Here is an 894,457-nt window from a genome sequence, read left to right as displayed (position 1 = left end):
CAGCATGAAGGTCGACTGCGCGTTGGCCAGGTCGTCCGCCGCGCCGATGCGGGTGTGGATGGCATCGATGGGCCCCAGGCGGCAGGCGCTGGCCGGCACATAGCTGCCCATGCTGGCCAGCAGCACGATGAGCGCCACCTGGCGCATGTAGGTCGACTTGCCGCCCATGTTGGGGCCGGTGATGACCTGCATGCGCGTGTTCGCGTTCAGCCGCGTGTGGTTGGCAATGAAGCTGCCGGCCGAGACCTCGGCGAGCCGCGCCTCCACCACCGGGTGGCGGCCGTCCTCGATCTCGATGCAGGGCTCGGCCACGAACTGCGGGGCGCACCAGTTCAGCGTGAGCGAGCGCTCGGCCAGCGCGCACAGCACGTCGAGCGCGGCCAGCGCCTGGGCGAGGCGGGTGAGGGCGGGCACGTGGGGCTGCAACTGGTCCAGCACCTGCTCGTAGAGCCATTTCTCGCGCGCCAGCGCACGCTCGTTGGCCGACAGCGCCTTGTCCTCGAAGGTCTTGAGCTCGGGCGTGATGAAACGCTCGGCGTTCTTCAGCGTCTGGCGGCGGCGGTAGTCATCGGGCACCTTGTCCAGGTTGCTGCTGGTCACCTCGATGTAGAAGCCGTGTACCTTGTTGAACTGCACGCGCAGGTTGGTGATGCCGGTGCGGGCCTTCTCGCGCGTCTCCAGGTCGAGCAAAAAGTCGTCGCAGTTGGTCTGGATGGCGCGCAGCTCGTCGAGCTCGCTGTCGAAGCCCGTGGCCATCACCCCCCCGTCGCGCACCAGGGCGGCGGGTTCTTCGGTGATGGCGCGCTGCAGCAGTTCGGGGCAGTCCAGCGGCGGGTGCAACTGCTCGAAGATCTCCGCCAGGTAGGGCTCGGCCGCCTGGCCGGCACGCGCCAGCAGGGCTGCCTTGTGCAGGGTCTTGCACAGGCCCACCAGCTCCCGCGGGCGCACCTGGCGCAGGGCGATGCGCGCGGTGATGCGCTCCACGTCGCTCACGCCCTTGAGTTCGCCGCGCAGCGTGGCCCAGGGGCCGGCGCCGCCACCGGCCCCACCCGCGCCACGCAGTGCGGTGGTGGCGGCCAGGCGCTGTCGCGCGGCCGTGCGGTCGCGTGGAGGCTCCAGCAGCCAGGTCTTGAGCAGGCGGCTGCCCATGCCGGTCATGCAGGTGTCGAGCAGAGAGAACAGGGTGGGCGCATCCTCACCGCGCAGCGTGCGCGTGATCTCCAGGTTGCGGCGCGTGCTCGCCGGCAGGTCAATCAGGTCGTCGCCGCGCTGCACCTGCACGCTGTGCACGTGGGTCAGGGTGCGGCCCTGGGTGTGCTCGGCATAGGCCAGCAGGCCTGCGGCGGCGGCGTGGGCCTGGGTCAGTTCCTGCGCGCCCCAGGCCTGCAGGCTGGCCGCGCCCAGGTGCTCAAGCAGCTTGCGCTCGCCCAGCGTGGCGTCGAACTGCCAGTCCGGCCGGGGGCCCATCGGGCAGGTGAAGGCGCCGCCCTGGCGCAGCACCTGCAGCTGCTGCTCAAAGCGCTCGGTCACGCCGGCGCTGTAGATCACCTCGCTGGGCGTCACGCGCGCCAGCCAGGCGCCCACCTCGTCCTGCGCGCATTCGGCCAGGTACACCCGGCCCTGGGTCACGCTCAGCCAGGCCAGGCCGGCGCGCCCGCGCGGGCCCTGGTGCAGTGCCAGCAGCATGGACTCGGCCTTGTCCGAGAGCAGCTCGGTATCGGTCAGCGTGCCGGGGGTGACCACGCGCACCACCTTGCGCTCCACCGGCCCCTTGGCGGTGGCCACGTCGCCCACCTGCTCGCAGATGGCGACCGACTCGCCCATCTTGATCAGCCGGCCCAGGTAGTTCTCCAGCGCATGGAAGGGCACGCCGGCCATGATGACGGGCTGGCCCCCGGACTGGCCGCGCTGGGTCAGCGTGATGTCCAGCAGGCGGGCGGCCTTTTCCGCGTCGGCATAGAACAGCTCGTAGAAGTCGCCCATGCGGTAGAAGACGAGCGTGTCCGGGTGCGCAGCCTTCAACGAGAAGTACTGCTGCATCATCGGGGTGTGCGCGGAGAGATCGGTGTTTGTCATCTGAATCCAAGACGGGGTGCGCCCCGGGTTCTCCGGGGGGCTCCGAGTCTATCGCGCAGACCGGCCCGCCAAGATGGCGGTGCCGGGCAGGCCCTCCATCAGGCCGGGATGAAGGTGCCGTGAAACCCCAGGGGCACCGCCCGGTCCATGCTGCCCTGGGCCAGCGGGCCCTGCGCCAGCCGGCGGGCGTCGAACACCGAGAGCAGCGTGCGACGGCGGAGCAGGTCCAGCGCCGTGCCCACCAGCCAGCCATCGCCCTCCCTGGCGCCGGCCGTGCTCGCGGGGATGAACACATGCTCCTCGACCATCACGTCGGTGCCGTAGCGGTAGCGGTCCACCTTGCCGGTGTCTACATTCAGCCGCGCGACGCAGTCGAAGCCTGGGCGATTCGACACGGCGACCCGCTCGGCCATGAAAAGCTCTCTGTGCCGGCGGCCGACGAAGCGCGGATCGATGCGCGGGAACTCGGCGTGGTGCGCCTGCAGCGTCTGGCGCGCGCGGCCGGTGCGCGTGTCGAGTTCGACCAGGGCCACGGCAAGCGATGGTTCGCCCTGGAAGTCGCCGCGCATCAGCCCACGAAACCCCCGGTTGATGGCCGAGTCGTCGTCCGAACGGATGTAGTCCAGGTGGATGACTCCCTTGCCGTCCTCCCAGGCGTTGCCGGTGTGGAACAGGAAGCCGGTGGGCAACTCCATCCATTGCGGCTGGTCGAGCCGGTCCTTGTGCAGCACCAGCGCCCGCATGCCCAGCTGTGGCTTCCAGACATGGCTGTCCAGGAAGGTGCTGCCGGCGTGGGCCCTGTCCAGGTCGAAGACGAGCGGGGGCAGCAGGAACACCAGGTGCTGCTCGGTCACCGCGAAGTCGTGCACCATGGCCATGTCCGGCACCTGGAGCGTGGCGGTGCGCACCTGCCCCTGGGCCGATACCTGGTAGATCGAGAGCAGGCCATGGGCACTGCTCACGCCAAAATTCCACAGCGTGCCGTCGGCACCGATCTTGGGGTGCGCCGAGAAGGGCATGCCCGCGTGTTCCGGCGTCCAGGTCTTGAGGGCCCCGGTTTCCAGGGTGTCGGCATCGAACCGCGTGGCCGAGCCGCCCTCCCACAGGGCGAGGGTTTCGCCCGCGTGGTGCACCACGCTGGTGTTGGCCACGTTGCCCGCATCGGCCGACACCATGGGGCTGCCCCCGGCCACCTGGGTGCCGAAGCTGTGGTACAGGCGCCGGCCGGCCGCATTCTCCGCCAGAAACTTCTGCGTGCGCAAAAAGCGCGCCTGGTGCCGCACGCCCTGGTCGCTGAAGCGGTATTGCTGGATCATCCCGTCGCCGTCGAACCAGTGCTGGTAGCGCACATCGCCCAGGCTGTGTTGCGCAGGGCCGTTGCGCAGCAGGGTGCCGCGCAGGTCCTTGGGCAGCTTGCCGCGCAGCTGCATGGGCTGGGGCGCGAGGTCGGCCTGCAGGCCCTCGAAGCCCAGGGTCCAGGGCGCGCCGCTGCGCCGCTCGTTGAAGGCGCTCAGCGTGGCGCCGGACTCGGGCCCGCCAGCAGCGTGTGCGGCAGAAAAGGGCAGGGCGCCCAGCGCGCTGCCAGCGGTTCCCAGGGCCAGTGACTGGCAAAAGAGGCGTCGGTCCATGGTGCGTGCTCCTGGTGTGCCGTTCACCGCAGCTGGATGGTGATGGTGGTGTCCTGCTGCAGCTCGATGGCTGCGTCCTGGAAGCGAGGCGGGCCCATGTTGCCCTGGGCGTCTCGGCTGAAGCCGGTGCGCTCCTGGGGCATGCCGACCAGGTTGGTATCGAGCTTGCCGTTGCCGTTCTCGTCCTGGTACAGCGACAGCGCATAGCTGCCGGCGGGCAGGTCGCGCAGCACCAGCACGGTCTTGGCGCCCGACGCCGGGGCCATGCCGCTCTGCACCGCCTTGCTGAACTTCAGCCAGCCGTCGGCGGAGCCGTAGACCGCAGCCAGCACCGGCCCCTTGTCCGCCTTGGTGTTGTTCACCTCCACGGTCAGGTCCAGCGCGTATGCGTTGCCCAGCGCCAGGCATGCGCCGGCCAGTGCCAGGGCGCGCGCAGCGGGTAGAAGGTTGAGGGCGGTCAAAGGGGGTGAAGCCATCGTCATGTGCAGTTCTCCAGGGTGGATGGAGACACCGTGCCTCCACTGCCCGCACTGTAGGAATGGCCTAGCCCTACTGCCACTGGCGTGCGACGAAGTGGCGCAGGCACGGCGCGAAAGGGGGTGGCAGAGCGCCGGTGGCGGTGCCGCCGCTGCCCGGTGCCGGTGATTGCGCGCGCGACCTGCACAGAAATAAGCGTGCCCCGGCGACAGAACGTGGGAACATGTGTCCGGGCGCCACCGGGTATTACCCTGACAAAATATGCGACCTGTGGTTGTTACGTTTTGACATACTTTGCGGTGTACATTGGTGGCTGCCGCCGCCATGACCATGTGCGGCCCACCGTTTGTGAGAGGTTTCAGAGCGACTGTGATTTCTGCCGAACTCCTGACCGATCTGTTTGCGGGTGCCAGTGAAGACTTCGTGGAGTCTTCGGCGCAGGCGCGCCTGCAAGCCCTGCTCGATGCCGTGCCCGTGGCGCTGATGGAATTCCGTCCGCAGGATGGAAGGCTGCTGCTGCGCGCGGCCAATGCCGCCGCACGGCGCATGCCGGGCATGGGGGGCGTGCGCGCCAGCGGCGCCGATGCGGTCGATGTCTTCGACCTGCTGGCCAGCACCAACCTGGTGGACCAACTGCAGACCGTGGCGCGCACCGGCATGCTGCTGGAATGCCGCCAGGTGGCGCGCGAGCCGGGGCGGCTGCTGGTGGCCTGGGACGTGTCGGCGCGCCGGCTCGACAACGGCTCCATCGTCGTCACGGTGCGCGATGCGAGCGAGGCCGAGAGCCTGCGCGCTGCGCTGGCGGCTTCCGAGCACGCGCTGCAGGATGTGCGGCGTGAGCTGCGCGAGCAGACCGATGTGTTCAACACCATGGAAAGCCTGGCCCAGACCGGGCACTGGCGGCGCATCGAGGACCCGGGCGAGACGGTGCTGCTGTGGTCCCCCGGCCTGTGCGACATTGCGGGCGTGGAGCGGCAGGAATGGGTGAGCCCCGAGCGTGCCGTCAGCGGCATCCTGGCCGAAGACCGCCATGTGTTCGAGACCGCGCGCGAGCGCGGCACCGGTGCCGATGTCGAGTACCGCTGGAAGCGCCCCGATGGCGAGGTCCGCTGGATGCGCTCGCGCGTGCGACGGCTCATTGCCAAGGACGGCATGCGGGTGGACATGGGCGTGGTGCAGGACGTGACCGACGAGCGCCGTGCCGCCGAGCAACTGCGCGAGCAACTGCTGTTCATCCAGCGCATTGCCAGCCGCATCCCGGGCTTCATCTACCAGTACCGTCTGCACCTGGATGGCGTCACCAGCGTGCAGTACATCAGCGATGCGGTGCGCGACTTCATGGGGGTGGAGCCACACGAGGTGACAGCCGACCATGGCGTGCTCTCCAACTGGGTGCTGGCCGAGGACCTGCAGGCCCTGCAGCGCTCGGCCCTGCAGTCGGTGCGCAAGCTCGTGCCCTGGCAGTGCGAGTACCGGGTCCGCATGCCCGACGGCAGCATCCGCTGGCACATGACGAACGCCATCCCGCACCGCGAGGCCGATGGTTCGGTGATCTCCCATGGCTTCACCATGGACATCACCGACCGCAAGCGCGCAGAGCAGGAGATCGAGCGCCTGGCGTTCTACGACGCCCTCACCGGCCTGCCCAACCGGCGCCTGCTGCTGGACCGCCTGCAACGCTCCCTGGCCGCCTGCCAGCGCAGCAAGAACCTCGGCGCCCTGCTGTTCATCGACCTCGATAACTTCAAGGACTTGAACGACACCCTGGGCCACGACATGGGCGACCAGCTCCTGTCCCAGGTCGCCACCCGCCTGGTGGGCAGCGTGCGCGAAGCCGACACCGTGGCGCGCTTCGGCGGTGACGAATTCGTCGTCATGCTGGACAACCTGAACCCCGAACTGGCCGAAGCCGCCGCCCAGGCCGAAACCGTCGCCGAAAAACTCCTGGCCAGCCTGAACCAGCCCTTCGCCCTGGGCGGCCAGCAGCACTACAGCACCCCCAGCATCGGCATCACCCTGTTTGGCGACGAACGCCTGTCGGTGGACGAACTCCTCAAAAGGGCGGACCTGGCCATGTACCAGGCCAAGGCCGCAGGGCGCAACACCCAGCGCTTCTTCGACCCCGACATGCAGGCCGCCGTCAACGCCCGCTCCAACCTGGAAGCCGACCTGCGCCAGGGCCTGGCCCGCAACGAACTGCTCGTGCACTACCAGCCCGTCGTCGACCACCAGGCCCGCCTGGTCGGAGCCGAAGCCCTGGTGCGCTGGCGCCACCCCCAGCGCGGCATGATCAGCCCCGGCGACTTCATCCCCCTGGCAGAGCAGACCGGACTCATCCTCCCCCTGGGCCAATACGTGCTGGAGACCGCCTGCAGGCAACTGCACCGCTGGAGCCAATCGCCCACCACCGCCCACCTGAGCATCTCCGTGAACGTCAGCGCCCGCCAGTTCCGGCAACCGGGCTTCGTCGCCGAAGTCCTCGGTACCCTGAAGGACTGCCAGGCCAACCCCCGGCTGCTCAAGCTCGAACTCACCGAAAGCCTGCTGCTGGGGGACATCGAAGACACCATCGTGCGCATGGAACAGCTCAAGAGCGAAGGGGTCGGGTTCGCGCTGGACGACTTCGGCACCGGCTACTCCTCATTGAGCTACCTCAAGCGGCTGCCGCTGGACCAGATCAAGATCGACCAGAGCTTTGTGCGCGATGTGCTGAGCGACCCCAACGACGCGGCCATCGTGCGCACCATACTGGCGCTGGCCAAGAGCCTGGACTTGCAGGTGGTGGCCGAGGGGGTGGAGACGACGGGGCAACTGGGGTTCCTCAGGCTGCATGGTTGCGAGGGGTTCCAGGGCTATCTGTTTGGCAGGCCTGTGCCGGTGGAGGAAATCGATGCAATGCTGGACCCGACGCGCTGACGCAGGTGATCCGTGGACGGGCCTTGCGCCCACCGGGGGCTGTGCATGGCACAGGTGAAGAGGAACGACAAAGAGGGCAGATTTCTGGATCGCGTGCTCGAACGCGATCCCGCCTGGACGCGGGGCATGGCACTGGTGGTGGTGCTGTCGCTGCTGGGGGCCTGGCTGGTCGTGCAGGCAGTGGTGTACTGGCGCGGCCAGGAGCGGGCGGTGGAGCGCACGCGCATCGTGCAGCAGGCGGCCGATGCGCTGATCACGCAGACCACCGGGGGCGGCCTGATCGGCGCCGTCTCGCTCATGGGCCTGAGCGAGCCCCAGCTCAAGGACATGGCGCGCGGCTACACACCGCCGGATGACCCGGGATCGCTGGCGCGGCTGGCGGTGGCGCGCGGGCGCTTTCTGATCAGCGGTGTGTATGTGATGTCGGCCGATGGCACCGTGGTTGCGCACGAGACGGCAGGCGAGAAGGCGACCGGCTCCAACCTGGCGTTTCGCCCCTATTTTCGGCAGGCCATGAAGGGGGCCATCAGCGTCTATGCAGCCATTGGCGTGAACAGCCAGGAGCGCGGCCTGTACTACGCGGCGCCCCTGTACGAGACGGACTCTCCCTCCAGCTCCATCATCGGCGTGGTGATGTTCAAGGTGGGCTTTGAGGTGGTCGATGCGCTGGTGGCAAGCACCGGCATCCCCGCGCTGCTCATGTCCCCGCAGGGCGTGGCGTTCTCGTCCACCCGGCCCGAATGGCAGTTTGCCGTGGCGCCGCCGCTCACGCAGGCCCGCATCGATGCGATCCGTGCGTCGCGCCAGTTCGGGCGCCACTTCGAGAACGGCGTGGCCTCCGCGCTGCCGTTTGCGCCCGATGCCGGCGAGGTGCTGCTCAATGGCGTGACCTATGCGGTGACGAGCCGGGGCATCGAATGGAACGACCCTGGAGGCCAGTGGCAACTGGTGGTGCTCGACGATGTGAGCGCCCTGGTCCCCGCCCTGCTGCGCTGGCAGGTGGGGGCAGCAGCCTTTGTGTTGCTGGCCTTGCTGGGGCTGCTGCTGCTGGACCTGCTGCGCAGCCGCGCACGCATGGCGGCCGCGCTGGAGCGTTTCCGGGTGCTCGGCGCGGCGCTGGAGAGCAGCCCCGTGGCCGTGGTCATCACCGATGGCGAGGGCCGCATCGACTGGGTGAACCCCCAGTACGAGCGCAACACCGGCTATGCCCTGGACGAGGTGCGCGGCAAGAAGCCGTCCATCGTTTCCACCGACCAGACGCCGCCGCAGACCTACAAGGACATGTGGGCCACCCTGCTGTCGGGGCGGTCCTGGCGCGGCACCTTTGTGAACCGGCGCCGCGACGCCAGCATCTACCACGACGAGGCCACGCTGTCGCCCGTGTTTGACGGGCGCGGCAAGCGCATTGCCATCGTCGGGCTGCACGAGGATGTCTCGGAGCGCATGCGCGCGCAGTCCGAGCTGGAGCGGCGCGAGCGCCTGCTCAACGAGCTGCTGGAGCAGCAGACCGCCATCTTCGACAATGCGCCACCCATCCTGCTGGTCTGCGAAGGGCAGTTCCGCCAGTTCAACCCGGCCTTCGTGGAGCTCATGCGGGGCACGGCCTCGCAGTTGCTGGGCGGCGAGGTGACGGCGCTGTTCGGCGACAAGGTGCAATCGGACAGCTTTGCGGCCCTCATCGCGCAACGGCTCGCCTCGGGCCAGGCCTTGCGCGAGCGTGCCACGCTGCGCCGGCTGGATGGCAGCAGCTTCGAGGCCCGACTGGCCGGGCGCAGCATCAACATGGAGGGCTACCGCTCTGCCTCCATCTGGGTCATCGAGGACGTGACCGAGGCCCGCAAGGGCGAGATCGCCATCCAGCAGGCCAATGAGCGGCTGGAGATCGCCCAGGAAGCCGGCAAGGTGGGCGTGTTCGACATCGATCTGGTGGCCGATACGGTGGTCTGGTCCGACAAGCTCGTGTCCATGCTAGGCCTGCCTGCGGGCACGCAGCCTGCGGGCCTTGGCTACTGGCTTGACCGCCTGCACCCGGATGACCGCGAGGAAGCGAGTGCGAATTTCAGGGCCAGCCTGGATGGGGTCGATACCGACCTGCGCAATTCCTGGCGCATCGTGCGCCCGGACGGCGAGGTGCGCTGGTTCCTGATGGCCGCGCGCATCCTGCGCGACGGCGCGGGCCGTGCGGTGCGCGTGGTGGGCGTGAGCGTGGACATCCACGACCAGAAGCAGCTGGAGGAGCAGGTGGAGGAGCAACTGGGCTTCCAGCAGGCGCTGATCGACGCGATTCCGGTGCCCCTGTTCTACAAGGGGGCCGACGGGCGCTACATCGGCTTCAACCGCGCCTACGAGCAGGCCTTCGGCGTGCGCCGAGACCAGTTGGTGGGCAAGACCGTGCTCGACCTCGATTTCCTGCCGCCCGAGCAGCGCATGCGCTTCCAGGGCGACAACCTGCAGGCGATGAATGGCCTGCATTCGGTGCACAAGGAGGTGGACCTGTCGTACGCCGACGGGCAGGTGCACCACACCCTGTTCTGGCTGCACGCCTTCGCACGGGCCGACGGCTCGCCCGGCGGCGCCATCGGCACTTTCGTGGACATCACCGACCGCCAGCGCGCCGAAGAGGACCTGCGCCGCGCCAAGGAGCTGGCCGAGGAGTCCACCGCGCTCAAGTCCAATTTCCTGGCCAACATGAGCCACGAGATCCGCACGCCGATGAACGCCATCATCGGCATGTCGCACCTGGCGCTCAAGTCGGGGCTGAACGCGCGCCAGCACGACTACGTGAGCAAGATCCAGCAGGCCGGGCAGCACCTTTTGGGCGTGATCAACGACATCCTGGATTTCTCCAAGATCGAGGCGGGCAAGCTCACGGTCGAAAAGCAGCCCTTCGTGCTGGACCGCATGCTTGAGAGCGTGACCGACGTGGTGGGCTACAAGGCCGGCGCCAAGGGGCTGGAGCTGGTCTGCGATGTCGCCGCCAACGTGCCGCCCAACCTGCTGGGCGATTCGCTGCGCCTGGGACAGATCCTGATCAACTTTGCCAACAACGCCATCAAGTTCACCGACCAGGGTGAGATCAGCATTGCCGTGCGGCTGCTCGAAGAGAGCGAAACGCGGGTGAGCCTGCGCTTCGAGGTGCGCGACACGGGCATCGGCCTCACGCCCGAGCAGATGGGGCGGCTGTTCGCCAGTTTCCAGCAGGCCGATACCTCGACCACGCGCCGCTATGGCGGCACCGGCCTGGGCCTGGCCATCTGCAAGAGCCTGGCCGAGCTGATGGGCGGCGAAGTCGGGGTGATCAGCGAGTTCGGCCAGGGCTCGACCTTCTGGGTCAGCCTGCCGCTGGAGCGTGGTGCCCCGGCCCGGGTGCTGTTGCCGCCGCCGGACCTGGTGGGCCGCCGGGTGCTGGTGGTGGACGACAACCACACGGCGGCCACCGTGCTGTCGGACATGCTGCAGGCCATGGGCTTCGAGGTGGAGCAGGCCTACTCCGGCTTGCAGGCGCTCGATATCCTGCGCGAGTCCATGGCGAAGAACCGCTTCTTCGGCCTGCTGCTGCTCGACTGGCACATGCCGGGCATGGACGGTGTCGAGCTGGCGGGCCACATCCGCAGTCTGGGCATGCCCCAGGTGCCGCAGATGCTGATGGTCACGGCCTACGGGCGCGAGGACGTGATGCGCGCTGCGCGCGCGCAGGGCATCGAGACGGTGCTGATCAAGCCCGTGAATGCCTCGCTGCTGCTGGAGACGCTGATGCAGCCCCTGGAGCATGCCCTGCCGGCGCTGCAGCGCCAGTACGTGCCACCGCCCGTGTCCGAGGAGCTGCCCCTGGCCATCCGCGGCGCGCGGGTGCTGCTGGTGGAGGACAACGAACTCAACCAGATGGTGGCCGTGGAACTGCTGCGCGACGCGGGTTTCGACGTGGACGTGGCGGGCAACGGGCAGGTGGCCATCCACCGGCTGCACGAGGACAGTTACGACCTGGTGCTGATGGACATGCAGATGCCGGTGATGGATGGGGAGACCGCCACGCGCCACCTGCGCGCGGACCCGCGCTTTGCGCGCCTGCCCATCGTGGCCATGACGGCCAATGCCATGGACGCCGACCGCCAGCGCTGCTTTGATGCCGGCATGAACGACCACGTGGCCAAGCCCATCGACCCTGCGGCCCTATGGAAGGCCCTGGCGCGCTGGATACAGCCGCGCCCCGGGCTGGGCGTGCCCCAGGGCCTGCCCCCGCAGCCGCACCACGCTGGCGCCATGCCACCCAGGCCCCCACAGCCTGTGGACTGGCCCCTGGTGGCCGGGCTGGATACGGCGCTGGGGCTGCAGCGTGCCCTGGGCAAACCCGCCCTTTATGGCGACATGCTGCGCCGGTTTGTCGAGGGGCAGGCTGGCGCCGTGCCGGAGATGGAGGTTGCGCTCGCCAACGGGGACCTGGGTCTTGCCGAGCGCCTGGCGCACACGCTGCGCTCGGTGGCCGCCAACATAGGTGCGCAGCCCGTGGCAGACCGCGCCTACCAGCTCGAAGACCTGCTGCGCAAGGGCCCGCCGCCACCAGAGGCCACCGCACCCCTGCTCGCGGCGCTGGGTGGGGTGCTCCTGCCCCTGATCGATGCGCTCAAGCGGTGGGCCGCAGGCGCGCCGGCACTGGCCGATGCAGCCGGCCTGGTGCCGACCATGCCGCCGGCCGAACTGCTGCACCAGCTGCGCACGCTGCTGTTACAGGACGACCCGGCAGCCGCCGAGTTTTTGCAACACAATGCAATGGTGTTGGAGGGATTCCTGGACCCGGTGTTCAAGGCGGTGGATGTGCACATTCGGAACTTTGATTTCGAACAGGCGCTGGATACCATCGCCTCTGTGGTGCCCGAGCCGCCACCCCCTGATTCCGCCATAGCCCCCTGAACGGTCCCAATTCGCAGGAAAGCCCATGGACAACGCGCCCTTCGCTTCGCACCAGCCGACCCTTGTGGACAAGCCGATCGCCACAGTACTGGTGGTGGACGATACGCCCGACAATCTCACGCTGATGGGCAGCCTGCTGCGCGAGCACTACCTGGTGAAGGTGGCTAACCATGGGGAAAAGGCACTCAAGATCGCCCAGTCGGACACCAAGCCCGACCTCATCCTGCTGGACATCATGATGCCCGAGGTGGACGGCTACGAGGTCTGCCGGCGCTTGAAGGCCTCGCCCGCTACGCGCGACATCCCGGTGATCTTCCTTACCGCCCGCTCCGACCCGGATGACGAGCGCATGGGCCTGGCCCTGGGCGCGGTGGACTACATCACCAAGCCCATCAGCCCGCCCATTTTGCTGGCGCGCGTGAACACGCACCTGGCGCTCAAGGCCACGGCCGACTTCCTGCGTGACAAGAGCTCCTACCTGGAGCGCGAGGTGGCCCTGCGCACGCTGGAGGTACAGGCCATCCAGGACGTGACCATCATGGCCATGACCTCGCTGGCCGAGACCCGCGACAACGAGACCGGCAACCACATCCGCCGTACCCAGCTGTACGTGAAGGCGCTGGCCGAACGGCTGCGCCACCACCCGCGTTTCGAGCACGCGCTCAATGACCGCATGATCGACCTGTTGTACAAGTCGGCGCCGCTGCACGACATCGGCAAGATCGGTATCCCGGACAGCATCCTGCTCAAGCCCGGCAAGCTCACGGTGGAAGAGTTCGAAGTCATGAAGACCCACACCACGCTGGGCCGTGCCGCCATCGAGGACGCCGAGAAGCGCCTGGGCATGCGCGTGGCGTTCCTCAGCGTGTCCAAGGAAATCGCCTACAGCCACCAGGAAAAGTGGGACGGCTCGGGCTACCCCGAGGGGTTGGCGGGCGACGCCATCCCCGTGTCGGCCCGGCTCATGGCGGTGGCCGACGTGTACGACGCGCTGATCAGCAAGCGCGTCTACAAGCCTGCGTTCTCGCACGACCAGGCCTGCAGCACCATCGTGCGTGGCCGGGGGACGCATTTCGACCCCGACATGGTGGATGCGTTCGTGGACATCGCCGAGGATTTTCGCGTCATCGCGCAGAAGTACCCCGACCCGGGTTGATGGGGTGGGGGAGGGTGGCGATGGACCACCCTGCAGGCTATCAGAGCGGGGCGCTCTCGTCCTTGGCTGCGCCGTCTTGTGCGTCGGGAGCGGCGTCCGCCGCTGGGGCCGCATCCGGCTCACCGGCATCGGCCGCCTGGCGCACGGCAGCCTTGTCGCCGGCACTGGCGAACTTGCTGTACTTGCCCAGGATGGGCACCAACTGGCCGTAGATGCGGGGGGTGCCGGCCAGGCATTCGCGCTGCTCCAGGAACTCGGCCTCGCCCGTGAAGTTGCCCACCAGGCCGCCGGCCTCGGTCACCAGCAGCGAGCCGGCGGCGATGTCCCAGATGGACAGGCCGGTTTCGAAGAAGCCATCGGTGAAGCCGGCGGCCACGTACGCCAGGTCGAGTGCTGCGGAGCCGGGGCGGCGCAGGCCGGCCGTGCGCTGCATCACGTCGGCCATCATGTTCATGTAGCTCTTGAAGTTGTCGCCCGGGCGGAAGGGGAAGCCCGTGGAGATCAGGCATTCCTTGAGCTGGGTGCGCTTGCTCACGCGGATGCGGCGGTCGTTCATGTACGCGCCACGGCCCTTGGTTGCGGTGAACAGGTCGTTGCGCGAGGGGTCGTAGATGACGGCCTGCTCGATCTTGCCCTTGACGGACAAGGCGATGCTCACGCAGTACACGGGAAAGCCGTGGATGAAGTTGGTGGTGCCGTCCAGCGGGTCGATGATCCAGACGAATTCCGAATCCTTGGCGCCGTATTCCGAACCCGACTCTTCGGCCAGGATGCCGTGGCCGGGGTAGGCCGTCAGCAGGGTTTCGATGATGATCTTCTCGGCCGCGTGGTCCACCTCGGTCACAAAGTCGTTCACCTGCTTTTGCGAAATGCGCACGGCCTCCACGTCAAGGGCCGCGCGGTTGATGATGGCGCCGGCGGCGCGTGCGGCCTTGATGGCCACGTTGAGCATGGGGTGCAGGTTGGACGACATAAATTGTGGTTTCTGGCAGGGCGCCGGCAGGGGGCGCGCCTTGCGAAAGAGGAGCGTGGAACGCAGCCAGGCGATGCGGGCGGCGACAATAGGGGCTGGATTTTACCTGTTTTGCCGTTTCCGTCCCAATGCAAGGGCCTATCCAGGTCCGCACAGAGCCCTTTCGACCCCATGAAAACCCGTTTCGTCCTGATCAACACCAGCCATGCCGGCAACGTCGGTGCCGCCGCGCGGGCCCTGAAGACGATGGGGTTCGACGACCTCGTGCTGGTCGAGCCACGCTGGGCCAACGTGCTGCGGCGTGAAGAAACCATCCAGCGCGCCAGCGGCGCCCTCGACGTGCTGCAGAACGCGCGCATCGTCGCCACGCTGGACGAGGCGCTCGACGGCATGAGCCACCTGTGCGCCACGGCCATGACGCCCAGGGACTTCGGGCCGCCGACCCGCTCGCCGCGCGAGCATTTTGCGCAGTTGGTCGCCCCTAGGGCGGCAGACGCCGCTGTGGAGTCGGGTGTGGCCTTCCTGTTCGGCTCCGAGCGCTTCGGCATGGCCAACGAGGACGTGTACCGCTGCCATGTGGCGCTGTCGATTCCCACCAATCCCGGCTTCGGCTCGCTCAACCTGGGCGCGGCCATCCAGGTGATCGCCTACGAATGGCGCATGGCCCTGGGTGGCTTTGGCGCGCCGGCTGCTGTTGCGCCCGCGCCGGACCGCGAGGTGGCCGATGCCGCGCAGGAGCGTGAGCTGGCCGATGCCGTCCCGGCACGTGAGCTGGCCGATGCGGCCCAGGTGGCCGGCATGCTCGCGCACTGGGAGCGCGCCCTGGTGGACATCGGCTTCCTGGACCCCGATGCGCCCAAGAAGCTCATGCCGCGCCTGAACCAGCTTTTCAACCGCGCGCAACTGGGGTCCGAGGAAATCCACATCCTGCGTGGTGTTGCAAAAGCCATGATCGAGACGGCGCAGGCAAAGCGCTAGACTGCATTTCCATATTCCAAAAACAACCATAGCCATGTTTGCACGCCTGCGTTCCGACATTCAGTGCATCCTCGACCGCGACCCCGCTGCGCGCAGCACCTGGGAGGTGATCACCTGCTACCCCGGTCTGCACGCCATCTGGCTGCACCGGCCCGCGCACTGGTGCTGGGGCCATGGCTTCAAGTGGCTGGGGCGCTTCATTTCGCACATTGCGCGCTGGCTCACGGGCATCGAGATCCATCCGGGCGCCAAGATCGGCGAGCGCGTGTTCTTCGACCACGCCATGGGCGTGGTGGTCGGCGAGACCGCCGAGATCGGCGACGGCTGCACCATCTACCAGGGTGTGACCTTGGGCGGAACCTCGCTCTACAAGGGCGCCAAGCGCCACCCCACTCTGGGCAAGGATGTGGTGGTGAGTGCGGGTGCCAAGGTGCTCGGTGGCTTCGAGGTCGGCGATGGCGCCAAGATCGGCAGCAACGCCGTCGTCATCAAGCCCGTGCCCGCAGGGGCCACGGCCGTGGGCATCCCGGCGCGCATCATCCCCTCCAAGGCCGGCCAGAGCGCCGACGTGACCGAGCCACAGCCGCGCAAGTTCACGGCCTACGGCATCACGCAGGAGGACGACCCGCTGTCGCAGGCCATGCGCGGCCTGATCGACAACGCCTCCTCGCAGGAGCACCAGATCATGCTGCTGTGGCAGGCCATCGAGAAACTCTCGACGGCGGCCCCCGCCACCCGGGACTGTGTGCCCTGCGATGCGGCCACTACCGAGCAGTTCGAGGCGGGCAAGCTCAACGAACTGGTGGGCAAGTAGAACCCTTTCCAGGGTTCTCTCCCACCCGGCAGGTCATTTCTTGAGGAACCGGCTGTAGACAGCCCGTGTCTCGGCCTCGAAGTAGCGCCCGGCAGTCTGCCTGGACAGTTCCGAGGTCTCCTGCCAGCCAAAGAAGATGATCGCGTCATAGCTGTCCGAGATCTGCAGCTCGGTCTGCATGAACTCGCGGAAAACCTGCTTGTCCCACGCGGGCTCGCGGAAGGCCTGGGCGATGTACCAGGTTTCCACCTTGGGCTGGGCGGCCCGTGCGAGGCCCGGCAGGGCGCGCGACCAGTCGTGCAGCGCGCTGGTGGTGGTCTTGTCGCCCAGCCAGTAGGTGGTCGTGCCCACCCAGTCCACCTGCGCGATGGCCGGCGCTATGAAAGGCATCACCTTGGGGTGGCCAAAGGTGGCGTGCGGGCTGAACGACAGCCCCAGCTTCACCTGCGGCAGGCGCTGGCGCACCAGCGCGGCGGCACGCTTGAGGTCGTCGAGCTGCGCCTGGTATTCCGCCGGGTCGTCCTCCACCAGCGACGCCTTGAGGTACATCTCATCCAGCAGGTACACGTAGACGCCGGGCTGCAGCAGGTCGGCGTTCTTCGCGATGTAGGCCTCCAGCACGGCGGGGGCGTCGCTCACCAGGCGGGCGGCGCCTTTGTCGGAGATGTTGAACAGGAACAGAAAGTCCAGCATGTTGGTCTTGCCGGCCTTCTGTATCGCACGTGAGGTCTCCAGTGCGCCGCCATAGCCGCCGTAGCCGGCATTGGTCACCAGGTCCGAGGTAGCCACCTGTTCGGGCGTGCCGAAGATCTCGCCCACCAGGCGCTGGGGCGTTGGCGTGGGCCCATCGCTGCTGCCGCCGCCACCGCCGCAGGCAGCGAGCAGGCCAACCAGGGTGAGCTGCAGAAGAAGTCTTTTCTTCATCATGTGTCGGTGAAAGTGAATGTAGCGACCAGTCTAGGGGCTGCACAACGCACTTTCGTGTGACCCGGCGCACCCATGTGGGTCACGAGCCGCATCACTGGTTACAAAATGCAAGCCCGGCGCACCTCGCCAGGCCTGCATTCAGCGGCTGCGCACCGCGCTCTTGGGCCGAAAGGCCTTGCAGACCTCGTCGCGGGTTTCAAGGTAGGGCCCGCCGATCAGGTCGATGCAATAGGGCACTGCTGCGAAGATGCCGGGCACGATCTGGCTGCCATCGGCCGCGCGCAGGCCTTCCAGCGTCTCGGCAATCGCCTTGGGCTGGCCGGGCAGGTTGATGATCAGGCTCTGCCCGCGCACCACCGCCACCTGGCGCGAGAGGATGGCCGTGGGCACGAACTTCAGGCTGATCTGGCGCATCTGCTCGCCAAAGCCCGGCATTTCCTTGTGCGCCACGGCCAGCGTGGCCTCGGGCGTCACGTCGCGCAGCGCGGGGCCCGTGCCGCCGGTGGTCAGCACCAGGCTGCAGCCCGCGTCCACCAAAGCAATCAGCGCGGCGCTGATGCCCGCCTGCTCGTCGGGGATCAGGCGCGCGTCGAAGGTGATGGGGTTGTGCAGCGCGCGGGTGAGCCAGTCCTGCAGCGCCGGCAGGCCCTTGTCTTCATAGACGCCGCTGCTGGCGCGGTCGCTGATGGAGACAATGCCTACCCGGACAGGGTCGTGGACGGCGCCGTGCGCAGCTTCAGGCATGGTCCCCGTCCTCGTCGCCGTCTTCGTCGTTCTCAGGCACGTCGCCCATGTGCTCGCGCACCAGCCGGAACAGGTCGCGGTAAGCGCGGCCCTTGCGCGGCGCCAGGCCCTGCGACACTGCGGCCTTGTCGGCGGGCGGCGCATCCTTGCGCGCCTGGCGGATCAGGGCGCGCAATTGCTGCGTGTCGGTGTCGGGGTGCTCGGCCATCCACGGGGCCAGGGCCTCGTCGTCGGCGATGAGGCGGTCGCGCCACTGCTCGGCCAGGTGCAGCGTGAGTTTCACGTCGGCCGAGCCCTTGTGCTGCTCTTCGAGCGCCTGGCGCGCAGCCTGTACCAGCTCGGGGTCGAGCTTGCGCATGATCTTGCCCACGTACTGCATCTGGCGGCGCTTGCCTTCGAAATTGGTGATGCGCTTGGCCTCGGCCAGCGCATCCACCAGCTTCTCGGGCAGGCCCACCTTCTCGAACAGGTCGGCGCGCAGGGTCAGAAGCTCCTTGCCCAGGTCCTGCAGGGCATCGCTTTCGCGCTTGAGATCGGTTCGGCTGGCATCGGGCGTGCCTTTGAGTTCGGCTTTGAGCTGAATGTCCATTTCGCTGCCTTCGGCAACGAACTGGCCCTTCACAAAGTAGCCTTTTTTGGGTTTGCGTGACATGGGTGGGGGCAAATGGGGAGGTGGCGCAGCGCGCGCCACAGCGGCAAGTATCATAGCTGCCGCTATGAATAAACCCTCCATCCGCACGCCGCGCGCCTCCAGCGCCCCGGCCGCCACCGCATCCGGCACCCCCGACAACGGCTTCAGCTACAGCCGTCCGTTCTTCGAAGAACTGGTGGACCGCGCCCTCGCGCATGCCAAAAAGCTCGGCGCCACCGACGCCGGCGCCGAGGCCTCCGAGGGCTGCGGCCTGTCGGTCAGCGTGCGCAAGGGCGAGCTCGAAACGGTGGAGCGCAACCGCGACAAGTCGCTGGGCATCACCGTCTACATCGGCAACCGCCGGGGCAATGCCAGCACCTCCGATTTTTCCAGCAAGGCCATCGAGCAGACGGCGCAGGCCGCCTACGACATCGCCCGCTTCACGGCCGAAGACCCCATGGCCGGCCTGCCCGATGCCGACGACATCGCGCCCATCGACACGCACCGCGACCTGGACCTGTTCCACCCCTGGTCCATCGACAGCGAGCAGGCCGCGAAGATGGCCATGGAATGCGAGGCCGCCGCCCTGAAGGCCAGCCGTCGCATCACCAACAGCGAAGGCGCAGGCGTGTCGGCCCAGCAGAGCCACTTCTTCAGCGCCCACACGCGCGGCTTTCGCGGTGGCTATGCGTCGTCGCGCCACAGCTTCTCGGTGGCGCCGATTGCCTCGCTGCCCGGCCGCAATGCCGAGATGCAGCGCGACGCCTGGTACAGCTCCATGCGCGATGCGGCCGAGCTGGCCTCGCCACAGGCCGTGGGCCGCTATGCCGCCGAGCGCGCGCTGTCGCGCCTGGGCAGCCGCAAGATTCCCACCACGCAGTGCCCCGTGCTGTTCGAGTCCACCCTGGCCGCCGGCCTGCTGGGCGGCCTGGTGCAGGCCGTGAGCGGTGGCGCGCTGTACCGCAAGAGCAGCTTTTTGCTCGACTCGCTGGGCAAGCGCGTGCTGCCCAAGCACATCGACGTGCGCGAAGACCCCTTCGTGCTGCGCGGCAAGGGCAGTTCGCCGTTCGACGATGAAGGCGTGCGCGTGGCGCCGCGCCAGGTCGTCAAGGGCGGGCGCCTGGAAGGCTATTTCCTGTCCACTTACTCGGCACGCAAGCTGGGCATGAAGACCACCGGCAACGCCGGCGGCTCGCACAACCTGACCATGACTTCACGCCTGACCCAGCCCGGCGACGACCTCGACGCCATGCTGCAAAAGCTGGGCACCGGCCTGTTCGTGATCGAACTCATGGGCCAGGGCGTGAACTACGTGACGGGCGATTATTCGCGCGGCGCCAGCGGCTTCTGGGTCGAGAATGGCCGCATCGCCTACCCGGTGCATGAGATCACCATCGCCGGCAACTTGAAGGACATGCTGCAGGGCATCGAGGCCGTGGGTGCGGACACCTACAACTACGGTGCCAAGACCGTGGGTTCGATTCTCGTGAACAAGATGAAGGTGGCGGGCAGCTGAGCCATCAGGCCGTGGCGCGGGACTGCGCCGCCCAGGTGTCCTTCCTGCCCCTCATGCCCACTGGCAGCGCCATCCCCACGCGGTTGCGCGACAGGGTGCCGGCAGGCTCCAGGTGGGCCAGCATCAGGGCTACGGCGTCGGCATATGTGATGATTATCTCGGGCACCTTGGAGGCGAACAGCAGCAGGAGCAGTGGGGCAGGCAGCGCGTTGGCGAAGCCCGCAATGCGCACCGGCAACTGCTCCGTGGCCACCCGCATCCGGGCCATGCCGAGCGCGGCCTTCTCCACCATGGGGCCGGGGCACAGCATGCGCCAGTCCAGGGGCGACGCGCAGATGCGTTCGTAGTTTTTCAGGTGCGGCCAGTAGGTGTCGCGCACCTTGGGCAGGGTGGCACCCTTGCGGCCCGTCTGGCCGATGTCCAGCGCCGCAGCGCCCCCAAAAAACCAGCAGATAGGCCGCTCGGAGGCGGGCAGCGATTCGACGCTTCGACGATGCGCGCCACCAGGTCCACGAAGGCCTGACCCTCGGTGACCATGCTGGCGCAGTTGATGAGTGCATCGTGTCCCCGGACGATTGCCGCCAGGTCCTCCGTGGCGATCTGGCCGAGGTCGGCCTGGTGCAAGGTGACCAGTGCACGTGTCTCGGTGGGTAGCTTGGCCGGGTTGCGTACGAGCACGCAGACTTGGTGGCCGGCGGTGATCGCCTGTTCGAGCACGTGGCGGCCACGGGAGCCGGTGGCTCCGAGGATGAGGCGGCGCTTCATGGGGATTAGCGTGGTGGGTTGGTGGCGGTGGTTTCTGGAACCTGGGCGCGATCATTCCACGCAGTCCGATTGAAGCCAGGGCCCTGCGCTGCACTGGGGGGGCGGGGTGGTGAAATTGTTCACGGCTTGGGGTGCCTTTGTGGCAGCGGTTGCTGGCGTGTGTTGTCGAGACATGGCGTGCGCTGCGACGGATTTCACGGATCGTGTGCTGTGGTTGCTGCATGCCTGTTTTAAAGGCTGAGGCCGGGGTGTGCGCCCGGCGGCGCACCCACCTTCTTTTGCGTCGCCAAAAGAAGGTGGGCCAAGAAAAGGCGACCCCCAGTCTGCGTCCCCCGTTCGCCCTGTCGGGCGAACGGGGGCAACCTGCGATGCTCGGGCCTGGGGTGGTGCCGATGAACTCGCTGCGTTCTTCGAACTCCGCTCAAACAGCATCGGCAAGCTAGAGCACGAAGTGCGTGTGTCCTTCGGCACACGCACCCACCCCAGGCCCTGCGCTTCTCGGCGCAGCCAGCAGGGGTGGGGAGCGGGGACAAAGACGGCTGCTGCTTCGCAGCTGCGCCTTGGGTCGGTGACGTGCGCGATGCGCGCTGCCGACAGGTTGGGCGCGCTCGCTCTGGCTAGCCGAGCGCAGCGAAGGACCACAGGCCGAGCGAAGCAATGGCCCGAGTGGAGCCCGTTCCCACCCCCTTCTGACCGTGCCGAGAAGCGCAGGGCCTGGGGTGAGCGCGTGCCGAAGGACACGCGCATCGTTGTCTGGCTCGCCGCAGCTGTTTGAGCAGAGTTCGAAGAACGCAGCGAGTTCTGCGGCACACCCCAGGACCGAGCATCGCAGGCTGCCCCCTCGTACGCAGTGCGAGGGGGACACGGGCAGCGGGGTCGCCTTTCTTTTGGGTACTTTTCTTTGGCGAAGCAAAGAACAAGTACCTCGGCCGCCGGGCCGAGACCCGGCCTCCGCCCTCAACACGGGCAGGAAGCCGCCATCGTCCCATGAGGTCAATAGGCCGCGCTCGCCTTGTCAGGCACATCGGCAACCGCGCCCCGCCCCCCAAACTGCCCCCGCAACTTGCGCGCCGTATTCACAAACATCAGCACATCCACGCCCACGGCGACAAAGGTGCATCCCAGATCCAGATAGCGCTGCGCCAACACCGGGTCCGAAGTGAGCGTCCCCGCCGCCTTGCCACTGGCGATGATGGTCCTCATCGCCCCCTCGATGGCCGCCTGCACCTCCGGGTGGCCAGGGTTGCCGCGGTGGCCCATGGATGCCGCCAGGTCGGCTGGGCCGATGAACACGCCATGCACGCCGTCCACCGCGCAGATGGCCGCGAGGTTGTTCAGGGCCGCCACCGTCTCGGCCTGCACCAGCAGGCAGACCTCGTCATCGGCCACGTTCAGGTAGTCGCTGCGCGCACTCCACTCGGAGGCACGCCCCACGGCGCTGCCCACACCGCGGATTCCCAGGGGCGGGTAGCGCGTGGCCGAGACGATGGCGCGCGCCTGCTCGGCCGTATCCACCATGGGCACGAGCAGGGTGCGGGCACCGATGTCCAGCATCTGCTTGATGAGGGCCGTGCTGCCCTCGACCACGCGCACCACGGGTTGGGCGCTGTGGGGCGCCACCGACTGCAGCGCCGCCAGGGTGCTGCGCACGTCGTTGGGGGCGTGCTCGCCGTCGACCAGCAGCCAGTCGTAGCCACAGGTGGCGGCCGCTTCGGCGAGGTAGGGGTCGGCCATGGAGAGCCACAGGCCGACCTGGGGGCGGCGCTGGGCAAGGGCGGTCTTGAAGGGGTTGTGGGCGGGCATGGGTGGGGTCTTTCAGTCGAGTTGTCCCTGGCAGAGGTACTTGGTGTGCAGGTAGTCGTCCAGGCCGTGGGTCGATCCCTCGCGCCCGTAACCCGACTCCTTGACACCACCAAACGGAGCCGCCTCGGCCGCGATCACGCCTTCGTTGATGCCCACGATGCCGGTCTCCAGCGCGTCCGCCACGCGCCAGATGCGCCGCACGTCGTTGCTGTAGAAATACGCCGCCAGGCCAAAGGGTGTGTCGTTGGCTGCGGCGATCACCTCGGCCTCGGTGGCGAAGCGCGTGAGCGGTGCCACGGGGCCGAAGGTTTCCTCGCAGGAGCAGGCCATGGAGGCATCGGCGCCCACCAGCACCGTGGGCGCGTAGTAGGTGGGGCCCAGCCCGGGCAGGCGCTGGCCACCGGTCAGCACTTTCGCCCCCCGCGCCACTGCGTCCTGCACGTGGCGCGCTATCTTTTCCACGGCCCGGTCATTGATCATGGGGCCGATCTGCGAGGCCAGGTCGCTGGCAGGACCCACCTTGAGCGCGGCCACGCGGGCGCTGAGCTTGCTGGCGAATTCGTCGTGGACGCGGTCGTGCACGAACACCCGGTTCGGGCAGACACAGGTCTGGCCGCCGTTTCGGAACTTGGCGGCCATGAATCCGTCCACGGCCGCATCCACATCGGCATCCTCGAAGACGATGAAGGGCGCGTTGCCGCCCAACTCCAGCGACAGCTTCTTGAGCGTGTCGGCGCTGCGCCGCGCCAGGTGCTTGCCCACGGGCGTCGATCCGGTGAAGGTGATCTTGCGCACGCGGGCGTCATCGAGCCACAGGTCCACCACCTCGGGCGTCTTCTCGCGTGAAGCGGTGACGATGTTGAGCACGCCAGCGGGCACACCCGCCTCGTGGGCCAGCAGCACCAGGGCCAGCGAGGTCAGCGGTGTGTCCTCGGCCGGCTTGCAGACCACCGTGCAGCCGGCAGCCAGGGCCGGGGCGATCTTGCGCGCGATCATCGCCGCCGGAAAGTTCCAGGGCGTGATGGCCGCCACCACGCCCACAGGTTCCTTCAGCGCAAACATGCGCCGGCCCGGCACCGGCGCGGGGATCACTTCGCCGTTCATGCGCGTGGCCTCCTCTGCAAACCATTCGATGTAGCTGGCCGCATAGGCCACCTCGCCCTTGCCCTCGGCCAGGGGCTTGCCCTGCTCGCGCGAGATGAGCCTGCCCAGGTCGTCCTGGTGGGCCAGCACCAGATCGTTCCAGCGCTTTATGGTCTGGGCGCGCTGCCTGGCGGGCAGCTTCTTCCAGGCCGGGAAGGCGGCATGCGCGGCATTGAGCGCGGCGAGGGCTTCGGCTGCGCCGCTGTCGGGCACCTGGGTGATGGTGGCGCCGGTGGCCGGGTCGGTCACGGCCAGCAGGGCGCCGGGGCCGGGCGTCCACTGGCCGGCGATGAAGTTGGCGCTGCGCAGCAGGTCAGCGCGGGTGAGTGTCAGGGGCATGGGAGTGTGAGGTTCGGTGGGGGTGTGTTCAACTGACTATTCCGAGATGCCAGGGCACAAACTCATGGTCGCCCAGGCCCAGGGCCTCGCTCTTGGTGGCTTCGCCGCTGGCGTGGCGCAGGATCTGCTCGAAGATCTGCCGCCCCATCTCGGGCACAGAGATGCCCTCATCGATCACCACGCCGCAGTTGATGTCCATGTCCTCTTCGAGCCGCGTGAACATGGGCGTGTTGCTCGCCAGCTTGATGGTGGGCGCCGGCTTGCTGCCGAACATGGAGCCGCGCCCGGTGGTAAAGCAGATCAGCTGTGCGCCGCTGGCGATCTGCCCGGTGCAGGCCACGGGGTCGTAGCCGGGCGAGTCCATGAAGACGAAGCCGCTCTGGGTGATGGGCTCTGCGTATTCGTACACCGCCTGGAGCGGTGTGGTGCCGCCCTTCATGGCCGAGCCCAGCGATTTTTCGAAGATGTTGGCCAGGCCACCGGCCTGGTTGCCATGGCCCACCACGCCATTGAACTGGGCGTTCTGGCCGGCGGCATAACGCTCCCACCAGGCCAGTCGGTCCAGAAGCTTCTGGCCCACCTCGGGGCTCACCGCACGTCGCGTGAGCATGAATTCCACGCCGTGGATCTCGGGCGTCTCCGACAGGATGGCCGTGCCTCCGTGGCGCACCAGGATGTCCATGGCCGCACCCAGCGCGGGGTTGGCCGTGATGCCCGAGAAGCCGTCCGACCCGCCGCACTCCAGCCCGATCTTGAGGTGGCTGGCGCTCACCGCCTGGCGCCGTGCGGCGTTGGCCTCCGGCAGCATGGCCTCGATCGCGGCGATGCCGGCTTCGATGGTGGCGCGCGTGCCGCCCACCTCCTGCATCACCAGCGTGCGCATGAGTCGGCCGGCCTTCAGGCCCTGCGAATCCACCAGCGCATCCACCTGGTTGCGCTCGCAGCCCAGGCCCACGATGAGCACGCCCGCCAGGTTGGGGTGGCGCGCATAGCCCGCCAGCGTGCGGCGCAGCACGTCGAAGTGCTCGCTGGGCGAGGACATGCCGCAGCCGCTGGTCTGGGCGAAGGCGGCCACGCCGTCGATGTGGGGAAACGCCGCCATCCGCTCGGGCGTGAAGTGCGCAGCAATGCGCTTGATGACCGTGGCCGAGCAGTTCACCGACGACAGGATGCCGATGAAGTTGCGCGTGCCCACGCTGCCGTCGGCCCGCACGAAGCCCTGGAAGGTAGCGCGCCCGGCCTCGGGCACATAGTCCACGGGCCGCACGTCGGCGCCGAAGGCCGGGTCGCGGTAGTAGTCCACGATCTGCAGGTTGTGGCTGTGCACGTAGTCGCCGGGCTCCAGGTCCCGCGTGGCCACGCCGATCACGGTGTCGTACTTGCGCACCTGCTCGCCCTCGGCAATGCGGCGTGCTGCGATCTTGTGGCCGGCGGGCACCTGGGCGCGCGTGCGCACACCGAGTTCGGGGATGGCCTGGCCCAGCGCCAGGGCCGTCTTGGCCACCAGCACGTTGTCGTTGGGATGCAGGTGCAGCAGGGGGCTGGACAGGGCGGTGGGGGCCGCAGGGGTAGTCATCGGGACCTTTTGCTTCTGGGGATGCAGGGACTCAGCTGCGCATCAGTTCGCGCAATTTGAGCCTGTCGATGAGCACGGTCTCTTTCAGGTAGACCGTGTTCACGTACTTTTCGTAGTCGGGGCCGTCCAGGTACAACAGCGGCGCATCGAGCTTGTCGGCCACCGCCTTGAACTCGGGGCTGGCTACGGCCTGGCGGAAGGCGTCGCGCAGCTTGGCGGCCACGGCCGGGTCCAGGCCCTTGGGCGCGCCGATACCGTTGGGGGCATCCACCACCACGTCGTACCCGAGCTCGCGCAGGGTGGGCGTGTCCTTGAAGCGCGCGGTGCGCTGTTCGCCCCAGGTGGCCAAAAGGCGCAGCTTGCCGGCCTCCACATGCGGCGCCCAGGAGCTCGAATCGGCCAGCGCATCCACATGGCCGCCCAACACGCCCTGCAGGGCCTCGGCGCCACCCTTGTAGGGCACGTGGTTGAGCTGAATGCCGGCCACTGCCGCGAACTCCTCCATGCCCACATGCGTGGCGCCGCCCACGCCGGCGTGGGCGTAGGTCACCTTGCCAGGGTTGGCCTTGGCATGGTCGACGAAGTCCTTCAGGGTCTTGAAGCGCGAGTCCGCCGGCACGGCGATGCCGAAGGTCTGGCCCGAGGTGCGTGCCAGGTAGGTGAAATCCTTGCGCGGGTCGGCCTGCAAGGTGCCCAACTGCGCAAAGCGCGTGACGGAGATTGGGATCTGGCCGATGGTGTAGCCGTCGGCCTTGGCCGCGGCCAGGGCCTTGGAGCCGATCATGCCCGAGGCGCCGGCGCGGTTCTCCACCGCGATGGCCTGGCCCAGGATGCGGCCGGCGACGGTGCACAGGGTGCGCATCGACTGGTCGGCCGTGCCGCCTGCGGGCCAGGGGCAGATGAAGGTGATGGGGCGTTCGGGGTAGGCCTGCGCGAACAGCTTGCCATGCGTGGCTGCGAGCGCAGTGGCCCCGAGGGCGCCAAGGATGAGCTGCCGCCGGTCCTGGCGTGGGGTGTCGTTCATGTCTGTCTCCATTTTTTTGATCGGGAGCCGCGATTGTTCTCAGGCGATGCATAACAATCCAATGAAACTATGGACTCTCTTCATAGCCTGCAAGACATGAATCAGGAGAAACCCCATGACCCGCATCGACCGCGTCTTGCGCTCCAACCTCAAGCTGCGCCACCTGCAGATGCTGGTGGCGCTGGACCAGTTCCGCCACCTGGGCCGTGCGGCCGAGTTCCTGTCGGTCACGCAGCCTGCTGTCTCCAAGACGCTGGCCGAGATCGAGCGCATGTTCGGCCTGCCGCTGTTCGACCGCTCCACGCGCGGCACCGAGCCCACGGCCGCAGGCCTGAGTGTGGTGCGTTTTGCGCGCTCGGTGCTGGCGGGCTACGACCGCACACGCGCCGAGATCGCCGCCGAGGCCAGCGGTGCCAGCGGCCGCACCAGTGTGGGCGCCATGGTGGTGGCCACGCCGGTGCTGCTGGCACAGGCCGTGGAGCGGCTCAAGGCGCGCTCCATCCACACCAGCGTGCTGATCGAGGAGGGCGACCTCACACGATTGCTACCCAAGCTGCGGCTCGGTGAGCTCGACCTGTTCGTGGGCCGGCTGGAGCCGGGCTACGCCTCGCCCGACCTCGAAACCGAAGCGCTGTATGCCGAGCCCATGGCCGTGGTCGTGCAGCCTGGCCATGTGCTGGCGCGCAAGCGCAAACCACATTGGACCGACCTGGCCGCGCTGCCCTGCGTGATGCCGCCGCCCTGGGCCTCGCTGCGCGTCAAGCTCGACCAGATGTTCTTTGCGCACGACCTGCACCCGCCGGCCGACATCGTGGAGTCAGCCTCCTTCCTCACGCAGCTGAGCTTCGTCCACCAGCGCGGCGCGGTGGCCTTCATGGCGCGCTCGGTGGCGCAGCATTTTGCGGCGCAGGGCATGCTGGCGGTGCTGCCGCTGGCCGTGCCCATCGACCTGCCGCCCGTGGGCCTGATCACCCTGCGCGGCCAGAAGCCCACGCCCGTGACGGAGCAATTGATCGACTGTATCCGCCAGGTGGCCGGCAGCCGCAAGAAGCCGCGCGCCAGGCCCTGACCCCTCAGCTCCAGGTGCGCGCGAGCACCGCAGCAGCAGTCTGCAGCCTTGGCAACTTCTCCAGCGCCTGCGCCAGCGACATGCGCGCCACCGGGGCCTGCAGCGCCACGGCGCAGCGGATGCTCTTGCCATCGGCTCCGCGCACCGGCACGGCCACGCAGACCAGGCCTTCGACGAACTCCTCGGCATCCACCGCGTAGTCCTCCTTGCGGATGCGCTTGAACTCGGCATCGAGCGCGGCGCGTGTGGTCAGCGTGGTCGCAGTGTGGCGCGTGAGCGTGAGGCCCTCCAGCAGTTGGTTGCGCTGGCCCGCGGCCATGTGCGCCAGCAACAGCTTGCCGCTGGCCGAGCAATGCACCGGCACGCGCGTGCCGGGCCGCAGGTTCATCTGCAGCGGAAAGGCCGACTCGATGCGGTCCAGGTACACCACCTCCACACCCGACAGGGCGGTGAAGTTGCAGCTCTCGCCCACCTCGGCCACCAGCTGGCGCAGCACGGCGTGGCGCACGCCCTGCTGCGTGCTGCCAGCCAGCGTGGCCTCGGCCAGGCGCAGCAGGCGCGGCGCGGGGGCGTAGCGCCGGCCATCGGGTTCGCGCGCCAGCAGGCCGCCGGCCTCCAGCTGCACCAGCAGCCGGTGCACGCTGGGCTTGGGCCAGCCGCTGGCAGCAACGGCCTCGGCCAGTGTGAGCGGGCGGGCCTCGCGCACCAGCAGCTCCAGCAGGTCGAACAGGCGCAGGCCGGGCGATGCAGCAGTGTTTTCTGTCATGAATCTCTGATTTCGAGACGAAATAGGAAAATATTTCGGGATTTGTAAGGCCTGGCCTACAGTGGGGCGCATCGTAGACATCCGCCTGCGTTCTGTAAACAACCCCTTCCTCCCATGCCTGTGAGCCCCCGTCCCTTTCGCAATGCCGTCGTCACAGGTGCCTGTGGCGGCCTGGGCCAGGCCCTGGTGCGTGAGTTGCTGGCCCAGGGCACACAGGTGGCGCTGGTGGGCCTGCAGCGCCCGGTGCTCGAAACGCTGGCCGCCACCGCGCCCGAGCGCTGTGCGGTGTACACGCCCGACGTGGCCGATGCCGCCGCCATGGCGCAGGTGGCCGCCGACTGGATGGCGCGTGCCGGCCTGCCCGACCTGGTGATCGCCAACGCGGGTGTGGCGGGCGGCTTCGACACCGCAGAGACCGGTGACCTGGCCGTGATGCGCCGCATGTTGGAAATCAACCTGCTCGGCCCTGCCACCACCTTCCAGCCCTTTGTGCAGGCACTGCGCGTGCATGCCGTACAGGGGCCGCGCTGCGCCCTGGTCGGCGTGGCCAGCATCGCGGGCTGGCGCGGCATGCCCGGCAATGGCGCCTATTGCGCGAGCAAGGGCGGGCTGATCCGCTACCTCGAAAGCCTGCGCGCCGAGTGCCGGGGCACGCGGCTGTCCGTGCACACGGTGAGCCCGGGCTACCTGCGCACGGCACTCACCGCCGGCAACCGCTTTGCCATGCCCGGCCTGATGGAGCCCGATGCCGCCGCGCGCGCACTGCTGGCCGGCGTGGCGCGCGGGCGCGAGCACATCGTGCTGCCACGGCACATCGGCTGGCTCTCGCGCCTGCTGGCCTGCCTGCCCGCCGCCACCTACGACCGCCTGCTGCGCGGCCAGCCGCGCAAGCCGCGCGTGGGCGAGGCGGGGGCCACCGCCATCCCCGGGCTGCCCGGCGCCAGCGATGGCGCGCCTGCCGAACCCCGCTGAATTTCACCTGCGAGCCAAGCCCCTCATGCAAGACGACCTTCGCAACGCATCTGCCGACCTGCAGGCCTGCGTAGACACCACCACCCCTGCCACGCGCGGCTCGATTGCACTCATCGGTGCCGGCCCTTCAGGCCTGGCCGGTGCGCGCAATCTGCAAAAGCTCGGCATCCCGTTCCAGGGCTTCGAGGCGTATACCGACGTGGGCGGGCTGTGGAACATCGCCAACCCGCGCTCCACGGTGTATGCCTCGGCGCACCTGATCTCGAGCAAGCGCACCACCGAGTTCAGCGAATTCCCCATGGCCGACAGCGTGGCCGACTACCCCAGCCACCGCGAGCTGTGCCGCTACTTCAGCGACTTTGCCGAGCATTTCGACCTGCGCCGGCACTTTCGTTTCGGCGTGCGCGTGCTCAAGGTGGAGCCGGTCAGCGACAGGGAGGACACGCTGTGGCGCGTGACCATCGCCACGGCGGACGGGGGCACCGAAGCGGCGGAGTACAAGGGCGTGGTGATCGCCAACGGCACGCTGGCCGAGCCCAGCATGCCGCGCTTCGAAGGCCATTTCAGCGGCGAGCTGCTGCACACCTCGGCCTACAAGCATGCCGAGCAGTTCAAGGGCAAGCGCGTGCTCATCGTGGGCGCGGGCAACTCGGGCTGCGACATCGCGGTGGACGCCGTGCACTACGCGCACAGCGTGGACATCTCGGTGCGGCGCGGCTATTACTTCGTGCCCAAGTACGTGTTCGGCAAGCCCGCCGACACGCTGGGCGGCAAGCGCCCGCTGCCGCCCTGGCTCAAGCAGAAGGTGGACAGCACGGTGCTGCAGTGGTTCACGGGCGACCCCACACGCTTCGGCTTCCCCAAGCCCACCTACAAGATGTACGAGTCGCATCCCATCGTGAATTCGCTGATCCTGCACCACCTGGGCCATGGCGACATCCACGTCAAGGCCGACATCGCGCGCTTCGATGGCGCCACGGTGCACTTCAAGGACGGAACCCAGCAGGACTACGACATGGTGCTCGCCGCCACCGGCTACACGCTGCACTACCCCTTCATCGCGCGCGAGTTGCTCAACTGGCAGGGCATGGCGCCGCGCCTGCACCTGAACATCTTCGCACCCGGTCGGCGCCGCCTGGCCGTGCTGGGCATGATCGAGGCCAGCGGCATCGGCTGGCAGGGCCGCTACGAGCAGGCCGAGCTGGTGGCGCGCTACTTCAAGGCGCTCGATGCCGACACGCCCGCCGCCCGCGCCTTCGAGGCCGCCGTGCAGGGCCCGCCGCCAGACCTGTCGGGCGGCTTCAAGTACCTGCAGCTCGAACGCATGGCGTACTACGTGCACAAGGACACCTACCGCGCCGCCGTGCGCAACGCCTCTGCCGCCCTGGGCTGACCGCACCACAAGAAAAGGGCCGCCGAGCCCACAGAGGAGACAAATACCATGCTGCCCGTCGACGAGATCCGCCTGAACTTCAACCCCGCGTCGCTGATGCTGCTCAATGCGGTGCTGGCCTTTTTGATGTTCGGCATCGCGCTCGACACGCGGGCGGACGACTTCCGTCGCGTGGCCAAGATGCCCTGGGCCATGGCCGTGGGCATTGCCGCGCAGTTCATCGTGCTGCCGGCCGTGACCTATGTGCTCACGCTGCTGCTCGGCGTGGGGCCGAGCATCGCGCTGGGCATGATCCTGGTGGCCTGCTGCCCGCCGGGCAACGTGTCCAATATCCTTACGCACCGCGCACGCGGCAACGTCGCGCTGTCGGTGTCCATGACGGCGATTTCCAACGCCATCGCCATCGTGGTCATGCCACTGAACTTCGCGTTCTGGGGCGGAATGCACCCCACGGCCGCGCCGCTGCTGAAAACGATCGCGCTCGACCCGCTGGAGATGGTGGGCCACATCGTCGCCATCATCGGCGTGCCCTTCGTGCTCGGCCTCTTGTGCGCGCACCAACTGCCGCGCCTCACGCTGCGCGTGAAGAAGCCCGTGCGCATCATCAGCTTCCTGGCGCTCATCGGCTTCATTCTGGGCGCCATCGCCGGCAACTGGCGCTTCTTCCTCGACTATGTGGGCATGGTGCTGCTGGCCGTGGCCCTGCACGATGCGCTGGCCTTCGGCACCGGCTACCTGTGCGCTCGGTTCACGGGCCTGCAGGACTATGACCGGCGCGCCGTCGCCATCGAGGTCGGCATCCGCAATGCGGGCCTGGGCCTGGTGGTGATCTTCAGCTTCTTCGGTGGCCTGGGCGGCATGGCCGTGGTGGCGGGTGTCTGGGGCTTCTGGGACATCATCGCCGGCCTGGCGCTGGCCAGCTGGTGGGGCCGCAAGGACCCCGTGGGCGCGCCTGCGGCCTTGCAAGGGGAGGGCGCATGAGCGCGCCGGCCCCGCGCGCCCGCAATGTCCTCGTCACCGGGGCTGATGGCTTCCTGGGCCGGGGCGTGGTGGCGGCGCTGGCCCGGCGGCCGGACACCGGCAGCGTGGTGGCCCTGGACGTGCGCGAGGTGCCGCCCGAGCGCCGCCAGCCGGGCGTCACCTACCAGGCCCAGGACGTGCGCGACCCGGCCCTGGCCGCCACGCTGCAGCGCCATGCCATCGACACCGTGGTGCACCTGGCCTCCATCGTCACGCCGGGCCGCGGCTCGAACCGGGCATTCGAATACGACGTGGACGTGAACGGCACACGCAACGTGCTCGAAGCCTGCGCGGCCCAGGGCGTGCGGCATGTGCTCGTGTCCTCCAGCGGCGCGGCCTATGGCTACCACGCCGATAACGCGCCCTGGCTCACCGAGTCGCACCCGCTGCGCGGCAACGAAAGCTTTGCCTATGCGCACCACAAGCGCCTGGTCGAAGAGATGCTGGCCGCATGGCGCCAGAGGCATCCAGGGCTGGCGCAGACGGTGCTGCGCATCGGCACCATCCTGGGTGAGCGCGTGGACAACCAGATCACCGCGCTGTTCGAAAAGCCCCGCCTGTTGGCCATCCGCGGCAGCGACAGCCCTTTCGTCTTCATCTGGGACGAGGACGTGACCGGCGCGCTGCTGCATGCGCTCGATGGTGCGCCCCCGGGCTGCTACAACCTGGCGGGCGACGGGGCGCTGACCATCCACCAGATCGCGGCGCGCCTGGGCAAGCGCACGCTCGACCTGCCGGCCTGGCTGCTGCAGTCGGCGCTGTTCGTGGGTTCGCGCCTGGGCGTGGGCCGCTATGGCCCCGAGCAGCTCGACTTTCTGCGCTATCGGCCGGTGCTGCTCAACACCGCGCTCAAGGAGCAACTGGGCTACGTGCCGCGCAAGACCAGTGCACATGCCTTCGATGCCTTCGTGGCGGCGCGCCAGCAGCAGGGGCGGCCCGTGGCCGTGGCCGGTGCGCTGGCAGGCAGCCGCGCATGAACACCGCAGCATTGGGGGCAGTACCGGCCCGCGCGCTGTCGCAGGGTGACCTGGCCTGCGCACTGGTCGTCATCGTCATCTGGGGCTCGAACTTCGTGGTCATGAAAATGGGCCTGCAGACGCTCAGCCCCATGCTGCTGGGCACGCTGCGCTTCATCGCGGCCTCGCTGCCCTTTTTGCTCTTCGTGCGCCGGCCGGCGCTGCCCTGGCGCTTCATCGTGGCCTATGGCCTGGCGCAGGGCCTGGGGCAGTTCGGCCTGTTGTTCCTGGGCCTGCGCCTGGGCATGACGGCGGGCATGGCCTCGGTGGTCATGCAGACCCAGGCCTTCTTCACGCTGATCCTCGCGGTCACGCTGCTGCACGAGCGTGCGCGGCCAGCGCAGTGGCTGGGCCTGGCGGTGGCGTTCGGGGGTCTGCTGGTGATCGCCAGCGCCCATGGCGAGGGTGCGCTGCAGATGAGCCTGGCGGGCTTCGTGCTCACGCTGGGCGCGGCCTTCATGTGGGCCACCTCGAACCTGGTGGTGCGCTTCGCGGCGCGCGTGGGTGGCGACTACGCGCCGTTCCCGTTCATCGTCTGGAGCAGCACCGTGCCCATCGTGCCGTTCTTCGCGCTGGCGCTGTGGCTCGACGGGCCGGCCTCGGTGGCCGCGCAGCTCGGGGGCCTGAACGGCCGCGCACTGTTCGCCGTGCTTTACCTGGCGCTGCTGGCCACCTTGCTGGCCTACAGCCTCTGGACGCGGCTGCTGCAGCGCCACCCGGCCGGGCGCGTGTCGCCGTTCTCGCTGCTGATCCCGGTGGTGGGCCTGCTGGCCGCCATGCTGGTGCTGGGCGAGCAGCCGGCGCCCGCGCAGTGGGCGGGCACCGGCGCGGTGCTCTGCGGCATGCTCATCAACCAGTTCGGCCATCTATGGTGGAAGCGGGGCTGAAGCCCCGCACACGCTTCAGGCGGCCGCGATGCGCGCCGCGATGGCCTGGCCCAGCTCCGTGGTGCTGGCCTTGCCGCCCAGGTCGGGAGTGAGCGGGCCTTCCTTCAAGGCGGCCTCGATGGCCGCCACGATGGCATCGTGCGCCGCGCGCCCGGCGCCCTGGCCGTTGGTCAAAAAGTCCAGCATCAGCGCGCCCGACCAGATCATGGCGATGGGGTTGGCGATGTTCTTGCCGTAGATGTCGGGCGCCGAGCCATGCACGGGCTCGAACAGCGAGGGGAACGTGCGCTCGGGGTTCAGGTTGGCCGAAGGGGCCAGGCCGATGGTGCCGGTGGTCGCGGGGCCCAGGTCCGAGAGGATGTCGCCGAACAGGTTGGTGGCGGCCACTACGTCAAAGCGGCCGGGCTGCAGCACGAAGCGCGCAGTCAGGATGTCGATGTGCTGCTTGTCCAGCGTGATCTCGGGGTAGTCCTTGGCCACCTCGTCGGCACGCTTGTCCCACCAGGGCATGCTGATGGCGATGCCGTTGCTCTTGGTGGCCAGCGTCACGTGCTTGCGCGGGCGGCTCTGGGCGAGGTCGAAGGCGAAGCGCAGCAGGCGGTCGGTGCCCTTGCGCGAATAGACCGACTCCTGGATGACGATCTCGCGGTCCGTGCCCTCGTACATGATGCCGCCGAGCGAGGTGTACTCGCCCTCGGTGTTCTCGCGCACCACGAAGTAGTCGATGTCGCCGGGCTTCCTGCCCGCCAGCGGGCAGGGCACGCCCTCGAACAGGCGCACGGGGCGCAGGTTGATGTACTGGTCGAACTCGCGGCGGAACTTGAGCAGCGAACCCCACAGCGAGACATGGTCGGGCACGGTGGCGGGCCAGCCCACGGCGCCGAAGAAGATCGCGTCCACATCCGCGAGCTGCGCCTTCCAGTCGTCGGGCATCATCTTCCCGTGCTCGGCGTAGTAGTCGCAGCTGGCCCAGTCGATGGTGCGGCAGGTGAGGGCGATGCCGAAGCGCTCGGCCGCGGCCTTCACGGCGCGCAGGCCTTCGGGCATGACTTCCTTGCCGATGCCGTCGCCGGGGATCACGGCGATCGTGTACTGGGTGCTGTTGCTGCTCATCAGATGTCTTCCTTGGAGGGTGGAGGGTGCGTGGCCTGCATTGTTGGACAGGGCTGCACAAAATACAATCGGCCGCCTGTGCATCCATTCTTCACACATCGTGCATAAAAGCCCATCGACCGAGGACCTGCGCGTCTTCACCGTGGTCGTGCGCAAATCGAGTTTTGCCGACGCCGCCACCGAACTGGGTGCCTCGCCTGCCTACGTGAGCAAGCGCATCCGCCTGCTGGAAGAAGACCTGGCCGTAAAGCTCTTGCACCGCACCACGCGGCGCGTGGCTGTCACGGAGGAGGGCGAGCGCGTGTTCCACTGGGCGCAGCGCATCCTCGATGACGTGGACCAACTGCTGCAGGAGGTGGCCGTCACGCGCCGCGAGCCGCGCGGCCTGCTGCGCGTGAGCAGCAGCTTCGGCTTTGGCCGGCGCATCGTGGCGCCGGCACTGTCGCGCCTGGTGGAGCGGCACCCGGGCCTGCAGGTGCGGCTGGAGGTGTTCGACCGGCTGGTGGACGTGGCAGGCGAGGGTTTTGACCTCGATGTGCGCGTGGGCGACGAGATCGCCCCGCACCTGATCGCGCGGCGCCTGGCCGACAACCACCGCGTGCTGTGCGCTGCCCCGGCCTACCTGGCACGCCACGGCACCCCGCGCACGCTCTCGGAGCTGTCCAGCCACGACTGCCTGGTGATCAAGGAGCGCGACCATCCCTTTGGCGTGTGGCGCCTGCGCAGCGGCGCTGTGGAGGACATGGTCAAGGTGCGTGGCCCGCTGTCGGCCAACAACGGCGAGATGGTGGTGCAGTGGGCCGTGGACGGGCGCGGCATTGCGCTGCGCTCGCTGTGGGACGTGCAGCCCCACCTGAAGGCCGGGCACCTGGTGCAGGTGCTGCCCGAATGGCGCCAGGACGCCAACGTCTGGGCCGTCTACCCCACGCGGCTGCACCTGTCGGCCAAGGTGCGCGTGTGCGTGGAGTTTCTGCAGGACCACTTCAAAAGGGAGTGGTCCGGGGTGGACTGAGGATGCAGGGGCTCAGCCGCCTGCCAGCGCGGTCTTCACTGCGGCGGAGACCTGGCCCATGTCGGCCTTGCCAGCCAGGCGGGTCTTGACCGCGCCCATCACCTTGCCCATGTCACCAGGGCCCGAGGCGCCGAGTTCGGCCACGATGGCCTTGACGGCGGCCAGGGTCTCCTCTGCCGACATACGCGCGGGCAGGTAGGCCTGCAGCACCACCAGCTCGGACTTTTCCTTGTCGGCCAGGTCCTGGCGCGCAGCCTGCTCGAACGCGGCGATGGAGTCCTTGCGCTGCTTGATCAGCTTGTCCACGATGGCGATGACGGCCACATCGTCGAGCTCGATGCGCTCGTCAACTTCCTTTTGCTTCAGCGCCGCCAGCAGCAGGCGGATGGTGCCCAGGCGCTCACTGTCCTTGGCGCGCATGGCGGTCTTCATGTCTTCGGTGATCTGGTCCTTGAGGGACATGGCATTTCTCCTGAGGTCTTGTCGTTGAATCTGCAAAAAAAGGGAGCGCAAAAAGCAAAAAACCCGCGCCTGGCGTCCCGAGCGCGGGTTGATGCGGCCTGTGAGGGCCAGCGATCAGTACAGCTTCTTGGGCAGCTGCATGCTGCGCACGCGCTTGTAGTGGCGCTTCACGGCGGCAGCCTTCTTGCGCTTGCGCTCGGCCGTTGGCTTTTCGTAGAACTCGCGGGCGCGCAGGTCGGTCAGCAGGCCGAGCTTTTCAATGGTGCGCTTGAAGCGGCGCAGTGCAACGTCAAAGGGTTCGTTTTCTTTTACGCGAATCGTAGTCATTAGCTAATGTGTTCCAAATTTTTTTGCCGCGCAGAGGGTCTTGGGGAGATCGAGCCTCAAGACCATGCGTGGCGGTTGCCCCCGTCTGTAACTAGTATTTGGCCGACGGGGCATGCCAGCGAAGCCGAGCATTATAGCAGTCGGATGCGGGAAATGTGCAAGTGCGTTCCGTGCGCCCCAAGGTGGTGCGTGTGGCGCGGAAATTGCATGTGTACTTACAGAGTGTTTCCATTGCGCCTGGCTTGGGCGCGCTGGAGCACGATCTCATCGTCCGGCACCGAACCGCCGGGCGCATCTTGCAGGAACGGGAAACTGGGCACCCATGGCAATCATGCACCGCGTATCAGGTTGGCTAGGCCGGCTCAGTGTGGGCCGCAAGCTCATGCTCATCTATCTGCTGGACCTCACGGCGGTGATCTACGTCTCCAGCATCCTGATCCACGAGAAGAACCAGGCCATCGACTTCACGCGCAAGGAGATCGTCGGCACCAGCTACGCGACCGTGGTGCGCGACGGCCTGCTCGGCCGCTTCTTGCAGCCCGGCCAGCCAGCCTTGTCGGTGGCCGACACGCTGGCGCGCCTGGACACGGTGCGCGCCGAGCACGACGAGGCCTTGCACACCCAGGAGGCCGGCCAGCGCTTCAAGGATGCACTGGAACGCCTGGGCACCGATGCCGCCGCGCAGGCCGACCCGCAGGCCCTCACGCGCCTGCGCAGCCAGTTGCTGCGCGATGGGCGCGAGCTGCTCACCACCGTGGGCAACCAGTCCAACCTGATCCTGGACCCGGACCTGGACAGCTACTACGAGATGTCGCTGTCGGTGTTGCGCTTTCCCGAGCTGCTGCAGGCGGTCCACGACACGGTGAGCTTTTTGAACTCCCCGCGCACCGCACGCGGGCCGCAATGGTCGTCCGAGCTGCTCACGCTGGTGGGCCGGCTGGAGGCCGTCACCCTGGGCATCGAGTCGGACTACAACCAGGCCTTCATCGCCGGCACGCCCGAACTGAGAACCGCGCTGGTGCACGACCGCGAGGCGCTCAACGCCACGCTGCTCGAATTCCAGTCGCACCTGCAGGCCATCGCCAGCGGCGAATCGCGCCTGACCATGGCGCAGCTGACCGAGCAAGAGGCCAAGGTGCTGGGCGCCTTGCAGGCCGCCTGGGGTTCGGGCATCAACGACCTTGATCGCCTGCTGCACCAGCGGGTGGACAGCCTGTACTCGCGCATGTGGCTGCACCTGGGCACGGCACTGGTGCTGCTGGGCTGCATCCTGTCTTTGGTGACGCTGGTGGCGCGCCAGATCGCCAAGCCACTGCAGCAACTGGCCCGCGTGGCCGACGAGGTGAGAAAGAGCGGCGACCACACGCTGCGCGCCCACTGGAGCAGCAGCGACGAGATCGGCCGCCTGGTCACCGCCTTCAACGGCATGCTGGCCCAGCTCGACCGCGAGCGCCTGCTGCAGCAGGAGCTGGCCGCCAGCGCCCGTGCGGCCGAGGCCCAGCGCGAGCTGGTGGAGGCCTTCCCCATCCCGCTGATGGTGACCTCCATCCCCGAGCACGAGGTGCTGCACTCCAACGCGCCGGCCGGGCAGTGGCTCAATGGCCGCACCGTGGACCCCTGGGTGGCAGGGCTGGAGCCGGGCGTGCGCGCGCGCTTCTTCCAGCGCCTGGCCGACCAGGGCTCGGTGGACGAGTTCGAGGTGCGCTGGAAGGGCGGGCCCGAGCCCTCCTGGGCCGTGCTGTCGGCGCGGCGCCTGGTGTTCCAGGGGCGCGACGCGGTGCTCACGGCCTTCACGCCGATCAATGTGCTCAAGGTCATGGAGCAGCGCCTGGAGCTGTGGGCCAAGGTGTTCGAGGCCTCGTCCGAGGGCATCATCATCATGAACGCCGACCAGCAGATCATCAGCGTGAACAAGGCCTTCTGCCGCAGCACGCACTACGACTTCTACGAGGTCATCGGCGAGGGCCTGGGGTTCCTGCAGGAGGACACCGCAGGGCAGGAGCCGCTGTCGGCCCAGATCGCGCGCGCCATGCAGGACAAGGAGTCCTGGCAGGGCGAGGTGCGCTTTCGCCGCCGCTCGGGCGAGACCTACCCGGCCTGGCTCATGGTCTCGGCCGTGCGCGAGGGCAAGGCGGGCGCGGTGGTCAACCACATCGGCATCGCCATCGACATCACCGACCGCAAGCTCAACGAGGAGCGCATCCAGTTCCTGGCCCACCACGACGTGCTTACCGAGCTGCCCAACCGCTCGCTGTGCGTGCAGCGCCTGCAGCTGGCGCTGGCGCACGCCCAGGCCTGCAACGAGCGCGTGGCCGTGCTGTTCATCGACCTGGACCGCTTCAAGGCCATCAACGACACGCTGGGCCACCACATCGGCGATGGCCTGCTGCGCTCGGTGGCGCAGCGCCTCACGCAGGCCGTGCGCAGCCGCGACACCGTGAGCCGGCTGGGTGGTGACGAGTTTGTGGTCATCATGCGCGACGTGGCAGGGCCCGAGGACGTGCAGCAACTGGTCGAGAACCGGCTGATCCCGCTGATCCGCCAGCCGCACCCCGTGGAGGGTCATGAGCTCAATGTGAGCTGCAGCGTGGGCATCGCCGTCTACCCCGAGGACGGCGGCGACATCGACGAGCTGATGCGCCGGGCCGATGCCGCCATGTACGAGGCCAAGACCACCGGCCGCGACATGGCCCTGTTCTACTCGGCCGAGACCGACCAGCGCGCGCTGGCCCGCCAGTCCATGGAGCAGCACCTGCGCCGGGCCCTGGGGCGCGGCGAGTTCAGCCTGCACTACCAGCCGCGGCTGAGCGCCCGGGGAGGGCGCCTGCAGGGTGTGGAGGCGCTGCTGCGCTGGAACAACCCGGTGCTGGGCATGGTGCCGCCCAGCGAGTTCATCCCCATCGCAGAAGAGACCGGCATGATCCGCCCCATCGGCGCCTGGGTGCTGCAGCAGGCCAGCGCGCAGTGGCTGGCCTGGCAGTCGCTGGAGTACGAGGGCCCGCTGGGCCGGGCGCCGCATCCGCTGTCCCAGGTATCGGTCTCGGTCAACCTGTCGGCGGCACAGCTGGCCGATCCGCAACTCGTGCCCGACATCGAGGCGCTGCTGGCCAAGAGCGGCATGCCGGCCCACCGGCTGGAGCTGGAGATCACCGAGTCGCAGCTCATGGACCATGCCAACTCGGCCGAGCGGCAACTGGCAGCGCTCAAGGCGCTGGGCGTGCAGCTGTCCATCGACGACTTCGGCACCGGCTATTCGAGCCTGGCCTACCTCAAGCGCTTCGACATCGACCGGCTCAAGGTGGACAAGTCCTTCATCCACGACATGCTCACCAACCCGGCCGACATGGCCATCACCCGCGCCATCATCGCGCTGGGGCACACGCTGGGCCTGAAGATCGTCGCCGAAGGGGTGGAGGACCTGGCCACCGCCCAGGTGCTGGATGCGCTCGACTGCGAGGAGCTGCAGGGCTTTCACTTCACCCGGCCGCTGCCCGTGGCGCAATTGCAGGAGTGGGTGCTGCAGCACGCCAGCCGCCCCGCGCTGGGTGATTCGCGCTTTGGCGAACTGGTCAGCATTCCCTGAGCCATTCACGGGGGCAGGCTCACTTCGTCGGCGTGCGAAGTGTTCCAGCCCTCGCGCGGTGCACACTGTTGGCATGAACACCAACCAGATCGCCCACATCGCCGCGCTCGTCGGCGAGCCCGCGCGCACGGCCATGCTGGTGGCGCTGATGGATGGGCGCGCGCTCACGGCGCGCGAGCTGGCCGATGCCGGCCACATCACCGCCCAGACGGCGAGCCGCCACCTTGCCTTGCTTGTCGAGGCCGGGCTGCTGCGCCTGGAGCGCCAGGGTCGCCACCGCTACCACCGCCTTGCCTCGGCCGACGTGGCGCGCGTGCTCGAAGGCCTGATGCAGCTGGCCGTGCAGCAACCCGCACCCGCCGCCCCCCGGCCGGTGGTGGTCGGCCCGCGCGATGCGGCCCTGCGCACCGCGCGCACCTGCTACGACCACATTGCCGGCCGCCTGGGCGTGGCCATCACCGAGCACCTGCTGGACGAGGGGGCCATGGCCTTCGACGGCGATGCGGGCGGCCATGTCACGGCGCAGGCCGCACCGGTGTTGCAGCGCCTGGGCCTGGATGGAGAGGCCAGCCAGGGCGCGGCGGGCAGCGGCAAGCGCCCGCACTGCCGCCCCTGCCTGGACTGGAGCGAGCGGCGCATGCATGTGGCCGGCCGCCTGGGCGCCGTGATCTGCAGCCATTGCCTGGGCCAGGGCTGGCTGCTGCGCCGTGCCGACAGCCGGGCGCTGGAGATCACGCCTGGCGGTGCCATCGCACTGCGCAACTGGCTAGGCCATGCGCGGTGGAATGCGATGGTCGATCACTGAGCTGTGCTGGCGGGGAGCGCCCCTGCACAGGCATGGGCGCTGGCCCAGGCCCACTGGAAGTTGTAGCCACCCAGCCAGCCGGTCACGTCCACCACCTCGCCGATGAAGTACAGGCCGGGCTGGGTCTTGCATTCCATGGTCTGCTGCGAGAGCACGCGTGTGTCCACGCCGCCCAGCGTCACTTCGGCCTTCTTGTAGCCCTCGGTGCCGGTGGGGGTGAGTTCCCAGCGCGCCAGTTGTTCTGCCAGGCGCGCCAGTGCCTTGTCCGAGGCTTCGGCGACGGGGCGCTGCCAGTCCGCCTCGCGCTGGGCCCAGGCATCGGCCAGGCGGCTCGGCACCAAGGTGGCCAGCTCATTGGCGATGAGCTTGCGCGAGCGCAGCTTGGCCTGCGCCAGTGCAGCGGGCAGGTCCACCGTGGGCGCGAGGTTGATGGCCAGGGGCGTGCCCTCCTGCCAGTAGCTCGATATCTGCAGCACCGCCGGGCCCGACAGGCCCCGGTGCGTGAACAGCAGGTCTTCGTCGAACACCATGCGCGCCTTCTTGGCGCCGGTGCTGATCTGCACCGGCAGCGCCAGGCCCGAGAGCTGCGCATAGGGCGCCCAGGCGTCCCCGTCGAAGGTCATGGGCACCAGGCCTGGGCGTTGTTCGATGAGCGGAACGTTGAACTGCCGCGCCAGCCGGTAGCCGAAATCGGTGGCGCCGATCTTGGGGATGGACAGCCCGCCAGTGGCCACCACCAGGCTGCGCGCCTGCACCGGGCCCCGGTCGGTATCCACCAGGTAGCTGCCGCCCTGGCCGTCGGTGCCGGTCTGGAAATCGATCTTCTTCACACCGCAGGGCTGCCAGTGCGTGACGCCGCCTGCGGCGCATTCGGCCAGCAGCATGGCGATGATGTCCTCGGCCGAGCGGTCGGCAAACAGCTGGCCCTTGTGCTTTTCGTGGTGGGGAATGCCGTGCTTTTGCACCAGCGCAATGAAGTCCTGTGGCGTGTAGCGCGACAGTGCCGAGCGGCAGAACTGCGGGTTCTGCCCCACGAAGTGCTTGTGCGGCGCAGCCGGGTCCAGGTCGCGGTTGGTGAAGTTGCAGCGCCCGCCGCCCGAGATGCGGATCTTCTCGGCCACCTTCTCGGCGTGGTCGATGAGCAGCACCTTGAGACCGCGCTGGCCCGCCTGGCCCGCGCAGAACAGGCCGGCTGCGCCGGCGCCGATGATGATGGCGTCAAAGAAAGGGATGGTCATGGATGCCGCGGATTGTAGGGGGGCGAGTCCACTGAAACCGGGAAATCGGCTGTGCGCCGGGGTGGCAGCGGGTGCAGCGCAAGGCGCGGGCTGCGGCCAAGGCTGGCCGCCTTGGCAAATCCCGCAACGCCGCGATGCGCCCGCTGCCACCCCGGCCCGAAGGGTGAGGGTCTGACAGGGCCGCACTCGTCGTTGCCGTGCTCGCCGGGTGTGCAACCCGGCTGCGCCCGGCGCCTAGATTGCGGCCCTGCCAGACCCTCACGCACAGCCGATTTCCCGGTTTCAGTGGACTAACATGTGCCATCCATCCCGCAAGGACTGCCCCCATGACCATGATCCGCTACGCCGCCTGCACCCTGGCGCTGGGCTTTCTGGCCCCGGCCTGGGCCATCAACAAGTGCACGGATGCCGATGGCAAGGTGTCCTTCCAGGACGCATCCTGCCCGGGCCAGGGCGAGAAGATCGAGGTGCGCCCCGCCCTGGAGGGTGCCACGCCGATCCCGTCCCCGCCCTCCACCTCCAGGGAGGGGGCGTTCGGTCCCACCTGGCAGCGCAAGAACCACCTGCAGAACCAGGGCGTTCCCCAGGCACGCATGGCCCTGGAGCGCAACCAGAAGGAATGTGGAGCGCAACCCCTGGAGGCCTCAGCCAGCGCGGGTCCGCTGCGCAGCACCCTGGCATCGGGCACCCAGTTCGCGCAGGAGCGGGCGGCCGCAGCCGGCCAGGGCAAAGCCGCGTGCGAGGCCCGCAGCGAGGAGCTGCGCAAGCAATTGAAAACGCTGGAAGAACAGCTTGGCGCCCCGTAGTCCTGCGCCTGAGCGACAGTGGCGCGCTCCTGGAACACCTGTTCGGACCTCTGTCGCAAGCGGGCTTGCAAGCTTGGCCGTGCAAAAAGACGCCAGGGCGCGCAGGTGCTTCAGAACTCCGTGCTGACCGAGAACAGCGCAGTTCTGGGCGTGCTGCGCGTCAGGAAGCCGGTACGCACTGCGAGCCAATGGGAGGAGTCCGCCACGTTTTCCACGGTCAGGCGAAACACCGTGGGACGCCCGGCAAGGCGGGTGCTGTAGCGCAGGCCCAGGTCGTAGCTGTCAAAGCCCGGGATGCTCTGCGCGTTGTTGGCGCTGGCGACCTGGCTCGACACCTTGGTGAGGCGGCCGGTCGCGGTGAGGCCCGGCAGGGCGGCGATATCCCACTCGCCCTGCACCACCAGCGTGTGGTCGGGGATGCCGATGGCCTTCTTGCCGTCGTTGGCGCCATTCAGGGTTTTCGACTGCACGGCGTCGGACAGGGCCAGGCCGGCGTTCAGGCGCAGGTTCTTGGCCACCTCGCCGTAGAGCGACAGCTCCAGGCCGCGGTTGCGCTGCTCGCCGTCGACCACGAGGAAGTTCGCCCCGTTGACGAAGGACACCGGCTGCCGGATCTGGAACAGCGCCGCGCTGGCACCGAAGGAGCCGCCGTCGTACTTAACGCCGGCCTCGATCTGCTTGCCTTTGAACGGGGGGAACACCTTGCCCGCATTGGCGGTGCTGCCGCCCGCCACGGGCCCTTGCGACAGGCCTTCGGCATAGTTGGCATACACCGAGAAGGTCGGCGCCAGCTTGTAGCTGGCGGCCAGCGACGGGGCGGTGGCCGTCTGCTCGTAGCGGCGCTGCTCCACGCCGCCCGCGAATTCGCCGATGTCCAGCTTCTGGTAGCGCACGCCGGCGATCAGGTGCAGGCGGTCGTCCAGCAAGTGCATGGAGTCCACCACGGCCAGGCTGTCGGAGGCGGTGTCCTGAAAGCGCGCCAGGCGGCCGCCGGTGGGCAACGCGGGCTGGGCGATGAAGACCGGGTTGTACAGGTTGCTGGTGAATGCACTGCCCATGGTCTGGCTCAGGCTCGCGCCGTCTCCCGTGAAGCGCGAATAGCCGACTACCACCCGGTGCTTGACCGGGCCGGTGGCAAAGCGCACGCGCCAGCCCAGCTCACCTGAGCGCAGGGCCGAGTTGGTCTGGAAGATGCTGGGCTGGGCGGTGAAGTTGCCGCTGGCCGTGGTAATGCGGGTGCTGCCCGCGTTGACGTTCGATTCCTCGTAGTCCACGCCGCCGAGCACGCCGAACACGGTGGAGTCTGGCGTGATGTCGTACTCCACCCGCGAGACCACCGAAGAGCTCTTGGTGTCGCTGCGGTCCCAGGGCTGGCTGATGGCCTGCGCCGTCGATGGCGGGGCGGGCAGGGCAAAGCCTTCGTTGAAGCGGTGGAACTGGGGAAACCCGTCGAACTGGCGCTGGTTCTGTGCCACGTCCAGGCTGGCGCGCAGCTTCTCGCCCGCGAAATCCAGCGCGGCCGACAGGTGGTCGATGCCCACCTTTTCATTCGGCACGCCGGTGGAGCCGCCGCCGCGCGTGGCGGCGTTGACGCGCACGCCCCACTGGTTGTCAGCGCCGAAGCGGCGCCCTGCGTCCAGGTGTGCGCCGGCCTGGCCGTGGGATGAGGCGGACAGGGTCAGCCGGGTCAGCGGCACATCGGTGCCGCGCTTGGGCACGAGGTTGATGGTGCCGCCCGTGGTGGTGCTGTTCGGGCCGATGCCGTTGAGCAGCGCGCTCGGGCCCTTGAGCACTTCGATGCGCTCGAACTGCTCCACCGCGATGCGCCGCGTGTCCACCACCGCAAAGGTCTCGTTGAACGAGATGTCCTGGCTCAGCATGGGCAGGCCGCGCAGGAAGAAAACGTCCACGGCATTGCTCTCGGAGTTGGTGGTGCGCACGGCCGGGTCCGCGGCCAGCACGTCGATCAGCCGCCGGGCCTGCGCGTCGCGCGCGGCCTGCTCGGTGTAGCCGCTGATGGCGAAGGGCGCATCGAGCAGGGCGGTGTTGCCCAGGGCCCCCAGGCGTGCGCCCTTGGCGACCTGGCCGCCCGCGAAGGGCTGGTACAGCTGGTTCGGGTCGCGCGAGCCTTCGACCGTCACGGCCGCCAGGCTGCGCTCCGCCGTGCCAGAGGCGGCGACTGGTGCTGCAGCGGGGGCTGCAGTGGGCGTGGGGGCCGCAGGGCGCACGGTCAGCGTGTCGTTGCCCAGGCGCACCAGCGCCAGGCCCGAGCCTGCGAGCGCACGCTGCACCGCTTCTTCCACCGCAAAGCTGCCGCGCACGGCGGGGGCGGTCTTGCCGCGCAGCAACGCGGGGTCGGCGGTGAGGATCTTTGCGCCCTGGCGGGCCATGCGGGCCAGGGTGTCGTCCAGGGGGCCGGCAGGCAGGTTCCAGTTCTGTACGGCACCGGCCTGGGCCACCAGCGTGTCGCCGGGGGCGTGAAGGGTTTGCGCAAAGCTGGCGCCGCAGAAGGCGGCGGTCAAGGCCGCCACGAGCAGGCGGGGGCTAAAGGAGGGGCTGGGCATGAAATCGGTTCCTGTGCTGAAGGTGGAAAGAGGGTGCTTCCCTCCTTGTCCAGCGAGCCGCGCCAAACCCCTCACGCAACAACAAAAAAAGTCGGTGAGCCGCTTTTTCAGGTGGCAGCCAGGTCAATCAGGCTCAGCAGCGGGCCGTAGCGGGTGACGGTGATCGGCTGGGTGTCCACCAGGGCCTGCAGCGCCTGCCCGGTGTCGTTCAGGCGGAAAACGCCGAAGACCCTGAGCTGGGCGGCCGCCGGGCTGATGCGTACCAACCCCTTGCGCCAGGCGCCCAGTGCGGCGACCACATCGCCCAGCGGTTCGTCGCGCACATCCAGCACGCCTTCGGTCCAGCTGGCCTGGTGTGCCATGGGCTGCTCCGCCATCTCGATGCGCTGGCCATCCATCCAGGCAGCCTGGCCTTCGCGCAGGATGCGCTGTGCGCCATCGCCGGTCTGCAGGGCCACGCTGTGCTCCAGCACCACCACCAGGCTGCGATCCGCTTCCTGGCGCACGAGGTAGCGGGTGCCCATGGCCTGGGCGGTGCCATGCCGGGTCTGAACGACGAAGGGGCGCGCAGGCAGGCCCGATGACCGATCGGCCAGGGCATCGCGGGCCACCTGCACCAGCAACTCGCCTGCGCGTAGCCGTACCAGACGGCGCCCGTGGTCAAAGTGCACATCGGCTGCGCTGCGGGCGTTCAGGTCCAGCCCGCTGCCATCGGGCAGCAGGGTGTGGCGTGTCTCGCCGGTACCGGTGTGCAGGTCGGCCAGCAGCCCGCCCAGCGGCTGGCTGCGGTGGGCGAGGGTCCCGGCGCCCACGCTGGCGAGCAGCATCAGGGCCGATCCGCCCACAATGCCCCTGCGCTGGCGCGAGACCGGCGCTGCCGCTGCGGTCAGGCTGCGGCGCACGGCCGGCAACTGGCCTGGGTGGCGCTGGTCGATGTGGTGGATCTGCCCCACGGGCTCTGCGAGCACGCCCTGCACACGCTGCCATGCGGCCTGGTGGCGCGCATCGGCCGACAGCCAGCGCGCAAAATCTGCGTGCTCGCCTGCGCTGGCGCTGCCGGAGGTCAGCCGAACCTGCCAGTCCACGGCGGTGGCCAGTGCATCTTGCGCCAACCCGCAAGGGCCGCTGCTCATGGCTGGCCCACGCCGGTATCCTGCCTGCAGCAGTGCAGGTAGGCCTGCTTCATGTAGCGCTCCACACTGGCCACCGAGATCCCCATCTCGCAGGCGATCTGCACATGCGTCAGCCCATCGAGCCGGTGCAGCAAAAAGGCCTGTTTGACCTTGGCAGGCAGGCCGTTCAGGCGCTGGTCGATGGCCTGCAGCGCCTCGTGCAGCACGGCCAGATCTTCCGGCGACGGTGCCGTGGCCTGCGGCGACTCGGCCAGCGCTTGCAGGTAGGCCTGCTCCAGCTCGCGCCGGCGCCAGTGGCTGAACAGCACCCGCTTGGCCAGCGTGGTCAGAAAGGCGCGGGGCTCGACCACCTGCTCGATCTCCCGCGCGGCGAGCACGCGCACGAAGGTGTCCTGCGCCAGATCGGCGGCACCGTGCGGGCACCCCATCTTGCGCTGCAGCCAGACCACCAGCCACGCATGGTGGCTGGCATACCAGCGGCCGGCGGGGTGGGCGGAAGGTGGGTTCATCGCAGTGCAGCCATCAAGCAACGGGATGCCGCAGTCGGTCTGGACTGCCGCATCTTGCGGCGGTATGGCTCAGTTTCCCGCGGCCCGTTGAGAGCGCGCTGCCTAAAAGCCAGGACCGCCGCGCAAGGGCCGCCCCGCCGCGCTGGAGGTGTCCCCCTTCCCGAGTGGCGCAGCCATTCGAGAGAAGGGGTGAAGGCGCGCAGCGCCTCAGGGGGATGTACCGAATCAAAATGCAGCGCGCATCGTCAGGCTGACGTTGCGCGGGTCGCTGTAGTTGCCATAGTCCAGGTTGGCCCAGTACTTCTTGTTCGTCACATTGTTGACGGCCAGGGTGGCGCTGAGCTTGGGGTTGAACTGCCACGAGGCACGCAGGCCCAGGACTGCCGTGGGCGACTGCTTGACCGTCACCGTACCGGTGGGGTGCGGGATGTTGAAGCCTTCAACCGAGCTTTGCCACACCAGGTTGCCGCCCACCGACAGGGGGGCGAGCGCACCCGACAGCTGGTAGTCCGTGCCCAGCTGCAGCAGGTAGTCGGGCAGGTTGGCGTAGATCAGGTCCGTGGGGGCGCGCGTGACCCTGGCGCGCGTCAGGCCTGCGCTCACGCGCCATTGCCTGGTAACCATGCCCGCGAACTCCAGCTCGAAGCCGGTCGACTTGGTGCCGTTGACCGCCACATAGGGCAGCGTGCCATCGGGCAGCGGCGTGGTGATGGCGCCATCGCGCACACCGTAGTTGTCCTGCTTGGTCTGGAACACCGCGAAGTGCGCCTGGATGCGGCGATCCAGCAGCTCGGCCTTGAGGCCGGCCTCGGCATTGCTGCCGATCACGGGCGAGAGCGGGTTGTTGTTGCGGTCCTTGTAGTTCTGCGGGTTGAAGATGCGCGTGTAGCTGGCGTAGGCCGACAGCGTGGGCGTGATGTCGTACACCGCGCCGATGTAGGGGGTGAGCTTGCGGTTCTCGTCCTGGATGGCGCTCTTGCCGGCATAGGTGCCGGTGGTACCGTAGCTGTCGCTATGGCGGTGCCAGTCGGTCAGGCGCACGCCGGTGAGCAGCGACAGCGGGTCGGCCACGCGCCAGCGCGCCGAGGCGAACAACCCCGTCTGCTGCGTGATCTGCGTGCGCCAGGCGCCGGTCTTGGAGTACACGGGCGCGGGCGCACTGCCGTCCCAGGTGTAGATGTTGGGGACCACGTAGCTCCAGCTGGCCACCGAGCTGTAGCCATCTGTGCGCGTGGCGATGCGCGTGGAGCTCATGCCCACCATCAGGTCGTGCTTGCGGCCGCCGAGCTCGAACTTGCCCGACAGGTAGGCATCCACCGTGTCCTGCTTTTCGCTGCCGCCGCCCACGGCGGCGTACAGCGTGGTGCCGGCGCCCGTGGCGGGGTTGATGAAGGGTGCCAGCGAGGTGGTCCTGCCATAGCCGTAGGTGCGCAGGCTGAAGGTATCGCCCTCGGTGTGGTTCAGCGCCGCCTTGAGGTTCCAGTCATCGTTGATCTGGTGCTCCAGCGTCGCGTACAACGTGCCCGAGGTGCGCTCCCAGCGCGTCCAGGGCGGCGAGAAGCTCACGGACGTGGGCAGGTCGATGGGCGAGCCATCGATGGCAAAGCGCGGAATGGTGCCCCAGATCGGCGCCTTGGGGTCGTTGGACTGCCGCTGGTAGCCCAGGGCCACCACGGTGGATCGGCCCAGGTCGGCTTCGACGGCGGCGAGCAGGGCAGTCTTGTCCTCGGAGTAGCGGTCGCGGAAGCTGTCCTTTTTCTGCGGGGCGACCACCAGGCGGCTGCGCACGCTGCCGTCGCTGTTCAGCGGGGCGTTGATGTCGAGTTCGCCACGGTACAGGTTCCAGGAGCCCGCGGTGAGCGCGACCGAGGCCGCGAACTCGCGCTGCGGGCGCTTGCGGATCATGTTGATCGTGGCCGAGGGCACGCCCACGCCGGTCAGGATGCCGTTGGCGCCGCGCACGACCTCGATGCGCTCGTACAGCGCGGTATCGAACTCCTGGTTGGTGCTGCTGCTGTACGAGGGCAGGCCGTCGATCTGGAAGTCGGTGACCTGGAAACCGCGCGCGTAGTACAGCGGGCGCTGCGTGTCGTAGAAGCTCACGGCGATGCCGTTCACGTTGCGCAGCACCGAATCGATGCTGGTCAGCGACTGGCGCTCGATCTGCTCGCGGGTCACCGTGGTGGTCGATTGGGGCGTTTCGCGTGCAGTCAGCTGCAGGCGGGTGGATGCGCTCTCGCGCGAGCCTGACACGGTGACGCTGTTCAGCGCTTTCGGGGCCGTGACCTGGTCGGGGGAGGCCGCAGGGGCGGCGTCCTGCGCATGGGCGGCAGCGGCCAGGACCGTGGCGATGGTGGCCAGCGCCAACGGATGCAGGCGGCAGACAGGCTGCCTGTGGAAAACGGACATGGAGCACTCCTCGAGTTTGAAAGCAGGCAACTGGCTGGCAGCGCTGCAACAACAAAAGGGCGCACGGCGTGGCTGGTTTATGGCTCCAATTGTAACTTTTAAATGACAATCATTCTTGATTGTGGCGGCTGAAAACTGGAGTTTCCAAGGCAGACGCGTTGCGTTTGCGCCTCATTTGTAACGCCAGAGGGCGTTTGCGCGGCTCGCTCAGCCCTTCCAGGTGAACGGAAACTTGAACTGCTTCACAAAGCCGTTGGGCACGTAGTCACCCAGCACGCCGTAGTGCTCGGGCCACAGCTTGGTGCTCTTCACGGCGGTGCCGAACAGGTGGTCGAGGAAGGCGAAGTGGGCCGCATAGTTCTTGTCCAGGGCCTCCTGGTCCTGGCTGTGGTGCCAGTGGTGGAAGTTGGGCGTGACCAGCACGTAGCGCAGCGGCCCCAGGCGCACGCTCACGTTGGCGTGGTTGAACACGGCCTGGAAGCCCACCACGACGATGTAGGCGTCGATCACTTCCTTGGAAAAACCGAACACGTAGATCGGGGCCAGCACCAGCGTGCGTGTGATCAACAGCTCCAGGATGTGCTGGCGCGAGCCGGCCATCCAGTCCATGCTTTTGACGCTGTGGTGCACGGCGTGCAGGCGCCACAGCACGGGCACCTCATGGTAGGCGCGGTGGGTCCAGTACTGCACCAGGTCGGCCACCAGCACGATGAGGAACAGCGCCACCCAGAAGTTCAGGCCCTGCACCCAGCCGCGGATGCCGTCGCTGGCGGCCCAGCCGAAGAACTTGTGCACGACCAGGTTGGTGGCCAGCAGCACGAAGCCCACCACCATGTGGTTCACGATGAAGTGGTGGAAGTCGGTCTGCCACTCGGCGCGGAAGATGGGCTGGTCCTTGCGCAGCGCGAACAGCTTTTCGATGAAGATGAAGATCAGCGAGCTGCCCAAGAGGTCCAGGATGAACCAGTCCAGGCCGATGTAGGGCGTGTTGTCGGGGAAGTTCGGGTTCACCTCCACCTTGTGGCCGCCCAGGATGGCCGCCAGCGCCACGGTGGCAAACGCGAACGTGGCCAGCCAGCGCGAGCGGTTGAACAAAATATTGACCAGCGAGATGCCGCCCGCGATGGCCATGGCGGCCAGCATGATGTAGCGGATCACCGTCACGTCGTAGCTCTTGCGCAACTGGGGCGTGGTCAGGTACTCGGGGAAGTGGAAGGCCAGCACGCCCAGGAAGCACAGGATGGCCAACGTGAGTGCAATCACCCCCGACACCAGTCCGCGACCGCGCCGCAGCGCACCGTGGCTTTCGGTAAATTCATTGAGTTTGTCGATTTCCAGCATGGTCTTCCCCTCTGTGCACGGATCGTGGATCGTCGTCCGTGGCTCGTGTTGGCTTTATGTGCCGCGAGTGTAGCGGGCGCTCGCGGCGCAGGTTGTAACCGTAAAATCACGGTCCATGAACATCCCCTCGCACCAGTTGAGCATGACCGTGCTCATGTCCCCGGACATGGCCAACTTTTCCGGCAACGTCCATGGCGGCGCTGTCCTCAAGCTGCTCGACCAGGTGGCCTACTCCTGCGCCAGCCGCTACTCGGCCTGCTACGTGGTCACGCTCAGCGTGGACCAGGTGATGTTCCTGCAGCCCATCCACGTGGGCGAGCTCGTGACCTTTCTGGCCAGCGTCAACTACACCGGCTCCTCGTCGATGGAGATCGGCATCAAGGTGGTGGCCGAGGACATCCGCTCGCAGGTGGTGCGGCATGTGAACAGCTGCTTTTTCACCATGGTGGCGGTGGACGAGGCGCGCAAGCCCGTGCCGGTGCCCCCGCTGTCGCCTTCCACTGCCGAGGAGCGCCGCCGCTGGGATGCCGCGGTGATGCGCAAGACCTTGCGCAAGGAACTGGCCGCACGCTTCGAGCAGGCCCGCTCGGCACCCGTGCCCGCGCCCCTGGCCGCCTGACCGTGGACTGGCAGGGCTGCGGCGCCGCGTTCAGCGGTTGCGCCCCGCCAGCGACACGGCCTGCAGCGAGAGCCCGTCGATCTCGTTGGTGATGCCCGAGAGCACGTTGGCCACCACCGCGAATTCACGGCCATGCTGGCCCGCGCGCGCGGCCATCACCTGGGCGTTGAAGCTCACCACCTTGGCCTCGCGCGCCACGGTCTGGATGGACGCCACGATGCCCGCCAGCTCCTTCATCAGCGTCTCGGACCTGGCCTTGCCCAACTGGTCGAAGGCGGTGGTGGCCGTGTTCAGCGCATCCAGCGCGCCGTCGGTGATCTCCACCAGGCGCGCCAGGGCTTCTTCCACGCGCGGGCTTTGCCGCTCGGCCAGCTCCAGCGTGCGCTCCACCTGCTGCATGAAGGCGTCGATGGTGGGGCCCACACCGACAGGGCCCTGGTAGGTCGTGCGGATGCGCTCGCCCATGGCCGCATCGAGGTGGCGCGGCGTGTCCACCAGCCTGGCGTGGCTTTCGCTGAACAGCGCCAGCGAGCTGCGGGCCGCCTTCAGGTGCAGATCACTGCCGCGCGTGGCCAGCACGGTCTGCAGCACCATGCGCTGCGACAGCATGCGCTGGCGCGCGGCGAGGTTGACCAGCGACATCTCGCCATCGCGCGGCGCTGGGGTGGTGGGGGCGGGCAGATTGCCGTGGCTGCTGCGGGCGGAGAGGGGGTAGGCTGCCATGGTGTGATCCTGTGTGGTGTGCCATCGGGTTGTCGGTACACAACTAGCAATACCCGGGCCAATGCATGCCTGTGGACCTGCCCCTGGAGCGTGCACACCACTGCCTGCGCGCAGGCAAAAAAACAGGCCCGGCGATGGGATCGCAGGGCCTGCTGAGCGGGTGAAAGGGGCGGGCGAAAAGGTGCGGCGCGATCAGGCGAAGCGCAGCTTGTTCGCCGGCTGCGGCACGGCCGCTGCGGCAATGCCCTGCACCACGTCGCCCACCACGATCACCGAGGGGCTGGCCAGTCCCTCGCGGGCAATGGTGGCATGCAGCTCGCCCAGTGTGGTCACGGCGTGGCGCTGCTGCGGCAGGCTGGCATGCTGGATGATGGCCACGGGCGTGGCGGCGGGCAGGCCTGTGAGCAGCTCCTGCTCGATGGTGGCGGCACCGCTCACGCCCATGTAGATCACCAGCGTCAGCTTGGCGTCGCGTGCGGTGGCGGCCAGTTGGCGCCAGTCGGTGCCGGCGTCGCCGGGCTTGGCATGGCCCGTGACGAAGACCACGCCGTGCGCGTGCTCCCGGTGCGTGAGGGGCGCGCCCAGCGAGGTCAGCCCCGCCAGGCCGGCGGTGATGCCGTTGACCACCGTGACCGGCACGCCCGCGGCGCGCAGGTGCTCCACCTCCTCGCCGCCGCGGCCGAAGATGAACGGGTCGCCACCTTTCAGGCGCACCACGTTCTCACCCTCGTTCACGGCCATGAGCATCAGCTTTTCGATGAAGGCCTGCGGCGTGCTCTTGCAGCCGCCGCGCTTGCCCACATGCACGATGCGCGCGGTGGGCGAGGCATAGGCCACGATGGCATCGCTGACCAGGTCGTCCACCAGCAGTACGGTGGCCGCCTGGATGGCCTTGAGCGCCTTGATCGTGAGCAGCTCTGGATCACCGGGGCCGGCACCCACCAGGGTGCAGGAGCCGCCGGTGCCCAGGTGCGGGCGGTCGTGCTGGGACGCGGGGGCGGATGGATTCGTGGGGCGGTTCATGGCTGTGTCTCCGGCATTGCGGCGGTGGCTGTTTGACCGGTGATGTGCAAGATATGTTCCACCTGCCGCGTCAGGGCGGCTGGTGTCGGCAATTCGCCCGCGAGCACGCGGCGCGTGTAGTCGGCCGTGGTGGCCACGTCGATCTCGGTGGGCAGGCCGGGCACCTCGCTCGCGGTGCCGGGCTCCTGCTCCTGCAGCACATGGTGCACCCCGGCCACGAAGGCGTCGTAACGGGGTGTGCGGCGCGGGTCGGCCGCCACTTCGCCCTCGAGCCCGCGCGAGAGCAGGGCGTTCATGCCCATGGCGCTGAAGGTGTTTTGCAGCATCTCGAAGTATTCGGGGTGCGTGTAGCTCGTGACCACCACGGCCGCACCGGCGCAGGGGTTCATGAGCTTGACGGCGCTGTGCCCCGCATTGCGCAGGCCCACGGTCTGGCGCACGGCCAGCAGGCGGGCCAGCCCCGGGTGCAGCAGGCCGGTGGCGATGTGGGCCACCGCGCCATCGGCCACCTTGCGCGGTGCGGTGAGTGTCGGCACGTGGAGTGCTTCGAGCACGTCGGAGGCAAGGATGCGCCGCGCCTCGGTGCGCATGCCGTGCAGCAGCACGGGCAGGCCCTCGCGCGCCAGCAGCAGGGCCAGCAGCGGGGTGAGCACGGGCAGCTTGCGTGCACCGTTGTAGCTGGGCAGCACCACCAGCGGGCGGTCGCTGGCGGGCAGCAGGGCCATGCGGGCATGCGTGGCGTCCAGAAATCCGCACATCTCCTCGGCCGTCTCGCCCTTGATGCGCATGGCCAGGCAGAAGGCGCCGATCTCCAGGTCGGTCACCGTGCCGTCCAGCACCTGGCCGAACAGGTCCGTGGCCTGCTCGCGCGTGAGCGGCTTGGCCCCGCGCGGGCCGCGGCCGATTTCCTTGATGTACTGGCTGATGCCCATGGTGGGTGAATGGCTCTTTGAAGTGGGGCTGGGTATTTTCTCGCAACCCAGCGAACTTTTGGTTATATGGCGGCGATTGCGATGGCCGCTTTGGCGAGCGGCCCGGTGGCGCGCACCATGCGCTTGAGCTCGGGCAGGCAGGAGCCGCAGTTGGTGCCGCAGCGCAGCGTGCCCTGCAGCTGGGCCAGGCGCTCGTCGTCGGTGCCGTGGCAGTGCGCCAGTTGGCCGGTGATGGCCACGTCGGTCACGTTGAAGCAGGTGCACACCGTCTTGCCGCGCGACTGCACCGCCACCGGGGCCTTGGCACTGGGCACGAGCAGCAGGCGGCCGTAGCTCTGCGCGGGCAGTTCTTCCTGCAGCAGGGTCTTGATCCAGCCCTGGGCGCTGGTGTCGCCGGCCAGCACGATGGCTTCGAGCGTGCTGCTGCCGTCGTCCCGCCGGGCCAGGCGCGCGGCGCGGCGCTGGCCGCGTTTCCTGTCGGCATAGCGCAGGGTGTCTGCGGTGGCCAGGCCCAGCAGGGCCTCGATGCGCTCGATCAGGGCGTCGGGTGGCGCCTCGTGGCCTGCGGCGCGCAGCAGTACGCCGGTGCGCTCGCGGCCTGGTTCCGACAGCGGGGTGTTGTTGCTGAAGGGAACGCAGCTGGCAAACGGGAAGGCATCCATCAAGGCCGACAGCGATTCACGTGCGGCCAGGGCCTTGTCGCCCGGCAGCCAGGCCATGGCCAGCAGGGTCCACGGCATCTCGGCCTTGAGGATCTTCACGGCCGCGTGCTTGAGCTCGGGCTGCTTGGAGGTGGGGCAGTAGGCGGAGGTGGTCAGTGCGTTCACGCCCGACAGCCGCTCGCCGGTGGACGACTGGCCGCTGAGGTACTCGCTGCCCCAATGCATGGCCATGAAGGCCTGCGACAGGCCCAGGTTGGCATCGGCCAGCACCGGCACCACGATGGAGCCGCGCTTGCTGGTGACATGCACCAGGTCGCCGCTGTGCAGCTTGCGCTGCGCCATGTCGTCCGGGTGCATCTGCACCGAGGGCTCGGCCACATGGCCGAACAGCCGGCCCAGCGTGCCGGTGCGGCTCATGCCGTGCCACTGGTCGCGCAGGCGGCCGGTGGTCAGGCCGAAGGGGTAGCGTGACTCGCGCGGCTCGGCCACGGGCTGCCAGGCATGGGCTGCAAAGCGCGCACGGCCGTCGGGCGTGGGGTAGATGCCGTCTTCGTACAGGCGCACCTTGCCGCTGGCAGCACCCTCGGGCAGCGGCCACTGCTGCGGGCCTTGCGCTTCGAGCAGGGGCCAGGAGAGGCCGGTGATGTCCAGGTCGCGGCCGCGCGTGGTTTCGCGGTGTTCGTTCCACACCGCCTCGGCCCCGGCATCGGCGTCGCTGGTGGTGTAGGGGAACAGGCTGGGTGCGCTGGGGCGCAGCCGCGCCTCCAGCTGGTGCGCGAAATGCACCGCGATGGCCCAGTCGTGGCGCGTCTGGCCGGGTGCCGGCACCGCAGTGCGCACGCGCGAGATGCGGCGTTCGCTGTTGGTCACGGTGCCGGTCTTCTCGCCCCAGGTGGTGGCGGGCAGCAGCAGGTCGGCGTACTGCGCGGTGGCGGTGGTGGCAAAGGCCTCCTGCACCACGACGAACTCGGCGCGCTCCAGCGCACGGCGCACGGTGGCCTGGTCGGGCATGCTCTGGGCGGGGTTGGTGCAAGCGATCCACAGCGCGCGGATCTCTCCGTCGGCAGCAGCCTGGAACATCTCCACGGCCGTCTTGCCGGGGCGCGAAGGCACATCGGCCACGCCCCACATCGCCGCCACCTCGGCGCGGTGCGCGGGTTTGGCCAGGTCGCGGTGCGCGCTCAGCAGGTTGGCCAGGCCGCCCACCTCACGCCCGCCCATCGCATTGGGCTGCCCGGTCAGCGAGAACGGGCCCGCGCCCGGCTTGCCGATCTGCGCCGTGGCCAGGTGCAGATTGATCAGCGCGGCATTCTTGGCCGTGCCGCTGGTGCTCTGGTTCAGGCCCTGGCAGTACAGGCTGAGGGTGGCCTTGGAGGTGGCGAACCACTGCGCGGCCGTGGCCAGGTCGGCCTCGGGAATGCCGCACACCGCGCTCACGCGCTCGGGCGTGCAATCGGCCACCAGCGCCTGGAGCGCCTCGAAGCCCGTGGTGTGCGCGCCGATGTAGGCAGCATCCACCCAGCCCTCGCGCAGCATGAGGTGCAGCATGCCGTTGAACAGCATCACATCGCTGCCCGGCTGTATCGGCAGGAACAGGTCGGCCATGCCGGCGGTATCTGTGCGGCGCGGGTCGGCCACGATGACCTTCATGCCCGGATTGGCCGCGCGCGCGTCCTCGATGCGGCGGAACAGGATGGGGTGCGCCCAGGCCGCGTTGCTGCCCACGAAGAACAGGCACTGCGCATGTTTCACATCGTCGTAGCAGGCGGGCGGCGCATCCGCCCCCAGCGTGGCCTTGTAGCCGGCCACGGCGCTGCTCATGCACAGGCGCGAGTTGGTGTCGATGTTGTTGGTGCCGATGAGGCCCTTGGCGAGCTTGTTGAAGACGTAGTAGTCCTCGGTGAGCAACTGGCCGCTGACGTAGAAGCCGACGGCATCGGGGCCGTGCTGTGCGATGGTGTCGGCGAATTTTTGGCTCGCCATGTCCAGCGCGGCATCCCAGGTGATGGGCAGTGCTTGTTGGCCGCGCTGGGTGCGGTGCAGGGGGTGCAGCAGGCGGGTTTGCAGGGTGACGGGGCTGGCTGCGGTGAGGTGCAACGTGGAACCCTTGGTGCACAGGCGGCCGAAGTTGGCGGGGTGGGTGGGGTCGCCGCGCACGCCGGTGATCTGCGGGCCTTCGGATTCGATGATCACGCCGCAGCCTACGCCGCAGTAGGGGCAGGTGGATTTGGTTTCTGTCATGTTCTTGTCGTGGTTGCGGCGTGCTTGTTGTTGGGGCGGGGGCCGGGGTGTGCGCCCGGCGGCGCAGTAACTTTCTTTTGCTTCGCCAAAAGAAAGTCACCAAAGAAAAGGCGACCCCCAGTCTGCGTCCCCCGTTCGCCCTGTCGGGCGAACGGGGGCAACCTGCGATGCTCGGATCTGGGGTGGTGCCGCAGAACTCGCTGCGTTCTTCGAACTCCGCTCAAACAGCTGCGGCAAGCCAGAGGACGAAGTGCGTGTGTCCTTCGGCACACGCACCCACCCCAGCTCCTGCGCTTCTCGGCGCAGCCAGCAGGGGTGGGGAACGGGGACAAATACGGCTGCTGCTGCGCAGCTGCGCCTGGGGTCGGTTACGCGCTGCGCGCTGCCGACGAAACTGGCGCGATCGCCCTGGCGAGCCGAGCGCAGCGAAGGACCACCAGGCCGAGCGAAGCAATGGCCCGTGTGGAGCCCGCTCCCACCCCCTTCTGACCGTGCCGAGAAGCGCAGGGCCTGGGGTGAGCGCGTGCCGAAGGACACGCGCATCGTTGTCTGGCTTGCCGCAGCTGTTTGAGCGGAGTTCGCAGAACGCAGCGAGTTCTGCGGCACACCCCAGGCACGAGCATCGCAGGTTGCCCCGGAGCGCAGCGCAGGGGACACGGGCAGCGGGGCCGCCTTTCTTTTGGGTACTTTTCTTTGGCGAAGCAAAGAACAAGTACCTCGGCCGCCGGGCCGAGACCCGGCTCCCGGCCTCTGCAAAGGCATGCAGTAGCCCAGGCGCTCCGAATCCCAGCTTTCGCCCTCAACACAAAAAGAGGAGCCACCACAGACCACGATATCACCCAGCCAGAGCAGCATAAAGCCCCGTCACCCGATCCATGCTCGACAACAAATTCTCACTCGCCACAAACACCTCCGACACCTGCCGCGCCGTACTCCCCGCCACCCCACCCGCCTGCATCCGCTGCAAGGCCGCATCAAAGAAAACCCACTGCCCATCCGCCAGCAGCAACTCCTGCCGAATCCGGTCGTTGGCCTCAGGCGCCTTGCGCAGCACCTCGGTCGCCGCAACGAACTCCGTGCGCGCCTTGGCAATCTCTGCCGCAGCCACAGCCGCATCCACCGGCAACTGCGCAGCCAGGTAGAACTTGGCCATGCGCTGGCTCAGCATGCGCTGGCGGCCGGCCACGTTGACCAGGTGGCCCACCGGCTTGCCCGAGGCCGACTCGTACTGCACCGTGCCCTGGTGCGCCAGGGCCAGCACCTTGGCATCGGCTTGCAGCATCGCGGTGGCGCCGGCCAGTGCGGGCGTGCCGGTCAGCAGCGTGGCCTTGTGAGAAACCCAGGCCGCATCGAGCTGGCCGTAGGTGTTGCGGATGGTGGGGTTGGGGGCGTAGGACTTGAGCTCGGCGAGCTGGCGCTCGAACAGTGCAACGGACTGCTCCAGCACCTGGCGCGCCGCAGGCTCCTGCACCTTGTGGGCCAGGGCCAGCCAGGCCTTGCCCATGCGCTGGCTGAGCATGCGCTGGCGACCGGCCTTGTTGATGGCGTCGTTGAGGTTGGCGACCTGGGCATGCGCAGGCCGAGAGGCGAGTGCCAGGCCCAGACCCAGGGCACCGGCCATGGTGGCGGCGCCTGCGGCAGCTCCTGCCTTCAAGAGTGCCCTGCGCTGCAGGGCATGCTGTGCTGTGATAGTGGTTGTGGAGTGGGTCATGGGTTCAATCACCTTCGTTGGCCTGTTCGTTGTGAAGGGGAGATGCTCAGTCCGTGCCCGCTGGTCCGAACATCAACTGGTCGCGGATCTCGTCCACCGTGCGGCCTTCGCGCAGCAGGTCGAAGTACCAGCTGCCGTCCACCGTGTCGCCATACAGGCAGGCGCCCACGAGCTTGTCGTCCTTGATCACCAGCTTCTTGTACGAGCCGGTCACGGGGTCGCTCATGACGATCTCCTCGGTGCCTTCGCCGCCCTGGAAATCCCCGGCGCTGAACAGGTCGATGCCGGTCACCTTGAGCTTGGTGGAGGTGAGCGAGCCCTGGTAGCGGTCGATGCCCAGCTCCGCCAGGTGGTTGGCCAGCACCTTGCCCTGCTCGAACAGCGGCGCCACCAGGCCGTAGGCGATGCCCCGGTGGGCGGCGCACTCGCCCACGGCGTAGATGCGTGCGTCGGTGATGGTCTGCAGCGTGTCGCTGACCACGATGCCCCGGTTCACATGCAGGCGCATCTTCTCGGCCAGCGCCGTGTTGGGGCGTATGCCCACGGCCATCACCACCAGGTCGGCGGGTACCTGGCTGCCGTCCTTGAACTTCACGGCGGTCACGCGGCCCTCGGGGCCGCCCACCAGTTCCGCGGTCTGGGCGTTGAGCAAAAACTGCATGCCGCGCTCCTGCAGCGATTGCTGCAGCATGCGGCCCGCCACGCCGTCGAGCTGGCGCTCCATGAGCGTGTTGCCCACATGCACAACGCTCACCTGCATGCCGCGCTTGACGAGGCCGTTGGCCACCTCCAGCCCCAGCAGGCCGCCGCCGATGACCACGGCATGCCGGTAGGCGGCGGCGGCAGCGATCATGGCCTCGGTGTCGGCGATGTCGCGGTAGGCGAGCACGCCGGGGAGGTCGTTGCCCGGGATGGGCAGGATGAAGGGGTTGGAACCGGTGGCCAGGATCAGGCGGTCGTACTCGGCGCTGATGGCCTCGCCCGCCGCATTGGTGGCGTGCACCACGCGGCGCACGCGGTCCACCTCGGTCACGGTGAAGCCGGTGTGCAGCGTGATCTGGTTCTCTTCGTACCAGGACCAGTCGTTGAGGATGATTTCGTCGATCGTCTGCTCGCCCGCGAGCACGGGCGACAGCAGGATGCGGTTGTAGTTGGGGTGCGGCTCGGCGCCGAACACCGTGATGTCGTAGAGGTCCGGGGCGATCTTGAGCAGCTCTTCCAGGGTGCGCACACCGGCCATGCCATTGCCCACCATCACCAGCCTGGATTTTTTCATCGCAGCCCCCACGCCCATCGGAAACACAAAACAAAAAAGGCGCCCACACGATGCTGCTTCGATGTCTCGAAACCGCATGTGGGGACGCCTTCGTCCTTGCCAGCCCGGGTGCGCCATTGCACCGTGGACCCGCGTGGCCCTTGCGGGCCGTGCCTTCGAACAAGCAATGCGTGTGCCAACCTGCCGCCCCGATCCGGGGCACCCCGTCTTTTCTGGTGGTCCGTGAGCGCAACCCCAGGGTGGCGCCACGCGCACCATGTTGCATTGCACCATGATGGGGATGAAAATCGCGCATGGCCTTGCTGGGGTGCGTTGGCGGGCGCACTTTGCACCAGCTTGGGCATGAAAGATGCTTGCCTGTGGTGCATGAGTTTTGAACTGGATTTCGGCTGTGTCTCGCAGGCCGGGCGCAAGGACGGCAACGAGGACTTTGCGGCCCTGGTCGAGGGCCGCGGGCGCGACCTGCCCCGTGGCGCCATTGCCGCCCTGGCCGATGGCGTGAGTGCGGGTGGCAATGGGCGCGAGGCGGCCCAGACCACGGTGCGCACGCTGCTGTCCGACTACTTCGCCACCCCCGAGACCTGGGACACCACGGTGGCCCTGGACCGCATCCTCAGCGCCCACAACGGCTGGCTGGCCGCCATGAACCGGCGGCGCCAGCCCGCCGTGGGGCTGACCACGCTCACGGCCCTTGTGCTGCGCGGCCAGTCCTTCACCGTGGCGCACGTGGGCGATACGCGCGCCTACCTGCTGCGCGACGGGCGGCTGCAGCAGCTCACGGCCGACCATGTGATCGCGCAGCGCGACCTGGCGCACCAGCTCACGCGCGCCCTGGGGCTCGACGACCATGTGGTGGTGGACTACAGCCAGGGGGAGCTGCAGAGCGGCGACCTGTTCCTGCTGGTGTCCGACGGTGTGCATGGCAGCCTGCCCGAGCGCGAGCTGCGCAGCCTGATGCGACAGGGCCAGGCGCCGCAAACGCTGTGCGAGGAACTGGTGCGCACAGCCCTGCGCCGGGGCAGCAGCGACAATGTGACCGCCATGGCTGTGCAGGTGCGCGGCGTGCTCGAAGCCACCCTGCAGGACGAATCGCGGCGCGCCCAGGAGCTGCCGGTGCTGCCCCTGCTCAAGGTGGGCGATGCGGTCGACGGCCTGGTGGTCACCGCGCTGGTGGCCGACAGCGGCATCCACCGCATCTACCAGGTGCGCGACCCTGCCAGCCAGCGCCTGTATGCGCTCAAGACCTTGAACCCCCAGCGCGCGCACGATGGCGAAGAGCGCGCCACGCTGGCGCACGAGGCCTGGGTGGCGAGGCGCATGCAGTCGGGCAGTGCGGCGGCCCATCTGGCCTGCCTGAACGACTGGCCTGCCGCCGCATCAGGCGCCAGCAGCAGTTTTTTCTACCTGCTCTATGACTGGCACCGGGGCGAGACCCTGGGGCAGCAACTGCGCCGGCGCCAGCCCTTTGGCGTGGCGCGCACCGTTGGCGTGCTCACCCAGGCCGTGCGCGTGCTGGGCCTGTTGCACCGCCAGGGTGTGGTGCACCGTGATATCAAGCCCGACAACCTGCACCTGGGCGACGACGGCGTGCTGCGCGTGCTCGACCTGGGGGTGGCGCTCAGCGGCCGCGAGCCCGAGGCCACGCGCCTGCTGCATGCCGGCACGCCGAGCTACATGAACCCCGAGCAATGGCCTGGCTATGACCGCAGTGCTGATGGCGAGACCGGGCAGATGCCCGACGCCGGCAGCGACCTGTTTGCGCTGGGCGTGACGCTGTACCAGTTGCTCAGCCATGGGCGCTTGCCCTACGGCGACGTGGTGCCCTACCAGATCGGGCGCTACCACCGCGACCCGGTGGCCCCGAGCCGCCACAACCCCGAGGTACCCATCTGGCTGGACCAGATCGCCTTGAAGGCCGTGGCGCGCCAGCGCGCCCAGCGCTTCGAGACGGCAGAGGAGCTGCTGCTGGCGCTGGAGCGTGGCGCCTCGCGGCCCCTGCACGCGCATGCACCGCTGGCGCCGCTGATGCAGCGCGACGCCACGGCGATCTGGAAGATTGCGCTGGCGGTGAGCGTGCTGGTGAACCTGCTGCTGGTGTATTGGGTGTTGTTTCTGCCGAGGTGAGGTTGGGCGCACGTCCTCCCTTCTAGCTGACGTGAGGGCAACGCTGCGCGTTGGCTGGCTCGCGCCAGCTCAGGCGCTGCGCGCCACCCTCTCTTTCGCTGGAAATGGGGCAAGCGCTGACGCGCTTACCGGCTGGCGCCGGTCACGCGCTGCGCGCGCGGCCCCCCTTCTCTGCCCACGTGCGCGTCCAGCGGATCTGCATCACGCGCAGCAGCACCAGCATGGCCGCGGCGCACACGGCGATGGAGACGAAGCCCCACAGGTAGGTGCCGCTGTACTGGCGCGACAGGCCCATGGCGTTGGGGATCAGGCCGCCACCCAGGGCGCCGATCTCGCCGATCATGGAGCCGGCCACGGCCGTGGACAGGGGCCAGCGCAGCGGCACCAACTGGAACAGTGCGCCGTTGCCCGCGCCCAGTGCAGCAAAGCACACCAGGAACAGCAGCATCGTGACCGGCAGCGAGTTCTCGGCCAGCCCGCACAGCACCAGGCTCACCGTGGTGATGGCGAGCACGCCCGTGAGGGTGTTCACCCCGCCCCACAGGTCCGACAGCCAGCCGCCCAGCACGCGCAGCGCCGCACCCAGAAAGGCGGCCATCATGGTCAACTGGCCGGCCTGCACCTTGCTCACGCCGAACTGGTCGTAGAAGTAGGTGGGCATGAAGGCGATGAGGCCGATGAAGCCACCGAACGTCACGGCGTAGATCAGGCTGAAGGCCCAGCCGTCCTTCTCGAACAGGCAGGCGATGTGTTCGCGGAACGAGGCGTGGGGCGCCCGGTCCGGTGGCTCCTTGGCGTAGACGGCCATCACGAGGGCGGGGATGGCCACGCCCACGGCGGCAAAGCCGTAGACCGACTGCCAGCCGAACTTCTGCGCCAGCACGGGGGCCAGCAGTGCGGACACGGCCGTGCCCACGTTGCCCGCGCCCACGATGCCCATGGCCAGGCCCTTGTAGCGGGGCGGGAACGAGCCCGAACCCAGCGACAGCGCCACGCCGAAGCTCGCCCCCGCCACGCCCAGCAGCACGCCCATGGCCAGCAGGTCGTTGTAGTCGTTGACGAACAGGTAGCCGTAGCCCATGGCGATGAAGATGCCGGCCATCTCCACCAGCGTGGCGTTCTTGCGCCCGATGTACTGCGCCAGGATTCCCAGCGGAAAGCGCATCAGCGCGCCGGCGAAGATCGGGATGGACAGCATGATCCCCATCTGCGTGGGGGTGAGTTTCAGGCTCTCGGTGATGAAGGGTGCCATCGCACCGTTGATGACCCACACCGCGCACGAAAAGGCGAAGTAGAGAAACGCAGACCACAGCGTGGGGGAGTGGCCGGATTTGAAGAAGTCCCGAAATTGAAGCATGGATGTCTCGCGTGGAAAGGGCGTCTGCCTGCATGGCGGTAGGACCTGCCTGCAGCGCTGCTCTGTGCCGTGGCTTGCAACGGAAAGGAAAACAGAAAAACAAAAAGGCGTCCGCACGGAGCACGCTGGCCAGTGGCCAACGACTCTCCATGGGGACGCCTGCGTCCTGTGCCTGCCGGATGCGCCTTTGCACCGGGCAACACAAACGGCCAACTTTGGCCGTGCTGCATTCCAAGCAAGGCGTGTGCCAATGTTGGTGCGCTCGGTGGTACGGGCCGAAACTGCCGGCAAAGTGCCGTGCTCAGTCAGTCGACTGCTATTGATTTTGATTGTTTGCCTGGCACCAGTGACCCGGCGTGGTGCGCAGTGGAGGCGGTGCGTGTCGGCGTGCACCATGCCCCGCACCAGGCTGGGGATGCCTGCCTTGCGCAAATGTTGTTTGCGCGATGGGGGCATTGCTTCTAGGATGTTTTTACCGCTGCAGGGTCGGATGGCCACAGACAGCGGGGACGAGATGGCATCCGTGGAGGGAATCCAATGCGCGTGAATCTGCCGGTCAGTACCCAAGAGTACGTTTTTCCCAAAGGCGAAACCCTGGTCTCCACGACCGATCTCAAGGGCCGCATCCTCTACTGCAATCCGATGTTCATCGAGGTCAGCGGTTATGAGAAGGAAGAACTCCTGGGCCAGCCCCACAACATGATCCGCCACCCGGAGATGCCCGAGGAGGCCTTCCGCGACATGTGGGAGACCATCGGCAACGGCCAGCCGTGGTCGGCAGCGGTGAAGAACCGGCGCAAGGACGGTAGCTTCTACTGGGTTATGGCCAACGTCACGCCGCTGATGCAGGGCGAGCACCCTACCGGCTACATGTCGGTGCGTACCGAGGCCACGCGCGATCAGATCCAGGCCGCCGACCGGCTCTACGCCACCATGCGTGCCGAGAAGGAGCGCGGCAGCCTGGTGCATGTGCTGCGCAACGGGCGCCTGGTCAAAAACACCGCCTGGGGCACCCTGGCGGCACGGCTTCAGTTCGGCCCCATGGGCAAAATGTGCCTGTGCCTGTTCGTCCTGGTGCTGGCGGCCTGGGGGGCTGCCGAGGTAGGCGGGCACAGTTTCTCGTTCGGTTCGGGCCTGGCGTGGGTGGGCGTGTTGGCGCTGGCGCTCGCCATGGCCTGGTACCTGCACCAGGCCACGGTGGCGCCGCTGTCGCAGATGCTGGGCTGGGCCAACCGCATGGCAGCGGGTGACCTCACGCAGAAGATCGAGGTCACGCGCGACGACACCGTGGGCAGCCTGCAGAAGGCGCTGTCGCAGCTCAACGTGAACCTGTTGTCCATCGTGCGCGACGCTCGCCAGGAGAGCGAGCGCATGCAGGTCTCCACGCGCGAGATCGCGCAGGGCAACCAGGACCTGTCGTCCCGCACCGAGACGCAGGCCAGCAACCTGCAACAGACGGCGGCGTCGATGGAGGAGATCACCGGTACCGTCAAGCACACGGCCGAATCGGCGCGCCAGGCCACGGTGCTGGCCACGCAGGCGACCTCGGTAGCCGAGCGCAGCAAGGAAGCGGTCGATGGCGTGGCAGAGACCATGAAGCAGATCCAGACCGCCTCGGGCCGCATCGGCGAGATCACCCAGCTCATCGACAGCATCGCCTTCCAGACCAACATCCTGGCGCTCAATGCCGCCGTGGAGGCCGCGCGTGCGGGCGACCAGGGGCGGGGCTTCGCGGTCGTGGCGTCCGAGGTGCGCAGCCTCTCGCACCGCACGCTGTCGGCCGCCAAGGAGATCCGCCAGCTCATCGACGACTCGGCCACCAAGGTGCAGGAGGGCCACCAGAAGACCGACACGGCGCAAAAGACCATGGGCGAATCGCTGGAGCTGGTGCGCCGCGTGAACACGCTGATCGGCGAGATCCACAACGCCTCCAACGAGCAGCTCACCGGCATCTCACAGGTCAATGCCGCCGTGGCCCAGCTGGACACCATCACGCAGCAGAACGCTGCATTGGTGGAGGAGAACGCCGCCTCGGCCATGGAGCTGCAGGGCCAGGCCCAATCGGTGACCGAGACGGTGGCGGTGTTCCGCCTGGATGCGTCGGCGCCCACGCAGGCCCACGACGCCGTGGCCTTGCGCAAGGCCATGAAGTCGACGTCGTCACAGCGCGCACTGGTATCCGCGTAGTCGTCAACCTTCGCCCAGCCCTCCGAAGCTGGCGCGGCCAAAGGCCAGTGCCCCCGCGCAAGGGCCGCCCCGCCGCGAAGGCGGCGTAACCAGCGCTTGCGTTGGGGGCGTCCCCCTCCCGACCCGCGCAGCGGGTCGGGAGGGGGGGTGAAGGCGCGCAGCGCCAGGGGGGGCCTCTTTACGTGCTGGCGCGTACCTCGGCGTGACAATCCTTTGAAACTGGCGCGGCCGAGCCCAGTGCCCCCGCGCAAGGGCCGCCCCGCCGCGCTGGGGGCGTCCCCCTCCCAGATTGCGAAGCAATATGAGAGAGGGGGAAGGCGCGAAGCGACTCAGGGGGTGCCTCTTTACGTACTTTCGCGCACCGTGAGCTCGAACCCCAGGTTCACCGAGTTGTGCTCCACGGGCTCGCCGCGCATCAGCGCCAGCAGCATGCGCGCGCTGGCCTCGCCGATCGAGGAGCGCGGTGTGCGCACCGTGGTCAGCGTGGGCAGCATCTGGTCGCTGCCGGCCAGGTCGTTGAAACCCGCCACGGCCACCTGGCCGGGCACGGCGATGCCCAGGCGCTGCGCGGCCAGCAGGCCGCCCTGGGCCAGGTCGTCGTTGTTGAAGAAGATCGCGTCCACGTCGGGCTGGGTGCGCAGCATCTGCTCGAACAGCTCGGCCCCCAGGCGGATGGACGAGGGCTGCGCGCTCAGCAGTTCCAGCCGCGGGTCGTGCAGGCCGGCGTCCCTCAGGCAGCGGCGGTAGCCCTCGGCGCGCTGCATGGTGCGCGGGTCCAGCTGTGCCGCCACGAAGGCCACGCGGCGGCGGCCGCGCTCCAGCAGGTGGGCGGTGATGCGGTGGCCCGCGTCCTGCTGTGAAAAGCCCACGCAGTACACGCCGGGCGCCGGGGTCATCTCCATCAGGTGCACGCAGGGCACGCCGCTGGCGGCAATCATCTGGCGTGCGGACTCGGTGCGGTCAAAGCCCGTCACCAGCAGGCCTGCCGGCCGGTGCGCGAGGTAGGTGCGCAGCAGTTGCTCCTCCTCCTCGGGGTCGTAGTGGGTCACGCCGATCAGCGCCTGGTAGCCGTGCGGGAACAGGGTGCGGTGCACGGCGTCGAGCACGTCCACGAACAGTGCGTTGGACAGCAGCGGCACCAGCACCGGCACCTGCACGCTGCGCTGCGATGCCAGGGCGCGCGCGGCAGGGTCGGGCACGTAGCCCATCTGGGCGGCCGCGGCCTTCACGCGCTGCACCAGTTCGTCGGCCACGCCGCGCTCGCCGCGCAGCGCACGCGAGGCGGTGATGGGGCTCACGCCGGCGGCCTCGGCCACCTGGCTGAGCGTGACGCGGCCGCTCGAGCGCCGCCGGGGTTCGGGTCTGATCAAGGGTTTTCCCTCGCTTGGTTATGGCCTGATGGATTTAGGATAGCGCTGTCCAAAGGCAAGAGCAAGGCCAGCACGCGCCGTAGTGTGGCATTTTCCCCTGTGGAACCCGAATTTTCCCCTCATCCCGCCGGGATGTTTTTTTGAAGCTTGTTGGATAGCGCTACCAATATGAACAGTCCGCCGTCACCGGTATTCCTCGTGGTCATGGGCGTGGCCGGCTGCGGCAAGTCCAGCCTGGGCGCTGCCGTCGCCCAGGCCCAGGGCCTGCCCCTGATCGAAGGGGACGACCACCACAGCCCCGCCAGCCGCGAGAAGATGCGCCAGGGCATTGCCCTGACCGACGCCGACCGCGAGGGCTGGCTGGCCACGCTGGGCCAGTTGCTGCAGAACCACCCGCAGGGTGCCGTGCTGACCTGTTCGGCCCTCAAGAAGGCCTACCGCGACCGCCTGCGCGCCGCCTGTCCCGGCGTGCGCTTCGCGTTCCTGGAGATCGACCGGGCCCATGCCGGCGAGCGTGTGGCCGCCCGGGTGAACACCCACTTCTTTTCCACCACCCTGGTGGACAGCCAGTTCGCCACGCTGCAGTCGCCCGTGGGCGAACCCGGCGTGCTGCGCCTGGATGCCTTGCTTTCCATCCCCGCATTGCAGGCCCAGGTGTCCGCCTGGCTTGCCGTCAAGGAACCCACGCCATGAGCGCCGATACCTCCCTCCCCGATCCCGTGCCAGCCCACCGGGCCCCGAGCCGCTTTGAAAAGGGGGCCCAGGTGCTGATGGCCAGCTGCCTGGGCGTGATGGCCGTGGCGGTCTTCGTCAACGTGGTGCTGCGCTATGGCTTTGGCAGCGGCATCGCCGCCAGCGAGGAGTTGTCGCGCCTGCTGTTCGTCTGGATGGTATTCATCGGCGCTGCTGCCGCCTACCCGGCGGGCGAGCACATGGCCTTCACCAGCCTGGCCGGGCTGCTGGTCCGCAAGCCGCTGGCCTTCGGCCTGCTCACCGCGCTCATCCGGCTGCTGGTGATCGCCGCCTGCGCCATGCTGGCCTGGGGCGCCTGGCAGCAGGTGGTCGTGGGCCTGGGCAGCCACTCGGTGGTGCTGGGCTATTCGGCGGCGCTGCTGCCGCTGCCCGCCTTGCTGTGCTCGGCGGCCATCGCGGTGATGGCATTCATCGAATTGATTCAACGCGTGCCACTGGACCTCGGTCACGGCGCGGAAGTGGAGTGACGGCCATGGGTCCCGAAGCACAGGCATTCATTGTTTTTTCGCTGGGCATGCTGGTGTTCATGGGCACGGGCATGAACATGGGCCTGGCCCTGGTGCTCACCGGTGCCGGCATGGCCTGGGTGCTCGATTTCTTCGACACGCAGTTGCTGGCCCAGAACCTGGTGGCCGGGGTGGACAGCTTTCCGCTGCTGGCCGTGCCCTTCTTCATCCTGGCCGGCGAGCTGATGAACTCCGGGGGCATCAGCCGGCGCATCATCGAGATGGCGCAGGCCTGGGTCGGCCACATCCGCGGCGGGCTGGGCTACGTGGCCATCGGCGCTGCCGTGCTCATGGCCAGCATGAGCGGCTCGGCCCTTGCCGATACGGCGGCGCTGGCCACCATCCTCTTGCCCATGATGCGCCAGCAGGGCTACCCGATGAACACCTCGGCCGGGCTGATCGCCTCGGGTGGGATCATTGCGCCCATCATCCCGCCGTCGATGCCCTTCGTGATCTATGGCGTGACGACCAACACCTCCATCTCGGCGCTGTTCGTCTCGGGCATCGTGCCGGGGCTGATGATGGGGGTGGGCCTGATCTTCGCGTGGCGCTGGGTGCTGCGCGGCATGGACCTGCCGCCAAGCCGCGCGCCGCTGCCCCTGCGCGAGCGCCTGCGCGCCACGGTCAAGGCGTTCTGGGCCATGCTCATGCCGCTGATCATCATCGGTGGCATGAAGTCGGGCGTGTTCACGCCCACCGAAGCTGCCGTGGTCGCTGCCTTCTATGCCCTGGCCGTGGCCCTGTTCGTGCACCGCGAGATGCGCGTGCCCGAGATCTACGGCGTGCTGGTGCGCGCCGCCAAGACCACGGCCATCGTGATGTTCCTGTGCGCCGGCGCCCAGGTGGCCAGCTACATGATCACCCTGGCCGACCTGCCCACGGTGCTGACCGGCTGGCTCGGCCCGCTGGTGGAGAATCCGCGCCTCTTGATGGCCGTGATGATGATCGTGCTGGTGCTCATCGGCACGGCGCTGGACCTCACGCCCACCATCCTGATCTTTGCTCCGGTGATGCTTCCCATCGCCGTCAAGGCGGGGATCGACCCGGTGTACTTCGGCCTGATGTTCGTGCTCAACGGCGCCATCGGCCTGATCACCCCGCCCGTGGGCACGGTGCTCAACGTGGTGGCCGGCGTGGGCCGCATCTCGATGCACAGCGTCATCAAGGGCGTCAACCCCTTCCTGCTCACCTACGTGCTGATCCTGTCGCTGCTGGTGGTTTTCCCTCAGCTGGTGACGGCCCCCGTGCACTGGATGCGCTGATGGCGCCGCGCCCCTCTTTTTCCCTGCCTTTCTTTCCCTTGCCAATGGAGACAACCATGAAGACTTTCCGCCGTACCCTGCTGGCCGCCCTGTCGGTCGCCGCTGTCGCCGCCTCGTTCCAGGCAGCTGCCCAGGATTTCAAGCCGCGCATCATCCGTTTCGGCTACGGCCTGAACGAAGTGTCCAACCAGGGCCGCGCCACCAAGCTGTTCGCGCAAGAGGTCGAAAAAGCCTCGGGCGGCAAGATGAAGGTGCGCGCCATCGGCGCCGCCGCCCTGGGCTCTGACGTGCAGATGCAGCAGGCGCTGGTCGGCGGCGCGCAGGAGATGATGGTCGGCTCCACCGCCACGCTGGTGGGCATCACCAAGGAAATGGCGATCTGGGACACGCCCTTCCTGTTCAACAACGCCAAGGAGGCCGACGTCGTGCTCGACGGCCCCGTGGGCCAGAAGGTCATGGACAAGCTGCAGGAAAAAGGCCTGGTGGGCCTGGTGTACTGGGAGAACGGCTTTCGCAACCTGACCAACAGCAAGCGCCCCGTGACCAAGCTCGAGGACATGAACGGCATCAAGCTGCGCGTGATGCAGAACAACGTGTTCCTCGACAGCTTCAAGACCCTGGGCGCCAATGCCGTGCCGCTGCCGTTCTCGGAGCTGTTCACGGCCCTGGAGACCAACACCGTGGACGGCCAGGAGAACCCCTACAACACCATCCTGTCGAGCAAGTTCTACGAGGTGCAGAAGTACCTCACGGTCACCAACCACGTCTACAGCCCCTGGATCGTGCTGGTCAGCAAGAAATACTGGGATGGTCTCTCAAAGGCCGAGCAGAAGGTGCTGCTCGATGCTGCCAAGAAGAGCCGCGAGTTCGAGCGCCAGGACACCCGCGACGAAGCCAACAAGGCGCTGGCCGACTTGAAGGGCAAGGGCATGCAGGTCAACGAACTGTCGTCTGCCGAAGCCAGCCGCATGCGCGAAAGGCTCGGCGCCGTGAACGCCAGCATTGCGGCCAACGTGGGTGAAGACCTGTGGAAGGAAGTGCAGGGCGCGGTGGCTGCGGCGCGCAAATAAGCCGTATTCGCCCAGATGGCAAAAGGCCGGAGCCCCTTGCGGGGCCCCGGCCTTTTTTGCAGGAGGCTGCCGTGCGGTCGGCAGACCCGCTGCCTGGCAGATTACATCGAGCCGAGTTCGCCCGAAGAGATCTTGCCCATGCGCACGGCGTCGGCAGCCTGGGCCTGCACGGCAGCGCGGTCGGCGGTCGATTGGTAAGACACCACGCGCGAGCCAGCGGGTTCGGTGCTGCGGGTCTTGGCCACGGTGGCGGCGTCGGCCATCACTTCGACACGGGTGCGGCTGGTCTCGAACTTCGTGGCGAACTGCGAAGCGTCGGCTTCGTCAGCCTGGGCACCGAAAGAAGCGAAAGCGGCAACAGCGGCGATGGAGAGGAAACGTGCGGTGGTGTTCATGGTGAAACTCCTGTGAAATTCAAAAAATAGGGACGAGGTACTGGGGAATACGGGGCAATACGCCAACTGGATGCGAATTACAGTGCGCCGATTTCGCCAGCAGAGATCTGGCCGGTGCGAACAGCGTCGGCAGCCTGGGCACGCACGGCAGCGCGGTCGGCCGTGGACTTGTAGGTCACCACACGCGAACCAGCGGGTTCGATGCTGCGGGTCTGTGCCACGGTAGCGGCTTCAGCGGCCACTTCGGCGCGGGTGCGGCTGGTGTCGAACTTGGTGGCGAATTGCGAAGCATCGGCCTCGTCGGCCTGGGCACCGAAAGAAGCGAAAGCGGCAACAGCGGCGATGGAGAGGAAGCGTGCGGTCGTGTTCATGATGAAAGTCCTTGAAGGTAAAAGCGTCTCAAAAAAACCGGAACGGCTGCGAAACAAATGAAGCTGCTGAACCGGGTTCGGTGAGTCGCCTTGCGGGTTCGGCTCATCGATGGGTTGAACTGTACGCCTGCGGTGTTCAGAGAAAAACCACTGAGTCGCAAACTAACTGTTCCGGTATCAGAAACAATCCACAGAGTTCCTGCGGTGCTCAGCTTGCTTGTTCCCGAGAGAGCCAGCGCGTTGAACATGGGTGTATCGTGCCGGGTTAACCCGTACCGGGGGTCTCGACGCGGTTTCGTTTCTTTTCGGTTTGTTTCGACCGCAGCGCAGTGCAACAGCGCAGAAACATCGGCGTGGAGTGCTTCGGCTTGCGCTCGTGGAGCAGATGGGCTGAAATGAGCCTGTGCCCCGTTCCACGTCTTTCAGAGGGAGGTTTCCATGACCGTCGTAGCCAAGATTCTTCAGTCCAAGCCTGACTCCACCGTGCACACCATCCGGCCCACCGATTCCGTGCTCTCTGCCCTGCAGCTCATGGCCGACAAGGGCATCGGCGCCCTGGTGGTCACCGAAGGGGACGCCATCGTGGGCATCTTCACCGAGCGTGACTACGCGCGAAAGATCGCGCTCCTGGGCCGCACCTCTGCCGCCACGCTGGCGCGCGACGTGATGACCAGCGCCGTGCGCTTCGTGCGGCCCGACCAGACCAGCGAGCAGTGCATGCAGATCATGAGCACCGGACGCCTGCGCCACCTGCCCGTGGTGGACGGCGGCAAGCTCGTGGGCATGATCTCCATCGGTGACCTGGTCAAGGACATCATTTCCGAGCAGAAATTCATCATCGAGCAGCTGGAGCAGTACATCTCCGGCGCGCACTGAGCATGAAAAAAGGCGTTGGCCACACAGGTCCAACGCCTTTGCGCAGGTGCCGCACCGGCGAGCCGGTGCAAGGCCTTCAAGCCGCTTTCTCGACGTGCCCCTGGCGCGTGTAGAGGAAATCGATCACCGCCTTGCGGTAGTGCACGTACTGCGGGTCTTCGGCCAGTTCCACGCGCTTGCGCGGGCGGGCCAGGTCGACCTGCAGCACCTCGCCGATGGTGGCGGCCGGGCCATTGGTCATCATCACGATCTTGTCGGACAGCAGCACGGCTTCGTCCACGTCGTGCGTGACCATCACCACGGTGCTTTGCGTGCGCGCCACGATCTCCAGCAGTTCGTCCTGCAGTTTGGCGCGGGTCAGGGCATCCAGGGCGCCGAAGGGCTCGTCCATCAGCAGCACCTGGGGTTCCATCGACAAGGCGCGGGCGATGCCCACGCGCTGCTTCATGCCGCCGGAGATCTCGCCGGGGCGCTTCTGGCCGGCGTGCGTGAGGCCCACCAGGGCCAGCGCCGCATCGGTGCGCGCCTTGAGTTCGGCCTTGCTTTCGCGGCCGCTGAATACGCGCTCCACCGCCAGGTAGACGTTGTCGAAGCAGGTCAGCCAGGGCAGCAGCGAATGGTTCTGGAACACCACGGCGCGCTCGGGGCCGGGGCCCTTGATCTCCTTGTTGGCGCACAGCAGGACGCCGGCCGTGGGCGTGGTCAGGCCGGCGATCAGGTTCAGCAGCGTGGACTTGCCGCAGCCCGAGTGGCCGATCAGCGCCACGAACTCGCCCTTGGCGATGGTCAGGTCGATCCCCTTGAGCGCGGGGAACAGGCCCTTGGCGGTCTTGAAGGTCTGCTCGACCCCTTGCACCTGGATGAACTTGGCCGATTGCGATGCGGTAGCGGTAGTCATGCCTTCACCTCTTCGAATGTGAATGCGGTGGCCAGCTTGATGAGCGCGAACTCCAGCGCCAGCCCCACGATGCCGATCACGAAGATCGCGATGATGATGTTCTTGACGTTCAGGTTGTTCCACTCGTCCCACACCCAGAAGCCGATGCCCACGCCGCCGGTCAGCATCTCGGCGGCCACGATCACCAGCCAGGCCGTACCCACGGCCAGGCGCACGCCGGTCAGCATGTAGGGCAGCACGGCGGGGAACAGGATCTTGGTGGCGATCTTCCACTCCGAGAGGTTGAGCACGCGGGCTACGTTCATGTAGTCCTGCGGTACGCGCTGCACGCCCACGGCGGTGTTGATGATCATGGGCCAGATGGAGCAGATGAAGATGGTCCAGATGGCGGCGGGGTTGGCGCCCTTGAACACCAGCAGGCCGATGGGCAGCCAGGCCAGCGGCGACACCGGGCGCAGCAGGCTGATCAGCGGGTTGAACATGCGCGACAGGAAGTTGAAGCGCCCGATCACGAAGCCCGCGGGGATGCCGACAATTGCCGCCAGGCCGAAGCCCACCGCCACGCGCTCCAGCGACATCAGCACGTTCCAGCCCACGCCCTGGTCATTGGGGCCATTGCGGTAGAAGGGGTTGCTGAAGATCTCCAGGGCCTGCGCCCAGGTTTCCAGCGGGCCGGGGATGCTCTTGCCGGTGGTGGTAGATACCACGGCCCACACGCCGATCAGCAGGCCCAGGCCGCACAGCGGTGGCAGCACGGCCATCCAGAAGGCGCGTGAAAGTGCCGCCCAGTCGCGGGGCGCGCGCTGGGCAGGAAGGGGCCTGGCATCCGCTTCCTTGCGGGCCTCGTTGTGGCTGGCTGCAATGCGCGCAGGGGCCGCAGCGGGGGTATCGGCCGGCAAAGCGGCGGGAGGGGAGTGGAAGACGGCACTGACCATGGTGGATCTCCTGTGCAGGTGGCAATGGGGGGGCGGTTTGGGTGGCTCTGCGGCCTCAGGCCTTGATCTTGAAGCCGTCGGCGTACTTGGCGGGGTCCTTGCCGTCCCAGACGACACCGTCCATGAGCTTGCTGGTCCGCATGGCGTCCTTGGGCACATTGATCTTCATGGCGCTGGCCACCGATTTGTACAGATCCACCTGGTTGATCTGTTTGGCCACGGCCAGGTAGTCCGGGTGGCTCTTGAGCAGGCCCCAGCGCTTGTGCTGGGTGAGGAACCACATGCCGTCGGACAGGTAGGGGAAGTTCACCGCACCATCGTTGAAGAACTTCATGTGGTTGGGATCGTCCCAGGTCTTGCCCATGCCGTTCTGGTAGCGGCCCAGGATGCGCTGGTTGATCGCGTCCACGCTGGTGTTGATGTAGGCCTTCTGGGCCACGGTCTCGGCCATCTTCATCTTGTTGGACAGGCTGGCGTCGATCCACTGGCTGGCTTCCAGAATCGCCATCATCACGGCGCGCGTGGTGTTGGGGTTCTTCTTCACGAACTCGGCGGTGGTACCGAGCACCTTCTCGGGGTGGTCCTTCCAGATGTCCTGTGTGGTGTTCGCCGTGATGCCAATGCCATCCATGATGGCGCGGTGGTTCCAGGGTTCGCCCACGCAGAAGCCGTCCATGTTGCCCACGCGCATGTTGGCCACCATCTGCGGTGGCGGCACGGTGATCAGCTTGGCGCCCGACAGCGGGTTGATGCCTGCGGCGGCCAGCCAATAGTGCATCCACATCGCGTGCGTGCCCGTGGGGAAGGTGCCTGCAAAGGTGTACTCGCGCTTTTCCTTTTCCATGAGCTTGGCCAGGGAGGGGCCGTCCACGGCGCCCTTGTCCGCAATCGCCTTGGACAGCGAGATGGCCTGCCCGTTGTTGTTCAGGCTCATCAGCACGGCCATGTCCTTCTTGGGGCCGGCCGTGCCCAGGTGCACGCCGTAGACCAGGCCATACAGCACGTGAGCGAAGTCGAGTTCACCGTTGACCAGCTTGTCGCGCACGCCGGCCCAGCTGGCTTCCTTGGTGGGGATGATGGTCACGCCGTACTTCTTGTCGAAGCCCAGCACCGAGGCCATCACCACGCTGGCGCAGTCGGTCAGCGGGATGAAGCCGATCTTCACTTCCTTCTTCTCGGGCGCATCGGAGCCCTGTGCGTGAACAAGAGCGCGCAGGGCTGGGCTCACGCCCACGGCGCCCACGGTGGCTGCCTGCAGCACGGTGCGGCGGTTGAGGCTGGTTTTGAGCAGATCGGTCATGGGGCTCCCCTGGTGGCGTGAAAAACAAAAAAGGCGTCCCCCCGGCGCTCGGGCTGCTGCAACTTCACAAAGAAAGTCACGCAGCGCCGAGCGCGGGTGGGACGCCTGTGTCCGGTGGCGAGAGGTACCTGCCCGCCATTGGGTAGGAGCCTCTCATCGAAGACCGTCGTTGGTCTTGATCAGTTCATGCAAGCCCTGTGCCAGCTTTCCTGCGCACCAACCTGCTATTCATTCAATAGCATTCTAGTGAATGCGGTAGAGGGGCTTTGCAAGCTTGCACCACAAGATGGCAGGCCGGTGGCAGTGGTGCAGGCTGCACGCATCTTGTGCGGTGCACCATTCCGGCTCCGAAAATAGGTGGCGTGCTGCGCGGCGGGGCGTCGGCGCAGGATGCGCCGCAGGCGGTCAGCCCAGCAGATCGGCCACGTCGAGCATGCGCTGGGCCACGTCGGCCAGCTTGAGGCCCTTGTCCATGGCCGTCTTGCGCAGCTTTTCATAGGCGGCCTGCTCGCTCAGGCCCTGGCGCTCCATCAGCAGGCCCTTGGCGCGGTCGATGGTCTTGCGGTCCTTGAGCTCGGTCTTGGCGTCGGCCAGTTCGGCGCGTAATGCCTGCTCGTGCTGAAAGCGTGCCATTGCCACATCCAGGATGGGGCGGATGCGCTGGGGCGCCAGGCCCGCCACGATGTAGGCCGAGACGCCGGCGGCCACGGCCGCCTTCACGTGCGAGGTGTCCTCGTCATTGGTGAACATGACGATGGGGCGGCGCTCGTCGCGCGTGGCCATCACCACATGCTCCAGCGCATCGCGCGCCTCGCTCTCGGCGTCCACGATGATGAGGTCCGGCTGCAATTGCGCCAGGCGTTCGCTCAAAAACACGTCGGCCGGCAGCGTGGCCACCAGGTTGAAGTTGTTTTCCAGCAGGCCGATGCGCAGCGCCCGCGAGCGCTCTGCCTGCAGCAGGGCATGCTCGTCGTCGGGGTCGGCGACCGCCAGATCGGGGGCAACCACCACTATGCGCAAGGCCTCATTCATGCCTTCAGCATAGCAAGATTTACGCCACAAATTGGTGCGCTGGGCTGGTGCGCGGAGGGTGTCTACCCTTGCTTGCGCGGCTGCACCCCTTTCAGGGCCTGAAACTTGCTAATAGAGTGTGTATTGGGAGGGCATACCCGATAGCGCCTCTTGGCGGCGTCGCATATACATCCGGTCACATTGACATACAGATATGGAGTTTCCTGCATGAACCAGCCCATCGACCGGCGCCGATTTTCGGCCAGCCTGGCCCTCACCGCCGTGGCCGCCACCGCCTTGTTGGCGGGCTGCGGCAAAGTGCCCGACACCATCAAGATCGGGGTCGCACAGCCCCTGAGCGGGCCCCTGGCCGCCCTGGGGCAGGACTTGCTCAACGGGGTGAACCTGGCCGTGGCCGAGCTCAACAAGGGCGGCTACACCGTGGACGGCAAGCGCGTGACGCTGGAGGTGGTGTCCGTGGACGACAAGGCCGATGCCGCCACCGGCAAGATCGTGGCGCAGCAACTGGTGGACGCTGGCGTGGTGGCAGTCATCGGCCACCTGAATTCGGGCGTGAGCATCGAGACCGCGCCCATCTACGCGGCCAAGGACATCCCGCAGATCGCCATCTCCACCAACCCCAAGTTCACGCAGCTGGGCTTTCCCACCACCTTCCGCATGGTGGCCAACGACACCCTGCAGGCGCGCGCCATCGGCTCGTTCGCCGCCACGCAGCTGGGCGCCAGCCGCTATGCAGCGCTGGACGACGGCACCCCCTACGGCAAGGGCCTGGCCGACGGCGCTGCCGAGCAGCTCAAGGCCGAGAAGAAGGAGGTCGTGGTGCGCAAGTCCTTCGACGACAAGACCACGGCCTTCGACGCCCTTGCTGGCGAACTCAAGGCGGCCAAGGTCGAGGTGATCGTCTCCACCCTGAATGACTTCCAGGCCATTGCCCTGCTGGAGGCGCTCAAGAAGGTCGACCACACCAAGGTGCGCCTCCTGGGCGGCGACACCATCAAGACCACCGACATGGCCAAGGGCGCCGGCATCGTGGAGGGGATCTACGCCACCTCGCCCGTGCTGGAGGCCAAGGAGTTCACCACCGGCAAGCCCTTCCTCGAAAAGTACGTGGCCGAGTTCAAGAAGGCACCGGCCTATGGCGGCCACTACAGCTACGACAGCACCTACGTGCTGTCCGCCGCGATCCAGAAAGCCAAGTCCGCCGCCCCCAAGGACATCACCAAGGCCATGCACAGCATCAACGGCTACGCACCGGTGATCGGCACCATGACCTGGGACGACAAGGGCGAGCAGCGCTACGGCGCCGTGGGCGTGTACGAGCTGCGCGGCGGCGGGTGGGAACTGCGCATGCGCTCGGACCGCTGGTAAGAACGAAGGCCAGGGAGACTCCTGCTCTTTTTTGGGTGCTGGACGGAGCCGTGGCTGGCATAGTAGGAGGTGGATCATTTCCCGACCTACCCAGCCCGGAGCCCTGTTTGAACCCCCTCGTCTACTGGATCACCGGCCTGCCCGCCGCAGGCAAGACCACCCTGGCCACCGCGCTGGCCCAGGCCATCAACCAGGCCGGCGGCCGGGCCTGCGTGCTCGATGGCGACGAGCTGCGCAAGGGCCTGTGCTCCGACCTGGGGCTGTCTGCCGCCGACCGGGCCGAGAACATCCGGCGCGCAGGCGAGGTGGCGCGGCTGATGGCCCACAACGGCATGACCGTGGTGTGCGCCTTTGTTTCCCCCTTCGAGACCGACCGACAGCGGGTGCGCGCCCTGTTTGCTCCCGGTGAGTTCCATGAGATCCACCTGAGCACTTCGGTGGATGAGTGCGCCCGGCGCGACCCCAAGGGCCTGTATGCGCGCGCCAGGGCGGGGCTGATCACCGGCCTGACCGGCCTGGATGGTGCCTATGAGGCGCCGCTCGCCCCCGAGTCGCAATACGACACCCAGACCACCCCGGTGGTGGCCATGGTGCAGCAACTGCTGAACTCGCGCGCGGCGCTGCGCTGACCCACCGGGGGGAGCCGCTTGCCCGGCCCGGGCACTGCCTGCGGTACGAATCTTTACAGGAACTTCGCTGCGCAATGCCCCTCTGAGCCTCGCCACGTGCGTATGGCGGGACAGGGCCGCGTCTTCGTGTGCGGCATGTCCTACAGGGCGTAGTGGTTGAAGGTTATTGTTTATAACTGAATGGGTGCGCGCCCGCTGGGCGCTTTTTGCTGGCTGTCTGGTTTTGTCTGGAGTGGTGTCGATGCGGTTTCTGGTTGTCTTGTGTCTTTCTGCGGTGGTGTCTCTGGCACACGCTGCCAATTTCGTTTCGCTTCACCAGTCGCCGCTGCGCATCGCGCTGCCCCCTGCCGCCGGCACCTACGACTACACCTTCAATACCAAGATCGGCTTCAAGCAGCAGTACGCGCCTGAAGGCGTCACGGGCTGCGCCATCGGTTACTCCACCGGGGGCTGTGCCTTCCCGGGCGGCGGATCGCTGGCGTTGCCCGAGTTCACCGGCTACCAGCTGCAGTACAAGGAATTCAAGATCTACATCCCTGCGGGCAGCCGCTCGTTCATGTTCTCGGGTTATGCGCCGCAGGCCACCGAGTCCGCCTTCGCCCTGCGCTACGGCTCGGCGCCAGTCCGTGAAGCCGCCCTGGGCGCAGCGGAATACCAGACCGTCAAGAGCACCGAACAGATCGACACCACGTTCTCGCGGCTGGTCAACGAGCCTGCCGCTGACCACCTGGTGGTGCACGATGGCGGTGGCACGGTGCGCTTCGTGGGCGGGCAGCTCGATGCCAGCAAGGGCAGCACCAGCCAGGGCAACTGGCTGTATGTGCGCCAACTGAGCGGCACCCCGCTGTACGACATCCAGGGCGCGATCGACGTGGACTTGGCAAAGTACGCGGCTGGTTACGCGGCGATTGTCTGGACCACCTCGGCCTACCCCGACCCGGTGGATGCGCCCAGCCCCGCCACGGGCACCGTCAGCACCACCGACCAGCAGACAACTGCGGCAACCACGACCACTGCATCGGCCTCTGTAGCAACGCTTGCAACGGCGGTGCTGTCCACCGCAGGCCAGCCCCTGCAACTGGGCATCACCCTGGGGCAAACGGCGGCGGATGTGGCGGCCAACCCCAAGATCAGCGCCTGGGTGGCGGCACGCATCCCCGCCAATGGCCAAAGCTTCCTGTCCGACCTGTGGTTCTTCCGCAAGGGCGACGGCACCTGGGCCAGCCAGGTGCCGGCCGATGCGGAGGCCGTTGCCTTCGCAAGCCAGGTGGCGAACGCCACCACGCTCCGGTTTACGCCATCGCTCGACTTCACGAAAGCGGAAATGCGCGCGGTCAATGCCGAGGTCCATTTCGGCTACAAGACCAGCACGGGCGCGTTCGTGAGCAAGGGCAAGATCTGGCCGCAATAAGCCTTTCAACGGGTTGAGGGGGGTGGTTCGAAGGCGCGGTCCACGCGCTCGAACTCCTCGCGCTTGCGCCCCGGCGGCCAGTCGATGCGGGCCAGGTGCTCTACATGCAAGGGCAGGTCGGCCAGGCCATTGGCGGCGAACACCGCACGCACGGCGGCCTGCTCGGCTGCCGTGAGCGCGCGGGGCGCCTCGATCTGCAGCTGCAGCGTGCCGTCCGCGTACTGGCGCATGCGGAAGGCGCGTATGGGCTCGATGTGGCCCAGCTCGTCGCCCAGAAAGGGCATGGGCAGCAGGCCCTTGTCGGTCTGTACCTGGTGCCGGGTGCGACCCCCCATGCGCGCGATCACGGGCAGCACCATGCCGCAGCTGCACGGCGCACCCCACTCGGCGATGTCGCCCAGCTCGTAGCGCAGGATGGGCATGGCAAAGCTGTGCAGGCTGGTCACGAGTACGCGGCCTGGTACGTCCACGGGGCAGGGCTTGCCCTCTCCATCCACGATCTCCATGAGGGTCGTTGCGCCCAGCAGGTGCAGGTGGTCGTGCACCGGGCACTGCAGCGCGATCCAGCCGGTCTCCTCGCACGAATAGCGGTCGATGATCCTCGCGCCAAAGGCCTGCAGGCACAGCGCCCGCTGGCCGGGCGTGACCCGTTCGGATTGCGAGATCACCTGCCGGATGGGCAAGTGCACGCCCCACGCCAGCGCCAGCCGCGCCAGCTCTGCCGCAGCCATCGAGCTGCACTTGAGGTAGTCGGGCCGGTGCGCGAGCAGCCAGTCCAGGTGCGACTCCATGCCATGCTGGGTGATGTTGCGCACCACGCAGGGGCCGCGCAGGCCCAGTGCGGCGTACATGTCGCCCCAGCTGTCGCGCGTGCCGTCGGTGAGGCCGGCGCCCAGCACGGCAATCTTGCGCGCCGCATCGCGCTGGTGCCATTGGGCCTCCATCCAGGAGATGGCGGCATACAGGGGCGAATACATGGCGCTGGCCTTTTCCACACGCACGGGCTCGCCGGTGGAGCCCGAGGTGGTCGATGTGGCGATGCCCGCCTCCTCCAGGCCGGGCCAGCGCGCGCGTGCCTGGGCAAAGTGCGTCTGCAGATCGGCGCGGGTGAGCAGCGGCAGGCGTGCCAGCACTGCGCCGGGTGAGGCCTCAGCGGGCCACCCGGCCGCCTCCAGGCGCTCGCGCCAGAAGGGCGAGTGCTGGTGGGCATGGCGCATCAGCGTGTGCAGCTGGCGCTGCTGCAGGGCCTGGTACTCCGCAGGTGCCACGCGCTCCCAGGCCCGCACCTGCTGGGCCAGGAGCAGCATCTGCGCTGCCTGGGGGGAATGGAAGTGGAGGACGTCGGCCATGGGGGTGAGGCTTGCAATGCGTGGGGTTGTCCGATTGTGGCGCCTTGCCACCATGGCCGGCGCTCTACACTCGGGGCCATGACGTTGTTGATATTGGGCATTGAGTCTTCCTGCGATGAAACCGGCGTGGCCCTGGTGGAAACGCGCGTGGAGGGCCAGGTGCCCGCACTGCTTTCCCACGCGCTGCACAGCCAGATCGAAATGCACCAGGCCTATGGCGGCGTGGTGCCCGAGCTGGCCAGCCGCGACCACATCCGCCGCGTGCTGCCGCTGGCCAGCCAGGTGCTGGCCGAGTCCGGCAAGAGCCTGGCCGACGTGGACGTGGTGGCCTACACCCGTGGCCCGGGCCTGGCCGGTGCGCTGCTGGTGGGTGCGGGTGTGGCATGTGCCCTGGGCGCCGCGCTGGGCAAACCCGTGCTGGGCGTACACCACCTGGAGGGGCATCTGCTCTCGCCCTTTTTGAGCGCCGATCCACCCGAGTTCCCCTTCGTCGCGCTGCTGGTGTCCGGCGGCCACACGCAGCTCATGCGCGTGGATGGCGTGGGCCGCTACGAAATGCTGGGCGAGACCATCGACGACGCCGCTGGCGAAGCATTCGACAAATCGGCCAAGCTCATGGGCCTGGGCTACCCGGGCGGCCCCGCGCTGTCGAAGCTGGCCGAGCAGGGCGACGCCACGGCCTTCAAGCTGCCACGGCCGTTGCTGCACAGTGGCAACCTGGACTTTTCGTTCGCCGGCCTCAAGACCGCCGTGCTCACGCAGGCGAAAAAGCTCGGCGACGAGCTCGAACCGCGCAAGGCCGACCTGGCCGCGAGCACCGAGGCAGCCATCGTCGAGGTGCTGGTGAAGAAGACCCTCGCTGCCTTGAAGCAGACGGGCATGAAGCGCGTGGTCGTGGCCGGCGGCGTGGGTGCCAACCGCCACCTGCGCAACCAGCTCAACGAAGCCTGTGCCAAAAACAAGGTGCGCGTGCACTACCCCGAGCTGCACCTGTGCACCGACAACGGCGCCATGATCGCCATGGCGGCCGCCATGCGCCTGCAGGCCGGCCAGCAGCAGGCCAGCACCGAGTACGCCTTTGACGTGAAGCCGCGCTGGCCGCTGGATTTGATTGCGCCGACGGTAGCCTGAGAGGGCAGTTCCTCGTTCCTCCAGTTTTGGGCGTGTGGGCACGCGCAGGTTTCAAAATGTTTGTTTGTGACGGCTGACACACCGGTTGCTCAGGCCTGCACCTACGCTTCGCGCATCCTTGTTGCCACGGAGTTCGCGATGCCCAAGACCATCTGGCCTTTTTACGAGCCTGTCCTCATGTTGAACCGTGCGTTCAACAACCAAGTTCCGTCGAACGCGTCATTTAATAGCCAACTGGTCGCTGCTGGCACGACCCCTGAAAGCAACGCAGCCTTTGCATTCCAGTTCGGTGCCAGCTTTGCCAACCTGACGGAGGAAGAACTCTCCACCAAGATCTTGGGCAATCTGGGCGTGCTGCCGAATGCAGGCCTGCAAACCGCAGTCAAGAATTATTTGGTTGAAGTGGGTAAGGCCAATGTGGGCATCGTCGCACTGCAGCTGGGGACGATCCTGTCGGGCCTTGAGAATGCCACGGGCGATCAGGCAGCCTACAGTGGGGCTGCCATTGCATGGAACATCGAGCTGGCGGCCTCGTACAACTACTCTGCCAACCCCGCCAACATCTGGCCCTCGCCCATCGGCCCCATCGGCCCAAGCTTGCCAGGTGTGACGGTTTTGCTGACCTCGGGCGATGATGCGATGTCGCCTGCAGCCGCAGAAGCCAAATTCAAGACCACGGCCTTCAGCGACACCATCCTTGCGCGCACCGCGGGCTTTCTTTCGACGGCGGATGTGATCGATGGTGCTGCGGGTATCGACACCCTGAGAGCGACGCTGGATGCCGCAGCGGTGGTGTCTCCCACGCTGACAAGCGTCGAAAACGTCTTCATCAAGGCGGGTGCGGGGGCGCAATTCAGCGCCTCGGGCGCGAACGGCCTGATGGACCTGCGGATTGAGGCCGCTGCAGGCCCCGCCACGTTCTCGGGCGTGAACCTGGCCACCACCGTCGGCATCCAGAACTCTGGCGCAGGGGGCACCCTGACCGTGAAGTTCGCCGGCGCTTCGGGCCCCACCGACTCGGCGAACCTGCTGTTTGCCGACGCCGCGGGCCACGACGAAATCATCGTTGCGGACATCGAAACCCTGAATGTGTACAGCGCTGCGGGTCTGGTGGCGGAGACCACCACGAACCAGGCCCGGATCACCGCTACCCATGCGGAAAAGATCACCCTCTCTGGCAGCCAGGCGCTGACCACCACAGTGGTAGCCGCCAAGCTGTCCGTCATCGACGCGTCGGGGCTCACGGCTGCCCTGGACTTGGCGCTTGCCGGTACTTCAGGGGTCTCCATTTCGCTCAATGCCCTGGCAGCACACACCGTTGCCCTGGGGGATGGTGCCGACAAGGTGCTCATCGCCGGACTGGCAGGCGTTGCGGCACGGGACCTGGACATCCGTACCGCCACCTCGCTGGAAGCATCGGCCATCGAGGTCGTTGGCTTCGTGAGCGGTACGGATGCGATCCAGCTGAGCAGCGCCAACCCGGCGGCCAAGGCCGCACCCGGCAGCAGCGAGCTGGCCAGCATCGCCGCATCCTCCTCGCTGCTGGCCGCTGCAACACTGGCCGCCACCACGGCAGGCGCCAACAAGGCCATTGCCTTCCGGTATGGAGCAGATACCTACATCCTCGTGAACGATGGCGCCACCGCGCTGGGTGAGAACGACAGCCTGGTCAAGTTGACCGGCGTGGCGGCGCTGGCCGACGCATCGTGGGCGGTGGGCTGAAATACTTTGTATTGCGAGTTTTGCGGTCTCGCTGCTGGAGGTAGCTTCGGCCGCCCAGATCTCTCCTCGTGTCAGTTGCAACCTCACTATCCTGCGCCAAGTGTTCAACGGCGCGCCCCATCGTATGCCCCACCGATGGGCGCACGGTGCTAGCAGGCAATTCCGCGCTGTCCTGCGCGCGCAGGCGTACAGCGGGTTTCAAAATGTTTTCTTGTGACGGCTGGCACATGGGTTGGCCGGGTAGCCCAGATACGCTCAATGCACCTTTATTGTTGTGGAGTTGGTGATGCCAAAAGTCGTCGGAACGTATCCTCTGTACGAAGTCGTAGACATGCTGAACCGCGCTTTCTTCGATTCGTCTCCGTCCAACGCGTCGTACAACAACCAGGTAATGGAGCACACCTCGATTGGAACGAAGGCGTTTGCGCTGCAGTTCGGCGCCAGCTTCGCCAGTCTGACAGAGGATGAGCTGTCCACCAAGATCCTGGGCAACCTGGGGGTGCTGCCCAATGCAGGCCTGCAAGCCGCGTTGAAGGACTACCTGGTGTCAGTGGGCAAAGCCAATGTCGGCATCGTGGCAGTGCAACTGGGCGAGATACTGTCGGGCCTTGAGAACGCCACGGGCGACATGGCCGTGTACAAGGCCGCGGCGGTGGCGTGGAATGCCGAGTTGAACGCTTCATTCCTGTATTCAGCCAATCCCGCCAACACCGTTCCTTCACCCGCTGGCCCCCTCGGCGATTTTGGCCTGACCTTGCCGCTGACGGCGGGTGATGACGCCATATCTTCCGCGCAAACCAGCAACTGGGGTGACACGATCCTGGCCCCCGTCAGCGGCATGCTGTCCAGTGCCGACGCCATCGACGGAGGTTTGGGCATCGACACCCTCAAGGCGACTCTGGTGGCAGGTGCGGCGGTGGCGCCCACGCTCAAGAGCGTCGAAAAGGTGCTCATCACCGCAGGTTCGGGGGCCGAGTTCAGCGCGGCCGGCGCGACCGGCCTGGCGGACTTGCGGGTCGATGCAGCGGCAGGTCCCGCCACATTCTCCGGGGTGGGTTTGGCCACCACCGTCGGTATCCAGAACTCCGTCGCAGGGGGCGCCCTGACCGTGAAGTTTGCCGGTGCCGGCGGGCCCGCCGACTCCGCCAACCTGGTGTTCTCGGACGCCGCTGGCGATGACGAAATCATCGTCGCAGGTGTCGAAACCCTGGTCGTGCAGAGCGCGCCGGGCACCGTGGCTGCCACCACGGTCAACCATGCCCGCATCACCGCTGCCCAGGCCGAGAAGATCGTCATTAGCGGCGTTCAGGCCCTGACCACCACAGTGACGGGCAACAAGCTGTCCGTGATCGACGCATCGGCCATCTTCAGTGCGAAACTGGACCTGGCGCTTGCAGGTACGCAGGGTGTTTCCATCGCCCTGAACGCCCAGGCCGCACACAAAGTCACCCTGGGCGCCGGCGCCGATACGGTGTCCATCGCCGGCCTGGCGGGCATGGCGGCCCAGAACATGGACATCAGCACGGCGGCCACGCTGGCCGCTTCGGCCATCGAAGTGGCCGGCTTCGTGAGCGGTACGGATGCGATCCAGCTGAGCAGCGCCAACCCGGCGGCCAAGGCCGCACCCGGCAGCGGTGAGCTGGCCAGCATCGCCGCATCCTCCTCGCTGCTGGCCGCTGCAACCCTGGCCGCCACTACGGCTGGCGCCAACAAGGCCATTGCCTTCCGGTATGGAGCAGATACCTACATCCTCGTGAACGATGGCGCCGCCGCGCTGGGTGAGAACGACAGCCTGGTCAAGCTGACTGGCGTGACTGCCTTGGCCGATGCCTCGTGGACCTCGGCCTGATCGTCTTTTACGGAGTTTTTGATGGCACAGAATTTTCTCGATGAGCCCTACGTCGTCACGACGATCCTGAACCGGGTGTTCAATGACCAATCGCCTTCCTACACGGTGTACAACAACCAGTTGGCCTGGGTTGCTGCGAACGGTGTTCAGGCTTTCGCGTTGTCGTTCGGAGCGGCCCTTGCCGGTATGACAGAAGATGCCCTGTCCACCAAGCTTCTGGGCAACCTGGGCGTGCTGCCCAATGCAGGCCTGCAGACTGCCTTGCGGGACTACCTCGAAGTGGTGGGCAAGGACAATGTCGGCATCGTCGCCCTGCAATTGGGCAAGATCCTCTCTGGGCTGGAACATGCCACGGGCGACCAGGCCGTGTTCAATGCGGCAGCGGTAGCTTGGAACAAGGAACTGGTGGACTCCTACCATTACTCCAGCAATCCTGCCAACACCGGCTATACCGGGGGGGAGCCTGAGATGCCTGTCACGGGCGTCACCATTGTGCTGACGTCCGGCGACGATGCGGTATCGCCGGCAGCGGCTGAGGCCAAATTCAAGAGCACTGCCAACAACGACACCTTCCTTGCGCGCACCGCAGGGCTCCTTTCAACCGCCGATGTGATCGATGGCGCTGCGGGCGTCGACACGATGATCGCGACCCTGGCCGCTGGCAGCACGGTGGCTCCACAGCTGCGCAACATCGAGAAAATATTCATCACCGCAGGATCGGGGGCCGCATTTGATGCCCGCAGTGCCTCCGGCCTGCAGGAACTCCGGATCGATGCTGCCGAGGGCCCGGCCACGTTCTCGGGTGTCCAACTGGACGCCGTCGTAGGCATCCAGAACTCCCTGGCCGGCGGTGCCTTGACAGTGAACTTCACCGGCGCTTCAGGTCCGGCGGATTCCGCCCATATCGTGCTGGCCGATGCCACGGGCCATGACGAGATCATCGTGGCGAATATCGAGTTCCTGACTGTGAGAAGCACTGCCGGCACGGTGGCCGCAACCACGGCCAACCAGGCCAAGATCAGTGCGGCCCAGGCGCAAGGCATCGTCATCCTCGGCGACCAGGCCTTGACCACCACGGTGACCGGCACCCAGGTGGCCGGGGTCGATGCAACCGCACTGACCAAGGCCCTGGGGCTGACGCTCGCCGGCACGAATGGCGTTGTCGTGTCGCTCAACGCCCAGGCCGCGCACAAGATTAACCTGGGTGCCGGTGCCGACACCGTGAAAATCATGGGCCTGGCGGGCGCCGAGGCCAAGGACATCAATCTCAGCACATCGGCCACACTGGCGGCTTCGGCCATCGAAGTGGCCGGCTTTGCCAGCGGCATCGACTCGATCCAGCTGGATGCTGCCAAGGGAACGGCGAAGGCGGTACCCGGCACAACGGACCTCGCCAGCATCGCTGCATCGGCGTCACTGCTGGACGCAACAGCCCTGGCCGCTACCACGGCAGGTGCCAACAAGGCCATCGCCTTTCGCTTTGGTGCAGACACCTACATCCTCGTCAATGACGCCACGGCGGCGCTGGGCGCCAACGACAGCCTAGTCAAGCTGACCGGTGTGATGGCACTGGCAAATGCCTCCTGGACCTCGGCCTGATTGGTCTCTGTCGGAGTTTTTGATGGCACAGAATTTTTTCGATGAGCCCTACGTCGTCATGACGATCCTGAACCGGGCGCTCACTGACAAATCGCCTAACTATGGGTCGTTCAACCACCAAGTGGCGCTTGCCGCTGAGAAGGGGGTGAACACAACTGCCCTGGAGTTTGGCGCCCTCTATGCAGGCGCGACGGACGACCAGTTGTCCACCCTGTTGCTGGGCAACCTGGGGCTGTTGCCCAACCCGGGCCTGCAGGCCTCCTTGGGGGAGTACCTGGTGTCAGTAGGCAAGGCCAACGTGGGCATAGTAGCCCTTCAATTGGGGCAGATCCTCTCGGGGCTGGAACATGCGACCGGCGACCTGGCCGTGTTCAATGCAGCTGCGGTGGCGTGGAACAAGGAACTGGTGGCTTCATACGCCTATTCTCTCGATCCAAACTGGGGAATGTCAGCCCCCGACACCGGCAACGAGCGCACTGGTGTCACCTTGTTTTTGACATCCGGAGACGATTTGCTATCGCCCACGGCACCCGAGGCCAAATTCAAGACCACGGATCTCAACGACACCATCCTGGCGACGACCGCAGGTTGGCTCTCGGTGTCCGATGCGATCGATGGTGGTGCGGGCATGGATACCCTGACGGCAACTCTGGGCGCAGGCACCAGCCTGGCGCCCTTGCTGCGCAATATCGAGAAGGTTGTCATTGCGGCGGGAGCGGGAGCAGAGTTTGGCGTTGCTGGAATCCCCTCGCTGCAGCAAGTTTGGCTCGGACCGTCTTCCGGCGACGCCACTTTCTTCGAGGTGGATCTGGCCACAACCGTGGGTGTTCAAAACAGCTCCACCGGCAGCACTCTGACGGTGAAATTTGCTGGCGCATCTGGACCATCGGACACGGGCAACATCGCCATTGCCAATTCCAGGGGCCAAAGTGAAATCGTCGTTGCCGCCATTGAAACCTTGAGAGTGACGAGCACGGGCGGCAATTCTTTTCAGCCCAACCATGCCAGGATCACTGCCCCTGATGCGGAGAAGATCATCATCGGCGGCGACGGCGCCCTGACCGCGACCGTGACGGGTTCCAATGTGTCCGTGATCGACGCATCGGCCCTCATCCAGGGGCTCGACCTGAAGCTCTCGACAACCAGTGGTGTCGCCGTCGCCATCAACACCCTTGCAGCCCGCAAGATCACTTTGGGCGCAGGGGGCGACACGCTGGCCATCACCGGCTTGGCGAGCCCTGCGGCCAAGGACATCGATCTCGGCACCTCCGCCGCACTGGCCGCGTCGACCATCGAAGTGTCCGAATTCGTGAGCGGCACCGACGTGGTCCGGCTGAGCAGCTACGTGGCGACGTCCAAGGCGGCACCCGGCGCAAAGGAGCTAGCCAGCATTGCTTCAGCGGCTTCGCTGCTGGACGCAACAGCCCTGGCCGCTACCACTGCGGGTGCCAACAAGGCAATCGCCTTCCGCTTTGGCGCCGACACCTACATCCTGGTCAACGACAGTGTGGCCGCATTGGGCGCCAATGACAGCCTCATCAAGTTGACCGGCGTTGCGGCGATGGCCGATGCCTCCTGGACCTCGGCGTGAAGGCGCGCCCAAGGCACCTTGGCCGCGCGGTGCCGCCATGCGCTGGCCTGAATTCTGAACCGCAGGGCTTCACCCCGTACTGCTCACCTGTTTGATTTTTTTGGAAGCTCTTGATGGCACAGACCTTTCTCGATGAACCCTATGTCGTCACGACGATCTTGAACCGGGTCTTCAACGACCAATCGCCTGCCCACGCGGTATACAACAACCAGGTGGCAAGGGCCACGTCGGTGGGCATCAACACTTTTGCCCTCTCTTTTGGCGCCAGCTTTACCAGCCTGACCGAGGACCAGTTGTCTACCAAGCTGCTTGGCAACCTGGGCTTGTTGCCGAATGCCGGCCTGCAGACTGCTTTGCGGGACTACCTGGTGTCCGTGGGCAAGGCCAGCGTGGGCATCGTCGCCATGCAGCTCGGGCAGATCCTGTCGGGGCTGGAGCGCGCCACGGGTGATCAGGCAGCATTCAATGCCGCTGCAATGGCATGGAACAAGGAACTGGTGGATTCCTACAAAGTCTCCAGCAACCCTGCCAATACCGGTCCCGCTGTGGGGACGGGTGAGCCGGACCCCGCCACGTTGAGCGTCACCCTTTCCTTGACCTCCGGTGACGATTCGATATCGCCTGCGGCTACCGAGGCCAAATTCAAGACAACGTCCAACAACGACACCCTGCTCGCAAGCACTGCAGGCTTTCTCTCGACGGCCGATTCCGTCGATGGCGCAGCCGGTACCGACACCCTGCGGGCCACCCTGGCGGCGGGCAGCACGGTGGCCCCCACGCTGAGCAACATCGAGAAGGTCTACATCACCGCAGGGGCGGGCGCTGAATTCAGCGCGGCTGGCACCACGGGCTTGGCCGAGCTGTGGATCAATGGCGCAAGTGCCTCCGCCGCGTTCTCTGGCGTGACCCTTGGGACCACGGTCGGGATCCAGAACTCCGTCGCGGGCGGCGCCTTGACCGTGAACTTCGCGAACGCCAACGGCCCGGTGGATGCGGCCACCTTCGCGCTGGCCGATGCCACGGGCAAGGACGAAGTCATCATGGCGAACATCGAAACCCTGAGCGTGAGAAGCACAGCCGGTACGATTGCGGGCACCACGGTCAACAGCGCCCGAATCACCGCCGCCCAGGCTGAAAAAATTGTCATCTGGGGCGACCAGGCCCTGACCACCACGGTGGCTGGCGCTCGGGTGGGCGTGGTCGATGCCACGGCGCTGACAAAGGCCCTGGGCCTGACGCTCGCTGGCACCAGCGGCGTTGCCGTGGCGGTCAATGCGCAGGCCGCCCACAAGATCACCTTGGGTGACGGCGCTGACACACTGAAAATCACGGGCCTGGCAGGCGATGCGGCCAAGGACATCAACCTCGGCACATCGACCACGCTGGCTGCTTCGGCCATCGAAGTCACCGGCTTTGCCAGCGGCATCGACTCGATCCAGTTGGATGCTGCCAAGGTAACGGCGAAGGCGGTACTCGGCGCCACGGACCTCGCCAGCATCGCAGCATCGGCCTCGCTGCTGGACGCAACGGCCCTGGCCGCCACCACGGCGGGCACCAACAAGGCCATTGCCTTTCGCTACGGTGCGGACACCTACATCCTGGTCAACGACGGCGTGGCTGCACTGAATGCCAATGACAGCCTCATCAAGCTCAGCGGGTTGAGCACATTGGCGGATTCTTCCTGGGGTGTCGCCTGACCAACCCATCAACCATTGCTGCTGCGTTGGCGTCGGCGTAGCGGACCTTTCCTCTGAGCGCGCCTGCGGTAGACCTCGTGATTTTATTGCCCCTCAAGGGGGCTGGAGCTTGAGATGGCCTTGCAACTTTCCAACAACCAGGCGGGTGTCCTGGCGCTGAACCGTGGGCTCAGCGACTGGTCGCCAAACTACGACGCCTACAACAACATGCTTGCTGCTGCGCAAGAGAATGGGCTAGATGGATTTGCATTGCAGTGGGGCAGCGGGTACAGCGGTCGGTCGGAAGATCTGATGTCCACCGTGTTGCTGACCAATCTTGGACTGCTGCCAAATGCTGGCCTGCAGTCCGCGTTGAGGGACTACCTGGTCGTGGTGGGCAAGACCAACGTGGGCATTGTCGCCGTGCAGTTGGGGAGCATCCTTTCGGGGCTGGAAGGCGCCACAGGCGACCAAGCCATCTATGCGGCCGCAGCGGCGCGATGGAACAGCGAACTGGCTGCTTCGCATGCCTATTCCAGCAACCCCGCAAACGGAATGGGACCTATAGGAAATCCCTACTTCAATGTGGGTACAGGGACCACGCTGACAGTGACCAACGGCGTGGATGTCCTGAGCGGCACCTTGTATGACGACGTTTTTCTGGCTCCTGCACCTGGGCTGCTGGGCTCTCCGGACATTCTCAACGGTGGGGGGGATGGCGGACGCGGGGACATGCTCATGGCCACGCTGGGTGGGGGTGAATCCGTGGCGCCCAAGCTGTATGGCATTGAAACGGTCATCATCACCGCAGGAGAATCCGCTAAGTTCAGTTCTGCCAATGCAACTGACATCAAGATGTTGTGGGGGGATGGGGCCACGCGCCCGGCCACGTTTGCAGACGTCAGCCTGAAGACCACCGTGGGCGTGCAGAACTCCCTGTCCGGCGGACCGCTCACCGTGAAGTTCGCGGGCACCTCCGGCACCCTGGACTCCGCCAACATCGTGCTGGCCGATGCGACGGGACTCGACGAGGTGATCGTGCCGGGCATCGAGCTGCTGTCGGTCTACAGCTCTGCCGGCAATGTGGCAACCACCACCACCAACACCGCCAGGATCACGGCCGATGCTGCCGAGGAAATACGGATCTGGGGTGACCAGGCACTGACCACCACCGTGATCGGCTCCCATGTGGAGGTCATCAATGCAACCGGGCTGACAGGGGCCCTGGACCTGGCGTTCACCACCACTGGAAGCACGCCGGTGGGCATCATCGGTGGCACGGCGGGCGACCGGATCAACGTCAACGAGGCTTCCGGTGGCAGAGTGGCCATTGACGCGGGTGCTGGTGACGATACCGTCATCGTCGGAGCCGCCAATGCCCACGAGGTCACCCTGGGCCGTGGAAGCGACACGTTGACGATCGTGGGTTTGGCGGGCGCCACCGCCCGCGATCTGGACACCAGTTCGGACGCTGCGCTGGGCCGGTCGTTCATTCGCGTGACGGATTTCGAAAGCGGGGCCGATGTGATCCGTCTGTTCGGTTCTGACTCGACGGCCAAGGCAGCCCCTGCCTCTGCGCAATTGGCCAGCATTGCGGCGGCGTCCTCGCTGCTGGACGCAACGGCCCTGGCAGCCGCCACGGCAGGTGCCAACAAGGTCATCGCTTTCCGCTACGGTGCCGACACTTACATCCTGGTGAACGATGGCGTCGCTGCGCTGGGTGCCAATGACAGCCTGGTCAAGCTCACAGGCGTGGCCGCGTTGGCCGATGCTTCATGGACCTTGGCCTGATCGGGTGCCAAAGGGCTTCGGCTGCGCAATGCGATCCTTTGTGTCTGGGTTGCCGCCTTTTCTAGCAGTTCCAGCCTTGACCCGTGTGAGCTGAGGCAGCTTTGGTTTCAAAAAGTTTCTTTGTGACCGCCGCCACACCTTGCTGGCGGGGCGCACCTTAGGCTCACAGAGTTCACTAAAACATCAAGGGAGGAATGGATGCCTGTCCAAGTTTCCGGCACGTATGCCGACGTCACCATGCTGAACAGGGTGTTCAACGACCAGTCTCCCGTGAACGCTGTCTATGTCAACCAGGTGGCGGCGGTCGAGCCCATCGGCATCACGGCCTTTGCCCAGCGGTTCGGCGCCGGCTTTACTGCGCTGACCGAGGATGCGCTGTCCACCAAGCTGTTGATGAACCTGGGCGTGCTTCCCAATGCGGGCTTGCAGACCGCCTTACGGGACTATCTTGTGTCTGTCGGCAAGGCCAATGTGGGCATTGTTGCCCTGCAACTGGGGCAGATCCTTTCGGGGCTTGAAAACGCCACCGGTGATCTGTCCGTCTATGCAGCAGCGGCGGTGCAGTGGAACAGTGAAGTCACTGCATCCCATGCCTATTCCATCAACCCGAACAACACGGGAATACCAATCACTGATGGATGGGGCCCCGGCGTTGGCGTCACTCTGTTACTGACAGCCGGTGACGACGCCGTATCGCCTTCGGCTGCACAGGCCAAGTTCAAGACAACTGCCTACCAGGACACCATTTTAGCTACCACTGCCGGTCTGCTGTCCACCGCTGACGCCATTGATGGCGCTGGAGGGGTGGATACGCTCAGGGCCACGCTGGCCGCGAATGCGACGGTTGCACCCACACTGCAGAGTGTCGAAAAGGTGTTCATTCAGGCCGGGGCTCACTCGACGTTCATGGCGTCCAGTGCGACTGGCCTCACGGAGCTGTGGCGAGAGTCCGCGGCAGGTCCGGCCGAGTTTCGTGGAGTGGATCTTGCTACCACTGTCGGTATCCGCGATTCCGGCAGTGGTGGCGCACTGACGATGGTTTTTGCGGGAACCAGCGGTGGCGCAGACGCTGCGAATCTGGTGCTATTCAGGGCTGCTGGCGATGATGAGGTGGTCGTGGACTCGGTTGAGCACCTGAACGTCAGGAGCCAGAGGTTCAGTTCGATGGCCGGAGTCGCCAATACCGCCAGGATCACCGCCAACGCGGCCGAAAAGATCGTGCTCACCGGCGAACAGGCCTTGAAGACTACAGTGGTGGGCGCCCAGGTCTCGGTGATCGATGCCTCTGCGCTGACCGGCGCGCTGTCGCTGGCGTTTGCCACCCACAGGCCGGTGACCATCACCGGCGGCGGAGGGGCAGATACCTTCGTCATCAACGACGCTTCTGGTGCCCAGGTGATCGTTGCGGCGGGCGAGGGTAATGACACGATCACCATGGGTGCCGGCAACGCCCACAGGATCACCCTGGGCGGCGGCGCCGATACGCTGAACCTCACCGGCTTCGCGGGTGCCGCCGCCAAGGATCTGGACACCAGTTTCTCCGCCGGGCTTGGCGGGTCTGCCATCGTAGTGACCGACTTCGTGAGCGGGACCGACAGGCTGGTGTTGGCGGCCGCAGCGGCGACCGCCAAGGCTGTGCCCACCGGCCTGCAACTGGCTGGCATTTTCGATGCATCGTCCCTGCTGGACGCCGCCTCGTTGGCTGCCACCACCGCTGGTGCTAACAAGGCCATTGCATTCCGTTATGGTTCCGATACCTACATTCTGGTGAATGACAACGTGTCTGCACTGGGTGCGAACGACAGCCTGGTCAAGCTCAGCGGTGTGTCCACGCTGGGGGATGCGTCCTGGGCTGTGGCGTAGTTGGTCTGCTGGGCTCACCACATAGCGCTGGGTGCTGTTCCTGTGGGTTGTAGTTGCTTCTGTTCGTTGTTGGAGGGCGGAGGCCGGGGTGTGCGCCCGGCGGCGCAGTAACTTTCTCTTGCGTCGTCAAGAGAAAGTCACCAAAGAGAAGACGACCCCCAGTCTGCGTCCCCCGTTCGCCCTGTCGGGCGAGTGGGGGCAACCTGCGATGCTCGGACCTGGGGTGGTGCCGCAGAACTCGCTGCGTTCTGCGAACTCCGCTCAAACAGCTGCGGCAAGCCAGATCACGAAGTGCGTGTGTCCTTCGGCACACGCACCCACCCCAGGCCCTGCGCTTCTCGGCGCAGCCAGCAGGGGTGGGGAGCGGGTACCGCACGGCTGCTGCTGCGCAGCTGCGCCGGGTGTCGGTTGCGCGCTGCGCGCTGCCGACGGGCGGCGCAGCCGCCCTGGCGAGCCGAGCGCAGCGAAGGACCGCAGGCCGAGCGAAGCAATGGCCCGAGTGGAGCCCGCTCCCACCCCCTTCTGACCGTGCCGAGAAGCGCAGGGCCTGGGGTGAGCGCGTGCCGAAGGACACGCGCATCGTCATCTGGCTCGCCGAAGCTGTTTGACCGGAGCTGCCTCGCAGAGGCAGCGCAGGGAGTTCTTCGGCGTCACCCCAGGACCGAGCATCGCAGGCTGCCCCACTCGCCCACCGGGCGAGTGGGGACACGGGCAGCGGGGTCGTCTTTTCTTGGCCTACCTTCTTTTGACGAAGCAAAAGAAGGTAGGTGCGCCGCCGGGCGCACACCCCGGCCTCCGCCTTTCACGCAGACACGCAGTAACCACAACCACAGGCAACGAGCCCCAGCACGGGGGGCGGGCCGAGACCCGGCCTCCGCCCTCCACACAGTCACCGCAGCAACCATGCAAAGAAGGCTCAGAACGGATAGTGCCGCGCAGTAGTTTGCACCGTAATCCAGCGCAGCTCCGTGAACTCCCGCACCCCCGCCATCCCTCCAAACCGCCCCCACCCCGAATTCTTCACCCCGCCAAACGGCATCTGCCCTTCGTCGTGCACGGTAGGCCCGTTGACATGGCAGATCCCCGATTCGATGCGCGCAGCCACGTTCCAGGCACGAGCGATGTCGCGGCCGAAGACGGCGGCTGACAGGCCGAACTCGTTGTCGTTGGCGCAGGCAATCGCTTCCTCTACGCCGTTCACGCGCACGATGGGCTTGAGCGGGCCGAAGGACTCCTCGCGGTAGATGTCCATCTCGGGCGTCACATGGTCGATGATGGTGGCGGCCATCAGCGTGTTCTCGCTCTTGCCGCCGCACACCAGCTTGGCGCCCTTGGCAAGGGCGTCGTCGATCAGGGCGTTGCAGCGCTGCACGGTGGCCATGTCCACTACCGAGCCGAGCACCACCGGGCCCTTGCGCGGGTCGCCCAGCGGCAGGGCCTGGGCGCGCGCCGCGAAGCGGGCCACGAAGTCGTTGGCGATGGAGGCGTCCACCACGATGCGTTCGGTGGACATGCAGATCTGGCCGGAGTTGGCGAACGAGCCGAACACGGCGGCGTCCACCGCAGCGTCCACGTCCGCATCGTCCAGCACCACCAGAGGGGCCTTGCCGCCGAGCTCCAGCACCGTGGGCTTGAGGTACTTGGCGCAGGTCTGCGCGACGATGCGGCCGACCTTGGTGGAGCCGGTGAAGTTCACGCGGCGCACGGCCGGGTGGGCCACGATGGCCTCGACGACCGCACCCGCGTCGGCCGGTGCATTGGTCACGAAGTTCACCACGCCCGGGGGCAGGCCGGCCTCTTGCAGCGCTTCGATGATCAGGCCGTGCGTGGCGGGGCTCAGCTCCGAGCCCTTCAAGATCACCGTGTTGCCGCAGGCCAGCGGCGTGGCGATGGCGCGCACGCCGAGGATGATGGGTGCATTCCACGGCGCGATGCCCAGCACCACGCCTGCGGCCTGGCGCACGCCCATGGCCAGGCTGCCGGGCACGTCCGACGGGATCACCTCGCCCGCGATCTGCGTGGTCAGGGCCGCCGCCTCCTGCAGCAGGCCGGCGGCCAGGTGCACGTTGAAGCCGGCCCACAGGCCCGAGGCACCGGTCTCGGTGGCCATGGCGGCGGCAAAGGCATCGCCCTTGGCTTCGAGCGCATGCGCGGCCTTGAGCAGCAGCGCACGGCGCGCATTGGGGCCCAGGGCCGACCAGGCGGGGAAGGCCTTGGCGGCGGCGTCGGCGGCGGCCTTGGCATCGGCCACGGTGGCGGCGGGCGCGGTGGTGGCCACGGAGCCGTCGAGTGGGTTGCGGCGCTCGAAGGTGGCGCCGCCGGCGGCCTGCACGCGCTCGCCGTTGATCAGCATGGAAATGGCAGTCATGGATATCTCCTGAACGACAAGAAAAGAAAGTCGGATAAGAAAGAGTGGAAAAGATTCAGGCCACGCCGAGATAGGCTTGGCGCACCGCGTCCGATTGCAACAAGGTGGATGCCTCGCCGGATGCCACGATGCGCCCGCGCTCCAGCACATAGCCGCGCTGCGCCACCTGCAGCGCCTTGCGCACGTTCTGCTCCACCATGAGCACGGTGACGCCCTGCGCCGCGATGCGCTGCACGATGGCCAGCAGTTCGTCGACCATGCGCGGTGCCAGGCCTAGCGAGGGCTCGTCCAGCATCAAGAGGCGCGGGCCGCTCATCATGGCGCGGGCCACGGCCACCATCTGCTGTTCGCCGCCGCTCATGGTGCCGGCCAGTTGCTGCGCGCGCTCCTTGAGGCGTGGAAAGTCCTCGAAGGCCTGGGCCAGGCGCACGGCGCGCATGCGCGAAGGCACCAGCCAGCCGCCGAGTTCCAGGTTCTCGGTCACCGTCATCTGCGGGAACAGCTGGCGGCCCTCGGCCACCAGGGCCAGGCCGCGCTGCACGCAGGCCGTGGCATTCATCGCGGGCACCGGCTGGCCGTCGAGCAGCACCGTGCCCTGGCGTGGCAGCAGGCCGGCCAGCGCCTTGAGCAGCGTGGTCTTGCCCGCGCCGTTGGGGCCGACGATCACCGTGATGCCGGGCTGGGCCTCCAGCGACAGGTCCTGCAGCACCTGAAAGCCGTTGTATCCCGTGGTCAGGCCCTGTACCGTGAGGTATGCGCCGCTCATGCCGTGGCTCCTTCAGGCGTTGCCGGTGTGGCCATTTCATCGCCCAGATAGGCTTCGATCACCTCCGGGTTGCGCACCACCTCGGCGGGGGTGCCGTCAGCGATCTTGCGGCCCTGGTGCAGCACCAGCACACGCTCCACGTACTTGAGCAGCGTGGTCACCGCATGCTCGATCCACACCACCGTCAGGCCCCAGTCGTCGCGCAGGCGGCGGATGCGCTGGGCCATGGCGTCCACCTCGGCCTCGGTCAGGCCGGCGGCCACCTCGTCGAGCAGCAGCAGGCGCGGGCGCGTGCCCAGTGCCATGCCGATCTCCAGCAGGCGCTGCTGCGAAGGCGTCACGTCGGCGGCGGGCCTGTCGGCCAGGGCCGACAGGCCCAGCATGGCCAGGATCTCGTCCTCATTGCGCAAGCCCACGAGGCCCTGGCGGTGGCGGCCCGCGAACTGCATGCCGAAGCGCACGTTGTCGCGCACCGTCATGTCGGCAAACACGCGTGGCGTCTGGAAGGTGCGTGCGATGCCATGCGCCGCATAGTGGTGCGGCCCCTTGCCCGTGAGGTCGTCGCCCCCGCAGTGCAATGTGCCCGATGTCGGTGGCTGCACCCCCGAGATGGCGTTGAAAAAGGTGGTCTTGCCCGCGCCGTTGGGGCCGATGATGCCGATGAGCTCGCCCGCATGCAGCGTGGCGCTCACGCCGTCCACGGCGGTCAGGCCGCCAAAGCGCACGGTCACGCTGTCGATGGTCAACAGTGCCTCAGACATGGCCGGCCTCCGCTGCAGGCGTGGCCGCCCGCTTGCGCTGCCACAGCGTGGCCAGGCCGTTGGGCAGGTACATCACGCACAGGATGAGCAGCAGGCCCAGCACCATCATGTAGCCATAGGGCAGCTGCAGGCGCAGCGTCTCGGCCAGCAGGCTGAAGACGATGGCCGCGAGCACCGGGCCGCCGATACTGGCCGCGCCGCCGATCAGCGCGATCAGCACCGTCTGGAAGCCGATGAAGGGGCTGAACACGGCGGCTGGCTCGATGTAGGTCCAGCGCACCGCCATGGCCGCGCCCACGGCGCCCGCAAAGGCCGCAGTGATGCCGAAGCCCGCGATCTTGGCCAGCCGCGTGTCCACGCCCAGGGTCTGTGCGCGCTGCTCGTCCGCGCCAATGCCCGAGAGCGCCAGGCCAAAGCGGCTGCGCTTTACCGCAATCGACGTGGCAATCGCCGCCGCCGCGATCAGCAGCACCGTGAGGTACACCGTCTCGTTGCTGGGCACCACGGTGAGCACGCGGCCCACCGTGCCCGAGACCTGCTTTTCGACAAAGGTCACGGCGTGGCGGATCAGCTCCGTCATGCCGAAGGTGAGCACCGCGAAATAGGTGCCCCTGAGGTGCAGCACGGCCGCACCCATCACGATGGCCACCACCGCCGCGATGAGCGCACCGGCCAGTATCACCAGCGGCCAGGGCAGCACATTCAGCAGCGTGGCGCTGGCATAGGCCCCGATGCCGAAGAAGGCCGACGTCGCCAGCGACAGGTAGCGTGTGGCGCCGCAGAACAGCGACCAGCTGGTGGCCAGCGCGATGTACATCAGGCAGCTGAGCAGCACCGAGGCCATGAACTCGGACACCAGCCAGGGCAGGGTGCCGACCACGGCCGTGCCCGCGGCGAGCGCGAGCCAGGGCTTGTTGGAATGGAACGTCATTTTTTGCTAAAGAGCCCGTTAGGCCGCCAGATGAGGACACCGATGAACACCGCATAGCTCAGCAGCATCTTGAGAGACGGGCTGCTGAAATGCATGCCCAGGGCTTCGACCACACCGAGCAGCAGGCCTCCGGCCAGGCTGCCTGCCAGGCTGCCGAAGCCGCCCAGCGTGATTACGATCAGCGCCGTCACGGTGTAGGGCTCGCCCATCGATGGCGAGATCTCGTAGGTCATCGACAGCAGCGCTCCTGCCACGCCCGACAGGCCCAGGCCGATGCCGAACATCATCGGGTGCAGTCGCCGGGTGTTGATGCCCACCAGCTGCGCCCCCGTGGGCGACTGCATCAGCGCCCGCACGGCCTTGCCCAGCAAGGTGAGCTTGAGCAGCGCGATCAGCGCGGCCGACAGCGCCAGCGCCACGCCGAACAGCACCAGCTTGTTCTCGGTGAAGCGCATGCCCGCGATCTGCACCGGGTCGGCCAGGTATTCATAGCCGCGCAGGTCGCCGCCCCAGATGAGGAGGGCGGTGTTCTGTACCAGGAACATCAGGCCAAAGCCCACCATCAGGCTGCGTGCCTCGAACACGTCCACGTTCGGCGCGCGCGCCGCCAGGCGCTTGAAGCACAGCGCATGCACCGCCACGCCCAGCACGAACAGCGCGATGAAGGCCAGCGGCATCAGCGCCAGCGGCGACCAGCCCCAGGCGGTGTGCGCCCACCATGTCAGAAAGGCGCCGAGCATCAGGAACTCGCCATGCGAGATGTTCATGATGCGCATCAGCCCGTACTGCAGATTCAGGCCCATGGCCACCAGCGCATAGATGCCGCCGGTAATCAGGCCACTGGCGACCAGTTCGGCCCAGGAAGTCAGAGACACTTTGTTATTTCCAAACAGGTTTCGCGGTATTGAGCTGCGCCGTGGCGCGGTCCTTGGGCCACACCACCTCGAAGTCGCTGCCCTGCCACTGGCTCACCGTGCCGGGGATGGAGGCGTTCTCGCTGCCCGCAAAGCGGATGCCGCCCAGAATGGTCTTGAACTCGTTCTTGGCGATGTGCTCGCGCAGCGCCTTGCGGTCCAGGCCCGCCTTTTCCACGGCCTGCTGCAGGATCTGCAGGCCCGCCCAGGCATGGCCGCTAGCCCAGCGGTCGGGCTCCTTGTTGAACTTCTTCACATGCGCGTCGAAATAGGCCTTGGCCTCGGGGCTGGTCTTCACGCTCCACGAGCCCATGCCGATCACGCCCTCGGTGTTGGCCTGCATCACGTTCTTGTACAACTGGAAGGCCGTGCCCACCGAGGCGTAGAAGAACTTGGGATTCAGCCCCACCTCGCGCGCCTGGCGGCTGGCCAGGATGGTGTCTGGCGGGTAGGTGATGCCGATGAAGGCGTCGGGGTTCAGGTCCTTGATGCCGCGCAGCACGGGTGCCAGGTCTTTCACGCCCAGGGGGTAGCTCTTGCGCTCCACCACCTGGATGCTGGTCTTCTTGAGCGCGCTGTTCAGCGCGGCGAAGTTTTCCAGGCCGAACAGGTCGTCCATGTAGACGATGGCCACCGATTTCACGCCGTTGGCCACCAGCATGTCCACCAGCGCACCCATCATCTTGTCGGGCTGCTGCAGCAGCGAGAAGAAGTAGGGCAGGTTCATGTCGATCAGCTTGCGCGACAGCGCCGTGGGCGCCAGCAGCGGGTAGCCGAAGCGGTTGGCCAGCGGCGCGATGGCGAAGTTGGCGCCCGAGCCCCAGGGTGGCAGGATCAGGTCCACCTTGTCGCTGCCCATGAGCTTTTCGAAGGTGCGCACGCAGGTTTCGGTCTCGCTGCGGTCGTCGTAGCCGATGAGCTCGATGGGGCGCTTGGCGCCATTGATGCTCAGGCCGCCTGCGGCGTTCACCTGCTCGGCCCACAGCAGGTAGTTGGGCTCCTGGCTGACCTGTGCGCCTGCCGCCCAGGGGCCTGTGCGGGCGATGGCGTAGCCCACGCGCACGGGGCCGGACTGGGCCAGCAGGTGCGGGGCGACCGACATGGCGCCCACCGTGGCGGCCACGCCCTTGATCCATTGGCGTTTGGATTGTTGAACCATTTTGTGTCTCCTGGAATGGGCGGCGCGCGTGGTGCGGGCCGTTGACCGATCCTAGGCAGGAGGGCTCTGGGGCGCTGCGCTGAGCGTGCACAAAACGCTGGTCCCAGCGTGCACGGCGCAGCGGGTTTACCCGGATTTCCGTGCTGCGCCGGGGAATAGGCCTGCGCCGGATAATCCGGGCATACCGGCGGCGCCAGCCGCTGCACTGGAGACACCATGGCCCACCCCCTGACCGAGGTATCCACCGATACCGTGGCACCGCGCGACCGCCTGCACCTGTGGGGCGATGCGGTGTGGCGGCTCATTGGCGGGCTGGAGTCGGATGCCTTCGGCGACGAGGCCTTTGCCGGCCACATCACCTCGGGCCAGGCCGGCTATGTCAACCTGTGCCAGCTCGACGTGAGCCGCCACCGCGTGGTGCGCACCCCCAGCCTGATCCGCGGTAGCGACCGGGCCTACATCAAGGTGGTGGCTCAGCTCGAAGGGCGCGCCTGCTTCGAGCAGAACGGCCGCCAGGTGTGGCTGTCGCCCGGCGAGTGGAGCGTGTACGACACCACCCGCGCCTACGCGGTGAGCAACCCCGAGGCCGTGCGCCAGATGGTGCTGATGATCCCCAAGGAGCAGATGCCCGAGCGCAAGCTCAAGCTCGACGACCTCATGGTGCAGCGCTTTTCGGGTACCAGCGGTGTCTCGCGCCTGGCCTGGGACACCATGCGCGCTGCCTTCACCGAGCTGCCCAGTATGTCCGACGCGGCAGCCGATGGCGTGGCCGATGTGATCACGCACCTGGTGCAGCTGTCGCTGCTCGAGCGCAACGGCCAGCACAGTGCCGTGTCGCAGCGCGAGGCCCTGCGCGACCGCATCGGCCAGTACATCGACCGCCACCTGGCCGACCCCGAACTCACCATTGACCGCATCGCCCAGGCGCTCAACTGCAGCCGGCGCCACCTGTACAACGCCATGGCCGACGATGGCGACACCCTGGCCGCCACCATCCAGCAGCGCCGGCTCGAAGCCTGCCTGCGCGAGCTGCGCCACCCGGCGCACGCCCACCGCTCGGTGACGGACATCGCCATCTCCTGGGGCTTTCGCAACAGCGGCCACTTCAGCCGCGTGTTCAAGGCCCACACGGGCTACAGCCCGAGCGAATACCGCGGGCGGGCATCGCTGTCAGCGCCCGCGCTGCACACGCACTGAGCACGTGAACTCGGTCTGAGTGCGCGGCGCAACGCCGTGCGCCGTTGGTGCGCCTGGCCTTCCCGGGCCTTCCCAGGCCTTGCCGGCGACCTTGCCGGGCTGCTCTCTCGTACCGCGCTGCATTGCTGGCCCGGGACCCCGCGCGCAGCGCCTCCCATCCCCGGCACTTCGTCTTCTTTCGTCAAAACCTTTTTCGCAAGGCGCCGTCCACAGTGCGGGTCGCATGGCGCATGGCGCAATGCCTTTCATTGCTTGTACCTTTGGCATAAAATTGTCTGGAGACAATTGAATGGTGTTTTGTACAAACTATGGAGTGATCGCCATGACCGATGCGCAGGCAGTACCGGGTGGAGCGCCCCCGTCCCCGGAGGAGGGTGGTTGGAAGGTGCGATCCTTGGCGGGTTTCGCCGGCACGGCAGGGCCGCTGTGGACCCGGCGAGAAGGGGACGGATGGGCCTATGGCTTCCAGATGGCACCGGCGCACCTCAATCCTGCCGGGGTGGTGCATGGCGGCGCGCTGCTCACCCTGGTGGACCATGCGATCAGCACCGTGGCGTGGGAGGCCTGCGGCCGGGTGCCGTGTGTCACGCTGCAGCTCGATTCGCAGTTTCTGACCGCCGTGCGGCAGGGGCAGTTTGCACAGGCGCGGGCGCAGATCACGCACCGCACCCACCAGATGCTCTTCATGCAGGGCAGTGTCGCGGTGGACGGCCAGATGGTCCTGCGCGCGCAGGCGATCGTGAAAGTGCTGCCCGTGGAGCGCCTCGCATGAGGGCCGGCCTCCCGGCACCGGGGCCGGCGCGGGGTTCCAGGGGCTTGCCCCAGCAGCCCTGCACTATCATGCAAATTTGGCCCTCGTCCCTTGTCATGCCTCCAAAGCGCACACCGACGTCCGAGCCGGCGCCGCCGACCCCCCAAAAGCCCGCCGTGCGCGTGCGGCCCGTGCCAGCCGTCAGCCGGTCCATTGCCATCCTTCGCTTCCTCGGAAACGCCAAGCAGGGCCTGGGTGTCAAGGCCATCGCCGATGAGCTGGGCCTGGTGCCCAGCACCTGCCTGCACATCCTGCGCGTGCTGGTCAGCGAGGAACTGGTCAGCGTGGACCCGGCCACCAAGCGCTACTTGCTGGGCAGCGGCATGATCAGCCTGGCCCGCAGCGTGCTGGAGAGCAGCGGCTTCGCGCAGCTCGTGCAGCCTGCGCTCGACCGACTCGCCTCCACCCGGGGGGTCACCGCCATGGGCGTGGAGATCACACCCAAGCAATCCGTCGTGGTGCTGGCCCTGTCGCGCTCGAACCAGCCGTTTCGCCTGCACACCGACGTGGGCAGCCAGTTCTCCCACCTGGCCAGTGCCACCGGCCGGCTGATCGCCGCCTACAGCGGAGAGAACTGGACCCAGCTGCGCCAGAAGTTCAATGCCACGCAATGGGACAAGAAGCCCGCCTTCGACACCTGGAAGCGCGAGGTGGAGCTGGCCCGCGCGCAGGGCTGGAGCCTGGACCGCGACAATTTCATGAGTGGCCTCACCGTGGTCGCCGTGCCCATCTGCTCGCCCGGCGGAAGCCTCACGCACACCCTGGTGGCGGCCGGTATGTCCAGCCAGCTCAATGCCACCGAAACCACCGAACTGGCCGCGATGATGCTGCGCGAAGCCCAGGCCATCGGCAACCTGCTGGTGGCGCGGAGCTAGCGCATGGCGTTCGATAGCTCCCCCATTGCCGGCGAAGGTCTCCAGACGGTTCTTCGCACCATTCCCATGCCTGCAGACCTGGGGATCGGTGGGCAGATCCCCATCGGCTGGGTGCTGGGGCAACTCGACCAGGCGGGCGCGGTGCTGCCGGGCGGCCATTTCAGGCGCAACGTGGCGCTGGTGCAGCTCGATGCCATCGAGGTCGAAGCGATGCCCATCGCTGGGGGATTTCGTCACCTTTCGCGCCCGCCTGCTGGACGCAGGTGCCGAGCGCGCGAGGGTGGAGGTGCAGGCCCTGAGAACCTCGCGCGGCGCTCAAGGCCCGGAGCAGGAGCAGGTCCTGCGCACCTGCCTGGTGTATGTGCCGCTGCCCGCCGAGGGCAGCATGCCCGACTAGCTTTTGCAGGCGCCTGGCACGAGAGCCTGCGCCGGGCTGTCGGGCTCAATCGACCTTCATGTCGGCCGCTTGGATAACCGGCTGCCACTTCTTGCGCTCGGACAGGGCGAACTCCCGGAGCTGGACGGCGGTGCCGCCCGCCGGCTCGAAGCCCAGCTCCAGCAGCTTGTGCCGTGCCTCGGGGCGCTGCAGCACCTTGTTCATGGCGGCGTTGAGCGTGGCGATCACGGTTGCAGGGGTGTTCCTGGGCGCGTACAAGGCGTTCCAGGCGATCACCTCGAAGCCGGCGTAGCCCTGCTCGTCCATGGTCTTGACGCCCGGCACCAGGCTGCTGGGCTTGCTCGACGTGACGGCAATGGCGCGGATCTTTCCCGAGGCCAGGTGGGGCCTGAGGCTGGTGGGGGTGTCCACGATCACCGGCAACTGCCCGCCCAGCACGTCGGTCATGGCATTGCCCGAGCCCTTGTAGGGCACGCCAAACACCGGTGCCCCCGAGCGCTGCTTGAGCAGCTCAACCACCAGGCGGGCACTGGTGCTGGGCATGGCGATGTCGGCAGACCGCGTGCTGCGGGCGGCGGTGTCCACCAGTTCCTTGGGGGTGTGGAAGGGCGACTGGCTGTTGACGGCCACGACCATGGGAAAGGTGCCCACCAGGACGATGGGCTCGAAGTCCCGCTCCGCATCGAAGGGCACCCGCGCATACAGGTACTGGTTGAGCGCATGGGTTGCATTCGTCCCCATGGTCAGGGTGTAGCCGTCGGGCGCGGCCTGGGCCGCGATCTCCGTGCCCAGGTTGCCCCCGGCGCCGGGCCGGTTGTCGATCACGATGGCCTGCCCCAGGTCCCTGGACATCTGCTCGGCCAGGTACCGGGTGGCGATGTCCGTGCCCTGCCCGGCGGGGTAGGCCACGATGATCTTGATCGGCTTGGCGGGATAGGTCTGTGCGCCCGCCGGACCCGGGCTCGCCATGGCACAGGCGGCCGCCATCACTGCAGCAATCAGTCGCATTGTTGTCTCCTTGTGTATTCTTGATCGAAACGCTATCGCCGTGTTGCGGGGGCTGCGCCGCTGCCCTGCAGTTGGTCTCGCTCCTCTGGGCTGAAACCCAGGCTTTCCAATATCTGAGCCGCGTCCTGCGCAAATCGGGGTGGGCTCGCCCCGGCCACGCCCGGCGTGCCCATCAGCCGCATGGGAGAGCGCACGCCGGTGTAGCCGTCCCGCTGCACCAGCATCTGCCGGTGCTCGCAGTGCGCATGGGCCAAGGCCCGCGGGATCGAGTTCACCGCACCGGCCGGCACGCCAGCGCGCATCAGCGACTCGCACAGCGGCTCGCAGGCCATGGACGCAATGGCCGTCTCGATGGCTTGCTTGAGCGCGTCCCGGTGCACCAGCCGCTGTGCGTTGGAGGTGAAACGCTCGTCCGCGATCAGGCCCTGCAGGCCGACGTGGCTGCAAAAGCGCTGGAACTGGACGTCGGTCATGATCCCGATGAACAGCTCCCCGTCACGGGCCCTGAACTTGTCGTAGGGCGCGATGTTGGGGTGCGCGCTGCCCAGCAGCTCAGGGTCCTTCTGCGACGCCAGCCAGTTCGAGGCGTGCGGCAGCAGCAGGCTCAGCGCGGTGTCGTACAGCGCCGCCTCCACGCGCTGGCCGCGCCCTTGCGTGCCACGCGCATACAGCGCCATCAGGATGCCCGAGAGCGCCACGTAGCCGGTCAGGTGGTCCACCACGGGAATCCCGATGCGGGTGGCCCCGCAGGATTCGTCGCCGTTGACGCTCATCAGCCCGCACAGGGCCTGCAGCACCGCGTCGTACCCGGGCAGCCCGCCGAGCGGGCCGTCCGCCCCGAAGCCCGTGATGTTGCAGTAGACCAGGCGCGGGTACCTGTCGGCCAGGGCCTGTTCGTAGCCCAGGCCCCAGCGCTCCATGGTGCCCGGCAGGAAGTTCTCCACCAGCACGTCGGCGTCGCCGAGCAGCCGGTGCAGCACGTCCTGCGCCTGCGGCATCGACAGGTCCAGGCTAATGGCCCGCTTGCCCCGGTTGAGTGCGGAAAAGTAGGCCGCACTGCCCGCGCTGTCGAAGGGTGGCCCGAGCCTGCGTGTCTCATCGCCCGCGGGCGGCTCGATCTTCACCACGTCCGCCCCCTGGTCCGCGAGGACCTGGGTGCACAGCGGCCCGGCGAGCACACGCGTCAGGTCGATGACCTTCAGCCCCCGCAGTGCGCCGCTACTGGTCGTGCGCATCGGGTGTCATCCCCGCGATGGCAGCGCCACCACGCCGCTTCCGACCACCGAGAGCTCGCCGTCCTGGTTGTGCGCTTCCTGCTCGATCTCGACCAGGTGCTGGCCATTCTCGATGTACTTGCGCTTGACCTTGCCCTTGATGAACAGCAGGTCGCCTTCGGGGTTGTGGCGGCGGATCTTGCAGCTCGCCTTTTGCAGAAAGCCGGTATCGCCCATCCAGTTGGTCAGCTGGTGGGTGAGCCAGGAGGTGCGCTCCGGGCCGTAGTCGTAGGCGCCCGGTGCGCCCACTTCCAGGGCGAAGTCCTCTTCCCAGTGCACGCGCTCTGGCACGTCAGGGATGCCGAAGCGGTTCTTGATGCCCACGCCGGGGTGCGAGTCGATGAGCTTCCAGGCGAGCTTGTTGGCGCGGATGTACAGGCCGCCCCAGCCCTGGGCGTAGGCGATGAAGCCGGTCACGGTCATCGGGCCCTTGAAGAGCACGGGCAGGTCTTCGCCTTCCTTCACGTCCTCCCAGTAGCGGGGCGTGGCACCGCGGATCTCTTCGTTGCGGTAGAGCTTGAAGGCCTCGGCCAGTTCCTCGTCGGTGTAGCGGCGCGGCTCGCGTGCGCGCACCTCCTTGTACTTGGTGCCCTGCTCGCGTGCATGGTCGCGCTCGGTGCGAAAGCACCAGCTGTCCGCCTCGGCCACCTTGTCGCCCTGCTGGTTGAAGAAATCGACGTGGTAGATCTGCTGCACGGCGCGGCCGGCAAAGCGCGTCTGGTGCTCCACCAGGTCCTTGAGGTAGGCCTCGGTGCGGATCTCGTCGTTGCGGTGCAGGGGCTTGTGCCAGGTCCAGTCCGAACCCGACCACATGGCATGCACGCCAGGCAGCCCGCCAACATAGCCCGAGACGATGCGGCTGGTGGAGAACAGGAAGCTGGGCAGGGCCACGATGCCGCCGTAGTGGGACTTTGCCGCGTACTCGGGGTCGCACCACAGCGGGTTGTCGTCGCCGATGCCATGGGCATAGTGGCGGATGTTGTCGCGCGTGGCCTCGAAGCACCAGGGTTCGGCCATCTGGCCGATCTTCACGCCGATGCGCTGGCGCAGGTCGTCAAGGCCGCTTTCCGTGATCTTGGGAAAGCTGCGGGGGGTGGAACTGCTCATGGGTTGTCTCCTTGGGGTGGTAAAAAATCAATGGGCTGTGGAAAGGGATGCCGCAGAGGCAAGGGCAGTGGCCGCGGCTACCGCCTCGCGCTCGCGCAGCACCTTGCGGTGCACCTTGCCGGCGGGGGTCTTGGGTAGCTCGGGGGAGAACTCGACGTGGCGCGGGTACTCGTGCTGGCTCAGCTTGGTCTTCACGAGTTCCTGGATTTCCTGGGCAAAGGCCTCGCTGGCCGGCCGCCCGCTGACCACGAAGGCCTTGACCACCTGGCCGCGCACGGCGTCGGGCACACCGATCGCGGCGGCCTCCAGCACGTCGCCGTGCATGAGGATCACGTTCTCGATCTCCACCGCGCTCATGGTCCAGCCGGCCGAGATGATCACGTCGTCCGCACGCCCGCCGTGGTGGAAGTAGCCGTCGCTGTCGATGCGGCCGAGGTCCTTGGTGGGCACCCATTCACCGCGGCGCAGCACCATCAGCTGGCCGGTCACGTCCACGGGGCACACCTGGCCCTGTGCGTCGTGCACCTCGACCCGGGTGCCGGGCACGGCCTTGCCCAGCGCGCCACGCTTGACCGGGAAGTCCGCAGCGCCGGGGTAGCTGGCCAGCACGACCCCGATCTCGGTGGTGCCGTACATGCTGCACACCGGCAGGCCGAACTTCTGGTGCACGTAGTCCGCCGTGTCGTCGTCGATGGGCTCGCCAGTGAATGAAAGCTTCTCGAAATGGAAGGCGTACTCGTCCGCCTTGCCGCAGTTCTTGAGCATGCGGTAGTGCGTGGCGGCGGCCGACATGTTGGTGAAGCGGTGCTGCGACAGGGCCTGCAGCAGCCGCTCGGGGTGAAAGCGCCCGCTGTAGGCCCCCACCGTGAGGCCCAGCGCCAGCGGGGCGAGCGTGCCATGCCACAGGCCATGGCCCCAGGCCGGTGACGAGGGGCAGAAGAAGCGGTCCCCGGGCCGAAGGCCGGTGCCATAGAGGGCCGCGACCATCAGCGTCACGAGCGCCTTGTGCGTGTGCCTGACGGCCTCGGGCAGCTCCCGTGTCGTGCCCGAGGTGTACTGGAACACGGCCAGATCGTCCGCCCGGGAGGTGGCCTGGTACGCCGTGGGGAATTCGGCCAGGCGTTCGACGAAGCCGGCATCGAAGACCAGCACCTGCAGGCCGTCGATGGAGCGGGCGACCTCTTCCTTGAGTGCGTTGGTGACGAGCAGGGCCGGCTTGCAGTCGTTGACGCGCAGGCGCACACCGTCGGGGCCGAACAGCGTGAACAGCGGCACTGCGATGGCGCCGCGCTTGATCACCCCGAACATGGCCGTGTAGAAGGCGCGCGAGGGCTCCAGCATGATGGCCACGCGGTCCCCGGCCTGTATGCCCCTCGACTCCAGGTAATGGGCGAACGCCGAGGAGTCCGCCGCGAGCTCCGCGTACGTGATGACCTCGTCCTCCCCGCCCGCATGCACCACCACTAGGGCATCGCGGCCGGTGGCCGCATGCCGGTCCACGCACTCGTGGGCGATGTTGAAGCGCTCGCGATTGCCATCGAAAAGCTCCCACAGCCGGTCGGGCGAGAAATGGGCCTGGGCATCCGCGTAAAGCGTGTAGTCGGTGAGTCGCTGCATGGGCTTCAGAGGTCGTTCATTGAGGTGATTCAGTTTCTTGATTTCACCGGTTTTTGTCAAATGAGTGCATTGATTGTCTATGTACAAAAACTGTGGGTGCGCCGCTGTGTGCAAAAAGCACGCTTCTACGGGATGGTTGACAGGGGGTGGAAGGTCAGGGCGCGCAGGCATGCGCGGCCGGTTTGTGTCGATTCTTTACCTGGGATTCACACGTTGGCAGTCATTGCGAGGGATCGGTTTTGCACAATGGCTTCAACAGCGAGAGCGCACCCTGAGCATCCATGAACCTTCTGTCCTCCCTCTCCCCCGCAACCGCCGGCCGGGCCCCGTCGCGGCCTCTGGCCGGGGTTATTCCGCTTGCCCTGCTGGCGCTGGCTGCAGCCCTGTCCGGCTGCGCCGGCATGGCCCCGCGGGACGCCGCTCTGCCAGACACCCCCGTGCCCACGGCATGGGCCGCAGGCACCACCGCTGCGCCCGGCAGCGCCGCCACCTCGCTGGCCCAGTGGTGGCAGCGCCTGGGTGACCCGCAGCTGACCGCGCTGGTCGAGCAGTCCCTCACGGCCAACACCAGCGTGCGCACGGCCCAGGCCGCGTTGCGGCAGGCGCGCGCCCAGGTGGATGTGCAGGCCGCCGGGCTGGCGCCCCAGGTGGGCGCTTCGGCCTCGGCACAGCGCAGTCGCTCGGGCAACAGCGGCGCGGGCAACAACTTCCAGCTGGGCTTCGATGCGAGCTGGGAGCCCGACGTGTTTGGCCGCGTGCGCGCCGGGGTCAACGCCAGCGAGGCGGATGCCCGCGCCGCCGAGGCCAGCCTGGCCGACGTGCAGGTGTCGCTGGCGGCCGAGGTGGCCGTGAACTACATCGAGCTGCGCGGCCTGCAGCAGCGCCTGGTGATCGCGCGCAGCAACCTGGCCAGCCAGAGCGAGACCTTGCAGATCACGCAGTGGCGCCTGCAGGCGGGCCTGACCACCTCGCTCGTAGCCGAGCAGGCGCGTGCGGCGTCGGAGCAGACTGCCGCCCAGATCCCCGCGCTCGAAGCCAGCCTGGCCCAGTCGCGCCACAGCCTGGCCGTGCTGACGGGCCAGGCGCCGGCCGCGCTCGATGCGCAACTGGCCGCCAGCGTGGCCGTGCCCCAGCCCGGCGATGAACTGGCCATGGCCATCCCCGCCGAAACCCTGCGCCAGCGGCCCGACGTGCGCGCCGCCGAGCAGCGCATCACCGCCGCCCTGGCCCGAGTCTCGCAGGCCGATGCGGCGCGCTACCCCGACTTCGGCATCAGCGGCTCGGTAGGCCTGCGCGCCCTCACGCTGGGTGCCCTGAGTGGCGGCAGTGCTGTGGCCGCGTCGCTGCTGGGCAGCATTTCGGTGCCGCTGCTCGACGGCGGTGCCGCGCGCGCCCAGGTGCGGGCGCAGGAGGCCAGCCTGGAGCAGGCGCGCATCGCCTACCAGGCGGCTGTGCTCACCGCACTCAAGGATGTGGAGGACGCGCTGGTGTCCCTGCGCGGCAACCGCGAGCGCCTGGTGCGCCTGCGCTCTGCCGCCGATGCCGCCGGCAATGCCGAACTGCTGGCGCGCCAGCGCTACAGCAGCGGGCTGATCGACTTCCAGTCGGTGCTGGAGACCCAGCGCACGCTGCTGTCCACGCAGGAGGGCGTGGCCACCACGGTGGCCAGCCTGTCCGCCGACCATGTGCGCCTGTACAAGGCGCTCGGCGGCGGCTGGCAGCCGCAGTAGCCGCCGAGCGCACGCACTGCACGCAGTTTCTTCTCTCTTCGCAGCCACCTGGAGGTCCCGCGCACACGGCGCACGGACACCTGGCAGCCAAAGGCCACTGAACCCGCGCACGGCCCGTGCGCGGGCCGTTCAGCCCCTCTCTTTTTGTCTATTCCGAGTCCATCGCCATGACCGACAACACCAAGCCATCGCAGCCCAGTGCTGCCGCCCCCGGGGCCAGCGCCCCGGCCGACCTGCAGGCCCTGCTGGGCGGCGAGCCGCCGCGCCGCTGGTACCGGCGCACCTCGCTGTGGCTGGGCGTGGCAGCCCTGGCGTTGGCAGGCGGCGGCATCTACGCCTGGCAGCTGCAAAAGCAGGCCAGTGCCGCGCCGGTCTACGTGACCGAAGAGGTGAAGACAGGTGACCTCACGCTCTCCGTGTCGGCCAACGGCACGCTGCAGCCCACGCGGCTGGTGACCATTGGCAGCGAGCTGTCGGGCACGGTGCGCCAGGTGATGGTGGACGTGAACGAGAAGGTCAAGAAGGGCCAGGTGCTGGTGGAGCTCGACACCGCCAAGCTCGACGCGCAGGTGCTGCGCTCACGCGCCTCGCTGGCCTCCGCGCAGGCGCGGCAGGCACAGGCCGCGGCCACCACCAAGGAGGCGCTTGCGGGCCTGGGCCGCCTGGAGGAAGTGGCGCGCCTGTCGGGCGGCAAGGTGCCCTCGGCCGCCGAGTTGGACACCGGCCGCGCCACGCTGGACCGTGCGCGCGCCGACGAGGCCAGCGCCCGCGCCACGGTGGACGACGCGCGTGCGGCCCTGTCCACCGACGAGACCAGCCTGTCCAAGGCCTCCATCCGTTCGCCCATCGACGGCGTGGTGCTCACCCGCACGGTGGAGCCGGGCAACGCCGTGGCCGCATCGCTGCAGGCCGTGACCCTGTTCACCGTGGCCGAGGACCTCACGCGGCTGCGCCTGGACGTGAGCGTGGACGAGGCCGACGTAGGCTCGCTGCAGGTGGGGCAGAAGGCCAGCTTCACGGTCAGCGCCTTCCCCTCGCGGCGCTACCCGGCCGCGGTCACGCGCGTCTCCTTCGGCTCCACCAAGACCGACAACGTCGTCACCTACGTCACCTGGCTGGAGGTGGACAACAGCGACATGAGCCTGCGCCCCGGCATGACGGCGGCGTCCACCATCACCTCCACCGAGCGCAAGGACGTGCTGCTGGTGCCCAACACGGCGCTGCGCTTCACGCCGGCGCAGGCTGCGGGCGCGGCCGGTGCGTCGGGCGCTGCCGGTGGCAAACCCCCGGCGGCGCAGCAAGGTGGGGGCATCATGGGGCAGCTCATGCCGCGCATGCCCCGTCCGGGTGGTGCGGGTGGCCAGGGCGGGCGCCGCCCTGGCGCCGACGGTGCGCCGGGTGAGGACGCTGCGTCGAAGATGAAGCAGGTCTGGGTGCTCAAGGACGGCACGCCGCAGGCCCTGAAGGTGCGCGCGGGCATCAGCGACGGCCGCATGACCGAGGTGACGGGCGAGGGCATCGCCGCCGGCATGGCGGTGATCACCGACCAGCGCAGCAACGGGGCCGCGCGATGACGGGCGCGCTGCAGGATGGCGGCGTGCCGCTGATACGACTGCGCTCGGTGACCAAGGTGTACGGCGAAGGCGCGCTCGCCTTCCAGGCGCTCAAGGGCGTGGACCTGGACATCGCCCAGGGCGACTTCGTGGCCATCATGGGGCCGAGCGGTTCGGGCAAATCCACGGCCATGAACACCCTCGGGTGCCTGGACCGGCCCACCACGGGCGACTACCTGTTCAAGGGCGTGCACGTGGAGGCGCTGCAGCGCGACGAGCGCGCGCGCCTGCGCCGGCGCTTCTTCGGCTTCGTCTTCCAGGGCTTCAACCTGCTGGCGCGTACCTCGGCGCAGGAGAACGTGGAGTTGCCCCTGCTGTACCGCGGCGAGCCCGCAGCGGCGCGCCATGCGGCGGCGGCCAAGGCGCTGGCCGCCGTGGGCCTCAAGGGCTGGGAGCACCACACGCCGGCCGAGCTGTCGGGCGGGCAGCAGCAGCGCGTGGCGATTGCGCGCGCCATCGTCACCGAGCCCGCCGTGCTGCTGGCCGACGAGCCCACCGGCAACCTGGATACGCAGCGCAGCCACGAGATCATGGAGCTGCTGTGGCGCCTGAACGCGGACCAGGGCATCACCGTGCTCATGGTCACGCACGAGAGCGACATGGCCGAGTACGCGCGGCGCATCGTGCGCTTCGTCGATGGCGTGGTGGACAGTGATGTCCCCAACCCGCACCCGCGCGGCCTGCTGCGTGAGCAGGCCGGGCAGGGGGAGGCCGCCGAGCCCGGCGTGGCGCAGCCGCTGGTGGAGGTGCGCTGATGTTTCTGAGCACCATTCTTCTGGCGCTGCGCTCCATACGGCGCAACCTCATGCGCTCGTTCCTGACCATCCTGGGCATCGTGATCGGCGTGAGCGCGGTGATCACCATGGTCACGCTGGGCAATGGCGCCACGGTGTCCATCCAGAACCAGATCTCGGGCCTGGGCACCAACCTGCTGCAGGTGCGCCCCGGCCAGCGCATGGGGCCGGGCGGCGGCGTGGGCGGGGCGGCTTTCAAGGACACCGATGCCGATGCCATTGCGCAGCAGATCGGCGGCATCCTGGCCGTGGCGCCCGAGTCGCGTGCGTCCGCCACCGTGGTGGCGGGCGGGCGCAACTGGTCCACCAGCATCATCGGCAGCACCAATGCCTGGCTGCAGACGGGCAACTGGACGCTGCGCATCGGCCGCGAATTCACCGACGACGAGTTGCGCGCCGGCGCTGCGGTCTGCGTGATCGGCGAGACCGTGCGGCGTGAGCTGTATGGCACGCGCGACGCGGTGGGCGAGCAGCTGCGCGTGAAGGCGTTCTCGTGCGAGGTGGTGGGCGTGCTGGCCTCCAAGGGGCAGGGCGCCTTCGGCAACGACCAGGACGACACCGTGCTGGTGCCCCTGCGCACCTTGCAGCGCCGGGTGACGGGCAACACCCGCGTGAACACCCTCTTGGTGTCGATGAAGGACGGCAGCGAACCCGAGCGCGTGAAGGCCAGCCTGACGCAGCTGCTGCGTGAGTTGCGCAAGCTCTCGGACTCGGACGAGGACAACTTCAACGTGCTCGACACCAAGCAGCTGGGCGAGGCGCTCTCGGGCACCACCAGGGTACTGACCACGCTGCTCGGTGCGGTGGCTGCCGTGAGCCTGCTGGTGGGCGGCATCGGCATCATGAACATCATGCTGGTCAGCGTGACCGAGCGCACCCGCGAGATCGGGCTGCGCCTGGCCATCGGCGCGCTCGAGCGCGAGGTGCTGCTGCAGTTCCTGATCGAGGCCGTGGTGCTGGCGGCGCTGGGCGGGCTCATCGGCATCGTGCTGGCCACGGCGGCCTCGCTGGGGCTGTCGGTGCTGATGGGCGTGCCCTACCTGTTCAACCCGGGCGTGAACCTGCTGTCCTTCGTGTTCTCGGCCGGCATCGGCGTGGTGTTCGGCTACTTCCCCGCACGACGTGCTGCGCGCATGGACCCCATAGACGCCCTGCGCCACGAGTGATGTGCCTCCCCGGTGCCGTGGCACCGGGGCAGGGCGGGTAGTCGCTCCATTTTCGCCCCAAGTTGGTGACATGCTGCACTGCAGCGAGGCGCCCGGCGGCGCCGCCCTAGCGCTGCGGCAGTGTTGCACCCGCAAAAAGAGCCGGCACGCTTATTGCTGAGAACAGGCTGTACGCCGGTAAAGCTGCCCGCGCACTGATAACAACCCCTCCGCTAATGATGGCGGAACACCCGAGCGAGCTGCGGCTTTCGTAGCCGGCTGCTTGGTAGTTCCAACCCACGCCCGTGGTTCCGCGGAGGTTGCGTTGTGCCGCAAGGCATGGCACATCCTGTACCCCTCGATACGGATCCCCGGGTTCTTGCAGGATGCGCAAGCATGATGAAAATCGTTCTCATTGGCCACGGCATGGTCGGCCACAAGTTCCTCGAAAGCCTGGCCGAGACCGGCATCACCGGCGTCGAAGTCACCGTGCTGTGCGAGGAGCCGCGCGCCGCCTACGACCGCGTGCATCTGTCGGCCTTCTTCAGCGGCACCTCGGCCGATGAGCTCTCCCTGGTCGAGCCCGGTTTTTTCGAGCGCACCGGTTTCACGCTGCGCCTGGCCGCGCGGGCCGCAGCGGTGGATCGCCGCACCCGCACCGTGACCACGGCCGATGGCGAGGTGCTGCCCTACGACAAGCTGGTGCTGGCCACGGGCTCCAACCCCTTTGTGCCCCAGGTGCCGGGGCGCGACCGCGACCACTGCTTCGTCTACCGCACCATCGAAGACCTGGAGGCCATGCAGGCCTCGGGCGCCAAGTCGAAGACCGGCGTGGTCGTGGGCGGTGGCTTGCTGGGCCTGGAATGCGCCAAGGCCTTGAGCGACATGGGTCTTGAAACCCACGTGGTCGAGTTCGCCCCGCGGCTCATGGCCGTGCAGGTCGACGAAGGCGGTGGCCGTGTGCTGCGCGCCAAGATCGAGGAACTGGGCGTGCAGGTGCACACCGGCCGCAACACCCAGGAGATCACCGATGGCGCCCGCGCGCGCCACCGCATGGTGTTCGCCGACGGCACCTGGCTGGAGACCGACATGATCGTCTTCTCCGCCGGCATCCGCCCCCGCGACGACCTGGCGCGCCAGTCCCTGCTGGCCGTCGGCCCGCGCGGCGGCGTGGCCATCGACAGCGCCTGCCGCACCAGCGACCACGACGTGTATGCCATCGGCGAATGCGCGTCGTGGAACGAGCAGACCTTCGGCCTGGTGGCGCCCGGCTACGACATGGCCCGTGTGGCCGCCCGCCACATCGCAGGCGATGCCGACGCCGCCTTCGTCGGCGCGGACATGAGCACCAAGCTCAAGCTCATGGGCGTGGACGTGGCCAGCATCGGCGACGCGCATGCGAAAACGCCGCACAGCCGCACCTGCCAGTACGTGGACGAGCGCCGCCAGATCTACAAGAAGATCGTCATCAGCGAAGACGGCAAGCAGTTGCTGGGCGCCGTGCTGATCGGCGACGCCACCGAGTACGGCACGCTGCTGCAGATGGCCCTGAACGGCATCGCGCTGCCGGAGGACCCCGAGTTCCTGATCTTCCCGTCCAGCGACGGCAAGGCCAAGCCCGGCCTGGGCGTGGACGCGCTGCCCGACACGGCGCAGATCTGCTCGTGCAACAACGTCACCAAGGGCGGCATCTGCGAAGCCGTGGGCAATGGCGCCTGCACCATCGCCGAGATGAAGGCCTGCACCAAGGCCGGCGCCACCTGCGGCGGCTGCGTGCCCCTGGTCACCCAGGTCATGAAGGCCGAGATGGCGCGCCGCGGCATGGCCGTGAACAACCACATCTGCGAGCACTTCGCGTACTCGCGCCAGGAGATATACCACTTGGTGCGCGTGGGCAACATCAAGAACTTTGAGGACCTGATGGCAAAGCACGGCAAGGGCATGGGCTGCGATATCTGCAAGCCCGTGGCGGCCAGCGTGTTCGCCTCGTGCTGGAACGAGTTCGTGCTCAAGAAGGAGTTGGCCGGGCTGCAGGACAGCAACGACTACTACCTGGGCAACATCCAGAAAGACGGCACCTACTCGGTGGTGCCGCGGATGCCCGGCGGCGAGGTCACGCCCGACGGACTGATCGCCGTGGGCCAGGTGGCCAAGAAGTACGGCCTGTACACCAAGGTCACGGGCGGCCAGCGCGTGGACCTGTTCGGCGCGCGCGTGGAGCAACTGCCCACCATCTGGGAAGAGCTGATCGCCGCCGGTTTCGAGTCGGGCCATGCTTACGGCAAATCGCTGCGCACGGTCAAGAGCTGCGTGGGTTCGACCTGGTGCCGCTATGGCGTGGGCGACAGCGTGGGCCTGGCCGTGGAGCTGGAGCACCGCTACAAGGGCCTGCGCTCGCCGCACAAGATCAAGTTCGGCGTGTCGGGCTGCACGCGCGAATGCGCCGAGGCGCAGGGCAAGGACATCGGCATCATCGCCACCGAAAAGGGCTGGAACCTCTACATCTGCGGCAACGGCGGCATGAAGCCGCGCCACGCCGAGCTGTTCGCGTCCGACCTGTCCAAGGAAGACCTGGTGCGCATGATCGACCGGGTGCTGATGTTCTACGTGCGCACGGCCGACCGGCTGCAGCGCACCAGCACCTGGCGCGAGAACCTCGAAGGCGGCCTCGGCTACCTCACGGACGTGCTGATCAAGGACAGCCTCGGGCTGTGCGCCGAGCTCGAAGCCCAGATGCAGCACGTGGCGGACACCTACCAGTGCGAGTGGAAGACGGCCGTGACCGACCCCGAGACGCGCAAGCGCTTTCGCTCGTTCGTGAACAGCGACAAGGCCGACGAGAACGTGCTCTTCGTCGAGGAACGCGGCCAGATCCGCCCGGCGCGCGCCGACGAACGCAGCCCCGCCAAGATCATCCCTATCCGCCAGGCCGCTTGAAGAAGAAGGACGAGAACACCATGAGCGCACTTCCCATGAACAGCCGCACCGACTCCCTTGCCTGGACCGACATCTGCGCGGTCGACGACATCCTGCCCAGCACCGGCGTCTGCGCGCTGGTGGCCGACCGCCATGTGGCGGTGTTCCGTACCGGCAGCGACCAGTTCTTCGCCATCGACAACGTGGACCCCAAGTCGGGTGCCAGCGTGCTCTCGCGCGGGCTCATCGGCAACCTGGGCGAGCGCGTCGTGGTCGCCTCGCCGCTGTACAAGAACCATTTCGACCTGCGCACCGGCGAATGCCTGGAGGCGCCAGAGCATTCGGTGCAGGCGCATGGCGTGCGCAGCGAAGGCGGCCGCATCAGCGTCGCAGTGGCCTGAGGATTGGCCGTGCGGGCATGCTGGCGGGGTTAGCATCTGCGTATCCTGAACCCTGGAGATACCGCATGCCCGACCTGGCCGCAGCGCCCCTGTCCGTTTCCAGCCTCGTGCTGCGCTCGCGCCAGCTTGAGATCGATGCGGTGCACCACCTGGCCAGCCGGGCCGCGCTGGTGGACGTGGTCGGCCAGCTGATCGAGGGCCTGCAGCGCGAGCGCGGTGCATCGGGCGTGTACCTGGCCTCCAAGGCACAGCGCTTTGCCGACCTGCGTGGCCGCATCGTGCAGGAGGTGGTGTTGCTCGAAGCCAAGCTGCGCGCGGAGTTTGCCCAGCATGTCGAGCCCGCCCAGGGCGCCACGGCCAAGGCCTTGTCGCTGATGGCGTGGGCGCTGCTGGGGCTCGATTCGCTGCCCGCGCTGCGCAGCCAGATCGACAAGCAGGCGATGGCGGCGCACGACTCGATTGCCGCGTTCAGCCACCTGATCGCCGGGCTGATCGAACTGGTCTTCCACGTGGCCGACGCGGCCGCTTTGCCCAGCGTCTCGCGCCAGCTCGTGGCCCTGTTGCACCTGGTGCAGGCGCAGGAAGAAGCAGGCCAGGAGCGGGCCATGGGCGCATTGCTCTTCGCGTCCGGCCAGGGCAGCGATGCGCACCAGCAGCGGGTGCTGCACCTGATCGATGCGCAGGAGCGCAGCCTGCGCGTGTTTTCCGAGTTTGCCGACCCGGCCCTGCGCACGCGCTGGGAGCAGCAGCAACTGGCCCCGGGCATGGCCCAACTGGAACGCCTGCGGCGCACGCTGTGCGTGGCCCGCCCCGGCGCCGCGCTGGACAGCAACCTCAGCGACGCCTGGTTCGACGTGTCCACCGAACGCATCAACGCGCTGTGGCAGCTGCAGGTCGAGCTGGTGCAGCGCCTGCGCGAAGATTGCGCGGCCCGCATCCTCGAAGCCCAGCAGGACCTGCAGGATTCCAGGGGCCTGCTGCGCGGCCTGCGCGACAACCCGCCGCAGCGCACGCACGCGGTGGACCGCTTCTTCGACATTGCCATCGCACCCGAGGCCGTGCCCGAGCAGGCCGCCAGCGCGCATGCCGGTGAATCGGCATCGCTGCTGGAGCTGCTGCAGGCCCAGTCGGCGCGCATGGCCAGCATGGAGGCCGAGCTTGAAGCGGCGCGCCGCACGCTCAACGAGCGCAAGGTGATCGAGCGCGCCAAGGGCGTGCTGATGGCCCGCCTGGGCATGAACGAGGAAGTCGCCTTCCGCGTGCTGCAAAAGACCTCGATGGACCAGAACCGCCGCCTGCTCGACGTGGCCGAGGCCACGCTGTCCCTGCCGGACCTGGCGTTCGCCCACCCCGACCGCAAGGGCGACAAGCCCGTTTGATCCATGCTGGTGCCTTGACTGCACCGGCTTGATGCCATCCGCTGGTCGCGGCGGCAGGTGTGCACAGAATGCGGGACACAAGGCGGCCATGGATTGCCCCAATGAGGGTACGGAACTTGCATGGAATAGCCTGGATGGCGGGCTAACGGCGGCCTGCCATCCACCGCCTGCGGTTGCCCGCAGGCCCAGGAATCGCGCATCCGAGGATAACGGCGTCCATTGCGTTCCCCATCTGCATGGGGGCGCAGCGGACGCCGTTTTCTTTTTTCCCCTCATCCTCTTCTTCTTGCGCGCTTCCCCGGGTGGACCCCTTGGGGAAGCATGCCAGTCTCCCCGTCCCAAAGGAAGTGCAATGGCCTACCTCGCCCCCGCCGAGTTCGTGACCAAGATGGTCGATTCCGGTGAATCCAAGCTCCTGATGTCCACCCGCGACACGCTGATCCGCTCCTTCATGGCCGGTGCCATGCTGGCACTGGGCGCCGCCTTCGCCGTCACCGTCACGGTGAACACCGGCAACGCGCTGCTGGGCGCAATGCTCTTTCCAGGCTGCTTCATCCTGCTGTACCTGCTGGGCTATGACCTGCTGACCGGTGTGTTCACGCTGGCCCCGCTGGCCGTGCTCGACAAGCGTCCTGGCGCCACCTGGCGTGGCGTCTTTCGCAACTGGACGCTGGTGTTCTGCGGCAACTTCGCAGGGGCCTTCATGGTGGCGGTGTTCATGGCCATCATCTTCACCTTCGGATTCAGCGAGGCGCCCAACGCAGTCGGCATAAAAATCGGCCACATTGGCGAGGGCCGCACAGTGGGTTACTCCGCGCACGGCGCCGCCGGCATGCTGACCCTGTTCATCCGTGGCGTGATGTGCAACTGGATGGTGTCCACCGGCGTGGTGGCGGCCATGATGTCCACCTCGGTGTCGGGCAAGGCCATCGGCATGTGGATCCCCATCGCCCTGTTCTTCTACATGGGTTTCGAGCACAGCATCGTCAACATGTTCCTGTTCCCCTCGGGCCTGCTGCTGGGTGGCAACTTCACGGTCATGGACTACCTGGTCTGGAATGAAATCCCCACCGTGATCGGCAACCTGGTGGGCGGCCTGACCTTTGTGGGCGCCATGCTGTACTCCACGCACTACAAGACCGCGCCCAAGCGCAAGATTGCCTGAGCGTTGGCCATGCACGCCTTGCGCGTCACGCTCGGCCAGCATTCCGAGGCCGGGCACAAGGGAGTCAACCAGGACTTCCACGGTGCCATGCTGCCCGTGGGACCGCAGCGCGGCACCAAGGGCATCGCGCTCGCGCTGGCCGACGGCATAGGCTCCAGCGCCGTGAGCCAGGAGGCCAGCGCGGCGGCGGTGCGCGGCTTTCTCGACGATTACTACGCCACGTCCGAGGCCTGGTCGGTGCGCCGCTCGGCCCAGCGCGTGCTGGGCGCCACCAATGCCTGGCTGCATGCGCAGACCCTGCGCAGCCATGCGCGCTTCGACAAGGACCGGGGCTATGTCACCACCTTCAGCGCCCTCATCCTCAAGGGCCGCGAGGTGCACCTGCTGCACGTCGGCGATGCGCGCATCTACCGCGTGCACGCCACGGCCCTGGAGCAACTGACCGAGGACCACCGCGTGCACCTGTCCTCGGTCGAATCCTTCCTCGGCCGGGCCCTGGGCATGGGGCCCAACGTGGAGATCGACTACCGCAGCCTGCCGGCCGAGGTGGGTGATGTCTACCTGCTGGCGACCGATGGGGCGTACATGCACCTGGATGCGACCGCTGTGCACGCGGCCATTGCGCAGTGCGCGGATGACTTCGATGCGGCGGCGCGGGTGCTGGTCGCCGCTGCCCAGGCGCGCGGGGCCACCGACGACCTGACGGTGCAGTTGCTGCGCATCGACGCGCTGCCCGAGGACCGGGCATTGGCACACCTGCCGCCGCAGCGCGAGGGGCTGTCCCTGCCGCCGCCGCTCTCGCCGCGCATGGGCTTCGAGGGCTACACCATCGTGCGCGAACTGCATGCGAGCTCGCGCAGCCACGTGCACCTGGCCGTGGACGACACCACGGGCGAGCAGGTGGTGATCAAGACCCCTTCCGTGGACCTGGCTGCGGAGAAGGACTACCTGGACCGCTTTCTGCTGGAGGAGTGGGTGGCGCGGCGCATCCACAGCCCGCACGTGCTGCGGGTGGCCGGCAGCGAGAGACCACGCCAGCATGTCCATGTGGCCATGGAGTTCGTGGACGGGCAGACCCTTGCCCAGTGGATGACCGACCACCCCTTGCCGGACCTGGATGCCGTGCGCAGCCTCGTCGCCCAGATCGGCAAGGGCCTGCAGGCCTTCCATGCGCGCGAAATGCTGCACCAGGACCTCCGGCCCGAGAACCTGCTGATCGACCGCAGCGGCACGGTGAAGCTCATCGATTTTGGGTCGGTGCATGTGGCAGGCCTTGCCGAGGGGACGCGCGCTGCACGCGCGGATGCCATTGCCGGCACGCTGCAGTACACCGCGCCCGAGTACTTCGTGGGCGGCGAGGGCGATGCCCGCTCGGACCTGTTCTCGCTGGCGGTGCTGACCTACCAGATGCTCACCGGCCAGTTGCCCTATGGCCTGCAGGTGGTGCGCCTGCGCTCACCGGCAGAGCTCAGGCAATTGCGCTATGTGCCCGTGCGCCATCTGCGACCCGAACTGCCGGCCTGGCTCGATGGCGTGCTGCAAAAAGCCCTGCAACCCGAGGTATCCAAACGCCAGGAGGCGGTGTCCGAGTTCCTGTACGACCTGCAATCGCCCGGCGCGCAGTTCCAGCGCCTGCGCGCGCCACCCCTGGTGGAGCGCAATCCGGTGCTGTTCTGGCAGGCGGTGTCGTGCCTTTTGGGGCTGGCGGTGCTGCTGCTGTTGGGAATGCGCGCTTACGGAAACTGAATGAACCCTTGCGGTTCGGCGCGCGAGAAAGAAGAGGAGCGATGCAGCCCTGTGGCCGTGAAGGCCTTTGCCGCGTGGGGACAACCGGCACGGGCAGGCAGAGCGCGGCATTCAGGCCGCGCTCCCTGCGCCGTGTACTTATTGGATGCTCAGCGTGGTGGCCTTGCTGACGGGTTCCACACGCACCAGGGTGAGTGTGAGCACGCCGTTTTCGAGCTTGGCGCTGCTGGCCGCGGCATCGATGTCGGTGGCCAGCTCCCAGGCGCGCTGCACCTGGCGGGGGGCACCTTCCACGCTGGAAAGGCGCACCACATTGCCTTCGATGGCGATCTGCAGTTGCTCACGGGTCACACCGGGCACATCCAGCTGCAAGGTGGTGGCCTTGTCGTCCTGCGTGACGGTCACGCCGGCAGAGCGGGCAGGGGCTGCATTGGCAAAGCTGCCGAGCAAGAAGCGCTGCAGCGCGAGGTCGGCGGAACGGGGGGCGTTGTTGAAGGCGGAACGGCGGGCGACGGGGGCGAAGATCATGAAAAGGACTCCTATACACTGCGCGGCTCTCGACGTGGTCGCCGCATGGACAGAACTTGTGTACGGCCGCGCGGGTTTTCAAGGGGAAAAAGAGCATGAATAAATTGCGGTTCGCGGGCTTGAAATCAGGCGCTGCGGCATTACGTCATTCCGTTTTGGCCGTTGCGGCCACGCTGGCCTGCACGCTGGCACCCGCCTTCAGCAGCTGGGCGCAGGGCACAGCACCCGCTGCTGCAACGGCACTCGCCAAGCCCGTGAAGATGGCGCTGATCGAAAGCCTCTCGGGCTCCTTTGCCAACACCGGCGAAGCCGTCTACCGCAACATCTACTGGGCCATGGAGCGCGTCAACGCGCGCGGCGGCGTGGCACTGCCGGCCAGTGCCGGCGGCCCGCGCCTGCTGGCGCTGGAGCGCTATGACAGCAAGGGCCAGAACGAGGAAGCCCTGTCGGCCCTGCGCGCGGCCATCGATGACGGCGCGCAGGTCATCCTGCAGGGCAACTCCTCGGCCACTGCGGCCGTGCTGATCGAGGCCATCAACAAGCACAACGAGCGCGAACCGAACAAGCGCGTGATCTTCCTCAACTACTCGGCGGTGGACCCCATCCTCACCAACGAGAAATGCAGCTTCTGGCACTTTCGTTTCGATGCCCATGCCGACATGCGCATGGCGGCGCTCATGGAGGTGATGCGCGACGATAAGGCCCTCAAAAGCGTCTACCTGATCGGCCAGGACTACAGCTTCGGCCAGGCCGTGCTGCGCGAGGCGAAAAAGCAGCTCGCAGCCCAGCGGCTCGATGTGGCCGTGGTGGGCGAAGAGCTGCACGCCGTAGGCCGCGTGAAGGACTTCGCACCCTACGCCGTGAAGATCAAGACCAGCGGCGCGCAGGCCGTGGTCACCGGCAACTGGGGCAACGACCTCACGCTGCTGGTGAAGGCCGCGCGCGAGGTGGGCTACGAGGGCAGCTTCTACACCTTCTACGGCAATGCCCTGGGCGCGCCGGCCGCCATCGGCGACGCCGGCATCGGCAAGGTAGTGGCCGTGGCCGACTGGCTGCCCAACGTGCCGGGCGCGCCCAGCGAGGCCTTCTACCAGTCCTTTCGCGAGCGCTTTCCCAAGCCCCAGGACGACTACGTGCACATGCGCATGCAGCTCATGGTGGAGGCGCTGGCGCAGTCCATCGAACGCGCGGGCAGCACCGATCCAGTGGCCGTGGCGCGGCAGATGGAAAAGGCCAGCGTGCAGCTCTCGGGCCAGGGCGGCAGCATGCGCGCGGCGGACCACCAGTTCCAGCAGGCATTGGTGGTGGGCGTGATGGACAAGAAGGGCGCGCCCGGCGTCAAGTTCGACGTCGAAGGCTCGGGCTACGGCTTTCGCGTGGTGCGCCAGATCGCACCTGCCAAGGCCCAGCAGCCGCACAGCTGCGCGATGCAAAGACCGTGAGCTGAGAGGCTGAGAATCTTTCGTCCATGCCCGCCTGGCACGCCAAAACTCCCCTCGGGCACGGTCAAAAAACTCTCAGCCTCTGAGTCCCCTGCCTTGCGCCATCCTTGCGTGCAGCCCTCCTGGTCTGCTGGAGCGTGGCAGTGGCAGGGCCGGCGGCCTCAGGGCCTCCTGGTTTCGCCGCTGGCGGGCGCCACTGTGGTTTCGGCACGCGCCATGGCCGCCAGCAGTTCGGGGAAGATCTCGATGCGGATCGTCTGCTGCAGGCGGGCGCTCAAGGCGTCGCTGGCGGCCAAAGCCCTGGCGCGCTGCGCCTTGCGTGCAAGGCTGCGTTCGCTGCCCAGCAGCACGCGCAGTTCCTCGGGCGCCAGGTGCGCACGCAGGGCCTGCACGATCAGGGGCAGCACGGTATCGAAGCGGATCTCTGCGCGCATGCGCTGCGAGATGTTGGCAAACCACTGCTTCTGCTGCTTGCTGGGGGCTTCGGATTGCACCAGCCCGGTTTGCGCACGCATGGCGGATTCCAGGCGCTGCATGCGCGCGTTGAACTCGTCCTGCATCAGCAGCCGGGTCAGGTCGGCCGCCAGGGCATCGTGGGCGTCGGCGGCAACCCAGGCCGCCGGCCTGCGCTGGCGGGGGCCCTTGGCGCGGCCCTGGTCGTCGCTGGACTCGAAAAGGGCGTCCACCCGCTCGTCCATGAATTTGGCAAGTGCGAGGGTGGCTTCGATCATGGCAGGCTGCAACTTGTTCAGGTGCAGCTGGCCCGGCGCCGTGCCATAGAAGGCCAGCAGGGCCTGCGCTTCGGCCTCGGTGTACTGGGTCTGGTACACCTCGGTGACCAGGGGGCGCAGCTTGTGCCAGGCGAAGTGCTGCTGCAGCACCGGCTGCGCCGTGGCATACGCCTTGAGCTTGCGCTCCCGCTCCGCCGGGTCGGCAATGCCCTCGATGGCATCGAGCTGCGCCTGGTCCACGGCCTGCATGATCTGGCGCATGCGTTCGGGCATCTGCTCGGCGTCGAAGAGGGCGTGCAGCGTGGCTTCGCTCACTGCGGCCACCGGGATAGTGGCCTGGGGCGCAGCATGGGCGGTGCCCGCACCGCCTGCAGGCGGCACCAGGGTGGTCAGGGTGATGAGCAGCGCCGCGGCCAGATGGGGCGTGCGTGCGGTTCGGGGGTGAGGCGGCGGGGCAATGGCGTGCATCGGGTGGGGTCCGTTGGCGAAGCCGCCATGGTAAGGGCCTTCCTACCGCGCCGCCGCCACCTCGCGGCCCAACTCGATCACGGCCATCGCGTAGTAGCTCGACCAGTTGTAGCGCGTGATGGCGTAGAAGTTTTCCGTGCCCGCCACATAGGTCGGTGTGTCGCCGCCGTTCTGCAGCTCCACCAGCGCAAGGGGACCTGTGTGCTGGGCCCCTGCGGCATCGAGCACCACGCCCTTGGCCTGCATGCTGGCGGCGCTGAAGGTGGGCAGGATGTCGGGGGCCAGCAGGGTGTCGAGCTGCAGCCGCGCCGTGTCGAACTGCACCGCATAGTGCGTGGGCATGCCGGTGGTCCAGTTGTGGCCCTTGAAGTAGTTGGCCACCGAGCCTATGGCGTCGACAGGGCTCCTGAACAGGTCGATCCGGCCGTCGCCGTCGAAATCGACGGCGTAGCGCACCCAGCTCGACGGCATGAACTGCCCCAGCCCCATGGCGCCCGCGTAGCTGCCGCGCGGCTCGAAGGGGTCGATGTTGCTGCGGTTGGTGAGGCTCAGGAACTGTTCGAGCTCGCGCTGGAAGAACTCGCGGCGCTCCTTGGCGCGCGGGTGGGCATTGGGAAAGTCGAAGGCCAGCGTGGCCAGCGCGTCCATCACGCGAAAGTTGCCCATCTGCTGGCCGTAGATGGTCTCCACGCCGATGATGCCGACGATGATCTCCACCGGCACGCCGTACTCGGCCTCGGCGCGTTCCAGTGCTTCGCGGTGCTCCTGCCAGAAACGCACGCCCGCGCGGATGCGCACCGGGTCGATGAAGCGGCTGCGGTACACGCGCCAGTTCTTGGGCGTGCCCACGGGCGGGGGCAGCATGAGGCGCGGCACCTGGGACAGCAGGCGTGCCTGGCCGATGGCCTGGCGTACCCATTCGCGGTCCAGCCCACGCCGGGTGGCCAGGTCGTCGGCAAAGGCCATGGCATCGGGCCGGTTGGCGTAGGGCACGCCGCCCTGCACGGTGGAATTCGCCGCGGTTTTTTTGGCGGCAGCCTGCTTGGTGGGCTTGGAGGGGCTGGCGAGGGCGGGCAGGGCACAGGCCACCGCCACACAGGCGATGGCAACGGATTTCAGGAGGCGCATGTCGTTCGGGTCATCGGCCCCGTGCGGAGGGGGGCCAGGGCAGGGTGTTGTATTCGCGGCGCAGGGCGCCAAACTGCTGGGCAGGCTCGGGGGCATAGCGTACCTGCTCCAGCCGCAGCAGCCAGGCGGCCAGACCGCTGGCGCTGTCACCGAAGTGGGCAGTCACCTGCTGGGCCATGGAGCGGGGCGGCAAGGTGTCGGGCAGCACCAGGCCCGCCTTGGCCAGGCGCTGGCGCACGCGCGCCAGCAGGCGCAGCCAGGGGTCATGCTGGCTGCGTTCCCACAGGGTCCACAGCCCGCCGCCGCTGGCGGCGATCACGATGAGGGCGCCGAGCACGGTGGTCAGGTCCTGCCAGCTCGGGGATTCGAAGCCCAGGGCCTTGAGCAGGTCGAACTGGCTGCTCTGGCTGTAGTTCAGCACCCACTGGCTCCAGCTATTGTTCACGGCCTCCCACACGGCGCGCAAGGATTGCACCATTCCGGGGCTAATGGTTCCCATCGCGCTGGCAAATGCGCCCTCGGGCGCCCTGAGGCGCTGGAACTGCCCCACCCGGCCTGGCGACACTGCGCCCGTGGGGTCCACGCGCACCCAGCCACGGCTTTCCATCCAGACTTCGGCCCAGGCGTGGGCGTCGGCATTGCGCACGGTCCAGTAGCCGTCCACCGGGTTGCGCTCGCCACCTTGGTAACCGGTGACGATGCGCGCGGGTATGTCCATCGCGCGCATCAGGATCACGAAGGCCGAGGAAATGTGCTCGCAAAAGCCTTCCTTGCGGTCGAACCAGAACTCGTCGGCCGTGTGCTCGCCGAAGACGCCGGGCTCCAGCGAGTAGTTGTAGCCGCCCGTGCGCAGGCGCTGGAGCACGGCATTGACCAGCACCTGGGTGCTGGCCCCGGCCAGCGCGGGGTCGGCACGCATCTCAGCCGCCAGGGCCAGGGTGCGTGGGTTGAAGCCGGGCGGCAGCTCGGTGTACACACGCAACTGGCGTACCGACTCCTGAGGGCCGTGGCGGAATTCGGGGTAGCTCACGGCCTGGTAGCGCAGCACGTCGGTGATGGGGCGCGTGGTCATCCATTGCAGGTCCTGCGTCATGTAGGCCTGCATGCCGGGCACCTGGGGTGCCTCGGGCGTGGCTTCCAGCACCATCAGCCAGGGCTGGCGCTGGGGTTCCAGCGTCACTTCGTAGCGCACGGCAGGGCCGCTGGTCTGCAGATTGGCCCGTACCGCCACACGGGCGGCCCACTCGCTGTCTTCCCGGAACGGCTCGGCCACCCATTGCCTGCCGTCGAAGGCGGACATGACGGGGCCGCGGAAATACAGCATGGACTGCTGCGGAACATCGGTGGGCGCACCTTCGAAGCGCAGGCGGATCGCCACCCGTTCATCGAGCGCAATCTCGGCCATGTCGCCGATCTTCATGGTGCCCGACAGGCCGCTGCGCCCGGTGAGGTTGTCGCTGGGCATGCCCCACAGCGGCGACATGCGCGGAAACAGCATGAACAGCGCCACCATGATGGGCGCGCCCAGCAGGGCCATGGTGCCGGCCGTGCGGAAGGTCTGCAGCAGGGGCGGACGCCCCACCGGCATGTGGGCGTTGACCAGCGCCGTGAGCAGGCCCAGCAGGGCGATCAACATGGCCGCCGCGGTGAGCAGCGATTGCGAGAAGAAGAAGTTGCTGAGCATCGTGAAGAAGCCCAGGAAGAAGATCACCATCGCGTCCCGCCGCGCACGCAGCTCCAGGGTCTTGAAGGCCAGCATCATCACCATGAGCGTGACGCCCGCATCGCGCCCGAGGATGGTGCGGTGCGTGAGCAGCGTGCCCCCCACGGCCACGATGACCAGCACCGTGAGCAGCCAGCGCCCGGGCAGCGGCCGGCCCTTCCAGGCCATCCAGCCGCGCCACAGCAGCATGCCGAAGGCCATGGCACTGGCCCAGGCGGGCAGGTTGGCCACCTGGGGCGCGATCACCCAGGCCGTGGCGAACAGCAGGAACAGGGTGTCCCGCGTGTCGCGTGGCAGGGTGGCGAGGGTCTGGCGCAGGCTCATGGAGCGTCGGGCTTCCGGGGAAAAAGGGGCAAAGGGCAATGCGTTTGGATGGCTGGTCACCGGCAGAAGTTCAGCACAGCGCCAGCGCTTCCAGGCAGCGGCGGCGGTGGGCGGTGCCCGTGTCGGGCGCTATCTCCACGCCGGGCAGGCGCAGGCCATAGTCCAGGCCCAGGCGGTCGGCCTGCAGCACCCAGGCGGCCAAGCGCGAGATGCGGGCCTCGGGGTCAGGCACGGCGGCCAGGGCCGGGTCGAGCCACAGCTCGTGGCGCTGGGCCTGCTGCGAATCGCGGCTCACCAGGTCGTCGGTGCCGGTGCCCAGCGTCTTGGCCGCCTTCTTCCAGACCACCAGCTTGAGCGGGTCGCCACGCCGGTAGGAGCGCACGCCATCGAACTCGCCGATGCCCTGCGAGGGCGCGCTGCCCGTTCCCGCGCCCCGCGGCTCGCCGGGTGGCAGCGGCGGGGGGGGCAGCTCGGGCGCCGGGTACACCAGCACCTGGGCGGCCGGGCGCCAGTAGGTCCATACGCGGAAGGTGCCCAGCGGAAACCGAGTTTCGGCCGTGAGCGTGGGCACGCGGTGCAGGCCCCGGCGCGGGGGGGCAAAGGCCACGTGCACGGTGGAGCTTCCCTGTGCGGGCACATCGGTCCAGGCCCAGTGGTGCGCTTCACCACCGCCGCCATGCACGGCCAGGCCGATGCCGTAGCGCATCGTCTTGCGTTCGCTGGACACCTGGACCTCGATGGTGGCGCTGGTCCCCATGAAGTGCGGCTCGGGCGCCTTGAGGTGCAGCGTGATGCCGCGCAGCGTGGCGTGGCAGATGTGCATGCCGACCACCGCGCTGCCCGCCAGCAGAAAGGTCAGCAGATAGCCCAGGTTGAGCTGGTAGTTGATGGAGGCCACCAGCAGGATCAGCAGCGTCAGCGCCAGCATCCACCCTGCACCCGTGGGCAGGATGTAGACATTGCGCTGGGTCAGCGTGAGCGTGTCGCTCAGCGGCCGGCGCACCATCCACCAGTTCTCGAAACGCTTGCGCACGGGCGTGAGCGGGTTGAGCGCTGCCAGGGCGGCGCGCAGCCGGCCGGGGGCCGTGGCAGGAGCGGCGTGCGCTGCGGGTGGCTGGGCAGTGGTGGGCATGGGGATCTCAGTTCTTCATTGTGCGGGGTATGACCCACAAGGATTGAAACTGGCGCGGCCTAAGCCAGTGCCCCCGTGCAAGGGCCGCCCCGCCGCACCGGGGGCGTCCCCCTCCCGCATAGCGCAGCTATGCGAGAGAGGGGTGAAGGCGCGAAGCGACTCAGGGGGTGTTTCATCACGGCAAGGGCACGGACTCGGCCATGGCGCGCACCTGCTCCACAGCACCCCGGCCCGCATCGCCCACGGGCACCAGGCGGTGGGCAATGGTCTGGGGCAGCACGGCCTGCACGTCATCGGGCGCCACATAGTCGCGCCCGCTGATCAGCGCCTGCGCCTTGGCCGCGCGCACCAGGGCAATGCCGGCGCGCGGCGATAGCCCCTGCAGGAACCAGCGGCCCGAGCGCGTGGCCGCGATCAGGTCCTGCACGTAGTTGAGCAGCGGATCGGCCGTGTGCACCGCCAGCACCTGGCGCTGCAGCTCGGCCAGTTCTTCATCCGACAGCTGGGGCAGCATGGAGTCCACCATGTCGCGCCGGTCTGCACCGGCCAGCAGCACGCGCTCGGCCGCCCGGTCGGGGTAGCCGATGGAGATGCGCATCAGAAAGCGGTCGAGCTGCGACTCGGGCAGTGCAAAGGTGCCGAGCTGGTCGTGCGGGTTCTGCGTGGCGATCACGAAGAAGGGATGGGGCAGGGCGCGCGTCTCGCCTTCCACCGACACCTGCTTTTCCTCCATGGCCTCGAGCAGGGCGCTCTGCGTCTTGGGGCTGGCGCGGTTGATTTCGTCGGCCAGCAGCACCTGCGCGAACACCGGGCCGGGGTGGAACACAAAGGCTTCCTTGCCGCGCTCGTACACCGAGACGCCCGTGAGGTCGCTGGGCATCAGGTCGGCCGTGAACTGCACGCGCGAGAACTGCAGCCCGAAGGTGCGCGACAGGGCGTGGGCCAGGGTGGTCTTGCCCACGCCCGGAACATCCTCGATCAGCAGGTGGCCGCCGGCCAGCAGGCAGGCCACGCAGTCCTGTACCTGGGCCTGTTTGCCCACGATCACCGTGTTAAGCTGGTCCAGAAGCGATTTGATTTTGTGCTGGGCATTCATAGTCATAGCGCGACGTTATCCTAAAAGTACGAGACACGGGGATTGACTGTGAGCAAGACGGGCTATTTCACCCACCGCGACTGCTGGAAGCACGAAATGGGCCCCGGGCACCCCGAATGCCCCGAGCGGCTCGATGCCATCGAAGACCGGCTGCTGATCACCGGCGTGGGCGATGCGCTGGACCGCCGCGAGGCGCCCGAGGCGTCCCTGGCCGACATCGAGCTGGCCCACGACCGCCTGCACGTGGCCGCCATGCGCGGCCTGTCCGACCGACTCAACGAGGAGATCCTGGCCGGCGGCCCGAGCTACTCGCAGCTCGATCCTGATACCTCCATCAACGCCCACACCTGGAACGCCTCGCTGCGCGCCGCCGGGGCCGCCCTGGCCGCCACCGATGCGGTGATGGCGGGCGAGATGGAGAACGCCTTCTGCGCCGTGCGCCCGCCAGGCCACCATGCCACGCGCAGCAAGGCCATGGGCTTCTGCTTCTTCAACAACGTGGCCGTGGCCGCCAAGTACGCATTGCAGCGCCACAACCTGCAGCGCGTGGCGGTGGTCGATTTCGACGTGCACCACGGCAACGGCACCGAGGACATCCTCGCCAACGATCCGCGCGCGCTGATGGTCAGCATTTTTCAGCACCCCTTCTACCCCTACAGCGGCGACCACGATCCTGCGCCCAACATGGTCAACGTGCCGGTGCCAGCCTACACCCGCGGCATGGACATCCGCGAGATCATCGAGATGATGTGGATCCCCCGGCTCGAGGCCTTCAAGCCCGAGATGGTCTTCGTGAGCGCTGGCTTCGACGGCCACCGCGAGGATGACATGGGGCAACTGGGCCTGACCGAATCGGACTATGCCTGGATCACCCGGCGCGTGAAGGACATCGCGCAGCGCTATTCCAAGGGGCGCATCGTGTCCTGCCTGGAGGGCGGCTATGTAATGGGGCCATTGGCCCGCAGTGTGGAAGCGCACTTGCGCGTGCTGGCCGACCTGTGATTTTGGGACTGCAATGACATGACGGAATCCGAACAACATCCCCTCCTGCGTGTCGTGCACGATGCGCGTGGCGTGGTGACCCTCACGCTCAACGACCCGGCGCGCTTCAATGCCCTGGGGTCGGAGATGCTCACCGCCCTGCAGCAGGCGCTCGATGCCGTGGCGCGCGACGACACTGCGCGTGTCGTGGTGCTGGCGGCCGAGGGCAAGGCCTTCTGCGCCGGCCACAACCTCAAGGACATGGCGGCCCACCCGGACCTGGCCTGGTACCAGCAGCTGTTTGCGCAGTGCAGCCGCATGATGCTGGCCATCCACAAGCTGCCTGTGCCGGTGATCGCGCGGGTGCAGGGCATGGCTACGGCGGCGGGCTGCCAGCTGGTCGCGCAGTGCGATCTGGCGGTGGCGGCCGACAGCGCGACGTTTGCGACCAGCGGGATCAATTACGGCCTGTTCTGCGCTACGCCCAGTGTGCCGCTGGTGCGCAATGTGCCTGCCAAGCGGGCGATGGAGATGCTGCTGACTGGGGATTTCATTGATGCTGCCACCGCCTTGGAGCAGGGGCTGGTGAATCGGGTTGTGTCTGTGGATGGGCTCGATGCTGAGGTGGAGAAGTTCGTGGCGTCAATCCTGCAAAAGCCGCGTGTTGCTGTGGCCATGGGCAAGGCGCTGGTGTACCAGCAGCGGGAACTGGGAGTGGATGCGGCTTACCAGTTGGCTGGGCAGGTGATGGCGGTGAACATGGTGGATGGGGCTGCTCAAGAAGGGGCTCGGGCGTTTGTTGAGAAGCGTGCTCCGTCTTGGAGATGATTTTTTAGCGATATGGGTGGTGGTTGCTTCTTTTCTTTTGCTGAGGGCGGAGGCCGGGATGTGCGCCCGGCGGCGCACCCACCTTCTTTTGCGTCGCCAAAAGAAGGTGGGCCAAGAAAAGGCGACCCCCAGTCTGCGTCCCCCTTTCGCCCTGTCGGGCGAAAGGGGGCAGCCTGCGATGCTCGGACCTGGGGTGGTGCCGCAGAACTCGCTACGTTCTTCGAACTCCGCTCAGACAGCTGCGGCAAGCCAGAGCACGAAGCGTGTGTGTCCTTCGGCACACACGCCCACCCCAGCTCCTGCGCTTCTCGGCGCAGCCAGCAGGGGTGGGGAGCGGGGACAAAGACGGCTGCTGCTGCGCAGCTGCGCCTGGTGTCGGTTCGCGCTTTGCGCTGCCGACGTGTGGGGCGATCACTCTGGCGAGCCGAGCGCAGCGAAGGACCACAGGCCGAGCGAAGCAATGGCCCGTGTGGAGCCCGCTCCCACCCCCTTCTGACCGTGCCGAGAAGCGCAGGGCCTGGGGTGAGCGCGTGCCGAAGGACACGCGCATCGTTGTCTGACTCACCGCGGTTGTTTGAGCGGAGTTCACCCGCAGGGGGAACGCAGCGAGTTCCGCGGTGCACCCCAGGCCCGAGCATCGCAGGCTGCCCCCTCGCCCCCGGGCGAGGGGGACGCGGGCAGCGGGGTCGCCTTTCTTTTGGGTACTTTTCTTTGGCGAAGCAAAGAACAAGTACCTCGGCCGCCGGGCCGAGACCCGGCCTCCGCCTCTAGATCAAGCAAACAGTCACCACCAGCACCGCGTGGAACGGACCCAACTGCATGGAAATCCTCGACAAACTACTGACAGACTTCAACCACTCCAGCGTCTGGCTGGAACTCGGCGTCCTGGCCGCCGCCATCGCCATCGCCCTGTTCGCCGCCAGACTGATAGGCCGCAACCAACCCCCCGATTCGGTCTGGATCGGCCGCAACACCATCGACGGCCTGCTCTTCCCCCTGATCGCCCTGGTCCTGACGTTTGCAGGCCGCCTCGCGGTGGAGCACTACCATCCGGTCTTCGTGCTGCGCATCGCAGTCCCCATGCTGGTCTCGCTCGCGCTGATCCGCTTCATCGCCCGCGTGCTGCGCGTCGCCTTCCCGGCATCGGCCCTGGTGCGCCTGCTCGAAGGGCTGTTCTCCTGGGTCATCTGGGGCGCGGCCGTGCTGTGGATCGTGGGCCTGCTGCCCGCCGTGCGCAGTGAGCTCGACAGCATCACGCTCAACTTCGGCAAGTCCACCGTCAGTGTCGCCACGCTGATCGAGGGCGCGCTGTCCGCCAGCCTGGTGATGGTGGCCGCGCTGTGGATCTCAGCCACCTTCGAGCGGAGGGTGCTCGCTACGGCCGTCACCGATCTGTCCATGCGCAAGGTCGCCGGCAACGCCGTGCGCGCCGTGCTGCTGCTCGTGGGCATGCTGTTCGCGCTGTCGGCCGTCGGGGTGGACCTCACGGCGCTGTCGGTGCTGGGCGGGGCAGTGGGCGTGGGCCTGGGCTTTGGCCTGCAAAAACTCGCTTCCAACTACGTGAGCGGCTTCGTGATCCTGCTGGAGCGCTCTCTGCGTATCGGCGACAACGTGCGCGTCGATGGCTTCGAGGGCCGTATCACCGACATCAAGACCCGCTACACGTTGATCCGTGCGGGCAACGGGCGCGAGTCCATCGTGCCCAACGAGACGCTGATCACCCAGCGCGTGGAGAACCTGTCGGACGCCGACCGCAAGTTCAACGTCACCACCAACATCATCGTCGGCTACGACAGCGACGTGGGCCAGGTGCAGGCCATCCTGTGCGCGGCCGCCGCAGCGCAGGCGCGCGTGCTCAAGGAGCCCGAGCCTGTGGCCTTTCTCATCAATTTCGCGCCAGACGGGCTCGAATTCAGCCTCAACTTCTGGATCAGCGATCCCTCGGCCGGCTCGCTCAACCTGCGCTCGGCCATCAACATCGCCATCCTCGATGGCCTGCGCGCCGCGAACATCGACATCCCTTACCCGCAGCGCGTGGTGCAGTTCAAGGACGGTGCCGTCCCTGCCGGCCTGTCTCCGGGTGCTGCCGTGACCGGTGCCTCCGGCGAGACATCGGGCGGCTCGCCGAGTGCCCTATAATCACTAAAAAGCACGATCGTTCTTTTTTATGCCCCTGCGGTCGGTGGTCCCGGCCCGCGCCCTTTGGGGTGCACTGCGGCATAGAATGTTCTAGTTTACGTAAACGTCAATTCAACCAACTCTAGGAGCCGCAGCAATGAAGGTCTTGGTCCCTGTCAAGCGCGTGGTCGACTACAACGTCAAAGTCCGAGTCAAGTCGGACCAAACGGGTGTGGACATCGCCAACGTGAAGATGAGCATGAACCCCTTTGACGAAATCGCCGTCGAAGAGGCCGTGCGCCTGAAAGAAAAAGGCCTGGTGACCGAAGTCATCGCCGTCTCCTGCGGCGTGGCCCAGTGCCAGGAAACTCTGCGCACCGCCATGGCCATCGGCGCCGACCGCGCCATCCTGGTCGAGACCGACGTCGAACTGCAACCCCTGGCCGTGGCCAAGATCCTCAAAGCCCTGGTCGACAAAGAGCAGCCCGGCCTCGTGATCCTGGGCAAGCAGGCCATCGACGACGATGCCAACCAGACAGGCCAGATGCTGGCGGCCCTGGCCGACCTGCCCCAGGCCACCTTCGCCAGCAAGGTCGAACTTGCCGCCGACAAGGTCAGCGTGACCCGCGAAGTCGACGGCGGCCTGGAAACCCTGGCCCTCACCCTGCCTGCAGTCATCACCACCGACCTGCGCCTGAACGAGCCCCGCTACGTCACCTTGCCCAACATCATGAAGGCCAAGAAGAAGCAGCTCGATACCGTCAAGCCCGAAGACCTGGGTGTGGATGTCACCCCCCGCCTCAAGATCCTCAAGGTGACCGAGCCCGCCAAGCGCGGCGCCGGCGTCAAGGTGGCCGACGTGGCCGCCCTTGTCGACAAGCTCAAGAACGAAGCCAAAGTCATCTGAACAATAAGGAGAACAAGCAAATGACCGTACTCGTTATTGCCGAACACGACAACGCCACCGTCAAGGGTGCGACCCTGAACACCGTGACCGCCGCCATTGCCTGCGGCGGTGACGTGCATGTGCTGATCGCCGGCCACAATGCCGGTGCTGCAGCCCAATCCGCCGCACAAATCGCGGGTGTGGCCAAGGTGATCCATGCGGATGCCCCCGGCCTGGAACACGGCCTGGCCGAGAACGTGGCCGCGCAAGTCCTGGCCATTGCTGCCAACTACAGCCACATCCTGTTCCCCGCCACCGCCAGCGGCAAGAACGTGGCGCCCCGCGTGGCCGCCAAGCTCGATGTGGCCCAGATCAGCGACATCACCAAGGTGATCTCCCCCGACACCTTCGAGCGCCCCATCTACGCGGGCAACGCGATTGCCACTGTGCAGAGCAGTGACGCCACCAAGGTCATCACCGTGCGCACCACGGGCTTCGACCCTGCAGCGGCCAGCGGCGGCAGCGCAGCCACAGAAACCTCCGCCGCAACAGCGGATACCGGCAAAAGCGTCTTCGTGGGCAGCGAGATCGCCAAGAGCGACCGGCCCGAGCTGACCGCCGCCAAGATCATCGTCTCCGGTGGCCGGGCTTTGGGCAGCAAGGAAAAGTTCGACGAAGTGATGACCCCGCTGGCCGACAAGCTGGGCGCCGCCCTGGGCGCCAGCCGCGCTGCGGTGGATGCCGGCTATGCACCGAACGACTGGCAAGTGGGCCAGACCGGCAAGATCGTGGCGCCGCAGCTGTACATCGCTGCGGGTATCTCGGGGGCCATCCAGCATCTGGCCGGGATGAAGGACTCCAAGGTGATCGTGGCGATCAACAAGGATGCGGAGGCGCCGATCTTCAGTGTGGCGGACTATGGGCTGGAGGCGGATCTGTTTACCGCTGTGCCGGAGCTGGTCAAGGCCTTGTAAACACGTGTTCTGAGGCTGCGTTCCCTGTGGCCCAGGCACTGAAAGGCATCGTTCGCGGTGCCTTTTTTTTGAGAATTTTTCCCGGAGACATCCATGAGTTACACCGCCCCCGTCAAGGACATGCTGTTCGATATCGAGCACCTGGCCAACATTGAACAGATCGCACAGATTCCCGGCTTCGAAGACGCGGGCCTCGACACCGCCCAGGCCGTGCTCGAAGAGTGCGCCAAGTTCAACGAGGGCGTGCTGGCTCCGCTGAACTTCGAGGGTGACAAGAACCCGTCGAGCTGGAAGGACGGCGTGGTCACCACCACCCCCGGCTTCAAGGACGCCTTTCGCCAGTATGGCGAGGGCGGCTGGCAGGGCCTGCAGCACCCGGCCGACTTTGGTGGCCAGGGCCTGCCCAAGACCATCGGCGCCGCCTGCATCGAGATGTGCAACAGCGCCAACATGAGCTTCGCGCTGTGCCCGCTGCTGACCGACGGCGCCATCGAGGCGCTGCTCACGGCCGGCAGCGATGAGCTCAAGGCCACCTACCTTGAAAAGCTGGTGACCGGCGAGTGGACCGGCACCATGAACCTCACCGAGCCCCAGGCCGGCTCCGACCTGGCCCTGGTGCGCACGCGTGCCGAACCCCAGCCGGACGGCAGCTACAAGGTCTTCGGCACCAAGATCTTCATCACCTATGGCGAGCACGACATGGCCGCCAACATCGTGCACTTGGTGCTGGCCCGTGTGCAGGGCGCGCCCGAGGGCGTCAAGGGCATCAGCCTGTTCGTCGTGCCCAAGTTCATGGTCAACGCCGACGGCAGCCTGGGCGCGCGCAACGACGCGCACTGCGTGAGCATCGAGCACAAGCTCGGTATAAAGGCCAGCCCCACGGCCGTGCTGCAGTTCGGCGACCATGGCGGTGCCGTGGGCTACCTCGTGGGCCAGGAGAACCGGGGCCTCGAATACATGTTCATCATGATGAACGCCGCACGCTACGCCGTGGGCGTGCAGGGCATCGCGATTGCCGAGCGTGCCTACCAGAAGGCCGTGGGCTATGCGAAAGACCGTGTGCAAAGCCGCCCCGTGGACGGCTCCATTGCCGCCAGCGCGCCCATCATCCACCACCCCGATGTGCGCCGCATGCTCATGACCATGCGCGCCTACACCGAGGGCTGCCGCGCCATGGCCACCGTGGCTGCCGCTGCCTACGACGCCGCGCACCACCACCCCGATGCCGATGCGCGCAAGCAGAATGCCGCGTTCTACGAATTCATGGTGCCGCTGGTCAAGGGTTACAGCACCGAGATGAGCCTGGAAGTCACCAGCCTCGGGGTGCAGGTGCATGGCGGCATGGGCTTCATCGAGGAAACGGGCGCCGCCCAGTACTACCGCGACGCCAAGATCCTCACCATCTACGAAGGCACCACCGCCATCCAGGCCAATGACCTCGTGGGCCGCAAGACCGCGCGCGACGGCGGCCAGACCGCCAAGGGCATTGCCGCACAGATCGAGAAGACCGAAGCCGAACTGCTGGCCAACGGCACCCCTGCCGCCAAGGCCGTGGCGCGCCGCCTCACGGCCGCACGCCAGGCCTTCCTTGACGTGGTGGACTTCGTTGCCGGCGGCACCAAGACCTCGCCCAACGCCGTGTTCGCCGGCAGCGTGCCCTACCTCATGCTGGCGGGCAACTTGGTGGCCGGCTGGCAACTGGCGCGCAGCCTGCTGGTGGCGCAGGCGCTGTTGCACAAGGGACAGGACAGCGCCTTCATGCAGGCAAAAATCACCACGGCGCAGTTCTACGCCGAGCACATCCTGGTCAAGGCGCCGGGCCTGCGCGACAGCATCGTCGAAGGCGCCGACAGCGTGACGGAGCTGGCGCTCGATTCCTTCTGAGCGCACGGGGGAGACAAGCAGGGCCGGCGCGCTGTGCGCGAGGGCCTGCGCCCCTCAAGAATCTGATCCATTCATCCATCCTTCAACCTGGAACGAACCCGCCATGTCCAAGCTGCCCCCCGCATTGCAGAACCTCTCGCTGCCCGTCATCGGCTCGCCGCTGTTCATCATCAGCAACCCCAAGCTCGTGATCGAGCAGTGCAAGGCCGGCGTGGTGGGTTCCATGCCGTCGCTCAACGCGCGCCCCGCCGAGCTGCTCGACGAATGGCTGGCCGAGATCACCGAGACGCTGGCGGCCTACAACAAGGCCAACCCCGACAGGCCGGCCGCGCCCTTCGCCATCAACCAGATCGTGCACAAGAGCAATGACCGGCTGGAGCACGACATGCAGGTCTGCGCCAAGTACAAGGTGCCGATCATCATCACCAGCCTGGGCGCGCGCGAGGACGTGAACCAGGCGGTGCATGCCTGGGGCGGCATCGTGCTGCACGACATCATCAACAACAAGTTCGCGCACAAGGCCATCGAGAAGGGCGCCGACGGCCTGATCGCCGTGGCCGCCGGTGCCGGCGGCCATGCGGGCGTGAAGAGCCCGTTCGCCCTGATTCAGGAAATCCGCCAGTGGTTCGACGGCCCCATCGCGCTCAGCGGCGCCATCGCCAGCGGCGATGCGGTGCTGGCCGCACAGGCCATGGGCGCCGACTTCGGCTACATCGGTTCGGCCTTCATCGCCACGCACGAAGCGCGCGCCAGCGACGAATACAAGCAGGCCATCGTGGCCGGCACGTCCGACGACATCGTCTACAGCAACCTCTTCACCGGCGTGCACGGCAACTACCTGGCGCCCTCGATCCGCGCCGCCGGCATGGACCCGGACAACCTGCCCGAATCCGACCCGAGCAAGATGAACTTCGGCGGCGACGCCAAGAAGGCCTGGAAGGACATCTGGGGCTGCGGCCAGGGCATCGGCGCCATCGACGCCGTGACCAGCACCGCCGAGCTCGTGGCTCGCCTGCGCAGCGAATACCAGGCCGCCCGCGCTCGCCTGGCCCTCTGATCCCGAGGTGCGTAGCCAGAGCCAGCCCTGGCTGCCCGCCTCCAGGACAGGGCTAACCCCTACGGCCCGGCACCAGGGCCTGCAGATAATGATGATCAATAACCAAATGGACCGCAGGGCACTGGGCCTGGTCGATCATCATTGGCAAGCTGGGGGACGACATGCTTCGGATACTTGTGTTGCTGGCCGCGCTGGGGGCGGCCGGGCTGTGCCATGCCCGCAATGAGGGCGTGACGCCGGACGAGATACGGCTCGGCGCCTCGGCTGTGCTCTCGGGCCCGCTCGGCCCCCAGACCGCGCAGTATGGCGAGGGTTCGCGCCTGCTGTTCGATGCCGTCAATGCCCAGGGCGGCGTGCACGGCCGCATGATCCGCTACACCACGCTCGACGATGCCTTCGACGCGCAAAAGGCGGTGGAGAACACGCGCAAGCTGCTCGAGACCGACAAGGTCTTCATGGTCTACAACAGCACCGGCACCGCGCAGACGGCCGCCATCCTGCCGCTGATCCAGGAGCACCGCACCCTGCTGTTCGGGCCCGTCACCGGTGCCTCGGTGTTCCGCGAGAACTTCAACCCCCATGTGTTCCACGTGCGCGCAGGCTATGCCAGCGAGGCGCAGAAGATCGTCTCGCAACTGCGCCAGCAGGGCATGGACCGGGTGGCCGTGTTCTACCAGGACGACGGACTGGGCAAGACCTTGCTGGCCGAACTCAAGAAGGCCTCCGCGCAGGAAAAGCTCCCCTTCGTCGCCGAGATCAAGGTCGATCCGAAGCAACCCGATTTTGCCGCTGCCGGCCAGGCCACCGAAAAGGCCCAGCCGCAGGCCGTGATCGTGGCCACGGCGGGCACCACCTTCACCTACTACATCAAGGGCGTGCAAGCCACCTCGGCGCGGCCCACGTACTACGGCTTTTCGGTGGCCAGCATGGACGTGATCCAGCGCGAGCTCAAGGAGAAGGCGCGCGGCATCATCCTCGCGCAGATCATGCCCTCGCTGCGCAGCACCACCGTGCCGGTGGTCGCCGAGTACCTGGCGCTGCTGCGCGCCAAGTCGCCGGGCGCGCAACCCTCGGCCTCGCAATTTGAGGGCTTCGTGCATGCGCGCCTGCTGGTCGAGGGCTTGCGCCGCGCCGGGCGCAACCTGAGCACCGAATCCTTCACCCGCGCCATGGAAGAGGCCGGCGAAATCTCGTTCGGGCGCTTCAACGTGAAATATTCGCCCAAGAACCACAACGGCTCGACCTATGTGGAGCTGGCTATCGTGGATGCCGAGGGCAGCCTCAGGTATTGAGGCGTGAACCGGCGCTCACAGCCCGTACGTCAGCTCCCGCGCCTTGCCCCAGAACACCCGGTACATGAAGACCGTGTAGACGATGATCACCGGCAGCGTGATCGCCACACCGATCCCGATCACCACCAGCGACTCAGTGGCGCTGGCCGCCTCCCACACCGTGAGGCGGTCGATCACGATGAACGGGTAGATGCTGTAGGCCAGCCCAAAGAAGGCCAGCACGAACACCACCACCGTGGCCACGAACACGATCCAGCCGTAGCCGGCCTGCACCACGCGCGGCGTGTGCAGCACATGGCGGATGGCGAAGAACGCGCCCACGCAGGCCAGCGGTATGGGCAGCAGCGCAAACAGCTCGGGCAGCACGAACCATTTGGCAAACACCGTGTGGCTCACCAGCGGCGTGGCCAGCGAGATGCCGGCCAGCGCCGCGCCCATGGGCCACAGCACCTTGCGGCCCCAGGCCAGGGCCTTGTGCTGCAGGTCACCCTCGGTCTTCATGATGAGCCAGCCCACGCCCAGCATGGCGTAGGCCGCCGGCAGCGTGAGCGCGATGCCCGCCGAGAACAGCAGGCCCCAGGTGTCGTTCTGCAAGCCGGTGATGTAGGCGCCCAGCATCCAGCCCTGGGCCAGCGTGGTGACCAGCGAGCCGGCTGCGAACAGGCGGTTCCAGGTGGCCTTGTGCGAGTCGCGCGCCTTCACGCGGAAGTCGAAGGCCACGCCGCGCAGGATCAGCCCCACCAGCATCACCGCCACCGGCAGGTACAGGGCCGACAGCACCATGCCGTGGGCCTTGGGAAAGCAGATCAGCAGCACGCCCACGCCCAGCACCAGCCAGGTCTCGTTGGCGTCCCAGAAGGGGCCGATGCTGGCGACCATCACGTCCTTTTCGGCATCGGAGGCAAAGGGCAGCAGAATGCCCACGCCCAGGTCGTAGCCGTCCAGCACCACGTAGGCCAGCAGTGCCAGCCCCATGACGGCCATGAAGATCAGCGGAAGGGCCGTGGCCCAGGTCATGTCCATGGTGTTGCTCCTCAGATGGCTTGCGGTGCTGGGGGCGCCACGGCCGCGGTGGGCATGGTCGAGTGCTCGGCCATGTACTTGATCACGCCGATGTAGGCCACCAGCAGCAGCACATACACAGTGAGGTAGGCCACCAGCGTGCCGGCCACCATCCCGGGCGGGTGCTGGGCCACGGCGTCCGCCGTGCGGAACAGGCCATAGACCAGAAAGGGCTGGCGGCCGATCTCCGTCACGTACCAGCCGGCCAGCGTGGCCACCCAGCCCGAGAACGTCATGCCCACCAGGGTACCCAGCAGCAGGCGGGGCAGGGTGCTCAGGTCCTGCCCGCGGCGGCGCCACAGCATGAACGCGCCCCACCAGGCCACGGCCAGCATCAGCATGCCCATGCCCACCATCACGCGAAAGCCCCAGAACACCGGCGCCACGGGCGGGTGCGCACCTGGAAAATCGTTGAGCCCCTTGAGCTCGGCATCGATGTCGTGCGCCAGGATCAGGCTGGCGGCCTTGGGGATCTGGATGGCGTAGTCCGTGCGGCCTTCCTTCTCGTTGGGCAGGCCGAACAGCGTGAGCGCAGCGCCCTTCTCGGTGTGCCAGATGCCTTCGATGGCGGCGATCTTGGCGGGCTGGTGTTCCAGCGTGTTCAGACCATGCAGGTCGCCCATGAAGATTTGCAGCGGGATCACGATGGCCACCGCCGTGATGGCCGTGCGCAGTGCCTTGCGTGTGCCATCGGTGGCCGTGCCCTTGAGCAGTTGCCAGGCACTCACCCCCGCGATCAGGAAGCCCGCCGTGAGGGCCGACGCCAGCAGCTTGTGGCCCAGCCGGTAGGGGAAGGAGGGGTTGAACACGATGGCCAGCCAGTCCACCGCATGGAACTTGCCATCGATGATCTCGTAGCCCGCAGGTGTCTGCATCCATGAGTTCAGGCTCAGGATCCAGAAGGCCGAGAGCGTGGTGCCAAAGGCCACCATCAGCGTGGCCGCCAGGTGCACTCGGTCGGACACGCGGCCCCGGCCGAACAGCATGATGCCCAGGAACGACGCCTCCAGAAAGAAGGCCGTGAGCACCTCATAACCCAGCAGCGGCCCGGCGATATTGCCCACCTGCTCCATGAAGCCCGGCCAGTTGGTGCCGAACTGAAAACTCATGGTGATGCCCGAGACCACGCCCAGCGCAAAGCTCAGCGCGAACACCTTGGTCCAGAAGTAGTAGGCCTGCTCCCAGCCCAGCGCGGCGGGCGTGCCGCGCGTGGCCCCGTGGCGTAGCCGAAAGAACACCAGGAACCAGCACAGCGCGATGGTGATGGTGGGAAACAGGATGTGAAAGCTGATGTTCGCCGCGAACTGGATGCGCGACAGGGTGAAAGCGTCCATGGTCAAACCCCCTTGTCCTTGCCCGTGCTGCCGCCCTTGCCGGTCAGGCGGTCCTTGAATTCGAGCACCCGGGTGACGGCCGTGCCCATGCCCATCAACTGCATCGCCGTCTCGGGCGCCAGCCGCTGCACATCGTCGAACCAGGTCATCAGCCTGTCAATCAGCTCGTGCATCTCGCGCATGCGCTGCTGGGCATGGCGCTCCTCCTCGGAGCCGGGTTCTTCGAGCAGCGCCATGCGCAGCATGGACAGCGTGGGTTCGATCTCGCGGCGGCGGCGTTCCTCGGCCAGCACACGGAAGATCTCCCACACATCCTTGGGTGCCTCGAAGTATTCACGCCGGTCGCCCGGCTGGTGGCTCAGCTTCACCAGGCGCCAGGCCTGCAGCTCCTTGAGCCCCATGCTGACGTTGGAGCGCGAGAACTCCAGCGTTTCGGCGATCTCGTCCGCATTGAGCGGGCGCGGCGACAGGAAGATCAGGGCATACATCTGCCCCACGGTGCGGTTGATGCCCCAGCGGCTGCCCATTTCACCGAAGTGGGCCACGAACTGGCGGTTCAGAGGAGGGAGGTGTTTGACATAGGTCATGGGCCCAATTGTGCGCTTGATTTATTGAATTTTCAGTAAATACTGAAAATTCAGAATGAAGTGACATTTGCAGCGTCTGCCATGCCGATTGCACGCGCGACAGCGCAAATTTCTGTAACAGGCGACAATAGGCAGGTTTTGCCCGCAATGGCGGGAGTGTCATTCAGCCGACCGTTCCATCCACCCATGCCTTCCGCCACCTCCCGCACTCCCCTGATCGACATGGTCAAGGGGCTGGCGTGCGCCGCCATCGTCTGCCACCACCTGGCCTTCTACGGCCCGATGTCCGACATCGCCGCGCCGCTGGCGCCGTGGCTGATGGCCTGGCTGTACGACTATGGGCGCATGGCGGTGCAGGTGTTCCTGGTGCTGGGTGGCTACCTAGCGGCCGCCAGCCTGGCCCCGCAGGGCGTGGCCCGCTTCGACAGTGCCGGGGCGGTGATCACCAAGCGCTTCGTGCGGCTCGTGGTGCCTTACGCGGTGGCACTGCTGCTGGCGGTGCTGGTGTCGGCGCTGGTGCGGTCGTGGATGGACCACCACTCCGTGCCCGACGAGCCCACGCTCGCGCAATTGCTGGCCAATGCGCTTCTGCTGCAGGACATCGTGGGCGAGGATGCCCTCTCGGCCGGCGTCTGGTACGTGGCCATCGACTTCCAGCTGTTCGTGCTCAGCGTGCTCGTCTGGGCCGCCGTTCGGGCGCTACCCGGTGACTGGGCGCGCCGCAACGGGCCCGTGATCGGCAAAAGCCTGCTGGTGGCGCTCACGGCCACCTCGCTGTGGGTGTTCAATCTTGACAGTTCGCTCGACATGTGGGGCTGGTACTTCTTCGGCTCGTACGGGCTGGGCATGATGGCCTATTGGGCCGTGAAGTCCCCGCGCGCCACGGGCTGGCTGGCGCTCATGGTGCTGCTGGGCGGCAGCGCCCTGGCCATGGAACACCGCGGCCGCATCGCCCTGGCGCTGGTGGCTTCCGTGTTGCTGGTGGCGGCCTTGCGCTCGGCGCGGCTGCGCCAGTGGCAGGGCGTGGCGCCGCTGGTCCGGCTGGGCCAGATGTCGTACTCGGTCTTCCTCGTGCACTTCGCCGTGTGCCTGCTGGTTAACGCGGTCGTGGGCCACCTGTTCCCCGAGTCTCCCGTGGTCAACGCACTGGGCATGGCCCTGGCCTTCACCCTGTCGCTGATGGCGGGGCGGCAGCTCTACCAGCGGGTGGAGCGCCACGTGCCCACCTGGTCCATGGCATTGCGCTGGCAGGCCGGGCTGGTGGGGGCGGGCATGCTGGTGGCGATCAGCAGCCACTGGGCTTGAGCTGGGCGGTCCTTGCACTGCTGCCCTGGCCGGGGCAGCTGTTGTGCCCGGTTCGCTTGTCTAAAGAAGCCGGAGGGGCCAGAGAAGGCCCACATACATGGCTCAAACCGGTGGCAGTCCCTCACGCCGCTTGCGCTGCTTGTCCAGGAACCAGGCCATGAAGGGCAGCAGCAGCATCGAGCCGGGAATCACCCAGATGAACAGGTAGGGGCTGACCGACGAGGCCGAGCGCATCACGTCGCGCAGTTGATCACGCTCCTCGGCAGTCCAGTTGCCCTGGCGGCGCTGCTTCATCAGCCAGGCCACCGATCCCTTCATGGTTGCCATCTCGCGCTTCAGGCGGCTCTTCTCGCGGATGTTGCCGGCCAGGAAGGAGCAGAACCATTCGGGGGCCCGCTCCATGCGCTGCTGGAAGGCGGTGGTGGAGTCTGGGTCGAACCCAGGGGGCGCAGCCGCCAGCGCCGTTGCCGGGGCGTTCGGTTCGTCGGGCGGGTGCGGGGGCGCTGTCATGGGCCCCGATTGTCGCAGCAGGGCATGACAACGCAACACCTGTTGCAATTTGCAGCGGGTGCGCAACGGCCCCTGGCGTGGGGGCTACCTGTGCAGTTCGCCCGCCGCTTCAGGTTGGTACAGGATCGCCTTCACCCGCACCGTCATCGGCTTGCCGCCGGGGCCGGGCCACACCAGCGCATCGCCCACCGCCAGGCCCAGCAGGGCGCTGCCCACGGGCGCGAAGATCGACAGGCGGTCCGCGCTGCCGTCCATGTCGCGCGGGTAGACCAGCGTCAGGCAGAACTCCTTGCCCGTCTCCTCGATGGCGAACTGCACCGTGGAGTTCATCGTCACCACATGCGGCGGGATGTCCTCGGGCGTCACCACGTCGGCGCGGTCGATCTCGGCCTGCAGATCGGCCTTGCCGGGGAAGACGCTGGCCGGAATGGCGGCCAGCAGGGCTTCGATGCGGTCGACGTCCAGGGACGACAGGATGATCTGGGGCTTGCGCGCCATGGGGTACCTCGCAGGGTGTGGTTGCAAAGGGCGGGACTATAGGCCGGCAGGCCCGGTTTGCCGACAATCTCGCACTGCACCGTGCGGGCATTGGCCGGGGCGGTGCGTGGCCGCGCCACCACCGCACCACCACCGCGCAAGATCAGTCTCCGGTGATGTTGCGCGCCTTGATCAGGGCACCGAAGCGCTTGCTGTCGCTCATGGCCCGGTCGTGGAACTCCTTGGGCGCCATGGGCGCGGGTTCGCCGCCCAGTGCGGCGATGCGCTCCTGCACGGGGGCCGTGGCCAGGATCTTATTGATCTCGCGGTTCAGCCGGGTCACCACCTCGGCGGGCGTGCCCGCAGGCGCATAGAAGCCGAACAGGGTGTCGGCGTCGAAGCCCTTCAACCCCACCTCGTCCAGCGTGGGCACATCGGGGAACAGTGGCGAGCGCTTGGCGCTGCCCACGGCCAGCAGGCGCAGCTTGTTGGCCTTCACGTGCTGCAGGCCGATGCCGGGGTCGAACATGAAATCCACCTGCCCGCCCAGCAGGTCCTGCATGGCAGGCGCCGCGCCGCGGTACGGCACGTGCACCGCGAACACGTTGGCCTGGGACTTGAGCATCTCGGCCGCCAGGTGGGGCGAACTGCCGTTGCCCGGCGTGCCGAAGCTCACCTTGCCCGGGTTGGCCTTGAGGTAGGCCAGAAACTCCTGGATGGTGTTCACTGGCAGCGTGGGCCGCACCTCCAGGAACACCAGCACGCGCGCTGCGGCGGCCACGGGCACCAAGTCCTTGACCGGGTCGAACGGCATCTTGGGGTAGATGTGGGGGTTCACCGAGACCATGCCGCCCGAGCTCATGAGCAGTGTGTAGCCGTCGGCCGGCGACTTGGCCACGGCCTCGCCGCCGATGTTGCCGCCCGCGCCGCCCCGGTTTTCCACCACCACGGGCTGGCCCAGCGCCGCCTGCAGCGGCACCGTCACGGCGCGCGCGATCTGGTCGGCCGCACCGCCCGCCGGGAAGTTCACCACCACCTTGATGGGCTTGGCGGGATAGGCCTGGGCCCGTGCGCCCGCGGGCAGCAGGGCGGCGCCTGCAAGCGCCGCCAGGGCGAGGGCGCCAGCCAGGCGTCGGCGAAGGAAGGGATGCTGGGATGCGTTCTGGTGCGTCATGGTCATGTCTCCTGAAACGGGGGTGCCCGGTCGTCCGGGTCTGTAGGGTTGGCTTGCAGCGATAACGGAAGGGGGCTTGTTCAGGCCACATCCACCTCCACCAGCATGGCCCGGGGGTGCGCCAGCGCATCGCGCAGCACCTGGTGCAGCTGCGCTGCGTCGCTCACCTGCACGGCATCGCAGCCCTGGCCGCGTGCCAGCGCCAGAAAGTCGAGATCCGGCAGCTCCGTGCCTTCGAGCTTGTCGTCCGGCCCAAAGCCGAAGGTCGGCGCAAACTCCTGCAGCGCCGCATAGCGCCGATTCTTCAGGATGATGAAGGTGATGGGCAGGCGCAGCTGCGCCGCGCTCCACAGTGCCTGGATGGAGTACATCGCCGAGCCATCGCCCAGCAGGCCGATGACCTTGCTGCCCGGCTTGGCCAGCGCCACGCCCACGGCGGCCGGCATGGCATAGCCCAGCCCACCGCTGCACATGGTGTAGAAGGTTTCGCTGTGCAGGATGGGCAGGTAGGCATGCATGGCAGCGCGCGAGCTGGGCGCCTCTTCCACCACGATGGAATGCGCGTCGCGCACCTCGGCCAGCGTCTGCATCACGTACTGCACGCTCATCAGCTCCGAGGGTTCGGCACGCGGGCGCGCTGCCCGCAGCGGTGGCGCGGTGCGCGAGGACAGTGTGGGTGGAGCAGGGCGTGCCAGCAGGTCCTGCACGCCCAGGCGCACGCCGCCCACGGCCGAGGTGCCCTCGGGCGTCCAGGCCGCCGTGCCGGGGTCTTCGATCAGCTGCACCAACTGCGCACCAGGCGGCACATGCGGGCCGTGGCCCTCCACGTGGTAGGTGAAGGCGGCGGCACCGAGTGCAAACACCAGGTCGTGCCCTCCCAGCAGCGCCACGATCTTCTCGCGCATGGCCGGCAGCACGCCGGCAAACAGCCGGTGGTCCTGCGGAAAGCCGCAGCGCCCCGACATCGGCGCGATCCACACCGCAGCGTTGTGCCGCTCGGCCAGCGCCAGCACATCGTCCCATGCGCCATCGCGGTCCACCGCCGCGCCGACCACGAAGACCGGGCGCTGCGCTGCATCGAGCGCGTCGCCGATGGCGCCCAGGACGCGCGGCTCGGGCCGCGTCTCGGTGCTCACGGTGCGCGCCGCCAGCGGCTCGCAGGGCTTGTCCCAATCGTCCGCGGGGATGGACACCAGCACCGGCCCGCGCGGCTGCTGCATGGCGATGTAGTAGGCGCGGGCAATGGCCAGCGGCACGTCCTCGGCGCGCGCGGGCTCGATGCTCCACTTCACATAGGGCTTGGGCAGCTCCGTGGCCTGGCCCGAGAACAGAAACGGGTCGAACGGCAGTATGGAGCGCGCCTGCTGCCCGGCCGTGATCACCATGGGCGTGCGGTTCTTGTGCGCCGTGAAGATATTGCCCATGGCATGGCCCACGCCCGCCGCCGAGTGCAGGTTCACGAAGGCCGCGTTGTGCGTGGCCTGGGCATAGCCGTCGGCCATGCCCACCACCACCGCCTCCTGCAGGCCCAGGATGTAGCGAAAGTCCTTTGGGAAGTCGAGGAACAGCGGCAGCTCGGTCGAGCCCGGGTTGCCGAAGATGGTGTCGATCTGAAAGCCGCGCAGCAGGTCGAGCACCACCTCGCGCACGGTAGGGCGCAGGTCGGTGGTGGCGGCAGTGGCGGTGCCGACAGGGCGGGAGTCAAGGGCCTGGAGCATGGGCGTGGGAATGCAGGTGGAAAGGTCTGATCTTCGGCCCCCGCCACACATCCATCAATACAATGAAGTGACTAAGCAGTATTAGCCCAATGCATATCAAGGACATCGACCTCAACCTGCTGCGCCTGTTCGATGCGGTCTACCGCACGCGCAGCGTGAGCCGCGCGGCCGAGCTCATGGATCTGACCCAGCCCGCAGCCAGCCAGGCCCTCACGCGGCTGCGCCTGCTGATCAAGGACCCGCTCTTCGTGCGCGCCGGCGGCGGCGTGCAGCCCACCCCCAAGGCCGACCGCCTGGCCGACGCCGTGCGCAGCGCCCTGGGCACGCTGGAGCAGGCGCTCAACGAATCCGCGCTGTTCGACCCGCTGCAGTCACGCAAGGTGTTCCGCATCCACATGAGCGACATCGGCGAGGGCCGCTTTTTGCCCGACCTCATGCTTGCCCTGCGCCAGCAGGCCCCCGGCGTGCGGCTCGAAACCCTGCCCGTGCCGGGCGAGCAAATCGCGCCCCTGCTCGACAGCGGCCGCATCGACTTCGCCTTCGGCTTTTTGCCCGCCGTGAAGGACACGCAGCGCGTGCAGTTGCTGGGTGACCGCTACATCGTGCTGCTGCGCGAAGGCCACCCCTTTGCCAAACGCCGGCGCAGCGGCGCGGCCCTGCTCGACGACCTGCGCCAGCTCGAATTCGTGGCCGTGCGCTCGCACTCAGACACGCTGCGCATCCTGGCCCTGCTGCAGCTCGAAGACCGCCTGCGCCTGACCACCGAACACTTCATGGTGCTGCCCTCCATCGTGCGCGGCACGGATCTCGCCGTGGTCATGCCGCGCAACATCGCCCGCGGCTTTGCGGCAGCGGGCGGCTACACCGTCATCGAGCCCGCGCTGCCGCTGCGCGACTTCACCGTGGCGCTGCACTGGAGCAAGCGCTTCGAGGCCGACCCGGGCAACCAGTGGCTGCGCGCGGTGATCGAGGGGCTGTTCAAGGAGTAGTGCCCACAAGGCGGGCGTTAGACTGGCATGCGAATTCGGAGTACATGGTGACGACAACACTTCCCCCACGAACCTTCGGCCTGGCCGCACACCGCCTGCACCGCTCGACCGCCGACGGCGGCCTGGCCCAATGGGCCGCAACGTCGCGGCCGGCCCTGGCCGAACTCCAGCTCGGCATCGCCGCCGTCGGCGGCTGCGCCGACGCCATCGAACAGCATGCCCTGGCAGATCACTTTCCACACCTCATCCGCTTGCCCTACGGGCGCGAGGGCGGGGTCATGCGCGTGGTCTCGCGCATTGCGGGCGGCGTGCACGCCGAGCAGGAACTGGCCGGCGCCATCTACCTGCTGGACCCGCTCGATCCTTCGTCCCTGTACCCCGAGGCGCAGGCCCTCAAGCGCCAGTGCATCTCGCATGGCAAGCCCTTGCTGCTCACCGTGGCCGCTGCCGTCGAATGGGTGGCGGTGGAGGCCGCGCTGCAGGCCGGTGTCTCGCTGCGCGAGCGCCCGCCGGTGATGGTGCCCTCCATCGACAAGCAATCCGTTGCACTGATCGCCCACGACGCCTTGAAGTCCGCCATGGTGGACTTCGCCTTTCGCCATTTCGATCTGCTCTCGCAGACGCAGGAGCGCTTTGCCACCGGCACCACGGGCGGCAGGCTCAACGAGATGGCCTGGTCCCGCGGCTGGCCGCGCGACCTGCCGTGGGTGCAGCCCCTGCGCAGCGGCCCGCTGGGCGGCGATGCGCAGATCGCCGAGCTGGTGCTGGACCAGCGCTGCGACAAGGTGCTCTTCTTCGAAGATGTGCATGTGGCGCGCCAGCACGAGGCAGACATCCAGCTGCTCGAGCGTGCCGTATGCACCAAGAGCTTCGAGGCTGCCTGCTACCACACGCCCGCCATGGCCGACGCCTGGGCAAGGGCCTGGGCGTAGATAAACGCTACCAGCCCAGCGTCGCAAAAAGGTCCCCCACCCCGCGCAGATCGCCCACGGTGGCATCGGGCTGGTAGTCGGGCAGCAGGCGCCGCCCGGAGCCCCGGTCCACCCAGATGCAGCGAAAGCCGATCTCGCGCGCTGCCGCGTGGTCCAGGTGCGGGCTCGCGCAGATGTGCACCACCTCGGCCGGCTGCACGCCCAGTTGCGCATGGGCATGATCGAACAGCCGGCGGTCGGGCTTGTAGGCGCTGGCCTGCTGGGCGGTGATCACCCGGTCGATCAGCCCGCCGAGTTGCGCCACGTTGCCGGCAATGATGTCGTCGTCGGTGTTGGACACGATGGCCAGGCGGTGCCCGGCCGCCTTGAGCGTGCGCAGCACGCCCACCACCTCGGGAAACGGCGGCATGGCCCCGATGCGCCCGGCGAGCAGCCCGGCATCGCCAGGCGATTCGGGCAGCCCCAGCTCCGCCAGGGTGCGCTGCAGCCCTTCACCCGACACCTCGCGAAAACTGCGGTGCGGCGGCGTCTGCTCCAGCGCGTGCTCGTGCCGGTCGTAGACCGCGATGAGTTCTTCCGGCGGGGTGCCCGCTGCGCCCTTGCGCGCCAGCAGCTCGCGCACGGCCTCTTGCAGGCCTTCATCCCACTGGATGAGGGTACCGTAGCAGTCGAAGGTCAGCCACAAAGGGCGGGGGGTGTTTTTCAAAGGCATGGTTCAGTCCGCATCGTTTCAAGGAGGTGCGTAGCATGCGCAAGGCTGGTGATATTGAGAAATTAAATGTTCAAATAGAACCCAGTTGAATCTCGGATATGAACCATGTTGGACCTGGAACTCCTGAAAACCCTGGTGTGCGTCGTTGAAGAGGGCAGCTTCACCCGCGGCGCCGAGCGCGTGCACCGCACGCAGTCCACCGTCAGCCAGCAGATCTTCAAGCTCGAAGAGCGGGTTGGCCACCCTCTGCTGCAGCGCGACCGCAGCGGCAAGCAGGCCCTGCCCACGCAGCAGGGCGAGTTGCTGGCCCAGTACGCACGGCGCCTGCTGGCCATGGCCCAGGAGGCGGAAGACGCGCTGGCCACCACCGGTAGCCAGCCCGCATTGCGCCTGGGCGTGCCGGAGGATTTCGACGCGCGCCGCATGGCCGCCATCCTGGCGGGCTTCAGCGCCGAACACCCCGCGCTGCGCCTGGAAACTGTGAGTGGCATGAGCACCGACCTGCAGCGCAGGCTGGGCGCCGGGGAGATCGATCTGGCGCTGATGAAGCGCGAGCCCGGCAGTGGCGACTGCATTGCCGCCTGGCCCGAATCCCTGGTGTGGGCTGCGGGTGCCGGCTTTGCGCCAGATGCAGGCCCCGTGCCCCTGGTGCTGTTCCCCGCAGGCTGCATCTACCGGCTGCGCGCCGTGAGAACGCTGGACAAGGCCGGCCGCCCATGGCGCCAGGCTTTCGGCAGCCAGAGCCTCACGGGTATCCAGGCCGCCGTGGCCGCAGGCCTGGGCATCAGCGTGCTGCCCCGCACCGCCCTGCTCAAGGAGCACCGCGTCCTGGGCCGCGCGGCAGGCTTCGAGGCCCTGCCACCCAGCGAACTGGCCCTGGTGGCCGGCGGGCAGCCCCTGGGCCGTGCCCTGCAGCACCTGGCGGACTACCTGGTGGCGCAACTGGGGCCGCGGCGCAGGGCGGCGCGCCAGGCGACCTGACGCAGCACGAAACTTCCCCCATGCATGCCAAATAACTGTATATTTGTACAGTTATGACGCGCTATTCCGTCGACACCTCCGACGTCCCCCCGCCACCCGAAGAGATTCGCATTCCCCTGGCGGCCATCCGCGGCCGGGGCGCGGCCACGGCCCTGGCGCACCGCTTCGTGCGCGACACGCGCGAGGTGGTGGACGATGGCTGGGAGGCGTATGTGGAAGAGGGCGACGAACAACCCGCCCCGCTCGCCACCCGCGTGCACCTCGAGACGGCCAAGAGCGCCATCTGCGCGAACGACTCGCCGGACATTTTCTTCGAGCTCTCGGTCAACCCCTACCGGGGCTGTGAGCATGGCTGCGTGTACTGCTATGCGCGGCCCACGCACAGTTATCTCAACCTGTCGCCGGGGCTTGATTTCGAAACGCAGATCATCGCCAAGCACAACATCGCCGCACTGCTGCGCGATGAGCTGGGCCGGGCCAGCCATGTGCCGCGCCTCATCAACATCGGCTCGGCCACCGACTGCTACCAGCCCGTGGAGCGCGAGCTGAAACTCACGCGCGGCCTGATCGAGGTGATGCGCGACATGCGCCACCCGTTCTCGCTGATCACCAAGTCCGCCGGGGTGGAGCGCGACCTCGACCTGCTCGCCCCGCTGGCCGCGCAGCGCCTGACCGCCGTGTACGTCACCATCACCACCCTCGACGCCGCCTTGGCGCGCCGCATGGAGCCGCGCGCCGCCGCGCCCCACCGCCGCCTGCGCACCATCCGCACACTGGCCGAGGCGGGCATCCCCGTGGGCGTCAGCGTGGCGCCGCAGATCCCCTTCATCACTGAAGACATGGAGCAGGTGCTGCAGGCCGCGCACGAGGCCGGGGCCACCAGCGCTTTCTACACGGTGCTCCGCCTGCCGTGGGAGCTGGACCCCCTGTTTCGCGAGTGGCTGGAGCTGCACTACCCGCAGCGCGCGGCGCGGGTGATGGCACGGGTGCAGGACCTGCATGCCCTGGACCCCGCGCAGCGCGCTGCGGGCAAGGTCTACACCAGCGACTTTGCCACGCGGATGAAGGGGACGGGCTTGTGGGCCGATATGCTGCGACAGCGCTTTGCGGCCACTTGCCGCAAGTTGGGGCTTAACCGGGCGCGGACGGAGTTGGATTTGACGCAGTACCGGGCCGGGTTTGCGAAGAATCAGGGGTGTCTGTTTTGAGCATTTTGTTTTGTTGGTGAAGGGTTTTTGTTGGTGGTTGCTGCATGCCTTGATGAAGGGCGGAGGCCGGGGTGTGCGCCCGGCGGCGCAGTAACTTTCTCTTGCGTCGCCAAGAGAAAGTCACCAAAGAGAAGGCGACCCCCAGTCTGCGTCCCCCGTTCGCCCTGTCGGGCGAACGGGGGCAACCTGCGATGCTCGGACCTGGGGTGGTGCCGCAGAACTCGCTGCGTTCTTCGAACTCCGCTCAAACAGCTGCGGCAAGCCAGATCACGAAGCGTGTGTGTCCTTCGGCACACACGCCCACCCCAGCTCCTGCGCTTCTCGGCGCAGCCAGCAGGGGTGGGGAGCGGGGTCACGGACGGCTGCTGCTTCGCAGCTGCGCCGGGTGTCGGATCGCGCTGCGCGCTGCCGACGGGCGGCGCAGCCGCCATGGCTAGCCGAGCGCAGCGAAGGACCACAGGCCGAGCGGAGCAATGGCCCGTATGGAGCCCCTTCCCACCCCCTTCTGACCGTGCCGAGAAGCGCAGAAGCTGGGGTGGCGCGTGTGCCGAAGGACACACGCGCTTCGTCATCTGGCTCGCCGCAGATGTTTGAGCGGAGTTCGAAGAACGCAGCGAGTTCCGAGGCGCACCCCAGCTTCGAGCATCGCAGGCTGCCCCACTCGCCCACCGGGCGGGTGGGGACACGGGCAGCGGGGTCGTCTTTTCTTGGCCTACCTTCTTTTGACGAACCAAAAGAAGGTAGGTGCGCCGCCGGGCGCACACCCCGGCTCCCGACCTCTGCAAAGGCATGCAGTCACTAACAAAGCAAGGACCACAGCAACCCCGGTCCAGCTCTTGCTTGCAGCTTCCCTTTTCAGAACCCTGCACCCTCCATGAACATCACCATCCTCCCCCAGACCGCCACCCTCCAAGGTCTGGAGAGCCAGGGCCCCGCCGCCCGCCCCCTGACCCAACCCCCCGCCCAGTTCAGCGGCATCGACATAGACCTCGTGGGCGCCGGCGGCAACGCCACCGGCATCTGGGAATCCACCCCCGGCCGCTTCGCACGCCACCTGCCCAATGCCGAAGTCATGCACATCCTGGCCGGGTCGTGCACCTTCACCCCCACCGATGGCTCGCCGCAGGAATTCCACGCGGGCGACACCGTCTTCTTCCCGGCCCACACCACGGGCGAATGGCATGTGCACGAAACCCTGCGCAAGGTCTACGTACTCATGGCGGTGCCAGCGGTTGCAGCCTGACGAGGCACCTGCAAACGGGCGCGCCAGCGTGTTGTCCCGGGGTGAGGGCTGTCAGGATTTGCGTGTGGGGGCTACCACCGCCAGGGGCGGTGTGGCGCCACCAGGCCCATCGGCCCGCGCCTGCGCGGCCCCGGCATCGCGGCAGGGCGTGAACATGTCCTGCTCGGGCTGGTAGGCACCGGTCTGCACGTCCATCAGGCCCAGCACCGAGTGGAAGTAATGGTCGTGCGTGATGCGCCGCTCGCGCAGGTCCTTCTGCAGGCAACCCGTGCTGGCGCCGATGCGCGATTGCATGGCGGGCGAGAGCCAGGTGATCCAGGGCACGTGCTTTTGCACATCGGGCGCAATCGAATAGGGCAGGCCATGCAGGTAAATGTTGTTCTCGCCCAGCGATTCGCCATGGTCGGCTACATACACCATCGCCGTCTGTGCGGAGCTGTTCTGGGTGGACAGCCATTGCAACACGCCATCGAGAAACCGGTCCGTCTCCACCACGCTGTTGTCATAGGCGTTCACCACCTGCTGGCGGTCACACTCCTGCAGCGAGGTCGAGGCGCATTCGGGCAAGAACTTCTTGGCATCGGGCGCAGAGCGTTTGTAGTACGCCGGCCCATGGCTGCCCAGCTGGTGCATCACCACCACCGTGCCGCGCTGGCGCTGCTCGGCCGGCAGGGCGGCGATGCGTGCGTCCAGGTCTTTCAGCATGATGCGGTCCAGGCACTCGCCCTTGTGGGCGCACAGCTCGGGGTCTTTCAGGTTGGCGGTGTTGGTGTCGCCCAGGCGGTCGCACACGCCCTTGCAGCCCGATTGGTTGTCCAGCCACAGCACGGCCAGGCCGGCATGGTGCAGCACGTCGATCAGGCTCTCGAAGTTGGCCGAGCGCCCCTCGTAGCCGCTCTTGCCCAGGTGCGAGAACATGCACGGCACCGATGCCGCCGTACTGGTGCCGCACGACCAGGCATTGCCCGCACTCACCAGCTCCTTGCTGCGCGCCGACAGCAGGGGCGTGGTGTCACGCGCATAGCCGTTGATGCCGAAATTGCCGCTGCGCCCGGTCTCACCCAGCACCAGCACCAGCAGCGGCGGCTTGGCCTGGCCGGCGTAGCTGGCACCCAGGTGGGCATCGCGGCCCACAGGCACCAGCGTGTGGTTGTCCATGCGCAGCGGCCGGGTTGCCACGTTGCCCAGCGCGTACACGCTGTTGAGCGGGTTGATCAGATAGCGCAGCTTGGTGTGATTGCGCATGGTGGACGAAAAGTCCTGAAACACCAGCAGCAGGCTGGCCACGATGACCACGACGGAGCCCGCCAGCAGCAAGCCGTTGTGCCCCGCCTGCTTGATCGGCGACAGCCGCCGCACCGGCGTGCGCGCCAGCCACAGCAGCGGCGGTGCGGCCAGTGCAGCCACCGTGAGCAGCATGCGCAGGCTCAGCAGGTCGCCGGCCTCGTGCACGTCGGTCTGCAGCACGTTGGTGAGCATGCTTGCGTCGATGGCAATGCCGAAGGACAGCATGAAGTACGCGCCAAAGGCCGCCATCACCAGCAGCAGGGCGGCGGCGGGCTTGAGCGTCCAGCGCCAGGCCAGCAGGGCCAGCAGCCCGGCGTTGCCCGCCGTGACGATGGCCCCAAAGGCCAGCGCAAAGCCCCAGCCGCGCAGGCTGCCCTGGCCGGGCAGCGTGGCCACCTCGCGCCACAGCGGCACGTTGCACACGGTGGCCAGCCACAGGCTGATCAACAGCACCACCCAGGCCGGGTGCAGTTCCTCCCGCGGCGGTGCCGTGGGGTCGGGGCTGGTGGCATGCGGGGTGGAAGAGGGCGGAAGGGGCCTCAGCAGCGGCAGGGTCTGGTGCATGGCGGGAGTCTCCCGCCCCAGGCTTAAGTGGCCATTAATGCCGGCTTAGCGTTTGCTTAGCGTCGGCCGGGCTGGCTTGTTGGCGCCAGCCGGACTTCACACCCTGGGTTGGACGCCCAACTGCCCCGCATGGTGCGCCAGGTGGTCCGCCATGAAGCTCTGGATGAAGTAGTACCCGTGGTCATACCCCTCGTGCCGGCGCAGCGCCAGCGGCTGGCCAATGGCCTGGCACGCCGCCTCGAACAGCTCCGGGTGCAGCTGCGTGGGCAAGAACTTGTCGGCCTGCCCCTGGTCGATCAGGATGCCCGCCGGGTAGGGCGCGATGGGGTGGTTCTGCATCAGCACCGTGGCATCGTGCTCGCCCCAGCCCGTGCGGTCCGCACCCAGGTAGCCGGTGAAGGCCTTCTCGCCCCAGGGGCACTGCGTGGGCGCGCATATGGGCGCAAACGCCGACACACTCTTGAACCGCCCCGGGTGGCGCAGCGCCAGTGTCAGCGCACCATGCCCGCCCATCGAGTGGCCGAAGATGCCCAGCCGCTCGCCATCCACAGGCAACTGCGCCAGCACCTGCGGCAGCAGCTCCTTCACCAGGTAGCTCTCCATGCGCCAGTGCCGCGCCCAGGGCTCGGCCGTGGCGTCGAGGTAAAAGCCCGCACCCACGCCAAAGTCCCAACTCTCGGCCTCGCCAGGCACATTGGCGCCGCGCGGGCTGGTGTCGGGCGCAATCAGCGCCAGCCCCAGCTCCGCCGCCAGCCGCTGGGCCCCGGCCTTGACCATGAAGGTCTCTTCGGTGCAGGTCAGCCCCGCCAGGTACAGCAGGGCCGGCACGGGCCCTTGCTGCGCCGCTGGCGGCAGAAAGACCGAGAACTTCATCGGCAGCCCGATCTCGGTGGATGCGTGCTGATAGAAGCGCTGCACGCCGCCAAAGCAGGCGTGCTCGCTGAGCAGTTCGAAAGGTGTGGATGTGTTCGACATGGTTCGGTTTTCGTGATCGACGCTTGTGCCGTGTCCAACGGATTTGGATTCAGCCGGATAACTAGGCGGGGAGCCGCAGACAGTGCTTTTGCACGGCAAGGCTCCCCAACGACGTTAGCCGGTTGAAGGCAAATTCGTTCAGGCGGCGTACTTGACGACGGAGCGGATCGACTTGCCCTCGTGCATCAGGTCAAACGCCTCGTTGATGTCCTTCAGCCCCATGGTGTGCGTCACAAACGGCTCCAGCTGGATCTTGCCGGCCATGGCGTCTTCCACCATGCCGGGCAGCTCGCTGCGGCCCTTCACGCCGCCAAAGGCCGTGCCCATCCACTTGCGGCCCGTGACCAGCTGGAAGGGGCGGGTCGAGATCTCCTGCCCCGCGCCCGCCACGCCGATGATCACCGATTGGCCCCAGCCGCGGTGCGCGCATTCCAGCGCCGCACGCATCACGTTCACGTTGCCGATGCACTCGAAGCTGTGGTCCACGCCCCAGGTCGTCATCTCCACAATCACCTGCTGGATCGGCTTGTCATGGTCCTTGGGGTTCACGCAGTCGGTCGCGCCAAAGGTGCGGGCCAGGTCGAACTTGGAAGGGTTGGTATCCACGGCGATGATGCGCCCGGCCTTGGCCAGCTTGGCGCCCTGGATCACCGCCAGGCCAATGCCGCCCAGGCCGAACACCGCCACCGTGTCGCCCTCCTGCACCTTGGCCGTGTTCTTCACCGCGCCCAGGCCCGTGGTCACTCCGCAGCCCAGCAGGCACACCTGCTCGGGGTTGGCCTGGGGGTTGATCTTGGCCAGCGACACCTCGGCCACCACCGTGTACTCGCTGAAGGTCGAGCAGCCCATGTAGTGGTAGATCGGCTGGCCGTTGTACGAAAAGCGCGTCGTGCCATCGGGCATCACGCCCTTGCCCTGCGTGGCGCGCACCGCCACGCACAGGTTGGTCTTGCCGCTCTTGCAGAACAGGCACTCGCCGCACTCTGCGGTGTACAGCGGGATCACGTGGTCGCCCGGCTTCACGCTGGTCACGCCTTCGCCCACCTCCACCACAATGCCCGCGCCCTCATGGCCCAGCACCACGGGGAACAGGCCTTCGGGGTCATCACCGCTCAGGGTGAAGGCATCCGTGTGGCACACGCCCGTGTCGGTGATGCGGATCAGCACCTCGCCCTTCTTGGGCGGCGCCACGTCGATCTCGACGATCTGCAGGGGTTCTCCGGCCTTGAAGGCCACGGCGGCTTTGGATTTGATGGTCATGGTGTTGGGGAAATGAATTGGTAAAAGGGGAGGGCGAGGGGGGCTCTGCGGCCCGCATCGCGTGCGTTGACTTCGTGACTGTAGGCCATGTGCGGCGCATACAGAAACCCATGGCCGCAGACCTTGGGGGTATGGCCGAATTCAACGGTACATGCCCTTGGCGGACATTGCCTCCCGTATAGTCCATCGCCTTCTTTCCACCCATTAGTTCAATGGATCACCACCACCACCCCGCCAGCCAGCCCCACCGCATCGACCTCGTCGTCTACCCCGGCTTCAAGGCGCTGGAGGCCGTGGGCCCCATGTCCGTGTTCGATTACGCCAACGTCCACCTGCGCCAGCACGGCCGGCCCGACGGCTACGCCGTGCGCGTGGTCGCAGCCCAGGCCGGGGCCGTGCAGTCCGACACCCTGATGGCCCTGACCGCCACGCACACCCTGACCGAGCTGGAACAACAGGAGGGCGGCGGCACAGGCTGCACCGTGGTGCTGGTCGGCTCGCGCAACATCGAGCAGGTGCTGGCCGCCTCGCCAGACCTCGTCGCCTGGGCCGCCCGCGTGGCCCCGCGCGTGGACCGCATGATCGCCCTGTGCTCCGGCAGCTTCTTCCTCGCCGCCGCCGGCTTGCTCGACGGCCGCCGCGCCGCCACCCACTGGAGCGTGGCCGCCCTGCTGCGCCAGCGCTACCCCGCCATCGACGTGGACCCCGACGCCATCTACGTGCGCGATGGCCCGCTGTGGACATCGGCCGGCGTCACCGCCGGCATCGATCTGGCCCTGGCCCTGGTGGAAGAAGATTTTGGCCACGCCCTCGCTTTGGAGGTGGCGCGAGATTTGGTCATGTACCTCAAGCGCCCCGGCGGCCAATCGCAGTTCAGTGTGCAACTGGCCAGCCAGGGCACCGCCCACCGCGACATCCAGGCCGTGCAGACCTGGGTGCTCGACCACCTGGCCGAACCCATGCCTCTGGCCGTGTTGGCCGCCCGTGCGGCCATGAGCGAGCGGCATTTTCGCCGGGTGTTCGTGCAGGAGACGGGGCAGACGCCTTCGGCGTTTGTGGATGCGGCACGGCTGGAGGGGGCGCGGCGGTTGCTTGAATCCACCGCTCAGCCGCAGGCATCACTGCCCCTCAAGACCGTGGCCGCGCGCGTTGGCATGGGGTCGGAGCAGGCGCTGAGGCAGCTGTTTGTGCGGCATCTGGGGATTACGCCGCAGGCGTATCGGGAGAGGTTTGGGGGGCCGGGGAGGCGGTGAGCCGAAATGGCTTGCTACCGACGCTTTCGACCTATCAATGACGTGAACTCGTGGCCCCAGAGCGGCTGGTTGTGTCCGGACCAGTATCCCCTTGGAGCCCGAACTGTGGTGTTGCCGACCTCAAGGTCATTGCGGTTAGCATTTTGGCACCAAAGGAATCACAAGAGGATTTACGGCAAGGGCTGGAGGCCCAGTTCTTTCAGGAAGCTGTTGTGCCTTTGTTTTGAATCTGCAATGGCCCGTTCTACTCCGACCAACTCGGCATGCACCACATCTAGGTCGGTCTCCGCCTCACCCACGGTCGTGCTGACGTACCGTGAGATGTTCAGATTGAAGTCGTTCGTCTCAATCTCTTCCATCTCCACCCGGCGGGCATACCTCGGTTCTTCCTTTCGGAACTGGTAAGTGTCGATGATTTTGGCAATGTGCGCCTCTGTCAGCTTGTTCTGGCGCTTGTCCTTTACGAAGTGCTCCGCCGCATTGATGAACAACACATCATCCGGCTTTTTGCACTTTTTCAGCACCAGAATGCACACCGGAATACCGGTGGAATAGAACAGGTTGGACGGCAGTCCGATCACCGTATCGACGTGCCCGTCCTTGAGCAGCTTGGTGCGGATGCGCTCTTCCGCCCCGCCCCTGAACAGCACGCCGTGCGGCAGGATGATGGCCATCACCCCTTCGTCTTTCAGGAAGTGGAAGCCGTGTAGCAAGAAGGCAAAATCTGCCGCCGATTTGGGGGCAAGACCGTGGTTCTTGAAGCGCACGTCGTCAGCCAGTGCGTTGCTGTTCTCCCAGCGGTAACTGAATGGCGGGTTGGCCACGATGGCGTCGAACGCCGGCTTCTTGGCCGGGTTCAGCTCGCGTAGCATCTCCCAGTCATTTGTCAGCGTGTCGCCGTGGAAGATTTCGAACTCGGTGTCCTTAACTCCGTGAAGCAGCATGTTCATGCGCGCTAGGTTATAGGTGGTGATGTTCTTTTCTTGCCCGTAGATCTTGCCGATGCCGTGAGGCCCCATGCGCTTACGTACGTTTAGCAGCAGCGAGCCCGAGCCACAAGCAAAGTCCATCACGCTTTCCAGGCGCTCCTTCTTGCCCATCGCCGGCTCCTGGCTGTCTAGCGTGACGATGGTGGAGAGGATGTCGGAGATCTGCTGCGGCGTGTAGAACTCGCCCGCCTTCTTGCCCGAGCCCGCAGCAAACTGGCCGATCAGATATTCGTAAGCATCCCCCAGTGCATCAATGTCGGTAGAGAACTCCGTCAGGCCCTCTGCGATCTTTTGAATGATGGCGCACAGCTTGACATTGCGCTCGGGCAGAGACTTGCCCAGCTTTGGTGAGGCCAAGTCAATCTCTGAGAACAAGCCTTGAAACACGCTCTCAAAGGACTCTGTCTCTATGTACTTGAATCCTTTCTGCAGCGTATCCAGCAAGTCACCGTTCTGAGTGCGGGCCATGTTGGCTATGCTGCTCCACAGGTGCTCTGGTCGAATCACGTAGTGCACCTTGCGGCGCATTTGCTTTTCGAACGCGGAGATGTCGTCCGGGTACTTTGTGTACCAGAGCGCCAGCGGCACGCGGCGGTCTTCACCATTGATCTTGGGATAGTCGCTGCCGAGTTCCTTTTTGGCTGCCGTCTCGTAGTTGTCCGACAGGTAGCGCAGGAACAAGAACGACAGCATGTAGTCGCGGAAGTCGTCCGCGTCCATTGCCCCGCGCAACTGGTCGGCAATGGCCCATAGGGTCTTGCCCAGTTGTTTCTGTTTTTCTTCGGTCATTTTTTGGAGCGGTTCTTGAGTGCGTTCACCAGCGCATTGGCTTGCAGCTTGATCTGGCTACGGCCGTCTTCGGTGGTGTAAAGGATCAGTTCGGTCATGGCGCTGGCGCAGCCGCCTTGGCAGCCGCAGGCTGAGCAAAGATGTCTGGCAATTCAAACTGGTATCGCTGCAGGAATGCGTCCAGGATTTGCTTGAACAGTCGCTTGTTGTCTTCGACAAGCTCGACGGGTTGATAAACGCTGTAAGTTTCGTGGCTCATCAGGTTGAGCGCGCGGGCGTACAACTCGTCGTCGTCGAGTCCATGGACACAGACACCGAAGTCATCGTTACCGAAGAACGTGGCGGTTTTTTCGAGAATGCCACGCAGCACGTTGAAGTGGTAGGCGTAGAGCCTGCCACTGTCTGAGGCCTCTTTCACCTCAGCTAGCATTGCCACATGATGAAAGAAGGGCGTGTCGTTGGTGGTGCGCAGGGTGTAGGCATCGCCCCGCTCTGGGCGATGCAAAAAGTACTTCTTGTGCGTACTCTTCTTCAATTCGTTGCACACCACATTGAAGAATAGGGCGTGGTGCGATGAGATCACCGCCTTGATCGGGACGGGGACTATTCGCGGTGCTTCTTCAATACCGGCGGGGTCATCGGCCATTGCGGGAGCTGGCTGTTTCCGATCCTTGGCCTTGCGCAGCAGCTTGGCCAGATCGCTGGCCACGGCAATCGCGTTGTTGTCGTCCAGAGAGGTGATGGGGTCGTCGATGTAGAGGTACTTCACCCATTGATACGACTCGACACCGTCGATCACGCGCTCACAAATGGCCATGAACACGCACCAGATGAAGATGTTCTCTTCGCCACGCGACACCTTGATATGGCGGACCTCGCCCTTGCGGAAGCTGACCGTCCATTTGTCGTAGTCGATGTCGAACAGAAACTCCGCGTAGCGGGCAAGGTAGTGGCCAATGCGCTCTTCCAGGGCCAGTTCCTTCAAGCCTTTGAAAAATGTTGAGTCAGTATTGATATGCAGCCGCCGCTCGCTGTTCTTCTCCAGGTCGTTGTCCCAGGAGAACAGATCTTCGGTGTAGGCGTTGAAGTACAACGTGTCGGGCCGGCTCTTGTTCTTGCGCTTGCCCACGTCTTTGAATTCCATCGACAGGCGGGTCTTGCCGGTGCCGTTGTAGGCGTAGAGAAGCACAAAATCCTGGCCTCCGCCGCTCAAGTCATCCCTCAGCCGGGTAACCAGCCGGCGCATGTCTGTGAAGCGGTGAATCTTCGGCTTGTCGCTCATGCTTCAATTGCCTTCGCCGATGGGAACAGTTGCTGCACAAGGCCTTTCTTGTGAATCTGGAGAGCATCAAGCTCCTTCGATTGGGCGGCGATGCATGCATCAAGAGAATGCAAAAAGTCTGCGATGTGTTTTTGCTCCTTTACGCTCGGGCACCGAAATGTTATGCGGGCGAAGTCGTCGAAATACAGCCGCAAACGATCCTTGGTCAGCCCCCTTGAATGCGATGTCAGTAGCTCCAGCGACGCAGGGAGTTTGAGCATGTATTGAAAGAAGTGCGGCACAGCGTCTTTCTTTGGCGCGAGCACGACATATGCGGGGCTTACCAAACAGTCTTCCGGTGCAACCCCCATGGCACCCTGCCACATTCGCATCATGTTGTAAGAGATATCGTTCCTGAGAGCTTTCTTGTTACCTGCAGCGTCTTCGATATTGTCGACCTTCCTCTCCAATGAATCACGCTTGACCATTCCGTCGTGCATCGTGACCGAGTAGATTGGAAGGCCTTTTTCACCCTTTGCAGTGCGATTGGTGAACAATGAGCCTGCTTTTCTTTCTGCCCATTCCTCGGCATTATGGAACTCTGGAAACCGAAGGCGCGGTTGGGTTTCGCCTTCCCGGGGGAAAAGCCGCTGCATCAGACCTTTCTTATGGGCCTTGAGCGCATCTACTTTGCGGGCTTGCGCGGCGATCAGCTCGTCCAACGAACTTAGGCAGTCGGCAATTTTCTGCTGCTCATCCTTTGAACTAGGAAAAGGCAGTTGGATCTTTGCGAGACGACTTGCCGCAAGCCCAAGCACCTTGGCACCCTGCGATTCCTTTTGAATCTGCGAACGAACTCGCTTGGATTTGAAGAGGTGACCGCCGAATCCAATAACAAAACTAGCCTTGGTTTGACGTGCCAAGATTGTGTGCAGGCCTGACACGACTTGCTCGCCGTCGAGGCCGATGATCTCAATGGCCTTTCCGATGTCATCAATGTCCTCGGAGGCGTCGGCGAAGACCACGTCACCCTCGATGCAGAAGTTGTCTGCCTTTAGGACTTCAGGCAAGTCGACTTCATTGATATAGGGAACTTCCTCTCTTGCGATATTAAAGTGCGTTGAGAACTTCGAGTGGATATCACCGTAGTGGATGTTCTTGATCGTGCCGTACTCGTAGTTCAGTTTGTCGCGGGAGAACGAGTTATTGCCTTTAAAGCAATAAACTTTGCTCATCAGTTCCTCATCCCATGGCTTGTCAGTCCGAAATTCCGGAAACCGCAGCATCGGCACCAGTGGCGCGTTCTTCTTATTGATCATACGCACTCAATCCCGAAATCTCTCGTCCTTGCACTCGCTTCCTCATCAGCGGAATCAAATCGCTCATCAGCGCTGTCTCGGCCTGCGCCCGTGCCTTCCAGGCCAGATCGAGCGGCGCCAGGAGGTCGCTCAGAGCATCACCATCTAAGATCAGGCGTTGAAGGACGCCGTTCACAAAGGCCAGCAGGGTACTGGCAGCAAGGCCGTGCTTCGCGGCGATATTTACCAGTTCCGCACCGTCTTTTTCCTTCTTGAAACGGGTATAGCCCTCGCGGATCGCCTCCTCGCTCAGGCCTTCACCTGCCTTGAGGGTGCTGATGTAAGCGGCGATATCGTCGCGCTCGTCCATGAACTTGGCGTCTGCCTGGATGAGGCCGACAAGTTCGTCCTTTGTCATCTTCTGCTTGGTGCCTGCCCCCTGCTGTGAGTAGCGCGTCATCAGAGCCATGATGTAGTCGTAGTCAATCACGGCTGAGGCGAAGAGCACGAACTCGAAGTCGAGCTGGTCCAACTCGCCCGCGGTTGTGCCATTGCCCTCCGTGCTGGCCTTGCCTGGCTGCTCTTTAAGGCGCTTGGCCGTGTCCAGGTACACACCGCGAAAGGCTTGCAGGTCTTCGAGCGGCAAGATAGCTTCGATGGCGACGGCGTTGTCAGGCGTTAGGTCGGTGTACTGGTCGAGTTGGGTTTTCAGGCGCTGCACCTCCTTGAAGGCGTTGATGAAGGCGGCGCGAGCATCGTCGCCCTTGAGCTGGGGCACAGCCTCGGGTGCGCAGGTCAGGCCTTGGGACTGCATGAAGTCGGCCAGCTTCTGCATGGCGGTGTCCAACTTTTCGATGACCACCGGCGCCTTGTCCACCAACCAGATCTCGCGGGCTGTTGGGTCAGACTTTTCGCCGGAGAAGAGGGCGATGGCTGCGTCCACGCTGTCTTGCTGCTGGCGAAAGTCGAGGATGTTGCCGTAGGGCTTGCTGCCGTTGAGTACACGGTTGGTGCGCGAGAAGGCCTGAATCAGCCCGTGGTATCTGAGGTTTTTGTCTACGTACAGCGTGTTCAGATACTTGCTGTCAAAGCCGGTGAGCAACATGTCTACCACGATGGTGATATCGATCTTCTTGACCGCAGGGTAGTCGGCGTTGGGCCACTGCTGGTCTTTAATGCGCTTTTGCACATCCTGGTAGTACAGGTCGAACTCGCTGACCGTGTGGTTGCTGCTGTAGCGGGCGTTGTAACCTGCCAGGATGGCTTTGAGTGCCTCCTTCTTCTTGTCGGGCTCTTCTTCGTTATCGGCCTTTTCCTGCGGGAGGTCTTGCTGCAACTGCTTCACATCCGCGTTGCCTTCAGCTGGGGGCGAGAATACACAGGCGATGTTCAGCGGCTGGAAGCCGGGGGCAGCGGCCTTCCTGGCGTTCTGAAGTTCATCGAATAGACTGTAGTAGTCGATAGCGTCGTTGATGCTGGCTGTGGCCAGTACGGCGTTGAAGCGGCGCCCGGCTGTGGCGATGTCGTGCTTGGCCAGGATGGCTTCGATCACGGCCTTTTTAGCCAGGGCTTCGCCGGGTTTGGGAGGATTCTTTCCCTCGGGCTTGTAGTAATCCACGTGGAATCGCAGCACGTTGGCGTCTTCAATCGCGTGGGTGATCGTGTAGGCGTGGAGCTGTTTCTGGAACAGGTCCTCTGTGGTCTTGAACTGCCCTTCGTCACCCTCGAACTGCTTGGCGGTGGCGTTCTTCTCGAAGATGGGCGTGCCGGTGAAGCCGAAGAGTTGGGCCCTGGGGAAGAAGGTCTTGATGGCTTCGTGGTTGTCGCCAAACTGCGAGCGGTGGCATTCGTCGAAGATGAAGACGATGCGCTTGTCGCTCAGCAGTTCAAGCTGTTCCTTGTAGGTCTTGAGGTCGTTCTTCTTGCGTTGCTTGTTTCGCTTGCTGTCTTCGTCCAGTGCCAGGCCCAGCTTCTGGATGGTGGTGACGATGACTTTGTCCGCATAGTCGTCTGACAGCAGGCGGCGCACCAGTGCACCGGTGTTGGTGTTCTCCTCGACGCAGCCTTCCTGGAATCGGTTGAATTCCTCGCGGGTCTGGCGGTCGAGGTCTTTGCGGTCCACCACAAAGAGGCATTTCTCGATGTCGGGATTGTCCTTCAGCAGCGTGGACGCCTTAAAGGACGTGAGTGTTTTGCCGCTGCCGGTGGTGTGCCAGATGTAGCCGTTGCCACAGTTCTGGTGGATGCAGTCGACGATGGCCTTAACTGCATACACTTGGTATGGACGCATCATCAACAGCTTTTGTTCACTCGCCACTAGCACCATGTAACGGCTGATAGCCTCGCCCAGCGTGCACTTAGCCAGGAAGGTTTCCGCAAAGTGGTCAAGGTGGGTGATCTTCTTGTTTGTTTCGTCGGCGAACTGGTAGATGGGCAGGAAGCGCTCGTCGGCGTTGAAGGCGAAGTGCCGAGCGTTGTTGTTTGCGAAGTACCAAGTGTCGGTGCGGTTGCTGACGATAAACAGTTGCAGGAAGCAAAGCAACGTTCTGCTGTAGCCGTTGCCTGGATCGTTCTTGTACTCAACGATCTGCTCCATGGCCCGGCGCGGGCTGATGCCTAGGGTCTTCAACTCAATCTGCACGCACGGCACACCGTTGATGAGGATAAGAACGTCGTATCGGTGGTGGCTGTAGTCGGTATTGATGCGCAGCTGGTTAACAACCTCGAAGCTGTTCTTGCACCAGTCTTTGATGTTGACCAGTGTGTAGTTCAGTGGGGTGCCATCGTCACGGGTAAAAGCGCTGCGCTCGCGCATGGTGCGGGCGGCGGTGTAGACGTCAGGGGTGACGACCTCGTCCAACAGGCGGGCGAACTCACCATCAGACAGATGGACACGATTCAGTGCTTCGAATTTCTCGCGGAAGTTTTGCTCCAGGGATGCTCGGTCGCGGATGTCCGGCCGGTACGCGTACTTCAAGCTTTGAAGCTTGCCGATGAAGCCGTACTCGAGCTGTTCCTCCTTGATGCCAAGGTTTGGCAATGCGGGAAGCGAATCGTAGGTTTGCTTGGGTGAAGGCATAGGACAGCGTATGAACGCAATCGACGAAGTAGGGGCGATCAAGCAGTCGGTTGGCGAGAAGTGTTGCGATTCTGACGCGGGATCCGGTAGCCGGAGAGTCTGGCTACGCTGTATATGCGGCCTATGGTACCGGACTGTAGGCTGTCAGAAATTTTGTGTTCAGGGCATAGCATTGCGATGGGAGCGCGTACGCCAAGTAAGTTGAACAAGCCCAAGAAGGTCGCGCTAGGGGCGGAGCGAGGCCTACAGCGGCGCAAGGGCTTTCGCAATGAAAAAGCCCGCCGAAGCGGGCTTTTCGTATCCCTCGAAGACCGAAGTCTTCAGAGGGCTCAGCGCTTGTCCAGCGCAGGCACATCACGGCGCACAGAGCCCGTGAACAGCTGGCGTGGGCGGCCGATCTTGTACTCGGGGTCGCCGATCATTTCGTTCAGCTGGGCGATCCAGCCCACGGTACGGGCCAGGCTGAAGATGCCGGTGAACAAATTCACGGGGATGCCGATGGCGCGCTGCACGATGCCGGAGTAGAAGTCCACGTTCGGGTAGAGCTTGCGCTGCACGAAGTAGTCGTCTTCCAGGGCGATCTTTTCCAGTTCCTTGGCCAGCTTGAACAGGGGGTCGTTTTCCAGGCCCAGTTCGGCCAGCACTTCGTTGCAGGTTTCCTGCATGAGCTTGGCGCGAGGGTCGTAGTTCTTGTACACGCGGTGGCCAAAGCCCATGAGCTTGACGCCGGAGTTCTTGTCCTTGACCTGCTTGATGAACTCGCCGATCTTTTCCACGCCGCCCTGGGCCTGGATGTCGTACAGCATGTTCAGGGCTGCTTCGTTGGCGCCGCCGTGGGCAGGGCCCCAGAGGCAGGCCACGCCAGCGGCGATGGCTGCAAACGGGTTGGTGCCCGACGAGCCGCACAGGCGCACGGTGGAGGTCGATGCGTTCTGCTCGTGGTCTGCGTGCAGGATGAAGATGCGGTCCAGCGCGCGTTCCAGCACGGGGTTGACCTTGTACTCTTCGCAGGGCGTGCCGAACATCATGCGCAGGAAGTTGCCTGCGTAGCTCAGGTTGTTCTGCGGGTACATGTAGGGCTGGCCCACACCGTACTTGTACGCCATGGCCACCAGGGTGGGCATCTTGGCGATCAGGCGGATGGCAGCGATCTCGCGGTGCTGCGGGTTGTTGATGTCCGTGCTGTCATGGTAGAAGGCCGACAGGGCCCCCACCAGGCCGGTCAGCACCGCCATGGGGTGCGCGTCACGGCGAAAGCCACGCAGGAAGAACTGCATCTGCTCGTTGACCATGGTGTGGTTGGTCACGCGGCTGGTGAAGTCGGTCTTCTGCGCTTCGTTGGGCAGGTCACCGTACAGCAGCAGGTGGCAGGTTTCCAGGAAGTCGCAGTTCTGGGCCAACTGCTCAATGGGGTAGCCGCGGTACAGCAGTTCGCCCTTGTCGCCATCAATGTACGTGATGGCCGACTGGGTTGCTGCCGTCGACAGGAAGCCCGGGTCATAGGTGAACATGCCCGTTTGCGCGTACAGCTTGCGGATGTCGATGACATCCGGGCCAATGCTGCCCTGGTAGACCGGCAGGTCCACGCTGGGGCTGCCGTTACTGAACGACAGGGTGGCTTTGTTGTCAGCTAGCTTCATTGTTACTTTCCTTGGGTAGGTGGTTTGCCGGAATTCCGGTGGTAGGGGGCCCTGTCTCCAGGTCAGGCCCGGGGCCGCGCTGCGCCACCACTGAGCCGCAGCATGCCGAGTACTTCACGCACTTCTTCTGTATCGAGGGGACCTTCGGGCTCGCGGCGGGCGAGCACCAGGTCCAAAAGGTCGTTGTCCGCCAGGTCCATCAGCGTGGTCATGCCCTGGGCCTGGCGCCAGTTGATGCTCGCCCCGTGCAGCGCGAAGAAGTTCTCGATGTAGAGATCGTTCTCCAGCAGGCCGCGGCGCGAGCGCCAGTGCAGCTTGGCGCGCTCGCGGTCGTCCAGCAGGTCAGTGGGCTCCGGCAGGACGGGGGTCGAGGTGTCTTCGGACATGGTGTCGAGGGTGCTCTGTACAGGGTCAGACAGTGCGGCGCACCATCAGTTCCTTGATCTTGCCGATGGCCATCGTGGGGTTCAGGCCCTTGGGGCACACGTCCACGCAGTTCATGATGGTGTGGCAGCGGAACAGGCGGTACGGGTCTTCCAGGTTGTCCAGGCGCTCCGCCGTGGCTTCGTCGCGGCTGTCGGCGATGAAGCGGTAGGCCTGCAGCAGGCCGGCGGGGCCCACGAACTTGTCGGGGTTCCACCAGAAGCTGGGGCAGCTCGTGGAGCAGCTGGCGCACAGAATGCACTCGTACAGGCCGTTGAGCTCTTCGCGCTCTTCGGGGCTCTGCAGGCGTTCCTTCTCGGGGGCCAGGTCCTCGGTGATGAGGTAGGGCTTGATCGAGTTGTACTGCTTGAAGAACTGCGTCATGTCCACGATCAGGTCGCGGATCACTGGCAGGCCGGGCAGGGGCTTCAGAACAATGGTGCCCTTGAGGGTGTTCATGTTCGTCAGGCACGCCAGGCCGTTCTTGCCGTTGATGTTCATCGCGTCCGAGCCGCACACGCCTTCGCGGCACGAACGGCGGAACGACAGGCTAGGGTCCTGCTCCTTGAGCTTGACCAGGGCGTCCAGCAGCATGCGCTCATGGCCGTCGAGTTCGATCTCGATGGTCTGCATGTAGGGCTTGGCGTCTTTGTCCGGGTCGTAGCGGTAGATTTGAAAGGTGCGCTTCATGTTGTTCTTTCGTGAGGCTGCTGGATCTTCAGAACGTACGGACCTTGGGAGGCACGCTGTCCACCGTCAGGGGCTTGAGGTTCACAGGCTTGTAGGTCAGGCTGTTGTTCGCGCTGTGCCACAGGGTGTGCTTCATCCACTCCTTGTCGTTGCGGCCCAGCGGGAACTCGGCGTGGTCGGCAGGGTGCTCGTAGTCGTACACCGTGTGCGCGCCACGGCATTCGCGGCGGGCTGCGGCCGAGGTCATCGTGGCCTGGGCCACTTCGATCAGGTTGTCGACTTCCAGCGCTTCCATGCGGGCGGTGTTCCAGACCTTGGACTTGTCCTTGAGCGTCACCTGGCCCACGCGTTCGCGGATGGCGTTGATCTTTTCCACGCCTTCATCCATGCTCACCTGCGTGCGGAACACGCCGGCATGCAGTTGCATGGACGAGCGGATGTCGTTGGCCACATCTTGCGCGTAGGTGCCTTCGTTGGACTCCTGCAGCTGGTTCAGGCGCGCCAGGGTGCGTTCTGCACCGTCAGCGGGCACGGCCAGGTTGTCGCCAAAGCCCTTCACGTAGCCCACGATGTGCTTGCCGGCCGACTTGCCGAAGACCAGCAGGTCGAGCAGCGAGTTGGTGCCCAGGCGGTTGGCGCCGTGCACAGACACGCACGAGCATTCGCCCACGGCGTAGAGGCCATTGACCACGTTGTTCTGCTGGCCGTCGTGCACCACGACCTGGCCATTGATGTTGGTGGGGATGCCACCCATCTGGTAGTGGATGGTGGGCACCACAGGGATCGGTTCCTTGGTGATGTCCACGTTGGCGAAGTTGTGGCCGATTTCTTCCACCGATGGCAGGCGCTTGCGGATGGTGTCCGCGCCCAGGTGGTCCAGCTTCATCAGGATGTAGTCCTTGTTCGGACCACAGCCACGGCCTTCCTTGATTTCCTGGTCCATCGAGCGCGACACGAAGTCACGCGGCGCCAGATCCTTCAAGGTGGGCGCATAGCGCTCCATGAAGCGTTCGCCATTGCTGTTGAGCAGAATGGCGCCTTCGCCGCGGCAGCCTTCGGTCAGCAGAACGCCCGCGCCGGCCACGCCGGTGGGGTGGAACTGCCAGAACTCCATGTCCTGCAGCGGGATGCCGGCACGCGCCGCCATGCCCAGGCCGTCGCCGGTGTTGATGAAGGCGTTGGTCGATGCCGCGAAGATGCGGCCCGCGCCACCGGTGGCCAGCAGCACGGCCTTGGCGTGCAGCTCGTACAGGTCGCCGGTTTCCAGCTCCAGCGCGGTCACGCCGACCACGTCGCCCTGGGTGTTGCGGATCAGGTCCAGCGCCATCCACTCCACGAAGAAGTTGGTCTTGGACTTCACGTTCTGCTGGTACAGCGTGTGCAGCATGGCGTGGCCAGTGCGGTCGGCCGCGGCGCAGGCGCGCTGCACGGGCTTTTCACCGTAGTTGGCGGTGTGGCCGCCGAAGGGACGCTGGTAGATGGTGCCATCGGGGTTGCGGTCGAACGGCATGCCGAAGTGTTCGAGCTCGATCACCACGTTGGGTGCTTCGCGGCACATGAACTCGATGGCGTCCTGGTCGCCCAGCCAGTCAGAGCCCTTGATGGTGTCGTAGAAGTGGTAGTGCCAGTTGTCTTCGCTCATGTTGCCCAGCGATGCGGACACGCCGCCCTGCGCTGCAACCGTGTGCGAGCGGGTGGGGAACACCTTGGACAGGCAGGCCACGTTCAGGCCGGCGCGGGACAGTTCCAGCGAGGCGCGCATGCCGGAGCCGCCGGCACCGACAATGACGACGTCAAACTTGCGCTTGGTGATGTTAGCTTTGGAGTAGCTCATTTGTTGTTTGCCTTCAGTCGCGGGGGATCGGTATCAGAGACGCCACAGAACCTGGATGCCCCAGCCGGCGCAGCCGACGAGCCAGACGATGGTGAAAACCTGCAGTGCCAGGCGCAGAACCACGGGCTTGACGTAGTCCATCAGGACTTCGCGCACCCCGACCCAGACGTGCCAGGCCAACGCAATGATCACGGTGAAGGTCAGCACCTTCATCCACTGGGCCGAGAAGATGCCGGCCCACTTGTCGTAGCCCATGGGGCCCTTGTTGAAGATCACCTGGGCCAGCAGGGCCACGGTGAACAGCGCCATCAGGATGGCGGTGACGCGCTGGCTCAGCCAGTCGCGCAGGCCGTAGTGGGCACCGACGACGATGCGCTTGGAACCGTAATTGACGGACATGGGTACTTTCCTCTTGTGCGGCGGTGTTTGCTGCGGAATGGCAGCGGTCACCGCTTTTTTTATGGGGTGGTTATCGATCGATCAGTACAGGCCGAACAGCTTGGCGCCCAGCACCACGGCCAGCGTGATGCTGACCACGAAGACCACGATGGACGAGGTCTTGCCGAACTGCTTGTTCACGGCGCTGTGGCTCACGTCCATCCACAGGTGGCGCAGGCCGGCGGTGAAGTGGTGCAGGTACGACCAGATCAGCGCCAGGGCCACCAGCTTGATGAACCAGCCGGGCACGAAGCCGATGCCGATGCTGAAGGCCGCGGTGAACTTGGCGAACGAGATTTCGGACGACACCGAGGTGTCGAACATCCAGATGATGAAAGGCAGCAACAGGAACATGATCAGCCCGCTGCCGCGGTGCAGGATCGACACCCACGCTGCAGGGGTCATGCGGTAGGTGGTCAGGTCCTTGAAGGCATTGATGTTGCGGAATTCAGGCCGTTTTTTGGCGAGTTCGGTCATGTTTTGTGCTTTCGTGGATGTAACTGCTTTGTAATTTGGACATGCAAAGAACGCAAAATTCTATTGCAACGCAACACACACGGTTTCAAGTCGCCCCTAATGCCGACATTTCCGCTCGGTTGCCAGGGTAGTGTCAGCTCAGTTCATTACGGTAGTGGTGGGTGTCCGTGAGGTACAGCCCGCGCCGTAACTCCATGGGAACGTCGTTGTAGGTGTACGCAATGCGCTCCACGCTGAGCAACGGCGTGCCCGGTGCCACCATCAGCACCGCAGCCTGTTCGGCATCAGGCAGCACGGCGCGTATTTTCTCCTCGGCGCGCACCATGCGCACGCCGAAGTCGATTTCGAACATGGCGTAAGTAGGGCCTTCGTAGCTGGCCAGTTGGTCGGCCGTCAGCCCTTTGAAAGCCTGGCCCGGCAGCCAGATGTCTTCGAGGATGGTGGGCACCCCCGCAAACGACAGCACGCGCCGCGCCTGCATCACCGGGTCGGCGCTGCGCAGGGCCAGGGCGCGTGCCACGTCGGCACTGGCGCGCACGCGCTTGCAGTCGATCACCTGGCGCTGGGCGCGGCCCTCCACCCGGGCGTCGCCGGTGTCGGGCATGAGCTTCAAAAAGCGGTACTGCACATGCTGCTCGGCATGCGTGGCCACAAAGGTGCCCTTGCCCTGGCGGCGCATCACCAGGTTTTCGGCGGCCAGCTCGTCGATGGCCTTGCGCACCGTGCCCTGGCTCACGCGAAAGCGCGCGGCCAGGTCCATCTCGCTAGGGATGGCCTCGCCGGGCTTCCATTCGCCTTGTTGCAGGCTCTGCAGGATGAGCCCCTTGATCTGCTGGTACAGCGGGCTGAACGCCGGCGTGGCAGAGCCCGCGCCAGTCGTTGGCTGCGCAGGGGTGTCGGCGTTGAGCGGTAGCGAGGACATGGCAGTCGAAAAATGGGGCTGTGTCTGGGGGCGTGTGGTGCGCTGCGAACGGGCAGGCGCACACCTTCCCCAGGTTGCTTTTTCAGTGTCCTGATCATATCTTATATAAGACATAAGACAAATTGACCGGGGTATTGAATCGGCAGTACACTCCAAGGCTGTTTTGCGGGGCACGGGCTGCTGGTAACAGGCGCTGGTGCTTGCGTTGCACACACCCCCTGATTTCCTCACTTCCCTGGAGTTCTCACCATGAGCAAGAAGCCCGTTCGCGTAGCCGTCACCGGCGCCGCTGGTCAAATCGGTTACGCACTGCTGTTCCGTATCGCCTCCGGCGAAATGCTGGGCAAGGACCAGCCGGTCATTCTGCAACTGCTCGAAGTCCCTGTCGAAGGCCCCCAGAAGGCGCTCAAGGGCGTGATGATGGAGCTGGACGACTGCGCATTCCCCCTGCTGGTCGGCATGGAAGCCCACGGCGACCCGATGACCGCCTTCAAGGACGCCGACTACGCGCTGCTCGTCGGTTCGCGCCCACGTGGCCCCGGCATGGAACGTGCCGAGCTGCTGGCCGTCAACGGCGCCATCTTCACGGCACAGGGCAAGGCCCTGAACGCCGTGGCTTCGCGCAACGTGAAGGTGCTGGTTGTCGGCAACCCTGCCAACACCAACGCCTACATCGCCATGAAGTCGGCACCTGACCTGCCACGCAAGAACTTCACCGCCATGCTGCGCCTGGACCACAACCGCGCTGCCAGCCAGATCGCTGCCAAGACCGGCAAGGCCGTGGCCGACATCGAAAAGCTGACCGTCTGGGGCAACCACTCGCCCACGATGTACGCCGACTACCGTTTCGCCACCATCAACGGCGAAAGCGTCGCCAAGATGATCAACGACCAGGAATGGAACGCCAACACCTTCCTGCCCACCGTGGGGAAGCGCGGCGCGGCCATCATCGAAGCACGCGGCCTGTCGTCGGCTGCCTCGGCTGCCAACGCCGCCATCGACCACATGCGCGACTGGGCCCTGGGCACCAACGGCAAGTGGGTCACCATGGGCATCCCATCGGACGGCCAGTACGGCATCCCCAAGGACACCATGTTCGGCTTCCCCGTCACCTGCGAAAACGGCGAGTACAAGCTGGTTGAAGGCCTGGAGATCGACGCCTTCTCGCAAGAGCGCATCGACAAGACCCTGGCCGAGCTGCAAGGCGAGCAAGACGGCGTCAAGCACCTGCTGTAATCATCCACAGGCAGGCTGTCGTACATGCTCGACTGGAACCCCGCGCTCTACCGCCGCTTCGAGGACGAGCGCACGCGCCCGGCCCAGGAGCTGCTGGCGCGGGTGTCCCTGGCCGACCTCTCCAGTGCCGCCCATGTGGTGGACCTGGGCTGTGGGCCAGGCAACTCCACCGAGCTGCTGGTGCAGCGCTTTCCAAAGGCGCAGGTCACCGGCATCGACACCTCCAAAGCCATGCTGGCCAGCGCGCGCGAGCGCCTGCCCGGCACGGCCTTTGAACAAGGCGACATCGCCACCTGGGTGCCCGACGTGGCACCCGACCTGATTTACGCCAACGCTGCCCTGCAATGGGTGGCGGGGCACGAAACCCTGGTTCCCCGGTTGTTCAGCCTGCTCGCCCCCGGCGGCGTGCTGGCCATCCAGATGCCCGACAACCGGCAGGAACCCTCGCACCGCCTGATGCGCGAGATCGCCGGGCAGTCTCCCTGGCGCGAGCCCATCGGTGACGCCGATGCCGTGCGCACCGAGCTGGCCACCATAGCCGGCTACTACGACATGCTGGCCAAGGAGGCTGCTTTGGTGGACGTGTGGCACACCGTCTACCAGCACGTCATGCCCACGGCCGGCGCCATTGTCGACTGGCTGCGCAGCACCGGGCTGCGGCCGTTCCTCGATCCTTTGGGCGACGAGCTTCGCGCCAGCTTTCTGGCCGAGTACGAGGGCCGCATCAGCGACGCCTACCCCCTGCGCAGCGATGGCAACCGCCTGCTGTCCTTTCCGCGCATGTTCATCGTTGCACAGCGCCCCGCACCATGAGCACTGTTGCCTCTCCCGCCCACCCCGCCAGCGTGCTGCTGGGCGCCCAGGCCGGCGCCAGCCGCCTGCCGGTGTGCGACCACTACAGCGGTGTGGAAGCGCGCATGAAAAAGAGCCTGCAACTGCAGGCCGAGATGACCGCCGAGTTCGGCCATTGCGTGTTCGACGTCACCCTGGACTGTGAAGACGGTGCCCCCGTGGGCCAGGAGCGCGAGCACGCCGCCCTGGTCGCATCGCTGGCGCTTAACACCGCCGAAGGCGCCCGCGTGGCCGCCCGCGTGCACACCGTGGACCACGCCGCCTTTGCCAACGACATCGCCACCATTGCCGGCGAGGCCGGCCACCGCCTGTCGCACATCATGGTGCCCAAGGTCGAGTCGGTGGACGACGTGCTGCACGCCGAAAAGGCGCTGCTCGCCGCATCGGCCGGCCACCTGCCGCTGCACGTGCTGATCGAGTCGCCCGCCGCCGTGCACCGCGCCTTCGAGATCGCTGCGCACCCGCGCGTGCAGAGCATCAGCTTCGGGCTCATGGATTTTGTCTCTGCGCATGGCGGCGCCATCCCCTCGTCGGCCATGGGCTCGCGCGGCCAGTTCGAGCACCCGCTGGTGGTGCGCGCCAAGCTCGAGATCGCCGCCGCCTGCCATGCCCACGGCAAGGTGCCGTCGCACTGCGTGGTGACCGAATTCAATGACACCGCTGCCATGCAGGCCGCCGCTACCCGCGCATCGCAGGAGCTGGGCTACACCCGCATGTGGAGCATTCACCCTGGCCAGATCCGCCCCATCCTGCAGGCGTTTGCGCCCCGGCAGGACGAGATCGAGCTGTCCGCCCGCATCATTGCCGCTGCCGCGCAGGCCGACTGGGCGCCCATCAGCCACGATGGCACCCTGCACGACCGCGCCAGCTACCGCTACTACTGGCAGGTGCTTGAACGCGCCCACCAGACCGGGCGCGCGCTGCCGCCCGAAGTGGCCCACTGGTTTGCTGCTTCCCCCGCTCCCCACCACGACGCCTGAACCTTTTTTCCAGGACTTCCCCCATGAAATCACTGATCCTCACCTCCGCCCTGATGCTGGTGGCCCCTGGCCTTGCCCTGGCGCAGGCCGCAGCCGAGCCCGCCAAGAAGAGCGCGCCCGCCGCCAAGAAGGAAGCCGCACCCAAGAAAGAGGCCGCCGCCAAGCCGGCCGCAAAGCCCGCAGCCAAGTCGGCTGAAGCCAAGGACAAGGCCCCCGCCAAGAAGACCGCCAAGGCCGAGCCCACCAGCAGCCGCCAGCAGCTCAACACGGCGGCCAACCAGGTCGCCACCGGCCTCATCGCCGCCGATGCCGCCCTGAGCCCTGAAGAACAGGCCATCGCCATGCGCGTGCACACCGGCCGCATCGCCTGCGAGCTGGGCGCGTTCGTCAACGTGACGGCCGACGCCGCCACGCCCGGCCGCTTCACTATCGAGGGCAAGGGCTTCAAGTACCACATGACCCCCGTGGTCACCAGCACCGGCGCCGTGCGCCTGGAAGATGCCAAGGGCGGCGCCGTGTGGCTGCAGATCGCCAACAAGTCCATGCTGATGAACCAGAAGCTCGGCCAGCGCCTGGCCGACGAGTGCATGAGCGCCGAGCAGACCCTGGTGGCCGAGGCCGCCAAGAAGGCCCCGCCCCAGAGCGTGTTCGACCCCGCGCCTGCTGCCACGGCCACCGCCACCACCAAATAACCAGAACCCGACGAGACACGGCACCCCCGCGCCGCATGGCCCTTGCAGCCCCGGCGCCACCACCCCACTTTAGAACGCAACCGGAGAAAAATGATGTTGAAAGCCTACCGTGACCATGTGGCCGAGCGCGCCGCGCTGGGCATCCCACCGCTGCCCCTGACGGCCAAGCAGACCGGCGAGCTGGTCGAGCTGCTCAAGAACCCACCCCAAGGCGAAGAAGCCACGCTGGTGGACCTGATCACGCACCGCGTGCCTGCCGGTGTGGACGACGCCGCCAAGGTCAAGGCCAGCTACCTGGCCGCCGTGGCCCACGGTACCGAGGTGTGCACGCTGATCGGCCGCGAAAAGGCCACGCAGCTCTTGGGCACCATGCTGGGTGGCTACAACCTCACTCCCCTGATCGACCTGCTGGACGACGCGGCCGTGGCCTCCGTCGCCGCCGAAGCGCTCAAGAAGACGCTGCTGATGTTCGACCAGTTCCATGACGTCAAGGAAAAGGCCGACAAGGGCAACACCTTCGCCAAGTCCGTGCTGCAAAGCTGGGCCGACGCCGAGTGGTTCACCAGCCGCCCCGAAGTGCCCCAGAGCATCAAGCTCACCGTGCTCAAGGTCACCGGCGAAACCAACACCGACGACCTGTCGCCCGCGCCCGACGCCTGGAGCCGCCCCGACATCCCGCTGCATGCCCTGGCCATGCTCAAGAACAAGCGCGACGGCATCACGCCCGAAGAAGACGGCAAGCGCGGCCCCATCAAGTTCCTGGAAGACCTGCGCGCCAAGGGCAACCTGGTCGCCTACGTGGGCGACGTGGTCGGCACCGGCTCCAGCCGCAAGTCGGCCACCAACAGCGTGCTGTGGTTCACGGGTGAAGACATCCCGTTCGTGCCCAACAAGCGCTTCGGCGGTGTGTGCCTGGGCAGCAAGATCGCTCCCATCTTCTACAACACCATGGAAGACGCGGGCGCACTGCCCATCGAGCTCGATGTGAGCCAGATGAACATGGGCGACGAGATCGAGCTGCTGCCCTACGCCGGCAAGGCGCTGAAGGACGGCCAGGTCGTCGCCGAGTTCACCGTCAAGAGCGACGTGCTGTTCGACGAAGTGCGCGCCGGTGGCCGCATTCCGCTGATCATCGGCCGTGGCCTCACCGCCAAGGCCCGCGAGGCCCTGGGCCTGGCGCCTTCCACGCTGTTCCGCCTGCCGCAAGTGCCTGCCGCCACCGGCAAGGGCTTCACGCTGGCGCAAAAGATGGTCGGCCGCGCCTGCGGCCTGCCCGAAGGCCTGGGCGTGGTGCCCGGCACGTACTGCGAACCCCGCATGACCTCGGTCGGCTCGCAGGACACCACCGGCCCCATGACCCGCGACGAACTGAAGGACCTGGCCTGCCTGGGCTTCAGCTCCGACCTGGTGATGCAGTCCTTCTGCCACACGGCTGCCTACCCCAAGCCCGTGGACGTGAAGATGCACCACGAGCTGCCCGACTTCATCAGCACGCGCGGCGGCATCTCGCTCAAGCCCGGCGACGGCATCATCCACAGCTGGCTCAACCGCATGCTGCTGCCCGACACCGTGGGCACCGGCGGCGACTCGCACACGCGCTTCCCCATCGGCATCAGCTTCCCCGCCGGCTCCGGCCTGGTGGCGTTTGCTGCCGCCACGGGCGTGATGCCCCTGGATATGCCTGAATCGGTGCTGGTGCGCTTCAAGGGCAAGATGCAGCCCGGCGTCACGCTGCGCGACCTGGTGCACGCGATTCCGCTGTACGCCATCAAGGAAGGCCACCTCACCGTGGCCAAGCAGGGCAAGAAGAACATCTTCTCGGGCCGCATCCTTGAAATCGAAGGCCTGCCGGACATGAAGGTCGAGCAGGCGTTCGAGCTGTCCGACGCATCGGCCGAGCGCTCTGCCGCCGGCTGCACCGTGCGCCTGAACAAGGAGCCTGTGATCGAGTACATCAACTCGAACATCGTGCTGCTCAAGAACATGATCGCCCAGGGCTACGCCGACGCACGCACCATCGGCCGCCGCATCAAGGCCATGGAAGCCTGGCTGGCCAACCCCCAGCTGCTGGCCCCCGATGAGAACGCCGACTACGCCGCCATCATCGAGATCGACCTGGCCGAGATCACCGAACCCATCGTCTGCTGCCCCAACGACCCCGATGACGCCAAGACGCTGTCGGATGTGGCCGGCGCCGCGATCGACGAAGTCTTCATCGGCTCGTGCATGACCAACATCGGCCACTTCCGCGCAGCCTCCAAGCTGCTCGAAGGCAAGCGCGACATCCCCGTCAAGCTGTGGATGGCACCGCCCACGAAGATGGACGCGCACCAGCTCACCGAAGAAGGCCACTACGGCGTGTTCGGCGCGGCCGGCGCCCGCATGGAAATGCCCGGCTGCTCGCTGTGCATGGGCAACCAGGCGCAGGTGAAGGAGGGCGCCACCGTGATGTCCACCAGCACCCGCAACTTCCCCAACCGCCTGGGCAAGAACACCAACGTCTACCTGGGCTCGGCCGAACTCTCGGCCATCTGCTCCAAGCTGGGCCGCATTCCTTCCAAGGAAGAGTACCTGGCCGACATGGGTGTGCTCAACCAGAACGGCGACAAGATCTACAAGTACCTGAACTTCGACCAGATCGCCGAGTTCAAGGACGTGGCAGACGGCGTGGCCGCCTGATAGGTCAGCGGATCGCCCAGCCCCTTGCTGGGCTGGACATGGTCCCCAAAGAAAAACGGGCTCCCAGATGGGAGCCCGTTTTGCTTGGGGAGTGGGGAAACACTTCCACATGGTGGCGGCACCCACGACCGTGAGATACCACCACCATGGGAAGGCCCGCATTCTTTACATGGCGCTGATTTCGCCCGAAGGGATCTGGCCCAGGCGCACAGCTTCTGCGGCTGCTGCACGCACAGCAGCACGGTCAGCCGTCGACTTGTAGGTCACCACACGCGAACCAGCGGGTTCGGTGCTGCGGGTCTGTGCCACGGTGGCGGCTTCAGCAGCTACTTCGGCACGGGTGCGTTGGGTTTCGAACTTGGTGGCGAACTGCGAAGCATCGGCTTCGTCAGCCTGTGCGCCGAAGGAAACGAAAGCGGCAACAGCGGCCAGGGAGAGGAAACGTGCGGTCTTGTTCATGGTGATCTCGATTCTTGATTTGATTGGGGGTAGGGGGTCAGTTCAATCCGGGGCGGCTTACAGAGCGCCGATTTCGCCGGAAGAGATCTGGCCGGTGCGCACGGCATCGGCAGCCTGGGCACGCACGGCAGCGCGGTCGGCGGTGGATTGGTAGGTCACGACACGCGAACCAGCGGGTTCGATGCTGCGGGTCTGTGCCACGGTAGCGGCTTCAGCGGCCACTTCGGCGCGGGTGCGGTTGGTTTCGAACTTGGTGGCGAATTGCGAAGCATCGGCTTCGTCGGCGTAAGCGCCGAAAGAAGCGAAAGCGGCAACAGCGGCGAGGGAGAGGAAGCGTGCGGTCGTGTTCATGATGAAATCCTTGGAAGAAAAAAGTGACTCAAAAAAACCGGAGCAAAAACACTCTGAACCGGGTTCGGTGAGTCGCCTTGCGGGTTCGGCTCATCGATGGGTTGAACTGTACGCCGCAGGTGATCAAAGAAAAACCACCCAGTCGCGAACTGACTGTTCCAGTTTTGGAAATAGTCGAGGCTGCGGGTACGAGGTGTGCGGCAACAGGAGGGTCATGTTGTAGACATGCCGTTGCCTTGTTTCTGTCATGCAAATGTCATGATGGGGACGCATCCTCATCGCATAACAACAACAAAAAAGAAATGGAGGGACATCCATGGCAAGAGAGAACAACCCCGAAAACATAGACACCCTGGCCAAGCGCCTGGGAATGCTGCTGTTTAGCGGGCTCTTCGCAGCGGCCTTTGGCTTGGGCGGCTACTTCGCGGGGCTCCAGCCCCTGGCGCAGACGCTCCGGGCGGCGCTGGAGGTGCGCAGCTGGCATCCGGTGGCGGCCCAGGTGCTGGGCACCGAGCTCAAGCGCCACACGTCCAGCGATGGCACCACGTACCGGGTGCACGCCCGCTACCGCTACGAATTCGCGGGCCGGCAGTACGAGGGCACCCGGGTGGGGCTGGACCCCGAGGCCGGTGCCGACAACATCGGCGACTGGCACCAGCACTGGCACGGTCTGCTGCAAAGCGCCCAGTCCCGTGGGCAGCCCATCACCATCATGGTCAACCCGCAGGCGCCCTCGCAGGCCCTCATCGACCCTTCCATCCGCTGGGCGCTGCAGATGTTCCGCGTACCCTTTGCCCTGGTCTTCACCGGCGTTGGGCTGGTGGCGGGCTGGTTCTTCGTGCACATCCTGCTGGGCGGGGGCGGCAGGAAGCCGGAGGCCGAGCTGGGCGCTGCGCCCGAGCCGCCGCAAAAGGGCGCTGCCAGCAAGTCGGCGGGCGCCACCTGGTTCTTCACCGTCTTCTGGTGCGGCATCGCCTTCCCCATGGCAGCCATGCTGTGGACCAGCGGCAGCGCGCCCTGGTTCGCCAAGGCCTTCATTTCGATCTTCGCCATGGTGGGGCTGGTGCTGATCGGCTTGGCATTGCACCAGACGCGCAAGGCCTGGCGCTATGCGGGCGCGGCGCTCACGGCGCTGCCGGCCCAACCGCGCGCCGGCCACCCGGTGGAGCTGACGCTGCTGCTGCCCGAGCGCGCCGCTGCCCACCAGAGCGAGAACCGCCCGCAGCTGCGCCTGGCCCAGTACCGGGTGGACGAATCGGGCTCGGGCTCGCCCGAGCGCTGCGTGGAGTCATTCACCGAGGCGGCGCGCATGCAGCGCACGGCCGATGGCGGGCTGCGGCTGGCCGCGCGCTTCGATCTGCCGGCCGATGCGCCCCCGCACGGCAGCCAGCGCTCCGGCGAGCGCGTGGACTGGCGGCTGGAGCTGCTGCACGGCCCGGACGGCTCGGTGGAGCTGACCTACGACCTGCCCGTGCAGGCCGCGCCGCGCGGCTTCGAGGGTGGCGGCGATGAACTGCCCGACCGCTTCGACCGGCGCGCCGCCTGGAAGCAAGTGGTGCCCATTGCGCCCCTGAGCGAAGCCGAGGTCGCGAACGAAGGCCCCCTGCCTTTGCCCCCGGCAGTCACGCTGCAGGAGACCCGAGAGGCATGGACCTACGAATTCAGCCAGAGCGGCTGGCGCTGGGCCGCCGGCCTGGTGCTGGCCTGCCTGGCGCTGGAGGCGGCGATCAACGGCCGCCTGAGCGCGCAGGGCCTGGTGCTGCCCCACGGGTTCTTCGCGGCGGGCGCCTGGATCGGCCTGGCCGCCTTTGCGCTGCACGCCGCCACCCGCCGTTGGAGCCTGACCGTGCAGGACGGCGGCATCACCGCGCGCCGCCACTCCTGGCTCTGGTCGCGTGCCGACACCGTGCCCGGCGATGCCAGCCGCACCCTGGCGCACAAGCTGCTGTACGCCACGGGCAGCGGTGCCAGCGAGCACCGCTACCACGCCGTGTATGCGCGTGGGGCAGGGGACACGCTGGTACGGCTCACCCCCGGCCTGGGTGGCGAGGCGGCGGCCACGGCCCTGGGCCAATCGCTGGCCCAGGCCTGGGCGCACCGGCGCGGGCGCTTTGCCGCCGGCATGCAGCGGCCCGCGCGGGCTCAGTATTCCCGCCCGGCCTGGGGCGCGCTGCTGGTGCTGGCCCTGGTGGTCTGGTGGGTTGTGGGGCCCAAGGTGGCTGGCATGGCGCGCCGCACGCCAGCGGCTGAGTCGGCTGCGCCCGCCGTGTCGTACTCCGCCGTAGACGGCCGCCTGCTCGACGCCCAGAACGCCGGCGACGCCACCGCCCTGCGCGCCGCGCTGGCGGCCGGTGCCAACCCCAACCTGCTGGCGCCCAACGGCTCCAGCGTGCTCATGCTGGCCGCGCACCGGGGACAGCTGGAGCACATCGAGGCACTGCTCGCCGCCGGCGCAAAGCCCGACCTGCGCCAGACGCAAAAGGACAGCGAGCTGGGCGACACCGCGCTGCTGCGCGCCTTCTACGGCGGTAACCTGGCGGCGGCCCAGCGCCTGGTGCTGGCCGGGGCCGGCCTGTCGGCCCGCAACCGCTGGGACTGGGGCCCCGTGCACATGGCCGCGCAAAGCGGCTGCATCGCTTGCCTGGAGTGGCTGGCTGCGCAAGGCCAGCCGCTGGATGAACCCGCAATGGCCAGCCGGGGGGAGACCCCCACCATGCTGGCCGCAGGGCGGGGCCGGGTGGAGGCGCTGCAGTGGTTCGAGGCCCGGGGCATCGACCTGGCGCGCAAGGACCCCCATGGCAAGACCGCGCTGGACTGGGCGCGCTTCAAGAAACAGGCTGAAGCGGAGCAGTGGCTCTTGGAGCGAACGCGCTGAGCGTGGCTCCTATGCCTTGCGCTGCACCTGCGCACGCAGGTACGCCAGCAGCCGGTCGACCCGCTGCACCATTTCTTTCTTCATGGCGGGGGGCGCCGTGCGCTCTTCATTCGCTCGCTTCTGTTGGGCCACCTCCTGGAACTGGTCGCCGCCATACAGCCAGGCGCTGACCAGCGCGGCGTAGCCGAAGTTCTTCTGCGCGTGCTCCGCCAGCGTCTTGTGGCCCAGAGGATTGCCAGGAAGCGGGAAAACGGTGGTGCCCGACATGATGGCGTGCATGCCCTGCGGCGTGCGGGTCATCTCCAGAATGGGCCCCACCGGGTCTTGCACCTCTTTCACCATGCGCTGCAGGTCTGCCGAACCCTTGATGGGGAAATAGGCATAGGTGTCCTGAAAAATCCCGACATAGAAATTCAGCTGGCGCCGGAAATACATCTCGTCATGCTCGGGAAAGACGGCCCTGAGGATGTTGGCGATTTCTTCACTGAACACATTCACGTCGATGGTCAGGCACGGCAGGTGGTTAGTGTTCGACGTCAGCAGCGTGACGCCCTGCCCACCCGCCGGGGTGGGCCGAAAATACGTCGCCTCCGCCTGGGCGTGGTAGTACGGCACCTCGATCGCCTGCCGGGGTGATATGAATCCGTGCTGGGGCAGCATCGACGAGAGCACCGAGCGCATCTCGTCGCGCGCCGACGCAAGCGCCATGGACAGGGGCGCACGCGCGGGTGCGGCGGCGGGCGTGGAGGCCGGTGCGGGCGTGGGCGTGGCCGAGTCCAGGGGCGCGTTCTCCAGCACCCGCATCGCCTGTGTCCAGAAGTCGGTGCGCTCCGGCGGCAGCACGCGATTGGGCGCCACCAGCGCCAGGCCCACTTGGTCGTCCAACACCGTCAGGCCCAGCGCGTTGGCCCGCTTCACCACGGCGCCCAGCAGCTTCATGCGGTTCTCGGCGGGCAGGGAAAACGTCCACACGGCCTTGCGGCAGTTTTTCGCATCGTTGACCGGATCGCCGTCCCAGGGCGCCTCGCCGCAGTCCTTGTAGGCTGCCATCTGCGCGGCCAAGGCCGCGAACTTCGGGTTGGGCCCGGGCTCCAGCAGCTCCAGCCCGAACCAGTTGCGCAGGGCTTCCTCGTACGAGGTCGGCGGGGCCTGGCCGGCCGGGGGTTCCCAAACACGAAGGTCGTAGCTCATGGTGCGGGTGTGAAAGAGGGTGGGGCGGTCTCAAGACGGGGGCTTTGCAGCAGCATGGCACCCATCTTCTCAGAGTTGGGCAACGGGCAGCAAATGGTGCACCAACTGCTGCGCATGCTGTGGCAAATCTTCCAGCTTGCGCAGGCACAGCACCAATTGCCGGTCGGCCCAGGCATCGGTCAGGCGCACGGCCTTCACGCGCTGCGCGCGGGCGTGGCGCATCGCCGCCGCGCGGGGCAGTATGCCCACGCCCACCCCCAGGCCGACCAGTTGGCACACCGCCTCGAACTGGCGCAGCCGCACCCGGTAGCGCAGCCGCTGGCCCTGGCGCTGGGCGTGGCGCACCACCAGGGCCTGCAGCGCGCTGCCTTCGGCCAGGCCGATGAAGTCCAGGTGCGCCACCTCGGCCAGCGCCACGCTGCGGCGCGCGGCCAGTTCGTGCCCCTGCGGCACCACCAGCACCAGCGGGTCGGGCCGCAGCACCTGCGTGGCCAGGCCTTCCAGGTCCACCGCGTCGGACACCAGCCCCATGTCGCACAGGCCCGCGCGCACCGCATCGGCCACCTCCTGGCTGGAGCGCTCGTCCACATCCACCGAAATGCGCGGGTGCCGCGCCAGAAAGCCCGCTATCGCCTGCGGCAGGTATTCGCTGAGCGCCGAGCTGTTGCACAGCACGCGCACATGGCCCGCCAGGCCCGCGCCGTACTCGCCCAGGTCGCCGCGCAGCTGCTCCATCTGCTGCAGCACCAGCCGTGCGTGGTGCAGCAGAGTGTGGCCCGCGGGCGTGGGCTGCACGCCGCGCTGCTCGCGCAGCAGCAGGGGCACACCCAGCGCGTCTTCCATGCCGCGTATGCGCTCGCTGGCCGAGGCCAGCGCCATGTGGCTGCGCTCTGCACCGCCGGTGATGGTGCCGGCCTCGTGCACGTTCAGAAACAGCCGCAGGTCGGTCAGGTCAAAGCGCATGGGCCACAACGTACCACAACGGCCTTCGGCCCAGCCTGAGGCTGGGTGCGCCGCATTCCGCATTTTCAGGCGCGCCCGCCTTGCCAAGAATGGCGGCCATGGCCTGCTGCACCGTGCGGGCCGCCGAGGGAATGTCCGCGATGAATCCAGCACAATTTCAAAATTGTCCTACATGCCAGGGCCTGCGGGCGGGGCGGCAGCCATGACGGCCGGCCTGTTCGGTGGGGGCTCCTGGGCCTGGCTGGCGGGCGCGGTCATCGTCTTTCTGGTGGCCGGCGGTGTCAAGGGCATCGTCGGCCTGGGGCTGCCCACCGTGTCGATGGCCCTGCTGGCGATGCTGATGGCACCGGCCGAAGCTGCGGCGCTGCTGGTCATGCCATCGCTGATCACCAACCTGTGGCAACTGCGCCCCTGGGCCGCACTGGGGCCGCTGCTGCGCCGCCTGGGCGGCATGCAGCTGGGCATCTGCGCGGGCACCTGGCTCGGGGCCTGGGTGCTGGGGGCGCCGGCCGGTGCCTGGTCGCGCGCGCTGTTGGGCGTGGCGCTCATTGCCTATGGTTGCTGGGGCCTGGTGGGCGCGCGCCTGGCGGTGCCGCCCCGGGCCGAGCGCTGGCTGTCGCCCCTGGTGGGCTTTGCCACCGGCTGGGTCACTGCCGCCACCGGCGTCTTCGTGGTGCCTGCGGTTCCTTACCTCCAGGCACTCGGCCTCCAAAGGGACGCACTGGTGCAGGCCATGGGCATCTGCTTCACCGTGTCCACCATCGCGCTGGCGGGCGGCCTGGCGCTCAACGCCAGCTACCCGGCATCCGCCCTCGTGCTCTCGGCCTGGATGCTGCTGCCCGCGCTACTGGGCATGGCCCTGGGCACCCGCATCCGCCAGCGCCTGTCGGCGGTGTGGTTTCGGCGCTGCCTGATGGTGGGGTTGCTGGCGCTGGGCACCTACATGGTGGCGGACGCGCTGGCGTGGCACGGCTTCGCCTCGCATGATGGCGAAGGCGCACTGCGAATGGGCCGCGACGGCTCGGCCTAAACCGGCCCTGGAAATACCGGCTTGGCCGCGCTTTCCAGCACCCACAGCGCCGCCCGCGCGCGCGTGGTGGCCACGTAGAGCATGTTGCGCTCGCGGTAGGCCTCCTGGTGCGATGCGGGGCCTGGGAAGCGCCCGCGCTCCACGAAGGGCACGGCCACGAAGGTGAACTCGCGCCCCTTGCAGGCGTCCACGCTCAAGAGGCGCAGGCTGATGGGCTCTTGGCTTTGGTGCATGGCGATGCTCGTCGTCACCAGCAAGGTGAGGCGACCCAGCAACTCCGCCACCGGCAGGCCATGCGCCAGGTGGGTCAGGCTTTGCAGGCTGGCCAGGCAGGCGCTGCGCTCCGTGCCGTTGATGGGCGCATCGGCAAAGATGCGCCGCACCAGCGGGTGCTGGCAGAACGTGCCGGCATCGGCCAGCACGGCGGCCCGCGCCGCAGCGGGCAGGGCCATGATCTCGGCGCAGGCATCGTTGAGTTCGGGCGCATTCGGGTTCAGCGTGCCGTGCGCGATGTAGCGGCGCATGCGCGCGGCGCCGCTGTGCAGCGTGGCGGCCAGCTTGCTGCCCTCGTCGGCGCCGGGCAGGTCGGTCCAGCCCGCGTTGTCGAACTGGCCCTGGGCCAGCAGGTCCACGTCGGCCGCGCCGCTGCGCGCCGTGCGGCGGCCATAGTGCAGCAGGCCCTCCACGGCGGCGCCCACGATGCCCGGGGTCAGGTAGCGCTCGTGGCCATCATCGCCCTGCAGCGCCCACATCAACGCCAGCGCCAGCGCCACCTCGCGGCGCAGGTAGAAGGGGCTCATGCCCTGGCAGCCATAGTGCACGCCCTCGTGGCCAAACACCCATTCGAGCAGGATGCTGTCCTGCGGGTTGCGCAGCACCACATTCAGCGAACTGTTGTGCTGTGCGCCCTTGTCGCCCTTGCTCTCCTGCAGAGCGCCCCAGCCGTTGACGATCTGCCCATGCAGCTCCACCAGCTGCGCGGCGCAGTGCTCGTCGCTGTCGTAGGTGAGGTGGGCAAACGCGTCCGAGCTGCCCGCCACCGGCGCAAATTCCACGCCGAACAGCGGGTTCAGCGCCGCGCAGATATCGGCACCGAAGCGGCGCGTGGTGTTGATGCTCAGCACCTGCGTGTCGGCCGGCAGGCATTCGCGCACGCGCTCCATGCCACCGCCGAACACCGAGAACGAGCCCTCGTGGATGTGCTGGTTGAAATCCCCCGCGCCCACGAAGAAGCCATTGTTGCCCTGCACCAGCTTGCGCAGCACCATCAGCGCGCCCTCGTCCAGGTCGTGCAGCTCGTCGAACAGCACGGCGCTGTAGCGCTCTTGCAGCCATTCAAAAGGCTGGTCCCAGTCCAGTGCGCCCAGCTGGCGGCACAGCTCGAAGGTGCAGTCACCCTCGGCATAGAAGCGCGGCTCGTGGTTCATGCCCACGCGCATGCGCTCGTACTGCCCGTACAGGCGGCACAGGCCATAGTCCAGGTCGCGGTCTTCGCAAAAAGCACGCAGGTCCAGGCCCGAGTCTTCCACCTCGCGCGCCAGCAGCCGCTTCTTGGCCAGCGCCTCGAACGCCAGAAAGGCATCGATGTCCACGTTCTGCCCCAGCAGGGCATCGTCGATGCCATCGCTGCCGCCACCACTGTCACTGTTGCGCTCCAGCTCCAGCCACAAGGCCTCTTGCGCCTGCAATATGAGAAAGCGCCGCCGCACCGGGTCGTCGAGCTTCTCCACCGGGTCGCCCTGTTCCTTGAGCACCTGCTCGCACAGCTGCTCCATGGTCAGCACCTCCATGCTGCGCGGCACGGCGCCGTGCAGCTGCAGCATGCGGTCACGTATCGCCGTGACCCCTGCGCGCGAGTACGCCAGCACCAAGATGCGCGGTGGCGCCGCCTCGCGCTGGCCCTGCAGGCTGGCCAGCAGGTTGCAGGCCTTCATGCACAGCGTGGTCGTCTTGCCCGTGCCCGCCAGCGCGCTGATGATGATGGCCGGCGCCGTCGAATCCAGCACGCGCCGCTGCTCGGCGGTGGCCGTGATCCGGGCGTGGGCCCAGCTGCGCGCAGGCGGCTTTGGCGGGGTGGGCGAATTGTGCACAGGCATGTCCGGGAGAAAGGGGTGCCATTGTCACTGACCTGGGCCGTACAGGCGTTTGCTGCACCCATCACCTCAGCGGGCAACACCCACCGCACATGCCACGCGCCGGCTTGGCCTTACTGACGCAGGGCCGAATCCCAGTGCTCCACGATCTTCCCGTTCTCGATGCGGAACATGTCGAACCAGGTGGTCGTGTACTTCTTCGATGCATCCTTCGGATCGGGGTACTCGCGCACGAAGTTGAGCGTCACCAGATCACGCTCGGCCGTGATCGAAACCAGGGGAGCCTTGATCCGGTCCTCCACCGGCTTGGGGCTTGCATGCCGGCTTGAAATGAAGCCAACCAGCGCGGCCCGGCCGTTGGGCACGTTGGGGTTGTGCTGGACGTAGCCCTCGGCCACGTATTTCTCTACCGAACTCACCTGGCCCGACTCAAAGACCTCACGCCAGAAGTCATACACCAGGCGCTTGTTGGCAGCGATCTTGGGGTCGCTGCTGGCGAGCTGCGCCGCCTGGTCCGTGGTCGGGCTGACGGGCGTCTGGGCGAATGCCGGCAGCCCGAGGGTGATGGCCAGCGCGGCGATGGCGAGCAGTTTTGAATGGTGCATGGTGATGTGAATGGTTGCGATGGTGGTGCCTGCATGGGCCTGCCGTGGCAGCCGCATGCAGGTGGTGGACTTGGCCAGACCGGCAAAGTTTCTTACGGCGCGTTGCCCATTGCCTGGCGCACCAGCAGCGTGTCGGTGAATTGCTCGAAGGCCACGATCTGGCCGTTCTGCACCTTCCACACATGGGCCACCCGCGCCTGCATTGCCTTGCCCGTGGCGCGAAAGCTGCCGTGGTAGGTGCCCACCCCGATGACCTGGTCGCCCGCATCGATCAGGGTTTGCAGCTCGAACCGGTAGCCGATCCAGTCCCGGCCCAGCACGGCAAACACGTTCTCGGCCACCGCCTGCGGCCCCACCCAGGTGCCCGCGCACGGAAACCCGGCCATCTCGGTCCAGCGCACCTGGGGCGACACGTTGGCCATCATCTCCTGCACATTGCCCTGGGCCGACGCGGCGTAGTGCGCGCGCACGATGTCGATAGGTTGTGTCGTCATGGCTTCAGCCCCACTTCATTTCGCCGGTGGCCACCTTGGCACCGATCTGCAGCGCCACGCCCATGCCGGCGTCCGGGTACCGCTGCGTCATGGCGGCGATCAGGGCGGCGCTGTCGGCCGCCTTGGCCAGCTCTTGCTCAAAGGCCAGCAGGTAGTCGCGGGTGTAGGCAAGTGCCGATGCATCGGCCGCGGCAGTGACCGCCATGTGCCCTGGCACCACCACCGCCGGCTGGCGTGCGGCCATGGCGTCGAGGTTGCTGATCCACGCGGCGCGCGCATCGGCGCCCTGCGTGTCTGCCGTCCACACATGCACGCCAGAGAACACCAGCACCCCGCCAAAGACGGCGTTGAGCGACGGCACCCAGATATAGCGGCGATTGGCCAGGCCGTCGGCGTTGGCGATGTCGATGGCGTTGCCTTCCAGGCTGAGGCTTGGCCCGTCAAAGGCCTCTGGCATCACGATGTCTGCCAGCGCCTGCGGGCCGTTGTCCTTGAGCTGCGGGCCCCAGGTGGCCAGCTTCTTTTCCACATTGGCCTTGATGGCGGCAATGGTGGCCGACGCAGCGATCACCCTGGCATCCGGGAAGGCCGCCTTGATGGGCCCCAGACTGAAGTAATAGTCCGGATCGCTCTGGCTGATGTAGATGGTCGTGAGCTTCTTGCCGCTGGCCTTGATGGCCTCGGCCAGCGCCTTGCCATCGGGCAGCGTGAAGCCGCCGTCGATCAGCACGGCATCGCTCGCGCCAGAGATGAGCACCGGCGCGCGGAAGAATCCGTGCTCGCCAGCGGGGAAATGTTTCCACGTCAATTGGGTCGTATCGGCCATGGCGTTTCACTCCTGAAAATCAACCATCGCGACGCCCGCGGCGGTTGCATTGTGGATCACTGATTGCAGCTTGGCGCGGTTCCTTTTTCAGGCCGTGGCGGGCCCGGTGGATATGCGCTGGGCCCATGGTAGGCACTAATGATTGACTCTGAAATACATACATGCTAAACACAATGTATGCTAACAACATACAATAAGGCCGACAACAGCCTGGGCGGGCTGGGCAACCTGCGGCGGCTGGCCTACTTCGTGGCGGTGGTGGAGACGGGTTCTTTCACCGCCGCGGCCGAGCGGCTGGGCATCACCAAGGCCGTGGTCAGCCAGCAGGTGGCCCGGCTGGAGAGCGAGTTTCGCACCTCGCTGCTGGTGCGCACCACGCGCAAGGTGCAGCCCACCGAGGCCGGGCAGGCCTTCTACCTGCGCTGCGCATCCATCCTGCACGAGGCCGAAGACGCCTTTGGCGAACTGGCCGAGTCATCGGCAGAGCCATCGGGCACGCTGCGGCTCACCGCGCCGTTCGACTATGGCGTGGGCATCGTCGTTCCGGCCATCGTGGCCTTCATGCAGCGCTATCCCGCCTGCAAGGTCGACGCCATCATGAGCGACCAGATGCTGAACCTCATGACCGGCAACATCGAGCTGGCCATACGCGTCGGCTGGCTGGCCGAGACAGGCCTGCAGGCCCGCAAGATCGGCGCATTCAGGCAACTGCTGGTGGCGCCGCCTGCCATGGCACGGCAGGTTGCAACGCTCACGCAGCCGGGCGAGCTGGCGGGGCTGCCCTTCGTGGCCAACACCGCCTTGCGCGACAACCTGCGGTGGGATTTCGCGCGCGACGGGGCCGAACGCCAGGCGGTGACCATGCAGGCATCCATCTTTCTCGATGCCACCCTGGCCGTGCGCGAAGCCGTGTGCCAGGGCGCAGGGCTCTCCGTACTGCCTGACTATGCGATTGCAGACCACCTTGCCACCGGCCGCCTCATCCAGGTGCTGCCGCAGTGGGAGCTGCCCTCGGGCGGCATCCACGCGGTGTTCCCCGCAGCGCGGTTTCGCCCTGCCAAGGTGCGCGCGTTTGTGGACCTGCTGGCTGGCAGGGAGGCGGTGCGGCAAGGCGCCAGTTCAGGCCAATAGCAGCGGTGCACGGTCGATGCTCACCGGCACCCCGCCGCCCGCATGTCCTCCGACCCCACCCGCACCGCGCTGCCTGGCTTGGTGATCGCACAGCGCGATGCAAAGTAGAACGACAGCCGGTCGCGCACCGGTGTGCCGCCCACCAGGTAGGGCCGGTTGCCCTTCAGCACCGAATCCCCTGCCGCCGCCTTGTCGTACAGCCCCTGGCTGATGTTGTGTCGGTCGGCCGAGTCGTCGAAGGTTGGCGTCGTGAGCCGCCGGAACGCATCGGCTGCCAGCGCCGGGTCGTGCGCGCCCTTCAGGTAGCGGTCGAACCAGGCCAGTGTGTAGTAGTTGATCACCGACTCGCCATAGCGGCTGGCCGGCCCGCCGAAGAGCGAAAAGTCCAGGTGCGTGCCCGCGCGCAGCACCACCAGCATGGTGTCCACCCCGGCACCCTTGAGCTCCTGGTAGCCCAGGTCCTTGGGGTGGGGCTCGGCGCCGCGCCCCCGGCCGCCCTGGGTGTTGGTCTTGGCGGGCTCGGGTGCTTCCGCCGTGGGCGTCACCTTGAAGTAGTAGTCCGCCCCAATGCCCAGAGCCGGCGTGCGGATGGCAACCTCCGCCGGTGGGTCCATGCCGATCTTGTCGACCCAGCCGGTCTTCAGCGCGGTGAGGTTGTCCCATGCCACGATGGCGCTGATGCGCTTGTCCGCCTGGCCGATCAGGCTGGCCGTGCTGCCGCCTTGCGAGTGGCCCGCAATACCCACCATGCGCGCGTCCAGCTCCTTCCCGTGCGGGAAGGCACCGCCAGCCAGCGGGGCGGATGGCGTGGCCAAAACCCAGTCCACCACGCTCTGCGCATCGGGGCCGTGCGTGCCCATGGGGGCAGTGGTTTCCAAAGCAATCGTCATGTATCCCGCCTCGGCCAGCATCTGCGCGGCCGAGCGGTGCAGCCGTTTGGAGCTGTAGCCCCCGTGCACGATCACCACCGCAGGGTAGGGCGGCTCGAAGGTCTTGAGCCCTGCCGGCATGCCCGTGCAGGTGCCTGCGGCGCAGGGCCGGTAGATCTCCACCGCGATCGGCTTGCCCGATGCTGAAGATGGTGTGCTCGCCTCCGTGTACCGAAAGCGCTTGTCGGCATGGCTGGCCGGGTTGCGGTAGGCGTCGAGCGCGGGCGTCTTGCCCGGTGTGAACAGCGCGGCGGGCTGCTGCGCAAAATCGTCGATGCGCTGGCGTGCGCAGGCCATGTTGTCGGCATCGCGCTGCTTCCACTCGGCCGAGCCGGGGGCGGGCGATTCGTGCTGCACCGGGCCCAGGCAGTCCAGCGCGGCGGGCTCTGCCGCTTGGGCCGTGGCGCCCAGGCCGCCCAGGGCCAGCAGCGCTGCGGCGGCAAGGCCACTGCTGCGCATCACTTGGCACCCCCGGCGCTCGCGTTGCGCTTCATGAACGCGGCCAGCGGCCGGATCACGTTGTTGGTCGCATCGTCGTCGGCCGTCACGATGTCCACGTGCGAGTAGCCCTCGCTCATGTGCACCTCAAAGCCGCCTTCCACCCCGCCGTACTGGCGGTTGGCCACCAGTGTGGGCTGGCCGGCGGGCGTGCGCGCCATGCCGGCCTTGCAGCTGGCTGCGGCGCAGGGCGCAATCGCCTCGGCAAAGCCGCGCCAGATGCCGGCCACGGGCGTGAGCCCATTCGTGCCGCCAAACGCGATGACGGGGATGTCGATCTTCCTGGCCTGCGTCTGGTTCACGATGTCGGCCCGGCCGCGCCCGCCCTGGCTGGTGGGCAGCGACAGGGCGCTGGTATCCAGCCCCAGGTTGGCGCCGCCGCTGCCTTCGGCATTGGCGAGCAGCAGGCCCGAGCTGGGGTAGTACCAGTCGCTGTAGGTGGTGTTGCCCACAAACAGCGCGCGCGACATGCGCTTGAGGTTGGTGGGCTCCACCTCCTTGCCCCAGGCGGGCGGGTTGGCCACCAGCGTGGCCGGCTGCGGGCCAAAGTCGCGCAAGGCCGATGGCGGCAGCGGGTCCGTATTGTCCAGCCAGGTGCGCAGGCCATCGGCACGCGCAGGGCCCAGGGCGCCCATCGATACGGAATAGAACACCGTGCGCTGCAGGTTGTCGTCGTCCATGAAAGTGCCGATGGCCGCGCCCGCCGTCACGGCAAAGTCGCGCTTGGTGAAGTCCGCCACGCGGTTGTACACGTTGTTGCCCGCCACCCCCCCCTGGTCTGCCTGCAGCAACGCCTGCGTGCCGTTGATGGTGCCCTCAAAGGCCATCTGCATGCCTGCGATCTCGGTCGATGCGCTCACACGCGGTGTGAGGCCAGGGCGCGACACAAAGCCCGGCTCCGTACCCGAGGCCACCGCCGCATACAGCCCGCCATCGGCCGCGCGCACCACCGCATCGAGCTGCGCCGCCGTGGCTGCAGCCGTTGCCAGCGCACCGCCGGGGCCCTCGAACAGCACCAGCCCCTTGAGCTTGGCGTAGCCCGGCTGCGCAGGCCCCGTGCCCGTGAGGTTGAAGTCCGTGGCCGCATAGCGCGCCACAAAGCCCGTGCCGGCCGAATGCCCGCCCAAAAACACATTGCCATCGCGCGCCACCGTGTGCGCTGCGCTTACCACCGCATCCAGGTCCAGCGAATGCACCTGCGGCGTCCAGTCCGCGAGGAAGGGGATCTCGCGGCTTTCGTGGAACACCGCGCGCCGCGCCAGTTGGGCCGGCAGCGGCAGCCCCAGCTCGCCGCCGTACAAATAATTCAGGCCCAGCGCCGCATCGCGTTCGCGCTCGGCAATCTGCAGACCCTCCATGTCCTGCAGCGCCACGGACCGGCGGTCCACCCCCCACACCTCCACCACCGCCTGGTGGTCGGCCCACATGCGGCGCACCAGGTTCTCGGCCAGGATGAGGTAGCTGTGCGACGCCGCCAGAGTGCCCGGCATGGCCACCAGCACCGCATCCACCGGCTTGCCCGCGTTGGCCGCCAGCCCGTAGCGCGTGTAGCGCACCCGGTTCAAATCCGGCCCCGCCGCGCCGAACTGCGTGGCCAGCTTGCTGCCCGCTGCCACCGTGATGCCTGCCGTGCCCGGCGTGCGCGCCGCCTTGGCGCGGCTGGCCAGCTCGTGCGTGCTGATGGTGAACTCGCCCGTGGTGCCACCACCGTCCACCAGCGCCTGCCCGCCACCGCCGCAGGCCGTGAGCGCAGCGGCCAGGGTCAGGCTCAGCAGAGTGCGGCGCAGGGGCACGCCGGTGTGGTTGTTGCCGATATCTCTTTTGTTCTTTTGCATGCTTGTCTCCTTGATGGTTGGGTGAAGTGGTGGGTAAAAAATGGGCGCAAGCTGGCGCTGCAGGTGCGTTGCCGGGGCAGCACACACGCGGGTTTGATCCGTTGCGGCGCAGTGCGCCGTGGGTGGGGAAAGGGGGCTCGCTCAGGCCGGGTAAGTGGTCACTTCAGTAGCCCGGCCTCCAGGTAGTCGAGGAATTCTTCTTGCTCTCGCGCTTCGTTGCCGGGCATGGAAAGTTCCATGGCGCCAAAGGGCGAGCGCCGCATGTAGCTGCGGTACGAGATGCCGTAGTACACGGCGTTCATGGTCAGCAGCAGCCGAAACTGGATCGTCTCGCGCCCCACGGCGGGCATCAGTGTTTGCAGCCGCGCCAAGGTCAGCTCCAGCGTGCGGCGGTGCAGGGCGGCCGATATTTCCTGCCCCTTTTCGCCATAGTCCCACCCCAGCCGCCCGATGAAGTTGACCGCATCGCGCCCCAGCGCTGGCTCGCTCAACATGGCGATCACGGGGCCAAAGGCTGCTTCCACCACGTCGCGCACGGTGTAGCCCGGCTGGTCGGCCAGCGCCTGCAGCCGAGCACAGGCCCGCGGCTCCAGCCATTGCTGCAGGAAGTTGGTGATCGCTTCGATCAACTCATCGCGCCCACCAAAGTGGTAGTGCAGTGCAGAAGGGTTCTGCGCCCCCGCCGCGATCACGATGCGCCGCAGCGACACGGCGTTCATCCCCTCGCGCGCCATGAGCTGCATGGCCTCTTCGATCAGGCGGGTACGGGTGGCCTGGGGGTCAGCGGGGGATATAGCCAAAGGGTCTGCTGGCGTGGCAAGGGCAGGCGTCATGGAGTGAATAATGCACTTGAATTAATTCATGTGCATTAGGGCTTGCCCTGAAGGAGCGTGCAGACCAGGGAGCCCACCGCGCTGGCGCTGTTGCCGGCACGCAAGAGGTGAACCGCCCGCTGACCGCCGACCGCAGGCCGCCGGTGGCCACGGCCTCGGCCTCGGCACCTTGACGACCTGGCGCGCACCCCGCTGCACCATGCCCTCCAGGGTAAGTGTCGAGGGGCATCGCAACGGCAATGGCTGATCCAGCAGGGCGCCAACGCCAACGTCCATCACGAATGCTTTGCATCGGGAGCCACCAGGCGTCGGGCGCTTCACTGGCCAAACGATCAGTGCATTTTCGGCATTTGTCATCTAGTTAGAGGACAGACATTCTTGGCAACCCTTCGTAACATCGCCCGCACGCCGTGGACGATCTGGCCGCGGCACATCCAGGGGAATTTATGAAGCTACAAAAAATCGGCCGGGCTGCGCTCCTGGCATTTGCAATGGGGGCTGCTGCAGCTTCTCTGGCGTCTGCAAATTCCATTTACTCCACCACAGACGGCCTTTTGTCGGCCTCGACCGTCAACATCCCGGGGGCCGGGGCGTTCAATGTCACCTTCCGTGGCAAACCGGGCGAGAAACTGCAGGTCGGTTCGGAATTGACCATTGCGGATTTTCGGGCGCTGACCGTCAATGACGCCCCCGGGCTGCCTGCCAGCTTTGCCAATTCCAGGCTGGTATTGCCGGCCCTGGCCATCGTCGGGGCAGACGGCATGCTGCTCTATTACGACCTGACCCTGATGCCCAAGGCCGGCAGCGCCTCCGTGTTCACGGTCACAGACATCGCAGACACCTCGGTGGGACGCAGCATTGCAGGCCCGCGTGGCCCGGCAGGCCCTCCCGGCCCTGCCGGGGCATCTGGCTCGTCAGGCGGGGGAGGCGTGGGCCCTGCAGGGCCGGCTGGACCCGCAGGAGCAGCGGGCCTTGCAGGGCCGACGGGTGCCACAGGCCCTGCCGGTCCCACGGGGGCGACAGGGCCGACAGGTCCCACCGGGCCGACAGGCGCATTCGCTGCAACCTACACCAGCCTGCAATTGTCAACTCCTTTCGTTGTCAGCGCGGGGACCAACACCATCGTCTTTCCGCCCACTTCGATCGGCATGACCAGTGACGGTACGAACACCACCATCACGGCAGCCGGCCATTACAGAATCGCCTACTCATTTCGAATGAGAATGAGCATTCCCGTTGGAACGGAGACCCATGTAGCGCGCAATGGCGTGCCATATACCTTCGCCAGCAACGGCAATCTCGGCGGCGATCCCACCACGCAACTGGATGGCGAAATGCTGAAGGACTTTGTCGTAGGAGACGTCATTTCATTGCAACTGATCCTGCCAACGCCACAAACGGTAGACCGCGTTAGATTCATCATTCAGCGGATCTTCTAACGAAAGCATTCATTCCAGCGCGCACGGGTCGGTTGCCCTAAAGAGCCCGCCGTCGCTCTTGCCAACGTACTGCCGCTTGCTCTGGACAACGGCACCCACCTGCACCATGCCGCCGAGGACGCTTGGATGAAGCCATCAGGCAGAAGCAGCCCTCTGCGAGTGGACGATTTCATCCGGCCAGAGCGCTCAAAGGCAATGGGGCGGTAGGTGGACACACGATTTCGGATGGTCAAGCTGGATTGATGCAGGCAGTTGTTTGACGCGCCTTCATGGATCAGATCATGAAATCACGATGACCTCCAGCAAGGGCCTCTTTTGCCGGCGTCCGAGAGATCGAGAACCTCAATTCACTTCAATGACCAGAGTCCAACCCGGCGCGCAAGAGCGCCTCTCGTGGGCGAGCACACGGGCGACGTTCTTTTATCCTTCGGATTCAACGACGGTGAAGTGCGTGCATTGATCGACCCGAACGCGGCCTTTCAACCCAGGCCAGACGCCAATTTCGGTGCGGCACCTCATCGGAGCTGGGGCAGCCACTGACGCGCGTTGACAAGACTCGATTGGATTGGCGGCCGCTGGTGAAATGAGCCTGCCGTGCGCTGGTATCGGTTGATTGTTGGCGGGCGAGTTCGGGGCGCAAAATGGCGCAGTTCTTGCGGTGCCGTTGGCTTGTGTTGGCCAGCATGGCACACAGCCGCTTTCCTTTCTCTCGCCAAGGTGTTTTCAATGCTCTTCAACCCGTCTTTCCACCCTGCGCGCTGGCTGTTGCTGGCCCTTGCTGCGCTGTCCATTTCCGGCTGCGCGACGTCGCCCTCTGCAACAACCAGCACCGCACCCATCCGCGTCAAGGTCTTCGTCGCCGCCATGTTCGAAATCGGCAAGAACACCGGCGACCGTGCGGGTGAGTTCCAGCACTGGTACGAGCGGTATTGGAAAGACGCCACCCCCATCACCGTGCCGGGGGCACTGGGCCCCGTGTACTGCAACGCCGACGGCGTGTGCGGCGCCGTGCTGGGCATGGGCAAGGTCAACTCGTCGTCGTCCATGCAGGCCATTCTGCTGAACCCGAAGTTTGATTTTGCGCAGGCGTACTACGTGATCTCCGGCGTGGCCGGCACGCCGCCGCAGCGGGGCACCATTGGCGACGTGAGCTGGGGCACCTGGCTGGTGGACTATGACCTGGGCCACCGCTGGGCGCCTGAGGAAAACAAGGCCGGCGAGCCCACCTTCATGCCGCGCAAGGGCTACGAGGAATACCGCCGCTTTCAGCTGAACCCCCTGCTGGTCGACTGGGCCATGAACCTCAGCGTCGACGTGCCGCTCAAGGACTCAGAAGGCGCCCGCGTCTATCGCCAGCGCTACCCCGACGAGGCCGCCCGCCGCGGCCCCAGCGTCATCACTGGCACCCACATGACCGGCGACACGTTTTTCCACGGCCCCGGCATGTCCAAGCAGGCCCAGTACATCGCCAAGCTCTACGGGGCCGATGACTACGTGATCACCGAAATGGAGGCCGCCGCCATTGCCCTGGTGGTCAAGCGCACCCACGGCACCGACCGCCTGATGAGCCTGCGCGGGGCGGTCAATTTTGACCAGGGCAACCCCAAGGAAACCACGCTGCAGCACCTGGACCCGGCGCCGGGCGAAACAGCTGGGGGCTTTGCGGAGACGGTGGAAAACGTGGCGCTGGTGGGCACGCGGGTGGTGGACCACATCGTGCGGAACTGGGGGCAGTGGCAGGGTGGGGTGCCGGCGCGGTAGGGCCTGATAGGTCCGTTTCTGTAAGCCCGAGTTTGCCTCTGGGCTGCAGGCATGAATGCCTGCGGTACATGCTGTGCTAACTTTGAGGGAAAGTCGACTTGCAGGACGGCACATGAATTGTTCGAATAGTCCGAATGCAAAGAGAAAAATTAAACAAAGGGAGATACCAGCTTGACCCAACCTTCGCTAGACACGAGTCGCCTTGACGTACTAATTCATCTCGATCAAGGAGACAGCACTAAAGCACTCCCCACCAATCAGCTGGTCCAGGTTAGGCACTATCAATCGCTTCGGCAGCAGATTACAAGCCACCTCGACAGCCTTTCGTCGACCGCAGAGCGGCCCAACAGGTACCCATTCGGCAGTGGCTGGACTCAGTTCATTGACGGTTCCCGGGGTGCGGGCAAGTCGACTTTCTTGAGTTCGGTCAAGCAAGCTCTAGATTCGGACGACGAAATCAAGGGCCGAATTGTGTTCTTCGATGTGATTGATCCCAGTCGGATTGAAGATGGCGAGATTCCCTTGCTTGTCATCTTGCAGGCACTTCGCAAGCATGTAGATTCCGCAATCAAAGGAAATCGCCGCCTAGATGATGACTTAGTTCGAGATGAATGGCGCCAAGCGTTCAGAGGAGTCGCTGGCGGCTTGAGCCTCTTCGCCAAAGACTTCCATCCCCTCAACGACCTGGATCCAGAGATATTCCTCGATTGGGGTTTGGAGCGCGCGAGCGACAGCATAAAGCTGAGAGAGGGGTTGCACCGTCTTTTCGATTTGGCCTGCCGCATCCTTGGGGTGAAGGCTCTCATTTTGGGCTTCGATGACGCAGATACGGACTCTACGCTCGCAGTTCCTCTGCTGGAATGCATTCGGAAGTACTTGGACACTCCGCGCGTGATGGTGCTGGTAACTGGTGACTTGGAACTCTACTCGCTTCTCATGCGGCAGCGCTTCGGCAAGACGGTCGCCGGCAGGCCTGAGGCTGCCCTCGATCTTCAGCGGCGTTCAGCGCAGGGGGATCGGTCGGCCCAATACCTTCGCATGATCGACCACTTGGAAGAGCAATACCTGCTCAAGCTCTTCCCTATCCGTCGACGCATGCACTTGCAACCCCTTTGGAATGTCATGTCTCATGACAAATGCCAAGTTACTCATCAAATTTGGGACGCGCAGTTTAGTGTGAAGGAGATGGTGGGCGCTCTGGTCAATCATGGCCTGCGTGTCAAGACCCAATCCGACATTGCCCTGTATACCGAGTTTCTACTCAAACAGCCGCTGCGAAGTGTGTTGCAGGTCATGGAACGGTGTGCACCACATCTCGGCAATTTGAAGTCCAAAAAATTAGACTCGTTGAATTGGTCCCCAGAGCTGACCCGTGAACTCAGCCGCTCGCTGCAGGCGCTTGCACTGACCAGTCTTTACAAGCACTCGATAGACACCGACGCCATTGGCGCCGGGGAGTTGCCTGCCTTGACCCAAGCGGTTTTCGACCTCTCGCTACAAGAAGGGGACCTAGACACAGCACCATATCTGCGGCCCATGTCAGGGGATCAGAGTATCAAAGCTTGTTTTGCGGCCCTCGCAGGAGAAGTGCCGAATTTCTGCGCCCAAAAGCCAGGGACGGCGCTTCGATATCTCTTGCGTGGGCCAGGCAGTGTATCCCTATATTCGTTAGCGAAACCTGACCTAATTGCGGGTGACTCATCGCGATCATTGGAGCCAGATGCTCGGTTCACCTCTTACATGGGCGTTGGCCGTGGAGAAGATAGCCTCGATTGGGCGCGGCGCGCCACCGCAGTTATCGCGCTGCCGTACAGCAAGAACTACAAAGGCAGTGTCGTACTTCCGGGAGTAGTCGGATTGCGAGGTAGTACTAAGGGGCGAACAGGGGAATTGGCTGCCAGCACCGTTATCAAAAAAATAGCCGCACCAAATCAACCTCTGCCTGTGTTTGCTCTGGGCATGCTTAAAGTTGTCAGTGACACAAGTTCGAGGACCTATGGGTCTATTTTTGCCATTCTTGGACTTGCTGAGAAATTGATTTCTGGGAGCCACCAAAATGACGATACGGCGCACACAGTATTTGCCCGAGCCTATCCGATGCTAACTGTTTCAGCGCCCAGTTGGTCCCTCAAAGGTAGTACGGAAGTCGAGGTGGATGAGAGCGAAAACGACAGCGATGATTCTGAAAATATTCAGAAAAGCCGTGAATTGCTCTGGGGTAAAGTTAAGAAATGGTTGGGCGATGTAAATGATCTATCCGAAACAACCTTACCATCTGCAATTTTTTTGGGCAAGGTCTGGACTAGAATTTATTTCAGCCTGCATAACGCTGCTCACGAATTAAAAAGTGCTAAATTCGGTACGCTGATGGAGATTTTTTCGCTCTGCATTATCAACGCATTTTTAGTGGAAGAGGCGGAGCATCATATGCCACGTTCTTCTGTCAGTCCAGTAGATGCATGGAGGATTGATAGAAATAATCCTCGAAAATCGGCAAAAAGTTTCATAGATAAAATGAACGCTGTGAAGCCTCAAAGGCAAGATTTCCCTTTTACTGCCATGATGGCGACATGTCCCCTACTTCTTGGATTGCTAGAAAAGGAAAAAGGATATGCCAATGCGCTGAAGCCAATGTTTCCAAAAGGCGTCTTAATTGGTGAAATAGAAGGCCTACTCTGTTCCGCCAGGGTATTTAATCTAATAGAAAAAGTCTCTATTCCGGGGGAGGCATCAACGGTCGGAAGGAGGACAAGTCGATCGAATTCGACCAATGCAGGAGTTAGCGATTCAGGCCCAGGTACCGAATCATGAGTGCCCAGGCTGCCTCTATCAGTTCGCTTCTCTCAACGCTGTTGTTGTCTGACCATCGGGTCTTGCGCCTGTCTTGGACGACGCCATTTGTAGAGCAACTGGACTGGGACAATTTGCGGGAGCCGGCCTATCTCGCCTACCAACCATGGGCTGCGCGCTTCCCGGATCATGTGTTTGATTCAGCATGGCGATTCCTTAAGGCGCAGCAGAAACCTCGTAGTTGCATTGTCCTTACCGCGCTTCAAGCCTTGATTGACGAATACTTGGTGTTGCGGCATGGCGAGGTACGCGTTCAAGGTAAGAATCTTGGCGCATGGCAGCAGGGTGTTGTCAGTCGACTCTCATCTGCGCCAATTCAGGCTTTCGCAGACGTAGTCTTTGGTGCAGGGCGGTATGGACCAACCAGATCATCCTCGGAGCATGATTGGCAAGAGGGGGCTACAGCTCCGTGGGGACGTCAAGTCATGCCTTTGCTGCGGTCCGAAGAAGCGTCGTTGGCCGACTACGTGGAGCGCGAGGGTTTGCACGAGACCCATCTGCATCTGAATGGGAGCACACATGCTGAGATTTGCTGGCTGCGCGCGATTCGTGACCAGCGGGCAGAAACCCGGGACTTTGTCGCTGCTTGGACCCGAAACGCGAATTCAGATCGAGTGCGTGAACTGGTGCGGCAGGCGAACCCAGAGTTGACGCCGCTGATATTTCAACAGCACCTGCGGGTTGCGGGCCGACTTCGCGCCTGGCTGGTCGCGGCCGCTGAGGACACAGTAGTTCCAGGTGCGCAACTGCCCGAGTGCTATCAAAGTTTAGATGGCTTGGCCGAGGATGAGTGGTCTATCGGGCTACGACTGACTACTCCATCATGGCGCCATATGCCTGATGTAACGGATGAACTTACTTGGATGGCTGGACTTCTTGCCCAACTTCGACAACGCCCTAGCGTTCAGTTGTCGCGGATGCTTCATGCCTATTTGCTTCTACAAAACGAGTATTACCGTTTGCTAGTCCAAAGCGAGGCTCAGTACGGCTTTGATCAGTTTCAGAAGTTCACCCTGACTGAACTCCGCGAGCCTGCTGAAAAGGATTACCGATCACGCTTTCATGCGATGCACGGGTCTCGCTCTACGACGAGCAAAGTCGGATACCTGGAGGGGCGTTTCGCGCCTAAGGGCGACCCTTTGAAGGCCTGTCGGATTTTTCACGCCATTCTAGGAGGATATCTAAATTATTTACGCGATGCTGGTGCCGCGAGTAGATAATCTAGTAGGATTCCCCGCTCTCTCTCAGCCCTGCTAAATGAGCTTGATCGATGTCTAGACATGCGGACTGGCACGCACCGCAGCATTCATCGGCTGACACTGGTTGCTCATTTCATTAAGCAGGATTGGCCTCCAAAGGAAAAGGAGAAGGCTGGACCGTACCGGCACTATCCTCTAGACGTTCAATTGCGCAGGGTTGCGGGTGTGCTGCTCTTAGTTCTTGCGCGTTGGCCCAAGCTGCAAACCTGGGTTCGGGGCGTGGATGCGGCCGCCAATGAGCTACACGCACCGCCAGATGTGTTCGCCCCGGTGTTCCGTGTATGCCATAGAGCTGGGCTGACGCGACGCACATATCATGCTGGCGAAGATTTTCGTCATCTGCTCTCTGGTATTGCCACCATGTGGGAAGCACTGGAGTTTCTGGACTTACAGGGCGGCGACCGAATTGGGCACGGCACCGCCATGGGAATCAATCCCCGCTTATGGCTTGGACGCATGCCCGCATCACTAACGCTGCCTCGCGGCGAATGGATGACTGGCGTGTTAGCTGCATGGCAATTGCTTCGTGACGTTCCAGAAATGCAAGCATGTGTGCATCGCCTCCAGCGTGAATTGGAGGACGTAGCACATAGGATCTTTCGGCGGACCGTGACCGTACCTGATCTGGAGCGCGCTATGGCGCTTCGTGATTTGAGCCGGCTTGACCTCATGCGCTACCGGATCAATACGGAGGATGCTCATCAAGAGCCTTTGAGCGAACATTGGCGTGAGGAGTTTGAAAGCGTCCGCTTTGCATGTGAGGAACAGCCGCAGGCCGTCAACCTACTCTGGGAGTGGTTGAGCGATCCTGATGTTCAGAAGCGAGCGAACGAGTTCATCTCCAAAGAGGCCGACTTCTTAGATGGCGAAAGTTATGTTCGGCTACAACAAGCACTGATGCAGCAAGTGGCGAAACGGGGCGTGCTCATAGAAACACTACCGTCCAGCAATGTCCGGATTAGCCAATACCACCACATTGACGAGCATCATTCGTTGCGCTGGATGCGTATCCCTGGCCATATCGAGGAGGGCGATCCAGAAATCATGGTTTGCCTAGGTTCCGATGATCCGGGGATTTTTGCTGCTGACATCGAAACAGAGTTCTACCTCCTTTATGCATCATTGCGAAAGAAGGGTCTCAGTGATTCAAATGCGCTTGAGCGCCTCCGCGTGTTAAACGAGCGCGGCAGAGTCTATCGATTTCACCACCCTGCGCTGCTGTGATTAACTCACCTGCTGCTTCTCCAACTTCCGCGCCAATGTCCTCCGGTGCATCCCCAGCCTCCGCGCAGTCTCCGAGATATTGAACCCCGTCTCCGCCAGCACCTCGTGAATGCGCTCCCACTCCAGCGTCTTGAGCGAGCTGGAGCGGTTGGTCACATCCACCTCGGTGTCCCCCGCCTTCAAACCAAACGCGGCCTCGATGTCGTCGGTGTTCGACGGCTTGGCCAGGTAGTGGCAGGCGCCCAGCTTCACGGCCTCCACGGCGGTGGCGATGCTGGCGAAGCCGGTGAGCACGACGATGAGCATGGCTTCGCTGGCGGCGTGCAGCTTTTGCACGCAGGCTAAACCGGATGCGTCGCCCTTGAGCTTCAAGTCCACCACGGCGTAGCCGGGGGTGTGCTGGGTGAGCAATGCCTCCACCTCGGGCAGGCTGGCGGCCTGGAGCACGCGGTAGCCGCGGCGCTCGAACGAGCGGGCCAGGGTGCGGGCAAAGGCCTCGTCGTCTTCGACGATGAGCAGCTGGGGCTTTTCCTTGGCATCCTTGGAGGATGGGTCTGCTGCGGGGCTGTTGCTGCTGCTGGCGGTGGTGATTTCGTCCATGGCGGTTGGGCTCGGGTTTTGTACTAGTACGAATTCAACTTTGACTGGCTACAAAAGCTGCTTGTTGGTCTGGTTGTCTAGCCAATCCAGCCAATCCAGCCAATCCATCCAGCGCACGCCAATCCGTGGCCATCACACCGGCCGGTGGCCGCGCGGCATCGCCACTGCTGCCAGGGGCAGGCGTATGCTCACTTCGGCCCCGCCCTCGGGGGCGCGGTTGCGGGCCGTGACGCTGCCGCCCAGGGTGCGCGCCACGTTGACCACCAGGTACAGGCCCAGGCCGCTGCCGGGGCGCTGCTTGGTGGACTGGTAGGGCTCGCCCAAGTGGTCCAGCATGCCGGGTGCAAAGCCGGGGCCTGCGTCGTTGACGGTGATACACAGGGCGGGCACTTCGGCCTTGTCGTCGCGGGTGATGAGCAGTTCCACCCACTGGGGCGAGGCGTCGCGTGCATTGTCCAGCACATTGAAAACCATCTGCTTCAACGTGGTGTCCGACACCATGGGCGTGTCGTCGCCAAAGTCGTTGCGGTACGAAAACGCGGGTATCGACCGCGTGGTGCGCCACTCTTCGGCCAGGGCGTCAACAAAGGTGCGCACGGTGGTCTGGGCCGACTCTTCGCCGCGCGCCTCGCCGGCCGACAGCAAGATGCCGCTGACGATGCTCTTGCAGCGCTGCACCTGGGTGCGCATTTCTTCGATGTCCTCGCGCAGCACTTCGTCGCCCATCAGCTCCTGGTCGTGCTGCCAGTCGCCCAAAATCACGGCCAGGGTGGACAGCGGTGTGCCCAGCTCGTGCGCGGCGCCCGATGCGAGCAGGCCCATGCGCACGATGTGCTCTTCTTCCACCCGGCGCCGGCGCGCGGCGGCCAGGCGGGCGTCGCGCTCGCGCAGGTTCAGGCTGATGCGGGTGATGAACACCACCACCAAAATCGCGTTGAGCACGAAGCACACCAAGAGGCCAATGACGTACAGGCTCGACAGGCCCTGGTGCAGGTCCTGCGGCAGCTCCAGCGGCAGGTGGTGGGTGGCCAGCACGCAAAAGCACACGGTGGTGATGACCACCATGCTCCAGATATAGGCACCGCGCAGCAAGATGGCGCCCAGCGCGATCTGCAGCAGGTACAAAAAGACAAAGGGGTTGCTGGTGCCGCCGCTCAAATACAGCTGGGTGGTGAGCACGGCCACGTCCACCAGCAGGGCCAGAAACAGCTCCACGTTGCGCACCTGCACCCCCGTGCGCAGGCGCAGCAGGCTGACCACGTTGAACACGGCCAGGCAGCCCACCACCATCAGCATCTGGTGCAGGGGGATGGTCAGGCGCAGGCTGTGGTGCGCCACCTCGATGGTGAAGACCTGGCCGATGACGGCCATCCAGCGCAGCTGAATAAGCTGCTGCAGGTTCTTGATGCCGGCGGCGGCATCGGCAGCGCGCGGGTTGCGCAAGAACTCGGCGCTCTTGGCGATGCGTAGAAGGGGCATGGCTTGAGTTTAGTACCCTGCTTGGGAGGCCCGGCGCCGCTCGTAGCGCACCACGAACCAGCCCGCGCCCAGCACCATCAGCGCCAGGCCGTACCAGGTGAGGGCGTACACCGCATGGCTGTTGGCAAAGCGGATGGTGGTGAGCCCCGCGCGCGGCCAGGTGGTGCCTGCCGTGGTGGCGGCGGTGCCGGCCACTTCCACCGCCTCGGCGGTCGGGTTTGTCACGCCGCGCGTGGGCAGGCCAGCGTCGATGAAGAAGGGCGCGGCGCGGGGCAACTGCAGCGCCTGGGCGATGGCCGCCACGTCGCGCGAGAACCAGCGCTGCTCGGCGGGATCGTTGCTGCGCAAGAAGCCGCCCTTGGGCTCGGTGATGCGGATGAGGCCCTGCACGGTGGCGGGGGCGGCGCTGTCCGACTTGCTGGCCCACTCTGCGCGCTGGTCTTGCGGGATGAAGCCGCGGTTGACCAGCACCTGGGTGCCGTCGGCCTGCTGCAGCGCGCTGATGACCCAGTAGCCCGAGCCCAGGGCGGTGACGGCCTGGGTGAGCACGGTCTTGCCGGGCAGCCAGTGGCCGGTGAGGGTGACAGGCAGGTATTCATGCCCCGCGGCGTTGATGCCGGGCCAGTCGCTGGCCGGGGGCAAGGCCACGGGGGCAGCGTGCACGCGCTGGTCCACGCGCTCGATGAGGTCGAGCTTCCACACCCGCCGCTGCACCTGCCAGGTGCCCAGGGCCACGAAGCCCAGGAAGAGGGCGATGCCCAGCACCAGCAGCACGGCGCGGCGCCAGCGACGGGAGGCTGGGCGGGCGTTGGTTGCGGACATCGGGAATTCCTTTGTTCAGTCGATTGCACGGCCCCAAAACGGCTGCGGCCGCTGTGGGCGGCCGCTTCGCAAGGGTTGGTGTGCGCCCCGCCCCGCATCGTCGTGGGGCGTCGGGGCGCTGCACCCATCAGGGGGTGTGGTGGCTTGCCGCCGCGCCGGCTTCGCTCTGGGTGGGCGGGGTGGGCGTGGGGTGGCCGGGCATCATGTTGGCGTTCATGTGGAACATGACCCAGAGCGTGCCGCTGATGGCAATGGCCACGAAGACCACGGTGAAGATGGTGGACAGCAGCGTCCAGCCGCCTTCGACCTTGCCGTTCATGTGCAGGAAGCAGACCATGTGCACCAGGATCTGCACCACCGCGAAGCCGCCGAGCACGAGGATGGCGGTGTTGCGGTCGGCGATGACCTTGGCCATGACCAGCCAGAACGGAATGGCGGTGAGGATGATGGACAGCACGAAGCCGACCATGTAGCCCGAGAAGGTGCTGTGCGGGCCCACGTCGCCATGGTGGTCGTCGTGGCCGTGATCGTCATGGCCGTGGCCGTCGTGGGCGTTGGCGGTGTGTTGTGCGGCGCTCATTTACAGCACTCCCATCAGGTACACGAAGGTGAAGACGCCGATCCAGACGACGTCCAAAAAGTGCCAGAACATCGACAGGCACATCAGGCGGCGCTTGTTCTCGTGGATCAGGCCATGCTTCTTGATCTGCACCATCAGCACCACCAGCCAGACGAGGCCAAAGGTGACGTGCAGGCCGTGGGTGCCGACCAGCGTGAAGAAGGCCGACAGAAAGGCGCTGCGCTGCGGGCCCGCGCCCTGGTGGATCAGGTGGTGGAACTCATACAGCTCCAGCCCCAGAAAGCACAGGCCGAACAGGCCGGTGATGGCCAGCCAGGCGAGCGTGCCGCCCACCTTGTTCTGCTGCTTTTGCAGCATGGCAAAGCCGAAGGTGATGGACGACAGCAGCAGGAAGGCGGTGTTGAGCGCCACCAGCGGCAGATCGAACAGCTGCGCGCCGGTGGGGCCGGCGGCGTAGCTGCGGCCCAGCACGCCGTAGGTGGCGAACAGCGCGGCAAAGATGAGGCAGTCGCTCATCAGGTAGAGCCAGAAACCGAGGGCGGTGCCGTTCTCGGGATGCGGCTCGTGCGCCAGGTGGTACTCGCGGCGCGCCAGCGTGGCGGCCGTGGGGCCGCCTTGCGTGATGGCGGCGGCGGCTTGGTTGTAGGTGATATCAGACATGGCTGGCACGCAGTTGTTGGGTACGCAGGTTCTCGGTCTCCGTCACTTGCGCGGCGGGGATGTAGAAGTCACGCTTGTAGTTGAACGTGTGGACGATGGCCACCAGCACCACGCCCGCAAACGACAGGCCGGCCAGCAGCCACATGTGCCAGATGAGGGCGAAGCCCAGCACCAGCGACAGCGCCGAGATGATCACGCCCGCGCCCGTGTTGGCAGGCATGTGGATGGGCGCAAAGCCGGTGAGCGGGCGCGCATAGGCGTGCTTCTTCATGTCCCACCAGGCATCGATCTCATACACCTTGGGGGTGAAGGCGAAGTTGTAGTCCGGCGGGGGCGACGAAGTGGCCCACTCCAGCGTGCGGGCGTCCCATGGGTCGCCGGTGTGGTCGCGCAGCTGTTCGCGCTTGAGGTAGCTCACCACGATCTGGATCAGCAGGCAGGCGATGCCCAGGGCGATCAGGCCGGCGCCGATGGCGGCGATGACGAACCAGATCTGCAGCGATTGGTCTTCGAAGTGGTTGGCACGGCGGGTGACGCCCATCAGGCCCAGGATGTACAGCGGCATGAAGGCCACGTAGAAGCCCACCACCCACAGCCAGAACGAGCACAGGCCCCAGAAGCGGTCGAGCTTGTAGCCAAAGGCCTTGGGGTACCAGTAGTTGATGCCGGCGAACAGGCCGAACAGCACGCCGCCGATGATCACGTTGTGGAAGTGGGCGATCAAAAACAGGCTGTTGTGCAGCACGAAGTCGGCCGGGGGCACGGCCAGCAGCACGCCGGTCATGCCGCCGATGGCGAAGGTGACCATGAAGGCCAGGGTCCACATCATGGGCAGCTCGAAGCGGATGCGGCCCTTGTACATGGTGAACAGCCAGTTGAAGATCTTCGCGCCCGTGGGGATCGAGATGATCATCGTGGTGATGCCGAAGAAGGTGTTCACGCTGGCGCCGGAGCCCATGGTGAAGAAGTGGTGCAGCCACACCAGGTACGACAGGATGGTGATCACCACCGTGGCGTACACCATGGAGGTGTAGCCGAACAGGCGCTTCTTGCAGAACGTGGCCACCACTTCGGAGAAGATGCCGAAGCAGGGCAGGATCAGGATGTAGACCTCAGGGTGGCCCCAGATCCAGATCAGGTTCACGTACAGCATGGCGTTGCCGCCCAGGTCGTTGGTGAAGAAGTTGGTGCCGGCATAGCGGTCCAGCGACATCAGCACCAGCGCTGCGGTGAGCACGGGGAAGGATGCGACGATGAGTGCGTTGGTGCACAGGGCCGTCCACGTGAAGATGGGCATGCGCATGAGGTTCATGCCGGGTGCGCGCATCTTGATGATGGTGACGATCAGGTTGATGCCCGAGAGCGTGGTGCCCACCCCGGCGATCTGCAGCGCCCAGATGTAGTAGTCAAGCCCCACCCCCGGGTTCTGCGCCCCCAGGTTCGACAATGCCAGCCAGCCTGCGGTGGAGAACTCGCCCAGGAACAGCGACACCATCACCAGGATGGCACCGGCGGTCGTCATCCAGAAGCTGAAGTTGTTGAGGAACGGGAAGGACACGTCGCGCGCTCCGATCTGCAGCGGCACGAGGTAGTTCATGAGGCCCGTGACCAGCGGCATGGCCACGAAGAAGATCATGATCACGCCGTGGGCGGTGAAGATCTGGTCGTAGTGGTGCGGCGGCAGGTAGCCCATGTTGTCGCCAAAGGCCATGGCCTGCTGCAGGCGCATCATGAGCGCGTCGGCAAAGCCGCGCAGCAGCATGACCACGCCCAGGATCATGTACATGATGCCGATCTTCTTGTGGTCGATGCTGCAGATCCAGTCGCGCCACAGGGTGCCCCACAGGCGGAACTTGGTGATGCCGGCCAGCACGGCCAGGCCACCGAGCACGACGCCGATGAAGGTGATCAGCACGATGGGCTCGTGCGCCATGGGAATGGAGTCCCAGGTGATTCGGCCCAGGGCCCAATGCGGTGGTGCGGTAACGGGTGAGGTGGACATGTTCGTCAGTCTCTTAGGCGCGGATCATTGGCGGGAAAGGGTGCGGTCGTAGACCGTGGCGTGGCGCGCTTCGAGGGCGGCCACGATCTGGCCGGCGTTGTCGACGGTGCACACGTCCTGGGGCAGGTTCAGGCCCATGGCCTTCATGTAGGCCTCGCCACCGCGCTCGTCGATGGTCATCATGTGGTGCATGCACATCTTGCCTTCTTCGACGCAGCGGTTGAGCACCTTGTCGTACAGGCCGTCTTCCACGCTGGCAAAGCGCTGCACGGGGTCGCGCTCGCTGGGCTTGACGAGGTTCAGGTAGGTGGTCTTGTCCAGCGCCTTGCCTTCGGTCTTGGCCTTGGCCACCCACTGCTCGAAGTCGCCCTGGCTCAGGCCGTGGAACTTGAAGGTCATGCCCGAGAAGCCCGAGCCGCTGTAGTGCGAGGCGATGCCGGGGTAGACGCCCGGCTTGTTGATCACGGCGTTCAGCTCGGTCTGCATGCCGGGCATGGCGTAGATCATGCCGGCGAGGTCTGCCACGTAGAACGAGTTCATCGTGGACGTGGCGGTGAGCTTGAACAGAATGGGGCGGTCCACCGGGGCGGCCAGCTCATTGACGGTGGCAATGCCCTGCTCGGGGTAGAAGAACAGCCATTTCCAGTCCATGGCGACCACCTGCACCACCAGGGGGGTGGCCTGGGCTTCGAGCGGCTTGGTGGCCGAGATGCGGTCCAGCGGGCGGTAGGGGTCGAGCTTGTGGGTGCCGATCCAGGTCAGCGCGCCCAGGGCGATGATGATCAAGAGGGGCACGGTCCAGATCACCAGCTCCAGCGTGGTGGAGTGGTGCCAGTCGGGGTCGTAGTCCGCTTCGGTGTTGGCGGTGTTGGACTGGCGGTACTTCCAGGCGAACCACAGCGTGAGCGCGATCACCGGGACGATGATGATCAGCATCAGCAAGGTGGCCTGCACGACCATGTGGCCTTGCTGCGAGGCGACGTCGCCTGCGGGGTTGAGGACGACGGCCTTGCTGCAGCCGGCGAGGCTGGTGGCTGTGGCCGCCAACGCAAGCCATGCCGGCCCGCGAAGTTGGGGAAGTTTGAACATGTGATGGGCCCAACAAAGGCGTTTAGGGGTAAACGCGAATGACAATTTGCCGCTCAATGTAATAGAGCAGGTAAATTTGTCCATTGGACATTTTGTCCAAGGTCAAGTTTTTGCCCCATTCCGGTGCCACTGACAACATGCCTTGACCCCGTCGTGAGCACACTATGGCATTTGTCCTGCAAGAGCTTCAGGGAAAGCGCACTTGCCCTCAATAGGGCCAGGGTGTAAAACGTAGGTGTATCTGTTACACAACAAGGAATTCCGTTCATGAGCAGTCCCGCCTCTGCTATCTACCCAGCGAATGGCTTTGAAGAAGGCCAAGACTCTCTTTCCCGCGCGGACACCCATGAAGACGTCACCCCCAGCGAAATCGCGGTGGGCGTGATCATCGGGCGCTCGTCCGAGTATTTCGACTTCTTCGTTTTCGGGATCGCCTGCGTGCTGGTGTTCCCGTCGTTCCTGTTCCCCTTCATGTCGCGCCTGGATGGCACGCTCGCCTCCTTTGCGCTGCTGGCCGTGGCCTTTGTGGTGCGGCCCATCGGTACGGCCATCTCCATGGCCATCCAGCGGCGCTGGGGGCGGGGCACCAAGCTGACCATTGCGCTCTTTCTCTTGGGAGTGTGCACGGTGGGCATGGCCTTTTTGCCGGGCTACAAGGACCTGGGCACCACGGCGATCGTGGCGCTGCTGATTCTGCGCATCGGCCAGGGCCTGGCGCTGGGCGGCTCTTGGGACGGCCTGCCGTCGCTGCTGGCGATGTCGGTGCCCAAGCACCGCCGCGGCTGGTACGCCATGATCGGCCAGCTGGGCGCGCCCGTGGGCTTTGTGCTCGCGGCCGGCCTGTTCGCCTATCTGTACGCCAACCTCACGGTGCAGGAGTTTCTGGCCTGGGGCTGGCGCTATCCGTTCTTCGTGGCCTTTGCCGTGAACGTGGTGGCCCTGTTCGCCCGCCTGCGCCTGGTGGTGGGGCAGTCGTACACCGAGCTGCTGCAGGACCGTGAGCTGCAGCCCGTGCCCGTGCACGAGGTGATGCGCGACGAGGGCGGCAACGTGCTGCTGGGTGCCTTTGCGGCGCTGGCCAGCTTTGCGCTGTTCCACCTGGTCACCGTGTTCCCGCTGTCGTGGATCACGCTGTACACCGACCAGCCCGTCACCCAGATCCTGGGCGTGCAGATCGTCGGCGCCTTCCTGGCGGCCGGGGCCATCATGGTTTCGGGCTGGCTTTCTGACCACTTGGGCCGGCGCAAGCTGCTGGGCGGCATGGCGGTGCTGATCGGGGTGTTCAGCTTCATGGCGCCGGTGCTGCTGAACAGCGGCGAAGTGGGCAGCACCATGTTCCTGCTGCTGGGCTTTGTGCTGCTGGGCCTGTCGTACGGCCAGGCCTCGGGCACGGTGACGGCCAATTTCTCGCCCAAGTACCGCTACACAGGCGCCGCCCTGTCGGCCGACCTGGCCTGGATCATCGGCGCCGCCTTTGCGCCGCTGGTGGCCCTGGGCCTGTCGGCCCAGTTCGGCCTGCTGGCCGTGACGGTGTACCTGCTGTCGGGCGTGGCTTGCACTTTGGGCGCCCTGAACCTGAACCGCCGCATGGAGCGGCGCGACCGATAAGAGCGGCTAACAAAACTCTTCTGGCGTCGTTGCTGCGTCTTGTCGTACTACCCGTACTGCCTGCGACGCACCGCCTGGCCAGAACCGGTTCGCTGAGTTTTGTTCTCCGCTCTCAGGTAGTTACATAAGAGAGAGCGAGGGGCGGGCCCACGGGAGGGCGGCCCCGCTGAGAAGCGATGCAAGAACCCGGTGGCTGCCTTGGCGGCCACCGGGTTTTTTGTTTTTCGGAACCTGTTTTTAGGACTCGCGGCCGATGATCTCGAAGAACGCCCGGATCAGGCGCATGTCCCGGCGCTCGGCCAGGCAGACCACGTGGGCATAGGTCTTGATCTGCGCGTCGCTGATGCGCACCGCGTGCAGGCCCGCGCCGGGCACGTATTCCACCTCGGACACCGCCGCCACGCCCAGGCCCTGCAGCACGGCCTCGCGGATGATCTCGCGGCTCGCCACCTCCATCACCACCGTGGGTTGCACGCCTGCTGCCTTGAGGGCCGACTCGATGGCCTTGCGCGTGGTGGAGCCCTGCTCGCGCAGGATCAGCTTTTCGCCCTGCAGCTCGGCCGTGCGGATGCTGCGCCGGCGCGCAAAGCGGTGGTTGGCGTTGCAGAAGATCACGATGGGGTGCTCGCTGTAGGGCACCGAGACGAAGCGCTTGTCCTTGAGCACCTGCGCCAGCACGCCCACGTCGGCCGAGTAGTCGAGCAGGCGGGTCAGCACGTCTTCGGAGTTGCCGGTGCCCACCGAGATGTTGATGTCCGGGTAGCGCTGGTTGAAGGCGGCCAGCATCTTCGTGACATGCGAGGGCCCCACGGCGGCCACGCGCAGGTGGCCCGAGCGCAGCTCGCCGGCATCGCGCAGCACCTGCACGGCCTCGTGCTCCAGCCCGAAGATCTGGCGCGACAGCTGCAACAGGCGCTCGCCGATCTCCGTGGGGCGGATGCGCCGGCCGGTGCGGTGGAACAGCTCCACCTGGTACAGCTCCTCCAGTTGCTTGACCTGGGTGGTCACCGTGGGCTGGCTCACGTGCAGGGCCTGCGCCGCGCGCGTGAAGCTGCCCTCCGTGGCCACGGCATGAAAGGATCGCAACTGTGTCAGGCGCATGACATTTTTCTCCGTGTTATCCCGGGCCAACTATAGATTGAATGAATGCAACGGTGAAAAAAGTTGAATTTGCAAGATAGTGGCACAGCGCCGACAGTAGTGCCATGCGTCTGGCCACCGCGAGGCATGCGCAAAAGAGGTTCACACCCAACCCGTAGGAGACAACGATGAAATTCACGCGCCGATCCCTGCTGGCCAGCACATCCATGCTGCTGGCTCCACCGCTCCTGGGGCTGGGAGCCTCCGCCCAGACGCCCAATGTCTTGAACGTGGGGCTGATTCCCTCGGAGGACTCGCGGGCCATGATCGCCAACAGCCAGGCGATGATGGACATGCTGTCCAAGTCGCTGGGCATGCCGGTCAAGCCCTTCGTGGCGGCCGACTACAACGGCGTGATCGAAGCCCTGCGCTCCAAGCGGCTCGACGTGGCCTACCTCGGCCCCTTCTCGTACGTGATGGGCACCACGGTGGCGCCCATCGAGGCCTTTGCCGTGGCCGAGACCAATAAGGCCGGGCGGGCCTTCTACCACGCGCTCATCGTGGCCCACAAGGACAGCGGGATCAAGACGGTGGCCGACCTCAAGGGCAAGACCTTCGCCTTCGTGGACCCAACCTCCACCTCGGGCCACCTGTTCCCCAAGGCCGGCCTGATGAAGGAGGGCTTCAACACTGACAAGGACTTCGGCCGGGTGATCTTCTCGGGCTCGCACGACTCGAACGCCGTGGCGGTGCAGAACAAGAAGATCGAGGCCGTGGCGATTGCCGACCGCATCCTGGACGCCGCCATCGCCAAGGGCCTGGCCAAGCGCGAGGATCTGGTGGTGGTGTGGAAGTCGGACCCGATCCCCGAATCACCCACGGTGTGGCGCAAGGACCTGGACCCCGCGCTCAAGAAGCGCGTGCAGGCCGCCTTCCTGGATGTGAAGGACATTCCGTGGTCGGACCAGGGCATGCTCAACGGCTTTCATCCCACGAACGACAAGGCCTACGACATCATCCGCGAAACGGCCAAAGTCCTGAACCTCGACCTGAGGGCCATGAAATGATCAAGATCCGTGGCCTGAACAAGCGCTATGGCGACTTCGATGCGCTCAAGGGCATCGACCTCGACGTGGCCCCCGGCGAGTTCCTGGTCGTGCTGGGCCCCTCGGGGGCCGGCAAGTCGACGCTGCTGCGCTGCATCAACCGCCTGGCCGAGCCCACGAGTGGCGAGGTCCACATCGACGGGCAACTGGCCCAGCCCGGCGGCGCGAGCCTGCGCGCGCTGCGCCGCCAGGTGGCCATGATCTTCCAGCACTACAACGTGGTGCCGCGCCTGTCGGTGCAGAAGAACGTGCTGACGGGCCGCATGGGTGCCATGCCTGCCGTGCTGTCGTGGCTGCAGTGGTTTCCGCGCAAGGACGTGGCGATTGCGCTGGAATGCCTGCGCCGCGTGGAGCTGCAGGACAAGGCCGAGCTGCGCACCGACACGCTCTCGGGCGGGCAAAAGCAGCGCGTGGGCATTGCCCGTGCGCTGGCGCAGCAGCCCAAGGTGATCCTGGCCGACGAGCCCGTGGCCAGCCTGGACCCCAAGACCTCGCGCACGGTGCTCAACTACCTCAAGCAGGCCAGCCGCGAGCTGGGCATCACCGTGGTGTGCAACCTGCACCAGATCGACTATGCACGAGAGTTCGGCGAACGCATCGTGGGCGTGTCGGGCGGGCGCATTGTCTATGACGGCGGGCCCGAGGGCCTGACGGACGAGGTGCTGCGAAAAATCTACCCCGGCCTGGACGAGGGCGATGCGCGCAGCCGCAGCGCCCCTTGCGTGGCGGCCACAGCCGCACCCGCGCTGCGCCAGCTGGAACTTGAGGAGGCAGGAGCATGAACATCGGTTCTTACACCTTTTTGGTAGCCCGGCCCAGCGGTGGCCTGGGCTGGTGGCCGCGCATCGGCATCGGCGCGCTGTTCGTCGGTGTGCTGTGGTGGGCGGCGCGCGGCGCACAGGTTAGCTTTGGCGAGCTGGGCAAGGGCCTGCCGTGGATCGGCGACTTCATGGGGCGCATGCTGCCACCCAACTGGGCGTTTCTGGACAAGCTGATCGTCCCGGCGATCGAAACCGTGCAGATCGCCGTGTGGGGCACCCTGCTGGCCGTGATCCTGGCGGTGCCGGTGTGCTTCTTTGCGGCGCGCAACCTCACGCCGAACGTGGTGGTCTACCAGCTCACGCGGCAGCTGTTCAACTTCACCCGCGGGGTCAACGAGATCATCCTGGCGCTGATCTTCGTGGCGGCCGTGGGGCTGGGACCGTTTCCGGGCGTGCTGGCCCTGGCGGTGCATGGTGCGGGCATGCTGGGCAAGTTCTTCGCCGAGTCCATCGAGGAGATCGACCAGGGGCCCATCGAGGCGCTGCGCTCCACCGGGGCCGGTGCCATACAGACCATCGTCTTTGCCGTGCTGCCCCAGGTGGTGACCGCATGGATCGCCGTGGTCCTCTACCGCTTCGAGACCAACCTGCGCCAGGCCACCGTGCTCGGCATGGTGGGCGCGGGCGGCATCGGCTTCGAACTGGTGGGCAGCATGAAGCTGTTCCAGTACCAGGACACCGCCACCTGCATCGCCGTGATCATCGCCATGGTGATGGTGGCCGACTATGTATCGACCCGGCTGCGTGCCTGGATTCAAAAAGGAGCCCGATGATGAATGCCGCTGTGATCGACTTCGTGCAGGCCAATGGCCGGCAGTACGCCCGGCCCGCCGCACCGGTGGTGGTGGTCTGCGTGGATGGCTGCGAGCCCGACTACCTGACCCAGGCCATCCAGGCCGGCGTCGCGCCCTACCTGGCGCGCATGCAGGCCCAGGGCGGCTCGCTGATCGGGGACTGCGTGGTGCCCAGCTTCACCAACCCGAACAACGTGTCCATCGTGACCGGCGTGCCGCCCTCGGTGCATGGCATCTGCGGCAACTACTTCTACGACGTGGCCGCCGACCGCGAGGTCATGATGAACGACCCCGAGTACCTGCGCGCCCCGACGCTGCTGGCCGCCTTTGCCGATGCCGGCGCGCTGGTGGCGGCGGTGACGGCCAAGGACAAGCTGCGCACCCTGCTCGGCCACGGCCTCAAGGGCATCTGCTTTTCGGCCGAGAAGGCCGACAAGGCCACGCTGGCCGAATGCGGCATCGAGAATGTGCTGGAGCTGGTGGGCAGGCCCGTGCCCTCGGTGTACAGCGCCGACCTCAGCGAGTTCGTCTTTGCGGCCGGCGTGCGCCTGATGGAGACCCGCCGGCCGGACCTGATGTACCTGTCGACCACCGACTACGTGCAGCACAAGTGCGCGCCCGGCACGCCGGAGGCCAATGCCTTCTACGCGATGATGGACGGCTACCTGCAGCAGCTCGATGCGCTCGGCGCGGTCATCGGCCTCACCGCCGACCATGGCATGAGCCCCAAGACCGATGCCGCCGGCAAGCCGCGCGTGGTCTACCTGCAGCAGGAGCTGGATGCACAGCTCGGTGCGGGCAGCACGCGGGTGATCCTGCCCATCACCGACCCCTACGTGGTACACCACGGCGCCTTGGGCTCGTTCGCGACCATCTACGTGAATGCCGGCGCCACGCTGGAGGGCGTGCGCAGTGCGCTGCTGGCCCTGCCGGGCGTGGAGGTGGTGCTGACACGCGAGGAAGCGGCGGCCCGCTTCGAGCTGGCGGGTGACCGCATTGGCGACCTGGTGGTGGTGTCGGACCACCTCACGGTGCTGGGCACCAGCGCGGCGCGGCACGACCTGAGCGGGCTGACCGTGCCCCTGCGCTCGCACGGCGGCATCTCCGAGCAGAAGGTGCCGCTCTTGTTCAACCGGCCATTGAGGGGTGTTGCCCCCGGCCGGCGGCTGCGCAATTTCGACGTGTTCGACCTCGCGCTGAACCACGCCTTTTCTTCCGTCTAGAGGTTCTTTCCATGCCACATGAATACTTCAACCCCGTGCGCAGCGTCTACGGGGCCGGGGCACTGTCGTCCCTGCCCGGGCTGCTGGCCGGCCGGCGCGCGCTGCTGGTCACCTTCCCCGAGGCCCGCCAGCTCGGCCTGGTGGCACGCATCGAGGCCTTGCTGGGCGACCAACTGGTGGGCGTGATCGACGATGTGCGGCCCAACCCCGACGTGGCCGAGCTCGCGGCGCTGTACGACGCCTTCTGGTCCGGCGGCAGTGCTGCGGCCGAGGTGATCATCGCCGTGGGCGGGGGCAGTGCCATCGATACCGCCAAGGCCTTGATGGTGGCCACGCCCAGCGGGCGCTTTGCCGAACTGGTGGCGCTGCTGGCGTCCGGGGCCAGCTTTACCCCGGCCCAGACCAAGACGCTGATCGCTGTGCCGACGACGGCCGGCACCGGCAGTGAGGTGACGCCCTGGGCCACCATATGGGACCGCGGGGCGCAGAAGAAATACTCGCTGCACCTGCCCGAGACCTGGCCCAGCATCGCGCTGATCGACCCCGAGCTCATGCTGTCGCTGCCCGCCTCGGTCACGCTGCAAAGCGGGCTGGATGCGCTGTCGCACGCGCTGGAGTCGATCTGGAACGTGAATGCCAACCCGGTGTCCGACACCTTTGCGGTGGCGGCGGTGCACGAGATCCTGGACGCGCTGCCGCAGCTGATGGAGCGCCTGGATGATGCGGCGCTGCGCGGGCGCATGGCGCTGGCGGCGCTGAAGGCCGGCATGGCGTTCTCGAACACGCGCACGGCGTTGGCGCATTCCATCTCCTACGAGATGACGCTGCGCTATGGGTTGCCGCACGGCATTGCTTGCAGCTTTCCGCTGCCCATGGTGCTGGAGCGCGCCATAGGCCAGAGCCCCGAGCGCGATGCGGTGCTGGAGCGCGCGCTGGGCCGCCTGGATGCTGCGCCCGGCCGGCTGGTGCGCTTCATCGAGACATTGGGCGTGAGGACGCGCTTTGCCGACTATGGCGTGAGCGACGACCAGGCGCAGCAGATGGTGGCGCACGCGCTGACCGGCGCACGCGGCAAGAACTTCATCGGAACGACCACGGTACCCTTCAAGGAGGCAGCATGAGTTGCATCATGGAAAGCGCGGATTTTCGCGCAGAGGCATTGCGCATCGGTGGCGTCAAGGTGCGCACGGAGCGCAGCATCGACGTCGTCAACCCCTACAGCGGCGAGCGTGTGGGCACGGTGGCCATGGCCAGCGTGGAGGACGTGCGCCGGGCGATGGACATCGCCCACGCCTATGTGCCCACGCTGTCGCGCTACGAGCGCTCGGCCATCCTGAACCGTGCGGCGGCGCTGCTGCGCGAGCGCACCGACGAGGCATCGAGCATCATCACCGCCGAGTCGGGCCTGTGCAAGAAGGACAGCACCTACGAGATCGGGCGTGTGGCCGACGTGCTGAACTTCGGCGCCAACGAAGCCTTGCGCGACGATGGGCAGGTGTTCTCGTGCGACCTCACGCCGCACGGCAAGAAGCGCAAGGTGATCACCACGCGCGAGCCGCTGCTGGGCGTGATCACCGCCATCACGCCCTTCAACCACCCCATGAACCAGGTGGCGCACAAGGTGGTGCCCGCCGTGGCCACGAACAACCGCATGGTGCTCAAGCCCTCGGAGAAGGTGCCCCTGTCGGCCTACTATTTTGCGGACCTGCTGTACGAGGCCGGCCTGCCGGTGGAGATGCTGCAGGTGGTGACCGGCGACCCGCGCGAGATTGCCGACGAGCTGCTGACCCACCGCCATGTCGACCTGGTCACCTTCACCGGCGGGGTGGCCATCGGCAAGTACATTGCGTCGAAGGCCGGCTACCGGCGCATGGTGCTGGAGCTCGGTGGCAACGATCCGCTGATCGTGATGGACGATGCCGACCTGGACAAGGCCAGCGATCTGGCGGTGCAGGGCTCGTACAAGAACTCGGGCCAGCGCTGCACGGCGGTCAAGCGCATGCTGGTGCACGAGAAGGTGGCGGCCGAGTTCACCGAGCGCGTGGTGGCCAAGACCTGGGCATGGCGCTACGGCGACCCCATGGACAAGGCCAACGAGATGGGTACGGTGATAGACGAAGCCGCAGCCCGCCACTTCGAGAAGGTGGTGAACGAGGCCATCGCCCAGGGCGCACGCCTGCTGGTGGGCAATGTGCGCGAGGGCGCGCTGTACTCGCCCACGGTGCTGGACCGGGTGCGCCCGGAGATGACCGTGGTGCGCGAGGAGACCTTCGGCCCCGTGTCGCCCATCATCACCTTCAAGGACATCGACGAGGCGATCCGCATCTCCAACGGCACGGCGTTCGGCCTGTCGTCGGGCATCTGCACCAACCGCATGGACGATATAACCCGCTTTGCCAAGGAGCTGCAGGTGGGCACCGTGAACCTCTGGGAGGTGCCCGGCTACCGCATCGAGCTGACCCCGTTCGGCGGCATCAAGGATTCGGGCCTGGGCTACAAGGAAGGGGTGCAGGAGGCGATCAAGTCGTTCACCAACTGCAAGGCGTTTACCTTGCCGTGGTGAGGGGGTGCCGGGCCGGTGTCGGAAGGTTCGGTGGCTGCCTGTGGGAGCTACCGGTCGCTATATGGCAGGAGCTGGCAGCTAGGCGCACCGCACTGATGGACGTGATCGACCTCGGACCGATGCACCGATCCGCACCTGCGTCACTGGGCAGCGCTTTCCGTGCGCCGGGCAATCTCGGTAGTGCCGGGCAAGGTGCCGCCCATGGACGCGAGCCGCTTGGCGGCTTGCACGCGCACAAAGGTCTTCATCGCCTCCCGGATGAGTTCGGCCTTGTCCATCCCGGGTTCTGCAACCTGCAGCGCTTCCTCGTACAGGGCGTCATCGATCGTCACGGTCATTCGCATGCTGGTTCCTTTGAACCGCCATTTTGATGTGATTTTGCGTAAAAATTGCATCAGCACAGAACGCAAACCTGTGAGGCCGCATACCAATGGAACTCCTTGGGCGTCGACCAGTACCTTGACTTCGACCCTGCTCACCAGTGCGCTGGAACGCGGCCGGGATAGGTCGGGGCCTGTCAATCCTGCGGTCTGAACCCGATGGTCAGCGAGGGCGGCACGCGCCCGTCCACGTCGCGCGGCAGGGTTTCGGTCTTGTCCAGGGCGCGCAGCACGGCATCGTCCCAGGCCTTGTTGCCGCTGGACTGCACCAGGCGCTTGCCGACGATGGTGCCGTCGGGCGCCAGGCGCACTTCGACCTCGGCGCGCGGGTTGCCCGAGATCGCGTCGGGGTAGACGATGTTGGGCTTGACCTTGGCGGCCACGCGGCCGCCGTAGCCGCCCGAGGGGCCTGCGTCGCGTTGCGCGGTGCCCGTGGATTTTTCGTTGCCCTCGGAGCCCGCCAGCCCCTGCATGCGGCGCAGGTTGGCTTCGCGCTGGGCGGCGAGCTGCTTGGCTTCGGCCTCGGCGCGCTGTTTCTTCGCTGCGGCCTCCTTGGCTTCCTTCGCGTCCTTGGCGTCTTCGGCCTTGCGCTTTTCTTCGGCGAGCAGCTTCTTTTGCCTTTCCTGCTCGGCGGCCTTTTTCTGCTCGGCGAGCTTTTCCTTCTTTTCTTTTTCGAGGCGCTCTTCGCGCTCGTCTTCCTTGCGCTCACGCTCGCGCTTTTCGCGTTCGAGCTTCTCGGCGCGGGCTTTTTTCTCCTGCTCCAGGCGCTTTTTCTCGCGCTCGATGGCGATGTCGGCCTCGCGCGTATCGGGCTCCACGGCGCGCGGTGGCGGTGGGGGAGGAGGAGGGGGCACTGGCGCGGGCCGGGGCGGCTCGGGCGGCGGTGGCACGGGGGGCGTTGGCGGGGTCGGGGGTGTCGGCGGCGTGACCTCAGGGGGCGCCGCCTGTTGGGGCACGGCGGCCCACAGTTCGGCCTGCACGGCGGGCTGGTCGGAGCTGGCCTTCCAGTTGACGCCCCAGGTGAGTGCGCCGATCAGCGCCAGGTGCACCAGCACCGCCAGCGAGATGGCTCGCAGGCGGGCAGGGGGTGCGGGGGGCGCAAATTGGTCGCGGTCGTCTTGGGCGTGCATGGAGGGAGTAGAGCGTGTACGTCGTCTTCGGTTCAGTCAATCAAGGAAGGCGGGGCACTTCGGCTTCAGCCGCCCTGTTTGACGGAGAGACCTACGCGCTGCACACCGGCTTTCTGCAGTTCGGACATGGCCTTGACCACGTTGTCGTATACAACGCCCTTGTCGGCCGTAATGATGACAGCCGTCTCTTTTGTCTGGTCTTTCTGCCAGCGCAGCGCGGCTTCGCCGATCTCGCGCTGGCTCATGCTGCGGGTGGCCTCGGGGGTCTTGAGCTGCAGCGAGCCGTCCTTGTTGACGATGACCTGCGCCACCACCTTGGGCAGGTTCTTGCCCTTGCCCACGCTGGGCACGTCGACCATGCCGGGGGTGAGCATGGGGGCCGTCACCATGAAGATGATGAGCAGCACCAGCATCACGTCGATGAACGGGACCATGTTGATCTCGTTGATGGTGCGGCGGCCTCGGCCGCGGGATGCCATGGCGGGCATGGTGTCAGTGCCCCGATGCCGAGACGGGTTGCTGCGCGCCCAGGTTGCGCTGCAGGATGTTGGAGAACTCTTCGATGAAGGTCTCCTGGTGCGTGGCCACGCGGTCGATGTCGCGGGCGAAGCGGTTGTAGGCGATGACGGCCGGGATGGCGGCGAACAGGCCGATGGCAGTGGCCACCAGCGCCTCGGCAATGCCGGGGGCCACGGTGGCCAGGGTCACCTGCTCCATGCCGGCGAAGCCGGTGAAGGCGTGCATGATGCCCCACACCGTGCCGAACAGGCCCACATAGGGCGACACCGAGCCCACGGTGGCCAGGAAGGACAGGCTGGACTCGACCACGTCCATTTCGCGCTGGAAGCTGGCGCGCATGGCGCGGCGCGCGCCGTCCATCAGGGTGCCGGCATCGGTGATGCGGCGCTCGCGCAGTTTCTGGTACTCGCGCATGCCGCTGGCGAAGATGCGTTCCATGGGGCCGGCGTTCTTGGCGTTCTGGGCGGCGCTGGCGAACAGGTCGTTCAGGCTGGTGCCGGACCAGAAGTCGCGCTCGAAATCGTCGTTGAGCGACTTGATGCGCTTGAGCGCGAACAGCTTGCGAAAGATGGCGGCCCAGCTGGCGACGGAGACGACCAGCAGCAGCAGCATGACGAGTTGCACCACCCAGCTGGCCTGCAGCACCAGGCTGAGGATGGACATGTTTTGGGAATTCATGGTGTTGTTGAGAGTTGTTCCAGAAGGGTGCTCGGTATTCTCGCGGGCCGCAGGGTGGCGGCGTCCACCCAGCCGATGCGGATGGTGCCTTCGCTGAGCAGTGCGGGCGGGTTTTCGGTCATGTCTTGCTCCGGTTTCAGGAGCGCTTGCTGCAGTATTGTCAACGATGCGCGGCCGGCCTCTTGCAGCTGGGCGGTAACAATGAGTTCATCGTCGAGCCTTGCAGGTCGCAGGTAACGTACCTGGCTGTGGGTTACGACAAACATGCCGCCGGTTTGTTCCCTGAGCGCTTGTTGGCCGATGCCGAGGGAGCGGAGCCATTCGGTGCGGGCGCGTTCGAAGAACTTGAGGTAGTTGGCGTAGAAGACTATGCCTCCTGCATCGGTGTCCTCCCAATAAATTCGGATTGGGAATTCAAAGGCCATTTGCTTGCCTCTTGTGTTGTGGTTGCTGTGTGCTTTGGTTGAGGGCGGAGGCCGGGGTGTGCGCCCGGCGGCGCAGTAACTTTCTCTTGCGTCGCCAAGAGAAAGTCACCAAAGAGAAGGCGACCCCCAGTCTGCGTCCCCCTTTCGCCCTGTCGGGCGAACGGGGGCAACCTGCGATGCTCGGTCCTGGGGTGGTGCCGATGAACTCGCTGCGTTCCCCCTGCGGGTGAACTCCGCTCAAACAGCATCGGCAAGCTAGAGCACGAAGTGCGTGTGTCCTGCGGCACACGCACCCACCCCAGCCCCTGCGCTTCTCGGCGCAGCCAGCAGGGGTGGGGAGCGGGGACAAAGACGGCTGCTGCTGCGCAGCTGCGCCGGGTGTCGGGTACGCGCTACGCGCTGCCGACGCCGAAGCGCAGCGATGGCGGAATGGGGCCGAGCGAAGCAATGGCCCGAGTGGAGCCCGCTCCCACCCCCTTCTGACCGTGCCGAGAAGCGCAGGGCCTGGGGTGAGCGCGTGCCGAAGGACACGCGCATCGTTGTCTGGCTTGCCGCAGCTGTTTGAGCGGAGTTCGAAGAACGCAGCGAGTTCTGCGGCACACCCCAGGCCCGAGCATCGCAGGCTGCCCCAGTCGCCCGCCAGGGCGAATGGGGACACGGGCAGCGGGGTCGCCTTTCTTTTGGGTACTTTTCTTTGGCGAAGCAAAGAACAAGTACCTCGGCCGCCGGGCCGAGACCCGGCCTCCGCCTTCAGCAAATAAGCAGAAGCAACCACCGTTAAAGTCACCCGAGCAGACTACGCAACCGAGCAACAGACTCCTCCAACTGCGCCATCGAATTCGCAGTAGAGAACCGCACAAACCTCTCAGTCTCCGCAGTCCCGAAGTCCCGCCCAGGCGTCACCGCCACGTGCGCCCGCTTCATCACCTCAAACGCAAAATCCCAACTCCCATTCACACCCAGCCGCAAAGCAGCCTCGGAGCAATCCGCCCAGGCATAGAACGCGCCATCGGGCATGACAGGAACCGACAGCCCCATGGACTGCAAGGCGGGAATGAAGAAATCGCGCCGCGCCTTGAACTCCGCCCGCCGCCGCTCGTACTCTGCAATGCTCTCGGCCTCGAAGCAGGCCAGCGCCGCATGCTGCGACACCGTGCTCGCGCAGATGAACAGATTCTGCGCCAGGCGCTCGACCACGGGCACCATGGCCTCGGGCACCACCATCCAGCCCAGGCGCCAGCCGGTCATGTTGAAGTACTTGCTGAAGCTGTTGATGCTGACGATCTGGTCGTCGATGGCCAGCGCCGTGTGGCCGAATTCTTCTTCGTACGACAGGCCCAGATAGATCTCGTCGATCAGCGTGATGCCGTCGTGCCCGCGCACCACGTCGTGGATGCGGCGCAGCTCATCGGGCGCGATGGACGTGCCCGTGGGGTTCGATGGCGAGGCCAGCAGCACGCCGCGGGTCTTGTCGGTCCAGGCGGCGCGCACCTTCTCGGCGCTGAGCTGGTAGCGCTCGGCCGCGGTGGTGGGCACGAGCACGGCCTTGCCGTCTGCGGCGCTCACGAAGTGGCGGTTGCAGGGGTAGCTCGGGTCGGGCATGAGGATCTCGTCGCCCGACTCGATGAGTGCCAGGCAGGCCAGTTGCAGCGCGGCCGATGCGCCGGCCGTGACCACGATGCGCCGGGCCGGCACGTTCACGCCGAAGCGCTGCGCATACCAGGCGCTGATGCGCTCGCGCAAGGGCTCCAGGCCCAGTGCATTGGTGTACTGGGTGGCGCCGTCGCGCACGGCGCGGGCGGCGGCCTCCTGCACCAGGGGCGGGGCGGTGAAGTCGGGCTCGCCGATGTTCAAAAAGATCATCGGCTCGCGCGTGCCGGCCACTTCGCGTGCCATGGCCTGCGCGGCCTTGGCCACTTCCATCACGTAAAACGGTTCGATGCGCTCGGCGCGGGAGGAGAACTTCATGGGCATGGGTCCTGGTCCTGCCGGCGGGGCAGGGGGTGGCTGGCGCGGGGGAGAAGGGGGGGAGGGGCCGCGGGCTGCGCACCATGGCGGCGGCCCGGAGCAGGCAGGGGGCTGTCAGCCCTCTGCGCTGTCGTCGGCTGCTGCGGCGGCTTCAGGTGCCGATGCTGCGGCAGGCGCCGTGGTGGCGCCCGAGGCCTTGTCGGCCGCGACTTCTGCCGCGCGCAGGCGCGGGGCCAGGCCGTTGAGCACGGCGTTCACGTACTTGTGGCCGTCAGTGCCGCCAAACTCCTTGGCCAGCTCGATGCACTCGTTGAGCACCACGCGCCATGGCACATCCAGGCAGTGCTGGAACTCGTACACGCCGATCCACATCACGGCATGCTCGATGGGCGAGATCTCGGCCATCTTGCGGTCCAGCAACGGGGTGATCAGTTCGTCCATCTCGGCGGCCAGCTTGATGGAGCCGTGCAGCAGCGCGTCGTAGTGCACCGAGTCGGCCTTGTGAAAGCCTGCCAGGTCGCGCGTGAAGGCGTCGATGGCCTCGGGCGCATTGCCGCCCACCAGGTGCTGGTACAGCGCCTGCAGCGCGAACTCGCGTGCACGGCTGCGGTTGGACTTGGAGGCGGCCTTGCGCACGCCGGTGCTCTTGAGGCCGGTGCGCGCCTGCTTGGGCGGGCGGGTCGAGGGGTGGCTGTTGCCGGCGGTGGTGGCGTCGTCGCTGTTGTGGTTGTTATCGCTCATGACAGGTCTTCCAGCAGGTTGGCCATCTCCACGGCGACGCGGGCGGCGTCCGTGCCTTTCTCGGTCTGGCGCGCAATCGCCTGCTCGAGGTTTTCGGTGGTGATGATGGCGTTGGCAATCGGGATCTGGTAGTCGAGCGACAGGCGCGTGACGCCCGCGCCCGATTCATTGGCCACCAGTTCGAAGTGGTAGGTCTCGCCGCGGATGATGCAGCCCAGGGCGATCAGCGCGTCGTACTCGTCGGCTTCGCACAGGGCCTGCAGGGCCACGGGCACTTCGAGGGCGCCGGGCACCAGCACGTGGGTGATGTGCTTTTCCTGCACGCCCAGGGCCAGCAGTTCAGCACGGCATGCCGCTGCCAGGGCATTGGTGATGCCCTCGTTGAAGCGGGCCTGCACGATGCCGATGTGCAGCTTCTTGCCGTCCAGCTTGTCCGCTGTTCCTTTTTCTGCGCCAAACATAGTGGTGATCCTGTTCTTTTACTCTTTGGGGATGAAGCCGGTGATTTCGAGGCCGTAGCCGGCCATGCTGGGCATGCGGCGGGGCTGGCCCATGAGTTGCATCTTGTGCACGCCGCACTCGCGCAGGATCTGCGCGCCCACACCGTAGGTGCGCAGGTCCATGCGGCCGCGCTCGGGCGCCTGGGCGGCGCGCGCCGTGCCTTCGAACTGTTCGAGCAGTTGCTCGGCCGTCTCGCCGCAATTGAGCAGCACGGCCACGCCCTTGCCCTGGGCTGCCAGGTACTGCAGGCTCGAATCGAGGCCCCAGGAGTGCATGGAGCGGTTCACTTCGAGCGCATCGAACACCGACAGCGGCTCGTGCACGCGCACGGGCACCACGTCGTCGGCGCCCCACTGGCCCTTGACCAGCGCCAGGTGCACGGCCTGGCTGGGTTGGTCGCGAAAGGCGTGCACGGTGAACTCGCCGGCGGCGGTCTGCAGCGTGCGCGTGCCGACCTTCTCAACCAGCGTCTCGTTGCGGCTGCGGTATTCGATCAGGTCGGCGATGGTGCCGATCTTCAGGCCGTGCTCGGCCGCGAAGAGCTGCAGATCGGGCAGGCGGGCCATGGTGCCGTCGTCCTTCATGATCTCGCAGATCACCGAGGCAGGGCTGCAGCCGGCCATCACGGCCAGGTCGCAGCCGGCTTCGGTGTGGCCGGCGCGCATGAGCACGCCGCCGTCCACCGCCTGCAGCGGGAAGATGTGGCCGGGCTGCACCAGGTCTTCTGCGCGTGCATTGGGCGCCACGGCGGCCTGCACGGTGCGCGAGCGATCGGCGGCAGAGATGCCGGTGGTCACGCCCTCGGCGGCTTCGATGGAGACGGTGAACGCCGTGGCGTGCTTGGTGCCATTGCGCGTGACCATGGGCGGCAGGCGCAGGCGCTCGCAGCGCTCGCGGCTCAGCGTCAGGCAGATCAGGCCGCGGCCGAAGCGGGCCATGAAGTTGATCGCCTCGGGCGTCACGTGGTCGGCGGCCAGCACCAGGTCGCCTTCGTTTTCACGGTCTTCTTCATCCACCAGGATGACGATGCGGCCGGCGCGCATCTCGGCCACGATGTCCTCGACGGGCGAGATCGGCACGGGGGTGAGGGGAGAGTTCATGGAAGGCTTGGGCTTTCTGTGGGGACGTCTGGCGAGTGTGCGCAGCGCAGGTTCCCGTGGCCGGAGGTCGCCATACGGCATACACCTCCAAGAAACCGCCCAAAGAACATGCGATGCGGCGCTGCCGCACGTCGAAGGGGCATATTGCCCCACAAGGCATGGATTTTAATGCACCCGGCAGCAGAGCGCATGCAGGAAGTCTTGCGCCGGGTCAGATCATGCTGCCCTGGATCACCACGTCTGACTCAGGGTAGGCCACGCAAGGCAGCACGCAACCTTCTGCCTTTTCCTCGGGCGACAGGCCGGGCCATTCGATGTCGTAGCGCACACGCCCCTCCACCAACTGCCCGATGCAGGTACGGCAGGTGCCGTTGCGGCAGGAGCTGGGCCAATCGATGCCGCCCTGCTCGATGGAGACGAGCAGGGGCTGCTCGGGCCAGGCATCGCACTGGGCACCATCGGGCTCGATGCGGGCGGTGAAGAAGGGGCTGGCGGGGTTCGTCATGGCGTATGCAGGTGTGCGTGCAGGTCAGGCGCTGGCGGGCGTGCGTTGCCACACCAGCAAGAGGTTGTTGGCGGGCAGGGCGTGGCGCTCGGCCAGTTGCAGGCCGGCGGCGGCGGCTTCGCGCTCCACATCGGCGCGGTTGCGGATGCCCCAGTCGGGGTTCTGTGCACGCAGGGTGGCGTCGAAGCCCTGGTTGCCCGGTGAGGTGGGCACGCCGTCTTCGATGTAGGGCCCGTAGGTGACCAGCCGGCCGCCCGGCGTCAGATGCCGCGCTGCACCCTGCATGAGGCCCGCACAGCAGGCCCAGGGGGCGATGTGCAGCATATTGGCGCAATAAATCAGGTCGAAGGGCTGGGCAAAGGGGGCCGCACCATCGGGCCAGGTGGCAGAGCGCACGTCCAGGCGCACGGCGGGGCGCACGTTGGTGGCGCCGGCCTGCAGGGCCCAGCCGGCGATGGCGAAGAACAGCTCGTCCTTCAGGTCCGTGGGCTGCCAGGTCCAGCCGGGCAGGGCGGAGCCGAAGAAGGCCACGTGCTGGCCCGTGCCGCTGGCGATCTCCAGCGCCGTGCCGGTGTCGGGAACCAGGCCGCGCAGCAAGGCCAGGATAGGCGCTTGGTTGCGTTCGGAAGCGGGACTGCAGGGGAGGGCGGGAGAGGTCATGGATGTGGACAAAGTACGGGGCGCGATGCTATCAAATTGAAAGCAAAGTGGGCTTGGCAGGGTCTTTGCCAGAGTGCCCAAATTTTCATCAATGCAGTGATATTCCTTGCAAATCAAGCACTTGGCGCGGCCATACAGGGCTTGTCCAAAGTTATCCCCATGATTGTCCAGTGCGGGCAGGGATAACCGGGCACCTTCTGCCTAAAAAATGAGCACTGCATTCATTTTCGTTGTGAATCAATGGCTTGGATCGCCCATACACGGCTTGCCCAAACTTATCCACATGATTGTCCAGCGCAGGCAGGGATAACCGCAGGTTTTGGCCTGCCGGTCGCTGCCCAAAAAATGGGCGGCGGGTGGGTTTTCGTTGTAGATCAAGCACTTGCATCGGCCATACACGGCTTGTCCTTAGTTATCCACACGATTGTCCAGTGCCATCAGGGATAACCCTGGGCAGGCGCCAGGCCAGGCTGCCCAAAAAACGGGCGGTGCAGTGATATCCCTTGTGAATCAATCACTTGGCATGGCCATACAGGGCTTGCCAAAACTTATCCACATGATTGTCCAGTGCGGGCAGGGATAACTGCCGCGTGCGTCAGGCCTCGATCTTCACGCCCTTCCAGAAGGCGACACGGCCGCGGATCTCGTCGGCCTCGGGCTTGGGATCGGCGTAGAACCAGGCGGCGTCGGTGTTCATTTCGCCGTTGACCAGCAGCGAGAGGTAGCTGGCCTGGCCCTTCCACGCGCAGGTGGTCTTGTGGTTGCTGAAGGTGACGTACTCGCGCTTGAGCGATGCGTCGGGGAAGTAGTGGTTGCCTTCGACCACCACGGTGTCGTCGCTTTCGGCAATGACCACGCCGTTCCAGGTTGCTTTCATGGGGAAATCCTTCGATAAGGGAAAGAGGGGGGGCGCAAGTGCCCGGCGTCCGTGCGGTTTGCGGGGGCGCCAGCTGCGATTTTGCCTGCACCGGGAGTGCCGTGCACTGCCAGTCGCGCGCGGTACCGCGTGGGTTCGCGATGTGGCTTAAAGTCGCTGCGGTTCCAACCGCCTTTTCAAAACCACCACAGGAGAACATTGACCATGGGTATCGATTTCAAGGGCCGTGTGGCCATCGTCACGGGCGCCGGTGGCGGCCTGGGCCGCCAGCATGCGCTGGCACTGGCGGCGCGCGGCGCCAAGGTGCTGGTCAATGACCTGGGCGGGGCGCTGGATGGCAAGGGCGGCTCGGTGGGCGCGGCGCAGGCCGTGGTCGACGAGATCATCGCCGCCGGCGGCGAGGCGATTGCCAACGGTGCCTCGGTCACCGACTATGCGGCTGTGCAGGCCATGGTGCAGCAGGCCATCGACGCCTGGGGCCGGGTCGACATTTTGGTGAACAACGCCGGCATCCTGCGCGACAAGTCGTTCAGCAAGATGGAGATGGACGACTTTCGCCTGGTGGTGGACGTGCACCTCATGGGCGCAGCCCACTGCTGCAAGGCGGTGTGGCCGCACATGGTGGCCCAGCAGTACGGGCGCATCGTGATGACGACCTCCTCCACCGGCCTGTACGGCAACTTCGGCCAGTCCAACTACGGCGCCGCCAAGCTGGCGCAGGTCGGGCTGATGCAGACCCTGGCCATCGAGGGCGCCAAGTACCACATCCACGTCAACGCCCTGGCGCCCACGGCCGCCACGCGCATGACCGAGGGCCTGATGCCGCAGGAGGTGCTCGACGTCCTGAAACCCGAGGCCGTGGTGCCCGCCATGCTGGTGCTGGCCCATGAAAGCGCGCCCACGCGCACCATCCTGTGCGCGGGCGCAGGCACCTTCGAGGCTGCGCACATCACGCTGACTCAGGGTATTCACCTAGGCATTGGCGCGGACACCCCTGAGCAACTGGCCGCACGCCTGTCGGAAGTGACCGAGCGCGCTGGCGAGCAAGTACCACAAAGCGGCGCAGCGCAGGGAACCAACGAGGTGAGCAAGGCCTTGGCGGCCAGGGTTTAAGCCAGGTCCACACGCGCAATCGTGCGCCGTGCTAAGTTCCGGGCCGACACGAGATCGGTAATAAAGATATGAGAACTTTGCAGGAACGACTGACCGCCTACCCCGCCGATGCCCTGGCAGGGATACGCCGCGGCATCGAAAAAGAGGGACTGCGCGTGCTGCCCAGCGGGGGGCTGGCCCTCACGCCGCACCCGGCGGCGCTGGGTTCGGCACTCACGCACCCCTTGATCACCACCGACTACAGCGAATCGCAGCTGGAGCTGATCACCGGTGCGCGCAAGGGCGTGGACGAGTGCCTTAACGAGCTGGCCGAGGTGCACCAGTTCGTGCACCGCGCGCTGCAGGCGCAGGGCGGCGAGCTGCTGTGGGCGTCGAGCATGCCCTGCGGCCTGCCCACCGACGAGACGATTCCCATCGGCCGCTACGGCAGCTCCAACGTGGGCCGGGCCAAGAGCGTCTACCGCATGGGCCTGGGCCACCGCTACGGCCGGCGCATGCAGGCCATTTCGGGCATCCACTACAACTGGTCGTTGCCCGGCGTGGGCAGCGATGACTACTTCGCGCTGATCCGCAATTTCCGCCGGCATGCCTTCGTGCTGCTGTACCTGTTTGGTGCATCGCCCGCGCTGTGCCCGTGCTTCGTGCAGGGGCGCGACCACCGGCTGCTGCCGCTGGGCGACAAGGGCCAGGCCATGTACCTGCCGCACGCCACCTCGCTGCGCATGGGGCGCCTGGGCTACCAGAGCGACGCCCAGGCCACGCTGGCCGTGAGCTACAACGGCCTGGCAGGCTACGCCAACTCGCTGCACGAGGCGCTGACCAAGCCCTACCCCGCCTACGAGACGGTGGGCGTGCGCAACCCGGGCGGCGACTACAACCAACTGGGCACCAGCCTGCTGCAGATCGAGAACGAGTTCTACGGCACCATCCGCCCCAAGCGCACCGTGCACACGGGCGAGCGCCCGCTGCATGCCCTGCGCGAGCGCGGCGTGGAATACGTCGAAGTGCGCCTGATGGACCTGGACCCCTTCGTGTCCGTGGGCATCACGGCGTCGACCATGCGCCTGCTGGACGTGTTTTTGCTGCACTGCCTGCTGTCCGACAGCCCGCCCGACACGCCCGAAGAGATTGCCGAGCTCCAGCAGAACCAGCACCTCACGGCCGAGCGCGGCCGCGAGCCCGGCCTGCTGCTGCACCGCGCCGGCCAGGCCGTGCCGCTGACCACCTGGGGCGCCGAGGTGCTGGCCGAGTGCGAGCCGCTGGCCGCCGCGCTCGATGCCACGCACGGCACCACGGACTACAGCGATGCCCTGCGCGACGCCCGGGCGCTGATGGAGGCGCCGGACCGCACGCCCTCGGCCCGCGTGCTGGCCAGCATCGTGCAGGACCACGAGAGCAATTTCGAGCGCTTTGCCTTCCAGCAATCGGCCAAGGCGCAGAACACGCTGCTGGCCCTGCCCTGGAGCGATGCGCAGCAGGCGCGCTACCTGGCGTTGGCCGACGAGTCCATCGCCGCGCAGAAGGCCATCGAGGCAGCGGATACGCTGCCGTTCGAGCCCTGGCTCGAACAGTACATGGCGGTCGAGGGGTTGGGCTGAGCTGATCCAGCGGCGGCTGCGGATCAGTCCTGCAGCCGCTGCAGCGCCGCCTGCACCCATCCAAATCCCACGTGCTCCTGCTCCAGCCGCAGGTTGGCTTGCAGCCGGTTGTCGCGCAAGTCGTCGTACAGGGCTGCTTCGGCCTCTGTCAGGCGTGGCAGGTTGCGCCGGGTGGGCTGGTTTTCCTGGCCCCACAGCGGCGCATGGGCCTGCAAGGTGGCCTTGTCCATGAGAAATGACTGGGCATGGGGCCATTGGTGGCGCAACTGGTCGAGTATGGCGAAACCGTGGGTATCGATGTCGCCCCAGTAGTGCAGGGGGCAGTGGGCCAGCCATTGCGCCTGCCGCAGCACGTCAAAACCATACCCGGCGCCAAAAACCACCAGGCTGCGCGGGTGCGCAGGCAAGGCCAGGAAGTTGGTTTCGTTCTCGGTCATGAACACGCGCGCGCCCGCCAGGGGCAACTGGGCGAAGGGCCCTGCGTCCAGGGTCACGTCCTGGCCCCATGGCCCTGCAAGCAGGGCGGGGTCCAGCAGGCGCAGGCGAATGCGCAAGGGTTTTCGCAGCAGGCCGTAGCGCTCCTCGAACAGGCCGGCCCCCGATGCACCCCGGTCGATGGCGTCCTCGGGCAGCGCCAGATCCAGCAGGTCGGCCAGCACCGCGCGGCGGGCTTCGACAAACTTGCTGTGCACGCCCGCCACATCGATCTGCCGTGCATAGACGCCGGGGCGGGGGTGCTGCTGCAGCCACTGCACCACGTCCAGCAGGCGCTGCCAGTCGTGCGTCAGCGCCAGCGCCTGCAGGGGGCGCTGCGCCAGCCATGGGAGCAACAGGGGCTGTTGTTGCCGGGTGGTTTCCACCAGGGCGTTGAAATGCGCCAGGTCGCGGCGCTTTCCCAGCCAGGCCATGGCGTCGTCCAGGCTGTCCACCCAGATCTGGTCTGGAACTTCGTTGGTGCCGAAAAGGCGGTGGCGAAAGCTGCGCATCTCCACGCGGCAATGGGGGAGCGCCCTGATTTGCGCCACCCACGCGCGCACACTGGCAAACTGGTCGGTGATGTCGCCCGAACTGGGGCCGCGCAGCGCCAGGCGGCGCGGGAAAAGCGGGGTGGGCTGCAAGGCGTCCGGCGCGGCGGGCACGGCGCTGGCCAGCAGGTCGCCGCGGTCCCAGAGCCTTTGGAGCTGCGCCAGCAGATCGTCGGGGCGGCTCCAGTTCATTCACCCGCCTCCGGGCGGGAGGCCCGATATTCCTCGATGGACAGGTTGCGCAGTTGCGAGGACCGGCCATCCGCGTTGTGCACGAAGCCCACGCTGGAGACGAAGGGTTCGATGGTGTGGATTTTCTGCAGCGGGGTGATCACCAGCAGCTGCAGTTGCAGCTGCGCGAACAGCTGCAGGCCGTACTGCGCGGATTCGTCCGAGCCCCGCCCGAAGGCCTCGTCGATCATGACGAAGTGGAACCGGGGCGAGCGCGCAGCGCCCCATTGCAGCCCGAACTGGTAGGCCAGGCTGGCCGCCAGGATGGTGTAGGCCAGCTTTTCCTTTTGCCCGCCGGACTTGCCGCCAGAGTCGGAGTAGTGCTCGTGCTCGCTGTCGTCCTCGCGCCAGCGCTCGCTGGCGGCAAAGACGAACCAGTTGCGCACGTCGGTGACCTTGGCGGCCCAGCGCCGGTCTGCCTCGCCCGTACCCTCCCGCCCCCGCAGGCGTTCGATGATGCGCTGCACCTGCAGAAACTTGGCCTCCGAATACTGCGCATCGTCCGAGCCCGTGATGCCGCCTTCGGTGCAGGCGCGCAGGTCGTTGCGAAAGTCGCGTATGTCCACGTCCGGCGCCGTCTGCGCCTCCAGGCGGATGGTGCGGCCGGGGTTGTAGTCGATCTGCGTGAGCGATGTGTTGATGCGGCCGATGCGGTCCAGAATTGTTCCCCGCTCCCTCTCCAGCATCGACAGGAACATGGCCACCTCATGGATGGTGTTCTCGTTGAGCAAGTTCTTGAACGTGGCCTCGAAGCGCGGCAGGTCATCGGCACGCAGGTTGTCCAGCATCGTCCGGTACTCGTGGCTGGCCTCGATGCTGGCGTCCACCTCCTGCGTTTCGAGGGGGTAGGTGTTCTTGTAGGCCGACATGTCGCGGATGATGCGTTCGCGCAGGCGCTTGAGCTGCAGATCCTCGGCATCGATCTTCTTTTGCAGCCAGTCGCGCAGGTCGCGCTCACGTGCGTCGCAGGACTCCAGTGTCAGGCGCTGGTCAAGCTGTGCCTGTGCGCGCAGCGCCTCCAGCTGCGCCGGCAGGTGCGCGTCGCCGGACAGCGGGTGCTCCGCCAGCAAGGCCTGGGTCTGGCTGCGCAGTGCCTGGGCGTCGGAGCGCCGCTGCTCGGTCCTGGCGCGGGCATCGCGCTGGTGGTCCATGTCGGCCTCGATCTTCTTCAGCTCTTGGAGCACCGCATCGCGCTGCTCTCCCAGGTGCCGCAGCAGGTCGGAGGCCGCGCGCAGGGCCAGCTGCTCGTGCTGCAGCCTGGCGATGTCGGCCACCAGCGGCTGCCAGTCCAGATCGCGAAAATCGGCATACACATCCAGCTGCGTGAGGTTGCGCATCTGCAGCTTCAGTGCCTGCTGCTCCAGCTGCCGCTGCGCAATGCGCTGGCCGACGTCGCCCAGCTGGTTTTCGAGCTGCCGGGCCTGGGCCTGCAGCGCGCTGACCTTGCCCGTGTTCTCCCAGCCCAGCACGTAGCGGCTGCGGTCATCCAGGCGGTGGCGGTCGTCCTTCTCATGGCGTTCGCCCCGGGACTTGATCTGCCCGGTGCGTGTCAGGGCGTGCGCTTCCCGGCGGAACTGTTCGGGCGTGGTGCAGCAGGCCACGTCGAACCGGTGTGCCAGCTCGCGCTCCAGCCAGTCGTAGAACGGTGTGTCGGGGTGGATCTGCAGCTTGTGGACCACGGACTCGCGGTGCAGCGCGGGCATGTCGCTGCGTTGCCCGGCGCGGATGCGGTAGTACACCAGCCGTCCCTTGAGGTGGGTGGCATCGACCCATTCGGACACGGCAGCGTAATGGCTGTCCGAGACCAGCAGCGACAGGCCGAAGCCGCCGAGCAGCCGCTCTGCCGCGCCTTCCCAGTCGCGCTCGGTTTCGTGCACCTGCAGCAGTTCGCCTGCGAACGGCAGCGCCCGCGCTGGCAGGCCCAGGGCCTCGCACAGCTGGTGGCGCAACGCGATGTGGTGGGCCGGAATGTTGTTGCGCCGGGCCTTCAGGCTGGCAATCTCGCCGAGCAGTTGCCCGTGGTTGCGTCGCCCTTCGGCCATGGCGACTTCATCCTCGATCTGGCTGTTCTGCAGGGCTGCTTCCCGGTCCTGGGCCAGTTGCTGCATGCCGGCCAGGCTTTGCCGCTGTGCCAGAAAGTCGGCGGCGCTGCCCATGCTCAGCAGGCCTGCGGCGCGTGCCAGCTCGTTGTAGCTGTCGGCCTTGGCCTTGCGCCGTTGCGCCTGGTCCTCTTTGTCGGCAATCTCCTGCGCCAGTTGCTCCAGCCGGTCGCCGCCGTTGTCCGCCATGCTGCGGCGCAACTCGCCCTCCAGGGCCTGCTTGGCCGAGCGCTGGCCTTGCAGGCGCTGAACCCGCCCGTCATGGCTCTCCCACTCGTCATCGAGGTTGGCAATGCGTTCTTCCAGCAGCACCAGCTTGTGCTGGGCAAACCAGGGCTTGAGTGCATCGCGGCATTCCCGCAGGCCCTCGCTGTGTGCGGTCTGCGCATCGTGGCGCCCGCAATCCTCCACCAGGGGAGTGAGCAGTTCCTCCTGCTTGTGCGCTTTGAGCACGGCGGCATGGGCGCGGCTCAGGTCATCGAAGTGGCCGATCAGTGCCGCAATGGGCGGTGCCATGTCGAATGGCTCCAGCATGTGGCTGCGCACGAACCCCGTCAGATTGCCCACGGACTTCATCGATACCGTCTGGTGGAAAAGCTCCAGCGCCTGCTCGTTGTCGATGCCAAAGCGCCGGCGAAACCAGGCGCTGTAGGGCGGAAAGCTCTCGTGCAGCGTGGCGCCCCTGGCGCGCAGCTTCTTGCGCAGGGCACCGATGTCGCTGCCAAAGTCGGAAAAATCGCTGGTGATGGACAGCGCGCTCTCGGCGCACACGAAAAAGCGCGCCGGCTGGCCGTGCGGCTCCTTCATCCAGAACACCTGCGCCAGTGTCACCGTGTGCCCATAGGCGGCGTTGTGGAACACCCCGAGGATGACGGAATACGTGCCGGTGTCGCGCAGCGCGACCGGCTTGGCGCTGCCGCTGGCCTCGTTGCGCTCGGACTTGTAGTGGCCCAGCACGTAGGACCGCAGGGACCGCTCTTTGCCCTGTGCGCCAGCGGCCTTGTTGTAGGCGATGCGCTGCGCCGGGACCAGCAGCGTGGTGATGGCGTCCACCAGCGTCGATTTGCCGGAGCCGATGTCTCCGGTGAGCAAGGCGTTCTTGCCGCCGGGGTGCAGGCTCCAGACGTGGCCATCGAAGGTGCCCCAGTTGAAGACCTCGAACCGCTGCAGCCGAACGCCTGGAGGCACGTCGCCGGCTTGCTCTGCGCTGTGCTGTGCGTGCAGGTCATTCATCGGAGGCCTCTGCCGCTTGCATGGGGGCACTTGCCAGCTGCGCCTGGTAGGCGGCCAGGCGCTCGTCGAATTCACCCAGCCACTGCGCATCCACGAAGGCCTTGAGGATGCGCCGCACCTCGTACACGGCGCTCTGGCCGCCGACGGGGCTTTTGTGGCGGCGCAGGAAGCCCAGTTCGACGACCTTGTTCAGGTGCGTGTCGATCTGGTCGATCAGGCGCGCTTCGTTGCTGTGCTGGGGCAGGAACACGCGCACCATCTCCACCAGCTCGTCGCGGGACAGAACCAGCCGGGTGTCCCCTCCCACGGCGTCGAACTCCAGCAGCTTCTTGCGCAGCAGCGCCAGCATGAGGCTGACCTGGAAGGTCAGCGGCCGGCGCGCCACCAGGCGGGGCACCGGGGCCGTGGGTTCTTCCGGCTCCGGGCGCGCCCGCAGGTAGGCAAAGCCCTCGGCCTCGTCGATGTGCAACGCCAACCCCAGAACACCCACGTAGTCGCGCACCCGCGCCTGCAGCCCCAGCAGGGCATGCCAGTAGTTGGCGTCGCCCTCCTGGTACATGACCCCCTTGAGCAGCGGGATCACCAGGGTGGAGAGGTCGTGCGTCGGCAGTGCGGGCGGGGCATCTTCTGCGTCTTCTTGCATGCTTATCTTACAAAAATGACCCGCGGCAGGCGTGCGCGCTTGAGTCTGGGCGGGTCGCCAGAGGCAGGGCCAGGCGCGGCGCTCCAGGTGATGGTTTCGGTGCTGGTCTCGTCCACGGCAGAGGCGAAGCTGCTGCTGGCCAGCTGCAGGTAGGCGATCAGTTCGGCCAGGCCGTGCTGCAGCGGGTGGGCCTGGCACAGGTCGCCCAAGGTGATCTGTCCCTGCCGCTGCAGGGCGCGGCGGATCTGCTGGGCCAGCTTCGCCTTGTCGATGACGATCTGCGAATACAGCGCGGCGTCGTCCATGTCGGCCTCTCCGGCCTGCAGGGCGATGCTGGCGATCAGGGTCTTGACGCCGGGGGCATGCAAGGGGCGTTCAAAAGGCAGGGCGATGTCGATGCCCGGGGTGTCCAGGTGCATCGCCGGGCCTTGCGGCGGTGCATCGCGCAACCGCAACGCATGCCCTTCGATGTTGCGCATCAGGTCCATGATGCGGCGATTTTCCAGCCAGGACTGGTCGTCCAGAAAGCGCCGCAGCTGCTGCGAAAGCAGGGCCACGGTGCGCTGGGTGTGCTCACCGGCTTCCATCCAGTCGTGGTGCACACGGCGCACCCGCATGTCGGGCTGCATGGCCGCCACGGCCTCCAGCTGCAAGACCTGCTCCAGCATCGCCGACAGCTCCTGCTGGCGCTGGCTGGACATCAGAAAATCCCAGAAGGCCCGGAAACTGCGGCCCTGGTCGGAGTCGGCAATGGCGTCGCGCTCGCCCAGAATGTCCTCCAGCAACGCGCCCCGCGAGCCCCGCCACAGGGTGATGCGCTCGCGCACCGTGCGGTCCAGCAGGCGAAAGTTCTGCTCCACCTCGCGAAAGTCCGCGAGCAGCTCGCGTGACAGCTGCGTGAACTGGGCAAACCGCTCCTTGACGGCCGTGTCGCCCAGCACCGGCAGGTTGCCGGAGAGCACGCGGGCTATTTCCGCATCGATTGCATCGCGCTGGCGCTGCAGATCCAGCAGGCGCACGTTCACATTGGTCTGCGTGCCGGTACTGATCTGGCGCAGCAGCTCGAACAGGGTGAGCAGCCGCGATTCCGTGCCCACGAAGCTGCGTTCGGTCAGCGTGCCCAGCCAGGCAATGGCTTTCTCGCTGGCCGGCGTCATGTCGAACACCGGGGCATCCGAGCCCGCGCGGTAGAACTTGCGCAGCCATCCCTTGTCCACGCCGGCCCAGTCGTTCAGGTACTCCATTGCCGTTCTGGGAAATGCCTGCTCCCCCAGCTGTTCGCGCAGCAGGTAGAGGTCGTCTTCGAGCGCTTCGCACAGGTCCGCCTGGGCGATGGTGCGCACATTGGGGGTGATGAAGACCCGGTGCAGGAAGCTGGCCACCAGTGCCACGTGGTCTGACCGCAGCAGCCGCCACGCCGGGTGGTTTTGCAGCAGCTGGTCTAGCTTGGCATGGTCCAGGGACATGGAGGGTGGAGATTGGCCAGGCGGTGGGGCAGGGTGGGAGGGGGCGGGCGACTTTTTCAGCCGCGCCTGCCATCTTAGGGTACGGCCGGGGTGTCTTCTGTGTTGCCTCTTTTGAGTGGTCCGGTGGTCTGGGCGTTGTCTGCGGCTTGGCTTTCGTGGTTGCTGCGTGCTGTGGTTGAAGGCGGAGGCCGGGTCTCGGCCCGGCGGCCGAGGCACTTGTTCTTTGCTTCGCCAAAGAGGGTGTAGAAGAAATAAATTATAATAGCGCTGCATTGACCAAGCAGGAGCAGCGCAATGGCAAAGACAGGCCGACCACCCGTGATCCCCCCTGGCGAGTACGCCACCTTGCGCGAGGTGGTCCGAGACAATCCGCAGGCGACGCTGCCCGAGTTGGCGCTGGCCTGGGCCGATCACATGGGCCGCAGCGCCCCTAGCACGGTGACTCTGCGCGCAGCACTGAAGGCTGCCGGCCTGCAGCGAGCGCGGCCCAAGTCGCAGCTGTCCCGCTCGCAGCCTGGTCAGCCTGGCACGCGCTACGGCTACACCGCCCGGCATCGGCCCGCCAGTCAATCCGGCAACGCCATTGCCGGTGCCCTGACCGATGCCGAATGGGCGCTGGCGCAGGACCTGTTCGAGCCCCAACCGGGCTCGCGTGGCAGACCGGCCACCTACTCGCGGCGTAGCGTTGTCGATGCCTGCTGCTATGTGCTGCGCACCGGCTCGTCCTGGCGCAACCTGCCGGTGCAGATCTATCCGCCCTGGCAGTCCGTGCAGAAGGCCTTCGTCAACTGGGCCCGCCAAGGCAAGTTCGAAGCGCTGCACGAGCGTCTGCGCCAGCAATGGCGCCAACGCCTGGAGCGCGCTGCGCAGCCCAGCGAGGCCATCATCGACTCGCAGTCCAACCGGGGCAGCCCTCAGGGTGGAACCTTGGGCTTCGATGCAGGCAAGAAGGTGCAGGGGCGCAAGCGCCATCTGGTCGTGGACACACTGGGCCTGCTGCTTGCGGTGGTGATCACCAGTGCAGCCGTGCAGGACCGCGACGCGGCCGCGCAAGCGGTAGCACAGGCGTGCAAGCGCACGGATGGCTCGTTCAAGACGTTGTGGGCCGACAGCGCGTACGCCGGGCAATGCGCCCATCAGATCGAGAAGGCGCACCACGTACAGGTGCGCATCGTGCGCCACAGTGCCCGCCACCGCTGGGACGATGCCCAGCAGCCGCTGTGGAGCGACGAGCAGCCTGCCCCCATCGCCAAGAAGCGCTGGGTGGTGGAGCGCACCCATGCATGGCTGGAGCGCAACCGCAGGCTTGTGATGCACCACGACCGCAAGCCGTTCTATGCGGCTGCGTGGGTGTGGCTTGCGCAGGCCCGGATGTTGTTGGGGCGGTTGCAATAGATTTCTTCTACACCCTCAAAGAAAAGTGCCCAAAAGAAAGGCGACCCCGCTGCCCGTGTCCCCCTCGCCCGGTGGGCAAGGGGGCAGCCTGCGATGCTCGGGCCTGGGGTGTGCCGCAGAACTCGCTGCGTTCTGCGAACTCCGCTCAAACAGCTGCGGCAAGCCAGACAACGATGCGCGTGTCCTGCGGCACGCGCTCACCCCAGGCCCTGCGCTTCTCGGCACGGTCAGAAGGGGGTGGGAGCGGGCTCCACACGGGCCATTGCTTCGCTCGGCCCCAACTGCCTCGCTGCGCTTGGCCTGGGCAGGGCGGCTGCGCCCCAACCGTCGGCAGCGCGCAGCGCGCGTCCCCGACCCCAGGCGCAGCTGCGAAGCAGCAGCCGTGTGGACCCCGCTCCCCATCCCTGCTGGCTGCGCCGAGAAGCGCAGGAGCTGGGGTGGGCGTGTGTGCCGAAGGACACACACGCTTCGTGATCTGGCTTGCCGCAGCTGTTTGAGCGGAGTTCGAAGAACGCAGCGAGTTCTGCGGCACCACCCCAGCTCCGAGCATCGCAGGCTGCCCCCGTTCGCCCGACAGGGCGTACGGGGGACGCAGACTGGGGGTCGCCTTTTCTTGGCCCACCTTCTTTTGGCGACGCAAAAGAAGGTGGGTGCGCCGCCGGGCGCACACCCCGGCTCCCGCACTCAATCAAGGCATGCGTCAACCACGAAGACCAAGCCTCCGAGCCACACTTGGGCCGCCGGGACGAGAGACCCGCCCTCAAACCAACTGCAGCAGCGCCTCCTCGCGCCAGTAATCGGCCGCATCCAGAAACCCCTCCCACACACAGCCATTGCACCCCCGCCCACAGCAACTCGTAGGCTCGGGCGGCGGCGCGCGCAGGGTGATGCCCGCCGCCAAGGCTTGCTGCTGCAACTGTGCGAACATCGCCTGGGCCGACGCGGCGTCGGTCGCTCGGGCGGGCGCGCTGCTGGTGGCGGTGCTGCCGCTCACGGCTTGCGCTTGGCCCTGCGCAGCAGGTAGTTGACGATGAAGCCGCCACCCAGCACCAGCGCGAACCAGCCCACCAGCGTGGCCTGGGCCATCAGGTCGCGCACGCTGCCCGAGCGCGCCACGTAGGGCGCCAGCAGGATCACCAGGCCGATGAGGGCGCAGGTGACGCCCTTGAACAGCATCTCCTTGTCGCTTTTGGCCTGGGTGGAGTTGCGTGGGGTGTTGTCGTTGGTGGGCATGGCGGTACAGAGCGGAAAGCGGGTCCCCATGGGGCCAATGAAAGCCCCGGGGCAATCCGCGATTATCCTTCTCACCCTGATTTCGCTTAGTTTCCCCCAAGAAAGTACCCCCGCATGGCCATCCAGTGGTTCCCCGGTCACATGCACCTGACCAAGAAAGCCATCACCGAACGTGTCAAGGACATCGACGTGGTAATCGAGGTGCTGGACGCGCGCCTGCCCGGCTCCAGCGCCAATCCGCTGCTGGTCGAGCTCACGGGGCACAAGCCCACGCTCAAGGTGCTCAACAAGCAGGACGTGGCCGACCCCGCGCGCACGGCGCTCTGGCTCGACTGGTACAACGCCCAGCTCAGCACGGGCGCCGTGGCGCTCGATGCCTCCGAAGCCGCGCCCGCGCGCAAGCTGATCGACGGCTGCCACCGCCTGGCGCCCAACCGGGGCGGCATGGCCAAGCCCATGCGGGTGCTGATCTGCGGCGTGCCCAACGTGGGCAAGTCCACGCTGATCAACACCCTGACCAACAAGCGCCAGGCCAAGACCGGCGACGAGGCCGGCATCACCAAGATCGAGCAGCGCATCACGCTGGCCGACGACTTCTACCTCTGGGACACGCCTGGCATGCTGTGGCCGCGCATCATCGTGCCCGAAAGCGGCTACAACCTGGCCGCCAGCGGCGCCGTGGGCCGCAATGCCTACGACGAGGAACTGGTGGCGCTGGAGCTGCTGCGCCGCCTGCAGCAGCACTATGCGCCGCTGCTGGAGGCGCGCTACAAGCTGGGCCTGCCTGAAGGCGCCATGGCCACCATGCACGACGAGGAACTGCTCGAAGCCATTGGCAGGAAGCGCGGCGCCATGCTGGGCGGTGGCAGGGTGAACCTGCAAAAGACGGCCGAGATCGTGATGACCGACTTTCGCACCGCCATCCTGGGGCGCATCACGCTGGAGACGCCTGACGAGTTCGAGGCCTGGCGCGCCGTGGGCCTGGCCGAGGACGCCAAGCGCCAGGCCAAGAAGGACGCGCGCGCCAAGTCCAAGGGCAAGGGCTCGGGCGTGCGCGAGCCGGCACCTGGCGACGACAGCGGCGACGCCGGCTCATAAACCCTTCGGGTGACGGGCGGCTGAACTGGCTGTCCGGCCGGTGGCAATTGAGGACTCGATAGGCGCGGTGTATCGCGTTACCATGGTCACCACCGGTTGCCACCGGTTGCCACCGCTTACACCATGCGCGCTGTTGCCCACCTGCTGCCCTCTGAGCGAGACGACGCCACCACGCAGCAGTTGGTGCGGGCCGGCTCGTGGGTGGTCGCGATCACCGGGACCCTGATCGCCGCGCTGCTGCTGCGGGACAGCCCCCTGTCCTGGACGCACGTGCTGCTCAACCTGGGTGCGGGCGGCATGGGCGCCCTGGCCGTGGTGCTGGGCCGCATGGGGCGTTGGCACCAGGCGGCGCTGGTGCTGGTCTGGGGGGTTTGGGGCGTCGTGGCACTGGTGGCGGCCAGCAATGGCGGCCTGCGCGGGCCCAACCTGCTCAATTTTCCGGTGCTGATCGTGTTTGCGGGCTGGATTCTGGGCGCACGCGCCACGCTGTGGCTCACCGGCTGCACGGGTGTGCTGCTGCTGTTCTTCCTCTGGGCCGACCTGCGCGGCCTGCTGCCGGACGCACGCTATGGCAACCGCCTGGCCTACCTGGCCTACCTCACCGGCGTGCTGGCCGTGACGGCCGCCGCCACGCTGCTGTCGCGGCGAAGCTACCTGCGCCGTGTGCAGGAGGCGCAGCACACCGCGTCGAGCCTGGCCGCCAGCGAGGCCGAGCTGCGAAAGCTGCTGCGCGCCGTGGAGCAAAGCCCCGAGAGCATTGCCATCACCGACCTGACCGGGCGCATCGAGTACGTCAACGCCGCCTTCCTGGCCCGCACGGGCTATGCGCGCGACGAGGTGCTGGGCCAGCCCTCGGCCGTGGTGTCGAGCAACGGCATGGCCGCAGCCCAGCGCCTGGGCCTGCGCGACACGCTGGCGCGTGGCGAGAACTGGGCGGGCGAGCAGGTCAACCGGCGCAAGGACGGCGCGGAGATCATCGAGGCCGTGGTGGTGGCGCCCATTCGCCAGACCGACGGGCACATCAGCCACTACGTGGAGCTCAAGCAGGACATCACCGAGCGCAAGCGCGCGGCCGAGGAGATCCACCGCCTGGCGCATTTCGACGCGCTGACCAGCCTGCCCAACCGCCGGATGCTGGTGGACCGGCTGGCCACCCTGCAGTGGCGCACGGGGCGTGCGCCCGGCGCACCGGGGGCCCTGCACGCGCTGGTGCTGCTGGACCTGGACCGTTTCACCACCTTCAACGACGCGCGCGGCAGCGAGATGGGCGACCGCCTGTTGTGCGCCGTGGCGCTGCGCCTGTCGGAACTGCTGCCCGAGCAGGGCCTGCTGGTACGGGTGGCCGGCGACGAGTTCGCCATCGTGCTGCACGACCTGGCGACCCAGGGGCCGCAGGCCAGCCGCCGCGCGCTGGCCTTTGCCGAGCAGGTGCAGGCGCGGCTGCTGCAGCCGTTGCGCCTGGAGGGCTATGCCGACGAGGCGCAGCTCGGCGCGAGCATCGGCATCACGCTGTACCCGCAGAGCCCGGCCGACTCGCCCCAGGAGGCGCTGCGCCGCGCGGGCACCGCGCTGCACCGGGCCAAGCAGGCGGGGGGCGGGCGCTCGGCCTTCTTCGAGGAGGGCATGGGCGAGGCGGCGGAGCAGCGCTTTTTGGTGGAGCGCACGCTGCGCCAGGCGATTGCGGGCGACGAGCTGCGGCTGTTCCTGCAGTCGCAGGTGGATGCGCAGGGGCAGCTCACGGGGGCCGAGGTGCTGGTGCGCTGGCAGCACCCGCGCGATGGCCTGCTGGCGCCCGGCGCCTTCATCCCCATCGCTGAAGAGTCGGACCTGATCGTGAACCTTGGCACCTGGGTGCTCGCGCATTCGCTGGCGCTGCTGGCCTTGCCCGCCATGCGCGAGCGGGGCCTGCGCCTGTCGGTCAATCTCAGTGCGCGCCAGTTCCGCCAGGCCGGCTTCATACCGCAGCTGCGTTCGCTGCTGGCGGCCTCGGGGGCCGATCCGTCCCTGCTCACGCTGGAAGTCACCGAGGGCCTGGTGATCGACGATTTCGACGATGCCGTGGCCAAGATTCGCGAGCTGGGCGCGCTGGGGGTGGAGTTTTCGCTGGACGACTTCGGCACGGGCTACTCGTCGCTGGCCTACCTCAAGCGCCTGCCGATCCGCGAGATCAAGATCGACCGCAGCTTCGTGCACGAGGCCCCCACCAACGCCGACGACGGGGTGCTGGTCGAGGGCATCCTGTCGGTGGCCAGCCACTTCGGGTTGCGCGTGGTGGCCGAAGGGGTGGAGACGCGGGCCCAGGCCGACTTTTTGCGCCAGCGTGCGCCCGGCATCTTCTACCAGGGTTATCTGTTCGGCCGGCCCGAGCCGCAGGAAGACTGGCTGGCCAGGCTGGCTCCGGGCCCCCTCGTCTGAATTCAAAAAAGAAAGCCCCCGCTGCCTGTGGTAGCGGGGGCTTTCTTTCGGTACGGCAAGGGGGCGCCGGACTTTCTTACTTGTTCTTTTCCTTGCCGCGTGGCACGACGGCCGTCACGGGCGGCATGGGGCGGTCAGAGCCGTGGGATTCCTTGGGAATCGACGTGTCCTTCTTGGGCTTTTTCGCCATCTTGTTGCTGCGCTGTTCACCTTTGGCCATGGGTCCTCCTGTGTGGGTCTCCGGATGGGACCGCTGCGCAGCATGGTACGCCACAACCGGGGTGCTCGGCATGACTGAAGGCGGCTCTTTTTCAAGGCGCCGGGCAGCGTGGCGCTGTCATGCCTGCGCGGTTGTGACCACGGCGGTGGCCTCCACTTCCACCAGCATGCCGTCCAGCGCAAGGCGCGGCACAGGGATCAGCGTGCAGCCGGGTGTGGGCGCATCGCCCCACACGCGGCGGGCGGCCTCGGTCCACAGGGCCAGGCGGGCTTCGGTGTGGTCCACCACCAGCAGCGTGAGCCGCACCACGTCATGCACGCTGGCGCCCGCCGCTTCGAGCACCGTGCGCATGTTGGCCAGCGCCTGCGCAAGCTGCTCGGCAAAGTCGGGCGACAGCTCGCCCGCCAGGTTCTCGCCGCCCTGGCCCGAGGCATAGACGGTGCGGCCCGCCGCAGGCGCCACCACCACGTGCGTGTAGCCATTGGGGGCCGGGTCGTAAACGCCTTCGGGGTTGATGTGGGCGAGCGTGGCGGCGTTGGCCGGGGTCAGGCGCGAAGCGATCTGCAACATGGGTGTGGTCCTGAAAATCGTGGAAGAGGCTGTTAGTATTCAACCTCAAGTTAAGTTGAGGTCAACGGGCACTTTTCGGAGCAGGGTCATGAAGCAGCACGACGACGCACACGGCGATTCCATGGCAGAGCTGGCCGCCGATCTTTCGGTGGGCGAGGTGGCGCGCCGCAGCGGGCTGGCGGTGTCGGCCCTGCATTTTTATGAAACGCGCGGCCTGATCGCCAGTGTGCGCAGCGCGGGCAACCAGCGGCGCTACCCGCGCTCGGTGCTGCGCCGGGTGGCGGTGATCAAGGTGGCCCAGCGCATGGGCGTGCCGCTGGCAGCGATTGGCGAGGCGCTGCAGGCCCTGCCCGCTGGCCGCACGCCGACGGTGGCCGACTGGCGCCGGCTTTCGGAGCGCTGGCGCGAGGACCTCGACGAACGCATCCGCACGCTCACGTCGCTGCGCGACCAGCTCGACGGCTGCATCGGCTGCGGCTGCCTGTCGCTCAAGGTCTGCCCGCTGCGCAATGCCCAGGATGCGCTGGCCCGGGAAGGCCCCGGTCCGCATTTCTGATCGGTGCGTGCGGAGCGTCGCCGCTTACCAGCGCAGCGGTGCGTCCTCGCTGTTCCAGAAAATCCAGCGGCGTACCTCCGCATAGGGCGAGGTGCTGATGGAGTAGGGGTCCAGCCCCGTCTCCGTGCGCTGCAGCACGGCCAGGTAGCCGCCGTAGCTGCCCACCAGCAGCGTGCTGCCGTCCCCCGAAGCCTCAATGGCGCTGATACTGCTGCCCACGTGGTGGCGCCACAGCGTGCTGCCCTCATCGTCCATGGCATGCACGTAGCCGCTGGCGTCGCCCATGACCACCATGCCGGGCAGCGTGGCCGAGGCGTACACGCGCCATTGGGTGTCGACCACCGTGCCCTCGGTGTCGCCGGCCGCATCCACGGGCGTGGCGATGGTGATGCCGTTGTACAGGTGGCAGGAGTTGAACCACAGCCGCGTGCCGTCGTGCGAGAAGCGCGCGTGGTGCGGGTACGAGGACTGGGTGCTGAGCGTGCGCAGCGGCCGGCCGTCCTGCGCGCTGAGCAGGATGTGGGCGCTGTCCTGGTCGCCCAGGGCGATGAAGCGCTCATCGGGCGACAGGGCCATGTGCAGCATGTCCATGGCCAGCAGGCTGCCCGGGGGCTCGCCGTCGGCCGCATCCTGGTGGTTCTTGGGCCAGGTGTAGGGGCCGCCATCGTCCGCGTCGCCATCGCCCTCGTCGAACTCCTGCGGGTGCAGGCGCTGCACGCCGTGGGCCGCGCTGACCAGGTACACCCCGGTGGGGTTGCGCAGCAGCACGCGCTGGCCGTCGTTGAAAGGAATGATCTCGTCGCAGCGCTGGCCCAATGATCCTGCTACCAGCCCCATGGATTCGGGGATGCCCTCGTTGCCCCGTGGCAGCGGCAACTGCGCAATCTGCGCGCCGCCAAAGCCCTGGTGCGTGGTGATGTGGATGCCGTCGCTCTGCGCAAAGCAGCTGCCGTCGGCCGAGCGCCCCAGGCCCTTGAGCGCTGGCAGCGAGGTGGGCACTGCGCCATCGATCTGCACCCAGTGCGCCGATTCACTGTAGCTGGGGCCGATGCGCGCGAGGATGCGGCCATCGGCCAGCAGATAGACCGGGCCGATGAACTGCCCCGCCTTGGCCGCCGTGCGCACATAGGCATCGGGGGCAAAGGCAAAGCGCTGGCGAAAGCGCGCGGCCAGCGCTTCGTCGGCATGCCGGTTCACCAGGCGCGCGAGCTGCAGCACCGTGGGCGCACTGGCCTTGCGCGGGTCTTCCGGCAGGTCGGCGGTGGGCTCGTCTTCATCTTCATCTTGCGCGCCGTCGTCGCGCTCCTGCTCGCGGGCGGTCATCGCGAACTGGTGCGCGCGGATCGCGGCCACATAGGTTTCGCCGCCGCTCTGCCATTGCCCGGACAGCAGCATCAGCTCGACCGGGAACACGGCAGAATCCGGCAGGTCGTCGGCCAGGGGCGGCGTGGCCAGCAGGTGCACGGCCGTTTCGATACGGCGCTGTTCTGCCTGGTGCGCCTGCTGCTGCTCGTGCGCGCCCTGTATTTGGGCCTCTACCTGGGCGTAGATGCGCAGCAGCCGGGCAATGTGGTCCACCGCACCGCGGGGCAGTGTGGTGCGGGCCTCGCTTTGCCGCTGGGTGTACTTGAACTCCACCACCGGCGGGCCCGCGCGGGCCTCGTCGATGTCGAGCTGGTAGGCGCCGTAGGCATCGTCCGAATCGTCGCCGGGCCGGGGTTCGCCGTTCTCCCAGCTCAGCTTGAGCGCGCGGCCATAGGGCTCGCCCTCGTGCAGGCAGGGCTGGCGCGCACCCACCCACACGTCGCCATGCCACTCGCCGTTCTTGTCGCTGTCCCACCAGTCGTTGTACTCCTCGGTGAAATAGGGCAGGCTGGTGAACTGCTCGATGCGCCGGGGCGTGAGCTCGGCCTGCAGCCGGTGGTACAGCGGGTAGCCGGCGCGCGACTGGCCCACCGCAAGGCGCACATAGTCGAGCACGCCGCGCCAGGCCCGGGTAGCGGCCTCGCGTGCCTCGGCCGGCGCCTCATCGTCCAGCACCTTCCAGCCGTCGGGCGTGCCCTCGGTGTAGCCGCGGTAGATCAGCGTGGCCACCTCGATGAACGGGATGGGCCGGCGCAGCACGGCAGCCGCCAGGCGTGCCAGCAGGCCTTTGCGCTGGGGCTCGCGCTCCACCGAGAGGTAAAAGTCCCAGGTCTTCCAGACGGTGATGAACACGTTGTCGTCGCGCTGGTCGCCATCGGCATCCACATGCCGGCGGCACAGCGAAAAATCGGTCTGGCCAAACCAGCCGGGCGCCTTCTTCTCCTTGTGCGTGACGATGGGCGAATTCACCGCCGCCAGGATGTTGGCCACGCTGATGGCTTCGTCGGCGAAAAGGTCGCTGGCCAGCGGCATGTCGGCGGTGATCTCGGCGCTGGCACGCAGGGGGCTCTCGCCGGCGCGCACGGCCTCCACCACGCGGTCGCGCGACAGCAGGGCGCCGATGCCGTCCGCACCGTCGTCGATGCCGTCGAAGAACTCGGGCGCAAACACCAGGCCTGCCACCTCGGCGGAAAACTCCGCCAGGCTGGGCACGCCGCACGCCTCGTCGAGCAGAAACTCCACCTGCTCGCCGCCGGCCACCTGCACGTGGTATTCGTCGGTGAACAGCGCCACGCGCGCGGTAAGGCCGCCGTTCACCTGCAGGTCGCCATGGTTGTAGTGGCCCCAGAGCAGTTCATCCACCGTGAGCGCGCCCTGCACGTACACCAGCTGCCCGCCGATCACCGCATGCTGCACCTGCAGGCTGCCCAGCACCACCAGGTTCGCCGTGCCATCGGTGTCGCTGGCGGTGAGTGCGCCGTCGATGCGCAGGTTGCCTTCGATGAGGACCAGGTAAGGCGCGCGGCGGGGCAGGGGGGCGGCGTCCGGCTGGGTCTGGGCCAAATGGTGCAGGCCGCCATCGGCCACGAGCGGCGTGTCCAGGTGCAGTTCGGGCCACTGCATGTCGCCAGTGATCCAGGCGGCGGTTTCATCGGCCAGCCCCTCGGGGTCGTCGCGCAGGCGCTTGGCGATCCAGGAGTCGGCTGGGAGCAGGTGGGCCACATCGGCCAGGGGGACAAAACGCAGGCTGGGCAGGCTGGGCATGGTGCTTTCAGGGCAACGAACAGTCGGCGGGCATCGTACACCGCGTGAACGCGCGGCACTTTGGGTCGACAATGATGTGTTGTCTTATTAATTAAACCCTCCCACCATGAGTCAGAACCCGCCCTTGTTTGAAGTGCTGCCCCGCGACCTGTCCGCCTACCGCCAGGGCAATGTCGGCATCGACTATGTGCACCGCTTCGAATCGGGCAAGCCCGGCCCCCATGTGCTGGTCAACGCGCTCACCCACGGCAACGAAATCTGCGGCATGGTCGCGGCCACGCACCTGCTCGACAGCGGCGTGCGCCCCCTCATCGGCACGCTGACCATCAGCTTCGCCAACGTGGCGGCCTACGAGTCGTTCGACGAGTCGCGCCCGTTCGAGAGCCGCCAGCTGGTGCACAACCTCAACCGCGTCTGGTCGGCCGCCGAGCTCGACGGCAGCGACGACAGCCCCGAGCTGCGCCGCGCGCGCGAGCTGCGCCCCGTGGTGGCTGCGGCCGACCACATCCTCGACATCCACTCCACCAGCCAGGACGTGCAGCCCTTCTGGGTCTACCCTGCCTACGAGCGCAACTCGGCGGCGGCCCTAGCCATCGGCCTGCCCCCCGTGCACATGGTCATGCCCAACGGCCTGGGCTCCGGCACGCCGCTGATCCAGCACGGCCGCCACGGCCAGGCCCTGGGCGATGCCGGCGTGGCCATGGTGGTCGAATGCGGCCAGCACTTTTTGAAATCGGCGGCCGACCTGGCCACCCTGGTGGCGCAGGATTTCATCGCCCACTTCGGCCTGACCGCACCCCGTGCCGACCGCGCCGCCCCTGGCGCGCAGCGCCGCTTCGAGCTGCTGGAGACCTGCATGGTGCGCACTCCCGACTTCGCGTTCACCCGGCCACTGGAAGGCTTCGAGACCTTCGCCAAGAACGAACTCATCGCCACCGACGGCACCGTGGAGATCCGCGCGCAGTGCGACGACTGCACGGTGATGATGCCCACCCGCGAGCCCATCGTGGGGCGCGAGGCGGTGTACCTGACGCGGCCGATCTGAGGGGCTGACGCCGCGCAGGCGCGGCCTACCCCCTACGCCTCAAGCGCAGGCAGGTTCCTGCTGGTGTGGCGCGGCGCACGGTGCGCAGCACGTGCCGGGCCGCGCGCGCCAGCGCTTCGTCCAGTGCAGTGCGCCAGTCCTTGGCTGCCGACGACACCACCACCGATCCCGCGCCATCCGTGCGCAACTCGATCTGGCAGCGCTTGTCCAACCCGCCCCGGGGGCCGTTCACGTCGGCCAGTTGAACATCGGCACGCGGCACCAGCGCTTTGAGGCGCCGAAGCGCAAAGCGCACCCGGCGCTCGACGGCCTCGCGCATCAACGCAGCATCGGGATGGCGGGACTTGAAAAGTATCTGCATCAGCGTTCTCCTTGGGTTGGAGTGCGCACCTTAGCCCGCGCAGTGTGGCGGTAACAGCAGGTTTTTTCTGCAGGCAGTATCTGTAAAGCCTGTGGTTGGCGTAGGCATCTTTCTGATTCAGGTTCGGTAAAACCGATGCAGGTGTCATGAAAAACCTGCTTCTTGAAGCAACCTGGTGGCCGCACATTCAAGCTTGTTCCAACCACTGCAAGGTGCTTCATGAAGCCATTGATGTCTGTCCATTCCCTGCTGAGCTCGCTGCGTGCCAAGGTGCTGCAGTGGGTCTGGCCGTGGTCGCAAGGGCGCAGCGCACTGCTGCGTGCACCGGCGCTGGTTCCCATCCGGGTCCATTCCTCCCAGCGCGAACACCCGCGCCGCCGCTACCGCTACCGCGACTGAGCCCCTGGGCATGCGTCCCGCACCTGCACCCAGAACCCACCCTTGTGGCATGGCCACACCGTCCTGAATACAAAGCCCCCGAGAAGGAAAAAATCATGCGCAGCTACCCCCACAACAGCCCCGAAGCAGCAGCCCGTATCGTCGCCCTGTTGCTGATCTCCGACGGCAACGTCAGCCGCTAGGAGCTGGAGGCCCTTTACGGCCAGGACATCGAGCGCGAACTCGGCCTGGCGCCCGGCGACTTCGCCCAGGTGCTGCACACCCTGTGCGAGGACCTGCTGATGGCCGCGCACGAGCGCCGCCTGCTCACCGGCAGCATCGACCAGGCCACCCTGGACGCGCTCATGGCCGAAGTGACCGACCCTGGCCTGCAGCACAAGGTGCTGTACTTTGCCGACGCCGCTGCCATGGCGGACCGCCACGTTGCGGCTGAGGAGGCATGGATCATGCGGGCTGCGCTGACGCAATGGCGCATCGGCAAATTGCCTGCGCACAGCTGAGGCGGCGCACCGGCGGTGCACCATCGCGGCGCAGCTATGCGCCGCGTGCAGCGTCCACCATCTGGCGCACCAGCGGATGGTGCTGCCCGCGGCGCGACCAGATGGCATGCACTTCCTCGCTGATGCCGGGGCAGTCGCCCAGCAGGCGCAGCCCGCGCACCAGCCCCACGTCCTGGGCACCCAACTGGCTGACCGGAAACACCCCCAGCCCCCGGGCTGCGAACACCGCCAGCAGGGCGCTGTCTTCAAACTCGCCCACCACCCGGGGCTGCACCCCGATGTCCTGGAACCAGTGGTCCAGCGTGGAGCGCAGCGGCGAATGGAAGGTGGGCAACAGCACCGGCAGCTCCTGCAGCGACTGTGGAAACCGGTCGCGCACGGTCTTTCGGACCAGCGAGGCCGGCCCGTACCATTGCAGCGTGGAGCGGGCGATCCGTTCGCTGGACAGGCGCTGGTTCGGGTTGCGCGGCGCAGCCTGCCCGGCCAGCACCACGTCCAGTTCGTGCAGCGCCAGCTCGGACAGCAGCTCGTCGAACTCCCCCTCGTGGCACACCAGGCGCAGGTGCGGGGTGGCCAGCACCGGCTCCAGCAGCGCATGTGCTGCCAGCTTGGAGATGCCGTCGGACAGCCCCACCGAGAGCCGCGCGACCTTGGCGCTGGCCGCTTCGCGCACCTCATCGGGAATGCTCTGCCCCAGCTGGAATATCTCTTCGGCCCGCGCATACGCCGCCTGGCCCGCCTCGGTCAGCGCCACCCCGCGGCCGGATGGCTTGAGCAACTGGTGCCCCAGGGCCTTCTCCAGATCGCGCACCTGCGCGCTGATGGTCTGCACTGCCATCTCCAGGCGGTCGGCGGCGCGGGCAAAGCCACCTTTCTTGGCAACCATCCAGAAATAGTAAAGGTGGCGGTAGTTCAGCATGCGGTCTCCGGTTCGGAAAAACCGAATACTAGATTCGGCTGAGCCTGGTGTCTATTCCGTTCCGCCATGCCCATACTTGGCACTTGATATTTCAGAAAGACAACGATCCATGTTTTACGCAATCAGCTGGTTTCTCTCGTTCATGCTGCTGGCCCTGTGGTCACTGGCCTGCTGGGGCGCGCACGCGGTGACGGTCTGGGCGGTCGGCAGCACCGGTGCCCTCGCCGGTGGTACGGCCGCCATGGATGCAGTCCTGCTGCCCGAGTGGATCAAGGTCTGGATACCGCCCCAGTTGGCGCAGGAGTTCGGCGGCGTGATTGCCTCCGTGGGGGGCGTCGTGCAGGCGGCGCTGGAAACCGTGCCGGCACTGTCCGGGGCTGTCTCGGTACTGGCCTGGGTCATCTGGGGGCTGGGTGCACTGGCGCTGATGGCCCTGGCCGTGGGAGCGCATGTGCTGATTGCGGTGCTCAGGCGCCGTACGACGGGTTCCGGCCTGTCGGGAGTGTCCGCCGTGAGATGACGCGGGGCTGATTCGGCTCGTCCCTCTGCCTACGCCGAGGGGGCGGGGATCGATGGAGAGCAACGATCTGCAGCCGCAACTTTCAGCGCTCCAACCATCGCCTTGCGATGCAGCTTGGTCACATGTCGGATGACCTGATATGGCCTGGTGGTGGGAGCACCCATTCGGACGGGTGGTATGCCGCCTCGGGAGGATCTCCGGGGTGTTTGCAGGGCTACTGCTGGACCAATTCAATCCGGTAGCCGTCCGGGTCCTGGATGAAGGCGATGTGTTCGATGTCTGTCCGGTCTGGCGACATTTCAGAGAGGGGGCCGGGTTGGCGGATGACCGTGGCGCCGGCGCGCTCAAGCAGTCTGCAAGTCGCATGAACGTTGCTGCATCCTACTGCGATGTGCCCGAAGGCATCCCCAATGGCATAAGTCCGGTCGCCCCAGTTGTGCGTCAACTCGATGACCGCGGCTGTGCTTTCCTCCCCGTATCCGAGAAAGGCCAGAGTGAATTGCCCCTGCGGGTAGCGCTCCTTGCGCATCAGTGTCATTCCCAGCAGCCTGGTACAGAAGTCCACGGAACGCTCCAGGTCGGAAACCCGAAGCATGGTGTGTAGCAGGCGCGTGGGTCGGCCATTGAATGAAGTCTCTGCGATGTGGGTCATGCTCTGCCCTGTGCTGCTTGTGTGGATTCGTGAACTGGCTGCCCATCGGCGGATCGGCAGCCACTCGGGAGCGTTATCAGCCTTGGGCTGCCGCAGCGCCCAGTTCTTCGTTGGTGTAGGCCTTGCCACCAATGCCCCACATGCCGTCGATGGCGTACTTCAGGTTCACCCAGATTTTTTCGCGCGGATGCTTGCCGTCGCAGGCGTCGTAGATGATCTGCGTGGCCTCGGCCACATAGGCTTTCTGAATCTCTCTGGACGCAAAAGCGAAGGCTGGCGTCAGCCACTCGACGATGGCGACAGGTGTGGGCTTCAAGCCCGCAAATGTGCTGTCGGCAGAAACGTCGGCAATGTGTCCAATCACATTGGGTGTGAAGAATTTGTTGCCGGTCAAGCCGTGCAGCTTCAAGAAAGCTTCAGAGAGCCGGGCCATCGTCGTAAGTCGGCGGTCTTTCGGAAGAAGGCCTTCGGTGATGATGAGTGTGAGTGGCATTTTTTCTCCAGGAATGATTTGCTGGGTGCATGACTCTGCGTGGCTCGGTCTTGCGCTGTGCACGGGACATCCGCACTGGCGTACTGTGCGATGTCCACGGTGTTGTGGAAATCCTTTGCGCAGATCAATGCTTGTGCAGAAAATGCACAACCATGAATGATTTGAACCTGGATGATTTTTCTTTGTTTCTGCAAGTGGCGAACGCGCAGTCGTTCTCAACGGTTGCACGTGATCGCAATGTTGCCCCCAGCCATGTTTCGCGAAGAATTGCGCGCATTGAGGCCGCTTGCGGTTTGCGGCTTGCCCATCGAACTACCCACAGCCTTTCCTTGACAGAAGAAGGGGAAGTTTTTCTGGAGCACGCCCGCAGAATCCTTGATGAAGTTGGCCAGCTTCAGGACGGTATTGGCGGGCGCAGCAATAGCATTTCGGGCATGGTGCGAATCAGCGTGAGCCAGTTGCTGTCGGAGTATGTGGTGATCCCCCGCTTGCACAAGCTGGCCGACCTCCATCCCGGGCTGTCCCTGGAACTGCAGGTGGAAGATCGCTTGGTGGACATGGCGGACGAGTCGATAGACATCGCCATTCGCGCGGGCGCTGAACCTGCTCAGGCTGCAATTGCCAGAACGCTGGGTACACATGGCCGTGCCCTCTATGCATCACCAGCCTACTTGCGCAAGTGGGGCACTCCGAAGTCGATTGACGACTTGTCAGAGCACCGACTTATCTCCAATGCGGCCACCAGGTCCCACAATCGATGGGAGTTTCATTGCGACGGGGCTCCAGTCACCTTGGAAGTACAGGGGAATGTGCGTGTGAACAGCAGCGCCTCTGTCATTTCTCTGGCTCTGTGCGGAGCCGGAATCGCGCGAATCAATGACGTTGTTGGCAACGCTCTGGTTGAAGAGGGGCGGCTCCGTCCAGTCTTGGGCAAGCTCATCCGTCCGGGTAGCAGCCCTGTGTATGCTGTGATTTTGAGCACCAGGCACAGGGCTCCCAAGATACTGGCAGCGATGGCCTTTCTTCAATCCTGCTTTTCGGAATTCAGAGAGCCGGCAAGGAAGTCCTGACCTATGGACTTCTCCGCCCGCGCATCAATGATGAAGCGCGAACTTTGGTCCATGGCAGAACTGAAATACCGGGCGCCACCCTATTCATCCCGCAGCGAACCCACTTCACACCCGCAGCCCATCCAGCAACCGCGCCACATGCACCGCCTCCCGCTGCGCCCCGTCCGCAATCTGGTGCCGGCAACTCGTCCCGTCCGCCACCACGATGGCATCGGGGTTCTTGCGCACCGCGGGCAGCAGCGCCGCCTCGGCCATCTGCATGGATACCTCGTAGTGCGATGCTTCATACCCAAAGCTGCCGGCCATGCCGCAGCAGGAGCTTTCGATCAGCTCAGGCTTGGCCTCGGGGATCAGGCGCAGCACCTCCAGGATGGGGGGCACGGCGCCGAAGGCCTTCTGGTGGCAGTGGCCGTGCAGCAGGATGGGTTTGCCTGCGGACTTGAGGGATGGCGCAAAGCGGCCGGTCTTGGCCTCGCGGGCCAGGAACTCCTCGAACAGCAGGGCCTGCCGGGACACGGTCACGGCCTTCTCGCCCAGGCCCATCACCAGGGCTTCGTCGCGCAGGGTGAGCAGGCACGAGGGTTCCAGGCCCACGATGGCGATGCCGGCCTGGGCCAGGGGCAGCAGGGCGTCGATGAGTGCGCCTGCCTTTTTCTTGGCTTCATCGACCATGCCGGTGGCCAGGTAGGTGCGGCCGCAGCAGTGGTGGCCGCCAGCTTTCTCCACGGTGTGCAGCACATAGCCCGCGGCATGCAGCACGCGTGCGGCGGCCAGGGCGTTCTCGGCCTCGAAGGTGCCGTTGAAGGTGTCGACGAAAAGCACGGCGGCCTTGCGGCCGGCTTGGGCGGCGGCGATGGTGTCGGCCTGGCTGCTGAACAGTGCCTTGTCGTGGCTGCGCCAGAAGGTGTCGCTGCGCCAGGCGGGCAATGAGCGTTTGGCCGAGAAGCCCAGCAGCTTTTCGCCCAGCCAGGCCGCGCCGGGCACGGTGTTGCGCAGGTTGAGCAGCCAGGCGAAGTGGCTGGCGGTGCGCGCGTAGCCGGGCAGGTGGGCCACCAGGCGGTCCTTGAGCGTATGGCCGTGGCGGCGCTTGTAGTGATCGAGGAACTCGACCTTCATCTTGGCCATGTCCACGCCCGTGGGGCAGTCGCGCTTGCAGCCCTTGCAGCCCACGCACAGGTCCATGGTGTCGTGCATGGCTTCGCTGGTGAAGGCGTCGGGACCGAGCTGGCCCGACACGGCCAGGCGCAGGGTGTTGGCGCGCCCGCGGGTCAGGTGCTGCTCGTCGCGCGTCACGCGGTAGCTGGGGCACATGGTGCCGGCGTCGAACTTGCGGCAGTGGCCGTTGTTGTTGCACATCTCCACGGCCTTGGCAAAGCCGCCGGTCACGTCGCCTCCGGTGCCGGGGGCCGTGGTCACCTCGGTCACAGGGTCGGCCTGCACGTTCCAGGCCGACCAGTCGAGCACGGGCGTGAGCGGGATGCGCCGGTAGGGCTTGGGCGCCGTGGGCGGGGCAAAGCGGAACAGCGCGCCGTCGTCCATCTTGGGCGGGTCGATGATCTTGCCGGGATTGAACAGGCCGATCGGATCCAGGTGATTCTTGATGGCGCGAAACGCCTCGTTGATGGCGGGGCCGAACTGCCACTCGATCCACTCGCCCCGGCACAGGCCGTCGCCGTGCTCGCCGCTGAAGGCGCCCTTGTACTTGCGCACCAGGGCGCTGGCCTCTTCGGCGATGGCGCGCATCTTGGCCGCTCCATCGGTTCGCATGTCGAGGATGGGGCGCACGTGCAGCGTGCCCACCGAGGCGTGGGCGTACCAGGTACCGCGGCTGCCGTGCCGGGCGAACACTTCGGTCAGGCCATCGGTGTATTCGGCCAGGTGTTCGAGCGGCACGGCGCAGTCCTCGATAAAGCTCACGGGCTTGCCGTCGCCCTTGAGGCTCATCATGATGTTCAGGCCCGCCTTGCGCACCTCCCACAGGTTCTTCTGCGGGGCCTCGTCGGGCATTTCCACCACGCTGCCGGGCAGGCCCAGGTCGCCCATCAACTCCACCAGCTGGCGCAGCTGCGGCAGCAGGGCGGCCTTGTCGGCGCCCGAAAATTCCACCAGCAGGATGGCGGCGGGCTTGCCGATGAGCGCTGTCTCCACCGTGGGGCGAAAGGCCGGGTTGGCCAGCGCCAGCTCGATCATGGTGCGGTCCACCAGCTCCACCGCCGTGGGGCCGAGCTTGACGATGTGCTGCGCCGAATCCATGGCCGCGTGGAAGGTGGGGAAGTTGATGATGCCCAGCACCTTGGCGCGCGGCAGCTCGCTGAGCTTGAGCGTGAGGCTGCGCGTGTAGGCCAGCGTGCCCTCGGCGCCGATGAGCAGGTGCGCCAGGTTCACGCTGCCGTCGGCGGTGTAGGGCTTCTCGCTCTGGTTGTCGAAGATGTCGAGGTTGTAGCCCGCCACGCGGCGCAGCACCTTGGGCCAGTGCTCGGCGATATCGCTGCGGTGCTGCAGCGCGAGCTGGTGCACATGCTGGGCAATGGCCGTGGCGCGCGGGCCCAGCGTGGCCAGGGGGCCGAAATCGACCAGTTCGCCGTCGCTCAGCCAGGCGCTTGCGCCCAGCACGTTGTGGACCATGTTGCCGTAGGCAATGGAGCGCGAGCCGCAGGAGTTGTTGCCCGCCATGCCGCCCAGCGTGGCCTGGGCGCTGGTGGAAACGTCCACCGGGTACCACAGGCCGTGGGGCTTGAGCTGTGCGTTGAGGTGGTCGAGCACGATGCCGGGCTCCACCGTGGCCGTGCGGGCTTGCACGTCCAGTTCCAGCACCTTGCGGAAATGCTTGGTGTTGTCGATCACCAGCGCCGCACCGGTGGTCTGGCCGCACTGGCTGGTGCCACCGCCGCGCGCCAGCACGGGCACCTTGAGATCGCGCGCGATGTCGATGGCCACCGCGATGTCGCGCTCGGTGCGCGGCACCAGCACGCCGGCCGGCATGATCTGGTAGATGGAAGCATCGGTCGCATAACGCCCGCGCGATCCGGCATCGAACAGCACCTCGCCCTCGGTCTCGGCGGACAGGCGCCGCGCCAGCGCCTCGCAGGTCTCGTTCGGGGGCAGGGTGGTACCGGCTGGCTGCAGGGTGCTGGCGGGTTCGATGCGCATGGGGAGGGGGTCCTAGGTAGAGGCTTTTCGCTTGGGCTTGGGGTAGATCTCGCCGGCGCGCAGCAGCTCCAGCACGGTGTCGCGCTTGCGCAGCACGTGCACCACCAGCACCTTGCGCATGGCATCGGCGTCGTGGGCGGCCAGGGCCTCGATCATCTGTTCGTGCTCGGCCACGGCCAGCTTCCACTTGGCTTCGTTCTGGTTGGTGCGAAAGCGCAGCGACTGCACGCGGGCGTTGATGGAGCGGTAGGTGGCCGTGAGCACCGGGTTGCGCGCCGCCGCGTTGATGGCGGTGTGGATGTTGTTGTTGATGCGGTAGTAGCCCGACAGGTCGCGCCGCGCGAAACAGGCCATCATTTCGTAATGCACGGCGCGCAGCTCGGCCAGCTCTTCATCGCCGATGCGCTGCGCGGCCAGCTCGCCCGACATGCCTTCGAGCATGGCCAGCACCTCGAAGGTGTTCACCACGTCCGCCTCGGTGAGTTTGACGGCCACCGCGCCCCGGTTGGGCAGCAGGTCCACCAGGCCCTCGGCGCCCAGCAGCTTGATGGCCTCGCGCAGCGGGGTGCGCGATACGCGCAGTTGCTCGCTCAGCTCGCGTTCATTGAGCTTGGCGCCGGGCGCGATATGACCTTCCACCAGCATGGTGCGCAGCCGCGCAGCGACCTGGTCGTGCAGTGCGAGGCGGGAGATTTCAATGATTTCAGCCATGGATTGCTTTCTTGGTTGAATTTTGCATGCAAAAAATGGGGGTATCAACGGCCGATACAAAGGGTATTCCCGCATGCGTTCATGTTTTTTGCATGCAAAACTGAAGGCAGAAAGGACGCTCCATGCTTCAACTCGACTTTCATCCCACCGGCCGCCATTTCCTGCAGATCCCGGGCCCGAGCCCGGTGCCAGACCGCATTTTGCGGGCGATGAGCCTGCCCACCATCGACCACCGGGGCCCCGAATTCGGGGGCCTGGGCCTCAAGGTGCTCTCGGGCATCCAGAAGATTTTCCAGACCCGCCACCCGGTGGCCATCTACCCCGCATCGGGCACCGGAGCCTGGGAGGCGGCCCTGTGCAACACCCTGAGTGCGGGCGACCATGTGCTGATGTTCGAGACCGGGCACTTCGCCTCGCTGTGGCAGAAGATGGCCACGCGCCTGGGCATTTCCACCGAGTTCCTCACCTGGGAGGGCAAGGACGAGCACCTGCCCCTGGCTGGCGGCTGGCGCCGCGGCGTGCAGGCCGACCTGATCGAGGCCCGCCTGCGCAAGGACACCGAGCGCAAGATCAAGGCCGTGTGCGTGGTGCACAACGAAACCTCCACCGGCGTCACATCGGACATCGCCTCGGTGCGCAAGGCCATCGACGCGGCGGGTCACCCGGCCCTGTTGATGGTGGACAGTATCTCGGGCCTGGCCAGCGCCGACTTCCGCCACGACGAGTGGGGCGTGGACGTGACCATCAGCGGATCGCAAAAGGGCCTGATGCTGCCCCCGGGCATCAGCTTCAACGCCCTGTCGCCGCGTGCGCTCGAAGCATCGAGGACCGCCACGCTGCCGCGCGCCTTCTGGGCCTGGGACGAGATCGTGGAGATGAACAAGGACGGCTACTGGCCCTACACGCCCAACACCAACCTGCTGTACGGCCTGTCCGAAGCGCTGGACATGCTGCTGGCCGAGGGGCTCGACAACGTCTTCGCGCGCCACCAGCGCTGGGGTGCGGGCGTGCGCGCCGCAGTCAACGCCTGGGGCCTGCCCATCCAGTGTGCCGACCCGGCCGTGTATTCGCCCGTGCTCACGGGCGTCATCACGCCCGAGGGCGTGGACGCCGATGCCCTGCGCCGCCTGATCCATCAGCGCTTCGACCTCTCGCTGGGCACGGGCCTGGGCAAGCTCAAAGGCCGCATGTTCCGCATGGGCCACCTGGGCGACAGCAACGACCTCACGCTGGTGGCCATGGTGGCCGGCGTGGAGATGGGCATGAAGCTCTCGGGCATCGCCCTGGCGGGCAGCGGCGTACAGGCGAGCATGGATTACTTCGCCAGCCATGCGGCGCCTGCCGCGTTGAAGAAGGCGGCCTGAGCCCGGCCCCTTGTTTTCTTCCTGCGGATGGATTGACGGCCGGCGCCTGCGGGAGGCGCTGGCCGCTGGCATGTGTTGACCCGCTTGCGACCCCTGGCGGCGCAGCGGTGGATTCCTCGATTGATCGATAGACCCCGTGTTTCATGCCACCGGCCGTGCTGCCGGGGCTGTGCTGAGTTCATTCAACCCGGCCTGCACAAAAAAGGGCCAACGAAGGAGACAAGCGATGATGAAAAGACGTTCCCTGATCCAGACCGCAGGCGCGGCGGTGGCCACGCTTGGCGCGCCGCGCCTGTTCGCGCAGGAGTGGCCCAGCGGCCCGGTGCGCATCATCGTGGGCTTTCCGCCTGGCGGCGGCACCGACGCGCTGGCGCGCGTGGTGGCGACCAAGCTGTCGACCATGTGGAAGCAGTCGGTCATCGTGGAAAACAAGGCGGGTGTCTCGGGCGTGCTGGCGGCCGAATACGTGTCGCAGCAGCCCAGCGACGGCAGCACGCTGCTGATGGCGCACATCAACAGCCATGCGCTGGCGCCCAGCCTGCAGCCCAAGCTGCGCTACGACGTGCAGCGCGACTTCGTGCCCATCGTGATGGTGGGCGTCACGCCCAACCTGCTGATCGCGGGGCCGGGGCAGAAGGCCCTGACCGTGAAGGAGATCGTGGCCCTGTGCAAGGCCGACCCCGGCAAGGTGAGCTTTGGTTCGGCCGGCCCCGGCTCGGCCCAGCACCTGGCGCTGGAGATGTTCAAGCTGCAGGCGGGTGTGGATGCGCTGCACGTGCCCTACAAGGGCAGCGCACCTGCGCTGGCCGACCTCATGGGCAACCAGATCCAGTATTGCTTCGAGACGATGACCGCAGCCACCCCGCACGTGAAGAGCGGCAAGGTGGCCGCCGTGGCGCAGACGCGCACCAAGCGCGCCAAGGGCCACCCCGGTGTGCCAACCATGCAGGAGCAGGGCTTCCAGGGCTTCGAGGCCACCACCTGGTACGGGCTGGCGGGGCCGGGCAAGCTACCATCGGGCATCGCCGACAAGATCAACCGCGATGTGAACACCGTGCTGGCCATGCCCGACGTGCAGGAGCGCATGGACACCTACGGTGCCGAGGATGGCGGTGGATCGCGCGACAAGTTCAAGGACTTCATCGCCACCGAAATCGCCAAGTGGGGCAAGGTGGTGAAGGAAGGCAACGTCAAGGTAGAAAGTTGAACAACGATGGCTGAGCAAGACCCGACGACCGGATTGACCCAGGCCCTGGTGGCCGCATGGCAGGCTGGGCACACCATCAGCGCCTTGCCCTGGGGCGGGGCGTTTGCCGATGCGCCTGCGGCCTATGCCGTGCAGGAAGCGGTGGGGCATGCCATGGGCTGGTTCCCGCCGGGGCCGGCGCGGCACTGGAAGTCAGGCGGGGCCAACCGCCAGGTGGTACTCACGCACGCACCGCTGCCGCCAGCGGGCGTGCGCAGCAGCCCGGCGCAGTATGCCGACATGCAGTTCCACACCATCGGCATCGAGGCCGAGATCGCGCTGCGCCTGGGCCAGGCCGTGTCGCCCGCGCAGGCGGCAGCGCTCACGCCCGATACTGCAGGCATGTTCGTCGACGCCATGGCCGTGTCCATCGAGATCGTGGATTCGCGCTGGGCCGAGGGTGGCGCCGCACCGGCCCTTCTGCGCCTGGCCGACCTGCAGTCGCACGGCGCGCTGGTGCTGGGCGAGTGGGTGCCTTATGCCGCGCGCGACTGGGCGGCGCAGCGCTGCGTGGCGCGCATCGGCCAGCGCGAGCCGGTGCTGCGCACGGGCACCCACCCGCTGGCAGACCCTGCGTGGCTGCTGCCCACCTGGCTGCAGCACGCCACGCGCAACGGCGCGACCGTGGCGGCCGGTACGGTGGTGACCACCGGGTCGTGGGTGGGGTTGCTGCCTGCTGCCAGGGGTGAGGCGGTGGAGGTGGAATTCGACGGCGTGGGCCGCGCTTCCCTCACGCTTTAGAAAGACGATCCCGGCTGCGCGAGGAATGCCGTTTCCTCCGCCGTCGAGACCCGCCCCAGCACCTGGTTGCGGTGCGGGTAGCGGCCAAAGCGCTCGATGATCTCGCGGTGCCTGATCTCGAAGGCCAGGTTGTTTTCCAGCCCTGGCTGGTCGAACAGCTCCATGGCGTGCAGGTGGATCACCAGCGATTCGCTGTGCATGTAGGGCATGTAGGCAAAAGCGCGCTGCGCGGCGGGCAGTGCGTGGTGTTGCCCGCTGGCCACCAGTTCCTGGGCCAGGGTCAGCGCCTGCGCATCTTGCGCAAACGCCTGAGCGGTATCGCGGTGGATGTTGCGCGAAAACTGGTCGAGCACGATGATCTCGGCCAGCCGCCCTTCGGGCGTGGCGCGCCAGGGCGCCAACTCGCACTGCCTTGCAGCCTGCAGCGTGGCGCCAAAGCGGGTGGCAATGGTCTGGTCGAGCACCTCGTCTTTCTGGAATTGCTGCTGGGGCGTGAGTTCCTGGAACCAGAACTGGAGAATGTCTTCTTCGCGGTGCATGGGCAATGGATCTGCAGAGGGGCACCCATCATAGGTGCAAGGGCGTTGAAAAAGGCCTGTCAGCCGAACTGGTAGGAGGCCATGGCCACCTCCATGACATGGTCGACAAAGACCCGGTGGCCCACGTCAGCACCCGCGGCGCCTGCCACCACCATCAGGGGGATCAGGTGGTCCTCCTGCGGATGCGCCAGGCGTGCGCCTGGGGCCTCTTGCCAATGCACCAGCATGTCATTGCGCTGCTGCGCGCTGGGGGCGGTGATGGCGTCGTTCAGGAAACCCTCGAAGGCTTCGGCCACCGGCGTGGACTGCGGCCGGCCAAAGCCGCGCATGTTGTGGTACGTGAGGCCGCTGCCCATGATGAGCACGCCCTCGTCGCGCAAGGGTGCAATGGCCTGTCCGAGGCGGATGTGCTCCGCAGGGTCGTAGCTGGACTTCATCGACAGCATGACCACCGGAACATCGGCCTCGGGGTACATCAGGCTCAGGGGCACGAAGGTGCCGTGGTCGAAGCCGCGGTGGGCGTCTTCCTTCCAGCCGATGCCGGCGGCGGTCAGCAACTCGCCGACGCGCCCCGCAAGCGCCTTCGATCCGGGTGCCTTGTACTGGATGCGGTAGGTGTGCTCCGGAAAACCGGAGTAGTCGTACTCCATGGGCGGGTGCTCGGCGGTGGAGATGGTGAACTCCTGCGCCTCCCAGTGGCCGGTGATGACGAGTATGGCCTTGGGCTTTGCGGGCAGCAGGCCGGGCATCCGGGCGAACTCGCGTGCCGTCTTGGCGAACAGCTGCTTCATGCCATCAACCCATGGCCAGGGGCCGCCGCCGTGGGAGACGAAGAACGTGGGGAAGGTGGGGGAGGTCATGCGGTTCCTTGGCCCGAGGAGAAGTGGGGAATCTCGGCGCGATGGATCGAATATAGGTGCCCACCTGGGGGTGCACAAGGCAGCATGGCTGGGAAACACTGTCCGGCAGGCAGGACAATCGGGAGGGGGTCCTTGTACCGCCGGGCCTGCAGGCCTGAGCTGCATCACGGATGGCCGTCACTGGCCTCCCGATGCCCCTGCAGGTCCAGGGCTTGCCTGGGCCCGCATCAGCTCAATGCTTGGTCAGGCGGATCTTGCCTTCGCGAACGTACTGGTTGTACTGGTCCTTCGGTATCGCGGCCGAGCCTGCGATGTCGTCCTCGACCGACCAGCTCAGCGTGGTGCTGTCGGGTGAGGTGATCAGTTCCACCGGACCTTCGGGAATGCTGATGGGTGCACCGTCGCCGGGCGTGTAGGTCACATGGCCGTGGATGGTGGCGTGCTGGGTGTGTGCTTGTTGTGTCATGGCAAATCCTCGTGCGGCAGGGCCGCTATTGGTACTTGTCCATTACAAGGCTGCACGCGCATTCGCACTGTCGGACCACGCGCCGTGGGGCCGCCGGGCAAGGGCTCAAGGTGGCAGTACCGCCTGCTGCGTGTTGCGCTCGGTGCGCACCAGGTACAGCCCGCTGCCGATGATGATGGCCCCACCGATCAGGGTGTAAGCGCCAGGCACGGCCTGCCACAGCACCCAGTCCAGGCCCATGCCCCAGGCCAGGGCGGTGTACTCGAACGGCGCAACGACGGAGGCCTGTCCGTGGCGGAAGGCCTCGGTGATCGCCAGTTGGCCGAGGAAGCCCGAGACCCCCATGGCCGCCACCAGCGGCCAGTGCGATGCATCCACTGCCTTCCACTGCGGCACGGCCAGGGCCGTGGCGCCCAGGGCCAGCATGGCCGTGGTCCAGAACACCAGGCTGGCGCTCGAATCGGTGCGCGTGAGCAGGCGCCCGGCGATGGCCGAGATGGCGTAGCCCGTGGCCGCGCCCAGCACGGCCAGCGCGCCCACGGAGAGCATGGCCTCCTGGCTCGGGCGCAGGGCCACCACCACGCCCACCAGGCCGAGCACGATGGCCACCCAGTGCGCGACGCGCACCTTCTCGCCCAGCACCACGGTGGACAGCGCGGTGATGAGCAGCGGGGCGATGAAGAACAGCGTGTAGGCCTCGGCCAGGCCGAGTTCGCGCAGCGCAAAGGCGAACAGCGCCAGCATGGTGATGTTGATCGCGCCGCGCAGCAGGTGCAGCGGCCAGCGCACCTTGAGCAGGCCGCGCACCTCGCCGCGCCACAGCACATACAGCGTCACCAGGGGCAATGCCGCCAGGCCGCGCATGGACGCGACCTGCATGGCCGGGTAGCTGCCCGACAGGGTCTTGAGCAGTGCGTCCATCACCGAAAAGCAGCCCACCGCCAGGCACATGGCGATGATGCCGCGCAGGTTGGCCGAGAGGGGCGCGGTGGCGGAGGTCTGGCTGGATGTGGCGGCCTGGGCGCTGGGCTCAGCCACCGGAGGCTCCTGGCAGGGCACTGGCTGCAAGGGCAGCCGGGGTCGGGTAGGGCGTCATGGCGGCAATCAATCGTAGGCAATGGACCGGTCCCCAACGCAGTGCGGGGCTTTGCAAAAAGTGTAGCCCAGGCCTGCTGCCAGTGGGCTGCCCGCATTCCCATGCCGCGAGACGCTTGCCCTGCCGGCTGGTCAATCGACCTTCGCTTTGTCCTTTTCTTTGCCACCGCGCTGCGAGCGGCCCTGCGTCGCGTCGTGCAGCATCGGGATGGCCCAGAGCACGGCCAGGGCCAGCACGGTGCTCAGCACCGCCGTCATCTCGCGCCCCAGGCCCGCGGCCACGCCGATGGCCGCCGTCAGCCAGATGCCGGCGGCGGTGGTCAGGCCCCGCACCTGGGACTCCCCATCGCCATCGCCCTTGAGGATGGTGCCGGCACCGAGAAAGCCAACCCCCGCGACGATGCCCTGGATCACGCGGCTGTTGTCCGCCGGGCCGATGCCGACCTGCTGCGCCACCAGCACGAACAGCGCGGCGCCCATGGCCACCAGCATGTGGGTGCGTATGCCGGCGGCCTTGCCTGCGTGCTCGCGCTCCCAACCGAGCAGGCCGCCGAGGATGCCGGCCACCATGAGCCGCACGACGATGCGGGTGGCTTCGCCGGCGTCGGGGACGTCGGAGAATTCGGAGGCGATGGTGGTGGCGATCTGTTGCCACCAGGCTTGGGATGGGTCAGCCATGGTGGCGGCCTGGTGGGTGAGGGTTGTGGTGGTGTGTTGTGGTTATGGGGGCGCGCATGGCATCTCCGGGTGCCGTGCCCACGGCGGGCACTGGCGACAATGTGCTTGCTTGTTGCTTGGGGCGCTAGCAGTGGAATGCGAGTTGGGGGGTAGGACGCGGCCGACGCTGAGTTGTGCGTTCATGGTTGCTGCGTGCCTTGGTTGAGGGCGGAGGCCGGGGTGTGCGCCCGGCGGCGCAGTAACTTTCTCTTGGCCGCCAAGAGAAAGTCACCAAAGAGAAGGCGGCCCCCAGTCTGCGTCCCCCGTTCGCCCTGCCGGGCGAATGGGGGCAACCTGCGATGCTCGGTCCTGGGGTGGTGCCGCAGAACTCACTGCGTTCTCCCTTCGGGCGAACTCCGTTCAAACAGCTGCGGCAAGCCAGATCACGAAGTGCGTGTGTCCTTCGGCACACGCACCCACCCCAGGCCCTGCGCTTCTCGGCGCAGCCAGCAGGGGTGGGGAGCGGGTACCACTCGGCTGCTGCTTGCGCAGCTGCGCCTGGGGTCGGTTCGCGCTGTGCGCTGCCGACGGACGGCGCAGCCGCCCTGGCGAGCCGAGCGCAGCGAAGGACCACAGGCCGAGCGAAGCAATGGCCCGTATGGAGCCCGCTCCCACCCCCTTCTGACCGTGCCGAGAAGCGCAGGGCCTGGGGTGAGCGCGTGCCGAAGGACACGCGCATCGTCATCTGGCTCGCCGAAGCTGTTTGACCGGAGCTGCCTCGCAGAGGCAGCGCAGGGAGTTCTTCGGCGTCACCCCAGGACCGAGCATCGCAGGCTGCCCCACTCGCCCAACGGGCGAGTGGGGACACGGGCAGCGGGGTCGCCTTTCTTTTGGGTACTTTTCTTTGAGGGTGTAGAAGAAATCTATTTCAACCGCCCCAACAACATCCGAGCCTGCGCAAGCCACACCCACGCAGCCGCATAGAACGGCTTGCGGTCGTGGTGCATCACAAGCCTGCGGTTGCGCTCCAGCCATGCATGGGTGCGCTCCACCACCCAGCGCTTCTTGGCGATGGGGGCGGGCTGCTCGTCGCTCCACAGCGGCTGCTGGGCATCGTCCCAGCGGTGGCGGGCACTGTGGCGCACGATGCGCACCTGTACGTGGTGCGCCTTCTCGATCTGCTGGGCGCATTGCCCGGCGTACGCGCTGTCGGCCCACAACGTCTTGAACGAGCCATCCGTGCGCTTGCACGCCTGTGCTACCGCTTGCGCGGCCGCGTCGCGGTCCTGCACGGCTGCACTGGTGATCACAACCGCAAGCAGCAGGCCCAGTGTGTCCACGACCAGATGGCGCTTGCGCCCTTGCACCTTCTTGCCTGCATCGAAGCCCAAGGTACCACCCTGAGGGCTGCCCCGGTTGGACTGCGAGTCGATGATGGCCTCGCTGGGCTGCGCAGCGCGCTCCAGGCGTTGGCGCCATTGCTGGCGCAGACGCTCGTGCAGCGCTTCGAACTTGCCTTGGCGGGCCCAGTTGACGAAGGCCTTCTGCACGGACTGCCAGGGCGGATAGATCTGCACCGGCAGGTTGCGCCAGGACGAGCCGGTGCGCAGCACATAGCAGCAGGCATCGACAACGCTACGCCGCGAGTAGGTGGCCGGTCTGCCACGCGAGCCCGGTTGGGGCTCGAACAGGTCCTGCGCCAGCGCCCATTCGGCATCGGTCAGGGCACCGGCAATGGCGTTGCCGGATTGACTGGCGGGCCGATGCCGGGCGGTGTAGCCGTAGCGCGTGCCAGGCTGACCAGGCTGCGAGCGGGACAGCTGCGACTTGGGCCGCGCTCGCTGCAGGCCGGCAGCCTTCAGTGCTGCGCGCAGAGTCACCGTGCTAGGGGCGCTGCGGCCCATGTGATCGGCCCAGGCCAGCGCCAACTCGGGCAGCGTCGCCTGCGGATTGTCTCGGACCACCTCGCGCAAGGTGGTGTACTCGCCAGGGGGGATTACGGGTGGTCGGCCTGTCTTTGCCATTGCGCTGCTCCTGCTTGGTCAATGCGGCGCTATTATAATTTATTTATTCTACACCCTCTTTGGCGAAGCAAAGAACAAGTACCTCGGCCGCCGGGCCGAGACCCGGCCTCCGCCTTCAACCAAAGCACGCCGCCAAAAAAGACAGCAATGCACCGTTGGGGTCATGCTCAGCAGTGCAATCCGCTCACGGTGTACGCCCATCCACCGTCACCCCCGGCAACACCCCCAACTCCCCCCGATGAACAATAGGACAGTTCAGCACCACCCGCGTCACCTCCAGCACCACAAAACCCTTGTCGGCAGCATCCAGCACCTCCTCCTCCGACCGCAGCACGCGCGCCTGCGCAGGGTCGCGCCAAGTGACCTTGACCAGCTGCCACAGCGGGCTGTAGGCCGCGCTGCGGTTGGCATGGCCCACGGGCTCCGGGGCCGAGGCGAACACACTGGGCTGGCGGAAGTTGGTGCTGCCGTACACGCGCGACGTGGCGCCAGGGCGCCGGTTGCCGCCCGCAGCGCTGGGCACGTCGGCCAGCGCATGGGCGAGCTGGGGCACGTGGTTGGCAAGGTGCTCGCGCGCCACCTCGGCGTCGGATGCGTCGGTGGTCACGTACAGCACCTCCTTGCCGTCGAACCAGCCGCGCAGCAGCGGCAGGTGCGCCCGCTCGGCGCTGGCCGGCCCGGGGCTGGTCTCGGTGTTGGCGGCGGGTGTGCCGCAGCCTGTGAGCAGCGCTGCAGTCAGCAGCAACAGGCCGGCCCCTGGGGGCAGGCGGTACGGGCGTTTGGTGGTGTGTCTGCAAAGGGTGGGCATGGCAATGGTCCTTTGAAAGTGCGGTTCGCCGGGCCATTGTGGGCCCACCACCCACCACCCACCACCCATCAACCGAAGGAACGCGCCGTGCCCATCGCACCCATGCGCGCCGTGATGGAAAAAAACTCCGCCACCGTATCGTCAATGATCTGCTGCGCCGTCTTGACGGAATCGATCAACCCCGCCGTCTGCCCCGCCAGTGCAGGCGCAGCCTCCATGTCGCCGCCAAAGTACACGCGCTGTATGCCCTCGAAGCTGTCCGCCGGCATCAGCCCGGCTTCGTGAATCGCCGCAGTGCGCTCGGACTTGAGCGCGCGGATGCAGGGGCTGGCGCGGGTGTTGAGCATCCAGGTGCCGGTGGTGCTGGCGCCCACGATGGCGTTCTTGTAGTTGGCGTGCACCGGGCTTTCGGCGCAGCTCACGAAGCGCGTGCCCATCTGCACCGCCTCGGCGCCCAGGGCAAAGGCCGCAGCCATGCCGCGCCCGTCGCAGATGCCGCCGGCGGCGACCAGCGGCACATCGACCCGTGCGCGGATGGCCTGCAGCAGCACCAGGGTCGAGACCTCCTCGGGGTTCTTGAAGCCACCACCTTCGCCGCCCTCGACCACCAGGCCGTCGATGCCCGCATCCACGCACTTGAGCGCGGCCTCCAGCGTGGGCACGGCGTGGTAGACGGTGATGCCTGCGTCCTTGAGCGGTGCGATGAACTTGGCCGGGCTGCCGGCCGAGGTGGTGACGAAGCGCACGCCCGAGGCGCAGACGAAGCGCAGCATGGCGTCGTCCTTCAGAAAGCGGATGGGCAGGTTCACGCCGAAGGGCAGGCCGAGGGCGCGCATCTTGGTGATCTCGGCCTGGCAGTTGGCGGTTTCGCCCGACGAGGTCTCGATGATGCCCAGCCCGCCGGCGCGCGACACGGCAGAGGCCAACTGCGTGCGAGCGATCCAGCCCATGGGCGCCTGGATGATGGGGTAGCGTGAGCCCGTGTGGGCGAGGACGCGGTTGTTGCCGGTGGTCGGGGTGGTCATGCGTGCGGTCTCCGTTGTTCTGGGGAAAACCCATTATTCGGGGCCAGCCGTCCGCTGCATGTCGCCCGCGTTACGGGACCATGCACCAGGGGCGCTCTGCCAGCAGGCGCTGCCAGTCGGCGGTGGGGGCGGCCTGCTGCACGCCATCGCCTGCCTCCAGCCTGAGCCCGCTGTCGAACACCAGTGTTTCGCCCGTCACCGGGTGCGGCACCTGCAGCTGCCAGGCATGCAGCCACAGCCGCTGCAGACCCAGGCGCTCGGCCCACCAGCGATTCAGCGGGCCCTTGCCGTGCGTGGCGTCGCCGATGATGGGGTGGGCCAGGTGCTTGAGGTGCCGGCGGATCTGGTGGCGCCGGCCGGTGGTGGGCACGGCCTCCACCAGCGAAGCGCGGGTGCTGGCAAAGCGCGGGTCGCTGGCCTCGGGCAGGGTCAGTTGCGCCAGGGTGCGAAAGCGCGTGTGCGCGTCCTGCACCGGCGCATCGGCCGGGGCGTCGTCGGGTTTGAGGGCGTGGTCCACCTCCACCGCTGCCGGCGCAAAGCCGCGCACCATGGCCAGGTAGCGCTTGTGCGTGGCATGGTGCTCGAAAGCCTGCGACAGGGCGCGCGCCGCGTCGCTGTGCAGCGCCATCACCAGCACGCCGCAGGTGCCCTTGTCCAGCCGGTGCACCGGGTACACATGCTGGCCCAACTGGTCGCGCAGGGTCTGCATCACAAAGCGCGTCTCGCCCGCGTCGAGCCCCGTGCGGTGCACCAGCCAGCCGGCTGGCTTGTAGACGGCGACGAGGTGCTCGTCGCGCCAGAGGATGTGGAGCGGGGTCATGGTGAGGGTGTGGGGCGATGGGGTGGCGCTATCGGGCAGGGTGCGGGGCATTCGCAGGTCCGCAAATGGCGAGCCGTGCCGGGCGTGGCTGCGTATCGTGCGGGCTGATTTCACCACTTCCGGCTTGCAAAAAGCCCTTGAACACCATGAATATTGTTCTTCTTCACGGCAGCTGGCATGGCGCCTGGTGCTGGCACAAGGTCGTGCCGCACCTGCAAGCGGCAGGGCATGTCGTGCACGTGCCCGACCTGCCTGCGCACGGCCGCCACTGGCGACTGGCGCGCGGGCGCACCACGCTCGCCGACATGGCGCGGCATGTGTGCCGGCTGGTCGATGCGCTCGATGGCCCGGTCTTCATCGTCGCACACAGCCGGGGCGGCATCGTCGCCTCCACCGTGGCCGAGATGGTGCGGCCCGGCAAGGTGGCAGGCGTGGCCTACCTGGCGGCCTACATGCTCCAGAGCGGCGAGCGCGTGGCCGACTTTTTCCGCCAGGACCGGGATTCGCTGGTGCGCACGCACCTGCGCATCCACCGGGCCACGCTCACCGACAGCCTGGCACCCGAGGCCTACCGGGAGACGCTGTATGCCGACTGCTCCGATGCCGATGTGGCCCTGGCGAGCGCGCTGCTGACGCCCGAGCCCGCGCTGCCCGCGCTCACGCGGCTGAAGCTCACCCCTGAGCGCTATGGCCGGGTGCGCCGGCATTACATCGAGCTCACGCAGGACCGGGCCGTGACGATTGCGCTGCAGCGGCAGATGCAGGCCGCCTCGCTCTGCGCCAGTGTGGCCTCGCTCGATGCGAGCCACTCGGCCTACTTCTCGTGCCCGGATCGGCTGGCGCAGACCATCCACCAGATGGCACAAGGCGGGTGATTTTTGGGGCGACCTGGCCAGAGCCTGTGCCGAGCGGACACTTTCGGCCGGGCATGCCAGAATGCGGCCAATTCATGATCCCTGTTTGCCGAAGGAGCCCACGCCGATGATGATGTTGCGCGCCATTGCTGCCGCCTTGACCCTGGGAGCCGCCATGTCATTGCCCGCCCTTGCCCAAGCCGCTGTGAACGACGGCATCGCCGCCTACGGCAAGGGCGACTATGCCGCCGCCTTCAAGGAATTCAGTGCGGCGGCGAATGCCGGCGACGCTGCCGGCAAGCACATGCTGGCCAGCCTCTACTACACAGGCCAGGGCGTGGGCAAGGACCTGAAGAAGGCGGTCGCGCTGTTCACCGAGGCGGCGCAGGCAGGCTACACGCCCTCCATGGCCAACCTGGGCCTGATGTACTCCAAGGGCGATGGCGTGCCGCAGGATATGCAGCGTGCAGAGCACTACGCCACGCTGGCCGCCGAGAAGGGCGACGTGCAGGCGCAGTTCAACCTGGGCCAGTCCTACCGCAAGGGCGCCGGTGTGCCCCAGAGCCACGAGAAGGCCGCGTTGTGGTACCGCAAGGCGGCCGAGGCCGGCTCGCTGGCCGCGCAGAACGAATACGGCCTGCTCTTCGCCCAGGGCCATGGCGTGCCGCAGGACTATGTGCAGGCCTTTGCCTGGATCGACATGCCGGCCAGTGCTGGCGAGCCCCACGCCATCAAGAACCGGGCGCAGCTGCTGAGCATCCTCGATGCCAAGGGGCAGGTGGCTGCGCGCAAGCTGGCTGCCGAGTACTCAGCCAGGTACGGCAAGCCACGCTGATCTGCAACCAAGGAGACCCCCTTCATGTCCGCAGGCGATTGGAAAGACATGTATGCCGCCGCCGTGGCAGGCGACTTGGCGCTGGTGCGCCACCACATCAGCGCGGGCGTGAACCCCAACTACCAGCACCCCGAGATCCTGTGCACGCCGTTGGTGGCCGCACTCATCCACGGGCACGGGGCCATCGCGCACTACCTGCTCGACAACGGCGCGGACCCAGAGTTGCGCTCGGAGTTCGACGACATGACGCCGCTGCAGGCGGCCAGGCGCCATGGCCGCAAGGAGTTTGTGCAGCTGCTGCAGGAGCGTGGAGCGCGCGAAGTGAAAACGCCCTTCTGGTGGCGCTGGCTGCCGGTATAGCGGTTCAGAGGCTGAGAATTTTTTGGCCGTGTCCGAGGGGCGCGTCAAAACGCACTGGATCTAGGCGCAAAGCGCAGCCATAGCTAGGGCTATGGCGAGCATTTGCAACGACGAGCCGGGGTGTTTTGGCGTGCACAGCGGGCATGGATGAAAGATTCTCAGCCTCTCATACGCCAGCCGCTTCCTTGGCGCGCATCTTGGCAGCGATGTACTCGCCGTGCGTCACGTGCAGCAGCCCGGCCACCTTGCTGATGGCGTGCATCTCGTTCTCGTCCAGGCGGGCATCGGCATAGGCCACCTGCCACATCGCCTCGACGAGTTCGATCTTCTGCGGCTGGGTGAAGTGGTCATTGAGGTTGCCGGTGAAGCGCTGGTAGTCGTAGGCGGTTTTGGCGGTGTCCACGGCCAGCTCCAGCAAGCGGTGGATCTCGTCGTCGGTGAGCGAGAAACGTTCGCGCAAGGCGTGGACCATGGCATCGCGCTCCGCTGAGTCCATGGAGGCGTCTGCGCGAACCACCTCCACCAGCAGCACGGCAGCCGCCAGCTGCACGGAATGGGCGCGCTCGGCAGGGGTGGCCTCAGGCGAAAAGGGGGCGGTGAAACTGTCGAACAGTTCTTTGAGGGTCTGGAACATGGGCCGGCCAAAGAAGGTGGAGAGCGAGGGGGATGGAATGCGAAACACCATACCCTATCGAGCCCGTCTGCAATGTATTGGTTCCCGCCGTCACGCAGGCGCGCGACAATCGGCGGCAATGATGAAAAAATCGATTCTTCCCCTGCAACTGCTGGTTGCCCCCGATCTGAACGACCCCTCGCCCCTGGTGCTCTACCACGGCCGCAACTGCCCGGACGGCTTTGGCGCCGCGCTCGCGGCCTGGCTGTACTACGGCGACAGGGCCGAATACGTGGGCCTGGACCATGGCGACGTGCAGTCGGTGGACGACCTGCCCGCGCTCGATGGCCGCTCGGTCTACATCCTGGACTTTTCGTTCTCGGCCGAGATCCTCTCGGCCATCGACGAGCGCGCGGCACGGCTGGTGATGCTCGACCACCACAAGAGCGCGGCCGAAAAGCTCACCGGCTTTGCCTGCCGCTGCGGCGTGGTGCACTTCGACATGGACAAGTCCGGTGCGCGCCTGGCCTGGGAGTTCTTCCACCCGCACCAGCCCGTGCCGGCGCTGCTGCAGTATGTGGAAGACCGCGATATTTGGAAGTGGGAGTTCCCCGAGAGTGCGGCCTTCCTGTCGGCGCTGGACATGGAGACGCAGACCTTCGAGCGCTGGCAGGAGATTGCCAGCTTCACGCCCGAGCAATTGGAGCGTTTCATGGCGCGCGGTTCGGCCATGGACGAGAAGTACCGAAAGCTCTGCGCCGACATCGCCGAAGGCGCCCAGCCCCTGGTGTTCAACGGCATCGAGGGGTTGATGGTGAATGCGCCCGGCATGTTCCATAGCCTGGTGGGCGACATCCTTTCAGCCCAAACCGGCACCTTTGCGCTGATGTGGAGCGCCGGTGCCAAGGGCGTGAAGGCGGGGCTGCGCTCGCAGCGCAACTTCGACTGCATCGCCCTGGCCGAAAGCATGGGCGGGGGCGGCCATGCGCAGGCCTGCGGCTTCAAGATGAAGATCGAGCGCCTGCCCGAGCTGATGAGCGGGGTCCTCAACGCGTGATGCGCTCGCGGCTCACACGAGCCGCAGATCGCTGGCGCGTGCGCCCGGGAACACCCGGGCCAGGGCCGTGGCATTCAACCCGTACAAACGGCCGAACAGGCCGCCGAGCACGGCGCGGTAGTCGTTGAGCACCGGGTGGTCGCGGTTCTGGAACAGCGTGGTGGCGCTCAGCGCCTGCTGCTCGCCCGCGATGCGCCCGCCCGCCACGCCACCGCCCAGCACCCAGAAGACGGTGCCGTGGCCGTGGTCGGTGCCGCGGTTACCGTTCTCGCGGAAGGTGCGGCCGAACTCGCTGACCACCACCACCACAGTGTTCTTCCAGGCCGTGGCGCCCATCTCGTCGGCAAAGCCGGCCAGGCCCCGGCCCAGCTCCTCGAAGCGGTTGGCCAGCGCACCTGTGGCATTGCCCTGGCCCACATGCGTGTCCCACCCGCCCACGTCGACAAAGCCCAGGTGGTAGCGCGTCTGCATGAGCCGCGCCATACGCCGGGCCGTGCCCTCCAAGCCCTTGGTGCTCAGCGCGTTTCGGCTGGCCGCGTCCATCTCGCCCTGCATGCTGCGCACCACCTCGGCCTGGGTGGCGAAGCCCTCGGCCACCGGGCCGGCCAGCGCGGTGCTGCGGTACATCATGTCGATGAGCCCGGCCTGGCGTTCGTCCACGCCGGCTTTTCCTGCTGCAGCGGCCAGCGCCGTGTTGGGCACGTCCACCGCGCCGCGCAGCACCAGGGGCAGGGTGCTGGTGAAGGCCATCGGAGACGCCTTGTCCCGCTTGGCTCCCAGCTCGGCCGCCAGCCGGTTCAAGAAGCCCGATCCGTAGTCGCGCCGCCCAGAGAGGGGCTGGCCCAGCTCGATGCTGTCCTGCGTGTCGAAATGGCTGCGCGAGAGGTCGTCCGTGCCGGCAAAGGGCACGAAGGCCAGTTCGCGCCGCTGGTACAGCGGCAGCAGCGAAGGCGCCAGCACCGGGTGCAGGCCCCAGTCGCTGGTCAGCTCCAGCGCACCGCCTTCTGCCCCCGGGCGGGCAATGGCAATGTTGGGCCGGCTTTCGTAATAAAAGCTGCTGCTGGTGGGCACCAGCAGGCTCGCGCAGTCGTAGCCGCCGCGCAGGAACACCAGCAGCAGGCGCGCATCGCCCGCGCGCGGGGCTGCTGCGACCTGGGCCGATGCGGTGGCCAAGCCCAGTGCGCTAGCGCCCAGGGCCTGCAGGCAGTGTCTTCGCAGCATGGGGAGTCCTTTCAGCCGTGCATGAATTCGGGTGAGGAAAGGAACAAAAGGTTCCATTCGCGCGGCGACGTCGCCTGCACCAGGGCGGCGCGCGTGGCGGGTGCCAGGGTGGCGTCGATCTGCTGCAGATAGGGCGTTTGCGAGAGCGCCGGTAGCGGCGGGCGCTTGCCCTGCGCATCGGTTGGTGCCAGGGCTCCGGCACCCAGCACACGCGCCGCCTCGAAGCGCGTGCTCATCTGGCCCGAGCCCGACCAGGTCGCGGTATCCAGCGGGTAGCCGTCCGGCGTGGCGCGGCCATACAGCGGCTCGGCCAGGCGCTGCAGCCAGTTGAGCAGGGGATCGGTGCTCGCCAGCACCTGCTGCTCGCCATGCACCAGGCGCGCACCGGCCAGCAGGTACTGCACCGGGTCGCGAAAGCGCTGGCCCAGCGATGCCTGGAAGGCGCTCGACTGGAACAGCTCGGCCAGCACGGCGGCGATGTCGCCATCGGTGCGCTCGAAGGTGCGGGCCAGGGTGTCGAGCAGCTCGGGCGGGGGCGCATCGCCCACCAGGTAGACGGCCATCTTGCGCGTGACGAAGCGGGCCGTGGCGCTGTGCCGGGCCAGGCGGTCCAGGGCCTCGTCCAGCTCGGCCAGGCCCTCTGCACGGATGGGTGCGCCCAGCAGGGTCTTGGACTCCCAGTCGTGGCGCTGGGGGTTGAATTCGAACAGGCCCTGGCGCACGTAGTGGCTGCGCAAGGCCGGCTTCATGCGTGGGGGCTCGTCCTCCAGCGGGCGCAGGCTGATGCCCACGCCCGTGAGCACGCGCGCCAGCTCCTGCACATCCTGCTGGCTGTAGCCGCCGCCCACGCCCAGGGTGTGCAGCTCCATCAGCTCGCGCGCATAGTTCTCGTTGATGCGGCCGGCGGCGTTCTGCGCGTTGTCCAGGTAGCGCAGCATGGCCGGGTGGCGCGTGGTGGCCCCCAGCAGGTCGCGGAAACGGCCCAGCGCATGCGGGCGCACGGCGCGCTCCTCGTAGTCGCCCACGCTGGCGCGCAGGTCGGCCTTGCCGGCGAACACGCTGAAGTGGTTCATCCAGAACCAGGTCATCTTCTCGCGCAACTGGGCGGGCGAGTACAGCGCGCGCAGCACAAAGCGCTGGCTGGCCTCGCGCTGCAGGTTGCGCATGTCCTTCTGCCAGGCTTCCAGGCCGGCCTTGCGCTCGTCCTCGGTGGGCAGGGCGCGGGCCTCGCGCTGGCGCGCCTCCATCTGCAGGGCCAGGGTTTCAAACGGGGTCTTGGTGATGGCCATGGCATCGATCTGCGCCTGCGCTTGGGCTGGCAGCGGCGCATTGGCGGGGCCGCGCAACTGGGCGGCCAGCCATGCCTCCCGACCCATGCCAGCCAGCGCCCGTGCGCCCTGGGCCGTGCAGCCCCAGGTGATGCGGTCCATCAGGCGGGCGGGCAGTACCTCGCCGGGCAGGTCCGCCGGTGCGGCGGCGGATGTGGCCCAGGCCGGCACCGCGTTGGCAGAGGCGCCAAGGGCCGCCAGCGCCAGCCATTGGCGGCGGTTGATGGGCGAGGGCGGGGCAAGGTCGTGCAGGAGCATGGTGCAGGCATCCATCGGCCCTGTTGAAGCAGGGCTGGGGCACCATGCTGCGCCTGCCGCAGGGCCAAGGCAAGGGCCTGCGGCGGGTTTTACGCGGGCGACACAAATGCGCCGCAGGTTGTGAGCAGTTGTAGGGGCGCTGTGCGCGCCGGCTCAGCGGGACTTGGCCGCTTCCTCGAACTTGTCCACCTTGCGCAGCTGCTTGAAGCCCAGCGTCCACGCCCCCACCACGCCCAGCGTGCAGATGCCGCCCAGCACGGCGGCCGGTACCACCCCCAGCCAAGCGGCGCTGGTGCCGGCGCGGAACTCCCCGAGCTCATTGGACGAGCCGATGAACAGCATGTTCACTGCGTTCACGCGCCCGCGCATTTCGTCGGGCGTGGAGAACTGCACCAGTGCGCCGCGGATGTACACGCTCACCATGTCCGCAGCGCCGGCCACCAGCAGCGCGGCGAACGACAGCCAGAACAGCGTGGACAGTGCGAACACCAGGTTGGCCGCGCCGAAGATGGCCACGGCGATGAACATGGTCTGCCCCACCTTGCGGTTGAAGGGCCGCATGCTCAGGTACAGCCCGGCGCCCACCTCGCCCACGGCCATGGCACTGCGCAGCGCGCCCAGGCCGGCAGGGCCTACGTGCAGCACCTCGTGCGCGTAGATGGGCAGCAAGGCCACCACGCCGCCCAGCAGCACGGCGAACAGGTCCAGCGAAATGGTGCCCAGGATGATGGGCCGCGAGCGGATGAACACGATGCCCGCGCCAAAGCGTTGCCACATGGTGCCCTGCGCCGCTGCGGCGGGGGTGGCGTAGGCCACCGCCACACGCGCCAGCAGCGCTGCCCCGAGCGCAAAGCACACGAAGCACAGCGCATAGGTCAGCTCGCCGCCGCCCACGGCATACAGCATGCCGCCCAGCAGCGGCCCGCCGATGCTGGCCGCGCGCATCAGCATGCTGTTGGCGGCGATGGCCTGGGCCAGTTGCTCGCGCGGCACGATCTGCGGCAACAGGCTCTGCATGGCCGGCCCCGAAAAGGCGCGTGCGCAGCCGAACAGCACCAGCACCGCATAGATGCCGGTGACCCCCGTGGCGCCATGCCCCGACAGCCACCACAGCAGCGCACTGCAGACGGCGCCCACGGCCCAGCTGATGGCCAGGATACGCCGGCGGTCGAAGCGGTCAATCAGATCGCCCGCCGGCAACAGCAGGCACAGCATGGGCAGAAACTGCGCCAGGCCGACGTAGGCCAGGGCCAGCGGCTCGCGCGTCAGGTCATACACCTGCCAGGCCACCACCACGGCCTGCACCTGGGTGGCGAACACCGCGATCAGGCGGGCGGTGAGAAAGGCCAGAAAGCCCGAATGGCGGTAGACGCTGGGGGCCGGTGTGGGGGAAGGCTGGGAGGTTTGGGACACGGGATGCGGTGCTGGACGGCGAGAAAGGGCAGGTGGTCTGCAAGGCAGGGCGGGAGAAAAACGGCATGCCGCTGGCCTCAGGGTTTATACCGGGTGCCTGCCGATGCTACCGGCTTTGCGCGCAGGCTGCCGGAGCGCCTGGAGATGGTGCGCGCAAGTGCACCGCCATAGAGGTGACCGCCACGGCAACAGTGCGGGTTGTCAGCCGGTGGCGGGGTCAGCCCATGCCATGCAGACCACTGCCCGGGCCTTTGCCATAGGGCCTGGGGTGCCGGTGCCGGTAGTCCCATGGCGCCAGCGGGCGCTTCTGTGCCCACAGCCCTTCGCCCTGGGCGCGCGCCTGGCGCTGCAGCGGCGCCAGGTGCGGGTGCCGCTCGGCATACGGCGTGTACACCCAGGCCAGGCCTGCCGTCACCTGCGCGGTGGCCACGTCGGTGCCGCCGCAGCGCACATTGGCCACCGTGCGGCCATAGCTGTCCTCCTCGATGGGCTGCAGTGTCGCCTGGCGCTTGAAGCACATCTGCGCCAGGTTCTGCCGTGCTTTCTGGCCAAAGGCCTGCTTGCGCTCGGGCGCATCGATGGCTGCCACGCGCACCTTCACCTGCTGGTAGGCCCCCGGCGGGCCGCAGCGTGCGGTGAGGGTGTCGCCGTCGCTGATGGCGACCACGAGGCAGAGCAGGGCAGCGGCAGGCAGGGGCATGGGGCAGGAGGCGTCTGGCGGGCAGTGAAAAGGACGCGCATTGTCTCCTACACTCCGTGCTGCGCGGCGCATGCCGGCGGCGTGTACAACGAACGACAAGAGCACAAGAGGGGAAGTTTCAGATGCGTACCGTGATTTGCGCCACCCATCCGGGCAGCGTGTGGCGATGGGCTGCCGTCGCTTTTCTGATGCTGGCGGCGGCCCTGCCTTGCGCGCAGGCCAAGGACGAAGCCGGCGCCTATGGCAAGACGCTGGAGAAAATTTACGACCTGTCGCCCGAGACCCTGGCGAAGTTCCAGCGCTTCCAGGAAAAGCAGGCGCAAAAGCCGGGTGACAAGGGCAAGGGCATCTACGCCGACACCGAACGATGGCGCGGCGACGAGCTGTCGCTGCCCACCAGCAAGAATCCCTTCACCATCGTCGTCAAGGTCTCGGGCGTGGCGCTGGCCGACGGCGACGCCGGTTCGCGCTGGCAGACCGGCCTGCAGTTCGATGGCCCGTCACCCATCTCGTTTTTGCCCGAGCTGGTGCACAAGGGCGCCCGCGCGGGCCAGCCGGTGTCCATGGTGGGGGCCTCCAAGGGCGTGAGCTTCAAGGAAGACCGCATGGCCGCTCCGGCCCTGGACTTCGAGTCGTCGCGCAACCTGCGCATCGACCGCGTGCAGGTCGAGGTCTGGTCGGGCATCCGCAAATCGACCTGGCTGGAGTTGCTGATGTCGTGGTCGCCCATCCTGACCGGCGTGGTCTTCCTGGGCGTCGTGCTCTGGTTCCGGCGCCGGTAGAGCGCTGGTCAAGACGCTCAGACGCTCATTCCTCGCTGGTCCACTCCACGTTCACGCCCAGGCTGCGCAGGTTTTCGACGAAGCGCGGGTGGGCGCGGCGGATGGGCGCGGCGTTGCGGATCTCCGAGCGCCCCTCGATGCTGGCCGCCACCATGAACAGGGCGATGGCCACGCGGATGATGTAGGGGCTCTCCACCAGGGCCGGCGAGAGCGGGTTGCCGCCGAAGGTGATGAGCCGGTGCGGGTCCGATGAGAACACGTGGGCGCCGAACTTGGAGAGCTCGCCCGTCCAGCCCAGGGCGCCGTCGTACACCTTGTTCCAGAACATGCAATTGCCCTGCGCGCGCACCCCGAGGGCGATGAAGATGGGCAGCAGGTCCACCGGGAAGTAGGGCCAGGGCGCGGCCTCGACCTTGGTCAGCACGTTGCTGGTGAACGGCGTCTGCACCTTGAGCGGGCCGGGGCAGTGCGCGCGCGACCAGCCGTCCTCGTGCGTGACGACCACGCCGAACTTGGCAAAGGTGCGGTCGATCAGCGGAAAGTTGCCCGGCGCGCTGTTGCGCACGATCACATCGCCGCCGGTGATGGCCCCCAGCGCCAGGAAGGTGGTGATCTCGTGGAAATCTTCATCGAAGCGGAACTCGCCACCGCCCAGCGCCGCGCCACCCTGCACCGTGATGCGCGAGGTGCCGATGCCGTCGATGCGCGCACCCAGCATCACCATGAAGCGGCAGAACTCCTGCACGTGCGGTTCCGACGCTGCATTCGTCAGCGTCGAGGTGCCGTTGGCCGCCACGGCGCAGAGTACGAAGTTCTCGGTGGTGGTGACGGAGGCGTAGTCGAGCCAGTGGTCCGTGGGCGTGAGCGGCCCCTGGCTGCGCACCAGCAGCGAGCCCTCGGCGCGCTCCACCGTGCCGCCAAAGCGCTGGAACACCTCCACATGCGGGTCGATCTCGCGCACGCCCAGGGTACAGCCCTTGACGTTGTCTTCGAGCCGCGCCACGCCAAAGCGCGTCAGGAGCGGCGGTATCAGCATGATGGACGAGCGCATCTCCTCGGGCAGGCGGTGCTGCGCAGGGTCGAACACGGTGTTCTGGTGGTGCAGGCTCAGCGTGCCCGTGGTCTCGTCCAGGTGCACGCTGCTGCCCAGCATGCGAAAGATGTCGAGGATCTTGCGCACGTCGGTGATGTCGGGCACGCCGTGCAGACGCAGCGGCTCGCGGGTGAGCAGGGTGGCGCACAGCACCGGCAGCACGGCGTTCTTGTTGGCAGACGGGGTGATGCGGCCACGCAGCGGCGTACCGCCGTGCACGATGAGGTTGGACATGGGGAACTGAGGAGGGGAAAGAGGGGAGGGGCGGGGGGAAACAGGCACCGCAGGCGAGGCGCTGGCTGGCGCAATGCCCACGAAAGCCCTGCACTGTACCCGCGCCGCGCCCCGGCGGCTGTATCTGCCGGTAATCTGCCGCTCAGTGGGTCGGCTTTAGAGCGGCTAACAAAACTCTTCTGGCGTCGTTGCAGCGTCTTGTCGTACTGCTCGTACTGCCTGCGACGCAGCGCCTAGCCAGAACCGCTTCGCTGAGTTTTGTTAGCCGCTCTTAGAAGCACCACTCCAAAGCCATCGAAGGCTTCGGCGCTTCAGAAGCCGAAGGGCTGGCCAGGTTTCCAGGCGTCGGCCAGGCGTTTGGCCTCGGCCACCTCCACGATGCTCATCGTGGGCGCCAGGCGGCGCTGCGTGCCGGCGGCCCAGAAGGCGCCGCGGTTGGGCGGGGTGAGCGAGTCGTCCTGCTGCTGCTCCTTGTGCGCGCGCTGGGCCAGGTCCAGCAGCATGTGGGCCGCCACGGGCCGGCGGCCCACGTTGTCCAGGCCCGTGGAGTAGAGCAGGCCCAGGCTGTACAGGCCCGATGGGTCGCCCTGGCGCGCGGCGCGCAGGTACCAGTTCTCGGCCTGCTCGGCCTGCTGGGTCTCGCCCAGGCCGCGCTCGTAGATGTAGCCCAGCTGGACGCTGGCCAGCGAATAGCCTTCGTTGGCGGCCTTGGTGAGCCACTGCATGGCCTGGGCCTGGTCCTTGGGCACGCCGCGGCCGTCGCGCAGCGTGATGCCCAGCACCAGCATGGCCCGCAGGTCACCCTTGGCGGCCAGTGCCTGCAGCTCTTGCACGGCCTCGGGGCCATCGGTGCGGCGGGCCTGCTTCTCCAGGTCCTTCAGGCGCGCCTGGTGGTCCTGCGCCGCCTTCTGCGCCGCCACTTCGGCGGCGCGGGCATCGGCTTCGGCCTTGGCAATGCGCTCCTGCGCACGGACCTTGTCGGCTTGGTACTTCCAGCCCACCAGGCCCAGGCCCACCACCACGGCCAGCGCCAGGGCAATCCAGGTCGTGGGCAGCTCGCGCGGGGCCTTTTTCTTGGCTTTTTCCTTCTTCTTGGCGGCCGCCGCAGCCTCGGCAGCCGCTGCAGCCTCCGCGCGCTGCCGCGCGGCCTTGCCGACATAGGGCGCTGGCGCAGGGGCGGCGGCCTCGGGTTCGCGCGGCTTGGGCGGGTCTACCTTGTCGTAGGCCACTTCGCAGCTCGGGCACTGCCAATCGGGTGCCGTGTCGCTGGCCTGCCGCGCGTACTTGCAGCGCGGGCAGGTGCGCTCCGTGAAGACGGTCTTGGCGGCGGATTCCTTTTCAATGGGTTCCAGGGAAAACGAAAGGTCAGGTTTTTGGTTCACGTAGCTCTTCCTTCACCGCGCGCGAAGGCGCGGCCCTCCTCGGGCATCTTGGTGCGGCCCCCTCCCATAGGGGCGCCAGCTGGCCCATAGCCGGCTAGTGTATTTGTAGTAAATGGTTTTTTGTATGTCCAGATGTGTAACGGCGCAAGGTATTGCGCCTGCGCCCGCGACTTGCGCGGCTATTTGTAACAATCAAGACCAATGTCGTGCAGATGGGCTTGCGGGCTATCGAAATGAGAGCAACATGGCATGATGGTGCTTCGGCCGAGAACTGCGCAGTTCGACCGTCGGCCCCGATGGGCATGCCATCCTGGAGACGATTTTCATTTTTAGAATGCAGGGAACCGACCGCAGGTACGGCGCCTCACAGCGACAGTTGCCCGCCGTTGCCTTTGTCTGTCGTTGTCCGCAGTGCCGGCGCCCCGGCCACCCTCCAATGCCTGCCTTTTCGGAGTGCCGCTTTTGAATCCGACGATGCCCTCGAACCCTTCTGCCCTGTTGCCTTGCGGCGCCACGTCACGCGCCTGTCGACCGCTTTGCGCACTGCTGGCTGGCGTTGCCATGCTGCTCGCGGGCTGCGGCGCCCTTCCCAGTAGCACACCGGGGCCCCAGGCACCCCAGGAGAAGTTCGGCTCGCTGGCCACCTACTCGCGGCTGTTCGATGCCACGCCGGCGCAGACCTGCGAGGCATCGCGCCGGGCGCTGCTCAGCCAGGGCTATCTCATCAACACCAGCTCGGCCGAGCTGGTGGAGGGCAAGAAGAACTTCCAGCCCGGTACCGAGACGCACATGCAGATGGTGATCCGCGTGGTCTGCGTGCCTGAGTCGCCCACGGGCAAGATCAGCCTGGGCTTCGTCACCGCCATCCAGGACAGTTTTGCGCTGCGCAAGACCAACAACTCGGCCAGCCTGGGCGTGGGTGCCATCGGCTCGGTGTCGCTGCCGTTCTCGTCGAGCAGCGAATCGCTGGTGCGTGTAGGCAGCGAGACCATCACGGCGGACACCTTCTACGAAAGCTTTTTCGACCTGGTCAAACGCTACCTGGTGATCGACGAGGCGGCGCAGGCCAGCGAGTAGGTGGGGCGGGGGACTACCCAGAAGCCCGCGTTCTTCAGGGAGTCCAGGCCCCATGGCCGTCGTGCTTGGGTGCGCCTGCTTGAGCCCCGAGCTGGCTTTTTACCAGGGGAAAGAGCGATCAGTTGAGTCCCCAGGAGACTTGAATATTTCAGTGCGAGGTGGCGGGGTTATTAAATTATTGAGAGTGGTGGAGGGGGAGGGATGAAAAGTAGCGCAAAGAGATTGTTTGAAGCAGGGGTGCCAGTGGAGATTGTTGGGCTGGCTAATTTGGTGCTGATGTCGTTGGCTGCCGTTGTGGTGAAGTTTTCCCCAAGCGTTGGGGTCTGGATTTGCAATATTTTCTACCCCTTTCCGATTCCCGATGGGGGTGAAGGCTCGTACGTGGCCTATCGAATTTCGTTGTATGTCATTGCAACGCTTATATCCATTTTCATGACCGTTGGTATTTTTTGGGTTGGTATCATGGGGTGGCGAGCGGAGATGAACGGTGTGTCGCGCTGGAAAAAAATACTATTCGTGCTGACGGTGGTTCCGGTGCTATGGGTTTTTTATCCGGCGCATGCGTTGAGCGAAGATTATTTGGTGGACGGCGATGTCATTTACGTTTTGTCTACTTCATTGATTTTTATGTGTATTCAGCTTTTGATTTTTGTTGCCAGTAAAAAGCCTCTGCAGCGAAGATATGATAATTTCTGAAGCCTGCGAAACCGTGTTTGGCACAAACCACGCGTTGAAAATGCCCAGGATCTAGGCATATCATCTGGTGGCGGCATGGGGTAAGGCCAGCCGGAGCCCCGCATCCGCTTCGTCACCCAGGCCCAAGACAAGGCAGCATGGCCAAAGAGAGATATCTATGCTTTTGCCCATTGCGGCACCACGAAAGCCATGGGGGCAAGGTGATCCTGCTGATTTTGTTGGTTTAGTAAGCATGATGGATGATATGGAAAGTGAGCTGGACGCTGAAATGCTACCGGCTACCCGCTAAAACGGGGACCACCATCATTCTAGTGTGAAGCGGTAGGAGGGGTTTCTGATGGGCTTGTAGGAGCGGTGGTATTTTTTTTGATGACAAGGGCGTCGATGTGAAGAATTTCATGGTGTTGAAACTATCATTTTTGATGCTGGCAATTATTGGATTGGTGCTTGGATTTTTTCTGTCTGCTTGCGGTGTTTTAACGCCTTGGGGAGGCGGGCTTCCAAAGGCATCGGTATGGGGTGGCGCTGTTCTCGGTTTGACGGGTTTGCCCGTCGGGGCGTTGCTCTGTCTGCGCAATAAGATTCACGCAAGAACGGGTGAGTATTATCCGCAAGGTGGATCGATTGCTGATTCGACCACGGGCTACGGGCGTGCGCTGGTCGGGGTGTCAATTTATTTCCTGCTGGAAGCGGTTGCCGGAGACAGGGGGGGGAATCGCCTGGCATTTTTTCATCAGAATATCTACTTGGCATCCTCATTTCTGTTGTTGATGACTGTCTTGGCATTTTATTTTGCTTGCAAATATGCATCTGGCGTCATGTTTTTCCGGCTGTCGCGGGTGGGGCGCTCGGAGCGGCGATGAACGGTCCCGGCTCATGAAGTGCAACCAAAATATTGCATGTTGCGTGAGAGGGCGCAATAATGCACCCAGGAGGTTGCATATGCCCGATTCCCACACACCCCTTTCGCCCCCGTCTTCCCCGCCGTCCACCGACCGCCTTGAGCGCAGCATCTTCATCGCCGCCCCGCGCTCGCGGGTGTGGCAGGCGCTGACCACGGCCGAGACCTTTGGCCAGTGGTTTGGCGTGGCGCTGCAGGGCCAGCGCTTCGCGCCCGGCAGGTATGTGCGCGGCAACATCACCATCGCGGGCTACGAGCATGTCATGTTCGATGCGCTGGTGGACAGCGTCGAGCCCGAAACCCGGTTTGCCTACCGCTGGCACCCGTATGCGGTGGATGCGCAGCACGATTACTCGGCCGAGCCGCGCACCCTAGTCAGCTTCACCTTGCAGGACGAGGGCGCGGGCACGCGGCTCACGGTGGTGGAGTCGGGCTTTGACGGCGTGCCGCCCGAGCGGCGCCTGGCGGCCCTGCATGCCAACACCGGCGGCTGGGAGGAGCAACTGCTCAACATTCAGCGCCATGTGGCTCCCGGGGCCTGAGGCCGCCGTGGCACCCGCACCAGCATCCGTACCGGCGCTGCCGCCCCCCGGCGGCCTGGCGCCCGTGTTCTTCGCGCTGGGCGACGAGACGCGGCTGCGCCTGGTGGCCCTGCTGTGCGCGGGTGACATGTTCTCCATCGCCCAGCTCACGGCCCACACCGCCATCACGCGCCAGGCCGTCACCAAGCATCTGCAGGTGCTGGCCGATGCCGGCGTGGTGCGCGGCGTGAAGGCGGGGCGCGAGCGGCTGTGGCAGCTCGACCCCGCGCAACTGGAGGCCGCGCGCCAGTCGCTGGAGGCCATGGGCCGGGAGTGGGATGGGGCGCTGCTGCGGCTCAAGCAACTGGTGGAATCGCCACCCCCGGCTCAAGCGTAAAGCTTGTCTCCCGCATCGCGGATGCGCAGCGCGGCCTCATGGCCCAGTGCATTCACCACCGGCTCCCATACGCTGGCATAGCGCGGCAGCGCATCGGGCGCGAACGAGGTGTGCGGCCAGTCCGAGCCCCAGAACAGGCGATCCCCCATGTGGGCTGCCACCCGTGCAATCGCCGGGTGCAGCAGGCCATACGGCGCACTGGCCTGCAGGCGGTACCAGCCCGAGAGCTTGACCCAGGCGCCTTGCCCGGCCAGCTTGGCCAGGGCCTGCCAGGCACGGTCATCAGAGGGCAGCAGGCCGTGCAGGCCGGCCAGGTGGTCGAGCACGCAGGCCACGGGCGTGCCCTGGTGCAGGTGGACGATGGTGGCCAGGTCTTCGGGGTTGGCGTACCACTGCACATGCCAGCCCCGCTCGGCCAGGCGCGGGGCCAGGGCCTTCATGGTCTCGGGGCCGTTTCCCACGGGCGAGACGAGGTTGAAGCGCACGCCGCGCACGCCCAGGGCATGCATGCGGTCCAGTTCGGCATCGGGCACGGCGCCGTCCAGCACCACCACGCCGCGGTGGCGGCCGCTGGACTGGGCCAGCGCATCGAGCAGCACGCGGTTGTCGGTGCCGTACACGCTGGGCTGCACCAGCACCAGGTGGCCCACGCCATGCGCTGCGGCCAGCGCCTCGATATCGGCCAGCGGCCGGTGCACAGGCTGGTAGTGGCCGGCCTGCGCAGGTGCGGCGCTGTCGAACACATGCACGTGGGTGTCCCAGCCCTGGGGCAGGGCGGGAGGGGAAGGGGGAGAGGTGGAAAAAGTCATTTCAGTCACACGCTACGGCGTGCCGATGGCGCATGCACGAAGCGTGCGCGCCCCAGCCGGCCGCCCAGGCGGGGTGCTTATCCCACCGAGATCTTGCGCTCGCGCACCACTTTGGCCCACTGCTCCTGCTGCGCAGCGATGAACTTGCCGGCCGTCTGCTGCGAGGCATCGGCGAACACATCGCCCCCCAACTGGCGCACGCGGCCCAGCACCTCGGGGTCGGCCAGGGCCTTGCGCACGGCGGCCACCAGCGTGGCCCGGGTGTCGGCAGCCATGCCGGCGGGGGCCAGCAGCGGGTTCCACTCCAGCACCTCGTAGCCGGGCACGCCGGCCTCGGCCATGGTGGGCACCTCGGGCAGCGAGCGGGCGCGCACCATGCTGGTCACGGCCAGGGGGCGCAGCTTGCCGGCCTGGATATGGCCCAGCGACGAGGCCACGTTGGCAAAGAACAGCGGCACCTGCCCGCCCATCACGTCGGTCATGGCCGGGCCGCCGCCGCGGTAGGGCACATGCAGCAGTTGCACGCCCGCGCGCCCCTCGAACATGGCGCCCGCCAGGTGCTGCGCCGAGCCATTGCCCGAGGAGGCATAGGTCAGCTCGCCCGGCTTGGCCTTGGCCAGCTGGATCACGTCCTTGACCGATTTGGCCGAAAAGCCGGGCGTGCACACCAGCACGTTGGGAAAGGTGGCCAACACCGCCAGCGGCGTGAAGGCCTTGGCACTGTCGTACGGCAGCTTGGGGAACAGCGAGGGGTTCACCGCGAACGACGAGGCGTCGAGCAGCAGCACGCTGCCGTCCGGCGTGGCGCGCGCCACCTGCGAGGCGGCCAGTTGCCCGCTGGCGCCGGGCTTGTTCTCCACCACCACGCCCTGGCCCAGGGCTTCGGCCAGGCGCGGCGCGATGATGCGCGCGATCAGGTCCGCGCCACCGCCTGCGGGGTAGGACACCACCAGCGAGATCGGCCTACCGCCTGCCACCGTGGCCGCGTGGCCGCTGGCCACCCAGGGCGCGGCCAGCGCGGCGCCTGCGGCCTGCACCAGCAGGCCACGGCGCGAGAGGGTGGCGGTCGAAGTGGAGTGCTTGGAATGGGTCATGGCGGATGTGCTCCAGTGTTCCGGGGTGAAGGCGGCCGGGGGCGGTCAGGTGATCGTGATGGTGTAGTGGAACGCGTTGGCATCGCCGCGCGTGGTGCGCCACTCGACGCAGCGGCCTGTCAGGTCGTAGGCGCTGCGCTCCACAGCGACGCAGGGGTGGCCGGCAGGTAGGCGCAACTGGGCCGCCTGGGCGCCGGTCATTGCGCCAAAACCGATCTGGTCCACCGCGCGGTGCACGTGCACGCCACAGCGGCGCGCGAACATGGGGTAGAGCAAGTCGTCCCACCCAGCCAGGTCGTCGTCGGCCAGCGGTGCAAACAGGTCCAGCGGCAGCCACATCTCTTCGATCAGGCAGGGCTGGCTGGCCAGCAGACGCAGCCGCAGCAGGTGCAGCACGGGCTCACCCGGGCCAATGCCCAGGCCGCGCGCCACGGCGGTCGTTGCGGTCACGCTCTTGCGCACGAGGATGCGCGACTGCGGCACCTCGTTGCTGCCCCCGCCAAAGCGGAAGAAGCGCAGCATGGACCCGCCCGCAATGCCCTGGCGCACGAAGGTGCCCTTGCCGTGGATGCGCTCGATCAGCCCCTGCTCCACCAGCAGCTCCAGCGCGCGGCGCATGGTGCCCAGGGCCACCTGGTGCTCGGCGGCCAGCAGGCTTTCGGCCGGCAGGGCGCTGCCCGGCGGCCATTCGCCCGCCACCACGCGCACGCGCAGGGCATTGGCCAGCGCGGCATAGCGGCGCATGCCGGGGGCGCTGTCGACCAGGGCCAGGTGCGAGGGGGATTCCATGCAGAGAACTATAGTCCTCTATAGGACTTGAATAATGCGAGTTTACCCTTGATGGGTGTTTGGAAAAACGACATGGCTGGCCGGGCGCCGTGGTCGTTACAGCACGGCCTGCTCGGCCCACGCCCCCGGTGCCAGCCCATCGAGCGTGTAGGGGCCAATGGCCGCGCGCACCAGCCGCAGCGTGGGCAAGCCCACGGCCGCCGTCATGCGCCGCACCTGGCGGTTGCGGCCTTCGCGGATGGCCAGCTCGATCCAGGCGGTGGGGATGGCCTTGCGCTCGCGGATAGGCGGCGTGCGCTCCCATACCGCAGGTGGCGGGTCCAGCAGGCGGGCGCGCGCGGGCCTGGTGGGGCCGTCGTTGAGCTGCACCCCGCTGCGCAGTTGCGCCAGTGCGCTCTCGCCGGGCAGGCCCTCCACCTGTACCCAGTAGGTCTTTTCCATCTTGAAGCGCGGGTCGGCGATGCGGGCCTGCAGCGGGCCATCGCTGGTCAGCAGCAGCAGGCCTTCGCTGTCGGCGTCGAGCCGGCCAGCCACGTACACGCCCGGCTGGTCGATGTAGTCCTTGAGCCCTTGCCATTTGCCCTCGGCCGTGAACTGGCTCAGCACGCCATAGGGTTTGTTGAAGCGTATCAGGCGGGGTGGCATGGGGGCGGCGCGGTGGCGCAGGGAGTGCAGCGGTGGGTGGGCCGCCAAGCATAGCCGCAGCCAGGGGCCCGCTGCGCGCAGCCTGCGCATGCTCTGGAGGGGGCATTTCTGCGGCGATACACTCGCCGGCTCGCGCAGCGTGCTGCTGCATCCCCATGGCCACCCCATTCACCCGGTGGCTGCGTTCCGGCCAGGCCTTGCTGCCTGGCACCAGCCAACACCACCACCATGATCACCATCCAGCTGGACATTGCACAGACCATCGGCGTTGCCGCCGTGCTTCTGGTCCTGGGCGACTTCATCAAGAAGCACGTAGGCGTGCTGTCGCGCTACTTCATACCGGGGCCCATCATCGGCGGGCTGGTGTTCTCCCTCATCGCGCTGGCGGGCCACCTGAGCGGCAGCTTCGCGTTCGAGTTCTACGACAACATGCGCGCCTTCTTGCTGCTGGTGTTCTTCACCACCATCGGCTTTTCTGCCAGCTTCGAGCTGCTCAAGAAGGGCGGGGTGGGTGTGGCCCTGTTCCTGGCGGCGGCCGTGGGGCTGGTGCTGCTGCAGAACACCCTGGGCGCGGGCCTGGCAGCACTGCTGGGCGTGCATCCGCTCATCGGGGTGGCGGCGGGCTCCATCTCGCTCACGGGCGGGCATGGCACCTCGGCCGCGTTTGGCCCCCTGCTGGAGCAGGCCGGCGCAGCCGGTGCCCTGCCGGCCGCGATTGCTGCCGCGACCTATGGCCTGGTGGCTGGTTGCGTGATTGGCGGCCCCCTGGGCACGCTGCTCATGCGGCGCAACGGCCTGCACGCGCGTGGCGCCAGCGCTGCCACCGCGCAGTCCATGCCGGTGCCCGCCACGGCCAACACGGGCAGTGGTGGCGATACGGTGATGTACGCCAGCATCCTGATTGCCGTGTCCATCGGCATCGGCACGCTGCTGGTGAACTGGCTCAAGGACCTGGGCGTCACGCTGCCCTCGTACCTGGGGCCCATGCTGGTGGCGGCGCTGGTGCGCAACGTCATCGATTGGCGCAACAGCGAGCTGCCGCTGCGGCAGTTCGAGGTGGTGGGCAATGTGTCGCTGGCCTTCTTCCTGGCCATGGCGCTGATGTCGATGAAGCTGTGGGAACTGGCCGAGGTGGCGGGGCCGCTGCTGGTGATTCTGCTGGCGCAGACGGCGCTGATGTTCGCCTACGGCTACTGGGTCACCTTCCGCGTGATGGGGCGGGACTACGATGCCGCCGTCATCGCCGCCGGGCATTGCGGCTTCGGCATGGGCGCCACACCCAATGCCATGGCGAATATGCAGGCGTTCACGGCGGTCAACGGGCCGTCGGTCAAGGCGTTCTTCGTGATCCCGCTGGTGGGTTCGCTGTTCATTGATTTCTTCAATGCGGTGATCATTACGGCGTTCATGAATTTCTTGAAATGATGTGTCGCTGAAGCTGCTTCGCTGCGCGCGGTTGCTGCTGTTCTTTTGCTGAAGGCGGAGGCTGGGTCTCTGCCGTCGTCGCTCGTGGTCGATGGTGGCTGTGTGCCTTGATGAAGGGCGGAGGCCGGGGTGTGCGCCCGGCGGCGCGGTGCTTCTGTTAGACCTCATGCCTATGTTGCGGGCGGGAGCCGGGTCTCGGCCCGGCGGCCGAGGTACTTGTTCTTTGCTTCGCCAAAGAGGGTGTAGAAGAAATCTATTGCAACCGCCCCAACAACATCCGGGCCTGCGCAAGCCACACCCACGCAGCCGCATAGAACGGCTTGCGGTCGTGGTGCATCACAAGCCTGCGGTTGCGCTCCAGCCATGCATGGGTGCGCTCCACCACCCAGCGCTTCTTGGCGATGGGGGCGGGCTGCTCGTCGCTCCACAGCGGCTGCTGGGCATCGTCCCAGCGGTGGCGGGCACTGTGGCGCACGATGCGCACCTGTACGTGGTGCGCCTTCTCGATCTGCTGGGCGCATTGCCCGGCGTACGCGCTGTCGGCCCACAACGTCTTGAACGAGCCATCCGTGCGCTTGCACGCCTGTGCTACCGCTTGCGCGGCCGCGTCGCGGTCCTGCACGGCTGCACTGGTGATCACAACCGCAAGCAGCAGGCCCAGTGTGTCCACGACCAGATGGCGCTTGCGCCCTTGCACCTTCTTGCCTGCATCGAAGCCCAAGGTACCACCCTGAGGGCTGCCCCGGTTGGACTGCGAGTCGATGATGGCCTCGCTGGGCTGCGCAGCGCGCTCCAGGCGTTGGCGCCATTGCTGGCGCAGACGCTCGTGCAGCGCTTCGAACTTGCCTTGGCGGGCCCAGTTGACGAAGGCCTTCTGCACGGACTGCCAGGGCGGATAGATCTGCACCGGCAGGTTGCGCCAGGACGAGCCGGTGCGCAGCACATAGCAGCAGGCATCGACAACGCTACGCCGCGAGTAGGTGGCCGGTCTGCCACGCGAGCCCGGTTGGGGCTCGAACAGGTCCTGCGCCAGCGCCCATTCGGCATCGGTCAGGGCACCGGCAATGGCGTTGCCGGATTGACTGGCGGGCCGATGCCGGGCGGTGTAGCCGTAGCGCGTGCCAGGCTGACCAGGCTGCGAGCGGGACAGCTGCGACTTGGGCCGCGCTCGCTGCAGGCCGGCAGCCTTCAGTGCTGCGCGCAGAGTCACCGTGCTAGGGGCGCTGCGGCCCATGTGATCGGCCCAGGCCAGCGCCAACTCGGGCAGCGTCGCCTGCGGATTGTCTCGGACCACCTCGCGCAAGGTGGTGTACTCGCCAGGGGGGATTACGGGTGGTCGGCCTGTCTTTGCCATTGCGCTGCTCCTGCTTGGTCAATGCGGCGCTATTATAATTTATTTCTTCTACACCCTCAAAGAAAAGTACCCAAAAGAAAGGCGACCCCGCTGCCCGTGACCCCCTCGCACTGCGTACGAGGGGGCAGCCTGCGATGCTCGGTCCTGGGGTGTGCCGCAGAACTCGCTGCGTTCTTCGAACTCCGCTCAAACAGCTGCGGCAAGCCAGACAACGATGCGCGTGTCCTTCGGCACGCGCTCACCCCAGGCCCTGCGCTTCTCGGCACGGTCAGAAGGGGGTGGGAGCGGGCTCCACACGGGCCATTGCTTCGCTCGGCCCCTTGGTCCTTCGCTGCGCTCGGCTCGCCAGGGCGATCGCGCCTAACACGTCGGCAGCGCACAGCGCGTAACCGACACCCGGCGCAGCTGCGCAGCAGCAGCCGTTGTTGTCCCCGCTCCCCACCCCTTCTGGCTGCGCCGAGAAGCGCAGGAGCTGGGGTGGGCGTGTGTGCCGCAGGACACACACGCTTCGTGAACTGACTTGCCGCAGCTGTTTGAGCGAAGTTCGAAGAACGCAGCGAGTTCTGCGGCACCACCCCAGATCCGAGCATCGGAGGTTGCCCCCGCTCGCCCGACAGGGCGAACGGGGGACGCAGACTGGGGGTCGTCTTCTCTTTGGTGACTTTCTCTTGACGACGCAAGAGAAAGTTACTGCGCCGCCGGGCGCACACCCCGGCCTCCGCCCTTCATCAAGGCATGCACCACCCATCCAACCACAACCGCAGAACCGCTTGGCGCCGGCCCTGACCTGCAGGTCATGCACACAGCCATAGGCCACTGCAATCAAACGCTGCCTGCAGGATGCACGCAAGGCGGCGCGTCAATCACTGCTGCCGCCCGTTACCGCCTTCACACCAGCAGCCCCCACATCCACCGTAGCCCCAACCACCTTGGCCCCCACCTTCACCGTGGTGGCCGCCACGCTCACCGCCGCATCGGCCACAGCCACCACGGCGCAGCCTGTGCAGCACAGTGCCAAGACGGCAGATACCAGTGCGCGGCCTGTGCGAAATGCCATGTCGCTTGCCATCACGCCTGCGGCACGAACAGGGCCGGGTCCACCATGGCGCGGTTGAGCATCACACCCCAGTGCAGGTGCGGCCCGGTCACGCGGCCGGTGGCGCCCACGGCGCCCAGGCGCTGGCCGGCGGCCAGCACGTCGCCCACTTTGACGTCGACGGCGCTCAGGTGGCAGACCATGGAGAGCAGGCCCCGGCCATGGTCCAGCCACACGGTGCCGCCGTTGAAGAAATACTCACCCGTGTCGATCACGCGCGCTGGCAGGGGCGAGAGGATCGGCGTGCCCGTGGGCGCGGCGATGTCCATCCCGCTGTGCGGATTGCGCGCCTGGCCGTTGAACACCCGGCGCAGCCCGAACGAGCTGGAGCGGCGCCCCGGCACCGGCACGCGCATGCGCAGCGAATCCAGGGCCACGCCTGCGGGCTGCTCGGTGAAGGTGGCCATCACCAGGGCCTGGTGGTCGCGCTCGCGCTCGTAGCGTGCCTGGTCCTCGGACGACAGGTCCACCGTGCGCGGCGATACGGTGAGGTGCTGCTCCTTGTACTTCTTGGGCGACACGGTATAGGCCACCTGCCGGGGCGCACCGCCGCCGGCCGGCTGCACGGTGATGTGCGCAGGGCCCGGTGTGGCGGCCAGCGGTATGCCGACGATGGCCGTCCATTCGATGGCATCGCCCAGCACCAGCACCGGCACGTCACCCGCAAGTGCTACCGGCCGCTTGGCCGCAGGGCCGAGCGACAGGCGGGCCACGCCGCCCGGTACCTGCAGCGGCTGCGGCCACACCGTGGGGGCTGGCGGTGCCTTGGCGTGCAGCGCGGGCGTATGCAGGGCCAGCAAGCCGCTGGCGGCACCCAGCAACGCGGTGCGGCGGTTCATGGAAGAGGTCACGGCGGGAATGGCGTTGCGGACGGAATGGGGCACGGAAGTTCGGACCTTGGGCAAATCGATGGCGGGTAGACGGCGAAGCAGGCCGCCATTGTGCCGGGCCTTTGAAACGAAGTCGGCCTACATCGGCCCGCCAGGGCCCCACCCACAATCGCGCCATGAAAAAAACAGGTCGCACCCTGCGCATCGTCTTGCTTACCTTCGTGGCCACGGCCGCGCTCGTGCTCTTTGCCCTGAACTTCACGGCCGGCGAGAAAAAGGTGCAGCACCAGATACCGCGCCTGTACACCAGCGCCAGCCCGCAGTTCGAGCGCGCCATGGGCAGCCTGCTGGGGCCGGGCATCCTCCCCGGCAACGAGGTCAAGGAGCTGATCAACGGCGACCAGATCTTTCCGCCCATGCTCGCGGCCATCCGCTCGGCGCAAAAGAGCGTGACCTTCGAGACCTACATCTACTGGTCCGGCGACATCGGCAAGCAGTTTGCCGACGCGCTGGCCGAGCGCGCCCGCGCGGGTGTGGCGGTGCATGTGCTGCTCGACTGGGTGGGCAGCGCCAAGATGGAGGAGAGCTACCTTGCCGAGATGAAGGAGGCCGGCGTGCTGGTCGAAAAATTCCACAAGCCGCACTGGTACAACCTGGCGCGCCTGAACAACCGCACCCACCGCAAGCTGCTGGTGGTGGACGGGCAGGTGGGTTTCACCGGCGGCGTCGGCATCGCGCCGGAGTGGACAGGCAATGGCCAGGACCCTGACCACTGGCGCGACTCGCACTACCAGGTGCGCGGCCCAGCCGTGGCGCAGATGCAGGCCACGTTTCTGGACAACTGGCTCAAGGTCACGGGCAAGGTGGTGCACGGGGATGCGTACTTCCCGGCGATCGCTGCAAGTGGTACGCAGCGCGCCCAGATGTTCTCGAGTTCGCCGTCCAGCGGCAGCGAGAGCATGCAGCTCATGTACCACATGGCCGTCACCGCAGCCGAGCGCAGCCTGGACCTGTCGGTCGCCTACTTCGTGCCCGACGACCTCACGCGGCAGTTGATGCTCGATGCCTTGAAGCGCGGCGTGCGCGTGCGCCTCATCACGCCCGGCCCGCACACCGACACCGAGACCGTCAAGGCCGCCTCGCGTGCCACCTGGGGTCCGCTGCTGGAGGCCGGGGCCGAGATCTACGAGTACCAGCCCAGCATGTACCACTGCAAGGTCATGATCGTGGACCAGCGCATGGTGTCGGTCGGTTCCACCAACTTCGACAACCGCTCCTTTCGCCTCAACGACGAGGCCAACCTCAATGTCTACGACACGGCGTTCGCCGAGCGGCAGACGCGCGTGTTCGAGGAGGACCTGGCAAAGTCCCGGCGCGTGACATACCAGGAGTGGCTGGAGAGGCCGCTCAAGGAACGGCTGGCCGAGCGGCTGGCGGCGTTGCTGGAGTCGCAGTTGTAGATATCTTCGCCCAGATCATGACATTTCATTCACAGCTGGTTACTTTCTCGGGGTGGCTGTAGGCGTGCAGGGCGTTACGCTTTCCTACAATCCCGCCGTCAAACAATAGGGAAGAGGGATTTTCATGGCGCAGCGGCGAAGCATTCTGGCGGGACTATCGACTTGGCTCTGGATGCTGGTGGCGGGTGTTCCCGGTGGGGCAGTCGCGGCGGCGGATGGCGCCACTGCAGGCAGGGCCGGCATCCACCCCTGGATCGAAGTGGGCGACAGCCTGGTGGCCGACGTGATCGTCGATGGCAAGGTGGTTGCGCAACTCGACCACAAGGCCACGCAGCCGGGGCTCAAGAAGCCGCCCGCGTTGGTGTTCGCGCTGCCTGCGGGCCTCAAGCGCGTGCGGCTCAAGGGCACTGTCACCATCGGCGGCAAGGCCTCAGCGTTCGACAAGAGTTGGAAGGTGCGCGACATGGCGCCCTTTTCAGCCCCGCTGTACGACCAGGGCAAGCCCTGGATCGAGCGCATCCGTGGCCTGGCCAAGAAGCTGGAAGACAGCATCTCCATCGAGCCCGGCGACGGCGGTGCCAAGAAGAAGCCTGCCAAGGCCGCCTTCGCGGACCTGGAGAAAGCCATGGGCGTGCCGCTGCCCCCGCTGGTGAAGGTGCTGGGCGACTGGCAGATCCAGATCGGTGACTCCAACTTCCTGCCGGCCGCCCAGATGGGCAAGGTCACCGATCTGCTGCTGGGCGATTGGGGCTACAAGCGCACCGGTGCCGATGGGCTCGACAAGATCCTCCCGCCTGCGGTGCGCGCGCGCTACGACCGCAGCCTGGCCGTGTTCGTCGAGGTGGGGGATGGGCTGGGCGCATTGGCGTGGGACCCGGTGGGCGCCACGCCCGGCGAGCCGCCCAGCACCTGGGGTGACAAGGGCAATCCCGGTGCCCGGCCGAGCACGCCCAATGAAGGCGTGTGGTATTGGCTGCACCAGGATCACATCGCCAAGCCCGAGTTGCTGCTTGATGACGACTACCGCCCCAAGACCACCGAGGCCGCGCTGACCCATGTGTTCCAGCGCTTTGCGCTATCGGACCTGGACTCGCCCGAGGCCGACGACGAGCTTGTGGTGGACACCGCCAACCCGCGCGCCAACCTGCTGCAGCTGCACTTCGACGGCCCCCGGAACCCTCGGCTCTGGCTGCGCAGCTACGACTACCACTACAGCCTGTATTGAGCGGCTAACAAAACTCTTCTGGCGTCGTTGCTGCGTCTTGTCGTACTGCCCGTACTGCCTGCGACGCAGCGCCTAGCCAGAACCGCTTCGCTGAGTTTTGTTAGCCGCTCAAAATTGCCATGCCACCGCAGCGCGACCTCCATGGAGCGGAGGCGGCGCGCGGCGCCATGCAGTGCATCAATGCGTGACGAACTCGTAGGTCACAGCTTCGCTGTCCACCATGTCCAGCACCTCGTGCAGTGCGTCGTCGTCTTCGGGGCTGCTCCACAGCTCTTCGGGGGCGGTGGCGAACAGGGGCTCGATGGCGATGTCCATGAAGCGGCCATCCGGCAGGCTCAGCACGGGCGTGCCTTCGGAGGTTTCGACCAGCGACCAGTCCTCGGGGACGGACATTTCGACTTCGATGGTGACTTTGAGTTTTTTGGTCATGGTGTGTTCTCTGTTGGTGAATGCGGGCAGGGTAACCGCATTCGGCCCGGCGTGCGGTGACGGGGTTGGATGGGTCGACTGCGGGCAGGCATTCCCCTGCGCAATATGGGGCTTGGACCTCTGGGGGCTGCCCCTTAGAATTTTCGACCTACAAGAGGGGAAGTTCGTTGGATCTCACACAAACGGCCACAGACGCCGCACAGCAGCCGCACGCGCGCACGGCGCAAGCCATCATCCACAATGTCGAAAAAATCCTGCAGGGCAAGCACCAGCAGGTGGAACTGGCGCTCGCCGCCATCGTGGCCGGCGGGCACCTGCTGATCGAGGACGTGCCCGGCCTGGGCAAGACCATGCTGGCGCGCGCGCTGGCGGTGTCGGTGGGGCTGTCGTTCAAGCGCATCCAGTTCACGGCCGACCTCATGCCATCCGACATCGTGGGCGGGCCGGTCTACAACCCCAAGGATGGCTCGTTCACCCTGCGCCCCGGCCCGGTGTTCGCCAACATCGTGCTGGCCGACGAGATCAACCGCGCCAACCCGCGCGCCCAGTCGGCCCTGCTCGAATGCATGGAAGAGGGGCAGATCACGCTGGACGGGCAGACCCTGCCGCTGCCGGCCCCGTTCGCCGTGCTGGCCACGCAGAACCCCATCGACATGGCGGGCACCTACCCGCTGCCCGAGGCGCAGCTCGACCGGTTTTTGATCCGCCTGTCGCTGGGCTACCCTGATGCGGCGACCGAGGCGGGGCTGATCCAGAGCCAGCAGTACGCGCACCCCATCAGCCGGCTGCAGCCGGTGTGCGGGGCTGGCGATTTCGAGCGGCTGGTGGCGGCGGCGCACGAGGTGTCCATCACCCCCGAGGTGGCGCAGTTCATTGCGGCCATCGTGGGGGCCACGCGCAAACACGTCGACATCCGCTTTGGCGCCAGCCCGCGCGGCACGCTGGGCCTGGCGCGCATGGCGCGCGCGCTCAGCTGCATCCGCGGGCGCAGCTACGTGGACCCGGCCGTGGTGCGCGAGGTGGCCGCGCCGGTGCTGGCACACCGCATCATCGTGCAGGGGCAGGGCGCCCAGGCCAAGGATGCGACCGACATCGTCCAGGCGATCCTGATGCTCCAGCGCACGCCGGTCTGAGCCCCGGCATGGAACGCCTGCTCACCCGCTCGCGCGTGCTCATCGCGTTCTGCGGCACGCTGCTGCTGGCCGCGCTCAACCGCCGCGACCCCATGGTCTACGGCATGTTTTTGTTCCTCACCACCCTCACGGTGCTGGGCTTCGTACTGCCCTGGCTGTCGCTGCGCGGCATGTCCGTTCGCTTGAAGAACGACGGCGTGGCAGAGGTGCAGGAGGGTGCTGCCTGCGACCTGGGCCTGGTGGTGGAGCGCAGCGTGCGCTGGCCAGCCTTCATGGTCGACGTGGAGACCGAATGGGAATGGGCCGGCCACCGCATGGTGCTGCGCCAGACCGTGCCGGTCATCCGCAAGGGCGCCGCCCCGGTGCTTGGGCGTCTGGCGCGCTTTGCTTGCCGGGGCCACTACCGGCTGGTGGCGGTGCGGCTGGCCAGCGGCTTTCCGCTGGGGCTGCTGCAGGCGCGGCGCAGCATGCCGCAGCAGCACACGGGCATTGCCGTGCACGTGTTGCCCCGCCCCCAGGCCGTGCACTGGCCACTGCCGTGGAGCGTGTCGCCCGACGCCTCGGGCACCCTGGCCACGCGCCACACGGGCCAGTCGTTCGAGCTGGGCCTGCTGCGTGAATACCAGCAGGGTGAATCAGTGGGCCGGGTCAGCTGGCGCGCATCGGCCCGCGTGGGCGAACTGGTGATTCAGCATTTCCAGCAGATGGGCGCGCTGGCCCTGCGCCTGGTGGTGCATGCACCCGGGGCGCCTGCCCTGGGCGACCCGCGCAGTGCGGGCGAGCAGGCCATCCGCCTGGCGGCCGGCGTGTGCGACGCTGCGCTGGCCCAGGGCGCAAAGGTGGTGCACTACCCTGCGGCCGATGGCGAGGCCGAGGACAGGCCCCCCGTGCAGGATGCAGCGCTGCTGCGCCAGGCCCTGGCCTCTGCCCTGCCCAGCAGCCCCGAACAACTGCGCCAGGCCTGTGCCCGCGTGGCCGCCGACGCCCGCACGGGCGAGCAGATCGCCCTGGTCGTGCCGGGTGACTTGGCCGTGGCAGATCTGCAGGCAGCGCTGGCTGAACTCGCGCGCCTGCCGTGCACGGTGGTGGCCTGCATTGCCCTGGGGCCCAAAGGCGCCCTCACGCACCGGGCCAACGCGGAGCAGTTGCGTGCGTTGGCAGCGCAGGCCGGCGTGGCCACGGTGCTGGAGGAGGCGCCATGAAAAAGCCGTCACCCCACGCCGCCACCGCCCGCAAGGCGCGCAAAGTGCCCCTGCAGGAGCCGCCATCCCCACCGCTGCGCAGCAGCGGTACCATCGTTTTTGCTGGCCTGTGCTACCTGTTTACCGGCTTTGCGTTCTCGTACGTGGACCGTGGCCGCATGGCCTTTGGCGTGTTCTGTGTGCTGTGGCTGGCATGGGCGGTGCTGGGCTTCGGCGCGGGTGTGCTGAACCGGCGGGGTGGCGAGGGCGCGGGCCGCAGGCTGTGGCGGGGCATGGCCTGGTTCGGCGTTTTGCTGGCGCTGTTCCCCGGCTTCTTTCTGTACCCATTTGCCCGCTGGATCTGCCTGGTGCTGATGGTTGTCATGGGCGCGCGTGCCGCCCAGTTGCGCACGCGGCGCGACCTGTATTTCACGATGACGGTGGTCTTCACCGTCTGCTTTCTGACCACCACGCACTACGCCGCCGACTGGAGCCTGTGGTTCTACCTGGGCCCTGCGTGGCTGTTCGGCGCACTGGCGCTGGCCTGGCTGCATGCCGAAGGCGTGGACCTCTCGCGCTGGACCCAGTTGTCCATGACCACGGGCTTTGTCGCCGTCTCGTGCGTGATTGCGGCCTGCCTGTTCCTGTTCGTGCCGCGGCCACCGGTGCTGGGCTTTGGCTTTCTGCCCGGTGGCGACGTGCCGGGCCTGTACGAGCCGCCTTTCGGCAACCAGGCCGATGGCCGCGGTGAGCAACGCGCCGGGGGGCCGGGCGGTAGCGTGGGCAACGGCAGTGCGGGCAACCAGGGTGGTGGTTGGGGCGGCGCTGCGCGCTCTGGCCAGTCGCGGCCCCGGCCTGGCCCGCCGCCTTCGCCGTGGGACCGCATGCTCGACGGCATGCGCGATGCCGGCCGCGACCCGTTTGCGCCGCAGTGGCAGCGCGGCGCCATCAACGGCGCGCTGGACGCTGCCCAGGCGCTGCGCAACTGGTTCCGCGGCAGTGGGCCGTCTGCCTCGTCACCCGGGGGCCCTGGTGGCACGGGGGAGCCGGGTGACCCGCAGGCCGCGCCGCCATCGGGTGGTGAAGCCGGGGTAGGCAACCCGCTGGCGCTGCTGGCCATGGCGCTGGCGGCCTGGCTGCTGTGGCGCTATCGCTACCGCTGGGGTCCCCGCGTGGCGCTGGCCGTGGCATGGGGCCTGTCGCGCTGGCTTCCTGCGCGGTCGATGCAGGTGTCGGCACGTGCCCTGACCTGGTGCCTGCGTGCCCGCCGCCACCTGCCGCTGCCCGGCCAGTCCGTGCGCGAACACTGGTCGTCGGCACCCGGCCTGGCACCGCTGGCCCACCAGTGGACGCAGCGCGCGCTTGAGACCTACTGCGCCACCCGCTTTGGCGGCGTGCCTGCCACGCAAGCGCGCGCCCTGCGCCTGCGCGAGGACGTGCTGGGCGCGGCCGAGGTCATGAACGGGGCAATGCCCGAGCTCAGCCGCTGACGGACTCGTTGACGGACTTGCACCGCGCGCGGTGCCGGCCGGCAGGCGGGCACGAACTCTGCATGCAGTGCCTGCTGCTGTATCCTTTTGTTGCGAACCGCCCGCGCAGACGGTGGCGGTAGCACACAGCCGTACCCTCACCCTTCCCCTTTCGGAGTGCCTTGAAATGATCGCCAAGAAACTACTTGCCGTGGCCGTGACCGCCGTGGTCGCCACCCTTGCCCTGAGCCAGGCCGCCCAGGCCGGCCCGCGCCTGGACAAGATCATGGAAACCAAGGTGCTGCGCGTCGGTACGCCCGGTGACTATCGCCCCTTCGCCATCAAGACCGACGCCGGCCTGTCGGGCCACGACATCGACGTGATCGAAGCCATGGCCAAGGAGCTGGGCGTGAAGATCGAGTACGTGCAGACCTCCTGGCCCAAGCTGATGGCAGACCTGCAGTCCGACCAGTTCGACATCGCCGTGGGCGGCATCACGCGCAACGTGGCGCGCATCCGTTTGATCGAAATGCTGCCCGGCTACGCGCCCTTCGGCAAGGTGGCGCTGGTGCGCTCGGCCGACAAGGCCAAGTACACCACCGTGGACGACCTGAACAAGCCCAATGTGCGCGTGATCAAGAACCCCGGCGGCACCAACGAAACCTTCGTGCTGCAGAACCTCAAGACCGCCCAGGTCAGCACGCACGACAAGAACGCCGAGATCCCTGCGCTCATCGCTGAAGGCAAGGGCGACGTGATGATCACCGAGACGTACGAGGCCCTGGTCTACAGCAAGGCCGACCCGCGCCTGCACGCGGCCTTCATCGACGCACCGCTCACACCCAAGAGCTACCTGGGCTTCATGCTGCCCAAGGACGATGCGGACTACACGCGTGTGATGAATTTCGTCTGGGGCCAGATCGACAGCCGGGGCATCCTGAAAGGTGCCTCGGACAAGTGGCTGAAGTAACAAGCCGCTGATTCACCGGGCTCGCTGGAGGCCGGTGTGCCGTGCCATCAGGCCTGGGCAATCAGCTGGGCGCGGTAGCTCTCGCTGCCTTCGGCCCAGCCCAGCAGGCGGTCGATATTGGGGTGCTTGCCCGGAAAGGCCTTGGCATCGGCCACGTGCTCGCCATACCACTCCAGCCCCAGGCGCGCCGCTGCCGGCGTGATGCTGCCGCCATACAGCGCAGCCAGCGCGGCATACACCACCAGCGAGCCGGTCTGGCCGGGCTTGTTCTCGATGGTGGCAAGCACCTCGCCATTGGCGCCCAGCAGTTGCAGGGCGGCGAGGTGGGAGGCGGAAGGCAGTTGTTGGAGGCGTGCGGCGAAGTTCATGCGGATGGGGAGAAAAGAGAATATCCGGGGCGGACACGTCCGCCTGCGGTTGGATGAAGGAAGACCGCCGATCTTAAAACCCTGCGCACGCATCTGCATCGCAGTCACTTCGCCATCAGTGCTTGGTGGGCACCTTCATGGAATCGTCCACGGGCGTCTCGGTGTGCATCACGCACTGCCACTGGCCATCGACCTGGATCCAGGTCGAGCTGTCGTGCATCACCTGCTCGGTGCTTTGGGCCTTGTCGCCGCGCGGTGCCACGCCCTGCTTCACACGGTAGGTCAGGATCCCCATCGCGTCGGTCGGGAACACCACCTGCATGTCGCTGAACTCAAAGGCGGTGACCACCATCGGGCCTTCCTTGGCCATCTTGCCGTACATGGCGCGGTCGAATTGGAGCGCACCGTGGCTGCTGACCATCATGGCGGGCTCGGCCAGCAGCTCGGTGGCGGCACCGACGTTCTCGTCGACCATGGCTTGCCAGAATCGGGTTTCCAGATCGATGAGCGTCTGGCGAGGTGCGGTTGTCGTAGGCATAGGGACCTCCGTTGTTTCATGAACAAGGGGCCATGGTGCTGCTGGCGAGGTCAGGCCGGCATCAGCTGAGCGCTAAGGGTGGGGTAGGGAAGGGCTGACAGTGGGCTCTCCGCCATCACGCGGGGGCCTTTTGCAGGGCTTGGCGCAGGCGGACGTACTCCACTGGGCTGACGTGCTGCACCTTGCCCTCCACCGTGATCACCATATGGGTGTTTGCCTTGCGCGCGTCTTCCGCTGCACGCAGGCCTGCCCTGGCAATCGCCGCCAATGCAGCCTGGGCCAGGTCATCGGTTGGGGCGAGACCTTGGTCCAGCAGCAATGGCTGCCGGTGCTGGTTTTCGTACAGAAACCAGGCATCGACGATGGGCTGGTAGGTGTGGGTCAGATGGAACGGCCCCGCATCAAACCGCCGCCTAACGACCTCATCAGGGATGTTGTGCCCGCCCTGCGACACCCGCAAGCGCACCCGCTCGATGGCCATGTCCGCACTGGGCAGTTGAAGGAAAATGAGGATCACCCGGTAGCCCAGATTGCGCCAATGTCGGATCTTGGTGGCATAGATGCGGCCCGAGAGGGTGGTTTCCAGCGCAAAGCTGCGCCGGTGGGTCACATGGTCGTCGATTTCCGCCAGCATGATGCGCCCCGCCTTGAGGGCGGCTGCCTCCGGTGCAAAGGGCGACAGGCCCGCCGCGATCAGGTCCGCATTGACAAATGCAGGGCATCGAGCCTCCACCGGCAGGAACTCGCGCGCGAACGTCGTTTTGCCCGCGCCATTGGGCCCGGCAATGATGATGGCCCGAGGCCCTGCTTCGGTGCTGGAGTGGTCGGTCACCGATGGATTGTGCCTCTGTGGCGTCAAGACCGTGGTGCCTCAAAAGCACAAAGGCGCCCTGGGCGCCTTTGTGCTGTGTGTGGGGTTTATTTGCCCCACGAATCCTTCAACCCCACCGCCAGGTTGAACACCGGCTTGCCCGGCTCATGGTCCAGCCGGTCGGCCACAAAGTACCCGTGGCGTTCAAACTGGAACTTGTCGTCCGGCATCGCGTTGGCCAGCGAAGGCTCCACGATGGCCGTCACCGTCTTCAGGCTGCTCGGGTTCAGGCCTTCGATGAAGTCCTTGCCGCCCGCGTCGGGCTGGGCTTCGAGGAACAGGCGGTCGTACATGCGCACTTCTGCATTCACGCCGTCGGCCACGCCCACCCAGGTGATGGCGGCCTTGACCTTGACGGTGTCGGCGCCGGGGGTGCCGCTCTTGGTGTCAGGCACCACGGTGGCCAGCACTTCGGTGATCTTGCCGTCGGCATCCTTGGTGCAGCCGGTGCACTCGATGACGTAGCCGCCCTTCAGGCGCACCTTGTTGCCCGGGAACAGGCGCTTGTAGCCCTTGGGGGGCACTTCTTCAAAATCTTCGCGCTCGATCCACACCTCTTTGCCGATGGTGAAGTGGCGCTCGGGGCTTTCCACGCCTTCGGGCGGGTGGGGCAGCGAGGGCAGGGTGCAGGGCTCCAGGTGGCCTGCGCCCATGACCTCGTCCCAGTTGGTGAGCACCAGCTTGACGGGGTTGAGCACGGCCATGCCGCGGAAGGCCTTGAGCTCCAGGTCTTCGCGCAGGCAGCCTTCCAGGGTGCTGTAGTCGATCCAGCTGTCGCTCTTGGTCACGCCGATGCGATCGGCAAACACCTGCAGCGATTCGGGCGTGTAGCCGCGCCGGCGCAGGCCAACGATGGTGGGCATGCGCGGGTCGTCCCAGCCGCTCACCTTATGGTCGTACACCAGCTGGGCGAGCTTGCGCTTGCTGGTGATCACGTAGGTGAGGTTCAGGCGCGAGAACTCGTACTGGCGCGGCGGCGGGTTGCCCAGCAGGCCGCCTTCGGTGAGGCGCTCCAGCAGCCAGTCGTAAAACGGGCGCTGGTCTTCGAATTCCAGCGTGCACAGGCTGTGGGTGATCTGCTCCAGCGCATCCTCTATGGGGTGGGCATAGGTGTACATCGGGTAGATGCACCAGGTATCGCCGGTGTTGTGGTGCGTTGCGCGGCGGATGCGGTAGATCGCCGGGTCGCGCATGTTGATGTTGGGGCTGGCCATGTCGATCTTGGCGCGCAGCACCATGGACCCGTCTTCGTGCTCGCCATCGCGCATTTCGCGAAAGCGCTTCAGGTTTTCGGCCGGCGTGCGGGCGCGGAAGGGGCTGTCGACGCCCGGTTTGCCGAAGTCGCCGCGGTTGGCGCGCATCTGCTCCACGGTCTGCTCGTCCACGTAGGCGTGGCCGGCCTCGACCAGGTATTCGGCCGCGCGGTACATGAAGTCGAAATAGTCGCTGGCCTGGTAGGGCGCGGCGTTGGGGTTGCCGTTCCAGTCAAAGCCCAGCCATTTGACGGCATCGATGATGCTGTTGACGTATTCGGTGTCTTCTTTTTCAGGGTTGGTGTCGTCAAAGCGCAGGTGGCACACGCCGCCGTAGTCGCGCGCCAGGCCGAAATTGATACAAATGCTTTTGGCGTGGCCGATGTGCAGGTAGCCATTGGGTTCGGGCGGGAAGCGCGTGCGGATCTTGGCCGGGTCGGGCTGGCCCTTGGCGTGGTGGGCAGCATCGCCCGGCGTGCCACCCCATTGGCGGCTGGCATAGGTGCCCTTGTCCAGGTCGCTCTCGATGATCTGGCGCAGGAAGTTGCTCGTCTTGGCGGTCTCAGGGGCCGCTTCGGGGGCTGCGGCAGTGGTGTTGGCTGGGGTGGACGTGGTCATGGGCCCATTTTATGGGCAGGCCGGGCCGCTTGCTGCGGTGCAGCGCGGCCAGGGGCGCCAGGGGGCTGGCTGCACGCTGCAGCCTGGGCCCTCTGTGCCCGATTTGTAACTCCACGGGTCCCCCAAAAATGGTCTGTGGGCGCCTGCAACAGCCTGCCGGCCCCTACGCTGAAACGTTTTGGTGTGAACTATTGCGCAGGAGTGCGCACTCACGTGTACGTAAAGAAACAATAAAGATGGTGTTTCGTGCCATCCTTTCGGACATCTGGTGCGTTGAGTACCAGTGAGGCGAATCTCAACCAAGGGTGCCGCCTCCACTACCAGGAGATTTACATGACGAAAACCCGTTCTATCCAGTCCATGGCCGCCGCCGCTGGTGTGGCCCTGGCGCTCTTTGCAGCCGCCGGCTCCGCCCAGGCCCGCAGCGATGTCAACTGGTCGATAGGCCTGAGTTCGCCAGGTGTGGTGGTGGGCGTGGGCAACGGCTACCCGGTGTATTCCGCACCCGTGTACTCGGCCCCAGCGCCCGTGTACTACGCACCGCGCCCGGTGTACCAGGCTGCGCCCCCCGTTTACTATGCGCCCCCAGCGCCTGTGTACTATGCGCCGCCCCCACCCCCGGCCTACTACTACCGCGGCGGTGGCTACGGCCATCACCACCACGGCCACGGCGGTCGTGGTCGCTGGGACCGCTGATCCCGGCTTGACGAGGCCCTGAAAGGGCTTCGCCCGGACCCGGCGCTGCCACCCTGTGTGGTACGCCTGGGTGCTTGGGGCGGCGGTGGCGGGCACCGCATAATCCCGCGTTGGCAGGAAGAGTTTTTGGCGCTTCCACCACGGCTTGCCTGGCATATGGTCGGCAAGCCCATCCCAACGCCCGGAGAGCTGCTGCACCATGTCGTCTGCCCAGAAGAAAACCGTCTTTGTCCTGAATGGCCCCAACCTGAACCTGCTGGGCACGCGCGAACCCGCCGTGTACGGCGCGCACACCCTGGCCGATGTGGAGCATATGTGCGTTGAGGCCTGTGAGCGCCACGGTTTTGCGCTGCGCTTTCACCAGAGCAACCATGAAGGCGCGCTGGTGGACTGGATCCACGAAGCCGGCCGCCTGCATGCCGCTGGCGAACTGGCCGGCGTGGTGCTCAACGCCGGCGCCTACACGCACACCAGCGTGGCCCTGCACGATGCCACCAAGGGCACGGCCATCACGCTGATCGAGCTGCACATCAGCAATGTGCATGCGCGCGAGGCCTTCCGCCACCACTCCTACATCGCCGCAGCGGCCAAGGCCGTGATGTGCGGCTTTGGCGTGCGCGGCTACGCGCTGGCCATCGACGGCCTGGCGGGCATGTGATGACCGCCGGGGACGACGAGGACCACAACCCCGCAGCCCCTGCGCGCGAGGTCGCCCGCCTGCCTTCCCCCGAGATCGACCGCCTGCGCGCCCTGGCCCAGCGCCACACCACGCCCTGCGGCAGCGGCGACATGGTGTGGCACACCTGGGGCGAGGCCCGTGGCGACGTGCCGCCGCTGGTGCTGCTGCACGGCGGCAGCGGCAGCTGGACGCACTGGGTGCGCAACATCGAACCCCTGGTGGCCGCTGGCCGCCAGATCTGGATACCCGACCTGCCGGGCTTTGGCGACTCGGCCACTCCGCCCACGGGCGGCGATGCCGATGCGCTGGTCGAGCCCATGGCCGAGGGCCTGCGCGCGCTGTTTGGCCCCCGGCCGGTGGACCTGGTGGGCTTTTCGTTCGGCGGGCTCACCGCCGGGCTCACGCTGGCGGCCCACCCTGAACTGGCGCGCCAACTGGTGGTGGTGGGTGCCCCCGCCATGGGCGTGGTGGCCGAGCGGCCCGTGCGCTTGAAGGGCTGGCGCCACCTGCCGCCCGCTGAGCAACTCGACATGCACCGCTACAACCTGGCTGTGCTGATGCTGCGCGATGCGGCCCTGGTCGAAGGCCTGGCGCTCGAAGTGCACGTGGGCAATGTGGTGCGCGACCGCATGACGCGCCGCCGCCTGGCGCGCACCGACATCCTGGCCCGCTCGCTGCCGCAGGTGACCTGCCCGGTGCACGTGATCTACGGCGAAGCCGATGCGCTGTACCAGGGCTTCATGGCCGAGCTGGAGGCTGCGTATGCCGCCGCCGTGCCGGATTTTCGTGGCATGGCCCTGGTGGCCGATGCCGGGCACTGGGTGCAGTTCGAGCGGCCCGAGGTTTTCTTGCAGGCCCTGCTGGCAGCGCTGGCCGATGGCGCGGCGGGCAGAAGGGGCTGACATGGCAGACACCCCGCTCGACCCCAAGCCACCTGCGCCTGCAGCAGCAACCGCCTTGCCCGAGGCAGCACCACGCCCACCGCGCCCGCCGCAGGAGGCCCCGCGCGTCAACGGCCAGGTCGCCGTGTTGCAGGTCGACGAGCGCGAGGTCGAGATCACCGCCATGCGCGCCCAGGGCGCGGGCGGGCAGAACGTCAACAAGGTGTCGAGCGCCGTGCACCTGCGCTTCGACATCGCGGCGTCTTCGTTGTCCGAAGGCGTGAAGGAGCGCCTGCTGGCCCTGCGCGATTCGCGCATCACGCAAGACGGCGTGGTCGTCATCAAGGCCCAGCAGTACCGCAGCCAGGAGCAGAACCGCAGCGATGCCATCGAGCGGCTGAACGCCCTGGTCAACACCGTGGCCGCGCCCCCGCGCGTGCGGCGGGCGACCAAGCCGACGTATGGGTCCAAGCAGCGGCGGCTGGAGGGCAAGAGCCAGCGGAGTGAGACGAAGGCGTTGCGGGGGCGGGTGAAGGACTGAGTGGGTCTGCGTGTCTTGATGTGTGTGCTTCAAGGGCTCGATTGACCTCAAAAACGCAACAATCCGTTTGTCCCCAGGGGCTTGGTCTCGACCTGCGTAAGTCCTAAAGTACCTCTCAGACCCTAGAGAGAGTAGCCCCACCATGTCCGCCACCACCCAAGCCCCCTTGTCTTCGCCCGCCACCGTCCCCGCCCTGTTCGTATCGCACGGCGCGCCAATGTTCGCCATCGATGCCGGCACCACCGGCCCTGCGCTCACGCAGTGGGGGCAGGGGCTGCGGGCCCAGTTCCCAGGGCTGCGCGGCGTGGTGATCATGTCGCCGCACTGGATGGCGCGCAGCCCGCAGGTGATGACGGGGCCGCAGCCGGCCACCTGGCATGACTTTGGCGGTTTTCCGCAGGCGCTGTACCAGTTGCAGTACCCGGCGCCGGGCTCGCCTGCGCTGGCGCAGGAGGTATTGGGCCTGTTGCAGGCTGCCGACGTGGCCGCGCAGGGCGATGCCGCGCGGCCCTTTGACCATGGCGCCTGGGTGCCGCTGATGCACCTCTTCCCCGATGCCGACCTGCCCGTGGTGCAGGTGGCCCTGCCTGTGGGCGCGGGCCCTGGCGAGGTGTATGCGCTGGGCGCGGCGCTGCGCGGGCTGCGCAGCCAGGGCGTGCTGGTGGTGGGTTCGGGCAGCATGACGCACAACCTGTCCGAGTTCTTCGGCGGCGCGCGCGAGCCCGCGCCCTATGTGCTGGAGTTCAGCCGCTGGATCGAGGATGCGCTGGTGCGGGGCGACATGCAGGCGCTGCTCAACTACCGCAGCCTGGCGCCGCATGCGACACGGGCACATCCCTCGGAGGACCATTTTTTGCCCATCTTCTTCGCGCTGGGTGCGGCGGGCGATGATCTGCAGGCGCAGTACCTGAGCCGCGAAGTGATGTACAGCATGTTGTCGATGGACGCGTTTGCCTTGCAACCTGCCGCACACTGAGCGACGAACAAACCTCTTCTGCTTGCACCCCTTCAACATCAAGATTCATGACTACACCTCAACTGCCGCTGACCTACTTGCACCGCCCCGCCGCCGCCGGCGCCACCGAGCCCTGGCTGCTGGTGCTGATGCACGGCGTGGGCAGCAACGAGCAGGACCTGTTCAGCCTGGCGCCGCATGTGCCGGGGCGCTTCCATGTGCTGAGCCTGCGCGCGCCGTTCCGCATGGGGCCGGGGGCCAATGCCTGGTTCGAGTTTTCGGTGGCGCCCAATGGCGAGCGCAGCATCAACGAGCCGCAGGAGCTGCAAAGCCGCGCCCTGGTGGCGCAGGCGGTCGAAGCCGCTGCCGCGCAACTGGGCGTACCGGCCAGCCGCGTGGTGGTGGGCGGGTTCAGCCAGGGCGGCATCATGTCGCTGTCGTTGCTGCTCACCCAGCCGGCGCTGCTGCAGGCCGCCATGGTGTGGCACAGCCGGCTGTTGCCCCAGGTGCTGTCTGCCGCCGCGCCGGCCGCTGCGCTGCAGGGCAAGCAACTGTGGGTGAGCCATGGCACGCAGGACAACGTGATCCCGCTGGCGCAGGCCCATGCCATCCGCGAGCATTTCGCGCAGCTGCCCGTCACCCTGAACTACCGCGAGTTCCCGGGCATGCACGAGATCCGCCCGGCCGAGCTGGCGGCTACGGTGGACTGGTTGCAGACCTTGTAGGAATCTCCCGCGTCTGGGCGCGCTGTTGCTTGCACGCAGCGTGCCCATGACGAAAACAGGGCGTTACGTCTTGCTGGAACCTAAAGGGTTTCCAATGGTCAGGCCATGACCCGGGCCGCTGCGTTGGCCGCACCCCGGCCCATGACGCAAGGACCCCTGCATGCCCGATCCAGTGCTCGACCACGACCGCGATTTTTCCGAACTGCGCAGCGACCACCACCCGACTCCGCCGCGCAGCACGGGCGGGGCGGCTGGCTGGGTGGCGGGCGTGCTGGTGGTGGCCCTGGTGGGTGCCGGCTACGCATGGTGGCAATGGCAGGCCAGGAACAACGCGGTGGCCGAGCTGCCTGCCGCCGCGGCGCCACCCGAGGCCGCTGCATCGGCACCCGTGGCTGCTGCATCGGAGCCCACGGGCCCGCAGAACCTCATTGACCCGCTGGCCCCCGCCGACGCGGCGCAGCTGCCCGAACTGGCCGAGTCCGATGCCGCTGTGGCCCAGGCGCTGACCGAGCTGCTGGGCCAGCCCTCGGTGGGCTCGTTTTTGCAGCTTGACGGCTTTGTGCGCCGCGCGGTGGCCACGGTGGACAACCTGCCGCGTGCCCAGGCGCCTTCTCGCATGTGGCCGGTGCAGCTGGCGCCGCGCCGCTTCAGCGTGGAAGGCGTGCCCGGCACCCACGGCCAACTGGCCATTGCGGATGGCAATGCCGGGCGCTACAGCGCCTTTGTGGCCTTTGCCGAGGCGATTCCCGTCGACCAGGCCGTGGCGGTGTATGCGCGGCTGTACCCGCTGTTCCAGCAGGCGTACGAGGAGCTGGGCTACCCGGGCAAATACTTCAACGACCGCCTGGTGGCCGTGCTCGACCACCTGCTCAAGACGCCCGAGCCCACCGGCCCGCTGCTGGTGGAGCTGACCGAGGTGAAGGGCGAGGTGACCTCCACCCGGCCCTGGGTGCGCTACGAGTTTGTGGACCCGCAGCTGCAGGCGCTGTCGAGCGGGCAGAAGATGCTGGTGCGCATGGGGCCGGAGAACGAAAAGCGCCTGAAGGTGCGCCTGGCGGAGTTTCGCAAGCGCGTGGCGACGGGTGTGGTGCCCAAGGCTGCGGGCAAGGGCGCGCAGGCCAAGCCGCAGGCCGCCACGGCCAAACCGGCCGCAGCCGCCAAGGTGCAGTGAGTGGTCGCCTGCTGTTGAACTACTCCGCCACGCGGACCACGGTCTTTCCGAAATTGCGCCCTTGCAGCACCCGGCGCAGCGCCTCGGGGGCGTTCTCCAGCCCGTCCACGATGTCCTCGCGCAGTTGCACCTGGCCCTGGGCGAGCCAGGCAGCCATCTCGCGGCGGAAGCTGTCGAAACGTTCGCCATAGTGGTCCAGGATGATGAAGCCCTGCATGCGCACGCGCTTTTGCAGCAGCGTGGCGGTCAGACGAGGCAGGCGGTCGGGCCCACTGGGGGCGTTGCTTTCATCGTTGTAGTGGGCAATGAAGCCGCAGACCGGCACGCGCGCATACAGGTTCAAGAGCGGCAGCACGGCGTCGAACACCTCGCCACCCACGTTCTCGAAGTACACGTCGATGCCCTGCGAACACGCCGCTGCAAGCCGCTCGGCCAGGCCGGGTTCGCGCCGGTCCAGGCAGGCGTCGAAGCCCAGTTCTTCCACCGCATGCCGGCACTTGTCGGTGCCGCTGGCAATGCCCACCACGCGCGCGCCCTTGAGTTTGGCGATCTGGCCCACGATGGCGCCCACGGCACCGGTGGCCGCGGCCACCACCACCGTCTCGCCGGGCTTCGGTTGCCCGATATCGAGCAGGCCCACGTAGGCCGTGAAGCCCGGCATGCCCATGCCGCCGAGCGACTGCGAGGGCTGCGCCGCACCGCCCAGCGCCAGCAGGTCGCTGCCGTCGGACAGGGCGTAGTCCTGCCAGCCGGCATTGGCCAGCACCAGATCGCCCTCGCGGAACTGGGCGTTGCGTGAGGTGACGACCCGGCTCACGGTGCCGCCGACCATGGGCGCGCCGATCTCTACGGGCGGCGCGTAGCCGGGGCCGATGGGGTCCATCAGGTTGCGCATGTACGGATCTATGGAGAGATACAAGGTGCGCAGCAGCACCTGGCCGTCGGCGGGCTCGGGCACGGGTTGCGTCTGAAGCCCGAAGTGCTTTGGCTCGGGCAGCCCTTGCGGGCGTGCGGCGAGCGTGATGCGGCGGTTGGTTTCGGTTGCCATGGGGCTTGCTCCCTGGATCAGGCTGCTACCGCAGGCCGGGGGCCGTGGCGCAGGGTCAGCAAGGTGCCCAGCGTCAGCGCGGCCAGCGCAAAGGCCGGGCCACCCAGGGCGCCCACGTGGTCCACCATCAGGCCGCCGAAGATGGCGCCGCTGGCGATGGCGATCTGGAAGGCCGCCACCAGCAGCCCGCCCGCGCCCTCGGCCTGGTCGGGCGCGGCACGCACGATCCAGGTCTGAAAGCCCACGGGGAAGGCGCCGAAGGCAAAGCCCCACAGCGTGACGGCGATTGCCGTGATGGCGGCCGACTGGCCGGCCACCAGCAAGGTGGCGGCCAGCACGGCGATGACGGCGCCGCCGGCGACGATGGCCTGGCGCTCGCTGCGCCCGGCGATCCACCCGCCCACGAAGTTGCCGAAGAAGCCGCCCACGCCGTAGCCCAGCAGCACGGCGGTGATGGTGGCCACCGACAGGTGCGTGACCTGCTCCATCAGCGGGCGGATGTAGGTGAAGCCTGCGAAGTGGCCCGAGATCACCAGCAGCACCGCCAGCAGCGCCACGCGCACCGGTGGGCGGCGCAGCAGCTCACCCAGCACCTTGAGGTTGGGGTTGTCGCGCGGGGGCAGGGCGGGCAGCGCCACCAGTTGCACGGCCAGGGTGATCAGGCTGATGCCGCCGGCCGCGATGAAGGCGCTGCGCCAGCCCCACATATCGCCCATCCAGGCGCCGATGGGCGCCGCGCACACGGTGGCCACCGATACCCCGGTGAGGATGAACGACATGGCCCGTGCGAACAGCGATGCCGGCACCAGCCGCATGGCCAGCGCCGCCGACATGGACCAGAAGCCCCCCAGCGCCACGCCCAGCAGCACCCGCGCCGCCAGCAGCGTGGCCATGCTGCCGGCCAGGGCCGACATCACGTTGGACAGCACCAGCAGCAGCGTGAAGGCGATCATGACAATCCGGCGGTCGATGCGGCGCGTGAGCAGCGGCAGCGACGGCGCGGCCACGGCGGCCACCAGCGCCGTCACGGTGACGGCCTGGCCTGCGGCGCCATCGCTCACGCGCAGGTCGCTGGCCATGGCGGTGAGCAGGCTGGCGGGCAAAAACTCGGCCGTGACCAGGCCGAAGACACCCAGGGCCATGGACGCCACGGCGGCCCAGCGTGCCTCGGTGGGCTCGGGGGCGGAATGGGGTGTGGGCGTGGCCTCGGCAGCGACGGCACCGGTGGGCGCATCAAGGCAGGCGGAGCAGGAGGGAGAGGAGGACACGGGAAAGGCCTTCGGGTGGATGGAAAGCCATGGTAGGGATAAGATGGCGGCGTTTCCATGCCATAAAAGCCGAAATGCTTGACTTTTTATCCAAGCCCTTCAATCAGGTGCCGCAGCAGCCTTTTGCCGACCCGCCGGACCTGCTGACCCAGATCCTGCTCGGCCTGCGTCTGGACGGCGTGGAGTATGGCCGCTGCGTGCTGCACCCGCCGTGGGCCATTGCCTTCCCTGTGCAACGCTCGGCGCGCTTTCACTTCGTGGGCCATGGCGGGGCCTGGCTGCGCACGCCCGCGACCGACTGGCAGCGCCTGAACCCGGGCGACGCGGTGCTGCTGCCGCATGGCAGCTTTCATGTGCTGGCCAGTTCGCCCGACGTGCCGCCGGTGGACATCGATTCGCTGGCGCGCAAGGCCGTGTCCGAGAACATCTACCTGGTGGACGGGCGCGATGCCAACAACGCGCACCTGGGCGCCGCCGTGGCACCACCCCCGCCGCAGGCGCCCGACGTGATGTTCTGCGGCGCGCTGCGCTTCAACCTCGACCCGCTGCACCCACTGATGGCCATGATGCCCGAGGTGATGATGGCCGGCGACCTGGCGCGGCGCGACACCACCGTGCCGGTGCTGCTCGACGCCATGGAGCGTGAGGTGGAGCAGGACCGCATGGGCGCCTGCGCCATCCTGGCGCGCCTGGCCGATGCGCTGGCCGCGAGCATCATCCGCGCCTGGGTGGAATGCAGCTGCAACAACCCCACGGGCTGGATCGCCGCCGTGCGCTGCCCGCTCATCGGCAAGGTGATCGCCGCCATCCACGCCGACCCCGAGCGCGACTGGAGCGTGCCGCTGCTGGCCGACCTGATGGGCGCCTCGCGCTCGAGCTTTTCCGAATCGTTCACGCGCACCATGGGCGAGAGCCCGGCGCGCTACGTGGCCAAGGTCAAGATGTCGCAGGCACGCAGCTGGATTGCACGCGACGGCATGCGCGTGGCCGTGGCGGCCAACCGCCTGGGGTATGAGTCCGAGGCCTCGTTCAGCCGGGCGTACAAGCGCATCATCGGGCACCCGCCGAGCACGGCGCGGGCGCAATGATAGAGGCTGCGGGGGCTATGCCTTGGGCAATGGCAGCGGCAACGGCAGCGCCGTCTTGTAGCGCACCTGCTTGAGTGCAAAGCTCGAGCGGATCTTTTCCACGCCCGGTATGGGCGCCAGCCGCTCCAGGATGAAGCGCTCCAGCGCCCCGATGTCGGGCACGGCCACGCGGATCAGGTAGTCGCTGTCGCCGCTCATGAGGTAGCACTCCATCACCTCGTCGTGCTCGGCGATGCGCTGCTCGAAGTCGCCCAGCGCTTCCTTGCTCTGCGTCTTCAGGCTGATGCTGATGAACACGTTGAGCCCCAGGCCCAGGGCGGCCGCGCTGGCCAGCGCCACGTAGCGGCTGATGACGCCTGCCGCCTCCAGCGCCTTCACACGCGCCAGGCAGGGGGAGGGCGACAGGTGCACGCGCCGCGCCAGCTCCACGTTGGACAGGGAGCCGTCCGCCTGCAGCTCGGCCAGAATGCGCAAATCCAGGGTATCCAGCTTCATGTGCCGGAGTTTAGGCGTTCTGCCGCACGAAGTGCTGTGATGGAGCCATCCACGGGCCAAAACGGCATCCCATGTGGCGCCGTAGTGACTACAGTTGCTGCATGAACGCCCCCACCGCCCACCACCATCTGATGCAGCCCTTGGCCACCGATACCGACCCGCAGGAGACCGCCGAATGGCGCGATGCCTTCCTGGCCCTGGTCGCGACCGAGGGACCCGAGCGCGCACGCTTCATGCTGCAGGAAATGGTGCGCCTGGCGCGTGCAGGCCGGGTGGGCTGGCAGCCCGACCTGAACACGCCGTATGTGAACACCGTGGCGGTGCAGGACCAGCCTGTCTTCCCGGGCGACCTGGCCATCGAAGAGCGCGTGGCCTCCATCGTGCGCTGGAACGCGCTGGCCATGGTGGTGCGTGCCAACCAGGCCTATGGCGAGCTGGGTGGGCACATCGCCAGCTACGCCAGCGCGGCGGATCTGTTCGAGAGCGGGTTCAACCATTTCTTCCGGGCCCGCGAAGGCGTGGGCGAGGGGCAGCACCGGGGCGATCTGGTGTTCTTTCAGCCGCACAGCGCGCCGGGCGTGTATGCGCGCGCCTTCATGGAAGGCCGCCTGTCCGAGCAGGACCTGATGCATTACCGCCAGGAGCTCACGGCCCCTGCCGCCGGGGCGCAGGGCCTGTCGAGCTACCCGCACCCGTGGCTGATGCCGGACTTCTGGCAGTTCCCCACGGGGTCGATGGGGATCGGTCCCATCAGCAGCATCTACCACGCGCGCTTCATGCGCTACCTCACGCACCGCAATTTGCTCGACTGCTCGGCGCGCAAGGTCTGGGGCGTGTTCGGCGATGGCGAGATGGACGAGCCCGAGAGCATGAGCGCGCTGACCTTGGCCGCGCGCGAGGGGCTCGACAACCTGGTCTGGGTGGTCAACTGCAACCTGCAGCGGCTGGACGGCCCGGTGCGCGGCAACGGCCGCATCATCGACGAGCTGGAGCGCCTGTTCGCCGGCGCGGGCTGGAACGTGGTCAAGCTGGTCTGGGGCAGCGATTGGGACGGCTTGTTCGCCCGCGACCTGACGGGCGCGCTGGCCCGCGCGCTTGAAGGCACGGTGGACGGCCAGATGCAGACCTTTGCGGCCAAGGACGGCCGCTTCAACCGCGACAACTTCTTCGGCCAGAACCTCGAGCTCGCGGCCCTGGCCCAGGGCATGACGGACGAGCAGATCGATCGCTTGAAGCGCGGCGGGCACGACCTGGTGAAGATCCACGCCGCGTATGCCGCCGCCGCGCGCCACCAGGGCCAGCCCACGGTGATCCTGGCGCACACCAAGAAGGGCTATGGCATGGGCACGGCCGGCCAGGGCAAGATGACCACGCACAGCCAGAAGAAGTTCGATGAGACGGACCTCATCGAGTTTCGCAACCGCTTCAACCTGCCGCTGTCCGATGCGCAGGCCACGAGCCTCGCCTTCTTCAAGCCCACCGAAGACAGCCCCGAGATGCGCTACCTGCGCAGCCATCGCCAGAACCTGGGTGGCTACCTGCCGCGCCGCGAGACGGCATGCGAGGCGCTGCCCGTGCCTGCCATCGCCAGCTACGCGCATTTCGCGCTGCAGGCCGATGGCAAGGAGATGAGCACCACCATGGCCTTCGTGCGCATGCTGGGCAGTTTGCTCAAGGACGCCACGCTGGGCCCGCGCATCGTGCCCATCGTGGCCGACGAGGCGCGCACCTTCGGCATGGCCAATTTGTTCAAGCAGGTCGGCATCTACAGCAGCGTAGGCCAGCGCTATGCGCCCGAGGACATTGGCTCGGTGCTGAGCTACCGCGAGGCGCTCGACGGCCAGATCCTCGAAGAGGGCATCAGCGAGGCCGGCGCCATCGCCAGCTGGACGGCTGCGGCCACCAGCTACAGCGTGCACGGGCTGGCCATGCTGCCGTTCTACATCTACTACTCGATGTTCGGCTTTCAGCGCGTGGGCGATGCCATCTGGGCTGCGGCTGACCAGCGCGCGCGCGGCTTCTTGCTGGGTGCCACCTCGGGCCGCACCACCTTGGGCGGCGAGGGCCTGCAGCACCAGGACGGCAGCAGCCACCTGGTGGCGGCCACCATCCCCAACTGCAAGGCCTACGACCCGGCCTACGCGGGCGAGATGGCCGTGATCGTCGACGCGGGCATGCGCGAGATGGTGACCGAGCAGCGCGACGTTTTCTACTACGTCACGCTGATGAACGAGAACTACGCCCAGCCCGACCTGCCCGCCGATGCGGCCGAGGGCGTGCTGCGCGGCTGCTATGTATTCAAGCGCTTCGGTGCCGAAGGCCCTGCGGCCAACGCACGCCACGTGACGCTGATGGGCTCAGGCGCCATCCTCACCGAGGTGGTCAAGGCCGCGCAGCAACTGGCCGCCGAAGGCATTGCAGCCACCGTGGTCAGCGTAACCAGCTGGAGCGAATTGGCGCGCGATGGCGTGGCGTGCGAGCAGCGCGCCATCGCGGGAGAAACAGATAAGCCGGGTACCCCCTGGCTTGCAGCACAGCTGGCCGCCACAAGCGGACCGGTGATTGCTGCAACCGACTATGTGCGCGCCGTGCCCGAGACGGTGCGCGCCTTCGTGCCCGAGGGGCGAAAGTACTTGACGCTGGGGACCGATGGGTTCGGGCGCAGCGATACGCGGGCGGCGCTGCGGGCGTTCTTCGGGGTCGATGCCGCTGCCGTGGTGCGGGCTGCCAAGTTTGCGTTGGGGGCCGCTGCAGCCCGGTGAGCATGCAAGGCGCAAGCCTTGCCTTGGGTGACCGCATTGAGGGCGGCAAGCGTGGTGCGCTACGCTTGCCGCCCTTGTGTTTTGTTTTGCCGTTTTTTGCCCATGACCCAGCCCTTTGCCACGGTGGCCCTGACTGCCGAGAACATCGCCTGCTGTGCGGACCTGTACCGGGGCGTGTTCAATGCGCCGCCCTGGAACGATGGATGGGAGCATGCCGCTGTGGTGGAGCGGCTCGCGGCATTCATGGCCTTCCCGGCTGCGCGCGCAATGGCGTTGCTGGTCGAGGAGGTGCCGGTTGCGATGGTGCTGGGCTGGAAGGAGCGGTGGGTGAATGGGTGGACGTTTCACATCAAGGAGATGTGCGTGGCGGGGCATCTGCAGCGGCAAGGGGCTGGTTCGGTGCTGATGCGTGCGTTCGAGGACGTGCTGCGAGGCGAGGGCGTTGTGAGTTTGAATTTGCAGACGCTGGAGAGCGCGCCGGCATTTGGGTTTTATGAGGGCTTGGGCTATCGCAAGGGTCAGGTGGTGATGTTGGGGAAGAGGCTGTAGTTGCCCAAGCCATCGGCAAACGGCCGGTGGGGCGCAGTCGGGGAACCCCCAGTGCCGGCGGGGTAGAAGCCTTCTTACAATGTGTTGCAGCAACCGCTGGAGGGCGCCATGGCACACGTCACCTGGGACCACAACCAACCTACCACCTGGATAGCGACGGTCAGCGGGCAAGCCGTCTGCTCCGTCAAGCGCAAGGACATTGGTGGGTGGACAGCGGGCTGGACGGATGAGCGCTTGTGGCCGGCGCCGGCCCATCTGCCCAAGGCTCTGCCGCAGCCCACGCGGTTTTTCAGCAGCCTGGAAGAAGCGAAGGTGGCAGTGGAGCAGGCGCTGTCGACCTGAGCGCTGTTCCTTGTGTGGGTGCTTCGGTGTCGTTGCGGTGCTAACGCGCCACAGCCCTGCCTGAAACCCCCAATGCAGGCGTCGGCTGGTCGCCTGTAGCTACTGTGTGCCTGGATTGTGGGCGGGAGCCGGGGTGTGCGCCCGGCGGCGCACCTACCTTCTTTTGCTTCGCCAAAAGAAGGTAGGCCAAGAAAAGGCGACCCCGCTGCCCGTGACCCCCTCGCACTGCGTACGAGGGGGCAGCCTGCGATGCTCGGTCCTGGGGTGTGCCGCAGAACTCGCTGCGTTCTTCGAACTCCGCTCAAACAGCTGCGGCAAGCCAGACAACGATGCGCGTGTCCTGCGGCACGCGCTCACCCCAGGCCCTGCGCTTCTCGGCACGGTCAGAAGGGGGTGGGAGCGGGCTCCATACGGGCCATTGCTTCGCTCGGCCTGTGGTCCTTCGCTGCGCTCGGCTCGCCAGGGCGGCTGCGCCGCCCGTCGGCAGCGCGCAGCGCGTAACCGACACCCGGCGCAGCTGCGCAGCAGCAGCCGTCTTTGACCCCGCTCCCCACCCCTGCTGGCTGCGCCGAGAAGCGCAGGGGCTGGGGTGGGCGTGTGTGCCGAAGGACACACACGCTTCGTGATCTGACTTGCCGCAGCTGTTTGAGCGGAGTTCGAAGAACGCAGCGAGTTCTGCGGCACCACCCCAGGCCCGAGCATCGCAGGTTGCCCCCGTTCGCCCGACAGGGCGAACGGGGGACGCAGACTGGGGGTCGCCTTTTCTTGGCCCACCTTCTTTTGGCGACGCAAAAGAAGGTGGGTGCGCCGCCGGGCGCACACCCCGGCCTCCGCCCTCAACACAACAACAGAAGCAACGTCTCATCAAAGACCGACATCACCACCCCCCAAAACGACCCCAATCCCCCACCACAACCCCACCCTCCACCGCCCGATACTCCCCATACTGCGCCCCGGTGGCACACGCATGGTTCGGCAAGATCCGCAACTGCCTCCCCACCGGAAACCGCCGCGCAATATCGCCCACGTCCGGCGACCCGGATCCACCGGCCAGCGACAAAATCCCATGCTCCTGGTTCGCACCACTGAGCACATAGCCGTCGAGCACCGTCCCATCCACATCGCACACCTGCCCATAGCCATAGTCGTGCGACTGCTTTTGCGTACCCCGGTCGCGGCTCATGGCCATCCAGCCGGCGTCGACGATGGCCCAGCCCTTGTCCACCTGGTGGCCGATCACGGTGGTCAGCACGCTCAGGGCGATGTCGTCGGTGCTGCACACGCCCACGTTGTGCATCACCAGGTCGAACAACACATACACGCCCGCGCGCACCTCGGTCACGCCCGTGAGGTCGCGCGCCGACAGCGCCGTGGGCGTGGAGCCCACGCTCACCACGGCGCAGGGCAGTCCCGCCGCGCGCAGGCGCTCGGCGGCGTGCACGCAGCCAGCGCGCTCCTGCTCGGCCAGGGCCGTGAGGGCCTCGGGGGTGTTCAGGTCGTAGCTGCCGCCCGCGTGCGTCAGGACGCCGGCCAGGCGCATGCCGCCCGCGTGCAGGGCGCGGCCCACGTCGAGCAGTGCGGCCTCGTCGGGGCGGATGCCCGAGCGGTGGCCGTCGGTGTCCACTTCGATCAGCACTTCGAACACCTCGCCGTGCTCGCGGCCGAAGTCCACGATGGCCTGGGCGGCGGCGATGTTGTCGGTGATGATCTTCAGGTCGCAGCCCTGGCGGCGCAGCGCCAGCACCTGGGGCAGCTTGTGCGGCACAGTGCCCACGGCGTAGAGGATGTCGGTGATGCCGTGGGCAAAAAACTGCGCTGCCTCCTTGAGGGTGGAGACCGTGATGCCCTGCGCGCCGGCGGCGATCTGCGCATCCGTCACGGCCGGGCACTTGGCCGTCTTGGCGTGCGGGCGAAAGCGCACACCCAGCGCGTTCATGCGCTGCTGCATGCGCGCGATGTTGCGCTGCATGCGTGGCAGCTCGATCAGCGCGGCGGGGGTGTCGATCTGCGCCAGGGGAGTCCTGGGGTGGTTGGCTGTTGCTTCTTGCATGGCGGGGGCTCCTTTTCGCTCGCGGGATCAGCCGGCGAGCAGGCTGCAGAAACGCTCCATGTCGACGTTGCCGCCGCTGATCAGCACGCCCACCTTCTTGCCCTTGAGCTCGGCGGCGCGTGCACGCGCCGCCGCAAAGCCCAGGCAGCCCGTGGGCTCCACCACCAGCTTCATGCGCGTGGCGAAGAAGCGCATGGCGTCCACCAGCTGCGCATCGCTCACGGTGAGGATGTCGTCCACGTCGCGGCGGATGATGGGGAAGGTGATCTGCCCCAGGTGCTGCGTCTGCGCGCCATCGGCAATGGTCTGGGGCGTGTCGATGTGCACGATGGAGCCGCTGCGAAACGACTGCTGCCCGTCGTTGCCCGCCTCGGGCTCCACGCCGTAGAGCTTGCAGCGGGGCGACAGCGCGCGCGTGGACAGGGCCGAGCCCGAGAGCAAACCGCCGCCGCCCAGGCAGACGAAGAAGGCGTCGAGCTCGCCCACTTCTTCGAACAACTCCTTGGCCGCCGTGCCCTGGCCGGCCAGCACGTCGGCATGGTCGTACGGCGGGATCATGGTCAGGCCATCGCGCTCGGCCAGGTCGCGGGTGATCTGCTCGCGGTCCTGCGTGTAGCGGTCGTAGAACACCACGTTGGCGCCGTAGCCCTGCGTGGCCGCAATCTTGGCGGCGGGGGCGTCCTGCGGCATGACGATGGTGGCCGGCATGCCCAGCTCGCGCGCGGCCAGGGCGATGCCCTGCGCGTGGTTGCCCGACGAGAACGCGATCACCCCGGCCTTGCGCTGCGTGGCGTCGAACCGGGCCAGCGCGTTGTACGCACCGCGGAACTTGAACGCGCCCATGCGCTGCAGGTTCTCGCACTTGAAGAACACCTGGGCGCCCAGTTCTTCGTCGAGGATGCGCGAGGTGAGCACCGGCGTGCGGTGCGCAACGCCCGCGATGCGGCCGGCGGCGGCCACGACGTCGTCGTAGGTGGGAAGGCGGTTGGCGATGGGGGTGGTAGTGGTCATGGCAACGATGGATGGTGGTTGAAAGCGGGATGGGAACGGAATGAAGAGGACAGGGCCGGTGTCACCACGGCCAGTCAATCTCAGTGCCCAGGCCCTGCGCGAGCGCCTGGGTGTGCAGCATGCGAGCGACGGTCAGGTCCTGCAGGGCCAGGCCCGTCATGTCGAACACGGTGATGTCCTGCGCGCCGCGCGCCACCTGCACCTGGCCGGTGAGCACATCGCCCAGTTCGCCGCAGGGCAGGCCGGGCGGTGCCCATTGCGCCTCGCCAATCTGGCGCGCCTGTGTGGCGTCGTCCACGAACACGCGGGCGCGCTGCAGCAGGCCTACGGGCAGCTCGCGCTTGCCTTGGGTGTCGGTGCCCACGGCGTTGATGTGGGTGCCCGGCTGCACGGCGGCTGCGTCGAACAGCGCGCCACCGCCCGGCGTGGCGGTGACGACCACATCGCTGGCGGCCACAGCTTCATTCGCATCGGTGGCCAGGGCGATGTCGCAGCGGTCGGCAAAAGCCGCCTCGAAGCCCTCGTTGCGCCGCCCATCGTGCGCCACATAGCGCACCCGCCGCAGTGCGGGCAGCACCTGCAGCGCAAAGCGCAGTTGCACGCGCGCCTGCACGCCGGTGCCAAAGAGGCACAGCTGTTCGCTGTCCGCGCGCGCCAGGTGCTGCAGCCCTAGCGCGCCGGCCGCGCCCGTGCGCTCGGTGGTGATGGCATTGCCGTCCAGCAGGCACAGCGGGCGGCCCGTGGCCGGGTCGATCAGCATGACGGTGGCCTGGTGCGGCTCGCCACCCTGCGCGCGGTTGGCGGGCCAGAAGCCTGCGGCCTTGAAGCCCAGCAGCCCTTGGGCGGGCACGTCGCCCGACTTGATACCGAACACCCCGCCCGTGGGTAATGCCTCGCGCACCACGGGGAACACCCGGCCCGCGCGCTGGCTGTGCAGGGTGAAGGCCTCGTGCACGGCGCGCAGCACGTCCTGCGGCTGCAGCAGGGCGCCGACCTGGTGCGTGTCGAGCAGCAGCAGTTGCGCCCGCGCACGGGGGGCCGGTGCGGTGGTGGCGCTGTTCATGCTGTCAGCTCACCACGTGCGTCGCCGTACACCGTGGCACGCGATACGCCCAGGTGCTGCGCCACCACCTCCATCGCGCGGCGCACCTCCAGGCTGCCCGACTCCCTGAGCTCGCGCAGCAGCGCGCGCCGCTCGGCTGCCTTGAGTGCGCGTGGCGCGGTGGACAGGCGCGCTGCGAACTGGTCGATGCGCAGGCGGATGGCATCGGCGCCCGCCGGGTCGAGCGACTCGGTGAGCCCCGTGTCCCCGTCGATGGCGGTGAACTGCCCCACCACGCTCTGCAGGCTGCGAAACAGCGTGAGGTCCACGTTCAGGCACAGCGCGGCGATGTACTCGCCCGACGAATCCTTGATGCCCACCGAGGTGCTCTTGGCCTGGCGCCCATCGGAAAACTGGTTGGCGTAGTTGGCGATGACCTGCGGGTAGTCGGGGTCGGCGATGCGCGCCAGGCCCAGCTCGGTCGTCGGCTCACCGACCGAGCGGCCCGAGAGGTTGTTGTGGATCGCCAGGATGGACTGGCCCGGGTCCAGCAGGTCGTGCACCACCACTTCGCAGAACGGCGCAAAGGTGGCAGCGAGGCCCTGGGCCACCTGCTCGATCTGGGAGAGCAGGGCCTTTTGTTCGGGGGTGCGGTGCGGGGCAGAGGAGGGAGTGCGTTTTGCCATTTGGATAATTTATCCAAAAATGGATAAATTGTCAAAAATCAGACGACCAACGGGCATGGGATGCCTGCCGCTCGGCCTGGTGGACTACCATGACGGCGTGAAAGCCTCCGAAGCACTGCCCCAGTTCCGGGCCCACCAGGGCGATGCCGGCGTCAACCCCGAGCTGGGCCTGCGCAGCACCCATCTGGGCAGCGGCATCCACTACAGCCCGCTGGGGGACTGCTACAGCACCACCGGCCCGCGCCCGGGCTACCGGTGCCGGCTCTGATGGTGCAGCCCGTTCACAAAAGCCATGCCGCTCTGCGGTGGCCCTGCCGCGTGGGCCTGTTGCTGGTGGCCGCCATGCTGTGCGCGGGCTGCGCTGCACCGCGCGGGCCCATGGTGCCGCTGGGCCAGGGCAGCTTTGCCCAGTACCGCACCGAAACGCAGGATTGGATGGCGCAGCACCGTGCCTTCCAGAGTGACGAGCACGACAGCGAACTGGCGCGCAACGCGCCCATGGAGTGGCGGCCCGCGCAGCCCGCGCGCAAGGGCGTGGTGCTGTTCCACGGCCTGGGCGATTCGCCCTGGTCGTTTGCCGACATCGGGCAGGCGCTGGCGGGCCAGGGCTTTCTGGTGCGCACGGCGCTGCTGCCCGGCCACGGCACGCGCCCGGCCGACCTGATCGGCGTGGACCTGAACGACTGGCGCCGCCTGGTGGCCGAGCAGGCGGCCCTGCTGGCGCAGGAGGTTCCAGAGGTCTACCTGGGCGGCTTTTCCACCGGTGCCAACCTGGCGCTGGAGTACGCGCTGGACCACCCCGAGGTCGCGGGCCTGGTGCTCTTTTCACCGGCCCTCAAGTCGGGCGTGCCGCTGGACTGGATCGTGCCCTGGGTGGCACGCGTACGCACCTGGCTGCGCCAGCCCGACTCCGCGCAGCCCCAGCAGACCCCCCTGCGCTACCTCAACGTGCCCACCAATGGCTTTGCGCAGTACTACCGCAGTGCTGCCGCCGTGCGCGAGAAGATCGCGCGCCAGCCCTATGCCCGGCCGGCCCTGCTGGTGCTGGCGCAGCACGACTCGGTGGTGGATGTGGAGCATGTGCTCGGCACCTTCGAGACCCGCTTCACCCACCCCGCCAGCCGCCTCATCTGGTATGGCGAACTGCCTGCGGGTCGTGATGCCGCCATGCCGGGGCGCGAAAGCTCCGGGCAGCGCACGCGTGTGCTGGTACGCACCGACAAGCTGCCCGAGCAGCGCATCAGCCAGTTCTCGCACATGGGTGTGCTGTTTTCGCCGGCCAACCCGCTCTACGGCACCGAAGGCACCCAGCGCATGTGCTGGAACGGGCAGGACGCCGCCGACCAGGCCCGCTGCATGGCGGGCGAGCCGGTGTGGTATTCGGACTGGGGCTACCGCGAGAGTGCCAAGGTGCATGCACGGCTGACCTTCAACCCCTACTTTGACTGGCAGGCCGAAGTCATGCGCGAAGTGCTGGCCGCCCAGTGAGCTCGCGGAGCATCAAGAGGCTTGCCGCGGCCAACGGCTGGGCCGCTGTTGGCGCACAGGCCCGGTCGCTGCAAATGCGCCGATTTGGTTTTACAGTGGGTACCCTGCCCAGGTTGCTTGATCCCGGGCGCCCCCAACCCATGCCCAAACCCCATCACAACGTCTACGTCGTGGAACTCTCCATGGCGGTGCTCAGCGAACGCAAGTTCCGCAGGTGCAACCCGAACTACATCGAGGGCAAGCCCTGCGTGTACGTGGGCATGACCGGGCTGGACCCGGATGTGCGCTTCGACAAGCACAAGGCGGGCATCCAGGCCAACCGCTTCGTGCAGCAGTACGGGCTGCGCCTGCTGCCCGATCTGTACGAGGGCTTCAACCCCATGAGCTACCAGGACGCGGTGGACCGCGAGATCGAAGTCGGCATCGACCTGCGCTCGGCCGGGTTCGGGGTGTGGCAGGCGTGATGCGAGTCAGTGCGCCACCACGGGCCTTTTGAAAAACGCATCCAGCACCGGGACCAGGCCAGAGAACTCCACAGCGAAGCGCGCGCGGTTGACGAAGTACGCCTCGCAGGCCACGGCGAAGAATTCGGAGGGCGAGGTGGCGCCGTAGGCATCCAGCCAGGGCATCTCGGCGCCGAAGCGCTCGGCCTTGATCACCGCCTCGCGAAAGTCCGCGTAAGCGGGCTCCCAGGCGTTCCACCAAGCCTCGTACGCCCCGCGGCCGGTGCGGGCGCCCATGAAGCCTGCGGGCAGGGGAGGGCAGCCGTTGGGCTCGCCGCTGCCGCGCATATCGAGCTTGTGCACGAACTCATGCACCACCACGTTGGTGCCGCGCTCGGTGTTTTCGCGACCGTTGGAGGCGTGCTCCCAGCTGAGCATGATGGGGCCGCGGTCCATGGCCTCGCCCAGCAGCACCTGCTCGTGTTCGTGCACCACGCCGGCCTCGTCCACGGTCTGCCGTTTGGCCACGGCCTCGCCGGGGTGCAGCACGATGCCCACGAAATCGTCGTACCACGCGAGGGCCTTGGCCGGCTCGCCCCAGTGCAGCAGGGGCAGGCAGGCCTGCGCGGCGATGTCGATGGCCATGGCGTCGGTCACCTCCATGCCATGCGCGCCGTGAAAGCGCTTGTGGTGCAGAAAAAGGGCGCTCAGCGCGCGCAGCTTGGACTGGTCGTGCAGCGACAAGGCGGCGAGGAAGGGGTAGCGCTGCAGTGTCTGCAGCCACAGCGTGGCCGAGATGTCGGGCACGGGGGCTACGGTGGTGCGCACGCGGCGCCAGAGCCGGTTCAGGATGGGGGGCATGGTGTCAGAGCATGCCAACAAAAGCATGCGCATGGAATCAAGACCCCTCTTACTTTGGGCCGAGGGTGACGCGTTCCAAGCCCGCGTTCGACAAACGCAGTGTTTCCAGCCGTGGGGGCAATGCGGCGGCGTCCCAGTCGCTGAGCACCACGCGGGTGAGCCCTGGCGCAAGCGTGTGCTGCGCAGGGCGGTGGGTGTGGCCGTGGACCAGGGTGCTGGCGCCGGCCGCCTGCAGCCAGGCGAGGGTGGCAGGGCCATCCAGATCGGCATAGATGGTGCCCGACTGCTTCTTGGCCTCGCTCTCCTGGCGGATGCCGCGCGCCTGGGCGCGGCGCGTGGCCAGGGGCTGGGCCAGAAAGGCCTGCTGCCAGGCACTGCTGCGCGCCTGCACGCGAAAGCGCTGGTAGTCCACGTCGGCGAGGCACAGCAGGTCGCCGTGGCTCAGCACGATGCGCTGCTCGCCGAAGACCAGCACGGTGGGGTCCGCCAGGCCGACCATGCCCGTGCGCTGCAGAAAGGCCGGGCCGGCCAGGAAGTCGCGGTTGCCGTGCATGAAGTACAGCGGCAGGCGCTGTGACGCGGCGGACAGCGCAGCGCAGCCCTCGGCCTCGAAGCTGCCGGACTCGTCCATGGCATCGTCGCCCACCCACACCTCGAACAGGTCGCCCAGGATGAACAGGGCGTCGACCGGAGTGGTCTGCAGGTAGTGCCGGAGCGCGGCCACCGTGGCGGGCTCGCTGGCCTGTAGGTGCAGGTCCGAAATGAAATCGACCGTGCGCCAGTGCGAGGGAGCGATCAGCTCCTCGAACCGGGGCACGGTGGTGGTCACGGGGTGACGGCTGTCGCTCAATTACAGAGCTACGGCCTTTTCGATGATCACGTCGTCTTTTGGCACGTCATCATGAAAACCCTTGCGGCCCGTCTTCACGGCCTTGATCTTGTCCACCACGTCGGCACCACCGACCACCTTGCCGAACACGGCATAGCCCCAGCCCTGGGCCGAGGGGGCGGTGTGGTTCAGAAAGCCGTTGTCGGCCACGTTGATGAAGAACTGGGCAGTGGCAGAGTGCGGGTCGCTCGTGCGGGCCATGGCCACGGTGTAGTTGGCGTTCTTCAGGCCGTTGTTGGCTTCGTTCTGGATCGGGGCATCGCTGGGCTTTTGCGCCATGCCGGGTTCGAAACCGCCGCCTTGCACCATGAAGCCGGGGATCACGCGGTGGAAGATGGTGTTGTTGTAGTGGCCCTTGTTCACGTAGGCCAGGAAGTTCTCGGCCGACTTGGGGGCCTTTTCAGCGTCGAGTTCGAGGGTGATGACACCGTAGCCGGTGATGTGCAGTTCGACTTGGGGGTTGCTCATGGCAATGCTTCCTTCTGAATGGGTAAAAAAGGGGATTACTTCACGACCGTGGCGGACGTGATGACGATGGGGGTGGTGGGCACGTCGCCGCGCCCGGTGGGCACGGCCTTGATCTTGTCGACCACGTCGGCGCCGCTGATCACCTTGCCGAACACGGCGTAGCCATGGCCGTCAGGGCTGGGGGCGTTCAGGCTGTCGTTGTTCTTCACGTTGATGAAGAACTGGGCGGTGGCCGACTCCGGGTTGGAGGTGCGTGCCATGGCCACGGTGTAGGTGTCGTTCTTGAGGCCGTTCTTGGCCTCCAGCGGGATCGGCGGCCGGGTGGACTTTTGCTGCATGTCGGGCGTGAAACCGCCGCCCTGGATCATGAAGTTGTTGATCACGCGGTGGAAGATGGTGCCGTCGTAGTGCTTGGCGTTCACGTAGGCGAGAAAGTTCTCCACCGTCTTGGGGGCCTTGGCGGGGTCGAGTTGCAGCACGATGTCGCCCACGGAGGTGGTGAGCTTGACCTTGGGCGCATCCTGCGCGTGGGCGGGGGTTGCCAGGCCGACCAGGGCCGACAGTGCGATGCCGGCCAGCGACAGGGCCGCGTTTCTCTTGGAAATCATCCAATCACTCCTTCAAAGAATATTTGCCATTGCTGGCCCTTGCGCTTCCAGTACTGGCGCTTGACGGGGCCGGTGCGTGCGCCTTCGGCGACTTCGCCGAACGTTACCACCATGGTGTCCGTGGCGTCTGTCCAGCGCAGGTAAGACTTGTCCTTGAGCTGTATTTCACGGCCCTTCAAGGCGCGCGACTCGGCCTGCAGCACCGTGGTCCACTCCGACAGGGGCTTTTGCCGGTAGCTCTGGAAATCGGGGGCGTAAAAGCCCGTCAGCCGCGCCATGTCGCCCTGTGACTTGGCGGTGCGCCAGGCGTTGAGCACGGCCTCGAAGGCATTGCGCTCGGCCTGCACGCTGTGCGCGGCCACCCACTGCAGCTGGCGGGCAATCACCACGGGGGTGGAGCGGGGCTCCACCTGGCGCAGGATGCGCTCCAGGTCGGGGTTGGCCAGCACCACGCAGCCATCGGTGGCCAGGGGGGCGCGCGCGAACTGGTCGGGCGGTGTGCCGTGCAGCCAGATGCCGCTGCCGGTCTTGCCCCGGCTCTGGTCCAGCGGGTTGGGGTAGTTGATGGGCAGGGCGCCGGCGCCGTAGAAGTCCTTGAGCGTGACCGGGTCCAGGCGGCTGGTGATGAAGTACACGCCCAGGGGGGTGCGCTGGTCGCCCTCGACCAGCTTCTCGATGCCCAGCTTGCCCACCGAGGCGTAGTAGTCGGCCACCAGCTGCAGGCCCTTGGGTGTGTTCTCGAAGAGGTACAGGCGCGAGCGCGATGCGTCGATGGCGATCGCGTGGCGCGAGCGGCTGGACAGCTCCAGGAACTGTGCGGGTATGCGGTCGGCGCCCGGGCGGTTCTTGTGCGCCTGCACGCGCTGCAGCGACTCGGTGCGCAGCTCGTCGAGCATGCCGCCGGCTTCGGGGGCACGCGCGGCATCGGCCTCGGGCACGTCGCCGAGCTTGCGCACGGGGCGCACGCGGGCGTTGAGCAGGTCACCGAGCGCCAGTTGCGCGAGCTGGAAGTTGGGGTAGTCGCGTGCCAGGCTTTCGGCGCGGGCCAGGGCCTCGCGGCCACGGCCCTGGCCGGTGAGCTGGTAGACCTCCATCAACCGCGCCTCGGCCTGGCCGTCACGCAGGTTCTCGGGGGCTTTGGCCGGTTTGGCGGCGCCGGCACCGCGCATGCGGTTTTGCGGATTCTGGGCGAAGGCGGGCGCTGCCTGCGCAGCGGCAGCCAGCAACAGCACAACGGCCGCCGTGCGGCGGCCCCAGCGGGGCGAATCCACCATCATGTCCGTCAGTCGGTCAGCGGCTGGTTCGAAGCTGTTCGCCAGCCCACAGGGTGGGCGCCGTCGCCATGTCGTGCACCACCATCAGCCGCCGGTGGCTTCCCGCACGATGGCCCAGCGGCCGCCGTTCTGCACCAGGTCCAGCGTCTTGCGACTGGTCACGTTGAGCGCATCGGCGCTGTAGGCCTGGCGAAAGCGCGCCGTGGCCTTATTGCCGCTCACGCTCACGGTGATGTCGGAGACCTGTACGGTGATCTTGGATTTGCCCACGATGCGCGATTCGCGCTCTTTCTCCCAGGCGGCGCGGGTCTGGCGGCCTGGCGGGTCGAAGTCCTTGTCGTAGGCGCCCAGGTAGGCCTTCATGTCCTTGGCGGCCCAGGCGGCGGCCCAGGCCTGCACGGCGGCGGTGACTTCCTGGGTGGATGCGGGCGCAGCAGCTGCCGCGGCAGGGGCGGGTGCCGCTGCAGCGGGTGCCGGGGCAGGAGCGGGTGTTGGAGCAGGTGCCACTGGAGCAGGCGCCGGTGCGGCGGGCGCAGCGGCTGGGGCCGGGGCCGGGGCCGGGGCAGGGCGCTGCGTGGCGACCACGGCAGGTGCGGGTGAGGGTGAAGGTGAGGGGGCTGCAGCGGCAGGGCGGGCCTTGCCCGATGGGTCGGCCGAGAACAGCTCGCGGATCAGCGCCAGCTTGGGCTTGACCGAGTTGGCGTTGGTCGCGTCGAGCTGCAGTGCCTTGTTGTAGGCCTGGCTGGCCAGCTTGGCGTAGATGTCGCCCAGGTTCTCGTGCGCGGTGGCGTAGCTGGGGTTGGTGCGGATGGCCATCTCCAGCGCGGTGCGGGCCTTGTCCAACTGGTTCTGGTTGGCGTAGAGCACGGCCAGGTTGTTGTAGGGCTCGGGCAGCTCGGGGTACTCTTCGGTCAGCTTGGTGAAGGTGGCGATGGCCTCGGTGGGCTTGCCCGAGTCGGACTGGGCCACGCCGCGCAAAAAGCGCAGTTGCGGGTCGCGCGGGCTGGTGGCCAGGCGCTGGTCGGCCTTGGTCAGGGCTTCGCCCGCCTTGCCGGCCTTGAGCAACTGCGTGATGTCGGCGTAGTCGTCGGCCGCATGTGCCAGGGTGGTGCCCACCAATGCCGTCAGGGCCAGCAGGCGCAAAATTCGGGGGAGGGTGCGGCGGACTGGTTGCTTCATGAGGGTATGGAAGGTGATGGACAGCGTCGAACCCTGGCGGGGCTTATACTGCGGCGGATTGTAGCTGAGGGGGTGGTCATGACGGTGCGCTGTTGCCGCTGGTGATTTCGATGGGCGTTCGCTGATGAACGCGCCCCCCGAGGGGCCTGTTCCCGCTGCTGCCGGGTGAACGGGCTTCACCCACACCCCCTTTCGGTTTCCCCCTGACTGACATCCCATGAGTTTGCGCATCTACAACACGCTTTCGCGTGAGTTGGAGAACTTTTCCCCGCTCGAATCTGGCCACGTGCGCATGTACGTGTGCGGCATGACGATTTATGACCTGTGCCACATCGGTCACGCCCGCATGATGATGGCGTTCGACGTGGTGCAGCGCTGGCTCAAAGCCAGCGACCTGCGCGTGACCTACGTGCGCAACATCACCGACATCGACGACAAGATCATCCGGCGGGCGCTGGAGCGCGGCATCACCATCCGTGCCCTCACGGACGAGATGATCGCCGCCATGCACGCCGACATCGCGGCCCTGGGCATCGAGCCGCCCTCGATCGAGCCGCGCGCCACCGAATACGTGCCGCAGATGCTCTCGCTCATCGGCGCCCTGGAAGGCAAGGGCCTGGCCTACCGCGCCAGCAATGGCGACGTGAACTACTCGGTGCGCAAGTTCGACGGCTATGGCAAGCTCTCGGGCAAGTCCATCGACGAGCTGCGCGCCGGCGAGCGCGTGGCCGTGCCCGACGGCAAGGAAGATCCGCTCGATTTCGTATTGTGGAAGGCCTCCAAGCCTGAAGAGCCGCCCGAGGCCAAGTGGGACAGCGCATTCGGCTCGGGCCGCCCCGGCTGGCACATCGAGTGCTCGGCCATGTGCGGCGCCACGCTGGGCGAGACCTTCGACATCCACGGCGGCGGCATGGACCTGCAGTTCCCGCACCACGAGAACGAGATCGCCCAGAGCGAAGGCGCCAATGGCAAGCCCCTGGCGAAGTTCTGGGTGCACAACGGTTTTGTGCGCGTGGACAACGAGAAGATGAGCAAGTCGCTCGGCAACTTCTTCACCATCCGCGAGGTGCTGGCGAAGTACGACGCCGAGACGGTGCGCTTTTTCATCGTGCGTGCCCACTACCGCAGCGCCCTGAACTACAGCGACGCCCACCTGGACGACGCGCGCCAGGCCCTCAAACGCCTGTACACCGCCCTCAGCCTGGTGGCCCCAGCCCCTGTGGCCGCCATCGACTGGACCGCGCCCCACGCTGCGCGCTTCAAGGCGGCCATGGACGAAGACTTCGGCACGCCCGAGGCCATGGCCGTGCTGTTCGACCTGGCGGGCGAGGTGAACAAGACCCGCTCGGCCGAGCTGGCCGGGCTGCTCAAGGCGCTGGGCGCTTGCCTGGGCATTCTGCAGGGCGAACCAGAGGCCTTCCTGAAGGCCGGTGCCGGGCTGCACGAAGCCGCCATCGCCGAGCAGATCGCCGCCCGCGCCGCCGCCAAGGCCGCCAAGAATTTCGCCGAGGCCGACTGCATCCGCCAGGCGCTGCTGGCCCAGGGCATCGTGCTCAAGGATTCCGCCGCTGGCACCACCTGGGAAGCCGCCCAGTGACCCGCATGCCCCCGATAGAACAACGCATGAACGAAGAGAACAAGAACAACCCCCATGGCAGCGGCAAGAAAAATGGCTAAAGAGGAACTGTTGGTACCTACCGCGATTGCTGCGGCCGCGCCGGCCGTGGCCGTTTCCACGCCCTCCTACTGGGCCGAGGCCTGCAAGCACCTGATGAAGAAGGACCGGGTGATGAAGCGCCTGATCCCGCAGTTCGGCGACGCCGCGCTGCAGACCCAGGGCGATGCCTTCACCACGCTGGCGCGCTCCATCGTGGGCCAGCAGATCTCGGTGAAGGCCGCGCAGACCGTGTGGGAGCGCTTTGCCCAGCTGCCGCGCAGCATGAAGCCGGCCAGCGTGCTCAAGCTCAAGGTGGACGACATGCGCGCCGCCGGCCTGTCGGCCCGCAAGGTCGACTACCTGGTCGATCTGGCGCTGCACTTCGACGGCGGCAAGCTGCACGTGAAGGACTGGGCCTCGATGGACGACGAAGCCATCATTGCCGAGCTGGTGGCCATCCGCGGCATTGGCCGCTGGACGGCGGAGATGTTCCTCATCTTCTACCTGATGCGCCCCAATGTCTTGCCCCTGGACGACGTGGGGTTGATCGGCGGCATCAGCCACAACTACTTCTCGGGCGAAACCGTGAGCCGCAGCGAAGCCCGCGAAGTCGCCGAGGCCTGGAAGCCATGGGCCAGCGTGGCGACTTGGTATATTTGGCGATCCATGGATCCGCAGCCCGTCGTGTCGTACTGACGGCCCGCTCCAGGGCCCATTTCTTTACAGGCGTCAAACCCAACTCGTAACGCGTCGGTTACAGTGCGTGCCTCATTCATGGCACGCGCCCCCGGCGCGACCCAAGGAGAACAACGTTGGCGAAAAAGACCTTTCTGGATTTCGAGCAGCCGATTGCCGAACTCGAAACCAAAATCGAAGAACTGCGCTACGTGCAGACCGAGAGCGCCGTCGATATCTCGGAAGAGATCGACCAGCTGAGCAAGAAGAGCCAGCAGCTCACCAAGGACATCTACGCCGAGCTGTCGCCCTGGCAGATCACCAAGATCGCCCGCCACCCCGAGCGCCCCTATACGCTCGACTACGTGCGCGACATCTTCACCGACTTCGTGGAGCTGCACGGTGACCGCCACTATGCGGACGACCTGTCCATCGTGGGCGGCCTGGCACGCTTCAACGGCCACGCCTGCATGGTGCTGGGCCACCAGAAGGGGCGCGACACCAAGGAGCGCGCCATGCGCAACTTCGGCATGAGCAAGCCCGAGGGCTACCGCAAGGCCCTGCGCCTGATGAAGACGGCCGAGAAGTTCAAGCTGCCGGTGTTCACCTTCGTCGACACGCCTGGTGCCTACCCCGGCATTGACGCCGAAGAGCGCGGCCAGTCGGAAGCCATCGGCCGCAACATCTTCGAGATGGCGCAGCTCGAAGTGCCCATCATCACCACCATCATCGGCGAAGGCGGCTCCGGCGGCGCGCTGGCGATCAGCGTGGCCGACCAGGTGGTGATGCTGCAATACGCCATCTACTCCGTGATCAGCCCCGAGGGCTGCGCCTCCATCCTCTGGAAGACCAGTGAAAAGGCCCAGGAAGCGGCCGACGCCCTGGGCATCACCGCCCACCGCCTGAAGGCCCTGGGCCTGGTAGACAAGATCGTGAGCGAGCCCGTGGGCGGCGGCCACCGCGACCACAAGCAGATGGCCGCTTTTTTGAAGCGCGCCCTGGGCGACGCCTTCCGCCAGGTGGCGGACCTCAAGACCAAGGACCTGCTGGACCGCCGCTACGAGCGCCTGCAGAGCTACGGCCGCTTCAGCGACACCAAGTCAGAGCGCTGAGCCCTCTGCCGCCAATCCCCCCCAACGGCCCTTCACGGGCCGTTGTTGTTTTTTGTGCCGGCAGGAAGGCCCGGGCGCCAACCCTCTGGCGCCCCAACGGTAACCGGATGTAGCATGGTGGATCGCCTGCTGGGTGGTGGGTGGATCGAAGGGGCACCATGTCGTTCCTGAAGACTCTCAAGGGCCAGATCCTCCTGGTCTCCATTGCCTGCCTGGTGGCGGGGCTCTTGGCCCTCACGGTGGCCAACTACCTCACGGCGCGATCCCAGGCACAGGCCTCGCTGGCCGAGGAGAGCCTGGCCACCGCGCAGAGCCACGCCGAAACCATTGCCGAGTGGGCGCGCGCCAAAAGCGGCATCATCGTCGCGTCGGTGCAGTCCTTCACCGAGGCCGAGCCCGCCAAATCCCTGGCCATGCTGCGCGATGCAGGCCAGTTCAGCACCGCGTACTTCGGCTATGCGGATAAAAAATACGTGTTCTCCGAAGCGCGCAGCCTGCCCCCCGACTACGACCCCACAGCGCGGCCCTGGTATCAACAGGCCGCCAAGGCTGGCGCGCCAGTGGTCACGCCACCGTATATCTCCGCGTCGGACCAGAAGCTGGTGGTGACCTTCGCCGCGCCCGTGGGCAGCGGCGCGGCGCTGAAAGGCGTGGCCGCAGGCGATGTTTACATGGAGTCGGTGGTGGCCAATGTCGCCTCGATCCGGCCCACGCCGCAAAGCTTTGGATTCCTGGCTGCGTCGGATGGCAAGATCATTGCCCACCCCGACGTGGCGCTCACGCTCAAGCCGGTGACGGACCTTTCCAAGGATCTGAGCGCCGAGAAGTTGCTGCAGGTCGCCAAGGACAAGGGCGTGCTGCGTTCGGAGATTGGCGGACGCAGCCGGCTGTTGAGTGTGGCGCCTGTGGCTGGCACACCCTGGATGCTGGTGGTGGCGCAGGATGAGAGCGAGGCCATGGCGCCGATCCGCACCATGCTGGGCACCTCCATCGGCACGGGCATTGTGGTGCTGCTGGTGGCCCTGGTGGTGCTGGCGGGCATCCTGTCGCGGCGGCTGCGCCAGCTGACGCTGGTGCGCGATGCCATGCACGAGATCGGGGCGGGCGACGGCGACCTGTCGCGCCGCATCGACGCGCAGGGCGAGGACGAGCTGGCGCAGATCGCCGCCAGCTTCAACAGCTTTGCCGGCAAGCTCGCGGGCGTGCTGGCGCAGATACGCGACGCCAGCAACTCGGTGCGTGTGGCGGCCGAGGAGATCGCCACCGGCAACCACGACCTGAGCGGGCGCACCGAACTCACCGCGTCCAGCCTGGAAGAAACCTCGGCATCGATGCAGCAACTGACCGAAACCGTGCGCCACAACGCCGAGGCCGCGCGCCAGGCCAATCTGCTGGTGGGCCAGGCCTCCAGCGTGGCCCGGCATGGCGGCTCGGTGGTGGGCAACGTGGTGACCACGATGGACGAGATCAACGCCGCATCGCGCAAGATCAGCGACATCATCGGCACCATCGACGGCATAGCCTTCCAAACCAATATCCTGGCCCTGAATGCCGCGGTGGAGGCCGCCCGCGCAGGTGAGCAGGGCCGGGGCTTTGCCGTGGTGGCCAGCGAGGTGCGCAGCCTGGCGCAGCGCAGCGCCGAGGCGGCCAAGGAGATCAAGCAGCTCATCAGCGCCTCGGTGGAGCAGGTGGCCACCGGCTCGCGGCTGGTGCACGATGCCGGCGCCACCATGACCGACATCGTCAACTCGGTGCAGCGCGTGACCGACATCATGGCCGAGATCACCGCCTCCACCAACGAGCAGAGCACCAGCATCAACGAGGTGGGCCAGGCCGTCTCGCACCTGGACCAGATGACGCAGCAGAACGCCGCCCTGGTGGAGGAGAGCGCGGCGGCGGCACAGAGCCTCAAGGACCAGTCGGTGCGCCTGTCGGAGGTGGTGGGCACCTTCCGGCTGTCCAACGATGGCGGCCACGCAGCGCCACGGCTGGCAGGGCCGCACGACTGAAGCGCGCCGGCCGCACTGCATGGGTGGCCGCGATAATCGGCACCCATGTGCTGTAGCCCTCGTAGCTCGTTCTCGACGCCCCCTTGTCCTTGGCAGACTGCCGGCCCGCCGCGCGAGGGCAGGGCGTGACCCAATCCTTCGACGCCGCCATGGCGGCCTTCGCGCCCGCGCTGCCCCTGGCCGTGGGGCTGAGCGGCGGGGCGGATTCGACGGCCTTGCTGCTGGCCTGCGCGCGGCGCTGGCCGGGGCAGGTGCGGGCCATCCATGTGCACCATGGGTTGCAGGCGGCCGCCGACGGCTTCGAGCGCCATTGTGTGGACCTGTGCGCGCGCCTTGCCGTGCCGCTGGCGGTGCAGCGCATCGACGCCCGGCCACAGCCGGGCCAGAGCCCCGAGGACGCCGCGCGCCAGGGCCGCTATGCGGCGCTGGATGCAGCGCTGCAAGCCCCGGCGATGGCGGGCACCGCAGCCGTGGCCCTGGCCCAGCATGCCGATGACCAGGTGGAGACACTGCTGCTGGCCCTCTCCCGCGGGGCCGGGGTGGCGGGCCTGGCGTCCATGCCCGCCCGGTGGGATCGCGCGGGCCTGCCCTGGCACCGCCCGCTGCTGCGCGTGCCGGGCCAGGCCGTGCGCGACTGGCTGCTGGCACAGGGGCAGATGTGGGTGGAAGACCCCACCAATGCCGACCTGCACTACACGCGCAACCGGATCCGCGCGCAGATCCTGCCCGTGCTCGAAGCCGCATTCCCCGCGTTCCGCGACACGTTTGCGCGGTCTGCCGACAATGCCGCGCAGGCCAGTGCGCTGCTCGACGAGGTCGCCCAGGCCGACCTGGCCGTGGTGGGTGTACCGCCGCAACTGGCCGCGCTGCAGGCCCTGGGCCGTGCCCGCCAGGCCAATGTGCTGCGCCACTGGCTGCGCAGCGCGCACCGCACCACGCCCAGCGCCGCGCAGCTGGCCGAGCTGCTCGGCCAGGTGCTGGCCTGCACCACGCGGGGCCATCGCATCCACCTCAAGGTGGGATCTGGCTTCGTTGTGCGCTCGGGCACCGGGCTCGATTGGTACAATCCCCAGGTTTTGGTCCCTGGGGACTGATCCGTGTCGTCCTGATGAAACCAGCGTGGTTTCGGCAGGAAACCACGGGCCGGTCCCTGCTTTCCCATCTGCACGAAAAACAGCGGCGCGCCAAAACAGTGTCCAACCGGCGCCGTGGCAAGTGTTTCGTCACCCCAGAAATCCAATGGCATTGATCGTTCACAAATACGGCGGCACGTCGATGGGCTCCCCCGAGCGCATCCGCAACGTCGCTAAGCGCGTGGCCAAGTGGGCCCGCGCAGGCCACCAACTGGTGGTCGTGCCCAGCGCCATGAGTGGCGAAACCAATCGCTTGCTCGCCCTGGCCAAGGAGCTTGCGCCCGCGCGCGCCACCGAGGCGTACAACCGCGAGCTGGACATGCTGGCCTCCACCGGCGAGCAGGCCTCGTCCGCGCTGCTGGCGATTGCGCTGCAGGCCGAAGGCATGGGCTCCGTGAGCTATGCCGGCTGGCAGGTGCCCATCCGCACCGACAGCAGCTACACCAAGGCGCGCATCGAGTCCATCGACGACCAGCGCGTGCGCGCCGACCTGGCCAATGGCAAGGTGGTCATCGTCACGGGTTTCCAGGGCATTGACGACGACGGCAATATCACCACGCTCGGCCGTGGGGGCTCTGACACTTCCGCCGTGGCCGTGGCCGCCGCGATGAAGGCCGCCGAATGCCTGATCTATACCGACGTGGACGGCGTGTACACCACCGACCCCCGCGTCGTGCCCGAAGCGCGCCGCCTGCACACCGTCAGCTTCGAAGAGATGCTGGAGATGGCCAGCCTGGGCAGCAAGGTCCTGCAGATCCGCTCGGTGGAGTTCGCAGGCAAGTACAAGGTGCCCATGCGCGTGCTGTCGAGCTTCACGCCCTGGGACATCGACATCAACGAAGAAGCCAAGTCCGGCACGCTGATCACTTTTGAGGAAGACGAAAAAATGGAACAAGCCGTTGTATCCGGCATCGCATTCAACCGCGACGAGGCCAAGATCTCCGTGCTGGGCGTGCCCGACAAGCCAGGCATCGCCTACCAGATCCTGGGCGCCGTGGCCGATGCCAACATCGAAGTCGACGTGATCATCCAGAACCTGAGCAAGGACGGCAAGACCGACTTCAGCTTCACCGTGAACCGCGGCGACTATGCGCGCACCGTCGAGCTGCTCAAGGAAAAGGTCGTGCCCGAGCTGGGCGCGCAGGAAGTCGTGGGCGACGCCAAGATCTGCAAGGTCAGCATCGTCGGCATCGGCATGCGCAGCCACGTCGGCGTGGCCAGCAAGATGTTCCGCGTGCTGAGCGAAGAGGGCATCAACATCCAGATGATCTCCACCTCGGAAATCAAGACCTCGGTCGTGATCGACGAAAAGTACGTCGAGCTGGCCGTGCGCGCGCTGCACAAGGCTTTCGAGCTGGACCAGCCGGTTGCCTGATTGATCCATCAGCCCCCATCTCGGCTGAAGTGCCCCAAAAATGGGGCATAATAGCTGGATTGGAAACGTGACCGAGTGGCCGAAGGTGCTCCCCTGCTAAGGGAGTATGGGGTGTAGAGCCTCATCGAGGGTTCGAATCCCTCCGTTTCCGCCAACCATCAGGAAGAGCCGCCAAGAGTTGATTAAAACTCTCGGCGGCTTTTTTTTCGTCTGCGTTTTCAGACGTGGATAGGTCTTCTGCCATCGCGGCCATGAAGGCTTGTGCGGGGTCTTCACCCAGCACCGCGCGCAATTTCCCCCGAACGCGCCAGTTAGCGGGCCTTTTCCCTTGCTTCATCTGAATCAGCGTCGGCGCTGTCGTGTCTAGCAGTGCGGCTAGCTTCATCTGGCTACCTGCTGCCTTCGCGGCTGCTTCGATCAATTCAGAGATGTCTGCGGGTATTGCAATTTGCGACATGTTTCGTTAGGCTCCAGGGTATTGCAATTTGCAACAGGTTGCGGATTGCTAATTCTCACATACCGGAGCCGCCATGTCCCTATCGCTGCGCTTTCGCACGCCCTCTGCCCAAAAGCGCCCTGGCGATAGCTTGGCGGCTCCCGCCACGGTCGGGCAGGGGGTGTGCACCCCTCCAGTAATCGACGGCCAGTCAGGCGCATGGCTCACATGGCCCGCCCAAGCTGCAACCCTGGAGTTGATCTACGCAAAGCGCGCTGCGCCCGGCAGAAGGGGCCCCGCTTGCGGGGAAGTGGCCGGGCGCGGAGCGCGGCTGTCGATGCTCCCCGATGGTAATCACGGGGAGACCCTAAACGTGGTGCAAGCATGACCCGAGCAAAGCAGTCAGACCTTGTGCTCGATGGCAACGAGGTCAAGCTCCGCTTGAAGGCCGAACGCATGCAAACGCGTCAGCCGGTGCACGTCGATTGGGTCCGGTTCACCGTCAACCTGCGCAACGCCCCCACGCCCACGGTCAATGACCTTTTCCCCCTCCACGACGGCGCACGGTGGAGCGATGACGTCCAGCATTTGGACCGCTATGCACGGCTGGCAAAGCTCCTGCGCGACATGCCCGATGGTGAGTTTGCCGCCTCCGCCCAGGCAAAGACCCTGGCAGAGCAAGCATGCGAAGCCCTCGGCCCCGATTTCAGCGTCTACCCCGAACTGCGCAAGGGCCACGACTTCTACCGCTTCCGCTGGTCCATCGTTCGCAACGACGTCGAATGCGGATGGGTGGGCTTCCTCTCCAGCGGCGAAAGCCCACGCCAGCAAGCCCAGGCCAGCACCATTCACTGCAACCTGTACGGCACTGCCTGCACCTTCGCTAAGCACGGCTTCAATGACCGCCTCGCCGCCGTCGTGGACCGCGTCGAAGCGAAGGTAACCCGCATCGATCTAGCCCTTGATTTCTTCGATGGCATGCGGGGCGGAATGGAGCGAGTGGTAGAGGACTACAAAGCCGGGCTCATGGACCACCACAGCAACCGCCCAAGCTGCAATCAGGTCGGTGACTGGTGCAACGCACGCGGCGGCAAAGGGCGGTCCTTCTACTTCGGCTCGAAGGAAGCGGGGAAGCAAACCAACGCCTACGAAAAAGGCATCCAGCTATTCGGCCCCAAGGATGAAAGCCAATGGCTTCGCATAGAGCTTCGCTACGGCAACAAGCTGCGCGAACTTTCGTCGGACATGCTCCGCCGCCCTGCCGATTTCTTCGGTGGCGCGAGTGACTGGCACGCATCAATCCTGCGTGAAGCCGAAGCCCAGTTCGTGCCCGAGCCAGTGCCCACAAAGCCACGCCTTGCCGTGGAAACCATCCTCGCCGAAGTCAAGCGAAACGTGCAGTGGGTGCGCGACACAGCGGCCCCATCGCTTGCCCTCGCCTTCCAGTTTTTGGGCATGGATGACTTCATCGAACTGGTTAGCCACCAGAAGGCCCCAGGCCGTTTGCAGAAGTTCACTGAAGGCGAAATCAGCAGCGCATACCAACGCGCATTCAAACGCTCAACGGGCTCCGGCTATGGCCGTGTCGGACTTCAGCCCACGTAAGGCCGCAAAGGAAACCAGACCATGAAATTTCAAAACAAAGCCGTCCTGCACGGCATCAAATCGTCCAAAGGCGAGATGGAAGGCCGGGGCTATGACAGCACCACCTTTCACCTGTCCGTTGACCTGGGCCAGTCCAGCAACGGCGAGAGCATCGGCGTCGTCACGCGCCCCTTTAAGTGCGGCGACTCCACCGAGTTCGGCAAGTGGTCCCACCTGAAAAACTCGTGGCCCGTTGGCGGTGTCCTGTGTGACTGCGAATTCGACATCGTTGCCGGTGCCGACAACAGCAGCAAGGTCACGCTCCTGGCCATTAAGCCCGCGCCCCAGGAACGCAAGGCCGCTTGATGCGCTACGTGATCCAGTCCGGCACAACAGGCCAGTTCCTGGCGCCCTCCTTTGAGGATGGACAGCCGGAATGGGTCATGTTGCTTCGCGAAGCCGGTGTGGTCGATGACCTCGAAAGCTGCGCCCAGCTCGTCGAAGACCACACCGAGCCCTTCCACCGCCCCCAGGTGATCAACCTTGACGAACTGCACTGAGCCATGAGCAATGACACCGAACATGAATGCCCTGCTTGTGGCGCTGCTTCTCCTGCTGAGCTGCTGGAAAGCGACAGTGACTACATCACATGTCCCGAGTGCGGTGAGCGCTCCCCTGCCGATGAATGGGAGGGCTGAGTAATGGCCTTGTGCATCACGCTGCAAGCTACCTTGTCTGGTGGTCCCGGTGCCGCGATTTCAACCAGCGGCTACACGCTGCTTCCTTGGGTCATGGGCGAAGCCACCAAGACCGGCGATCAGTACGCCTGCCCGTCCGGCACTCACTTGCTCATGACCATTGCAGAGGTCAACACGCCCCCCGAATTCGTCCTCGACCTGCCCGCCCTCGGCATCACCCCCGAGCACATTTTGTTCGTCGCAGGCATGGGCGCTGCCCTGGTCCTGAGCTCGTATTTATCCGGCTGGGGCGTAGGCCTCGCAAAGGACCTGATCAAAAAAATCTGAGTCGCCAGCGTCAAGGCTCCAAGGCCTTCGCGGTGTCGATTCCCGCCACCAAAATCATCAACCTCTAAGGAGAGATTTCATGCAAGCAACCTTCAAGACCGTGCGCAAGTTTGGCGCCAAGCTGGCCGCCGTTCCCGCCCTGGCGCTGGTCGCAATGTCGGCCCACGCTGCCCCCGGCGATGACCCGCTGCTCGACGTCCTGAACAGCATCAACATCACCGGCATCGCTGCCGCTGTGCTGGTGCTGGCCCTGGCCGTCGTGGGCATCGCACTGGCCTTCAAGGGCCCTGACCTGGGCAAGCGCATCATCCGCAAGATCTAAGGCGCGGCCATGGCCATCGGCGCTCAACTCGCTCTTGTGTGGGCCATCGTGGCTCTTCTTGGCGGCTTGAGCGCCGTCTGTTTTGTGCTCGGACTCAGGGGGCTATAAATGCGAGTTCCACCCATCGCGCGCAATGCGCTTTTCTCTGTCGGTGTTGGGCTGCTGGGGGCCAATTACGCCTATGCAAACGCTGCAGTTGTCACCCCTGCAGCAGGTCAGGCAATCCAGGTCGTAAACGGCGTTCGAAGTGTCGTCGGCGGCGCCGTCGTTGGTGGCTATGTCCTCACTACTGCGTCGCTTGAATTCCTCGGCGGCGCCACCATGCTCGTAGGTGCCCGCATCGCTGGCGGTGCCGCTGTCGCCCTCGCTGCAACCGCTGCAATCGGCCCGCTCGTCGTCGGTGGTCTTGCGCTTGGTGCTGCTGCTGCCGCTACCAAAGATTGGCTCGACGCCGCCCACGCAGAGGGAAAGGCCACGGGCTACCAATACGACCCGACAACGGACACCATCATCAAAAAGCCGATTGATGGCTATGTACCGCCTGCAGGCTTCGAAGGCGTCCCCAATGAAAACAACGGCATCGATGTCGGCGCGTTGGTGGCTCCAGATGGCAACACGTTTGCTACCTATAAGCCGATGATTACTGAGTACGCTGGCAACTGTCCTAGCTACTTCTTCAGGGCCGTCCCCCAAGGTGGGTGCGGTGGCGATACAACCGGTGTTTTCTTCGACTGGTGCCGCCCTACGTCCGGTGGTGGCAGTGGCGGTGGTGCAGGCATGTTTCAGAGCTTTGCCATGTGCCATGCTGCTTCGTCTTTGCCTCAGGTTCCCCCTCCCGTCAAAGTCAAGCCGACCGCCACCGAGTGGGAGCAATTGGCGATGGATCTCGCCGCCATTCCAGTCAATCCCAAAGTGCTCGAGGCCATGGGAAAACCTATTCCCGTTGACCCTGTCCCGGTTCTCAATCCCCCGATCAATCCTTCGTCAAACGACCCGCTGCCCATTGGCGCTACGAACCCCGCGCCCACTCAGACCAGTCGCCCGCTTACCGTCACTGGAACAGCAAGCCCAATCGCTGGCACGTCGCCCCAGCAATACACGCAGCCGGTCACCACCATCACGCCCGCTAACGATGCTGCCAACCCTTACGGTGTGACCTACACCACGGTAAACAACATCACCACGACACCTGCCAATCCAACGCTGCCCGGCAACCCGTCCGTGCCCGGCAATCCATCCGTACCGGGCACCGCAACCCCCAGCACCCCCGATGTTTGCGCGCGCAACCCCACCGCTGCCATGTGCCAGCCCGTGGGCACCATCACCGACCCCAGCATGCCCGCCATCCCCGAGCTGTACGTGCGCAAGTATCCCCAGGGCCTCGTAGGCATCTGGCAGGACAAGACCGCAGCGCTGACGCAAACAAGCCTTGTCACAGTGCTCGGTCAGATGATGCCCACCGGCATTACCGGGGGCACCTGTCCAACGTGGACCATCAATCTCTCTTTTGGTCCTGACTGGGCCGATATGGGCACGCATGAGGTCGCGCCGCCCTGCTGGCTGTGGGACGTTGCCAAGGCCATCATGATCATTTCCGCGCTCATGCTCGCCCGCCAACTGATCTTTGGAGGTTGACCATGCTCGGCGATTTCATCAGCGCCATCTTGGCGAAATTCGTTGCCCTGGCGCAGTGGTTCGGCGAACTCGGAAAGGCCGTCTTCGTTGCCCTGTGGGACCTGCTCCGCGATGCCATGTGCTGGCCCTTTGAGCAGATCATGGACATCGTCGTTTCCGCTGTCTCTGCTCTCGATCTCAGCGGCATCAGCACCTATACCGGCACCTGGGGCACCCTCCCTGCAGAGATCATCAACGTGCTCGGTTTGATCGGTGTCGCCGAAGTCTCGGCAATCATCATCACGGCCATCGGCATTCGCCTGATCCTGCAGCTGATCCCCTTCACGAGGCTCGGATCATGATCAACGGATTGGAAGGAATTCCAGGCTCTGGAAAGAGCTATGAAGCCGTCGTGTACCACGTTCTCGAATCTCTCAAAAAAGGGCGGAAGGTCATCACGAACTTGCCTCTGCAGGTGTCCATGTTCGCTGCCATCGATCCTGCCTATGCGGACCTGATCGAAGTGCTCGCCAAGCCACGCCCGATCCTCGGTAAATGGGATGCCGCCGCCGTCGACGAAAAAGGCAACGGCCAGGCGTACACATTTTTTGAGGATGGTCACACCGAGCAGCCCGGCCCCGCTGTCTCGGTCTTTGGCCACGTGTGGGACTACGTCAGTGACTGGAAGCACCCAGACACCGGACAGGGCCCGCTGTTCGTGATCGATGAATGCCATGTGCCCATACCGCAGATGGGCACCGACACCCAGGTCGTGGAGTGGTTCAAGCTGCACCGGCATTTCAACGCCGACGTGCTGCTGATGACCCAAAGTTTTCGGGATATGAACCAACCCATTGCACGGCTGATCGCTATGCTGATCAAGGTTCGCAAAGCCGACGTCCTGGGCAAGAAAAATGAGTACATCCGCAAGGTCCACGCGGGCTATCGCGGTGCCGTCATCAGCGATGAAAGCCGCCCCTACAAACCGCAGTTCTTCCCGCTCTACAAAAGCCACACTCAGGGCAACAGCGTCGCCGAATCTGCCGCGTCCGACGTCGCCCCTTTCATCGTCAAATTCCGGCGCTTTACCTGGGCATGGTGGGCTGTCACCATCATTGCCGCCGTCTGGTACCTGTGGCCCGCTGACAAGCCCAAAAAGCCAACCGCGGCGAAAGCCACCAGCATCCCCGCTCCGATCGCCAGCGCAAACGCAGCAATAACGCCGCCAAGCCCTGGAAACGCCGGAAGCCATGCCACGGCACCACCACCCGCCAAAAAGGCTTCTGAGCCCGATCCTGATGCAACCCCAGAGCCATATGCAGGCAAGACTCTGCACCTCACTGGCAAGATCACCATGCGCGGCGAAGACGTCTACACCTTCACGGTCAGCAACGCTGCCCAGCGCGTCAGCACCATGGACAGCCGCGACTTGGTCAAGATGGGCTACGTGTGGCAACCGTTGACCGATTGCGCTGGCACCCTGCGATGGGAAGGCAAGCCCAAGGCCATCACATGCGATGCCCCCGCAATGGCGCAATGGTCTGCGGACAAACCAATCGTGGTGAACGCCGGCAAGGATCGCGCCGGCCACTCCACCACCTCGGGCCCTGCCCCCGCCACAGTCCCCATGCCCGAGTTCCAGCGCCCCCAGGATGGCCAGATCACCCAGGCCGACCTAACCGCAGCGCTGCGCCTCAAAAATCCCGCCTACGCCACCGGGCGCAGCAACGTCCAATGAGGTCCATTTGGCGCGTCGTCATGAACACCGTCGTTCGCGCGGTCGTTCGCAAGCTCCTGCGCTTTATTGGGCTGTAGCTGCACGCGCTGCGCGCATCCGGGCGACGTGCTTCGCGTAGGGGTTTGTGGGCTTCGTCCACACCACAAACTCAATCGCCATGCATGCCTGTTTCACGGCCTTCGCCAGCTTGCGCGCGCGACTGGTGGACTCCAGCACCCAGGCCGGGGTGGCTGGCTTCACCGGGTAGGCAATCCGCCCTGCAGCCTTGAACGCCGCGCCGCGCTCTGCCCTGATCGCCCGAAGGATTCGCGTCGTCGGCCGCGACAGGGCCCACACCAGCGCGCGGCCGAACCGCAAAGGCATCTGCAGTGCCAGTGCTTCGGGAAACTTGCGGTAGTTGGCTGCGATCATGGTGCTTCTCCTGAAGGTGTACCGGGCCCCTAGATTCCGAGCCGGACAACTGTTGTCTGTTGCCCGTGCAAGCTGGCCTTGCTTGCACCGTTCCCCTGAGTTCTTCGCCGTGCCTTTAGCGGTATCAGGATTGGGGTTCGGAGTGGGGGAAGGTTTGTAAAGCGAAGCTTTATGAATACCCCCCGGAGAAGCCCAAAGCGCGCAGCGCGGTCCTGATTTAGCGTAGGCCGAAGAGGCGAAGAAATCATGGGGACGGTGTGGGCGCGAACGTCTCACGGGCAATGGACGGCGCGCGCCGAGCGATCACATGCAACGCAGTTGCACAAGCTGTGTTCTTCTGCGATCGCGCCTGGCGTAGCAATGAAAAAGGCCGCTACTCGGGGCCTTCGTTTTTGCTGCTATCGTGCTTGCCAAAAGGAGGAAGGGCATGCACAGAATCATTTATCGGCCTGATAGCACCTGGTTTTTTCTTGTTGATGTGGTGAAGCTCGCGCTGGGCATTTTCCTTGGCGGCATCATGCTGTTTTTTGGTTATGAGGCCCTGATCTCGCACCGGCTAGAGGTTGCCAGTAGCAATGCTGCGGCGCAGTCGATCCAACAGCAGCGCCCTGCTGTGGTTCCTCAATCCTCTGTTCAACCTCAGCCCGACAGAACCAATCGTTCCCGGTAGCAGCCCCCTTTCGCGGCGGCATGTATGCGAAGCATGACAACTGTATAAATATACAGATATCGTGTTCTTTTGTAACACCAGGGAGGGCCAATGCCGTTTGTTGGGTACGCGAGAGTTTCGACACAGGATCAAGACACAGCTTTGCAACTGGATGCCTTGGGGAAGGCCGGGTGCACGGTCGTCTATCAGGAGAAGGCCAGTGGATCGACTCGGCGTGGGCGACAGGAGCTGGCGAAGTGCTTGGCATCGCTGCGCAAGGGCGACGTGTTGGTGGTCTACAAGATCGACCGGATTGCTCGTAGCCTTTTTGATCTGCTCGAAATACTGCGGCAGCTTGAGGGCGTCGGCGCAACCATCAAGAGTGTTACCGAGCCGCTCGATACCACCAACAGCATGGGCGTTTTCGTAGTGCAGATCCTGGGCGCAGTGGCCCAGCTTGAGCGCTCGATGATTCGAGAGAGGTCCATTGCCGGCCAGATTGCCGCAAGGGAGCGGGGAAGGGTGCCCGGCAGAATCAGGGGGCTGTCTAAGGAAGATGAGGCTTTGGTGGTCGCTGAATACGCAGCGAAGGGCATCACCCAGGCGGGCTTAGCCCTCAAATACGGCGTGTCCGATTCCGTGATCAAACGCGCTATCTATCGCGCTACAAAGACGCCTGAGGAGTTGAAACGGGCTAAGTGCTAGGCCCAGCGAAATCATCCGTTTCCGCCAAAACCGAAACCCCTAAGTAGTTGATCTGCTTGGGGGTTTTCTGTTTTCTGGCTTCCTGCCCTTCGACGCTGAACCTATTCAGGTCCTAAATCATGTTTTTTCGGGCTTCTGATGTGTGCCCTATTGCTTGGTTCACCGCCGCCAAATTGGATCCCTTGTCAGCGCTGGGAATCCACTTGGCATAGCCCCGCATCATCACCTGTACCGAGTACCCGTGCTGGTTCGCCACCCAAACCGGATTGGCGCCCGCCATCAGGGCCAGGGTGACGCTGGTGTCGCGGCATTCCTTTGGCGGGCGGTAGCGCACTTGGCTGGTCCGCAGGCTCCTGGTCCACACCTGCAGCTGCTTTTGCTCATCCACGTAGGCGCGGCTGGTGGCGGGGTTGTAGAACACCTGCTTGCCCACGGCCTGGGTGCGCGCCCGTTGGCGGTGTAGCGCGGCCAGCGCACGGCCGTTCAACTCCACCTCGCGCTCGACGTGGGTCTTTGTGCGCTCCTTGTTCTGCCCCATCACCCTGGCCCGCCGAACGACCACCCGACCGAGGCGCAGGTCCACGTCCTCCCACATCAGCGCTATCTGGTCGCTGGCGCGCAGGCCTGCGAACATGCTGAATTCGAAATAGTCCTGAAACACCTCTCCCCACTGCTTGCCGATGGTGGCCAGGATCTCCTCCACCTCGTCGGGCGCGAAGGGGTCAGACTGGTCCTTCTGCACCTTTATGTTGTCGATGCCGGCGGTGGGGTTGGGTAGGGTATTCGGGTGCTTGCAAACCAGCTCGAAGGCAGAGGCCAAGGTAGGCCGCGCGGAGTTCCGCCGCCGCAAGGAGGCCGTCAAGCGCCTGCCCGAGCTGATCGCCGAGGCGCAAGAGGCTTTCAATGCCTACATCCGCGCGCGGGACCTTGGACTGCCGTGCATTTGCTGTAGCCAGCCCTTCGAGCCCATGAAGCCGGGCGGGTCGGTGGATGCGGGGCACTTCCGCAGCCGAAGCACCGCCGGACACCTGCGCTTCAACGAAGACAACGTGTTCGCCCAGCGAAAGAACTGCAACCGCCCAGGCGGCACCACCTATGGCGCGTTCCGTCAGGGAGTTGTGGCCAGGATCGGGGAAGCCCGCGTGCTGGCGCTGGAGACAGACAACCGGGTTCGGAAATGGACGCACGACGAGGTGCGCGGCATCCGGGACGAGTACCGCCAGAAGCTGAAGGAACTGGAGGCCAGCCGATGACGTGCCCCGACTGCACCCAGGCCGAGACCAAACGCCATTGGGGGGGTATCACGCCCGCTGCCAGCGCTGCAAGGTTCGCGCTCTGGCCAACGGGCCGCAGTTCTGGGCTTCCCTGCGCCAGCGGGCCCTCACCGACGCATACCGGGGCGAGCTGCACGACGTGTTCGGCCCCGAGAACATCGCCGCCGGCCATGTCGCCGTGAAGGCAGAACACGCGCGCATGCAGGCGCTGAGCAATTCCAGAAAACCAAAGGGGTGAAGATGACCGCGACAGCAGATTTTGACGAGCGCCTGACCCTCGCCGCGAGCAGCAGCGACCTGACCGTGAGCCTGGAGCGCCGCGGCGACGTGGACCTGCTCATTGCCGCCGGCAAGGCCCCGTTCCCCGTGGGCCGCATGGTGTACCAGCTGATGACTGAATGGGGCGGCTGCGCCAAGCCCAAGCGCCTGACGCACGAGGACATCCAGCGCCTTGCCGAGACCATACCCCGGGTGACCATGGGCAAGAAGGGGCGCAAGGTGCAGGCCCTGGACCTGCCTGGTGCACGGGCCGCGGCCGAGGAGCTCTTGGCCACCGAGCGCCGCCGCATCCTTGGGCGCCTGAAGAGCCTGCCCGCGCTGATGGACCCGCATGCCGGGCTTTTGCCGTGGGTGGTGGCGCGCGGGATGGCCGACCCATCTGTGAAGCTGCTGGACGTGCTGGGCTGGTGGGCCGACCGCAACTGCACCGCCTGTAACGGGACCATGTGGCAGGTGCTGCCGGGCACCAACGTGCAGAGCAAGACGCCTTGCAAGGTGTGCCCCGGGTCGGGCCGGCGCCCAGTGCCGCATGGGGAGGATGGCCGGGCAATCAGCGAGCACATCGAGCGCAATGTGGATCGGGCGAGGGCTGGCGCACGGCGGGCGTTGAAGAGCGTGCCGCTGTTGAAGCACTTTGCCGCGGGAAAGGTGTGATAGCATTGCGCCCGTCAACGCAGACGCCAACGATATCGGCGTCTACCGTTGCAGATCAGCAGACCTGCAGGCCCTACGAAAGCACCACCCGGCGGGGAGCCGGGACCGGCAAACCTTCGTAGGAATCGCACGCCCAGACATTTCAAGCCCGCCAGGTTCACGCCTCGCGGGCTTTTTTAATACTCCGTTAGGTCGGGCTTCGGCGAAAGCACTCTCACCGCTGTGTACTGCATGTCAACGGTGAACTTTTGCGATCCAAGGTTTTGTTCGCCATCGACAAAAGTAAACGTCATTTCGCTGGTTTCACCTTCATCGTGGTCGATAACAAACTGCATGGAGAAACCCTGAGTGCGATCCAAATGGTCTACGTTTTCAGGTGAGTGAGGAATAAAAAGAGAGTCGGTGTAGATGGTCAAATCTGAGCACGCATGCCCAATGTTTGTCACCCGTAGTTTATGAATATGCTTTCTGTTGTCAGGCATGCGGTCGTATCCATCCGATTTGAACTTGAAGACTGGTTGTGCCTGCCGCGTACGGTTGTCTGCGGCAAGCTTCGCAGCGGCTTGGTTAGCGTCAAAAACTTTCGTGTCTAGCGTGTACTGATCTTGTGTGATGCCCACTAGCCTGCCCTGTTGTTGCACAGAGTTTTCGAGTTCTTGGAGCTGAAGCAACAAGGCATCTGAATTGATTTTGAGTTCGCGCCCCTGCTGAAAATAGCCGAGCACAAGCCACCAGATCGCCAAGGGGCCGAACGCACCGGCTAGAAAGTCGCCAAGCTCATTAAGCTTTACGTCAGGGGCGCGCAAAGCTCCCCACTTGCCGTTCACCAGCCAATTCAGAAAAAACAGATAGGCCACGGATCCTGCGATTCCAAGCGCCGTCACTACCCAGCCCAAAGCGGGGCGTTGATATTTTTCTTTCTCCATGCTTTTCCCTTCAAAGAGCTAGAAGTGTGCCAAAGACATCGGCAGGCTGCCCGAACCCCCTAGGTTCGAGGCACACCCGCCGCAACCATTTCCGCGATGTAGCTCAGCCAGGTAGAGCAACGGGTTCATACCCCGTATGTCGGCCGTTCGAATCGGCCCATCGCAACCATTCATCGACCGCATCCCGACAGCCAGCGTCGGCGGCAGGCGGAATCTCCCCGCAAGCTTTGGAGCTGGAAAGCGAACGGCAGTTGCCACCCTCAGGGGAAGTCCGATGGCGATAGATTGACTGAAAATAGGTGGCGTACCATGTCGGAAATAGAGGATTCCAAATGGCCACTACAAACCTAATTGCCGATGTCGGCCCGGCCCTTGTGGCTCACGTGTCTTCTGCTGACACGCTCTTTCGAGACAGGGTATTGCGGGTTCGTGCTGAGAGCATGGCACACGGGGTGTTGCATGGCTCGCGCACGACTATGGCCGTTTTCGAGGCTGGTAAGTCTGTTTTTGACATGCACGCCAAAGTCCTTTATGAGGACGTTCTGCAGTTGTCTGTTTCCTACTTGGGAGATGAAGCGGGTTCTCGAATTCAAGAAATTCAGGAGCTGTACAGTGCGGTCGCCGACGCAATTGCAAAGCAGCTCTTTGGCATTGCGACTAGTTCGGTGCCCGCGATCCAAGACGGATTCCAGACTCAGTTTGAATCCAGCTTCAACGATCGTGTGAAGGTCGTCACCGAAAGCTACGTCGCGCGGCTGAGGATGGACGTGCCAGGCAAACTTCGAGCGCTGATGCCAGCGCCTCAAGCGGTGTTCCATGGCCCCGTTGCAACCGCTGTTGTCGGGAACAGCAACACCGTTCACAGCAGCCAGCATGTTGGCATGTCAGGGGATAGCTTGGCGGCTTTGTTGAAGGCGATATCGGAGCTTCGCAGCGTGGTCGAAAGCGATACCACGATTGCTGAACAAGAGCGCGCGGCCCGACTGCGTAGCTTGGAAGTGCTGGAGAACGAGGCTGAACAGCCATCGCCGAGTAAGTACGCCCTTGGTGGGTTGCTGAATGGCGTGTCCGCCTGGACGCAAGGGATGGCGGCTGCGCCAGGGGCGGTAAGCGCTATCAATGAGTTCCTTGCCAGGCTGGGATAGAGTTTATTTGCAAACCAAAAGTGCCACCTTCGGGTGGCTTTTTCGTTTCCGAGGGGTAGAACATGGGCCGCCTGCAGACCATCAAGCCCAGGCTGACCGCCATCAACTCCAACCCGGTTCGAGTTCTTGCCACGAAGGCGGGAGTATCCGAACGGGTGAGAGGTAGCGCATGGATGGCCCGCAAGGCCGCAGTGCAGGAGCGCGATTGCTTCACCTGTGCCGCATGTGGGCTGGTGAGAGCTGACCACGACGTGGATCACATCGTTCCCCTTGAGCAGGGTGGTGATGCCATGGCGCTAGCAAACCTGCAACTGCTGTGCTCTGGGACAGACCGCTGCCACGCGAAGAAGACGGCGCGAGAGGCCGGACTGAGGGCGAGTCGTGGATGGAGTCAAAAGTAGGGCGGAGCCGAAACCCCGCCCTCCCTTTAAAGCAGTATCCCGAGGATTGCCAAGATCGCGTTGACGGGGAACGTCAAAGCAACCTTCAGCTTTCCATGCTGCACACTGAGCGTGATCATGGATCACTCCAGGTTCGCGTCAGCGGGCCCGCCAACTTGTACAGAGTCGGCATTTTTATCGTGCCTTGCCGGGCACTAGCTGCCTGCCTAGGATGGCTTAACAGCGGGTTCGGCTCCAGAGTTAAGCGCTTGTCCGCGGCACAGCCGTAAGGGGCGCTTGCCCCGTTCACCTTCAGCCCCTTGCGAGGTCCGGGCGGCTTGCGGCCACCGGCGACGAGTGTAGCCCTCCTCAGTGGTGCAAACGGTCAGGGAAAACCGCCAGGGGGTAGGCGGGGGAAAACTCCAAAACCTGGAAAGCCAGGAAACCCCGTCGTATCCCACGCGCGCCAAAAACCCCCTGTTTGAATTCCAGCCAGGGGAAATCAAAGAATCAAAGGATTGAAAAATGCCTCGTGGTGGAGCCCGACCCGGTGCTGGCCGGAAGCGGAAGCCCGCCCCAGCGACCCCTGCAGCTGGTCCGGTGGTGGACGCCCAGGGCTACAAGACCGACGCCGCGCCCGAGGGCTGGCCGTTCGGAAAGGAGCCGCCAGCTGGATTGCACCCCAGTCGACTTCAGCCCCTTAGCAGCGCAGACTTGTCGCACCGCTCGCGCCGGTGTAGCGGATCTCGAAAGGTTGAGCCAAATTGATGATTGTGGGAACGGCTGCAATAACGCCCTCCTTTGAACCGGGCGAGACCAGTTGTCCTGAACCACTCCAGCCACCGGAAGGCACCAGCACCGCAGAATCGGCATCGAAGGTGTACAACGAAACATCAACCGTGTTCGTGCCTTGGATGAAGAACAGTGAGCTGGTGAAGAAGTACGGATTTCCTGCAGTTGCAGTTACCCGCATGTTGATTTTGCGGTTGTCTGGCTCAACCGTGAAATCCCCAGAAAGCGATTGGCTCGAACGCGCTTCAAGAACACCACTGCAAGTGCGGCCAACTGCGGCCACGTTCACGACCTTCACAGAGTAAGTGGCCGTCAGGGGTTGCCCTTGATGCGTGAAGCTGGCAGTGGCAACGGCGTTGACATCGGCCGTAACACTGGAGGCGGTGAAGACGCCAGAAGATGATATCGAGCCGGCCGACGCAGGCACCACGGTCCATGTAGGATTTGCGGCGACGGTTGTTCCATCGGCATTTTGAACGACAGCCGCCAAGGTGATGGAGCTCGACTCATTTACCGTAGTGGGACCGGATAGTTTGAGCGAGGCAGTTGTGCTTTGCGAAACCGCCTGAGGCACGAACGTAACTGAGTTCGGATCCCATTTGAACGTCACATCCCAGTTGCCGGCGCCAGGTACAGCCAAGCGCTTGATGACAATGGTGTCCTTCCCGGTGCTCTGAAACGACGAGCCGGACACGTCGATTTCGATTGCCGATGCTGACAGCGCCAGCGTTGATGCGATGGCTGCGCAGGCTGCTTTGATTGACCAGGAAGATTGCATTTCGATTCCCTATGAAAAGCGACTATCGTAACCAGTCGTATCAGCGAAGCAAGGAATACTTCCCTCGTCTAACTCACCCGATTGGGTGATGGATCTGTTCGGCGATGCATCGTCCCGCCAAGGCGTTCAGCAGGCCAGCGTTAGCCCGAAATGGCAAGGTGGTTTGATGGGTATCGGCCTCGTTGCCGACCCGCAGGGCGCGGACGCAAGGGATGAATTCCCTACCGAAACAGCGCAAACCAGAGCAGCGGCCCCACGATCAGGGCGCTCGCTGCGCTGAGGACGGCTTCGGTTTTGGGGCTGAAGCGCCCCGATGTCTGCGCGACCTGCTGAACCAGCCAGCCCACACCGCTGCTCAATGCAAGCAGGTAGGCCAGGTTCAGCGCGCCGGCAAGGCCCACGGTGCCCCGTGGCGGGTCCATTGCTGCAAAGGCAATGGGCGGAACAAGACAACAACAGATGGCAACCACGATCCAACGCATGGTTTCCTCCTTGTGGATGGCGATTCATTGTGCGGTGCGGGCAGGTTTTCAGCCATCACCGATTTGGGGGAGGGAGGGCAGAGCGCTCGCACGCCCGAATCAAGTTGGTACATTTCGCCGTGGCTTTGGACCGGTTCTTGAGCCCATCGATGGGGCCGGCCGCGATCAGATGGCGCACGCAGGGGGAAAAGAGGGAATGTTGAAAAGCAAGTTCATGCGCTGGCTCCTGTTGCTGCCGGCCGCATTCGCGGTCGCCTTCCTGGCGCAGCGCCTGACCAAGGTCATCAGCGCCTGGCAGATGGGCCATGGCGTGCTCGGCACGCTGCTCATCGAACTCGGCTCCGGCGCCATGCTGGGGGCGGTGTTCGTGCTGACCGGCGTGGCCATGGCGCCTTCGCACCGCCGGCAGGTGGCGATGGCGCTGTTCACCATTGTGGCCATCGTCTTCGGGATCACGGTGTTCACCGCGCTCCTGTTCGAGGGGGAGATGTGGGTCTACGCGAATGGAACAGCGATGCTTGTGGGCGCACTGGCGGTGGCCTACCCCCGGATCTCTGCCTCCAGCGCATCGCGCAGGGTGTGAAAACACCCAGCGTTTTAGGCCGGGGTGGCAAGAAAACGCTTGCCAGCCGGCCGCAGGAGGCGCAAGGTATTGGCATTGAAGGATCTTCCCCAGGTCAGTGTGGGGCCAAAAATCCATAAAAAATGACCGGTGCAGACAGCCAACGACCGTTGGCTGGCAGGGAAGGGGCAGGGCAAATCACGCTTCAGACCGGCCTCGGCCGGCGGATTGCGCGCATGCGCGCCCAACACAGGGAGAACTTCGCGATGAATTTCCTGCAAAGCCTGAGCATCAAGACGCGCCTTGCCATCGGCTACGCCGTTCTCGCATGCGCCCTCATCCTGGTGGCGATCATGGGTGTACGGGGGCAGTCCCTCACCCAGCAGAATCTGGAGGTTCAGGTCAACCACCTGGACGTTATCAAGGGTCTGGGCAACAGTGTTCTCGATGCCGCCAATGCCAGGGCCGTGTCGGCGCGCAACCTGGTGATCGCCAGTTCCAAGCCCGATGCGGACGCCGAACTCAAGCTGATCGGCACGGCCCATGAAGCCGTGGGCAAGGGGCTCAAAAACGTGGAAGAGGCCCTGAAAGCCGCGCCGCCCGATGCGGCCGTGCCGCTGCAAAAGCTGCTGGCCCAGGTCAAGGAGACGGAGGCGGCCTACGGCCCTATTGCCCTGGAGATCACGCGCCTGGCGAGCGCGGGCGAGAAGGATGCAGCCATCCAGAAGATCAACGCCGAATGCCGGCCGCTGCTGACCCGGCTGGTCGGCAACATCGACGCCTTTCTGGCAGAAAGCGACAAGGTCAGTCAGCGGGCCATCGACCAATCGATGCGCCAGTTCGAATCCCTGCGCATGCAGCTCATTGTGCTGAGTGTCGCCGTGGTCATTTTTGCCGTGGTGATTGGCTACCTGACCACGCGCTCCATCGTTGGGCCGCTGGGTGAGGCGAGTGCTGCGACCGAGGAGTTTGCCAACGGCAATCTGGCACGCCCGATGGTGACCCGTGGCAACGACGAGATCGCTGCGCTCGTGTCCGCCATGGAGGCCATGCGCCAGAGCCTCTCGGGCCTGGTGGCCGGCGTGCGCGAGGGGTCGATGAGCGTGTCCACCGCCAGTTCGGAGATCGCCCAGGGCAACCAGAACCTGTCGACCCGCACGGAGCAGCAGGCCAGCGCCCTGCAGCAGACGGCCGCCTCGATGGAGCAGCTCGGCTCCACCGTCAAGCAGAACGCGGACAATGCGGTCAACGCCAACCGGCTGGCCCATTCCGCCTCCACCATCGCCCAGCAGGGCGGGGAGGTGGTGGCGCAGGTGGTCGAGACCATGAAGGGTATCAACGACTCGAGCCGCAAGATCAACGACATCATCAGCGTGATCGATGGCATCGCCTTCCAGACCAACATCCTGGCCTTGAATGCCGCCGTGGAGGCCGCACGCGCGGGTGATCAGGGCCGTGGCTTTGCGGTGGTGGCTGGCGAGGTGCGCACCCTGGCCCAGCGCAGCGCCCAGGCGGCCAAGGAGATCAAGCAGCTCATCACCGAGAGCGTGGGCCGCGTGGAGCATGGCACGGCCCTGGTGGACAAGGCCGGCGCCACCATGGGCGAGGTGGTGGCCAGCATTGGCAGCGTGACCCGTCTCATGGGCGAGATCAGTGCCGCCAGCTCGGAGCAAAGCTCGGGCGTATCGCAGGTGGGCGAGGCCGTGACGCTGATGGACCAGGCCACGCAGCAGAATGCGGCCCTGGTGGAAGAGATGGCGGCCGCTGCATCCAGCCTGCGCACGCAGGCCGACGACCTGGTGAAGTCGGTCTCGGTCTTCAAGATCGACGGCAGCGGGCAACCGCAACTGCTGTTGCATTGAGCCCGGCAGGCGAGCGCCTGCGGTGGGCTGCACTGACCGGCTCGCCCGGCTTTTGCGGCCGGGCCGGCACCGGAGTCCGGCACCCAAAAAAACAGGTTCTCACAACTTTTCTGCGCGCCTTGCAGTTCAATCAGGTCCTGTACGCCTCCCTTGTCCCATCGCGGCGTTTTTGCAGGAACCTGAATGATCAAAGCCATGCTCATCGGAGACTCGGTCCTCTACGGCGCTCAGGGCGCGGGGCGCCTGGCCGTCCCGCCGCGCCAAACACTGAACACCGCCCAGGCGGTCTATGACTTCTGCTACGACCATTCCATGCCGGGCGCCAGCTTCGCGCTGCTGCTCTCGGATGACCCTGCCGAGCGTGCGTTGGCCGGGCTACCGGGCGGCATCGCCCTGGCCGACCTGCTGGCGGCAACCGATGCGGGGGCCGTGCTGATCAACCTGGGCGGCAACGACAGTGCGGACCCCGAAGTCCTGCCCGCCAACGTGAAGCGCGTGGCGTCTATCTGCAAGCTGGCCGGCAAGGCCTTCGGCTTCGTGGGCGTGATCGACGTGAACGTGGCCTCTTCATATGCCTACGAGCCCCTGGGCACGAGCTTCTGGGATTCGGGCTACCTGGCCAGGGTGTCCGGCATCGCCGCCGTGGCCGAGCTGCTGCGCCAGACTTGTGCCTACCAGGACTACCCCTATGTGGACGTCCGTAACGGCGTGACCATCAGCGACTGGGACGGCGTCACCGGCGACATCGTGCACCCCAGCCAAGCCTACAGTATCCAGATCTTCACGCACGTGGCACACATCATTGCGGGGACGTGACGTCTCATCAACCGCGCGCTGCGGTGGCTCAACCGCCCGCGCCATGCATCTCCTGCAGGCGCCGCTTCTCGGCGTCGGTCATGCCGAGGTATTCATCCTGCACCTGCTCCCGGGTCTTGGCAGGGGCCGTCTTTGGCGTTGGCAGTGCCATGCCGCGCGAAAGCAGGGCCAGGGTGCCGTCCTTGCGGGCGGCCTCGATCTCGCCGAGCAGTTCGCTGCGCTGGCGGTTGCTGGCCTGCTGGTGGTCGGGGTGCCGGGTGTAGCCGATCTCTCCGCCGGCCGGGTGGTACACCGCCGAGGCTTGAACGGGGGCCGCGATGGTCAGGGCGGCCAGCGACAGGAGGAGGGCTTTGCGTGCGGTGGTCATGGTCTGTATCCTTTCGGTTGGTTGGGTGAATGGACCTCACTGTAGAAAGCCACCACCGTCCAAACCCCCACGCGCAGATGACGAATTTGTAATCCGCGTGCAGACCCGGTTCTTCGACAATCCGGGCATGAAAATCCTGCTTATCGAGGACGAGGTCAAGCTCGCGCAGTACCTGCGCAAGGGGCTCACCGAGGCGGGCCACGTGGTCGACGTGGCGCACGATGGTGTCGATGGCCTGCACCTGGCGCTGCAGGGCGACTACGCCGCGCTGGTGCTCGACGTGATGCTGCCCGGCATCGACGGCCTGAGCCTGCTGGCCGCACTGCGCAAGACGCGCCAGACCCCTGTGCTCATGCTCACCGCACGTGTCGGGGTGGACGACCGCGTGCGTGGCCTGCAGACCGGGGCGGATGACTACCTGGTCAAGCCCTTTGCGTTCTCGGAGCTGGTGGCCCGCATCGAGGCCATCGTGCGGCGTGGCCAGGCCGGCGTGCCGGCGGGGGAGTCTGCGGCACTGCTGCGGCTGGCCGACCTGGAGCTTGATCTGCTGCGCCGCAAGGCCTCGCGCGCTGGCCAGGCACTGGCCTTGACGGCGCAGGAGTTCCTGCTGCTCACGCTGTTTCTGCGCCGCCAGGGCGAGGTGCTGTCGCGCACCGAGATCGCCTCGCAGGTCTGGGACATGAATTTCGACAGCGAGACCAACGTGGTCGAGGTCGCGGTGCGCAGGCTGCGCAGCAAGATGGACGTGCCCTTCCCTGCGCCCCTGTTGCACACCATCCGCGGCATGGGCTATGTGCTGGAGGAGCGCGCGCCATGAGGGAGGGCGCACCGGCGCCGGTGTCGCCGGGCTCGCTGCGCAGCCGGCTGTCTTGGTGGCTGGCGGTGCAGAGCTTTGCCGGGCTGGGCGCTGTCTGCCTGGTGGTCTACCTGGTCACGGCCGCAGGTTTCGGAGCCCGGCAGGACGATGCACTGCGGCAGAAAGAAGGCATCCTGCGGCATCTGCTGGGCAGCGAAGAGGGGCATGCCGCCTCCATGCCCCAGGGCCGGCATGCGCTCGATGACTTCCTCGCCGGGCATGAGAACTTCCGCCTGCAGGTCACCGGGCCCGATGGGCAGCAGGTGTACCCACCGGCGCCCTATGCCAGGCCCCTTGCGGCCTGGCGCGAGCTGCGCTTCGAAGTGGCCCGTGCGGCCGCCGCGCCATCGCAGACCGCAGCCACGCTCCAGGTGCAGCTGCGCATGGATGTGCAGCCCGACGATCTACTGCTCGGCCGCCTGGCGGCCACCCTGGTGCTGGCGGCCCTGGCTGGCACTGTGGTCGTCTCGCTGGGTGGCTTCACGCTGGTGCATCTGGGCCTGGCACCTGTGCGGCAGATGGCCGCGCAAACGCGCCAGCTGTCTGCCTCCACGCTGCACCAGCGGCTCGACGGCGCAGGGCAACCGGCCGAACTGCAGCCGCTGGTCGAGCAGTTCAACGCGCTCCTGGGCCGGCTGGAAAAGGCCTATGCACAGATGGAGGGCTTCAACGCCGACGTGGCCCACGAGCTGTGCACGCCGCTGGCCACTCTGTTGGCCAGCAACGAGCTGGCCCTGCGCAAGCAGGGCAGGGACCGTGGCCCGCAAGGCGGGGGCGAAGTGGCCGAGGTGCTGTCGTCCAACCTCGAAGAGCTACACCGCCTCACAAGCATCGTGAGCGACATGCTGTTCCTCTCGCAAGCTGATCGGGGCGCCCGTGCGCGCCGCGCGCCGGTGGCCAGCCTGGCCGCCGTGGCCGCGCAGGTGGGCGACTACCACGAGGCTGCGCTGCAGGATGCGGGGCTCACCCTGCAGGTCGTGGGCGATGCCGCAGGCGACTTCGACGTGCCGCTGCTGCACCGCGCCCTGTCCAACCTGATCGGCAATGCCACGCGCTACGCCGCACCGGGCAGTGCGGTGCGGGTGCGCATTGCCCAGCAGCCTGCAGGGGCCGTGCAATTGGTGGTGGAAAACACCGGCCCCGATGTGCATCCCCAGGTGCTGGAGCGGCTGTTCGACCGTTTCTTTCGGGGTGACACTGCGCGCAGCCATGGCCAGAAGAACCACGGCCTGGGCCTGGCGATCACGGATGCGATTGCCCGCATGCATGGCGGGTGCGCGGTGGCCAGCTCGGCCGGGGGCGTCACGCGCATCGGGCTGGTATTGGCTGCCGGGTAGTTGCCGGCTCAGAGCGCGGCAATATCCGCCATCTTGCGCGCGCACACCGATGCCCAGGTGGCTTCGAACACCCGGGTCGTCTTGCGGCTTTCGATGGCGTGGAATTCCGGATCGCCCGATGCGTAGAAGCGCCGGAACCCCTCGTACGCGCCGAACGCATTGCGTGCATCGATCTCGCCGCACAGCATGTGCAGTGGGCCATCGCTGACGAACAGGTTGCGGAACTGGGCGGCGTCGGGGTCTTGCATCCGGGAGGTGAGGGCCTTCGTGGCACCAGCGAGGAACCGGGCGTAGTTGCCTGCCTGGATTTCCTCGCGCTGCGTGGTGCGCGCGTGCATGCTGTCGAGCAGGGCGCCACTGGCCACCTTGCCGTTGCTGGTGATGGACGTGATCCGGTGATCTGCACGACCCAGGTTGCAGTACACCGGCTTCTTGCCGGACAGCGCGGGCCAGGTCACGGACATTTCGCTGGCCGACGAGGCTTCGGCGCTTTCGGTGGCCTCGGCCTCGCGTCCCTGGGCCACGGTGATCAGCCGCGTGCACAGGCGCACTGCTTCGGCCAGGGGCAGAGGCGGGAGCTGCGCTGTGGTGGGTGCGGGCGCCGGGTTGGGTGCCGCGGCAGGCGTGGATGCGGGCGAAGGTGTGGGCGTGGCCGTAGTCAATGCATCCGCAGGCCTCCTGGTGGCTTCCTTGAAGCACGCCAACCGCTTCTTTGCATCGGGCAGGCGGTTGCAGGCCTCCAGTAGCAGGTCCGACGGCTGTGCGGTCACCAGGGTCGTGGCAACTGCCAGGGCAAGTGGTACGGCGCTGCGCCAAGGGACGTTGTGGGGCATGGGCGGCAAGGTGGCGGGGCTGTCTGGACGATCAATTCTAGGGGCCACGACACTGAGCGTCCGCAGTGCGCAGGATTTGTATGATGCGCAGTACCGCGCTGCGGTTGGCGTGGGGCAAAGCGAGGCAGAAATGCGGCGATTCGGGCGGGTGGGCTTGTGCGGGTGCGTGGCGCTGCTGGGGATGTTCCCGGCGGCCTGGGCTGCGCCGCCCACCATTCAATGGGAGGTGCTGGAAAGGCAACTGGAAGATGTCAGCGTCCGCCGTGCCCTGCTGCGGGCCCGCCTGACGGCCGACCCCACCGCCGCCGACGCGGACCTGCTGGGCTACGAGATCCTGGCACTCAACCAATCCGTGCGGCAGGCGGAGCGGGCGCTCAGCTATGCGCCCACCCTTCCCGTGTCGGCCGAGCCCTTCGATCCCGTCTACCGTGGGCCCGTACCAGAATCCATGCGGCGGATCGCCCGCATCAAGCCCGCCATCTGGGCAGGCCTGGCGGACGATGAGCGCCTGGCCATTTCGTCGAAGTGGAGGGTGGAGCTGCTGCACGCGGGCCGGTACGGCTGGATTGCGGACGCCCAGACAGTGGATGAGTCCACGCCCGGCACCACGGGCGGGGCGGTGCTCGGCGGTGTCTTGGGCCAGGCCGCGTATGTCGACCGGGCGTTTCGCCCGGGCAACAACTACTCGGCCGGCATGCAGGTGCTCGCGGGCGTGCTGGGTGCGGTGGCGGGCTCGGCGATGGACCGGCCGCCCACCCCATCGTTTCGCACGCGCTACCATGTGCGCACGGAAGACGGCAGCATGGTCGCGGTGGACCAGAACCGGAGCGACCCCTTCCGCATGCCGCTGTCCACCTGCGTGGAACTGCCTTCCCTGTCCGACGGCGACCCCTCGCTGTGTTCGCAGACCATCGAAATGGTCCGCAGCAAGTATCTGTAGGCGGGGCCTTCGTTCGGGGCTCACTCGTCAATCGACGCGCTCCAGCGGCTGCCCCAGTCCGGCGCGCTCACGCGCTCGATGTTGCGCCGGTCACGCTTGGTGGGGCGGCCTTCCTGCTGCGCGGCGGCGGGTTCGGGGGCCAGACGGCGCTGTTCGGCCGCGGCCTCGCGCGCGGCGATGCTCTCGGCGGTTTCCTCGTACAGCAGCTGGGCCACGGGCGCGGGGCCGCGCGCGCCGCTCAGGGCGCGCACGGTCACCGTGCGGGCCACGGGGCCCTGGCGCAGGGCCACGGTATCGCCGGGGCGCACATCGCGCGCGGGCTTGGCGGCCTGGCCGTTGACGGTGACGCGGCCCTTGCCGATCTCTTCGGTGGCCAGGCCGCGGGTCTTGTAAAAGCGGGCGCACCAGAGCCACTTGTCCAGGCGCATCGTCTCGGTGGGGGTCATGCGGGTGATTGTGCCGCGTCCGGCATGCCCATGTTGTGGGCCAGGGGTAGCCTTACCACCGCGTCCAGCCCCAGCACGCGGCCGGCCTGGGTGCGGTTGGTCAAGGAGATGGTGCCCGAGAGCGCGAGCACGATCTCCTGGCAGATGGCCAGGCCCAGGCCGCTGCCGGTGCGCACGTCGCCGGCCGAGAATGGCTGAAACAGGCGCAGCGCCAGCTCATCGTCGATGCCCGGGCCCTGGTCGCTTACCGTCAGCGCTGCATGGCGCCCATCGGTGCGCAGCTCCACCGATAGCTCGCTGCCCGGCGGGGCGTGGCGCACGGCGTTGTGCAGCAGGTTGCGGGTCAGCTCGCGCAGCATCCACTCGTGCGCCTCTATGGGGGCGGCGTCGGTGTGGATGCCGAAGTCGAGGTCGCGCTGGGCGATCAGGGGCGAGATGTCGAGCGCCACGCCGCGCAGGATCTCGTCGAAGCGCGTGACGGGTGGCGCGCTCTGCTGGCGCAACTGCTCCACCTTGGCCAGCGCCAGCATCTGGTTGGCCAGCTGCGTGGCGCGGTCCACGGTGTCGCGGATCTCGTGCAGCGCCTGCTCGGCCGGCATGTCACCGCGCAGGGCCGACTGCACCTGCGTCTTGAGCACCGCCAGCGGTGTGCGCAACTGGTGCGAGGCATCGCGCACGAAGCGTTTCTGGTGGCGCAGCAGGTGGCGCAGGCGCTGCAGGAATTCGTTGGTGGCCTCGATCAGGGGCTGCAGTTCGCGCGGCGCTGCAGGCGCGGTGATGGGGCTCAGGTCGCCCTCCTGGCGGGCCTGCAGTTCCTGGCTGAGCTGGCGCACGGGTTGGGTGGCGCGCTGCACCACCACCACCACGGTGAGGCCGATCACGGCGATCAGGAATGCCTGGCGCAGCAGGGTGTTGCGCAGGATCTGCAGGGCCAGGGTCTCGCGCACCTCCAGCGTCTCGGCCACCTGGATCACGGCCATGGCACGCCCTTTGGAGCTGGCCACCGGCTGCAGCAGCACGGCCACGCGCACCGGCATGCCGCGGAAGGTGTCATCGTAGAAGTCCACCAGCGCGGCATACGGCGGGCGTGCCGGGATGGTGCCGCTCCACGGCGGCAGCTCGTCAAAGCCCGAGATCAGCTCGCCCTGCAGGCTGGAGACGCGGTAGTACATGCGGCTCTGGTTGTCGGCCTCGAAAGCCTCCAGCGCCGAGTAGGGCACCGTGGCGCGCAGGTGAGCGGCTTCCTCGTAACCCGTCACGTCCAGCTGCTCGCTGATGCTCTTTGCCGATGCCAGCAGGGTGCGGTCGTAGGCCGTGTGCAGCGAGTCCAGGGTCTGGTGGTACAGGCTGTAGGTGTTGTAGGTGATGAACACCGCCACTGGCACCAGGATGCCCAGCAGCAGGCGCCGACGCAGCGAGTGGGGCCGCAGCGTGGGGGGTGTGCGGGGGGCAACCGAGTGCTGCTGCTTCATGCATCCGTCCGCAGCAGGTAGCCCAGGCCGCGCAGGGTCATCAGCGTCAGGCCTGTGCCGGTGAGCTTCTTGCGCAGCCGGTAGACCACCACTTCGATGGCCTCGTACTGCACGTCGAGCTGGCCCGGGAACACCAGCTCGTAGAGCCGCTCCTTGGTCACCGCGTGGCCGGGCTGTGCCAGCAGCGCATGCATCAACGCCAGCTCGCGCGGGGTGAACTCCATCACCTCGCCGCCCAGGTAGATGGCGCCGCTGTTGGTGTCGTAGCGGATGGCCCCGATCTGCTGCACGCTGGGGGGCAGGGCATTGCTGGCCACCGAGTCGGCGCTGCGTCGCACCAGCGCGCGCAGGCGGGCCTCGAGCTCGTCGAGGTCGAAAGGCTTGGGCAGGTAGTCGTCGGCACCCGAATTGAGGCCCATGATGCGGTCGCCCACCGTGCCGCGCGCCGTGAGGATGATCACCGGCGTGCGCAGCCCGCGCGTGCGCGCCTGCTGCAGCACCTGCAGGCCGTCCAGGCCGGGCAGGGTCAGGTCCAGCACCACCGCATCGGGCGGCTGCGCGGCCCACTGCGCCAGAGCGACGCGGCCATCGCCCACGGGCGTCACCTCCATGCCGCGGCGGCTCAGGGCCCGGTGCAGCGTGGCCTGCATGGTGGGGTCGTCTTCGACAAGAAGCAGTTTCATGCGCGGGACCATATCACTCTACAAGGGGGTTTGGGTGCTCCTGTGGCCGCCCCGCCGCACCGGGGTGCGTCCCCCTTCAGGGGGAAGGCGCGAAGCGACACAGGGGGTTTTCCCTTACTTTGTGGACAGCCGTTTGACAGGCAGGGCGCGCATCATCGACAGGTTCGCCAATCATCCAAGGAGACAACAATGCGTCGCGATACCTTCCTCAAGTCCCTGGCCGCCATGGCGGCAGCCGGCGCCTTGCCGCTGACCGCCCAGGCCGCTGCAGCCATCAAGATGATGATCCCCGCCAACCCCGGCGGTGGCTGGGACACCACAGGCCGTGCCCTGGGCAAGGCCATGCAGGACGCAGGTGTGGCCAGCTCGGTCAACTATGACAACAAGGGCGGCGCCGCCGGTGCCATTGGCCTGGCGCAGTTCGCCAACGCCAGCAAGGGCGACCCGAATGCCCTGATGACCATGGGCGCGGTGATGCTGGGCGGCATCATCACCGGCAAGCCGCCGGTGGGCCTGGACAAGGTGACGCCGCTGGCGCGCCTGAGCAGCGAGTACAACGTGTTCGTGCTGCCCGCCAGCTCGCCCTTCAAGACCATGAAGGATGTGGTCGACCAGCTCAAGAAGGACCCCGGCAGCGTGAAGTGGGGCGGTGGTTCGCGTGGGTCCACCGAGCACATCGCGGCTGCCATGATCGCCCGCGAAGTGGGTGTGGATCCATCCAAGATCAACTACGTGGCTTTCCGTGGGGGCGGTGAGGCCACCGCCGCCATCCTGGGCGGCAACGTCACTGTGGGCGGAAGCGGCTACAGCGAGTTTGCTGAGTACATCACCGCCGGCAAGATGCGCGCCGTGGGCGTGACGTCGGCGACGCGCCTGAAGGGCGTGAACGTGCCCACGCTCAAGGAGCAGGGCATCAATGTGGAAATCGGCAACTGGCGCGGCGTTTACGGCGCGGCTGGCATCACCGCCGAGCAGCGCAAGGAGCTGGTGGACGCGCTGTCCAAGACCTACAAGCACAAGTCCTGGCAGGATGCGATGGAGAAGAACGGCTGGACGCCCGCATGGCTGGCCGGCGACGACTTCTCCAACTTCGTGGACGCCGAGTTCGCCAGCCTGCGCGCCACGATGGCCAAGTCCGGGATGATCTGACCGGGGATTGAGGTTTTGCCCGGGCCTGGCGCCCGGGGCTCCTTCCATCCTCTTCGCACCCTCCGGGCGGCGCGCATGTGGTGCTGGCAACAGTGCTGGGCGCGCCGCCCTTTTTGCGGGATAAAAACATGACACAACATTCCTCTCGCTCGGCAGTCCTTCAGACCGTTATCGGCGCCGGCACGCTGCTGCTGGGCTGTCTGCTGGCCTATGGTGCCACCTCCATCAGCTCCGAGGCGGGCTATGGCGGCGTGGGCCCCAACTTCTTTCCCTGGGTCGTGGCCGTGGTGCTGGTGATTTGCGGCGTGCTGTGCGTGGTGCATGCGCGCACCGGGGGCTTTCGCGACCTGGAGGAAGGCTCGGGCGACGAAAGCGCCCACTGGAAGGGCTTCATCTGGGTTTCCGCTGGCCTGCTGCTCAATGCCATGCTGATCACCACGCTGGGCTTCATCCTGAGCTGTGCGCTGTGCTTCGTGCTGGCGGTGCGCGGCTTCAAGAGCGCTGAAGACAAGCTCGATCTGAGCCCCAAGGCCTGGATCAAGGACCTGCTCATCGGTGTGGCCGTGGCCGCGCCGGTGTTCTGGATGTTTACCCAACTGCTGGCGATCAATCTGCCCGGCCTCACGAACACGGGGTGGCTGTAAAGCCTGCTCACCATGGACACCTGGAACCTCCTGCTGCAGGGCTTCGCCACTGCGGCCACCCCCATCAACCTGATGTGGGCCTTCGTCGGATGCATCATCGGCACGGCCGTGGGCGTGCTGCCTGGCATTGGGCCGGCCGTGGCTGTGGCCATGCTGCTGCCCATCACCGTCAAGGTGGAAGCCACCGCGTCGATGATCTTCTTTGCCGGCATCTACTACGGCGCCATGTACGGTGGCTCGACCACCTCCATCCTGCTCAACACGCCCGGTGAGGCCGGGTCCATGGTCACGGCCATGGAGGGCAACAAGATGGCCAAGAACGGCCGCGCCGGTGCGGCGCTGGCCACGGCGGCCATCGGCTCGTTTGTGGCGGGCACCATTGCCACGGTGCTGGTGACCTTCTTTGCGCCGGTGGTGGCCGAGTACGCCGTGCGCCTGGGCCCACCCGAGTACTTCATGCTCATGGTGCTGGCCTTCACCACGGTGAGTGCGGTGCTGGGCAAGAGCACGCTGCGCGGCATGGTGGCGCTGTTCGTCGGCCTGGCCCTGGGCCTGATCGGCATCGACCAGTTGACCGCACAGGCGCGCTACACCGCAGGTGTGCCCGAGCTGATGGACGGCATCGAGGTGGTGCTGATCGCCGTGGGCCTGTTCGCCGTGGGCGAGGCCTTGTACAACGTGATGTACGAGGGCAAGACCGCCGAGACGCAGAACACGCTGACCAGCACCCACATGACCAAGGAAGAGTGGCGCCGCTCGTGGCCGGCCTGGCTGCGTGCCACGGCCATCGGCTTCCCGTTCGGCACCGTGCCGGCGGGCGGCAGCGAGATACCGACCTTCCTGAGCTATGCGGCCGAGAAGAAGCTGAGCAAGCACAAGGAAGAGTTTGGCACCATCGGCGCCATCGAAGGCGTGGCCGGCCCCGAGGCTGCGAACAATGCGGCCATCACGGCCACGCTGATCCCGCTGCTGACGCTGGGCATCCCCACGTCCAACACCACGGCCATTCTGCTGGGCGCGTTCCAGAACTACGGCATCCAGCCTGGCCCGCAGCTGTTCAGCAGCAACGGTGCACTGGTCTGGGCGCTGATCGCGTCGATGTACATCGGTAACGTGATGCTGCTGATCCTGAACCTGCCGCTGGTGGGCCTGTGGGTCAAGCTGCTCAAGATCCCCAAGTCGTACCTGTACGCAGGCATCCTGGTGTTTGCCACGCTGGGCGTGTACGGTATGCGCCAGAGTGCGTTCGACCTGGTGCTGCTGTACGCCATCGGCCTGCTGGGTGTGGTCATGCGCCGTTTCGACTTCCCGGCCGCCCCTGTGGTGGTGGGCATGATCCTGGGCCCTCTGGCCGAAGCGCAGATGCGCAATGCGGTCGCCATCGGCGAAGGCAAATGGACCATCTTCCTGGAGCGCCCAGGCTCGCTGACCCTGATGGTCATCGTGCTGGCCGTGCTGATCCTGCCGCGCGTGGCGCGCCGCTGGGCAGCGCGCAAGGCGGCGGCCGAGGGGGGCACAGCTGCGGGCTGAGGGCTAACCTGTTTTGGGTAGTTGGGGCGGCACGGCAGTTTCTGCGGTGCCGCCCTTTTTTCATCGGCGTGCGAGGGCGTGGAACGGCTCAGGGCGTGCATCCCTCTTGCAGCCCCTGCGCCAGCGCCTCGAAAACCACCCGAATGCGCCGTGCCGTGCGCAGCTCGCGGTGGGTGACCAGCCAGATCGGGAAGATCACGGGCGGCACGTCATCGAGCACGCGCACGATGCCCGGCGTGGCCTGGGCGATCTCGTCCATCATGGCACCGATGCCCATGCCCTGGCGCACCAGTGCCCAGTGGGCCACCGTGTGGTCGGCGTAGCAGCTGAAGTTGGCCTCGGTCAGGGGCAAGCCGTGCTGGCGCAGGTAGCCCAGGTACTGGCCTGAGCGGTCCGAGCCCACGAAGGGCAGGGCGGCTGCCTCTTCGGCGCTGCGCGGGTGGCCGTGGGTCCTGACCCAGTCTTCGGACGCATAGAAGCAGGCCGATGCATCGCGGATCAGACGGGCGATCAGCTCCGGCTGCTCGGGCTTGGCATGGCGGATGGCGATGTCGGCCTCGCGGCGCAGCAGATCGCTGAATGCATTGGACGGGATCACCTCGATGCTGATGCCTGGCTCCTGTTCGCGCAGGCGCCGCACCAGCGGAGGCAGCAGGTACGAGGCCACGGCATCGCTGGCCGACACCGACACCACGCCGCCCACCGCCTGCGAGCGCCCGCTGGCCGCCACGCCCAGGGCCTGGGCCGCCGCGCCCATGGCACGGGCGTGCTCCAGCAGGTCCAGCCCCGTGGGGGTCAGCGCCATGGCCTTGCCCACGCGCTCGAACAGGGTCACGCCCATGCGTTGCTCGATGGCGGCGACCTGGCGGCTCAGGGTAGGCTGGGTCAGGCCCAGCTTGCGGGCGGCGGCCGACAGCGAGCCGGTTTCAGCCGTCTCCAGAAACGCCTTGAGCTGGTTCCAGTCCAATTTATCCATGCATAAATGTATATGTTCACTGCAATTTGCGGCAATTCCCCAGGGTGAAGTGCATGGATAGCATCCAGTGCTGTCCATTGCAAGACCGTTGCCGCACTTTATGCCCATCACCACCACCGCTGAGCCTGCCGGCGCACTACCACCCCCGCAAGCGAACGCGTCGACTGCCCGCAAGGCCCGTTTCTGGGACCGCATCGCCCCCAAGTACGCGGCCGATCCGATTGCCGACATGCCAGGCTATGAGACCACGCTGCAGCGCGTGCAGGCCCTGCTGTCGGCCGAGCAGGATGTGCTGGAGATCGGCTGTGGCACGGGGACTACCGCGCTGCGCCTGGCGCCCTTCACCCGGCGCCTGCTGGCGACCGACGTCTCGACCGGCATGATCGCCATCGCCCAGGGCAAGCTGGCGGCCCAGCCGGTGCCGCAGCTGAGCTTCGCGGTGGCCGACGCAGATGCGCCGGGGCTTGGGCAGGGCAACTACGACGTGGTGTTGGCCTTCAGCGTGCTGCACCTGGTGGGAGACCTCGATCACACGCTGCAGCTGGCGATGCAGGCCCTGCGGCCCGGCGGGCTGTTGATCTCGAAGACGCCCTGCATCGCCGAGATGAACCCGCTCATCCCCTGGCTTGCGCTGCCGCTGATGCGCGCCATCGGCAAGGCGCCCCACGTGCTGAGTTTCGAGGGGCCAGGGCTGCACTCGGCCATCGCCCGGCAGGGCATGGAGATCGTTGCCGCCGAACGGCACGGCACCCGGGGCAAGGACATCCGGCTTTTCATCGTGGCCCGCAAGCCGCCCGAGTTTCCCTACGCTCCGAGCAGGCTGTTGCCCAAGCTCGGCGACCGTGGCCCCGACAACTTCATCAACCGCAGCAACCCGTGAACCCCATGCAAGTGCCAAGGGGGGAGCAGCGCCCCGCTGGCGGCAGCAGAGTCTCGCCTGCCCGTCTGCCCCTGGGTCCTGTTGATGGTGTTCTGTTCAGCGCCTAATTGGGAGACAGAAGGTCCACGGGATCTTGCTCGTCATTGAGTGCCATACGCAGTGCGGAGGACACCGAGATGCCCAACCTGTGGCACCACGAGTCGAGGTCGTTTCTGGATGCGGCATCGTTGCGCTCGTCCCAGGTGAGAGAGGCCACCAACAGGTCGGGAAGGTCCAGAACCGGATGGAATGAACGCTCGGGTGCCATCGACCAATTGAGGAGCACGGCATGGGCGTCGGTGGATGCCGTCACGCCTGTGGGGGCTCCCTGCGCGCTGGCACGGGTGAATTCAAACAAGGCGGTGATCACGGTTCGGGCGTAACAGTTGCTTCGTCGAAGGAGGGTGGCATCCCGCATGCCAGCACCGTCGCCAGAGGCTGGGGGCAATCAGGGTGCGGATCGGTCCATGGCATTGCATGAACCGAGGCGTCGACAGGATTGGAGCGCAAGACGATGGGCTGCGGTATCCCCCAGAAGCGGGAGAGGAGGAGCAGTTCGCTGGGCGCCCCATTGTCCATCGCAGCATGGCCATTCGCGGGCGATACGGTCAGGGGCCTGGCATGCACGCACATGCTTTTTGCTTTTTCGACGCAGCGATGCCGTGAGTCCAGTCAAGGATGACAGCCACGTCCCGGGCACCTCTGCGTGGTGCATTGATCCGGGGCATTGCGCAGACGCCGCTGCAGCAGCACGCCCCTGGTTTGCAGGGGCGGCGGGCAGGCCTTGGCGTACCTGGATGGTCCTGGGTACACCTTGGCCTAGCCCGCCCAGCAAACTTCGCAAGCCAGATACCGGGGTCTGCTACCCCGGTATCCCCCACCAGGTGGCTTGCTCAGACGGCTGAATCATACCATAAAATGCGAATCATTCTTATTAAGAAGGATGGTGCATGCATTCCCTGTCCGAGGAGTTCCTGGTGCTGTGCCGCCAGCTGGGTGAGGCGCAGACGCGCTGCAGTGCCGCCCTGGCCGAACAGGCTGTTGAATTGGTGCAGTTGCGGGCCGAGGTGGTGCGGCTGCGGGCGGCGGTGGTGGTGCGCGATACGCGGCTGGCCTTGGCGCAGGATGACCTGGCGCAGCTGCAGGCCGCGCAGCCGGGGCTCAGGCGCCGCCGGGACATGGCGCGGCACATTGCAACGCTGGCCGAGCGCATTGCCAGCCTCTCGCGCGAGTGCCTGCGCTGGCGCCTGCAGGCGGTGGCGGCGGCCCCTGAAGAGCAAGGCATTGCGCCGGCCCCGGCTGCGGCCGTGGACGGAACCGACAATCCGGCGCTGGACTCCAGCCTGGCTGCGGCCGACCTCGTGATCTGCCAGACGGGCTGCATCAGCCACGACGAATACTGGCGCGTGCAGGACCACTGCCGGCGCACCGGCAAGCCCTGCATCCTGATGGACCAGCCGCTGGGCGCCGGTGCGGTCGACAAGGCACAGCCCGTGGTGGTGCTGCGCATGGCGCGCGGCCTGCGGGCGGTGAGTGGCGTGCAGGCCGTGGAGACCGCTACCACGCCCGAATGACCGTGCGCGCAGGGGCGCGGCTGCCGATGGTGTGGTGGTGGCGCCGCGCTACCATCCGCATATGCCCCTGCTCATCGACGACGCCCCCGCACTGCCGCTGGATGCCCAGGGCATTCTCGAACTCGCGGCGCGGTCCATGTTCCACCTGTTCTCCAGCGTCAGCCAGGGCATGTTCCTGGTGGACCTGAGCGGGCGCATCGTCTGGGTCAACGAGGGCTACCAGCGCTTCCTGCCCGACCTGGGTTTCTCGTCGGTGGACCAGTTTGTGGGCCGCATGGTGGAGGAGGTGATCCCCAACACCGGCATGCGCCGCGTGCTGGAGACGGGCAACCCGGTGCTGATCGACCTGCTGACCAACAAGGCCGGCACCTTCGTGGTCAGCCGCATCCCGCTGCGCGACGATGCGGGCGCCGTCATCGGTGCCATCGGCATCGTGCTGTTCGACCACCCCGAGACCACGCTGCAGCCGCTGATCAGCAAGTTCGCGCTGCTGCAGCGCGACCTCGACGATGCGCGGCGCGAGCTGGCCAGCCAGCGCCGGCGCACCCTGGCCGTGGCGGGCGATGGTGAGCGGCGCGCCAAGTACACCTTTGCCAGCTTCATCGGGTCGAGCCCCGCCGCCGCCGAGGTCAAGCGCCAGGCGCGGCGTGCCGCGCAGTCCAGCAGCCCGGTGCTGCTGTTGGGCGAGACGGGCACGGGCAAGGAACTGCTGGCCCATGCCATCCACGCCGCATCCAGCCGTGCCAGCGGCCCCTTTGTGAGCGTGAACATCGCCGCCGTGCCCGACACGCTGCTGGAGGCCGAGTTCTTTGGCGTGGCACCCGGGGCCTACACCGGCGCATCGGCCAAGGGGCGCGATGGCAAGTTCAAGCTGGCCGATGGCGGCACGCTGTTCCTCGATGAAATCGGCGACATGCCTCAAAGCCTGCAGGCCAAGCTTTTGCGCGCGCTGCAGGAGGGCGAGATCGAGCCCCTGGGCTCCAACAAGCTGGTGCCGTTCAACGTGCGCATTCTGGCAGCCACCTCGCGCGACCTGGCGGGGCTGGTGCGCGAGGGGCGCTTTCGCGAAGACCTGTTCTACCGCCTGCATGTGCTGCCCGTGCGCGTGCCGCCCCTGCGCGCGCGGCGCAGCGACATCCCGGCGCTGGTGGAGTCGCTGGGTGACGACCTGGCGCTGCGCAACGGCACGCCGCCGCCCGAGCTGCTGCCCGCTGCCATGGCCCTGTTGGCGGGCCAGCCCTGGCGCGGCAATATCCGCGAGCTGCGCAACGTGATCGAGCAGGCCGTAATGCGCAGCGAAGGCCAGTCCATCGACGCCGCGCAGCTCGAGCGCATCCTGCGCGAGGCGGGTGTCGAGCCTGCCGCGCCGGTGCAGGACACCACCGTGGTGGTGGCCGAGGCCGAGGACGCATCGCGCTATCTGCGCCCCCTGGCCGAGCAGGTGGCCGAGCTTGAGCAGCGCGCCATCCACGCCGCCATGAAAGCCCATGGCGGCAACAAGCTGGCCACGGCGCGGCAGCTTGGAATCTCGCGCGCCACACTCTATGGACGTCTGGAAAACCCTGAATGAATTTCAGGCAAATGCCTGAAATTCAGACAAATCAACTGTATAAAATTCAGACATTGCTGTCCAGGTGTCAGCAAAAGTTTCTTGCAAATCAACAGCTTGTGCGCTGGCATGAACTGTGCAATGTTCAGGCATCACTACAAAGGAGACATCGCCATGCACCGTCGCACCCTGGTCGCACTCGCCACCGCCGCCGTTACCGCAGCCGCCACGCTTTCCGCACCCGCGTTCGCCCAGTCCGGCGAGATCCGCATCGCCCACATCTACAGCAAGACCGGCCCGCTCGAAGCCTATGGCAAGCAGACCCAGACCGGCCTGCTGATGGGCCTGAACTACGCCACCGGCGGCAGCATGACCGTCAACGGCAAGAAGCTCGTCGTGATCGAGAAGGACGATCAGGGCAAGCCCGACCTGGGCAAGAGCCTGCTGGCCTCGGCCTACTCGGACGACAAGGCCGACATCGCCGTGGGCCCCACGTCCTCGGGCGTCGCTCTGGCCCTGCTGCCCGTGGCCGAGGAGTACAAGAAGATCCTGCTGGTGGAGCCCGCCGTGGCCGACGCCATCACCGGCGACAAGTGGAACAAGTACATCTTTCGCACCGGCCGTAACAGCAGCCAGGACGCCATCTCCAACGCCGTGGCCATCGACAAGGCCGGCGTGACCGTGGCCACGCTGGCACAGGACTATGCCTTCGGCCGCGATGGCGTGAAGGCCTTCAAGGACGCGCTCAAGAACGCCAAGCTCGCCCACGAAGAGTACCTGCCCACCACCACCACCGACTTCACCGCCGGTGCCCAGCGCCTGATTGACAAGCTCAAGGACGTGCCCGGCCGCAAGGTCATCTTCATCATCTGGGCCGGCGCCGGCAACCCGTTCAAGATCGCCGACATGGACTTGAAGCGCTATGGCATCGAGATCGCCACGGGCGGCAACATTCTGCCGGCCATGGCCGCCTACAAGAACTTCCCCGGCATGGAAGGCGCGACCTACTACTACTTCGGCATCCCCAAGAATCCCGTGAACGAAGCCCTGGTGGCCGCGCACTACAAGGAGTTCAAGACCCCGCCGGACTTCTTCACCGCCGGTGGCTTCAGCTCGGCCATGGCGCTGGTCACGGCCCTCAAGGCCACGGGTGGCGACACCAACACCAACAAGCTCATCAAGACCATGGAAGGCATGAGCTTCGAGACCCCCAAGGGCAAGATGACCTTCCGCAAGGAAGACCACCAGGCCATGCAGAGCATGTACCACTTCAAGATCAAGGTGGACCCGGCTTTTGCCTGGGGCGTGCCCGAGCTGGTGCGCGAGATCAAGCCTGAAGAGATGCAAGTGCCGATTCGCAACAAGCGATAAACGGTTTGCGTGGCCCCGCTGGCTGACGTCCGTTCAGCCCAGCGGGGATCCATCCCGCGGGGGCGGCCGCCCCTTTTTTTCCAGTGAATTGATGCATGAACCCCCGGATTTACACGGGGGCTGGGTCAGACTTTCTCAAAATTATTTGGAGACAAGACAACATGGCTTTCAACTTCATCCGGGCGGCCGCAGCAGGTGCTGCCATCGCGCTGTGCGCTGCCGGCAGCGCATCCGCTGCCGTCAACCTGCCGCAGCTCAAGATCGACAAGACGCAGACCACGGTGTCGGGCCTGTCGGCTGGCGGCTTCATGGCCGTGCAGTTGCACGTGGCCTACTCGGCCACCTTTGCCAAGGGTGCCGGTGTGGTCGCGGGCGGGCCGTTCTATTGTGCCGAGGGCTCCATCGTCAACGCCACCGGGCGCTGCATGGTCACCCCGGCCAGCATCCCCACCAGCACGCTGGTGAACACCACCAACACCTGGGCCAGCCAGGGCCTGATCGACCCGGTGGCCAATCTGCAGGCGTCCAAGGTCTACCTGTTCTCGGGCACGCTCGACAGCGTGGTCAAGACCGGATCCATGGACGCGCTGCGCACCTACTACAACAGCTTCGTGCCGGCCGCCAACGTGGTCTACAAGAAGGACATCGCGGCCGAGCACGCGATGGTCACCGACGACTATGGCAACGGCTGCTCGACCAAGGGCGCGCCCTACATCAGCGACTGCAACTTCGACCTGGCCGGCGCCATGCTGCAGCACCTGTACGGCACGCTCAACGCGCGCAACAACGCCACGCTGCCGGCAGGCAACTACGTCGAGTTCAACCAGAACCAGTTCATCACCAATCACGGCATGGCCACCACGGGCTGGGCCTACATCCCGCAGGCCTGCCAGGCCGGCGGCACGGCGACCTGCCGGCTGCATGTGGTGCTGCACGGCTGCAAGCAGAACGTGAGCGACGTGCAGCAGCAGTACGTGCGCAACACCGGCTACAACCGCTGGGCCGACACCAACAACATCGTGATGCTCTACCCGCAGACCAGCCTGGCGGCGACCAACAGCTGCTTTGACTGGTGGGGCTATGACAACGCCAACTACGCCAAGAAGTCCGGCCCACAGATGGTGGCCATCAAGGCCATGGTGGACCAGGTCTCAAGCGGCGGCGGCACGACCAACCCGCCCACGAACCCCGCGCTGCCCGCCCCCACGGGCGTGAACACCTCGGGCGCCACGGCCAGCTCCATGGTGGTGGGTTGGGGCGCCGTTTCGGGCGCTGCCAGCTACAACGTGTACCGCAATGCCAACAAGGTCAACGCCCTGCCGGTGAACGCCACCAGCTACACCGACACCGGCCTGGCCGCATCCACGAGCTACAGCTGGACGGTGCGCGCCGCCGATGGCAATGGCGCCGAAGGCGCCACATCGGCCGCAGCCAGCGGCACCACCCTGGCAGCGCCTGGCGGCGGCGCCACCTGCACCACGGCCAGCAACTACGCCCACACCATGGCGGGCCGCGCGTACGTGGCCGGCGGCTACACCTTTGCGCTGGGATCCAACCAGGCGATGGGGCTGTGGAACGTGTTCGTGACCAAGACCTTGAAACAGACCAGCCCCAACTACTACGTCATCGGCACCTGCCCTTGACAATGCGCTGAACGCCGCGCGCCCTGGCACCACAAAGGGCAGGGCGCCCGGCACCCCTGAAAGACGACGACCTGTGAAAGCGACCTTCCTCCCATGAGCACCTTGTCCACCAAGGACTTGACCATCCGCTTCGGCGGCCATGTGGCGGTCAACGCCGTGACCTGCTCCTTCGAGCCTGGCACGCTGACCGCCATCGTGGGCCCCAACGGTGCGGGCAAGACCACGTACTTCAACCTCATCTCGGGGCAGCTGCGCGCCAGCGCGGGCAGCGTGACCCTGGGCGGGCAAGACCTCACGGGCCAGTCGGTCTCGGCGCGCACGCATGCGGGCCTGGGGCGGGCCTTTCAGCTCACCAACCTGTTCCCCAACCTCAGCGTGCTGGAGAACGTGCGCCTGGCCGTGCAGGCTACGCAAGAGGGCAAGCACCGCCGGGGGCTGAACCTGTGGAGCATCTGGAGCGACCACCGCGACCTGACGGACCGCGCCCGCGCCATCCTGCAGGCCGTGGCCATGCTGGACCGGCAGGACACCCCCGTGGCCAGCCTGCCGCACGGCGACCAGCGCAAGCTCGAAGTGGCGCTGCTGATGGCGCTGGAGCCGCAGGTCTACATGTTCGATGAACCCACGGCTGGCATGAGCCATGACGAGGCCCCCGTGATCCTGAACCTGATCCGCGAACTCAAGAAGGACAAGACCAAGATCATCCTGCTGGTGGAGCACAAGATGGACGTGGTGCGCGAGCTGGCCGACCGCATCATCGTGCTGACCAACGGCACCCTGGTGGCCGACGGCGCACCGGCCGAGGTGATCGCCTCGCCCGTGGTGCAGGAAGCCTACCTGGGCGTCACCAAGGAGGCCACTGCATGACCACCACCAACAACCTGCTCGAACTCAAGGGCGTGCACACCCACATCGGGGCATACCACATCCTGCACGGCGTGGATCTGGCCGTACCCAAGGGGCAGCTCACCATGCTGCTGGGCCGCAACGGCGCCGGCAAGACCACCACGCTGCGCACCATCATGGGCCTGTGGCATGCGTCGCAGGGCAGCATCCACTTCGGTGGCCGCGACATCACGGCGCTGAACACCCCGCAGATCGCGGGCATGAACATCGCCTATGTGCCCGAGAACATGGGCATCTTCGCCGACCTCACGGTCAAGGAGAACATGCTGCTGGCCGCGCGCAATGCCAAGAACGCCGCGCAGATGGACAGCGCCCGGCTCGAATGGATCTTCAAGCTCTTCCCTGCGGTGGAGAAGTTCTGGAACCACCCTGCGGGCAAGCTCTCGGGCGGGCAAAAGCAGATGGTGGCCGTGAGCCGCGCCATCGTCGAGCCGCGCGACCTGCTCATCGTGGACGAGCCCAGCAAGGGCCTGGCGCCCGCGATCATCAACAACATGATCGAGGCGTTCGACCAGCTCAAGAAGAGCGGCGTGACCATTCTGCTGGTCGAGCAGAACATCAATTTCGCCAAGCGGCTGGGTGACACCGTGGCCGTGATGGACAACGGCCAGGTGGTGCATGCGGGCAGCATGGCCGCACTGGCCGCAGACGAGGCATTGCAGCGATCGCTGCTGGGGTTGGCACTATGAGCACCGCGACGACAACGACACCCACTTCCACCGCGGCTGGCAAGGCCATGCTGCGCGACTTCGACTGGAAGCCACTGGCCCTGGTGCCCGCGCTGGCGCTGCTGGTGCTGCCCTTCATCGGCTCGCCCAGCACCTGGCTAACGCTCACCGTGGCGGGGCTGGCCATGGGCATGATCATCTTCATCATTGCCTCGGGCCTGACGCTGGTGTTCGGCCTGATGGACGTGCTCAACTTCGGCCACGGCGTGTTCATCGCGCTCGGTGCCTTCGTGGCCACCAGCGTGCTGGGTGCCATGGGCGACTGGACCGGCTCCGACCAGCTGTGGCGCAACATGGTGGCGGTGCTGCCCGCCATGCTGGTGGCCATGGCCGTGGCGGGGGCCGTGGGCCTGGCATTCGAGCGTTTCATCGTGCGGCCCGTGTATGGCCAGCATTTGAAGCAGATCCTCATCACCATGGGCGGCATGATCATCGGCGAAGAGCTGATCAAGGTCATCTGGGGCCCGCAGCAGATCCCGCTGCCGCTGCCCCAGGGCATGCGCGGCGCGCTGCTCATCGGCGATGCGGCCATCGAAAAATACCGCCTGGTGGCGGTGGCCGTGGGCCTCTTGGTCTTTGCCGTGCTGGCCTGGACGCTGTCGCGCACCAAGGTCGGCCTGCTCATCCGTGCCGGCGTACAGGACCGCGAGATGGTCGAGTCGCTGGGTTACCGCATCCGGCGCCTGTTCATCGGCGTGTTCGTCGTGGGCTCGGCCCTGGCCGGCCTGGGCGGGGTGATGTGGGGCCTGTACCAGCAGAACGTGGTGCCGCAGATGGGCGCCCAGGTCAACGTGCTGATCTTCATCGTGATCATCATCGGCGGCCTCGGGTCCACGGGCGGTGCGCTCATCGGCGCGCTGCTGGTGGGGCTCATGGCCAACTACACCGGCTTTTTGGTGCCCAAGGTGGCGCTGTTCTCCAACATCGCGTTGATGGTGGCCATCCTGCTGTGGCGTCCCCAGGGCGTCTATCCGGTCGCGAACCGCTGAAGAGGAGCCCAAAGACATGCTGAACCGACTTCTCTCCGGCGACTACCCGCGCAGCAAGGTGCTGGCGGTGATCCTCGTGGCCATCTTCCTCGGGCTGGCGTTCGCGCCCTTCCTGTTCCCTGGCGTCAAGGCGCTCTCTGTCGCGGCCAAGGTGCTGATCTTCGTGGTGCTGGTCGCCAGCTTCGACCTGCTGCTGGGCTACACCGGCATCGTGAGCTTTGCGCACACCATGTTCTTCGGCATCGGGGCCTATGGCATTGCGGTGGCCACCACGCGCATGGGGCCCACCTGGTCGGCGCTGGCCGTGGGGCTGGGTGGGGCGTTGGTGCTTTCGCTGCTGCTGTCGCTCGCGGTGGGGCTGTTCTCGCTGCGCGTGCGCGCCATCTTCTTCGCCATGATCACGCTGGCCGTGGCGGCAGCGTTCCAGACGCTGGCCTCGCAGCTGTCGGACATCACCGGCGGTGAGGACGGCCTGACCTTCAAGGTGCCCGAAATCCTGTCGCCGAGCTTCGAGCCCTTCGACGAGCCCTTCCTGGGTGTCACGCTCGATGGGCGCCTGCTGTGCTACTACCTGCTGTTTGTGATTGCTGTGGTACTGGTGCTGGCGTTGCTGCGCATCGTCAACTCGCCGTTCGGCCGCGTGCTGCAGGCGATCCGCGAGAACGAGTTCCGCGCCGAAGCCATCGGCTACCGCGTGGTGGTGTACCGCACCACGTCCAGCGTGCTGTCGGCCCTGTTCGCCTGCTGCGCGGGCGCCATGCTCGCGCTCTGGCTGCGCTACAACGGGCCGGACACATCGCTCAGCTTCGAAATCATGATGGACTGCCTGCTCATCGTCGTCATCGGCGGCATGGGCACCATCTACGGCTCGGCCATCGGCGCCGTGCTCTTCCTCATTGCGCAAAGCTATCTGCAGGACCTGCTGCGCCTCGCAAGCGAGGCCGCCTCGGGCCTGCCCTGGCTGTCGGCGCTGCTCTCGCCCGACCGCTGGCTGCTGTGGCTGGGCGTGCTCTTTGTCTTGTCGGTGTATTACTTCCCCACCGGTGTGGTGGGGCGCCTGCGCGCGGCAGCAGCGCGCAGCGTGAAGGCCGGTTGATCGACCGGATAGGGGTGAAGTGCTGCGTTCCATAAAACCATAGGTCACCAAAACGACCAGGAGACAAGCGCATGAAAAGCATGACGACGATGAAGCATGGGGGCGCAGCCAGGCCCCTGGCCTTGGCTGCGGTGGCTGCCGCAGTGCTTGCCGCCTGTGGCGGTGGGGGCGGTGACAGTGGCTCAGGTGGCGGCTCGAACGTGCGACCCGCCTACCTGGGCACCATCACCGAGGCCCGCTACGACGGCAGCAGCAACGACCTGCTCACCGCCGGCCTGGGCGCCAGCGGCCTCGCGTCCGCCACGCCACCCGCCTACGCCGATGCGCTCAAGCCCACGGGCGCCGAACTGCGCCGCGCCGCCATCTACAACAACTACCGCGCCATGCTGGACATGACGGCCGCCGGCGGCTACGGCACGCTGTATGGTCCCAACGTCGATGCCCAGGGCCGCGTGACCACCGGCGAGGGCAAGGTGCCCGGCACCGAATACATCGCCTATGCCGACGACGGCAGCGGGCGCCAGAACGTAACCCTGATGGTGCAGGTGCCCGACAGCTTCAACCCTGCACGGCCCTGCATGATCACGGCCACCGCATCGGGCTCGCGCGGCGTCTACGGCGGCATCTCCACGGGGGAGTGGGGCCTCAAGCGCGGCTGCGCCGTGGCCTATTCCGACAAGGGCACGGGCGCGGCTCCGCACGACCTGCAGAACGACACGGTGCCGCTGATCGACGGCACGCGCACCACGGCCGCTGCGGCCGGCAAGAGCGCCGCCTTCAACGCCAACCTGACGCCCGCACAGCTCGCAGCCTTCAACACCGCCACGCCCAACCGCTTTGCCTTCAAGCACGCGCATTCGGGCCAGAACGCCGAGAAGGACTGGGGCACGACCACGCTGCAGGCCGTGGAGTTCGGCTACTACGTGCTCAACGAGCGCTTCGGCGCGCTCGCCAGCACGGGCCAGCGCATCCGCACCATCACACCGGCCAACACCATCGTCATCGCCTCCAGCATCTCCAATGGCGGCGGCGCGGCCATTGCTGCGGCAGAACTGGACACCCAGGGCCTGATCAGCGGCGTGGCGGTGTCCGAGCCTGCGGTGGAGCTGCCGGCCAACCCCGGCGTCACGGTGCAGCGCGGTGGCACGGCCATTGCCGTCACGGGCCGTCCGCTGATCGACTACACCACGCAGGCCAACCTGTACCAGGCCTGCGCCTCGCTCGCGCCCTCGGTCAGCACCAGCCCGTATGCGGCGGCCTTCGCCGCAGGCTTTGCCGGTGCGGCCCTGCCCATCGCACCGGGTCGCTGCGCGGCCCTGCGCGCACGCGGCCTGCTCACGGCCGACGCCACGGCGGCCCAGGCCGAGGAATCGCTGCAGAAGCTGCGCGCCTACGGCTGGGAGCCCGAGTCGAATGACCTGCATGCCTCACTCGCAGCCTTCGAGGTGGCGCCCGCCGTGGCCGTGACCTTTGCCAACTCGCTCTCGCGCGCCAGCGTGCAGGACCACCTGTGCGGCTTCAGCTACGCGGGGGCCACGGCGGCCGGTGCGGTCACCCCGCTGGCGCCACCGGCTGCGCTGGCCGGCATGTTCGCCACCGGCAACGGCGTGCCCCCGGCGGGCGGCGTGCAGCTCATCAACAACCGCGCCAAGCAGGGCCCGGCGCGCGACTTCCTGTCGGTGGCCGACAGCGGCGCTTTCGACTGGAACACGGAGGGTGCCGTGTGCCTGCGCAACCTGGTCACCGGCAGCGATGCCGCGGCGCGCAAGCTGCAGGCCGGTGTCGATGAAACGCGCCGCAATGGCAACCTGCGCGGCAAGCCGGCCATCATCGTGCATGGCCGCGCCGATGCGCTGCTGCCCGTGAGCCACACCTCGCGCCCCTACACCGCGCTCAACAAGCGCGTGGAAGGGGCGGCCAGCAAGCTCAGCTACATGGAGGTGGCCAACGCCCAGCACTTCGACAGTTTCATCGGCCTGCCCACGGTGCTGCCCGGCTACGACACGCGCTATGTGCCGCTGCATGTGTACCTGAACCGCGCGCTCGACGCCGTGTACGACCATCTGGCCACTGGCAAGGCGCTGCCGGCCAGCCAGGTGGTGCGCACCGTGCCGCGCGGTGGCGCACCAGGCAGCGCCCCGGCCATCACCGCCGCCAACGTGCCGCCGCTTGCCGAGGTGCCCAGCGCGGGCAACGCCATCGCCGTGACGGCCGGAGCCATCGCCATCCCCGAATAAGAACGACGACCCACCACAACAAAAAAGCTGCCGGGCGCATTGCCGCACCCGGTGGCACAAAGGACGGACATGAACACATGGATCACATGGGGCCGCCGCATGGGCGCGGTACTCACGATGCTGGGGGTGATGGGGCTGTTGGCGCTGCCGGCGGCGGCGCAGCTGCGCGGCGCCGAACTGGTGGTCGGCCAGGTGGCGCCGCTGTCGGGCGTGCTGGCCAGCACGGGCACGCAGATGGTGCTGGGCGGCAAGATCTACTTCGACGCCATCAACGCCCAGGGCGGCGTGCATGGCGTCACCATCCGCCAGTGGGTGGTGGACGACGGCTACAAGGTGCCCGACACCGTGCGCCTGACGCGCGAGATGCTGGCCCGGCCCGAAGTGGTGGCGCTCTACGGCTTTGCCGGAACGGCCAACGTCACGCAGCTGTTGACCGACGGTGTGCTGGAGCAGGGCGGTGCCGCGCTGGTGGCGCCCTATACGGGCGGCGAGTCGCTGCGCAGCCCGTTCAACCCCTGGATCTTCCACGTGCGCGTTGGCTATGGCGATGAGGCCGAGCACATGGTGCAGCAGCTCACCACGCTGGGCATGAACCGCGTGGCAGTGATGTACCAGGACGATGGCTTCGGCAAGGCAGGCCTGGCGGGGGTGGAGGCGGCGCTGGCGCGGCGCGACCTGAAGCTCGTCGTCTCGGCCGGCTACGAGCGCAACACCGACAAGGTGGACGATGCCGTCAAGGCCATCAAGGCCGCCGACGTGCATGCCGTGATCATGATCGCCATCAACAAGCCCGCGGCCGCCTTCATCCAGCGCTACCGCGAGCAGGGTGGCGGTGCGCAGCTGTACAACATCTCGGTGGTGGACCCGACCGAACTCGTGAAGCTCGCCGGCCTGAAGAACGCGCACGGCCTGGGCATCAGCCAGGTGGTGCCGTACCCGTTTCGCCCACAACTGCCCGTGGTGCGCGAGTACCAGACCCTGCTCAAGAAGTATGCGCCCGAGGCCGAGGTCAACTACACCAGCTTTGAGCAGTTCCTGGGTGCCAAGGTGCTGGTCGAGGCGCTGCGCCGCGCCGGCCCCGCGCCCACACGCGCCAAGGTGGTCAAAGCGCTCGAATCGCTGCAGAACTACGACCTGGGCGGCATCAGCCTGGGCTACTCGCCCACCAACCGCATCGGCTCGCGGTATGTCGAGGTCACCGTCATCGGCGCCAACGGGCGCCTCATGAAATGAGCGCGACTCACAAAACTCTCCTGGCGTCGTTGTTGCGTCTTGCCGTACTTTCAGTACTGTCTGCGACGCAACGCCTGGCCAGGACCGCTTCGCTGAGCTTTGTGAGCCGCTTGAACACCGCAGCTCGCCCTCCGGCAACCCGCAATCCATCCACTGACTCACAAGGTTGTCCACCATGACTCCGTTATCGCGCTATGCCACCTGCGCCGGCTATGAAATCCACTACACCGAATGGGGCGCGCCCGATGCCCCGGTGGTGGTGGCCTGGCACGGCCTGGCCCGCACCGGCCGCGACATGGACGAGCTGGCCGCCCATCTGGCGCCACGCTTTCGCGTGATCTGCCCCGACACCATCGGCCGGGGCCTGAGCCAGTGGGCGCGCGAGCCAGCAGAGGAATACCAGCTGCGCTTTTATGCGCGCATCGCCGCTGGGCTGTTCGATGCGCTGGGCATAGAACAGGCGCACTGGGTGGGCACCTCCATGGGCGGCGCCATCGGCACGGTGTGCGCGTCGGGCCTGTTCGAGCCGGGGCTCAAGGGCCGCATCCGCAGCCTGCTGCTCAACGACAACGCACCGCGCCTGGCCGACGATGCGCTCGGGCGCATCAAGGCCTATGCGGGCCAGCCGCCCGCGTTCGATACGGTGGCCGAGCTCGAGGCCTTCTTCCGCCAGGTCTACCAGCCCTATGGCTGGCTCAGCGATGCGCAGTGGCGCCGCCTGACCGAGACCAGCACCCGCCGCCTGCCCGACGGCCGGGTGACCCCACACTACGACCCGGCCATGGTGCAGCAGTTCACCCACCATGCCAACGACTACCTGATCTGGGACCACTACGACGCGCTGGACATCCCCGTGCTGTGCCTGCGCGGCGAAGACTCCGACCTGGTGCTGCGCGAGACCACCATCGAGATGCTCACCCGCGGCCCCGGCGCGCGCGGCCAGGCCCGCGTGATCGAGGTGCCCGGTTGCGGCCATGCCCCGGCCCTGAATGTGCCCGAGCACTATGCGCTGGTGGAACGGTTCTTCGTGCATGGTGTGCAGGAGCCCGGGGCTGCAGAGGCTGCGCTGGTGCGCACGGCGGGTGGGCCTGCGGCCAGCGCGCTGCCGCGCTCGCAGTACCGGGCACCCACCCGGCTGCAATGGCCCTGAGAACGATGGCGTGGCCCTGGTGCATGATGGGGGTATGGGCCTCCCTTTGACATGCTGACAGACCACCTTCGTTCGTTCCCGCAGGGCTTTCGCGCCCTCGTCCTGGGTGCCTCGGGCGGCATCGGCAGTGCCTTCGTGCAGCACCTGCAGGCCGACCCGCGCTGTGCGCTGGTGGTCGGGCTGGGAAGAAGCACGGTGCCACCCATCGATTTCGAGCACGAAGCCACGGTGTCCGAGGCGGCGGCAGCGCTGGCGCCGCAGGGCCCGTTTCATCTCATCATCGTCGCCACCGGCGTGCTGCACGGCCCCGAGGGCATGCCCGAAAAGCGCCTGGGCCAGCTCAACTATGCGCAGATGCAGGCCTGCTTGCGCACCAACGCCATGGGCCCGGCGCTGGTCATGGCGCACTTTGCGCCGCTGCTGGCCAAGGACCGCAGCGTGCTGGCGGTGTTGTCGGCCAAGGTGGGCAGCATTGGCGACAACCGCCTGGGCGGCTGGTACAGCTACCGGGCCTCGAAAGCGGCGCTGAACATGTTCCTCAAGACCGCGGCCATCGAAGTGCAGCGCGGCAACCCACAGGCCGTGCTGGTGGCACTGCACCCGGGCACCGTGGACTCGGACCTGTCGGCCCCGTTTCGCGGCGCCGAGATCGGCCGGCCGGCGGCGGACGCGGCGGCCGACATGCTGCGTGTGATCGATGGGCTCACGCCCGAATGCACGGGTGGTTTCTACGCATACAGCGGGCAGCCATTGCCCTGGTAAGGCCACCCCGCAAGGGATATTTGCGGTGTTCGCCTACACAGAGTTCGGTACAGGCAGTACACCATGCGAAAGCTTTTTGTCCTCGCTGTTTCTCTGTTCTGCAAAGCCGATGCGTACCCAATCCGAAACCTTCAAATTCACCCGCGCTCGCAAGGTGGCCCATGGAAGATTCGCCCATGCCAACACGGATGCCATCGGGGTACTGCAGTTCTGGACGGCGCTGGGCGCAGGACGGTCGGGGGAAATACTGTCTGAGCCGGGCGACGAGTGCCTGGTGGCCCGCGTCACCTACCCGCTGCAGCAGGGCATGCTGGCCACCAGCGAACTGCACCAGTGCTGTGTGGCCCGCGGGATCACGCGCGAATCGGTAGAGGATTAGCCCTTGCATTGCAGCGCTGAAAGGCGCTGCACGGCAGCAGGGTCAGTGCCTCCCCGCTGTCTTCGCACAGGGCGCGCCCATCAGCCGCCAAATACATTGATCGGCGTTGGCGCCAAATGCTCCCGGAGCTTCTGTTCTGCGGTGTAGAGCGCTTCGGGGTAGCTCGCCCAGGCACGGCGCACGGTGAGCACGGGTGAGCCGTCCTCCTCGAAGATGAAAACCCGCTCCGGCACATTCGAGGGCGCAGCCAGCGCCAGCGGTCGGACCAGGTAGGTCGATCCGTCGATTTGGAGATTGGGTGGCCAGGGGAGACCGATCGCAGGCATGGTGTGATGGGGTGTAACTGATTGAACGATGCCCCATCCTACCCACGCCAACACCCAATCCAGCGGTTCCCGGCGCAACACGAGCGGATGTCCTACGTGGACAACACGGCTGGGCCATCGCGTGGGTGGAACAATGGTCCCAGTCCCTCTGCAGGAGCGCTCCGATGCAACCCACCATCACCGCCTTCGAACGTTCGCCCGACCGCGGCCGGGGTCTGGCGCGCGACATGCGCGTGCGCTGGGCGCTGGAGGAAGTGGGGCAACCCTACGGTGTGCGCCTCGTGTCCTTTGCAGCGATGAAGGCGCCCGCGCACCGGGCGCTCCATCCGTTCGGGCAGATACCCACCTATGAGCAAGACGGCCTGGCGCTGTTCGAGACCGGCGCCATCGTGCTGCACATTGCGCAGAGCCATGCAGGCCTGCTGCCGGCCGAAGCCCACGCGCGCTCGCGCGCCATCATGTGGATGTTCGCGGCGCTCAATACGCTGGAGCCGCCCATCGTCGAGTGGGGCGCCGCGCGGATCCTTGAGCACGACAAGCCCTGGTATGCGCAGCGCCAGCCCATGCTCGAAGACCGCGCGCGTACCCGGCTGGCCGAGCTTGCGCAGAGGCTGGGCGAGGCCGACTGGCTCGACGGTGAAACCTTCAGTGCCGGCGACCTGCTGATGGTGACGGTGCTGCGCCGCCTGGGCGATGCGTCGCCACTGCTGCAGGAACAGCCCAGTCTGTTGGCCTACATCGCCCGCGGTGAGGCGCGGCCGGCCTACCAGCGCGCATTTGCGGACCAGCTGGCCGTGTTCACGGCAAGCGCGAAAGCCGGGTGACTCAGCGCCGAAACCGCTCGCCGTTGAAGTAAGACAGCTCCACGAAGTCCGTGCCGTTGTGGTCCTGCGGGCCATAGCGCAACTCGAAGCCGCCCATGTCGTAGGGGCGCATGGTGTGCAGGGCCTCGATGAGCTTTTCGCGCGATGCGGTGCGGCCCGCGCGGCGCAGGGCCTCGATCATCAGGCGCGCGCTCAGGTAGCCCTCCAGCGACGAATAGCCCGGCTCGGCACTGGCCGCGCTGGCCTTGAGCGCATCGCGGTAGGCCTTGACGATGGGCTTGGCCACGTTGTCGGGGTTGGGCGCCACCTGGGCCACGGTGATGCCGCGCGCGGACTCGCCCAGCGCCGCCAGCAGCGGGCGCGAACCCAGGAACGAGATCGAGAACGCAGGCGCCTTCACGCGCAGGCGCAGAGCCTTGTAGAACGGTATGCCCACTGCGCCCACGGCCAGCGAGATCAAGGCCGTGGGCTGCCAGGCCGTGATCTCGTCCACCGTGCGAGCCACGCCTTCCTCGGTCTCGGGCAACAGAAAGGCCTTCCAGTCCTTGTTGTTGTGCGCCTTGGCCGCCGCATCGAAGGCCGCCAGCGTGGCCTTGCCAAAGGGGTTGTCGATGTAGGCCACAGCACACTTGGTGAAGCCCGTGGAACCCAGTTGCTGCACGATCTTGTGGAGCTCCTGCGAATAGCTTGCGCGCGCATGGAACACCAGGGGGTTGAACGGCCGCAGCGCGTCCGACCCCGTTGCCGGCGCGATCACCGGCACCTTGGCCGCCATGGCCACGGGCAGCGCGCCCATCACGCTGGTGGTGCCGCCGCAGGACAGCAGGGCGAAGACCTTGTCCTCCTCCAACAGCTTCTTCGCGTTGGCTCCGGCCTTGGCCGGGTCGCCGCCATCGTCGGTGCTGGTGAACTGCAGGCGCCGCCCGTCGATGCCGCCGCGCTCGTTGACCTCCTGGAAGGCCGCTGCGATGCCCTTGTTCATCTCCACGAACGGGAAGGCCAGCGGGCCCGTGAGCGCGGCCGTCTGGCCTATGCGCCAGGGCTCGGTCTGCTGTGCCAGTGCCCAGCCGGGCAGGGCGACAGCGGTGGCCGCTGCTGACGACAGCACCCGGCGGCGCGTGAGGGCAGGCGCGAGGGGCGTGGAGAAGGGGTGCATCGGCGTGTCTCCTGTTGTAGTGCTGCGCCCTTCCATCGCTGCACGCAGGGTGCGCGCAATGGACCGGCGGCGCAGCCAGTATCGAGCGCGCATGCACCACAATGGGTCGGGGAAAACACTGCAGGAGGCGGCTGGAGCGTCACGTTGGTGACTCCGATTGGCCCTTTGTCACACGGTGGACACGGGTGTACCTGGCAGGGTCTGGCTTCAGTCGCGCCGTGGTCTGCGCCCCGCGCGCCCCACCCGCGTATGCCCCGCACTCTGGCACGCACGCCGGTAGGCGCGCAGAGTCTGCTCAGCGCGGCTGAGCACGGTCTGGGTCACATCACCGGCGGCATCGGCCGCCAGCACGGCACCTGGCGCCATGCCCGATGCCTCACCCGTCAGCAGGGCAATGCCCTCGCTCACATGCTGCACCGTATCGACGTGGAACAGGCCGCGCTCCACTGCGTCGAGGATGGGGCGCGACAGCATCAGGTGGCGCTGGTTGCGCGCGGGGATGAGCACGCCCTGGGTGCCGTCGAGCCCTGCCGCGGCGCAGGCCTGGAACCAGCCTTCGATCTTTTCATTGATGCCGCCCACGGGCAGCACCTCGCCGTGCTGGTTCAGCGCACCCGTCACCGCAATGCCCTGGCGCAGCGGCAGGCCCGACAGGCTGGACAGCAGCGCGTACAGCTCGGCGCAGGAGGCGGAGTCACCCTCCACGCCGCTGTACTCCTGCTCGAACACGATGGAGGCATTGAGCGCGAGCGGCGCCACATGGCTGAACAGGGCCGTGAGGTAGCCGTGCAGGATGAGCACGCCCTTGTCGTGGATGGGGCCGGACATGTGGACCTCGCGGTCGATGTTGAGTAGCCCCTCCTGCCCGGCGAAGCTGCGCGCCGTGATACGCACGGGAAAGCCGAAACGGTAGTCGCCCAGGTCGATCTGCGACAGGGCGTTGACCTGGCCCACGGCCGCACCGTGCAGGGTGATGAGGCACTCGCCCTCGACCAGGGTCTGGTGCAGTTCTTCCTCGGTCTGGTTGTGGCGCAGGCGCTGGGCGGCGAGAGCTGCCTGTACGTCGGCGGCCTGCACCAGGGCCGTGGCATCGGCAGGGCTGCGCATGCGGCACTGGGCAGCGCTCTCGATCACCAGCGCCTCGGCCTGGGCGAAGCGGGCGCTCTGGCGGCCCTGGTCGTCGGCCTCGCGGTGGCTTTGCTCGATCAGCAGGGCCACGGCCTCGGGGCCGAAGTGCGGCAGGCCGCGCTGCGCGCAGCAGTGCGCCACGAAGATGGCGGTGGCGCGGTGCGATGCCGGGGTGGCGATGAAACGGTCGGCAAAGTCGACCTTCACGCGAAAGCGCCGTGCGGCTTCGGGGTCGCTGTCCTGCAGGGCGTAGAACTCGTCCACCGAGCCGATGAGCACGATTTTCACGTCCACATCCACCGGCTCGGGCTGCAAGCCTGCGCCACCGCCGGGGCCTGGGCCGTCGGCACTCGCCTCGCCAGTGATCTGCAGCCGGCGGCTGCGCAAAAAGCGGCGCACGCGTGGCCACAGGCCCTCTTCGGCGGCCAGATCGTGCAGGTGCAGCAGGATGAAGCCGCCATGCGCGCGCAGCAGGCTGCCGGCGTGGATGGCCGATACGTCGGCCTGCCCGGGGTCGGCGTCGTCGGCATTGGCGCCGTGGTCGATGCTGCCCATCAGGCTGCGCAGTTGCGGGTTGTCCTCGACGATCACGGGGGCGCCGGTGCGCCCGCCGTTGTCCACCGCCAGGTTCACGCGGCAGCGGGCGAGCAGCGCATCCAGGTCGTCGCGGCGGTCGGCTTCGGCATCGGCCTCGTTGTCGCCGTAGTAGGGTTCCAGCAGGTCGATGCTGCCGAGCAAGGCGCGCTCTACCTGGTCCAGCCACTGCGCAAGGCGCCCGGCGTGCGGCACCTGCTGGCCGGCGATGCCGCGTGCGGGCTGCAGCGCCTGCTGCACCAGCGGCGTGATCACCGTGCGGCGCAGGGCGTCCAGGGCGGCGTCGCGCTCGCGCTCCAGCGGGCGCATGGCCTGGGCAAAGCGCTCGATCTCGCTGCGCAGCGCGTCCTCGTCGCGTTCGATGGCGGCGCGGCGCTCGGGCGGCTGCACGCGCGCCTCCGCGTCGGACAGGGGCTGGCCCCTCGGGCCCAGGGGGGTGACCAGCATCTGGCCATTGTCGCGCACCAGGCGCAACTGGCGCGCGAGCGCAAACGCGTCGAGCGCGGCCAGCGCCTCGCGCTCCTGCACCTGCCAGCGCTGCTCGATGCGCGCCGCATCGGCCAGGAAGGCGGGGCCTGCCAGGTGCTGGGGCACTTCGGCCTCCAGCCGCGTGCCCATGTCGGCCAGGGCCTGGCGCAGCAGGCGGCCCTGGCCCGCAGGCAGGCGCAGTGCGCGCGGGCGCTCCGGTGCATCGAAGTCGTGCAGGTAGCACAGGTCGGGCGGCACGGGGCGCCGCGCGGCCTCGGCCAGCATGGCCTGGTGCAGCAGCGATGCACGGCCGCTGCCCACGTCGCCCAGCACGAAGAGGTGGTAGTCGGGCTGCTGCATGGCCAGGCCAAAACGGGCGGCGGCCTCGGCGCGCTCCTGGCCGATCCAGGGCAGGGGCAAGCCCGTGAGCTCGGCCGTGCTGGCAAAGCCGAGCGTGGTGGGGTCGACGGTCAGCCGCAGTTGGTGTGCAGAAAGGGCGCGGGCGGATGCGGGCATGGAAAACAATTCAGGGGAGCGGTGCGGGGGAAATGGGGAGGTGGGGAAGATTGGGCGGGCGGGGACCGTACCGGTCAGCGACCTGCTGGGGTGGGGCCTTGGGGCGCGCCGCCCGCCAGTGCGCGCTCGCGCGCATCGGCCTGTGTGGCGGCATCCTCCACCTGCGTGGGCCAGCCCGCCAGGTGCTGCTGCGCCACGCGGCTCAGGGCGGTGATCCAGTGGCTGCTGTCGTTCAGGCAGGGGATGTAGTGGAACTCCTGTCCACCCGCATGCAAAAAGGCCTCGCGCACCTCCATGTTGATCTCTTCCAGGGTCTCCAGGCAGTCGCTGGTGAAGCCGGGGCAGACCACGTCCACCCGGCGCGTACCGGCCTTGCCCAGGGCCTCGATGGTGGGCTGGGTGTAGGGCTCCAGCCACTTGGCCTTGCCAAAGCGCGACTGGAAGGTGAGCACATAGCGTTCGCGGCGCAGGCCCAGGCGCTCGGCCAGCATGCGGCCGGTCTTCAGGCTCTCGCAGTGGTAGGGGTCGCCCAGCGTAAGGGTGCGCTCGGGCACGCCGTGGAAGCTCATCACCAGCTTGTCGGGCTGGCCGTTCACCTTCCAGTGCGCCTCGATGCTGCGGGCCAGCGCGTCGATGTAGCCGGGATGGTCGTGGTAGCGGTTCACGAAGCGCAGCTCGGGCACATGGCGTGTGCGCGCGGCCCAGGCGTACACCGCGTCGAACACGCTGGCCGTGGTGGTGCCCGAATACTGCGGGTACAGCGGCAGGATGAGGATGCGCGTGGCGCCCTCGGCCTTGAGGGCATTGAGCTGGCTGGCGATGGACGGGTTGCCGTAGCGCATGGCATGGCGCACCAGCACCTGGTGGCCGGCCTCGCCCAGCCAGCCGCGCAGCAGCGTGGCCTGCTTCGCTGTCCACACCGCCAGGGGCGAGCCCTCGGGCGTCCACACACTGGCGTACTTGGCGGCCGACTTGGCGGGGCGGGTGCGCAGGATGATGCCGTGCAGGATGGGCAGCCATGCCAGCTTGGGGATCTCCACCACGCGGTGGTCCGCCAGGAACTGCGCCAGGTAGCGGCGCACGGCCGGCGCCGTGGCCTCGTCGGGCGTGCCCAGGTTGCACAGCAGGATGGCGGTTCGTTCGGGCTGGCCGTGGGTGAAAGGGGGTTCGGGTTGAAAACGCATGCGGCATTGTGGCCCAGGCATTCACCAGCCATCTCCTGGAGGGAGAAGGGGGCTCCGGGAAACCCCTCATGCGCAAATGAAACCGGTTTCATAAACTCCTGCCATGCCACCTGACAGGCTTTTGCCGTGAACTACCAATTCCAGTTCGAATCCGTTTTTGCCGCCTGGCCCCTGCTGCTCAAGGGCACCTGGATCACTGTGCAGCTGTCGCTCACCGCGACGGTGCTGGGGCTGGTGGTGGCCATCGCCTGTGCCTGGGGCAAGACATCCGGGCCTGCCTGGGTGCGATTTGTGGTGAATGCCTATATCGAGCTGATCCGCAACACGCCCTTCATCGTGCAGCTGTTCTTCTTTTTCTTTGCCCTGCCGTCCATCGGCCTGCGCTGGTCGCCCTATACGGCGGCATTGACCGCGATGGTGGTGAACCTGGGGGCCTACGCGGCAGAGATCGTGCGGGCGGGCATCGAGTCCATCCCCAAGGGGCAGATCGAGGCTGGCCGGGCGCTGAACCTCAAGCCCTGGGAGATCTTTCGCTTCGTCGTGCTCAAGCCGGCGCTCAAGGCCATCTACCCGGCGCTCACCAGCCAGTTCATCCTGCTGATGCTCAGTTCGGCCGTGGTCTCGGTGATCTCGGCCGACGACCTGACCTCGGTGGCGGCCAACCTGCAGTCGCAGACCTTTCGCAGTTTCGAGATCTACATCGTCGTGGCAGCCATCTATCTGCTGCTGGCCGTGTCGTTCTCCGGGCTGTTCAAGCTGATCTATCAGCGCACGCTCAACTACCCCGACCGTCGCTGAGGACCGGCCATGCGCACCTTTGGAGTTTCCGAGTTCTGGTTCATCGTGCAGGCCGCCCAGTGGACGCTGGCGCTGTCGGCCATGGCCTTCGTGGGCGGCTCGCTGCTGGGCCTGGTGGTGGCGCTGGCGCGCACGTCCGAGAACACTGCCGCGCGCTGGGCCGCCACCCTGTTCATCCAGGTGTTCCAGGGCACGCCGCTGCTGCTGCAGCTGTTTTTGATCTTCTTCGGCGCCCCGGTGCTGGGGCTGGACATCAACCCCTGGCTGGCCGCCGGCATTGCGCTGGTGCTCAACAGCGCGGCCTTCCTGGGCGAGATCTGGCGCGGCTGCATCGAGGCCATTCCGCGCGGGCAGTGGGAGGCAGCGCAGGCGCTGAACCTGAACTACCTCTCGCGCATGCGCTTCGTGGTGCTGCCCCAGGCCTTCAAGATCGCGCTGCCGCCGACCGTGGGCTATGTGGTGCAGATCATCAAGGGCACCTCGCTGGCCGCCATCATCGGTTTCACCGAGATCACGCGGGCGGGCCAGATCATCAACAACGCCACCTTCCAGCCCTTGCACGTGTTCACCACTGTGGCGGCGCTGTACTTCGTTATCTGCTGGCCGCTGTCGCTGCTGGCCGCGCGCATGGAGCGCAAGCGCGCCCGGGTGCTGGCGCGATGAATCCTTCTTTTCCCGAGCGTGCATTCCATACCAACCACACAGGAGACATGAGATGACCTTTTCGCACTATCGCCGCACCACCACTGCTGCCCTGGCCGCCCTGGGCCTGGGCGCCGCGCTCACCGCCTTCGCCCCGCTGGCGTCCGCGCAGAGCACGGCCGACATCAAGAAGAAGGGCGAGATCACCATCGGCATGCTGGTGGACTTTCCGCCCTATGGCACGACCAACGCGCAGAACCAACCCGATGGCTACGATGCCGACGTCGCCAAGCTGCTGGCCAAGGACCTGGGCGTCAAGGTCAACATCGTCCCTGTCACCGGCCCCAACCGCATTCCCTTCTTGCTGACCAACAAGGTCGATGTGCTGGTGGCCTCGCTGGCCATCACGCCCGAGCGCGCCAAGCAGGTGCAGTTCTCGCAGCCCTATGCGGCCGCAACCATCGTGCTGTACGGCAAGACGGGCAGCACCATCAAGAGCGCGGCCGACCTCAAGGGCGTGCGCGTGGGCGTGGCCCGCGCCAGCACGCAGGACGTGGCGGTCACCAAGGCTGCACCCGAGGGCACCGAGATCCGCCGCTTCGACGACGACGCATCGGCCATGCAGGCGCTGATCTCGGGCCAGGTGGACGCCATCGGCTGCTCGGTCACCGTGGCGGCGCAGATCGCCAAGCGCGTGCCCGCCAACACCTTCGAGAACAAGTTCAACCTGCTGCAGCAGGCCATGGGCATTGCCATGCGGCCTGGCCAGGACGAGCTGCACAAGGCCATGGACGAGTTCGTGGCGCGCAACACGGCCAATGGCGAGCTCAACAAGCTCTACCGCAAGTGGCTCGAAACCGACCTGCCCAAGCTGCAGTAAGAGCGGCCAACAAAACTCTTCTGGCGTCGTTGCCGCGTCTTGTCGTACTACCCGTACTGCCTGCGACGCAGCGCCTAGCCAGAACCGCTTCGCTCAATTTTGTTATCCGCTCCAAATACCAGTACGCCGGAGACCCATTCCCATGACGGACGCAGTCACGAGCACCCCCGGCACGCAGCCGATCATCCGCATGGAAGGGGTCAACAAATGGTTCGATACCTTTCAGGTGCTGGCCGACATCGACCTGTCGGTGCGCGCCGGCGAGCGCATCGTGATCTGCGGCCCGTCGGGTTCGGGAAAGTCCACCCTGATCCGCTGCATCAACCGCCTGGAGGCGGTGCAGAAGGGCCGCATCGAAGTGGACGGCATCGATCTGACGGCCGGCGGCAAGAACGTGGATGCCGTGCGTGCCGAGGTGGGCATGGTGTTCCAGCAGTTCAACCTGTTTCCGCACCTGACCATTCTGGAGAACTGCACCCTGGCACCGATGCGCTCGCGCGGCATGGGCCGGGCCGAGGCCGAGGAGGTGGCGATGAAGTACCTCACGCGCGTGCGCATTCCCGAGCAGGCGCACAAGCACCCGAGCCAGCTGTCGGGTGGGCAGCAGCAGCGCGTGGCCATTGCGCGGGCGCTGTGCATGGCGCCCAAGGTGATGTTGTTCGACGAACCCACCTCGGCCCTGGACCCCGAAATGGTCAAGGAAGTGCTCGACACCATGATCGGCCTGGCCGAGGACGGCATGACCATGCTGTGCGTGACCCACGAGATGGGCTTTGCCCGCAGCGTGGCCGACCGGGTGATCTTCATGGCCGACGGCAAGATTCTTGAGCAGGCGCCGCCGGCCGAGTTCTTTGGCCAGCCCCGGCACGAGAAGACCCGCCAGTTCCTGGGCCAGATACTCTCTTCCCATCACGCGCATTGAGCTGCGGTGGGTGTACGCACTGCGCCGCAGCGCCTCTGGGCGCGCGGGCATGAAACATGAAATGCAGCCAATGAAGGTACTTATTTCCCTCTCTTCCTTCGGCGCGGCCGAAGTGGGGCGCCACGGGCAGCTGTGGTGTACCGAACTGGCCCGCGAGGCGGGCGCCGACGGCGTGGAGGTGCGCGGCGAAATGCTGCGCGACGCCGCGGCCGAGCTGCCAGCGCTGGCGGGCAAGGCAGCGGTGTACTCCAGCCCCGAAGGGCTGTGGGCGATGGACGGTGCGCTGGACGAAGCCGCGCTGGCCCGTGGCATGGCGGCCGCGCGCACCCTGGGCGCGCCGCGCCTGAAGATGGCCATCGGCGGCTTTGGCACGGGCTCGCACGGCTCGCTGGTGCGCCTCAAGGACCTGCTCGCACAGGCGCCGGCCGAACTCGTGATCGAGAACGACCAAACCGCCACGGCCGGCACGCTGGCGGCCATGGAGGCCTTCTTCGTGGCGCAGGAGCGCGCGGGGCTGGACCTGGGCATGACCTTCGACATGGGCAACTGGCACTGGCAGGGCGAGTGCCCGCTGCAGGCCGCACAGGCCCTGGCCCACCGCGTGCGCTACGTGCACTGCAAGGGCGTGCAGCGCCTGCCCGGCAAATGGGTGGCGGTGCCGCTGGCCGATTCCATCGCGCCCTGGCGCGCCATCCTGCGGGCGCTGCCTGCGGATGTGCCGCACGCCATCGAGTACCCGCTGGTCGGCGACGACCTGGTGGCCGTGACGCGCGCGCAACTGGCCGTGATCCGCGATGCACGGAGGCAGGCATGAGTGCAGAAACTGCTTTCGATGTGGCGCTGTTCGGCGAGGCCATGCTGCTGCTGGTGGCCAACGAACCCGGGCCGCTGGAGCATGCCACGGGCTTCCACAAGCGCACGGCAGGGGCCGAGACCAACGTGGCCATCGGCCTGGCGCGCCTGGGCCTGAAGGTTGGCTGGGCGAGCCGCCTGGGCACCGATTCCATGGGCCGCTCGCTGCTGGGCACCATGCAGGCCGAGGGCATCGATTGCTCGCACGTGACCTGTGATACCACGCAGCGCACGGGTTTCCAGTTCAAGGAGCGCGTGACCGATGGCCGCGACCCGAAGGTCGAATACCACCGCAAGGGCTCGGCCGCGAGCCAGATGGGCCCGGCCGACGTGGACGAACCCTGGCTGCGCAGTGCGCGCCACCTGCATGCCACGGGCGTGTTCGCGGCGATCTCGGAGACCAGCCTGCAGGCGGCACAGCGCACGCTGCAGGTGATGCGCGCCGCGGGCCGCACGATCTCGTTCGACCCCAATCTGCGGCCCACGCTGTGGTCATCGCCCGAGGTGATGCGGCACCAGATCAACGAGCTCTCACGCTTTGCCGACTGGGTGCTGCCGGGCATGGAGGAGGGCGTGTTTCTCACGGGCGAGACCACGCCCGAGGGCGTGGCGGGCTTTTACCGAGCACGCGGAGCCAAACTGGTGGTCGTCAAGCTTGGCGAGCAGGGCGCCTATTTCGACAGTGATGTGGCGGGCACAGGGCATGTCGCCGGCTTCCCCGTGGCCGAGGTGGTGGACACCGTGGGTGCGGGCGACGGCTTTGCCGTGGGCGTCATCAGCGCGCTGCTGCAGGGCCGCAGCGTGCCCGATGCGGTGCGCCGCGGCGCCTGGATCGGCGCCCGGGCCGTGCAGGTGCTGGGCGATACCGAAGGGCTGCCCACGCGCCAGGAGCTGGAGCAGGCCGGCCTATGAGCCGCAAGAACGTGCTGGTGTACCGCGCCCTGCCGCCGGACCAGTTGGCCCGCCTGCAGGCGGTGCACGAGGTGACCGTGGCCGACCCGCGCCAGCCGGCGCAGCGCGCTGCGTTCGACGCCGCACTGGCCGAGGCCCATGGCCTCATCGGCGCCAGCTTTCCCATCAGCGCCGAGCTGCTGGCGCGTGCGCCGCAGCTGCAGGCCATCTCCAGCATCTCGGTGGGGGTGGACAACTACCCGCTGCAGGCCTTGCAATCGCGCGGCATCGTGCTGTGCCATACGCCCGGTGTGCTCGACGAGACCGTGGCCGATGCGGTGTTTGCGTTGCTCATGGCCACCTGCCGCCGGGTGGTGGAGCTTTCGCAGATGGTGCGCGAGGGGCGCTGGGACCGCAGCATCGGCGAAGACCTGTTCGGCCACGACGTGCATGGCAAGACACTGGGCCTGCTGGGCTTTGGCCGCATCGGCCAGGCCGTGGCGCGCCGGGCCGCACTGGGTTTTGGCATGCCGGTGCTGTACCACGCGCGCCGCCCGGTGGACCTGGCGCTGCAGGCGCCCGCGCTGCTGGGCCGGGCCGAGCATGTGCCGCTCGATGGCCTGCTGGCGCGCGCGGACATCGTGGTGGCCCTGCTGCCGCTGTCGGACAGCACGCGCGGGCTGGTGGACGCCCGGGCCTTCGCGGCCATGAAGCCCGGTGCCATCTTCATCAACGGCGGGCGCGGCGCCACGGTGGTCGAAGACGACCTGCTGGCGGCGCTGGACCAGGGCACGCTGCGTGCGGCCGGGCTCGATGTGTTCGCCACCGAGCCCCTGCCGCTGGAGTCGCCGCTGCGCACCCACCCGCGCGTGACGCCGCTGCCGCACATCGGGTCGGCCACGCATGGCACGCGCCATGCGATGGCCCGGCTGGCGACGACGAACCTGCTGCAGGCGCTGGCCGGCGAAAAGCCCACCGCGGTGTACGGGACAATCGGCGCATGAACAGCACCAAGCCGCGCGCACCCACCGCCAAGGCGCCTGCCAACGCCCCTGTCGATACGGCTGGCCGTGACCGGCCCACCATTGCCGACGTGGCGGCTGCGGCCGGCGTGTCCAAGGCCACCGTGTCGCGTTTCTTCAACCACCGCGAGCGCCTGCTCAGCCCCGATATCGCCGCCCGGGTCGAGGCCGCTATCGCCCAGCTCGGCTATGTGCCCAGCCCCATGGCCCAGGCCCTGAGCCATGGGCGCTCGCGGCTGATCGGTCTGGTGGTGGCCGACATCACCAACCCCTTCTCGGTGGCGGTGCTGCGCGGGGCCGAGGAGGCCTGCCAGGAGGCCGGCTACCTGGTGATGCTGTTCAACCTGGGCAATGACCGCCAGCGCGAGCGCAGCGCCATCGATGCATTGGCCAGCTACCAGGTGGACGGCTTCATCCTCAACACCCAGGGGCAGGACGAGGGCCATGCCGAGCTCAGCTCTTTGCATGGCCGACCCGCCGTGCTGGTGGACCGCCGGCATACCGGCCTGGAGGCCGACTTCGTGTCGCTGGACAACCCCGGCGCCATGCGCGCCGCCTGCACGCACCTGATCGATGGGGGCTGGAGCGAGCTGCTGTACGTCACCCAGCCCCTGGCGGGCGTGAGTTCGCGCCTGGAGCGGGCGGCCGCGTTTTCGCAATGCGTCAGCGCGCGCGGGGCTGGTGTGCAGGGTGCGGTGCTGGAGCTGGTCGATGCGTCGGACGAGGTGCTGGATGCCGCCCTGCGGGCGCTTCGGCAAAGAGCTGGGGGCAGGGCGCGTGGCGCTGTCGTTGCGGGCAATTCCGTGGTCACCTTGCGGGTGGCGGCCGCCATGGTGCGGCTGGGCTGGGCCTTTGGCCGCGATATCGGCTTTGCCGGCTTCGACGACCCCGAATGGGCGCCCCTGATCGGGCCGGGTCTGACCACGGTGGCCCAGCCCACCCATGCCATCGGCCGGTGTGCCGCGCAGTGCCTTATCGAACGCATGCAGGGCTTGCAGGCGCCTGCGCGGGAGCGCCTGCTGCCCGGCCAGTTGGTAGTGCGGGGGTCGTCCGTGGCCGCGGTGCGCGGGGCTGGCGACCGGTAAGGGCTTAGCGTTCTGCGCAGCGCTGTCTGCTGACTGCTGCGTTATCCTTCGCGGCGGCCCACTGGCCGCTGCCCGGGCGTCCGGGCCGTGAATTTTTTGGGTGGTTTGCCATGTCTGCTCTCTCCTTGGATATTTCCCGCATCCGCGCCATCAGCATCGACCTGGACGACACGCTGTGGCCCATCTGGCCCACCATCGAGCGGGCCGAGGCCGTGCTGCTGCGGTGGCTCACCGACCATGCACCGGCCACGGCCGCGCTGTTTTCCGACACCCAGGCGCTGCGCGCCATCCGCAACCAGATGGTGACGCTGCGGCCCGACCTGCTGCACGACCTGAGCGCGCTGCGCCGCGAGTCCATCCGCCTGGCGCTCACCCAGGCGGGCGATGAGCCCACCCTGGCCGAGCCCGCGTTCGACCTGTTCTTTGCCGAGCGCCAGCGCGTGGAGCTGTTTGCCGACGCGCACGACACGCTGGCCTTTCTGGCTGCCCGCTACCCGGTGGTGGCTTTGTCCAATGGCAACGCCGACGTGCACCGCATCGGCATCGGCCACTATTTCAAGGCCAGCATCAGCGCCACCGCCTTCGGCATCGCCAAGCCCGATGCGCGCATCTTCCACGCCGCCGCCAGCGCCGTGCAGGTGCAGCCGCACGAGGTGCTGCACGTGGGCGACGATGCCGCGCTGGACGTGCAGGGGGCCCTTGCTGCCGGCATGCAGGCCATCTGGCTCAACACGCCGAACCACCCCTGGGCGCACGACCAGCATGGCGAGCCGCCGCATGCCACGGTGGGCAATCTCACGGCCATCAGTGAGCTGCTGAAGGCTATTCCGGTGGCCGTGGCCCAGCCCTCACGCTGAACGCTGGCGCCGCTGCGGCGGCGTTTTCTTGTCGCAGATCAAGACGCGCCTTGCGGCTGCAGGCGAGACTCGGACCACCATGCGCCCGAAGTCCTGTCCGTACCTGCCGCCCGTGCGCACCATCGGCCTGATGCAGCCGCTGGCCTGGCTGGCACTGGCCTGGCGCGACATGGTGCGCACCGGCTGGCTCAGCTTTGCACACGGCCTGGCGGTGGCGCTGTTCGGTGGCGCTCTGCTGGCGGTTGCGCACCACCGCTTCTGGCTGCTGGCCGGGGCGCTGTCGGGCTTTCTGGTGGTGGCGCCGGTGCTGGCCACCAGCCTGTATGCGCTGAGCCGGGCGCTGGAGCGTGGCGAGCCCGCCAACCTGGCCCTGGTGCGCCGCACCTGGCTTGACTGGCAGCGCAGCCACCCCGCCAGGTGGGGTGGCCACGGCTACTGGTGCCTGGTGCAGTTCGGCCTGCTGCTGGCGCTGGCGGCCACCGGCTGGGTCATCACCTCGGCGGCGCTGATCACGCTGCTGGCGCCCGTGCCCATCCTCACTCCACTGGATTTCATGCACCACGTGGTGCTCGCGCCCGACAGCCGCCTGTTCGCGCTGTGGCTGGCGCTGGGCAGTCTGCTGGCGGCGCCCATCTTCGCCTCCAGCGTGGTGGCCATGCCGCTGCTGCTCGACCGCCGTGCCACGCTGCGCCAGGCCGTGCTGACCAGTTGGCAGGCGGTGCTGGCCAACCCCTTGCCCATGGCCCTGTGGGCGGCGCTGATCCTGGGCTTCACCCTGCTGGGCCTGGCATCGCTGTTGCTCGGGCTGATCGCGGTGATGCCCATGCTGGGCCATGCGAGCTGGCATGCCTACCGCGACCTGGTCGATGCCTCGGGCCTCCCGGAGCGCGATGCTGCCGACACGATGGAGCGGCCATGATCTTCGGCTTCACCGAGGCGCAGATCTCGGGCTTCTTCCTCACCTATGGCATAGGCGCCTTCATCGCCTACATGCTGTTCATCATCGGTCAGCTGGCATGGGAGTCCAAGGCGGGGCGCTTCGGCACCTTCGTGCTGTTCCTGGGGCTGGGCGTGGGCTTCATCGGTTTCATCGCCAAGGTCTTGATCCAGTGGTGGCTGGAGCGGTGAGACCGTTTGCGACAAAGTGGTGATGGTGCGCTTGGCACAACTGGCTCTAACATCCGGGCCATGTCTTCATCCACGACCACCCCACTGCTCACCCGCGCCGAAACCAGCGCCTATACCGAGACATCCACCCACGCCGACGTGATGGCCTATGTGCAGGGCCTGGCGGCGCTGGGCGATCCGCGCCTGCACGTCAGCGATTTCGGTGCCTCGCCCGAAGGGCGGCAACTGCCGCTGCTGGTGCTGTCGGCCCAGGGCCACCACACGCCCGAGGCCGCGCAGGCCAGCGGCCTGCCCGTGGTGCTGATCATCTGCGGCATCCATGCCGGCGAGGTGGAGGGCAAGGAGGGCGTGCTCATGCTGGTGCGCAACCTGCTGCGCGGCGACCATGGCGACGAGCTGCTGACGCGCACCGTCCTGGTGGTGGTGCCGCTGTTCAACCCCGATGGCAATGACCGCATGAGCGCCGACCACCGCCCGCTCGACATCGCCCACCTGCGCGGGCAGGACGGCCCGGCCCTGGTGGGCACGCGCACCAACGCTGCGGGCGTGAACCTCAACCGCGACTACATGCGCCAGCAAGCGCCCGAGATGCGCCTGCTGCAGCAGCGCGTGTGCCAGCCCTGGAACCCGCACCTCACGCTGGACTGCCATGCCACCAACGGCTCCATCCACCGTTTTGCGCTGACCTACGACATCCCCCATACCGAGCACACGGGCCGCGCCGAGCCCGTGGCCTATATGCGCGAGCACATGATGCCCGCCGTGCAGGCCGCAGTGAAGCGCAACGAGGGCCTGGACACCTTCTGGTACGGCAACTTCGTGCGCGACGAGGGCGGCCAGGGCCAGGGCTGGATCACCTACACCCACCACCCGCGCTTCGGCTGCAACTACCGCGGCCTGACCAACCGGCTGGACGTGCTGCTGGAGGCGTACTCGTACATCAGCTACCAGGAGCGCGTGGAGGTGACCTACGCCGTGCTGCGCGAGGCCCTGGTCTACGCCGCCGCCAACGGCAAGGAGATCGTCGACCTGCTTGCCGCCTGCGCCGAGCCGCCCGCGCAGGTCGCCATCCGCTACGCGCTCGAAGCCGTGCCCGATGCCACCGTGGAAGTGCTCACGCGCGAGCCCTACACCCTGACGGGCGCCCCCATCAGCGTGCAGGTGCCGCACTACGCCCACTTCGTGCCCACGGCCACTGTGCAGCGCCCCTGGGCCTACGCCATGCCCCAGGCCGTGGCCGACTGGCTGCAAGGCCATGGCTTGCAGACCACGCCCGTGGCGGCCGGCACCTTGCTGGAAGTGGAAGTGCCCGTGATGCAGCACCCAGTGGCCGAGCCCGGACCCGCCATCCTCGAAGCCCAGGCCAGTACCCATTGGCAGGCCAGCCACCAGCGCACGCAACGTGCCCTGCCCGAAGGCTGGTGCGTGGTGCCCACCGGCCAGCGCTACGGCGCCATCGCGGTGGTGGCCTGCGAGGCCGAGAGCGACGATGGCGTGGTAGCCAATGGCATCGTGGCCGAGCCGGTGGCGGGCGAAGAATTGACCGTGTGGCGGGTGCTCACGGCGGTCTGAGGCGCACTGCGGAGAAGCAATCGGCCGATTTTGTTGATTTTAGCGATTTGTACTAATTATTGGTTTTGACTAAAATAAACTAAATGGACCTTTTTCACCGCCCCGCACTGGCCGAACAGATGGCCAAGCAGTTGCTGGAGCCCGGCCTCCTCGACCAGGGGCTGCGCTCGGGCCTGTTCCTGTCGGGCCTGCGGCGCACCGGCAAGACGACCTTTCTGCGCCAGGACCTGATCCCCGCGCTGGAGGCCAAAGGCGCCATCGTGATCTATGTCGACCTGTGGGCCGACACCAAGGCCGACCCGGCCACCCTGGTGCACGCGGCCATACGGCGTGCGCTGGCCGACCTGCAGACACCGGCTTCGGGCGTGCTGGGCCGCCTGGCGCGCCTCAAGGGGGTGGACGTGGGGGCGGCGGGCTTCAAGTTCGGCTTTCAGCTCAACGAGGTGGGGGCCAAGGGCGGGGTCACGCTGGCGCAGGCGCTCACGGAGGTGATCGAGCTGGCCCGCACCGACCTGGTCCTGATCGTCGACGAAGTGCAGCAGGCGCTGGCCGGCGACGATGGCGCGCAGATGCTGCTGGCCATCAAGGCCGCACGCGATGCGATCAACCCACGGCCTGATACACCCGGGCATTTCCTCTTCATCGGCACGGGCTCGCACCGCGCCCAGGTGGTGGGCATGACGCTGCAGGGCAAGCACGCCTTTGCCGGTGCCACCTCGGTGGAATACCCCACGCTCGATGGCGACTACGTGGCTTATGTGCTGCAGGGCATTGCCGAGGAGGGCGCCCCCGTGCTGCCCAGCCTGCCCGTGGCCACGGCAGCCTTCAACCTGCTGGGCCGCCGGCCCGAAGAACTGATCCGCGCCCTGCGCCAGCTGCAGCGCGAAGACCCCACCGAGGCCGACCGCCTGCTGCCAGTGATCGCCTCCACCCTCAAGGGCGCGGCCGCCGATGTGGAGCTGCGCAAGCTCGAAGACCTGGGTGTGCTCGCCGGCGCGATCTTCGACCGCGTGGCGCGCGTGGAGGGGGACGCGACCGGCCTCTTCACTGCCGACGCCCTGGCCGACTATGCGTCCACCGTGGGCCGTGAGGTCACGGCCGACCAGGTGCAGCGCGTGTCGGAAGAACTGCGCGACGCCAACCTCATCGTGCGCAAGGGCCATGGCACCTATGCGGTGACGGACCCCTTTGTGCAGCAGGCGTGGCGCGAGCGCAGGATGCTGGCGGTTTTGCCGCCCCGTCCTGCTGACAGTGGTCAGAACTGAGTGCTGGAGGCGTGGGATGGTCATGAAACAAGCTGACCTGATCGCCAGGATGCACGCCGAAGGCCACACCATCGTGGAAACCATAAAGGCAGTGCGAAAGGAATTCGACCTGTCACTGGGAGAGGCCAAGTCCCAGGTGTCGAACCACCCCGCATGGGCGAAGGTCGTGAAGGCCGCACAACCTTTGCATGACGCTCTACAGAACCTGGCGGATCGTGGCGCATTCAACGCCTCCAGCCTGGCTGAAATGGAGATTCGCCGAATCCCCTGGAGCACGCTGAGGCAGGCAGGGGGTACTGCAGAGCAGGTGCCCCATGCATTGATGGATCTGTTGAGTGCTCCTACCCCGGAGCTTGCGACCAATGCCTATTGGAGGCTGGAGAACCACGTGGTTGTCCAGGGACAGCTTCACCAGGCAGCCGAGCCGGTGGTGTCTGTTCTGGTTGCGGCACTGATGGAAGACCAACCGCGGCATGTAAGACTTGGCGTGCTTGAACTGCTCTTCCAGATCTTGGCGGGCTCGGCGCATGAGAGTGAAATCGCACTGGGCAACGAAGGCATCGACAATGCTTGCCGGCACAGAGCCAGGGAGGGCATGTGGCTTCTGTACAAAGAATTAATGCATGGCGAGCGTGATGCAGCCAGGGAAGTCATTGAGTTGATCGAACCCGATAGTGCTCGGTTCAATGCCTTTTCAGCTAGTTCAAGCGCCTAAATTGCATGGATGCGGTGACTGTTCCGCACGCATGAAAAGGGGTCTCAATCGTGGAACACAGCACGTTCTATTTTGTCTTTATTTTTCTACCAATCGGCTTCGTTGTTCTGGCATTGGTTCGCAAAAGCTTGGTTTGGTATCGATGGATCTCCACGGTGTTGTTCTTGCTATTTCTGTTGCTCAGCACCATAGGCTTCGATGCGTTAATGCGTGGCGCGGGCATGCAGGCTGAGCAAAGCAACGGCTCCCCCGAGGCCTTCTCGCTTGCGTTCACCAGTCTCTACGACTCGATGACGCGAATGAGCCGGGCACTTACGGTGTGGGGAATCTGCCTGTGGGTACTCACCATTACATGGCCTGAGAAGGTCAAACCCGATTCTTGAGTTTTGCCGTGGGAGCTGCTCAGTATTTCAACTTCGGGTACCAATCCGCAGGCCGTCCCCCAGGCGTCAAGTCCAGCACCGACCATAGCGCCGCAATGTCCGGCGCATCGCGCGGGTCCTGGCCCGGGTCGGCCATCTCCTGGGTCATCTCGCTGGCCCAGAACAGGCGTACCTGGTCGCCGTCGCGTTGAAATACAACCAGCGCCGGGTACTCGCTGCCATCGTCCATCAGGATGCCCAGGTCCTTGGCATAGTCGTCCCCCACGGTCTGCACGAAGTTCAGGTCGCGCCAGCCGCGCTCCTGGGCAAAGGCGTACTGGCGTTCCACGGGCGAGCGGCCCAGGATCTTGAGGGCCACGCGCTGCTTGATGTCGGCCGCGTTGCCTTCGACCGAACCGAGCCAGTTGGTGCACATGGGGCAGGGGCGCTGGCGCTGGGGGCCGTACATCCAGAAATACGTCACCAGCGTGTCCTTGTCGCCGAACAGGTCGATGAGGCTGGCATCGAAGCCCTGCTCGTCCTTGAAGCGGTAGTCCTTGGTGATCACCGGGCCCGGTGGCAGGGCCTGGCGCTGCGCGACGAGGCGCGTCATGCGGCGGCGAAATTCGATTTCCTCGGCCAGCAGGGCCTGGCGCGCGGCTTCGTATTCGGCGGATGCACCGGGGAAAGGGGTCTTGGCTTTTTCCGCCAGTTGCGCTGCTGGCTTCAAGCCGATTTCGGCATTGGTCGTCGTCGTCATGGTCGCTCTCCTGGGTAGTCGTGGACCGATGGAGGATCGACTATGCCGGGATGTCTGGTGGCCGTGGGTAGGAGAAACGCCCGCCTGCTCGGCACGCCTTCAGGATCGGGCGTTGGCTATTCCCCCGCCACCGCAATCGTCTGCAGGCTCTTTCTCAGCTCTTTCTCTACCGCCGGAAACTCGCTCTTGGTGGAGTTGAAGTTGAAGACCAGCATCTTGCCCCGGTGGGGGGTGACCATCATGATGTTGTAGATGTCGGTGTCGATGGCGCGCGAGGTCATCTCGAAGTAGATCCACTGCTGGCCCTGCATGTCCAGGAGTTTCTTTTCCTTCCACTCGATGCCCGGGATGATGCGGTCGAACAGGGTTTCGAACGAGGCCTTGGCCTGGGGCAGCTTGTCCTTGGGCAGGCCCTGGGGCTTGAGGTCGAAGGCGATGGTGGTCGTGCGCCGGGCGTTGCCCACCACGAAGTTGGGCGCGCGGTTGGACGGGTATTTGCTGCCGATCTCTTCCGCGCTGAGCTGGGTGAAGCCCTCGGGCGCGTTGAACGACACGCCTGCATCGGGAATGGTGAACGTGGCTGCGCTGGCGGCCGTGGCGGTGAGTGCCGAGGCCGCAGCCAGGCACAGGGTGGCGATCCAGGATGTCATGGTGGTCGGGCACATCACGAGCGATCCAGCCGGGGCCTGTTGTGGGCCCTGGCCTCCCTTCGTCGTTGAGCCGGTTTTTGTGGAGACGCCAGTATCCACAAGCATCGGCGCTTTGGCGCGCGGTTGCAGACTTTTACTATTTGGTAAGTGCGCAGTAGTTCACACAAATGGGTGATTGCAGCGGCGCGCTTTGTCAACCAACAGGCCATCGATCATCGCGGCCAGGTGCAGCCCCAGGTCTTTGAGTTACAAACACCCCCATGCCCCTGAATCCACCCCAGCCGCCTGCCTTCAAACCCACCTTCTTCCACGTGCCGCCCGGCCCCGTGGCGGGCCCCTTGCAGTTGTTGCCCCTCAACGCCGCCGTGGTGGCCGTGCACACGGCCACTGGCGCACATGTGGGCTCGCTCAAAAAGGTGGGTGGGACCTGGAAGTTCAAGGCCATGGGCTACGACGCTGACGGACGCATGGAGCCGGGCCACGGCCCGATGACGGACCAGCACAACATGCAGTTCGACGCGCCCGATGCCGCCGAGGTGAGCGCCAGGTTGCTGGGCGCGCTGGGGAGCACCTTGTAAGGTCGGTAAAAGCCCCAGCGATGTCCGCCTGGATGGGCCGCAACCCTGAACTGCCCGTACAGCGTGGGTGCGGTGCAGAGCGTCAATAGAATGCCACGATGCCTTTCCTTTTGACCTGCTCGCTGCGGCGTGCCGCAGCAACCCTTCTTGTGCTGGCCTGTGCTGTTGTGGCCCACGCCCAGAATGCACCCCACCCTGCGACTGCCCCCACGGCCGTGACTGCGACCGCCGGCGCGCCCGCCATTCGCGCCACAGGCGCGGCATTGCCTGCGGCGCCGGCATCCAAAGCGATGCCGCCCGCTGCAGCGGGTGTCGAGCCGGTGGATAGCAGTGCGGCCGCATCGGCCGTATCGGCGACAGCGGCGGCGGCTGCCGGTGCCGCAGCTGTGCCCGCTGCACCCCTGTCTCGCGATGCCCGGCGCATTTATGAGCTGTCGCGCGACAAACTGGTGCAGATCCGCACGCTGCTGCGCAATGCCGATACCCAGGCGTCGATCGGCTCGGGGTTCTTTGTCTCGGCGGACGGCCTGATCGTCACCAACTTCCATGTGGCCAGCCAGCTGGCGCTGGAGCCCGAGCGTTACCGCGGCGTGTACGTCACGATGGAGGGGCTGGAGGGCGAGGTCGAGCTGCTGGCGTTCGACGTGCAGCGCGACCTGGCGGTGCTGCGCGCCAAGGCCCGCACCGCAGCGGCGCCGGTGCTGAGCTTTCGGCCCGCCGCAGAGGCCTTGGCACAGGGCGAGCGCATCTACTCGCTGGGCAACCCGCTGGATATCGGCTTTGCAGTCACGGAGGGCACCTACAACGGGCTGGTGCGGCGCAGCTTCTATCCGCGGATTTTCTTTGGCGGCACGCTCAACCCCGGCATGAGCGGTGGCCCCTCGGTGGACGATTCGGGGCGGGTGCTGGGCGTCAACGTGGCCAAGCGGCTCGATGGCGAGCAGGTCAGCTTCTTGATCCCCGCCGAGTTTGCGCAGGTGCTGGTGCAGCGCGCGGCCGGAGCAGTGCCCATCACGCAGCCCGCGTACGCGGAGATGACAAGGCAACTGACAGGGCACCAGCAGGTGCTGACCGAGCGGTTTCTGAAAGCGCCATTTCGTGAGCAACGCCACGGCAACTACCGGGTGCCGGTGCCCGATGACGCGCTGGCACGGTGCTGGGGATCGGGGCGCGACCCCAACTTTCCGGGCTTGAACCTGGAGCGGACGCAGTGCCAGGCTGACAGCGATGTCGTGGCCGGCGACTACAGCACCGGCACCGTGCGCCTGGCCTATGAGGCCTATAACGCCCCCACCTTGAGCGCGGCGCGGTTTGCCCGGGTGTTCTCGCAAAGCTTTGCCAACGAGCGGTTCCAGACGCGTGGCAACCGCCACCAGACCGCCGTTGAATGCAGCGAACGTTTTGTGGACTCCGGCAGCCTGCCGCTGCGGGCGGTGGTCTGCATGTCGGCCTACCGCAAGCTGCCCGGCCTGTACAACATGACCGTGCTGACAGCCTCGGTCAACCAGCCCACGCAAGGCATCCTGGGCCGCCTGGATGTGCAAGGCATCGCTTTTGACAACGGCATGAAGCTGGCCAGCCACTACCTCAAGGCGTTTCGCTGGGAGGCCGCACCATGACGCCCACCCTTGGCCTCATCGAAGCCTTTGACCGCCACGGCGCGCTGCTGGCACGCGCCCCCATCACCCGCTGGCCCGTGACGGTGGGCAGGGGCCTGGACTGTGACCTGGTGCTGGACGATCCGTTCGTCGCGCCCGCGCACCTGCGCATCGACCGCCTGGAAGATGCCTCGTGCGCGATACAGGTGGAGGTCCTGCACACCCGCAATGGCGCGCGCCTGCAGCGCAAGCACTACGCCCAGGGCGAGCGCTTCGACTGGCCGGGCGGCACGCCCATCGACCTGGGCCACACCCATGTGGCTTTGCGCCTGGCCGATGCACCCATCGCCGACGAACAGGCGCTGCCCCAGTTTCCGTGGAGCACGGTGGCCACCACGGCAGCGCTCATGGTGCTGGTGCTGGCGGCGGCATTGGGGTCCGCGTGGCTGGAGGCCCGCGACGCGTCGCAGTATCTGAAGTCTGTTCCTGGCATGGTGCTTGGCCTGATGGCCAGCCTGGGCGTCTGGTCGGGCGCATGGGCGGTGGCCAGCAAAGTGTTCGGCGGCCAGCTTCGGTTCTGGCGCCATGTGCGCATCGCCAGCACTGCCGCTTTGGCGGTGGATGCGGTGCACCTGGTGGCGAACTTTGTGGCGTTCACTTTCTCGTTGGAATCCTTTTCGCGGTTTGCCAATGTGCTGGTGGCGCTGGTGGTGGCGGGGGCGTTGTATGCCCACCTGTCCACAGTGCTGCCGCGCCGCCGCGTCGGTTTGGCCTGGACGCTGGCTGCGCTGGTGGCATTGGGATTGCCGTCGTGGCTGGGTGCGCAGTGGCTGAACAACATGCGCCTGTCGAACCGGCTGTACATGAGCAGCCTGTTCCCCCCAGGCCTGCGCGTGGCCCCCACCGTGCCCGTAGACCAGTTCCTGAAAGACACCGAGTCGCTGCGTGGCAAGCTGGATCGCCGGCTGCGTGATGACGGTCAGGCGGAGGACGAATAGGAGCGGGGAAAAATTCAGCGAAACGGTTCTGGCCAGGCGGCGTCGCAGGCAGTACGACAAGACGCCGCCCGCCCTGTCAACGGAACAACGGATCAGCGCGGCCAGGTGCGCAGCCCCAGGTCCTGCGCCATGCGCCGGTAGTCCTGCAGGCTGCGCTGCACGAAGCCGTCGAGCGCTGTGCCGGTGAGGGCAAAGGGGTACAGGCCGAAGCGGCTGCACAGCGCGGCGTAGCCGGGTGCGGCCATGGCGGCCTCGAAGGCGCTGGTCCAGGCGCGCACGGCGGCCTCGGGGGCGGTGGCGGCCATGTACAGGCCGCGCACGGTGGGCCAGACCAGGTCCACGCCCTGCTCGCGTGCGGTGGGCAGGCCGGCCAGGGTGCCTTGCAGTCGCTCGGATGCCAGCACGGCCAGAAAGCGCAGCGGCAGGCCTTGGGCAGCGGCCTGCATGGCTTCGGCCGCGTCGCCGGTGAAGATGTCGAGGTGCCCGCCGCGCAGGGCCTTGAGCGCCTCGCCACCGCCCTCGAACGCGACGAAGCGCATCTTCTTGTGGTCCTGCCCCGCAGCGCGCACCAGCTGCGCGGCCTTGATCCAGTCCTGGCTGCCGATGGTGCCTCCAGCACCGAAGACCACGCGGGCCGAGTCGCGCTTCAAGGCCGCCACCACCTGCGCCAGGCCCTGGTAGGGCGCATCGCGGTGCACGGCGATCACACCGTAGTCGGTGCCCAGCGTGGCGATGAAGCGCAGCGCGCTGACGGGGTGTGGGCCGAAGCGGCCCTGCGCGATGTTGAGCAGCGAACCGCTGGAGAAGGCCACCAGCGTGCCCGGCCCGCCCAGGCGCCCCGTGGCCACCTGGTCGAAGGCCACGGCGCCGATGCCGCCCGGCAGGAAGCGCGTCGGCAGCGGTGTGCGGCCCGGCCGCACGGCCTGGATCGCATCGGCCGCCAGCCCGCAGGTCAGCCCGAAGCCACCACCGGGCTTGGAGGGGGCCACGCATTCGCCGGGCTCGGTGCTGGCATCGGCCGGTGGTGCTGCGCATGCAGCAGAGGCTGCGAGGCCGCCACCCAGCAGCGTGGCCAGTGTGCGCAGCATCCGGCGGCGTGCAGCGAGGGCGTTGTGGTGGGGCGTGTTGTTCATGGCTTGGGCCACCAGAGTATGGCCAGCAGGCCGGGGCTGTCCACCCGTGCTTCCAGCCGCAGCGCGCCGCGGTGTCGCTCGGCGATGGAGCGCGCAATCGCCAGGCCCAGGCCCGAGCCCCCGGCCGCAGCCTGCGACCCGCGCCGGTAGCGCTGGCCCAGCGCAGCGCGCTCCTCGGGCGCCATGCCGGGGCCGTTGTCCTCCACGTTCACGCTCCAGCCCAGCGCGTCGCCTGCGGCCGACAGGGTGATGGTGCCGTGCGCGGGCGTGTAGGCGATGGCATTCGCGGCCAGGTTGGTGAGGGCCTCGCGCAGCAGCCCGCTGTCGGCCACGGCCGTGAACTCGGGTGTGGGCGTGTGGATGCCGAAGTCGATCTGCTTGGCGCGCGCCTGGGGCAGCAGCTCCAGCGCCACGGTGCGCAGCAGTGCGGCCAGGTCGAAGGGCGCAAACTCGACTGCCGCTGTGTCGCTGCGGCCCAGGGCCAGCAGCTGCTGCGTGCTGCGCGTGGCGCGCGCGATCTCGCCGCCGATGGCGGCCAGCGCGTCCTGCACCTGCGCGGGGTCGGGCTCGCGGCGCGCGTAATCGATCTGCATCTGCAGCGTGGTCAGGTGCGTGCGCAACTGGTGCGAGGCATCGTCGAGGAACTGCCGCTGCTGCGCCACCAGCGCCTGGGTGCGCGCCATCTGTTCGTTCACCGCCGCCACCAGGGGGCGGATGTCGGCGGGCAGGTCGGTGTCGGCAATCGGGGTCATGTCGTCGGGGCTGCGCTCCTGCACGCCACGCGCCAGGCGCGACAGCGGGCGCAGCGCAACCGCCAGCGTGGCTGCGGCGCCCAGCAGCATGAGGGCCAGTACCAGGCCATCGCGCAGGGCCGCGCGCTGCACGAAGCGGCGCGTGAATTCCTGGCGCGACTGCGTGCTCTCGGCCACCAGCACGAGCACGCTGCCCGGGCCGTCTGCCGTGGCTGGGATGGCGCCATCCGTGGCATCCACCATGCGCCGGTAGGCCGCCAGGCGCACGGATTCGCCGAAGTAGGTGGCGTCGTAGAAGCGTGGCACGCCGGGCTCCAGCGTGCCGGGGGGCAGGGGCAGGTCGGCGTTGCCCAGTTCCACCAGGCCGTCGGACGAGGCGACGCGGAAGTACACGTGGCCGCTGGCGGTGAGCTCGAAGAATTCGAGCATGGTGTAGGGGAGTTCGGCGGACAGGCCGCCGGAGGCGGTGGAGATGTTGGCGTCTATTGATTTGAGCGCGCCTAGCAGGGAGCGGTCGTAGGCGGCGTTGGCGGCTTCGAGGGCGTCGTGCCTTGTCATCCACAGTTCCACGCAGGTGACGAGGGTGAGAACGGGGAGTAGGAGGAGGGCCAGGAGGCGCCAGAGGCTGGTGCGGCGCAGCCTGGCCCAGGGACTGCTGGGGGCTGTGCTGGACGGTGTTGTTTGAGCCATCTCAGTTGTCTGCTGACGGATGGAAGGATGGCTCTGCGAGTGGTCGCTCTGTGCTTCTTTTTAGGGCGGGAGCCGGGATGTGCGCCCGGCGGCGCAGTAACTTTCTCTTGAGTCGCCAAGAGAAAGTCACCAAAGAGAAGGCGACCCCCAGTCTGCGTCCCCCGTACGCCCTGTCGGGCGAACGGGGGCAACCTGCGATGCTCGGGCCTGGGGTGGTGCCGCAGAACTCACTGCGTTCTCCCTTCGGGCGAACTCCGTTCAAACAGCTGCGGCAAGCTAGAGGACGAAGTGCGTGTGTCCTGCGGCACACGCACCCACCCCAGGCCCTGCGCTTCTCGGCGCAGCCAGAAGGGGTGGGGAGCGGGGTCAAAGAAGGCTGCTGCTTCGCAGCCGCGCCTGGTGTCGGTTCGCGCTGTGCGCTGCCGACGGTTGGGCATGAAGACCCTGCCCAGGCCGAGCGCAGCGACGGCACACCTGGCCGAGCGAAGCAATGGCCCGTATGGAGCCCGCTCCCACCCCCTTCTGACCGTGCCGAGAAGCGCAGGGCCTGGGGTGAGCGCGTGCCGAAGGACACGCGCCTCGTTGTCTGGCTTGCCGCAGCTGTTTGAGCGGAGTTCGAAGAACGCAGCGAGTTCTGCGGCACACCCCAGGCGCGAGCATCGCAGGCTGCCCCCTCGCCTCTGGCGAGGGGGACACGGGCAGCGGGGTCGCCTTTCTTTTGGGTACTTTTCTTTGGCGAAGCAAAGAACAAGTACCTCGGCCGCCGGGCCGAGACCCGGCCTCCGCCCTCAAGCAAAGCATGCAGCAACCATAGCCAATGAGCAGAAGCCATCACTCCTGCTCCAACGCATACCCCAACCCACGCAGCGTAGTGATCCTCACCCCACTCCCATCCAACCGCTTCCTCAACCGATGCACAAACACCTCGACGGCTTCGGGATGCACATCCTCATCATCCGAAAACACCCGCTCCAGAATCTGCTGCTTGGAAAACGGCTCCCCACTGCGCTGCACCAGCACCCTGAGCACCGCCTGCTCCCGCGGTGACAAGGCCAGCGGCTCGCCATGCAGCACGAACTGCTTGCGCGCACCATCGAACACCAGCGGCCCGCAGGCCAGGCGCGGGTGCTCGGTGCCGCGCGCGCGGCGCACCAGGGCGTGCAGGCGGGCCTCCAGCTCGGCCAGCTCGAAGGGCTTGGCCAGGAAGTCGTCGGCCCCGGCGTTGAGCGAGCGCACGCGCTCGTCGAGTGAGTCGCGGGCGGTCAGGATCAGCGCGGGCAGGCGCTGGTCGCGCGCGCGCAGGCGCTGCAGCACGGCGTGGCCGTCCAGGCCGGGCAGGCCCAGGTCCAGCACCAGGGCATCGTGGTCGCGCTGCTGCAGCGCGCGGTCGGCCAGGCGGCCGTCGGTCACCCATTCCACCTGGATGCCCGCGTGCTCCAGCGCCCGGCTCAGCCAGGTGCCCAGGGTGTGTTCGTCTTCGGCCAGAAGGATGCGCATGGTGGTGGGATGCTACCCGTGCGCCGGCAGTGCGGCGGGGTTCTCAGTCTGGCTTCACCTTGGCGCGCAAGAGCACCTTCTTCCACCGCGCCTGCTCGGCCGCAATGAACTGCGCGAACTGCGCTGGCGTATCGCCAATGGCTTCGGCCGCGTCGGCGTTCAGGCGATCCAGCGAGCCCTGCGATTTGACGGCCTTGGCGGTTTCGGCCGCCAGCTTCTCGAGGTTGGCGGGCGCCAGGTTGGCCGGGGCCAGCATGCCGTACCACTGCGTCATCTCGAAGCCGGGGAAGCCCTGCTCGGCCACCGTGCCCACGTCGGGCAGCTGCGGCAGGCGCTTGGCCGAGCCAGTGGCGATGCAGCGCACCTTGCCCGACTTGATGAACGGCAGGATGGCCGCCGCACCCACGGCCGAGGCATCCACACGGCCCGAGAGCAGGTCGGTCAGCATCGGGCCGGTGCCGCGGTAGGGCACGTGCAGCATGAACACGTCGGCCGTCATCTTGAGGTATTCGAACGCCAGGTGGCCGGCGCTGCCGTTGCCGGCCGAGCCATAGCTCAGCTTGCCGGGCTTGGATTTGACGTAGGCGATGAACTCGCGCAGGTTCTTGGCCGGCACGTCGGGGTGCACCACGTACAGGCTGGGCACCTTGGCCAGCAGGCTCACGGGCTTGAAGTCCTTGTTCGGGTCGTAGGGCAGCTTGTCGAAGATGTACGGGTTCACCGCCAGCGTGCCGATGTGGCCCAGAATCAGGGTGTGTTGGTCTTCGGCGCGCGCCACTTCGGACATGGCGATGTTGCCCGCTGCGCCGGGCTTGTTGTCCACGAACACGCTCTGGCCCAGGGTCTTGGAGAGCTCGGCCGCTGTGGAGCGGGCCACGATCTCCGAGCTGCCGCCCGGGGCGAAGGGCACCACGAAGCGGATGGACTTGGCGGGCCACGTGGCTTGCGCCTGGGCCATGCCGGGCAGCAGGCCGGACAGGCCCAGTGCGCCTGTGGCGGCCAGGAACTGGCGGCGCCGTGCGTCCAGGGAGGATGGATCGTGGTGGTCGGATGCATGCATGGGGGTTGTCTCCGTCAAAAGCAAAGCGGCTCGAAAGAAAAATGGCCTGCGCCGATGGTGGCGCCAGGCGGCTTTCGGAATGCTGTCAGTCGGGGCCCATCCTGGGCCTGCAGGGTGCATATCGTCTCGGGGTTTTCCCGAGGTGGTCATCAATGCGCCGGGGCCAGTGCGGCAGCTGCCGTGCCGCACAGCACCGCACCTTCCAGCGTGGCGGGGTAGGGTCCGTCCACATAGTCGCCGCAGGCCACCAGGCCCGGCGCCACCTGCATGCCGGGGCGTGCCAGGCCGGGCGTGCAGGCAAAGGTGGCGCGCTTTTCCACCACGGTCTGCAGGGGCTGCAGCGATGGCAATCCCAACTGCTCGGCGGCCTGGCGCAGCACCTGTTCGGTGACCACCGCGCGCTCGCCGGTGCTGGCGCTCACCACGAAGGCCAGCACACCGTGCAGGCCGTCGAGCTGCCCGCGGTCGAACACGAACTGCGCGGGGTGTTCTGCCGTGTTGCGCAGCGCCAGCATGGGCTGCGCCAGGCGCGCCCCTGCGCCATGCGCATAAACGGTGGTGATGGCTTCGAAGCGCAGCGCATCGGCCGCAGCGCACCACTGCTGGCGCGCTGCATCGCGCGCCGCTGGCAGGCCCGTGGCGCCGGCGATGAGGCGGCTGGCCTCCCAGGGCGGGCAGGCCAGCGTGATGTGGTCGTAGGGGCCGGCGAAGTCCGTGCCGTGCACTTCCCAGCGGCCATCGGCCTGCTGCGCGATGCCCTGCACGCGCTGCCCGGCATGCACCGCACCGCCGTGCTGCGCTGCCAGCCAGTGTGCTGCGGCTTCGGGGAACAGTGCGCCCAGGTTCACGCGCGGCAGCAGCAGGTTCGATCCGCCGCGGCCGCTGAACAGGCTGTCCTGCAGCACGCGCAGAAACACCTGGCCGCTGGCTTCGTGGGCGGGGGTGTTGAGGGCCGAAACGCACAGCGGTTCTATGAACTCGGCGATCAGCCGCTGGGGCAGGCCGGCGCACAGCTGCGCCACCGAGGTGTGTGGCGCGCAGCGAAAGCCACCCAGTTGCCAGCCGCTGGCCGCGCGCAGCAGTGCCAGCCTGTCGCGCCATCGCCAGCCGCGCGCACGCGCGATGCCCAGCAAGGCGTCCAGGGGTGGGGCCAGGTCGGGCAGGGCCAGGCCCGTGCCGTCGGGGAACTGCAGCGTGAGCGGCAGGCGCAGCAGGGCAGCACCCGCATCCACGCCTACCAGGCGCATCAGGCGCAGGCTTTCGGTGTAGGCACCGATGAGGATGTGCTGGCCGTTGTCCAGCGTGGCGGGCGTGCCGTCGGGCAGGGTGGCCGGTACCGCGCGGGCGCGGCCACCCACGGTGCGTGCGGCCTCGAGCACGGTGACGGCGTGGCCGGCCTGCGCGTGTGCGATGGCCGCGGCCATGCCGGCCCAGCCCGCGCCGACGACGGCGATCTTCATGAAGCGGAAGGCCGGGGCTTGGCTGCGGCGGCAGGCCTGGTCGCCAGCGCTGCCTTGCACTGCGCCTGCACATCGGCCGGTGCGGTGCGCAGCACGGCCGGGTCTGCGCAGCGATCACGCAGCTCGTTCTGGGCCGCGCGGTGGCCGGCCGACCCGGCATGCGCGAGCAGGCGCAGCCCGGCCAGGCTCATCTCGGCGGCCGCCGATGGCGAGGGCGCGGCAGCCACCGGCGATGGCTGTTGCGCCGTGGCACCGGCCTTGACCGGCACGGGGTTGGCAGACTGCGGCAGTGTCCTGGCGCCATGCACCTGGGGCATGCGCTCGATCACGCTGAAATCGCCGGTCTTGCCCGCCTGCGCCACCATGCGCTGGTACAGGTTCATCATGGCCGCCGTGTCGGTCCCCGTCAGGCTGGCGGCGGGCTTGGCCAGGTACATGGCCACTTCGGGCGGCAGCGCCGCATTGACGGCGCTGAACCCATGGGCAGCGCCACCTGCAGCGTCGGCATTGCCTGCTGCCTTGCCTCCCGCCCGTGCGGCATCGTCGGCCAGCGTGGCGGCGCCTGCACCGGCAGCCGCCGCCTTGCCGGCCGTACCGGCAGCCTCGCCAGCGGCCCCGGCTGCACCTGCTGCCCCGGCGGCCTTGCCTGCCGTACCGCCAGCCGCCTTGCCGGCACCGCTGGCGGCCTTGCCCAGCAGGCCCCAGAAGGCGTGTGCGGGCTGGGGCAGGGCGGTGGCGCCCATGGCGAGTGCCAGCAAGGCGGCAGCGACCAGGCGCGTGCTGAACGAGGGAGGCGCAGACCGGTTCATGGCGGGTTTCCCGTGGCGATGGACTACATGCGCCCCAGCGCCTGCACCTTCCACGCCAGCCAGAACTTGCGCAGTGGTGTGAGGCGGATGCGCTGGTGCAGCACCTGGAAGTTGTCGCGCTCGATCTCGCGCAGCAGCGTGCGGTAGATGCTGGCCATCATCAGCCCTGGCTTCTGTGCGCGGCGGTCGGCGTCGGGCAGCAGGGCGAGGGCTTCGTCGTAGGTGCGGTGCGCTCGCTCGGCCTGGAACTTCATCAGCGCCGTGAAGCGGTCGGAATACTGGCGCTTCAAGATCTCGTGCGCCTTCACGTCGAACTGCTGCAGCTCCGACACGGGCAGGTAGATGCGCCCCATCATCGCGTCCTCGCCCACGTCGCGGATGATGTTGGTCAGCTGGAAGGCGCGGCCCAGGGTGTGGGCGTACTGGGTGGTGCGCTCGTCCGTCTGGCCGAAGATGCGTGCCGTGACCTCGCCCACGATGCCCGCCACCAGGTGGCAGTACTGGGTGAGGCCGGCAAAGTCCAGGTAGCGGGTCTGCTCCAGGTCCATCTGGCAGCCATCGATCACGGCCTGCAGGTGGCGCTGCTCGATGCCGTAGTCCGCCACCAGCGGCATCAGTGCCTGCATCACGGGGTGGGTGGGCTGGCCGGCGTAGGCCTTGGCCACCTCGGCCTGCCACCAGGCCAGCTTGGTGCGGGCCACGCCAGGGTCGCTCACTTCGTCCACCACGTCGTCCACTTCACGGCAGAACGCATAGAACGCCGTGATGGCCGCGCGCCGGGGCGCCGGCAGGAACAGGAAGGCGTAGTAGAAGCTGCTTCCTGAAGCGACGGCTTTTTGTTGTACGTACTGCTGCGGTGTCATGGGGGCCGATTGTCCCATGCCGTGGCGGGGTGCCGGCACGGAGGGGGTTGTTGCAGTGGCGGTAGCCCGTCTGTCACAAAGGACGGGCAGCTATGTTTTTTGACGGAGATGCGGTCGCAGCTGAAGTTACAGCCGCTCCACCGCCCAATCACACCAGTTGGCCACGGCCGCATCGCCTGGTGTGGCGCGCTTGTCCAGTTCGGGCCAGCGGCGGTGGCAGGCGTTGAGCACGCTCTGCAGCTGAAACAGCGCCTCGCGGCCCACCAGGGCCACCTCGGCCAGGCCGATGGCATCGCCCTGCAACTGGGCCATCAGGTCCGCCTGGTGCTGCGGGTGCGAGCCGGCTTCCACCAAGGCTTTCTGCAGTGCCATCAGCCGTGCGTCGGCAAACGCGAACGCGCTGCTGGGGGCCATGGCCTTCAGCACGGGCGGGGGCAGGGCGGTCTTGAGCTCGTCCCATTTGATGAAGGCATCTGCCAGCAGCTCGGCCTGGCGGGGCGCATCGTCGCCCAGTGGCATCAGGGTCGACTCGCGGGCCACCTCCTCCTGCAGCAGTGGCAATATGTGCACCACCAGGGCGGCCGGGAACTTGCGGTGGTTGAGCCGCAGCACCAGCGACAGGCGCTGCGCCGGCATGTCCTCGTATTTTTCGTAGAAGCCGGCCACCACCTCGGCCAGCAGCAGGATGCGGCCCATGGGCGAGATGTCTGCTCCCGCCAGGCCGCGCGGGTAGCCGCTGCCGTCCATGCGCTCGTGGTGCTCCAGCACGGCCGTCTCGGCCGCCTTGGGGTAGGCGTTGGCGTCGCGCACCATGAGCATGCCGGTGATCGGGTGCGCTACCAGGTGCTTGCGCTGCACGCCCACCGCCTTGAAATCGGGGTCGTTCCAGGCCGGGTCCATGTGCAGCACGCCCAGGTCGTGCAGCAGGGCTGCAGCGGCGAGCGTGGCGCAATCGCGCTCGGGCATGCCGGTTTTGATGCCCAGGAACACCGCCACCATCATCATCCGCAGGCCATGCTGGTACAGCTCGGGCCGTTTGTCGCGCATCACCGTGAGCTTGCAGGCAACCGGCCCGGGCAGCGCCAGGGTGCGCAGCGGCGCCAGCAGGCGCACGGCGGAGCCGATGGCCTCGGCCAGCAGATTGACCAGGACATCCTGCGCCGACAGCTCCTGGCCGGTGGCAATCAGGGCATCCACCGTCACGGGGTTGTCGATGGTCAGGTGCTTGTCGATGGGCTCGCGCAGCTTGTGCTGCACCAGGCGGTCGTACAGGCGGCTGTCGATGCGCGCGCCCTTTTCCACCAGCTTGATCCCGTTGTCGGTGTAGATGGCGGCGCCGGCCACCACCGTGCGCTCGTCGGCCATGTCGGTCAGCGCGCGCAGGTAGTGGGGGCTGTCGCCCGTGTCCACATCGGTGGTCAAAAGGGGATCTGTCGTCGTCATGCAATAGCTACAAATTATTACTATCGACTATAAAACGACCAGAGTCCATCGCCCGCCTGAATTTGGCCAGATGTCAGGAAGTGAGAGTGGGCTTGACGCGGATCAAGCCTCCCGTCATTTTGATTGAATCAAAACGCGATCTGTTCGACGCCAATATCGCTGGGCCTGCGCAGCGCTTCCTTCATGAAGATGCTCATCGGCAGCGTACCCTGGTCCGAGCTGAACCAGCGCTTGTACAGCGTCAGCATTTCGCCGCCCTGGATCATGCGGCGCGTGACGCGGTCCACCAGTTCCTTGAACTTGGGGTCCTCGCGGCGCAGGCCGATGCTGTAGGGCTCCACCGAGAGGCGCTTGTCCAGGAACTGGTAGTCGTCCATGGACTTGCCCAGGCGCGTCAGCGGTATCCAGATGCCCGCATCGTCGGCAAAGGCCGCGTCGGCCTCGCCCTTGGCCAGCGCGTTCACGGCGTCCAGTGTGCTGTCCACCGCCACGTAGTTGAACTTGCGGTTGAAGGTGCGCTCATTGGCCTTGAGCAGGTTCTCGTTGGTGGTCTTGCCCTGCACGGCAATCTTCTTGTTCTGCAGATCGTCCAGCGTCTTGATGCCCGAGTTCTTGCGCACCAGGAAGGCCGACGATGCCACGAAGATGTGGTGGCTGAAGGAAATCTCCTTTTGCCGCGCCGCCGTGTTGGCCGTGCCGCCGCACTCCAGATCCACCACGTTGTCCTTCACGTCGCTGATGCGGTTCTTGCCGTCCACCAGCAAGTACTTGAGCTTCAGGTCCGGGCGCTTCAACTCCTTCTTGATCTCCTCATAGATCTGCAGGCAGATGTCCACGGTGTAGCCCTGCACCTTGCCGCTCGCGGCGTCCTTGTACGAAAAAGGCAGCGACTTTTCGCGGTGGCCCAGGCGCAGCTCGCCCGAGCTGGCAATGCGCGCCAGCGTGTCTTCGGCCCAGGCGGGTGCATTGGCCAGCAACAGGGCCGCCATCAGCGCCACGTGGCGCAGCATCGAAACAGATTTCATGGAAGGAAGAGAAAAAAGGAGTCGGGTGGATGCCCGATGAAAAAAGGCGCCCGAAGACGCGCACCCCAAAACATGCCTTGTGGGCATTGCATGGGCCAGCCCAGCAGTGCGCGGATTGTGATGGGGCTCAGGCAGGTTTGCCACTTTCTCGCTGCCCAGGCGTCGGCATTGCGCCACATGGCGGGCTGGCTGCGCTTGATTGCTGTGATACCAATGAGCGGACACGACGCATTGGTCGTTCCGGGGTAGTTCATCGGCAGAACGCCTGGCTGCGGACCACCGGTCTTGCCGGGTGCAACCCCTGCTGCTCAGGGGGGCCACCCTGGGCTTGTCGGTTCTAGCCGGGATGCCTCTGCGCGCCGGGTTTTTGTGGCGGCCTGGCACCTGAACCAGCCACTGCATCGGCAAAGCACTGGGAGCGCCGGGCTACCGCATGTAACATGCTTGGCTGCGCGCATTTTTTGATAGCCATGTCCTCCCCCCACGCCAACCACCCCGACGCCGGGGAGGGCCTCGCCGATCTTCCAGCGCCGCACGAAGCCACACAGGGTACGAAAGAGGTTGCCAATGCCATTCCCGCCAAAAAGCCCCATCGCCGCGCAGGCGCTGCCTTTCGCCAGCCGGCCCCTGCTGCGCTGCCTGGCAGCGCCCCGCTGACTGACGGACAGGCAGGCGCTGTGGACCGGGCACCGTTCTCCCTTTCCTTGCCTGGCGCATCGGTCCGGCCGGCGGGGGGGGCCGCCGATACCCCGGCGGCCGCAGCCACCCCTGGCGCGGCGCGGTCCGGCGATGCCGAGGCCGGGGCCGCCCTGGCTGTACTGGAGTTGGCGCCCGCCGCCCCAGCGCACGCCGTGCAAGACTCGGCCCACGCCATCCTGTCGTCCTGGCTGTCGCTGGAGGTGCTGGCCCCACTGGCCTACACCGACCCGGCAACGCTCGTCGGCGGCGACCGTGCGGCCATCGCCAAGGTCGATGGCGAACCCTTGCCGTGGCAGCGGGGCGAGCAGTCCTACAAGCCGCCGTTCAGGCTGTTCTACCTGGTGGTGCTGGGCGAGGTCAGCATGGAAATGTGCATGACCGACCTGCTGGCCTCGTTCGGCAAGGACGAGGAGACGCGCACCTTTCAAAGGCACCGGGCGCCGATCGCCATGGCCATCGTGGACCAGGACGGCCTGCCCGCTGGCCCCGACACCGTTTCCATCTCCAGCTTTGCGTGGGGCGTGCCTGCGGTGCTGCGCGGCAAGGCCGGCACGCTCGCACGCTGGCCCGATGCCGAACGGCTGCTGCGCGAGCAACTGCACCAGCGCCTCGTGCGGGTGGATGGTGCAGGCCGGCCCCTGCCGCTGGACCTGAAGGCGATCCACGACATCCATGCCTGGCTGTGCAGCACCTTGGGCCTGCGCGCCGACCATGTGCTGCCACCGAGCTTCGTGGCGCGGCTGTACCGCCACCCCAAGCTGGAGGGCGCGCCGGATTTGCCGCCCATCAACTCGTTCTACCTCGACGACCTGGCCACGGCGCGCGCCATGGTGGATGCCGGGACCGCGCCCGAAACCCTGCTGCGCTACCTGTCCGTGCTGAAGCCCGCGCCAGCAGTCGATTTGCTCAAGGACACCGCAGGCATTGCCGCGCTGATTGCCCCCGCGCGCTTTCCGCCAGCGCGCTGGCCCAGCCGGGGCAGCCACCCGGTGGTGACGCTGCAGCAGGCCGCCGTGAACGCTGCGCGCAGCGAATTTGCCGGTGACAGGCAGGGCATCCTGGCGGTGAACGGCCCCCCGGGCACCGGCAAGATGACCCTGCTGCGCGACCTGGTGGCCCATTGCGTGGAGAGCCGTGCAGCCCGGCTGGTGGAGTTCGACGATCCGAACAAGGCGTTCATCCCGACCGGCCAGCGGTTCCAGGTGGGCGATGGGGAGTTTCTCCACCTGCATGGGCTGGACCCGCGGATCAAGGGCTTCGAGGTGCTCGTCGCATCGAGCAACAACAAGGCAGTGGAAAACGTCAGCCGTGAGCTGCCCGCCGGCCGCAGCATCGAGCCCGGCCCCCGGTACTTTTCCTCCACCGCCAGGGCCTTGCTGTATGGCGAGGAAAAGAACTTCCCAGCCGACCCCGCCGACCAGCCGTGGGGACTGATGGCCGCCGCGCTCGGCAACAGCCGCAACCGCCGGGATTTCCGCCAGCGGTTCTGGCTGCACGAGGACTTCGGCTTTGCCACCTACCTCAAGGCGGCGCGCGGGCTGGACGTGTCGCGGCCGGAGCCCGCCGCAGAGGGCCAGGCGCCCCGCATGGTGGCGCCCCGCATCGTCGCGGCCGAGCGGCCGCTCAGCGGCGATGCGGCACTGCAGCAGTGGAAGCGGGCGCGCAAGTCGTTCATCGAACTCAAGCATTCGGTCGAGGCCATTCTTGCCCGGCTGGAAGAGGCGCGGACACTGGCCCCCCGGCTGACCCGACTGCACGATGACATCAGCCAGCTGCACGTCAGGCACAAGGCCACCGCCCAGTCGCTGAGCACGGCGGCAGCCGCTTACGCCCTGGCCATCGAAGGCTCCAGCAAGGCCCGCGCCGCCGTCGTGGCGGCCGAGCGCGAGCTGCAGGCCCTGCAGGCGGCCCGCCCCGGTGTCTCGGCGCGGGTGTTCGTCTCGGAGGCGTTTCGGCGCTGGATGTCCGAAGCGTCTGCGCGCGAAGGCGTCCACCGCGAGGCCGTGCGCGCCGAAGCCCAGGTGCAGGCCACGCTGGAAACGGCAGCGCAGCGGCAAAAGGGGTTTGCCGAAGAGCTGGGCATGGTCAACGCCCAGCTCGAAACCGCGCAGCGCGAGGAAGAGAATCTGGGTGCCATGCTCAAGGAGGCGTACGCCCGCATCGGTGACCGTTTCGTCGACGAATCCTTCTTCGACCGCGGCCATGAGGCCTGGAACCTGGCCATGCCCTGGCTCAACGACCAGATCCACAAGGAGCGCGAGAAACTGTTCATCGCCGCGCTGGAGGTGCACAAGGCCTTCGTCACCGTGGCCGCCCACAAGATGGAGCACAACCTGGGCGTGCTGATGGCCGCCCTGCAGTCCGGCACCTTCCAGGACGCGGCGCGGCGCCAGTTGCTGCCCGACCTGTGGTCCAGCCTGTTCCTGGTGGTGCCCGTGGTGGCCACCACCTTCGCGTCCGTGCACCGCATGCTGGGCGACCTGGCTCCCGCATCGTTCGGCTGGCTGTTGGTGGATGAAGCCGGGCAGGCCACGCCCCAGGCGGCGGTGGGTGCGCTCATGCGCGCCCGGCGCGCCGTCATCGTGGGCGATACGCTGCAGATACCGCCCGTGGTCACCATCCCCGAGAACCTGGTGAACCAGATCGCCCTGCAGCAGCGCGTGGACCGCAGCCTGTGGTGCGCCCCCCAGGCATCCGTGCAGACCCTTGCCGACAGCGCCAGCGCCATCCAGGCGCGCTTCAGCACGCCCGACGGCACCCGCGTGGTGGGCCTGCCGCTGCTGGTGCGCCGCCGCTTCCAGGAGCCCATGTTCGGCGTGTCCAACGCGATTGCCTACGACAACCGCATGGTGCCGGCCATGGGGCCTGACAGCGTGGGCGATGTCGCTGACGTGCTGGGCCCCTCCGCGTGGTTCGACCCCGACACCAGCTCCACCGCCAGCGCCCCCAAGTGGAGCGCCGAAGAAGGCCAGGTGGTCATGCGCATGCTGCGCAAGCTGGCCCGCGCCGGCGTGCAGCACCCCGACATCTACGTGATCTGCCCCTTCCGCGTGGTGGCGCAGGAAATGCGCCTGCTGCTGCGCGCCGAGCCCCAGCTGTTCGAACTCTTCGGGGTCGATGCGCGCAAATGGCTCGACGAGCGCGTGGGCACCATCCACACCTTCCAGGGCAAGGAAGCCGAGGCCGTGATCGCGGTGCTGGGCGCCCCCATGGCGGGCGAAAAGGGCGCCCGGCAGTGGGCTGGCGGTGTGCCCAATATCCTCAACGTCATGGCCTCGCGCGCGAAATCGCGGCTGTATGTGGTGGGCTCGCGCACCGCCTGGGGCAGCGTGGGCCATTTTGCGGAGCTGGCCCGGCAGGTGCCCAAGAGGCCGTTCGCGTAGTGAGGGCGGCAGCCTGCCTGCTTGTTCGCTTATTTCTCTTTTGCCGCCTCTTTGAGCGCCACCTGCACGGTGTGCAGCATCTCCTCCAGTGGCGAGGGTTCCTCCCCCTCGTACGACACCGCCGCGCCGAAGTCCTGGGCCAGTGCGCAGCTGACCATCATCACGCAGGCCAGGTCCTTCATGCGGCCACCCCAGGTCATGGTGATGCAGTAGTCGCGGCCACCGGCAATGGCGGCGAAGTTCTCGTCGTCCCCCACCACATCCTGCGCCTCGCTGTAGTGGATCTCGAACCCCGGGCCTTCTGTGCCATTGAGCGTGAAGGGTAGAAAGCCCGAGTCATCGAAGCGCGTGAAGTCCGGGTGCAGCTGGAGGTCGAACCCGAGCCGGTCCAGCGAGGCCTGCAGCGTGGCGCGGTCGGGAACGGACTGGCGTTGGATGAAGGCGAACTGGCTGTTGGACATGGGGCTTCCTTGGTTGGTTGATTATCCGGCCTGTCCTGGCACGTGTGCCTGGGGCCGGACTGGGTGGGTGCCATCGTCTCCCGGTGCCACGGCTTCCCACCGCTACTCCAGAAACAGATCGGAAATTACGGACCGCAGCCACCGGTTGGCCGGGTCCTGCTGGTAGCGGTCGTGCCAGTGCTGCTTGATGGCAAAGACCGGCAGCGCGAACGGCGGTGCCAGGGCCTTGACGTCGGCGATGCGCACCAGGGTTTCCGCCAGGCGCTGGGGCACGGTCACCACCAGGTCCGTGTTGGCGACCAACGCGCCGATGCCCAGGTAGTTGGGCAGTTGCAAGGCCACGTTGCGTTCTATGCCGAGCCGTTCGAGCTCTTCCTCCACCAGGCTCTGGCCCGTGCCCGCCCCGGTGACCACCACGTGCCTCTCGCGCTTGAACATCGCCGGCGACAGGCGCGAGCGGATGCGTGGGTGCTGGCTGCGCACCACGCAGGCAAAGTCCTGGTCGAAAAGCTTCTGCTGGTAGAAGCCGGCTTCCAGTTGTGGCATGAAACCCACCGCCAGGTCGGCCTCGCCGGACTCGAGCATCTTGGGCGTCTGCCCCGAGATGTGCGTGATCTGCACGTTGATCCCGGGGGCGATGTCTCCCAGGCGGTTGATGAGTGACGGGAGCAGTGCCAGGTGGGTGATGTCGGTCATGCAGATGCGAAAGGTGCGCTGCGCCCTGGACGGATCGAAGACGGCCCGCTGCCGGGTGATCCCGCGCAGCAGCTCCAGTGCCTGGCGAACCGGCTCCACCAGCGAGGTGGCGTGGGGCGTCGGCAGCATGCCCTCCGACGTGCGCACGAACAGCGGGTCGCCAAAATGCCGCCGCAGCCGCGCCAGCGCGATGCTGATGGAGGACTGCGCAATGCCCAGGTTCTCCCCCGCACGCGACACGCTGCGTGTCTTGTAGACCTCGTCAAAAACGGTCAGCAGTTTCAGGTCCATTATTTGGATTTGCGTTTGGAGGTATTGACGCCATGGTATTGGCGCAATAGTGCCTGCAACCTAGCATTCGGGCAACCCTGCAATCCACGAAAGACAGACCCATGCAAGACGCCCAGCCCGCCACCCTGACCGAACCCAGCCGCAACACGCCCGTCTGGGGTGCATACGATGTCGTTGTGCTCGGAGGGGGGCCTGCGGGCATTGCAGCGGCCACCGCTGCGGCGCGGACCGGCCAGTCCACGTTGCTGGTCGAAAGCTACGGCTTCCTGGGGGGCATGGGCACGGCCGCAGGCGTGACGAACTTCTGCGGCCTGCATGCCAATGTGCACGGCACCATCGAGCGGGTGGTGCATGGCGTTGCCGATGACCTGCTGGCACGCATCGGCGCCCTCGGAGGCCTCAACGAGCCGCATGTGCTCTTTGGCAACAAGATCGCGGCCCAGGCCTATGACAACGCCGCGTTCAAGGTGGCTGCGGACGATCTGGTGCTCGCCAGCGGCGCGCAGCTGCTGTTCCACGCCACCCTGGTCGGGGTGCTGATGAACGGGCCGCAGGAGATCCGTGCGGCACTGATCGAAACCAAGTCCGGGCGCTACGCCGTGCTGGCCCGGGTTTTCATCGACTGCACGGGCGATGGGGACCTGGCGGCGTTTGCCGACGCGCCCTTCGAGAAAGGCACCGACGGGCACGGCATGATGTACCCCTCGACCATGTTCCGGGTCAACGGCGTGGATGCGGCGCAGGCGGGCGATGCCTACAACCACTTCGGCCAACTGATGGACGAGGCCGAAAAGCGCGGGCGCAGGTTCCCGCGCAAGACGCCCATCATCCGCCCGCAGAAGAACCCTGCGGAGTGGCGTGCCAACGTGACCCAACTGGCCAATGCCGATGGCAGCCCGGTGGACGGCACGAATGCCGCGCAGCTCAGCGATGCGGAGGTGCAGGGACGGCGCCAGATCGTCGACTTCTTCCAGTTCCTGCGCGAGTGCGCGCCGGGCTTTCAGAACGCCTACCTGCTGGAGATCGCACCGCAGGTCGGCGTGCGCGAAACCCGCCGCGTGCTGGGCGAGTACCAGTTGACCGAGGAAGACGTGCTGCAGTGCGCGAGCTTTGACGACAGCATCGGCGTCAACGGCTGGATGATCGAGGAGCACGTCGCCGGCAACATTGCCTTCAAGTGGCAGGACATCCCGAACAGCCGCGGCTTCAACCATCTGCCCTACCGCATGCTGCTGCCGCTGCAGGTCGACAACCTGCTGGTCGCGGGCCGGTGTGCATCGATGACCCACATGGGCCAATCAGCTGCGCGCGTATCGGGGGCTTGCTTCGTGATGGGCCAGGCGGCGGGTACTGCCGCCGCGCTGGCAGTCCGGGGTGGCGTCCGTCCGCGCGACCTGCCGGTCAAGACCCTGCAGCAGCGGCTGGAAGCCGACGGCGCCTACCTGGGCCGCGACGCGGCCTGACATCCCTCCCTATTCCAACAAGAACCCCCTGGAGACAATCCATGAAAAGACGCAGCCTGAACATGGCGGCACTGGCCGCTGCATGCAACGCTCTTGTACCTCCTCTGGCGCAGGCCCAGGCGACTTCTGCCTGGCCCACAAAGACGGTGCGCATCCTCGTCGGATTCCCGGGCGGGTCGAGCCCGGACATCGTGGCGCGCAGCCTGGCCGAGCCGCTGTCCAGGGTGCTGGGGCAGGCCGTCATCGTCGAAAACAAGGCCGGGGCGTCGGGCAACATCGCTGCGGACCAGGTGGCCAAGGCCACGGACGACCACACGCTGGGCATCGTCATCAATGGCAATCTGACCTCGGCCAGGATGCTGTACCCGAAACTCCCCTATGACCCCGCGAAGGATTTCAGCTATCTCTCCCTGCTGGCCACGGCACCCCTGGTGCTGGTGGCGCCCGCGAAGGAGCCCGATGGGGCTGCCTTCTTCGCCGCAGCGGCACGCAATGGGGACCGGTAGAACTACGGATCGGTCGGCAACGGCTCGGTGGGGCACCTGGGCATGGAGGTGCTCAAGACCAGGTCCAAGGGTCTGGCACCCATGCACGTACCGTTCAAGGGCAACCCCGAGGTGATCACCGGCTTGCTGGGGGGCGAGATCCAGATGGCGCTGGTGCCCCCGGGCATCGCCATGCCGCAGGTGCGGGCCGGCAAGCTCCGGGCCATCGGTCTTGCGGGTGGGCGCAGCACCGTGGCGCCCGAAGTGCCTTCGCTGGCCGATGCGGGCGTGCGCGACTTCCACCTGGAAGTGTGGACCGCCCTGGTGGGCCCGTCCAGGCTCTCCAGGGCGGCGCAGGACCGGCTGAATACCGAGGTCCCCCGCATCATGCGCAGCGCTGAAACCCGCGAGAAGCTGCTCAACCAGGGCTGGCAGGCCGTGGGCACGGCACCGGACGGCCTGGTCAGCCGCGTCAAGGACGAGGCCGCGATCATGGGCGGCATCATCACGGCCCGGGGGATCCGGCTGGAGTAGGGGCCCGCCACATCTGCCCGGGGGCTCGGCGGGAAGGGTTGGGCTCCCTTGCCCTCCCCACTGCACGGGTATGGGCTCATCTGGACCCGGTGCATTGGTGGCGCACGAAAGACGCCTTCACGCGGGCATGCGCGTGAAGCAGGCCCTGCGCTGCAGCATCTCGTCGGTCTGGCGTGTGGCGATTTCCAGGTCGTAGTAGGTGTGCGGCTCCGGGGGCGGCGGCGAGGGGAAAATGGTCAAGGTGCCGTAGAACGCAGGGCACATGAAATCGCCCGTGAGCACCCACCGGCCGTAGGGAGGGCTGTCGGCCGGATCACGGGTCCAGTACCCCCAGAAGATGGCCAGGGAGCCGGTGGACGCCGTGCGGCGTGCCGCAAGCTGGTTGGCAGTGTCCGGCGAGAAGTCCCCCACCGTGCCGCTGCCCGTGCAGTCGCCGTTGGTGTAGGTCAACGCACCATAGGTTTGGGTGAACAGCGTGGTCTCCTGGCGCACCATGCGCATAACGCTGCGCTGGCTCAGGTTGCTGCTGACCACATGGCAACCCTGGTGCTGCCAGTCGCCCGCGAGCAGGGCCACGTCCAGCTGCGGGGCGTCATCGCTCCCGCCTCCGCAGCCGGCCAGTGCGGCGGTGATGGCGATCAGCGAGAGGCAGGTTGCAAAGGCGGTGGGTGAAGTGGCAGAGAACAGTGAGGTCATGGCAAAAAGCCCGATTCTGTGGGCCCGTCCGATCCCTGAGAACCCTACCGGAGTAGGGGGCGGCTACCGGGCTTCAGCACTCGACGACGTTCACCGCCAGCCCGCCGCGCGAGGTCTCCTTGTACTTGACCTTCATGTCCGCGCCGGTCTGCATCATGGTCTTGATCACCTTGTCGAGCGAGACCACGTGCTGGCCGTCGCCGCGCAAGGCCATGCGCGCGGCGTTGATGGCCTTGATGGCGCCCATGGCGTTGCGCTCGATGCAGGGTATCTGCACCAGCCCGCCCACGGGGTCGCAGGTCATTCCGAGGTTGTGCTCCATGCCGATCTCGGCGGCGTTTTCCACCTGCTCGGGGCTGCCGCCCATCACGGCGGCCAGGGCGCCGGCGGCCATGGAGCAGGCCACGCCCACCTCGCCCTGGCAGCCCACCTCGGCGCCCGACAGCGACGCGTTCTTCTTGTAGATGATGCCGATGGCACCGGCGGTGAGGAGGAAGGTGGCGATGCCGTCCTCATCCGCGCCGGGCAGAAAGTTCACGTAGTACTGCAGCACGGCCGGGATCACGCCGGCCGCGCCGTTGGTGGGCGCGGTCACCACGCGGCCACCGGCGGCGTTTTCCTCGTTGACGGCCATGGCGTAGAGGTTCACCCAGTCCATCATCGACAAGGGGTCGCGCCGGGCGGCTTCGGACTGGGTGTTCAGGCTCTTGTGCAGCTCGGCCGCGCGGCGGCGCACGTGCATGGGGCCGGGCAGGGTGCCGGTGGCCGCACAGCCGCGCTGCACGGCACGGGCCATGGTGTGCCAGATGGCCAGCAACTGGCGGCGCAACTCGGCGGCGCTGCGCCAGTGCAGTTCGTTGGCTACCATGATCTGACCCACCGCCATGCCGGTGGCCTGGCACTGGGCCAGCAAGTCGGCCCCGGTGCTGAAGGGGTAGGGCAGGCCGTTGCCGTGCCCGGCGGCGCCGGGCCCCGATGCCGCTGCCGAGTTCAGCACGCGCTCGCCCGCCGCATCCGTCACGAAGCCGCCGCCCACCGAGTAGTACTCGCGCTCGGCGATCTTCACGCCGTTGGCATCCAGCGCGTGGAAGGCCATGCCGTTGGGGTGCAAGGGCAGGCTGCGGCGGCGAAACAGCAGGTGCTCCTTTTCGACGAAGGGCACGGCGTGCTCGCCCAGCAGGGCCAGGCTGCGGCTGGCGCGGATCTGGGCAATGGTGGGGGCTATCTGGTCGGGGTCGATGCGGTCGGGCTCATGCCCGGCCAGGCCCAGCAGCACGGCGGTGTCGGTGCCATGGCCTACGCCGGTGGCCGAGAGCGAGCCGAACAGCTCCACCACCACGCTGTGCACCGCCGCCAGGCCCACCGTGGCCTTCAGGTGGCAGGCAAACTGCCGCGCCGCGATCATGGGCCCCACGGTGTGCGAGCTGGAGGGGCCGATGCCGATCTTGAAGAGGTCGAAAACGCTGACGGACATGGGGTGCTGTGCCTTCAATGGGATACCGGTGGGTTCGGTGAACAACAGCGACGGCCGCATGCCGCCGGCCCATGCACAGAGAAGACAGCGATGGCGCGGGTGGCGCCATCGCTGGCCGGTCGATCATGAACAAGACAACATGCGTCTTCGCACTGCCAGCACTCTTGGCGCTGGAGTGGGGGCGAGGCTAACCGCACGGCTCCGTGGCAGCACACGCGTTATCCCTGAGCGGTTCGACCGGGCACGGGGGCAAGGCCGGTGGCTGCCGTCGATTGCTATGCCTTGGATAGCAACCTATTGATGCGCCACAATGGTCTCAGGCCATAACGGTGCGTCTTGACAAGGCGTCGCTGGCCTGGCTTGCCGCCCATGAATGTTTCTTACACAGCGCCTCTGTCTGCCCTGTGCGCCACCACCAGTGCAATTTCAACCAGGGGTGCCGCAGCCGCCTGGCCTGCCGCGCCGGCCGCGGGGGGCTGTGGCCGTGCCAGCGAATGGGCGTGCACCGCCGGTGGTGCCACCTGCTGGCGGGCCAGGCCGCCGGCCATCCAGCCGCACACCATGCGCCTGGCGTCCGCTATGCGGGCGGGTTCGCGCACGAACAGCTCGCACGAGAGGGTGCGGTGCCTGTGGCTGCCGGCCTCGCGCAGCAGGCGGTCGGCGGCGGCCAGCACCTGGGCCAGGCTGTGCTCCAGATCCTGTGCGGGCGAGGGTGTTGCAGCGGTGTTCAGGCAGGTGATGCGCACGCACAGCGAGGTGGGCGCGTGGCGCACGCCCACACGCAACCGGGCCACCACGCGCGGTGCTGTCGCGGTCAGGCTGGCGGCGGGCGGGGCGGTGCTGCAATCGATGGCCATGGTGTTGTGATTCGGGTCGCGTTGTGTTCGTTCCGTCAGTCCAGCGTGCCCAGACGGCGGGCGCTGGCGGCCACGGCCCCCAGCAGACCCGCCAGCAGCAGCAAGGCGGCCACCAGGCTGGTGCCGTGCGCCACGAAGCCGATCAGCGCCGGGCCCATGAGCACGCCGGCATAACCCATGGTGGCAATCGCGGGAACCGCCAGGCTCTCCGGCATGGCGTGCTGCCTGCCAGCGAGTGAAAACAGCACCGGCACGATGTTCGAGCAGCCCAGGCCCACCAGCGCAAAACCGGGCAGGGCCAGAGGCCAGGTGGGCGCCAGCGTGGCCAGCCCCAGGCCGGCAGCGGCCAGCAGGGCGCCTGTGAGCACCGTGCGCTGCGGGCCTATGCGGCGGACCCAGCGGTCCCCGGTGAGGCGGCCCACCGTCATGGCCGTGGCGAAGGCGGCATAGCCCAGGCCCGCGCGCTCGGCGGGCATGCCCTGCACCTGGGTGAGGAACACGGCGCTCCAGTCCAGCATGGCGCCCTCGGCCAGGAAGAGGATGAAGCACAGCGTGCCGATGAACAAGACCACGCCCGTGGGGCGGGCGAAGGCCGGGCCGCTCTGCGCGCCGCCGCCGGCCAGGAAATGTGGTGCCGCCAGCGCCAGCAGTGCCAGCACCACGGCCGCCACGGCGGCGGTGGCCTGACCCAGCGAGGTACCCAGCACACCCAGCAGCACGATCATGCCGCCGGCCCCTGCCACACCGCCCAGGCTGAACAGCCCGTGAAAGCCCGACATCATGGGCCGGCCACTGGCCCGCTCGACGAGGATGGCCTGGATGTTGCCCGCGCAGCCCAGCCCGCCGATGCCCGCGCCGAACAGGAACAGCGCCACGCCCAGCCAGGGCGCCGTGGGCGCCAGGGCCAGCAGCGGCAGGCTGGCGCAGACCAGCAGCGCGGACGCCACCAGCACCCGCCGGCAGCCCCAGCGCGCGCTGAGCGCACCGGCCAGCGGCATGGAGACGATGGAGCCTGCGCCCATGCACAGCAACAGCAGGCCGAGTGTGGCCTCGTGGAGGGACAGCTGTGCCTTGGTGAAGGGCACCAGCGGCGCCCAGGCCGCCATGGCAAAGCCGCTGATGAAGAAGGCCACGCGCGTGGCGTGCGCCGCTGCCCGGCTGGCGGCCAAAGGGCGTGCCGGGGCCGTGGCAGAGATCGGTGCGGTTGTGCTTGCGCTGGAAGCCGTCATGGTGGGCAGGGGGATAGCCAGTGTGGCGCCGTTGGATGGCGGGGCGATGACGCTGCGACCATGCCCTGGGCTGGCGGGAGGGCTTTGCACCGGTGGTGGCCGGGCGGGCCGTTGCGCAGGCATGTCGCAGGCCCGGCACATGATGAGCAAATCTAACCAGTTGTGTCCTTGCATGGGGCCGATGCTACGCAGTGGCGCTACGGAAGACTATCGACAATAATTCGCAAACTCATGAAACCAGCTCATGCCAAAAATGGTCACGCCGTCCCGGGCTCGCCCCGCCGCCTGCCGCCGCTGAACATGCTGCGCGCCTTCGAGGCGGCAGGCCGGCTGCTCAGCGTGACGCAGGCCGCGCACGAACTGTCGGTGACGCAAAGCGCCGTCAGCCACCAAATCAAGGCGCTGGAGGAATGGCTGGGCGTGGCCCTGGTGCAGCGCGAGGGGCGGGGCCTGGCGCTCACGCCGCCGGGCGCTGCCTACCTGCCGGGGCTGACCAGCGCGCTGGACCTGATGGCCCGGTCCACCGCCGGCATCAAGCGGCCCACGCGACGCAACACGCTGGCGGTGAATGCCACCTCCACCTTCGCCACGCAGTGGCTGATCCCGCGCCTGGCGGCGTTCTGCGCGCAGATGCCGGGGCTGGATGTGCAGCTCGTCACGACGGTGGGGCATCTGGACTTCGAGCCGGCGGACTATGACGTCTCGATCCGCTGCTTTGCCGATGGCGAACTGGCGCTGCTGCAGCAGCGCACACCCTGGCGCGGCATCCGTGCGGGTGCGTTTCTTCCCGATGTGCTCACCCCCGTGTGCAGCCCCGCGCTGCTGGCGGGCGCCAAGGCCATCCAGGCGCCACGCGATCTGGCGCGGCACACGCTGCTGCACAGCCGCTCGACCCCGCTGGTGTGGCAGCAGTGGCTGCAGGAGGCGGGCACGCAGGACATCCAGCCCGCCGGCGACCTGGTGTTCGACCATGCCCACCTGAGCGTGCAGGCCGCCATCCAGGGCCTGGGCGTGGCGCTGGGCAACCCGCGTTTCCTGGGCGAGGCGCTGGCCAGCGGGTTGCTGGCCATGCCTTTCCCGCAGCTGCTCTCGGGCGACAAGAAGTATTACTGGATGCTCTCGCCACGCGCCGCGCAGGATGCGGCGTCGGTGGCGTTCTGCGACTGGCTGGCGGTGGCCTGAGCCGCCCGCCGGGCATTGACCGCTTACATCACCAGCGCCCGCCCCAGCATCACGCACCAGTCCCAGGGATTGAGCTTGGGGCGCGTGTGCATGCTGGCGCCCCTGAGGGCCTGCACCTTGTCCAGGATGCGCAGGCCGCCTTGTACCACCAGACGCAGCTCCCAGCCTGCGCGGCCGGGCAGGCGGTGCACCAGCGGCGCGCCGCGCAGCATGCTGGCGCGGGCCCAGGCGGCGCAGTCCAGGATCAGGCGGGCGTTCTCTGGCGTGCTGCGCAGCTCCAGCAGCTCGGCCTGGCAGGCGCCGTGGGCAGCGCAGTCCTCGCGCGGCAGGTAATGGCGTCCGCGCGGGATGTCCACGCTCAGGTCCTGCCAGAAATTGGCCAATTGCAGCGCGGTGCAGATGTCGTCGCTCTGCGACAGGGCCTCTTCCCCGTCCACGCCGTACAGGTGCAGCAGCAGCCGGCCCACGGGGTTGGCCGAGCGGCGGCAGTAATCGACCAGCTCGGTGCGGTCGGCGTAGCCGTCGGCATCGCGGGTTTTTTCCACGTCCTGGGCAAAGGCGCTGAGCAGGTCGGCGAGCAGCGGCACGGGCAGGTGGTGGCTGACCAGCACGGCCTGCAGCGGCACGAACACATCGGCCCAGCGGGGCGAGGGGGCATGGCCCTCGGCGATGGCCGAGAGGTCTGCGTTGAACGCGGCCAGATCGGCCAGGCGCTCGGCGGGTGGGGCATCGCCCTCGTCGGCGATGTCGTCGGCCGTGCGTGCGAAAGCGTAGATGGCGGCGATGACGGGGCGCAGGTGCGGCGGGCACAGCAGCGATGCGACGGGGAAATTTTCGTAATGCGTGACCGGCGGGGCCACTGCGGGGGCGGTGGATGGGGCGGCAGCGGGCGAGGTGCTTGGGGTGGGGTTCACGGCATGGATTGTCGCTTGACAAGGCGGAGACGTTCTCATAGATTACTAACCAGTCAGTCAGTAACTTGTTTTGTCAGTGTTAACCCTGAACGACCTGGCGGTCGTGGGGGTGGCGCTGGCCGACCTTCGTGTTGCCCTTTTCATTCACCGGATTTTCCATGCGCACACCCTCCGCTTCGCGGCCCATTCACCGGCCCTCCAGGTTTTTGTTGCTGGCGGCCTCGGCCCTGGTGCTGGCCGCCTGCTCGCGGCCCGCCCCGCCCGAGGAGCCGGTGCGCTCCGTCAAGCTGATGACGGTCGGCGTGGGAGCATTGCAGTCGCAGGTGGAATACGCCGGTGAGGTGCGTGCCCGCGTGGAATCGCGCCTGGGCTTTCGCGTGGCGGGCAAGATCGTGCAGCGCCAGGCCGAACTCGGCCAGCGCGTGAAGGCCGGCGACGTGCTCGCCCAGCTCGACCCGCGCGACTACCAGCTGGCGGCCGACTCGGCGCGTGCGCAACTGGCCTCGGCCACCACGCAGCGCGACCTGGCGGCGGCCGACTACAAGCGTTACCAGACCCTGAAGGACCAGAACTTCATCAGCGGCGCCGAGCTGGAGCGCCGCGACGCGACCTTGAAGGCCGCGCAGGCCACGCTGGACCAGGCGCGTGCGCAACTGTCGTCGCAGGGCAACCAGGCCACCTACACGCGCCTGGTGGCCGACGTGTCGGGCGTGGTCACGGGCATTGAGGCCGAGCCGGGCCAGGTCGTCTCTGCCGGTACGCCGGTGGTGCGCATTGCCCAGGACGGCCCGCGCGACGTGGTGTTTGCCGTGCCTGAGGACAAGGTCGCCCAGATCGCTGTGGGCTCCGACGTGGCCGTGCGCGGCTGGTCGGGCGGTGCCGAGCTGGCGGGCAAGGTGCGCGAGGTGGCGGCCAGTGCCGATGCGGCCACGCGCACCTTCCAGGTCAAGGTGGCCATCGAGGGCAAGGATGCACCGGCGCTGGGCGCCACGGTGTATGCCCAGCCCAAGGCGCTGGGCCATGCCGGCGTGGTGGCCATCAAGCTGCCCACCAGCGCGCTGCGCCAGGAGGGTCAGTCCACGGCCGTGTGGGTGTACGACCCGGCCACCAGCACCGTCAAATCACAGGTGGTGCAGATCGCCACGGCCGACGGCAACGATGCCGTGGTGGCCGCAGGCCTGACCCCCGGCATGCAGGTGGTGGCCACGGGCGTGCACGTGCTCTCGCCTGGGCAGAAGGTCATGATCTACCAGCCCAAGTCGAGCGGTGCCCCTGCGGCCAAGGCGCAGACGGCTGCCGGCAATGTGGCGCTGCCTGCAGCGCCCCCCGCGCCAGCGGCGACGCCCGTGGCTGCGGCCCCTGCTTCCAAGTAAGGGCCCGCCATGAGCCAGATCCAACCAAAAGAGGGGTTCAACCTCTCCAAATGGGCGCTCGACCACCCGGCGCTCACGCGCTACCTGATGGTGGTGCTGATGCTGCTGGGCTTTGCCGCCTACTTCCAGCTGGGGCAGGACGAAGACCCGCCCTTCACCTTCCGCGCCATGGTGGTGCGCACCTACTGGCCCGGCGCCACGGCGCAGCAGGTGGCCGAGCAGGTCACCGACAAGCTCGAGCGCACCCTGCAGGAGGTGCCCTACGCCGACAAGATCCGCAGCTATTCCAAGCCCGGCGAGTCGCAGATCATCTTCCAGATCAAGGACTCGTCCAAGGGCAGTGAGGTGGCCAACGTCTGGTACACCGTGCGCAAGAAGATCGGGGACATGCGCTACACGCTGCCCACGGGCATCCAGGGGCCGTTCTTCAACGACGACTTCGGTGACGTGTATGGCGTGATCTACGCGCTCGAATCCGAAGGCTTCAGCTACGCCGAACTCAAGAACTTTGCCGACGATGCACGCCAGCAGCTGCTGCGCGTGCCCGACGTGGCCAAGGTCGAACTCTTCGGCGTGCAGGACGAGAAGCTCTTCATCGAAATCTCGCAAAAGCGCCTGTCGCAGCTGGGCCTGGACATGAACCAGGTGCTGGCCCAACTGGGCCAGCAGAACGCCGTGGAAGGCGCGGGCGCCGTGCAGACCCCGCTGGACCAGGTGCAGGTGCGCGTGGCCGGCCAGTTCAATGCGGTGGAAGACCTCGCGGCCATGCCGATCCGCGGCCCCTCTGGCGCCCAGCTGCGCCTGGGCGACATCGCCGAGATCAAGCGTGGCTACGTGGAGCCCACCGCCGTGAAGGTGCGCCACCAGGGCAAGGAAGTGATCGCCCTGGGTGTCTCCATGACCAAGGGCGGCGACATCATCGCCCTGGGCAAGGCGCTGCATGTGGCCACCGACCGCATCGGCGCCGCGCTGCCCGCCGGCGTGAAGCTGGTGAACGTGCAGGACCAGCCCAAGGCCGTGGCCACCTCGGTCAACGAATTCGTGAAGGTGCTGATCGAGGCCGTGGTCATCGTGCTGGCCGTGAGCTTCGTCGCCCTGGGTTTCCACCGCCGCCCCGGCAAGCAGCCACTGTGGAAGCGCTGGTACATCGACCCGCGCCCCGGCCTGGTGGTGGGCATCACCATTCCCATGGTGCTTGCCGTGACATTCCTGGGCATGTGGTACTGGAACATCGGGCTGCACAAGATCTCGCTGGGTTCGCTCATCATCGCCCTGGGCCTGCTGGTGGACGACGCCATCATCGCCGTGGAGATGATGGTGCTCAAGCTCGAAGAGGGCTACGACAAGGTGCGCGCCGCCACCTTCGCCTACGAGCTCACGGCCATGCCCATGCTCACGGGCACGCTGATTACGGCGGTGGGCTTTCTGCCCATCGGCATCGCCAAGTCGACCACGGGCGAGTACACCTTCGCGATCTTCGCGGTGACGGTGCTCGCGCTGGTCCTGAGCTGGATCGTGTCGGTCTACTTCGTGCCCTACCTGGGCACCCTGCTGCTCAAGGTGCCGGCCCATGTGGCCCACGCGCAAGAGCACCACGGCGTGGAGGCGGGCGGGCACGAGGTGTTCGACAGCCCGTTCTACAACTTCTTTCGCCGCCTGGTGACCTGGTGCGTGCGCCACCGCTGGATCACCATCGCTCTCACCGTGGGTACGTTTGCCCTGGGCATCTTCGGCATGGGCCAGGTGCAGCAGCAGTTCTTCCCCGATTCGAGCCGCCCCGAGATCATCGTCGACGTGTGGTTCCCCGAAGGCACGTCCTTCGCGGGCAACGAAGAGGTCACCAAGCGCGTGGAAGCGCGCCTGCTGGCCGAGCCGGGCGTGAACACCGTGAGCACCTGGGTGGGCTCGGGCGTGCCGCGCTTCTACCTGCCGCTGGACCAGGTGTTCCCGCAGAGCAACGTGTCGCAGTTCATCGTGGTGCCGCAGGACCTGAAGGTGCGCGAGAGCCTGCGCATCAAGCTGCCCGGCCTGCTGGCGCAGGAGTTCCCTGAAGTGCGTGGCCGCGTGAAGCTGCTGCCCAATGGGCCACCCGTGCCGTACCCGGTGCAGTTCCGCGTGGTCGGGCTGGACCCGCTGGTGCTGCGCGAGCGCGCCGACGAGGTCAAGGCCGCCCTGCGCGAGAACCCCCAGATGCGTGGCGTGAACGACAACTGGAACGAGTCCGTGAAGGTGCTGCGCCTGGAAGTGGACCAGGCCAAGGCGCGCGCCCTGGGCGTGACCAGCCAGTCCATCGCCCAGGCCAGCAAGACCATCCTCTCGGGCACGCAGGTGGGCCAGTTCCGCGAGGGCGACAAGCTAATCGACATCATGCTGCGCCAGCCGCTCGATGAGCGCAACGCCATCACCGACATCGCCAACGCCTACCTGCCCACGGCCTCGGGCAAGTCGATCCCGCTCACGCAGATCGCCAAGCCCGTGTTCACCTGGGAGCCGGGCGTGATGTGGCGTGAGAACCGCGACTACGCCATCACGGTGCAGGGCGACGTGACCGAAGGCGTGCAGGGCGCCACCGTCACCGCGCAGCTGCTGCCGGGCCTGCGCGCCATCGAGGCCAAGTGGCGTGAGGCGGGGCAGGGCGGCTACCGCATCGAGGTGGCAGGCGCCGTGGAGGAAAGCTCCAAGGGTTCGGCCTCCATTGCGGCGGGCATCCCGATCATGCTGTTCGTCACCTTCACGCTGCTGATGCTGCAGTTGCACAGCTTCAGCCGCGCGATGCTGGTGTTCCTGACCGGGCCGCTGGGACTGGCCGGCGTGGCAGGCGCGCTGATCCTGCTCAACCGCCCCTTCGGCTTTGTGGCGCTGCTGGGCGTGATCGCGCTGATGGGCATGATCCAGCGCAACTCGGTGATCCTGATCGACCAGATCGAGCAGGACCGCGCCAAGGGCATCCCCGCGTGGGACGCCATCGTCGAATCCGCCGTGCGCCGGCTGCGCCCCATCGTGCTCACGGCCGCTGCTGCGGTTCTGGCCATGATCCCGCTGTCGCGCAGCGTGTTCTGGGGCCCGATGGCCGTGGCCATCATGGGCGGGCTGATCGTGGCCACGGTGCTGACTTTGCTGGCCCTGCCGGCGATGTACGCGGCCTGGTTCCGCGTGAAGCGGCCCGAGGACGAGCGCGCCGCCCTGGCCTGAGTGCCCGCCGATGGCCATCCCCCTGCCGCTGGCAGGGGTGGCCTCGGGGCAGGGTGAACCCTTGCACGCAATGTGCATGCGGAAATCGGTGTGCGCCGCTTCTCAGGTTAAAATCTAAGGTTGACCGATTTCACACAGGCGGCGGGCATAGCTTGCCGCCTGTTTGTTTGTTAGTTGTAGAACCGCGCGGGTGGCGAAATTGGTAGACGCACCAGGTTTAGGTCCTGACGGTAGCAATACTGTGCGGGTTCGAGTCCCGCCCCGCGCACCATCCATGTGAGACTTTGCGGAACACTGCGCTGCAGACAGCACGATCACATCCATAAGAGGAATAGCCATGTCCGTTACTGTTGAAACCCTTGAGAAGCTCGAGCGCAAGATCACGCTGAGCGTGCCCCTGACCGTGATCCAGACCGAAGTCGACACGCGTCTGAAGCGCCTTGCGCGCACCGTGAAGATGGACGGCTTCCGTCCCGGCAAGGTGCCCATGAACGTGGTCGCCCAGCGTTACGGCTATTCCGTGCAGTACGAAGTGCTCAACGACAAGGTCGGTGAAGCCTTTGCCGTGGCCGCCAACGAAGCCAAGCTGCGCGTGGCCGGCCAGCCCCGCATCACCGAAAAAGACGGTGCCCCCGAAGGCCAGGTGACCTTCGACGCCATCTTCGAAGTGTTCCCCGAAGTCAAGATCGGTGACCTGTCGGACGCCGAAGTCGAGAAGCTGTCGGCCGATGTGACCGATTCGGCCATCGACAAGACCATCGACATCCTGCGCAAGCAGCGTCGCACCTTCGCCCAGCGCGCCCAGGGCGCCCCTGCCGAAGACGGTGACCGCGTGTCCGTGGACTTCGAAGGCAAGATCGACGGCGAGCCGTTCGAAGGCGGCAAGGCCGAGGACTTCCAGTTCCTGGTCGGCGAAGGCCAGATGCTCAAGGAATTCGAAGAAGCCGTGCGCGGCATGAAGACCGGCGAAAGCAAGACCTTCCCGCTGGCTTTCCCTGCCGACTACCACGGCAAGGACGTGGCCGGCAAGACGGCTGACTTCCTGGTCACGGTCAAGAAGATCGAAGCCGCCAACCTGCCCGAAGTGAACGACGCCCTGGCCAAGTCGCTGGGCATCGCCGACGGCTCGGTGGACGGCCTGCGCGCCGACATCAAGAAGAACCTGGAGCGCGAAGTCAAGTTCCGCCTGCTGGCCCGCAACAAGCAAGCCGTGATGGACGCCCTGGTGGCCAAGGCCGAACTCGACCTGCCCAATTCGAGCGTGCAGGCCGAAATCGGCCGCCTGCTGGAAGGCGCCCGCGCTGACCTCAAGCAACGCGGCCTGAAGGACGCCGACAAGGCCGAGATCCCTGAAGACGTGTTCCGTCCCCAGGCCGAGCGCCGCGTGCGCCTGGGCCTGGTGGTGGCCGAGCTGGTGCGTGCCAACGAACTGCAGGCCAAGCCCGAGCAGCTCAAGGCCCACATCGACGAGCTGGCTGCCAGCTACGAGAAGCCTGAAGACGTGGTGCGCTGGTACTTCGGCGACCGCCAACGCCTGGCCGAAGTGGAAGCCGTGGTCATCGAGAACAACGTGACCGACTTCGTGCTGGGCAAGGCCAAGGTTGTTGACAAGGCCGTGTCGTTCGACGAACTCATGGGCCAGCAAGGCTAAGCCGGTGTTCGCCAGCCATCCTTGTGTGGATGGCCCGGCGATAGCTTGCCGCAGGGGCTTGTGCTTTCATGCACAAGCCCCAATTCATTTCTGGGTACAGTACCTGCTTGCACTGGAGAAAACATGAGTTCACTGGATACACAAGCCTTGGGCATGGTCCCCATGGTCATCGAGCAGTCGGGACGCGGCGAGCGCTCCTACGACATCTATTCGCGCCTGCTCAAGGAGCGCATCATCTTCCTGGTGGGCGAGGTCAACGACCAGACCGCCAACCTGGTGGTGGCGCAGCTGCTCTTTTTGGAGAGCGAGAACCCCGACAAGGACATTTCGTTCTACATCAACTCGCCGGGTGGCAGCGTGACGGCCGGCATGGCCATCTACGACACCATGCAGTTCATCAAGCCTGATGTGTCGACCATGTGCGTGGGCTTTGCGGCCAGCATGGGCGCCTTCCTGCTGGCGGCCGGCGCCAAGGGCAAGCGTTTTTCGCTGCCCAACTCCAAGGTCATGATCCACCAGGTGCTGGGCGGCGCACGCGGCCAGGCCACCGACATCGAGATCCATGCGCGCGACATCCTGCGCACCAAGGACCAGATGAACCGCATCCTGGCCGAGCGCACGGGCCAGCCGCTGGAAAAGGTCAAGCACGACACCGAGCGCGATTACTTCCTCACGGCCGACGAGGCCAAGGACTACGGCCTGGTGGACCAGGTGATCGCCAAGCGCCCCTGATACGGGCGGAGCAAGAACCTGTTTACGGTCTCGCAGGGCACCCCTGATTGATCGTAAACAGGTTCTAGCGGTCAGCGGCGTTCGTTTTTCCGGGAACCTGTTCCGAGCATTTGCCCTGGCGTAACGCTGGGGTTGAGTTCGGGGCTTCCTGCAGCCACAGGGGCATTGCCCGCGGGCAGGCAGGGCAGTTTTCCCGGGAAAGAACGCCGCTTTTTATTTGGTTATCATCTCCCGACAACTTTCCGAAACAAGGCATTGCCCCCATGGCCGAGAAAAAAGGCTCCTCCAGCGAGAAAACCCTCTACTGCTCTTTCTGCGGCAAAAGCCAGCACGAAGTGAAGAAGCTGATCGCCGGACCGTCCGTCTTTATCTGCGACGAGTGCATTGACCTGTGCAACGAAATCATCCGTGACGAGCTGCCCTCCGGCGACCTGGCCAAGGACGCCAAGAGCGACCTGCCCACGCCCCTGGAGATCAAGTCCAACCTGGACAACTACGTCATCGGCCAGGACGTGGCCAAGCGCACGCTGGCTGTCGCGGTGTACAACCACTACAAGCGCCTGCGCCACAAGGACAAGGCGCACAAGGACGACATCGAGCTGTCCAAGAGCAACATCCTCTTGATAGGGCCCACGGGTTCGGGCAAGACGCTGCTGGCCCAGACGCTGGCGCGCATGCTGGACGTGCCCTTCGTGATGGCCGATGCCACCACGCTGACGGAAGCCGGCTACGTGGGCGAGGACGTGGAGAACATCGTCCAGAAGCTGCTGCAAAGCTGCAACTACGAGGTCGAGCGGGCCCAGCGCGGTATCGTTTACATCGACGAGATCGACAAGATCTCGCGCAAGTCGGACAACCCCTCCATCACCCGCGATGTGTCGGGCGAGGGCGTGCAGCAGGCGCTGCTCAAGCTGATCGAAGGCACCATGGCCAGCGTGCCGCCCCAGGGCGGGCGCAAGCACCCGAACCAGGACTTTTTGCAGATCGACACGACCAACATTTTGTTCATCTGCGGCGGTGCGTTCGCGGGCCTGGAGAAGGTCATCGAGAACCGCACCGAGGCGTCGGGCATCGGTTTTGGCGCTTCGGTCAAGAGCAAGAAGCAGCGTTCGCTGACCGAGGTGTTCACCGAGATCGAGCCCGAGGACCTGATCAAGTTCGGCCTCATCCCCGAACTCGTCGGCCGCATGCCCGTGGTGACGGCCCTGGCCGAGCTCAGCGAAGACGCGCTGGTCGAGATCCTGACCGCGCCCAAGAACGCGCTGGTCAAGCAGTACAGCAAGCTCCTGGCCATGGAAGGCGTGGACCTGGAGATCCGTCCTGCCGCGCTCAAGGCCATCGCCCGCAAGGCGCTGGCGCGCAAGACCGGTGCCCGGGGCCTGCGTTCGATCCTGGAGCAGTCCCTGATCGGCACCATGTTCGACCTGCCCAACCAGAGCAATGTCGAGAAGGTCGTGGTGGACGAATCCACCATCGACGAAAGCAAGCCGCCGCTCCTCGTGTACCGAGAAGCAGCGAAGAAGGCCTGACATGTCCCCGCGGTGCCATGCAAGCCCCTCTTGCATGCACCGCGCCTGGCTACGCCGCCATTCAACCCTTGTGCCAGCACGGCTGGGCACGGGGGTTGAAAATCCCCACATGTGGACCATATTCCACAGAGTTAACTGAGGATTTCCATGTCCGGACATACCCCCCTGCCAGCCACCCCCATCGACCTGCCGCTGTTGCCCCTGCGCGACGTGGTGGTGTTCCCCCACATGGTGATACCGCTCTTCGTGGGCCGCCCCAAGAGCATCAAGGCGCTGGAGCTGGCCATGGAGGCCGACCGCCGCATCATGCTGGTGGCCCAGAAGGCCGCAGCCAAGGACGAGCCCTCGGTGGCCGACATGTTCGACGTCGGCTGCGTCTCCACCATCCTGCAGATGCTCAAGCTGCCTGACGGCACCGTGAAGGTGCTGGTCGAAGGCCAGCAGCGCGCACTGGTGTCGTCCATCGAAGACGCCGAGACGCACTTCAACGCCACCGTGACGCCCGTGGAGCAGTCTGCCGAGGCCACCAAGCCCAGCGAAATCGAGGCCCTGCGCCGCGCGGTGATGCAGCAGTTTGACCAGTACGTCAAGCTCAACAAGAAGATCCCGCCCGAGATCCTGACCAGCATCTCCAGCATCGACGATCCGGGTCGCCTGGCCGACACGATTGCCGCACACCTGCCGCTCAAGCTCGAGAACAAGCAGATCGTGCTCGACCTGTCGGACGTGAAGGCGCGCCTGGAAAACCTGTTCGAGCAGCTCGACCGCGAGGTCGACATCCTCAACGTCGACAAGAAGATCCGTGGCCGCGTAAAGCGCCAGATGGAGAAGAACCAGCGCGACTTCTACCTCAACGAGCAGGTCAAGGCCATCCAGAAGGAACTGGGCGAAGGCGAAGAGGGCGCGGACATCGAGGAGATCGAAAAGAAGATCAAGCTCGCCAAGATGCCTGCCGAGGCGCGCAAGAAGGCCGATGCCGAGTTCAAGAAGCTCAAGCTCATGTCGCCCATGTCGGCCGAGGCCACCGTGGTGCGCAACTACATCGACGTGCTCACGGCACTGCCATGGGCCAAGAAGACCAAGATCAAGCACGACCTGGTGAATGCCGAGGGCGTGCTCAACGAAGACCACTTCGGCCTGGACAAGGTCAAGGACCGCATCCTTGAGTACCTTGCAGTGCAGCAGCGCGTGGACAAGGTGAAGGCGCCCATCCTGTGCCTGGTGGGCCCTCCTGGCGTGGGCAAGACCTCGCTGGGCCAGTCGATCGCCAAGGCCACCGGGCGCAAGTATGTTCGCATGGCCCTGGGCGGCATGCGCGACGAGGCCGAGATCCGCGGGCACCGCCGCACCTACATCGGCGCTTTGCCGGGCAAGGTGCTGCAGAGCCTCTCGAAGGTGGGCACGCGCAATCCGCTGTTCCTGCTCGACGAGATCGACAAGCTCGGTACCGACTTCCGCGGCGACCCGTCGAGTGCGCTGCTGGAGGTGCTGGACCCCGAGCAGAACCACACCTTCGGCGACCACTACGTCGAGGTGGACTTCGACCTCTCCGACGTGATGTTCGTCGCCACGTCGAACTCGATGAACATCCCGCCGGCCCTGCTCGACCGCATGGAAGTGATCCGCCTGTCGGGTTACACCGAGGACGAGAAGACCAGCATCGCCATGAAGTACCTGCTGCCCAAGCAGCTCAAGAACAATGGCGTGAAGGACGAGGAGCTCGAGATCACCGAGCCCGCCGTGCGCGACATGGTGCGCTACTACACCCGCGAAGCTGGCGTGCGCTCGCTGGAGCGCGAGCTGTCCAAGATCTGCCGCAAGGTGGTCAAGGGCCTGCAGCTCAAGAAGTACGAGCCGCAAGTCGTCGTCACCGCCGACAACCTGCCCGACTTCCTGGGCGTACGCAAGTACACCTACGGCCGTGCCGAGGCGCAGAACCAGGTGGGCCAGGTGGTCGGCCTGGCGTGGACCGAGGTGGGCGGCGACCTGCTCACCATCGAAGCCGCTGCCATGCCCGGCAAGGGCGTGATCACGCGCACCGGCTCGCTGGGCGACGTGATGAAGGAATCCGTGGAGGCGGCCCGCACCGTGGTGCGCAGCCGCTCGCGCATCCTGGGAATCAAGGACGAAGCCTTCGAGAAGCGCGACATCCACATCCACGTGCCCGACGGCGCCACCCCCAAGGACGGCCCGAGCGCGGGCGCCGCCATGACCACGGCCTTCGTCTCGGCGCTCACGGGCATCCCCGTGCGCGCCGACGTGGCCATGACCGGCGAGATCACCTTGCGCGGCGAAGTCACCGCCATCGGCGGCCTCAAGGAAAAGCTGCTGGCTGCCCTGCGCGGCGGTATCAAGACGGTGCTGATCCCCGAAGAGAACGTGAAGGACCTGGCCGAGATCCCGGACAACGTCAAGAGCGGCCTGGAGATCGTGCCCGTGCGCTGGATCGACAAGGTGCTGGAGATAGCGCTTGAAACCATGCCCGTGCCCCTGACGGACGAAGAGGTGGCCGTGGCGCCTGCGCCATCGACCGACAAGGCTGCGCCCGCTGCGGATGGTTTGAAGCACTGAGAGGACAAGTCGATGGAATGAATCGATCGCAAATTTTTTCCAGGGACTTTCAGAGACCCCCAGAAAATGCGCTACAATTCACTCCATCGCAGCACACAACGTACTAAACGATGTACAATGTAAGGCTTCGGTAAAATGCGGGAATAGCTCAGTTGGTAGAGCGCAACCTTGCCAAGGTTGAGGTCGAGAGTTCGAGACTCTTTTCCCGCTCCATACATCGCAGGCTGCTCATGCAGCAGGCAAACAAAAAGGATCCTTCGGGATCCTTTTTTGTTTTTCGCTCCCATCTGTGCTTCTCTATCTCCCCGCCTGCAGCCGCCGGGTGGGCACAGCGTCCACTGTCAGTCACCCGCTGTTGGCGCTCTTGCCAGCGCCCGCATGCAGTCATGGCTGGAAACCTTTGAAAAAGCTCGCTGGCCAGGATGGCGGAGCACGCTACTTGAAGGTGCTGCTCAGAATCACCCACTCGATTCCGTCGCCATCGCCGCCCACGTCTTCATGCCTGGCAATGTTGATCGCGAGCTTGGGGCAGTCCTGGCCGTCTCCCAGCCATTTCGTGTGTCGAAAACTGAGCTTCATCGCCTTGAACTGGCGTTTGAGCTTGGTGAAGCTGGTGTTGCGGTGCAGGTCCACCCCTTGGTACTTCAATGAGCCGGCGAGGAATTCGATGTCCTGCACCTTGCTGCCGTCGTAGCGCACGCGGATGACGGTGGATTTGTCGGCGGTGAGGAAGTCGTCCTCATCCGGGTAGCGGCCGGGCTTGGGAGGCACAAAGCCCGCTGCGCTCATCGCCTTGCGCAGCGCTTCACGATTCTGGCCCAGGTTGACCCGCAACGTGCCGCAGTTGATGCCCTGGCGCGGGACCAGTTGCCAGGATGCGTTGGCCTGCGCTGCCTTGCCACTGCAGTGGTCGGCGGGTTGGGACATGGCACTGCCGGCAAGCAATGCAGTGCACCAGGCGAGTATCTTCAGAAAACGGAGCATGGAGACGGTTCCTCGGTATGGCGTTCATGGACGGTGCGCCGGGCCCATGAGCGCAGGCTGGCCGCTGGTGGGCGAGCATAGCTGCGCTCTTACCCAGCATGGCTGGCAAAACCCACCACCCGCCATGGGCCCTTTGCGGTGCGCCGCAGCGTGATGCCGAACAGGCATGGGCTGCCCGCGAATTCCACGCGCACCAGCGGCTCGTCGAGCGTGCGGCCTGCGGCCCAGCGGCGCAACCGGTTGCCATGCGATTGGAACGGGGCGGTGTATTCCACACGGGCCGGCGGGCACAGCTGGCGTTGCGCGTTGGCCTGCAGCTCGGCCGGCGTCGTGCCGGTGGCGGGGCCCGCCAGCGTGCGCCCGAATGCAGCCGTATAGTCGCGCCGCTCCACATCGCGCACAAAGGCCTGGGCGGTGGTGATGGCCTCTGTGGGCAGGTGCTGCTGGTGCAGCAGCCACCAGAGCATTGGCGCGCCGGTCGCGGCGGCAAGCGCCACGGCCAGCACAAGCTGCTTTTTTAAGGAGGCCTTCAGGATGCCCACCAGTGCGTGACCATGAAAGGCCGCGGCTGCCCGGGGATGGACACCATGATGCTCCCGCGCCCGCACAGCGGGCCGCAGCGCTGGCCCAGGTAGCGGATGGCCACGGAAGGCACGGGCTGCGTGGCGCCTGCGGGCAGCACGGCCGCTGCGCCGCGCTCCAGGTGGGCAAGCACCACGAACTGGTCGTCGCCGTCCAGTGCTTGTGTGACCTGGTGGCAGGCCGGGCTTCCACCCCGGGCGGGGGCGGCGGCCTGCAGCAGCGCCGCCGCGCGCCGCCCTTCGATCAGGGCCATGCGCTCGGCCTCGGTCTTCCACTGCGTGGGTTTGGCGTGGGCCTGGCGGCTGAGCTCGCTGCGGTCCAGCAGCACCGTGACGCCCTCCAGCACCACCGACAGGCAGTCTGCCGGCGCGCGCGTGCGCTGGGCCACGGTGCGGGTTTCGTCCACGTCGGCGCCTGCGGGCGGGCGCTCGGGCGCTGCGGCGGGGCCTGCGCCATGGCTGCTCATGCTGGTGCCCAGGCTGAGCGCCAGCACGCATGGCGAGAGCAACTGGTGGGCGATGCGTGCGGCAATGCCCGTGCGGGATGGTGGTGGTGGCGTGTTGGTGGATGGCTGCCGCATGGCGGTGCTGTCCTCATGGGGTGGTGGCTAGTGGTTGCGGCTTTGGGCATCGCTCGGCGGCTGGGGTTGCGCGCCAGCGCGCGTGCCCCGAGGAGCGTGCGCAGAGCAGGGCGGTGCATAGAATAGCCCATGCATGACAAAGATCGGCTGCTCAGAACCTTCCTGCTGGTGGCGCAGGGCGGGTCGCTGCAGAAGGCAGCGGACAGGCTCGGGCTCAGCCAGCCCGCGGTGAGCAAGCAGATCAGTGCGCTGGAAGCGTTTCTGGAGTGCGTTCTGTTCACGCGCCACGGGCGTGGCATGGCGCTGACGCCGGTGGGCCAGCGCCTGGCTGGCAGCGCGGCCGAGCATTTCGCGATGCTCGATGTGGCCCTGGACACGGCACGCTCTGCGGCGGATGCCGCGCGCTACGTGCGCATCGCCTGCGTCAACACCCTGGCGGCCTATCTGCTGCCCCCGGTGGTGGCCGAGCTCAAGCGGATGCACCCCGGGCTGGTCGTGCGGGTGGACAACGCCAGCTCACCCGATGTCGTGGACCAGGTCGTGCGTGGCCATGCGGACATTGGCCTGGTGTACGACCTCGCGGTGAACACCGACGCGGTGCAGGTGCTGCGCCTGTACCACGAGGAGGTCAGCGCATATGGCTTGCGCGGCGGTGAGGCTGGTGGGGATTCGGGGCTTTCCTCGCTGACCGTCGCCGAACTGGCCCGGCGCCCGCTGATCGTGCCACCCCGCCCCTATGCCTTGCGGCGCGTCATCGAGCGTGAACTGCCGGGGCCCTTGGTGATTGCGGCCGAATGCAGCTCGGTCAGCGTATCGCTGGACCTGGCGGCTGCTGGCGTGGGCCTGGTGCTGCTGCCCAGCGCGCTGCCCGACCTGGCCGTGGTTCCGCGCGGCCTGGCCCGGTTGCGCATTGCCGATGCCGACCTGGGCAGGCAGGTGGTTGCGATCCATCGGCTGGCGGCCACGCCGCCCAAGGCGCTGGCCGCCACGCTTCAGGTGATCGAGGACTTTGCGGCCCGCGCCGCCTGCCGCGCCCAGTAGGCGAAGGTGCCGTTGACGATGGCCGGCTGCAGGAGGAAGTCATGGGCTTCCTTCGCGGCCGCAGGCTCCACAGGCTGCAGTGGGCCTATCGCCAGGGCGTCCAGGCACATGCGCGCATTGCGCTCGGCAAACACGTTGAGGTAGACGGCCTCCTGCAGCGTCGCCCCCGTGCAGACCATGCCATGGTTGACCAGAAACGCCGAGCGCTTGCCCGCCAGGGCGCCGGAGATCAGCGCGCCTTCGTCATCCCCGGTGGGCACGCCGGGCCAGTGCGCCAGAAACCCGCAGTCGTCATGGAACATTGCCGCATCCATATGGGCAACGGGCATGCCGATGCCCAGCATGGACAGCGCCGACAGCGCCTGCGGATGCGTATGGATGATGGCGCGGACCCCGGGGTGGTGGCGGTAGATCCAGCTGTGAAAGCGCACCCCGGGGTTGGCCTTGCCGGTGCCCTGCAGGGTGGTGAGGTGCTCGTCGACCAGCAGCATCGACGCGTCGTCGGCCTCTTCCAGGCCCGTGCCCAGTGCCAGCGTGAGCAAGCGTGAGGAATCGCCGTCGCGCACGGTCACCTGGCCGGCCAGACCGGCGGCATGGCCCTGGTGCGCGAGGATATGGCAGGCATCGAGAAAGACCTGCCGGGGGCTGGTGTCCCGCGCGCCGCTGCCTGCGACCGGATCGAGGTGGAGTGTCTTTTCCATGGGTCAGTTCTCCAGGGTGATGCCGCGCTCCTTGATGAGCGTGCGGTACGACTGCAGCTCCGAGCGCACCAGTGCGCTGAAGCTGGCGGGGCTGTTGGCAAACGGAGCAAACCCCAGCGACTGCAAGCGGGAGATGAATTCAGGGCTTGCGACCACCGTGTCCAGCGCGGCGGCCAGGCGCGTGGCCGCTTCTGCGGGCATGGCGGCCGGGCCCACAACGCCGACCCAGGGGGCAAACTCGAAGCCTTTCAGCCCGGATTCGTTGAAGGTCGGGACCTCCGGCATCAGCGGGCTGCGCTCCAGCATGGCCACGGCCATCGCTTTCACCTTGCCGCTCTTTTGGTACTGGCTTGCCAGGTTGGTATCGATGAACGTCAGGTCCACATGGCCGGCCACCACGTCTGCCAGCGCCGGTGCGCCGCCCCGGTAGGGGATGTGGGTGATGAAGACACCCGACCGCGCCTTGAAGGTTTCGAAGGCCAGGTGCGGCGGGCTGCCGACCCCTGCGGACCCGTACGTCAGCTTCGCCGGATTGGCTTTGGCATGGGCGACCAGGTCGGCAGGCCGTGACGACGACAGATCGGGCTTGGCGACCATCACCAGCGGGATCTTCGCGACCGTGCCGATGTACCGGAAGTCCTTGGTGACGTCGTAGGACACCTTGGGTTGGAGCACCGGGTTGACCGCGAGCGGCCCCACGTCCAGCAGGCCGATGCTGTAGCCATCGGGCGCGGCGCGCGCGATGGCCTCGGCGGCCAGCATGCCGCCTGCACCGGGCCGGTTGTCCACCACCACCGGCTGGCCCAGGCGGGTGGCCAACCTCTCGGCCGCCAGGCGTGCAATGGTGTCCACCGCGCCACCGGGGGCCTGGCCAATGAAGAGGCGGATCGGGCGGGTGGGATAGCGGTCCGGGGATGCAGGCGCGGGTCGTGGATCGGCCTGTCCAAACGCGGACAGGGCGGCGCCCATCAGGCTTGCAAGCGCCAGGGTGCGAAGGAGACGGAAGCGGTGTTTCATCGATGTGCCTTCAGGTGGGGGAGGGTGCCGCCATTGCGGTGGGCAAAGTCTAGGCACGGCGTCGCCATGGCGGCATGGCCTGCAGGGCAACTCCGGATTAACGGGCAGTTATGGCCCGCGCTGCTGCGCGGGCTGTGCGCATGCCGTCGGTCAGCCCGGTGCGCCGCTGCCCGCTTGGGCTTGCGCCCGGTAGCCCACAGGCGTGAGGCGAAACGCGCGCTGCACCGCCGTGCCCATGTGCGACTGGCTGGCATAGCCCGCCAACGCTGCTGCATCTGCCAGCGCGTTGCGCGGGTCTTCGAGCGCGTGGCGCACGCGCTGCAGGCGGCGCTCGTTCACGTAGGCGTGCGGCGTCATGCCGGTCAGCTGCTTGAAGTGGCGCAGAAAGGCCAGCGGCGTGTGCTGCACCCGGGCGCTCAACGCCGCGAGCGAGAGGTCCTCATCGGGTTGGCCGATCTCGTCATCGATGCGCTCCAGCACGCGCGCATACAGCGGTCGCAGCGCTGCCAGGGCCTGGGGCCTGGCCGGGGCCGCATGGACGGCATCGAGCCCGGCCAGAAAAGCCTGTACCAGCGCATCCATCTGCCCGGGCGGTGCCTGCTGCACCAGCAGCCCGCGCAGTGCCAGGGCCTGCTGCAGCAGGGCAGGGGGTGCGGTGCGCTGCGGGCGGGTTGCGGGCTGCCCAGCATCCGCACGGGATGCATCCCAGCGGACCACCAGGTACTCGCCGCCCGTGGCGGACTCAGAGAACACGTCCAGGCCCGGCGGCGTAAAAGACATGGTGCCCACCCAGGTGTCGAAGTCCTCGCGCCGGTCGGTGCCGATGGCGTGCACGCCGCGCTGGCGCTCCAGCGCAATGCCGAAGGAGGCCCGCTGCGCATCGTCCCGCGCACTGTAGGGCGAGCGCGCGAGCAGTTCCACCGTGAAGGCGGAAGGACCCAGGGCGGCTGAAATTCCGTGATAGACGATGGAATGCACGCTGGGGATGATGGCAGCTTTCAACCAGGAGATCCATGTGAAGACCATAGGCCTGATCGGCGGCATGAGCTGGGAATCGACAGCCGAGTACTACCGCCTGATGAACCAGGAGGTGCGCAAGCGCCTGGGGCCGCTGCGCTCAGCGCAATTGCTCATCCACAGCGTGGATTTTGGCCCCATCGCCCAGGCCCAGCACGAAGGCCGCTGGGACGATGCCGGCGCCCTGCTGGCCGGCAGCGCGCGCCGCCTGCACGCGGCAGGGGCCGACGCCATCGTGCTGTGCACGAACACCATGCACAAGCTGGCCGGCACCATTGCCGCCGCTACACCGCTGCCGTTTCTGCACATCGCGGCACCCGTGGGCGAGGCGGCGCGGTCACAGGGCTTGCGAAAGCTGGGCCTGCTGGCCACGGCTTTCACCATGGAGCAGGCATTTCTCAAGGACAAGCTGGTGCAGGACTACGGCCTTGAAGTCGCCACGCCTGACGGGCCCACCCGCGCCGAAGTGCACCGCGTGATCTACGAAGAGCTGTGCCAGGGCATCGTGCGCGATGCGTCGCGCCTCTTCTACCAGGAGGCCATTGCGCAACTGCAGGCCCAGGGCTGCGACGCCATCGTGCTGGGTTGCACCGAGATATCGCTGCTGGTGCAGCAAGGCCACAGCCCGCTGCCACTGCTGGACACCACGGCCCTGCACGCGAAGGCGGCGGTAGATTTTGCGCTGCAGTAGCCGGCCGTTGGCAACGGTGCCTGCAAATTCGGTTAGAATCTGAGGCTAGCGGCGCGATAGCAAATCGGTTATGCCCCGGATTGCAAATCCGGTTAGACCAGTTCGACTCTGGTTCGCGCCTCCAGAATTTTTGAAGCCAGTATTGAAAGCCCGCTATCGCATCGATAGCGGGCTTTTTTGTTATGGCCGCTTCACGGCAATCCTCCCACCGGGCTGGATGGACGGGGTCGCTTTGTTGGGGGGGGTCGCATGGCAGGCCCGTGCCCGCGTTCACAGGGGCGCGAGCGCACCCACCAGCGAGGGCGTGAAGTCCGCACCGCCCTCGGGCTTGGCCCCATGGGCCCATGCCAGCAGGGCGGCGGGTGGCATGGGGCGCGCGAACAGAAAGCCCTGTAGTTCGTCGCAGTCCATGGCCAGGAGAATGTCGCGCTGTCTCTCGGTCTCCACCCCCTCGGCCACCACGCGCAGGCCCAGGGCGTGGGCCAGGCCCACCACGGCGGCCACCACGGCGCGTGCGTTGTTGCTGTGTTCAAGGTCTCCCACGAAACTGCGGTCGATCTTGAGCTGCCGGGCGGGCAACTGGCTCAGGTAGCGCAGGCTGGAGTAGCCGGTGCCGAAGTCGTCGATGGACAGGTACACGCCGATATCGCCGAGCCCCTCGAAGGTGTGCTGCACGGCCTTGATGTCCTCCATCGCCACCGTCTCGGTGATCTCGCACAGCAACTGCGAAGCGTCCAGGCCATGGTCTTGCAGGATCTGCCCGATGCGCTCGACCAGGCCCTTGTCGCGCAGTTGGTGCACGGACAGGTTCACCGCCACGCGCATGCGCAGGCCGTCGCGGGCCCACTCGGCGGTCTGGCGGCAGGCCTCGTCGATGACCCATTGGCCGAGACGGCCGATGAGGCCTATCCGCTCCGCCAGAGGAATGAACACGAGCGGGCTGACCATGCCGTGGCGCGGGTGGTTCCAGCGCAGCAGGGCCTCGACACCGCTGATCTGGCCCCGCCGCCCGTCGATCTTGGGTTGGTAGTGCAGGGACAGTTGTCCCCGCTCCAGCGCATGGCGCAGATCGCCCTGCAGTGCCAGCTGCTCCGACACGTCGGACACCATGTGGGGCTCGAACAATGCGTAGCAGCTGCCGCCTGCGCGCTTGGCGGCGTACATCGCTGCGTCGGCATTGGCCACGATCTTGTTGCTCTCGCTGTGGCCCGGGTGCACCACGATGCCGATGGAGCAGGAGATCTCGATGCGCCGCCCCGATGCCTCGAAGGGCTGCGACAGCGACGCCAGCACCCTCTGGGCCACGGAGATGCAGGCTTGTTCGTCGGCCACGTCGTTGAGCAGGATCAGGAACTCGTCGCCACCCACGCGGGCCACGGTGTCGCAGTCACGGGCCTCGTCGCGCAGGCGCGATGCCGCCTTGCGGATCACGACATCGCCCACCGCATGCCCGAAAGAGTCGTTGATGGGCTTGAACCCGTCCAGGTCCACGAACAGCACGGCCATGCGTTCGACCACCCCGTCGTGGTTGCTGCGCTCCAGCCGGCGGGTGGCCTGGGCCAGGCGGTCCTCGAACAGCAGGCGGTTGGGCAGCCCCGTCAACGGGTCGGCAAAGGCGCGCTGCTGGAGCTCTTCGTTGGCGGCCTGCAGGCGCGCGTTGCTCTCGTGCATGGAATGCGATGCGCCGCGCGCGGCGCGCTGCAGCCGGGAATCCAGGATGGAAGTGAGCAAGGTGACCACCAGCAGTGCACCCGCAATCATGGCCACAGCCGTCTGCAGGCCGGGCCCGCCGAGCTCGCCGGCCGTCAGGCAGACCGAGCCCGCCGCGAAGCTGGCGGCCGCCATGCCCAGGTAGTGCGTGCCGCAGATCGCCATGGCGAACACGAACGCCGCCGCCAACTGGTAGCCCATGCGCCGGGGCCGCTCCACCCGGCGCAGCAACTTGAAGATGAGCAGTGCCAGCGTGGACGCGAGGAAGGACACCAGCACCGACAGCGCCACCAGCGGCATGTCCCAGGTGACGCCGGGCGACATGCGCATGGCGGCCATGCCCAGGTAGTGCATGGCGGTGATGCCGCCGCCCATCGCCATGGCGCCGAGCAGGATGCGCAGGTTGTCGAGCCGCTTTCGGCTGGCCAGTTCCAGTGCTATGCCGGATGCCGCAACCGCCGCCAGCCAGGACGCGAAGGTCAGCCCCTGCGAGTAGTCGATGGGGATGGGCAGCTCCAGCGCCTGCATGCCCACGAAATGCATGGACCAGATGCCGGTTCCCATGACCAGCGAACCCGCAGCCCACCAGGCCAGGCCGATGCCGCGTTGCGAGGTGCGCACCCTGCGGGCCATGTCAAAGCTCACGTAGGAGGCGAACATGGCCATGGCCAGCGACACCGCCACCAGGAAGAGGTTGTAGCTCGAAGGCATGAACGCTGTCACGAAAGCTTCCGATCCCGATCAAAGGTGCAGAATGGGCCTGGCAGTGGGCAGGCCAGGCGAGCATGGCGCCCTCTCCAGTGCGAACCGTTTGGAACAAAGTTCTGAACACGGCCCGAACGACGGAAAGCGTAACTCTGTCGCATGGAAAAACCGTTAGAAAATGCAAGCTGACCATCTTCCCAGGGGTGTTCGCGCTGCGCTGTAGGTGAAAGGCCCGTCGGGCTGCTGCGGCCGATGGATGGCTGATCGACAATCACGCCATGCAATTCCAGCCCATCCTTGAAGAAATCGTCGAGACAGTGCGCCCTCTGCTGGGCGCACAAGGCCACGTGGCCAACTACATCCCGGCGTTGGCGCGGGTGCCAGCGGCCCAGTTCGGCATCGCGCTGCGCACCTGCGATGGCCAGGAGGCGCAGGCCGGCGACAGCGGTACACGTTTCTCGATCCAGAGCATCTCCAAGCTCTTTGCCCTGACCCTGGGGATGGGGGCCTTGGGCGATGCCCTGTGGGACCGCATCGGCCGCGAACCTTCGGGCAACCCGTTCAATTCTCTGGTGCAGCTCGAGGCCGAGCAGGGGACGCCGCGCAACCCCTTCATCAATGCCGGCGCGATTGCCGTCACCGATCGCCTGGTCAGCCAGGGCGACGCCAAGGCCGCCCTGCTGGAGCTGCTGTCCAGTCTGTGCAACGAGCCGGTGCACTTTGACGAGGAGGTGGCCGCCTCAGAGGCTGCCACCGGCTTTCGCAATATGGCGCTGGGCAACTTCATGAAGAGCTTCGGCAAGATCGACAACGATGTCGCAGCCGTGCTGGATGCCTACTTTCACCACTGCGCGGTGGGCATGAGCTGCCTGCAGCTGGCGCGCGCCACCGGCTACCTGTGCCGCGATGGCCGCCACCCGTTCAGTGGCGAGCAACTGCTGACCGAGCGGCAGACGCGCCGCATCAATTCGCTGATGCTGACCTGCGGCACCTACGACGCGGCCGGAGAATTCGCGTTCCGCATCGGCCTGCCCTGCAAGAGCGGCGTGGGTGGTGGCATCGTGGCGGTGGTTCCTGACCGCCTGAGCCTGTGCGTGTGGTCGCCTGCGCTGGATGCAACCGGGAACTCGCTGCTGGGCATGCACGCGCTGGAACTGTTCACCACCAGGACGGGGCTGTCGGTGTTCTGATGGCGGACCTTCGACGCGGCCGCGCTGCGCAGCAGGCCAGTGAGCATCTCCCGCACGACCGAGGCCCTCGATCCTGCACACTGCACGCCGGTTCCGTAGTAGCATGGAACCGCCGCAGCACCAGCGGCTTCCTCCCCTCGTGACCATCACGAGTTCAAGCCCGCCTCCATACGGGCTTTTTTCCGGGTGGAGCATGGGCGGCTCCAGGTCGATCTGCAGTGCGCTCGCCCTGTGCCGCGCAAGGCAGACGCAAATTTTTTGGCGCTGAGGTTTGCAAGCCCAAAAAATGGTGCTATAATTTGAGTCTTGCTGATGCAGACTGACGGTAACGACAGCAGCACAGTGAAATGCGGGAATAGCTCAGTTGGTAGAGCGCAACCTTGCCAAGGTTGAGGTCGAGAGTTCGAGACTCTTTTCCCGCTCCAGATTCAAAAAGGGAAGCTTAGGCTTCCCTTTTTTCTTGGCGTCGTGCAATGGCCGCTTCCGATGCGGCCATTGTGTGACCGGATGCGACAGGGCATTGCACACCTGCACGGCCCACGCTACGCTGCAACACAGGTCCGTGCCTTGCACGGCCGCCGTGGTCAGCCGGCGCCCCGATGGTGAAATTGGTAGACACTGCGGACTTAAAATCCGCCGCTTTCCTGAAAAGGGGCGTGCCGGTTCGACCCCGGCTCGGGGCACCAGATAACGGTTTGAAGCTATCAATTGCATAGCTGTCTTTTCCGCAATTCTCGAATCATTTCCGCAGGCGCCACGGCCCGTTGTCCTCAGCCGTATCACTCCCCGGCGGTCGGCAGCCATACGCTGGCGACCAGACCCGGGCCGTCCTGCGCAGGCGCCAATTCCAGCCCTCCACCCATCAGCTGCGCATAGCGCGCCACGATGGACAGGCCCAGCCCCGCACCCTGGCCCAGGCGCACGCCTTGATCGCCCTGCGCCCAGCGCTGCAGCAGGCGCCGGGCCAGCGCGGCGTCCACACCAGGGCCGTTGTCGGCCACGCTCAGCACCGCATGCCCGCCGCGCACCTGCAGTGCCACGGTGATGCGCGGCGGGCTGCCGTGCCCGTAGCGCAGCGCGTTGTCCAGCAGGTTGTTCAGGATGCCCTCAATGAGTGCGGCATCTGCGCGCACCTGCACGGTCTGGTCCAGGCCTTCTGCGCCCAGGTCCACGCCCAGGGAGTCTGCGCGCGGCAGGAGGCGCAGCAAGACATCGCGCACCAGGGTGTTGAGCTCCATCGTCTGTAGTGCCAGGGCAATGCCGCCTTCGGCCGCGCGTGCCAGCGCCAGCAACTGGTCCACCGTGCGGCTGGCCCGCTGCTCGGCCTCGGTGATGCCTTGGAGCTCGCTGCGCCAGACGGCGGGGTCGTCCTGCGCCAGCGCGTGGGAGGCCTGCGCGCGGATGCCTGCGAGCGGTGTGCGCAGCTCGTGCGCCACATTGCCGGCGAACTCGCGCTGGGCGTGCAGGCTGTGCTGTACCCGTGCCAGCAGGCCATCCAGGGCCACGCCCAGGCGTTGCACATCGCTGCTGCCCGCCTGCTGCGTCAGCGCCTGGGGCAAGGGCTGCAGGTCGGCCGCGTCGCGCTGGTCCACTGCATCCTGCAGGGCGGTCAGTGGCCGCAGGTCGCGTTCGATGCCGCGCAGCAGCCAGGAGCCCAGCACCACCAGCAGCCACAGCTGGGCCAGGCCTGAATAGACCAGCAGCCTGCGCAGCAGGTGCGTGCGCTCGGCCGTGGTCTGCGCCATGACCACCGTGAAGGAGGGCGTTCCCTGGGTAAGCAAGGTCACGCGGCGCAGCTCCTGCCCCTCGCGCGCGAGCTGCGAAAACGCATGGGTGCTGCCTGGGGCCACCGTGCCTGCCGCCAGCCCATGGTCGCCAGCGATGAAGCTGCCGTCGGGCCCGTACACCGCAAACCACACCGTCTCGCTCTGGTCGAAACGCAGCAGGTCCACCTCGCGGGGCGTCAGGTCCAGCCGCAGCGCTGCGGCGCCCTGGCCGCTGCGGTCTTTGATGCCACCGCCGTGCACCAGCGCCGCCAGCGCATGGGCGTCGTCCAGCAGGGCGCGGTCAAAGGCCTGCGCCACGAAGTGGTTGCCCACGCCCAGCACCACGGCGCTGCCCAGCCCCCAGATCAGCAGCAACGACAGCAGCACGCGGCGCCCGATGCGCTGGCGCAGCGCGGGCGGGCGCTGGCTATGCGGGGCCAGTGGCATCGTCCTCCAGCACGTAGCCCAGCCCGCGCAAGGTGCGTATGGCGGCGCCGCTGCCCGCAATCTTGCGCCGCAGGCGCGAGAAGGATGCCTCCAGTGCGTTGTCGCCCACCACCTCGCCCGCATCCGACAGGCGCGCGGAAAGGTCGCCCTTGCTCAGCACGCGGCCAGGGGGCGTCATCAGCTCCCACAGCAGATCGAACTCGCGCGCAGGCAGCTCCAGCGGCTGCCCGGCCACGCTCACGCGGCGCGCCTGCCGGTCCAGCGCCAGCCGGCCCACGGAGACCAAGTCGGCCGTGCCGCTGGCGCGCCGCAGCAGGGCGCGCAGGCGGGCCTCGACCTCTTTCAGTTCGTAGGGCTTGCCCAGGTAGTCGTCGGCCCCGGCGTCCAGCCCGGCGATGCGTTCCTCGGTGCTGTCGCGTGCGCTGAGCACCAGCACGGGGGTGCGGTCACCGCGCGCGCGGGCGCTGCGCAGGGCGGTGAGCCCGCTGCCCAGGCCACTGCGGGCGTGCGCCGCATGGGGCAGGTTCAGGTCCAGCAGCACGGCATCGAAGGCCTGCACGGCCCACCAGTGCTGGGCGTCTTCCACGGTGTGGGCCAGCTCGACGCGGTGGCCCGCGTTCTCGAGGCCCCGGGCCATGGTGCGGCTCAGCACGGGGTCGTCTTCCACCAGGAGGAGGCGCATAGGAGGAGGGGCTACGTGGAATTACGCATGGCCGGGATCAGCCTGCGATCAGGTTCGATGGAGATAGTCCTCACCAGCATACCCCAGCCCTGTGCGGCATCGACAGGCCATCTGGGGTATCCCAAAAATCTTCATGGAGACAAATTTCATGGTCAACCGCAATATGGTCCGGGGCTTTGCCCTCATGGCCCTGGCGCTGGGCTTCGGCCTGCCGTCGATGGGTTACTCGCTGGGCCAGCTCAGCCGTGCCGGCCCGGGGCTGTTCCCGTTCATCGTCAGCTGCATGCTGTTCGCCATCGGGGTCATCACCGTGGTGCGCGCGCGCCTGGTGGCGCCGGTGCCGATTGATTTCCAGGTGCGCAACATCGCCATCATCCTGGGCAGCCTGTGCGGCTTTGCGGCCCTGTCGCACTTCGTGAACATGATTGCGGGCATCGTCTTCCTGGTGTTCTGCTCGGGGTTTGCCGGCACGTCGTACTCGGTGGTGCGCAACCTCAAGATCGCCGCGGTGCTGGTCGGCATCGCCTTCATGTTCCAGAAGCTTCTGGGCGTCAACCTGCCGCTGTACTGAGGTCGCCATGGACGTTCTACACAACCTCGCGTTCGGCTTCAGCCACGCACTGACACTGCAGAACCTGATGTTCTGCGCCCTGGGCTGCACCGTGGGCACCCTGGTGGGCCTGTTGCCAGGCCTGGGCCCGCTGGCCACCATCAGCCTGCTGCTGCCGCTGACCTATTCCATCGACACGACCGGCGCGCTGATCATGCTGGCCGGCATCTACTACGGAGCGCAGTACGGCGACAGCGTGAGCGCCATCACCATGAAGATCCCGCACGCCAGCTCCATCGTGGCGTGCATCGACGGGTACCAGATGACCTTGAAGGGCAAGACGGGCCTGGCGCTGTTCACTGCGGGGGTCTCCAGCTTCATCGGCGGCACGGTGGCCATTGTGGTGCTGGCATTCCTGGCCCCCAGCCTGGGCGAAGTGGCCTTTCTGTTTGGCCCTGCAGACTACTGTGCGCTGATGCTGGTCGGCTTCGTGTGCGTGAGCTTCGTCACCACCGGCAGCTTGCTCAATGGCTTGGCCATGTGCATGGTGGGCGTGCTGCTGGGCTCGATCGGCACCGACGTCAACAGCGGCCTGGCGCGCTTCACCTTCGACATGCCCTTCCTGGCAGACGGCGTGGGCATCGTGAGCATTGCGCTCGGCTGCTTCGGCATTGCCGAGATCACCAAGAACCTGGATGCGCGCGAAGAGCGCTCGCCGTTCAACGGCAAGATCAAGCTGATGCCCACCTGGCCCGAGTTCAAGCGCATCATCCCCAGCGCCCTGCGCGGCAGCGTGGTGGGCTCCATCCTGGGCATTCTGCCCGGCGGCGGGCCGGTGATTGCACAGTTTGCGGCCTATGCGCTGGACAAGAAGGTCAGCAAGTACCGCCACGAGATCGGTACCGGCTGCATCGAGGGCGTGGCCGGCCAGGCCGCTGCCGACGAGGCCGCCGCGCGCACCAGCTTCATCCCGCTGATGAGCATCGGCATCCCCGAGAACGCCGTGATGGCACTGATGATGGCCGCCTTCATCATCAAGGGTATCCAGCCCGGCCCGAACATGATCGCCGGCCACCCCGAGCTCTTCTGGGGCCTGGTGGCCAGCATGTGGGTTGGCAATTGCTTTTTGCTGATCCTGAACGTGCCGCTGGTGCGCTACTGGCTGTCGGTGTTCAAGATCCCGTACAACGTGCTGTTCCCGGCCATCCTGTTCTTTTGCTGCATCGGCACCTACAGCATCAACAACAACCTGGACGACGTGTTCATTACCGTGGCCTTCGGCGCCCTGGGCTACCTCTTCATGCGGCTGGCGATGGACCCTTCACCGCTGATGCTGGGCTTCATCCTGGGCCCCATGCTGGAGGAGAACTTCCGCCGTTCCATGCTGCTGTCGCGCGGCAGCTTCGATGTGTTCGTGAGCCGCCCGATCAGCGGCACGCTGCTGGGCCTCATCGCTGCTTTCATCTTATGGCAGACGGTGGCTTTCTTCCGTCAGCGCGGCGCCAATGCCAAGCCGTTGGTTATAGAGCCAGCGGTCACCTGAGCTTCAACCCGCGCTTGGTGAAGGCAAGGGCTGGCCGCCATGTGGCCAGCCCTTGCTTTTCGCGTCTTGTGGATGATGGCGTTCGGTCACTTCGCGCTCCGAGTTTTCATGCGGATTTGCATTCAATCGGATAGCCAGGCGGGGAGCCGCAGACAGTGCTTTCGCACGGCAAGGCGACCGAATGACTTTATACGTTTGAAGGCAAAGCCGCATTAGTGGCGAGAAACAGCTGTTTCCAGCAATCCCATCGCTTTGTGCACGGCCCCCATCCGTTTGCTTTGGGCGTGGGCTGCTTGCACGATGTCGCCCATGGCATTCGAGGCGTGCGTGGCCGATGCCTGAATGACATCCATGATGCTGCCTGTGGCCTGCACATGGGCGTCGCCATCGCGCACCCGCTGGGACGATGCCGCAATCAAGGTCTTGATCTCCTGGGCAGCGCCAGCGCTTCTCTGGGCCAGGCCGCGGACCTCGTTGGCCACCACAGCGAAGCCTCTTCCCTGATCTCCGGCACGTGCGGCTTCCACCGCCGCATTGAGTGCCAGCAGGTTGGTCTGGAATGCAATGCCATCTATCAAGCCGACGATCTCTGCAATGCGCTGCGAGTCACTGCGTATGGCACCCATCGTCTCCACTGCGTCGGCGGTGGCGCTGGTTCCAGCGTGGGCCACCTGCAGCATTTTCTGGGTTTGCTGGTGCGCTTCATTGGCCTTGCTGGCGCTCTCGGACACCAGTGCATTGAGCTGCTCGAACGCGATCTGCAGGGTATGGGTGGCTTCGAAGCGCGCCGTGATGTCGGTCGCGTACTTGACGACCTTGAACGGCCGGCCCGTGCTGTCCATGACCGGGTTGTAGCTCGCTTCGATCCATACCGATTGCCCGTTCTTGCCCACCCGCTGGAATTGGCCTGAATGGACATTGCCAGAACCAAGGCGGTGCCAGAAGGCCAGGTAGTCGGACGTATTGCGCTGTTCTGGGGGCACGAATATGCGATGGTGCTGCCCTACGATCTCGCGCTCGTCCCGATACCCCATGGCGTCGAGAAAGTTGCGGTTGGCTCGCATGATTATCCCGTCCAGTCCGAACTCGATGACGGCCTGTGCACGGTTGATTGCCATCAACTGGCTTTGTGCTTCGGCATCTCCCAGTGCCTGTGCGGTGATGTCCATCGCGTACTTCACGACCTTGAGGACCGTGCCGTCCTCGCGCACCACGGGGCTGTAGTTGGCTTGCAGCCAAATGTCGCGGCCATCACCGCGCAGGCGCCGGCAGCGGCCAATGAAAGCCTCGCCCCGCTTGAGCTTCTTCCAGAAGTCCGAATACTCGGCGGATTGCGCTTCCTGGGGATCCACAAAAATCCGGTGGGGCTGGCCGGCAATGTCTTTCAATGCATAGCCCATCGCGTGCAGGAAATTGTCGTTTGCGGCCAGGATCACGCCCTCGGGAGTGAATTCGATGACAGCTTGATTCCCGTACAAGGCGCGGAGCTGGCGCCGCATCATGCGGCTGCCAAAGACGGTTCGCAAGAACCCCGAGGGAATGGACTTTCTCATGGAAACACCTGGTTGCACTTCTGGAGGCGATAGAGTATTTGCGCGGTTGCATCTTCTTTGTAGTCAATTGCGCCGTCTGGCTGCACGCTTTTGTCGGTAGTCGCGCCTTTGCGCCAACACTACGATCGGATGGGTCTGCCCCATTGATGGCGTGCAGCTTGTGGCGTGTGCCCCCTGCGCCGGGCTATGTGCAATGGCTTCTGCGCCACGCCATCCAAATGGCCTTGGCGCCATGAGAAAATAGCGCTATCGTGGGGCTGAAAGGCTGCACCAGCGCCGACAAGGCTCCATCTTTCCCCCCTTCCAGGGCAAGCCAGCAGGCATGAGGCTTGCCGACCCCGGTTACGGGCACTATTACGATCCAGTCATGTCAAGTTACAACGCACCCTTCGAAATCCACGTCCACGGCCAGGTCCAACTGCGCGCCGATGCCAGCTTCGACCAGATCCAGGAGGCCTTGAAGCCCTTGTGGAAGTACGCTGGCGCGCGTTCGCTGGCCGATGGCGCCGCCAGTGCCTATGAAGAAGAGCCGGGCATCAAGTTCGACGCGCAGGAGCATTTGCTGCAGATGTGCTGGACCGTGCGCGGCGATGAGGACTTCCGCCAGTCGCTGGATGAGATGTGCATGAGTCTCAACGAGCTGTCCGAGCTGGGCGCTGCCATCGAGGTCACCTTCTACGACGCCGACTTCGATGAAGACGAAGACGGCGAAGAGGGCGCCGAGTCGCGCGACGACTTCCTGATGCTCTTCGTGGGCCCCACGCCGGCCGCCATCATGCAGGTGCAGCGCGACCTGCTGGTGCAGGATGTGGTGAACATGATGGAACGCCATTTCGACGGCGCCGAGCTGGGTGGTGTGGTGGCCGAGATCGACAAGCTGTTCAGCCAGCGCTTCGATGCCCTGGTGAACTCGCTGGAGATCGGCAAGCCCCCGCGCGGCCCCGGTGGCGGCGGTTCGGGCGGCAGCGGCCATGGTGGCGGCGGGCGCCGTCCGCGCCACCTGCACTGATCCTTCGGTTCCCCAGCATCAGTCTCCCAACGGCCCTTCAGGGAAGTGGGGAGCGTGACGCATGACGACGACCGCCCCGGCGCTGCTGCCCTACCTGCAGTCCTACCCCGCCCCCTTGCAGCAGCAGGCCCGCGACCTGCTCGCCCAGGGCCGGCTGGGTGTGGCACTGCTCAAGAAGTACCCCGAGGCCCATGCCGTGCGCAGCGACAAGGCGCTGTACGACTATGCGCAGGAGCTGAAAAGCCGCCACCTGCGCAATGCGGGCACCATCAACAAAGTTATCTTCGACAACAAGATCCACGTGGTGCGGCATGCCCTGGGGCTGCACACCACCGTGTCACGGGTGCAGGGCAATCGCCTCGCCACCAAACATGAAATCCGCATCGCCGCGATGTTCAAGCAAGGGCCCGATGAATTCTTGCGCATGATCGTCGTGCACGAACTCGCGCACCTGCGCGAGAAGGACCACGGCAAGGCCTTCTACCAGCTGTGCCAGCACATGGAGCCGCAGTACCACCAGTACGAGTTCGATCTGCGCCTGTACCTCACGCATGTCGAGCACTCGGGCGAGCGGCTGTGGGGTGGGGCGCCTGCGTAACGATGTGGGCGAAACCGAGGGGGTGAGTTGCCGAGCGCTGGCGGGGCTCATACGGATTTGCATTTGATCGTATAGCTAGGCGGGAGCCGCAGACAGTGCTGTAGCACGGTAAGGCGAACCAACGACGCTATACGGTTAAAGGCAAATCCGTATCAGTTCATCCCCACTTGCAGCGCTCCTGGGCCGGCACGGGCTCGGGCGCGGGTTTGTCACTCTCGCGGTTGAAGTCGAAGCCGGTGATCACCACCAGGCGGCGGTAGACCGGCGAACCATTGGCCATGGGCCTGGCCGGTGGTGTGCCGAACGGGGCCGAGGCATGCACCAGCTTGAGCATGTGCTCGTCCAGTGCCTTGTCCTGCGATGGCTGCAGCACGTCTGCCTGGATCACCGAGCCGTCGTTGGCCAGGGTGACGCCCACCACGCCCTGGCCGTACAGCTTGCGCCCGTCATGGCTCGGAAAATGGCGTGTGCCGCAGTCTTCGATGCGCATCTTCATGCGCTCGTAGTAGGTCTTCATGGGCGCGCTCATCTTCGCGCTGGGTGATATGTACAAATCCCGGGGAAGGTTGGCGCGGCCTTCGATCTCCGCGATGCGGGCGCGCAGCCGCTGCTTGCGCACGGTCTCCGGCATCTCCGCCAACTGGCGCTTGAGGTCCTGGATCATGGCGCGCTGGGCTTTTTCAAGCTCCGCGATCTGTTCGGCCTGCGCCAGGGCCGGTGGCGAGGGGGCGGCAGGAGGGGCCGTCTGCGCCACGGCGCCGGCCACTGCGAGCAGCGGCACAAGGGTCATGAGCAGTCGTGCTCGCAGGAAGATGGTCATGCCGGGTCGGTCGTCAAAAAGCGCCAAAAAAAGCCAACGCGCCTATGCTGCGCTGTGTTCGGTGGTGTCAGATGCAATCGCCACCGTCTGGCAGCAGTCGGCGGGCAGGTTCAGCCAGCGCTGTGCCGCCGCCTGCAACTGGGGCAGGCCGCCGGTGGTGAAGAGCTGCGCCTGCGGCGCCCCGGAGGCGGCGGCTGCCAGCAGGCCGGCGCTTTCCAGCAGCCGCCGTGTCTGGCGCGCCACGGGCTCGCCGGTCTCGATGAAGCGCACCTCGGGGCCCACCAGCGTGCGCAGGTCGCGCTCGGCAAAGATGTAGTGCGTGCAGCCCAGCACCAGGGTGTCGATGGCACCGGCGCCGGTGCCGAAGGCGCCCATGGCGTCGATATAGCGTTCGCACAGTTCCCAGGTCTCGGTGCCCTGGGGGCTGGCGGGCACCGGCTTGTCCACGCTGCGTTCGATGGCATGGGCCAGGCCGTCGCAGGGCTGCACCACGAACTCTGCCTGGCCCTGCAGGCTGGCCAGCAGCTTGCCGAACTTGGCGCTGGTCAAGGTGCCGCGCGTGCCGATCACGCCCACGCGCCCGGTCTGCGTCACGGCCAGGGCGGGCTTGACGGCTGGCTCCAGCCCCACCAGCGGCAGCGCCGGGTAGCGGCTGCGCACCTCGTGGATGGCCGCCGCCGTGGCCGTGTTGCAGGCCACCACCAGTGCCTTGATGCCATGCTGCTCCAGCAGGTGGCGCGTGATGGCGTGTGTGCGTGCGCCCACATAGGCATCGCCGCGCTCGCCATAGGGGGCATGCGCGCTGTCGGCCAGGTAGACGAAGCGCTCGTGCGGCAGCTCAGCGCGCAAGGCCCGCAGCACGCTGAGGCCGCCCACGCCGCTGTCAAAGACGCCGATGGGCTGGGAATTTGGGGAAGTCATGGCGGGCAGGGACGGGGCAGGCCGTGGAAAAGAAAAGCGTGCCGAGCAATGTAACTCCACCACGCCTGCTGCGCTCGGGCACCGGTATGAAAACCTGTTGCCTGCCAAGAAAAATCCCCCGGCCGTGCCTGATGCACTGCCGAGGGATCGTGGTCTTGGCCGGGCTCTTCAGCCGGCGCCGTCAGCCGGTCAGGCCGCTGCTACCTCGATACCGCGAAACTCGCCGGTGGCAATGCGCTTTTGCCACTCCGCCGGCCCCGTGATGTGGGCACTCGTCCCCCCCGCATCCACCGCCACCGTCACCGGCATGTCCACCACATCGAATTCGTAGATGGCTTCCATGCCCAGGTCCGCAAAGCCCAGCACCTTGGCGGTCTTGATGGCCTTGCTCACCAGGTAGGCAGCGCCGCCCACGGCCATCAGGTAGGCGCTCTGGTGCTTCTTGATCGCCTCGATGGCCACCGGGCCGCGCTCGGACTTGCCGATCATGGCGATCAGGCCGGTCTCGGCCAGCATCATCTCAGTAAAGCCATCCATGCGCGTGGCGGTGGTCGGGCCGGCGGGGCCCACGGCCTCGTCACGCACCGGGTCCACCGGGCCCACGTAGTAGATCACGCGGTTGGTGAAGTCCACGGGCAGCTTCTCGCCCTTGGCCAGCATGTCCTTGATGCGCTTGTGCGCGGCATCGCGGCCGGTGAGCATCTTGCCATTGAGCAACAGGGTGTCGCCGGGCTTCCAGCTGGCCACTTCTTCCTTGGTCAGGGTATCGAGGTTGACCTTCTTGCTCTTGTTGTAGTCGGGCGCCCAGTTCACGTTGGGCCACAGGTCCAGCGAGGGCGGGGTCATGTACACCGGGCCCGAGCCATCCATCACGAAGTGCGCATGGCGCGTGGCAGCGCAGTTGGGGATCATCGCCACGGGCTTGCTGGCCGCGTGCGTGGGGTACATCTTGATCTTCACGTCCAGCACCGTGGTCAGGCCGCCCAGGCCCTGCGCGCCGATGCCCAGGGCGTTGACCCTGTGGTACAGCTCCAGGCGCATCTCCTCGACCTTGTCGAGCTTCTCGCCGCGCGAGGACTTGGCCTGCAGCTCGTACATGTCGAGATCGTCCATCAGGCTTTCCTTGGCCAAGAGCACCGCCTTCTCGGCCGTGCCGCCGATTCCGATCCCCAGCATGCCCGGCGGGCACCAGCCGGCGCCCATGGTGGGCACGGTCTTGAGCACCCAGTCGATGACGCTGTCGCCGGGGTTGAGCATGATCATCTTGCTTTTGTTCTCGCTGCCGCCGCCCTTGGCCGCGACGGTGATGTCCAGGCTGCTGCCGGGCACAATCTGCGCGAAGATCACCGCAGGCGTGTTGTCCTTGGTGTTCTTGCGGTCGAACTCGGGGTCGGCCACCACGCTGGCGCGCAGGGTGTTGTCGGGGTGGTTGTAGCCACGGCGCACGCCTTCGTTGATGGCGTCTTCCAGACCGCCGGGGAAGCCTTCCCAGCGCACGTCCATGCCGACCTTCAAAAACACGTTGACGATGCCGGTGTCCTGGCAGATGGGGCGCTGGCCGGTGGCGCTCATCTTGCTGTTGGTCAGGATCTGGGCGATGGCATCCTTGGCCGCGGCGCTCTGCTCGCGCTCGTAGGCGCGCGCCAGGTGGGCGATGTAGTCGCTGGGGTGGTAGTAGGAGATGTACTGCAGCGCAGCAGCAACGGACTCGACGAGATCGTCGTACTTGATCGTGGTGGTCATCGTGTTTCTGTCGTGGGCGGAACGGGTGCGTGTCTGTGCACGCTGTGGCTGCTGCCTGAGGCGGCGCCGGGCACAATTATCCCATCCGCGTGCTGACAGGGGGCTGGCGTTGGGAATGGGCGCTCTGTTCTCGGCCCTGCACGGGTCTGCGAGGACACGCATGCGTCGATGCGATCCTCCATGAGCTACCTGCATGTCACGCCAACGGCAGCAACAGAGAAAGATGCTGTGCCTTGAAAAAGCCAAGCTCAGGCGCGACAAAAACCGCGAGGCGTCAGATGCAAAGGTGGGTAGGATGCTCAGCCACACCAACAATTCGGAGGGCAGATTTTGAAATTCATTCTTCTTTCAGCGCTTCTGTTGCTGGGCCAAACGGCGTCAGCGGAAACGGTGCAAGTCAAATACAACGGTGCGGTCTCCCTGGATGCGTTTGCCTGTTCGGATGTGAAAGAGGGCAGCGACGTGAAGCGCATTTGCTACGACAAGGCAGAGCGCTACATGCTCATCCAGTTGAAGTCCACCTATTACCAATATTGCTCGATTGACGCCACGACGGTCCAGAACCTGCAGAGCGCAAGCTCAAAGCGCGAGTTCTTCGAGACCCGCATTCGCGGCTCGGGGTCAGACGGTCCTTTCGGCTGCCGAACCCACCCATTGCCGAAAAAGTACAAGGGCTAGGAGCCTGTCGGACTTGGAGCGTCTAAAGCGAAAATCGGCCCCAGCGAGGAAATTTTTGCCGGATTTGCAGCCCCATAGCCAGCTATGGGGCAAAAAGGCGGTGAAAATGGACTGCTACTGCCGATTTGCAGCCGACGATTTCCAAGTCCCTCAGGGTTCTAGGGGAAATTAAGAAAATCCGCATTCGGGCGGTTTTTTTTGCCCTTAATAATAAGGAAACCCCGGGGGGCACCTCTCCGAGGACCCATGCGCGATTACTAAGCGCTAGCTGCGAGGTATTTAGCCAATCTGTCCTTCGTTACAGTGAACTTGTAGCGTGCCTCCTTGCAGGACCCGTTCGGCGGTCTCAGCGAAGCCACTGAAGAAAATAAACTGAGCGAGCATTTCGTCGAACTTCTGGACCTTCTCCATGTGGAAGTTGCCGTGGAACCCGTCTACGAACTCTTGCACGAAGATGTTCGCGTCCTTGTTGGTGGGTGAAGATCTGCGAATCGCCGCGCGATGTGCTGGCGATGTGCGTGAGTCAGTAGGGGATGTGGTGGCCGTGTCGCGTTCGATAACCAGGGCGAGGGGTAAGGATGTGCCCGGCGAGACATGGCAGTAGTAGTCCTTTGGCACTCGCTGACTTGGCTGTAGATCATTGCCGTTCTTGTCGCAGCCTGAGACCGCCAGAGCCTCAGGAAGGGTCAGGGATTGGTGGCGGACGCACTTACCGCCGAAGTCGTCGTAGTGGTAGTCGCGACGGGACCTTGAGGCGCATGTGCGCGAGCTCCTGCACTGAGAACTCCATTCACGACGCTCGGGATGATGCTCGGCTCGCGGGCCACAGCAATGCCGATGCAGAGAGCCAGGATGGTGAAGGGAAGCATGAGAAGTGCCAGGCCGCCCAGGGACCACCCTGGGTGATGCTTGCTGCTGCCGATAGCCTTCAAACAAGCGGAAACTTTGTCTTGGGTAGGCGGCTGAGTCGGCAGTGTGTTCGTTGGGAGCATGGTGTGAACCTCCATGCTCGAATTTTATGTGGAGCGGGACAATCGGCCAGAGTTGTGTACCGCCGAAACGGTTGCAACCCGCCAAGGTTGGCAGAGTTTTGGGCGTCTTTCTTCTAGGTGTTCCTCCAGGAAGCATTCCCGTAGGTCTCGCAGTGGTGGTCCTTGAGCAGGTCATTGCCAAATAAAGATGTCTGAATTTGCCATCGGGGGTATGTTTTCCGCCGCTTTCCTCTATTTGGCGGTTCTTGACCGCAACTTCGCGGCTTTCGTGATGGGGGTTGGCCGTTACCCAGTCGTACCCCCCCCTCTTCATTTGTCCTTGCTGGTATTTCTACTTGGAAGTCGTTAGCAAAAAAATCTTGATATCAATGCGGTAACGTTGGATGTCTTTCCAGTGCCATGTGGTCGAACGTGCTATTTGATGGGATGCGCCATTCCTCTGCTTTGCCGCCCGCAAATAGTGTGTAGAAAACTTTTCTGCGGGTTTTGCGTTTTACTACGATGTCTAGAGTTATCGCCATTTTATTTCTCCTGGGGCGGTGTTATTTTGCCGCTCCAGGTATTTGCGGCAAAAGTCAAATAATATGCAGATATGAGCGGAAAACAGTCATTTTCCCCGGCCTCTTCAAGGAAGAATCGCACTGCTCGCGGGCTGGCCGGGCACATTCCTGTGGGCATGGATGCGACCACGACCTTCATGGAGTTCCACCGGGCAGGCAAGATCCGCGTGCTGGCCGTGTCGGGCAGCCGCCGAGCCGCCAGCCAGCCCGACGTGCGCACGTTTGCGGAGCCGGGTTTTCAGACCTAGTGGCCACCTCGGGCTACGTGGTCTACGCGCGTGCGGACACACCGCCTGCCGCCATCGCCCAGTGGAACCAGGCGCTGCGCAAGGTTCTGGCCCTCGAAGAAGTCCGGACCAAGCTGCTCCATGCGGGCTACGACACGGTGCCAGGGTCCGAGCTGGCGCAAGTGGTCGCTGCCACGGAGCGGGCGGCTGCGCGCTGGCTGCCGGTCATCCGCAAATCAGGGTTCAAGGGCGATTGAGTGGGTTGGGCCACTTGGTGGCGGCGGCCGGTTCCCGGTGACACTACCGGACATGAACTTCCCCGCCACCGAACTCGCGTTTCTGGGCCGCGTGCTGGCCGAGGCCGCTCGCACCGAAATCATGCCCCGCTTCGCGCGCCTGTCCGCGGTGGACCGCCGGCAGAAGACCTCGGCCTTCGACATCGTGACGGATGCCGATGAAGCCGCCGAGTCCGCCATCCTGTCCGCCCTGCGCGCACGGCACGGTAGCGGCGCGGTCTACATCGGCGAGGAATCCGCCGGGCGCGATCCTTCGCTGCTCGCCACCATCGCTACGGCCGACCTGGCCTTCATCATCGACCCGCTGGACGGCACAAAGAACTTCGCCTCCGCGCTGCCGCTGTTCGGCGTGATGGCGGCCGTGACCGTGGCGGGGGAGGTGGTCGCCGCGGCCATTCACGACCCCGTGCGCGCGGATACGGCCTTTGCCATCAAGGGCGGCGGCGCGTGGATGGAATCGGCAGGCGGCGAGCGCACGGTGCTGCAGGTGGCGCCGCCCGTGCCGGTGGGCGAGATGGAATGCGTGGTGGGCACCAACTTTTTGCCGGAGCCGCTGCGCACAGAGGTCAACTCCCGGCTGTCGCGCCTGGGCATGAGCACCTGGTTTCGCTGCGCGGCGCACGAGTACCGGCTGGCGGCGGCTGGCCATGTGCACGCCCTGTTCTACAACCGGCTCATGCCCTGGGACCATGCCGCCGGCTGGCTGCTGCACCGCGAGGCGGGCGGGTATGCGGGCCACTTCGATGGCAGTGGCTACCTGGCGTCCCACACCACGGGCGGGCTGGTCTGCGCGCCTGACCGGCGCAGCTTCGACGCGGTGCGCGAGGCCTTGCTGGCATAGCCTCCTGGCGGGGCGGGATCAGGCGGGCTCGTCCTCGGTACCGGGCTCTTCGCTGTCTTCTTCGGGGTACATGTCGGCATCCACGTCCACCAGGGGCTCTGCGGGCAGGTCGCCGTCCGTGTCGTCTGCGGATGCGAGGGATTCCATGTGGTCGGGCAGGATGTCGCGCGCTTCGCGGTGCAGGCCGGGCTCCACGCTGGCGCGCTCGCCGGTGCCGTAGCGGTCGGTGTCCATCTCGGGGTCGGCGCTGTAGACGCCAGCGCTGTCGCTGCCCGAGTCGGACGCATCGCTGGGGCCCATGCTGTCATTGCCGGTGGCGCTGTGGGTGGGCGGGAGGTTGTCGGCGTCGATGCCGAGCAGGCTGCTGTTGGCCATGGAAGTCTCCGATCTGGCTGGGTGCGCACCGGTCAACGGGAGTCGGCACGGCAATGGCGGTGCGGCCACTGTGGTGCCATGGTGCGCGCGCCCTGCGCTGCGCGGTGTAAGAACATGCCGACGATTGCTACCGATGGTCACGGGGACCGCTGCGCTGGGCTTTTTGTCAGCTGCCGCGCTCTTACAAACTTCCGATCACGGACGGCGTGAAGTCCACGGCACCGTCCGGCTTTTCGCCCTGCGACCAGGCCAGGAGCGAATCCGCCGGCATGGGGCGTGCAAAGAAGAAGCCTTGCAGTTCATCGCAGTCCATGGCCAGCAGGATGTCGCGCTGGCCGATGGTTTCCACGCCCTCGGCCACCACGCGCAGGCCCAGCGCGTGCGCCAGGCTCACCACGGCGCTGACCACGGCGCGGGCGTCCTCGCTGTCTTCCAAGTCGTTGACGAAGCTGCGGTCGATCTTGAGCTGCTGCGCGGGCAGTTGGCGCAGGTAGTTGAGGCTGGAGTAGCCGGTGCCGAAATCATCGATGGACAAAAACACGCCAATGCGTGCCAGCCCGTCGAAGGTGCGCTGCGTGGCCTTGATGTCCTCCATGGCCACCGACTCGGTGATCTCGCACAGCAGCTGCGAGGCATCCAGGCCGTGGAACTGCAGCGCATGCTCGATACGCTCGGCCAGGCCGCTTTCGCGCAACTGGTGCACCGACAGGTTGATGGCCACGCGCATGCGCATGCCGCTGCGGGCCCATTCGGCCGTCTGGCGGCAGGCCTCGTTGATGACCCAGGCGCCCAGGCGTCCGATCAGGCCAAAGCGCTCGGCCAGGGTGATGAACACCATGGGGGGCACCATGCCGTGCTTGGGGTGGCTCCAGCGCAGCAGGGCTTCCACGCCGCTGATCTGGCCGCGCGTGCCGTCGATCTTGGGCTGGTAGTGCAGGGCCAGCTCGCCCCGGTCCAGCGCCTGGCGCAGGTCGTTCAGCAGCTCCAGTTGTTCCGATGCGTCCGAGCCCATGTGGGGCTCGAACAGCGCGTAGCAGCCACCGCCTGCGCGCTTGGCGGCGTACATGGCCGCATCGGCGTTGGCCACCAGCTTGTTGCGATCGCCATGGTCGGGGTGCACCACGATGCCGATGGAGCAGGCGATCTGCACCTTCTTGCCAGACACCTCGAAGGGCCGTGACAGCGATTCGAGCACGCGGTTGGCCATGCTGACGCAGGCGGCCACGTCGGTCACATCTTCCAGCAGGATCAGGAACTCGTCTCCGCCCACGCGGGCCACCGTGTCGCTCTCGCGCGCCTCCTGGCGCAGCCGGTCCGCTGCGCTGCGCAGAATCACGTCGCCGGCCGCATGGCCGAAGGAGTCGTTGATGGGCTTGAAGCCGTCGAGGTCCACGAACAGCACGGCCAGCCGGTCTTCCACGCGGTGGTGATTCGTGCGGTCCAGGCGCAGCAGGGCGTGGATGAGGCGGTCCTCGAACAGCAGGCGATTGGGCAGGCCGGTGAGGGCGTCGGCAAAGGCGCGCTGCTGCAGTTCGTCGTTGGCGGCCTGCAGGCGGGTGTTGCTCTCCTGCAGCGACTGGGTGAGCTGCTGCGCCGTGTTCTGCAGCCGTGCGTCCAGGATGGAGGTGAACAGCGTGCTCACCAGCAGCATGCCTGTGGCGATGAGCACCATCGCCGTGAGGCCCGGGCCACCGAGCTCGCCGGCGCTCAGGCACACGGCGCCCACCGCAAAGCGGGCCGCTGCCATGCCGGTGTAGTGCATGCCGCAGATGGCCACTGCCATCACGAACGAGGCGGCCAACTGGTAGCCCACGCGCTGGCTGGGCCGCACGCGGCGCAGCAGCTTGAAGATGAGCAGCGCCGAGGCCGAGGCCAGCACCGCGATCAGCACCGACAGGACGACGACCCGGTAGTCCCAGACGATGCCGGGGTTCATGTCCATGGCCGCCATGCCGATGTAGTGCATGCCGCTGATGCCGGCGCCCATCACCAGGGCACCCAGTGCGAGCTGGGTGTTGCCGAAGTTCTCGCGGCTGGCCAGCTCCAGCGCCACGCCCGATGCCGCCACGGCCGCCAGCCAGGACAGCAGGGTGGCCCCGCCGGAAAAACCGATCTCGATGGGCAGCTTGAACGCCTGCATGCCCAGGAAGTGCATGGACCAGATGCCCGTGCCCATGACGATGGAGCCCGCCGCCCACCAGGCCAGGCCCACGCTGCGCTGCGCCGTGCGCACCCGCCGCGCCAGGTCCAGCGTGACGTAGGAGGCCAGCATGGCAATGGCAAAGGAGGCTGCCACCACGAACAGGTTGTAGCTGAAAGGCATGAACGTGTTCATGGAATGGAGCAGGAGAAAAAGGCGGTTGTGGATAGGCAGGTTGCGCCAGCACCGGCGCGCCGTCAAGAGGGCCTGCCTGTGCGGGGGGGGCGGAGCCTGTTCACGGTCATTCTCAGCGGCGCGCGCAGGCCGCAGCCACGCCCGATTGCAGGCCCCAGGGGCCAACCAGGGCATGCATGCCCAGCGCAAGAAGGGGAGGGGCGGCGGTGCTGCTCCAGCTGCCGGTTGGTGGCATCTGCAGCGCCGCTGCCTGGGGTCCATGGGGGCTTGGTGCGCCCAGAACGGTACCGAAAAAGACCGTGAACAGGTTCTTTCTGGGCAAAGTGTACCAATTTGTAGCGAAAATTGTTGAGGTGTGGGCTCTAGGCTTTCACGGCAGCGCGGGCTTTCAGGCCATGTGCCACGGGGTGGGAGTGGCGGCACAATCCAATGAGGGTGCGCGTGCCATCCGGCGGTCCGATTTCCCTGACTCTGGGTCATGTCTCTGGGTTGGTAAATGAGAATTGTTCGGTTTTGCCTTATGCTCCCGAGCGCGCCGGGTTCCCCCTGGCAGCCCTTTTTTCGGCCCGCCGCTGCCGCAGCGGGCCGTGCTGACCGTTGTTTACCCTGGAGTACCGTTTTCCATGACCTCCCGTACCGAACGCGACACCTTTGGCCCCATTGAGGTGCCGGCCGACAAGCTGTGGGGCGCGCAGACGCAGCGCTCGCTGCAGAACTTCGACATCTCGGGCGAGCAGCAGCCGCGCGAGATCATCAAGGCGCTGGCCCAGGTCAAGCGCGCCTCGGCCGTGGTGAACCAGGCCCTGGGCCTGCAGGACGCCAAGAAGACCGACGCCATCGTCGCCGCCGCCGATGAAGTCATCGCAGGCAAGCACCCTGGCGAGTTCCCGCTGGTGGTGTGGCAGACGGGCTCGGGCACCCAAACCAACATGAACGTCAACGAGGTGCTGGCCAACCGCGCCAGCGAGATTCTGGGCGGCGAGCGCGGCGAAGGCCGCCTGGTACACCCCAACGACGACGTGAACCGCAGCCAGTCGAGCAACGACGTGTTCCCCACGGCCATGCACGTGGCCGCCGTGGAAGCCCTTACCCACAAGCTCTTGCCCGCCATCGCCAAGCTGCGCGCCACGCTGGACAAGAAGGCCAGGGATTTCGACGGCATCGTCAAGATCGGCCGCACCCACCTGCAGGACGCCACCCCGCTCACGCTGGGCCAGGAGTTCTCGGGCTACGTGGCCCAGCTCGACCATGGCGAGCGCCACGTGCGCGCCGCGCTGCCCCACCTGTACGAGCTGGCCCTGGGCGGCACGGCGGTGGGCACGGGCCTGAACGCCCCCAAGGGCTACGCCGAGCAGTCGGCCGCCGAACTCGCGCGCCTCACGGGCCTGCCCTTCGTCACCGCGCCCAACAAGTTCGAGGCCCTGGCTTCGGTGGATGGCCTGGTGCATGCCCATGGTGCCCTCAAGACCCTGGCCGCCAGCATGATGAAGATCGCCAACGACGTGCGCTGGCTGGCCAGCGGCCCGCGCAGCGGCATCGGCGAGCTCAGCATCCCCGAGAACGAGCCCGGCTCGTCCATCATGCCCGGCAAGGTCAACCCCACGCAGAGCGAGGCCGTGACCATGCTGGCCGCACAGGTGTTCGGCAACGACGTGGCCATCAATTTCGGCGGCGCCTCGGGCAACTTCGAGCTCAACGTGTTCCGCCCGATGGTGGCGCACAACTTTCTGCAGAGCGTGCGCCTCTTGGCCGACGGCATGGTCAGCTTCAACGACCAGTGCGCCGTGGGCATCGAGCCCAACCGCGAGCGCATCACCGAGCTGGTGGACCGCTCGCTGATGCTGGTGACGGCGCTCAACACCCACATCGGCTACGACAAGGCCGCTTTCATTGCCAAGAAGGCGCACAAGGAAGGCACCAGCCTGCGCGAAGCCGCTGTGGCCTCGGGCCATGTGACGGGCGAGCAGTTCGACCAGTGGGTGGTGCCGGGCAACATGGTCGGCCGCTGAGCGCAGCAGGGGCAGCAGGGGGCGCTCGATCCTGGCGCCCGCTGCGCTGGACGCTCACGCGCCGCCCACTGGCTCGCCCGACGCCAGCGACTCCTGCTGCGCCAGCGCTTCGAGCTGCGCGAGGTTGTGCACCACGATGTCGCGCTGGTGGATGCCGATGATGCCCTCGCGCTCCATCCACTTGAGCTCCATGTTGATGCGCTGGCGCGAGCCGCCCAGCAACTGCGCCAGTTCGTCCTGCACCAGCGACAGGCCGATGGCACCGCGTGTGCCGGGCACGGCGGCGCGCTCGCCGAAGCGGCGCAGCATGTGCAACAGCTGCTTGGCCAGCCGCGCGCGCAGGGGCAGGGTGGCCATGTCTTCCATCATCCAATACAGGTAGCGCATGCGCCGCGCCTGCAGGGTGAGCAGGGCTTCTCCGAACTGCGGGTGCTCGCGCAGCAGCTGGCGGAACACCGCTTCGGCCACGCTCAGCACCGTGGTGGGGCCGTGGGCGTGGGCATCGTAGGTGTTGGCGCCCTGGTGCAGCACCTCGGCCTCGCCGACCCAGATGCCTGGCTCCACATAGGCCAGGGTGACCTGCTTGCCCGAGGGCGTGGTGCGCCTAAAGCGGATGGCTCCACTGGCGCAGGTGAACCAGTCCGTTGCCAGCTTGCCCTGCTCGACGATCATCTTGCCGTGCGCGTAGCGCGTGACGCGGCCCAGGCGCAGGATGTCGTGCCTGAGCGAGGGCGTGAGCGCCGCGAACCAGCGGCCGCGGTTGATGGCGTCGCGCTCTTCCAGGCTCAGGAAGGGGCGCTGCTGCGCGTTGCGGTCCGCGCCGTTGCTCAGGGATTCCAGCATGGTGATGGGCTGCTCGTGGGGGCGATGTCGATGGAGGTGCCGATGGCGGCAGGAGGGACCGCTGTTTATGCCGCGCCGCAGCAATTTTAGCCACCCACCACCCCAACCGAGGCCCGGCGCGGCACCTTGGCGACACGGACTCAGGCTTTTGCCGCCGCCTTGCCGCGCGGCCTGTGCAGAAAGGCCAGCAGCCGCCGCTCCGCCGCGCTCAGCCCCCGGGGCGATGCCGCGCCGCCGATGCGCTCCCACACCGACTGCATGCCCGGCCCCGCATCGGACGCCAGGCGCGAGCCCAGCTCCAGCACCGCCGGGTGCACGTACGACTTCTTGCACACGGCGGGCGTGTTGCCCAGCTGGCGCGCCACCTCGGCCAGGATGTCCTTGGCGCTGTAGGCCTGTGGCCCCGCCGGGCCCGCGCACGCCAGGCGCGTGAGTTCCAGCGCCTGCACCGTGCCGTGCCAGGTGCGGAAGTCCTTGGCGGTAAAGCGCATGGCGTCGGCGCCGGCCTGGTCGGCACCGGTGATCTCGGCCAGGTAGTCGTTCACGTCGCCCGAGCCCACCGCGCGGGGCTGGCCGTCGTCGCCTTCGTACTGGAACAGCTCCTGCCCGGGCAGTTGCTGGCAGCGGCGCACCACACGGGCCACGCGCGGGTCGTCCAGGGCGGCCTGCTGCGGCACGCCGCTCTTGCCTCTGAAGCTCAGTGTGAGCTTGCTGCCGTGCAGCTTGGCGTGCCGTGTGCGCAGCGTGGTCAGGCCGAAGGAGTTGTTGCTGCTGGCGTACTCCTCATTGCCCACGCGCACGTAGGTGGTGTCCAGCAGGCGCACCAGCGTCGCCAGCACCAGGGTGCGCGAGAGAGACTTGCCGCGCATGCCTTCCTTCAGGTCTCGCGCCACGCGCGCACGGATGCGCGGCAGCGCGCGGCCAAAGGCCTGCATGCGGTCGAACTTGTGCTCGTCGCGCTGCAGCCGCCAGTCGGGGTGGTAGCGGTACTGCAGCCGGCCGCGCGCGTCCAGCCCCGTGGCCTGCAGGTGGCCATTTGGCAGCGGGCAGATCCACACGCTGGTGTAGGCCGGGGGGATCGCCAGTTGGTTGATGCGCGCCACCTCGCCGGGGTCCACCACCCACTGCCCGTCGGGGCTGCGGTAGCGAAAGGCCTTGCCGCGCCTCACGCGCGTGAGGCCTGGCATCTCGGTGCTGACATAGCGCAGGCCGCCGTGCAGGCGGGGGCGGGAGGAGGCGGTCTTGCGTGGGGAGGAGGCGGGCGAAGGCATGCCCCGATCACACCGCGGCCCGTCGGGGACGGCCGTAGGAGCCCGCTCGACACCGGCGTGGGACGGCGCCGCAGCCAGTCGGGGTCGCTCGCGCTATTTCGCTGCGCCCGCCACCGCGTGCCGGCAGCCGAAGGACAGGTTCTCGCGCGCAATGTCGTCGCTGCCGCACTGCCATTTGCCCAGGTCGCTCTGGCCCTTGCGCTTCTTCATCGTGGGCAGGTAGACCAGGTGCTTGCCGTCCAGTGGCTTGCCCGCGCCGTCGGCAATGGTCAGGCGCACCACGCCATTGGCGGGCTCGATGGCCAGGGCCTTGAAGCCTGCCGGCAACTGCCCGGCCTGGGCCAGGCCGATGGCCGCCGCGTTGGCGGGGAAGTTGCCGGTGTTGCGGTAGTGGTTCTCCACCAGCTGCAGCACGGGGCGCGCGGCCTTGTCGAGCTGGCGCACCTGCTCGCGGTGCGGGTTGGCGGGTTCGTCGCCCTGGTTCCACAGGGCCACGGCGACCATGGTCGCGAAGCTGAAGGCCGACAGCGCTCCCAGTACCACCATCGCCTTGAGGAACCAGCCCGGCCCGCGCTCCAGGGCCACGGCCTTCTGGATGGCGGTGTCGCTGGCGCGGCTGGAAACGACGAAGGTGCCCGTCATCGAGCCGTGCAGGCCGCGCTCGCCGAACAGGGCCGTGAGCACGCGGTGCAGCAAAAAGGGCACGGCCAGCGTGAGCCCCAGGGTCAGCGTGTACTTGAGGAAATGCCGCAGCATCGACCGCGCCACGCCAGGGCGCTCACCCGTGCGCGTGGCCACGCGCATGCCCAGCAGGCGCTTGCCCGGCGAGCCCCGGCCCATGGCGTCCATCAGCGCGGGCGAGAACAGGCCCAGCACGGCCAGCGCCAGTGCGGCCGGGTAGGCGGCGTTGGGCGCCCCGTCGAAGGCGGGGCGGGCGAACACCCAGGCCAGCACCATCGCGATGGGCAGGACCAGCATGAGGAACCCGTCGATCAGTGTGGCGCCCAGGCGTGGCAGGGTGCCGGGAAACACCTCGACCAATTCAGCCTGGTGTGCCTGCTTTTGCGCGGGCTTGGGGGGCGGCGCAGGGGCGTTGGCGGTGGGGAAAGAGGAAAGAGGGGCTGCACCTGTCTGCGCGCCAGCCACCGGCAGCGGCGCCTGGCAGCTGAAGCATTGGGTGTAGGAGGCGTGGTTCTGCCAGTTGCAGCGCGGGCATTGCATGGTGGTGCGGCAGGCCACAAGTCGATGGCCGGCGAAGGTGGAGGCGGCCGGATTATGCGGCGCGCGCCCCGCTGCCTGCAGCCCTCTGCAGCCGCTTGTGGCCTGCACCACACACACTCACCCGAAAGAGTGAGACATTCCGGCCGATTTATCGGGATGCCGCCAGCGCCTGGGCGATCCAGTCGTCGAAGGTGGCCTGGTGCGCGCGGATCCAGCCGTCCGCATGGCGGGCCAGGTCCTCTGGCCGGTTCTGCCCGTCCCGCATGGCCAGGTTCTGCGCGTTGATGTCGCCCACGGGCAGCTGCATCACCTCGAACAGCTTGGCTGCCGCCGGGTTCTGGTCGGTGAACTGCCGGTTGGCCACGATGCGCTGGTGGTTGGGGATGAAACCGTAGTTCTTGCCATTGGGCAGCTCTGTGTCCACCCCGGCCTGCCCGCCCGGCAGTGCCGAATGCGGCACCTGCAGCCACACCACTTCCTGGCCGGGGCGCAGCACACCGCTGACCCAGTAGGGCGTCCAGGTGTAGTACAGGATGGGCTGGCCCTGCCTGAACCGGGCGATGGTGTCGGCGATCAGCGCCGAGTAGCTGCCCTGCACATGGGTCACCGTGCCGGTGAGGCCGTAGGCCTTGAGCTGGTGCTCGATCACGCCCTCGCAGCCCCAGCCGGGCGTGCAGCCGGTGAGGTCGGCCTTGCCGTCGCCATTGGTGTCGAAGAGCTTGGCGAGATTGGGATCCTTGAGCTGGTCGATGTGGGTGATGCCGTACTGCTCGGCCGTCTTGCGGTCGATCAGGTAGCCCTGCACGGCGTTCTGCGAATAGCTGCCGGTGCGCGAGAGCTTGGCATCGCCACCCGCATTGCGGTAGAAGTCGGCGTGCAGCGGGTCCCAGTGGTTGGCCATGTAGGTGGCGTCGCCCTGGGCGATGGCCAAGTGGGCGGTGGGGTACTCGACCTCCTTGATGGGTTGTACGGTGTAGCCCAGCTTTTCGAGCGCGCGGCCCACCAGCAGGGTCTGGAAGCGCTCTTCGGCGATGGAGCTTTGCAGCGGCTGCACGGCGATGCCCTTGCCGGGCAGGGGGGCCTGTGCATGCACGCCACCCGCCAGGGCGAAGGCGGCAAGCACGGTGGCGATGCGGTGGTTCATGGATGCCATGGGTTCGTTTCCTCGTGTCGGGTGGGGGATCAGCGCAGGGCGGGCAGGGCGCCCGAGCCTTGCGGGGCCCGGCGTGGCTGCACCAGGCGCGATGTGGTGCGCAGCACCAGGCCCGCAGGGCCGGTGTGCCACCAGTGGCGCACGCCGCGGCGCGGCCGGCCCAGGGACTGGGTGATGCGGTCGAGCGTGATGGCCAGCAGCACGATGCCCAGGCCGCCCACGGTGGCCAGGCCCATGTCCAGCCGGCCAATGCCGCGCAGAACCATCTGCCCCAGGCCGCCCACGGCGATCATCGAGGCGATGACCACCATGGACAGCGACAGCATCAGCGCCTGGTTGATGCCGGCCATGATGGACGGCATGGCCAGCGGCAGCTGCACCTTCACCAGCATCTGTAGCGGCGAGGCGCCGTAGGCGCGCGAGGCCTCGATCAGGTCGGGCCGCACCTGGCGCAGGCCCAGGTTGGTCAGGCGCACCAGCGGCGGCAGCGCGAAGACGATGGTGACCACCACGCCCGGCACGTTGCCAATGCCGAACAGCATCACCACCGGCACCAGGTAGACGAAGGCCGGCGTGGTCTGCATGGCATCAAGCAGCGGGCGCATGAGGCGCTGGGCGCGGTCGCTGCTGGCCAGCACGATGCCCAGGGGCAGGCCGATCAGCACGCAGAAGGCCAGGGAGGTGAGCACCAGCGACAAGGTGACCATGGCCTCGGGCCAGATGCCCAGCAGCGCCACCAGCGCCAGCGACACCACGGTGCCGATTGCCAGGGCGCGGCCCGCGAACTGCCAGGCCAGCAGGCCCGCCAGCACGACCATGGCCGGGGCGGGCAGGCTGGTGAGCAGGCCTTCCACCCCGCTGAGCGTGCCGTCGATGGGCGCGCGCACGCTCTGAAAGAAGGGGCGAAAGTGCTCTACCGCCCAGCCAAGGCCCTGGTTGATCCAGGCCTCTACGGGAAGAGAGCCGTCGAACCACTGGCCGGGGTTCAGGCTGCTGGCTGCAGTGGGGTCGACCGTGCCCGCCAGGTCTGCGGCCGGTGGTGACGCGTTGAGCCAGTCGGTGGACGCCGCGCCGCCGTCGCCGGCCTGCATGGAGGCCTGCCAGGGATCGACGAAGGCCGCTGGTTGCACATCCGCGCCCGTGAGGGCGGGCGCAGGTGCGTGGGCCGCATCGCCCGTCCAGGGGGCTTCCAGTGCCAGGTGCGCGTTCGTGGTCGTGTCGTTCATGCGGGGCTCCCTGCGGTGTCTGTGGATGGGGTGGCTGGTGTGGCGGCAATGGGCGGTGTGTCCCGGTCCAGAAAGCGCAGCAGCGTGGTCTTGCTGATCGCGCCGCGAAAGCGCCCGTCCGCGTCCACCACGGGCAGCGCGCAGGGGGCCTGGGCCACCTGGCCGAACAGGTCGGCCACCGGCGCCTGGGCGGCGATGGGCTCCACCCCACTGATGTAGGCATGCTGTAGCCCGAGCGGCCCGGTGTGGCCTTGCAGGGCCGCGCGCAAGGAGTCGGCCGACACAGTGCCCAGGTAGCGCCGGCTGGGGTTGAGCACGTAGGCGAAGTCGTCATCGTGCCCCTCGATCAGCTGCAGCGCCGCACGGGCGCCCCGGTCGCTGTGCTCGTGCACCACCGTGAGGCGCTTGCGCGCGATGTCGCCGGCCTTGAACACGGCGGCCGCGTCCACCCCGCGCACGAAGCTGCGCACATAGCCGTTGGCCGGGTTGCGCAGGATCTCGTCGGGCGTGCCCACCTGCACGACTTCGCCGTCTTTCATGATGGCGATGCGGTCACCGATGCGCATGGCCTCGTCCAGGTCGTGCGAGATGAAGACGATGGCGCGCCGGCGCACCTGCTGCAGGCGCAGCAACTCGCTTTGCATCTCGGTGCGGATGATCGGGTCCAGGGCGGAGAAAGCCTCGTCCATGAGCAGGATGGACGGGTCGCTGGCCAGCGCCCGCGCCAAGCCCACGCGCTGCTGCATGCCGCCCGAGAGCTCGTCGGGGTAGCTGGCGCCCCAGCCGGCCAGGCCCACCTGCTCCAGCGCCAGGGCGGCCTGCTGCTGGCGCTCCGCACGGCCCACCCCGGCCAGTTCGAGCCCGAAGGCGGCGTTGTCCAGCACCGTCAGGTGCGGCATCAGGGCGAAGGACTGGAAGACCATGCTGATGTCCTTGCGGCGCAGGGCGCGCAGCTGGCGCTCGCCCAGGGCGTTGATGTCCTCGCCCTCCACCAGGATGCGGCCGGCCGTGGGTTCGATCAGGCGGTTGAGCATGCGCACCAGCGTCGATTTGCCCGAGCCCGACAGGCCCATGACGACGAAGATCTCGCCGGCCGCAATGGTGAAGCTGGCGTCGAAGACGGCGATGGAATTGCCGGTCTGCGCCAGGATGTCCTTCTTGTCCAGGCCCTGGCGTGCGAGGTCCAGCGCGGTTTGCGGTGTGTCGCCGAAAACCTTGAACACATGCTCGATGGTGATTTGTTTGGCCATGGGGTGGGTCCTTCCTCGGTGGATGGCGGGTGGATCAACACGCCCGGCCACCTACAGGTGGCCCAGGCTCGATGGAGGGCCGGAAAAGCGGAACCCTGATGCGGCAGCCAACCCGGCGCGCAGGCGCAGGGCACAAAGGCAAGGGGTGGGCACGGCAGGTGCCCGGATCGGCCCGAATGGCACGCGAGGTGGTGCGCAAGGGCCTCAGAGTCGGCGCGGCACCGCAGGGGGCCGAACGCTGAACGATGCATCAGGGCCGGAGATCCGGCCTTGGCGTCGGGGGCTGTCCGTCAACAGGTTTCAGCCGCCCCGACTGGGGGATTCGCCCTGTGAAAAGGACGATTACCTGCGTTGCAGGTTGTAAAACACCGGTGAATTATAAGTATTCAGTGCATTTATGTCGGAACTGCGGGTTTTTCCGACGGTGGTATACGCGGGCGCTGTGCGCGCGCGGCCCATGAAAAAGCCCCGCCGGACCTGGCTGGCAGGCCCAGGCGGGGCTTTGGGGAAGGAATGGTCAGTGCTTGGCAGGTGGTGCGCTGTGCGCCATCAGGCGGTCCGTCGCCGCAATGGCCAGCGCGCTCAGCAGGAACACCACGTGGATGATGGTCTGCCACATCAGCACCTTGATGTCGTAGTTGGCGGCGTTGATGAAGGTCTTGAGCAGGTGGATGGAGCTGATGCCGATGATGGCGGTGGCCAGCTTGACCTTGAGCACCGAGGCGTTCACGTGGCTGAGCCATTCGGGCTGGTCGGGGTGGTCTTCGAGGTGCAGGCGCGAGACGAAGGTCTCATACCCGCCCACGATCACCATGATCAGCAGGTTGGAGATCATCACCACGTCAATCAGCGCCAGCACCACCAGCATGATGATGGTCTCGTTGAGCGCCGTCACGTCCACATCGCTCTTGTAGCCGATGCTGGACACCAGCGATTTGAGTGCCGCCGTGTTGCCGAAGGCGGCCTCGATCAGGTGCACCAGCTCCACCCAGAAATGGAACACATACACCGCCTGCGCCAGGATCAGGCCCAGGTACAGGGGCAGCTGCAGCCAGCGGCTGGCAAAGATCAGCGAGGGCAGGGGGCGCATGGGGGCGGTAGTCAGGGGCGGCTTGGGGGCGGACATAAAGTGGGGGTGTTGGGGAGACGCGCGATTTTAGGGGGTCTCCCGCAGTGGCCTGTGACAGGACCTGTAAGCTTCGTGCCAGTCAGTGGCTTGTAAGTGCCGCGCAGGACAGTACCGGCCAAACCAATTCCATCAGACCCAGGAGACAACAAGATGAGTGCAGCATCCACCTCTACATCGGCAATCGAGTCCGTGCTGGTTGAAAACCGCGTGTTCCCCCCATCAGATGCCATTGTGAAGGCCGCCCGCGTGTCCGGCATGGCCGGCTACGACGCGCTGTGCGCCGAGGCCGACAAGGACTTCGAAGGCTTCTGGGCGCGCCTGGCGCGCGAGAACGTGCAGTGGACCAAGCCCTTCACCCGCACGCTGGACGAATCCAACGCCCCGTTCTACAAGTGGTTCGATGACGGCGAGCTCAATGCCAGCGCCAACTGCCTGGATCGCCACATCGGCACGCCCACCGAGAACAAGGACGCGATCATCTTCGAGGCCGACGATGGCACCGTGACCCGCGTGACCTACAGGGAATTGCTGGCCCGCGTGGGCCAGTTCGCCAATGCGCTCAAGGCCCATGGCGTCAGCAAGGGCGACCGCGTGCTGATCTACATGCCCATGACGGTGGAGGGCGTGATCGCCATGCAGGCCTGCGCGCGCATCGGCGCCACGCACAGCGTGGTGTTCGGCGGCTTCAGCGCCAAGGCGGTGCAGGAGCGCATCATCGACGCCGGTGCCGTGGCCGTGATCACCGCCAACTACCAGATGCGCGGCGGCAAGGAGCTGCCGCTCAAGGCCATCATCGACGAGGCCCTGGCCGCCGGCGGCTGCGACACCATCCGCAACGTCTTCGTCTACCAGCGCACGCCCACCGCATGCAACATGGTGGCCGGGCGCGACAAGACCTTCACCGAAGCCCTCGAAGGCCAGAGCACCGACTGCCCGCCCGTGGCCGTGGGCGCAGAGCACCCGCTGTTCATCCTGTACACCAGCGGCTCCACCGGCAAGCCCAAGGGCGTGCAGCACTCCACCGGCGGCTACCTGCTGTGGGCCAAGCTCACGATGGACTGGACCTTCGACCTGCGGCCTGACGACATCTTCTGGTGCACGGCCGACATCGGCTGGATCACCGGCCACACCTACGTGGCCTACGGCCCGCTGGCCGCAGGCGCCACGCAGATCATCTTCGAAGGCATCCCCACCTTCCCCAATGCCGGCCGCTTCTGGCAGATGATCGAGAAGCACAAGTGCACGATCTTCTACACGGCCCCCACCGCGATCCGCTCGCTCATCAAGGCCGCCGAGGGCGATGCCGCCGTGCACCCTGCGCGCTCGGACCTGTCGAGCCTGCGCATTCTGGGCAGCGTGGGCGAGCCCATCAACCCCGAAGCCTGGATGTGGTACCACAAGAACGTGGGCGGCGAGCGCTGCCCCATCGTGGACACCTTCTGGCAGACCGAGACCGGTGGGCACGTCATCACCCCGCTGCCCGGCGCCACGCCGCTGGTGCCCGGCAGCTGCACGCTGCCGCTGCCCGGCATCACTGCCGCCATCGTCGATGAAGTGGGCAACGACATCGCCAACGGCACGGGCGGCATCCTGGTCATCAAGCGCCCCTGGCCGAGCATGATCCGCACCATCTGGAACGACCCCGAGCGCTTCAAGAAGGCCTACTTCCCCGAAGAGCTCAAGGGCTACTACCTGGCCGGGGACGGCGCCGTGCGCAGCAGCGACCGGGCGTACTTTCGCATCACCGGCCGCATCGACGACGTGCTCAACGTCTCGGGCCACCGCATGGGTACGATGGAGATCGAATCGGCCCTGGTCTCCAAGACCGACCTGGTGGCCGAAGCCGCCGTGGTGGGCCGCCCCGACGACGTGACCGGCGAGGCCATCTGCGCCTTCGTCGTGCTCAAGCGCTCGCGCCCTACCGGCGAAGAGGCCAAGCAGATCGCCAACGAGCTGCGCGCCTGGGTCGCCAAGGAAATCGGCCCCATCGCCAAGCCCAAGGACATCCGCTTCGGCGACAACCTGCCCAAGACGCGCAGCGGCAAGATCATGCGCCGGCTGCTGCGCAGCATCGCCAAGGGGGAAGCCATCACCCAAGATACTTCCACGCTGGAGAATCCGGCAATCCTGGATCAGTTGTCGCAGACCAATTGATCCAGGAGGGCGCCGCAAGGCGCCCGCGCGCAGCGCTTGCAGGGTTCGGGGACACTCATATCGTCGTAGGCGAGGTGACGTGGCCACAAAACCCCGCAATTCTGGATCAGTTGGCCCAGGCCAACTGATCCAGATGGCGCCGTGCAACGGAGCCATCGCGCAGCGCTTGCGGGGTTTGGGGACACTCATATCGCGCAGCGATGTGACGTGGCCACAGAGTCCTCGTCGATCATTCACGGCGCCTGATCGAAGCACCTTTTTAACGTTGCGAAGCCTTTCGGTCCCCTCGGGGTCCCGACTGCCCCTTCCGGAGCGCTTTTCCTCCCTCCCTCTCTTTTTCGTTTCGGGACGCTTCGCAACTTTTTTATCCCGGCCACCGGCCGCCGCGCAGAGGCCAGGCAGCCGCCCCTGTAGGACAGCTTCGGCAAACCGCTGCAAGGTCTGTGTTTGCAGCCCCGCATGGGTTACAACCCGTTCAACACGTCGCTGGCCATGAGGGCCGGTGAGCGGTGCGTGCAACGAACGAACGGAGCTTTCCCCATGCAATTACGATCCATCGTGCTGCTGCTGACCATGCTGGCCATTGCCGTGCTGGCGGCCCTCAACTGGGCAGCGCTGTCTGCACCCGTGCCCGTGTCCCTGGGCGTGACCACACTGGAGGCGCCGCTGGGCCTGCTCATGCTGGGCCTCACGGCTTTGCTGGCCATCGTCGGCGTGGCCTATGTGCTCTCGCTTCAGGGCTCGGTGCTGCTGGAGACGCGCCGCCACACCAAGGAACTGCAGGCCCAGCGCGAGCTGGCCGACAAGGCCGAGGCCTCGCGCTTCACCGAGCTGCGCGCCTTTCTGGAAACCCAGCAGCAGCAAACGCACACCGCCCTGCTGGCCCGGCTGGACCACCTCGAAACCCGCCTGGCCGCCCGGGCCCAGGAATCCGACAACACCACCGCCGCCTATGTAGGGCAACTGGAGCAGCAAATGCGCGTGCGCGGGGCCGACATGAACCTCGTGTAACACGGTCTGGCCATCATCCTGGCCCCCAAAGCACAACAGCCGCCCCACTGGCACAGTGGCACGGCTGTTGTCTTTTGTTGGCAGGGGAGGGCGCGGTGCCCTGGCGCCCGGCGGCTTACTTTACCGTCAGCACCCAGGCGGCCAGCTTCTTGGCGTCGGCTTCATTCACCTGTGCGTTGGCAGGCATGGGCACGGGGCCCCACACACCGCCGCCGCCCTTCATGATTTTGGCGGCCAGCTTGTCCACGGCGTCCTTCTGGCCCGCGTACTTGGCCGCCACTTCCTTGTAGGAGGGGCCCACCACCTTCTTGTCCATGGCATGGCAGGCCATGCAGCTCTTGGCCGTGGCCAGCGCCAGATCGGCCATGGCGGGGCCTGCCACCGACAGCGTGAGGGCCAATGTGATCAGAGTGCGCTTCATGGTGGGGATTTTCCTGTGGGTTGGGTTACAGTTCTTTTAACGGAATTGTAGTGACTTGGGTTGACCTGGGGCCCGTCGGCCGCCAATCCCCTGCGCACCCGTATTGATTGGAGATTGCCATGTACCTGCTCATCATTGCCGTTATCCTGACGGCACTCAAATACTTTGAAATCGGACCCGTGGCCAATATGGATTGGATGTGGATCCTGGGCGTCTATGGCCTGACCATCGTCTGGTGGGCGTGGGCCGATAAAACGGGCTACACCAAGCGCAAGGCCATGGAAAAGATGGCGGCGCGCAAGCAGGACCGCATCAACAAGAACAAGGAAGCCATGGGCATCGCGCCGCGCAAGCCGCGCTGAGTGCGCCTGGCCCGGCGCAGGCGATGCCCGTGGCAGAGGCGGCACGCTGGCCGCCTGAGCGATCATCCTTCGCCCCATGAAAAGAGCCCGTACCGCAGTGGTATGGGCTTTTTTCATGCCTTGTCCGCCCGGATTCCCATCCGCAAGGGCGCCTGGCACTTTCGGCACAGCGCCCTGGCGCAACCAGGCCAGCCAGGCCCCGGTCTTCTTCGTAAGGTATCGCCAGGGCAGGGCATGTCGCCCCGCCTGGCACAACTACCCCGAAGGAGACAACGATGGCGGAACTCTATGTCCTGGTCCATGGCGCCTGGCACACCGGCGCCGAGATGGAGGCCACGGCCGACCACCTGCGCGCACGCGGCCACACGGTGCATTGCCCCACCCTGGCCGGCAACCGGCCGGGCTGCGACCGGGCCGCCACGGGCCTGGCCGATGCGGTGGACTCGCTCGCGGCCTTCATCGAAGGCCAGGACCTCACGGACGTGCGCCTGGTGGGCCACAGCTATGGCGGCATGGTCATCAGCCACATGGCGGCGAGGCTGCCCGGGCGCATTCGCCGGCTGGTGTACTGGAACGCCTTTGTGCCGCTGGACGGCGAGTGCCTCAACGACCTGGTGCCGCCCCACTACCGCGCACTGTTCGACCAGGTGGCGGCGGCCAACGGCAATGCGGTGATGCTGCCGTACCCGATCTGGCGCGAGGCTTTCATCAACGACGCCGACGAGGCCTTGGCGCGCAGCAGCTATGCGCAGCTCAACCCTCACCCCTACCGCACCTTCACCGAACCGGCGCGCCTGCCCGTGCCGCTGGCGGCGCTGGAGATCGGCAAGAGCTACCTGAATGCCCAGCAGGACGCGGCCTTGCCCCACAGCCTGCCTTGGCACCCACGCCTGTCGGAGCGGCTGGGCCTGTTCCGCCTGGTGGAGTCCCAGGGCAGCCACGAGCTCTGCTTTTCCGACCCGGCGCTGGCTGCCGCCAGCATCGAGCGGGCCGGGCGGGACTGAAAAGCGGACCTCTTGTTGCGAGTGTGGATGGGTGCTTGGACCCACGCCCAACACGCGGCATAATCATGTCCAAGACACCGCCCGGCCTGCGCCCGGCGGTGTCGTTTTTTTGACAACCCGAACGACGACGGACATGACCACCATTCCCATCACCAAGCGCGGCGCGGAGAAGCTGCGCGAAGAGTTGCACCGCTTGAAGACCGTGGACCGCCCCTGGGTGATCACGGCCATTTCCGACGCCCGCGCGCAGGGTGACCTGAGCGAAAACGCCGAGTACGAAGCCGCCAAGGACCGCCAGGGCTTCATCGAAGGCCGCATCCAGGAGGTGGAGGGCAAGCTGTCCGCTGCGCAGATCATCGACCCGACCGCCGTGGATGCGGGTGGCAAGGTGGTGTTCGGCGCCACGGTGGAGCTTGAAGACGAAGAGTCCGGCGACACGGTGACCTACCAGATCGTGGGCGAGGACGAGGCCGACCTCAAGCAGGGCCTGATCAACGTCTCCAGCCCCATCGCGCGCGCGCTGATCGGCAAGGAAGAGGGCGACACCGCCGAAGTGCAGGCACCGGGCGGTGTTCGCCGCTACGAGGTGGTGGCCGTCAGCTACGTCTGAGGCCAGCAGGCCCTCTTTGGCTTCATGATCGCTGCGCGCCTTCCTGCACTGGCCGCTGCCCTGTGGTGGGGCAGCCTGACCACCGTGGGTTTCCTGGTGGTGCCCCTGCTGTTCGCCCACTTGCCCTCGGCCGCGATGGCAGGGCAGATGGCGGCGAAGCTGTTCGCGGCGCAGACCTGGGTCACGGTGGCTTGCTGCATGCTGCTGCTGCTCATCTCCCGGCGCCGGCACGAGGAGTTCCAGGAGCCCTGGGCCAAGGCCGTCCTGGGCTTCGTGCTCGGTGGCCTGCTGCTCGCCCTGCTGGTGCAGTTTGGCGTGTCGCCGCGCATCGTCGCGCGGCAGGACCTGCGCCTGTGGCATTCCGTGGGCACCGGCATGTACGTGCTGCAGTGGGTGTGCGCGCTGGTGGTGCTGTGGCGTACCGTGCAGGTTGCGGTCGCTCCCGCCGAAGACGGGGCCGGGCCGGCGCAGCCCGGTCTTTGAACCCGCTTATTCGTGCCAGTGCTCGGCCACCCAGGTGGCGGGGCGGATGTAGCGAAAACGCCGGTTGCGCCGGCCAGCCAGCGCATCGGGCGGGTTGCACTCGCCGTGAAAGATCACGATGCGCGCATCCTGCGGCACGAAAGGCGCCTTCCAGTAGTTGCTGGGCCAGGCGGGGATGCCGTGGTATTTGAAGCTCGGGCACCAGGCCGCAGGCCAGTAGGCGAGCTTGCCCTGCCGGTGCAGAAAGTCCGACAGGTAGGCCTGCTCGTTGCGGAACTGCTCGCGGATCTGCGCGAAATGGCCGCGAAAATAGTCGAGCACGTCCGGGTGGGCGCCCAGCTCGAAGCGGTACACCGACGAATTGCCCGTGACGCGCCAGGGACGCTTGTAATCGTGGATGATGAGGAATTCGCCCGGCTGGGTGAAGAAATCATCGAGCGGGCCGGTGACGACCACATCCACGTCGAGGAACAGCGCGGTGCCCTTGAGGCCGTGCAGGTCGGCGCTGAAGGTGACGAGCTTGGTCCAGCCGCGCTCGGGAATGCCGGCAGGCAGGTCCAGCGGCGGGATGGGCAGGCACTGCACTTCGCTGCGGATACCGGCATTGCTGTCGGTGAGGCAGACGAAGTTGAAATCGCCAGCCAGGTGCCTGCGCACCATGGCATAGAGGCGATTGACGTATTCGGGGCCGTATTTCGTGCCCCATTTCATGCAGATGACGTGGCGCTGGCCCCCGGGGGGCGCAGCGCCGCCAGCGGGCGTGGCCTGCATGCGGATCAGTCAGCCTGGCGTTTCTTGACGGACTTGAGCTTGGGCTTCTTGGCCCGCTTGATCTGGCCGCCGGGCGTCAGGCGCTGGTTGCCCAGCACGCGCAGCTGCTTGACCTCGGGGCGCTGGCCGGCGCGCTTGCTGTACTTGAGCACCTTCACGTCACGCGGGCCGGGCATGCGGTCTTCGTCGATGGTGCGTTCCTTGTCCTTGGCGGGCTGGGGGCGCCACAGCACGAGGAGCTTGCCGATGTGCTGGATGGGCGCGGCGCTCAGGTCGGCCGTGAGCTGCTGGTACATCAGCTCGCGGGCGGCGCGGTCGTCGTTGAAAACGCGCACCTTGATCAGCCCGTGGGCGTTCAGGGCGGCGTCGATTTCCTTTTGCACGGCGGGGGTGAGGCCATCGCCGCCCACGAGCACCACGGGGTTGAGGTGATGGGCATCGGCGCGGTATTCCCGGCGCTCAGCGGGAGTCAATTGAATTTGGGGCATGGGCCGTATTATCGAGGCTGAAAGAAAAACACAATGAAAGTTAAAACCCAAAGCAAGAAGGTCAACAAGGCGTGGCTCAATGACCACGTCAACGACACCTACGTCAAGTTGGCCCAGAAAGAGGGTTTTCGGGCCCGTGCAGCCTACAAGCTCAAGGAGATCGATGAGCAGCTGCACCTCATCAAACCCGGCAATACGGTGGTGGACCTGGGCTCCACGCCCGGTGCCTGGAGCCAGTACGTGCGCCGGCGCCTGTCGCCGGGCGGCGCGGCCACGGGGCAACTCAACGGCACCATCATCGCCCTGGACATCCTGCCCATGGAGCCTGTCGAGGGCGTGACTTTCCTGAACGGGGATTTTCGCGAAGAGGCGGTGCTGGCGCAACTGGAGGCGGCACTGGACGGCCGGGTGGTGGACGTGGTGGTCTCGGACATGGCGCCCAACCTCTCGGGGATTGAATCGGCCGATGCCGCCCGCATTTCCCATCTGGTCGAGCTGGCGGTGGAATTCGCCACCACCCACCTCAAGCCCGATGGGGCGCTGGTGGTCAAGCTGTTTCACGGCAGCGGCTACAGCGACCTGGTCACGCTGTTCAAGCAGACCTTCAAGGTGGTGAAACCCGTAAAGCCCAAGGCATCGCGCGATAAATCGTCAGAAACCTTCCTGGTCGGCATGGGGCTCAAGAAATCGGCGTGATGCGCCGAAATCTCCCAAAGGGGGCTGCCTGAGAGGCAAAACCCCCGCCGATATGTGACAAACCCCCGCAAATCCCGAGCGGTGCCCATGGCCGCTAGGGGGAATAGCCATGGTGTCTGCGCTTGAAAGACCTAAAATGGGCCACATATAGGCCGTGACGGCTTTGTGACCGTCGCCCTTTCTCCCTTGCAACTGGAGCCCCGCTTGAACAATCAGTGGTTTTCAAAAATTGCCGTATGGCTGGTCATTGCCATGGTGCTGTTCACGGTGTTCAAGCAGTTTGACACCCGTGGCGGCGCCAGCGCAGGACATATCGGGTACTCCGAATTCCTCGAAGAAGTTCGTAACAACCGTATCAAGAGCGCCACCATCCCCGAGGGGTTGAGCGGCGGCGAGATCGTTGCCACGACCAACGACGACCGCAAGATCCGCACGAACGCATCGGTGCTGGACCGCGGCCTGGTGGGCGACCTGATCAGCCACAACGTCAAGTTCGACGTCAAGCCCCGTGAAGAAGGCTCCCTGCTCATGACCTTGCTGGTCAGCTGGGGCCCCATGCTGCTGCTCATCGGCGTATGGGTCTACTTCATGCGCCAGATGCAGGGCGGCGGCAAGGGCGGCGCCTTCAGCTTCGGCAAGAGCAAGGCGCGCATGCTCGACGAAAACAACAACCAGGTCACGTTCGCGGACGTGGCCGGTTGTGACGAGGCCAAGGAAGAGGTCAAGGAAGTCGTGGACTTCCTGAAAGACCCGCAGAAGTTCCAGAAGCTCGGCGGGCGCATTCCGCGTGGCCTGCTGCTGGTCGGCCCGCCCGGCACCGGCAAGACCCTGCTGGCCAAGTCCATCGCGGGCGAAGCCAAGGTGCCGTTCTTCAGCATCTCGGGCTCCGACTTCGTGGAAATGTTCGTCGGCGTGGGTGCGGCCCGTGTGCGCGACATGTTCGACAACGCCAAGAAGAACGCCCCCTGCATCATCTTCATCGATGAAATCGACGCCGTGGGCCGCCAGCGCGGTGCCGGCCTCGGTGGTGGCAATGACGAGCGCGAACAGACCCTGAACCAGATGCTGGTCGAGATGGACGGCTTCGAAACCAATCTGGGCGTGATCGTGGTGGCTGCCACCAACCGCCCCGACATCCTGGACGCCGCCCTGCTGCGCCCCGGCCGGTTCGACCGCCAGGTGTATGTGACGCTGCCCGACATCCGCGGCCGCGAACAGATCCTGAACGTGCACATGCGCAAGATCCCGATCGGCCAAGACGTGGCTCCGAACATCATCGCCCGTGGCACGCCCGGCATGAGCGGTGCCGACCTGGCCAACCTGTGCAATGAAGCCGCCCTGATGGCTGCGCGCCGCAACGCCCGCACCGTGGAGATGCAGGACTTCGAGAAGGCCAAGGACAAGATCCTCATGGGCCCCGAGCGCAAGAGCATGGTCATGCCCGAGGAAGAGCGCCGCAACACGGCCTACCACGAGTCCGGCCACGCCCTGATCGGCAAGCTGCTGCCCAAGTGCGACCCGGTGCACAAGGTCACCATCATCCCCCGTGGCCGTGCCCTGGGCGTGACGATGAGCCTGCCCGCGCAGGACCGCTACAGCTACGACCGTGAATACATGCTCAACCAGATCAGCATGCTGTTCGGTGGCCGCATTGCCGAAGAAGTGTTCATGAACCAGATGACCACCGGCGCCAGCAACGACTTCGAGCGTGCCACGCACATCGCGCGTGACATGGTGACCCGCTATGGCATGACCGCAGCCTTGGGCCCGATGGTCTATGCCGAGAATGAAGGCGAAGTGTTCCTGGGCCGCTCGGTCACCAAGACCACCAACATGAGCGAGCAGACCATGGAAAAGGTCGATGGCGAGGTGCGCCGCATCATCGATGAGCAGTACGACCTGGCCCGCCGCCTGATCGAAGAGAACAGCGACAAGATGCACGCCATGGCCAAAGCCCTGCTCGAATGGGAAACCATCGACACGGAACAGCTCGACGACATCATGGCTGGCAAGCCCCCACGCCCTCCCAAGGACTGGACGCCGCGCACTCCTTCGTCGGGTGGTGACACCCCTGGCGGCGGCACGCCTGCCGTAGCCACCGAGGCTGCGCCAGCAGCACCATCGGCCGCCTGATAGAGAGAGTCCAGGCACGGCAGGCGAACCAGCGGTTCGACCGCAGCAACGGGGCCCAGTGCCCCGTTTTTCGTGGCCGGGCCCGGCAGCACCCCTTTCTTCGTCTCTCTCCCGCATCCACTTCCCTTCCGTCCTCCTGCCTGTGCGTCCCTGGCGGCGCCGTTCAGTCCCCGGTGGACCACCTCCCATTCCATGCTCTGGCAGACCTCCCGCTTCGCCATTGATCTCGCCCGGCCGCAGGTCATGGGCATCGTCAATGTCACGCCCGATTCGTTCTCGGACGGCGGGCAGCACGCCAGCACGGCCGCTGCGCTGCGCCATTGCGAGCAACTGGTGCGCGATGGTGCGCGCATCCTCGACATCGGCGGTGAATCCACGCGCCCCGGCAGCCCCGCCGTGCCGCTGGCCGAAGAGCTGGCCCGCGTGGTGCCGGTGGTGCAGGGCGCAGTGTCGCTGGGCGTACCGGTGTCTGTCGACACCTACAAGCCCGAGGTGATGCAGGCCGTGCTCGACCTGGGGGCCGACATCGTCAACGATGTGTGGGCGTTGCGCCAACCTGGCGCGGCGGCCGTGGTGGCCGGCCACCCGCTGTGCGGGGTTTGCCTGATGCACATGCACCGCGATCCGCAGACCATGCAGGTGGCGCCCATGGCGGGCGACGTGGTGGCCCAGGTGCTGTCGTTCCTGGCGCAGGCGGCCGACGGTCTGCAGGCCCTGGGCGTGGCCCCCGGGCGCATTGCACTCGACCCCGGCATTGGCTTTGGCAAGACGGTGGAGCAGAACTTTGCGCTGCTGGCGCGCCAGCAGGAGCTGGCGGCCACCGGCTACGCAGTGTTGGCCGGCTGGTCGCGCAAGTCGTCCCTGGGGGCGGTGACCGGGCTGGCCGTGGCTGGCGAGCGCATGCTGCCCAGTGTGGCGGCGGCGCTGCTGGCGGTGGTGAACGGTGCGCGCATCGTGCGCGTGCACGACGTGGCCGAGACGGTGACCGCCCTGGCCGTGTGGCAGGCCATGGAGCAGCAGCGACAGCCGTGAGGGCTGTGGCTGGTACGAGGCCGGTACGAGCAAGTGCGAAGCAAAACCAAAAAGCGACAGAACCCGAGGAGATTTCACACATGACACGCCAGTATTTCGGCACCGACGGCATCCGCGGTACCGTGGGCCAGGCCCCCATCACCCCCGACTTCGTGCTGCGCCTGGCCCATGCCGTGGGGCGCGTGCTGCGCCGCACCGAAGAACGCCCCACCGTGCTCATCGGCAAGGACACGCGCATCTCGGGCTACATGCTCGAAAGCGCGCTGGAGTCGGGCTTCAACTCGGCCGGGGTGGACGTGGTGCTGCTCGGCCCGCTGCCCACACCGGGCGTGGCCTACCTCACGCGCGCGCAGCGCGCCAGCCTGGGCGTGGTGATCAGCGCCAGCCACAACGCGTTTCCCGACAACGGCATCAAGTTCTTCAGCGCCCAGGGCACCAAACTGCCCGACGCCTGGGAACTGGCCGTGGAAGCGGCCCTGTCTGAAGCCCCGGTGTGGGCCGATTCGGCCAGCCTGGGCAAGGCGCGCCGTCTCGACGACGCGGCGGGTCGCTACATCGAGTTCTGCAAGAGCACCTTCCCGCAGGACCTGACTCTGAAGGGCTTGAAGATCGTGGTGGATGGCGCCCATGGCGCGGCCTACCAGGTGGCGCCCAAGGTGTTCCACGAGCTGGGCGCCGAGGTGCTGTCCATCGGCTGCGCGCCCGACGGCCTGAACATCAACCACGAGGTGGGGGCCACGCACCCCGAGGCGCTGGTGCGCTCGGTGCGCGCCAACCGCGCCGACTACGGCATCGCGCTCGACGGCGATGCCGACCGCCTGCAGATGGTGGATGCCACGGGCCGCCTGTACAACGGCGACGAGCTGCTGTACCTCATGGCCGCCGACCGCCTGGGCCGCGGCGAAGAGGTGCCCGGCGTGGTCGGCACCCTCATGACCAACATGGCCGTGGAGGTGGCGCTGCAGCAGCGCGGCGTGCAATTCGTGCGCGCCAAGGTGGGCGACCGCTACGTGCTCGAAGAGCTGGCGCGCCACGGCTGGACGCTGGGCGGCGAGGGCTCAGGCCACCTGCTGGCGCTGGACCGCCACACCACGGGCGATGGCCTGGTCAGCGCCCTGCAGGTGCTGCAGGCCTGCGTGCGCAGCGGCAGGAAGCTGCCCGAATTGCTCAGCGACGTGACTCTGTACCCCCAGGTGCTGCTCAACGTGCGCCTGGCTCCCGGTCAGGACTGGAAGTCGAACCAGCTGCTGGCCCGAGAGACCGAGGCCGTGAAGCAGGAGCTGGGCACCACGGGCCGCGTGCTGATACGCGCCAGCGGCACCGAGCCCCTGCTGCGCGTGATGGTCGAGGCGCGCGAGGCCCAGCAGGCGAGCCACTGCGCCCAGCGCCTGGCCGATGCAGCCCGTGCAGGTTGAGACCATAACTCCCGCACAGATTGAAGTTCGCCGCGTGGACTACGCCGATCCCGGCGACGCCCAGGCGCTGGTGCAGTTGCTCGACGGCTACGCCCGCGACGCAGCCGGTGGTGGCCAGCCGCTGGCCGCGCATGTGCTGCACGGCCTGCCCGCCGCACTGCGGCAGCGCCCACAGGCCTTCAGCGTGCTGGCCTGGGCACAGCAAGAGGGCGCGCCGCCCGTGCCCGTGGGTCTGGTCAACTGCTTCGAGGGCTTTTCCACCTTTGCCTGCCAGCCCCTGGTCAATGTGCACGATGTGGTGGTGGCACCGGGCTGGCGCGGCCAGCGCATCGCGCAGCGCATGCTGGCGCTGGTGGAGTCCATCGCGCGCGAGCGCGGTGCCTGCAAGCTCACGCTCGAAGTGCTCTCCGGCAACACCAGCGCCATGGCGCTGTACCTGCGCGAAGGCTTCGCGCCGTATGCGCTGGACCCAGCGATGGGGCAGGCGCAGTTTCTGCAGAAGAAGCTGGCCTGATCGCCAGGCGGGCCTATGCGGCCCCGGTCTTTGTAAGCAGCTGTTTGCTTGCAGATGCAGCGGTGCAATCCGTGTAGCCTGTTGCCTCCATCCTCGTAAACCCCGATGCGGGTGCACGGCACGTATCGTCCAGAATCTCGCACCCACAAGGTAACGGCGGGCGGTGCGCAGGGTGCATCGCGGCCGTATTTTCAAGGAGCAAGCCTTTCATGACCCATTCCCCCCTGCGCACCGCAGTCACCAGCCTGTTCCTCGTTGCCACATGTGCCGCACCCTTGTCCGCGCATGCCGGCAAGACGCTGGACGGCATCAAGGCCCGGGGCCTGGTGGTCTGCGGCGTCAACACGGCGCTGGCCGGCTTTTCGGTGGCCGATGCGGGGGGCAAGTGGTCGGGCCTCGATGTGGACATCTGCCGCGCAGTGGCGGCGGCGGTGCTGGGCGATGGCGAGAAGGTCAAGTTCGTGCCGCTCAGCACCCAGCAGCGATTCACGGCGCTGCAGTCGGGCGAGATCGACGTGCTCTCGCGCAACACCACTTTTTCATTGACGCGCGATGCGTCCATGGGCCTGCACCAGACGGCCGTCACCTACTACGACGGCCAGGGCGTGATGGTGCTCAAGAAAAGCGGCATCAAGGGCTTGAAGCAGCTCAAGGGCCAGACGGTGTGCGTGCAATCGGGCACCACCACCGAGAAGAACCTCGTCGATTACTCGAAGGCCAACAACCTGGCCATCAAGCCTGCCGTGTTCGAAAAGGTCGAGGCCGCCACCGCCGCCTACTTCGCGGGGCGCTGCGTGGGCTACACCACCGACGCCTCCGGCCTCGCATCGGTGCGCAACAAGGAGGCCAAGGACCTGTCGGAGCACGTGGTGCTGCCCGAGCTGATTTCCAAGGAGCCCCTGGGCCCCATGGTGCGCCGTGGCGACGACGAGTGGTTTGCCGTCGTCAAGTGGGTGGTCTACGGCCTGATCGAGGCCGAGGAATATGGCGTGACCCAGTCCTCGGTCGACCGGCTCAAGACCGGCAGCACCGACCCCGTGGTGCAGCGCCTGCTGGGCACCACCGAAGACACCGGCAAGCTGCTGGGCCTGGACCGTGACTGGCTGGCCCGCGCCGTCAAGACCACGGGCAACTACGGTGAGATCTTCGAGCGCAACGTAGGCCCCAAGTCGGCCCTGGGCCTGCAACGCGGCCTGAACAACCAGTGGAACAAGAACGGGCTGATGTACGCCTTCCCTATCCGCTGAGGATCCCGATGGCGATCAGCCCTCGAAGCTCGTGCCTGGCGTCAGCGGGGCATGGCGGTAGGTGGCCGGTGTGCGGCTGAGCTTCACCGGCGCACCGATGCCGCGGTAGCCGCCAGGCAGATCCACCACCATCTCCCGGTGCGCCGTGTGCGGATGCGACAGCGCGGCATCGACGGACAGCACCGGCGCGGCGGGCACACCGGCGGCCATCAGGGTGTCCACCAGGGCGGCACCGTCGAAATCCTGCATCGCCTCCTCCAACGCGGCCTTCAGGGCCACGCGGTTCACCGAGCGGTCGCCGGCCCTGGCATAGCGGGCGTCGCTCGCCAGCTGCGGCACGCCAATGCAGCGGCACAGGCTGGCGAACTGGCGGTCGTTGCCCACGGCGATGAACAGCGGCTGCGTGCCGGTGGCCAGCGTGTCGTAGGGGTAGATGTTCGGGTGCGCGTTGCCCGTGCGCCGGGGCGAATTGCCGTCCAGGAACCAGTTGGCCGCGTGCGGGTGCAGCAGCGAGAGGCCGCTGTCGTACAGCGCCGCCTCGACGAACTGCCCGCGGCCGCTGCGCTGGCGCTCCTGCAGGGCCAGCAGCACACCGATCACGGCGTTCAGGCCGGTCACCATGTCCACCACGGGCAGGCCCACGCGCAGCGGGCCTCCTTCGGCCTCGCCATTGATGCTCATGATGCCTGCCATGGCCTGCACCGCAGCGTCGTAGCCGGGCAGGGCCCCGAGCGGGCCATCGGACCCGAAACCCGTGACGCGGCACCACACCAGGCGCGGGAAGCGCCGTGACAGCTCCCCGTAGCCCATGCCCCAGCGCTCCATCGTGCCGGTTTTGAAGTTCTCGATCAGCACATCGGCCTCGGCCACCAGCGCCAGCAGAGCCTCGCGGCCCTGCGTGCTGCCCAGGTCCAGGTGCATGCTGCGCTTGTTGCGATTGAGCCCGTGGTAGTACGAGGCCACCCCGTCCTTGAAGGGCGGGCCCCAGGTGCGGGTGTCGTCGCCCTGTGGGGGTTCCACCTTGAGCACGTCGGCGCCATGGTCGCCCAGGATCTGGCCGCAGTAGGGGCCGCCGAGGATGCGCGAGATGTCCAGCACGCGGATGCCGGCCAGCGCGCCTTGGGGGCGGGAATCGGAGGTGTTCATGGCGGGCCTCAGTCGAGTTGCGCGCCGGACTGCTTGACCACGCCCGCCCACTTGCCCACCTGCGCTTCGATGAATTTGCCCAGTTGCTCGGGTTTGGGCGAGGGGGCGGGCTCCAGCCCCTGGGAGGCCAGCAGCTGCTTGACCTTGGCGGTGTTCAGCACGTCGACGAAAGCCTTGTTGAGCTTGGCGATGCGCTCGGGCGGCGTGCCCGCCGGCGCCACGATGCCGAAGAACACGCTCACGTCATAGCCCGGCACCCCTTGCTCGGCGACGGTGGGCACCTCGGGCAATGCCTGCGAACGTTCTGCCGTGGTGACGCCCAGGGCGCGCAGCTTGCCGCTCTTGACGTAGGGCAGTGCGGTCAGCACATCGGTGAAGCTCATGGTCACCTGCCCGCCGAGCAGGTCGGTCAAGGCCGGCCCCGTGCCCTTGTAGGGGATGTGCTGCAGGTCCACGCCGGCCGAGGCGTTGAACAGCACCCCCGCCAGGTGCGACGAGGCCCCGTTGCCCGAGGAGGCATAGCTCAGCTTGCCGGGCGAGGCCTTGGCGTAGGTGATCAGCTCCTTCACGGTCTTGGCGGGCACCGAGGGGTTCACCACCAGGATGTTCGGCAGATGGCCGACCTGGATCACCGGCGCGAAACTCTTCACCGGGTCGTAGCCGATCTTGCGGTACAGGCTGGCGTTGATGGCCAGCGGGCCCGAGGTGCCAAACAGCAGGGTCTGGCCATCGGGCGCTGAGCGCGCCACGTACTCGGCACCGATGTTGCCACCGGCTCCGGCACGGTTTTCCACCACCATGGGCTGGCCCAGCCGGTCCTTCATCTCGGCCGCCAGTGTGCGCGCCATGGCATCGGTGGGGCCACCGGGCGGGAAGGGGATCACCAGTGTGACCGGGCGGTCCGGAAAGGTGTCTGCATGCGCATGTGGCATCAGCGGCAGTGCGGCCGCAGTGGCGAGCACGAGGGTGGTGAGAAGTCGCATGGTTTGTCTCCGGGTTGTTGTGTGGGGGGCAAGGGCTCAGGCCGGCACGGCGTTCGTGGCACCGCCGGTCCATTCCAGCGGTATGCGTGCCGGGGCCAGTGGGTCGCGCGGCAGCACGCGGTGCAGCAGCACCAGCTGCGCCCACTCGATGCGCTGCGCGGAGCCGCCGCGCGCGCCCTCCCAGGCCATCGCGATGGCGCTGGTGACGTGGTAGAGCGCCGATGCGGCCTGGCGAGCGAGCGGGTCGCCGCCCTCTGCAGCGGCCAGCAGGGCCAGCGATGCGGCGCGCGCGAGCGCACTGCGCAGTGCGGCGGCAAAGCCCGGCGCGATGGCCGTGTCGTCCAGCAGCGCCTCGCAATGGGCCTGCAGCACGGGCAGCGAGCCTTCGCGATTCACCGCGCGGACCACGTCCAGGGCCACGATGTTGCTGGTGCCCTCCCATATCGAGCCCAGGTGCGCGTCACGCACCAGGCGGGGGTCGCTCCACTCCTCGATGTAGCCGCAGCCGCCGCGCACTTCCATGGCGTCGCCGGTCACCTTGCGTGCGTCGCGGCAGGCGCGGAACTTGATGAGCGGCGTCAGGATGCGCAGCAGCGGGTAGGCCGCCGCCTCGCCCGCGTCGGAGCGGGCCAGCGCCTGGGCGGTCTGGAACACCATGCTGCGGGCCTGTTCGGCGGGCAGCACCAGCTTTTGCAACTGGCGCTGCATCAGGGGCATGTCCTGCAGGCGCTTGCCAAAGGCCCGGCGTTCGCGGGCGATGTGCTCGGCCTCGGCCACGGCGCGGCGCATCAGCCCCGCTGCGCGCACGCCGTTGGACAGGCGCGAGTTGTTCACCATGTCGGCCATCTGCACGAAGCCCCGGCCCTGCTCGCCCACCAGGTAGGCCACGGCCCCTTCGAGCCGGATCTCGCCGCTGGCCATGGATCGCGTGCCCAGCTTGTCCTTGAGCCGCAGGATGCGGTAGTGGTTGGGCGCCTCGCCATCGAGCAGCCGGGGCAGCAGGAACAGCGAGACGCCCTTCAACCCCGGGGTGCCGCCATCGCAGCGCGCCAGCACCATCGCAAAGTCGGCATCGGGGTTGGAGCAGAACCACTTGTCGCCGGTGAGGCGCCATTGGCCCTGGTCGTCGAGCCAGGCGCGCGTCTGCGTCGCTGCAATGTCCGAACCAGCCGCTTGCTCCGTCATGAACATGGCACCCTGGGCCACGCTGTCGAAGTCCAGGTTCTGCAGGCGCGGCATGAAGCGCGCGACCAGTTCGGGGCTGCCGAACTTCTTCAGGGTGCGCGCCAGCGAATCGGTCATCGACACCGGGCAGCACAGGCCGAACTCGGCCTGCACGAAGAGGTAGGTCAGCACGTACTTGACCAGGGGCGGCATGCTGCCCCTCCAGCCCAGCGTTTCCTGGCGGTGCGACATTGCGGCCAGGCCGAACTCGCTGAACGCCAGCCGCTCCATCTGCACATAGGCCGGGTGCTTGTGCACCCTCTGCGCGTCGATGCCCGTGCGGGTGCGCAGCGAGAGGGTGGGCGGGTTCCTGTCGGCGGTTCCGGCCAGCTCGTCCAGCACGCCGCCCGCCAGCGCCCCCAGCCGCTCGAAGTGCGGGCGCAGATGCGCCAGCAGGTCGGCCGGCAGGTAGAGCGAGAGCAGCCGGTGCAGCTCGGTGTCGCTGTCGTAGAGGCTGGCGCCATGGCGGTCGGGCACGGGATGGCTGCAGGCCTCGTCGGATGGCGAAGAGTCGGTGGGCATGGCGTGTTGTCTCCTTTGCCGCGATTCTTGGCCGGTGAATAATTCTTGTCTAATATTGATTAGGTCTTGTTCATTCCGATTTGAATATCGTTGAAGGGTTCGCCATGGAACTGCGCCACCTGCGGTACTTCGTTGTCCTGGCCGAGGAACTGCACTTCGGCCGGGCCGCCCGGCGCCTTGCCATCTCCCAGCCGCCGCTGAGCGTGGCCATCCGCCAGCTGGAGGAGTCGGTGGGCGCGCAGCTGTTCGAGCGCAGCAGCAAGGCGGTGCGCCTCACGTCGGCGGGCCAGGCGCTGCAGGCCTCGGCGCTGAGCCTTTTGCAGGCGGCCCAGGAGGCTGCCACCGAGGCGCGCCAGGTGGCACAGGGGTCTGCGGGCCGGCTGCGCATCGGCTTTGTCGGCTCCATGCTTTACCGTGGCCTGCCGCAGGCGCTGGTGCGCTTCCAGGCGGCCCACCCTGCCGTGCGGGTCACGCTGACCGAGCTCAATTCGGCCGAGCAGATGGCCGAGTTGCTGCATGACCGCCTGGACATCGGCTTTGCCCACACGCACCGCGTGCCCGCCGAACTCGACTGCCGGTTGCTGGTGTCCGAGCCCTTCGTGGCATGCCTGCCTGCGGGCCATCCCCTGGCCAGAAAGCGCCGGCTGGCGGTGGCCAGCCTGCAGGGCCAGTCCTTCGTGCTGTTCTCCCGCAATGCCTCACCCGACTACCACGCGCGCATCCTGTCGATCTGCGCCGATGCAGGCTTCTACCCCGAAGTGCGACTGGAGGTACGGCACTGGCTGGCCGTGGTCTCGCTGGTCTCGCAAGGCATGGGGGTGGCGCTGGTGCCCGATGCCATGCGGCATTGCGCGTTGCCGGGCGCCGTGTTCCGCCCGCTCGAAGACTCGGGCAAGCAGTCCGAAGCCTACGGGGTCTGGCATGCGGCAACGCGCAACGTGCTGGTGGTGCAATTGCTCGATGAGCTGGAGCGCTTCGTGGGCACGCGCCAGGCGCCCTGATGCAGTTTGCGTCCTACGGATTTGCATTCAATCGTATAGCTAGGCGGGAAGCCGCAGACAGTGCTATAGCACGGCAAGGCGAACCAACGACGTTAGACGGTTGAAGGCAAATCCGTATCAGGGGTCGACGGCGGCGGACAGGTCCGCCACATGCACCACCAACTCCCGCACACGGCGCATCGCCGGGTACTGGTGGAGCACGGACTCCCACTGGGGGGACTCCAGTAGCCGCTGCCAGACCGGTTCGAGATCCCGCGCATCCGCCAGCCGGCCTTGGGCGCATGCACCGGCAAAGGCCAGGCTCTCGGGTGCAGACAGCAGTTGCATACGGCTGGCGGCGCTCAGCAGGTGCGGCGCGCCCTCGGCCAGTGCATCACAGCAGTACAGCACGGTGCCGAGCAGCTCGGCGTCGCCCGTGCCCAGGGCACCCAGCGCAGCGCCGCGCAGCAGCACCGGGCCCTGGTGCGTGCTGAAGGTGTATACAGCCTCCCGGTCCGCCTGGGCGAGCAGGCCCAGGCCGCGCAGCAGGCGCGGAAAATCCGTGGTGGCCGCGTCGATGGAGGCCTTGGCTTCGACCAGCAGGCGCACATCCCAGGCAGGCTCTGTCGCACCGGCGGGCGCCGCCGCCTGCCGCAGCAGCACGGCATCCCATTCGCTCTTGGCGCGCTCTGCGCTGCCCGGTAGCGTGGACGGCACCCGCATCGACGTCACCACGCGCCATGCGCCTGTCCTTCCCCCGGCCGCACCTTCGGCTGCACTGAGCCGCTGCGCCAGCGTTTCGAGCGCCTGCGCGGCCAACGCCTCCACCGCTGCGCCGCGCTGCTGCGCGGCCTGGCCTTTCGCGACGGCGGCAGGGCTGCCCGAGCGGGGGCCATGCTGGTCGCGCAGGGCGTGGTATTGCTGCACCAGCGGGTCGGCGGCGAGCAGCGTGGCGTGCTGCATGCGGGCAAGCGCTGCACCGCTCAGCAGCCGTGCCAAGTCGCGCTGCAATCGCGTCTCGCCAGCCAGCTGCGGCATGGCGAGCAAGCGCTGGGCGGTGGCTGCAAGCGCATCCCACTGCGCTGCGGCGTGGTCTGCATGCAGCTGCGCCAGCGCCTCGCGTTGGGGGCCCGCGGTGCACTGCGGGAATTTGGCGGGATGCGCGACTGCGTTGATGATGCTGCGCAGCTCGCGCTCGTCCTTCTCGGCATGGGCTTGCAGTGCCATGGCCTCACGCACCGGGGGCGCGTGGTGCGCAAGCACCATGGCCTGGTAGGCGGCATCGCCGCTGTCCGCGCGCATGGCATCCCCGATCAGGCGCGCCAGCGAGCCGATGAACAGGCGCTGGGTGGCAGCATCAGGCGCCTGCGCATGCTGCGCAGCGCTGCGCGCCTGGTCTATGGCCACGGCCAGCGCAGTGGCAGGGCTTGTCTCCATCCGTTGCGCGCAGGCTGCAGGTGTGGCCGGCAAGCGGTAGCGGCGCATGACCGTGCGCAGCACCTGTTCGAGCAAGGGAGGGTGGGGCAGCAGGGGCACTAATCAGACGCCGCCGTTTCCGCCCACCGGCGTGTCCGGGCCGGCACCCCGGTGGGTCTTGGTCCAGTCGTAAGGCGTGCCGTCGGGCAGCAGCCGGGCCTCTACCGTGTTCACGCCAGGCCGGCCCACGCTCTCGGCCAGCTCCGTCGAGAGGCTCACATGGCGTTTGCCAGCCTTGCGCCGGGCCTCGCAGAACTGCAGGGCGGGCGCCAGCTCGTGGGCGCCAAACGCCTGCATGGCGGCCACTCCGGGTGCTTCTTGCCAATAAACGACGATGCTCATGCGGATCCGGGCCTTCTCTGGGTTGCGTGCGGGGTATCCCGCTGATCGTGCCAGAAAGCCGCACCGGATGCCCGGCCTGCGGCATCCGCCCTAATGTGCCACCGTCACTTGGCCAGCGCCAGCGTGCCCTTCATCAGGCTCGAATGCCCGGGGAAGGAGCAGAACCAGGCATAGGCCTCTCCCGCCTTGAGTTTGGCCACGTCAAAGGCCACCGCATCGGCTTCGCCGCCGCCAATGACCTTGGTGTGCGCGATCACGCGGGCATCCCCCGCCTTGACATAGGCCTTGTCCACGCCGGCAGCCATGCCATCGGCAGCCACGCCCTGGGCATCGGCGGCCTTGGTCAGCACCCAGTTGTGGCCCATGGCCGTCTTGGGCAGCTTGCCCACGTGCTTGAGCTTCACGGTGAACTGCTTGCAGCTGGCGGGAACGGCGATGCTGGACTTGTTGAACTGCATGGCGTCGTTGGCTTCGATCTCCACGTCGCAGGTCGCTGCCAGCGCGGGGCCGGCGAGCAGGGTGGTCAGCAGCATGGCTGTGGCATTTTTCATCTTGATCGTCATTTGTCATTTCTCCGTCGGTAAAAAGAAACTGCGTTCCCAGGAGCCCTTGGAGGGCAGGGGGGCAGGCTGCCTGTGAGTGGACCACCGATGGCCGACAGCGCTGTTGACCTGCATCAGAGGACACTGGTGCAACGGCACCACGCATCCATCCGGGCCAGGGGCGGGCCCGGTGGCCCTGCGCCAAGGCTTCGGCTAGCATTGCCCATGGCCGAGAAATCCGCACCGCTGTCCTTGCGCGCCGAGCGCCCTGGCCGCAGGCTGGGCACGTTGCTGATGGGGTCCAATGCCTTGTTCGCGGCACTGCTGTGCGGCCTGGTCATGTGGGTGCTGTCTTCGTCGCGGCAGAACCACGAAGAACGGGCCCGCACCACGGCGGAAAGCCTGGTGGCCGTCACCGGGGCCAACGTGGGGTCCGAACTGGGGCTCATCGATGCGGTGCTGAGGATGACGCTGGACGACCTTTTGCGCAGCGGGTTTGGTTCCGGTGCGGCGGACGAAGGCATTCAGCGGCTGCTCGATGAGCGGCGCAGCCTGCTCGAGGGCGCCGAGGGCTTTCGCCTGGCGGATGAGAAGGGGTCGGTGCGGTGGGGCAACCTGGAGGCCGGGGCGCCGGTGGCCGACATCTCGCACCGCGCCTTTTTCCAGCAGGCCCGGCAGGCCACTTCGGGTGATCCCATTGTCTCCAGGCCCGTGGTTTCGCAGATCTCGGGCAACTGGGTGATCGTCATCGCGCGCCCCCTGGCCGCGAACGGCCAGTTCGCAGGGGTCCTGTACGCAACCATCCGGGTGGACCACTTTGCGCAGCTGTTCCACCGCTACGAGCTGGGTGAGCGCGACGCCATCACGCTCAGGACACGGGATCTGCGTTTCGTGGCCTGGATGTCGCCTGGGAACGAGGTGCGTGTCGAGGTTGGGTCGACCCAGGTCTCCGATGAGCTGCGGGCGACCCTGGCGACCAACCCGGCCTCGGGTGTCTACACGGCGACCTCTGCGGCCGATGGGGTCGAGCGGACGGTTGCCTACCGGGAGGTGCAGGGCTGGCCATTCATCGTCTTTGCGGGGCTCAATAACCAGCATTTCTTCCAGCCCCTGGCCCAGGAGGCGCGCATGCTCTCTCTGCTGGCCGGCCTCATGTGGCTGCTGAGCTGCGCCGCCGCCTTCGTGGTCTACCGCCTGGGACTGCGCGAGCTGGGCACCCTGCGCGCCCTGGAGGCGCAGAGCCGGCGCACGCAGATCCTGCTGCGCGTGGCCGGTGACGGCATCCACATCCTCGACCGCCAGGGGCACCTGGTCGAGATGAGCGATTCGTTCGCGCAGATGCACCGATCCTCCCGGGAGGGGCTGCAGGGCAGGCATGTTTCCAGCTGGGACGCCAACCAGAACGAGGCGGCCATCCGCGCCTGGCTGGTCAAGGTGCGTGACGGTGACCGCCAGCGCGTGGAGGTGCAGCACCGGCGGGCGGACGGCCAGGTCATCGACGTCGACCTGCACTGGCATGCGGTGGACATCGACGGGCAGTTGCTGATCTTCGGCTCCGCCCGCGACATCACCGACAGGCAGCGCCTGCTGCAAAGCCTGGAAGAATCCGGCGCGCGCATCCGCGACCTGTACGACCACGCACCCTGCGGGTATTTCTCGCTCGATGCCGAGGGCTGTGTCGTGCACATCAACGCCACCCTGCAGCAGTGGCTGGGCGGCACGCCCGTGGAGTCCCACACCCGCTTCAGCGATCTGCTGCAGGGGGCGAGCCGCCTGCGATTCCATGACCACTTCATCGTGCTGACCCTGCAGGAGCAGGCCCCGGAGATCGAGGTCGAGCTGGCACCACCGGGCGCTGAACGCCGCTTCGTGCGCATCAACGCCACGGCCGTGCGCGATGCCCAGGGCAATTTCCTGATGAGCCGCACCGTGGCCATCGACGTGACGGCGCAGCACCAGGCGCTGCAGCAGGTGCAGACCCTGCTGCACGACCAGTCTGCCATGCTCAACAGCGACCTCGTGGGCATGGTCAAGCTGCGCGACCGCACCATCACCTGGAAGAACGCCGCGATGGAACGCATGCTGGGCCATGCGCCCGGCGAGCTCGACGGTGCCCAGGTGCAGGACCTGTATGCCCATGGCCAGGACCACCGCAACGTGGAGAATGCCGCGGCGCTGCGGCTGGACCGGGGCCAGAACTTTCGCACCGATGTGCGCCTGCAGCACAAGAGCGGCGACGCCATCTGGGTGGACCTGAGTGGCGTGCGCCTGTCGGACCGCGAGACCTTCTGGATGGCGGTGGACATCTCTGCGGCCAAGCGGGCGCATGAGCAGATCACCCACGTGGCCTTCCACGACGCGCTCACGCAGTTGCCCAACCGCCTGCTGCTGCTGGACCGCTTGCGCCAGGCCCTGGCTGCGGCACAGCGGGCCGGCCATGGGGTCGCGGTCTGCTTTGCCGACCTGGACGGCTTCAAGGCCGTGAACGACCAATTGGGGCACGAGGCAGGCGACCAGCTCCTGGTCGAGCTGGCCGGGCGTGTGCGGGGCAGCATCCGTGCATCGGACACGGCGGCGCGCATCGGCGGCGATGAGTTCGTGCTGGTGCTCACGCCCGTGGCCGGGGACGAATGGCGCGCCGTGCTCGATCGCCTGATGCAGGCCGCATGCCAGCCCGTGCAACTGCCGGGCTCACAGGCACCCGCGCAGGTGGGCATGAGCATCGGTGTCGCGCTGTCACGGGGCCGGCTGGACGCACAGGAGCTGCTGGCAGAGGCCGACGCCGCCATGCTGCAGGCCAAGCGTTCAGGCAAGCACCGCGTGCAGCTGGCGCAGGGACCGCAGGCGGTCAAGAGCACCATCTGATACGGGGCTGCATTCAATCGGCCCGAATCAGGGGCCGGTAAAAAGCAAAACGCCCACAGCGAAGCTGCAGGCGTTCATATTGTGCGGATGGGCGAGGCTGGGGGGCTATCTGCCCCTCAAGCCCTGCACCATCCCGTTGCCATTTCTCAATACGCGTCCAGCACCGCGCCCTTGCTCGCGCTCGATGCGTTGAAGGCGAACTTGGCCTGCACGCCGCGGGTGTAGCGCGGGGCGGGGGCCGTCCAGGCGGCGCGGCGCTTGGCGATTTCTTCTTCGCTCACGTTCAGCTCCAGCAGCAGCTGGCGCGCGTCGATGGTGATGCTGTCGCCTTCGTTGACGAAGGCAATCGTGCCGCCTGCAGCCGCTTCAGGCGCCACGTGGCCGACCACCATGCCCCAGGTGCCGCCGGAGAAGCGGCCGTCGGTGATCAGGCCCACGCTTTCGCCCAGGCCGGCGCCGATCAGCGCGCCGGTGGGTGCCAGCATTTCGGGCATGCCGGGGCCGCCCTTGGGGCCCAGGTAGCGCAGCACCATCACGTCGCCGGCAACGATCTTGCCGGCCAGGATGGCTTCGAGGGCGGATTGCTCGTCGTCGAACACGCGGGCCGGGCCGGTGATGACGGGGTTCTTCAGGCCGGTGATCTTGGCCACGGCGCCTTCGGGGCTGAGGTTGCCCTTCAGGATGGCCAGGTGGCCCTGCGCGTACATGGGCTTGTCGATGCCGCGGATCACGTCCTGGTCGGCGCGGGGCGCATCGGGCACGTCCTTGAGCACTTCGGCAATGGTCTTGCCGCTGATGGTGATGCAGTCGCCGTGCAGCAGGCCGGCGTTGAGCAGCACCTTCATCACTTGCGGAATGCCGCCTGCGCGGTGCAGGTCCACGGCCAGGTACTTGCCGCTGGGCTTCAAGTCGCACAGCACGGGGGTCTGCTTGCGGATGCGCTCGAAGTCGTCGATGCTCCATTCCACGCCCGCCGTGTGGGCAATGGCCAGGAAGTGCAGCACGGCGTTGGTGGAGCCGCCGGTGGCCATGATCACGGCCACGGCGTTCTCGATGGCCTTCTTGGTCACGATGTCGCGGGGCTTCAAGTCCATCTTGATGGCCTCGATCAGCACCTTGGCCGATTCCTTGGCCGAGTTCATCTTCTCGTCGTGCGGGTTGGCCATGGTGGACGAGTAGGGCAGGCTGATGCCCAGGGCCTCGAAGGCGCTGGACATGGTGTTGGCGGTGTACATGCCGCCGCACGAGCCGGTGCCGGGGATGGCGCGCTTTTCGATTTCCTTCAGGTCGAAGTCGCTGAGCTTGCCGGCGGCGTTTTCGCCCACAGCCTCGAACACGCTCACGATGTTCAGGTCCTTGTCCTGGTAGCGGCCCGGCAGGATGGTGCCGCCGTACACGTAGATGGCGGGCACGTTGGCGCGCAGCATGCCCATCAGGCCGCCGGGCATGTTCTTGTCGCAGCCGCCGACCACCAGCACGCCGTCCATCCACTGGCCGCCCACGCAGGTCTCGATGCAGTCGCTGATCACCTCGCGGCTGACCAGGCTGTACTTCATGCCTTCGGTGCCCATGGCCATGCCGTCCGAGATGGTGGGCGTGCCGAACACCTGGGCGTTGCCGCCGGCTTCCTCGATGCCGGCGATGGCCGCGTCGGCCAGCTTCTGCAGGCCGCTGTTGCAGGGGGTGATGGTGCTGTGGCCGTTGGCCACGCCGACCATGGGCTTGACGAAGTCGCCTTCCTCGTAACCCATGGCGTAGTACATGGAGCGGTTGGGCGCGCGCGACTTGCCTTGTGTGATGTTGGCGCTGCGGTGGTTGATGGGCTGGATCGGGATGGTCTTGCTGTCTGCCATGGCGTGTTTCCTGGTGGGGAAGTCGTTGTTGTGGGGAGGACAGCGCAGCGTTCCACGTGTCCCATGCTTTCGGGTGCAAGTATGCGAGGTTTGGCGCTGCGTTTCCAATCCCTTTCATCTGCTCCATTAATATATAAAACATATGAAAGAGACATTCATCGACGTGCGCGCCTGGCGCCAGTTCGTCGCCGTGGCCGAGGAGCTGCACTTTGGCCGGGCCGCGATCCGCCTGCACATGACGCAGCCGCCGCTGACCCAGGCCATTGCGCAGATGGAGCGCTCGCTGGGCGTGATGCTGTTCGACCGCACGCGCCGGCGCGTGGCGCTGACGCCGGCGGGCGAGGCCCTGCTGCCCGATGTGCGCGACTTTCTGGAGCGCGCGCAGGCGCTGCCGGTGCGGGCACGCGCCGCAGCGGCGGGCGAGGTGGGGCGGGTGCGGCTGGCGTTTGTCTCCACCATCGGCTTCGAGCGGCTGCCCGAATGGGTGCGCGATTTTCGCGTGCTGTGCCCGCAGGTGGCGCTGGAGCTGGTGGAGGCCACGGGCGACGTGCAGCGCGCGCTGTTTGCGCGCGGCGAGCTCGATGGCGGGCTGGTGCTGCATTCGCCCGGCGCGGCCCCGCCCGAGCTGGCGCGCCTGGCGGTGGCCGAAGAACCGCTGGTGCTGGCGCTGCCCGCAAGCCACCCGCTGGCCGGTGTGCCGCGCCTGGACCTGGCGCAGGTGCTGGCCGAGCCGCTGGTGATCTTTCCGCGCCGCATCGTGCCCTCGCTGCACGACGCCATCTTTGCGCTGTACCACGCGGCTGGCCGCGTACCCGTGGTGGCGCAGGAGGCGATCCAGATGCAGACCATCGTCAACCTGGTGTGGGGCGGCCTGGGCGTGGCCTGGGTGCCCGAGAGCGTGACCCAGTTCCGCCGCGAGGGGGTGGTTTACCGCGCGGCCGATGCGTTCGGACCTGCTCCGGGCAAGGCGCGGACCAAGGCCGTGAAAGCGGTGCCCGGTCCCCTTCCGGTATGCGAGACCAGCCTGGTCTGGCCGGCTGCGCTGAACAACCCGGCGCTGGCTCGCTTCATCGACTTCGTGCGCGAGCGCTCGGCTGCTGGCTAAGCAACTGCCGCAGCGCGCCCGCGCACGAACAGCAGCCCCGCCGCAACGGCCAGCAAAGGCAGCGACCGCGTTGATGGCCGTCCAGCCCACGCCGGTGAGCAGGGCGCCCGAGGCAAAGGACATCATCGCCGCCACGATGCCGTTGGCCAGTTGCATCAGTGCCTGGGCCTGGCCGCGCTCCTCGGGTGCATGGCTTTCGGCCAGCAGCGTGGTGCCCGAGATCACCATCAGGTTCCAGCCCGTGCCCAGCAGGAAGGAGCTGGCCAAAAACTCGATGAAGGAGATGCCCGACAGTGCCACCACCGCGCTGGCCGCGAGGCACAGCGCGCCTACGGTGGCCACGCGGCGGCTGCCGAAGCGGTCGACCAGCGTGCCCGAGAACAGCGCTGGCGCGAACATGCCGATCACATGCCACTGGATCACCTGCGCGGCGGATGCGGCCGAGAAGCCGCAGACCTCCATCGCCAGCGGCGTGGCGTTCATCACCAGGATCATCAGGCCATGGCCGATGGCCGTCATCACCACTGCGGCGCGCAGGCCAGGGCGGGCGAGCAGGGCGCGCATGGCGGCCATGCCGCCCGCGGCTGGCTTGGGCGCCACGCCCTCGCGCAGCTGCGCCATCACCACCCAGCCCAGCGCGGCCAGCACGGCAATCGCCAGGTAGGCGCCGGCCAGCGGCGTGGCCAGCAGGTTGCGCGACCACAGCGCCAGCGGTGGGGCGAAAACGGCCGCGCACAGGCCGCCCGCCACCACACAGGCGGCGGCCCGGCCTTTTTGCTGCGCATCCACCGCCTCCAGCGCGGCATAGGTGTAGTAGCCCGAGGATGCCTGGTAGGCGCCGATGGCCAGCGTGCCCGCGCAGAAGACGGCAAAGCTGCCCCACTGCACCCCCGCCATGCTGATGAGGCCGCCCGCCACACCGCACAGCGCGCCGGCCTGCAGCCCGGCGCGCCGGCCGTGGCGCTGCATGAACAGCGACAGCGGCTGCACCGACAGCAGGTTGCCCAGCACCAGCAGTGCCAGCGGCAAGGTGGCCAGCGCCGGCCAGGGCGCCAGCCGCGCGCCGACAATGGAGGTCAGCGTGATGCCGATGATGGAGCAGCCCCAATACAGGGCCTGGCCGGCGAACAGCAGGCGAACGGAGGCATTGCGCAACAGCAGCATGGATAGAGGCTTTCGGTGGTGCGCCGTGTCTGGCGCGGAGGAAAAGTGGTCAGTCCAGAAGTGCGCCGGCGCCAAAGCGCTGCGCATAGGCCTGCGGGCTCACGGCGCGGTGCTTGTGAAAACTGCGGCGCAGGTTCTCGGGGTGCTCGAAGCCGCACAGCCGGGCCACGGTGGCCACCGATGCCTGGGCCTGGGCGAGCAGGGTGGAGGCGGCCTCCACGCGCACGCGCTCCACATAGCGGCCGGGCGTGGTGCCCAGTTCGCGCTGGAACACGCGGGTGAGCGTGCGCGGCGGCATGCAGGCCTGCCCGGCCAGGGCGTCGAGCGACAGGTCGCCGCCCAGTTGCGAGGGAATCCATTCAAGCAGGGCCGCCAGCCGGGGGGCATGCCGCGTCTCGGGCGCCAGCAGCGCGCTGAACTGCGCCTGCCCGCCCGGGCGGCGCATGAACATCACCAGCCGGCGTGCCACGGCCAGGGCCATGGGGCGGCCCAGGTCTGCCTCCACCAGCGCCAGGGCCAGGTCGATGCCGGCCGTGACGCCGGCCGAGGTGAACAGGTGGCTGTACACGGGGTGGGCCGCGTCGTAGGTGTGCAGGCAGTCCTCGTCCACCTGCACGGCGGGGTAGTTTTGGCGCATGCTGTCCATGCGGCACCAGTGCGTGGTGACGCGCAGGCCGTCGAGCAGGCCGGCCTCGGCCAGCAGCAGGGCGCCCGAGCAGACCGAGCCCAGGCGGCGCACCTGGGGCTCGGCATGGCGCAGCCACTGCAGCATGCCGGTGTGGCCCAACTGGTCGGCCACGCCATCGCCACCCGCTACCAGCACGGTGTCCACGCCTGCGGGGTCGGTATCGGCCCAGCTGCCATCGGCCACCAGCGCAAAACCGGCCGAAGTGGTGACGGGCCCCGGCGCGCCCGCCAGCAGGCGCAGCGCATAGGCTGGCGGCAGGCCATGGCCGGTGCGCTCGGCATTGGCCGAGCCGAAGACCTGCATCGGGCCGACCACGTCCAGGCTCATCACACCGGGGTAGACCAGGCAGGCAACGGTGCGGGTGGGGTGGGGCATGCGCCCAGTGTCGGCGTTCGTGGGGTTGGCCGCAATGACAATGAGCCCACAGATCTGGCCAAATGCCAAGGTGCGCCGGCGGGACAAAGCGCAGTCAGGCGGCGCCAGCCACCACTGCCCGGGCCACATTGTCAACAAGCGATAATTTGCTGGCGTTCGCTGCCGCATGGGCGCTATCCTGCAGACAGGAAGGGCCGCCAAGCCAAGGGTCCTCAACAGATTTGAACTTGTCCATCGCACGCTTTGAGGAGACTGCGAATGCCTTTCCCCTTGAGGTTTCCCCGAGAGATGCAGTGGCTCCTGAAGGCCGCGCGGCTGCTCGGCACCATCCAGGGCGACCCAGGGCGGGTGAATCTCGTCCTGGAACTTCAGCAATTGCTCATCCGGCGCATCGCCCGGTCGAAGCTGAGCCATGACCGCCTTCAGGACGCCAGGCTCCGCCTCAAGCAGCGCCTGGTGAGAGAGCGGCTGATCGGAGAGAAAGCGCGCGAGACGAAAGAGCTGGTCCTGAAAATCCAGGACCGCTGTGACGCGCTGGAGCATCTGCGCTTTTTGTACCGCTGCTTTGGCGATGGCATTGCGGCGACCTACCATCCGCCCCAACGCCACAGGTACTTCTATTTTGCCCAGAGAACCCAGGCCAAGGAGCGTGCGGGACTCGTCTCCCGGCAGGAAACGTTTCGCAGGCGGTACCGGGCCCTGAGGCTGGGCACCGGCATGGGCATCCCCGTTGTCCTGGCCGATGTGACGAACATGGTGGGGCAAGGCGATATCTGTGTTCTGGCGGGCAGTGAACCGCAGCCCGTGGAGCTGAAATCGTTCGTGCAACGGGGTCGCCCAGGAAAGCTCCTGGACGAGGAGCTGCGGCGCACCATGCATCTTCTGGCAGGCGCTGGTCCGGCGGAATTTCACGGCGCACGCAATGCGCCGCCGCCGGAAATCCACCCCGCGACAGCGCATGCGGTGCACCTCAACACCTGTGTGCAGAAGGCCATGGAATCGGGCATCGCGCAGGTCTTTCCGGAAGAGGGCCTGCGCTACGTGGCGATCCGCACGGACCACTACCAGGGCAATCCGGGTTGCCTGCATGCGCTGAAGGGCATGGCATCGAAATCGATGATGTCGATACAGGTGGCGCCCGAAATGGCCTGGGTGCCGATGCAGCCGTTCACCCTGTCAATGACTGCTGAAAATGCCGTGCTGTTCATGCAGGGGGCTTTTCAGTTGTTTGTGTGCGTCGACATTAAGGTGCTGGTGTCCCACTTCGCATCGCTGGGGGTGCATGCCATTGCCTTGATGGACGGGGTGACGGCGCTGCAGATTTCCAACGACCCCGAGGACTCTGGGCCGGGGTCCTACCGGGTCAGTGAGGTCATCTTTCAACGCATCTCCTGCGAGTTCATTGCGCTGCGCAGTTTTGCCCAGGAAATGGCGGGAATGCTGGAGCCGGCAGACGCCCCTGGGCTGCACGATGCCGGTGACCGGGATCTGCTTTTTGCACCACCCGCGCCTGAGTGGGACGAGGCGCGGCACTACTACGACGAAGAAGGCCCACGCCTGCATTGAGTGGACAGCAGACTGGCCGGTGGGGCCGGATGTACGGGCGTTCCCCCTGCCTGAGCCCGGCGACAGGCGCGCGAGTACCTTGGGGGGCTCGCTCAGGCGGAGGTTTGTGACTGCAGGTAGTTCTGCAGGCCGATCTTGTCGATCAGGCCGATCTGCTTTTCGAGCCAGTAGGCGTGGTCTTCCTCGGTGTCGCGCAGCTGGGTCAGCAGCAGGTCGCGGCTCACGTAGTCGCCCACGCTTTCACACAGCGCCATGCCGTTTTGCAGGGCGGCGCGCACTTCGTACTCGGTGGCCAGGTCCTTGCGCAGCATCTCGGGCACGGTCTCGCCGGGAGTGAACTCCTTGGGCCGCATGTCGGGGCGGCCGCCCAGGAAGAGGATGCGGCGCAGCAGCGCGTCGGCGTGCTGGGTTTCTTCCTGCATCTCGTGGTCGAGGCGGGTGTAGAGCTTGATGAAGCCCTGGTCTTCATAGATCCGCGAATGCGCGAAATACTGGTCGCGCGCGGCCAGTTCGCCGCGCAGCAGATCCTTGAAGTAGTCGACGACCTGTGGGTTTCCCTGCATGTTTTTATCCTTGAATTTTGGCAAGGAGTATCGCGCGGACGAAGGCGTTTGGGGGGAATGTCCCCCTCTGTGCGCTCTGCATGCGTACAGGGATCAGAAGCGTTCTCATCGGGGGTGCGCCCGGTGCGCTCACAGCCTCCTGGGCGCTGCCCCCACACCTCGCGGGGCTGCCGGCTGCCAACTGCCACAGCGCGCGGGCACAATACCGCCCAAATGCTGACCTACCCCCAAATCGACCCCATCGCCCTGCAAGTGGGCCCGTTGGCCATCCACTGGTATGGCCTGACCTACCTGGCGGCCTTCGGGCTGTTCATGCTGCTGGGCATCGCCCGGCTGCGGCACCAGCCGTTCGCCTCCATTACCGGCCCGGGCGCGTGGACGCGCAAGGACGTGGAGGACATCCTCTTTCTCGGCGTGGCCGGCGTGGTGATCGGCGGGCGGGTGGGCTACTGCCTGTTCTACAAGCCCGGCTATTACCTGAGCCACCCGCTGGAGATCTTCTACGTGTGGCAGGGCGGCATGGCCTTCCATGGCGGGCTGCTGGGCGTGATCGTCTCCATGCTGTGGTTTGCCCACTCGCGCAAGCGCCCCTGGCTGCAGGTGGCCGACTTCGTAGCGCCCTGCGTGCCCACGGGCCTGGCGGCGGGCCGCGTCGGCAACTTCATCAATGGCGAACTCTGGGGCCGCTTTGCCAGCCCTGACCTGCCCTGGGGCATGGTGTTCCCGCAAAGCGGCTCCATGCTGCCGCGCCACCCCTCGCAGGTCTACCAGTTTCTGCTGGAAGGGCTGCTGCTGTTCGTGCTGCTGTGGCTGTATGCCCGGCGCCAGCGCCGTGAGGGCCAGGTGGCCGCCGTCTTCCTGATCGGCTACGGGGCGTTCCGCTTCATCGCCGAATACTTCCGCGAGCCCGATGCGCACCTGGGCATCCTCTCGCTGGGCATGAGCATGGGCCAGTGGCTGTGCGTGCCCATGATCGTGGCCGGCATTTTGATGTGGCTGTGGGCCGCCAAGCGCGAGGGCGGCACGCCTGCGCTCACCACGTCCAAGTCCTGACCTGCCGCGCGGTGCCGATGACCGTCACCCGCCGCCGGCTCCTTTTGGCCAGCGCTGCCGCGTCACCGCTGCTGGCATCGTGCGCGACGGACCTCACGCGCTACCGACACCAGCCGGTGGCCGGGGTGGCTGCCAGCCTGGGCGTGTGCGCAGCGGCGCATGCCACGCTGCAGGCGGGCCGCGTGCAGGAAACCGTGGTGGCAGGAACCTGTGGTGCCGCACCCGACGCGGTGTTCCAGGCCGCCTCGCTGACCAAGCCCGTCGTCGCCTATGGCGCGCTGCGCCTGGCCCTCGCGGGCCAACTGGACCTGCATGCGCCTGTCTCGCGCTACCTGCCGCAAGGCTATGTGCACTACCAGCATGTGCTGCGGCGCAAACCCGGCGATGCCAGCGACACCGTGCCCGCCAGCACGCTGGCCCGCATCCCGGTGGCCGCCTTGCTCAACCACACCTCGGGCCTGCCCAACTGGACCGGCGGCACGCTGGCCCCCGCCTTCGAGCCCGGCCAGCGCTGGCGCTATTCGGGCGAAGGCTATGTGCTGCTGCAGACCGTGATGGAGGCCGTCACCGGCAGGCCCATCGTGCAGTGGATGGACGCTGAGGTGTTTGCCCCCCTGGGCATGCGCGATTCCAGCCTGGTCTGGAACGCCGCCTTGGAAGGCCGGGCCGTGCATGCCCATGGCGACGCCGCCAGCGGCATGCGCTGGGGCGTGCCCGTGGCTGCCGCTTCGCTGTACACCACGGCGGGAGACTATGCGCGCCTGTTGGCCGCCGTCGTGGCCGATGAGCGGTTGCTGGCGCTGGCCATGTCCGCCCCCGTGGTGGCCGACAAGGCGCTGGGGCTGGAGTGGGGCTATGGCTGGGGCATCGAGCGAACTCCTGCAGGCCCCATGCTCTGGCAGTGGGGCAACAACCCGGGCTTTCGCAACTTCGCCATGCTCTCGCCCGGCTCGGGCGATGGCTTCGTGCTGCTGACCAACAGCGGCCGGGGCATGGCCCTCGCGGTGCCGCTGGCGCAGCAGGTGCTGCCGGTGGAGCACCCGGTGTTCAGGTCTTCCCTGTTGGGATAGCGCTTTGGCTCATGCCAGCGGCTTGCGCATCAGCGCCAGGTACTGGCCCTGGATATAGTCGTCGATGCGCGCGTACTCGGCGTAGCCCTGCTTGAGGTAAAAAGCCCGTGCCTGCCACTCGAAGGTTTCGAGCTTGGCGTTTTTTGCACCCAGTGCCTTGCCCTGGGCTTCGGCCATGCCCAGCAGGCGTGCGCCCAGGCCCTGGCCGCGCTGGTCCTCGGCCACCCACAGCACATCGGTCTGCAGCCAGTAGACGAACACATAGGAGCGAATGCCTGCCACCAGCCGGCCGTGGAGATCGCGCACGTCCAGCCGCACAGGCTGCACCTGCGGGTATTCGCCCACGGTGCGGTAGTTGAATTCGCGCAGGTGCTTTCCAAGGGTTCCCGCCTGCAGGTCTTCGGGGGAGGGTGGAGCGAAGGTGAAGGAATAGGCCATGGATGCAGGGGGCGGGCTGGATGGGGCGGCGATTATGCCGGCAGGTCGGCCGCCTGCTCTATGGAACCTGCCTCCCCCAGCCAGGCCTGCACCTGCCCGCGTATGCCGTCCAGCACCGGGTTGGGCGCGCGCGCCACGCGCTGCACCCAGGCGATGTGCGATTGCAGCCCCTGTGTCGGTATGTCCAGCGCCACCAACTGGCCTTGCGCCAGCAAGGGCGCTGCCGGGGCCACGATGCCCAGGTAGACGGCATCCGTTTGGCTGACCACGTCCAGCAGGTCGGCCACCGATTCGCTGCCCAGGGTGATGAGTGTGTCGGGGTGGGCTTGCAGGCCCAGGCGCTGCACCAGCAGCCGTCCCATGGCCGCGCTCATGCCGGTGCAGGCCACGGCAAATTCCGTGAGGTCGGCAAATCGCACGGGGTGCCGTTGCGCCAAGGGGTGGCCGGGCCGCACCAGCACACCGGTGGGCAACTCGGCCAGTGTGTGCACTTCCAGGTCGGCGTGGGCACCGGGGAGGGAGCGCTGGTCCATCACCAGCGCATCCAGTGCGCGGTCGCGCAGGGCCTGTATCTGCTGCGCCTGGGGCCCGCCGCTCAGTTGCAGGCGCATATGGCCTGCATGCCCGGCCGCCATGTGCAGCAGGCGGCGGCCCAGCAGGGCGTGGGGCGTGGCGGTCATCCCCAGGCGCACGGAGCCCGCTTCGCCGCTGACGTGGTGGCGCACCACCTGGTGCAGCTCGTCGGCCTGGGCCACCACCTGGCGGGCGTGCTCCAGCACGGTGCGGCCGATGGGCGTGAGCGCATTGCGGTGGCCGCTGCGCTCGACCAGTGCCGCACCCAGGTGGGCCTCCAGCATGGCGATGCTGCGGCTGAAGGCTGCCTGAGAGCGCCGCGTGCTGTCCGCCGCGCGGGTGAAGCTGCCGCTGTCGGCCAGGGCAATGAAATGGCGCAACTGGGCGATGGTGGTGCTCATGCAGAAAATCGAACGAAACGACTTGAATTATGCATTGGACTAACATTTCGTTACCGGCTTAGCATGGCAACCCTCTGGCCCTGCCCACCGAATCCTAGAAAGCGCTGACGCACATGATCAAGAAACTCCTGCTGGGGCTGCTGGCCCTGGTGTTGCTGCTGGCTGTGGCCCTGGGCGTCAACACAGCGCGCAAGGGCTCGCGCCAGCTGGAGGTGGCGCCCATCGCCCGCCTGCCGGTGGACGATGCCGCCGTGGCCGGCCGTCTGGCCGAGGCCGTGCGCCTGCGCACCGAGTCCTCGCGCGACGATGCCAACTTCAGCGCCGGCCAGTTCCTGCAGTTCCACGCCTTGCTGCAGCAGCGCTTTCCGCTGGTGCATGCCAAGCTCAAGCGCGAGGTGGTGGGCGACCTGAGCCTGCTCTACACCTGGCCCGGCAGCGATGCCAATGCCGCCCCGGTGATGCTGATGGCCCACCAGGACGTGGTGCCCGTGGCGCCCGGCACCGAGGGCGACTGGGAGCAGCCGCCGTACTCGGGCGCCATCCAGGGCGGCTTCGTCTGGGGCCGGGGCTCCTGGGACGACAAGGGCAACCTCATGAGCCAGCTTGAGGCGGTGGAGATGCTGCTGGCCAGCGGCTTTGTGCCCCAGCGCACCATCTACCTGGCCTTCGGTGCCGACGAGGAAGTGGGCGGCCTGCGCGGCGCCGCCAAGATCGCCGCGCTGCTGCAGGAGCGTAAGGTGCGCCTGGATTTTGTGATCGACGAGGGCCTCTTGATCCTGGACGGCGTGATGCCCGGCCTGGCCAAGCCGGCCGCCGTCATCGGCGTGGCCGAGAAGGGCTACATGTCGGTGGTGATGAAGATGTCGGGCACGCCCGGCCACTCGTCCATGCCGCCGCACAAGGGCAGCAGCGCCATCGCCATGATGAGCGACGCCCTCAAGCGCCTGGACGAAGAGCAGATGCCCGGCGGCATCCGCGGCGTGGCGGGCGAACTGTTCGACACATTGGCCCCCGAGATGGGTGGCGTGAACCGTGTGGTGCTGTCCAACCTGTGGCTGTTCCGCCCCGTGGTGCAAAAGCAGTTCGAAGGGGCCGCCAGCACCAACGCCATGCTGCGCACCACCACGGCCCTGACCATCGTGAACGCCGGCAACCGCGACAACGTGGTGCCCGGCCGCGCCGAGGCCACGGTCAACTTCCGCATCATGCCCGGCGATACCAAGGAGCAGGTGATGGAGCACATGCGCAGCAAGATCAGCGCGCCCACGGCGCAGTACGAGCTGAGCCCGCTGCCCGGCGCGGTGGACGCCTCCAAGGTCGCGCCCACCGATTCCACCCAGTACAGGCTGCTCAACCAGACCATCCGCGAGGTCTTTCCCGACGTGCTGGTGGCCCCGGGGCTGATGGTGGCGGGCACGGATTCGCAGCATTACGGCGCCATCAGCGACCACATCTTCAAGTTCTCGCCCGTGCGCGCGAACTCGGAGGACCTCAAGCGCTTTCATGGCACCAACGAGCGCCTGGAGATCGCCAACTATGCGGACGCGATCCGCTTTTATCACCGGCTGATCGGCCAGGTGAGCCAGGCGGGCGCCAAGCCCTGAGTCGACCTTTTCAGGGGCAGGCCAGCCGGTCCATCGCCTCGCGCGTGAGCCTGTAGCTCAGCCGGTCGGCCACCAGTACCGCGCCCAGACTTTCGTAGAAGGCGATGCCCGCGTGGTTGCCGGCCTTCACGTTCCAGTCCATGCGGCCGCAGCCTTTCTGGGCCGCATGCCGCGCCACCCAGGCCATGAGCAGCCGGCCAATGCCCTTGCCCCGTGCATTGGCGCTGACGAACAACTCCTTGACCATGCACTGCAGCCGGTGCCCGGGGCTCGGGTCCACGATGGAATGCAGGAATACGATGGCGGCAAAACCCATTGCCTTGCCCGCCGCATCGCTGGCCACTACCAGACGCACAGTCGAGCCGGGCGCGAGAAGGTGGTCGCGTAGGTGTGTGTGCACGGCCTCGCGCGGGGCCGTGGCCACGCCGGCATCGGCGTAGTAGGCGTTCAGCTCGCAGAGCAGGTCGGTCAGCGAGGCATGCGGACTGTCTGCCAGCGCGATGTGCAGCGCCGGGCCAGGGCTCATGCGACGGTCATGGGAAAAAGCGCTGGAGTGCATCCTCGAAGGCCGGTACGTCGGCACCGACGTGGCTGGCGTTGTACTCCGCCCTGAGCAGCGTCAGCCCGGGGTTGCTCTGCGCGGCCATCTGCGTATACAGGGGGTTCACGATGAGTACCGTATTGCCGTTGATGGCGCCCGTCAGGAACAGCGTGGCGGGCAGGGGCTTGCCGTCGAGTTGCTTTTCGTAGGCGAGGAAGGCCCTCGCATCACCGTGGCCGCCCACGCTGGATTCGGTGGACAGGTAGTGCGAGAAGCTCAGCGCGCCGGCCATTCCCTCGATCACCAGAGCTGCCACCACGAAGTAGCCGCCGTGCGACAGACCCGAGAGCGCGCGGCGCTTGGGGTCGGCACGGTACTGGCGCTCGATGCTGGGCGCCAGCTCCTTGGTGATGAAATTCAGGTAGACAGCAGCGCCGGGCAGCAGGAAGTCCGTGCCGCGTTGGGCCGTGCCACCGATGCCGACCAGGATGGCCTGTGTGCCCCGGCGCTGCATCACCTGCTTGAATGTGTCGAAGCGCGTGGGGGCCAGGCCGCTGCTGCCGTACAGCGCATCGCCTTCGGTCACATAGATGGTGGGCAGTGTGGCCGTGCCCGTGGCATACGCCGGAGGCAGGTAGACGCGGATGGCGTACGAGCCGCCCGTCGCTTCGGACCTGAGCGACGAGTTGATGACCTCACCCACGGGTTCGGCAGGCGGCTCGTCGCTGGACGAGCCGCCACCGCCGCAGGCGGCCAGCGCCGTTGCGGCGGCTGCTGCCAACAGGGCCGTGCGGCGTGGCATGGAAACGGTGGTGGGGCGGGGCGTTGGCTTGGGCAGCATGCGTTGGACTCCTCCTGTTCGGCCCATTGTAGGAGGCTTGCCTGAAGGCGCTGGTGACCGCCGCACGGATGCGTCTGCCGGCTCAGAACTGCGCCCGGTTGAGGTCCGCGATCAGCGTGGTCTCCACCGGCTGCCAGCCCAGGCGCTGCTGCGTGAGCGCGCTGGAAGCCGGGCTGTCCATACCGGCAAAGCGGGCCAGCCAGCCAAAGTGCTGCTCGGCACCACTGGCCGGCACCGATACCACGGGCAGGTTCAGGCCGCGGCCGATGGATTCGGCAACCGCCTTGAGCGCCACACCTTCCTCGCCCACCGCGTGGTAGCGTGCGCCGGCCTGGCCCTGTTCCAGCACCAGCCGGTACAGGCAGGCGGCATCGAGCACATGCACGGCGGGCCAGCGGTTGGCGCCTTCGCCCAGGTAGGCCGACACCCCTTTCTCGCGGGCCAGCGCGATCAGGTAGGTGATCAGGCCCTGCTTGAACGGGTCGTGCACCTGCGGCAGCCGCACCACACAGGCATGCACGCCCTGCTGCGCGAGGGCCGTTGCAGCCTCTTCCGAGGCGCTGCGCGGCACACCGGCGCTGCTGGGCACGGGCGCATCCTCTTCGGTGCCCACGCCGCCCCTGTTGCCCAGCAGCGTCATGCCGGTGGTCACGAGCAGGGGCCGGTTGGTGCCCGCAAGCTCGGCGCCCAGCGCCGCGATGACCCGCCGGTCCGCCTCGCAGTTGGCCGCATAGGTTGAAAAATCGTGGTTGAACGCCGTGTGGACCACGCCATCGGCATGGGCGACGCCTCGGCGCAGGCTGGGGAGGTCGTCGATGGAGCCGCGGTGCACCTCGGCGCCCACGGCGGCCAGGCGCTCGGCCCCTTCGTCCGAGCGGGCCAGGCCCAGCACGCTGTGGCCCGCGTCGATCAGCTCGTTGACGACGGCCGTTCCCACAAAACCGGTCGCGCCGGTCACGAATACTCGCATGGTGATGTCCTTCCTGTGAAAGGAGGGCAGTGTCGCCACGGGGCTTATCCGGGTAAAGTAGTGATCTTATACAGGTATAAGAAGTAACAGGACTGCATCCATGCCCGACACCAACGACAACCCGCTGGGCAACTACCTGCGCGACCGCCGTAACCGGCTGGACCCTGCGGCGCTCGGTTTTTCGCTCGCGCGCCGGCGCACGCCCGGCCTGCGCCGCGAAGAAGTCGCCCAGCGCGCACATGTCAGTGCCACCTGGTACACCTGGCTGGAGCAGGGGCGCGGCGGTGCGCCTTCGGCCGATGTGCTGGCGCGCATCGCCCGCGCGCTGATGCTCACCGAAGCCGAGCGCGAGTATGTCTTTTTGCTCGCCCTGGGCCGCCCACCCGAGGTGCGCTTTCAGGACCCCGAGGGCGTGACGCCCCGATTGCAGCGCGTGCTCGATTCGCTCGAAACCAGCGCCGCCTATGTGAAGACCTCCACCTGGGACGTGGTCGCCTGGAACCATGCCTCCACTCTGGTGCTGACCGACTATGGCGCGCTGCCCGTGGGGCAGCGCAATATCCTGCGCGTGGTTTTCGGCAGTGCGGCGCTGCGCCGCAAGATGCCCAACTGGGAGCGTGATTCGCGCTTCATCGTCGGCGCTTTCCGCGCCGACGTGGCGCGTGCTGGCGCCGCCGCCCGCGTGCAGCCCATGGTGGAGGAGTTGTGCGAAATCGACCCCGAGTTCCGCGCGCTCTGGCGCGACAACGGTGTGCAGAGCAGCTATGGCGAGCACCCCAAGCACGTGGTGCACCCCGTGGCCGGCCCCATCGACCTGGAGTATTCGGCCTTTGCCGTCGATGGCCGGCCCGACCTGGGCATGGTGATCTACACCCCCGCCACGCCGCGCGACCTGGCGCGTGTGAAGGCGCTGATTGCTGCGGGCGAGGAGGGCAAGGCAGCGGCAGCGGCAAGCGCTGCTGTCAGGCGCCAGCGCCAGACCATGCCCGCATAGACACGCCCCTCACATCGCCGATGCAAAAAACCCCGCCAGTCCCGCATGCCTGCAGGAGACAAGCCAGATGACCGCCATGCCCGCCGTACCTTTGAGCTTCGAGCAATTCCAGGCCCAGTCGCTTGCCGGCGGGTTCGACGAAGTGCTGTTGCGCGAATGGGCCCCAGGCCAGGTGGTGCCCGAGCACCGCCACGACTTCGGCGTGAGCGCCATCGTCGTGCAGGGCGAGATGTGGCTCACCTGCGAGGGCCAGGAGCGCCGCCTGGTGCCCGGCGATACGTTTACGCTGTACCGCAATGAGCCGCATGCGGAACGGTATGGGGCGCAGGATGCGACTTACTGGGTGGCACGGCGAATCCCTGCCGATTGATTGAAGGCCCCCGGGCCTGCAGCACCGCAGTTTGGCGCACTTGCGATGCTGCATGGCGAGAGGCGGCGCCTTTGCTACAGCGAAGAGGTAGAAGCAGCGTTTGGTCCTGCGCGTGGATTTGAGGCGCCGTCGTTGCAGGCAGGCGCGAGACGCCCAGAAGCGCCATCAAAGAGCCTGGGGTGTTGCTCGCTCGCTGCAGCCGCTGGTTTTTTGGCCTCGCTTACCAAAAATCACGCTTTCCCCCTTGTCATTTTCCATAATTATGAGAAATTACACCCATGTGAGAGCAAAGCCTGCGTTTGCCGTCATTTGATGGCACGTTGGCGGCAAAAGCCGGGGCCCTTGTGGGGCCTGGCAGCTGATTCACCCGGAGTTCACCCGCACATGCGCCTGGTATCCAATTCCCTGCACGATGAAGTCGCCTCGCGTCTGCGCGAGGAGATCTTTGCCGGCAAGCTGGCGCCGGGCAGCTTTCTGGACGAAGCGGCGCTGTGTGAGCGGCTGGAGATTTCGCGCACGCCGCTGCGCGAGGCACTCAAGGTGCTGGTGGCCGAGGGCCTGCTGCGCCATGAGCCGCGCCGTGGCTGCTTTGTGGCCGAGGTCACGTCCAAGGACCTGGACGAGATATTCCCCGTGATCGCGCTGCTCGAAGGCCGCGCCGCGCACGAAGCCACGCGCCGCGCCAGTGCGGGCGACGTGGCTGCGCTGGAGGTGCTGCACCAACGCCTGCAGGCGCATGCCGCAGCCGGGCGCATCCCCGAATACTACGCAGCCAACCACGCCATCCACGAGGCCTTCATCACGCTGGCGGACAACCGCTGGCTGGCCCAGGTGATCGGCGATCTGCGCAAGATCCTGCGCCTGGCGCGGCTGCAGCAGTTGCACGCGCCCGGGCGCCTGCAGCAGAGCCTGGCAGAGCACCTGGCGGTGTTTGCCGCCCTCAAGGCCCAGGACTGCGATGCCGCCGAGGAGGCCATGCGCACCCATCTGCTGCGCCAGCGCGAGGCCCTGCGCGACGTAGCCCGCACCCAGCAATCGAGGTTGACACCATGAACATGAACACTGCCCCCGAATGGATTGCCCGCAGCGTCTCGCGCCTGCGCTCCGCTGCACCCGCCAGCGACAAGCCCGCCGGTGACAAGGCCCCTGGCGACAAGCTTGCGCGAGCGGCCGCCGAAAAGGCCAACGTGACCGACGTGGTGGCCAAGGTGGCTGTTCCGCGCTCCACCAACGAACGCCTGGCGGCCACGCTGCGCCGCGGGCAGGAGGCCTTGTCGCCGCGTGCCCTGCGCCGCCTGCTGGCGGACCTGCAGGAGGTGGTGGCCCCGCAGGTGAGCGAGCTCGAAGGCGGGCGCCGCGCCCACGGCGTGGCCCAGTGGTATGCCGAGGCCGCGCCCGAGGAGCGGCGCGACATGTGGCTGCTGCTGTGCGAGCAGTTCGCACCCGATGCCACGCGCTTCAAGTCCGCCCGCCAGCGCTACGAGGCCGCAGCGGGCACGGCCGAGGAGGGCCAGGCCGAGATCAGCCTGCGCCGCGCCCTGGTGTCGCCGCGCACACGGTTGCTGCAGCGCTTTGCGGTGGTGCCCGAAGGCATGCGCTTTTTGCTGGACATGCGTGCCGAGCTGCTGCCCTTGCTCAAGGCCGACAAGCGCCTGCTGCCGCTCGACGCGGAGCTGGAGCACCTGTTCTCGACCTGGTTTGACGTGGCCTTTCTGGAGCTGCGCCGGCTGTCGTGGGACTCGCCTGCCTCGCTGATCGAAAAGCTCATCAAGTACGAGGCGGTGCACGACATCCGCAGCTGGGCCGACGTGAAGAACCGGCTCGACAGCGACCGCCGCTGCTACGGATTCTTCCACCCGCGCCTGCCCAACGAGCCGTTGATTTTCGTGGAGGTGGCGCTGGTGGACCGCATCTCCAGCAGCATCACCCCGCTGCTGGACGAGGCCGCCGCACCGGCCGACCTGGCCAAGGCCACGACGGCCATCTTCTACTCCATCAGCAATACCCAGACGGGGCTGCGCGGCGTGAGTTTTGGTGATTCGCTGATCAAGCACGTGGTGGAGACGCTGACCGAAGAGTTCCCGCGCCTGCGCACCTTTGCCACGCTCTCGCCCATCCCAGGTTTCAGGGGCTGGCTGGCCAAGCATGCGGCACCCATGCTGGAGCGGCTGGACGACAAGCGCCGCGCCGAGCTGGGCCGCGCCGTGGGCTTCGAGCCGCCACAGGCCGCGCACCTGCTCACCGCACTCGAAAAGCCGCTGGACCTGGACGCCCGCTCGCCCGTGCGGCAGATGCTGCTCGAATGCGCAGCCCACTACCTGGCGCGCGAGCTGGCCGAGGGCAAGCCCGTGGACCCGGTGGCGCGCTTTCACCTGGGCAACGGTGCGCGCGTGGAGCGCCTGAACTGGGGCGGCGACCCCTCCACCAAGGGGCTCAAGCAGTCGTACGGGCTGATGGTCAACTACCTGTATGACTTGAAGCGCATCGACAAGCACCGCAGCATGCTGGCACAGGGCAAGGTGCCCGCATCGGGAGATATCGACAGCCTGTGCAAGGGCTGAATCGCGGCGTTGCCGCCCCTGTGTGCCACGTCCAGAGGGATAACCCGTAACCCCTGGGGCCGTGGTGTGCATGGGTGACACCCGTGTCGTGAGGCGGCGCTACCATGCGCCTTTTGTTGGTAAGTTTGGTTGGTAGTTTCATTTCTATTTTTATAAGACAGGAGACAAGATGAAAGACAACGACCTGCAGCGCCGCGACGTGCTGCGCGGTGCCGCTGCTGCGGCCGCCGCACTGGCCTGTGGCAGCAGTTGGGCCCAGGCGTCCGCATGGCCAAGCAAGCCGGTGACCCTGGTGGTGCCGTTCCCTGCAGGCGGGGGCACCGATGCCTTCGCCCGGCCCCTGTCCGCCCAGTTCTCCAAGACCGTCGGCAAGACCCTGGTCATCGACAACCGGGGCGGCGCGGGCGGCACCGTGGGCGCGAGTTTTGCGGCCAAGGGCGCGCCCGACGGCTACACCCTGTTCATGGGCGCCGTGCACCACGCCATCGCCCCGTCGATGTACCCCAAGCTCGACTACGACATCGAGAAGGACTTCATCCCCCTGGCCCTGCTGGCCAACGTGCCCCAGGTGGTCGTGGTCAACCCCAAGGCCGTACCGGTGGCCAACTTCCAGCAGTTCATCGACCACGTCAAGCGCAACCCCGCCAAGCTCAACTACGGCTCGGCCGGTGCCGGCACCTCGCACCACCTGGCGGGCGAGCTGTTCAAGCAGCAAACGGGCACCTTCATCACCCACATCCCCTATCGCGGCGCGGGCCCGGCCCTGCAGGATCTGATCGCGGGCAATGTGGACATGATGTTCGATGGCCTGGGCTCCTCGGCCACGCACATCAAGAGCGGCCGCATCAAGGCGCTGATGGTCTCGGGCAGCAAGCGCAACCCGGCCTTTCCCGACGTGCCCTGCGCCGCCGAGGTGGGCTTGCCCGACTACACCGTGACCACCTGGTACGGCCTGTGGGCACCCAAGGGCACGCCGGCCGACATCCAGGCGCGCATCGTGGAAGAGGTCAAGCGCATCGGCACGGCCGATGAGATCAAGACCATCTGGGCCAGCAACGGTGCCGATTACGGCACCCTGACCCCGCAGCAGTTCGGCGCCATGGTCAGCAGCGAAGTCAAGCGCTGGGCCACGGTGGTCAAGGCCTCGGGCGCCAAGCTCGACTAAGAAGGTGTGAACGAACCCGCCATGCCCGCTCATGCCTCCAAAACACGCGCGCTCGTCGTTGCAAATGCTCGCCATAGCCCGCGCTATGGCTGTGCTTTGCGCCTAGATCGCACGCGTTGTGGCGGCCTGCTCGGACACGCCGGGTCCATTCACACCTTCTGAACGCCCCCCAATTAGCGGCGAGCAGGGAAAGGCAATATGCAGGCAGTTGTATCAGCAGCGATGACAGCGGCGCAGGTAGTCGCGGCGCGCGCACCCGGCGCGGCCGGCGATGCTGGCGTAGTGCAGGTCACGCTGCGCCACACCGGCCGGCTCAACGCCATGTCGCGCGCCATGTGGCAGCAGCTGCGCGCCGTGTTCAAGGACATCCAGCGCAGCCACGATGTGCGCTGCGTGCTGATCGAAGGCGAGGGTGCAGCCTTCTGCGCAGGGGGCGATATCTCGGAGTACCCGGGCTTTCGCTTCGACGCGGCGGCGCTGCGGGAATTCCACGAGGGCGACGTCTGGGGCGGGCTCTCGGCCATGCTCGACTGCGACGTGCCCATCGTCGCCCACATCGCCGGCGCCTGCATGGGCGCGGGCGTGGAGATTGCCAGCTGCTGCGATGTGCGCGTGGCCCATGCCGGCGCGCGCTTTGGCGCACCCATCGCACGCCTGGGCTTTCCCATGGCGCCGCGCGAGGCGCAGCTGGTGGCCGGTGCCGTGGGCGAGGTCACCGCGCGCCAGATGTTGCTGGAAGCCGCCACCTTTGGCGCTGACGAGATGTTTGCGCGCGGCTTTTTGAGCCGTGTGGTGGCCGGTGCCGAAGACGCCCGCGCCGAGGCCCTGGCCAGCGCCTGCCGCATTGCGGCGCTGGCGCCAGGGGCCGCACGCTTGAACAAGCAGACCCTGCGTGCGCTGAAAGCGCCGCTGTCCATCGACCCGTCGCAGCACCACCCTGCTTCTTCCAGCCACCACCACGCCACAGACCCCTATGCCTATGCGGACAGCGCTGAGCACCGCGAAGGCATCACCGCCTTTCTCGAAAAACGCCCCCCTGTGTTTTGAACCGCCGCTTTGTTGCCTATACGGATGACCGCACCATGAGTTCCACCCCTCAGCAAAACCTGTTCAGCGCCCTGCGCGCCGCCTTCCCCGCCGACCTGGCCAGCACGGCTGTGGAGACCTCCACCGCCGATGGCCGGCCGCTGCTCTACAGCTGGAGCGACCTCGACCGCGCCAGCGCCCGCATCGCCAACCTGCTGGTGTCGCTCAAGCTGCCCGAGGGCAGCCGCGTGGCCGTGCAGGTCGAGAAATCGGTCGAAGCGCTGCTGCTGTACCTTGCCACCTTGCGCGCGGGCTACGTGTTCCTGCCGCTCAACACCGCCTACCAGAGCGCCGAGATCGAGTATTTCATCGGCAACGCCGAGCCTGCCGTGGTGGTCTGCACGCCCGGCAACTTCGGCTGGGTGAGCAAGATCGCCTTCACCCAGGGCACGCAGCATGTCTTCACCCTGGGCGACGACCGCACGGGCAGCCTGCTGGATCGCGCCGCGCACCATGGTGACGAGCACACGCCCGTGCCGCGCTCGGCCGATGACCTGGCCGCCATCCTGTACACCAGCGGCACCACGGGCCGCAGCAAGGGCGCCATGCTCACGCACGGCAACCTGCAGTCCAACGCCGAAGTGCTCAAGGACTACTGGGGCTGGAAGCCTGGTGACGTGCTGATCCACGCGCTGCCCATCTTCCACGTGCACGGCCTGTTCGTGGCCATGCACGGTGCGCTGATCAACGGCAGCAAGATGATCTGGTTCAGCAAATTCGACCCCAAGGCCGTGCTCGCCGCCATGCCGCGCGCCACCGTCTTCATGGGTGTGCCCACGCTCTACGTGCGCCTGCTGGCCGAGCCGGGGCTCACCAAAGAGACCGCGAAGACCATGCGCCTGTTCGTCGCGGGCTCGGCGCCGCTCTTGATCGAAACCTTCAACGAATGGCAGCAGCGCACCGGCCACACCATCCTGGAGCGCTACGGCATGAGCGAGACCATCATGCTCACCTCCAACCCCTATGCTGCTGACAAGCGCCACCAGGACCAGACCGAGCGGCGTGGTGCCACCGTGGGCTTTCCGCTGCCCGGCGTGGGCCTGCGCGTGGTGGACGACGCAAACAAGGCGCTGCCCCTGGGCGAGATCGGCGCCATCCAGGTCAAGGGCCCCAACGTCTTCAAGGGCTACTGGCGCATGCCCGAGAAGACGGCCGAGGAGTTCACGTCCGACGGCTGGTTCAAGACCGGCGACGTGGGCAAGGTCGATGAGCGCGGCTACGTGAGCATCGTCGGGCGCAGCAAGGACCTGATCATCAGCGGCGGCTACAACGTCTACCCGGCCGAGATCGAGGGCTACATCAACGACATGCCCGGCGTGGCCGAAAGCGCCCTGGTGGGCGTGCCCCACCCGGACTTCGGCGAGGTGGGCGTGGCTGTGGTCATCGCCAAGCCCGGTGCCAAGCTCGACGGCGAGGCCATCGTGGCGCATCTCAAGTCGCAGTTGGCCAACTTCAAGATCCCCAAGCGCTGCTTCGTGGCCGACGAACTGCCGCGCAACACCATGGGCAAGGTGCAGAAAAACCTGCTGCGCGATCAGCACAGGGGCTTGTTCGCCTGAAGGGGTGTTGGCGGCGCAGCCGCCGCTGCCGTGCGCGATCGAGAAGGGGCCTGCGGGCCCTTTTTTCATGCCCGGGTTCTCGCCGGCAGGTCGAAGAACCTGCGCACGTGCAGCTCCAGAAGCCGGCGCGCGGGTCACGCCGCAGCTGGTGCATTGGATTCAGGAAATGCTCCACATGCGCTGCCAACGTTTTTCCTCAGCGGCTATCCGTCGGTTGTATGCCGTCATCGGGTTCGTTCAGCTGCCTGTGTCTCTGCTGGGCATGGTCGCACCCTGGATCGGCGTGCCGGAACTCACGTTGGTGCTGTCGGTGCTTGCACTCAAGAGGTACGGCCGGGTGCTGGTTGTTGCACTGCTGGGCGCGCAAGACCCGCGCTGATGCGGCTCGAGGCATCGCACGGTGCACGCAGTGCGCCACGTCGCTTTTTCAGCGATCCGATCCGGCACCTTCCACCTGTCTCCGGTGTACTTTATCTACAGGTAGATGCTGCTGCCGCTACACCGGGCAGCGTGTTCTGAATGCTATTCTTTGGCGGAAGAAATCTCATTGCGACACCGTGGTGAGGGATCTGCCAAATAACGCACAGGAGAATCACGCATGGCAGTAGAAAAAGTGGCCCTCATCACCGCCGGCGGCAGCGGCATGGGCGCGGCGGCGGCGCGCAAGCTGGCGGCCGATGGCTACAAGGTAGGCATCCTGTCCTCGTCGGGCAAGGGCGAGGCACTGGCCGCCGAACTGGGCGGCCTGGGCGTGACCGGCTCCAACCAGTCCGTGGAGGACCTGTGTCGGCTGGTGGACCAGGCGGTGGCCCGTTGGGGCCGCGTCGACGTGCTGGTCAACAGCGCCGGCCACGGCCCGCGCGCCCCGGTGCTGGAGCTGACGGACGAGCAATGGCACGTGGGCATGGACGTCTACCTGCTCAACGTGATCCGCCCGACGCGCCTGGTCGTGCCCCACATGCAAAAGCAGGGCGGGGGCAGCATCATCAACATCTCCACCGCCTGGGCGTTCGAGCCGAGCGCGATGTTCCCGACCTCGGCGGTGTTCCGCGCAGGCCTGGCGGCCTTCACCAAGCTGTTTACCGACAGCTACGCCAAGGACAACATCCGCATGAACAATGTGCTGCCCGGCTGGATCGACAGCCTGCCTGCCACGGAAGAACGCCGCCAGACCGTGCCGCTCGGCCGCTACGGCAAGAGCGCAGAAATCGCTGCCACCATCGCCTTCCTGGCGTCGGAGGGCGGGGCCTACATCACCGGCCAGAACCTGCGGGTCGATGGCGGGCTGACGCGCTCGCTCTGATCCTGGCTCAGGCGGTAGCGCGGATGCCGGCGGGGCCGGCGTTCACCACTGGCTGCGCCTGCTGTTCCATCGGCGCATCGGGCAACCAGCGGCAGGCCACCACGCCCAGCACGGCGACTGCGGCGGCACAGGCCCACACGGCCTGCAGCGCATGCGGTCCGGCACTGGCCATGGCCTCGGGGTGCCCGGCCACCAGCGTGTGCAGCACCTCGGCGAACAGCGTGGTCAGCAGCGCCACGCCCACGGCACCACCCAGGCTGCGCAGCATGACCGGCACGGCGGTGGCAATGCCCATGAGCTGCACGGGCGATGCGCGCTGCGAGACCATGGTGATGATGGGGAACAGCACGCCGATGCCCATGCCCAGCGGCAGCAGGCAGGCCGACAGTACCAGTGGCTGCGCGGGCGCCCACTGCATGGCGGCGGCCAGCAGCACGAAGCCCAGCACCACCAGCGCGCTGGCGCCCATGCCCAGATTACGGGCCGGCACGCGGGCGCGCAGCAGGCGGCCGCTGCCGATGGCTGCGGCCGTCACCCCTGCCATCAGCGGCAGCAGGTGCCAGGCGGCCGTGGTGGGAGCCAGGTGCAGGGCGGTCTGCAGGTAGGCGGGCATGAAGACCACGGCGGCATACAGCGCCACGCCGGTGACCATCCCGATCACGGACGCCGCCGCATACACCGGCCGTCTGAACAGCGACAGCGGCACCAGCGGGTGCGCGGCCCGGCGCTGGCGCAGCACGAAGGCCACGGTGCACAGCGCGCACACGGTGCCCAGCACGGCGGCCGACAGCCAGTCGGGCAACTGCAGGCGTTCATGCTGCGTCATCAGCAGGGCGCTGCACAGTGCAGCGGTGAGCAGCACCGCGCCCAGGTGGTCGATGGGCGTGCGCGGACCCCGGGCCTGGCCGCGCAGCGTGGTCGCCAGGATGCCGAAGGCGACCAGCGCCAGCGGCACGTTCAGCCCGAAGGCCCAGCGCCAGGAGAGGTGCTCGGTCAGCCAGCCGCCCGTGAGCGGCCCGAACATGGTGGCCACGCCATACACCGCGCCCAGCAGGGACTGGTAGCGCCCGCGCTCTGCCAGCGGAAACATCGCGGCCACGGTCAGCATGGTCAGCGTCATCAGCCCGCCGCCGCCCGCGCCCTGCAGCGCGCGTGCCAGCACCAGCTGCAGCATGCTCTGGCTGGCCGCGCAGGCCAGCGAGCCGAGGAGGAAAAGGCCGATGGCCAGCAGCAGCATGGGCTTGCGGCCATGCACGTCGGCCAGGCGGCCATACAGCGCAATCACCACCGTGGCGGCCAGCAGGTAGGCCGAGAAGGTCCATGCCGGCGGCAGGCTGCCCGGCATGTCGCGGGCGATGGAGGGCAGGGCGGTGGAGAGGATGGTCTGGTCCAGCGCGGCCAGCACCAGCATGAGCATCAGCGCGAACAGAGGCAAGGCTGTGGAGCGGGGCTGGGCCAGTTCAGGTGGTTGCGTGGCAGGCATGGGGTTGGATGTCGTCATGGCCGGCAGTGTCGCGGCGCTGCATGGTTCTGTACAGTGCAATGATCTGAACATACAGTTGCACCGCATGAAAACGTATGACCTCAACCTGCTGGTCGCGCTCGACGCGCTGCTGGCCACTGGCAGCGTGACGGCTGCGGCCGAGCGCGTGCACCTGAGCACCCCGGCCATGAGCCATGCGCTGGCCCGCATCCGCGAGGTGTTCGGCGACGCCATCCTGGTGCGTGCGGGCCGCCAACTGGTGCCCACGCCGCGCGCCCTGGCGCTGGCCGAGCCCGTGCGCCAACTGCTGGCCCAGGCACGCGCGCTGCAGTCGCCGGGTGAGGGGCCGGGCGGCCTGGCGCAGGTGCGACGGCATTTTGTGGTGCGCGCGCCCGAGGGCATGGCCGTGGTCTACGGCGCGGCGCTGTCGCAGGCGCTCGCGCAGGAGATGCCGTTGGCCAGCCTGCAGTTTCTGGCCGAGAGCCACAGCGATCCCGCCGCATTGCGCGAGGGACGGGTGGACCTGGACGTGGGCGTGTTCCGCAGTCGCGACCCCGAGGTGGAATGGCAGGAGCTGTCGCAGCAGCCACTGGTGGGGGCTGCGCGCGCCGGCCACCCGCTGCTGGCCAAGCCGCTCACGCCCGCACGCCTAGCCGCTGTACGCCATGTGGGCGTGACACTGCGGCCTGGCGAGCCCAGTACGCTGGACGATGCGCTGGCTGTTCTGGGCCTGGCGCGCCTGGTGGCGCTGCAGGTGCCCAGTGCCTTTGCGGCGCTGATCGCGGCCTCGCGTTCGGATTTGGTGGCCTGTGTGCCTGAGCGGGTGGCTCGGGGCATGTCTCCGTCACTGAAGCTTGAAGTCTTTGCGTTGCCGTTGCCGTTGCAGAGTGACACTACGCGCATGGCGTGGCATCCGCGGTACAGCGCGGATGCGGCGCACCGGTGGTTGCGGGAGTGTCTTTTGAAGGTGTTGGAGGATCCGCTGATCAAGGGGCCGGCGGTGAAGGTTGTGCGGGGGCGGCGCTAGCTTTCGTGGGTGGATTGTTGCTTCTCTTGTCGTGGTTGCTGCTTGCCTGTGTTGAGGGCGGAGGCCGGGGTGTGCGCCCGGCGGCGCAGTAACTTTCTCTTGCGTCGCCAAGAGAAAGTCACCAAAGAGAAGGCGACCCCCAGTCTGCGTCCCTCCGCTTCGCTGCGGGCAACCTGCGATGCTCGGTCCTGGGGTGGTGCCGATGAACTCGCTGCGTTCTTCGAACTCCGCTCAAACAGCATCGGCAAGCCAGATGACGAAGTGCGTGTGTCCTGCGGCACACGCACCCACCCCAGACCCTGCGCTTCTCGGCGCAGCCAGCAGGGGTGGGGAGCGGGTACCGCACGGCTGCTGCTTTCGCAGCTGCGCCTGGGGTCGGTTACGCGCTGCGCGCTGCCGACGAAACTGGCACGATCTCTATGCCCAGACCGAAGCGCAGCAAGGCAGTTCAGGCCGAGCGAAGCAATGGCCTGTGTGGAGCCCGCTCCCACCCCCTTCTGACCGTGCCGAGAAGCGCAGGAGCTGGGGTGGCGCGTGTGCCGCAGGACACACGCGCTTCGTCATCTGACTCGCCGCAGATGTTTGAGCGGAGTTCGAAGAACGCAGCGAGTTCCGAGGCGCACCCCAGCTTCGAGCATCGCAGGCTGCCCCCTCGCCACCGGCGAGGGGGACACGGGCAGCGGGGTCGCCTTTTCTTGGCCTACCTTCTTTTGGCGACGCAAAAGAAGGTAGGTGCGCCGCCGGGCGCACACCCCGGCTCCCGCCCTCAATCAAAGCATGCAACCACCACGCGCCGCAAGCACCGCACAAGACGCAAAGAGCTACCTCAACACCAGCACCGGAATGTGCGAATGGGTCAACACATGCTGCGTCTCACTCCCCATCAACAACCGCTTGACCCCCTTGCGCCCATGCGACGCCATCACGATCAAATCCGCCTTGTGCTTCCTGGCCGCCGCGATGATCGCCTCGGCCACCAGGTCGGATTTGTGGACCACGGCCTTCACCGTGATGCCGCGTGCGCCACCGCGCGCCTTGACGGCATCGACCATGGCCTGTGCGGCATCGTTCCACTGCTGCTCGATGCGTTTCACGTCGCTCATCTCAACAGGCATGCCGCCTTCGAAGTAGCTGCGCGGGTAGCGCGGCACCACCTTGAGAGCGATGACGGTGGCCGATGTCAGTTCGGCCAGTCCAAGCCCATGGTCCACCGCCTTGTCGGACAGGGTGGAGCCATCGGTGGCGATCAGGATGCGTTGGTACATGGTGGTCTCCTTGCTTGTAGATAGTGCAAGCGTAAGGGCCATGATGTTCCCCGCCTTGATCCAGGTCAACAAGCCAACCGGGCTGCGGCGATAGGCTTGAGCCATGTCAAATGCCACCCCCAGCCCCGCAGATGCAAGCTCGCCGGTGGCCTCGCCACAGCAGCTGCACGCCACACTGCTCGACGATCCGCAGGAGTGGTCTTCCTTTGGCCGCCCCTGCGACCGCCGCGGAGCGCCGGTGGAGTCCGCCCCTGGGGACGCGCCCGCTTGGGAGTCGCATGTGGTGCTCTCGGGCATGCACTGCGCGGCCTGCGCCCTCAGCATCGAAGACGCGCTGCGCAGCGTGCCTGGCGTGCTGCAGGCCGATGTGAGTGCCGCCACGCACCGTGCGCGCGTGCTGTGGCAGCCCGCGCAGGTGCTGCCCTCCACCTGGATGGCCGCCGTGGCCCGTGCGGGCTACCAGGCGCTGCCGGCGATGGATGCGTTCGCACGCACCCAGCGCCAGCAAGAGAGCCGGCGCGCGCTGTGGCGCTGGCTGGTGGCGGGCTTTTGCATGATGCAGGTGATGATGTACGCGTGGCCCGCCTACGTGGCGCAGCCGGGCGATCTGTCGCAGGAGATGGAGACGCTGCTGCGCTGGGCCTCGTGGGTCATCACGCTGCCGGTGGTGTGCTTTGCCTGCGGCCCCTTCTTCGCCAGCGCGCTGCGCGACCTGCGCCTGCGCCGTGTGGGCATGGACCTGCCCGTGGCTCTGGGCATGGCCATCACCTTTGCCGTGAGCACGGCGGGCACCTTCGACCCGGCGGGCGTCTTCGGCAAGGAGGTGTACTTCGACTCGCTGACCATGTTCGTGTTCTTCTTGCTCACCGGCCGCTGGCTGGAGCTGCGCCTGCGCGACAGCACCGCCGGCGCGCTGGAGGCGGTGATGAACCGCCTGCCCGACAGTGTGGAGAGGCGCGGCGCCGACGGCGCATTCACCCGCGTGGCCACGCGCCGCCTTGCCGTGGGCGATGTCATCCGCGTGCTGCCGGGCGAGGCCTTTCCGGCCGATGGCCGCATCACCGACGGCAGCACGCAGGCCGACGAGGCCCTGCTCACTGGCGAGTCCACGCCCGTGGCGCGCCCGCAGGGCAGCGCTGTGGTGGCGGGCAGCTACAACCTGCAGGCAGCCGTGCAGGTGCGCGTGGAGGGCACGGGCAGCGCCACGCGCTTTGCGCAGATCGTGGCGCTGATGGAAAGCGCATCGCTGCAAAAGCCGCGCCTGGCGCAACTGGCCGACCGCGTGGCGCGGCCCTTTCTCATCGCCGTGCTGCTCGCCGCCGTGCTGGCCGCTGCGTACTGGTGGCCCAGCAGCCCCAGCCATGCGCTCATGGTGGCGGTGGCGGTGCTCATCGTCACCTGCCCGTGCGCGCTGTCGTTGGCCACGCCGGTGGCCATGCTCACCGCTGCCGGCACCCTGGCGCGCCATGGCCTGCTGGTGCGCAACCTGCAGGGGCTCGAAGCCCTGGCGGCGGTGGACACCCTCGTGTTCGACAAGACCGGCACGCTCACGCGCGACGGCATGGCACTGCAGGGCGTGCACACCATCACCGGCCTGGCGCGGCACGATGCCCTGGCGCTGGCCGCCGCCCTGGCGCGCCAGTCCATGCACCCCGCATCACGCGTCCTGTGCGCGGCGGCGGATGGCGACGCCGGTCGCTGGGCCGCCACGGAGGTGGTGGAAGAAGCGGGGCAGGGCCTTACCGCCCGCGTGATCGACTCCACCGGCGCGCTGGCCCCACGCCGCCTGCGCCTGGGCTCTGCGCGCCATGCGGGCGTGGGGGCAGGGCAGGGCGCCGACAGCGCGGCCCTGCAGGTGGTGCTGTCTGAGGAAACAGACGGGCGCGGTGCCGCCGTCGAGCTGGCCCGCTTCACCCTGGCCGAAAGCCTGCGGCCCGAGGCCTGCGACGTGGTACAGGCGCTGCAGCGCGAAGGCGTGGCCGTGCACATGCTCTCGGGCGACCGCATGGCGTCGGTGCAGCGCGTGGCTGCGCAGGCCGGCATCGCGCACGCGCAGGGTGATTGTTCGCCAGGGGGCAAGCTCGCGGCGCTGCAGGCACTGCAGTCGCAGGGCCGCCAGGTCGCCATGGTGGGCGACGGGCTCAACGACGGGCCGGTGCTGGCCGGCGCCCATGTGTCCTTCGCCTTTGGCAGCGCCGTGCCGCTGGCGCGCTCGCGCGCCGACTTCGTGGTGCTGGGCGGCAGCCTGCAACTGGTGCTGCAGGCCGTGCTGCTGGCGCGCAAGACGCTGCGCGTGGTGCGCCAGAACCTGTGCTGGGCGGCCGCCTACAACGCGCTGTGCGTGCCGCTGGCGGTGCTGGGCTATATGCCGGCGTGGCTGGCCGGGCTGGGCATGGCATTGAGCTCGCTGCTGGTGGTGCTCAACGCATCGCGCCTGGCCCGGCTGGTGGGTGAAGAGAGGCCTGGGCAAGACGCTGCCTGTGCCCTGCCCAGGGCCGCGTTGGAGACCGTGTGATGGACATCCTGTACCTGCTGATCCCCCTGTCCGTGGTGCTGGTGCTGCTGATCCTGGCCGGCCTGTGGTGGGCCGTGTACCGCGGGCAGTTCGAGAGCGTGGAGCAAGAGGGCGAGCGCATTCTCCGGAATGATTGACATGCGTCAATACCCACCGGGCTGTGCTGCAAGAAACTCAATGCAACACAAAGAGGTGCCCGATGGATTCAACGCAAAACACAGCTGCTGCGCACTACAACGACACGGTCGTGCGGCAGTTTTCTATCATGGCAGTGGTATGGGGGGTGGTGGGTATGTTGGTGGGCGTCATCATCGCCGCCCAGCTGGCCTGGCCTGAACTCAACTTCGGCATTCCGTGGCTCAGCTACGGGCGCCTGCGGCCACTGCATACCAACGCCGTCATCTTCGCCTTTGGCGGCTGTGCGCTGTTTGCCACCAGCTACTACGTGGTGCAGCGCACCTGCCAGGTGCGGCTATTTGCCGCACCGCTGGCGGCCTTTACCTTCTGGGGCTGGCAGCTCGTGATCCTGGCGGCGGCCATCAGCCTGCCCATGGGCTACACCTCGGGCAAGGAATACGCCGAACTCGAATGGCCCATCGACATCCTGATCACGCTGGTCTGGGTGTCCTACGCCATCGTGTTCTTCGGCACCGTAGGCATGCGCAAGGTGCGCCACATCTACGTGGCCAACTGGTTCTTCGGCGCCTTCATCCTGGCCGTGGCCATCCTGCACCTGGTCAACAGCGCCGCGGTGCCTGCGGGCTGGATGAAGAGCTACTCGGCCTACGCCGGTGTGCAGGACGCCATGGTGCAGTGGTGGTACGGCCACAACGCGGTGGGCTTCTTCCTGACCGCCGGCTTCCTCGGGATGATGTACTACTTCATCCCCAAGCAGGCCGGCCGCCCGGTGTACAGCTACCGCCTGTCCATCGTGCACTTCTGGGCGCTGATCTTCACCTATATGTGGGCCGGCCCGCACCACCTGCACTACACCGCGCTGCCCGACTGGACGCAATCGGTGGGCATGGTGTTCTCGCTGATCCTGCTGGCGCCCAGCTGGGGCGGCATGATCAACGGCGTGATGACCCTGTCGGGCGCCTGGCACAAGCTGCGTGACGACCCCATCCTGCGCTTTCTGATCGTGTCGCTGTCGTTCTACGGCATGTCCACCTTCGAGGGCCCGATGATGTCCATCAAGACCGTCAACGCCCTGAGCCACTACACCGACTGGACCGTGGGCCATGTGCATTCGGGCGCCCTGGGCTGGGTGGGCCTGATCTCCATGGGCTCGCTGTACTACCTGATTCCCCGCCTGTTCGGCCGCGAGAAGATGCATTCCGTGCCGGCCATCGAGCTGCACTTCTGGATGGCCACCGTGGGCATCGTGCTGTACATCGCCGCGATGTGGATCGCCGGTGTCATGCAGGGCCTGATGTGGCGCGCCATCAACCCCGACGGCACGCTCACCTACACCTTCGTCGAAGGCGTCAAGGCCACCTACCCCTTCTATGTGGTGCGCGTGCTCGGCGGCCTGCTGTACCTGGGCGGCATGCTGGTCATGGCCTGGAACGTGTGGGCCACCGCCATCGCCGGCCGCTCGGTCAAGGTCGCCATCCCTGCAGTGCACGCTGCCCACGCCTGAGCAGCACGTACGGAGAGCTTTCATCCATGTCTGACAACAACACCCCCGCGACACCCACCGGTTTCAGCCACGAAAAGGTGGAGACCAACAACTTTTTGATGATCGTGCTCATCCTGCTGGTGATCGCCATCGGCGGTCTGGTAGAGATCGTGCCGCTGTTCTTCCAGAAGTCCACCACCGAGGCCGTCAAGGGCGTGGAGCCCTATACCGCCACGCAACTGATCGGGCGCGATATCTACATCCGCGAGGGCTGCTACAACTGCCACTCGCAGATGATCCGCCCCTTCCGCGCCGAGACGCTGCGCTACGGCCACTACTCGGTGGCCGGCGAGTTCGTGTACGACCACCCCTTCCAGTGGGGCAGCAAGCGCACGGGCCCCGACCTGCACCGCGTGGGCGGAAAGTACAGTGACGAGTGGCACCGCATCCACCTGACCAACCCGCGCGACCTGGTGCCCGAGTCGAACATGCCCGCCTATCCCTGGCTGGAGAAGACACCCGTCGACACTGCCGTTGCAGCCCCCCGCATGAAGGCACTGCGCACCGTGGGCGTGCCCTACACCGACGGGCAGATCGCCGACGCGGCCGCCGAGCTCAAGGGCAAGACCGAGATGGACGCCCTGGTGGCCTACCTGCAGGTCATGGGCCGCGCGCTCAAGTAAGAGCGGCTAAAAAAACTCTTCTGGCGTCGTTGCCGCGTCTTGTCGTACTACCCGTACTGCCTGCGACGCAGCGCCTGGCCAGAACCGCTTCGCTGAGTTTTTTCCCGCTCCAAGTAACACCACATTCTGGGAGATTGCAATGGACATCACGACTATGCGCATCGTCGCCACGCTGGCCTCGCTGGCCTGCTTTGTCGGCATCTGGGTCTGGGCCTACCTGGGCAGCAACAAGGACCGCTTCGACGAAGCGGGCCGCGTGCCCTTCGAGCACGAGTGACCGTGCCTGCCTCAAGAACAACGACAACCACATGAACAAGAGAGCACCCCATGAGTGACTTCACCAGCAATTTCTGGTCGGTCTTCGTGACCGCCGTGACCCTGGGCGGCATCGTCGCCTGCGGCCTGCTGCTGTGGATGGCCGGCCGCAAGAAGGTCATGGCCACCGCTGACAACACCACGGGCCACGTCTGGGACGAAGACCTGGTCGAGATGAACAACCCCCTGCCGCGCTGGTGGGTATGGCTGTTCGTCATCACCATCGTCTTCGGCCTGGCCTACCTGGCCGCCTACCCGGGCCTGGGCACGTTTGCCGGCAAGCTCGGCTGGACGCAGCTGGGCGAGTACCAGGCCGAGATGGACAAGGCCAAGGCCGAGCTGGCGCCGCTGTACGCCCGCTTTGCTGACATGAAGCCCGAGGACATGGCGCGCGACCCGCAGGCCCACGCCATCGGCGAGCGCCTGTTCATGAACAACTGCGCGCAGTGCCACGGCTCCGACGCGCGCGGCAGCAAGGGCTTTCCCAACCTGGCCGATGCCGACTGGCTGCACGGCGGCTCACCCGAGAAGATCCGCGAGACCATCGCGCAGGGCCGCATCGGCGTGATGCCGCCCATGGCGGCCGCCGTGGGCTCGCCCGAGGACGTGCGCAACCTTTCGCACTACGTGCTGAGCCTCTCCAAGAGCCCGCACGACTCGCTGCGCGCATCGCTGGGCAAGTCCAAGTTTGCCGCCTGCGCCGCCTGCCACGGCATGGACGGCAAGGGAAACCAGGCCCTGGGCGCCCCCAACCTCACCGACGACGTGTGGCTGCACGGCTGGGGCGAAGCCGCCATCACCGCCATGATCAACAACGGCAAGACCAACCAGATGCCCGCCCAGGCCGAGAAGCTGACCGAGGCGCAGATCAATGTGCTGGCCTCCTACGTGTGGAGCCTCTCCAACAACGGTGCCGCAGCCGCAACGCGATGACCGTGTGACCTGAACCCTGGCGCAAAGGCTTCGCCGCCATACGGCGGGGCCGTAGCGCGCCGGCCGGTGCATGCCCCCAAGGGCATTGCGATCGGCCCCCTATTAGAGAACTGCCATGAAGCCACCCAGCGGGCCTGCCCGCAAGGTCATTCCCATCACCCCGGTCGCTGCCGCCCCAGGGGGCAGCACCGACGCAGCGGCCGAAGTCGTGTCGCTGTACGAGGCGCAAAAGAAGATCTACCCGCGCTCCATCAGCGGCACCTTCGCCCGCTGGCGCTGGGCCATGGTGGCCCTCACGCAGCTGGTGTTCTATGTGGTGCCCTGGCTGCAGTGGGGCGAGCGGCAGATGGTGCTGTTCGACTTGGGCGCACGGCGCTTCTACCTGTTCGGGTTGGTGCTGTACCCGCAGGATTTCATCTACCTCACCGGTCTGCTTATCATCAGCGCGATGTCGCTGTTCCTGTTCACCACAGTGGCAGGGCGCCTGTGGTGTGGCTTCGCCTGCCCGCAGACGGTGTACACCGAGATGTTCATGTGGATCGAGCACAAGGTGGAGGGCGAGCGCAGCGCGCGCCTGCGCCTGGATGCTGGTGGCTGGACCTGGGAGAAGGTCCGCAAGAAGTCCGTCAAGCAGTTCCTCTGGATCAGCGTGGCGTTGTGGACGGGCTTCACATTCGTGGGCTATTTCGTGCCCATCCGCGCACTGGGTGCCGAGTTGCTGGCGCTGCAGGGCAGCTGGCAGATCTTCTGGGTTTTGTTCTACGGCTTTGCCACCTATGGCAATGCGGGCTACATGCGCGAGCAGGTGTGCAAATACATGTGCCCGTATGCACGCTTTCAGAGCGCCATGTTCGACAAGGACACTCTGGTCGTCAGCTACGACCTGGCGCGTGGCGAACCCCGGGGCCCGCGCAGCAAGACCGTGGACCACAGGGCCAAGGGCCTGGGCGACTGCATCGACTGCACGCTGTGCGTGCAGGTCTGCCCCGTGGGCATCGACATCCGCAACGGCCTGCAGTACGAGTGCATCGGCTGCGGCCTGTGCGTGGACGCCTGCAACACCGTGATGGACAAGGTGCACTACCCGCGCGGCCTTATCCGCTATGCCACCGAGAACGCCGTGGCGGCCCGCTGGAGCGGCGCGCAGATGCTGCGCCGCGTGCTGCGGCCCCGCGTGCTCATCTACAGCGCCATCCTGCTCGCGCTGTGCGTGGGGCTCACGGCCAGCCTGGCACTGCGCACCGCCTTCAAGGTCGACGTGGTGCGCGACCGTGCCGCGCTCTCGCGCATCGTCGCGGGTGGGCAGCTTGAGAACATCTACCGCCTGCAGATCATGAACGCCACCGAGGCCGGCCAGCGCTACCGCATCGGCGCGCACGGGATCGATGGGCTCACGGTGGCGTCGGAGGCCGAAGTCGAGATTGGCGCCGCCGAGTCGCGCTGGGTGGCCGTGCGCCTGCAGATCCCCTATGGCTCGGCCCCGCCCGGATCGCATCCCGTGCAGTTCGAGATCGAGGCCCTGGGTGGCGGGGGCCATGTCACCGAGAAGTCAGTCTTCCTGGTGCCGCGCTGACCGGGCCTTCCAGCCCAACGACCCCATTTTTTCAGGAGCAATCACATGCCATCCCCCTCCGTCGCCGCATCGCCCGTGGCCGTCCCGTCCGCCCCCTGGTGGAAGTTCGGCCATGTCTGGCTGGTCATTTCCGGCCCGGCCATCGTCGTCGTAGCGGGCTTCGCCACGCTGTGGATCGCCATCGCCCGCCCCGACCCCGTGGTGGCGGAGGACTACTACCAGCAAGGCATCGAGATCAACAAGACGCTGGAGGACAACCCCAGCAGCCTGGCCCCCGCCATGAAGGCGCGCAACCATGCGGCCACGCCCGAGCAGGACAAGCCGCGTTGAGCGAGTTGGAACAATCCAAATGAAGGAGACAAGCCCATGAGATTGCAGCGACTGATGTGGATCGCCTGGCCCGCCTTTCTGACGGCCGGCGTGCTGGAGATGCTGGTCTTTGCCTTCGTGGACCCACAGGACATGCACTGGTTCGGCCAGCCCTTGGCCCTTTCGCGCGAGGGCGTCTACACCATCGCCTTCTTCGTGTTCTGGCTGGTCACGATGGCATCGAGCGCGCTCACCACGCTGCTTTCCATGTCGCCGTTCGAAGTCAACCGCTGCCCGGTGCCGGTGACGGAGCGGCCTGCAGATTGCGCACGGCATAGGATTGACACCCCCTGAGTCGCTTCGCGCCTCGGTGCCACCGCCAGAGGCGGTGGCTCTTCGGGCACGTCCAAGCCTGCGCAGGCAGGATTGGAGCCTCGGCCCTCAGCCCCTCTCTCGCCTCGCTGCGCGAGTCGGGAGAGGGACGCCCCCAGCGCGGCGGGGCGGCCCTTGCGCGGGGGCACTGGCCTTTGCCGCGCCAGTTTTCGTCAGCGGGGGCATGGCCAGGTTGCTGGCCGGTACCGAGACCCAGAGCGAGATCGTGTAAGGGAAAGCGAGCCTGGCACAGCTCTTGAATGCGGGCAGTGATGTCCCTACAGTAGCGGGCAGGCCAGCACCATCGCTGTGCCTAAGCCTCGCACCCTCCCGCCATGTACCTGAGCCATGCCCGCGTAGAAATGCTGTCCCGCCTGATGGGCCGGCTGGAGGCTGCCGAACTGCCGGCGAGCGCCCCGCTGCGCCTGGCCGTGGGCAGCGACCTGCTGGCCCTGCTGCAGGCCGACCATTTCGCCTCGTACGCCTGGGACGACGGCGCCCAGCGCTTTGGCGACCGCGCCTCCATCCACATGGACGACGCCAACCTGCAGGCGTACGAGGCGTACTACCAGTACCGCGACCCCATCACCCACCAACTGCGCCAGCGCCGCGAGCCCACCCTGGTCACGCAGATCCTGCCCCAGCAGGAACTGATGAAGACCGAGTTCTTCAACGACTTCCTGGCCCGCGACGGCCTGCACCACGGCGTGAACCTCTTTGCCTGGGACGGCGGGCGCAACCTCGGTGACCTGCGCATCTGGCGCAGCCGCCAGCGCGGGCCGTTCGACCGCGACACGCTGGACCTGCTGCGGCTGGTGCAGCCGGCGTTCACCGGCGCGCTGCGGCGGCTGGGCGCGCGGCCGGCGGACACAGCGCCGGTCGCACCTGTACCCGCATCACCCGACCCCTGGCAAGGCCTCAACGGCCGCGCCCGCGAAATCGCCCAGGCGCTGTGCGCGGGCTGGCCCGACAAGAAGATCGCGGCGGAGCTGGGGATTGGCTACTCGACCGTGCGCACGCATGTGGATGCACTGTTCGAGCGGTTCGGGGTGCATAACCGGACGGAGTTGGTGCAGAGGCTGCTGGGGGCGAGGCGGTCCCACTGAGGCTGTCCCTGGACCGCGAGTGCGGAGCGAAGGCTTCGCTCGCATTCTTCAACCCATCTGGCCCTGTGGCGCAGGCAAAGCGGGCTGACCTTGCTGCCGCCGCAGCACCTGCCCCGCATGCGCATGCACCGTGCGCCCCTGCTCGCAGGCCAGGTGGCCGTTGACGAAGACTGCGTCGATACCAATGCTCGGGGTGGTGGGATGCTCGAAGCTCGCGCGGTCGGCCACGTGGGCCTCGTCGAAGACCACGATGTCGGCTGCATACCCAGGTGCGATCATTCCCCGGTCCGCCAGGCCGAAGCGGCGTGCGCTCAGGCCGGTCATCTTGTAGACGGCGGTCTCCAGCGGGAACAGGCGCTGCTCGCGCGCATAGTGCCCCAGCACGCGCGGGAAGGTGCCCCACAGGCGCGGGTGGGGCACGGCGTCGTGGGCCAGTCCGTCCGATCCGACCATGGTGAGCGGGTGCGCCAGGATGCGGCGCACATCGTCCTCGTGCATGGCGAAGTACACCGCGCCAGCGGGTGCCAACTGCTCCACCAGGGCCTCGGGCGTGCAGCCGCGCTCGCGCGCCAGGGCGAACAGCGAGCGGCCGGCGGCGCTGGGGTCGCCGCGCGACCAGGTGACCAATACTTCGCTGGACTGCCCCACGCGCGCGGCCAGCAGCATGGTGGATGAAGCGTTGTAGGGGTAGCAGTCCATGCACACCGGCTGGTGCGCGGCGGCCGCGTCCACGGCGGCCAGGGTCTGCACCGACCTGCCGTGGTTGCGCTGGCCGATGAGCTTGTGGTGCGAGAGCACGGCCTCCACGCCCAGGGCGCGGCCGATGTGCAGGGCCTCGCGCAGCGCGTCGTCGATAGCGTCGGCCTCATCGCGCAGGTGCATGGTGAGGATGCCGCGCGCTGCGGTGAGAGGGGCTCCCACGGCTATCACTTCTTCGGCGGTGGCCGCGCGCGCTGGCGGGTAGTACAGCCCGGTGGACAGGCCACTGGCCCCCGCATCCAGCGCGTCTGCCAGGTCGGCCGCCATGCGGGCCGCCTCTGACGGCGTAGCGGGGCGCTCCAGATCGGCCACGTGGCGCACGCGCAGGGTGGAGTGGCCCACCAGGCACACGGCATTGAGCGCGGGGCGGGCGGCCTGCAGCGCATCGAGGTAGTCCCCAAAGCGCGCGTAGCGCCAGTCGTCGGCGCCCAGCAGGTCCAGCGGGGCCGGGGGCGTGGTGGCGCTCAGCAGTGGCGCCAGGCTGATGCCGCAGTTGCCGGTGACCACCGTGGTCACGCCCTGGGTGAGCTTGGGGTGGGGGCCGTGCGGCGTGCCCAGCAGCAACCGGTCGTCGTGCGTGTGCACGTCGATGAAGCCGGGGCAGACGATGCGGCCTGTGGCGTCATGGTGGGCCCGGGCCGGCTGGCCGCGCAGGTCGCCCACGGCGGTGATGCGGCCCTGGGCCACACCCACGTCAGCGCGCAAGCGGGGTGCACCGCTGCCGTCGACGACCGTGCCTCCAGCGATGATCAGGTCCAGCATGCGGTCAACCCACCTGCGCGCCGGAGCGCTTGACCATCTCGGCCCACATGGGCGATTCCTTCTTCGCGCGCTCCATCAGCCGCTCGGCCGGGCCGGGCGTCACTTCGAAGCCGATGGCGGCGTATTTCTCCTGCACGGTGGGCAGGCGCAGCAAGTCGTTGATGGCCTTGTTCAGCTGTGCCACCAGCGGCTTGGGCAGGCCCGGCGGCGCGACGATGCCGCCCCAGGCCACGGTCTCGTAGCCCTTGACACCGGCCTCGGCCACGGTGGGCGTCTGCGGCAGCAGCGGGCTGCGCGCGGCGCCCGTGACGGCCAGCACGCGCACCCGGCCCGACTGGATGTGCGGGGTGATCGAGCTCAGGTTGTCGAACATCACGTCGACCACGCCGCCCATCAGGTCCTGGATGGCCTGGGGGCTGCCCCGGTAGGGGATGTGCGTCATGGACACACCCGCCATGGACTTGAACAGCTCCCCGCTCAGGTGGCCGGTGGTGCCGCTGCCGGCCGATGCCATGCTCAGGTCGCCCGGCTTCACGCGGGCCAGCGCGATCAGCTCCTTCACGCTGTTGGCCGGCAGATCCTTGCGCACCACCAGCGCGTTCTGCACGAAGCCCAGCAGGGCGATGGGCACCAGGGCATCGGGGTCGTAGGGCAGCCTGGCATACAGCGCGCGGTTGATGGCCAGCGTGCCCACGTTGCCGTAGCCCAGGGTGTAGCCATCGGGTGCGGCGCGGAACACGTCCGCCATGCCGATGCCTCCGCTGGCGCCGGGCTTGTTGTCCACCACGAAGGGCTGGCCGATGGACCTGGCCAGCTCGTTGGTGAGGATGCGCACGATGGCGTCGGGCGAGCCTCCAGCGGCCGAGGGCAGCACCAGGCGGATGGGGCGGTCTGGGTAGCTGGCGGCGGCCTGCGCCCACTGCGGAAGCAGTGCGGCGGCGGACGCGGCGGTGGCCGATTGCAGCCACCGGCGGCGGGTGGCTGCAGCGGGCGACACAGTGGGAGAGGGCCGCGAAGCGGGGGAGGTCATGGGCGCATTCCTTTCGTTGTTGAAGGGCTGATCACGGTGGGAATGCTAGAAACCGCCCCCGTTTTGCACAAACCATGTTTTCTGCGGCTACCATGCAAAATGCTCATGCATCTTTGTGGTGAATGGGGTTTTTCATGGCTGCTCGATACACCTATCATGTGCATACCTCATGGAGTAAAGCATGTACCGTGCCCCTTCGACCATGTCGCTGCTGTGCCTGGAAGCCAGCGCGCGGCTGGGCTCGTTCACCGCTGCCGCGCAGGAACTGCACCTCACCCAGGGCGCGGTAAGCCGGCAGATCCAGGCGCTGGAAGAGCGGCTTGACGTGCGCCTGTTCACTCGCCGGCGCGACGCGCTGGTGCCCACCGACGCAGGCCGCTATTACCTGGATGAAGTCACCCCGTTGCTGCAGCGCCTGGAGCGTGCCACGGTGAACGTGATGGCCTTCAAGGGGCGGGGCGGCGGGCTGGCCTTGTCGGTGGGCGCATCGCTGGGCGCGTACTGGCTGATTCCGCACCTGCCTGCCTTCACCCGCGCGCATGGCGAGATCACGCTGAACCTGAGCACGCGCGTGGGGCCGGTGGACTTCAAGACCGGAGCCATCGACGCCTCGCTGGAGTTCGGCGACGGCCAGCGCCCTGGCCTGCACAGCGACTTCGTGGCTGCGCTGGACCTGTCGCCCTACGCCGCGCCCGCATGGGTAGAGCGCCATGGCGCGCGGGTGGATGCAAGCACACCGCGCGCCGCGCTGCTCAACCACCACACTCTGCCCGATGGGTGGGAGCAGTGGTTCGAATTCGAGCAGATCGGCACCAGCCCGGGGCGCGATGGTCCGCGCTTCGAGATCATGTCCATGGCGCTCAACGCCGCCGTGGCGGGGCTGGGCGTGGTGCTGCTGCCAGCCTACATGGCGCAGGACATGGTGCAGGCCGGCCGGCTGCAGCGCTTGTCCCCCCGCGTGTGGCGCTACGCCAAGGGCTACTACCTGGTCTACCCCGAGGAGTCGGAGCGCTTGCCGGCGCTTCAGACCTTTCGCGCGTGGCTGCTGGGGTTGGCGCGCGAATAGCGCCGGCCCACGGGCCTGCTCACGGTCTCAACAGGGGCCACGAACAGGCGCTTCGCTCAATCGGCGGCGCGGTACCGGTAGTCCACCGGCACGAATGCGTACTTGCCCTTGCCCTCATCCCGCAGGTACCCCACGCCCGGGTAGGGGATGTGCGCCGCAGCCACCATGCGCCGCTCCTTGGCCAGGCGCGCGAACTGCTGCTTGCGCTGCGCCTTGGCATCGTGGGGCACCACGTCGTAGACGATGGTCACGTCCGGCCGGGGCATCTGCACCGCTTGCACATGCAGGATGTCGCCGATGAATTCCAGCGCCTCGCCGCCCTTGCCCTGCAGCACGAAGAAGGCGTGGCCGGGCGTGTGGCCCGGGGTGGGCCGTGAGCGGATGCCGGGTACCAACTCCACCGCGCCGGTGAAGGGGCGCACTTGGCCCGACTTCACGTAGGGCGCCAGGGCCGTGGTGGCCTGCTCGAAATAGGCCTTGTCGTAGCCGCGCACGCCCTGCTGGTTGGCGGGTGCGAGGAAGAAGTCCAGGTCTGGCTTGCCCACGTGGATGGTGGCGTTGGGGAACACGCGCTGGCCCTGCGCATCGACCAGACCGCCGCTGTGGTCGGTGTGGATGTGGGTAAGCAGCAAGTCCTGGATTTGCGCGGGCTCCACGCCCGCGGCCTTGAGGCTGGCAACCAGTTGGCCGCCCACGCCCGGGCCGAAGAAGGCGCCGGCGCCGGCATCGACCAGCGCCAGGCGGTCACCGGCATAGACCAGGTAGGCGTTGATCGAGGCCTCCACCGGGTTGGCGAGGAAGCCGCGCTGCAGCAACTGGTCGGTCTGTGCGGGCGTGGCGTTGGTGAGCAGGGTGTGCAGGTCCTGCGGCACCGTACCGTCGGACAGGGCGACGACCTGTACGCCGCCCACGCTGAAGCGGTAGAAGCCGGCCTGTTGGGTGGCGGTGGGAGCGCTGGCCGGGGCGGCAGGCGCAGCGGCCTGGGCGATGGCCAGAGCGGGGCCGAGCAGCGATGCGGCTACGGCCAGGGAGATCAGGGAGCGGCGTGTTGTGGTCATGTCTTGGAATGGATGAAGTGTGCAGACGTCTGGTGAATGGCGGTGGCCTCAGGCCACCCGGCCGTGCTGGAACAGCTGGGCCTTGGCATCGGCATCGAGCTCGGCCTTGAAGGCGTGCCTGGTGGCCAGGGCCATGGCCGCAATGGCGGCGGGCCGGGCATTGAGTTCGTCGAAATGGCGCTTGATGTTCGGAAACTTCGCCCACGCCGCGTCGCCTATCAGGTAGGCCAGGCCGCCGCACCAGCCCCAGAGCGACATGTCGACGATGCTGTAGTGCTCATCACCCAGCACATAGCGGCGTGTGGCCAGCCGTGCGTCGAAAAGCGCCCAGTGGCGCTTGGCCTCGAACAGGTAGCGGTGCAGCGCATACTCCTTGGGTTCGGGGGCGTAGTGGGTGAAATGCACAGCCTGGCCGGTGAAAGGGCCCAGGCCCGTGGCGGCCAGCATCAGCCACGAGAGCATCTCGGCGCGGCCTGCGGCACCGGGCACGCCGAGAAAGCGCCCGGTCTTCTCGGCCAGGTGCAGCAAAATGGCTGCGCTGTCGAACACCACGGCATCGCCATCGACCAGCGCCGGCACCTTGCCGTTGGGGTTGATGGCGCGGTAGGCGGCGCTGTGCTGCTCGCCCTTCGAGGTATCGACGGGCACCATCTGGTAGGGCAGGCCCAGTTCCTCCAGCAGCAGCGCGACCTTGCGCGGGTTGGGGGTGGGGTGGTAATAAAATTGGATCATCTGAAAACTCACAGTCGGTGCGGTGGAAAGGTGCGCAACGATAGGGCGCGCAGGCACTGCAGCGTGAGTCGGAATTGCCGATAGGAGGTATAGGCACCATGGATATCCGGCGTTCCGATCTGCCCTTGTTGATCTCGCTCGATGCGCTACTCGACGAGCTCAACGTCACACGCGCGGCGCGGCGCCTGAACATCAGCCAGCCCAGCCTGTCGGGCCAGTTGGCCAAGCTGCGCGACCTGTTTGAAGACCCGCTGCTGGTGCCCGCCGAGAACGGCCGCGGCATGGTGCCCACGCACCGCGCGCTGGAGTTGAAACCTCGGCTCAGCGAGGCGCTCAACCAGCTGCGCGGTGCCGTGGAGCTGGGCGACAGCTTCGACCCCGCCACCGCGCGCCGCGCCTTCGTCATCGCGGCGAACGACAGCGTGTTCAGCATCCTCGGCCTGGCGGCGCTCGGCCGCATCGTGGGCACCGGCAACCCGGACCTGCGCGTGAGCTTCGTGCCTGCGGCCGACTCCGGGCTGGTGGAGCGCATGGAGCGCGGCGAGGTGGACCTGTACCTGGGCGATGTGGGCAAGGTGCCGGGCCCGCTCAAGTCACGCTTTCTGATGGGCGACCGCTTCGAGATGGCGCAGCGCATCGGCCACCCGCGCGGCAAGGTGGCCGCCACGCTCGACGAATACTGCGGCCTCTCGCATGTGCTGGTCTCGCAGGTGGGCCACCCGCACAGCCAGATCGACGACCTGCTCGCGGCCCTGTCACGCAGCCGGCGCGTGGTGGTCACCGTGCCCAGCTACAACCAGGTGGCCCTGGTGCTCACGCACACCGACTGCGTGGCCACCCTGCCCAGCCACCTGCTGCGCCGCTACGCGCAGATCCTGGAGATACTGCCCGCGCCGTTCGAGATACCGCCCTTCAACCTGGCTATGGCCTGGCATGCCCGCGCGCAGGAAGATGCGGGGCACCGCTGGCTGCGGGAGCTGTTCGTCACGGCCGTCGCAGAGCAGGCAGGTGAAGACGCGGTGGTCTCCTAGATCTTGGGCGCCGGCACGCTGCCCAGCACCTTCTCGATCTCCAGGCCAATGGCCAACAGCCTGCGGTCGCTGCCCACCGGACCGTCGAGCTCCAGCCCCACGGGCAGGCCCGCGCTGGTCAGGCCCGCGGGTACCGAGAGGCCCGGTATGCCGGCATTGCTGCCCGGGTCGGTGTTGCGGATGAAGGTGGCGAATGTGTCCGCATCCGCCCCGCCGTTGACCTTGACGGTGGACGAGCCCTTGGCGCGGTCCATGGGCACGGCGGGCAGTGGCGTGGTCGGGAACAGAAGGGCATCGAACTGGCCCTGCGCAAAGGTGCTGGCATACAGCGCCTGCAATTGCGGCCGGTGCACGGCCATGGCCTCGGGGTAGGCGGCGCCAAAGGCATCGGCGGTGATGGCACCGAAGGCGCCCTGCACGTCGGGGCTGGCCACCTTGGCCGCGACCTCGGCCACCGTCTTCACGGGGGCGTTGTTGGCCGCAAGGTAGGCGGGCAGGTCTGCCACGGGCTCGTGCAGCGCGATCTGGAACGACATCTTTTCGTTGAGTGGCAGCAACTGCGCCATGTCCACCTCCACCAGCGTGGCGCCGGCCGCGCGCAGTTGGGCCAGGGCGGCGTTCACCACCGTGGCCAGCGAGGCATCGAGCCCCGCCCACAGCGGGCGCGGCAGGCCCAGGCGCACGCGGGACAGCGGCATGGCGGGCAGGCTGGCCTCGCCGGTGATCACCGCATCGAGCAGCGCCACGTCGGCCACGGTGCGGCCCATGGGGCCCACGGTGTCGCGCGTGTGGCTGATGGGCACCACAGCCAATGGGTCGTGGTAGCGCCGCTCGGCGCCGCCATTGCCCACCGAAGGGCGCAGGCCCACGATACCGCACAGGGCGGCAGGTACGCGGGTGGAGCCGCCCGTGTCCGTGCCCAAGCCGGCCGCCACCATGCGCGCGGCAATGGCTGCGGCCGTGCCGCCCGACGAGCCCCCGGGGATGCGCGTGGGGTCGTAGGGGTTGCCCACGGCGCCGGCGAACGGCGAGAAATTGGTGCTGGTGATGCCGAAGGCCAACTCGTGCAAGTTGGCCTTGCCCAGCACGATGGCGCCCGCGTCAATGAGCTTTTGCAGCGAGGGCGCCGTGCGCGGTGGCTTGAATCCCTTCAGCGCGGGCGTGCCTCCGGTTGTGGGCAGGTCGGCGGTGTTGATGTTGTCCTTGGCCACGATCACCAGGCCGGCCAGCGGGCCGAGTGGTGCACCCGAGGCGCGCGCCGCGTCGATGCGCCGCGCGGCGGCCAGGGCACCGGCTTCGTCGAGTGTGATGAGGGCGTTAAGCGACCGCAGCGCCTTGGCGCGCGCCACCAGCGCGGCCACATAGTCCACGGCCTTGAGTTGGCCGCCCTTGATCTGCGCGATGGCCTGCGTTGAGGTCAGCTGGGTGAGGTCCGATGGCGTGGATGCCGTGCTCGCGCAGGCGGCCAGCCAGGCGGGGGCGGTGAGGGTGCCGGCCAGGGCGCCAGTGCGTTGCAGAAACCGGCGGCGGGGCTGGGGCGAGGGGTGGCTCATGAAGACGCTCCTGAAGGTCGAAACTCGAAGCCTTCAGGTTATCGGCGCCTGGCCGGGCGCGGTATCCCCAGGATTGAGGAGGCGTGCCCCCAACGGGACCAGCCTTCCCTCACAGAAAAAGAACGACGCGCTCGCCCGCTGCGCGTGAGCAACAGGCCATCATGCGCTGGTTGGCCTGGCGCTCGGTCTTGGTCAGCACCTTGTCGCGGTGGTCGATGTCGCCGCTGGCCACCTGCACCTCGCAGGCGCCGCACAGGCCCTCGCCGCAATCGCAGGGCACATCGACGCCCGCTGCCTGCAGCGCCTGCAGCAGGGTCTGGTGGCGGGGCACCTCGATGGTGAGGCCCGAGTCCTTTAGCTCGGCGACGAAGGCGTGCTCCTTGCTCGGGTCGAGCGCTGCGTTGTCGGTGCTGAAGTGCTCGAAGCGCAGCACGCTCTCGGGCCAGTGCTCGCCCAGGGTTTCGAGTTCGGCGATCAACCGGTCCGGCCCGCAGGCATAGACGCGGGTGGCGCCGTCCACATGCCGCAGCATCGCGGGCAGGTCCATGCGCTGGCCCTCGGTCTTGATGTGCAGGGTGGCGTGGCCGGCATGGTCCTTCAGTACCCGGCCCAGCAGCGCCATGTTCTGGCGCGAGCGGCCCGCGTAGTGCAGCGCGTAGGGCAGGCCCAGGGCCTTGAGTCGGTCGGCCATGGCGAGGATGGGCGTGATGCCGATGCCTGCGGCCAGCAGGATGTGGTGAGTGCCCGCTTCGTCAACGCGAAACAGGTTCTTCGGCCCGGCCAGCTGCAGTTCGTCACCGGGCTGCAAGGTGTCGCAGAAGTGCCGCGATCCACCTCGGCCGCCTTCTTCACGCTGCACGACGATCTCGTAGCAGCCGGGGTGGGCGCCAGATCCGCACAGCGAGTACTTGCGTCGGTGGCCCCCGGCGATGAGGTCGATGTGCGAGCCCGCACTCCAGGCCGGCAGGGGCGTGCTACCGGCCGCGGCGATCACGAAGCGGTAGAGGCCTTCGCCCTCGGCGATCTTGTCCTTGAGCACCACCGCGCGGGCAATGCCGTCCTTGGGCGGCGGGCCGATCTGGAACCTGGCGAGGACGGCAGGCGCCTTGTCGGCCTGGCGCTCGGGGTTCTGCAGCGGATCCCACTGCACCCACAGCGCCGACGGGCCGCGGAACGAGGTGTTCGAGAGGAACTCGAACTGCTGCCCTTCGACGAGCGCGATGTGCGGCAGGCGGCGCACGAACTCTTCGAGGAAGATGCGCATCTGCATGCGCCCGATGTTCTTGCCCATGCACTGGTGCGCGCCGTAGCCGAAGGTCAGGTGCTCGACGGCGTTTTCGCGGTGCAGGTCCACGCGGTCGGGGTCTTCGAAGTGGCTGGCGTCCGCATTGGCCGATGCCTGGAACAGCAGCAGCTTGCCGCCCTGCGGGATCTTCACGCCGCCGACCTCGGTGTCGCGTGTGGCCATGCGCCGCCAGGCGATGATGGAGCCCGCCACGCGCAGGCATTCCTCCACCGCGTTGGGGATCAGCGCGGGCTGCGCGCAGATCTCCTCCCACGCATGGCGGTGCGACAGCAGGGTCATGAAGGCGTTGGCCGTGGCGTTCGACGTGGTCTCGTGCGCGGCGGCCAGGATGGCCATCATCATCGAGCGCAGGTACGACTCGGTCACGATGTCCGGGTGCGCGTGGTGCTGGCGGATCGAGTCGTACATCCAGCCTTGGCCATCGGGCTGGGCCATCATGGTGTCCAGGATGCCCTGAGCGGTCTGCCAGAAGCGGCCCACGTTGTGGGCGATCTCCAATTGCTCCTGCGCCGTGGGCCGGCCCCAGGTGTTCAGGGTGTGCGCCACCGCGAAGTTGCGCAACTGCTCTGCCCCTTCATCCGGCACCCCGAGGAAGTGCAGCGCGATGGTCAGCGGAATCTCGTAGAACATGTCGGCCACCAGGTCCGCACGCCCCTTGTCGACAAAGCGGTCCATGTACTTGCGCGCGAGTTCGCGGATGGGCTGCTCGTAGTCCATCAGGCGCTCGGGCATGAAGGCGTCCATCAGCAGGCGCCGGCGCGCCATGTGGTCCGGCTCGTCCTCGTTGACCATGGTGCGGTTCATCGCGAAGCCATAGCTCTTGAGGATGGCCAGCACCTCCTCGGTGGCGGGCGTGATCTTTTCGAGCGCGACCGAGGGCGAGAACAGGATGTTGTCGCGGAACACCGCCTTCACGTCCTCGTAGCGCGTCACCACCCAGTAGCCCAACTCGGGGCTGTAGAAGACAGGCTCCTCCTCGCGCGCCCAGCGCACCACCTCGGCCGGGTTTTGCTGGTAGCTGGCGGCGAACGGGTCGAACGCCGCCGCACGCGCGCTCACGGGGCAGCCCGTGGGGCTTTTCTGGGCGGCGGCCATCGCGGCATGGTCGACCGGGCAGCGGGAGGCGTTGGCGGGGGCAGTCATCGTAAATCTCCTTTTGCGTAAATGTATTACGCAAAGTTGTGACAATGATTCGGGTTTACCCTGGGTTGCCTTGGTAGCCCATGGCGCGGCTGATGAGCCGCGCTTCCTGCAGCAAGGCGGGGCAGATGGCGCCATCGGGCCGCAGGTCGAAGCCACCCGTGGCCCCCAGGGTGGTCAGGCAGGCGCACACATTGCCGGTGGCGTCGAAGACCGGCGCCGCGAGCGCACTGATGCCCTTGAGCAGCGAGTCGTGGGCGACGGCCCAGCCCCGCGCCCGCACCTGCTGGCGCAACTGCTCGACCGGGCGGGTGCCATCAAGCTGCGAGCGCCTGTCTGCCGAGGCATCGGCCAGCTCCTGCTCGGCCATGTCGATCACCAGCCGGTCGCTGGAGAAACCCAGAAACACCCGGCCCGTGGCCGACCACAGCGTGGAAAGCACCGAGCCCGCGCGGATGTTCACCGTGACGGGCAGGGTGGGCTCTTCCATGCGCAGCACGGTGGCCCCCTTGTTGCCCATGACCGCCAGGAAGGCGGTGACCTCCAGCGCCTGGCGCAGCCGCTGCAGGGACGCCTCGCCCAGGCGGATGGGGTCGCACTGGCGCAAAGCCGCCAGGCCAATGGCAATCGACTCCTGGGCCAGGTAGTAGTGCTGGTTGACGGGAGACTGCTCGACAAAGCCCTGCTGGCACAGGCTGGCCAGGTAGCGATGCACCTTGGCAGGGCTCTCGTCCACCTCGGCGGCCGTGGCGGTCAGGCTGGCCGCACCGCCCAGGCGCGTCAGCGCCTTGAGGACGCTGAGCCCCATTTCGGCCGATTGGACGCGTTGCCGGCGGTCGGCCACCCGGGCCGTGGAGGGGGATGTGGTCATGGTGTTTTGGTCGAAAACCTAGGGTAAACGCTGCCCCAAGCTATTACGCATAGCGGAGTAACATCACGCAGATATTAATCCCCTGAGGTGCAGACATGTTGAAGAATCGTCGCTTGTTGGCTGGAATGCTCGCTCTGCCGGCCCTGCTGGCCTGGGCCGCCCCGGCCAGCGCGCAAACCTACCCGGCCAAGGCCATCCGTTGGCTGGTGCCGTACCCGGCGGGCGGCGGCTCCGATTTTCTCGCGCGCACGGTGGGCCAGCAGCTGTCGGCCCAGGTCGGCCAGCCGGTGCTGATCGACAATAAGCCCGGTGGCAACACGGCCATCGCCGCCGTGGAAACGGGCCGCGCCGCGCCCGACGGCTACACCATCCTGTCGGCCGACAACGGCACCATGGTGTTCAACCCGGCGCTGTACAGCAAGCTGACCTACAACCCCAGCAAGGACCTGCTGCCCGTGACGCTGATGGGCAAGTTCCCGATGATCCTGGTGGTCAACCCGGGCGCCGACTTCAAGGACGCCAAGGACTTCGTCGCCAAGGCCAAGGCCAAGCCCGGCGCCATGAGCTTCGGCTCGGCCGGCGCAGGCAGCCCGCACCACCTGGCGATGGAGCTGCTCAAGGTCGATGCCGGCCTGTTCATGACCCACATCCCCTACCGCGGCGCTGCGCCGGCGCTCACGGACCTGGCCGGCGGGCAGATCCCGGCCATGATGGTTGACCTGGCCGCCGGTGGCGCCTTCATCAAGGCCGGCAAGGTGCGCCCGCTGGCCGTGGCCAGTGCCAAGCGGCTGCCGCAGCTGCCCGATGTGCCAACCTTCGCCGAACTGGGCTTCAAGAACGTCGAGGCGTCCGCCCAGGTGGGCATCGTCGCGCCCGCAGGCACACCGGCGGATGTGGTGGCTGCACTGCAAAAGCAGGTGGCTGCGGCCATCAACCAGCCTGCGGTCAAGCAAAAGCTGGTGGACTTCGGCATCGAGCCCGTGGCCAGCACGCCGGCCCAGTATGCGGACCTGATCCGTACCGAGACGGAGCGGTGGCACAAGCTGATCAAGGCGCAGCGCATTACCCTGGACTGACGCCCCTGGCAAGATCCCAAGACCCCATGGCGCCTACTGATTTGCGCCGGGTCTGGTGCCATCGTGCCACTCCCCGTTACAGTTGAAAACTCATCAGTTCAACTCAATACCGGAGAGTTTCATGCTGTCACGCCGCCATTTCCTGGGTGCTGGGCTTGCCGCCCCTGCTTTTTACGCTGCGGGCTCGTTCGTGCCCGTGTGGGCGCAGAATGCGCCCAACTTCGGTACGCCCACCCTGCCCAACCCCGGCTTTCGGCGCATGAAGGTGGGCGATGTGGAGGTGGTGGCGCTGGTCGATGGCATCACGCGCCGCCCGCTGGGCGAGGAGTTCGTGAAAAACGCGCCGTTGGCCGAAGTGCGTGCGCTGCTCACCTCGCAGGGCCTGCCCACGGACTACATCGACGTGCCCTACACCCCCTTCCTGGTGGTGGCAGGCGGGCGCAAAATCCTGATCGACACGGGCCTGGGCGAGTTTGGCGGCCCCACCACCGGCAAGCTGCTCGACAGCCTGGCCGCTGCAGGCCTGAAGGCCGATGACATCGACACCGTGCTCATCAGCCACTACCACGGCGATCACATCAACGGCATTCGCAACAAGGCGGGCGCGCTGACCTTCCCCAAGGCCAAGGTGCTGGTGCCGGCCGCCGAGCATGCCTTCTGGATGGACGATGCCCGCATGGCGGCTGCCCCCGCGGGCATGAAGGGCGCCTTCGAGAACGTGCGCCGTACCTTCGCCACCATGCCGGCCGACACGCTGGTGCAGTTTGGCGCGGGCACCGAAGTGGCACCGGGCATCCAGTCCGTGGCGGCCTACGGGCACACGCCGGGCCACACCCTGTTCGAGCTCAAGTCCGCCGGCCAGAACTTCTTTTACGTGGCCGACCTGACCAATGTGCCGGCCCTGTTCGCCCGCAACCCCGACTGGGCCGTGACCTTCGACATGGATGCCGAGGCCGCGCGCAAGGTGCGGCGCGAGGTGTTCCAGCGCATCACCGCCAGCAATGCCATGCTGGGGGGCTTTCACTTCCCGTTCCCGGCTTTCGGGCGCATGGCGGCATCGGGCAATGGCTATGCCTTCCAGCCCGCAGCCTGAAGCGGTCGTTGGCCGGCGCACCGTGCTGGGCGCCGGGCTGGCGTTGACCACGCTGCAGGCCTGGGCCGCCCAGGACACCGAGGCCGAGGCCCTGCTGCGCAAGGGCGGGGTGGTGGCCGCGTTCCGCCATGCGCTGGCACCTGGCACCTTCGACCCACCGGGGTTTCGCCTGGGCGATTGCGGCACGCAGCGCAACCTCAGCGAAGAAGGGCGGGAGCAGGCACGGCGCACCGGCGTGTGGTTCAAGGAGCGCCAGCTGCAGCCGGCCAAGGTGCTTTCGAGCCCCTGGTGCCGCTGCATCGACAGTGCCACGCTGGCCTTTGCCGCGCCCCAGGTCTGGCCCGCGCTGGGTTCGCCGCGCGGCGCGCCGGAGACCACCGGTGCCGGCCACCTGCGCGAGCTACGCCAGGCGCTGGCGGCCGCGTCGGCGCGGGGCGCAAGCTTCGAGGCCTGGTTCACCCATATGTTCGTGCTGTCCGATCTGGCCAGCACCAACACCAGTTCGGGCGAGGCGCTGATCCTGCGCGCGGACCGCAGCGGCAAGACCGAGGTGCTGGCCCGCCTGCAAGTCTCTTAGCTACAGGTCTGCGAGTTGACGATGCGTTTCAACGCATCGGTATCCAGAATGCGCACATGGCGCTGCTTGACCTCGACAATGCCGTCCTCGGCGAACTTGGAGAAGGTGCGGCTCACGGTTTCGAGCTTGAGGCCCAGGTAGCTGCCGATTTCTTCGCGCGTCATGCGCAGCACCAGTTCGGACTGCGAGAACCCGCGCGCGTGCAGGCGCTGCACCAGATTGAGCAGAAAGGCGGCCAGGCGCTCTTCGGCGCGCATGCTGCCCAGCAGCAGCATCACGCCGTGCTCGCGCACGATCTCGCGGCTCATGATCTTGTGCACATGGTGCTGCAGGGCCGTGACCTCGCGCGAGAGCTCCTCGATGCGGTCGAACGGCATCACGCAGACCTCGGCATCTTCGAGCGCCACGGCGTCGCAGGTGTGGTGGTCGTTGACGATGCCGTCCAGGCCGATGATCTCGCCCGCCATCTGAAAGCCCGTCACCTGGTCGCGCCCGTCCTCGGTGGCCACGCAGGTCTTGAAGAAGCCGGTGCGGATGGCGTACAGCGAGGTGAACACCTCGCCGTTGTGGAACAGCGTGCCCCCGCGCTTGACCTTGCGCCGCACGGCCACGATCTCGTCGATGCGCGTGAGCTGCTCTTCGTTCAGGCCCACTGGCATGCACAGCTCACGCAGGTTGCAGTTGGAGCAGGCGACTTTGATGGTGAGCGGGTTCATGGGCACAGCAGCGGATTGGGGGTGCGAACGGATCGCATCCGGGGAGAGGAGCGTGGTGGTGGCTGACATGCATCAAATTGTGGGCCCTGCGACTCCGTGATCACTTGATCTGCGTCAAGGTCGGTGGGCAAAGGCTGCGGCACAGTCAGTACCCAACAAGGAACCGCTCCCCATGACCGCTGTGACGCCCGAACTTCTGAGCCGCTTCGACGTGCCTGGTCCCCGCTACACCTCTTACCCCACGGCTGACCGTTTCGTCGAGGCTTTCGGCGAAGACGAGTATGTGCTGGCCCTGGCCCAGCGCAAGGCGGGCACGCCGGGCAAGGCGTTGCCGCTGTCGCTGTATGTTCACATTCCGTTCTGCGAGTCGCTGTGCTACTACTGCGCCTGCAACAAGATCATCACCAAGCACCACGACCGGGGCGATGTGTACCTGCGCTACCTGGCGCGCGAGGTGGAGCTGCACACGGCCCACTGCGGTACGGGCCAGGTGGTGAGCCAGCTGCACCTGGGCGGGGGCACGCCCACCTTTCTGTCGGACGACAAGCTGCGCGAGCTGATGGCGGTGCTCAGGCGCAGCTTCACGTTTGCGCCGGGCGGCGAATACTCCATCGAGGTGGACCCGCGCACCGTGACCCCCGAGCGCCTGGCGGTGCTGGCCGAGTTGGGGTTCAACCGCCTGAGCTTTGGCGTGCAGGATTTTGATGCCGATGTGCAAAAGGCCGTGCACCGCGTGCAGCCGGCCGCGCAGGTGTTTGCGCTGGTGGAGGCGGCGCGCAGCCTTGGGTTTGACTCGGTCAACGTGGACCTGATCTATGGCCTGCCGCGGCAGACGCCTGAATCCTTCGACCGCACGCTGGAGCAGGTCAAGCAGCTGCGGCCCGACCGCATTGCGCTGTATGCCTATGCCCACCTGCCCGAGCGCTTCAAGCCTCAGCGGCGCATCGTGCCGGCCGAGCTGCCGGCGGCGCCTTCCAAGGTGGCCATGCTCTCGCGCTCGCTGCAGCAGTTCATGGACGCGGGCTATGTGTACGTGGGCATGGACCACTTCGCCCTGCCCACCGACGCGCTGGCCGTGGCCAAGCGCCAGGGGCGGCTGCACCGCAACTTCCAGGGCTACAGCACCCAGCCCGACTGCGACCTGATCGCCCTCGGAGTCTCGGCCATCGGCCGGGTGGGCGCCACCTACAGCCAGAACGCCAAGACCCTGGATGAGTACTACGACCTGCTGGACCAGGGCCGCCTGCCCGTGGTGCGCGGCCTGGCCCTGAACCGCGACGACCTGGTGCGCCGCGCCGTGATCATGGCGCTGATGTGCCAGGGCGAGTTGCTGTTCGAATCCATCGAGGCGGGCTGGCTCATCGACTTCCGGCGCACCTTTGCGTCCGAACTGGAGCAGCTCGCGGGCCTGCAGGCGCAGGGCCTGGTGAGCGTGACGGAGGAGGGGATCACCGTCTCGGCCATGGGCTGGTTCTTCGTGCGCGGCATCGCCATGGTGTTCGACCGCTACCTGCAGGCCGACCGCAACCGCGCCAGATTCTCCCGGATCATCTGACCATGCTGGCCACCCTGGGCTGGACCGCGCTGCTGATGGGCCTGGCCGGTGGCCCGCACTGCCTGGCCATGTGCGCGGCGCCGTGCGGGGCGCTGGTGGGGCAGGGTGGGGAACAACCCGTTCGCTGGGCCGGGCAGGGGGGCGCGGGGCTGGCCGAACCCGCACCATCGCTTGCGCTGGGCCGGCTGCTGGCCTTCCATGGCGGGCGGGTCGCCGGCTACGCTGGCCTGGGCGCGGCTGCTGCCCTGGCCATGGATAGCCTGGCCTGGCTGACCCAGCGCACCGCTGCGCTGCAGCCGGCCTGGACCTTTTTGCATCTGGCCATGATGGCCTGGGGCCTCTTGCTCCTGGTGCAGGCGCGCCAGCCGGCCTGGGTGGAAGGCCTGGGCCGCTCGGTGTGGCGGCGCGTGCAGCCCCTCACGGCGGGGGCGGGCGGCGTGGGTGCGGCCGGGCTGCTCTGGGCGCTGATGCCCTGCGGCCTGCTGTACTCGGCCCTGCTGGTGGCGGCGCTCAGCGGTGGGCCGGTGCAGGGGGGCGCCACCATGGCGCTGTTCGCCCTGGGCAGTGGCCTGTGGCTGGTGGGCGGGCCGTGGCTGTGGTCGCGCCTGCGCAGCCGCATCAACCAGGCCCGGGCAGACTGGGGCACGCGCGTGGCCGGGGGGCTGCTGTGCGCGGCGGCCGGCTGGGCGCTGTGGATGGACCTGGTCTACAAGCCTTCGCTGTGGTGCCGGTGAGACAGCCGGTCGGCCGCCAGCTGTTGTTTTGCGCGTCCTACGCAGTTGCACGGATCGCAGGGCCGCCTGATCGGTGCATTGCCAGGGCTCTGCGTCTGCAGGGGGGCGGCCTGGAGCGAAACGCGGCTTTGGCGCAACGCTCCGGTGCAGGGTTTTCCCCGGGGTGTCGTGCATTGCATCACCGAATTCGGGACAGTATCGCCATGGCTATGTCCTATGACATTGCAGGACAAGACAGGCCTTCAGAACTGGTGATAATGGTGTAACCAATGGTGGCAGCGATGCCGCCGTGCTTCCACCCGTACGCCCCGAAGTGAATTCTTCCATCCTCATCGACATCAGCCAGCTGCGCATCGGCATGTACATCCAGCTCGACCTGGGCTGGATGCACCATCCGTTTCCGGTGAGCAGTTTCCGGGTGGCGTCTGCCGAGCAGATCGCCACCTTGCGCGAACTGGGGCTGACGGAGGTGCGCTACGTCCCCAAGAAGAGCGATCCCGACCTGCGCGAGCTGGCCCTGCCCCCGGTGGGCAGCCCCCAGGAGGCGCCGCCCGCCGATGCTCCAGGCGCCGCGCGGGAGGCGACGGCCCCCGCTCCGCTGGCTGTGCCATCCGACCCCGCTGTGGACGAGGCCGCCGCCCGCCGGCGCCGGCTGCTGGAGGCGCAGAACCGTGCCCTGGCCCAGTGCAACCAGCGCTTTGGCGAGGCCACGCGCCGCTACGTGGCGCTGGAGAAGGTGGTCGTGGACCACCCTGAGCGCGCGCGTACCGAGGGTGAAGTGCTGGTGGCCGGCTGCGTCAGCGACCTGCTCAACAACGGCGATTCGGTGATCCGCCTGCTCTCCGAAGGCGTGGGCGAGCCCGGGGCGCTGCACCCCGTGAACGTGCTGGTCGTCAGCCTGCTGCTGGGCAAGGCCCTGGGCATGAAGGCCGAAGACCTGCAGGACCTGGGGGTGGCCGCCCTGATCCATGACGTGGGCAAGATGCGCCTGCCCGACGCATTCAAGAACGTACAGGCCCACATGCCCGCGCCCGACCGCGCCCGCTACGAGGGCCATGTGCGTGAATCCGTGGCGCTGGCGGGCCGTATGGGCCTGGGCAAGCCGGTGCTGCTGGCCATTGCGCAGCACCATGAAATGGTGGACGGCAGCGGTTTTCCGATGCGGCTCACGGCGGCAGACCTCTCGCGCCCCGGCCAGGTGCTGGCGCTGGTGAACCACTACGACCGCCTGTGCAGCCCCGGCAGCGGCATGGGCGGGCTGACCCCGCACGAAGCGCTGTCCGTCATCTTCGCCCAGCACAAGGCGCGCTTCGACGCCGTGGTGCTGGGGGCCTTCATCCGCATGATGGGGGTGTACCCGCCGGGCTCCATCGTGCAGCTGGTCAACGACCGCTACGCCATCGTGGCCTCGGTCAACTCCTCGCGGCCGCTGCGCCCCAAGGTCATCGTGCACGACCCGCGCGTGCCCAAGGACGAGGCGCCCATCCTGGACCTGGAGACGGTGCCCGAGCTCGGCATACGCCGCAGCCTCAAGCCCGCCCAGCTGCCGCGCGAGGCGCTCGACTACCTGTCGCCGCGCAAGCGCATCTGCTACTTCTTCGAGCGTGCCGTGGCCCCCGTCCCCGACGAGGGTGGAGCGTGATCCGGCCGCTGCCGCAGGCATGGATCGACGGTTTGCTGGAGGCGGTATGGCTCGTCGATGAAAAGACCCTGTACATCCTGGCCGCCAACCAGGCGGCCGAGCACCTGACGGGCCTGACCATCGCCGACATGCTGGGCACGCCGGTCACCCTGCTGGCGGCCACGCCGCAGGACCAGATCTTCTGGAGCCAGCCGGCCGCCGTGGTGGCCGACGGCATCCATTCGCACACCAGCGTGCTGCACGCCACCGGCATCCTGGTGGCGGTGGAGCGGCGCGTGACGCGCGTGCCCCGGCTCGAAGGCGGCACGGCCTTCCTCGTCACCATGGTGGACCGAAGCCACCAGCAGGCCACCGAGCGCGAGCTCGAAACCCTGTTGGCCGAGCTGCGTGCCACGCTCGATTCGGCCGCCGACGGCATGCTCGTGTGCGGCCTCGATGGGCGGGTGCGCGCCTTCAACCAGCGGCTGGCCCAGCTGTGGAACGTGCCGGCCCCGCTGCTGGTGCGCCGCGACGACGAGGCCTTGTTTGCCCACATGGCCGACCAGGTGGCCGACGTGCCCACCTATGTCGAGCGCCTGGCCGCCGTGGTGGCCGAGCCCATGCAGGAGAGCATCGACATCCTCGGGCTGCGCAACGGCATGAGCCTGGAGCGCCGCTCGGTGCCCCAGTTCAGCCAGGGGCGCGCCGTGGGGCGGGTGTATTCGTTTCGCGACATCACGCGCCAGAACGAGGTGCAGGCCAGCCTGCGCCTGGCGGCACGGGTGTTTGAGTCGAGCATGGACGCGATCTTCATCGCCGACAGCCACCACCGGCTGATGCGCATGAACCCCGGCTGCGAGCGCCTGGTGGGCAAGACCGCGCGCGCCTTCGAGGGCGCGGCCGCAGCCTCGCTGTTCGGTGGCGGGCCCGATGCCGACTTCATGGCCCAGGTCGAGGCCGGCTGGGCGCGCGAGGGCTTCTGGGAGGGCGAGCTGTGGCTGCCCCGCGAAAACGATGCCTACTGCGCCGTGCAGCTGTCCTGGGTGGCGCTGCGCGACGACGAGGACCGGCTGGTGCAGAGCATCGGCTTCATGCGCGACCTCACCTTGCAGCACGCCGCGCAAAAGCGCATCGAGGAGCTGGCCTACAGCGACGTGCTCACCGGCCTGCCCAACCGCCTGCTGCTGTCGCAGCGCGTGGACACCGCCATCCAGGGCGCGCGCCAGAGCGACACCGGCTTTGCCATTCTGTTCCTGGACCTCGACCGCTTCAAGATCATCAACGACTCGCTGGGCCACCCGTTCGGCGACCGCGTGCTGCAGCTGGTGGCCGAGCGCCTGCAGACCTGCCTGCGCCAGACCGACATGCTGTGCCGCCTGGGCGGCGACGAGTTCGTGATCTACCTGCACGGCGGCGATGCCGTGGTGGCCGAGAGCGTGGCGCGCCGCATCCTGGATGAGATGCTGCGCCCCTTCACGCTCGACAGCATGGGTTTTTCGATCCAGTGCAGCATCGGCATGGCGCTGTACCCGCAGGACGGCAGCTCGCTGGACGAGCTCATCAAGCAGGCCGACACGGCCATGTACCAGGTCAAGGAACGCGGCCGGGGCAGCTACGGCTTCTACCAGCCGCAGATGAACGCCAACCTGCTCTCGCGCATGAAGCTGGAGCACGCCATGCGCCAGGCCCTGGGCGAGCAGCGCATGGCCGTGCACTACCAGCCGCAGGTGAGCATGGAGACCGGTGCCATCACCGGCGCCGAGGCGCTGATCCGCTGGACCGACCCCGAGTTCGGCTCCGTCTCGCCCGGCATGTTCATCCCGCTGGCTGAAGAATCCGGTTACATCGTCACGCTGGGCGCCTGGGTCATGGAGCAGGCCGTGCGCGAGGCGGCGGCCTGGATCCACAGCGGCCACCCCATCGTGGTGTCGGTCAACGTCTCGGCGCTCGAATTCCGCCAGCCCGATTTCGTGGACCGGCTCACCCGCCTGCTGGCCGTGCACCAGTTGCCGCCCACACTGCTGGAGCTGGAGCTGACCGAAACCATTTTGCTGCAGGACGCCACCGAAATGGAGCAGCGCCTGCACGAACTGGCGGGCCTGGGCGTGAGCCTGGCCATCGACGACTTCGGCACCGGCTATTCGAGCCTGGCGTACCTCAAGAAGCTGCCCATTCACAAGCTCAAGATCGACCAGTCCTTCGTGCGCGGCCTGCCCGACGACGATGGCGACCGGGCCATCGTCAGCGCCATCATCAGCATGGGCCGCGCGATGCGCATCGAGGTGGTGGCCGAAGGGGTGGAGACCGAGGTGCAGCGCGCCGTGCTGCAGCAGATGCACTGCGACCACTACCAGGGTTTTCTGTGCGCGCCCGGCCTGCCGGCCGAAGACTTTCGGCGCCTGCTGGGCCGGCCAACGGTGGCACCGCCCGGTGTGCCAGCGCCGCAGCCCGTGACAGCAAAGCCCGCGCCAGAGCCTGGGGACTGAGCCCTCAGGGGCATTTGTCGTTGCAAAGAGCTGGGCGCCGATCTGCCAGCAGTGGTGCAAGCAATCGACCTTCTCAGCCCGCAAGCCTGCTTGCCAGGGGCGGGCGTTCGGCAAGTACGGTCCGCGTCGCTGCATCGGCTGGAAACAATGTCTCGATCCGCATCTCCTGCAACGTTACGTCTTGCGCCGTGCCTATGGTGGCAATGGTGGTGAAAAGATTGAGTTCGATGCTGTCTCGTTTCAAGTTCAATCCTGAGATCAGTGGCAGTGTCTCGACCGGCAGGCGCGGCTCGCCCAGAGCCTTGAGTACGGGATCGATCTCCATCAGCAGTTCGTCGTCGCGTTGCTCGCGCACATGCGCGCTGCCCAAATCGCGACGCAGGCGGCCCAGTACCTTGCGCTGCACTTCCTCCAGGTTCCGGATGAAGCCCCGCATGCCTTCGGGGCGCATGACCAGCTGCGCCATGTTGACGGGTGCTGCACACTTGCCGGCATCGGCGGTGAAGGTGGCCAGCACCCACCTTCCTGCTGCGTTCGCGTCGACCACGTCGTAACAGCGATTGACGATGAAGGTGGGATTGGGCTCCATGGCCTGAAGTACGAACTGCAGCGCGTCGCGCACGGGTCCGAGTGTGAGTCCGTCCATTGGCGTCTCGGTATAGAGCGGCGCGAAGCCGGCAGCAGCCAGCAGCTGGTTTCGCGCGCGCAGGGGCAGGTCCATGGCTTTCGTCAGCACCGCCACCATCTCGCGACTGGGGCGGGCCTTGCCGGTTTCCAGGTAGCTCACGTGGCGTGTGGAGACGCCCGCAGCCAACGCCAGATCCATCTGGCTTTGCCCGCGCATGGCACGCCATGATTTGAGTTGCGGGCCAAAATGCGATGCAGTCTTCATGGCTCCAAGAATAACGTTTCGTTTCGTGGCGGCAATAACCTGCGACGTTATCGACAGCCCAGGTAGCGGGCCTAAGAATGCACCCCATGCAAACTTATTTCCTCCACCCCAACGGCATCTCGGCGCAGGAGCGCGAGGTGCCCACGCCAGGCCCCAGCGACATTGTTGTGCGCGTCAAGGCCGCATCACTCAACAAGCGCGACTTGTTCATCCAGGCGGGCACGTACCCCATCGCCGCGAGGTCCGGCGTGGTGCCGCTATCGGACGGCGCGGGGGAGGTGGTAGCCGTGGGCGGGCATGTCAAACGCTTTTCTATCGGCGACCGCGTGGCGGGCAATTATTTCGCGCGCTGGAAGAGTGGTCCCATCGGCTACGACGTGTTTGACCAGCTGGGTTGCACGCTCGACGGCATGCTTGCCGAGTACACAGTACTGCATGAAGAGTGGGCCGTGCGCGTGCCCGCTCACTTGACATGGCTAGAGGCCGCCACGCTGCCTTGCGCCGGGGTTACGGCGTGGAACTGTGTCGCAGGCGCCGTACCCATTGTGGCGGGGCAGACGGTGCTCGTGTTGGGCTCGGGTGGCGTCTCGTTGTTCGCGCTGCAGCTGGCCAAGGCCATGGGTGCGCGGGTGCTCGCCACCACTTCCAGCGACGAGAAGGGCCATCGGCTCAAGGCACTGGGTGCGGATGCAGTCATCAACTACTGCCATGAGCCCGAGTGGGGCAAGGCGGTGCGCGCGGTCACCGGCGGCGCGGGGGTGGACTTGGTGGTGGAGACTTTCGGGGCTGACACCATTGAGCAGTCCATTCGTGCGGTGGGCCTGCATGGCCAGGTGATGCTGTTGATCGCGCGCGGCGTGCACAAGGCGAACATCGAGATCTCCTCGCAGGCCTACGGCGCCAGCATGGCCACCATCCGCCGCGTGTTCGTCGGCAATCGCGACAGCTTCGAGGCGATGAACCGGGCCCTCACGGAGCACCAGATACGGCCCGTCATCGACAGCGTATTCCCATTCGCGCAAGCCCAAGAGGCGTACCGCCACTTCGAGCGCGGCCAGTCGTTCGGCAAGGTCGTCATTTCCATGGAAGCCACCGGGAGAGATTCATGCAGCAGCCACTAGACAGTTTCATTGCCGAGTACCTGGCCATGTGGCACGAACCCGATGCCCCACGGCGGCGGGCGATCGTGGAGCGGCTGTGGGCACCCGGGGCCGAGAACATCACCCGCAATTTCACCGCCCGAGGCCTGGGCGAGATCGCCGCGCGTGTGGACAGGGCCCACATGGAGTGGGTGCACCAGCGCGACTTCATCTTTCGCTCCCGCGGCAATGCCGATAGCCACAACCACCTTGTCAAATTCCATTGGGAGATGCTGCCCCGCGTGGGAGGCCCAATTGAAGCGCGCGGGCTGGACCTGCTGGTACTGGACGAGGCAGGGCGGATCCGCTCGCTCTACCAGTTTGCAGAGCAGCTTGCCGCGTAGACCAGGCGCGGACCAAAGCCGCCGCAGAGGGCTCGAAGGAGGCGTTTTTGCGGGCCGCACGGCATCAATCGGCGCTGGCCCTCAGATACTTGAGAGGCCTTTGTAGAGCATGTACGCGGCCAGGCAGAACAGCAGGCTGGCGAATACGCGCTTGAGCTGCTTGACCGGCAGGTTGTGTGCAGCCTTGGCGCCCAGCGGTGCGGTGAGCACGCTGCACACCGCGATCACGGCCAGGCCGGGCAGCCAGATGTAGCCCAGCGAGGCGGGCGGCAGGTTCTGCACCGTCTGCCCGCTGACGGCATAGCCCACCACGTTGGCCAGCGCGATCGGAAAGCCCAGTGCGGCGCTGGTGGCCACGGCATTGTGGATGGCCACGTTGCACCAGGTCATGAAGGGCACGCTCACGAAGCCGCCGCCGGCACCCACCAGGCCCGACAGGAAACCGATCACCCCACCCGCGGCCAGTTGCCCGCCGGTGCCCGGCATCTGGCGCGTGGGCGCGGGCTTCTTGTCCAGCAGCATCTGGCTGGCCGAGAAGCTCACGAACAGCGCGAAGAAGATCGCCAGCGACGAGCCCTTGAGCAGCGCGAAGATGCCCAGGCTGGCCGCGAAGCCGCCGATCACGATGCCCGGCGCCAGGCGCTGGACGATGTCCCAGCGCACCGCACCGCGCTTGTGGTGCGCGCGCACGCTGGAGATGGAGGTGAAGACGATGGTGGCCATCGAGGTGGCGATGGCCATCTTCACTGCCAGGTCCGGCGCGACTTCGCGTGCGCCCAGGATGTAGGTCAGGAAGGGCACCATCAGCATGCCGCCGCCAATGCCCAGCAGCCCCGCGAGAAAGCCCGTGCACAGGCCGAGGACGCCGAGTTCAACGATCAGGAGGGGGTCGAGCATGGGGAGGTGGCAGATGGAAATGGAGGGGGCGGGAAGGTGCTGCAATGCGGCAGGAATTGTAGAGCGCGGGCTTGTCGGCTGCAGGCGGTCTGGCTACTTCGCCTTGCCCGGCCGCGCTCCATGGCGACGCAGCAGCGCCACCTTCGCGGGCTCCTGCCTCGTGAGCGCCACATCCAGCGGTGTTTCGCCGGCCTTGTTGGCCGCATTCGGGTTGGCGCCCAGCTTGAGCAGCTGCGCCATCACGTCCTGCATCTCCGGGTGCTCGGTGGCGGCATGCAATGGGGTGTTGCCGCCGTGGTCGCGGGCCTCGATTTTTGCGCCTGCTTGCACCAGCAGTTTCGCCATCTCCGGGTAGGCGGCCAAATGAAGCGGCGTGGTGCCTTCGCGGTTGGCCGCATTCACGTTGGCGCCGCGCGCGATCAGCAGGCGGGCCATGGCGGTGTGCTCTTCGCCGGCCACGCCGTGCAGCGGAGTAAAGCCTGCGGCGTCTCCCTGGTTCACGCTGGCTGGGTCGCGGGCCAGGAGCCGTTCCACCGCTGCGCGGTGATTGAACACGGCGGCGTCGTACAGCGTGGCTCGGTGCACTGACTTGGCGGCACCGGTCTGGGGCAGCACGGGCAACGCGATCATGGCAAGCACACAGCAGCAGACTGCCTGGCGTATGGTGAATCGGGCTTGCATGGATGGGGGTGGAAGACCTGGAGCGGTGGAACCGTTTGTTGGCAGGATGCAGGTGAATGCAGGGCCGAAAAAAATGGCTGCCGGATCGCTCCGGCAGCCATTTCGGGAATAGGTGTCTGCGGTATTGCTACCGGACCCTCATCCTGAACCGGGGGTTCAGGTGGGCGAGGGCAGCCAGGTGTTGGGTTCATCTGACGCGAGATGATCACGCTCCCCTGGCGATGTACCAAGCCCGTGCTCGTTGAGCATTGGTTCAAGGAAATATAAGACCCGGCGGCACCGCAGACACCTTTATTGTAGGCGCTGAAAATGCCCTTTGCAGCCGTTAGGCGATGTAAAGAAAATCTCCAGAATGTGTGCCGCTGATAGCGTGCGGCGCGGCGCTTTCTGGCCCTACAGCAGCCGACCGTCTTCGCCCAGGGCCTGGTCCAGGCGCTGCACCAGGCTTTGCAGGCGCAGGGCCTCGTCCGCATCGGGTGGCAGCAGCGATTCCTGCACGCCGCTGGCGCTGCGCTGCGGCGGGGGCGCCGGCATGTCGTCGCCCATCGCCATGGGGGTGGCCATGGGCACGGGGTGGGGGTGGTCGGCCGCCTCGGCGAGGTCGGCGGCTTCGCGGTCGGCGATCTCGAAGGCGAGGTTCAGTGCGGCCAGCACCGCGATGCGTTCACGGGCACGCACCTTGCCGGCATCGCGGATGCGCGTCATGGCGGTGTCCACGCGCTCCACGGCGTCGAGCAGCCGGCTCTCGTGCCCCTCGGGGCAACTGAGCAGGTAGCTTTGCTGCAGGATCTGCACCTCGATTTGCTTCATGCGGCGTCTTTCGCGGGAGGGGCCTGGGGCAGGCGCTCGAGCAGGGCGTCCACGCGCGAGCGCGCTGCGCTCAGGCGGGATTTGAGGGAGTCGCGCTCCTGGGTGAGTGCGGCCACCTGCTCGGACAGCAGGGCGTTGGTGCGCTGCAGTTCGGCGTGGCGCACCAGCAGGCGCTCCACGCGCTCGGCGATCTGGTCAGTGGTCGATGGTGTTGTTGCCATACAGCCACCGATTGTAGGACGGCGGGTTGTAAACGGTCGTAAAATCACCGGGTTGGTGCTCGCGGTGTGGTTCACATGCTGCAGTTCAACGGGAAGCAGGGAGGTGGCGCCACGCATGGCGCGCCGAGCCTGCGCTGCCCCCGCAACGGTCAGCGGACGAAGCCTTCGGGCTTCTCTCTCCAACCACATGCCACTGGGTGCCTTGAACAAGCACCTGGGAAGGCGTTGGGGAGTGTTCCGCCAGCCCGGATACCGGCCAACACGGTGGTTGCATGCGCCCTGGATTGCAGGGCGCGCGCAGCCGTATCACCCATTTCGCTGGCGGGAGGCCGGCACGGGTTTGTTTGCTGACGATTCGCCCCATGAAAATCCGTACCCCCCGTGCGTGCCTTGCTGCGTCCATCGCCAAGCCCGTGTGCCTGCGTCCCGCCCTGGTGGCGTTGGCTGTGCTCGGTGCCTGCGCCGCCCAGGCCCAGCAGGCCGGTGCCAATGGCGCTGTGCTGCTGGCGCAGAATCTGCGCGCGCCTTCGCTGAGCGAAACTGTGGTGACCGCCACGCGCACGCCGCAGCCCCTGTCCGACCTGGTGGCCGACGTGACCGTGATCGACCGCCAGACCATCGAGACCAGCGGCGCCACGGGCCTGGCCGACGTGCTGGCGCGTGTGCCCGGCATCGAGATCTCGCGCAACGGCGGGCCCGGCACCACCACCGGCGTGTTCCTGCGCGGCGCGGAGTCGCGCTTCACGGCCGTCTACATCGACGGTGTGCGCATGGACTCGCAGTCCACCGGCGGCGCGGCGTGGGAGTCGATCCCGCTGGCGCAGATCGACCGCATCGAAGTGCTGCGCGGCCCGGCCGGCGCGGTGTATGGCTCCGACGCCATGGGCGGCGTGGTGCAGATCTTCACCAAGCGCGGCGAGCAGGGCGTGGCGCCCTACGTGGGCATCGGTTTTGGCAACCACGGCACACGCAAGGCCGAGGCCGGCGTGAGCGGCGCCAGCGGCACCATCGACTACGCCTTCGGCATCGCACGCGAGGAGAGCAAGGGCTTCAACGCCCGTACCATCGCCACGCAGAACCCCGACCGCGACGGCTATGAATCCACCTCGGTCAGCGCCCGCGTGGGCCTGCAGGTCAACGCCACGCACCGGCTTGAAGCCACGCTGCTCGCCAACGACCTGGACAGTGGCTACGACAGCGGCCTGGGCAAGGACGACCGCAACCAACACCAGCTGCACGCCCTGGGCCTGAACTGGCAGGCGCAGTGGACCCCGCAGTACAAGACGCGCGTGCAGATCACCGACTCGCGCGACGAGTACCAGACCACGCCCGCCTTCTACCTGACCGAGACGCGGCTGCGCGGCTACCTGTTCCAGAACGAATGGCGCCAGGGCCCGCACCTGGTGACGGCCGCGCTGGAGCGCCGCGAGGACCGCCTGGACAATGCCCCCATCGACCGCAAGCGCTCGCAGGATGCGCTGGCCCTGGGCTATGGCTACACCGCCGGTGCCCACACGCTGCAGGCCAATGTGCGCCACGACTCGGACAGCGAGTTCGGCGGCAAGGGCACGGGCAGCCTGGCCTATGGCTACACCTTTGCCCCGCAGTGGCGCGCCACTGCCTCGGTGGGCACGGCCTTTCGCGCACCCACGCTGTACCACCGCTTCAGCGAGTACGGCACGGGCAGCCTGAACCCCGAGAGCAGCCGCAATGCCGAGCTGGGCCTGCGCTGGGCGCAGGCTTCGAGCAGTTTCTCGGTAACCGCCTACCGCAACCGCGTGCAGGACCTGATCGTCTTCGGCCCCGCCGGGCGCTGCCCCTCCACGCAGGGCTGCTATGCGAACGTGGCGCGCGCCGAATACAAGGGCGTGACCTTCGCGGGCTCCTACCGCCTGGGCAGCGTGCAGCTGCGCGGCTCGCTGGACCTGCAGAACCCGCGCGACCTCGATACCGGCAAGATGCTGGCGCGCCGCGCCAAGCGCCACGGCACCCTGGGCGCCGACACGCAGCTGGCCGGCTGGACCGTGGGCGCCGAAGTGCAGGCCTCGGGCCGCCGTTTCGACACCGTGGCCAACACCTTCGTGCTGGGCGGCTACAGCCTGTTCAACCTGTATGCCAGCACGCGCATCGCACGCGACTTCACGCTGACCGCGCGCCTTGACAACGCAGCCGACAAGACCTACGAGCTGGCCCGCACCTACGCCACCCCGGGCCGCACGGTCTATGTGGGCGTGAAGTGGGCGCCGCTCTAAGCACAAAGACAACGAGAGAGAGCAGGGAAGGGAAGCAAGAAGAATGGTCACCCCGGCACGCTGTCCGGCGATATTGATCGCCGCCCCGGCATCCGGCCAGGGCAAGACCACCGTCACCGCGGCCCTGGCGCGCCTGCATGCGCGCCAGGGCCGGCGGGTGCGGGTGTTCAAGTGCGGCCCCGATTTCCTCGACCCGCATTGGCACCAGCTCGCCAGCGGTGCGCCGGTGCACCAGCTCGACCTGTGGATGAACGGCGAGGCCGATTGCGCGCAGCGCCTGCATGCTGCAGCGTCGGAGAGTGACCTGGTCCTCATCGAAGGCGTGATGGGCCTCTTTGACGGTACGCCGAGTGCGGCCGACCTCGCGCAGCACTTTGGCGTACCTGTGCTCGCGGTGATCGATGCCGCCGCCATGGCCGGCACCTTCGGTGCACTGGCCTTTGGCCTGCGCCACTACCGCGCGGGCCTGCCCTGGGCCGGCGTGCTGGCCAACCGCGTGGGGTCAGAGCGCCATGCCCAGATGCTGCGCGACGGCTTGCAGGACGCGGATGACTGGATGGGCGCGCTGATGCGTGTGGCGCCCGGTGACGTCGCCACCAAGGCCTCGGCACCGCTGCTGCCCGAGCGCCACCTGGGCCTGGTGGTGGCGCATGAGCTGCACGATGCCATGCAGCGCCTGGATGCGGCGGCCGACGCGCTGGCCGCCACGCCGCTCGGGCAGATGGGCCTGGACGATCTGCAGCGCTGGGCGGTGGATTTTCCGCCACCCGCAGCGACGCCTGTGGCACCGCTGCTCGCCGGCCGCACCGTGGCCGTGGGGCGCGACGAGGCCTTCTGCTTCATCTACGCGGCCAACCTGCAGTGCCTGGCGCAGATGGGCGCCCAGGTGGTGTTCTTCTCGCCGCTGCACGATGCCGCGCTGCCCGCCTGCGATGCCGTATGGCTGCCCGGCGGCTACCCCGAGCTGCATGCCGCCACCATCGCAGCCAATACCGCCATGCAGGCCAGCCTGCGTGCCCATGTGGCTGCGGCCAAGCCCGTGTGGGCAGAATGCGGGGGCATGATGGCCCTGTTCGAATCGATCACTTTGGCCGATGGCGCGCAGCAGCCGCTATGGGGCCTGCTGCCCGGCCGCGTGGCCATGCAAAAGCGCCTAGCTGCCTTGGGCCCGCAGCACCTCACGGTGGCGGGGCACACGCTGCGCGGCCATACCTTCCATTACTCCACTGCGCAGAGCTCGGCGCCCGTGGTGGGCCGCACGGCGCGCCCGCAGGCGCTGCCTGCGCCCGATGCCGGCGAGGCGCTGTACCGCCAGGGCAGCATTCACGCGAGCTACTTCCATGCCTGGTTCGCATCCGCTCCCGCTGCGGTGGCGCACCTGCTGGGCGGGGAGGGCGTGCCCGCATGAGCCAGCCATCCACCATCACCACCGAATTCATCCTCGGCGGCCAGAAGAGCGGCAAGTCGCGCCGCGCCGAGCTGATCGCGCGCGACTGGCTGGCCTGCTCGCCCGCGCACCGTGCCGTGCTGGTCGCCACGGCCCAGCCCTGGGACGAGGAGATGCGCCAGCGCATCGCCCGCCACCAGCGCGACCGCGCAGAGCGCGTGCCCGGCCTCGCCACTCTGGAAGAACCGCGCGACCTGGCTGGCGCATTGCGCCAGCTCGGCAGTGCCGACACGCTGGTGGTGGTCGACTGCCTGACCCTGTGGCTCACCAACTGGACCATGCCGGCGGGCGCCGAGACCATGGGCCGTGAGGACCGCGACGCCCTGGACAGCGACTGGGCTGCCCAGCGCCAGCACTTCTTCACCGCATTGCAGCAAGCCCCTGGCCCCGTTGTTCTGGTGGGCAACGAAATCGGCCTGGGGGTCATCCCCCTGGGGCGCGAGGTGCGCGCCTTCGTCGATGCGCTGGGCGCGCTCAACCAGCAGGTGGCCGAGGTGTGCCCGCGCGTGACCCTGATGGCCGCCGGGCTGCCATTGGCCTTGAAGGAGCCGCGCGGATGACCCCGACCCCCGTGCGCCGCATCCTCTGGGTGATTGCCATCATCGTGGTGCTGGGCCTGCTCATGGCGGGGCTGGCGCAGGCGCAGCCTGTGCAGGTGACGGACGACCGCGGCCGCGTGGTGTCGCTACCCCAGCCGCCGCAGCGCATCGTGACGCTGCTGCCCTCGCTGACCGAGAGCGTCTGCGAGCTCGACCAGTGCCACCGGCTGGTGGGGGTGGACCGCTATTCCAACTGGCCCGAGTCGGTGAACAGGCTGCCCAAGCTGGGCGGCGGGATCGATCCGAGCATCGAGGCCATCGTCGCCGTCAAACCCGACGTGGTGCTGCTGGCCATGAGCTCGCGCGCCAGCGAGCGCCTGGAGGCCCTGGGCCTGAAGGTCGTGGTGCTGGAGCCCAAGACCCATGCCGACGTGCGCCGTGTGCTCGGCGTGGTGGGCCAGGTGCTGGGTGTACCGAAGGCCGAGGGCGCCGACCGGCTGTGGCGCGTGATCGACGCGGCCGTGCAGGCGGCCGCCCAGTCGCTGCCGCCCAAGGCGCGTGGCACGCGCGTGTACTTCGAGGTGAGCCGCGGGCCGTATGCGGCCAGTGAGTCCTCCTTCATCGGCGAGACACTGACCCGCCTGGGCGCGCGCAACGTGGTGCCCGCATCGCTCGGCCCCTTCCCCCGGTTGAACCCCGAGTACGTGGTGCGCGCCAACCCCGACGTGATCATGATCGGCAACCGCAGCATGCAGGCCATGGTGCCGTACCCCGGCTGGGCCAGCATGCGCGCCATCCGCGATGACCGCATCTGCGTGTTCGGCCCCGGCGACTCCGATGTGGTGGTGCGTCCCGGCCCGCGCATGGCCGAGGCCGCGCGCATCATGGCGCGCTGCCTGACCGAAAAGGCGCGATGACTGCTGCTGAAAAAACCTTCCTGATCCCCTCGGCTGCGGGCCGGCGCCGCGCCGCCTGGTGCGCGCTGTGGCTGCTGCTGGCCAGCCTGGTCCTGCTGGTGCTGGGCATCGCGGTGGGCAGCACGGGGCTGGAGAGCCTGGTGCACATGGGCGACGACCCGGTGGCTCGCCAGATCGTGTGGGACATCCGCCTGCCGCGCACCCTGGGTGCCTGGCTCGCCGGTGCGCTGCTGGGCCTGGCCGGCGCGGTGGCGCAGGGCCTGTTCCGCAACCCGCTGGCCGATCCGTACCTGCTGGGCAGCGCCTCGGGCGCGGCCCTGGGCGGCGCGGTGGCCATGGCCATGTTCGGCGTGTCGCCCGTGGCCGCGCAGTGGATGGCGCGTATCGGCATCACCGGCATGGCCTTTCTCGGTGCTGCCGGGGCCGTGGTGCTCACGCTGGTGCTGGCCAAGGGTGTGCAGCACACGCTGCGCCTGCTGCTGGCCGGCGTCATCGTGGGCGTGGTGCTGGGCGCCCTGCGCGACCTGGTGGAGCTGGCCTCGCCCGACATCCTGCAGGCCATGCAGGCCTTCATCCTGGGCAGCACGGCCTTTGTCGGCTGGATCGCCTGCGCGCTGATGGGCGCAGCCTGGGCGCTGTGCGCGCTGCTGGCCTGGGTGCTGGCGCGCGCGCTCGACGGCCTCACGCTGGGCGAATCCACCGCCGCCAGCCTGGGCCTGCCGCTCGGGCCCATGCGTGCCGGCCTGGTGGCCGCCATGGCGCTGGCCACCGGCACCGCCGTGGCGCAGACCGGGCTGATCGCTTTTGTCGGCCTGGCCGCGCCACACCTGGTGCGCTCCATGGTGCGCGTCACGCACGAGCGGCACATCCTCTTGTCGAGCCTGATGGGCGCGGTGCTGCTGCTGGCTGCCGACATCCTGGCGCGCTGGATGCTGGCGCCGCAGGAGCTGCCTGTGGGCGTGCTCACCGCGGCGCTGGGCGGCACCTACCTGCTGTGGCTGATGCACCGGCGCACCGCGCACGGGGGCGGCCTGTGAGGGGCATCGCACTCAGCGCCCACCAGATCACCGCACGTGTTGGCGGGGCCCAGGTGCTGCACGGCATCGACCTGCACCTGCCCGAGGGCCGCTGGACGAGCATCGTCGGGCCCAACGGCGCGGGCAAGTCCACCTTGCTCAAGGTGCTGGCCGGCCTGTTGCCGCGCGGCCATGTCGATGGCCAGGTGGCACTGCTCGGCCGCATGCTCAGCCAGGTGCCGGCCCGTGAGCGCGCCCGCCAGCTGTCATGGCTGGGCCAGAACGAGGGCTCGGCCGACGATCTGACGAGCTACGACGTGGCCATGCTCGGCCGCCTGCCGCACCAGCCCTGGCTGGCCCCGCCGTCGCCCGCCGACCATGCCGCCGTGGAGCAGGCCCTGCGCACGACCCAGGCCTGGGACTGGCGCGACCGCCCCCTGTCGCAGCTCTCAGGCGGCGAGCGCCAGCGCGTTCTGCTGGCCCGCGCCTTGGCCGTGCAGGCCCAGGTGCTGCTGATGGACGAACCCCTGGCCAACCTCGACCCGCCGCACCAGACCGACTGGCTGCACACCGTGCGTGCCCTGGTCGCTGCCGGCAACACAGTGGTCAGCGTGCTGCATGAGGTGTCGCTGGCCCTGCAGGCCGACGATCTGGTGGTGATGGCCCAGGGCCGCATCACCCACCAGGGGGGTTGTGATGAGCCTGTCACCCACCGCGCGCTGGAAGCCGTTTTCGACAACCGCATCGCGGTGCACGCGCTGCTGGGGCAGTGGGTGGCCTTGCCGCGCTGATCGCTGTTTTTTGTTTTCTCTCTTTCATTTGTTTTAACCAAGGAGCCGTGCCATGCACATCGAACCCGGGCTGGTGGATACCACCAAGATCTTCCTGAGCTATGCCACGGGCGCCACGGCGCTGCTGTACGCCGGCAAGCTGGCGCTCGACATGGTGAAGAAAGAGGGCCCCGTGGCCCTGCTGGCACGCTCGGTCTTCACAATCGCGCTGGTGTTTGCGTTCTTCGAGTTGCTGCCGCACCACCCGGTGGGGGTGTCCGAGGTGCATCTGATCCTGGGCACCACCTTGCTGCTGCTGTTCGGCGCTGCGCCGGCGGCCATCGGCTTGGCGGGCGGGTTGTTGATCCAGAGCGTGTTCTTTGCGCAGCAGGATCTGCCGCAGTACGGGATGAATGTCACCACCTTGCTGGTGCCGTTGTTCGCGACGGCGGCGATTGCCAAGCGCATCGTGCCGGAAAGCATGGCGTATGTGGACATGACGTATGCGCAGACGTTCAAGTTGTCGGTGGCGTACCAGGGGGGGATCGTGATGTGGGTGGCTTTCTGGGCGATCTACGGTGCGGGTGTTGGCTCTGCGAATCTGGAGAGCATTGCGACGTTCGGGGCTGCTTACATGACGGTGGTGTTGCTGGAGCCTTTGGTGGATCTGGGCGTGTTGGCGGCTGCCAAGGCGTTGCGTCGGCTGGAAGGTTCTTCTTTCGTTGAGCGGCGGTTGCACCAGGCGGCTTGAGTTTTCTTGTGGTTGGTTCTGTTTCTTTGCTAGGGGCGCAGGCCGGGTCTCAGCCTGGCGGCTGCAGGTCATTCGATGGGCTGGTCGCTCTGGTGACGGAGTGTCTGTGCCTGGCGCGGGAGCCGGGATGTGCGCCCGGCGGCGCAGTAACTTTCTTTTGCGTCGCCAAAAGAAAGTCACCAAAGAAAAGGCGACCCCACAGCCCGTGTCCCCGCTCGCCCGATGGGCGAACGGGGCAACCTGCGATGCTCGGGCCTGGGGTGGTGCCGCAGAACTCGCTGCGTTCGGCCTGCGGCCAAACTTCGCTCAAACAGCTGCGGCGAGCTAGTTCACGAAGTGCGTGTGTCCTGCGGCACACGCACCCACCCCAGGCCCTGCGCTTCTCGGCACGGTCAGAAGGGGGTGGGAACGGGCTCCACTCGGGCCATTGCTTCGCTCGGCCCGAACTGCCTCGCTGCGCTCGGCCTGGGCAGGGCGGCGGCGCCCCAACCGTCGGCAGCGCGCAGCGCGTAACCGACACCCGGCGCAGCTGCGCAAGCAGCAGCCGTGCGGTACCCGCTCCCAACCCCTGCTGGCTGCGCCGAGAAGCGCAGGAGCTGGGGTGGGTGCATGTGCCGAAGGACACATGCACTTCGTGGTCTAGCTCGTCGATGCTGTCTGAGCGGAGTTCGAAGAACGCAGCGAGTTCATCGACGCCCACCCCAGATCCGAGCATCGCAGGTTGCCCCCGTTCGCCCGATAGGGCGAACGGGGGTCGCAGACTGGGGGTCGCCTTCTCTTTGGTGACTTTCTCTTGGCGAAGCAAGAGAAAGTTACTGCGCTGCCGGGCGCACACCCCGGCCTCCGCCCTCGGCAAAACAACAAGAGCAACCACTGCCCCAGGGCGATGAGCAACCAAAAAACGGCACACATGCAAATCGAATCCCCCCCCATCCTCCGCGACACCCCCAAACCCCAAGGCGAACGCCGAGGACTGGTCCTCGTCCACACCGGCACCGGCAAAGGCAAGAGCACCGCCGCCTTCGGCCTGGCCATCCGAGCCCACGGCCGAGGCAAGACCGTCAAGATCTACCAGTTCATGAAAGTGCCGACTGCCCGCTTCGGCGAGCACCGCCTGTTCGAACAACTGGGCATGCCCATTGAAGGCCTCGGCGACGGCTTCAGCTGGAAGAGCCGCGACCTGGACCACTCCGCGCAACTGGCCCTGGACGGCTGGGCCAAGGCCGAGGCCACCGTCCGCGCGGGCGAGCACTTCATGGTCGTGCTAGACGAAATCATGTACCCGCTGCGCTACGGCTGGATCCCGCTCGAATCCATCCTGGCCTGCCTGCGCGAGCGCCCGCCGCACGTACACGTGGTGCTCACCGGCCGCAACGCGCCGGCCGAGCTGATCGAGCTGGCCGACACCGTGACCGAGATGACGCTCATCAAGCACCACTTCAAGGCCGGCGTGCCTGCTCAGCGGGGAATCGAGGACTGATGAATCCCTCCTTGTCTTTGCCGCTGGCCCGCACGCGCCTGCACCCCACGGTGCCCGCGCTGGCCGTGCTCGGCCTGCTGGGCGGCCTCGCCGCGCCGCTGGCACAGGCACAACAACAGCACCGCATCGTCACGCTGTCCCCTTCGCTCACCGAGGCCGTCTGCGCCCTGGGCCACTGTGCCGAGCTGGTGGGCACCGACCGCTATTCGAGCTGGCCCGGCACCGTGGCCAAGCTGCCCAAGGTGGGCGGCCTGCAGGACGCGCAGATCGAGCGCATCGTGGCCCTTCGGCCCGACATGGTGCTGCTGGGCCCGCGCAGTCGGGCGGGGGACCGCCTCTCGGCCCTGGGCGTGCCGGTGCAGGTGTTCGATGCGCGCACGCATGCCGACCTCAAGCGCATGCTGATCAGCGTGGGCCAGTCGCTCGGCGAATCGGCACGCGCGGCCGAGCTGGTGGCGCGCATCGAGCGCGAGCTCGACGCTGCGGCGCGCCGCGTGCCGGCCCACCTGCGCGGGCGCAGTGTCTACGTCGAGGTGGGTGTGGGCCCCACGGCCGCCAGCGCGGCCAGCTTCATCGGCGAGACCGTGGCGCGCCTGGGCCTGGTGAACATCGTGCCCGGCGACATGGGCCTCTTCCCGCGCGTCAACTCCGAAATGGTGGTGCGCCGTGGGCCGGACCTGGTCATCGGCCCAGAGACCACCCTCTTCAACGTGGCCGACCGGCCCGGCTGGTCCGGCATGCAGGCGCTGCGCCAGCACCAGGTCTGCCAGCTCGACGCCGACCGCATGGACCTGCTTTCGCGCCCCGGGCCGCGCCTGGGCGAGGCAGCGCACATGCTGGTCGATTGCCTTCTTGGATTACCGCAAGTTCTGCGTTGAATTCGCACCACCTCACTTCCCCATTTTCTGACTGGAGACTCCTTCCATGCAAGTCCACAAGATTCCCGCCACCATCGTCACCGGCTTTCTGGGCAGCGGCAAGACCACACTGCTGCGCCACCTGCTGACCAACGCGCAAGGCAAGCGCATCGCCGTCATCGTCAACGAGTTCGGCGAACTGGGCATCGACGGCGAGCTGCTGCGCAGCTGCGGCATCGGCTGCGACGAGAACGGCGTGGAGAACGGCCAGCTGTTCGAGCTGGCCAACGGCTGCCTGTGCTGCACCGTGCAGGAAGAGTTCGCGCCCGTGATGGAGCTGCTGGCCGCGCGCCGTGACCAGATCGACCACCTGGTCATCGAGACCTCGGGCCTGGCGCTGCCCAAGCCGCTGGTGCAGGCCTTCCAGTGGCCCGCGCTGCGCAACGTGTTCACGGTGGACTCGGTGATCACCGTGGTCGATGCGCCCGCCGTGGCCGCCGGCCAGTTCGCTGACGACCCGGTGGCCGTGGACGCCCAGCGCCGCGCCGACGAGAACCTGGACCACGAATCGCCCCTGCACGAGCTGTTCGAGGACCAACTGGCGACGGCCGACCTGGTGGTGCTGCACAAGACCGATGGCCTGACCGCCGAGGACCTGGCGCGTGTGGAAGCCATCGTGCGTGGCGAGACCCTGCCGGGCGTGAAGTTCGTGCACGCCCAGCATGGCCGCATCGACCCCAGCGTGCTGCTGGGCCTGGGCCATGCGGTGGAGGACGTGATCGACGCGCGCAAGACCCACCATGACGAGGAAGAGGACCACGACCACGACGAGTTCGAGTCGGTGCACGTCACGCTTGATGTAGCCGACCGCGGTCGCCTGCTGGAGGCCCTGGTCGCCCTGGTCCAGCGCCACGAGATCTACCGCATCAAGGGCTTTGTGGCCCTGCCGGGCGCGGCCATGCGCCTGGTGGTGCAGGGCGTGGGCCAGCGCTTCGACAGCCATTTCGACCGCGCCTGGCGCGAGGGCGACCTGCGCACCACGCGCCTGGTGGTGATCGGCGACCACCTGGATGCCGCCGCCCTGCAGGCCGAGCTGCAATCGGCACTCGCCGAATCCGCCACCACCACCGCCTGAGGCCGCCCGCATGCATCTGCTTTCCACGCGACCGGGTGGCTACGTCGAGGACGGGGGCCAGGGCCTGGTGCGCGTGGAGCAGACGCCCGGCGACATCGTCATCCTGAGCGCGGCCGACACCACGCTGTCACTGCTGTCCGACGCTGCAGCCAGCCTGGGGGATGATTTCCCCCGCGTGCGCCTGGCCAACCTGATGTGGCTGCGCCAGCCGGCCTCCACCGACATGTACGTGGACGACGTGCTGCGCCATGCGCGCGTGGTCGTCATCGACCACCTGGGCAGCCCGAGCGACTGGGCCTATGTGGTCGAACAGGCGATGTCGCTGGCCGGCAAGCGCGGCCAGTGGCTGGCGCTGTTCTCGGGCGACAACGTCGAAGACCCCCAGCTCTTGATGCGCAGCACCGCCTCCCCCGAGGACTGCCACCAACTGTGGCGCTGCCTGCGCGAGGGCGGGCGCGACAACGCGCTGGCCTTCTTCGCGCTGATCGGCCATGCGGCCTTCGGCAGGGGGCCGCGTCCACCTCCGCCCCGGCCGCTGCCGCCGGTGATGGCCTACACACCGGCTGCGGCTGCGCCCTGGGTACCGGGTGCGCCGGTGGCGATGCTGGTGTTCTACCGTGCCCACCTGCAGTCGGGCAACACGGCGGTGTTCGATGCCATGCAGGCAGCGCTGGCGCAGGCGGGGCTCAACACCCTGGCCGTGGCCGTCGATTCGCTCAAGAACCCCGAGAGCCTGGCCGCGCTGCAGTGCATGGCCGCAGAGCAGGGCGTGGGCGTGGTGCTCAACGCCACGAGCTTTGCCGTGGCCTCCATCGACGGCCGTGACGACGAGGACGCGTCAGCGGTCGCCCTCGCCGGCGATGCACCGGTGCTGCAGCTCATCACCGCCGGCTGCTCGCAAGAGCAGTGGCAGGCCGACCCGCATGGCCTGGCGCCGCGCGACCTGGCCATGCAGGTGGTGCTGCCCGAGGTCGACGGGCGCATCGGCGCACGCGCCATCAGCTTCAAGGGCCTGGCCTGGCGCTGCGAGCGCACCGAGGTCGACGTGGTGCGCTACCAGCCCGAACCCGAGCGCATCGCCTTCGTGGCCGAGCTGGCGCGCCGCTGGTGCGTGCTGCGCAGCAAGCCGCATGTGGGCAAGCGTGTGGCGCTCATCCTGGCCAACTACCCCAACGACGATGCGCGCCTGGCCAACGGCGTGGGCCTGGATACACCGGCTTCCACCGTGCTCATCCTGCAGGCGCTGCGCGATGCCGGCTACACCACGGGCGAGCTGCCCGAGGGCGGCGATGCGCTGATCGCGCAGCTGGTGGAGGGCGTGACCAACAACCTCGATGCCAATGCCGACCGCCCTGCGGGCCAGAGCCTGGCCATGGCCGACTACCTGGCCGACTTCGGCGCCCTGCCGCAGGCCAGCCAGGACGCGGTGAACGCCCTGTGGGGCCCGCCCGGCGCAGACCCCATCGTGCGCAGCGGCCGCTTCATGGTGCCGGGAATTCGCCTGGGCAACGTCTTCGTGGGCATACAGCCTGCGCGTGGCCGCGACCTGGACCTGGTGGCCACCTACCACGATGCCGACCTGGTGCCCACGCACGGCTACCTGGCTTTCTACTTCTGGCTGCGCCGCGTGTTCGCGGTGGATGCCGTGGTGCACGTGGGCAAGCACGGCAATCTCGAATGGCTACCGGGCAAGAGCGTGGCGCTGGGCGCCGCCTGCTGGCCCGATGCCATCCTGGGCCCTCTGCCCCACCTGTACCCCTTCATCGTCAACGACCCGGGCGAGGGCAGCCAGGCCAAGCGGCGCACGCAGGCCGTCATCATCGACCACCTGATGCCCGCGCTCACGCGCGCCGAAACCTACGGCCCGCTGCAGCAGCTTGAGCGGGCGATGGACGAATACTACGAAGCCCTGTCGCTCGACCCGCGCCGCGCCAGGCTACTGCGCCAGAGCATCCTCGACCAGGTGCTGCAGCACCGGCTGCACCAGGAACTGGGCTTTGCGCCACCGGCCGACGACGCGCAGCGCGAAGCCCTGCTCGGCCGGCTCGACGCCTACCTGTGCGAGATCAAGGAGTCGCAGATCCGCGACGGCCTGCATATCCTGGGGCGCTCGCCGCAGGCGCGCCAGCGCACCGACACGCTGGTCGCGCTGGCGCGCTTTCCAGGCGGCTCGGCGCCAGGGCAGGGCAGCCTGCTCGTGGCGCTGGCCCGCGACCTGGGCTTGGGCGACTTCGACCCGTTGAACCCCGAGTGGGCGGCGCCCTGGACCGGCCCGCAGCCCGAGGTGTTGCAGGCCCTGGCCGATGAACCCTGGCGCCATGTGGGCCACACACGCGAGCGGCTCGAAAAGCTCGCCGCGCAATGCGTAGAGCAGCACCTGGCGGTGGACGGCGCGGGCCGCATCGCAGGCCCGCCCATGGACTCCGTGCAGTGGCCGCACAGCGCGCAGGTGCTGGCGCGCATGCGCACGGTGCTGGCGCCCCGGCTCGATGCCTGCGGCCCGAACGAGATGGCCCAGTTGCTGCGCGGCTTGGCCGGCCGCTTCGTGCCGCCGGGCCCCAGCGGTGCCCCTTCGCGCGGCCGGCCCGACGTGCTGCCCACGGGCCGCAACTTCTATTCGGTGGACACGCGCGCCGTGCCCACACCCACCGCCTACGGCATGGGCGCGCTGGCGGCGGACCGCGTGGTGGAGCGCCATTTGCAGGACCATGGCAGCTTTCCCACCGCGGTGGGCCTGTCGGTCTGGGGCACCAGCACCATGCGCACGGGCGGCGAGGACATCGGCCAGGCCTTCGCCCTGCTGGGCGTGCGGCCCAAGTGGGCGCCCGGCAGCCACCGCGTGGTGGACATCGAGGTGCTGCCCATGGCGATACGCAACCGCCCGCGCATCGACGTGACGCTGCGCGTGTCGGGCTTTTTCCGCGATGCCTTTCCGGGCGTGATCGACCTGTTCGACACGGCAGTGCGCGCCGTGGCCGCCATCCCCGAAGACGATGAGCCCGACGACGTGAACCCCATCCGCGCCCGCGTGCGGCGTGAGGCGGCTGAAGCCGAAGCGCAAGGCATGGCCACTGAGGATGCACAGCGCCGTGCCACTTGGCGCGTGTTCGGCCCGCGTCCCGGCGGCTACGGCGCCGGCCTGCAGGAGGTGATGGCCAGCGGCCGCTGGATCACCTCGGACGACCTGGCCCAGGCTTACCTGCGTGCGGGCGCCTTCGCCTACGGCCAGGGTGGGCACGGCGAGGCGGCGCGCGCGGCTTTCGAGCAGCGCCTGGCGGCGGTGGACGCGGTGCTGCACAACCAGGACAACCGCGAGCACGACATCCTCGACTCGGACGACTACTACCAGTTCCAGGGCGGCATGGCTGCGGCCGTGCAGCACCTGGCCGGCGCGCCGGCCGCGCTGTACCACGGCGACTTCAGCACGCCCGGGGTGCCGCGCATCCGCACCCTCAGTGAAGAGGTGGCGCGCGTGGTGCGTGCCCGGGCCGTCAACCCCAAGTGGATCGATGGCGTCAAGCGCCACGGCTACAAGGGCGCGTTCGAGATGGCGGCCACGGTGGACTACCTGTTCGCCTTCGACGCGACCACCGGCGTGGTGGGCGATCACCAGTACGCACTGGTGGCCGACGCCTACCTGCACGACGACGCCACGCGCGATTTTCTGCAGCAGCACAACCCGCTGGCCCTGCGCGGAATCGGCGAGCGTTTGCTCGAAGCCATGCAGCGCGGCCTGTGGGCCGAGCCCGGCGAGCACCGCGAGCGCATCGAGCAGCACCTGCTGGAACTCGAACACCGTCTCGAAACCCAGGGCGAAGGACCCTTGCCATGACCGCTTTTTCTTTGTCCCCTGTGCCCGCCACTGCGTTCCCCTTCACCGCCCTGGTCGGCCACGAGGCCCTGCAGCGCGCGCTGCTGCTGGCCGCCATCGACCCCGGCATGGGCGGGGTGCTCATCAGCGGCCCGCGCGGCACGGCCAAGTCCACCTCGGCGCGCGCGCTGGCGGCGCTGCTGCCCGATGCGCCTTTCGTCACGCTGCCCCTGGCCGCCAGCCTGGAGCAACTGGTGGGCACGCTGAACATCGAAGACGTGCTGCGCGACGGCCAGGTGCGCCTGGCGCCCGGCCTGGTGGCGCGTGCACATGGCGGCGTGCTCTATGTGGACGAGGTCAATCTGCTGCCTGATGCGCTGGTGGATTCGCTGCTCGACGTGGCCGCCAGCGGCGTGAACACGGTGGAGCGTGATGGCGTGTCGCACCAGCATGCGGCGCGCTTCGTGCTGGTGGGCACCATGAACCCGGAGGAGGGCGAGCTGCGCCCCCAACTGCTGGACCGCTTCGGCCTGTCGGTGGCCCTGCACAACCCGGCCGATGCGGCCCAGCGCCAGGCCATCGTGCGCGCCCGCCTGGCCTTCGATGCCGACCCCGCGGCCGTGGTGGCGCGGCATGCCGCTGCGCAGGCCGAATTGGCGGCGTCGGTGGCGCGCGCCCGCGCCGCGCTGGCAAGCCTGCAGTGGACCGACGCCGTGGTGCAGCATGCCGCGAATCTGGCCCTGGCCGCCGGGGTGGACGGTATCCGCGCCGACCTGGTGATGCTGCGTGCGGCACGGGCGCTGGCTGCCCTGGAGCAGGCCGACAGTGTGGGTCTGGCGCATGTGGATGCCGTGGCCGAGCTGGCGCTGGCGCACCGCCGAACGGAAAATTCCGCAGGTTCTGCTCCCCCTTCGGGCGCTACGCAGCCACCGCCGCCTTCCTCGTCCAAACCATCGCTTACCAGTGGGCAGGGCCCCGCCTCGTCGCAGAGCGCACCCGAGGGCGACTGGGGCGCACTGCCGCCCGAGCCCCAACCCATGGCGCGCGTGCGCAGCACGGGAGCGTGGCCGCCAAAAAAAGCCTGAGCCACCCCGGCCCGCGCTCTCCTGGTTCAACCAAGACAAGTGCAGGCTGGCGGTGGCAAGCCCCTCGCAATGCCTGGCTGCGCACGCCGCACGCCGTGGTCCGGCCTGCCGACCCAGAGGGCGCGGGCATCGATTGGCTGCGCACGTTGGTGGCCAAGGGCTCGGCGCGCCTGCAGGCCGCGCATTTGCGGCGCCGACCCTCCAGCGCCGTGCAGCCCTGCCTGCACCTGATCGCCCTCGACACCTCGGGCTCCATGCGCCAGGGCGGGCGCCTGGCCTGGGCCAAGGGCTATGCGGCACGCCTGATCGAGCAGGCCGCGCGCGCGGGCGACGACGTGGCCCTGCTGTGCTTCGGCGGCCAGGGCGTGGAGCTGCTGCTCCCCCCCGGCCCCGCACGCACGGCCGGCACGGCCCGCGTGCGCCCGCTGGGCGGCGGTGGTGGCACACCCCTGGCGGCGGGCCTGGCCGAGGCCGAGCGCTTGCTGCGCACCACGCGGCGCCAGCGCGGCGCGGGCGCACCCTCGTGCCTGTGGCTGCTGACCGATGGCCGCACGCTGGAACAGCCCGCCGCGCCCGCTGCGGCCACGCATGTTGTGGTCGTGGATTTCGACGATCCGCTGCGGCCCGTGGGGCGGTGTGCCGCCTGGGCCCAGCGCTGGCAGGCGGAGCACCGCCTGCCCGAACCCCTTTCCTCCTAGAACCACGAGCTTTTCCTGATGTCCGACACCGCATCCCCGATGCCATTCCCCACTGACGTGATCGTCTGCACCACCTGCCGCCCGGCCGGCGCCTCGCGCGAGTTGCCGGCCGACGGTGAGCTGCTGTTTGAGGCCGTGCAGGTGGCCCAGCTCGAAGACGACACCGGCGCCTGGGCCCAGGTGCGCGTGCGCGGCGTGGCCTGCCTGAGCAGTTGCGGGCGCGCCTGCTCGGTCGCCTTCCAGGCCCCTGGCAAGCACACCTTCGTGTTCGGCGACCTCCAGCCCGACGAAGAAACGGCGCGCCATGTGCTGGAGTGCGGCGCCATGCACGCCCGCGCCAGCGACGGCATGCTCAACCGCAACGAGCGGCCCGCGCGCCTCAAGAGTGGCATCGTGGCCCGGCTGCCGCCCTTCACGGCCTGACTCTCTGTACCATGCGTGCCGCCATGATGTATTGCCTTGACGCTCCCCGCACCAGTGCTCTGTCACTGCCGGAGGGCCCATGCTCGGTCTGATCGATCTGCTGCTGCCTGGCATGCATTGGGATGCCCTGCGCGTGCTGATCTGGGTGCCCTTCGTGGCCCTGGCCCTCGACTGGTGGCGCGGCGAGCCGCCGGTGGCCGCGCACCCCGTGGTGTGGATGGGCAAGGCCCTGCACTGGTGCGGCGAGCGCTGGGCGCCGCTGGCGCCCGTGCCGCGCGATTTCAGGGCCTTCTGGTGCATGGCGCTGGCCTGGTGCGTGCTTGCGGGTGTAGTGATGGCCGCGGCTTGGGGCCTGCAGTGGCTGGCGCTGCGCTTTCATGACGTGATCGCGGCAGCGCTGCTGGGGGTGTTGCTCAAGCCGATGTTGTCCTGGCGCATGCTGCACGACGAGGTGCTGGCCGTGGAGGCAGCCCTGGCCCGCTCGCTGCCCGAGGGACGCGCGCAACTGGCGCGCCTGGTGAGCCGCGACGTGAGCGAACTCACGGCCGAGCAGGTGCGCGAGTCGGCCATCGAGTCGCTGGCCGAGAACCTCAACGATTCGGTCGTGGCGCCGCTGTTCTGGTTCGTGCTGCTGGGCCTGCCGGGCGCAGCGCTGTACCGCCTGGCCAATACGGCCGATGCCATGTGGGGCTACCCCGGCATGCGCGGCGGGCGCTACTGGCAGTGGGCCGGCAAGTGGGCTGCGCGCGCAGACGACGTGCTCTCGTGGCTGCCCGCACGCATCACCGCATTGCTGCTCGCCGTGCTGGCGCGCGGCCTGCCGCCGGCCACCCTGGCACGCCAGGCGCGCCGCACGCCGTCGCCCAACAGCGGCTGGCCCATGGCGGCCATGGCGCTGGCGCTGGGCGTGCGGCTCGGCAAACCCGGGGTGTATGTGCTCAATGCCAGTGCACGCGACCCCGGTCCGCTCGATACCCGGCGCGCGGCCAAGCTCGGCTCGCTGGTGGCGCTGTCGCTGATCCCGTTGGCAGTGGGCGCCCACCTGCTGATCACCATCGTGTCTGCATGGGTAGGTGCATGAGCTTGCAGGCCATGCCACCGCACCCCCATGGCGGCCCCGATGCGCTTGGGGCGCCGGTGCACGATTTCTCTACCAACAGCAATGCCTGCGGCCCTTGCCCCGAGGCCCTGCAGGCCGTGCAGCAGGCCGATGCCACGCGCTACCCCGACCCGCATTACACGGCGCTGCGGGAGGCGCTTGGCGTCTTTCATGGCGTAGCGGCCGAGCGCATCGTGCTGGCGGCCAGCTCCAGCGAGTTCATCCACCGCGTCACGGCGCTGGCGGTGCAGCAGGGTGCCGTGCAGGTGGGCCTGCCGTTGCACAGTTACGGCGACTATGCCCAGGCCGCGCAGGCGCGCGGGCTCGCGCTGGTGCGTTCGGCAGGCGCCGCACCTGGGCTGCAATGGGCCTGCGAGCCATCGAGCCCGCTGGGTCGGGAGGACGCTGCCCTGCGCGAGTGGGCGCATGCCCCGGCAGACGGCGGCGCCACGCTGCGCGTGCTCGACTGCGCCTACGCCCCGCTGCGCCTGGAAGCCGATGGCATGGGCCCCTGGGCCGGCTCGCCCGCACTGCCGCCCATGCCCTGCTGGCAGCTGTGGACCCCCAACAAGGCCCTGGGCCTGACGGGCGTGCGCGCCGCCTATGCCGTGGCGCCCGAGGGCGCCGAGGACGAGGTGCAGGCGCTGCTGGCCTTGGCCCCCTCATGGGCCGTGGGCGCGCATGGCGTGGCCCTGCTGCAGGCATGGGTGCAGCCCGATGTGCAGCGCTGGCTGGTACACAGCCTTGCTACCCTGCGCGACTGGAAGCAGCGCCAGCTCACCCTGTGCATGGACCTGGGCTGGGGCGTGCATGCGGGCAGCCTGGCCAACTATTTCTGCGCGCAGCCTGCCTGTGCCGATCTATCCGATGCGCTGGCGGCCCTGCGTGCGGCGGGCATCAAGCTGCGCGATGCCGCCTCGTTCGGCCTGCCCGGCGCCGTGCGCATGGGCGTGCTGGCACCGGGGGCGCAAGATGCCTTGCGCGCCGCATGGCCCGCCGCCATGGCCGTACGATCTGGTGCACAACCCAAGGAGATCACCCCCCGATGAGAACCATCACCGTCACCCGCTATGTCACGCCGCTGCGTGAAGGCGGCTCCATGCCCGCCGTGGTCGAAGGCGACGACCTGGGGCTGTACGTGCTCAAGTTCCGTGGCGCAGGGCAGGGCGTGCGCGCCCTGCTGGCCGAGATGATCTCGGGCGGCATTGCCCAGGCGCTGGGCCTGCCCATCCCCGAGATCGTGCTCGCCGGGCTCGACACGGGCCTGGCCCAGACCGAGCCCGACCCCGAGATCCAGGACCTGGTGCGCGCCAGCGGCGGCCTCAATGTGGGCCTCGACTACCTGTCGGGCGCGCTCAACTTCGATCCCGCGGTGGACATGGTCAGCGACGAGTTCGCCTCGCGCCTGGTGTGGTTCGATGCCCTGGTGGCCAATGTGGACCGCACGGCGCGCAACACCAACCTGCTCATGTGGCACAGGAAGCCCTGGCTCATCGACCATGGTGCCTCGCTCACCTTCCACCATGCCTGGAACGGCGCGGTGGCGCAGCCGGCCAAGCCTTTCCCGCCGATTGCCGACCATGTGCTGCTGCCCCAGGCCTCGGCGCTGGCCCAGGTGGATGGCGAGCTGGCGGCGCTGCTCACGCGCGAGGTGCTTGCCGGCATCCTGGCTGATGTGCCCGACGAGTTCCTGGCCATCGCCGGTGCCGAGCACACAGAAGGCCCGCTGGCTGCACCGGCCAGCCACCGCCAGGCCTATGTGGACCACTTCTGCGCCCGCCTGGAAGGGCGCGAGGCCTGGCTGAAAGGAGCCATCGATGCACGCGGCTGAGGTGTACGACTACGCCATCGTGCGCGTGGTGCCGCGCGTGGAGCGCGAGGAATTCATCAACGCCGGCGTGATCCTCTCGTGCCAGAAGAGCGGCTTCCTGCAGGCCGCCATTGCCCTGGATGAGGAGCGCCTGCTGGCGATGGACCCGCATGTGGACATCGACACCGTGCGCCGCCACTTGGCGGCCATCGTCGCCATCTGCGCGGGCGACGCGGGCTGCGGACCGATTGCGCAGCTGCCTTTTCGCCAGCGCTTTCACTGGCTCACGGCCAGGCGCAGTGCCATCATCCAGACCTCGCCGGCGCACACCGGGCGCTGCACCGACGCGGCGGCGGCGCTCGAACACATCATGGACCGCATGGTGCGGCCTTTGCCTTGAGCGCTTCCAACCTCCCCCGCCTGGCACGCTGCGTGATGGTGCTTGGCACCACCAGCGGCGCCGGCAAGAGCTGGCTGGCCACGGCGCTGTGCCGCTGGTACTGCAACCAGGGCTACAAGGTCGCGCCCTTCAAGGCGCAGAACATGAGCAACAACGCGCGCGTGGTCGCCAGCGACCACGGCCATGGTGAGATCGGCAGTGCCCAGTATTTCCAGGCGATTGCTGCGCGCACCGTGCCCGACGTGCGCATGAACCCGCTGCTGCTCAAGCCCGAGGCCGACACCCACAGCCAGGTGGTGCTGATGGGCCAGGTGAGCGCCGAGCTCACGGCGCTGCCCTGGCGTGGCCGCAGCGAGCGCGTTTGGCCACAGATCGCCGCCGCGCTCGACGCGCTGCGCGCCGAGAACGACGTGGTGGTGATCGAAGGGGCAGGCTCGCCCGCCGAGATCAACCTGCACGCCAGCGATGTGGTCAACATGCGCGTGGCGCGCCACGGCGGCGCACGCTGCCTGCTGGTGACCGACATCGACCGGGGCGGCGCCTTTGCCCACCTGTACGGCACCTGGGCCCTGCTGCCCGAGGACGAGCGCGCGCTGATCTACGGTTTCGTGCTCAACCGCTTTCGCGGCGATGCCACGCTGCTCGCGCCCGCGCCGCAGATGCTGCAGGAGCTGACCGGCGTGCCCACCGTGGCCACCATCCCCATGCAATGGCACCACGGCCTGCCCGAGGAAGACGGCGTGTTCGACGACCGCAGCACCGCGGGAGGGGCCGTGCACACGACGGTGGCCGTGATTGCCTACCCCCGCATCAGCAACCTCGACGAATTCCAGCCGCTCAAGAACGTGCCCGGCGTGCGCCTGGTGTGGGTGCGCAGCCCCGCCGGGCTGGCAGGACTGAAGGCTACCGACTGGGTCATCCTGCCCGGCTCCAAGGCCACTGCGGCCGACCTGGCCTGGCTGCGTGCGCAAGGGCTCGATGAGGCCATTGCTGCGCATGCGGGGCAGGGCGGCAGTGTGCTCGGCGTGTGCGGCGGCCTGCAGATGCTGGGCGAGGCACTGATCGACACCGCTGGCATCGACGGCAACGCGCCAGGTCTCGGCCTGCTGCCCCTGGTCACCACCTTCGAGCCCGCCAAGACCGTGCGCCGCACCACCGCGCGCTTCGGTACGCTGCAGGGTGCCTGGGCGGCACTGTCGGGCGTCGAGGCCAGCGGCTACGAGATCCACCACGGCCAGACCGCACAGCACCCGGCCATGGCGGCCGGTGGCGACGTGGCGCGCGAGGTAGTGCCTGGCCTGGCCTGGCAGAACGGCGCGGGCAATGTGCTCGGCCTGTACCTGCACGGCCTGCTCGAAGACCCCGCCGCGCTGCAGGCCTTGTTTGGCCGCGAGGGCGCGGCCCCCGTTCCCACGCTCGACGCCGTGATGGAGGGCCTGGCCCGCACGGTGGATGCCCATTTCGAACCCGGCGTATTGAGCGCACTTGTGGCCTGAATTCACTTTCCTTTGTCTGACGAACCCATGTCCCTCTCTATCCCCACCATCGCCGACATCACCGACGCCCCCCTCACGGCGCGCCTGCAGCACATCCTCGACTTCAAGACCAAGCCCCTGGGCTCGCTGGGCCGGCTCGAAGCGCTGGCGCTGCGCATCGGCCAGGTGCTGGGCACCGAGGCGCCCCAGTTGGTGCAGCCGCAGATGCTGGTCTGCGCGGGTGACCACGGCATCGCCGCGCGCGGCGTGTCGGCCTTTCCGAGCGACGTGACCTGGCAGATGGTGGAGAACTTCCTGACCGGCGGCGCGGCCGTGAGCGTGCTCGCACGCCAGCACGGCCTGGCCCTCACGGTGGTGGACTGCGGCGTGGCCAAGCCGATTGCCGAGCGCGATACGCCCCCGGGTGCGCCGCGGCTGCTGGTGCGCAAGGTCGCGCCCGGCACGGCCGACGCGTCGGCGGGCCCGGCCATGACGGCTGAGCAGTGCGGCCAGGCCATCGCCAATGGCATGGAGGTGGTGCGCGGCCTGCCAGGCAATGCGCTGCTGCTGGGCGAGATGGGCATTGCCAACACCTCGGTGGCCTCGCTGCTGCTGGCGCGCCTGGCCGGCCTGCCCCTGACCGAGGTGACGGGCGCAGGCACGGGCCTGGACGCCGCCGGCATAGCGCGCAAGCGCGCCGTGCTGCAGCAGGCCATGGACGTGAATGCCGAGGCCACCAATCCTCTGGATGCGCTGGCCGCCCTGGGCGGCTACGAGGTGGCCACCCTGGTGGGCATCGTGCTGCAGGCCGCGGCCGAGCGCCGGGTCATCGTCGTCGATGGCTTCATCACCAGCGCCGCCGTGCTGGTGGCCAGCCGCCTGCAGCCGGCCGTGCTGCAGCGCTGCGTTTTTGCGCACCGCTCGGGCGAGCGCGGCCACAGCCTGATGCTGGCGCAGATGCAGGCCGAGCCCCTGCTGGATCTGGGCCTGCGCCTGGGCGAAGGCTCGGGCGCGGCGCTGGCCTGGCCGCTGCTGCAATCGGCCTGCGCGGTGCTGGCCGAGATGGCCAGTTTTGAATCCGCAGGGGTGGACAACCGCAGCTGAGCCGGGGGCCGCTCAGTCCCCCGCGCATTCGAGCTGGCCGGCGCGCGGATTCTCCCCCTGTCGGCCGGGGCCAGGTCCCGTCGCGGGCAAGCCGTAGACGGCCTTCTGGTTCGCGCTATCGGTCACCTTCACCCCCTGCGCGTCGAAGATCCACGCATCCCAGTAGTTGACCGGCACCACCTGTGGCACCTTGGCTGACGCGAGGAAGTCGCGCAGCAGGGGCTGCTCGTTGGGATCGTAGGGGAAGTGCAGACCGTACTCAAGCTTGAACTCTGACACTGAGTTGGCCCGCACACCGAGGTGGTGGGGCATGAATGTCTTGACCTTGAACTCGGGCACGACGATGCGCGCCTGCGTCACCACGCGTGACTCCGGCCCGCCCTGCCACAGGTCCAGGCTGGTCGCGCCCGCAGCCGCCATGGCGGCCTTGAGGTTGTCCAAGGGCGAGCCGTAGGTCACGCCATTGGCCACGCGCGGGGTGGTCAGGTCCTTGCCGCCGGCACCGCTGTCGGACACGAACAGCTGCAGCGGCTCGGCGCGGGCGCGGGTCTTCGCGCTGACCAGGAAGCCGAAGGTCTCCGGGTCGTTGGTGCCGTTGCCAAAGGCCGTGCAGCCCGAGACGCTGTGCACCCAGCGCACCACGCGGATGGTGACGGCGTCGTTCATGCGCACTGTCTCGCCGCCCTTGAGCGTGGTGCACTGGCTGGCGGGCAGGCCCACCTTGGCCATGGCACTGCAGACCGCTGCAGGGGCATAGACCGGCTTGCCCGTTTGCCGGGCCCACTCGGGGACCTGCACGCCATGGTCCCCATGTTCGTGGCCGACGAGGATGGCGTCGATGCCTCCGCGCATCTTGATGGCCTGCAGGGCCTTGGCCACGGATGGGGTGTTGGCGGTAGGGTTGGCGGTGAAGTCCGAGATCGTCTCGCCGTCAACCAGGATGCCGGTATCGCCAATCTGGTAGTGCCAGTTGGTGATGCCGAACCAGGTCATGCGCATGTTTTCGGGCAGGTCGGGGTCGGATCCGCCGCAGGCCAGCAAAAGGGCGGCAGAAAGGCACGCGCCGGTCGTCCCGAGTCGGGTCCAGTTTTTGGGTTTCATCTTGTCTCCAGGTCGCGGCAATATCACCGTCTGCCCTGAAGGCTAGGGACGTGAAGCTGTCAATCTGCTTTCAGGGTTGGCGCGTGCCAGGGTCAGAAAGCGATCTGAAAGCCGCCGTGGTCCATCATCGCGCGCGACAACGGTTGTCAGGAGCGCCGCTTGCGTACCTTGGGCGCAGGTGCCAGCGGCTTCTGGTGGTGCGCACACAGCAGGTCGATCAGCGACTGCGCATACGCCGGCATGCGCGCCTCCTCGCGCACCAGGATGTAGCGCTCGCGCACGCTCCAGGCGTCTTCCAGGTCGATCAGCACCAGGCCCATGGGGGCGAGGTAGCGCCGGGCGGCGCTCTCGGGCACGATGCCGATGCCCACGCCGGCACCGATCATGCGGCACATGGCGTCGAAGCTCGATAGCTGCACGCGCAGCTTCTGCGGCTGGCCCAGTTGCTCGGTCACCTGGGCCAGGAAGGTCTGCAGCGTGCTGGCCGGGTGCATGCCCACCATGGGCTCGTCCAGCGTTTCGGAAAAAGCCATGCGCCGGCGCCGCGCAAAACGGTGGCCACGCGGCACCACCAGCGCCAGCCGGTCGGTGCTGAAGTGGATGGCGGTGAGGCCCAGCGTGTCCACCTGGCCGGCGACGATGCCGATGTCGGCGCGCCCGTCGAGCACACCGCGCGGGATCTCGGCATTCGGTTTTTCCTGAAGCTCCACGTTCACGCGCGGATTGGCCGCGAGGAAGGCGGGCAGGATCTCGGGCATGAAGTCCGTCACCGCCGTGGTGTTGGCGAACACCCGCACATGGCCGGGCAGGCCGCCGCTGTACTCCTGCAGGTCGGCGCGCAACTGCTCGGTCTGGCGCAGCACGCCGCGTGCGTGGTGCAAGAAGGCCTCGCCCGCAGGCGTGGGGCGCATGCCGCGCGCTTCGCGGTACAGCAGCGGCATGCCCGCCTGCTGCTCCAGCGCCTTGATGCGCGCACTGGCCGCTGCCAGCGACAGGTGCCGCGCCGCTGCGGCGCGGGAGAGGGCGCCTTGCTCGGCTGTGAGCACGAATAGGCGCAGGTCGGTCAGGTCGAATTGCATGGCGCCATGGTACTGCGTGGCCCGCCGAGCTTTCGGTTTTGACGAAGGCTTGGTTCTGAAATGCGTGATTGTGCGCAGGCGCCGGGGCGGCGAACATCCGTGCTCATCCGAGAACACGCCAAGGAGACAAACCGCATGAAGTTCGCCGCCCCCCGCGCCATCGCGCGCCGTACCGCCCTTGCTGCCCTGCTGGCCGCACCCCTGTGGGCCGCGGCCCAGGCCAGCTACCCCAGCCGCCCCATTGTGATGGTCGTGCCGCAGGCCGCCGGCGGCACCAACGATATCGTGGGCCGCCTGGTGAGCCAGAAGCTGGGCGAGGTGCTGGGCGGCGCCACCGTGGTGGAGAACCGGCCCGGTGCGGGTGGCAACATCGGCACGCAGTTCGTGGCCAAGGCGCCCAAGGACGGCTACACCCTGCTCATGACCATCAGCAGCAGCCAGGCCATCAACCCGGCCCTCTTCAAGAACCCGGGGTTTGATCCGGTCAAGGACTTCAAGCCCGTGGGCCTGATCGGTGCTGTGCCCAACGTGCTGCTGGTGAACCCCGACTTCCCGGCGCGAAACATGGCCGAGCTGGTGGCTTTGGCCAAGGCCAAGCCGGGCCACTACCAGTACGCATCGGCCGGCAATGGCACGCTCAACCACCTGCTCGGTGAAATGCTCAACAGCATGGCCGGCATCCAGCTGCAGCATGTGCCCTACAAGGGCGTGGCCCCGGCCATCAACGACGTGCTGGGCGGGCAGTTGCCGATGGTGTTCGCCAGCATGCCGTCGGCCCTGGCGCACATCAAGGCCGGCAAGCTGCGCGCGCTGGCCGTGAGCGGCGCGACGCGCTCCCCCGTGCTGCCCGACGTGCCCACCATCGCTGAAACGGTGGCCGGCTACAACGGCACGCTGTGGATCGGACTGTTCGCGCCCGCGGGCCTGCCGGCTGACATCCAGACCAAGCTGCAGGACGGCATGGCCACGGGCATGGCCGCCAAGGACCTGCGCGAGCGCCTGGAGGCGCAGGGCGTGGAGATCGCGCCCAAGACCACGCCGGAGCAATTCGCCGCGCTGTTGCAGGAGGACCTGGCCAAGTGGGCCAAGGTGGTCAAGACCTCCGGCGCGACAGTCGACTGAGCACGGGAGCCAGCCAATGACCCGCCCCCTGGACCACATCACCGTGGTGTCGCTCGAGCATGCGATCGCCGCCCCGTTCTGCACCCGCCAGCTGGCCGATCTGGGCGCTCGTGTGATCAAGGTCGAGCGCCCCGGCGGCGGCGACTTTGCGCGCGACTACGACACAAGGGCAGAGGGCATGGCCTCGCACTTCGTCTGGGTCAACCGCTCCAAGGAAAGCCTCACGCTGGACCTCAAGCAGCCCGAGGCCCTGGCCGTGCTGTGGGAGCTGCTGGCTAGCGCCGACGTGCTGGTGCAGAACCTGGCGCCCGGCGCCACCGCGCGCATGGGCCTGTCGTGGGAGGCGCTGAGCAAGCACAACCCGCGCCTCATCGTCTGCGACATCTCGGGCTATGGAAGCGATGGCCCCTACCGCGACAAGAAGGCGTATGACCTGCTGATCCAGAGCGAGGCGGGCTACCTGTCGGTGACCGGAACGCCCGAGGAGCCCTGCAAGTCGGGCAACTCCATCGCCGACATCGCGGCGGGCATGTACGCCTACACGGGTGTGCTGGCCGCGCTGATGCAGCGCGAGAAGACGGGGCAGGGCTCGCGCATCGATGTCTCCATGCTCGAATCGCTGGCCGAGTGGATGGGCTTTCCGATGTACTACGCCTACGGTGGCGCCACGCCGCCGCCGCGCAATGCCGCATCGCATGCCACCATCTACCCCTATGGCCCCTTCCCGGCCGGCGATGGCAGCACAGTGATGCTGGGCCTGCAGAACGAGCGCGAGTGGAAGCTGTTCTGCGAACATGTGCTGCTGCAGCCGCAGTTGGCCGCCGACCCGCGCTTTGACAGCAATGCCCGGCGCAACGCGCACCGGGCCGAACTCCGGGCCCTGATCCTCGCCGTGTTCGGCACGCTCACGGCCGCGCAGGTCATCGAGCGGCTGGAAGCGGCGCGCATTGCCAACGCGCGCATGAACACCATGGCCGAAGTCTGGGCGCACCCGCAGTTGCAGGCGCGCGGCCGCGTGCAGCAGGTGGACACGCCCGAAGGGCCGCTCGACGCTTTGCTGCCGCCCGGCGCGCACAGCAGCTTCGACTACCGCATGGACCCGATACCCGCCGTGGGTGAGCACACCGAGGCCATCCTGCGCTCGCTGGGGCGTGGGGAGGGGCACCTGGCGGCGCTGCGCGCCAGCAAGGCCATCTGATGGCAGTGCCGTCCACCCACCAGGCAATGGCCCGCGCGACGGCCTTCCTCTTCGTGCCCGCCACCCGGCCCGAGCGCATCGCCAAGGCCCTGGCCAGCGGCGCAGGTGCGGTGGTCGTGGACCTGGAAGACGCGGTGGCGCCCGATGAAAAGGCGGCCGCGCGCACGGCCATGCTGGCCGCCGTGAAGGCCCTGGACCCAGTGCAGCGCGCGCGCCTGCTGGTGCGCACCAATGCCGTCGGCACACCCTGGCACAGCGACGACGTGGCGGCCGTGGCCGCCTGCGTGGCCCTGGGCCTGGCCGGTGCCATGCTGGCCAAGGCCGAGTCGTCAGTGGCGCTGGCCGCCGTGGCCCAGGCGCTGGGCCCGCAAGGACTGCTGGTGCCGCTGGTCGAATCGAATGCGGGGCTGGATGCGCTGGATGCACTGGCCCAGGCGCCGCAGGTGGTGCGGCTGGCGTTTGGCCACCTCGACTTCCAGGTGGACTTGGGGCTGGAATGCGCTGCCGACGAGGCCGAGCTGCTGCCCGTGCGCTTGGCGCTGGTGCGCGCCTCGCGCCGCGCCGGGCTGGCCGCGCCGGTGGATGGTGTGACCACGGCCACCGACGACCTGGCGCGCCTGGCCGAGGACACGGCGCGCAGCCGGCGCATGGGCTTTGGCGGCAAGCTGTGCATTCACCCTGCGCAGGTGGCGCCTGTGCAGGCCGCCTTTGCGCCCGACCCTGCCGCGCTCGCGTGGGCGCGCCGCGTGCTGGACGAAGCGCCTGCGCATGGCGGGGCGGTGTTCCGGCTCGACGGCCGCATGGTCGACGCGCCGGTGTTGGCGCTGGCGGCGCGCCTGCTGGCCCGCGCAGGGGATCAGCCGACGGCAGTCTGATTGCGCCCCTGTGCCTTGGCTTGGTAAAGCGCCTGGTCGGCGCGCGTGAGCATGGCGTCCAGCGTGTCGCCGGGGCCGCTCCATTGCGTCAGGCCGATGCTCACCCGGCAATCGAGCGGGTGGCCTACGGCCAGCGTGGCGTGGATGCGCCGGGCCACGTTGAGCGCCGCGACGGCATCGGTGCCGGGCAGCACCACCATGAACTCTTCGCCGCCATAGCGGCCCATGCGGTCGGGCGTGCGCAGCACGGACAGGGTGCGCTGCACGAAGTGGACCAGCACCGCATCGCCATGCTGGTGGCCGCAGCTGTCGTTCACGGCCTTGAAATGGTCCAGGTCCAGCATCATCAGCGAGGGGCCGCCGCCGTAGCGGCGCGCGCGCTCCAGTTCTTCTTCACAGCGCTGCAGCAGCGCGCGCCGGTTGAGCGCCGGGGTCAGCGAGTCGTGTGTGGCCAGGTGTTCGAGTTCGGTGCGCAGCCGGTCGGTGGCCATGAGCAGCGCGCCGATGGAGAGCATGAGCACCGTGAGCGCGTAGGCGCCGATGTACAGGTTCTGGTAGACCGATGGCTCCATGAGGTTGTCGCCCGCGAACCCCGCGAAGATGGAGCCAAGCCGCACCAGCAGCACGGCGAGGTGCAGCACCAGCACCACCTCCACCAGCCGCACGGGGAAGTTGCTGCCCCCGTGGCGCAATAGAAAGCGCAACTGGGCGCCGTAGATGCAGGACATCACCAGCGTGAAGAAGGAGAGCCGCACGCTGTAGTTGGGCCAGCCGAAGGACAGCCAGGTGAAAACCCCGAAGCACACGGCCAGCACCCCGCCCCAGATGCGCCAGGTGTGCGCATGCCCCAGAAAGGCGCGGGTACCCATGTAGTAGGTGATGGTGCCCAGCACCAGCAGCATGTTGGCCCCCACCAGACTCATCCAGTCGGGCAGCAGGCCGCGCGCGCTGAAGAGGGCGGTGGATGCCAGCCAGAACACCGGTGCCGCCGCCCACGAGCCGATGCCCCGGATGTGGGCCGGGTAATAGCGCCGCATGCAGGCCAGCACGATGGCCATCAGGGCGGACATGAATCCCGCCAGGGCGATCATGGAGCGAGGGTCGAGATTCGTCATCCTGCAGTACTGCGGTGGGACGGGGGGCGCCTCGTAAAGAAATGTTTCTGCGACTGGCCAGTATAGCCAGCGACCGGGCAGCATGGGCCTTTGTCCAGTGTGCGCAGATGGTGCCGAATGGCGTATGTGGCCGGAGCGCGACGTTCGTTTTTGGTGCCGCAAGCCCCTGGCAGGCGTGGTTGCGCACGATGTCGGTGCATTTTGTATACAAATTGCCAGAAACATTGTGCGCAAAAGCTGGCACGTGGATTGCGTAGACCCTGGCATGCAAGACACCACGCCTGCCCAGCCCCCGGCCGCCATCGAGATCGTGGCGCTCACCAAGCGCTACGCCAGCGGCAAGCCCGCCGTGGACGCCATCGACCTGCGTATCGCCAGCGGCAGCTACTGCTGCCTGCTGGGGCCTTCGGGCTGCGGCAAGAGCACCACGCTGCGCATGATCGCCGGGCACGAATCGGTGACCAGCGGCGACATATTGCTCGAAAACCGCAACATCACCGACCTGCCCGCCGCCGCGCGCGGCACGGCCATGATGTTCCAGAGCTTCGCGCTGTTCCCGCACCTTTCGGCGCTGGACAACGTGGCCTTCAGCCTCAAGATGAAGGGCGTGGCCAAGGCTGAGCGCCAGGCCAAGGCGCGGGATCTGCTGGAGCGCGTGGCCATGGGCCACCTGGCCGAGCGCAAGCCGGCCGAGCTCTCGGGCGGGCAGCAGCAGCGCGTGGCGCTGGCCCGCGCCCTGATCACCCAGCCGCGCGTGCTGCTGCTCGATGAGCCCTTGTCGGCGCTGGACCCCTTCTTGCGCATCCAGATGCGTGCCGAGTTGCGCCGCTGGCAAAAGGAGCTGGGCCTGACCTTCATCCATGTGACCCACTCGCAGGAAGAGGCCATGGCCCTGGCCGACACCATGGTGGTGATGAACCACGGCGTGATCGAGCAGGTGGGCTCACCGCACGAGGTCTACAACCGGCCTGCCAGCGAATTCGTGGCGCGCTTCATGGGCGGCCACAACGTGATCGATACGGAGGGCGGCAAGGTCGGCGTGCGCACCGACCACCTGCAGGTGCTGCCGCAGGGCACGCCGCTGCCCTGGGGCGCCCTGCACATGCAGGCCGTGGTGACCGATGTGGAGTACCAGGGCACCTACGTGCTGCTGGGCCTGCAAAAGCAGGGCGTGGCCCTGTCGGCGAATGCCACGGCCGCCTACTCGGTGATGGTCTCCGAAGCCGCTTTTGCCGCACAGCCCTATGCGGTGGGGCAGGCGGTGCAGTTGCACTGGACGCCCGAGCAGGCCCATCCCCTCTCCCCGCAGGCGGTGCCTGTGTCCGCGCCCGTGGTGACGGCCACTGCCCAGGCCGTGCCGGCCTGAGTTTTCCTCTTTCTTTCGTTGTCCGCTGTCTGTTTCCACCCCTCCACTTTGCAAACCAAGGAGCTCTCCCATGTCCGACGACTCTCGTGCCGATTCCCCCGCTGTAGCCTCTGACACCACCGGCGTGCAGCGCCGCTCGCTGCTCAAGGGCACGGCGGGCATCCTGGCCGCTGGCGTGTTCCCGGCCGTTCACTCGCAGGAAAAGATCGTGCTGCGCTACCTGGGCACGGCGGTGAACCAGGACAAGGCCATTGCCGAGAAGTTCAAGGCCGACACCGGCATCGAGATCCAGTACGTGGCCGTGACCACCGACGACGTGACCAAGCGCGCCGTGACCGCGCCCAACAGCTTCGACCTGATCGACACCGAATACTTCTCGCTCAAGAAGATCGTGCCCACGGGCAACCTCAAGGGCATTGACACCAAGCGCATCAAGAACGCCGACAAGATCACCACGCTGTTCACCAACGGCATGGTGGCCGGCAAGGCCGTGGGCGACCAGGGCACCGCGCCCAAGAAGGTGATCTACCTGGAAGGCGAGAAGTCCAAGAAGTTCGCGACCGCGCCCACGCAGTTCATGTCGCTGATCCCCACCGTGTACAACGCTGACACGCTGGGCATTCGCCCCGACCTGATCAAGCGCCCCATCAACTCCTGGGCCGAGCTGCTCAACCCCGAGTTCAAGGGCAAGACCGCGATCCTGAACATCCCCTCCATCGGCATCATGGACGCCGCCATGGTGGTCGAGGCCATGGGTATCTACAAGTACCCCGACAAGGGCAACATGACCAAGAAGGAGATCGATCTCACGATCAAGACCCTGATCGAGGCCAAGAAGCAGGGCCAGTTCCGCGCGCTGTGGAAGGACTTCAACGAGTCGGTGAACCTGATGGCGTCGGGCGAGGTGGTGATCCAGTCGATGTGGAGCCCGGCCGTCACGGCCGTGCGCACCAAGGGTATTGCCTGCAACTTCCAGCCCCTGAAGGAAGGCTACCGCGCCTGGGCCGCCGGCTTCGGCCTGCCGGCCACGCTGTCGGGTCGCAAGCTCGACGGCGCCTACGAGTTCATCAACTGGTTCCTCGATGGCTGGGCCGGTGCCTACCTGAACCGCCAGGGCTACTACAGCGCCGTGCTGGAGACCGCCAAGTCCAAGATGGAAGCCTACGAGTGGGCCTACTGGATGGAAGGCAAGCCCGCCACGCAGGACATCAAGAGCCCCAATGGTGACGTGCTGGCCAAGACCGGCGCGGTGCGCGACGGCGGCAGCTACGAGTCGCGCATGGGCGGCATCGCCTGCTGGAACGCACTGATGGACGAAAACAACTACATGGTCCAGAAATGGAATGAATTTGTAGCTGCATAAGAGGGGCCGTCACGCCCGCCAGGGCGTGCCCCGCTGCCCCGAGCGGGGGCGGCATGCCCTGCGCGCGGCGCAGGGCTTTCACAGGTTATTCCAAGACACCATGAGCACCACCACCACACCGACTCTGCCATCGAGCGCCGCCCCCGGGCGCGGCATTGCCGCCTGGTGGCAGGCCGCGCCGTTCACGCTGGTGTTCGCGCTGTTCTTCCTCATTCCGCTGGCGCTGATCGTGATGGTCAGCTTCTGGGATTTCAACGAGTACGAGCTCTTGCCTGGCTTCACGTTCAAGAACTACATCTCGATCTTTGCGGGCTGTGGCGACACGTCAGAGGGCCTGTGCGTCACGCTCAAGACGTATTACTCCACGCTCAAGTTCAGTTTTCTCGTGTGGCTGATCACGCTGGTGATCGGCTTCACCGTGGCCTATTTCCTGGCCTTCCATGTGCGCTCGTCGGGCATGCAGACGCTGCTGTTCGTGCTGTGCACCATCCCGTTCTGGACCTCCAACGTGATCCGCATGATCTCGTGGGTTCCGCTGCTGGGGCGCAACGGCCTGGTGAACCAGAGCCTGATCAGCATGGGCATGGTCGATCAGCCCATCGAGTGGCTGCTGTTTTCGGACTTCTCGGTGGTGCTGGCCTTCGTGCACCTGTACACCATGTTCATGATCGTGCCCATCTTCAACAGCATGATGCGCATCGACCGCAGCCTCATCGAGGCGGCCAGCGACAGCGGCGCCAGTGGCTGGCAGACGCTGTGGAACGTGATCGTCCCGCTCTCGCGCACCGGCATCATCATCGGCTCGATCTTCGTGATCACCATCATCATGGGCGACTTCGTCACCATCGGCGTGATGGGTGGCCAGCAGATCGCCTCCATCGGCAAGATCATCCAGGTGCAGACTTCGTACCTGCAGTTTCCGCTGGCCGCAGCCAACGCCGTGATCCTGCTGGCGGTGGTGCTGATGATCATCTGGGGCCTGACCAGGCTCGTCGACATCCGCAAAGAGCTGTGATCCCACACGCTGCCGACAAACCCCACAGGACACCCGCATGAAAGCCCGCATCCGCGAATCCCGCCCGGCCAGCTTCTGGCTGCTGGCCATCGTGTTCAGCCTGTTCGTGCTGTTCATGTACGGGCCCATGTTCGTCATCTTCATCCTGAGCTTCCAGGGCCCCGAGGGCGGGCTCACCTTCCCCATGCGCGGCGTCTCGTTGCACTGGTTCTACAAGCTGGCCGAGGGGCTGGGCGTGGTGGACATTGGTGCGGCGCTCTGGCGCTCGCTGGGCCTGGGCGTGGCGGTGATGCTGTGCACGGTGGTGCTGTCGGTGCTGGCCGGCCTGGCCTTTCGCAAGCGGCTGGCGGGTGGCAACACGCTGTTCTTCATCGTCGTGGCCAGCCTGATCATGCCGTCCATCATCGTTTCGCTGGGCATCGGGCTGGAGTTCCGGCTCATCGACAACGGCATCAAGGCCGCCCTCGAATGGCTGGGCATGGAGAGCACGCTGGAGGGCTACGGCACCTCGCTGGGTCTGTTCACCTCGGCCCTGGGCGCACACCTGACCTGGACCTTGCCGTTTGGCCTGCTCATCATGTTCGCGGTGTTCAACCGCTTCAACCCGGCCTACGAAGAGGCGGCGCGCGACCTGGGTGCCACCCCCTGGCAGGGCTTTGCCCACGTGGTGCTGCCGCTGATCGCGCCCTCGGTCGTGGGCATCGGCATGTTCGGCTTCACCCTGAGCTGGGACGAGATCGCTCGCACCTCGCAGGCCATTGGCGACGTGAACACGCTGCCGCTGGAGCTGCAGGGCCTGACCAGCACGGTGACCACGCCGTCCATCTACGCGCTGGGCACGCTGACCACGGTTGTGTCATTCGTGGTCATGGGCATCACGCTGGCGCTGGTGTGGGCGTTGGGCCAGCGCAAGAAAGGGCGGGCCGGCTGAGCCGCACGCCATGAGACTTCCATGCGCATCCGTGCCGACGATTCCATCATGACCGCCGCCCCGAAGCCCCGGCGCCGTGCTGTTGCGGCCAAATCCTCCGAGCCGGCCGACCTGCCTGCCGACAGTGCTGCAGCCACGAGCGGCCTGCTCAGCGACAACGATATGTACGAGCGCATGGTCTCGGCCATCCTCGACCACCGGCTGCCTCCGGGCACCAAGCTGGTGGAGGACAAGCTGGCGGCGGCCTTCGGAGTGTCGCGCACGCGCGTGCGGCCGGTGCTGGTGCGCCTGGCCAACGAGCAGGTGGTCACGCTCACGCCCAACCGCGGCGCGTCCATCGCCCAGCCCACCCCCGAAGAGGCGCTCGAAGTCTTCGAGGCCCGCCGCCTGCTGGAGCCGCGCCTGGTGGAGCTGTTCATCGCCAACGCCACCGACGAGCACATCGCCGCGCTGCGCGCCTGCATTGACGACGAAGAGGCCGCCCGCGCCAGCGGCGACATGCGCCGCGCCATCCGCCTGTCGGGCGACTTCCACCTGCACATCGCGCAGGCTGCCGGGCACCAGACGCTGGGGCGCATCCTGCGCGAGCTGGTGTCGCGCACCTCGCTGATCCTCATGACCTACAGCCCCAGCCATGCGCGCGAGCGCGAGGAGGCCACCGCCTGCGGTTGCCGCGAACACCGCGCGCTGATCGACGCCATCCGCCTGCGCGACGCCAAGGAGGCCGCGCGCCGCATGCTCGACCACTTGGCGCGCATCGAGTCGCAGCTGGAGTTCACCCCGCCCGCGAGCGAGGCGCCGGATCTCATGAGCCTGCTGGGAATGGCGGGCTGAGCAGCATGCGCCACCTGCTGGTCATCAATCCGAACACTTCGCCCAAGGTCAGCGCGCTGCTGCAGCAGCATGTGCAGGCCGCTGCGGGATCGCATGTGGTGGTGCGCACGGCCACCGCACGCTTTGGCGCCCCCTACATCGCCTGCGAGGCCAGCTACGCCGTGGCCGCGCATGCCGCGCTCGATGCCTGGGCGCTCGACTTGTCTACCCAGTCCTCGGCACCCAGCGCTGTGCTGATCGGCTGCTTCGGCGACCCCGGCCTCATGGCCTTGCGCGAAAGCAGCCCCGTGCCCGTCACCGGCCTGGCCGAGGCCTCCTTCATCGAAGCTGCGCGCCACGGCCGCTATGCCATCGTCACCGGCGGCGAGCGCTGGGGCCCCATGCTGCAGCGCCTGGCCCAGGCCTTGGGCCATGCCCATTCGCTGGCCGGCATCCACACCGTGGCGCCCACCGGCGCCCAGCTGGCAGCCGACCCCATGACTGCGCGTGCGCTGCTGGCCCAGGCCTGCCGCGACGTGGTGCGCCAGATGGGCGTGCAGTCCGTGATCCTGGGCGGCGCGGGCCTGGCCGGTATGGCGGCGGCCGTGCAGTCCCAGGTAGGGGTGCCGGTGATCGACAGCGTGGTCGCGGGCGCCCATTGGGCCCTGCGGGCGAATGCCGTACCCCCGGAGCGCAGCGTGCCGGCGTTCGATGTGGCGTGGGAAGGGGTGTCGGGGGAGATGGCTGCGCTGGGTTTGCCGCGGGGCGGATAGCTCCGCAGCCCTCCGTCAGCCCGGCGTAGCCACCCGCTCCATGCGCGTGAGCGGCAATGCCTCGTCTTCGCTGGCGGCCCTGGGCAGCACGAAGTTGAACACCGAACGCGTGAACGGCGCGGTGATACCCAGCGATTCGTAACCTGCCGGCGCCACATTGCGCTCCAGCGCCACGATCAGCCCATCGCGCGTGGCAAAAGCGAAGTCGTCGTCGATGTAGCTGTCACCCGGAATATTGACTTGCGTGGTCAGCGTGCGCATGCCGGGGGCGGCCACCAGAAAGTGGATATGCGCGGGCCGCTGGCCATGGCGGCCCAGCAAGGCAAACAGCTCATGCACCGGCCCCACGGGCGGGATCGCATAGCCCGGTGGCAAATAGCTGCGAAAGCGGTAGAAGCCCTTGGCATCGGTCTCGATGCGCCGGCGCAGCTCGTACGGCTGCATGCCGGGCATGAAGTGCGAGTAGCCGCCTTTCTCGTTGGCATGCCACACGTCCACCATCGCATGGGGCACGGGCTGGCCATCGAGGTCCAGCACCTGGCCTTCCATGATGAAGATCTCGCCCTTGGGCTCGCCTTCGTCGACCCGCACTTCCACCTGGAAGGTAGGGGCGCCCGCCACGAATAAGGGGCCCTCGATCGCACGGGGCGTTCCGCCCTCGCGTCCAGCCTTCTGGTCCGCCTCGTCGGCGCGGATGTCGAGCAGGCGGTCGAATCCCAGGCCGGCCGTGATCAGGCCCGTCTGGCCCGCGGCACCCAGGCGCGTGAGCCAGGCGGTGGCAGCCCAGAATTCGTCGGGGGTCACGTCGAGCTCGTCGATGGTCTTGAACAGGTCGGTGACGATGCGCTCGGTGAGCTGGCGCACGCGCGGGTTGCCAGGGGCGATCTTCTTCGTGTTGACCAGTTCGAGCAACTGGGCCTGGGTGAGTTCTGCCATGTTTTTGTCTCCTCTGTGGGGTGGTTCGTGGGAAGGAATTGCCGGGGTGTTGCTCAATCGAGCTTGATGTTGCGCTCCGCGATCAGCTGGGCCCAGCGCTCGGACTCGCGTGCCAGGTGCTTGGCGAGTTCGGCGGGCGTGGAGCCCACGGGCTCGGCGCCGATGGTCTCGAAGCGGGCCACCACGTCGGGCTGCTTCATCGCATCGCGCAGGGCAGCGTTGAGCTTGTTGACGATGGGCGCGGGCGTGCCCGCAGGCATGAACACCGCGAACCAGGGCGAAACCTCGTAGCCCGGCAGGCCGGCTTCGGCCAGGGTGGGCACATTGGGCAGAGTGGCCGAGCGCTTGGCCGTGGTCACGCCCAGGGCGCGCAGCTTGCCCGACTGGATGTGTGGCCGCGCCGAGGTGATGCTGTCGAACATGTAGTTGATCTGCCCGCCCAGCAGGTCGGCCACGGCCGGGCCGCTGCCCTTGTAGGGGATGTGCAGCATGTCGATCTGCGCCAGCGAGTTGAACACCTCGCCCGCCAGGTGGATGGAAGTGCCGTTGCCGGCCGAGCCATAGGTGAGCTTGCCCGGCGCCTTGCGCGCGGCGGCGATCACGTCGGCGGCGGTCTTCACGTCGGGCTGGGTGGCATTGGTCACCAGCACGTTGGGCACCACGGCCAGCAGGCTCACGGGGGCGAAGTCCTTGATGGGGTCGTACGACAGCTTTCCGTACAGCGGCTTGTTGGTGGCCATGCCGATGGACGTGATCATCAGCGTGTAGCCGTCGGCCGGCTGCCTGGCCACGAACTCGGCGCCGATGTTGCCGCCCGCGCCGGCCTTGTTCTCGATCACGAAGGGCTGGCCCAGCGCCTGGCCGGCCTTCTCGCCCAGCGTGCGGGCAATCGCGTCCATGGCGCCACCGGGCGGGAAGGGCACGACCCAGCGGATGGGCTTGTTCGGCCAGTTGGCGCCCGGTGCCTGGGCCTGCGCGGCGGGCCAGGCAGCCATTGCCATTGCGGCGCCCAGCAGGCCGAGCACCTGTTGTCGTTTCATCATCATCTTCATTTCTTGTCTCCGGGTCTTGTCTTTGTAGCGGCTGTCAGATCGCAGAGGGATGCCGTGCCAGCGGCGTCACCGAGATCTTCATGAACGGGAACAGCGGCAGGCCCTGCAGCAACTGGTGCAGCTCGTCGTTGGAGGCCACGTCGAAGACGCTGTAGTTGGCGTACTCGCCCACCACGCGCCAGATGTGCGGCCAGCGGCCGTCGCGCTGCAGCTCCTGCGAGTAGGCCTTTTCGCGGGCCTTGATGTCGTTGGCCTGGTCGGCGGGCAGGTCGTGGGGGATGTGCACATCCATGCGGACGAGGAACAGCATTGTTGGGGTCTCCTTGCTTGCTTGTTTGTTTAAACGGTGGCGGCCTGGCGGCCCAGGTCGATGTGGATGGGCGCCTTGCCTTCGCGGGCGCGGTCGAAGCGGTCGAGCTGCGCCAGCGACACTTGCACTCCAAAGCCCGGGCCGTCGGGCAGTTGCAAGGCAAAGTCGGCAATTGGCATCTGGGTTTCCACGATGTCGTCCACCAGCAGTTGCGGGCCGAACAGTTCGCAGCCATGGTGCTGGCCCGTGAGGGTGGAGAACACGTGGGCCGATGCGGCGCTGCCCAGCGAGGTTTCCAGCATGGTGCCGCCGTACCAGCCGATGTCCGCCGCCTCGGCAATCGCCGCCACCTTGCGCGTGCGCAGCAGGCCGCCGTGCTTGGCCACCTTGAGTGAGAACACGTGGCAGGCTTGGCCGCGCGCCAGGGCCATCGCGTCCTGCGGGGTGCACACGGTTTCGTCGGCCATGATGAGGGCGCTGTCACCCAGCGCTGCGGTCAGGCCCTTCAGGGCCTCGATGTTCCAGTGGGCCACGGGCTGCTCGATGAGCGTCACGCCGGCTTCCACCAGCTGCGGCAGGTAGCGGCGCGCGGTGTTGCCGTCCCAGGCCTGGTTCACGTCCACCGTCAGCGTGGCGCGGCCCGCGAGGCCGCGTGCGATCCGGGTCACGTGGGCCACGTCGTCGGCCGGGGCGTTGGCGCCGATCTTCATCTTGAAGATGTGGTGGCGGCGCTGCTCCAGGCGCAGCTGGGCTTCCTCCAGGTCGCGCTCCACGTTGCCGCTGGCCAGGGTCCAGGCCAGGGGCAGGCTTGCGTGCACCTTGCCGCCCAGCAGTTGCCAGGCCGGCAAGCCCAGGGTGCGTGCCACGGTGTCGATGAGTGCCATTTCGACGGCGCTCTTGGCAAAGGCATTGCCCTTGCAGGCCTTGTCCATGCGCGCCAGCGCCGCCTCGAAGCCGCCCGCACCCTGGCCCAGCAGGGCAGGGGCCAGGTACTGGGTGATGGCGTGGTGGATGCTCTCGGGCGACTCCTCGTTCCACGAAGGGCCGCCGATGGTGGCCGCCTCGCCAAAGCCGCAGGCGCCATTGGCCAGCCACAGCTGCACGATGACTGGGCTCTGGCGGCTGATGGAGCCGAACGAGAGCTTGTGCGGGCGGATGGTGGGGATGTCCAGGATGCGCGCTTCGATGCGCTCGATGGTGAAACCACCGGGGTGGTTGTTCATGGGGGCGGGCCTTCGGTCGATTGGGGAAACATGGGTTCAAGGCGAAGCTTAGTTTTTGCCCGCCTGCAAATCCAATGATTCATTTGCAATGCATCGTTCGATATCATCGATGAATATCCGTTTCCCTCGGGAGGGTTCCACCATGGAAATCCGCCAGCTCCGCTATTTCCTCGACATCGCGCGCACCGAGCACCTGACCCAGTCGGCGCAGAGCCTGTTCGTCACCCAGTCCACGCTGTCGCACGGCCTGCGCCAGCTGGAGCAGGAGCTGGGTGTGGCCCTGTTCGACCGGCTGGGCCGGGGGCTCAAGCTGTCGCAGGCGGGCGTGGCCTTTCGCACCTACGCCGCGCGCGCGCTGCAGGAGATTGAGGCCGGCCGCATGGCGCTGGCCGACATGGGGGCGCTGAAGTCGGGCTCACTCACCGTGGGCGTGATCCCGACCTTCTTGCATACGCTGGTGCCGGCGGCGGTGGCGGCCTTCAGCAGCGCGTACCCGGGCGTGAACGTGGTGGTGCGTGACCTGCGAGCCGGGCCCATCGAGGAGCAGCTGGTGGAGGGGCAGCTTGACGTGGGGATCGCCTTTTATCCCACCGAGCGCGTCGAGATCGAGACCGAGCCTTTGTTCGAGGAGCGGTTGCAGCTGGTGGTGAACCGGGACCACCCGTTGGCGCGACGGCGTACCCTGGCCCTGAAGGACCTGGCTGGGGTTCCGCTGGCCATGTTGCCGCGCGCGTTCACTACACGGCGCCTGATTGATGAGAGCCTGCGGGCTGCCGGGGTGGTGCCTTTGGTTCGGGTGGAGATGGAGTCGGTGGAGGGCTTGCTGGCTGTTTGCCGTTGGGGGGATCTGGCGAGCATTGCGCCGGAGCGGGCTGCTTTGCAGGCGGCGGATCTGCACTCGATCAATCTGCATTCGCCGGGGATGGTGCGGCATGCGGGGATTTTGTGGCGCAAGGGGGCTTCCAGGAGTCGGGCGGCTTTGGAGTTTGCTGCTTTGTTGAGGCCTTGATTTTTGGTGGTGGTTGCTTCTGTGGTTGTGTTGAGGGCGGAGGCCGGGGTGTGCGCCCGGCGGCGCACCTACTGTTCTTTTGCTTCGCCAAAAGAAAGTAGGCAAAGAAAAGGCGACCCCGCTGCCCGTGTCCCCCTCGCACTGCGTACGAGGGGGCAGCCTGCGATGCTCGGGCCTGGGGTGCACCGCGGAACTCGCTGCGTTCCCCCTTCGGGCGAACTCCGCTCGGACAACCGCGGTGAGTCAGTTCACGATGCGCGTGTCCTTCGGCACGCGCTCACCCCAGGCCCTGCGCTTCTCGGCACGGTCAGAAGGGGGTGGGAACGGGCTCCACACGGGCCTTTGCTTCGCTCGGCCCCGTTGCGCCTCGCTGCGCTTTGGCGTCGGCAGCGCGCAGCGCGTCCCCGACCCCAGGCGCAGCTGCGAAGCAGCAGCCGTCTCTGACCCCGCTCCCCACCCCTGCTGGCTGCGCCGAGAAGCGCAGGATCTGGGGTGGGTGCGTGTGCCGAAGGACACACGCACTTCGTGATCTGGCTTGCCGATGCTGTTTGAGCGGAGTTCACCCGCAGGGGGAACGCAGCGAGTTCATCGGCACCACCCCAGATCCGAGCATCGCAGGTTGCCCCCATCGCCCACCGGGCGATGGGGGACGCAGACTGGGGGTCGCCTTTTCTTGGCCCACCTTCTTTTGGCGACGCAAAAGAAGGTGGGTGCGCCGCCGGGCGCACATCCCGGCCTCCGCCCTTCAAATCAAACACGCAGCAACCGCCGCCAAAGATACTCAAGGCGCCGCTGTCTTCGGCTCAAAGTCGCAATACTGCGCCACCACACACTCCCAACACCGCGGCTTGCGCGCCACGCACACATACCGCCCCAGCAAAATCAGCCAGTGGTGCGAATCCACCGCATACGCATCCGGCACCCGCTTCACCAACTGCAACTCCACCGCCAACGGGTTCTTGCCCGGCGCCAGCCCCGTGCGGTTGCTCACGCGGAAGATGTGCGTATCCACCGCCATCGTGGGCTGGCCGAAGGCGACGTTGAGGACCACGTTGGCCGTCTTGCGGCCCACGCCGGGCAAGGCTTCGAGCTCCTCGCGCGTGCGCGGCACCACGCTGCCGTGCTGCTCCACCAGGATGCGGCAGGTGGCCAGCAGGTTCTTCGCCTTGGTGCGGTACAGGCCGATGGTCTTGATGTAGCCCTCCAGCCCTTCGAGCCCCAGGTCCAGGATGGCCTGCGGCGTGCCCGCCACCGGAAACAGCTTGCGCGTGGCCTTGTTCACGCCCACGTCGGTGGCCTGGGCCGAGAGCAGCACGGCGGCCAGCAGCTCGAACGGGGTGGTGTACTCCAGCTCCGTGTTGGGCATGGGGTTGGCGGCCTTGAGGGCGGCGAAGAAGGGTTCGATCTGCTCGGTTTTCATGGTGGGGAGGGGCCGTTGTTCTTGTCGGGTGCTGCATTGTCCCGCAGTGGATTCTTCACGGCGATTTGACGGCCGCAGCGCGTTTCTTTACAACGAATTTATACCGCGCTGCCTAGACTGCAAGCCATGTTTAACCCACTGCCTACCGCCGGCTTGGAAGCCGCCTGGCTCCCTGGCGCAGGCCCCCGCATGCTGCACCCCAGCCTTTCCCTGGTTTCGCTCCACCGCGTGGCGCTCGGCGCTGTTGCCCAAGACAGTCCGGATGACCTCGTGGTCCTTCCCCTGCGGTTGTCCGGCGCCGACGTACCCGCAGTGCGGCGCACCCTGCACCACATCCTGGGCCCCCGGCTGGCCTGCTACCGCATCGGGATGGACGTCGCGCGCCACGGCATCAGCGCCCACATCCACCTGCGCAGCAGCGAGCTGGCCACCTGCATGGCCCTGCTCACGGCCGGCATGCCACAGGCCGAGTTCGGCCGCATTGAGCGGCTGACAGGCGCAAGCACAAACACAAGCACAGGCACCCCATGCGTGGTGCATTGAGGGGGCTGCCTTCTGCACCACCCACCAGCGGCCCCATTGGTCTGGGCACGCTGGGGGATGCGCCTGCACTCGATGCCCTGGAGCGCGCTGCGTTCACCGGCGACCGCATCTCCCTGTCCAGCTGGCGGCGCCTGCTGCGCAGCCCGTCGGCCCGGGTGCTGGTGGCCCGCGATGGCGCAAGCGAGTGCGCAGCGGTGCCCGGCGCCTGCGTGGTGCTGCTGCGCAGAGGCACCTTCGTCGCGCGCTTGTACTCGCTGGCCGTCGCACCGCAGGCGCGCAACAGTGGGCTGGCCAGCGCCTTGGTCACCGAGGCCCTGGCCCATGCGCGCCGCGCAGGCTGTGCGCTGCTGCGGCTGGAGAGCTGGGCCGACAATGCCGGCGCCCACCGCCTGTTCCGGCGCTTCGGCTTCGTGCCTTCGGGCCGCAAGATCGCCTACTACGAGGATGGGGCCGACGCCATCTGCTTCCAGAAGGACCTGTTCGACGACAAGGGCCAGGGCGCGCATCCGGTGCTCCGCAGCGCGCGGCACTACGGGCAGACGCTGGACTTCACCTGCGGCCCGTGCGCGCTGCTGATCGCCATGTCGGCTCTGGACCCTGCCACCGTGATGGACCAGGCCGCAGAGATCCGCCTGTGGCGCGAGGCGACCACGGTGTTCATGGCAGCGGGCCACGGCGGCTGCGGTCCGTTCGGGCTGGCCTGTGCGGCGCTGCACCGGGGCTTCGATGTGTCGGTGTATGCCGCAGCGGGCTCCTCGCTGTTCATGGACAGCGTGCGCGAGCCGCACAAGAAGCGCGTCATCCAGCGCGTGGAAGACGACTTCCAGGCCGAGCTGCTGGCGCGCGGCGTGCCTATCTTCGCGCTGCCGGTGTCCGCCGAGGGGGTGATCGAGCAGTTGCGCCTGGGCCATGTGCCCATCGTGCTTATCAGCCTCTGGCGGCTGCACCGCGAAAAGTCGCCGCACTGGGTGGCGATCGTCGGCTTCGATGGCGCAGTGTTCCGCGTGCTCGACCCCATGGCCCGCTCCGGCGAGAGCGACGGCGGCATGTCGGTGAGCCTGGCCGAGTTCAAGAAGATCGCCCGCTACGGGCGCCGCCGCCAGACGGCGGCCGTCATCATTGCAAGCAAGAAAGAAGTTTCCCCGTGTCCTCAGAACATGTGATCGTGGTCGAAAAGCGCTCCGACTTCCGCTGGAGCGACCCCGGCGTGAAGATCGTCACCGCCGAGGAGTTCATTGCCGAAGGGCCCCAGGCGCGCAGCCGGGTGCGCAAGGTCACCAACCTGTGCCGCAGCTACAGCTACCTGGGCATCGGCTACTACTGCTCGCTGCTGGCCGAGGCCCGCGGCGACCGGGTGACACCGGGCGTGGAGGCCATCCTGGGCCTGGCGCGCGGCAAGGCGCGGGCGGCTTCGATCGCGGTGCTCGACCGGCTGGTCGGCCCGCTGCCCGGCATACCGCGTTCGGTCAGCACCCTCACGCTGCAGGTGTTCTTCGGGCGCACCGAGGATGCTGAATTCGCGGCCCTGGCACGCAAGAGCTTCGAGCTGTTTCCCTGCCCGCTGCTGGAGATCGTGGTCGAGCGCTGCGATGCTCCGCAGGGCTGGCATGTGGCGGCCCTGCAGGCGCTGGACCCGCGTGGCGTGGACGCCCACCGCGACGAGGTCTTCACCGAGGCGCTGGGCCACTTCACGCGGCGCAGCTGGCGCCCGGTGGCGGCCGTGGCCGCGCCGCGCATGGACCTGGCCATCCTTCACGACCCGGCCGACCCGCTGCCGCCGTCGAGCGCAGCCACGCTCGCCAGGCTCATCACCATCGGCGACAGCATGGGCATTTCGGCCGAGCTGATCGAGAAGAAGGATTTTTCGCGCCTGGCGCAGTTCGACGCCCTGTTCATTCGCGAGACCACGGCCGTCAACCACCACACCTTCCAGTTTGCCAAGCGGGCGGTGGCCGAGGGCATGCCCGTCATCGACGACCCGGTCTCCATCCTGCGCTGCACCAACAAGGCCTATCTGGCCGAACTGCTGCGCGGCCACGGCATTGCCACACCGCGCACGCACATGCTCAGCCGCCGCACGCTGGCCGACTTTCAGCATGGGCTGGCCTACCCGGTGGTGGTCAAGGTGCCCGATGGCTCGTTCAGCCGCAGCGTGAAGAAGGCCGACCACTTTGCGCAGCTGCAGGAGATCGCGCGCGAGATGCTCAAGGAATCGGAAGTCATCCTGGTGCAGGAGTACATGTACACCGACTTCGACTGGCGCATCGGCATCCTCGCGGGCCAGCCGCTGTTTGCCGCCAAATACTTCATGTGCGACGGGCACTGGCAGATATTGCAGCACGGCGACAACGGACAGTACACCGAGGGCCGCACCCTGGCCGTGGCCCTGCCCGAGGTGCCACCCCATGTGCTGGCCGCTGCCACCGCCGCAGCGCGCCTGGTGGGCGATGGCTTCTACGGCGTGGACCTCAAGTGCAACGCCAGCGGCGCCCATGTGATCGAGATCAACGACAACCCCAACCTGGATACCGGGGTGGAAGACGCCATCGGCGGCGATGCTGTGTACCGCCGCCTGCTGGGCCATCTGCTCGGCCGCGTGGAGCAGCGGCTGCACCGGGGGCAGGGCAGCGGGGTCTGCGCGCCGGAGGGGCTGGTGTTGGCAAGCACAAGCCGCATGGTGCAGCACGCTTAGAGCGGCTAACAAAACTCTTCTGACGTCGTTGCTGCGTCTTGTCGTACTACTCGTACTGCCTGCGACGCAGCGCCTAGCCAGAACCGCTTCGCTGAGTTTTGTTAGCCGCTCTTAGCCTGCCCGGTGCCCGTCGATCAGCTGCCCGCGCAGGAATTCGAGGAACATGCGCACCCCTGCCGGCAGGGTGCGCCCGCCCAGCGTCTGCACCTCCACCGCTCGGGCGCTCATGCCGGGCTCGCGGATCTGGGCGGCGTGCAGTTCGCCGCGCTGCACGCGGTCGCGCACCGTCACCTCGCCCGATATCGACAGTCCGCCGCCGTGCAGCACGAAGTGCGTCAGCGTCTCGAAGTGGTTGCACACCAGCACCGGTTCGAACACCAGGCCGCGCTGGCTGCAGCCGATGTCGAACAGCTGGCGCACGGTGTTGTCGCGCTCGGGCAGGGCGATGGGGTGGGGGTGCATCTGTGCCAGGGTGATCGATTTGAAGCGCGCCAGGGCATGGTCGGGCCGCATGATGGCGATCACCGGTGAGGCCTCGCGGTGCTGCACGCTGATGTCGCGCTCGGCCGCGCGGCTGTAGGTCAGGCCGATGTCCGCGTCGCCGTGCAGCACCGCCGTGGTCACCGCCGCCGGGCTGGCCACGCGCACGTGGAACTGGATGCCCGGGTACTGCGTGCGGAACTGCGCCATCACGCGCGGCAAAAACTCGATGGCAAAGCCCGCCGAGCTGCACAGCCGCACCAGCCCGGTGTGCAGCCCCTGCAGCGCCTTGATGTCGGCAACCACGCGGTCGGCCTCCAGGGCGCCGCGCCGGGCATGGGCGGCCAGCATCTCGCCGGCCGCACTGGGTGCCATGCCGCGGGGGCGCCGGTCGAACAGCGGCACGCCCAGCAGGTCTTCGAGCGCTGCGACCTGCCGGCTCACGGCCGAGGGCGACACATTGAGCCGCGTGGCCGCCTCGCTCACCGAGCCGCTGCGCACCACCTCCAGAAAATAGCGCAGGGCCGTGTCCTGCAGGCGGCTGGAGAGCATGGGTGGCCTCTGGTGGTTTGCGTAAAACGCAAGGGTAACCTCAGAAATCGTCGATTGCAGAAAAGCAGCAGCCTGCCTATGCTGACTTCGAAATGACTTATTCGAACGCAGCCGCCACCATGCCCGACTTCTCCAGCCTGCCCGCCACGGGCATCGCCCCCAGCGGCATCGTCGCCCATACGGCCACGGGCCTGTCGCGCGCCATCCATGCCCGCGAGGTCTCGTGCGTGGAGGTGCTTGATGCCTACCTGGCCCAGGTGGACCGCCTGAACCCCGTGGTCAACGCCCTGGTGGCCATGGCCGACCGCGGTGCGCTGCACGCCCTGGCGGCAGAGCGCGATGCGCAACTGGCGCGTGGCCAGAGCCTGGGCCCGCTGCACGGCATGCCCCAGGCGCCCAAGGACATCGCGCCCGCGGCCGGCATGGTCACCACGCGCGGCTCCCCCCTCTTCGCCGGCCAGGTCACCACCACCGATGCCGTGGTGTTCGAGCGCATGCGCGCCAGCGGTGCGCTCTTCATCGGCCGCACCAATTCGCCCGAGTTCGGCCTGGGCGGTCACACCTATAACCCGGTGTACGGCACCACGCGCAACGCCTTCGACCCGGCGCGCTCGGCCGGCGGCAGCAGCGGCGGGGCAGGGGTGGCCGTGGCCTTGCACATGCTGCCCGTGGCCGACGGTTCGGACATGATGGGCTCGCTGCGCACACCGGCCGCGTTCAACAATGTGTATGGCCTGCGCACCTCACCCGGCCTGGTGCCGCACGGGCCGTCGGAAGAAGTGTTCTTCCAGCAGTTCAGCGTGACCGGGCCCATGGCGCGCAACATCCCCGACCTGGCGCTGCTGCTGTCGGTGCAGGCCGGTTTTGACGAGCGCCTGCCGCTCACGCGCCGCAGCGACGACGTGGCCGCCTTCGGCCAGCCGCTGGAGCGCGACTTCAAGGGCACGCGCATCGGCTGGCTGGGCGACCTGGGCGGCTACCTGCCCACCGACCCAGGCCTGTACACCACCTGCGAGAAGGCACTGGGCCATTTCCGCACCGTGGGCTGCACGGTGGAGAAGGCCGTGGTCGACTTCGACCTCACGCAGTTGTGGAATGCCTGGCTCGACCTGCGCAGCTTCAGCGTGGCGGGTGCCAATGCGGCGCTGTACCACGACAGTGCCAAGCGCGCCCAGCTCAAGCCCGAGGCCGTGTGGGAGATACAGCGCGGCTTGGCGCTGACTGCCATGCAGGTCTATGACGCAACGCGCGTGCGCACGGCCTGGTACCAGGTGCTGCGCGGACTGTTCACGCGCTTCGACTTCCTGGTGCTGCCCGCGGCCCAGGTGTTCCCTTTCGATGCCAGCCTGGACTGGCCGCACGAAGTGGCCGGGCGCCGCATGGACACCTACCACCGCTGGATGGAGATCGTGGTGCCCGCCACCATGGCCGGCCTGCCCGCACTGGCGGCACCTGCAGGCTTTGGTCCCGAGGGCCTGCCGGCCGGTCTGCAGATCATGGGCCCCGCGCAGTCCGACGCGGCGGTGCTGCAGATCGGCCATGCGTACGACCTGGCCAGTGGTTACTCGCGTGTGCACAGTCCGCTGCTGCGCTGATCGGTTGCCGTCGTTCTTCGCCCCCCCATCCCTTCGTCCTGTTGCTCCTGGAGATGTTCCCGATGCCGATGCCGCGTTCCCGTTTCCTGTCGTGTCTTGTGGCCGGTGCAGCCGTGCTGGCGGTGCCCGCCGTAGCGTTGGCGCAGCAGGGCTACCCTGATCGCCCCATCAAGCTCGTCGTGCCATTCGCACCCGGCGGCGCCACCGACATCCTGGGGCGCCTGCTGGCCACCTCGATGGGCGAGCGCCTGGGCCAGCCCATGGTGGTGGAGAACCGGGCCGGGGCCGGCACCGTGGTGGGGGCCTCCATCGTGGCCAAGGCCCCGGCCGATGGCTACACCCTGCTGCTGGGCGCCAACACCACCTTCACGCTGAACCCCGCCATCCGCAGCAACCTGCCGTACGACCCCGTGCGCAGCTTCACGCAACTGGGCCTGGTGGCCGACATGGGCCTGCTGCTGGTGGCCCACAACGACACGCCCGGCAGCACGCTCAAGGAGGTCATCGCCCAGACCCGGGCCGCGCCCGAGAAGTTCTCGTACGGCTCCTACGGCACCGGCTCGTCGGTGCACTTCGGCGGCGAGGTGCTCAAGTCCACCACCGGCGCGAAGATGCTGCATGTGCCCTTCAACGGCAGCGCGCCCAACCTCACCGCGCTGATGGGCGGGCAGGTGCAGTTCGCGGTCGATACGGTGGTGGCATCCACCCCGCTGATCAAGGCCGGCAAGATCAAGCCCATCGTGGCCCTGGGCGCGCAGCGCCTGGCCCTGCTGCCCAACGTGCCCACCGTGGCAGAAAGCGGCTACCCCGGCTTCGACATGGGCTCGTGGTTCGCTTTCGTCGGGCCCGCCGGCCTGCCCGCGCCCGTGCAGGCCAAACTGGAGAAGGCCCTGGCCGACACCATGGCGTCGGCCGAGTTCAAGAAGAAGCTGGTGGACATCGGCCTCACGCCCTCCTGGTCCAACGGCGACGGCCTGCGCGCCCGCATCGAGCGCGAGCTGCCGGCCATGCGGGCCGTGGCGGCCAGGGCGGATATCCGCAGCGACTGATTGCGCAACGGGGGCGGGAAGGGCGGTCGCCGCTCGCTCCCCGGACGTGGTGTTTGGCGACGGCTTGCGGCATTTCATCGCAACGCAGTTTGCTGGGCCCACCCGCCTGCCTACAGTGCCATCAAACCGCCGCCGTGGCGGTCCTTGAAGGCACACCATGATGAAGACACTGTTCCAGACCCTTGCCGCCGCCGCCCTGCTGGGCCTCGCCGGCCAGGCCGGCGCGCAACAAGCCGGTTACCGCACGCTGACCGTCCCGGGGGATGCGCCCATCAGCGTCGCATTGTTCTACCCCACGGCCGCAACCGCCCGCGCCCTGCCCATGGGCCCCTGGCAGCCCGTGGTGGCGCCGGGCGCTCCTGCGGGGCAGGCGCCGCTCAAGGGATTGGTGCTGATTTCGCACGGCACGGGCGGCTCCGAGGTGGGGCACCACAACCTGGCCACCCGGCTGGCCAGGGATGGCTACCTGGTCGCGGCCCTGCGCCACCCCGGCGACAACTGGCAAGACCGCTCCATGATCACCTCCGGCCACTACTTCGGCGAGCGCCCGCGCCAGGTCAGCCGGGTGCTCGACGCGCTGCTGGCCAGCCCCGAATGGGGCAGCCGTATCCCGGCGGAGCGCATCGGCGCGGTGGGGCATTCCGCCGGGGGCTATACGGTGCTGGCACTGGCCGGGGCCGAGGCTGAGCCGGCGCGCGCGGCCAAGCACTGCGCTACCGTGCAGGACGACCCGGGCTTCTGCTCGCTGGCCAAGGGGTCCCCGGCAGGCGCTGCCACTCCTACCGCCAGCGGCAAGGGCGTTGCGCCAGACGCCCTGCGCGTCTCGGTGCCCGACCGCCGCATCCGCGCCGTGGTCGCCCTGGCCCCCATGGCCGTGGTGTTCACCCCCGAGAGCCTGGCGGCCATCACCGTGCCGGTGCGCGTCATCGTGGCCGAGCGCGATGTGGTGCTGGTCGGCAAGTACCATGGCGGCCATGTCGTCGCCCACCTGCCCAGGGCCCAGGCCAGCACGGCAGCGGGGGCAGGGCACTTTGCCTTCATGGCGCAACCGTCCATGCCGCTGCCGTCTGATGCGGGCGATGCCGCTGCCAACCCGCCGGGCTTTGATCGCGTGGCCTACCAGCCGCAGCTGGAGAACCAGGTGGCGGAGTTCTTTGCGCAGCAGTGGCGGTGATAGTCTGCTCCAAGAGCAGCCAACAGCGCCCACTACGCCCAATACGCCCTGCAAGTAGGACTTACATTGCGAGGCGTTATAAACCAGGGAGCACCAGACCACCTACACCACTTCATGCTGCCGCCCACCGCGCCTCCGTCTACCGTCTTTTCCACGGATGCCTTCCCCGAGGACAACCGCTTCGATGCCTGGCGGGACAGCATCTCCGTGCTGTTCGACGTGGTGCCGCACTCGCGATTGCGCCCCACGGACTTTAGTGCCTCGGTGGCCGCCACGCACCTGGGCGAGCTTCTGGTCGGACAACTGCATTTCAGTGGTCAGCAGTTCTCCCGCTCTCGCGCCCGCATGGCGCGCGACGGGCTGGACCACTACCTCGTACAGTGGTATCGCAACGGTGGCTTTGTGGGCCAGCTCGACGATGGCAGGACCGATATCCATGTTCAGGCTGGAGACATCGTGGTCTTCGACCTGCAGCGCAGCCAGCACACCCACGCCCAGGCCTCCGATGTGATGACGCTGGTACTGCCGCGCGAGCGCATGGACGAGTACCTGGGGGCGTCCGCCAGGCAACTCCATGGTACGGTGCTCCCAACCGGAGCCGGTCTGGGTGGGCTGCTGTCGGACCACATGGATTCGCTCCTGCACCGCCTGCCCACCCTGAGCGCCCAGGACGCATCGACCGTCACCAGCATCACCTCGCAAATGCTCGCTGCATGCCTGGGGCCTGCGTTGAAGAAATCGACTGGCAGCACATCGGTGGGCTTCGCGCTGCAAGCGTCGCCGCAAGCCCTGCTGGAATGCATACAGCGGTACATCGGTCACCACCTGGGCCGCCCGCTCAGTGCCGAAAGCCTTTGCGAGGCCTTTGATCTCTCGCGCGGCAGTCTGTACCGGCTTTTCGAGCCCTTCGAGGGCGTATCCCGCTACATTCAAAGCCGGCGACTGCAGCGAGCCTTCCACCTGCTGCTGAGCCCCGCCAATCTTCGTCTGGGCATTGCGGAGATCGCTGCACGCGTGGGCTTCGCGAGCGAAGCCCATTTCAGCCGTGCATTCCGGGCGGCGTTTGGCCAGCGACCCAGCGACGTCCGGGCCCTGTCCCGGCACGGCGGCCTCACCAGTGCAGCACACGCGCAGGTGTCCACCGAGTATGCCCAGTGGGTGCGTTACCTGGCAGTCTGAGATCGTTTTTCAACCGCAAGTAAGACGCCTCAACCGCTTTGCCCGGTGGCGTGCGCCGCTTCGATGTCGCCCCCGGGGGCTGGAACGCCTGGACAAGTCGGCGAGAACGCCGAGTCAAGTGGGACCTGAATGTCCGCCATAGCATCTTGAGGTAGCAAGTCCCGTTGCGCTCCCTCCGTGCGAAGAGCTGCGGAGCCTGGATACCGGGGCGCTCCTGCCATGGCATTTTCGCTCCGCCCCATCGCCCGACCTGGGTGGGTGCGCGGCAGGACATAGCCGGCGCCTGGATCGACAGGGCCGTGGTGATCACTTCGCCCCAGGCCACTGCGCGGTTCGGTCCATCTCTCATGGGCAAGCCCCTACCCGCTGAAACAGCTTCAACACAGGCAATCACGACATGATGAACGTCGATCAAACGACCGCGCACGAAGCAAGTGTCCCAGTACGGGAAATCGTATTTGTAGACAGTCGCGTCCAGGACGCAGGTACCTTGCTCAAGAAATTTGCGCCAGGCGTTGAGGTGGTCTATCTCCGCGCTGGCGAAGATGGCCTGCACCAGATGGCGCTCGCAATGGGTGCGGGTGGCGACGTGGGAGCGGTGCATGTGCTGGCGCACGGTAGCGAAGGACAGCTGTGGCTGGGCGACACCTTCCTGGACTCGGGCACCGTCGCAATGCATGCAGACGCGCTCGCTGCCTTGGGCCAGGCAATGACGGCCGATGCGGACTTGCTGATCTATGCCTGTGATGTGGGGCGCGCAGATGCTGGGGCCCGGTTGGTGTCCGAGATGGCGGCGCTCACTGGCGCCGATGTTGCCGCGAGCGCCAATCGGACAGGCTCGCATGGAGACTGGGAGCTTGAAGTCAGCACGGGCCAGATATCCACGGCAGCGCTTGCAGCGACCTCTGGCGAATACCTCCATGACCTTGCGATCCTCACCGTCACGAGCGGTGCTGACTCCGGGGTCGGGTCGCTTCGCAATGCCATTGCCAACGCCACGCAGGGCGACACCATCACCTTTGCCAACTCCGTCACGAACATCTCCCTGAGCTCAGGGCAGTTGGTGCTGGGAACGGGACTCACGATCGATGGCGATCTGGACGACAACGGCACGGCAGATGTCACCATCGACGCCAACCATGGCAGTCGCGTGGTGTATGTGTCGGCGGGAGCGTCGGTCACGCTTGAAGGGCTGGTCATCAAGAACGGGCTGGTAGCGGCCAATGGCGGCAGCAATGCTGGCAACCTGTCTAACTTAGGGCGCCCAGGGAGCGATGCGCAGGGCGGCGGGATCTACAACGCGGGCGATCTGCTGATACGCAACAGCACCATCACCGAAAACAAGGCGTCCGGCGGTGGCGGTACCGGTGGGCCCTTTCCGAAGGCGGGCGGTGGTGGTGGCGGTGGTGGCTTTGGATCCGGTCTGGGTGGTGCCGGAGGCGCGGATCGTACCTCTGAACCGCCCACCCCTGCCACTGCGGGACATGGGGGCAATGGCGCAGGAACCTCGGGCGGTCAGCGCGGGGGGTATGGCGGAGGGTCGACCGGCGGCAATGGAGGCGGGGCCAACATCCAGTTTGTCGGCCAAGCTTACAGCGTGGGGGGCGCGGGCGCCACGGCAAGCAACGGGAGTATTTCCATCGGCGGCGGTGGCGGCGGCGGTGGCGGTATCTATGACGGCGGGGCAGGGGGAAGTGCTGCAGGTGGCATCTACAACACCGGCACCCTGTCGATAGTAGGCAGCGTGGTCAGCAACAACATCGGTGCCGGCGGCGGCGGCGGTGGCGGTGCAGCTGCCAGCTATGCCGGCCGTGGCAACGGTGGCGCGGGTGGCGCGGGCATCGGTGCGGTGTGGAACAGTGGTGGCACGTTGCGAATCGATGCCTCTACGCAAGCCAGCATGGCAAACGGCAACAAAGGCGCCGGAGGTTCGGGGGGAGGCGTGAGCGGCTCGGGCAACGCTGCCGGTGCGGCCGGGGCATCTATCGATGCCGTATCGGGCCCCTATCAGAATGACCTGCGGGACGCCCGTATCACCAGCGCCCAGTACGATGCCAGCACCGGGGTTCTTTCGGTGACCGGAACCAATCTGGTGGCTGGCGACAGCATCATTGCATCGAAGCTCACACTCAGCGGCCAAGGCGGCGGTAGCCACACCCTGACCAGTGGCAACGCCACTGCCAGCAGTTCCACGGCGTTTTCGCTCACGCTCAATGCTGCCGACCAGCTCGCGGTCAATGGCCTGCTGAACAAGGACGGCACCACGGCCGTGGATGCGACCACCTTCAACCTGGCGGCGGCTTCCAACTGGAATGCTACGGCGTCTGCGCCGTCCGACCTGACAAGCAATGCGGTTACCGTCTCCAACGTCACCGCCCCGACCATCACCAGCGCCACTTACGACGGCGCCGCCCACGTCCTCACGGTCACCGGCACCGGCTTGGTCAAGACCCTCGGCGCCACCAACGATGTCACCGTCAACAAGCTCACCATCACCGGCGAAGGCGGTGCCACCTACACGCTGTCCACCTCCGGCAATGTGGAGGTGACCTCGGCCACCAGCTTCACCGTCACCCTCACGGGCGCGGACGTCGCCGGCTTCGCCTCGCTGCTCACCAAGAACGGGACCAGTTCGGCCAGCAGCGCCACCACCTACAACATCGCCGCCGCCGATGACTGGAACAGCGTGGTTACGGGCGGCAACATCGCGGATGCGAGCAACGGAATCACCGTCAGCAACGCGGCGCCCAGCATCGTGGGCGCCACTTACGATGCCGCCACCGGCATCCTCACGGTCTCGGCCGTGAACATCGTGGCCGGCGACAGCATCGATCTGACCCGGCTGTCCCTTACCGGGGAGGGCGGTGGCAATGTAGCCCTGTCCGGCCCCAACGTGCTGGCCAGCAGTGCCACCGAGTTCAGCGTCACGCTCAATGCTGGGGACAAGCTGGTCATGAATGGCCTCCTGAACCAGAACGGCACCAGCGCCGTGAGCGCAACCACCTTCCAGTTGCTGGCCGGCGCCAACTGGGACTCCACGCGCGCCAGTGGTGTCGACAATTCGGGCAACACCGTCACGGTCTCCAATGTGGTCGCTCCCACCATCACCAGCGCTGCCTACGACATCGCCACCCATCTCCTCACGGTCACCGGCACCAACCTGGTCAGGACCATCGGGGCATCCAATGACGTCACGGTCTCGGCCCTGACCATCACCGGCGAGGCAGGCACCACACGCACCTTGTCCACCACGGGGAATGTCGAAGCGCTGTCGGCCACCAGCTTCACCGTGACCCTGGCCGGCGCAGACCAGGTGGCTGTGGAGGCGCTGTTCAACAAGAACGGCACCACGTCCACCAGCGGCACTACCTACAACCTGGCTGCGGCCGACGACTGGAACAGCCCGGTCACCGGCGGCGACATTGCCGATGCCACTTCGCCCATCACGGTGAGCAACGTGGCTGTCCCGACCATCACCAGCTCCGTCTACAACGCCAACACCGGCGTGCTGACGGTCACCGGCACCGGGCTCACAGCTGCGTCCGGCGCGGCCAATGACATCGTGGCCAACAAGCTGAGCCTGCAGGGCGAAGGCGGTGCCAGCTACACGCTGACCACCACCGGCAATGTGGAGATCACCAGCGGCACCAGCTTCACGCTGACCCTGAGCGCGGCCGACCGCCTGGGTGCCAACCTGATCATGAACAAGAACGGCACCAGCTCCACCAGTGTCAATACGTACAACCTGATCGCCGCAGAGGACTGGGCCGCCGGGGCAGACGCCGCCGTGGTGGTGGCCGACCCGACGGGCAATGGTGTCACGGTGACCAATGTGGTGGCCCCCACCGTCACCAGCGCCACTTACAACGTGGCCACCGGCGTGCTGGTGGTCACGGGCAACAACTTCCTCTCGCTGACCGGGGCGAACAATGACATCACGGCCAACCGCATTCGCTTTCTGGGCCAGGGGGCGTTCAACTACACGCTGACCGATACGTCCAATGTGGACATCACGTCCAACACCAGCTTCACCATGACCATGAGCGCCAACGACAAGGCCCAGTTGGCGTTGCGGCTGAACAAGGATGGCACGAGCTCCACCGACACCACCACCTACAACATCGGCATGCTGGAGGACTGGAACACGGGTGCGGCCGTGGCGGTGGTGATTGCCGACCTGTTTGGCAATTCGGTCACGGTCGCTGGCAACAACGTGGCGCCCGCCGTGAGTGGGGTCGTGGCGGGGCAAGCCGTCAACGACAACGCAACGGTCTCGCCGTTCGCGGGCATCGTCATCAGCGACCCGGATGTGGGTGCTTCGGAGACGGTGATCATCACGCTGGACACTGCGGCCAAGGGCGCGTTCACTGCGGCCTCGCTCACGGCCTCGGGCTTCTCCACCGCCGATGGCGGGCTCACGTACACCCATGCGGCAGGCACACCCGCCGACATCCAGGCAGCGCTTCGCGCCCTGGTGTTCAAACCGGCAGTGGGTCGTGTGGCTCCGGGGGCGACCGAGACCACCACGTTCACGATCAGCGTCAATGACGGCATTGCGTCGGCGGTGCTGAACAACACCACCACGGTGGTCAGCACGGCCATTGCAGTCGATTCAGGCGGCGGCACCCCACCGGCCACCACCATCGACGGCGTGCCCGTCACCACCGAGTCGGGCCCTGCAGGCTCCACCATCATCACCGTGCCGGTGGTGCTGCCCACCCGGCCCGATACCGCAGGCACACCCACCCCGCTGGCCGACATCCCCATCGTCAAGGCAGCCGATGGCCATTCCATCGTCTCCGTCAGCGTGCCCACCGGGGTGGGGCTGTCGGCTGAAGGCCTGTCCGGCACGACCATGGGCTCCGCCGCCCTCGCCGAACTGGGGTTCCGCATCGAGCGGGTCACCGGCAACAACCCCGAGCTGACCAACGCCGGCCAGGTGTTCTATGCCACCCTGGGGCCCAATGAGCCGCTGTCGGTGCAGATCTTGAAGCCTACGGCAGGGGTGGGCTTCAACCCCAGCGTGCCGCTCGTCATCAACGGCAGCGCCAACCCTGCCGATGGCAAGCAGGCGGTGATCATCGACGCGCGCGGCCTGCCTGCAGGTTCGGTGATCCAGGTGGACAACATCGAGTTCGTGGCGGTCGTGGGCAATGTGCGCGTCATCGGTGGCGCCGGCCAGAACATGGCCAGCGGGGATGGATCGGCCCAGTGGATCGTGCTCGGCCCCGATGACGACATCATCCATGGCGGTGGTGGCAACGATGTGGTCGGCAGCGAGGCCGGCGATGACCAGGTCTTTGGCGATGCCGGGGACGACATCGTGTTTGGCGGCGCAGGCAATGACCTGCTCTCGGGCGGTACGGGCAGTGACCGCCTGAACGGGGGCACGGGGTTTGACGTGGCGATACAGGAGGGCACACGCGCCGACTACACCGTCACCCTGGAGGGTGCCGGTATCAAGCTGACCCATACCGCCACCGGTGTCTCCGACTGGCTGGTGGATGTGGAGCAGGTGCGGTTTGCAACGGGCCCAAGCCTCACGGTGGCGCACAGCGCCGCCGAAGAAGCAGGCGCCTACCTGTTCCAGAAGTGGCTGGGCCGCGATCTGAACCAGGGCGAAGGCGCCATCATCCAGGGCCTGACGGGCAAGACGGCGCTGGAAGTGGCCACGCTGTTCGCCCAAGTGTTCCCCGAGCAGAGTGCGGGCAAGACGCCTGCCCAACTGCTGGAAGGCATGGGTGCAGCGGGAGCGGTGCGCGTGGATGCTGTCCGTGATGTGACCGTGACCGGTGATGCAGGCAACAACACCATCACCCCGACCTTGGGCCTGGCCCGGTATGTGGATGGCGGTGCAGGCATCGACACCGTGGTCATCCCGGCCACCCTCTCACAGACCTATGTGCAATCCCAGAACAATGGCACCTTCACCCTGCAGCGCCTGACCGATGGGGCGATGCTGGATGTGACGCGGGTGGAGCGGGTCACGTTCAATGACACCAAGCTGGCGCTGGACCTGAACGGCCATGCGGGCGAAGCAGCCAAGCTGCTGGGTGCCCTGGGCGGGCCGGCTTTGCTGACCAACAAGGGCGTGGTGGGCGAGGTGATCCGGCTGCTGGATGCCGGGGCCAGCAGCCAGACCATTGCGGGGCTGGGGCTGCAGCTCTTGGGAGCGAGCACGCCTACGCAGATTGCGCAGACGCTGTGGACCAATGTGGTGGGCCGTGCGGGTACGGATGGGGAACTCAAGCTGCTGACCGACATCATGGCGGGTGGGGTATCAGCCTCCGAGCTGACGGTGATGGCGGCGAATCTGGAGCTGAACGCGGTGCGGATTGATCTGGTGGGGCTGGCGGCCAACGGGATTGAGTTCGCCTGACGCGCCAGCGTGGCGGGGATACATGGTCATACGGGATATTGGCTATCCTGCCGCTGCCTGTTGGCCACCAGGGGGTAGCATCACCTCCAAACACTGAGCCTCGACCACCAAGCGCCGGACTGGGATGGAGCGGGCTGGACACCAAGGCCCGGATTGCCCCTCGACCGATGCCCAGCGCGTCTTAGTGCCTGACCGCCGCATCCGCGCCGTGTTCCCTCTGGCCCCCATGGCCGTGGTGCTGACCGCCGAGAGCCTGGCGGCCATGTGGCCGCCCCATCTGCCCAGGACCCAGGCCAGCAGCACGGTGGCGGGGGCCGGGCACTTCGCCTTCATGGCGCAACCGTCCATGCCGCTGCCGTCCAGCAGTGTCTGTACATCGCTTGCTAGGGCAAAGCGCACTGCGGCCTGATGAAGACCGTTGCCCGGTTGGTGTGAGCGCTCAAGCCCTCAGCTTCACTCCAGCTGCCGAACGGCATCCTCTATCTTCCCGGCCAGTGCTTTGAGGGGCGCGCTGAGTTCGGCCTCCGTCTCCAGCGCGCTTTGCTGGGTGGTGACACTCATGTTGAGCACGTAGATGGAGCCGCTGGGCGTGGCGATGGGGATCGCGAGGGCGACCACCTCGGGTTGCCAGGAGGCGGTGCAGTAGCCCTTTTCGCCGAACTGCTGCACCGCCGCGAGTATCTCTTCGCGCAACGCCTTCCAGCCGGACAGACGCTGCTGACCCAGCCTGACCATCAGCTCCCGTCGCTGCGTTTCGGAGAGGGCGCACAGATACGCGCGCCCCAGGGATGTGAGTTCGATAGGCACGCGCTGGCCCGCCACCACGCTTCGCAGCGATACCTTCCTGTTGTAGCGTATGGACTCCAGGTACACCATCTCCTCGCGGTCCGCCACCGCCAGCCCGACGTTGACGCGCAGCTTCTCCGCTGCCGTGCGCATCAATGGCGCCGCGATCTGCAGCACCGGCGAGCCTGATCGCATGGCGTGCGCAAAGCTCAGCACCGGGGCCGCAAGCCGATAGGCGCGCCGCGCGCCGTCATGCTCCAGCAGACCGCATTGCACCAGGGTCTGCGCCAGTCTGCTGACGGTGGCCCGCGACAGCCCCGTGCGCTCCGCCAGCTCGCCGTTTCCCAGCAGATCAGCGCCTGGCCGGAACGCCCGCAGGAGCTCCACCCCGCGCTCCAGCGACCGGTTCAGTGTGGGTTTTTCATGGTTCTTGCGTCTTGCGGCATTGCTGGCGGGTGTGGTCATGGTGACTATTGTGGATGCATTTCATTTCCAACCAGTGGAATGAAGGGGATGCACTGGAGAAGGCGTTCTCTTACGCTAACCCTGTGAGTGAGGCGGCCGACGATGCCGCTCCTTGAGGCCACTTGCCGTGGGTCAAATCCCTATTAATGGAGACAAAAAATGCACCAATCCCTGCGTTCTGCGCGTTTGCGCATCACATCGGTCATCACGGCTGCAGCGGTCTTGAGCGGCCTGCACGCCGCTCCTGCCAACGCGGCGTTCCCCGACAAACCGGTTCGCATCATCGTGCCATTTGCGCCGGGTGGCGGTACGGACCTGGTGGCCCGCTCCATGACCGTGGTCATGGGCCAGGAGCTGGGCCAGCCGGTGATCATCGACAACAAGCCGGGTGCTGGAACCCTCATCGGAACCGATGCGGCTGCCAAGAGCGCGCCGGACGGCTACACCCTGGTGATGGCGACCGTCGCGCATGTGGTCAATCCCAGCATTCAGCCCAAGCTGCCGTACAACCCCGACAAGGACTTCGCGCCCGTGATGCTGGTGGGTGTATCACCCAATGTGCTGGTCGTGCGGGCCAGCAGTCCGTACAAATCCGTGAAGGACGTCATCGCCGCCGCCAAGGCGGACCCAGGCAAGCTTTCCTTTGCGTCGCATGGGGCGGGCACATCGGCCCATCTGGCCGGTGAATTGTTCAAGAACCTCACTGCAACGAACCTGATCCATGTGCCCTATCGCGGAGCGGGACCCGCCCTCACCGACTTGCTGGGCGGCCAGGTGGATGTGATGTTTGCCACAGCGGCAGCCGTGGGAACCATGGTTGACAAGGGGCAACTGCGAGCCTTGGCGGTGACGACGGCGGCACGCTCCAACTCACATGTCCTGTTGAAGGTGCCGACCGTCGCGGAGAGCGGCGTTCCGGGGTACGTGGCCGACAGCTGGTACGGCCTTTTCGCCCCTGCAGGAACACCTCCCGATGTGATCGAAAAGCTCAACGCCGCAGCCAGGAAGGCGGTCTTCACCGATGCCTTCCGCAAGAAGATGGAAGCCGAAGGGCTCATCGTCAAGGGCAGCTCACCCCAGGAATTCGACACCTACGCCAAGGGCGAAGAGGCCCGCTGGCGCAAGGTAGTCAAGGACAACAAGATCACCAATGACTAGCCTTTCGAAAGCAGAAAATGACCACAGAGCTCATTGAACTCAACGTTACCCATGGCATCGCCACGCTCACGCTGAACCGCCCTGACAAGCGCAATGCGATGAGCGACGATATGCGCACCGAGTTCATCGCGGCGCTGGAGCATGTCAGCGCCGAAAAATCGATACGGGCGCTGGTGCTCACCGGCAACGGCAAGGGATTCTGTGCGGGCGGTGACATCTCCGGCATGGAGCGCCGCATGAACGCCCCCACCGGGGAAATCGCCTTCAACGGCTGGCACCGCCAGCAGCGCGTGCACCACACGCAGACCCTGCTGCACACCATGCCCAAGCCCACCATCGCCGCAGTGAACGGTGCGGCATCCGGGCTGGGCGCCGACACGGCGCTGGCATGCGATTTCATCATCGCCAATGAATGGGCGAATTTCTCCTGGTCCTACATCCACCGCGGCATCATTCCCGATGGCGGAGGCATGTACTTCCTGCCCCGCCGCGTCGGGCTGCCCAAGGCCAAGGAGCTGATCTTCACGGGCCGCAAGGTCGATGTGGACGAGGCGCTGGCCATGGGCATCGTGGACCGAAAGACCTCGGCGCAGACGCTGGTGGTCGATGCGCAGGCCTGGGCAGCCGAGCTCAGCAAGGGCTCGGCCACCGCACTGGCGCTGGGCAAGGCGATCCTGGACCAAACCTTCGAGATGTCGGCACAGCAGGTGTTCGCACAAGGCAGCCAGGCACAAGGCATCTGCTACACGAGCACCGAGCACCGCGATGCGGTGATGGCCTTTTTGGCAAAGGCTTCGGCAACGGCCAGCAAGGAGTAACACCCATGAACGCCATTTCCCGCCTCCTCCAGCCCCGCAGCGTGGCCATCATTGGCGCATCCGCCGATGCCGCCAAGACCGCAGGCCGCCCCGTGTCCTATCTGCTCAAGCACGGCTTTGCCGGCGAAATCTACCCGGTCAACCCCAAGGTGGACCGGATCGGCGACCTGGTCTGCTACCCGGACATCGCTTCGCTGCCTGCGGTGCCTGACGTCGGTATCGTCCTGCTGGGCGCGGAGCGGGCGCACCTGGCCGTGCGGGACCTCGCAGCCCGGGGCACTGCCGCGGCCATCGTCCTGGCCAGCGGCTACACCGAAACCGGCGAAGAGGGCGCCCGCCGGCAGCAGCAACTGATCGAGGCCGCAGGCGACATGCGCATTCTGGGCCCCAACACCATCGGCCTCGTCAACCTGACCGACTCCATTGTGCTGTCGGCCACCGGTGCGCTGGAGATGGAGCATTTCCCGGTGGGCGGCATTGGCGTCGTGTCGCAAAGCGGTGGCATCCTGGGTGCACTGCTTTCGCGCGCTGCGGCGCGTGGCGTGGGCTTGTCCAAATTGATCTCCACCAGCAACGAGGTGGACCTGGAGCTGGCCGACTTCATCGACCACCTCGCCGATGACGAGGCCACCAAGGTCATTGCCTTGTATGTGGAAACCGTGCGCGACCCCGCCAAATTCCGCAGCGCCTGCCTCAAGGCGGCGCGCGCCGGCAAGCCGGTGGTGGCGTTCAAGATCGGCCGCTCCGAAGCCGGCGCGAAGGCGGCCGTCTCGCACACCGGCGCGCTGGCTGGCGCCGATCGCATGTACGACGCGCTGTTCAAGCAGGTCGGCGTGATCCGCGCGCACACCTTCAGCGAGCTGCTGGACATTCCGGCTGCGCTGGCCTCCGGCCGCAAGCTGCATGGCAAGCGCGTCGCCATCCTGACATCCACCGGTGGCGCGGGTACGCTGGTGTCCGACGATCTGGGCATGGCCGGTTTCGACACACCCGCGCCCGACGCCGCCACTGCCGAGGCCCTGCGCGCGCTGCAGACCGGCGACCATGCCGTGCTGGACCGCAACCCCATCGACGTGACCTTGGCGGGCCTCCAACCCGACCTGCTGCGGGGTGCCATCAACGTGCTGCTGCAGAGCCCGAGCTACGATGCGCTGACGATCATCGTGGGCTCCTCCAGCCTGGCCATGCCCGAGTTGCTGGCCGGTGCCATAGAGGACTGCCTGCCCCACTCCGACAAGCCGGTAATCGCCTACGTCAGCCCGCATGCACCTGAAGTGGGTGCGCTGCTCACGCAGCGTGGCGTACCCGCATTCGCCGCTGCGGAGAGCTGCACGGCGGCCCTGCGCGCCATGTTCCAGGTGGCGCAGTTGCAGCCGCAGGTCGAGGCCAGCGAGCCGGACGCGCTGGTGGCGGTGGACGGTTTGCCCACAGGTGCCCTGGACGAATACCAGGCCAAGCAGCTGTTCACACGCTTCGGCGTGCCCTGTGCGGGCGAACGCATCGTCGCCTCGCCCGCCGAGGCCGAAGCTGCAGCGCGTGAACTGGGTGGCCGCGTGGTGCTGAAGATTCTCTCGGCCGAGATCACGCACAAGAGCGACGTGGGCGGTGTGGCGGTGAACCTGACGGCCGAGACCATCGGTGCGCGCCTCGGCGCCATGGCGTCGGAAGTCGATACCAAGGCCGGCGTGCTGCCCAAGCGCTTCCTCGTCCAGGAGATGGTCGGTGGCGGCACCGAGCTGATCCTGGGCATGCACCGTGACGCGCTGGGTACGGCCATCTTGCTGGGCATGGGGGGTGTCACGGCCGAGCTGTTCAAGGACACGACCATGCGCCTGCTGCCACCCAACGGCTGGCTGTCGCGCGCTGATGCGCTGGCCATGGCGCAGGAGCTCAAGACCTGGCCGCTGCTGGATGGCTTCCGTGGCCGGCCGCTGGCCGACGTCGATGCACTGGTCACCGCCATCGTGGCTTTCTCGCAGATGGCGGCCCAGCTCGGCGAGCGCCTGCTCGAAGCCGAGATCAACCCGGTGTTCGTGCTGCCCCAGGGCCAGGGCGTTCGCGCGGCCGACGGCGTGGTGGTGCTGGCCTGATGGCTGCGAAGCGGGCACGAAGTGCTTGAGAATTTGTCCCCCTGTCTGGAAACCTGAAATGCACGCTACAGAAATCTTTGCCCGGTACGCCACCGAATTCCAGCGGCAACCGCTGCCCGGCGAGGTGATTCACCACGCCAAGCGTGCCGTGATCGATTGGTACGCCTCCCTGTTCCCGGGGCTGAACACACCGCCCGTCGCGATCCTGGAGCAGACCCTGGTGGACGACCTCGACCGGGGGCGCGCTTTTCTGGGGGGCGGGCGTGCAAGCACCGCGCGCACCGCCGCACTCATCAACGGCGCTGCGGCGCATGCGGCCGAGGTGGACGACAGTTTTCGCGATGCGATGTACCACCCAGGCGCCGCCACCATTGCGGCCGCATTGGCTGCGGGGCAGGACCTTGGCGTCTCGGGTCTCGATTTTCTGCGCGGGGTGGTGCTCGGCTACGAGGTGTCTACCCGTATCGGCGTGGTGATGGGCCGGCCCCACTACCAGTTCTGGCACAGCACCGGCACCGTCGGCAGCTTTGGTGCCGCGGCTGCGGTGGGCGGGCTCATGCGGCTGGATGGGCCTGCGTTTGCCCATGCGCTGGCAACTGCCGCTACCTTTGCCGCAGGGCTTCAGCAGGCCTTCCGCATGGACTCGATGTCCAAGCCCCTGCATGCAGGGCGGGCGGCCGAGGCCGGCTTGCTTGCCGCTCAACTGGCCTCGCGCGGCCTGACCGGATCGCTCGACGTGCTGGACGGGGAAACCGGTCTGGGCCAGGCCATGAGCAATGGTCCCGATTGGTCCCAGGTCGGCGCAACGCTGGGACAGGACTTTCACATCACCCGCCTGACGTTCAAGAACCATATCGGGTGCGGCCACACGTTTGCAGCCATCGATGGCGCGCTGGAACTCCGGCAGCGTCACCAGCTCCAGGCTGACCAGATCAAGAGCGTGCGGGTGGCGACCTACCGTCCCGCCCTGGACATCGCCTGCTACACCCATCCGACCACAGCCAACGAAGCACGCTTCAGCCTGAGCTACGTGGTGGCCACTGCGCTGTCGCACGGCAGCGTTCGCCTGGCAGCCTACGAGCCGGACCGCCTGGACGACCCGGCCACACGCGCGCTGATGGAGCGCACGACGGTCGAGGTGGATCCGGTGCTCGATGCCGCCTTTCCTGGCCAGCGGGCTGCGCGTATCGACATCGAGACCGTGGATGGGCGCCAGCTCTCGCACTTTCAGCCCAACCGCAAAGGCGACCCGGAGCAGGCCCTCACGGACGCCGAGCTGGAAGGCAAGTTTCTGGAGTTGGCAGAACCTGTCATCGGCCAGGCGCGGTCCCAGTCGCTGCTGGCCAGGATCTGGGCGCTGGACGCAAGCGCAAGCCTTGCGCTGTGATGGCTGGCGCGTCCTGGCATATCGATGGGTTCGCGCTGGCTGATCTGTTCCGAAGCCACAGGCGGTAGGGGTGGATCAGGTTGCGCGCCTCACTGCCACATACAGCCAGCATGCGAAGACGCCGTTCTCTGGGTCCATCGCAAAGTCCTCGTCATAGACCTCGATGGCCGGCCGCGCATCCAGCACCCAGCCCTCGGGGATCTGCCCCGGGGCGCCCATGCTGGCCCAGGCCGCACCGATCTCGGCGCTCGTGCCTTCGAAGCGCTTGCACGCATAGTCGCCGCCCGGAAAATCCTGCACCTGCGCATCCGTCCCCGTGCGCAGGCCCACACCCACCTGTACGCAGGCGTCGTAACGGCATTGCTCGGGCGGCGTGCAGGCGGGGTTGTCCAGGCTGATGCCGTAAAACTTGGGGCGTGGCTCGCTCAGGCGGTGCTCGGCGCACCACTGGCCAAAGCGCTCCCATAGCTGGCCCAGGGCGGGGCCGTAGGGGCCGGTGTGGCGCATGCAGGCCAGGCGCATTTTGGGTAGTTGGCGGATTTCGAGGGGCATGGTCAGTGTCTCCGTTGTCTGGGTTGGCGGTATGCGGCATGCGCTGTTGGCTCCGGACCTATTTTGCCCACAGACGCCCGCTGGATTCCTTTTGGCGCGTGCACGTGGCATCGGCGCGTGCGGCCCCTCCGAGCCCCGGCTCGTGTGAGAGGGCGGCGCGGCACAGAGTGTGAGGGGGCGGATTCAACGGCGAAGCGCGACAGCTGGTATCGTCAAGCCAAGCACCGGACCCTCGCATGAACGACAAACTGCTGGCCCTTCGACTTTTCGTGCGCGTTGCACGCACGGGAAGCTTCTCCGCCGCAGCGCGGGAGCTCGACCTGTCGCAGCCGTCGGTCTCACGCATCATCGCGGCACTGGAAAAGGACGTGGGCGGAGCTTTGGTCACCCGAACGACGCGGGCCGTCACGCTCACCGACGTCGGCAGCGACTATCTGGCACGTGTGGAAACGATCCTGGCGGCGCTTGAAGAGGCCGACCATGTGGCGCGGGGATCGCTGGAATTGCGTGGGTCGCTGCGTGTCGCCATGCCCTCGAGCTTTGGCGTGCGCGAAATCGTTCCTGTGATTCCGGGATTTCTCGCGCGCCATCCTGCACTGAACGTCAGCTTGTTGATGAGCGACCAACGGCAAGACACCATCAAGGAAGGCGTTGATGTCGCACTTCGCCTCGGCGTGTTGGCAGACTCGAGCGCAACCGCGCGCCTGATGGGCCGAACGCAGCGGATCGTTGCGGCATCGCCCACCTACCTGAAGGCAAACGGCACGCCCAAGGCACCAGCAGACTTGGCTGCGCATGCGGTGATCGTAGGGCCTGCAGGAACGAGCGCCGGCACGTGGTCCTTTGAGAGGGAGGGCCAGAGCGTATCCGTGCGCATCCACAGTCGTCTGAACGTGTCCGCCAACGAAGCGGCGGTCGCCGCCGCTGTGGCAGGCATCGGTGTAGTGACGACAGCCCTGTGGGGCTGTCGTGCCGAACTGGCCAACGGTTCGCTGATTCAGGTGCTGTCGGATTGGCGCATGGGCGATGTCGAAGTCCACGGCATGTTCACGCCAGGACGACCGCCCAAGCCCTCGGCACGCGCGCTGGTCGAATACCTGATCGCGGAACTTCGTCGGTAGGAGCGTGCGCGGTGCCCCGCTTGTCAGCCGGGCAGCTTCGCAGCCAGCAGGTCGATCTTCTCGATGCTCGGTGGCGTGCTGAGCAGGGCCTCGGCGTTGGCCATCAACGCAGCGGCAATGGGGCCGCTCAGGTGGGCCTGGCGGCCCTCCTCATCGGCAAAAGTGTCAAAGACGCCAAACGTGGAGGGGCCGAACCGCAACGCGAACCAGGTGGTGGTCTGCAACTCGGCGTTGGCAAGTGGCAGGGCGCCGGCAAGGAAAGCGGCAACGGCTGCCTCCTGGCCTGGCTTGGCCTCGAGGCGGACGAACAGGGCAAATTTGGACATGGGGTGATCCTCTGGTCGAACAGGTGAATGAGGTTGCGAGCCGTGAGTTTCCCCGTCATCGCTGTAGTCAGCGAGTGGCAAGAACGCCAACATCATTATCATTATTGCCATGCGCCTCCACATTCTCGTTCTTGATGGTGTGTTCGACCTTGGCCTGGCGGCGCTTGCCGACACGTTCGGCACGGCCAACCAGTTGGCGGGGTCGCTCGTGCAGGTGCCTGGGCCTGTTGAAGTGACGCTGGTGGGCGTTCGGCGACGCGTGCGCACCGCGCAGGGGCTCACGGTGCCGGTCGTGCCTGTGAGCCAGGTGATGGCGCCTGATGTGGTGCTCGTGCCCGCGCTCGGCGCCAAGATGCCGGACGTGCTTGCGGCGCGCCTCGCGCAAGCAGACGTTGCCGACGCCATCCTTGCCTTGCAGCGGTGGTCGAACGCCGGTGCTATGGCGGGTGCGGCATGCACCGGCACATTTGTACTGGCCGAGAGCGCATTGCTCAATGGCCACCGCGCCACGACGTCGTGGTGGCTGGCGCCGATGTTTCGGCAGCGTTATGCGCAGGTCGCGCTCGACGAATCCAGCATGCTCGTGAAGTCCTCCGGATTCATCACGGCCGGCGCAGCCCTCGCTCATCTCGACCTTGCGCTGAGCATCGTCCGCAGTCGCAGCCCTGCGCTGGCGACGCTGGCGGCGCGCTACCTGCTGATCGAGGCGCGCGGCTCGCAAGCCGAGTTCGTCATCCCGGACCACCTGTCCCACGCAGACCCCGTCGTCGAGCGTTTCGAGGGCTGGGCCAGGCAGCAACTGGCACGGGGTTTCTCACTCGACGAGGCGGCCATCGCAGTTGGCGCCAGCAAACGCACGTTGTCCCGGCGCCTGCACAGCGTCCTGGGAAAGACGCCGCTGTCGTACTTCCAGGACCTGCGTGTCGAACGTGCGGTGCATCTGTTGCGCACGGGCAGCGAGAGCATCGACCAGATCGCTGCGCAGATCGGTTACGCCGATGGTGTCAGCTTGCGCGTCCTGTTGCGGCGCAAGCTGGGCCGCGGCGTCCGGGAGTTGCGCACGCGTGCCTGAATGGGGCCGAACGCGCCCCATCGCTGAAGGTCAAAGGGAGGCAAACGCGGGGTGACCTGGCTTGCTTGGCCGGGGGCGATTCCTTGCCCAGCGTCCTGAGATCTTCGTCCCGATTCGTGGGGTGAGCGATCCGTCTGGCGAATAAGTCTTAGTTGCCTGCGCACCTATTCACGCGTGCCTCGATCATCGACAGTTCGTCCAGGCGCCAAGGTGGCGCCGTCAACCCAAAGGACAGAAATCCATGACTACTCTCAACGGCAAGGTCGCCATCGTCACCGGTGCCTCCAAAGGCATCGGCGCCGGAATCGCCAGGCTTTTCGCCCAATCTGGCGCCTCGGTCGTCGTGAACTACTCGACCAGCAAGGACGCAGCGGATGCACTGGTCGCCGAGATCAAGGGTGCCGGCGGCAAGGCCGTCGCCATCCAGGCCGACTTCTCGAAGACCGCTGACATCAAGCGGCTTTTCGAAGAATCGAAGCGCGCCTTCGGCACGCTCGACATCCTCGTGAACAATGCTGGCGTCTACGCGTTCGGCCCTCTCGAAACCGCAACGGAGCAGGAATTCCATCGGGAGTTCACCACCAACGTGCTCGGCGTCATCACCGCGACGCAAGAAGCGGCCAGGTACTTCGGGCCGAATGGCGGCAGCATCATCAACATCAGCTCCATCGCCAGTGTCGGCTTCATGCCCAACTCGGTGATCTACGCTGCGAGCAAGAGCGCGGTCGACGCCATCACGCGCGTGACCGCGATGGAGCTCGCGCCGAAGAATATCCGCGTCAACACCCTGGCGCCGGGTGGCACCATCACCGAAGGCATCGCAGCGCTGGGCTGGTCGGAGGAGACGGTCAAGGCCATTGTCGCAACGATCCCGTTCGGTCGTCCGGGCAAGCCGCAAGACATCGCCCGCGTGGCGCTGTTCCTGGCCTCCGATGATTCGGCCTGGGTGACCGGCGAGCGGATCACCGCCTCCGGCGGCCAGCGCGCCTGACCGGCCCGGCCTGATCAAAGCAGAGGCTGTCGAGCAAACGGCTTTGATTCTCGACCTCGGGGCGAATTCGGCGCCTTTTCGCGCAGGTCGTTGATGTCATCAAGGCCAGGATCAGTGGCCCGAAGGCACGCTCCACCGTTCAAGGCCAAGGCGGTGATTTCACCGCGGCAAGAACATCGGGGACCGAAGTCTTGGTCGCTGCGCCGGCGTCGTTGTGGCGGCATGTTGGCCTGCCGAGGCTGCCCGGATTTGCCGCCATGCCGGCCAAGCCGCAGGAAACCTGCACGCCAATTGGCGACAATGGGGGGATTCGCCACTGTCACCGGGATCCCACTCCATGCAATTCGCCGACCGCCTGAACAATGTAGAAACCTCTGCCATCCGCGAGCTCTTCAAGCTCCTGGGCAAGCCCGGCATCATCAGCTTTGCCGGTGGTTTCCCCGACAGCGCCATGTTCGACGTGGAAGGCATCCGCGCCGCCAGCAACCAGGCGCTGACGGACGAGCCCGGTGCGGCGCTGCAGTACGGCGCCACCGAAGGCTACCAGCCCCTGCGCGAGCAGCTCGCCGCCTTCATGGCCAGCAAGGGCGCCACGGACCTCGTCCCCGAGAACCTCATCGTCACCACCGGCAGCCAGCAGGCGCTGGACCTGCTGGGCAAGACCCTCATCAGCCCCGGCGACAAGGTCATCGTGGAAGGCCCGACCTTCCTGGCCACCATCCAGTGCTTTCGCCTGTACGGCGCCGAACTCATCAGCGCCCCCATCGACGAAAACGGCGTGAAGACCGACGAGCTGGAAAAGCTCATCGCCGAGCACAAGCCGAAATTCGTTTACCTCATCCCCACCTTCGGCAACCCCAGCGGCGTGATGCTGAGCCTGGAGCGGCGCAAACAGGTGCTGGAGATGGCCGTCAAGCACCAGACCCTGATCGTCGAGGACGACCCCTACGGCGACCTGTACTTCGGCGAAGCGCCGCCACCGAGCCTGCTCAACCTGTCGGCCAGCGTGCCGGGCAGCCGCGAGCTGCTGGCGCACTGCGGCTCCATGAGCAAGGTGCTCTCACCCGGCCTGCGCGTGGGCTGGATGATCGCCCCCGCTGAGCTGCTGGCCAAGGCCACCATGTGCAAACAGTTCAGCGATGCGCACACCAGTACCTTCGCCCAGGCCACCGCTGCCCAGTACCTCAAGGCCGGCCGCATGCCTGCCACCCTGGCCAAGGTGCGCAAGGTGTACGCAGAGCGCGCGCAGGCCATGGGCGATGCCCTGCGCAAGGAACTGGGCGACGCCATCGAATTCGTGCAGCCCCAGGGCGGCCTGTTCGTGTGGGCGCGCCTCACGGGTGCGGGCGGCAAGGTGGCCGACGGCAACGTGCTGGCCAAGCGTGCGATCGAAAAGGGTGTGGCCTTCGTGCCGGGCACGCCGTTCTACTGTGCCAACCCCGACCACGCCACCTTGCGCCTGTCGTTTGCGACGGCCGATGTGGAGAAGATCCGCGAAGGCGTGGCGCGCCTGGGTCAGGCCCTCTGATGGAGTCGGCCTCGGGCCCGGGCGCTGACCATCAGCGCATCATCGAGCGGCTGGAGAGCCTGGAGATCAAGGCCAGCTTCACCGAGGATCTTCTGGACCAACTCAACATGACGATCTTTCGCCAGCAGGAGCTGATTGACCGGCTCACGCAGGAGGTGATTCAGCTGCGCCAGCAGCCGCCGGATGGCGGTGGTGGCGGGGCTCCGCGCAATCTGCGGGATGAGTTGCCGCCGCATTACTGAGGTTGCTGTGGTGTTGATCTGAGTTGCGTTGAGGACCGGGGTCTGCGTGGTGGCTTGTTGGTTGGTTGGTTGGTTTGGGGTTCTGTTTATTTGCTGAGGGCGGAGGCCGGGTCTCGGCCCGGCGGCCGAGGCACTTGTTCTTTGCTTCGCCAAAGAAAAGTGCCCAAAAGAAAGGCGACCCCGCTGCCCGTGTCCCCCTCGTACTGCGTACGAGGGGGCAGCCTGCGATGCTCGGGCCTGGGGTGACGCCGAAGAACTCCCTGCGCTGCCTCTGCGAGGCAGCTCCGGTCAAACAGCTTCGGCGAGTCAGATGACGAGGCGCGTGTCCTTCGGCACGCGCTCACCCCAGGCCCTGCGCTTCTCGGCACGGTCAGAAGGGGGTGGGAACGGGCTCCATACGGGCCATTGCTTCGCTCGGCCCGGTGTGCCTTCGCTGCGCTCGGCCTGGGCAGGGCCTTCATGCCCAACCGTCGGCAGCGCGCAGCGCGACCCGACCCCAGGCGCAGCTGCGCAGCAGCAGCCGTTCGGACCCCGCTCCCCACCCCTGCTGGCTGCGCCGAGAAGCGCAGGAGCTGGGGTGGGTGCATGTGCCGAAGGACACATGCACTTCGTCATCTGGCTCGTCGCTGCTGTCTGAGCGGAGCTCGAAGAGCGCAGCGAGTTCAGCGACGCCCACCCCAGTTCCGAGCATCGCAGGCTGCCCCCGTTCGCCCGACAGGGCGTACGGGGGACGCAGACTGGGGGTCGCCTTTTCTTGGCCCACCTTCTTTTGGAGGGTGTAGAAGAAATAAATTATAATAGCGCTGCATTGACCAAGCAGGAGCAGCGCAATGGCAAAGACAGGCCGACCACCCGTGATCCCCCCTGGCGAGTACGCCACCTTGCGCGAGGTGGTCCGAGACAATCCGCAGGCGACGCTGCCCGAGTTGGCGCTGGCCTGGGCCGATCACATGGGCCGCAGCGCCCCTAGCACGGTGACTCTGCGCGCAGCACTGAAGGCTGCCGGCCTGCAGCGAGCGCGGCCCAAGTCGCAGCTGTCCCGCTCGCAGCCTGGTCAGCCTGGCACGCGCTACGGCTACACCGCCCGGCATCGGCCCGCCAGTCAATCCGGCAACGCCATTGCCGGTGCCCTGACCGATGCCGAATGGGCGCTGGCGCAGGACCTGTTCGAGCCCCAACCGGGCTCGCGTGGCAGACCGGCCACCTACTCGCGGCGTAGCGTTGTCGATGCCTGCTGCTATGTGCTGCGCACCGGCTCGTCCTGGCGCAACCTGCCGGTGCAGATCTATCCGCCCTGGCAGTCCGTGCAGAAGGCCTTCGTCAACTGGGCCCGCCAAGGCAAGTTCGAAGCGCTGCACGAGCGTCTGCGCCAGCAATGGCGCCAACGCCTGGAGCGCGCTGCGCAGCCCAGCGAGGCCATCATCGACTCGCAGTCCAACCGGGGCAGCCCTCAGGGTGGTACCTTGGGCTTCGATGCAGGCAAGAAGGTGCAAGGGCGCAAGCGCCATCTGGTCGTGGACACACTGGGCCTGCTGCTTGCGGTTGTGATCACCAGTGCAGCCGTGCAGGACCGCGACGCGGCCGCGCAAGCGGTAGCACAGGCGTGCAAGCGCACGGATGGCTCGTTCAAGACGTTGTGGGCCGACAGCGCGTACGCTGGGCAATGCGCCCAGCAGATCGAGAAGGCGCACCACGTACAGGTGCGCATCGTGCGCCACAGTGCCCGCCACCGCTGGGACGATGCCCAGCAGCCGCTGTGGAGCGACGAGCAGCCCGCCCCCATCGCCAAGAAGCGCTGGGTGGTGGAGCGCACCCATGCATGGCTGGAGCGCAACCGCAGGCTTGTGATGCACCACGACCGCAAGCCGTTCTATGCGGCTGCGTGGGTGTGGCTTGCGCAGGCCCGGATGTTGTTGGGGCGGTTGCAATAGATTTCTTCTACACCCTCTTGGCGACGCAAAAGAAGGTGGGTGCGCCGCCGGGCGCACACCCCGGCCTCCGCCCTCGGCAAAAGCATGCAGCAACCACAGAAACAGAACAGCACTGGGGCCCGCACCCATCACGCCCGTCACGCCCGCACCGCCCTCCAAGCCGCAGCCGCCAACTCACTGCGGTACACCTCCGGCGAGGGCAGCCCCCCCTGGCCAGCCCGCTCCGACAACCACGCCCGGCAATAGCTCTGCACCGGCCCCATCACCAGCGAGGGCATCAACTCGCACGGCAGGTCGCGCAATGCGCCTCCCCGACGGTGCGGCTCGAACCACGCCAACAGCGCCTGGTTGCGCCCACGCGCCGCCTCGGCCAGTTCGGTGCTGCGCGGGCCGCTGGCCACCGGGCTGCGCGCCTGGAACAGAAAGCGCGCTTGCACGGGCTGCGCCACCACCCAGTCGAGGTAGCCGGTGACCAGGGCCTGCACACCTGCCTCCACGCCCACGGCGGCATCGAGCTGGGCCTGCACGCTGCGCGACTGCGCCGCGAAGATGTCGAAGAACAGCGCCGCAACGATGCCCTCCCTGCTGCCGAAGTGGTGATAAATGCTGCCCACGCTGGCGCCGCAGCGCGCGCGCACGCCGTCGATGGAGACGGCATCGACCCCCGCCTGAGCGGCGCAGGCCAGGGCCGCGCTCAGGATCTCCTGGCGGCGGTCGATGGGCTCGGCGGGTGGGACGACGGTGGTGGTCTTGGTGGAACTGCGACTTGCCATGGATGTGCATTCTAGAATAAAGTTCTAGAAAATAGTTCTAGACGTTGTTGTCGGCGTTCTGGACGCCATTCCATCCTCTTTGCGCCCCACGCGCCTGCCCCACCATGCAATCCATCGCCAGCGAGCTGCCGCCCGGCCACGCCCTGTACCCCCACCTGCTCGCCCCGCTGGACCTGGGGTTCACGCAGATCAAGAACCGCGTGCTCATGGGCTCCATGCACACGGGGCTCGAAGACGCGCGCGACCTTTCGCGCATGGCGGCCTATTTCCGCGAGCGGGCCGAAGGCGGGGTGGGGCTGATCGTGACGGGGGGATTCGCGCCCAACATCGCGGGCTGGACCAAGCCGTTCGCAGGCACGCTGTCCACTGCGGGTGCCGCGCGCCGCCACAAAGTGGTGACCGAGGCCGTGCATGATGCGGGCGGCAAGATCGCGCTGCAGATCCTGCACACCGGCCGCTATGCCTACCACCCGCTGGCGGTGGCGCCCTCGCGGCTGCAGTCGCCGATTTCGCCGTTCACGCCGTTCGCGCTGTCGGCCAGCGGGGTCGAGCGGCAGATACGCGCCTTCGTCAACTGCGCCCAACGCGCCCGCGAGGCCGGGTACGACGGGGTGGAGGTGATGGGCTCCGAGGGCTATTTGATCAACCAGTTCCTCTCGGCCACCACCAACCGGCGCACCGACGCCTGGGGCGGCGACTACAGCCAGCGCATGCGCCTGCCGGTGGAAATTTTGGCGCGCATGCGCGAGGCCGTGGGGCCGGACTTCATCATCATCTACCGCCTGTCCATGATCGACCTGGTGCCCGGCGGCAGCGCCTGGGACGAGATCGTCACCCTGGGCAAGGCCGTGGCCACGGGCGGGGCCAGCATCGTCAACACCGGCATCGGCTGGCACGAGGCGCGCATACCGACCATCGCCACCAGCGTGCCGCGCGCGGCATTCGCCTGGGTCACGCAGAAGATGAAGGCCGAGTTCGCGGCGGCCGGCATTGCCACGCCGCTCGTCACCTCCAACCGCATCAATACCCCCGAGGTGGCCGAACAGGTGTTGGCCGATGGCTGCGCCGACATGGTCTCCATGGCGCGGCCGCTGCTGGCCGACCCGGCCTTCGTGAACAAGGCCATCGCCGGCCGGGCCGACCGCATCAACACCTGCATCGCCTGCAACCAGGCCTGCCTGGACCATGTGTTCAAGAACAAGACCAGCAGCTGCCTGGTGAACCCGCGAGCCTGCCAGGAGACTCTCTTGGTCTATCGCCCCCTGGCGCCCGGCAACAAGGCCAAGCGCATCGCCGTGGTCGGCGCCGGGCCGGCGGGCCTGACGGCAGCCACGGTTGCGGCCGAGCGCGGGCACGAGGTGCACCTGTTCGACGCGGCCGACGCCATCGGCGGCCAGCTCAACATGGCCAAGCAGGTGCCGGGCAAGGAAGAGTTCCACGAAATGCTGCGCTACCTGGCCACGCGGGTGCGGGACACCGGCGTGGTGCTGCACCTTTCCACCCGCGTGCAGGCCGCAGACCTTGCAGGCTACGACGAGGTGGTGGTGGCCACGGGCGTGAGCCCGCGCGACCCGAAGATCCCCGGGCAGGAGCACCCCAAGGTGCTGAGCTACATCGACGTGCTGCGCCACGGCAAGCCGGTGGGCGAGCGCGTGGCCGTCATCGGCGCGGGCGGCATCGGCTTCGACGTGGCCGAGTTCCTAGTGCACGAAGGCCATTCGACCACGCTGGACCTGCCCGCCTGGCAGGCCGAATGGGGCATCACCGACCCGGCCGAGGCGCGCGGCGGCCTGGCGCCCCAGGGCCCGCAAGTGACGCCCCCGGCGCGCCAGGTCACGCTGCTGCAGCGCAAGAAGGGCAAGCTCGGCGAGGGCCTGGGCAAGACCACGGGCTGGATCCACCGCACCACGCTGAAGATGAAGCAGGTGCAGATGTTGGGCGGCGTGAACTACGAGCGCATTGCCGACGAGGGCCTGCTCGTCTCCCACGGCGAGCAGCGCGAGGACCCGACCTGGATCCCCTGCGACACCGTGGTGCTGTGCGCGGGCCAACTGCCGCTGCGCACGCTGGCCGATGAACTGCTGGCCCTGGGCAGGAAGCCCCATGTGGTGGGCGGTGCTCTGGAGGCGGGCGAGCTCGATGCCAAGCGGGCTATCGACCAGGCCGCACGGCTGGCAGCAGTGCTCTGAGCGATTGCCTCACTTGCCGGCTGGCAGCCCCAGCGCGTGGTACACGCGCGCTGCCGCATAGGCATCGTTGGCGGCATACACCAGCTGCGATTCGGTGAGGTGGGGGTTGGCCCAGTTGGAGGTGGCGGCCTTCTTGGACTTCATGAAGCGCTGGTTGAACAGCACGGCCACCGCGCCCTTGACGCCCATGTCCTTGCGGTAGCCCTGCTGGCGAAACACATGGTTGAGCTCCAGCACGCCCTCGGGCACCACACCGAGCTTGGCCTCGATGCGCTTCTTGTCGTCGCCCAAGCCAAAGCCCGCCTTGGTGGTGCCGGGCCGGGCCAGCAGCTGTGCCACCAGGGCGCGGCAGCCGTGGTCGTGCAACTGAAAGACCCAGGCCTTGTCGAGGGTGGACAGCTGCACCACATGCGGCCCGTCGGAGGCCTCGCCCTGCACGAAGGTGGGCTTGGACTCGGTGTCGAAGCCCCAGACGGTGCTCGCGGCCAGTTCGGCGCAGGCCTGCTCGGCCTGGGCGGCGGTGGTCACCAGGGCGATGCGGTCGGGCCCCAGGCGCTCGAAGGGGGGCAGCAGTGCGATCTCTTCCTTGCCGGGCGTGGCGCGTTGGGTGTGTGGGGGGCTCATGGGGTGGCTATTGTGGGGGATTGGGAGGCAACTGATTCAAAATGCAAGCGATGTTGCGAGGGCCGGCTTGGACTGCCATGATCCCGCAGCACCCGGGAGCGGGGGGCGTTCAAGCTTCGCGTCCCTGCAGCCTGCAGAAACCTCCCTCTTTGGTGACGTAGGTCACGCCTGACACGCAATTGCGCGTTTGTGGCCGTCGCAGTCAAAACCCCGGTGGATAAGATCGTCTTGCCAGCTGGGATGGTCGCTGTCTATTGTTTCCTTGAAGACTGTCTGCATTGTTTTTGCGCCCTGACCTTTCTGGCTGGCCTCGTTTGACATCCCTCTGGCGGGGGCGGGGCCTTGCTGGTCTGCGGCAGATGCGAATGGCCTGGTTGGCACTGGGTTTTGCGATTGCCTGCGGCATGATGCAATTGATTCCAGCCTTCCAGTCGCCCGATGAGATCGTGCACCTGCTGCGCGCCGACATGGTGGCCCATGGCCAGCCCTTGCTCAAGGGCCTGGAGCCCGACGTGCGCGGCAAGACCGGTGGTTGGGTGGACATCCATTTCTTCCTGTTCTCGCAGTGGATGCAGAAGATCGTGGGGCCGCACCGCGACAGGAGCCTGTCGCCCGCGTGGCTTACCAGCGAGGCCAAGCGGTTCGACTGGCTGGACGATGAGGTCTTCGTCGATGCGTCGGCCACCGGGTACTACGCCCCCTTCATCTACCTGCCGCATGCGCTGGGCCTCAAGCTCTCGCGCGCGCTCGACCTGTCCCTGGGCCACAGTTACCAGCTCACACGCATGCTGGTCACGCTGCTGGTGCTGGGCGTGGTCTTCTGGGCCTGGCAGACGGGGCCGCCCTCACTGCTGCTGCAGGCCCTGCTGCTGATGCCCATGGCGCTGTTCCAGATCATCTCGCCCACCATCGATGGGCTGTGCTTTGCGCTGGCACTGCTGGTGCTGTCGCTGTTTCTGCTGCAGTGGCAGGAGGGCAAGGCCACGCGCTGGCAGGCATTCGCTTTTTATGCCTCCATCTTCCTGCTGGTCACCTCGCGCACCAACCTCATTCCCATGGTGTTGCTGCCGCTGGTGCTGCTGCTCAGGCACTGGTCGTGGCAGCGCGTCGCGGCCACGGCCACACTGTTCGCGGCCAGTAGCGGGTGGACTCTGTACGGCTTGGTCCACACCCAGGACCACCGCGTGGTGCGCGCGCTTTCCACGGGGCAGATCATCGGCACCTACCTGCGCGACCCGCTTGATTTCCTGCGCCTGGTGGGGCGAACCATCGCCGACCCGTTTCAGGGCCACCTGATCGCTTCATCCTTCGTGGGCAACCTGGGTTGGGCCGATGCGCCGATTGCGGACCTGGCCCTGGTCACCATAGGCTGCGGCCTGTTGCTGGCGGCCGGCCTGACCGTCGCGGCGACAAGCTACCAGAAGGCCGATCTTGGCATCCGCGCCACGCTGCTGGTTGCGGCGGTGGGCAGCGCGCTGCTGGCCTTCTTTGCGCTCGCCGTGACCTGGAACGACTACCCCGTGCGCGTCATCGAAGGCTTGCAGGGGCGCTACTTCATCATCCCCTCCATGCTGCTGGCGGCGGCCCTGGGGCCCGTGCGGCTGGCACCGGCGCACACGCCCAGGCCAGCCAGCCACCGGGTGTTTGTTCTGCTGTATGCCATGTTCTGCCTGGGTGCCATGGCCACGACGCTGCAAGGGCGCTACGGCATGGGGCTGGCAGTGTTCGATTTCTGATCACGGCATCCGCCTCGCGGAGTGTGCCGGCCAGGTCAGTAGCCCTGACCGTCCAGGTCGGCATCGGCCAGGGCAATCCGGTCGCGGCCCTCGCGCTTGGCCTGGTACAGGGCCTGGTCGGCCCGGTCCAGCAGGTCGCGCAGGCTGCGGTCGCTGCCCCTGAGGGTGCCCAGGCCCATGCTGGCGGTGATGCGGTAGCGGTGGCTGCCCGCCGCATCTGCACCCGCCAGCTCCAGCGTGCGCACGCAGCCGAGCAGCCGCATGGCCACCTCGTGGCCCTGGGGCAGGGTGGTGCCCTGCAGCAGCACGCCGAACTCCTCGCCGCCCAGGCGGCCCACCGTGTCGCCGGGTCTGAGCCCTTCCATCACCGCGCGTGAAAAGGCCACCAGGGCGCGGTCGCCTTCGAGGTGGCCGAAGCGGTCGTTGATGGACTTGAAATGGTCCACGTCCAGCATCAGCAGCGTGAGCGGCGTGCCATGCTCGCGTGCGGCGTGGAAGGCCGCCTCGGCCGTTTCCAGAAAGGCGCGGCGGTTGGCCATGCCGGTCAGCATGTCGGTGGTGGCCAGTCGGTGCAGCTCGCGCTCCAGGTTCTTGCGCTGCGTCACGTCGCGGTAGATGCCCTCCACCCCGGCGAACTGGCCCAGGTGGTCGTACAGCGCGTGGCTGCTGATGGAGATGTCGATCACCGCGCCATCGCGCCGCACCATCTGCCCCGGAAAGTCGGCCACCTCGCCCTTTTCCTGGATGGCCACCTTGAAGGCATCGCGGTCCTTGCTCTGCGGGTAATACGACTCGGCGGTGCGGCCCTCGATCTCGTGCGGCTCGTAGCCCAGCACCCGGCGCACCCCAGGCCCCACATGCTGCACCACGCCCTGCGCGTCGGTGCGGTAGTACACGTCCTGCATGTTGTCGAACAGGCGGCGGAAGTTGTGCTCGCTCTCGCGCAGTTGGTCCTGGATTTCGCTCTGGTGCGTCATGTCCATGCCGCACATCAACACGGCCGGCGCGCCTTGCCATTCAATCGCCACGCTGGCCACCAGCACCATGCGCAGCTGGCCCTTGTCGGTGCGCACGCGGAACTCGGAGGACTTGTTGGGCCGCCCGGCGTGGTCGGGCTCCTTCACACGCTCAATGCGCTGGTTGGAGCGCGCCTTGTCCATGGGGTGTACGAAGTGCCCCAGCATACGGCCCAGCAGGGCCTGCTCGCTGTCAGCCTCCAGCAGGGCCACACCGGCCGCATTGGCCCGCAGGATGGCGCCGGCTGGCGTCACCACCAGTGCTGCTGCGGGCAGCAGTTGCAACAGTTCCTGATCGTGGTGCATGCGTTTGTAACAATACGTAGTGCACCATTGTGGCACCGCGCGCGCAAAACGCCACCAAGTGTTTTACACAGGGGGACGGTTGGGAGATGTTGCCCTGAGGCGTGTCCACCATCGGTGTGGTCCGCAGGGGCATTGCCTTGGCGATCGCCCGCGCAAGCTCCTGGCATGGACGGCCGCGATATATGCTGCAGGCCATGTATCGATTTTCGGAATGATGCCCCGCCGTGCTCAGCGAACTCAAGACCTTCATCGCCGTCTGCCGCCATGGCACGTTTGCCGCTGCGGGCGAACGCATCGGCCTCACGCAGTCCGCCGTCAGCAGCCAGATCAAGCGGCTGGAGGAGTCGCTGGGCTTTGCGCTGTTCGACCGCACGGGGCGCTCGGCCACGCTCAACGCGGCAGGCCAGGCCACGCTGGCGCGCGCTGAAGAGATCCAGGCGCTATACGCCCGGCTGGCCGACCTGCCCAGCGAGGCCTCAACGGCAGGCCTGCTGCGCATCGGTTCCATCGCCTCGGCGCAGCCGACCCTGGTGGCGCGGGCGCTGGCCATTCTGCGCCAAGCCCATCCGCAGCTGCGCGTGCACGTCACGCCGGGCGTGTCCATGGGCCTCATGGACGAACTCGACGCGGGCAAGATCGATGCGGCCGTCATCATCCGCCCGCCCTTCGGCATGCTGCCCGAGCTGACTTGGCAGCCGCTGGCGCACGAGGCCTTCGTGCTGCTGGTGCCGGCCGGCCTGAAGGGCCGCGACTGGCGTGCGCTGGTGCAGGAGCACCCGTTTCTGCGCTACGAGCGCACGTCGTTCGGCGGGCGCATGGTGGAGCGCTTTGTGCGCCGCGAAGGCCTGGCCGTGCGCGATGCGGTGGAGGCGGACGAGATACCCGCGCTCATCCACCTGGTGGCGCTGGGCGTGGGAGTGGCGCTGGTGCCGCTGGTGCAGGCGCACCTGCCGCTGCCGCCCGGCGTGCGCGTGCTGACCCTGGGCGAGAACACCTTTTACCGCGAGATCGGTCTGCTGCAGCGCAGGCCGCGCGCCAGCCCGCCCGCCGTGGCGCTCTTCGCGCAATGCCTGAGGCGGGCCGCCGAGGTGGCGGCGCCAGCGCCTGCTGCGGCTTCTTCTTCGCGTCAGCGCGGCCCGTAGTCTTCCATGGGCTTGTCGCTGGGGTTGACCCAGGCGGCCCGGGTCTGGGCATTGGCGGGCAGCCCCACCCTGATGCCCTGGGGCGGTATCGGCTGCATGAACCACTTGTCGTAAAGGCGCGCGACCTCGCCGCTTTTGGCGAGCGCTGCCACGCTCTGGTCCACCACTGCCTTGAAGGCGGGGTCCTTGGGGATCATGATGGCCAGGGGCTCCACGCTCAGCACCGGCTCCAGGATTTTGTACTGCGCGGGCTCCCTGCTGCGCGAGATCAGCGTGGCCAGAATCTGGCCGTCCGCCACGAAGGCGTCGGCACGCCCCGTCTCCAGCAGCAGAAAGCCCTCGCTGTTGTCCTTGCCCAGCACCTCCGTCATCTGGCCGGAGGCCTCGCGCCCCATCTTGCGCACGGCCTGCACGGCGGTACTGCCGGCCGTGGCCGCCACGGTCTTGCCGCTCAACTGGGCAACGCCTGCCACCGGGGACGATGCCTTCACGGCGATGCGCACGCCTTCGACGAACAGCGTGGGGGCAAACGCCACCTCCTGCTGGCGCGCGGCATTGTTGGTGGTGGTGCCGCACTCCAGGTGCACGGTGCCATTGCGCACCAGCGAAATCCTGTTCTGCGGGGTCACCAACTGGTACACCACCTCCAGCTTGTCCAGACGGGCTGCGGCCTTGATGTCGGGCACGATGCGATTGCAGACCTCCACATGGAAGCCCGTGTACTGGCCTGGCCCGAGGGTGAACGACATGGCGCCCGAGGCATCGCGCACGCCCATGACAAGTTTGCCGCTGTCCCTGATTGCCTTGAGGGTATCGACCTGAGCCCAGGCGCTGCCCAGGGTGAGCGACAGTGCGGCGGCGCACGCCAGCGCGTGAATGCGTGGGAGTTGCATGGCAGCCCCTTACTTGGCGAACAGCGAGCCGAGGTCCGCGAACGACTTCATCTCCACCGCGTTGCCCGAGGGGTCCAGGAAGAACATGGTGGCCTGCTCGCCCGGCTCGCCCTTGAACCGGATATAGGGCTCGATGACGAAGGCCGTGCCACGCGCCGTGAGCTTGTCCGCCATGGCCTGCCACAGGTCCATGGGCACCACGGCGCCAAAGTGGCGCACCGGCACGGCGTGGCCATCCACCGCACTGTGGCTGCCATGCCCGCATTCGTCGGGCGCCAGGTGGGCCACGATCTGGTGACCGAAGAAGTTGAAGTCCACCCAGGCGTCGGCGCTGCGCCCCTCGGGGCAGCCCAGCAGCTCGCCATAGAAGGCGCGGGCCTCGGCAATGTCGCGCACCGGGAACGCCAGGTGAAATGGGATGGGGGAGGTGAGGTGGGATGTAGTGGAGAGGATCGTGGAGGTCATGGGGAATGTCTGCTTGCGGGTTGATGACCGTCAAACTTTAGGCAAACTCTTCCTCCATGAAAAACGATAGTTCTGCGTGCTGAGTATCGAAATAATCGATGAGTGCAGGCGGGCCACCATGTCGAGACACAGCGCGCGCCCTGCCAGTCACTTCAGGTGAACCGTGCGAACGGGTCGACCAGGGATGCAATGGTGGGCGTGCCCGGCACCACGCTGGCCGCGCTGCCGCGCCGCGCAGACTCGGGCTCCACAGTCACGGGGGAGGCGGCCATGGGCTGCATGGGCCGCCCGTACACGCGCCGCACGCGGTCTTCGAGCGTGGGGTGGGTGTCGAGCCGGCGCTCCAGCCTGCCGCCGCCCTCCACGTCCACCAGCAGCATGTGCTGCACCGAGGGCAGGGCCAGGCCCGTGTGGCGGTGGTCCTGGGCATAGCCCGCCGGTGTGTCGCGGCGCTGGCCCATCACCTTGCGCAGCACGCCGCCCAGGCCGTCCTTGCTGCGCGTCCACTGCACGGCGCGGGCGTCGGCCAGGTACTCGCGCTGGCGCGAGACGGCGGCCTTGAGCATGCGCCCCGTGAGCCAGCCAGCAAACCCCGCCAGCATGATGGCCGAGCCGAACCACCAGGCCAGGCCGCGCCGCTCGCGCAGCGTGTCGCCAAAGTTGTAGACCAGCTCCAGCCCGTAGACCATGCCGGCCAGCTGCATCTTCAGGCGTGTGTCGCCCTCGTGCAGGTGGCTCAGCTCATGGGCGACCAGGCCCTGCATCTCGTCGCGGTTGAGGTAGTCGAGCGCGCCCTGCGTCACGGCCACCACCGCATCCTTGTCGTCCCAGCCGGCGGCAAAGGCGTTGATGGCATCGACGCGCGGCACCACCATCACCTGCGGGCGGCGCATGTTGGCGGCAATGCACAGCTCGTCGACGATGTTGGCCAGGCGCTGCTCGGCATGCGAGATCGAGGGCCGCAGCTCGCGCGCACCGGCGCGCGTGGCCAGCTTCACGCCGCCCGCGCGCAGGTTCGACGTCTCCACCCACCAGCCGCCCAGCACCAGCATGAGCGACACGCCCACGTTGACGGCCAGAAAGCCGGCAGGGTAGGGCAGGTTGCCCGGCAGCACGGCCGCCATCAGCAGCCAGGCCACCACCAGCGCCCCGTGCACGGCAGCCACCAGCAGCGCCACGGCAATGGCAAAGCCCAGCAGCAGGCGGCGCGTTTCGCTGCGCGCGTTTTCTTGATGGTTCCAGAATTTCATGGCAGAGCCTCAATGCCTGCCACTCAGAATTGAACCTTTGGCGCAGTGCGCTCCTCCGCGGTCTGTGTCGATTCGAGCATGGGCGAACTCACGAAGCCCAAGAGGCGCGCCACGATCAGGTCAGGAAATTGCTGGGCCTTGTCGTTGAACTCCAGCACTTGGTCGTTGTAGGCCTGGCGCGCGAAGCCCAGGCGGTTCTCGGTGCTGGTGAGCTCCTCGCTCAGCGACTTCATGGAGGCATCGGCCTTGAGGTCGGGATACGCCTCGGCCAGCGCCATCAGCCGGCCCAGGCTGCCGCCGAGCACGCCCTCCGCCGTGGCCAGGGCGCCCAGCGCGCTGGCACTGGCCGGCGCTGCACGGGCTGCGGTGGCGGCGGTCTGCGCATTGCCGCGCGCCTTGATCACCGCTTCGAGCGTGGACGCCTCATGCGCCATGTAGCCGCGGGCCACCTCGATCAGGTTGGGGATCAGGTCGTAGCGCCGCTTGAGCTGCACGTCGATCTGGGCGAAGGCATTGGCAATGCGGTTGCGCAGCTGCACCAGGCGGTTGTAGACCACCACGGCCCATACCAGCAACACCACCGCCACGCCGGAGAAAATCCATCCTGCTGTCGACATAGTCCACCTCCTCTGTTGTAAATTTTGATTGAGGTCAATAGTACAGAACGGGTTTTCCGGGGAAGGGGAAAGCTGAAACTTGGTGGGGATTTGGATCGCAGGGCCGCTGTGGCCGCTGGTCAGAGGCTGGTCGGCAGCTGGTCAGTGGGCCGCAATGTCGTGCCAGGCCAGCAGGCTCTCGGCCAGCCGGGCCACGGCCGACGGGGCATCGGCGGCCACTGCTGCACGGCGCAGCATGCCCAGTGGAGGCATGGCCATGTGCGGCACGGCCAGGTGGGTCAGCAGCCGTGCTTCGAGCAGCGGGCGGGCAAAGTGGTGGGGGCTGAGCGCCAGCAGGTCGCCGCTGTCCAGCATGGCCTGCGTGAGCAGGGCCGAGCGGCTGGAGACCTGGCAGGTGCGCGGCGCACCGCCCAGGCGCACGCACAGCGCGTTGAACTCCGCCGGCGCAATGCCGGTGAGCGGCGGCACCAGCCAGGTGTGTGCGCGCAGGTCGTCGTCGGACACATGGGCTTGCCCTGCCAGCGGGTGGCCGTTGCGGCACAGCACCACGTAGTGGTCGACCCGCACTGGGGTGAACAGGTGGCCCTCGGGCAAGGGCTGGGGCTCGCGGCACAGCACGATGTCCACCCGGTTGGCCTCGATCATCTGCAGCAGCTGGTCTGCCGGCACCTCATGCACCTCCACCGCCACGTCCGGGTGGGTGCGGCTGAACACCGGCAGCGCCTGCGTCAGCCACCCCGCCACGGCCGCGTGGATGGCGCCGATGCGCACCAGCCCTGTGGCGCCATGCTGCATGGAGGCTGCCGTTTCCGCGCAGGCGTGCAGCAGCTTGAGCGCGTTGCGCACCAGGGGCAGCAGGGCCAGCCCGGCGGGCGAGGGCCGCATGCCGCGCGCGTGCCGCTCGAACAGCGGGGTGCCCAGCAGGGCCTCGAACTCGGCCAGCGCGTGCGTGGCCGCAGGCTGGCTCAGGCCGATGGCCGAGGCTGCCTTCTGCAGGCTTTGCAACTCGGCAATGTGCACGGCCAGTTGCAGGTGCTTCAGGCGCGCACGGCCCAGCAGCCGTGCAAACAACAGGTCTGGGGTGGTGGGTGTCATGGCGGCGTTGTATTCATTGTTTGAATATCTTAGAGCGCCTTTGAATTTGACGTAGAGGGCTGTGTGGCCAGAATGGTGGCTGAGCCGCTCCAGCAATCCATTCAATTTTTGGATGCTGGGGGCAAGAGCCTTACAGAACAAGAATCTGACGGAGACACCACACCCACCCAACGCACCTGTTTGTACGCGCCTGTACGCACGCCTGCCGGCCCGCATACCCGCGCCCAGTCCCCTGCACCAGCGCCTGGAGACAACCAGGGGACGCCGCATGCCTGTTTCCTTTTTCCTCTTTGAGATGCCCATGAACCGCCATAAAACCAAAATCGCCTTGTGCGTTGCCGCCTTGCTGGCCGCCACCGCTGCTGCGCACGCAGCGGACACGCTCGACACCGCCTGCCGCACCACCGAAGAATGCCGCGCCCAGGTTGCCAAGATCCAGGGCACCTTCAGCGGCGACGCCACCAGCGCGCAGGCCAAGGCGCAGGATGTCTTCTACTGGTTTGGCCGCATCAACATGGCATCGACCGTGATGAACGTGGAAGAAGGCATCATCCCCGCCCCGCTGGCGGGCCCCATCGCACGGGGCGTGGCCCATTCCATCGACCAGGCCACGCAGCCCGGTGGCCGCCGGCCCACCGACGTGCTGCAGGTCGAAAAGATCATCACCGACGCCGCCGGCCCCGACGCCACGCTGATCCATTCGGGCCGCAGCCGCCAGGACATCCACTCCACCCTGAACGCTGCCCAGCTGCGCACCGAGGTGCTGGACTTTGCCAGCGCCCTGAGCAGTGCCCGCGCCCGCCTGCTGGAGCTGGCCGCCCAGAACGTGGACACACTGGTGCCCGCCTACACCAACGGCGTGCAGGCCATGCCCGTGAGCTACGCGCACTACCTGCTGGCGTTTGCCGACTCGTTCGAGCGCGATGCCACGCGCATCCGCGAGGCCTATGCCCGCATCAACCGCAGCGCGCTGGGCACTGCCGTGCTGGCCAATTCCAGCTGGCCGCTCAAGCGCGAGCGGCTGGCCGACCTGCTGGGGTTCGACGGGCTCATCGTCAACTCGCTCGACGCCGGGCAGGTCAGCACCTACGACATTCCCATCGAGGCCGTCGGCATCGCCAGCTCCACCGCCATCCGCGTGGGCGCCTTCATGCAGGACGTGCATGTGCAGTACCACCAGACGCGCCCCTGGCTGCTGCTGTCGGCCGGCAAGACCTACACCAGCAGTGCCATGCCGCAAAAGGCCAACCCCGGCATCATCCAGAACACGCGCCTGAAGGCCTCGGACGTGGTGGCCTCGGCCCAGGCCGTCACGCTTCGTGCCCACAATGTCACGCCCGGCATGATCGACTACAAGAACGCCTGGAGCGCGCAGGGCGGCGCCCGGACCTTTGTGCTGGGCGTGGAGATGGTCCAGCAGTTCAAGGAGGTGCTCGATGCGCTGCAGGTGGACCCCGTGCGCTCGCTCGAGGAACTGGAGTCGGAATGGACCACCTCCATGGAGCTGGCCGAAACCCTGCAGCGCACCAGCCGCGTGCCGTTTCGCGTGGGGCACCACTTTGCCTCCGAGGTGGTGGTGTACGCGCGCAGCAAGAACCTGCGCCCCAGCGAGTTTCCCTACCAGGAGGCCGTGCGCATCTATGCCGAGGCCGGCAAGAAGTACAGCCTGACCGACCTGCGCCTGCCGCTGGACGAAGCCAGCTTCCGCAAGACGCTCTCGCCCGAGAACATGGTCAAAACCCGCGTCGGCGTGGGCGGCCCCCAGCCAGCCGAGGTGCGCCGCATGCTCGCCAGCGCCCGCGAGTCCCTGGCCAAAGACGACGCCTGGCTGGCCGGCCGCCGCACGAAGCTGACCGAGGCGGATGCCAGGCTCAACCGCGCCTTCCTGGAGATTGCGCGCAGGCCCTGAGCCTGTTTTCCGGGGCTTGCAAGCCCCGGTTCATGACCCCTTCGTACGGCCCTGGGTCCGCAAGCGGTACCATCGCCCATGAGAAAAATTTTCCAACTACATGTCGAAGGCAAGAATCCGGACCGGGTTCTGGAGTCCGTCAAGCACGATATCCGCAAGTACATCAAGCGCGAACGCCGCCGTGACATCCCCGAAGGCGCGGACTTCTGGGACTTCGATTGCCAGTTCGGCGCCACCAAGGAAGCCGCCACGGTGGTGCACCTGTCGGCCCTCACCGGCCTGATCAACGGCGTGGTGGCCGAGGGCGGCAAGCAGTTCTACGTCGAGATCCTGGCCAAGCCCGGCAAGCGCACGGCGCGGCCTGCAGGTGCGCGTGACGAGGATGCTGCCAACGACGGCATGGGTGCCGAAGACGACGACAGCGAAGACTGACAACCTGGCGGATGCGGGCTTGTGCCCGACCCACCGACCCACCGGCTTGCCTTTCACGGGGCACGCCGGTTTTTTGTTGACCGGCCGGGTCTGCCCTTACTCCGGCTTGGGGGGCTTCTTGCCCACAGGGCGTGCGGCTTCGGCAGCCACCTCGGCCTCGGCTTCTGCCGCTGCGGCGCGCAGCTTGTCCTTCTTGCTCGGGCGGCGGCCCTTGATGCCGCCGGTGCCGGGCTCCCCAGGGGCTGCCGGGGCAGGGGGCGGGGCCACCTCGGTGGGCTCGAAACCGGCAATCACCTCCAGCGGCAGCGCCAGCCCCTGGCGCTTTTCTATCAGGCGGAAGTGCGCCGTGGCGTCGGGCGTGACGAAGGTCACGGCCACGCCGCTCTCGCCCGCGCGGCCGGTGCGGCCGATGCGGTGCACGTAGTCGTCGGCCGAGCGCGGCAGGTCGTAGTTCACCACCGCAGGCAATTGGGCAATGTCGATGCCGCGCGCAGCCAGGTCGGTGGTCACCACCACCTGCCAGCGCTCGTCCTTGAACTCCTGCAGCACCTGCTTGCGCGCGCCCTGGCTCAGGCCGCCGTGGAAGGGGCTGGCGAAGATGCCGGCCTTGTACAGCTTTTCGGCCACATGCTCGGCCGCGTACTGCGTGGCCACGAAGACCAGCACGCGCGTCCACCCGTGCTCCTTGAGCAGGTGGCGCAGCAGCTGCGTGCGGCGCTTGTCGTCCACCGCTATGGCGCGCTGCGCAATGTCGGGGGTGTGGTCTGGCGTGGGCGCAATCTCCACCCGCAGCGGCTGGTGCAGCAGGCCATCGGCCAGCGCCTGCACCGGGGCGGCGAAGGTGGCCGAGAAGAACAGGTTCTGCCGCTTGGCCGGCAGCAGGGCCAGCACGCGCTGCAGCTCCTCGGCAAAGCCCAGGTCCAGCAGGCGGTCGGCCTCGTCCAGCACCAGATGGGCCACCTTGCCCAGTTGGATGGCGTTGTGCTCCACCAGGTCGAGCAGCCGGCCCGGCGTGGCCACGACGATGTCGGCCCCGCCGCGCAGGCCCATCATCTGCGGGTTGATGGACACGCCGCCGAACACCACCGCCACCTTGGGCGGCTGCTGCAAATGGCCTGCCAGGTCGCGCAGCACCTCGCCCACCTGGGCCGCCAGCTCGCGCGTGGGTACCAGCACCAGGGCGGTGGCGTGGCGTGACGCCTGGCCGGTGGTGCCCAGCTGCACCGCCTGCAGCAGCGGCAGCCCGAACGCCGCCGTCTTGCCCGAGCCGGTCTGCGCAATGCCCAGCAGGTCCTGCCCGTTCAGGATGGCGGGGATCGCCTCGGTCTGGATGGGCGTGGGCACCGTGAAGCCCACGGCCTGGGCGGCATGGGCGAGGGCAGGGGAGAGACCGAGGGCAGCAAAGGGCATGGGCAAGGCGGCCTGTGCACGGGGCACGGCCACGAAAGAGAAAGACAAATGGGGTGGGCGCAGCCCGCGCGCGGGCTGTCTGAATCCCCCGATTGTCCTGCATTCGCCTTTCAATGCATGCGGCGCAAGCGTACGACCGTTGAAACGGGCGTGGCCCAAGCCAGTGCCCCCGCGCAAGGGCCGCCCCGCCGCGCTGGGGGCGTCCCCCTCCCGCATTGCGCAGCAATGCGAGAGAGGGGTGAAGGCGCGAAGCGACACAGGGGGTGCTTCATAATTGCTTATGGCCATCCCCACCGATCCCTCCGTCATCACCCACGGCATCCAGCTCGCGGTGGCGCCCGTGTTCTTGCTCACCGCCGTCTCCGGAATGATCGGCGCCGTGGCCGGGCGGCTGGCGCGCATCATCGACCGTGCCCGCGTGGTGGAAGACCGCGCCCGCGCCAACAACGACCCCGAGTACACCGCGCGCGCCTATGCCGAGCTGGGTGACCTGCGCCTGCGCGGGCGCCTGGCCAACGGCTGCATTGCGCTGCTGACCTTCTGCGCCTTCCTCATCGGCATCACCATCATCCTGCTGTTCCTGGGTGAAACCTTCGACTACCAGGCCAACCGCCTGGCTATCGCCGGCTTCCTCGCCGGGGTGGCCTCGTTCCTGCTGGCGCTGGTGTGCTTTCTGGCAGAGACGGTGATGGCCACGCGGCTGCTCAACTTCCACATGCTGCAAAAGGAAATCGGCGCCAACCCCGCCGACACCCCGCTCATCGTGCGGGAGCCGAAGTAATGGCCCCCGCCCCCAAGAAGTCCCTGGCCGACCTGGGCAGCCTGGTCTATTCCACCGACACCGGCCGCATGTGCCCCGACTGCCGCCAGCCCATCGCCCAGTGCGTGTGCAAGGAGCTGGCCAAGGCGGCCGCAGTGCCTGCCGGCGACGGCATTGTGCGCGTATCGCGCGAGACCAAGGGCCGCGGCGGCAAGGCCGTTACCCTGGTCAAGGGCGTGCCGGTGGATGCCGCCGCGCTCGACCAGCTGGGCAAGCAGCTCAAGGCCGCCTGCGGCAGCGGCGGCACGGTGAAGGACGGAGTCATCGAAATCCAGGGCGACCACGTGGACCGCGTGATGGCCGCGCTGCAAAAGCTCGGCCACAAGGTCAAGCGCGCGGGCGGCTGAAGGAGCACCCGATGGATGCCGACAAGCTGCAGCGCCTGGTCACCACCGAGATGCCCTATGGCAAGCACAAGGGCACCTTGCTCGCCGACCTGCCTGCCAACTACCTCGGCTGGTTTGCGCGCGAGGGATTCCCGAAAGGGGAGCTGGGGCAGTTGCTGGCGCTGATGTATGAGATCGACCACAACGGGTTGTCGGATCTGCTGAGGCCGCTGAGGGGGCGGTGAGATATGGTGCGTCGGCGCGGTCCGTACCAGGGTGGATAGACCTCGCGCCTCGCTGCCTTCAGAATTCCCAGGCGACCCCCAACTGGCTGAAGGTTCGGCCATCGCCGTGTCCGAAGGCGGCCGAGGCCTTCACTCCTGCGGTGATCTCGTAACGCACACCGATGGCTTTGTCGGGGCGGGAATTGTGCGCGCCATGCACCTCCATCGTAAGCTGTGCCTTCTGCGTCAGCGGAATCTCGTAGCCGGCAGCCCAGGTCGCTGCAGTGCTGTGGGAGCCTTGAGCCTTGATCCGCCTCCCGCCCGCATTGAGGTGCAGCACATGCAAGTTCACCATCCTGTAGCTGGCCAGTCCGGTGACCGCGAACTCGCTCTCGGTAGAGTGCTCTGGCGTCACATCTTCCCGAAGGCGAGTCCCGCCCATGTCCAGTCGCGCCCCGAGGGACCAGCCCATTTCATTCTGAACGGGAACCCACTTCACCCCAAGAGCACGTCCATGGAATCTGGTGGATGGGCTGGTGTGGGAATCCCTGGATCGGCTTAGAGCCACTTCCATCTCCAGGTCCTTGGCAACGCCTGCGCCGAAGATCAGTTCCACCCCGGTGGTCTTGTCGTCCCTGGATATCACGCTCTCCAGTTTCATTGCGCCCTTGGAGAGGGTTCCCGCATCGTCCGTTGTCATGGGGGCTTCCGCATTCGCGGCAAACGCCGCTGCAATGCCGGAAATGGCGATGCACATACTGGCGATGTTAGATGGCTTTGGGGGAGAGTCAGGAAGTCTCATGAAGGATCTCTTCTTATAGGGGTGAAGTAGTGTGCTGGGCTGCCTGTCTGCCGCGCAGAGTCAGCACACGGAAGCCGCAACTGGCGGACCATTTCTGCAGGTCGGTTTCAAGGCCCAGCTTGCGTGGCTGGCCAGCGAAGCTCAATGCAGAAGCCAGCAGCGCACTCCGGCAACATGGCTCTGCCACCATGGGCGCGAGCGACCAGATCCGCCAGCACCAGGCCCAGGCCTCCCATGGCGCTGCCTTCGCCGTAGGCCTGATGTTGCAGCGAATCCTGCAGACTGGCTCTGTGCTCCGGCGTACAACCATCGCCATCGTCCTGCACCGTCAAAATGAAGTCATTGCCTTGCGTGGAAGCGGTAATCGCCACCTGGCTGGCATGGAAGCGGTGGGCGTTGTCCAGCAGATTCAACAGAGCAGCAGCCAGCAGGTCCGGGTCTGCAGCCACCACCGTGTCCGGGCGGACAGATATCGCCAGATCGTGAAAAGCCAGTGCTTTGATCAGTTGATTCAGGTCGATCGTCTGGCGCTGCGGCTCGATGCCGCTACGGAACATCATCAGCAATGCCTGCATGACGCGTCCGAGCCGCTTTGTGGCATCCCGGGCACTCACAAGACGCGGACGAACATTGTCTGGCGCCTCTTTGATGGCCATGGCCAGTTGCACATCGATACCTGCCACGGGCGTGCGCAAGGCATGTGCCGCGTGCGCGGTGAATGCGCGTTCGCTGATGATCCTCTGGGCCAGGCGCTGTCCCAGTTCACTGATCGATTGTTCTATTGGCATAAGCTCTTGCCTCGGTTCAGAGCGGGGCGTGGTCTCGGGCCTGAGGGGGTCGTAGCGCTGCACATCCCGGCTCAGTGTGCCGAGAGGACGCAGCTCCTGGCTGATTCGCCAGTTCATCAGCAGTGCAGACAGCAGGCTCATGGACAGGGCCGCCATCAGCGTGTAGAGCACCACCTCGCCGCGCACTTCGTCCCGTTCCTTTTTGCTTTGTGCCACCACCAGAAAATGTGTTGAGGCGTTTCTGAAGTCCGAGGTGTAGGCGCGCCATTGTCTATCTGCCGTCCAAGTAACCCTGTCCTGGGGCGCACGCTGCAAAGCCTGCGCGGGCGCTTTGTGGGAGCGGCTGCGGACTTCGCCTGTTGTGGCGTCCACGACCTGCCAGACCAGATGTTCCTCGTAGGCGAAGTGATTCTTGGCACTCTGATTGCCATAAATATGGTCCGGTTGATTTACCAGTGCGTGGTGGAATATTTCTGTCGCTTCCCGCAGTTCCTGGTCCATGAATTCGCCCATTTCATGGCCAATCACGAGCCACACGACGGCCGAGGTCATGAGTCCGAACGCCACGGACGTCCAGAGCAGGGACTGGACCAGTCGTGCCCGAATGGATGGCGGCCTTGAAGTGCGAGTGTCCATCGCGTCAGCTGGTTTGGACCGGGTTGGGAATCATGTAGCCCATTCCGCGTACCGTTTGGATCATCTCCTTGCCCAGCTTGCTTCGCAGCTTGAAGATGTGCACCTGCAGTGCATTGCTGGCCAGCTCACTGTCCAGACCCAGTACCAGGGATTCCAGTTCGGTGGCGGACACGGTGCGCCCGGTGCGAAGAATCAGCGCTTCCAAGACCGCCCATTCCCGGGCGGTCAGCTCCACCCGTTGGCCGTCGAGCCATGCATCCTTGTTCGAAAGACTGATTTCGACCCGGCCAAATATCTTGCGCGGAGTGCCTCCGGTGATCCTGCGGGACAGTGCACGCAACCGGGCGCTCAGCTCTTCGGGGGCAAACGGTTTGACGAGAAAATCGTCCGCGCCACTGTCCAGCCCATGGATGCGGTCACTCAGCAAGTCCCGTGCTGTCAGAACCAGGGCAGGTGTTCTGGCACCTCTGGTTCGGAGGCCGCGCAGCCATTCCAGTGCAGATCCATCGGGCAGGTTCCAATCCAGTAGCCAGGCGTCATAGGGCTCGCTGATCAGGCCCTTGGCTTGCGCGAGGGTCGTGCACCAGTCGACCAGGTAGCCGTCGTGTTGCAGAAAATCCCGCAAACCTGCGCCCAGGGTTCGATCATCTTCAAGAAGCAGCAAACGCATACCGGTCGTATTCCATCAAAAGTGCTGCTTGACGCCTGTGACCATGGCCCGCACAAGGTGGACCCGCTCGATGCGTCCCATCGCAATGGCCGCTGCGCCGTGCAGGCCTGCTGAAATCAGCAATCCATTGGCAAGCCATTCATGGAGTTCCATCAGCCATTCCTTGCCGAAGAACGCATCAGTGGTCTGCATCCATCCTGTCGCTCCCAGGGCCAGCACCAGCGCCATCAGTGCCAGCATCATCAGGGCTCCGAAGGGATTGTGCCCCTGGTAGGCCAGATGCTCCCCGCGTTTCAGGGCGCTCACATGCCGCGAGAGCCTGCTGGGCGTGGGGAAAAAGTCGCTGAACCGGGCATGCTTGGTACCGACGAAGCCCCAGATCAGGCGGGCCACAACCAGCGAGCTGGCGGTGTAGCCCACCCACTCATGGGCCGTCTTGCCATCTTCCAGGATGAACAGGTTCAAAATGACGCAAGCCACCAGGCTCCAGTGGAACAGGCGAACAAACGGATCCCAGACCTTGATGGCAGTGGATGCATGGGGTGCGGATGCAGCGGTCATGGTCAGCTCATTTCTTTGAGGGGATCGACTGTCAGGACGCGGTAGCCCGTCGTTTACTTTCGCTCCATCTCAGCGCCCGTTGCGGGATCAAAATAGATCTCGACCTTCTTGCCGGCTTTGTCCATGCCGTAGATCTCGTAGCACTTGCCCTTGCTGACCTTGAAGGTCCTGATCTGGTAGCCCTGCTTCTCCAGACCGGCCTTGAAGTCCGCTTCCTTCATCCATTTGTTTTCGGGAGCATTGCAGGTGGGGCCAGCGAAAGCGGATACGCAGCTGAGGGCCAGAACGAGAGCGGTGATATGCAGTTTCATGGGTTGCCTTCGGGGTTTCATGGGGGTTGATGTGTGGACCGACTGCCCACGAACTGCATTGGAAGCCGCCCACATTAAGTGGGGATGAAGTTCAGGTCCGCTGGTCGCTTTGCCCACAAAGGCCGGACGAGGCTGTGGCGCCGGGCAGTTCGCTGGCGGGTTTTTTCGAGCCGGTGCGCAGGGGCTTCTATCCACTGTTGGATGTGGAAATTCCGAGGCCCGTCAGTTCCTCACAGCTGCCCTGCGCAGTTTTGATGGGCATGCATTTGCGGGACCGTACACTGGATGACCGGCATCGCCGTCGATCAGTCCGGGAGGTACCGTGCTTTGATGCCGCTGCTGTGGCAGCTTCCGCATCGATCTGGGATTTTTCACTCGTCCTGACGGGGGCTTCGGCCCGAGCAAGGGCCTGGCGTTCACCGCTGTCGTCGGCTACGGGGGCATCGTGTCCCGCGTCTGCTGTTCACCGGCGGGGCGTATGTCCGCGTAGCAATGCGCTCATGAGGTCAACGGCCACAGCACCGGAAACAGCGCATGCTCCATCGGCGCCCCCTGCGGCAACTGCTCCACCAGCCCCGGAAAATCAGGCGATGTCTTCCAGCGCCGCGGCGCATGGGTTATGTCGTCGCCGATCATGCGCACCGAGAACACGCGGCGCCGGCGCCCGGGTTCCAGGCCGGCCGAGGCGTGCAGGGTCAACATGTTGAAGGCAATCGCGTCGCCGGGCTCCACGGCCCAGCCGCGGATGTCGTAGGCCGCGCGGTCGGCCTCGATGTCGGGCAGGTCGGCCAGGGCGCCTTCGGGGAACCACTTGGCCTCGTTGGTCATGAAGGTGCGCGGCATGAGCCAGGGGCCGCGGTGCGAGCCGGCCACCAGCTCCAGCGTGGAGGCGCGGGAGACAGGGTCGACGGGGATCCAGAAGCTCACGTTCTGGCTGCCCTCGATGTTGTAGTAGGGCTGGTCCTGGTGCCAGGGTGTGCGCTGGCGCGTGCCCGACTCTTTGGTGAGCATGTGGTCGTGGTACAGCCGGATCTGTGAGCTGCCCGTGAGCTTGGCCGCGATCTCGGGCAGGGCGGATTGCGAGATCACGTCCCAGTAGGCAGGTATCTCCTGCCAGTTGCAGAAGTCCTCGATGAAGAAGCCTGGATCGTCGGCGCGGCTGGCCACCTTGGCGCGCGGGCTGGGTGCGGCCAGGTTGGCGTCGATGCCCTCGCGCAGCCGCTCGACCTCGGCGGGGCGCAGCACCCCGCGCAGGCAGACCACGCCGTCGCGGGCAAACTTCTCGGCCATGGCGCTGGCGGGTGACTGTGCGTTGAATTCGCCGGGGTGGTTGGTGGGCATGGTGTTCGTTTCCTGGGCTGGTGCGGGCAGAATCAGTCTAAATTGGCCCGATTCAATCAAATACGCCTGTTCGGACAAGCGATCAAGGAAGCCAGACAAGATGAACAAGCCCAAGGCTGCCCGCAGGCCCTCCACGCAGGCGGCGATGCCGCCTCTGCTGTTCAAGGTGGTCCATCTGCAGCCCGGTGGTGCCGACCCGGCCGACAGCCATCCAGCGGGGCAGTTCGTCCATGCGCTGTCGGGCGTGATCGAGGTGGGCATGGGCGGGCAGGTGTTCCTTGCACCGCCGCAGTACGGCGTGTGGATACCGCCGCACCTGGAGCATGTGTCGAGCAACCGCCATGAGGCCAGCTACGCCACCGTCTATGTGGACGAGGCTCTGTGCGCCGCATTGCCGCACCAGCCCTGCACCATGGTCATCAGCCCGCTGATTCAAGCCGTGCTGGACACCTTGCACAGCCGCGGCATCGACGTGCCGCGCAGCGCCCCCGACCAGCGCCTGTTCGAGGTGCTGCTGGACGAGTTGCGCGTGGCGCCCAGCCACGACAGCTACCTGCCCACCTCGCAAGACCCCTTGCTGGGCCGCGTGCTCGACGCGCTGCAGGCCAGCCCCTGGGACGGCCGCTCGCTGGCCGAATGGGCGGCCACGGTGCACACCACTGAGCGCACCCTCGCGCGGCGCTGCGAGCGTGACCTGCACATGCCCTTTGGCGAATGGCGCCAGCGCCTGAAGGTGGTGCGCGGCATCGCGCTGCTGGAGGCCGGCCGTGCGGTCAAGGACGTGGCGCTGGAGCTGGGCTACAGCGCGCCCTCGGCCTTCATCGCCATGTTCCACAAGCAGTTGGGCATGACGCCGCAGGCCTATCTTCGGCAGAAGAAGGCAGGTTGATGGAACGCGCTCAGGTCTTCGCGGTGCTGTCGCTGGCGGCGCGCTTTTTCGGCGCGATGAACCCGGTGGACAGCCCCACGCCGCAGACGATGACGCCCGCGCAGACCAGCATCCACTGCGTGATGCTTTCATCGAGAAAGACCACCCCGTAGAAGGTGGCGAACACCGGCAGCAAAAACGTGACCGTGAGCGCGCGCGCAGGGCCCGCGCGCTCGATCAGGCGAAAGAACAGGAAGTACGCCACGCCCGTGCACAGCACGCCCAGCGCCAGGATGGCCAGCCAGGCCCGCAGCGAGGGCATGTGCTGGGGCCAGTACACGATGGCCGGCACGACGAGCAGCAGCGATGCGCCGATCTGGCTGCCGGTGGCCGTGGCCAGGGGTGGCACGCCGGTCAGGTAGCGGCGTGTGGCGCTGGCGGCGATGCCGTAGCACAGGCAGGCCAGCAGGCACGCGCCGATGGCCCACAGCGCGGCGTTGTTGCTGCCCGTGCCATCGCCATGGCGCAGCCCGGCATTGCCACTGGCCAGCATGACCACGCCCGTGAAGCCGATGGCCAGACCCACCAGCCGCCAATTGTCCGGCCGTTCGCGGAACCACACCCAGGCCACCAGGGCCCCGAACATTGGGGCCGTGGCATTGAGCACCGCCGCCAGGCTGCTGTTGATGGTGAGCAGCGCAAAGCTGAACAGCGCAAACGGCAGGCCCGAGTTGAAGACACCGATGCCCATGGTGGCGCGCCAGTGCTGCACCAGCGCAGCCCCTTGGCCGCGCAGCATCATCAGGGGAAATAGGAACAGGGCGCCGATGCTGACCCGGGCCGCAGCGGTGGGCAGCGCCCCGAACTCGGCGGCGCCCATGCGCATGAACAGGAAGGACGCACCCCACAGCGCTGCCAGCAGCACGAGGTCGATCACCCAGGCCTTGGTGTTGCTGCTGTTGTTGTTTGTCTGTTGCGGGGCCGGGGGCGTTGTTGTGGTCATGGGGGTCGCTTGTTGCGCAGGCTTTGTCTGGAGGGCCTGCGTGCGATTGGGCGCCAGATCGGCGGTGTCATTGATGCTGTTTTTTCACCAATGGCGGATGGTTTGTTCATCAATCAACAAAGGCGTGAAGTGTGAAATAGATCACATGCATTCTTTGGGGCCGGGGCTATGATTTATTGGTCGACCCGCTGTGGTCGGCTCCTCCCCCTTGTGCAAGCAAGTTGCCCGCCTTCGTGCGGGCTTTTTTTGTTCCTGTGGATGCGTTGGGTGTTTTACGGCTTTTCGGTGCTGGTTGCTGTGTGCATTTGTGGAGGGCGGGGGCCGGGGTGTGCGCCCGGCGGCGCAGTAACTTTCTCTTGCGTCGCCAAGAGAAAGTCACCAAAGAGAAGGCGACCCCCAGTCTGCGTCCCCCATCGCCCTGTCGGGCGATGGGGGCAACCTGCGATGCTCGGATCTGGGGTGGGCGTCGCTGAACTCGCGCCGTTCCCCCTGCGGGTGAACTCTGCTCAAACAGCAGCGACGAGCCAGACGACGAAGCGTGTGTGTCCTTCGGCACACACGCCCACCCCAGCTCCTGCGCTTCTCGGCGCAGCCAGCAGGGGTGGGGAGCGGGGACAAAGACGGCTGCTGCTGCGCAGCTGCGCCTGGGGGTCGGGGACGCGCGCGAGGCGCGCTGCCGACGAGACTGGCGCGATCGCTCTGCCCAGGCCGAGCGAAGCAATGGCCCGTGTGGAGCCCGCTCCCACCCCCTTCTGACCGTGCCGAGAAGCGCAGGGCCTGGGGTGAGCGCGTGCCGAAGGACACGCGCATCGTTGTCTGGCTTGCCGCAGCTGTTTGAGCGGAGTTCGAAGAACGCAGCGAGTTCTGCGGCACACCCCAGGCCCGAGCATCGCAGGCTGCCCCCTCGCCTCCGGCGAGGGGGACACGGGCAGCGGGGTCGCCTTCTCTTTGGTGACTTTCTCTTGGCGACGCAAGAGAAAGTTACTGCGCCGCCGGGCGCACACCCCGGCCTCCGCCCTCAACCAAGGCAAGCAGCAACAACAACAACCACCACCACCGTGTCACAACGTCCCGCAAGCGAGATGAAGAAGCGATGGCAGGCGGTGACGGATGCGGGCGCACAGCTCGATTGACGAGCCCGTGCACCGTTGCAGCTCACACCGGCGTCTTGAACGACTCCCAATACTCCATCACCTTGAGCACGCTGCGCAACTGAGCCGTCGGCATGGTCTGCGTACCCCAGGTGGCCTGCCGCCCCGCAGTCTCGCCCATGATCCAGAACTGCCGCACGGCCAGAAAGGCGGCAATCGCTTCGACGTCTGCCTGGGCCAGCGGGCGCACGCTGCGGTAGCCTGCCAGGTAGTGGCGCCAGCGCGTGAGCCCTGCCTCGTCGAGCATACCGTCCACCTTGCGCGGCAGGTTGTTCCACAAATAAACACACAGCTCATAGGCCAGCAGACCAGGACCGGTGTCGTCGAAGTCGAAGAACGAGGCCACGCGGGTGCCATCCGGCCCATCGCTCATGAAGTTGTTGGCGCCGTGGCAATCGCCATGGCATGCCACGCGGGTGAGCGTGGGCCGCAGGGCGGTGATGCGCGCGTCCAGGCGCCCGGCCAGAGCGCTGTAGTCGGCGCGCAGGCCATCGTCCATCGCGGGTGCCGCACACAGTTGCTGCAGCGGCGCGCGCAGCAGGTCGGGCAGATCGAGCTGGTACAGGCTGGGCGGGCCCGCGTAGCCCTGCGCCAGTTCATGCAGCAAGGCCAGGCCCCGGCCCGTGGCCTCGGTGTCCGGCACCGACTCGCCCGGCCACTCGCCCGGGAGGTGCTCGAACAGCACCAGCGGGCGCGGCCCCTCGGGCAGCGGCAGGGCTATGCTGGCTGCTCCATCGCGCGCGGCCAGGGGTGCCGCGACAGGGGCGCCTGCGGCCTTCAGGTGCCAGAGCATCGCCGTCTCGTAGGCCGTATTGGGTGCGCCGCGCGGGCGGTCGGCGCACAGCCGCGCCACGGCCTGCCGGCCATCGGCAAAGCGCAGCTCGTACACCTGGTTGAAGCCGCGCCGCATCAGCACGCAGTGGGCCACGTCGCCCAGGGCGTAGTGCGCCATCACAGCGCGGGCGAGGCCGCTGCCCGTGGGGGTGGACTGGGCGATGTCGATGGTCGTCGGGGCGGTCATGGGGCAGGGCCTGTGGCGTGGAGGGCCGGGGATTCTGCCTGAAGTCGCAGCGGAGGTCTGTTGCAGGATTGCGCTGCCGTGGGTTGGGTGACAAGATCGCTAGAGCCTTACTGCCTCCAACTCAATCAGCTTGCCAATGCCTCTGTATACCTACGTCATTGCATTCAAGGGCGCGACCCACATCGCGCAGAGCAGCCACAGCAACTTTCGGGGATTCATTTCCTGGGTTGATGCGGTGCCGAATCTGGGCCCAGCGCTCAAGAAGCAACTGGCCGAAAAAGCATATCGGGGCGATTTCACTGCGGTTGACAACAAGAAGCACGTCTGGCGAAAGTCAATTGACCTCGATGGTGCCGAGATGGTTGTGCACGCTGTACAGACACAGCCGTAGCGCTGAAAGTGCGCTGGAGATGGCTGCCGCCGCTGCTGGCATCGTGCTTCAGAAAACACTCCCCACCACCGCAAAATCCGCCTCCCGCACCGCCATCTCCCGCAGCGCCCCCACCAGGGGCCGCAGGTCATCGCGCCGGTGGTGCAGCGCGTAGCCCAGCAGCCCCAGCGGCACCGGGCTGGGCAGTTCCTGCAACACCCCGCGCTCGAACAGCGCCCGCGCCCAGCCCTGCGGCAGAAGGCCGATGCCGCCACTGTGCGCCAGCAGGCCAGCGATGGCGCCCCAGTGGTTGCAGTGAAGGCGGCGGGCGGGTTGCGCGCCGGCCTGGCGCAGCCACTCGTCGATGAGGTGCGTGACGCCCGAGCCTGGCGGCAACGTCACGAGCGGGTGTATCTGTAGCGCAGCGGCATCCATGGCGACCACGCTGGTTGCCACCTCGGGCCGCGCACACCAGGTGAAGGCTGCCTGCGTGATGGGCAGGGAGGTGAGGGCGCTGCGGCTCGCGGGCCCGGCGATCACGGCCACATCCAGCTCGCCCTTATCCAACCGCTCGGCCAGGGCTGCGCCCACATCCACATGCACGCTCACCTCCAGGTCGGGGTGGGAGCTGGCGATGGCCGCCACCAAGTGCGGCAGCCAGGTCATCGCGGTGAGTTCGCCCACACCCAGGCGGCAGGGGCCGCGCAGGCCGGTGGTGGCGCCCATGGCCTGGTGCACCAGGTCGGCCTGCTGCAGCAGGGCGCCGGCCAGGGGCACCAGGCGCGTGCCGGCCTCGGTCAGCGCGGCGCGGTGGCCGGCGCGGTCGAACAGCACCTGTCCCAGCGATGCCTCCAGTTCGGCGATGCGCTTGGACAGGGACGAAACCGACAGGTGCACGCGCTCTGCGGCCAGGGCAAAGCTGCTGCAGGTGGCGGCCCAGTAGAAGGCTTCGAGTTGCTTGAGCGTCATGGATTTTGTTTCTATTTAGCGAACAAAGTGATTCTTCTAAATTCGCTTTCTTGCGGAATACTAATGCTAGACACTGTCTTTCAGTCCTCATTTCCATGGAACTCCAGCGATGTCCACTTCTGCCGCCCCCGCCATCAACCCCTGGCAAGCCTTCGACGGCACGCGCCGCAGCGGGCGCACGCGCGACCTGCTCTCGCTCGGTGATTTCGAGGCCGCAGCCCGCCGCGTGCTGCCGCGCCCGATCTTTGGCTACATCGCCGGCGCGGCCGAGGACAACCGCGCCCTGGCCGACAACCGGCAGGCCTTTGACGAACTGGCGCTGGTGCCGCGCGTGCTGTGCAACGTGGCGCAGCGCGAGCAGGGTGTCACGCTGTTCGGCACCCGCTACGCCAGCCCCTTCGGCATCGCGCCCATGGGCATCGCGGCGCTGTCGGCCTACCGGGGCGATGTGGTGCTGGCGCGGGCTGCAGCAGCAGCGGGCATTCCGGCAGTGCAAAGCGGCAGCTCGCTGATCCGGCTGGAGGAGGTGATAGCGGCCGCGCCAGGCACCTGGTTCCAGGCCTACCTGCCCGGCAAGCCCGAGCGCATCGATGCGCTGCTGCAGCGCGTGGCCGCAGCCGGGGTGCAGACCCTGGTGGTCACGGTGGACATCCCCGTGGCGGGCAACCGCGAGAACAATCTGCGCGCGGGCTTTTCCACCCCGCTGCGCCCCGGCCTGCGCCTGGCGTGGGATGGGCTGGTGCGCCCGCGCTGGCTGGCGGGCACCTTGCTGCGCACGCTGGCGCGCCATGGCATGCCGCATTTCGAGAACTCGTTCGCCGAGCGGGGTGCGCCCATCCTCTCGTCGCGCGTGCAGCGTGACTTTTCCGGGCGCGACCACTTCGACTGGAGCCACATCGCCCGCATCCGCAGCCAGTGGCGCGGCGCCCTGGTGGTCAAGGGCATCCTCAGCCCGGCCGATGCAGCGCTGGCGCGCCAGCACGGGGTGGACGGCATCATCGTCAGCAACCATGGTGGCCGCCAGCTCGATGGTGCGGTGGCCCCGCTGCGCGTGCTGCCCGCCATTGCCGAGCAGGCCGGCAGTGCCATGGTGGTGATGCTCGACGGCGGCATTCGCCGCGGCACCGACGTGGCCAAGGCCCTGGCACTGGGCGCGCAGGCCGTGTTCGTGGGCCGCCCGTTCAACTACGCCGCCGCCGTGGATGGCGAGGCCGGCGTGGCCGCTGCCATCGGCCTGCTGCGCGCCGAGCTGGACCGCAACCTGGCCATGCTGGGTGTAAGCGCATGCTGCGAACTGGGCCCGCAGCACCTGATGGACCGGCGGGCGCCCTGGTCTCTGAACGGCGCTGGTCCCGCGCTTGCGCCCACGCCTGCGGCTACTGCTTCGTGAGGCCCAGCCTGCGGATGATGTCACCCCACTGGTCGTAGGTCGCGCGCGTGAGCTCTGCCAGCGCGGCGGGGCTCGACGATTCGGCCTCGTAGGCGCCCTGGCGGAAGAAGTCGCGCGTGACCGGCATCGCCAGCACCTGGGCCAGCGCGGTGTTGAGCCGCTCGAGCACCGGCGCGGGCATATGGGCCGGCCCGTAGAAGCCCAGCCAGCTCGGCATGTCGATGCCGCTCACGCCCTGCTCGCCCATGGTGGGCACGTCGGGCAGCATGGGGCTGCGTTTGGGCGCGGCCACCGCCAGCATGCGGACCTTGCCGGTGGCGGTGTTCTGGATGGCGTTGGGCGCCGCGTCGAAGTAGAACTGCACGCGCCCTGCGAGAAAGTCCTTGGCTGCGTCGGCGCCGCCCTTGTAGGGCACGTGCACCGCATCCAGCCCGGCCTGGCGCACGAAGGCCTCGCCGTAGATGTGCGACGAGGTGCCAGTTCCGAAGGAGGCGTAGCCCGTCTTTCCCGGGTGGGCCTTGATGTAGGCCACCAGCTCCTGCACGGTGCGCGCCGGTACGCTGGCATGCACGGTCAGCACCAGCGGCCCGCGCGCACCCAGCGAGATTGGCGTCAGGTCCTTGAACGGGTCATAGCGCACGTTGGCCAGCGTCTGCGGGTTCTGCGCCACCACGGAGGAGGGCGCATACATCATGGTGTAGCCGTCGGGCGCGGCGCGGATCACTTCCTCAGTGGCCAGGATGAAGCTCGCGCCGGGCCGGTTCTCCACGATCACCGGCGTCTGCAGCACCTCGCCCAGCTTGTTGGCGACAAAGCGCGCCTGCGCGTCCGATGCGCCGCCCGCCGCCAGGCCCAGCACGATGCGGATGGTGCGGCCCTTGGTGGGGAAGGGCTCGGCTGCCAGCGAGGCCAGCGGCGGCAATGCGATGCCGAGCGTGCCGAGCGCCAAGCCGTTGACGAGGCGCCTGCGGTGAAGATGGAATGGCATGCCGCTCATTGCTTGGCCAAGCCGACTTGCTGCACCATCGCGCCCCATTGGTCGTAGGTGGTGCGCGTGATGTTGGCAAACTCCTGCGGCGTGGTGGCGCCGGCCTCGTAGCCGCCGTTGCGGTAGAAGTCGCGCACCTGCGGCATGGCCAGCACCTGCGTGAGCGCGGTGTTGAGCTTCTCGACCACGGCTGGCGGCATGCGGGCCGGCCCGTAAAAGCCCAGCCAACTGGGCAGGTCGAGCCCCGCATAGCCCTGCTCGGCAAAGGTGGGTACCTCGGCCAGAGCGGGGATGCGCGCACTGGCCGCCACGGCCAGGATCTTCACCTTGCCTGTGCCCGCCGTGATGATGGCCGACGAGGCCGAGTCGAACATGTACTGCACACGCCCGCCGATGAGGTCCTTGGCCGCGTCGGAGCCGCCCTTATAGGGGATGTGCACCGCGTCGATGCCGGTCTTCTTCACGAAGGCCTCGCCGTAGATGTGCGACGAGGTGCCCGCGCCAAACGAGGCATAGCTGACCTTTCCGGGGTTGGCCTTCACGTAGGCGACCAGTTCCTTCACGTTGTTCACCGGCACGCTGGTGCTCAGCGACAGCACCAGCGGCCCGCGCCCGCCCATCGAGATGGCCGTGAAGTCCTTGAACGGGTCGTAGGGAACCTGGGCGAAGGTGTGCGGATTCTGCGCCATGGTGGACGAGGGCGCGTACATCAGCGTGTATCCGTCGGCCGGGGCGCGCGCCACCTCGCTGGCCGCCAGCATGGTGCTGGCGCCGGGCCGGTTGTCGACGATCACGCTGGTGCCCAGCACCTCGCCCAGCTTCTGCGCCACGATGCGCGCCTGCGCGTCGGTGCCGCCGCCGGCTGTGAAGCCCACGACGATGCGGATGGGTTTGCCGCGCGCCGGAAAGTCCTGCCCCATGGCCTGCGGCGCAAGGCCCAGAAGGGCCGCAGCGCCGACGGCCAGGCCGAAGGCACGGCGTGTGCCGTGAAGTTGCTTCATCGTTGTCTCCTTGGTGTGTTGTTTATATTTTGATCTTTCAAATCATAAAAAGTCTATATAAGTCAGGGAAAACCCCGAATTAGAGCGTTTTATGTTTGACAAAATGGAAGATGAAATCATAATTCAACGAAACAGACCATCCAAGGCATTGATCCATGAAAACAGTCGTCCGCACCGACGAGCGCATCCTGTCCTCCGACATCTTCGACCGCGACAGCCGCACCAAGCGGCCTGACCATGGCAACTGGGCCGAGCCCGGCAAGAACATTCCGGTCTACCACCGCTGCGGCGTGCTGGTGGTCGGCGGCGGGCCTTCGGGCACGGCGGCTGCTGCAGCGGCAGCACGCGCCGGGGCCGACGTCGCGCTGCTCGAGCGCTACAACCACCTGGGTGGCCTGTCGACCGGCGGCCTGGTGATCTGGATCGACCGCATGACCGACTGGGAGGGCAAGCTCGTGATCCGCGGCTTCGCCGAAGAGCTGTTCGACCGGCTGCCGGCTGATGCCATTGCCGGCCCGGTGCGCGAGGACTGGGGCTCGCAGGATGCGGCCAAGGCCGCGCACTGGTCGCAGCGCACCGCCGCCTACCATGGCGTGGTCACCTGGTCGCCCACCATCGACCCCGAGCGGCTCAAGCTGCTGAGCCAGGAGATCGTGCTGGAGCGCAAGGTCAAGCTCATCTACCACTCGTGGGCCGCCATCCCCATCGTGCAGGACGGCGCCGTCAAGGGCGTGGTGTTCGAGAGCAAGGAAGGCCGCATGGCCATCATGGCCGACGTGGTGGTGGACGCCACCGGCGACGGCGACCTGTTCGCCCGTGCCGGCGCAGCCTTCGTGAACGACATCGAAGAGGCCGACGTGCACCACTGCATGAACACCTCGTGGCTGTTCGGCGGGGTGGACATGAACCGCTGGATCGAGTTCAAGGCCGGCCAGCCCGAGGCCTTCTCCGGCTTCATGGCGCGCGGGCGCGAGCAGCTCGGCCTGTTCGAGCGGCCCTTCGTCTCCTGGCGCAACGATGTGGCGCTGTTCATGGGGCCGCGCCAGTCGGGTTACTCGGCCCTGGACGTGGACGACCTTACCGCCGTGGAAGTGCGCTCGCACCGCGCGATGGCGGCGCACCTCGACTACTTCCGTGCCCATGCACCTGGCTTTGAGGATGCCTTCCTGATGCTCAGCGCGCCGCAGATCGGCGTGCGCCATGCGCGGCGCCTGACCGGTGTGGGCGCGGTGCTGCGCAGCCAATGGCCCGATGGCGTGGCGCTGCCCGACGAAATCGGCGTGACGCCGGCGGTGTCGCCCAAGTTCCCGAACATCTCCATCCCCTACGGCGCGCTGGTGCCGCAGCAGCTTGACGGCCTGCTGGCCTGCGGGCGCCACATTTCGTGCGACCGCAATTCGCACGGCTTCATGCGCGAGATACCGCAGTGCTGGATCACCGGCCAGGCGGCGGGCGTGGCGGCGGCCCTGGCATCGCAGGGCGGCATCGCGCCGCGCGCCGTCGACGTGGGGGCGCTGCAGTCCGCGCTGCTGGCGCAGGGCGTGTACCTGCGCCCCGGAGCCGGGCAGGGCGCGCAGGCGCCAGCCGCCGCCGAAGCCGCCGACGCCTGAATGTTTTGCCATGCGCCCGCCCGACCTCCTTTCGCCAGCCTCTACATTGCAGAGTCTTGCAAAGGGTTCTTCCATGTCCACTGACAAAAACGACGCCTCCCTGTCCGCCGCCGAATCCGCCGATGCGCGCGGTGACCGTTCCGACACCGTGAGCGCGCTGGAGCGCGGCATTTCGGTGCTGCGCTGCTTCAGCGAAGAGCGCCCGGTGCTCGGCCATGCCGACATCGCGCGCATGACCGGTATCCCGCGGCCCACCATCAACCGGCTGGTCGCCACACTGCTCTCGCTGGGCATGCTCAAGGCCGCGCAGGCGCCCGACCGCTTCATGCTCGGGCCAGGCGTGGTGTCGCTGTCGCGCGTCTTCCTGGGCAGCCTGGATGTGCGCGCCGCGGCACGCCCGAGCATGCAGGCGATGGCGGAGGAAGTGGGTGCATCGGTCTACCTGGCGATACGCGACGGCATGGAGATGGTGCTGATCGAGGCCTGCCGGCCGCGCTCGTCGATGCTTTCGGCGCGGCTCGATGTGGGTTCGCGCGCGCCGCTGGCCAACTCGGCCCTGGGCCGGGCCTACCTGTCGGCCCTGCCCGAGGCACAGCGCAACCAGCTGGTCGACTCGATGCGCCTGCTGCGCGGGCCCGAGTGGGACAGCATTGCGCCCGGCATGAACCGCGCCATCGGCGAAGCCCGGCGCCTGGGCTACTGCCTGTCGCTGGGCGAATTCCACCGCGAGATCAATTCGGTGTCGGTGCCCCTCATCGGGCCCGACGGCGAGGTGATGGCGCTCAACGGCGGCGGCGCGGGCTTCGTCTTCACCGAAGAGCGCCTGCGCAACGAACTGGCACCGCGCCTGCACGACATCGCGCTGACCATAGCGCGCGACATCGGGGGCCATGTGCCCACCCCTTTGCCGGGATAGCCCGGCACCCCACGACAACAAAAGAACGGAGACACGGGCCATGTACCTGAGCGATGAAGAACAAGCCATGATGGACGGCCGCGACGGGCCGGCCCTGCAGAAGGCGATGGACCTGCTGGTGCGCTACGGCGAGGCCCTGGGGGCCGAGCGCCTGGTGGAGACGCACAACGTCTGTGCCAGCATCACCTCGACCACACCCTTCCAGCGCGACTTCGCGCTCGCCAAGGGCGGCGGCATGGACGCGGTGTTCTCCGAGTTCAGCCTGGACAGCCAGGAGACGGTGAAGATCCCCAAGTTCAAGGTCTTCACCAGCCACCTGCAACTGGGCTTCGACCCCGGCCAGCCCGAGCGCATGGGCGTGAGCGAGGCGATCGTGAACTTCTACCACCAGAGCGAGCGTCACGCGGCGGGCCTGGGCGCGCAGATCATGAACACCTGCACGCCCTACCAAGTGGGCAACATCCCGACGCGCGGGGAGCATTGCGCGTGGATGGAATCGTCGGCGGTGGTGTACTGCAACTCGGTGCTGGGCGCGCGCACCAACACCGAGGGCCGCGAGAGCACCGGCGCGGCCATGCTCACCGGCCGCATCCCCTACTGGGGCTACCACCTGGACGAAAACCGCCTTGCCACGCACGTGGTGGAGCTCGACGTCGAGGTGGAATCGGTGCAGGACTGGGGCCTGCTCGGCTACTACATGGGCGAGCACGTGCAGGAGCGTGTGCCCGTGGTGCACCGCAAGGGCGGCATCGGCCGCGTGCCCAACCTGCCGCGGCTCAAGCACTTCGGCGCGGCGGCATCGTCCTCGGGCGGCGTGGAGATGTACCACATCGTCGGCGTCACGCCCGAGGCGCTGACCCTGGAGCAGGCCCTGGGCGGCCGCAAGCCGGTGCAGGTGCTGCGCTACGGCGAGGCCGAGCGCCGCGCCACCTACGAAAAGATCAACGCCACCGGCAAGGACGCCGAGGTTCAGTACGTCATGCTGGGCTGCCCGCACTACACCATCGAGCAGATCTGGGAGGCCGCGCAGCTCATCGAGGGCCGCAGGATTCACCCCGATTGCGAGCTGTGGATCTTCACGCCGCGCGCCATCAAGTCGCTGGCCGACCGCAATGGCTACACCAAGATCATCGAGGACGCGGGCGGCATCCTCATGACCGACAGCTGCTCGGCCATGAGCCGCGCCGTGCCCAAGGGCACGAAGACCGTGGCTCTCGACTCGGCCAAGCAGGCGCACTACCTGCCCGCCATCCTGGGCGTGCAGGCCTGGTTCGGCAGCACGGCCGAATGCATCGACGCAGCCTGCACCGGCCGCTGGAACGGAGGCCAGGCATGAGCGATGCAGTCGTCACCGAAACAACCATTGTCATCCGTGGCCGCAAGGTGGTGGGCGGCGTGGCCGAAGGCGAAGCGCTGGTCACGCGCGACCGCATCTCGGGCTGGGGCGGCATCGATCCGCGCACCGGCACCGTCATCGAGACCCGGCACGAACTGCGCGGCCAGAGCTTCGCGGGCAAGGTGCTGGTGTTTCCGGGGGCCAAGGGCTCGTCGGGCTGGTCGGCCATGTTCCACATGACGCGGCTCATGAACGTGGCGCCCGCTGCCTTTCTGTTCAACGAGATGACCACCAAGATGGCGCTGGGCGCCGTGGTCACGCACGCGCCATCGATGACCGACTTCGAGCGCGACCCGCTGGCCTGCATCGCCACCGGCGACTGGGTGCGCGTGGACGCCGACCGCGGCGTGATCGAGATCACCAAGAAAAACAACTCCGGAGACCGCCCATGACCCGCCCCCTGCGCAGCAACTTCCCGCGCGGCTCCTACCTCTGGTCGGTGCGCAACGCGCACTGGCGCGCGCTCGGCATCCCCGAAGAGGATTGCGAGAAGCCCAAGATCGCCATCGTCAACAGCTCCTCGGAGCTGGCCGCATGCTTCAGCCACCTGGACAAGGTGGCGGCAGAGATCAAGACCGCGATCCGTGCGGCGGGCGGAGTGCCTTTCGAGATCCGCACGGCCGCGCCCAGCGACTTCATCACCGGCGCGGGCGCACGTGGCGCCTACATGCTCGGTGCGCGCGACCTGGTGACCAATGACATCGAGGTCGCGGTCGAAGGCGCGCAGCTCGACGGCATGGTCTGCCTCACCTCGTGCGACAAGACCGTGCCGGGCCAGCTCATGGCGGCGGCGCGCCTGAACATCCCCACCTTGCTCGTGCCCTGCGGCTACCAGCCCAGCGGCGAGTACCGCGGCCGGCACATGGACATCGAGGAGGTGTTCATCGGCGCGATGCACGCGGTCACCGGCAACCTGCCGGTGGAAGAACTCGTGGGCATGAGCCGCGAGGCGATCCGCGGGCCGGGCGTGTGCTCGGGCCTGGGCACGGCCAACTCGATGCACATCGTCTGCGAGGCGCTGGGCATGGCCCTGCCCGGCAGTGCGCCGGTGGCCGCGCTGAGCACCAAGATGATGGACGACGTGCGCGCGGCCGGCGCACGCATCGTGCAGATGGTGCTTGATGACCTGAAGCCGCGCGACATCCTCTCGCCCGGCGCCTTTGCCAACGCGGTGCGGGCAGTGCTGTCCGTCGGCGGCTCGCTCAACACGGCCAAGCACCTGCAGGCCGTGGCGACCGAAGGGGAGTGCGGCGTCGACGTGTACGGCCTGTTCGAAAGCCTGGGCCCGACGACGCCGGTGCTGGCCGGCGTGCGGCCCATCGGCCACCATTCCATCGAGGCCTTCGAGGCCGCAGGCGGTTGCCGCGCACTCATGAAGCAGCTGGCGCCCCTGCTCGACACGGGCGCCCTCACCGTGACGGGCGGCACTGTGGCCGACAACCTGCAGGATGCCCAGGTGGCGGATGCCGAGGTGATCCGCCCCATCGACCGCCCGGTGGCGCCGCTGCCGGCCATCGTGCTGCTGCGCGGCAACCTGGCGCCCGAGTCGGGCCTGATCAAGACCGGCATCGTCGAGCGCAAGGTGCGCAGCTTCACCGGCCCGGCCGTGTGCTTCTGGACATCGGACGCGGCCATCGCGGCGCTCAAAAACGGCTCCATCGTGCCCGGGCAGGTGGTGGTGATGCGCGGCGCCGGTGCCTGCGGCGGCCCGGCCATGGGCGGCGGCGCATCGCGCGTGGTCTTCGCGGTCGACGGTGCGGGCCTGGGCGACCAGGTCGCCATCCTGACCGACGGGCACCTCTCGGGCCTGGTCTGCAAGGGCCTGGTGGTGGCCGAGGTATCGCCCGAGGCCGCGCTGGGCGGGCCCCTCGGGTTGGTGCGCGATGGCGACGTGATCACCATCGACCTGGATGCGCGCCGCCTGGACATCGCGCTCAGCAATGCCGAACTGCAGGCGCGCCGCGCCGACTGGCAGGCTCCCGCGCCGGCGTTCGACACCGGCTGGCTGCAGCAGTACCGGCGCAACGTGAGCCCGCTGTCCAAGGGTGCGGTGCTCGTGCGCACCTAAACTTTTTCCCCCCGGCTTTCGCCGACCGGTGCGGACCCCCGTCCGTCCCCGGTGGCGCAGCCCTGGGCGCAATTTTCGAGTGAGTTGTTCAACCCAGAGAAGAAAGAAGCAGGAGACAAAAACCATGAAGACGAAGCAACTGTGGATTTGTTCGGCCATTGCATTGGCCTCCAGCGCGGCGCATGCGCAATCGAGCGTCACCTTGTTCGGTGTGGCGGACCTCGGCGTCCAGTACACCAAGGGAGGGGGCAATGGCTCGGTCCGGGCGCTGTCCAACGGCGGGCTGTCGACCAGCCGCATCGGCTTTCGCGGCACCGAGGACCTGGGCGGCGGCCTGCGCGCGGGCTTCTGGCTCGAAGGCAGCCTGAACCCCGACTCCGGCACCGGCCGGGCCAGCAACACCAACAACCAGACCACGGGCGCGACCACTGCGGGGCCGCTCACCTTCGACCGCATGTCCTTCGTGAGCCTGTCGCACGAGCAGTTCGGTGAAGTCCGGCTGGGCCGCGACTTCATTCCCACGCACTACAACAGCATCTATTTCGACCCCTTCAATGCCAATGGCGTGGCACGGGCGGGCAACCTCACCTTCGCGGGGGTGGGCACCGGGCCCCTGCCCACGGCCATCACCGGCAGCAACACGGTGAGCTACTGGCTGCCGGGCAAGCTGGGCGGCTTGTACGGTATGGCGATGGCCGGCACCGGCGAGAACGCCTCCACTGCGGAGAACAGCGACGACGGCAACTTCGCAGGGGCCCGCCTGGGCTTTGCCTCGGGCCCGTTCGATGTCGCAGCAGCGGTCACGCGCTCGCACTTCAGCACCACCGCCGCCATCGGCAACTACACGCATGCCAACATCGGCGGTACCTGGGATGCGGGCTTTGCGAAGTTCTTCGCGCTCTACAACCGGGTCACGGTCAAGCTCGCTGCCGGCTCGGTGCGCAAGAACACGGCCGAGATCGGCGCCCACATGCCGGCAGGCGAGGTGGGCCGCATACGGCTGAGTTACGCCTACCTCGACGACCGCAGCGACGCAGGCCTGCGCACCGCCGGCGGCCTGGCGCGCAGCGGCGACGATGCGCGCCAACTCGGTGCCGGCTATGTGCACAACCTTTCCAAGCGCACGGCAATCTATGGCAACTATGCACGGATCTCGAACAACGGCGAGGCGCGCTATGTGGTCAGCGGTGGCGCGGCGCCGGCCGGCGGGCGCAGCTCGTCGGGCTGGGAGTTCGGCGTGCGGCACATCTTCTGAAAAGGGGCCGGCACATGCAACGCAGACACCTCATCACCCTGGCGGCCGGCGCGGCACTGCCGGCCGTGCAGGCCCTGGGCGCAGAGACCTACCCGGACAAGCCCCTGCGCCTCATCGTGGGCTTTGCGCCCGGCGGCGGCGCCGACGCGCTCACGCGCATCATCGCCGAGGGGCTTTCGAAGCAGCTCGGCCAGCAGGTGATCGTGGACAACCGCCCTGGCGCCGACGGCGTGCTGGCGGCGCAGGCCACATCGTCCGCCAAGCCCGACGGCTACACGCTGCTGATGGGCACCAACACCGCCATGGTGGCCGCCCCCACCTTGCGGCCCACGCCGCCCTATGACCCGTTCAAGGCCTTCACGCCGATCAGCTCGGCCGGGCAGTTCTCGATGTTCCTGGTGGTGCCGGCCAGCCTGCCCGTGAAGAACCTGAACGAGCTGCTGGCGCTGGTGGCGGCCAAGCCGGGGGAATACAACTCGGCGTCGAGCAACAGCGCCTCGGAGCTGGCCATGCTGCAACTGCTGGGCGAGCAGCGCAAGGTGGTCAACGCGCGCTACAAGGGCGACATGCAGGCCATGACCGACCTGCTGGGCGGGCAGATCCACATGATGTTCACCACCGGCACCCTGGCGCCGGGCTTCGTGAAGGAGGGGCGCATCCGCGCGCTGGCCACGCTGCTGCCGCAGCGCAGCGCCTTGCTGCCCGATGTGCCCACGGGCGCAGAGCTGGGGCTGGGCAAGCTCACCATCACGCCCTGGGCCGGCTTCTTCGGGCCGCCGGGGCTGCCGCAGGCCATCACCGACAAGCTGTCCAGAGAGCTGCAGAACACCCTGAAGCGGCCCGAGGTGCATGCGCAGCTGGTGCAGCAGGGCTTCGAGGGCTACGGCATGGGCCCCGCGAAGTTCGCCGAGTTCTTCCGCACGCAGTACGACGCCTTTGGCGCCACGGTGCGCCAGCACAACGTGAAGTTCGAGTAGCCCCGCCCGCTGCGACAGGCAGGAGCGCCATGGCTCGCCTGGCCGGCCGTGGCCGGATCAGGTGATGCTCATCTCCAGGGGCGTGGTCTGGAAAGCGATCTGCCGCCAGGCGCCGCCATCCTCCTGCGTCCACACCTGCAGCACGCGCGAGTCGATGCGCACGGTGCCGGTGCCGTCCTTGCGCACCGCCACCAGCAGTTGCCTGCCGGTCATCACGGCGCTGGTGCCCAGCACCTGTACCTTGAGCTCGGACCGGTCGATCTGCTGGTACTCGACATGCGTGCCGCCGGAGCGGAAATAGCTGTCGTAGTCGTCCGTCTGCCCCTTGGCATGCACGTGGGTGAGGCCGGGGTGCAGGATCTCGCGCAGCCGCGCAAAGTCGCCGCGTTGCATGGCATCGCAGCGCCGGGCCTCCAGGTTCAGCAGCAGGGATTCGGTGTTGCCGGGGCGGTGGGTTTCGGATGTCATGTGGGTCGTTGGGCCAGCCAGCGGATCTCGCCAAGCAGCTCCACCAGTCCGGCCTGGATGAAGCCCAGCGTGGGTTCATCCACCAGGCGGCCGTCCTGGATGCGGCTGGCCACGCCTGCAATGGCGATGTGCTGGCGCACCAGGGGCCGGGCCAGCGTGGCGGCCAGGGCGTCGCGGATCTGGGCCTGGGCGCGCACGCCGCCGGCTGTGCCGGGCGATGCGGTCATGACCAGCACCGGCTTGCCCTTGAGCGGCGAGGCGAAGCCCGGGCGCGATGCCCAGTCGATGGCGTTCTTGAGCACGCCGGGAATGCCGTAGTTGTACTCGGGCGAGCAGATCACCAGGCCGTCCGCGCCCGCAATGGCGCCCTTGAGCTGCGCCACGGCAGCGGGCGGGCTGTCGCCATCAAGGTCGGCGTTGTACATGGGCACGTCGTCCAGGGGGAACAGCTCCAGCGTGGCCGTGGGCGGCAGCAGCGGGGTGAGGCTGCGCAGCACGGCCGTGCAGTGCGATGCGCGGCGGATGCTGCCCGATATGGCAACGAGGCGGATGGGGGCGGCGTTCGGGTCAGTGGTCACTGGGGTTTGCTCCTTCTTTCAATGGCTTGAGTTTATGCATAAAATGCAAAACATGTACAAAAAAGAAACGCCTACGCGCACACCGCCCCTGGTTGACCAGGCGTTTGCACAACTGCGCCACGATGTGCTCAGCGGTACCTACGCCGCCGGTGCCAAGCTCAAGCTCGACGAGCTGCAGACGGCCTACGGTTTCTCCAGCAGCCCCCTGCGCGAAGCCTTGAGCCGCCTGGCCCAGGAGGGGCTGATCCGTTCCGACGAGCGGCGCGGTTTTCGCGTGGCGGCCATTTCGGCAGAAGACCTGGCCGACATCACCCGCATGCGCGTGATGCTGGATGTGCAGGCGTTGCGCGAATCGATCGCCCATGGCGACGATGCGTGGGAGGCCTCTGTGGTGGGCGCCTTCCACCGGCTTGAAAAGGTAGAGGGCCGCCTGGGCAATGGCCCCGCCATCCTGGACGAGGGCTGGACCGACCTGCACACCGCCTTTCACATGGCGCTGATTTCCGCCAGCCCGTCGGAGCGACTGCGCGCGATGAGTGCCAGCCTGTTCGACCAGGCAGAGCGCTACCGGCGCTATTCGGCCCGTTTTCGCAAGAGCTTCAAGCACAAGTCCAACGAGCACCGCAAGCTCATGGATGCCACCCTGCGCCGAGATACGGACACGGCCTGCGCGCTGCTGGAAGAGCACATTCTGAGCACCCAGCGCAATGTGATGACCGTGCTGGCCCAGGTCGAGCAGCAGCTGGGCTGAGAGCGGCTAACAAAACTCTTCTGGCGTCGTTGCCGCGTCTTGTCGTACTACCCGTACTGCCTGCGACGCAGCGCCTAGCCAGAACCGCTTCGCTGAGTTTTGTTATCCGCTCTAAAGGGCCCCTGGCTGTCCCTGCACCCAACTGACCGGTAGCGGGCTGCACGCACCGCCTACAGCCCGGCGGCCGTCGCGGCCCCGTGCATCCCTTTCAGCCTTTTTCTTCGCGCAGCCCCAGCGCATCCGCACCCACGCAGCCCAGGCGGAACGCCGCTGCGGGGCTGTCCCTGCCTGCCTGGCGCACGCGGGGTCGGGTGCAAGCTCTCCAGCAAATTCCCCCTCCCTTGATCACTTGAGCCGCCGCCCGCTTGCAGGCTCTTTTGCGCCACTCCATTTTTGTGCTTGGTGTAAACCACTATGCATTTATTATGTTTTATGCATAAAAATAACTTCATGCACCAAGTCGTGCGGCTTGAAGAATTCCCTTCAGGCCGCCATCCCTTTCAACTCTCCCATCCCTTTGAAGGAAACCCATGAAACTGATGTCCTACTCGATCTCCGGCCGTGAAACCTGGGGCGTTGTCGTCGCCGATGGCGTGGCAGAACTGGCGGTGCGCACAGGCCACGCCACGCTGGCCGACTTCATCGCCAGCCCCGACTTCGCGCGCCGCGATGCGCTGGTGGCCGGGCTGGGTGCCGATGCGAAGCTGGCCGACGTGGTGTACCTGCCCGTGATCCCCCGCCCCGAGAAGATCGTCTGCGCGGTGCGCAACTACATGGACCACCACCAGGAGGTGCTGGCCGCCGGCATGCACCGCGAGCTGTCCGAGCAGCCGCCGATCTTTTTGCGCGTCTGGCGCTCGCAGACGCCGCACCAGGGTCCCATCGTGCGCCCGCACGTGTCGGAGTCGCTGGACTGGGAGGGCGAGCTGGCCGTCATCATCGGCAAGGAGGGGCGCGATATCAGCGAGGCCGATTCCTGGGCGCACATTGCAGGCTACAGCTGCTACAACGATGCCAGCGTGCGCGAATGGCAGTTCCATGCCAAGCAGATCGCATCGGGCAAGAACTTCGAGTCCACCGGCGCCTTTGGCCCCTGGATGGTGACGGCCGACGAGATTGCCCCTGGGCGCGAGCTCAAGCTGGAGACGCGGCTGAACGGCGCCGTGGTGCAGTCCAGCCACACGGGCCACATGATCTTCTCCATCCCGCGCCTCATCGCCTACGCCTCCACCATCTTCACGCTGGTGCCCGGCGACGTGATCATCACCGGCACGCCGGCCGGTGTGGGCTGGAGCAAGAAGCCCCCGCAGTTCATGAAGCCCGGTGACGTGGTGGAGGTGGAGATCGAGGCCATCGGCCTGCTGCGCAACCCGGTGGTTGCGCAGGCCTGAGCGTTGCCACTCACCAGATCCCATCCATCCACCACCAACGGGTAGAGCACCAGGCCCCAAGACGGCCGCCGCCCATGGAGACAAGCACCATGAACAGAAGACACCTGCTGGCCGCCTGCAGCGCGGCTGCCCTTGCCTGGCCGGCATTGCCGGCCCTGGCCCAGGCCTACCCGGAGCGGGCCATCAAGCTCTACCAGGGCTTTGCGCCCGGCGGCAATGCCGATGCCATCGCCCGCGCGGTGGGCATGGAGATGGCCCGTGCGCTGGGCCAGCCCGTGGTGGTGGAGGCGCAGTCCGGCGCGGGCGGCACCATTGCCGCCACCACCGTGGCGCGCGCCAGGCCTGACGGCTACACGCTGCTGCTGGCCACCGGTGGGCACGCAGTGGCGGGGGCGCTGTACAACACGCTGCCCTACAAGTCGGTGGCCGATTTCGAGATGGTCTCCACCGTCACCTACTTCCCCTTTCTGGTGGTGGTCAACACCAACTCCAAGGTGCAGGGGCTGCGCGAGGTCATCGCCAGCGCACAGGCCGCGCCCGGCACGGTGGCTTATGGCACGGCAGGGGTGGGTTCCACCCACCACCTGGCCGGCGAGCTGCTGGCCAAAATTGCACGCGTGAACCTGCTGCATGTGCCCTACCGGGGTGATGCGGCGTCGCTCACCGCCTTGCTGGCGGGGGATGTGCCCTTCATCATCGCGCCGCCCACGGCGGTGATGGCCAACATCCAGGCCGGCAAGCTGCGCGCCATTGCCACCACGGGCCCGCAGCGCTGGCCGGGCCTGCCCAACGTGCCCACCGTGGCCGAGCAGGGCGTGGCTGGCTACGACGTGCGCTCGTGGGCCGGCCTGATGGCACCGGCCGGCACGCCCCGGGCCGTGGTGGAGCGCCTGAACGCCGAGGCCTTGCGCGCGCTGCAGGCGCCCGCCGTGCGCCAGCGGCTGGAGGACATGGGCGGCGAGGCACGCGGCAGCACGCCCGAAGAGATGAAGGCCATGGTCAGCCACGAGCTCGAAAAGTGGCAGCAGGTGGTGGCCGATGCCAAGATACCAAAACAATGAACGACGCAATTGACTGAAAGACTTTTCGCATGACTCTGATCGCCATCCGCAAACGCAGCCTCACCATTGAAACGATCTACCACGAAGGCGGCCCGCCAGCGCAGCAGCCGCTGCGCGTGGCGTCGGCCTGCGCAGTGATCCACAACCCCTACGCCGGCCGCTACGAGCCGGACCTGCTGCCCTTCATGGCCGAGCTGCGCAGCCTGGGCACCCTGCTGGCGCAGGAACTGGTGGACACCCTGGGCAAGGAGAACGTGCAGGCCTACAGCAAGGCCGCCATCGTCGGCGTGAACGGCGAGCTGGAGCATGGCGCGGTCTGGCACGAGGCGGGCGGCTGGGCCATGCGCCAGGTGCTGGGCGAGCCCAAGGCCATCGTGCCGGCGGCCAAGGCCGTGGCGGCCACGGGCTACCGGCTGATGGTGCCGCTGCACTACATCCACGCGGCCTATGTGCGCAGCCACTTCAACAGCACCGAGGTGGGCATACAGGATGCACCGCGCCCCAACGAGATTTTGTTCGCGCTGGTGATGGCCGATGGCGGGCGCGTCCACTCGCGCCTGGGCGGGCTCACGCGCGAGCAGGTCTCCGTGCACGACGGGCAGCGCTGAGCATGGCGGCACACACCACCATGACGATGAAGGCCGTGCAGCTGCAGGTCACCGGCGGCCCCGAGGTGCTGTCGCTCGTGGACCTGCCCGAACCCCGGCCGGGCCCCGGCGAAGTGCGCGTGCGCGCCCACGCCATCGGCGCGGGCGGGCCGGACGTGCTGATCCGCAACGGCACCTACAAATGGATGCCCCCGCTGCCCGCCGTGCCCGGCAATGAGCTGGCCGGTGTGGTGGACGCCGTGGGCCCGGGCGTGGTGCGCCTGGCCGTGGGCGAGCGCGTACTGGTCAGCGCGCGTGAGCTGCCCCAGCGCGGTGGCTGCTATGTGCAGGCCATCTGCGTGGACCAGGCCGTGCCCTTCGTGCTGCCGGCCAGCATTGGCTTCGACGACGCGGTGAGCCTGGGCAACTTCCAGCTCGCGCTGGCGCTGCTGGCGAGCAACGGCAACCTGCCGGCGCATGCCATCCTGGTGCCTGGCGCGGCCGGCGGCGTGGCCACGGCGCTGGCGCAAGTGGCGCGCTCGCGGGGGCTGCGCGTGATCGGCACGGCATCCAGCCCGGAAAAGCGCGCCTTCGCGCTGGAGAACGGGGTCACCGACCTCGTCGATGGCAATGACGTGCAAGCCCTGCCGCAGCGCGTAATGGAGCTCACTGGCGGGCGGGGCGTGGACCTGGCCTTCGACCATGTGGGCGCGGCGCTCTTCATCGCCTGCCTGCGCTCGCTGGCGCCCTCGGGCATGGCGGTGTCGTACAACATCCTCGCGGGCCCGCCGTCCGACGACGTGTTTGACGAGCTGCGCAAGCTGCTGGCCAAAAGCCTGGCCATCCGCACCTTCTCCATCCACGCGGTGGATGCCGACATCGCGCAGCGCCGCGGCCTGATGGAGCAGGCCATTGCGCTGATGGCCAGCGGCCAGGTGCGCGCACCGCGCGCCATGCGCCTGCCGTTGGCCCAGGCCCGCCAGGCGCACGAGCTGCTGGACAACGGTGGCACGCTGGGCAAGCTCGTCCTGATCCCCTGACCCTATGGAGGCCGCCACCATGAACCCACCCTACAGCGCCAACCTCTCGCACTGCGGCATCTTCTGCCGCGACCTGGAGGTGATGAAGCGCTTTTACACCGGCGTGTTCGACATGCAGGAGACCGACCGGGGCGAGGGCGTCACCTTCCGCTTCGAGATCGTGTTCCTGAGCGGGCGCGACGACCAGCACCACCAACTGGTGCTGGCCGGCGGGCGCGGGGCCGAATCGCCCAGCACGGTGATGCAGCTGTCCTTCAAGGTCAAGACCATCGACCACCTGCGCGAGGCGCGCCGCCGTGCCCTGGCACTGGGCGCGACCAAGATGCGCGGCCTGAACCACGGCAACGCGATCTCGATCTACTGCATGGACCCCGAAGACAACACCGTGGAGGTGTACCTGGACACCCCCTGGTATGTGAGCCAGCCCCACGGCGACCCGCTGGACCTGGACCAGGACGACGAGGCCATCTGGGCCCAGACCGAGCGCGTGGTGCGCACCGATCCGAGCTTCATGCCCGTCTCGGAATGGGCGGTACGCTTCGCCCAGCGCCGCCAGGCCTTGCAGCAGGCGGGGGGATCTGCGCCGGGCTGAATGCCTGCAGCCTGCCAACGGACTTTGGCTGCGCGTACCATCGGGCCACTTCAACGTGGCAAAGGATGTCGTTCGTGCACCGATTCAGTTTCAAGGCCATTCTTGCCGGCGTCGTGTTGATGCTGGTGCTGTTGCCAGCCATTGCCTATGGGCTGTGGTACCTGGCCTCGTGGTGGTTCCAGGCCCAGGGCGGCGGCGATGCGCAGATGGCGCAGGCGGTCACCGAGTTCCTGGACGGCAACCTGGGCACGCTGGCGCTGCTCCTCGTGGGCGGGGCAATGTGCATACCTGGCGGCTATGTCACGGCGCGGCTGGCACCGGCGCATCCTTATGCCAACAACCTGGTGGTGGCGGGCCTGCTCACCGCCATATCCATTGGCCTGGCCATCGGCACGGGCTCGGGCTGGGACTGGTGGTTCGACCTGGCCAATGCGTTCTTCACCGTGGCGGGCTGCTGGTTCGGGGGCTGGCTGGTGGCGCGGCGCGGCCGGTGAGCGCATGCCGCAGCGCGAGCGCCTGGAGATCCACCCCGCCGATGGCAGCCTGACGCTGCAGCCCTCGGGGCGTGTGGTGGGCAAGGGCCTGCGCAGGCAGGATGTGCAGGCCTTGCTTGCCGAGTTCTTCGGCGGCTCGCACGAGCATGGCAACGGCTACGCCTGGCTGTCGTTCCACGGCTTCGACCTGGGCGGCAAGCCGTGCTGGCTGTCGCTGGGCTTTCACGAAGGGCTGCTGAACATGGTGCTCATCGGCGTGGGCCTGCCCGGCGCCCAGGAGGAGGACGGCTGGCCCACCCAGAAGGCCATCGACAACGAGATCGCCTTTGTGCGCCAGGCATTGGGCAAGCAAATGGGCCGCCACTTCGGCAACGGCGATGTGACCTTCCCCTGGGGCACGGCCTGGAGCCGGTTCGACCCCAAGGGGTTTGCGGCCAGCGCGGGCCTGCGCTACCGCTGAAGCCGATTCAGGTGCCCAGCAATTGCTGTTGAGCCGTCTTGCCCTTGCCGCCCAGCTTCATCGCTGCCAGCGCGGCCCGGGTGCCCGCAGGCAATGGCAGCTGGTGCCCCAGTCGCAGTTCCAGCAGCAGTTCGAGCAGTGGCGCCAGGTCCTTGCGTTCGCCGCTTGCTGGGGCCTGCACCATGGCGCAGAGCAGTGCAAACACCGCCGCTGGCATGGCCGCATGGGCCTGGGCTGCGGCAGTGAGGCTCTTGGCATAGCGCGGGCCCTTGACCAGGGGCGTGGCCCACAGGCGGGCCAGCGTCTCGCCCAGGCTGGTGATGTCCAGCCGGCCGTCCTGCACGCCCAACACCAGCGCGTCCACCGCCAGCGCCGTCTGCCCGGGCTCCTTGCCGGCCAGGGCCACGGCCAACAGCAGCCGGGCCATAGGGGTGAAGGGCGTGGTGGGCTCCAGCAGCAGGTCCAGGTAGGCGCGGTTTTGCCACTGGGCCTCCCACCAGTCCAGGTTGCTGGCGATGGTGCGTGTGGCTTCGGCGAGCAGGGGCTCCAGGCCCGAAGGCAGCAGACTGGCTGCAAAATGGATGTGCGCCTCCTGTTCCGCCCAGCGTGGGCGGTCTGTCAGGTGCATGGCGCACAGGGCCAGGGCGACGTGGTGGGGTTGGCTGTGTGCCTGCGCTTGCAGCGCGGGTTCGTGCGTGATGTGGAAGTCGTCGAAGGTGTGGTCGTGCTCGGTGGTCTCTGTTTGCACTTGCCAGTCCAGTTGCGCGTGGCGCGGGCCGTCAGGGCCCAGGTCGCCATACGCGGCCAGCGTGGCCGGGTCGTCCGCATGCGGCGAGCGGATGCGCGCCGAGGCCAGGAACAGGGGGCGTGTCGCTGCATCCTGGGGTACCTTGATGCCGACATCGCCCAGCGCGTAGCGCAGGGCCTGCACCAGCGGGTCTGGTTCCTTGATGCCATGTGCCTCGGTCAGCGCGGCATGGGCCGCATCCGCGTCCCTCTGCTCGGGCACCAGGCGCATCAGCGCCTGCACCTGTTCGGGAATGGGTGCTTGCGCCCCGGCCTGCTGGTGCGCCTGGATGCGCGCCAGCAGTTCGCGCGGGTCGATGAAGCCGCCCAGGTGTGTGGGGGTGGACAGGGGCGTGAGGCCTTGACACGCAAGCGCTTGAGCGATCAGGCCCCGCGTGCGCGGTACGATGAAGTGTTCGACAAAGATGTGCGCCTCGCCAGGCATCGCCATCGCGCTCTCTGCGGTGTCCTCGCCATCCAATGCGGCGGCCATGACTCGGGTGAGCGCGAAGCCGAGCGGCTTGGTGGTCCACTCCAGTTTTTTGGCGCGCTTTTGCAGTGCGAGGAATGCAGGTCGGTCCGCTGCCGCGATGGGTGCCAGCCGCACCAGGGCTCCTGCCACACGCTCCCACTCATCGATGTCGGCGGGGTTCTCCAGGGCATAGGCCATGCGCTCGATCAGGTCGGGAATGTGCTCCATCGGGGGCAGGGCGCGGCTCGCGTCCAGGGGTGAGATGGGGCGCGGTGGTGCTGCCACGGTCGCCCCGATGGCGGCAGACGCTGTCTCGGCAGGCCACGGCGCCGCGGCCTCTCCCACCAGTTGGGCCAGGGCTGGCCGGTTCACGGCCGAGACAAATGGCAGGTAGCTGCGCGCCAGTTCCTGGCCGCCTTCGTCCAGGCCCCAGGTGGTGAGAAAGGCGATGGTTTTCTTCTGCACGTCCGCCGCCGTATGCGCCAGGGCCTGCACGGCCACACCGCTGGCGCGGTGGGCCAGGGCGGGTTCGTTCTTCGCCACCTGGCCCAGCAGCTCCAGCGCCGCCAGCACCTGGGCCTTGGCGGTGGCCGATGCCACGGGCGCGGCGGCTTCGCACACGGCTTCACCCTCCACGCGGCCTGCCTTGTACAGGGCGGCCACCGCCTGCAGCGCCATGCCCGCCGTGGGCGCAATGCGGCTGTGGCACAGCGCCAGGTAGCGGTCAGCCTGCACGGCCATCTCGTCCACGGCAGGGCGCAGTTGCTCGTGGAAGCGCGAGAACCAGCCCGACTTGAACTGCGGCCAGTCGCAGGCCAGCGCGCCCAGGGTCTTGTCCAGCAGTTGCGCGCGGGTGTACACGCCGCGCTCGCACAGGGTGAGGAAGGCATGGCTCCAATAAAGCTCGGGGTCGTGGCAGTACTTCTCGCGCGCGGCAAAGCTGCCGTCGGAGGTGCCTTCGCGCTCGAACAGTTTCAGCAGGCTGGGCGCTACACCGGGATCGGCATCCACATGCTTGAGCACCACATTGGATTCGTCGCGCAGGTCGCCGTAGAACAGCGCGTCGATGTATTCGTCGGTCTCGGGCCGCTCCACCAGGCCGGCCACGATGGCGCGGTGGATGACGTACGCGTAGTGCCAGTCGTGGTCGCCGTACAACTGCTTGTGGAGCGGTACGGCGGACAGCGGGGGCCGGAACTGCGCCTTGAAGGCGGGAATGTCCTTTATGCCGATGTGCATCCAGTAGTCGCACAGCGGATTGTCCGGCTCGCACAGGAAACGGGCCAGGTCGATGGCGCGGAACAGCCGGTTGGCCCTGGCCTTGTCAAAGGGCTCGCGCAGGTTCAGCGGGTTGCGCTGGTCGGGCCGCAGCAGGCCCCAGCGCATGTGGTTCAGGTGCGCCACGGCGGGCCGGGCGGCGGCTCGCTCTGCCGGGCCCATGGCGGCCAGCAGGTCCATCACGGCGGGGATGTCGCCAGCGAGAAGGCCCTTTTCGAGCGGTGTGTCGTAGCGGCGGGTGGCGTCGGTGGATGGCATGGGGGATTCAGGTCCGTTCAGTTCAATGCAAAGCGGCGGCTGCTGCACAGGCGGCGAGCACATGCTTGCATGGCCCGCGCTCTCCCTGGTGCTTGGCGAACCAGGGGCAGGTGCAGCGCACCAGCCCATCCACCTCGCGCACGCGGTAGCTGACGTCGGCGCTCTGCACTTCGGCATCGAGCGGGGCGGTGGACAAGAGGCGCACGGCGCCGGCCTGCAGCAGCGCGCGGGCATCGGCCAGGCGCGGGTTCATGTCGTCGAGCTGGGCCAGGTCCATGGGCAGCACGCGGTGGAAGTAGGCACCGTGCACCAGGTCATAGCCCACCAGGCCCGATGCGCCCAGGAGCTGCAGTGCGCGGTCCACATCGGCCACGGGCCACTGCAGCGCGGCCGCGAGCTCATCGCTGCGCAGCGTGTCCTGCCAGTGCAGCCGGGCGCGCACGGCGCTGGCGGGGCGGCCTTCATCGGCCAGCACCAGCGCCTGCAGGGCCTGGCCCTCGCCCGAGAAGCCGCGCCACACCTCGGCGCTGAGTACCAGCGTCAGGCGCATGGTGCCGAAGTCCAGGCACCAGGCGCTGGCCTGCTGCTGCGCGTCGGCAAACAGGGTGAGCGTGCGCGCCTTGGGCAGCAGGGTCTCGAGCACGCGCAGCCGGCTGCTGTCGGTAAACCTCACGCCGCTGCCATCGTTCTGCGCCGTGGTGCGCAGGCCCTGCGGCCCGGCCACCACCCACAGCGGGGTCTTGCTGGTCGATGCCCTGGGCAGGCCGCGCACAAAGCGCAGGGCGGGAATGGCCCCCACCTCGAACACCTTGCGCATGGCCGCCTGGTAGCTCTGCACGGCCACCATGCTGCGCAGCCAGCGCAGGGGCAGCTCCACCTTTTTCTCGACCACCTGCGCGCCGGCGGTGTGCAGCGTGAAGGCCGCGGCTCCTACCGACAGGGCCAGGCCATCGGCATCGCGCACCTGCGCCAGCGCGGCGCGCATCGGCGCGTTGAAGTCGATGTTGGTCGTGCCCTTGCCGACGATGTCGCCCGCGTAGGCGCCGGGCTCCATGTCCACCCGGATGTAGGTGCTGCAGCAGGCCGAAAAGCCTTCGAGCCGCAGCATGCCGCTGCCGGCCGTGACCACCGGGTCGGCCAGCGCCACCGCCTTGGCCACGCTGTTGGCCGGCGTGAAGAAGCGCGACCCCACGAGCAGGTGCACGGCGCTCAGCAGCTGCGCGGCCAGTTGGGGCTGGTGCAGCCGGCCCTCGAAGAAATGCGGGTGGGGCACTTCGGCGGGCGACGAGGTGGCCAGGCGTAGGTGCGGTGCGGCGCCGGCCCCCACGTCCATGGACGAGGGCTCGGCATAGCGGTAGGTGTGGGCGAACTGGAGCATGGGTTGGCTGCGGTGGCGGGGCGATTCTGGCAGAGCCAGCGGTCAGGGTTTTGGCGCCAGCCGTGCGTCGAGAATCATCTTCAGAAGCCGCCCGAACTGTTCATCGTTCACCTGGTTCCTGGGGTTGTCGGTGTCCACCCGGTGCACCACCACCAGGTCGTACGCCGGTACCACGACCACCAGGTGCACGCCAACGCCCTGCGCCGAAAAGGTGCCCGCGGGCACGCGGACGGACGGCAGGTGGCGCCCGTCCACCTCCACCCACCACATGTAGCCATAGCCCCCGTCCACTCCTCTATCGGAGTAGGACTGCAGGCTTTGCTGGATCCATGCAGCCGGAATCAGCTGCTTGCCGCCCCATTGCCCGCCGCGCAGGTACAGGAGCCCGAAGCGCGCCAGATCGCGGGCCGACATGTGCATGGGGTAGGCGGCGTGAATCGAATCATTTCCTCTGAAATACTCACCGTCTTGCGCACGCCAGTCCTGCATCTGCAGAGGTTTGGCAAGGCGCTCTACGAAGGCGGTGTAGAAGCCCGTTTTGGCCTGCGCTTCGTAGATGGTGTTGAGCGCATTGAAGTCCCAGTTGTTGTAGTACCAGAAGCTGCCCGGCGCATGGCTGCCACGCGCCGGCCGGGCGGCCGCCATGGCGGGGCTCTCGTACAGGGCGGGGTGGTAGACACCGGATCGGGCCTTGAGCAGGTCGCCCACGGTGGCGCGTTTTTCGGCCTCGGTCAGTGCTGGCGCGTTGTCGTCGATGCCCAGCTCGCCCAGGGTGGCGTCGAGCCGCATCTTGCCCTCGCCCACCGCGATGCCGATCAGCCCGCTCAGGATGCTCTTGCGAATCGAGTGGATATGGTAGCGGTCCTGCGTGCGGCCCCATTCGTCGAGCACCTTGCCATTGACCACCAACATGACTGCCGCCGTGTCGAGGCCCTTCGAGTGCTCGCGCGCCAACGCCAGCTTCGGGGTGGACCAGCCCACCGCCTCAGGCGAGGCGATGCGCTCCCACTCGGCGCCGGGTACCGGGGCCACGTCCGGGGCGGCGATTGCCTGCGCTGCCAGCAGCAGGGCGATGCCCGCAACCCACCGCCACGGTGCACAGATGATTCTTGCCATTGCTTGCATCGGATGCCTTCCTCCAGGTGGAACAGGGGAGCCGCATCGGATCCCGGTGCTGCCGATACTAGCCACTTCGATGCCCTTTCCGGGCACGTTGTGTGCTTGCCAGCCTGCAGCGCCTGCGCGCAGTACCCTGCGGCGCCTGCGCGCAGTACATTACGCGGGCCAACAACCTTGAAAGCGTCTACGGTGAACCGAATCAACCCCAAGGCCCTCATCGTGGGCACCTCGCTCCTGCTGGCACTGTCCATCCTTGCCGGTGTGGTGCTGGTATCCCTGCAGGGCCTGCTGCTGGCCATGGAGGGGCAGAGCGAAGAGCAGATCATCCAGGCCCTGGCCGATCTGGCCGACGACGACGGCTACCTGGTCTGGAGCATGGTGCTCGGTGCGCTGGTCAGCGTGCTGGGCGGCCATGTCGCGGCGCGCATTGCAGTCGTTTACCCGTATTTCAACGGCCTGGCGGTGGGCGTGCTGAGCACGCTGGTGGGTTTCGCCTTCTGGAGCGAGCTGCCGCTGTGGTTCAACCTCGCGGGCATCGTGGTCACGCCGGCCTGCTGCGTGCTGGGCGCGCACCTGGCGGTGCTGCGCGCGCAGGCATCGGCTGGGCGCATGGGATAGGCCAACCCCCATAATCCGTGCCAGAGGCCGTCTGCATCGGCCCGCAACCATCTTGGAGGAAGTGCACATGAAGGGCAACGTCGCTGCCATCGTTCTGGTCGTGCTGGGGGTGTTCTTTCTGCTCACCAACCTGGGGCTCATCAGCATCAGCCTCAAGGAATTGCTGGTGACCTGGTGGCCGCTGGCGCTGATCGCCATCGGCGTGGCGCTGTTCTTCACGCCCAAGGAAAAGTAAGCCACGCCTGCCGCAGGCGCTTGCGTCCGCTACGATCGCCTCTCCAACAAGGGAGAGGTCATGGGTAAGAACGTGGTGGCGCTGACGATGGCATGGGCGCTGGCTGGCGCCTGGGGCGGGGCGTTGGCGTCCGAAAAGCCGGTCGAAGCGGTCAGCGCGCTGGTCCAGGGCGCCAGCAGCCGTGCCGGCGCCGGGGCCGAGCTGCTGGCAGACTTTCAAGGGGTGGCCGAGCCGGGGCTGTTCAACAAGGCGGACGATGCCGCCCTGGCCCTGGATGGCGCCATCGCCGCAGTCCAGCGCATCGACACCTCGGCCAGGCCCCAGTTGGCGGTCGCATCGCTGGCGTACCTGAGGGCGGCGCAGAGCCTCGTGAAAAGCCTGCTCGACGCCCGCCGCAAGGCGCTGCACGCAGACACGCTGGACCGCGAAGGCGCCCAGGCCGTGACCGACCTGAAGGCCGCCAAAGACAGCGACAGGCCGGCGCTGCTGGCGCACATGGAGGCGGTCTTTGGCCAGAGCGACGAGGCCGAAGCCGCCATGAAGGCGTCGGTGGCCCGCGCGACCTCGGCCCTGGCCGAGCTGGCGCTGCGCAGGGAGCTGCTGGCCGCCCAGCTGGGTTCGCCGGATGCGCTGGTGCCAGAGAAGACCCTGGCTGCGGTCAAGCGTGGCCTGCAGACAGTGCAGCCTCAAGAAGAGTAGGCCACCGCCACAGCCGTCACGGGTGTGGCGCCGCATCCCTGTCGTGCGCGTCCACAAACGCCGGCGCCGCTCCGAAATACCCCCGGAACAGATTGCGCGCAATGCCATGCGCAGCCACCTGCAACTCCTGCGCGAACGCGGGCGCGAACAGGCGGCCCGTGTGCTCTTGCCACAGCCCCACCCAGGCCGCGAAATGCGCGGGCGTGATGCCGGTCAGCTCCATGTGCTTGCCGAACACATCACCCTTGAAGCTGCGCGCGCCCAGCGCCACCGTGCACCAGAAGTCCACCAGCCGCGCCAGGTGCGCGTCCCAGCGGCCGTGCAGCGCGGCCTCGAACACGGGGCCCAGCAAGGGGTGGGCGCGCACGTCGGCATAGAAGCTGTGTACCAGCACGGTCATGCTCTCGGCATCGGGTTCCAGAAAGCCTGGCTCGGTCATGGCGGTACCCCCGTTCAATGGCAGCCGCAGCGCGGGCTGGCGCAGTCCGACGCGCCCGCCTCCAGGCCATGGGCGGCGCCGGCCTGGGCCTCGAACGGCGGGAACAGCACGTTGTTCTCCAGGTGGATGTGGGCGATCAGGTCGTCGGCCAGCTGCGCGATGCCGGCGTACAGCGCGCGCCAGGTGGTGCAGGCATCCTCGGGCGGGGATGTGTCATTGGTCAGCGCGTTCAGGCGCTCCAGCGCGGCACCGTGGTCCGTGTGCTCGGCGCGCATCACGCCGATGGGCGTGCTCACGAACGGGTTGCCGCCCGCGCGCAGCAGCGGGAACAGCACGGCTTCCTCTTTGCCCATGTGCTCCAGCAGTTCCACGTGCATGGCCTCTAGCGCATCGGCCAGGCCCGTGGGCACGGCCGGGTGGCTGCGGTGCACGGCCTCCACGCGCCGCGCCATGCGCACCAGCTCGGGCAGCTGTGCGCGGTGCACCTCGTGGTAGCGCGCGATGATCAGGTCGATGAGCGCATTCGCACTGGCGCCCGCCTGGGGCAGGACATCGCCGCGCTGCAGCTGCGCCAGTTCAGCCAGCACCGCCTCGGCATCCAGCCCCCTGTCGGCCGCCGCCTGCGCCAGGCTCACCTGGCCGCCGCAGCAGAAATCGAGCTTCAGGCGCCGGAACACCGCCGTGGCGCCCGGCAGCTGCACGGCTATCTGACCGATTGGCTGCTGCGCATGCAGGTCAAAGGGCGCGCCAGCAGGGGCGTGGGCAAAGGAGGCAGGGTCACGGGCGTTCATGGCGGTCCTTTAAAGATTCATTCAATATGTTTATTTTAAGTGGTATTTGAAATGAATCTTTATTTTGACCATGGTGCCGGTGGTCTCTTTGATCTGTCTCAACCAGGCGCCATCCGGGCCCGGGATGCTCAGAGGCTGGGAATTTTTTGGCCGTGTCCGAAGTGCGCGCCAAAACGCCTCGGATCTAGGCGCAAAGCACAGCCATAGCTCGGGCTATGGCGAGCATTTGCAACGAAGAGCCGGGGTGTTTTGGCGTGCAAGGCGGGCATGGACGAAAGATTTTCAGCCTCTCAGGTATAGCGGCGTTCCAGCGCGTCCCAGGCCGGCTTGCCGACCAGGCGCTGGCGCTCGGCGAACGGGGCGACCAGCGCGGGGTCTTCTTCGAGGCGCCGGTCGTCGCGCAGCACCCCGAGGGCCTTTTGCATGCCCGCCACGGCGCCTTGCAGGGCTGCGTTGGCATAGAGCACGAGGCCATAGCCCATGCCGCCCAGCTCCTCAGCGCCGAAGATGGGCGTCTTGCCGCCCACCACCATGTTCATGAGCTGCGGGCGGTCCAGGCGCTGCGGCAGCGCACGGATTTCATCGGCGGTGGTCACCGCTTCGACGAACAGGATGTCGGCGCCTGCCTCGGCAAAGCGCTGCGCGCGCTCCACCGCCGCCTCGAAGCCGTGCACCGCACAGGCGTCGGTGCGCGCCAGGATCAGCAGGTCGGCGTCCTGCCGCGCATCGGCAGCTGCCTTGATCTTGTTGACGGCCTCTTCGGTGGAGATCACGTCCTTGCCCGCGAAGTGGCCGCAGCGCTTGGGCGCGACCTGGTCCTCGAACTGGATGCAGTCGGCGCCCGCGCGCTCCAGCGTGCGCACGGTGTGGCGCACGTTGAGCGCGTTGCCAAAGCCGGTGTCGGCATCGACGATCAGCGGCAGGCCCACGGCGTCGCGGATGCGCGCCGTGTGGTCGGCCATCTCGGCCAGGCCCACGAAGCCCTGGTCCGGCAGGCCGAACCACATGTTGGTGACGCCGGCGCCTGTGATGTAGATGGCCTCGAAACCCAGGTCCTCGATGACCCGGGCCGAGAGGGCGTTGAAGGCGCCCGGCACGATGGCGCCGCGGCGTGCCTGCACCAGGGCGCGCAGTTGTTGTTTGGTATTCATGGGTGGCCTGGAAATAACGGAAAAGCAGACGGGCAGTGGATCGGTGGTAGGTGTGGAGGCTGCGCGCTCACTTTTCCTGCATCTGCGCCGCCTTGACGATCTCGCCCAGGCGCTTGCGCTCGGCGTCGACGAACTTCACGAACTCCACCCGCGTGCCGCCGATGGGCTCGATGCCCATGCCCTTGAGCTTGGCCACGGTGGCGGGCTCGCGCATGGCCTTGTCCACGGCGGCGGCGAGCTTGTCCAGGATGTCGGCGGGCGTGCCGCGCGGCGCATGCAGGCCGGCCCAGTGGGCGATCTGCAGCTCGGGAAAGCCCTGCTCGACGGCGGTGGACAGCTGCGGGTAGGCCGAGATGCGCTGCGTCCAGGTGGTGGCCAGCGCCTTGAACTTGCCGTCGCCGCGGATGTGCGGCAGCGCGATGATGCTGGCCTCGGAGGTGCCTTCCACCTGCCCGCCCAGCACGGCCGTGGTGCTCTCCGAGCCGCTCTTGTAGGGTATGGGCTGCAGCCTGGCGCCGTACTTCACGTTGAGCATCTCGGCCACGAAGTGGGGCGTGCTGCCGGTGCCGGCGGTGGCGAAGTTGAAGCCCGCGCCCTTCTTCGACGCCTCGACGAAGTCGCGCAGGTTGTCGTACGGTGCCGACTTGGGCACCACCACCACCGAAGGCGCCAGCCCGATCATGACCACGGGCACCAGGTCCTCGTCCTTGAAGGGCAGGGACTTCTTGATCATGCTGTTGGAGATGACGCCGGCCGCGCTGATCAAGAAGGTGTAGCCATCGGGCGCGCTCCTGGCCACCAGCTCGGCGCCGAGCGAGCCGCCCGCGCCGGGGCGGTTTTCGATGATGACGGACTGCTCCAGCACCTTGGCTGCGCCCTCTGCCGCCGCGCGTGCCAGCAGGTCGTTGGCACCACCGGACGAGAACGGAACCACAAAGCGGATGGTCTTGGCAGGCCAGGCCTGGGCCTTTGCGGCCAGGGGGAGCATGCAGGCGACTGCGGTGGCCGCAGCGGCGGCCGTGCAGGCCATGGAGGAAAGGCGGGGAAAGTGCATCAAGTGTGTCTCCTGGTTTTATGGCGGTACGGGGTGCAACGATGGCAACAGGGTCTGTGCAATCGCTGTGCCAACGGGCCGATGCTGCCTTGTTGCAATTCAAGTCATTGATTTGAAAGGATTTTTCTCCTGTGCAGGGTGCCTTGGCATTGCTGTGGATTTCATTTGTGTTTCAATAATGGATCAGTGAAATTGATTGAAATGAATCTTTCCCGCCCCGTCAGCTTGCCCCATGGGCCCGCAGCAGTCCGCCCGCTGCGCATCGTCGCCGTGGCCCGCCACCGGCTGGGCCGGGTGCTGGCGCGGCTGGTGCCGGAGGTGGCTGCGCAGGCGCAGATCGAACTGGTGGCGCATGCCTTCGACGACGCCGTGGTGGCCGTGCGGGCCCTGCATGCGCAAAGCCCCGTCGACGCAGTGGTGGCGGCAGGGGCCAGCGGCGAATGGCTGCGCCAGCACCTGGACATCCCGGTGGCAATGGTGGAAGTGCGGGGCTCCGACCTCATGCGCGCGCTGGCGGCGGCGCGCGCCCTGTCGCCCAGGGTCGGCCTGGTGTCGTTCGATGGGCCGTCGGAGCACCTGGCACAGCTCGATGCGCTGTTCGGCATGGGCATCGCGCAGTTCAGCTACCGCAACCCCGAGGACGGGCCGGCCTGCATAGAGGCCCTGCGCGCGGCCGGGGTGGAGGCCGTGGTCGCCCCCGGGCTGGTGGCCGATCTGGCCGAGCAGGCCGGCATTGCCAGCGTGCTGATGTACTCGGACGACGCCGTGCGCCAGGCGCTGCAGGACGCTGTGCACCTGGCACGCCACAGCCGTGCGGAGCGCTCGCGCCACGAACGGCTGGGCACCATCCTCGGCCAGCTGCAGGACGGCGTGGTCGCCGTGGACCTGCGCCAGCGCATCGAGGCCTTGAACCCTGCCATGGCCGAGCTGCTGGGCACCTCCGTCGCACAACTGGTCGGCCGCGTGCTGAGCGAGGTGGAGCCCGTGCTGGACCTGGGCGCCACGCTGCTGATGCGCGATGCCCCGGCCGAGGAGGTGCTGCAGATCGGCATGCGCACCCTGGTCGTGCGGCGTGCGCCCATCGTCGAAAACGGCGAGATCACCGGCGCGCTCTTGGTGTGCCGCGACCCGGCCGTCATCCAGCGCGCCGACCGCCACCTGCGCGCCAACCAGCGCCAGCGCGGCGCGCCGGCGCGCTACCGAATCGAGGCCTTTACCGGCACCAGCACGGCGGCGCGGCGCGTGCGCGAGCTGGCGCAGCAGTGCGCGGCCAGCGATGCCACGGTGCTCATCACCGGCGAAAGCGGCACCGGCAAGGAACTGGTGGCCCAGGGCATCCACACCGCCAGCCGGCGCGCGAGCCAGCCCTTTCTGGCCGTGAACTGCGCCGCGCTGGGTGAAAGCCTGCTCGAAAGCGAGCTGTTCGGCTACGAGGAAGGCTCCTTCACCGGCGCTCGGCGCGGCGGCAAGACCGGGCTGATCGAGGCGGCCCACACGGGCACCTTGTTCCTCGACGAGATCGGCGACATGCCGCTGGCGCTGCAGACGCGGCTCCTGCGCGTGCTGCAGGAGCGCGAGGTGCTGCGCCTGGGCGCCACCGCCGCCGTGCCGGTGGACCTGCGCGTGATCGCCGCCACCCATGCCGACCTGGCCGCGCAGGTCGAGCGCGGCCTGTTCCGGCGTGACCTGTACTACCGCCTGGCGGTGCTGCGCATCGAGACGCCGCCCCTGCGCGGGCGCGGCGCCGACATCGCCCCCCTGGCCAGCAGCCTGATGGCGCGCCGCGCCGCCGCAGCGGGCGTGCCCGCAGCGCAGGCATCGGCCTGGTTGGCCGCCCTGCTGGAGCTGGCTGCAGGCTACGGCTGGCCCGGCAACGTGCGCGAGCTGGAGAACCTGGTGGAACGCCTGCTCGCCTGCCACGGCTACCTGGCCCCGGGTGGACGGATGGACCGCGCCCGGTTGCTCGAAGTGTTTGCGGAATGCACGCAGGAGCGCCCCGTGCCCGTGCGCGAACGCCTGCTCAAGGGCGCACGCGTGGCTGCGGAGCGCCAGCGCGTGCGCGAGGTGCTGCAGTCGGTGCAGGGCGACCAGGGCCAGGCCTGCGCCATCCTGGGCATCAGCCGCTCGACGCTGTGGCGGCGGTTGCGTGAGGAAAATTCAACGCCTTAAAGTCCGCCCAGCGGGTGCTGTGCAATGGCCTGCAAGCGGCCGTCCCTCACTGCGCCCACGGTCAGGGACTGCAACTGGCCAGCGATGTCGACGCCTGCTTGGTTGAGCCCGTCGCACAGGGCCTTCGCCGCCGCGATGTCGCTTGTGGACGCGATCGTGATGTGTGGAATATAGGGAATCTCCAACAGCAAGTGCGGGGCCAGGACGCCGGTGTAGAGCCTGTCGTGCAGCCGCGCGATGGCGCTGTTGCCCTCGTCGGGCACCAGGAACACGTAGGCGCCGGCATCGGGCCCGCCCGCGTGCAGCATGGCGTGGCGGCAATGGAAGCGGATGGGCTGCGCATGCCTTGAGATGGCCGCCACATGCGCCAGGTAGGCCGCTTCAGGTACGGCCGAGCAGCCGAACACCAGCGTGAAATGCGGCGCCACCAGGTCCACCTGCGGATCGTGCTGGCGCCGAACGCCGTCGATGAAGGCCTGGGCCGATGCATCCACGCCCAGGTAGGCCACTGTGTAGAGGGGCGTGTGCGGCGTGTCCATGCGGCGGGGCGATGAAAGGATCGGTCGTGGCGGGCCCCATCGTACCGGCCCTGCGTGCGGAGCGGAAGCACGCGCAACGATTTACATCAACCGTCATATCTCACCCCCGCAACAACTCCCTCACCACCCTCGCCACAAACCGCACCCCCGCATCCTGCTGCCGCCGCGCATGCCAGGCCAAGTGCAGCGCAAAGCCCTCAACCGCAATCGGCGGCTCGAACACCGCCAGGCCGCCAAACGGGCTGCTGCTGTCGCCACCAACACCAACGCCGCCGGCAACCGGCCGCAGGCAGCGTCGCGGCACCATGGCGATCAGGTCCGAGCTGGCCAGCAGCGGTGGCACCAGCAGAAAGCTCGGCACCACCACGCCCACGCGGCGCGTGCGCTGCAGCGCCAGCAGCGCCTGGTCCAGCGCGCCGCGCGTCTCGCCCCGGCCCGAGACCAGCACGTGCGGGTACTGCAGCCAGCGCTCCAGGTTGAAGTCCTTCGCCGCCGGGTGCCCGGCGCGCATGCACACGGCGTACTGCTCGTGCAGCAGTTCCTCGCGGTGGAAGGACGCCTCCACCGCCGGGAAGACCGACACCGCCAAATCCAGCCGCCCGCGCGCCATGGCGTCCAGCGCATCGGCCGCACCGTGCCAGGGCTCCACCACCAGGTTGATGCCCGGCGCACTCGCCGCCAGCCGTGCGTGCAGCGGGCCCACCACCATCACGGCCGGGTAGTCGGCCATGACGATGCGCACCGTCTGGCGCAGCGTGGCCAGGTCCACCTGGGGGTGCGGGTCGATCACGCGCGCGGCATCGGCCAGCAGGCGCGACAGGGGTTCGCGCAGGGCCTCGGCCTTGGGCGTGAGGCGCATGCCGCCCTTGGCACGTTCGAGCAGCGGGTCGCCGAACAGGTGGCGGCAGCGCTCCAGCGCGTTCGACATGGCCGGCTGCGACAGGCCCAGCCGCTCGGCCGCGCGCGTCACATGGGCCTCGTCCAGCAGGGCTTGCAGCACCACCAGCAGGTTCAGGTCTATGCCTCGTAAATTCATGAAATCAATGAGTTGATATACGAATTATCCGTTGGATTAATTGTCGTCCGGATCGCATCCTTGGGGCATCTACCCACCCACAGGAGCCATTGATGACCGATACCACCATCACCACCACCACTGCCCCCGTCCGCAGCATCGACACCCTGGTGCTGCTGTTCCACCCGCGCTTTGCCCAGTCCGCCACCAACCGCGCGCTGGCCAATGCCGCCGCCGCACTGCCTGGTGTGGAGGTGGTGGACATGGCGGCCCTGTACCCCGAGGGCAGCGCCATCGACGTGGATGCCGAAGTGCGCCGCCTGCTCAGCGCCCGCCGCGTGGTGCTGCAGTTCCCCGTGCAGTGGTATGCGACCCCGCCCCTGCTCAAGGCCTGGCAGGACGCGGTGCTGACCCGCATGTACTACATGGCCTACGCGAGCGAAGGGCGCCATCTGGAAGGCACGCCCCTGCTGGTGGCTGCCACGGCAGGCAATGTGCCCGAGGCGTACACGCCCACGGGCCAGAACCTGTTCCCGCTGGCCGACCTGCTACACCCCCTGCACGCCACGGCCCACCGCTGCGGCCTGCCCTGGGCCGAGCCCTTTCTGGTGTACCGGGCGGGGAAGATGGGCGCAGCGGAACTGGCGGGGGAGGCGGCGCGCTATGCGGCGCGGCTGCGGGCGTGGGGTGCAGGTGCGGGTGCGGGTGCGGGTGCGCTGGAGCATGGCAGCATTGCATGTGCCGAGGAACTGCTGGGCGCTGCAGCCTGATGCCCTGGCGCGCCGGTGGGGGTACCTGCTGCGCCAGAGCCGCAGCCAAGACACCTTCGGTCAGTCGCTCTCGGCATGAGTTCCGCCCCTTCCATGCGGGTAGCCAATGCACATCGCGTTGCAGTTGGCACGGGTAGTGAAAGGACCCTCTGCACAAATCCCTGCGGCCGTTGGCAGCGCGGCCTCGGGCGGTCCGCTGCGTTGCTTCTCTTGCCAATAGCCCTGCTATTGGCTGCAAGAAGATGCCTTGCGGCCCATCCCGATCCGCGCTACCACCGATCCGCGAGGTTTATGCAGAGGGTCCTTAAGGGATTCCCCCAGGTTGGGCTGTCACACGGGCTTATCATTCCCATGGCAGGCAGCCCCCAACCAGCCGCCGCCCATGCGCCTTCCCGACCGCCACTCCTGTCAATGACCACCGCCACACCTTCTTCGGATTCCGCTGCTGCATCCCCCGCCTTGCAAAAGCCCAACCTCTTCGTTCGCATCCTGCGGGTTCTCATGTCCCGGGTGGCCCGGGTCACGGTGACGGGGGCTGAGCACCTGGACGGGCCGGGTGGCAAGATCGTGGTGTGCAACCACGTGGGCTGGTCGGACCCGCTGTGGGTGGGCTATGCCGCCTTGCCGCGCAAGCTGCACCAGATGGCCAAGAAGGAGCTATTCGAGACAAAGCTGGGTGCCTGGTTCGTCAGCTCGGGCGGCGGCTTCCCGGTGGACCGGGGCAGCCCCTCGACCGCCACCATCCGCCAGGTGGTCTCGCTGGTGCAGGCGGGCCAGTTGGTGCTGATCTTCCCGGGGGGCACGCGCAATGCCGAGAACCCCGAGGCCAAGCGCGGCGCGGCCACCATTGCGCTGCGCGCCAAGGGCCAGATCGTGCCCGCGCACTTCGACGGGCCGGGCGAGATCCGCGCCAGCCACTTCTTCACCCGCCCGCGCATCCGCATCACCTTCGGGCCGCCCATCGTGCTGCCGCCCGATGCCACGGCGAACAAGGAGTCGGCGCTGGCGCTGACGGTGGCCATGGACGAGGCGATGAAACGCGTGGCCGAGCAGCGTCCTACCTGAACCGCTGCGCGCCTGTTCTGCAGCGTTCAGCCCGCCAAGGCGCTCCAGCGCGGCAGCACCTGCGCCCACCACAGCCGCCAGCGCATGCCCCAGCCGGGCGTGTAGCCCGTCGTGGCAAAGCGCACCTGGCCCTGCGCATCCACCACCACCAGCGCCGGTACCACGCGCACACCCCAGGCGCGTGACAGTTCTGCCTGCGGGTCGACCGCAGTAGGCCAGGGCATGCCGCGCTGGCGCTGCACCTGGGCCACGCGCGCGGCGGGGCCGGACTGCATGGCAATGCCCAGCACCGGCCAGTCGGCCGAGAGGGCCGCAACGGAGGGCTCTTCGATCTTGCACACCGGGCACCAGTCGGCCCAGAAATGCAGGGCCACGGCGCGGCCGGGGTGCTGTGCGCGCCATTGGTCCAGCGTGGTGGCGCTGCCATCGGCCAGGGTGATGGCAGCATCGGGCGCCGGCCCGCTCGGCAGGTCGCGCGTGCGCCAGGCATCCACGCCCGCCACCACCAGCACGGCCAGCAGCAAAGTGCCCAGGTGCTGGCGCCAGCCCCGGCGCAGCGATTGCCAGGCACGAAAGGGCAGGGCGCGAATACCGGTGGTGGGCTGCATCAATGTCTTTTGGTTGATGGTTCGATCACTGTCGAGCCGCTCACAAAGCTCAGCGCAGCGGTTCTGGCTAGGCGTTCCGGTGAGTACAGCAAGACGGAACAACGACGCCAGAAGAGCTTTTTGAGTGGCGATCAGCGCAAGACTTCCAAGAGGCGGTCGAGGCCACCTTCGTTGATGGCCACCTTGGCCTGCGCGCGCACGGCGGGCTTGGCATGGTAGGCCACCGAGAGGCCGGCCGCGCCCATCATGGGCAGGTCGTTGGCGCCGTCGCCCACGGCAATCGCCTGCGATGGGTCGATGCCCATGAGCGAGGCCACTTCGAGCAGCGTGCGGCGCTTTTCGGCACCGTCGCAGATGTCGCCCCAGGCCTGGTCCAGCATGCGGCCAGTGAGCAGGCCATCCTGCACTTCGAGCATGTTGGAGCGCGCGAAGTCGATCCCCAGGCCCGCCTTCACACGGTCGGCAAAGAAGGTGAAGCCGCCCGAGACCAGCAAGGTGGTCAGGCCTGCGGCCTTGGCCGCGCTGACCAGTTCCTTGGCGCCCGGGTTGAAGCGCAGGCGCTCGCTGAACACCTGCTCCATGTGCGCCACGGTCACGCCCTTGAGCAGGGCCACGCGCTGGCGCAGGCTTTCCTTGTAGTCGGTGATGATGCCCTGCATGGCCGCCTCGGTGATGGCGGCCACCTCGGCCTTGCGGCCGGCGGCGTCGGCGATCTCGTCCACGCACTCGATGTTGATCAGGGTGGAGTCCATGTCGAAGGCAATCAGCTTGTAGCTCGACAGGGACAGCGGGGCGTCTATGCCCTGGACAACAAGGCCGGGGGCGAATTCGGTGGCGTTTTTCATGGGGAAAGGGGCGAATGCGGGGATCGGAAGCCCCAATGGTATCGCCCGCGCAGGTGTCCCGTGGCGGCCTGAGGAATCCGGGCGCCCATGCCGACAGGGCATAGCTCCCAGTGCAGGGGCCGGGTGGTAGGACAATCCTGTTTTTGTCATAGTGCAATGCATGACTTTTCCTTTGATCCCTGAGCGCCGGGCCTTTCTGCTGCTGGCCGCGGCCATGGCAGGCACGGGCGTGGCCGCGCAACCTGCCGACAAGCGCCCCATCCGCCTGGTCGTGCCCTTCGGCCCCGGTGGCGTGGCCGACCTCACGGCGCGCACCGTGGCGCAGAAGATGACCGAGGCCACGGGCCAGAGCATCGTGGTGGACAACAAGCCCGGCGCGGGCGGCATCGTTGCGGCCGACGCCGTGGCCAAGGCGGCGCCCGATGGCCGCACGCTGCTGCTCATGTCCAACGGCAACGCGGTGAGTGCGGGCCTGTTCAAGAGCCTGCCGTTCGACCCGGTCAAGAGCTTCACCCCGGTGTCCATGCTGGGCACCTTCGACATCGCCCTGGTCACGGGTGGCAAGTCGCGCTTCAAGGACATCGCTGCGCTGCTGGCCTATGCCAAGGCCAACCCCGGCAAGCTCAACATCGGCACCATCAACATCGGCAGCACCCAGCACCTGGCGGCCGAGCTGTTCAAGCGCAGCCTGAGCATCGACGTGGCCATCGTGCCGTTCAACAGCACCTCGGCCGTGGTCAGCGCGCTGCTGGGCGAGCAGGTGGATGCGGGCGTGGAGATTCTGGCGCCGGTGCTGGCGCAGATCTCGGGCAACACGCTCCATGCCCTGGCCGTGATGGGCGAGAAGCGCTCGCCCGCGCTGCCCAACATCCCCACCGTGGCCGAGAGCGGCGCTCCGGGGTTCAACGTGGCCTCGTGGAACGCCTTTGCCGCCCCGGCCGGCACGCCGCCCGACGTGATCGCGCGGCTGAACAAGGAGACCAATGCCGCGCTCAACACGCCCGAGGTCAAGGCCCGGCTGCTGCAACTCGGTGTGCAGGCCAGCGGCGGCACGCCCCAGGCGCAGGCCGACTTCTTTGCGCGCGAGATCAAGCGCTGGGGCGATGTGATCCAGCAGGCGGGGATCCAGAAGCAGTAGGCAGCAGGGCGGTGCCCGCCCAGGCCATCAGCGCATCGGCAATGCGCCCGGGCTGGTCTTCGGGCGCCAGGTGGCCGGCGTCGCCGCAGGCCTGCACCGTGAGGCTGGCGATGTGCTCACGGCACCAGGCCTCCATGGCCGGGCCGATCATCAGCGTGGGCGACCCGGTGAAGGTGAGCAGCAGCTTTGGCACATCGGCCGAGCTGGCCAGCCACGCACCGTAGGCCTGCACCCGCGTCACCACGTTGGCGGGCGCGCCTTCGAGCGGCATGGCACGCGGCCAGGCCAGCAGCGGGCGCCGGCTCGCGGGCGTGGCGTAGGGCGCCTCGTATACCGCGCGGTCGGCCGCAGTGAGGGGGGTGAGCACCGTGGCCGTGAGCGACCCGGCGAGAAACTGGTTCTGCTCCATGACCAACTGCTCCCCCAGGCCCGGCGTGCGAAACGCCTCGAAGCGCGGCCGCGCCGCTGCAGGGAAGTCCGCCCAGGACATGGGCTTCACGATGGTCTCCATGAAGGCGATGCCGCGCACCCGGTGTGCATGCCTGCGCGCCCAGTCGAAGGCGAGCGACGCGCCCCAGTCGATGCCCACGAGCACGACTTCCTGTAGGTCCAGCGCGTCGAACCACGCCGCGAGGTAGCGCGCATGATCGTCGTAGCTGTACGCAATCTCCGGCTTGCCCGATTGCCCCATGCCGATCAGGTCGGGCGCCAGGCAGCGGCCCAGCGCCTGCGTTCGTGGCAGCACCTTGCGCCACAGGTGCGACGAGGCGGGGTTGCCGTGCAGGAAGACCCAGGTCGGGCCAGCACTCCCCGCAGGGGCGCCGGTGTCTTCGTAGTGCATCTGCGAATCGAGAACGAAAACCGTGGGCATGGGGAATTTCTGTAAAAGTGGTAAGGTACCTGTCTAGTTTATTGAAATAGACAGGCACCTGTCAAATATTGCCATGAACCCATCGACACCCTCCGCAACTGCCACCGTCGCCACCCCCGGCTCGCTGGGCGTGCTGCTGCGCCTGCTGCACCAGCAGTTCGCGGGCGCGGTGGACGAGGCCCTGGCCGAGGCCGGCTTTGGCGACGTGCGCGCGGCGCATGCCAGTGTGTTCACCTTTGTCCCGCCGGAGGGCATGCCGGTGAGCGAACTCACGCTGCGCGCGCACGTGCGCAAGCAGTCCATGGCGCAGACGGTGGACGAGCTGGAAAAGCTCGGCTATGTGGAGCGCCGGCCCAGCCCCACCGACAAGCGCTCGCGCCTGGTGTTCCTCACCGCGCGGGGGCAGCAGATCCGGCCGCTGGCCATGGCGGCTGGTAGCCGCATCGAGGGGCAGTGGGCGGGGTTGATCGGCGCGGGCGAACTCGATGCCATCAAGCTCGCTTTGGGTGGCCTGTTGGCCGGTGTCGAGCGGCGCGGCGCTGCTTGAAACCCACCGAAGCACCGCTACAGCCCAGCCTCCCCTTCTGCGGGAAATCGCCACGGCATGGCGATCACGCAAGCCAGCGTTGCCCCGTCGCGAACAACACCCCTGCGACCACGAGCAACGCCCACAGGGGCGATGCCGGGAAGGCCACGATACCCACCAACGCGGCAACCAGCAGGTACACGCCCATCAGTCCCAGGGTGTGCACATCCCCGCTGGCGGCGGCCCGCAGCGCGAGGTGGCCACACAGCATGAGCACCGGCCCGAGCAGGGTGAACCACAACGCGAGGCGACGGCTGTCGTCGGTCTTGAATGCGTCCAGCAGTCCGTCGGACAGTGCCGCCAGGAACGGCTGTTTGAACCTTACCAAGCCCATCACGATATGCAGGACGCCCAAGGCGAGCAAGGCACCGGCGGCGGCGGTCTTCCAGTTGAGGGTCATGGGGTCGTGCCTTTCTAATGCAGATTTTTTAGAAATTACTATTGTTTAAATTGAAGTAAATTCAATTTTTAAAATAGTATTTTCTTATTGTATCGCGAGCTGCCTTGATTTCGCCATGTGTGCCCGGGCGGCCTGCCTCAGGCCTGCACCGCTGCATCGTGCAGCCCGGTCTGGATGGCGCGCAGCTGCCCTGCCAGCCCATGCGGTCCCAAGCCTGTGGCTTCAAAGGTGCCGTCGAGCGCTGCCGTGCCCACGGTAAAGCCTGCCGCCCGGCCTGCCGCCACGGCTGCGATACGCTCGGCCCGGTCGATGGACCCGGCCACCACCACCGGCTTGCCCACCGCAGCGCACACGGCGGCTATGAGCGCGGGCACGTCGGCTGCATCGCCCGCAAAGCGGTAGGCCAGCAGGTCCAGCCCATGCACGCCCTCCAGGGCGGCAATGCGGCGCGCGCTGGCCACCACGTCTTCCACCGTGCCCTGCAGCACGCTGGGGTGGCCCACCACCTGGCCGGCAAACGGGTAGTAGCGGATGGGGGTGCTGCGCAGCAACGGCAGCACCGCCTCGGGCCGGGTGCCGCCCATCAGCACGTCCACCCCCAGCGCCATGGCGGCGCGGGCCGATGCGAGCTCACTCGCCTCGTCCTGGCTCACCACCTCCAGGTAGCTCACGGCGCCGCCCGCGCGGATGGCATCGGCCAGGCGCTGCAGCGCGGCCCAGGGCAGGCCGATGTCCTTGAAGCCGATGTGCCGCACCCCGGCGGCCAGCACTGCGGGCAACTGCTCCAGCGCGTCGTCTATGGTTTTGTCGTGCCGGGTGAGCATGAAGATGAACTCCGGCAGGGCCGTGGCGGTGGTGGGGACGGAATGCGCCGCCATGGCTTGCGCCTGCTGCACCGCATGCCCCAGGCTGGCTGCATCGGCCCGGCCCGTGCCCGCGATGTCGAAGGCCGTGCCGTGGTCCACCGAGGTGCGCACGAAGGGCAGGCCCACGGTGATGTTCACGCCCTGGTCCACGCCCAGGTACTTCACGGGGATCAGGCCCTGGTCGTGGTACTGCGCCACCACGATGTCGAACGCACCCTGGCGCGCACGCATGAACACCGTGTCCCCCGGCCAGGGGCCCGTGGCGTCCATGCCCTCGGCACGCGCAGCCGCAATGGCCGGGGCGATGACCTCGCGGTCTTCATGGCCGAACAGCCCGCCCTCGCCCGCATGCGGGTTGAGCCCCGCCACCGCCACGCGCGGCTGCGCAATGCCATAGGCGCGGCAGGCACGGTGCGCCAGGCGGATGGCGCGCAGCTCGTTCTCGGGCGTGACGGCGGCGATGGCATCGCGCAGCGAGAGGTGGATGGACACCAGCAGCACCCGCAGCTCGCCGTTGGCCAGCATCATCGCGAAGTCGGTGGTGCCTGCCCGCTCGGCCAGCATCTCGGTGTGGCCCGGGTGCCGCACACCCGCGGCGCGCAGCGCCTCCTTGTGCAGCGGCGTGGTCACAATGCCGGCCACCCGGCCTGCCAGCGCCAGGTCGATGGCGCGCTGCACGCAGGCGTGCGCTGCGGCGCCGGCACGTGCGTCCACCCGGCCCATGGGCAAATCGGCTGGCAGCGGTGTGCAGGCCTGCAACACGGGCAGGGCCCCTTGTTGCAGGGCCTCGTGCACGCCATGCAGGTCATCGCCCACGGCACGCAACTGCAGCGGTGCGCCCACCATGGCTGCCGCGCGCTGCAGCGCGCCCATGTCGCCCAGCACGATAAAGGGCTGCACGTGGCGGTTGCCCGCCAGCGCCCCCATCGCCCACTTGGCAATGATCTCGGGGCCTATGCCCGCCGGGTCGCCCATGGTGATGGCCAGGGGCAGGGGGTGAGTCGTTGTCGCTGCTGTCATCGGGATTGTTGAGGTTCGATCAATGCAATGCCGACACTGTGCCTGGTGAAGCGCTACGAGAAAACCGATTTGATCTCATGCATGATTGAGCCAAACTCAATCATTGGAACCATGTCTCCAGACACCCGCCTGCCCCCGCTGTCCGCCCTGCGCGCCTTCGAGGCCACGGTGCGCCACGGCAGCGTGTCGCGTGCTGCGCGCGAGCTGCACCTGACCGACGGCGCCGTGAGCCGCGCCGTGCGCGAGCTGGAGGGCGAGCTTGGCTTTGACCTGTTCCAGCGCAGCAGCCGCTCAGTAGTGCCTACGCCCACCGCCCAGGTGCTGGCCGAGGATGTGGCTGGCGCGCTGGACCGCCTGCGCGCGGCCCTGGCCCGTGCGCGCCGCACGGCGGGGCCGGGCCGGCCGCTGGTGCTGTCGTGCGAGCCCACCTTGCTGATCCGCTGGCTCATACCGCGGCTGGCGCAACTGCAGGCCGCCATCGGCGAGCAGCGCGAGCTGCGCCTGGTGTCGGCCGGGGGCGTGGTGCACTTCGAGCGCGACGGCATCGACCTGGCCATTCGCCGCAACGACTTTGCGCTGGCCGATGGTGTGGTGGCCGAGCCCTTTGTGCACGAGCACATCGGCCCTGTGTGCCGCCCCGATGTGGCCGCCAACCTCGGGTCGCAAGGCGCTGCCCTGCAGGGCGTGCTGCTGCACACCGCCACGCGGCCGGGCGCGTGGGACAGCTGGGCCGCGCTGGCCCACACGCCCCTGCAGCCCACGCGCGCCATCCGCTTCGAGCATTTCTACCAAAGCCTGCAGGCCGCCGTGGCCGGTGCCGGCGTGGCCATCGGCCCGCTGGCCCTGGTGGCCGACGACCTGGCCAGCGGCGTGCTGTGCGCGCCGCGCGGTTTTGTGGCCGATGGCAGCTGCTACCAGCTCATGGCGCCGCGCGCGGCCGTGGACGATGGGTGTGTCTTCCACACCGTGCTGGTGTGGCTGCGCGCAGCCTGCGAAGGCCTGGTGCCACCACCCCCACTCGCTGTGGAGAAGCGGCCACGCTCCCCCAAAAGGAGGGCCTAGCCCGTACCGCAAGACGCATATGATTCCTGCACAACAAACACCGAGGGAACTGGCAATGGCAATGCACAGGCACGACAAGGCGACGGTTCAATCAGCCGCCGCAGCGATCAACCGCAGGCAGGCCACGGCCGCGCTGCTGGCCACCGCAGCTGCTCCCTTCGCCGCAGTCGCGCAGGACGCAGCGGCGCCCGCCGCATCGGCTGCATCGACCGCCACCCCAGGCACCACCCTCTGGCCCGCCGACGACTGGGCCGAAAGCACGCCCGAGGCCCAGGGCATGGATTCCGCCGCCCTGGTCAAGCTCATCGACTTCGGCGCCGCGCAGGGCATGGACAGCCTGCTTGTCACCCGCCACGGCAGCCTGGTGGCCGAGGCCTTCTACGCACCCTACCGCGAGGGGCTCAAGCACGCCGTCAACTCCACCACCAAGGGCGTGGTCGCCACGCTCACCGGCATGGCCATCCAGGATGGGCTGATCGCATCGCGCGACGCGCCCGTGCTCGACTTCTTTGCCGATCGCAAGGTCGCCAACGCCGACGCAGCCAAGAAGGCCATGACCCTGGGCCATTTGCTCGACATGACCTCGGGCCTGAACTGGATCGAACCGCTCAGCGACGCCGTGCCCGAGACCATGCTGCAGCTGGGCCGCGCCCTCGACTGGCAGGGCTTTGTGCTCGACCGCCCCATGGCCCAGGCGCCCGGCGCGGGCTTCAACTACAACAGCGGCAACACCCACCTGCTCTCGGCCATCGTGGCGCAAAAGACCGGCGGCAGCACCCTGGCCTATGCGCAAAAGCGCCTGTTCGGCCCCCTGGGCATCACCGACGTGCGCTGGAAGAAGGACCCGCAGGGCCTGGAGGTCGGCGGCTGGGGCCTGTACCTGCACCCGCGCGACATGGCGCGCATCGGCTACCTGTACCTGCGTCGGGGCCAGTGGAACGGCCGCCAGCTGCTGCCCGCCGCCTGGGTGGAGCAGGTCTTCAATCCCGTAGTGGACATGGGCTTTGGCAGTGCTGCACCTGCCTTCAAATACGCCAACGGCTGGTGGAGCATCCCGTCCAAGCGCGCCTACTTCACAGCCGGCTTCAACCGCCAGCTCATCGTGGTGCTGCCCGACCTCGACGTGGTCGTGGCCGTCACGGGCCGGCGCAACTACCCGCTGCCCGCGTTCATCGACCACATCACCGCAGCCGCGCGCTCGCGCGAGCCCCTGCCTGCCGACGCCACCGCGCAGGACCAACTGGCCGCCCGCATCCGCGACGCCGGGGTCGAAAAGCCCAGCGCCACCCCCATCACCACGCCCGAACTGGCCGCCACCATCTCGCGCAAGGCCTGGCTGCTGGAGCGCAATGGCATGGGCATCCAGCGCCTGCTGCTCGACCTCACGCCCGCCAACCCGCGCTACGAAGTCACCTTCGACAGCAGCCGCCCCGATCTGCCGCGCGAGCCGGTGGCTGGCCCGCTGGGGCTGGACGGCAAGTACCGCACCGCGCCGCAGGGGCCCAACGCCGTCATCGCCATAAAGGGCCACTGGCTCGATGCGCAGACCTTTCAGCTCATCTCGCGCTCGGTGGCGGATGGCGAGGTCACCGTGGTCACGCTGAAGTTCGAGGACGGCGGGAAGGCGGTGAATGTGGGGTTGGAGAACAACTGGGGGTTCAGGGGGCAGGTGCGGGGGCGGGCTGAGTAGCGTCCTGGCTTTTTCATGACCCTCTCTGTAACTACTTCCAACCCCAACCACGAACGCGTGGCGACGGCATGGCCGGCCTACATGGCCTCGCTCGAACCGGAGCCATCCGAGAGCACGGTGCCTGCCATCGTGCCGCCGGACGTGTGCATCGAATCGCCCCCGCCCGGCCTGCCGGCCTCCATCACCGCATGGTGCGGTGTCTGGTCGGGATGGGCTGACCAGGGGCGCACAAGCGACGTGAGGCTGATCGTCGAGAAGGTGTCCTTGAACGGGGCAATCGTCGTATGTGTACGCGCCTCGGCGCGCCGGGGGTTGCAGAGCGAACGGATTGGGGCCGCCTGGCATGAAGACGAGCTCCAGGCAAACCTGCCGGATGGCGCAATCGTCCGCTTCAGGATGCGGAACCCGGATGTGGTGGAGCTTCTCTGGCGCGATGCAGCAGGCCGCATGGCCGGGGTGGTCACGCAGCAGGATGCTGGTGGGAACCGGGTGAGCGAGTACCTACCCACAGGAGCGCTGGACCAGGAAGGGCGACCCATACGCCTGGAGATGGTGACCTACAAGCCCTTGGGCACCGGGCCTTTCCCCACGCTGCTCTTCAACCACGGCTCTACCGGCATGGGCAATGACGCTGCCACGTTCACCACCACCGTGACCAGCCCGGCCCTGGCCAGGTTCTTCAATGACCGTGGGTGGATGGTCGTGTTTCCCCAACGCCGGGGGCGCGGCAAATCAGGCGGTGTGTATGCCGAGGGCCTGGATACCGATGGGTCGGGATACTCCAATCGGCCCGAATGCGCTTTGGCAGGCTTCGAGCATGCCCTGTACGACGTGGAGTGCGCCGTGGCGCACCTGCTGGAGCGGTCCGATGTGGACCGTGGTCGCCTGCTGATCGGTGGGCACTCTCGTGGCGGTTTTTTGGCGCTGGCTGCTGCGGGAGCCCGGCCCGGGCTGTTCAAGGGCATCCTCAATTTCGTCGGTGGCTGGGTGGATGAGCAGACCACGGCCGATGAGATCAATGGCGGGCTTGCCACGAGGGGCGCTGGCTTCGCGGGGCCCACGCTCTGGCTGTACGCGGACCATGACCCGTTTTATAGCCTGGAACACAGCCGCAAGAATTTCGACGCGTTCGTGGCTGCTGGAGGGCAGGGGAGCTTTCACGCGCTGGCAATGAATGCAGGGCAGGATGGCCACAACTTCCTTGCGTTCGGTGATCTGTGGGGCGCTTTGGTGGAGCCCCTGCTGGGAGCCCAAGTCCGGCTCGCGCCAAACCAGTTCGGGTAAATATCTCCTGCCGCCTTTGCCCGGTTTGACCCATGATGGGCGCACATGCGTACCGATACGCCTAAAAAAACCAGTTCAACCAGAAGCCTATGACCCTCGCCGCCAAGTCCGGAGCACCAACGCCATCCACCCTGGTGGGCCGCCTTCGCGGCCTCAAATCCACCGCCCGCGAGCTCCCCGACACCCCAGTCGAAATCCGTGGCCAGATCCCCCCATGGCTCATTGGCGGCAGCCTGCTGCTCAATGGCCCGGCGCTGTGGGACTTGCCCCATGGCAGCTACGAGCACTGGTTCGATGGCCTGGCCATGCTGCACCGGGTGCGGCTGGCGCCGGGCGATGTGGGGGGCGCCAGCGCCACCTACCGCAGCCGCTACCTGCAGACCGATGACCTTCGCGAGAGCCTGGCGGCGCGCAAGCCGGCGCGCAGTGCCTTTGGCACGGCCGACCCGGCGGGCCTGTTCTCGCGCCTGCGCAACCTGCGCCACCCGATCGTGACGGACAACGGGGCGGTGGTGATGGCGCGCATTGGCTCGCAGTGGGTGGCGCAGACCGAAACGCCGCTGCTCACCAGCTTCGACCCCGACACGCTGGCCACCACTGGGCGCATCGTGTACGACGATGACGAGGTGATCCACGTGATGTCGGCCCATGGCATCACGGACGCGCAGGGCACCTACTGGAACGTGGGCGTGGAGATGGGCCCCAAGTGCACCTACAAGCTGTTCAAGATCGTGGCGGGCGGCCGGCGGCGCGAAGTCATTGCACGCTGGTCCGTGCGGCAGGCGGGCTACCTGCATGCCTTTGCCATGACACCTACGCACGCCCTGGTGTGGCAGCCGGCCATGCGGGTCAATGCCATCAAACTGGCGCTGGCGGGCAAGGGCTTCATCGACAACTTCAAGTGGGACGCGGCCACGGGCTCGCGCATCGACGCCGTCTCGCTCACCGATGGCAGCGTGCGCAGCTGGGCCGTGCCGGCCATGGCCAGTTTTCATGCCGTGCAGGCGTGGGACGAGCCCAGCCAGGACGGGCGCACGCCCGCCACCCTGGTGCTCGACCTGTGCACCACCGACGGCCCCGAGATCTTCAGCGCGCTGCGCCTGGACCGGCTGCGTGCCGGCCAGCCGGTGGGCGTGCAGCACCGCGTGCAGCGCTACCGGCTGGAGCCGGGCCGCAGCGATGCGCAGCCCCGGCCGCTCGTCGAAGGCGCCAGCGTGGAGCTGCCCGCCGTGCACGGCGCCTACTGGGGCAAGAAGCAGTCGCGCCACGCCTGGTTTGCGGGCTTCGACCCCGATGGCAAGGCCCCCATGTTCGACCGCACGGTGAAGCTCGACCTCGACGGCGGCCGCATCGCCGGCACCTGGCAGCGCGAGCATGCCGTGCAGCTGGAGCCCCTGTTCGTGGAGCGCCCCGGCTCTACCGCCGAGGACGATGGCGTGCTGCTGGTACCCACGCTGGCCGAGGGCGATGAAGGCACGGTGATCGGCGTGATCGACCCGGCCAGCATGCAGTGCCTGGCCACGCTGCATTTGCCGCAGGTGGTGCCGTTTGGATTCCATGCGGCGTTCAAGCCTGCCTGGATGCCGGGGTGAGTTGGGCGGTGAAGAACCAGTTGCTGTGGGTCGACTGCATTGCCGCTGCCGTGGGCGGGGTGGCTGGCCGTCTGACAATAGTGCGTCGTGCGGAGCTCTTGGACATCGGTTCGGCACTGTTGGCATCGAATTCGACAACACGTACACCAGACATTTGTCGGCGGATGAGCCAACATCGTTGTCGGGCGCATGTTGAAGCGCTGGGCTAGACTTCCGCTACCGGGCAAGAGCTGCCGCTGGCGGTTTGAGAAAGCACTCGCCGAATGTTTGCATTCACTGGCGGCAGCAGGCCCTGAGTTCGCATGACGAGTCAAGCGCCTTAGGCTTCGCTCCATTTGCCATCCGGTTTACAGCGTCGCGCATCGCGTTTGGGCGACAGCGCGGCTCCTCTATCCGCGAGCTTCAGGGTATCTGGTCACAACGATGCCGAGCAGTCTGCGATTAGACCTCTGAACCAAAGCTGGGCGGGATGCGAGTCATTGCGTCGATGCCAAATCAGGTCGAATACGATTTCAGGCAATGCGATCGGAGGCTGAAAAAACGCCAACCGGCGACCAGCCGGCGCCGGGCATGATCGTCCGCCGCTGTCAGACTAGCCGTCTTGCGGCCACCGCTTCAGGACGAGCGCGTATTGCCGATAACCAGAAGGTTACGATGAAAAGCCTCCTCGCTCTGCTGCTGGTCAGCGCCTGCTTCCAGGCGCAGTCCGCCAACCTGCCTCCCTGCGGCAAGGCGGTGCGTTTCAGTGCGGCTTGGTTCGCCGACCCGGAAGTGGACAACGCCAAACCGGCCGCCGAACTGACGAAGATCGGCGCGGGCGCCGGCCGCAGCGGTACGCAACTCGGGCACGTCGTTGTCGAGACCAAGCTGGCGGTGATGCCGCAGACCAGTTGCCAGGGCGTCGTCGTGCGGCTGGATTACATCAAACCGGTGCTGCGCGTGGCCAGCGAGATCCCGCCGGGCAGCTGTGCCTATGCGCACGTGATGAAACACGAGCAGACGCATGTGCGCATTCACCGCGACATCGCGCGCCAGTTCCGCGAGCTGGACTATCCCTGGGCATCGGGCGGCAACAGCGCGGGCATCCTGGTCTACGCGAAACAGGAACTCGACCGCCTGATGCAAGCCCAGGTGATGTTCGACAACCCCGAGGAATACGCCAGCAATTTCAGCGCGTGCGGTGGTGAGATCGCGCGGCTGGTCAAGCCCGCGGCGTCTACCAAGTCGGGGCAGACACCGGGTTGAGGCAACCGCCTTCCGCGAAGGCTGATTGGTCGCGCCTTGGGCTGGACCAGACGGATGCCGACGGTCAAGCTTGCTGCCGCCGAAACCGGAGTGAGCCACCGCGCCGACCTTCGACTGCGCCACTTGTTTCGCCCCCACACCCAACAGGCGTGTGGGTAAAGAGCCACTCGCGTGGCTCACGGAGTCGTCGGCACATGAGTCAAAAGTGGCTTACTTCTACATCGGTGCCAACACTCTGGCCGATGGCAGCCATCGTACACGCGGCAGCCACGGGCCCTAAGCGGATGTCAGGCGTGGCGGAAGCAGACGTTTTAGACGCGTGGCCGGTTCTGCCAAAACGGTCACTCGTTGTCCCAGGGGATAGCGCCGCTGAACCAAGTTCCATCAATTGGCCTCGCCCTCCATCCACAGAACCAAATTGAGCGCTCCGGGTCTCCGCGCCAACCTTGCTCATGGCGTTCGATAACCGCCTCGCAAGCGGTGATTTCGCTAGGGGCGTCATAGTCAAATAGGACGACCACTTCGCCAACCAAAGATGCGAGTCTGCCAATGTCTGCCCTGAACGAGTAGTAACAGTTGTCATCCAACTCGTTGCTCAAGGCATAGGCGTTGAAGTCGCAGTCAATGCGAGGGAGCGAAAGATTGAGCTTGCGCATAGGATTCGGGTGGTCGCTTATGGCCAACTGTAGCCGTAGGGCCTGGCGTGCTTCGAGCCTTTTCCGGCTCACTGGGGTTGAACCCAGGCCCCGTATGTTGCGAGGATGTGCGCTTCAAATGCCGGCGTGCCAGTGACCTCCCAATACGAAGAATCCACCACCAGAAGTTCGAACAAGCGCTGTCCTTCTCCGAATCCGCAAAACCGCCCGTCGATGGTCTGATAGATGCCGCGATAGAGAGAACGAAACTCGGAATCTGAAAGGCTGAGGCCGGAAAACGAAGCCTCCTCAACGCTCAACGCATTCGACCCCAAACAACTCTCGACAGAAATCTGCCACTGGTCGGTGCGAAAAAAGCAGTCGACGTCAGCAAGGAGGGAGGAAATGTCGAGCAGCTGCCCGGCCTCGCCATGCTGTCTCACTATGACCATCGAAAAATTCCTTCGAGTTCTTGACCTGAAGCCTTTCGGCAGGCTGTGGAGGTGCGGGACGAAAGTCCGCTTCTTGCCGATATCGGAAGTCTAGCTGTTCGCACCCATGCCCTGTATCACCCAAGAAGACGACTCAGCGAAGCTGACCAGATGCTCGTCGTCTGCGACCTGGGAATTTCCACGAGGGCCGGTCTGTGTGTCCAGTTCACGCCGACCAATCGAATTCGCACAGACTGTCCTGCAGTGACCGAAATGCGCAACTGGGGGAGGCGTTCGCAACTGGCGCCAGCGGCTGGCGGTTGAACATGTCTAGAAAAGGTCCTGCTGGGCCGATGTCAAGGTGGCAAAACTCTCCCCCAGCGGCTGCAAAATGGCATCGGCAATCGGCTGCAGTTGCTTGGTGAGGTAGTGCCCGTAGTCGATGGGCGAATGGCGCGCTTCCAGCGGTTCCGGCCCGTTGCGGGTCATGACGTAGCGGATCCAGCCGCCGCTTTGGTACTGCTGGGGGCGGTTCATGCGGGAGTTGTACTCGTCGGCCATGCGCGCCGCGCGCACCTGCGGGGGCACGTTGGCCACGTAAGCATCCAGGCGGTGGCGCAGGCGCTTGCGGTAGACGAGCAGGTCGTCCTTCTCGCCCGCCAGCGTGGCCTGTGCGTAGTCGGCCACGAACTCGCGGTAGGGTGCGCCCTGGAACACGCGCGAGAGCAGGCCTTCCTGGAACTGCCGGGCCAGGGGCGTCCAGTCGCTGCGGGCCATCTCCAGGCCGCGATAGACCATCTCCTCCTTGCCCTGGGTGTCTACGCTCAGGCCGGCGTAGCGCTTCTTGCTGCCCACGTCCGAGCCGCGGATGGTGGGCATGAAGAACTTCTTGTAGTGCGTGTCGAACTCGATTTCGAGGTGATTGTCGAGGTTCTGTTCATCGCGCAGCCTGCGTGTCCACCAGGCGTTGATGTCCCTGACCAGGTCCGCCGCCACGGCATGCGCCTCTGCGTTGGTGTGGGTGCGCCCAAGCCAGATGAAGATCGAGTCGGTATCGCCGTAGATCGCCTGGTACCCGCGCTTCTCGACGAACTCGCGGGTGAGCTTCACCATCTCATGGCCGCGCAGGGTGATCGCTGAAATCACCTGCGGGTTGAAGAAGCGGCATTCCGACGCCCCCAGCACCCCGGCAAAGGAGTTCATCACCAGCTTGAGCGCCTGGGACAGGGGCTCGTTCTTCGCGCGCTTGGCCTCGTCGCGCGCGCGCCAGAGGGTGGTGACGATCTCTGGCAGGCAGTGCCTGTCGCGCGAGAAGCGCGTGCCCAGCGGGCCCTGGATGAGCGGTGCCGCATCGCTGGCGTGCATGCCTTCCACGTACCCCACCGGGTCGACCAGGAAGGTGCGGATGATCGAGGGGTACAGGCTCTTGTAGTCGAGCACCACCACAGAGTCGTAGAAGCCGGGCTTCGAGTCCATCACGTAGCCGCCGGGCGACGATTGGCCCTCTATCTCGCCCACATTGGGCGCCACATAGCCCAGGCGGTGCATGCGCGGCAGGTAGTGGTGGCTGAACGCGGCGATGGAACCACCGAAGTGGTCCATCTGCAGGCCGGTGGTGTGGGCGCGCTCCATCGCAAACTGCAGCAGCCGCGTTTTCTCGAAGATGCGCAGCACCAGCTCGCAGTCGCGGATGTTGTAAGTGGCCAGCGCGGGCTTGTCGTGCTGGTAGCGCCGCTCGATCTCGGCCATCTTGTCGTACTCGTCGCCGATCTCCTTGCCCTCGCCCAGCAGTTGCTGCGAGACGTTCTCGAGGCTGAACGAAGAAAAGCTCCACACCGCAGCGCGCAGCGCCTCGATGCCGTCGATGACCACGCGGCCGGGCATGGGCGCGAAGAGGTAGCCCTGCTTGCCCGGGTGCGTGCGCCAGGCGATGGGCCGGCGCTCGCGGCCCATCAGCAGCGGCGTGGCGCATTCATCGGCGGTCTTTTGCAGCACGTGCAGGTCGAACTGGATCACGTTCCAGCCGATGAGCACGTCCGGGTCGTTGCGGGCCACCCAGTCGTTGAGGTGGTCGATCATGGCCTTGCGGGTGGGGCAGTAGACAAGCGCAAAGGCTGCGGGCTCCGCAGGCTCGGAAGGACGCTCATTCGGGGGCTCGCCGAGCATGTACACCACGCGCTCGGCCATGCCGTCGAGCGCAATGGAGTACAGCGCCTGGTGCTGGCTGGTCTCGATGTCCAGCGACACGACTTTCAGCGCCGGCCGGTAGTCGGGCGCAGGCGCCAGCCTGCAGTCCACGCGGGCGCCGTTCTCAGTGCGCCCGCCCTCCACCAGCACGCCGGCGGTGATGAAGCGCTCCATCAGGTAGCGCTCGTGCGGGCGCACATCGGCTTCGAGCAGCGATATGCCCAACTGCTGCAGCGACCTCGCCAGGCGCCCCAGCTGGCGAAAGTGCTTGGCATAGACCCCGAACACGGGCTCCTGCTGAAAGCTCTTGAGGTCCAGCGCACGCAACTCCACGTCCGGCAGGGCCATGAGCTGGGCATCCACCGTGCCCTTGTGCCGCGCCTCGACAAAGGCCACCGAGGTCTGGCCGGTCAGCAGCACCTTCAGCGGCCCTTCGTCCGTCGCCAGCCAGTATTCGATTTCGGTGCCCGCAGGTGTGTCCCGCCAGTTGCGCGTGAGGATGAAACCCTTCATTTGGATGGACGCACGGGTCTTGGAACCAATCGGAAAACGGAAGGGGAGAGGGCGAGAGGGCTGGCAACGGAGCTTCCGATTCTCGCCGATGGCGGCGCGTCTGCGCCGGCGTAACGCCCATGCTGGCAGCTGCGGCAGAATGGGCCGAAACCCACCACCGAACTTCTGCCGCGCTGGCCCCCGCAGCGGCGAGGAGCGGCAACCGATCCATTGCCATGCTGAACAGACTGCGCACCACTGCCATCGCTGCCCTGGCCGCCATCGCCATGGGCGGGGCACCCGTTCTTGCCGACACCCCGGTTGCGGCCGCGGCGGTGGCATCGCAGCCGGCCGGGGCGCAAGGCGTCTTCCCTGGTGCGGCCTGGGCCACGCCGGCCACCAGCGGGCAGCCGAGCGGGTGGTCGGCAGACAAGCTCCAACTGGCCGACAGCTATGCCGACGCGCTGCGCTCGGATGCCTACCTCGTGGTGCACCGCGGCGTGCTGGTGCATGCCTATGGCGACATCCGCCGGCCGATGAACCTCGCGTCGGTGCGCAAGAGCGTGCTCAGTGTGCTGTACGGCATGCACGTCAGCCCGGGCGCCATCGACCTGGACCAGAGCCTGGCGTCCCTGGGTATCACGGACAAGGGCGGGCTGTCCGACGTGGAGCAGACCGCCACCGTGCGGCAACTGCTGCAGTCGCGCTCCGGGGTCTACCACGAGTCGGCCTACGAAACGCCTGCGGCGAAGAAGAGGCGGCCGGAGCGCGGCAGCCATGCGCCCGGCACCTTCTGGTACTACAACAACTGGGACTTCAACACGCTGGCCACCATCTTCCAGCGCCGCACCGGCAAGGATGTTTTCGAGGCACTCAAGACCGAGCTGGCGGAACCTTTGCAGTTTGAGGACTTCCGCTACCCGCAGGACACGAAGTTCGAGTACGAGCGCAGCTCGGAGCACCCCGCCTACCTGATGTTCCTGTCTGCGCGCGACCTGGCGCGCATCGGCCTGCTGGTGAGCCGCGACGGCCAGTGGCAAGGGCGCCAGATGGTGCCGTCCGCCTGGCTGCGCGAGAGCACGACCTCGTACAGCGCCGTCTCGGGCGGCAGCGGCTATGGCTACATGTGGTGGCTGCCGTTCGTGGCATTTCCGTCGTGGCGCCTTCCTGGCAACCAGCTGGTGCTGGCGGACGGGAGCGGCGGCCAGTTCATGCTGATCGACCGGGCGCGGGACATCGTGCTCGTGCACCGGGTCGACAACAGCCGGCTTTGGTTCAAGCGCAATGCGGTGGACCTGGGGCAGTTTGCGGAGCTTGCGGCGCGCGTCATCGCCGCCGCTCCGGGGAAGTAGGCAGCGGCCCTCAGGCGCCGAGCAGGTGCCGGATGATCGCTTTCTGCACCGGCAGCAGCAACTGCTTTTGCCCGTAGCCTGCAAAGCGCGGGTAGAGCAGGGGGTCGAACGCCAGCTCGCGCCCGATGGAAAACGGCGGCGTCGGCAGCAGCACGGGGTGGCCCATGCGTTCCAGATCGGCCAGCGTGAGCGGCCTGCCTGGGGCCTCGGCGTCGCTTGGCCAGCCGTCGGTGATGACGATGTCCATGGGCCCTGTTGGCTCCGGTGCAAAGCGCACGCCGGGCAGCGTGGCGTCGTGCATGCGCGCGTCGCACACATGGTGCAGCGACGGCAACCCCAGCACCTGGGCCAGTTGGTGCCAGGACCGCAGCACATTCGTCGTCGGGCCCCACAGGCAGATGCGGGCGTCCCTGATGGGCATGAGCGTGCTGTCGATGTAGTACGCATCGGTCAATACCTCGCAGGGATGCCCCGCGCCCGACATGGCGTTGATCACGGGCCGGCGCGACGCCGCCGCGAACTCGGCCAGCCGCTGATGGTTGGATTCGCGCACCACATACAGGTCGTAGAACGGATCAAGGTAGCCCGCCAGGTCGCACGCGCGCTCTGTGTTCTTGAGCAGGTTGGGCAGCTCGGTAAACGCCAGGCCCAGGTCGCGAAAGGCCTGGATGAAGGTCGTGCGCGTGCGGATGCCGTTGCCTTCGAAGGACCAGGCGACCTGGCCCCGCAGCGCCTTGTCGGGCTGACGGGCCAGGCGCCAGATCGCATCGACGCTGTCGGGGGTGAGCTCGGAGAGGGTGATGAGGTTCATGCAAAGTGGGTTGCAAAACGGGGGAATCGGCCGGTGCCGATGTGCCAGCATCGCAGAAGTAAACCGTGGCCGCAGCATTGCGCTTATCCTGCTGGCTTTGCGAGATCCATTGCGGGGGAAAACACCATGCGGCTGCTTCAGCGGGGAATCACGGCGCTCATTCTTGGCCTGGCCGCCGTCGCGCCATCGGTTGCCGGTGAGGCCAAGGAAAGCCACAGCGCGCGCCCCGGCCTTTTCTTCGCGTGGCTGTCGCCCGATGATGGATCGGTGGTGGTGCAGTTCGATGATCCCGCCCATGTCCGGGCGCTGGCGCGCCACTGCGATGCGGGCCGTGGTGTCTTTTCCACCCAGACCGGCGTGAAGTACCAGTGCAAGATGGAAGTGCCCAAGAACGCTTCGGGGCAGGAGCAATGGGATTCGGCAGAAGCCTCGGTGCAGGGCGAAGTGCCCAAGTCGGACACACGGCAGTTCGGGCTTTTTTCCATGGCACCAGTGCGCGCCACCCGGTGGGCCACGCGCCGTATCTCTGCACCGGAGGTGGAGGCCATTGCGGCGCTGCTGGGCTCAGATACCAAGCGGTTTGGCGCGGTGCAGCGGCAATTGAAGCTCGCCACGGCATCGGTGGTGAGCCAGCCTGGCAGCCCAACTGTGGCCATCATCGTGCCCGGGCGGGTGGTGGAGGATCGCGCCGCGTTCTACCATGCGCGCAGGCACCATGTGTTCACGAAAAACGGCAGTGGCGTGTCGTACCTTGGCGAGGTACCCGGCAAGCCCGTCAGCTTTGCCGATATCGACCAAGCCACCCAACTGCCAGGGCTGGTGGTCAGCGAGGGCTGCGACGGGTGGTGCATCACCCTGTGGAGCCTGGCGGGCGGGCTCGCGCAGGTGGGGCGGTTCGGGGGGCATTGAAGCCCTCCTACGGATTTGTCTTCAACCGTCTAACTTCGTTGGTCCGCCTTGCCGTGCTACAGCACTGCCTTGTCGCCTTTGGTCTGTAGCCCTTGGCTTCTCAGCTGCTGTGGCGGATGCCGGTATAGAGTTCGGGCGAGACCACTTTCGCATCGTTCGACCAAGGGTCTTCGACCACTGCTTCGCCGTTCCTGACGACTGCCAGCAGTGCCTGGAACGATGGCGAGAATTCGCGTTGTTCGAAGATCGCCTTGATACGCGCCACGAAGCGCGTGCGGGGGCTGTCTTCGCCTTCCGCTTGCTGGTCGAAATGGAAGATGCGGTACACCGCGATCAGCAGCAGTTCCCGCCATGCCGCTTTGCTAGAAACTTCCTCCCGTGCGCAGAAGTGGTACCAGACCTCCAGCGGCCGCTCGTACTGGAACAGCATGTCGCGGGCGCCGGGCGCCAGGGCTTTTGGCGACGCCAGCCATTTGCTCATGGTCCACAATTGGTCCAGATCGAGAGGTAGGGGCAGCAGAGGAAACTCCTCAAAATCCACCGGGTAGCGGGGCGCTTTGAAGGAATAGGTGTTGCGTGTCACGGGCAAGCGCACGTGGCGCTGGGTAGCGTCCTCGGGCCACATCAGATTGAACAGGCGCTCGTTGCTGTCGTCCGTGTGCGCAACGATCACCTTGCAGTCCGCGTAAGGTTCCCGCGCCTGGGCAAGGTGCACCATCGATTGCGGTATCTCCCTTTCCAGTTCGGATTGCTGGAACATGTGGGTGCCGCCCGTAGCGGGCAGAACGAGGCCTATGTGCAAGCACAGTTCGGTGAAACCCATCAACCGGTCGGCTGGCAACGCATGGGGGTTGTCCATGAACATGTCGCGCAAGGGGCGCAGCACCGCTTCATCCTTGCAGGGGTGCAGGTACAGAAAGAGCATCAGGTCCAGATGCCGTGTCGTGGAACTCCGGTTCCAGTCGTGCAGCTTCTCCCATTCAGGCAGCGTGCCCTTGAGAAAGTACCTCTTGATGATGGCCCTGGCCTTCTTGTTCTTGTCCAGCAGGTACAGCAGCGGCTCTATCTCCTGCCATTGGAGAGTGCGTTCTGCCATCCACGCCTTGTCGGTCGTTTTCCAGTGGCTCGCATCAAAGCCGTCAAAATATCCCAAGTCGTTCTCCCTTGTTTTTTTGATCATGCAACATGGCTGGTGTGCTGCGGATCTTAGGCAGGGTTCGCGCTGGATCGCTGGACAAACTGTCCAGTCGGATGCCCCCATGTGTTGATCCACGGCGCGCGTGGCGCGCTTTCGGAGGAGTTTATGGATCTGATGAAGTTGATGCGCAGCCTGGAGGAGTTTGTCTTCGAGGCGATCGCGCTGCTGTTCTTCTACCCCCGAACGCTGCTGCGGATTGTCTTCAAGCCCCTGCAGGCCATGGAGTACGCCGAGCAGGAAGAGGCCTCGGACAAGCCCCTGGCCTACGATGACGCGGTGAGCCCGCCCTTGCTGCTGTTGATCACACTGCTGCTTACCAACGGGGTGGCGATGGCTTTGCACGTTGCACAGGCGTCGGACGCTCCGCCTCTGGCCAAGGAACTCCTGGACTCGCCGCAGAACCTGCTTCTTTTTCGCAGCCTGCTTTTCAGCCTTGTCCCGCTGACGGCCGCGGTGCTGCTGTTGCGAAGGCGAAGGCAGGCAGCATCCCGCACGACGTTGCGGCCGCCCTTCTTCGCACAGTGTTACCTGACATCGCCGTTCGCGCTGGTCGTTTCGCTGGGCCTCATCGCGACGCAAATGCCTGGGCGGGGCTTTGGCATGGCGGGAGGGGTTGCGTGCGCGATGGCATTCGTATGGATGGTAGGCATTCAGGCCGCGTGGTTCAGGGCCAAGTTGGGCGTTGGGCGCCTGGCTGCGCTGGGAATGGGTCTTGGGCTGTTGGTGTGGGCATGCGCCTGGGTGCTCGTCGCTGCAGTGTTGGTTGCGATTTTTTGACCGCCTGGCTGCAGGAGAGAGCATGCGCATTCAACCCCGTTGGTGGATCGGTCTGGGCGTATACCTGACCTACATGGGCTGGGTATTTGCTGCATGGACTTACCTGGACATCGACTACGCCGCGCTGGGTTCGCAGGCGAACCTGCTGCGGGGCGTCATCGTGCCACTGGGCATTGCGGCCATCGTGCTGTGCGCCTTCAATGGGCTGGCAGGGTGGTGGCCTCAGGCGACCCGCGAATCTCCGCTGCGCCAGCCCCTGTACCTGGCCGCAGTGCTGGTGCCCATGCTCGGGTTCATCGGCATGAACCTGTACAGCACGGCCTGGGCGGCAATCGGCATGGAACACGTGCTGGTGCTGGCCGCCGCCATGCTGCTGGTGGGGTTCTGCGAAGAAATGGTCCACCGCGGCATTCTGCTGGTGGGCCTGCGCCACTCGCTGCGGTCCGAGGCGTGGGTGTGGTTCTGGTCGAGCGCGCTGTTTGGCCTGCTGCACGCCACCAACGCCTTCTTCGGCCTGGGCGCGGCGGCCCTGGTGCAGGTCGTTCTGGCCTTTTGCGCGGGCACGGGGCTGTACCTCGTGCGCCGGCTCACGGGCAACCTGTGGGTGGCGATGGCTTTGCACGCCCTGTGGGATTTTTCGAGCATTGCCCAGGGTCTGGGGAAGGGCCCCCAGAGCCTTGGCGCGCTCGTCTTTCTGGGTGGCACCTATGTGGCTTCGATCGCCGTGGTGGTGCTTGTGCTTCGCCGTGGAGCGGGAGCTGAAGCCAGCGTGAAACCCTGATTCGGGATACCGGCAGGGGCCACCCTCAGGAAGCAGCAATGCCAGCCCTGGGCGGGGATGGCGCTACTGCGGCACCAGCCCCGCAGCCTTCACCAGCTCCGCATGGACCTTGATCTCCTGCGTGATCGCGTCCTTGAGCTGCTGGCTGGTGCCGGGTGCCACTTCCATCCCGCTGGCGGCCAGCTTGGCCTTGATGTCGGCATCGGCCAGCGCGGCGTGCGCGGCGCGCTGCAGCCGGTCGATGATGGGCTGGGGCGTCTTGGCGGGGGCGAGCAGGCCGACCCAGGCCGAGAGGTTCATCTCGGGCGCGCCAGCTTCCGCCATGGTGGGGGTCTGCGGCAGGGTGGCCGTGCGCTGCGCAGCCATCAGGCCGAGGGCATGCAGCTTGCCGGACTGGATGTGCGGCAGGGCCTCGGGCAGCACGGCGAACAGCATGTCGACAGTGCCGGCCAGGGCGTCGTTGATGGCTGGGGCGCCGCCCTTGTAGGGCACGTGCAGCAGCTCGGTCTTGGTGCGGGTGGTGAACATCAGCCCCGCCAGGTGCTGCGGGCTGCCGTCGCCTGAGGAGGCGTAGGTCAGCTTGCCCGGCGCGGCCTTGGCGGCGGCCAGCACGGCGGCCACGGTGGGGAATTTCTGCTTGTCCTTGACCACCAGCACCATGGGCTGGTTGACGAAGCGTGTGATCGGCACGAAGTCGGCCTCGGGGTCGTAGGGCAGGGTCTTGAAGATGCTCTTGTTGGTGGTGAGGAACGAGGCGGGCGAGACCATCAGCGTGTAGCCATCGGGCGCGGCGCGCGATACCAGCGGCGTGCCGATCTGCCCCGACGCACCGGCCTTGTTGTCGACCACGAAGGGCTGGCCGAGCTCGGCCGCCATCTTCTGCGTGACCACGCGGGCAATCATGTCGGCGCTGCCGCCGGCGGGCAGGGCCACGATGACCTTGATGGGGCGGTCGGGGTAGACGGCGCCTTGGGCGAAGGCGGTGGTGGCGGCGGCTGGCGCGAGCAGGGCGCAGGCGAGGGTGGACATCAGGCTTCGGCGTTGCATGGGGACTCCTTCGGACGGTACATGGACTGGGCCGGCATCGGTGGTATGCCGCAAACAGGCCAGCCATGCAAGTCCTGTACCAGTGCCTGCCCGCGGGCCCATCCGCTGCGGCAGGCGTGCCCCGTTCATTGCGGCACTTTTCGCACCTCGGTGGCCTGCGGCGCCACGGCGCTGCCTTCCTTGCTGCGGGGCGCCATGTACGGTAGCGGCTTGCCCGTGCGCTTGTCGATCAGCACCGAATGGTGCTCGCCGCTTTGGAACAGATGCTGTTCGCCCCACTGCCGCAGCGCCACCACCACCGGAAACAGGCTTTCGCCCCGGGCCGTCAGCACGTACTCCTGGTAGGCCGAGCCGTCGGATGCCGGCTGCGTTGCCAGGATGCCGGCCTCCACCAGTTTGCGCAGCCGGTCGGACAGGATGTTGCGGGCCACGCCCATGCTGCGCTGGAAATCGCTGAAGCGGCGCATGCCGTCAAAGGCGTCGCGCACGATGAGCAGCGACCAGCGGTCCCCAACGCTATCGACGGCGCGCGCTACGGGGCAGGGTTCACCGTGGGTGGGGTTGCGGCGCGGCATGGGATCTCCTGGGTGGTCATGGCTGCTGGTTGCATTTTAAAACTAGATGACCTAGCATTCAATCAGTTTTGTTTTGAAACCAGATTGGGCTTGCTACGAACCATGAAGGCATCTTCCATTTCAACCCCACTGCCTTGCTGCCCCCAAGTACCCAGTCGGCCGGCAGGCATGCCGCGCAGCCTGGTGCTGCTGTTCGCCATGGCTGCCGGCCTGAGCGTGGCGAACGTGTACTACGCCCAGCCCTTGCTGGATGCGCTGGCGCGGGATTTCGGCATTGGCCATGCGGCGGTCGGCGGCGTCATCGCAGCCACCCAGGTCGGCTGCGCGCTGGCCTTGCTGCTGCTGGTGCCGCTGGGTGACTTGGTGGAGCGCCAGCGCCTGATGGCCGTGCAGTTGCTGGCACTGGTGGCGGCGCTCGCTCTGGTGGCCGTGGCGCCTTCGGCCCCTGTGCTGCTGGCTGGCATGCTGGGCGTCGGGCTGCTGGGCACGGCGATGACGCAGGGGCTGATTGCCTACGCCGCCAGCGCCGCCGCGCCGCATGAGCAGGGCGGGGTCGTCGGGGCGGCGCAGGGCGGGGTGTTCATCGGCCTGCTGCTGGCCCGAGTGTTTGCGGGCGGTGTAAGCGATCTGGCCGGCTGGCGTGGCGTGTACTACTGCGCCGCCGGGTTGATGCTGGTGATGGCACCCGTGCTGTGGCGGCGCCTGCCGCACCTGCCTGCAACGCCGAATGCGATGGGCTACCTGCGCCTGGTCGGCTCCATGCTGGCGCTGCTGCGGCAGGAGCAGGTGCTGCAGGTACGCGGCATGCTGGCGCTGCTGATGTTCGCAGCGTTCAACATCTTCTGGAGTGCACTGGTGTTGCCGTTGAGCGCGCCGCCCTATGGCTTTTCGCACACCGCCATCGGGGCCTTCGGCCTGGCAGGCGCGGTGGGGGCGCTGGCTGCTGCACGTGCCGGGCGGTGGGCAGACCTGGGCTACGCGCAGCGCACCAGTGCGGCGGCCCTGGTGGTGCTGCTGCTGTCGTGGTGGCCGCTGTCGCTGATGGAGCAGTCCCTGTGGGCACTGGTGATCGGCATCGTGTTGCTGGACCTGGGTGGCCAGGCCCTGCACGTCACCAACCAGGGCCTGATCTTTCGCACCCGGCCCGAAGCGCAGAGCCGGCTGGTGGGCCTGTACATGCTGTTCTACGCGGTCGGCAGCGGGCTGGGCGCGATCAGCACCACTGCGACCTATGCCGCTGCCGGCTGGCAGGGCGTGTGCCTGCTGGGCGCGGCGGTCAGCCTGCTGGCGCTGCTGTTCTGGTGGGCGACGCGCAGGGCTGTGCACACCGCCAGGTCAGCGCACTAGTTCATGCTGGCACGTGCTGCCAGCTCTTGTAGACGAACTCCAGGCTGTAGCCATCGGGGTCCAGCACATTGGCGGCGTAGTAGCGCGGGTCGTAGTGCAGGCGCACGCCGGGGGCTCCGTGGTCGGTGGCGCCAGCGGCCATGGCGGCGGCGTAGGCGGCATCCACTTCGGCGGTGCTGCTGGCGACAAAGCCCACGTGCGTGGCGCGCCCGTCGGCCGGGCCGGCCTTGAGCCACAGGAACATGCGGCCGTTGGCGCCAAAGCCTTTCAGGTCCGGGTGGCCTGGCGGGCCGTCCTTGCCGTCGAAGTCGTGCCGCGTGGTGATGCCCAGCGGCTTGAGGGCCGCGGTGTAGAAGGCGATGGAGCGATCGATGTCGCTCATCGTGAGGAATACGTGGTCCAGCATGGGGCTTGTTCCTTGTTGCGCTGGGTCACACCATATACCCGCCAGCCACTTCGATGCTCTGGCCATTGACCCAGCCGCCGTCCTCACCCAGCAGGCTGGCGATCACACGCGCCACGTCTTCGGGCTCGCCCACGCGGCCCAGGGCGGTCTGGCCTGCGAGTAGGGCCTCAAAGTCGGGCGGCAGGCCGCCACCCAGTTCGGTGCGGATCGCGCCGGGCGACACCGCATTGGCGCGGATGCGCCGCTCGCCGAACTCCTTGGCCATGTAGCGCGTGAGCACCTCCAGCCCGCCCTTGAAGGCTGCGTACGGTGCCACACCGGGCGTGGCGACGCGCGTGGTGGCGCTGGTCAGGTTGACGATGCCGGCGCCCGTTTGCAGCAGCGGCAGCAGGGCCTGGGTGAGGAAGAACGGGCCCTTGAGGTGCACGTTCATCAACCCGTCGAACTGCGCCGGGGTCACGCTCTCCAGCGGGTTGAACAGGCCGTAGCCGGCGTTGTTGACCAGGCCCGCCAGGGTGCGCTGGCCCCAAGTAGCGTGCAGGCTGGTTTGCACCGCGCTGCGGAAGTCGTCGAAGCTGTCGGCGTCGCCCACGTCCAGCGGCAGGGCCACGGCCTTGCCGCCCGCCTGGGCAATGCGCTGCACCACGGTCTGCGCGGCTTCGGGGTTGCGGTGGTAGGTGAGTATCACGCCCATGCCGCGCCGTGCGCATTCGATGGCGGTGCTGGCGCCGATGCCGCGGCTGCCGCCGGTGATGAGGATGGTGTTCATTTTTCAGGTCCTTGAGGGGTTGTGAATCGATAGGTAGAGCGTAGGCAATGCCTCCTTTTTCGGCGTGCCTGCTCCTGCCGAATTTCTGCCCAATCCTGCTTTCCACTTGTGCCGAGCCCGGCTTTGCGGTCTGATCGGAGTCCATGCAACCAAGCCCGCTCGAAGAACTGAGGCACCTGGCCTCGCGCGCCGAGAACCGGCGCACGGACACCGGAATCCCCCGCGTGGCGATGGTGCAGGGCGCCATCCCGGAGCACCAGCTGGCCGCGGTGTACGACCCCATGGTCAACCTGATCTTGCAGGGCAGCAAGACCATGACCATCGGCGGGCACACCCTGGCCTATGACCCGGCCACGTACTTCGTGATGTCCATCGACTTGCCTGCCGTGGGCCAGGTGCGTGCGGCGGCCGATGGCGCGCCCTACCTGGCGGTCAGCCTGACGCTGGAGCCGGCGGTAGTGGCTGCGCTGCTGGCAGACCTGCCCAGAGGTGGCGCCGATGCGCCCGGCCCCGGTGCTTGGGAGCCGGGCTTTTCGGTGGCGGCCACCACGCCCGAGCTGATGGACGCCTGGGTGCGCATGCTGCGCCTGATGGACAAGCCCGCCGACATCGCGGCCCTGGCCCCGGGGTGCGAGCGCGAGATTCTCTACCGCGTGCTGCAGGGCCCGCACGGCGGCATGCTGCGCGCCATCGCCACGCCGGACTCGGCCATGGCGCGCGTGGGTCAGGCCATTGCCCACATACGGCGCGAGTTCGCGCAGCCGCTGCGCGTGGAGTTGCTGGCCCAGGTGGCGGCGATGAGCGTGTCGGCGTTTCACCGCCACTTCAAGGCGGTGACGGATCAGAGCCCCGTGCAGTACCAGAAGCGCCTGCGCCTGCTGCAGGCGCGCATGCTGCTGGTGGCCCAGGGCGCCAGCGTGGCCGGCGCCGCGTTTGCCGTGGGCTACGAGAGCGCTACCCAGTTCAGCCGCGAGTACGCGCGCCAGTTCGGCGCGCCACCTGCGCGCGACGCGCAAAGGCTGGTCGCACAGGCGCGCCGGGCCTGACCGTCAGGCAGCCGGGTCGACCACCGCGTCCACTTCCAACGCCACCCACACCCCATCGGGCAGGCTGGCCACGCCGAGCGCACTGCGCGCGGGCAGCGCAAGGTGCGGGAAGGCCATGGCCAGCACATCCGCCACTGCAGGCCATGCGCAGCGCGGCCAGGATGTTCAGCATGGCCATGTGGCCGCATGGCGCGCGGGCTGAAGGTGGTCATCCGGTTTCGCAGATGCGTTCAGGGGCTGGCCGTCGATGCGGCTGGTCTGGCGCTCACCGCCACCCAGCAAAGGCCCTCACCTCGTGCACATGACTGGGCGCATCGCTGTCGCGCGAAGACGATGGGATTCGCCTCCTGCCCACCGGCGCCCAGCGCATGGGGTTACAGGCCAGTGGGAGGCGACGGCTTCGCAGGGCGACTTCATTGCCCGCGAAGGCCGGCGCCAGCGATGCAAGAGCAGCCGCGGGCTTCCGTGGTCCGTCTCCTTGACCTGCATCAAGTCCGGACGGGTAAATCCCTCGCCGCGTAACAAAACGCTTATCAATCCAGGCATTGCCCCCCAGAATGGAGCGCATGGAGGGGCTCCATGATCAACAGGTTGCTGAACCGGATTTCACCGTTCCGTAGTGTGCGGGCCCGCTTTTCTGCGGTGATGGGAGTTTCGGGCATCGTGCTGGGCCTGGCGCTGACGATGTTCATGGAGTGGCATCTGGAGGCGGGCCTGCGCGGATCTGCCCGCGATAACCTGGATGCCGTGGCCGACGAGATCGCCCACGAGCTCAACGAGGACATCAACAACCGCCAGCGCGAGGTGGAGCTGATGGCGGACATGATCGCCGGCCGCAACGCCATCGATCTGCAGTCGATCCGCAAGTCCATGGACGAACTTCAGGGCCGGGAGTCGACCTACGCCTGGATCGGATTGGCCGATGCGCGGGGGCAGGTGATTGCTGCATCCGGTGGGCAGCTGCAAGGCGTGGATGTGTCATTGCGGCCCTGGTTTGCGGCCGGGTTGCGCGGCGGCTTCGTTGGCGATCCGCACGATGCCGTGCTCTTGGCTCGGTACCTCGCGCCGCGGCCGGACGGCGAGCCGCTGCGCTTTCTCGATGTGGCGGCACCGCTGCTGGACAAGCGGGGCATCGCCCAGGGCGTGCTTGCCGGTCACCTGCACTGGGACTGGGTGCGCCAAGTGGTCTCGGACACCGTCGCCAAGCGCCGCAAGAAGAACACGGTCGAAGTGCTGATCGCCAACCGCAAGGGGGAATGGCTCCTGAGCTTCAATCGCCACACAAAGCTGCCAGGCGCCTCCCTGCAGGCGGTGCAGTCCGACGCAGCCTACCTGGTGGCGACGCAGAAGGTGGTCGCTGCCGTACCTGCCGATGGGCTGGGCTGGACGGTGGTGGTGCGCGAAAGCATCGACAGTGCCCATGCGCCCATCCACCACATGCGAAAGCTCATGCTGGCAGCCACCACTGTGCTGGCCGCGCTTTTTGCGCTGCTGTCCTGGCTGGTGGCGGGGCGCGTGGTGCGGCCCATCGTGGAACTGGCCGACGCGGCCAGAAGCCACGCGCGCGATGCGGCCCAAAGCCCTGAGCAGCCGCGCAAGAGGGCTGTGGACGAGACGCTGGTGCTGGGCGCGGCCATGGACCAACTGGCCCATCATGACCGGCTCACGGGCCTGTTCAACCGCAGCGAGCTGTTGGCCCAATTGCAGCAGGCCATTGAGCAAGCACGCGCACGCCGTTCCTTCGGCGCATTGCTGCTGGCCAACCTTGACAATTTCACCGTACTCAACAACACCCGTGGGCACGAAGCGGGTGACCAGTTGCTTGTTGCCGTGGCAGCCCGCCTGCGGCAGCTGGAGGATGAGGGCGCCGTTCTGGCGCGCATCGGAGGGGACGAGTTCCTGGTACTTCTGCAGGACCTGGGCCGCAGTCCGGGTCTAGCACAGGAGCGCGCCGCCGCCATGGCGGCCACCGTGCTGGAGCTGTTGGCCACGCCATTCGCGCTGGAGGACGGTGCCTGCACGGGGCACTCCTCCATCGGAGTGGCCGTGGTTGGCGACGATGCCACCACCGCGAATGAGGTGCTGCAGGGTGCCGAGCTGGCCATGCTGGAGGCCAAGAAACGCGGCAAGGGCCAGGTGGCGATGTTTGACCAGAGCATGCGCGATGCCCTGCACGAGCGGGTGCAGTTTGAGCAGGATCTCAAGAATGCAATCCCGGGCCAGCTCGTTGCCTTCTACCAGCCGCAGGTTCACCTGTCCTCGAATCTGCAGGGCGCCGAGCTGCTGGTGCGTTGGAAGCATCCGGTGCATGGCATGGTTTCACCGGCCCGCTTCATACCACTGGCTGAGGAGACGGGCCTCATCCTGCCCTTGGGCCGATGGGTGCTGGAGACGGCCTGCCGCACGTTGTGCGAATGGGCTGCGCACCCTGTGCGCAGCCACCTCGTGCTGGCCGTGAATGTGAGCGCCCGCGAGTTCAGCGACCCCGGTTACCTGCAGGGAGTGCGCAGCGTGCTGAATGCCACCGGGGCCAATCCGCAGCGCCTGAAGCTGGAGCTGACCGAGAGCGTGCTGGCCAAGGATGTGGACGAAATGGTGGACAAGATGCAGGCGCTCAAAGCCCTGGGCATCAGCTTCTCTCTGGACGACTTTGGCACCGGATTTTCGTCGCTGGGCTACCTCAAGCGCATGCCGCTGGACCAGCTCAAGATCGACCAGTCTTTCGTGTGCGAGCTCGCCACGAATGCCAACGATGCCTCCATCGTGCGTGCCGTCGTTGCGCTGGGCCAGGGGCTAGGCCTGCAGGTGATCGCCGAAGGCGTGGAAACACTGGAGCAGCGCAACCTGCTGGCGCGCTACGGCTGCACCTGTTACCAGGGCTACCTGTATGGTCGACCCGCCCCGATCCAGGAGTTCGAGGCCACCATCGAGCGTGCCTGGGAGCGTTGATCGAAGGCACCCCCCTTGCTGAGCAGCCGGCTTGACGCCTGTGCTGCAGCAGATCGACAGTGCATTGGACGGGAAGGCCCTTTCAGCCTTGTGGCGGTGGTGTAAACAGTGCATCGATCTCCAACTCCACCCACACCCCGTCGGGCAGGCTGGCCGCGCCCAGTGCGCTGCGCGCAGGCAGCGCATGCTGCGGGAAGGCGATGGCCAGCACGTCCGATGCGGCGTCGAGCACCCGAGGGTGTGCGCCAAAGCCGGGTGCCGAGCGCACGAAGCCGCGCAGGCGCACCACGTGCTGCACGCGGGCCAGCTCGCCGCCGCAGGCGGTGCGCAATGCGGCCAGGGCGTTGAGCATCGCCACGGTGGCTGCATGGCGCGCGGGCTGCAGGTCGGCATCCGATTCGCAAATGCCGGCCAGGGCCTGGCCGGCGATGCGGCTGGTCTGGCCGCTCACCGCCACCCAGCACTGGCCCGCCACCTCGTGCACATGGCAGGGCGCGTAGCTGCCGCGCGGCTGGGGGGCGGGTGGCAGCACCAGGCCGGCGGCGGCCAGGCGTTCTTCGGGCGTGGTGTGCATGGTGTCGTCGTTCATGCCGCGCCCTCCATCACCTCGCCGCTGAGCCAGCAGCCGGCGACCGCACCCTGCGCATCAAACCGCGGCCGCACCGCGATGGCCGAGGGGCTGCCCATGGCGTCGCCCTGGCGCACGGTGCACACCACGGGCGATGCCGCGCTGCCCACGGCAATGGTGCCGGTGGCTGCCAGGTGCCCCCAGAGCGCTGCCGCCGCAATGCCGGTGGCTGCATCTTCCGGGTAGCCGGATTTGCGCGGGAACTGGCGGGCGAACACGGTGGGTTCTGCCGCCACCTGCTCGCCGGTGGCCAGTGCATAGGGGTACAGGCCGGTGGAGGCGATAGCGTCGCAGGTGGATTCCATGGCAGCGAAGTCCGGCACGAGGCCGTTCAGCGTGGCCGCATCGGGCAGGGGCACCAGGGTCTTCACGCGGCTGGTGGCGGCGTTGGTGGTGGGGAGGGGGGCAGGCAGGCGCAGGGTGCGCGCCACGAGCGCAGCCGCATCGGGCTCCAGCAGCTCCTGGCGCACGGCGGGCTGCGAGATCCACACGCGCTGGCGTGCCGCGTCCCACTCCACGTCCACCAGGCCGCTCAGGGTCTGCACGCAGGCCGTGGGCGTGGTCCACACGCCCCAGCGGCGCAGCGCCCACAGGCTGCCCACGGTGGCGTGGCCGCACATCTCCATCTCATGGTGCGGCACGAAAAATCGCAGGCGCCAATCGGCACCGGGTACATCGGCCGGCAGCACGAAGGCCGACTCGTGCCCGTGGGTGCGCGCGATGTCCTGCATCTGCGCGGCATCCATGCCGCGCGCATCGGCCACCAGCGGCACGGGGTTGCCGCCGCCCGGGCCGTTGACGAACACGCGGATCAGGACGACCTGGCCGGGTGCCGGCAGCGAGGCGGGAAAGGGGAGGGTGTGCTCAATCAACGCGCGCTCCTACGGCTTTGGCGATGCGGCCCCAGTAGGCCGTGTCGCGCACCACGGCCGCCTGCAGCGCATCGGGCGTGCCCGGTGCGGCGTTCACGCCCAGCGCGGCCAGCTCGGCGGCCACGGCGCGGTCGGACAACACGCTGTTGAGTGCCTGGTTGAAGCGCTCCACCACGGCCTTGGGTGTCTGCGCGGGGAAGACGATGCCGTACCACAGCGACTGGTCGAACCCGGCCATGCCCTGCTGCTGGAAGGTGGGCACGCCAGCCAGCAGCGCATTGGGCGCCGTGGTGGCCACGGCGTGGATGCGGCCCGCGCGGATGTAGGGCACCAGCCCGGCCGGGTTGTCGAACATCAGCTGCACCTGGCCCGAGATCAGGTCGGTGTAGGCCGGTGCCGCGCCGCGATAGGGGATGTGCACCAGCGTCACCTTGGCGACGCCCTTGAACTGCTCGCCCAGCAGGTGCGACACCGTGCCCGCGCCCACCGACGCGAAGCTGAAGCCCTCGGGTTTGGCCTTGAGCGCGGCCAGCAGGGCCTTGGTGTCGGGCTTGCCCAGGGCGCCCGTGGTGGCCAGCACGTAGGGCGATGTACCGATGAAGCCGGCATACGCGAAATCCTTGGCCGGGTCGAACGGCAGCTTGGGGTACACGCTCACGCTGACCGCGTGGGTGCTGGTGGTGGCCACGCCCGCGGTGTAGCCGTCGGGCGTGGCGCGGGCCACCAGCGCGGAGCCCAGGGTGCCGCCGGCGCCTGCGCGGTTGTCGATGACCAGGGGCTGGCCCAGCTCCTTTTGCAGCCGGGGCTGCAGCGCGCGCACCACCAGGTCGGTGCCGCCGCCGGCCGGGAAGGGCACGACCAGGGTGATGGGCTTGGTGGGCCATGCAGTCGTCTGCGCGAGCAAGGGTGCGCAGATGCCGGCAAGGGCCAGGGCCAGCAGGGCGCGTCTGCGGGGATGGGAAACGGGGGGCAAGGCGGGCATGGGGAACTCCATCACGAAGGAGATCCCATGCTAGGAACAGCGCCCCGATCTGGAAAACCAGGATGCGACAGGCCGTGATCCCAATTGCGACAGGTGGTGCCGCAGCAGGGTCAGTGTGCCACCGACTTCAGCAGCCGCGTCAAGTGCCCGCTGGTCGCAAACCCCAGTTGCCCGCTCACCTGCGCCAGCGGCAGGCCGGTGGCCAGCAGGCGGCGCGCATGCGCGGCCAGCATCTGCCGGCGCAGGGCCACGGGGCTCTGGCCGAATTCGTCCTGGCAAGCGCGCTGCAACTGGCGGGTGGAGGTGCCCAGCTCGCAGGCGATGGCGTCGATGCCGGGCAGGGGCTCGTCCCAATCCAGCGCCTGGGCAAAGCGCGCCAGCATCTGCCTTGCAGGCGAGCGCGGCCGGGCCACGTCGAGCGGGCGCGCCCGGGCGATCTGGCGCACCACGGCCAGCACCAGGGGCTCGGCCGCGCGCGCATCGAGCGCCGGGGCCAGCAGCGCATCGAGCATGGACAGCGCCGCCGCGTCGAGCCGGATGGCGCCCCGCCCGGTGCCGCAGGCGCGCGCGATCTCGGGCGCCAGGTACAGCTCGCCATGCTCCTGCTGCTGCGTGGCGGACTGGGTGCGGTGGGCGGTGGCCACGGGCAGCAGGATGGCCTGGCTGCGTGCCAGGCGCATCTGCGCGAAACCGGCATGGCCAGGGGCGCCTTCACTCTGCCAAGCGCTTTGCAGCGCCCCCTTGCGCGGCCATAGCAGCATGGCGCAATCGTGCACATGCCAGTCGAACTCGTAGTGCGCCTGGCGGCTGTGGCGCAGCGCAAAGCCCTGGGCCGCCAGCTGGGGGAGCTTGGGCGACAGGGTGGGTTGCAGTGCGGGGGCGGTGGTCATGTCACTGAAAGTGCATGCACGCACCATGCCAGATGCCAGGGAAGATGTCGAGCGCAGCCCCATGCGTATCCGGGCCTTCCGACAGGAGCGGCGCACACAGCTCAGCGAAGCGGTTCTGGCTAGGCGCTGCGTCGCAGGCAGTACGGTCAGTACGACAAGACGCAGCAACAACGCCAGAAGAGCTGTGTTCGTCGCTCTCAGGCAGCGACAGGCTGCGGCTGCCCCAGCGATCGCAGTATGTCCCGCACCATCTGCGCGCGGTCCTTGGGGTCCTTGAGCTCGCGCTCGATGCGCAGCTTCTCGTTGCCCGCCAGCTTGATGTGCTTGTTCTTCTGGATCAGCTCGATGATGCGCATCGGGTCGATGGGCGGCTGGGGCTTGAAGGTGATGTGGATGACGCCCGGGGCGGCATCGACCTTCACCACGCCGTAGGGCTGGCTCAGCACGCGCAGGCGGTGCACATCGATGAGGGTCTGGGCCTGCGGCGGCAGCTTGCCGAAGCGGTCCACGATCTCTTCGAGCAGGCCGTCGATCTGGTCGGGGTTCTTGGCGGTGGCCAGCTTCTTATAGAACGACAGGCGCAGGTGCACGTCGCCGCAGTAGTCGTCGGGCAGCAGGGCGGGGGCGTGCAGGTTGATGTCGGTCGTGACCGACAGGGGGCTGAGCAGGTCCGGCTCCTTGCCGGCCTTGAGCGCCTTGACGGCCTCGTTGAGCATCTCGTTGTACAGCTGAAAGCCCACCTCCAGCATGTTGCCGCTCTGGTTCTCGCCCAGCACCTCGCCGGCGCCGCGGATCTCCAGGTCGTGCATGGCCAGGTAGAAGCCGCTGCCCAGCTCTTCCATCTGCTGAATGGCATCCAGGCGCTGGGCGGCGTTCTTGGTCAGGCCCTCGGTGTCGGGCACCATGAGGTAGGCATACGCTTGGTGGTGGCTGCGGCCCACGCGGCCGCGCAGCTGGTGCAGCTGCGCCAGGCCGAACTTGTCGGCGCGGCTCATGATGATGGTGTTGGCCGTGGGCACGTCGATGCCGGTCTCGATGATGGTCGAGCACAGCAGGATGTTGTAGCGCTGGGCCACGAAGTCGCGCATCACGCGCTCGAGCTCACGCTCGGGCATCTGGCCGTGGGCCACGGCGATGCGCGCCTCGGGCAAGATTTCTTCGAGCTTCTGGCGGCGGTTCTCGATGGTCTCCACCTCGTTGTGCAGAAAGTACACCTGCCCGCCGCGCTTCAATTCGCGCAGCACCGCCTCGCGGATCACGCCCGTGCCCTCGTTGCGCACGAAGGTCTTGATCGCCAGGCGCCGCTGCGGTGCTGTGGCGATGACCGACAGGTCGCGCAGGCCTTCGAGCGCCATGCCCAGCGTGCGCGGGATGGGCGTGGCCGTGAGGGTGAGCACGTCCACCTCGGCGCGCAGGGCCTTCATCTGCTCCTTGTGGCGCACGCCAAAGCGGTGCTCCTCGTCGATGATGAGCAGGCCCAGGTTGTGGAATTTCGTCGATTCACTGAGCAGCTTGTGCGTGCCGACCACGATGTCCACCGTGCCGTCACCGATGCCCTTGATGGCGGCGGTGATCTCCTTGCCCGAGCGAAAGCGCGAGACCTCGGCCACCTTCACCGGCCACTTGCCGAAGCGGTCCATCAGCGTCTGGTAGTGCTGCTCGGCCAGCAGCGTGGTGGGCGCGAGAAAGGCCACCTGCTTGCCGCCCGTGACGGCCACGAAGGCGGCGCGCAGGGCCACCTCGGTCTTGCCGAAGCCCACGTCGCCGCAGACCAGGCGGTCCATGGGGCGCGGGCTGATCATGTCCTGGATCACCGCGTGGATGGCGGCGTTCTGGTCGGCAGTTTCTTCAAAGCCGAAGTCGTTGGCAAAGGTCTCGTAATCCTGCGGGCTGTAGCGGAAGGCATGGCCCTCGCGCGCAGCACGGCGGGCGTAGATGTTGAGCAGCTCGGCCGCGCTGTCGCGCACCTGCTCGGCGGCCTTGCGCTTGGCCTTTTCCCACTGGCCGCTGCCCAGCTTGTGCAGCGGCGCCTCGTCGGCGCTCACGCCGGTGTAGCGGCTGATCAGCTGCAGCTGGCTCACGGGCACGTAGAGCACGGCCTTGTCGGCGTATTCGAGGTGCAAGAACTCCTGCATGGCGGGCGTGCCGTCGGCGTTCTTGTTGCCCACGTCCATGTTGACCAGGCCGCGGTAGCGGCCGATGCCGTGGGCGCTGTGCACCACAGGGTCGCCCACGTTGAGTTCGGCCAGGTCCTTGATCAGCGCCTCGACATCGCTCACCTGCTCCTGCTTCTTGCGCCGGCGCGTGGTGGGGCCGGCGGCAAACAGCTCCGTCTCGGTCACGAAGTCGATGCCGTCCTCGATCCAGCTGAAGCCCACGGTGAGGCCAGCGGTGGCAATGCCCACCTTTTCGTCGGGCGTGCCCTGGAACTCGGCCAGCGAGTCAAAGGCCGGCGGGCTGACCCCGCTGGCGCGCAGAAAGTCGAGCAGGCTCTCGCGCCGGCCCGCGCTCTCGGCCAGCAGCAGCACGCGGTGCTGAGTGTTGCGGATGTGGGCGTGCAGGCGGGCCAGCGGGTCCTCGGCCCCGCGCACCACCGACAGGTCGCCGAGCTTCTGGAAGTGCGGGTTGTCGGCAATATCCTCCACCCCGGGGCGGATGGACAGCTGCGCATGCAGGTTGGCGCGGGTGTAGAACTGGTCCACCGAGAGGAACAGCGCATCGGGCGGCAGCGCCGGGCGCTCCGGGTCGCCCTGCACCAGGCGAAAGCGGTCCTTCGTGTCCTGCCAGAAGCGCTGGAAAGCCGGCTCCAGGTCGCCGTGCAGCACCACCGTGGCCTCGCTGCCCAGGTAGTCGAACACGGTAGCCGTGTCGTCGAAGAACAGCGGCAGGTAGTACTCGATGCCGGCCGTGGCCACGCCGTTGCCCATGTCCTTGTAGATGCGGCTCTTGGTCGGGTCGCCCTCGATCATCTCGCGCCAGCGGCTGCGGAACTTGGCGCGTGCGTCGTCGTCCATCGGGAACTCGCGGCCGGGCAGCAGGCGCACCTCGGGCACGGGGTACAGGCTGCGCTGGCTGTCGGGGTCGAAGGTGCGGATGCTGTCGATCTCGTTGTCGAACAGGTCCACCCGGTAAGGTACCAGCGAGCCCATGGGGAACAGGTCGATCAGCCCGCCGCGCACCGCGTATTCGCCCGGGCTCACCACTTGGGATACATGGCTGTAGCCGGCCAGCGTGAGCTGGGCCTTGAACTTGGCCTCGTCGAGCTTTTGCTTGACCTGGAAGTGGAAGGTGTAGCCCGCCAGGAAGGAGGGCGGCGCCAGGCGGTACAGCGCCGTGGTGGCCGGTACCAGCACCACGTCTGCCTCACCCTGGCTGATGCGCCACAGCGTGGCCAGCCGTTCGCTGATCAGGTCCTGGTGCGGCGAGAAGGTGTCGTAGGGCAGTGTCTCCCAGTCCGGGAACAGCGCGCAGCGCAGCGTGGGCGCAAAGAACGCCATCTCTTCGATGAGGCGCTGCGCATCGGTGGCGTCGGCCGTGACGATGGCGGTGGTGCGGCCCCCTGCCTTGTCACGTTCGGCCAGGCGGGCCAGCAGCAGGGAATCGGCGCTGCCCACGGGGCGGGGCAGGGTGAAACGTTTACCGGGGGAGAGTTTGGGGAGTTCCATGCGGACGGTAGGGGTCGTCTGGGCCCACCGCATCCCCAGGGGCGCGAGACGCGCACGGGCTGGATGGGGGGCAACAGACCATTTTAGGTGGTGGAACGCATCTTTGCTGGGGCGTACAGGCTGTGACAAGTGCCCAGGCGCCGCATGGCCCGCGCTGACCGTCGTCCATTTCCCCCCATTCGTCGGGCCATGCCCACGCCTGCAGCCCTGTGTGCCTACACTCGCGCGCCAAAAGGAGGAATCGCCTTGATCCCGCTGACCACTCGACATTTGAACGACCAGCGCCTTGACAGCGCTCTGGACGAACTGCTCGCCAACGCCCGGCTGGCCGCCGTGGCCGGCTATGCGCCCGAGGCACTGGCCGCGCTGGGCTTGCTGCTGCAGCGCGAGGGCGCATGGCATCTGCCGGCGCATGGCGCGCTGGTGATGCAGGGGCAGAAGCTGCTGCCCCTGGTGGCCCTGCTGGCTGGCAAGGGGTGCCCCGCGGTGGGCGAGCAGGAGGCGATGGACACCGCCCAAATGGCCGATTGGGCCGGGCAGCAGGCCGGGCAGCTGCTGCAGTCTCTGGCCCTGCCGGGCCGCCTGCAGCTGGCACCTGCGGGCGAAGACTGGTCGCCCGCCTTCCTCGCCACCCTGGTGCAGCGCCAGGGCGCGGCAGGCGACCCGCGACCGCACCTGGCCTATGGCGCCTTTTGCATGGATGCGGAGCTGGTGCTCAAGGCCCGCATTGCACAGCACTTCGGCGTGTCGAACGCCTTGCTCGCTGGCGTGCCCACCGCCGACGACCTGGCCGCGCTGGGCCTGCCCGAAGACGAGGTGGCCGCCATGCTGGCACAACTGCAGTCGGCCGGCCACATCGACGTCGCGCCTGCGGCCGAGGCCACGGACACCCTGGCGATTGCGCGCGCCATGGCCGGCTACCTGCGCGCCACGGGCTTTGCCGGTGGCTACCTGGTGCACAACATCTGGCAGGCCAGCTGGCTGTTGCTGGCCGCCGAGGGCCGCGACGGCGATGCCACCGAGGTGGCCGCCGCCTGGCTGGCCCACGATGCACCGGCCGCTGCCACACGGCTGCTCGATCTGGCCGTGGTGCCTGCCGCCGGCAACCTGCTGCGCGCTGGCCGCCTGGAGCAGGCGCTGGGCGTGGATGCACAGGCGGTGGCCACATGGCGGGCGGCCCTGGCCACGCGCGCTGCATCTACACCGGTGCCTGCGCCTGAGCCACCAGCGGTGGTGGCCGACACTCCCACGGAGTCGCGCGAAGCCTGGTTCGCCCGGCTGCAGGGCACGCCCCTGGCGGCGCTGGACTGGTTGGCCCTGCCGGTGCCCGGCCATGGCGGTGCGGCCAGTGGCGAGATCGCCTGGGCGGCCCAGGTGCCGGTGGACGAACGCCAGGCCATGTGGCAGGCGGCGCGGGCGCTGGTGGAGCAGGGCAGTGGACGCTGGCCCGTGGTCACCACCCTGTGGTCCGGCGCCGCCGAGGCACCCGGGCCCGAGGCGCTGGCCGATGACCTGTTCATGCGCTTTCCCTACGAGCAGGGCGCCGCGCGCGACGACGTGTCGCCCCGGTCCTTCATCGCCACTGCGCACGGCATCGGCGCCGACGAGGTGCTGGCCGAGCTGGCAGAAAGCTTCTACCCCCTGGACGAAGGGGACCAACTGGACGTCTGGCGCGGTGAGCTCGCTGCGGCCGGCGTGGCCGAGGAGGCCAGCGTCGGCTTCGACGCCGCCTGGGCCGAATGCGCGGGCGACCGCCTGCGCTTCGAGCGCTGGCTCGCGGCCCTTGAAGAGGCCCAGGGTGCCAGCGACCCCGAGCGCGGCCGGCAGGAGCGTTTCGACCCTGACAACGCCTGGCTGGTGCTGCTGCCCACGCCCCACGGCGAAGAAGCGCTGGCCTACCTGCACTGGTACGGCATGGAGCGCGGCCGCGCCGACGGCTTCATCGCGCTGCTGCGCCGCTGGCGCGAGCAGCATGGCGCCGAGCTGTGGGCGCACTACGGCACCATGCTCGAATTCACGGTGCGCCAGCCACCGCAGGACTTCGACAGCGCCCTGGCGCTGGCCCGCGAGCATGACCTGGCCGCGCCCTGCACCCTGATGATGCCCGGCATCGCGTTGCGCCACCATGCGCTGGGGCTGGTGGACTGCGGTACCTGGTTCCTGCATGAAAGGCCTTGAATACTGGCGGTGGGGTGGGCCAAGCCTTCTAAAATGGCCCCCTCATGACCATCGACCCGCTGCTGCAACCCTCGCTCACCGCTTCGCATGCCCCCACGTCTGTGCAGGGGCGTTTCTGGGCGCTCGTGCCCTGTGCGGGCACGGGTTCGCGCGCGGTGGCGGCGCCCCCGGCTGCACCGGCGGGCTCCACCATCTCGGCGTTCGGCGCGCTGGCCGGGGCAGCGGGCGAGCCCCTGGCACCCGCGCCGCCGCCGTTGCCCAAGCAGTACCACCTGGTGGCGGGCCACCCCATGGTCATGCACACCCTGGCCGCATTTGCGGGGGTGGGGCGCCTGGCGGGCACGCTGGTGGCCGTGGCCCCGGGCGACAGGTATCTGGACGCGCACGACCACCCCTCGTACTTCGTGGTGGAATGCGGCGGCCCCACGCGCGCGGCCACGGTGCAGGGCGGGATCAAGGCCTTGCAGGAGCGCGGCGCCCAGCGCGATGACTGGGTGCTGGTGCACGATGCGGCGCGCTGCCTGGTCACGGCCGAGCAGATCGACCGCCTCATCGATGTGTGCGCGCAGGACAGCGTGGGCGGCCTGTTGGCCCACCAGCTGGCCGATACGCTCAAGACCTCCATCGACGGCCCCGGTGGCGTGCGCGTGGCATCCACCGTGGACCGCAGCAACAAATGGCTGGCGCAGACGCCGCAGATGTTCCGCATCGGCCCGCTGCTGGATGCGCTGGCCAAAGTGGGCACCAACGTGACCGACGAGGCCAGCGCCATGGAGGCCATGGGCCTGCACCCGCGCCTGGTGCCCGGCGGCGCACAGAACTTCAAGGTGACCTACCCCGACGACTTCGCGCTGGCCGAGGCCGTGCTGGCCCAGCGCGGCTACGGCACCACGCTGGCCCGCTTTGGCGGCGAGCGCGGGCAGGGCGCCACCGAGACGGGGCGCAAGACGATTTTCTGAGCCGCATCCCGTGGGCGGGATACTCTGCTGATGGACCGGAGTCGCGCTCCGTGTGGGCGCGTGAAAATTGAGAATGCGGCTCTTGCAGGCGCAAGAAGGAATACATGAATTTTAGAATTGGCGAAGGTTGGGATACGCACGCCTTGGTGCCAGGGCGACCACTGGTGATCGGCGGCGTGACCATCCCCCACACCATGGGCCTGCTCGGCCATTCCGACGCCGACGTGCTGCTGCACGCCATCACCGACGCCATCCTCGGCGCGGCGGGCCTGGGCGATATCGGCCGGCACTTTCCGGACACCGATGCCCAGTTCCGCGGTGCCGACTCGGCCGTGTTGCTGGCCGAAGCCGCGCGCCGCGTGCGGGCTGCGGGCTACACCATCGGCAACGTGGACAGCACCGTGGTGGCCCAGGCGCCGCGCCTGGCTGCCCACATCCCCGGCATGCGCGAGTGCATCGCCAAAGCCCTTGGGGTGGAGCCCGACCAGGTCAACGTGAAGGCCAAGACCGCCGAGCGCCTGGGGCCGGTGGGCCAGGGGTTGGCCATGGAGGCGCGGGCGGCCGCGCTGATCTACAAGGCCGGCTGACGGACGGCTTGCGCCGCATGGCCTGGTTGGGATCGAGCGGCAGCGCGTGTCAGGGTGGGGGCGTCTGCACCTCGATGTCGACGAGGTTCATGACGCCGCGGGTGACGAAATACCGCTCGGGAACCACCAGCCTTGCCATGCCATCGGCGCCCAGGGGGCGTCCATTGACGGCATACGCGACCAGGACGTTCAGCTTGTCATGGGCAGGGTCGATTTCACCCAGCGTGATCAGTTCCTTGTGGCCGCTGCTGCCGGTGACCACGGCCACCATGGCCACGGTGGGGTCGCGCAGCGCAGGGTCTGTCTTCAGTCCCGCAGTGCCGTGGAGCAGCGTCCACAGGCTGACCCCTGTGTAGGTGTCGCTGTCGAACACGACCGTCGATGCAGGCAGCGCCTGCAGCGCAGCGAGGTCGAACCTCGCCGGCTTGTTCACGGCACCCGACACGGTCAAGGCGCTGGACACGCCGCCGCCAACGGCCACCGCTGCCGACCGGAAGGTGCGCACCTCCAGTTGTCGGAGGTTGGGTACGTCCCGCTGGAAGCTCTTGTCAGACCCGGTCAGGCGAAAAGGACCCTCGGCACCCGCGATGGGAATCCAGGTCGTGCCATCCACCCATTCATGGACATCCACAAAAATGTACCTGCCGCTGGAGTCGAAAAGAAGTTCGGGCATGGCATATGCCACGCGTCGGCCGCTGCTGCCGGTGGCGATCACGAAAGTGTCGTCCACCGAACCCGTGCCACCCGCGTTGCGCAGCAGGGAGATCAGCGGCGGGCCCCGCAGATCATGCTTGGAGCCATCGGCATAGTTGCCTGTGTGGGTGAAAGCCCATTTGCCGAAGGCGGCAACCAGCTCGTGCTCGCCATAGGCGCCCGGCTTCTCGACCGCGCCGACGATGCGCACTGCCGCAGTGCTGCCATCGCCGCCATCGCCAGTGCCACCAGTGCCCTCTGAGCTGCCCCCGCCGCAGGCGGCCAGGGCGAGCAGTGCGGTTGCCGCGATGCAGGCTTTCAGCGTGCGGGGGCGTTTTGTGAATGCCATCCGATCTTCTCCTTGTGCAGTCTTCCTGCATGTGCCGCCCATGGCCGCAAGAGGTGAAAAATACGGATTGTGTAAGAGCGCAGCGCAGCGGGACACCCTACCGAAGGAGGGTGCCGGGGCTCAGCTGGAGCATGGTGGTGCCTGCAAGGGCGCTTGCTATGCCGGGCGCGGGGCCCACGCCTGCACATAGCTTGGCACGCCCATGGTGTTCAAAGGGTCCTCCACGGGCACGCCGCGCACCTGCACAAGGGGCAGCACACCGGTCCACACCGGGTGCTGCATATCCTCTGCATCGTCCACCGGCGGGCCGCTGCGCACCTTGCAGGCAGCTTCATCCAGCGCGATGCGCATCACCGTGGTGGCCGCGAACTCCTTGTCGTTGCCGGGCCGTATCTCTGCCTGGCGGCCCAAGGCCAGGTGGTCCATCAGCGCGGCCAGCGACGCGTGCTTGTCGGCCACGGGCTCGAAGCAGCCATACACCATGGCCGAGCGGTAGTTCATCGAATGGTTGAAGGCCGAGCGTGCGAGCACCAGGCCGTCGAGGTGGGTGATGGTGACGCAGGCCTGTAGGCCCTTGCCCAGCCACTTGATCAGGCGCCCGCCGTTGGAGCCATGGATGTACAGGTGCTCGCCCTCACGCCAGCAGGCCGTGGGGATGCAGTGCGTGCCCTTGTCGTCGGCAAACGCCACGTGGCACAGGTAGGCCGCGTCGATGATGGCGTGCAGCGTGGCGCGGTCGTAGGTGGCGTTTTCGGCCACGCGGCGCACGCGGGTGCGGTCGGTGGGGGGCAGGGCGATGGCAGGGGTGTCATTCACGGGGCGTTTTTCCGATCGGGAGTAGGTCAACAAGGGAGCGGAATTTAAGGCCCTCGTGGTGCCAGAATAAGACCCAAGACACCACTATTTTTTAGGGCCACAGAAACACCATGGAATTCCAGCTGCTGTTCACCGCCTTCCAGGCGCAACCAGTGCACGCCCGCTGGCCGCAGCAGCGCCAGCTGCACGAGTGCCTGCGCCAGGGCATACGCGCGGGCACCCTGGCCAGCGGCACGCGCCTGCCCGCCAGCCGCACGCTGGCTGCGGAGCTGGGCGTGGCGCGCAACAGCGTGCTCTACGCCTACGAGCAATTGGCGAGCGAGGGCTTCATTGCCGCCAGCCGGCGCGGCAGCGTGGTGGCGCCCCTGGCCGGGCGGCTGGCGGCTGCCGAGCCCCGGCCGGACGCGCCCGCACCGCGTGCCAGCCTGTCGCGGCGCGCGCAGAACATGCCGGTGTTGCCGGGCTCCGAAACCTCGGCCGCGTTTGCACCGGGGGTGCCGGCGCTGGGTGAATTTCCGGTGCTGCGCTGGCGGCGCACGCTGGACAAGGCCTGGGCCTCGCTCAAGCCCTCAGAGCTCAACTATGCCGACCCGGCGGGCGAGCCCGCGCTGCGCGAGGCCATTGCCGGCCACCTTCGCGTGGCACGCGGCGCTCTGGTGGATGCGGCCCAGGTGTTCATCACCGACGGCACCCAGGGCAGCCTGGACCTCGTCTCGCGGGCATTCGCCGATGCCGGCGACAAGGTGTGGATGGAAAACCCCGGTTACCAGGGCGCGGTGGCGGCCTTCCGCGCGGCGCAGCTCAAGGCCGTGGGCATCGTGGTCGATGGCGAAGGCATGGCGCCTTCGGCCGCCGACTGGCTTCGCCAGCGCCCACGGCTCATTTACACCACCCCCTCGCACCAGTACCCGGTGGGCAGCGTGATGAGCCTGGCGCGGCGCCTGGCGCTGATCGACGGTGCACGCCAGGCCGGCGCGCTGGTGATCGAGGACGACTACGACAGCGAGTTCCGCCACGACGGCCCGCCCCTGGCCTGCATGCAGGGCCTGGCGCCCGACGCACCCGTGGTCTACCTGGGCACCTTCAGCAAGACATTTTTTCCGGGCCTGCGCATTGGCTTCATGGTGGTGCCCACGGCCCTGGCGCCCGCGCTGGCCCTGCTGCTGGACCGGGCCGCACCGCGCGGGCGCACCGCTGAGCAACGCGCGCTGGCCGAGTTCATCGTGAGCGGCCAGTTCGCCCTGCACCTGCGGCGCATGCGCCGCCTGTACCGCCAGCGCCGCGATGCGCTGGTGGCCGCGCTGGCGCAGCAGCTGGGTGATGTGGCCAGCGTACACGGCGGCACGGCCGGCATGCACCTGGCCCTGCGCCTGCACGATGGCGCGGCCGACGACGTGGCGCTGAGCGCGCGCCTCATGGCGCAGCACGGCATCATGGCGCCGGCGCTCAGCCTGCATGCGGTGGGCCTGCGCGCGCAGCCCTGGCGCGGCTTTTTGCTGGGCTATGCGCAGGTGCCGGTGGAGGCCATGGAGCCGCTGGTGAAAAAGCTGGCGGGCGTGGTGCGGGGCTGAACCGCCGCCATCTTGGAGGGGTTCATGGGCGCTGGATCAGAGGAGACATCGGCAGCAGCCGGAACGCCAGCGAGGCCAGCGCCAACCAGGCCGCAATGGCCAGGCACACCGTCTGGTAAGGCTCGACGCCCCATCGCCCGGCCCAGGCGGCCACCACGCCGGTCACCGATTGCATCAGGGCCACGCCCAGGAACATGGACATGGTGTACAGAGACAGCGCGCGCCCGGTCATCTCGGGCGGATAGGATGCGCGTGCGTCGCTGTATTGCAGCACGCCATAGCCGGACAACAGCCCCATGAGAAAAATGAGCACCACGGTGGCAGCACCGTGGTGCAGGAAGGCAAGCACCGCGAACAGGCTGGCCATCAGCAGCGAGGCGTTGCCAATCCAGGCGCGGCGCCGGTGCACGCCCGGGTCCATGCGCCCGAACGCGGCCGGGGTGAAGACCGCAATCAACGAAAGCACCAGCGCCACATTGCCGCTGTCCAGCAGCGAGAAGCCAAACCGGTCGGTCAGCAAAGGCCCCAACCACAGGCCGCGCAGCGTGAGGAACGCGGCATAGCACGACATGCCCAGCACCACGATGCCCCAGGTATGGGGAACGGTGAGCAGCTCGGCAAAGCGCGCCAGCGACCGGCCCCAGCTTTCCTGGGGGGTGGGCGGTGCGTCAGGGGCTACGGGCTCATGCACCAGCACGAAGATCAGCACCCACGACAGCGCGCTCAGCACGGCGAGCAGGCCGAACCCCGTGCGCCATCCCCAATGCTGCACCACCCAGGCCAGCGGTGTGCCGGTGAATATCAGGCCCAGGCTGCCGACGCCCATGCTCACGCCCGAGTAGAACGCAAACCGCTCGACCGAAAAGTACCGCGCAATGAACAGGGTGCACGCCACGAACGCCGGTGAGTAGCCGACCCCGATCAGCACCTGCCCGGCCATCAGCCAGCCATGGCTGGGCGCCAGCGCCGACAAGGCGGCCCCGGCGATCCCCAACGGCGCGGCCGCGAGCACCGTGCGGCGCAGGCCGTAGCGGTCCAGTGCAATCCCCATGAGCAGCTGCGCCACGCCGAACGACAGGCCGAACAGCCCGGCAAACGCCCCCAGCGACGAGGCCCCCAGGCCGAAGTCCGCCTGCAGCCCCTGGGCCACGATGGAGGCGGTGGTGCGGTACGCCTGGCTGAGCGCGAAGCCCGATAGCAGGACCAGCAGCATCAGCCAGAGGGGTTGTGTACGTGATGGTGGGTGGGTTGGGGGAGAGGAAGGCTGCGGTGGCATGCAGGGATTGTGCAGTGCGCGGGCTTGGGGCGCAGGGAACTGGTTGGTGATCCCCTGGGCGGCTTCGCTGATTCATTCTGCGCCTCCCGCTCTGGCAAGTGGCACTACCATGAGGCAAATGAAAGTCAAAGGCCGTTTTAGGCTGGATGCCGACGTTCAGTGGAAATGCGCGGATAGCGGCTTCGCTTTTCAACACCGACCGTATTGTGCATGCCGCACCCGTTTGGTTGACGGACGCGACATCCGCTAGCGCCGTCGAATGCACCTTCCAGGTGGTTGCGGTTTGGTGACTAAGAGTTGGCTTCGCGGTGTTGGCTGTCGAAGTTCTGCCGAGCTTCCCGGAAGCGGTCCGCATTTTCGACGATCCATGTCCAAAGCGGAACCATCCGAACCAGCAACTCCATGCCGGTTTCTGAAAGTTCATACTCGACCTTGGGAGGCACCTCTTCGAAGTCGTGACGGAGCACCAGCCCATCGCGCTCCAACTGCCGCAAGGTCAGCGTCAACATGCGCTGGGTCACCCCGTGCATACGTCTGCCAATCTCAGCGTGGCGGAGCCTGCCATACACGCCAAGGGTGTGGACGATACCGAGCGACCAACGGCTCCCGGCATGCGCGAGCACCTCCCGCCGCACCCCGTCGTCATCGTCCCGCAAGCCGTCACACACGGTCTGCGCGTACTGAAGAATTTCGTCTCGATTCACTGTGGTTTTGCTCCCGGTATCACGCGTGTGCCTTCTTACATTGCCGACGATGCGTGGCTAGACTGGCCCAACTTTCTCTCAAATGGGCTAACAGATGAACCTATCAGATCCTAACGCTACGTCGCAAAATATTCTCGTTCTCGGTGCTGGCGAACTTGGTTTTCCAGTGCTGAGCAACTTGGCACGCCGCGCGAAGGACGTCACTGGGGCGAAGATCAGTGTGCTGCTGCGCGCCAGCGCCGTCGAATCCACCGAACCAGGCAAGCAGCGAGATGTTGCAGAGATTCGCAACCTCGGTATCGAGATCGTCGTGGGCGATCTGGTGAAAAGCTCCATTGACGAGCTTGCCGTAGTGTTCGCGCGCTATGACACGGTGATCGGCTGCGCGGGTTATGCCGCCGGGATCAATACGCCGATGAAGCTTGCGCGAGCCGCATTGCAAGCACGCATTCCAAGGTACTTCCCCTGGCAGTTCGGGGTGGATTTCGACGTGATTGGTCGAGGCAGCCCGCAGGACATTTTCGACGCGCAACTGGACGTGCGTGAGTTGCTGCGCAGTCAGCACCAAACGGAGTGGGTGATCATCTCCACCGGCATGTTCATGAGCTACTTGTTCGAGTCGGAATTCGGCGTCGTGGATCTGAAAAACAGTGCAGTACACGCCCTGGGTAGCCGCGACACCGCGGTGACGCTGACGACGCCGGAAGATATCGGAGCGCTGACGGCCGCTGTCGTGTTCGCCCAACCGCGCTTCCGCAACGACATCGTTTTTCTGGCTGGCGACACCGTGACATACAGCGAAGTAGCGGACAAGCTGCAAGCAGCCCTGGGCCGTCCCTTCAGCAAGTCGGAATGGCCCGAGCAATATCTGCTGGACGAACTGGCGCGCGACCCGCAGAACATGATGCGGAAATACCGCGCGGCATTTGCCCAAGGACGCGGTGTGGCATGGGACAAGACCGGGACATTCAATCAACGCAACGCCATTCCGGTGACCGACGTGTCGTCGTGGATCCGTGCGAATCTGGCACCTGGCCAACGCGACTAGTCGGGTTGTTGCACCTACCAGATGCGCTACAGAAATGACCGCTTTTCCTCAAGCGGCGTCTTTGACTGGGCGGCAGCTTTTGGCCGATATTGCGCGCTCGACGACGAAGGGCGGATGACCGCAACCGCTGCAAAGCGGTCCCCAGCCGCGCCGCTCCGCGGTCGTCACTCCATCGTGATCTTAGAGCTGGTCACGATGTCGCGGTACAGCGCAGCATGAGGCTTGATGAAGGCCTTGAACTCGGGGCCGTGCATCGGTGCCACGGAGCTGCCCGCGTCATGCAGCTTTTGGCGCAGCTCGGGCTTCGCTAGCGACTCCTGCAAAGCCTTGTCGACCGCAGTCACCCTGGCGGCAGGCGGACCGGCCTTCATGAAGAGTCTCTGCCAAAGGGGCATGGCCATGCCGATGCGCTTGATGTGCGGCAACTGCGGAACGCGCACGGTGTCCGAGATCCACAGCGCCCGGATCTTGCCGTCCATTAGAAAAGGCATGGCGGTGGAGAGCACCAGCATGCCACTGTTCACCTGGCCGCCCACCAGGCAGTTGGCGATGTGCGTGCCGCCACCAGCCGTCAGCATGTGCCGGGTGATGCCGGGTATCGCCTCGTGCGTTGCAGGGCCCTTCAGGAATGCACCTCCCACTGGGTTGCCAGCTCCTGCAGGTGTTCCAGAAATGCGCTGGCCACCGGCGACAGCCGTTTGCCTTGGAGCCAGAGCACCGACCAGGAAGAGGGCACCGGGAAGCGGTTCGCCTTCAGCACGGCAAGCCCTTCCGCCGAAGGCTGGCCGGCCAGGGCGTGCCGGGACACCAGGCCCAGCCCCATGCCTGCCGCCACCGCTTGCTTGACGGCTTCGTTGCTGCCGAGCTCCAGCCGCACGCGAGGGTGCAGCCCCAGGCGCGCGAAATGCGCATCGCCGGCCAGTCGCGTGCCTGAACCCCGCTCGCGCAGGATGAAGGGCTCTTGCTGCAGCCGCGCGGCACGCACGCGGGCGGCGCCTGCCAAGGGATGGCCCAGCGCGGCGATCGGCACCAGCGGGTTGTCCAGCAATGCCAGCCGCTCATGCGGAAGGTCGTCTGGAGGCAGGGACAGGATGTAGAGATCGTCCTGGTTGGCGCGCATGCGCTGCACCACGCCATCGCGGTTCAGGACCTGCAGCTCGATGTCCACCTCAGGGTGCCTGGCGCAAAAGGGGCCCAGCATGCGCGGAATGAAGTACTTGGCCGTGCTGGCCAGCGCAACCCGCAAACGCCCCTGCCGCAGACCTTTGAGGCCTGCGATGCGCTGCTCCAGCGCCTCCCACTCCGCCACCATGGCGCGCGCGCTTTCCGCGACAGCCTCGCCGGCAGGTGTCAGGTACAGGGCGCGGCCAATCTGTTCATGCAATGGCATGCCCACGGCATCGGCCAGCTCCTTGATCTGCATGGACACGGTGGGTTGGGTCACATGGCATGCGCGGGCCGCGCCGGTGATGGACCCGGTGTCGGCCAAGGCCATCAGAAGGCGCAGTTGTCGAAAGGTGGCATGCATAGGGTTTTGTCTATGGTCTGTATCGATACTATTGATTTTCCTCGATTGGAGCTTGTCCCTACCATTCGCAGCCATGAACATTCTTCTGGACCCCGCCATCCTGTTTTTCGTGCTCGGCGTTGCCGCCGGGCTGCTGCGCTCCAACCTGGAAGTGCCGCCACCCCTGTCCCGATTTCTATCGCTGTACCTGTTGATGGCCCTGGGCCTGAAGGGCGGCTTCGCGCTGGGCCAGACCGGTGTGACATCGGCTGTCGTGGCGGCCCTTGGGTGCGCTGTGCTGTTGGCCATCCTCATCCCTTTGCTGGACTGGCAGTTTCTCAAGCGCGCACTGCCTCCACTGGACGCCATCAGCGTGGCGGCAACCTACGGCAGCGTGAGCGCGGTGACCTTTGTGACTGCCGCGCACATCCTGGAATCCCAGGGCAACCCCGGCGGCGGGTACATGGCTGCAGCCATGGCCTTGATGGAGTCGCCGGCCATCGTGCTGGCATTGGTGGGTGCGCAGTGGGCCCGCACCCAGCGCATGGCGGCTGGGGGCTCAGGCGCTGCGGCAATGGCCATCGGCAATGCACCGCCGCGCATGGCGGGCGTGCTGCGCGAAGCCCTCACGGACGGCGGCACGGTGCTGCTGGTGGGCGCCCTGCTCGTGGGCCTGGTATCGGGCCCCGCGGGGGCGAAGGCGATGCAGCCTTTCACCGGCGACCTGTTCAAAGGCTTGCTGGCCTTTTTTCTGCTGGACATGGGCCTGCTGACTGCGCGCCAGATGGCGGGCTTGCGCTCGCTGGCGCCCTCTCTGTTTGCCTACGCGGTGCTGGGCCCGGTGGTGCATGCGGCTCTGGCGCTGGCATTTGCACGGATGGCAGGGGTGGGTGTCGAGGACGCCACCCTGCTCGCAGTGCTGGCGGCCAGCGCTTCCTACATCGCCGTGCCCGCCGTGCTTAGGCATGCGGTCCCGGAGGCCCGCCCAGCCGTCTACATCGGGCTGTCGCTGGGCGTCACGTTCCCTTTCAATCTGCTGGTGGGAATTCCGCTGTACCAATGGATGGCCGGTCTCATGCTTTAGGAGTGCCTGCAGATGGCAGGCCACCCCAGGCATCGGTCAGCGCAGTGCCTTCAACCCGCTGGGTGCCTGGTGGTGGATATCCCCGCTGTCACCACCACCCCATCGTGGTCCATGGCGATGAAATCACCCGGCCGGATCGAGGCGCTCCCGATGGTCAGGTCGACCCCGACTTCGCCGGTCCCAGCCTTCCCTCCACGCGCTGGAACGCTGCCGAGGGCAAACACGCCGAAGTCGAGGCCCTGCAGGATGGCGACGTCACGGATGGCTCCGTAGACGAGCACGCCCGCCCACCCGTTGTCCATCCCGATGCGCGCCATGCGATCACCGAGCACGGCGGCCTTGAGCGAGCCGCCCGCGTCGATGACCAGCACGCGAGCCTTGCCCGGTGTGCCCAAGGTGTGGCGGATCAGGGCGGCGTCCTCGAAGGTGCGCAGGGTCTGCACGTGGCCTGACACTGCGTGGCGGCCGCCATGGCTGCGCCATGGCGCCAGGCATACCCGCGCAGCCGGGCCCAGTTCATCGCACAGGTCGGCCGTGTGGATGGTCGCCATGGGCATCAGTCCAGCGTGGCTCCGGATTGTTTGACCAGCTTCTGGTGCTTGGCCAGCTCCGACTGGAAGAAGGCAGGCGCTTCGCCCGGGCCCTTGTCCATGACCATCAGGCCCTGGCCCAGGATGGCGGCCTGTGCTTCGGGCGATGCAATTGCGGCCTTGATGGCGCTGGCGTAGCTGTCCACCACCGCCTTGCCCAGCCCGGCGGGCCCAACCAGGGCGATCCAGGCGTCAAAGCTGTACTTCGGCACACCCGCTTCCGCCATGGTGGGCACCTCCGGCAGGGCCGATGACCGCAGGGGTGTGGACACGGCCAATGCGCGCAGCGTGCCTGCCTTGATCTGGGGCGCGACCTGCGAGACCGAGACGAAGCCCAGCTGCACCTGGCCGCCCACCAGGTCGGTGATGAGCGGGGCCGTGCCGCGGTAAGGCACGTGCTTCATGTCGATGCCGGTCTCGGCGATCATCAGCTCGCCGGCCAGGTGCAGGGTGCTGCCGTTGCCGGCAGAGCCGTAGTTCAATGTGCCGGGGTGGGCCTTGGCATAGGCCAGCAGCTCCTGGACGTTCTTCACCGGCAGCCTGGCATTGACCGCCAGCACCAGGGGCACCGTGACGAGGACGGCGATGGATGTGATGTCCTTGAGGCTGTCGTACGGGATGGTCTTGTAGATGCCGGGGTTGATGACGTGGTTGGACGAGATCATGCCCAGCGTCAGCCCGTCCTTGGGCGCCTTGACGATTTGCGAGGTACCCGGGATACCGCCGGCGCCCACGATGTTTTCAACGACCACCGGATGCCCGGTGCTGCGCCCGAAGCTGGGCCCGAGCGCGCGCGCAACCGCGTCGACCGTAGAGCCGGCGGCCAGCGGCACGACCATGCGGATCGGCTTGTCGCCTATGGCCGGCTGGGCCATGGTCCACGGTGATGCCGAGGCCAGCGCCAGGCAAAGGCCGAGCCGCGATAAGGCGCTGCGCCTGGTGGGTGGGGATTTCATGGTGGTGTCTCCTTCATTTTCTTTTCAAGTGGGAAATCGTTGTTGCAGTTCGTCGAATGACATCAGCTCTCCGGCAATCGCGCTGGCGGCCACGGTCGGCGGGCTGGCGAGCCACACGTTGCCCGGGCCGCCACGGCCCGGAAAGTTGCGGTTGATGGCGCTCACCGTGACCTGGTCCGCCCGGCTCGATCCTCCAGGCCCGCAGTTGCCGCAGGCGCCGCACGAGGGCTGCAGGATGCGCGCGCCGACCCGCTCGAAGGCGTCGAGGTAGCCTGCCGCGATGCAGTGGTCTCGCACGGCGGTGGTTCCGAACTGCAGGAACAGCTCGACACCGGGTGCCACCCTGAGGTTGCGGTCTGCGGCCCAGCGCAGCACCTTGTGGTAGTGGTCGAAGTCTTCGCGCTTTCCTGCGGTGCACGAGCCGCCGTAGGCGATATCGATGCGTACTTGGTGGGCCAGGGCGGACAGGGGCAGGCCGTTGCCAGGGTCGCCCGGGGAGGCGACCATCGCCGGCACACTCGCGCAATCGATGCGGATGGTGTCGGCATAGGTGGCGTCGGGGTCACTGCACATCCAGTCTTCGACCACAAAATCCACGCCCCGACGCTCGCGCAGAAAGCGCACCGTCTCCTCGTCGGGCGCCACGATGCCGGTGAATCCACCCAGCTCCGCTGTCATGTTGGTGAAGGTCGCGCGCTCGTCCGTGCCCAGGCCAGCGATGGCCGGCCCGGTGAACTCGAACACCTTGCCCACGCCAGCACCGCCGCGGATGCCGGGCTGCGCCAGCAGGTGCAGCACCACGTCCTTGGCCGTCACGCCCGGGGGCAGTGCGCCGTCCAGAACGATGCGCAGGGTCTCGGGCAGCGTCAGCCGCACCGCACCCGTGGCGAAGGCGTTGGCCATGTCGGTGGTGCCGACCCCGAAGGCCACGCAGCCCAGCGCACCGCTGTGCGGGGTGTGCGAGTCGGTGCCGACCACCAGTTGCCCGGGCAGGGCATAGTGCTCGGCCATCATCGCGTGCGAAATGCCGGCCACGTTGCCGCCGTCGTCGTCGCGGGCTTCCTGCTCGGTCAGGGTGCGGTGGGTGCGCAGTGCGTAAGCCTGCGCAAACTCGCGCTGTGCCTGCACCATGCGATGGACGTTGGGGACCAGGCCGCCGCGCACGTGCGCAGGGCTCTCCTGCACATAGGAGGTGTGGTCCTCGAACACGATGACCGAACCGGGGTCCTTGAGCACCAATGGCCTGCCGAAGGTGGCATGCAGCATGTGGGCCGCCATGCCGGTGTAGTACTCGTGGATGAAGCGCCAGTCTGCACGCACGAAGGCGCCATCGCCCCGGCCCGGGTTGGCCGGCGTGACCCCGGTGGCCAGTGCGTGCCGCGCGACGATCTTCTCGAACAGTGTGCGCCCCCCAGCCTGGGGCTGCCTTGGCGGCAGCGGCTCGGACACCTGGCCCAGGTGCGCCTGACCAAAGCGCAGCAGGCCACCGCCTGCGAGCACGGCGGCATCCAGGGTATCCCGTCCGGTCAGCAGCTCGCGCCAGGTGATTTCCTCGCCGGCCTCGATCCGCGCAATCAGCCCGAAGTCGGTGGAGGTGATGAGCCCGATGTTGTCGGCGTTCTGCCGGTAGATGCGCTCGAAGCTCTCGGCGATGACCAGGCGCACGCCCGCGAGCTTTTCGGCCGCCGGGCTGTGCTCACGCGAGGAGCCCTTGCCGTAGCGCTTGCCTGCCACCACCACCTGTATGCCGCTGGTGCGCAGGGCGTCCACCCCGACGGGCGCCTGGCCACCGGCCTTGAAGCCGGTGTAGGGGTAGCGCCCCAACTGCTCATCGAAGTGGGTGAGGATCGCGATCGGTGTGATTTCGTCGGTGGAGACATCGTCGCGCAGCGGCAGGGCTTCGGGCAGCGCGACGCGTTGGCCTGCCAAGGCCCTGCTCACCAGCTCTGGCGATTGGCTCAGGTACAGGATGCTTGGGGCAAAGCGCAGGGCGTGGGGCGACTGGATGGACATGCCCGATCATCGGAATCCACGCGCCCTCTGGGAAGTGCCAAGACGGCACGGGGGACAGCGCGGAACTCGACGTCCGGGATTACCCGCAAAGGCAATCGATGAGCGCCTGGACCGAGCGCAGTTGGGGTGTGCGCCTCAGGGCGTAGAGCCGCAGCTCCCGGTCCGCCCATGCATCCGCCAGCGGCAGCCGCGTGAAGCGCGCATTGCCCGCATAGGCCGAAGCAGCGCTCTGCGGGATCACGGCAATCCCCATGCCTGCCTCGACCATACGGCCCACGGCGTCGAAGCTGCTGACCGACACCTCGGGCGCAAACCGCATCTGCACCGCCTGCGCGCGCTCATGCAGGGTCTGGTCCAGGGCGCCGCCCTGGTGCACTCCGATCAGCGGAAACTCCAGCACCTTGGCAAACTCGACCGACTTCAGGTCACCCAACTCGTGTCCCGTGGGAACCACCACCTGCAAGGGGTCATTCGCAAAATGCCAAGAATCGAGCCCTGGCGCAACCGTGCCGGCAACGCCCACGCCGACATCCGCCCTGTCGTCCAGGCACGCGCGGATGACGTCCCGCGTATCCGCTTCGTGCAGCGAAATGTCCATGCCTGGGTACTTTGCCTTCAGGTGTTTGAGCCGCTCGGGCAAGAAGCCGACCACGGCCGACATGTTGGCGTACAGGCGCACCGTGCCCCGCACTTCATCGCTGTGCAACTGCACCTCGCGCAGCAGCCCCTGCAGTTCGTCGTCGAGACGGACACCCCGCTCGAAAACAATGTGCCCGGCATCGGTCAGCGCCACGCCGCGCGGCGAGCGCACCACCAGCGCCGTCCCGAAGGCATGCTCCAGGTCGGCCAGCCGGCGGCTCAGCGCGGACGGCGCGATGTGCTCCTGCTCGGCCGCCCGTGCAATGGAGCCGGTGCGGGCCACGGCGATAAAAAGCCGCAGGCTGTAGGAATCCAGGCGTCGTGTCAGAAGAACAGCTCCGTTGTACCCGGCGCAGGGACCAGGGGAGGTGATGGAAGGGCCTTGCGGGGTGGGCAACCTGCCCGCCCCGGCGTGGCATCGTAGCGCACCGCCACCGCAAGGCGGCGTGAGCAGCACCCAGGGCAGGGGTCAGTACAGCGCCTTGATGCCTGTGGGCGTGCGTATCTCGGCGCGGTAGCGCAAGCGGTCGCCTTTTTCCACATGGGGTGCATTCTCGATACCCAGTCTGGCATACAGGGCCAGCACCATGTCAGGCTCGGGGTGCTCGATGGTGAAGCGGGCGAGCCGCGCCCCCAGGTCCGGCATCGACGCTATCGGCGGTGGGCGCTGACCCCGGTCGATCACCGAAGGCGCCACGCCTGCGAGCGGCAGCGCGCCGCCCGCAGGGATCGCAAAGAAGTAGGGCGGTGCGGCCCCGGCGGAGAGCTGTGTCTTGCGGCCCAGCAGGTGCCCGTGCTGCGCCAGCACCGCATCCATGTGCTGCGTGCGCGCAACCCAGCCGCGCAGGCGCAGGCCGGCATCCCAGGCGGTCTGCACGGCATCCCTGTCGTCCAGCCCGAACCAGCGGGCATGCGCTGGGGGCGGTGCATCGGGGTCGATGGCGATGACCTCCAGGTACACATCGTCGCCCAGCCGCAGCAGGTGGTTGTGGGTGCCCATGTCGGGGTGCTTGCGGCCAAAGGGCATGTCGATGCCCAGGCATTCGCGCACGTGGCCCACGCCCTCGTCGAGCGAGGGCGCGATGATCGACAGGTGGTCGAGCCAGAGCATGGTCTGTCGGTACGCAGGGGTCAGCGGCGCTTCCAGTCGATGCCCGGAATGCAGATGCGCTGGTTGAACGTGCCGTTCCACTGCACCGGCAGTCCGGCGCGCTGCAGTTCGCTGGCGATGAGGGCGCCGATGCGCGGGCCTTCGGTCTCTTCGGAGTCGGCATCCATGGGACCGAAAGCGAGGAACAGGCCGCCGCCCTGCACCGCGCGCGCCAGGTCCTGCCCATGGTAGAAGCAGTAGCCCACGATGTCGGCCCGGTCCGGCGCGTTGTGCCAGGCCTCGGTTACATCCCCATAGCCATCGCTTTGCGTGTAGCCCGCGTTCTGCAGGGCCACCAGCCCCTGCCGGGCCAGGGCATCGAAGGCGGCATCCAGCCGGTCGCAATCGGTCGTGGTGGGCCAGCCTTTCTTCGCCTGGTTGTGCGCCCGCATGGCATCGTCGACGGCCTGCTCCACCTCGGCCGCATCGAGCTCGCCGGGCTCGTACATCTCCTCGGTCAGGATCTCGATGGTGCGCTCGCGGTCTTCGAACCCGCCGCGCACGAATGCGTCGATCTCGGTCAGTATGTCGGGGGGCAGGGGCATGCGTTCTCCGTTGAAAAAAGGGGCCGTGGCATCAAGGGGCTGCGAACCACGGGTCGTTCAGGCCATGGGCCTGGCGCATGGCGGGGTCCGGCTGGGGGGCGAACGGAACTGCGCCCGCCTGCTGCATCGCGGCGAACCTGTCGGCCGCACAGCGGTGCGCGGCCCAGGCGCCCAGGCACTCGTGGAAGAAACTCCGGTCGTGCCGGGATTCGGGAATCGTCAGCCGGTTGTCCTCCCCATGGCCCTGGGCTGGGGTGCCGATGTTCCGGTTTCTGCGAACGGGGTTCCAGCCAGGGCGCATGGGGTCTCCGGTGTGCGGGTGATTCGCGGGCCCCCGGTGGTAGCGGGACGCCGGCGGGAGCGGGCGCCTGCACAGACCGCGCCTCTCCCCATTATCGTGGCTGCCGCAGGTTCATCGTGCGTGCAGGGCGTCCGGGCTGCGGCACGGTGCTACCATTGCCTGGCTTGCGCGCCTTGCGCCAGCCAGGCCGTGGACGACTTCGGCCGTGGACTTTCACCAGGGGACGGCCCTTGTTTTCCTACCCAGGGACGACATGCCCAAGCCGAACCTCCGCACCACCCCCCGCAGCGCCGCAGCGCATCCCGCTCACCTTGGCCAGCCGCGCTTGGTGGCGCCCACCACCTGGGCCCTGCTGGCTGGCGCGTGGCTGGTGGCCGGGCTCTTCATCGCCTTTGGCAGCACCTGGCTGGCGGCCCCGCTGGGCCCGGGTGTCGCGGCCGGCGCGTTCGGGCTGCTGTTCGCCACCATCCTCGCGGCATCCTTCGGGGTGGTGCACGAGGCCGACCACCTCGCGCAGCAGCTCGGGGAGCCCTATGGCACGCTGGTGCTCACGCTGTCCATCGTCTCCATCGAGGTGATCCTGATCGCGTCGGTGCTGCTCGGCCCGGGCGATTCATCGGCCATCGGCCGCGACTCCATCTTCGCGGTGATGATGATCATCATGAACCTGGTGATCGGCATCTGCCTGGTGGCCGGGTCGGCCCGCCACGGCGACCAGGAGTACAACGCCCAGGGCGCCACAGCCTACCTGGGCATGATCGCGCTGCTCACCGGCACGGCGCTGGTGCTGCCCAACCACCTGGGCGGGGCGGGGGCGTTTTCCACCCCCCAGGCGCTGGGCATGGCGGCCCTCACGGCCTGCCTGTACGCCGCCTTCCTGTGGCTGCAGATGCGCAGCCACCGGCGCTACTTCATCCAGCCACCGGCCGGCAGCATGGCGGTGCCGGCATCGGTGCAACGGACCAGGGGCGGCCAGACCGCAGCGATGCCTGGCCCGGCAGGGCGGCGGGCCATGGCCGTGCGCTCGGCCGTGCTGCTGGCGCTGGTCCTGCCCATCGTGCTGCTGGCGCACTACCTGGCCATCGTGACGGACTACGGCATCGCCGCCGCCGGGGCGCCTGCCGCCGTGGGCGGGGTGCTCATCGCCATCATCGTCTTCACGCCCGAATCCATCACCGCCGTGCGCGCCGCCATGGGCAACGAGATGCAGCGCGCCATCAACCTGTGCCTGGGCGCCTTTGTCTCCACCGTGGGCCTGACGGTGCCGGCCGTGCTGCTCATCGGCGTGGCCACGGGCCAGCGCATGGCCATGGGCCTGTCGGGCACGGAGGTGGTGCTGCTGGTGCTGACGGTCGCGCTCTCCATGCTCAGCTTCAATGGGCAGCGCACCTCGCCGATCCAGGGGCTGATGCACCTCACGCTGTTTGCCGTGTTCGGGCTGGTGCTTTTTCTTCCCTGAGCCGGGGGCCGGGATTTCCCGGAATGTCATTGCATCGACAGTCACGAACGGCGGCCATGCCTAGCATGCCGGCATGACCTGTTCACCCCTGCCCACGGCCGCACTCGACCCTCCCATCGCGCACCCTGATCGGTCGCCCCACGCGGCCCCCATCGCTGCCCAGCCGCTGCGCCAGGCAGTGGACTGGGCCATCGTCTCGCGGCGCAGCATCCGCGCCTTTCTGCCCACACCGGTGGGGCCGGGTGAGGTGCATGCCATCCTGGACGTGGCGCGCCATGCCGCCTCGGGCATGAACACCCAGCCCTGGCGCGTGCATGTGCTCACGGGCGCCGCCAAGGAACGGCTGAGCGCCGCCATCGCCGCCGTGGACAACGATGGGGATGCGGCGGCAGCCCTCACCGAGCCCTACCACTACTACCCGCTCGAATGGGTCTCGCCCTATGTGGACCGGCGCCGCAAGGTGGGCTGGGACCTGTATGGCCTGCTGGGCATCTCCAAAGGCGACAAGGCGCGCATGCACGCCCAGCACGGCCGCAACTACCGTTTCTTCGATGCGCCCGTGGGGCTGATCTTCACGGTGAACCGGGTGATGCAGGCCGGCAGCCTGATGGACTACGGCATGTTCTTGCAGAGCGTGATGGTGGCGGCCCGCGCGCGCGGGCTCGACACCTGCCCGCAGGTGGCGTTCACGAAGTTCCACCGGGTGATTGCCGCCGAGCTCGGCATCCCCTATACCGAGATGGTGGTCTGCGGCATGAGCCTGGGCCACGCCGATCCGGCGGGCATCGAGAACACGTTGGTGACGGAGCGCGAGAGTGTCGAGTCGTTCACCACCTACCACGCATGACCGCACCAAAAAATGGAGACAAGCATGAGCCACACCCCCCGCCGCAGCCCCTACCAGCATGGCCTTGAGCGCACCCCCGCCAACCACCTGCCGCTCACGCCGCTGGGCTTTCTGGACCGCAGCGCGCAGGTGCATCCCGATGGCATTGCCGTGGTGCACGCGGGCCGCACGCAGACCTGGGCACAGACACGCGAGCGCGCCTACCGCCTGGCAAGCGCGCTCGTACAGCGGGGTGTGCAGCGCGGCGACACCGTGGCCATCCTCGCGCCCAACACGCCGGCCATGCTGGAGGCGCACCTGGGCATCCCGCTGTGCGGTGCGGTCATCAATGCCATCAACTGCCGGCTCGATGCCGAGGGCATCGCCTTCATCCTGCAACACGGCGAGGCGCGCATCCTGTTGGTGGACAGCGAGTTCGCGGCGCTGGCCGCAAAGGCCGTCGCTGGCCTGGCCCAGCCGCCGCTGGTGGTCGCCATCCACGATGCGGGCCTGCCCGCGCAGCCGGCCTTCGGTGCAATCGACTACGAAGCCCTGCTGGCCGAGGGCGACCCGGCCTTCGAAGGCCTGTGGCCCGAGGATGAGTGGGACCCCATCGCGCTCAACTACACCTCGGGCACCACCGGCGACCCCAAGGGCGTGGTGCCCAGCCACCGGGGCGCCTACCTGATGAGCATGCTGCAGCTGACGGACTGGGCCATGCCGCGCAGCCCCGTCTACCTGTGGACGCTGCCCATGTTCCACGCCAACGGTTGGTGCTTCACCTGGGCCATCACGGCGGCGGCGGGCACGCACGTGTGCTTGCGCAAGGTCACGGCCAAGGCGATATTCGAAGCCATTGCCGAGCACGGGGTGGACCACTTCTGCGCTGCACCCACGGTGCTGGCCATGCTGGCGAATGCACCGGCACACGAGCGCATCGCGCTGCCGCGCGCGGTGCGCGTGCTCACCGCGGGTTCGCCGCCGCCCGCCGCCATTCTGCAGACCATTGCCGCCATGGGCTTCGACGTGGACCATGTGTACGGCATTACCGAAGTCTCGGGCACACCCGTGAGCTGCGTGCGCCAGCCGGGCTGGGCCGCCTTGCCCGAGGCCGGGCGCGCCCAGCTGCAGGCGCGCCAGGGCGTGCGCGCCGCCGCGCTGGAGCACCTGCGCGTGCTCGACCCCGACACGCTGCAGCCCGTGCCGGCCGATGGCGTGACGGCCGGCGAGATCATGCTGCGCGGCAACACGGTGATGAAGGGCTACCTCAAGAACCCCGGCGCCACGGCCAAGGCCTTTGCAGGCGGCTGGTTCCACACCGGCGACATCGCGGTGCTGCACCCCGACGGCTATGTGCAGATCACCGACCGCTCCAAGGACGTGATCATCTCGGGCGGCGAGAACATCTCCTCGGTGGAGGTCGAGGACGTGCTGCACCGCCACCCCGCCGTGCTGCTGGCCGCCGTGGTGGCCCAGCCCGACGAGCGCTGGGGCGAGGTGCCCTGCGCCTTCGTGGAGCTCAAGCCCGATGCCGTGGGCAGCGTGAGCGCCGAGGAGCTCATCGAGTTTTGCCGCAGCCATCTGGCGCGCTTCAAGTGCCCGCGCCAGGTCGTGTTCGAGGCGCTGCCCAAGACGGCCACCGGCAAGATCCAGAAGTTCCGCCTGCGCGAGATCGCGGGCAGCCGCGAGGCGATCACGCGGCTGGCGCAGGTTCAGACCGAGCCCGCAGGCTGAGCGTTCAGCCTTCCTGTGCGATGGCCTGGAGTACCTTCAGGTCGATCACCTCGATGGAGCCATAGCCCAGGCGGATCGCGCCCCGGTCCTGCAGCTCCTGCAGCGCCCGGTTGGCCACCTGGCGCGACACGCCCGACAGGCGCCCCAGCTCTTCCTGCGACAGCGTGATGCGCCGCGCGGTGTTGGGGAACAGTGCATCGTTGAACAGCCCCGACAGGCTGTAGGCCACCTGCGCCGTGGTGTCGCCCAGCCGGTCGGTCTGCACCTGCGCGACGTAGTGGGCCAGGCGCGCGTTGAGCTGCCCGATGAGCCACAGCGCAAACGGATGGCTCTCGTGCAGCAGCCGCAGGAACTCGCTGCGCGGCAGCAATGCCACCACGCTGTCGGTCAGCGCCGTCACCGCATAGGGCCGGGGCTCGTCCTTGAGCACCGAGCCCTCGCCGAACCAGGCGCCCGAGGGCACGCCCGCAAAGGTGCTGGTGCGGCCTTCGGCGGTGATGTTGTCCAGCTTGAGCATGCCCTCCATCACCCCCGCCCAGTGCGCCGTGGGCGTGCCGCGCGCAAACACCGCGCCGCCCGCGGGGTAGCTGCGCACCGTGATGGCCTTGCGCACGCGCGCGGCCTCCTCGGCGGTGAGGGCGGACACCCAGGGCGATTGGACGAGGAAGAGGTCGAGGGGGTCTGCGGTCATGGCGTCCATGGCATCGAAGGAGAGCGCCTGGATTGTGGCGGCGATCCTGCTCGGCTCCAATAGGGCAAAGCCTGTGTGCGACATCTGCCATGGTCGCGGCCATGCGCGCATGCATGCTGTTGCGCAGCGTGGAGACTCTTCTCAGGGGCCGCTGCGGGCCGAGGTCACGGCGGCGGTGCGGGAGGTGAGACGGCCCTGGGCGCAGGCGCAGGCACGGGCGAAGGGGGCGGCGATGGCGCAGGCGCAGGCGCAGGCGGTGGCACCATGGACTGCAGCATGGCCAGGGACAGCGTTTCGTACAGCGGCCGCGCCAGCATGCGGGAAACCAGGCTGGCGAGCATGGCCGCCGCCATCAGGCTGAGCACCATGGCGTGGCCGTCGACCATCTCCATGACGATGATGAAGGCCGTGAGCGGCGCCTGTGTGACGGCTGCGAGGAAGGCCGCCATGCCCATGGCGATGAGGGCGGGCGCTATGTCGCCGCCCAGCAGCAGCGACACGTTGTGGCCCACGCCCGCGCCGATGGACAGCGATGGGGCGAATATGCCACCCGGCACGCCCAGCCAGGCCGACAGCCAGGTGGCGACGAACTTGAGCGTGACGTAGAACGCCGGCATGTCGGCCTCGCCGGCCAGCATGTGCTTGACCGCTTCGGAGCCCGCGCCGAAGGTCGCGCCGCCGGTGGCCAGGCCGATCACCGCCACCACCAGCGCGCCGACCGCCGCGAAGCGGATCGGAAAGCGCGCGCGCAGCCGGCACATGCGCTCGGAGGTGCCGGTGAGCGAGGCGGCCAGCAGCTTGGCGAACAGGCCGCCCAGCACGCCGCAGGCCAGCGCCACGCACAGGCCGGGCAGCAGGGCGTCCCAGTCCAGGCGGGGCACCTGGATGCGGCCGAAGTAGCTCAGGTTGCCGAACGCCGATACCCCCATCAGCCCGGCCAGCACGATGGCCGTGATGATCACGCCGCTGCTGCGCGACTCCATCTTGCGCGACAGCTCTTCGATGGCGAACACCACGCCGGCCAGCGGTGCGTTGAACGCCGCCGCAATGCCCGCTGCGCCGCCCGCCACCAGCAGCGCATGCGCGGTGATGCCCGAGCGCGGGTCGAACCAGCGGCGCGCGTGGTGCATGACACCGGCCGCCACCTGCACCGAGGGGCCTTCGCGCCCGATGGACAGCCCCGCGAGGAAGCCCGCACTGGCCAGCAAGATCTTGGCGAACGAAAGCCACAGCGAGACGAAGCGCCCGCGCTTGCCTGTCTCCAGCGCCGGATCCAGTGCGGTGATGACCTGCGGTATGCCCGATCCCGCAGCCCCTGGCGCCCAGCGCCGCGTGGCCCACACCACCGCCGCCGTGACGGCCGGCATCCACAGCAGCACGGCCCAGCCACCCTGCCATTGGTAGATGTGCTGGAACAGCTCGAACGCCGCGTCGGCCAGCAGGGTGAAGGCCACCACGCACAGGCCTGCGGCACAGGCGTAGGCGAGCACGATGGAGCGGTCCAGCCAGCGCCGGCCGTCCTTCAGCTCCTCGCGCAGGTTGTCGAAGAAATTGGGCTCATGGTTCATGCGGGGCAGGCAGTGTGCGAAGCGGCAGGGCTCTGGGGCGTTGGCAAAACGGGGGCGGCGTGCAGGCCGGGCGGCAAGGTGTTGCATTGCGACTGCATCGCGCTGGGTGCAGTTCCCCGCTCGGGGCCACAACCCTGTCTGCATGCAAGAAGTCTACCAACCCGGTGGGTACCGTATTGCGTAAACAGGTGCTACTGGCACCTTCTGCTGCGCAGGCGGTGCCAGAATGGGCTTATCACCAGAATATATGAACGGGAGCCCCTCATGCCCAGCCTGCGCATCCAGCCGACGACCCTGAAGGCCGCGCTCTGCGCTGCGGTGGTGTGGCTGGTCCAGGGTTGCGCCACCCAGGCCGGCGACCCGCCCCGCGTGCAGGTCGTGTGCGCCGTGGATGCGGTGGCCGCCGAGTCGGTCGTGGACCTGCGCCTGCAGGGCGTGGTGCAGCAGCAGGTGAGCTTCAGGGACGACACCGGCCCGCAGGCGCGCAGCTATACCGGCGCGGCGCTGTGGCCGCTGCTGCAGGCCTGCGCGCTGCAGTCGGATGCGGCCACGGACCTCCATGGGCAGCGCGCGGCGGCGTTGCGCCGTTATGTCCTCGCCAGCGGGGCCGAGGGCTATAGCGCCGTGTTCTCGGTGGGCGAGCTGCACCCGGATTTTGGCAACAAGGCCAGCATCGTGGCCTATGCAGAGGCTGGGGCAGGCGATGCCGATGCCGCAGGGACAGCGCCATCGCTGCGCATCACCGCGCCGGGCGATGTGCAGGGCAGTCGCTACGTGGCCGGCCTCACGCGGCTGGAGGTGCGCTCGTCCGGCTCGGTGGGCGCGGGCAGCGGTGCGGCGCAGTCGCAGGCCGTGCAGGTGCTGGGCGCGGTGAAGAACACCCTGCGCCTTGATGAAGCGGCCCTGCGCGCGCTGCCGGCGGTCACGCAGGTGGTGGGCGGGCGCCGCTACACCGGCGTGGACCTGTGGGCGCTGCTGAGCGCCGTGGCCGGTATCGAGGCCGACAGCGCCAGCGGTGCCAACGTGCAGGGCATGTACCTGGTGGCCACCGGGGCGGATGGCTACCAGGCCCTGGTATCGCTGGCCGAGATGAGCCCCGAGCTGGGCAACCAGCGCGTGCTGATCGCCTACCGCCTGGACGACCAGCCCATGGCGCGCGGCATGGCACGGCTGGTGGTGGCGGGCGATGGCAAGGCCGGCCGCTCGGTGTCGGCGCTGGAGGCCATCGAGGTGTTTGCGGCTGCGCCTGCGGTGCCGTAGGCGGGCACGGCAGGGGGGCACCCGCGCGGGCGGCGCTTCGCTGCGGCTTGCCTTTGGGTTCCTTGGCGGGCAGGCAGGCATCGCTTGGATGCCAATCCACAAAAAATAGAGAGGTTATCGCATAACAAAGGGTTTTCCCTATAGTTTGCGCAAATGTTAACGTTAACATTCATACGTTGCAGCCTTTTGGCGTGATTTGAAGCGAGATTCTGCTCGGCTTCCACTCTGCCCAAGCCGGTCTGCAAGCTCGCTTGGCCTTGCCTGAATCCCGCGAAACAGGGCGCTGCGAGCCACTTGTACGACCTGTTGAAACGCCCTGACACCCACCAGCCCCGCTACCACCATGAACCCGCAAGAACTCAAATCCATCATGGGCTCCGGCCTGCTCTCGTTCCCCGTCACGGACTTCGATGCCCAGGGCGACTTCAACCCCAGGGGCTATGCCGCGCGCCTCGAATGGCTGGCCCCCTATGGCGCCACCGCCCTGTTCGCCGCCGGCGGCACAGGTGAGTATTTCTCGCTGTCGGGTGCCGAATACGGTCAGGTCGTCAAGACCGCTGTGGACACCTGCCGCGGCAAGGTGCCGATCATTGCCGGTGCCGGCGGCCCCACCCGCACCGCCATCGCCCACGCCCAGGAGGCCGAGCGCCTGGGTGCCCACGGCATCCTGCTGTTGCCCCACTACCTGACCGAAGCCGGCCAGGAGGGTTTGATCGAGCATGTGGCTGCGGTCTGCAACAGCGTGAAGTTCGGCGTCATCGTCTACAACCGCGACCGCACCAAGCTCACGGCCAATTCGCTGGCCATCCTGGCCGAGCGCTGCCCGAACCTGATCGGCTTCAAGGACGGCGTGGGCAACATCGAGACCATGTCCTCGATCTTCATGAAGATGGGTGACCGCTTCTCCTACCTGGGCGGCCTGCCCACGGCCGAGGTGTATGCAGCAGCGTACAAGGCGCTGGGCACGCCGGTGTACTCGTCGGCGGTGTTCAACTTCATCCCCAAGACGGCGATGGACTTCTACAAGGCCGTGGCGGCCGACGAAATGGCCACGCAGCACAGGCTGCTCAAGGACTTCTTCATGCCCTACCTGGACATCCGCAACAAGGTGGAAGGCTATGGGGTGAGCATCATCAAGGCGGGCGCCAAGCTGGTGGGCCACGATGCAGGGCCTGTGCGTGCGCCGCTGACGGACTTGAAGCCTGCCGAAATGGAGCAACTGAAAGCGCTGATCGACAAGCTCGGCCCGCAGTAAGAGCGGCTAACAAAACTCTTCTGGCGTCGTTGCCGCGTCTTGTCGTACTACTCGTACTGCCTACGACGCAGCGCCTAGCCAGAACCGCTTCGCTGAGTTTTGTTATCCGCTCTATGCGCAGCCTCCGCCCCACGCAAACCCCCAAGGCCCCGCAGAGGGCTACCGCAACGACAACACCACCACCTCCGGAGACATCCACCATGCTCGTCAAAAAACTGCTGCTGCTTGCCAGCGCCTGCACCCTGGCTTTTGCCGCAACGGCACAGACCACCCCCTGGCCCGAGAAGCCCGTGACCATCGTCGTGCCGTTCCCGGCCGGTGGCTCCACCGACATGGTGGCCCGCGCCATGGCCCTGCAAATGGGCGAGAAGCTGGGCCAGAGCTTCGTGGTGGACAACCGCCCCGGTGCCACGGGCACGCTGGGTGCCGGTGCGGTCAAGCGCGCCGCGCCCGATGGTTACACGCTGCTGGTGTCGTCCCTGGGCGCCTTCGTCGTGGCGCCGCACCTGCTCAAGAGCGTGCCGTACGACGCGCTCAAGGATTTCGACTACATCACCGTGCCCGTGCAGGCGCCCAACGTGCTGGTGGCCGCACCCAACCAGAAGGCCCGCACCGTCAAGGAGGTGATCGCCCAGCTCAAGGCCAACCCCGGCAAGGTGAGCTTTGCCAGCTCGGGCAACGGCTCGTCGGACCATCTCTCGGCCGAAGTCTTCTGGCAGCAAAGCGGCACCGAAGGCCTGCACATCCCCTACAAGGGCGGTGCCCCGGCCATCAACGACCTGCTGGGCGGGCAGGTGGAGTTCTCGTTCCAGAACGTGAACGCGGTGCTCGCGCACATCCGCGCCGGCAAGCTGCATGCCATTGCCGTCACCGGTGACAAGCGCAGCCCCGTGCTGCCCGACGTGCCCACCCTGGCCGAGGCCGGCGTGGCCGGTGCTGAGGTCTATTCGTGGCAGGGCATGGCCGCGCCCAAGGGCCTGCCCGCCGCCGTGAAGAAAAAGCTCTCGGACGCCGCCATCGCCGCCATGAACGACCCTGCGGTGAAGAAGCGCATGCTCGACCAGGGCCTGGAGATCGTGGCCAGCACGCCCGAAGCCTTCACCGCCTACCAGGCGCGCGAATTCGCACGCTGGAAGACCGTCATAGAAACCCGCAAGATCACTGCAGATTGAGCAACCCAGGGGGCGCCCCTGCGCGCCTCCTTACTGTCTTTTGACCACCATGACCTCCTCCATCCCCTCTGCCACCAGCACCCCCGTCGTCACCGAACTGCGCGTGGTGCCCGTGGCGGGCCACGACAGCATGCTCATGAACCTGAGCGGCGCGCACGGCCCCTTCTTCACGCGCAACCTGATCATCCTGCGCGACAGCGCGGGCAATACCGGGGTGGGCGAGGTGCCCGGCGGCGAGAAGATCCGCCAGACCATCGAGGACGCCCGCCCGCTGATCGTGGGCCGGCCCATCGGCCACCACAATGCCGTGCTCAACGCCATGCGCGCCCAGTTTGCCGACCGCGATGCGGGCGGGCGCGGCCTGCAGACCTTCGATCTGCGCATCACCATCCACGCCGTGACGGCGGTGGAGTCGGCCTTTCTGGACCTGCTGGGCCAGCACCTGAACGTGCCCGTGGCCGCGTTGCTGGGCGACGGCGTGCAGCGCGATGCGGTCCAGATGCTGGGCTACCTGTTCTACGTGGGCGACCGCGCCAGGACCGACCTGGCCTACCGCACCGAGCCCGGTGCCGACAACGACTGGTTTCGCCTGCGCAACGAGAAGGCCATGACCGCTGATGGCATCGTGCGCCTGGCCGAGGCGGCGTACGAGCGCTACGGCTTTGCCGACTTCAAGCTCAAGGGCGGCGTGCTGCGCGGCGAAGAAGAGGTCGAGGCCATCCGTGCGCTGCACGAACGCTTTCCCGAAGCACGCGTGACGCTCGACCCCAACGGCGGCTGGCTGCTGAAGGACGCCATCCGCATCACGCGCGACCTGCACGGCGTGATGGCCTATGCCGAAGACCCCTGCGGCGCCGAAGGCGTGTTCTCTGGCCGCGAGGTGATGGCCGAGTTCCGCCGCGCCACGGGCCTGCCCACCGCCACCAACATGGTCGCCACCGACTGGCGCGAAATGGCGCACAGCCTGGCCCTGCAGTCGGTGGACATCCCCCTGGCCGACCCGCACTTCTGGACCATGGCCGGATCGGTGCGCGTGGCCCAGATGTGCCAGGCCTTCGGCCTGACCTGGGGCTCGCATTCGAACAACCACTTCGACGTCTCGCTGGCCATGTTCACCCACGTGGGCGCCGCCGCCCCCGGCCGCGTCACGGCGATCGACACGCACTGGATCTGGCAGGACGGCGAGCGCCTGACCAAGGAGCCGTTCCAGATCAAGGACGGGTTCATAGCGCTGCCCAAGAAGCCCGGCCTGGGCGTGGAGCTGGACATGGACGAAGTGGAGCGTGCCCACCGCCTGTACCTGGAGCATGGCCTGGGCGCCCGCGACGACGCCATCGCCATGCAGTACCTGATCCCGGGGTGGAAGTTCAACAACAAGGCACCGTGCATGGTGCGGTGAGGGGGCTCTTGACTGTATCTCAAAAGAGATACAAAATTGGGCCAAAGGATCACACCATGGCCCGTTCCAGCATGCTCCACGTCCGCGTGGACGACGACATCAAGGCGCAAGCCGGCGAGGCACTGGCAGCCATGGGGTTGTCGGTGTCGGATGCCGTGCGCATTCTGCTCAAACGCGTGGTCAATGACCAGGCCTTTCCGCTGGAACTCAAGGTGCCCAACGGCGAGACCCGGGCGGCCATGGAAGAGGCCCGCGCAATGGCCAAGAGCCGTGCCGCGCGTTTCGATTCCGCCAGCGCCCTGATCGATGACCTCGAAAAAGCCCGCCAGCAGTAAGCGGGCGTCCCCACCCAGGGCGTGCGACTACACCAAGGCTTTTCTCAAGGACTGGGAACGTCTTTCCCGATCCGGCCGATACGACCTTGCGCGCCTGAAAGAGGCCATGCTATTGCTGGTGGCCAACGACGCTCCTTTGGGCGCGGAGTGGCTGGACCATCCGCTCAAAGGCAACTGGGCAGACCACCGCGAGTGCCATATCGGCGGGGACTTCCTGCTGATCTACCAAGTGGACGGCAACGCCATCATCTTCGTGCGGACGGGTACGCATTCCGAACTGTTCGAGGAATGATCCACGGGGCTATCGTGTACCGTGCCCCGCAAACCCCAGCGCCGCCGACAGCGCCCGCGCTTCCTCCTGCACCAGCGCGGCATAGTCTTTCACCAGCGCTTCGCTGAGCCGGGCGCTCGGGCCGAACAGGCCGAGCGAACCGACCACACGGCCGCTGCTCTCGAAGAAAGGGGCGGCGATGGCGACCGCGCCCTGGATCAGTTCGTCGCGGCTGGTGGCATGGCCGTCGCTGCGCACTTGCTGGAGCTGACCGGTGACCCGCTTCGCATCTGCCGCGCTGGTCGCGCCATACGCCGGCAGGTCGCGTGCGTCGACATTCAGCCAGGCCAGGATGGAGCGGCCGCTGGCGCCGCGCACCAGCTTCTCGCGGTAGCCCACGCCGCGGCGAAAGCTCAGCGGCTGGGTGCTGGGCAGCTCGGCCACGCAGACGCGGTCCACGCCCTCTTGCACGTGCAGCGACACGGTCTCGCGCGTGGTCTCCCACAGCCGGCGCATCATGGGCTGGGCCACGGTCTCGTAGCTGGTGCCGGCCGACCAGGCATGCGCCAGTTGCGCCACGGCAGGGCCCAGGCGAAAGCGCTGGGGCTCGCCCTGCGAGCTGAGAAAGCCCTTGGCGTCCAGCGTGTCGAGCAGGCGGTACAGGGTGGGGCGGCTCAGGTCCACGCGCTTGAGCAGCTCGGCCACCAGCAGGCCATCGTCGCCGGGCTTGAAGGCCAACAGAATGTCCAGCGCGCGCTGCACGGCACGCACGCCGCCCTCGGATTTGTCGGTGTCGGCAGTGGCATCGGCTGTCGACGCAGTGGGTATTTTCATGGTGCTACTGTAGCGTGAATTGTCCATCTGACGGACTCGATTCCGGGGCGATTTTCCTCAAGAAGCTTCGAGTTCACGCAGGCACTGCAGGGCCATGTCCATGGCGGCGCTGCGCGAGGTGTCGCGGCGCCAGTACATCATCACCGGCGGGGCTGCGCTGAAGCGGATGGGCAGCCTTTTCAGCGCCCCCATGCGCTCGTACTGTGCGATGGAGCGCTCTGAGGCGATGGTCACCATGTCGCTGGCGGTCAGCATCGAGAAGCTGGCGAACACCGAGTTCGACTGCAGCGCATCGGCCGGCAGGCTGCGGTTGGCCAGGCGCAGCTCTTCGTTGAGCAGGGTGCGCACCGGCGTGTCGGGGCTGAACACCACCCAGCGGTAGCGGTACAGGTCGTCCCAGTCCATGGACTTGAGGCGGTGCAGCGGGTGGCCCTTGCGCGCCACGAAGTGCAGAGGCTCGTCATAGAGCTCTTCCGATTCGACCTGCGCCGTCAGGTACTGCGGCTGGTAGCGGCCCACGGCAATGTCGAGCTCGCGCCGGCCCAGCATTTCCATCAGCCGGTCCATCGTGCCTTCGAAGATGTCCACGCGGGCGCGCGGCATGGCCTGCAGCAGGGCCAGCACCGCCGCCGGCACGGTGCTGGCAATCGTCGCCCCCGATCCGCCGATGGCCACGTAGCCGGTGCTGCCGGCCACCAGCAGCGCCATTTCGTCACGCGCCCGGTCCAGGTCGACGCCGATGCGCCGGGCGTGCTCGATCAGTGCCTCGCAGTAGTGCGTGGGCCGAAGGCCCCGCGCGTGCCGCTCGAACAGCACCACGCCGATGTCGGCCTCCAGGTCCTTGAGCCATTTGGACAGCGCGGGCTGCGTCATGTGCAGCAGCTCGGCCGAGCGGCTCACATTCTGTGTCTCGGCCAGGCTGACCAGCAGCTGCAGGTGGCGCAGGCGGATGCGTTGTGTCCAGTCCATGAGGTATGTCCTGTTTTGTATAGCTAAGTCATTTTATTCATTGGATTGTTGATGGCTTGCCGCCAATACTGCGCAACTGAACGACAACCAGGAGACACGACTCATGACGAAGGTGGCGCAGCATTACATCGACGGGGCCTGGGTGCCCGCACGCGGAGCCATCGGCACCACGCTGAACCCCGCCACGGGCGAGCCGGCCGGGGAGTTCGTGGAGGGCACGGCCGCAGACGCGCAGGCCGCCATCGCCGCCGCCGATCGCGCATTCCATGCCACGGCCTGGAAGCACGATGCCCGGCTGCGCTCCGAGGTGCTGCTGTCTGCCGCCAGCCGGCTCGAAGAGCGCCGCGAGCAGGTGGCCCACCTGCTGGTGGCCCAGAACGGCAAGCTGCTGCGCGAGGCCCTGGGCGAGGTGGGCGCTGCCATTTCCGAGCTGCGCTACTACGCCGGCCTGGCGCGCAACCTGTTCGGGCGGGTGGTCGAGATCGAGCCGGGCTGCTTCAGCACGCTGCACCGCGAGGCGGCCGGCGTGGCGGTGATCATCGTGCCCTGGAACGCACCGGTGACCTTGCTCGTGCGCTCGCTGGGCCCCGCGCTGGCGGCCGGCTGCACCGTGGTCGTCAAGCCCGCGCACCAGACCGCGCTGGTGAGCAACCTGGTGCTGGAGACGGTGCTGTGCGACCCGCGCGTGCCGGCCGGCGTGGTCAACACCGTCACCGAGTCCGGCGCCGAGGTGGCGCGCGCGCTGTGCGAGTCGCCCGACGTGGGTGTGATCAGCTTCACCGGCTCCACCGCCGTGGGCAAGGCCATCGCACGGGCCACGGCGGGTAATCTCACGCGCCTGTCGCTGGAGCTGGGTGGCAAGGCCGCTGGCTTGGTCTTTGGCGACTGCGACATCGCCGCCACCCTGCGCGGCATGCTGGCGGGCGGGCTGATCCTGTCGGGTCAGCAGTGCACGGCGCTGGCCCGGGTGATGGTGCACGAATCGGTCTACGACCGCTTTGCGGCCGAACTCTCCGAGGCCATGCGCCGCGTGCAGCCCGGCCCAGGCATGGACCCCGCATCCGGCATGGGGCCGTTGATCGACGTGGCCAACCGCGAGCGCATCCGCGCGCTGGTGGAGGGCGCGCCAGGCGCCTCGGGCAAGGTGCTGGTGCACGGTGAGGTGCCGGGCGGTGCGCTGGCCCGAGGCGCTTTCATCGCCCCCAGCCTGATCGCCGTGGACGACCTGGCCAGCCCGCTGGTGCAGAACGAATTGTTCGGCCCGGTGATGGTGATCGAGCGCTTCAAGGACGAGGACGATGCCGTCATGCGCGCCAACGCCACGCGCTATGGCCTGGCGGCCAGCGTCTGGACGGGCGACGCGGGCAAGGCCCGGCGCGTCGCCAGCCGGCTGCGCTCGGGCAGCGTCTGGATCAACGCGCACAACAAGCTCTTTGCCGAGATCGAGACCGGCGGCGAGCGCGACAGCGGCTACGGCCGGCTGCATGGCGTGGAGGGCATGAACGACTTCCTGGTGACCAAGCATGTCTACCAGAGCCACATTGCGTGACCCCGCAGCAGAAAGCGACCCGATGAATTCATCCCCAATTACGACCGAGGCCCTGCAGGGACTGGCCCTGCCCACCGTGCGCGACACCTTCTACCAGCTGATGCGCGAGGTGGGCTGCACGAAGATCTTCGGCAACCCCGGCTCCACCGAGCTGCCGATGGTGCGCAACTTTCCCGACGATTTCGAGTACGTGCTGGGCCTGCAGGAGGCCTCGGTGGTCGGCATGGCCGACGGATACGCGCAGGCCAGCGGCAACGCCGCGTTCGTGAACCTGCACTCGGCTGCCGGCGTGGGCAACGCCATGGGCAACATCTACACTGCCTTCAAGAACCAGACGCCGCTGGTCATCATCGCGGGCCAGCAGTCGCGCTCGATCCAGCCCTTCGACCCGTATCTGAACTCGCGCCGCGCGGCCGAGCTGCCCCAGCCCTACGTGAAGTGGAGCATCGAACCCGCGCGTGCGGAGGACGTGCCCGCAGCCATCCGCAAGGCCTACCACATCGCCATGCAGCAGCCACGCGGCCCCGTGCTGGTGTCGGTGCCCTCCGACGACTGGGACAGGGGCTGCCAGCCGCTGATGGCGGCGCAAGTCAGCCAGGTGGTGGCGCCCGACCCGGCGCAGATCCAGCGGCTGCGCACGCTGATCGGCAGAAGCCGGCGCGTCGCCCTGGTGGTGGGCGCGGCCATTGATCGGGAGTCGGCCTGGCCCGAAGCAGTGCAGCTGGCAGAGGCTTGCCAGGCTGCCGTCTTCGCGGCGCCCATGTCCTCGCGCGCCTCCTTCCCCGAGACACATCCCCACTTCCAGGGCTTCCTGCCCGCCTCGGCGGCGGCCATCCGTGAGCAACTGCACGGCCATGACCTGGTTCTGGTGGTGGGCGGGCCTGCGTTTACCTACCATGTGGAGCGCGATGCCGAAGGCTCGCACCTGCCCGAGGGCGCCATGCTGGCGGTGCTGACCGACGACGCCGAGGCCGCCGCCTCCGTGCCCCAGGGCATTGCGGTGCAGGGCAGCGTGCGACTGGGGCTGCAGGCTCTGCTGCAGGGCCTGGGCGAGCGGCTCGCGGCCGACGTGCCGCGCCGGCCCCGGCCCGCGCTGGCCGAGGGCACCAGCCCCACCAGCGTGGCCTACGTGCTGCAGACCCTGTCGCGGCTGCGTGATGCGCGCGACATCATCGTCGAGGAGGCGCCGACGGCCCGCGTGGTGATGCACCAGTACCTGCCCATCACCGAGCCCGGCACCTTCTACACCATGGCCAGCGGCGGGCTGGGCTACGGCATGCCGGCGGCCGTGGGCATCGCCATGGCGCGGCGCGACCGGCGTGTCATCTGCGTGATTGGCGACGGCTCCAGCATGTACAGCATCCAGAGCCTGTGGACGGCTGCCCAGCAGGGCGCCAACGTGGTCTTCGTGGTGCTCAACAACCGCCGCTATGCGGCGCTCAAGCGCTTTGCCGGCGTGCTCGGCTTCGCGCCGAGTGAAAAACTGGTCGGCATCGACATCCCCGGCATCGATTTCAGCGGCCTGGCCACGTCGCAGGGCTGCTTTGGCGAGAAGGTGGACCGCTGGGAGCAGGTCGAGCCAGCGCTTGCACAGGCCCTGCAGCGCCAGGGCCCCAGCGTCATCGACGTGGAAGTGGCCTGATGGCAGGCCGCATGCCACGATAGGTGGGACTCCACCGGACATTCCCCAAACAAGCATAAAAAGGAGACACATGACGCACGCAACCACCGGGCTCGGCCGAGCCACCCAGACCCTCCTGGCACTCACCTGCCTGGCCACTTCCATGGGCGCCTCCATGGGCGCCACCGCGGCGCAGTGGCCCGACAAGCCCATCACCATCATCGTGGGCTATGCGCCCGGGGGCGCCAACGACGTGATCGCGCGCTTCCTGGCCGAAAAGCTGCAGCCTGTGCTCAAGCAGACGGTCATCGTGGAGAACCGCGCCGGGGTCGCCTCCATCATCGGTGCCCAGGCCGTGGCGCGCGCCAAGCCCGATGGCTACACCCTGCTCATGGGCGCCAGCGGCCCCATGGTGTTCAACCACGCGCTGTATGCGAAGCTGCCCTACAAGCCCACGGACTTCGCGCCCATCTCGCTGACCGGCACCTTCCCCCTGGTGCTGATCGCCAACAAGGACGACCCGGCGCGCAACGTCAAGGAACTGGTGGAGGCCTCGATCCGCAACCCCGAGCGCTCCAACTACGGGGCCAGCGCGGCGTCGTTCCAGCTGATCACCGAGCTGTTCAACGAGGCCACGGGGGCGAAGTTCTCGCACATCGGCTACAAGGGCAGCATGGAGTCGGTGACGGCGGTGATGTCCAAGACGGTGTCCATGACCATCATCGACGCAGGCCCGGCGGCCACGGGCATCAACAGCGGCAAGGCCAAGCCCCTGGCGGTGACCTCCGCCGAGCGCATGAAGCAGTACCCCGACGTGCCGACGATGAAGGAACTGGGCATCGACGCCACCATCACGCTCTGGAGCGGCCTGTTCGCGCCGGCCAACACGCCGCCCGAGATCGTCAAGCGCCTGCATGCGGAGGTGGAGCGCATCGCGGCCACGCCGGAGGCCAGGCAGCGGCTGGAGGCCCTGGGGGTGACGCCCGTTGCTTCCAGCAGCCCGGCGCAGTTCTCCGAGCAGATCGACGGCGAGATCGTGCGCTGGAAAGAGGCCGCCCGGCGCAGCGGCGTGAAGGCCGATTGAAAGGCCAAGCGATGCCCGCCACCACCCAACCATCCACCCCCGAGGTGCTGCTGCAGGTCACCGGCACAGGCCTGAACTGGCCCACCCCGCCCGTCTTCACCAGCCAGGAGGACGAGCGGCTGCACCTCAAGCGGCGCCTGGCCGCAGGCTTTCGCATCTTCGCGATGCATGGCTTCGACGCGGGCATCGCGGGCCACATCAGTGCGCGCGACCCGATCCTCACGGACCACTTCTGGGTCAACCCCCTGGGCCTGCACTTCAGCCGCATCAAGGTGTCCGACCTGGTGCTCATCGACCACGACGGGCGTATCGTGCAGGGCAAGCACCCGGTGAATGCGGCGGCGTTCTCCATCCACTCGCGCATCCACTGCGCGCGGCCCGATGTGGTGGCGGCAGCGCACTCGCATTCGCGCTACGGTACGGCCTTTGCCTCGCTGGGCCGGCCGCTGCCGCCCATCACGCAGGAGGCCTGCGCGTTCTACGGCGACCATGCCGTCATGCAGGCCTATGGCGGCATTGCCAGCGAGCTGTCCGAAGGCGACCTCATCGCCCAGAGCCTGGGCCAGGGCAAGGCCGTGATCTGCCGCAGCCACGCGCACTTCACCGTGGGCCATTCGGTGGACGAGGCGGTCTTCTGGTTTTTGCGCATGGAGCGCGCCTTCGAGCAGTACCTGCTGGCCTGCGCGGTGGGTTCGCCCGTGGAGATCGACGCGGCCACGGCCGCCGCCACGGCGCGCCAGGTCGGCTCGCACCGCGCGGGTTGGTTCGCCATGCAGCCGCTGATGGACAAGGTGATTGCCGAGCAGCCAGAACTGCTGGATTGACGCTTGCCAACAAGGAACGCCGGCCGTTGCATTGCGCAACGGCCGGCGTTTGCATGGGTGGCGGTGTTCAGCAGTCGAGCACGAGGACTCCCGACTTGCAGCCCGAGACGCAGACCATCATCGACCGATTGGCCGCCTGCTCCTGTTTGCTCAGGATCAGGTCGCGGTGGTCCACATCGCCCGAGATGACCTTGACCTCGCAGGCGCCGCACACCCCCTCGCGGCAGCTGTACTCGGGGTTCATGCCGGCGTCGATCAGTGCGTCCAGCAGCGCGATGCCGGGCGCCACGTGCACGGTCTTGCCGGACTTGCGCAGCTCCACGGCATAGCCGTCCTGGGGCGTCTGGGGCGCGGCCAGCGGCGCGGCGGCAAAGCGCTCCAGGTGCACATGGGCCAGGCCCAGCTGTTCGCAGGCCTGCTCATAGGCATCCAGCAGGGGCAGGGGGCCGCAGCAGTAGAAGTGCGTGCCAGCGGGGTGGCCGGCCAGCAGGTGGGGCAGGTCGGCGCGCGTGCCGCGCTCGTCCTTGAAATGCCAGTCCACCGTGAGCCGGCCTTGGGAGGCGGCGGCGAGCGACTCGATCTCGGCCACGAAGGCCGCGCTCTGGCGGCTGCCCGCGCAGTAGATGAGGTGGGCCGGGCGCCCGAGCGCTGCCAGCCGCTGCTGCATGGCGTAGATGGGCGTGATGCCGATCCCGCCGGCCACTAGCACGCTGTAGGGCGCGGCTTCGTCGAGCGCGAAGTGGTTGCGCGGCCCGCCGATGGCGATCTGTCGGCCCACGCGCAGAGATTCGTGCACGAAGCGCGAGCCCCCGCGGCTGGCCTTGTCCAGCGCCACGGCCACCACGTAGCGGTGGCTTTCGCCGGGGTTGGTCAGCGAGTAGCTGCGCGTGAGGCCATCGGCCAGGTGCAGGTCGATGTGGGCACCGGCTTCGACCGCCTGCGCGAAGGCCGTGGCCGGCGCCAGCGGGCGCAGCTCCACGCTGACGGTGCCCGCCGCCTCGTACCGCAGCTGCTGAACGAATGCCTGAAGGGAGCTGGAGGACATGGCGCTCTCACATGATGTGCAGGCCACCGTCCACCATCAGCGTGGTGCCGGTGATGAACGAGGCTTCGCCGGATGCGAGCCAGAGGATGGGCCAGGCGATCTCTTCGGGCGATGCCCAGCGGCCGATCAGCGAGGTGTCCTTGCGCTCCACCTTGAGCTGCTCGACGCTCTTGCCCGCCCCCTGCGCGCGGCCGACGTGGAAGTCGGTCAGCGTGGAGCCGGGGCACACCGCGTTGGCGCGCACGCCGTGCGGGGCTTCCTCGAAGGCCAGGCTGCGCGTGTACGCCAGCTGGGCGGCCTTGGTCGCGTCGTACAGCGCCATGCCCTTGCGGCCCGTAACGGCGTAGCAGGATGACACGTTGACGATGCTGCCTATGCCCGCCTTGCGCAACGCCGGCAGGGCCGCGCGGCAGTAGTTCGACATGCCCACCAGGTTCACGCCCACCATGGCATGCCATTCGGCGGCAGTGGCGTCCGCAGCGGCGCTGTAGTTGCGCATGGCCGCGTTGTTCACCAGGATGTCGAGACCACCCCACAGCGTGGCGCACTGCTGCACGGCGGCCAGGGCGGCTGCCTCGTCGGCCACGTCGGCCGTGGCGCAGGCCAGGCGTGCGCCGGGCAGGGCCTCTTCGATGGCCGTTCGTGTGCGTTCGAGCGCCTCGCCGTTGGCGTCCACCAGCAGCACGGCGGCGCCTTCGCGGCAAAAGAGATGGGCGGCTGCGGCGCCGATGCCCGCGCCCGCACCAGTGATCAGGGCGGTGCGCCCTGCGAGTCGGAGTTCGTTGCGCATCGTCTTAGTCTGCTTTCGCGCCAGTGGCTTTGATGACCTTGCCCCAGCGCGTGATCTCGGTGGCGATCCAGTCGCTGAACTGTTTGGGCGTGCTGGCGACGACCTCGAACTCCATCTCCTGCAGGCGCTTGGTGATGTCGGGCGAGTTCAGTATGCGCACCATCGCCTGGTGGTAGCTGTTGACGATGGCCGGCGGCGTGTTTGCCGGCGCGAGCAGGCCGATCCACGACGTGGCCTCGAAATCCTTCAGGCCCGACTCGGCCAGCGTGGGGACGTCCGGCGTGCTCGGAAAGCGCTTGGGACCGGTGGAAGCCAGCAGCTTCAGGCGCCCCTCCTTGACGAAACCCTGCACATTGCCCGGCACGAAGAAGCCGGCCTGGATATTGCCCGCGATAAGGTCCGTGATGGCCGGGCCTGCGCCGCGGTAGGGCACGTGCGTCATCTGGAAGCCAGCGGCCGACTTCATCATCTCCATGGTCAGGTGCGAGGCGCTGCCCATGGCGACCGAGCCGTAGGCGTACTTCTTCGGGTCGGCCTTGGCCTTGGCGATGAAGTCCCGCACGTCGGTGATGCCGGTGTCCGGGTTCACCACCAGATACTGCGGCGACTTCACGGCCAGTGTGATGGGCGCCAGGTCCTTCTGCGGGTCATAGGGCATCTTGTCGAACAGCGTGGCGTTGATGGCCAGCGGCCCGTTGTAGCCGATCAGCAGGGTGTGGCCGTCCGGGGCCGCACGGCTCACTTCGGCGGCGCCGATGTTGCCGCCCGCGCCCGGCTTGTTCTCGACGAAGAAGGGCTGGCCCATCGCCTCCTGCAGCTTGGGCGCAATCATGCGCGCCAGCACGTCGTTGGTGCTGCCGGTGATGGGCACGACGATGCGCACCGGCTTGGTCGGGCGCCAGTCGGTGGCTGCGGCGGCCTGGGCCCAGGCAGAAGGGGCCGCGCAGGCCAGTAGCGCCAGGGTGGCGGCGAGTTTCATGGGGTTTTGCATCGCTGTCTCCGTTGTTGTCTATCGTGCGGGCGCCCCGCTGGGGCGCTTGGGTCAGAGGCTGAAGACCGGCTTCTTCGTGGCGTCGGCCAGTTCCTCGCGAGCCCAGGCCACGGGGTCCTGGTCCTTGGGCAGCAGCACGCCGGCAGGGCGCACGTGTTGTTCGCGGGCATCCAGGGCTGGGGGCGTCTGGCCCTGCTCCAGGCCGAGGGCCGCCTCGTGCAGCATGCGCCGGGCCATGACGATGGCCTTGTCGGTGGGCAGCAGCTTCTCGGCCTCGTGGTCCTGGATGGAACCCATGCTCTCCTGCAGCGAGTAGTCCTGCGCCGAGAATCCGAAGATGCCGCTGTAGGAGCGGTCCTCGCGCTGGGCCACGCGGTCCATGCCGTAGTCGTTGTCGCGGTTGGCCTTGGGGACGAAGCTGCCCGGCGCCTCGTACTCGACGTGGATGCCCTTGCCTTCCTCCATCGCAGTGCGCTCCTCGGCGGTGAGCGGGTGGGCAGGCTGCCAGTTGATGCTCCAGGCCCAGCAGCTGTGGTCGTCGATGGGCACCCACACATGGCCGCCCAGCGCGTGCTCGCCGAACGGCGCGATCAGCGTGAACCAGGGGAAGAGGTACTGCGTGATGCGCCAGTAGTACGAATCGGCCTCGCCGTTGCGCCGCCCGAACAGGCTCAGCCCGAAGGGGGTCTGCTCGATCTCGAACTTCACGTTGCCATCGGCCTTGATGTAGTCGAGCGCCTTCACGCCCTGGTGCATGGGGTCGGTGTCCACCTCGAAGCGGTGCACGTACGAGACGTGGGCCGTGTCGATGCCGCCTTCCATGGCCTGCAGCCAGTTGCTGTACTGCAGGCGCTTGGAGACGAACACATGCTCGGGCGGCAGGGTGCACCACTCCAGCTCGGGCGGCGCGGGCTGCAGGTCCGCCGGGCCCATGTAGGCCCAGACGATGCCGCCACGCTCCACACAGGGGTAGCCCTTGATGTGCATGCGCGAGCAGGCCTGGGGCGAGGAGGGCACGTCCACGCACTGGCCCTTGCCGTCGAACTTGACGCCGTGGTACGCGCAGCGGATGCCGTTCTCTTCGTTGCGCCCGAAGTAGAGCGACACGCCCCGGTGCGAGCAGAACTCGCCGATCAGGCAGGCCTGGCCGTCGGTGTTGCGAAAGGCGAGCAGCTTTTCGCCCAGCAGCTGCACGCGCACCTGCGGGCCATCGGGCTCGGGTATTTCGGCGCACGCCAGCGCGGGCACCCAGTAGCGGCGCATCAGGTTACCCATGCGCGTGCCGGGGGCTACGCGGGTGAGCGTTTCAGACATTTCCTTGTTCACAGTCGTCTCCGTGGGGTCGGTGGGTTGGAATAGATTGTTCGCGTGGTGAGATTTGTGTCCATTTTATGGATGATTTGATCTGTGTCAAATTTTTGGATAAGTGTCCATCAGGCGGATAGGCTCCTGCAGAGCTCCCTGCATGGCCGAAGGTGGGGTGTGGGGGAGCCGGCAGTGCTTTGCCCAGGGCATGGCGCGCTCTCCGGGCGACAAGGCCGCCGGTGCATGCCCTGTGCTCCGAAGGGCTTCGGCTTCAGTGCCTGCAGCCGTTTGCTTCGTTCGCAGGCTGGAGGCCTGGCGCGCCCAGCGGGCTACGCAAACGGGTAGGGCCCCTCGAAGCGCCCGATGTGGCTCAGGTGGCTGACCATGCCGCGCACCGGGTCCCACAGGTGCAGCAGGCAGCCCGCCGGGCCGACGACCGAGGCAGGTGCCGCATCCGGGCGCAGCTGCAGGCAGATCTCGGTGGTGGTGCTGGGCGCGGTGCACACCACCGTGCCGGCCCAGCGCCGCAGCATGCTGCGGTGCACATGGCCGCACAGCACGCGCTCCACCTGCGGATGGGCGCGCACCACCGCTTCAAGGCCGTCGGCGTCCATGCAGCGATAGGTATCCATGTAAGGGATGCCGCTCATGAAGGGCGGGTGGTGCAGCATGAGCAAGGTGGGCTTGTCGCGTGCTTCCGACAGGGTGGCGTCGAGCCATGCCAGTGCCGCCGCGTCCACCCGGCCATGGTGCCGCCCGGGGACGCACGAGTCCACCGCGATGATGCGCACGGGGTAGTCGTCCACGCAGAAATGCAGCGCCCCTGCGCGGGCCAGGTACGCCTGGTCGTGGAAGGCCGCTCGGAAGGCCTCGCGCTCGTCGTGGTTGCCGGCCATTGCCAGCCAGGGGATGGTGGTCGCGGCCAGCAGACGCCGCACTTCCTGGTACTCCGCAGGCCGGCCATGGTCCACCAGGTCGCCGGTCAGCACGATCAGGTCGGGCCGGCGGTCCAGCGCATGCAGGTGGGCCAGGGCATCAGCGAACAGGCGGTTGGAGTCCACCACGCCCTGGTAGAGCACGCCGGCTTCGCGCACATGGGGGTCTGAAAGCTGGGCGATGAGCATGTGGAAGATCGTGGCTGGTGCGGATGCGCTGGAGTGGCTGGCGTTGCACCCATGTGCCGGTGTGTCCGTATTGCGGAGTATGGGGAATGGACGCGTGCTGCTGAATACGGCCTAAGGCGTACGGAACATGGTGGCCCGCCGGTGTGCACCTTGGTACAACGCATACCGCGCGGATGGACAAGCGATGCTTGTCAAACCGGCAAGGGTAGGAGATAGTAGTGTCAGTGGAGTGCCTATAAATAAAGGGAGCGGGTGATGCCAGAACCATTGGGAGAAGCGTTGCGCCCACTGATACTTGCCGTCGATGATTCTTCCGATAATCTGTGGGTACTGTCCGGCCTGCTCAAGGACCAGTACCGCGTGAAGCTGGCAGGCTCGGGCGAAAAGGCCTTGCAGATTGCGCGCAGCACGCCCCCGCCCGACCTGATCCTGCTGGACGTGATGATGCCCGGCATGTCGGGCCACGAGGTGTGCCGCCAGCTCAAGAAGGCGCCCGCCACGCGCGACATTCCCATCATCTTCCTGACCGCCATGACGGGGACGGAGGACGAGAAAGTGGGGCTGGCGCTGGGCGCGGCCGATTTCATCACCAAGCCCATCAACCCGCCCATCGTGCTGGCGCGCGTGGCCACGCAGTTGCAGGCCAAGGCGGGCGCCGACTTCCTGCGCGACCAGAACCAGTTCCTGCAGACCGAGGTGCAAAAACGCACGCGCGAACTGGCTGCCATCCAGGACGTGACCATCCTGGCCATGGCCTCCCTGGCCGAAACCCGCGACAACGAGACCGGCAACCACATCCGCCGCACGCAGCACTACGTGCGGGCACTGGCCACGGCGCTGAAAGACCACCCCCGCTTCAGCGCGGCGCTGAGCGACCACGTGATCGACATGCTGTACAAGTCTGCGCCCCTGCACGACATCGGCAAGGTAGGCATCCCGGACCGGATTCTGCTCAAGCCCGGGCGCTTCGAGCCGCACGAGTTCGAGGTGATGAAGACGCACACGACCCTGGGCCGTGACGCGATACAGCACGCCGAGGACCAGCTGGGCATGCCGGTGGAGTTTTTGCAGTACGCCAAGGAGATCGCCTACGGCCACCAGGAGAAGTGGGACGGCAGCGGCTATCCGCAGGGCCTGGCGGGCGAGGCGATTCCGCTGTCGGCGCGCATCATGGCCGTGGCCGACGTTTACGACGCACTGATCAGCCGCCGTGTCTACAAGGAAGGCATGCCGCACGCAAAGGCGGTGGACATCATGCGCGAGGGCCGGGGTTCGCATTTCGACCCGGACATCCTGGACGCCTTCCTCGGCATGCTCGACGAGTTCCAGCGCATTGCGCAGAAGTTTGCCGACAGCGATGCGGACATGGCCGAGAAGGCCCGGCACCTGGAGCTGGCGACGACGCCGGCCAGCCCACCCACGCCCTGAGCATGGCCTGGTCCGTGCTCCATCCATGACAGCCACCGGCGGCCGGTCGCCGGGCCAGACTCCGCGCTGGTGCAGAGAGGAATGCGTTTCATGAATGCGCTTGTGCAGCACTACCACCGGTCTTCGCTGACCGCGAAGCTGGCATTTGCCTTCTTCGTCATCCTCGTCATGACCGCCGTGCTCAGCGTGCTGGGCATGCAGACGGTGGCCCGCGTCAATAACGACATCCAGGCCATGTACGAAAAGGACCTGCAGGGCATCTCCAACGCCCGCGCGATCCAGTTCCACTATGCCAGCATGGGCCGCTACCTGCGCAACGCCCTGCTCACCACGGAGGCGGCCGACCGGGCGCAGGCCCTGGAGAAGCTGGACCAATCGCACCGGGACATCTTGCGCGAGCTTGGCGAGCTGCGCGGGCGCATCATCCGCGAAGACAACACGCGCAACCTGCTGACCTTCGAGCAGAACTATGCGGTGTACCGCAAGAGCATCGAGCAGTTGCTGGAGCTTGCCAACCAAGGGCAACTGGAGGAGGCGCGAAGGCGGGCCGCCAGCCGCGAGTTCGGGGTGGTGGGCGACACCGTGGCGCAGTCGATGGAAGCCGTGGCTGCGACCAAAGAGGATGGAGCCCGCTCCACGCTCAGGTCGGTGCAGGAGCAGGCACAGCAGACGCGGCTGAACGGCGGCGTGCTGCTTGCCGGGGGGGCGCTGTTCAGCGTGCTCTTTGCATGGTTGATCGCTCGGTCCATCCGCGTGCCGGCCTTCGAGCTGCGCACGGCGGTGGAGCGCATTGCCGACGGTGACCTGCTGCAGGAGGTGCCCCATACCACGCACCGCAGCGACCTGGGCGCACTGGCGCGCGCCGTGGCCGTGCTGCAGCAGGGGGCCCGCGAGCTGGAGGTAGAGCGGTGGGTGAAGACGCACACGGCGTCCGTCTCGGCCGAATTGCAGTCGACCCGGTCCTTCGTGGAGCTGGCGCAGCGCTTTTTCGCACTCTCCGCACCGCTGCTGGACATAGGGCACGGGGTTCTCTATATCTACGAGAAGAACCAGCGCCGCCTGCGCTTGCTGACCGGCTTTGCCCACCGCGAACGCAAGTCGCTGGAGCAGTACATCCAGCTGGGCCAGGGCCTGGTGGGCCAGTGCGCGATGGAGCGCAACGCCATCACGCTCAGGCAGCCCCCTGCCGACTACGTACGCATCGGCTCGGCCCTGGGCGATGCTGCGCCCCGGTGCATCTGCGTGCTGCCGATCCAGCGCGGCGACGAGTTGCTGGGCGTTCTGGAGATCGCCAGCTTCGAGGCCTTCTCGCCCGCGCAGCAGGCCCTGCTCGACGCACTGATGCCCGCGCTGGCCGCCAACCTGGAGATCCTGGAGCGCAACGTGGCCACCCACCGGCTGCTGGAGGAGACGCAGGCGCAGGCGCAGACGCTGGAGCGGCAGGCCCATGAGCTGGCCGAGCAAAAGGATTCCATCGCCGCCACCGAGGCCTGGTACCACGGCATCATCGAATCCGCACCCGATGGCCTGATGGTCACGGACGAGCACGGCACGGTGATCATGGTCAACCCGCGCATGCTCGACCTGTTCGGCTATGCCGAGCACGAGCTGGTGGGCCAGCCCATGGAAATACTGGTGCCGTCCGCCATCCGCGGAAGGCACCCGGGCCTGCGCGAGGGCTTCCTGGCGGTCGGGCTGCCGCGCAACATGGGGGGCAACAATTCCAGCCTGAAAGGCGTGCGCAAGGATGGCAGCGAGTTTCCGGTGGAGGTCGGCCTGTCGCGCCTGCCGGCCATTGGTGGCCATGGCGTCTGCGTATGCGCCTCCGTGCGCGACGTGACCGATCGCAACCGGGTGGAGCAGGAAGTGCGCAACAGCCAGCGCCAGATCCGCACCCTGGTGGACGGCATCGGCTCCATCATCACCCTCAAGGACCGCGAAGGCCGCTACCAGTTGCTGAACGCCACCTACGCGAAATACGTGGGTGTCAGTGAGCAGGAGGTCCTGGGGAAAAGCGCGTACGACCTGTGGCCCAAGGAGATGGCGGACAAGATCGTCGCGGTGGAGAATCGGGTGCTGAACGGGGGCGAGGCCATCACCTACGAGGAGATCATCCCCACGGCCGATGGCTCGGAGCAGCGCTCGTTCATGACCACCAAGACACCGCTGGTCAACGAGGCCGGGGAGATCTATGGCATCTGCGGCATCGCCACCGACATCACCGAGCACAAGAAGTCCCAGGAGGCCATGCGCCTGGCCAATGCCGAGCAGACCGCCATGTTCGAGGCCACCACGCTGGGCATCGCCTTCATCAGGGACCGCGTGGTCGTGCGCGGAAACAGCCAGCTCGACGCCCTGTTCGGCACCGGGCAGCTGGGCCAGTCCCCGCGTGCCTGGTATGCGTCCGACGAAACCTTCGACCTGGTCATCAGCGAAATCTACGAGCAATTGTCCCGCGGCGAAAAGCACCACCGCGAGGAGGAACTGGTGCGTGCCGATGGCACGCGCTTCTGGTGCCAGCTCAGCGGCGCGGCCATCGACCCGGGCGACCTGGGCAAGGGCACGGTGTGGATGCTGCTGGACGTGACCGGGCGCAAGGAGGCCCAGCAGGAAGTGCAGCGCAGCCGCCAGTTCATGGAGGCCGTGCTGGAAAACATCAACTCCGCCATCTACGTCAAGGATGTGCAGGGCGCCTACACCTACGTGAACTCCGACTGGGAGCGTGCGACCGGCCTGGCGCGGGCACGGGTGCTGGGGCACTCGGCCATCGAGGTGGACCCGTCCGGGCGCGGTCAGTCCTACCATGCGCTGGACATGCAGGCCCTGGAGGCGGGGCAGCTCATGGTCACCGAGGAGGTGGCGGGCGAGGATGGCGAAGAGCGCCACTTCCAGGTCACCAAGGTGCCGATGCGCCAGGGCGACGAGATCTCGGGCCTGTGCAGCATTGCCTTCGACGTGACGGACCGCAAGAAGTCGGAAGAGGACATCCGGCGCGCCAAGGAGATGGCGGAGGACGCAACCCGGGCCAAGAGCGAGTTCCTGGCCAACATGAGCCACGAGATCCGCACGCCGATGAACGCCATCATCGGCATGTCGCACCTGGCCCTGCAGACGGCGCTGGACAACAAGCAGCGCAACTACATCGAGAAGGTCAACCGGGCGGCCGAAAGCCTGCTGGGCATCATCAACGACATCCTCGACTTCTCCAAGATCGAAGCCGGCAAGATGTCCATGGAGCAGGTCGACTTCCGCCTGGAGGATGTGCTGGACCACGTGGCCAACCTGATCGGCATGAAGGCCGAGGACAAGGGCCTGGAGCTGCTGTTCAGCACCGCGGACGACGTGCCCACCGCGCTGGTCGGCGATCCGCTGCGCCTGGGCCAGATCCTGGCCAACCTGGGCAGCAATGCCGTGAAGTTCGCGGAGCAGGGGGAGATTGTGCTGGGGATCGAGCTGGCCGGCCAGCAGGGCGAGCCAGGTGGTGACGTCGAGCTGCACTTCTGGGTCAAGGACTCGGGCATCGGCATGACGCCCGAGCAGTGCGCCCGGTTGTTCCAGTCGTTCAGCCAGGCCGACAGCTCCACTACCCGCCGCTATGGGGGCACGGGCCTTGGCCTGGCGATCTCCAAGACCCTGGTGGAGTTGATGAAAGGCCGCATCTGGGTGGAGAGCACCGAGGGGCAGGGCTCGACCTTCCACTTCCATGTGCACTTTGGCCTGCAGGCGCAGCCCATGCCCCGGCGCATGTTCGATGCCAATGAACTGCTGGGCCTGAGAGTCCTGGTGGTGGATGACAACGCCGCAGCCCGGGAGATCCTGTCGACCATGGCGCGCCGTTTCGGCCTGGAGGTGGACATGGCCCGCGATGGCGAGGAAGGGCTGCGCATGGTGGAGGGCGCCGACAGCCGCTCGCTCGCCTACGACCTGGTGCTGATGGACTGGAAGATGCCGCGCATGGACGGCGCCGAGACCGTGCGCCGGATGCAGGCGCTCAAGGGGGGCGCGGCCCCGGCGGTGATCATGGTGACCGCCTTCGGCCGCGAAGAGGCCATGAACGCGGTGCACAGCCGGGGCGCGCGGGTGAACGCGGTGCTCACCAAGCCGGTCACGGCCTCGACCCTGCTCGAGGCCGTGGGCGAGGCGCTGGGCCGCGGGCGCCTGGTGTCCGACCGGGTGACGACCCGGGCCCAGGGGCAGACCGAGCACCTGCAGCAGCTCAAGGGCGCGCGCGTGCTGCTGGTCGAAGACAACGCGCTGAACCAGGAGCTTGCCATGGAGCTGCTGCGCCAGGCCGGCATGGAGGTGGTGCTGGCCAACAACGGCCAGGAGGCGCTAGACCTGCTCGCTGCGGACCCCAAGTTCGATGGCGTGCTGATGGACTGCCAGATGCCGGTGATGGACGGCTACACGGCCACCCGCCACCTGCGCTCGCTGCCGCAGTTCGCCGACCTGCCCATCATCGCCATGACGGCCAACGCCATGGCCGGTGACCGGGAGAAGGTGATCGAGGCCGGCATGGTGGACCACATCCCCAAGCCCCTGCGGGTGGAGGAAATGTTTGCCTGCATGGCGCGCTGGATCAAGCCTGCCGCGCCTGCCCTGGTGCAGGGCAGTCCTCTGCGCCCGACCGCCAAAGCGGCCGATCCAGACCTGCCGCAATTGCCCGGCGTGGACCAGGCCGTCGGGCTCGGCATCGTTCAGAACGACCGGCGCCTGTACCGCCGCCTGCTGGGCATGTTCCTCGAAGAATACACGGGCTTCGAGCAGGCCATGGCCGACGCCGTGCAGCAGGGCGACTGGCCGCTGGCCACGCGGCTGGCCCACACCCTCAAGGGCGCTGCGGGCACCATCGGTGCCAGGCCGCTCGCATCGGCCGCGGGGGCGCTGGAGGCCGAAGGCGCCCACGAGGCGCGTGCGCCGGTGGCCGGGGAGCTGCTGGCCGAGCTGGGGGTGCTGCTGCGCCCGCTGATCGAGGCGCTGCAGGCGTCCGGCCTGGACAGCGGGGCCAGCACCGCACAGGCCGTGCCGGCACCTGCCCCGGCCGTGGCGCGCTCTGCCGAGGCCGAAGCCTTGCTGGTGCGCCTGCGCAAGCTGCTGGGGGACAGCGACGCCGACGCGGGCGACGTGCTGGAGGCCCTGGTGTCACGGCTGGCGGCGGACGGCGACCCGCTTGCCGATGCCCTGTCTGCCGTGAACCGGGCCATCGAGCGCATCGATTTCGACCGTGCCCTGGAGGCGCTGGGGGCCCTGGCCCCCGCGCACCCTGGCTGAACGCCGCCGAAGGCCCCGCGCATGCTGCGATCCATCGCCTGGTTACTGGTTCTCACGCTGGCAGCGGGCAGCGCCTTCGGCCGCACGCTGGAGGAGATCGAGCGCAGCCGCGAGCTGCGCATCTGCGTGGCGGGATCCAGCGCCGACTACTACCGGGCGAATGGCGAAGACTTTGCCCGCTATCTGGGGGTTGAGGCCCGCACGGTGACGCTTGCGCAATGGGACCAGCAGTTCCACAACGCGCAGGGCGTGACTGTGCAGGGCGAGCGCTACGAAGCCGCGCCGCTGGCCACCGGCAAGTGCGACCTGTACCCCAACGATCTGCACATCACCGACTGGCGCAAGACCAAGATGACCCTGGTGCCGTACTTCGCGACGCGCAATGTCGTCGTCGCGCGGCCGGAGATGCGCTCCGTTCTGCGCAGCGAGGCCGATCTTGGCGGGCGCAAGGCATCGGTCCAGGCCGGGACGGCCTACGAAGCCTGGCTACAGGGATTCAACGCCGGCCTGGGGGAAAGCGCGCCCGTCGCCATTGAGACCGCCCCCACCGCCAAGTCCATGCAGGCCGTGGCGCAGCGCCGTGCCGATTTCACCGTGATCGCGGCCGAATCGGCATTCCACTGGGTGCGCAACGACCTCGACAACCTGGACATGCTGTTTCCGGTGGGCGACGCCACCGCGGCGGGCTGGGGCATCGCCTTCGCCGCACCCGACCTGGAGCGGGCGCTGCAGCGTTATTTCGACGACAGCCGGCGGGTGGGGTCGCCGCTCGATCAGTCTTGGCGCCGCAAGTACGGTGTGTCGTTGATGGAGTACCAGCTGTTCTCCGCGTCTTTCGACCGCAGCGGAAAGTGGCACGAGCGGTGGGTGACCTGGGGCATCCCCGGGGGCGCTGCCCTGGCCGGTGTGCTGCTGGCGATGCTTTTCTGGGCCACGCGGCTGCGGCGCGAGGCGGGCCGGCACCAGCTGACGCTCAAGGCCCTGCAGCAGAGCCACGACCAGTTGACCCGCGATGCCAACCGGCGGCGCGCCGTGTCGGACCTGCTGCTGGCGCTGCAGCAGGTGGACACGCTGGCGGCCTTTGCGCGCATCGTGCTGCGGGAACTGGCGCGGCAACTGCCCATGGGGCAGGCGCTGATGGTGCTGGTGGACGAAGACCTCGGCGTGCGGGCGCTGGCCCACTATGCGGGAGCGGGGCCGACGGCGGAGCAGACCCTGTCGCAATGGCCGACGACGGCCGGCATGGTCGAGCGCTGTGCCGCCACGGGCGAGCCCGTGCTCATCGACGCGCCGGGGGCGGACTACCTGCGCATCCAGTCGGGCCTGGGGCATTGCAGTCCCGCCGCGATCTACCTGCTGCCCATCAGGCATGCGGGGCGCGTCTCGGCCATCATCGAGCTGGCCTTGACCGAGGCGTTCAGCCAGGAGCACCGTCTGTTGCTGATGGACATGGAGCCCATCGTGGCCGTGGGCATTCAGCGTTTTGTGGGTGAAGACGCCGCAGGGGCTGCTGCCGGCCCTGCCCGGCACGTTGAGGAGGTGCAGGCACCATGAGCCATTTCACGGTTTCCAATGCGTCGACCATCGGCCAGGGCGCGCGCTGCCTGGTGGTGGACGATTTCGAGGCCATGCGCAAGGTCACCATCAACCAGCTGCGGCAGATGGGGGTGGAGCGCATCGAGTCCGCGCGCAACGGGGCCGAGGCCCTGCGCCTGCTCAAGGGCCAGCACTTCGACGTGGTGCTGTCGGACTGGAACATGCCCGTGATGACGGGCGTGGAGCTGCTGCAGGCCATGCGTGCGGACGAAAAGCTGTTTGCCATCCCCTTCGTGCTGATCACCGCCGAGGCGGAGCGCAAGCGGGTGGAGGAGGCCATCGCGCTCGGGGTCACCTCCATGCTGCTCAAGCCCTACTCGCCCAAACAGCTGGCGCAGCGCCTGGAGAAGGCCTTGCAGTGGAAGCCGCGCGGCCCTGGCAACTTCGCGGGGGAGGAACTGCCCGCGCAGGCCGTGCCTGCAGACGGCTCTGCCGGTGCGCCATCGGCCGAGCCGCAGGAAGCACCCCGCCCGACGATACTGATCGTGGACGACACGCCCGACAACCTGCTGCTGCTGTCGCAGCTGTTCAAGGGTGAGTACCGGGTGCGGCTGGCGCAGACCGGCGCCAAGGCGATGGAGGTGCTGACCTCCAACGACCCTCCCGACCTCGTGCTGCTGGACATCATGATGCCCGGAATGGATGGCTTCGAGGTGGCCCGGCTGATGCGTGAGCACCCCACGTCCGAGACCATTCCCATCATCTTCGTCACAGCCATGGCATCGGCCGATGCGCGCATCCGGGGGCTCGACCTGGGGGCGGTGGACTTCATCACCAAGCCCATCGATCCCGAAACGCTCAAGCCGCGCGTGCGCAATTTCATGCGCTACGTGCAGCTGCGCAAGGACCTGCAGGCCGATTTCGACAGCATGGTCGAGACCGCCCAGCTGCGCGAGGATGTCGAGCGCATCACCCGGCACGACATCAAGGCGCCTCTGGCTGGGGCGCTGGGCCTGGTGCAGGCGCTGATAGAGGACGACTCGGTCGGGCGCCGCCAGGTCGAGCAGCTGCGCCTGATGGAAGAGAGCGTGATGCAGGTGCTCAACATGATCAACCTGTCGTCCGAGCTGTACAAGATCGAATCGGGCCGCTTCGTGCTGCATGCGCAGCCCGTGCGCATCGGCGAGCTGCTGCGCCGCATTGCCGAGATGAACCGCGTGACCTTTGCCGAGAAGGGGCTGTCCATCGCGGTGGACACGGACGTGGCCGTGGGGGCAGAGCCACCCCTGGCGCTGGCGGATGCGACCCTGTGCTACTCGGTCTTCCAGAACCTGCTGAAGAACGCCTGCGAAGCCGCACCGGCCGACTCCCGGGTGTCCGTGCAGCTGCAGGACCAGGACCCCTTGCGCATCGCCATCAGCAACACAGGCGCCGTGCCGGCGGGCATCCGCAGCCGTTTCTTCGACAAGTTCGTGACCTCGGGCAAGGCCGATGGCACGGGCCTGGGCACCTACTCGGCGCGGCTGCTGGTGCAGGCCCAGCACGGCAGCATCGAACTCGATGTATCGGACGAGTCCAACACGACGCGGATCACCGTGGTGCTGCCGCGGGCGGGGGATTGAGCATCCTGGGGACTGTCACAGTCCATTGCGGGGGGCATGCCGCGCACTCGGTCGATTTCCCCGCAGCCGGTGCTTGCGGCACCGGCTGCGCAAGGATGCTCAGAACCGGTACAAGGTCGACAACTGCACATTGCGCCCCTGTGCGGGCGTCACCCACCGCGCCACATGCAGGTGGCTGGAGACGTAGTAGGCCTTGTCGGTGAGGTTGCGCACGGCCAGTTGCACTTCCACCGATTGACCGCCACCCAGCGGCTTCTTCCAGGTCTGGGTGAGGTCCAACCGCGCATAGCCCGGCAAGGTGACCGTATTGGCGCGGTCGGCGTAGCGCGCACTCTGCACGTAGACACCGGCGCCGGTCACCCACTTGGCATCCGAGGCAATGTCCCATTGGTACTCGCCCCACAGGCTCAGGGCATGTGGCGCGACGTTGGGCGCTGTCTTGCCGGCCAGCAGGGAGTTGGACAGCACCTGCGCGCGCGTGTATGCGTAGGCGGCCCGCACCGTCATGCGTTGGCTGACCTCGCCTGTCAGGGATGCTTCCAGGCCCCGTGACCGCCCGGTGCCATCGACTGTGAAGTCGAAGTTGTTGAGCGGTGTGCTCTGGTCGGCGGAGATCATGTGGCTCTGGTCCAGCTGGAACAAGGCCAGGTCAGACGTCAGCCGGCCGCCCTGCCACAGTGATTTCCATCCGACTTCCAGTTGCCGTGAGCGCCGCGATGGCAGCGACTGGTTGGTCGATGACGACACCTGGTTGGGCGCCATGCCCTTGGCCCAGTTGGCATAGAGGCTGTCGCTGTCGGACAGCCTGCGCAAGATGCCCAACTTGGGCGAGAGCGCGGATTCTTCGACGGCCCGCGTGCCTGCCGCGCCATAGAGAAACTCTTGTCTGGTGTAGCGCAGCCCGGCCACGAAGGTCCAGGCCCCCAGGTTGATCGTGTCCTGCACGGACGCCGCCACGCTTCGGAGGCTCTGTGTCGTCAGCCCGCCGGCTGCCAGACTATTCCATGCCGGTATGTTGACCTGCCCGAAAACCGGGTTGAACACGTTGATGGACGGGCTTGCGGAGGCGGGAACCAGGAGCGATGGCTGGTCGAGCGTTTCGCGGTAATAGTCCAGGCCGAAGAACAGCTGGTGCTTGGCCGCGCCCGTCGCTTGCCGGCTCGTCAAAGAGACTGCGGCCGAGTCGATCCGGCGGTCCGTGCCGGGCTCCACGGCAGCGCCGCGCGCAAAGGTTCCAGACGGCGTAGCTGGCGTGACCGCGAGCGGGTTGCCGTTCAGGAAGCTCTTGACCGACGTGGAATCTGCCCACAAGTGCGTGAGATCCACGTTGAGCCGGGTATCGGCGGACAGGGCCACATCGCCGTGCAGATCGACGATGCGCGTGTTGGTGGTCGAGTCCATGCCCGGCTCACCGAACTGGCGGTCGCGCGGCACGTTCACAGGCCGGTCGCCCAGGGACGGTATGCCGTAGTCGGGCTGGTAGCGTTGGTTGATGACCTCGGCGCCTGCCCGCAGGTGGTAGCGGTTGCCGTCGCTCTTGGCAATGCCCAGCTTCAAGCCTTCGAGCTTGTCGGGCACATGCCGCCATTCACTGCTGTCTGATTTGGTCAGCACCAGACGGGCCGCCAGCTCCTGCTCTTGCGACAGCACGCGATTGATATCGGCCGACAACTCCAGAGCGCCCGAAGTGCCGATGCTGGCGGCGGCCGACCCGAAGTTGGCCAGGCGGGGCGGCTTGGTCACGAGGTTCACCGTGCCGCCAGGTTCGCTGCGCACTCCGAGCGCAGCGCCCGGGCCGCGCAGCACATCGATGGATTCGACGAAGGCGGACGCAAACGGGTAGTTGGACAGCCGCACCCCATCGCGCAGGATGCGGCTTGAGCCCGTGCCGCTGTCCATGATGGCGCCGCGCAGGGTGAAGAACTGGGTGTGTGAGCCGTTGAACCCCGAATCGGCCTGCACACCGGGGATGTTGCGCAGGGCTTCCTGCAAGGTGGTTCCGCCCTGTGCGCGCAGCACATCAACCGGCAGGCTGGACGCCGAGAACGGCGTGTCCATGGTCGAGGCGGCCGACCCCGTTGCGAGGTTGCCCGCACGCAGGATTTCAGGGAGTGCGGATTCGCGCACCACCACCGGGGGCAAGGTGCTGCCAGGTTGGGCCTGGCCTTGTGCGAGAGCCATGTGGGAGGTGGCCGCCGCGACGGACCAGGTCAGTGCCTTGATGGTTGCATTCATTTGAAGTTATCCCGAAAGAAGAAATCCAGCGTGAGCATCACCAGCAGCGATGCCCCCACCAGAGGAAATAACGCACCACCGATAGCCAGCAGCGCAGCGATGCCGCCCAGCGTGCGGCGGTCCGAGGGCAGCGGCGGAACGCCGAGGCCACCCGTGGGGCGCCGCTTCCACCACATCACGCCTGCGCTGATGCACAGCAGCACGATGCCTGCGCAAGCGATCAGCAGAACGGCCTGGTTGGGCACCCCGAACTCCTGGCCCAGGTGGACGTTGATACCCCACTCCAGCCACCGGGCCAATGGGCCGTAATCGCTGTAACGCATGTCCAGAAGGACCTTGCCGCTGTACTGGTCGATGTGGACCACGCGCTGCAGCGACAGATCGTGCGGGTAGGCAGATGCCGTGTACACGCCGGTCGCACCTCGGGGCGGGTTCACGGTGTATCCGGCCGCCATGCCCAACTGCTGGAACCGGCCGACGGCGGCATCCAGACCCAGCGCAGGGTGCATTGCATCTGGGCCAGGAATGGGGCGCGGATCGTCAGCGGGTGGGTGAGAGTCTTGCCCTGCGTGTTCCTCATGCCCGGGTGCGGAAGACAGGGGTACCCTTGCGTGCTCCAAGGACCATGGCGTCGCTGCACCCTCCTTGAGACGTATTTCCGACATGGGGACCTGCACCCGTACACCGGCCGGATAGCCGAAGTTGTGCCCATTGGCCCACTGGTTGACTTTGGCACCCCAGAGCACCGACCACGGCATGCCCGTGATTGCCAGGAAGACCACTGCGACCCCAACGAATACGCCGGTCATCGCGTGCAGGTCGCGCCAGAAAACGCGCTGAGCAGGCCTGCCCCGCACGGCCAGCGCAGAGTGCTTGACCGAGCGCGGCCACCAAAGATACAGGCCTGTCAGCACCAGCAGGATGGACCAGCCCGCTGCGATCTCGATGGCGCCCCGTGCGATGGGGCCGAAATACTTCAGGCTGTGCAGCTTGCGGATGGTCCACGCCACGCTGCCCCCTTCCGGCAGCGTGCCCAGCACCTGGCGGCTGTAGGGGTTGACGAACACCGAGAGCTGTTCACCCCCGGGCGTTGTGATGCCCACCTCCGCCGCCTCTTGAACCGACGCGGCCTGCGTGTACTTGCGCAGCGTACCGGGATGGGATGCGAGTGCCGTAGCCACCAGCGCGCTGGCGGGCGCAGGGTGAGCCGGTGTCGGGTCGACGTACTTCAACCCATGGTGGAAGTAGCCATCGATCTCTGCCTTGAAGACGAACAGCCCCCCGGTCACCGCCAGCCAAATCAGAAAAGGCAGCACCAGCAGTCCGGCGTAGAAATGCCAGCGCCACACTGCGCGGTACCAACTGCTGGCGGCAGCGCTTCGCGATACCGGGGCGCCCGCAGGGGCTGCGGCGGCCATCAGAATTTCACGCCCAGGCTGGCGTAGAACGCCCGGCCATCGCCCGGCGAGTACCCTGACGAGCCGCTGTCGTACCAGGCGTAGACGTATTTGCGGTTGGTGATGTTCTTCACCTGCAGGTTGACATCCATCGAGGGCGAAACGCGATAGGTGGCGCCCAGGTTCAGCAGCGCATATTTGCCGATGCGCCCCAGGGCATTCGTGCGCTCCAGGTAGTAGTCGCCCTGCGCATTCACCCAGCCGGAAAGCTTGAGCTGTTCGCTGGCCTGGTAATCCACGCCGGCCGACACAAGGTAATGCGGCACGTTCTCGATCTCCTTGCCCTGGGTGGCGGGCGCACTGGGGTCCGGGGCGGTGATGCGGGCGACTTGGTGGGAGTAGGCCACCCACGCCGTGGTGCCGGCGGCCGGGCGCGCATTGAGCTGGATGTCGTAGCCCTTGCGCAGCGTTTTGCCCACGTTGCCCAGGCCCCCGGCATCGGGCAGGCCGTCAACGCCCAACACGCGGGCGACTTCACCCGAGGCGCGTTGCTCCCAGTACGCCACACGCCCATCAAGCCAGGGGGCAGGACTGAACTTGACCCCGGCTTCCCAGCCGTCATTGATCGAGGGCTTGAGGTTGCGCGCCTGTGTGCGATAGGCGTCGATACCAGAGCCGATCTGGAAGGTGCGCCCCCAGTTGCCGTACACGCTGGCCTGCGAGTTCAACGCGTAGGCCACGCTGATCTTGGGCTGCTTGATGAGGCCATAGTCATGCGTCGCAGCCATAGTGCCTGCAAGCCGGTCCGCGAAATTGCCGTCCACATGGTCTACGCGGATTGCCGGGACGATCTTGAGTTGTGGCACCGGCCGGATAACGGCCTGCAGGTAGGCGCCCTGGGTGTTCAGGTCAAAGTCCCAATCGCGAAACTGGGACGTGCGTACGCGCTCGGTGGTGCGGTACCGTTGCCCGACGTTGTCCTGCCACTGTGCGTCGAGGCCGCCCTCCAGCGTGAACTCGTGGGCCCAGTCGACCTTGGGCCGCCAGGTCAGTGTCGTGAGGGCGCCGCGTTGCTGCTCGTCGTTGTAGCGCTCCTGTTGCACGCCTGCGGCAGAAAAGCGCACCCAGCGCTGGTTCTCGTACTGGTTGGCGTAGACCTTGCTCGACCAGGACAAGGTGTCGCTGAGCTCGCCGTCCAGGTGCAAGCCCAGTTGCCCGGTCTCCCGCTCCCCCCGGTCAGCCGATGCATACGCGGGTGAGCTGCGCGGCGCATTCATCGCCTGCTCATAGGTGAGGTAGCCCGACTCCAGGGCCTTGTTGCGGTAGTAGCGCGCGGTCAGCCCTGCGCGCCAGCGGCTGTCGTCGCTGGTGTAGAACCATTTGCCGGACAGTGCGAGTTTTTTGGCATCGGCATGCTCGCGGTAGCCGTCCGAATCGCGGTAGGCAAGCATGTAGTTCTGGCTCCAGTTCCCGCTCTCGATGCCTTTGGCGATCTGCACTTCCTTGGTGCCGAAGCTGCCGAGTGTCAGCGAGGCCCGGCCCCCGTTGCCGCCACTGCGCGTCAGTACATTGGCATTGCCCGCGATGTTGTTCAGGCCATGGCGCGGGTCATTGGTCCCACGGACGATCTCGACCGCCTCGATGTCCAGCGGGAAGACTGCGTCCAGGAAGGGCATGCCTCCTGCGTTGTCATTGCTGGGGATTCCGTCGATCAACAGCTTGACTGCGTTGATCCGCCCTTCGCCATTGAAGCCGCGAAACGAGAACCGGCCTGCGTCCGTGCCTTGCTTGAACTGGGTGACCTGCACGCCGGGAGCCCGCGAGAACAATTCCCAGCTGTAGTCGACATGCTGGTCCTGGACCAGGCTTGCGCCCAGGATGTCCACGGAGCTGAAGACGCTGCGCGCGGGCATCGGGCCCGTGGCGCTCGCTTTGATATCGACGGTACCCAGCGTCAGGGTTGAGTCCTGCTCTGCGTTGGCGGTCTGTGCGTGCGCCTGGTTGGCGCACGCCAGGGCGATCAGTGAATAGGAGAAAAGCAGAGAGCGTGACATGGAGCGATCAGATGCCATTCAAGGGCATTTGGGTAGATAAAAACGCCTGCCAGGCGAAGGGCCCATGGGTTGCGCCAGCACCATTGAGGTGCCTTGGACGTGCTGGCTATGGACTGAAACACCTTGGGTTGGCAGGCAAAAAGGGTCGGGCGACGAAGCGCCCTTGTGCAAAGCGTGGCGTGGTCAGTGCTTGTGATCGCCGTGGGCTGCAGGCTTGGCTGCGGCATTGAGAGCGCGCACGGGGGCCTTGATCTCCATGGATTCGCGCTTGCCGTCCTTGCCTTCGAACACGAGGGTGATCGGTACGGTGTCGCCTTCCTTGACCTGCTGCTTGAGGTCCAACAGCATCACGTGGTAGCCGCCGGGCTTGAGGTCCACGGCCTTGCCTGCGGGCAACTCGACGGCCGGGATCTGGCGCATGCGCATGACGTTGTCCTGCATGGCCATCTCGTGGACTTCCACCACGGGTGTGAGTGGCGAACTGGCCGAGACGAGTTTGCTGTCCTTGGCGGCACTGAGCTGCATGAAAGCGCCCGTGGCCTGTTGCTGGGGCACGGTGGCGCGGACCCATGCGTCCTTGACGGTGACCTGGGCGTTGGCCGTGCTGGCGAGGATCGCCATGGATGCGGCGGCAAGAATGGAACGTACGATGGGAGTCACGGTTGAAATCTCCTGAGGTTGAAATTCACGCGGAATGCAGGACCTGAAGCAAGTTTTCCGCGCAGGCCTGGCGCTTTGGTCGCGCGACGGACAAAGGGGTGCGGGCTGGCGCCGTGACACAGGCGTCCGGGCACGGGGCGCGCACGCGGGCTTGCCCCGGAAATGGGCCAGCGCACGTTCACTGCCCTGTGCAGGCGCCTTTCGGCAACCCGCAAAAGCTCTACGCAAAGTGCTCAAGGGCAGGGCTGGTCTCTGGCGGCGGTGCAGGGGCGACGCGGTGCAATGCACCGGGTGCGGTGGCTGCAGCCAGCCGTCAACCGCGTTGATGGGCGGGTTTCAAATACGCGAGGGAGGCCCGCGTGCGGGCAAGGGCGCTCCGACGATGGCGGCCAGGGTGGCTGCGACGGCGGGCTTGAGGACATGTGCCAGGGGGCTGTCGTGCAATGCGGCGGCTTGCTGCTGCGCAGGCGGTGCGCTGGCACCCAGGCACATCACGCAGTCCAGGGCATGGTGCCCCTGCTGGACGGCGTCGGCATCGCCGGTCACTGCGACCAGCTTCACGCTGGTGCCTGTGGTGCACACCAGCTCCATGGCTTGCGGATGGACGATGGGCGATGCGATTGCTGCGCCCATGGTCAATACAAACCACGCCAGAATCAGGCAGGCCAGCAGTGACGAGGAGCGCAGTGCGTGCATGCCGTGATTATCGCATCGGCATGCAGGTGCTCTACGCCATGCCCAGGCCAGCGCGGTGCTCAGCAGCATCACCATCAGAAACCCAGCAACAATCCGCCTGTTGTATGGGGCATTGGCCAACAGGCTGAAGCGGGCCCCTTTTAGAACGCCCAGCGCGCACTGAGCCGCGCGCTGCGTGGCTCCATGGGGTGCACGTGGCGGCCCTCGATGCCGCCGCCCGTGCAGTCGCCGCGCGCCGCTTCGCCGGCCGTGCACGATGCGTAGAGGTACTCGATGTCGTTGCCCTTCTTGCCAGCCAGGTTGAACACGTCCAGGCCCAGCGTGAGCTGCTTGCTTACCGCATAGCGCACGCCGGCATTGAGCACCGTGTTGGCACGCGAGCGCACGGAGTTGAGTGTGTCCAGCGCGCGCGGGCCCAGGTAGCGCAGGCGCAGCGAGGCGGTCAGCGGGCCCTGGGTGTAGACCGCGCCCAGGGCCAGCACGCGCTCCACCGCGTTGTCCACGTAGTTGCCTTCGCCCTCGGGTGCAGCGCCGCGAAAGCGCGCGCGCGACAAGGCGGCATCGGCTTCCAGGCGCCAGCGGGCGTGGGGCTTCCAGCGCACCGTGGTCTCTATGCCGCGCCGGTAGCTGGCGCGGCCCGGCTCGGTGCTGCCGGCGTCGCCCACATACACCAGCTCGGAATCGAGCTTGAGCTGCCACAGCGCCGTGGTGATGGTCAGGTCGTCGCCAGGCTGGTAGCGCCAGCCGATCTCGCTGCCCAGGCCCTTGACCAGCGCGGGCACACGGTCTGCGGGCAGGCCGCTTTGCGGGTCGGTCTGGATGGTGGCGCCGCGCACGTCGTTGCTGTGCGAGCCCACGCCCGTGTTCAGGTACAGCTCATGCACGGGGGTGATGGCCCAGGCCAGCCCGGCCTTGGGACTCACCAGCGCATCGTGGCCGCTGCCGCTGTTGGCTGCGCCGTAGACGGCCTCGCGGCCCTGCACGTCGTAGCGCAGCAGGTCGCCGCGCAAGCCCGCGTAGCCGCGCAGGCGCTCGGTGAAGCTCACGAACTGCTGCGCGTGCACCGACAGCATGTCCTGCGACACCTGGTCGTTGCGCACGGTGGACAGGCGCTGGCGGGCTGCCGTGTTGTACAGGCCCACCTCGGCGATGCGGTCGCCGCGCCACTGTGCGCCCACGCTGAGCACACCGTCCAGGCCGCCGATCCGGTTGGGCAGGCTGTGCGAGGCCTGGGCGCCGAACACGCGGCGCCGGTCCGACTGCTCGAACTGGTCACCGTTGACCGGGTCGCGCAGGAAGTAGGTGAAGTCGGAGAGCAGGTCGAACCGGTAGTCGATGGCATAGGCGCTGATCTGGGTCTGGCCCTCGGGTCCCTTGTCGAACCATTTGCCTGACAGGCTCAAACGCCGGGTGCTGCCGCCGTCGGTTGGGTTGAGCGAGCCGAAGCGCGGCAGCTCGCCGCTGTCGATCAGGCGCTCGGGAATCTGGTCGGTGGCGTTCCAGCGGTTGCGGTAGGCCATGCCCGTCACGCTGAAGCCGCGGTTGGGCGAGCCCTGCGCATAGCGCACCACGGCGTTGATCTTGCGCAGGCGCTCGGGCACGTCCCAGGGGCCGTCGTTGCCTTCGAGCTCGATGGCGCCCAGCCAGGTCTGGTCGTCACGGGTGCGCGAGCCGGCCGCCAGCAGGCGGCGCAGATTGTGGGGGCCCAGGGTCACCTCTGCGAATGGGGCATCGAGTGCGCTCACGTAGTCCAGCGACGCGCTGCCTGCCGTGGAGAAGTCGCCGCTGTCGGCGAAGTAGGGGCCCTTGCGGTAACGCACGCCCGAGACCAGGTCGGGGATCAAAAAGTTCAGGTCGGCAAAGCCCTGGCCGTGGCCGTGCGTCGGCATGTTGACCGGCATGCCGTCCACAGTGACCGAGAAGTCGGTTCCATGGTCCAGGTTGAAGCCGCGCAGAAAATACTGGTTGGCCTTGCCATCGCCCGAGTGCTGGGTGGCCACGACCCCTGGCACGGCCTCGACGATGTCGCCCGGCCGCAGCTTGGGGCGCGCCTGGAACGACTCGCGCTCCACCGCACCCTCGCTGGCGCTGTCGGCCAGGCCGATGCTCACGTCCCTGGGGCCCCGCACATCGACCTCGGGCAGGTGCGTGGCCTGTTGGGCCCAGGCCGCCGTGGTGGCCATGCCTGCCACCAGAATGCCGAGCGCCAGGGGGCGAGGCGCTGTGGTGCGAGAGAACTCTTTATTCTTCATGTCTGCCTTTTCATTGTCCAGGAATCCTGCCGCGCAGGCTCCCGGCCCACCCTCATGCGGATTTGCATTCAATCGGATAACTAGGCGGGGAGCCGCAGACAGTGCTTCAGCGCACGGCAAGGCGACTCAACGACGTTATACGGTTGAAGGCAAATCCGTATCAGCCAGAGAACGCTACGCGCTGCACAGTCCAGTACAGCGACAGCACGATCAGTGCCACCGAGCCGCCCTTGACCACCACGGTGCGGTAGCCCGCCCAGCGGGCCAGCAGCAGGGAGACGGCGCACCACACGGCAACCACCATGAGCTGGCCGGCCTCCACCCCCAGGTTGAACCCCGCCAGTGCCCAGACCAGCAGGCCGCCCGAAACGCCGGCCTCCACCAGCGCGCCCGAGAACCCCAGCCCGTGCACCAGGCCAAAGCACAGCGCCAGCAAGTCGCTGCGCAGCCCCTTCACCGGGAACAGGTTGAGCAATGCCGAGATACCGATGCTGATGGCAATCGCCGGCTCGACCCAGTTGCCCGAGACGGTGACCCAGCCCAGGCCCGCCAGCACCAGCGTGACCGAATGGCCCACGGTGAAGCTGGTCACGGTGAGCAGCAGCGCCTTGACGCCACCCCACGGCCCGGCCGCCGGCAGGGCCTGCGCCGCCCCCTGGCGGCGCAGCAGCGTGATCGGCAGCAGCAGGGCCAGCAGAAAGGCCAGGTGGTCATAGCCTTCCAGGATGTGGTGCACCCCCTCCGAGACAAAGTGCGCCAGCGTGGCCGGGCCGCTGCGGGCCGTTGCCGCCTCGGGTGCGGCGGTGCTGCCGCCCACCGCACGCAGGTCGGTGCGCGAGCGGCCATCGGGCGCCAGCACGGCGGCCAGCGGCTGGCCGCCCAGTTGCCCGCTGACCAGCAGGCGGTGCGTGGGGTCGATGCCCTGCATCAGGCGGTAGTCCAGCGCCAGCGCTTGCGTGGCTGCGCAGTCGAGTGCCGCCGCCATGCGGATGTAGCGCCCGTCGGTGCGCTGCTCCAGCGCCTCGAAGCGCCAGGCCGGGGCCAGCACGGCGTTGCCGCACTGCCAGCGGATGCCCTGGCCCACCCAGGCGGCCACTGCGGGCGTGGCCTGCTGGATCTCGCCCCAGGTGAGCTGGCGGTCGCCGTCGGCATCGAGCAGGTCCAGCGCAGCATCCACATCCTTGAGCGCCAGCGAGAGCTGCAGCGCCACGGCGTCGGCGCGGGCGGGGTCGGCCTCACCGGCGCCGGCCACCCGCAGGTAGGCGTCGCTGGCCTTGTGCGCCCAGGCGCTGGGCGCTGCGGCGCAGGCGGCGGCCAGGGTCCCGGCCATTGCCAGCCACCGCAGCGCGCTGGCCGTTCGTTGAAAAAGCGACGGCAGCATCACTTGTCTCCCCGCGATTGCCAGCGCGCCAGGCGCGCGTCCTGCAGGCCCGTGCGCTGAAAGCTCTGCACCACCGTGCGGTGGGCGGCGGCGTCACCGGACTGCTCGGAGGTCTGCAGCGCCAGCCACCAGTCCAGGGGCTCCTTCTGCAACGCCAGGTTGGCCTGTGCGGCCTGCCAGGCCTCCCGGGGTTGGCCCTGCAGCCACAGCGCCAGCAGCGAGCGCTCGCGGGCATGGGCATCGAGCGCCTCGCCGCGCGCCGCAAGAGCCGCGAACCGGGCCTGCAGTTCGGTGGCCAGTGCCTGCGACTGCACCGTCTTGCCCATGAGCCGCAGGGCCTGGGCGCGGCGCAGCAGCACGGCGTCGCTGGCGGGCTGGGCCTTGAGCACATCCACGGCGGCGGCCGGGCGGCCCAGGCGCAGCAGCAGGTCGGCATGGGCCAGGGCGGTGTAGCCGTCGGGCGCCGCAGCCAGGCTGCTGCGGTAGGCGGCATCGGCTGCGTCGTCGCGACCGGCGCGTTCCTCGCTCTCGGCCAGCAGCGACAGCAGCCAGGCACGGTTTGCCGGGTCCGCTGCCTGCCCTATGAGTGCGGTGAAGCCGCTGCGTGCCGCGTCGCTCTGGCCCTGCAGCGAGCGGCTTTCGAGCAGGCAGGCCGTGGCGTGCAGCGCAGCCCCATGGCGCGCCACGTTGCGGCAGGCGGTCTCGGATTCGGCATAGCGGGCGGCCACCCGCTCCAGCGTGGCCAGGGTCAGCCAGCCCTGCACCTGTGCAGGGTCGGCCTGCAGTGCGCGCTTCAATGTCGCGCGCGCGGCGTCGAATTCATGGCGGCTTTGCTCCACTGTGGCCTGCAGCACCGCCAGTTCGGCGGGCGCATCGGGCTTGCCCCACCACAGGGCCAGCACGGCCTGGGCGCGGCCCAGGTAGCGGGGGTCAGCGGTCTCGCGGGCCAGCGTGATCCAGCGGCGCGCGGCAGTCGCTGCGGCCTGCGGCGTGGCCGGTGCAAGGCTGACCCGCTCGGGCAGCACCTCGATCACCTCGGTGTCCGAAGCGGGGCGCAGCTCCTGCACGGCGGCGGCGGCCGCGCCCAGGCAGCACAGGGCAAGGCCTATCCCCCAGAGAAGGCGGGCAGGGTGTGTCATAGGAATCCGCAGGGTTGAAGGGATGGGCGGCAGCGAGCAAGCGGCGAGAAACAGGCCGCAGGCCCGCGCAGGCAACAGGCGGCGGCCGCACGCAGGCAACAGGCGGCGGCCGCACGCAGGCATGCGGTCACCGCCCCTGGCGAGGTCACAGACGGGTGTCTGGCTCGTCGGTATCGCTGGTGGACAGCACCAGCTGTTCCACAGCCACGGGTTCCGCCGTGTCCTGCACGCTGGCCGCAATCGGCTGGGTGTAGGCAAAGGCATTCACCGCTCCGCCGCCGCCGTCGGGCCCGGCGTTGTCGCTGCCGCCGCCACCGCCGCAGGCGGTCAGCGCCATCGCTCCCACCGCCACCAGGGCGGCCTTTTGCATCGTGATGTTGGGCATGGTGTGCATCCTTCGCATCAGAAGTTCTTGGCGCCAGGCAGCGGCGTGTTCACGTAGGGGAAGGCGGTCTTGTAGTCGGTCGCCTTGGTGCGTGCACCGTCCACGAACTCGACCGCGCCGGCAGGCGCATCGGCAGGCTTGCAACCCACCTTGAGCGCATCGCTCGCACCGGTCAAGGTGCACAGCGCACCCATGGCCACGCGCAGCGAGACGTCGACCACGTCATCACCCAGGCGGCGCCCGTTGGGGAAGCCGGCGGCGTCGCCCGCCACCACGCCCAGCGAGTTCTGCGCGCTGGCCGGCGTGGCAGCAATGCCGGTGTTCAGGCGCAGCATTTCCGCCAGCGGCCCCCCGGTACCCAGTGCCGTGATGTTGCCCGGGCGGTTGACGGTGGGCAGGCCCGTGAGGAAGGCCGTCATCAGGTCCGTGCGCGGGAAGTTGGTGGGCGCCTGCGCGCCGAACAGCACCTGGATCAGGGCCGGCAGCGTGGGGTGGGTCACATAGTCCGCGAAGTTGGCGGCATCGTCCTTGGGCTTGGAAGCATTGAATTTGTCCTTGTCCTTGAGGCCGATGACGACTTCATTGACCAGGGGCATGCCCAGGCGCGACACCTGGGTCCAGGCGCCGCCGGCCTTTTCGCTGGCCTGCAGGCCGGAGTCGGGCTTGCCGTTGAGCACACGCGCCTGGCGCAGGCTGGCCGTGGTCCAGCCGCCAATGACCTTCTCGCCCGATGCAGCGGTCAGGCAGCCGGTGGGCATCTCGACGGCGAGCGAGGTCACGTTCTTGTTGGCGATCTGGCCTGCGCCGAAGGCCGCCGCATTCGATTCGCTGGTGATCACGGCGGCTGGGGCGTTCACGAGGTCGAAGATGGTGCCCAGGGATACCGGGAAGGGGTCCTGCCGCTGGCCCACGAACACCTTGCCCGGCGTGGCGCAGCCGGGCACGTTGATGCCGTACACATACTTGCCGGCATAGGCGTCGTAGGCGGCGGCGTTGCCCAGCGACTTCTCGCCGATGTAGTCGATGGGCTTGGTGAAGGTGGTGCCCCCACCAGCCATGGTGATCTGCTCGCGCTTGCCGGTGCGCCGGTCGCCACGCACGATGAACATCTCGTACTCTTCGCGGTACGACACCGGGTCTGCCGCAGCGCCCGTGATCCCGCCCGCATTGCGCAGCGGTATGGCCACCTTCTTGCGGGCGCCATCCGGGCCGATGTCCAGGGTGATGCCGGCCCCGCCGTTGTTCAGCGTGTTCTTGAAGCGGAACTGCAGGGTGATGTCTTCTGCCGCATCGCCGTTGTTGTCGATGTGGATCTCGTACAGCGCATTCGGGTCCAGGCTGAAGTAGTTGGGCCCGCCATAGGGGTCCTGCAGCGGCAGGTAGTTGGCGATCATGGTGACGAAGCCGCCACGCCCCGCCTCGTAGCTGTTGAAGAGGTAAAAGTCCGCACCATCGACCTTGGGCTGGGTCGTGATGAAGGGCGCCTCTCGGTGGCTGGATGCCAGGCTGACGCCGGCAGTGCAGGCGGCAAGCGCCGCAAGCGCCAACAGACTGAGTTTCCTGATTCGCATGGAGATCTCCTCGTGGGTGTTCGACCGTGAGCGCAATAGCTCGCCCTCTTATACGGCCGGGACTTCCAGGCGGATGCAGATATTTGGCAGCGCAAGGGTTAACACCTAATGCAGATCTCTGGCCTGTACTTCGCGCAGTCTTTGGCAGCCCTGAAGGACTGCTCCAAACGACGTCAGGACTTCGGTGCCGGAGCCCCGCCCAGTATCTCCAGCGCCTCCTTCGATATCGCCAGCGACAGCTCCTCCTGCAGGATGCCGGCCTTGAGCACCAGGTGCTGCAGGCGGCGCTCGCGGCTCAGTTCCTTGCCCACAAAGTCGCGCTGCTCGATGCGCTGGTAGACGGCCAGCTTCTCCTGGTGCAGGGCCATGAGGCGGGCGATTTCCTTGTCCAGCCCGGTGGGGCCGATGGCGGCTTCGGCGCGCAGGCGCACCATGAGTTCGTCGCGCAGGGGCGTGGGGTCGTGCTGTTCGGCGATCCAGCGGCGCAGCTCCTTGCGGCCTGCGGGCAGCAGGCGGAACTGGCGCTTGCGGCCGCGGCCGGTCTCGGCCGGCAGGGCCTCGATCCACAGCGCCTCTTCGAGCCGCGCCAGCTCGCGGTAGATCTGCTGGTGCGTGGCGTGCCAGAAGTAGCCGATGGACTTGTCGAAGCGCTCGGCGAGTTCCGAGCCTGAGCAGGGGTGCTCGACCAGGGCGGTGAGGAGGGCATGGGGCAGGGACATCGGGCGGAAGGAGGCGGCCAGGAATTCGGAATCCCCGATCTTGCCTGAATCGCGGAGGGCTCTCTTTGTTTCTGCAACCAGTTGCATAAACAGTGCGCCAAGGCTATATTTGTGCAACTGGTTGCATAAACAAAAGGAGACCCACGATGAACGCCGTCCTCGCACCGACCCGGGAGCCGTCCATGGCTTCCCCCTATCCCCACCTGCACGCCCCGCTGGACCTGGGCTTCACCACGCTCAAGAACCGCGTGCTCATGGGCTCCATGCACGTGGGGCTCGAAGAGGTGGCCAACGGCTTCGAGCGCATGGCCGCCTTCTACGCCGAGCGTGCGCGCGGGGAGGTGGGGCTGATAGTGACCGGTGGCATTGCACCCAACGAGCGTGGCCGGCCCATGCAGGGCGGGGCCATGCTGGTCAACGAGCATGAAGCAGAGCAACATCGCAAGGTGACTGCGGCCGTGCATGCCGAGGGCGGCAAGATCGCGATGCAGATCCTGCACTTCGGCCGCTATGCCTACCACCGCGACCTGGTGGCCCCGAGCGCGCTGCGCGCACCCATCAACCCCCATGTGCCGCATGCGCTCACGGCCGACGAGGTGGAGCAGACCATTGAAGACTTTGCGCGCTGCGCCGCGCTGGCCCACCATGCGGGGTATGACGGCGTGGAGGTCATGGGCTCCGAGGGCTACCTGATCAACGAGTTCATCGCCGCGCGCAGCAACCAGCGCGACGACGCATGGGGCGGCAGCTATGCCAACCGCATGCGCTTTCCCGTCGAGATCGTGCGGCGCACGCGCGAGCGGGTGGGGCCCAACTTCATCATCATCTACCGCCTGTCCATGCTCGACCTGGTGGAGGGTGGCTCCACGCTGGCCGAGGTGATTCAATTGGCCCAGGCCATCGAGGCGGCGGGCGCCACCATCCTGAACACCGGCATTGGCTGGCACGAGGCGCGCATCCCCACCATAGCCACCAAGGTGCCGCGCGCGGCCTATGCGTGGGTGACGAAGCAGGTGATGGGGCAGGTGGGCATACCGCTGATCACCTCCAACCGCATCAACACGCCCGAGGTGGCCGAACGCCTGCTGGCAGAGGGGTGTGCGGACATGGTCTCGATGGCGCGGCCGCTGCTGGCGGATGCCGACTTCGTGCGCAAGGCACGCCAGGGCCGGGCCGACGAGATCAACACCTGCATCGCCTGCAACCAGGCCTGCCTGGACCACACCTTTGGCGGCAAGATCACCAGCTGCCTGGTCAACCCCCGTGCCTGCCACGAGACGGAGCTGGTCATTGCCCCCGCCGTTGCCAAGAAGCGCATCGCCGTGGTCGGCGCCGGCCCCGCGGGGCTGAGCTTTGCCGTCACTGCTGCGCAGCGTGGCCATGCGGTGGTGCTGTTCGACGCGGGCAGCGAGATCGGCGGCCAGCTCAATATCGCCAAGCAGGTGCCGGGCAAGGAAGAGTTCTACGAGACCCTGCGCTACTACCGTCGCCAGCTGGAGCTGCATGGCGTGGAGGTGCGCCTATCCACCCGCGTGGCCGCGCAGGAGCTGGCGGGCCAGGGCTATGACGAGGTGGTGGTGGCCACGGGCATCCAGCCGCGCACGCCGGACATCGAAGGCATCACCCACCCCAAGGTGCTGAGCTACCTCGATGTGCTGCGCGACAAGAAGCCCGTGGGCCAGCGCGTGGCGGTGATCGGCGCGGGCGGCATCGGCTTCGACGTGGGCGAGTACCTCACGCACGAAGGCGAGAGCGGGGCGCTGGCGCCCGCCAAGTTCAACGATGAATGGGGCATCGACACCGGCTATGCCCAGGCCGGCGGCCTGCGCGCCGCGCAGGTGGAGGCGCCCGCGCGCCAGGTGCATCTGCTGCAGCGCAAGGCGAGCAAGGTGGGCGACCAGCTGGGCAAGACCACGGGCTGGATCCACCGCACCTCGCTGAAGGCGCGCAACGTGGGCATGAGCTCGGGCGTGGCCTACGAGCGCGTGGACGACGCCGGCCTGCACATCCGCATCGACGGCCAGCCGCGCGTGCTGGACGTGGACCACATCGTGGTCTGCGCCGGCCAGGAGCCGCTGCGCGCGCTGTACGACGCGCTGCTGGCCGCGGGCCAGAGCACGCACCTCATCGGCGGCGCCGACGTGGCCGCCGAGCTCGATGCCAAGCGCGCCATCCTGCAGGGCACGACGCTTGCCGCCACCATCTGATCCAACAACCTCACCCCAGGAGACATCCATGACCGAAGCCCCAAAGAACATCCACCCCGCCGTCGCCCGCTCGCTCGACACCTGGCACCACATGGTGGCCAGCCGCGACCTGTCGAACCTGCTGTCCATCGTGCACCCCGACGCGGTGTTCCGCTCGCCCATGGCGAACACGGCCTACACCTCGGCCCCGGCGCTGATGCTGGCCCTGTCCACCGTGATCCAGGTGTTCGAGGACTTCACTTACCACCGCCAGCTGGCTACCGACGACGGCCTCAACATCGTGCTGGAGTTCAGCGCCCGCGTGGGCGAAAAGCAGCTCAAGGGTATCGATCTGGTGCGCTTCAATGAAGCCGGGCAGATCACCGAGTTCGAAGTCATGGTGCGCCCCTTGAGCGGCCTGCAGGCGCTGGGTGCCGAGATGGGGGCGCGGCTGGGGGACAAGCTGCCGGCTTTCAAGGCCAAGGCCTGACGCGTTCATAAAAAAGAGAAAAAACAGGAGACAACGCCCATGACCGCCACCACCGCGCCGCCGCCATCCATGCCCTGGGAGAGCTCCTACCCCGAGGCCCTGCGCAACTACCAGCTCGACCTGGCGGCGCTGCCCGCCAATGCCGCGCAGCTGGCCGCGCAGGCCGCTGCCGACCATGGGGACCAGCCGGCATTCACTTTCGTGCTGCCCACGGGGGCCAACGTGGTGCGCAGCTTCAGTGAGGTCGATGCCCTGTCCGACGCCTTTGCCGCCTGGCTGGTGCGCGAGCAGGGGCTGCAGGCGGGCCAGGTGCTGGCGCTGCAGATGCCCAACTGCCTGCACTATCCGATTGCCGTGTTCGGCGCCTGGAAGGCGGGTCTCATCGTGACCAACGTGAACCCGCTGTACACCGAGCGCGAGCTGCGCCTGCAGCTCGAAGACAGCGGTGCGAAGCTGCTGCTGGTGTGCGACATGTTCCTGCCGGTGGCGGGGCCCGTGGCCCAGGCGCTGGGCGTGCCGGTGCTCACCGCCAGCCTGTGGGACTTTTTTGACGAACCCGTGGCATCGGCCATCCGCGCCAAGATGGCGGGGCCTGCCGATCCGGCCGCAACGCCGCTGCCGCGCATGGCCGACGCGCTGGTGCGCGGGCAGGCACTGGCACCCATCGACCGGCGCAGCCACCCCGTGGCGCTGTACCAGTACACGGGCGGCACCACCGGGCGCAGCAAGGGCGCGGTGATCACGCACGGCAACATCGTGGCCACCTTGCGCATCACGCGCGATTTTCTCGACGCCTACGATGGGCCGAAGCGCGGCGAGACCATGCTCACCGTTCTGCCGATGTACCACGTGTTCGCCTTCATGGTGAATTTTCTGGTGTTCTTTCAGGTCGGCGCGCGCAACCTGCTGGTGCCCAGCCCGCGCCCGCTGAGCAACCTGCAAAACACCTTCGAGCAGTTCGAGGTGCAGTGGACCGCCGGGGTGGACACGCTGTTTGCCGGCCTGCTGGCCGAGCCCTGGTTCCAGGCCGCGCCGCCCAGGCTGCGCTATGCCTTCTCGGGCGGCACGGCGCTGCGCACGTCGACTGCACAGGCCTGGCAGGCAGTGGTCTGCCCCATCCTGGAGGGCTATGGCATGACCGAGACCTCGTGCATCGTCTCGTGCAACCCGCCCTCGGCCACGCCGCGCCTGGGCACCGTGGGCGTGCCCATGCCGGGCTGCCGGGTGCGCGTGGTCGATGACCAGGGGCGCGACCTGCCCCAGGGCGAGCGCGGCGAGCTGCTGGTGCAAGGCCCGCAGGTCGTGGGCGGCTATCTGCATGCACCCGAGGACAGCGCCAGCGCGCTGCTCGATGGCTGGCTGCACACGGGCGACATTGCGCAGCTGGAGGAGGGCGGTTTCATCCGCATCGTGGACCGCAAGAAGGACATGATTCTGGTGTCCGGCTTCAACGTCTACCCCAACGAGGTGGAAGATGTGCTCGCGGCCCACCCCGACATCGCCGAGGCCGCCGTCATCGGTGTGCCGGATGCCGGCACTGGCGAGGCCGTGCGCGCCTTCGTCGTGCCGCGCAACCCGGCGCTGACGGCCGAGGAAGTGGAGCGCCACTGCCGCACCCAGCTCACGGCATACAAGGTGCCACGGCAGATCATTTTTCGCGAGCAGTTGCCCAAGTCGCCGGTGGGCAAGATCTTGCGGGCGTCGCTGCGCGAGGCGGCCTGACGAGCCTTGGCGCAGCAAGAAAAAGAGGGCCGGGCCAGGATGGCGCGGGCCTCTTGCCAACCGGGCAACAGGCAAAGTCAATCCGCCGGCGTGTCGCAAGGCACTGCCGCAATGCGGATGACGGACGCGAGGAACACCCTGGCCGGGAGGATTTGAGCCGCGGTGGCGTGCTCAAGCCGCTGCAAACGGCTCGATGGTCTCCAGGTCCGCAGCGATGGCTGCCCGCGCTGTGTCGGCATCGTACTGGCTCTGAAGATTGAGCCAGAACTCCACCGTCGTCCCGAAGAAGCGCGCCAGACGCAGGGCAGTGTCTGCAGTGATCGACCGGCCCTCCTTGACGATGGCTGCGATACGCGTCTGCGGCACGTGGATGGCCTGGGCCAGACGGTACTGGGTGATTCCCATGGGCTCCAAGAACTCCGTGGCGAGGATCTCGCCCGGGGTGGGGAGGGTGAGAGGCTTGGTCATATTCGCACTCCTTGCTATGACGATGGCGCTTTCGCGTCAGTGGTAATCGACGATCTCGACGTCCTTTGGTCCTTCTGGGGTCCACACGAAGCAGATTCGCCACTGATCGTTGATGCGGATGCTGTGCTGGCCCTGGCGGTTGCCAACCAGAGCTTCAAGTCGGTTGCCCGGCGGAACCCGCAGGTCGAGCAATTGAGCGGCGGCGTGGAGCATGCGCAGCTTGCGCAGTGCAGGGCCTTCGATGTTCACCCAGCGAGGAACGCGCTGTTGATGGAACAGGTCTTGTGTCTCGCCGCACTTGAAGGATAGGATTGGCATGAGAAATAATAACGCGACGCGGTAGTAACGTCAAGCGTGATTAATATTCTGATCCGCGACCGCTTCCCCAAATTGGCACGAAGGCACACCCGCATCACAAGGTTCGCGGGGCGCTGGTCAATGGGCTTGAAAGCCTTCAACGAGCCCTTTGGGTCCATTCGTTGCGCCCAGTCCACCGCAACCGAGAAATCGGCTGTGCAGCAGAGCAGACCACCTTGCTGCGCCTATGAAGGCCTGGTGCCAAGAGTATCCGATGCATGGCTTGTCGCGTTGCCAGTGCGGCGCAAAAAAAGAGGAACGGGCCAGGCAGGCGCGGTCCTCTTTTCCGTGGCGGGAACAGGTGTTCTACACCTTGTCCTCCGCCCGCCGGCGCGGCAGGTGCCGCTTGACGGACGGCCGCTGCAGCCTCTGCTTGGGGTCCACGCCATCAGGCAGCTCGCTGGCGCGCTGCAGCTGGATGTGGGCCACCAGGCCGCCGGTGCTGCTGTTGGCCAGCGCGAAGATGCCGCCCATGCGCTGCACCGTCTTGTCCACGATGGACAGGCCCAGCCCCGCGCCGGCAGCGGCGGTGCGGGCCGAGTCGCCGCGGAAGAAGGGCTTGGTGAGGTTGGACAGCTGCTCGGGCGGCACGCCCAGGCCGTGGTCGCGGATCTTGACCAGCACCCAGTTCTCGCGGCCCTTGGCGACGATGTCGACGTTGGCCACGCCGGTGTCGTCGCCCTTGCCGTAGCGGCGCGCGTTCTCCAGCAGGTTGGAGATGACGCGGGCCAGCTCCACCTCGTCGGCCAGCACGTTCAGGTCCTCGGGGATGGTCATGGCGATCTGCAGCTCGCGGTGGTCCTGCACGGCGTACACGCACGACGAGACCACGGCATGCAGGTTGACGGGCGTGAGGGTCACGTGGTCGGGCCGCGCGTAGTCAAGGAACTTGTCGATGGTGGCATCGAGCTGCACGATGTCGGCCACCATGTGCTCGCGCGCCACGTCGTCGTTCACGCTCATCTCGGTTTCGAGCCTGAGGCGCGCCAGCGGCGTGCGCAGGTCGTGCGAGATGCCGGCCAGCATCACCGCGCGGTCTTGCTCCAGTTTGGCAAGCTTTTGCGCCATGCGGTTGAAACCGATGTTCACCTCGCGGATCTCGCTGGTGACCACCTCCTCATCGAGGTGGCTGGCGGCAAAGTCGCCGTCGCGCACGCGGTTGGCGGCGTACGACAGTTGCTTGAGCGGCCGGTTGATCAGCCGGGCAATGGCCGCCGCACCCGCCAGCGACAGCGCGCCTGCGGTGATGAGCCAGATGAGCCAGGTGCGCCCGCCCGCAGGGCTGAAGCGCGAGCGGTCCATCAGCAGCCAGTTGGGGTCGCCGTTGATGTTGAAGCCGACCCACAGGCCGGGCTCGCCGTTGACGCTCTGGGCCACGATGGTGTCGGGCCCCAGGCGCTGGGTGAGCTCATCCGTCAGGCGGTTGCCCAATGCCGTGCTGTCGAGCAGGGCGAATTGGTCCTTGGGTTCGCGCGGGAGGATGCGTACACCCTCCTGGTCGGCCATGGTCTTGATGAGCGAGACGCGCGCGATCGCGTCCGAGTGCACGAGCGCGGCGCGGCTCAGGTTCACCAGCGAGGCGATCTGCTGCGCGGTGTGCAGGGTGCGGGGCTCGAACTCGAGCGCGCGCAGCGTTTGCAGCCACGCCAGGATGCTGCCCACCAGCAGCAGGGCCAGCAGGAAGAAGGTGCGCCAGAAGAGGTTGAGCCCGACGCGCGCCTTTTGCTCGCGCGCCAGGCGCACGGCTTCGAGCGGGGCCGGGCTGGTGGCATCGGTCGGCGCGGTCACGGAGGGGGAAGGGCGCGGTGCAGACCGCCCCTTGGCGCCGGAAATGGACATATCCCTCGATTATCAGCTCGTGCCATCCGGCACGAACACGTAGCCCACGCCCCACACGGTCTGGATGTAGCGCGGCGCGGCGGCGTCCACCTCGACCAGCTTGCGCAGGCGCGAGACCTGCACGTCCAGGCTGCGGTCAAAGGGCTCGAACTCGCGGCCACGGGCCAGCAGCGCCAGTTTTTCGCGCGACAGGGGCTGGCGCGGGTGGCGCACCAGGGCCTTGAGCATGGCGAACTCGCCGGTGGTCAGGGGCAGCTCTTCGCCGCTGCGCTGCAGGGCACGGGTGCCCAGGTCGAACGTGAAGGGGCCGAAGTTGACCACCTCGTTGTCGCCCGAGGGGGCGCCGGGCGCCTCTTGCGCGGGGCGGCGGCGCAGCACGGCGTGCACGCGGGCCAGCAGTTCACGGGGGTTGAAGGGCTTGCCCAGGTAGTCGTCGGCGCCCACTTCAAGGCCCACGATGCGGTCCACGTCCTCGCCCTTGGCGGTGAGCATGATGATGGGCGTGCGGTCGTTGGCGGCGCGCAGGCGCCGGCAGATGGACAGGCCGTCTTCGCCGGGCATCATCAGGTCGAGCACGATGAGGTCCACGGTTTCGCGCAGCAGCAGGCGGTTGAGGGCCTTGCCGTCTTCGGCGACCATCACCTCGAAGCCTTCCTGCGTGAGGTAGCGGCGCAGCAAGTCGCGGATGCGCGCGTCGTCGTCCACGACGAGAATCTTGTCGGTGCGGTTGGTTGTTGTGGCCATGTTGATCCCAAGTCCAATTTGTAACAGAGCCGATTCTGACTACTTGGAACGCCAAAGTTCGGTTTTTGGGGTCATCTTTGACCAACTGTTACAAGTTTTGCGGAGCTTCGCACAGTTGCCACCCCCTGTTCACCGGGGGTGTTGCCACAGCGGTTATGGTGGCGGCCTGCGTGGCCCGGTTGCTGGCCGCGCCCCTTTCATCGACGAAGGTTTACCCATGAAAAGAATCGCCATCCGCCTGATCACCACCGCCGCCTTGCTGGCCTGCGCCGGTACCGCCATGGCCCAGGCCACGGCGCCGCAGGAGCTTCGCAATGTGGTGCAGCTGTCGGCCACGGGCACCGTGGAGGCACAGCAGGACCTGCTGGTGGTCACCCTTGCCACGAGCAAGGAGGGCGCTGACGCCAGCGCCGTGCAGGCCCAGCTCAAGCAGGCCCTCGATGCCGCCCTGGCCGAGGCCAAGCGCAATGCCCAGCCGGGCCAGCTCGATGTGCGCACGGGCCCCTTCGGCCTGTACCCGCGCTATGCCAAGGACGGCAAGATCAACGGCTGGCAGGGCCGCGCCGAGCTGGTGCTGGAGGGGCGTGACTTCTCGCGCATCACCACCACGGCCGGCAAGGTGCAGACCATGGCCATCAGCCAGGTGGCGTTTGCCCTGTCGCGCGAGGCCCGCGCCAAGGTCGAGGGCGAGGCCCAGACCCAGGCCATCGAGCAGTTCAAGTCGCGCGCGGCCGAGCTGGCCAAGGGCTTCGGCTTTGCCAACTACAGCCTGCGCGAAGTGGCGGTGAACAGCAACGAGATGTCCCCCGGCCCGCGCCCGCGCATGATGGCCATGGAGGCCAAGGCCTCGTCCTTATCCGATTCGGCCGTGCCGGTCGAGGCTGGCAAGGCGCAGGTGGTGGTCACCGTCTCCGGCTCGGTGCAAATGCGCTGAAGCCAAGCTCCCTTGAAATGGAAGTTCCAGGACTCTCGCGGGTCTGCGTTCAGCCGGAGAGCTAGGCGGAGAGCCGCAGACAGTGCCGTGGCACGGCAAGGCTCTCCAACGACGCTATCCGGTTGAAGGCAGGCCCGCTTTACAGGGCCTGGCCGCCGGAGACTTCGATGCGCTGCGCGGTGACCCAGCGGTTGCTGGCATCGAGCAGGCTGGCCACCATCGGCCCGATGTCGTCGGGCACGCCCACGCGGCCCAGGGCCGTCATCTGGGCGAGCTGCTGGTTCAGCGCGGGGTTGTCGCGCACCACGCCGCCGCCAAAGTCGGTTTCGATGGCGCCCGGCGCCACCGTGTTCACCGCGATACCGCGCGCGCCCAGCTCCTTGGCCAGGTAGCGCGTGAGCACCTCCACGGCGCCCTTGGCCGCTGCATAGGCGGCATAGCCCGGCAGGGACAGGCGCGTGAGCCCGGTGGAGAAGTTCACGATGCGCCCGCCATCGGCGATCAGCGGCAGCAGCGCCTGCGTGAGGAAGAAAACCCCCTTGAAATGCACGTTGACCAGGCGGTCGAACTGGGCTTCGGTCGTCTCGGCAAACGCGGCGTAGTCGCCGTGGCCGGCGTTGTTGACCAGGTGGTCGATGGTGCTGCGCTGCCAGGTGGCCTGCAGCGTGGCGCGCAGGCGCTCGGTGAAGCCTGTGAAGCTGGCAACGTCGCCCGTGTCCAGCTGCATGGCCACGGCCTTGCGGCCCAGGGCGGTGATTTCGGCAACCACGGCCTGGGCTTCGTCGGCCTTGCTGTGGTAGGTGACGACCACGTCGCCGCCGGTGCGGGCGATGCTCAGCGCGGTGTTGCGGCCCAGGCCCCGGCTGGCGCCGGTGACGAGGGTGATGGTAGGGGTTGCGGTGGTGCTGGATGTCATGGGGTGGCTCCTGTGTGTGACGGAATCCAGTGTCTGGCGTGAGCCCCTGCCGGTGTTGCCGAAACCCCTTCAATTCTTGCCTGATTCTCCAAAACCAGTGCCAAAGCTCCTACAAACCGTTACGCTAGCCGGCATGACGACGACCCCCTCCTTGCTGTTCCAGGCCGTGAGCCGCTACGCCGATGCCCATGCGCGCCAGCCCGGTGTGCTGCCCACCCCCATCCCGGGCATGACCCTGGTGCGCGCCACCGAGCCCAGCGGGCTGTTGCATGCCATCTCGCACCCGCTCATCTGCCTGGTGCTGCAGGGCAGCAAGCAGGTGACCATGGGGCCGCAGACCTTCGAGTTCACGGTGGGCGAATCGCTGCTGATCACCGCGGACGTGCCCACGGTGAGCCAGATCACCCGCGCCAGCGCGGCCGCGCCTTACCTGTCGATCGCGCTGGAGCTGAGCCTGCCGGTGATTGCCGACCTATCGGCGCAGATGGGCGCAGCGCCCCTGGGCGACCACGCCCCGGTGCGCGTGGACCCCACCGACGACGAAGTGGCCGACGTGGCCCTGCGCCTCATGCGCCTGCTGGAGCGGCCGGAGGCCGTGCCCCTGCTGCACGCCCCGCTGGTGCGCGAGCTGCACTACTGGCTGCTGGCCGGCCGCCACGGCGCCGCCATCCGCCGCCTGGGCTGGCCCGGCAGCCACGCCCAGCGCGTGGCCCGCGCCGTGGCCGTGCTGCGCACCGATTTCGCGCAGCCCTTGCCGGTGGAAAGCCTGGCCGCGCTGGCGGACATGAGCCCCTCGTCCTTCCACCAGCACTTCAGGGCCGTCACCTCGCTGTCGCCCCTGCAGTTCCAAAAGCAGCTGCGCCTGATCGAGGCGCGCCGGCTCATGCTGTCCGAGGGCGCCAGCGCCAGCAGCGCGGCGTTTGCCGTGGGCTACGAGAGCGTGCCGCAGTTCACACGCGAGTACGGGCGCCTGTTCGGCCTGCCGCCGGTGCGCGACACGCAGGCCGCAAGGGGGAGGGCGCGGGAGGCGGCGTGATTCCTCGTGGCGTCGGCGCGTTCGGCAGCAGGCCGCTGCCGTGGGCCCGGCTCAGGGTTCAATGCAGCGCCTTGAGCGCGACATCCCTGGCCGACTGCATGGCTTGAACGTCCTTGGTGGATGTGGACATCACCAGCATGCCCTGTATCACGACCATGAAGTACGACGCCAGGGCGGAGACGTCCTGGCCTGGAGACAGGTCGCCGTTTTCCAGCGCCCACTTGATCCGGACCCGCAGCGCCTTGTGCATCTCGTTCAAGCCGGCCGTGGCTTCGGATCCAAGCTCTGGCTCCACGTTCAGCAACTCGGCAACGAGATTGGTTGCCAGGCATCCTGCAGGGCGGCGGCTGCCTTGCGACGAGCTGTCGATGATGGTGTCAAAGATGCGCCTGAGCGCCTCGTCGAGAGGCTTGTCGAAAAGCTTGAGCAGCAGCGCGAGGTAGGACTCCTCTTTCATGTATTGCTCAAGGCAGAGCAGGAACAGCTCCCGCTTGCTGCCGAACGCCTTGTAGATGCTGCCCGCGGCCAGGCCTGTCGCCTCCTCCAGGTCGCGCACCGACGTGGCCTGGTAGCCCAGGGTCCAGAAAGCCTTGCTCGCTTTGCGAACCGCTTCGTCTTGGTCGAATTCTCTTGGTCTGGCCATGCATCCTTCTCCGGCCAGCCGGTGAGGCTTGCCTGAAATCCACCTATCGGGAACGATCGTTCACGATTCCCTGCGAATTGTAGTGCCAGCGGTAAGCGGAAATTCGCCCTGTTTTCAGCACCATTCACGCGGATAAGGGTTAGTACCCGATTGCGCCAAAAAGCCCCAGTCTGTAAATTTGGAAATGCGCGTTTCCAAACTCGCAATGACTTCAACCACCACACTTCAGGAGATACATCATGGGTCGCTTCAAAGCAATCAAGCCTGGCCAATCCGCCGACAACGACGTCAACGAGCTGCTCGCCGGCGCCCGCAACGGATGGTGGCAGGACACGTCCATGTTCGGCACCATCGGCCGGGTTCCCAGCCTGCTCAAGACCATCGTTCCCGTGTTCGAGGCATTCTTCGGCGGAGGCCGGATCCCACCGCATGTGCTGGAGATGATGCGGCTCAAGACGGGGGAAATGAATGACTGCACCTACTGCAAGGCGGTGCGCTGCGAAGCCACCCGCGAAGCCATCGCCGACAAGGAGGCGCCACTGTTTGGCGAAGTGGACTTCGAGCGCCTTCCGCTGAATGAGGCGCTGGCAGTGCAGCTGGCGGAGTACATCGCGGGCGACCCCAACTACATCCCCGATGGCTTCTTCGAGCGCATGCGCGGCGTGTACTCCGAAGAGGAGATCATCGAACTGGTCTTCGCCTGCGGCATCTTCAACTGGGGCAACAAGTTCAACATCACCATGCAGATCGACTCCAGTGATGACAGCCGGTATGCGAAGGGGATGGTGTACCCCGGTGCGGACATCCGTGCGTCCACGGCCATCGCGGCCTGAGCGGGAAGGGGTACTTCATGGCAAACGATCGAATCATCGCGGCCGACCCCCAGGGCTTGAAGTCGCAACTGCAGGGCAATGGACTCGTCCTTGTCGACTTCTGGGCAGCATGGTGCGCACCCTGCCGCGTGGTTGCACCGATGCTGGACCGGCTGGTGGGCGAGTTTCCTGGCGTGCGTGTCGTCAAGATCGACGCGGAAACCCACAAGGAGGTTCTGGACACCTACGGGGTCCGCAGCCTCCCGACCCTGCAGCTCTACAGCGACTCGCGCAAGGTGGATCAACTCACCGGCAAAGTCCAGTACGAGATGATCCGCCGTGCCGTCGGCAAGGCTGCGCAGTGACACCCATGTGAGGGTTCTCGTCCACGGCCGGCCGACTGACCGACCGGCCAGTGGCGGGCGCACGAATCGTGCGCCCTTCAGTGCAATGGGTCGGGGTGCGCGCAATGCCGTGGGCATTGGACCGCGCATCCGACCCCGTCGAATTCACCGGAGGTTGTCGTCGGCATGGTGCGCACCGGCGGGCCCGATTGCCGCAGACCAGGGCACCTCCATCATCATGGACTGATCAATGAAACACCACTCTCTTATCGTGCTCGGCTCGGGGCCGGCGGGCTACACCGCTGCGCTGTATGCGGCCCGGGCCAATCTTTCGCCGCTGGTCGTCAATGGATCCGAGGAGGGCGGTCAATTGATGACCACGACGGAAGTGGACAACTGGCCTGGCGACCCCCACGGCTTGCAGGGCCCGGACTTGATGGCGAGGATGAAGCGGCACTGCGAGAGGTTTGACGTCCGGTTTGCGCAGGACCGCATCGTGGGCGTGGAACTGCAGGAGCGGCCTTTTGTGCTCCGTGGAGAAGAAGGCAATTACTCGTGCGACGCGTTGATCATCGCCACCGGTGCGACGGCCAGGTACCTGGGGCTGCCCAGTGAAGATGCCTTCCGCGGGAGGGGCGTTTCTGCGTGCGCAACCTGCGATGGATTCTTCTACAAGGACAAGGAGGTTGCGGTGGTGGGCGGTGGGAACACGGCAGTCCAGGAGGCGATCTACCTGTCGAAGATCGCGCGCAAGGTGACCCTCGTGCACAGGCGTGGCGTGCTGAGGGGGGAGAAGGTGCTGCAAGACACGCTTTCGGAACTGGTGGCCCAGGGCAAGGTCGAGATGGCGTGGAATGCCGTGGTCGACGAGGTGCTTGGCGACCAGCATGGCGTGACGGGCCTGCGCATTGCCGATGCCCGGACGGGAGCGCAACGGGATGTCTGCGTGCATGGGGTCTTCATCGCCATTGGCCACCATCCCAATACGGAGGTGTTTGCGGGCCATCTGGCCATGCAGGACGGCTACCTCGAAGTGAACGGGGGGACTTCTGGATGGGCGACACAAACCAGTGTCCCGGGCGTCTTTGCCGCCGGTGACGTGGCGGACAAGGTGTACCGCCAGGCCATCACATCGTCGGCAACCGGATGCATGGCTGCGCTGGACGCGGAGAGGTTTCTGGCAGGCACCCGCACCATGGCGGTGGGGAGCGACACCCGGACGGACGCTGAGGATGCTGGCGAGGCGGTCGGCTCGTTGTAGTTGCAGCTGCTGCGTGCCGGCATGCCCCAGGTTCGATTTTCCGGTCTGCGCACCGTGGTTGCCGGCCTGGTGGGCAGCCTGCTGACCTGCGCTGCAGGCGTGGCGGCCAACCTGCTCGTGGAAGGTTGGCGCCCCATGGACGGCTGGCGCATCTTCTGCGAGCGCCTCGGGACGGGCTATGCCGCCGCTGTCTCCACAGACGCTCTGCGTGCGGGGGGGCGCCATCTGTGTGCAGGCCCCCAGGGGCTGCCCCGGCCTCAGGCTGGGTCTGTTGCCTGCTTTTTGGCGCGCTGCGGATAGATCGTCTCCCCGCGCGCCAGCATGGCGACGAAGGCCTCGATCTTCTTCTTGCGCCCCGCCTCGGTCTTGAGGTTGTGCACCCGAAACGCCAGCGCAAAGCGGTTCTGCTCGGTCAGCGTGGCCAGCATCTCGCGCGCCTTGGGGTCGGCATCGATGCCGGCCTGCAGGTCGTCGGGGATCTTCAGGCCCTTGCCGCTGCCATAGGCCCGGTCCCACCGGCCATCGGCCTTGGCGGCATCGACATGCGCCAGGCCGTGTGGCGTCATGCGCTTTTCCTTGATCAGGCGCGCGACGTTGTCGACGTTGATCTGGCTCCACACGCTCTTCCTGCCGCGCGGGGTGTAGCGCTGCAGGTAGCTGGTGTCGTCCAGCCCCTTGCGGATCGCGTCGATCCAGCCCCAGCACAGCACCACGTCGATGGCTTCCTTGGGTGTGATGGAGGGCAGGCCCGAGGCGAGCTTGTGGATCTTGATCCAGACCTCGGTTTCCTGCTCGTGGTGGCGGCCGAGCCAGGCGTAGAAGGCCTGCGCGTCGGCGAATTCATGCACCTTGGTGGGGTCGACGATGACGGCTGCCATCAGCGATTGCGCCCAAGGGGCTGCGTCGTGTCGAGGGCCATGGGAACCTTTCGCAATGCCGGCTTGCGCCAATGCAGAAATCCTAGCATTGCAAGTTATGACTGGCAAGTGATGTATTTTTTGCGTAATATGCAAGCTATGACTGACAAAATAAGGCTGCCGGATGAACTGGGTGCGCAATTGCGCGAGCGCCGGGAGGCCTTGGGCATGAGCAAGTCTGCACTGGCCGACAAGGCGGGCAAGGTGCGCGAGGTGGTCTACCGGCTGGAGGCGGGCGAGGACACCACTGTGTCTTCCCTTCTGGCCGTGCTGGGAGCCCTGGGCCTGGCGATGCGTATCGAAAGCGCGGGCATGCCTTCGGCGCACGAGGTATCGCGCCGTTTCATGGACGACGATGGCGATGCTCCCTGAAAAGATTCGCCTGCTGGATGTCTCGATTGGTGGCCGGCTCAACGCGGGCCAGTTGCTCAAGGCCTCCACGTATGAGTTTCGCTATCTCACACCGGACCCGGGTCAGCCGGCCGTGGCCCTGCTGATGCCACCCGCAGGGCAACTGACCTGGCAGGACGGCGACCTGTTCCCTGTCATGGACCAGAACCTGCCCGAAGGCGACCTGTTCATGCGTATCCGCGAGCTGTTCCCCAAGCAGCCGATGACGCCCATGCACATGCTGGCATTGGTGGGGCGCAATGGTATCGGCCGGCTGGGCTTTGGCCTGCCGGGGCAGGCCGCAGCGCCCATGCCCCGTACATTGAGCAAGAGCGCGTTGCTGGGCACGCGGTACACACCTGCGGTTTTCGACGAACTGGTGGCGGCCTACCTGAGCACGGGCGCTGGCATTGCCGGCATGCAGCCCAAGATCATGGTGCCCGACCGCCCGACGGTGCCCATTCCTTCGCTCATCGTGAAGGCCGCCAGCCCTGCCTACCCGGGCCTGGCAGCCAACGAGTTTCTGTGCCTGAGCGCCGCCAGGCAGGCCGGCATCGGCGTGCCATCGTTTGCCTTGTCCGACGATGGCCAGATGCTGGTGCTCGACCGCTTCGATCTGGTGGTGCAGGGCGATGGGCAGGTGGAGCGGCTGGGCTTCGAGGACATTGCGGCGCTGGCGGGTCTGCGCGTGCGCGACGTGCTGTCTGACCGCAAATACCAGGGCAGCTACCAGCGCGTTGCCGAGCTACTGCGGCAGTTGCAGCTGCACAGCGACAACCTGCACCGGTTCTACGAGCAGGTGGCGTTTTCGGTGATGGTGCGCAACGGCGATGCGCACCTGAAGAACTTCGGGTTGTTGTACCGCTCAGCCACCGAGGCCTGGCTGGCGCCCATGTTCGATGTGGTGACGACCTCCATCTACCGCTACACCCAGTACGCGGGCGGGCCTGAGCTGGAAGACAGGACGCTGGCGCTCAAGCTGTTTGCCGGCAGGCACCGCACCAAGACCTACCCGACCACTGAAGAGTTGCTGGAGTTTGGCCGCAAGGTATGCGGCGTGGCCCAACCCGCCCTGGTGCTTGCACGCATTGCCGATGCCATGCGCACCACCCTGCAAGAGGCCAGGGGTGACCCGCGGGTGCCGAAGTCGCTGTGGCGGGACATGTCACAGGCCTGGGACGAAGGCCTGGCGCACGCGCGCTGAAAACGCTGCGTTACTTACTTAGAGCGGCTAACAAAACTCTTCTGGCGTCGCTGCTGCGCCTTGTCGTACTAACGTACTGCCTGCGGCGCAGCGCCTAGCCAGAACCGCTGCGCTGAGTTTTGTTATCCGCTCTTACTTGCTGAACGCGATCAGCGTCCACACGATCACCACCAACTGCGCCAGATTGATCGCGATGGCCGTGACATGCGTCTTGCGAAAGCCGGGGATGGCACTGGTGTAGTCGGTTGACGACTGGATCTGCGCGCCCAGCGCATCCATCTTGGGGATGACCTGGCGGCGCAGCACGAGGGACAGCCCTGCCAGGGCCGCTGCCCCGGCTGCAATGCCCGGGCGGCCTGCGGCGGCAAAGCTGATTGCGGTGGCTGTGGCCGTCACCAGCGCCGCCCGGTAGTACAGGTTGAAGAAGCCGCGCACAAAGCGTGCATCCAGCGGCGTGTCGTGCTTGAGCACCAGCAGCGGGAGGGACCCCATGATGAAGTAGGCGGTGGTGACGAGCAGGGCCACCGTGAAGAACATGGCGGCGAAGAGGGCGGCGGACATGGCGGTTTTCCTCCCTGCGGCGGGGGTTGCGGCCATGCCGGCGAGGTGAGGGGCCACCGGGCCGATTGGCGGGCGATGCCATTGTAGGAGCCGCCTTGCGCCCGCACCTCAGGGAATGCGAGCATGCACGTGCGGGCCGTGGTGCCCGCTACCAAGTGCGCGCTACCAGTGCGCGTTATGGGGTGGTGCCTGCGGCGTCCTTCGCATACCGCCCCGGCGGCATGCCCACATGCCGCGTGAACGCCACGCCAAAGGTGCTGACCGAGCTGTAGCCCACGTGCTCGGCAATCTCGGCCATCGCCAGCGTGCCGTGGCGCAGCATCTGCCGGGCCAGCGCCATGCGCCAGGCCAGCAGGTATTCCATGGGGGCGATGCCCACCGCGCGGTGAAAGCGCCCGAAGAAGGCGCTGCGCGACATGGCGGCCTCTTGCGCCAGCTGGCCCATGGTCCAGGGCTGTGCGGGGCGCTCGTGCATGCGGCGCAGGGCCATGGCCAGCTTCGGGTCGGCCAGGCCGCGCACCAGCCCGGGCGCGGCCATGGTGCGGGCCGACGAGCGCAGCGCCTCGATCAGCAGCACTTCGAGCAGCCGCGCCATCACGATCTCGCGCGCGGGCCGGTCGCTGCGCGACTCGTCGCCCACCAGCTCCACCAGGGTGGCCAGGCGCCGCTCGCCGCGCACATGCAGCCACTGCGGCAGCAGCGGTACCAGCAAGGCTGCGTCGGGCGACTCGAACACGCAGTGGCCCACCAGCATGCGCACATCCACCGCGCCATCGGGGTCGCCCACGCGGGCGCCGCCCGGCATGGGGGCGATGGGGGTGGTGACGGACTCGCCCTCGCGCGGTGGGTCGCGGTCCAGGCTGCTGGTGGCAAAGCTGCGCGCGGCGGGTATCAGTGCGAAGTCGCCCTGGTGCAGGGTGATGGTGTCGCTGCGCGCGGGGCTGTCGATGGTCAGTTGGCAACTGCCTTCGAGCACCACGAAGTAGAACGGCCGCCCCGTCTCGCTGCGCCGCACGGCCCAGGGGGCCGATGCCACCACCAGCTTGGAGAACGGCGCGGCGGGCCGCAGCAACGAAACGACTTCCGCCAGGGGATCGACGGCGGGGGTGCTCATGGGGCTGGACTCTTTCGACAAAATGATGGACTGGTGAGTGTAGTCAATCCAGGTGGGCGTTTCTACCATCCAGGCATCGTCAACCCAACGGAGTCCCTGACCCATGTCCACCACCACCCCTTCCACCGTCCTCATCACCGGCTGCTCGTCCGGCTTCGGCCTGGAGATTGCGCGCTTTTTCCTGGCCCAGGGCTGGCGCGTCATCGCCACCATGCGCACCCCGCGCGAGGGCCTGCTGCCACCGTCGGACCGCCTGCGCGTGCTGCCGCTCGACGTGGCCGATGCCGACAGCATCCGCCGTTGCCTTGCCGAGGCCGGGCCCATCGACGCCCTGGTCAACAACGCCGGCATCGGCCTGCTCGCGCCGCTCGAAGGCATCGCCATGGCCCATGCCCGTGAAGTCTTCGAGACCAACGTGCTCGGCACCATCGCCATGACCCAGGCCGTGCTGCCGCAGATGCGCGAGCGGCGTGCGGGCGTGGTGGTCAATGTCACCTCCAGCGTCACGCTGCTGCCGTTGCCCCTGCTGTCCGTCTACACCGGCAGCAAGGCGGCGGTGAATGCCTTCACCGAATCGCTGGCGCTGGAGCTGGCGCCCTTCAACGTACGCGCCCGCCTGGTGCTGCCCGGCCGCGCGCCCAGTACCAGTTTTGGCGACAACGCCCGCCCGCGCATGGAGGGGAGCGTGCCCGAGGCCTATGCCGATTTTCGCGACCGTGTGTTCGCCGCCGTGCGCGACACGGCCACGCCGGTTACCCATGCGCAGGATGTGGCCGAGGCGGTGTGGCGCGCGGTGACGGATGAGGTGGCCCCGATGCGCCTGCCGGCGGGGGCAGATGCGGTGGCGCTGGCGGGCGCGTAGGCAACGCAGGCCGGGCCTCAGCCCAGCTTGTGCCGCGTGTTCAGCAGGCCCAGCCCCAGCGCGATGAAGGTGCCGCCCACCACGCGGTTGAACAGCTTGGCGCGCGCCACCACATGGCGCTTGACCAGCGAGATCAGCGCCACGTAGAAGGCGTGCGAGATCAGCGCGCAGACGGCGAAGGTGGTGGTCAGCAGCAGGTACTGCGTGAACAGCGGCTGGCCCGGCACGATGAACTGCGGAAACAGGGCCGAGAAGAACAAAATGGCTTTGGGGTTGGTCAGCGACACGCCCATGCCCTGCGCCACCAACTGCCAGTTCTTGCGCTCGCGCCGGTCCGTGGGTGCCTGGCCGGCATCGCTGCTGATCAGCGCGTCGTTGCTGCGCCAGCGCTTGACGCCCAGCCAGATCAGGTACATGGCGCCCACCACCTTCATCACGAGAAAGGCGTTGGCCGACATGCTGAGGATGGCGCCCATGCCGATCATCGCCAGGCCCGAGACCACGTAGATGCCGGCCGAGCTGCCCACCGAGCTGAAGGCCGTGCGTTTGGGGCCGACGTCCATCGAGTTGGACACGGCCAGCAGCACGGCGGGGCCGGGGGTGAAGCACATCAGGAGGGAGACGCCGCAGAAAAGGAGCCAGTGGGTGAGGGTCATGGTCAGGGGGGGGCTTTTGTCGTCGTTCGTCGGCTGCTGCGGACAGCGCCAGGGGGTATTTTCGGTGAGTTGGCGTTGGCGTGTTGCTGGGGTTTTGATTGACCCCTGCAGTTGTGGATCATGTCAACGAAGGTGGAAGAGATTCTTCGTTGCGCGACGTACCATGATTGATCTGCATCGCGTGCTGGTGTTGGGTTTTGGGTGATGGTTGCTGCATGCCTTTTTTAGGGCGGAGGCCGGGGTGTGCGCCCGGCGGCGCAGTAACTTTCTCTTGCGTCGCCAAGAGAAAGTCACCAAAGAGAAGGCGACCCCGCTGCCCGTGTCCCCACTCGCCCGATGGGCGAGTGGGGCAGCCTGCGATGCTCGGTCCTGGGGTGTGCCGCAGAACTCGCTGCGTTCTTCGAACTACGCTCAAACAGCTGCGGCAAGCTAGACAACGATGCGCGTGTCCTTCGGCACGCGCTCACCCCAGGCCCTGCGCTTCTCGGCACGGTCAGAAGGGGGTGGGAACGGGCCCCACACGGGCCATTGCTTCGCTCGGCCTGTGGTCCTTCGCTGCGCTCGGCTCGCCAGGGCGATCGCGCCAGTTTTGTCGGCAGCGCGTAGCGCGTAACCGACCCCAGGCGCAGCTGCGCAGCAGCAGCCGTTTGGACCCCGCTCCCCACCCCTGCTGGCTGCGCCGAGAAGCGCAGGGCCTGGGGTGGGTGCGTGTGCCGCAGGACACACGCACTTCGTGATCTGGCTTGCCGCAGCTGTTTGAGCGGAGTTCGCAGAACGCAGCGAGTTCTGCGGCACCACCCCAGGACCGAGCATCGCAGGTTGCCCCCGTTCGCCCGACAGGGCGTACGGGGGACGCAGACTGGGGGTCGCCTTCTCTTTGGTGACTTTCTCTTGGCGACTCAAGAGAAAGTTACTGCGCCGCCGGGCGCACACCCCGGCCTCCGCCCTCTGCAAAGGCATGCAGCACCAACCACCAACCACCAACCACCAACCCGCCGCATCCGCCGCATCCGCAGCGCCCGAACAGCGCCTGCTGTCTTACACGCTCGTGCGCAGCATTCCGGCGCGGGGCGCAGTTCGTGCCTTCCCACAATCAGCCTCATCCAACACAGCACCGCCGCCACCCGACACGGGCCCGAAATGAACACCGCCACCACCACCCGCCGCAAGACCGCACGCACCCCCTCGGCCCCAGCGTCCACCCCCATCGCCAGCCCCGAAGCCATCCAGAAAACCCTGCGCAAGGTGTTTGGCCTTAAGCGCCTGCGGCCCGGCCAGCTGGACGTGGTGCAGCGCGTGCTGCAGGGCGCCAGCACCCTGGCCGTGATGCCCACCGGCGCGGGCAAATCGCTGTGCTACCAGTTGCCGGCCCTGCTGCTGCCGGGCACCACCGTGGTGGTGTCGCCCCTGGTCGCGCTGATGAAGGACCAGTGCGATGCCCTGCGCGAACTCGGCGTGGCGGTGGTGCAGGTCAACAGCGCCATCGGCAGCGACGAGCTGGCTGCGGCCCGCCAGGCCATCGAGAGTGGCAGTGCGCGCATCGTGCTGACCACGCCCGAGCAGATGGCCGACCCGGCGCTGACCGCGGCGCTGGCACGGCACACGGTGAGCCTGCTGGTGGTGGACGAGGCGCACTGCATCGCCCAGTGGGGCCACGACTTTCGGCCCGCCTTTCTGGAGATCGCGCCGGCCGTGCGCGCGCTGGGGCGGCCCACGGTGCTGGCGCTCACGGCCACGGCCAAGCCGGCGGTGATGAAGGAGATCGTGGCCCAGTTCGGCATTGCCGCCGCCAACGTGGTGCAGACCGGCGCCTACCGGCCCAACCTGCAGCTGGCGGTGGAGCAACTGGGCCGCGCTGCCGACCGGTTGCCGCGTGCGCTGCAACTGGTGGCGGCCAGCCAGGGCCCGGCCATCGTCTACACCGCCACGGTCAAGAATGCGCAAGAGCTGCATGCCAAGCTGGCCGCAGCCGGCGAAAGCGTGGGCCTGTACCACGGGCGCCTGCCTGCTGCGCAGCGCGCGCAGGCGCAGGACGACTTCATGGACGGCCGGGTGCGCGTGATGGTGGCCACCAACGCCTTCGGCCTGGGCATCGACAAGCCGGACATCCGCTTCGTGCTGCACTACCAGATGCCCGCCAGCGTGGACGCCTACTACCAGGAGGCGGGCCGCGCCGGGCGCGACGGCAATGACTCGCAGTGCACGCTGCTCTACGTGCGGCAGGACCGGGCGCTGCAGCAGTTCTTCGCCTCGGGCCGCTACCCCACGCTGGACGATGTGCAGGCCGTGCACGCCGCGCTGCTGCACACCGCGCCTGAAGGCGGCTGGACGGGCGACGCCATCGTCGACGCCGTGTCGCGCCCCAGTGCCAAGGTAAGGGTTGCGCTGAGCCTGCTGCGCAGCCACAAGGTGGTGCGGCGCGACCGGGCCGGCCGCTTAACCCTGGCCCGCGAGCTGGATGACGCGGCCCTGGAGCCCCTGCTGGCCAGCTACCGCAACCGGCGCGAGCAGGACAGCACCACGCTGGAGGCGATGGTGGCCTATTCGCAGAGCGGCCGCTGCCGCTGGCAGGGGGTGCTGTCGGCGCTGGGCGACCACTGTGCTGCTGCCGATGGCTGTGGCCGCTGCGACAACTGCCTGCGCATCGCCGAGCTGTCGCGCCTGGTGCCGGCCGTGGCCACGCCCGAGCAGCCCATCGAGGTGCGCCCGCAGCCGGCGAGCGCCCGGCCGGCCTTCACCGGCGGCGACGCCGTGCGCGCCAGGCGCTATGGCGCCGGCCAGGTGGTCGAGGCCAATGCGCATTCGGTGACGGTGGAGTTTCCGAACGGGGCGCGGCGCACCTTTTTGCCGGAGTTCGTGCGCGCGGCACGGCGGCCCGCTCCGGTGGCGCTGGCGGTGTAAGGGATCCGCCATGCGACGCGGTGCCGGATCGAGCGCTTTTTAGGGGCATTGTCGGCCGTCGCACCCGGTGACAGCCCCTAGACTCCCTGGATGAACAAAACCTTCGTCAAGCTGCACGCCACCTGCCACATGACACTGTCCGCCGACGCGGACTGCGCCGTGGTGGCGGTGCTTCGCCCAAGAAGCGGCGATGCGCAGTGGATGGTGCAGGAGCGCTACGAGCTGACGCCCGTCGTGCCGATGACGGAGTACGTGGACGACCATGGCAACCTGTGCCAGCGGCTCAAGATTCCGCAGGGGCAGATGCGCATCGAGGTCGACATGATCATGATCACCGACACCGACATCGCGGTGGACGCCAGCGCCGCCGCCGTGCCGGTGGAAGCGCTGCCCTTCGAGGCGCTCAAGTACCTGCTGCAAAGCCGCTACTGCCCGTCCGACAAGATGCAGGACAAGGCGCGCGAGATCGTGGGCGATGCCTCACCGGGCTATGGCCAGGTCGAGGCCATCCGCAGCTGGGTGCACCACAACCTGGAGTACCGCTACAACGTCAGCAGCGGCACCACCGATGCGCTGGACACTTTGAACGATGGCGCCGGCGTGTGCCGGGATTTCTCGCACGTCGCCATCGGCCTGTGCCGGGCCCTGGACATCCCGGCGCGGTATGTGGTGGGCTACCTGCACGCGCTCGACCCCATGGACATGCACGCCTGGTTCGAGGCCTTTGTGGGGGACCGGTGGTATGCGTTCGACGGAACCCAGGCCCATGCAAGGGGCGGGCGCATCGTGGTAGCCTACGGCAGGGATGCGGCAGATGTCGCGTTCCTGTCGTACTACGGCCCGCTCGAAATCACGCTGATGGACGTGCGCGTCGAAGAGATTGCGATGGAGGCTCCGCTGACCTTTCCTCTGCGGGCCTGACCTCCGCTTAGAGCGGCTAACAAAACTCTTCTGGCGTCGTTGCTGCGTCTTGTCGTACTACCGTACTGCCTGCGACGCAGCGCCTAGCCAGAACCGCTTCGCTGAGTTTTGTTAGCCGCTCTTGGTAAGCCCCACGGCCCGGCAGCGCTTGCGCTCCTGACTCGGCCCTGCCGCACCCGCCACAGGGCGATGGCGGCACCTGCTACCCCAACCTGATGTATGTTCAGCGCCTCTGCCAGGCGCTGCATCCCCCATTGAAGATGCCTCTCGTCACCATTCTTGTAGAAGACAACAAACCCATTTGCGACACCCTGGTCCCGGCGCTGGAAGAAACTGCCAACGCGCAGGTGGTCGCCATTGCAAAAACCTCGACGGGCGCCGGGCAGGCGCTGGCGCGCTGGCGCGGCAAGTGGCACCTGCTGGTGGTCGACCTGCACCTGGGCCAGGGCTCGGGCCTCGACGTGCTGCAGGCCGTGGGGCCGCGCTCTTCGGACCAGCATGTGCTGGTGCTTTCCAACTACGCCACACCCGAGATGCGCGAACGCTGCCTTGCCCTGGGGGCGGATGCGGTGTTCGACAAGGTGACCGAGCTGCAGGCCTTCTTCGAGCACTGCACGCAGCTGCCCGAAGTGGTGGTTTGATTGTGTAGGGCAGGCGGGCTGCGCGAGGCTCGGCGGTTCTTGCGGGCCCTGCGCAACGGCTTCTCGGTCAGCCTTCCCCTCGCTGCGCGGCACGCTCCTGCGCCCGCATCTGCTTGGACAGGGCCAGCACTTCCTTGAGCGGTATGCCCTCCTCCTGTGCGTGCCAGGCCACCGAATGCCCTTCGTGGTCCCGGGCCTTGGTGCTGGCGCCAGCGAGCAGCAGCCAGTGCAGGCCTTGCATGCGTGCGCTGTTCCACTCGTAGATGTAACGCATGGCGCACATGAGCGGCGTCTTGCCTTCGGAATCCACGCTGTCCACCTGCGCTCCGCGCGAGAGCAGGAACTCGATACCCTGGTTCGACTGCAGGGCGAAGTGCGTCATAGCGGCCGTGTGCAGCGGCGTTTCGCCGGCCTCATTGGGGCGGTCGATGTCGCAGCCATGGGCCAGCAGCAGGTCGATCATCGCGAAGCGCCGCAGGTATACCGCGTGGTCCAGCCAGTTCTCGTGCGCCGGCTCGGTGCGGCCCTCTGCCACCGCCCGTAGCAGCAGCCTCTGCAGCAACTCCGGTGTGCCGCCATCGATGCAGGTGCCCAGGGTGGATGCCTCGTCCTCTCCCTCGGCCCAGCACAGCGCCGGGGCATGGTCCAGCAGCAGGTGGGCAGCCTCGGGTTGGCCCTGCGCCAGCGCCCATTCAGTGGCCGAGTAGCCCTCGGCCACCAGGGCGTGCTCCACCACGTAGCGGTAGAGCGCCCGTTGGGACCAGAGGTCCCCGGGCTCTTGGATCGCATCTTCCATCGCCGCAAGTTCCTGCAGCGCGGGTGTCCGGTGCACGGTGGCATTCACGTCCGCGCCGGCCGCCAGCAACTGCCGCATCGCGTCCACTTGCCCGCCCAGCAGCGCGTTCACCAGCGGGGTGTTGCCGCCGGCGTCCGGCTGGTTCACCAGGGGGCCGTGCAGGGCCAGCAATGCGGCCAGCGCGTGGGGTGCACCCCGCAACGCGGCCAGGCAAAGTGCCTCGCCAGGTGTGGCCGCACCTGAGGACAGCAGGGCCTGCAATCGCGCCACGTCGTCGTCCCACAGGGCTGCCACCAGGGGCTCGCCACGCCGCCCGGCCAGCGCGTGCATGCAGGGCGTCACGGCTGTGCCATCCACCAGGTGCACGATGCCTGTGGGGTGCGCGGATTCCAGGGTCTTGCGCATAAGCTTGGCCCGGCGGGCGCCCAGCGCGGCCAGGCCTGCGCCCATCGTGCGCCACACCCTGTGCTCATAGGCGTGCAGGACCAGGTCGCCCATGACCCGCAGGCCATGCGCGTCGGCCGGGCCGCTTTCCACATAGGTCCACTCGTCGTCTTCGGCCTCGGGGCAGTGGCGGTGCAGGTGCTCCATCAGCTCCTGGGGCCTGTCGTTCAGCAGGGCGGCAAAGGCGCTGGCCTGTGTCGGGTCATCAAAGAGGCAGTCGAATTGGAGCGGGAGTTCCATCATGGGCGTACGGGCCTGGTGGGGTGCAAAAAAGCTGGAGGGTGGGTGGATGGCAACCAGGGCGGGCAAGGCATGTGCCCGCGCCCGCCTCCGTAACCAGCGCGATTCCAGGTTACCGGGCGGCAGCGTTCTGTTTGGCCTGTGCCCACCAGGCGTCGAATGGCGCGGGCAGGGGCAGCCGCATCTTCACTTCCGAGTTGCTGTGCCTGATGCGCAGCCGCGTTGGTAGCCGGGCCATTCTTGCGTGTGGGCCGCGGCGCCCCGGGGGAACAAGGCCTGCAGGTGCAGGCAGGCCTCAGGGTACTGGTCGTCTTGCGGCGCCAGCGGCTGCCGGGCTGCAGCCAGGGCGGCAGTGTCGATGCCCAGGCCATGGGCGTGCGATAGCTCTTGCAACGCACGGAGCAGGTCTTGCGTGCGCTGCGCATCCAGGCGCTGGGGGAGGGGCTGTCTTCTTTGGCAGTCGTCACGGTCATCGGTCCATGGAAGGGGTGGGGCGGTCCATGGACGATGATAGACAGGGCGCGTGGAGCGTCGGTGGACAGTGTGTCCAGTCCGCGCAGTGGCCTTGTGGCTGCGGCACCGTCCAAGACATGACGCCAAGTAACGGAGTGCATCGTTCAACGCTAACCCGGCAGCCGCGATAGAAGTACCTGGGCGGCACACTGGAGTGGGAGCAACAGCAGCCACCGCACTTCACACTGCTGCTCGTCTGAGCTCTCGGCAAGCAGTCGAACGAGACGGTCTCCTGCATGCTTTGCCGCGCCCTGGCGGTGTACACAGCTCTATGTGCCGGGGGCGGGGCGGTGCCGAGGGTAGGGCAGACCCCCTTACTGCGCCGCCCAACCCCCATCCATGTTCCACGCCACGCCACGCACATTGTTGGCGGCGGCAGAGCAGAAGAACACGGCCAGTTCGCCCAGCTCTTCAGGCGTGGTGAACTGCATCGAGGGCTCTTTTTCGCCCAGCAGCAGCTTCTTGGCGTCTTCGTTCGACAGGCCGTGTTCGGCGGCCTTGGCGTCCACCTGTTTTTGCACCAGGGGGGTCAGCACCCAGCCGGGGCAGATCGCGTTGCAGGTGACGCCGGTGGTGGCGTTCTCCAGCGCGGTCACCTTGGTGAGGCCGACGATGCCGTGCTTGGCGGCCACATAGGCGGATTTTTGCGCCGAGCCGACCAGGCCGTGGACGGACGCCAGGTTGATGATGCGGCCCCAGTTGGCGGCCTTCATGGCGGGCAGGGCCAGGCGCGATGCGTGGAAGGCGCTGCTGAGGTTGATGGCGATGATGGCGTCCCACTTCTCGACGGGGAAGTCTTCCACGTTGGCCACGTGCTGGATGCCGGCGTTGTTGACCAGGATGTCCACGCGGTCGAACTGGCTGGCGGCGTACTTCATCATGTCTTCGATGTCGGCCACGCGGCCCATGTCGGCGCCGTGGTAGGCCACCTGGGCGCCGGCTGCCTTGCCGGCGGCCAGCACTTCGGCGCGGGGGGTGTCCACATCACCGAAACCGTTCAGGACGATATTGGCGCCCTGGCTGGCGAGGGCTTTTGCAATACCGAGGCCGATGCCGCTGGTGGAGCCAGTGACGAGGGCCGTTTTGCCTTTGAGCATGTGAGTCACTCCGAATGAAAGGTGAAGATGAATATGAATTACGATGAAGGCAACGCCTTGCCAGGGCTCCTGGCGGGCGCCGATTGAACGCAGGCATTATCAAGTGCCGCTACCGGATTTCGCACCCATGATAGAACCTACGCTGAACTACGTACTGTGCCCCGGCCCCGGGGCCACAGCGGTGCCCGCCGGCCAAGACCCTGCTGCCGCCCGGCCCGTCACCGGCCCGCAGCACCGCATGGCGTATTGGGAGTGGAATGCCACGGGCAACCCGGCCCACCCGCACGTCATCGTTTGCGTGCACGGCCTGTCGCGCCAGGGGCGCGATTTCGACGTGCTGGCGCGCGAGTTGAGCCAGCACGCACGCGTCATCTGCCCCGACGTGGTGGGCCGCGGCCAGAGTGACTGGCTGGCCGACCCCATGGGCTACCAGATACCCCAGTACGGCGCCGACATGCTGGCCCTGCTGGCGCAATTGCACCAGCAGGCGCCCATCACCACGCTCGACTGGGTGGGCACCAGCATGGGCGGGCTGATCGGCATGGGCGTCATCGGCCAGCCGGGGCTGCCGCTGCCCGTGCCGGTGCGCCGCCTGGTGCTCAACGATGTGGGCCCGGTGATCCAGTGGCTGGCGATCCAGCGCATCGGCCAGTACCTCGGGTTTGCCGCCCGGTTCGAATCGCTGCAGCAGGCGGCCGATGCCACCTGGGCCGTGTCCACCAGCTTTGGCCCGCACACGCCGGCCCAGTGGCTGGAGCTGTCGCGCGCCATGGTGCGCAGCCTGCCCGAGGGCGGGCTTACCTTGCACTACGACCCCGCCATCGCCGTGCCGTTTCGGGCCATGACGCAAGAGGCCGCCGCTGCGGGCGAGGCATTCTTGTGGCAGCTGTACGACCAGATCACGGCGCGCACGCTGCTGCTGCGCGGCGCGGATTCGGACCTGCTCTCGCATGAGACCGCGCAGGCCATGGCCGAGCGCGGCCCGCGCGCACAGCTGGTGGAGTTTGCGGGCGTGGGCCATGCGCCCACCCTGGTCGCGGCCGACCAGGTGGCCGCCGTGGCGGGCTTCTTGCTGGCAGGAGAGGGCACCGCCACCGCATGAAGACGCTTGCCCCGCCCCCCGGCCCGCCGCTGAACACGGCCGAGGCCGTGCCCCAGCTGATCGCGGCCACCGCCCACACGCTGCCCGAACAGCTCAATGCTTTGGTGCGCGCCCGCGCCTTTGCCGAGCCGCTGATCGCCAGCGAAGCACTCGATTCTGGCGAGAACACCCTGGCCCACGCCGACGCCGTGGCCGCCATCCTGAAGACCATCGGCGGCTCTGAGGCCATGCAGGCCGCCAGCTACCTGGTGTACTCGTGCGTACACCTCAACAAGCCCGAGGAAGTCATCACCAAAGCCTTTGGCGCCAACTTTGCCGCCCTGGCGGTCGAGACCACCAAGCTCGTGCGCGTGCAGCAGCAGGCGCGCGGCGCACAGGCACTGGACGACCCGGCCCTGCAGACCGAGAACGTGCGCAAGATGCTGCTGGCCTTCTCGCGCGACCTGCGCGTGGTCATGCTGCGCCTGGCCTCGCGGCTGCAGACGCTGCGCTTTCACGCGGCCACCAAGCTGCCCATGTCGCCCAGCCTGGCGCGCGAGTCGCTGCAGGTGTTTGCGCAGCTGGCCAACCGCCTGGGCATCTGGCAGGTGAAGTGGGAGCTGGAGGATTTGTCCTTTCGCTTTCTGGAGCCCGACACCTACAAGGACGTGGCGCGCTTGCTCGACGAAAAGCGCGGCGAACGCGAGGTCTACATGGAGCAGCTGCGCGCGCGGCTCGAATCGGACCTGCGCGCGCGCAGCATCAGCGCCAGCGTGCAGGGCCGGCCCAAGCACATCTACAGCATCGTGAAAAAGATGCGCGGCAAGTCGCTCAACTTCGACCAGGTGTATGACATCCGCGCGCTGCGCGTGGTGGTGCCCACGGTGAAGGATTGCTACGCCGCGCTGAGCTGGGTGCACCAGCGCTTTGCGCCCATCGTCGAAGAGTTCGACGACTACATCGCCAAGCCCAAGGCCAACGGCTACCAGTCGCTGCACACCATCGTGCGCGACGACCTCAACGGCAAGCCCATCGAGATCCAGATCCGCACCCAGGCCATGCACGAGCATGCCGAGCACGGCGTGGCCGCGCACTGGGCCTACAAGGAGGCGGGCACCAAGGGCTATGCGGGCGTGGCCGCCACGGGCGAATACGACGCCAAGATCGCCGTGCTGCGCCAACTGCTGGCGTGGGAGCGCGACCTGGCCGGCCATGCGCAAAAGAGCAACGGCCTGTTCGAGGACCGCATCTACGTGCTGACCCCCGAGGCCGCCGTGGTCGATCTGCCCCAGGGCGCCACCCCGGTGGACTTTGCCTACACCGTGCACACCAGCCTGGGCCACCGCTGCCGCGGTGCCAAGGTCGACGGCGTGATGGTGCCGCTGAACACCGCGCTGCAGAACGGCCAGACGGTGGAGATCGTCACCGTGAAGGAGGGCCGCCCCTCGCGCGACTGGCTCAACGCCGAACTCGGCTACCTCACCAGCAACCGCGCCAAGGCCAAGGTGCGCGCCTGGTTCAACGCCCAGGCCACGCACGAAACCGTGGCCCGTGGCCGCGAGGCCGTGGAGCGCCTGCTGCAGCGCGAGGGCAAGACGGCCGTGAAGCTCGACGACCTGGCCGTGCAGCTGGGCTTCAAATCGGCCGAGGCCTTGTTCGAAGTGGTGGGCAAGGACGAGTTCTCGCTGCGCAACATCGAGACCGTGCTGCGCCCGGCCGAGCCCCCGCAGAACGACGACGACTACCTGCTGCTGAAAAAGCCGCGTGGCAATGAATCATCCAGCCCCAAGGGCGGTGTGCTCGTGGTGGGCATCGACTCGCTCATGACCCAGCTGGCCAAGTGCTGCAAGCCCGCGCCGCCGGACGACATACGCGGCTTTGTCACGCGTGGCAAGGGCGTGAGCGTGCACCGCGCCGACTGCAGCAACTTCCGCGAAATGGCCGCCAAGAACGGCGAGCGCGTGATCGACGTGGACTGGGGCCTGCCCAAGGCCAGGGCCACCGACAAGCCCGCCGTCTACCCCGTGGACGTGGCCGTGGAAGCCGCCGACCGCCAGGGCCTGCTGCGCGACATTTCCGAGGTGTTTGCGCGCGAGAAGACCAACGTCATCGGCGTGCAGACCCAGTCGGTCAAGGGCACGGCGTGGATGACCTTCACCGTGGAGGTGGCCGATTCAGGGCGCTTGAACAAGGTGCTGGGGATCGTGGCGGGGGTGCAGGGGGTGCGGTCGGCGCGGCGCCGGTAACAGCCCTCAAGAGCTGCTCACAAAACTCAGCGCAGCGGTTCTGGCTAGGCGCTGCGTCGCAGGCAGTACGCTAGTACGACAAGACGCAGCAACGACGCCAGAAGAGTTTTTGAGCAGCTCTATGCCGCGGGGCCGCGCTTGTACTCGCCCCGGTGCGCCATGAACCGGTGGTACGACATGCGCAGGTGCAACTGCATCACCTGGCGCGCCAGCTCCCCATCCTTGGCGCGCACCGCGATCACCAGGTCGCGGTGGTGGTGCAGGCTTTGCACCAGCTCCTCGGGCGTGTAGATGTGGAACGAGCGCTTGATGATCGGCATGTCGATCATGGTCGCCAGCATGGCTTTGAGGCGCGGTGAGCCCGATGCCTCGATCAGCGCGTGGTGAAAATCCCGGTTGGCGGACTGCACCTCGGCAATGCCATCGTGGCCGGCGGCAATGCCGGCCTCCATGCGCTGGTTGCTGGCTTCCAGCTCGTCGGCCAGCCCCTCGCCACCGCGCGTGGCCGCAAGGAAGGAGGCGTATGGCTCCAGCAGCATGCGCAGCTGGAAGGTTTCTTCCACATCCCAGTCGCTCCACTCCGACACGCGGATGCCCTGGCCCGCGCCGTCGGTGGCCAGGCCGTCTTCCACCAGGCGGTGCAGCGCATTGCGCACCGGCGTGCGGCTCAGCCCCAGGTCGCGGGCAATGGGCTCCTCCTTGAGCTGCTCGCCCGGGCTGTAGTGGCCGCCAATGAGCCGCTGCCGCAGAACCTCGTACGCCTTGTCTTTCACGTTTTGCACTGTGTTTGCACCAGGTGGGTGGGGATGGTGCGCTGATTCTAGGTGACGGCCGTGGTTCGCGCTGCCCTCTAGAGTGGTAAGCAAAAAATACAAAACAAGTACAAATAATCGCCTTGCTACGGGAAATCCCTGTAATTCACTGCGCTGCCAGGCCGATAGACTGCCATCAATGTTTTAAATTTGTACTTTCATGAAATTCGCAATCCTCGGTGGTGGAATGGTCGGCGCCTGCTACATGCAGGCCTTTGTGGAGCAGGGGCACAGCCTGGTGGGCCTGTGCGACCTGCAGCCCAACGCTGCGGTGGCCGCTGCCGTGCAGGCCGCCGGTGGGCAGGTGCACACCGCGCCCGGTGCCTGGCTGGCCGGGGCCGACGTGGTGGTGAGTGCCGTGTTCGGCACCGTGGCGCGCAGCCTGTTCGAGGCCTGCCTGCCCCATCTGCAGGATGGCGCGGTGTATGTGGACATGACCACGGCCGACCCCGGCGAAATGCGCGAATGTGGCGAGCTGGCCCAGCACGGCGCACATGGCGCACAGGGCAGGGCGGTGCACTTCGTGGACGTGGCCATCACCGGCGCCGTCAACCTGGGCGGCAAGAAGACGCCGCTGCTGGTGGCCGGCGGCAAGGCCGGTTTTGTACAGGAATTGTTCTTGCCCTTCGGTGGCTCCGTCCGCGTGGTGGGCGAGCAGCCGGGCGATGCCGCCTCGCTCAAGCTGCTGCGCAGCATCTACACCAAGGGCACCGAGGCACTGGCCGTGGAATGCCTGGTGACCGCGCAACAGATGGGCCTGCGCGAGCAGCTCTATGCCGTGCTGCAGGACATCGACGAGACACCGCTGCGCACGCTGATGGAGTCCATGGTGCGCACGCACATTCCGCACTCGGCGCGCCGGCGCAACGAGGTGGCCGAGGCGCAGCAGCAGATGGCCCGGCACGGCCTGGCGCCCATCGTCTCGCCCGCCGTCGAAGCGCTGTTCGCTGCCACGGCCCAGGCGCATGCGGCGCAGGCCTTTACCGGCGCGTCCACCGACGAAGCCATTGCCTGGCTGGGTAGCCACGTGCTCGCCAGCCGTTCTTGATCGACCACCGCGCTATCCGAATACAAACCCATAGGAGACACCTGCAATGATGACGACCTTGACCCGACGCACCCTGGCCCTCGGCGGCCTGCTGGCCCTGGCGGCTGCCACGGCAACCATCGCCCCGGCCCATGCCCAGGGCAACTACCCGCAGCGGCCCATCAAGATCCTCGTGCCCTTTCCTGCGGGCGGGGGCACCGACAACCTCACCCGGCTGGTCAGCACCAAGCTCACCGATGCCTATGGCTGGGCCATCGTGGTGGAGAACAAGCCCGGTGCCGGCGGCAACCTGGCGCTCGACCAGGTCGCCAAGGCGCCCGGTGATGGCCTGACGCTGGTGATGGCGCAGACCGACAACGCGGTGCTCAACCCGCTGCTGTACTCCAAGCTCACCTACAACCCCGACAAGGACCTGCGCGCCGTGGCCCTGGTGGCAGTGGGCCCGGCCGTGCTGGTGGTGAATGCCGACTCGCCGTACAAGAACCTCGACGACATCATCCAGGCCGCCAAGAAGGACCCCGGGCGCCTGACCTTCGCCTCGCCCGGCACCGGCACCATCTCGCACCTGATCAGCGAGGCCTGGCAAAAGAGCTCGAACGTCAAGTTCACCCACGTGCCGTTTCGCGGCATGGCGCAGGCCATGCCCGACCTGCTGGGCGGGCGCATCGACATGTACATGGGCTCCATCCCCACGCTGATGTCGCAGATCCAGGCCGGCAAGGTGCGCGCCATCGCCGTGACCACGGCGCGCCGCTCCAAGCTGCTGCCCGACGTGCCCACCTACACCGAATCCGGCGTGAAGGGCGTGGAGCTGGCCAGCGTGTGGGGCGTGATGGCCCCGGCCAGCACCCCCGACGCCATCGTCAAGCAGCTCAACGACGCCATCAACAAGGTGGTGAACGCGCCCGACACCACCAAGAAGATCGTGGACTCCGGCGCCGAGCTCATCACCGGCACGCCGGACGACATGGCCAAGCTGTATGCCAGCGACCGCGCCCGCCTGGCCCCCATCGTCAAGAGCTCGGGCACCACGCTCGACTAGAAGCGGCTAACAAAACTCTTCTGGCGTCGTTGCTGCGTCTTGTCGTACTACTCGTACTGCCTGCGACGCAACGCCTAGCCAGAACCGCTTCGCTGAGTTTTGTTATCCGCTCTAACCGCTTCCCTACCCACCATCCTAGTGAGAACTGCACCATGATCGGCTGCCAAATCCTGAAACGCAAACGCGCTGTGAGCCTGGAGCTGGCCCGGCAATTTTTGGAGGTGCCCGTGGCCAACGTCAGCGACTGCATGTCGCGCATGACGGCCGGCGGCCCGCGCCTGCGCCCCATGCACGACGGCACCGCCATGGCCGGCCCGGCCCTCACCATCCGCACCCGCCCGGGCGACAATTTGCTGATCCACAAGGCATTGAAGCTCGCGCAACCCGGCGACGTGATCGTGGTGGACGCGGGCGGCGACCTCACCAACGCGCTCATCGGCGAGATCATGGTGGGCGAGGCCAAACTCAAGGGCTTTGCCGGCATCGTGATCAACGGCGCCATCCGCGACAGCACGGTGATCCGCAGGGACAGCTTCCCCGTGTTCGCGGCCGGCGTCACCCACCGCGGCCCCTACAAGGACGGCCCCGGCGAGATCAACGTGCCCATAGCCATCGACGGCATGGTCATCGAGCCCGGCGACCTGGTCATCGGCGACGACGACGGTTTGCTGTGCGTGCCCTATGACCAGGCCGAGCAACTGCTTGCCGCCGCCCACCAAAAGCAGAAGATCGAGGCCGTGATGGTGGCCGAGATCGCGGACGGCACGCAGGACAATGCGTGGATCGACGCGGCGCTGAAGCGGGCAAACTGCACGATCGAGGCTTGATGCAGGAGTGCGCCATATGTGCCCTGCAGAGCAGGGCGCTGCATCGGGCCGCAGCGCACTTTTGAATCTTTTGCTGCAACTTTGCCAGACGGGGATTTTTTGTGGCTATAATCGTGGTCTTGAACAGAACAACACAGGCGCGTAGCTCAGCTGGTTAGAGCACCACCTTGACATGGTGGGGGTCGTTGGTTCGAGTCCAATCGCGCCTACCAAGATTCCTTCTGAAGAGACCAGCTTCAGAGATTGACGGGATCTTGAAGAAGACTGCAAACAAGCCGTCTTGGAAAAAGCAAACAGCCACCTTCGGGTGGCTTTTTTGTTTTCGGCGCTGCTTCCAGCTCAGTGCGCTCGCTGTTGTGGCGGGTTCTTCCAGCCAACTCGGCCGTGCGTTCGGAACAGGATCTAGGCGTTCTATCGGCCCGCCATGCCCACCGAGCTGCTTCTGCCCGGCAGCTCGCCATGGGTGCTGCTGCGTGGAGCCCTGTCTGATGTCGACCGGCGCGAGGCAAACGCGGTGCAGCTGCTGCGCGCGGCGCTCCTGGTCTGTCTATCGCCCATAGATGTGCAAACAAATTGATACACCACCGTGTACCATTGGTACCGAAGGCCCATGATTCGCGCCGTCGTAAGTGGTGCCCGCGGCGCCGCAATTGAGGCCGCACCGAAATTTGGCGATGCGCAGCGCCCCGACTGCGTAGGAGGAGGAAACCATGCTGAAGAAAATCGCGACCCTGGCCGTCGCCCTTTGCGCCGCAGGAGCTGCCCAGGCCGATGTGGGTCCACTCTACATTTCGTACCCCGGCTATTGCAATATCAAGCAGATATACCTGAATCCCGCAAATGATGTTTACGGCAAAGAAATCGGCTGTTCTGGTTCATTGAACTCACCGTTCTTCGGCACTTTCGATGGCGCATCAGGCAACATTTATGTATCGACCGTCGATGCTGGGGTTTGCCTCACAGCGTATCGATCTGACGGATTTATTAAAGGTGGCTGCACCAACGGGGTGACTTACGTCTATGGTAATCCTATCCCTTGGGTCGTAACGACATCCCTCCCACGCAAAAAACGGGGGCCAGGGGATGCCGAACTGCCCAGCATCGGCCACTGACAAATACGTGCTGTCCAAAAGCCCGCCTCGTGCGGGCTTTTTCTTGCCCCTTGTCCGCTAGTGAGGCAGCGGCGCCTGCCTATCCACGATGATAAGCCGCACACCCGGGCCGCCAAGGTCCTGCACTACGGCGCATGCCTCCAGCCATGTGATGGCGGCCTTCCCCACGCCAGCGAAGAAGTTATGGACACCACCTGGAGCGACTTCCTTGAATGGCTTGGTGCCAATGGCGGCGCATTCCTCAACCGTCACGCCGTAGTGTTCAAGAACCGCTTCGGCAGCCGCGATGGCGCGCATGCGCACGTCCTCAAGCAGCAGGCCCGCGGGGTCATCGATTGCGAGGATCTGTTCGGCCATGGCGGGCTCACTGCTCGGCGGGTCCGGCCGCGAATACTTCCACGGGCGCCAACCGCAGCAGGCCCTGTGCCTGCTCCATCGTTCCGGCCAGCCACGCATCCACGTCGCCGGCCTCGATGGGGATCACGCTGCGCTTGTCCTGCTCGGTCGGGCCCACCTTGGGGTCGGGTTTGTGCATGCGGGACATCAGCGGGTGCGCGTCGGCGTTCAGGGTGAGCATGGTGTAGCTCTCGTGCACCTCGCCCGTGCCCTTGTCCGTCCAGGTGTTCCACAGGCCTGCCAAGCCCCAGGTGTGGCCGTCTGAGCGAGCGAAGCGCCACCACACGTTCTTGCCGCTCTCCCAGTTGGGTTCATCGAAGTTGGCGGCGGGGATGATGCAGCGCTGCCCGCGTGCCCATGGCAGCTTGTAGCTGGCCTTGTCCGCCACTTCCTCGCTGCGTGCGTTGTTGGTCGGGTACTTAAGCTTGGGCTCCTTGGCGAACCAGGGGATCAGGCCCCACTGGCCAACCACCAGCTCGCGCGAATACCCGGCATCGTCGCGCGCTCGGCGGATGAATGCTCCCTGGCCGCGCGGGAACAGCACCTTGTCGAACAGCTTGGGCTGGTTGCGGGCGCCAATGTTCCACTCGCGCTCGATATCGAGCTCCTCTGCAGACACATACCTGTTGCACATCTCGGCTCCAGATGGTTGACAGGAACTGCGGGGAATTCCGCACTCCTGAAAGGGGAGCGCCCATCGTAGGCCCCTGCTCGCGGCGCGCCAGTAGGAGACAACCTAAGGTGCGAATACTACTCCTAACCTGGCAAAACACTGTAAATTCGTACAGTGTTTTTGTATGTTTTCAGGATGAGATCCGGCGGTCACCGCATTGCAGGCTCCGATCCGGCGCTACGCCAAGCCGTGCATGGCTGGCTGCTTTACAAGCGCACTCCTGCCGATGACTATGGCCCGCGCTGGGAGGCGCATCTTCTCGACAGGCCAAACGGCAGAGCGCTGATGCTGCCATTGTTCCGGGCGCGCTTTGCGCGGGTGGATGGCGTTCTTCATATCGTGGGTACAGAGGAGGGCGGTCGCACCAACACGAAGGCAAGGCCTAGCCTCTGGAAGCAGTCGTGGCTGGCTGCGCAAGATCCGGCGGACGCGCTGCCCTTTCTCGACAAGGTGTGCCTTTCCAGCGCCACCGGTTTCAGCCCCGAAGCAGACCACCTTGATGACGACCCCTATGCCCCCCTCTATGTGTGAGCCCTTGCCGGCTGTACTGCGCATGCCGCCCTTGCCCCGCGCCAAGCCGCGCGGGCGGACTTGGTGGCCGCTTGAGCAAGCGCTGCCGCTGCCAGTGGACAGCTACGAAATCGAGGCCGGGGAATTCATCTGGCGTGTTCGAGAAATCTCCACGAGATGCACTGTGTATTTGGGGCCGGGCCCGGTGCATCTCGTCCAATCAACCGCCCCGTTTTGAGACGCCTCATGTCCAATCTGTTTGAACCGCCTGCCGTCCTGCGTACGCCCACCTGGTATGGTGGCCCGCCTGACGAATCGCCGCTGGTGTTCTTGGCCGAGGCCTATCAGGCGGAGCACTTGGGCGGCCGATCCAAGGTGCGGGTCATTGCTTCGGGCGCGCTGATCTATGACGGGATTGGGCCCGTGGAAATCGCGCCCTCGGACGTACCGTTCTGATGTGGACCGAACCTGATAAGGGCTGCCTTGCCCTAGTGCTCGGCGATGAGGTAGCAGCGGGCAATATCAGCCTGCCCAGTCCTGGGGGTGCGGTCGACCCCGTCATGGTCGTGGAAGTGGACAGCCAGCGCTGCGGGCCAGTGCGGATCAAGTACCACCTCAAGATCCACAAGCACGGGAAGACGCGACATCGCTACTGGTTGGCGGTGCGTGCTTGGCAAGTCGGTAGCGCGGCGCCTGACTTTCCCTAGCCATGCTTCTATCTCTGCACATTGTGAAGGTAGAACCTGGGCACTATCGGGCCCACGTCATGAACGGATGGGAAGAGCGGGGCACCCTCGACACCATCAGCATGAGCGCCGCCATCCGTTAGGCCGCCCATGCGCGCTCGTTGGTCGACGGGATCTTCCCGGGAACTACAGCTTCGTGGCGGTCCATGGAAAAACAATGAATCCCTCGTCCCAAAAACCGGATCCGCTTCCGTCCTTGAGCCTGCCTTGTAGGGAGCGGCTACCCGGGTTTTTTGAGGGGGTCAGCTTGCCGGAACTGTCGATCTGGCCCGAGACCTCGACCGGGTTGTTCCGTGTATCGTTGTACCGGCAAAAGCCGATGAACACGCCGGTGTTTGGCAGATCGGAAGCTGGGCTGATCTCGATGGTGCAAGGTGGATACAGTCCGCCTACCAGCTCCCACCGGCCCACAAAGGGGCCGATGGTATGGTCTTCGGTGGCGTCACCGCCGCCGCAGCCGTACAGAGCGAATGGTAGTAGGAGGAGGTAGGCAAGTGTTCGCATCGACCAAATGTACTGCGATGCTTTCACAACAAGAAGGCATCTTGCGCAACAGGAGCTCACCATGGCCACCGACCCCAAAGACCACCCCCTGCACCAAGTGCCCTACAACCTGCCCGGGCCGCCGGGCGACCTGCCGCCCAGCACGGAGCAGCCAGCCCGGCCGAACGAGCCGTTGGACCCGAGCGCGCGAGACACTGCGCCCTGACTGGACGGGCGCTGGTGCAGCTATCATTGCATGGCTAGGAAGCGGCCCTGACAGGCCTTCACGCACAGCCGATTTCTCGGTTTCAGTGGACCAGCGTACTTCCGACCGATCTGCGTCGACCTCCGCTGTTGTTGGGCAAGAAAGTCCCAATCAATCTCGACTGGCGCCCCCTTTCGAAAAGACTTGCCGGCCAACCAAGTCGAGGGTTCCAAACTAAACCGTAGGAACCGTCCCGCCATCGATCACATGCTCTGAACCCGCCACCGATGCCGCGCGCGGCGACACCAGGAAGGTGATCAGGTCCGCAACCTCCTGCGGCCTGGCGGGCCGCCCGACGGGGATTCCGCCGAGCCAGTCCATCACCATCTTCTTGCCGCCCTCGTAGTCGGTGCCCGCCTGGGCTGCCATTCGCTCGGCGAATACCACCGAAGCCTCGGTCTCGATCCAGCCTGGCGAGACGCGCAGAACCCGAACACCCTTGGGTGTGACCTCTTTCGACAAGGATTTGCTGTAGGTCGAAAGGGCCCCCTTGGCCGCGGCGTAGGCGGTGGTCGACTCCGGCAGCGGAAGCACGTGCTGGATCGAGGTCACGTGCAGGATGACGCCTGCGCCCTGTGCCAGCATGGCGGGCAGCAGTGCCCGGTCAAGGCGAACCGCGGACATGAGGTTCAGGTTCAGCTCACTGAACCACATTGCATCATCGAGGGCTGCGAAGCCACCCGCTGGCGCGTTGGAGCCGCCGAGGGAATTGATCACGATGTCCACGCCGCCCCAGCGTTCGGTGACTGCCCGCGCAAGCTGTGCCACACCTTGCGCAGTGGTCAAGTCGGTCTGGACATACGCCACACCCTCCAGCGGCTTGTCGGGAGCGGAGCGCGCAGTGGTCATCACCTGCACGCCCGCATCCTGCAGGCTCTGGACGAGGGCCGCGCCCAAACCCTTGGTGCCGCCTGTGACCACGGCACGCTTGCCTTGAAGTTGGAGGTCGAAGCTCATGCCTTGATCTCCAGCGATGCGATCAGCCCGCGTTCAAGGCGAAAGCGGTAGGACAGGTCGATAGGGCTGCCTGGAAAGTTGCCTGTCACCTTGGCCTTAACGATCTGAAAACCGTCCTCACGCTCCAACGCGAACGGCACGGTTGTAGCGCTGTACTTGGCAGATGCCTCGGCCATGAAAGCCTTGATGTCATCGACACCCGTGTACGTGTGGCCATCGTCCTTCATGACGGCTTGTGCAGTGAAGCAACGCGCCAGCGCCTCGGGGTTGTGTTCGGCCGCAAAGTACGCGGCGATGGGTTCGGGAAGGGTCAAGGCGTTCATGTCGATGGCTCCATGGGGTTGATGAAGACCTGAGGATGCGCGCCGGGGTCAATTTAGGGAATATCCTAGAATCCGCATGGGCTGTGTAGAAAGGAATACATAATGCGCGGTTTCGAATTCGCTGAGCTGAAAGCCTTCGCTGCCGTGGTCGAACGCAAGAGCTTTGCCCGGGCGGCAGAGCATCTGGGCCTGTCGCCTTCTGCGCTCAGCCAGACCATTCGGCAGCTCGAAGCCCGGATTGGCACGCGCCTTCTCAATCGCACCACACGCAGCGTTGCGCCGTCGGCCAGTGGCGAGCAGCTCTATGGGCGCATCGCCCCGCTGTTCCGCGAAATGGATGCTGCAGTGGCCGAAGCCAGTGAAGCCGCAGGACAGACCACGGGCACGCTGCGCATCAACACGCTGGGGATTGCCGCGAGAACCATCATTGCGCCCAGGCTCTCACGCTTTCATCAGGCGTACCCTGATGTGGTGCTCGACATCGTGGTCGACGACGCGCTGGCCGATATCGTTGTGGGCCGCTTCGACGCGGGCATCCGCGTGGGTGGGCGGGTTGAGAAGGACATGATTGCCGTGCGCCTCACACCCGACCTGGACATGGTTGCCGTGGCGTCCCCGGGCTACCTTGCGGCCCGGGGCACGCCCAAGACCCCCGCCGATTTGCATGGCCACGCCTGCATCAACTGGCGGCTGCAGATGGACGGCAGGCACTATCAGTGGGAGTTCGAGAAAAAGGGGCAACGGCTCGATGTAGCGGTGGACGGCCCCGTCGTCACCAACCATGCCGACATTGGCGTTGCTGCTGCGCTCAATGGCCTCGGCATTGCCTACCACTTCGAGCGAGACGGCGTGGGTGAGCACCTGGCCCAGGGCCGCTTGGTCCAGGTCCTGGCGGACTGGTCGATCTCGCGCCCGGGGCTGTTCCTGTACTACCCGAACAGGCAACATCGACCAGCCCTTCTCAGCGCTTTTATCGACTGCCTGCTGGACAAGGACCTGGAAGCGGCCCCGCGCAGGCCGCAGATCGCCTGATGACGCTGCTAAGCTTTGCAAAAACATCCCATCACCGCGCCGAGATGATCATGAGGTACGTCGGGTTGGTCAGCGAAAATTGGTTTGGCGATACCTCAAGACCATTGCACGCACAGGCCCCAGGAGTAGCCATCGGCACCGGCGCATCGCCACCATGCCAGGGGTGCAGCAAGCAGCCAGAGTTATTTCAGAGAGAACCACTATGACGAGCCCAGATATGCCAAAGGACGGAGATTTCGCCTCTTACCTTGAGGGAAAGATGAGCCGTTCGGCCGAGGTACCCGACGCTGCAGGGAGCGTTGATGTGAATGCGAGCGCGCCAGCAGCTGCGCCCCGACAGACCATCGAACAGATTCTTGTCGAAGGCCAGGAACCGACTGAGGAGTTTATTGAGGAGTGGAACGCCGGACAGGGTGAGCCAGAGCTTTCGGACGAGGAACTTGAGCGGCAGGCGCTGGAGGCTCCAGGCGATGATGGCGATCCGAGCACCCCGGAGTGAGTGAGCGGAGTGGCGCAACGGAGACCCCAATTACAGTGTTCTGGATGCAACCACAGCATCCTGCCAGGATGCTGATCCATGCCTTCCGCATGCGCTCAAACGGCCACCGCCTCCAGCGCTCGAATGACCCGGGTGCATTGGTCGCCTGACCGAAAGGCCTTCCCAGACGAAGCCCGTCCAGTGCGGACTTTTTCACGACCACCTCCTACGCCCCGTGCGCTCCCCAGGCCGCCCAATGGTTCCTTTGCCCAAGGAGCGCACCATGGCCACAGACCCCAAAGACCACCTGCTGCATCAAGTGCCAGACAACCTGCCCCGGCCGCCTGGCGACCTGCCGCCCAGCACGGAGCAGCCCGCTCGTCCCAACGAGCCGTTGGACCCGAGCGCGCCAGACACTGCGCCCTGAGTCGGACGCTGGCGCACTGTCAGCACCCTTCCGCTTCGGCCTGTTTCTTCGCTCCTGCACAATTGCGCCATGCTGTCATCCCTGCAAATCGCTAAGCCGAGCCCAGCGACTTGCGTTGTGCTCTTTCTCATCAATCTTTTAGGATTCTTCCTTTGCTTAGGGGCCATCACACTGCTACGGAGCCCATGGCATAGCCCAGCGATGCTGTTGAGCCAGCTGGCTGCTGTGGCTTTTGTGCTGGCGCTTTGCGCTGCGGCGCTTGGCGGCGGTCCCGGTCGGCTACTCGCTCTGGCCGGAGCGGCCAACGTACTCGTGCTGGTCGGTGCGCTGGGCTTGGCAGCGTGGGAATTGGCAAAGGCTGCGCCTTGGCAATCGGCTGCAGGATTTGCCGCCATGGCGGGGGCAATCCCGGCCATCAATACCGTTTGGTGGCTTCTGTCCCGCCAGCGGATCGTGGCGTTGCCCGGGCATTTCAAGAGCTGAAAGTTACTCGCTCTCCCTTGCGATCCTCTGAGACTAGCGCTTGGCCTGAGTCGGCCTCGGCAGCCAGGGCAATGCGCTCCACGTTTGCGGCTTGCCCTTGCAAGGAACCAGGGCGGTCATTGCCTGCTGCACTTGCACTCATCGAACATTGATCGCAGCAAACGCACCTCCATCGCCACAGGGCTGGATATCCCGTGGTATGCCCGCATCTACCCACTTCTGCGGCCGCGCCGCGCCACCCTTGCCCGCAATGCCGCTGCGCCCGCTGACCATTCTGACAACCCTTCTGCACCTGTACATCGGCCTGCGCCTGGTGGGGGCGCTGTCTGCATGGCCGGGTGCCGGGCCTGCGCTGGCGGTGGCGTTGCTGGTCTCGGCCATCGCCTTGCCGATGCCCTTCCAGCACCGGTCCGGCCGCCGTGGCGCCGCGCACCCCGTGTGGACCTGGCTGGGCCTGCTGGCCATGGGCTGGTTCTCGTCGCTGTTTTTGCTGACGCTGCTGCGGGACCTGGTGCTGGCCGGGGCATGGGCCGGCGGGTGGCTGCAGGAGGGCGGTTCGGCACGGGCCGACAGTGCGGCAGCGGTGGTGGTCGTGGCCACGCTGGCATCCCTGCTCGGGTTCTGGAACGCGCGCCGCACGGCTGGGGTGCGGCGCGTGGATGTGCCGTTGGCCGGGCTGCCTGCGGCGTTGCATGGCTTCACCATCGTGCAGCTCAGCGACCTGCATGTGGGGCCCACCATCCGGCGCGGCTACATCGCGCGCATCGTGAGCCGCGTGAATGAACTCAAGGCCGATGCCATCGCCATCACGGGTGACCTGGTGGACGGCAGCGTGGCCGAGCTGCGCGAGCACATTGCGCCGCTGGCCGACCTGCAGGCGCGCCACGGCAGCTTTGTGGTGACGGGCAACCACGAGTACTACGCCGGCGCGCTCCCATGGGTTGCGGAGCTGCGCCGGCTGGGCCTGCGCGTGCTGCTCAACGAGCATGCGGTGCTGCGGCAGGCTGCGGGGCAGGGCGATGGCGATGCGTTGGTGCTGGGCGGCGTGACCGACTTCACGGCCGGGCACTTCGATGCCAGCCATGCCAGCGATCCGCAACGCGCACTGGTGGGCGCGCCGCCCGAGGCCCTGACCCGCGTGCTGCTGGCGCACCAGCCGCGCAGTGCACCGGCCGCTGCGCAAGCGGGGTTCTTGCTGCAGTTGTCGGGCCACACGCATGGCGGGCAGTTCTGGCCGTGGAATCTGTTCGTGCCGCTGCAGAACCCCTTCGTGGCAGGGCTGCACCGGCTGCAGACGATGTGGGTCTATGTGAGCCGCGGCACCGGCTATTGGGGGCCGCCGATGCGGCTGGGGGCGCCGTCGGAGATCACGCTGATCAAGTTGGTGGCGGCCTGAGGGGGCCACCCGCTTCATTCGGGATGCCCATCAACGCGCTTGGCGGCCAAGCCCACCCACCTCAGGCGGCGGGTCCCACGCGCGGATCCAGCCCATCAGATCCTGCAGCGGCATGGGCCTGGCAATGCCATAGCCCTGCAGGCCATCGCACCCCAGGTCGCGCAGGGCCTGGGCGTGCGCCAGGGTTTCCACGCCTTCGGCGATCACGCTCCGGTTGAAGGCGTGGGCGAGGCTGACGATGCCGCGCACCAGGGTGCGGTCGCGCTCGTTGTCCAGCATGTCCCGCACGAAAGACTGGTCGATCTTCACGGTGTGGGCGGGCAGGCGCTGCAGGTAGGTGAGCGAGGAGTAGCCGGTGCCGAAATCATCGATGGAGCACCGGATGCCCAGCTCGCTCAGGCCCTGCATGACATAGGCCACGGCAGACAGGTCGTTGAAGGTTTCGGTTTCCAGCAGTTCGACCTCCAGAAACTGCGAGGGCAGGGCGGGGTATTGCCTGAGCAGTTGGGCGGCTTGCAGCTGAAAGCGGCTGTCGATGAGGGTGGATACGGTGATGTTGATGCTCAGCGGCAGCGGGTTGCCCTGGGATGCCAGGGTGTGCCCGGCCTGGAAGGCGGCGTCCAGCACCCAATAGTCCAGCTTGTTGGCCACCGGGGTGCCCACGATGTCTTCCAGGAAAGCGCCCGGCGCCAACAGCCCCCGTTCGGGGTGGTGCCACCGGATCAGGCACTCTGCACCGATGACCTGGCCGTCGGAGATGCGGACCTTGGGCTGAAAGAACAGCTCCATCTCGCCTTGCAGCAATGCGTCTTCGACCAGCTTGGCGGTGTGCCTGCGCGCTTGCACCCTCTGGCCTTGCTGAACGTCGAACACCACGATGCGGTCTTTGCCCTGCTCCTTGGCGGCGTACAGGGCCAGGTCCGCGTGGCGCAGCAGGCCGTCGGCGTCGGCCATGTCGTCGGGGTAGAAGGTGACCCCTGCGCTGCAGGTCAGGCGCAGGGCGATGCCATCGAGCGTTGCGGTCTGCGCAAGTGCCAGGCGCAGGCTTTCCAGCTGCTGCAGTGCGGCATCGGCGTGCGGGCAATTTTTCAGCACGACGGCGAATTCATCGCCCCCAGTGCGCCCGATGAGGTTGTCGGCACCCGCCTCTTTTCGCAGGCGCTGGGCAAACACCCGAAGAAACCGGTCCGCCACGGGCTGGCCCCACTGGTCGTTGAGGTCCTTGAACTGGTCGATGTCCAGCAGGCACAGGGCCAGCACGCTGTGGGTCTGCGCGCCATGCTGCAAGCTGGCATTGAGCTCTTTGGTGAACAGGCGCCGGCTTGAGAGGCCTGTGAGGGCGTCGTAGTTGCCAAACTGCTGCAGCACCTGCTCCAAGTGCCGTTGCTCGGTCACGTCCTTGCCGATGGAGACCCACTTGCGCACCACACCATCGGGGTCCCGGATGCCTTCGATGGTGACTTCCGAGACAAAGTCTTCGCCATTTTTGCGGCGCCGGATCAGCTCGCCGTGCCATCGGCCCCCGCGCTCAATGGCGTGCGCCACCCGGCGCAAAAATGCGGCCTGCCCGTCCTCGTCGATGCGCAGAACGGCAGATGATTTGCCGATCAGCTCTTCGCGCGAATAGCCAAGCACATGGCTGTACGCCGGGTTGACATCCAGCACGGTGCCGTCTGGCTGCACGATGGCGATGGTGTCCTTGCTGTTGACGAACACGCTGGCGGCCTGGCGCGCTTCGGCGAGCAGGGTCTTCAAGGTCTCGGCCGTCTGGGCCAGGGCATCTTCTCGCTGGCTCAGCTTCTGCGTGTTGTCCAGCAGAAAACCCAGCAGAACGGTGCCGATGGGGTAGACCACCAGCACGGCCAGCCACGACCGCGCGGTGACCGCCCGTGCGATGTCTGGCGGCAAGGTCTGTATGGCCAGCATGCCGCCTGCGGCAAGGCTGAAGCCAAGCCCCACCAGCCAGAGCCCATCGGACAAGGTGCTGCCAAGGCGCAGGGTGGAGAAGAACGGCCGGTGGCGCTGCCAGAGCCAGCCGATGGCGGTGGTCAGCGCAATGCCGACCATGGCGGGGCCACTGCCGATGCCGCCCAGGCTGAGCCGGTAGGCGCCCAGCACCGCCGCGCACAGCAAGGCGCTCAAGGGCGACAGGTAGGCCCCGGCAAGCCCGGTCATCACCAGCCGGGTGTCGACGATCACGCCCTCGGCCAAGCGCAGGGGCACGAGCATGGTCAGGATGCCGGTGACGCCGAACATGAGCCCCGTGACCCAGGGCAGCCATCTGCGCCGCTTGTGCACCACGGCCGGGTCGGGGTGGCGCTGGCCGCTGATGACGATGCTGTACAGCGCCGCCAGAAACGACAGCAGCCCGGCATTGATTCCCATGTCCTGAATCAAAGACGTCGTGTCGATGTTCATGGCGCCCTCTGGAGCGGTTGTCCAGACATCATAGGCAAAGACGCGGCGGATGGGGTGTTATCTCGCAGCCCCTCGCACCAAGGCGGGGCCCTGGGGCCGTGCCCGGCATGCGGGCGCTGGGTGGGGTGCCCGGCATGCGCCGGCCCACCCCGGGGGGCAGGCTCAGGTGGCTGCCAGGAAGAAATCCATGGGAATCAGCTCGACGCCCCAGCCGCCGGCCTCGCCCAAGGTGGCCGCCGGATGCATCGCCGCCAGACGCACTGCCTCTTCGCGGCTGTCCGCCTCGATGATGAAGAGCCCGCCCACCATCTCCTTGGACTCGGTAAATGGCCCGTCGCTGATCTGCGCCTTGCCGCCGCGTGGGCGCAGGCTGACCCAGTGCTCGGTGTCGCCCAGCGACGCGGACACCAGCACCTTGCCGGTGGCACGCATCTTCTCGTCCAGGGCGGGGCACTGGCTCACCAGGGCCTGCACGTCGGCGGGCGCCATGGCGGCGAATTTCTCGGGGGTGAAGTAGGCGAGGCCGAGGTATTTCATGGCGGAATCCTTTGGGGGGTTGATTGCTCCATTCTTCACGACGAAGCAGATCACCGGAAATCGACAAGATCCGAAAACAATCTCCTGAACAAGGTCGTCGCTATTGCGTGTGCCACACCACGGTTTCAGAGCAAACCAAGGGCCTTGGCGTTGATGGCGAGATCGATGGCCGCCCTCTGGTTGTCGCCATCGCCCATGAACCAAGCTGCGGACAGTCCCGTCCAGGCGACGATCCAGCGAACAAGGCGCTCGGGCTCCAGGCCCGTGGCGGAAAGAACGGTGTCCAGCCGGCTCTCCAGGCGGCCCGGCAGCGTGGCCAGGGGCCGGGCAGGGTCGCTCAGATCGGGGTTGGTGAAGATGTTGGCATAGTCGAACGCGCGTTCTCCCACAAGGCCGTGCGGGTCGATGGCCAGCCACCCGCGTGTGCCAAAGTCAAGCACGTTCTCGTGGTGCAGATCGCCGTGCAGCGGCACCGCCTCGCGCGGGTCAGCCAGCAGTTGGCGCGCGATGTCCGAGGCAGCGACCAGTGCCGCATGCGTGTGTGATGGCCCAATGAGTGGCTGGAACCAGATGGCCAGCGGATGCAGTTCGGGTAGGGGTTTGCTTCGCGGAGCATGCAGCCGGGCAGCCGTTGCGCAAAGAATGCGGCAGGCGTCGTCGTCTTTGCCAGACCACGCCATCTGCGCGAGATTTTGGCTCCCTGCCGCCCGCTCCATCAGCAGAACCCCTTCGGCGGATGCGAAGACCTGGGCGGCACCTTGGCCCTCCCACCACGCAAGCAGGCGGTAGCCAGCCTGTTCGTCAGGGATGCGGGCGACTTTCAGCATGGCGGGCAGATGGCCGTGCCGTACGGGCAGCACCCAGCTGGACCGGGTCGTCAACAGTTTGCCATCGGGCAGCAGGGCCCAGCGTTCGAGCCATGCGGTGACATCCGGGGGGAGTGGAAAAGGCGAGGTCATGGATGTTGTGTCCAGCACAGATGGCGTCGTGGGTTGCCGGTCTCCACGGTTTGATTACTGACGCAGATTTTGCCGCGCCCTCGCGGGGATTATTCCGCATCGGCTTGAATAATATGGCGACTGGCGTCGTAACGCGTGTGTGCAATCACCCATATGGGCGAGTCTGATGTTCACCACCTCACACTTCGAAACAAAGGCGCTGGGCAATGCGCCGGATGTGTGACGCTGCGCACAGCGCCACCCTGCACAATTTAGAACAATCACTGCTAGACACGCAACCCGTTACGCCCTTCGCGTTTTGTGGCATTACTATTTTTTTTCATCCTGTGCAGATGATTGATGCTGGTAATGGTGCAGGCACGGTATTTTCTGAAAAGGATCTGGACAATGACCTATCGGCTTTCCCATATCGCGTTGGCAGCGCTGACGACCTTCGGCACCTGCACTGCCATGGCCCAGGTGACGGCGGTTGCCGCCATGGAGGGCGACCTGCAAAGCAGCCGCGTGGCGGTGAACGTGCGCGGCGTGCCGACCGGTGCAGAGGGCTACAAGCTGTGGCTCGCCGTTTTGCACAACAGCCAGTTGTACTTTCATGGCGAGGCGGGCTTTGTCCTTTTTCAATGCCCAGGGTTTTGCGACGCGCCGGCCTACCAAGCCGTGGTGGCCGATCCGCAGCTTGTCGCGGTGCGCAACCTGGACGCGCGTGGCCTGATCGGGGCCAAGGTCTATCTAGGCTGGGGACGCTCGTTTGCAGAAATGGTGGACAGCGGGCAGATCCGCGAAGTCCTCACCGTAGCCGCCCCATCGACCGACCCTTTGTCATTGGCCTACAGCGGCATTTACAACTGCCGAGCTACCTACGCCAACACCTATTTGTCTTATGGTCAAGACATAAAGGGCCCGGACTGGAGTGCCAAGATCGACGTCATGCCGACTGGGGCCGCGATTGATGTGAGCGGGGCGAAAGATCGGTCTGGTTTGAGCTTTGGGGCCAGATGGTGGATTGCGGGGCCCAAGACACCTCTCTTCACGCTCCCTCCCGGTCGCGCTGATCGCCCAGACACTCCTGCTGGAGCCTCGCGATACGATTACCAAGAAGGCGATTTTTACGCAGCCGCAGTGTTCGTACCCGCGGGTGGCCCTGATGCCCCTGGATCCTCAGCTCGCATGCTCCTCGGTTTCAGTCGAAATTGGCTCGCCAGCTACAGTGAGTCCTGCGACAAGATCTGATCTGTCGCGAACCCGGGTTGCACCCGGCAGGGACAGGCATCTCACCCCAGGAAGAAATCCATCGGAACCAACTCCACGCGGGGGGCGCTTCAAGGTGTGGCAGATGGCCGGCATGCGGTACGCGACCAGCATGCCGCTGAAGTTGCGCGGCCCGATGCAATCCAGGCCGCTGGCCCGTGACCGACCCCGAGAGGTCGGCCACGGTCTGTGCTGCTCCGGGCTCGCAAGTACGCCGCGTGAGCGCTATCGGAGGTAGCCCGGGCCAGTTGGTGGGCGTGCACCGTGCGCAGGCTGGCCCTGGCTACACCTTACGGCAGGACGGACCAACCGCGCCATGCGCCCAGCGCCCTGGCGATGCTGCGCGCAATCAAAAAGTGCTTGGTTTCTGTGGGGTGCAGGCCGTCGAGCGTGTCGCCAGGGACCATCGTGACCGGGTCAATGGCGTTTGGCCCGTGGTAGTAGATGAGTTGGGCTGCACCGGGGTAGTGGGCATTGATCTGCGCCACGACGGATTCCCGGACCTGTTGCAGGCGGCCGACCGAGTCTCGGTAGGCGAGGGCTGCCGCCTGCTCATCAGGGCCATCATTCCATTTGGGATAGTCAGTCACGACGACGAGAGGGGCCTGCACCACGGCGATCTTTCGGCCCGCGGCCGCAGCGTGCCAGCCGTACACGGTCATCAGGTACGCCACGGGGGATTGGGAGATATCGGGGTTGGTACCCTGGATGAACGGGTCCACGTCGCCACCGCCCAGATGAAGCACGATGGTGTCTGCCTGGATCATGTCCGTGTGCTGGGACATGGTGAGCCCGCCCAGCCAGTTGGGCGCGCCGTCGTTGAACTGGCCGTTGTAGGCGTAGCCCATGCTCTGGCTACCTAGCTGCTGGGCGTCGTAGGTAACGGCGGGCAGCTTGGCGCAGACGTTGGCTGCAAGGTTGACGGCAGGGATGGGAGGGTAGTGTCCAATCGAGTCGGTGTAGAAGGCGAGCTTGTTAGCGATGATGGGCATGGAGTTTCCTTCGGTTGATTGGGAGGGCGCGCGGGGCCTCCCGGGATGCATTGCACGCACATGGCCTTCGCGTTCTGCATGAGACGCGCGAGCCACATCCCCATCGTTCAAGATGGTTCCTGCGCCGCTGCTTGCGGCGGTTGGTGTGGTGGTGGGTCAGGTCCGCCGCTGCACGGCGAACAACAGAACCCAGGGCTTCTGGCGCGCGATGCCTTCGCTCTGCGCGCCCGCCTGGCTGGTGTTTTCAGGCGCCTGGCGCACGCGGTGACCACCGCCAGGGGTGGTGCGGCCGACCATGGGGCACCGCTTCACGAAGTCAACCATGGGGCTGCTGCACGCGGATGCTGTGTTTGCCCAGGTCGGCGCGGTGGCCGAACGGATGCGTGCCGCCGCGCCCTGGGGCCAGGCCGCATGCATGGGCGACCGGGGCGCTGGCCTTGGCCAGCAGGAACAGGGTAGGGGTGCGGTGGAAGACCACGAAGCCGTTGGCGCCGACGCGGACCATCTCGTGGCCGCGCCGCGCGCAGGCGCTGCTTGGCACCGCATGCGCGTTGTCGAAATGGACGCTGATGGGGTGCCGGGCTATGGCGTCCGCCTGTTCGGCGTTAGGGACTTCGGTCCAACAGGTGTGGACGGACCTGCTGCCCGAACAGTTGGTGGATCCAACCGTGAATTTCGCCACCTCGACGTCCGCCGTCAGGGCGGGGCGGGTCGGGCGAGCGGTCTCGGTACAGGAAATCGATGTTGGCATTTTTTCACTCCACTACCGTGTTGGCATTGGAGTGAATTAAAGCATGCTTGCTTTTTGTAGTCAAGTATTCTTGATGAATCGGTCAGCTTTCGATGAGGGCATCTGGCGGCACACCGCCACCGACCCGATGGATGTCCTCGATCTCGTCGCGCTGGATGGTTGCGGGCTCGTACCCATCGTTGATGCTGACCAGTTGAATTTCGTCGTCGTGGATGCGGTTGAGCTGCTTGAGCAGCTTGCGGCCGTCCTTGAGCTTTACCACCACGTCGTTGCCTGGCTGCGCCTCGATGGAGGGCGTGACCACGATGAACTCGCGCGCCCGGTAGCGTGGGTGCATTGATTCGCCCTTGACCCGCAATGCGTAGGCCTTCGGGTCTTTGGTCCAGTACTGGACAAAGCCCTCTCCATGCCCCACGGGGTATTGCATTTCCTCCAAAAAGCCATCCGTGCCGCCCTTGACGTGCCCCACGACGGGGATGAGGCGGGATGTCCCCAGGGACGGGGCGGCGGCCACGTTGGACATGTTCATCTGGCCCTGACCGGTGGCCAGCCAGTCTGAACTGACACCAAGAATGCGCGCGGCCTTCGAATTGTTCTCGGCGCTGAGCGACCGTGTAGCGCCCTTCAAGACTTCGCCGATGGCCTGGGCAGAAACCCCCAATTCGCGTGCCAACTGGGGGCGCGAGAGCTTGGATTGATCAAGGGCGAGTTGGAAGCGTTCGGCGTAGGTCATCAAGCAAGCTTACAAGAATGCTTGTCAAGATTGACGGACATAGTTTATAAAGCATGCTTTATTTTTTCATGCTTGGCGCAACAATCCTCCAGCACTCGGGGCGCTGCAGAGGTCGCCCACCCGGCAGCCGCGGAGCACTCCAAGGTCGCATATGGCGGGAAAAGCCAGGGAGAGGGTCTTCCGTCGCCGCAGCCAACGCCGGGCATCCCGCCAGCCCGACCGGCGATCCCGGTGCAAAGCCCAGGGTGGAGCTCAGGCCCAGCACCGAGATGGGGTTCATGTCGTATGTCGATGACTGCATGAAGCTCTGAGTCAAGGCGATGTCCTGAAGAAGGTGGTCGACACCGGTGCTTTGCGGCCGCGGGTTAAAATCCGCTCCATCGCTCCGGGGTGCACGCAAGTGCTGAGATCCACACCCGAGAACTTGAACCGGGTAATTCCGGCGGAAGAAGAGCTTTCACCCCTCCCGATGCGGGCGCATTTTGCTGCGCAGTGCCGTCGATGTGCCGGGTGACCTCGGAGCATCCTGTCAAAGACAACACAAGGACGCTCGCTCATGCACAAGGTCACTCCGCTGGTGGCAGACCTGCTCGAATTCATCGCGATGGATGGTTGCACGGACGAGCAGTTCGACGAGATGGCGCTGCGCCTGTTCGCGCACCAGTTTGCCGCCAACCAGCCGTTCCAGAGTTTTTGCCGGCTGCGCGGTGTCAACGTGCGCAGCGTCAAATCGTGGGCGGACATCCCTGCCGTGCCCATCGATGCCTTCAAGGCCCTGCCGCTGCGCTGCGAGGCACCGGCCGATACCGACCGCATCTTCATGACCAGCGGCACCACCCGCGGCGGCAGCACGCGCGGGCAGCACTTTCACCCGCTGCTCGATGTGTACGACCTGTCGATGACCCGCAACTTCGCGCAGCGCTTCATGCGCGGCACAGAGCGCATGCCCATGGGCATTCTGTTCCCCGACGAGGTGGCGATGCCCAACTCGTCGCTGGCGCACTACCTGGACCTGGCCAAGTCGGCTTTCGGCAGCAATGGTGCCAGCCATACCTTCGTCACGCCGCAGGGCATGGACCTCGATGGGCTCTGGGCGGCGCTGGCCGCTGCCGAGCGCAGCGGCGAGCCCTATGCGCTGCTGGGCGCGAGCTTCAGCTTCGTGCATGTGATCGATGCGCTGCGCCAGCAGGGCCGCACCTTCAAGCTGCCGCCCGGCAGCCGCATCCTGGACACCGGCGGCTACAAGGGCCAGTCGCGCGAGTTGCCGCTCGATGCCTTCTATGACGAGCTGTCGCAGGCGCTCGGCGTGCCGCGCACGCAGTGCATCAACATGTATGGCATGACGGAGCTGAGCACCCAGTTCTATGACGATGGCAATGCATCGGTGCCGTCGGTCAAGTCGGGGCCGCACTGGATACGCTCGCGCCTGGTCGACCCGGTCACGGGGCGCACGGTGCCTGCGGGCGAGAGCGGCATTCTGGTGCACTGCGACCTGGCCAACTTCAATTCGGTCACCACCATCCTCACGGAAGACGTGGGCCTGTACGCCGAGGGTGGATTTCTGCTGCTGGGGCGTGCCGAGGGCGTGGAGGCCAAGGGTTGCTCGCTGGCAGTCGAGGAGTTCGTGCGGGCCACTGCGGCATGACCAAGGTGCCCCACCGCATCCAGGCAGGCTACCTGCCGGGGCTGCATGCTGCCGAGGTCGACTGGCAGGTGCTGCCGTTTGCGCAGGGCGACCAGGCGCTCGAAGTCGAGGTGCCGGTGCTGTCGGCCGCGCAGATGGATGCGCTCGCAGCGCGCGTGCGTCAGGCCAGCGCCCGGCACCTCAAGACCATGGCGGTGTCGGAAATCATTGCCGTCATCGACCAGGCCATCGCCCGCCTGCTGGACCGCAGCGACCCCTACCGCCAGCAGGCCGAGGCGTATCTGCCGGTGGTCAGCGGCTATGACCGCGACATGGTGCGCCTGGGCCTGACGGGCTTCTTCAAGACCTTTCGCGCAGCGCAGCTGCACCGCTTTGTGGCAGAAGACTTTGCCAACCCCAAGGTGCTCGACGGTTTTCAGCCCACGCCCAAGGGCGGCGCGGTGCGCGCCTTCGGCCCCGACCTGCTGGTGCACAACTGGGCCGGCAACGTGCCCGCGCTGGCGCTGTGGAGCATGGTCTGCGGCCTGCTGGTCAAGGCCGGCAACATCGGCAAGCTGCCCAGTGCCGAGCCCCTGTTCGCCGGCTGGTTCGCGCGCCTGCTGGCCGAGGTGCATCCGCCCATCGCCGATTGCTTTGCCGTCGTCTGGTGGCGCGGCGCGGGGGATGATGGCGCCTCGGCCCTCTATGCCCAGGCCGACGCGGTGCTGGCCTATGGCGGCAACGAAGCGCTGGACGCGATTCGGCGGCGCCTGCCGGTGACCACGCGGTTTTTGCCCCATGGGCACAAGCTGGGCTTTGGCGTGATCAGCGCCACGGCGCTCGATACGCTGAAAGCGCCCGCCATCGCGCGGCTGGCCGCGTGGGACGTGATGCGCTACGACCAGCAGGGCTGCTATTCGCCGCATGTCTTCTATGTGCAGCGGGGCGGGGCGGTGTCGCCACGCGCCTTTGCCGGCTACCTGGCCGGCGAGCTGGCCAACCTGCACCAGCGCTTTCCGCGCCGACCGCTGGAGGTGGAGGATTTAGCCGCCGTGGCCAGATGGCAGCAGGGCGTGGAGTGGCAGGCGCTGTCTGCCAGCGCCGAAGGGCCCGCAGACCAACTGATCGGTGCCTCTTCTGCCGCCTGGAGCGTGGCCTACAGCGACACGCTGCAGCCTCTGGCCCCCACCGCGATGCAGCGCACCATCCAGGTGGTGGGCGTGGATGCGCTGGACGATGTGGTGCCCCTGGTGGCGCCGCACAGCCGCTTTCTGCAGACCGCCGGCATCGCCGCTGCGCCGGCCGAGCTGTTCCGCCTGGCCGGGCTGCTGGGCGCGGTGGGGGTCACGCGCATCAGTGCCATTGGCTCGATGAGCGCGCCCGAGGCGGGCTGGCACCACGATGGCCGTTTCAACCTGCTCGACCTGGTGCGCATGACCGAGATCGAGCAGTCCGCCGAGTTGGCGGCCGAACCGCTTGCGCCCTATGCGGACTGAAGGCGGGCCGGCCATGGGCTTTCTCGTGATGGAACAGGTGGTCTTCACCTACCCCGGCCGGCCGCCCGTGGTGGATGGCATCGAATGGCACATGCAGGCCGGTGAGATCCACTGCCTGGTGGGCCGCAGCGGCTGTGGCAAGACCACGCTGCTGCAACTGGCCGCGGGCCTGCTGCGTCCGCAGTCGGGCCGCGTGCTGCTGCAGGGCCAGGAGCTGCTGGCACCCGGGCCGCAGCTGGGCTTCATGTTCCAGGCGCCGACCTTGCTCGACTGGAAAAGCGCCATCGACAACGTGCTGCTGCCCGTGTCGCTGCAGCGCCGCCCAGGGGCGGGCGATGTCGAGCGCGCCAAGGCGCTGTTGGGCCAGTTGGGCCTGGCCGTGCATGCGCAGCACTACCCGCGGCATTTGTCTGGCGGGCAGCAAAGCCGCGTGGCACTGGCGCGCGCGCTGGTGCTGGAGCCCGCGCTGCTGCTGCTCGACGAGCCCTTTGCCGCACTCGACGCCATCACCCGCGCCGAGCTGCAGGACGACCTGCTGCACACCTGCCGCCAGCGCGGCACCACGGTGCTGTTCGTCACGCACGACATCAACGAGGCGGTGTACCTGGGCGACCGCATCGCCGTGATGCATGCCGGCCGCATCGTGGACGACATCCGCATCGACCTGCCCGGCCCGCACCTGCAGGCCATGCGCGACGAGGCGCCGTTCAACCGCTTGTGCGGGTGGGTGCGAAGAAGCATGGACGGGGTCGCCGCATGAAGCTGACGGCGTTGCAAGCCCGGCTCCTCTCCGCTGCGCTGTTGCTGGTGCTGCTGGCGGCGTGGGAGTTGGCTGTGCGCCGCTCCGGGCTGTCGGCGCTGGTGCTGCCCGCGCCGTCCTCGGTGGCCGCGGCGCTGTGGAATGGCGTGGCCACCGGCTACTTCTGGCCTCACATCCGGGCCACGGTGTGGGCGCTTGTGCTGGGGCTGGTGGGGGGCGGTGTGGCCGGTCTGCTGATGGGCATGGCCCTGGCCGAATCGACCCTGCTCGAACGCGTTTTCAGGCCCTACGTGGTGGTCAGCCAGGTGGTGCCCAAGCTGGCGTTGGCGCCCTTGTTCGTGCTGTGGTTCGGCTTTGGCATCGCACCCACGGCGCTGATCACGGGGCTGATCTGCTTTTTTCCGCTGATGGAGAACACGCTGACAGGCCTCAAGCATGTGGACCCGCAGCGGCTGCAACTGTTTCGCATGCTGGGCGCCACGCGCTGGCAGACGCTGCTGCGGCTCAAGCTGCCGGTGGGGCTGCCCTCCATTTTGGCCGGCCTGCGCATGGCCGTGGTGCTGGCGCTGGTGGGCGCCGTCGTCGGCGAATTCATTGGCGCCAGCCAGGGTCTGGGCGCCGTGGTCATCGCCTCGCAGGGAATGATGGACACCGCCCTGATGTTCGCCGCACTTGTCCTCATCGCCCTCATCGGGCTGGTGCTCTACCAGGCCACGCTGCTGCTGGAGCGCCGGCTTCTGACCCCTTACCTCGACAACCCTTGATTGCCATGAACACCTCCGCATACTCCCTGCCCATCTCCCGCCGCACCGTGCTCGGCGCCTCTGCGGGCCTGGCCGCCTTGCCGTTCGCCGGCCTGGCCATGGCGCAGTCCAAGGGCAAGATCACCGTCGGCGGCTGGAGCAAGCCCATCAGCGAAATCACCAACCTGCTGGTCGAGTCCGACAAGGGCTTCTTCAAGGCCCAGGGCGTCGAGCTGGGCTACGCGCCCGGCGCCGGCGGGGGCGATGCCATTCGCAACATGCTCAGCGGCCAGGCCGATGTGGCGTTCACCGACCCTGGCTCTTTCTTCACGGCGCTGGACAAGGGTGAAAAGCTCACCGCCATCTACGACATCTATCCGCAGAACGTGTTCAACGTGGTGTCGCTGAAATCCGCCAACATCCACAAGCCGGCGGACTTGAAGGGCAAGAAGATCGGCGTGTACAGCCTGGCCAGCGGCACGCGCCAGAACCTGCTGGTGATGCTGCACCAGGCGGGGCTCAAGGAGTCGGACGTGACCATCGTCGTGACCGGCCTGCTCAACTTCGCACCGCTGCTGCAGGGCCAGGTCGACGCCACGGCCGCCACCGACACCGGCCTGGTGGTGGGGCAGCGCAAGGGCATCGGCGAGGTCAATGTGATGCAGGTGCGCGACTACCTGAATGTGTCGAGCGACCTGTTCGTGGTGCGCGATGAGACCCTGCCGCAAAAGAAGGAGCTGCTGCGTGCCTTTCTCAAGGGCTACCGCGACAGCGCGGCGTGGATGATCGCCAACCCCGAGGAGGCCGCGACCCTGGCCGTCAAGTACGCCATTGATGGCACCCAGCGCGACATCAACCTGGAGGTGATCCGCCTGCGCAACATATCGTCGATCCCCTCTGCTGCCGTGAAGCTGGGCACCTTCAACGTCGACTCCCTGCAAAAGGCCGCCGATGCCTACCGCGCGCTGGGCCTGGTGCAGCGCCAGATCAAGGTGACGGACGTGGTCGACACCAGCCTGTTGCCGGGGGCATAAGTGGATCAGGCCATGAAGTTCCAGGGCAAGGTGGTGCTGGTGACCGGGGCCAGCCGCGGCATCGGTGCCGCGATAGCCAAGGCGTTCGCGCAGGAGGGGGCGACGGTGGCCATCAACCACCTGTCCAACGATGCGGCTGCGGCCGAGGTTGTCGCAGCCTGCCGGGCCGCCGGTGGCGATGCCTGGGCCGCCAAGGCCGATGTGGGGTCGGCGCCAGCGGTGCAGGCCATGGTCGACGCGGTGGTGCGCGAGCTCGGCCCCATCGACATCGTGGTGAACAACGCCTTTCGGCCCTACGCCTTCGACCCGCAGCGCCGCACGCTGTTCGACGACCTGGAGTGGAGCGACTACCAGACACAGTTCGACGGTGCGGTGGGCGGTGCCTTCAACGTGTGCCGGGCAGTGCTGCCGCAGATGCGCCAGCGGGCGCAGGGCGCCATCGTGAATATCGTGAGCAACCTGGTGGAGCACCCTGTCGTGGCCTACCACGACTACACCACGGCCAAGGCCTCGCTGGTGGCCTTCAGCCGCAACCTGGCCACCGAGCTGGGGCCCCTGGGCATCCGCGTGAACTGCGTGGCGCCCGGGCTCGTCTACCCCACGCAGGCCAGTGAATCGACGAAGGAGTCGTTTCGCGAATCGTTGATGGCGGCCACGCCGCTGCGGCGCATCGCCCGGCCCGAAGATATCGCCGGGCCCGTGCTCTTCCTGGCCTCGGACTGGAGCGGGTTCATGACCGGGCAGGTGCTGTTTGTCGATGGTGGGTTGGTGATGCGCTGACTGCCTCAGTTGGCTCCTGCCCGGCTCAGCCTCTGCACCTGGTGCAGCGCCGATGCGTAGGGCGGTGGCATGTTCTCCAGGCTGTCCTTGTCCTGCTCCGGTATGACGCGCAGAAGGTCCCCCCGGGCCGAGGCGAACACGAGCACCTTGCCGCGCTCCGTGGGAACCGGCCGCTGGTCGCAGGTGTGGCCTGCTTTCTCGATGTAGGCCAGGGCATTGGCGCGGCCGCCCTTGAAGAACCGAATCGGCTTGAGGAACACGCGCACGGTCTCGTAGCCGTCCTTCTGGGGGCCGGCCTGCCTGCGCACCGCCTGGGCGATGTAGACCGCCTGCGACTGGGCGTAGGCCTGGGCCACCTGCTCGGGCCAGGGCGTAAAGCTCGTGGGGGGCGTGCAGGCGATGGCCTGGGCTGCGCCGGCCAGGAGGGCGAGGGTGAGGCAGGTCTGGATTCTTACCATCCGCACAGTCTAAGGTCCCGCGCCAGAGGCGCGGGGTGGTGCCACCCGCTCACTGCGCGGCGGCGCTCTCTGGCAGCAGCAGGATCTTGCCCACGCTCGCCCCCGTCTCCATGCGCCGGTGCGCTGCCGCCGCATCGGCCAACGGGTAGGTGCTGTCGATCACCGGGCGCAGCGTGCCATCCGCCAGCGCGCCCATCCAGCGCTGCGCGAAGCGCTGCGTCATGGCCTGCTTGACCTCGGGCGGGCGCGACTTCATCACGGTGCCGTAGATCTGCAGGTGGCGGTAGAGCAGCACGTCGATGGGCAGTTGCGCGCCTTCGGTTGCGCCGCCCAGCAGGCCCACCACCGTCATGCGCCCACCCACGGCCAGCGAGCGCACGTTGCGTTCCAGGTAGGGGCCGCCGATGAAGTCGATCACGACGTCCACGCCCTTGCCTTCGGTCTTGTCGGCCACCACGGCCTGGAAGTCCTCGCTGCGGTAGTCGATGAACACATCGGCACCAAAGCCCCGAACGGCATCGCGCTTGTCGGCGCTGGCGGTGGCGAACACGCGCGCCCCGGCGGCATGGGCCAGCTGCACGGCTGCCGAGCCCACGCCGCCTGCGGCTGCGTGGATGAGCACCGACTCGCCGGCCTGCAGCCGCGCCAGGTGGAACATGGCCTCGTGCGCGGTGACGAAGACCTCGGCCACGGCGCCGGCCTGCTGCAGAGACAGGTTCTGCGGCACGTGCATGGCCATGCGGTGGTCGATGCGCGAATACTCCGCATACGCGCCGCCGCCCACGATGCCCATCACGCGGTCGCCCACGGCAAAGCCATGCACCTCGGGGCCCACCTCGGCCACGGTGCCAGCAACCTCCAGGCCCATCAGGTCCGAGTCGCCGAAGTAGGCGCGGCCGTAGGCGCCCTTGCGGTGCGAGAGGTCGGCGCGGTTCACGCCGATGGCGGCGTTGCGTACCAGCAGGTCGTGCGGGCGCACCTCGGGGCGGTCAACTTCGCGGGCCACGAGGACTTCGGGGCCGCCGAACTCGTCGAAGACGATGGCTTGCATGGTGGGTTTCCTTTGGTCTTGTTCAGTGATGGCCTACAGCTTAGGGCGCAAACGCACCTGTCAAATGCAGCGTTTTTGCGGTCCGGTGATGCAAAATTGCATCGCATGAACTGGGACGACACGCGCATCTTTCTCGCCTTGACCCGCGCGCCCTCGCTGCGTGCCGCCGCGCGCAGCCTGGGCGTGGACCAGGCCACGGTGGGCCGGCGCCTGCAGGCGCTGGAGGCCGAACTGGGCGCCACGCTGTTCCTGCGCGCCAAGGGCGGCTACCTGCTCACCGCAGCGGGCGAGGCGGCGCTGGGCGCGGCCCGGCGCATGGAGGCGGCGGCGACGGACCTGCGCACCCGCATCGAGGGGCAGGACGAAAGCCACGCCGGCCTGGTGCGGGTGACCAGCTCGGATTCCATCGCCATCGAATTTTTGCTGCCCGCCATCGAGCGGCTGCAGCAGCGCTGGCCCGGCATCCGCGTGGACCTGGAGGTGTCCCCCCAGGTGCTCAGCCTGAGCCGTCGGCAGGCCGACATTGCTTTTCGCAACGTGCGCCCCGATGCACCCGACCTGGTGGTGCGCCGCGTGGCCTCGTGGCCGGTGGGGCTGTTTGCCAGCGCGGCATATCTGGAGCGCTTTGGCATGCCCGTGCCTGACGACGAACTGCGCGGCCACCACCTGGTGGCCTACGGCCCCACCCTGGAGCAGCGGCCGTTCCCCACGGCGGCCCAGGTGCCGGCGCGCCAGGCCCGCATCGCCATGGCGGTCAACTCCGGCCTGCTGGTGCGCAAGGCGGTGGCCGCCGGCATCGGCCTGGGCGAGATGCCGGTGCATCTGGGTGAACGGGAGGGGCTGGTGCGCATCTGGCCCGAGCGCAGGCGCGCCAGCGACCATGAGGTCTGGCTGGTGATGCACCCCGACCTGCAGCGCACGGCCCGGGTGCGGGCGACGGCGGAGTTTTTGTCAGAGGCGCTGGGGGCAGAGCCTGTCTGAAATGGGGTGAGGGACAGGTGCGTATTTCGGCTTTCCTGGACATCCGGTTCGGCGCCGTTGACACCGAGTTCGGCACCGCGAGCGGATGGCAGTAGATGGCCGGCTAAACCAACGCTGAGGAACCGTTGGGGCGGTGGACTAGATTTCCGTGATCGGCCGAGGCTGTGTGAAAACGTCGATAAACGACTCTTTCAGGGGTACTGCAACCATTGCTCGTATCGAGATCTTGCGTTGTAGGGCGATCTGAGCGGTCCATTTCTGAGCGGATCGCCAAACCGAGGGCCCCACGCGCGTTTTCACACAGCCTCGGCCAGAAGCGGAAGTTCAGCTGTGCTATCCAACAGACTGACTGGCAACACCTATATGCAGCTTCTATTCGAGATCGAAGACGTTTTTGATATTGGCGGTCGAGGTTGCGTGCTGGTGCCAGGCGTGCCGTATGAGCTTGGACAGAATGTGAAGCTTGGCGCGCAACTTCTCATCATTGCGCCCGCTGGCGAGGAGACTCGAACAAGCATCCAGGGTTTTGAGATGATCAACCGCGGACGGCCCATGAATCACGCACCCTTTTCCGTTCCCCGCTCGGTGAAGAAAGAGAGCCTGCCCGTCGGCTCAAAGGTGTATCTCCTCGACGCCAGCGACGTATAACGGCCAAGAGCGGCCAGTGGGGCGGCTTAAAGCGGACGCCCAACGTTTGAGCTAACCGGCAGTTTGTGGTGGGCCGAGTTTGGGCGAGAATGGAATGAGCCCAAAGCCAGAATGCCGCAAGCTGTCCGGTCGAGCAGATGGTTAGGCCTCGCGCGACGAAGCCGGCAGATTCCAAGCGGACGTACCAACTCCGCTCCAAAGCTCGCGCAGTTCGAGCGGCAGAGCGTCCAACGCACGAGCGAAGGCATCCGAAGGGAGCACGGCGAATAGTGCGAAGCCAACGGATTCAATGGCGTTGTCCGGGGAGAAGTTGTGTTCGCTTCGCAGTGATCGGACTTCGTCCAGCATCTCGGTCCGAGTGCCGACGGTGCAAACTTGATTGCCAGGTCTCCAGCCTTCGATGAAGAGGCCTCGTACCGCAGGTGGCAACTGATCCGCAAAGCGATGAGCTTGCTCAAGAGTAAGCCTACGACGGAAGGCATGGAGAACGCCTTCTACCATGTTCCACGCCATGTTCGTTGTCGCGAGGCCAGCGTGATCGCGGGCAGCCAGCATGAATTTCTCGAAATCGACGGAAGCGCGTTGGTATTCTGGGGGCCAGGGCATGGGATTTGGTTGGCCGCGAGGCCTAACTCAGAGGCTCGGAGTGCCGTTGTTATTTCCACTTTGAGATTCTATTGAACGTCGGCTTTGGGCCGAGGCTGTGTGAAAACCCAACCCTAAACCGCTGCCCAAAACTAAAATAAAGGCACCCGATTCGAGCGAGGTGCCCCATGAAGCGATTCATCGAAGGCGAAGACCGACAACAGGTCACCATGCTACCGGAGTGCCTGGACGACTACATCGCACAGGACAACCCGGTGCGCGTTGTCGATGTGTTTGTCGAAGAGCTGGATCTTCGTGCACTCGGTTTCGATGGGATCAATCCGGCAGTCACTGGCCGGCCTGCGTACCACCCGGCCGTACTGCTCAAGCTCTACATCTACGGGTACTTGAACCGCATCCAGTCGAGCCGCCGCCTGGAGCGTGAAGCCCAGCGCAATGTCGAGCTGATGTGGCTGACCGGGCGCCTTGCGCCGGACTTCAAGACCATCGCGGACTTCCGTCGAGGCAACGGCGCTGGCATCCGCAACGTCTGCAAGCGCTTCATCACCATGTGCCGGCAATTGAACCTCTTCTCACAGGCCATAGTGGCCATCGACGGCCGCAAGTTCAAGGCCGTGAACAGCCGCGACCGCAACTTCACGCCAGGCAAGATCGAGGCCCGCCAGCAGCAGATCGAGCAGAGCATCCAGCGTTACCTGGACGCGCTGGAGACCGCAGACCGCACGCAGCCCGCTGAGGTCGAAGCCAAGACAGAACGGCTGCAGGAGAAGCTGAAGAAGCTGCGCGAGCAGATGCGGCAACTCGACGGCCTCAAGGAGCAGTTGAAGAGCCTGCCCGACGGCCAGGTCTCCCTCACCGATCCTGATGCACGTTCGATGGCCACCCAGGCCAAGGGATCGGGCCTGGTAGGCTACAACGTGCAGACCGCTGTCGATGCCAGGCACCACCTGATCGTTGCGCACGAGGTCACGAACGTGGGCAATGACCGGGCACAGCTGCACAACATGGCCTGTGCCGCCGAGCAGGCCATGGGAGGTGAGAACCTGAAAGCCTTCGCCGACCGAGGCTACTTCAGTGGCCCGCAGCTCAAGGCCTGCGAAGACGCTGGCATCACGACCTTCGTGCCCAAGCCGATGACATCCAACGCGAAAGCCGAGGGGCGCTTCGACAAAGGCGACTTCATCTACATCGCCAAGGATGACGAGTACCAGTGCCCTGCAGGCGAGCGTGCGATCCATCGATGTACAACGACAGAGAAGGGGCTGCACCTGCACCTGTATTGGTCAAGCGCCTGCCCCAAAGTGCCCGCTCAAAGCACAGTGCACGACCAGCAGCAATCGGCGCATTCGCCGATGGGAACACGAAGAAGTGCTGGAGCGCGTTCAGCAACGGCTGGACAGCAACCCCGAGGCAATGACATTGCGCAGGTCCACCGTGGAGCATGTCTTCGGCACGCTCAAGCACTGGATGGGCTCGACGCACTTCCTGATGAAGACCCTCAAGCACGTGGGCACCGAGATGAGCCTGCATGTGCTGGCCTACAACCTCAAGCGGGTGATGGGCGTGATGGGTATCGCGCAGATGATGCAGGCGATGCGGATGGCGAAGGCGTGAGGCCTTTGTTGGCTTTTTACAGGCCGAGAAAGGCTTCAGGAAGGCGTCAAAAGGCCCCAGGTGCGCCAAAACCGGCGCTGCAACAGCACTGGTGGAAAATGCGGCTCAGTGCGACGGGATGGGGCTGGCCCGCATGCTCGTTGAGCGTTTCCACACAGCCTCGGCCGGTTGCCGTCATGTTAGCAGCGGCTGCAGCGGACCCTGACCCGACGTTGAGCAACACACCCTCATAGCTGCCGTTCATTCGATACCCGCTGCCTAACAGTTCAAAACCTGCTGGCTGAGTGCGTGGGCCCTGATTGGTAGCGAGCTATAGTTCGCCTCGTTGACGCCTGCCGGGTTTCGCGGGATTTTTATATCTGTTTGCCTAAACAGGCAATCGCCTCCAAACCCATGCTGCAAGCCACTTCCAGAAGAAACCAATGTCCAGAGTATCCCGCACGGTCCAGTTTGTCCCGCAGGTTTTGCGGGATACATCACGTTGGGCCCCATGAAAACCGTCTACTCTTTGCGAAGCGATCCCGGCTTGGCGAGCATGCAGGCTGCCTCGCTAGGGGACGGTCCCCATGGGCTGAAGCAGACTCATGGACTCGTCGGCTCGGCTGACTGGTGGGAGAAGGTCGATAGGGGATCGCTGCCAACAGACACCACTAGCGGAACCGTCATTCATTTCTGGCCCGGCCACCATGGCGACTGGCCCGAAATCGAACTGCGTGAATCAAGCGGAGCATCTTCAAACTGGGGCTGTCTCATCCCCGCTCAAGAGGCCGTGCAGCACTTCGTGCTGGACGCTCAAGTTGAGATTGACCATGTCAAGCAAGAGTTGAAGGCCACCTTCAATGGGTCTACTGCAACATGCGTGGTCATTGCCATCCGTGTGGCCCAAACTGTCACTGCAGCGGACGGCTTCGCCGCCCGCTGAGCTCGCACGTTAGCCATCCTCCACATGTCGCAAGAATCTAGAGCCTTCTGCCATAGAGCCGTCGCATATCTAAAGGTTGAAGAACCTCTGTCTGGAAACCCTGTCATGGAGCTACCAGAGTCTGAAAGCCCGGTCATTCGGGCGCTGGGGCATCGGTTGCTGGCAGCGTACTTGGTCGACGAAGGCGATTCGTTCGCATATGTTCAGTATCGACATCTGACAGAAGCAGGCATGAGCATGGAAGAACTGCATGCCATTGCGGTTCAAAATCTTGCTGCACTCGCGGAAGAGCGGGTCGAAGTACGGCAATACGGAAATATCTACGCCGTCCTGATGGGTGGCAACTTTGAAGCAAGCCTTGTACTACTAGAGGATTTTTGGTCAGAGTGGTACTCGCACCTCGCACCGAACGGTCACGTAGTCGCCTTTCCGGCCAGAGACATTCTGGCGTTCGGAGATTCGCTATCCGCAGAGGCAATCAACGAGCTAAATCAGGTTTGCCAGCGCGGCAACAACGAAGTCGATCATCCTCTTACGAACACGCTTTACCGACGGGAAGCGTCTTCCTGGTCGCCGCTGTATGGCTAACCCTTCCATAGAGGGGACGCCCAAAGGCTAGCGCCTTTTGTCGCCCCTCATGTCAAACGTTGAGCGTCCGCTTTCATTTGCGGTGACCGGCTGCTCCTGGCTGAACGCAGTCAGCTATGTTCACCGCAAGTTGACTACGGGAACCACCAGAGAATACACCTCCAAAAGATACGGTTCCGCGACAATGAGGTAGCGGCCATCGACCGACAGAGTAGCCACGAACCAGTCACCTGACATCGTGCGAAACGAAATCTTGTGACTGCTGTCTGCTGATTGCACAAGCACCGATTGCGCATCGGCGCGCGGGTCGAACGAATACGAGACCGAGGTTTCATCGACATGAAGCAAGGGAGGGGTAGCCGAAACGCCAAAGTATCGAGGGTGCTCAGCCTCGAAGGCATCTGGAGTAAGAACGAGGACCTCTACGGTGAGACGGCTTAGGTTGACCTCGAACACCTCGTCGTAGTCGAAAACATACATAGCTCCGTCAGCCGGAAGCGTGAACCCTCGTATGCGTTCCGAGATCCGCGGTAGTACAAGTTTGTTCACGGCTTTGATCGAAGGGAGGCATCAAAAGAGGCCATGCTCGAATGTCTGGTTTTGGCCGATGGCAGCCATCGTAGCAGCGGCGCCACGGGCCTTGAACAGTCCATCGCATAGCGGCGGCAAAGCTGCCAGTCGTTGAGTCCGGCCCTTCACTTACGGGCCCGCTCATTGCGCAGGCTATATTGGTAATTCAACTGTAATTGGTCGAAAAACTAGCTCTATGCATGTCATGCTTGTCGTCAAAAATTTAGCCGTTGCTGCATTGATAGCATCACCGTTGGCGCTTTCTATTGGGTCGGCGTGCTCTGCTTTGATTGCCCCTAGTGACAGTCGAGAGTCTGCAACAGCTTGGATCCTGATTGCCCTGGCATCGATGGCAATGGCAATCAATCTTCACCTTTCGTTTTTACGACCTGCGCTGCACGCCAAGCTCCATGGCAAATCAATGAAAGGCTACAAGCATGCTTCTGGGATTCCCCTGGTCGGTTCAATCCTTGCAGCGATTGCAGTTTTAGTCGCATGGGGAAAGCTGTCGGTAGCTGCCACCAGCTTGCTGATACTTTTCGCCGACACCGGGAGCGTTGTTTGGTTGTTTGCAGCCCTCGCTCGTGACAGATCATTTTGGAGCGAATCGTAAGGCGCTTGACTCGTTATGCGAACTCCGGGCCTGCTGCCGCCGGTGAACGCAAACATTGAGCGACCGCTTTCTCAAACCGCCAACGGCAGCTTCTGGCCGATAGCGGCAGTCTAGCCGCTCGCGCCTGTGCCCTGTATCACCCAAGAAGGCGACTCAGCGAAGCGGAGCAGGTACTGCCAGCGACCTGGGAATGTCGGCGAGAGCCGATCTGTGTGTCCAGTTAACTAACGCCGTTCCCGTTGTCCAACGCATGTCGCCCCACTGTCCGGCAACGGCCGAACAGGCAACAGGTGCGGGGCTTGCCTGCAGTCACCGCACCAGGCTGCTATGCGGACACCAGGCCCAGGCGGTAGCGTGCGGTGTCCAGCGACATTTTCAGTGCGGCGGCGCGGTGGCTGTCGGGCGCACCCCCCTGGGCCAGCCGGGTGGCCTCTTCCTGCCATTCCTCCAGAGCCCTGGCCCAGGTGGCAAGGGCGGTGTTTCGCGGCAGGGAGGGGGAGGGGACCATGGTCCATAGTGTCAGAGTAGGCCCGGGGGTGATCTAGCCCATTTGGGTGACTGCAGTTGAAGCCGCAGTATGCGATGCCGTACGAGACCGGCCAAACGGTCATTTTTTCGTACCTGTGGTCGGCGGGATGTGCTTTGGCCTCAAGGCTGCATTCGCAATCACCGCATCCCATGGCGCGGGCGACGGAAACAGCTCCTCCAGAAACGCTATGAACGCCTTGACGCTCGGACTCGCGCGCCGGCTTTCGGGCCAGACGGCGGTGATGGTCGGCATGTGGGCCGCAAATTCGGTCAGCACCGGCACCAGCAGGCCGCGCTCGACATACGGCGCGGCGATGAACGATGCCGACATGCCGATGCCGCCACCGGAGGCGATGACCTCCACCACCGCGTCGCTCACGTCCACCACGATGGCTGCATCGGGCGTGAACTCCACCGTGCGGCTGCCGGCCTTGAACACCCAGCGCATCAGCTGGCCCGATGCCTGGTAGCGAAAGTTCACGCAATCGTGGTGTTGGAGGTCCTCGGGCCGTTGGGGCGTGCCCCGCGCTGCCAGGTAGGCGGGCGAGGCGAAGGCGCTGACTTTGGCCGAGGTGAGGCCGCGCGATAGCAGGTTGGAGTCGGGCAGATCACCGATGCGGATAGCCACGTCGATGCCTTCCTCGACCAGGTTCACGAAGCGGTCGCCCAGCCGCAGGTCCACCTGCACCTTGGGGTAGCGGCGGCGAAACTCCGGCAGGGCGGGCGCGAGCAGGCGCGTGCCGATGGGCAGCGGCGCCGCCACCTTGATGGTGCCGGACGGCTCGGCCCGCACGGCGACGGCGGACTGCACCACATCCTCGGCCGCGCGCAGCAGGTGCAGGGCGCGCTCGTGCAGCTCGCGGCCCTCTGGCGTGAGCACCAGGGATCGGGTGGTGCGCGTGAACAGGCGCAGGCCCAACTGCTGCTCCAGCCGCTGGATGGTCTTGCTCACCGCCGATGGTGACACCGACAGCGACTGCGCTGCGGCGGTGAAGCTGCCGTGCGACGCCGCGCGGGCAAACGCGACGATGCCGGTCAGGCGCTCCAGGCTGATTGATTCCGTCATGGCATGAAACAAGTGAGTTGTGGAGGGATTATCAAACAGACGGTGAAGATCGACACTGCGGTTTTGACGAATCCCAGGAGATCACGATGACGACCGCTACGACAACCACGACGACGATGATGAAAGCCATCCGCCTGCACGCCTTCGGCGGCCCCGAGGTGCTGCGCTACGAGGATGCGCCGGTGCCTGCGCTCAAGCTCGGCGAGGTGCTGGTGCGCGTGCACGCAGTGGGCATCAACCCGCCCGACTGGTACCTGCGCGAGGGCTACCGCATGCTGCCGCCCGCGTGGCAACCGCCGATCGCGATGCCCGCCATCCCGGGATCGGACGTCTCGGGCGTGGTCGAGGCCGTGGCGCCGGGCGTGCAAGGCCTGGCCGTGGGCGACGAGGTGTTCGGCATGGTGCGCTTTCCCAGCTATGGCGACAGCGCGGCCTATGCCGAATACGTGACCGCACCCGCATCGGACCTGGCACACAAGCCAGCCGGCATCAGCCACGTGCAGGCAGCTGCTGCACCCATGGCCTTGCTCACGGCGTGGCAGTTCCTCATCGAGCTGGGCCACGACCACCCGAACCCCTTGCAGCCGCAGATGCACCGGCCGGTGCCCGTCGAGGGCAAGACGGTGCTCATCAACGGCGCGGCCGGCGGCGTGGGGCACTTTGCGGTGCAAGTGGCGAAGGTCAAGGGCGCGCACGTGATCGCCGTGGCCTCCGGTGCGCACGAGGCCTTTTTGCGGGGCCTGGGCGCCGACGAATTCATCGACTACACCCAGGGCGCGCCCGAAGAGGTGGCTCGCGGGGTGGACCTGGTGCTCGACACCCTGGGCGGTCCCACCACCGGCCGGTTTCTGCAGACGCTCAAGCCGGGTGGCGTTCTGTACCCCGTGTTCCCCCTGGGCTACACCGGCGCCGACGAGGCCGCGCAGCGGGGCTTCACGGTGTCGGCAACGCAGGTGAGGTCCAGCGGCGCCCAGCTCGTGCAACTGGCGGGCTTGCTCGGCGCGGGCACGGTGCGCGTGGCCATCGACAGCACCTTTGCGCTGGCCGATGCGCGCAGCGCACACGAGCGGGCGGCGCGCGGGCACATTCGCGGAAAGATCGTGCTCACGGTGAGATAGGGGGGGCGGGGCGTCGAGGTAGCAGCGCGGGCGTGCGATACTGCGCACTCGAACACCGCGAGAAACGGCCGTTTGTTGCATTCGCCCGTCCATCTGGACACCGAAACCGCAATTGGCCGCGCACACGCCGCCACCCCCGCACGGGGTGACCCCGGCCAGCGTTTCCCCCGACACCCGTCGGACCCTGCTGCGAGCAGCTGCGCCCTTGGCGCAGCCATGCCTGCACGGACTGGAGCGCCCCTGCATGAACCGACCCCTTATCGTCATCTACCTTTGCGTTGCGCTCGATGCCATGGGCATCGGCCTCGTGTTTCCCATCCTTCCGGCGCTGGTCGGCGAAGTCACTGGCGCCGGCAATGTCGCGCCGTTCATCGGGATCATGGCCGCACTGTATGCAACCATGCAACTGGTGTTCGCGCCGGTGCTGGGCGCGCTGAGCGACCGGCTGGGCCGGCGGCCCGTGCTGCTGCTGTCCCTGGCCGGCGCCAGCTTCAACTACCTGCTGCTGGCGTGCGCGCCCAGCCTGTGGCTGTTGCTGCTGGGGCGCGCCATCGCGGGGCTGACAAGCGCCAACATGTCGGTGGCGACGGCCTACATCACCGATGTCACGCCCGAGGCGCAGCGCGCGCGGCGCTTCGGGCTCTTCAACGCCATGTTCGGCGCGGGCTTCATCATCGGGCCGGTGCTGGGCGGCGTGCTCGGCGACCACTGGGTGCGCTTGCCCTTCATCGCAGCGGCGGTGCTCACGGGGGCCAACTTCGTGCTCGCATGCACATCGTTGCCCGAATCGCGCAAGGGCAGCGGCGAGGGCATCGGCCTGGCGGCGCTGAACCCGCTGCGGCCCCTGGCATGGGTGCTTTCTGAAAAGCGCCTGCGGCCCATCGTACTGACCTTCTTCATCCTCAGCGCGACCGGCGAGGCCTATGGCATCTGCTGGGCGCTGTGGGGTGCCGACGCGTTCCAGTGGAATGGCCTGTGGATCGGACTGTCGCTGGGCGCCTTCGGCGTGTGCCAGACCCTGGTGCAGGCGTTGGCTCCCGGGCCGGCCAGCCGCTGGCTGGGTGAGAGGGGCGCTGTGCTGGCGGGCATTGCCTGCGCCTGCCTGGCCCTGGTGGCGATGGCCTTCATACGCCAGGGCTGGATGGTGTTCGTAGCCATGCCGGTCTTTGCGCTGGGCAGCATCGGCACGCCGGCGCTGCAGGCGCTGGCCAGCCGCCAGGTGGGTGCCGACCTGCAGGGGCAGTTCCAGGGCATGCTGGCTTCGGCCGTCAGCCTGGCGTCCATCATCGCGCCGCTGGGCTTCTCGGCGTTCTACTATGCCGTGCGGTCGGACTGGCCCGGCGCCATATGGCTGCTGGTGGTGGCGGTGTACGCCATGGCCGTGCCGCTGGTGGCGCTGGGGACCCGGCGCCCCAGCATACCGGGCAGGGCGTAGCAGATTCGCCATGGTTTTCGAGTATCGGGATTCCGACAAGCCAAACTTTTATCTTGGTGCCTGGGCCGTGCCTGAGGGCAGAATGGGGTACATGACACGCACCCCGGACATTGACCTTACCGATCAGGAACACGCATGGCTGGGCCAGATCGACTTCAGCCGCAGGCATGACGACGCCACGGTACGGTCGCTTGAGCCCATGGCAGCGCTGTACCAGTCGCTGCTGGCGCGCGGTGGCATTCCTGTGGAGCGCATGCGCTACTACACGGTGCCGGACCGCTACCCTGGGGGGCAGGGGCGCTCGCGCGAGGCCTGGTACGAGGCCAATGGCGCCCCTGCCAATGGGGCGCACCTGGAGGCCAGCTTTCTGCCCCGGCTCGAATACTACGTCTTCGGGCCGAACCTGCCGGCCGACATCGTTGCGGCCTTCAGGCAGGCGGCCCTGTCGGATGGCCGGCTCTCCAGCTGGGAGATCGAGCGGCTCAAGCCCGGCGCCATGCAGGTGGTGCGGGCGCTGCCGCAGGAGATTTCAGTGTCTGCTGAAGAATTTTTGAAGCTGGCCTTCGAGTGCGGCGCGCAGCCGACGGCGGCGGCGTCGCTGTGGGAGTCGTTGTGCAAGGCGCGGCGCTAAAGCCCCATGGCCCCCAACGCTGATGCGGCGCCCGAAGACAGCGGGCAACTCGAAATCGAAGGGCACACGGGCACCTGGCAGGTGAAGGACGGCACCCTCACCGTCACCTGCCTGACCATGGGCATTGCGCCAAAAAGCGCCAAGGTGCAGGACAACGCGGACTTTCTGGCGCGGCTGCTCATGCAGGAAATGCACCGCGAATGGAAGCTGACGCGGCCTTAGAGCGGCTAACAAAACTCTTCTGGCGTCGTTGCTGCGCCTTGTCGTACTAACGTACTGCCTGCGGCGCAGCGCCTAGGAGCGTGCGCGGCAGAAGGAGCATCGGCTGCAACGCCCGACAAACCGGTCTCGCCGGGTATCACCTCCGGCGCCCAGGGTGCCACCCTGGGCTTGTCGGTACTACCCAGCGATCCTCGGTTTTCGGACGTTTCGCTTCGATGCCTTCTGCCGCGCACGCTCCTAGCCAGAACCGCTTCGCTGAGTTTTGTTCCGCTCTTAGTGGAGGGTGTCCGCGGGTGAAAGCACCGCCGTGCTTACCGCCCCGTCTCGTTCAAGGGGCCAACCCATCCACCTCGGCGCGGGCCGCATCAAGCGCCCGCTTGAGCGCCACGGACCGGACGCGATCGCGCTGGCCGCCGCGCAGCACGCGGTGCATTTCCTGGTGGAATGCTTCCAGGGCCATGGCCCAGGTGGCCAGGGCCTGCTTCCGGTCAACAAAGGTGGAGTAGGTCATCCACCACGGTGGCGCAGTGGTGGCAATGCGCCTGCAAGGCATGCCGCTGTGGGGACGTGGGACAAGGACCCCTTTGCCTCGCTCCAGCGGGCCGCCACAGGGCCGGGCAGCGTTCCTCCCGGTTTTGGGCCTGCTCTCCGTGCAGTTTTGCACACCGCAGCCATTTTCAAAAACGCCACCGGCCCCATCTGCTGCGAGGATGGGAACTTGTCTGACACGGACGGCTGGGCTTGCCAGCTACCTTTGCACACATGTACCACCGGGAGAGCACCATGAGCACCAGCAAACCATTCCAGCGCCAGATGTCCTTCGCCGATGCCGGCTTGGCAGACGATGCAGAACTGGAGTTCGGCCAGTACAGCCCGCGAGTGATGTGGCTGGCAGCCGCTGCGGTAATGCTGCTGGTGGCGGTGGTGGCGTTTGCCGCAGGCTGACGCTGCCTCTACAGCGCTACGGGGCGGGGCCCCGACATTGCACTGGTTACCGAGCGCAACGCAGCTTGCCGCGGGTGCGGCTGGCGAGCACACTGCATGCTCGCTGGAGTGACGGCACCCATGCATGAACCTACAAGAAACTGGGGGAAATCGACCATGAAGACCATGCCACCACTGGCACGCGGCGCGGCGCTCGGCGCCATGCTGCTTTGTGCATCTGCCGCCATGGCGCAGGACTACCCACAGCGCTCGCGCGAGGACCTGGGGCCCAAGGCGCGCGCGCAGTACGACCGCTGCGTGGAGAACGCCACCGAAAAGCCCACGCCCACGGGCATCCACATCGCGCTGCGGGTGTGCGATGAAAACTACCTCATGGGCAAGGCGCCGTCCGAAAAGGGCGCACGCCTGACCGCCGAGGCGCGGGCCAAGCGCCTTGCCGAGGAGTACAACGCGGACGCACGCGAGCGGCGCGACGAGCGCATCCTGACCACCTCGGCCACGCACGCGGGGCGGCATGTGACGGTGAAGTTCCTGGTCAGCCCGGCCGGGGTGCGGCCGGATTTCGAGGCCGTGGTGGAGCGCGAGCTGCTGGGCACGCTGTGCCGCGACCCGCATGTGTCGCCCGACCTGCAGGCCGGTGTGCGCTTGAGCTACATCTACGACGACACCGCCATGCGTCGCCTGGCGAATGTGACGGTGTCGCAGGCCAAGTGCGGCGAGTGGCCGTGGAACCGGATGTAGGCCAGCACTGCATGGGCCCCAGAAGCCGCCTTGCCAGGCGGCTTTTTTCATGGCGCCAAGGGGGCTCGCGGGGCACGACGGCTACTGCGGGTTTTCGACACCCAGGAATGGTATTTGTCCGACAGCCCAGGCGCCCGCTGGCCGTTAACTTCACTGCAACACACAGCCAGGAGCAACCACATGAAAACCATCAGCAACACATCGGGCAATTACGGCATGCTGCAGGGCGCCGACAGTGCGGGTGATTCGCGGGTGTTTGGCATCTCTGCGGTCATTGCGGTGCTGGTGGTGTCGTGCGTGGTGGCTTTCAAGATGGCCGCGCCAGAGATCAAGGCAGCTCTCGCCAGCCAGTTGCCGGCTGCCACGCAGTTCGTTTCCGTGCAGTCCGCACCGAGCGTGGACGCGTCTATCCAACACGCCGTGGTGGGCGAGCACTGAGAGGCACTGGTCTGGGTTGTCGCGCGGCAGCGCGACGGGATGGCGCGTACCCCCGCGCGTCAGTCAAGTAGCAGCCCAGTAGAGCGGCAGGTCTTTCGCGGTTTTCACAACCCCATGGCGCATGCGCAGGCACCATCGAAGGCCTGTTTCTTGCAGGCGCTTGCTGCCTGCCACCCGCCTTCTTTTTGCTCCCATGGTTCTGTACAAGCCCGGTTCCCGATTTCTCTACAAAGGCCGCGTCGTCACCGTCGATTACGTCATCATCCGCAAAAGCGGCATGTGGATCCGCCTGGTGGGGCATGAGGAGTCGTGCCTGCCAGAGGCGTTGACGCCGCTGTGAGCCCCCTCTGACTGTAGGTTGCGCTGGCCTGCACCGAGTTGTGCCGACCCATCTCCGTCATGGGGAATTGATGCTTGCCGGAGTCTCCGGGTCCACGTCCGACTCGGGCGGATGGTGTGCAGGAGCCGATGGCGTGATGTCCCCGCGCTCGGGCGCCGTGTCTGCAGGCTTGCGTTTGCCGGCTTGGGCATCGGTCTCGGTAAAGGCCGGGGTGGGGCGGTCGGGGTCCTTGCGGGGCTTGCCGTCGGGCGATGGGGGTGGTGTGGCCATGGGGCCTCCGCTGCAAAAAGCCCAGTGTGCTGACGCAGTGGCCTGGCCGCTGTAGGACGATGCCGCCGCACCGGCCCCCTTCGGACAGAGGGAGGCAGGCGGGCTGCTATTTTTTCGTGGCCGCGGCGCTTTGCTTGGCGTCGATCTCGCGCAGCAGATCGTTGGATTTTTCGAGCGCTTCGGCCGTCTCGCTGAGCTGCTGCTCCAGCTCGTCGGTGCGCTCCACAGCGGCCTGCAGGTCGCCCTCCAGCGCTTCGGTGGGGATTTGCGTGGACAGCACGGCGTGCACCACGTTGAGCTCGCTGGCCGTGGCCTTGATCTGCTCGGCCGCTTCGATGTTCTGGTTCAGGACATCTGCGATCTCGGATGCCTGGGACGGTTTCGACTCGCTGGGCATGGTGGGGGCTCGGCTCAATGGGGGAAAAATCACACAATCGTGTGCATGCGGGGTAACGGCCTACAGGCTGTGGCCATGTACGCGCTTAGATTGTAGGCAGCTTCCCAATAACCGGTGTAACCGGCACGTTCCACGATGCCTTTCATCACCATTCTCGTCGAAGACAACAAAACCATCAGTGAGACCCTGGTTCCGGCATTGGAGGAGTTGGCCAATGCCCGCGTTGTTGCCATTGCCACCACTGCCTCGGGTGCCCGGCAGGCGGTGGAGCGCTGGCGCGGGCAATGGCACCTGATGGTGGTGGACCTGTTTCTGGCCGCCGGCTCGGGCCTGGAGGTGCTGCAGGCCGTGCGCCAGCGCAATCCCGGCCAGCATGTGTTTGTGCTGTCCAACTACGCCACGCCCGACATGCGCCGCCGCTGCCTGGCCCAGGGGGCCGATGCCGTGTTCGACAAATCTACGGAACTGGATGCGTTCTTCGACCACTGCATGGGCTTGCCCGACCCCCAAGCCTGACCGTGTGCGCCCGCAAGGCCGGCCCCGTTCCGTGTAGACATCCATGAACACCCGGGTGGTTCAAACCCGGCCAAGAATTTAAAGTGGCGATTCCTGTCCCGCGAGCGCACCCGATATTTGCTGGGCGTGAGGTCGCGGGCGAATATGCCAATATAAGAAACCGCACCCCATGCCACTGAGCGCAGCCGCGTTGTCGACCGTCATCAACAGCGCCACCGACACGGCCATCATCGCGCTGGACAGCCGGGGCGCCGTGCTCAGCTGGAACCCTGGCGCCGTGCGGCTGCTGGGCTGGTCCGAGCAAGAGATGCTGGGCCAGACCCTGCTGCGCATCTTTCCCGAAGAGACGAACCCCCAGGCGCGCGTGACCGAGGAAATGGCCGACGCCCAGTCCAAAGGCCGTGGCGGCCACGAGGGATGGCGCATGCGCGCCGATGGCTCGCGTTTCTGGGCGGTGGGCGAGCTCACCCCGGTGACCGACCCCGCCGCAGCGCCCGTGGCCTTTGTGAAGGTGCTGCGCGACCGCACGCAGTGGAAGGTGTCCGAAGACGCGCTGCGTGAGGAAAAGCGCACGCTGGAAATCCTCAACCGCGCCGCCGCCACGCTGGCGCGCGAGAACGACCTGGCCCTGGTGGTGCAGGCCGTCACCGACGCGGGCGTGGAAGTGACCGGCGCGCAGTTCGGCGCGTTCTTCTACAACCTGGTGGACGCTGCGGGCGAGAGCTACACGCTGTACACCCTGTCGGGCGCGCCGCGCGCCGCGTTCGAGGGCTTTCCCATGCCGCGCAACACGGCCCTTTTCGGCCCCACGTTTGCGGGCGAGGGCATCGTGCGCTCGGACGACATCACCCAGGACCCGCGCTACGGCCAGAGCGCGCCCTGGCACGGCATGCCCCAGGGCCACCTGGCGGTGACCAGCTACCTGGCGGTGCCGGTGATCGACCGGGCCCGCCATGTGATCGGCGGCCTGTTCTTCGGCCACGCGCAGCCGGGCGTGTTCACCGAGCGCTCGGAGCGCTCGGTGGCCCTGCTGGCGGCCGAGGCGGCCATTGCCATCGACAACGCCCGCCTGTTCGAGGCCGCCCAGCGCGAGATCGAAGAGCGCCGCAAGGCCGAGGTGGCGCTGCAGACGCTGAACGCCACGCTCGAATCCCAGGTGGCCGAGCGCAGCCAGCAGCTGCGCCTGCACGAAGAGGCGCTGCGCCAGGCGCAGAAGATGGAGGCGGTGGGCCAGCTCACGGGCGGCATCGCGCACGACTTCAACAACCTGCTGCAGGGCATCATGGGCAACCTGCAGGTGCTGCGCAAGCGGCTGGGGCAAGGGGTGCACAGCACGGCGGCCGACCTCGATACCTACGTCACCCGGGCCTTGGCGTCCACCTCGCGCGCGGCGGGGCTTACGCACCGGCTGCTGGCCTTCTCGCGGCGCCAACCGCTCAGCCCCAAGGCCGTGCGCACCAATCCGCTGGTGCTGTCCATGCAGGACCTGCTGCGCCAGACCATCGGCGAGAAGGTGGAGCTGTCGCTGCAGCTGGCGCCCGACCTGTGGACCACGCTGTGCGACGAGAACCAGTTGGAAAGCGCCATCCTCAACCTGGCCATCAACGCCCGCGACGCCATGCCGGGTGGCGGCCGGCTGACCATTGAAACGCACAACGCCGAGCTCGATGCGGCCTACGCCGCAGCCCTGCACGGCGTGCAGCCCGGCCCGTATGTGTGCATTGCCGTGACCGACACGGGCACGGGCATGACAGCAGAGACCCTGGCCCATGCCTTCGAGCCGTTCTTCACCACCAAGGCGGTGGGCGAGGGCTCGGGCCTGGGGTTGTCGATGATCTATGGTTTCACCCGCCAGTCCGAAGGCCACGCCCGCATCTTCAGCGAGTATGGGCAGGGCACCACCGTCAGGATCTACCTGCCGGCCCACTTCAACGCCGAGGACGGCCCCGCGCACGCACTGCCCGCACCCAGCGCCACCGCGGCGGGCAAGGGCGAGGTGATCCTGGTGGTGGAGGACGAAACCCTGGTGCGCGAGCTGGTGGCCGAGGTGCTGCGCGACCTGGGCTACCAGGTGCTGGAGGCGCACGACGGCCCCTCGGGGCTGCACCAACTGCGGGTGCCGCAGCGCCGCATCGACCTGCTCATCACCGACGTCGGCCTACCGGGGCTCAACGGCCGCCAGGTGGCCGAGGCGGCCAGCGCCGAGCGGCCGGACCTGAAAATCCTGTTCATGACGGGCTATGCCGAGAAGGTGTCAGCCTCGCAGCCCTTTGCCTCGCCCGGCAGGGAGATCCTCACCAAGCCCTTCGAGGTGGATGACATGGCGCGCAGGGTGCGCGCCTTGCTCGATGGCGGCGCCGGCAGGTAAGGGCCTGCGCTCCTTCAAGGGGGCATGTCTTCCACGACCAGCCCCGCACGCCCCTGTGCCTTGGCCTGGTAGAGCGCCATGTCCGCCCGCCGGGTGAGGGAGGCGGGCTTGGCCTCCATCGATGGCGCAATGCACGCCACGCCGATGCTCAGCGTGACCCAGGCCCCCAGGGGAGAGGCGCCGTGCGCGATGCGCGCGGAGGCCACCGCGTCCAGCACCCGCTGGGCCACCAGGCGGGCGCCTTCGCGCGTGGTTTCGGGCAGCAGGATGGCGAACTCCTCGCCGCCATAGCGCATGGCGCGCTCGTGTGATCGCCACAGGGCCTCGCGCAGCACGCCCGCCACGCGCTTGAGGCACTCGTCGCCCACCTGGTGGCCGTGCCGGTCGTTGAAGCGCTTGAAGTAGTCCACGTCCACCATCAGCAGCGACAGCGCCGCGCCCTGGCGTGCGTGGCGCGCCCACTCGGCCTGCAGGGTGTCGTCGAACAGGCGGCGGTTGCCCAGGCCGGTGAGCGCGTCCTGGTAGGACAGCTCGGACAGCGTGGCGTTCAGCCGCTCCAGCTCCAGCGCGGCCTGCTTGCGGGCCGTGATGTCCTGGAAGGCGCCGGTGATCCGCACGATGGCGCCGTCCTGCCAGATGGCCTCGCCCTGCGTGCGTACCCACAGCATGCGGCCCTTGGCCGAGACGATCTGCAGCTCCAGGTCCCAGGGCGTGCCGTCCTGCACGCATTTTTCTACCGCAGAGGCAATCAGGGGGCGCGACGCCTCGGTGTAGAAGTCGAGGGTGCGCGGCAGGTCCGGCGCGCCGCCCGGATCCAGGTCGTGGATGCGGTAGACCTCGTCGGTCCATTGCGACTGGCCGGTGGTCAGGTCCCGCGTCCAGCCACCGATGCGGGCGATTTCGCCGGACTTCTTCTGCAGCAGCACGGCGTCTGCCAGCGCGGCCTCGCTGGTCTTGCGCGGTGTGATGTCCATGAACGTGCCGATGATGCGCAGGGGCGCGCCGCTCTCGGCGCGCTCGGTCACCTTGCCGCGGCTGAAGAGCCACACGAACCGGTCTTGCAGCCGCACGCGGAACTCATTCTCGTAGGCCGGGCTGGCGCCCCTGAGGTGCTCGGAGAAGGCGGCGGCGTTGGCGGCCTGGTCGGCCGGGTGCAAGGTGGCCGTCCACTCCTCGATGGGGCGCACCACCTCGGCGTCGCCATAGCCCAGCATGCGCGCGCCCCGTGCATCGATGCGCAACTGGCGCGAGTCCACCTGCAGCTCCCACAGGCCCAGCTGGGCGCCGTCGAGCGCGCGCTCCAGGCGGGCCGCCGTCAGCTGCAGCGCGGCCTGCGAGGCTTCTTCGTGCGCCAGCAGCCGGCGCAGGCGCCGGCGCTCGATCAGGCGCAGGCCGGTGGCCGCTGCCAGCAGGGCGGCGTACAGCATGGCGTACATGCGCACCTGGGCGTACCAGGGGGCGTAGACCTCCGAGCGCTCGCGGCTCACGGCCAGCACCACGGTGTTGTCCAGCCCCAGGCCCACCGGCTTCACGCTGGCCAGCACCACCAGCCGCTCGCGGCCCGTGGCGGGCACCAGGCCTTCGAACACGGTCGTCTGTCGCTGGCTTTTGACATGGGCTTCAAACGCGGAGCCCGGCCTTGCCAGGTTGGCCATGCGCTCGGTGCCCATGCTGGGCACGGTGACGAAGACCTCGCCATCGGCATGCGCCAGCGTGGCCCGCATGTCCGGCGCGAACAGCGCGGAGCGGATGATGAAGGCGAAGAACTCATCGTCCAGCGTGGCGCTGACCACGCCCGAGAAATGGCCCTCGGCATCGAAGATGGCCCGCGACAGGTACAGCGCCACGCCCTCGTCGTCCGATGCCGAGGGGCGCGAGAGGTAGAGCACGCGCGGGTCGGGCCGGCCGTGCACGCCGCGGAAGAACTCTGCCGCGAAAAAATCCCGGCCCACGTCGGCTGCGCGGTCCGACGCGACGGCCGTGCCATTGGCGTCATGCACCGCCAGCCCACGCACGGCCTGGATCACGTCGGTGAGCAGGTGCAGCTGCCGGGATGCATCGGCGCTGGACGCGGTGAGCGCCGTGGCACGGTAGTCGCGGCTGATGCGGGTCAGCGCCTCGTTCAGGCCCTTGAGCTGGCGCGTGAGGTTCTCCGACACATAGCGGCTCAGGTCCTGCAGCCGCGCCTCCTCCGCCTCGCGGATCGTGTGGCGCGCGTTCAGCAGCTGCAGGACGATGGCCACCCCGGCCAATGCAAACACGAACAGGAACACCCGCCACGGCTCGAGCCGCAGCGATGAGCGGTCTTTGGCAGACCGTGGAGCGCCGGTTCGCGGGGAAAACACCTGCCGGGCCTTGCCTTTCATCCATCCCTGTCGCAAAAGTGGAGCCGCGCGCACTGGCTGTCTGGGCAGCACCGGTGGCGCGGGGGCGAAATGAATGATGACACGCCCCAACAGCCTGCGGCGCAAAACGCACGCGATTCCAGCACCAAGGGGCGGTTGCAGGCGCTGCTCCTGCGCCAGGCGCGCTGTGCATGGCCCGGCGAGCGGGGGCAAGGGCTATCGGGCGAGGTCCATACTCTGTGCTTTCCTCTCTTGAGAAAGCTCCCCATGTCCCTGCCAATCCGCGATGCTGCGCCCAATGAAAAACGTGGCAATGCCATGGCTGCGGCGCTGGCCAAGGAGCAGCTTCAGTACGCCGTGCAGATTGTCAAGGACGTGCTGCCCACCCAAGCGGGGGATGCCGTGCTGATCGGTGCCGTGGTACAGGCCATTGCGTCCAACTACGCAGCGGTGCCGCAGCCCAACCGGTAACTACCTCTGATTCAGCGCGAGCCTGCGGTACGCCGGGCGGGGCGGGCCTTGGGCAGGCGCGCCCGGCTGTGAGACGCCCAGCGGCCCGCGCAACCGCCTTCGGCGGCTGCCACCTGCGTGCAGCAACGGCCCCTTCGCCTCTGTACCACCGCTCAAAAATGCGGTGGCGGGTCCTGCACGGGCGACTCGGCAGGGCCGGGTGGCGGATCGCCCTGGGGCGGCGCGGGCGTCCAGGCCGGCTGGGGTGGCTGCTCCAGCGGTGGTGTGTCGATGGGAGGCATGGGCTGGGGTGCGGGTGCGGGCATGGCGAGCTCCTTGGATAGTGGTGGTCTGGCAACCACCGTACTTCTGTCCCCGGGCCGCGTATGCCAGCCAATGCCTATACCTGCGGCGGGCTGGGCGCCCCGTTGCGGTGTTATTGGCAATGGTTAAGCGCCTTATACGTCGGGATGGCGCCTATTGTCATCCTCTGTGAGGTGAATGGTGGCCATTGGTGCTGAAAAATGAGGCGCGTTCTGCACGGGGATGTGTCCTTGATCACCAGCAAGCAGCCCCACTCCGGCGGACAATACACCCATTGAGGTGTGGTGCATGCGCTACGCCTCCCGTCGGGCACCACAGATTGTTGCCTGACTCAGTTGGTTACGATGTACGTTAACGGTTACAGGCCTGACAAGGGCCCAGGAGAGATCAGACGTGAAACCGAACCCAAAAAACCTCGCGGTTGCGGCGTTTCTCGTGAGCGCCATGGCAGGGGCCCAGGCAGCAGACCCGGCGGTGTTCGATGGCGCCACCGGCACGCTGAGCCTGCCCACGCTGCAGATCGACAACGCCAGGTACTTCAGTGTGGTGATCAAGCTGTTGGATGTGGGCCTGCTCAAGGCCAATGACCCTGCCGTGGTGGGAGAAGACATCCAGTTCCTGAGCACCGGCAATTTGCTGCACCTGCCCCAGTTGACCATCGGCAAGGACCTGTTCACCCAGGTGAGCCTGGGCAATCCTTCTTTCAGCCTGGTCAGCTATGGCGGCGTGGTGACGAACCCGCCCTTCACCGGCACTGGCTCCACAGGCCACCTGCTGGACGTGCGCGTGACGGCCGTGAGCACGGCGCAGAACCCCATCACGCTGGTCAATGTGACCCGGCCGTTGAGCCAGCAGGAGTTTTGCAGCGATGCGTCGCTGCGCCTGCCCATCACCCAGAGCCAGCAAAACGCGCTGGCCAACAACTGGACGCTCAATGTCTGCACTTTCGATGTCATCTCGGGCACGGGCTCCATCAAAATGACGCTGCGTGTGTCGGGCCTGGCCGTGCCTTACAGCGCGACCTACGTTTACCATTGATCCGCGCCTCCAAGCGCGGTACGCAAGGGGCGGCACACAGTGCGCGCCCCTTTTTCATTTTTGGGGTTCGGAGCGCCATTCTTTGACGGGACCGTGCTGTCAACTGCGCGACTCTGGCGAATCAGGGTATTCCTTTGCCGGGCCAGGGGCCGGCACTGCCTAGAATCTGTTGCACTGCAATAGATTGACAGATACCACCCATGATGGGCCTGTGCGCCCGAGGAGTCCGTAGTGCCCGACAAGAAGAGCAGCGCCCCCGCTGGAGCCACCGCAGCCGCATCTGCCACCAGCAAGTCTGCACCGCGCGTGATCAAGAAGTACCCCAATCGCCGCCTGTACGACACCGACACCTCCACCTACATCACGCTGTCCGAAGTGCGCGAGTTGGTGATGGCCCACCACACCGTGGTGGTGCGCGACGCCAAGACGGGCGAGGACCTCACGCGCAGCATTCTGCTGCAGATCATCCTGGAAGAAGAGGCCGGCGGCGCCCCCATGTTCACCGAGGCGGTGCTGGCCAACATCATCCGCTTCTACGGCCATGCCATGCAGGGCTTCATGGGCGCCTAC

Annotated in this window: 819 protein-coding genes, 8 tRNA genes, 1 other RNA gene, 4 pseudogenes and 1 riboswitch (2 of these 833 only partly in view); of the genes and pseudogenes, 445 read left to right on the top strand and 387 right to left on the bottom strand. The window is 67.0% G+C overall.

The genetic code is table 11. The features are described 5' to 3' along the window. The 3 genes from mutS to ACSQ9E_RS21120 form a co-directional block, all read right to left on the bottom strand. Positions 1-2,076, bottom strand: the 5' portion of a protein-coding gene (gene mutS, locus ACSQ9E_RS21130) for a DNA mismatch repair protein MutS (protein ID WP_436219098.1). Its footprint begins 546 nt before the window's first position; the window shows 2,076 of its 2,622 coding nt (coding positions 1-2,076); the start codon lies at positions 2,074-2,076; its stop codon lies off the left edge, out of view. 98 nt (positions 2,077-2,174) lie between these two features. Then, on the bottom strand, positions 2,175-3,704 hold the full coding sequence (locus ACSQ9E_RS21125; RefSeq protein ID WP_436177108.1) for a carotenoid oxygenase family protein: 1,530 nt from the start codon (positions 3,702-3,704) through the stop codon (positions 2,175-2,177). 23 nt (positions 3,705-3,727) lie between these two features. Continuing rightward, positions 3,728-4,180 carry a DUF2141 domain-containing protein gene (locus tag ACSQ9E_RS21120; RefSeq protein ID WP_157412437.1) on the bottom strand — a complete coding sequence of 151 codons (453 nt, stop codon included), beginning with the start codon at positions 4,178-4,180 and terminating at the stop codon, positions 3,728-3,730. A 325-nt stretch (positions 4,181-4,505) separates the two neighbouring features. On the opposite strand from ACSQ9E_RS21120, the gene ACSQ9E_RS21115 reads away from it, so the two are divergent. The 3 genes from ACSQ9E_RS21115 to ACSQ9E_RS21105 are packed head-to-tail and all read left to right on the top strand — an operon-like array spanning position 4,506 to position 13,161. Beyond that, positions 4,506-7,097, top strand: coding sequence for a putative bifunctional diguanylate cyclase/phosphodiesterase (locus ACSQ9E_RS21115; protein WP_428003719.1), 2,592 nt, complete (start codon positions 4,506-4,508; stop codon positions 7,095-7,097). Between the two features lie 45 nt (positions 7,098-7,142). Continuing rightward, entirely contained in the window at positions 7,143-12,005 is a 4,863-nt protein-coding gene (locus ACSQ9E_RS21110) for a PAS domain S-box protein (protein ID WP_436219097.1), read from the top strand. Between the two features lie 25 nt (positions 12,006-12,030). Continuing rightward, the gene (locus tag ACSQ9E_RS21105) at positions 12,031-13,161 is read left to right on the top strand and encodes a response regulator (RefSeq protein ID WP_179684008.1); all 1,131 of its coding nucleotides are present in this window, start codon (positions 12,031-12,033) and stop codon (positions 13,159-13,161) included. Between the two features lie 40 nt (positions 13,162-13,201). On the opposite strand, the gene ACSQ9E_RS21100 is transcribed toward ACSQ9E_RS21105, so the two are convergent. Then, on the bottom strand, positions 13,202-14,134 hold the full coding sequence (locus ACSQ9E_RS21100; RefSeq protein ID WP_436219096.1) for an inositol monophosphatase family protein: 933 nt from the start codon (positions 14,132-14,134) through the stop codon (positions 13,202-13,204). A 171-nt stretch (positions 14,135-14,305) separates the two neighbouring features. On the opposite strand from ACSQ9E_RS21100, the gene ACSQ9E_RS21095 reads away from it, so the two are divergent. Then, positions 14,306-15,112, top strand: a complete 807-nt coding sequence (locus ACSQ9E_RS21095; protein ID WP_436219095.1) for an RNA methyltransferase — start codon at positions 14,306-14,308, stop codon at positions 15,110-15,112. A gap of 34 nt (positions 15,113-15,146) precedes the next feature. Then, complete coding sequence (cysE, locus tag ACSQ9E_RS21090; protein ID WP_057266044.1) at positions 15,147-15,926, top strand: serine O-acetyltransferase; 780 nt, start codon at positions 15,147-15,149, stop codon at positions 15,924-15,926. Positions 15,927-15,959: 33 nt separating this feature from the next. Here cysE and ACSQ9E_RS21085 read toward each other — a convergent pair whose 3' ends face one another. The 3 genes from ACSQ9E_RS21085 to yjgA form a co-directional block, all read right to left on the bottom strand. Continuing rightward, positions 15,960-16,850: a hypothetical protein gene (locus ACSQ9E_RS21085; RefSeq protein ID WP_162261365.1), complete on the bottom strand. Its 891-nt coding sequence runs from the start codon at positions 16,848-16,850 to the stop codon at positions 15,960-15,962. Between the two features lie 141 nt (positions 16,851-16,991). Next, on the bottom strand, positions 16,992-17,597 hold the full coding sequence (gene mog / locus ACSQ9E_RS21080; protein ID WP_057266041.1) for a molybdopterin adenylyltransferase: 606 nt from the start codon (positions 17,595-17,597) through the stop codon (positions 16,992-16,994). Further along, positions 17,590-18,249 (bottom strand): ribosome biogenesis factor YjgA, encoded by a 660-nt coding sequence (yjgA, locus tag ACSQ9E_RS21075; RefSeq protein WP_057266039.1) that lies wholly within the window; start codon positions 18,247-18,249, stop codon positions 17,590-17,592. Before yjgA ends, mog begins: the two co-directional genes overlap by 8 nt. A 64-nt stretch (positions 18,250-18,313) precedes the next feature. Between yjgA and pmbA the strand changes: the two genes are divergently transcribed. Then, positions 18,314-19,744, top strand: a complete 1,431-nt coding sequence (gene pmbA, locus ACSQ9E_RS21070; protein WP_436177114.1) for a metalloprotease PmbA — start codon at positions 18,314-18,316, stop codon at positions 19,742-19,744. 4 nt (positions 19,745-19,748) lie between these two features. On the opposite strand, the gene ACSQ9E_RS21065 is transcribed toward pmbA, so the two are convergent. From ACSQ9E_RS21065 to ACSQ9E_RS21040, 6 genes are all read right to left on the bottom strand, one after another. Continuing rightward, positions 19,749-20,123 (bottom strand): hypothetical protein, encoded by a 375-nt coding sequence (locus tag ACSQ9E_RS21065; protein WP_235516072.1) that lies wholly within the window; start codon positions 20,121-20,123, stop codon positions 19,749-19,751. Further along, on the bottom strand, positions 20,096-20,509 hold the full coding sequence (locus ACSQ9E_RS21060; RefSeq protein ID WP_235516071.1) for an NAD(P)H-binding protein: 414 nt from the start codon (positions 20,507-20,509) through the stop codon (positions 20,096-20,098). The genes ACSQ9E_RS21065 and ACSQ9E_RS21060 overlap by 28 nt, the downstream gene beginning before the upstream one ends. 993 nt (positions 20,510-21,502) lie before the next feature. After that, a complete protein-coding gene (locus tag ACSQ9E_RS21055; protein WP_436219094.1) occupies positions 21,503-22,312 on the bottom strand; it encodes an aldolase/citrate lyase family protein in 810 nt (269 codons plus the stop codon). Between the two features lie 12 nt (positions 22,313-22,324). Continuing rightward, complete coding sequence (locus ACSQ9E_RS21050) at positions 22,325-23,794, bottom strand: NAD-dependent succinate-semialdehyde dehydrogenase (RefSeq protein ID WP_436219093.1); 1,470 nt, start codon at positions 23,792-23,794, stop codon at positions 22,325-22,327. A 28-nt stretch (positions 23,795-23,822) separates the two neighbouring features. Beyond that, positions 23,823-25,370 carry a UxaA family hydrolase gene (locus ACSQ9E_RS21045; RefSeq protein ID WP_436219092.1) on the bottom strand — a complete coding sequence of 516 codons (1,548 nt, stop codon included), beginning with the start codon at positions 25,368-25,370 and terminating at the stop codon, positions 23,823-23,825. 31 nt (positions 25,371-25,401) lie between these two features. Beyond that, the gene (locus ACSQ9E_RS21040; RefSeq protein WP_436219091.1) at positions 25,402-26,394 is read right to left on the bottom strand and encodes a tripartite tricarboxylate transporter substrate binding protein; all 993 of its coding nucleotides are present in this window, start codon (positions 26,392-26,394) and stop codon (positions 25,402-25,404) included. Positions 26,395-26,509: 115 nt separating this feature from the next. Between ACSQ9E_RS21040 and ACSQ9E_RS21035 the strand changes: the two genes are divergently transcribed. After that, complete coding sequence (locus tag ACSQ9E_RS21035; protein WP_436219090.1) at positions 26,510-27,463, top strand: LysR substrate-binding domain-containing protein; 954 nt, start codon at positions 26,510-26,512, stop codon at positions 27,461-27,463. A 4-nt stretch (positions 27,464-27,467) separates the two neighbouring features. Here ACSQ9E_RS21035 and ACSQ9E_RS21030 read toward each other — a convergent pair whose 3' ends face one another. After that, a complete protein-coding gene (locus tag ACSQ9E_RS21030; protein ID WP_436219089.1) occupies positions 27,468-28,229 on the bottom strand; it encodes an IclR family transcriptional regulator in 762 nt (253 codons plus the stop codon). Positions 28,230-28,343: 114 nt separating this feature from the next. Here ACSQ9E_RS21030 and ACSQ9E_RS21025 point away from each other — a divergent pair, with 114 nt between their 5' ends. From ACSQ9E_RS21025 to ACSQ9E_RS21005, 5 genes are read left to right on the top strand one after another with little or no spacing between them, the layout of a single operon-like run. Next, positions 28,344-29,201 carry an SDR family oxidoreductase gene (locus ACSQ9E_RS21025; RefSeq protein ID WP_436219088.1) on the top strand — a complete coding sequence of 286 codons (858 nt, stop codon included), beginning with the start codon at positions 28,344-28,346 and terminating at the stop codon, positions 29,199-29,201. Positions 29,202-29,226: 25 nt separating this feature from the next. After that, positions 29,227-30,594, top strand: a complete 1,368-nt coding sequence (locus ACSQ9E_RS21020) for a flavin-containing monooxygenase (RefSeq protein WP_436219087.1) — start codon at positions 29,227-29,229, stop codon at positions 30,592-30,594. A 48-nt stretch (positions 30,595-30,642) separates the two neighbouring features. Beyond that, a complete protein-coding gene (locus ACSQ9E_RS21015; protein WP_436219086.1) occupies positions 30,643-31,575 on the top strand; it encodes a bile acid:sodium symporter family protein in 933 nt (310 codons plus the stop codon). Further along, positions 31,572-32,591 carry an SDR family oxidoreductase gene (locus ACSQ9E_RS21010; protein ID WP_436219085.1) on the top strand — a complete coding sequence of 340 codons (1,020 nt, stop codon included), beginning with the start codon at positions 31,572-31,574 and terminating at the stop codon, positions 32,589-32,591. The genes ACSQ9E_RS21015 and ACSQ9E_RS21010 overlap by 4 nt, the downstream gene beginning before the upstream one ends. After that, complete coding sequence (locus ACSQ9E_RS21005) at positions 32,588-33,517, top strand: EamA family transporter (protein WP_436219084.1); 930 nt, start codon at positions 32,588-32,590, stop codon at positions 33,515-33,517. The genes ACSQ9E_RS21010 and ACSQ9E_RS21005 overlap by 4 nt, the downstream gene beginning before the upstream one ends. A 15-nt stretch (positions 33,518-33,532) precedes the next feature. On the opposite strand, the gene ACSQ9E_RS21000 is transcribed toward ACSQ9E_RS21005, so the two are convergent. Then, complete coding sequence (locus ACSQ9E_RS21000; protein WP_436219083.1) at positions 33,533-34,630, bottom strand: tartrate dehydrogenase; 1,098 nt, start codon at positions 34,628-34,630, stop codon at positions 33,533-33,535. 100 nt (positions 34,631-34,730) lie between these two features. Here ACSQ9E_RS21000 and ACSQ9E_RS20995 point away from each other — a divergent pair, with 100 nt between their 5' ends. Then, positions 34,731-35,642: a LysR substrate-binding domain-containing protein gene (locus tag ACSQ9E_RS20995; protein WP_436219082.1), complete on the top strand. Its 912-nt coding sequence runs from the start codon at positions 34,731-34,733 to the stop codon at positions 35,640-35,642. 12 nt (positions 35,643-35,654) lie between these two features. Here the strand turns inward: ACSQ9E_RS20995 and ACSQ9E_RS20990 are convergent, their stop codons facing one another. Together ACSQ9E_RS20990 and rpsU are read right to left on the bottom strand one after the other, a co-directional pair. Beyond that, entirely contained in the window at positions 35,655-36,104 is a 450-nt protein-coding gene (locus tag ACSQ9E_RS20990) for a GatB/YqeY domain-containing protein (protein ID WP_057199652.1), read from the bottom strand. A gap of 114 nt (positions 36,105-36,218) precedes the next feature. Further along, positions 36,219-36,431, bottom strand: a complete 213-nt coding sequence (gene rpsU / locus ACSQ9E_RS20985) for a 30S ribosomal protein S21 (RefSeq protein ID WP_007833691.1) — start codon at positions 36,429-36,431, stop codon at positions 36,219-36,221. A 322-nt stretch (positions 36,432-36,753) separates the two neighbouring features. Here rpsU and ACSQ9E_RS20980 point away from each other — a divergent pair, with 322 nt between their 5' ends. Next, entirely contained in the window at positions 36,754-40,014 is a 3,261-nt protein-coding gene (locus ACSQ9E_RS20980; RefSeq protein ID WP_057266015.1) for an EAL domain-containing protein, read from the top strand. A gap of 73 nt (positions 40,015-40,087) precedes the next feature. Next, entirely contained in the window at positions 40,088-40,819 is a 732-nt protein-coding gene (locus ACSQ9E_RS20975; RefSeq protein WP_057266013.1) for an ArsR/SmtB family transcription factor, read from the top strand. On the opposite strand, the gene ACSQ9E_RS20970 is transcribed toward ACSQ9E_RS20975, so the two are convergent. Further along, a complete protein-coding gene (locus ACSQ9E_RS20970) occupies positions 40,813-42,057 on the bottom strand; it encodes an NAD(P)/FAD-dependent oxidoreductase (RefSeq protein ID WP_436219081.1) in 1,245 nt (414 codons plus the stop codon). The two genes, ACSQ9E_RS20975 and ACSQ9E_RS20970, sit on opposite strands and share 7 nt — an antisense overlap. Before the next feature lie 326 nt (positions 42,058-42,383). Here ACSQ9E_RS20970 and ACSQ9E_RS20965 point away from each other — a divergent pair, with 326 nt between their 5' ends. Then, positions 42,384-42,863, top strand: a complete 480-nt coding sequence (locus ACSQ9E_RS20965; protein WP_436219080.1) for a DUF4124 domain-containing protein — start codon at positions 42,384-42,386, stop codon at positions 42,861-42,863. Between the two features lie 110 nt (positions 42,864-42,973). Here the strand turns inward: ACSQ9E_RS20965 and ACSQ9E_RS20960 are convergent, their stop codons facing one another. The 5 genes from ACSQ9E_RS20960 to ACSQ9E_RS20940 form a co-directional block, all read right to left on the bottom strand. After that, the gene (locus tag ACSQ9E_RS20960) at positions 42,974-45,427 is read right to left on the bottom strand and encodes a TonB-dependent siderophore receptor (RefSeq protein ID WP_436219079.1); all 2,454 of its coding nucleotides are present in this window, start codon (positions 45,425-45,427) and stop codon (positions 42,974-42,976) included. A gap of 107 nt (positions 45,428-45,534) precedes the next feature. After that, positions 45,535-46,560: a FecR domain-containing protein gene (locus ACSQ9E_RS20955; RefSeq protein WP_082603970.1), complete on the bottom strand. Its 1,026-nt coding sequence runs from the start codon at positions 46,558-46,560 to the stop codon at positions 45,535-45,537. After that, positions 46,557-47,069 carry a sigma-70 family RNA polymerase sigma factor gene (locus tag ACSQ9E_RS20950; RefSeq protein WP_057199660.1) on the bottom strand — a complete coding sequence of 171 codons (513 nt, stop codon included), beginning with the start codon at positions 47,067-47,069 and terminating at the stop codon, positions 46,557-46,559. The genes ACSQ9E_RS20955 and ACSQ9E_RS20950 overlap by 4 nt, the downstream gene beginning before the upstream one ends. Before the next feature lie 225 nt (positions 47,070-47,294). Further along, on the bottom strand, positions 47,295-49,478 hold the full coding sequence (locus ACSQ9E_RS20945; protein ID WP_436219078.1) for a TonB-dependent siderophore receptor: 2,184 nt from the start codon (positions 49,476-49,478) through the stop codon (positions 47,295-47,297). Between the two features lie 207 nt (positions 49,479-49,685). Then, positions 49,686-50,819 (bottom strand): sterol desaturase family protein, encoded by a 1,134-nt coding sequence (locus ACSQ9E_RS20940; RefSeq protein WP_305746252.1) that lies wholly within the window; start codon positions 50,817-50,819, stop codon positions 49,686-49,688. A 115-nt stretch (positions 50,820-50,934) separates the two neighbouring features. On the opposite strand from ACSQ9E_RS20940, the gene ACSQ9E_RS20935 reads away from it, so the two are divergent. Continuing rightward, positions 50,935-51,438: an acyl-CoA thioesterase gene (locus ACSQ9E_RS20935; RefSeq protein WP_057199663.1), complete on the top strand. Its 504-nt coding sequence runs from the start codon at positions 50,935-50,937 to the stop codon at positions 51,436-51,438. A 30-nt stretch (positions 51,439-51,468) separates the two neighbouring features. Here ACSQ9E_RS20935 and ACSQ9E_RS20930 read toward each other — a convergent pair whose 3' ends face one another. From ACSQ9E_RS20930 to ACSQ9E_RS20905, 6 genes and pseudogenes are all read right to left on the bottom strand, one after another. Continuing rightward, positions 51,469-52,161 carry a type IV pili methyl-accepting chemotaxis transducer N-terminal domain-containing protein gene (locus tag ACSQ9E_RS20930; protein WP_436219077.1) on the bottom strand — a complete coding sequence of 231 codons (693 nt, stop codon included), beginning with the start codon at positions 52,159-52,161 and terminating at the stop codon, positions 51,469-51,471. Between the two features lie 192 nt (positions 52,162-52,353). Beyond that, positions 52,354-53,184, bottom strand: a complete 831-nt coding sequence (gene cobA / locus ACSQ9E_RS20925; protein ID WP_436219076.1) for a uroporphyrinogen-III C-methyltransferase — start codon at positions 53,182-53,184, stop codon at positions 52,354-52,356. Further along, positions 53,181-54,116, bottom strand: a complete 936-nt coding sequence (gene ybiB, locus ACSQ9E_RS20920) for a DNA-binding protein YbiB (protein WP_436219075.1) — start codon at positions 54,114-54,116, stop codon at positions 53,181-53,183. Before ybiB ends, cobA begins: the two co-directional genes overlap by 4 nt. Positions 54,117-54,178: 62 nt before the next feature. Continuing rightward, positions 54,179-57,019 (bottom strand): nitrate reductase, encoded by a 2,841-nt coding sequence (locus tag ACSQ9E_RS20915; protein WP_436219074.1) that lies wholly within the window; start codon positions 57,017-57,019, stop codon positions 54,179-54,181. A gap of 835 nt (positions 57,020-57,854) precedes the next feature. Further along, positions 57,855-58,730 carry a type IV pili methyl-accepting chemotaxis transducer N-terminal domain-containing protein gene (locus ACSQ9E_RS20910; RefSeq protein ID WP_436219073.1) on the bottom strand — a complete coding sequence of 292 codons (876 nt, stop codon included), beginning with the start codon at positions 58,728-58,730 and terminating at the stop codon, positions 57,855-57,857. A 64-nt stretch (positions 58,731-58,794) separates the two neighbouring features. Beyond that, a pseudogene (locus ACSQ9E_RS20905) lies at positions 58,795-60,006 on the bottom strand (NAD(P)/FAD-dependent oxidoreductase); the annotation flags it as partial. Positions 60,007-60,372: 366 nt separating this feature from the next. Between ACSQ9E_RS20905 and ACSQ9E_RS20900 the strand changes: the two are divergent. Next, the gene (locus ACSQ9E_RS20900; RefSeq protein ID WP_436219072.1) at positions 60,373-62,130 is read left to right on the top strand and encodes a protein kinase domain-containing protein; all 1,758 of its coding nucleotides are present in this window, start codon (positions 60,373-60,375) and stop codon (positions 62,128-62,130) included. Between the two features lie 142 nt (positions 62,131-62,272). On the opposite strand, the gene ACSQ9E_RS20895 is transcribed toward ACSQ9E_RS20900, so the two are convergent. Then, positions 62,273-63,487 (bottom strand): MFS transporter, encoded by a 1,215-nt coding sequence (locus ACSQ9E_RS20895; RefSeq protein ID WP_057265997.1) that lies wholly within the window; start codon positions 63,485-63,487, stop codon positions 62,273-62,275. 537 nt (positions 63,488-64,024) lie between these two features. On the opposite strand from ACSQ9E_RS20895, the gene ACSQ9E_RS20890 reads away from it, so the two are divergent. Then, a complete protein-coding gene (locus ACSQ9E_RS20890) occupies positions 64,025-65,674 on the top strand; it encodes a methyl-accepting chemotaxis protein (RefSeq protein ID WP_436219071.1) in 1,650 nt (549 codons plus the stop codon). Between the two features lie 344 nt (positions 65,675-66,018). Here ACSQ9E_RS20890 and ACSQ9E_RS20885 read toward each other — a convergent pair whose 3' ends face one another. Beyond that, positions 66,019-67,044, bottom strand: coding sequence for a LacI family DNA-binding transcriptional regulator (locus ACSQ9E_RS20885; RefSeq protein ID WP_436219070.1), 1,026 nt, complete (start codon positions 67,042-67,044; stop codon positions 66,019-66,021). A gap of 204 nt (positions 67,045-67,248) precedes the next feature. Between ACSQ9E_RS20885 and ACSQ9E_RS20880 the strand changes: the two genes are divergently transcribed. From ACSQ9E_RS20880 to ACSQ9E_RS20865, 4 genes are read left to right on the top strand one after another with little or no spacing between them, the layout of a single operon-like run. Next, complete coding sequence (locus ACSQ9E_RS20880) at positions 67,249-67,737, top strand: gluconokinase (protein WP_436220245.1); 489 nt, start codon at positions 67,249-67,251, stop codon at positions 67,735-67,737. Continuing rightward, complete coding sequence (locus ACSQ9E_RS20875; RefSeq protein WP_436219069.1) at positions 67,734-68,264, top strand: TRAP transporter small permease; 531 nt, start codon at positions 67,734-67,736, stop codon at positions 68,262-68,264. Before ACSQ9E_RS20880 ends, ACSQ9E_RS20875 begins: the two co-directional genes overlap by 4 nt. A 5-nt stretch (positions 68,265-68,269) precedes the next feature. Continuing rightward, entirely contained in the window at positions 68,270-69,565 is a 1,296-nt protein-coding gene (locus ACSQ9E_RS20870; protein WP_436219068.1) for a TRAP transporter large permease, read from the top strand. A gap of 56 nt (positions 69,566-69,621) precedes the next feature. Further along, a complete protein-coding gene (locus ACSQ9E_RS20865) occupies positions 69,622-70,635 on the top strand; it encodes a TRAP transporter substrate-binding protein (RefSeq protein WP_436219067.1) in 1,014 nt (337 codons plus the stop codon). Positions 70,636-70,736: 101 nt separating this feature from the next. Here the strand turns inward: ACSQ9E_RS20865 and ACSQ9E_RS20860 are convergent, their stop codons facing one another. The 3 genes from ACSQ9E_RS20860 to ACSQ9E_RS20850 all read right to left on the bottom strand — a co-directional run bounded on the left by ACSQ9E_RS20860 (position 70,737) and on the right by ACSQ9E_RS20850 (position 71,649). Next, positions 70,737-71,030, bottom strand: a complete 294-nt coding sequence (locus ACSQ9E_RS20860) for a DUF4148 domain-containing protein (RefSeq protein ID WP_305746265.1) — start codon at positions 71,028-71,030, stop codon at positions 70,737-70,739. Between the two features lie 77 nt (positions 71,031-71,107). After that, positions 71,108-71,401: a DUF4148 domain-containing protein gene (locus ACSQ9E_RS20855; RefSeq protein WP_436219066.1), complete on the bottom strand. Its 294-nt coding sequence runs from the start codon at positions 71,399-71,401 to the stop codon at positions 71,108-71,110. Then, positions 71,398-71,649, bottom strand: a complete 252-nt coding sequence (locus ACSQ9E_RS20850; RefSeq protein ID WP_428002065.1) for a hypothetical protein — start codon at positions 71,647-71,649, stop codon at positions 71,398-71,400. The genes ACSQ9E_RS20855 and ACSQ9E_RS20850 overlap by 4 nt, the downstream gene beginning before the upstream one ends. 190 nt (positions 71,650-71,839) lie before the next feature. Here ACSQ9E_RS20850 and ACSQ9E_RS20845 point away from each other — a divergent pair, with 190 nt between their 5' ends. Further along, positions 71,840-72,277 carry a CBS domain-containing protein gene (locus ACSQ9E_RS20845; protein WP_057199675.1) on the top strand — a complete coding sequence of 146 codons (438 nt, stop codon included), beginning with the start codon at positions 71,840-71,842 and terminating at the stop codon, positions 72,275-72,277. Positions 72,278-72,353: 76 nt separating this feature from the next. Here the strand turns inward: ACSQ9E_RS20845 and ACSQ9E_RS20840 are convergent, their stop codons facing one another. The 4 genes from ACSQ9E_RS20840 to ACSQ9E_RS20825 all read right to left on the bottom strand — a co-directional run bounded on the left by ACSQ9E_RS20840 (position 72,354) and on the right by ACSQ9E_RS20825 (position 76,442). Beyond that, positions 72,354-73,175 carry an ABC transporter ATP-binding protein gene (locus ACSQ9E_RS20840; protein ID WP_057265987.1) on the bottom strand — a complete coding sequence of 274 codons (822 nt, stop codon included), beginning with the start codon at positions 73,173-73,175 and terminating at the stop codon, positions 72,354-72,356. Then, positions 73,172-74,110, bottom strand: a complete 939-nt coding sequence (gene ntrB / locus ACSQ9E_RS20835) for a nitrate ABC transporter permease (protein ID WP_057199677.1) — start codon at positions 74,108-74,110, stop codon at positions 73,172-73,174. The genes ACSQ9E_RS20840 and ntrB overlap by 4 nt, the downstream gene beginning before the upstream one ends. 55 nt (positions 74,111-74,165) lie before the next feature. Beyond that, positions 74,166-75,410 (bottom strand): CmpA/NrtA family ABC transporter substrate-binding protein, encoded by a 1,245-nt coding sequence (locus tag ACSQ9E_RS20830; protein WP_057199678.1) that lies wholly within the window; start codon positions 75,408-75,410, stop codon positions 74,166-74,168. Positions 75,411-75,815: 405 nt separating this feature from the next. After that, positions 75,816-76,442 carry an ANTAR domain-containing response regulator gene (locus ACSQ9E_RS20825; protein WP_057199679.1) on the bottom strand — a complete coding sequence of 209 codons (627 nt, stop codon included), beginning with the start codon at positions 76,440-76,442 and terminating at the stop codon, positions 75,816-75,818. A 207-nt stretch (positions 76,443-76,649) separates the two neighbouring features. Here ACSQ9E_RS20825 and ACSQ9E_RS20820 point away from each other — a divergent pair, with 207 nt between their 5' ends. The 3 genes from ACSQ9E_RS20820 to ACSQ9E_RS20810 all read left to right on the top strand — a co-directional run bounded on the left by ACSQ9E_RS20820 (position 76,650) and on the right by ACSQ9E_RS20810 (position 79,850). Further along, positions 76,650-77,810, top strand: coding sequence for a branched-chain amino acid ABC transporter substrate-binding protein (locus tag ACSQ9E_RS20820; protein WP_436219065.1), 1,161 nt, complete (start codon positions 76,650-76,652; stop codon positions 77,808-77,810). Positions 77,811-77,917: 107 nt separating this feature from the next. Further along, positions 77,918-78,439: an adenylyl-sulfate kinase gene (gene cysC, locus ACSQ9E_RS20815; protein WP_436219064.1), complete on the top strand. Its 522-nt coding sequence runs from the start codon at positions 77,918-77,920 to the stop codon at positions 78,437-78,439. A gap of 277 nt (positions 78,440-78,716) precedes the next feature. Then, positions 78,717-79,850 carry a hypothetical protein gene (locus ACSQ9E_RS20810; protein WP_436219063.1) on the top strand — a complete coding sequence of 378 codons (1,134 nt, stop codon included), beginning with the start codon at positions 78,717-78,719 and terminating at the stop codon, positions 79,848-79,850. A 5-nt stretch (positions 79,851-79,855) separates the two neighbouring features. On the opposite strand, the gene ACSQ9E_RS20805 is transcribed toward ACSQ9E_RS20810, so the two are convergent. Further along, entirely contained in the window at positions 79,856-81,199 is a 1,344-nt protein-coding gene (locus tag ACSQ9E_RS20805; protein ID WP_436219062.1) for a phenylacetate--CoA ligase family protein, read from the bottom strand. 78 nt (positions 81,200-81,277) lie between these two features. On the opposite strand from ACSQ9E_RS20805, the gene tsaD reads away from it, so the two are divergent. The 8 genes from tsaD to ACSQ9E_RS20765 all read left to right on the top strand — a co-directional run bounded on the left by tsaD (position 81,278) and on the right by ACSQ9E_RS20765 (position 94,421). After that, entirely contained in the window at positions 81,278-82,330 is a 1,053-nt protein-coding gene (gene tsaD / locus ACSQ9E_RS20800; protein ID WP_436219061.1) for a tRNA (adenosine(37)-N6)-threonylcarbamoyltransferase complex transferase subunit TsaD, read from the top strand. Between the two features lie 138 nt (positions 82,331-82,468). Further along, positions 82,469-84,052 carry a bluetail domain-containing putative surface protein gene (locus ACSQ9E_RS20795; protein ID WP_436219060.1) on the top strand — a complete coding sequence of 528 codons (1,584 nt, stop codon included), beginning with the start codon at positions 82,469-82,471 and terminating at the stop codon, positions 84,050-84,052. Positions 84,053-84,338: 286 nt separating this feature from the next. Beyond that, entirely contained in the window at positions 84,339-85,901 is a 1,563-nt protein-coding gene (locus ACSQ9E_RS20790) for a bluetail domain-containing putative surface protein (protein WP_436219059.1), read from the top strand. A gap of 21 nt (positions 85,902-85,922) precedes the next feature. After that, the gene (locus ACSQ9E_RS20785) at positions 85,923-87,500 is read left to right on the top strand and encodes a bluetail domain-containing putative surface protein (RefSeq protein WP_436219058.1); all 1,578 of its coding nucleotides are present in this window, start codon (positions 85,923-85,925) and stop codon (positions 87,498-87,500) included. Between the two features lie 22 nt (positions 87,501-87,522). Further along, positions 87,523-89,091 carry a bluetail domain-containing putative surface protein gene (locus ACSQ9E_RS20780; protein WP_436219057.1) on the top strand — a complete coding sequence of 523 codons (1,569 nt, stop codon included), beginning with the start codon at positions 87,523-87,525 and terminating at the stop codon, positions 89,089-89,091. A gap of 113 nt (positions 89,092-89,204) precedes the next feature. Further along, entirely contained in the window at positions 89,205-90,788 is a 1,584-nt protein-coding gene (locus ACSQ9E_RS20775) for a bluetail domain-containing putative surface protein (protein ID WP_436219056.1), read from the top strand. Between the two features lie 291 nt (positions 90,789-91,079). Beyond that, positions 91,080-92,558 (top strand): bluetail domain-containing putative surface protein, encoded by a 1,479-nt coding sequence (locus ACSQ9E_RS20770; RefSeq protein ID WP_436219055.1) that lies wholly within the window; start codon positions 91,080-91,082, stop codon positions 92,556-92,558. A gap of 198 nt (positions 92,559-92,756) precedes the next feature. Next, the gene (locus ACSQ9E_RS20765; RefSeq protein WP_436219054.1) at positions 92,757-94,421 is read left to right on the top strand and encodes a bluetail domain-containing putative surface protein; all 1,665 of its coding nucleotides are present in this window, start codon (positions 92,757-92,759) and stop codon (positions 94,419-94,421) included. Positions 94,422-95,337: 916 nt separating this feature from the next. Here the strand turns inward: ACSQ9E_RS20765 and ACSQ9E_RS20760 are convergent. From ACSQ9E_RS20760 to ACSQ9E_RS20735, 6 genes are read right to left on the bottom strand one after another with little or no spacing between them, the layout of a single operon-like run. After that, a complete protein-coding gene (locus ACSQ9E_RS20760) occupies positions 95,338-96,789 on the bottom strand; it encodes an aldehyde dehydrogenase (protein WP_436219053.1) in 1,452 nt (483 codons plus the stop codon). 55 nt (positions 96,790-96,844) lie between these two features. Further along, complete coding sequence (locus tag ACSQ9E_RS20755) at positions 96,845-97,555, bottom strand: ABC transporter ATP-binding protein (protein WP_436219052.1); 711 nt, start codon at positions 97,553-97,555, stop codon at positions 96,845-96,847. Next, positions 97,552-98,316, bottom strand: coding sequence for an ABC transporter ATP-binding protein (locus ACSQ9E_RS20750; RefSeq protein ID WP_436219051.1), 765 nt, complete (start codon positions 98,314-98,316; stop codon positions 97,552-97,554). Before ACSQ9E_RS20750 ends, ACSQ9E_RS20755 begins: the two co-directional genes overlap by 4 nt. Continuing rightward, positions 98,309-99,247, bottom strand: coding sequence for a branched-chain amino acid ABC transporter permease (locus ACSQ9E_RS20745; protein ID WP_436219050.1), 939 nt, complete (start codon positions 99,245-99,247; stop codon positions 98,309-98,311). Before ACSQ9E_RS20745 ends, ACSQ9E_RS20750 begins: the two co-directional genes overlap by 8 nt. After that, the gene (locus ACSQ9E_RS20740; RefSeq protein WP_436133803.1) at positions 99,244-100,122 is read right to left on the bottom strand and encodes a branched-chain amino acid ABC transporter permease; all 879 of its coding nucleotides are present in this window, start codon (positions 100,120-100,122) and stop codon (positions 99,244-99,246) included. The genes ACSQ9E_RS20745 and ACSQ9E_RS20740 overlap by 4 nt, the downstream gene beginning before the upstream one ends. Positions 100,123-100,126: 4 nt before the next feature. After that, positions 100,127-101,320, bottom strand: a complete 1,194-nt coding sequence (locus ACSQ9E_RS20735; RefSeq protein WP_436219049.1) for an amino acid ABC transporter substrate-binding protein — start codon at positions 101,318-101,320, stop codon at positions 100,127-100,129. A 216-nt stretch (positions 101,321-101,536) separates the two neighbouring features. Between ACSQ9E_RS20735 and ACSQ9E_RS20730 the strand changes: the two genes are divergently transcribed. The 4 genes from ACSQ9E_RS20730 (at position 101,537) to ACSQ9E_RS20715 (ending at position 104,600) form a co-directional block, all read left to right on the top strand. Then, entirely contained in the window at positions 101,537-102,517 is a 981-nt protein-coding gene (locus tag ACSQ9E_RS20730; RefSeq protein ID WP_057199695.1) for a helix-turn-helix domain-containing protein, read from the top strand. Positions 102,518-102,839: 322 nt separating this feature from the next. Further along, complete coding sequence (locus ACSQ9E_RS20725; protein ID WP_436219048.1) at positions 102,840-103,289, top strand: PaaI family thioesterase; 450 nt, start codon at positions 102,840-102,842, stop codon at positions 103,287-103,289. A 68-nt stretch (positions 103,290-103,357) separates the two neighbouring features. Then, positions 103,358-104,203 (top strand): IclR family transcriptional regulator, encoded by an 846-nt coding sequence (locus tag ACSQ9E_RS20720; protein ID WP_436219047.1) that lies wholly within the window; start codon positions 103,358-103,360, stop codon positions 104,201-104,203. Positions 104,204-104,393: 190 nt separating this feature from the next. Further along, a complete protein-coding gene (locus tag ACSQ9E_RS20715) occupies positions 104,394-104,600 on the top strand; it encodes a hypothetical protein (RefSeq protein ID WP_436219046.1) in 207 nt (68 codons plus the stop codon). 45 nt (positions 104,601-104,645) lie between these two features. Here the strand turns inward: ACSQ9E_RS20715 and ACSQ9E_RS20710 are convergent, their stop codons facing one another. From ACSQ9E_RS20710 to ACSQ9E_RS20695, 4 genes are read right to left on the bottom strand one after another with little or no spacing between them, the layout of a single operon-like run. Next, positions 104,646-105,608, bottom strand: coding sequence for a Bug family tripartite tricarboxylate transporter substrate binding protein (locus ACSQ9E_RS20710; RefSeq protein WP_057265952.1), 963 nt, complete (start codon positions 105,606-105,608; stop codon positions 104,646-104,648). A 32-nt stretch (positions 105,609-105,640) separates the two neighbouring features. Next, entirely contained in the window at positions 105,641-106,843 is a 1,203-nt protein-coding gene (locus tag ACSQ9E_RS20705) for a CaiB/BaiF CoA transferase family protein (protein WP_436219045.1), read from the bottom strand. Positions 106,844-106,849: 6 nt separating this feature from the next. Further along, complete coding sequence (locus ACSQ9E_RS20700) at positions 106,850-107,989, bottom strand: FAS1-like dehydratase domain-containing protein (protein ID WP_057265948.1); 1,140 nt, start codon at positions 107,987-107,989, stop codon at positions 106,850-106,852. Between the two features lie 27 nt (positions 107,990-108,016). Next, the gene (locus tag ACSQ9E_RS20695; RefSeq protein WP_436219044.1) at positions 108,017-109,606 is read right to left on the bottom strand and encodes an acyl-CoA synthetase; all 1,590 of its coding nucleotides are present in this window, start codon (positions 109,604-109,606) and stop codon (positions 108,017-108,019) included. A 281-nt stretch (positions 109,607-109,887) separates the two neighbouring features. Between ACSQ9E_RS20695 and ACSQ9E_RS20690 the strand changes: the two genes are divergently transcribed. The 9 genes from ACSQ9E_RS20690 (at position 109,888) to ACSQ9E_RS20650 (ending at position 122,495) form a co-directional block, all read left to right on the top strand. After that, the gene (locus tag ACSQ9E_RS20690; RefSeq protein WP_436219043.1) at positions 109,888-111,336 is read left to right on the top strand and encodes an efflux transporter outer membrane subunit; all 1,449 of its coding nucleotides are present in this window, start codon (positions 109,888-109,890) and stop codon (positions 111,334-111,336) included. Between the two features lie 167 nt (positions 111,337-111,503). Next, positions 111,504-112,910, top strand: coding sequence for an efflux RND transporter periplasmic adaptor subunit (locus tag ACSQ9E_RS20685; protein WP_057199702.1), 1,407 nt, complete (start codon positions 111,504-111,506; stop codon positions 112,908-112,910). Next, on the top strand, positions 112,907-113,704 hold the full coding sequence (locus ACSQ9E_RS20680) for an ABC transporter ATP-binding protein (protein ID WP_057199703.1): 798 nt from the start codon (positions 112,907-112,909) through the stop codon (positions 113,702-113,704). Before ACSQ9E_RS20685 ends, ACSQ9E_RS20680 begins: the two co-directional genes overlap by 4 nt. After that, the gene (locus ACSQ9E_RS20675; protein ID WP_436219042.1) at positions 113,704-114,909 is read left to right on the top strand and encodes an ABC transporter permease; all 1,206 of its coding nucleotides are present in this window, start codon (positions 113,704-113,706) and stop codon (positions 114,907-114,909) included. Before ACSQ9E_RS20680 ends, ACSQ9E_RS20675 begins: the two co-directional genes overlap by 1 nt. Before the next feature lie 378 nt (positions 114,910-115,287). After that, a complete protein-coding gene (gene nirB / locus ACSQ9E_RS20670; protein ID WP_057199759.1) occupies positions 115,288-117,825 on the top strand; it encodes a nitrite reductase large subunit NirB in 2,538 nt (845 codons plus the stop codon). A 20-nt stretch (positions 117,826-117,845) separates the two neighbouring features. Then, the gene (gene nirD / locus ACSQ9E_RS20665) at positions 117,846-118,205 is read left to right on the top strand and encodes a nitrite reductase small subunit NirD (RefSeq protein WP_200961055.1); all 360 of its coding nucleotides are present in this window, start codon (positions 117,846-117,848) and stop codon (positions 118,203-118,205) included. A 65-nt stretch (positions 118,206-118,270) separates the two neighbouring features. Then, positions 118,271-119,584, top strand: a complete 1,314-nt coding sequence (locus ACSQ9E_RS20660; protein WP_436219041.1) for a nitrate- and nitrite sensing domain-containing protein — start codon at positions 118,271-118,273, stop codon at positions 119,582-119,584. Positions 119,585-119,936: 352 nt separating this feature from the next. Next, positions 119,937-120,749 (top strand): formate/nitrite transporter family protein, encoded by an 813-nt coding sequence (locus tag ACSQ9E_RS20655; protein WP_057199706.1) that lies wholly within the window; start codon positions 119,937-119,939, stop codon positions 120,747-120,749. A 9-nt stretch (positions 120,750-120,758) separates the two neighbouring features. Continuing rightward, positions 120,759-122,495, top strand: a complete 1,737-nt coding sequence (locus tag ACSQ9E_RS20650; RefSeq protein ID WP_436219040.1) for a protein kinase domain-containing protein — start codon at positions 120,759-120,761, stop codon at positions 122,493-122,495. 138 nt (positions 122,496-122,633) lie between these two features. On the opposite strand, the gene ACSQ9E_RS20645 is transcribed toward ACSQ9E_RS20650, so the two are convergent. Then, the gene (locus ACSQ9E_RS20645) at positions 122,634-123,023 is read right to left on the bottom strand and encodes an Hsp20/alpha crystallin family protein (protein WP_057199708.1); all 390 of its coding nucleotides are present in this window, start codon (positions 123,021-123,023) and stop codon (positions 122,634-122,636) included. 95 nt (positions 123,024-123,118) lie between these two features. Between ACSQ9E_RS20645 and ACSQ9E_RS20640 the strand changes: the two genes are divergently transcribed. Further along, on the top strand, positions 123,119-124,465 hold the full coding sequence (locus ACSQ9E_RS20640; RefSeq protein WP_436219039.1) for a branched-chain amino acid ABC transporter substrate-binding protein: 1,347 nt from the start codon (positions 123,119-123,121) through the stop codon (positions 124,463-124,465). A gap of 161 nt (positions 124,466-124,626) precedes the next feature. On the opposite strand, the gene ACSQ9E_RS20635 is transcribed toward ACSQ9E_RS20640, so the two are convergent. The 5 genes from ACSQ9E_RS20635 to ACSQ9E_RS20615 form a co-directional block, all read right to left on the bottom strand. Beyond that, positions 124,627-125,664, bottom strand: a complete 1,038-nt coding sequence (locus tag ACSQ9E_RS20635; RefSeq protein ID WP_436219038.1) for a DUF2059 domain-containing protein — start codon at positions 125,662-125,664, stop codon at positions 124,627-124,629. A 42-nt stretch (positions 125,665-125,706) separates the two neighbouring features. After that, positions 125,707-126,792, bottom strand: coding sequence for a lytic murein transglycosylase B (mltB, locus tag ACSQ9E_RS20630; RefSeq protein WP_436219037.1), 1,086 nt, complete (start codon positions 126,790-126,792; stop codon positions 125,707-125,709). Positions 126,793-126,802: 10 nt separating this feature from the next. Next, positions 126,803-128,839, bottom strand: a complete 2,037-nt coding sequence (locus tag ACSQ9E_RS20625) for a transglutaminaseTgpA domain-containing protein (protein ID WP_436219036.1) — start codon at positions 128,837-128,839, stop codon at positions 126,803-126,805. 70 nt (positions 128,840-128,909) lie between these two features. Next, positions 128,910-129,971, bottom strand: a complete 1,062-nt coding sequence (locus ACSQ9E_RS20620; protein WP_436219035.1) for a DUF58 domain-containing protein — start codon at positions 129,969-129,971, stop codon at positions 128,910-128,912. 175 nt (positions 129,972-130,146) lie between these two features. Further along, entirely contained in the window at positions 130,147-131,067 is a 921-nt protein-coding gene (locus ACSQ9E_RS20615) for an AAA family ATPase (RefSeq protein ID WP_057199763.1), read from the bottom strand. Positions 131,068-131,115: 48 nt separating this feature from the next. Here ACSQ9E_RS20615 and ACSQ9E_RS20610 point away from each other — a divergent pair, with 48 nt between their 5' ends. The 8 genes from ACSQ9E_RS20610 (at position 131,116) to ACSQ9E_RS20575 (ending at position 141,087) form a co-directional block, all read left to right on the top strand. Beyond that, entirely contained in the window at positions 131,116-132,069 is a 954-nt protein-coding gene (locus tag ACSQ9E_RS20610) for a histone deacetylase family protein (RefSeq protein WP_436220244.1), read from the top strand. Positions 132,070-132,087: 18 nt separating this feature from the next. Next, complete coding sequence (locus ACSQ9E_RS20605; RefSeq protein ID WP_436219034.1) at positions 132,088-132,876, top strand: enoyl-CoA hydratase; 789 nt, start codon at positions 132,088-132,090, stop codon at positions 132,874-132,876. A gap of 819 nt (positions 132,877-133,695) precedes the next feature. Then, on the top strand, positions 133,696-135,015 hold the full coding sequence (locus ACSQ9E_RS20600; protein ID WP_436219033.1) for a mechanosensitive ion channel family protein: 1,320 nt from the start codon (positions 133,696-133,698) through the stop codon (positions 135,013-135,015). A gap of 136 nt (positions 135,016-135,151) precedes the next feature. Next, complete coding sequence (locus ACSQ9E_RS20595; RefSeq protein ID WP_436219032.1) at positions 135,152-135,901, top strand: electron transfer flavoprotein subunit beta/FixA family protein; 750 nt, start codon at positions 135,152-135,154, stop codon at positions 135,899-135,901. 20 nt (positions 135,902-135,921) lie between these two features. Further along, a complete protein-coding gene (locus tag ACSQ9E_RS20590) occupies positions 135,922-136,854 on the top strand; it encodes an electron transfer flavoprotein subunit alpha/FixB family protein (RefSeq protein ID WP_436219031.1) in 933 nt (310 codons plus the stop codon). A gap of 93 nt (positions 136,855-136,947) precedes the next feature. Next, positions 136,948-138,738, top strand: coding sequence for an acyl-CoA dehydrogenase (locus ACSQ9E_RS20585; protein ID WP_436219030.1), 1,791 nt, complete (start codon positions 136,948-136,950; stop codon positions 138,736-138,738). Between the two features lie 103 nt (positions 138,739-138,841). Next, the gene (locus tag ACSQ9E_RS20580; protein WP_057199722.1) at positions 138,842-139,795 is read left to right on the top strand and encodes an NAD(P)H-dependent flavin oxidoreductase; all 954 of its coding nucleotides are present in this window, start codon (positions 138,842-138,844) and stop codon (positions 139,793-139,795) included. Positions 139,796-139,956: 161 nt separating this feature from the next. Continuing rightward, positions 139,957-141,087, top strand: a complete 1,131-nt coding sequence (locus ACSQ9E_RS20575; RefSeq protein ID WP_436219029.1) for an ABC transporter substrate-binding protein — start codon at positions 139,957-139,959, stop codon at positions 141,085-141,087. 15 nt (positions 141,088-141,102) lie between these two features. On the opposite strand, the gene ACSQ9E_RS20570 is transcribed toward ACSQ9E_RS20575, so the two are convergent. The 3 genes from ACSQ9E_RS20570 to ACSQ9E_RS20560 are packed head-to-tail and all read right to left on the bottom strand — an operon-like array spanning position 141,103 to position 144,070. Continuing rightward, positions 141,103-142,104, bottom strand: coding sequence for a cytochrome d ubiquinol oxidase subunit II (locus tag ACSQ9E_RS20570; protein WP_369818131.1), 1,002 nt, complete (start codon positions 142,102-142,104; stop codon positions 141,103-141,105). Positions 142,105-142,121: 17 nt separating this feature from the next. Next, positions 142,122-143,483, bottom strand: coding sequence for a cytochrome ubiquinol oxidase subunit I (locus ACSQ9E_RS20565; protein WP_057199725.1), 1,362 nt, complete (start codon positions 143,481-143,483; stop codon positions 142,122-142,124). A gap of 2 nt (positions 143,484-143,485) precedes the next feature. Beyond that, on the bottom strand, positions 143,486-144,070 hold the full coding sequence (locus ACSQ9E_RS20560) for a GbsR/MarR family transcriptional regulator (RefSeq protein ID WP_157412289.1): 585 nt from the start codon (positions 144,068-144,070) through the stop codon (positions 143,486-143,488). A gap of 186 nt (positions 144,071-144,256) precedes the next feature. Between ACSQ9E_RS20560 and ACSQ9E_RS20555 the strand changes: the two genes are divergently transcribed. Further along, entirely contained in the window at positions 144,257-145,375 is a 1,119-nt protein-coding gene (locus ACSQ9E_RS20555; RefSeq protein WP_436219028.1) for an acyltransferase family protein, read from the top strand. Positions 145,376-145,477: 102 nt separating this feature from the next. Here ACSQ9E_RS20555 and ACSQ9E_RS20550 read toward each other — a convergent pair whose 3' ends face one another. The 4 genes from ACSQ9E_RS20550 to mdlC (ACSQ9E_RS20535) all read right to left on the bottom strand — a co-directional run bounded on the left by ACSQ9E_RS20550 (position 145,478) and on the right by mdlC (ACSQ9E_RS20535) (position 149,254). After that, complete coding sequence (locus tag ACSQ9E_RS20550) at positions 145,478-145,885, bottom strand: hypothetical protein (RefSeq protein WP_436219027.1); 408 nt, start codon at positions 145,883-145,885, stop codon at positions 145,478-145,480. Between the two features lie 84 nt (positions 145,886-145,969). After that, on the bottom strand, positions 145,970-146,383 hold the full coding sequence (gene rnk / locus ACSQ9E_RS20545) for a nucleoside diphosphate kinase regulator (RefSeq protein ID WP_436219026.1): 414 nt from the start codon (positions 146,381-146,383) through the stop codon (positions 145,970-145,972). A 142-nt stretch (positions 146,384-146,525) separates the two neighbouring features. Continuing rightward, entirely contained in the window at positions 146,526-147,536 is a 1,011-nt protein-coding gene (locus tag ACSQ9E_RS20540; protein ID WP_436219025.1) for a Bug family tripartite tricarboxylate transporter substrate binding protein, read from the bottom strand. An 80-nt stretch (positions 147,537-147,616) separates the two neighbouring features. Then, a complete protein-coding gene (gene mdlC, locus ACSQ9E_RS20535; protein ID WP_436219024.1) occupies positions 147,617-149,254 on the bottom strand; it encodes a benzoylformate decarboxylase in 1,638 nt (545 codons plus the stop codon). A gap of 89 nt (positions 149,255-149,343) precedes the next feature. Here mdlC (ACSQ9E_RS20535) and ACSQ9E_RS20530 point away from each other — a divergent pair, with 89 nt between their 5' ends. Together ACSQ9E_RS20530 and ACSQ9E_RS20525 are read left to right on the top strand one after the other, a co-directional pair. Then, positions 149,344-150,243, top strand: coding sequence for a LysR family transcriptional regulator (locus ACSQ9E_RS20530; protein WP_436219023.1), 900 nt, complete (start codon positions 149,344-149,346; stop codon positions 150,241-150,243). A gap of 47 nt (positions 150,244-150,290) precedes the next feature. Beyond that, a complete protein-coding gene (locus ACSQ9E_RS20525; RefSeq protein WP_436219022.1) occupies positions 150,291-151,175 on the top strand; it encodes a methylglyoxal synthase in 885 nt (294 codons plus the stop codon). A gap of 7 nt (positions 151,176-151,182) precedes the next feature. Here ACSQ9E_RS20525 and ACSQ9E_RS20520 read toward each other — a convergent pair whose 3' ends face one another. Continuing rightward, the gene (locus ACSQ9E_RS20520; RefSeq protein WP_436219021.1) at positions 151,183-151,887 is read right to left on the bottom strand and encodes an HAD-IA family hydrolase; all 705 of its coding nucleotides are present in this window, start codon (positions 151,885-151,887) and stop codon (positions 151,183-151,185) included. A gap of 105 nt (positions 151,888-151,992) precedes the next feature. Between ACSQ9E_RS20520 and ACSQ9E_RS20515 the strand changes: the two genes are divergently transcribed. The 3 genes from ACSQ9E_RS20515 to ACSQ9E_RS20505 all read left to right on the top strand — a co-directional run bounded on the left by ACSQ9E_RS20515 (position 151,993) and on the right by ACSQ9E_RS20505 (position 155,319). Beyond that, positions 151,993-152,868, top strand: a complete 876-nt coding sequence (locus ACSQ9E_RS20515; RefSeq protein WP_436219020.1) for a LysR substrate-binding domain-containing protein — start codon at positions 151,993-151,995, stop codon at positions 152,866-152,868. Between the two features lie 53 nt (positions 152,869-152,921). Beyond that, a complete protein-coding gene (locus ACSQ9E_RS20510) occupies positions 152,922-154,076 on the top strand; it encodes a PA0069 family radical SAM protein (protein WP_436219019.1) in 1,155 nt (384 codons plus the stop codon). An 874-nt stretch (positions 154,077-154,950) separates the two neighbouring features. After that, positions 154,951-155,319, top strand: a complete 369-nt coding sequence (locus ACSQ9E_RS20505) for a cupin domain-containing protein (RefSeq protein WP_436219018.1) — start codon at positions 154,951-154,953, stop codon at positions 155,317-155,319. A 51-nt stretch (positions 155,320-155,370) separates the two neighbouring features. Here the strand turns inward: ACSQ9E_RS20505 and ACSQ9E_RS20500 are convergent, their stop codons facing one another. The 3 genes from ACSQ9E_RS20500 to ACSQ9E_RS20490 all read right to left on the bottom strand — a co-directional run bounded on the left by ACSQ9E_RS20500 (position 155,371) and on the right by ACSQ9E_RS20490 (position 159,399). Further along, complete coding sequence (locus tag ACSQ9E_RS20500) at positions 155,371-157,170, bottom strand: phosphoethanolamine transferase (RefSeq protein ID WP_436219017.1); 1,800 nt, start codon at positions 157,168-157,170, stop codon at positions 155,371-155,373. A 96-nt stretch (positions 157,171-157,266) separates the two neighbouring features. Then, positions 157,267-158,145, bottom strand: a complete 879-nt coding sequence (gene fghA, locus ACSQ9E_RS20495) for an S-formylglutathione hydrolase (protein WP_436219016.1) — start codon at positions 158,143-158,145, stop codon at positions 157,267-157,269. A 138-nt stretch (positions 158,146-158,283) separates the two neighbouring features. After that, positions 158,284-159,399: an S-(hydroxymethyl)glutathione dehydrogenase/class III alcohol dehydrogenase gene (locus tag ACSQ9E_RS20490; RefSeq protein WP_436220243.1), complete on the bottom strand. Its 1,116-nt coding sequence runs from the start codon at positions 159,397-159,399 to the stop codon at positions 158,284-158,286. Between the two features lie 218 nt (positions 159,400-159,617). Between ACSQ9E_RS20490 and ACSQ9E_RS20485 the strand changes: the two genes are divergently transcribed. After that, a complete protein-coding gene (locus ACSQ9E_RS20485) occupies positions 159,618-160,658 on the top strand; it encodes a GlxA family transcriptional regulator (RefSeq protein WP_436219015.1) in 1,041 nt (346 codons plus the stop codon). A gap of 170 nt (positions 160,659-160,828) precedes the next feature. Here ACSQ9E_RS20485 and ACSQ9E_RS20480 read toward each other — a convergent pair whose 3' ends face one another. The 11 genes from ACSQ9E_RS20480 to ACSQ9E_RS20430 form a co-directional block, all read right to left on the bottom strand. Next, a complete protein-coding gene (locus tag ACSQ9E_RS20480; protein WP_436219014.1) occupies positions 160,829-162,436 on the bottom strand; it encodes a type I restriction-modification system subunit M in 1,608 nt (535 codons plus the stop codon). 94 nt (positions 162,437-162,530) lie between these two features. Then, positions 162,531-163,718, bottom strand: coding sequence for an anticodon nuclease (locus ACSQ9E_RS20475; RefSeq protein WP_436219013.1), 1,188 nt, complete (start codon positions 163,716-163,718; stop codon positions 162,531-162,533). Then, a complete protein-coding gene (locus ACSQ9E_RS20470) occupies positions 163,715-165,016 on the bottom strand; it encodes a restriction endonuclease subunit S (protein ID WP_436219012.1) in 1,302 nt (433 codons plus the stop codon). The genes ACSQ9E_RS20475 and ACSQ9E_RS20470 overlap by 4 nt, the downstream gene beginning before the upstream one ends. Beyond that, positions 165,006-168,074, bottom strand: a complete 3,069-nt coding sequence (locus ACSQ9E_RS20465) for a type I restriction endonuclease subunit R (protein WP_436219011.1) — start codon at positions 168,072-168,074, stop codon at positions 165,006-165,008. Before ACSQ9E_RS20465 ends, ACSQ9E_RS20470 begins: the two co-directional genes overlap by 11 nt. Positions 168,075-168,403: 329 nt before the next feature. Next, entirely contained in the window at positions 168,404-169,714 is a 1,311-nt protein-coding gene (locus tag ACSQ9E_RS20460) for a citrate synthase (protein ID WP_057199740.1), read from the bottom strand. Between the two features lie 62 nt (positions 169,715-169,776). Then, positions 169,777-170,100: a succinate dehydrogenase assembly factor 2 gene (locus ACSQ9E_RS20455; RefSeq protein WP_057199741.1), complete on the bottom strand. Its 324-nt coding sequence runs from the start codon at positions 170,098-170,100 to the stop codon at positions 169,777-169,779. Between the two features lie 25 nt (positions 170,101-170,125). Next, positions 170,126-170,827, bottom strand: a complete 702-nt coding sequence (locus ACSQ9E_RS20450) for a succinate dehydrogenase iron-sulfur subunit (RefSeq protein ID WP_057199742.1) — start codon at positions 170,825-170,827, stop codon at positions 170,126-170,128. A 28-nt stretch (positions 170,828-170,855) separates the two neighbouring features. Continuing rightward, positions 170,856-172,661, bottom strand: coding sequence for a succinate dehydrogenase flavoprotein subunit (gene sdhA / locus ACSQ9E_RS20445; protein ID WP_436219010.1), 1,806 nt, complete (start codon positions 172,659-172,661; stop codon positions 170,856-170,858). A 33-nt stretch (positions 172,662-172,694) separates the two neighbouring features. Further along, positions 172,695-173,060, bottom strand: a complete 366-nt coding sequence (gene sdhD, locus ACSQ9E_RS20440; RefSeq protein ID WP_057265881.1) for a succinate dehydrogenase, hydrophobic membrane anchor protein — start codon at positions 173,058-173,060, stop codon at positions 172,695-172,697. Positions 173,061-173,141: 81 nt separating this feature from the next. Next, the gene (gene sdhC / locus ACSQ9E_RS20435; protein ID WP_057199745.1) at positions 173,142-173,576 is read right to left on the bottom strand and encodes a succinate dehydrogenase, cytochrome b556 subunit; all 435 of its coding nucleotides are present in this window, start codon (positions 173,574-173,576) and stop codon (positions 173,142-173,144) included. Positions 173,577-173,709: 133 nt separating this feature from the next. Beyond that, on the bottom strand, positions 173,710-174,498 hold the full coding sequence (locus tag ACSQ9E_RS20430) for a GntR family transcriptional regulator (protein WP_057199746.1): 789 nt from the start codon (positions 174,496-174,498) through the stop codon (positions 173,710-173,712). A 249-nt stretch (positions 174,499-174,747) separates the two neighbouring features. Between ACSQ9E_RS20430 and ACSQ9E_RS20425 the strand changes: the two genes are divergently transcribed. From ACSQ9E_RS20425 to acnB, 5 genes are all read left to right on the top strand, one after another. After that, a complete protein-coding gene (locus tag ACSQ9E_RS20425; RefSeq protein ID WP_436219009.1) occupies positions 174,748-175,734 on the top strand; it encodes a malate dehydrogenase in 987 nt (328 codons plus the stop codon). 24 nt (positions 175,735-175,758) lie between these two features. Continuing rightward, the gene (tam, locus tag ACSQ9E_RS20420; protein ID WP_436219008.1) at positions 175,759-176,547 is read left to right on the top strand and encodes a trans-aconitate 2-methyltransferase; all 789 of its coding nucleotides are present in this window, start codon (positions 175,759-175,761) and stop codon (positions 176,545-176,547) included. After that, positions 176,544-177,566 carry an HpcH/HpaI aldolase/citrate lyase family protein gene (locus ACSQ9E_RS20415; RefSeq protein ID WP_436219007.1) on the top strand — a complete coding sequence of 341 codons (1,023 nt, stop codon included), beginning with the start codon at positions 176,544-176,546 and terminating at the stop codon, positions 177,564-177,566. The genes tam and ACSQ9E_RS20415 overlap by 4 nt, the downstream gene beginning before the upstream one ends. A 23-nt stretch (positions 177,567-177,589) precedes the next feature. Continuing rightward, positions 177,590-178,258: a hypothetical protein gene (locus tag ACSQ9E_RS20410; RefSeq protein ID WP_057265878.1), complete on the top strand. Its 669-nt coding sequence runs from the start codon at positions 177,590-177,592 to the stop codon at positions 178,256-178,258. Positions 178,259-178,351: 93 nt separating this feature from the next. Beyond that, entirely contained in the window at positions 178,352-180,937 is a 2,586-nt protein-coding gene (gene acnB / locus ACSQ9E_RS20405; protein ID WP_057199767.1) for a bifunctional aconitate hydratase 2/2-methylisocitrate dehydratase, read from the top strand. Between the two features lie 165 nt (positions 180,938-181,102). Here the strand turns inward: acnB and ACSQ9E_RS20400 are convergent, their stop codons facing one another. Both ACSQ9E_RS20400 and ACSQ9E_RS20395 read right to left on the bottom strand, forming a co-directional pair. Next, positions 181,103-181,396, bottom strand: a complete 294-nt coding sequence (locus ACSQ9E_RS20400) for a DUF4148 domain-containing protein (RefSeq protein WP_436219006.1) — start codon at positions 181,394-181,396, stop codon at positions 181,103-181,105. 57 nt (positions 181,397-181,453) lie between these two features. Then, positions 181,454-181,747: a DUF4148 domain-containing protein gene (locus ACSQ9E_RS20395; protein ID WP_436219005.1), complete on the bottom strand. Its 294-nt coding sequence runs from the start codon at positions 181,745-181,747 to the stop codon at positions 181,454-181,456. Between the two features lie 316 nt (positions 181,748-182,063). Between ACSQ9E_RS20395 and ACSQ9E_RS20390 the strand changes: the two genes are divergently transcribed. Next, positions 182,064-184,622 carry an ankyrin repeat domain-containing protein gene (locus tag ACSQ9E_RS20390; protein WP_436219004.1) on the top strand — a complete coding sequence of 853 codons (2,559 nt, stop codon included), beginning with the start codon at positions 182,064-182,066 and terminating at the stop codon, positions 184,620-184,622. Positions 184,623-184,631: 9 nt separating this feature from the next. On the opposite strand, the gene ACSQ9E_RS20385 is transcribed toward ACSQ9E_RS20390, so the two are convergent. Then, the gene (locus ACSQ9E_RS20385) at positions 184,632-185,813 is read right to left on the bottom strand and encodes a hypothetical protein (RefSeq protein WP_436219003.1); all 1,182 of its coding nucleotides are present in this window, start codon (positions 185,811-185,813) and stop codon (positions 184,632-184,634) included. A gap of 69 nt (positions 185,814-185,882) precedes the next feature. Continuing rightward, the gene (locus ACSQ9E_RS20380) at positions 185,883-186,776 is read right to left on the bottom strand and encodes a LysR substrate-binding domain-containing protein (RefSeq protein WP_436219002.1); all 894 of its coding nucleotides are present in this window, start codon (positions 186,774-186,776) and stop codon (positions 185,883-185,885) included. A gap of 202 nt (positions 186,777-186,978) precedes the next feature. Between ACSQ9E_RS20380 and ACSQ9E_RS20375 the strand changes: the two genes are divergently transcribed. Then, positions 186,979-187,806, top strand: coding sequence for a sulfite exporter TauE/SafE family protein (locus tag ACSQ9E_RS20375; protein ID WP_436220242.1), 828 nt, complete (start codon positions 186,979-186,981; stop codon positions 187,804-187,806). Here ACSQ9E_RS20375 and ACSQ9E_RS20370 read toward each other — a convergent pair. The 4 genes from ACSQ9E_RS20370 to ACSQ9E_RS20355 form a co-directional block, all read right to left on the bottom strand. After that, positions 187,803-189,902, bottom strand: a complete 2,100-nt coding sequence (locus ACSQ9E_RS20370) for a UvrD-helicase domain-containing protein (protein ID WP_436219001.1) — start codon at positions 189,900-189,902, stop codon at positions 187,803-187,805. The two genes, ACSQ9E_RS20375 and ACSQ9E_RS20370, sit on opposite strands and share 4 nt — an antisense overlap. 110 nt (positions 189,903-190,012) lie before the next feature. Next, positions 190,013-190,504 carry a nuclear transport factor 2 family protein gene (locus tag ACSQ9E_RS20365; protein ID WP_436219000.1) on the bottom strand — a complete coding sequence of 164 codons (492 nt, stop codon included), beginning with the start codon at positions 190,502-190,504 and terminating at the stop codon, positions 190,013-190,015. A gap of 92 nt (positions 190,505-190,596) precedes the next feature. Beyond that, a complete protein-coding gene (locus ACSQ9E_RS20360; protein WP_436218999.1) occupies positions 190,597-190,998 on the bottom strand; it encodes a nuclear transport factor 2 family protein in 402 nt (133 codons plus the stop codon). Positions 190,999-191,002: 4 nt separating this feature from the next. Next, the gene (locus ACSQ9E_RS20355; RefSeq protein WP_436218998.1) at positions 191,003-191,824 is read right to left on the bottom strand and encodes an MBL fold metallo-hydrolase; all 822 of its coding nucleotides are present in this window, start codon (positions 191,822-191,824) and stop codon (positions 191,003-191,005) included. A 177-nt stretch (positions 191,825-192,001) separates the two neighbouring features. Here ACSQ9E_RS20355 and ACSQ9E_RS20350 point away from each other — a divergent pair, with 177 nt between their 5' ends. Beyond that, positions 192,002-192,955, top strand: coding sequence for a LysR family transcriptional regulator (locus tag ACSQ9E_RS20350; protein ID WP_436218997.1), 954 nt, complete (start codon positions 192,002-192,004; stop codon positions 192,953-192,955). Positions 192,956-192,975: 20 nt separating this feature from the next. On the opposite strand, the gene ACSQ9E_RS20345 is transcribed toward ACSQ9E_RS20350, so the two are convergent. From ACSQ9E_RS20345 to ACSQ9E_RS20335, 3 genes are all read right to left on the bottom strand, one after another. Continuing rightward, positions 192,976-194,343: an alpha/beta hydrolase family protein gene (locus ACSQ9E_RS20345; protein WP_436218996.1), complete on the bottom strand. Its 1,368-nt coding sequence runs from the start codon at positions 194,341-194,343 to the stop codon at positions 192,976-192,978. Further along, complete coding sequence (locus tag ACSQ9E_RS20340) at positions 194,343-196,217, bottom strand: hypothetical protein (protein ID WP_436218995.1); 1,875 nt, start codon at positions 196,215-196,217, stop codon at positions 194,343-194,345. Before ACSQ9E_RS20340 ends, ACSQ9E_RS20345 begins: the two co-directional genes overlap by 1 nt. Positions 196,218-196,375: 158 nt before the next feature. Next, entirely contained in the window at positions 196,376-197,050 is a 675-nt protein-coding gene (locus tag ACSQ9E_RS20335; protein ID WP_436218994.1) for a TetR family transcriptional regulator, read from the bottom strand. A 410-nt stretch (positions 197,051-197,460) separates the two neighbouring features. Here ACSQ9E_RS20335 and ACSQ9E_RS20330 point away from each other — a divergent pair, with 410 nt between their 5' ends. From ACSQ9E_RS20330 to ACSQ9E_RS20310, 5 genes are all read left to right on the top strand, one after another. Continuing rightward, the gene (locus ACSQ9E_RS20330) at positions 197,461-198,489 is read left to right on the top strand and encodes a hypothetical protein (protein WP_436218993.1); all 1,029 of its coding nucleotides are present in this window, start codon (positions 197,461-197,463) and stop codon (positions 198,487-198,489) included. A gap of 726 nt (positions 198,490-199,215) precedes the next feature. Further along, positions 199,216-200,250 (top strand): purine-nucleoside phosphorylase, encoded by a 1,035-nt coding sequence (locus ACSQ9E_RS20325; RefSeq protein ID WP_436218992.1) that lies wholly within the window; start codon positions 199,216-199,218, stop codon positions 200,248-200,250. Between the two features lie 171 nt (positions 200,251-200,421). Beyond that, complete coding sequence (locus tag ACSQ9E_RS20320; protein WP_436218991.1) at positions 200,422-203,061, top strand: hypothetical protein; 2,640 nt, start codon at positions 200,422-200,424, stop codon at positions 203,059-203,061. Then, positions 203,058-204,320, top strand: a complete 1,263-nt coding sequence (locus ACSQ9E_RS20315) for a hypothetical protein (protein ID WP_436218990.1) — start codon at positions 203,058-203,060, stop codon at positions 204,318-204,320. Before ACSQ9E_RS20320 ends, ACSQ9E_RS20315 begins: the two co-directional genes overlap by 4 nt. Positions 204,321-204,380: 60 nt before the next feature. After that, positions 204,381-205,583, top strand: a complete 1,203-nt coding sequence (locus ACSQ9E_RS20310; RefSeq protein ID WP_436218989.1) for a hypothetical protein — start codon at positions 204,381-204,383, stop codon at positions 205,581-205,583. Here ACSQ9E_RS20310 and ACSQ9E_RS20305 read toward each other — a convergent pair whose 3' ends face one another. The 7 genes from ACSQ9E_RS20305 to cyoA all read right to left on the bottom strand — a co-directional run bounded on the left by ACSQ9E_RS20305 (position 205,584) and on the right by cyoA (position 212,815). Then, positions 205,584-206,183 carry a response regulator transcription factor gene (locus tag ACSQ9E_RS20305; RefSeq protein WP_436218988.1) on the bottom strand — a complete coding sequence of 200 codons (600 nt, stop codon included), beginning with the start codon at positions 206,181-206,183 and terminating at the stop codon, positions 205,584-205,586. Between the two features lie 132 nt (positions 206,184-206,315). Continuing rightward, the gene (locus ACSQ9E_RS20300; protein ID WP_428001990.1) at positions 206,316-207,662 is read right to left on the bottom strand and encodes an ATP-binding protein; all 1,347 of its coding nucleotides are present in this window, start codon (positions 207,660-207,662) and stop codon (positions 206,316-206,318) included. A gap of 9 nt (positions 207,663-207,671) precedes the next feature. After that, positions 207,672-208,484 carry an SURF1 family protein gene (locus ACSQ9E_RS20295; RefSeq protein WP_436218987.1) on the bottom strand — a complete coding sequence of 271 codons (813 nt, stop codon included), beginning with the start codon at positions 208,482-208,484 and terminating at the stop codon, positions 207,672-207,674. 127 nt (positions 208,485-208,611) lie between these two features. Then, a complete protein-coding gene (gene cyoD, locus ACSQ9E_RS20290; protein ID WP_436218986.1) occupies positions 208,612-209,064 on the bottom strand; it encodes a cytochrome o ubiquinol oxidase subunit IV in 453 nt (150 codons plus the stop codon). Further along, positions 209,065-209,724, bottom strand: coding sequence for a cytochrome o ubiquinol oxidase subunit III (gene cyoC / locus ACSQ9E_RS20285; RefSeq protein ID WP_436218985.1), 660 nt, complete (start codon positions 209,722-209,724; stop codon positions 209,065-209,067). Then, the gene (cyoB, locus tag ACSQ9E_RS20280; RefSeq protein WP_428001986.1) at positions 209,717-211,726 is read right to left on the bottom strand and encodes a cytochrome o ubiquinol oxidase subunit I; all 2,010 of its coding nucleotides are present in this window, start codon (positions 211,724-211,726) and stop codon (positions 209,717-209,719) included. Before cyoB ends, cyoC begins: the two co-directional genes overlap by 8 nt. Before the next feature lie 24 nt (positions 211,727-211,750). After that, positions 211,751-212,815, bottom strand: a complete 1,065-nt coding sequence (gene cyoA / locus ACSQ9E_RS20275; protein WP_436218984.1) for a ubiquinol oxidase subunit II — start codon at positions 212,813-212,815, stop codon at positions 211,751-211,753. Between the two features lie 267 nt (positions 212,816-213,082). On the opposite strand from cyoA, the gene ACSQ9E_RS20270 reads away from it, so the two are divergent. Next, positions 213,083-214,423 (top strand): MFS transporter, encoded by a 1,341-nt coding sequence (locus tag ACSQ9E_RS20270; RefSeq protein WP_057268048.1) that lies wholly within the window; start codon positions 213,083-213,085, stop codon positions 214,421-214,423. A gap of 237 nt (positions 214,424-214,660) precedes the next feature. Here ACSQ9E_RS20270 and ACSQ9E_RS20265 read toward each other — a convergent pair whose 3' ends face one another. Then, positions 214,661-215,524, bottom strand: coding sequence for a LysR substrate-binding domain-containing protein (locus tag ACSQ9E_RS20265; RefSeq protein WP_057206623.1), 864 nt, complete (start codon positions 215,522-215,524; stop codon positions 214,661-214,663). Positions 215,525-215,691: 167 nt separating this feature from the next. On the opposite strand from ACSQ9E_RS20265, the gene phnD reads away from it, so the two are divergent. The 6 genes from phnD to phnY are packed head-to-tail and all read left to right on the top strand — an operon-like array spanning position 215,692 to position 222,010. Continuing rightward, positions 215,692-216,570, top strand: a complete 879-nt coding sequence (gene phnD, locus ACSQ9E_RS20260) for a phosphonate ABC transporter substrate-binding protein (RefSeq protein ID WP_436218983.1) — start codon at positions 215,692-215,694, stop codon at positions 216,568-216,570. Then, on the top strand, positions 216,567-217,391 hold the full coding sequence (gene phnC / locus ACSQ9E_RS20255; RefSeq protein ID WP_436218982.1) for a phosphonate ABC transporter ATP-binding protein: 825 nt from the start codon (positions 216,567-216,569) through the stop codon (positions 217,389-217,391). The genes phnD and phnC overlap by 4 nt, the downstream gene beginning before the upstream one ends. Further along, positions 217,388-218,203, top strand: a complete 816-nt coding sequence (gene phnE / locus ACSQ9E_RS20250) for a phosphonate ABC transporter, permease protein PhnE (RefSeq protein WP_436218981.1) — start codon at positions 217,388-217,390, stop codon at positions 218,201-218,203. Before phnC ends, phnE begins: the two co-directional genes overlap by 4 nt. Then, entirely contained in the window at positions 218,203-219,447 is a 1,245-nt protein-coding gene (phnA, locus tag ACSQ9E_RS20245; RefSeq protein WP_057206627.1) for a phosphonoacetate hydrolase, read from the top strand. The genes phnE and phnA overlap by 1 nt, the downstream gene beginning before the upstream one ends. Positions 219,448-219,458: 11 nt before the next feature. Beyond that, positions 219,459-220,568 carry an iron-containing alcohol dehydrogenase PsrA gene (psrA, locus tag ACSQ9E_RS20240; RefSeq protein WP_436218980.1) on the top strand — a complete coding sequence of 370 codons (1,110 nt, stop codon included), beginning with the start codon at positions 219,459-219,461 and terminating at the stop codon, positions 220,566-220,568. Beyond that, on the top strand, positions 220,565-222,010 hold the full coding sequence (gene phnY / locus ACSQ9E_RS20235; RefSeq protein WP_436218979.1) for a phosphonoacetaldehyde dehydrogenase: 1,446 nt from the start codon (positions 220,565-220,567) through the stop codon (positions 222,008-222,010). Before psrA ends, phnY begins: the two co-directional genes overlap by 4 nt. 140 nt (positions 222,011-222,150) lie before the next feature. Here phnY and ACSQ9E_RS20230 read toward each other — a convergent pair whose 3' ends face one another. The 12 genes from ACSQ9E_RS20230 to ACSQ9E_RS20175 all read right to left on the bottom strand — a co-directional run bounded on the left by ACSQ9E_RS20230 (position 222,151) and on the right by ACSQ9E_RS20175 (position 231,494). Next, positions 222,151-222,354 (bottom strand): type II toxin-antitoxin system VapB family antitoxin, encoded by a 204-nt coding sequence (locus ACSQ9E_RS20230; RefSeq protein ID WP_428001979.1) that lies wholly within the window; start codon positions 222,352-222,354, stop codon positions 222,151-222,153. A gap of 173 nt (positions 222,355-222,527) precedes the next feature. Next, positions 222,528-223,520, bottom strand: a complete 993-nt coding sequence (gene tolA / locus ACSQ9E_RS20225; protein ID WP_436218978.1) for a cell envelope integrity protein TolA — start codon at positions 223,518-223,520, stop codon at positions 222,528-222,530. A 65-nt stretch (positions 223,521-223,585) separates the two neighbouring features. Further along, on the bottom strand, positions 223,586-224,008 hold the full coding sequence (locus tag ACSQ9E_RS20220; protein ID WP_057206631.1) for a biopolymer transporter ExbD: 423 nt from the start codon (positions 224,006-224,008) through the stop codon (positions 223,586-223,588). Between the two features lie 4 nt (positions 224,009-224,012). Next, positions 224,013-224,717, bottom strand: coding sequence for a protein TolQ (gene tolQ / locus ACSQ9E_RS20215; RefSeq protein WP_057206632.1), 705 nt, complete (start codon positions 224,715-224,717; stop codon positions 224,013-224,015). After that, on the bottom strand, positions 224,714-225,142 hold the full coding sequence (gene ybgC, locus ACSQ9E_RS20210; RefSeq protein WP_179679023.1) for a tol-pal system-associated acyl-CoA thioesterase: 429 nt from the start codon (positions 225,140-225,142) through the stop codon (positions 224,714-224,716). The genes tolQ and ybgC overlap by 4 nt, the downstream gene beginning before the upstream one ends. Positions 225,143-225,925: 783 nt before the next feature. Continuing rightward, positions 225,926-227,110: a pyridoxal phosphate-dependent aminotransferase gene (locus tag ACSQ9E_RS20205; RefSeq protein WP_436218977.1), complete on the bottom strand. Its 1,185-nt coding sequence runs from the start codon at positions 227,108-227,110 to the stop codon at positions 225,926-225,928. A 114-nt stretch (positions 227,111-227,224) separates the two neighbouring features. Then, on the bottom strand, positions 227,225-227,851 hold the full coding sequence (gene nusB / locus ACSQ9E_RS20200) for a transcription antitermination factor NusB (RefSeq protein WP_436177231.1): 627 nt from the start codon (positions 227,849-227,851) through the stop codon (positions 227,225-227,227). After that, the gene (gene ribH / locus ACSQ9E_RS20195) at positions 227,848-228,312 is read right to left on the bottom strand and encodes a 6,7-dimethyl-8-ribityllumazine synthase (protein WP_305746196.1); all 465 of its coding nucleotides are present in this window, start codon (positions 228,310-228,312) and stop codon (positions 227,848-227,850) included. Before ribH ends, nusB begins: the two co-directional genes overlap by 4 nt. Positions 228,313-228,330: 18 nt before the next feature. Next, positions 228,331-229,452 (bottom strand): bifunctional 3,4-dihydroxy-2-butanone-4-phosphate synthase/GTP cyclohydrolase II, encoded by a 1,122-nt coding sequence (gene ribBA / locus ACSQ9E_RS20190; RefSeq protein ID WP_057206640.1) that lies wholly within the window; start codon positions 229,450-229,452, stop codon positions 228,331-228,333. Positions 229,453-229,663: 211 nt separating this feature from the next. After that, positions 229,664-229,957 (bottom strand): 2Fe-2S iron-sulfur cluster-binding protein, encoded by a 294-nt coding sequence (locus ACSQ9E_RS20185; protein ID WP_057206641.1) that lies wholly within the window; start codon positions 229,955-229,957, stop codon positions 229,664-229,666. A gap of 24 nt (positions 229,958-229,981) precedes the next feature. Next, positions 229,982-230,617: a DUF938 domain-containing protein gene (locus ACSQ9E_RS20180; protein WP_057206643.1), complete on the bottom strand. Its 636-nt coding sequence runs from the start codon at positions 230,615-230,617 to the stop codon at positions 229,982-229,984. 595 nt (positions 230,618-231,212) lie between these two features. Then, entirely contained in the window at positions 231,213-231,494 is a 282-nt protein-coding gene (locus ACSQ9E_RS20175) for a DUF427 domain-containing protein (RefSeq protein WP_057206646.1), read from the bottom strand. A 204-nt stretch (positions 231,495-231,698) separates the two neighbouring features. Between ACSQ9E_RS20175 and ACSQ9E_RS20170 the strand changes: the two genes are divergently transcribed. Continuing rightward, the gene (locus tag ACSQ9E_RS20170; RefSeq protein WP_436218976.1) at positions 231,699-232,607 is read left to right on the top strand and encodes an SDR family NAD(P)-dependent oxidoreductase; all 909 of its coding nucleotides are present in this window, start codon (positions 231,699-231,701) and stop codon (positions 232,605-232,607) included. Between the two features lie 68 nt (positions 232,608-232,675). Further along, complete coding sequence (gene gshA / locus ACSQ9E_RS20165) at positions 232,676-234,205, top strand: glutamate--cysteine ligase (RefSeq protein ID WP_436177233.1); 1,530 nt, start codon at positions 232,676-232,678, stop codon at positions 234,203-234,205. A 23-nt stretch (positions 234,206-234,228) separates the two neighbouring features. Here the strand turns inward: gshA and ACSQ9E_RS20160 are convergent, their stop codons facing one another. Genes ACSQ9E_RS20160 through ACSQ9E_RS20145 form a run of 4 tightly spaced genes read right to left on the bottom strand, consistent with a single transcriptional unit; the run spans position 234,229 to position 240,902 of the window. Continuing rightward, complete coding sequence (locus ACSQ9E_RS20160) at positions 234,229-235,422, bottom strand: Wadjet anti-phage system protein JetD domain-containing protein (RefSeq protein WP_436218975.1); 1,194 nt, start codon at positions 235,420-235,422, stop codon at positions 234,229-234,231. Beyond that, on the bottom strand, positions 235,419-238,793 hold the full coding sequence (locus ACSQ9E_RS20155) for an ATP-binding protein (RefSeq protein ID WP_436218974.1): 3,375 nt from the start codon (positions 238,791-238,793) through the stop codon (positions 235,419-235,421). Before ACSQ9E_RS20155 ends, ACSQ9E_RS20160 begins: the two co-directional genes overlap by 4 nt. Continuing rightward, positions 238,786-239,436 (bottom strand): DUF4194 domain-containing protein, encoded by a 651-nt coding sequence (locus ACSQ9E_RS20150; RefSeq protein WP_436218973.1) that lies wholly within the window; start codon positions 239,434-239,436, stop codon positions 238,786-238,788. The genes ACSQ9E_RS20155 and ACSQ9E_RS20150 overlap by 8 nt, the downstream gene beginning before the upstream one ends. Before the next feature lie 2 nt (positions 239,437-239,438). After that, positions 239,439-240,902, bottom strand: a complete 1,464-nt coding sequence (locus tag ACSQ9E_RS20145; RefSeq protein WP_436218972.1) for a DUF3375 domain-containing protein — start codon at positions 240,900-240,902, stop codon at positions 239,439-239,441. 294 nt (positions 240,903-241,196) lie between these two features. Between ACSQ9E_RS20145 and ACSQ9E_RS20140 the strand changes: the two genes are divergently transcribed. Further along, complete coding sequence (locus ACSQ9E_RS20140) at positions 241,197-242,297, top strand: IS5 family transposase (RefSeq protein WP_436218971.1); 1,101 nt, start codon at positions 241,197-241,199, stop codon at positions 242,295-242,297. Between the two features lie 760 nt (positions 242,298-243,057). On the opposite strand, the gene ACSQ9E_RS20135 is transcribed toward ACSQ9E_RS20140, so the two are convergent. Together ACSQ9E_RS20135 and ACSQ9E_RS20130 are read right to left on the bottom strand one after the other, a co-directional pair. Then, on the bottom strand, positions 243,058-243,225 hold the full coding sequence (locus ACSQ9E_RS20135; protein ID WP_436220241.1) for an oxidoreductase-like domain-containing protein: 168 nt from the start codon (positions 243,223-243,225) through the stop codon (positions 243,058-243,060). A 62-nt stretch (positions 243,226-243,287) separates the two neighbouring features. Then, positions 243,288-243,530, bottom strand: a complete 243-nt coding sequence (locus ACSQ9E_RS20130) for a hypothetical protein (protein WP_436218970.1) — start codon at positions 243,528-243,530, stop codon at positions 243,288-243,290. A gap of 114 nt (positions 243,531-243,644) precedes the next feature. On the opposite strand from ACSQ9E_RS20130, the gene ylqF reads away from it, so the two are divergent. After that, a complete protein-coding gene (gene ylqF / locus ACSQ9E_RS20125) occupies positions 243,645-244,628 on the top strand; it encodes a ribosome biogenesis GTPase YlqF (RefSeq protein ID WP_057268065.1) in 984 nt (327 codons plus the stop codon). A gap of 123 nt (positions 244,629-244,751) precedes the next feature. Continuing rightward, positions 244,752-247,043 carry a putative bifunctional diguanylate cyclase/phosphodiesterase gene (locus ACSQ9E_RS20120; RefSeq protein ID WP_436218969.1) on the top strand — a complete coding sequence of 764 codons (2,292 nt, stop codon included), beginning with the start codon at positions 244,752-244,754 and terminating at the stop codon, positions 247,041-247,043. Positions 247,044-247,119: 76 nt separating this feature from the next. On the opposite strand, the gene ACSQ9E_RS20115 is transcribed toward ACSQ9E_RS20120, so the two are convergent. After that, positions 247,120-247,263: a hypothetical protein gene (locus tag ACSQ9E_RS20115; RefSeq protein ID WP_164470725.1), complete on the bottom strand. Its 144-nt coding sequence runs from the start codon at positions 247,261-247,263 to the stop codon at positions 247,120-247,122. A gap of 117 nt (positions 247,264-247,380) precedes the next feature. Continuing rightward, positions 247,381-247,833, bottom strand: a complete 453-nt coding sequence (locus ACSQ9E_RS20110; protein WP_057206659.1) for a RidA family protein — start codon at positions 247,831-247,833, stop codon at positions 247,381-247,383. A gap of 88 nt (positions 247,834-247,921) precedes the next feature. Here ACSQ9E_RS20110 and soxR point away from each other — a divergent pair, with 88 nt between their 5' ends. Then, complete coding sequence (gene soxR / locus ACSQ9E_RS20105; protein WP_436218968.1) at positions 247,922-248,389, top strand: redox-sensitive transcriptional activator SoxR; 468 nt, start codon at positions 247,922-247,924, stop codon at positions 248,387-248,389. A 24-nt stretch (positions 248,390-248,413) separates the two neighbouring features. Here soxR and ACSQ9E_RS20100 read toward each other — a convergent pair whose 3' ends face one another. Further along, positions 248,414-251,518: a WD40 repeat domain-containing protein gene (locus ACSQ9E_RS20100; protein ID WP_436218967.1), complete on the bottom strand. Its 3,105-nt coding sequence runs from the start codon at positions 251,516-251,518 to the stop codon at positions 248,414-248,416. 106 nt (positions 251,519-251,624) lie between these two features. On the opposite strand from ACSQ9E_RS20100, the gene ACSQ9E_RS20095 reads away from it, so the two are divergent. Continuing rightward, positions 251,625-252,563 carry a succinylglutamate desuccinylase gene (locus ACSQ9E_RS20095; protein ID WP_436218966.1) on the top strand — a complete coding sequence of 313 codons (939 nt, stop codon included), beginning with the start codon at positions 251,625-251,627 and terminating at the stop codon, positions 252,561-252,563. 25 nt (positions 252,564-252,588) lie between these two features. On the opposite strand, the gene ACSQ9E_RS20090 is transcribed toward ACSQ9E_RS20095, so the two are convergent. Continuing rightward, on the bottom strand, positions 252,589-252,924 hold the full coding sequence (locus ACSQ9E_RS20090) for an HPF/RaiA family ribosome-associated protein (protein ID WP_428001964.1): 336 nt from the start codon (positions 252,922-252,924) through the stop codon (positions 252,589-252,591). Positions 252,925-253,155: 231 nt separating this feature from the next. Here ACSQ9E_RS20090 and ACSQ9E_RS20085 point away from each other — a divergent pair, with 231 nt between their 5' ends. The 3 genes from ACSQ9E_RS20085 to ACSQ9E_RS20075 all read left to right on the top strand — a co-directional run bounded on the left by ACSQ9E_RS20085 (position 253,156) and on the right by ACSQ9E_RS20075 (position 253,823). Then, positions 253,156-253,323 (top strand): hypothetical protein, encoded by a 168-nt coding sequence (locus tag ACSQ9E_RS20085; protein WP_157412707.1) that lies wholly within the window; start codon positions 253,156-253,158, stop codon positions 253,321-253,323. A 44-nt stretch (positions 253,324-253,367) separates the two neighbouring features. Further along, positions 253,368-253,505 (top strand): hypothetical protein, encoded by a 138-nt coding sequence (locus ACSQ9E_RS20080; protein ID WP_436218965.1) that lies wholly within the window; start codon positions 253,368-253,370, stop codon positions 253,503-253,505. 69 nt (positions 253,506-253,574) lie between these two features. Continuing rightward, complete coding sequence (locus tag ACSQ9E_RS20075; protein WP_436218964.1) at positions 253,575-253,823, top strand: hypothetical protein; 249 nt, start codon at positions 253,575-253,577, stop codon at positions 253,821-253,823. A 34-nt stretch (positions 253,824-253,857) separates the two neighbouring features. Here the strand turns inward: ACSQ9E_RS20075 and ACSQ9E_RS20070 are convergent, their stop codons facing one another. After that, entirely contained in the window at positions 253,858-254,742 is an 885-nt protein-coding gene (locus ACSQ9E_RS20070; protein ID WP_436218963.1) for a LysR substrate-binding domain-containing protein, read from the bottom strand. Between the two features lie 109 nt (positions 254,743-254,851). Between ACSQ9E_RS20070 and ACSQ9E_RS20065 the strand changes: the two genes are divergently transcribed. Further along, positions 254,852-255,262: a hypothetical protein gene (locus ACSQ9E_RS20065; protein ID WP_436218962.1), complete on the top strand. Its 411-nt coding sequence runs from the start codon at positions 254,852-254,854 to the stop codon at positions 255,260-255,262. Between the two features lie 214 nt (positions 255,263-255,476). Here the strand turns inward: ACSQ9E_RS20065 and gloA are convergent, their stop codons facing one another. Continuing rightward, entirely contained in the window at positions 255,477-255,914 is a 438-nt protein-coding gene (gene gloA / locus ACSQ9E_RS20060) for a lactoylglutathione lyase (RefSeq protein WP_436218961.1), read from the bottom strand. A 76-nt stretch (positions 255,915-255,990) separates the two neighbouring features. Continuing rightward, positions 255,991-256,407 (bottom strand): 4-oxalocrotonate tautomerase, encoded by a 417-nt coding sequence (locus ACSQ9E_RS20055; protein ID WP_436218960.1) that lies wholly within the window; start codon positions 256,405-256,407, stop codon positions 255,991-255,993. A gap of 152 nt (positions 256,408-256,559) precedes the next feature. On the opposite strand from ACSQ9E_RS20055, the gene ACSQ9E_RS20050 reads away from it, so the two are divergent. Next, positions 256,560-257,477: a LysR family transcriptional regulator gene (locus tag ACSQ9E_RS20050; RefSeq protein WP_436218959.1), complete on the top strand. Its 918-nt coding sequence runs from the start codon at positions 256,560-256,562 to the stop codon at positions 257,475-257,477. A 105-nt stretch (positions 257,478-257,582) separates the two neighbouring features. Here the strand turns inward: ACSQ9E_RS20050 and ACSQ9E_RS20045 are convergent, their stop codons facing one another. Continuing rightward, positions 257,583-260,627, bottom strand: coding sequence for an FAD-binding and (Fe-S)-binding domain-containing protein (locus ACSQ9E_RS20045; RefSeq protein ID WP_436218958.1), 3,045 nt, complete (start codon positions 260,625-260,627; stop codon positions 257,583-257,585). A 12-nt stretch (positions 260,628-260,639) separates the two neighbouring features. Beyond that, complete coding sequence (locus tag ACSQ9E_RS20040; RefSeq protein WP_428001958.1) at positions 260,640-261,338, bottom strand: GntR family transcriptional regulator; 699 nt, start codon at positions 261,336-261,338, stop codon at positions 260,640-260,642. A 122-nt stretch (positions 261,339-261,460) separates the two neighbouring features. Here ACSQ9E_RS20040 and ACSQ9E_RS20035 point away from each other — a divergent pair, with 122 nt between their 5' ends. From ACSQ9E_RS20035 to ACSQ9E_RS20025, 3 genes are all read left to right on the top strand, one after another. Then, positions 261,461-262,702, top strand: coding sequence for a pyridoxal-phosphate-dependent aminotransferase family protein (locus ACSQ9E_RS20035; RefSeq protein WP_436218957.1), 1,242 nt, complete (start codon positions 261,461-261,463; stop codon positions 262,700-262,702). Between the two features lie 229 nt (positions 262,703-262,931). Continuing rightward, positions 262,932-263,909 carry a Bug family tripartite tricarboxylate transporter substrate binding protein gene (locus ACSQ9E_RS20030; protein ID WP_436218956.1) on the top strand — a complete coding sequence of 326 codons (978 nt, stop codon included), beginning with the start codon at positions 262,932-262,934 and terminating at the stop codon, positions 263,907-263,909. Between the two features lie 6 nt (positions 263,910-263,915). Beyond that, entirely contained in the window at positions 263,916-264,689 is a 774-nt protein-coding gene (locus tag ACSQ9E_RS20025; protein ID WP_436218955.1) for a fumarylacetoacetate hydrolase family protein, read from the top strand. Here the strand turns inward: ACSQ9E_RS20025 and ACSQ9E_RS20020 are convergent. The 9 genes from ACSQ9E_RS20020 to ACSQ9E_RS19980 form a co-directional block, all read right to left on the bottom strand. Continuing rightward, on the bottom strand, positions 264,686-265,228 hold the full coding sequence (locus tag ACSQ9E_RS20020; RefSeq protein ID WP_436218954.1) for a DUF924 family protein: 543 nt from the start codon (positions 265,226-265,228) through the stop codon (positions 264,686-264,688). The genes ACSQ9E_RS20025 and ACSQ9E_RS20020 overlap by 4 nt on opposite strands. Before the next feature lie 59 nt (positions 265,229-265,287). Beyond that, positions 265,288-266,088: a DODA-type extradiol aromatic ring-opening family dioxygenase gene (locus ACSQ9E_RS20015; RefSeq protein WP_436218953.1), complete on the bottom strand. Its 801-nt coding sequence runs from the start codon at positions 266,086-266,088 to the stop codon at positions 265,288-265,290. A gap of 232 nt (positions 266,089-266,320) precedes the next feature. Next, entirely contained in the window at positions 266,321-266,554 is a 234-nt protein-coding gene (locus ACSQ9E_RS20010) for a hypothetical protein (RefSeq protein ID WP_436218952.1), read from the bottom strand. A 105-nt stretch (positions 266,555-266,659) separates the two neighbouring features. Next, positions 266,660-267,592 (bottom strand): DMT family transporter, encoded by a 933-nt coding sequence (locus ACSQ9E_RS20005; protein ID WP_436218951.1) that lies wholly within the window; start codon positions 267,590-267,592, stop codon positions 266,660-266,662. A gap of 189 nt (positions 267,593-267,781) precedes the next feature. Then, on the bottom strand, positions 267,782-268,327 hold the full coding sequence (locus tag ACSQ9E_RS20000) for an MgtC/SapB family protein (RefSeq protein WP_057268082.1): 546 nt from the start codon (positions 268,325-268,327) through the stop codon (positions 267,782-267,784). A 902-nt stretch (positions 268,328-269,229) separates the two neighbouring features. Then, complete coding sequence (locus tag ACSQ9E_RS19995) at positions 269,230-270,330, bottom strand: IS5 family transposase (protein WP_436217113.1); 1,101 nt, start codon at positions 270,328-270,330, stop codon at positions 269,230-269,232. A 184-nt stretch (positions 270,331-270,514) separates the two neighbouring features. After that, positions 270,515-271,138, bottom strand: coding sequence for a DUF7482 domain-containing protein (locus tag ACSQ9E_RS19990; protein ID WP_428001954.1), 624 nt, complete (start codon positions 271,136-271,138; stop codon positions 270,515-270,517). A gap of 68 nt (positions 271,139-271,206) precedes the next feature. Continuing rightward, on the bottom strand, positions 271,207-272,163 hold the full coding sequence (locus ACSQ9E_RS19985; protein WP_436218950.1) for an NAD(P)H-dependent flavin oxidoreductase: 957 nt from the start codon (positions 272,161-272,163) through the stop codon (positions 271,207-271,209). A gap of 70 nt (positions 272,164-272,233) precedes the next feature. Beyond that, the gene (locus tag ACSQ9E_RS19980) at positions 272,234-272,983 is read right to left on the bottom strand and encodes a pseudouridine synthase (protein WP_436218949.1); all 750 of its coding nucleotides are present in this window, start codon (positions 272,981-272,983) and stop codon (positions 272,234-272,236) included. 146 nt (positions 272,984-273,129) lie between these two features. Between ACSQ9E_RS19980 and ACSQ9E_RS19975 the strand changes: the two genes are divergently transcribed. The 3 genes from ACSQ9E_RS19975 to ACSQ9E_RS19965 all read left to right on the top strand — a co-directional run bounded on the left by ACSQ9E_RS19975 (position 273,130) and on the right by ACSQ9E_RS19965 (position 275,032). Further along, a complete protein-coding gene (locus ACSQ9E_RS19975) occupies positions 273,130-273,858 on the top strand; it encodes an alpha/beta fold hydrolase (protein WP_436218948.1) in 729 nt (242 codons plus the stop codon). 106 nt (positions 273,859-273,964) lie between these two features. Next, positions 273,965-274,672, top strand: a complete 708-nt coding sequence (locus tag ACSQ9E_RS19970) for a tetratricopeptide repeat protein (protein WP_436218947.1) — start codon at positions 273,965-273,967, stop codon at positions 274,670-274,672. A gap of 24 nt (positions 274,673-274,696) precedes the next feature. Continuing rightward, on the top strand, positions 274,697-275,032 hold the full coding sequence (locus ACSQ9E_RS19965; protein ID WP_436218946.1) for an ankyrin repeat domain-containing protein: 336 nt from the start codon (positions 274,697-274,699) through the stop codon (positions 275,030-275,032). A 166-nt stretch (positions 275,033-275,198) separates the two neighbouring features. Here the strand turns inward: ACSQ9E_RS19965 and ACSQ9E_RS19960 are convergent, their stop codons facing one another. Beyond that, positions 275,199-275,666 (bottom strand): TerB family tellurite resistance protein, encoded by a 468-nt coding sequence (locus ACSQ9E_RS19960; protein ID WP_057269470.1) that lies wholly within the window; start codon positions 275,664-275,666, stop codon positions 275,199-275,201. 118 nt (positions 275,667-275,784) lie between these two features. Here ACSQ9E_RS19960 and ACSQ9E_RS19955 point away from each other — a divergent pair, with 118 nt between their 5' ends. Further along, entirely contained in the window at positions 275,785-276,702 is a 918-nt protein-coding gene (locus ACSQ9E_RS19955) for a DHH family phosphoesterase (RefSeq protein ID WP_082608303.1), read from the top strand. Between the two features lie 12 nt (positions 276,703-276,714). Here the strand turns inward: ACSQ9E_RS19955 and ACSQ9E_RS19950 are convergent, their stop codons facing one another. The 4 genes from ACSQ9E_RS19950 to ACSQ9E_RS19935 all read right to left on the bottom strand — a co-directional run bounded on the left by ACSQ9E_RS19950 (position 276,715) and on the right by ACSQ9E_RS19935 (position 281,622). Beyond that, positions 276,715-277,923, bottom strand: coding sequence for a DUF1501 domain-containing protein (locus ACSQ9E_RS19950; protein ID WP_436218945.1), 1,209 nt, complete (start codon positions 277,921-277,923; stop codon positions 276,715-276,717). A gap of 11 nt (positions 277,924-277,934) precedes the next feature. After that, entirely contained in the window at positions 277,935-279,509 is a 1,575-nt protein-coding gene (locus ACSQ9E_RS19945; RefSeq protein ID WP_057206744.1) for a DUF1800 domain-containing protein, read from the bottom strand. A gap of 153 nt (positions 279,510-279,662) precedes the next feature. Beyond that, positions 279,663-280,922, bottom strand: a complete 1,260-nt coding sequence (locus tag ACSQ9E_RS19940) for an MFS transporter (protein WP_436218944.1) — start codon at positions 280,920-280,922, stop codon at positions 279,663-279,665. A 217-nt stretch (positions 280,923-281,139) separates the two neighbouring features. Further along, positions 281,140-281,622 carry a thermonuclease family protein gene (locus ACSQ9E_RS19935; RefSeq protein WP_436218943.1) on the bottom strand — a complete coding sequence of 161 codons (483 nt, stop codon included), beginning with the start codon at positions 281,620-281,622 and terminating at the stop codon, positions 281,140-281,142. Positions 281,623-281,744: 122 nt separating this feature from the next. Between ACSQ9E_RS19935 and ACSQ9E_RS19930 the strand changes: the two genes are divergently transcribed. Continuing rightward, positions 281,745-282,404: a hypothetical protein gene (locus tag ACSQ9E_RS19930; RefSeq protein WP_436218942.1), complete on the top strand. Its 660-nt coding sequence runs from the start codon at positions 281,745-281,747 to the stop codon at positions 282,402-282,404. Between the two features lie 25 nt (positions 282,405-282,429). Here the strand turns inward: ACSQ9E_RS19930 and ACSQ9E_RS19925 are convergent, their stop codons facing one another. Further along, positions 282,430-283,731 carry a UDP-N-acetylglucosamine 1-carboxyvinyltransferase gene (locus tag ACSQ9E_RS19925; protein WP_436218941.1) on the bottom strand — a complete coding sequence of 434 codons (1,302 nt, stop codon included), beginning with the start codon at positions 283,729-283,731 and terminating at the stop codon, positions 282,430-282,432. A 311-nt stretch (positions 283,732-284,042) separates the two neighbouring features. Further along, on the bottom strand, positions 284,043-285,113 hold the full coding sequence (locus tag ACSQ9E_RS19920) for a tetratricopeptide repeat protein (protein ID WP_057269446.1): 1,071 nt from the start codon (positions 285,111-285,113) through the stop codon (positions 284,043-284,045). Between the two features lie 561 nt (positions 285,114-285,674). On the opposite strand from ACSQ9E_RS19920, the gene ACSQ9E_RS19915 reads away from it, so the two are divergent. The 5 genes from ACSQ9E_RS19915 to ACSQ9E_RS19895 all read left to right on the top strand — a co-directional run bounded on the left by ACSQ9E_RS19915 (position 285,675) and on the right by ACSQ9E_RS19895 (position 288,705). Beyond that, complete coding sequence (locus tag ACSQ9E_RS19915) at positions 285,675-286,190, top strand: DUF2242 domain-containing protein (protein WP_235514806.1); 516 nt, start codon at positions 285,675-285,677, stop codon at positions 286,188-286,190. Between the two features lie 201 nt (positions 286,191-286,391). Then, positions 286,392-286,886: a hypothetical protein gene (locus tag ACSQ9E_RS19910; RefSeq protein ID WP_436218940.1), complete on the top strand. Its 495-nt coding sequence runs from the start codon at positions 286,392-286,394 to the stop codon at positions 286,884-286,886. A gap of 398 nt (positions 286,887-287,284) precedes the next feature. Further along, positions 287,285-287,749 carry a hypothetical protein gene (locus tag ACSQ9E_RS19905; RefSeq protein ID WP_436218939.1) on the top strand — a complete coding sequence of 155 codons (465 nt, stop codon included), beginning with the start codon at positions 287,285-287,287 and terminating at the stop codon, positions 287,747-287,749. 79 nt (positions 287,750-287,828) lie between these two features. After that, positions 287,829-288,329: an SRPBCC family protein gene (locus ACSQ9E_RS19900; protein ID WP_436218938.1), complete on the top strand. Its 501-nt coding sequence runs from the start codon at positions 287,829-287,831 to the stop codon at positions 288,327-288,329. Between the two features lie 7 nt (positions 288,330-288,336). Beyond that, positions 288,337-288,705, top strand: coding sequence for an ArsR/SmtB family transcription factor (locus ACSQ9E_RS19895; protein WP_428001944.1), 369 nt, complete (start codon positions 288,337-288,339; stop codon positions 288,703-288,705). Here ACSQ9E_RS19895 and ACSQ9E_RS19890 read toward each other — a convergent pair. From ACSQ9E_RS19890 to ACSQ9E_RS19875, 4 genes are all read right to left on the bottom strand, one after another. Then, the gene (locus tag ACSQ9E_RS19890; protein ID WP_436218937.1) at positions 288,696-289,514 is read right to left on the bottom strand and encodes an amidohydrolase family protein; all 819 of its coding nucleotides are present in this window, start codon (positions 289,512-289,514) and stop codon (positions 288,696-288,698) included. The genes ACSQ9E_RS19895 and ACSQ9E_RS19890 overlap by 10 nt on opposite strands. Positions 289,515-289,591: 77 nt before the next feature. Continuing rightward, a complete protein-coding gene (locus ACSQ9E_RS19885) occupies positions 289,592-290,608 on the bottom strand; it encodes a tripartite tricarboxylate transporter substrate binding protein (RefSeq protein WP_428001942.1) in 1,017 nt (338 codons plus the stop codon). 45 nt (positions 290,609-290,653) lie between these two features. Further along, positions 290,654-291,397: a GntR family transcriptional regulator gene (locus ACSQ9E_RS19880; RefSeq protein WP_057269449.1), complete on the bottom strand. Its 744-nt coding sequence runs from the start codon at positions 291,395-291,397 to the stop codon at positions 290,654-290,656. Positions 291,398-291,493: 96 nt separating this feature from the next. After that, complete coding sequence (locus ACSQ9E_RS19875) at positions 291,494-292,042, bottom strand: pseudouridine synthase (protein ID WP_428001941.1); 549 nt, start codon at positions 292,040-292,042, stop codon at positions 291,494-291,496. 228 nt (positions 292,043-292,270) lie between these two features. On the opposite strand from ACSQ9E_RS19875, the gene gltS reads away from it, so the two are divergent. Then, positions 292,271-293,467: a sodium/glutamate symporter gene (gene gltS / locus ACSQ9E_RS19870; RefSeq protein WP_428001940.1), complete on the top strand. Its 1,197-nt coding sequence runs from the start codon at positions 292,271-292,273 to the stop codon at positions 293,465-293,467. Between the two features lie 253 nt (positions 293,468-293,720). Here gltS and ACSQ9E_RS19865 read toward each other — a convergent pair whose 3' ends face one another. The 3 genes from ACSQ9E_RS19865 to ACSQ9E_RS19855 form a co-directional block, all read right to left on the bottom strand. After that, the gene (locus ACSQ9E_RS19865; protein WP_436218936.1) at positions 293,721-294,821 is read right to left on the bottom strand and encodes an IS5 family transposase; all 1,101 of its coding nucleotides are present in this window, start codon (positions 294,819-294,821) and stop codon (positions 293,721-293,723) included. 859 nt (positions 294,822-295,680) lie between these two features. Continuing rightward, positions 295,681-295,878: a hypothetical protein gene (locus tag ACSQ9E_RS19860; RefSeq protein WP_057199589.1), complete on the bottom strand. Its 198-nt coding sequence runs from the start codon at positions 295,876-295,878 to the stop codon at positions 295,681-295,683. 11 nt (positions 295,879-295,889) lie between these two features. Continuing rightward, positions 295,890-296,756: a peptidoglycan DD-metalloendopeptidase family protein gene (locus ACSQ9E_RS19855; RefSeq protein ID WP_436220240.1), complete on the bottom strand. Its 867-nt coding sequence runs from the start codon at positions 296,754-296,756 to the stop codon at positions 295,890-295,892. A gap of 167 nt (positions 296,757-296,923) precedes the next feature. Here ACSQ9E_RS19855 and ACSQ9E_RS19850 point away from each other — a divergent pair, with 167 nt between their 5' ends. Together ACSQ9E_RS19850 and ACSQ9E_RS19845 are read left to right on the top strand one after the other, a co-directional pair. Beyond that, on the top strand, positions 296,924-298,207 hold the full coding sequence (locus tag ACSQ9E_RS19850) for a phospholipase D-like domain-containing protein (RefSeq protein WP_436218935.1): 1,284 nt from the start codon (positions 296,924-296,926) through the stop codon (positions 298,205-298,207). 124 nt (positions 298,208-298,331) lie between these two features. After that, positions 298,332-299,432 (top strand): hypothetical protein, encoded by a 1,101-nt coding sequence (locus ACSQ9E_RS19845; protein ID WP_436218934.1) that lies wholly within the window; start codon positions 298,332-298,334, stop codon positions 299,430-299,432. Positions 299,433-299,609: 177 nt separating this feature from the next. Here ACSQ9E_RS19845 and ACSQ9E_RS19840 read toward each other — a convergent pair whose 3' ends face one another. Further along, positions 299,610-299,861, bottom strand: a complete 252-nt coding sequence (locus ACSQ9E_RS19840) for a hypothetical protein (protein WP_436218933.1) — start codon at positions 299,859-299,861, stop codon at positions 299,610-299,612. Between the two features lie 167 nt (positions 299,862-300,028). On the opposite strand from ACSQ9E_RS19840, the gene ACSQ9E_RS19835 reads away from it, so the two are divergent. The 4 genes from ACSQ9E_RS19835 (at position 300,029) to ACSQ9E_RS19820 (ending at position 304,614) form a co-directional block, all read left to right on the top strand. Beyond that, entirely contained in the window at positions 300,029-300,994 is a 966-nt protein-coding gene (locus tag ACSQ9E_RS19835) for an AAA family ATPase (RefSeq protein ID WP_436218932.1), read from the top strand. An 8-nt stretch (positions 300,995-301,002) separates the two neighbouring features. Next, on the top strand, positions 301,003-302,196 hold the full coding sequence (locus ACSQ9E_RS19830) for a DUF58 domain-containing protein (protein WP_436218931.1): 1,194 nt from the start codon (positions 301,003-301,005) through the stop codon (positions 302,194-302,196). Next, a complete protein-coding gene (locus ACSQ9E_RS19825) occupies positions 302,193-303,665 on the top strand; it encodes a DUF3488 domain-containing protein (RefSeq protein ID WP_436218930.1) in 1,473 nt (490 codons plus the stop codon). Before ACSQ9E_RS19830 ends, ACSQ9E_RS19825 begins: the two co-directional genes overlap by 4 nt. Before the next feature lie 166 nt (positions 303,666-303,831). Further along, positions 303,832-304,614 carry a transporter substrate-binding domain-containing protein gene (locus ACSQ9E_RS19820; protein ID WP_436218929.1) on the top strand — a complete coding sequence of 261 codons (783 nt, stop codon included), beginning with the start codon at positions 303,832-303,834 and terminating at the stop codon, positions 304,612-304,614. A gap of 47 nt (positions 304,615-304,661) precedes the next feature. On the opposite strand, the gene ACSQ9E_RS19815 is transcribed toward ACSQ9E_RS19820, so the two are convergent. The 4 genes from ACSQ9E_RS19815 to ACSQ9E_RS19800 all read right to left on the bottom strand — a co-directional run bounded on the left by ACSQ9E_RS19815 (position 304,662) and on the right by ACSQ9E_RS19800 (position 308,262). Beyond that, complete coding sequence (locus ACSQ9E_RS19815; protein ID WP_436218928.1) at positions 304,662-304,982, bottom strand: DUF2322 family protein; 321 nt, start codon at positions 304,980-304,982, stop codon at positions 304,662-304,664. 115 nt (positions 304,983-305,097) lie between these two features. Beyond that, positions 305,098-305,520 carry a nuclear transport factor 2 family protein gene (locus ACSQ9E_RS19810; protein ID WP_436218927.1) on the bottom strand — a complete coding sequence of 141 codons (423 nt, stop codon included), beginning with the start codon at positions 305,518-305,520 and terminating at the stop codon, positions 305,098-305,100. Positions 305,521-305,635: 115 nt separating this feature from the next. Beyond that, entirely contained in the window at positions 305,636-306,352 is a 717-nt protein-coding gene (locus tag ACSQ9E_RS19805; RefSeq protein ID WP_436218926.1) for a zeta toxin family protein, read from the bottom strand. Positions 306,353-306,438: 86 nt separating this feature from the next. Then, positions 306,439-308,262 carry a glutamine--tRNA ligase/YqeY domain fusion protein gene (locus ACSQ9E_RS19800; RefSeq protein WP_436218925.1) on the bottom strand — a complete coding sequence of 608 codons (1,824 nt, stop codon included), beginning with the start codon at positions 308,260-308,262 and terminating at the stop codon, positions 306,439-306,441. 333 nt (positions 308,263-308,595) lie between these two features. Here ACSQ9E_RS19800 and ACSQ9E_RS19795 point away from each other — a divergent pair, with 333 nt between their 5' ends. The 7 genes from ACSQ9E_RS19795 to ACSQ9E_RS19765 all read left to right on the top strand — a co-directional run bounded on the left by ACSQ9E_RS19795 (position 308,596) and on the right by ACSQ9E_RS19765 (position 313,910). Continuing rightward, a complete protein-coding gene (locus ACSQ9E_RS19795; RefSeq protein ID WP_057199504.1) occupies positions 308,596-308,958 on the top strand; it encodes a hypothetical protein in 363 nt (120 codons plus the stop codon). A 199-nt stretch (positions 308,959-309,157) separates the two neighbouring features. Beyond that, the gene (gene aroQ / locus ACSQ9E_RS19790) at positions 309,158-309,616 is read left to right on the top strand and encodes a type II 3-dehydroquinate dehydratase (protein WP_428001927.1); all 459 of its coding nucleotides are present in this window, start codon (positions 309,158-309,160) and stop codon (positions 309,614-309,616) included. After that, complete coding sequence (locus ACSQ9E_RS19785) at positions 309,616-310,539, top strand: alpha/beta fold hydrolase (RefSeq protein WP_436218924.1); 924 nt, start codon at positions 309,616-309,618, stop codon at positions 310,537-310,539. The genes aroQ and ACSQ9E_RS19785 overlap by 1 nt, the downstream gene beginning before the upstream one ends. A 55-nt stretch (positions 310,540-310,594) precedes the next feature. Further along, on the top strand, positions 310,595-311,059 hold the full coding sequence (gene arfB / locus ACSQ9E_RS19780) for an alternative ribosome rescue aminoacyl-tRNA hydrolase ArfB (RefSeq protein ID WP_416208604.1): 465 nt from the start codon (positions 310,595-310,597) through the stop codon (positions 311,057-311,059). Positions 311,060-311,201: 142 nt separating this feature from the next. Then, positions 311,202-312,035 carry a DODA-type extradiol aromatic ring-opening family dioxygenase gene (locus ACSQ9E_RS19775; protein WP_436218923.1) on the top strand — a complete coding sequence of 278 codons (834 nt, stop codon included), beginning with the start codon at positions 311,202-311,204 and terminating at the stop codon, positions 312,033-312,035. Positions 312,036-312,082: 47 nt separating this feature from the next. Continuing rightward, on the top strand, positions 312,083-312,739 hold the full coding sequence (locus tag ACSQ9E_RS19770) for an alpha/beta hydrolase (RefSeq protein WP_436218922.1): 657 nt from the start codon (positions 312,083-312,085) through the stop codon (positions 312,737-312,739). 160 nt (positions 312,740-312,899) lie between these two features. Beyond that, positions 312,900-313,910 carry a DUF3014 domain-containing protein gene (locus ACSQ9E_RS19765; protein ID WP_436218921.1) on the top strand — a complete coding sequence of 337 codons (1,011 nt, stop codon included), beginning with the start codon at positions 312,900-312,902 and terminating at the stop codon, positions 313,908-313,910. Positions 313,911-313,929: 19 nt separating this feature from the next. Here ACSQ9E_RS19765 and ACSQ9E_RS19760 read toward each other — a convergent pair whose 3' ends face one another. Together ACSQ9E_RS19760 and ACSQ9E_RS19755 are read right to left on the bottom strand one after the other, a co-directional pair. Next, positions 313,930-314,958 carry an NADP-dependent oxidoreductase gene (locus tag ACSQ9E_RS19760; RefSeq protein WP_436218920.1) on the bottom strand — a complete coding sequence of 343 codons (1,029 nt, stop codon included), beginning with the start codon at positions 314,956-314,958 and terminating at the stop codon, positions 313,930-313,932. Positions 314,959-314,975: 17 nt separating this feature from the next. After that, positions 314,976-316,226 carry an MFS transporter gene (locus ACSQ9E_RS19755; protein ID WP_436218919.1) on the bottom strand — a complete coding sequence of 417 codons (1,251 nt, stop codon included), beginning with the start codon at positions 316,224-316,226 and terminating at the stop codon, positions 314,976-314,978. A 74-nt stretch (positions 316,227-316,300) separates the two neighbouring features. Between ACSQ9E_RS19755 and ACSQ9E_RS19750 the strand changes: the two genes are divergently transcribed. Continuing rightward, the gene (locus ACSQ9E_RS19750; RefSeq protein ID WP_436218918.1) at positions 316,301-317,314 is read left to right on the top strand and encodes an AraC family transcriptional regulator; all 1,014 of its coding nucleotides are present in this window, start codon (positions 316,301-316,303) and stop codon (positions 317,312-317,314) included. Positions 317,315-317,329: 15 nt separating this feature from the next. Here the strand turns inward: ACSQ9E_RS19750 and ACSQ9E_RS19745 are convergent, their stop codons facing one another. Then, the gene (locus ACSQ9E_RS19745; RefSeq protein WP_436218917.1) at positions 317,330-317,809 is read right to left on the bottom strand and encodes an Lrp/AsnC family transcriptional regulator; all 480 of its coding nucleotides are present in this window, start codon (positions 317,807-317,809) and stop codon (positions 317,330-317,332) included. 101 nt (positions 317,810-317,910) lie between these two features. Here ACSQ9E_RS19745 and mdeB point away from each other — a divergent pair, with 101 nt between their 5' ends. The 3 genes from mdeB to ACSQ9E_RS19730 all read left to right on the top strand — a co-directional run bounded on the left by mdeB (position 317,911) and on the right by ACSQ9E_RS19730 (position 321,462). Further along, complete coding sequence (gene mdeB / locus ACSQ9E_RS19740; RefSeq protein WP_436218916.1) at positions 317,911-320,571, top strand: alpha-ketoglutarate dehydrogenase; 2,661 nt, start codon at positions 317,911-317,913, stop codon at positions 320,569-320,571. 102 nt (positions 320,572-320,673) lie between these two features. Then, complete coding sequence (locus tag ACSQ9E_RS19735; protein WP_057199517.1) at positions 320,674-321,120, top strand: GNAT family N-acetyltransferase; 447 nt, start codon at positions 320,674-320,676, stop codon at positions 321,118-321,120. 108 nt (positions 321,121-321,228) lie between these two features. Continuing rightward, the gene (locus tag ACSQ9E_RS19730) at positions 321,229-321,462 is read left to right on the top strand and encodes a hypothetical protein (protein WP_057269468.1); all 234 of its coding nucleotides are present in this window, start codon (positions 321,229-321,231) and stop codon (positions 321,460-321,462) included. An 877-nt stretch (positions 321,463-322,339) separates the two neighbouring features. Here ACSQ9E_RS19730 and ACSQ9E_RS19725 read toward each other — a convergent pair. From ACSQ9E_RS19725 to ACSQ9E_RS19710, 4 genes are all read right to left on the bottom strand, one after another. Next, a complete protein-coding gene (locus ACSQ9E_RS19725) occupies positions 322,340-323,512 on the bottom strand; it encodes a DSD1 family PLP-dependent enzyme (protein WP_436218915.1) in 1,173 nt (390 codons plus the stop codon). A gap of 27 nt (positions 323,513-323,539) precedes the next feature. After that, the gene (locus ACSQ9E_RS19720; RefSeq protein WP_057199520.1) at positions 323,540-324,523 is read right to left on the bottom strand and encodes a threo-3-hydroxy-L-aspartate ammonia-lyase; all 984 of its coding nucleotides are present in this window, start codon (positions 324,521-324,523) and stop codon (positions 323,540-323,542) included. A gap of 61 nt (positions 324,524-324,584) precedes the next feature. After that, positions 324,585-325,586: an ornithine cyclodeaminase family protein gene (locus ACSQ9E_RS19715; protein ID WP_436218914.1), complete on the bottom strand. Its 1,002-nt coding sequence runs from the start codon at positions 325,584-325,586 to the stop codon at positions 324,585-324,587. Continuing rightward, positions 325,583-326,251 carry a helix-turn-helix transcriptional regulator gene (locus tag ACSQ9E_RS19710; protein WP_057199522.1) on the bottom strand — a complete coding sequence of 223 codons (669 nt, stop codon included), beginning with the start codon at positions 326,249-326,251 and terminating at the stop codon, positions 325,583-325,585. The genes ACSQ9E_RS19715 and ACSQ9E_RS19710 overlap by 4 nt, the downstream gene beginning before the upstream one ends. Positions 326,252-326,306: 55 nt before the next feature. Here ACSQ9E_RS19710 and ACSQ9E_RS19705 point away from each other — a divergent pair, with 55 nt between their 5' ends. The 3 genes from ACSQ9E_RS19705 (at position 326,307) to ACSQ9E_RS19695 (ending at position 328,203) form a co-directional block, all read left to right on the top strand. Beyond that, a complete protein-coding gene (locus tag ACSQ9E_RS19705) occupies positions 326,307-326,519 on the top strand; it encodes a hypothetical protein (protein WP_436218913.1) in 213 nt (70 codons plus the stop codon). Beyond that, the gene (locus tag ACSQ9E_RS19700) at positions 326,519-327,739 is read left to right on the top strand and encodes an alpha/beta hydrolase (protein WP_235514167.1); all 1,221 of its coding nucleotides are present in this window, start codon (positions 326,519-326,521) and stop codon (positions 327,737-327,739) included. Before ACSQ9E_RS19705 ends, ACSQ9E_RS19700 begins: the two co-directional genes overlap by 1 nt. A gap of 140 nt (positions 327,740-327,879) precedes the next feature. Further along, complete coding sequence (locus ACSQ9E_RS19695; RefSeq protein ID WP_057199524.1) at positions 327,880-328,203, top strand: hypothetical protein; 324 nt, start codon at positions 327,880-327,882, stop codon at positions 328,201-328,203. Positions 328,204-328,209: 6 nt separating this feature from the next. On the opposite strand, the gene ACSQ9E_RS19690 is transcribed toward ACSQ9E_RS19695, so the two are convergent. From ACSQ9E_RS19690 to ACSQ9E_RS19665, 6 genes are all read right to left on the bottom strand, one after another. Then, positions 328,210-329,043 carry a zinc-dependent peptidase gene (locus tag ACSQ9E_RS19690; RefSeq protein WP_436218912.1) on the bottom strand — a complete coding sequence of 278 codons (834 nt, stop codon included), beginning with the start codon at positions 329,041-329,043 and terminating at the stop codon, positions 328,210-328,212. Between the two features lie 49 nt (positions 329,044-329,092). Then, on the bottom strand, positions 329,093-329,872 hold the full coding sequence (locus tag ACSQ9E_RS19685) for a UDP-2,3-diacylglucosamine diphosphatase (protein WP_436220239.1): 780 nt from the start codon (positions 329,870-329,872) through the stop codon (positions 329,093-329,095). Between the two features lie 21 nt (positions 329,873-329,893). Beyond that, a complete protein-coding gene (locus ACSQ9E_RS19680) occupies positions 329,894-330,400 on the bottom strand; it encodes a peptidylprolyl isomerase (protein WP_057199527.1) in 507 nt (168 codons plus the stop codon). Between the two features lie 35 nt (positions 330,401-330,435). After that, a complete protein-coding gene (locus ACSQ9E_RS19675) occupies positions 330,436-331,008 on the bottom strand; it encodes a peptidylprolyl isomerase (protein WP_057199528.1) in 573 nt (190 codons plus the stop codon). Further along, positions 331,005-332,285 carry a L,D-transpeptidase family protein gene (locus tag ACSQ9E_RS19670; RefSeq protein WP_428001905.1) on the bottom strand — a complete coding sequence of 427 codons (1,281 nt, stop codon included), beginning with the start codon at positions 332,283-332,285 and terminating at the stop codon, positions 331,005-331,007. The genes ACSQ9E_RS19675 and ACSQ9E_RS19670 overlap by 4 nt, the downstream gene beginning before the upstream one ends. An 81-nt stretch (positions 332,286-332,366) precedes the next feature. Then, entirely contained in the window at positions 332,367-333,461 is a 1,095-nt protein-coding gene (locus tag ACSQ9E_RS19665) for a L,D-transpeptidase Cds6 family protein (RefSeq protein ID WP_436218911.1), read from the bottom strand. 217 nt (positions 333,462-333,678) lie between these two features. On the opposite strand from ACSQ9E_RS19665, the gene cysS reads away from it, so the two are divergent. The 7 genes from cysS (at position 333,679) to ACSQ9E_RS19630 (ending at position 341,576) form a co-directional block, all read left to right on the top strand. Continuing rightward, complete coding sequence (cysS, locus tag ACSQ9E_RS19660; RefSeq protein WP_436218910.1) at positions 333,679-335,058, top strand: cysteine--tRNA ligase; 1,380 nt, start codon at positions 333,679-333,681, stop codon at positions 335,056-335,058. 72 nt (positions 335,059-335,130) lie between these two features. Continuing rightward, positions 335,131-335,814 (top strand): DNA-3-methyladenine glycosylase family protein, encoded by a 684-nt coding sequence (locus ACSQ9E_RS19655; RefSeq protein WP_436218909.1) that lies wholly within the window; start codon positions 335,131-335,133, stop codon positions 335,812-335,814. 116 nt (positions 335,815-335,930) lie between these two features. After that, on the top strand, positions 335,931-336,905 hold the full coding sequence (locus tag ACSQ9E_RS19650; protein WP_057199533.1) for an acetyl-CoA carboxylase carboxyltransferase subunit alpha: 975 nt from the start codon (positions 335,931-335,933) through the stop codon (positions 336,903-336,905). A gap of 158 nt (positions 336,906-337,063) precedes the next feature. After that, positions 337,064-338,914 (top strand): methyl-accepting chemotaxis protein, encoded by a 1,851-nt coding sequence (locus tag ACSQ9E_RS19645; RefSeq protein ID WP_436218908.1) that lies wholly within the window; start codon positions 337,064-337,066, stop codon positions 338,912-338,914. 125 nt (positions 338,915-339,039) lie between these two features. Continuing rightward, positions 339,040-340,008 (top strand): tRNA lysidine(34) synthetase TilS, encoded by a 969-nt coding sequence (tilS, locus tag ACSQ9E_RS19640; protein ID WP_436218907.1) that lies wholly within the window; start codon positions 339,040-339,042, stop codon positions 340,006-340,008. A 145-nt stretch (positions 340,009-340,153) separates the two neighbouring features. Then, positions 340,154-341,422 carry an aspartate kinase gene (locus ACSQ9E_RS19635; protein WP_057264263.1) on the top strand — a complete coding sequence of 423 codons (1,269 nt, stop codon included), beginning with the start codon at positions 340,154-340,156 and terminating at the stop codon, positions 341,420-341,422. Between the two features lie 61 nt (positions 341,423-341,483). Continuing rightward, positions 341,484-341,576: transfer RNA gene (locus ACSQ9E_RS19630), tRNA-Ser, on the top strand. Here the strand turns inward: ACSQ9E_RS19630 and ACSQ9E_RS19625 are convergent. Continuing rightward, positions 341,544-341,879 (bottom strand): hypothetical protein, encoded by a 336-nt coding sequence (locus ACSQ9E_RS19625; RefSeq protein ID WP_436218906.1) that lies wholly within the window; start codon positions 341,877-341,879, stop codon positions 341,544-341,546. The two genes, ACSQ9E_RS19630 and ACSQ9E_RS19625, sit on opposite strands and share 33 nt — an antisense overlap. A gap of 363 nt (positions 341,880-342,242) precedes the next feature. Here ACSQ9E_RS19625 and ACSQ9E_RS19620 point away from each other — a divergent pair, with 363 nt between their 5' ends. From ACSQ9E_RS19620 to ACSQ9E_RS19585, 8 genes are all read left to right on the top strand, one after another. Further along, the gene (locus ACSQ9E_RS19620; protein ID WP_436218905.1) at positions 342,243-343,463 is read left to right on the top strand and encodes a replication initiation factor domain-containing protein; all 1,221 of its coding nucleotides are present in this window, start codon (positions 342,243-342,245) and stop codon (positions 343,461-343,463) included. Positions 343,464-343,484: 21 nt separating this feature from the next. After that, positions 343,485-343,808 (top strand): hypothetical protein, encoded by a 324-nt coding sequence (locus tag ACSQ9E_RS19615; protein WP_436218904.1) that lies wholly within the window; start codon positions 343,485-343,487, stop codon positions 343,806-343,808. Then, positions 343,808-344,002 (top strand): hypothetical protein, encoded by a 195-nt coding sequence (locus tag ACSQ9E_RS19610; protein ID WP_436218903.1) that lies wholly within the window; start codon positions 343,808-343,810, stop codon positions 344,000-344,002. Before ACSQ9E_RS19615 ends, ACSQ9E_RS19610 begins: the two co-directional genes overlap by 1 nt. A gap of 141 nt (positions 344,003-344,143) precedes the next feature. Then, positions 344,144-344,467, top strand: a complete 324-nt coding sequence (locus ACSQ9E_RS19605; protein ID WP_436218902.1) for a hypothetical protein — start codon at positions 344,144-344,146, stop codon at positions 344,465-344,467. 79 nt (positions 344,468-344,546) lie between these two features. Then, positions 344,547-344,789, top strand: a complete 243-nt coding sequence (locus tag ACSQ9E_RS19600) for a TrbC/VirB2 family protein (RefSeq protein ID WP_179683710.1) — start codon at positions 344,547-344,549, stop codon at positions 344,787-344,789. Between the two features lie 108 nt (positions 344,790-344,897). Then, positions 344,898-346,424, top strand: a complete 1,527-nt coding sequence (locus tag ACSQ9E_RS19595) for a hypothetical protein (RefSeq protein ID WP_436218901.1) — start codon at positions 344,898-344,900, stop codon at positions 346,422-346,424. Between the two features lie 2 nt (positions 346,425-346,426). Further along, a complete protein-coding gene (locus ACSQ9E_RS19590) occupies positions 346,427-346,765 on the top strand; it encodes a DUF2523 family protein (protein ID WP_179683708.1) in 339 nt (112 codons plus the stop codon). After that, a complete protein-coding gene (locus ACSQ9E_RS19585; RefSeq protein WP_436218900.1) occupies positions 346,762-348,141 on the top strand; it encodes a zonular occludens toxin domain-containing protein in 1,380 nt (459 codons plus the stop codon). The genes ACSQ9E_RS19590 and ACSQ9E_RS19585 overlap by 4 nt, the downstream gene beginning before the upstream one ends. A gap of 63 nt (positions 348,142-348,204) precedes the next feature. Here ACSQ9E_RS19585 and ACSQ9E_RS19580 read toward each other — a convergent pair whose 3' ends face one another. Beyond that, the gene (locus ACSQ9E_RS19580; protein ID WP_436218899.1) at positions 348,205-348,552 is read right to left on the bottom strand and encodes a hypothetical protein; all 348 of its coding nucleotides are present in this window, start codon (positions 348,550-348,552) and stop codon (positions 348,205-348,207) included. A 427-nt stretch (positions 348,553-348,979) separates the two neighbouring features. On the opposite strand from ACSQ9E_RS19580, the gene ACSQ9E_RS19575 reads away from it, so the two are divergent. Together ACSQ9E_RS19575 and ACSQ9E_RS19570 are read left to right on the top strand one after the other, a co-directional pair. Next, positions 348,980-349,222 (top strand): hypothetical protein, encoded by a 243-nt coding sequence (locus tag ACSQ9E_RS19575; RefSeq protein ID WP_436218898.1) that lies wholly within the window; start codon positions 348,980-348,982, stop codon positions 349,220-349,222. 90 nt (positions 349,223-349,312) lie between these two features. Beyond that, complete coding sequence (locus ACSQ9E_RS19570; RefSeq protein WP_436218897.1) at positions 349,313-349,906, top strand: recombinase family protein; 594 nt, start codon at positions 349,313-349,315, stop codon at positions 349,904-349,906. 112 nt (positions 349,907-350,018) lie between these two features. On the opposite strand, the gene ACSQ9E_RS19565 is transcribed toward ACSQ9E_RS19570, so the two are convergent. Then, a complete protein-coding gene (locus ACSQ9E_RS19565) occupies positions 350,019-350,726 on the bottom strand; it encodes a tyrosine-type recombinase/integrase (RefSeq protein ID WP_436218896.1) in 708 nt (235 codons plus the stop codon). On the opposite strand from ACSQ9E_RS19565, the gene ACSQ9E_RS19560 reads away from it, so the two are divergent. Continuing rightward, positions 350,698-351,159 (top strand): recombination protein NinG, encoded by a 462-nt coding sequence (locus tag ACSQ9E_RS19560; protein ID WP_436218895.1) that lies wholly within the window; start codon positions 350,698-350,700, stop codon positions 351,157-351,159. The genes ACSQ9E_RS19565 and ACSQ9E_RS19560 overlap by 29 nt on opposite strands. 261 nt (positions 351,160-351,420) lie before the next feature. Then, positions 351,421-352,113: a hypothetical protein gene (locus ACSQ9E_RS19555; RefSeq protein WP_436218894.1), complete on the top strand. Its 693-nt coding sequence runs from the start codon at positions 351,421-351,423 to the stop codon at positions 352,111-352,113. Between the two features lie 176 nt (positions 352,114-352,289). On the opposite strand, the gene ACSQ9E_RS19550 is transcribed toward ACSQ9E_RS19555, so the two are convergent. Then, entirely contained in the window at positions 352,290-353,039 is a 750-nt protein-coding gene (locus tag ACSQ9E_RS19550; protein ID WP_057264255.1) for a hypothetical protein, read from the bottom strand. Positions 353,040-353,131: 92 nt separating this feature from the next. Here ACSQ9E_RS19550 and ACSQ9E_RS19545 point away from each other — a divergent pair. The 3 genes from ACSQ9E_RS19545 to ACSQ9E_RS19535 all read left to right on the top strand — a co-directional run bounded on the left by ACSQ9E_RS19545 (position 353,132) and on the right by ACSQ9E_RS19535 (position 354,585). Beyond that, positions 353,132-353,208, top strand: a tRNA-Met gene (locus ACSQ9E_RS19545). A 163-nt stretch (positions 353,209-353,371) separates the two neighbouring features. Further along, positions 353,372-354,184: a hypothetical protein gene (locus ACSQ9E_RS19540; RefSeq protein ID WP_157421822.1), complete on the top strand. Its 813-nt coding sequence runs from the start codon at positions 353,372-353,374 to the stop codon at positions 354,182-354,184. A gap of 62 nt (positions 354,185-354,246) precedes the next feature. After that, positions 354,247-354,585: an HNH endonuclease gene (locus tag ACSQ9E_RS19535; protein WP_082607825.1), complete on the top strand. Its 339-nt coding sequence runs from the start codon at positions 354,247-354,249 to the stop codon at positions 354,583-354,585. Between the two features lie 679 nt (positions 354,586-355,264). Here ACSQ9E_RS19535 and ACSQ9E_RS19530 read toward each other — a convergent pair. Then, positions 355,265-356,134 carry a hypothetical protein gene (locus tag ACSQ9E_RS19530; RefSeq protein ID WP_436218893.1) on the bottom strand — a complete coding sequence of 290 codons (870 nt, stop codon included), beginning with the start codon at positions 356,132-356,134 and terminating at the stop codon, positions 355,265-355,267. A 221-nt stretch (positions 356,135-356,355) separates the two neighbouring features. Further along, entirely contained in the window at positions 356,356-356,616 is a 261-nt protein-coding gene (locus tag ACSQ9E_RS19525) for a hypothetical protein (protein ID WP_428001895.1), read from the bottom strand. A 214-nt stretch (positions 356,617-356,830) separates the two neighbouring features. Between ACSQ9E_RS19525 and ACSQ9E_RS19520 the strand changes: the two genes are divergently transcribed. From ACSQ9E_RS19520 to ACSQ9E_RS19510, 3 genes are all read left to right on the top strand, one after another. Then, positions 356,831-357,199, top strand: coding sequence for a hypothetical protein (locus ACSQ9E_RS19520; protein WP_162262230.1), 369 nt, complete (start codon positions 356,831-356,833; stop codon positions 357,197-357,199). A 245-nt stretch (positions 357,200-357,444) separates the two neighbouring features. Continuing rightward, the gene (locus ACSQ9E_RS19515) at positions 357,445-359,040 is read left to right on the top strand and encodes a methyl-accepting chemotaxis protein (protein ID WP_436218892.1); all 1,596 of its coding nucleotides are present in this window, start codon (positions 357,445-357,447) and stop codon (positions 359,038-359,040) included. A 183-nt stretch (positions 359,041-359,223) separates the two neighbouring features. Next, positions 359,224-359,856, top strand: a complete 633-nt coding sequence (locus tag ACSQ9E_RS19510) for a hypothetical protein (RefSeq protein WP_436218891.1) — start codon at positions 359,224-359,226, stop codon at positions 359,854-359,856. A gap of 28 nt (positions 359,857-359,884) precedes the next feature. Here ACSQ9E_RS19510 and ACSQ9E_RS19505 read toward each other — a convergent pair whose 3' ends face one another. Next, complete coding sequence (locus ACSQ9E_RS19505; RefSeq protein ID WP_436218890.1) at positions 359,885-360,223, bottom strand: DUF4148 domain-containing protein; 339 nt, start codon at positions 360,221-360,223, stop codon at positions 359,885-359,887. 127 nt (positions 360,224-360,350) lie between these two features. Here ACSQ9E_RS19505 and ACSQ9E_RS19500 point away from each other — a divergent pair, with 127 nt between their 5' ends. Both ACSQ9E_RS19500 and ACSQ9E_RS19495 read left to right on the top strand, forming a co-directional pair. Further along, the gene (locus ACSQ9E_RS19500) at positions 360,351-361,040 is read left to right on the top strand and encodes a heavy metal response regulator transcription factor (RefSeq protein WP_436218889.1); all 690 of its coding nucleotides are present in this window, start codon (positions 360,351-360,353) and stop codon (positions 361,038-361,040) included. Further along, positions 361,037-362,416, top strand: coding sequence for a heavy metal sensor histidine kinase (locus ACSQ9E_RS19495; protein WP_436218888.1), 1,380 nt, complete (start codon positions 361,037-361,039; stop codon positions 362,414-362,416). Before ACSQ9E_RS19500 ends, ACSQ9E_RS19495 begins: the two co-directional genes overlap by 4 nt. A gap of 8 nt (positions 362,417-362,424) precedes the next feature. Here ACSQ9E_RS19495 and ACSQ9E_RS19490 read toward each other — a convergent pair whose 3' ends face one another. Beyond that, complete coding sequence (locus ACSQ9E_RS19490) at positions 362,425-363,249, bottom strand: hypothetical protein (RefSeq protein WP_436218887.1); 825 nt, start codon at positions 363,247-363,249, stop codon at positions 362,425-362,427. A 130-nt stretch (positions 363,250-363,379) separates the two neighbouring features. Between ACSQ9E_RS19490 and ACSQ9E_RS19485 the strand changes: the two genes are divergently transcribed. Next, complete coding sequence (locus ACSQ9E_RS19485) at positions 363,380-364,189, top strand: hypothetical protein (RefSeq protein WP_436218886.1); 810 nt, start codon at positions 363,380-363,382, stop codon at positions 364,187-364,189. Positions 364,190-364,209: 20 nt separating this feature from the next. On the opposite strand, the gene ACSQ9E_RS19480 is transcribed toward ACSQ9E_RS19485, so the two are convergent. Genes ACSQ9E_RS19480 through ACSQ9E_RS19470 form a run of 3 tightly spaced genes read right to left on the bottom strand, consistent with a single transcriptional unit; the run spans position 364,210 to position 366,790 of the window. Continuing rightward, the gene (locus ACSQ9E_RS19480; protein WP_057201040.1) at positions 364,210-364,635 is read right to left on the bottom strand and encodes an RNA-binding S4 domain-containing protein; all 426 of its coding nucleotides are present in this window, start codon (positions 364,633-364,635) and stop codon (positions 364,210-364,212) included. After that, positions 364,632-366,107, bottom strand: a complete 1,476-nt coding sequence (locus ACSQ9E_RS19475) for a sensor histidine kinase (protein WP_436218885.1) — start codon at positions 366,105-366,107, stop codon at positions 364,632-364,634. Before ACSQ9E_RS19475 ends, ACSQ9E_RS19480 begins: the two co-directional genes overlap by 4 nt. Next, complete coding sequence (locus tag ACSQ9E_RS19470; protein WP_436218884.1) at positions 366,104-366,790, bottom strand: response regulator; 687 nt, start codon at positions 366,788-366,790, stop codon at positions 366,104-366,106. The genes ACSQ9E_RS19475 and ACSQ9E_RS19470 overlap by 4 nt, the downstream gene beginning before the upstream one ends. 189 nt (positions 366,791-366,979) lie before the next feature. Here ACSQ9E_RS19470 and ACSQ9E_RS19465 point away from each other — a divergent pair, with 189 nt between their 5' ends. From ACSQ9E_RS19465 to ACSQ9E_RS19455, 3 genes are all read left to right on the top strand, one after another. After that, positions 366,980-367,939: a Bug family tripartite tricarboxylate transporter substrate binding protein gene (locus ACSQ9E_RS19465; RefSeq protein WP_057201037.1), complete on the top strand. Its 960-nt coding sequence runs from the start codon at positions 366,980-366,982 to the stop codon at positions 367,937-367,939. Positions 367,940-368,067: 128 nt separating this feature from the next. Beyond that, on the top strand, positions 368,068-368,583 hold the full coding sequence (locus tag ACSQ9E_RS19460) for a tripartite tricarboxylate transporter TctB family protein (RefSeq protein ID WP_057201035.1): 516 nt from the start codon (positions 368,068-368,070) through the stop codon (positions 368,581-368,583). Between the two features lie 12 nt (positions 368,584-368,595). After that, positions 368,596-370,113 carry a tripartite tricarboxylate transporter permease gene (locus ACSQ9E_RS19455; protein ID WP_057201033.1) on the top strand — a complete coding sequence of 506 codons (1,518 nt, stop codon included), beginning with the start codon at positions 368,596-368,598 and terminating at the stop codon, positions 370,111-370,113. Positions 370,114-370,201: 88 nt separating this feature from the next. On the opposite strand, the gene ACSQ9E_RS19450 is transcribed toward ACSQ9E_RS19455, so the two are convergent. Beyond that, positions 370,202-371,089 carry a LysR family transcriptional regulator gene (locus ACSQ9E_RS19450; RefSeq protein WP_436218883.1) on the bottom strand — a complete coding sequence of 296 codons (888 nt, stop codon included), beginning with the start codon at positions 371,087-371,089 and terminating at the stop codon, positions 370,202-370,204. 100 nt (positions 371,090-371,189) lie between these two features. On the opposite strand from ACSQ9E_RS19450, the gene ACSQ9E_RS19445 reads away from it, so the two are divergent. Next, entirely contained in the window at positions 371,190-371,969 is a 780-nt protein-coding gene (locus tag ACSQ9E_RS19445) for a class I SAM-dependent methyltransferase (protein WP_436218882.1), read from the top strand. 103 nt (positions 371,970-372,072) lie between these two features. On the opposite strand, the gene ACSQ9E_RS19440 is transcribed toward ACSQ9E_RS19445, so the two are convergent. Then, a complete protein-coding gene (locus tag ACSQ9E_RS19440; RefSeq protein WP_157421818.1) occupies positions 372,073-372,378 on the bottom strand; it encodes a hypothetical protein in 306 nt (101 codons plus the stop codon). Positions 372,379-372,958: 580 nt separating this feature from the next. Here ACSQ9E_RS19440 and ACSQ9E_RS19435 point away from each other — a divergent pair. From ACSQ9E_RS19435 to ACSQ9E_RS19375, 13 genes are all read left to right on the top strand, one after another. Beyond that, positions 372,959-373,582 carry a DUF2325 domain-containing protein gene (locus ACSQ9E_RS19435; protein WP_436218881.1) on the top strand — a complete coding sequence of 208 codons (624 nt, stop codon included), beginning with the start codon at positions 372,959-372,961 and terminating at the stop codon, positions 373,580-373,582. A gap of 61 nt (positions 373,583-373,643) precedes the next feature. Further along, complete coding sequence (locus ACSQ9E_RS19430) at positions 373,644-375,152, top strand: sigma-54 interaction domain-containing protein (protein ID WP_436218880.1); 1,509 nt, start codon at positions 373,644-373,646, stop codon at positions 375,150-375,152. A gap of 153 nt (positions 375,153-375,305) precedes the next feature. Beyond that, positions 375,306-376,502 carry a substrate-binding domain-containing protein gene (locus ACSQ9E_RS19425; protein ID WP_428001878.1) on the top strand — a complete coding sequence of 399 codons (1,197 nt, stop codon included), beginning with the start codon at positions 375,306-375,308 and terminating at the stop codon, positions 376,500-376,502. A gap of 161 nt (positions 376,503-376,663) precedes the next feature. Continuing rightward, a complete protein-coding gene (locus ACSQ9E_RS19420) occupies positions 376,664-378,145 on the top strand; it encodes an extracellular catalytic domain type 2 short-chain-length polyhydroxyalkanoate depolymerase (RefSeq protein WP_057201024.1) in 1,482 nt (493 codons plus the stop codon). Positions 378,146-378,238: 93 nt separating this feature from the next. Then, entirely contained in the window at positions 378,239-379,012 is a 774-nt protein-coding gene (locus tag ACSQ9E_RS19415) for an ABC transporter ATP-binding protein (RefSeq protein ID WP_057201022.1), read from the top strand. Further along, the gene (locus ACSQ9E_RS19410) at positions 379,009-379,740 is read left to right on the top strand and encodes an ABC transporter ATP-binding protein (protein WP_436218879.1); all 732 of its coding nucleotides are present in this window, start codon (positions 379,009-379,011) and stop codon (positions 379,738-379,740) included. Before ACSQ9E_RS19415 ends, ACSQ9E_RS19410 begins: the two co-directional genes overlap by 4 nt. 47 nt (positions 379,741-379,787) lie before the next feature. Then, positions 379,788-380,768 carry a branched-chain amino acid ABC transporter permease gene (locus ACSQ9E_RS19405; RefSeq protein ID WP_057201018.1) on the top strand — a complete coding sequence of 327 codons (981 nt, stop codon included), beginning with the start codon at positions 379,788-379,790 and terminating at the stop codon, positions 380,766-380,768. 16 nt (positions 380,769-380,784) lie between these two features. Next, positions 380,785-381,864, top strand: a complete 1,080-nt coding sequence (locus ACSQ9E_RS19400) for a branched-chain amino acid ABC transporter permease (protein WP_057201017.1) — start codon at positions 380,785-380,787, stop codon at positions 381,862-381,864. A 71-nt stretch (positions 381,865-381,935) separates the two neighbouring features. Further along, on the top strand, positions 381,936-384,101 hold the full coding sequence (locus ACSQ9E_RS19395) for a D-(-)-3-hydroxybutyrate oligomer hydrolase (RefSeq protein WP_436218878.1): 2,166 nt from the start codon (positions 381,936-381,938) through the stop codon (positions 384,099-384,101). 69 nt (positions 384,102-384,170) lie between these two features. Then, on the top strand, positions 384,171-385,334 hold the full coding sequence (locus ACSQ9E_RS19390; RefSeq protein WP_436218877.1) for an ABC transporter substrate-binding protein: 1,164 nt from the start codon (positions 384,171-384,173) through the stop codon (positions 385,332-385,334). 175 nt (positions 385,335-385,509) lie between these two features. After that, positions 385,510-386,484 (top strand): alpha/beta fold hydrolase, encoded by a 975-nt coding sequence (locus ACSQ9E_RS19385; RefSeq protein WP_057201012.1) that lies wholly within the window; start codon positions 385,510-385,512, stop codon positions 386,482-386,484. A 51-nt stretch (positions 386,485-386,535) separates the two neighbouring features. Next, positions 386,536-387,246 carry an SDR family NAD(P)-dependent oxidoreductase gene (locus ACSQ9E_RS19380; protein ID WP_436218876.1) on the top strand — a complete coding sequence of 237 codons (711 nt, stop codon included), beginning with the start codon at positions 386,536-386,538 and terminating at the stop codon, positions 387,244-387,246. A gap of 109 nt (positions 387,247-387,355) precedes the next feature. Next, positions 387,356-387,625, top strand: coding sequence for a hypothetical protein (locus ACSQ9E_RS19375; RefSeq protein WP_436218875.1), 270 nt, complete (start codon positions 387,356-387,358; stop codon positions 387,623-387,625). 80 nt (positions 387,626-387,705) lie between these two features. Here ACSQ9E_RS19375 and ACSQ9E_RS19370 read toward each other — a convergent pair whose 3' ends face one another. Beyond that, on the bottom strand, positions 387,706-387,951 hold the full coding sequence (locus ACSQ9E_RS19370; RefSeq protein ID WP_057201007.1) for a hypothetical protein: 246 nt from the start codon (positions 387,949-387,951) through the stop codon (positions 387,706-387,708). A gap of 164 nt (positions 387,952-388,115) precedes the next feature. Here ACSQ9E_RS19370 and ACSQ9E_RS19365 point away from each other — a divergent pair, with 164 nt between their 5' ends. After that, positions 388,116-388,775: a glutathione S-transferase family protein gene (locus ACSQ9E_RS19365; protein WP_436218874.1), complete on the top strand. Its 660-nt coding sequence runs from the start codon at positions 388,116-388,118 to the stop codon at positions 388,773-388,775. A gap of 1 nt (position 388,776) precedes the next feature. On the opposite strand, the gene ACSQ9E_RS19360 is transcribed toward ACSQ9E_RS19365, so the two are convergent. The 3 genes from ACSQ9E_RS19360 to hemH form a co-directional block, all read right to left on the bottom strand. Further along, a complete protein-coding gene (locus tag ACSQ9E_RS19360) occupies positions 388,777-389,931 on the bottom strand; it encodes an ABC transporter substrate-binding protein (RefSeq protein ID WP_436218873.1) in 1,155 nt (384 codons plus the stop codon). A gap of 207 nt (positions 389,932-390,138) precedes the next feature. Next, positions 390,139-392,637, bottom strand: coding sequence for an AAA family ATPase (locus ACSQ9E_RS19355; protein WP_436218872.1), 2,499 nt, complete (start codon positions 392,635-392,637; stop codon positions 390,139-390,141). Positions 392,638-392,711: 74 nt separating this feature from the next. Then, complete coding sequence (gene hemH / locus ACSQ9E_RS19350) at positions 392,712-393,821, bottom strand: ferrochelatase (protein WP_436177331.1); 1,110 nt, start codon at positions 393,819-393,821, stop codon at positions 392,712-392,714. 126 nt (positions 393,822-393,947) lie between these two features. On the opposite strand from hemH, the gene ACSQ9E_RS19345 reads away from it, so the two are divergent. The 15 genes from ACSQ9E_RS19345 (at position 393,948) to ACSQ9E_RS19275 (ending at position 406,833) form a co-directional block, all read left to right on the top strand. Continuing rightward, positions 393,948-394,619 (top strand): amino acid ABC transporter permease, encoded by a 672-nt coding sequence (locus ACSQ9E_RS19345; protein WP_057201000.1) that lies wholly within the window; start codon positions 393,948-393,950, stop codon positions 394,617-394,619. A 9-nt stretch (positions 394,620-394,628) separates the two neighbouring features. Further along, positions 394,629-395,282, top strand: coding sequence for an amino acid ABC transporter permease (locus tag ACSQ9E_RS19340; protein WP_057200999.1), 654 nt, complete (start codon positions 394,629-394,631; stop codon positions 395,280-395,282). Between the two features lie 52 nt (positions 395,283-395,334). Beyond that, on the top strand, positions 395,335-396,141 hold the full coding sequence (locus ACSQ9E_RS19335) for a transporter substrate-binding domain-containing protein (RefSeq protein WP_436177332.1): 807 nt from the start codon (positions 395,335-395,337) through the stop codon (positions 396,139-396,141). A gap of 142 nt (positions 396,142-396,283) precedes the next feature. Continuing rightward, complete coding sequence (locus ACSQ9E_RS19330; RefSeq protein WP_428001863.1) at positions 396,284-397,063, top strand: amino acid ABC transporter ATP-binding protein; 780 nt, start codon at positions 396,284-396,286, stop codon at positions 397,061-397,063. Between the two features lie 70 nt (positions 397,064-397,133). Further along, complete coding sequence (locus ACSQ9E_RS19325) at positions 397,134-397,877, top strand: sugar phosphate isomerase/epimerase family protein (RefSeq protein WP_057264193.1); 744 nt, start codon at positions 397,134-397,136, stop codon at positions 397,875-397,877. Beyond that, positions 397,874-398,827, top strand: a complete 954-nt coding sequence (locus ACSQ9E_RS19320; RefSeq protein ID WP_436218871.1) for a sugar kinase — start codon at positions 397,874-397,876, stop codon at positions 398,825-398,827. Before ACSQ9E_RS19325 ends, ACSQ9E_RS19320 begins: the two co-directional genes overlap by 4 nt. Next, on the top strand, positions 398,824-399,810 hold the full coding sequence (locus ACSQ9E_RS19315) for a 2-hydroxyacid dehydrogenase (protein WP_436218870.1): 987 nt from the start codon (positions 398,824-398,826) through the stop codon (positions 399,808-399,810). The genes ACSQ9E_RS19320 and ACSQ9E_RS19315 overlap by 4 nt, the downstream gene beginning before the upstream one ends. Beyond that, positions 399,807-400,913: a LacI family DNA-binding transcriptional regulator gene (locus tag ACSQ9E_RS19310; RefSeq protein ID WP_436218869.1), complete on the top strand. Its 1,107-nt coding sequence runs from the start codon at positions 399,807-399,809 to the stop codon at positions 400,911-400,913. The genes ACSQ9E_RS19315 and ACSQ9E_RS19310 overlap by 4 nt, the downstream gene beginning before the upstream one ends. A gap of 110 nt (positions 400,914-401,023) precedes the next feature. Next, positions 401,024-401,770: an HAD-IA family hydrolase gene (locus tag ACSQ9E_RS19305; RefSeq protein WP_436218868.1), complete on the top strand. Its 747-nt coding sequence runs from the start codon at positions 401,024-401,026 to the stop codon at positions 401,768-401,770. 79 nt (positions 401,771-401,849) lie between these two features. Next, positions 401,850-402,689, top strand: coding sequence for a DUF2189 domain-containing protein (locus ACSQ9E_RS19300; protein WP_436218867.1), 840 nt, complete (start codon positions 401,850-401,852; stop codon positions 402,687-402,689). Beyond that, the gene (locus ACSQ9E_RS19295; RefSeq protein ID WP_057200989.1) at positions 402,686-402,898 is read left to right on the top strand and encodes a DUF2788 domain-containing protein; all 213 of its coding nucleotides are present in this window, start codon (positions 402,686-402,688) and stop codon (positions 402,896-402,898) included. Before ACSQ9E_RS19300 ends, ACSQ9E_RS19295 begins: the two co-directional genes overlap by 4 nt. A gap of 60 nt (positions 402,899-402,958) precedes the next feature. After that, positions 402,959-404,470: a M14 family metallopeptidase gene (locus ACSQ9E_RS19290; protein ID WP_436218866.1), complete on the top strand. Its 1,512-nt coding sequence runs from the start codon at positions 402,959-402,961 to the stop codon at positions 404,468-404,470. Positions 404,471-404,553: 83 nt separating this feature from the next. Continuing rightward, on the top strand, positions 404,554-405,735 hold the full coding sequence (locus ACSQ9E_RS19285) for an ATP-binding protein (RefSeq protein WP_436218865.1): 1,182 nt from the start codon (positions 404,554-404,556) through the stop codon (positions 405,733-405,735). 22 nt (positions 405,736-405,757) lie between these two features. Beyond that, positions 405,758-406,450, top strand: a complete 693-nt coding sequence (locus tag ACSQ9E_RS19280) for a hypothetical protein (RefSeq protein ID WP_436218864.1) — start codon at positions 405,758-405,760, stop codon at positions 406,448-406,450. Positions 406,451-406,500: 50 nt separating this feature from the next. Then, positions 406,501-406,833 carry a hypothetical protein gene (locus ACSQ9E_RS19275; protein ID WP_436218863.1) on the top strand — a complete coding sequence of 111 codons (333 nt, stop codon included), beginning with the start codon at positions 406,501-406,503 and terminating at the stop codon, positions 406,831-406,833. A 19-nt stretch (positions 406,834-406,852) separates the two neighbouring features. Here the strand turns inward: ACSQ9E_RS19275 and ACSQ9E_RS19270 are convergent, their stop codons facing one another. Continuing rightward, the gene (locus ACSQ9E_RS19270; protein ID WP_436218862.1) at positions 406,853-407,572 is read right to left on the bottom strand and encodes a DUF899 family protein; all 720 of its coding nucleotides are present in this window, start codon (positions 407,570-407,572) and stop codon (positions 406,853-406,855) included. 116 nt (positions 407,573-407,688) lie between these two features. Beyond that, positions 407,689-408,222, bottom strand: a complete 534-nt coding sequence (locus ACSQ9E_RS19265) for a hypothetical protein (RefSeq protein WP_436218861.1) — start codon at positions 408,220-408,222, stop codon at positions 407,689-407,691. 260 nt (positions 408,223-408,482) lie between these two features. Between ACSQ9E_RS19265 and ACSQ9E_RS19260 the strand changes: the two genes are divergently transcribed. From ACSQ9E_RS19260 to ACSQ9E_RS19250, 3 genes are all read left to right on the top strand, one after another. Then, positions 408,483-408,800, top strand: coding sequence for a hypothetical protein (locus ACSQ9E_RS19260; protein ID WP_436218860.1), 318 nt, complete (start codon positions 408,483-408,485; stop codon positions 408,798-408,800). Between the two features lie 215 nt (positions 408,801-409,015). After that, positions 409,016-410,419, top strand: coding sequence for a S1 family peptidase (locus tag ACSQ9E_RS19255; RefSeq protein ID WP_436218859.1), 1,404 nt, complete (start codon positions 409,016-409,018; stop codon positions 410,417-410,419). After that, positions 410,416-411,396 carry an FHA domain-containing protein gene (locus tag ACSQ9E_RS19250; protein ID WP_436218858.1) on the top strand — a complete coding sequence of 327 codons (981 nt, stop codon included), beginning with the start codon at positions 410,416-410,418 and terminating at the stop codon, positions 411,394-411,396. The genes ACSQ9E_RS19255 and ACSQ9E_RS19250 overlap by 4 nt, the downstream gene beginning before the upstream one ends. A gap of 92 nt (positions 411,397-411,488) precedes the next feature. On the opposite strand, the gene ACSQ9E_RS19245 is transcribed toward ACSQ9E_RS19250, so the two are convergent. From ACSQ9E_RS19245 to ACSQ9E_RS19205, 9 genes are all read right to left on the bottom strand, one after another. Then, positions 411,489-412,529, bottom strand: coding sequence for a tripartite tricarboxylate transporter substrate-binding protein (locus tag ACSQ9E_RS19245; protein WP_436218857.1), 1,041 nt, complete (start codon positions 412,527-412,529; stop codon positions 411,489-411,491). Further along, on the bottom strand, positions 412,526-413,971 hold the full coding sequence (locus ACSQ9E_RS19240) for a sensor histidine kinase (RefSeq protein ID WP_436218856.1): 1,446 nt from the start codon (positions 413,969-413,971) through the stop codon (positions 412,526-412,528). Before ACSQ9E_RS19240 ends, ACSQ9E_RS19245 begins: the two co-directional genes overlap by 4 nt. A gap of 831 nt (positions 413,972-414,802) precedes the next feature. Next, complete coding sequence (locus ACSQ9E_RS19235; RefSeq protein WP_057200979.1) at positions 414,803-415,468, bottom strand: response regulator; 666 nt, start codon at positions 415,466-415,468, stop codon at positions 414,803-414,805. Positions 415,469-415,511: 43 nt separating this feature from the next. Further along, the gene (locus ACSQ9E_RS19230; protein ID WP_057264167.1) at positions 415,512-416,528 is read right to left on the bottom strand and encodes a Bug family tripartite tricarboxylate transporter substrate binding protein; all 1,017 of its coding nucleotides are present in this window, start codon (positions 416,526-416,528) and stop codon (positions 415,512-415,514) included. Positions 416,529-416,677: 149 nt separating this feature from the next. After that, positions 416,678-417,988, bottom strand: coding sequence for a hydroxysqualene dehydroxylase HpnE (hpnE, locus tag ACSQ9E_RS19225; protein WP_436218855.1), 1,311 nt, complete (start codon positions 417,986-417,988; stop codon positions 416,678-416,680). Further along, positions 417,985-418,797 (bottom strand): hypothetical protein, encoded by an 813-nt coding sequence (locus ACSQ9E_RS19220; RefSeq protein WP_057200977.1) that lies wholly within the window; start codon positions 418,795-418,797, stop codon positions 417,985-417,987. Before ACSQ9E_RS19220 ends, hpnE begins: the two co-directional genes overlap by 4 nt. A 23-nt stretch (positions 418,798-418,820) precedes the next feature. Then, entirely contained in the window at positions 418,821-419,660 is an 840-nt protein-coding gene (hpnD, locus tag ACSQ9E_RS19215; protein ID WP_057200976.1) for a presqualene diphosphate synthase HpnD, read from the bottom strand. Between the two features lie 126 nt (positions 419,661-419,786). Further along, positions 419,787-421,103 (bottom strand): HD-GYP domain-containing protein, encoded by a 1,317-nt coding sequence (locus tag ACSQ9E_RS19210; protein WP_428001847.1) that lies wholly within the window; start codon positions 421,101-421,103, stop codon positions 419,787-419,789. A 128-nt stretch (positions 421,104-421,231) separates the two neighbouring features. Continuing rightward, positions 421,232-422,128, bottom strand: a complete 897-nt coding sequence (locus ACSQ9E_RS19205) for an amino acid ABC transporter substrate-binding protein (RefSeq protein ID WP_235516016.1) — start codon at positions 422,126-422,128, stop codon at positions 421,232-421,234. Positions 422,129-422,598: 470 nt separating this feature from the next. On the opposite strand from ACSQ9E_RS19205, the gene ACSQ9E_RS19200 reads away from it, so the two are divergent. After that, positions 422,599-426,210, top strand: a complete 3,612-nt coding sequence (locus ACSQ9E_RS19200; protein WP_436218854.1) for an AAA domain-containing protein — start codon at positions 422,599-422,601, stop codon at positions 426,208-426,210. A 29-nt stretch (positions 426,211-426,239) separates the two neighbouring features. Here the strand turns inward: ACSQ9E_RS19200 and ACSQ9E_RS19195 are convergent, their stop codons facing one another. Further along, positions 426,240-426,671, bottom strand: a complete 432-nt coding sequence (locus ACSQ9E_RS19195; RefSeq protein WP_436218853.1) for a hypothetical protein — start codon at positions 426,669-426,671, stop codon at positions 426,240-426,242. 102 nt (positions 426,672-426,773) lie between these two features. Continuing rightward, entirely contained in the window at positions 426,774-427,658 is an 885-nt protein-coding gene (locus ACSQ9E_RS19190) for a LysR family transcriptional regulator (RefSeq protein WP_057264155.1), read from the bottom strand. A 101-nt stretch (positions 427,659-427,759) separates the two neighbouring features. Here ACSQ9E_RS19190 and ACSQ9E_RS19185 point away from each other — a divergent pair, with 101 nt between their 5' ends. Further along, complete coding sequence (locus ACSQ9E_RS19185) at positions 427,760-429,121, top strand: FAD-dependent oxidoreductase (RefSeq protein WP_057200970.1); 1,362 nt, start codon at positions 427,760-427,762, stop codon at positions 429,119-429,121. 62 nt (positions 429,122-429,183) lie between these two features. Continuing rightward, positions 429,184-430,140 (top strand): annotated as a pseudogene (locus tag ACSQ9E_RS19180) (Bug family tripartite tricarboxylate transporter substrate binding protein). Positions 430,141-430,257: 117 nt separating this feature from the next. On the opposite strand, the gene ACSQ9E_RS19175 reads toward ACSQ9E_RS19180, so the two are convergent. From ACSQ9E_RS19175 to ACSQ9E_RS19160, 4 genes are all read right to left on the bottom strand, one after another. Continuing rightward, positions 430,258-430,836 (bottom strand): hypothetical protein, encoded by a 579-nt coding sequence (locus ACSQ9E_RS19175; RefSeq protein ID WP_436218852.1) that lies wholly within the window; start codon positions 430,834-430,836, stop codon positions 430,258-430,260. Positions 430,837-430,909: 73 nt separating this feature from the next. Then, positions 430,910-432,310, bottom strand: coding sequence for an L-serine ammonia-lyase (locus ACSQ9E_RS19170; RefSeq protein ID WP_436218851.1), 1,401 nt, complete (start codon positions 432,308-432,310; stop codon positions 430,910-430,912). Positions 432,311-432,690: 380 nt separating this feature from the next. Continuing rightward, positions 432,691-433,167, bottom strand: a complete 477-nt coding sequence (locus tag ACSQ9E_RS19165) for a hypothetical protein (protein ID WP_436218850.1) — start codon at positions 433,165-433,167, stop codon at positions 432,691-432,693. Between the two features lie 35 nt (positions 433,168-433,202). Continuing rightward, the gene (locus tag ACSQ9E_RS19160; RefSeq protein ID WP_157412396.1) at positions 433,203-434,396 is read right to left on the bottom strand and encodes an MFS transporter; all 1,194 of its coding nucleotides are present in this window, start codon (positions 434,394-434,396) and stop codon (positions 433,203-433,205) included. A 231-nt stretch (positions 434,397-434,627) separates the two neighbouring features. On the opposite strand from ACSQ9E_RS19160, the gene ACSQ9E_RS19155 reads away from it, so the two are divergent. Beyond that, positions 434,628-435,578, top strand: a complete 951-nt coding sequence (locus tag ACSQ9E_RS19155) for a LysR substrate-binding domain-containing protein (protein WP_235514336.1) — start codon at positions 434,628-434,630, stop codon at positions 435,576-435,578. Between the two features lie 23 nt (positions 435,579-435,601). Here the strand turns inward: ACSQ9E_RS19155 and hpnC are convergent, their stop codons facing one another. Continuing rightward, positions 435,602-436,492 (bottom strand): squalene synthase HpnC, encoded by an 891-nt coding sequence (gene hpnC / locus ACSQ9E_RS19150; protein ID WP_436218849.1) that lies wholly within the window; start codon positions 436,490-436,492, stop codon positions 435,602-435,604. A 158-nt stretch (positions 436,493-436,650) separates the two neighbouring features. On the opposite strand from hpnC, the gene ACSQ9E_RS19145 reads away from it, so the two are divergent. From ACSQ9E_RS19145 to ACSQ9E_RS19110, 8 genes are all read left to right on the top strand, one after another. Then, complete coding sequence (locus ACSQ9E_RS19145; protein ID WP_436218848.1) at positions 436,651-437,865, top strand: efflux RND transporter periplasmic adaptor subunit; 1,215 nt, start codon at positions 436,651-436,653, stop codon at positions 437,863-437,865. A 9-nt stretch (positions 437,866-437,874) separates the two neighbouring features. Next, positions 437,875-441,057, top strand: a complete 3,183-nt coding sequence (locus ACSQ9E_RS19140) for an efflux RND transporter permease subunit (protein WP_057264141.1) — start codon at positions 437,875-437,877, stop codon at positions 441,055-441,057. A 184-nt stretch (positions 441,058-441,241) separates the two neighbouring features. Beyond that, positions 441,242-441,328, top strand: a tRNA-Leu gene (locus ACSQ9E_RS19135). 66 nt (positions 441,329-441,394) lie between these two features. Further along, on the top strand, positions 441,395-442,708 hold the full coding sequence (gene tig / locus ACSQ9E_RS19130; RefSeq protein WP_057200961.1) for a trigger factor: 1,314 nt from the start codon (positions 441,395-441,397) through the stop codon (positions 442,706-442,708). 123 nt (positions 442,709-442,831) lie between these two features. Beyond that, positions 442,832-443,440 carry an ATP-dependent Clp endopeptidase proteolytic subunit ClpP gene (clpP, locus tag ACSQ9E_RS19125; protein ID WP_057200960.1) on the top strand — a complete coding sequence of 203 codons (609 nt, stop codon included), beginning with the start codon at positions 442,832-442,834 and terminating at the stop codon, positions 443,438-443,440. A 263-nt stretch (positions 443,441-443,703) separates the two neighbouring features. Then, entirely contained in the window at positions 443,704-444,969 is a 1,266-nt protein-coding gene (clpX, locus tag ACSQ9E_RS19120; protein WP_057200959.1) for an ATP-dependent Clp protease ATP-binding subunit ClpX, read from the top strand. 147 nt (positions 444,970-445,116) lie between these two features. Then, positions 445,117-447,540: an endopeptidase La gene (lon, locus tag ACSQ9E_RS19115; protein WP_436218847.1), complete on the top strand. Its 2,424-nt coding sequence runs from the start codon at positions 445,117-445,119 to the stop codon at positions 447,538-447,540. Between the two features lie 137 nt (positions 447,541-447,677). Beyond that, positions 447,678-447,753: transfer RNA gene (locus ACSQ9E_RS19110), tRNA-Gly, on the top strand. A 222-nt stretch (positions 447,754-447,975) separates the two neighbouring features. Here ACSQ9E_RS19110 and ACSQ9E_RS19105 read toward each other — a convergent pair. From ACSQ9E_RS19105 to ACSQ9E_RS19095, 3 genes are all read right to left on the bottom strand, one after another. Then, positions 447,976-448,524 (bottom strand): hypothetical protein, encoded by a 549-nt coding sequence (locus ACSQ9E_RS19105; RefSeq protein WP_057200957.1) that lies wholly within the window; start codon positions 448,522-448,524, stop codon positions 447,976-447,978. An 89-nt stretch (positions 448,525-448,613) separates the two neighbouring features. Beyond that, on the bottom strand, positions 448,614-449,066 hold the full coding sequence (locus ACSQ9E_RS19100; protein ID WP_436218846.1) for a hypothetical protein: 453 nt from the start codon (positions 449,064-449,066) through the stop codon (positions 448,614-448,616). Further along, the gene (locus ACSQ9E_RS19095) at positions 449,054-449,686 is read right to left on the bottom strand and encodes a hypothetical protein (protein WP_436218845.1); all 633 of its coding nucleotides are present in this window, start codon (positions 449,684-449,686) and stop codon (positions 449,054-449,056) included. Before ACSQ9E_RS19095 ends, ACSQ9E_RS19100 begins: the two co-directional genes overlap by 13 nt. Before the next feature lie 129 nt (positions 449,687-449,815). Here ACSQ9E_RS19095 and ACSQ9E_RS19090 point away from each other — a divergent pair, with 129 nt between their 5' ends. Then, positions 449,816-450,727, top strand: a complete 912-nt coding sequence (locus ACSQ9E_RS19090) for a LysR family transcriptional regulator (protein WP_436177357.1) — start codon at positions 449,816-449,818, stop codon at positions 450,725-450,727. Here the strand turns inward: ACSQ9E_RS19090 and ACSQ9E_RS19085 are convergent. The 3 genes from ACSQ9E_RS19085 to ACSQ9E_RS19075 all read right to left on the bottom strand — a co-directional run bounded on the left by ACSQ9E_RS19085 (position 450,679) and on the right by ACSQ9E_RS19075 (position 453,447). Then, positions 450,679-451,428, bottom strand: coding sequence for an aldolase (locus ACSQ9E_RS19085; RefSeq protein WP_428001836.1), 750 nt, complete (start codon positions 451,426-451,428; stop codon positions 450,679-450,681). The two genes, ACSQ9E_RS19090 and ACSQ9E_RS19085, sit on opposite strands and share 49 nt — an antisense overlap. A 3-nt stretch (positions 451,429-451,431) precedes the next feature. Continuing rightward, positions 451,432-452,445: a Bug family tripartite tricarboxylate transporter substrate binding protein gene (locus ACSQ9E_RS19080; protein ID WP_436218844.1), complete on the bottom strand. Its 1,014-nt coding sequence runs from the start codon at positions 452,443-452,445 to the stop codon at positions 451,432-451,434. Positions 452,446-452,595: 150 nt separating this feature from the next. Continuing rightward, the gene (locus ACSQ9E_RS19075; protein ID WP_436218843.1) at positions 452,596-453,447 is read right to left on the bottom strand and encodes a helix-turn-helix domain-containing protein; all 852 of its coding nucleotides are present in this window, start codon (positions 453,445-453,447) and stop codon (positions 452,596-452,598) included. Here ACSQ9E_RS19075 and ACSQ9E_RS19070 point away from each other — a divergent pair. Both ACSQ9E_RS19070 and ACSQ9E_RS19065 read left to right on the top strand, forming a co-directional pair. Then, a complete protein-coding gene (locus ACSQ9E_RS19070) occupies positions 453,434-454,153 on the top strand; it encodes an aspartate/glutamate racemase family protein (protein ID WP_436218842.1) in 720 nt (239 codons plus the stop codon). The two genes, ACSQ9E_RS19075 and ACSQ9E_RS19070, sit on opposite strands and share 14 nt — an antisense overlap. 50 nt (positions 454,154-454,203) lie before the next feature. Continuing rightward, positions 454,204-454,277 (top strand) — tRNA-Cys (locus tag ACSQ9E_RS19065). Positions 454,278-454,423: 146 nt separating this feature from the next. Here the strand turns inward: ACSQ9E_RS19065 and ACSQ9E_RS19060 are convergent. Then, positions 454,424-456,574, bottom strand: coding sequence for a putative bifunctional diguanylate cyclase/phosphodiesterase (locus ACSQ9E_RS19060; protein WP_436220238.1), 2,151 nt, complete (start codon positions 456,572-456,574; stop codon positions 454,424-454,426). Positions 456,575-456,846: 272 nt separating this feature from the next. On the opposite strand from ACSQ9E_RS19060, the gene ACSQ9E_RS19055 reads away from it, so the two are divergent. The 3 genes from ACSQ9E_RS19055 to ACSQ9E_RS19045 all read left to right on the top strand — a co-directional run bounded on the left by ACSQ9E_RS19055 (position 456,847) and on the right by ACSQ9E_RS19045 (position 458,444). Next, a complete protein-coding gene (locus ACSQ9E_RS19055; protein WP_428001832.1) occupies positions 456,847-457,758 on the top strand; it encodes a glutaminase in 912 nt (303 codons plus the stop codon). Positions 457,759-458,107: 349 nt separating this feature from the next. Further along, a tRNA-Gly gene (locus tag ACSQ9E_RS19050) sits at positions 458,108-458,183 on the top strand. Positions 458,184-458,351: 168 nt separating this feature from the next. Beyond that, positions 458,352-458,444, top strand: a tRNA-Leu gene (locus ACSQ9E_RS19045). 93 nt (positions 458,445-458,537) lie between these two features. Here the strand turns inward: ACSQ9E_RS19045 and ACSQ9E_RS19040 are convergent. Both ACSQ9E_RS19040 and ACSQ9E_RS19035 read right to left on the bottom strand, forming a co-directional pair. Continuing rightward, a complete protein-coding gene (locus ACSQ9E_RS19040; RefSeq protein ID WP_436218841.1) occupies positions 458,538-459,971 on the bottom strand; it encodes a sensor histidine kinase in 1,434 nt (477 codons plus the stop codon). Then, a complete protein-coding gene (locus tag ACSQ9E_RS19035; protein ID WP_057200947.1) occupies positions 459,952-460,653 on the bottom strand; it encodes a response regulator transcription factor in 702 nt (233 codons plus the stop codon). The genes ACSQ9E_RS19040 and ACSQ9E_RS19035 overlap by 20 nt, the downstream gene beginning before the upstream one ends. Before the next feature lie 148 nt (positions 460,654-460,801). On the opposite strand from ACSQ9E_RS19035, the gene ACSQ9E_RS19030 reads away from it, so the two are divergent. Together ACSQ9E_RS19030 and ACSQ9E_RS19025 are read left to right on the top strand one after the other, a co-directional pair. Next, entirely contained in the window at positions 460,802-461,224 is a 423-nt protein-coding gene (locus ACSQ9E_RS19030; protein WP_436218840.1) for a tripartite tricarboxylate transporter TctB family protein, read from the top strand. Positions 461,225-461,231: 7 nt separating this feature from the next. Further along, positions 461,232-462,746, top strand: a complete 1,515-nt coding sequence (locus tag ACSQ9E_RS19025; RefSeq protein WP_428001779.1) for a tripartite tricarboxylate transporter permease — start codon at positions 461,232-461,234, stop codon at positions 462,744-462,746. Positions 462,747-462,958: 212 nt separating this feature from the next. Here the strand turns inward: ACSQ9E_RS19025 and ACSQ9E_RS19020 are convergent, their stop codons facing one another. After that, positions 462,959-464,299, bottom strand: a complete 1,341-nt coding sequence (locus tag ACSQ9E_RS19020) for a methyl-accepting chemotaxis protein (RefSeq protein WP_436218839.1) — start codon at positions 464,297-464,299, stop codon at positions 462,959-462,961. 367 nt (positions 464,300-464,666) lie between these two features. Here ACSQ9E_RS19020 and ACSQ9E_RS19015 point away from each other — a divergent pair, with 367 nt between their 5' ends. Further along, positions 464,667-465,308, top strand: coding sequence for a DUF6806 family protein (locus tag ACSQ9E_RS19015; protein WP_057200943.1), 642 nt, complete (start codon positions 464,667-464,669; stop codon positions 465,306-465,308). Between the two features lie 61 nt (positions 465,309-465,369). Then, positions 465,370-465,906: a M48 metallopeptidase family protein gene (locus ACSQ9E_RS19010; RefSeq protein WP_057263987.1), complete on the top strand. Its 537-nt coding sequence runs from the start codon at positions 465,370-465,372 to the stop codon at positions 465,904-465,906. A 157-nt stretch (positions 465,907-466,063) separates the two neighbouring features. Here ACSQ9E_RS19010 and ACSQ9E_RS19005 read toward each other — a convergent pair whose 3' ends face one another. The 3 genes from ACSQ9E_RS19005 to ACSQ9E_RS18995 form a co-directional block, all read right to left on the bottom strand. Continuing rightward, complete coding sequence (locus tag ACSQ9E_RS19005; protein WP_436218838.1) at positions 466,064-466,726, bottom strand: TonB family protein; 663 nt, start codon at positions 466,724-466,726, stop codon at positions 466,064-466,066. Positions 466,727-466,768: 42 nt separating this feature from the next. After that, complete coding sequence (murI, locus tag ACSQ9E_RS19000) at positions 466,769-467,647, bottom strand: glutamate racemase (RefSeq protein ID WP_436218837.1); 879 nt, start codon at positions 467,645-467,647, stop codon at positions 466,769-466,771. Positions 467,648-467,836: 189 nt separating this feature from the next. Then, complete coding sequence (locus tag ACSQ9E_RS18995) at positions 467,837-469,390, bottom strand: fumarate hydratase (protein ID WP_179679283.1); 1,554 nt, start codon at positions 469,388-469,390, stop codon at positions 467,837-467,839. Positions 469,391-469,720: 330 nt separating this feature from the next. On the opposite strand from ACSQ9E_RS18995, the gene ACSQ9E_RS18990 reads away from it, so the two are divergent. After that, entirely contained in the window at positions 469,721-470,068 is a 348-nt protein-coding gene (locus ACSQ9E_RS18990; RefSeq protein WP_436218836.1) for a KTSC domain-containing protein, read from the top strand. A 279-nt stretch (positions 470,069-470,347) separates the two neighbouring features. Here ACSQ9E_RS18990 and ACSQ9E_RS18985 read toward each other — a convergent pair whose 3' ends face one another. Then, a complete protein-coding gene (locus tag ACSQ9E_RS18985) occupies positions 470,348-470,686 on the bottom strand; it encodes a hypothetical protein (RefSeq protein ID WP_436218835.1) in 339 nt (112 codons plus the stop codon). 1,050 nt (positions 470,687-471,736) lie between these two features. Between ACSQ9E_RS18985 and ACSQ9E_RS18980 the strand changes: the two genes are divergently transcribed. Genes ACSQ9E_RS18980 through ACSQ9E_RS18970 form a run of 3 tightly spaced genes read left to right on the top strand, consistent with a single transcriptional unit; the run spans position 471,737 to position 472,984 of the window. Further along, positions 471,737-471,868 (top strand): hypothetical protein, encoded by a 132-nt coding sequence (locus ACSQ9E_RS18980; protein ID WP_436218834.1) that lies wholly within the window; start codon positions 471,737-471,739, stop codon positions 471,866-471,868. Further along, entirely contained in the window at positions 471,868-472,104 is a 237-nt protein-coding gene (locus tag ACSQ9E_RS18975; RefSeq protein WP_436218833.1) for a hypothetical protein, read from the top strand. Before ACSQ9E_RS18980 ends, ACSQ9E_RS18975 begins: the two co-directional genes overlap by 1 nt. A gap of 52 nt (positions 472,105-472,156) precedes the next feature. Beyond that, complete coding sequence (locus ACSQ9E_RS18970; RefSeq protein WP_436218832.1) at positions 472,157-472,984, top strand: inositol monophosphatase family protein; 828 nt, start codon at positions 472,157-472,159, stop codon at positions 472,982-472,984. Between the two features lie 18 nt (positions 472,985-473,002). Here ACSQ9E_RS18970 and ACSQ9E_RS18965 read toward each other — a convergent pair whose 3' ends face one another. Beyond that, positions 473,003-473,359: a hypothetical protein gene (locus ACSQ9E_RS18965; protein WP_057206499.1), complete on the bottom strand. Its 357-nt coding sequence runs from the start codon at positions 473,357-473,359 to the stop codon at positions 473,003-473,005. Between the two features lie 181 nt (positions 473,360-473,540). After that, the gene (locus tag ACSQ9E_RS18960; RefSeq protein ID WP_436218831.1) at positions 473,541-475,694 is read right to left on the bottom strand and encodes a putative bifunctional diguanylate cyclase/phosphodiesterase; all 2,154 of its coding nucleotides are present in this window, start codon (positions 475,692-475,694) and stop codon (positions 473,541-473,543) included. Positions 475,695-476,317: 623 nt separating this feature from the next. Between ACSQ9E_RS18960 and fumC the strand changes: the two genes are divergently transcribed. Further along, entirely contained in the window at positions 476,318-477,703 is a 1,386-nt protein-coding gene (gene fumC / locus ACSQ9E_RS18955; protein WP_436218830.1) for a class II fumarate hydratase, read from the top strand. A 54-nt stretch (positions 477,704-477,757) separates the two neighbouring features. Here fumC and ACSQ9E_RS18950 read toward each other — a convergent pair whose 3' ends face one another. From ACSQ9E_RS18950 to ACSQ9E_RS18920, 7 genes are all read right to left on the bottom strand, one after another. Beyond that, positions 477,758-478,546 (bottom strand): Crp/Fnr family transcriptional regulator, encoded by a 789-nt coding sequence (locus ACSQ9E_RS18950; RefSeq protein ID WP_436218829.1) that lies wholly within the window; start codon positions 478,544-478,546, stop codon positions 477,758-477,760. 140 nt (positions 478,547-478,686) lie between these two features. Further along, positions 478,687-479,817 (bottom strand): DNA topoisomerase IB, encoded by a 1,131-nt coding sequence (locus ACSQ9E_RS18945; protein WP_057206494.1) that lies wholly within the window; start codon positions 479,815-479,817, stop codon positions 478,687-478,689. A gap of 93 nt (positions 479,818-479,910) precedes the next feature. Next, positions 479,911-481,038, bottom strand: coding sequence for an RDD family protein (locus ACSQ9E_RS18940; RefSeq protein ID WP_436218828.1), 1,128 nt, complete (start codon positions 481,036-481,038; stop codon positions 479,911-479,913). 148 nt (positions 481,039-481,186) lie between these two features. Then, entirely contained in the window at positions 481,187-482,191 is a 1,005-nt protein-coding gene (gene proX / locus ACSQ9E_RS18935; RefSeq protein ID WP_436218827.1) for a glycine betaine/L-proline ABC transporter substrate-binding protein ProX, read from the bottom strand. 29 nt (positions 482,192-482,220) lie between these two features. Then, the gene (gene proW, locus ACSQ9E_RS18930; protein WP_436218826.1) at positions 482,221-483,417 is read right to left on the bottom strand and encodes a glycine betaine/L-proline ABC transporter permease ProW; all 1,197 of its coding nucleotides are present in this window, start codon (positions 483,415-483,417) and stop codon (positions 482,221-482,223) included. Continuing rightward, positions 483,414-484,667 (bottom strand): glycine betaine/L-proline ABC transporter ATP-binding protein ProV, encoded by a 1,254-nt coding sequence (gene proV / locus ACSQ9E_RS18925; RefSeq protein ID WP_436218825.1) that lies wholly within the window; start codon positions 484,665-484,667, stop codon positions 483,414-483,416. Before proV ends, proW begins: the two co-directional genes overlap by 4 nt. A gap of 517 nt (positions 484,668-485,184) precedes the next feature. Then, a complete protein-coding gene (locus ACSQ9E_RS18920; RefSeq protein WP_157412703.1) occupies positions 485,185-485,757 on the bottom strand; it encodes a TIGR00645 family protein in 573 nt (190 codons plus the stop codon). A 189-nt stretch (positions 485,758-485,946) separates the two neighbouring features. Between ACSQ9E_RS18920 and acs the strand changes: the two genes are divergently transcribed. Continuing rightward, positions 485,947-487,950, top strand: a complete 2,004-nt coding sequence (gene acs / locus ACSQ9E_RS18915; RefSeq protein ID WP_436218824.1) for an acetate--CoA ligase — start codon at positions 485,947-485,949, stop codon at positions 487,948-487,950. 540 nt (positions 487,951-488,490) lie between these two features. Continuing rightward, positions 488,491-488,961 (top strand): signal transduction histidine kinase, encoded by a 471-nt coding sequence (locus ACSQ9E_RS18910; RefSeq protein WP_057206484.1) that lies wholly within the window; start codon positions 488,491-488,493, stop codon positions 488,959-488,961. Positions 488,962-489,076: 115 nt separating this feature from the next. Here the strand turns inward: ACSQ9E_RS18910 and ACSQ9E_RS18905 are convergent, their stop codons facing one another. Continuing rightward, on the bottom strand, positions 489,077-489,382 hold the full coding sequence (locus ACSQ9E_RS18905; protein WP_057206482.1) for a c-type cytochrome: 306 nt from the start codon (positions 489,380-489,382) through the stop codon (positions 489,077-489,079). A gap of 119 nt (positions 489,383-489,501) precedes the next feature. On the opposite strand from ACSQ9E_RS18905, the gene ACSQ9E_RS18900 reads away from it, so the two are divergent. From ACSQ9E_RS18900 to ACSQ9E_RS18885, 4 genes are all read left to right on the top strand, one after another. Further along, a complete protein-coding gene (locus tag ACSQ9E_RS18900; protein ID WP_057263967.1) occupies positions 489,502-489,744 on the top strand; it encodes a TIGR04438 family Trp-rich protein in 243 nt (80 codons plus the stop codon). Between the two features lie 275 nt (positions 489,745-490,019). Beyond that, complete coding sequence (locus ACSQ9E_RS18895) at positions 490,020-490,748, top strand: alpha/beta fold hydrolase (RefSeq protein ID WP_436218823.1); 729 nt, start codon at positions 490,020-490,022, stop codon at positions 490,746-490,748. Between the two features lie 133 nt (positions 490,749-490,881). Continuing rightward, complete coding sequence (gene greA, locus ACSQ9E_RS18890; RefSeq protein ID WP_057206476.1) at positions 490,882-491,358, top strand: transcription elongation factor GreA; 477 nt, start codon at positions 490,882-490,884, stop codon at positions 491,356-491,358. A 24-nt stretch (positions 491,359-491,382) separates the two neighbouring features. Beyond that, entirely contained in the window at positions 491,383-491,841 is a 459-nt protein-coding gene (locus ACSQ9E_RS18885; RefSeq protein WP_057206474.1) for a DUF4149 domain-containing protein, read from the top strand. A 6-nt stretch (positions 491,842-491,847) separates the two neighbouring features. Here ACSQ9E_RS18885 and ACSQ9E_RS18880 read toward each other — a convergent pair whose 3' ends face one another. Together ACSQ9E_RS18880 and ACSQ9E_RS18875 are read right to left on the bottom strand one after the other, a co-directional pair. Continuing rightward, the gene (locus ACSQ9E_RS18880) at positions 491,848-492,612 is read right to left on the bottom strand and encodes a hypothetical protein (protein ID WP_057206473.1); all 765 of its coding nucleotides are present in this window, start codon (positions 492,610-492,612) and stop codon (positions 491,848-491,850) included. Positions 492,613-492,617: 5 nt separating this feature from the next. Beyond that, a complete protein-coding gene (locus tag ACSQ9E_RS18875; protein WP_057206472.1) occupies positions 492,618-493,100 on the bottom strand; it encodes a YhbY family RNA-binding protein in 483 nt (160 codons plus the stop codon). A 33-nt stretch (positions 493,101-493,133) separates the two neighbouring features. Between ACSQ9E_RS18875 and ACSQ9E_RS18870 the strand changes: the two genes are divergently transcribed. From ACSQ9E_RS18870 to ACSQ9E_RS18845, 6 genes are all read left to right on the top strand, one after another. After that, on the top strand, positions 493,134-493,796 hold the full coding sequence (locus ACSQ9E_RS18870; RefSeq protein WP_057206470.1) for an RlmE family RNA methyltransferase: 663 nt from the start codon (positions 493,134-493,136) through the stop codon (positions 493,794-493,796). Between the two features lie 204 nt (positions 493,797-494,000). After that, positions 494,001-495,929 (top strand): ATP-dependent zinc metalloprotease FtsH, encoded by a 1,929-nt coding sequence (gene ftsH, locus ACSQ9E_RS18865; RefSeq protein ID WP_057206467.1) that lies wholly within the window; start codon positions 494,001-494,003, stop codon positions 495,927-495,929. Positions 495,930-496,121: 192 nt separating this feature from the next. Beyond that, complete coding sequence (folP, locus tag ACSQ9E_RS18860) at positions 496,122-496,961, top strand: dihydropteroate synthase (protein ID WP_436218822.1); 840 nt, start codon at positions 496,122-496,124, stop codon at positions 496,959-496,961. A gap of 80 nt (positions 496,962-497,041) precedes the next feature. Beyond that, positions 497,042-498,376 carry a phosphoglucosamine mutase gene (gene glmM, locus ACSQ9E_RS18855; protein ID WP_057206464.1) on the top strand — a complete coding sequence of 445 codons (1,335 nt, stop codon included), beginning with the start codon at positions 497,042-497,044 and terminating at the stop codon, positions 498,374-498,376. After that, positions 498,357-498,890, top strand: coding sequence for a GNAT family N-acetyltransferase (locus ACSQ9E_RS18850; RefSeq protein WP_436218821.1), 534 nt, complete (start codon positions 498,357-498,359; stop codon positions 498,888-498,890). The genes glmM and ACSQ9E_RS18850 overlap by 20 nt, the downstream gene beginning before the upstream one ends. Positions 498,891-499,099: 209 nt before the next feature. Further along, positions 499,100-500,137 carry an amino acid ABC transporter substrate-binding protein gene (locus tag ACSQ9E_RS18845; protein WP_436218820.1) on the top strand — a complete coding sequence of 346 codons (1,038 nt, stop codon included), beginning with the start codon at positions 499,100-499,102 and terminating at the stop codon, positions 500,135-500,137. Positions 500,138-500,152: 15 nt separating this feature from the next. Here the strand turns inward: ACSQ9E_RS18845 and ACSQ9E_RS18840 are convergent, their stop codons facing one another. From ACSQ9E_RS18840 to ACSQ9E_RS18830, 3 genes are read right to left on the bottom strand one after another with little or no spacing between them, the layout of a single operon-like run. After that, positions 500,153-501,283: a CaiB/BaiF CoA transferase family protein gene (locus tag ACSQ9E_RS18840; protein WP_436218819.1), complete on the bottom strand. Its 1,131-nt coding sequence runs from the start codon at positions 501,281-501,283 to the stop codon at positions 500,153-500,155. A gap of 8 nt (positions 501,284-501,291) precedes the next feature. Further along, entirely contained in the window at positions 501,292-502,266 is a 975-nt protein-coding gene (locus tag ACSQ9E_RS18835) for a Bug family tripartite tricarboxylate transporter substrate binding protein (RefSeq protein WP_057206458.1), read from the bottom strand. A 36-nt stretch (positions 502,267-502,302) separates the two neighbouring features. Next, positions 502,303-504,012 carry an acyl-CoA dehydrogenase family protein gene (locus ACSQ9E_RS18830; protein ID WP_436218818.1) on the bottom strand — a complete coding sequence of 570 codons (1,710 nt, stop codon included), beginning with the start codon at positions 504,010-504,012 and terminating at the stop codon, positions 502,303-502,305. A gap of 104 nt (positions 504,013-504,116) precedes the next feature. Between ACSQ9E_RS18830 and ACSQ9E_RS18825 the strand changes: the two genes are divergently transcribed. Then, the gene (locus ACSQ9E_RS18825; protein WP_057206454.1) at positions 504,117-505,013 is read left to right on the top strand and encodes a LysR family transcriptional regulator; all 897 of its coding nucleotides are present in this window, start codon (positions 504,117-504,119) and stop codon (positions 505,011-505,013) included. Between the two features lie 117 nt (positions 505,014-505,130). Here ACSQ9E_RS18825 and ACSQ9E_RS18820 read toward each other — a convergent pair whose 3' ends face one another. The 3 genes from ACSQ9E_RS18820 to azu form a co-directional block, all read right to left on the bottom strand. Further along, complete coding sequence (locus tag ACSQ9E_RS18820; RefSeq protein ID WP_436218817.1) at positions 505,131-506,528, bottom strand: 3-deoxy-D-arabino-heptulosonate 7-phosphate synthase; 1,398 nt, start codon at positions 506,526-506,528, stop codon at positions 505,131-505,133. A 3-nt stretch (positions 506,529-506,531) separates the two neighbouring features. Further along, entirely contained in the window at positions 506,532-506,810 is a 279-nt protein-coding gene (locus ACSQ9E_RS18815; protein WP_157421795.1) for a hypothetical protein, read from the bottom strand. A gap of 104 nt (positions 506,811-506,914) precedes the next feature. Next, complete coding sequence (gene azu / locus ACSQ9E_RS18810; protein WP_436218816.1) at positions 506,915-507,373, bottom strand: azurin; 459 nt, start codon at positions 507,371-507,373, stop codon at positions 506,915-506,917. A gap of 204 nt (positions 507,374-507,577) precedes the next feature. Between azu and ACSQ9E_RS18805 the strand changes: the two genes are divergently transcribed. After that, entirely contained in the window at positions 507,578-510,217 is a 2,640-nt protein-coding gene (locus ACSQ9E_RS18805; protein WP_436218815.1) for a diguanylate cyclase domain-containing protein, read from the top strand. 146 nt (positions 510,218-510,363) lie between these two features. On the opposite strand, the gene ilvD is transcribed toward ACSQ9E_RS18805, so the two are convergent. Continuing rightward, on the bottom strand, positions 510,364-512,070 hold the full coding sequence (gene ilvD, locus ACSQ9E_RS18800; RefSeq protein WP_436218814.1) for a dihydroxy-acid dehydratase: 1,707 nt from the start codon (positions 512,068-512,070) through the stop codon (positions 510,364-510,366). 142 nt (positions 512,071-512,212) lie between these two features. On the opposite strand from ilvD, the gene ACSQ9E_RS18795 reads away from it, so the two are divergent. Next, positions 512,213-513,175 carry a LysR family transcriptional regulator gene (locus ACSQ9E_RS18795; RefSeq protein ID WP_436218813.1) on the top strand — a complete coding sequence of 321 codons (963 nt, stop codon included), beginning with the start codon at positions 512,213-512,215 and terminating at the stop codon, positions 513,173-513,175. A gap of 108 nt (positions 513,176-513,283) precedes the next feature. Here the strand turns inward: ACSQ9E_RS18795 and ACSQ9E_RS18790 are convergent. After that, positions 513,284-513,574, bottom strand: a pseudogene (locus tag ACSQ9E_RS18790) (MFS transporter); the annotation flags it as partial. Positions 513,575-514,388: 814 nt separating this feature from the next. Further along, positions 514,389-515,402, bottom strand: a complete 1,014-nt coding sequence (locus ACSQ9E_RS18785; protein WP_436218812.1) for a GlxA family transcriptional regulator — start codon at positions 515,400-515,402, stop codon at positions 514,389-514,391. A 258-nt stretch (positions 515,403-515,660) separates the two neighbouring features. Between ACSQ9E_RS18785 and ACSQ9E_RS18780 the strand changes: the two genes are divergently transcribed. Beyond that, on the top strand, positions 515,661-516,968 hold the full coding sequence (locus tag ACSQ9E_RS18780) for a hypothetical protein (RefSeq protein ID WP_436218811.1): 1,308 nt from the start codon (positions 515,661-515,663) through the stop codon (positions 516,966-516,968). Positions 516,969-517,060: 92 nt separating this feature from the next. Here ACSQ9E_RS18780 and bfr read toward each other — a convergent pair whose 3' ends face one another. Beyond that, positions 517,061-517,531, bottom strand: coding sequence for a bacterioferritin (bfr, locus tag ACSQ9E_RS18775; RefSeq protein ID WP_057206436.1), 471 nt, complete (start codon positions 517,529-517,531; stop codon positions 517,061-517,063). A gap of 213 nt (positions 517,532-517,744) precedes the next feature. On the opposite strand from bfr, the gene lgt reads away from it, so the two are divergent. Both lgt and ACSQ9E_RS18765 read left to right on the top strand, forming a co-directional pair. Continuing rightward, positions 517,745-518,584: a prolipoprotein diacylglyceryl transferase gene (gene lgt / locus ACSQ9E_RS18770; protein WP_436218810.1), complete on the top strand. Its 840-nt coding sequence runs from the start codon at positions 517,745-517,747 to the stop codon at positions 518,582-518,584. A 17-nt stretch (positions 518,585-518,601) separates the two neighbouring features. Further along, the gene (locus ACSQ9E_RS18765; RefSeq protein ID WP_436218809.1) at positions 518,602-519,654 is read left to right on the top strand and encodes a serine hydrolase domain-containing protein; all 1,053 of its coding nucleotides are present in this window, start codon (positions 518,602-518,604) and stop codon (positions 519,652-519,654) included. A 9-nt stretch (positions 519,655-519,663) separates the two neighbouring features. Here ACSQ9E_RS18765 and ACSQ9E_RS18760 read toward each other — a convergent pair whose 3' ends face one another. Together ACSQ9E_RS18760 and ACSQ9E_RS18755 are read right to left on the bottom strand one after the other, a co-directional pair. Further along, positions 519,664-520,092: a GNAT family N-acetyltransferase gene (locus tag ACSQ9E_RS18760; RefSeq protein WP_436218808.1), complete on the bottom strand. Its 429-nt coding sequence runs from the start codon at positions 520,090-520,092 to the stop codon at positions 519,664-519,666. Between the two features lie 32 nt (positions 520,093-520,124). Then, the gene (locus tag ACSQ9E_RS18755; protein WP_436218807.1) at positions 520,125-521,066 is read right to left on the bottom strand and encodes a LysR family transcriptional regulator; all 942 of its coding nucleotides are present in this window, start codon (positions 521,064-521,066) and stop codon (positions 520,125-520,127) included. Positions 521,067-521,179: 113 nt separating this feature from the next. On the opposite strand from ACSQ9E_RS18755, the gene ACSQ9E_RS18750 reads away from it, so the two are divergent. Then, on the top strand, positions 521,180-522,670 hold the full coding sequence (locus ACSQ9E_RS18750) for a M20 family peptidase (RefSeq protein WP_436218806.1): 1,491 nt from the start codon (positions 521,180-521,182) through the stop codon (positions 522,668-522,670). 10 nt (positions 522,671-522,680) lie between these two features. Here the strand turns inward: ACSQ9E_RS18750 and ACSQ9E_RS18745 are convergent, their stop codons facing one another. The 3 genes from ACSQ9E_RS18745 to ACSQ9E_RS18735 form a co-directional block, all read right to left on the bottom strand. Further along, on the bottom strand, positions 522,681-523,196 hold the full coding sequence (locus tag ACSQ9E_RS18745; protein ID WP_057263927.1) for a GNAT family N-acetyltransferase: 516 nt from the start codon (positions 523,194-523,196) through the stop codon (positions 522,681-522,683). Between the two features lie 7 nt (positions 523,197-523,203). Beyond that, positions 523,204-524,052, bottom strand: coding sequence for an alpha/beta hydrolase (locus ACSQ9E_RS18740; protein WP_436218805.1), 849 nt, complete (start codon positions 524,050-524,052; stop codon positions 523,204-523,206). Positions 524,053-524,134: 82 nt separating this feature from the next. Next, positions 524,135-525,022, bottom strand: a complete 888-nt coding sequence (locus ACSQ9E_RS18735) for an SDR family oxidoreductase (RefSeq protein WP_436218804.1) — start codon at positions 525,020-525,022, stop codon at positions 524,135-524,137. Between the two features lie 100 nt (positions 525,023-525,122). On the opposite strand from ACSQ9E_RS18735, the gene ACSQ9E_RS18730 reads away from it, so the two are divergent. The 9 genes from ACSQ9E_RS18730 to ACSQ9E_RS18690 all read left to right on the top strand — a co-directional run bounded on the left by ACSQ9E_RS18730 (position 525,123) and on the right by ACSQ9E_RS18690 (position 534,060). Continuing rightward, the gene (locus tag ACSQ9E_RS18730) at positions 525,123-526,016 is read left to right on the top strand and encodes a helix-turn-helix transcriptional regulator (protein WP_436218803.1); all 894 of its coding nucleotides are present in this window, start codon (positions 525,123-525,125) and stop codon (positions 526,014-526,016) included. A gap of 76 nt (positions 526,017-526,092) precedes the next feature. Next, positions 526,093-526,386 carry a cupin domain-containing protein gene (locus tag ACSQ9E_RS18725; RefSeq protein ID WP_436218802.1) on the top strand — a complete coding sequence of 98 codons (294 nt, stop codon included), beginning with the start codon at positions 526,093-526,095 and terminating at the stop codon, positions 526,384-526,386. Positions 526,387-526,770: 384 nt separating this feature from the next. Beyond that, positions 526,771-527,439 (top strand): GntR family transcriptional regulator, encoded by a 669-nt coding sequence (locus tag ACSQ9E_RS18720; RefSeq protein WP_057263920.1) that lies wholly within the window; start codon positions 526,771-526,773, stop codon positions 527,437-527,439. A gap of 2 nt (positions 527,440-527,441) precedes the next feature. After that, positions 527,442-528,947: a malonyl-CoA decarboxylase gene (locus ACSQ9E_RS18715; RefSeq protein ID WP_436180166.1), complete on the top strand. Its 1,506-nt coding sequence runs from the start codon at positions 527,442-527,444 to the stop codon at positions 528,945-528,947. Between the two features lie 169 nt (positions 528,948-529,116). Continuing rightward, on the top strand, positions 529,117-530,112 hold the full coding sequence (locus ACSQ9E_RS18710) for a Bug family tripartite tricarboxylate transporter substrate binding protein (RefSeq protein WP_436179131.1): 996 nt from the start codon (positions 529,117-529,119) through the stop codon (positions 530,110-530,112). Positions 530,113-530,334: 222 nt separating this feature from the next. Then, entirely contained in the window at positions 530,335-531,159 is an 825-nt protein-coding gene (locus ACSQ9E_RS18705) for an enoyl-CoA hydratase/isomerase family protein (RefSeq protein ID WP_436220237.1), read from the top strand. Between the two features lie 35 nt (positions 531,160-531,194). After that, positions 531,195-532,757, top strand: coding sequence for a malonate--CoA ligase (locus ACSQ9E_RS18700; RefSeq protein ID WP_436218801.1), 1,563 nt, complete (start codon positions 531,195-531,197; stop codon positions 532,755-532,757). Positions 532,758-532,923: 166 nt separating this feature from the next. Beyond that, on the top strand, positions 532,924-533,136 hold the full coding sequence (locus tag ACSQ9E_RS18695; protein ID WP_200963893.1) for a hypothetical protein: 213 nt from the start codon (positions 532,924-532,926) through the stop codon (positions 533,134-533,136). 219 nt (positions 533,137-533,355) lie between these two features. Next, the gene (locus ACSQ9E_RS18690) at positions 533,356-534,060 is read left to right on the top strand and encodes an SDR family oxidoreductase (RefSeq protein ID WP_436218800.1); all 705 of its coding nucleotides are present in this window, start codon (positions 533,356-533,358) and stop codon (positions 534,058-534,060) included. A gap of 7 nt (positions 534,061-534,067) precedes the next feature. Here ACSQ9E_RS18690 and ACSQ9E_RS18685 read toward each other — a convergent pair whose 3' ends face one another. Continuing rightward, the gene (locus tag ACSQ9E_RS18685) at positions 534,068-535,561 is read right to left on the bottom strand and encodes an MFS transporter (protein WP_436218799.1); all 1,494 of its coding nucleotides are present in this window, start codon (positions 535,559-535,561) and stop codon (positions 534,068-534,070) included. Between the two features lie 67 nt (positions 535,562-535,628). Here ACSQ9E_RS18685 and ACSQ9E_RS18680 point away from each other — a divergent pair, with 67 nt between their 5' ends. Next, positions 535,629-536,570, top strand: coding sequence for a LysR family transcriptional regulator (locus ACSQ9E_RS18680; protein ID WP_436218798.1), 942 nt, complete (start codon positions 535,629-535,631; stop codon positions 536,568-536,570). An 821-nt stretch (positions 536,571-537,391) separates the two neighbouring features. Here ACSQ9E_RS18680 and ACSQ9E_RS18675 read toward each other — a convergent pair. Next, entirely contained in the window at positions 537,392-537,835 is a 444-nt protein-coding gene (locus ACSQ9E_RS18675) for a universal stress protein (protein WP_057206401.1), read from the bottom strand. Between the two features lie 103 nt (positions 537,836-537,938). Here ACSQ9E_RS18675 and ACSQ9E_RS18670 point away from each other — a divergent pair, with 103 nt between their 5' ends. From ACSQ9E_RS18670 to ACSQ9E_RS18625, 10 genes are all read left to right on the top strand, one after another. Continuing rightward, a complete protein-coding gene (locus tag ACSQ9E_RS18670) occupies positions 537,939-540,350 on the top strand; it encodes a heavy metal translocating P-type ATPase (protein WP_436218797.1) in 2,412 nt (803 codons plus the stop codon). Next, entirely contained in the window at positions 540,350-540,487 is a 138-nt protein-coding gene (gene ccoS / locus ACSQ9E_RS18665; protein WP_007860012.1) for a cbb3-type cytochrome oxidase assembly protein CcoS, read from the top strand. Before ACSQ9E_RS18670 ends, ccoS begins: the two co-directional genes overlap by 1 nt. Positions 540,488-540,549: 62 nt before the next feature. Then, positions 540,550-541,992 carry a cytochrome-c oxidase, cbb3-type subunit I gene (ccoN, locus tag ACSQ9E_RS18660; RefSeq protein ID WP_057206397.1) on the top strand — a complete coding sequence of 481 codons (1,443 nt, stop codon included), beginning with the start codon at positions 540,550-540,552 and terminating at the stop codon, positions 541,990-541,992. A 26-nt stretch (positions 541,993-542,018) separates the two neighbouring features. Then, the gene (ccoO, locus tag ACSQ9E_RS18655; RefSeq protein ID WP_436218796.1) at positions 542,019-542,654 is read left to right on the top strand and encodes a cytochrome-c oxidase, cbb3-type subunit II; all 636 of its coding nucleotides are present in this window, start codon (positions 542,019-542,021) and stop codon (positions 542,652-542,654) included. 139 nt (positions 542,655-542,793) lie between these two features. Next, positions 542,794-542,931 carry a cbb3-type cytochrome oxidase subunit 3 gene (locus ACSQ9E_RS18650; protein ID WP_057206393.1) on the top strand — a complete coding sequence of 46 codons (138 nt, stop codon included), beginning with the start codon at positions 542,794-542,796 and terminating at the stop codon, positions 542,929-542,931. Between the two features lie 50 nt (positions 542,932-542,981). Next, positions 542,982-543,902, top strand: coding sequence for a cytochrome-c oxidase, cbb3-type subunit III (gene ccoP, locus ACSQ9E_RS18645; protein WP_436218795.1), 921 nt, complete (start codon positions 542,982-542,984; stop codon positions 543,900-543,902). A gap of 115 nt (positions 543,903-544,017) precedes the next feature. Then, entirely contained in the window at positions 544,018-545,475 is a 1,458-nt protein-coding gene (gene ccoG / locus ACSQ9E_RS18640) for a cytochrome c oxidase accessory protein CcoG (protein ID WP_436218794.1), read from the top strand. 45 nt (positions 545,476-545,520) lie between these two features. Continuing rightward, the gene (locus tag ACSQ9E_RS18635; protein ID WP_436218793.1) at positions 545,521-545,805 is read left to right on the top strand and encodes a FixH family protein; all 285 of its coding nucleotides are present in this window, start codon (positions 545,521-545,523) and stop codon (positions 545,803-545,805) included. A gap of 36 nt (positions 545,806-545,841) precedes the next feature. Continuing rightward, a complete protein-coding gene (locus ACSQ9E_RS18630; protein WP_436218792.1) occupies positions 545,842-546,138 on the top strand; it encodes a hypothetical protein in 297 nt (98 codons plus the stop codon). A gap of 353 nt (positions 546,139-546,491) precedes the next feature. After that, positions 546,492-547,262, top strand: coding sequence for a helix-turn-helix transcriptional regulator (locus tag ACSQ9E_RS18625; protein ID WP_436218791.1), 771 nt, complete (start codon positions 546,492-546,494; stop codon positions 547,260-547,262). Positions 547,263-547,310: 48 nt separating this feature from the next. On the opposite strand, the gene ACSQ9E_RS18620 is transcribed toward ACSQ9E_RS18625, so the two are convergent. Together ACSQ9E_RS18620 and ACSQ9E_RS18615 are read right to left on the bottom strand one after the other, a co-directional pair. Beyond that, positions 547,311-548,783 (bottom strand): N-acyl-D-amino-acid deacylase family protein, encoded by a 1,473-nt coding sequence (locus tag ACSQ9E_RS18620; RefSeq protein ID WP_436218790.1) that lies wholly within the window; start codon positions 548,781-548,783, stop codon positions 547,311-547,313. Between the two features lie 4 nt (positions 548,784-548,787). Continuing rightward, positions 548,788-549,813: a Bug family tripartite tricarboxylate transporter substrate binding protein gene (locus ACSQ9E_RS18615; protein ID WP_436218789.1), complete on the bottom strand. Its 1,026-nt coding sequence runs from the start codon at positions 549,811-549,813 to the stop codon at positions 548,788-548,790. A gap of 181 nt (positions 549,814-549,994) precedes the next feature. Between ACSQ9E_RS18615 and ACSQ9E_RS18610 the strand changes: the two genes are divergently transcribed. After that, the gene (locus ACSQ9E_RS18610) at positions 549,995-550,879 is read left to right on the top strand and encodes a LysR substrate-binding domain-containing protein (RefSeq protein WP_428001732.1); all 885 of its coding nucleotides are present in this window, start codon (positions 549,995-549,997) and stop codon (positions 550,877-550,879) included. 56 nt (positions 550,880-550,935) lie between these two features. Here ACSQ9E_RS18610 and ACSQ9E_RS18605 read toward each other — a convergent pair whose 3' ends face one another. Together ACSQ9E_RS18605 and ACSQ9E_RS18600 are read right to left on the bottom strand one after the other, a co-directional pair. Further along, entirely contained in the window at positions 550,936-551,937 is a 1,002-nt protein-coding gene (locus tag ACSQ9E_RS18605; protein WP_436218788.1) for an MBL fold metallo-hydrolase, read from the bottom strand. Between the two features lie 48 nt (positions 551,938-551,985). Beyond that, positions 551,986-552,669 (bottom strand): glutathione S-transferase family protein, encoded by a 684-nt coding sequence (locus ACSQ9E_RS18600; protein WP_436218787.1) that lies wholly within the window; start codon positions 552,667-552,669, stop codon positions 551,986-551,988. Positions 552,670-552,767: 98 nt separating this feature from the next. Here ACSQ9E_RS18600 and ACSQ9E_RS18595 point away from each other — a divergent pair, with 98 nt between their 5' ends. Continuing rightward, positions 552,768-553,700 (top strand): LysR family transcriptional regulator, encoded by a 933-nt coding sequence (locus ACSQ9E_RS18595; RefSeq protein WP_057206368.1) that lies wholly within the window; start codon positions 552,768-552,770, stop codon positions 553,698-553,700. Here the strand turns inward: ACSQ9E_RS18595 and iaaH are convergent. The 3 genes from iaaH to ACSQ9E_RS18580 all read right to left on the bottom strand — a co-directional run bounded on the left by iaaH (position 553,697) and on the right by ACSQ9E_RS18580 (position 558,570). Beyond that, positions 553,697-555,253, bottom strand: coding sequence for an indoleacetamide hydrolase (gene iaaH / locus ACSQ9E_RS18590; protein WP_235514801.1), 1,557 nt, complete (start codon positions 555,251-555,253; stop codon positions 553,697-553,699). The two genes, ACSQ9E_RS18595 and iaaH, sit on opposite strands and share 4 nt — an antisense overlap. A 109-nt stretch (positions 555,254-555,362) precedes the next feature. Beyond that, on the bottom strand, positions 555,363-557,702 hold the full coding sequence (locus ACSQ9E_RS18585) for a cytochrome P450/oxidoreductase (RefSeq protein WP_057206366.1): 2,340 nt from the start codon (positions 557,700-557,702) through the stop codon (positions 555,363-555,365). A gap of 55 nt (positions 557,703-557,757) precedes the next feature. After that, entirely contained in the window at positions 557,758-558,570 is an 813-nt protein-coding gene (locus ACSQ9E_RS18580) for an IclR family transcriptional regulator (protein WP_428001726.1), read from the bottom strand. A gap of 95 nt (positions 558,571-558,665) precedes the next feature. Between ACSQ9E_RS18580 and ACSQ9E_RS18575 the strand changes: the two genes are divergently transcribed. The 3 genes from ACSQ9E_RS18575 to ACSQ9E_RS18565 all read left to right on the top strand — a co-directional run bounded on the left by ACSQ9E_RS18575 (position 558,666) and on the right by ACSQ9E_RS18565 (position 561,316). Then, positions 558,666-559,646 carry a Bug family tripartite tricarboxylate transporter substrate binding protein gene (locus ACSQ9E_RS18575; RefSeq protein WP_436218786.1) on the top strand — a complete coding sequence of 327 codons (981 nt, stop codon included), beginning with the start codon at positions 558,666-558,668 and terminating at the stop codon, positions 559,644-559,646. 121 nt (positions 559,647-559,767) lie between these two features. Continuing rightward, entirely contained in the window at positions 559,768-560,739 is a 972-nt protein-coding gene (locus ACSQ9E_RS18570) for an MBL fold metallo-hydrolase (protein ID WP_428001724.1), read from the top strand. After that, the gene (locus tag ACSQ9E_RS18565) at positions 560,717-561,316 is read left to right on the top strand and encodes a histidine phosphatase family protein (RefSeq protein WP_436218785.1); all 600 of its coding nucleotides are present in this window, start codon (positions 560,717-560,719) and stop codon (positions 561,314-561,316) included. The genes ACSQ9E_RS18570 and ACSQ9E_RS18565 overlap by 23 nt, the downstream gene beginning before the upstream one ends. On the opposite strand, the gene fnr is transcribed toward ACSQ9E_RS18565, so the two are convergent. Continuing rightward, positions 561,313-562,032: a fumarate/nitrate reduction transcriptional regulator Fnr gene (gene fnr, locus ACSQ9E_RS18560; RefSeq protein ID WP_436218784.1), complete on the bottom strand. Its 720-nt coding sequence runs from the start codon at positions 562,030-562,032 to the stop codon at positions 561,313-561,315. The genes ACSQ9E_RS18565 and fnr overlap by 4 nt on opposite strands. Before the next feature lie 172 nt (positions 562,033-562,204). Here fnr and hemN point away from each other — a divergent pair, with 172 nt between their 5' ends. The 4 genes from hemN (at position 562,205) to ACSQ9E_RS18540 (ending at position 568,428) form a co-directional block, all read left to right on the top strand. After that, complete coding sequence (gene hemN / locus ACSQ9E_RS18555; RefSeq protein ID WP_436179108.1) at positions 562,205-563,587, top strand: oxygen-independent coproporphyrinogen III oxidase; 1,383 nt, start codon at positions 562,205-562,207, stop codon at positions 563,585-563,587. 2 nt (positions 563,588-563,589) lie between these two features. Continuing rightward, the gene (locus ACSQ9E_RS18550) at positions 563,590-564,321 is read left to right on the top strand and encodes a sulfite exporter TauE/SafE family protein (RefSeq protein WP_436179107.1); all 732 of its coding nucleotides are present in this window, start codon (positions 563,590-563,592) and stop codon (positions 564,319-564,321) included. Positions 564,322-564,634: 313 nt separating this feature from the next. Beyond that, complete coding sequence (locus ACSQ9E_RS18545; RefSeq protein WP_436218783.1) at positions 564,635-565,963, top strand: HD-GYP domain-containing protein; 1,329 nt, start codon at positions 564,635-564,637, stop codon at positions 565,961-565,963. Further along, positions 565,960-568,428 carry an EAL domain-containing protein gene (locus ACSQ9E_RS18540; RefSeq protein ID WP_436218782.1) on the top strand — a complete coding sequence of 823 codons (2,469 nt, stop codon included), beginning with the start codon at positions 565,960-565,962 and terminating at the stop codon, positions 568,426-568,428. Before ACSQ9E_RS18545 ends, ACSQ9E_RS18540 begins: the two co-directional genes overlap by 4 nt. A 73-nt stretch (positions 568,429-568,501) precedes the next feature. Here ACSQ9E_RS18540 and ACSQ9E_RS18535 read toward each other — a convergent pair whose 3' ends face one another. Then, a complete protein-coding gene (locus ACSQ9E_RS18535; protein WP_057206343.1) occupies positions 568,502-569,320 on the bottom strand; it encodes a helix-turn-helix domain-containing protein in 819 nt (272 codons plus the stop codon). An 86-nt stretch (positions 569,321-569,406) separates the two neighbouring features. Here ACSQ9E_RS18535 and ACSQ9E_RS18530 point away from each other — a divergent pair, with 86 nt between their 5' ends. Both ACSQ9E_RS18530 and ACSQ9E_RS18525 read left to right on the top strand, forming a co-directional pair. Next, positions 569,407-570,441, top strand: a complete 1,035-nt coding sequence (locus ACSQ9E_RS18530) for a zinc-dependent alcohol dehydrogenase family protein (protein WP_057263859.1) — start codon at positions 569,407-569,409, stop codon at positions 570,439-570,441. Further along, a complete protein-coding gene (locus ACSQ9E_RS18525; RefSeq protein WP_057206339.1) occupies positions 570,426-570,803 on the top strand; it encodes a hypothetical protein in 378 nt (125 codons plus the stop codon). Before ACSQ9E_RS18530 ends, ACSQ9E_RS18525 begins: the two co-directional genes overlap by 16 nt. Before the next feature lie 81 nt (positions 570,804-570,884). Here ACSQ9E_RS18525 and ACSQ9E_RS18520 read toward each other — a convergent pair whose 3' ends face one another. The 5 genes from ACSQ9E_RS18520 to ACSQ9E_RS18500 all read right to left on the bottom strand — a co-directional run bounded on the left by ACSQ9E_RS18520 (position 570,885) and on the right by ACSQ9E_RS18500 (position 573,412). Then, entirely contained in the window at positions 570,885-571,700 is an 816-nt protein-coding gene (locus ACSQ9E_RS18520) for a sulfite exporter TauE/SafE family protein (RefSeq protein ID WP_057206337.1), read from the bottom strand. A gap of 93 nt (positions 571,701-571,793) precedes the next feature. Beyond that, on the bottom strand, positions 571,794-572,330 hold the full coding sequence (locus ACSQ9E_RS18515; protein ID WP_057206334.1) for an ankyrin repeat domain-containing protein: 537 nt from the start codon (positions 572,328-572,330) through the stop codon (positions 571,794-571,796). A gap of 160 nt (positions 572,331-572,490) precedes the next feature. Further along, positions 572,491-572,672: non-coding RNA, 6S RNA (gene ssrS / locus ACSQ9E_RS18510), on the bottom strand. Between the two features lie 102 nt (positions 572,673-572,774). After that, a complete protein-coding gene (locus ACSQ9E_RS18505) occupies positions 572,775-573,191 on the bottom strand; it encodes a cell division protein ZapA (protein WP_057263855.1) in 417 nt (138 codons plus the stop codon). Further along, positions 573,188-573,412, bottom strand: coding sequence for a hypothetical protein (locus ACSQ9E_RS18500; protein WP_007858570.1), 225 nt, complete (start codon positions 573,410-573,412; stop codon positions 573,188-573,190). The genes ACSQ9E_RS18505 and ACSQ9E_RS18500 overlap by 4 nt, the downstream gene beginning before the upstream one ends. A 36-nt stretch (positions 573,413-573,448) precedes the next feature. Beyond that, positions 573,449-573,687, top strand: a riboswitch (cobalamin riboswitch). Positions 573,688-573,774: 87 nt separating this feature from the next. On the opposite strand from ACSQ9E_RS18500, the gene ACSQ9E_RS18495 reads away from it, so the two are divergent. The 20 genes from ACSQ9E_RS18495 to cobT all read left to right on the top strand — a co-directional run bounded on the left by ACSQ9E_RS18495 (position 573,775) and on the right by cobT (position 596,481). Continuing rightward, complete coding sequence (locus tag ACSQ9E_RS18495) at positions 573,775-575,664, top strand: TonB-dependent receptor domain-containing protein (RefSeq protein ID WP_436218781.1); 1,890 nt, start codon at positions 573,775-573,777, stop codon at positions 575,662-575,664. A gap of 43 nt (positions 575,665-575,707) precedes the next feature. Then, entirely contained in the window at positions 575,708-577,072 is a 1,365-nt protein-coding gene (locus ACSQ9E_RS18490) for a cobyrinate a,c-diamide synthase (RefSeq protein ID WP_436218780.1), read from the top strand. Next, entirely contained in the window at positions 577,069-577,671 is a 603-nt protein-coding gene (locus ACSQ9E_RS18485; RefSeq protein WP_436218779.1) for a bifunctional adenosylcobinamide kinase/adenosylcobinamide-phosphate guanylyltransferase, read from the top strand. Before ACSQ9E_RS18490 ends, ACSQ9E_RS18485 begins: the two co-directional genes overlap by 4 nt. Continuing rightward, the gene (locus tag ACSQ9E_RS18480) at positions 577,668-578,567 is read left to right on the top strand and encodes an ABC transporter substrate-binding protein (protein WP_057263847.1); all 900 of its coding nucleotides are present in this window, start codon (positions 577,668-577,670) and stop codon (positions 578,565-578,567) included. Before ACSQ9E_RS18485 ends, ACSQ9E_RS18480 begins: the two co-directional genes overlap by 4 nt. Further along, positions 578,564-579,604: a FecCD family ABC transporter permease gene (locus tag ACSQ9E_RS18475; protein WP_057206322.1), complete on the top strand. Its 1,041-nt coding sequence runs from the start codon at positions 578,564-578,566 to the stop codon at positions 579,602-579,604. Before ACSQ9E_RS18480 ends, ACSQ9E_RS18475 begins: the two co-directional genes overlap by 4 nt. Further along, entirely contained in the window at positions 579,601-580,374 is a 774-nt protein-coding gene (locus ACSQ9E_RS18470; RefSeq protein WP_436218778.1) for an ABC transporter ATP-binding protein, read from the top strand. Before ACSQ9E_RS18475 ends, ACSQ9E_RS18470 begins: the two co-directional genes overlap by 4 nt. Positions 580,375-580,426: 52 nt before the next feature. After that, positions 580,427-581,104 carry an energy-coupling factor ABC transporter permease gene (locus ACSQ9E_RS18465; protein WP_436218777.1) on the top strand — a complete coding sequence of 226 codons (678 nt, stop codon included), beginning with the start codon at positions 580,427-580,429 and terminating at the stop codon, positions 581,102-581,104. Positions 581,105-582,014: 910 nt separating this feature from the next. Then, positions 582,015-582,584, top strand: coding sequence for a cob(I)yrinic acid a,c-diamide adenosyltransferase (gene cobO, locus ACSQ9E_RS18460; protein ID WP_436218776.1), 570 nt, complete (start codon positions 582,015-582,017; stop codon positions 582,582-582,584). Continuing rightward, entirely contained in the window at positions 582,584-583,462 is an 879-nt protein-coding gene (locus ACSQ9E_RS18455; protein WP_057206314.1) for an ABC transporter substrate-binding protein, read from the top strand. Before cobO ends, ACSQ9E_RS18455 begins: the two co-directional genes overlap by 1 nt. Before the next feature lie 46 nt (positions 583,463-583,508). Further along, positions 583,509-584,576, top strand: a complete 1,068-nt coding sequence (gene cobW, locus ACSQ9E_RS18450) for a cobalamin biosynthesis protein CobW (RefSeq protein ID WP_057206312.1) — start codon at positions 583,509-583,511, stop codon at positions 584,574-584,576. 10 nt (positions 584,577-584,586) lie between these two features. After that, positions 584,587-588,408 carry a cobaltochelatase subunit CobN gene (gene cobN / locus ACSQ9E_RS18445; RefSeq protein ID WP_436218775.1) on the top strand — a complete coding sequence of 1,274 codons (3,822 nt, stop codon included), beginning with the start codon at positions 584,587-584,589 and terminating at the stop codon, positions 588,406-588,408. Then, positions 588,405-589,472 carry an ATP-binding protein gene (locus ACSQ9E_RS18440; protein ID WP_436218774.1) on the top strand — a complete coding sequence of 356 codons (1,068 nt, stop codon included), beginning with the start codon at positions 588,405-588,407 and terminating at the stop codon, positions 589,470-589,472. The genes cobN and ACSQ9E_RS18440 overlap by 4 nt, the downstream gene beginning before the upstream one ends. After that, positions 589,451-590,170, top strand: a complete 720-nt coding sequence (locus ACSQ9E_RS18435; RefSeq protein ID WP_436179097.1) for a vWA domain-containing protein — start codon at positions 589,451-589,453, stop codon at positions 590,168-590,170. Before ACSQ9E_RS18440 ends, ACSQ9E_RS18435 begins: the two co-directional genes overlap by 22 nt. 39 nt (positions 590,171-590,209) lie before the next feature. After that, positions 590,210-590,593, top strand: coding sequence for a DUF1636 family protein (locus ACSQ9E_RS18430; RefSeq protein WP_057264334.1), 384 nt, complete (start codon positions 590,210-590,212; stop codon positions 590,591-590,593). Positions 590,594-590,672: 79 nt separating this feature from the next. Next, positions 590,673-591,674 carry an adenosylcobinamide-phosphate synthase CbiB gene (gene cbiB / locus ACSQ9E_RS18425; RefSeq protein ID WP_436218773.1) on the top strand — a complete coding sequence of 334 codons (1,002 nt, stop codon included), beginning with the start codon at positions 590,673-590,675 and terminating at the stop codon, positions 591,672-591,674. A gap of 11 nt (positions 591,675-591,685) precedes the next feature. Beyond that, complete coding sequence (locus tag ACSQ9E_RS18420; RefSeq protein ID WP_436218772.1) at positions 591,686-592,741, top strand: aminotransferase class I/II-fold pyridoxal phosphate-dependent enzyme; 1,056 nt, start codon at positions 591,686-591,688, stop codon at positions 592,739-592,741. Further along, positions 592,738-593,523, top strand: a complete 786-nt coding sequence (locus tag ACSQ9E_RS18415) for a HipA family kinase (protein ID WP_436218771.1) — start codon at positions 592,738-592,740, stop codon at positions 593,521-593,523. Before ACSQ9E_RS18420 ends, ACSQ9E_RS18415 begins: the two co-directional genes overlap by 4 nt. Beyond that, positions 593,510-593,902, top strand: coding sequence for a DUF3037 domain-containing protein (locus ACSQ9E_RS18410; protein ID WP_322593178.1), 393 nt, complete (start codon positions 593,510-593,512; stop codon positions 593,900-593,902). The genes ACSQ9E_RS18415 and ACSQ9E_RS18410 overlap by 14 nt, the downstream gene beginning before the upstream one ends. Positions 593,903-593,937: 35 nt before the next feature. Next, on the top strand, positions 593,938-595,398 hold the full coding sequence (locus tag ACSQ9E_RS18405; protein WP_436220236.1) for a cobyric acid synthase: 1,461 nt from the start codon (positions 593,938-593,940) through the stop codon (positions 595,396-595,398). 27 nt (positions 595,399-595,425) lie between these two features. Next, the gene (gene cobT, locus ACSQ9E_RS18400) at positions 595,426-596,481 is read left to right on the top strand and encodes a nicotinate-nucleotide--dimethylbenzimidazole phosphoribosyltransferase (protein ID WP_436218770.1); all 1,056 of its coding nucleotides are present in this window, start codon (positions 595,426-595,428) and stop codon (positions 596,479-596,481) included. Between the two features lie 12 nt (positions 596,482-596,493). Here cobT and ACSQ9E_RS18395 read toward each other — a convergent pair whose 3' ends face one another. Together ACSQ9E_RS18395 and ACSQ9E_RS18390 are read right to left on the bottom strand one after the other, a co-directional pair. Continuing rightward, complete coding sequence (locus ACSQ9E_RS18395) at positions 596,494-597,582, bottom strand: MBL fold metallo-hydrolase (RefSeq protein WP_436218769.1); 1,089 nt, start codon at positions 597,580-597,582, stop codon at positions 596,494-596,496. A 146-nt stretch (positions 597,583-597,728) separates the two neighbouring features. Continuing rightward, positions 597,729-598,661 carry a LysR family transcriptional regulator gene (locus tag ACSQ9E_RS18390; protein WP_436218768.1) on the bottom strand — a complete coding sequence of 311 codons (933 nt, stop codon included), beginning with the start codon at positions 598,659-598,661 and terminating at the stop codon, positions 597,729-597,731. A gap of 135 nt (positions 598,662-598,796) precedes the next feature. Between ACSQ9E_RS18390 and ACSQ9E_RS18385 the strand changes: the two genes are divergently transcribed. Genes ACSQ9E_RS18385 through ACSQ9E_RS18375 form a run of 3 tightly spaced genes read left to right on the top strand, consistent with a single transcriptional unit; the run spans position 598,797 to position 601,856 of the window. Continuing rightward, positions 598,797-599,783: a tripartite tricarboxylate transporter substrate binding protein gene (locus ACSQ9E_RS18385; RefSeq protein ID WP_436218767.1), complete on the top strand. Its 987-nt coding sequence runs from the start codon at positions 598,797-598,799 to the stop codon at positions 599,781-599,783. Between the two features lie 16 nt (positions 599,784-599,799). Next, positions 599,800-600,981 (top strand): CaiB/BaiF CoA transferase family protein, encoded by a 1,182-nt coding sequence (locus ACSQ9E_RS18380; RefSeq protein ID WP_436218766.1) that lies wholly within the window; start codon positions 599,800-599,802, stop codon positions 600,979-600,981. Continuing rightward, the gene (locus ACSQ9E_RS18375) at positions 600,981-601,856 is read left to right on the top strand and encodes an HpcH/HpaI aldolase/citrate lyase family protein (protein WP_436218765.1); all 876 of its coding nucleotides are present in this window, start codon (positions 600,981-600,983) and stop codon (positions 601,854-601,856) included. Before ACSQ9E_RS18380 ends, ACSQ9E_RS18375 begins: the two co-directional genes overlap by 1 nt. Here the strand turns inward: ACSQ9E_RS18375 and ACSQ9E_RS18370 are convergent. Next, a complete protein-coding gene (locus tag ACSQ9E_RS18370; protein ID WP_436218764.1) occupies positions 601,838-602,971 on the bottom strand; it encodes a GGDEF domain-containing protein in 1,134 nt (377 codons plus the stop codon). The genes ACSQ9E_RS18375 and ACSQ9E_RS18370 overlap by 19 nt on opposite strands. Before the next feature lie 265 nt (positions 602,972-603,236). On the opposite strand from ACSQ9E_RS18370, the gene ACSQ9E_RS18365 reads away from it, so the two are divergent. The 6 genes from ACSQ9E_RS18365 to ACSQ9E_RS18340 all read left to right on the top strand — a co-directional run bounded on the left by ACSQ9E_RS18365 (position 603,237) and on the right by ACSQ9E_RS18340 (position 609,232). Continuing rightward, entirely contained in the window at positions 603,237-604,337 is a 1,101-nt protein-coding gene (locus tag ACSQ9E_RS18365) for an ABC transporter ATP-binding protein (RefSeq protein ID WP_436218763.1), read from the top strand. 70 nt (positions 604,338-604,407) lie between these two features. Continuing rightward, complete coding sequence (locus tag ACSQ9E_RS18360) at positions 604,408-605,700, top strand: ABC transporter substrate-binding protein (protein ID WP_436218762.1); 1,293 nt, start codon at positions 604,408-604,410, stop codon at positions 605,698-605,700. A 100-nt stretch (positions 605,701-605,800) separates the two neighbouring features. Further along, positions 605,801-606,715 (top strand): ABC transporter permease, encoded by a 915-nt coding sequence (locus tag ACSQ9E_RS18355; protein ID WP_436218761.1) that lies wholly within the window; start codon positions 605,801-605,803, stop codon positions 606,713-606,715. A 37-nt stretch (positions 606,716-606,752) separates the two neighbouring features. Further along, positions 606,753-607,646: an ABC transporter permease gene (locus tag ACSQ9E_RS18350; protein ID WP_057263804.1), complete on the top strand. Its 894-nt coding sequence runs from the start codon at positions 606,753-606,755 to the stop codon at positions 607,644-607,646. Positions 607,647-607,667: 21 nt separating this feature from the next. Beyond that, positions 607,668-608,480, top strand: coding sequence for a GntR family transcriptional regulator (locus ACSQ9E_RS18345; RefSeq protein WP_436218760.1), 813 nt, complete (start codon positions 607,668-607,670; stop codon positions 608,478-608,480). A 5-nt stretch (positions 608,481-608,485) separates the two neighbouring features. After that, positions 608,486-609,232, top strand: coding sequence for an aspartate/glutamate racemase family protein (locus ACSQ9E_RS18340; protein WP_436218759.1), 747 nt, complete (start codon positions 608,486-608,488; stop codon positions 609,230-609,232). 15 nt (positions 609,233-609,247) lie between these two features. Here ACSQ9E_RS18340 and ACSQ9E_RS18335 read toward each other — a convergent pair whose 3' ends face one another. From ACSQ9E_RS18335 to ACSQ9E_RS18320, 4 genes are read right to left on the bottom strand one after another with little or no spacing between them, the layout of a single operon-like run. After that, positions 609,248-610,168 (bottom strand): dioxygenase, encoded by a 921-nt coding sequence (locus ACSQ9E_RS18335; protein WP_436218758.1) that lies wholly within the window; start codon positions 610,166-610,168, stop codon positions 609,248-609,250. A gap of 53 nt (positions 610,169-610,221) precedes the next feature. Beyond that, positions 610,222-611,211: a tripartite tricarboxylate transporter substrate binding protein gene (locus ACSQ9E_RS18330; RefSeq protein WP_436220235.1), complete on the bottom strand. Its 990-nt coding sequence runs from the start codon at positions 611,209-611,211 to the stop codon at positions 610,222-610,224. 43 nt (positions 611,212-611,254) lie between these two features. Further along, entirely contained in the window at positions 611,255-611,530 is a 276-nt protein-coding gene (catC, locus tag ACSQ9E_RS18325; protein WP_305746470.1) for a muconolactone Delta-isomerase, read from the bottom strand. A gap of 29 nt (positions 611,531-611,559) precedes the next feature. After that, a complete protein-coding gene (locus ACSQ9E_RS18320) occupies positions 611,560-612,753 on the bottom strand; it encodes a muconate cycloisomerase family protein (protein WP_436218757.1) in 1,194 nt (397 codons plus the stop codon). A gap of 142 nt (positions 612,754-612,895) precedes the next feature. On the opposite strand from ACSQ9E_RS18320, the gene cynR reads away from it, so the two are divergent. Next, positions 612,896-613,762 carry a transcriptional regulator CynR gene (gene cynR, locus ACSQ9E_RS18315; protein WP_436218756.1) on the top strand — a complete coding sequence of 289 codons (867 nt, stop codon included), beginning with the start codon at positions 612,896-612,898 and terminating at the stop codon, positions 613,760-613,762. Positions 613,763-614,543: 781 nt separating this feature from the next. Here the strand turns inward: cynR and nth are convergent. After that, a complete protein-coding gene (gene nth, locus ACSQ9E_RS18310) occupies positions 614,544-615,182 on the bottom strand; it encodes an endonuclease III (protein WP_436218755.1) in 639 nt (212 codons plus the stop codon). 270 nt (positions 615,183-615,452) lie between these two features. Between nth and ACSQ9E_RS18305 the strand changes: the two genes are divergently transcribed. From ACSQ9E_RS18305 to ACSQ9E_RS18295, 3 genes are read left to right on the top strand one after another with little or no spacing between them, the layout of a single operon-like run. Continuing rightward, on the top strand, positions 615,453-615,725 hold the full coding sequence (locus ACSQ9E_RS18305; protein WP_157421791.1) for a hypothetical protein: 273 nt from the start codon (positions 615,453-615,455) through the stop codon (positions 615,723-615,725). Continuing rightward, positions 615,710-616,888 carry a GNAT family N-acetyltransferase/peptidase C39 family protein gene (locus tag ACSQ9E_RS18300; protein WP_436218754.1) on the top strand — a complete coding sequence of 393 codons (1,179 nt, stop codon included), beginning with the start codon at positions 615,710-615,712 and terminating at the stop codon, positions 616,886-616,888. Before ACSQ9E_RS18305 ends, ACSQ9E_RS18300 begins: the two co-directional genes overlap by 16 nt. Further along, the gene (locus tag ACSQ9E_RS18295; protein ID WP_436218753.1) at positions 616,870-618,417 is read left to right on the top strand and encodes a RimK family protein; all 1,548 of its coding nucleotides are present in this window, start codon (positions 616,870-616,872) and stop codon (positions 618,415-618,417) included. Before ACSQ9E_RS18300 ends, ACSQ9E_RS18295 begins: the two co-directional genes overlap by 19 nt. 111 nt (positions 618,418-618,528) lie before the next feature. On the opposite strand, the gene ACSQ9E_RS18290 is transcribed toward ACSQ9E_RS18295, so the two are convergent. Continuing rightward, positions 618,529-619,449 carry a LysR family transcriptional regulator gene (locus ACSQ9E_RS18290; protein ID WP_436218752.1) on the bottom strand — a complete coding sequence of 307 codons (921 nt, stop codon included), beginning with the start codon at positions 619,447-619,449 and terminating at the stop codon, positions 618,529-618,531. A gap of 119 nt (positions 619,450-619,568) precedes the next feature. Between ACSQ9E_RS18290 and ACSQ9E_RS18285 the strand changes: the two genes are divergently transcribed. The 6 genes from ACSQ9E_RS18285 (at position 619,569) to ACSQ9E_RS18260 (ending at position 631,234) form a co-directional block, all read left to right on the top strand. Continuing rightward, positions 619,569-621,044, top strand: coding sequence for an amidase (locus ACSQ9E_RS18285; protein ID WP_436220234.1), 1,476 nt, complete (start codon positions 619,569-619,571; stop codon positions 621,042-621,044). Between the two features lie 62 nt (positions 621,045-621,106). Next, a complete protein-coding gene (locus ACSQ9E_RS18280) occupies positions 621,107-622,093 on the top strand; it encodes a Bug family tripartite tricarboxylate transporter substrate binding protein (protein ID WP_436218751.1) in 987 nt (328 codons plus the stop codon). Between the two features lie 160 nt (positions 622,094-622,253). Continuing rightward, positions 622,254-623,267: an alpha/beta hydrolase family protein gene (locus ACSQ9E_RS18275; RefSeq protein WP_436218750.1), complete on the top strand. Its 1,014-nt coding sequence runs from the start codon at positions 622,254-622,256 to the stop codon at positions 623,265-623,267. Between the two features lie 114 nt (positions 623,268-623,381). Next, entirely contained in the window at positions 623,382-624,446 is a 1,065-nt protein-coding gene (locus ACSQ9E_RS18270) for a helix-turn-helix domain-containing protein (RefSeq protein ID WP_057201147.1), read from the top strand. A 397-nt stretch (positions 624,447-624,843) separates the two neighbouring features. Beyond that, a complete protein-coding gene (locus tag ACSQ9E_RS18265) occupies positions 624,844-630,825 on the top strand; it encodes a DUF4347 domain-containing protein (protein WP_436218749.1) in 5,982 nt (1,993 codons plus the stop codon). A 184-nt stretch (positions 630,826-631,009) separates the two neighbouring features. Then, positions 631,010-631,234 (top strand): hypothetical protein, encoded by a 225-nt coding sequence (locus ACSQ9E_RS18260; RefSeq protein WP_436218748.1) that lies wholly within the window; start codon positions 631,010-631,012, stop codon positions 631,232-631,234. 44 nt (positions 631,235-631,278) lie between these two features. On the opposite strand, the gene ACSQ9E_RS18255 is transcribed toward ACSQ9E_RS18260, so the two are convergent. Further along, the gene (locus tag ACSQ9E_RS18255; protein WP_436218747.1) at positions 631,279-632,076 is read right to left on the bottom strand and encodes an IclR family transcriptional regulator; all 798 of its coding nucleotides are present in this window, start codon (positions 632,074-632,076) and stop codon (positions 631,279-631,281) included. A 159-nt stretch (positions 632,077-632,235) separates the two neighbouring features. Here ACSQ9E_RS18255 and ACSQ9E_RS18250 point away from each other — a divergent pair, with 159 nt between their 5' ends. The 4 genes from ACSQ9E_RS18250 to ACSQ9E_RS18235 are packed head-to-tail and all read left to right on the top strand — an operon-like array spanning position 632,236 to position 637,529. Further along, the gene (locus tag ACSQ9E_RS18250; protein ID WP_436218746.1) at positions 632,236-633,234 is read left to right on the top strand and encodes a tripartite tricarboxylate transporter substrate binding protein; all 999 of its coding nucleotides are present in this window, start codon (positions 632,236-632,238) and stop codon (positions 633,232-633,234) included. Positions 633,235-633,251: 17 nt separating this feature from the next. Then, positions 633,252-634,052 (top strand): enoyl-CoA hydratase/isomerase family protein, encoded by an 801-nt coding sequence (locus ACSQ9E_RS18245; RefSeq protein ID WP_436218745.1) that lies wholly within the window; start codon positions 633,252-633,254, stop codon positions 634,050-634,052. Positions 634,053-634,057: 5 nt separating this feature from the next. Next, positions 634,058-636,142 carry an acetate--CoA ligase family protein gene (locus tag ACSQ9E_RS18240; RefSeq protein WP_436218744.1) on the top strand — a complete coding sequence of 695 codons (2,085 nt, stop codon included), beginning with the start codon at positions 634,058-634,060 and terminating at the stop codon, positions 636,140-636,142. A 58-nt stretch (positions 636,143-636,200) separates the two neighbouring features. Further along, positions 636,201-637,529 (top strand): MmgE/PrpD family protein, encoded by a 1,329-nt coding sequence (locus ACSQ9E_RS18235; RefSeq protein ID WP_436218743.1) that lies wholly within the window; start codon positions 636,201-636,203, stop codon positions 637,527-637,529. 75 nt (positions 637,530-637,604) lie between these two features. Here ACSQ9E_RS18235 and ACSQ9E_RS18230 read toward each other — a convergent pair whose 3' ends face one another. Beyond that, positions 637,605-638,081 carry an AraC family transcriptional regulator gene (locus ACSQ9E_RS18230; RefSeq protein WP_436218742.1) on the bottom strand — a complete coding sequence of 159 codons (477 nt, stop codon included), beginning with the start codon at positions 638,079-638,081 and terminating at the stop codon, positions 637,605-637,607. 236 nt (positions 638,082-638,317) lie between these two features. Between ACSQ9E_RS18230 and ACSQ9E_RS18225 the strand changes: the two genes are divergently transcribed. Next, on the top strand, positions 638,318-639,202 hold the full coding sequence (locus ACSQ9E_RS18225; protein WP_436218741.1) for a LysR family transcriptional regulator: 885 nt from the start codon (positions 638,318-638,320) through the stop codon (positions 639,200-639,202). Between the two features lie 23 nt (positions 639,203-639,225). On the opposite strand, the gene ACSQ9E_RS18220 is transcribed toward ACSQ9E_RS18225, so the two are convergent. Beyond that, positions 639,226-639,528: a hypothetical protein gene (locus tag ACSQ9E_RS18220; RefSeq protein WP_057201129.1), complete on the bottom strand. Its 303-nt coding sequence runs from the start codon at positions 639,526-639,528 to the stop codon at positions 639,226-639,228. A 109-nt stretch (positions 639,529-639,637) separates the two neighbouring features. Between ACSQ9E_RS18220 and ACSQ9E_RS18215 the strand changes: the two genes are divergently transcribed. From ACSQ9E_RS18215 to ACSQ9E_RS18195, 5 genes are all read left to right on the top strand, one after another. Beyond that, positions 639,638-640,600 (top strand): GlxA family transcriptional regulator, encoded by a 963-nt coding sequence (locus ACSQ9E_RS18215; RefSeq protein WP_436179067.1) that lies wholly within the window; start codon positions 639,638-639,640, stop codon positions 640,598-640,600. A gap of 241 nt (positions 640,601-640,841) precedes the next feature. Next, on the top strand, positions 640,842-641,591 hold the full coding sequence (locus ACSQ9E_RS18210; protein ID WP_057201125.1) for an SDR family NAD(P)-dependent oxidoreductase: 750 nt from the start codon (positions 640,842-640,844) through the stop codon (positions 641,589-641,591). A 337-nt stretch (positions 641,592-641,928) separates the two neighbouring features. After that, positions 641,929-643,119, top strand: a complete 1,191-nt coding sequence (locus ACSQ9E_RS18205) for a PLP-dependent aminotransferase family protein (RefSeq protein WP_436218740.1) — start codon at positions 641,929-641,931, stop codon at positions 643,117-643,119. Beyond that, positions 643,119-643,361: a SlyX family protein gene (locus ACSQ9E_RS18200; protein WP_057263744.1), complete on the top strand. Its 243-nt coding sequence runs from the start codon at positions 643,119-643,121 to the stop codon at positions 643,359-643,361. The genes ACSQ9E_RS18205 and ACSQ9E_RS18200 overlap by 1 nt, the downstream gene beginning before the upstream one ends. An 830-nt stretch (positions 643,362-644,191) precedes the next feature. Then, on the top strand, positions 644,192-645,292 hold the full coding sequence (locus ACSQ9E_RS18195) for an IS5 family transposase (protein ID WP_436218232.1): 1,101 nt from the start codon (positions 644,192-644,194) through the stop codon (positions 645,290-645,292). A gap of 137 nt (positions 645,293-645,429) precedes the next feature. Here ACSQ9E_RS18195 and ACSQ9E_RS18190 read toward each other — a convergent pair whose 3' ends face one another. Next, entirely contained in the window at positions 645,430-646,065 is a 636-nt protein-coding gene (locus ACSQ9E_RS18190) for a TetR/AcrR family transcriptional regulator (protein WP_428001665.1), read from the bottom strand. A 104-nt stretch (positions 646,066-646,169) separates the two neighbouring features. Here ACSQ9E_RS18190 and ACSQ9E_RS18185 point away from each other — a divergent pair, with 104 nt between their 5' ends. Next, the gene (locus ACSQ9E_RS18185) at positions 646,170-648,254 is read left to right on the top strand and encodes an FAD-dependent oxidoreductase (protein WP_436218739.1); all 2,085 of its coding nucleotides are present in this window, start codon (positions 646,170-646,172) and stop codon (positions 648,252-648,254) included. 9 nt (positions 648,255-648,263) lie between these two features. Here ACSQ9E_RS18185 and ACSQ9E_RS18180 read toward each other — a convergent pair whose 3' ends face one another. Then, on the bottom strand, positions 648,264-648,878 hold the full coding sequence (locus tag ACSQ9E_RS18180) for a 3'-5' exonuclease (RefSeq protein ID WP_428001663.1): 615 nt from the start codon (positions 648,876-648,878) through the stop codon (positions 648,264-648,266). Positions 648,879-649,243: 365 nt separating this feature from the next. Here ACSQ9E_RS18180 and ACSQ9E_RS18175 point away from each other — a divergent pair, with 365 nt between their 5' ends. Further along, positions 649,244-650,614 (top strand): DUF2142 domain-containing protein, encoded by a 1,371-nt coding sequence (locus ACSQ9E_RS18175; protein ID WP_436218738.1) that lies wholly within the window; start codon positions 649,244-649,246, stop codon positions 650,612-650,614. A gap of 35 nt (positions 650,615-650,649) precedes the next feature. On the opposite strand, the gene ACSQ9E_RS18170 is transcribed toward ACSQ9E_RS18175, so the two are convergent. Further along, complete coding sequence (locus ACSQ9E_RS18170; RefSeq protein WP_436218737.1) at positions 650,650-651,936, bottom strand: sensor domain-containing diguanylate cyclase; 1,287 nt, start codon at positions 651,934-651,936, stop codon at positions 650,650-650,652. Positions 651,937-652,160: 224 nt separating this feature from the next. Between ACSQ9E_RS18170 and ACSQ9E_RS18165 the strand changes: the two genes are divergently transcribed. Next, entirely contained in the window at positions 652,161-653,078 is a 918-nt protein-coding gene (locus ACSQ9E_RS18165) for a LysR substrate-binding domain-containing protein (protein WP_436218736.1), read from the top strand. On the opposite strand, the gene ACSQ9E_RS18160 is transcribed toward ACSQ9E_RS18165, so the two are convergent. From ACSQ9E_RS18160 to ACSQ9E_RS18140, 5 genes are all read right to left on the bottom strand, one after another. After that, positions 653,063-653,971, bottom strand: coding sequence for an amino acid ABC transporter substrate-binding protein (locus ACSQ9E_RS18160; RefSeq protein ID WP_436218735.1), 909 nt, complete (start codon positions 653,969-653,971; stop codon positions 653,063-653,065). The two genes, ACSQ9E_RS18165 and ACSQ9E_RS18160, sit on opposite strands and share 16 nt — an antisense overlap. Positions 653,972-653,980: 9 nt before the next feature. Further along, positions 653,981-654,367: a VOC family protein gene (locus ACSQ9E_RS18155; protein WP_428003873.1), complete on the bottom strand. Its 387-nt coding sequence runs from the start codon at positions 654,365-654,367 to the stop codon at positions 653,981-653,983. Positions 654,368-654,588: 221 nt separating this feature from the next. Continuing rightward, positions 654,589-655,686, bottom strand: coding sequence for a M48 family metalloprotease (locus tag ACSQ9E_RS18150; protein WP_436218734.1), 1,098 nt, complete (start codon positions 655,684-655,686; stop codon positions 654,589-654,591). Between the two features lie 23 nt (positions 655,687-655,709). Continuing rightward, positions 655,710-656,303 carry a LemA family protein gene (locus ACSQ9E_RS18145; RefSeq protein ID WP_436218733.1) on the bottom strand — a complete coding sequence of 198 codons (594 nt, stop codon included), beginning with the start codon at positions 656,301-656,303 and terminating at the stop codon, positions 655,710-655,712. A 141-nt stretch (positions 656,304-656,444) separates the two neighbouring features. After that, the gene (locus tag ACSQ9E_RS18140) at positions 656,445-657,398 is read right to left on the bottom strand and encodes a LysR family transcriptional regulator (RefSeq protein WP_436218732.1); all 954 of its coding nucleotides are present in this window, start codon (positions 657,396-657,398) and stop codon (positions 656,445-656,447) included. Between the two features lie 301 nt (positions 657,399-657,699). Between ACSQ9E_RS18140 and ACSQ9E_RS18135 the strand changes: the two genes are divergently transcribed. Together ACSQ9E_RS18135 and ACSQ9E_RS18130 are read left to right on the top strand one after the other, a co-directional pair. Next, a complete protein-coding gene (locus ACSQ9E_RS18135; protein WP_436218731.1) occupies positions 657,700-659,307 on the top strand; it encodes a lyase family protein in 1,608 nt (535 codons plus the stop codon). 78 nt (positions 659,308-659,385) lie between these two features. Then, the gene (locus ACSQ9E_RS18130; protein ID WP_428001654.1) at positions 659,386-659,739 is read left to right on the top strand and encodes a DUF6172 family protein; all 354 of its coding nucleotides are present in this window, start codon (positions 659,386-659,388) and stop codon (positions 659,737-659,739) included. A gap of 96 nt (positions 659,740-659,835) precedes the next feature. On the opposite strand, the gene ACSQ9E_RS18125 is transcribed toward ACSQ9E_RS18130, so the two are convergent. Continuing rightward, a complete protein-coding gene (locus tag ACSQ9E_RS18125; protein ID WP_057264315.1) occupies positions 659,836-661,149 on the bottom strand; it encodes a DEAD/DEAH box helicase in 1,314 nt (437 codons plus the stop codon). A 280-nt stretch (positions 661,150-661,429) separates the two neighbouring features. On the opposite strand from ACSQ9E_RS18125, the gene ACSQ9E_RS18120 reads away from it, so the two are divergent. From ACSQ9E_RS18120 to ACSQ9E_RS18110, 3 genes are read left to right on the top strand one after another with little or no spacing between them, the layout of a single operon-like run. Continuing rightward, positions 661,430-661,930 (top strand): DUF2721 domain-containing protein, encoded by a 501-nt coding sequence (locus tag ACSQ9E_RS18120; protein ID WP_057201092.1) that lies wholly within the window; start codon positions 661,430-661,432, stop codon positions 661,928-661,930. Further along, on the top strand, positions 661,930-662,316 hold the full coding sequence (locus tag ACSQ9E_RS18115; RefSeq protein WP_436218730.1) for a translation initiation factor Sui1: 387 nt from the start codon (positions 661,930-661,932) through the stop codon (positions 662,314-662,316). Before ACSQ9E_RS18120 ends, ACSQ9E_RS18115 begins: the two co-directional genes overlap by 1 nt. Before the next feature lie 11 nt (positions 662,317-662,327). After that, positions 662,328-662,540: a DUF3820 family protein gene (locus tag ACSQ9E_RS18110; RefSeq protein WP_436218729.1), complete on the top strand. Its 213-nt coding sequence runs from the start codon at positions 662,328-662,330 to the stop codon at positions 662,538-662,540. 58 nt (positions 662,541-662,598) lie between these two features. Here the strand turns inward: ACSQ9E_RS18110 and ACSQ9E_RS18105 are convergent, their stop codons facing one another. The 6 genes from ACSQ9E_RS18105 to ACSQ9E_RS18080 all read right to left on the bottom strand — a co-directional run bounded on the left by ACSQ9E_RS18105 (position 662,599) and on the right by ACSQ9E_RS18080 (position 667,628). Beyond that, positions 662,599-663,321 carry a hypothetical protein gene (locus tag ACSQ9E_RS18105; RefSeq protein ID WP_436218728.1) on the bottom strand — a complete coding sequence of 241 codons (723 nt, stop codon included), beginning with the start codon at positions 663,319-663,321 and terminating at the stop codon, positions 662,599-662,601. Positions 663,322-663,428: 107 nt separating this feature from the next. Then, positions 663,429-664,661, bottom strand: coding sequence for a sensor histidine kinase (locus tag ACSQ9E_RS18100; RefSeq protein WP_428001650.1), 1,233 nt, complete (start codon positions 664,659-664,661; stop codon positions 663,429-663,431). 88 nt (positions 664,662-664,749) lie between these two features. Beyond that, the gene (locus ACSQ9E_RS18095; RefSeq protein ID WP_057263716.1) at positions 664,750-665,415 is read right to left on the bottom strand and encodes a winged helix-turn-helix domain-containing protein; all 666 of its coding nucleotides are present in this window, start codon (positions 665,413-665,415) and stop codon (positions 664,750-664,752) included. 15 nt (positions 665,416-665,430) lie between these two features. Next, the gene (locus ACSQ9E_RS18090) at positions 665,431-665,976 is read right to left on the bottom strand and encodes a cytochrome b/b6 domain-containing protein (RefSeq protein WP_436218727.1); all 546 of its coding nucleotides are present in this window, start codon (positions 665,974-665,976) and stop codon (positions 665,431-665,433) included. Positions 665,977-666,029: 53 nt separating this feature from the next. Further along, a complete protein-coding gene (locus tag ACSQ9E_RS18085; RefSeq protein WP_057263712.1) occupies positions 666,030-666,287 on the bottom strand; it encodes a PepSY domain-containing protein in 258 nt (85 codons plus the stop codon). Between the two features lie 498 nt (positions 666,288-666,785). Then, positions 666,786-667,628, bottom strand: a complete 843-nt coding sequence (locus ACSQ9E_RS18080; RefSeq protein WP_436218726.1) for a phytanoyl-CoA dioxygenase family protein — start codon at positions 667,626-667,628, stop codon at positions 666,786-666,788. 100 nt (positions 667,629-667,728) lie between these two features. Here ACSQ9E_RS18080 and ACSQ9E_RS18075 point away from each other — a divergent pair, with 100 nt between their 5' ends. Then, positions 667,729-668,517: an AraC family transcriptional regulator gene (locus ACSQ9E_RS18075; RefSeq protein ID WP_436218725.1), complete on the top strand. Its 789-nt coding sequence runs from the start codon at positions 667,729-667,731 to the stop codon at positions 668,515-668,517. Between the two features lie 10 nt (positions 668,518-668,527). Here the strand turns inward: ACSQ9E_RS18075 and ACSQ9E_RS18070 are convergent, their stop codons facing one another. Together ACSQ9E_RS18070 and ACSQ9E_RS18065 are read right to left on the bottom strand one after the other, a co-directional pair. Next, positions 668,528-669,499, bottom strand: a complete 972-nt coding sequence (locus ACSQ9E_RS18070; RefSeq protein ID WP_436218724.1) for a DMT family transporter — start codon at positions 669,497-669,499, stop codon at positions 668,528-668,530. A gap of 1,155 nt (positions 669,500-670,654) precedes the next feature. Then, on the bottom strand, positions 670,655-671,671 hold the full coding sequence (locus ACSQ9E_RS18065) for a phosphotransferase enzyme family protein (RefSeq protein ID WP_436218723.1): 1,017 nt from the start codon (positions 671,669-671,671) through the stop codon (positions 670,655-670,657). Between the two features lie 136 nt (positions 671,672-671,807). Between ACSQ9E_RS18065 and ACSQ9E_RS18060 the strand changes: the two genes are divergently transcribed. After that, positions 671,808-672,062: a hypothetical protein gene (locus ACSQ9E_RS18060; RefSeq protein ID WP_436218722.1), complete on the top strand. Its 255-nt coding sequence runs from the start codon at positions 671,808-671,810 to the stop codon at positions 672,060-672,062. Between the two features lie 48 nt (positions 672,063-672,110). Here the strand turns inward: ACSQ9E_RS18060 and ACSQ9E_RS18055 are convergent, their stop codons facing one another. Next, entirely contained in the window at positions 672,111-673,010 is a 900-nt protein-coding gene (locus tag ACSQ9E_RS18055) for a LysR family transcriptional regulator (protein WP_436218721.1), read from the bottom strand. A gap of 109 nt (positions 673,011-673,119) precedes the next feature. Between ACSQ9E_RS18055 and ACSQ9E_RS18050 the strand changes: the two genes are divergently transcribed. Next, positions 673,120-674,400 carry an alpha-hydroxy acid oxidase gene (locus ACSQ9E_RS18050; RefSeq protein WP_428001642.1) on the top strand — a complete coding sequence of 427 codons (1,281 nt, stop codon included), beginning with the start codon at positions 673,120-673,122 and terminating at the stop codon, positions 674,398-674,400. Here the strand turns inward: ACSQ9E_RS18050 and ACSQ9E_RS18045 are convergent. Then, entirely contained in the window at positions 674,387-675,397 is a 1,011-nt protein-coding gene (locus ACSQ9E_RS18045; protein ID WP_428001641.1) for a Bug family tripartite tricarboxylate transporter substrate binding protein, read from the bottom strand. The two genes, ACSQ9E_RS18050 and ACSQ9E_RS18045, sit on opposite strands and share 14 nt — an antisense overlap. Then, positions 675,394-676,389 carry a Bug family tripartite tricarboxylate transporter substrate binding protein gene (locus ACSQ9E_RS18040; protein WP_436218720.1) on the bottom strand — a complete coding sequence of 332 codons (996 nt, stop codon included), beginning with the start codon at positions 676,387-676,389 and terminating at the stop codon, positions 675,394-675,396. The genes ACSQ9E_RS18045 and ACSQ9E_RS18040 overlap by 4 nt, the downstream gene beginning before the upstream one ends. A gap of 155 nt (positions 676,390-676,544) precedes the next feature. On the opposite strand from ACSQ9E_RS18040, the gene ACSQ9E_RS18035 reads away from it, so the two are divergent. The 7 genes from ACSQ9E_RS18035 (at position 676,545) to ACSQ9E_RS18005 (ending at position 684,611) form a co-directional block, all read left to right on the top strand. Beyond that, the gene (locus tag ACSQ9E_RS18035) at positions 676,545-677,999 is read left to right on the top strand and encodes an FAD-dependent oxidoreductase (RefSeq protein ID WP_436218719.1); all 1,455 of its coding nucleotides are present in this window, start codon (positions 676,545-676,547) and stop codon (positions 677,997-677,999) included. Positions 678,000-678,072: 73 nt separating this feature from the next. Continuing rightward, positions 678,073-678,915 carry an IclR family transcriptional regulator gene (locus ACSQ9E_RS18030; protein ID WP_428001638.1) on the top strand — a complete coding sequence of 281 codons (843 nt, stop codon included), beginning with the start codon at positions 678,073-678,075 and terminating at the stop codon, positions 678,913-678,915. 40 nt (positions 678,916-678,955) lie between these two features. After that, positions 678,956-680,251, top strand: coding sequence for an aconitase X (locus ACSQ9E_RS18025; RefSeq protein WP_436218718.1), 1,296 nt, complete (start codon positions 678,956-678,958; stop codon positions 680,249-680,251). Continuing rightward, positions 680,248-680,703 carry an aconitase X swivel domain-containing protein gene (locus ACSQ9E_RS18020; RefSeq protein WP_436218717.1) on the top strand — a complete coding sequence of 152 codons (456 nt, stop codon included), beginning with the start codon at positions 680,248-680,250 and terminating at the stop codon, positions 680,701-680,703. Before ACSQ9E_RS18025 ends, ACSQ9E_RS18020 begins: the two co-directional genes overlap by 4 nt. Continuing rightward, the gene (locus tag ACSQ9E_RS18015) at positions 680,700-682,379 is read left to right on the top strand and encodes a dihydroxy-acid dehydratase (protein ID WP_436218716.1); all 1,680 of its coding nucleotides are present in this window, start codon (positions 680,700-680,702) and stop codon (positions 682,377-682,379) included. The genes ACSQ9E_RS18020 and ACSQ9E_RS18015 overlap by 4 nt, the downstream gene beginning before the upstream one ends. 124 nt (positions 682,380-682,503) lie before the next feature. Next, positions 682,504-683,634 (top strand): porin, encoded by a 1,131-nt coding sequence (locus tag ACSQ9E_RS18010; RefSeq protein ID WP_436218715.1) that lies wholly within the window; start codon positions 682,504-682,506, stop codon positions 683,632-683,634. A gap of 14 nt (positions 683,635-683,648) precedes the next feature. Further along, complete coding sequence (locus ACSQ9E_RS18005) at positions 683,649-684,611, top strand: Bug family tripartite tricarboxylate transporter substrate binding protein (RefSeq protein WP_428001633.1); 963 nt, start codon at positions 683,649-683,651, stop codon at positions 684,609-684,611. Between the two features lie 57 nt (positions 684,612-684,668). On the opposite strand, the gene ACSQ9E_RS18000 is transcribed toward ACSQ9E_RS18005, so the two are convergent. Both ACSQ9E_RS18000 and ACSQ9E_RS17995 read right to left on the bottom strand, forming a co-directional pair. Next, entirely contained in the window at positions 684,669-685,079 is a 411-nt protein-coding gene (locus tag ACSQ9E_RS18000; protein ID WP_436218714.1) for a nuclear transport factor 2 family protein, read from the bottom strand. Next, positions 685,076-685,657 carry an NADPH-dependent FMN reductase gene (locus tag ACSQ9E_RS17995; RefSeq protein ID WP_436218713.1) on the bottom strand — a complete coding sequence of 194 codons (582 nt, stop codon included), beginning with the start codon at positions 685,655-685,657 and terminating at the stop codon, positions 685,076-685,078. The genes ACSQ9E_RS18000 and ACSQ9E_RS17995 overlap by 4 nt, the downstream gene beginning before the upstream one ends. A 34-nt stretch (positions 685,658-685,691) precedes the next feature. Between ACSQ9E_RS17995 and ACSQ9E_RS17990 the strand changes: the two genes are divergently transcribed. The 8 genes from ACSQ9E_RS17990 to ACSQ9E_RS17955 all read left to right on the top strand — a co-directional run bounded on the left by ACSQ9E_RS17990 (position 685,692) and on the right by ACSQ9E_RS17955 (position 692,033). After that, positions 685,692-686,408, top strand: coding sequence for a GntR family transcriptional regulator (locus ACSQ9E_RS17990; RefSeq protein WP_428001630.1), 717 nt, complete (start codon positions 685,692-685,694; stop codon positions 686,406-686,408). A gap of 530 nt (positions 686,409-686,938) precedes the next feature. After that, a complete protein-coding gene (locus tag ACSQ9E_RS17985; protein WP_436218712.1) occupies positions 686,939-687,799 on the top strand; it encodes a fumarylacetoacetate hydrolase family protein in 861 nt (286 codons plus the stop codon). Between the two features lie 89 nt (positions 687,800-687,888). Beyond that, a complete protein-coding gene (locus ACSQ9E_RS17980) occupies positions 687,889-688,860 on the top strand; it encodes a tripartite tricarboxylate transporter substrate binding protein (RefSeq protein WP_436218711.1) in 972 nt (323 codons plus the stop codon). A 29-nt stretch (positions 688,861-688,889) separates the two neighbouring features. Beyond that, positions 688,890-689,468 carry an amino acid synthesis family protein gene (locus tag ACSQ9E_RS17975; protein ID WP_057204160.1) on the top strand — a complete coding sequence of 193 codons (579 nt, stop codon included), beginning with the start codon at positions 688,890-688,892 and terminating at the stop codon, positions 689,466-689,468. Between the two features lie 2 nt (positions 689,469-689,470). Continuing rightward, positions 689,471-690,487 (top strand): zinc-dependent alcohol dehydrogenase family protein, encoded by a 1,017-nt coding sequence (locus ACSQ9E_RS17970; protein WP_436218710.1) that lies wholly within the window; start codon positions 689,471-689,473, stop codon positions 690,485-690,487. Between the two features lie 19 nt (positions 690,488-690,506). Then, on the top strand, positions 690,507-691,079 hold the full coding sequence (locus ACSQ9E_RS17965; RefSeq protein ID WP_057204186.1) for a VOC family protein: 573 nt from the start codon (positions 690,507-690,509) through the stop codon (positions 691,077-691,079). A 74-nt stretch (positions 691,080-691,153) separates the two neighbouring features. Then, positions 691,154-691,573, top strand: a complete 420-nt coding sequence (locus ACSQ9E_RS17960; protein ID WP_157412618.1) for a hypothetical protein — start codon at positions 691,154-691,156, stop codon at positions 691,571-691,573. A gap of 4 nt (positions 691,574-691,577) precedes the next feature. Beyond that, positions 691,578-692,033, top strand: coding sequence for a hypothetical protein (locus ACSQ9E_RS17955; protein ID WP_436218709.1), 456 nt, complete (start codon positions 691,578-691,580; stop codon positions 692,031-692,033). A gap of 7 nt (positions 692,034-692,040) precedes the next feature. On the opposite strand, the gene ACSQ9E_RS17950 is transcribed toward ACSQ9E_RS17955, so the two are convergent. The 3 genes from ACSQ9E_RS17950 to ACSQ9E_RS17940 are packed head-to-tail and all read right to left on the bottom strand — an operon-like array spanning position 692,041 to position 697,321. After that, on the bottom strand, positions 692,041-694,827 hold the full coding sequence (locus tag ACSQ9E_RS17950; RefSeq protein ID WP_436218708.1) for a DUF6493 family protein: 2,787 nt from the start codon (positions 694,825-694,827) through the stop codon (positions 692,041-692,043). A 22-nt stretch (positions 694,828-694,849) separates the two neighbouring features. After that, positions 694,850-696,205, bottom strand: a complete 1,356-nt coding sequence (locus tag ACSQ9E_RS17945) for an SWIM zinc finger family protein (RefSeq protein WP_436218707.1) — start codon at positions 696,203-696,205, stop codon at positions 694,850-694,852. A gap of 42 nt (positions 696,206-696,247) precedes the next feature. Next, positions 696,248-697,321 (bottom strand): serine hydrolase domain-containing protein, encoded by a 1,074-nt coding sequence (locus ACSQ9E_RS17940; RefSeq protein WP_436218706.1) that lies wholly within the window; start codon positions 697,319-697,321, stop codon positions 696,248-696,250. A gap of 192 nt (positions 697,322-697,513) precedes the next feature. Here ACSQ9E_RS17940 and ACSQ9E_RS17935 point away from each other — a divergent pair, with 192 nt between their 5' ends. The 3 genes from ACSQ9E_RS17935 (at position 697,514) to ACSQ9E_RS17925 (ending at position 698,876) form a co-directional block, all read left to right on the top strand. Beyond that, positions 697,514-697,942 carry a hypothetical protein gene (locus ACSQ9E_RS17935; protein ID WP_436218705.1) on the top strand — a complete coding sequence of 143 codons (429 nt, stop codon included), beginning with the start codon at positions 697,514-697,516 and terminating at the stop codon, positions 697,940-697,942. Positions 697,943-698,009: 67 nt separating this feature from the next. Beyond that, complete coding sequence (locus ACSQ9E_RS17930; RefSeq protein ID WP_007861565.1) at positions 698,010-698,177, top strand: LiaI-LiaF-like domain-containing protein; 168 nt, start codon at positions 698,010-698,012, stop codon at positions 698,175-698,177. Positions 698,178-698,237: 60 nt separating this feature from the next. Beyond that, positions 698,238-698,876: a hypothetical protein gene (locus ACSQ9E_RS17925; RefSeq protein ID WP_436218704.1), complete on the top strand. Its 639-nt coding sequence runs from the start codon at positions 698,238-698,240 to the stop codon at positions 698,874-698,876. A 16-nt stretch (positions 698,877-698,892) separates the two neighbouring features. On the opposite strand, the gene ACSQ9E_RS17920 is transcribed toward ACSQ9E_RS17925, so the two are convergent. The 4 genes from ACSQ9E_RS17920 to ACSQ9E_RS17905 form a co-directional block, all read right to left on the bottom strand. Further along, complete coding sequence (locus tag ACSQ9E_RS17920; protein ID WP_436218703.1) at positions 698,893-699,315, bottom strand: group III truncated hemoglobin; 423 nt, start codon at positions 699,313-699,315, stop codon at positions 698,893-698,895. Positions 699,316-699,329: 14 nt separating this feature from the next. Then, positions 699,330-700,106 carry an iron-sulfur cluster repair protein YtfE gene (gene ytfE, locus ACSQ9E_RS17915; protein ID WP_436218702.1) on the bottom strand — a complete coding sequence of 259 codons (777 nt, stop codon included), beginning with the start codon at positions 700,104-700,106 and terminating at the stop codon, positions 699,330-699,332. 290 nt (positions 700,107-700,396) lie between these two features. After that, the gene (locus tag ACSQ9E_RS17910; RefSeq protein WP_436177488.1) at positions 700,397-701,257 is read right to left on the bottom strand and encodes an isocitrate lyase/PEP mutase family protein; all 861 of its coding nucleotides are present in this window, start codon (positions 701,255-701,257) and stop codon (positions 700,397-700,399) included. A gap of 67 nt (positions 701,258-701,324) precedes the next feature. After that, positions 701,325-702,287, bottom strand: a complete 963-nt coding sequence (locus tag ACSQ9E_RS17905) for a Bug family tripartite tricarboxylate transporter substrate binding protein (protein WP_436220233.1) — start codon at positions 702,285-702,287, stop codon at positions 701,325-701,327. A 225-nt stretch (positions 702,288-702,512) separates the two neighbouring features. On the opposite strand from ACSQ9E_RS17905, the gene prpR reads away from it, so the two are divergent. Next, a complete protein-coding gene (gene prpR, locus ACSQ9E_RS17900; RefSeq protein WP_436218701.1) occupies positions 702,513-704,480 on the top strand; it encodes a propionate catabolism operon regulatory protein PrpR in 1,968 nt (655 codons plus the stop codon). Here prpR and ACSQ9E_RS17895 read toward each other — a convergent pair. Both ACSQ9E_RS17895 and ACSQ9E_RS17890 read right to left on the bottom strand, forming a co-directional pair. Next, positions 704,477-705,019 (bottom strand): 2'-5' RNA ligase family protein, encoded by a 543-nt coding sequence (locus tag ACSQ9E_RS17895; protein WP_428001616.1) that lies wholly within the window; start codon positions 705,017-705,019, stop codon positions 704,477-704,479. The genes prpR and ACSQ9E_RS17895 overlap by 4 nt on opposite strands. A gap of 100 nt (positions 705,020-705,119) precedes the next feature. Continuing rightward, positions 705,120-706,055 carry a LysR substrate-binding domain-containing protein gene (locus tag ACSQ9E_RS17890; protein ID WP_436218700.1) on the bottom strand — a complete coding sequence of 312 codons (936 nt, stop codon included), beginning with the start codon at positions 706,053-706,055 and terminating at the stop codon, positions 705,120-705,122. Between the two features lie 92 nt (positions 706,056-706,147). Between ACSQ9E_RS17890 and ACSQ9E_RS17885 the strand changes: the two genes are divergently transcribed. Both ACSQ9E_RS17885 and ACSQ9E_RS17880 read left to right on the top strand, forming a co-directional pair. Further along, complete coding sequence (locus tag ACSQ9E_RS17885; protein ID WP_436218699.1) at positions 706,148-706,804, top strand: NAD(P)H-dependent oxidoreductase; 657 nt, start codon at positions 706,148-706,150, stop codon at positions 706,802-706,804. A gap of 411 nt (positions 706,805-707,215) precedes the next feature. Next, positions 707,216-707,869 (top strand): lysophospholipid acyltransferase family protein, encoded by a 654-nt coding sequence (locus tag ACSQ9E_RS17880; protein ID WP_057204175.1) that lies wholly within the window; start codon positions 707,216-707,218, stop codon positions 707,867-707,869. Positions 707,870-707,895: 26 nt separating this feature from the next. On the opposite strand, the gene ACSQ9E_RS17875 is transcribed toward ACSQ9E_RS17880, so the two are convergent. After that, positions 707,896-708,477 (bottom strand): redoxin domain-containing protein, encoded by a 582-nt coding sequence (locus ACSQ9E_RS17875; protein ID WP_200961157.1) that lies wholly within the window; start codon positions 708,475-708,477, stop codon positions 707,896-707,898. A 131-nt stretch (positions 708,478-708,608) separates the two neighbouring features. Then, a complete protein-coding gene (gene serB / locus ACSQ9E_RS17870; RefSeq protein ID WP_057204176.1) occupies positions 708,609-709,322 on the bottom strand; it encodes a phosphoserine phosphatase SerB in 714 nt (237 codons plus the stop codon). Between the two features lie 160 nt (positions 709,323-709,482). Here serB and ACSQ9E_RS17865 point away from each other — a divergent pair, with 160 nt between their 5' ends. Continuing rightward, positions 709,483-710,460: a Bug family tripartite tricarboxylate transporter substrate binding protein gene (locus ACSQ9E_RS17865; RefSeq protein ID WP_436218698.1), complete on the top strand. Its 978-nt coding sequence runs from the start codon at positions 709,483-709,485 to the stop codon at positions 710,458-710,460. Here ACSQ9E_RS17865 and ACSQ9E_RS17860 read toward each other — a convergent pair. After that, on the bottom strand, positions 710,411-711,331 hold the full coding sequence (locus ACSQ9E_RS17860) for a haloalkane dehalogenase (protein WP_436218697.1): 921 nt from the start codon (positions 711,329-711,331) through the stop codon (positions 710,411-710,413). The genes ACSQ9E_RS17865 and ACSQ9E_RS17860 overlap by 50 nt on opposite strands. A 73-nt stretch (positions 711,332-711,404) precedes the next feature. Between ACSQ9E_RS17860 and ACSQ9E_RS17855 the strand changes: the two genes are divergently transcribed. Further along, entirely contained in the window at positions 711,405-711,878 is a 474-nt protein-coding gene (locus ACSQ9E_RS17855; RefSeq protein WP_436218696.1) for a MarR family winged helix-turn-helix transcriptional regulator, read from the top strand. Positions 711,879-711,942: 64 nt separating this feature from the next. Here ACSQ9E_RS17855 and ACSQ9E_RS17850 read toward each other — a convergent pair whose 3' ends face one another. Beyond that, positions 711,943-712,317, bottom strand: a complete 375-nt coding sequence (locus tag ACSQ9E_RS17850) for a DUF6463 family protein (RefSeq protein WP_057204180.1) — start codon at positions 712,315-712,317, stop codon at positions 711,943-711,945. Positions 712,318-712,454: 137 nt separating this feature from the next. Continuing rightward, positions 712,455-714,203, bottom strand: coding sequence for a 4-hydroxythreonine-4-phosphate dehydrogenase PdxA (gene pdxA, locus ACSQ9E_RS17845; RefSeq protein WP_436218695.1), 1,749 nt, complete (start codon positions 714,201-714,203; stop codon positions 712,455-712,457). A 111-nt stretch (positions 714,204-714,314) separates the two neighbouring features. Between pdxA and ACSQ9E_RS17840 the strand changes: the two genes are divergently transcribed. The 5 genes from ACSQ9E_RS17840 to ACSQ9E_RS17820 all read left to right on the top strand — a co-directional run bounded on the left by ACSQ9E_RS17840 (position 714,315) and on the right by ACSQ9E_RS17820 (position 721,076). After that, positions 714,315-715,265 (top strand): LysR family transcriptional regulator, encoded by a 951-nt coding sequence (locus tag ACSQ9E_RS17840; RefSeq protein WP_436218694.1) that lies wholly within the window; start codon positions 714,315-714,317, stop codon positions 715,263-715,265. Between the two features lie 55 nt (positions 715,266-715,320). Beyond that, the gene (locus tag ACSQ9E_RS17835; protein WP_436218693.1) at positions 715,321-716,955 is read left to right on the top strand and encodes a serine hydrolase domain-containing protein; all 1,635 of its coding nucleotides are present in this window, start codon (positions 715,321-715,323) and stop codon (positions 716,953-716,955) included. Positions 716,956-716,970: 15 nt separating this feature from the next. Beyond that, complete coding sequence (locus tag ACSQ9E_RS17830) at positions 716,971-718,239, top strand: alpha/beta hydrolase family protein (RefSeq protein WP_436218692.1); 1,269 nt, start codon at positions 716,971-716,973, stop codon at positions 718,237-718,239. Positions 718,240-718,328: 89 nt separating this feature from the next. Then, positions 718,329-719,831 carry a carotenoid oxygenase family protein gene (locus ACSQ9E_RS17825; protein WP_436218691.1) on the top strand — a complete coding sequence of 501 codons (1,503 nt, stop codon included), beginning with the start codon at positions 718,329-718,331 and terminating at the stop codon, positions 719,829-719,831. A 654-nt stretch (positions 719,832-720,485) separates the two neighbouring features. Next, positions 720,486-721,076, top strand: a complete 591-nt coding sequence (locus ACSQ9E_RS17820; RefSeq protein ID WP_436218690.1) for a hypothetical protein — start codon at positions 720,486-720,488, stop codon at positions 721,074-721,076. Positions 721,077-721,417: 341 nt separating this feature from the next. Here ACSQ9E_RS17820 and ACSQ9E_RS17815 read toward each other — a convergent pair whose 3' ends face one another. The 3 genes from ACSQ9E_RS17815 to ACSQ9E_RS17805 all read right to left on the bottom strand — a co-directional run bounded on the left by ACSQ9E_RS17815 (position 721,418) and on the right by ACSQ9E_RS17805 (position 724,842). After that, positions 721,418-721,732, bottom strand: coding sequence for a hypothetical protein (locus ACSQ9E_RS17815; protein ID WP_436218689.1), 315 nt, complete (start codon positions 721,730-721,732; stop codon positions 721,418-721,420). A gap of 68 nt (positions 721,733-721,800) precedes the next feature. Then, entirely contained in the window at positions 721,801-722,163 is a 363-nt protein-coding gene (locus tag ACSQ9E_RS17810) for a hypothetical protein (protein ID WP_436218688.1), read from the bottom strand. Between the two features lie 309 nt (positions 722,164-722,472). After that, positions 722,473-724,842 (bottom strand): DNA polymerase II, encoded by a 2,370-nt coding sequence (locus ACSQ9E_RS17805; RefSeq protein WP_436218687.1) that lies wholly within the window; start codon positions 724,840-724,842, stop codon positions 722,473-722,475. A gap of 215 nt (positions 724,843-725,057) precedes the next feature. Between ACSQ9E_RS17805 and ACSQ9E_RS17800 the strand changes: the two genes are divergently transcribed. Next, positions 725,058-726,173: a serine hydrolase domain-containing protein gene (locus tag ACSQ9E_RS17800; protein ID WP_436218686.1), complete on the top strand. Its 1,116-nt coding sequence runs from the start codon at positions 725,058-725,060 to the stop codon at positions 726,171-726,173. 10 nt (positions 726,174-726,183) lie between these two features. On the opposite strand, the gene ACSQ9E_RS17795 is transcribed toward ACSQ9E_RS17800, so the two are convergent. Further along, positions 726,184-726,984 (bottom strand): ornithine carbamoyltransferase, encoded by an 801-nt coding sequence (locus ACSQ9E_RS17795; protein WP_436218685.1) that lies wholly within the window; start codon positions 726,982-726,984, stop codon positions 726,184-726,186. A 126-nt stretch (positions 726,985-727,110) separates the two neighbouring features. Between ACSQ9E_RS17795 and ACSQ9E_RS17790 the strand changes: the two genes are divergently transcribed. After that, on the top strand, positions 727,111-727,893 hold the full coding sequence (locus ACSQ9E_RS17790) for a hypothetical protein (protein WP_436218684.1): 783 nt from the start codon (positions 727,111-727,113) through the stop codon (positions 727,891-727,893). 100 nt (positions 727,894-727,993) lie between these two features. On the opposite strand, the gene ACSQ9E_RS17785 is transcribed toward ACSQ9E_RS17790, so the two are convergent. Next, a complete protein-coding gene (locus tag ACSQ9E_RS17785) occupies positions 727,994-729,073 on the bottom strand; it encodes a hypothetical protein (RefSeq protein WP_428001599.1) in 1,080 nt (359 codons plus the stop codon). A 123-nt stretch (positions 729,074-729,196) separates the two neighbouring features. Between ACSQ9E_RS17785 and ACSQ9E_RS17780 the strand changes: the two genes are divergently transcribed. Next, positions 729,197-729,868: a hypothetical protein gene (locus ACSQ9E_RS17780; protein WP_057204774.1), complete on the top strand. Its 672-nt coding sequence runs from the start codon at positions 729,197-729,199 to the stop codon at positions 729,866-729,868. A 22-nt stretch (positions 729,869-729,890) separates the two neighbouring features. Continuing rightward, entirely contained in the window at positions 729,891-730,649 is a 759-nt protein-coding gene (locus tag ACSQ9E_RS17775; RefSeq protein WP_436218683.1) for a CPBP family intramembrane glutamic endopeptidase, read from the top strand. A gap of 63 nt (positions 730,650-730,712) precedes the next feature. Here the strand turns inward: ACSQ9E_RS17775 and ACSQ9E_RS17770 are convergent, their stop codons facing one another. Together ACSQ9E_RS17770 and ACSQ9E_RS17765 are read right to left on the bottom strand one after the other, a co-directional pair. Further along, complete coding sequence (locus ACSQ9E_RS17770; RefSeq protein ID WP_179679494.1) at positions 730,713-731,696, bottom strand: tripartite tricarboxylate transporter substrate-binding protein; 984 nt, start codon at positions 731,694-731,696, stop codon at positions 730,713-730,715. Between the two features lie 125 nt (positions 731,697-731,821). After that, entirely contained in the window at positions 731,822-732,271 is a 450-nt protein-coding gene (locus ACSQ9E_RS17765; RefSeq protein ID WP_179679495.1) for a winged helix-turn-helix transcriptional regulator, read from the bottom strand. 168 nt (positions 732,272-732,439) lie between these two features. Here ACSQ9E_RS17765 and ACSQ9E_RS17760 point away from each other — a divergent pair, with 168 nt between their 5' ends. After that, complete coding sequence (locus ACSQ9E_RS17760; RefSeq protein ID WP_436218682.1) at positions 732,440-733,618, top strand: MFS transporter; 1,179 nt, start codon at positions 732,440-732,442, stop codon at positions 733,616-733,618. Position 733,619: 1 nt separating this feature from the next. On the opposite strand, the gene ACSQ9E_RS17755 is transcribed toward ACSQ9E_RS17760, so the two are convergent. Both ACSQ9E_RS17755 and ACSQ9E_RS17750 read right to left on the bottom strand, forming a co-directional pair. After that, positions 733,620-734,024 carry a VOC family protein gene (locus tag ACSQ9E_RS17755; protein WP_436218681.1) on the bottom strand — a complete coding sequence of 135 codons (405 nt, stop codon included), beginning with the start codon at positions 734,022-734,024 and terminating at the stop codon, positions 733,620-733,622. Positions 734,025-734,049: 25 nt separating this feature from the next. Next, positions 734,050-734,793 carry an SDR family NAD(P)-dependent oxidoreductase gene (locus tag ACSQ9E_RS17750; protein ID WP_436218680.1) on the bottom strand — a complete coding sequence of 248 codons (744 nt, stop codon included), beginning with the start codon at positions 734,791-734,793 and terminating at the stop codon, positions 734,050-734,052. 143 nt (positions 734,794-734,936) lie between these two features. Between ACSQ9E_RS17750 and ACSQ9E_RS17745 the strand changes: the two genes are divergently transcribed. Further along, positions 734,937-735,839, top strand: a complete 903-nt coding sequence (locus tag ACSQ9E_RS17745) for an AraC family transcriptional regulator N-terminal domain-containing protein (RefSeq protein WP_436218679.1) — start codon at positions 734,937-734,939, stop codon at positions 735,837-735,839. A 579-nt stretch (positions 735,840-736,418) separates the two neighbouring features. After that, complete coding sequence (locus ACSQ9E_RS17740) at positions 736,419-738,788, top strand: putative bifunctional diguanylate cyclase/phosphodiesterase (RefSeq protein WP_436218678.1); 2,370 nt, start codon at positions 736,419-736,421, stop codon at positions 738,786-738,788. 82 nt (positions 738,789-738,870) lie between these two features. Here ACSQ9E_RS17740 and ACSQ9E_RS17735 read toward each other — a convergent pair whose 3' ends face one another. The 5 genes from ACSQ9E_RS17735 to mfd all read right to left on the bottom strand — a co-directional run bounded on the left by ACSQ9E_RS17735 (position 738,871) and on the right by mfd (position 745,825). Beyond that, positions 738,871-739,377 (bottom strand): RidA family protein, encoded by a 507-nt coding sequence (locus ACSQ9E_RS17735; RefSeq protein WP_436218677.1) that lies wholly within the window; start codon positions 739,375-739,377, stop codon positions 738,871-738,873. After that, entirely contained in the window at positions 739,374-740,288 is a 915-nt protein-coding gene (locus tag ACSQ9E_RS17730; protein ID WP_436177515.1) for a PhzF family phenazine biosynthesis protein, read from the bottom strand. Before ACSQ9E_RS17730 ends, ACSQ9E_RS17735 begins: the two co-directional genes overlap by 4 nt. After that, entirely contained in the window at positions 740,281-741,270 is a 990-nt protein-coding gene (locus ACSQ9E_RS17725) for a Bug family tripartite tricarboxylate transporter substrate binding protein (protein ID WP_436218676.1), read from the bottom strand. The genes ACSQ9E_RS17730 and ACSQ9E_RS17725 overlap by 8 nt, the downstream gene beginning before the upstream one ends. Positions 741,271-741,380: 110 nt before the next feature. Continuing rightward, positions 741,381-742,160 (bottom strand): helix-turn-helix domain-containing protein, encoded by a 780-nt coding sequence (locus ACSQ9E_RS17720; RefSeq protein WP_057264301.1) that lies wholly within the window; start codon positions 742,158-742,160, stop codon positions 741,381-741,383. 197 nt (positions 742,161-742,357) lie between these two features. Further along, the gene (gene mfd / locus ACSQ9E_RS17715; RefSeq protein WP_436218675.1) at positions 742,358-745,825 is read right to left on the bottom strand and encodes a transcription-repair coupling factor; all 3,468 of its coding nucleotides are present in this window, start codon (positions 745,823-745,825) and stop codon (positions 742,358-742,360) included. A gap of 246 nt (positions 745,826-746,071) precedes the next feature. On the opposite strand from mfd, the gene ACSQ9E_RS17710 reads away from it, so the two are divergent. The 3 genes from ACSQ9E_RS17710 to ispF all read left to right on the top strand — a co-directional run bounded on the left by ACSQ9E_RS17710 (position 746,072) and on the right by ispF (position 749,549). Continuing rightward, positions 746,072-748,003 (top strand): DUF4253 domain-containing protein, encoded by a 1,932-nt coding sequence (locus ACSQ9E_RS17710; protein ID WP_436218674.1) that lies wholly within the window; start codon positions 746,072-746,074, stop codon positions 748,001-748,003. Between the two features lie 44 nt (positions 748,004-748,047). Then, positions 748,048-748,962: an IspD/TarI family cytidylyltransferase gene (locus ACSQ9E_RS17705; protein WP_436218673.1), complete on the top strand. Its 915-nt coding sequence runs from the start codon at positions 748,048-748,050 to the stop codon at positions 748,960-748,962. Between the two features lie 104 nt (positions 748,963-749,066). Further along, the gene (ispF, locus tag ACSQ9E_RS17700; RefSeq protein ID WP_179679506.1) at positions 749,067-749,549 is read left to right on the top strand and encodes a 2-C-methyl-D-erythritol 2,4-cyclodiphosphate synthase; all 483 of its coding nucleotides are present in this window, start codon (positions 749,067-749,069) and stop codon (positions 749,547-749,549) included. Between the two features lie 49 nt (positions 749,550-749,598). On the opposite strand, the gene ACSQ9E_RS17695 is transcribed toward ispF, so the two are convergent. Next, a complete protein-coding gene (locus ACSQ9E_RS17695; protein WP_436218672.1) occupies positions 749,599-750,591 on the bottom strand; it encodes a molybdopterin-binding oxidoreductase in 993 nt (330 codons plus the stop codon). Between the two features lie 156 nt (positions 750,592-750,747). Further along, positions 750,748-751,407: a pyridoxamine 5'-phosphate oxidase family protein gene (locus ACSQ9E_RS17690; protein WP_179679507.1), complete on the bottom strand. Its 660-nt coding sequence runs from the start codon at positions 751,405-751,407 to the stop codon at positions 750,748-750,750. Positions 751,408-751,517: 110 nt separating this feature from the next. On the opposite strand from ACSQ9E_RS17690, the gene ACSQ9E_RS17685 reads away from it, so the two are divergent. After that, positions 751,518-752,978, top strand: coding sequence for a PLP-dependent aminotransferase family protein (locus tag ACSQ9E_RS17685; protein WP_436218671.1), 1,461 nt, complete (start codon positions 751,518-751,520; stop codon positions 752,976-752,978). Between the two features lie 22 nt (positions 752,979-753,000). Here ACSQ9E_RS17685 and ACSQ9E_RS17680 read toward each other — a convergent pair whose 3' ends face one another. Together ACSQ9E_RS17680 and ACSQ9E_RS17675 are read right to left on the bottom strand one after the other, a co-directional pair. Then, positions 753,001-754,191, bottom strand: a complete 1,191-nt coding sequence (locus tag ACSQ9E_RS17680; protein WP_436218670.1) for an MFS transporter — start codon at positions 754,189-754,191, stop codon at positions 753,001-753,003. Positions 754,192-754,544: 353 nt separating this feature from the next. Beyond that, entirely contained in the window at positions 754,545-754,958 is a 414-nt protein-coding gene (locus ACSQ9E_RS17675) for a winged helix-turn-helix transcriptional regulator (protein ID WP_057204745.1), read from the bottom strand. A 94-nt stretch (positions 754,959-755,052) separates the two neighbouring features. On the opposite strand from ACSQ9E_RS17675, the gene ACSQ9E_RS17670 reads away from it, so the two are divergent. Continuing rightward, positions 755,053-756,006 (top strand): aromatic alcohol reductase, encoded by a 954-nt coding sequence (locus tag ACSQ9E_RS17670; protein WP_436218669.1) that lies wholly within the window; start codon positions 755,053-755,055, stop codon positions 756,004-756,006. 164 nt (positions 756,007-756,170) lie between these two features. On the opposite strand, the gene ACSQ9E_RS17665 is transcribed toward ACSQ9E_RS17670, so the two are convergent. Together ACSQ9E_RS17665 and ACSQ9E_RS17660 are read right to left on the bottom strand one after the other, a co-directional pair. Then, entirely contained in the window at positions 756,171-756,584 is a 414-nt protein-coding gene (locus ACSQ9E_RS17665) for a tripartite tricarboxylate transporter substrate-binding protein (RefSeq protein WP_436218668.1), read from the bottom strand. A 44-nt stretch (positions 756,585-756,628) separates the two neighbouring features. Continuing rightward, positions 756,629-757,534, bottom strand: coding sequence for a LysR family transcriptional regulator (locus ACSQ9E_RS17660; protein ID WP_436218667.1), 906 nt, complete (start codon positions 757,532-757,534; stop codon positions 756,629-756,631). 73 nt (positions 757,535-757,607) lie between these two features. Between ACSQ9E_RS17660 and ACSQ9E_RS17655 the strand changes: the two genes are divergently transcribed. Continuing rightward, positions 757,608-758,597, top strand: coding sequence for a sodium-dependent bicarbonate transport family permease (locus ACSQ9E_RS17655; protein WP_057263601.1), 990 nt, complete (start codon positions 757,608-757,610; stop codon positions 758,595-758,597). Between the two features lie 50 nt (positions 758,598-758,647). On the opposite strand, the gene rraA is transcribed toward ACSQ9E_RS17655, so the two are convergent. The 7 genes from rraA to ACSQ9E_RS17620 form a co-directional block, all read right to left on the bottom strand. Beyond that, on the bottom strand, positions 758,648-759,148 hold the full coding sequence (rraA, locus tag ACSQ9E_RS17650) for a ribonuclease E activity regulator RraA (RefSeq protein ID WP_057204801.1): 501 nt from the start codon (positions 759,146-759,148) through the stop codon (positions 758,648-758,650). Positions 759,149-759,153: 5 nt separating this feature from the next. Next, positions 759,154-760,143, bottom strand: a complete 990-nt coding sequence (locus ACSQ9E_RS17645; RefSeq protein WP_057204737.1) for a Bug family tripartite tricarboxylate transporter substrate binding protein — start codon at positions 760,141-760,143, stop codon at positions 759,154-759,156. Positions 760,144-760,167: 24 nt separating this feature from the next. After that, positions 760,168-762,156: an aconitase family protein gene (locus ACSQ9E_RS17640; protein ID WP_436218666.1), complete on the bottom strand. Its 1,989-nt coding sequence runs from the start codon at positions 762,154-762,156 to the stop codon at positions 760,168-760,170. 79 nt (positions 762,157-762,235) lie between these two features. Next, the gene (locus ACSQ9E_RS17635) at positions 762,236-763,123 is read right to left on the bottom strand and encodes a LysR family transcriptional regulator (protein ID WP_436220232.1); all 888 of its coding nucleotides are present in this window, start codon (positions 763,121-763,123) and stop codon (positions 762,236-762,238) included. Positions 763,124-763,264: 141 nt separating this feature from the next. Then, positions 763,265-763,906 (bottom strand): VOC family protein, encoded by a 642-nt coding sequence (locus ACSQ9E_RS17630; RefSeq protein ID WP_436218665.1) that lies wholly within the window; start codon positions 763,904-763,906, stop codon positions 763,265-763,267. A gap of 20 nt (positions 763,907-763,926) precedes the next feature. Continuing rightward, a complete protein-coding gene (locus tag ACSQ9E_RS17625; protein ID WP_436218664.1) occupies positions 763,927-764,490 on the bottom strand; it encodes a DUF6891 domain-containing protein in 564 nt (187 codons plus the stop codon). 31 nt (positions 764,491-764,521) lie between these two features. Next, positions 764,522-764,791, bottom strand: coding sequence for a hypothetical protein (locus ACSQ9E_RS17620; RefSeq protein WP_436218663.1), 270 nt, complete (start codon positions 764,789-764,791; stop codon positions 764,522-764,524). A 253-nt stretch (positions 764,792-765,044) separates the two neighbouring features. Here ACSQ9E_RS17620 and ACSQ9E_RS17615 point away from each other — a divergent pair, with 253 nt between their 5' ends. The 3 genes from ACSQ9E_RS17615 to ACSQ9E_RS17605 all read left to right on the top strand — a co-directional run bounded on the left by ACSQ9E_RS17615 (position 765,045) and on the right by ACSQ9E_RS17605 (position 768,810). Next, positions 765,045-766,250, top strand: coding sequence for a calcium:proton antiporter (locus ACSQ9E_RS17615; protein ID WP_436218662.1), 1,206 nt, complete (start codon positions 765,045-765,047; stop codon positions 766,248-766,250). A 73-nt stretch (positions 766,251-766,323) separates the two neighbouring features. Further along, complete coding sequence (locus ACSQ9E_RS17610; RefSeq protein ID WP_436218661.1) at positions 766,324-767,097, top strand: nitroreductase; 774 nt, start codon at positions 766,324-766,326, stop codon at positions 767,095-767,097. A gap of 24 nt (positions 767,098-767,121) precedes the next feature. Beyond that, a complete protein-coding gene (locus ACSQ9E_RS17605; RefSeq protein ID WP_436218660.1) occupies positions 767,122-768,810 on the top strand; it encodes an acyl-CoA synthetase in 1,689 nt (562 codons plus the stop codon). A gap of 4 nt (positions 768,811-768,814) precedes the next feature. On the opposite strand, the gene ACSQ9E_RS17600 is transcribed toward ACSQ9E_RS17605, so the two are convergent. Continuing rightward, entirely contained in the window at positions 768,815-769,501 is a 687-nt protein-coding gene (locus ACSQ9E_RS17600) for a Crp/Fnr family transcriptional regulator (protein ID WP_436218659.1), read from the bottom strand. 164 nt (positions 769,502-769,665) lie between these two features. Then, positions 769,666-771,069 (bottom strand): chloride channel protein, encoded by a 1,404-nt coding sequence (locus tag ACSQ9E_RS17595; protein WP_436218658.1) that lies wholly within the window; start codon positions 771,067-771,069, stop codon positions 769,666-769,668. Between the two features lie 264 nt (positions 771,070-771,333). Between ACSQ9E_RS17595 and ACSQ9E_RS17590 the strand changes: the two genes are divergently transcribed. From ACSQ9E_RS17590 to ACSQ9E_RS17565, 6 genes are all read left to right on the top strand, one after another. After that, positions 771,334-772,329 (top strand): molybdopterin-binding oxidoreductase, encoded by a 996-nt coding sequence (locus tag ACSQ9E_RS17590; protein ID WP_436218657.1) that lies wholly within the window; start codon positions 771,334-771,336, stop codon positions 772,327-772,329. A gap of 343 nt (positions 772,330-772,672) precedes the next feature. Beyond that, a complete protein-coding gene (gene kdgD, locus ACSQ9E_RS17585) occupies positions 772,673-773,584 on the top strand; it encodes a 5-dehydro-4-deoxyglucarate dehydratase (RefSeq protein WP_436218656.1) in 912 nt (303 codons plus the stop codon). A 200-nt stretch (positions 773,585-773,784) separates the two neighbouring features. After that, positions 773,785-774,756, top strand: a complete 972-nt coding sequence (locus ACSQ9E_RS17580; RefSeq protein ID WP_057204721.1) for a Bug family tripartite tricarboxylate transporter substrate binding protein — start codon at positions 773,785-773,787, stop codon at positions 774,754-774,756. Between the two features lie 49 nt (positions 774,757-774,805). Next, positions 774,806-776,155: a glucarate dehydratase gene (gudD, locus tag ACSQ9E_RS17575; protein ID WP_436218655.1), complete on the top strand. Its 1,350-nt coding sequence runs from the start codon at positions 774,806-774,808 to the stop codon at positions 776,153-776,155. 56 nt (positions 776,156-776,211) lie between these two features. Then, positions 776,212-776,490, top strand: a complete 279-nt coding sequence (locus tag ACSQ9E_RS17570; protein WP_057204718.1) for a type II toxin-antitoxin system RelB/DinJ family antitoxin — start codon at positions 776,212-776,214, stop codon at positions 776,488-776,490. Continuing rightward, a complete protein-coding gene (locus tag ACSQ9E_RS17565) occupies positions 776,462-776,782 on the top strand; it encodes a type II toxin-antitoxin system YafQ family toxin (RefSeq protein WP_436218654.1) in 321 nt (106 codons plus the stop codon). Before ACSQ9E_RS17570 ends, ACSQ9E_RS17565 begins: the two co-directional genes overlap by 29 nt. 9 nt (positions 776,783-776,791) lie before the next feature. On the opposite strand, the gene ACSQ9E_RS17560 is transcribed toward ACSQ9E_RS17565, so the two are convergent. Beyond that, on the bottom strand, positions 776,792-777,595 hold the full coding sequence (locus ACSQ9E_RS17560) for an IclR family transcriptional regulator (RefSeq protein ID WP_436218653.1): 804 nt from the start codon (positions 777,593-777,595) through the stop codon (positions 776,792-776,794). Positions 777,596-777,652: 57 nt separating this feature from the next. Further along, complete coding sequence (locus ACSQ9E_RS17555) at positions 777,653-778,564, bottom strand: LysR family transcriptional regulator (protein ID WP_436218652.1); 912 nt, start codon at positions 778,562-778,564, stop codon at positions 777,653-777,655. 103 nt (positions 778,565-778,667) lie between these two features. On the opposite strand from ACSQ9E_RS17555, the gene ACSQ9E_RS17550 reads away from it, so the two are divergent. From ACSQ9E_RS17550 to ACSQ9E_RS17535, 4 genes are all read left to right on the top strand, one after another. Further along, positions 778,668-780,113, top strand: coding sequence for an aldehyde dehydrogenase family protein (locus ACSQ9E_RS17550; RefSeq protein WP_436218651.1), 1,446 nt, complete (start codon positions 778,668-778,670; stop codon positions 780,111-780,113). Between the two features lie 22 nt (positions 780,114-780,135). After that, on the top strand, positions 780,136-781,755 hold the full coding sequence (gene mdlC / locus ACSQ9E_RS17545) for a benzoylformate decarboxylase (RefSeq protein ID WP_436218650.1): 1,620 nt from the start codon (positions 780,136-780,138) through the stop codon (positions 781,753-781,755). 70 nt (positions 781,756-781,825) lie between these two features. Next, entirely contained in the window at positions 781,826-782,818 is a 993-nt protein-coding gene (locus tag ACSQ9E_RS17540; protein ID WP_436218649.1) for a Bug family tripartite tricarboxylate transporter substrate binding protein, read from the top strand. A gap of 11 nt (positions 782,819-782,829) precedes the next feature. Further along, positions 782,830-783,642, top strand: a complete 813-nt coding sequence (locus ACSQ9E_RS17535; protein WP_436218648.1) for a class II aldolase/adducin family protein — start codon at positions 782,830-782,832, stop codon at positions 783,640-783,642. Positions 783,643-783,709: 67 nt separating this feature from the next. Here the strand turns inward: ACSQ9E_RS17535 and ACSQ9E_RS17530 are convergent, their stop codons facing one another. From ACSQ9E_RS17530 to ACSQ9E_RS17510, 5 genes are all read right to left on the bottom strand, one after another. After that, positions 783,710-784,687 (bottom strand): PDR/VanB family oxidoreductase, encoded by a 978-nt coding sequence (locus tag ACSQ9E_RS17530; RefSeq protein ID WP_436218647.1) that lies wholly within the window; start codon positions 784,685-784,687, stop codon positions 783,710-783,712. 7 nt (positions 784,688-784,694) lie between these two features. After that, a complete protein-coding gene (locus ACSQ9E_RS17525; RefSeq protein WP_436218646.1) occupies positions 784,695-785,477 on the bottom strand; it encodes an SDR family NAD(P)-dependent oxidoreductase in 783 nt (260 codons plus the stop codon). Between the two features lie 4 nt (positions 785,478-785,481). Further along, the gene (locus ACSQ9E_RS17520; RefSeq protein ID WP_436218645.1) at positions 785,482-786,468 is read right to left on the bottom strand and encodes a Bug family tripartite tricarboxylate transporter substrate binding protein; all 987 of its coding nucleotides are present in this window, start codon (positions 786,466-786,468) and stop codon (positions 785,482-785,484) included. Between the two features lie 51 nt (positions 786,469-786,519). After that, a complete protein-coding gene (locus tag ACSQ9E_RS17515; protein WP_436218644.1) occupies positions 786,520-787,794 on the bottom strand; it encodes a Rieske 2Fe-2S domain-containing protein in 1,275 nt (424 codons plus the stop codon). A 308-nt stretch (positions 787,795-788,102) separates the two neighbouring features. Next, positions 788,103-788,897: a phosphodiesterase gene (locus ACSQ9E_RS17510; RefSeq protein WP_436218643.1), complete on the bottom strand. Its 795-nt coding sequence runs from the start codon at positions 788,895-788,897 to the stop codon at positions 788,103-788,105. A gap of 255 nt (positions 788,898-789,152) precedes the next feature. Between ACSQ9E_RS17510 and ACSQ9E_RS17505 the strand changes: the two genes are divergently transcribed. From ACSQ9E_RS17505 to ACSQ9E_RS17490, 4 genes are all read left to right on the top strand, one after another. Further along, positions 789,153-790,325, top strand: coding sequence for an HD-GYP domain-containing protein (locus ACSQ9E_RS17505; RefSeq protein ID WP_436218642.1), 1,173 nt, complete (start codon positions 789,153-789,155; stop codon positions 790,323-790,325). A gap of 90 nt (positions 790,326-790,415) precedes the next feature. After that, a complete protein-coding gene (locus ACSQ9E_RS17500) occupies positions 790,416-795,596 on the top strand; it encodes a PAS domain S-box protein (RefSeq protein ID WP_057204697.1) in 5,181 nt (1,726 codons plus the stop codon). Between the two features lie 21 nt (positions 795,597-795,617). Continuing rightward, positions 795,618-797,150, top strand: coding sequence for a GAF domain-containing protein (locus ACSQ9E_RS17495; protein WP_057264382.1), 1,533 nt, complete (start codon positions 795,618-795,620; stop codon positions 797,148-797,150). Beyond that, entirely contained in the window at positions 797,147-798,754 is a 1,608-nt protein-coding gene (locus ACSQ9E_RS17490; RefSeq protein WP_436218641.1) for an ATP-binding response regulator, read from the top strand. The genes ACSQ9E_RS17495 and ACSQ9E_RS17490 overlap by 4 nt, the downstream gene beginning before the upstream one ends. 99 nt (positions 798,755-798,853) lie before the next feature. On the opposite strand, the gene ACSQ9E_RS17485 is transcribed toward ACSQ9E_RS17490, so the two are convergent. The 11 genes from ACSQ9E_RS17485 to ACSQ9E_RS17435 form a co-directional block, all read right to left on the bottom strand. Next, positions 798,854-800,989 (bottom strand): TonB-dependent receptor, encoded by a 2,136-nt coding sequence (locus ACSQ9E_RS17485; protein WP_436218640.1) that lies wholly within the window; start codon positions 800,987-800,989, stop codon positions 798,854-798,856. Then, the gene (locus tag ACSQ9E_RS17480; RefSeq protein WP_436218639.1) at positions 800,986-802,407 is read right to left on the bottom strand and encodes a PepSY-associated TM helix domain-containing protein; all 1,422 of its coding nucleotides are present in this window, start codon (positions 802,405-802,407) and stop codon (positions 800,986-800,988) included. Before ACSQ9E_RS17480 ends, ACSQ9E_RS17485 begins: the two co-directional genes overlap by 4 nt. Then, complete coding sequence (locus ACSQ9E_RS17475) at positions 802,407-804,440, bottom strand: TonB-dependent receptor (RefSeq protein WP_436218638.1); 2,034 nt, start codon at positions 804,438-804,440, stop codon at positions 802,407-802,409. Before ACSQ9E_RS17475 ends, ACSQ9E_RS17480 begins: the two co-directional genes overlap by 1 nt. Positions 804,441-804,623: 183 nt before the next feature. Further along, positions 804,624-805,061 carry a copper chaperone PCu(A)C gene (locus tag ACSQ9E_RS17470; RefSeq protein WP_082607857.1) on the bottom strand — a complete coding sequence of 146 codons (438 nt, stop codon included), beginning with the start codon at positions 805,059-805,061 and terminating at the stop codon, positions 804,624-804,626. Positions 805,062-805,436: 375 nt separating this feature from the next. After that, positions 805,437-805,796: a hypothetical protein gene (locus ACSQ9E_RS17465; protein ID WP_436218637.1), complete on the bottom strand. Its 360-nt coding sequence runs from the start codon at positions 805,794-805,796 to the stop codon at positions 805,437-805,439. A 140-nt stretch (positions 805,797-805,936) separates the two neighbouring features. Beyond that, on the bottom strand, positions 805,937-808,048 hold the full coding sequence (locus ACSQ9E_RS17460) for a TonB-dependent receptor (RefSeq protein ID WP_436218636.1): 2,112 nt from the start codon (positions 808,046-808,048) through the stop codon (positions 805,937-805,939). 160 nt (positions 808,049-808,208) lie between these two features. Next, positions 808,209-809,429, bottom strand: a complete 1,221-nt coding sequence (locus ACSQ9E_RS17455; protein ID WP_436218635.1) for a HupE/UreJ family protein — start codon at positions 809,427-809,429, stop codon at positions 808,209-808,211. Continuing rightward, positions 809,429-810,568 (bottom strand): hypothetical protein, encoded by a 1,140-nt coding sequence (locus ACSQ9E_RS17450; RefSeq protein ID WP_436218634.1) that lies wholly within the window; start codon positions 810,566-810,568, stop codon positions 809,429-809,431. Before ACSQ9E_RS17450 ends, ACSQ9E_RS17455 begins: the two co-directional genes overlap by 1 nt. Positions 810,569-810,713: 145 nt before the next feature. Next, a complete protein-coding gene (locus ACSQ9E_RS17445; protein WP_157412651.1) occupies positions 810,714-810,953 on the bottom strand; it encodes a hypothetical protein in 240 nt (79 codons plus the stop codon). Positions 810,954-810,970: 17 nt separating this feature from the next. Beyond that, positions 810,971-812,524, bottom strand: a complete 1,554-nt coding sequence (locus tag ACSQ9E_RS17440) for a DUF4331 domain-containing protein (protein WP_436218633.1) — start codon at positions 812,522-812,524, stop codon at positions 810,971-810,973. Between the two features lie 173 nt (positions 812,525-812,697). Next, positions 812,698-813,243: a PadR family transcriptional regulator gene (locus ACSQ9E_RS17435; protein WP_057204786.1), complete on the bottom strand. Its 546-nt coding sequence runs from the start codon at positions 813,241-813,243 to the stop codon at positions 812,698-812,700. A gap of 182 nt (positions 813,244-813,425) precedes the next feature. Between ACSQ9E_RS17435 and ACSQ9E_RS17430 the strand changes: the two genes are divergently transcribed. The 3 genes from ACSQ9E_RS17430 to ACSQ9E_RS17420 are packed head-to-tail and all read left to right on the top strand — an operon-like array spanning position 813,426 to position 817,641. Continuing rightward, entirely contained in the window at positions 813,426-815,450 is a 2,025-nt protein-coding gene (locus ACSQ9E_RS17430) for an FAD-dependent oxidoreductase (RefSeq protein ID WP_436220231.1), read from the top strand. A gap of 28 nt (positions 815,451-815,478) precedes the next feature. Continuing rightward, a complete protein-coding gene (locus ACSQ9E_RS17425; protein WP_436218632.1) occupies positions 815,479-815,919 on the top strand; it encodes a nuclear transport factor 2 family protein in 441 nt (146 codons plus the stop codon). Positions 815,920-815,958: 39 nt separating this feature from the next. Then, the gene (locus ACSQ9E_RS17420) at positions 815,959-817,641 is read left to right on the top strand and encodes a long-chain-fatty-acid--CoA ligase (protein ID WP_436218631.1); all 1,683 of its coding nucleotides are present in this window, start codon (positions 815,959-815,961) and stop codon (positions 817,639-817,641) included. A 171-nt stretch (positions 817,642-817,812) separates the two neighbouring features. Here ACSQ9E_RS17420 and ACSQ9E_RS17415 read toward each other — a convergent pair whose 3' ends face one another. The 4 genes from ACSQ9E_RS17415 to ompR form a co-directional block, all read right to left on the bottom strand. Next, positions 817,813-818,109: a HigA family addiction module antitoxin gene (locus tag ACSQ9E_RS17415; RefSeq protein WP_057204676.1), complete on the bottom strand. Its 297-nt coding sequence runs from the start codon at positions 818,107-818,109 to the stop codon at positions 817,813-817,815. Positions 818,110-818,145: 36 nt separating this feature from the next. After that, positions 818,146-818,427 carry a type II toxin-antitoxin system RelE/ParE family toxin gene (locus ACSQ9E_RS17410; protein WP_057204674.1) on the bottom strand — a complete coding sequence of 94 codons (282 nt, stop codon included), beginning with the start codon at positions 818,425-818,427 and terminating at the stop codon, positions 818,146-818,148. A 345-nt stretch (positions 818,428-818,772) separates the two neighbouring features. Continuing rightward, positions 818,773-820,305 (bottom strand): ATP-binding protein, encoded by a 1,533-nt coding sequence (locus tag ACSQ9E_RS17405; protein WP_057204672.1) that lies wholly within the window; start codon positions 820,303-820,305, stop codon positions 818,773-818,775. 12 nt (positions 820,306-820,317) lie between these two features. Further along, positions 820,318-821,049 carry an osmolarity response regulator transcription factor OmpR gene (gene ompR / locus ACSQ9E_RS17400; protein WP_007859588.1) on the bottom strand — a complete coding sequence of 244 codons (732 nt, stop codon included), beginning with the start codon at positions 821,047-821,049 and terminating at the stop codon, positions 820,318-820,320. Between the two features lie 217 nt (positions 821,050-821,266). Here ompR and ACSQ9E_RS17395 point away from each other — a divergent pair, with 217 nt between their 5' ends. Beyond that, a complete protein-coding gene (locus tag ACSQ9E_RS17395) occupies positions 821,267-821,983 on the top strand; it encodes an SIMPL domain-containing protein (RefSeq protein ID WP_436218630.1) in 717 nt (238 codons plus the stop codon). A gap of 139 nt (positions 821,984-822,122) precedes the next feature. Here ACSQ9E_RS17395 and ACSQ9E_RS17390 read toward each other — a convergent pair whose 3' ends face one another. After that, complete coding sequence (locus tag ACSQ9E_RS17390; RefSeq protein WP_436218629.1) at positions 822,123-822,899, bottom strand: SDR family oxidoreductase; 777 nt, start codon at positions 822,897-822,899, stop codon at positions 822,123-822,125. A gap of 133 nt (positions 822,900-823,032) precedes the next feature. On the opposite strand from ACSQ9E_RS17390, the gene ACSQ9E_RS17385 reads away from it, so the two are divergent. Further along, complete coding sequence (locus ACSQ9E_RS17385) at positions 823,033-823,935, top strand: AraC family transcriptional regulator N-terminal domain-containing protein (RefSeq protein WP_436218628.1); 903 nt, start codon at positions 823,033-823,035, stop codon at positions 823,933-823,935. A gap of 58 nt (positions 823,936-823,993) precedes the next feature. Here the strand turns inward: ACSQ9E_RS17385 and ACSQ9E_RS17380 are convergent, their stop codons facing one another. Continuing rightward, positions 823,994-824,578 (bottom strand): TetR/AcrR family transcriptional regulator, encoded by a 585-nt coding sequence (locus tag ACSQ9E_RS17380; protein ID WP_436218627.1) that lies wholly within the window; start codon positions 824,576-824,578, stop codon positions 823,994-823,996. 239 nt (positions 824,579-824,817) lie between these two features. On the opposite strand from ACSQ9E_RS17380, the gene ACSQ9E_RS17375 reads away from it, so the two are divergent. The 3 genes from ACSQ9E_RS17375 to trxB all read left to right on the top strand — a co-directional run bounded on the left by ACSQ9E_RS17375 (position 824,818) and on the right by trxB (position 826,995). Continuing rightward, on the top strand, positions 824,818-825,411 hold the full coding sequence (locus tag ACSQ9E_RS17375; protein WP_436218626.1) for a carboxymuconolactone decarboxylase family protein: 594 nt from the start codon (positions 824,818-824,820) through the stop codon (positions 825,409-825,411). Between the two features lie 17 nt (positions 825,412-825,428). After that, positions 825,429-825,755 carry a thioredoxin family protein gene (locus ACSQ9E_RS17370; protein ID WP_145696346.1) on the top strand — a complete coding sequence of 109 codons (327 nt, stop codon included), beginning with the start codon at positions 825,429-825,431 and terminating at the stop codon, positions 825,753-825,755. Positions 825,756-825,984: 229 nt separating this feature from the next. Beyond that, positions 825,985-826,995: a thioredoxin-disulfide reductase gene (gene trxB / locus ACSQ9E_RS17365; protein ID WP_436218625.1), complete on the top strand. Its 1,011-nt coding sequence runs from the start codon at positions 825,985-825,987 to the stop codon at positions 826,993-826,995. A 257-nt stretch (positions 826,996-827,252) separates the two neighbouring features. Here the strand turns inward: trxB and ACSQ9E_RS17360 are convergent, their stop codons facing one another. Next, positions 827,253-827,873, bottom strand: coding sequence for a YdeI/OmpD-associated family protein (locus ACSQ9E_RS17360; protein ID WP_436218624.1), 621 nt, complete (start codon positions 827,871-827,873; stop codon positions 827,253-827,255). 138 nt (positions 827,874-828,011) lie between these two features. Between ACSQ9E_RS17360 and ACSQ9E_RS17355 the strand changes: the two genes are divergently transcribed. Both ACSQ9E_RS17355 and ACSQ9E_RS17350 read left to right on the top strand, forming a co-directional pair. Beyond that, positions 828,012-828,284 (top strand): helix-turn-helix domain-containing protein, encoded by a 273-nt coding sequence (locus tag ACSQ9E_RS17355; RefSeq protein ID WP_057204782.1) that lies wholly within the window; start codon positions 828,012-828,014, stop codon positions 828,282-828,284. After that, complete coding sequence (locus ACSQ9E_RS17350) at positions 828,274-829,506, top strand: type II toxin-antitoxin system HipA family toxin (protein ID WP_436177593.1); 1,233 nt, start codon at positions 828,274-828,276, stop codon at positions 829,504-829,506. The genes ACSQ9E_RS17355 and ACSQ9E_RS17350 overlap by 11 nt, the downstream gene beginning before the upstream one ends. Positions 829,507-829,638: 132 nt before the next feature. Here ACSQ9E_RS17350 and ACSQ9E_RS17345 read toward each other — a convergent pair whose 3' ends face one another. Next, positions 829,639-830,067, bottom strand: coding sequence for a hypothetical protein (locus ACSQ9E_RS17345; RefSeq protein WP_428001514.1), 429 nt, complete (start codon positions 830,065-830,067; stop codon positions 829,639-829,641). 175 nt (positions 830,068-830,242) lie between these two features. Continuing rightward, entirely contained in the window at positions 830,243-831,181 is a 939-nt protein-coding gene (locus tag ACSQ9E_RS17340; protein WP_436218623.1) for an AraC family transcriptional regulator, read from the bottom strand. 103 nt (positions 831,182-831,284) lie between these two features. Between ACSQ9E_RS17340 and ACSQ9E_RS17335 the strand changes: the two genes are divergently transcribed. Continuing rightward, the gene (locus tag ACSQ9E_RS17335; RefSeq protein WP_428001512.1) at positions 831,285-832,043 is read left to right on the top strand and encodes an SDR family oxidoreductase; all 759 of its coding nucleotides are present in this window, start codon (positions 831,285-831,287) and stop codon (positions 832,041-832,043) included. A gap of 17 nt (positions 832,044-832,060) precedes the next feature. On the opposite strand, the gene ACSQ9E_RS17330 is transcribed toward ACSQ9E_RS17335, so the two are convergent. Then, positions 832,061-832,699 (bottom strand): LysE family translocator, encoded by a 639-nt coding sequence (locus ACSQ9E_RS17330; RefSeq protein WP_057204655.1) that lies wholly within the window; start codon positions 832,697-832,699, stop codon positions 832,061-832,063. Between the two features lie 1,140 nt (positions 832,700-833,839). Here ACSQ9E_RS17330 and ACSQ9E_RS17325 point away from each other — a divergent pair. The 3 genes from ACSQ9E_RS17325 to ACSQ9E_RS17315 all read left to right on the top strand — a co-directional run bounded on the left by ACSQ9E_RS17325 (position 833,840) and on the right by ACSQ9E_RS17315 (position 837,162). Next, positions 833,840-835,600, top strand: a complete 1,761-nt coding sequence (locus tag ACSQ9E_RS17325) for a RecQ family ATP-dependent DNA helicase (RefSeq protein ID WP_436218622.1) — start codon at positions 833,840-833,842, stop codon at positions 835,598-835,600. 90 nt (positions 835,601-835,690) lie between these two features. Beyond that, the gene (locus tag ACSQ9E_RS17320) at positions 835,691-836,521 is read left to right on the top strand and encodes a transglutaminase-like domain-containing protein (protein WP_057206531.1); all 831 of its coding nucleotides are present in this window, start codon (positions 835,691-835,693) and stop codon (positions 836,519-836,521) included. 260 nt (positions 836,522-836,781) lie between these two features. Then, entirely contained in the window at positions 836,782-837,162 is a 381-nt protein-coding gene (locus ACSQ9E_RS17315) for a response regulator (protein ID WP_057264543.1), read from the top strand. 67 nt (positions 837,163-837,229) lie between these two features. Here the strand turns inward: ACSQ9E_RS17315 and ACSQ9E_RS17310 are convergent, their stop codons facing one another. Both ACSQ9E_RS17310 and ACSQ9E_RS17305 read right to left on the bottom strand, forming a co-directional pair. After that, on the bottom strand, positions 837,230-838,642 hold the full coding sequence (locus ACSQ9E_RS17310) for an ankyrin repeat domain-containing protein (protein WP_436218621.1): 1,413 nt from the start codon (positions 838,640-838,642) through the stop codon (positions 837,230-837,232). Between the two features lie 827 nt (positions 838,643-839,469). Continuing rightward, entirely contained in the window at positions 839,470-840,252 is a 783-nt protein-coding gene (locus ACSQ9E_RS17305; RefSeq protein ID WP_436218620.1) for a 3-hydroxybutyrate dehydrogenase, read from the bottom strand. Positions 840,253-840,379: 127 nt separating this feature from the next. On the opposite strand from ACSQ9E_RS17305, the gene ACSQ9E_RS17300 reads away from it, so the two are divergent. Both ACSQ9E_RS17300 and ACSQ9E_RS17295 read left to right on the top strand, forming a co-directional pair. Next, complete coding sequence (locus ACSQ9E_RS17300) at positions 840,380-841,354, top strand: alpha/beta fold hydrolase (protein ID WP_436218619.1); 975 nt, start codon at positions 840,380-840,382, stop codon at positions 841,352-841,354. Further along, entirely contained in the window at positions 841,351-843,579 is a 2,229-nt protein-coding gene (locus ACSQ9E_RS17295; protein WP_436218618.1) for a RelA/SpoT family protein, read from the top strand. Before ACSQ9E_RS17300 ends, ACSQ9E_RS17295 begins: the two co-directional genes overlap by 4 nt. Positions 843,580-843,698: 119 nt before the next feature. On the opposite strand, the gene ACSQ9E_RS17290 is transcribed toward ACSQ9E_RS17295, so the two are convergent. Further along, positions 843,699-844,361: a GntR family transcriptional regulator gene (locus ACSQ9E_RS17290; protein ID WP_436218617.1), complete on the bottom strand. Its 663-nt coding sequence runs from the start codon at positions 844,359-844,361 to the stop codon at positions 843,699-843,701. Positions 844,362-844,551: 190 nt separating this feature from the next. Between ACSQ9E_RS17290 and ACSQ9E_RS17285 the strand changes: the two genes are divergently transcribed. The 6 genes from ACSQ9E_RS17285 (at position 844,552) to ACSQ9E_RS17260 (ending at position 848,420) form a co-directional block, all read left to right on the top strand. After that, the gene (locus ACSQ9E_RS17285) at positions 844,552-845,439 is read left to right on the top strand and encodes an NAD(P)-binding domain-containing protein (RefSeq protein ID WP_436218616.1); all 888 of its coding nucleotides are present in this window, start codon (positions 844,552-844,554) and stop codon (positions 845,437-845,439) included. Between the two features lie 49 nt (positions 845,440-845,488). Beyond that, positions 845,489-846,481, top strand: coding sequence for a Bug family tripartite tricarboxylate transporter substrate binding protein (locus tag ACSQ9E_RS17280; protein ID WP_428003870.1), 993 nt, complete (start codon positions 845,489-845,491; stop codon positions 846,479-846,481). A 152-nt stretch (positions 846,482-846,633) separates the two neighbouring features. Next, positions 846,634-847,308, top strand: coding sequence for an RraA family protein (locus tag ACSQ9E_RS17275; RefSeq protein ID WP_436218615.1), 675 nt, complete (start codon positions 846,634-846,636; stop codon positions 847,306-847,308). 135 nt (positions 847,309-847,443) lie between these two features. After that, positions 847,444-847,520: transfer RNA gene (locus ACSQ9E_RS17270), tRNA-Val, on the top strand. A gap of 212 nt (positions 847,521-847,732) precedes the next feature. Continuing rightward, a complete protein-coding gene (locus tag ACSQ9E_RS17265) occupies positions 847,733-847,885 on the top strand; it encodes a hypothetical protein (RefSeq protein ID WP_179679572.1) in 153 nt (50 codons plus the stop codon). Between the two features lie 133 nt (positions 847,886-848,018). Further along, entirely contained in the window at positions 848,019-848,420 is a 402-nt protein-coding gene (locus ACSQ9E_RS17260; protein ID WP_179679573.1) for a hypothetical protein, read from the top strand. Positions 848,421-848,477: 57 nt separating this feature from the next. Here ACSQ9E_RS17260 and ACSQ9E_RS17255 read toward each other — a convergent pair whose 3' ends face one another. Continuing rightward, on the bottom strand, positions 848,478-848,777 hold the full coding sequence (locus ACSQ9E_RS17255) for a hypothetical protein (RefSeq protein ID WP_179679574.1): 300 nt from the start codon (positions 848,775-848,777) through the stop codon (positions 848,478-848,480). Between the two features lie 7 nt (positions 848,778-848,784). Continuing rightward, positions 848,785-849,450 carry an SOS response-associated peptidase gene (locus ACSQ9E_RS17250; RefSeq protein ID WP_436218614.1) on the bottom strand — a complete coding sequence of 222 codons (666 nt, stop codon included), beginning with the start codon at positions 849,448-849,450 and terminating at the stop codon, positions 848,785-848,787. Positions 849,451-849,678: 228 nt separating this feature from the next. Here ACSQ9E_RS17250 and ACSQ9E_RS17245 point away from each other — a divergent pair, with 228 nt between their 5' ends. After that, entirely contained in the window at positions 849,679-850,020 is a 342-nt protein-coding gene (locus tag ACSQ9E_RS17245) for a hypothetical protein (protein WP_179679576.1), read from the top strand. A gap of 225 nt (positions 850,021-850,245) precedes the next feature. Then, entirely contained in the window at positions 850,246-850,455 is a 210-nt protein-coding gene (locus ACSQ9E_RS17240) for a hypothetical protein (RefSeq protein WP_179679577.1), read from the top strand. Between the two features lie 416 nt (positions 850,456-850,871). Here ACSQ9E_RS17240 and ACSQ9E_RS17235 read toward each other — a convergent pair whose 3' ends face one another. Further along, positions 850,872-851,249 carry a hypothetical protein gene (locus ACSQ9E_RS17235; protein ID WP_157421834.1) on the bottom strand — a complete coding sequence of 126 codons (378 nt, stop codon included), beginning with the start codon at positions 851,247-851,249 and terminating at the stop codon, positions 850,872-850,874. Positions 851,250-851,310: 61 nt separating this feature from the next. On the opposite strand from ACSQ9E_RS17235, the gene ACSQ9E_RS17230 reads away from it, so the two are divergent. Further along, positions 851,311-851,454, top strand: a complete 144-nt coding sequence (locus ACSQ9E_RS17230) for a hypothetical protein (RefSeq protein ID WP_436218613.1) — start codon at positions 851,311-851,313, stop codon at positions 851,452-851,454. Between the two features lie 213 nt (positions 851,455-851,667). On the opposite strand, the gene ACSQ9E_RS17225 is transcribed toward ACSQ9E_RS17230, so the two are convergent. Both ACSQ9E_RS17225 and ACSQ9E_RS17220 read right to left on the bottom strand, forming a co-directional pair. Next, positions 851,668-852,450, bottom strand: coding sequence for an SDR family oxidoreductase (locus tag ACSQ9E_RS17225; RefSeq protein WP_436218612.1), 783 nt, complete (start codon positions 852,448-852,450; stop codon positions 851,668-851,670). After that, positions 852,447-852,773, bottom strand: a complete 327-nt coding sequence (locus tag ACSQ9E_RS17220; protein ID WP_436218611.1) for a nuclear transport factor 2 family protein — start codon at positions 852,771-852,773, stop codon at positions 852,447-852,449. Before ACSQ9E_RS17220 ends, ACSQ9E_RS17225 begins: the two co-directional genes overlap by 4 nt. 102 nt (positions 852,774-852,875) lie before the next feature. Between ACSQ9E_RS17220 and ACSQ9E_RS17215 the strand changes: the two genes are divergently transcribed. The 5 genes from ACSQ9E_RS17215 to ACSQ9E_RS17195 all read left to right on the top strand — a co-directional run bounded on the left by ACSQ9E_RS17215 (position 852,876) and on the right by ACSQ9E_RS17195 (position 856,589). Then, on the top strand, positions 852,876-853,805 hold the full coding sequence (locus ACSQ9E_RS17215; protein ID WP_436218610.1) for a LysR family transcriptional regulator: 930 nt from the start codon (positions 852,876-852,878) through the stop codon (positions 853,803-853,805). A gap of 202 nt (positions 853,806-854,007) precedes the next feature. Then, entirely contained in the window at positions 854,008-854,304 is a 297-nt protein-coding gene (locus ACSQ9E_RS17210; RefSeq protein WP_436218609.1) for a hypothetical protein, read from the top strand. Between the two features lie 262 nt (positions 854,305-854,566). Continuing rightward, entirely contained in the window at positions 854,567-854,710 is a 144-nt protein-coding gene (locus ACSQ9E_RS17205) for a hypothetical protein (protein WP_436218608.1), read from the top strand. Positions 854,711-854,779: 69 nt separating this feature from the next. After that, positions 854,780-855,193 (top strand): hypothetical protein, encoded by a 414-nt coding sequence (locus ACSQ9E_RS17200; protein WP_436218607.1) that lies wholly within the window; start codon positions 854,780-854,782, stop codon positions 855,191-855,193. A gap of 199 nt (positions 855,194-855,392) precedes the next feature. After that, complete coding sequence (locus ACSQ9E_RS17195) at positions 855,393-856,589, top strand: metallophosphoesterase (RefSeq protein WP_436218606.1); 1,197 nt, start codon at positions 855,393-855,395, stop codon at positions 856,587-856,589. 30 nt (positions 856,590-856,619) lie between these two features. On the opposite strand, the gene ACSQ9E_RS17190 is transcribed toward ACSQ9E_RS17195, so the two are convergent. The 3 genes from ACSQ9E_RS17190 to ACSQ9E_RS17180 all read right to left on the bottom strand — a co-directional run bounded on the left by ACSQ9E_RS17190 (position 856,620) and on the right by ACSQ9E_RS17180 (position 860,503). Next, on the bottom strand, positions 856,620-859,007 hold the full coding sequence (locus ACSQ9E_RS17190; protein ID WP_436218605.1) for an EAL domain-containing protein: 2,388 nt from the start codon (positions 859,005-859,007) through the stop codon (positions 856,620-856,622). A gap of 162 nt (positions 859,008-859,169) precedes the next feature. After that, complete coding sequence (locus ACSQ9E_RS17185; RefSeq protein ID WP_057206579.1) at positions 859,170-859,544, bottom strand: YciI family protein; 375 nt, start codon at positions 859,542-859,544, stop codon at positions 859,170-859,172. A gap of 125 nt (positions 859,545-859,669) precedes the next feature. Then, a complete protein-coding gene (locus ACSQ9E_RS17180; protein ID WP_436218604.1) occupies positions 859,670-860,503 on the bottom strand; it encodes an APH(6)-I family aminoglycoside O-phosphotransferase in 834 nt (277 codons plus the stop codon). Between the two features lie 387 nt (positions 860,504-860,890). Here ACSQ9E_RS17180 and ACSQ9E_RS17175 point away from each other — a divergent pair, with 387 nt between their 5' ends. Further along, positions 860,891-861,733: a hypothetical protein gene (locus tag ACSQ9E_RS17175; RefSeq protein ID WP_157421837.1), complete on the top strand. Its 843-nt coding sequence runs from the start codon at positions 860,891-860,893 to the stop codon at positions 861,731-861,733. A gap of 308 nt (positions 861,734-862,041) precedes the next feature. Here the strand turns inward: ACSQ9E_RS17175 and ACSQ9E_RS17170 are convergent, their stop codons facing one another. The 4 genes from ACSQ9E_RS17170 to ACSQ9E_RS17155 form a co-directional block, all read right to left on the bottom strand. Continuing rightward, a complete protein-coding gene (locus ACSQ9E_RS17170) occupies positions 862,042-862,743 on the bottom strand; it encodes a hypothetical protein (protein ID WP_436218603.1) in 702 nt (233 codons plus the stop codon). Positions 862,744-862,899: 156 nt separating this feature from the next. Further along, the gene (locus ACSQ9E_RS17165; protein ID WP_157421838.1) at positions 862,900-863,067 is read right to left on the bottom strand and encodes a hypothetical protein; all 168 of its coding nucleotides are present in this window, start codon (positions 863,065-863,067) and stop codon (positions 862,900-862,902) included. After that, positions 863,060-863,494: a hypothetical protein gene (locus ACSQ9E_RS17160; protein ID WP_436218602.1), complete on the bottom strand. Its 435-nt coding sequence runs from the start codon at positions 863,492-863,494 to the stop codon at positions 863,060-863,062. Before ACSQ9E_RS17160 ends, ACSQ9E_RS17165 begins: the two co-directional genes overlap by 8 nt. A gap of 82 nt (positions 863,495-863,576) precedes the next feature. Further along, positions 863,577-864,227 (bottom strand): LexA family transcriptional regulator, encoded by a 651-nt coding sequence (locus ACSQ9E_RS17155; RefSeq protein WP_057264473.1) that lies wholly within the window; start codon positions 864,225-864,227, stop codon positions 863,577-863,579. 556 nt (positions 864,228-864,783) lie between these two features. Here ACSQ9E_RS17155 and ACSQ9E_RS17150 point away from each other — a divergent pair. Genes ACSQ9E_RS17150 through ACSQ9E_RS17125 form a run of 6 tightly spaced genes read left to right on the top strand, consistent with a single transcriptional unit; the run spans position 864,784 to position 870,664 of the window. Then, complete coding sequence (locus ACSQ9E_RS17150; RefSeq protein WP_436218601.1) at positions 864,784-865,872, top strand: long-chain fatty acid--CoA ligase; 1,089 nt, start codon at positions 864,784-864,786, stop codon at positions 865,870-865,872. Continuing rightward, the gene (locus ACSQ9E_RS17145; protein ID WP_436218600.1) at positions 865,869-867,347 is read left to right on the top strand and encodes an acyl-CoA reductase; all 1,479 of its coding nucleotides are present in this window, start codon (positions 865,869-865,871) and stop codon (positions 867,345-867,347) included. Before ACSQ9E_RS17150 ends, ACSQ9E_RS17145 begins: the two co-directional genes overlap by 4 nt. Beyond that, positions 867,337-868,107 carry an ABC transporter ATP-binding protein gene (locus ACSQ9E_RS17140; protein ID WP_436218599.1) on the top strand — a complete coding sequence of 257 codons (771 nt, stop codon included), beginning with the start codon at positions 867,337-867,339 and terminating at the stop codon, positions 868,105-868,107. The genes ACSQ9E_RS17145 and ACSQ9E_RS17140 overlap by 11 nt, the downstream gene beginning before the upstream one ends. Then, the gene (locus ACSQ9E_RS17135; RefSeq protein WP_436218598.1) at positions 868,104-868,871 is read left to right on the top strand and encodes an ABC transporter permease; all 768 of its coding nucleotides are present in this window, start codon (positions 868,104-868,106) and stop codon (positions 868,869-868,871) included. Before ACSQ9E_RS17140 ends, ACSQ9E_RS17135 begins: the two co-directional genes overlap by 4 nt. Before the next feature lie 5 nt (positions 868,872-868,876). Then, positions 868,877-869,884 carry an ABC transporter substrate-binding protein gene (locus ACSQ9E_RS17130; RefSeq protein WP_436218597.1) on the top strand — a complete coding sequence of 336 codons (1,008 nt, stop codon included), beginning with the start codon at positions 868,877-868,879 and terminating at the stop codon, positions 869,882-869,884. Positions 869,885-869,896: 12 nt separating this feature from the next. Further along, positions 869,897-870,664, top strand: coding sequence for an SDR family oxidoreductase (locus ACSQ9E_RS17125; protein WP_436218596.1), 768 nt, complete (start codon positions 869,897-869,899; stop codon positions 870,662-870,664). A gap of 5 nt (positions 870,665-870,669) precedes the next feature. On the opposite strand, the gene ACSQ9E_RS17120 is transcribed toward ACSQ9E_RS17125, so the two are convergent. Beyond that, positions 870,670-871,122, bottom strand: coding sequence for a hypothetical protein (locus ACSQ9E_RS17120; protein ID WP_057264481.1), 453 nt, complete (start codon positions 871,120-871,122; stop codon positions 870,670-870,672). 49 nt (positions 871,123-871,171) lie between these two features. Beyond that, positions 871,172-872,173 (bottom strand): NAD(P)H-quinone oxidoreductase, encoded by a 1,002-nt coding sequence (locus tag ACSQ9E_RS17115; protein WP_436218595.1) that lies wholly within the window; start codon positions 872,171-872,173, stop codon positions 871,172-871,174. 105 nt (positions 872,174-872,278) lie between these two features. Between ACSQ9E_RS17115 and ACSQ9E_RS17110 the strand changes: the two genes are divergently transcribed. Next, entirely contained in the window at positions 872,279-873,154 is an 876-nt protein-coding gene (locus ACSQ9E_RS17110; RefSeq protein WP_436218594.1) for a LysR family transcriptional regulator, read from the top strand. 363 nt (positions 873,155-873,517) lie between these two features. Next, the gene (locus tag ACSQ9E_RS17105) at positions 873,518-873,802 is read left to right on the top strand and encodes a hypothetical protein (protein WP_305744891.1); all 285 of its coding nucleotides are present in this window, start codon (positions 873,518-873,520) and stop codon (positions 873,800-873,802) included. A 141-nt stretch (positions 873,803-873,943) separates the two neighbouring features. Here ACSQ9E_RS17105 and ACSQ9E_RS17100 read toward each other — a convergent pair whose 3' ends face one another. Beyond that, the gene (locus ACSQ9E_RS17100; RefSeq protein ID WP_436218593.1) at positions 873,944-874,408 is read right to left on the bottom strand and encodes a DUF2267 domain-containing protein; all 465 of its coding nucleotides are present in this window, start codon (positions 874,406-874,408) and stop codon (positions 873,944-873,946) included. 167 nt (positions 874,409-874,575) lie between these two features. Between ACSQ9E_RS17100 and ACSQ9E_RS17095 the strand changes: the two are divergent. From ACSQ9E_RS17095 to ACSQ9E_RS17085, 3 genes and pseudogenes are all read left to right on the top strand, one after another. After that, positions 874,576-876,022 (top strand): annotated as a pseudogene (locus ACSQ9E_RS17095) (IS1182 family transposase). 490 nt (positions 876,023-876,512) lie between these two features. Then, positions 876,513-876,944 (top strand): hypothetical protein, encoded by a 432-nt coding sequence (locus tag ACSQ9E_RS17090; RefSeq protein ID WP_436218592.1) that lies wholly within the window; start codon positions 876,513-876,515, stop codon positions 876,942-876,944. 105 nt (positions 876,945-877,049) lie between these two features. Beyond that, positions 877,050-877,532: a DUF1444 family protein gene (locus ACSQ9E_RS17085; protein ID WP_436218591.1), complete on the top strand. Its 483-nt coding sequence runs from the start codon at positions 877,050-877,052 to the stop codon at positions 877,530-877,532. Positions 877,533-877,652: 120 nt separating this feature from the next. Here the strand turns inward: ACSQ9E_RS17085 and ACSQ9E_RS17080 are convergent, their stop codons facing one another. Then, on the bottom strand, positions 877,653-878,081 hold the full coding sequence (locus ACSQ9E_RS17080) for a hypothetical protein (RefSeq protein WP_436218590.1): 429 nt from the start codon (positions 878,079-878,081) through the stop codon (positions 877,653-877,655). 226 nt (positions 878,082-878,307) lie between these two features. Here ACSQ9E_RS17080 and ACSQ9E_RS17075 point away from each other — a divergent pair, with 226 nt between their 5' ends. Next, on the top strand, positions 878,308-878,715 hold the full coding sequence (locus tag ACSQ9E_RS17075) for a hypothetical protein (protein ID WP_436218589.1): 408 nt from the start codon (positions 878,308-878,310) through the stop codon (positions 878,713-878,715). A gap of 325 nt (positions 878,716-879,040) precedes the next feature. On the opposite strand, the gene ACSQ9E_RS17070 is transcribed toward ACSQ9E_RS17075, so the two are convergent. Next, a complete protein-coding gene (locus ACSQ9E_RS17070; protein ID WP_436177630.1) occupies positions 879,041-879,223 on the bottom strand; it encodes a hypothetical protein in 183 nt (60 codons plus the stop codon). Between the two features lie 99 nt (positions 879,224-879,322). Then, positions 879,323-880,309 carry a LysR family transcriptional regulator gene (locus ACSQ9E_RS17065; RefSeq protein WP_436218588.1) on the bottom strand — a complete coding sequence of 329 codons (987 nt, stop codon included), beginning with the start codon at positions 880,307-880,309 and terminating at the stop codon, positions 879,323-879,325. A gap of 86 nt (positions 880,310-880,395) precedes the next feature. Here ACSQ9E_RS17065 and ACSQ9E_RS17060 point away from each other — a divergent pair, with 86 nt between their 5' ends. From ACSQ9E_RS17060 to ACSQ9E_RS17045, 4 genes are all read left to right on the top strand, one after another. Next, a complete protein-coding gene (locus ACSQ9E_RS17060; protein WP_436218587.1) occupies positions 880,396-881,427 on the top strand; it encodes an NADP-dependent oxidoreductase in 1,032 nt (343 codons plus the stop codon). Between the two features lie 244 nt (positions 881,428-881,671). Continuing rightward, positions 881,672-882,862 carry a TCR/Tet family MFS transporter gene (locus ACSQ9E_RS17055; RefSeq protein WP_436218586.1) on the top strand — a complete coding sequence of 397 codons (1,191 nt, stop codon included), beginning with the start codon at positions 881,672-881,674 and terminating at the stop codon, positions 882,860-882,862. A 91-nt stretch (positions 882,863-882,953) separates the two neighbouring features. Next, positions 882,954-883,493 (top strand): hypothetical protein, encoded by a 540-nt coding sequence (locus ACSQ9E_RS17050; RefSeq protein WP_157412620.1) that lies wholly within the window; start codon positions 882,954-882,956, stop codon positions 883,491-883,493. A gap of 6 nt (positions 883,494-883,499) precedes the next feature. Next, entirely contained in the window at positions 883,500-883,715 is a 216-nt protein-coding gene (locus ACSQ9E_RS17045) for a hypothetical protein (protein WP_436218585.1), read from the top strand. 328 nt (positions 883,716-884,043) lie between these two features. Here the strand turns inward: ACSQ9E_RS17045 and ACSQ9E_RS17040 are convergent, their stop codons facing one another. Continuing rightward, positions 884,044-884,226 (bottom strand): hypothetical protein, encoded by a 183-nt coding sequence (locus ACSQ9E_RS17040; RefSeq protein WP_436218584.1) that lies wholly within the window; start codon positions 884,224-884,226, stop codon positions 884,044-884,046. Positions 884,227-884,498: 272 nt separating this feature from the next. On the opposite strand from ACSQ9E_RS17040, the gene ACSQ9E_RS17035 reads away from it, so the two are divergent. From ACSQ9E_RS17035 to ACSQ9E_RS17020, 4 genes are all read left to right on the top strand, one after another. Then, entirely contained in the window at positions 884,499-884,660 is a 162-nt protein-coding gene (locus ACSQ9E_RS17035; RefSeq protein WP_157412621.1) for a hypothetical protein, read from the top strand. Positions 884,661-884,816: 156 nt separating this feature from the next. After that, the gene (locus ACSQ9E_RS17030) at positions 884,817-885,401 is read left to right on the top strand and encodes a hypothetical protein (protein ID WP_057264501.1); all 585 of its coding nucleotides are present in this window, start codon (positions 884,817-884,819) and stop codon (positions 885,399-885,401) included. A gap of 180 nt (positions 885,402-885,581) precedes the next feature. Beyond that, positions 885,582-885,839: a hypothetical protein gene (locus tag ACSQ9E_RS17025; protein ID WP_057264503.1), complete on the top strand. Its 258-nt coding sequence runs from the start codon at positions 885,582-885,584 to the stop codon at positions 885,837-885,839. 193 nt (positions 885,840-886,032) lie between these two features. Next, positions 886,033-886,179, top strand: coding sequence for a hypothetical protein (locus ACSQ9E_RS17020; RefSeq protein ID WP_164470692.1), 147 nt, complete (start codon positions 886,033-886,035; stop codon positions 886,177-886,179). A gap of 57 nt (positions 886,180-886,236) precedes the next feature. On the opposite strand, the gene ACSQ9E_RS17015 is transcribed toward ACSQ9E_RS17020, so the two are convergent. Both ACSQ9E_RS17015 and ACSQ9E_RS17010 read right to left on the bottom strand, forming a co-directional pair. Next, the gene (locus tag ACSQ9E_RS17015; protein ID WP_057264505.1) at positions 886,237-886,449 is read right to left on the bottom strand and encodes a hypothetical protein; all 213 of its coding nucleotides are present in this window, start codon (positions 886,447-886,449) and stop codon (positions 886,237-886,239) included. A 106-nt stretch (positions 886,450-886,555) separates the two neighbouring features. Beyond that, positions 886,556-886,846: a hypothetical protein gene (locus ACSQ9E_RS17010; protein WP_057204198.1), complete on the bottom strand. Its 291-nt coding sequence runs from the start codon at positions 886,844-886,846 to the stop codon at positions 886,556-886,558. A gap of 135 nt (positions 886,847-886,981) precedes the next feature. Here ACSQ9E_RS17010 and ACSQ9E_RS17005 point away from each other — a divergent pair, with 135 nt between their 5' ends. After that, positions 886,982-887,362, top strand: coding sequence for a response regulator (locus tag ACSQ9E_RS17005; RefSeq protein WP_057264507.1), 381 nt, complete (start codon positions 886,982-886,984; stop codon positions 887,360-887,362). Positions 887,363-887,531: 169 nt separating this feature from the next. After that, on the top strand, positions 887,532-889,730 hold the full coding sequence (locus tag ACSQ9E_RS17000; protein ID WP_057264509.1) for a response regulator: 2,199 nt from the start codon (positions 887,532-887,534) through the stop codon (positions 889,728-889,730). Positions 889,731-889,744: 14 nt separating this feature from the next. On the opposite strand, the gene ACSQ9E_RS16995 is transcribed toward ACSQ9E_RS17000, so the two are convergent. Next, the gene (locus ACSQ9E_RS16995) at positions 889,745-892,003 is read right to left on the bottom strand and encodes a sensor domain-containing diguanylate cyclase (RefSeq protein WP_436218583.1); all 2,259 of its coding nucleotides are present in this window, start codon (positions 892,001-892,003) and stop codon (positions 889,745-889,747) included. A 339-nt stretch (positions 892,004-892,342) separates the two neighbouring features. On the opposite strand from ACSQ9E_RS16995, the gene ACSQ9E_RS16990 reads away from it, so the two are divergent. After that, complete coding sequence (locus ACSQ9E_RS16990) at positions 892,343-892,546, top strand: hypothetical protein (protein WP_057264513.1); 204 nt, start codon at positions 892,343-892,345, stop codon at positions 892,544-892,546. A gap of 152 nt (positions 892,547-892,698) precedes the next feature. Here ACSQ9E_RS16990 and ACSQ9E_RS16985 read toward each other — a convergent pair whose 3' ends face one another. Continuing rightward, a complete protein-coding gene (locus tag ACSQ9E_RS16985; RefSeq protein WP_157421840.1) occupies positions 892,699-892,851 on the bottom strand; it encodes a hypothetical protein in 153 nt (50 codons plus the stop codon). Positions 892,852-893,242: 391 nt separating this feature from the next. On the opposite strand from ACSQ9E_RS16985, the gene ACSQ9E_RS16980 reads away from it, so the two are divergent. Then, positions 893,243-893,887, top strand: a complete 645-nt coding sequence (locus ACSQ9E_RS16980; protein WP_157421841.1) for a hypothetical protein — start codon at positions 893,243-893,245, stop codon at positions 893,885-893,887. A 231-nt stretch (positions 893,888-894,118) separates the two neighbouring features. Next, positions 894,119-894,457, top strand: the 5' portion of a protein-coding gene (gene phaR, locus ACSQ9E_RS16975) for a polyhydroxyalkanoate synthesis repressor PhaR (RefSeq protein ID WP_436218582.1). It continues 228 nt past the right edge of the window; only the first 339 of its 567 coding nucleotides appear in the window; the start codon lies at positions 894,119-894,121; the stop codon falls past the right edge of the window.

It is taken from the genome of Acidovorax sp. LjRoot118 (genome assembly GCF_964253575.1).
GTDB lineage: Bacteria > Pseudomonadota > Gammaproteobacteria > Burkholderiales > Burkholderiaceae_C > Acidovorax.
Note: the sequence above shows the minus strand (reverse complement) of the source record. Positions and strands in the feature narration are given on the sequence as shown.

Bases quoted from the DNA above. Each gene is read 5' to 3' on its own strand.
- ACSQ9E_RS21125 (WP_436177108.1), bottom strand. From the start codon at position 3,704: ATGGACCGACGCCTCTTTTGCCAGTCACTGGCCCTGGGAACCGCTGGC.
- ACSQ9E_RS21120 (WP_157412437.1), bottom strand. From the start codon at position 4,180: ATGGCTTCACCCCCTTTGACCGCCCTCAACCTTCTACCCGCTGCGCGC.
- ACSQ9E_RS21115 (WP_428003719.1), top strand. From the start codon at position 4,506: ATGACCATGTGCGGCCCACCGTTTGTGAGAGGTTTCAGAGCGACTGTG.
- ACSQ9E_RS21110 (WP_436219097.1), top strand. From the start codon at position 7,143: ATGGCACAGGTGAAGAGGAACGACAAAGAGGGCAGATTTCTGGATCGC.
- ACSQ9E_RS21105 (WP_179684008.1), top strand. From the start codon at position 12,031: ATGGACAACGCGCCCTTCGCTTCGCACCAGCCGACCCTTGTGGACAAG.
- ACSQ9E_RS21100 (WP_436219096.1), bottom strand. From the start codon at position 14,134: ATGTCGTCCAACCTGCACCCCATGCTCAACGTGGCCATCAAGGCCGCA.
- ACSQ9E_RS21095 (WP_436219095.1), top strand. From the start codon at position 14,306: ATGAAAACCCGTTTCGTCCTGATCAACACCAGCCATGCCGGCAACGTC.
- cysE (WP_057266044.1), top strand. From the start codon at position 15,147: ATGTTTGCACGCCTGCGTTCCGACATTCAGTGCATCCTCGACCGCGAC.
- ACSQ9E_RS21085 (WP_162261365.1), bottom strand. From the start codon at position 16,850: ATGAAGAAAAGACTTCTTCTGCAGCTCACCCTGGTTGGCCTGCTCGCT.
- mog (WP_057266041.1), bottom strand. From the start codon at position 17,597: ATGCCTGAAGCTGCGCACGGCGCCGTCCACGACCCTGTCCGGGTAGGC.
- yjgA (WP_057266039.1), bottom strand. From the start codon at position 18,249: ATGTCACGCAAACCCAAAAAAGGCTACTTTGTGAAGGGCCAGTTCGTT.
- pmbA (WP_436177114.1), top strand. From the start codon at position 18,314: ATGAATAAACCCTCCATCCGCACGCCGCGCGCCTCCAGCGCCCCGGCC.
- ACSQ9E_RS21060 (WP_235516071.1), bottom strand. From the start codon at position 20,509: ATGAAGCGCCGCCTCATCCTCGGAGCCACCGGCTCCCGTGGCCGCCAC.
- ACSQ9E_RS21055 (WP_436219094.1), bottom strand. From the start codon at position 22,312: ATGCCCGCCCACAACCCCTTCAAGACCGCCCTTGCCCAGCGCCGCCCC.
- ACSQ9E_RS21050 (WP_436219093.1), bottom strand. From the start codon at position 23,794: ATGCCCCTGACACTCACCCGCGCTGACCTGCTGCGCAGCGCCAACTTC.
- ACSQ9E_RS21045 (WP_436219092.1), bottom strand. From the start codon at position 25,370: ATGACTACCCCTGCGGCCCCCACCGCCCTGTCCAGCCCCCTGCTGCAC.
- ACSQ9E_RS21040 (WP_436219091.1), bottom strand. From the start codon at position 26,394: ATGAACGACACCCCACGCCAGGACCGGCGGCAGCTCATCCTTGGCGCC.
- ACSQ9E_RS21035 (WP_436219090.1), top strand. From the start codon at position 26,510: ATGACCCGCATCGACCGCGTCTTGCGCTCCAACCTCAAGCTGCGCCAC.
- ACSQ9E_RS21030 (WP_436219089.1), bottom strand. From the start codon at position 28,229: ATGACAGAAAACACTGCTGCATCGCCCGGCCTGCGCCTGTTCGACCTG.
- ACSQ9E_RS21025 (WP_436219088.1), top strand. From the start codon at position 28,344: ATGCCTGTGAGCCCCCGTCCCTTTCGCAATGCCGTCGTCACAGGTGCC.
- ACSQ9E_RS21020 (WP_436219087.1), top strand. From the start codon at position 29,227: ATGCAAGACGACCTTCGCAACGCATCTGCCGACCTGCAGGCCTGCGTA.
- ACSQ9E_RS21015 (WP_436219086.1), top strand. From the start codon at position 30,643: ATGCTGCCCGTCGACGAGATCCGCCTGAACTTCAACCCCGCGTCGCTG.
- ACSQ9E_RS21010 (WP_436219085.1), top strand. From the start codon at position 31,572: ATGAGCGCGCCGGCCCCGCGCGCCCGCAATGTCCTCGTCACCGGGGCT.
- ACSQ9E_RS21005 (WP_436219084.1), top strand. From the start codon at position 32,588: ATGAACACCGCAGCATTGGGGGCAGTACCGGCCCGCGCGCTGTCGCAG.
- ACSQ9E_RS21000 (WP_436219083.1), bottom strand. From the start codon at position 34,630: ATGAGCAGCAACAGCACCCAGTACACGATCGCCGTGATCCCCGGCGAC.
- ACSQ9E_RS20990 (WP_057199652.1), bottom strand. From the start codon at position 36,104: ATGTCCCTCAAGGACCAGATCACCGAAGACATGAAGACCGCCATGCGC.
- rpsU (WP_007833691.1), bottom strand. From the start codon at position 36,431: ATGACTACGATTCGCGTAAAAGAAAACGAACCCTTTGACGTTGCACTG.
- ACSQ9E_RS20980 (WP_057266015.1), top strand. From the start codon at position 36,754: ATGGCAATCATGCACCGCGTATCAGGTTGGCTAGGCCGGCTCAGTGTG.
- ACSQ9E_RS20975 (WP_057266013.1), top strand. From the start codon at position 40,088: ATGAACACCAACCAGATCGCCCACATCGCCGCGCTCGTCGGCGAGCCC.
- ACSQ9E_RS20970 (WP_436219081.1), bottom strand. From the start codon at position 42,057: ATGACCATCCCTTTCTTTGACGCCATCATCATCGGCGCCGGCGCAGCC.
- ACSQ9E_RS20965 (WP_436219080.1), top strand. From the start codon at position 42,384: ATGACCATGATCCGCTACGCCGCCTGCACCCTGGCGCTGGGCTTTCTG.
- ACSQ9E_RS20960 (WP_436219079.1), bottom strand. From the start codon at position 45,427: ATGCCCAGCCCCTCCTTTAGCCCCCGCCTGCTCGTGGCGGCCTTGACC.
- ACSQ9E_RS20955 (WP_082603970.1), bottom strand. From the start codon at position 46,560: ATGAGCAGCGGCCCTTGCGGGTTGGCGCAAGATGCACTGGCCACCGCC.
- ACSQ9E_RS20950 (WP_057199660.1), bottom strand. From the start codon at position 47,069: ATGAACCCACCTTCCGCCCACCCCGCCGGCCGCTGGTATGCCAGCCAC.
- ACSQ9E_RS20945 (WP_436219078.1), bottom strand. From the start codon at position 49,478: ATGTCCGTTTTCCACAGGCAGCCTGTCTGCCGCCTGCATCCGTTGGCG.
- ACSQ9E_RS20940 (WP_305746252.1), bottom strand. From the start codon at position 50,819: ATGCTGGAAATCGACAAACTCAATGAATTTACCGAAAGCCACGGTGCG.
- ACSQ9E_RS20935 (WP_057199663.1), top strand. From the start codon at position 50,935: ATGAACATCCCCTCGCACCAGTTGAGCATGACCGTGCTCATGTCCCCG.
- ACSQ9E_RS20930 (WP_436219077.1), bottom strand. From the start codon at position 52,161: ATGGCAGCCTACCCCCTCTCCGCCCGCAGCAGCCACGGCAATCTGCCC.
- cobA (WP_436219076.1), bottom strand. From the start codon at position 53,184: ATGAACCGCCCCACGAATCCATCCGCCCCCGCGTCCCAGCACGACCGC.
- ybiB (WP_436219075.1), bottom strand. From the start codon at position 54,116: ATGGGCATCAGCCAGTACATCAAGGAAATCGGCCGCGGCCCGCGCGGG.
- ACSQ9E_RS20915 (WP_436219074.1), bottom strand. From the start codon at position 57,019: ATGACAGAAACCAAATCCACCTGCCCCTACTGCGGCGTAGGCTGCGGC.
- ACSQ9E_RS20910 (WP_436219073.1), bottom strand. From the start codon at position 58,730: ATGACCCACTCCACAACCACTATCACAGCACAGCATGCCCTGCAGCGC.
- ACSQ9E_RS20900 (WP_436219072.1), top strand. From the start codon at position 60,373: ATGAGTTTTGAACTGGATTTCGGCTGTGTCTCGCAGGCCGGGCGCAAG.
- ACSQ9E_RS20895 (WP_057265997.1), bottom strand. From the start codon at position 63,487: ATGCTTCAATTTCGGGACTTCTTCAAATCCGGCCACTCCCCCACGCTG.
- ACSQ9E_RS20890 (WP_436219071.1), top strand. From the start codon at position 64,025: ATGCGCGTGAATCTGCCGGTCAGTACCCAAGAGTACGTTTTTCCCAAA.
- ACSQ9E_RS20880 (WP_436220245.1), top strand. From the start codon at position 67,249: ATGGGCGTGGCCGGCTGCGGCAAGTCCAGCCTGGGCGCTGCCGTCGCC.
- ACSQ9E_RS20875 (WP_436219069.1), top strand. From the start codon at position 67,734: ATGAGCGCCGATACCTCCCTCCCCGATCCCGTGCCAGCCCACCGGGCC.
- ACSQ9E_RS20870 (WP_436219068.1), top strand. From the start codon at position 68,270: ATGGGTCCCGAAGCACAGGCATTCATTGTTTTTTCGCTGGGCATGCTG.
- ACSQ9E_RS20865 (WP_436219067.1), top strand. From the start codon at position 69,622: ATGAAGACTTTCCGCCGTACCCTGCTGGCCGCCCTGTCGGTCGCCGCT.
- ACSQ9E_RS20860 (WP_305746265.1), bottom strand. From the start codon at position 71,030: ATGAACACCACCGCACGTTTCCTCTCCATCGCCGCTGTTGCCGCTTTC.
- ACSQ9E_RS20855 (WP_436219066.1), bottom strand. From the start codon at position 71,401: ATGAACACGACCGCACGCTTCCTCTCCATCGCCGCTGTTGCCGCTTTC.
- ACSQ9E_RS20850 (WP_428002065.1), bottom strand. From the start codon at position 71,649: ATGTTCAACGCGCTGGCTCTCTCGGGAACAAGCAAGCTGAGCACCGCA.
- ACSQ9E_RS20845 (WP_057199675.1), top strand. From the start codon at position 71,840: ATGACCGTCGTAGCCAAGATTCTTCAGTCCAAGCCTGACTCCACCGTG.
- ACSQ9E_RS20840 (WP_057265987.1), bottom strand. From the start codon at position 73,175: ATGACTACCGCTACCGCATCGCAATCGGCCAAGTTCATCCAGGTGCAA.
- ntrB (WP_057199677.1), bottom strand. From the start codon at position 74,110: ATGGTCAGTGCCGTCTTCCACTCCCCTCCCGCCGCTTTGCCGGCCGAT.
- ACSQ9E_RS20830 (WP_057199678.1), bottom strand. From the start codon at position 75,410: ATGACCGATCTGCTCAAAACCAGCCTCAACCGCCGCACCGTGCTGCAG.
- ACSQ9E_RS20825 (WP_057199679.1), bottom strand. From the start codon at position 76,442: ATGAATGAGGCCTTGCGCATAGTGGTGGTTGCCCCCGATCTGGCGGTC.
- ACSQ9E_RS20820 (WP_436219065.1), top strand. From the start codon at position 76,650: ATGAACCAGCCCATCGACCGGCGCCGATTTTCGGCCAGCCTGGCCCTC.
- ACSQ9E_RS20805 (WP_436219062.1), bottom strand. From the start codon at position 81,199: ATGGCCGACGTCCTCCACTTCCATTCCCCCCAGGCAGCGCAGATGCTG.
- tsaD (WP_436219061.1), top strand. From the start codon at position 81,278: ATGACGTTGTTGATATTGGGCATTGAGTCTTCCTGCGATGAAACCGGC.
- ACSQ9E_RS20795 (WP_436219060.1), top strand. From the start codon at position 82,469: ATGCCCAAGACCATCTGGCCTTTTTACGAGCCTGTCCTCATGTTGAAC.
- ACSQ9E_RS20790 (WP_436219059.1), top strand. From the start codon at position 84,339: ATGCCAAAAGTCGTCGGAACGTATCCTCTGTACGAAGTCGTAGACATG.
- ACSQ9E_RS20785 (WP_436219058.1), top strand. From the start codon at position 85,923: ATGGCACAGAATTTTCTCGATGAGCCCTACGTCGTCACGACGATCCTG.
- ACSQ9E_RS20780 (WP_436219057.1), top strand. From the start codon at position 87,523: ATGGCACAGAATTTTTTCGATGAGCCCTACGTCGTCATGACGATCCTG.
- ACSQ9E_RS20775 (WP_436219056.1), top strand. From the start codon at position 89,205: ATGGCACAGACCTTTCTCGATGAACCCTATGTCGTCACGACGATCTTG.
- ACSQ9E_RS20770 (WP_436219055.1), top strand. From the start codon at position 91,080: ATGTCCACCGTGTTGCTGACCAATCTTGGACTGCTGCCAAATGCTGGC.
- ACSQ9E_RS20765 (WP_436219054.1), top strand. From the start codon at position 92,757: ATGCCTGTCCAAGTTTCCGGCACGTATGCCGACGTCACCATGCTGAAC.
- ACSQ9E_RS20760 (WP_436219053.1), bottom strand. From the start codon at position 96,789: ATGACTGCCATTTCCATGCTGATCAACGGCGAGCGCGTGCAGGCCGCC.
- ACSQ9E_RS20755 (WP_436219052.1), bottom strand. From the start codon at position 97,555: ATGAGCGGCGCATACCTCACGGTACAGGGCCTGACCACGGGATACAAC.
- ACSQ9E_RS20750 (WP_436219051.1), bottom strand. From the start codon at position 98,316: ATGTCTGAGGCACTGTTGACCATCGACAGCGTGACCGTGCGCTTTGGC.
- ACSQ9E_RS20745 (WP_436219050.1), bottom strand. From the start codon at position 99,247: ATGACGTTCCATTCCAACAAGCCCTGGCTCGCGCTCGCCGCGGGCACG.
- ACSQ9E_RS20735 (WP_436219049.1), bottom strand. From the start codon at position 101,320: ATGGTTCAACAATCCAAACGCCAATGGATCAAGGGCGTGGCCGCCACG.
- ACSQ9E_RS20730 (WP_057199695.1), top strand. From the start codon at position 101,537: ATGGCCCACCCCCTGACCGAGGTATCCACCGATACCGTGGCACCGCGC.
- ACSQ9E_RS20725 (WP_436219048.1), top strand. From the start codon at position 102,840: ATGACCGATGCGCAGGCAGTACCGGGTGGAGCGCCCCCGTCCCCGGAG.
- ACSQ9E_RS20720 (WP_436219047.1), top strand. From the start codon at position 103,358: ATGCAAATTTGGCCCTCGTCCCTTGTCATGCCTCCAAAGCGCACACCG.
- ACSQ9E_RS20715 (WP_436219046.1), top strand. From the start codon at position 104,394: ATGCCATCGAGGTCGAAGCGATGCCCATCGCTGGGGGATTTCGTCACC.
- ACSQ9E_RS20710 (WP_057265952.1), bottom strand. From the start codon at position 105,608: ATGCGACTGATTGCTGCAGTGATGGCGGCCGCCTGTGCCATGGCGAGC.
- ACSQ9E_RS20705 (WP_436219045.1), bottom strand. From the start codon at position 106,843: ATGCGCACGACCAGTAGCGGCGCACTGCGGGGGCTGAAGGTCATCGAC.
- ACSQ9E_RS20700 (WP_057265948.1), bottom strand. From the start codon at position 107,989: ATGAGCAGTTCCACCCCCCGCAGCTTTCCCAAGATCACGGAAAGCGGC.
- ACSQ9E_RS20695 (WP_436219044.1), bottom strand. From the start codon at position 109,606: ATGCAGCGACTCACCGACTACACGCTTTACGCGGATGCCCAGGCCCAT.
- ACSQ9E_RS20690 (WP_436219043.1), top strand. From the start codon at position 109,888: ATGAACCTTCTGTCCTCCCTCTCCCCCGCAACCGCCGGCCGGGCCCCG.
- ACSQ9E_RS20685 (WP_057199702.1), top strand. From the start codon at position 111,504: ATGACCGACAACACCAAGCCATCGCAGCCCAGTGCTGCCGCCCCCGGG.
- ACSQ9E_RS20680 (WP_057199703.1), top strand. From the start codon at position 112,907: ATGACGGGCGCGCTGCAGGATGGCGGCGTGCCGCTGATACGACTGCGC.
- ACSQ9E_RS20675 (WP_436219042.1), top strand. From the start codon at position 113,704: ATGTTTCTGAGCACCATTCTTCTGGCGCTGCGCTCCATACGGCGCAAC.
- nirB (WP_057199759.1), top strand. From the start codon at position 115,288: ATGAAAATCGTTCTCATTGGCCACGGCATGGTCGGCCACAAGTTCCTC.
- nirD (WP_200961055.1), top strand. From the start codon at position 117,846: ATGAGCGCACTTCCCATGAACAGCCGCACCGACTCCCTTGCCTGGACC.
- ACSQ9E_RS20660 (WP_436219041.1), top strand. From the start codon at position 118,271: ATGCCCGACCTGGCCGCAGCGCCCCTGTCCGTTTCCAGCCTCGTGCTG.
- ACSQ9E_RS20655 (WP_057199706.1), top strand. From the start codon at position 119,937: ATGGCCTACCTCGCCCCCGCCGAGTTCGTGACCAAGATGGTCGATTCC.
- ACSQ9E_RS20650 (WP_436219040.1), top strand. From the start codon at position 120,759: ATGCACGCCTTGCGCGTCACGCTCGGCCAGCATTCCGAGGCCGGGCAC.
- ACSQ9E_RS20645 (WP_057199708.1), bottom strand. From the start codon at position 123,023: ATGATCTTCGCCCCCGTCGCCCGCCGTTCCGCCTTCAACAACGCCCCC.
- ACSQ9E_RS20640 (WP_436219039.1), top strand. From the start codon at position 123,119: ATGAATAAATTGCGGTTCGCGGGCTTGAAATCAGGCGCTGCGGCATTA.
- ACSQ9E_RS20635 (WP_436219038.1), bottom strand. From the start codon at position 125,664: ATGCACGCCATTGCCCCGCCGCCTCACCCCCGAACCGCACGCACGCCC.
- mltB (WP_436219037.1), bottom strand. From the start codon at position 126,792: ATGCGCCTCCTGAAATCCGTTGCCATCGCCTGTGTGGCGGTGGCCTGT.
- ACSQ9E_RS20625 (WP_436219036.1), bottom strand. From the start codon at position 128,839: ATGAGCCTGCGCCAGACCCTCGCCACCCTGCCACGCGACACGCGGGAC.
- ACSQ9E_RS20620 (WP_436219035.1), bottom strand. From the start codon at position 129,971: ATGCCCACCACTGCCCAGCCACCCGCAGCGCACGCCGCTCCTGCCACG.
- ACSQ9E_RS20615 (WP_057199763.1), bottom strand. From the start codon at position 131,067: ATGAATGCCCAGCACAAAATCAAATCGCTTCTGGACCAGCTTAACACG.
- ACSQ9E_RS20605 (WP_436219034.1), top strand. From the start codon at position 132,088: ATGACGGAATCCGAACAACATCCCCTCCTGCGTGTCGTGCACGATGCG.
- ACSQ9E_RS20600 (WP_436219033.1), top strand. From the start codon at position 133,696: ATGGAAATCCTCGACAAACTACTGACAGACTTCAACCACTCCAGCGTC.
- ACSQ9E_RS20595 (WP_436219032.1), top strand. From the start codon at position 135,152: ATGAAGGTCTTGGTCCCTGTCAAGCGCGTGGTCGACTACAACGTCAAA.
- ACSQ9E_RS20590 (WP_436219031.1), top strand. From the start codon at position 135,922: ATGACCGTACTCGTTATTGCCGAACACGACAACGCCACCGTCAAGGGT.
- ACSQ9E_RS20585 (WP_436219030.1), top strand. From the start codon at position 136,948: ATGAGTTACACCGCCCCCGTCAAGGACATGCTGTTCGATATCGAGCAC.
- ACSQ9E_RS20580 (WP_057199722.1), top strand. From the start codon at position 138,842: ATGTCCAAGCTGCCCCCCGCATTGCAGAACCTCTCGCTGCCCGTCATC.
- ACSQ9E_RS20575 (WP_436219029.1), top strand. From the start codon at position 139,957: ATGCTTCGGATACTTGTGTTGCTGGCCGCGCTGGGGGCGGCCGGGCTG.
- ACSQ9E_RS20570 (WP_369818131.1), bottom strand. From the start codon at position 142,104: ATGACCTGGGCCACGGCCCTTCCGCTGATCTTCATGGCCGTCATGGGG.
- ACSQ9E_RS20565 (WP_057199725.1), bottom strand. From the start codon at position 143,483: ATGGACGCTTTCACCCTGTCGCGCATCCAGTTCGCGGCGAACATCAGC.
- ACSQ9E_RS20560 (WP_157412289.1), bottom strand. From the start codon at position 144,070: ATGACCTATGTCAAACACCTCCCTCCTCTGAACCGCCAGTTCGTGGCC.
- ACSQ9E_RS20555 (WP_436219028.1), top strand. From the start codon at position 144,257: ATGCCTTCCGCCACCTCCCGCACTCCCCTGATCGACATGGTCAAGGGG.
- ACSQ9E_RS20550 (WP_436219027.1), bottom strand. From the start codon at position 145,885: ATGACAGCGCCCCCGCACCCGCCCGACGAACCGAACGCCCCGGCAACG.
- rnk (WP_436219026.1), bottom strand. From the start codon at position 146,383: ATGGCGCGCAAGCCCCAGATCATCCTGTCGTCCCTGGACGTCGACCGC.
- ACSQ9E_RS20540 (WP_436219025.1), bottom strand. From the start codon at position 147,536: ATGACGCACCAGAACGCATCCCAGCATCCCTTCCTTCGCCGACGCCTG.
- mdlC (WP_436219024.1), bottom strand. From the start codon at position 149,254: ATGCTCCAGGCCCTTGACTCCCGCCCTGTCGGCACCGCCACTGCCGCC.
- ACSQ9E_RS20530 (WP_436219023.1), top strand. From the start codon at position 149,344: ATGCATATCAAGGACATCGACCTCAACCTGCTGCGCCTGTTCGATGCG.
- ACSQ9E_RS20520 (WP_436219021.1), bottom strand. From the start codon at position 151,887: ATGCCTTTGAAAAACACCCCCCGCCCTTTGTGGCTGACCTTCGACTGC.
- ACSQ9E_RS20515 (WP_436219020.1), top strand. From the start codon at position 151,993: ATGTTGGACCTGGAACTCCTGAAAACCCTGGTGTGCGTCGTTGAAGAG.
- ACSQ9E_RS20510 (WP_436219019.1), top strand. From the start codon at position 152,922: ATGACGCGCTATTCCGTCGACACCTCCGACGTCCCCCCGCCACCCGAA.
- ACSQ9E_RS20505 (WP_436219018.1), top strand. From the start codon at position 154,951: ATGAACATCACCATCCTCCCCCAGACCGCCACCCTCCAAGGTCTGGAG.
- ACSQ9E_RS20500 (WP_436219017.1), bottom strand. From the start codon at position 157,170: ATGCACCAGACCCTGCCGCTGCTGAGGCCCCTTCCGCCCTCTTCCACC.
- fghA (WP_436219016.1), bottom strand. From the start codon at position 158,145: ATGTCGAACACATCCACACCTTTCGAACTGCTCAGCGAGCACGCCTGC.
- ACSQ9E_RS20485 (WP_436219015.1), top strand. From the start codon at position 159,618: ATGGATCACCACCACCACCCCGCCAGCCAGCCCCACCGCATCGACCTC.
- ACSQ9E_RS20480 (WP_436219014.1), bottom strand. From the start codon at position 162,436: ATGACCGAAGAAAAACAGAAACAACTGGGCAAGACCCTATGGGCCATT.
- ACSQ9E_RS20475 (WP_436219013.1), bottom strand. From the start codon at position 163,718: ATGAGCGACAAGCCGAAGATTCACCGCTTCACAGACATGCGCCGGCTG.
- ACSQ9E_RS20470 (WP_436219012.1), bottom strand. From the start codon at position 165,016: ATGATCAATAAGAAGAACGCGCCACTGGTGCCGATGCTGCGGTTTCCG.
- ACSQ9E_RS20465 (WP_436219011.1), bottom strand. From the start codon at position 168,074: ATGCCTTCACCCAAGCAAACCTACGATTCGCTTCCCGCATTGCCAAAC.
- ACSQ9E_RS20460 (WP_057199740.1), bottom strand. From the start codon at position 169,714: ATGAAGCTAGCTGACAACAAAGCCACCCTGTCGTTCAGTAACGGCAGC.
- ACSQ9E_RS20455 (WP_057199741.1), bottom strand. From the start codon at position 170,100: ATGTCCGAAGACACCTCGACCCCCGTCCTGCCGGAGCCCACTGACCTG.
- ACSQ9E_RS20450 (WP_057199742.1), bottom strand. From the start codon at position 170,827: ATGAAGCGCACCTTTCAAATCTACCGCTACGACCCGGACAAAGACGCC.
- sdhA (WP_436219010.1), bottom strand. From the start codon at position 172,661: ATGAGCTACTCCAAAGCTAACATCACCAAGCGCAAGTTTGACGTCGTC.
- sdhD (WP_057265881.1), bottom strand. From the start codon at position 173,060: ATGTCCGTCAATTACGGTTCCAAGCGCATCGTCGTCGGTGCCCACTAC.
- sdhC (WP_057199745.1), bottom strand. From the start codon at position 173,576: ATGACCGAACTCGCCAAAAAACGGCCTGAATTCCGCAACATCAATGCC.
- ACSQ9E_RS20430 (WP_057199746.1), bottom strand. From the start codon at position 174,498: ATGTCCTCGCTACCGCTCAACGCCGACACCCCTGCGCAGCCAACGACT.
- ACSQ9E_RS20425 (WP_436219009.1), top strand. From the start codon at position 174,748: ATGAGCAAGAAGCCCGTTCGCGTAGCCGTCACCGGCGCCGCTGGTCAA.
- tam (WP_436219008.1), top strand. From the start codon at position 175,759: ATGCTCGACTGGAACCCCGCGCTCTACCGCCGCTTCGAGGACGAGCGC.
- ACSQ9E_RS20415 (WP_436219007.1), top strand. From the start codon at position 176,544: ATGAGCACTGTTGCCTCTCCCGCCCACCCCGCCAGCGTGCTGCTGGGC.
- ACSQ9E_RS20410 (WP_057265878.1), top strand. From the start codon at position 177,590: ATGAAATCACTGATCCTCACCTCCGCCCTGATGCTGGTGGCCCCTGGC.
- acnB (WP_057199767.1), top strand. From the start codon at position 178,352: ATGTTGAAAGCCTACCGTGACCATGTGGCCGAGCGCGCCGCGCTGGGC.
- ACSQ9E_RS20400 (WP_436219006.1), bottom strand. From the start codon at position 181,396: ATGAACAAGACCGCACGTTTCCTCTCCCTGGCCGCTGTTGCCGCTTTC.
- ACSQ9E_RS20395 (WP_436219005.1), bottom strand. From the start codon at position 181,747: ATGAACACGACCGCACGCTTCCTCTCCCTCGCCGCTGTTGCCGCTTTC.
- ACSQ9E_RS20390 (WP_436219004.1), top strand. From the start codon at position 182,064: ATGGCAAGAGAGAACAACCCCGAAAACATAGACACCCTGGCCAAGCGC.
- ACSQ9E_RS20385 (WP_436219003.1), bottom strand. From the start codon at position 185,813: ATGAGCTACGACCTTCGTGTTTGGGAACCCCCGGCCGGCCAGGCCCCG.
- ACSQ9E_RS20380 (WP_436219002.1), bottom strand. From the start codon at position 186,776: ATGCGCTTTGACCTGACCGACCTGCGGCTGTTTCTGAACGTGCACGAG.
- ACSQ9E_RS20375 (WP_436220242.1), top strand. From the start codon at position 186,979: ATGACGGCCGGCCTGTTCGGTGGGGGCTCCTGGGCCTGGCTGGCGGGC.
- ACSQ9E_RS20370 (WP_436219001.1), bottom strand. From the start codon at position 189,902: ATGCCTGTGCACAATTCGCCCACCCCGCCAAAGCCGCCTGCGCGCAGC.
- ACSQ9E_RS20365 (WP_436219000.1), bottom strand. From the start codon at position 190,504: ATGCACCATTCAAAACTGCTCGCCATCGCCGCGCTGGCCATCACCCTC.
- ACSQ9E_RS20360 (WP_436218999.1), bottom strand. From the start codon at position 190,998: ATGACGACACAACCTATCGACATCGTGCGCGCGCACTACGCCGCGTCG.
- ACSQ9E_RS20355 (WP_436218998.1), bottom strand. From the start codon at position 191,824: ATGGCCGATACGACCCAATTGACGTGGAAACATTTCCCCGCTGGCGAG.
- ACSQ9E_RS20350 (WP_436218997.1), top strand. From the start codon at position 192,002: ATGCTAACAACATACAATAAGGCCGACAACAGCCTGGGCGGGCTGGGC.
- ACSQ9E_RS20345 (WP_436218996.1), bottom strand. From the start codon at position 194,343: ATGCGCAGCAGTGGCCTTGCCGCCGCAGCGCTGCTGGCCCTGGGCGGC.
- ACSQ9E_RS20340 (WP_436218995.1), bottom strand. From the start codon at position 196,217: ATGCAAAAGAACAAAAGAGATATCGGCAACAACCACACCGGCGTGCCC.
- ACSQ9E_RS20335 (WP_436218994.1), bottom strand. From the start codon at position 197,050: ATGACGCCTGCCCTTGCCACGCCAGCAGACCCTTTGGCTATATCCCCC.
- ACSQ9E_RS20325 (WP_436218992.1), top strand. From the start codon at position 199,216: ATGCTCTTCAACCCGTCTTTCCACCCTGCGCGCTGGCTGTTGCTGGCC.
- ACSQ9E_RS20315 (WP_436218990.1), top strand. From the start codon at position 203,058: ATGAGTGCCCAGGCTGCCTCTATCAGTTCGCTTCTCTCAACGCTGTTG.
- ACSQ9E_RS20310 (WP_436218989.1), top strand. From the start codon at position 204,381: ATGCGGACTGGCACGCACCGCAGCATTCATCGGCTGACACTGGTTGCT.
- ACSQ9E_RS20305 (WP_436218988.1), bottom strand. From the start codon at position 206,183: ATGGACGAAATCACCACCGCCAGCAGCAGCAACAGCCCCGCAGCAGAC.
- ACSQ9E_RS20300 (WP_428001990.1), bottom strand. From the start codon at position 207,662: ATGCCCCTTCTACGCATCGCCAAGAGCGCCGAGTTCTTGCGCAACCCG.
- ACSQ9E_RS20295 (WP_436218987.1), bottom strand. From the start codon at position 208,484: ATGTCCGCAACCAACGCCCGCCCAGCCTCCCGTCGCTGGCGCCGCGCC.
- cyoD (WP_436218986.1), bottom strand. From the start codon at position 209,064: ATGAGCGCCGCACAACACACCGCCAACGCCCACGACGGCCACGGCCAT.
- cyoC (WP_436218985.1), bottom strand. From the start codon at position 209,724: ATGTCTGATATCACCTACAACCAAGCCGCCGCCGCCATCACGCAAGGC.
- cyoB (WP_428001986.1), bottom strand. From the start codon at position 211,726: ATGTCCACCTCACCCGTTACCGCACCACCGCATTGGGCCCTGGGCCGA.
- cyoA (WP_436218984.1), bottom strand. From the start codon at position 212,815: ATGTTCAAACTTCCCCAACTTCGCGGGCCGGCATGGCTTGCGTTGGCG.
- ACSQ9E_RS20270 (WP_057268048.1), top strand. From the start codon at position 213,083: ATGAGCAGTCCCGCCTCTGCTATCTACCCAGCGAATGGCTTTGAAGAA.
- ACSQ9E_RS20265 (WP_057206623.1), bottom strand. From the start codon at position 215,524: ATGCGCCTGACACAGTTGCGATCCTTTCATGCCGTGGCCACGGAGGGC.
- phnD (WP_436218983.1), top strand. From the start codon at position 215,692: ATGAAATTCACGCGCCGATCCCTGCTGGCCAGCACATCCATGCTGCTG.
- phnC (WP_436218982.1), top strand. From the start codon at position 216,567: ATGATCAAGATCCGTGGCCTGAACAAGCGCTATGGCGACTTCGATGCG.
- phnE (WP_436218981.1), top strand. From the start codon at position 217,388: ATGAACATCGGTTCTTACACCTTTTTGGTAGCCCGGCCCAGCGGTGGC.
- phnA (WP_057206627.1), top strand. From the start codon at position 218,203: ATGAATGCCGCTGTGATCGACTTCGTGCAGGCCAATGGCCGGCAGTAC.
- psrA (WP_436218980.1), top strand. From the start codon at position 219,459: ATGCCACATGAATACTTCAACCCCGTGCGCAGCGTCTACGGGGCCGGG.
- phnY (WP_436218979.1), top strand. From the start codon at position 220,565: ATGAGTTGCATCATGGAAAGCGCGGATTTTCGCGCAGAGGCATTGCGC.
- ACSQ9E_RS20230 (WP_428001979.1), bottom strand. From the start codon at position 222,354: ATGCGAATGACCGTGACGATCGATGACGCCCTGTACGAGGAAGCGCTG.
- tolA (WP_436218978.1), bottom strand. From the start codon at position 223,520: ATGCACGCCCAAGACGACCGCGACCAATTTGCGCCCCCCGCACCCCCT.
- ACSQ9E_RS20220 (WP_057206631.1), bottom strand. From the start codon at position 224,008: ATGCCCGCCATGGCATCCCGCGGCCGAGGCCGCCGCACCATCAACGAG.
- tolQ (WP_057206632.1), bottom strand. From the start codon at position 224,717: ATGAATTCCCAAAACATGTCCATCCTCAGCCTGGTGCTGCAGGCCAGC.
- ybgC (WP_179679023.1), bottom strand. From the start codon at position 225,142: ATGGCCTTTGAATTCCCAATCCGAATTTATTGGGAGGACACCGATGCA.
- ACSQ9E_RS20205 (WP_436218977.1), bottom strand. From the start codon at position 227,110: ATGAAGTTCTCCTCCCGCGCCGAGCGCATCGAACCGTTTTACGTGATG.
- nusB (WP_436177231.1), bottom strand. From the start codon at position 227,851: ATGAGCGATAACAACCACAACAGCGACGACGCCACCACCGCCGGCAAC.
- ribH (WP_305746196.1), bottom strand. From the start codon at position 228,312: ATGTTTGGCGCAGAAAAAGGAACAGCGGACAAGCTGGACGGCAAGAAG.
- ribBA (WP_057206640.1), bottom strand. From the start codon at position 229,452: ATGAACTCTCCCCTCACCCCCGTGCCGATCTCGCCCGTCGAGGACATC.
- ACSQ9E_RS20185 (WP_057206641.1), bottom strand. From the start codon at position 229,957: ATGACGAACCCCGCCAGCCCCTTCTTCACCGCCCGCATCGAGCCCGAT.
- ACSQ9E_RS20180 (WP_057206643.1), bottom strand. From the start codon at position 230,617: ATGACCTCTCCCGCCCTCCCCTGCAGTCCCGCTTCCGAACGCAACCAA.
- ACSQ9E_RS20175 (WP_057206646.1), bottom strand. From the start codon at position 231,494: ATGAAAGCAACCTGGAACGGCGTGGTCATTGCCGAAAGCGACGACACC.
- ACSQ9E_RS20170 (WP_436218976.1), top strand. From the start codon at position 231,699: ATGGGTATCGATTTCAAGGGCCGTGTGGCCATCGTCACGGGCGCCGGT.
- gshA (WP_436177233.1), top strand. From the start codon at position 232,676: ATGAGAACTTTGCAGGAACGACTGACCGCCTACCCCGCCGATGCCCTG.
- ACSQ9E_RS20160 (WP_436218975.1), bottom strand. From the start codon at position 235,422: ATGAACTGGAGCCGCCCCGACGATCTGCTGGCGCAGCTCCAAAGGCTC.
- ACSQ9E_RS20155 (WP_436218974.1), bottom strand. From the start codon at position 238,793: ATGAATGACCTGCACGCACAGCACAGCGCAGAGCAAGCCGGCGACGTG.
- ACSQ9E_RS20150 (WP_436218973.1), bottom strand. From the start codon at position 239,436: ATGCAAGAAGACGCAGAAGATGCCCCGCCCGCACTGCCGACGCACGAC.
- ACSQ9E_RS20145 (WP_436218972.1), bottom strand. From the start codon at position 240,902: ATGTCCCTGGACCATGCCAAGCTAGACCAGCTGCTGCAAAACCACCCG.
- ACSQ9E_RS20140 (WP_436218971.1), top strand. From the start codon at position 241,197: ATGGCAAAGACAGGCCGACCACCCGTGATCCCCCCTGGCGAGTACGCC.
- ACSQ9E_RS20135 (WP_436220241.1), bottom strand. From the start codon at position 243,225: ATGTTCGCACAGTTGCAGCAGCAAGCCTTGGCGGCGGGCATCACCCTG.
- ACSQ9E_RS20130 (WP_436218970.1), bottom strand. From the start codon at position 243,530: ATGCCCACCAACGACAACACCCCACGCAACTCCACCCAGGCCAAAAGC.
- ylqF (WP_057268065.1), top strand. From the start codon at position 243,645: ATGGCCATCCAGTGGTTCCCCGGTCACATGCACCTGACCAAGAAAGCC.
- ACSQ9E_RS20120 (WP_436218969.1), top strand. From the start codon at position 244,752: ATGCGCGCTGTTGCCCACCTGCTGCCCTCTGAGCGAGACGACGCCACC.
- ACSQ9E_RS20115 (WP_164470725.1), bottom strand. From the start codon at position 247,263: ATGGCCAAAGGTGAACAGCGCAGCAACAAGATGGCGAAAAAGCCCAAG.
- ACSQ9E_RS20110 (WP_057206659.1), bottom strand. From the start codon at position 247,833: ATGTTGCAGATCGCTTCGCGCCTGACCCCGGCCAACGCCGCCACGCTC.
- soxR (WP_436218968.1), top strand. From the start codon at position 247,922: ATGAAGCAGCACGACGACGCACACGGCGATTCCATGGCAGAGCTGGCC.
- ACSQ9E_RS20100 (WP_436218967.1), bottom strand. From the start codon at position 251,518: ATGCCCAGCCTGCCCAGCCTGCGTTTTGTCCCCCTGGCCGATGTGGCC.
- ACSQ9E_RS20095 (WP_436218966.1), top strand. From the start codon at position 251,625: ATGAGTCAGAACCCGCCCTTGTTTGAAGTGCTGCCCCGCGACCTGTCC.
- ACSQ9E_RS20090 (WP_428001964.1), bottom strand. From the start codon at position 252,924: ATGCAGATACTTTTCAAGTCCCGCCATCCCGATGCTGCGTTGATGCGC.
- ACSQ9E_RS20085 (WP_157412707.1), top strand. From the start codon at position 253,156: ATGTCTGTCCATTCCCTGCTGAGCTCGCTGCGTGCCAAGGTGCTGCAG.
- ACSQ9E_RS20070 (WP_436218963.1), bottom strand. From the start codon at position 254,742: ATGCTGAACTACCGCCACCTTTACTATTTCTGGATGGTTGCCAAGAAA.
- ACSQ9E_RS20065 (WP_436218962.1), top strand. From the start codon at position 254,852: ATGTTTTACGCAATCAGCTGGTTTCTCTCGTTCATGCTGCTGGCCCTG.
- gloA (WP_436218961.1), bottom strand. From the start codon at position 255,914: ATGACCCACATCGCAGAGACTTCATTCAATGGCCGACCCACGCGCCTG.
- ACSQ9E_RS20055 (WP_436218960.1), bottom strand. From the start codon at position 256,407: ATGCCACTCACACTCATCATCACCGAAGGCCTTCTTCCGAAAGACCGC.
- ACSQ9E_RS20050 (WP_436218959.1), top strand. From the start codon at position 256,560: ATGAATGATTTGAACCTGGATGATTTTTCTTTGTTTCTGCAAGTGGCG.
- ACSQ9E_RS20045 (WP_436218958.1), bottom strand. From the start codon at position 260,627: ATGCGCATCGAACCCGCCAGCACCCTGCAGCCAGCCGGTACCACCCTG.
- ACSQ9E_RS20040 (WP_428001958.1), bottom strand. From the start codon at position 261,338: ATGGCTGAAATCATTGAAATCTCCCGCCTCGCACTGCACGACCAGGTC.
- ACSQ9E_RS20035 (WP_436218957.1), top strand. From the start codon at position 261,461: ATGCTTCAACTCGACTTTCATCCCACCGGCCGCCATTTCCTGCAGATC.
- ACSQ9E_RS20030 (WP_436218956.1), top strand. From the start codon at position 262,932: ATGAAAAGACGTTCCCTGATCCAGACCGCAGGCGCGGCGGTGGCCACG.
- ACSQ9E_RS20025 (WP_436218955.1), top strand. From the start codon at position 263,916: ATGGCTGAGCAAGACCCGACGACCGGATTGACCCAGGCCCTGGTGGCC.
- ACSQ9E_RS20020 (WP_436218954.1), bottom strand. From the start codon at position 265,228: ATGCACCGCGAAGAAGACATTCTCCAGTTCTGGTTCCAGGAACTCACG.
- ACSQ9E_RS20015 (WP_436218953.1), bottom strand. From the start codon at position 266,088: ATGACCTCCCCCACCTTCCCCACGTTCTTCGTCTCCCACGGCGGCGGC.
- ACSQ9E_RS20010 (WP_436218952.1), bottom strand. From the start codon at position 266,554: ATGACACAACAAGCACACACCCAGCACGCCACCATCCACGGCCATGTG.
- ACSQ9E_RS20000 (WP_057268082.1), bottom strand. From the start codon at position 268,327: ATGGCTGACCCATCCCAAGCCTGGTGGCAACAGATCGCCACCACCATC.
- ACSQ9E_RS19995 (WP_436217113.1), bottom strand. From the start codon at position 270,330: ATGGCAAAGACAGGCCGACCACCCGTAATCCCCCCTGGCGAGTACACC.
- ACSQ9E_RS19990 (WP_428001954.1), bottom strand. From the start codon at position 271,138: ATGCCCACCCTTTGCAGACACACCACCAAACGCCCGTACCGCCTGCCC.
- ACSQ9E_RS19985 (WP_436218950.1), bottom strand. From the start codon at position 272,163: ATGACCACCCCGACCACCGGCAACAACCGCGTCCTCGCCCACACGGGC.
- ACSQ9E_RS19980 (WP_436218949.1), bottom strand. From the start codon at position 272,983: ATGACCCCGCTCCACATCCTCTGGCGCGACGAGCACCTCGTCGCCGTC.
- ACSQ9E_RS19975 (WP_436218948.1), top strand. From the start codon at position 273,130: ATGAATATTGTTCTTCTTCACGGCAGCTGGCATGGCGCCTGGTGCTGG.
- ACSQ9E_RS19970 (WP_436218947.1), top strand. From the start codon at position 273,965: ATGATGATGTTGCGCGCCATTGCTGCCGCCTTGACCCTGGGAGCCGCC.
- ACSQ9E_RS19965 (WP_436218946.1), top strand. From the start codon at position 274,697: ATGTCCGCAGGCGATTGGAAAGACATGTATGCCGCCGCCGTGGCAGGC.
- ACSQ9E_RS19960 (WP_057269470.1), bottom strand. From the start codon at position 275,666: ATGTTCCAGACCCTCAAAGAACTGTTCGACAGTTTCACCGCCCCCTTT.
- ACSQ9E_RS19955 (WP_082608303.1), top strand. From the start codon at position 275,785: ATGATGAAAAAATCGATTCTTCCCCTGCAACTGCTGGTTGCCCCCGAT.
- ACSQ9E_RS19950 (WP_436218945.1), bottom strand. From the start codon at position 277,923: ATGCTGCGAAGACACTGCCTGCAGGCCCTGGGCGCTAGCGCACTGGGC.
- ACSQ9E_RS19945 (WP_057206744.1), bottom strand. From the start codon at position 279,509: ATGCTCCTGCACGACCTTGCCCCGCCCTCGCCCATCAACCGCCGCCAA.
- ACSQ9E_RS19935 (WP_436218943.1), bottom strand. From the start codon at position 281,622: ATGCCCCTGCCTGCCGCTGCCCTGCTCTGCCTCGTGGTCGCCATCAGC.
- ACSQ9E_RS19930 (WP_436218942.1), top strand. From the start codon at position 281,745: ATGCGTACCGTGATTTGCGCCACCCATCCGGGCAGCGTGTGGCGATGG.
- ACSQ9E_RS19925 (WP_436218941.1), bottom strand. From the start codon at position 283,731: ATGTCCAACCTCATCGTGCACGGCGGTACGCCGCTGCGTGGCCGCATC.
- ACSQ9E_RS19915 (WP_235514806.1), top strand. From the start codon at position 285,675: ATGCTGCTCGCGGGCTGCGGCGCCCTTCCCAGTAGCACACCGGGGCCC.
- ACSQ9E_RS19910 (WP_436218940.1), top strand. From the start codon at position 286,392: ATGAAAAGTAGCGCAAAGAGATTGTTTGAAGCAGGGGTGCCAGTGGAG.
- ACSQ9E_RS19905 (WP_436218939.1), top strand. From the start codon at position 287,285: ATGGTGTTGAAACTATCATTTTTGATGCTGGCAATTATTGGATTGGTG.
- ACSQ9E_RS19900 (WP_436218938.1), top strand. From the start codon at position 287,829: ATGCCCGATTCCCACACACCCCTTTCGCCCCCGTCTTCCCCGCCGTCC.
- ACSQ9E_RS19890 (WP_436218937.1), bottom strand. From the start codon at position 289,514: ATGACTTTTTCCACCTCTCCCCCTTCCCCTCCCGCCCTGCCCCAGGGC.
- ACSQ9E_RS19885 (WP_428001942.1), bottom strand. From the start codon at position 290,608: ATGACCCATTCCAAGCACTCCACTTCGACCGCCACCCTCTCGCGCCGT.
- ACSQ9E_RS19880 (WP_057269449.1), bottom strand. From the start codon at position 291,397: ATGGAATCCCCCTCGCACCTGGCCCTGGTCGACAGCGCCCCCGGCATG.
- ACSQ9E_RS19875 (WP_428001941.1), bottom strand. From the start codon at position 292,042: ATGCCACCCCGCCTGATACGCTTCAACAAACCCTATGGCGTGCTGAGC.
- gltS (WP_428001940.1), top strand. From the start codon at position 292,271: ATGATCACCATCCAGCTGGACATTGCACAGACCATCGGCGTTGCCGCC.
- ACSQ9E_RS19865 (WP_436218936.1), bottom strand. From the start codon at position 294,821: ATGGCAAAGACAGGCCGACCACCCGTAATCCCCCCTGGCGAGTACACC.
- ACSQ9E_RS19860 (WP_057199589.1), bottom strand. From the start codon at position 295,878: ATGGCATTTCGCACAGGCCGCGCACTGGTATCTGCCGTCTTGGCACTG.
- ACSQ9E_RS19855 (WP_436220240.1), bottom strand. From the start codon at position 296,756: ATGAACCGCCGCACCGCGTTGCTGGGTGCCGCCAGCGGCTTGCTGGCC.
- ACSQ9E_RS19850 (WP_436218935.1), top strand. From the start codon at position 296,924: ATGAAAAAAACAGGTCGCACCCTGCGCATCGTCTTGCTTACCTTCGTG.
- ACSQ9E_RS19845 (WP_436218934.1), top strand. From the start codon at position 298,332: ATGGCGCAGCGGCGAAGCATTCTGGCGGGACTATCGACTTGGCTCTGG.
- ACSQ9E_RS19840 (WP_436218933.1), bottom strand. From the start codon at position 299,861: ATGACCAAAAAACTCAAAGTCACCATCGAAGTCGAAATGTCCGTCCCC.
- ACSQ9E_RS19830 (WP_436218931.1), top strand. From the start codon at position 301,003: ATGGAACGCCTGCTCACCCGCTCGCGCGTGCTCATCGCGTTCTGCGGC.
- ACSQ9E_RS19825 (WP_436218930.1), top strand. From the start codon at position 302,193: ATGAAAAAGCCGTCACCCCACGCCGCCACCGCCCGCAAGGCGCGCAAA.
- ACSQ9E_RS19820 (WP_436218929.1), top strand. From the start codon at position 303,832: ATGATCGCCAAGAAACTACTTGCCGTGGCCGTGACCGCCGTGGTCGCC.
- ACSQ9E_RS19815 (WP_436218928.1), bottom strand. From the start codon at position 304,982: ATGAACTTCGCCGCACGCCTCCAACAACTGCCTTCCGCCTCCCACCTC.
- ACSQ9E_RS19810 (WP_436218927.1), bottom strand. From the start codon at position 305,520: ATGCCTACGACAACCGCACCTCGCCAGACGCTCATCGATCTGGAAACC.
- ACSQ9E_RS19800 (WP_436218925.1), bottom strand. From the start codon at position 308,262: ATGACCACGTCCACCCCAGCCAACACCACTGCCGCAGCCCCCGAAGCG.
- ACSQ9E_RS19795 (WP_057199504.1), top strand. From the start codon at position 308,596: ATGACGAAAACCCGTTCTATCCAGTCCATGGCCGCCGCCGCTGGTGTG.
- aroQ (WP_428001927.1), top strand. From the start codon at position 309,158: ATGTCGTCTGCCCAGAAGAAAACCGTCTTTGTCCTGAATGGCCCCAAC.
- ACSQ9E_RS19785 (WP_436218924.1), top strand. From the start codon at position 309,616: ATGACCGCCGGGGACGACGAGGACCACAACCCCGCAGCCCCTGCGCGC.
- ACSQ9E_RS19775 (WP_436218923.1), top strand. From the start codon at position 311,202: ATGTCCGCCACCACCCAAGCCCCCTTGTCTTCGCCCGCCACCGTCCCC.
- ACSQ9E_RS19770 (WP_436218922.1), top strand. From the start codon at position 312,083: ATGACTACACCTCAACTGCCGCTGACCTACTTGCACCGCCCCGCCGCC.
- ACSQ9E_RS19765 (WP_436218921.1), top strand. From the start codon at position 312,900: ATGCCCGATCCAGTGCTCGACCACGACCGCGATTTTTCCGAACTGCGC.
- ACSQ9E_RS19760 (WP_436218920.1), bottom strand. From the start codon at position 314,958: ATGGCAACCGAAACCAACCGCCGCATCACGCTCGCCGCACGCCCGCAA.
- ACSQ9E_RS19750 (WP_436218918.1), top strand. From the start codon at position 316,301: ATGCTTGACTTTTTATCCAAGCCCTTCAATCAGGTGCCGCAGCAGCCT.
- ACSQ9E_RS19745 (WP_436218917.1), bottom strand. From the start codon at position 317,809: ATGAAGCTGGATACCCTGGATTTGCGCATTCTGGCCGAGCTGCAGGCG.
- mdeB (WP_436218916.1), top strand. From the start codon at position 317,911: ATGAACGCCCCCACCGCCCACCACCATCTGATGCAGCCCTTGGCCACC.
- ACSQ9E_RS19735 (WP_057199517.1), top strand. From the start codon at position 320,674: ATGACCCAGCCCTTTGCCACGGTGGCCCTGACTGCCGAGAACATCGCC.
- ACSQ9E_RS19730 (WP_057269468.1), top strand. From the start codon at position 321,229: ATGGCACACGTCACCTGGGACCACAACCAACCTACCACCTGGATAGCG.
- ACSQ9E_RS19725 (WP_436218915.1), bottom strand. From the start codon at position 323,512: ATGCAAGAAGCAACAGCCAACCACCCCAGGACTCCCCTGGCGCAGATC.
- ACSQ9E_RS19720 (WP_057199520.1), bottom strand. From the start codon at position 324,523: ATGACCACTACCACCCCCATCGCCAACCGCCTTCCCACCTACGACGAC.
- ACSQ9E_RS19715 (WP_436218914.1), bottom strand. From the start codon at position 325,586: ATGAACAGCGCCACCACCGCACCGGCCCCCCGTGCGCGGGCGCAACTG.
- ACSQ9E_RS19710 (WP_057199522.1), bottom strand. From the start codon at position 326,251: ATGGCAAAACGCACTCCCTCCTCTGCCCCGCACCGCACCCCCGAACAA.
- ACSQ9E_RS19705 (WP_436218913.1), top strand. From the start codon at position 326,307: ATGGGATGCCTGCCGCTCGGCCTGGTGGACTACCATGACGGCGTGAAA.
- ACSQ9E_RS19700 (WP_235514167.1), top strand. From the start codon at position 326,519: ATGGTGCAGCCCGTTCACAAAAGCCATGCCGCTCTGCGGTGGCCCTGC.
- ACSQ9E_RS19695 (WP_057199524.1), top strand. From the start codon at position 327,880: ATGCCCAAACCCCATCACAACGTCTACGTCGTGGAACTCTCCATGGCG.
- ACSQ9E_RS19690 (WP_436218912.1), bottom strand. From the start codon at position 329,043: ATGCCCCCCATCCTGAACCGGCTCTGGCGCCGCGTGCGCACCACCGTA.
- ACSQ9E_RS19680 (WP_057199527.1), bottom strand. From the start codon at position 330,400: ATGAGCAACCCCCAAGTCGAACTGCACATCACCGGCTACGGTGTCATC.
- ACSQ9E_RS19675 (WP_057199528.1), bottom strand. From the start codon at position 331,008: ATGATTTCCAAGAGAAACGCGGCCCTGTCGCTGGCCGGCATCGCACTG.
- ACSQ9E_RS19670 (WP_428001905.1), bottom strand. From the start codon at position 332,285: ATGATGGTGGATTCGCCCCGCTGGGGCCGCCGCACGGCGGCCGTTGTG.
- ACSQ9E_RS19665 (WP_436218911.1), bottom strand. From the start codon at position 333,461: ATGAAGCAACCAGTCCGCCGCACCCTCCCCCGAATTTTGCGCCTGCTG.
- cysS (WP_436218910.1), top strand. From the start codon at position 333,679: ATGAGTTTGCGCATCTACAACACGCTTTCGCGTGAGTTGGAGAACTTT.
- ACSQ9E_RS19655 (WP_436218909.1), top strand. From the start codon at position 335,131: ATGGCTAAAGAGGAACTGTTGGTACCTACCGCGATTGCTGCGGCCGCG.
- ACSQ9E_RS19645 (WP_436218908.1), top strand. From the start codon at position 337,064: ATGTCGTTCCTGAAGACTCTCAAGGGCCAGATCCTCCTGGTCTCCATT.
- ACSQ9E_RS19635 (WP_057264263.1), top strand. From the start codon at position 340,154: ATGGCATTGATCGTTCACAAATACGGCGGCACGTCGATGGGCTCCCCC.
- ACSQ9E_RS19625 (WP_436218906.1), bottom strand. From the start codon at position 341,879: ATGTCGCAAATTGCAATACCCGCAGACATCTCTGAATTGATCGAAGCA.
- ACSQ9E_RS19620 (WP_436218905.1), top strand. From the start codon at position 342,243: ATGACCCGAGCAAAGCAGTCAGACCTTGTGCTCGATGGCAACGAGGTC.
- ACSQ9E_RS19615 (WP_436218904.1), top strand. From the start codon at position 343,485: ATGAAATTTCAAAACAAAGCCGTCCTGCACGGCATCAAATCGTCCAAA.
- ACSQ9E_RS19610 (WP_436218903.1), top strand. From the start codon at position 343,808: ATGCGCTACGTGATCCAGTCCGGCACAACAGGCCAGTTCCTGGCGCCC.
- ACSQ9E_RS19605 (WP_436218902.1), top strand. From the start codon at position 344,144: ATGGCCTTGTGCATCACGCTGCAAGCTACCTTGTCTGGTGGTCCCGGT.
- ACSQ9E_RS19600 (WP_179683710.1), top strand. From the start codon at position 344,547: ATGCAAGCAACCTTCAAGACCGTGCGCAAGTTTGGCGCCAAGCTGGCC.
- ACSQ9E_RS19595 (WP_436218901.1), top strand. From the start codon at position 344,898: ATGCGAGTTCCACCCATCGCGCGCAATGCGCTTTTCTCTGTCGGTGTT.
- ACSQ9E_RS19590 (WP_179683708.1), top strand. From the start codon at position 346,427: ATGCTCGGCGATTTCATCAGCGCCATCTTGGCGAAATTCGTTGCCCTG.
- ACSQ9E_RS19585 (WP_436218900.1), top strand. From the start codon at position 346,762: ATGATCAACGGATTGGAAGGAATTCCAGGCTCTGGAAAGAGCTATGAA.
- ACSQ9E_RS19580 (WP_436218899.1), bottom strand. From the start codon at position 348,552: ATGATCGCAGCCAACTACCGCAAGTTTCCCGAAGCACTGGCACTGCAG.
- ACSQ9E_RS19575 (WP_436218898.1), top strand. From the start codon at position 348,980: ATGCACAGAATCATTTATCGGCCTGATAGCACCTGGTTTTTTCTTGTT.
- ACSQ9E_RS19570 (WP_436218897.1), top strand. From the start codon at position 349,313: ATGCCGTTTGTTGGGTACGCGAGAGTTTCGACACAGGATCAAGACACA.
- ACSQ9E_RS19555 (WP_436218894.1), top strand. From the start codon at position 351,421: ATGACCGCGACAGCAGATTTTGACGAGCGCCTGACCCTCGCCGCGAGC.
- ACSQ9E_RS19550 (WP_057264255.1), bottom strand. From the start codon at position 353,039: ATGGAGAAAGAAAAATATCAACGCCCCGCTTTGGGCTGGGTAGTGACG.
- ACSQ9E_RS19540 (WP_157421822.1), top strand. From the start codon at position 353,372: ATGGCCACTACAAACCTAATTGCCGATGTCGGCCCGGCCCTTGTGGCT.
- ACSQ9E_RS19535 (WP_082607825.1), top strand. From the start codon at position 354,247: ATGGGCCGCCTGCAGACCATCAAGCCCAGGCTGACCGCCATCAACTCC.
- ACSQ9E_RS19530 (WP_436218893.1), bottom strand. From the start codon at position 356,134: ATGCAATCTTCCTGGTCAATCAAAGCAGCCTGCGCAGCCATCGCATCA.
- ACSQ9E_RS19525 (WP_428001895.1), bottom strand. From the start codon at position 356,616: ATGCGTTGGATCGTGGTTGCCATCTGTTGTTGTCTTGTTCCGCCCATT.
- ACSQ9E_RS19520 (WP_162262230.1), top strand. From the start codon at position 356,831: ATGCGCTGGCTCCTGTTGCTGCCGGCCGCATTCGCGGTCGCCTTCCTG.
- ACSQ9E_RS19515 (WP_436218892.1), top strand. From the start codon at position 357,445: ATGAATTTCCTGCAAAGCCTGAGCATCAAGACGCGCCTTGCCATCGGC.
- ACSQ9E_RS19510 (WP_436218891.1), top strand. From the start codon at position 359,224: ATGATCAAAGCCATGCTCATCGGAGACTCGGTCCTCTACGGCGCTCAG.
- ACSQ9E_RS19505 (WP_436218890.1), bottom strand. From the start codon at position 360,223: ATGACCACCGCACGCAAAGCCCTCCTCCTGTCGCTGGCCGCCCTGACC.
- ACSQ9E_RS19500 (WP_436218889.1), top strand. From the start codon at position 360,351: ATGAAAATCCTGCTTATCGAGGACGAGGTCAAGCTCGCGCAGTACCTG.
- ACSQ9E_RS19495 (WP_436218888.1), top strand. From the start codon at position 361,037: ATGAGGGAGGGCGCACCGGCGCCGGTGTCGCCGGGCTCGCTGCGCAGC.
- ACSQ9E_RS19490 (WP_436218887.1), bottom strand. From the start codon at position 363,249: ATGCCCCACAACGTCCCTTGGCGCAGCGCCGTACCACTTGCCCTGGCA.
- ACSQ9E_RS19485 (WP_436218886.1), top strand. From the start codon at position 363,380: ATGCGGCGATTCGGGCGGGTGGGCTTGTGCGGGTGCGTGGCGCTGCTG.
- ACSQ9E_RS19480 (WP_057201040.1), bottom strand. From the start codon at position 364,635: ATGACCCCCACCGAGACGATGCGCCTGGACAAGTGGCTCTGGTGCGCC.
- ACSQ9E_RS19475 (WP_436218885.1), bottom strand. From the start codon at position 366,107: ATGAAGCAGCAGCACTCGGTTGCCCCCCGCACACCCCCCACGCTGCGG.
- ACSQ9E_RS19470 (WP_436218884.1), bottom strand. From the start codon at position 366,790: ATGAAACTGCTTCTTGTCGAAGACGACCCCACCATGCAGGCCACGCTG.
- ACSQ9E_RS19465 (WP_057201037.1), top strand. From the start codon at position 366,980: ATGCGTCGCGATACCTTCCTCAAGTCCCTGGCCGCCATGGCGGCAGCC.
- ACSQ9E_RS19460 (WP_057201035.1), top strand. From the start codon at position 368,068: ATGACACAACATTCCTCTCGCTCGGCAGTCCTTCAGACCGTTATCGGC.
- ACSQ9E_RS19455 (WP_057201033.1), top strand. From the start codon at position 368,596: ATGGACACCTGGAACCTCCTGCTGCAGGGCTTCGCCACTGCGGCCACC.
- ACSQ9E_RS19450 (WP_436218883.1), bottom strand. From the start codon at position 371,089: ATGGATAAATTGGACTGGAACCAGCTCAAGGCGTTTCTGGAGACGGCT.
- ACSQ9E_RS19445 (WP_436218882.1), top strand. From the start codon at position 371,190: ATGCCCATCACCACCACCGCTGAGCCTGCCGGCGCACTACCACCCCCG.
- ACSQ9E_RS19435 (WP_436218881.1), top strand. From the start codon at position 372,959: ATGCATTCCCTGTCCGAGGAGTTCCTGGTGCTGTGCCGCCAGCTGGGT.
- ACSQ9E_RS19430 (WP_436218880.1), top strand. From the start codon at position 373,644: ATGCCCCTGCTCATCGACGACGCCCCCGCACTGCCGCTGGATGCCCAG.
- ACSQ9E_RS19425 (WP_428001878.1), top strand. From the start codon at position 375,306: ATGCACCGTCGCACCCTGGTCGCACTCGCCACCGCCGCCGTTACCGCA.
- ACSQ9E_RS19420 (WP_057201024.1), top strand. From the start codon at position 376,664: ATGGCTTTCAACTTCATCCGGGCGGCCGCAGCAGGTGCTGCCATCGCG.
- ACSQ9E_RS19415 (WP_057201022.1), top strand. From the start codon at position 378,239: ATGAGCACCTTGTCCACCAAGGACTTGACCATCCGCTTCGGCGGCCAT.
- ACSQ9E_RS19410 (WP_436218879.1), top strand. From the start codon at position 379,009: ATGACCACCACCAACAACCTGCTCGAACTCAAGGGCGTGCACACCCAC.
- ACSQ9E_RS19405 (WP_057201018.1), top strand. From the start codon at position 379,788: ATGCTGCGCGACTTCGACTGGAAGCCACTGGCCCTGGTGCCCGCGCTG.
- ACSQ9E_RS19400 (WP_057201017.1), top strand. From the start codon at position 380,785: ATGCTGAACCGACTTCTCTCCGGCGACTACCCGCGCAGCAAGGTGCTG.
- ACSQ9E_RS19395 (WP_436218878.1), top strand. From the start codon at position 381,936: ATGAAAAGCATGACGACGATGAAGCATGGGGGCGCAGCCAGGCCCCTG.
- ACSQ9E_RS19390 (WP_436218877.1), top strand. From the start codon at position 384,171: ATGAACACATGGATCACATGGGGCCGCCGCATGGGCGCGGTACTCACG.
- ACSQ9E_RS19385 (WP_057201012.1), top strand. From the start codon at position 385,510: ATGACTCCGTTATCGCGCTATGCCACCTGCGCCGGCTATGAAATCCAC.
- ACSQ9E_RS19380 (WP_436218876.1), top strand. From the start codon at position 386,536: ATGCTGACAGACCACCTTCGTTCGTTCCCGCAGGGCTTTCGCGCCCTC.
- ACSQ9E_RS19375 (WP_436218875.1), top strand. From the start codon at position 387,356: ATGCGTACCCAATCCGAAACCTTCAAATTCACCCGCGCTCGCAAGGTG.
- ACSQ9E_RS19370 (WP_057201007.1), bottom strand. From the start codon at position 387,951: ATGCCTGCGATCGGTCTCCCCTGGCCACCCAATCTCCAAATCGACGGA.
- ACSQ9E_RS19365 (WP_436218874.1), top strand. From the start codon at position 388,116: ATGCAACCCACCATCACCGCCTTCGAACGTTCGCCCGACCGCGGCCGG.
- ACSQ9E_RS19360 (WP_436218873.1), bottom strand. From the start codon at position 389,931: ATGCACCCCTTCTCCACGCCCCTCGCGCCTGCCCTCACGCGCCGCCGG.
- ACSQ9E_RS19355 (WP_436218872.1), bottom strand. From the start codon at position 392,637: ATGCCCGCATCCGCCCGCGCCCTTTCTGCACACCAACTGCGGCTGACC.
- hemH (WP_436177331.1), bottom strand. From the start codon at position 393,821: ATGCGTTTTCAACCCGAACCCCCTTTCACCCACGGCCAGCCCGAACGA.
- ACSQ9E_RS19340 (WP_057200999.1), top strand. From the start codon at position 394,629: ATGCGCACCTTTGGAGTTTCCGAGTTCTGGTTCATCGTGCAGGCCGCC.
- ACSQ9E_RS19335 (WP_436177332.1), top strand. From the start codon at position 395,335: ATGACCTTTTCGCACTATCGCCGCACCACCACTGCTGCCCTGGCCGCC.
- ACSQ9E_RS19330 (WP_428001863.1), top strand. From the start codon at position 396,284: ATGACGGACGCAGTCACGAGCACCCCCGGCACGCAGCCGATCATCCGC.
- ACSQ9E_RS19325 (WP_057264193.1), top strand. From the start codon at position 397,134: ATGAAGGTACTTATTTCCCTCTCTTCCTTCGGCGCGGCCGAAGTGGGG.
- ACSQ9E_RS19320 (WP_436218871.1), top strand. From the start codon at position 397,874: ATGAGTGCAGAAACTGCTTTCGATGTGGCGCTGTTCGGCGAGGCCATG.
- ACSQ9E_RS19315 (WP_436218870.1), top strand. From the start codon at position 398,824: ATGAGCCGCAAGAACGTGCTGGTGTACCGCGCCCTGCCGCCGGACCAG.
- ACSQ9E_RS19310 (WP_436218869.1), top strand. From the start codon at position 399,807: ATGAACAGCACCAAGCCGCGCGCACCCACCGCCAAGGCGCCTGCCAAC.
- ACSQ9E_RS19305 (WP_436218868.1), top strand. From the start codon at position 401,024: ATGTCTGCTCTCTCCTTGGATATTTCCCGCATCCGCGCCATCAGCATC.
- ACSQ9E_RS19300 (WP_436218867.1), top strand. From the start codon at position 401,850: ATGCGCCCGAAGTCCTGTCCGTACCTGCCGCCCGTGCGCACCATCGGC.
- ACSQ9E_RS19295 (WP_057200989.1), top strand. From the start codon at position 402,686: ATGATCTTCGGCTTCACCGAGGCGCAGATCTCGGGCTTCTTCCTCACC.
- ACSQ9E_RS19290 (WP_436218866.1), top strand. From the start codon at position 402,959: ATGTCTTCATCCACGACCACCCCACTGCTCACCCGCGCCGAAACCAGC.
- ACSQ9E_RS19285 (WP_436218865.1), top strand. From the start codon at position 404,554: ATGGACCTTTTTCACCGCCCCGCACTGGCCGAACAGATGGCCAAGCAG.
- ACSQ9E_RS19280 (WP_436218864.1), top strand. From the start codon at position 405,758: ATGAAACAAGCTGACCTGATCGCCAGGATGCACGCCGAAGGCCACACC.
- ACSQ9E_RS19270 (WP_436218862.1), bottom strand. From the start codon at position 407,572: ATGACGACGACGACCAATGCCGAAATCGGCTTGAAGCCAGCAGCGCAA.
- ACSQ9E_RS19265 (WP_436218861.1), bottom strand. From the start codon at position 408,222: ATGACATCCTGGATCGCCACCCTGTGCCTGGCTGCGGCCTCGGCACTC.
- ACSQ9E_RS19260 (WP_436218860.1), top strand. From the start codon at position 408,483: ATGCCCCTGAATCCACCCCAGCCGCCTGCCTTCAAACCCACCTTCTTC.
- ACSQ9E_RS19250 (WP_436218858.1), top strand. From the start codon at position 410,416: ATGACGCCCACCCTTGGCCTCATCGAAGCCTTTGACCGCCACGGCGCG.
- ACSQ9E_RS19245 (WP_436218857.1), bottom strand. From the start codon at position 412,529: ATGAACAACACGCCCCACCACAACGCCCTCGCTGCACGCCGCCGGATG.
- ACSQ9E_RS19240 (WP_436218856.1), bottom strand. From the start codon at position 413,971: ATGGCTCAAACAACACCGTCCAGCACAGCCCCCAGCAGTCCCTGGGCC.
- ACSQ9E_RS19235 (WP_057200979.1), bottom strand. From the start codon at position 415,468: ATGCGCATCCTTCTGGCCGAAGACGAACACACCCTGGGCACCTGGCTG.
- ACSQ9E_RS19230 (WP_057264167.1), bottom strand. From the start codon at position 416,528: ATGCATGCATCCGACCACCACGATCCATCCTCCCTGGACGCACGGCGC.
- hpnE (WP_436218855.1), bottom strand. From the start codon at position 417,988: ATGAAGATCGCCGTCGTCGGCGCGGGCTGGGCCGGCATGGCCGCGGCC.
- ACSQ9E_RS19220 (WP_057200977.1), bottom strand. From the start codon at position 418,797: ATGAACCGGTCTGCGCCTCCCTCGTTCAGCACGCGCCTGGTCGCTGCC.
- hpnD (WP_057200976.1), bottom strand. From the start codon at position 419,660: ATGACACCGCAGCAGTACGTACAACAAAAAGCCGTCGCTTCAGGAAGC.
- ACSQ9E_RS19210 (WP_428001847.1), bottom strand. From the start codon at position 421,103: ATGACGACGACAGATCCCCTTTTGACCACCGATGTGGACACGGGCGAC.
- ACSQ9E_RS19205 (WP_235516016.1), bottom strand. From the start codon at position 422,128: ATGAAATCTGTTTCGATGCTGCGCCACGTGGCGCTGATGGCGGCCCTG.
- ACSQ9E_RS19200 (WP_436218854.1), top strand. From the start codon at position 422,599: ATGTCCTCCCCCCACGCCAACCACCCCGACGCCGGGGAGGGCCTCGCC.
- ACSQ9E_RS19195 (WP_436218853.1), bottom strand. From the start codon at position 426,671: ATGTCCAACAGCCAGTTCGCCTTCATCCAACGCCAGTCCGTTCCCGAC.
- ACSQ9E_RS19190 (WP_057264155.1), bottom strand. From the start codon at position 427,658: ATGGACCTGAAACTGCTGACCGTTTTTGACGAGGTCTACAAGACACGC.
- ACSQ9E_RS19185 (WP_057200970.1), top strand. From the start codon at position 427,760: ATGCAAGACGCCCAGCCCGCCACCCTGACCGAACCCAGCCGCAACACG.
- ACSQ9E_RS19175 (WP_436218852.1), bottom strand. From the start codon at position 430,836: ATGACCTCACTGTTCTCTGCCACTTCACCCACCGCCTTTGCAACCTGC.
- ACSQ9E_RS19170 (WP_436218851.1), bottom strand. From the start codon at position 432,310: ATGTCCGTCAGCGTTTTCGACCTCTTCAAGATCGGCATCGGCCCCTCC.
- ACSQ9E_RS19165 (WP_436218850.1), bottom strand. From the start codon at position 433,167: ATGGCCATCGATTGCAGCACCGCCCCGCCCGCCGCCAGCCTGACCGCG.
- ACSQ9E_RS19160 (WP_157412396.1), bottom strand. From the start codon at position 434,396: ATGACGGCTTCCAGCGCAAGCACAACCGCACCGATCTCTGCCACGGCC.
- ACSQ9E_RS19155 (WP_235514336.1), top strand. From the start codon at position 434,628: ATGAAACCAGCTCATGCCAAAAATGGTCACGCCGTCCCGGGCTCGCCC.
- ACSQ9E_RS19145 (WP_436218848.1), top strand. From the start codon at position 436,651: ATGCGCACACCCTCCGCTTCGCGGCCCATTCACCGGCCCTCCAGGTTT.
- ACSQ9E_RS19140 (WP_057264141.1), top strand. From the start codon at position 437,875: ATGAGCCAGATCCAACCAAAAGAGGGGTTCAACCTCTCCAAATGGGCG.
- tig (WP_057200961.1), top strand. From the start codon at position 441,395: ATGTCCGTTACTGTTGAAACCCTTGAGAAGCTCGAGCGCAAGATCACG.
- clpP (WP_057200960.1), top strand. From the start codon at position 442,832: ATGAGTTCACTGGATACACAAGCCTTGGGCATGGTCCCCATGGTCATC.
- clpX (WP_057200959.1), top strand. From the start codon at position 443,704: ATGGCCGAGAAAAAAGGCTCCTCCAGCGAGAAAACCCTCTACTGCTCT.
- lon (WP_436218847.1), top strand. From the start codon at position 445,117: ATGTCCGGACATACCCCCCTGCCAGCCACCCCCATCGACCTGCCGCTG.
- ACSQ9E_RS19105 (WP_057200957.1), bottom strand. From the start codon at position 448,524: ATGCTCCGTTTTCTGAAGATACTCGCCTGGTGCACTGCATTGCTTGCC.
- ACSQ9E_RS19095 (WP_436218845.1), bottom strand. From the start codon at position 449,686: ATGCGGCAGCCATCCACCAACACGCCACCACCACCATCCCGCACGGGC.
- ACSQ9E_RS19090 (WP_436177357.1), top strand. From the start codon at position 449,816: ATGCATGACAAAGATCGGCTGCTCAGAACCTTCCTGCTGGTGGCGCAG.
- ACSQ9E_RS19085 (WP_428001836.1), bottom strand. From the start codon at position 451,428: ATGGAAAAGACACTCCACCTCGATCCGGTCGCAGGCAGCGGCGCGCGG.
- ACSQ9E_RS19080 (WP_436218844.1), bottom strand. From the start codon at position 452,445: ATGAAACACCGCTTCCGTCTCCTTCGCACCCTGGCGCTTGCAAGCCTG.
- ACSQ9E_RS19070 (WP_436218842.1), top strand. From the start codon at position 453,434: ATGGCAGCTTTCAACCAGGAGATCCATGTGAAGACCATAGGCCTGATC.
- ACSQ9E_RS19060 (WP_436220238.1), bottom strand. From the start codon at position 456,574: ATGCCTTCGAGCTACAACCTCTTCCTGGTGGCGGTGTCGCTGGCCATG.
- ACSQ9E_RS19055 (WP_428001832.1), top strand. From the start codon at position 456,847: ATGCAATTCCAGCCCATCCTTGAAGAAATCGTCGAGACAGTGCGCCCT.
- ACSQ9E_RS19040 (WP_436218841.1), bottom strand. From the start codon at position 459,971: ATGCCACTGGCCCCGCATAGCCAGCGCCCGCCCGCGCTGCGCCAGCGC.
- ACSQ9E_RS19035 (WP_057200947.1), bottom strand. From the start codon at position 460,653: ATGCGCCTCCTCCTGGTGGAAGACGACCCCGTGCTGAGCCGCACCATG.
- ACSQ9E_RS19030 (WP_436218840.1), top strand. From the start codon at position 460,802: ATGGTCAACCGCAATATGGTCCGGGGCTTTGCCCTCATGGCCCTGGCG.
- ACSQ9E_RS19025 (WP_428001779.1), top strand. From the start codon at position 461,232: ATGGACGTTCTACACAACCTCGCGTTCGGCTTCAGCCACGCACTGACA.
- ACSQ9E_RS19020 (WP_436218839.1), bottom strand. From the start codon at position 464,299: ATGAGAAAGTCCATTCCCTCGGGGTTCTTGCGAACCGTCTTTGGCAGC.
- ACSQ9E_RS19015 (WP_057200943.1), top strand. From the start codon at position 464,667: ATGTCAAGTTACAACGCACCCTTCGAAATCCACGTCCACGGCCAGGTC.
- ACSQ9E_RS19010 (WP_057263987.1), top strand. From the start codon at position 465,370: ATGACGACGACCGCCCCGGCGCTGCTGCCCTACCTGCAGTCCTACCCC.
- ACSQ9E_RS19005 (WP_436218838.1), bottom strand. From the start codon at position 466,726: ATGACCATCTTCCTGCGAGCACGACTGCTCATGACCCTTGTGCCGCTG.
- murI (WP_436218837.1), bottom strand. From the start codon at position 467,647: ATGACTTCCCCAAATTCCCAGCCCATCGGCGTCTTTGACAGCGGCGTG.
- ACSQ9E_RS18995 (WP_179679283.1), bottom strand. From the start codon at position 469,390: ATGACCACCACGATCAAGTACGACGATCTCGTCGAGTCCGTTGCTGCT.
- ACSQ9E_RS18980 (WP_436218834.1), top strand. From the start codon at position 471,737: ATGGATGCGACCACGACCTTCATGGAGTTCCACCGGGCAGGCAAGATC.
- ACSQ9E_RS18970 (WP_436218832.1), top strand. From the start codon at position 472,157: ATGAACTTCCCCGCCACCGAACTCGCGTTTCTGGGCCGCGTGCTGGCC.
- ACSQ9E_RS18965 (WP_057206499.1), bottom strand. From the start codon at position 473,359: ATGGCCAACAGCAGCCTGCTCGGCATCGACGCCGACAACCTCCCGCCC.
- ACSQ9E_RS18960 (WP_436218831.1), bottom strand. From the start codon at position 475,694: ATGAACACGTTCATGCCTTTCAGCTACAACCTGTTCGTGGTGGCAGCC.
- fumC (WP_436218830.1), top strand. From the start codon at position 476,318: ATGACCTCCCGTACCGAACGCGACACCTTTGGCCCCATTGAGGTGCCG.
- ACSQ9E_RS18950 (WP_436218829.1), bottom strand. From the start codon at position 478,546: ATGCTGGAATCCCTGAGCAACGGCGCGGACCGCAACGCGCAGCAGCGC.
- ACSQ9E_RS18945 (WP_057206494.1), bottom strand. From the start codon at position 479,817: ATGCCTTCGCCCGCCTCCTCCCCACGCAAGACCGCCTCCTCCCGCCCC.
- ACSQ9E_RS18940 (WP_436218828.1), bottom strand. From the start codon at position 481,038: ATGCAATGCCCGCGCTGCAACTGGCAGAACCACGCCTCCTACACCCAA.
- proX (WP_436218827.1), bottom strand. From the start codon at position 482,191: ATGGCATCCATGAACCACCGCATCGCCACCGTGCTTGCCGCCTTCGCC.
- proW (WP_436218826.1), bottom strand. From the start codon at position 483,417: ATGAACGACACGACCACGAACGCGCACCTGGCACTGGAAGCCCCCTGG.
- proV (WP_436218825.1), bottom strand. From the start codon at position 484,667: ATGGCCAAACAAATCACCATCGAGCATGTGTTCAAGGTTTTCGGCGAC.
- ACSQ9E_RS18920 (WP_157412703.1), bottom strand. From the start codon at position 485,757: ATGCGCCCCCTGCCCTCGCTGATCTTTGCCAGCCGCTGGCTGCAGCTG.
- acs (WP_436218824.1), top strand. From the start codon at position 485,947: ATGAGTGCAGCATCCACCTCTACATCGGCAATCGAGTCCGTGCTGGTT.
- ACSQ9E_RS18910 (WP_057206484.1), top strand. From the start codon at position 488,491: ATGCAATTACGATCCATCGTGCTGCTGCTGACCATGCTGGCCATTGCC.
- ACSQ9E_RS18905 (WP_057206482.1), bottom strand. From the start codon at position 489,382: ATGAAGCGCACTCTGATCACATTGGCCCTCACGCTGTCGGTGGCAGGC.
- ACSQ9E_RS18900 (WP_057263967.1), top strand. From the start codon at position 489,502: ATGTACCTGCTCATCATTGCCGTTATCCTGACGGCACTCAAATACTTT.
- ACSQ9E_RS18895 (WP_436218823.1), top strand. From the start codon at position 490,020: ATGGCGGAACTCTATGTCCTGGTCCATGGCGCCTGGCACACCGGCGCC.
- greA (WP_057206476.1), top strand. From the start codon at position 490,882: ATGACCACCATTCCCATCACCAAGCGCGGCGCGGAGAAGCTGCGCGAA.
- ACSQ9E_RS18885 (WP_057206474.1), top strand. From the start codon at position 491,383: ATGATCGCTGCGCGCCTTCCTGCACTGGCCGCTGCCCTGTGGTGGGGC.
- ACSQ9E_RS18880 (WP_057206473.1), bottom strand. From the start codon at position 492,612: ATGCAGGCCACGCCCGCTGGCGGCGCTGCGCCCCCCGGGGGCCAGCGC.
- ACSQ9E_RS18875 (WP_057206472.1), bottom strand. From the start codon at position 493,100: ATGCCCCAAATTCAATTGACTCCCGCTGAGCGCCGGGAATACCGCGCC.
- ACSQ9E_RS18870 (WP_057206470.1), top strand. From the start codon at position 493,134: ATGAAAGTTAAAACCCAAAGCAAGAAGGTCAACAAGGCGTGGCTCAAT.
- folP (WP_436218822.1), top strand. From the start codon at position 496,122: ATGCTCTGGCAGACCTCCCGCTTCGCCATTGATCTCGCCCGGCCGCAG.
- glmM (WP_057206464.1), top strand. From the start codon at position 497,042: ATGACACGCCAGTATTTCGGCACCGACGGCATCCGCGGTACCGTGGGC.
- ACSQ9E_RS18850 (WP_436218821.1), top strand. From the start codon at position 498,357: ATGCAGCCCGTGCAGGTTGAGACCATAACTCCCGCACAGATTGAAGTT.
- ACSQ9E_RS18845 (WP_436218820.1), top strand. From the start codon at position 499,100: ATGACCCATTCCCCCCTGCGCACCGCAGTCACCAGCCTGTTCCTCGTT.
- ACSQ9E_RS18840 (WP_436218819.1), bottom strand. From the start codon at position 501,283: ATGAACACCTCCGATTCCCGCCCCCAAGGCGCGCTGGCCGGCATCCGC.
- ACSQ9E_RS18835 (WP_057206458.1), bottom strand. From the start codon at position 502,266: ATGCGACTTCTCACCACCCTCGTGCTCGCCACTGCGGCCGCACTGCCG.
- ACSQ9E_RS18830 (WP_436218818.1), bottom strand. From the start codon at position 504,012: ATGCCCACCGACTCTTCGCCATCCGACGAGGCCTGCAGCCATCCCGTG.
- ACSQ9E_RS18825 (WP_057206454.1), top strand. From the start codon at position 504,117: ATGGAACTGCGCCACCTGCGGTACTTCGTTGTCCTGGCCGAGGAACTG.
- ACSQ9E_RS18815 (WP_157421795.1), bottom strand. From the start codon at position 506,810: ATGAGCATCGTCGTTTATTGGCAAGAAGCACCCGGAGTGGCCGCCATG.
- azu (WP_436218816.1), bottom strand. From the start codon at position 507,373: ATGACGATCAAGATGAAAAATGCCACAGCCATGCTGCTGACCACCCTG.
- ACSQ9E_RS18805 (WP_436218815.1), top strand. From the start codon at position 507,578: ATGGCCGAGAAATCCGCACCGCTGTCCTTGCGCGCCGAGCGCCCTGGC.
- ilvD (WP_436218814.1), bottom strand. From the start codon at position 512,070: ATGGCAGACAGCAAGACCATCCCGATCCAGCCCATCAACCACCGCAGC.
- ACSQ9E_RS18795 (WP_436218813.1), top strand. From the start codon at position 512,213: ATGAAAGAGACATTCATCGACGTGCGCGCCTGGCGCCAGTTCGTCGCC.
- ACSQ9E_RS18785 (WP_436218812.1), bottom strand. From the start codon at position 515,402: ATGCCCCACCCCACCCGCACCGTTGCCTGCCTGGTCTACCCCGGTGTG.
- ACSQ9E_RS18780 (WP_436218811.1), top strand. From the start codon at position 515,661: ATGCCTTTCCCCTTGAGGTTTCCCCGAGAGATGCAGTGGCTCCTGAAG.
- bfr (WP_057206436.1), bottom strand. From the start codon at position 517,531: ATGCAGGGAAACCCACAGGTCGTCGACTACTTCAAGGATCTGCTGCGC.
- lgt (WP_436218810.1), top strand. From the start codon at position 517,745: ATGCTGACCTACCCCCAAATCGACCCCATCGCCCTGCAAGTGGGCCCG.
- ACSQ9E_RS18765 (WP_436218809.1), top strand. From the start codon at position 518,602: ATGACCGTCACCCGCCGCCGGCTCCTTTTGGCCAGCGCTGCCGCGTCA.
- ACSQ9E_RS18760 (WP_436218808.1), bottom strand. From the start codon at position 520,092: ATGGCCTATTCCTTCACCTTCGCTCCACCCTCCCCCGAAGACCTGCAG.
- ACSQ9E_RS18755 (WP_436218807.1), bottom strand. From the start codon at position 521,066: ATGAGCACCACCATCGCCCAGTTGCGCCATTTCATTGCCCTGGCCGAC.
- ACSQ9E_RS18750 (WP_436218806.1), top strand. From the start codon at position 521,180: ATGATCAAGAAACTCCTGCTGGGGCTGCTGGCCCTGGTGTTGCTGCTG.
- ACSQ9E_RS18745 (WP_057263927.1), bottom strand. From the start codon at position 523,196: ATGAGCCCTGGCCCGGCGCTGCACATCGCGCTGGCAGACAGTCCGCAT.
- ACSQ9E_RS18740 (WP_436218805.1), bottom strand. From the start codon at position 524,052: ATGCTGCCCAAGCCAACGCCCCGCCCCACCACCGTTTCCATGCCACGC.
- ACSQ9E_RS18735 (WP_436218804.1), bottom strand. From the start codon at position 525,022: ATGCGAGTATTCGTGACCGGCGCGACCGGTTTTGTGGGAACGGCCGTC.
- ACSQ9E_RS18730 (WP_436218803.1), top strand. From the start codon at position 525,123: ATGCCCGACACCAACGACAACCCGCTGGGCAACTACCTGCGCGACCGC.
- ACSQ9E_RS18725 (WP_436218802.1), top strand. From the start codon at position 526,093: ATGCCCGCCGTACCTTTGAGCTTCGAGCAATTCCAGGCCCAGTCGCTT.
- ACSQ9E_RS18720 (WP_057263920.1), top strand. From the start codon at position 526,771: ATGCGCCTGGTATCCAATTCCCTGCACGATGAAGTCGCCTCGCGTCTG.
- ACSQ9E_RS18715 (WP_436180166.1), top strand. From the start codon at position 527,442: ATGAACACTGCCCCCGAATGGATTGCCCGCAGCGTCTCGCGCCTGCGC.
- ACSQ9E_RS18710 (WP_436179131.1), top strand. From the start codon at position 529,117: ATGAAAGACAACGACCTGCAGCGCCGCGACGTGCTGCGCGGTGCCGCT.
- ACSQ9E_RS18705 (WP_436220237.1), top strand. From the start codon at position 530,335: ATGACAGCGGCGCAGGTAGTCGCGGCGCGCGCACCCGGCGCGGCCGGC.
- ACSQ9E_RS18700 (WP_436218801.1), top strand. From the start codon at position 531,195: ATGAGTTCCACCCCTCAGCAAAACCTGTTCAGCGCCCTGCGCGCCGCC.
- ACSQ9E_RS18695 (WP_200963893.1), top strand. From the start codon at position 532,924: ATGCTCCACATGCGCTGCCAACGTTTTTCCTCAGCGGCTATCCGTCGG.
- ACSQ9E_RS18690 (WP_436218800.1), top strand. From the start codon at position 533,356: ATGGCAGTAGAAAAAGTGGCCCTCATCACCGCCGGCGGCAGCGGCATG.
- ACSQ9E_RS18685 (WP_436218799.1), bottom strand. From the start codon at position 535,561: ATGACGACATCCAACCCCATGCCTGCCACGCAACCACCTGAACTGGCC.
- ACSQ9E_RS18680 (WP_436218798.1), top strand. From the start codon at position 535,629: ATGAAAACGTATGACCTCAACCTGCTGGTCGCGCTCGACGCGCTGCTG.
- ACSQ9E_RS18675 (WP_057206401.1), bottom strand. From the start codon at position 537,835: ATGTACCAACGCATCCTGATCGCCACCGATGGCTCCACCCTGTCCGAC.
- ACSQ9E_RS18670 (WP_436218797.1), top strand. From the start codon at position 537,939: ATGTCAAATGCCACCCCCAGCCCCGCAGATGCAAGCTCGCCGGTGGCC.
- ccoS (WP_007860012.1), top strand. From the start codon at position 540,350: ATGGACATCCTGTACCTGCTGATCCCCCTGTCCGTGGTGCTGGTGCTG.
- ccoN (WP_057206397.1), top strand. From the start codon at position 540,550: ATGGATTCAACGCAAAACACAGCTGCTGCGCACTACAACGACACGGTC.
- ccoO (WP_436218796.1), top strand. From the start codon at position 542,019: ATGTCTGACAACAACACCCCCGCGACACCCACCGGTTTCAGCCACGAA.
- ACSQ9E_RS18650 (WP_057206393.1), top strand. From the start codon at position 542,794: ATGGACATCACGACTATGCGCATCGTCGCCACGCTGGCCTCGCTGGCC.
- ccoP (WP_436218795.1), top strand. From the start codon at position 542,982: ATGAGTGACTTCACCAGCAATTTCTGGTCGGTCTTCGTGACCGCCGTG.
- ccoG (WP_436218794.1), top strand. From the start codon at position 544,018: ATGAAGCCACCCAGCGGGCCTGCCCGCAAGGTCATTCCCATCACCCCG.
- ACSQ9E_RS18635 (WP_436218793.1), top strand. From the start codon at position 545,521: ATGCCATCCCCCTCCGTCGCCGCATCGCCCGTGGCCGTCCCGTCCGCC.
- ACSQ9E_RS18630 (WP_436218792.1), top strand. From the start codon at position 545,842: ATGAGATTGCAGCGACTGATGTGGATCGCCTGGCCCGCCTTTCTGACG.
- ACSQ9E_RS18625 (WP_436218791.1), top strand. From the start codon at position 546,492: ATGTACCTGAGCCATGCCCGCGTAGAAATGCTGTCCCGCCTGATGGGC.
- ACSQ9E_RS18620 (WP_436218790.1), bottom strand. From the start codon at position 548,783: ATGCTGGACCTGATCATCGCTGGAGGCACGGTCGTCGACGGCAGCGGT.
- ACSQ9E_RS18615 (WP_436218789.1), bottom strand. From the start codon at position 549,813: ATGACCTCCCCCGCTTCGCGGCCCTCTCCCACTGTGTCGCCCGCTGCA.
- ACSQ9E_RS18610 (WP_428001732.1), top strand. From the start codon at position 549,995: ATGTACCGTGCCCCTTCGACCATGTCGCTGCTGTGCCTGGAAGCCAGC.
- ACSQ9E_RS18605 (WP_436218788.1), bottom strand. From the start codon at position 551,937: ATGACCACAACACGCCGCTCCCTGATCTCCCTGGCCGTAGCCGCATCG.
- ACSQ9E_RS18600 (WP_436218787.1), bottom strand. From the start codon at position 552,669: ATGATCCAATTTTATTACCACCCCACCCCCAACCCGCGCAAGGTCGCG.
- ACSQ9E_RS18595 (WP_057206368.1), top strand. From the start codon at position 552,768: ATGGATATCCGGCGTTCCGATCTGCCCTTGTTGATCTCGCTCGATGCG.
- iaaH (WP_235514801.1), bottom strand. From the start codon at position 555,253: ATGAGCCACCCCTCGCCCCAGCCCCGCCGCCGGTTTCTGCAACGCACT.
- ACSQ9E_RS18585 (WP_057206366.1), bottom strand. From the start codon at position 557,702: ATGACTGCCCCCGCCAACGCCTCCCGCTGCCCGGTCGACCATGCCGCG.
- ACSQ9E_RS18580 (WP_428001726.1), bottom strand. From the start codon at position 558,570: ATGACCACATCCCCCTCCACGGCCCGGGTGGCCGACCGCCGGCAACGC.
- ACSQ9E_RS18575 (WP_436218786.1), top strand. From the start codon at position 558,666: ATGTTGAAGAATCGTCGCTTGTTGGCTGGAATGCTCGCTCTGCCGGCC.
- ACSQ9E_RS18570 (WP_428001724.1), top strand. From the start codon at position 559,768: ATGCTGTCACGCCGCCATTTCCTGGGTGCTGGGCTTGCCGCCCCTGCT.
- ACSQ9E_RS18565 (WP_436218785.1), top strand. From the start codon at position 560,717: ATGCCTTCCAGCCCGCAGCCTGAAGCGGTCGTTGGCCGGCGCACCGTG.
- fnr (WP_436218784.1), bottom strand. From the start codon at position 562,032: ATGAACCCGCTCACCATCAAAGTCGCCTGCTCCAACTGCAACCTGCGT.
- hemN (WP_436179108.1), top strand. From the start codon at position 562,205: ATGACCGCTGTGACGCCCGAACTTCTGAGCCGCTTCGACGTGCCTGGT.
- ACSQ9E_RS18550 (WP_436179107.1), top strand. From the start codon at position 563,590: ATGCTGGCCACCCTGGGCTGGACCGCGCTGCTGATGGGCCTGGCCGGT.
- ACSQ9E_RS18535 (WP_057206343.1), bottom strand. From the start codon at position 569,320: ATGAAGACTGCATCGCATTTTGGCCCGCAACTCAAATCATGGCGTGCC.
- ACSQ9E_RS18530 (WP_057263859.1), top strand. From the start codon at position 569,407: ATGCAAACTTATTTCCTCCACCCCAACGGCATCTCGGCGCAGGAGCGC.
- ACSQ9E_RS18525 (WP_057206339.1), top strand. From the start codon at position 570,426: ATGCAGCAGCCACTAGACAGTTTCATTGCCGAGTACCTGGCCATGTGG.
- ACSQ9E_RS18520 (WP_057206337.1), bottom strand. From the start codon at position 571,700: ATGCTCGACCCCCTCCTGATCGTTGAACTCGGCGTCCTCGGCCTGTGC.
- ACSQ9E_RS18515 (WP_057206334.1), bottom strand. From the start codon at position 572,330: ATGATCGCGTTGCCCGTGCTGCCCCAGACCGGTGCCGCCAAGTCAGTG.
- ACSQ9E_RS18505 (WP_057263855.1), bottom strand. From the start codon at position 573,191: ATGAAGCAAATCGAGGTGCAGATCCTGCAGCAAAGCTACCTGCTCAGT.
- ACSQ9E_RS18500 (WP_007858570.1), bottom strand. From the start codon at position 573,412: ATGGCAACAACACCATCGACCACTGACCAGATCGCCGAGCGCGTGGAG.
- ACSQ9E_RS18495 (WP_436218781.1), top strand. From the start codon at position 573,775: ATGAAAATCCGTACCCCCCGTGCGTGCCTTGCTGCGTCCATCGCCAAG.
- ACSQ9E_RS18490 (WP_436218780.1), top strand. From the start codon at position 575,708: ATGGTCACCCCGGCACGCTGTCCGGCGATATTGATCGCCGCCCCGGCA.
- ACSQ9E_RS18485 (WP_436218779.1), top strand. From the start codon at position 577,069: ATGAGCCAGCCATCCACCATCACCACCGAATTCATCCTCGGCGGCCAG.
- ACSQ9E_RS18480 (WP_057263847.1), top strand. From the start codon at position 577,668: ATGACCCCGACCCCCGTGCGCCGCATCCTCTGGGTGATTGCCATCATC.
- ACSQ9E_RS18475 (WP_057206322.1), top strand. From the start codon at position 578,564: ATGACTGCTGCTGAAAAAACCTTCCTGATCCCCTCGGCTGCGGGCCGG.
- ACSQ9E_RS18465 (WP_436218777.1), top strand. From the start codon at position 580,427: ATGCACATCGAACCCGGGCTGGTGGATACCACCAAGATCTTCCTGAGC.
- cobO (WP_436218776.1), top strand. From the start codon at position 582,015: ATGCAAATCGAATCCCCCCCCATCCTCCGCGACACCCCCAAACCCCAA.
- ACSQ9E_RS18455 (WP_057206314.1), top strand. From the start codon at position 582,584: ATGAATCCCTCCTTGTCTTTGCCGCTGGCCCGCACGCGCCTGCACCCC.
- cobW (WP_057206312.1), top strand. From the start codon at position 583,509: ATGCAAGTCCACAAGATTCCCGCCACCATCGTCACCGGCTTTCTGGGC.
- cobN (WP_436218775.1), top strand. From the start codon at position 584,587: ATGCATCTGCTTTCCACGCGACCGGGTGGCTACGTCGAGGACGGGGGC.
- ACSQ9E_RS18440 (WP_436218774.1), top strand. From the start codon at position 588,405: ATGACCGCTTTTTCTTTGTCCCCTGTGCCCGCCACTGCGTTCCCCTTC.
- ACSQ9E_RS18430 (WP_057264334.1), top strand. From the start codon at position 590,210: ATGCCATTCCCCACTGACGTGATCGTCTGCACCACCTGCCGCCCGGCC.
- cbiB (WP_436218773.1), top strand. From the start codon at position 590,673: ATGCTCGGTCTGATCGATCTGCTGCTGCCTGGCATGCATTGGGATGCC.
- ACSQ9E_RS18420 (WP_436218772.1), top strand. From the start codon at position 591,686: ATGCCACCGCACCCCCATGGCGGCCCCGATGCGCTTGGGGCGCCGGTG.
- ACSQ9E_RS18415 (WP_436218771.1), top strand. From the start codon at position 592,738: ATGAGAACCATCACCGTCACCCGCTATGTCACGCCGCTGCGTGAAGGC.
- ACSQ9E_RS18410 (WP_322593178.1), top strand. From the start codon at position 593,510: ATGCACGCGGCTGAGGTGTACGACTACGCCATCGTGCGCGTGGTGCCG.
- ACSQ9E_RS18405 (WP_436220236.1), top strand. From the start codon at position 593,938: ATGGTGCTTGGCACCACCAGCGGCGCCGGCAAGAGCTGGCTGGCCACG.
- cobT (WP_436218770.1), top strand. From the start codon at position 595,426: ATGTCCCTCTCTATCCCCACCATCGCCGACATCACCGACGCCCCCCTC.
- ACSQ9E_RS18395 (WP_436218769.1), bottom strand. From the start codon at position 597,582: ATGAAACCCAAAAACTGGACCCGACTCGGGACGACCGGCGCGTGCCTT.
- ACSQ9E_RS18390 (WP_436218768.1), bottom strand. From the start codon at position 598,661: ATGCAATTCGACCTGACCGACCTGCGCCTATTCGTGCTCACAGCCGAG.
- ACSQ9E_RS18385 (WP_436218767.1), top strand. From the start codon at position 598,797: ATGAAGTTCGCCGCCCCCCGCGCCATCGCGCGCCGTACCGCCCTTGCT.
- ACSQ9E_RS18380 (WP_436218766.1), top strand. From the start codon at position 599,800: ATGACCCGCCCCCTGGACCACATCACCGTGGTGTCGCTCGAGCATGCG.
- ACSQ9E_RS18375 (WP_436218765.1), top strand. From the start codon at position 600,981: ATGGCAGTGCCGTCCACCCACCAGGCAATGGCCCGCGCGACGGCCTTC.
- ACSQ9E_RS18370 (WP_436218764.1), bottom strand. From the start codon at position 602,971: ATGACGAATCTCGACCCTCGCTCCATGATCGCCCTGGCGGGATTCATG.
- ACSQ9E_RS18365 (WP_436218763.1), top strand. From the start codon at position 603,237: ATGCAAGACACCACGCCTGCCCAGCCCCCGGCCGCCATCGAGATCGTG.
- ACSQ9E_RS18360 (WP_436218762.1), top strand. From the start codon at position 604,408: ATGTCCGACGACTCTCGTGCCGATTCCCCCGCTGTAGCCTCTGACACC.
- ACSQ9E_RS18355 (WP_436218761.1), top strand. From the start codon at position 605,801: ATGAGCACCACCACCACACCGACTCTGCCATCGAGCGCCGCCCCCGGG.
- ACSQ9E_RS18350 (WP_057263804.1), top strand. From the start codon at position 606,753: ATGAAAGCCCGCATCCGCGAATCCCGCCCGGCCAGCTTCTGGCTGCTG.
- ACSQ9E_RS18345 (WP_436218760.1), top strand. From the start codon at position 607,668: ATGCGCATCCGTGCCGACGATTCCATCATGACCGCCGCCCCGAAGCCC.
- ACSQ9E_RS18340 (WP_436218759.1), top strand. From the start codon at position 608,486: ATGCGCCACCTGCTGGTCATCAATCCGAACACTTCGCCCAAGGTCAGC.
- ACSQ9E_RS18335 (WP_436218758.1), bottom strand. From the start codon at position 610,168: ATGGCAGAACTCACCCAGGCCCAGTTGCTCGAACTGGTCAACACGAAG.
- ACSQ9E_RS18330 (WP_436220235.1), bottom strand. From the start codon at position 611,211: ATGATGAAACGACAACAGGTGCTCGGCCTGCTGGGCGCCGCAATGGCA.
- catC (WP_305746470.1), bottom strand. From the start codon at position 611,530: ATGCTGTTCCTCGTCCGCATGGATGTGCACATCCCCCACGACCTGCCC.
- ACSQ9E_RS18320 (WP_436218757.1), bottom strand. From the start codon at position 612,753: ATGAACAACCACCCCGGTGGTTTCACCATCGAGCGCATCGAAGCGCGC.
- cynR (WP_436218756.1), top strand. From the start codon at position 612,896: ATGGAAATCCGCCAGCTCCGCTATTTCCTCGACATCGCGCGCACCGAG.
- nth (WP_436218755.1), bottom strand. From the start codon at position 615,182: ATGAAAACCGAGCAGATCGAACCCTTCTTCGCCGCCCTCAAGGCCGCC.
- ACSQ9E_RS18300 (WP_436218754.1), top strand. From the start codon at position 615,710: ATGCGTGGTGCATTGAGGGGGCTGCCTTCTGCACCACCCACCAGCGGC.
- ACSQ9E_RS18290 (WP_436218752.1), bottom strand. From the start codon at position 619,449: ATGCTCTCCAGCCGCCTGCAGGACACGGCCCTGCGCTATTTTCTGGAG.
- ACSQ9E_RS18285 (WP_436220234.1), top strand. From the start codon at position 619,569: ATGCCCGACTTCTCCAGCCTGCCCGCCACGGGCATCGCCCCCAGCGGC.
- ACSQ9E_RS18280 (WP_436218751.1), top strand. From the start codon at position 621,107: ATGCCGATGCCGCGTTCCCGTTTCCTGTCGTGTCTTGTGGCCGGTGCA.
- ACSQ9E_RS18275 (WP_436218750.1), top strand. From the start codon at position 622,254: ATGAAGACACTGTTCCAGACCCTTGCCGCCGCCGCCCTGCTGGGCCTC.
- ACSQ9E_RS18270 (WP_057201147.1), top strand. From the start codon at position 623,382: ATGCTGCCGCCCACCGCGCCTCCGTCTACCGTCTTTTCCACGGATGCC.
- ACSQ9E_RS18265 (WP_436218749.1), top strand. From the start codon at position 624,844: ATGATGAACGTCGATCAAACGACCGCGCACGAAGCAAGTGTCCCAGTA.
- ACSQ9E_RS18255 (WP_436218747.1), bottom strand. From the start codon at position 632,076: ATGACCACACCCGCCAGCAATGCCGCAAGACGCAAGAACCATGAAAAA.
- ACSQ9E_RS18250 (WP_436218746.1), top strand. From the start codon at position 632,236: ATGCACCAATCCCTGCGTTCTGCGCGTTTGCGCATCACATCGGTCATC.
- ACSQ9E_RS18245 (WP_436218745.1), top strand. From the start codon at position 633,252: ATGACCACAGAGCTCATTGAACTCAACGTTACCCATGGCATCGCCACG.
- ACSQ9E_RS18240 (WP_436218744.1), top strand. From the start codon at position 634,058: ATGAACGCCATTTCCCGCCTCCTCCAGCCCCGCAGCGTGGCCATCATT.
- ACSQ9E_RS18235 (WP_436218743.1), top strand. From the start codon at position 636,201: ATGCACGCTACAGAAATCTTTGCCCGGTACGCCACCGAATTCCAGCGG.
- ACSQ9E_RS18230 (WP_436218742.1), bottom strand. From the start codon at position 638,081: ATGCCCCTCGAAATCCGCCAACTACCCAAAATGCGCCTGGCCTGCATG.
- ACSQ9E_RS18225 (WP_436218741.1), top strand. From the start codon at position 638,318: ATGAACGACAAACTGCTGGCCCTTCGACTTTTCGTGCGCGTTGCACGC.
- ACSQ9E_RS18220 (WP_057201129.1), bottom strand. From the start codon at position 639,528: ATGTCCAAATTTGCCCTGTTCGTCCGCCTCGAGGCCAAGCCAGGCCAG.
- ACSQ9E_RS18215 (WP_436179067.1), top strand. From the start codon at position 639,638: ATGCGCCTCCACATTCTCGTTCTTGATGGTGTGTTCGACCTTGGCCTG.
- ACSQ9E_RS18210 (WP_057201125.1), top strand. From the start codon at position 640,842: ATGACTACTCTCAACGGCAAGGTCGCCATCGTCACCGGTGCCTCCAAA.
- ACSQ9E_RS18205 (WP_436218740.1), top strand. From the start codon at position 641,929: ATGCAATTCGCCGACCGCCTGAACAATGTAGAAACCTCTGCCATCCGC.
- ACSQ9E_RS18200 (WP_057263744.1), top strand. From the start codon at position 643,119: ATGGAGTCGGCCTCGGGCCCGGGCGCTGACCATCAGCGCATCATCGAG.
- ACSQ9E_RS18195 (WP_436218232.1), top strand. From the start codon at position 644,192: ATGGCAAAGACAGGCCGACCACCCGTGATCCCCCCTGGCGAGTACGCC.
- ACSQ9E_RS18190 (WP_428001665.1), bottom strand. From the start codon at position 646,065: ATGGCAAGTCGCAGTTCCACCAAGACCACCACCGTCGTCCCACCCGCC.
- ACSQ9E_RS18185 (WP_436218739.1), top strand. From the start codon at position 646,170: ATGCAATCCATCGCCAGCGAGCTGCCGCCCGGCCACGCCCTGTACCCC.
- ACSQ9E_RS18180 (WP_428001663.1), bottom strand. From the start codon at position 648,878: ATGAGCCCCCCACACACCCAACGCGCCACGCCCGGCAAGGAAGAGATC.
- ACSQ9E_RS18175 (WP_436218738.1), top strand. From the start codon at position 649,244: ATGGCCTGGTTGGCACTGGGTTTTGCGATTGCCTGCGGCATGATGCAA.
- ACSQ9E_RS18170 (WP_436218737.1), bottom strand. From the start codon at position 651,936: ATGCACCACGATCAGGAACTGTTGCAACTGCTGCCCGCAGCAGCACTG.
- ACSQ9E_RS18160 (WP_436218735.1), bottom strand. From the start codon at position 653,971: ATGCAACTCCCACGCATTCACGCGCTGGCGTGCGCCGCCGCACTGTCG.
- ACSQ9E_RS18150 (WP_436218734.1), bottom strand. From the start codon at position 655,686: ATGAAATTCTGGAACCATCAAGAAAACGCGCGCAGCGAAACGCGCCGC.
- ACSQ9E_RS18145 (WP_436218733.1), bottom strand. From the start codon at position 656,303: ATGTCGACAGCAGGATGGATTTTCTCCGGCGTGGCGGTGGTGTTGCTG.
- ACSQ9E_RS18140 (WP_436218732.1), bottom strand. From the start codon at position 657,398: ATGACACCCACCACCCCAGACCTGTTGTTTGCACGGCTGCTGGGCCGT.
- ACSQ9E_RS18135 (WP_436218731.1), top strand. From the start codon at position 657,700: ATGAACCGCCATAAAACCAAAATCGCCTTGTGCGTTGCCGCCTTGCTG.
- ACSQ9E_RS18130 (WP_428001654.1), top strand. From the start codon at position 659,386: ATGAGAAAAATTTTCCAACTACATGTCGAAGGCAAGAATCCGGACCGG.
- ACSQ9E_RS18125 (WP_057264315.1), bottom strand. From the start codon at position 661,149: ATGCCCTTTGCTGCCCTCGGTCTCTCCCCTGCCCTCGCCCATGCCGCC.
- ACSQ9E_RS18120 (WP_057201092.1), top strand. From the start codon at position 661,430: ATGGCCATCCCCACCGATCCCTCCGTCATCACCCACGGCATCCAGCTC.
- ACSQ9E_RS18115 (WP_436218730.1), top strand. From the start codon at position 661,930: ATGGCCCCCGCCCCCAAGAAGTCCCTGGCCGACCTGGGCAGCCTGGTC.
- ACSQ9E_RS18110 (WP_436218729.1), top strand. From the start codon at position 662,328: ATGGATGCCGACAAGCTGCAGCGCCTGGTCACCACCGAGATGCCCTAT.
- ACSQ9E_RS18105 (WP_436218728.1), bottom strand. From the start codon at position 663,321: ATGAGACTTCCTGACTCTCCCCCAAAGCCATCTAACATCGCCAGTATG.
- ACSQ9E_RS18100 (WP_428001650.1), bottom strand. From the start codon at position 664,661: ATGACCTCGGCCGTCGTGTGGCTCGTGATTGGCCATGAAATGGGCGAA.
- ACSQ9E_RS18095 (WP_057263716.1), bottom strand. From the start codon at position 665,415: ATGCGTTTGCTGCTTCTTGAAGATGATCGAACCCTGGGCGCAGGTTTG.
- ACSQ9E_RS18090 (WP_436218727.1), bottom strand. From the start codon at position 665,976: ATGACCGCTGCATCCGCACCCCATGCATCCACTGCCATCAAGGTCTGG.
- ACSQ9E_RS18085 (WP_057263712.1), bottom strand. From the start codon at position 666,287: ATGAAACTGCATATCACCGCTCTCGTTCTGGCCCTCAGCTGCGTATCC.
- ACSQ9E_RS18080 (WP_436218726.1), bottom strand. From the start codon at position 667,628: ATGCCCACCAACCACCCCGGCGAATTCAACGCACAGTCACCCGCCAGC.
- ACSQ9E_RS18075 (WP_436218725.1), top strand. From the start codon at position 667,729: ATGAACAAGCCCAAGGCTGCCCGCAGGCCCTCCACGCAGGCGGCGATG.
- ACSQ9E_RS18070 (WP_436218724.1), bottom strand. From the start codon at position 669,499: ATGACCACAACAACGCCCCCGGCCCCGCAACAGACAAACAACAACAGC.
- ACSQ9E_RS18065 (WP_436218723.1), bottom strand. From the start codon at position 671,671: ATGACCGCCCCGACGACCATCGACATCGCCCAGTCCACCCCCACGGGC.
- ACSQ9E_RS18060 (WP_436218722.1), top strand. From the start codon at position 671,808: ATGCCTCTGTATACCTACGTCATTGCATTCAAGGGCGCGACCCACATC.
- ACSQ9E_RS18055 (WP_436218721.1), bottom strand. From the start codon at position 673,010: ATGACGCTCAAGCAACTCGAAGCCTTCTACTGGGCCGCCACCTGCAGC.
- ACSQ9E_RS18050 (WP_428001642.1), top strand. From the start codon at position 673,120: ATGTCCACTTCTGCCGCCCCCGCCATCAACCCCTGGCAAGCCTTCGAC.
- ACSQ9E_RS18045 (WP_428001641.1), bottom strand. From the start codon at position 675,397: ATGAGCGGCATGCCATTCCATCTTCACCGCAGGCGCCTCGTCAACGGC.
- ACSQ9E_RS18040 (WP_436218720.1), bottom strand. From the start codon at position 676,389: ATGAAGCAACTTCACGGCACACGCCGTGCCTTCGGCCTGGCCGTCGGC.
- ACSQ9E_RS18035 (WP_436218719.1), top strand. From the start codon at position 676,545: ATGAAAACAGTCGTCCGCACCGACGAGCGCATCCTGTCCTCCGACATC.
- ACSQ9E_RS18030 (WP_428001638.1), top strand. From the start codon at position 678,073: ATGTCCACTGACAAAAACGACGCCTCCCTGTCCGCCGCCGAATCCGCC.
- ACSQ9E_RS18025 (WP_436218718.1), top strand. From the start codon at position 678,956: ATGTACCTGAGCGATGAAGAACAAGCCATGATGGACGGCCGCGACGGG.
- ACSQ9E_RS18020 (WP_436218717.1), top strand. From the start codon at position 680,248: ATGAGCGATGCAGTCGTCACCGAAACAACCATTGTCATCCGTGGCCGC.
- ACSQ9E_RS18015 (WP_436218716.1), top strand. From the start codon at position 680,700: ATGACCCGCCCCCTGCGCAGCAACTTCCCGCGCGGCTCCTACCTCTGG.
- ACSQ9E_RS18010 (WP_436218715.1), top strand. From the start codon at position 682,504: ATGAAGACGAAGCAACTGTGGATTTGTTCGGCCATTGCATTGGCCTCC.
- ACSQ9E_RS18005 (WP_428001633.1), top strand. From the start codon at position 683,649: ATGCAACGCAGACACCTCATCACCCTGGCGGCCGGCGCGGCACTGCCG.
- ACSQ9E_RS18000 (WP_436218714.1), bottom strand. From the start codon at position 685,079: ATGACATCCGAAACCCACCGCCCCGGCAACACCGAATCCCTGCTGCTG.
- ACSQ9E_RS17990 (WP_428001630.1), top strand. From the start codon at position 685,692: ATGCATAAAATGCAAAACATGTACAAAAAAGAAACGCCTACGCGCACA.
- ACSQ9E_RS17985 (WP_436218712.1), top strand. From the start codon at position 686,939: ATGAAACTGATGTCCTACTCGATCTCCGGCCGTGAAACCTGGGGCGTT.
- ACSQ9E_RS17980 (WP_436218711.1), top strand. From the start codon at position 687,889: ATGAACAGAAGACACCTGCTGGCCGCCTGCAGCGCGGCTGCCCTTGCC.
- ACSQ9E_RS17975 (WP_057204160.1), top strand. From the start codon at position 688,890: ATGACTCTGATCGCCATCCGCAAACGCAGCCTCACCATTGAAACGATC.
- ACSQ9E_RS17970 (WP_436218710.1), top strand. From the start codon at position 689,471: ATGGCGGCACACACCACCATGACGATGAAGGCCGTGCAGCTGCAGGTC.
- ACSQ9E_RS17965 (WP_057204186.1), top strand. From the start codon at position 690,507: ATGAACCCACCCTACAGCGCCAACCTCTCGCACTGCGGCATCTTCTGC.
- ACSQ9E_RS17955 (WP_436218709.1), top strand. From the start codon at position 691,578: ATGCCGCAGCGCGAGCGCCTGGAGATCCACCCCGCCGATGGCAGCCTG.
- ACSQ9E_RS17950 (WP_436218708.1), bottom strand. From the start codon at position 694,827: ATGCCATCCACCGACGCCACCCGCCGCTACGACACACCGCTCGAAAAG.
- ACSQ9E_RS17945 (WP_436218707.1), bottom strand. From the start codon at position 696,205: ATGCTCCAGTTCGCCCACACCTACCGCTATGCCGAGCCCTCGTCCATG.
- ACSQ9E_RS17940 (WP_436218706.1), bottom strand. From the start codon at position 697,321: ATGGCAAGAATCATCTGTGCACCGTGGCGGTGGGTTGCGGGCATCGCC.
- ACSQ9E_RS17930 (WP_007861565.1), top strand. From the start codon at position 698,010: ATGAAGGGCAACGTCGCTGCCATCGTTCTGGTCGTGCTGGGGGTGTTC.
- ACSQ9E_RS17925 (WP_436218704.1), top strand. From the start codon at position 698,238: ATGGGTAAGAACGTGGTGGCGCTGACGATGGCATGGGCGCTGGCTGGC.
- ACSQ9E_RS17920 (WP_436218703.1), bottom strand. From the start codon at position 699,315: ATGACCGAGCCAGGCTTTCTGGAACCCGATGCCGAGAGCATGACCGTG.
- ytfE (WP_436218702.1), bottom strand. From the start codon at position 700,106: ATGAACGCCCGTGACCCTGCCTCCTTTGCCCACGCCCCTGCTGGCGCG.
- ACSQ9E_RS17910 (WP_436177488.1), bottom strand. From the start codon at position 701,257: ATGAATACCAAACAACAACTGCGCGCCCTGGTGCAGGCACGCCGCGGC.
- ACSQ9E_RS17905 (WP_436220233.1), bottom strand. From the start codon at position 702,287: ATGGCCTGCACGGCCGCCGCTGCGGCCACCGCAGTCGCCTGCATGCTC.
- prpR (WP_436218701.1), top strand. From the start codon at position 702,513: ATGAATCTTTCCCGCCCCGTCAGCTTGCCCCATGGGCCCGCAGCAGTC.
- ACSQ9E_RS17895 (WP_428001616.1), bottom strand. From the start codon at position 705,019: ATGGACACGCCGCACACGCCCCTCTACACAGTGGCCTACCTGGGCGTG.
- ACSQ9E_RS17890 (WP_436218700.1), bottom strand. From the start codon at position 706,055: ATGAATTTACGAGGCATAGACCTGAACCTGCTGGTGGTGCTGCAAGCC.
- ACSQ9E_RS17885 (WP_436218699.1), top strand. From the start codon at position 706,148: ATGACCGATACCACCATCACCACCACCACTGCCCCCGTCCGCAGCATC.
- ACSQ9E_RS17880 (WP_057204175.1), top strand. From the start codon at position 707,216: ATGACCACCGCCACACCTTCTTCGGATTCCGCTGCTGCATCCCCCGCC.
- ACSQ9E_RS17875 (WP_200961157.1), bottom strand. From the start codon at position 708,477: ATGCAGCCCACCACCGGTATTCGCGCCCTGCCCTTTCGTGCCTGGCAA.
- serB (WP_057204176.1), bottom strand. From the start codon at position 709,322: ATGAAAAACGCCACCGAATTCGCCCCCGGCCTTGTTGTCCAGGGCATA.
- ACSQ9E_RS17865 (WP_436218698.1), top strand. From the start codon at position 709,483: ATGACTTTTCCTTTGATCCCTGAGCGCCGGGCCTTTCTGCTGCTGGCC.
- ACSQ9E_RS17860 (WP_436218697.1), bottom strand. From the start codon at position 711,331: ATGCCCACGGTTTTCGTTCTCGATTCGCAGATGCACTACGAAGACACC.
- ACSQ9E_RS17855 (WP_436218696.1), top strand. From the start codon at position 711,405: ATGAACCCATCGACACCCTCCGCAACTGCCACCGTCGCCACCCCCGGC.
- ACSQ9E_RS17850 (WP_057204180.1), bottom strand. From the start codon at position 712,317: ATGACCCTCAACTGGAAGACCGCCGCCGCCGGTGCCTTGCTCGCCTTG.
- pdxA (WP_436218695.1), bottom strand. From the start codon at position 714,203: ATGACAGCAGCGACAACGACTCACCCCCTGCCCCTGGCCATCACCATG.
- ACSQ9E_RS17840 (WP_436218694.1), top strand. From the start codon at position 714,315: ATGTCTCCAGACACCCGCCTGCCCCCGCTGTCCGCCCTGCGCGCCTTC.
- ACSQ9E_RS17835 (WP_436218693.1), top strand. From the start codon at position 715,321: ATGGCAATGCACAGGCACGACAAGGCGACGGTTCAATCAGCCGCCGCA.
- ACSQ9E_RS17830 (WP_436218692.1), top strand. From the start codon at position 716,971: ATGACCCTCTCTGTAACTACTTCCAACCCCAACCACGAACGCGTGGCG.
- ACSQ9E_RS17825 (WP_436218691.1), top strand. From the start codon at position 718,329: ATGACCCTCGCCGCCAAGTCCGGAGCACCAACGCCATCCACCCTGGTG.
- ACSQ9E_RS17820 (WP_436218690.1), top strand. From the start codon at position 720,486: ATGAAAAGCCTCCTCGCTCTGCTGCTGGTCAGCGCCTGCTTCCAGGCG.
- ACSQ9E_RS17815 (WP_436218689.1), bottom strand. From the start codon at position 721,732: ATGCGCAAGCTCAATCTTTCGCTCCCTCGCATTGACTGCGACTTCAAC.
- ACSQ9E_RS17810 (WP_436218688.1), bottom strand. From the start codon at position 722,163: ATGGTCATAGTGAGACAGCATGGCGAGGCCGGGCAGCTGCTCGACATT.
- ACSQ9E_RS17805 (WP_436218687.1), bottom strand. From the start codon at position 724,842: ATGAAGGGTTTCATCCTCACGCGCAACTGGCGGGACACACCTGCGGGC.
- ACSQ9E_RS17800 (WP_436218686.1), top strand. From the start codon at position 725,058: ATGCTGAACAGACTGCGCACCACTGCCATCGCTGCCCTGGCCGCCATC.
- ACSQ9E_RS17795 (WP_436218685.1), bottom strand. From the start codon at position 726,984: ATGAACCTCATCACCCTCTCCGAGCTCACCCCCGACAGCGTCGATGCG.
- ACSQ9E_RS17790 (WP_436218684.1), top strand. From the start codon at position 727,111: ATGCGGCTGCTTCAGCGGGGAATCACGGCGCTCATTCTTGGCCTGGCC.
- ACSQ9E_RS17785 (WP_428001599.1), bottom strand. From the start codon at position 729,073: ATGATCAAAAAAACAAGGGAGAACGACTTGGGATATTTTGACGGCTTT.
- ACSQ9E_RS17780 (WP_057204774.1), top strand. From the start codon at position 729,197: ATGGATCTGATGAAGTTGATGCGCAGCCTGGAGGAGTTTGTCTTCGAG.
- ACSQ9E_RS17775 (WP_436218683.1), top strand. From the start codon at position 729,891: ATGCGCATTCAACCCCGTTGGTGGATCGGTCTGGGCGTATACCTGACC.
- ACSQ9E_RS17770 (WP_179679494.1), bottom strand. From the start codon at position 731,696: ATGCAACGCCGAAGCCTGATGTCCACCCTCGCCTGCGCCCTGCTCGCG.
- ACSQ9E_RS17765 (WP_179679495.1), bottom strand. From the start codon at position 732,271: ATGCCGCGCCGCAACCCCACCCACGGTGAACCCTGCCCCGTAGCGCGC.
- ACSQ9E_RS17760 (WP_436218682.1), top strand. From the start codon at position 732,440: ATGCCGCGCAGCCTGGTGCTGCTGTTCGCCATGGCTGCCGGCCTGAGC.
- ACSQ9E_RS17755 (WP_436218681.1), bottom strand. From the start codon at position 734,024: ATGCTGGACCACGTATTCCTCACGATGAGCGACATCGATCGCTCCATC.
- ACSQ9E_RS17750 (WP_436218680.1), bottom strand. From the start codon at position 734,793: ATGAACACCATCCTCATCACCGGCGGCAGCCGCGGCATCGGCGCCAGC.
- ACSQ9E_RS17745 (WP_436218679.1), top strand. From the start codon at position 734,937: ATGCAACCAAGCCCGCTCGAAGAACTGAGGCACCTGGCCTCGCGCGCC.
- ACSQ9E_RS17740 (WP_436218678.1), top strand. From the start codon at position 736,419: ATGATCAACAGGTTGCTGAACCGGATTTCACCGTTCCGTAGTGTGCGG.
- ACSQ9E_RS17735 (WP_436218677.1), bottom strand. From the start codon at position 739,377: ATGAACGACGACACCATGCACACCACGCCCGAAGAACGCCTGGCCGCC.
- ACSQ9E_RS17725 (WP_436218676.1), bottom strand. From the start codon at position 741,270: ATGCCCGCCTTGCCCCCCGTTTCCCATCCCCGCAGACGCGCCCTGCTG.
- ACSQ9E_RS17720 (WP_057264301.1), bottom strand. From the start codon at position 742,160: ATGACCACCGCCCCCGCACTGCAACCCACCCTGTCGCCCAAGCTCCCC.
- mfd (WP_436218675.1), bottom strand. From the start codon at position 745,825: ATGGAACTCCCCAAACTCTCCCCCGGTAAACGTTTCACCCTGCCCCGC.
- ACSQ9E_RS17705 (WP_436218673.1), top strand. From the start codon at position 748,048: ATGACCATCGACCCGCTGCTGCAACCCTCGCTCACCGCTTCGCATGCC.
- ispF (WP_179679506.1), top strand. From the start codon at position 749,067: ATGAATTTTAGAATTGGCGAAGGTTGGGATACGCACGCCTTGGTGCCA.
- ACSQ9E_RS17695 (WP_436218672.1), bottom strand. From the start codon at position 750,591: ATGGCATTCACAAAACGCCCCCGCACGCTGAAAGCCTGCATCGCGGCA.
- ACSQ9E_RS17685 (WP_436218671.1), top strand. From the start codon at position 751,518: ATGGAATTCCAGCTGCTGTTCACCGCCTTCCAGGCGCAACCAGTGCAC.
- ACSQ9E_RS17680 (WP_436218670.1), bottom strand. From the start codon at position 754,191: ATGCTGCTGGTCCTGCTATCGGGCTTCGCGCTCAGCCAGGCGTACCGC.
- ACSQ9E_RS17670 (WP_436218669.1), top strand. From the start codon at position 755,053: ATGAACCTATCAGATCCTAACGCTACGTCGCAAAATATTCTCGTTCTC.
- ACSQ9E_RS17665 (WP_436218668.1), bottom strand. From the start codon at position 756,584: ATGCTGACGGCTGGTGGCGGCACGCACATCGCCAACTGCCTGGTGGGC.
- ACSQ9E_RS17660 (WP_436218667.1), bottom strand. From the start codon at position 757,534: ATGCATGCCACCTTTCGACAACTGCGCCTTCTGATGGCCTTGGCCGAC.
- ACSQ9E_RS17655 (WP_057263601.1), top strand. From the start codon at position 757,608: ATGAACATTCTTCTGGACCCCGCCATCCTGTTTTTCGTGCTCGGCGTT.
- rraA (WP_057204801.1), bottom strand. From the start codon at position 759,148: ATGGCGACCATCCACACGGCCGACCTGTGCGATGAACTGGGCCCGGCT.
- ACSQ9E_RS17645 (WP_057204737.1), bottom strand. From the start codon at position 760,143: ATGAAATCCCCACCCACCAGGCGCAGCGCCTTATCGCGGCTCGGCCTT.
- ACSQ9E_RS17640 (WP_436218666.1), bottom strand. From the start codon at position 762,156: ATGTCCATCCAGTCGCCCCACGCCCTGCGCTTTGCCCCAAGCATCCTG.
- ACSQ9E_RS17630 (WP_436218665.1), bottom strand. From the start codon at position 763,906: ATGCTCTGGCTCGACCACCTGTCGATCATCGCGCCCTCGCTCGACGAG.
- ACSQ9E_RS17625 (WP_436218664.1), bottom strand. From the start codon at position 764,490: ATGCCCCTGCCCCCCGACATACTGACCGAGATCGACGCATTCGTGCGC.
- ACSQ9E_RS17620 (WP_436218663.1), bottom strand. From the start codon at position 764,791: ATGCGCCCTGGCTGGAACCCCGTTCGCAGAAACCGGAACATCGGCACC.
- ACSQ9E_RS17615 (WP_436218662.1), top strand. From the start codon at position 765,045: ATGCCCAAGCCGAACCTCCGCACCACCCCCCGCAGCGCCGCAGCGCAT.
- ACSQ9E_RS17610 (WP_436218661.1), top strand. From the start codon at position 766,324: ATGACCTGTTCACCCCTGCCCACGGCCGCACTCGACCCTCCCATCGCG.
- ACSQ9E_RS17605 (WP_436218660.1), top strand. From the start codon at position 767,122: ATGAGCCACACCCCCCGCCGCAGCCCCTACCAGCATGGCCTTGAGCGC.
- ACSQ9E_RS17600 (WP_436218659.1), bottom strand. From the start codon at position 769,501: ATGACCGCAGACCCCCTCGACCTCTTCCTCGTCCAATCGCCCTGGGTG.
- ACSQ9E_RS17595 (WP_436218658.1), bottom strand. From the start codon at position 771,069: ATGAACCATGAGCCCAATTTCTTCGACAACCTGCGCGAGGAGCTGAAG.
- ACSQ9E_RS17590 (WP_436218657.1), top strand. From the start codon at position 771,334: ATGCCCAGCCTGCGCATCCAGCCGACGACCCTGAAGGCCGCGCTCTGC.
- kdgD (WP_436218656.1), top strand. From the start codon at position 772,673: ATGAACCCGCAAGAACTCAAATCCATCATGGGCTCCGGCCTGCTCTCG.
- ACSQ9E_RS17580 (WP_057204721.1), top strand. From the start codon at position 773,785: ATGCTCGTCAAAAAACTGCTGCTGCTTGCCAGCGCCTGCACCCTGGCT.
- gudD (WP_436218655.1), top strand. From the start codon at position 774,806: ATGACCTCCTCCATCCCCTCTGCCACCAGCACCCCCGTCGTCACCGAA.
- ACSQ9E_RS17570 (WP_057204718.1), top strand. From the start codon at position 776,212: ATGGCCCGTTCCAGCATGCTCCACGTCCGCGTGGACGACGACATCAAG.
- ACSQ9E_RS17565 (WP_436218654.1), top strand. From the start codon at position 776,462: ATGACCTCGAAAAAGCCCGCCAGCAGTAAGCGGGCGTCCCCACCCAGG.
- ACSQ9E_RS17560 (WP_436218653.1), bottom strand. From the start codon at position 777,595: ATGAAAATACCCACTGCGTCGACAGCCGATGCCACTGCCGACACCGAC.
- ACSQ9E_RS17555 (WP_436218652.1), bottom strand. From the start codon at position 778,564: ATGGACTGGACACAACGCATCCGCCTGCGCCACCTGCAGCTGCTGGTC.
- ACSQ9E_RS17550 (WP_436218651.1), top strand. From the start codon at position 778,668: ATGACGAAGGTGGCGCAGCATTACATCGACGGGGCCTGGGTGCCCGCA.
- mdlC (WP_436218650.1), top strand. From the start codon at position 780,136: ATGAATTCATCCCCAATTACGACCGAGGCCCTGCAGGGACTGGCCCTG.
- ACSQ9E_RS17540 (WP_436218649.1), top strand. From the start codon at position 781,826: ATGACGCACGCAACCACCGGGCTCGGCCGAGCCACCCAGACCCTCCTG.
- ACSQ9E_RS17535 (WP_436218648.1), top strand. From the start codon at position 782,830: ATGCCCGCCACCACCCAACCATCCACCCCCGAGGTGCTGCTGCAGGTC.
- ACSQ9E_RS17530 (WP_436218647.1), bottom strand. From the start codon at position 784,687: ATGTCCTCCAGCTCCCTTCAGGCATTCGTTCAGCAGCTGCGGTACGAG.
- ACSQ9E_RS17525 (WP_436218646.1), bottom strand. From the start codon at position 785,477: ATGCGCAACGAACTCCGACTCGCAGGGCGCACCGCCCTGATCACTGGT.
- ACSQ9E_RS17520 (WP_436218645.1), bottom strand. From the start codon at position 786,468: ATGCAAAACCCCATGAAACTCGCCGCCACCCTGGCGCTACTGGCCTGC.
- ACSQ9E_RS17510 (WP_436218643.1), bottom strand. From the start codon at position 788,897: ATGCTCATCGCCCAGCTTTCAGACCCCCATGTGCGCGAAGCCGGCGTG.
- ACSQ9E_RS17505 (WP_436218642.1), top strand. From the start codon at position 789,153: ATGCCAGAACCATTGGGAGAAGCGTTGCGCCCACTGATACTTGCCGTC.
- ACSQ9E_RS17500 (WP_057204697.1), top strand. From the start codon at position 790,416: ATGAATGCGCTTGTGCAGCACTACCACCGGTCTTCGCTGACCGCGAAG.
- ACSQ9E_RS17495 (WP_057264382.1), top strand. From the start codon at position 795,618: ATGCTGCGATCCATCGCCTGGTTACTGGTTCTCACGCTGGCAGCGGGC.
- ACSQ9E_RS17490 (WP_436218641.1), top strand. From the start codon at position 797,147: ATGAGCCATTTCACGGTTTCCAATGCGTCGACCATCGGCCAGGGCGCG.
- ACSQ9E_RS17485 (WP_436218640.1), bottom strand. From the start codon at position 800,989: ATGAATGCAACCATCAAGGCACTGACCTGGTCCGTCGCGGCGGCCACC.
- ACSQ9E_RS17480 (WP_436218639.1), bottom strand. From the start codon at position 802,407: ATGGCCGCCGCAGCCCCTGCGGGCGCCCCGGTATCGCGAAGCGCTGCC.
- ACSQ9E_RS17475 (WP_436218638.1), bottom strand. From the start codon at position 804,440: ATGTCACGCTCTCTGCTTTTCTCCTATTCACTGATCGCCCTGGCGTGC.
- ACSQ9E_RS17470 (WP_082607857.1), bottom strand. From the start codon at position 805,061: ATGGCGATCCTCGCCAGCACGGCCAACGCCCAGGTCACCGTCAAGGAC.
- ACSQ9E_RS17465 (WP_436218637.1), bottom strand. From the start codon at position 805,796: ATGCACGCACTGCGCTCCTCGTCACTGCTGGCCTGCCTGATTCTGGCG.
- ACSQ9E_RS17460 (WP_436218636.1), bottom strand. From the start codon at position 808,048: ATGAAGAATAAAGAGTTCTCTCGCACCACAGCGCCTCGCCCCCTGGCG.
- ACSQ9E_RS17455 (WP_436218635.1), bottom strand. From the start codon at position 809,429: ATGCTGCCGTCGCTTTTTCAACGAACGGCCAGCGCGCTGCGGTGGCTG.
- ACSQ9E_RS17450 (WP_436218634.1), bottom strand. From the start codon at position 810,568: ATGACACACCCTGCCCGCCTTCTCTGGGGGATAGGCCTTGCCCTGTGC.
- ACSQ9E_RS17445 (WP_157412651.1), bottom strand. From the start codon at position 810,953: ATGCCCAACATCACGATGCAAAAGGCCGCCCTGGTGGCGGTGGGAGCG.
- ACSQ9E_RS17440 (WP_436218633.1), bottom strand. From the start codon at position 812,524: ATGCGAATCAGGAAACTCAGTCTGTTGGCGCTTGCGGCGCTTGCCGCC.
- ACSQ9E_RS17435 (WP_057204786.1), bottom strand. From the start codon at position 813,243: ATGTCCCTGCCCCATGCCCTCCTCACCGCCCTGGTCGAGCACCCCTGC.
- ACSQ9E_RS17430 (WP_436220231.1), top strand. From the start codon at position 813,426: ATGGCTTCCCCCTATCCCCACCTGCACGCCCCGCTGGACCTGGGCTTC.
- ACSQ9E_RS17425 (WP_436218632.1), top strand. From the start codon at position 815,479: ATGACCGAAGCCCCAAAGAACATCCACCCCGCCGTCGCCCGCTCGCTC.
- ACSQ9E_RS17420 (WP_436218631.1), top strand. From the start codon at position 815,959: ATGACCGCCACCACCGCGCCGCCGCCATCCATGCCCTGGGAGAGCTCC.
- ACSQ9E_RS17415 (WP_057204676.1), bottom strand. From the start codon at position 818,109: ATGACCAAGCCTCTCACCCTCCCCACCCCGGGCGAGATCCTCGCCACG.
- ACSQ9E_RS17410 (WP_057204674.1), bottom strand. From the start codon at position 818,427: ATGCCAATCCTATCCTTCAAGTGCGGCGAGACACAAGACCTGTTCCAT.
- ACSQ9E_RS17405 (WP_057204672.1), bottom strand. From the start codon at position 820,305: ATGTCCATTTCCGGCGCCAAGGGGCGGTCTGCACCGCGCCCTTCCCCC.
- ompR (WP_007859588.1), bottom strand. From the start codon at position 821,049: ATGGCCACAACAACCAACCGCACCGACAAGATTCTCGTCGTGGACGAC.
- ACSQ9E_RS17395 (WP_436218630.1), top strand. From the start codon at position 821,267: ATGAAAAGAATCGCCATCCGCCTGATCACCACCGCCGCCTTGCTGGCC.
- ACSQ9E_RS17390 (WP_436218629.1), bottom strand. From the start codon at position 822,899: ATGACATCCAGCACCACCGCAACCCCTACCATCACCCTCGTCACCGGC.
- ACSQ9E_RS17385 (WP_436218628.1), top strand. From the start codon at position 823,033: ATGACGACGACCCCCTCCTTGCTGTTCCAGGCCGTGAGCCGCTACGCC.
- ACSQ9E_RS17380 (WP_436218627.1), bottom strand. From the start codon at position 824,578: ATGGCCAGACCAAGAGAATTCGACCAAGACGAAGCGGTTCGCAAAGCG.
- ACSQ9E_RS17375 (WP_436218626.1), top strand. From the start codon at position 824,818: ATGGGTCGCTTCAAAGCAATCAAGCCTGGCCAATCCGCCGACAACGAC.
- ACSQ9E_RS17370 (WP_145696346.1), top strand. From the start codon at position 825,429: ATGGCAAACGATCGAATCATCGCGGCCGACCCCCAGGGCTTGAAGTCG.
- trxB (WP_436218625.1), top strand. From the start codon at position 825,985: ATGAAACACCACTCTCTTATCGTGCTCGGCTCGGGGCCGGCGGGCTAC.
- ACSQ9E_RS17360 (WP_436218624.1), bottom strand. From the start codon at position 827,873: ATGGCAGCCGTCATCGTCGACCCCACCAAGGTGCATGAATTCGCCGAC.
- ACSQ9E_RS17355 (WP_057204782.1), top strand. From the start codon at position 828,012: ATGACTGACAAAATAAGGCTGCCGGATGAACTGGGTGCGCAATTGCGC.
- ACSQ9E_RS17350 (WP_436177593.1), top strand. From the start codon at position 828,274: ATGCTCCCTGAAAAGATTCGCCTGCTGGATGTCTCGATTGGTGGCCGG.
- ACSQ9E_RS17345 (WP_428001514.1), bottom strand. From the start codon at position 830,067: ATGTCCGCCGCCCTCTTCGCCGCCATGTTCTTCACGGTGGCCCTGCTC.
- ACSQ9E_RS17340 (WP_436218623.1), bottom strand. From the start codon at position 831,181: ATGAGCACCCCCGCCGTCGATCCCCTGGCGGAAGTCGTTTCGTTGCTG.
- ACSQ9E_RS17335 (WP_428001512.1), top strand. From the start codon at position 831,285: ATGTCCACCACCACCCCTTCCACCGTCCTCATCACCGGCTGCTCGTCC.
- ACSQ9E_RS17330 (WP_057204655.1), bottom strand. From the start codon at position 832,699: ATGACCCTCACCCACTGGCTCCTTTTCTGCGGCGTCTCCCTCCTGATG.
- ACSQ9E_RS17325 (WP_436218622.1), top strand. From the start codon at position 833,840: ATGAACACCGCCACCACCACCCGCCGCAAGACCGCACGCACCCCCTCG.
- ACSQ9E_RS17320 (WP_057206531.1), top strand. From the start codon at position 835,691: ATGAACAAAACCTTCGTCAAGCTGCACGCCACCTGCCACATGACACTG.
- ACSQ9E_RS17315 (WP_057264543.1), top strand. From the start codon at position 836,782: ATGCCTCTCGTCACCATTCTTGTAGAAGACAACAAACCCATTTGCGAC.
- ACSQ9E_RS17310 (WP_436218621.1), bottom strand. From the start codon at position 838,642: ATGGAACTCCCGCTCCAATTCGACTGCCTCTTTGATGACCCGACACAG.
- ACSQ9E_RS17305 (WP_436218620.1), bottom strand. From the start codon at position 840,252: ATGCTCAAAGGCAAAACGGCCCTCGTCACTGGCTCCACCAGCGGCATC.
- ACSQ9E_RS17300 (WP_436218619.1), top strand. From the start codon at position 840,380: ATGATAGAACCTACGCTGAACTACGTACTGTGCCCCGGCCCCGGGGCC.
- ACSQ9E_RS17295 (WP_436218618.1), top strand. From the start codon at position 841,351: ATGAAGACGCTTGCCCCGCCCCCCGGCCCGCCGCTGAACACGGCCGAG.
- ACSQ9E_RS17285 (WP_436218616.1), top strand. From the start codon at position 844,552: ATGAAATTCGCAATCCTCGGTGGTGGAATGGTCGGCGCCTGCTACATG.
- ACSQ9E_RS17280 (WP_428003870.1), top strand. From the start codon at position 845,489: ATGACGACCTTGACCCGACGCACCCTGGCCCTCGGCGGCCTGCTGGCC.
- ACSQ9E_RS17275 (WP_436218615.1), top strand. From the start codon at position 846,634: ATGATCGGCTGCCAAATCCTGAAACGCAAACGCGCTGTGAGCCTGGAG.
- ACSQ9E_RS17265 (WP_179679572.1), top strand. From the start codon at position 847,733: ATGCCCACCGAGCTGCTTCTGCCCGGCAGCTCGCCATGGGTGCTGCTG.
- ACSQ9E_RS17260 (WP_179679573.1), top strand. From the start codon at position 848,019: ATGCTGAAGAAAATCGCGACCCTGGCCGTCGCCCTTTGCGCCGCAGGA.
- ACSQ9E_RS17255 (WP_179679574.1), bottom strand. From the start codon at position 848,777: ATGGCCGAACAGATCCTCGCAATCGATGACCCCGCGGGCCTGCTGCTT.
- ACSQ9E_RS17250 (WP_436218614.1), bottom strand. From the start codon at position 849,450: ATGTGCAACAGGTATGTGTCTGCAGAGGAGCTCGATATCGAGCGCGAG.
- ACSQ9E_RS17240 (WP_179679577.1), top strand. From the start codon at position 850,246: ATGTCCAATCTGTTTGAACCGCCTGCCGTCCTGCGTACGCCCACCTGG.
- ACSQ9E_RS17235 (WP_157421834.1), bottom strand. From the start codon at position 851,249: ATGCGAACACTTGCCTACCTCCTCCTACTACCATTCGCTCTGTACGGC.
- ACSQ9E_RS17230 (WP_436218613.1), top strand. From the start codon at position 851,311: ATGGCCACCGACCCCAAAGACCACCCCCTGCACCAAGTGCCCTACAAC.
- ACSQ9E_RS17225 (WP_436218612.1), bottom strand. From the start codon at position 852,450: ATGAGCTTCGACCTCCAACTTCAAGGCAAGCGTGCCGTGGTCACAGGC.
- ACSQ9E_RS17220 (WP_436218611.1), bottom strand. From the start codon at position 852,773: ATGAACGCCTTGACCCTTCCCGAACCCATCGCCGCGTACTTTGCGGCC.
- ACSQ9E_RS17215 (WP_436218610.1), top strand. From the start codon at position 852,876: ATGCGCGGTTTCGAATTCGCTGAGCTGAAAGCCTTCGCTGCCGTGGTC.
- ACSQ9E_RS17210 (WP_436218609.1), top strand. From the start codon at position 854,008: ATGACGAGCCCAGATATGCCAAAGGACGGAGATTTCGCCTCTTACCTT.
- ACSQ9E_RS17205 (WP_436218608.1), top strand. From the start codon at position 854,567: ATGGCCACAGACCCCAAAGACCACCTGCTGCATCAAGTGCCAGACAAC.
- ACSQ9E_RS17200 (WP_436218607.1), top strand. From the start codon at position 854,780: ATGCTGTCATCCCTGCAAATCGCTAAGCCGAGCCCAGCGACTTGCGTT.
- ACSQ9E_RS17195 (WP_436218606.1), top strand. From the start codon at position 855,393: ATGCCCGCATCTACCCACTTCTGCGGCCGCGCCGCGCCACCCTTGCCC.
- ACSQ9E_RS17190 (WP_436218605.1), bottom strand. From the start codon at position 859,007: ATGAACATCGACACGACGTCTTTGATTCAGGACATGGGAATCAATGCC.
- ACSQ9E_RS17185 (WP_057206579.1), bottom strand. From the start codon at position 859,544: ATGAAATACCTCGGCCTCGCCTACTTCACCCCCGAGAAATTCGCCGCC.
- ACSQ9E_RS17180 (WP_436218604.1), bottom strand. From the start codon at position 860,503: ATGACCTCGCCTTTTCCACTCCCCCCGGATGTCACCGCATGGCTCGAA.
- ACSQ9E_RS17175 (WP_157421837.1), top strand. From the start codon at position 860,891: ATGACCTATCGGCTTTCCCATATCGCGTTGGCAGCGCTGACGACCTTC.
- ACSQ9E_RS17170 (WP_436218603.1), bottom strand. From the start codon at position 862,743: ATGCCCATCATCGCTAACAAGCTCGCCTTCTACACCGACTCGATTGGA.
- ACSQ9E_RS17165 (WP_157421838.1), bottom strand. From the start codon at position 863,067: ATGGTTGACTTCGTGAAGCGGTGCCCCATGGTCGGCCGCACCACCCCT.
- ACSQ9E_RS17160 (WP_436218602.1), bottom strand. From the start codon at position 863,494: ATGCCAACATCGATTTCCTGTACCGAGACCGCTCGCCCGACCCGCCCC.
- ACSQ9E_RS17155 (WP_057264473.1), bottom strand. From the start codon at position 864,227: ATGACCTACGCCGAACGCTTCCAACTCGCCCTTGATCAATCCAAGCTC.
- ACSQ9E_RS17150 (WP_436218601.1), top strand. From the start codon at position 864,784: ATGCACAAGGTCACTCCGCTGGTGGCAGACCTGCTCGAATTCATCGCG.
- ACSQ9E_RS17145 (WP_436218600.1), top strand. From the start codon at position 865,869: ATGACCAAGGTGCCCCACCGCATCCAGGCAGGCTACCTGCCGGGGCTG.
- ACSQ9E_RS17140 (WP_436218599.1), top strand. From the start codon at position 867,337: ATGCGGACTGAAGGCGGGCCGGCCATGGGCTTTCTCGTGATGGAACAG.
- ACSQ9E_RS17135 (WP_436218598.1), top strand. From the start codon at position 868,104: ATGAAGCTGACGGCGTTGCAAGCCCGGCTCCTCTCCGCTGCGCTGTTG.
- ACSQ9E_RS17130 (WP_436218597.1), top strand. From the start codon at position 868,877: ATGAACACCTCCGCATACTCCCTGCCCATCTCCCGCCGCACCGTGCTC.
- ACSQ9E_RS17125 (WP_436218596.1), top strand. From the start codon at position 869,897: ATGAAGTTCCAGGGCAAGGTGGTGCTGGTGACCGGGGCCAGCCGCGGC.
- ACSQ9E_RS17120 (WP_057264481.1), bottom strand. From the start codon at position 871,122: ATGGTAAGAATCCAGACCTGCCTCACCCTCGCCCTCCTGGCCGGCGCA.
- ACSQ9E_RS17115 (WP_436218595.1), bottom strand. From the start codon at position 872,173: ATGCAAGCCATCGTCTTCGACGAGTTCGGCGGCCCCGAAGTCCTCGTG.
- ACSQ9E_RS17110 (WP_436218594.1), top strand. From the start codon at position 872,279: ATGAACTGGGACGACACGCGCATCTTTCTCGCCTTGACCCGCGCGCCC.
- ACSQ9E_RS17105 (WP_305744891.1), top strand. From the start codon at position 873,518: ATGCAGCTTCTATTCGAGATCGAAGACGTTTTTGATATTGGCGGTCGA.
- ACSQ9E_RS17100 (WP_436218593.1), bottom strand. From the start codon at position 874,408: ATGCCCTGGCCCCCAGAATACCAACGCGCTTCCGTCGATTTCGAGAAA.
- ACSQ9E_RS17090 (WP_436218592.1), top strand. From the start codon at position 876,513: ATGAAAACCGTCTACTCTTTGCGAAGCGATCCCGGCTTGGCGAGCATG.
- ACSQ9E_RS17085 (WP_436218591.1), top strand. From the start codon at position 877,050: ATGGAGCTACCAGAGTCTGAAAGCCCGGTCATTCGGGCGCTGGGGCAT.
- ACSQ9E_RS17075 (WP_436218589.1), top strand. From the start codon at position 878,308: ATGCTTGTCGTCAAAAATTTAGCCGTTGCTGCATTGATAGCATCACCG.
- ACSQ9E_RS17070 (WP_436177630.1), bottom strand. From the start codon at position 879,223: ATGGTCCCCTCCCCCTCCCTGCCGCGAAACACCGCCCTTGCCACCTGG.
- ACSQ9E_RS17065 (WP_436218588.1), bottom strand. From the start codon at position 880,309: ATGACGGAATCAATCAGCCTGGAGCGCCTGACCGGCATCGTCGCGTTT.
- ACSQ9E_RS17060 (WP_436218587.1), top strand. From the start codon at position 880,396: ATGACGACCGCTACGACAACCACGACGACGATGATGAAAGCCATCCGC.
- ACSQ9E_RS17055 (WP_436218586.1), top strand. From the start codon at position 881,672: ATGAACCGACCCCTTATCGTCATCTACCTTTGCGTTGCGCTCGATGCC.
- ACSQ9E_RS17050 (WP_157412620.1), top strand. From the start codon at position 882,954: ATGACACGCACCCCGGACATTGACCTTACCGATCAGGAACACGCATGG.
- ACSQ9E_RS17045 (WP_436218585.1), top strand. From the start codon at position 883,500: ATGGCCCCCAACGCTGATGCGGCGCCCGAAGACAGCGGGCAACTCGAA.
- ACSQ9E_RS17040 (WP_436218584.1), bottom strand. From the start codon at position 884,226: ATGACCTACTCCACCTTTGTTGACCGGAAGCAGGCCCTGGCCACCTGG.
- ACSQ9E_RS17035 (WP_157412621.1), top strand. From the start codon at position 884,499: ATGAGCACCAGCAAACCATTCCAGCGCCAGATGTCCTTCGCCGATGCC.
- ACSQ9E_RS17030 (WP_057264501.1), top strand. From the start codon at position 884,817: ATGAAGACCATGCCACCACTGGCACGCGGCGCGGCGCTCGGCGCCATG.
- ACSQ9E_RS17025 (WP_057264503.1), top strand. From the start codon at position 885,582: ATGAAAACCATCAGCAACACATCGGGCAATTACGGCATGCTGCAGGGC.
- ACSQ9E_RS17020 (WP_164470692.1), top strand. From the start codon at position 886,033: ATGGTTCTGTACAAGCCCGGTTCCCGATTTCTCTACAAAGGCCGCGTC.
- ACSQ9E_RS17015 (WP_057264505.1), bottom strand. From the start codon at position 886,449: ATGGCCACACCACCCCCATCGCCCGACGGCAAGCCCCGCAAGGACCCC.
- ACSQ9E_RS17010 (WP_057204198.1), bottom strand. From the start codon at position 886,846: ATGCCCAGCGAGTCGAAACCGTCCCAGGCATCCGAGATCGCAGATGTC.
- ACSQ9E_RS17005 (WP_057264507.1), top strand. From the start codon at position 886,982: ATGCCTTTCATCACCATTCTCGTCGAAGACAACAAAACCATCAGTGAG.
- ACSQ9E_RS17000 (WP_057264509.1), top strand. From the start codon at position 887,532: ATGCCACTGAGCGCAGCCGCGTTGTCGACCGTCATCAACAGCGCCACC.
- ACSQ9E_RS16990 (WP_057264513.1), top strand. From the start codon at position 892,343: ATGTCCCTGCCAATCCGCGATGCTGCGCCCAATGAAAAACGTGGCAAT.
- ACSQ9E_RS16985 (WP_157421840.1), bottom strand. From the start codon at position 892,851: ATGCCCGCACCCGCACCCCAGCCCATGCCTCCCATCGACACACCACCG.